Annotated in this window: 790 protein-coding genes, 12 tRNA genes, 3 rRNA genes, 6 pseudogenes and 1 riboswitch (1 of these 812 cut by a window edge); of the genes and pseudogenes, 336 read left to right on the forward strand and 475 right to left on the reverse strand. The window is 68.1% G+C overall.

Annotated features, from left to right (window positions below; genetic code table 11):
* Window positions 1–59: 59 nt before the first annotated feature.
* Window positions 60–539: a Dps family protein gene (locus ACQEVO_RS24370; RefSeq protein WP_432917355.1), complete on the reverse strand. Its 480-nt coding sequence runs from the start codon at window positions 537–539 to the stop codon at window positions 60–62.
* Between the two features lie 234 nt (window positions 540–773).
* Between ACQEVO_RS24370 and ACQEVO_RS24375 the strand changes: the two genes are divergently transcribed.
* Window positions 774–1,364, forward strand: coding sequence for a type 1 glutamine amidotransferase domain-containing protein (locus tag ACQEVO_RS24375; RefSeq protein ID WP_432917358.1), 591 nt, complete (start codon window positions 774–776; stop codon window positions 1,362–1,364).
* Window positions 1,365–1,445: 81 nt separating this feature from the next.
* Here ACQEVO_RS24375 and ACQEVO_RS24380 read toward each other — a convergent pair whose 3' ends face one another.
* From ACQEVO_RS24380 to ACQEVO_RS24390, 3 genes are all read right to left on the reverse strand, one after another.
* The gene (locus ACQEVO_RS24380; protein WP_432917360.1) at window positions 1,446–2,912 is read right to left on the reverse strand and encodes an aldehyde dehydrogenase family protein; all 1,467 of its coding nucleotides are present in this window, start codon (window positions 2,910–2,912) and stop codon (window positions 1,446–1,448) included.
* Between the two features lie 114 nt (window positions 2,913–3,026).
* On the reverse strand, window positions 3,027–4,208 hold the full coding sequence (locus ACQEVO_RS24385) for a 4-hydroxybenzoate 3-monooxygenase (protein WP_432917363.1): 1,182 nt from the start codon (window positions 4,206–4,208) through the stop codon (window positions 3,027–3,029).
* Entirely contained in the window at window positions 4,205–5,497 is a 1,293-nt protein-coding gene (locus ACQEVO_RS24390; RefSeq protein WP_432917366.1) for an MFS transporter, read from the reverse strand. Before ACQEVO_RS24390 ends, ACQEVO_RS24385 begins: the two co-directional genes overlap by 4 nt.
* Window positions 5,498–5,559: 62 nt before the next feature.
* Here ACQEVO_RS24390 and ACQEVO_RS24395 point away from each other — a divergent pair, with 62 nt between their 5' ends.
* The gene (locus ACQEVO_RS24395) at window positions 5,560–6,468 is read left to right on the forward strand and encodes a LysR family transcriptional regulator (RefSeq protein ID WP_432917369.1); all 909 of its coding nucleotides are present in this window, start codon (window positions 5,560–5,562) and stop codon (window positions 6,466–6,468) included.
* 27 nt (window positions 6,469–6,495) lie between these two features.
* Here the strand turns inward: ACQEVO_RS24395 and ACQEVO_RS24400 are convergent, their stop codons facing one another.
* Window positions 6,496–7,152 carry a CoA transferase subunit B gene (locus ACQEVO_RS24400; RefSeq protein ID WP_432917372.1) on the reverse strand — a complete coding sequence of 219 codons (657 nt, stop codon included), beginning with the start codon at window positions 7,150–7,152 and terminating at the stop codon, window positions 6,496–6,498.
* Window positions 7,149–7,895 carry a CoA transferase subunit A gene (locus ACQEVO_RS24405; RefSeq protein ID WP_432922979.1) on the reverse strand — a complete coding sequence of 249 codons (747 nt, stop codon included), beginning with the start codon at window positions 7,893–7,895 and terminating at the stop codon, window positions 7,149–7,151. The genes ACQEVO_RS24400 and ACQEVO_RS24405 overlap by 4 nt, the downstream gene beginning before the upstream one ends.
* Window positions 7,896–8,045: 150 nt before the next feature.
* Here ACQEVO_RS24405 and pcaH point away from each other — a divergent pair, with 150 nt between their 5' ends.
* The 7 genes from pcaH (at window position 8,046) to ACQEVO_RS24440 (ending at window position 14,898) form a co-directional block, all read left to right on the forward strand.
* Entirely contained in the window at window positions 8,046–8,768 is a 723-nt protein-coding gene (pcaH, locus tag ACQEVO_RS24410; protein ID WP_432917375.1) for a protocatechuate 3,4-dioxygenase subunit beta, read from the forward strand.
* Window positions 8,761–9,387 (forward strand): protocatechuate 3,4-dioxygenase subunit alpha, encoded by a 627-nt coding sequence (pcaG, locus tag ACQEVO_RS24415; protein ID WP_432917378.1) that lies wholly within the window; start codon window positions 8,761–8,763, stop codon window positions 9,385–9,387. Before pcaH ends, pcaG begins: the two co-directional genes overlap by 8 nt.
* A 9-nt stretch (window positions 9,388–9,396) precedes the next feature.
* A complete protein-coding gene (gene pcaB, locus ACQEVO_RS24420; RefSeq protein WP_432917381.1) occupies window positions 9,397–10,755 on the forward strand; it encodes a 3-carboxy-cis,cis-muconate cycloisomerase in 1,359 nt (452 codons plus the stop codon).
* Between the two features lie 114 nt (window positions 10,756–10,869).
* Window positions 10,870–12,072 carry a 3-oxoadipate enol-lactonase gene (gene pcaD / locus ACQEVO_RS24425; RefSeq protein ID WP_432917384.1) on the forward strand — a complete coding sequence of 401 codons (1,203 nt, stop codon included), beginning with the start codon at window positions 10,870–10,872 and terminating at the stop codon, window positions 12,070–12,072.
* Window positions 12,069–12,848, forward strand: a complete 780-nt coding sequence (locus ACQEVO_RS24430; RefSeq protein ID WP_432917387.1) for an IclR family transcriptional regulator — start codon at window positions 12,069–12,071, stop codon at window positions 12,846–12,848. Before pcaD ends, ACQEVO_RS24430 begins: the two co-directional genes overlap by 4 nt.
* Window positions 12,849–12,873: 25 nt before the next feature.
* Entirely contained in the window at window positions 12,874–14,085 is a 1,212-nt protein-coding gene (locus ACQEVO_RS24435) for an acetyl-CoA C-acetyltransferase (RefSeq protein WP_432917390.1), read from the forward strand.
* Between the two features lie 201 nt (window positions 14,086–14,286).
* Window positions 14,287–14,898 (forward strand): Uma2 family endonuclease, encoded by a 612-nt coding sequence (locus tag ACQEVO_RS24440; protein WP_432917393.1) that lies wholly within the window; start codon window positions 14,287–14,289, stop codon window positions 14,896–14,898.
* Between the two features lie 112 nt (window positions 14,899–15,010).
* Here ACQEVO_RS24440 and ACQEVO_RS24445 read toward each other — a convergent pair whose 3' ends face one another.
* A complete protein-coding gene (locus ACQEVO_RS24445) occupies window positions 15,011–15,943 on the reverse strand; it encodes an alpha/beta fold hydrolase (RefSeq protein ID WP_432917395.1) in 933 nt (310 codons plus the stop codon).
* A 161-nt stretch (window positions 15,944–16,104) separates the two neighbouring features.
* On the opposite strand from ACQEVO_RS24445, the gene ACQEVO_RS24450 reads away from it, so the two are divergent.
* From ACQEVO_RS24450 to ACQEVO_RS24470, 5 genes are all read left to right on the forward strand, one after another.
* Window positions 16,105–17,100 (forward strand): helix-turn-helix transcriptional regulator, encoded by a 996-nt coding sequence (locus tag ACQEVO_RS24450; RefSeq protein WP_432917398.1) that lies wholly within the window; start codon window positions 16,105–16,107, stop codon window positions 17,098–17,100.
* 50 nt (window positions 17,101–17,150) lie between these two features.
* Window positions 17,151–17,693: a hypothetical protein gene (locus tag ACQEVO_RS24455; protein ID WP_432917401.1), complete on the forward strand. Its 543-nt coding sequence runs from the start codon at window positions 17,151–17,153 to the stop codon at window positions 17,691–17,693.
* 116 nt (window positions 17,694–17,809) lie between these two features.
* Window positions 17,810–17,879: transfer RNA gene (locus ACQEVO_RS24460), tRNA-Trp, on the forward strand.
* Window positions 17,880–17,907: 28 nt separating this feature from the next.
* A tRNA-Leu gene (locus ACQEVO_RS24465) sits at window positions 17,908–17,981 on the forward strand.
* A gap of 1 nt (window position 17,982) precedes the next feature.
* Window positions 17,983–18,056: transfer RNA gene (locus ACQEVO_RS24470), tRNA-Leu, on the forward strand.
* Window positions 18,057–18,167: 111 nt separating this feature from the next.
* Here ACQEVO_RS24470 and ACQEVO_RS24475 read toward each other — a convergent pair.
* From ACQEVO_RS24475 to ACQEVO_RS24485, 3 genes are all read right to left on the reverse strand, one after another.
* Window positions 18,168–19,382 (reverse strand): SfnB family sulfur acquisition oxidoreductase, encoded by a 1,215-nt coding sequence (locus ACQEVO_RS24475; protein ID WP_432917404.1) that lies wholly within the window; start codon window positions 19,380–19,382, stop codon window positions 18,168–18,170.
* Entirely contained in the window at window positions 19,379–20,497 is a 1,119-nt protein-coding gene (gene sfnG, locus ACQEVO_RS24480) for a dimethylsulfone monooxygenase SfnG (protein ID WP_432917407.1), read from the reverse strand. Before sfnG ends, ACQEVO_RS24475 begins: the two co-directional genes overlap by 4 nt.
* Before the next feature lie 238 nt (window positions 20,498–20,735).
* Entirely contained in the window at window positions 20,736–22,106 is a 1,371-nt protein-coding gene (locus ACQEVO_RS24485; protein ID WP_432917410.1) for a styrene monooxygenase/indole monooxygenase family protein, read from the reverse strand.
* A 151-nt stretch (window positions 22,107–22,257) separates the two neighbouring features.
* Here ACQEVO_RS24485 and ACQEVO_RS24490 point away from each other — a divergent pair, with 151 nt between their 5' ends.
* Window positions 22,258–22,749, forward strand: coding sequence for a GAF domain-containing protein (locus ACQEVO_RS24490; protein WP_432917413.1), 492 nt, complete (start codon window positions 22,258–22,260; stop codon window positions 22,747–22,749).
* Between the two features lie 165 nt (window positions 22,750–22,914).
* On the opposite strand, the gene ACQEVO_RS24495 is transcribed toward ACQEVO_RS24490, so the two are convergent.
* Both ACQEVO_RS24495 and ACQEVO_RS24500 read right to left on the reverse strand, forming a co-directional pair.
* Window positions 22,915–24,345, reverse strand: coding sequence for an LLM class flavin-dependent oxidoreductase (locus ACQEVO_RS24495; protein WP_432917416.1), 1,431 nt, complete (start codon window positions 24,343–24,345; stop codon window positions 22,915–22,917).
* Complete coding sequence (locus tag ACQEVO_RS24500; protein WP_432917419.1) at window positions 24,342–25,559, reverse strand: acyl-CoA dehydrogenase family protein; 1,218 nt, start codon at window positions 25,557–25,559, stop codon at window positions 24,342–24,344. The genes ACQEVO_RS24495 and ACQEVO_RS24500 overlap by 4 nt, the downstream gene beginning before the upstream one ends.
* A 335-nt stretch (window positions 25,560–25,894) precedes the next feature.
* On the opposite strand from ACQEVO_RS24500, the gene ACQEVO_RS24505 reads away from it, so the two are divergent.
* Together ACQEVO_RS24505 and ACQEVO_RS24510 are read left to right on the forward strand one after the other, a co-directional pair.
* A complete protein-coding gene (locus tag ACQEVO_RS24505) occupies window positions 25,895–27,040 on the forward strand; it encodes an LLM class flavin-dependent oxidoreductase (protein WP_432917422.1) in 1,146 nt (381 codons plus the stop codon).
* 46 nt (window positions 27,041–27,086) lie between these two features.
* Complete coding sequence (locus ACQEVO_RS24510) at window positions 27,087–27,209, forward strand: hypothetical protein (protein WP_432917425.1); 123 nt, start codon at window positions 27,087–27,089, stop codon at window positions 27,207–27,209.
* Between the two features lie 146 nt (window positions 27,210–27,355).
* Here the strand turns inward: ACQEVO_RS24510 and ACQEVO_RS24515 are convergent, their stop codons facing one another.
* From ACQEVO_RS24515 to ACQEVO_RS24525, 3 genes are all read right to left on the reverse strand, one after another.
* Window positions 27,356–28,561 (reverse strand): esterase/lipase family protein, encoded by a 1,206-nt coding sequence (locus tag ACQEVO_RS24515; RefSeq protein ID WP_432917428.1) that lies wholly within the window; start codon window positions 28,559–28,561, stop codon window positions 27,356–27,358.
* Window positions 28,562–28,871: 310 nt separating this feature from the next.
* A complete protein-coding gene (locus ACQEVO_RS24520; RefSeq protein ID WP_432917430.1) occupies window positions 28,872–29,210 on the reverse strand; it encodes an ArsR/SmtB family transcription factor in 339 nt (112 codons plus the stop codon).
* Entirely contained in the window at window positions 29,207–29,659 is a 453-nt protein-coding gene (locus ACQEVO_RS24525) for an SRPBCC domain-containing protein (protein ID WP_432917433.1), read from the reverse strand. Before ACQEVO_RS24525 ends, ACQEVO_RS24520 begins: the two co-directional genes overlap by 4 nt.
* A gap of 228 nt (window positions 29,660–29,887) precedes the next feature.
* Between ACQEVO_RS24525 and ACQEVO_RS24530 the strand changes: the two genes are divergently transcribed.
* The 8 genes from ACQEVO_RS24530 (at window position 29,888) to ACQEVO_RS24565 (ending at window position 37,972) form a co-directional block, all read left to right on the forward strand.
* On the forward strand, window positions 29,888–30,889 hold the full coding sequence (locus ACQEVO_RS24530; protein ID WP_432917437.1) for a haloalkane dehalogenase: 1,002 nt from the start codon (window positions 29,888–29,890) through the stop codon (window positions 30,887–30,889).
* A 47-nt stretch (window positions 30,890–30,936) separates the two neighbouring features.
* Window positions 30,937–31,803 (forward strand): RNA polymerase sigma factor, encoded by an 867-nt coding sequence (locus ACQEVO_RS24535; protein WP_432917439.1) that lies wholly within the window; start codon window positions 30,937–30,939, stop codon window positions 31,801–31,803.
* A 171-nt stretch (window positions 31,804–31,974) separates the two neighbouring features.
* Window positions 31,975–32,640, forward strand: coding sequence for a GntR family transcriptional regulator (locus ACQEVO_RS24540; protein ID WP_432917442.1), 666 nt, complete (start codon window positions 31,975–31,977; stop codon window positions 32,638–32,640).
* A 311-nt stretch (window positions 32,641–32,951) separates the two neighbouring features.
* Entirely contained in the window at window positions 32,952–34,283 is a 1,332-nt protein-coding gene (locus ACQEVO_RS24545) for a nucleobase:cation symporter-2 family protein (protein WP_432917445.1), read from the forward strand.
* Complete coding sequence (locus ACQEVO_RS24550; protein WP_432917448.1) at window positions 34,280–35,338, forward strand: ring-opening amidohydrolase; 1,059 nt, start codon at window positions 34,280–34,282, stop codon at window positions 35,336–35,338. The genes ACQEVO_RS24545 and ACQEVO_RS24550 overlap by 4 nt, the downstream gene beginning before the upstream one ends.
* Complete coding sequence (locus ACQEVO_RS24555; RefSeq protein ID WP_432917451.1) at window positions 35,335–36,648, forward strand: cytosine permease; 1,314 nt, start codon at window positions 35,335–35,337, stop codon at window positions 36,646–36,648. The genes ACQEVO_RS24550 and ACQEVO_RS24555 overlap by 4 nt, the downstream gene beginning before the upstream one ends.
* Complete coding sequence (gene biuH, locus ACQEVO_RS24560; protein ID WP_432917454.1) at window positions 36,645–37,346, forward strand: biuret amidohydrolase; 702 nt, start codon at window positions 36,645–36,647, stop codon at window positions 37,344–37,346. Before ACQEVO_RS24555 ends, biuH begins: the two co-directional genes overlap by 4 nt.
* Entirely contained in the window at window positions 37,343–37,972 is a 630-nt protein-coding gene (locus tag ACQEVO_RS24565; protein WP_432917457.1) for an alpha/beta fold hydrolase, read from the forward strand. The genes biuH and ACQEVO_RS24565 overlap by 4 nt, the downstream gene beginning before the upstream one ends.
* Window positions 37,973–38,083: 111 nt before the next feature.
* Here the strand turns inward: ACQEVO_RS24565 and ACQEVO_RS24570 are convergent, their stop codons facing one another.
* The 6 genes from ACQEVO_RS24570 to ACQEVO_RS24595 form a co-directional block, all read right to left on the reverse strand.
* Window positions 38,084–39,628, reverse strand: a complete 1,545-nt coding sequence (locus ACQEVO_RS24570) for an acyl-CoA synthetase (protein ID WP_432917460.1) — start codon at window positions 39,626–39,628, stop codon at window positions 38,084–38,086.
* A 318-nt stretch (window positions 39,629–39,946) separates the two neighbouring features.
* Window positions 39,947–41,083: an ABC transporter substrate-binding protein gene (locus ACQEVO_RS24575; protein ID WP_432917463.1), complete on the reverse strand. Its 1,137-nt coding sequence runs from the start codon at window positions 41,081–41,083 to the stop codon at window positions 39,947–39,949.
* An 85-nt stretch (window positions 41,084–41,168) separates the two neighbouring features.
* Window positions 41,169–42,035 carry an ABC transporter permease gene (locus ACQEVO_RS24580; protein ID WP_432917466.1) on the reverse strand — a complete coding sequence of 289 codons (867 nt, stop codon included), beginning with the start codon at window positions 42,033–42,035 and terminating at the stop codon, window positions 41,169–41,171.
* A complete protein-coding gene (locus tag ACQEVO_RS24585) occupies window positions 42,032–42,838 on the reverse strand; it encodes an ABC transporter ATP-binding protein (protein ID WP_432917469.1) in 807 nt (268 codons plus the stop codon). Before ACQEVO_RS24585 ends, ACQEVO_RS24580 begins: the two co-directional genes overlap by 4 nt.
* A gap of 68 nt (window positions 42,839–42,906) precedes the next feature.
* On the reverse strand, window positions 42,907–44,145 hold the full coding sequence (locus tag ACQEVO_RS24590) for an amidohydrolase (RefSeq protein ID WP_432917472.1): 1,239 nt from the start codon (window positions 44,143–44,145) through the stop codon (window positions 42,907–42,909).
* Between the two features lie 23 nt (window positions 44,146–44,168).
* Entirely contained in the window at window positions 44,169–44,912 is a 744-nt protein-coding gene (locus ACQEVO_RS24595; protein WP_432917475.1) for a sulfite exporter TauE/SafE family protein, read from the reverse strand.
* 281 nt (window positions 44,913–45,193) lie between these two features.
* Here ACQEVO_RS24595 and ACQEVO_RS24600 point away from each other — a divergent pair, with 281 nt between their 5' ends.
* Window positions 45,194–45,835, forward strand: a complete 642-nt coding sequence (locus ACQEVO_RS24600) for a GntR family transcriptional regulator (RefSeq protein ID WP_432917478.1) — start codon at window positions 45,194–45,196, stop codon at window positions 45,833–45,835.
* 396 nt (window positions 45,836–46,231) lie between these two features.
* Window positions 46,232–47,476 (forward strand): amidohydrolase family protein, encoded by a 1,245-nt coding sequence (locus ACQEVO_RS24605; RefSeq protein ID WP_432917481.1) that lies wholly within the window; start codon window positions 46,232–46,234, stop codon window positions 47,474–47,476.
* Window positions 47,477–47,496: 20 nt separating this feature from the next.
* On the opposite strand, the gene ACQEVO_RS24610 is transcribed toward ACQEVO_RS24605, so the two are convergent.
* From ACQEVO_RS24610 to ACQEVO_RS24630, 5 genes are all read right to left on the reverse strand, one after another.
* Entirely contained in the window at window positions 47,497–48,303 is an 807-nt protein-coding gene (locus ACQEVO_RS24610) for an ABC transporter ATP-binding protein (RefSeq protein WP_432917484.1), read from the reverse strand.
* A gap of 19 nt (window positions 48,304–48,322) precedes the next feature.
* Window positions 48,323–49,219: an ABC transporter permease gene (locus ACQEVO_RS24615; RefSeq protein WP_432917487.1), complete on the reverse strand. Its 897-nt coding sequence runs from the start codon at window positions 49,217–49,219 to the stop codon at window positions 48,323–48,325.
* The gene (locus tag ACQEVO_RS24620) at window positions 49,219–50,190 is read right to left on the reverse strand and encodes an ABC transporter substrate-binding protein (RefSeq protein WP_432917490.1); all 972 of its coding nucleotides are present in this window, start codon (window positions 50,188–50,190) and stop codon (window positions 49,219–49,221) included. Before ACQEVO_RS24620 ends, ACQEVO_RS24615 begins: the two co-directional genes overlap by 1 nt.
* On the reverse strand, window positions 50,187–51,347 hold the full coding sequence (locus tag ACQEVO_RS24625; protein ID WP_432917493.1) for an amidase family protein: 1,161 nt from the start codon (window positions 51,345–51,347) through the stop codon (window positions 50,187–50,189). The genes ACQEVO_RS24620 and ACQEVO_RS24625 overlap by 4 nt, the downstream gene beginning before the upstream one ends.
* 281 nt (window positions 51,348–51,628) lie before the next feature.
* Window positions 51,629–52,777, reverse strand: a complete 1,149-nt coding sequence (locus tag ACQEVO_RS24630) for an acetamidase/formamidase family protein (protein WP_432917496.1) — start codon at window positions 52,775–52,777, stop codon at window positions 51,629–51,631.
* Between the two features lie 296 nt (window positions 52,778–53,073).
* Here ACQEVO_RS24630 and ACQEVO_RS24635 point away from each other — a divergent pair, with 296 nt between their 5' ends.
* From ACQEVO_RS24635 to ACQEVO_RS24650, 4 genes are all read left to right on the forward strand, one after another.
* The gene (locus ACQEVO_RS24635; protein WP_432917499.1) at window positions 53,074–53,778 is read left to right on the forward strand and encodes a FadR/GntR family transcriptional regulator; all 705 of its coding nucleotides are present in this window, start codon (window positions 53,074–53,076) and stop codon (window positions 53,776–53,778) included.
* Between the two features lie 466 nt (window positions 53,779–54,244).
* On the forward strand, window positions 54,245–55,102 hold the full coding sequence (locus ACQEVO_RS24640) for an alpha/beta fold hydrolase (RefSeq protein ID WP_432917502.1): 858 nt from the start codon (window positions 54,245–54,247) through the stop codon (window positions 55,100–55,102).
* A gap of 160 nt (window positions 55,103–55,262) precedes the next feature.
* Window positions 55,263–56,795: an acyl-CoA synthetase gene (locus ACQEVO_RS24645; protein WP_432917505.1), complete on the forward strand. Its 1,533-nt coding sequence runs from the start codon at window positions 55,263–55,265 to the stop codon at window positions 56,793–56,795.
* 152 nt (window positions 56,796–56,947) lie between these two features.
* Window positions 56,948–57,547, forward strand: coding sequence for a TetR/AcrR family transcriptional regulator (locus ACQEVO_RS24650; RefSeq protein ID WP_432917507.1), 600 nt, complete (start codon window positions 56,948–56,950; stop codon window positions 57,545–57,547).
* Here ACQEVO_RS24650 and ACQEVO_RS24655 read toward each other — a convergent pair.
* Window positions 57,536–58,459, reverse strand: a complete 924-nt coding sequence (locus ACQEVO_RS24655; RefSeq protein ID WP_432917510.1) for an alpha/beta fold hydrolase — start codon at window positions 58,457–58,459, stop codon at window positions 57,536–57,538. The two genes, ACQEVO_RS24650 and ACQEVO_RS24655, sit on opposite strands and share 12 nt — an antisense overlap.
* Window positions 58,460–58,673: 214 nt before the next feature.
* Between ACQEVO_RS24655 and ACQEVO_RS24660 the strand changes: the two genes are divergently transcribed.
* The 7 genes from ACQEVO_RS24660 to ACQEVO_RS24690 all read left to right on the forward strand — a co-directional run bounded on the left by ACQEVO_RS24660 (window position 58,674) and on the right by ACQEVO_RS24690 (window position 67,428).
* Window positions 58,674–59,030: a hypothetical protein gene (locus ACQEVO_RS24660; protein WP_432917513.1), complete on the forward strand. Its 357-nt coding sequence runs from the start codon at window positions 58,674–58,676 to the stop codon at window positions 59,028–59,030.
* 177 nt (window positions 59,031–59,207) lie between these two features.
* Window positions 59,208–60,740 (forward strand): hypothetical protein, encoded by a 1,533-nt coding sequence (locus tag ACQEVO_RS24665; protein WP_432917516.1) that lies wholly within the window; start codon window positions 59,208–59,210, stop codon window positions 60,738–60,740.
* Between the two features lie 227 nt (window positions 60,741–60,967).
* Window positions 60,968–63,313: a nitrate- and nitrite sensing domain-containing protein gene (locus tag ACQEVO_RS24670; protein WP_432917519.1), complete on the forward strand. Its 2,346-nt coding sequence runs from the start codon at window positions 60,968–60,970 to the stop codon at window positions 63,311–63,313.
* Window positions 63,314–63,400: 87 nt separating this feature from the next.
* Window positions 63,401–63,775 carry a DUF742 domain-containing protein gene (locus ACQEVO_RS24675; protein ID WP_432917522.1) on the forward strand — a complete coding sequence of 125 codons (375 nt, stop codon included), beginning with the start codon at window positions 63,401–63,403 and terminating at the stop codon, window positions 63,773–63,775.
* Between the two features lie 391 nt (window positions 63,776–64,166).
* Complete coding sequence (locus ACQEVO_RS24680; RefSeq protein WP_432917525.1) at window positions 64,167–66,548, forward strand: sensor histidine kinase; 2,382 nt, start codon at window positions 64,167–64,169, stop codon at window positions 66,546–66,548.
* Window positions 66,545–67,045 (forward strand): roadblock/LC7 domain-containing protein, encoded by a 501-nt coding sequence (locus ACQEVO_RS24685; RefSeq protein ID WP_432917528.1) that lies wholly within the window; start codon window positions 66,545–66,547, stop codon window positions 67,043–67,045. Before ACQEVO_RS24680 ends, ACQEVO_RS24685 begins: the two co-directional genes overlap by 4 nt.
* 2 nt (window positions 67,046–67,047) lie before the next feature.
* Complete coding sequence (locus ACQEVO_RS24690; RefSeq protein WP_432917531.1) at window positions 67,048–67,428, forward strand: DUF742 domain-containing protein; 381 nt, start codon at window positions 67,048–67,050, stop codon at window positions 67,426–67,428.
* A gap of 29 nt (window positions 67,429–67,457) precedes the next feature.
* On the opposite strand, the gene ACQEVO_RS24695 is transcribed toward ACQEVO_RS24690, so the two are convergent.
* A complete protein-coding gene (locus ACQEVO_RS24695; RefSeq protein ID WP_432917535.1) occupies window positions 67,458–69,413 on the reverse strand; it encodes a GMC family oxidoreductase N-terminal domain-containing protein in 1,956 nt (651 codons plus the stop codon).
* A 199-nt stretch (window positions 69,414–69,612) separates the two neighbouring features.
* Between ACQEVO_RS24695 and ACQEVO_RS24700 the strand changes: the two genes are divergently transcribed.
* On the forward strand, window positions 69,613–69,978 hold the full coding sequence (locus ACQEVO_RS24700; RefSeq protein ID WP_432917537.1) for a DUF4345 family protein: 366 nt from the start codon (window positions 69,613–69,615) through the stop codon (window positions 69,976–69,978).
* Window positions 69,979–70,000: 22 nt separating this feature from the next.
* On the opposite strand, the gene ACQEVO_RS24705 is transcribed toward ACQEVO_RS24700, so the two are convergent.
* Window positions 70,001–70,828: a DUF72 domain-containing protein gene (locus ACQEVO_RS24705; protein ID WP_432917540.1), complete on the reverse strand. Its 828-nt coding sequence runs from the start codon at window positions 70,826–70,828 to the stop codon at window positions 70,001–70,003.
* 13 nt (window positions 70,829–70,841) lie between these two features.
* On the reverse strand, window positions 70,842–71,645 hold the full coding sequence (locus ACQEVO_RS24710) for an SDR family oxidoreductase (RefSeq protein ID WP_432917541.1): 804 nt from the start codon (window positions 71,643–71,645) through the stop codon (window positions 70,842–70,844).
* Between the two features lie 446 nt (window positions 71,646–72,091).
* Between ACQEVO_RS24710 and ACQEVO_RS24715 the strand changes: the two genes are divergently transcribed.
* The 3 genes from ACQEVO_RS24715 (at window position 72,092) to ACQEVO_RS24725 (ending at window position 74,458) form a co-directional block, all read left to right on the forward strand.
* Complete coding sequence (locus ACQEVO_RS24715) at window positions 72,092–72,745, forward strand: AIM24 family protein (protein ID WP_432917544.1); 654 nt, start codon at window positions 72,092–72,094, stop codon at window positions 72,743–72,745.
* 127 nt (window positions 72,746–72,872) lie between these two features.
* The gene (locus ACQEVO_RS24720) at window positions 72,873–73,280 is read left to right on the forward strand and encodes a YciI family protein (protein ID WP_432917547.1); all 408 of its coding nucleotides are present in this window, start codon (window positions 72,873–72,875) and stop codon (window positions 73,278–73,280) included.
* The gene (locus ACQEVO_RS24725; protein WP_432922982.1) at window positions 73,280–74,458 is read left to right on the forward strand and encodes an RNA polymerase sigma factor; all 1,179 of its coding nucleotides are present in this window, start codon (window positions 73,280–73,282) and stop codon (window positions 74,456–74,458) included. Before ACQEVO_RS24720 ends, ACQEVO_RS24725 begins: the two co-directional genes overlap by 1 nt.
* A gap of 251 nt (window positions 74,459–74,709) precedes the next feature.
* On the opposite strand, the gene ACQEVO_RS24730 is transcribed toward ACQEVO_RS24725, so the two are convergent.
* Complete coding sequence (locus ACQEVO_RS24730; RefSeq protein WP_432917550.1) at window positions 74,710–75,270, reverse strand: TetR/AcrR family transcriptional regulator; 561 nt, start codon at window positions 75,268–75,270, stop codon at window positions 74,710–74,712.
* A gap of 153 nt (window positions 75,271–75,423) precedes the next feature.
* On the opposite strand from ACQEVO_RS24730, the gene ACQEVO_RS24735 reads away from it, so the two are divergent.
* Window positions 75,424–76,254 (forward strand): SGNH/GDSL hydrolase family protein, encoded by an 831-nt coding sequence (locus tag ACQEVO_RS24735; protein ID WP_432917553.1) that lies wholly within the window; start codon window positions 75,424–75,426, stop codon window positions 76,252–76,254.
* Here the strand turns inward: ACQEVO_RS24735 and ACQEVO_RS24740 are convergent.
* A complete protein-coding gene (locus ACQEVO_RS24740) occupies window positions 76,251–76,652 on the reverse strand; it encodes a winged helix-turn-helix transcriptional regulator (protein ID WP_432917556.1) in 402 nt (133 codons plus the stop codon). The genes ACQEVO_RS24735 and ACQEVO_RS24740 overlap by 4 nt on opposite strands.
* 88 nt (window positions 76,653–76,740) lie before the next feature.
* Here ACQEVO_RS24740 and ACQEVO_RS24745 point away from each other — a divergent pair, with 88 nt between their 5' ends.
* The 3 genes from ACQEVO_RS24745 to ACQEVO_RS24755 all read left to right on the forward strand — a co-directional run bounded on the left by ACQEVO_RS24745 (window position 76,741) and on the right by ACQEVO_RS24755 (window position 78,758).
* The gene (locus ACQEVO_RS24745; protein WP_432917559.1) at window positions 76,741–77,568 is read left to right on the forward strand and encodes an NAD(P)H-binding protein; all 828 of its coding nucleotides are present in this window, start codon (window positions 76,741–76,743) and stop codon (window positions 77,566–77,568) included.
* Window positions 77,569–77,876: 308 nt separating this feature from the next.
* Entirely contained in the window at window positions 77,877–78,062 is a 186-nt protein-coding gene (locus tag ACQEVO_RS24750) for a hypothetical protein (RefSeq protein WP_432917561.1), read from the forward strand.
* Window positions 78,063–78,083: 21 nt separating this feature from the next.
* Window positions 78,084–78,758: a dienelactone hydrolase family protein gene (locus tag ACQEVO_RS24755; RefSeq protein ID WP_432917564.1), complete on the forward strand. Its 675-nt coding sequence runs from the start codon at window positions 78,084–78,086 to the stop codon at window positions 78,756–78,758.
* A gap of 6 nt (window positions 78,759–78,764) precedes the next feature.
* Here ACQEVO_RS24755 and ACQEVO_RS24760 read toward each other — a convergent pair whose 3' ends face one another.
* From ACQEVO_RS24760 to ACQEVO_RS24770, 3 genes are all read right to left on the reverse strand, one after another.
* Window positions 78,765–79,046: a hypothetical protein gene (locus tag ACQEVO_RS24760; protein ID WP_432917566.1), complete on the reverse strand. Its 282-nt coding sequence runs from the start codon at window positions 79,044–79,046 to the stop codon at window positions 78,765–78,767.
* 75 nt (window positions 79,047–79,121) lie between these two features.
* Window positions 79,122–79,907, reverse strand: coding sequence for an adenylate/guanylate cyclase domain-containing protein (locus ACQEVO_RS24765; protein ID WP_432917568.1), 786 nt, complete (start codon window positions 79,905–79,907; stop codon window positions 79,122–79,124).
* Window positions 79,908–79,913: 6 nt separating this feature from the next.
* Entirely contained in the window at window positions 79,914–80,693 is a 780-nt protein-coding gene (locus tag ACQEVO_RS24770; RefSeq protein ID WP_432917571.1) for a MerR family transcriptional regulator, read from the reverse strand.
* A 237-nt stretch (window positions 80,694–80,930) separates the two neighbouring features.
* Here ACQEVO_RS24770 and ACQEVO_RS24775 point away from each other — a divergent pair, with 237 nt between their 5' ends.
* Window positions 80,931–82,283 (forward strand): PucR family transcriptional regulator, encoded by a 1,353-nt coding sequence (locus tag ACQEVO_RS24775; protein ID WP_432917574.1) that lies wholly within the window; start codon window positions 80,931–80,933, stop codon window positions 82,281–82,283.
* Between the two features lie 34 nt (window positions 82,284–82,317).
* On the opposite strand, the gene ACQEVO_RS24780 is transcribed toward ACQEVO_RS24775, so the two are convergent.
* Complete coding sequence (locus tag ACQEVO_RS24780) at window positions 82,318–82,728, reverse strand: RidA family protein (protein WP_432917577.1); 411 nt, start codon at window positions 82,726–82,728, stop codon at window positions 82,318–82,320.
* A 79-nt stretch (window positions 82,729–82,807) separates the two neighbouring features.
* Here ACQEVO_RS24780 and ACQEVO_RS24785 point away from each other — a divergent pair, with 79 nt between their 5' ends.
* Window positions 82,808–83,200, forward strand: coding sequence for a winged helix-turn-helix transcriptional regulator (locus ACQEVO_RS24785; protein ID WP_432917580.1), 393 nt, complete (start codon window positions 82,808–82,810; stop codon window positions 83,198–83,200).
* A gap of 37 nt (window positions 83,201–83,237) precedes the next feature.
* On the opposite strand, the gene ACQEVO_RS24790 is transcribed toward ACQEVO_RS24785, so the two are convergent.
* The 7 genes from ACQEVO_RS24790 to ACQEVO_RS24820 form a co-directional block, all read right to left on the reverse strand.
* The gene (locus tag ACQEVO_RS24790) at window positions 83,238–83,858 is read right to left on the reverse strand and encodes an antibiotic biosynthesis monooxygenase (RefSeq protein WP_432917583.1); all 621 of its coding nucleotides are present in this window, start codon (window positions 83,856–83,858) and stop codon (window positions 83,238–83,240) included.
* Between the two features lie 261 nt (window positions 83,859–84,119).
* On the reverse strand, window positions 84,120–85,322 hold the full coding sequence (locus ACQEVO_RS24795) for a cytochrome P450 (RefSeq protein ID WP_432917586.1): 1,203 nt from the start codon (window positions 85,320–85,322) through the stop codon (window positions 84,120–84,122).
* 101 nt (window positions 85,323–85,423) lie between these two features.
* A complete protein-coding gene (locus ACQEVO_RS24800; protein ID WP_432917589.1) occupies window positions 85,424–86,020 on the reverse strand; it encodes a TetR family transcriptional regulator in 597 nt (198 codons plus the stop codon).
* A gap of 54 nt (window positions 86,021–86,074) precedes the next feature.
* A complete protein-coding gene (locus tag ACQEVO_RS24805) occupies window positions 86,075–86,302 on the reverse strand; it encodes a hypothetical protein (protein ID WP_432917592.1) in 228 nt (75 codons plus the stop codon).
* Window positions 86,303–86,399: 97 nt separating this feature from the next.
* Entirely contained in the window at window positions 86,400–86,828 is a 429-nt protein-coding gene (locus ACQEVO_RS24810; RefSeq protein ID WP_432917595.1) for a hypothetical protein, read from the reverse strand.
* Between the two features lie 108 nt (window positions 86,829–86,936).
* A complete protein-coding gene (locus tag ACQEVO_RS24815) occupies window positions 86,937–87,767 on the reverse strand; it encodes an SAM-dependent methyltransferase (RefSeq protein WP_432917598.1) in 831 nt (276 codons plus the stop codon).
* Between the two features lie 220 nt (window positions 87,768–87,987).
* Entirely contained in the window at window positions 87,988–88,425 is a 438-nt protein-coding gene (locus ACQEVO_RS24820; protein ID WP_432917601.1) for an Rv3235 family protein, read from the reverse strand.
* 460 nt (window positions 88,426–88,885) lie between these two features.
* Between ACQEVO_RS24820 and ACQEVO_RS24825 the strand changes: the two genes are divergently transcribed.
* From ACQEVO_RS24825 to ACQEVO_RS24840, 4 genes are all read left to right on the forward strand, one after another.
* Window positions 88,886–89,590: a metal-dependent hydrolase gene (locus ACQEVO_RS24825; RefSeq protein ID WP_432917604.1), complete on the forward strand. Its 705-nt coding sequence runs from the start codon at window positions 88,886–88,888 to the stop codon at window positions 89,588–89,590.
* Between the two features lie 49 nt (window positions 89,591–89,639).
* On the forward strand, window positions 89,640–89,876 hold the full coding sequence (locus tag ACQEVO_RS24830) for a hypothetical protein (RefSeq protein ID WP_432917607.1): 237 nt from the start codon (window positions 89,640–89,642) through the stop codon (window positions 89,874–89,876).
* The gene (locus ACQEVO_RS24835) at window positions 89,873–90,274 is read left to right on the forward strand and encodes a PIN domain-containing protein (protein ID WP_432917610.1); all 402 of its coding nucleotides are present in this window, start codon (window positions 89,873–89,875) and stop codon (window positions 90,272–90,274) included. The genes ACQEVO_RS24830 and ACQEVO_RS24835 overlap by 4 nt, the downstream gene beginning before the upstream one ends.
* A gap of 96 nt (window positions 90,275–90,370) precedes the next feature.
* Complete coding sequence (locus tag ACQEVO_RS24840) at window positions 90,371–91,174, forward strand: hypothetical protein (RefSeq protein WP_432917613.1); 804 nt, start codon at window positions 90,371–90,373, stop codon at window positions 91,172–91,174.
* 55 nt (window positions 91,175–91,229) lie between these two features.
* Here the strand turns inward: ACQEVO_RS24840 and ACQEVO_RS24845 are convergent, their stop codons facing one another.
* From ACQEVO_RS24845 to ACQEVO_RS24885, 9 genes are all read right to left on the reverse strand, one after another.
* Window positions 91,230–92,186, reverse strand: coding sequence for an MlaD family protein (locus ACQEVO_RS24845; RefSeq protein ID WP_432917616.1), 957 nt, complete (start codon window positions 92,184–92,186; stop codon window positions 91,230–91,232).
* Complete coding sequence (locus tag ACQEVO_RS24850; RefSeq protein ID WP_432917619.1) at window positions 92,183–93,295, reverse strand: MlaD family protein; 1,113 nt, start codon at window positions 93,293–93,295, stop codon at window positions 92,183–92,185. Before ACQEVO_RS24850 ends, ACQEVO_RS24845 begins: the two co-directional genes overlap by 4 nt.
* Window positions 93,292–94,392 (reverse strand): MlaD family protein, encoded by a 1,101-nt coding sequence (locus ACQEVO_RS24855; protein WP_432917622.1) that lies wholly within the window; start codon window positions 94,390–94,392, stop codon window positions 93,292–93,294. The genes ACQEVO_RS24850 and ACQEVO_RS24855 overlap by 4 nt, the downstream gene beginning before the upstream one ends.
* The gene (locus ACQEVO_RS24860; RefSeq protein ID WP_432917625.1) at window positions 94,392–95,450 is read right to left on the reverse strand and encodes an MCE family protein; all 1,059 of its coding nucleotides are present in this window, start codon (window positions 95,448–95,450) and stop codon (window positions 94,392–94,394) included. The genes ACQEVO_RS24855 and ACQEVO_RS24860 overlap by 1 nt, the downstream gene beginning before the upstream one ends.
* Window positions 95,438–96,442: an MlaD family protein gene (locus ACQEVO_RS24865; protein WP_432917628.1), complete on the reverse strand. Its 1,005-nt coding sequence runs from the start codon at window positions 96,440–96,442 to the stop codon at window positions 95,438–95,440. Before ACQEVO_RS24865 ends, ACQEVO_RS24860 begins: the two co-directional genes overlap by 13 nt.
* Window positions 96,439–97,443, reverse strand: coding sequence for an MlaD family protein (locus ACQEVO_RS24870; RefSeq protein WP_432917631.1), 1,005 nt, complete (start codon window positions 97,441–97,443; stop codon window positions 96,439–96,441). The genes ACQEVO_RS24865 and ACQEVO_RS24870 overlap by 4 nt, the downstream gene beginning before the upstream one ends.
* A 6-nt stretch (window positions 97,444–97,449) precedes the next feature.
* On the reverse strand, window positions 97,450–98,316 hold the full coding sequence (locus ACQEVO_RS24875) for an MlaE family ABC transporter permease (RefSeq protein ID WP_432917634.1): 867 nt from the start codon (window positions 98,314–98,316) through the stop codon (window positions 97,450–97,452).
* The gene (locus tag ACQEVO_RS24880; RefSeq protein ID WP_432917638.1) at window positions 98,316–99,209 is read right to left on the reverse strand and encodes an MlaE family ABC transporter permease; all 894 of its coding nucleotides are present in this window, start codon (window positions 99,207–99,209) and stop codon (window positions 98,316–98,318) included. Before ACQEVO_RS24880 ends, ACQEVO_RS24875 begins: the two co-directional genes overlap by 1 nt.
* Window positions 99,210–99,507: 298 nt before the next feature.
* Entirely contained in the window at window positions 99,508–99,903 is a 396-nt protein-coding gene (locus ACQEVO_RS24885) for a nitroreductase/quinone reductase family protein (RefSeq protein ID WP_432917641.1), read from the reverse strand.
* Window positions 99,904–100,009: 106 nt separating this feature from the next.
* Between ACQEVO_RS24885 and ACQEVO_RS24890 the strand changes: the two genes are divergently transcribed.
* The 3 genes from ACQEVO_RS24890 (at window position 100,010) to ACQEVO_RS24900 (ending at window position 102,147) form a co-directional block, all read left to right on the forward strand.
* Window positions 100,010–100,675: a phosphate signaling complex PhoU family protein gene (locus ACQEVO_RS24890; RefSeq protein ID WP_432917643.1), complete on the forward strand. Its 666-nt coding sequence runs from the start codon at window positions 100,010–100,012 to the stop codon at window positions 100,673–100,675.
* A 432-nt stretch (window positions 100,676–101,107) separates the two neighbouring features.
* On the forward strand, window positions 101,108–101,887 hold the full coding sequence (locus tag ACQEVO_RS24895; RefSeq protein ID WP_432917646.1) for an HNH endonuclease family protein: 780 nt from the start codon (window positions 101,108–101,110) through the stop codon (window positions 101,885–101,887).
* Window positions 101,888–101,922: 35 nt separating this feature from the next.
* Window positions 101,923–102,147 carry a hypothetical protein gene (locus ACQEVO_RS24900; protein WP_432917649.1) on the forward strand — a complete coding sequence of 75 codons (225 nt, stop codon included), beginning with the start codon at window positions 101,923–101,925 and terminating at the stop codon, window positions 102,145–102,147.
* Window positions 102,148–102,668: 521 nt separating this feature from the next.
* On the opposite strand, the gene ACQEVO_RS24905 is transcribed toward ACQEVO_RS24900, so the two are convergent.
* The 5 genes from ACQEVO_RS24905 to ACQEVO_RS24925 form a co-directional block, all read right to left on the reverse strand.
* Window positions 102,669–103,859 (reverse strand): FAD-dependent oxidoreductase, encoded by a 1,191-nt coding sequence (locus tag ACQEVO_RS24905; RefSeq protein ID WP_432917652.1) that lies wholly within the window; start codon window positions 103,857–103,859, stop codon window positions 102,669–102,671.
* A 411-nt stretch (window positions 103,860–104,270) separates the two neighbouring features.
* Window positions 104,271–104,927 carry a PadR family transcriptional regulator gene (locus tag ACQEVO_RS24910; protein ID WP_432917655.1) on the reverse strand — a complete coding sequence of 219 codons (657 nt, stop codon included), beginning with the start codon at window positions 104,925–104,927 and terminating at the stop codon, window positions 104,271–104,273.
* Window positions 104,928–105,031: 104 nt separating this feature from the next.
* Window positions 105,032–105,373: an MmcQ/YjbR family DNA-binding protein gene (locus ACQEVO_RS24915; RefSeq protein ID WP_432917658.1), complete on the reverse strand. Its 342-nt coding sequence runs from the start codon at window positions 105,371–105,373 to the stop codon at window positions 105,032–105,034.
* 36 nt (window positions 105,374–105,409) lie between these two features.
* Window positions 105,410–105,994 carry an isochorismatase family protein gene (locus ACQEVO_RS24920; protein WP_432917661.1) on the reverse strand — a complete coding sequence of 195 codons (585 nt, stop codon included), beginning with the start codon at window positions 105,992–105,994 and terminating at the stop codon, window positions 105,410–105,412.
* A gap of 49 nt (window positions 105,995–106,043) precedes the next feature.
* Entirely contained in the window at window positions 106,044–107,354 is a 1,311-nt protein-coding gene (locus ACQEVO_RS24925; RefSeq protein ID WP_432917664.1) for a nicotinate phosphoribosyltransferase, read from the reverse strand.
* 182 nt (window positions 107,355–107,536) lie between these two features.
* Between ACQEVO_RS24925 and clpS the strand changes: the two genes are divergently transcribed.
* From clpS to rdgB, 10 genes are all read left to right on the forward strand, one after another.
* A complete protein-coding gene (gene clpS, locus ACQEVO_RS24930; RefSeq protein ID WP_062979355.1) occupies window positions 107,537–107,899 on the forward strand; it encodes an ATP-dependent Clp protease adapter ClpS in 363 nt (120 codons plus the stop codon).
* Window positions 107,900–107,920: 21 nt separating this feature from the next.
* Complete coding sequence (locus ACQEVO_RS24935; protein ID WP_432917668.1) at window positions 107,921–108,490, forward strand: DUF2017 domain-containing protein; 570 nt, start codon at window positions 107,921–107,923, stop codon at window positions 108,488–108,490.
* Window positions 108,487–109,548 (forward strand): P1 family peptidase, encoded by a 1,062-nt coding sequence (locus ACQEVO_RS24940; protein WP_432917671.1) that lies wholly within the window; start codon window positions 108,487–108,489, stop codon window positions 109,546–109,548. Before ACQEVO_RS24935 ends, ACQEVO_RS24940 begins: the two co-directional genes overlap by 4 nt.
* Before the next feature lie 137 nt (window positions 109,549–109,685).
* Window positions 109,686–110,108 (forward strand): Mov34/MPN/PAD-1 family protein, encoded by a 423-nt coding sequence (locus ACQEVO_RS24945; RefSeq protein ID WP_432917674.1) that lies wholly within the window; start codon window positions 109,686–109,688, stop codon window positions 110,106–110,108.
* Between the two features lie 41 nt (window positions 110,109–110,149).
* Window positions 110,150–110,425 carry a MoaD/ThiS family protein gene (locus ACQEVO_RS24950; protein WP_432917677.1) on the forward strand — a complete coding sequence of 92 codons (276 nt, stop codon included), beginning with the start codon at window positions 110,150–110,152 and terminating at the stop codon, window positions 110,423–110,425.
* Window positions 110,426–110,432: 7 nt separating this feature from the next.
* Window positions 110,433–111,395, forward strand: coding sequence for a PLP-dependent cysteine synthase family protein (locus tag ACQEVO_RS24955; protein WP_432917679.1), 963 nt, complete (start codon window positions 110,433–110,435; stop codon window positions 111,393–111,395).
* A gap of 665 nt (window positions 111,396–112,060) precedes the next feature.
* Window positions 112,061–112,780 carry a rhomboid family intramembrane serine protease gene (locus ACQEVO_RS24960; RefSeq protein WP_432917682.1) on the forward strand — a complete coding sequence of 240 codons (720 nt, stop codon included), beginning with the start codon at window positions 112,061–112,063 and terminating at the stop codon, window positions 112,778–112,780.
* A gap of 69 nt (window positions 112,781–112,849) precedes the next feature.
* Window positions 112,850–113,614, forward strand: coding sequence for a cyclic nucleotide-degrading phosphodiesterase (locus tag ACQEVO_RS24965; RefSeq protein ID WP_432917685.1), 765 nt, complete (start codon window positions 112,850–112,852; stop codon window positions 113,612–113,614).
* 43 nt (window positions 113,615–113,657) lie between these two features.
* Window positions 113,658–114,431: a ribonuclease PH gene (gene rph, locus ACQEVO_RS24970; protein ID WP_432917688.1), complete on the forward strand. Its 774-nt coding sequence runs from the start codon at window positions 113,658–113,660 to the stop codon at window positions 114,429–114,431.
* Window positions 114,431–115,039 (forward strand): RdgB/HAM1 family non-canonical purine NTP pyrophosphatase, encoded by a 609-nt coding sequence (gene rdgB, locus ACQEVO_RS24975; RefSeq protein ID WP_432917691.1) that lies wholly within the window; start codon window positions 114,431–114,433, stop codon window positions 115,037–115,039. Before rph ends, rdgB begins: the two co-directional genes overlap by 1 nt.
* A gap of 17 nt (window positions 115,040–115,056) precedes the next feature.
* Here the strand turns inward: rdgB and ACQEVO_RS24980 are convergent, their stop codons facing one another.
* The 3 genes from ACQEVO_RS24980 to ACQEVO_RS24990 form a co-directional block, all read right to left on the reverse strand.
* Window positions 115,057–115,422, reverse strand: coding sequence for a DUF3817 domain-containing protein (locus ACQEVO_RS24980; protein WP_432917694.1), 366 nt, complete (start codon window positions 115,420–115,422; stop codon window positions 115,057–115,059).
* Window positions 115,419–115,961, reverse strand: a complete 543-nt coding sequence (locus tag ACQEVO_RS24985; protein WP_432917697.1) for a transcriptional regulator — start codon at window positions 115,959–115,961, stop codon at window positions 115,419–115,421. The genes ACQEVO_RS24980 and ACQEVO_RS24985 overlap by 4 nt, the downstream gene beginning before the upstream one ends.
* 74 nt (window positions 115,962–116,035) lie before the next feature.
* The gene (locus tag ACQEVO_RS24990) at window positions 116,036–116,911 is read right to left on the reverse strand and encodes an oxidoreductase (protein WP_432917700.1); all 876 of its coding nucleotides are present in this window, start codon (window positions 116,909–116,911) and stop codon (window positions 116,036–116,038) included.
* A 127-nt stretch (window positions 116,912–117,038) separates the two neighbouring features.
* On the opposite strand from ACQEVO_RS24990, the gene ACQEVO_RS24995 reads away from it, so the two are divergent.
* Entirely contained in the window at window positions 117,039–119,087 is a 2,049-nt protein-coding gene (locus ACQEVO_RS24995) for an ATP-dependent DNA helicase (protein WP_432917703.1), read from the forward strand.
* A gap of 459 nt (window positions 119,088–119,546) precedes the next feature.
* Here ACQEVO_RS24995 and ACQEVO_RS25000 read toward each other — a convergent pair whose 3' ends face one another.
* The 3 genes from ACQEVO_RS25000 to glgP all read right to left on the reverse strand — a co-directional run bounded on the left by ACQEVO_RS25000 (window position 119,547) and on the right by glgP (window position 124,850).
* Window positions 119,547–120,083, reverse strand: a complete 537-nt coding sequence (locus ACQEVO_RS25000) for a DoxX family protein (protein WP_432917706.1) — start codon at window positions 120,081–120,083, stop codon at window positions 119,547–119,549.
* A 101-nt stretch (window positions 120,084–120,184) separates the two neighbouring features.
* Entirely contained in the window at window positions 120,185–121,546 is a 1,362-nt protein-coding gene (locus ACQEVO_RS25005; protein WP_432917708.1) for an NCS2 family permease, read from the reverse strand.
* Window positions 121,547–122,318: 772 nt separating this feature from the next.
* On the reverse strand, window positions 122,319–124,850 hold the full coding sequence (gene glgP / locus ACQEVO_RS25010; RefSeq protein WP_432917710.1) for an alpha-glucan family phosphorylase: 2,532 nt from the start codon (window positions 124,848–124,850) through the stop codon (window positions 122,319–122,321).
* Between the two features lie 171 nt (window positions 124,851–125,021).
* On the opposite strand from glgP, the gene ACQEVO_RS25015 reads away from it, so the two are divergent.
* Entirely contained in the window at window positions 125,022–127,025 is a 2,004-nt protein-coding gene (locus ACQEVO_RS25015) for an alpha-1,4-glucan--maltose-1-phosphate maltosyltransferase (RefSeq protein WP_432917713.1), read from the forward strand.
* Window positions 127,026–127,032: 7 nt separating this feature from the next.
* Window positions 127,033–129,189 (forward strand): 1,4-alpha-glucan branching protein GlgB, encoded by a 2,157-nt coding sequence (gene glgB / locus ACQEVO_RS25020; protein ID WP_432917716.1) that lies wholly within the window; start codon window positions 127,033–127,035, stop codon window positions 129,187–129,189.
* 457 nt (window positions 129,190–129,646) lie between these two features.
* On the opposite strand, the gene ACQEVO_RS25025 is transcribed toward glgB, so the two are convergent.
* The 3 genes from ACQEVO_RS25025 to ACQEVO_RS25035 all read right to left on the reverse strand — a co-directional run bounded on the left by ACQEVO_RS25025 (window position 129,647) and on the right by ACQEVO_RS25035 (window position 132,173).
* On the reverse strand, window positions 129,647–130,498 hold the full coding sequence (locus tag ACQEVO_RS25025) for a tetratricopeptide repeat protein (RefSeq protein ID WP_432917719.1): 852 nt from the start codon (window positions 130,496–130,498) through the stop codon (window positions 129,647–129,649).
* A gap of 61 nt (window positions 130,499–130,559) precedes the next feature.
* Window positions 130,560–130,925 (reverse strand): DUF3817 domain-containing protein, encoded by a 366-nt coding sequence (locus tag ACQEVO_RS25030; protein ID WP_432917722.1) that lies wholly within the window; start codon window positions 130,923–130,925, stop codon window positions 130,560–130,562.
* A gap of 69 nt (window positions 130,926–130,994) precedes the next feature.
* Complete coding sequence (locus tag ACQEVO_RS25035) at window positions 130,995–132,173, reverse strand: acetyl-CoA C-acetyltransferase (protein WP_432917725.1); 1,179 nt, start codon at window positions 132,171–132,173, stop codon at window positions 130,995–130,997.
* A gap of 598 nt (window positions 132,174–132,771) precedes the next feature.
* Between ACQEVO_RS25035 and mce the strand changes: the two genes are divergently transcribed.
* Both mce and ACQEVO_RS25045 read left to right on the forward strand, forming a co-directional pair.
* A complete protein-coding gene (mce, locus tag ACQEVO_RS25040) occupies window positions 132,772–133,245 on the forward strand; it encodes a methylmalonyl-CoA epimerase (RefSeq protein ID WP_039822866.1) in 474 nt (157 codons plus the stop codon).
* 86 nt (window positions 133,246–133,331) lie between these two features.
* Window positions 133,332–134,348, forward strand: a complete 1,017-nt coding sequence (locus tag ACQEVO_RS25045) for a hypothetical protein (protein ID WP_432917729.1) — start codon at window positions 133,332–133,334, stop codon at window positions 134,346–134,348.
* A gap of 591 nt (window positions 134,349–134,939) precedes the next feature.
* Here the strand turns inward: ACQEVO_RS25045 and ACQEVO_RS25050 are convergent.
* The 28 genes and pseudogenes from ACQEVO_RS25050 to argS form a co-directional block, all read right to left on the reverse strand.
* A complete protein-coding gene (locus ACQEVO_RS25050; RefSeq protein WP_432917732.1) occupies window positions 134,940–135,245 on the reverse strand; it encodes an ATP/GTP-binding protein in 306 nt (101 codons plus the stop codon).
* Window positions 135,246–135,255: 10 nt separating this feature from the next.
* A complete protein-coding gene (gene nucS / locus ACQEVO_RS25055) occupies window positions 135,256–135,939 on the reverse strand; it encodes an endonuclease NucS (protein WP_432917735.1) in 684 nt (227 codons plus the stop codon).
* Between the two features lie 336 nt (window positions 135,940–136,275).
* Window positions 136,276–136,392 (reverse strand): 5S ribosomal RNA (rrf, locus tag ACQEVO_RS25060).
* Between the two features lie 127 nt (window positions 136,393–136,519).
* Window positions 136,520–139,653, reverse strand: a 23S ribosomal RNA gene (locus ACQEVO_RS25065).
* Between the two features lie 320 nt (window positions 139,654–139,973).
* Window positions 139,974–141,490 (reverse strand): 16S ribosomal RNA (locus tag ACQEVO_RS25070).
* The 16S, 23S and 5S rRNA genes sit together here, the layout of an rRNA operon.
* A gap of 509 nt (window positions 141,491–141,999) precedes the next feature.
* On the reverse strand, window positions 142,000–143,259 hold the full coding sequence (gene murA, locus ACQEVO_RS25075) for a UDP-N-acetylglucosamine 1-carboxyvinyltransferase (RefSeq protein ID WP_432917738.1): 1,260 nt from the start codon (window positions 143,257–143,259) through the stop codon (window positions 142,000–142,002).
* A 227-nt stretch (window positions 143,260–143,486) separates the two neighbouring features.
* Window positions 143,487–144,065: pseudogene (locus ACQEVO_RS25080) on the reverse strand (cob(I)yrinic acid a,c-diamide adenosyltransferase); the annotation flags it as partial.
* A gap of 82 nt (window positions 144,066–144,147) precedes the next feature.
* Window positions 144,148–144,570, reverse strand: a complete 423-nt coding sequence (locus ACQEVO_RS25085) for a DUF2550 domain-containing protein (RefSeq protein ID WP_432922985.1) — start codon at window positions 144,568–144,570, stop codon at window positions 144,148–144,150.
* Between the two features lie 256 nt (window positions 144,571–144,826).
* Window positions 144,827–145,204 carry a F0F1 ATP synthase subunit epsilon gene (locus ACQEVO_RS25090; RefSeq protein ID WP_432917741.1) on the reverse strand — a complete coding sequence of 126 codons (378 nt, stop codon included), beginning with the start codon at window positions 145,202–145,204 and terminating at the stop codon, window positions 144,827–144,829.
* Window positions 145,205–145,210: 6 nt separating this feature from the next.
* Window positions 145,211–146,659 (reverse strand): F0F1 ATP synthase subunit beta, encoded by a 1,449-nt coding sequence (atpD, locus tag ACQEVO_RS25095; RefSeq protein WP_432917744.1) that lies wholly within the window; start codon window positions 146,657–146,659, stop codon window positions 145,211–145,213.
* A 23-nt stretch (window positions 146,660–146,682) separates the two neighbouring features.
* A complete protein-coding gene (locus ACQEVO_RS25100) occupies window positions 146,683–147,654 on the reverse strand; it encodes a F0F1 ATP synthase subunit gamma (protein ID WP_432917747.1) in 972 nt (323 codons plus the stop codon).
* Between the two features lie 61 nt (window positions 147,655–147,715).
* Window positions 147,716–149,353, reverse strand: a complete 1,638-nt coding sequence (atpA, locus tag ACQEVO_RS25105; RefSeq protein WP_432922988.1) for a F0F1 ATP synthase subunit alpha — start codon at window positions 149,351–149,353, stop codon at window positions 147,716–147,718.
* Between the two features lie 82 nt (window positions 149,354–149,435).
* On the reverse strand, window positions 149,436–150,245 hold the full coding sequence (locus ACQEVO_RS25110; RefSeq protein WP_432917750.1) for a F0F1 ATP synthase subunit delta: 810 nt from the start codon (window positions 150,243–150,245) through the stop codon (window positions 149,436–149,438).
* 19 nt (window positions 150,246–150,264) lie between these two features.
* Entirely contained in the window at window positions 150,265–150,822 is a 558-nt protein-coding gene (locus tag ACQEVO_RS25115; RefSeq protein WP_432917753.1) for a F0F1 ATP synthase subunit B, read from the reverse strand.
* A 5-nt stretch (window positions 150,823–150,827) separates the two neighbouring features.
* Window positions 150,828–151,076: an ATP synthase F0 subunit C gene (locus ACQEVO_RS25120; protein ID WP_432917756.1), complete on the reverse strand. Its 249-nt coding sequence runs from the start codon at window positions 151,074–151,076 to the stop codon at window positions 150,828–150,830.
* An 80-nt stretch (window positions 151,077–151,156) separates the two neighbouring features.
* Window positions 151,157–152,005 carry a F0F1 ATP synthase subunit A gene (atpB, locus tag ACQEVO_RS25125; protein ID WP_432917758.1) on the reverse strand — a complete coding sequence of 283 codons (849 nt, stop codon included), beginning with the start codon at window positions 152,003–152,005 and terminating at the stop codon, window positions 151,157–151,159.
* Window positions 152,006–152,278: 273 nt separating this feature from the next.
* A complete protein-coding gene (locus ACQEVO_RS25130) occupies window positions 152,279–152,746 on the reverse strand; it encodes a hypothetical protein (protein ID WP_432917761.1) in 468 nt (155 codons plus the stop codon).
* A gap of 10 nt (window positions 152,747–152,756) precedes the next feature.
* A complete protein-coding gene (locus ACQEVO_RS25135; protein WP_432917764.1) occupies window positions 152,757–153,923 on the reverse strand; it encodes an MraY family glycosyltransferase in 1,167 nt (388 codons plus the stop codon).
* Between the two features lie 58 nt (window positions 153,924–153,981).
* On the reverse strand, window positions 153,982–154,647 hold the full coding sequence (locus ACQEVO_RS25140) for an L-threonylcarbamoyladenylate synthase (protein ID WP_432917767.1): 666 nt from the start codon (window positions 154,645–154,647) through the stop codon (window positions 153,982–153,984).
* 106 nt (window positions 154,648–154,753) lie between these two features.
* Complete coding sequence (gene prmC, locus ACQEVO_RS25145; protein ID WP_432917770.1) at window positions 154,754–155,638, reverse strand: peptide chain release factor N(5)-glutamine methyltransferase; 885 nt, start codon at window positions 155,636–155,638, stop codon at window positions 154,754–154,756.
* 44 nt (window positions 155,639–155,682) lie between these two features.
* A complete protein-coding gene (gene prfA, locus ACQEVO_RS25150) occupies window positions 155,683–156,762 on the reverse strand; it encodes a peptide chain release factor 1 (RefSeq protein ID WP_432917773.1) in 1,080 nt (359 codons plus the stop codon).
* A 101-nt stretch (window positions 156,763–156,863) separates the two neighbouring features.
* Entirely contained in the window at window positions 156,864–157,097 is a 234-nt protein-coding gene (rpmE, locus tag ACQEVO_RS25155; protein ID WP_432917776.1) for a 50S ribosomal protein L31, read from the reverse strand.
* Window positions 157,098–157,403: 306 nt separating this feature from the next.
* Complete coding sequence (gene rho, locus ACQEVO_RS25160; protein ID WP_432917779.1) at window positions 157,404–159,422, reverse strand: transcription termination factor Rho; 2,019 nt, start codon at window positions 159,420–159,422, stop codon at window positions 157,404–157,406.
* A gap of 407 nt (window positions 159,423–159,829) precedes the next feature.
* A complete protein-coding gene (gene thrB, locus ACQEVO_RS25165; protein WP_432917782.1) occupies window positions 159,830–160,807 on the reverse strand; it encodes a homoserine kinase in 978 nt (325 codons plus the stop codon).
* Window positions 160,808–160,809: 2 nt separating this feature from the next.
* Entirely contained in the window at window positions 160,810–161,922 is a 1,113-nt protein-coding gene (thrC, locus tag ACQEVO_RS25170) for a threonine synthase (protein WP_432917785.1), read from the reverse strand.
* On the reverse strand, window positions 161,919–163,292 hold the full coding sequence (locus ACQEVO_RS25175; protein ID WP_432917788.1) for a homoserine dehydrogenase: 1,374 nt from the start codon (window positions 163,290–163,292) through the stop codon (window positions 161,919–161,921). Before ACQEVO_RS25175 ends, thrC begins: the two co-directional genes overlap by 4 nt.
* On the reverse strand, window positions 163,292–164,707 hold the full coding sequence (gene lysA / locus ACQEVO_RS25180; protein ID WP_432917791.1) for a diaminopimelate decarboxylase: 1,416 nt from the start codon (window positions 164,705–164,707) through the stop codon (window positions 163,292–163,294). Before lysA ends, ACQEVO_RS25175 begins: the two co-directional genes overlap by 1 nt.
* A 58-nt stretch (window positions 164,708–164,765) precedes the next feature.
* Window positions 164,766–166,424: an arginine--tRNA ligase gene (gene argS, locus ACQEVO_RS25185; RefSeq protein ID WP_432917794.1), complete on the reverse strand. Its 1,659-nt coding sequence runs from the start codon at window positions 166,422–166,424 to the stop codon at window positions 164,766–164,768.
* A gap of 92 nt (window positions 166,425–166,516) precedes the next feature.
* On the opposite strand from argS, the gene ACQEVO_RS25190 reads away from it, so the two are divergent.
* From ACQEVO_RS25190 to ACQEVO_RS25205, 4 genes are all read left to right on the forward strand, one after another.
* Complete coding sequence (locus ACQEVO_RS25190) at window positions 166,517–167,458, forward strand: DUF3105 domain-containing protein (RefSeq protein WP_432917797.1); 942 nt, start codon at window positions 166,517–166,519, stop codon at window positions 167,456–167,458.
* Window positions 167,458–168,159 carry a DUF305 domain-containing protein gene (locus ACQEVO_RS25195; protein WP_432917800.1) on the forward strand — a complete coding sequence of 234 codons (702 nt, stop codon included), beginning with the start codon at window positions 167,458–167,460 and terminating at the stop codon, window positions 168,157–168,159. Before ACQEVO_RS25190 ends, ACQEVO_RS25195 begins: the two co-directional genes overlap by 1 nt.
* 93 nt (window positions 168,160–168,252) lie before the next feature.
* A tRNA-Arg gene (locus tag ACQEVO_RS25200) sits at window positions 168,253–168,325 on the forward strand.
* Window positions 168,326–168,643: 318 nt separating this feature from the next.
* The gene (locus ACQEVO_RS25205; protein ID WP_432917803.1) at window positions 168,644–169,168 is read left to right on the forward strand and encodes an Rv0361 family membrane protein; all 525 of its coding nucleotides are present in this window, start codon (window positions 168,644–168,646) and stop codon (window positions 169,166–169,168) included.
* Window positions 169,169–169,185: 17 nt separating this feature from the next.
* Here the strand turns inward: ACQEVO_RS25205 and ACQEVO_RS25210 are convergent, their stop codons facing one another.
* Window positions 169,186–170,061 carry a hypothetical protein gene (locus tag ACQEVO_RS25210; RefSeq protein WP_432917806.1) on the reverse strand — a complete coding sequence of 292 codons (876 nt, stop codon included), beginning with the start codon at window positions 170,059–170,061 and terminating at the stop codon, window positions 169,186–169,188.
* 441 nt (window positions 170,062–170,502) lie between these two features.
* Between ACQEVO_RS25210 and ACQEVO_RS25215 the strand changes: the two genes are divergently transcribed.
* Window positions 170,503–171,804: a metallophosphoesterase gene (locus tag ACQEVO_RS25215; protein ID WP_432917809.1), complete on the forward strand. Its 1,302-nt coding sequence runs from the start codon at window positions 170,503–170,505 to the stop codon at window positions 171,802–171,804.
* A 36-nt stretch (window positions 171,805–171,840) separates the two neighbouring features.
* Here ACQEVO_RS25215 and ACQEVO_RS25220 read toward each other — a convergent pair.
* Window positions 171,841–171,915 (reverse strand) — tRNA-Cys (locus ACQEVO_RS25220).
* A 210-nt stretch (window positions 171,916–172,125) separates the two neighbouring features.
* Between ACQEVO_RS25220 and ACQEVO_RS25225 the strand changes: the two genes are divergently transcribed.
* Together ACQEVO_RS25225 and ACQEVO_RS25230 are read left to right on the forward strand one after the other, a co-directional pair.
* Complete coding sequence (locus tag ACQEVO_RS25225; protein ID WP_432917811.1) at window positions 172,126–172,668, forward strand: MarR family winged helix-turn-helix transcriptional regulator; 543 nt, start codon at window positions 172,126–172,128, stop codon at window positions 172,666–172,668.
* Between the two features lie 157 nt (window positions 172,669–172,825).
* Entirely contained in the window at window positions 172,826–173,872 is a 1,047-nt protein-coding gene (locus tag ACQEVO_RS25230; protein WP_432917814.1) for a hypothetical protein, read from the forward strand.
* 21 nt (window positions 173,873–173,893) lie between these two features.
* On the opposite strand, the gene ACQEVO_RS25235 is transcribed toward ACQEVO_RS25230, so the two are convergent.
* The 9 genes from ACQEVO_RS25235 to ACQEVO_RS25275 form a co-directional block, all read right to left on the reverse strand.
* Window positions 173,894–174,670, reverse strand: coding sequence for an enoyl-CoA hydratase (locus ACQEVO_RS25235; RefSeq protein WP_432917817.1), 777 nt, complete (start codon window positions 174,668–174,670; stop codon window positions 173,894–173,896).
* A gap of 109 nt (window positions 174,671–174,779) precedes the next feature.
* A complete protein-coding gene (locus ACQEVO_RS25240; protein WP_432917819.1) occupies window positions 174,780–175,517 on the reverse strand; it encodes an ESX secretion-associated protein EspG in 738 nt (245 codons plus the stop codon).
* Between the two features lie 6 nt (window positions 175,518–175,523).
* Window positions 175,524–176,339 (reverse strand): ESX secretion-associated protein EspG, encoded by an 816-nt coding sequence (locus ACQEVO_RS25245; protein WP_432917821.1) that lies wholly within the window; start codon window positions 176,337–176,339, stop codon window positions 175,524–175,526.
* The gene (locus ACQEVO_RS25250; RefSeq protein WP_432917824.1) at window positions 176,336–178,999 is read right to left on the reverse strand and encodes a hypothetical protein; all 2,664 of its coding nucleotides are present in this window, start codon (window positions 178,997–178,999) and stop codon (window positions 176,336–176,338) included. The genes ACQEVO_RS25245 and ACQEVO_RS25250 overlap by 4 nt, the downstream gene beginning before the upstream one ends.
* A 63-nt stretch (window positions 179,000–179,062) precedes the next feature.
* Window positions 179,063–179,539 (reverse strand): YbaB/EbfC family nucleoid-associated protein, encoded by a 477-nt coding sequence (locus ACQEVO_RS25255; RefSeq protein ID WP_432917827.1) that lies wholly within the window; start codon window positions 179,537–179,539, stop codon window positions 179,063–179,065.
* 127 nt (window positions 179,540–179,666) lie between these two features.
* Entirely contained in the window at window positions 179,667–179,987 is a 321-nt protein-coding gene (locus ACQEVO_RS25260; protein WP_432917830.1) for a hypothetical protein, read from the reverse strand.
* Between the two features lie 31 nt (window positions 179,988–180,018).
* The gene (locus ACQEVO_RS25265) at window positions 180,019–183,165 is read right to left on the reverse strand and encodes a hypothetical protein (protein ID WP_432917833.1); all 3,147 of its coding nucleotides are present in this window, start codon (window positions 183,163–183,165) and stop codon (window positions 180,019–180,021) included.
* 176 nt (window positions 183,166–183,341) lie between these two features.
* Window positions 183,342–183,881 carry a hypothetical protein gene (locus ACQEVO_RS25270; protein ID WP_432917836.1) on the reverse strand — a complete coding sequence of 180 codons (540 nt, stop codon included), beginning with the start codon at window positions 183,879–183,881 and terminating at the stop codon, window positions 183,342–183,344.
* Window positions 183,882–183,931: 50 nt separating this feature from the next.
* Window positions 183,932–205,321 (reverse strand): toxin glutamine deamidase domain-containing protein, encoded by a 21,390-nt coding sequence (locus ACQEVO_RS25275; RefSeq protein ID WP_432917839.1) that lies wholly within the window; start codon window positions 205,319–205,321, stop codon window positions 183,932–183,934.
* A 317-nt stretch (window positions 205,322–205,638) separates the two neighbouring features.
* On the opposite strand from ACQEVO_RS25275, the gene ACQEVO_RS25280 reads away from it, so the two are divergent.
* On the forward strand, window positions 205,639–206,325 hold the full coding sequence (locus ACQEVO_RS25280) for a hypothetical protein (protein WP_432917842.1): 687 nt from the start codon (window positions 205,639–205,641) through the stop codon (window positions 206,323–206,325).
* Window positions 206,326–206,378: 53 nt separating this feature from the next.
* On the opposite strand, the gene mmsB is transcribed toward ACQEVO_RS25280, so the two are convergent.
* From mmsB to ACQEVO_RS25305, 5 genes are all read right to left on the reverse strand, one after another.
* Window positions 206,379–207,275, reverse strand: a complete 897-nt coding sequence (gene mmsB / locus ACQEVO_RS25285; RefSeq protein ID WP_432917845.1) for a 3-hydroxyisobutyrate dehydrogenase — start codon at window positions 207,273–207,275, stop codon at window positions 206,379–206,381.
* Window positions 207,275–208,360 carry an enoyl-CoA hydratase/isomerase family protein gene (locus ACQEVO_RS25290; RefSeq protein ID WP_432917848.1) on the reverse strand — a complete coding sequence of 362 codons (1,086 nt, stop codon included), beginning with the start codon at window positions 208,358–208,360 and terminating at the stop codon, window positions 207,275–207,277. Before ACQEVO_RS25290 ends, mmsB begins: the two co-directional genes overlap by 1 nt.
* On the reverse strand, window positions 208,357–209,508 hold the full coding sequence (locus ACQEVO_RS25295; protein ID WP_432917851.1) for an acyl-CoA dehydrogenase family protein: 1,152 nt from the start codon (window positions 209,506–209,508) through the stop codon (window positions 208,357–208,359). The genes ACQEVO_RS25290 and ACQEVO_RS25295 overlap by 4 nt, the downstream gene beginning before the upstream one ends.
* A 2-nt stretch (window positions 209,509–209,510) precedes the next feature.
* Window positions 209,511–211,010, reverse strand: a complete 1,500-nt coding sequence (locus tag ACQEVO_RS25300; protein ID WP_432917854.1) for a CoA-acylating methylmalonate-semialdehyde dehydrogenase — start codon at window positions 211,008–211,010, stop codon at window positions 209,511–209,513.
* Between the two features lie 216 nt (window positions 211,011–211,226).
* Window positions 211,227–212,639, reverse strand: a complete 1,413-nt coding sequence (locus tag ACQEVO_RS25305) for a DUF2157 domain-containing protein (protein ID WP_432917856.1) — start codon at window positions 212,637–212,639, stop codon at window positions 211,227–211,229.
* 450 nt (window positions 212,640–213,089) lie between these two features.
* On the opposite strand from ACQEVO_RS25305, the gene ACQEVO_RS25310 reads away from it, so the two are divergent.
* The gene (locus ACQEVO_RS25310; RefSeq protein WP_432917859.1) at window positions 213,090–214,148 is read left to right on the forward strand and encodes an amidohydrolase family protein; all 1,059 of its coding nucleotides are present in this window, start codon (window positions 213,090–213,092) and stop codon (window positions 214,146–214,148) included.
* A gap of 291 nt (window positions 214,149–214,439) precedes the next feature.
* On the opposite strand, the gene ACQEVO_RS25315 is transcribed toward ACQEVO_RS25310, so the two are convergent.
* Both ACQEVO_RS25315 and ACQEVO_RS25320 read right to left on the reverse strand, forming a co-directional pair.
* Complete coding sequence (locus tag ACQEVO_RS25315) at window positions 214,440–215,204, reverse strand: SWIM zinc finger family protein (RefSeq protein ID WP_432917861.1); 765 nt, start codon at window positions 215,202–215,204, stop codon at window positions 214,440–214,442.
* A complete protein-coding gene (locus ACQEVO_RS25320) occupies window positions 215,204–218,008 on the reverse strand; it encodes a DEAD/DEAH box helicase (protein WP_432917864.1) in 2,805 nt (934 codons plus the stop codon). Before ACQEVO_RS25320 ends, ACQEVO_RS25315 begins: the two co-directional genes overlap by 1 nt.
* A gap of 303 nt (window positions 218,009–218,311) precedes the next feature.
* On the opposite strand from ACQEVO_RS25320, the gene ACQEVO_RS25325 reads away from it, so the two are divergent.
* Together ACQEVO_RS25325 and ACQEVO_RS25330 are read left to right on the forward strand one after the other, a co-directional pair.
* A complete protein-coding gene (locus ACQEVO_RS25325) occupies window positions 218,312–218,674 on the forward strand; it encodes a hypothetical protein (RefSeq protein ID WP_432917867.1) in 363 nt (120 codons plus the stop codon).
* Window positions 218,675–218,721: 47 nt separating this feature from the next.
* Entirely contained in the window at window positions 218,722–219,438 is a 717-nt protein-coding gene (locus tag ACQEVO_RS25330) for an HNH endonuclease family protein (RefSeq protein ID WP_432917870.1), read from the forward strand.
* Window positions 219,439–219,489: 51 nt separating this feature from the next.
* Here ACQEVO_RS25330 and ACQEVO_RS25335 read toward each other — a convergent pair whose 3' ends face one another.
* From ACQEVO_RS25335 to pdhA, 4 genes are all read right to left on the reverse strand, one after another.
* Window positions 219,490–220,305: a sulfurtransferase gene (locus ACQEVO_RS25335; protein WP_432917873.1), complete on the reverse strand. Its 816-nt coding sequence runs from the start codon at window positions 220,303–220,305 to the stop codon at window positions 219,490–219,492.
* A 93-nt stretch (window positions 220,306–220,398) separates the two neighbouring features.
* A complete protein-coding gene (locus ACQEVO_RS25340; protein WP_432917877.1) occupies window positions 220,399–222,123 on the reverse strand; it encodes a 2-oxo acid dehydrogenase subunit E2 in 1,725 nt (574 codons plus the stop codon).
* 39 nt (window positions 222,124–222,162) lie between these two features.
* On the reverse strand, window positions 222,163–223,137 hold the full coding sequence (locus ACQEVO_RS25345) for an alpha-ketoacid dehydrogenase subunit beta (protein ID WP_432917880.1): 975 nt from the start codon (window positions 223,135–223,137) through the stop codon (window positions 222,163–222,165).
* On the reverse strand, window positions 223,134–224,258 hold the full coding sequence (pdhA, locus tag ACQEVO_RS25350; RefSeq protein WP_432917883.1) for a pyruvate dehydrogenase (acetyl-transferring) E1 component subunit alpha: 1,125 nt from the start codon (window positions 224,256–224,258) through the stop codon (window positions 223,134–223,136). Before pdhA ends, ACQEVO_RS25345 begins: the two co-directional genes overlap by 4 nt.
* A 143-nt stretch (window positions 224,259–224,401) precedes the next feature.
* Here pdhA and ACQEVO_RS25355 point away from each other — a divergent pair, with 143 nt between their 5' ends.
* Together ACQEVO_RS25355 and ACQEVO_RS25360 are read left to right on the forward strand one after the other, a co-directional pair.
* Window positions 224,402–224,896 (forward strand): Lrp/AsnC family transcriptional regulator, encoded by a 495-nt coding sequence (locus ACQEVO_RS25355; RefSeq protein ID WP_432917886.1) that lies wholly within the window; start codon window positions 224,402–224,404, stop codon window positions 224,894–224,896.
* Window positions 224,897–225,055: 159 nt separating this feature from the next.
* Window positions 225,056–225,895 carry an SDR family oxidoreductase gene (locus tag ACQEVO_RS25360; RefSeq protein WP_432917889.1) on the forward strand — a complete coding sequence of 280 codons (840 nt, stop codon included), beginning with the start codon at window positions 225,056–225,058 and terminating at the stop codon, window positions 225,893–225,895.
* A 118-nt stretch (window positions 225,896–226,013) separates the two neighbouring features.
* On the opposite strand, the gene ACQEVO_RS25365 is transcribed toward ACQEVO_RS25360, so the two are convergent.
* Window positions 226,014–226,553 carry a tetratricopeptide repeat protein gene (locus ACQEVO_RS25365; protein ID WP_432917892.1) on the reverse strand — a complete coding sequence of 180 codons (540 nt, stop codon included), beginning with the start codon at window positions 226,551–226,553 and terminating at the stop codon, window positions 226,014–226,016.
* A 33-nt stretch (window positions 226,554–226,586) separates the two neighbouring features.
* On the reverse strand, window positions 226,587–226,904 hold the full coding sequence (locus ACQEVO_RS25370; protein ID WP_432917894.1) for a hypothetical protein: 318 nt from the start codon (window positions 226,902–226,904) through the stop codon (window positions 226,587–226,589).
* Window positions 226,905–227,267: 363 nt separating this feature from the next.
* Between ACQEVO_RS25370 and ACQEVO_RS25375 the strand changes: the two genes are divergently transcribed.
* From ACQEVO_RS25375 to ACQEVO_RS25400, 6 genes are all read left to right on the forward strand, one after another.
* A complete protein-coding gene (locus ACQEVO_RS25375; protein WP_432917896.1) occupies window positions 227,268–228,158 on the forward strand; it encodes a helix-turn-helix domain-containing protein in 891 nt (296 codons plus the stop codon).
* The gene (locus ACQEVO_RS25380; RefSeq protein WP_432917899.1) at window positions 228,148–228,360 is read left to right on the forward strand and encodes a DUF397 domain-containing protein; all 213 of its coding nucleotides are present in this window, start codon (window positions 228,148–228,150) and stop codon (window positions 228,358–228,360) included. Before ACQEVO_RS25375 ends, ACQEVO_RS25380 begins: the two co-directional genes overlap by 11 nt.
* Before the next feature lie 238 nt (window positions 228,361–228,598).
* On the forward strand, window positions 228,599–229,174 hold the full coding sequence (locus ACQEVO_RS25385; RefSeq protein WP_432917902.1) for a DUF3558 domain-containing protein: 576 nt from the start codon (window positions 228,599–228,601) through the stop codon (window positions 229,172–229,174).
* 48 nt (window positions 229,175–229,222) lie between these two features.
* The gene (locus ACQEVO_RS25390; protein WP_432917904.1) at window positions 229,223–229,699 is read left to right on the forward strand and encodes a hypothetical protein; all 477 of its coding nucleotides are present in this window, start codon (window positions 229,223–229,225) and stop codon (window positions 229,697–229,699) included.
* A gap of 39 nt (window positions 229,700–229,738) precedes the next feature.
* Entirely contained in the window at window positions 229,739–230,893 is a 1,155-nt protein-coding gene (locus ACQEVO_RS25395) for a WXG100 family type VII secretion target (protein WP_432917907.1), read from the forward strand.
* Window positions 230,893–231,666, forward strand: a complete 774-nt coding sequence (locus ACQEVO_RS25400) for an ESX secretion-associated protein EspG (RefSeq protein ID WP_432917910.1) — start codon at window positions 230,893–230,895, stop codon at window positions 231,664–231,666. The genes ACQEVO_RS25395 and ACQEVO_RS25400 overlap by 1 nt, the downstream gene beginning before the upstream one ends.
* Window positions 231,667–231,712: 46 nt before the next feature.
* Here the strand turns inward: ACQEVO_RS25400 and ACQEVO_RS25405 are convergent, their stop codons facing one another.
* From ACQEVO_RS25405 to ACQEVO_RS25445, 9 genes are all read right to left on the reverse strand, one after another.
* A complete protein-coding gene (locus ACQEVO_RS25405) occupies window positions 231,713–232,189 on the reverse strand; it encodes a hypothetical protein (RefSeq protein WP_432917913.1) in 477 nt (158 codons plus the stop codon).
* Between the two features lie 78 nt (window positions 232,190–232,267).
* On the reverse strand, window positions 232,268–232,723 hold the full coding sequence (locus ACQEVO_RS25410) for a hypothetical protein (RefSeq protein ID WP_432917916.1): 456 nt from the start codon (window positions 232,721–232,723) through the stop codon (window positions 232,268–232,270).
* On the reverse strand, window positions 232,720–237,993 hold the full coding sequence (locus tag ACQEVO_RS25415; protein ID WP_432917919.1) for a toxin glutamine deamidase domain-containing protein: 5,274 nt from the start codon (window positions 237,991–237,993) through the stop codon (window positions 232,720–232,722). The genes ACQEVO_RS25410 and ACQEVO_RS25415 overlap by 4 nt, the downstream gene beginning before the upstream one ends.
* A gap of 238 nt (window positions 237,994–238,231) precedes the next feature.
* A complete protein-coding gene (locus ACQEVO_RS25420; protein ID WP_432917922.1) occupies window positions 238,232–238,663 on the reverse strand; it encodes an acyl-CoA thioesterase in 432 nt (143 codons plus the stop codon).
* Between the two features lie 85 nt (window positions 238,664–238,748).
* Window positions 238,749–239,699 (reverse strand): AraC family transcriptional regulator, encoded by a 951-nt coding sequence (locus ACQEVO_RS25425; RefSeq protein WP_432917925.1) that lies wholly within the window; start codon window positions 239,697–239,699, stop codon window positions 238,749–238,751.
* A 186-nt stretch (window positions 239,700–239,885) separates the two neighbouring features.
* The gene (locus ACQEVO_RS25430) at window positions 239,886–241,025 is read right to left on the reverse strand and encodes a DUF5925 domain-containing protein (protein ID WP_432917928.1); all 1,140 of its coding nucleotides are present in this window, start codon (window positions 241,023–241,025) and stop codon (window positions 239,886–239,888) included.
* 132 nt (window positions 241,026–241,157) lie between these two features.
* Window positions 241,158–242,576: an NAD(P)(+) transhydrogenase (Re/Si-specific) subunit beta gene (locus tag ACQEVO_RS25435; RefSeq protein ID WP_432917930.1), complete on the reverse strand. Its 1,419-nt coding sequence runs from the start codon at window positions 242,574–242,576 to the stop codon at window positions 241,158–241,160.
* Between the two features lie 3 nt (window positions 242,577–242,579).
* Window positions 242,580–242,900, reverse strand: coding sequence for an NAD(P) transhydrogenase subunit alpha (locus ACQEVO_RS25440; RefSeq protein WP_033244390.1), 321 nt, complete (start codon window positions 242,898–242,900; stop codon window positions 242,580–242,582).
* Window positions 242,900–244,033: a Re/Si-specific NAD(P)(+) transhydrogenase subunit alpha gene (locus tag ACQEVO_RS25445; RefSeq protein ID WP_432917933.1), complete on the reverse strand. Its 1,134-nt coding sequence runs from the start codon at window positions 244,031–244,033 to the stop codon at window positions 242,900–242,902. Before ACQEVO_RS25445 ends, ACQEVO_RS25440 begins: the two co-directional genes overlap by 1 nt.
* A 268-nt stretch (window positions 244,034–244,301) precedes the next feature.
* On the opposite strand from ACQEVO_RS25445, the gene ACQEVO_RS25450 reads away from it, so the two are divergent.
* From ACQEVO_RS25450 to ACQEVO_RS25460, 3 genes are read left to right on the forward strand one after another with little or no spacing between them, the layout of a single operon-like run.
* On the forward strand, window positions 244,302–244,760 hold the full coding sequence (locus ACQEVO_RS25450) for an HIT family protein (protein ID WP_280399207.1): 459 nt from the start codon (window positions 244,302–244,304) through the stop codon (window positions 244,758–244,760).
* A 57-nt stretch (window positions 244,761–244,817) separates the two neighbouring features.
* Window positions 244,818–245,654 carry a maleylpyruvate isomerase family mycothiol-dependent enzyme gene (locus tag ACQEVO_RS25455; protein ID WP_432917938.1) on the forward strand — a complete coding sequence of 279 codons (837 nt, stop codon included), beginning with the start codon at window positions 244,818–244,820 and terminating at the stop codon, window positions 245,652–245,654.
* On the forward strand, window positions 245,654–246,295 hold the full coding sequence (locus ACQEVO_RS25460; RefSeq protein WP_432917941.1) for a Type 1 glutamine amidotransferase-like domain-containing protein: 642 nt from the start codon (window positions 245,654–245,656) through the stop codon (window positions 246,293–246,295). The genes ACQEVO_RS25455 and ACQEVO_RS25460 overlap by 1 nt, the downstream gene beginning before the upstream one ends.
* Window positions 246,296–246,350: 55 nt before the next feature.
* On the opposite strand, the gene ACQEVO_RS25465 is transcribed toward ACQEVO_RS25460, so the two are convergent.
* Entirely contained in the window at window positions 246,351–246,938 is a 588-nt protein-coding gene (locus tag ACQEVO_RS25465; RefSeq protein ID WP_432917944.1) for a TetR family transcriptional regulator, read from the reverse strand.
* Between the two features lie 69 nt (window positions 246,939–247,007).
* Here ACQEVO_RS25465 and ACQEVO_RS25470 point away from each other — a divergent pair, with 69 nt between their 5' ends.
* Window positions 247,008–247,886: an SDR family NAD(P)-dependent oxidoreductase gene (locus ACQEVO_RS25470; RefSeq protein ID WP_432917947.1), complete on the forward strand. Its 879-nt coding sequence runs from the start codon at window positions 247,008–247,010 to the stop codon at window positions 247,884–247,886.
* 68 nt (window positions 247,887–247,954) lie between these two features.
* On the opposite strand, the gene ACQEVO_RS25475 is transcribed toward ACQEVO_RS25470, so the two are convergent.
* A complete protein-coding gene (locus tag ACQEVO_RS25475; RefSeq protein ID WP_432917950.1) occupies window positions 247,955–248,428 on the reverse strand; it encodes a GtrA family protein in 474 nt (157 codons plus the stop codon).
* Between the two features lie 246 nt (window positions 248,429–248,674).
* Between ACQEVO_RS25475 and ACQEVO_RS25480 the strand changes: the two genes are divergently transcribed.
* The 3 genes from ACQEVO_RS25480 to ACQEVO_RS25490 all read left to right on the forward strand — a co-directional run bounded on the left by ACQEVO_RS25480 (window position 248,675) and on the right by ACQEVO_RS25490 (window position 251,433).
* On the forward strand, window positions 248,675–249,664 hold the full coding sequence (locus tag ACQEVO_RS25480) for an NAD(P)/FAD-dependent oxidoreductase (protein WP_432917953.1): 990 nt from the start codon (window positions 248,675–248,677) through the stop codon (window positions 249,662–249,664).
* A gap of 58 nt (window positions 249,665–249,722) precedes the next feature.
* The gene (locus ACQEVO_RS25485; protein ID WP_432917956.1) at window positions 249,723–251,081 is read left to right on the forward strand and encodes an FAD-binding oxidoreductase; all 1,359 of its coding nucleotides are present in this window, start codon (window positions 249,723–249,725) and stop codon (window positions 251,079–251,081) included.
* A 64-nt stretch (window positions 251,082–251,145) separates the two neighbouring features.
* The gene (locus ACQEVO_RS25490; protein WP_432917959.1) at window positions 251,146–251,433 is read left to right on the forward strand and encodes a GNAT family N-acetyltransferase; all 288 of its coding nucleotides are present in this window, start codon (window positions 251,146–251,148) and stop codon (window positions 251,431–251,433) included.
* A gap of 49 nt (window positions 251,434–251,482) precedes the next feature.
* Here the strand turns inward: ACQEVO_RS25490 and cutA (ACQEVO_RS25495) are convergent, their stop codons facing one another.
* Entirely contained in the window at window positions 251,483–251,809 is a 327-nt protein-coding gene (cutA, locus tag ACQEVO_RS25495) for a divalent-cation tolerance protein CutA (protein ID WP_432917962.1), read from the reverse strand.
* 47 nt (window positions 251,810–251,856) lie between these two features.
* Entirely contained in the window at window positions 251,857–252,849 is a 993-nt protein-coding gene (locus tag ACQEVO_RS25500; RefSeq protein ID WP_432917964.1) for a GlxA family transcriptional regulator, read from the reverse strand.
* 127 nt (window positions 252,850–252,976) lie between these two features.
* Between ACQEVO_RS25500 and ACQEVO_RS25505 the strand changes: the two genes are divergently transcribed.
* On the forward strand, window positions 252,977–253,408 hold the full coding sequence (locus ACQEVO_RS25505) for a VOC family protein (protein WP_432917967.1): 432 nt from the start codon (window positions 252,977–252,979) through the stop codon (window positions 253,406–253,408).
* 71 nt (window positions 253,409–253,479) lie between these two features.
* A complete protein-coding gene (locus tag ACQEVO_RS25510) occupies window positions 253,480–254,193 on the forward strand; it encodes a hypothetical protein (protein WP_432917969.1) in 714 nt (237 codons plus the stop codon).
* An 18-nt stretch (window positions 254,194–254,211) separates the two neighbouring features.
* Here the strand turns inward: ACQEVO_RS25510 and ACQEVO_RS25515 are convergent, their stop codons facing one another.
* From ACQEVO_RS25515 to ACQEVO_RS25540, 6 genes are all read right to left on the reverse strand, one after another.
* Window positions 254,212–255,039, reverse strand: coding sequence for a sigma factor-like helix-turn-helix DNA-binding protein (locus ACQEVO_RS25515; RefSeq protein ID WP_432917972.1), 828 nt, complete (start codon window positions 255,037–255,039; stop codon window positions 254,212–254,214).
* 1,032 nt (window positions 255,040–256,071) lie between these two features.
* Window positions 256,072–257,232: an acyl-CoA dehydrogenase gene (locus ACQEVO_RS25520; protein WP_432917975.1), complete on the reverse strand. Its 1,161-nt coding sequence runs from the start codon at window positions 257,230–257,232 to the stop codon at window positions 256,072–256,074.
* Between the two features lie 113 nt (window positions 257,233–257,345).
* A complete protein-coding gene (locus tag ACQEVO_RS25525) occupies window positions 257,346–258,050 on the reverse strand; it encodes a TetR family transcriptional regulator (protein WP_432917978.1) in 705 nt (234 codons plus the stop codon).
* A gap of 33 nt (window positions 258,051–258,083) precedes the next feature.
* The gene (locus ACQEVO_RS25530) at window positions 258,084–259,334 is read right to left on the reverse strand and encodes a hypothetical protein (RefSeq protein WP_432917981.1); all 1,251 of its coding nucleotides are present in this window, start codon (window positions 259,332–259,334) and stop codon (window positions 258,084–258,086) included.
* A 243-nt stretch (window positions 259,335–259,577) separates the two neighbouring features.
* Window positions 259,578–260,105: a 5-(carboxyamino)imidazole ribonucleotide mutase gene (gene purE, locus ACQEVO_RS25535; protein ID WP_432917984.1), complete on the reverse strand. Its 528-nt coding sequence runs from the start codon at window positions 260,103–260,105 to the stop codon at window positions 259,578–259,580.
* Window positions 260,098–261,300, reverse strand: a complete 1,203-nt coding sequence (locus tag ACQEVO_RS25540) for a 5-(carboxyamino)imidazole ribonucleotide synthase (protein ID WP_432917987.1) — start codon at window positions 261,298–261,300, stop codon at window positions 260,098–260,100. Before ACQEVO_RS25540 ends, purE begins: the two co-directional genes overlap by 8 nt.
* A 57-nt stretch (window positions 261,301–261,357) precedes the next feature.
* Here ACQEVO_RS25540 and ACQEVO_RS25545 point away from each other — a divergent pair, with 57 nt between their 5' ends.
* Window positions 261,358–261,909, forward strand: a complete 552-nt coding sequence (locus ACQEVO_RS25545; RefSeq protein ID WP_432917990.1) for a GtrA family protein — start codon at window positions 261,358–261,360, stop codon at window positions 261,907–261,909.
* Window positions 261,910–261,931: 22 nt separating this feature from the next.
* On the opposite strand, the gene ACQEVO_RS25550 is transcribed toward ACQEVO_RS25545, so the two are convergent.
* The 5 genes from ACQEVO_RS25550 to ACQEVO_RS25570 form a co-directional block, all read right to left on the reverse strand.
* Window positions 261,932–263,242 carry a sensor histidine kinase gene (locus tag ACQEVO_RS25550; RefSeq protein ID WP_432917993.1) on the reverse strand — a complete coding sequence of 437 codons (1,311 nt, stop codon included), beginning with the start codon at window positions 263,240–263,242 and terminating at the stop codon, window positions 261,932–261,934.
* A gap of 1 nt (window position 263,243) precedes the next feature.
* Window positions 263,244–263,921: a response regulator transcription factor gene (locus ACQEVO_RS25555; protein ID WP_030522487.1), complete on the reverse strand. Its 678-nt coding sequence runs from the start codon at window positions 263,919–263,921 to the stop codon at window positions 263,244–263,246.
* A gap of 51 nt (window positions 263,922–263,972) precedes the next feature.
* Entirely contained in the window at window positions 263,973–264,485 is a 513-nt protein-coding gene (locus ACQEVO_RS25560; protein WP_432917997.1) for a PH domain-containing protein, read from the reverse strand.
* Between the two features lie 74 nt (window positions 264,486–264,559).
* Complete coding sequence (locus ACQEVO_RS25565) at window positions 264,560–265,357, reverse strand: biotin--[acetyl-CoA-carboxylase] ligase (RefSeq protein ID WP_432918000.1); 798 nt, start codon at window positions 265,355–265,357, stop codon at window positions 264,560–264,562.
* Between the two features lie 224 nt (window positions 265,358–265,581).
* Window positions 265,582–265,728 (reverse strand): hypothetical protein, encoded by a 147-nt coding sequence (locus tag ACQEVO_RS25570; protein ID WP_432918003.1) that lies wholly within the window; start codon window positions 265,726–265,728, stop codon window positions 265,582–265,584.
* 305 nt (window positions 265,729–266,033) lie between these two features.
* Here ACQEVO_RS25570 and ACQEVO_RS25575 point away from each other — a divergent pair, with 305 nt between their 5' ends.
* The 3 genes from ACQEVO_RS25575 (at window position 266,034) to ACQEVO_RS25585 (ending at window position 268,785) form a co-directional block, all read left to right on the forward strand.
* Window positions 266,034–267,674, forward strand: coding sequence for an acyl-CoA carboxylase subunit beta (locus tag ACQEVO_RS25575; RefSeq protein ID WP_432918006.1), 1,641 nt, complete (start codon window positions 266,034–266,036; stop codon window positions 267,672–267,674).
* 111 nt (window positions 267,675–267,785) lie between these two features.
* Window positions 267,786–268,118, forward strand: a complete 333-nt coding sequence (locus ACQEVO_RS25580; protein WP_432918009.1) for an acyl-CoA carboxylase subunit epsilon — start codon at window positions 267,786–267,788, stop codon at window positions 268,116–268,118.
* A gap of 19 nt (window positions 268,119–268,137) precedes the next feature.
* A complete protein-coding gene (locus ACQEVO_RS25585; protein ID WP_432918011.1) occupies window positions 268,138–268,785 on the forward strand; it encodes a Maf family protein in 648 nt (215 codons plus the stop codon).
* Here ACQEVO_RS25585 and ACQEVO_RS25590 read toward each other — a convergent pair.
* Complete coding sequence (locus ACQEVO_RS25590) at window positions 268,717–269,673, reverse strand: helix-turn-helix transcriptional regulator (RefSeq protein WP_432918014.1); 957 nt, start codon at window positions 269,671–269,673, stop codon at window positions 268,717–268,719. The genes ACQEVO_RS25585 and ACQEVO_RS25590 overlap by 69 nt on opposite strands.
* A 167-nt stretch (window positions 269,674–269,840) precedes the next feature.
* Here ACQEVO_RS25590 and ACQEVO_RS25595 point away from each other — a divergent pair, with 167 nt between their 5' ends.
* The 3 genes from ACQEVO_RS25595 (at window position 269,841) to ACQEVO_RS25605 (ending at window position 273,859) form a co-directional block, all read left to right on the forward strand.
* Window positions 269,841–270,701, forward strand: a complete 861-nt coding sequence (locus ACQEVO_RS25595; protein WP_432918017.1) for a sulfurtransferase — start codon at window positions 269,841–269,843, stop codon at window positions 270,699–270,701.
* A 293-nt stretch (window positions 270,702–270,994) separates the two neighbouring features.
* Entirely contained in the window at window positions 270,995–272,785 is a 1,791-nt protein-coding gene (locus tag ACQEVO_RS25600; RefSeq protein WP_432918020.1) for an acetyl/propionyl/methylcrotonyl-CoA carboxylase subunit alpha, read from the forward strand.
* Window positions 272,786–272,914: 129 nt separating this feature from the next.
* Complete coding sequence (locus ACQEVO_RS25605) at window positions 272,915–273,859, forward strand: patatin-like phospholipase family protein (protein WP_432918023.1); 945 nt, start codon at window positions 272,915–272,917, stop codon at window positions 273,857–273,859.
* 436 nt (window positions 273,860–274,295) lie between these two features.
* On the opposite strand, the gene amaB is transcribed toward ACQEVO_RS25605, so the two are convergent.
* Window positions 274,296–275,831 (reverse strand): L-piperidine-6-carboxylate dehydrogenase, encoded by a 1,536-nt coding sequence (amaB, locus tag ACQEVO_RS25610; protein WP_432918026.1) that lies wholly within the window; start codon window positions 275,829–275,831, stop codon window positions 274,296–274,298.
* Between the two features lie 112 nt (window positions 275,832–275,943).
* Here amaB and ACQEVO_RS25615 point away from each other — a divergent pair, with 112 nt between their 5' ends.
* Entirely contained in the window at window positions 275,944–276,396 is a 453-nt protein-coding gene (locus tag ACQEVO_RS25615; RefSeq protein ID WP_432918028.1) for an Lrp/AsnC family transcriptional regulator, read from the forward strand.
* A gap of 86 nt (window positions 276,397–276,482) precedes the next feature.
* The gene (gene lat, locus ACQEVO_RS25620) at window positions 276,483–277,835 is read left to right on the forward strand and encodes an L-lysine 6-transaminase (RefSeq protein ID WP_432918031.1); all 1,353 of its coding nucleotides are present in this window, start codon (window positions 276,483–276,485) and stop codon (window positions 277,833–277,835) included.
* Window positions 277,836–277,879: 44 nt separating this feature from the next.
* On the opposite strand, the gene ACQEVO_RS25625 is transcribed toward lat, so the two are convergent.
* Window positions 277,880–278,239 (reverse strand): hypothetical protein, encoded by a 360-nt coding sequence (locus ACQEVO_RS25625; protein WP_432918034.1) that lies wholly within the window; start codon window positions 278,237–278,239, stop codon window positions 277,880–277,882.
* A gap of 469 nt (window positions 278,240–278,708) precedes the next feature.
* On the opposite strand from ACQEVO_RS25625, the gene ACQEVO_RS25630 reads away from it, so the two are divergent.
* Entirely contained in the window at window positions 278,709–280,712 is a 2,004-nt protein-coding gene (locus ACQEVO_RS25630; protein WP_432918037.1) for a serine/threonine-protein kinase, read from the forward strand.
* A 17-nt stretch (window positions 280,713–280,729) separates the two neighbouring features.
* Here ACQEVO_RS25630 and ACQEVO_RS25635 read toward each other — a convergent pair whose 3' ends face one another.
* Window positions 280,730–281,281: a histidine phosphatase family protein gene (locus ACQEVO_RS25635; RefSeq protein WP_432918040.1), complete on the reverse strand. Its 552-nt coding sequence runs from the start codon at window positions 281,279–281,281 to the stop codon at window positions 280,730–280,732.
* A 99-nt stretch (window positions 281,282–281,380) separates the two neighbouring features.
* Between ACQEVO_RS25635 and vapB the strand changes: the two genes are divergently transcribed.
* From vapB to ACQEVO_RS25655, 4 genes are all read left to right on the forward strand, one after another.
* Window positions 281,381–281,629 carry a type II toxin-antitoxin system VapB family antitoxin gene (gene vapB, locus ACQEVO_RS25640; RefSeq protein WP_432918043.1) on the forward strand — a complete coding sequence of 83 codons (249 nt, stop codon included), beginning with the start codon at window positions 281,381–281,383 and terminating at the stop codon, window positions 281,627–281,629.
* 52 nt (window positions 281,630–281,681) lie between these two features.
* Window positions 281,682–286,352: an ATP-dependent helicase gene (locus ACQEVO_RS25645; RefSeq protein WP_432918046.1), complete on the forward strand. Its 4,671-nt coding sequence runs from the start codon at window positions 281,682–281,684 to the stop codon at window positions 286,350–286,352.
* A 333-nt stretch (window positions 286,353–286,685) separates the two neighbouring features.
* Entirely contained in the window at window positions 286,686–287,465 is a 780-nt protein-coding gene (locus ACQEVO_RS25650; RefSeq protein ID WP_432918048.1) for a DNA-formamidopyrimidine glycosylase family protein, read from the forward strand.
* A 113-nt stretch (window positions 287,466–287,578) separates the two neighbouring features.
* Window positions 287,579–287,773, forward strand: a complete 195-nt coding sequence (locus tag ACQEVO_RS25655) for a hypothetical protein (protein ID WP_432918051.1) — start codon at window positions 287,579–287,581, stop codon at window positions 287,771–287,773.
* Between the two features lie 48 nt (window positions 287,774–287,821).
* Here ACQEVO_RS25655 and glpD read toward each other — a convergent pair whose 3' ends face one another.
* Entirely contained in the window at window positions 287,822–289,555 is a 1,734-nt protein-coding gene (gene glpD / locus ACQEVO_RS25660; protein ID WP_432918054.1) for a glycerol-3-phosphate dehydrogenase, read from the reverse strand.
* A gap of 139 nt (window positions 289,556–289,694) precedes the next feature.
* Between glpD and glpK the strand changes: the two genes are divergently transcribed.
* Complete coding sequence (glpK, locus tag ACQEVO_RS25665; RefSeq protein ID WP_432918057.1) at window positions 289,695–291,191, forward strand: glycerol kinase GlpK; 1,497 nt, start codon at window positions 289,695–289,697, stop codon at window positions 291,189–291,191.
* Here the strand turns inward: glpK and ACQEVO_RS25670 are convergent.
* The 4 genes from ACQEVO_RS25670 to ACQEVO_RS25685 form a co-directional block, all read right to left on the reverse strand.
* Window positions 291,173–292,369 carry a PLP-dependent aminotransferase family protein gene (locus ACQEVO_RS25670; RefSeq protein WP_432918059.1) on the reverse strand — a complete coding sequence of 399 codons (1,197 nt, stop codon included), beginning with the start codon at window positions 292,367–292,369 and terminating at the stop codon, window positions 291,173–291,175. The two genes, glpK and ACQEVO_RS25670, sit on opposite strands and share 19 nt — an antisense overlap.
* Window positions 292,370–292,451: 82 nt before the next feature.
* Window positions 292,452–293,264 (reverse strand): hypothetical protein, encoded by an 813-nt coding sequence (locus tag ACQEVO_RS25675; RefSeq protein ID WP_432918062.1) that lies wholly within the window; start codon window positions 293,262–293,264, stop codon window positions 292,452–292,454.
* Window positions 293,265–293,649: 385 nt separating this feature from the next.
* Window positions 293,650–294,690 carry a hypothetical protein gene (locus tag ACQEVO_RS25680; RefSeq protein WP_432918065.1) on the reverse strand — a complete coding sequence of 347 codons (1,041 nt, stop codon included), beginning with the start codon at window positions 294,688–294,690 and terminating at the stop codon, window positions 293,650–293,652.
* Window positions 294,691–295,033: 343 nt separating this feature from the next.
* Entirely contained in the window at window positions 295,034–296,437 is a 1,404-nt protein-coding gene (locus ACQEVO_RS25685; RefSeq protein ID WP_432918068.1) for an NAD(P)H-quinone dehydrogenase, read from the reverse strand.
* 197 nt (window positions 296,438–296,634) lie between these two features.
* Here ACQEVO_RS25685 and ACQEVO_RS25690 point away from each other — a divergent pair, with 197 nt between their 5' ends.
* Complete coding sequence (locus tag ACQEVO_RS25690; protein WP_280398103.1) at window positions 296,635–297,114, forward strand: gamma-glutamylcyclotransferase; 480 nt, start codon at window positions 296,635–296,637, stop codon at window positions 297,112–297,114.
* 410 nt (window positions 297,115–297,524) lie between these two features.
* Here the strand turns inward: ACQEVO_RS25690 and ACQEVO_RS25695 are convergent, their stop codons facing one another.
* Both ACQEVO_RS25695 and ACQEVO_RS25700 read right to left on the reverse strand, forming a co-directional pair.
* Window positions 297,525–298,703 carry a M20 family metallopeptidase gene (locus ACQEVO_RS25695; RefSeq protein ID WP_432922991.1) on the reverse strand — a complete coding sequence of 393 codons (1,179 nt, stop codon included), beginning with the start codon at window positions 298,701–298,703 and terminating at the stop codon, window positions 297,525–297,527.
* Window positions 298,704–298,954: 251 nt separating this feature from the next.
* Window positions 298,955–299,659, reverse strand: coding sequence for an enoyl-CoA hydratase-related protein (locus ACQEVO_RS25700; RefSeq protein ID WP_432918072.1), 705 nt, complete (start codon window positions 299,657–299,659; stop codon window positions 298,955–298,957).
* A 108-nt stretch (window positions 299,660–299,767) separates the two neighbouring features.
* Between ACQEVO_RS25700 and ACQEVO_RS25705 the strand changes: the two genes are divergently transcribed.
* Window positions 299,768–300,547 (forward strand): purine-nucleoside phosphorylase, encoded by a 780-nt coding sequence (locus tag ACQEVO_RS25705; protein WP_432918075.1) that lies wholly within the window; start codon window positions 299,768–299,770, stop codon window positions 300,545–300,547.
* Window positions 300,548–302,047 carry a phospho-sugar mutase gene (locus tag ACQEVO_RS25710; protein WP_432918078.1) on the forward strand — a complete coding sequence of 500 codons (1,500 nt, stop codon included), beginning with the start codon at window positions 300,548–300,550 and terminating at the stop codon, window positions 302,045–302,047.
* 6 nt (window positions 302,048–302,053) lie between these two features.
* Here ACQEVO_RS25710 and upp read toward each other — a convergent pair whose 3' ends face one another.
* Window positions 302,054–302,677: a uracil phosphoribosyltransferase gene (upp, locus tag ACQEVO_RS25715; RefSeq protein WP_432918081.1), complete on the reverse strand. Its 624-nt coding sequence runs from the start codon at window positions 302,675–302,677 to the stop codon at window positions 302,054–302,056.
* Window positions 302,678–302,827: 150 nt separating this feature from the next.
* Between upp and ACQEVO_RS25720 the strand changes: the two genes are divergently transcribed.
* From ACQEVO_RS25720 to ACQEVO_RS25750, 7 genes are all read left to right on the forward strand, one after another.
* Window positions 302,828–303,142: a type VII secretion target gene (locus ACQEVO_RS25720; protein WP_432918084.1), complete on the forward strand. Its 315-nt coding sequence runs from the start codon at window positions 302,828–302,830 to the stop codon at window positions 303,140–303,142.
* 4 nt (window positions 303,143–303,146) lie between these two features.
* The gene (locus ACQEVO_RS25725; protein WP_432918087.1) at window positions 303,147–304,241 is read left to right on the forward strand and encodes a C40 family peptidase; all 1,095 of its coding nucleotides are present in this window, start codon (window positions 303,147–303,149) and stop codon (window positions 304,239–304,241) included.
* A 58-nt stretch (window positions 304,242–304,299) separates the two neighbouring features.
* A complete protein-coding gene (locus ACQEVO_RS25730; protein ID WP_432918090.1) occupies window positions 304,300–304,650 on the forward strand; it encodes a hypothetical protein in 351 nt (116 codons plus the stop codon).
* A 67-nt stretch (window positions 304,651–304,717) separates the two neighbouring features.
* Window positions 304,718–305,050, forward strand: a complete 333-nt coding sequence (locus ACQEVO_RS25735) for a YbaB/EbfC family nucleoid-associated protein (RefSeq protein ID WP_432918093.1) — start codon at window positions 304,718–304,720, stop codon at window positions 305,048–305,050.
* Between the two features lie 424 nt (window positions 305,051–305,474).
* A complete protein-coding gene (locus ACQEVO_RS25740) occupies window positions 305,475–306,728 on the forward strand; it encodes a primosomal protein (protein WP_432918097.1) in 1,254 nt (417 codons plus the stop codon).
* Window positions 306,729–306,926: 198 nt separating this feature from the next.
* Window positions 306,927–307,124, forward strand: a complete 198-nt coding sequence (locus ACQEVO_RS25745; RefSeq protein WP_432918100.1) for a type II toxin-antitoxin system VapB family antitoxin — start codon at window positions 306,927–306,929, stop codon at window positions 307,122–307,124.
* A gap of 88 nt (window positions 307,125–307,212) precedes the next feature.
* Window positions 307,213–307,896, forward strand: coding sequence for a JAB domain-containing protein (locus tag ACQEVO_RS25750; protein WP_432918103.1), 684 nt, complete (start codon window positions 307,213–307,215; stop codon window positions 307,894–307,896).
* Between the two features lie 58 nt (window positions 307,897–307,954).
* Here the strand turns inward: ACQEVO_RS25750 and ACQEVO_RS25755 are convergent, their stop codons facing one another.
* The 8 genes from ACQEVO_RS25755 to ACQEVO_RS25790 form a co-directional block, all read right to left on the reverse strand.
* Window positions 307,955–308,863, reverse strand: a complete 909-nt coding sequence (locus ACQEVO_RS25755; protein WP_432922994.1) for a metal ABC transporter permease — start codon at window positions 308,861–308,863, stop codon at window positions 307,955–307,957.
* Between the two features lie 46 nt (window positions 308,864–308,909).
* On the reverse strand, window positions 308,910–309,644 hold the full coding sequence (locus tag ACQEVO_RS25760) for a metal ABC transporter ATP-binding protein (protein ID WP_432918106.1): 735 nt from the start codon (window positions 309,642–309,644) through the stop codon (window positions 308,910–308,912).
* Window positions 309,641–310,558: a metal ABC transporter substrate-binding protein gene (locus tag ACQEVO_RS25765; RefSeq protein ID WP_432918109.1), complete on the reverse strand. Its 918-nt coding sequence runs from the start codon at window positions 310,556–310,558 to the stop codon at window positions 309,641–309,643. The genes ACQEVO_RS25760 and ACQEVO_RS25765 overlap by 4 nt, the downstream gene beginning before the upstream one ends.
* A gap of 138 nt (window positions 310,559–310,696) precedes the next feature.
* Entirely contained in the window at window positions 310,697–311,470 is a 774-nt protein-coding gene (locus ACQEVO_RS25770; RefSeq protein ID WP_195055256.1) for a succinate dehydrogenase iron-sulfur subunit, read from the reverse strand.
* Window positions 311,470–313,269, reverse strand: coding sequence for a succinate dehydrogenase flavoprotein subunit (gene sdhA, locus ACQEVO_RS25775; RefSeq protein WP_432918113.1), 1,800 nt, complete (start codon window positions 313,267–313,269; stop codon window positions 311,470–311,472). Before sdhA ends, ACQEVO_RS25770 begins: the two co-directional genes overlap by 1 nt.
* Before the next feature lie 15 nt (window positions 313,270–313,284).
* A complete protein-coding gene (locus tag ACQEVO_RS25780) occupies window positions 313,285–313,716 on the reverse strand; it encodes a succinate dehydrogenase hydrophobic membrane anchor subunit (protein ID WP_432918116.1) in 432 nt (143 codons plus the stop codon).
* 3 nt (window positions 313,717–313,719) lie between these two features.
* Window positions 313,720–314,118 (reverse strand): succinate dehydrogenase, cytochrome b556 subunit, encoded by a 399-nt coding sequence (sdhC, locus tag ACQEVO_RS25785; RefSeq protein WP_432918118.1) that lies wholly within the window; start codon window positions 314,116–314,118, stop codon window positions 313,720–313,722.
* A gap of 649 nt (window positions 314,119–314,767) precedes the next feature.
* The gene (locus ACQEVO_RS25790; RefSeq protein WP_432918120.1) at window positions 314,768–315,028 is read right to left on the reverse strand and encodes a hypothetical protein; all 261 of its coding nucleotides are present in this window, start codon (window positions 315,026–315,028) and stop codon (window positions 314,768–314,770) included.
* A gap of 148 nt (window positions 315,029–315,176) precedes the next feature.
* Here ACQEVO_RS25790 and ACQEVO_RS25795 point away from each other — a divergent pair, with 148 nt between their 5' ends.
* From ACQEVO_RS25795 to ACQEVO_RS25815, 5 genes are all read left to right on the forward strand, one after another.
* Window positions 315,177–315,572 carry a cytidine deaminase gene (locus tag ACQEVO_RS25795; protein ID WP_432918122.1) on the forward strand — a complete coding sequence of 132 codons (396 nt, stop codon included), beginning with the start codon at window positions 315,177–315,179 and terminating at the stop codon, window positions 315,570–315,572.
* A 98-nt stretch (window positions 315,573–315,670) separates the two neighbouring features.
* Window positions 315,671–316,672: an LLM class flavin-dependent oxidoreductase gene (locus ACQEVO_RS25800; protein ID WP_432918125.1), complete on the forward strand. Its 1,002-nt coding sequence runs from the start codon at window positions 315,671–315,673 to the stop codon at window positions 316,670–316,672.
* A 375-nt stretch (window positions 316,673–317,047) separates the two neighbouring features.
* The gene (locus ACQEVO_RS25805) at window positions 317,048–318,352 is read left to right on the forward strand and encodes a thymidine phosphorylase (RefSeq protein ID WP_432918127.1); all 1,305 of its coding nucleotides are present in this window, start codon (window positions 317,048–317,050) and stop codon (window positions 318,350–318,352) included.
* An 84-nt stretch (window positions 318,353–318,436) separates the two neighbouring features.
* Window positions 318,437–319,534 carry an adenosine deaminase gene (locus ACQEVO_RS25810; protein WP_432918130.1) on the forward strand — a complete coding sequence of 366 codons (1,098 nt, stop codon included), beginning with the start codon at window positions 318,437–318,439 and terminating at the stop codon, window positions 319,532–319,534.
* A gap of 121 nt (window positions 319,535–319,655) precedes the next feature.
* Window positions 319,656–320,951, forward strand: a complete 1,296-nt coding sequence (locus ACQEVO_RS25815) for a D-alanyl-D-alanine carboxypeptidase family protein (RefSeq protein ID WP_432918133.1) — start codon at window positions 319,656–319,658, stop codon at window positions 320,949–320,951.
* Window positions 320,952–321,004: 53 nt separating this feature from the next.
* Here ACQEVO_RS25815 and yhjD read toward each other — a convergent pair whose 3' ends face one another.
* From yhjD to ACQEVO_RS25830, 3 genes are all read right to left on the reverse strand, one after another.
* On the reverse strand, window positions 321,005–322,042 hold the full coding sequence (yhjD, locus tag ACQEVO_RS25820; RefSeq protein WP_432918136.1) for an inner membrane protein YhjD: 1,038 nt from the start codon (window positions 322,040–322,042) through the stop codon (window positions 321,005–321,007).
* Between the two features lie 42 nt (window positions 322,043–322,084).
* Window positions 322,085–323,119 carry a tryptophan--tRNA ligase gene (gene trpS, locus ACQEVO_RS25825; RefSeq protein WP_432918139.1) on the reverse strand — a complete coding sequence of 345 codons (1,035 nt, stop codon included), beginning with the start codon at window positions 323,117–323,119 and terminating at the stop codon, window positions 322,085–322,087.
* A gap of 78 nt (window positions 323,120–323,197) precedes the next feature.
* A complete protein-coding gene (locus tag ACQEVO_RS25830) occupies window positions 323,198–324,202 on the reverse strand; it encodes an oxygenase MpaB family protein (RefSeq protein WP_432918142.1) in 1,005 nt (334 codons plus the stop codon).
* A gap of 119 nt (window positions 324,203–324,321) precedes the next feature.
* Here ACQEVO_RS25830 and ACQEVO_RS25835 point away from each other — a divergent pair, with 119 nt between their 5' ends.
* A complete protein-coding gene (locus ACQEVO_RS25835) occupies window positions 324,322–324,981 on the forward strand; it encodes a TetR/AcrR family transcriptional regulator (RefSeq protein ID WP_432918144.1) in 660 nt (219 codons plus the stop codon).
* An 82-nt stretch (window positions 324,982–325,063) separates the two neighbouring features.
* Here the strand turns inward: ACQEVO_RS25835 and ACQEVO_RS25840 are convergent, their stop codons facing one another.
* From ACQEVO_RS25840 to ACQEVO_RS25850, 3 genes are read right to left on the reverse strand one after another with little or no spacing between them, the layout of a single operon-like run.
* Window positions 325,064–325,555 (reverse strand): barstar family protein, encoded by a 492-nt coding sequence (locus ACQEVO_RS25840; RefSeq protein WP_432918147.1) that lies wholly within the window; start codon window positions 325,553–325,555, stop codon window positions 325,064–325,066.
* Window positions 325,555–326,040, reverse strand: coding sequence for a ribonuclease domain-containing protein (locus ACQEVO_RS25845; protein WP_432918150.1), 486 nt, complete (start codon window positions 326,038–326,040; stop codon window positions 325,555–325,557). Before ACQEVO_RS25845 ends, ACQEVO_RS25840 begins: the two co-directional genes overlap by 1 nt.
* 12 nt (window positions 326,041–326,052) lie before the next feature.
* Window positions 326,053–326,835 carry an exodeoxyribonuclease III gene (locus ACQEVO_RS25850; protein WP_432918152.1) on the reverse strand — a complete coding sequence of 261 codons (783 nt, stop codon included), beginning with the start codon at window positions 326,833–326,835 and terminating at the stop codon, window positions 326,053–326,055.
* A 288-nt stretch (window positions 326,836–327,123) separates the two neighbouring features.
* Between ACQEVO_RS25850 and ACQEVO_RS25855 the strand changes: the two genes are divergently transcribed.
* Window positions 327,124–328,074 (forward strand): transglycosylase SLT domain-containing protein, encoded by a 951-nt coding sequence (locus tag ACQEVO_RS25855; protein ID WP_432918156.1) that lies wholly within the window; start codon window positions 327,124–327,126, stop codon window positions 328,072–328,074.
* 133 nt (window positions 328,075–328,207) lie between these two features.
* Window positions 328,208–329,056 (forward strand): alpha/beta fold hydrolase, encoded by an 849-nt coding sequence (locus tag ACQEVO_RS25860; RefSeq protein WP_432918159.1) that lies wholly within the window; start codon window positions 328,208–328,210, stop codon window positions 329,054–329,056.
* Between the two features lie 309 nt (window positions 329,057–329,365).
* On the opposite strand, the gene ACQEVO_RS25865 is transcribed toward ACQEVO_RS25860, so the two are convergent.
* On the reverse strand, window positions 329,366–330,613 hold the full coding sequence (locus ACQEVO_RS25865) for an acyl-CoA dehydrogenase family protein (RefSeq protein WP_432918162.1): 1,248 nt from the start codon (window positions 330,611–330,613) through the stop codon (window positions 329,366–329,368).
* A gap of 522 nt (window positions 330,614–331,135) precedes the next feature.
* Window positions 331,136–332,353 (reverse strand): NADP-dependent isocitrate dehydrogenase, encoded by a 1,218-nt coding sequence (locus ACQEVO_RS25870; protein ID WP_432918165.1) that lies wholly within the window; start codon window positions 332,351–332,353, stop codon window positions 331,136–331,138.
* A 274-nt stretch (window positions 332,354–332,627) separates the two neighbouring features.
* Window positions 332,628–332,738: riboswitch (SAM riboswitch) on the forward strand.
* A gap of 253 nt (window positions 332,739–332,991) precedes the next feature.
* Here ACQEVO_RS25870 and metX point away from each other — a divergent pair.
* Window positions 332,992–334,101, forward strand: coding sequence for a homoserine O-acetyltransferase MetX (gene metX, locus ACQEVO_RS25875; protein WP_432922997.1), 1,110 nt, complete (start codon window positions 332,992–332,994; stop codon window positions 334,099–334,101).
* A gap of 10 nt (window positions 334,102–334,111) precedes the next feature.
* Here metX and ACQEVO_RS25880 read toward each other — a convergent pair whose 3' ends face one another.
* From ACQEVO_RS25880 to ACQEVO_RS25890, 3 genes are all read right to left on the reverse strand, one after another.
* The gene (locus tag ACQEVO_RS25880) at window positions 334,112–334,357 is read right to left on the reverse strand and encodes a DUF3017 domain-containing protein (RefSeq protein WP_432923000.1); all 246 of its coding nucleotides are present in this window, start codon (window positions 334,355–334,357) and stop codon (window positions 334,112–334,114) included.
* Between the two features lie 108 nt (window positions 334,358–334,465).
* A complete protein-coding gene (locus ACQEVO_RS25885; RefSeq protein ID WP_432918168.1) occupies window positions 334,466–335,557 on the reverse strand; it encodes a DUF6745 domain-containing protein in 1,092 nt (363 codons plus the stop codon).
* Window positions 335,558–335,572: 15 nt separating this feature from the next.
* Complete coding sequence (locus ACQEVO_RS25890) at window positions 335,573–335,899, reverse strand: hypothetical protein (protein WP_432918171.1); 327 nt, start codon at window positions 335,897–335,899, stop codon at window positions 335,573–335,575.
* A gap of 200 nt (window positions 335,900–336,099) precedes the next feature.
* On the opposite strand from ACQEVO_RS25890, the gene ACQEVO_RS25895 reads away from it, so the two are divergent.
* From ACQEVO_RS25895 to ACQEVO_RS25925, 7 genes are read left to right on the forward strand one after another with little or no spacing between them, the layout of a single operon-like run.
* Window positions 336,100–337,077: an STM4015 family protein gene (locus ACQEVO_RS25895; RefSeq protein WP_432918174.1), complete on the forward strand. Its 978-nt coding sequence runs from the start codon at window positions 336,100–336,102 to the stop codon at window positions 337,075–337,077.
* Window positions 337,074–338,207, forward strand: coding sequence for an STM4014 family protein (locus ACQEVO_RS25900; RefSeq protein WP_432918177.1), 1,134 nt, complete (start codon window positions 337,074–337,076; stop codon window positions 338,205–338,207). The genes ACQEVO_RS25895 and ACQEVO_RS25900 overlap by 4 nt, the downstream gene beginning before the upstream one ends.
* Window position 338,208: 1 nt before the next feature.
* Complete coding sequence (locus ACQEVO_RS25905) at window positions 338,209–339,138, forward strand: STM4013/SEN3800 family hydrolase (protein WP_432918180.1); 930 nt, start codon at window positions 338,209–338,211, stop codon at window positions 339,136–339,138.
* Window positions 339,135–340,469 carry an STM4012 family radical SAM protein gene (locus ACQEVO_RS25910; protein ID WP_432918184.1) on the forward strand — a complete coding sequence of 445 codons (1,335 nt, stop codon included), beginning with the start codon at window positions 339,135–339,137 and terminating at the stop codon, window positions 340,467–340,469. The genes ACQEVO_RS25905 and ACQEVO_RS25910 overlap by 4 nt, the downstream gene beginning before the upstream one ends.
* A 6-nt stretch (window positions 340,470–340,475) precedes the next feature.
* Window positions 340,476–341,375, forward strand: coding sequence for an STM4011 family radical SAM protein (locus ACQEVO_RS25915; protein WP_432918187.1), 900 nt, complete (start codon window positions 340,476–340,478; stop codon window positions 341,373–341,375).
* 52 nt (window positions 341,376–341,427) lie between these two features.
* The gene (locus ACQEVO_RS25920) at window positions 341,428–341,892 is read left to right on the forward strand and encodes a tRNA (cytidine(34)-2'-O)-methyltransferase (protein WP_432918190.1); all 465 of its coding nucleotides are present in this window, start codon (window positions 341,428–341,430) and stop codon (window positions 341,890–341,892) included.
* Window positions 341,893–341,930: 38 nt separating this feature from the next.
* Window positions 341,931–342,164: a hypothetical protein gene (locus tag ACQEVO_RS25925; protein ID WP_432918193.1), complete on the forward strand. Its 234-nt coding sequence runs from the start codon at window positions 341,931–341,933 to the stop codon at window positions 342,162–342,164.
* A gap of 22 nt (window positions 342,165–342,186) precedes the next feature.
* Here ACQEVO_RS25925 and ACQEVO_RS25930 read toward each other — a convergent pair whose 3' ends face one another.
* The 4 genes from ACQEVO_RS25930 to ACQEVO_RS25945 form a co-directional block, all read right to left on the reverse strand.
* A complete protein-coding gene (locus tag ACQEVO_RS25930) occupies window positions 342,187–342,411 on the reverse strand; it encodes a DUF167 domain-containing protein (protein ID WP_432918196.1) in 225 nt (74 codons plus the stop codon).
* 9 nt (window positions 342,412–342,420) lie between these two features.
* Window positions 342,421–343,458: a DUF4349 domain-containing protein gene (locus tag ACQEVO_RS25935; protein WP_432918198.1), complete on the reverse strand. Its 1,038-nt coding sequence runs from the start codon at window positions 343,456–343,458 to the stop codon at window positions 342,421–342,423.
* Between the two features lie 75 nt (window positions 343,459–343,533).
* Window positions 343,534–347,010: an error-prone DNA polymerase gene (locus ACQEVO_RS25940; RefSeq protein ID WP_432918201.1), complete on the reverse strand. Its 3,477-nt coding sequence runs from the start codon at window positions 347,008–347,010 to the stop codon at window positions 343,534–343,536.
* 7 nt (window positions 347,011–347,017) lie between these two features.
* Complete coding sequence (locus ACQEVO_RS25945) at window positions 347,018–347,470, reverse strand: hypothetical protein (protein ID WP_432918204.1); 453 nt, start codon at window positions 347,468–347,470, stop codon at window positions 347,018–347,020.
* 169 nt (window positions 347,471–347,639) lie between these two features.
* On the opposite strand from ACQEVO_RS25945, the pseudogene ACQEVO_RS25950 reads away from it, so the two are divergent.
* Together ACQEVO_RS25950 and ACQEVO_RS25955 are read left to right on the forward strand one after the other, a co-directional pair.
* A pseudogene (locus ACQEVO_RS25950) lies at window positions 347,640–348,647 on the forward strand (SDR family NAD(P)-dependent oxidoreductase); the annotation flags it as partial.
* Between the two features lie 37 nt (window positions 348,648–348,684).
* The gene (locus ACQEVO_RS25955; protein WP_432918207.1) at window positions 348,685–349,248 is read left to right on the forward strand and encodes a hypothetical protein; all 564 of its coding nucleotides are present in this window, start codon (window positions 348,685–348,687) and stop codon (window positions 349,246–349,248) included.
* 201 nt (window positions 349,249–349,449) lie between these two features.
* Here ACQEVO_RS25955 and ACQEVO_RS25960 read toward each other — a convergent pair whose 3' ends face one another.
* Complete coding sequence (locus ACQEVO_RS25960) at window positions 349,450–350,706, reverse strand: serine hydrolase (RefSeq protein WP_432918210.1); 1,257 nt, start codon at window positions 350,704–350,706, stop codon at window positions 349,450–349,452.
* Between the two features lie 219 nt (window positions 350,707–350,925).
* Here ACQEVO_RS25960 and ACQEVO_RS25965 point away from each other — a divergent pair, with 219 nt between their 5' ends.
* Together ACQEVO_RS25965 and ACQEVO_RS25970 are read left to right on the forward strand one after the other, a co-directional pair.
* Window positions 350,926–352,470, forward strand: coding sequence for an MFS transporter (locus ACQEVO_RS25965; RefSeq protein WP_432918213.1), 1,545 nt, complete (start codon window positions 350,926–350,928; stop codon window positions 352,468–352,470).
* An 88-nt stretch (window positions 352,471–352,558) separates the two neighbouring features.
* Complete coding sequence (locus ACQEVO_RS25970; RefSeq protein ID WP_432918215.1) at window positions 352,559–352,921, forward strand: VOC family protein; 363 nt, start codon at window positions 352,559–352,561, stop codon at window positions 352,919–352,921.
* A 112-nt stretch (window positions 352,922–353,033) separates the two neighbouring features.
* Here the strand turns inward: ACQEVO_RS25970 and ACQEVO_RS25975 are convergent, their stop codons facing one another.
* Window positions 353,034–354,017: a sulfite exporter TauE/SafE family protein gene (locus ACQEVO_RS25975; protein ID WP_432918218.1), complete on the reverse strand. Its 984-nt coding sequence runs from the start codon at window positions 354,015–354,017 to the stop codon at window positions 353,034–353,036.
* A 175-nt stretch (window positions 354,018–354,192) separates the two neighbouring features.
* Between ACQEVO_RS25975 and ACQEVO_RS25980 the strand changes: the two genes are divergently transcribed.
* Entirely contained in the window at window positions 354,193–355,209 is a 1,017-nt protein-coding gene (locus tag ACQEVO_RS25980; RefSeq protein WP_432918220.1) for an NADP-dependent oxidoreductase, read from the forward strand.
* Between the two features lie 130 nt (window positions 355,210–355,339).
* Here the strand turns inward: ACQEVO_RS25980 and ACQEVO_RS25985 are convergent, their stop codons facing one another.
* Window positions 355,340–355,888, reverse strand: coding sequence for a DUF6069 family protein (locus tag ACQEVO_RS25985; protein ID WP_432918223.1), 549 nt, complete (start codon window positions 355,886–355,888; stop codon window positions 355,340–355,342).
* 199 nt (window positions 355,889–356,087) lie between these two features.
* Here ACQEVO_RS25985 and ACQEVO_RS25990 point away from each other — a divergent pair, with 199 nt between their 5' ends.
* From ACQEVO_RS25990 to ACQEVO_RS26000, 3 genes are all read left to right on the forward strand, one after another.
* On the forward strand, window positions 356,088–358,349 hold the full coding sequence (locus tag ACQEVO_RS25990; RefSeq protein WP_432918226.1) for a hypothetical protein: 2,262 nt from the start codon (window positions 356,088–356,090) through the stop codon (window positions 358,347–358,349).
* 75 nt (window positions 358,350–358,424) lie between these two features.
* On the forward strand, window positions 358,425–358,796 hold the full coding sequence (locus ACQEVO_RS25995; RefSeq protein ID WP_432918229.1) for an effector-associated constant component EACC1: 372 nt from the start codon (window positions 358,425–358,427) through the stop codon (window positions 358,794–358,796).
* Window positions 358,797–358,828: 32 nt separating this feature from the next.
* Complete coding sequence (locus tag ACQEVO_RS26000; protein ID WP_432918232.1) at window positions 358,829–360,160, forward strand: caspase family protein; 1,332 nt, start codon at window positions 358,829–358,831, stop codon at window positions 360,158–360,160.
* Between the two features lie 20 nt (window positions 360,161–360,180).
* On the opposite strand, the gene ACQEVO_RS26005 is transcribed toward ACQEVO_RS26000, so the two are convergent.
* Complete coding sequence (locus tag ACQEVO_RS26005; RefSeq protein WP_432918235.1) at window positions 360,181–361,362, reverse strand: helix-turn-helix domain-containing protein; 1,182 nt, start codon at window positions 361,360–361,362, stop codon at window positions 360,181–360,183.
* 155 nt (window positions 361,363–361,517) lie between these two features.
* On the opposite strand from ACQEVO_RS26005, the gene ACQEVO_RS26010 reads away from it, so the two are divergent.
* Window positions 361,518–361,853: a hypothetical protein gene (locus tag ACQEVO_RS26010; RefSeq protein WP_432918238.1), complete on the forward strand. Its 336-nt coding sequence runs from the start codon at window positions 361,518–361,520 to the stop codon at window positions 361,851–361,853.
* A gap of 141 nt (window positions 361,854–361,994) precedes the next feature.
* Here the strand turns inward: ACQEVO_RS26010 and ACQEVO_RS26015 are convergent, their stop codons facing one another.
* Genes ACQEVO_RS26015 through ACQEVO_RS26025 form a run of 3 tightly spaced genes read right to left on the reverse strand, consistent with a single transcriptional unit; the run spans window position 361,995 to window position 364,324 of the window.
* Window positions 361,995–362,156, reverse strand: coding sequence for a hypothetical protein (locus tag ACQEVO_RS26015; RefSeq protein ID WP_432918241.1), 162 nt, complete (start codon window positions 362,154–362,156; stop codon window positions 361,995–361,997).
* A gap of 39 nt (window positions 362,157–362,195) precedes the next feature.
* Window positions 362,196–362,804 (reverse strand): hypothetical protein, encoded by a 609-nt coding sequence (locus tag ACQEVO_RS26020; RefSeq protein WP_432918244.1) that lies wholly within the window; start codon window positions 362,802–362,804, stop codon window positions 362,196–362,198.
* Window positions 362,801–364,324 (reverse strand): MDR family MFS transporter, encoded by a 1,524-nt coding sequence (locus ACQEVO_RS26025; protein ID WP_432918247.1) that lies wholly within the window; start codon window positions 364,322–364,324, stop codon window positions 362,801–362,803. Before ACQEVO_RS26025 ends, ACQEVO_RS26020 begins: the two co-directional genes overlap by 4 nt.
* 97 nt (window positions 364,325–364,421) lie before the next feature.
* Here ACQEVO_RS26025 and ACQEVO_RS26030 point away from each other — a divergent pair, with 97 nt between their 5' ends.
* Together ACQEVO_RS26030 and ACQEVO_RS26035 are read left to right on the forward strand one after the other, a co-directional pair.
* Window positions 364,422–365,168, forward strand: a complete 747-nt coding sequence (locus ACQEVO_RS26030) for a TetR/AcrR family transcriptional regulator C-terminal domain-containing protein (protein ID WP_397111287.1) — start codon at window positions 364,422–364,424, stop codon at window positions 365,166–365,168.
* Complete coding sequence (locus ACQEVO_RS26035) at window positions 365,165–365,602, forward strand: hypothetical protein (protein ID WP_432918252.1); 438 nt, start codon at window positions 365,165–365,167, stop codon at window positions 365,600–365,602. The genes ACQEVO_RS26030 and ACQEVO_RS26035 overlap by 4 nt, the downstream gene beginning before the upstream one ends.
* Window positions 365,603–365,610: 8 nt before the next feature.
* On the opposite strand, the gene ACQEVO_RS26040 is transcribed toward ACQEVO_RS26035, so the two are convergent.
* A complete protein-coding gene (locus ACQEVO_RS26040) occupies window positions 365,611–366,825 on the reverse strand; it encodes a helix-turn-helix domain-containing protein (protein WP_432918255.1) in 1,215 nt (404 codons plus the stop codon).
* A 190-nt stretch (window positions 366,826–367,015) separates the two neighbouring features.
* Between ACQEVO_RS26040 and ACQEVO_RS26045 the strand changes: the two genes are divergently transcribed.
* Window positions 367,016–367,327 (forward strand): hypothetical protein, encoded by a 312-nt coding sequence (locus tag ACQEVO_RS26045; RefSeq protein WP_432918257.1) that lies wholly within the window; start codon window positions 367,016–367,018, stop codon window positions 367,325–367,327.
* Between the two features lie 143 nt (window positions 367,328–367,470).
* On the opposite strand, the gene ACQEVO_RS26050 is transcribed toward ACQEVO_RS26045, so the two are convergent.
* On the reverse strand, window positions 367,471–367,884 hold the full coding sequence (locus ACQEVO_RS26050; RefSeq protein ID WP_432918260.1) for a MarR family transcriptional regulator: 414 nt from the start codon (window positions 367,882–367,884) through the stop codon (window positions 367,471–367,473).
* Window positions 367,885–367,915: 31 nt separating this feature from the next.
* On the opposite strand from ACQEVO_RS26050, the gene ACQEVO_RS26055 reads away from it, so the two are divergent.
* The gene (locus ACQEVO_RS26055) at window positions 367,916–368,083 is read left to right on the forward strand and encodes a hypothetical protein (protein WP_432918263.1); all 168 of its coding nucleotides are present in this window, start codon (window positions 367,916–367,918) and stop codon (window positions 368,081–368,083) included.
* A 56-nt stretch (window positions 368,084–368,139) separates the two neighbouring features.
* On the opposite strand, the gene ACQEVO_RS26060 is transcribed toward ACQEVO_RS26055, so the two are convergent.
* The 17 genes from ACQEVO_RS26060 to ACQEVO_RS26140 form a co-directional block, all read right to left on the reverse strand.
* Window positions 368,140–369,066 (reverse strand): D-isomer specific 2-hydroxyacid dehydrogenase family protein, encoded by a 927-nt coding sequence (locus ACQEVO_RS26060; protein ID WP_432923003.1) that lies wholly within the window; start codon window positions 369,064–369,066, stop codon window positions 368,140–368,142.
* A gap of 135 nt (window positions 369,067–369,201) precedes the next feature.
* Window positions 369,202–369,723 (reverse strand): gluconokinase, encoded by a 522-nt coding sequence (locus ACQEVO_RS26065; RefSeq protein WP_432918266.1) that lies wholly within the window; start codon window positions 369,721–369,723, stop codon window positions 369,202–369,204.
* Between the two features lie 76 nt (window positions 369,724–369,799).
* A complete protein-coding gene (locus ACQEVO_RS26070) occupies window positions 369,800–371,029 on the reverse strand; it encodes a JmjC domain-containing protein (RefSeq protein ID WP_432918269.1) in 1,230 nt (409 codons plus the stop codon).
* Window positions 371,026–372,042, reverse strand: coding sequence for a phytanoyl-CoA dioxygenase family protein (locus tag ACQEVO_RS26075; protein ID WP_432918272.1), 1,017 nt, complete (start codon window positions 372,040–372,042; stop codon window positions 371,026–371,028). Before ACQEVO_RS26075 ends, ACQEVO_RS26070 begins: the two co-directional genes overlap by 4 nt.
* Window positions 372,039–373,280, reverse strand: a complete 1,242-nt coding sequence (locus ACQEVO_RS26080) for an MFS transporter (protein WP_432918274.1) — start codon at window positions 373,278–373,280, stop codon at window positions 372,039–372,041. The genes ACQEVO_RS26075 and ACQEVO_RS26080 overlap by 4 nt, the downstream gene beginning before the upstream one ends.
* Before the next feature lie 17 nt (window positions 373,281–373,297).
* Window positions 373,298–374,032 carry a hypothetical protein gene (locus ACQEVO_RS26085; RefSeq protein WP_432918277.1) on the reverse strand — a complete coding sequence of 245 codons (735 nt, stop codon included), beginning with the start codon at window positions 374,030–374,032 and terminating at the stop codon, window positions 373,298–373,300.
* Window positions 374,033–374,035: 3 nt separating this feature from the next.
* Complete coding sequence (locus ACQEVO_RS26090) at window positions 374,036–375,070, reverse strand: hypothetical protein (RefSeq protein WP_432918280.1); 1,035 nt, start codon at window positions 375,068–375,070, stop codon at window positions 374,036–374,038.
* 104 nt (window positions 375,071–375,174) lie between these two features.
* Entirely contained in the window at window positions 375,175–375,309 is a 135-nt protein-coding gene (locus ACQEVO_RS26095) for a hypothetical protein (protein WP_432918283.1), read from the reverse strand.
* 1,011 nt (window positions 375,310–376,320) lie between these two features.
* Window positions 376,321–376,394 (reverse strand) — tRNA-Leu (locus ACQEVO_RS26100).
* Window positions 376,395–376,451: 57 nt separating this feature from the next.
* Entirely contained in the window at window positions 376,452–377,006 is a 555-nt protein-coding gene (locus ACQEVO_RS26105) for a hypothetical protein (protein ID WP_432918285.1), read from the reverse strand.
* Window positions 377,007–377,011: 5 nt separating this feature from the next.
* Window positions 377,012–378,490: an amino acid permease gene (locus ACQEVO_RS26110; protein WP_432918288.1), complete on the reverse strand. Its 1,479-nt coding sequence runs from the start codon at window positions 378,488–378,490 to the stop codon at window positions 377,012–377,014.
* 39 nt (window positions 378,491–378,529) lie between these two features.
* Window positions 378,530–379,990, reverse strand: a complete 1,461-nt coding sequence (locus ACQEVO_RS26115; RefSeq protein WP_432918291.1) for a peptide MFS transporter — start codon at window positions 379,988–379,990, stop codon at window positions 378,530–378,532.
* Between the two features lie 79 nt (window positions 379,991–380,069).
* Window positions 380,070–381,017 (reverse strand): exopolyphosphatase, encoded by a 948-nt coding sequence (locus tag ACQEVO_RS26120; protein ID WP_432918294.1) that lies wholly within the window; start codon window positions 381,015–381,017, stop codon window positions 380,070–380,072.
* A complete protein-coding gene (locus tag ACQEVO_RS26125) occupies window positions 381,014–381,538 on the reverse strand; it encodes a DUF501 domain-containing protein (RefSeq protein WP_432918297.1) in 525 nt (174 codons plus the stop codon). The genes ACQEVO_RS26120 and ACQEVO_RS26125 overlap by 4 nt, the downstream gene beginning before the upstream one ends.
* Complete coding sequence (locus tag ACQEVO_RS26130; RefSeq protein ID WP_432918300.1) at window positions 381,535–382,119, reverse strand: FtsB family cell division protein; 585 nt, start codon at window positions 382,117–382,119, stop codon at window positions 381,535–381,537. The genes ACQEVO_RS26125 and ACQEVO_RS26130 overlap by 4 nt, the downstream gene beginning before the upstream one ends.
* A gap of 8 nt (window positions 382,120–382,127) precedes the next feature.
* Window positions 382,128–383,411 carry a phosphopyruvate hydratase gene (gene eno, locus ACQEVO_RS26135; RefSeq protein ID WP_280423029.1) on the reverse strand — a complete coding sequence of 428 codons (1,284 nt, stop codon included), beginning with the start codon at window positions 383,409–383,411 and terminating at the stop codon, window positions 382,128–382,130.
* A 133-nt stretch (window positions 383,412–383,544) separates the two neighbouring features.
* Window positions 383,545–384,279 (reverse strand): lytic transglycosylase domain-containing protein, encoded by a 735-nt coding sequence (locus tag ACQEVO_RS26140; RefSeq protein WP_432918304.1) that lies wholly within the window; start codon window positions 384,277–384,279, stop codon window positions 383,545–383,547.
* Between the two features lie 256 nt (window positions 384,280–384,535).
* Here ACQEVO_RS26140 and ACQEVO_RS26145 point away from each other — a divergent pair, with 256 nt between their 5' ends.
* From ACQEVO_RS26145 to ACQEVO_RS26160, 4 genes are all read left to right on the forward strand, one after another.
* Complete coding sequence (locus ACQEVO_RS26145; protein ID WP_432918307.1) at window positions 384,536–385,732, forward strand: DUF7373 family lipoprotein; 1,197 nt, start codon at window positions 384,536–384,538, stop codon at window positions 385,730–385,732.
* Window positions 385,733–385,935: 203 nt separating this feature from the next.
* The gene (locus ACQEVO_RS26150) at window positions 385,936–386,964 is read left to right on the forward strand and encodes a DUF7373 family lipoprotein (RefSeq protein ID WP_432918310.1); all 1,029 of its coding nucleotides are present in this window, start codon (window positions 385,936–385,938) and stop codon (window positions 386,962–386,964) included.
* Between the two features lie 125 nt (window positions 386,965–387,089).
* Window positions 387,090–388,649 carry a serine/threonine-protein kinase gene (locus tag ACQEVO_RS26155; RefSeq protein ID WP_432918313.1) on the forward strand — a complete coding sequence of 520 codons (1,560 nt, stop codon included), beginning with the start codon at window positions 387,090–387,092 and terminating at the stop codon, window positions 388,647–388,649.
* A gap of 18 nt (window positions 388,650–388,667) precedes the next feature.
* Window positions 388,668–389,831: a DUF7373 family lipoprotein gene (locus ACQEVO_RS26160; protein WP_432918316.1), complete on the forward strand. Its 1,164-nt coding sequence runs from the start codon at window positions 388,668–388,670 to the stop codon at window positions 389,829–389,831.
* Between the two features lie 157 nt (window positions 389,832–389,988).
* Here ACQEVO_RS26160 and ACQEVO_RS26165 read toward each other — a convergent pair whose 3' ends face one another.
* From ACQEVO_RS26165 to eccCa (ACQEVO_RS26180), 4 genes are all read right to left on the reverse strand, one after another.
* Window positions 389,989–390,297 carry a WXG100 family type VII secretion target gene (locus tag ACQEVO_RS26165; RefSeq protein ID WP_432918319.1) on the reverse strand — a complete coding sequence of 103 codons (309 nt, stop codon included), beginning with the start codon at window positions 390,295–390,297 and terminating at the stop codon, window positions 389,989–389,991.
* Between the two features lie 36 nt (window positions 390,298–390,333).
* On the reverse strand, window positions 390,334–390,660 hold the full coding sequence (locus tag ACQEVO_RS26170) for a WXG100 family type VII secretion target (protein ID WP_432918322.1): 327 nt from the start codon (window positions 390,658–390,660) through the stop codon (window positions 390,334–390,336).
* A gap of 132 nt (window positions 390,661–390,792) precedes the next feature.
* On the reverse strand, window positions 390,793–392,025 hold the full coding sequence (locus tag ACQEVO_RS26175) for a type VII secretion-associated protein (protein WP_432918325.1): 1,233 nt from the start codon (window positions 392,023–392,025) through the stop codon (window positions 390,793–390,795).
* Between the two features lie 209 nt (window positions 392,026–392,234).
* On the reverse strand, window positions 392,235–396,266 hold the full coding sequence (gene eccCa, locus ACQEVO_RS26180) for a type VII secretion protein EccCa (RefSeq protein ID WP_432918328.1): 4,032 nt from the start codon (window positions 396,264–396,266) through the stop codon (window positions 392,235–392,237).
* Between the two features lie 174 nt (window positions 396,267–396,440).
* On the opposite strand from eccCa (ACQEVO_RS26180), the gene eccD (ACQEVO_RS26185) reads away from it, so the two are divergent.
* The 3 genes from eccD (ACQEVO_RS26185) (at window position 396,441) to ACQEVO_RS26195 (ending at window position 401,521) form a co-directional block, all read left to right on the forward strand.
* A complete protein-coding gene (gene eccD, locus ACQEVO_RS26185; RefSeq protein ID WP_432918331.1) occupies window positions 396,441–397,907 on the forward strand; it encodes a type VII secretion integral membrane protein EccD in 1,467 nt (488 codons plus the stop codon).
* A complete protein-coding gene (gene mycP, locus ACQEVO_RS26190; RefSeq protein WP_432918334.1) occupies window positions 397,904–399,313 on the forward strand; it encodes a type VII secretion-associated serine protease mycosin in 1,410 nt (469 codons plus the stop codon). Before eccD (ACQEVO_RS26185) ends, mycP (ACQEVO_RS26190) begins: the two co-directional genes overlap by 4 nt.
* A 210-nt stretch (window positions 399,314–399,523) precedes the next feature.
* Window positions 399,524–401,521 carry an NACHT domain-containing protein gene (locus tag ACQEVO_RS26195; protein WP_432918337.1) on the forward strand — a complete coding sequence of 666 codons (1,998 nt, stop codon included), beginning with the start codon at window positions 399,524–399,526 and terminating at the stop codon, window positions 401,519–401,521.
* Window positions 401,522–401,566: 45 nt separating this feature from the next.
* Here the strand turns inward: ACQEVO_RS26195 and ACQEVO_RS26200 are convergent, their stop codons facing one another.
* The 6 genes from ACQEVO_RS26200 to ACQEVO_RS26225 all read right to left on the reverse strand — a co-directional run bounded on the left by ACQEVO_RS26200 (window position 401,567) and on the right by ACQEVO_RS26225 (window position 406,066).
* Window positions 401,567–402,517: an ESX secretion-associated protein EspG gene (locus ACQEVO_RS26200; protein WP_432918340.1), complete on the reverse strand. Its 951-nt coding sequence runs from the start codon at window positions 402,515–402,517 to the stop codon at window positions 401,567–401,569.
* A complete protein-coding gene (locus ACQEVO_RS26205; RefSeq protein ID WP_432918343.1) occupies window positions 402,514–403,755 on the reverse strand; it encodes a hypothetical protein in 1,242 nt (413 codons plus the stop codon). Before ACQEVO_RS26205 ends, ACQEVO_RS26200 begins: the two co-directional genes overlap by 4 nt.
* A 2-nt stretch (window positions 403,756–403,757) precedes the next feature.
* Complete coding sequence (locus ACQEVO_RS26210; RefSeq protein WP_432918346.1) at window positions 403,758–404,141, reverse strand: hypothetical protein; 384 nt, start codon at window positions 404,139–404,141, stop codon at window positions 403,758–403,760.
* Between the two features lie 83 nt (window positions 404,142–404,224).
* On the reverse strand, window positions 404,225–404,806 hold the full coding sequence (locus tag ACQEVO_RS26215; RefSeq protein ID WP_432918349.1) for a DUF3558 domain-containing protein: 582 nt from the start codon (window positions 404,804–404,806) through the stop codon (window positions 404,225–404,227).
* A gap of 166 nt (window positions 404,807–404,972) precedes the next feature.
* On the reverse strand, window positions 404,973–405,179 hold the full coding sequence (locus ACQEVO_RS26220) for a DUF397 domain-containing protein (RefSeq protein WP_432918351.1): 207 nt from the start codon (window positions 405,177–405,179) through the stop codon (window positions 404,973–404,975).
* Window positions 405,176–406,066, reverse strand: coding sequence for a helix-turn-helix domain-containing protein (locus ACQEVO_RS26225; RefSeq protein ID WP_432918353.1), 891 nt, complete (start codon window positions 406,064–406,066; stop codon window positions 405,176–405,178). The genes ACQEVO_RS26220 and ACQEVO_RS26225 overlap by 4 nt, the downstream gene beginning before the upstream one ends.
* A 525-nt stretch (window positions 406,067–406,591) precedes the next feature.
* Between ACQEVO_RS26225 and ACQEVO_RS26230 the strand changes: the two genes are divergently transcribed.
* Together ACQEVO_RS26230 and ACQEVO_RS26235 are read left to right on the forward strand one after the other, a co-directional pair.
* Window positions 406,592–406,882: a hypothetical protein gene (locus ACQEVO_RS26230; RefSeq protein WP_432918356.1), complete on the forward strand. Its 291-nt coding sequence runs from the start codon at window positions 406,592–406,594 to the stop codon at window positions 406,880–406,882.
* Window positions 406,879–407,457 carry a hypothetical protein gene (locus tag ACQEVO_RS26235; RefSeq protein WP_432918359.1) on the forward strand — a complete coding sequence of 193 codons (579 nt, stop codon included), beginning with the start codon at window positions 406,879–406,881 and terminating at the stop codon, window positions 407,455–407,457. Before ACQEVO_RS26230 ends, ACQEVO_RS26235 begins: the two co-directional genes overlap by 4 nt.
* A gap of 130 nt (window positions 407,458–407,587) precedes the next feature.
* Here the strand turns inward: ACQEVO_RS26235 and eccB (ACQEVO_RS26240) are convergent, their stop codons facing one another.
* The gene (eccB, locus tag ACQEVO_RS26240; RefSeq protein WP_432918362.1) at window positions 407,588–409,051 is read right to left on the reverse strand and encodes a type VII secretion protein EccB; all 1,464 of its coding nucleotides are present in this window, start codon (window positions 409,049–409,051) and stop codon (window positions 407,588–407,590) included.
* Window positions 409,052–409,161: 110 nt separating this feature from the next.
* Between eccB (ACQEVO_RS26240) and eccE (ACQEVO_RS26245) the strand changes: the two genes are divergently transcribed.
* Window positions 409,162–410,859, forward strand: a complete 1,698-nt coding sequence (gene eccE, locus ACQEVO_RS26245; RefSeq protein WP_432918364.1) for a type VII secretion protein EccE — start codon at window positions 409,162–409,164, stop codon at window positions 410,857–410,859.
* 18 nt (window positions 410,860–410,877) lie between these two features.
* On the opposite strand, the gene ACQEVO_RS26250 is transcribed toward eccE (ACQEVO_RS26245), so the two are convergent.
* The 3 genes from ACQEVO_RS26250 to ACQEVO_RS26260 form a co-directional block, all read right to left on the reverse strand.
* Window positions 410,878–411,666: a hypothetical protein gene (locus tag ACQEVO_RS26250; protein ID WP_432918367.1), complete on the reverse strand. Its 789-nt coding sequence runs from the start codon at window positions 411,664–411,666 to the stop codon at window positions 410,878–410,880.
* An 84-nt stretch (window positions 411,667–411,750) separates the two neighbouring features.
* On the reverse strand, window positions 411,751–412,311 hold the full coding sequence (locus tag ACQEVO_RS26255; RefSeq protein ID WP_432918370.1) for an NADPH-dependent FMN reductase: 561 nt from the start codon (window positions 412,309–412,311) through the stop codon (window positions 411,751–411,753).
* 28 nt (window positions 412,312–412,339) lie between these two features.
* Window positions 412,340–413,149, reverse strand: a complete 810-nt coding sequence (locus tag ACQEVO_RS26260; protein ID WP_432918372.1) for an S-methyl-5'-thioadenosine phosphorylase — start codon at window positions 413,147–413,149, stop codon at window positions 412,340–412,342.
* A gap of 119 nt (window positions 413,150–413,268) precedes the next feature.
* On the opposite strand from ACQEVO_RS26260, the gene ACQEVO_RS26265 reads away from it, so the two are divergent.
* On the forward strand, window positions 413,269–413,604 hold the full coding sequence (locus tag ACQEVO_RS26265) for a metal-sensitive transcriptional regulator (protein ID WP_432918375.1): 336 nt from the start codon (window positions 413,269–413,271) through the stop codon (window positions 413,602–413,604).
* A 19-nt stretch (window positions 413,605–413,623) separates the two neighbouring features.
* Here the strand turns inward: ACQEVO_RS26265 and ACQEVO_RS26270 are convergent, their stop codons facing one another.
* From ACQEVO_RS26270 to infA, 10 genes are all read right to left on the reverse strand, one after another.
* Window positions 413,624–414,454, reverse strand: coding sequence for an LLM class F420-dependent oxidoreductase (locus tag ACQEVO_RS26270; protein ID WP_432918378.1), 831 nt, complete (start codon window positions 414,452–414,454; stop codon window positions 413,624–413,626).
* A gap of 125 nt (window positions 414,455–414,579) precedes the next feature.
* A complete protein-coding gene (locus ACQEVO_RS26275; protein ID WP_432918380.1) occupies window positions 414,580–414,735 on the reverse strand; it encodes a hypothetical protein in 156 nt (51 codons plus the stop codon).
* 21 nt (window positions 414,736–414,756) lie between these two features.
* Complete coding sequence (gene truA, locus ACQEVO_RS26280) at window positions 414,757–415,635, reverse strand: tRNA pseudouridine(38-40) synthase TruA (RefSeq protein WP_432923006.1); 879 nt, start codon at window positions 415,633–415,635, stop codon at window positions 414,757–414,759.
* A 159-nt stretch (window positions 415,636–415,794) separates the two neighbouring features.
* Window positions 415,795–416,316, reverse strand: coding sequence for a 50S ribosomal protein L17 (gene rplQ, locus ACQEVO_RS26285; protein ID WP_432918383.1), 522 nt, complete (start codon window positions 416,314–416,316; stop codon window positions 415,795–415,797).
* Between the two features lie 49 nt (window positions 416,317–416,365).
* Window positions 416,366–417,424: a DNA-directed RNA polymerase subunit alpha gene (locus tag ACQEVO_RS26290; protein ID WP_195055326.1), complete on the reverse strand. Its 1,059-nt coding sequence runs from the start codon at window positions 417,422–417,424 to the stop codon at window positions 416,366–416,368.
* A 172-nt stretch (window positions 417,425–417,596) separates the two neighbouring features.
* Complete coding sequence (gene rpsD, locus ACQEVO_RS26295) at window positions 417,597–418,202, reverse strand: 30S ribosomal protein S4 (protein ID WP_280423790.1); 606 nt, start codon at window positions 418,200–418,202, stop codon at window positions 417,597–417,599.
* Window positions 418,203–418,224: 22 nt separating this feature from the next.
* Window positions 418,225–418,638, reverse strand: a complete 414-nt coding sequence (rpsK, locus tag ACQEVO_RS26300; RefSeq protein WP_030522613.1) for a 30S ribosomal protein S11 — start codon at window positions 418,636–418,638, stop codon at window positions 418,225–418,227.
* Window positions 418,639–418,648: 10 nt separating this feature from the next.
* Window positions 418,649–419,020, reverse strand: a complete 372-nt coding sequence (gene rpsM, locus ACQEVO_RS26305; protein WP_280397250.1) for a 30S ribosomal protein S13 — start codon at window positions 419,018–419,020, stop codon at window positions 418,649–418,651.
* A gap of 191 nt (window positions 419,021–419,211) precedes the next feature.
* The gene (gene rpmJ, locus ACQEVO_RS26310; RefSeq protein ID WP_025347279.1) at window positions 419,212–419,325 is read right to left on the reverse strand and encodes a 50S ribosomal protein L36; all 114 of its coding nucleotides are present in this window, start codon (window positions 419,323–419,325) and stop codon (window positions 419,212–419,214) included.
* A gap of 105 nt (window positions 419,326–419,430) precedes the next feature.
* The gene (gene infA, locus ACQEVO_RS26315; RefSeq protein ID WP_003418601.1) at window positions 419,431–419,652 is read right to left on the reverse strand and encodes a translation initiation factor IF-1; all 222 of its coding nucleotides are present in this window, start codon (window positions 419,650–419,652) and stop codon (window positions 419,431–419,433) included.
* Window positions 419,653–419,982: 330 nt separating this feature from the next.
* On the opposite strand from infA, the gene ACQEVO_RS26320 reads away from it, so the two are divergent.
* Window positions 419,983–422,916: an AAA family ATPase gene (locus tag ACQEVO_RS26320; protein ID WP_432918396.1), complete on the forward strand. Its 2,934-nt coding sequence runs from the start codon at window positions 419,983–419,985 to the stop codon at window positions 422,914–422,916.
* 414 nt (window positions 422,917–423,330) lie between these two features.
* On the opposite strand, the gene ACQEVO_RS26325 is transcribed toward ACQEVO_RS26320, so the two are convergent.
* Window positions 423,331–423,831 carry a DUF4254 domain-containing protein gene (locus ACQEVO_RS26325; RefSeq protein ID WP_432918399.1) on the reverse strand — a complete coding sequence of 167 codons (501 nt, stop codon included), beginning with the start codon at window positions 423,829–423,831 and terminating at the stop codon, window positions 423,331–423,333.
* 171 nt (window positions 423,832–424,002) lie between these two features.
* Between ACQEVO_RS26325 and ACQEVO_RS26330 the strand changes: the two genes are divergently transcribed.
* On the forward strand, window positions 424,003–424,809 hold the full coding sequence (locus ACQEVO_RS26330) for a GntR family transcriptional regulator (RefSeq protein WP_432918402.1): 807 nt from the start codon (window positions 424,003–424,005) through the stop codon (window positions 424,807–424,809).
* A 3-nt stretch (window positions 424,810–424,812) separates the two neighbouring features.
* Window positions 424,813–425,427, forward strand: coding sequence for a GNAT family N-acetyltransferase (locus tag ACQEVO_RS26335; RefSeq protein WP_432918405.1), 615 nt, complete (start codon window positions 424,813–424,815; stop codon window positions 425,425–425,427).
* A 76-nt stretch (window positions 425,428–425,503) separates the two neighbouring features.
* Here ACQEVO_RS26335 and eccCa (ACQEVO_RS26340) read toward each other — a convergent pair whose 3' ends face one another.
* Genes eccCa (ACQEVO_RS26340) through eccD (ACQEVO_RS26350) form a run of 3 tightly spaced genes read right to left on the reverse strand, consistent with a single transcriptional unit; the run spans window position 425,504 to window position 432,509 of the window.
* Entirely contained in the window at window positions 425,504–429,568 is a 4,065-nt protein-coding gene (gene eccCa, locus ACQEVO_RS26340; protein WP_432918408.1) for a type VII secretion protein EccCa, read from the reverse strand.
* A 44-nt stretch (window positions 429,569–429,612) separates the two neighbouring features.
* On the reverse strand, window positions 429,613–431,022 hold the full coding sequence (gene mycP / locus ACQEVO_RS26345) for a type VII secretion-associated serine protease mycosin (RefSeq protein WP_432918411.1): 1,410 nt from the start codon (window positions 431,020–431,022) through the stop codon (window positions 429,613–429,615).
* The gene (gene eccD, locus ACQEVO_RS26350) at window positions 431,019–432,509 is read right to left on the reverse strand and encodes a type VII secretion integral membrane protein EccD (protein ID WP_432918414.1); all 1,491 of its coding nucleotides are present in this window, start codon (window positions 432,507–432,509) and stop codon (window positions 431,019–431,021) included. The genes mycP (ACQEVO_RS26345) and eccD (ACQEVO_RS26350) overlap by 4 nt, the downstream gene beginning before the upstream one ends.
* Before the next feature lie 279 nt (window positions 432,510–432,788).
* Here eccD (ACQEVO_RS26350) and eccA point away from each other — a divergent pair, with 279 nt between their 5' ends.
* On the forward strand, window positions 432,789–434,627 hold the full coding sequence (gene eccA / locus ACQEVO_RS26355; protein WP_432918417.1) for a type VII secretion AAA-ATPase EccA: 1,839 nt from the start codon (window positions 432,789–432,791) through the stop codon (window positions 434,625–434,627).
* Between the two features lie 359 nt (window positions 434,628–434,986).
* On the opposite strand, the gene eccB (ACQEVO_RS26360) is transcribed toward eccA, so the two are convergent.
* On the reverse strand, window positions 434,987–436,489 hold the full coding sequence (gene eccB / locus ACQEVO_RS26360; protein ID WP_432918420.1) for a type VII secretion protein EccB: 1,503 nt from the start codon (window positions 436,487–436,489) through the stop codon (window positions 434,987–434,989).
* A 139-nt stretch (window positions 436,490–436,628) separates the two neighbouring features.
* On the opposite strand from eccB (ACQEVO_RS26360), the gene eccE (ACQEVO_RS26365) reads away from it, so the two are divergent.
* Window positions 436,629–438,419, forward strand: a complete 1,791-nt coding sequence (eccE, locus tag ACQEVO_RS26365; RefSeq protein WP_432918423.1) for a type VII secretion protein EccE — start codon at window positions 436,629–436,631, stop codon at window positions 438,417–438,419.
* An 87-nt stretch (window positions 438,420–438,506) separates the two neighbouring features.
* Here the strand turns inward: eccE (ACQEVO_RS26365) and ACQEVO_RS26370 are convergent, their stop codons facing one another.
* From ACQEVO_RS26370 to ACQEVO_RS26410, 9 genes are all read right to left on the reverse strand, one after another.
* Window positions 438,507–438,806: a type VII secretion protein EsxR gene (locus tag ACQEVO_RS26370; RefSeq protein WP_432918425.1), complete on the reverse strand. Its 300-nt coding sequence runs from the start codon at window positions 438,804–438,806 to the stop codon at window positions 438,507–438,509.
* A 54-nt stretch (window positions 438,807–438,860) separates the two neighbouring features.
* Window positions 438,861–439,169, reverse strand: coding sequence for a WXG100 family type VII secretion target (locus ACQEVO_RS26375; RefSeq protein WP_432918428.1), 309 nt, complete (start codon window positions 439,167–439,169; stop codon window positions 438,861–438,863).
* Between the two features lie 85 nt (window positions 439,170–439,254).
* Window positions 439,255–440,046: an ESX secretion-associated protein EspG gene (locus ACQEVO_RS26380; protein WP_432918431.1), complete on the reverse strand. Its 792-nt coding sequence runs from the start codon at window positions 440,044–440,046 to the stop codon at window positions 439,255–439,257.
* 6 nt (window positions 440,047–440,052) lie between these two features.
* Entirely contained in the window at window positions 440,053–441,051 is a 999-nt protein-coding gene (locus tag ACQEVO_RS26385; RefSeq protein WP_432918434.1) for a PPE domain-containing protein, read from the reverse strand.
* Window positions 441,052–441,088: 37 nt separating this feature from the next.
* Window positions 441,089–441,421 carry a PE family protein gene (locus ACQEVO_RS26390; RefSeq protein ID WP_432918438.1) on the reverse strand — a complete coding sequence of 111 codons (333 nt, stop codon included), beginning with the start codon at window positions 441,419–441,421 and terminating at the stop codon, window positions 441,089–441,091.
* A gap of 36 nt (window positions 441,422–441,457) precedes the next feature.
* Window positions 441,458–442,894, reverse strand: a complete 1,437-nt coding sequence (locus ACQEVO_RS26395; RefSeq protein WP_432918441.1) for a hypothetical protein — start codon at window positions 442,892–442,894, stop codon at window positions 441,458–441,460.
* Window positions 442,891–443,208, reverse strand: coding sequence for a type VII secretion target (locus ACQEVO_RS26400; protein WP_432918444.1), 318 nt, complete (start codon window positions 443,206–443,208; stop codon window positions 442,891–442,893). The genes ACQEVO_RS26395 and ACQEVO_RS26400 overlap by 4 nt, the downstream gene beginning before the upstream one ends.
* Before the next feature lie 97 nt (window positions 443,209–443,305).
* Window positions 443,306–443,605, reverse strand: a complete 300-nt coding sequence (locus ACQEVO_RS26405; RefSeq protein ID WP_432918447.1) for a YbaB/EbfC family nucleoid-associated protein — start codon at window positions 443,603–443,605, stop codon at window positions 443,306–443,308.
* A gap of 25 nt (window positions 443,606–443,630) precedes the next feature.
* Window positions 443,631–443,984, reverse strand: a complete 354-nt coding sequence (locus ACQEVO_RS26410; protein WP_432918450.1) for a hypothetical protein — start codon at window positions 443,982–443,984, stop codon at window positions 443,631–443,633.
* Between the two features lie 623 nt (window positions 443,985–444,607).
* Between ACQEVO_RS26410 and ACQEVO_RS26415 the strand changes: the two genes are divergently transcribed.
* Window positions 444,608–444,946, forward strand: coding sequence for a toxin-antitoxin system YwqK family antitoxin (locus ACQEVO_RS26415; protein ID WP_432918453.1), 339 nt, complete (start codon window positions 444,608–444,610; stop codon window positions 444,944–444,946).
* 12 nt (window positions 444,947–444,958) lie between these two features.
* Here the strand turns inward: ACQEVO_RS26415 and ACQEVO_RS26420 are convergent, their stop codons facing one another.
* The 4 genes from ACQEVO_RS26420 to ACQEVO_RS26435 all read right to left on the reverse strand — a co-directional run bounded on the left by ACQEVO_RS26420 (window position 444,959) and on the right by ACQEVO_RS26435 (window position 449,707).
* Complete coding sequence (locus ACQEVO_RS26420; protein WP_432918456.1) at window positions 444,959–445,780, reverse strand: ESX secretion-associated protein EspG; 822 nt, start codon at window positions 445,778–445,780, stop codon at window positions 444,959–444,961.
* On the reverse strand, window positions 445,777–447,567 hold the full coding sequence (locus ACQEVO_RS26425; RefSeq protein ID WP_432918459.1) for a hypothetical protein: 1,791 nt from the start codon (window positions 447,565–447,567) through the stop codon (window positions 445,777–445,779). Before ACQEVO_RS26425 ends, ACQEVO_RS26420 begins: the two co-directional genes overlap by 4 nt.
* 425 nt (window positions 447,568–447,992) lie before the next feature.
* Window positions 447,993–449,258: a flavin-dependent oxidoreductase gene (locus ACQEVO_RS26430; protein ID WP_432918462.1), complete on the reverse strand. Its 1,266-nt coding sequence runs from the start codon at window positions 449,256–449,258 to the stop codon at window positions 447,993–447,995.
* Window positions 449,255–449,707, reverse strand: a complete 453-nt coding sequence (locus ACQEVO_RS26435) for a hypothetical protein (protein ID WP_432918465.1) — start codon at window positions 449,705–449,707, stop codon at window positions 449,255–449,257. Before ACQEVO_RS26435 ends, ACQEVO_RS26430 begins: the two co-directional genes overlap by 4 nt.
* Window positions 449,708–450,363: 656 nt before the next feature.
* Here ACQEVO_RS26435 and ACQEVO_RS26440 point away from each other — a divergent pair.
* Window positions 450,364–451,434, forward strand: coding sequence for a hypothetical protein (locus tag ACQEVO_RS26440; RefSeq protein ID WP_432918467.1), 1,071 nt, complete (start codon window positions 450,364–450,366; stop codon window positions 451,432–451,434).
* A gap of 54 nt (window positions 451,435–451,488) precedes the next feature.
* On the opposite strand, the gene ACQEVO_RS26445 is transcribed toward ACQEVO_RS26440, so the two are convergent.
* From ACQEVO_RS26445 to ACQEVO_RS26465, 5 genes are read right to left on the reverse strand one after another with little or no spacing between them, the layout of a single operon-like run.
* Window positions 451,489–453,045, reverse strand: coding sequence for a hypothetical protein (locus ACQEVO_RS26445; RefSeq protein WP_432918469.1), 1,557 nt, complete (start codon window positions 453,043–453,045; stop codon window positions 451,489–451,491).
* Between the two features lie 51 nt (window positions 453,046–453,096).
* Window positions 453,097–453,381, reverse strand: a complete 285-nt coding sequence (locus ACQEVO_RS26450; RefSeq protein ID WP_432918472.1) for a hypothetical protein — start codon at window positions 453,379–453,381, stop codon at window positions 453,097–453,099.
* Window positions 453,382–453,439: 58 nt separating this feature from the next.
* Window positions 453,440–493,054, reverse strand: a complete 39,615-nt coding sequence (locus tag ACQEVO_RS26455) for a hypothetical protein (RefSeq protein ID WP_432918475.1) — start codon at window positions 493,052–493,054, stop codon at window positions 453,440–453,442.
* 14 nt (window positions 493,055–493,068) lie between these two features.
* Window positions 493,069–493,563 carry a YbaB/EbfC family nucleoid-associated protein gene (locus ACQEVO_RS26460; protein WP_432918478.1) on the reverse strand — a complete coding sequence of 165 codons (495 nt, stop codon included), beginning with the start codon at window positions 493,561–493,563 and terminating at the stop codon, window positions 493,069–493,071.
* Window positions 493,564–493,582: 19 nt separating this feature from the next.
* Window positions 493,583–493,903 carry a hypothetical protein gene (locus ACQEVO_RS26465; protein WP_432918481.1) on the reverse strand — a complete coding sequence of 107 codons (321 nt, stop codon included), beginning with the start codon at window positions 493,901–493,903 and terminating at the stop codon, window positions 493,583–493,585.
* Window positions 493,904–494,276: 373 nt separating this feature from the next.
* On the opposite strand from ACQEVO_RS26465, the gene dtd reads away from it, so the two are divergent.
* On the forward strand, window positions 494,277–494,720 hold the full coding sequence (gene dtd / locus ACQEVO_RS26470; RefSeq protein ID WP_432918484.1) for a D-aminoacyl-tRNA deacylase: 444 nt from the start codon (window positions 494,277–494,279) through the stop codon (window positions 494,718–494,720).
* Between the two features lie 25 nt (window positions 494,721–494,745).
* On the opposite strand, the gene ACQEVO_RS26475 is transcribed toward dtd, so the two are convergent.
* From ACQEVO_RS26475 to ACQEVO_RS26535, 13 genes and pseudogenes are all read right to left on the reverse strand, one after another.
* Window positions 494,746–495,093, reverse strand: coding sequence for a type II toxin-antitoxin system PemK/MazF family toxin (locus ACQEVO_RS26475; RefSeq protein WP_432918487.1), 348 nt, complete (start codon window positions 495,091–495,093; stop codon window positions 494,746–494,748).
* Window positions 495,090–495,308, reverse strand: a complete 219-nt coding sequence (locus ACQEVO_RS26480; protein WP_432918489.1) for a ribbon-helix-helix protein, CopG family — start codon at window positions 495,306–495,308, stop codon at window positions 495,090–495,092. The genes ACQEVO_RS26475 and ACQEVO_RS26480 overlap by 4 nt, the downstream gene beginning before the upstream one ends.
* Before the next feature lie 45 nt (window positions 495,309–495,353).
* A complete protein-coding gene (gene map / locus ACQEVO_RS26485) occupies window positions 495,354–496,163 on the reverse strand; it encodes a type I methionyl aminopeptidase (RefSeq protein WP_432918492.1) in 810 nt (269 codons plus the stop codon).
* Window positions 496,164–496,207: 44 nt separating this feature from the next.
* Window positions 496,208–496,768, reverse strand: a complete 561-nt coding sequence (locus tag ACQEVO_RS26490; RefSeq protein ID WP_432918495.1) for an adenylate kinase — start codon at window positions 496,766–496,768, stop codon at window positions 496,208–496,210.
* On the reverse strand, window positions 496,765–498,090 hold the full coding sequence (gene secY / locus ACQEVO_RS26495) for a preprotein translocase subunit SecY (RefSeq protein WP_432918498.1): 1,326 nt from the start codon (window positions 498,088–498,090) through the stop codon (window positions 496,765–496,767). The genes ACQEVO_RS26490 and secY overlap by 4 nt, the downstream gene beginning before the upstream one ends.
* 240 nt (window positions 498,091–498,330) lie before the next feature.
* A complete protein-coding gene (gene rplO / locus ACQEVO_RS26500) occupies window positions 498,331–498,774 on the reverse strand; it encodes a 50S ribosomal protein L15 (protein WP_432918501.1) in 444 nt (147 codons plus the stop codon).
* Window positions 498,775–498,776: 2 nt separating this feature from the next.
* Window positions 498,777–498,956: a 50S ribosomal protein L30 gene (rpmD, locus tag ACQEVO_RS26505; RefSeq protein ID WP_062977145.1), complete on the reverse strand. Its 180-nt coding sequence runs from the start codon at window positions 498,954–498,956 to the stop codon at window positions 498,777–498,779.
* Between the two features lies 1 nt (window position 498,957).
* Window positions 498,958–499,608: a 30S ribosomal protein S5 gene (rpsE, locus tag ACQEVO_RS26510; RefSeq protein WP_432918505.1), complete on the reverse strand. Its 651-nt coding sequence runs from the start codon at window positions 499,606–499,608 to the stop codon at window positions 498,958–498,960.
* Between the two features lie 46 nt (window positions 499,609–499,654).
* Complete coding sequence (gene rplR, locus ACQEVO_RS26515; protein ID WP_432918509.1) at window positions 499,655–500,062, reverse strand: 50S ribosomal protein L18; 408 nt, start codon at window positions 500,060–500,062, stop codon at window positions 499,655–499,657.
* 2 nt (window positions 500,063–500,064) lie between these two features.
* On the reverse strand, window positions 500,065–500,601 hold the full coding sequence (rplF, locus tag ACQEVO_RS26520; protein WP_432918512.1) for a 50S ribosomal protein L6: 537 nt from the start codon (window positions 500,599–500,601) through the stop codon (window positions 500,065–500,067).
* A 13-nt stretch (window positions 500,602–500,614) separates the two neighbouring features.
* The gene (gene rpsH / locus ACQEVO_RS26525; RefSeq protein WP_062977139.1) at window positions 500,615–501,013 is read right to left on the reverse strand and encodes a 30S ribosomal protein S8; all 399 of its coding nucleotides are present in this window, start codon (window positions 501,011–501,013) and stop codon (window positions 500,615–500,617) included.
* A gap of 549 nt (window positions 501,014–501,562) precedes the next feature.
* Window positions 501,563–502,558, reverse strand: a complete 996-nt coding sequence (locus ACQEVO_RS26530) for an MSCRAMM family protein (RefSeq protein ID WP_432923009.1) — start codon at window positions 502,556–502,558, stop codon at window positions 501,563–501,565.
* 75 nt (window positions 502,559–502,633) lie between these two features.
* Window positions 502,634–504,067: pseudogene (locus ACQEVO_RS26535) on the reverse strand (MFS transporter); the annotation flags it as partial.
* Window positions 504,068–504,215: 148 nt separating this feature from the next.
* Here ACQEVO_RS26535 and ACQEVO_RS26540 point away from each other — a divergent pair.
* The 5 genes from ACQEVO_RS26540 to ACQEVO_RS26560 all read left to right on the forward strand — a co-directional run bounded on the left by ACQEVO_RS26540 (window position 504,216) and on the right by ACQEVO_RS26560 (window position 509,022).
* Window positions 504,216–505,343, forward strand: coding sequence for an alkaline phosphatase family protein (locus ACQEVO_RS26540; RefSeq protein WP_432918515.1), 1,128 nt, complete (start codon window positions 504,216–504,218; stop codon window positions 505,341–505,343).
* Between the two features lie 230 nt (window positions 505,344–505,573).
* Window positions 505,574–506,941 (forward strand): acetamidase/formamidase family protein, encoded by a 1,368-nt coding sequence (locus ACQEVO_RS26545; RefSeq protein WP_432918518.1) that lies wholly within the window; start codon window positions 505,574–505,576, stop codon window positions 506,939–506,941.
* Window positions 506,942–507,041: 100 nt separating this feature from the next.
* Complete coding sequence (locus ACQEVO_RS26550; protein ID WP_432918521.1) at window positions 507,042–507,731, forward strand: MBL fold metallo-hydrolase; 690 nt, start codon at window positions 507,042–507,044, stop codon at window positions 507,729–507,731.
* A 92-nt stretch (window positions 507,732–507,823) separates the two neighbouring features.
* Window positions 507,824–508,279: a nuclear transport factor 2 family protein gene (locus ACQEVO_RS26555; RefSeq protein ID WP_432918524.1), complete on the forward strand. Its 456-nt coding sequence runs from the start codon at window positions 507,824–507,826 to the stop codon at window positions 508,277–508,279.
* 167 nt (window positions 508,280–508,446) lie between these two features.
* Window positions 508,447–509,022, forward strand: coding sequence for a class I SAM-dependent DNA methyltransferase (locus ACQEVO_RS26560; protein ID WP_432918527.1), 576 nt, complete (start codon window positions 508,447–508,449; stop codon window positions 509,020–509,022).
* A 129-nt stretch (window positions 509,023–509,151) separates the two neighbouring features.
* Here the strand turns inward: ACQEVO_RS26560 and ACQEVO_RS26565 are convergent, their stop codons facing one another.
* From ACQEVO_RS26565 to rplN, 4 genes are read right to left on the reverse strand one after another with little or no spacing between them, the layout of a single operon-like run.
* Window positions 509,152–509,337, reverse strand: a complete 186-nt coding sequence (locus tag ACQEVO_RS26565) for a type Z 30S ribosomal protein S14 (protein ID WP_014349101.1) — start codon at window positions 509,335–509,337, stop codon at window positions 509,152–509,154.
* Window positions 509,338–509,340: 3 nt separating this feature from the next.
* Window positions 509,341–509,904: a 50S ribosomal protein L5 gene (gene rplE, locus ACQEVO_RS26570; RefSeq protein WP_280401602.1), complete on the reverse strand. Its 564-nt coding sequence runs from the start codon at window positions 509,902–509,904 to the stop codon at window positions 509,341–509,343.
* A gap of 1 nt (window position 509,905) precedes the next feature.
* Entirely contained in the window at window positions 509,906–510,223 is a 318-nt protein-coding gene (gene rplX / locus ACQEVO_RS26575) for a 50S ribosomal protein L24 (RefSeq protein ID WP_039822452.1), read from the reverse strand.
* Window positions 510,224–510,592, reverse strand: coding sequence for a 50S ribosomal protein L14 (gene rplN, locus ACQEVO_RS26580; protein ID WP_014349098.1), 369 nt, complete (start codon window positions 510,590–510,592; stop codon window positions 510,224–510,226). It lies immediately after the preceding gene.
* A 475-nt stretch (window positions 510,593–511,067) separates the two neighbouring features.
* Between rplN and ACQEVO_RS26585 the strand changes: the two genes are divergently transcribed.
* The 3 genes from ACQEVO_RS26585 (at window position 511,068) to ACQEVO_RS26595 (ending at window position 515,653) form a co-directional block, all read left to right on the forward strand.
* Window positions 511,068–513,107: a M13 family metallopeptidase gene (locus ACQEVO_RS26585; RefSeq protein WP_432918533.1), complete on the forward strand. Its 2,040-nt coding sequence runs from the start codon at window positions 511,068–511,070 to the stop codon at window positions 513,105–513,107.
* A gap of 165 nt (window positions 513,108–513,272) precedes the next feature.
* Window positions 513,273–514,244: an ABC transporter substrate-binding protein gene (locus ACQEVO_RS26590; protein WP_432918536.1), complete on the forward strand. Its 972-nt coding sequence runs from the start codon at window positions 513,273–513,275 to the stop codon at window positions 514,242–514,244.
* 35 nt (window positions 514,245–514,279) lie between these two features.
* Window positions 514,280–515,653 carry a SagB family peptide dehydrogenase gene (locus ACQEVO_RS26595; protein WP_432918540.1) on the forward strand — a complete coding sequence of 458 codons (1,374 nt, stop codon included), beginning with the start codon at window positions 514,280–514,282 and terminating at the stop codon, window positions 515,651–515,653.
* A gap of 286 nt (window positions 515,654–515,939) precedes the next feature.
* On the opposite strand, the gene ACQEVO_RS26600 is transcribed toward ACQEVO_RS26595, so the two are convergent.
* Window positions 515,940–521,015 carry an amino acid adenylation domain-containing protein gene (locus ACQEVO_RS26600; protein ID WP_432918542.1) on the reverse strand — a complete coding sequence of 1,692 codons (5,076 nt, stop codon included), beginning with the start codon at window positions 521,013–521,015 and terminating at the stop codon, window positions 515,940–515,942.
* Between the two features lie 41 nt (window positions 521,016–521,056).
* A complete protein-coding gene (locus tag ACQEVO_RS26605; protein ID WP_432918545.1) occupies window positions 521,057–525,661 on the reverse strand; it encodes an amino acid adenylation domain-containing protein in 4,605 nt (1,534 codons plus the stop codon).
* Between the two features lie 275 nt (window positions 525,662–525,936).
* On the opposite strand from ACQEVO_RS26605, the gene ACQEVO_RS26610 reads away from it, so the two are divergent.
* From ACQEVO_RS26610 to nbtC, 3 genes are read left to right on the forward strand one after another with little or no spacing between them, the layout of a single operon-like run.
* Window positions 525,937–526,677 (forward strand): thioesterase II family protein, encoded by a 741-nt coding sequence (locus tag ACQEVO_RS26610; RefSeq protein ID WP_432918548.1) that lies wholly within the window; start codon window positions 525,937–525,939, stop codon window positions 526,675–526,677.
* A 28-nt stretch (window positions 526,678–526,705) separates the two neighbouring features.
* The gene (locus tag ACQEVO_RS26615; protein WP_432923014.1) at window positions 526,706–528,025 is read left to right on the forward strand and encodes a polyketide synthase; all 1,320 of its coding nucleotides are present in this window, start codon (window positions 526,706–526,708) and stop codon (window positions 528,023–528,025) included.
* 55 nt (window positions 528,026–528,080) lie between these two features.
* Window positions 528,081–532,424 carry a nocobactin polyketide synthase NbtC gene (nbtC, locus tag ACQEVO_RS26620; RefSeq protein WP_432923017.1) on the forward strand — a complete coding sequence of 1,448 codons (4,344 nt, stop codon included), beginning with the start codon at window positions 528,081–528,083 and terminating at the stop codon, window positions 532,422–532,424.
* A gap of 131 nt (window positions 532,425–532,555) precedes the next feature.
* On the opposite strand, the gene ACQEVO_RS26625 is transcribed toward nbtC, so the two are convergent.
* From ACQEVO_RS26625 to ACQEVO_RS26650, 6 genes are all read right to left on the reverse strand, one after another.
* A complete protein-coding gene (locus ACQEVO_RS26625) occupies window positions 532,556–533,857 on the reverse strand; it encodes a SidA/IucD/PvdA family monooxygenase (protein WP_432918551.1) in 1,302 nt (433 codons plus the stop codon).
* Between the two features lie 34 nt (window positions 533,858–533,891).
* Entirely contained in the window at window positions 533,892–537,374 is a 3,483-nt protein-coding gene (locus tag ACQEVO_RS26630) for an amino acid adenylation domain-containing protein (protein ID WP_432923019.1), read from the reverse strand.
* Between the two features lie 212 nt (window positions 537,375–537,586).
* Entirely contained in the window at window positions 537,587–538,528 is a 942-nt protein-coding gene (locus tag ACQEVO_RS26635) for a methionyl-tRNA formyltransferase (RefSeq protein ID WP_432918554.1), read from the reverse strand.
* Between the two features lie 181 nt (window positions 538,529–538,709).
* Entirely contained in the window at window positions 538,710–539,762 is a 1,053-nt protein-coding gene (locus tag ACQEVO_RS26640; RefSeq protein ID WP_432918557.1) for an AMP-binding protein, read from the reverse strand.
* A gap of 263 nt (window positions 539,763–540,025) precedes the next feature.
* Window positions 540,026–541,762, reverse strand: coding sequence for an ABC transporter ATP-binding protein (locus ACQEVO_RS26645; protein ID WP_432918560.1), 1,737 nt, complete (start codon window positions 541,760–541,762; stop codon window positions 540,026–540,028).
* Window positions 541,759–543,612, reverse strand: coding sequence for an ABC transporter ATP-binding protein (locus ACQEVO_RS26650; protein WP_432918563.1), 1,854 nt, complete (start codon window positions 543,610–543,612; stop codon window positions 541,759–541,761). The genes ACQEVO_RS26645 and ACQEVO_RS26650 overlap by 4 nt, the downstream gene beginning before the upstream one ends.
* Before the next feature lie 160 nt (window positions 543,613–543,772).
* Here ACQEVO_RS26650 and ACQEVO_RS26655 point away from each other — a divergent pair, with 160 nt between their 5' ends.
* Together ACQEVO_RS26655 and ACQEVO_RS26660 are read left to right on the forward strand one after the other, a co-directional pair.
* Window positions 543,773–544,474: a siderophore-interacting protein gene (locus ACQEVO_RS26655; protein WP_432918566.1), complete on the forward strand. Its 702-nt coding sequence runs from the start codon at window positions 543,773–543,775 to the stop codon at window positions 544,472–544,474.
* 51 nt (window positions 544,475–544,525) lie between these two features.
* A complete protein-coding gene (locus ACQEVO_RS26660; RefSeq protein WP_432918569.1) occupies window positions 544,526–545,473 on the forward strand; it encodes an RluA family pseudouridine synthase in 948 nt (315 codons plus the stop codon).
* A gap of 236 nt (window positions 545,474–545,709) precedes the next feature.
* Here the strand turns inward: ACQEVO_RS26660 and ACQEVO_RS26665 are convergent, their stop codons facing one another.
* Window positions 545,710–547,242 carry an alpha/beta hydrolase gene (locus ACQEVO_RS26665; protein WP_432918572.1) on the reverse strand — a complete coding sequence of 511 codons (1,533 nt, stop codon included), beginning with the start codon at window positions 547,240–547,242 and terminating at the stop codon, window positions 545,710–545,712.
* A 165-nt stretch (window positions 547,243–547,407) separates the two neighbouring features.
* On the opposite strand from ACQEVO_RS26665, the gene ACQEVO_RS26670 reads away from it, so the two are divergent.
* Window positions 547,408–548,151: a CPBP family glutamic-type intramembrane protease gene (locus ACQEVO_RS26670; RefSeq protein ID WP_432918575.1), complete on the forward strand. Its 744-nt coding sequence runs from the start codon at window positions 547,408–547,410 to the stop codon at window positions 548,149–548,151.
* A gap of 30 nt (window positions 548,152–548,181) precedes the next feature.
* Here ACQEVO_RS26670 and ACQEVO_RS26675 read toward each other — a convergent pair whose 3' ends face one another.
* Window positions 548,182–548,682, reverse strand: a complete 501-nt coding sequence (locus tag ACQEVO_RS26675; protein WP_432918578.1) for a hypothetical protein — start codon at window positions 548,680–548,682, stop codon at window positions 548,182–548,184.
* A gap of 315 nt (window positions 548,683–548,997) precedes the next feature.
* Window positions 548,998–550,128 carry a tRNA-dihydrouridine synthase gene (locus ACQEVO_RS26680; RefSeq protein ID WP_432918581.1) on the reverse strand — a complete coding sequence of 377 codons (1,131 nt, stop codon included), beginning with the start codon at window positions 550,126–550,128 and terminating at the stop codon, window positions 548,998–549,000.
* A gap of 120 nt (window positions 550,129–550,248) precedes the next feature.
* Between ACQEVO_RS26680 and ACQEVO_RS26685 the strand changes: the two genes are divergently transcribed.
* A complete protein-coding gene (locus tag ACQEVO_RS26685; RefSeq protein ID WP_432918584.1) occupies window positions 550,249–550,593 on the forward strand; it encodes a winged helix-turn-helix transcriptional regulator in 345 nt (114 codons plus the stop codon).
* A 60-nt stretch (window positions 550,594–550,653) separates the two neighbouring features.
* On the opposite strand, the gene ACQEVO_RS26690 is transcribed toward ACQEVO_RS26685, so the two are convergent.
* The 14 genes from ACQEVO_RS26690 to rpsJ all read right to left on the reverse strand — a co-directional run bounded on the left by ACQEVO_RS26690 (window position 550,654) and on the right by rpsJ (window position 558,251).
* Window positions 550,654–551,148 carry an NUDIX domain-containing protein gene (locus tag ACQEVO_RS26690; protein WP_432918587.1) on the reverse strand — a complete coding sequence of 165 codons (495 nt, stop codon included), beginning with the start codon at window positions 551,146–551,148 and terminating at the stop codon, window positions 550,654–550,656.
* An 81-nt stretch (window positions 551,149–551,229) separates the two neighbouring features.
* Window positions 551,230–552,516 carry a type II toxin-antitoxin system HipA family toxin gene (locus tag ACQEVO_RS26695; RefSeq protein ID WP_432918590.1) on the reverse strand — a complete coding sequence of 429 codons (1,287 nt, stop codon included), beginning with the start codon at window positions 552,514–552,516 and terminating at the stop codon, window positions 551,230–551,232.
* Window positions 552,516–552,785 carry a helix-turn-helix domain-containing protein gene (locus tag ACQEVO_RS26700; protein ID WP_432918594.1) on the reverse strand — a complete coding sequence of 90 codons (270 nt, stop codon included), beginning with the start codon at window positions 552,783–552,785 and terminating at the stop codon, window positions 552,516–552,518. The genes ACQEVO_RS26695 and ACQEVO_RS26700 overlap by 1 nt, the downstream gene beginning before the upstream one ends.
* Before the next feature lie 208 nt (window positions 552,786–552,993).
* Window positions 552,994–553,263 carry a 30S ribosomal protein S17 gene (gene rpsQ, locus ACQEVO_RS26705; RefSeq protein ID WP_432918597.1) on the reverse strand — a complete coding sequence of 90 codons (270 nt, stop codon included), beginning with the start codon at window positions 553,261–553,263 and terminating at the stop codon, window positions 552,994–552,996.
* A complete protein-coding gene (gene rpmC, locus ACQEVO_RS26710; RefSeq protein ID WP_039822435.1) occupies window positions 553,260–553,499 on the reverse strand; it encodes a 50S ribosomal protein L29 in 240 nt (79 codons plus the stop codon). Before rpmC ends, rpsQ begins: the two co-directional genes overlap by 4 nt.
* Complete coding sequence (gene rplP / locus ACQEVO_RS26715; RefSeq protein WP_280414132.1) at window positions 553,499–553,915, reverse strand: 50S ribosomal protein L16; 417 nt, start codon at window positions 553,913–553,915, stop codon at window positions 553,499–553,501. Before rplP ends, rpmC begins: the two co-directional genes overlap by 1 nt.
* Before the next feature lie 3 nt (window positions 553,916–553,918).
* Complete coding sequence (rpsC, locus tag ACQEVO_RS26720) at window positions 553,919–554,716, reverse strand: 30S ribosomal protein S3 (protein ID WP_432918602.1); 798 nt, start codon at window positions 554,714–554,716, stop codon at window positions 553,919–553,921.
* Window positions 554,717–555,115, reverse strand: a complete 399-nt coding sequence (gene rplV / locus ACQEVO_RS26725; RefSeq protein WP_033244237.1) for a 50S ribosomal protein L22 — start codon at window positions 555,113–555,115, stop codon at window positions 554,717–554,719. It abuts the gene before it with no gap.
* The gene (gene rpsS / locus ACQEVO_RS26730) at window positions 555,112–555,393 is read right to left on the reverse strand and encodes a 30S ribosomal protein S19 (protein ID WP_030522695.1); all 282 of its coding nucleotides are present in this window, start codon (window positions 555,391–555,393) and stop codon (window positions 555,112–555,114) included. Before rpsS ends, rplV begins: the two co-directional genes overlap by 4 nt.
* Before the next feature lie 14 nt (window positions 555,394–555,407).
* Window positions 555,408–556,244: a 50S ribosomal protein L2 gene (gene rplB, locus ACQEVO_RS26735; RefSeq protein WP_030522696.1), complete on the reverse strand. Its 837-nt coding sequence runs from the start codon at window positions 556,242–556,244 to the stop codon at window positions 555,408–555,410.
* A 33-nt stretch (window positions 556,245–556,277) separates the two neighbouring features.
* Window positions 556,278–556,583: a 50S ribosomal protein L23 gene (rplW, locus tag ACQEVO_RS26740; protein WP_280397800.1), complete on the reverse strand. Its 306-nt coding sequence runs from the start codon at window positions 556,581–556,583 to the stop codon at window positions 556,278–556,280.
* Window positions 556,580–557,269 carry a 50S ribosomal protein L4 gene (gene rplD, locus ACQEVO_RS26745; protein WP_432918608.1) on the reverse strand — a complete coding sequence of 230 codons (690 nt, stop codon included), beginning with the start codon at window positions 557,267–557,269 and terminating at the stop codon, window positions 556,580–556,582. The genes rplW and rplD overlap by 4 nt, the downstream gene beginning before the upstream one ends.
* On the reverse strand, window positions 557,266–557,931 hold the full coding sequence (rplC, locus tag ACQEVO_RS26750; RefSeq protein ID WP_432918610.1) for a 50S ribosomal protein L3: 666 nt from the start codon (window positions 557,929–557,931) through the stop codon (window positions 557,266–557,268). Before rplC ends, rplD begins: the two co-directional genes overlap by 4 nt.
* Before the next feature lie 14 nt (window positions 557,932–557,945).
* Window positions 557,946–558,251, reverse strand: coding sequence for a 30S ribosomal protein S10 (gene rpsJ / locus ACQEVO_RS26755; protein WP_003938093.1), 306 nt, complete (start codon window positions 558,249–558,251; stop codon window positions 557,946–557,948).
* A gap of 465 nt (window positions 558,252–558,716) precedes the next feature.
* On the opposite strand from rpsJ, the gene ACQEVO_RS26760 reads away from it, so the two are divergent.
* On the forward strand, window positions 558,717–559,196 hold the full coding sequence (locus ACQEVO_RS26760) for a hotdog fold domain-containing protein (protein WP_432918615.1): 480 nt from the start codon (window positions 558,717–558,719) through the stop codon (window positions 559,194–559,196).
* A 102-nt stretch (window positions 559,197–559,298) separates the two neighbouring features.
* A complete protein-coding gene (locus ACQEVO_RS26765; protein WP_432918618.1) occupies window positions 559,299–560,489 on the forward strand; it encodes a lycopene cyclase family protein in 1,191 nt (396 codons plus the stop codon).
* A gap of 69 nt (window positions 560,490–560,558) precedes the next feature.
* Here ACQEVO_RS26765 and ACQEVO_RS26770 read toward each other — a convergent pair whose 3' ends face one another.
* The 3 genes from ACQEVO_RS26770 to ACQEVO_RS26780 form a co-directional block, all read right to left on the reverse strand.
* Window positions 560,559–561,425 carry an ABC transporter permease gene (locus tag ACQEVO_RS26770; protein ID WP_432918621.1) on the reverse strand — a complete coding sequence of 289 codons (867 nt, stop codon included), beginning with the start codon at window positions 561,423–561,425 and terminating at the stop codon, window positions 560,559–560,561.
* A gap of 71 nt (window positions 561,426–561,496) precedes the next feature.
* Entirely contained in the window at window positions 561,497–562,306 is an 810-nt protein-coding gene (locus tag ACQEVO_RS26775) for an ABC transporter permease (protein WP_432918624.1), read from the reverse strand.
* A complete protein-coding gene (locus ACQEVO_RS26780; RefSeq protein ID WP_432918627.1) occupies window positions 562,303–563,466 on the reverse strand; it encodes an ATP-binding cassette domain-containing protein in 1,164 nt (387 codons plus the stop codon). The genes ACQEVO_RS26775 and ACQEVO_RS26780 overlap by 4 nt, the downstream gene beginning before the upstream one ends.
* Before the next feature lie 270 nt (window positions 563,467–563,736).
* Between ACQEVO_RS26780 and ACQEVO_RS26785 the strand changes: the two genes are divergently transcribed.
* Complete coding sequence (locus ACQEVO_RS26785; protein ID WP_432918630.1) at window positions 563,737–565,254, forward strand: aldehyde dehydrogenase family protein; 1,518 nt, start codon at window positions 563,737–563,739, stop codon at window positions 565,252–565,254.
* 123 nt (window positions 565,255–565,377) lie between these two features.
* On the opposite strand, the gene ACQEVO_RS26790 is transcribed toward ACQEVO_RS26785, so the two are convergent.
* Window positions 565,378–566,613, reverse strand: coding sequence for a TetR/AcrR family transcriptional regulator (locus ACQEVO_RS26790; RefSeq protein ID WP_432918632.1), 1,236 nt, complete (start codon window positions 566,611–566,613; stop codon window positions 565,378–565,380).
* Window positions 566,614–566,746: 133 nt separating this feature from the next.
* Here ACQEVO_RS26790 and ACQEVO_RS26795 point away from each other — a divergent pair, with 133 nt between their 5' ends.
* A complete protein-coding gene (locus ACQEVO_RS26795; protein ID WP_432918635.1) occupies window positions 566,747–567,556 on the forward strand; it encodes an enoyl-CoA hydratase-related protein in 810 nt (269 codons plus the stop codon).
* A 105-nt stretch (window positions 567,557–567,661) separates the two neighbouring features.
* Here the strand turns inward: ACQEVO_RS26795 and ACQEVO_RS26800 are convergent, their stop codons facing one another.
* The 5 genes from ACQEVO_RS26800 to ACQEVO_RS26820 form a co-directional block, all read right to left on the reverse strand.
* Entirely contained in the window at window positions 567,662–568,684 is a 1,023-nt protein-coding gene (locus ACQEVO_RS26800) for an alpha/beta hydrolase (RefSeq protein WP_432923022.1), read from the reverse strand.
* A gap of 292 nt (window positions 568,685–568,976) precedes the next feature.
* Window positions 568,977–579,200: an AMP-binding protein gene (locus ACQEVO_RS26805; protein ID WP_432918638.1), complete on the reverse strand. Its 10,224-nt coding sequence runs from the start codon at window positions 579,198–579,200 to the stop codon at window positions 568,977–568,979.
* Window positions 579,201–579,472: 272 nt separating this feature from the next.
* On the reverse strand, window positions 579,473–587,698 hold the full coding sequence (locus ACQEVO_RS26810) for an AMP-binding protein (protein ID WP_432918641.1): 8,226 nt from the start codon (window positions 587,696–587,698) through the stop codon (window positions 579,473–579,475).
* A 165-nt stretch (window positions 587,699–587,863) separates the two neighbouring features.
* A complete protein-coding gene (locus tag ACQEVO_RS26815; RefSeq protein ID WP_432918644.1) occupies window positions 587,864–588,847 on the reverse strand; it encodes a LuxR C-terminal-related transcriptional regulator in 984 nt (327 codons plus the stop codon).
* 74 nt (window positions 588,848–588,921) lie between these two features.
* The gene (locus ACQEVO_RS26820) at window positions 588,922–589,752 is read right to left on the reverse strand and encodes a M23 family metallopeptidase (RefSeq protein ID WP_432918647.1); all 831 of its coding nucleotides are present in this window, start codon (window positions 589,750–589,752) and stop codon (window positions 588,922–588,924) included.
* A gap of 874 nt (window positions 589,753–590,626) precedes the next feature.
* Between ACQEVO_RS26820 and ACQEVO_RS26825 the strand changes: the two genes are divergently transcribed.
* The gene (locus ACQEVO_RS26825) at window positions 590,627–591,019 is read left to right on the forward strand and encodes an SCO5389 family protein (RefSeq protein ID WP_432918650.1); all 393 of its coding nucleotides are present in this window, start codon (window positions 590,627–590,629) and stop codon (window positions 591,017–591,019) included.
* A gap of 51 nt (window positions 591,020–591,070) precedes the next feature.
* Here the strand turns inward: ACQEVO_RS26825 and ACQEVO_RS26830 are convergent, their stop codons facing one another.
* A complete protein-coding gene (locus tag ACQEVO_RS26830) occupies window positions 591,071–592,708 on the reverse strand; it encodes a long-chain fatty acid--CoA ligase (protein ID WP_432918652.1) in 1,638 nt (545 codons plus the stop codon).
* Between the two features lie 568 nt (window positions 592,709–593,276).
* Here ACQEVO_RS26830 and ACQEVO_RS26835 point away from each other — a divergent pair.
* Window positions 593,277–594,737, forward strand: a complete 1,461-nt coding sequence (locus ACQEVO_RS26835; RefSeq protein ID WP_432918655.1) for a flavin-containing monooxygenase — start codon at window positions 593,277–593,279, stop codon at window positions 594,735–594,737.
* A 79-nt stretch (window positions 594,738–594,816) separates the two neighbouring features.
* A tRNA-Arg gene (locus ACQEVO_RS26840) sits at window positions 594,817–594,892 on the forward strand.
* A gap of 7 nt (window positions 594,893–594,899) precedes the next feature.
* On the opposite strand, the gene ACQEVO_RS26845 is transcribed toward ACQEVO_RS26840, so the two are convergent.
* Both ACQEVO_RS26845 and ACQEVO_RS26850 read right to left on the reverse strand, forming a co-directional pair.
* Window positions 594,900–595,787: an exodeoxyribonuclease III gene (locus tag ACQEVO_RS26845; RefSeq protein WP_432918658.1), complete on the reverse strand. Its 888-nt coding sequence runs from the start codon at window positions 595,785–595,787 to the stop codon at window positions 594,900–594,902.
* 451 nt (window positions 595,788–596,238) lie between these two features.
* Window positions 596,239–597,012, reverse strand: a complete 774-nt coding sequence (locus tag ACQEVO_RS26850) for an SDR family NAD(P)-dependent oxidoreductase (RefSeq protein ID WP_432918661.1) — start codon at window positions 597,010–597,012, stop codon at window positions 596,239–596,241.
* A 132-nt stretch (window positions 597,013–597,144) separates the two neighbouring features.
* Between ACQEVO_RS26850 and ACQEVO_RS26855 the strand changes: the two genes are divergently transcribed.
* On the forward strand, window positions 597,145–597,780 hold the full coding sequence (locus ACQEVO_RS26855) for a TetR/AcrR family transcriptional regulator (protein WP_432918664.1): 636 nt from the start codon (window positions 597,145–597,147) through the stop codon (window positions 597,778–597,780).
* A gap of 284 nt (window positions 597,781–598,064) precedes the next feature.
* Here ACQEVO_RS26855 and ACQEVO_RS26860 read toward each other — a convergent pair whose 3' ends face one another.
* Window positions 598,065–599,147: a phosphotransferase family protein gene (locus tag ACQEVO_RS26860; RefSeq protein ID WP_432918667.1), complete on the reverse strand. Its 1,083-nt coding sequence runs from the start codon at window positions 599,145–599,147 to the stop codon at window positions 598,065–598,067.
* A complete protein-coding gene (locus ACQEVO_RS26865) occupies window positions 599,147–600,262 on the reverse strand; it encodes a hypothetical protein (RefSeq protein WP_432918670.1) in 1,116 nt (371 codons plus the stop codon). Before ACQEVO_RS26865 ends, ACQEVO_RS26860 begins: the two co-directional genes overlap by 1 nt.
* Before the next feature lie 127 nt (window positions 600,263–600,389).
* Between ACQEVO_RS26865 and ACQEVO_RS26870 the strand changes: the two genes are divergently transcribed.
* From ACQEVO_RS26870 to ACQEVO_RS26880, 3 genes are read left to right on the forward strand one after another with little or no spacing between them, the layout of a single operon-like run.
* On the forward strand, window positions 600,390–600,998 hold the full coding sequence (locus ACQEVO_RS26870; protein WP_432918673.1) for a TetR/AcrR family transcriptional regulator: 609 nt from the start codon (window positions 600,390–600,392) through the stop codon (window positions 600,996–600,998).
* Window positions 600,995–602,545 carry an LVIVD repeat-containing protein gene (locus tag ACQEVO_RS26875; protein ID WP_432918676.1) on the forward strand — a complete coding sequence of 517 codons (1,551 nt, stop codon included), beginning with the start codon at window positions 600,995–600,997 and terminating at the stop codon, window positions 602,543–602,545. The genes ACQEVO_RS26870 and ACQEVO_RS26875 overlap by 4 nt, the downstream gene beginning before the upstream one ends.
* Window positions 602,542–603,156: a DUF305 domain-containing protein gene (locus ACQEVO_RS26880; protein ID WP_432918679.1), complete on the forward strand. Its 615-nt coding sequence runs from the start codon at window positions 602,542–602,544 to the stop codon at window positions 603,154–603,156. The genes ACQEVO_RS26875 and ACQEVO_RS26880 overlap by 4 nt, the downstream gene beginning before the upstream one ends.
* A 10-nt stretch (window positions 603,157–603,166) precedes the next feature.
* Here the strand turns inward: ACQEVO_RS26880 and ACQEVO_RS26885 are convergent, their stop codons facing one another.
* Window positions 603,167–604,411 (reverse strand): helix-turn-helix domain-containing protein, encoded by a 1,245-nt coding sequence (locus ACQEVO_RS26885; protein WP_432918682.1) that lies wholly within the window; start codon window positions 604,409–604,411, stop codon window positions 603,167–603,169.
* 145 nt (window positions 604,412–604,556) lie between these two features.
* Here ACQEVO_RS26885 and ACQEVO_RS26890 point away from each other — a divergent pair, with 145 nt between their 5' ends.
* Both ACQEVO_RS26890 and ACQEVO_RS26895 read left to right on the forward strand, forming a co-directional pair.
* Window positions 604,557–605,570, forward strand: coding sequence for a hypothetical protein (locus tag ACQEVO_RS26890; RefSeq protein WP_432918685.1), 1,014 nt, complete (start codon window positions 604,557–604,559; stop codon window positions 605,568–605,570).
* Between the two features lie 22 nt (window positions 605,571–605,592).
* On the forward strand, window positions 605,593–607,977 hold the full coding sequence (locus ACQEVO_RS26895; RefSeq protein WP_432918687.1) for a glycoside hydrolase family 3 protein: 2,385 nt from the start codon (window positions 605,593–605,595) through the stop codon (window positions 607,975–607,977).
* Window positions 607,978–608,236: 259 nt separating this feature from the next.
* Here the strand turns inward: ACQEVO_RS26895 and ACQEVO_RS26900 are convergent, their stop codons facing one another.
* Window positions 608,237–608,554 carry a DUF222 domain-containing protein gene (locus ACQEVO_RS26900; protein WP_432918690.1) on the reverse strand — a complete coding sequence of 106 codons (318 nt, stop codon included), beginning with the start codon at window positions 608,552–608,554 and terminating at the stop codon, window positions 608,237–608,239.
* A gap of 131 nt (window positions 608,555–608,685) precedes the next feature.
* Window positions 608,686–608,865 (reverse strand): hypothetical protein, encoded by a 180-nt coding sequence (locus ACQEVO_RS26905; protein ID WP_432918691.1) that lies wholly within the window; start codon window positions 608,863–608,865, stop codon window positions 608,686–608,688.
* Window positions 608,866–609,095: 230 nt separating this feature from the next.
* On the opposite strand from ACQEVO_RS26905, the gene ACQEVO_RS26910 reads away from it, so the two are divergent.
* Both ACQEVO_RS26910 and ACQEVO_RS26915 read left to right on the forward strand, forming a co-directional pair.
* Window positions 609,096–609,986: a hypothetical protein gene (locus ACQEVO_RS26910; RefSeq protein ID WP_432918694.1), complete on the forward strand. Its 891-nt coding sequence runs from the start codon at window positions 609,096–609,098 to the stop codon at window positions 609,984–609,986.
* Window positions 609,987–609,997: 11 nt separating this feature from the next.
* A complete protein-coding gene (locus ACQEVO_RS26915; protein ID WP_432918697.1) occupies window positions 609,998–611,728 on the forward strand; it encodes a hypothetical protein in 1,731 nt (576 codons plus the stop codon).
* On the opposite strand, the gene ACQEVO_RS26920 is transcribed toward ACQEVO_RS26915, so the two are convergent.
* From ACQEVO_RS26920 to ACQEVO_RS26930, 3 genes are all read right to left on the reverse strand, one after another.
* On the reverse strand, window positions 611,660–612,181 hold the full coding sequence (locus ACQEVO_RS26920; protein WP_432918699.1) for a type VII secretion system-associated protein: 522 nt from the start codon (window positions 612,179–612,181) through the stop codon (window positions 611,660–611,662). The genes ACQEVO_RS26915 and ACQEVO_RS26920 overlap by 69 nt on opposite strands.
* Window positions 612,182–612,463: 282 nt before the next feature.
* Entirely contained in the window at window positions 612,464–613,672 is a 1,209-nt protein-coding gene (locus tag ACQEVO_RS26925) for a hypothetical protein (protein ID WP_432918701.1), read from the reverse strand.
* Window positions 613,673–613,984: 312 nt separating this feature from the next.
* A complete protein-coding gene (locus tag ACQEVO_RS26930; RefSeq protein ID WP_432918703.1) occupies window positions 613,985–615,031 on the reverse strand; it encodes a hypothetical protein in 1,047 nt (348 codons plus the stop codon).
* Between the two features lie 540 nt (window positions 615,032–615,571).
* Here ACQEVO_RS26930 and ACQEVO_RS26935 point away from each other — a divergent pair.
* Window positions 615,572–616,663: a CapA family protein gene (locus ACQEVO_RS26935; protein ID WP_432918705.1), complete on the forward strand. Its 1,092-nt coding sequence runs from the start codon at window positions 615,572–615,574 to the stop codon at window positions 616,661–616,663.
* Window positions 616,664–616,778: 115 nt separating this feature from the next.
* Here the strand turns inward: ACQEVO_RS26935 and ACQEVO_RS26940 are convergent, their stop codons facing one another.
* A complete protein-coding gene (locus ACQEVO_RS26940; protein WP_432918708.1) occupies window positions 616,779–618,101 on the reverse strand; it encodes an oxygenase MpaB family protein in 1,323 nt (440 codons plus the stop codon).
* 90 nt (window positions 618,102–618,191) lie between these two features.
* Between ACQEVO_RS26940 and ACQEVO_RS26945 the strand changes: the two genes are divergently transcribed.
* Window positions 618,192–618,767 carry a TetR/AcrR family transcriptional regulator gene (locus ACQEVO_RS26945; RefSeq protein ID WP_432923025.1) on the forward strand — a complete coding sequence of 192 codons (576 nt, stop codon included), beginning with the start codon at window positions 618,192–618,194 and terminating at the stop codon, window positions 618,765–618,767.
* A 148-nt stretch (window positions 618,768–618,915) separates the two neighbouring features.
* A complete protein-coding gene (locus ACQEVO_RS26950) occupies window positions 618,916–619,662 on the forward strand; it encodes a DsbA family protein (protein WP_432918710.1) in 747 nt (248 codons plus the stop codon).
* A 28-nt stretch (window positions 619,663–619,690) separates the two neighbouring features.
* Here the strand turns inward: ACQEVO_RS26950 and ACQEVO_RS26955 are convergent, their stop codons facing one another.
* The 4 genes from ACQEVO_RS26955 to ACQEVO_RS26970 are packed head-to-tail and all read right to left on the reverse strand — an operon-like array spanning window position 619,691 to window position 622,446.
* Window positions 619,691–620,095 (reverse strand): PIN domain-containing protein, encoded by a 405-nt coding sequence (locus ACQEVO_RS26955; RefSeq protein WP_432918714.1) that lies wholly within the window; start codon window positions 620,093–620,095, stop codon window positions 619,691–619,693.
* On the reverse strand, window positions 620,092–620,343 hold the full coding sequence (locus ACQEVO_RS26960) for an AbrB/MazE/SpoVT family DNA-binding domain-containing protein (RefSeq protein ID WP_432918717.1): 252 nt from the start codon (window positions 620,341–620,343) through the stop codon (window positions 620,092–620,094). The genes ACQEVO_RS26955 and ACQEVO_RS26960 overlap by 4 nt, the downstream gene beginning before the upstream one ends.
* A 58-nt stretch (window positions 620,344–620,401) precedes the next feature.
* Complete coding sequence (locus ACQEVO_RS26965; RefSeq protein WP_432918720.1) at window positions 620,402–621,841, reverse strand: DHA2 family efflux MFS transporter permease subunit; 1,440 nt, start codon at window positions 621,839–621,841, stop codon at window positions 620,402–620,404.
* 20 nt (window positions 621,842–621,861) lie between these two features.
* Entirely contained in the window at window positions 621,862–622,446 is a 585-nt protein-coding gene (locus ACQEVO_RS26970; protein ID WP_432918723.1) for an NADPH-dependent FMN reductase, read from the reverse strand.
* A 337-nt stretch (window positions 622,447–622,783) separates the two neighbouring features.
* Between ACQEVO_RS26970 and ACQEVO_RS26975 the strand changes: the two genes are divergently transcribed.
* The gene (locus ACQEVO_RS26975) at window positions 622,784–623,728 is read left to right on the forward strand and encodes an ATP-binding cassette domain-containing protein (protein ID WP_432918726.1); all 945 of its coding nucleotides are present in this window, start codon (window positions 622,784–622,786) and stop codon (window positions 623,726–623,728) included.
* A complete protein-coding gene (locus ACQEVO_RS26980; RefSeq protein ID WP_432918729.1) occupies window positions 623,725–624,486 on the forward strand; it encodes an ABC transporter permease in 762 nt (253 codons plus the stop codon). Before ACQEVO_RS26975 ends, ACQEVO_RS26980 begins: the two co-directional genes overlap by 4 nt.
* Here ACQEVO_RS26980 and ACQEVO_RS26985 read toward each other — a convergent pair.
* On the reverse strand, window positions 624,470–627,682 hold the full coding sequence (locus tag ACQEVO_RS26985; RefSeq protein ID WP_432918732.1) for a BTAD domain-containing putative transcriptional regulator: 3,213 nt from the start codon (window positions 627,680–627,682) through the stop codon (window positions 624,470–624,472). The two genes, ACQEVO_RS26980 and ACQEVO_RS26985, sit on opposite strands and share 17 nt — an antisense overlap.
* A gap of 257 nt (window positions 627,683–627,939) precedes the next feature.
* Here ACQEVO_RS26985 and ACQEVO_RS26990 point away from each other — a divergent pair, with 257 nt between their 5' ends.
* The 3 genes from ACQEVO_RS26990 to ACQEVO_RS27000 all read left to right on the forward strand — a co-directional run bounded on the left by ACQEVO_RS26990 (window position 627,940) and on the right by ACQEVO_RS27000 (window position 630,180).
* Complete coding sequence (locus ACQEVO_RS26990; protein ID WP_432918735.1) at window positions 627,940–628,173, forward strand: ferredoxin; 234 nt, start codon at window positions 627,940–627,942, stop codon at window positions 628,171–628,173.
* Window positions 628,174–628,201: 28 nt separating this feature from the next.
* Window positions 628,202–629,425 carry a cytochrome P450 gene (locus tag ACQEVO_RS26995; protein ID WP_432918738.1) on the forward strand — a complete coding sequence of 408 codons (1,224 nt, stop codon included), beginning with the start codon at window positions 628,202–628,204 and terminating at the stop codon, window positions 629,423–629,425.
* A gap of 98 nt (window positions 629,426–629,523) precedes the next feature.
* Window positions 629,524–630,180, forward strand: coding sequence for a DUF4097 family beta strand repeat-containing protein (locus ACQEVO_RS27000; protein WP_432918740.1), 657 nt, complete (start codon window positions 629,524–629,526; stop codon window positions 630,178–630,180).
* A 96-nt stretch (window positions 630,181–630,276) separates the two neighbouring features.
* Here ACQEVO_RS27000 and ACQEVO_RS27005 read toward each other — a convergent pair whose 3' ends face one another.
* Window positions 630,277–630,714 carry a MerR family transcriptional regulator gene (locus tag ACQEVO_RS27005; RefSeq protein ID WP_432918743.1) on the reverse strand — a complete coding sequence of 146 codons (438 nt, stop codon included), beginning with the start codon at window positions 630,712–630,714 and terminating at the stop codon, window positions 630,277–630,279.
* A gap of 59 nt (window positions 630,715–630,773) precedes the next feature.
* Between ACQEVO_RS27005 and ACQEVO_RS27010 the strand changes: the two genes are divergently transcribed.
* On the forward strand, window positions 630,774–631,418 hold the full coding sequence (locus tag ACQEVO_RS27010) for an SAM-dependent methyltransferase (protein ID WP_432918746.1): 645 nt from the start codon (window positions 630,774–630,776) through the stop codon (window positions 631,416–631,418).
* Here ACQEVO_RS27010 and ACQEVO_RS27015 read toward each other — a convergent pair.
* From ACQEVO_RS27015 to ACQEVO_RS27045, 7 genes are all read right to left on the reverse strand, one after another.
* A complete protein-coding gene (locus ACQEVO_RS27015) occupies window positions 631,390–631,677 on the reverse strand; it encodes a hypothetical protein (RefSeq protein ID WP_432918749.1) in 288 nt (95 codons plus the stop codon). The two genes, ACQEVO_RS27010 and ACQEVO_RS27015, sit on opposite strands and share 29 nt — an antisense overlap.
* A gap of 188 nt (window positions 631,678–631,865) precedes the next feature.
* Complete coding sequence (locus tag ACQEVO_RS27020) at window positions 631,866–632,360, reverse strand: hypothetical protein (protein WP_432918752.1); 495 nt, start codon at window positions 632,358–632,360, stop codon at window positions 631,866–631,868.
* A gap of 306 nt (window positions 632,361–632,666) precedes the next feature.
* Window positions 632,667–633,596, reverse strand: a complete 930-nt coding sequence (locus tag ACQEVO_RS27025; RefSeq protein WP_432918755.1) for an aldose 1-epimerase family protein — start codon at window positions 633,594–633,596, stop codon at window positions 632,667–632,669.
* 109 nt (window positions 633,597–633,705) lie between these two features.
* Complete coding sequence (locus ACQEVO_RS27030; protein ID WP_432918756.1) at window positions 633,706–633,993, reverse strand: DUF1330 domain-containing protein; 288 nt, start codon at window positions 633,991–633,993, stop codon at window positions 633,706–633,708.
* A 111-nt stretch (window positions 633,994–634,104) separates the two neighbouring features.
* Complete coding sequence (locus tag ACQEVO_RS27035; protein ID WP_432918759.1) at window positions 634,105–635,115, reverse strand: adenylate/guanylate cyclase domain-containing protein; 1,011 nt, start codon at window positions 635,113–635,115, stop codon at window positions 634,105–634,107.
* Window positions 635,116–635,391: 276 nt separating this feature from the next.
* Complete coding sequence (locus ACQEVO_RS27040) at window positions 635,392–637,878, reverse strand: CocE/NonD family hydrolase (RefSeq protein WP_432918762.1); 2,487 nt, start codon at window positions 637,876–637,878, stop codon at window positions 635,392–635,394.
* A 136-nt stretch (window positions 637,879–638,014) separates the two neighbouring features.
* The gene (locus ACQEVO_RS27045) at window positions 638,015–638,605 is read right to left on the reverse strand and encodes a class I SAM-dependent methyltransferase (protein ID WP_432918765.1); all 591 of its coding nucleotides are present in this window, start codon (window positions 638,603–638,605) and stop codon (window positions 638,015–638,017) included.
* A 90-nt stretch (window positions 638,606–638,695) separates the two neighbouring features.
* Between ACQEVO_RS27045 and ACQEVO_RS27050 the strand changes: the two genes are divergently transcribed.
* Both ACQEVO_RS27050 and ACQEVO_RS27055 read left to right on the forward strand, forming a co-directional pair.
* Window positions 638,696–639,277, forward strand: coding sequence for a helix-turn-helix domain-containing protein (locus tag ACQEVO_RS27050; RefSeq protein WP_432918768.1), 582 nt, complete (start codon window positions 638,696–638,698; stop codon window positions 639,275–639,277).
* A gap of 279 nt (window positions 639,278–639,556) precedes the next feature.
* Window positions 639,557–640,072, forward strand: coding sequence for a C40 family peptidase (locus ACQEVO_RS27055; protein WP_432918771.1), 516 nt, complete (start codon window positions 639,557–639,559; stop codon window positions 640,070–640,072).
* Window positions 640,073–640,215: 143 nt separating this feature from the next.
* Here ACQEVO_RS27055 and ACQEVO_RS27060 read toward each other — a convergent pair whose 3' ends face one another.
* The 9 genes from ACQEVO_RS27060 to ACQEVO_RS27100 form a co-directional block, all read right to left on the reverse strand.
* A complete protein-coding gene (locus ACQEVO_RS27060; protein ID WP_432918774.1) occupies window positions 640,216–641,382 on the reverse strand; it encodes a thiolase family protein in 1,167 nt (388 codons plus the stop codon).
* Window positions 641,383–641,490: 108 nt separating this feature from the next.
* Entirely contained in the window at window positions 641,491–642,327 is an 837-nt protein-coding gene (locus ACQEVO_RS27065) for a methylamine utilization protein (protein ID WP_432918776.1), read from the reverse strand.
* A gap of 27 nt (window positions 642,328–642,354) precedes the next feature.
* The gene (locus ACQEVO_RS27070; RefSeq protein ID WP_432918779.1) at window positions 642,355–642,588 is read right to left on the reverse strand and encodes a biphenyl 2,3-dioxygenase; all 234 of its coding nucleotides are present in this window, start codon (window positions 642,586–642,588) and stop codon (window positions 642,355–642,357) included.
* A gap of 71 nt (window positions 642,589–642,659) precedes the next feature.
* Window positions 642,660–642,986: a plastocyanin/azurin family copper-binding protein gene (locus ACQEVO_RS27075; protein WP_432918781.1), complete on the reverse strand. Its 327-nt coding sequence runs from the start codon at window positions 642,984–642,986 to the stop codon at window positions 642,660–642,662.
* A 9-nt stretch (window positions 642,987–642,995) separates the two neighbouring features.
* On the reverse strand, window positions 642,996–644,564 hold the full coding sequence (locus ACQEVO_RS27080) for a multicopper oxidase family protein (RefSeq protein ID WP_432918784.1): 1,569 nt from the start codon (window positions 644,562–644,564) through the stop codon (window positions 642,996–642,998).
* Entirely contained in the window at window positions 644,561–645,859 is a 1,299-nt protein-coding gene (locus tag ACQEVO_RS27085; RefSeq protein ID WP_432918787.1) for a hypothetical protein, read from the reverse strand. The genes ACQEVO_RS27080 and ACQEVO_RS27085 overlap by 4 nt, the downstream gene beginning before the upstream one ends.
* Complete coding sequence (locus ACQEVO_RS27090; RefSeq protein ID WP_432918790.1) at window positions 645,856–646,539, reverse strand: methylamine dehydrogenase light chain; 684 nt, start codon at window positions 646,537–646,539, stop codon at window positions 645,856–645,858. Before ACQEVO_RS27090 ends, ACQEVO_RS27085 begins: the two co-directional genes overlap by 4 nt.
* A gap of 78 nt (window positions 646,540–646,617) precedes the next feature.
* On the reverse strand, window positions 646,618–647,226 hold the full coding sequence (locus ACQEVO_RS27095; protein WP_432918793.1) for a redoxin domain-containing protein: 609 nt from the start codon (window positions 647,224–647,226) through the stop codon (window positions 646,618–646,620).
* A gap of 21 nt (window positions 647,227–647,247) precedes the next feature.
* Window positions 647,248–647,829, reverse strand: coding sequence for a MauE/DoxX family redox-associated membrane protein (locus ACQEVO_RS27100; RefSeq protein WP_432918796.1), 582 nt, complete (start codon window positions 647,827–647,829; stop codon window positions 647,248–647,250).
* Between the two features lie 321 nt (window positions 647,830–648,150).
* Here ACQEVO_RS27100 and ACQEVO_RS27105 point away from each other — a divergent pair, with 321 nt between their 5' ends.
* Window positions 648,151–649,644, forward strand: coding sequence for an APC family permease (locus ACQEVO_RS27105; RefSeq protein ID WP_432918799.1), 1,494 nt, complete (start codon window positions 648,151–648,153; stop codon window positions 649,642–649,644).
* Between the two features lie 2 nt (window positions 649,645–649,646).
* The gene (locus ACQEVO_RS27110; RefSeq protein ID WP_432918802.1) at window positions 649,647–650,417 is read left to right on the forward strand and encodes an IclR family transcriptional regulator; all 771 of its coding nucleotides are present in this window, start codon (window positions 649,647–649,649) and stop codon (window positions 650,415–650,417) included.
* 35 nt (window positions 650,418–650,452) lie between these two features.
* Here ACQEVO_RS27110 and ACQEVO_RS27115 read toward each other — a convergent pair whose 3' ends face one another.
* Window positions 650,453–651,265: a PIG-L family deacetylase gene (locus tag ACQEVO_RS27115; RefSeq protein WP_432918805.1), complete on the reverse strand. Its 813-nt coding sequence runs from the start codon at window positions 651,263–651,265 to the stop codon at window positions 650,453–650,455.
* Complete coding sequence (locus ACQEVO_RS27120) at window positions 651,250–651,540, reverse strand: inositol monophosphatase family protein (protein ID WP_432923028.1); 291 nt, start codon at window positions 651,538–651,540, stop codon at window positions 651,250–651,252. Before ACQEVO_RS27120 ends, ACQEVO_RS27115 begins: the two co-directional genes overlap by 16 nt.
* 112 nt (window positions 651,541–651,652) lie before the next feature.
* On the opposite strand from ACQEVO_RS27120, the gene cutA (ACQEVO_RS27125) reads away from it, so the two are divergent.
* A complete protein-coding gene (gene cutA / locus ACQEVO_RS27125; protein ID WP_432923031.1) occupies window positions 651,653–651,949 on the forward strand; it encodes a divalent-cation tolerance protein CutA in 297 nt (98 codons plus the stop codon).
* Here cutA (ACQEVO_RS27125) and ACQEVO_RS27130 read toward each other — a convergent pair.
* On the reverse strand, window positions 651,930–653,165 hold the full coding sequence (locus ACQEVO_RS27130; protein WP_432918808.1) for a hypothetical protein: 1,236 nt from the start codon (window positions 653,163–653,165) through the stop codon (window positions 651,930–651,932). The two genes, cutA (ACQEVO_RS27125) and ACQEVO_RS27130, sit on opposite strands and share 20 nt — an antisense overlap.
* A gap of 166 nt (window positions 653,166–653,331) precedes the next feature.
* Between ACQEVO_RS27130 and ACQEVO_RS27135 the strand changes: the two genes are divergently transcribed.
* Complete coding sequence (locus tag ACQEVO_RS27135; protein WP_432918811.1) at window positions 653,332–653,652, forward strand: hypothetical protein; 321 nt, start codon at window positions 653,332–653,334, stop codon at window positions 653,650–653,652.
* 254 nt (window positions 653,653–653,906) lie between these two features.
* The gene (locus ACQEVO_RS27140) at window positions 653,907–654,353 is read left to right on the forward strand and encodes a nitroreductase family deazaflavin-dependent oxidoreductase (RefSeq protein ID WP_432918814.1); all 447 of its coding nucleotides are present in this window, start codon (window positions 653,907–653,909) and stop codon (window positions 654,351–654,353) included.
* Window positions 654,354–654,409: 56 nt separating this feature from the next.
* Here the strand turns inward: ACQEVO_RS27140 and ACQEVO_RS27145 are convergent, their stop codons facing one another.
* The 4 genes from ACQEVO_RS27145 to ACQEVO_RS27160 all read right to left on the reverse strand — a co-directional run bounded on the left by ACQEVO_RS27145 (window position 654,410) and on the right by ACQEVO_RS27160 (window position 658,630).
* On the reverse strand, window positions 654,410–655,336 hold the full coding sequence (locus tag ACQEVO_RS27145) for an EamA family transporter (protein ID WP_432918817.1): 927 nt from the start codon (window positions 655,334–655,336) through the stop codon (window positions 654,410–654,412).
* A gap of 99 nt (window positions 655,337–655,435) precedes the next feature.
* Window positions 655,436–656,059 (reverse strand): hypothetical protein, encoded by a 624-nt coding sequence (locus tag ACQEVO_RS27150; RefSeq protein ID WP_432918819.1) that lies wholly within the window; start codon window positions 656,057–656,059, stop codon window positions 655,436–655,438.
* A 51-nt stretch (window positions 656,060–656,110) separates the two neighbouring features.
* On the reverse strand, window positions 656,111–656,914 hold the full coding sequence (locus ACQEVO_RS27155) for an SDR family NAD(P)-dependent oxidoreductase (RefSeq protein ID WP_432918821.1): 804 nt from the start codon (window positions 656,912–656,914) through the stop codon (window positions 656,111–656,113).
* Window positions 656,915–657,127: 213 nt separating this feature from the next.
* Window positions 657,128–658,630 carry a flavin-containing monooxygenase gene (locus ACQEVO_RS27160; RefSeq protein WP_432918824.1) on the reverse strand — a complete coding sequence of 501 codons (1,503 nt, stop codon included), beginning with the start codon at window positions 658,628–658,630 and terminating at the stop codon, window positions 657,128–657,130.
* Between ACQEVO_RS27160 and ACQEVO_RS27165 the strand changes: the two genes are divergently transcribed.
* Complete coding sequence (locus ACQEVO_RS27165) at window positions 658,592–659,734, forward strand: AraC family transcriptional regulator (RefSeq protein WP_432918826.1); 1,143 nt, start codon at window positions 658,592–658,594, stop codon at window positions 659,732–659,734. The genes ACQEVO_RS27160 and ACQEVO_RS27165 overlap by 39 nt on opposite strands.
* Here ACQEVO_RS27165 and narI read toward each other — a convergent pair.
* The 5 genes from narI to ACQEVO_RS27190 all read right to left on the reverse strand — a co-directional run bounded on the left by narI (window position 659,728) and on the right by ACQEVO_RS27190 (window position 667,913).
* Entirely contained in the window at window positions 659,728–660,489 is a 762-nt protein-coding gene (gene narI / locus ACQEVO_RS27170; protein ID WP_432918829.1) for a respiratory nitrate reductase subunit gamma, read from the reverse strand. The genes ACQEVO_RS27165 and narI overlap by 7 nt on opposite strands.
* The gene (gene narJ, locus ACQEVO_RS27175; protein ID WP_432918832.1) at window positions 660,486–661,160 is read right to left on the reverse strand and encodes a nitrate reductase molybdenum cofactor assembly chaperone; all 675 of its coding nucleotides are present in this window, start codon (window positions 661,158–661,160) and stop codon (window positions 660,486–660,488) included. Before narJ ends, narI begins: the two co-directional genes overlap by 4 nt.
* Window positions 661,157–662,839: a nitrate reductase subunit beta gene (narH, locus tag ACQEVO_RS27180; RefSeq protein WP_432918834.1), complete on the reverse strand. Its 1,683-nt coding sequence runs from the start codon at window positions 662,837–662,839 to the stop codon at window positions 661,157–661,159. The genes narJ and narH overlap by 4 nt, the downstream gene beginning before the upstream one ends.
* A complete protein-coding gene (locus tag ACQEVO_RS27185) occupies window positions 662,839–666,534 on the reverse strand; it encodes a nitrate reductase subunit alpha (protein ID WP_432918837.1) in 3,696 nt (1,231 codons plus the stop codon). The genes narH and ACQEVO_RS27185 overlap by 1 nt, the downstream gene beginning before the upstream one ends.
* Before the next feature lie 140 nt (window positions 666,535–666,674).
* Window positions 666,675–667,913 (reverse strand): MFS transporter, encoded by a 1,239-nt coding sequence (locus ACQEVO_RS27190; RefSeq protein WP_432918840.1) that lies wholly within the window; start codon window positions 667,911–667,913, stop codon window positions 666,675–666,677.
* A gap of 357 nt (window positions 667,914–668,270) precedes the next feature.
* Here ACQEVO_RS27190 and ACQEVO_RS27195 point away from each other — a divergent pair, with 357 nt between their 5' ends.
* Both ACQEVO_RS27195 and ACQEVO_RS27200 read left to right on the forward strand, forming a co-directional pair.
* Window positions 668,271–669,011 carry an RluA family pseudouridine synthase gene (locus ACQEVO_RS27195; protein WP_432918843.1) on the forward strand — a complete coding sequence of 247 codons (741 nt, stop codon included), beginning with the start codon at window positions 668,271–668,273 and terminating at the stop codon, window positions 669,009–669,011.
* Between the two features lie 889 nt (window positions 669,012–669,900).
* The gene (locus ACQEVO_RS27200; protein WP_432918846.1) at window positions 669,901–670,677 is read left to right on the forward strand and encodes a metallophosphoesterase; all 777 of its coding nucleotides are present in this window, start codon (window positions 669,901–669,903) and stop codon (window positions 670,675–670,677) included.
* 41 nt (window positions 670,678–670,718) lie between these two features.
* Here the strand turns inward: ACQEVO_RS27200 and ACQEVO_RS27205 are convergent, their stop codons facing one another.
* Together ACQEVO_RS27205 and ACQEVO_RS27210 are read right to left on the reverse strand one after the other, a co-directional pair.
* A complete protein-coding gene (locus ACQEVO_RS27205; protein ID WP_432918849.1) occupies window positions 670,719–671,771 on the reverse strand; it encodes an AraC family transcriptional regulator in 1,053 nt (350 codons plus the stop codon).
* Between the two features lie 41 nt (window positions 671,772–671,812).
* Window positions 671,813–672,754, reverse strand: a complete 942-nt coding sequence (locus ACQEVO_RS27210) for a cation diffusion facilitator family transporter (RefSeq protein WP_432918852.1) — start codon at window positions 672,752–672,754, stop codon at window positions 671,813–671,815.
* Between the two features lie 53 nt (window positions 672,755–672,807).
* On the opposite strand from ACQEVO_RS27210, the gene ACQEVO_RS27215 reads away from it, so the two are divergent.
* Both ACQEVO_RS27215 and ACQEVO_RS27220 read left to right on the forward strand, forming a co-directional pair.
* The gene (locus ACQEVO_RS27215) at window positions 672,808–674,991 is read left to right on the forward strand and encodes an ABC transporter ATP-binding protein (RefSeq protein ID WP_432918855.1); all 2,184 of its coding nucleotides are present in this window, start codon (window positions 672,808–672,810) and stop codon (window positions 674,989–674,991) included.
* Window positions 674,988–675,722 (forward strand): CbiQ family ECF transporter T component, encoded by a 735-nt coding sequence (locus ACQEVO_RS27220; protein ID WP_432918858.1) that lies wholly within the window; start codon window positions 674,988–674,990, stop codon window positions 675,720–675,722. The genes ACQEVO_RS27215 and ACQEVO_RS27220 overlap by 4 nt, the downstream gene beginning before the upstream one ends.
* Window positions 675,723–675,853: 131 nt before the next feature.
* Here ACQEVO_RS27220 and ACQEVO_RS27225 read toward each other — a convergent pair whose 3' ends face one another.
* From ACQEVO_RS27225 to ACQEVO_RS27250, 6 genes are all read right to left on the reverse strand, one after another.
* Window positions 675,854–676,036: an antitoxin gene (locus tag ACQEVO_RS27225; protein WP_063062680.1), complete on the reverse strand. Its 183-nt coding sequence runs from the start codon at window positions 676,034–676,036 to the stop codon at window positions 675,854–675,856.
* 86 nt (window positions 676,037–676,122) lie between these two features.
* On the reverse strand, window positions 676,123–678,345 hold the full coding sequence (locus ACQEVO_RS27230; protein WP_432918862.1) for an ATP-dependent DNA ligase: 2,223 nt from the start codon (window positions 678,343–678,345) through the stop codon (window positions 676,123–676,125).
* A 50-nt stretch (window positions 678,346–678,395) separates the two neighbouring features.
* On the reverse strand, window positions 678,396–678,635 hold the full coding sequence (locus ACQEVO_RS27235) for an antitoxin (RefSeq protein WP_432918865.1): 240 nt from the start codon (window positions 678,633–678,635) through the stop codon (window positions 678,396–678,398).
* Between the two features lie 34 nt (window positions 678,636–678,669).
* Complete coding sequence (locus ACQEVO_RS27240; protein ID WP_432918868.1) at window positions 678,670–679,815, reverse strand: MBL fold metallo-hydrolase; 1,146 nt, start codon at window positions 679,813–679,815, stop codon at window positions 678,670–678,672.
* A complete protein-coding gene (locus ACQEVO_RS27245; protein WP_432918871.1) occupies window positions 679,815–680,540 on the reverse strand; it encodes an enoyl-CoA hydratase in 726 nt (241 codons plus the stop codon). The genes ACQEVO_RS27240 and ACQEVO_RS27245 overlap by 1 nt, the downstream gene beginning before the upstream one ends.
* Window positions 680,541–680,687: 147 nt before the next feature.
* Entirely contained in the window at window positions 680,688–681,545 is an 858-nt protein-coding gene (locus ACQEVO_RS27250; RefSeq protein WP_432918874.1) for an aldo/keto reductase, read from the reverse strand.
* A 91-nt stretch (window positions 681,546–681,636) separates the two neighbouring features.
* Between ACQEVO_RS27250 and ACQEVO_RS27255 the strand changes: the two genes are divergently transcribed.
* Together ACQEVO_RS27255 and ACQEVO_RS27260 are read left to right on the forward strand one after the other, a co-directional pair.
* Window positions 681,637–681,924 (forward strand): helix-turn-helix transcriptional regulator, encoded by a 288-nt coding sequence (locus tag ACQEVO_RS27255; RefSeq protein ID WP_432918877.1) that lies wholly within the window; start codon window positions 681,637–681,639, stop codon window positions 681,922–681,924.
* Window positions 681,921–682,469, forward strand: coding sequence for a hypothetical protein (locus ACQEVO_RS27260; protein WP_432918880.1), 549 nt, complete (start codon window positions 681,921–681,923; stop codon window positions 682,467–682,469). Before ACQEVO_RS27255 ends, ACQEVO_RS27260 begins: the two co-directional genes overlap by 4 nt.
* A 246-nt stretch (window positions 682,470–682,715) precedes the next feature.
* Here ACQEVO_RS27260 and ACQEVO_RS27265 read toward each other — a convergent pair whose 3' ends face one another.
* The 5 genes from ACQEVO_RS27265 to ACQEVO_RS27285 form a co-directional block, all read right to left on the reverse strand.
* Window positions 682,716–684,488, reverse strand: a complete 1,773-nt coding sequence (locus ACQEVO_RS27265; protein WP_432918883.1) for a carboxyl transferase domain-containing protein — start codon at window positions 684,486–684,488, stop codon at window positions 682,716–682,718.
* A 72-nt stretch (window positions 684,489–684,560) separates the two neighbouring features.
* Window positions 684,561–685,163 (reverse strand): GTP-binding protein, encoded by a 603-nt coding sequence (locus ACQEVO_RS27270; protein ID WP_280402740.1) that lies wholly within the window; start codon window positions 685,161–685,163, stop codon window positions 684,561–684,563.
* Window positions 685,144–685,518, reverse strand: a complete 375-nt coding sequence (locus ACQEVO_RS27275) for a DUF742 domain-containing protein (protein ID WP_033244145.1) — start codon at window positions 685,516–685,518, stop codon at window positions 685,144–685,146. The genes ACQEVO_RS27270 and ACQEVO_RS27275 overlap by 20 nt, the downstream gene beginning before the upstream one ends.
* Window positions 685,519–685,525: 7 nt before the next feature.
* Window positions 685,526–685,939, reverse strand: coding sequence for a roadblock/LC7 domain-containing protein (locus ACQEVO_RS27280; protein WP_030522784.1), 414 nt, complete (start codon window positions 685,937–685,939; stop codon window positions 685,526–685,528).
* Window positions 685,936–689,769, reverse strand: a complete 3,834-nt coding sequence (locus ACQEVO_RS27285; RefSeq protein WP_432918887.1) for an ATP-binding protein — start codon at window positions 689,767–689,769, stop codon at window positions 685,936–685,938. The genes ACQEVO_RS27280 and ACQEVO_RS27285 overlap by 4 nt, the downstream gene beginning before the upstream one ends.
* 313 nt (window positions 689,770–690,082) lie before the next feature.
* Between ACQEVO_RS27285 and ACQEVO_RS27290 the strand changes: the two genes are divergently transcribed.
* The 4 genes from ACQEVO_RS27290 (at window position 690,083) to ACQEVO_RS27305 (ending at window position 694,653) form a co-directional block, all read left to right on the forward strand.
* On the forward strand, window positions 690,083–692,029 hold the full coding sequence (locus tag ACQEVO_RS27290; RefSeq protein ID WP_432918889.1) for an AMP-binding protein: 1,947 nt from the start codon (window positions 690,083–690,085) through the stop codon (window positions 692,027–692,029).
* A gap of 93 nt (window positions 692,030–692,122) precedes the next feature.
* Window positions 692,123–692,521, forward strand: a complete 399-nt coding sequence (locus ACQEVO_RS27295; RefSeq protein ID WP_432918892.1) for a hemophore-related protein — start codon at window positions 692,123–692,125, stop codon at window positions 692,519–692,521.
* Between the two features lie 48 nt (window positions 692,522–692,569).
* Window positions 692,570–693,283 (forward strand): response regulator transcription factor, encoded by a 714-nt coding sequence (locus ACQEVO_RS27300; RefSeq protein WP_432923034.1) that lies wholly within the window; start codon window positions 692,570–692,572, stop codon window positions 693,281–693,283.
* Entirely contained in the window at window positions 693,280–694,653 is a 1,374-nt protein-coding gene (locus ACQEVO_RS27305; protein ID WP_432918895.1) for a sensor histidine kinase, read from the forward strand. Before ACQEVO_RS27300 ends, ACQEVO_RS27305 begins: the two co-directional genes overlap by 4 nt.
* Window positions 694,654–694,778: 125 nt before the next feature.
* Here the strand turns inward: ACQEVO_RS27305 and ACQEVO_RS27310 are convergent, their stop codons facing one another.
* From ACQEVO_RS27310 to pdxH, 3 genes are all read right to left on the reverse strand, one after another.
* Window positions 694,779–695,138 (reverse strand): FKBP-type peptidyl-prolyl cis-trans isomerase, encoded by a 360-nt coding sequence (locus tag ACQEVO_RS27310; RefSeq protein ID WP_280402735.1) that lies wholly within the window; start codon window positions 695,136–695,138, stop codon window positions 694,779–694,781.
* 28 nt (window positions 695,139–695,166) lie between these two features.
* A complete protein-coding gene (locus tag ACQEVO_RS27315) occupies window positions 695,167–696,465 on the reverse strand; it encodes a citrate synthase (RefSeq protein ID WP_195055489.1) in 1,299 nt (432 codons plus the stop codon).
* Between the two features lie 361 nt (window positions 696,466–696,826).
* Complete coding sequence (pdxH, locus tag ACQEVO_RS27320; RefSeq protein WP_432918900.1) at window positions 696,827–697,546, reverse strand: pyridoxamine 5'-phosphate oxidase; 720 nt, start codon at window positions 697,544–697,546, stop codon at window positions 696,827–696,829.
* A gap of 60 nt (window positions 697,547–697,606) precedes the next feature.
* Between pdxH and ACQEVO_RS27325 the strand changes: the two genes are divergently transcribed.
* Window positions 697,607–698,752, forward strand: a complete 1,146-nt coding sequence (locus tag ACQEVO_RS27325) for a citrate synthase 2 (RefSeq protein WP_432918903.1) — start codon at window positions 697,607–697,609, stop codon at window positions 698,750–698,752.
* Between the two features lie 519 nt (window positions 698,753–699,271).
* On the opposite strand, the gene ACQEVO_RS27330 is transcribed toward ACQEVO_RS27325, so the two are convergent.
* Window positions 699,272–699,985, reverse strand: a complete 714-nt coding sequence (locus ACQEVO_RS27330) for a hypothetical protein (protein ID WP_432918906.1) — start codon at window positions 699,983–699,985, stop codon at window positions 699,272–699,274.
* 63 nt (window positions 699,986–700,048) lie between these two features.
* Between ACQEVO_RS27330 and serC the strand changes: the two genes are divergently transcribed.
* The 3 genes from serC (at window position 700,049) to ACQEVO_RS27345 (ending at window position 703,787) form a co-directional block, all read left to right on the forward strand.
* Window positions 700,049–701,173 (forward strand): phosphoserine transaminase, encoded by a 1,125-nt coding sequence (gene serC, locus ACQEVO_RS27335; RefSeq protein WP_432918909.1) that lies wholly within the window; start codon window positions 700,049–700,051, stop codon window positions 701,171–701,173.
* 234 nt (window positions 701,174–701,407) lie between these two features.
* Entirely contained in the window at window positions 701,408–702,844 is a 1,437-nt protein-coding gene (gene sepH / locus ACQEVO_RS27340; protein WP_432918912.1) for a septation protein SepH, read from the forward strand.
* Window positions 702,845–703,010: 166 nt separating this feature from the next.
* Window positions 703,011–703,787 (forward strand): DUF6928 family protein, encoded by a 777-nt coding sequence (locus ACQEVO_RS27345; RefSeq protein WP_432918914.1) that lies wholly within the window; start codon window positions 703,011–703,013, stop codon window positions 703,785–703,787.
* Between the two features lie 16 nt (window positions 703,788–703,803).
* Here ACQEVO_RS27345 and ACQEVO_RS27350 read toward each other — a convergent pair whose 3' ends face one another.
* Entirely contained in the window at window positions 703,804–704,109 is a 306-nt protein-coding gene (locus ACQEVO_RS27350) for a DUF2537 domain-containing protein (protein WP_432918917.1), read from the reverse strand.
* Entirely contained in the window at window positions 704,106–704,909 is an 804-nt protein-coding gene (locus ACQEVO_RS27355) for a TrmH family RNA methyltransferase (protein WP_432918920.1), read from the reverse strand. The genes ACQEVO_RS27350 and ACQEVO_RS27355 overlap by 4 nt, the downstream gene beginning before the upstream one ends.
* An 87-nt stretch (window positions 704,910–704,996) precedes the next feature.
* Here ACQEVO_RS27355 and ACQEVO_RS27360 point away from each other — a divergent pair, with 87 nt between their 5' ends.
* Complete coding sequence (locus ACQEVO_RS27360) at window positions 704,997–705,404, forward strand: YccF domain-containing protein (RefSeq protein ID WP_432923037.1); 408 nt, start codon at window positions 704,997–704,999, stop codon at window positions 705,402–705,404.
* Between the two features lie 10 nt (window positions 705,405–705,414).
* Here ACQEVO_RS27360 and ACQEVO_RS27365 read toward each other — a convergent pair whose 3' ends face one another.
* Window positions 705,415–705,864 (reverse strand): MarR family winged helix-turn-helix transcriptional regulator, encoded by a 450-nt coding sequence (locus ACQEVO_RS27365; protein WP_432918923.1) that lies wholly within the window; start codon window positions 705,862–705,864, stop codon window positions 705,415–705,417.
* A gap of 48 nt (window positions 705,865–705,912) precedes the next feature.
* Between ACQEVO_RS27365 and ACQEVO_RS27370 the strand changes: the two genes are divergently transcribed.
* Together ACQEVO_RS27370 and ACQEVO_RS27375 are read left to right on the forward strand one after the other, a co-directional pair.
* On the forward strand, window positions 705,913–706,152 hold the full coding sequence (locus ACQEVO_RS27370; protein WP_432918925.1) for a DUF2530 domain-containing protein: 240 nt from the start codon (window positions 705,913–705,915) through the stop codon (window positions 706,150–706,152).
* A gap of 103 nt (window positions 706,153–706,255) precedes the next feature.
* A complete protein-coding gene (locus ACQEVO_RS27375) occupies window positions 706,256–706,882 on the forward strand; it encodes a TetR/AcrR family transcriptional regulator (RefSeq protein WP_432918927.1) in 627 nt (208 codons plus the stop codon).
* Between the two features lie 12 nt (window positions 706,883–706,894).
* Here ACQEVO_RS27375 and ACQEVO_RS27380 read toward each other — a convergent pair whose 3' ends face one another.
* Window positions 706,895–709,648 carry a sacsin N-terminal ATP-binding-like domain-containing protein gene (locus ACQEVO_RS27380; RefSeq protein WP_432923040.1) on the reverse strand — a complete coding sequence of 918 codons (2,754 nt, stop codon included), beginning with the start codon at window positions 709,646–709,648 and terminating at the stop codon, window positions 706,895–706,897.
* Window positions 709,649–710,518: 870 nt separating this feature from the next.
* A complete protein-coding gene (locus ACQEVO_RS27385) occupies window positions 710,519–711,844 on the reverse strand; it encodes a DUF3027 domain-containing protein (protein ID WP_432918930.1) in 1,326 nt (441 codons plus the stop codon).
* A 17-nt stretch (window positions 711,845–711,861) separates the two neighbouring features.
* On the opposite strand from ACQEVO_RS27385, the gene ACQEVO_RS27390 reads away from it, so the two are divergent.
* The 3 genes and pseudogenes from ACQEVO_RS27390 (at window position 711,862) to ACQEVO_RS27400 (ending at window position 715,807) form a co-directional block, all read left to right on the forward strand.
* The gene (locus tag ACQEVO_RS27390) at window positions 711,862–712,635 is read left to right on the forward strand and encodes a glutaminyl-peptide cyclotransferase (RefSeq protein ID WP_432918933.1); all 774 of its coding nucleotides are present in this window, start codon (window positions 711,862–711,864) and stop codon (window positions 712,633–712,635) included.
* A 1,247-nt stretch (window positions 712,636–713,882) separates the two neighbouring features.
* A pseudogene (locus tag ACQEVO_RS27395) lies at window positions 713,883–715,307 on the forward strand (MFS transporter); the annotation flags it as partial.
* Window positions 715,304–715,807, forward strand: coding sequence for a DUF2771 domain-containing protein (locus tag ACQEVO_RS27400; protein ID WP_432918936.1), 504 nt, complete (start codon window positions 715,304–715,306; stop codon window positions 715,805–715,807). The pseudogene ACQEVO_RS27395 and the gene ACQEVO_RS27400, both read left to right, overlap by 4 nt.
* 58 nt (window positions 715,808–715,865) lie before the next feature.
* On the opposite strand, the gene ACQEVO_RS27405 is transcribed toward ACQEVO_RS27400, so the two are convergent.
* Entirely contained in the window at window positions 715,866–716,285 is a 420-nt protein-coding gene (locus ACQEVO_RS27405; protein ID WP_432923043.1) for a cold-shock protein, read from the reverse strand.
* A gap of 181 nt (window positions 716,286–716,466) precedes the next feature.
* Between ACQEVO_RS27405 and ACQEVO_RS27410 the strand changes: the two genes are divergently transcribed.
* Window positions 716,467–716,712 (forward strand): hypothetical protein, encoded by a 246-nt coding sequence (locus ACQEVO_RS27410; RefSeq protein ID WP_432918939.1) that lies wholly within the window; start codon window positions 716,467–716,469, stop codon window positions 716,710–716,712.
* 376 nt (window positions 716,713–717,088) lie between these two features.
* Window positions 717,089–717,742, forward strand: coding sequence for a transglycosylase family protein (locus tag ACQEVO_RS27415; RefSeq protein ID WP_432918941.1), 654 nt, complete (start codon window positions 717,089–717,091; stop codon window positions 717,740–717,742).
* A gap of 65 nt (window positions 717,743–717,807) precedes the next feature.
* On the opposite strand, the gene ACQEVO_RS27420 is transcribed toward ACQEVO_RS27415, so the two are convergent.
* Entirely contained in the window at window positions 717,808–717,996 is a 189-nt protein-coding gene (locus ACQEVO_RS27420) for a hypothetical protein (protein ID WP_432918944.1), read from the reverse strand.
* 137 nt (window positions 717,997–718,133) lie between these two features.
* Between ACQEVO_RS27420 and ACQEVO_RS27425 the strand changes: the two genes are divergently transcribed.
* Window positions 718,134–720,404 (forward strand): helicase-associated domain-containing protein, encoded by a 2,271-nt coding sequence (locus tag ACQEVO_RS27425; RefSeq protein WP_432918947.1) that lies wholly within the window; start codon window positions 718,134–718,136, stop codon window positions 720,402–720,404.
* A 2-nt stretch (window positions 720,405–720,406) separates the two neighbouring features.
* Here the strand turns inward: ACQEVO_RS27425 and ACQEVO_RS27430 are convergent, their stop codons facing one another.
* The gene (locus ACQEVO_RS27430; protein WP_432918949.1) at window positions 720,407–721,804 is read right to left on the reverse strand and encodes a M1 family metallopeptidase; all 1,398 of its coding nucleotides are present in this window, start codon (window positions 721,802–721,804) and stop codon (window positions 720,407–720,409) included.
* Window positions 721,805–721,983: 179 nt separating this feature from the next.
* A complete protein-coding gene (locus ACQEVO_RS27435) occupies window positions 721,984–723,657 on the reverse strand; it encodes a DNA repair helicase XPB (RefSeq protein WP_432918952.1) in 1,674 nt (557 codons plus the stop codon).
* A 236-nt stretch (window positions 723,658–723,893) separates the two neighbouring features.
* Between ACQEVO_RS27435 and ACQEVO_RS27440 the strand changes: the two genes are divergently transcribed.
* Complete coding sequence (locus tag ACQEVO_RS27440; protein ID WP_432918955.1) at window positions 723,894–724,538, forward strand: LysE family translocator; 645 nt, start codon at window positions 723,894–723,896, stop codon at window positions 724,536–724,538.
* A gap of 187 nt (window positions 724,539–724,725) precedes the next feature.
* Here ACQEVO_RS27440 and sigJ read toward each other — a convergent pair whose 3' ends face one another.
* Window positions 724,726–725,655 carry an RNA polymerase sigma factor SigJ gene (sigJ, locus tag ACQEVO_RS27445; protein ID WP_432918958.1) on the reverse strand — a complete coding sequence of 310 codons (930 nt, stop codon included), beginning with the start codon at window positions 725,653–725,655 and terminating at the stop codon, window positions 724,726–724,728.
* A gap of 93 nt (window positions 725,656–725,748) precedes the next feature.
* On the opposite strand from sigJ, the gene ACQEVO_RS27450 reads away from it, so the two are divergent.
* Window positions 725,749–726,333: a GNAT family N-acetyltransferase gene (locus ACQEVO_RS27450; protein WP_432918961.1), complete on the forward strand. Its 585-nt coding sequence runs from the start codon at window positions 725,749–725,751 to the stop codon at window positions 726,331–726,333.
* Between the two features lie 192 nt (window positions 726,334–726,525).
* Here the strand turns inward: ACQEVO_RS27450 and ACQEVO_RS27455 are convergent, their stop codons facing one another.
* From ACQEVO_RS27455 to ACQEVO_RS27465, 3 genes are all read right to left on the reverse strand, one after another.
* The gene (locus tag ACQEVO_RS27455; protein ID WP_432918964.1) at window positions 726,526–727,617 is read right to left on the reverse strand and encodes a 3-deoxy-7-phosphoheptulonate synthase; all 1,092 of its coding nucleotides are present in this window, start codon (window positions 727,615–727,617) and stop codon (window positions 726,526–726,528) included.
* 257 nt (window positions 727,618–727,874) lie between these two features.
* On the reverse strand, window positions 727,875–728,342 hold the full coding sequence (locus ACQEVO_RS27460) for a carboxymuconolactone decarboxylase family protein (RefSeq protein ID WP_432918967.1): 468 nt from the start codon (window positions 728,340–728,342) through the stop codon (window positions 727,875–727,877).
* A 109-nt stretch (window positions 728,343–728,451) separates the two neighbouring features.
* On the reverse strand, window positions 728,452–729,330 hold the full coding sequence (locus tag ACQEVO_RS27465; RefSeq protein WP_432918970.1) for an oxidoreductase: 879 nt from the start codon (window positions 729,328–729,330) through the stop codon (window positions 728,452–728,454).
* Window positions 729,331–729,521: 191 nt separating this feature from the next.
* Here ACQEVO_RS27465 and ACQEVO_RS27470 point away from each other — a divergent pair, with 191 nt between their 5' ends.
* Entirely contained in the window at window positions 729,522–731,144 is a 1,623-nt protein-coding gene (locus tag ACQEVO_RS27470) for a (2,3-dihydroxybenzoyl)adenylate synthase (protein ID WP_432918973.1), read from the forward strand.
* A gap of 84 nt (window positions 731,145–731,228) precedes the next feature.
* Here ACQEVO_RS27470 and ACQEVO_RS27475 read toward each other — a convergent pair whose 3' ends face one another.
* Window positions 731,229–732,560 (reverse strand): salicylate synthase, encoded by a 1,332-nt coding sequence (locus ACQEVO_RS27475; RefSeq protein ID WP_432918976.1) that lies wholly within the window; start codon window positions 732,558–732,560, stop codon window positions 731,229–731,231.
* Between the two features lie 245 nt (window positions 732,561–732,805).
* Between ACQEVO_RS27475 and ACQEVO_RS27480 the strand changes: the two genes are divergently transcribed.
* On the forward strand, window positions 732,806–735,292 hold the full coding sequence (locus tag ACQEVO_RS27480) for a glycerol-3-phosphate 1-O-acyltransferase (protein WP_432918978.1): 2,487 nt from the start codon (window positions 732,806–732,808) through the stop codon (window positions 735,290–735,292).
* The gene (locus tag ACQEVO_RS27485) at window positions 735,289–736,749 is read left to right on the forward strand and encodes a 1-acylglycerol-3-phosphate O-acyltransferase (RefSeq protein WP_432918981.1); all 1,461 of its coding nucleotides are present in this window, start codon (window positions 735,289–735,291) and stop codon (window positions 736,747–736,749) included. The genes ACQEVO_RS27480 and ACQEVO_RS27485 overlap by 4 nt, the downstream gene beginning before the upstream one ends.
* On the opposite strand, the gene ACQEVO_RS27490 is transcribed toward ACQEVO_RS27485, so the two are convergent.
* The 6 genes from ACQEVO_RS27490 to ACQEVO_RS27515 all read right to left on the reverse strand — a co-directional run bounded on the left by ACQEVO_RS27490 (window position 736,746) and on the right by ACQEVO_RS27515 (window position 738,969).
* Complete coding sequence (locus ACQEVO_RS27490; protein ID WP_432918984.1) at window positions 736,746–737,465, reverse strand: polyprenol monophosphomannose synthase; 720 nt, start codon at window positions 737,463–737,465, stop codon at window positions 736,746–736,748. The two genes, ACQEVO_RS27485 and ACQEVO_RS27490, sit on opposite strands and share 4 nt — an antisense overlap.
* A 179-nt stretch (window positions 737,466–737,644) precedes the next feature.
* Window positions 737,645–737,827: an SPOR domain-containing protein gene (locus ACQEVO_RS27495; protein ID WP_432918987.1), complete on the reverse strand. Its 183-nt coding sequence runs from the start codon at window positions 737,825–737,827 to the stop codon at window positions 737,645–737,647.
* Window positions 737,828–737,902: 75 nt separating this feature from the next.
* A tRNA-Phe gene (locus tag ACQEVO_RS27500) sits at window positions 737,903–737,976 on the reverse strand.
* Window positions 737,977–738,031: 55 nt separating this feature from the next.
* Window positions 738,032–738,108, reverse strand: a tRNA-Asp gene (locus ACQEVO_RS27505).
* Between the two features lie 30 nt (window positions 738,109–738,138).
* A tRNA-Glu gene (locus ACQEVO_RS27510) sits at window positions 738,139–738,211 on the reverse strand.
* Window positions 738,212–738,306: 95 nt separating this feature from the next.
* The gene (locus ACQEVO_RS27515) at window positions 738,307–738,969 is read right to left on the reverse strand and encodes a TetR family transcriptional regulator (RefSeq protein WP_432918990.1); all 663 of its coding nucleotides are present in this window, start codon (window positions 738,967–738,969) and stop codon (window positions 738,307–738,309) included.
* Window positions 738,970–739,855: 886 nt separating this feature from the next.
* Here ACQEVO_RS27515 and ACQEVO_RS27520 point away from each other — a divergent pair.
* A tRNA-Lys gene (locus ACQEVO_RS27520) sits at window positions 739,856–739,928 on the forward strand.
* A gap of 501 nt (window positions 739,929–740,429) precedes the next feature.
* Window positions 740,430–741,401: an acyl-ACP desaturase gene (locus tag ACQEVO_RS27525; protein WP_432918993.1), complete on the forward strand. Its 972-nt coding sequence runs from the start codon at window positions 740,430–740,432 to the stop codon at window positions 741,399–741,401.
* Between the two features lie 65 nt (window positions 741,402–741,466).
* On the opposite strand, the gene ACQEVO_RS27530 is transcribed toward ACQEVO_RS27525, so the two are convergent.
* Window positions 741,467–742,099, reverse strand: coding sequence for a hypothetical protein (locus ACQEVO_RS27530; protein ID WP_432918997.1), 633 nt, complete (start codon window positions 742,097–742,099; stop codon window positions 741,467–741,469).
* 314 nt (window positions 742,100–742,413) lie between these two features.
* Between ACQEVO_RS27530 and dusB the strand changes: the two genes are divergently transcribed.
* The 3 genes from dusB (at window position 742,414) to phoU (ending at window position 747,082) form a co-directional block, all read left to right on the forward strand.
* Window positions 742,414–743,562: a tRNA dihydrouridine synthase DusB gene (dusB, locus tag ACQEVO_RS27535; protein WP_432919000.1), complete on the forward strand. Its 1,149-nt coding sequence runs from the start codon at window positions 742,414–742,416 to the stop codon at window positions 743,560–743,562.
* A 309-nt stretch (window positions 743,563–743,871) separates the two neighbouring features.
* On the forward strand, window positions 743,872–746,337 hold the full coding sequence (locus ACQEVO_RS27540) for an LCP family protein (protein ID WP_432919003.1): 2,466 nt from the start codon (window positions 743,872–743,874) through the stop codon (window positions 746,335–746,337).
* Between the two features lie 82 nt (window positions 746,338–746,419).
* Window positions 746,420–747,082, forward strand: a complete 663-nt coding sequence (phoU, locus tag ACQEVO_RS27545) for a phosphate signaling complex protein PhoU (protein WP_432919006.1) — start codon at window positions 746,420–746,422, stop codon at window positions 747,080–747,082.
* Between the two features lie 78 nt (window positions 747,083–747,160).
* Here the strand turns inward: phoU and pstB are convergent, their stop codons facing one another.
* The 6 genes from pstB to ACQEVO_RS27575 all read right to left on the reverse strand — a co-directional run bounded on the left by pstB (window position 747,161) and on the right by ACQEVO_RS27575 (window position 753,173).
* Window positions 747,161–747,937 carry a phosphate ABC transporter ATP-binding protein PstB gene (gene pstB / locus ACQEVO_RS27550; RefSeq protein WP_280422089.1) on the reverse strand — a complete coding sequence of 259 codons (777 nt, stop codon included), beginning with the start codon at window positions 747,935–747,937 and terminating at the stop codon, window positions 747,161–747,163.
* Between the two features lie 19 nt (window positions 747,938–747,956).
* Entirely contained in the window at window positions 747,957–748,862 is a 906-nt protein-coding gene (gene pstA / locus ACQEVO_RS27555) for a phosphate ABC transporter permease PstA (protein ID WP_432919011.1), read from the reverse strand.
* Window positions 748,862–749,833, reverse strand: coding sequence for a phosphate ABC transporter permease subunit PstC (pstC, locus tag ACQEVO_RS27560; protein WP_432919014.1), 972 nt, complete (start codon window positions 749,831–749,833; stop codon window positions 748,862–748,864). The genes pstA and pstC overlap by 1 nt, the downstream gene beginning before the upstream one ends.
* An 88-nt stretch (window positions 749,834–749,921) precedes the next feature.
* Complete coding sequence (gene pstS / locus ACQEVO_RS27565) at window positions 749,922–751,031, reverse strand: phosphate ABC transporter substrate-binding protein PstS (RefSeq protein ID WP_432919017.1); 1,110 nt, start codon at window positions 751,029–751,031, stop codon at window positions 749,922–749,924.
* Window positions 751,032–751,410: 379 nt separating this feature from the next.
* Window positions 751,411–752,268 carry a mycothiol synthase gene (gene mshD, locus ACQEVO_RS27570; protein ID WP_432923045.1) on the reverse strand — a complete coding sequence of 286 codons (858 nt, stop codon included), beginning with the start codon at window positions 752,266–752,268 and terminating at the stop codon, window positions 751,411–751,413.
* A 137-nt stretch (window positions 752,269–752,405) separates the two neighbouring features.
* The gene (locus ACQEVO_RS27575) at window positions 752,406–753,173 is read right to left on the reverse strand and encodes a winged helix-turn-helix transcriptional regulator (protein ID WP_432919019.1); all 768 of its coding nucleotides are present in this window, start codon (window positions 753,171–753,173) and stop codon (window positions 752,406–752,408) included.
* A gap of 462 nt (window positions 753,174–753,635) precedes the next feature.
* Between ACQEVO_RS27575 and ACQEVO_RS27580 the strand changes: the two genes are divergently transcribed.
* The 6 genes from ACQEVO_RS27580 (at window position 753,636) to ACQEVO_RS27605 (ending at window position 758,008) form a co-directional block, all read left to right on the forward strand.
* The gene (locus ACQEVO_RS27580; protein ID WP_432919021.1) at window positions 753,636–754,445 is read left to right on the forward strand and encodes an LmeA family phospholipid-binding protein; all 810 of its coding nucleotides are present in this window, start codon (window positions 753,636–753,638) and stop codon (window positions 754,443–754,445) included.
* Window positions 754,442–754,885 (forward strand): thioredoxin family protein, encoded by a 444-nt coding sequence (locus tag ACQEVO_RS27585; protein WP_432919024.1) that lies wholly within the window; start codon window positions 754,442–754,444, stop codon window positions 754,883–754,885. The genes ACQEVO_RS27580 and ACQEVO_RS27585 overlap by 4 nt, the downstream gene beginning before the upstream one ends.
* A 265-nt stretch (window positions 754,886–755,150) precedes the next feature.
* The gene (locus ACQEVO_RS27590; protein ID WP_432919027.1) at window positions 755,151–755,645 is read left to right on the forward strand and encodes a DUF4395 domain-containing protein; all 495 of its coding nucleotides are present in this window, start codon (window positions 755,151–755,153) and stop codon (window positions 755,643–755,645) included.
* A 33-nt stretch (window positions 755,646–755,678) separates the two neighbouring features.
* Window positions 755,679–756,512: a sulfurtransferase gene (locus ACQEVO_RS27595; protein WP_432919029.1), complete on the forward strand. Its 834-nt coding sequence runs from the start codon at window positions 755,679–755,681 to the stop codon at window positions 756,510–756,512.
* A 5-nt stretch (window positions 756,513–756,517) separates the two neighbouring features.
* Window positions 756,518–756,823, forward strand: coding sequence for a DUF1416 domain-containing protein (locus ACQEVO_RS27600; RefSeq protein ID WP_432919032.1), 306 nt, complete (start codon window positions 756,518–756,520; stop codon window positions 756,821–756,823).
* A gap of 441 nt (window positions 756,824–757,264) precedes the next feature.
* Window positions 757,265–758,008, forward strand: a complete 744-nt coding sequence (locus tag ACQEVO_RS27605) for an FABP family protein (protein ID WP_432919035.1) — start codon at window positions 757,265–757,267, stop codon at window positions 758,006–758,008.
* A gap of 404 nt (window positions 758,009–758,412) precedes the next feature.
* On the opposite strand, the gene cydC is transcribed toward ACQEVO_RS27605, so the two are convergent.
* The 5 genes from cydC to ACQEVO_RS27630 all read right to left on the reverse strand — a co-directional run bounded on the left by cydC (window position 758,413) and on the right by ACQEVO_RS27630 (window position 766,158).
* The gene (gene cydC / locus ACQEVO_RS27610) at window positions 758,413–760,233 is read right to left on the reverse strand and encodes a thiol reductant ABC exporter subunit CydC (RefSeq protein ID WP_432923048.1); all 1,821 of its coding nucleotides are present in this window, start codon (window positions 760,231–760,233) and stop codon (window positions 758,413–758,415) included.
* A 110-nt stretch (window positions 760,234–760,343) separates the two neighbouring features.
* Window positions 760,344–762,545: an ABC transporter ATP-binding protein/permease gene (locus ACQEVO_RS27615; protein ID WP_432919038.1), complete on the reverse strand. Its 2,202-nt coding sequence runs from the start codon at window positions 762,543–762,545 to the stop codon at window positions 760,344–760,346.
* Between the two features lie 6 nt (window positions 762,546–762,551).
* Window positions 762,552–763,586, reverse strand: a complete 1,035-nt coding sequence (gene cydB / locus ACQEVO_RS27620) for a cytochrome d ubiquinol oxidase subunit II (protein ID WP_432919041.1) — start codon at window positions 763,584–763,586, stop codon at window positions 762,552–762,554.
* Between the two features lie 9 nt (window positions 763,587–763,595).
* Complete coding sequence (locus ACQEVO_RS27625) at window positions 763,596–765,065, reverse strand: cytochrome ubiquinol oxidase subunit I (protein WP_432919044.1); 1,470 nt, start codon at window positions 765,063–765,065, stop codon at window positions 763,596–763,598.
* 172 nt (window positions 765,066–765,237) lie between these two features.
* Window positions 765,238–766,158 (reverse strand): aminodeoxychorismate lyase, encoded by a 921-nt coding sequence (locus tag ACQEVO_RS27630; RefSeq protein WP_432919047.1) that lies wholly within the window; start codon window positions 766,156–766,158, stop codon window positions 765,238–765,240.
* 89 nt (window positions 766,159–766,247) lie between these two features.
* On the opposite strand from ACQEVO_RS27630, the gene ACQEVO_RS27635 reads away from it, so the two are divergent.
* From ACQEVO_RS27635 to ACQEVO_RS27655, 5 genes are all read left to right on the forward strand, one after another.
* Window positions 766,248–766,655 carry a sterol carrier family protein gene (locus tag ACQEVO_RS27635; RefSeq protein ID WP_432919050.1) on the forward strand — a complete coding sequence of 136 codons (408 nt, stop codon included), beginning with the start codon at window positions 766,248–766,250 and terminating at the stop codon, window positions 766,653–766,655.
* Between the two features lie 133 nt (window positions 766,656–766,788).
* Window positions 766,789–767,904 carry a YgfZ/GcvT domain-containing protein gene (locus ACQEVO_RS27640; RefSeq protein ID WP_432919053.1) on the forward strand — a complete coding sequence of 372 codons (1,116 nt, stop codon included), beginning with the start codon at window positions 766,789–766,791 and terminating at the stop codon, window positions 767,902–767,904.
* 38 nt (window positions 767,905–767,942) lie between these two features.
* Complete coding sequence (locus ACQEVO_RS27645; protein ID WP_432919056.1) at window positions 767,943–768,614, forward strand: MOSC domain-containing protein; 672 nt, start codon at window positions 767,943–767,945, stop codon at window positions 768,612–768,614.
* Window positions 768,615–768,754: 140 nt separating this feature from the next.
* Window positions 768,755–769,720, forward strand: coding sequence for an asparaginase (locus tag ACQEVO_RS27650; protein WP_432919059.1), 966 nt, complete (start codon window positions 768,755–768,757; stop codon window positions 769,718–769,720).
* 162 nt (window positions 769,721–769,882) lie between these two features.
* Window positions 769,883–770,089: a DUF3073 domain-containing protein gene (locus ACQEVO_RS27655; RefSeq protein WP_280402358.1), complete on the forward strand. Its 207-nt coding sequence runs from the start codon at window positions 769,883–769,885 to the stop codon at window positions 770,087–770,089.
* A gap of 532 nt (window positions 770,090–770,621) precedes the next feature.
* Here the strand turns inward: ACQEVO_RS27655 and purM are convergent.
* The 9 genes from purM to purS all read right to left on the reverse strand — a co-directional run bounded on the left by purM (window position 770,622) and on the right by purS (window position 782,037).
* Window positions 770,622–771,701 carry a phosphoribosylformylglycinamidine cyclo-ligase gene (gene purM / locus ACQEVO_RS27660; RefSeq protein ID WP_432919062.1) on the reverse strand — a complete coding sequence of 360 codons (1,080 nt, stop codon included), beginning with the start codon at window positions 771,699–771,701 and terminating at the stop codon, window positions 770,622–770,624.
* 115 nt (window positions 771,702–771,816) lie between these two features.
* Entirely contained in the window at window positions 771,817–773,412 is a 1,596-nt protein-coding gene (gene purF, locus ACQEVO_RS27665; protein ID WP_432919066.1) for an amidophosphoribosyltransferase, read from the reverse strand.
* Between the two features lie 360 nt (window positions 773,413–773,772).
* A complete protein-coding gene (locus ACQEVO_RS27670; protein ID WP_432919068.1) occupies window positions 773,773–774,267 on the reverse strand; it encodes a WapI family immunity protein in 495 nt (164 codons plus the stop codon).
* A gap of 94 nt (window positions 774,268–774,361) precedes the next feature.
* Window positions 774,362–774,967: a lysostaphin resistance A-like protein gene (locus ACQEVO_RS27675; protein WP_432919071.1), complete on the reverse strand. Its 606-nt coding sequence runs from the start codon at window positions 774,965–774,967 to the stop codon at window positions 774,362–774,364.
* A complete protein-coding gene (locus ACQEVO_RS27680) occupies window positions 774,964–776,703 on the reverse strand; it encodes an alpha/beta hydrolase (protein WP_432919074.1) in 1,740 nt (579 codons plus the stop codon). The genes ACQEVO_RS27675 and ACQEVO_RS27680 overlap by 4 nt, the downstream gene beginning before the upstream one ends.
* Before the next feature lie 76 nt (window positions 776,704–776,779).
* On the reverse strand, window positions 776,780–779,071 hold the full coding sequence (gene purL / locus ACQEVO_RS27685; RefSeq protein WP_432919077.1) for a phosphoribosylformylglycinamidine synthase subunit PurL: 2,292 nt from the start codon (window positions 779,069–779,071) through the stop codon (window positions 776,780–776,782).
* A 531-nt stretch (window positions 779,072–779,602) separates the two neighbouring features.
* Window positions 779,603–780,883: a M18 family aminopeptidase gene (locus tag ACQEVO_RS27690; protein ID WP_432919080.1), complete on the reverse strand. Its 1,281-nt coding sequence runs from the start codon at window positions 780,881–780,883 to the stop codon at window positions 779,603–779,605.
* A 243-nt stretch (window positions 780,884–781,126) separates the two neighbouring features.
* Complete coding sequence (gene purQ / locus ACQEVO_RS27695) at window positions 781,127–781,804, reverse strand: phosphoribosylformylglycinamidine synthase subunit PurQ (protein ID WP_432919083.1); 678 nt, start codon at window positions 781,802–781,804, stop codon at window positions 781,127–781,129.
* Window positions 781,801–782,037 (reverse strand): phosphoribosylformylglycinamidine synthase subunit PurS, encoded by a 237-nt coding sequence (gene purS / locus ACQEVO_RS27700; RefSeq protein WP_280402369.1) that lies wholly within the window; start codon window positions 782,035–782,037, stop codon window positions 781,801–781,803. Before purS ends, purQ begins: the two co-directional genes overlap by 4 nt.
* 147 nt (window positions 782,038–782,184) lie before the next feature.
* Between purS and ACQEVO_RS27705 the strand changes: the two genes are divergently transcribed.
* Complete coding sequence (locus ACQEVO_RS27705; protein ID WP_432919086.1) at window positions 782,185–782,829, forward strand: MBL fold metallo-hydrolase; 645 nt, start codon at window positions 782,185–782,187, stop codon at window positions 782,827–782,829.
* Between the two features lie 102 nt (window positions 782,830–782,931).
* On the opposite strand, the gene ACQEVO_RS27710 is transcribed toward ACQEVO_RS27705, so the two are convergent.
* From ACQEVO_RS27710 to ACQEVO_RS27740, 7 genes are all read right to left on the reverse strand, one after another.
* Complete coding sequence (locus ACQEVO_RS27710) at window positions 782,932–783,633, reverse strand: DUF2334 domain-containing protein (RefSeq protein WP_432919089.1); 702 nt, start codon at window positions 783,631–783,633, stop codon at window positions 782,932–782,934.
* 229 nt (window positions 783,634–783,862) lie between these two features.
* Window positions 783,863–786,028, reverse strand: a complete 2,166-nt coding sequence (locus ACQEVO_RS27715; protein WP_432919092.1) for a S9 family peptidase — start codon at window positions 786,026–786,028, stop codon at window positions 783,863–783,865.
* A gap of 57 nt (window positions 786,029–786,085) precedes the next feature.
* Entirely contained in the window at window positions 786,086–787,018 is a 933-nt protein-coding gene (locus ACQEVO_RS27720) for an alpha/beta hydrolase (protein WP_432923052.1), read from the reverse strand.
* Between the two features lie 259 nt (window positions 787,019–787,277).
* The gene (locus ACQEVO_RS27725; RefSeq protein ID WP_432919095.1) at window positions 787,278–787,709 is read right to left on the reverse strand and encodes an HIT family protein; all 432 of its coding nucleotides are present in this window, start codon (window positions 787,707–787,709) and stop codon (window positions 787,278–787,280) included.
* Window positions 787,710–787,755: 46 nt separating this feature from the next.
* Window positions 787,756–789,183 carry an adenylosuccinate lyase gene (purB, locus tag ACQEVO_RS27730; RefSeq protein ID WP_432919099.1) on the reverse strand — a complete coding sequence of 476 codons (1,428 nt, stop codon included), beginning with the start codon at window positions 789,181–789,183 and terminating at the stop codon, window positions 787,756–787,758.
* 6 nt (window positions 789,184–789,189) lie between these two features.
* Entirely contained in the window at window positions 789,190–789,828 is a 639-nt protein-coding gene (locus ACQEVO_RS27735) for a TetR/AcrR family transcriptional regulator (RefSeq protein WP_432919102.1), read from the reverse strand.
* A 136-nt stretch (window positions 789,829–789,964) separates the two neighbouring features.
* Window positions 789,965–791,128 carry a pyridoxal phosphate-dependent aminotransferase gene (locus ACQEVO_RS27740; RefSeq protein ID WP_432919105.1) on the reverse strand — a complete coding sequence of 388 codons (1,164 nt, stop codon included), beginning with the start codon at window positions 791,126–791,128 and terminating at the stop codon, window positions 789,965–789,967.
* Between the two features lie 501 nt (window positions 791,129–791,629).
* Between ACQEVO_RS27740 and ACQEVO_RS27745 the strand changes: the two genes are divergently transcribed.
* Window positions 791,630–792,586: a M23 family metallopeptidase gene (locus tag ACQEVO_RS27745; protein ID WP_432919108.1), complete on the forward strand. Its 957-nt coding sequence runs from the start codon at window positions 791,630–791,632 to the stop codon at window positions 792,584–792,586.
* Between the two features lie 407 nt (window positions 792,587–792,993).
* Entirely contained in the window at window positions 792,994–793,542 is a 549-nt protein-coding gene (locus ACQEVO_RS27750; protein WP_432919111.1) for a transglycosylase SLT domain-containing protein, read from the forward strand.
* Between the two features lie 43 nt (window positions 793,543–793,585).
* Here ACQEVO_RS27750 and purD read toward each other — a convergent pair whose 3' ends face one another.
* A complete protein-coding gene (gene purD / locus ACQEVO_RS27755) occupies window positions 793,586–794,857 on the reverse strand; it encodes a phosphoribosylamine--glycine ligase (protein WP_432919114.1) in 1,272 nt (423 codons plus the stop codon).
* A gap of 254 nt (window positions 794,858–795,111) precedes the next feature.
* On the opposite strand from purD, the gene ACQEVO_RS27760 reads away from it, so the two are divergent.
* Both ACQEVO_RS27760 and ACQEVO_RS27765 read left to right on the forward strand, forming a co-directional pair.
* Window positions 795,112–795,489 carry a PH domain-containing protein gene (locus ACQEVO_RS27760; RefSeq protein WP_432919117.1) on the forward strand — a complete coding sequence of 126 codons (378 nt, stop codon included), beginning with the start codon at window positions 795,112–795,114 and terminating at the stop codon, window positions 795,487–795,489.
* Window positions 795,490–795,537: 48 nt separating this feature from the next.
* Window positions 795,538–795,963 (forward strand): HIT family protein, encoded by a 426-nt coding sequence (locus ACQEVO_RS27765; protein ID WP_432919120.1) that lies wholly within the window; start codon window positions 795,538–795,540, stop codon window positions 795,961–795,963.
* A gap of 224 nt (window positions 795,964–796,187) precedes the next feature.
* Here the strand turns inward: ACQEVO_RS27765 and ACQEVO_RS27770 are convergent, their stop codons facing one another.
* From ACQEVO_RS27770 to ACQEVO_RS27785, 4 genes are all read right to left on the reverse strand, one after another.
* The gene (locus ACQEVO_RS27770; RefSeq protein WP_432923056.1) at window positions 796,188–797,639 is read right to left on the reverse strand and encodes a sensor histidine kinase; all 1,452 of its coding nucleotides are present in this window, start codon (window positions 797,637–797,639) and stop codon (window positions 796,188–796,190) included.
* Window positions 797,640–797,698: 59 nt separating this feature from the next.
* Window positions 797,699–798,424, reverse strand: coding sequence for a response regulator transcription factor (locus ACQEVO_RS27775; RefSeq protein ID WP_432919123.1), 726 nt, complete (start codon window positions 798,422–798,424; stop codon window positions 797,699–797,701).
* 101 nt (window positions 798,425–798,525) lie between these two features.
* Entirely contained in the window at window positions 798,526–800,154 is a 1,629-nt protein-coding gene (locus ACQEVO_RS27780) for an alpha,alpha-trehalose-phosphate synthase (UDP-forming) (protein ID WP_432923060.1), read from the reverse strand.
* Window positions 800,155–800,385: 231 nt separating this feature from the next.
* The gene (locus tag ACQEVO_RS27785; RefSeq protein ID WP_168165630.1) at window positions 800,386–800,556 is read right to left on the reverse strand and encodes a hypothetical protein; all 171 of its coding nucleotides are present in this window, start codon (window positions 800,554–800,556) and stop codon (window positions 800,386–800,388) included.
* A 143-nt stretch (window positions 800,557–800,699) separates the two neighbouring features.
* On the opposite strand from ACQEVO_RS27785, the gene ACQEVO_RS27790 reads away from it, so the two are divergent.
* From ACQEVO_RS27790 to ACQEVO_RS27800, 3 genes are all read left to right on the forward strand, one after another.
* Window positions 800,700–801,533, forward strand: a complete 834-nt coding sequence (locus ACQEVO_RS27790; RefSeq protein ID WP_432919127.1) for an alpha/beta fold hydrolase — start codon at window positions 800,700–800,702, stop codon at window positions 801,531–801,533.
* Between the two features lie 142 nt (window positions 801,534–801,675).
* Window positions 801,676–801,906: an MbtH family protein gene (locus ACQEVO_RS27795; protein WP_030522889.1), complete on the forward strand. Its 231-nt coding sequence runs from the start codon at window positions 801,676–801,678 to the stop codon at window positions 801,904–801,906.
* 253 nt (window positions 801,907–802,159) lie between these two features.
* A tRNA-Thr gene (locus ACQEVO_RS27800) sits at window positions 802,160–802,232 on the forward strand.
* Between the two features lie 245 nt (window positions 802,233–802,477).
* Here ACQEVO_RS27800 and ACQEVO_RS27805 read toward each other — a convergent pair.
* Complete coding sequence (locus ACQEVO_RS27805) at window positions 802,478–803,659, reverse strand: sensor histidine kinase (protein ID WP_432919132.1); 1,182 nt, start codon at window positions 803,657–803,659, stop codon at window positions 802,478–802,480.
* Window positions 803,660–803,672: 13 nt separating this feature from the next.
* Complete coding sequence (locus ACQEVO_RS27810; protein WP_432919135.1) at window positions 803,673–804,329, reverse strand: response regulator transcription factor; 657 nt, start codon at window positions 804,327–804,329, stop codon at window positions 803,673–803,675.
* Between the two features lie 101 nt (window positions 804,330–804,430).
* Between ACQEVO_RS27810 and ACQEVO_RS27815 the strand changes: the two genes are divergently transcribed.
* From ACQEVO_RS27815 to ACQEVO_RS27870, 12 genes are all read left to right on the forward strand, one after another.
* Window positions 804,431–805,372 (forward strand): ABC transporter ATP-binding protein, encoded by a 942-nt coding sequence (locus tag ACQEVO_RS27815; RefSeq protein ID WP_432919138.1) that lies wholly within the window; start codon window positions 804,431–804,433, stop codon window positions 805,370–805,372.
* Window positions 805,369–806,154, forward strand: a complete 786-nt coding sequence (locus ACQEVO_RS27820) for an ABC transporter permease (RefSeq protein WP_432919141.1) — start codon at window positions 805,369–805,371, stop codon at window positions 806,152–806,154. The genes ACQEVO_RS27815 and ACQEVO_RS27820 overlap by 4 nt, the downstream gene beginning before the upstream one ends.
* Before the next feature lie 41 nt (window positions 806,155–806,195).
* The gene (locus tag ACQEVO_RS27825) at window positions 806,196–806,411 is read left to right on the forward strand and encodes a hypothetical protein (protein WP_432919144.1); all 216 of its coding nucleotides are present in this window, start codon (window positions 806,196–806,198) and stop codon (window positions 806,409–806,411) included.
* Window positions 806,408–807,760 (forward strand): class V lanthionine synthetase subunit LxmK, encoded by a 1,353-nt coding sequence (lxmK, locus tag ACQEVO_RS27830; RefSeq protein ID WP_432919146.1) that lies wholly within the window; start codon window positions 806,408–806,410, stop codon window positions 807,758–807,760. Before ACQEVO_RS27825 ends, lxmK begins: the two co-directional genes overlap by 4 nt.
* Window positions 807,757–808,626, forward strand: coding sequence for a T3SS effector HopA1 family protein (locus ACQEVO_RS27835; RefSeq protein WP_432919149.1), 870 nt, complete (start codon window positions 807,757–807,759; stop codon window positions 808,624–808,626). Before lxmK ends, ACQEVO_RS27835 begins: the two co-directional genes overlap by 4 nt.
* 65 nt (window positions 808,627–808,691) lie before the next feature.
* Entirely contained in the window at window positions 808,692–808,853 is a 162-nt protein-coding gene (locus ACQEVO_RS27840; protein ID WP_432919152.1) for a hypothetical protein, read from the forward strand.
* A gap of 77 nt (window positions 808,854–808,930) precedes the next feature.
* Window positions 808,931–809,458, forward strand: a complete 528-nt coding sequence (locus ACQEVO_RS27845; RefSeq protein ID WP_432919154.1) for a flavoprotein — start codon at window positions 808,931–808,933, stop codon at window positions 809,456–809,458.
* Entirely contained in the window at window positions 809,455–810,348 is an 894-nt protein-coding gene (locus tag ACQEVO_RS27850) for a hypothetical protein (protein WP_432919157.1), read from the forward strand. Before ACQEVO_RS27845 ends, ACQEVO_RS27850 begins: the two co-directional genes overlap by 4 nt.
* On the forward strand, window positions 810,345–812,282 hold the full coding sequence (locus ACQEVO_RS27855) for a M16 family metallopeptidase (RefSeq protein ID WP_432919160.1): 1,938 nt from the start codon (window positions 810,345–810,347) through the stop codon (window positions 812,280–812,282). Before ACQEVO_RS27850 ends, ACQEVO_RS27855 begins: the two co-directional genes overlap by 4 nt.
* A 32-nt stretch (window positions 812,283–812,314) precedes the next feature.
* The gene (locus ACQEVO_RS27860; protein ID WP_432919163.1) at window positions 812,315–813,280 is read left to right on the forward strand and encodes an LLM class flavin-dependent oxidoreductase; all 966 of its coding nucleotides are present in this window, start codon (window positions 812,315–812,317) and stop codon (window positions 813,278–813,280) included.
* Entirely contained in the window at window positions 813,280–814,623 is a 1,344-nt protein-coding gene (locus ACQEVO_RS27865) for a DoxX family protein (protein ID WP_432919166.1), read from the forward strand. Before ACQEVO_RS27860 ends, ACQEVO_RS27865 begins: the two co-directional genes overlap by 1 nt.
* A gap of 30 nt (window positions 814,624–814,653) precedes the next feature.
* Window positions 814,654–815,691: a methyltransferase gene (locus ACQEVO_RS27870; protein ID WP_432919169.1), complete on the forward strand. Its 1,038-nt coding sequence runs from the start codon at window positions 814,654–814,656 to the stop codon at window positions 815,689–815,691.
* A gap of 29 nt (window positions 815,692–815,720) precedes the next feature.
* Here ACQEVO_RS27870 and ACQEVO_RS27875 read toward each other — a convergent pair whose 3' ends face one another.
* From ACQEVO_RS27875 to ACQEVO_RS27930, 12 genes are all read right to left on the reverse strand, one after another.
* Entirely contained in the window at window positions 815,721–816,296 is a 576-nt protein-coding gene (locus ACQEVO_RS27875) for a h domain protein (RefSeq protein ID WP_432919172.1), read from the reverse strand.
* Window positions 816,293–817,381, reverse strand: a complete 1,089-nt coding sequence (locus tag ACQEVO_RS27880) for a hypothetical protein (RefSeq protein WP_432919175.1) — start codon at window positions 817,379–817,381, stop codon at window positions 816,293–816,295. Before ACQEVO_RS27880 ends, ACQEVO_RS27875 begins: the two co-directional genes overlap by 4 nt.
* Window positions 817,378–818,847, reverse strand: coding sequence for an MCE family protein (locus tag ACQEVO_RS27885; RefSeq protein WP_432919178.1), 1,470 nt, complete (start codon window positions 818,845–818,847; stop codon window positions 817,378–817,380). The genes ACQEVO_RS27880 and ACQEVO_RS27885 overlap by 4 nt, the downstream gene beginning before the upstream one ends.
* Complete coding sequence (locus ACQEVO_RS27890) at window positions 818,844–820,115, reverse strand: MCE family protein (RefSeq protein WP_432919181.1); 1,272 nt, start codon at window positions 820,113–820,115, stop codon at window positions 818,844–818,846. The genes ACQEVO_RS27885 and ACQEVO_RS27890 overlap by 4 nt, the downstream gene beginning before the upstream one ends.
* Window positions 820,112–821,431, reverse strand: a complete 1,320-nt coding sequence (locus tag ACQEVO_RS27895) for an MCE family protein (RefSeq protein WP_432919183.1) — start codon at window positions 821,429–821,431, stop codon at window positions 820,112–820,114. Before ACQEVO_RS27895 ends, ACQEVO_RS27890 begins: the two co-directional genes overlap by 4 nt.
* 64 nt (window positions 821,432–821,495) lie before the next feature.
* Window positions 821,496–822,557, reverse strand: coding sequence for an MCE family protein (locus ACQEVO_RS27900; RefSeq protein WP_432919185.1), 1,062 nt, complete (start codon window positions 822,555–822,557; stop codon window positions 821,496–821,498).
* Entirely contained in the window at window positions 822,554–823,579 is a 1,026-nt protein-coding gene (locus ACQEVO_RS27905) for an MCE family protein (protein ID WP_432919188.1), read from the reverse strand. The genes ACQEVO_RS27900 and ACQEVO_RS27905 overlap by 4 nt, the downstream gene beginning before the upstream one ends.
* Window positions 823,576–824,709, reverse strand: coding sequence for an MCE family protein (locus tag ACQEVO_RS27910; protein ID WP_432923063.1), 1,134 nt, complete (start codon window positions 824,707–824,709; stop codon window positions 823,576–823,578). Before ACQEVO_RS27910 ends, ACQEVO_RS27905 begins: the two co-directional genes overlap by 4 nt.
* Window positions 824,710–824,888: 179 nt before the next feature.
* Window positions 824,889–825,746, reverse strand: a complete 858-nt coding sequence (locus tag ACQEVO_RS27915) for an MlaE family ABC transporter permease (protein ID WP_432919191.1) — start codon at window positions 825,744–825,746, stop codon at window positions 824,889–824,891.
* A 4-nt stretch (window positions 825,747–825,750) separates the two neighbouring features.
* Window positions 825,751–826,515 (reverse strand): MlaE family ABC transporter permease, encoded by a 765-nt coding sequence (locus ACQEVO_RS27920; RefSeq protein WP_432919194.1) that lies wholly within the window; start codon window positions 826,513–826,515, stop codon window positions 825,751–825,753.
* Window positions 826,516–826,815: 300 nt separating this feature from the next.
* A complete protein-coding gene (locus ACQEVO_RS27925) occupies window positions 826,816–827,721 on the reverse strand; it encodes a 3-oxoacyl-ACP reductase (protein WP_432919197.1) in 906 nt (301 codons plus the stop codon).
* A 44-nt stretch (window positions 827,722–827,765) separates the two neighbouring features.
* On the reverse strand, window positions 827,766–827,954 hold the full coding sequence (locus ACQEVO_RS27930; protein WP_357237955.1) for a ferredoxin: 189 nt from the start codon (window positions 827,952–827,954) through the stop codon (window positions 827,766–827,768).
* A gap of 226 nt (window positions 827,955–828,180) precedes the next feature.
* On the opposite strand from ACQEVO_RS27930, the gene ACQEVO_RS27935 reads away from it, so the two are divergent.
* On the forward strand, window positions 828,181–829,374 hold the full coding sequence (locus tag ACQEVO_RS27935; RefSeq protein WP_432919201.1) for an acyl-CoA dehydrogenase family protein: 1,194 nt from the start codon (window positions 828,181–828,183) through the stop codon (window positions 829,372–829,374).
* Window positions 829,375–829,406: 32 nt separating this feature from the next.
* On the forward strand, window positions 829,407–830,513 hold the full coding sequence (locus tag ACQEVO_RS27940; RefSeq protein WP_432919204.1) for an acyl-CoA dehydrogenase family protein: 1,107 nt from the start codon (window positions 829,407–829,409) through the stop codon (window positions 830,511–830,513).
* Between the two features lie 10 nt (window positions 830,514–830,523).
* On the opposite strand, the gene ACQEVO_RS27945 is transcribed toward ACQEVO_RS27940, so the two are convergent.
* Together ACQEVO_RS27945 and ACQEVO_RS27950 are read right to left on the reverse strand one after the other, a co-directional pair.
* Window positions 830,524–831,633, reverse strand: a complete 1,110-nt coding sequence (locus ACQEVO_RS27945) for an alpha/beta hydrolase family protein (protein ID WP_432919207.1) — start codon at window positions 831,631–831,633, stop codon at window positions 830,524–830,526.
* Between the two features lie 199 nt (window positions 831,634–831,832).
* Window positions 831,833–832,660, reverse strand: a complete 828-nt coding sequence (locus ACQEVO_RS27950) for an SDR family NAD(P)-dependent oxidoreductase (protein ID WP_432919210.1) — start codon at window positions 832,658–832,660, stop codon at window positions 831,833–831,835.
* 72 nt (window positions 832,661–832,732) lie between these two features.
* Between ACQEVO_RS27950 and ACQEVO_RS27955 the strand changes: the two genes are divergently transcribed.
* The 3 genes from ACQEVO_RS27955 (at window position 832,733) to ACQEVO_RS27965 (ending at window position 834,002) form a co-directional block, all read left to right on the forward strand.
* Window positions 832,733–833,239, forward strand: coding sequence for a winged helix-turn-helix transcriptional regulator (locus ACQEVO_RS27955; protein ID WP_432919213.1), 507 nt, complete (start codon window positions 832,733–832,735; stop codon window positions 833,237–833,239).
* A 96-nt stretch (window positions 833,240–833,335) separates the two neighbouring features.
* A complete protein-coding gene (locus tag ACQEVO_RS27960; protein WP_432919216.1) occupies window positions 833,336–833,575 on the forward strand; it encodes an AbrB/MazE/SpoVT family DNA-binding domain-containing protein in 240 nt (79 codons plus the stop codon).
* The gene (locus ACQEVO_RS27965; protein WP_432919219.1) at window positions 833,565–834,002 is read left to right on the forward strand and encodes a type II toxin-antitoxin system VapC family toxin; all 438 of its coding nucleotides are present in this window, start codon (window positions 833,565–833,567) and stop codon (window positions 834,000–834,002) included. The genes ACQEVO_RS27960 and ACQEVO_RS27965 overlap by 11 nt, the downstream gene beginning before the upstream one ends.
* 225 nt (window positions 834,003–834,227) lie before the next feature.
* Here ACQEVO_RS27965 and ACQEVO_RS27970 read toward each other — a convergent pair whose 3' ends face one another.
* Window positions 834,228–835,877 (reverse strand): acyl-CoA synthetase, encoded by a 1,650-nt coding sequence (locus ACQEVO_RS27970; RefSeq protein WP_432919222.1) that lies wholly within the window; start codon window positions 835,875–835,877, stop codon window positions 834,228–834,230.
* Between the two features lie 62 nt (window positions 835,878–835,939).
* Here ACQEVO_RS27970 and ACQEVO_RS27975 point away from each other — a divergent pair, with 62 nt between their 5' ends.
* Entirely contained in the window at window positions 835,940–836,722 is a 783-nt protein-coding gene (locus tag ACQEVO_RS27975; protein WP_432919224.1) for a crotonase/enoyl-CoA hydratase family protein, read from the forward strand.
* Window positions 836,723–836,806: 84 nt separating this feature from the next.
* Here the strand turns inward: ACQEVO_RS27975 and ACQEVO_RS27980 are convergent, their stop codons facing one another.
* The gene (locus ACQEVO_RS27980; protein WP_432919226.1) at window positions 836,807–837,226 is read right to left on the reverse strand and encodes a VOC family protein; all 420 of its coding nucleotides are present in this window, start codon (window positions 837,224–837,226) and stop codon (window positions 836,807–836,809) included.
* A gap of 198 nt (window positions 837,227–837,424) precedes the next feature.
* Here ACQEVO_RS27980 and ACQEVO_RS27985 point away from each other — a divergent pair, with 198 nt between their 5' ends.
* Both ACQEVO_RS27985 and ACQEVO_RS27990 read left to right on the forward strand, forming a co-directional pair.
* Complete coding sequence (locus ACQEVO_RS27985) at window positions 837,425–838,426, forward strand: sigma-70 family RNA polymerase sigma factor (protein WP_432919228.1); 1,002 nt, start codon at window positions 837,425–837,427, stop codon at window positions 838,424–838,426.
* A gap of 347 nt (window positions 838,427–838,773) precedes the next feature.
* On the forward strand, window positions 838,774–838,971 hold the full coding sequence (locus tag ACQEVO_RS27990) for a hypothetical protein (RefSeq protein ID WP_432919230.1): 198 nt from the start codon (window positions 838,774–838,776) through the stop codon (window positions 838,969–838,971).
* 41 nt (window positions 838,972–839,012) lie between these two features.
* Here ACQEVO_RS27990 and ACQEVO_RS27995 read toward each other — a convergent pair whose 3' ends face one another.
* Window positions 839,013–839,219 (reverse strand): DUF397 domain-containing protein, encoded by a 207-nt coding sequence (locus ACQEVO_RS27995; protein WP_432919232.1) that lies wholly within the window; start codon window positions 839,217–839,219, stop codon window positions 839,013–839,015.
* Entirely contained in the window at window positions 839,216–840,094 is an 879-nt protein-coding gene (locus ACQEVO_RS28000) for a helix-turn-helix domain-containing protein (RefSeq protein ID WP_432919234.1), read from the reverse strand. Before ACQEVO_RS28000 ends, ACQEVO_RS27995 begins: the two co-directional genes overlap by 4 nt.
* A gap of 411 nt (window positions 840,095–840,505) precedes the next feature.
* On the opposite strand from ACQEVO_RS28000, the gene ACQEVO_RS28005 reads away from it, so the two are divergent.
* The 3 genes from ACQEVO_RS28005 (at window position 840,506) to ACQEVO_RS28015 (ending at window position 841,692) form a co-directional block, all read left to right on the forward strand.
* Window positions 840,506–840,769, forward strand: a complete 264-nt coding sequence (locus ACQEVO_RS28005) for a hypothetical protein (protein ID WP_432919236.1) — start codon at window positions 840,506–840,508, stop codon at window positions 840,767–840,769.
* Window positions 840,759–841,214 carry a hypothetical protein gene (locus tag ACQEVO_RS28010; protein WP_432919238.1) on the forward strand — a complete coding sequence of 152 codons (456 nt, stop codon included), beginning with the start codon at window positions 840,759–840,761 and terminating at the stop codon, window positions 841,212–841,214. Before ACQEVO_RS28005 ends, ACQEVO_RS28010 begins: the two co-directional genes overlap by 11 nt.
* Window positions 841,215–841,302: 88 nt before the next feature.
* Entirely contained in the window at window positions 841,303–841,692 is a 390-nt protein-coding gene (locus tag ACQEVO_RS28015; RefSeq protein ID WP_432919239.1) for a hypothetical protein, read from the forward strand.
* 53 nt (window positions 841,693–841,745) lie between these two features.
* Here ACQEVO_RS28015 and ACQEVO_RS28020 read toward each other — a convergent pair whose 3' ends face one another.
* The 3 genes from ACQEVO_RS28020 to ACQEVO_RS28030 all read right to left on the reverse strand — a co-directional run bounded on the left by ACQEVO_RS28020 (window position 841,746) and on the right by ACQEVO_RS28030 (window position 844,530).
* Window positions 841,746–843,101 carry a HipA domain-containing protein gene (locus tag ACQEVO_RS28020; protein ID WP_432919241.1) on the reverse strand — a complete coding sequence of 452 codons (1,356 nt, stop codon included), beginning with the start codon at window positions 843,099–843,101 and terminating at the stop codon, window positions 841,746–841,748.
* Window positions 843,098–843,349: a helix-turn-helix domain-containing protein gene (locus ACQEVO_RS28025; RefSeq protein WP_432919243.1), complete on the reverse strand. Its 252-nt coding sequence runs from the start codon at window positions 843,347–843,349 to the stop codon at window positions 843,098–843,100. The genes ACQEVO_RS28020 and ACQEVO_RS28025 overlap by 4 nt, the downstream gene beginning before the upstream one ends.
* Window positions 843,350–843,489: 140 nt before the next feature.
* Window positions 843,490–844,530 carry an LLM class F420-dependent oxidoreductase gene (locus ACQEVO_RS28030; RefSeq protein ID WP_432919245.1) on the reverse strand — a complete coding sequence of 347 codons (1,041 nt, stop codon included), beginning with the start codon at window positions 844,528–844,530 and terminating at the stop codon, window positions 843,490–843,492.
* A 61-nt stretch (window positions 844,531–844,591) separates the two neighbouring features.
* Here ACQEVO_RS28030 and ACQEVO_RS28035 point away from each other — a divergent pair, with 61 nt between their 5' ends.
* The 5 genes from ACQEVO_RS28035 to ACQEVO_RS28055 are packed head-to-tail and all read left to right on the forward strand — an operon-like array spanning window position 844,592 to window position 849,193.
* Window positions 844,592–845,605 carry a Zn-ribbon domain-containing OB-fold protein gene (locus ACQEVO_RS28035; RefSeq protein ID WP_432919247.1) on the forward strand — a complete coding sequence of 338 codons (1,014 nt, stop codon included), beginning with the start codon at window positions 844,592–844,594 and terminating at the stop codon, window positions 845,603–845,605.
* Between the two features lie 13 nt (window positions 845,606–845,618).
* On the forward strand, window positions 845,619–846,686 hold the full coding sequence (locus ACQEVO_RS28040) for a thiolase domain-containing protein (protein WP_432919249.1): 1,068 nt from the start codon (window positions 845,619–845,621) through the stop codon (window positions 846,684–846,686).
* Complete coding sequence (locus ACQEVO_RS28045; protein ID WP_432919251.1) at window positions 846,683–847,849, forward strand: thiolase domain-containing protein; 1,167 nt, start codon at window positions 846,683–846,685, stop codon at window positions 847,847–847,849. Before ACQEVO_RS28040 ends, ACQEVO_RS28045 begins: the two co-directional genes overlap by 4 nt.
* A 2-nt stretch (window positions 847,850–847,851) precedes the next feature.
* Window positions 847,852–848,727 carry a TIGR03619 family F420-dependent LLM class oxidoreductase gene (locus tag ACQEVO_RS28050; RefSeq protein ID WP_432923066.1) on the forward strand — a complete coding sequence of 292 codons (876 nt, stop codon included), beginning with the start codon at window positions 847,852–847,854 and terminating at the stop codon, window positions 848,725–848,727.
* A gap of 49 nt (window positions 848,728–848,776) precedes the next feature.
* Window positions 848,777–849,193 (forward strand): nuclear transport factor 2 family protein, encoded by a 417-nt coding sequence (locus tag ACQEVO_RS28055; protein ID WP_432919253.1) that lies wholly within the window; start codon window positions 848,777–848,779, stop codon window positions 849,191–849,193.
* Between the two features lie 471 nt (window positions 849,194–849,664).
* Here ACQEVO_RS28055 and ACQEVO_RS28060 read toward each other — a convergent pair whose 3' ends face one another.
* Window positions 849,665–850,921, reverse strand: coding sequence for a cytochrome P450 (locus tag ACQEVO_RS28060; protein ID WP_432923069.1), 1,257 nt, complete (start codon window positions 850,919–850,921; stop codon window positions 849,665–849,667).
* A 158-nt stretch (window positions 850,922–851,079) separates the two neighbouring features.
* Between ACQEVO_RS28060 and ACQEVO_RS28065 the strand changes: the two genes are divergently transcribed.
* Together ACQEVO_RS28065 and ACQEVO_RS28070 are read left to right on the forward strand one after the other, a co-directional pair.
* Entirely contained in the window at window positions 851,080–852,243 is a 1,164-nt protein-coding gene (locus tag ACQEVO_RS28065) for a steroid 3-ketoacyl-CoA thiolase (RefSeq protein WP_432919255.1), read from the forward strand.
* Between the two features lie 435 nt (window positions 852,244–852,678).
* Window positions 852,679–853,095 (forward strand): helix-turn-helix domain-containing protein, encoded by a 417-nt coding sequence (locus ACQEVO_RS28070; RefSeq protein WP_011207048.1) that lies wholly within the window; start codon window positions 852,679–852,681, stop codon window positions 853,093–853,095.
* A 236-nt stretch (window positions 853,096–853,331) separates the two neighbouring features.
* On the opposite strand, the gene ACQEVO_RS28075 is transcribed toward ACQEVO_RS28070, so the two are convergent.
* Genes ACQEVO_RS28075 through ACQEVO_RS28085 form a run of 3 tightly spaced genes read right to left on the reverse strand, consistent with a single transcriptional unit; the run spans window position 853,332 to window position 856,293 of the window.
* Window positions 853,332–854,354 carry a hypothetical protein gene (locus ACQEVO_RS28075; RefSeq protein WP_432919258.1) on the reverse strand — a complete coding sequence of 341 codons (1,023 nt, stop codon included), beginning with the start codon at window positions 854,352–854,354 and terminating at the stop codon, window positions 853,332–853,334.
* Window positions 854,351–854,893, reverse strand: a complete 543-nt coding sequence (locus ACQEVO_RS28080) for an ImmA/IrrE family metallo-endopeptidase (RefSeq protein WP_432923072.1) — start codon at window positions 854,891–854,893, stop codon at window positions 854,351–854,353. The genes ACQEVO_RS28075 and ACQEVO_RS28080 overlap by 4 nt, the downstream gene beginning before the upstream one ends.
* A gap of 5 nt (window positions 854,894–854,898) precedes the next feature.
* A complete protein-coding gene (locus ACQEVO_RS28085; protein ID WP_432919260.1) occupies window positions 854,899–856,293 on the reverse strand; it encodes a hypothetical protein in 1,395 nt (464 codons plus the stop codon).
* Window positions 856,294–856,703: 410 nt separating this feature from the next.
* Here ACQEVO_RS28085 and ACQEVO_RS28090 point away from each other — a divergent pair, with 410 nt between their 5' ends.
* Window positions 856,704–856,928 (forward strand): hypothetical protein, encoded by a 225-nt coding sequence (locus tag ACQEVO_RS28090; RefSeq protein WP_432919262.1) that lies wholly within the window; start codon window positions 856,704–856,706, stop codon window positions 856,926–856,928.
* On the opposite strand, the gene ACQEVO_RS28095 is transcribed toward ACQEVO_RS28090, so the two are convergent.
* Together ACQEVO_RS28095 and ACQEVO_RS28100 are read right to left on the reverse strand one after the other, a co-directional pair.
* On the reverse strand, window positions 856,929–857,840 hold the full coding sequence (locus ACQEVO_RS28095; protein ID WP_432919264.1) for an SDR family oxidoreductase: 912 nt from the start codon (window positions 857,838–857,840) through the stop codon (window positions 856,929–856,931). It abuts the gene before it with no gap.
* A gap of 103 nt (window positions 857,841–857,943) precedes the next feature.
* Window positions 857,944–858,750, reverse strand: a complete 807-nt coding sequence (locus ACQEVO_RS28100; protein WP_432919266.1) for an SDR family oxidoreductase — start codon at window positions 858,748–858,750, stop codon at window positions 857,944–857,946.
* A 65-nt stretch (window positions 858,751–858,815) separates the two neighbouring features.
* Here ACQEVO_RS28100 and ACQEVO_RS28105 point away from each other — a divergent pair, with 65 nt between their 5' ends.
* From ACQEVO_RS28105 to ACQEVO_RS28120, 4 genes are read left to right on the forward strand one after another with little or no spacing between them, the layout of a single operon-like run.
* Window positions 858,816–859,580, forward strand: coding sequence for an enoyl-CoA hydratase family protein (locus tag ACQEVO_RS28105; protein ID WP_432923075.1), 765 nt, complete (start codon window positions 858,816–858,818; stop codon window positions 859,578–859,580).
* A 42-nt stretch (window positions 859,581–859,622) separates the two neighbouring features.
* Window positions 859,623–860,501, forward strand: a complete 879-nt coding sequence (locus tag ACQEVO_RS28110) for a CoA transferase subunit A (protein WP_432919267.1) — start codon at window positions 859,623–859,625, stop codon at window positions 860,499–860,501.
* Window positions 860,498–861,256, forward strand: a complete 759-nt coding sequence (locus ACQEVO_RS28115; RefSeq protein WP_432919269.1) for a CoA-transferase subunit beta — start codon at window positions 860,498–860,500, stop codon at window positions 861,254–861,256. Before ACQEVO_RS28110 ends, ACQEVO_RS28115 begins: the two co-directional genes overlap by 4 nt.
* Window positions 861,253–862,335, forward strand: a complete 1,083-nt coding sequence (locus tag ACQEVO_RS28120; protein ID WP_432919271.1) for an NAD(P)H-dependent flavin oxidoreductase — start codon at window positions 861,253–861,255, stop codon at window positions 862,333–862,335. The genes ACQEVO_RS28115 and ACQEVO_RS28120 overlap by 4 nt, the downstream gene beginning before the upstream one ends.
* A 94-nt stretch (window positions 862,336–862,429) precedes the next feature.
* On the opposite strand, the gene ACQEVO_RS28125 is transcribed toward ACQEVO_RS28120, so the two are convergent.
* The 4 genes from ACQEVO_RS28125 to ACQEVO_RS28140 form a co-directional block, all read right to left on the reverse strand.
* Window positions 862,430–863,425 (reverse strand): pirin family protein, encoded by a 996-nt coding sequence (locus ACQEVO_RS28125; RefSeq protein WP_432919273.1) that lies wholly within the window; start codon window positions 863,423–863,425, stop codon window positions 862,430–862,432.
* A complete protein-coding gene (locus tag ACQEVO_RS28130; protein ID WP_432919274.1) occupies window positions 863,422–863,895 on the reverse strand; it encodes a carboxymuconolactone decarboxylase family protein in 474 nt (157 codons plus the stop codon). Before ACQEVO_RS28130 ends, ACQEVO_RS28125 begins: the two co-directional genes overlap by 4 nt.
* 89 nt (window positions 863,896–863,984) lie before the next feature.
* Window positions 863,985–864,377, reverse strand: a complete 393-nt coding sequence (locus ACQEVO_RS28135) for a GNAT family N-acetyltransferase (RefSeq protein WP_432919276.1) — start codon at window positions 864,375–864,377, stop codon at window positions 863,985–863,987.
* Window positions 864,362–865,465: an LLM class flavin-dependent oxidoreductase gene (locus ACQEVO_RS28140; protein WP_432919278.1), complete on the reverse strand. Its 1,104-nt coding sequence runs from the start codon at window positions 865,463–865,465 to the stop codon at window positions 864,362–864,364. Before ACQEVO_RS28140 ends, ACQEVO_RS28135 begins: the two co-directional genes overlap by 16 nt.
* A gap of 188 nt (window positions 865,466–865,653) precedes the next feature.
* On the opposite strand from ACQEVO_RS28140, the gene ACQEVO_RS28145 reads away from it, so the two are divergent.
* A complete protein-coding gene (locus ACQEVO_RS28145; RefSeq protein WP_432919280.1) occupies window positions 865,654–866,589 on the forward strand; it encodes a LysR substrate-binding domain-containing protein in 936 nt (311 codons plus the stop codon).
* Window positions 866,590–866,616: 27 nt separating this feature from the next.
* Here the strand turns inward: ACQEVO_RS28145 and ACQEVO_RS28150 are convergent, their stop codons facing one another.
* The 4 genes from ACQEVO_RS28150 to ACQEVO_RS28165 all read right to left on the reverse strand — a co-directional run bounded on the left by ACQEVO_RS28150 (window position 866,617) and on the right by ACQEVO_RS28165 (window position 869,730).
* Window positions 866,617–867,363 carry a DUF427 domain-containing protein gene (locus ACQEVO_RS28150; protein ID WP_432919282.1) on the reverse strand — a complete coding sequence of 249 codons (747 nt, stop codon included), beginning with the start codon at window positions 867,361–867,363 and terminating at the stop codon, window positions 866,617–866,619.
* Between the two features lie 93 nt (window positions 867,364–867,456).
* On the reverse strand, window positions 867,457–868,698 hold the full coding sequence (locus ACQEVO_RS28155; protein WP_432919285.1) for an MFS transporter: 1,242 nt from the start codon (window positions 868,696–868,698) through the stop codon (window positions 867,457–867,459).
* A complete protein-coding gene (locus ACQEVO_RS28160) occupies window positions 868,695–869,171 on the reverse strand; it encodes a MarR family winged helix-turn-helix transcriptional regulator (protein ID WP_432919287.1) in 477 nt (158 codons plus the stop codon). Before ACQEVO_RS28160 ends, ACQEVO_RS28155 begins: the two co-directional genes overlap by 4 nt.
* Window positions 869,172–869,184: 13 nt before the next feature.
* Window positions 869,185–869,730, reverse strand: a complete 546-nt coding sequence (locus ACQEVO_RS28165) for a TetR/AcrR family transcriptional regulator (RefSeq protein ID WP_432919289.1) — start codon at window positions 869,728–869,730, stop codon at window positions 869,185–869,187.
* A 145-nt stretch (window positions 869,731–869,875) separates the two neighbouring features.
* Here ACQEVO_RS28165 and ACQEVO_RS28170 point away from each other — a divergent pair, with 145 nt between their 5' ends.
* Window positions 869,876–871,096, forward strand: a complete 1,221-nt coding sequence (locus ACQEVO_RS28170; RefSeq protein WP_432919291.1) for a cytochrome P450 — start codon at window positions 869,876–869,878, stop codon at window positions 871,094–871,096.
* A gap of 49 nt (window positions 871,097–871,145) precedes the next feature.
* Here the strand turns inward: ACQEVO_RS28170 and ACQEVO_RS28175 are convergent, their stop codons facing one another.
* From ACQEVO_RS28175 to ACQEVO_RS28190, 4 genes are all read right to left on the reverse strand, one after another.
* A complete protein-coding gene (locus ACQEVO_RS28175) occupies window positions 871,146–872,300 on the reverse strand; it encodes an acetyl-CoA C-acetyltransferase (protein WP_432923078.1) in 1,155 nt (384 codons plus the stop codon).
* A 43-nt stretch (window positions 872,301–872,343) separates the two neighbouring features.
* Window positions 872,344–872,955, reverse strand: a complete 612-nt coding sequence (locus tag ACQEVO_RS28180; RefSeq protein ID WP_432919293.1) for a TetR/AcrR family transcriptional regulator — start codon at window positions 872,953–872,955, stop codon at window positions 872,344–872,346.
* 464 nt (window positions 872,956–873,419) lie between these two features.
* Window positions 873,420–874,217 (reverse strand): SDR family oxidoreductase, encoded by a 798-nt coding sequence (locus tag ACQEVO_RS28185; RefSeq protein ID WP_432919295.1) that lies wholly within the window; start codon window positions 874,215–874,217, stop codon window positions 873,420–873,422.
* Entirely contained in the window at window positions 874,214–875,374 is a 1,161-nt protein-coding gene (locus ACQEVO_RS28190; RefSeq protein WP_432923081.1) for an acyl-CoA dehydrogenase family protein, read from the reverse strand. The genes ACQEVO_RS28185 and ACQEVO_RS28190 overlap by 4 nt, the downstream gene beginning before the upstream one ends.
* 204 nt (window positions 875,375–875,578) lie before the next feature.
* Between ACQEVO_RS28190 and ACQEVO_RS28195 the strand changes: the two genes are divergently transcribed.
* The 5 genes from ACQEVO_RS28195 to ACQEVO_RS28215 are packed head-to-tail and all read left to right on the forward strand — an operon-like array spanning window position 875,579 to window position 881,354.
* The gene (locus tag ACQEVO_RS28195; protein ID WP_432919297.1) at window positions 875,579–877,159 is read left to right on the forward strand and encodes a FadD3 family acyl-CoA ligase; all 1,581 of its coding nucleotides are present in this window, start codon (window positions 875,579–875,581) and stop codon (window positions 877,157–877,159) included.
* Window positions 877,159–878,070, forward strand: a complete 912-nt coding sequence (locus ACQEVO_RS28200; protein ID WP_432919299.1) for an enoyl-CoA hydratase — start codon at window positions 877,159–877,161, stop codon at window positions 878,068–878,070. Before ACQEVO_RS28195 ends, ACQEVO_RS28200 begins: the two co-directional genes overlap by 1 nt.
* On the forward strand, window positions 878,071–879,210 hold the full coding sequence (locus ACQEVO_RS28205; RefSeq protein WP_432919300.1) for an acyl-CoA dehydrogenase family protein: 1,140 nt from the start codon (window positions 878,071–878,073) through the stop codon (window positions 879,208–879,210).
* The gene (locus ACQEVO_RS28210; RefSeq protein ID WP_432919302.1) at window positions 879,207–880,241 is read left to right on the forward strand and encodes an acyl-CoA dehydrogenase family protein; all 1,035 of its coding nucleotides are present in this window, start codon (window positions 879,207–879,209) and stop codon (window positions 880,239–880,241) included. Before ACQEVO_RS28205 ends, ACQEVO_RS28210 begins: the two co-directional genes overlap by 4 nt.
* Window positions 880,242–880,301: 60 nt before the next feature.
* A complete protein-coding gene (locus tag ACQEVO_RS28215; protein ID WP_432919304.1) occupies window positions 880,302–881,354 on the forward strand; it encodes an acyl-CoA dehydrogenase family protein in 1,053 nt (350 codons plus the stop codon).
* Window positions 881,355–881,411: 57 nt separating this feature from the next.
* On the opposite strand, the gene ACQEVO_RS28220 is transcribed toward ACQEVO_RS28215, so the two are convergent.
* Complete coding sequence (locus ACQEVO_RS28220) at window positions 881,412–881,666, reverse strand: type II toxin-antitoxin system Phd/YefM family antitoxin (protein WP_432919306.1); 255 nt, start codon at window positions 881,664–881,666, stop codon at window positions 881,412–881,414.
* Window positions 881,667–881,939: 273 nt separating this feature from the next.
* On the opposite strand from ACQEVO_RS28220, the gene rsgA reads away from it, so the two are divergent.
* Complete coding sequence (gene rsgA, locus ACQEVO_RS28225; protein ID WP_432919308.1) at window positions 881,940–882,983, forward strand: ribosome small subunit-dependent GTPase A; 1,044 nt, start codon at window positions 881,940–881,942, stop codon at window positions 882,981–882,983.
* 84 nt (window positions 882,984–883,067) lie between these two features.
* Here the strand turns inward: rsgA and ACQEVO_RS28230 are convergent, their stop codons facing one another.
* The 3 genes from ACQEVO_RS28230 to ACQEVO_RS28240 all read right to left on the reverse strand — a co-directional run bounded on the left by ACQEVO_RS28230 (window position 883,068) and on the right by ACQEVO_RS28240 (window position 886,188).
* Window positions 883,068–884,489 carry a hypothetical protein gene (locus ACQEVO_RS28230; protein WP_432919310.1) on the reverse strand — a complete coding sequence of 474 codons (1,422 nt, stop codon included), beginning with the start codon at window positions 884,487–884,489 and terminating at the stop codon, window positions 883,068–883,070.
* Between the two features lie 147 nt (window positions 884,490–884,636).
* On the reverse strand, window positions 884,637–884,966 hold the full coding sequence (locus ACQEVO_RS28235; RefSeq protein WP_432919312.1) for a hypothetical protein: 330 nt from the start codon (window positions 884,964–884,966) through the stop codon (window positions 884,637–884,639).
* 1 nt (window position 884,967) lies between these two features.
* Window positions 884,968–886,188, reverse strand: coding sequence for a Rieske 2Fe-2S domain-containing protein (locus ACQEVO_RS28240; protein ID WP_432919314.1), 1,221 nt, complete (start codon window positions 886,186–886,188; stop codon window positions 884,968–884,970).
* A 214-nt stretch (window positions 886,189–886,402) separates the two neighbouring features.
* On the opposite strand from ACQEVO_RS28240, the gene hsaA reads away from it, so the two are divergent.
* The 4 genes from hsaA to hsaB all read left to right on the forward strand — a co-directional run bounded on the left by hsaA (window position 886,403) and on the right by hsaB (window position 890,063).
* Complete coding sequence (hsaA, locus tag ACQEVO_RS28245; protein WP_432919316.1) at window positions 886,403–887,566, forward strand: 3-hydroxy-9,10-secoandrosta-1,3,5(10)-triene-9,17-dione monooxygenase oxygenase subunit; 1,164 nt, start codon at window positions 886,403–886,405, stop codon at window positions 887,564–887,566.
* The gene (gene hsaD / locus ACQEVO_RS28250) at window positions 887,566–888,444 is read left to right on the forward strand and encodes a 4,5:9,10-diseco-3-hydroxy-5,9,17-trioxoandrosta-1(10),2-diene-4-oate hydrolase (protein ID WP_432919318.1); all 879 of its coding nucleotides are present in this window, start codon (window positions 887,566–887,568) and stop codon (window positions 888,442–888,444) included. The genes hsaA and hsaD overlap by 1 nt, the downstream gene beginning before the upstream one ends.
* Before the next feature lie 2 nt (window positions 888,445–888,446).
* The gene (hsaC, locus tag ACQEVO_RS28255; RefSeq protein ID WP_432919320.1) at window positions 888,447–889,346 is read left to right on the forward strand and encodes an iron-dependent extradiol dioxygenase HsaC; all 900 of its coding nucleotides are present in this window, start codon (window positions 888,447–888,449) and stop codon (window positions 889,344–889,346) included.
* 99 nt (window positions 889,347–889,445) lie between these two features.
* On the forward strand, window positions 889,446–890,063 hold the full coding sequence (gene hsaB / locus ACQEVO_RS28260; protein WP_432919322.1) for a 3-hydroxy-9,10-secoandrosta-1,3,5(10)-triene-9,17-dione monooxygenase reductase subunit: 618 nt from the start codon (window positions 889,446–889,448) through the stop codon (window positions 890,061–890,063).
* A gap of 19 nt (window positions 890,064–890,082) precedes the next feature.
* On the opposite strand, the gene ACQEVO_RS28265 is transcribed toward hsaB, so the two are convergent.
* Window positions 890,083–890,646: a TetR/AcrR family transcriptional regulator gene (locus ACQEVO_RS28265; RefSeq protein ID WP_432919324.1), complete on the reverse strand. Its 564-nt coding sequence runs from the start codon at window positions 890,644–890,646 to the stop codon at window positions 890,083–890,085.
* A gap of 93 nt (window positions 890,647–890,739) precedes the next feature.
* On the opposite strand from ACQEVO_RS28265, the gene ACQEVO_RS28270 reads away from it, so the two are divergent.
* From ACQEVO_RS28270 to ACQEVO_RS28285, 4 genes and pseudogenes are all read left to right on the forward strand, one after another.
* A complete protein-coding gene (locus tag ACQEVO_RS28270; RefSeq protein ID WP_432919326.1) occupies window positions 890,740–891,129 on the forward strand; it encodes a hypothetical protein in 390 nt (129 codons plus the stop codon).
* Between the two features lie 2 nt (window positions 891,130–891,131).
* Entirely contained in the window at window positions 891,132–891,761 is a 630-nt protein-coding gene (locus ACQEVO_RS28275; RefSeq protein ID WP_432919328.1) for a pyridoxamine 5'-phosphate oxidase family protein, read from the forward strand.
* Complete coding sequence (locus ACQEVO_RS28280) at window positions 891,758–892,219, forward strand: nuclear transport factor 2 family protein (RefSeq protein WP_432919330.1); 462 nt, start codon at window positions 891,758–891,760, stop codon at window positions 892,217–892,219. Before ACQEVO_RS28275 ends, ACQEVO_RS28280 begins: the two co-directional genes overlap by 4 nt.
* A gap of 159 nt (window positions 892,220–892,378) precedes the next feature.
* Window positions 892,379–892,606, forward strand: a pseudogene (locus tag ACQEVO_RS28285) (PIN domain-containing protein); the annotation flags it as partial.
* A 96-nt stretch (window positions 892,607–892,702) separates the two neighbouring features.
* Here the strand turns inward: ACQEVO_RS28285 and ACQEVO_RS28290 are convergent.
* On the reverse strand, window positions 892,703–893,665 hold the full coding sequence (locus ACQEVO_RS28290) for an NAD(P)-dependent oxidoreductase (RefSeq protein ID WP_432919332.1): 963 nt from the start codon (window positions 893,663–893,665) through the stop codon (window positions 892,703–892,705).
* Window positions 893,666–893,733: 68 nt separating this feature from the next.
* On the opposite strand from ACQEVO_RS28290, the gene ACQEVO_RS28295 reads away from it, so the two are divergent.
* The gene (locus ACQEVO_RS28295) at window positions 893,734–894,129 is read left to right on the forward strand and encodes a winged helix-turn-helix transcriptional regulator (protein WP_432919334.1); all 396 of its coding nucleotides are present in this window, start codon (window positions 893,734–893,736) and stop codon (window positions 894,127–894,129) included.
* A gap of 91 nt (window positions 894,130–894,220) precedes the next feature.
* Here the strand turns inward: ACQEVO_RS28295 and ACQEVO_RS28300 are convergent, their stop codons facing one another.
* Together ACQEVO_RS28300 and ACQEVO_RS28305 are read right to left on the reverse strand one after the other, a co-directional pair.
* A complete protein-coding gene (locus ACQEVO_RS28300) occupies window positions 894,221–895,330 on the reverse strand; it encodes a 4Fe-4S binding protein (RefSeq protein ID WP_432919336.1) in 1,110 nt (369 codons plus the stop codon).
* Window positions 895,331–895,429: 99 nt separating this feature from the next.
* A complete protein-coding gene (locus ACQEVO_RS28305; protein WP_432919338.1) occupies window positions 895,430–895,807 on the reverse strand; it encodes a MerR family transcriptional regulator in 378 nt (125 codons plus the stop codon).
* Window positions 895,808–895,871: 64 nt separating this feature from the next.
* On the opposite strand from ACQEVO_RS28305, the gene ACQEVO_RS28310 reads away from it, so the two are divergent.
* On the forward strand, window positions 895,872–896,975 hold the full coding sequence (locus ACQEVO_RS28310) for an alkene reductase (protein WP_432919340.1): 1,104 nt from the start codon (window positions 895,872–895,874) through the stop codon (window positions 896,973–896,975).
* 6 nt (window positions 896,976–896,981) lie between these two features.
* Here ACQEVO_RS28310 and ACQEVO_RS28315 read toward each other — a convergent pair whose 3' ends face one another.
* Both ACQEVO_RS28315 and ACQEVO_RS28320 read right to left on the reverse strand, forming a co-directional pair.
* Entirely contained in the window at window positions 896,982–897,608 is a 627-nt protein-coding gene (locus ACQEVO_RS28315; RefSeq protein WP_432919342.1) for a GyrI-like domain-containing protein, read from the reverse strand.
* Between the two features lie 115 nt (window positions 897,609–897,723).
* Entirely contained in the window at window positions 897,724–899,373 is a 1,650-nt protein-coding gene (locus ACQEVO_RS28320) for an FAD-binding protein (RefSeq protein ID WP_432919344.1), read from the reverse strand.
* A 103-nt stretch (window positions 899,374–899,476) separates the two neighbouring features.
* Here ACQEVO_RS28320 and kstD point away from each other — a divergent pair, with 103 nt between their 5' ends.
* The 6 genes from kstD to ACQEVO_RS28350 all read left to right on the forward strand — a co-directional run bounded on the left by kstD (window position 899,477) and on the right by ACQEVO_RS28350 (window position 906,304).
* The gene (gene kstD / locus ACQEVO_RS28325) at window positions 899,477–901,186 is read left to right on the forward strand and encodes a 3-oxosteroid 1-dehydrogenase (protein WP_432919346.1); all 1,710 of its coding nucleotides are present in this window, start codon (window positions 899,477–899,479) and stop codon (window positions 901,184–901,186) included.
* Window positions 901,187–901,200: 14 nt separating this feature from the next.
* Complete coding sequence (locus ACQEVO_RS28330) at window positions 901,201–902,064, forward strand: MaoC/PaaZ C-terminal domain-containing protein (protein ID WP_432919348.1); 864 nt, start codon at window positions 901,201–901,203, stop codon at window positions 902,062–902,064.
* Between the two features lie 114 nt (window positions 902,065–902,178).
* Complete coding sequence (locus ACQEVO_RS28335) at window positions 902,179–902,775, forward strand: class I SAM-dependent methyltransferase (protein WP_432923084.1); 597 nt, start codon at window positions 902,179–902,181, stop codon at window positions 902,773–902,775.
* Window positions 902,776–902,976: 201 nt separating this feature from the next.
* On the forward strand, window positions 902,977–904,209 hold the full coding sequence (locus ACQEVO_RS28340; RefSeq protein ID WP_432919350.1) for a PP2C family protein-serine/threonine phosphatase: 1,233 nt from the start codon (window positions 902,977–902,979) through the stop codon (window positions 904,207–904,209).
* Entirely contained in the window at window positions 904,209–905,864 is a 1,656-nt protein-coding gene (locus ACQEVO_RS28345; RefSeq protein WP_432919352.1) for a sensor histidine kinase, read from the forward strand. The genes ACQEVO_RS28340 and ACQEVO_RS28345 overlap by 1 nt, the downstream gene beginning before the upstream one ends.
* Complete coding sequence (locus ACQEVO_RS28350) at window positions 905,861–906,304, forward strand: response regulator (RefSeq protein ID WP_432919354.1); 444 nt, start codon at window positions 905,861–905,863, stop codon at window positions 906,302–906,304. The genes ACQEVO_RS28345 and ACQEVO_RS28350 overlap by 4 nt, the downstream gene beginning before the upstream one ends.
* Window positions 906,305–906,317: 13 nt before the next feature.
* Here ACQEVO_RS28350 and ACQEVO_RS28355 read toward each other — a convergent pair whose 3' ends face one another.
* Window positions 906,318–906,653 carry an STAS domain-containing protein gene (locus ACQEVO_RS28355; protein ID WP_432923087.1) on the reverse strand — a complete coding sequence of 112 codons (336 nt, stop codon included), beginning with the start codon at window positions 906,651–906,653 and terminating at the stop codon, window positions 906,318–906,320.
* Window positions 906,654–906,994: 341 nt separating this feature from the next.
* Between ACQEVO_RS28355 and ACQEVO_RS28360 the strand changes: the two genes are divergently transcribed.
* Window positions 906,995–907,420, forward strand: a complete 426-nt coding sequence (locus ACQEVO_RS28360) for an ATP-binding protein (RefSeq protein WP_432919356.1) — start codon at window positions 906,995–906,997, stop codon at window positions 907,418–907,420.
* A 144-nt stretch (window positions 907,421–907,564) separates the two neighbouring features.
* On the opposite strand, the pseudogene ACQEVO_RS28365 reads toward ACQEVO_RS28360, so the two are convergent.
* Together ACQEVO_RS28365 and ACQEVO_RS28370 are read right to left on the reverse strand one after the other, a co-directional pair.
* A pseudogene (locus tag ACQEVO_RS28365) lies at window positions 907,565–907,660 on the reverse strand (hypothetical protein); the annotation flags it as partial.
* A 34-nt stretch (window positions 907,661–907,694) separates the two neighbouring features.
* On the reverse strand, window positions 907,695–908,441 hold the full coding sequence (locus ACQEVO_RS28370) for an esterase/lipase family protein (RefSeq protein WP_432919358.1): 747 nt from the start codon (window positions 908,439–908,441) through the stop codon (window positions 907,695–907,697).
* Window positions 908,442–908,796: 355 nt separating this feature from the next.
* Here ACQEVO_RS28370 and ACQEVO_RS28375 point away from each other — a divergent pair, with 355 nt between their 5' ends.
* The 6 genes from ACQEVO_RS28375 (at window position 908,797) to ACQEVO_RS28400 (ending at window position 919,555) form a co-directional block, all read left to right on the forward strand.
* Window positions 908,797–910,077 (forward strand): lipase family protein, encoded by a 1,281-nt coding sequence (locus tag ACQEVO_RS28375; RefSeq protein ID WP_432919360.1) that lies wholly within the window; start codon window positions 908,797–908,799, stop codon window positions 910,075–910,077.
* 97 nt (window positions 910,078–910,174) lie between these two features.
* Window positions 910,175–911,296, forward strand: a complete 1,122-nt coding sequence (locus tag ACQEVO_RS28380) for an alkane 1-monooxygenase (RefSeq protein WP_432919362.1) — start codon at window positions 910,175–910,177, stop codon at window positions 911,294–911,296.
* Window positions 911,297–911,398: 102 nt separating this feature from the next.
* Entirely contained in the window at window positions 911,399–911,914 is a 516-nt protein-coding gene (locus tag ACQEVO_RS28385) for a hypothetical protein (RefSeq protein WP_432919363.1), read from the forward strand.
* Window positions 911,904–912,506 carry a type VII secretion target gene (locus tag ACQEVO_RS28390; RefSeq protein WP_432919365.1) on the forward strand — a complete coding sequence of 201 codons (603 nt, stop codon included), beginning with the start codon at window positions 911,904–911,906 and terminating at the stop codon, window positions 912,504–912,506. Before ACQEVO_RS28385 ends, ACQEVO_RS28390 begins: the two co-directional genes overlap by 11 nt.
* A gap of 15 nt (window positions 912,507–912,521) precedes the next feature.
* Complete coding sequence (locus ACQEVO_RS28395; protein WP_432919366.1) at window positions 912,522–919,028, forward strand: putative T7SS-secreted protein; 6,507 nt, start codon at window positions 912,522–912,524, stop codon at window positions 919,026–919,028.
* Complete coding sequence (locus ACQEVO_RS28400; protein WP_432919368.1) at window positions 919,025–919,555, forward strand: hypothetical protein; 531 nt, start codon at window positions 919,025–919,027, stop codon at window positions 919,553–919,555. Before ACQEVO_RS28395 ends, ACQEVO_RS28400 begins: the two co-directional genes overlap by 4 nt.
* A 152-nt stretch (window positions 919,556–919,707) precedes the next feature.
* Here the strand turns inward: ACQEVO_RS28400 and ACQEVO_RS28405 are convergent, their stop codons facing one another.
* The 4 genes in view from ACQEVO_RS28405 to ACQEVO_RS28420 are tightly spaced (at most 28 nt apart) and all read right to left on the reverse strand, a layout consistent with a single transcriptional unit that may run on beyond the window.
* Window positions 919,708–920,184, reverse strand: coding sequence for a hypothetical protein (locus ACQEVO_RS28405; protein WP_432919370.1), 477 nt, complete (start codon window positions 920,182–920,184; stop codon window positions 919,708–919,710).
* A complete protein-coding gene (locus tag ACQEVO_RS28410) occupies window positions 920,181–921,455 on the reverse strand; it encodes a DUF58 domain-containing protein (RefSeq protein ID WP_432919372.1) in 1,275 nt (424 codons plus the stop codon). The genes ACQEVO_RS28405 and ACQEVO_RS28410 overlap by 4 nt, the downstream gene beginning before the upstream one ends.
* On the reverse strand, window positions 921,452–922,414 hold the full coding sequence (locus ACQEVO_RS28415) for an AAA family ATPase (RefSeq protein ID WP_432919374.1): 963 nt from the start codon (window positions 922,412–922,414) through the stop codon (window positions 921,452–921,454). The genes ACQEVO_RS28410 and ACQEVO_RS28415 overlap by 4 nt, the downstream gene beginning before the upstream one ends.
* Window positions 922,415–922,442: 28 nt before the next feature.
* A protein-coding gene (locus tag ACQEVO_RS28420) for a hypothetical protein (RefSeq protein ID WP_432919376.1) crosses the window boundary here: on the reverse strand, window positions 922,443–922,746 show its 3' portion. The gene runs 191 nt beyond the window's last position; the window shows 304 of its 495 coding nt (coding positions 192–495); its start codon lies off the right edge, out of view; its stop codon occupies window positions 922,443–922,445.

A 922,746-nucleotide genomic window follows, 5' to 3' on the forward strand; every position in this document is an offset into this window, starting at 1 on the left:
GAATCCGGCCGAGACCACGAGCGGGCGCGAGCCGGGTCGTGTCCACCGGATCGACCGGATCAGGCGGTGGACAGCTGGGCCTGCCACATCCAGTGCAGCTGCTCGAGCCGCGCCGCGATCTCGATGAACAGGTCCTGGGTTACCGGGTCGGCCTTCTCGGTGAGTTCGATACGTTCCCGGAAGCGGCCGATCACGGTGCTCAGGACGTCGACGATGGCGTTGATCACCGTGGTGTCCTGCTGCCAGCCGTCGGGGAATTCCAGCCCGGCCGCTTCCTTGGCCACCGTGGCGGCGCGGCCGTCCGGGCTCACGCCGATGGCGGTGGCGCGCTCGGCGGCGGAGTCGGTGAACTCGCGAGCCGCGCTCACCAGTTCGTCCAGCGCCAGGTGCACGGAGCGGAAGTGGGTGCCGAGCACATTCCAGTGTGCCTGCTTGGCGATCAGAGACAGATCGATCAGATCCACGACGGCGGCACGCAGAGCGTCGCCGGTGATGCGCTGCTGTTCCGGGTCGAGTGTGCTCTTGATCGGGACGTTCATCCTCGAATGCCTTTCTCGTCGTTGCGCTCGATGCGCGGGACAGGGGCCGACTACCCGGCGATGTGGCACTCAATCAGCGGCCGGCGTGTTATCTCGGCCACGCGCTGGTCAGCGGGTTGATCCGCGCGGTCGACGGGACCGTCGCCGCCGGTGCGGGCCGGGGTGACGTTTCGCCGCGCGGGGCCCGGGTAGGCCGCGGGCAGATCGCAACCCCGTACTCGGAAAGGAACGGATATGGGCCAGCAGCACAATCTGACCGGACGGCGGGTCGCGGTACTCGCGGCGGACGGTGTCGAGCAGGTCGAGCTCGTGCAGCCGCGGTCCGCGGTGGAGGACGCCGGGGCCAGCACCGCACTGCTGTCACTGAAACCGGGCGAGATCCAGGCGATGAACCACGACGTCGAGAAGGGCGATACGTTCCCGGTGGACCGGGTGGTCGGCGAATGCAGCCCGGACGAGTTCGACGCCCTGCTGCTTCCCGGCGGCACCACGAACCCCGACAAGTTGCGCCAGGACCCGGACGCCGTACGTTTCGTCCGCGATTTCTTCGCCACCGGTAAACCGGTCGGCGTGATCTGTCACGGACCGTGGACGCTGGTGGAGGCCGATGTGGTGCGTGGTCGCACGCTCACCTCCTACCCGAGTGTGCGCACCGATATCCGCAACGCCGGCGGGAATGTGGTGGACGAGGAAGTGGTCACCGACAAGGGTTTGGTGTCCAGCCGTAACCCCGGCGACCTGCCCGCTTTCTGCGCGAAGATCGTCGAGGAATTCGCCGAGGGCAAGCATCCGGTGCACCCGGAGGGTGCGACCGCGGGTCGTTGACGGGCGCACCCCAGCACTGGTTGCCGCAGCGAATCTCGTCCGGCGGCTCCGGATCGCCGTCCGGAGCCGTGAACGCCCCGATCAGAACGGGTAGCGCTGGATCTCTGATTGGACTGTCACCCACTGGGTTTCGGTGAAAGTGTCGAGGTTCGCGCCGGGCCCGCCGAACCGGCCGCCCACACCGGACGCCTTCACGCCGCCGAACGGGATGGGGGCTTCGTCGTCGACGGTTTGATCGTTGATGTGGACGGCGCCGGAGACGATCCGGTCGGCGAGTTCGTAGGCCCGGTACGCGTCGGCGGTGAGGATGCCGACCGACAGCCCGTATTCGGAGGCGTTGATGATCTCGATCGCCTGCTCGACCGTCTCGTAGGTCAGCACCGGGGCGACCGGGCCGAAGATCTCCTCCGTCCACGCCGGGTTGTCGACGGTGAGGCCGGTGAGGACGGTCGGCCGGTAGTACAGGTCGGTGTACTCGCCGCCCGCCGCGACCGTCGCGCCGGCTTCGGTGGCCGCGGTGACCAGGGCGTGCACCCGGTCGCGCTGACCGGCGTCGATGATCGGGCCGAGCGCGTTGGCCGCATCGGCGGGATCGCCGACCGGGAGGCGGTTCGCCTTGTCCACCAGCGCCTGCACGTATTCCTCGGCGATCGAGCTGTGCACGAGGTGCCTGCCCGTGGTCATACAGATCTGGCCCTGATGCAGGAACGACCCCCACGCCCCGGCCGATGCGGCCGCCGGCACGTCGGCATCCGGCAGCACCAGCAGCGCATTGTTGCCGCCGAGTTCCAGATGCAGCTTCTTCAGCAGCGGTCCCGCCGACGTGGCGATCTTGCGGCCGGCCGCGGTGGAACCGGTGAAGGACAGGCACGGTACCTGCGGATGCTCGACCAGCGCTGCTCCGAGCTCACCACCGCCCGGCAGAACGTGCAGCACTCCGGCGGGCAGGCCCGCCTCCTGCAACAGCTCCGCCAACGCCAGCCCACCCGAGATCGGGGTGCGGGGATCCGGTTTGAGGATCACCGCGTTACCCAGCGCGAGGGCCGGCGCCACCGAGCGCATCGACAGGATGCCCGGGAAATTGAACGGCGAGATGACGCCCACCACGCCCACCGGAACCCGGCGGGAGACCGACAGCCGGGGCTTACCGGAGCGCAACATCTCCCCGTACGGGTGTGCAGCCAGCGCGGCCGACTCCTGGAGTTCGCTGGTCACCAGCCCGACCTCGAACGCCGCCTTACCCTGACCCGACCCCGCCTCGGCGACCAGCCAGGAACCCAGCCGGTCCGGGTTCTCGGCCAGCAGCTGCGCCGCGCGCAGCAGCACGGCGACCCGTTTGTCATAGGTGAGCGCGGCCCATTGCCGTTGGGCGGCAACCGCCGAACGCACGGCGCGCTCGAGGTCGTCGAGCCCGGCCTCGCCGACCGTGTCGATGGTGGTTCCGGTGGCGGGAGCGATCACCGGCAGGGTCCGGCCGGCCGGACGGAAGGCTCCGTCGAACAGCGCACCGTGCCACGCGGTGGTGGCCGGGTCGGCGGTGGTTGTCATGGGAACTCCTCGGTGGGGTGGTGCGCGGAACGCGGCTGCGGGAACCAGTATCGCGGCGCCGCCGCCGGATACGGTCCGGTCACGCGGAATGCGCTCGCGTGCTACATATTTCGACTAGCAGGCGGGCTGCCATCCGGTGTAGGCCTCGGCGAGGTAGGCAGCACCGTGCCGCGATTCCGTCACCAGCGCGAGTTCCCCGCGCTGACGTTCGATATCGAATGCGGACGCATCGTCGGCGGAGTGCAGCATGGTGGTCATCCAGTACGAGAAATGCTGCGCCTTCCACACTCGGTCGAGCGCCCGTTCGGTGTAGTTGTCCAGTGCCCGGTCACCGGCGCCGGCGAGGAATTCGGTGATCGACTCGTGCAGCACTTTCACATCGGCGAGTGCCAGGTTCAGGCCCTTGGCCCCGGTGGGCGGGACGGTATGTGCCGCGTCGCCGGCCAGCAGCAGGCGGCCGTGCCGCATGGGTGCGGTGACGAAGGACCGGAACGGCAGCACCATCTTGGAGTTGATCGGCCCCTCCTGGAGTTCGAAGCCGTTCCCGTTCACCCGGCGCCGCATTTCCGCCCAGATCCGGTCGTCGTCCCATTCCTCGGGCCGCTCGTCGGGCGAGCATTGGAAATACATCCGCTGCACGGTCGGTGTGCGCTGGCTGACCAGCGCGAATCCGTGATCGGAGTGGGTGTAGATCAGTTCCGGATGCGAGGGCGGCGCCTCGGCGAGGAAACCGAACCACGCGAAGGGGTATTCACGGAACCACTCCCGGCGGGTGCCTTCCGGAAAGGTCTTGCGGCATACCGATCGCGAACCGTCGGCACCGACCACCAGATCCGCTTCGATCCGGACCGGTCGTCCGTCCGCATCGGTGCAGGTGACCACCGGCCGGTCGCCCGAGATGTCCACCGCGGTATCGGCCACGCCGTAGCGCACATCGCCCTGATCGGCATCGCGGCGGGCGGCCAGGTCGACGAACACATCGTTCTGCGGATACAGCCACACCGATTCACCGACCAGTTCCTGGAAGTCGATGCGGTGGTTCTCGCCGCCGAACCGGAACACCACACCGTCGTGCCGGTCGCCCTCGGTGAGCACGCGGTCGGAGACACCGGTGTCCACCAGCGTGCGCACCGAGCCCGCCTCGAGGATGCCCGCGCGAATCGTGGTGGCGATTTCCTCTCGGCTCCGGATGTCGAGGACCACCGACTCGATGCCGGAATGGTGCAGCAGATGCGACAGCAGCAGGCCGGCCGGGCCCGCCCCGACGATGGCTACCTGGGTCCGGGTGGTGGTCATACGGCGTACTCCTTCTGATCGTCGGAACCGGACGTATCGGCGGATATCGCGGACCGGCGGGCCAGTCCGGGCACAGTCGCCAGCGCGAGCAGCCCGAGCGCGGCGACCAGCGCGAAGAAGTAGAAACCCCACGGATGCGCGGAACCGGCGACGATCAGCGCCCCGGTGATACTCGGGCCGAAAATGGCGCCGAGCCGGCCCACGGCGGCCGCGAGCCCGAGTGCGGTGGCCCGCACCTCGGCCGGATAGGCCTGGGTGACGTAGGCGTAGACGAGTACCTGCGCGGAGAACACGAAAATACCAGTGACCAGTACCAGCGCGTTGAGCAGCAGCGTATTCGGCACCTTGATGCTCAGCAGCGCGAGCAGGACCGCGGCGGCGCCGAACCAAACCAGGATCGTCGGTTTCGTACCGCGGCGGTCGGCGAGGACACCCGCGGCGATCAGCCCGATGATCGCGCCGATGTTCAGTACCAGCAGCAGTGTCAGCGAGGTGGACATGTTGTATCCGGCGTCTCGCATCAGCTTCGGCAGCCAGGTGTTCAGGCCGTAGACCAGCAGCAGCCCCATGAACGAGCCGACCCACACCCCTAACGTGGTACGCAGGTATTTCGGCTGCAGCACGATGGTGGGCTTGACCCGTTCGGCCTTACCCTGTGCCGCCAGGTAGGCATCGGATTCGGGCAGTTTGACCCACATCAGCGGCAACAGCAGCAGACCGGCGACACCACCGGCATAGAACAGGATCTCCCAGCTGGGAATGAGCCACAGCGCGGCCACCGACGCCAGGACCGCCCCGAAGTGGTAGCCGGTCATGGTGAAGGTGCTGGCGAACGCCCGGCGCGAGGCGGGCATATGTTCGGCCATGAAGGTAAGCGCGGTGGGCATACAGGCGCCGAGGCCGAGCCCGGCCAGCAGCCGGAACACACCGAACACCCCGACCGAACCGGCCCACGGCACGGCGATGGTGAACAGCGAGAACAGCAGAATGGAGCCCAGCAGGACGCTGCGGCGGCCGTAGCGGTCGGCCAGCGGTCCGACCCCCGCGGCCCCGATGGCGACACCGACCAGCGAGATGGTCGCGGCGAAGGTGGCGCTCGCGGCGGTGAAACCGACGTGGTTCTCGTCGATGAGGGTCGGGATGACGGCGCCGAGGACGACGAGGTCGTATCCGTCGAGCAGCACGGTGAGCCAGCAGAGCGCGGCCGGCCACGACAGCAATTTGTTCATGGTGGGGGATTCATTTCTGATCTTCGGGTCGGCGTCGACCCGGTCTGTGATGGCACTCACGCTAGGCTGGCGTCCATCAGAAATCCAATAGATGATCTTTCGATGCCGGATAGAGGAGATCTATGGCGGGCGATTTCGACCTGAACCTGGTGCGCACCTTCGTCCTGCTCTACGAGACCCGCAGCGTCACCGCCGCGGCCGATCTGCTGGGCGTCACCCAGCCGACGGTCAGCTACGGTCTCGGCAAACTCCGCCGCCGCCTCGGCGACGAACTCTTCGTCCGCGGCCCCGGCGGCCTGATCCCGACCTCCGAGGCCGAGCGGCTGTATCCACCGCTGCGCGGCGCCCTCGAACAAGTAACCGAAACCCTGGGCACCACAACAGAATTCGACCCCGACCGGCCCACCCAGTTCACCCTCGGACTCTCCGACCTCGGCGAGGTGACAGTGCTGCCGCTGGTCCTGGCGGAACTGACGGCGCAGGCCCCACGGGCGCGGCTGCGGGTCCAGGCGTTCGCCCTGGACACCGCGGTCGACCAGCTGGCCCGCGGCGAAATGGACGCCATCGTGGCCAGCCCGGTACTGGATTCGCCGCGACTGCGCCGGACCGCCCTGTTCACCGAGGGCTACGCCGGTATGGTCGCCGCCGACCACCCCCGCTTACGGACCCCGAACCCGGGGCACGCCGATCTCGAACAGGAACGTCACGTCGTGGTCGACGGTGCGTCCGGGCACACCGGCCCGCGCAAGGCCCTGATCGAGCATCGGCTCGAGGACCGTATCGCGGTGCGGGTGACCCGGTTCGCGACCCTGCCCTATGTGGTGCAGGACAGCGAACTGGTCGCCATCGTGCCCGAACGGGTCGCCCGGGCGCTGGCCCGCACGCATGCGGTGCGGCTCTTCGCCCTGCCGTGGCCCATCGAACCGGTGGAAGTGGCCGCCTACACCCGGCATGCACCGGGTCGCGGCGGCCCGCAGCAGTGGTTTCTCGAGGTGATCCGGACGGCGATGGACCGTATGCCGGCGTGGTGATCCCGCCGGACGCACGGCCGGGCCCGCTCAGCCGACCCGGGCCGTCAATTCGGCGGCGATCTCCAGATCGGCTCCAGTTGCGGCCCGCACCTCGTCGACCGTCACGCCCGGCGCGGTCTCCACCAGCACCAAGCCGGTCTCGGTGACATCGAGAACGGCCATATCGGTGATGATCCGGTTCACGCAGCCCAGCCCGGTGAGCGGCAGGGTGCACTCGTCGACGATTTTCGGTTCGCCCGAACGGGATACGTGTTCCATCATCACGATCACCCGGCGCGCCCCGTGCACCAGATCCATCGCCCCGCCCATACCCTTGACCATCTTGCCGGGAATCATCCAGTTGGCCAGATCGCCGCGGGCGCTGACCTGCATGGCGCCGAGTACGGCGACATCGACCTGCCCGCCGCGGATCATGCCGAACGATTGCGCGGAATCGAAGAACGAGGCGCCGGGCAGCACCGTGATGGTTTCCTTGCCCGCGTTGATCAGTTCGGGATCGAGTTCGTCCTCGGTCGGATACGGGCCCACCCCGAGGACACCGTTCTCCGAATGCAGGACCACGGTGATATCGCCGGGCAAGTAGTTGGGCACCAGGGTCGGCATCCCGATCCCGAGGTTGACGTACTGACCGTCGGTGAGCTCGGCCGCGACGCGGGCCGCCATTTGTTCGCGGGTCAGTTTCATGCGCGCACCGTCCTGTTCTCGATTCCTACTTCGACCTTGCCGACGGGTACGACGCGCTGGACCTGGATGCCTGGGGTGTGCACCTGGTCGGGGTCGAGTTCGCCGGGTTCCACCAGGTGCTCGACCTGGGCGATGGTGATCCGGCCCGCCGCGGCGGCGGGCGGGTTGAAATTGCGGGCGCTGGCGCGATAGACGAGATTGCCGTGCCGGTCGCCTTTCCAGGCGTGCACCAGGGCGTAATCGGTGACGATCCCGCGCTCGAGCACGTAGGTGACACCGTCGAATTCCCGGGTCTCCTTCGGCGGGCTCGCCACCGCGACCCCGCCCGCGCCGTCATACCGTAGTGGGAGCCCACCCTCGGCGACCTGCGTGCCCACCCCGGCGGGTGTGAAGAACGCCGGGATACCGGCGCCACCGGCGCGCATCCGCTCCGCGAGGGTGCCCTGCGGGGTCAACTCGACCTCGAGTTCGCCCGACAGATATTGACGCGCGAACTCCTCGTTCGCCCCGACGTAGGAGCTGATCGTGCGGCGGATCCGATGGGCGGCGAGCAGGACACCGAGGCCGAAGCCGTTGGTGCCGCAGTTGTTGCTGACGACCTCCAGATCGGTGGCGCCTTGTTCGAGCAGTGCGTTGATCAGCACTTCCGGGATGCCGACCAGCCCGAACCCGCCGACGGCCAGTGATGAACCGTCGGGGATATCGGCGACCGCTTCGGCGGCTGAGGAAAAGACTTTGTCCATCACGCGTTCCACAGTAACCACATTTGTACGTATTGTGAACTCATGTGCGTATAGTGAACGACTAGAACGGTGATTGATCCGATGACCACCGAGTCCTATGCTGTTCGCATACCGAAGCAATGTCCACATACCGAACGCGAGGTCGCGCGCATGCTCCAACTGCCACCGCGGTACCGCGGTATCGACAAGAGCGAGGAAGCTCCGCTCGACTTCGCCGATTACCGCACCACCACCCTCCGCCACCCCAAACAGCCGCTGATCCTGCTCCCGCAGCGACTCGGCGAGCTCACCGGCCCGGTACTCGGCGAAGGCCGCGTCACCGAGGCCGACGCGGATCTGACCCTGGCCCGCGGCGGTGAAGCACAGGGGCAGCGCATCGTCGTGCACGGCCGCGTCCTCGACAGCGATCGCAAACCGGTACCGAACACCCTGGTCGAGGTCTGGCAGGCCAACGCCGCCGGCCGCTACCGCCACCAGGGTGACCAGTGGCCCGCGCCGCTGGACCCGCATTTCGACGGCGTCGGCCGCGTCCTCACCGACAGCGACGGCCACTATTCGTTCACCACGATCAAGCCGGGCGCCTACCCCTGGGGTAACCACCACAACGCCTGGCGGCCCGCACATATCCATTTCTCCCTGTTCGGGCGCGCCTTCACCCAGCGTCTGGTCACCCAGATGTACTTTCCGGACGACCCGATGTTCTTCCAGGACCCGATCTACAACTCGGTCCCCGACGGCGCCCGCCAGCGCATGGTGAGTGTGTTCGACTACGACGCCACCACCGACAACTGGGCACTGGGATTCCGGTTCGACATCGTGTTGCGCGGTCGCGACGCGACCCCCTTCGAAGAGGAGGACCACGACGATGAGTGATACCGACTTCGCGCCCCGCTACCCGGTCATCCCCGGCGATTTCACCACCGTGGACTTCGGGCCCACTCCGTCACAGACCGTCGGGCCCTACCTGCATATCGGGTTGCCCTGGCCCGATGGGTGCGATGTGGTGGCGCCGGGCACCGAGGGCTCGATAACCGTCACAGTGACAGTGTTCGACGGTGCCCGGAATCGGGTCGCCGACGGCATGGTCGAGGTCTGGCAGGCCAACCGCGAGGGCGTTTTCGAGCATCCGGACGATCCCCGCCCGCAGACCGACCCGGCATTCCGCGGGTTCGGCCGCTGCCCCACCGACGACACGGGCACCGCCCGGTTCACCACCGTCAAACCCGGGGCCGTCCCCGCCGACGGCGATTCGACCCAGGCACCGCACCTGAACCTGGCCGTTTTCGCCCGCGGCATGCTCAACCGGTCCATCACCCGGCTCTATTTCCCCGACGAACAGGCCGCCAACGACACCGACCCGGTGCTGTCGGCGCTTCCGGAAACCCAACGGCACAAGCTGATCGCCACGGCCACCGCCGAGGGGTACCACCTCGATATCGTGCTGCAGGACGCCGACCCGGACGGTGCCGAGACGCCGTTCTTCTACCTGTAGGAGTACCGCGTGCCGCGTGGAGAGCTGTTCGATCCGCTGTTCGGTGCCGCCGAACTCGGTGCCGCCCTGTCCGACCGCGCCTGGATCGGCGCGCTGGTCGAGGTGGAATGCGCACTCGCCCGCGCCCAGGCGGTGGCCGGCGTGCTCGATGAGGGGCACGCCCAGGCCATCGCCGCCGCCGGCCCGCAGGCCGCCGCCGCGCTCGACCCGGCCGAACTCGGCGCGGCCGCGGTGGCCGGCGGCAACCCGGTGATCCCGCTGGTCGGCACGCTACGGAAAGCCTGCGCACCCGCGGGTGTTCCGGCCGCGGCCGTCCACAAGGGTGCCACCAGTCAGGACATTCTCGATACCGCGCTCGTACTCCTCGCCCAGCGCGCCGGCGCCCTGATCCTCGACGATCTGCGCGCCGCCGCCGATGCCGCGGCGGATCTCGCGCAGACCCATCGCGGCACCCCCATGGCCGCCCGCACCCTGGGCCAGCAGGCATTACCGACCACGTTCGGCGCGCTGGCGGCCGGTTGGTGCAAATCCCTCGACCGAGCCGCCGGGGCCGTCACCGCCGCACTCGCCGCTCTTCCCGTCCAATTCGGTGGAGCCGCAGGTACTCTCGCCGCCTTGTACCCGCACGGCCCGGCCGTGGCCGATGCGCTGGCCGCGGAACTCGGACTGGCACCCCAGGGCATCCCGTGGCATACCGACCGCACCCCGATCGCCGAACTCGCCACCTCGCTCGGCCTCGCCGCGGGCGCGGCCGGCAAGATCGCCACGGATATCGTCGCCCTCTCGGCCACCGAGATCGGCGAGGTGAGCGAGGACGCTCCCGGTGGCTCCTCGGCCATGCCGCACAAACGCAACCCGATCGCCGCGATCACCGCCCGCGCCGCCGCCCGCCGGGTCCCCGGCCTGGTCGCCGCCGCGCTCGGCGCGATGGACCACGAAATGCAGCGCGCGGCCGGCGCCTGGCACGCCGAATGGGAAACCGTCACCGATCTGCTGCGGCTCACCGGCGGCGCCGCCCACCGGCTCGTCCAGAGCCTGAGCGGACTGCAGGTCCACCCGGTGGCGATGGCCCGCAATCTCGAAGCCACCGGCGGGCTGCTGCTCGCCGAACGGGTCACCGCCGCGCTGTCCGAACACACCGACCGGGCCCGCGAGATCGTCACCGCCGCCGCCACCGCGCATCCCCCCGCACTGGACAGCGATCCCGCGATCCTCGAATACCTTCCGGCCGATCGGATCCGCGAATTACTCGATCCCGCAGGCTATCTGGGCCACGCTGCTGATCTGGTGGGGCGAGTACTCGATGAACGCGGCGATGCGCCGGAACCTGCGCCCCGCACGTCCGAACACGAGCCCGGACAATCGTGACCCGGTCACACCGCACGGATCGCGCGACGACTGCCGTCGCCGGGGCTACCGCGGAGACGCCCGGGCCGCGGCTATTCCGCACAGAACCACCAGCAATCGAACGGAGCAAGTGATATGGGCGCCACCGCGGATGCGACGACCGCGACCGTCGAACTCTCGTACCGGGTCACCGGACCCGCGACGGCACCCGCCGTCGTCCTGCTCGGCTCACTCGGTTCGGACCGGTCGATGTGGGATCCGCAGGTCGCCGCGCTGGCCGGTGAGTACGAGGTCGTCGCCGTCGATCTGCGCGGCCACGGCCAGTCCCCCACCGGCACCGGCGACCCCACGGTCGCCGATCTCGCCGCGGACGTGCTCGCGCTGCTGGACCGGCTCGGCCGGGATGCGGTGCACCTGGTGGGCCTCTCGCTCGGCGGCGCCGTCGCCCAATGGATCGCGGCGCACGAGCCCACCCGCGTCCGCACGCTGACCCTCTTGTGCACCTCCGCCAAGTTCGGCACCCCGCAGAGCTGGCTCGACCGGGCCGCGGCGGTCCGCGCCGACGGCACCGCCTCGATCGCCGAGGCCGTGGTCGGCCGCTGGTTCACCACCGGGCTCGCCGACCGCGACACCGATCTCATCGCACGCAGCCGCGCCATGGTGGAAACCACTCCGGACGAGGGTTACGCCGCCTGCTGCGTGGCGCTCGCGCAGTTCGACGGCCGCGCCGATCTCGCCCGGATCACCGCCCCCACGCTGGTGATCGCCGGCGCCCAGGACCCGGCCACCACCCCCGACGATATGCGCGCCCTCGCCGGGGGTATCGCGAATTCCGTTCTGCACGTTCTGGATCCGGCCGCACACCTGGCCAGCGTGGAGCAGGCCGGACCGGTCACCGCGCTCATCACCGGCCACATCGCCGGCCACCGGGAACGCTGCGCCGCCTTCGACCAGGGCATGCGCGTGCGACGCGCGGTGCTGGGCGATGCCCACGTCGACCGCGCCGTCGCCGGGACCACCGCCTTCACCGAACCGTTCCAGGATTTCATCACCCGCACCGCGTGGGGCGATATCTGGAGCCGCCCCGGCCTGGACCACCACACCCGGCGACTGCTCACCCTCGCGATCCTCACCGCCGTCGGCAACACCCACGAACTGGATATGCATATCCGCGCGGCCCTGCGCGCCGGGGTCGGCCCCGACGAGCTCGCCGAGGTCTTCCTGCACACCGCGGTCTACGCCGGAGTGCCGAACAGTAACCTCGCCTTCGGACTCGGCAAGGCGGCGCTCGCCGACGCCACCCCCGCCGCGTCCTCGAGCGCAGAGGAAACACCATGACCGAACCCTCCCCGGATTACGTACAGTCGCTGGGCCGCGGCCTGGCCGTCATCCGCTCCTTCGACGCGCAGCATCCGCGGCGCACCCTCAGCGAGGTCGCCAAGGCCACCGAGCTGACCCGCGCGACCGCGCGCCGCTTCCTGCTGACCCTGGTGGAACTCGGCTATGTACGCACCGACGGCTCCCAGTTCTGGCTCACCCCCCGCGTGCTGGAACTCGGCTACAGCTATCTGTCCAGCCTGAGCCTGCCCGAGGTCGCGGGCCCGCATCTGGAATCGCTGGCCAATCAGGTCCACGAGTCCACATCGGTCTCGATTCTCGACGGCGAGGACATCGTCTACGTCGCCCGCGTACCGGTCAGCCGGATCATGACGGTCTCCATCACCATCGGCACCCGCTTCCCCGCCTTCAGCACGTCGATGGGCCGGGTGCTGCTGGCCGGGCTGCCGGAGCAGGCGTTCGAGGAATACCTGGCGAAGGTCACCTTCACCCCGCTCACCGACCGCACCGTCCTGGGCGCCGACCAGCTCCGCGAGGAAGTACGCAAAACCCGGGAAGCCGGTTACTGCCTCGTCGACCAGGAACTCGAACAGGGCCTGCGCTCGATGGCCGCCCCCATCCGCGACCACACCGGCACGGTCTGCGCCGCGGTGAACATCTCCACCCACGCCGCCCGCTACACCGCCGACAGCATCCGCACCGACCTGCTGCCGCCGCTGCTCGCCACGGCGGAAGCCATCAGCACCGATCTGGCCCGCGTGCAGAACCACTCCTGAAAACCCGCGATACGAAGGAAGTTTCATGATCGACGCCGTTATCTGCGAGCCCCTGCGCACACCGGTGGGCCGGTTCGGCGGAGTGTTCAAAGACATCGCGCCGGAAACCCTCGCCGCGACCGTGATCACCGAACTGCTCGCCCGCACCGGCCTGCCCGCCGACCAGATCGACGACGTCATCCTCGGCCAGGCCTCCCCCAACGGTGAGGCCCCCGCGATCGGCCGGGTCGCCGCGCTCGACGCCGGTCTCGGCGTGGCGGTCCCCGGCCTGCAGGTGGACCGCCGCTGCGGCTCCGGCCTGCAAGCCGTACTCCAGGCGTGTATGCAGGTCGCCACCGGCGGCAGCGATCTCGTCCTGGCCGGCGGCACCGAATCCATGAGCCAGGCCGAGTTCTACGCCACCGGGATGCGCTGGGGCGTGAAAGGCGAGGGAATCTCCCTCGACGACCGGCTGGCCCGCGCCCGCGTCACCGCCGGCGGTAAGAACTTCCCGGTCCCCGGCGGCATGATCGAAACCGCCGAGAACCTGCGCGCCGAATACTCGATCAGCCGCGCCGACCAGGACGCGCTCGCGGTGCAATCGCATCAGCGCGCGGTCGCCGCCCAGCAGTCCGGCCGGTTCGCCGAAGAAATCGTGGGAGTCTCTGTCCCGCAGCGGAAATCGGATCCGGTTGTCGTCGACACCGACGAGCACCCGCGCGCCGGCACGACCGTCGAAACCCTCGCGAAACTACGCCCCATCCGCGGCAAGGCCGACCCCGACGCCACGGTGACCGCCGGCAACGCCAGCGGCCAGAACGACGGCGCCGCCCTCTGCATCGTCACCACCCCCGAGAAAGCCCGAGCCCTCGGCCTGCGCCCCCTCGCCCGCCTCGCCTCCTGGGCGGTCGCCGGTGTCCCCCCGCGCACCATGGGCATCGGCCCCGTTCCCGCCACCGAAAAAGCCCTCGGCCGTTTGGGCCTGACCCTCGACGATATGTCGGTCATAGAACTCAACGAAGCCTTCGCCGCCCAAACCCTCGCCGTCCTGCGCAACTGGAAAGTCGAACCCGACGACGACCGCCTCAACCCCAACGGCTCCGGCATCTCCCTCGGCCACCCCGTCGGCGCCACCGGCGCCCGCATCCTCGCCACCCTCCTGCGCGAACTGGACCGCCGCGAGGGCCGCTACGCCCTCGAAACCATGTGCATCGGCGGCGGCCAGGGCCTGGCGGCAGTCTTCGAACGCCTGACCTGAACCGTGGGCGACTCACCGTAAGCGCGGCGGAATTGCCGGTCGCGGTGTACCCATAGAAGGCTGGATACGATCCAAGGGCGTCCATGCCGTATTCCCACCTCCGTCGACGCAGTTCTCGGACATCGCCGCCCGGCCGGGTCCACGACCTACTATGACTACATGGGTGCGCCGCGGACCGAAGAGCCGGACCTTCCGGAGTACATGACCTGGGACGAGCTGGAACAGCTGCCCGAGCAGATCGCCGAACAGATCGAACTGTGGGATGGCCGGGTGGTATGGGTTCGGCGCGGGCCTGCCGAGCACCAGACATTCACCTATCGGATGACCGCCGCCTTCGAACGCTGCACTCGCAAAGCCATGCAGGAACAGCCGACGACCTGTCTCCGGACCACGCTCGAGACGAATGTCTTTCTCGGAAAAACCGGAAAATCGGACTTCCTCACCCCTGATTTTCTGGTGCATCGCTGCCTCGAATCGCCCTACCAAGACTTACGAGCATCGGATACGGTGCTGGTCGGCGAGGTGCTGTCCCCCTCCAACACGCAATCCGATATGGAGGCGAAGAAGGGCCGCTACGCGAGTGCCGGGATCCCCTGGTACTGGGAGGTGACCCTGGCCCGCAGGGAGAGCGCGATCGCCACGATCCGCGCCTATGCGCTGGAGAGCAAACACGGCGAGCTTCCCGATGGGGTACACCCGCTGCGCCCAGCGAACTATCTCGTGGCGGGCGAGTGGACACACGACGACGAGCAGGGAGTTCAGTTCGATTTCCCGTTTCGTATCGACATCCCCTGGACCGATTTGCAGTACTGATACCGGCCCGCCGCGACTCCGGTAGCGGCGGCGACCCCCACACCCCCCGCTGTCGCCGCCGCGCCGACGGTGATCGACGCGTGGTCGTGGTGACGCCTTTCGGGGTCGCTCGTCAACTGGTGTGCAGGAACAATTCCAGCGCCGTCAGTAACTCCCGGGGTGCGTCTTCGGGGGTGAAATGGCCGGAGTGCGATAGTTCGATTACGGGGGCGTCCGGGTACGCGAGCCGGAACGCCGGAATGATGTGGCGCGGTAGTAACGCGGTGTCCTGCATACCTTCAACGAGGACCGCCGGTTTCGCGCGCAATGCGGCGACGGCCTCCGGATCCGGCGGCGCCGGCGAGTCGGCGGGGTCGGGGGCTACCAGTTGTTGCGGGAAGCGGATCACACCGCGGCAGTCCGCCGGACTGCCGAAATGGGCGGAGTAGGCGCGGACCCAGATGGGTGTGACGATCTCGGGCCGGGTGATCGTCTGCAGGGCGAGCATGAGATGACAGACGGTGGAGCCGGCGTTGCCCAGGATCCGCTCCAGGCTGCCGTCGGCCTGCGCCGCCGCGGCCCAGCGGAACCAGGCGCTGTCGGCGATATTCGCGGCCTCCAGCTCGTCGTATCCGGGAAGCCCCAGCGGCAGCACGGTATTGGTGGCGAACAACCGCTTCACCCGATCAGGATGGCGCAGCGCGAACCCGGTGCCGATCGGGCCACCCCAATCGTGCATGACCAGGGTGATATCGGTGAGATCGAGCTCACGAACGAGCAGCGCGTCGAGATTGCCGATGTGCTCCTCGGCCAGATAGCCGCGGCCGGCGGGGGTGGCGCTCTTCCCGAACCCCATGTGGTCGGGCACGATGACGCGCCGGGAACGGGACAGTGGCGCGATGAGGTGCCGCCACAGATATCCCCAGGTCGGTTCCCCGTGCAGCAGCACAACCGGCTCTCCGTCGCGGGGGCCGACATCGACATAGTGCTGCCGGAATCCGGCCGCATCGGTGAATTCGGGCGTGAACGGCCAGGTGCCGTCGAAGGTTTCGTCTGCTTCGATCATCCGTCCTCCAGTCGTCGTTCGGGTCGGATGACACGGTAGGAGCGGCCTACTGACAGGTGCTGTCAGTGAAACCGTGCGAGCAATTGTGAACTACATCACACAGTTGGTTTCCTTATCGTGGTGCCGAACCGGCTGTCGGCGGTCGTCGCCAGACTGAGACGGTGCGTGCGAGCAGGTTGCTATCGATCGTGTTGCTGCTGCAGACGCGAGGGCGGATGACGGCGGGACAGTTGGCGCGGGAGTTGGAGGTATCGGTCCGTACGGTCTATCGCGATATGGAATCGTTGAGCGCCGCGGGCATTCCGTTGTACGGCGAGGCCGGCTGCGACGGCGGCTACCGATTGCTGGGCGGCTACCAGACGCGGTTGACCGGAATGACAGCCGACGAGGCCGAGGCCCTGTGGCTGTCCGGGCTACCCGGTCCGGCCGCCGACCTCGGGCTGGGTGCCACGCTGGCCACCGCGCAACGGAAACTGCTGGCGGCGCTGCCCGAACCGTTTCGCGCGCCGACCGGACGGATTTCCCAACGCGTCCACCTCGATACCGCCGGGTGGTACGCCCTCCCGGAGGACCTCCCGCACCTGCCCGCGGTGGCGGCGGCGGTATGGGACCGGCACCGCCTGCACATCGGATACCGGCGCTGGGCCGAACCCCGGCAGGTGCGACGCACGCTGGACCCCTACGGCCTGGTCCTCAAATCCGGCCGCTGGTATCTGGTCGCCGCGACCGGGCAGGATATCCGGACCTACCGGGTGTCGCAGATCGACTCCGTGCAACCACTCGACCACACTTTCGAGCGCCCCAGCGACTTCGACCTGGCCCGCCACTGGCAGGACTATCTCGACCGGTTCGACACCCGTCGCCGGCAGGGCACGGCCACCGTGCGGATATCGCCCTCCGTTCTGGATCGCCTCGACCATCTGCTCGATCCGGACCTGGTGCGCACCGCATACGAAACCGCCCGCATCGAACCGGACCAGTGGTCCGTTGTGCAGATCCCCTTGGAAACCATCGAGCACACAGCGGGGTTACTGCTGCGACTGGGCACCGGCGCCGAAGTCCTCGGCCCACCCGCCCTGCGGCGGCACATGAGCGAGGTGGCCACCGCCTTGGCCCGCACCTACGGTCGCGCCGAGCCGGAGCAAATACGACGCTGACCAGCATTTTTCTGTTAGCGTGAGCCGCATCTGACGAAGAGGAGAGATCCATGGTGCGGTCCGGCTTCTTCCGTTTCGGCCTCGGCGCGGCCGTTGCTGCCTTCGTGCTGGCCGTATTCGCCGCGATCTTCCCCGCCGTCGCCACCGCCCAGGACACCCGCCCGGCGATCGCCCTCTCCGCGACGGTCTCGGGAACCACCATCGACTACACCGTGGCCAATGTTCCCAACCGGCGCGACACCTTCCCGGTGATCCCCGGCGAATGCACGACCGTCCTGGTGAACACCGCCGTCGCCGCACCTATCCTCGCCCCCGCCGCCGTCGACACCCTGAGCGGCCGCGAACCCGACGCCTTCGCCCTGCTGCAACGCCTGATCACCGACGGCGCCGTCACCGCCGGGCCCCGGGTCCAGTTCGCCTCCGCCACCGGGCACGTCACCGGATCGTTCACCGATATCCCGCGCGGGATCTACCTGGTGGCCACGGTCTGCAATATCAGCCCGATCAGCGGTGAGTTCCGGCCGGAACTGCTCGATATCGTCCCCGTAGTGGTCACCGATCTCCCCTCGGGTTCGGCAGCGCCGGCACAATAAACGAGGTCGGCCGCGGGGATGAATCGGGGCGCTTTCTTTCCATCCCACAATCGTTTCGGAAATTCGATTGACCGGCCTGCGATGATGGAAACATCACGGAGACAAGAACTCCGCGAATATCCGAGCTAGCGGTAGCGACCCGGTCTCCAAAACCGGCGTCAGCGGGTTCGACTCCTGCCGGGTATGCGATACGGCCGGAACCGGCCGGACAAAAGCCCTTCTACCCCAATCGGCAGAGGGACCGGATTCAAAATCCGGTAGTTGCGCGTTCGAATCGCGCGGAGGGCACGCTCCTGTAGCCCAATTGGCAGAGGCGGCGGTTTCAGGAACCGTTGGTTGGGGGTTCGAATCCCTCCGGGAGTACTACTGCCCGGGGCGCCACAGAAGGCGTCTCGGGCACTTTTTCGTATCCGCCGGTAAGCGGACGGCCGCCTTTCCGAGGTCGCAACGATTCGCTGCCGGGACGTTGCGCGCTCAGATCACTCCGTGCAGCGGCGGTGGTGTGCCATGGAGCAGGGTGCGGCCGATGTGCTGGTATTTCCAGCGGACCGGGTCGTGCAGGGTGTGGGTGCGGGCGTTGCGCCAGAAGTGGCCGAGGTTGAGTTCTGCTGCGGCGCTGCGGGTTCCGCTCACTTCGAACAGGGCACTGGAGATCTCGGTGGCGGCGCGGTCGGCCAGGATTTTCGCGGTGGCGACCGCGATCGAGGCGTCGGCGGCGCGTTCCGGCGACTCCAGTGCGGCGTCCACGGCGGTCCCGGCGGTGCGCAGGGTGGATTCGGCGGCCGCGAGGGTGACGGCGAGTTCACCGAAGCGCTGGATCACCAGCGGGTCGTCGATCGCGCGGGATACCTGAGCCTCGAACCAGGGGCGGCTCTTGTCCCGCACGAAATCGGTGGCCGCGGTGAGTGCGCCGCGGGCGATACCGGCGTCGATCGCGGCGTGCAGCAGTTGCGCGGCGGCGCCGTAGCCGGTGGGGGCGTCGACTGCGGCGCTGCGGGCGACGAGTTGATCGCGTTCCACCGCGACACCCTCGAACACCACCGTCCCGCTGCCGGTGGTGCGCTGCCCGAGACCGTTCCAGTCGTCGACGATCCGGACTCCCGGCGAGTCGGCGGGCAGGAAGGCCACGTACTGGCCGGGTGGCAGGCCGGTTCTGCCGGTGGGGTCGTCGAGCCTGGTGAGCACGGCGAGGATATCCGCGAACAGGGAGCCGGTGCAGTAGTACTTCACCCCGTCGATGCGGAATCGCTGCCCGGCTTCGATCGGGCTGACCGTGGTGGCGATATCGGCGACCGTCGCCCCGCCGCGCTCGGACTGGGCGTTGGCGATCTGCGCGCCGTCGAGGACCGCGGTCAGGTAGCGGCGTTGCTGCTCCTCGGTGCCGGCCAGTTTCAGCAGGTTCACGTAGACGAAGTGGCTGTGCGGGATCTGCGCGATATTGGGGTCGGCGGTGGCCAGCAGCCGCACGATCTCGGCGAGTTCGCTCGGCGGCAGATCCGCGCCGCCGAGCGCGGCGGGGACGGTGACGGCCAGCAGGCCGCTCGCCGCGAGCTTGCGGATCTCGGGGAACGGTAGTTCGCGTTCCGCGTCGCGGCGTGCGGCACCGGCGGCGAATTCGGCCGCGAGCTCGCCGGCGACGGCGCGGGCCTGCTCGGCCGAACCGATCCGCGCGGCGGCGACGGCGGTCACCGGCTCGCCGCCGCGGCCGGACGCCGCGCCGCCTCCAGTTCCCGCACCAGCGGTAGCACCTTGGCGCCGAAGTATTCGATTTCTTCCTGGAAATGCAGGAAGCCGCCGAGAATGAGGTCGACACCGAGTTCGCGATAGGCGACGATCCGTTCGGCGATCTGTTCCGGGGTGCCGATGAGCTGGGTCCGGAAACCGTCGTTGTACTGGACGAGATCCTCGAACGAGGAATCCGCCCACATCCCCTTCCGATCGCTGGTGGATGCGCCGGCCTGCTGCACGGCGTCGCGGAAACCCTCGACCGCGGGCTTGTTCGCCTTGGCGATGATCTCGCGCAAGGTGTCCTTGGCTTCCTTCTCGGTATCGCGGGCGATGATGAACCCGTTCAATCCGAATTTCACCTCGCGATCGGCGGCCCGGGCGACCGCACGCAGATCGTCGAGCTGTTCGGTGACTCCGTCGAAATCTTTCCCGTTGGAGAAGTACCAGTCGGCGAAGCGCCCGCCGTTGCGCCGGGCGGCGGTGGAGTTACCGCCTTGGAACAGTTCGGGATTCGGCCGTTCCGGCGTGTTGAGGGGTTTCGGTTTGAGGGTGAAATCGCGGATCCGGTAGAAGTCACCGCCGTAGTTCACATTGTCCTCGGTCCAGATCTTGCGGATCACCTCGAGGAATTCGGCGCTGCGCCGGTACCGCTCGTCGTGTTCGAGCCACGGCTCGCCGAGGGCAGTGAATTCGCCCGCGAACCAGCCCGACACCACATTGATGGCGAACCGGCCGCCGGACAGGTGGTCGGCCGTGGCGCCGAATTTCGCCAGCACCGCCGGATGCCACAAACCAGGGTGCACCGCCGCGATCACCTTCAGCCGCTCCGTGGCACCCAGCAGCGCCAGGCTGAACGACGTGGATTCGTGCTGGTATTCCGCACCGTAGGAGGCGGTGTAGCGCACCTGGGAGAGCGCGTAGTCGAACCCGTTACGTTCGGCGGTCTGCGCGAGTTTCTTGTTGTATTCGAAATCCCAGCTGGTGCGCTGTTCGATATCGCTGGTCACCAGACCGCCACTGACGTTGGGCACCCAGTAGGCGAACCGGATCTGGTCGGTGATCTTCTCGGTACTCATGAGCTCCCTCGGACTGGTCCATGCGATCCGCGGAGGTATCGCACTATCGCTGCTCCCGCTGCCGGCCGTCGATCGTCGGGCGCCGGACGCGGTGATGGGGGCGCCCGGCGCGCACCCAGTTCACCAGCGCGGTTCGAGCGGGACGAGGTTTTGAATCCGCGCGATCACATCTCGGAAGGGGGCCGGCACCGATACCCGGCCGGTGTCCGGCCGGGTATCGGCGAGCAGCGCGGTCCGATCAGGCCGTGGTGGAGGCCGCGGCCCGGTACTGCGACCGGCTGAAGCGCCCGGCCGGCTGGAAGCGGCCCAGGACTTCGGCCGCGTCCTCACCGGTGACCTGCGCGATGAGCTCGTGCGCGTCGGCGACCGAGTTCACCCCGTGGACCGATTGCGGGCGGTGCAGTGTGCTCACAACGGCGGAGGCGAACCGGGGGTCCACGGCGGCGGCGCTGAAGAACTGGCCGCCGATCTCGGCGAATTCGGGGTCACCGAGGAACAGCCGGGTGACCTTGGCCGCGTCCTCGGCGCGGGCCGCCAGGAACGCCTCGTATTGCGCGGTGATCCACGCTTCGTCGAACGGGCCTTCGTGGCCGGCGGCCGCGGCGACCAGCCGCTGCGCCTGGATGAGCCCGGACTGGGCGCCCTGCCCGGCGATGGGGTCGTAGGCGACGGCGGTATCCCCCAGCGCCGCCACCGGATGACCGCCCGCCGTATGCCCCACCCCGACCCGGAACAGCGGCCGCACCGCGCCCTTCAGCCACGAATGCGGATCCTCGGCGATCACCTTCGTGGCGAGCACTTCGGGCAGATCCCAGTCGATGTAGTCGCGGTAGAGCTCGGTGACGATCCGGTGCGCCGATTCCGCCGAATCCGCGGCGGCGAAACGCTTCTCCCAATCGCTGCCCGGTTTCGCCCAGCCGAGGAACGCCCAGCTCGGACCCACGTCCTTGTGCAGATACGGTCCCCACCAGCCTTCACCTTGTTCGCTGATGATGGAGAATCCGCTGCGGCCGCCGCCGGCCGGGCTGCGGTGCGCGAACACCGATTCGTCGTGGCCGAGGCCGGTGACCGTGACGGTGAGCAGGCTGCGCTGCGGGGCGTCGTAGACGGTGCGGGTTTCGTCGATCGGGAACAGCTGGGACAGGCCGCCGCGGCCGGTGGCGACGAGAGTGAGGTCGTTGTCGGCGGCGATCGGGTCGAGACGTTCGGGGGTGACGGAATCGACGACGAAGCGGCCACCGCGTTCCAGGAATGTGGTGAGCCGTTCGTCGGCCTTGAGCCGGGTGTCGACGGCGAGCCCGTGGAAACCGTCGAAGGCGCCGTCGAAGGCGATGAGCTCGTCGCCGCCGCCCGCGATCCGGACGGTGAGTCCACTGTGCAGGGGCGCCCGGTCGAGGTAGGTGGGCAGGCCGAGCGCTTCCTCGGCGGCCTGGGCCTCACCGAAGATGAGCGCGGTGCCGGTGGCGGGTACGGAATCCCGCAACCCGCGCTGGTCGCGTTCGCTGTAGAGGGTGACCACGAATCCGGCGTCGAGCAGGCCGAGCGCCGCGGTGACGCCGGTCTGCCCCGCGCCGATCACGGCTGCTGTACGGGTGGAGGTGTTTGTCATGGCGCAATGGTCGCGGTCGCGCGCGCTCGGATGCAGGGTTTCACTCACCGCGAGTCGATACCGAAAACTACTGGGGTACTGTATTTTTCGCATACCGACTCGCCCCCGGCAGCCGGGGCGGCCCGGACGCCCGGGTCTACCATCTCCTGCCATGACGTTCGATCTCGTCCCGTTGACCGGCGACCGCACCGACCGCTACCTGCAGCTCACCGAACAGGCCGCGGCGCTGGTGGCCGGCGAATCCGACCGGATCGCCAACGCCGCCAACCTCAGCGCCCTGCTCTACCACTCGCTACCGGAGGTGAACTGGGCCGGGTTCTATTTCCACGACGGTCACGAACTCGTGGTCGGGCCCTTCCAGGGCAAACCGGCCTGTGTGCGGATCGCCATCGGGACGGGTGTGTGCGGTACCGCCGCACACACCCGCCGCACCCAACTGGTTCCCGATGTCCACGACTTCCCGGGGCATATCGCCTGCGACGCCGACAGCCGATCGGAAATCGTGGTCCCGCTGGTCCGCGCCGGCGAGCTGATCGGCGTCCTCGACCTCGACAGCCCCCGGCCCGCACGGTTCGACGATATCGACCGCCGGGGTATCGAGGCCGTCGCCGAGGTCTTCGTCGACTCCCTGACCACGTCCTGAACTCCGATTCGCGATCGCCCCCGCGGCTTCGGCACATTCCGCGGCGGCCGACCCAGACGCCGGCTCGACCTCGTCGTTCGGCAACCGGACGAGTGCGTCGGCCGCCCGCGCCCCGGCCGGCTCGACTCTGCCCGGCTTCGCGTCCGGCCATCCCCACCGCGGCCGCTACCGGGCGAGTTCCTCGGCCGCACCGCGCGCCACCTCGTCCGGCAGCACCGTCGACCCGGGCGCGCCGAGCCGGTAGCGGGCGCCCCGATGCTCGGGCGGCAGCCGGTCACCGCGCTCGAACAACGCGTTGCGCAAGGTCCCCGGCACATACTCGGCCGGGTAGGCGCCGCGTTCGGTGAGCACCGGAATCACATACCGGACGATGTCCTCGAACGTCCCTGGCGTCACCGCGTAGGCGAGATTGAAGCCGTCCACATCCGTATCCGCGACCCATTCCTGCAGCCGGTCGGCCACCGTCTCCCCCGACCCGGCGAACACCGGGCCGATCCCGCCGATCCCGGCCCACCGGCCGATATCGCGTACCGTCCACTCTCGGCCGTCGTCGTCGAATTCCTGGAAGGCGGCGACCGCGGACCGGATCGCGTTGCTCTCGACCTCGCCGATCGGGGCGTCGAGGTCGTAGCGGGACAGGTCGATCCCCATCCAGCCCGACATGAACACCAGACCGCCCTCGACGCTGGCGTAGGACAGGTACTCCTCGTGCTTACGCCGGGCGGCCTCGTCGGTGGCGTCGGTGACGATGGTCGCCAGGGCGTAGATCCGTGCCGCGTACCGGTCCCGCCCGGCGGCCGCGAGCGCGTCGCGGATATTCGCCACCGTCTGCGCGAGCACCCGCTTGGACGGCGCGGCGACGAAGATGGCTTCGGCGTTCTCCGCCGCGAACCGCACCCCGCGCGGTGAGGCGCCCGCCTGATAGATCACCGGCGTGCGCTGCGGCGACGGTTCGGAGAGGTGCACACCGGGGACGGTGAAATGTTTTCCCGCGTGGCCGATATGGTGCACCTTCGCCGGGTCCACGTAGATATTGCGCACGGGGTCGCGGACCACCGCGTCGTCCTCCCAGGACCCCTCCCACAGCTTGTACAGAACCTCCAGGTATTCGTCGGCCTGGTCGTAGCGGTCGTCGTGATCGAGTTGATCATCGGCGCCGAAATTGCGGGCGGCCGAGGGCAGGTACCCGGTGACGACGTTCCAGCCGACCCGTCCACCCGTCAGATGGTCCAGCGTGGACAGCCGCCGCGCGAATGGATAGGGATGTTCGAAACCGGTGCCGGTGGTGATCCCGAATCCGAGATGCTCGGTCACGGCGGCCATGGCCGACACCAGCAGCAGCGGATCGGCCACCGGGATCTGCGCACCCTGGCGCAGGGCGGCGCGGTCGTTGCCGCCGTAGACGTCGTAGGTGCCGAGGACATCGGCGATGAACAGGCCGTCGAACCGGCCGCGTTCGAGCAGGGTCGCCAGTTCGGTCCAGTAGCCCAATTCCTTGTACCGGTGCGATCGGTCCGCGGGGTGGCGCCACAGTCCCGGCGACTGGTGCGCCACGCAGTTCATATCGAAGGCGTTGAAACGGATCCGGCGGGTCATCGGGCCGCTCCCGTGGTGCGCTCGCCCGCGCTCCAGGCGAACGGGAGCGGGGTGCCGTTGAGCAGGTGGTCGCCGATGGCGCGCGCCTTCTGGATGGCCGGGTTGTGCACCGAGATGGTGCGGGCGTTACGCCAATGCCGGTCCAGGCGCAGGCCCTCCGACACGATGGAGGCGCCGCCGACCTCGAACAACTGGGTGGTGGCCGCCAGCACCGTATCGATCACGCCGAGCTGCGCGTGCGCCGCGGCCAGCTCGGCGTCGATCAGATCGCTCTCCGCGCTCGCCCCGCGAGCCAGCACCTCGTCGAGCACATCGGCGACCGCGAGGACACTGGCGCGGGCGCCGAACGCGGCGGCCGAGAGCCGGCCGATCACCTGCTGGACCAGCGGGTCGTGCCGGGGCAGGTCCGCGGCGGAATGGGTGTAGCCGCGGCGGCGGCCGGCGACCCACTCCCGGGTGTCGCGTTCCGCGCGCTGCGCGATGCCCGCGAGCACGGCGAGCTGCACCAGCTGCAGGTAGGACGTCGAATAGGTGGGCCCGGCGACCCCGTATCCCGGGCCGAGCACCCGATCCGCCGGTACCGCGACATCGGTGAACTCGGTGGTGCCGCTGGCGGTGAGCCGCTGCCCGAATCCGTCCCAGTCGTCGTGCTGACGCACACCGTCGGCGTCGGCGTCGACCAGTACACCCACCCGTTCACCGGCACGGTCCGCGGCGACCAGGATGTGGTCGGCGTACAGCGAGCCGGTGCTGTAGTACTTGGTGCCGTTGAGCAGCCAGCCGTCACCGGACGGGGTCAGGCGGGTCTGATACCGGTCCACCGCGCCGGTGCCCGGTTCGGTGATCGCGTTCCCGACCAGCGTCCCCTGCGCCGCCGCCCGCAACCAGTGCTCGCGCGCGGGCCCGGGCTCGGCCAGCAGCTGATCCTCGACGAAGACGAAATGCACGCGCAGCGCCTGCGGCAGGTTGGATTCGGCGGCGGCGAGTTCGATCAGCTGCCGGAACAGCTGCCGCACGCTCACCCCGAACCCGCCGAATTCGACCGGCACCCGCAGGGCGCCGAAGCGCGCCTCGCGCAGCCGGCGGATTTCGTCATGAGCGAGCCGGCGGTCGATTTCACGATCGACCGCGCCCGCCGCGATCTCGGCGTAGACCGGCGCGAACAGCGTGTCCAGCTCGGCATCGGAAACAGGTTTCGGTGCGGTGGAGGTCATCGGCTCACGATCACCGATCGCGCGGAAATACTCACCCGTTTGGCGCAGCCGGATCGAAACGGCCGCCCACCTCGCACTCCGGCCGGCGGCGTGATCCGCGGGCCACCGGGTCGAACGGTGCGCGCGAAACCCAGGAGCGGACGGTCCCGATCAGCCGGGCCGGACTACCGGGCCGGTAAGAATCCCGGCGAGCAGAACCGGTGACCGGCGGGTGCGGGACGGTCAGAATCGACGATCGGTCCGCTCACCGAAGCCGTTCCGCGGCCGCATACGCCGGCGCTCGGCAGGTTCGGGCCCACGACACGTCCGCCCTCGACCCCGTGAAGGATTGCCGAATGAGCCTGTCGTTCCACTGGTTCCTGCCCACCTACGGAGATTCGCGCGGTCTGATCGCCGGGGGTCACGGCACCGCCATGTCCGGCGACCGGCCCGCCTCGCTGCGCTACCTGAACCAGATCGCGGGCGCGGCCGAGGAGAACGGCTTCGAAGCGGTACTCACCCCCACCGGCGCCTGGTGCGAGGACGCCTGGCTGGCCACCGCCATGCTGGTGGAAACCACCGAAACCCTGAAGTTCCTGGTGGCGTTCCGGCCCGGTCTGGTGAGCCCGACCCTCGCCGCGCAGATGGCAGGTACCTTCCAGCGCCATTCCCGCGGCCGGCTGCTGCTGAACGTGGTGACCGGCGGCGAACCGCACGAACAGCGCGCGTTCGGCGATTTCCTGGACAAGGAGCAGCGCTACGAACGCACCGGCGAATTCCTGCACATCGTGCGGGCACTGTGGGAGTCGCGCGAACCCTTCACCTTCGAGGGCAAGCATCTGCGGGTGCAGGACGCACTACTGAACAACCGTCCCGACCCGCTGCCGCCGATCTTCTTCGGCGGTTCCTCCGGCCCGGCGGGCTCGGTCGCCGCCCAGTACGCCGATACTTATCTGACCTGGGGTGAGCCTCTTCTCGCTGTCGGCCAGAAACTGGACTGGATCCGCGGCCTGGCCGCCGAGCGGGACCGCACGCTCGATTTCGGTATCCGCCTGCACGTGATCACCCGCGACACCTCCGAGGCCGCGTGGGCCGAGGCCGACCGCCTGCTGCAGGGTATCGATCCCGCCGATATCGAACGGGTGCAGAACAATCTGGCCGCCAGCGAATCCGAGGGCCAGCGCCGGATGCGCGAACTGCACGGCGGCAGCACCGACCGGCTGGAGATCGCCCCCAACCTGTGGGCGGGTGTCGGCCTGGTCCGCGGCGGCGCGGGTACCGCTCTCGTCGGCTCGCACGAGGAAGTCGCCGAGCGGCTGATCGAGTACTCCCGCCTCGGTATCACCCATTTCATCCTCTCCGGCTATCCGCACGTCGAGGAGGCGTACTGGTTCGGTGAAGGGGTGCTGCCGATCCTGGAGAAGCGCGGTGTGTGGCGCCGCGCGGTCGACCGGGCGACCGCCCCCGTGGGCACACCGTTCGCCACGGCCTCCACCAGCTGAAACCGACCCGGCGCCACCCGCTCGACGTAGCTCCCCGCTACCCTCCGTGGCACGGACGTGGCCCCGGCGCTACCGGGCCGGCATGAAGCTCGTGCGCGCGGTGTTCCCACCGCCGGTCGCCACCCACAAGCTGAACCTCTTCGAAACCACCGCACCCGTCACCCCGTAGGGCCGGTGAGCGCCCGGCCTTTTGAGGCCGAGGCGCGTATTGCTCCGGACAGCGAACCGGCCCGAAGTGGCCCGGCGGAATCTGCTGCCGAACCGGCTTCGGGCCCTGCCCGGCCGACCTCCCGTGCGGGAGGCGGCCGTAGCCGGTCAGAGCTTGCCGCCCCCACCGACCAGCCACGGGTTGAAGGTGCATACCAGCGGCTGCGCGGGATCCAGGGTGTTCAGGATGATCGACAGCACCCGCGGCGAGTACATCATCGTCAGGTGGTCGGACAGGTCCTGTTCGCACCCGTCCTGGATCGTGATGTTACGAACGGTCGCACCCGGTCCGGGGGTGAGGAAGGTCGAATCGAAGGGGGTCGTGATCTCGTCGTAGCGGCTGCCGACGATCGTGTAGTTCACGCCCGGCAGCGTGTCACCACCGGCGTTCAGGTTGTTGATGAAATTCGACCCGACCGTCTGCTGGATACCGGAATGACCCACGAAGATCTCGACCAGGCCGAGCACGTCGATACCGAGGTTGTTGATCGCCCGGCCCAGCGCGCCGATCCCGAGCAGCGTGGTTCCGTGGTTCGTCGCACCGAAGGTCATCAGGTGGTTCACCTTCGGGGCGCCACCTTCGAATTTCATGTACTGCCGCGATACCGCGCCACCCTGGGAATGGCCGACGATATTCACCTTCTGCGCACCGGTGGCCGCCAGCACCCGGTCCACGAACACCGCGATCTGCTTCGCCGAATCCTCGATGTAGCCGGTGCCGTTGCGGCCGGGCAGCACCGGGCCGACCCCGCCACCCTGGATGAAATTGGAGCGGCCGTAGTTGAACGTGAAAACACAATGGCCGGCGTCGTGGATCGGCTGGGAGATGAAAGCGAAATTGTCGTAGGCGTTCTCCCAGGTGCCGTGGATCAGCACCACGGGTTCCGGATGCTGCGCCGTGGGCTTACAGCTCCAATCGTTCGTGCCCGGCGGCGCCACATCGGGATTCAGCAGACCGTGCCCGAATGCCGCCAGGAACGCGGTGGCCGGCGGCCCGTACCCCACGGTGTCCGACGAGAACCCGCCCGACAGGCCGGAACTCGACCCGGAACCGCCGTAGCAGTCACCGGACCCGTTACCCGATCCGGTACCGCTGCCCGAATTGCACGCCGATCCCGTCGCGCTGCCCGAATCGACGATCGGCTTCGCCGCCGGATCCTGCAGTCCCCCGGCGATCACATCGGCCAGCTGCTGCTCGGTCGGCGCGGCGGCAGGCTGGGCGTTCACGCCCACGCCGGGCAACCCCAGCGCGAGAATCGCGGCGCCTGCCACCACAGTGGTACGCAGCGATCCGCGGATGGTTGTTCGCTTCATCAGTTACCTTTCTGCGCACAGGCGCGGTCCGGTTCCCGCAGTGGTGAACCCATTCGCCACACCTGATGACAGCCGATGACGCTAGAACCGATCCGCCGCCATTTCGGCGGCCGCCGGGACAGTCCGTGGATTTCACGATTCGATCCCCCCGCACTCGGGGTGCCGCACAGACTTTCTCCGGAAAGGGCCGGCTCGACATCACCGGCCCCTGCCGAAATCTGTATATACGCCTGTGCCTTTCGGACGCACAAAGATCCCCGTTACTTTTCACTACTCCGCAGAAAGGGAAATGGGACGCAGCACAGAAGAATTACTCGCGGCGCTGACGCTGGATTTCTTCCGCGATGCGCTTGATACGGGTCAGGCGCGAATCCCAGGTCCGGCCGACTTCGGTCAGCTGCCGGACCGCCCGGGCCAGCTGCGCCTCGTCTACCTCGTAGCGCCGCTCGCGGCCCATCGGCGTCGCGTGTACCAGACCGGCACGATCGAGAACCGTCAGGTGTTTGGTGACCGCCTGCCGCGAGATCGGCAGCCGCTCGCTGAGCCCGGTCGGCGTACCGGGCCCTTCGGCGAGCAGCAGATCGAGCAGCCGGCGCCGGTTCGGGTCCCCGATCGCCGACCACAGTTCGTCGTCGACGGCGACGTTCATCGCAGCACCACGGACCCCGCGTAGTCGCGCAGCTTGGGCAGGTACAGGTCCCAGCCGTGCTCGTGCTCGTGGAACGCCTGCTCGAGCACGGCGGCTTCCCAGCCCTTCTCCCGCCAGCCGCTCTCGGTCAGATGCAGGATCGTGCCGTCGCCGGCGGGTTCGAGCTCGAAAGTGACCAGTAGCGAATTGTCATCCGCGGGCACCGCACCGTCCGGCGCGACCCACCGGAACACGAACCGGCGCGGCGGGTCCACCTCGACCACCTTGATCGTTTCCGCCCCGCCGTGCTCGTCCCAGACCAGTGTGCCGACCGAGCCCGGCACCGCCTCGAACGTCGCGTCGTCGGGCCACCACATCTTCATATGCTCGGGCCTGCTCACCACTTCGAACACGATCTCGGGCGCCGCATCGATACGAATCTCGCGTTCCAGTTTCCCGAATTCCATCATCCACCTCCAGATAGGCAACCGTTGGTTGCGTATGACGCTAGCCGCCGAACCGGCAATGCGCAACCTTTAGTTGCTTAACCGGCCCGCTGCCGCCAGGGTGACCCGAACGAAATCGCCGTGTCCCAGATCACAAACCCTTCGTTGTCACGACGGCCGGATTCCGGTGTCGAAAGAGGTGTACCAGCAATCAACACCCGCCCACCGAACACCGGGCGAGAAGGAATCGAGATGCGCCGGCACCAGAACCTGGACACCTTCCACCCCCACCGGCCGGTATCTCGACGCGTACTGCTCCGAGGTGCCGCCGCGGGGATCGCGCTCGTCTCCTCCGGATGTGTGTCGATCGACAAGAAGGACCGAACCATGACCACCGCAACAGTTCTCGACTCGGAGATGTCCTACCTCGACATCGGCTCCGGCACTCCGCTCGTCTTCCTGCACGGCAACCCGAGCTCGTCGCATATGTGGCGCAATATCCTGCCCCATATGCCCGCCGGACGCCTGCTGGCGCCGGACCTCATCGGCATGGGCGCATCGGGCAAACCCGATATCGGCTACAGCTTCGCCGAGCACGCCCAATACCTCGACGCCTGGTTCGACACCCTCGGCCTCGACCGCGTCGTCCTGGTCGGCCACGACTGGGGCGGCGCGCTCGCCTGCGATTGGGCCGCCCGCCACCCTGAGCGTCTGCTCGGCCTCGCCGTCTTCGAGAGCATCATCAAACCGATGAAATGGGAGGACCTCTCCCCGCAGGCACGCAAACGGTCCGAATCGATCCGAACCCCCGGTATCGGCGAAGAAATGGTGCTCGACCAGGATCTTTTCATTCGCCAGGCATTCACCGGGGGCGTGCTCGAGCCGGTCGGCGAGGCGGATCTCCAGGCCTATCTCGCGCCTTTCCCGACCCCCGAAAGCCGCCGGCCGGTGCTGGCGTGGGCGCGGCAGATGCCGCTCGGCGGTGAACCGGCCGAACTCGTGGCCCGTATCGAAGCCTACGACCGGTGGCTGGCGAGCAGCACCGGCACACCGAAGCTGCTGCTGACCTTCGAAGGCTCCCCCACCCTGCTCATCGACGAAGCGATGGCCGGCTGGTGCGAAAACCACATCGCCACACTCGAAGTCGTCGCCTGCGGCGCGGCCGGGCACCATGCCGCCGAAGACCGGCCCGAGGAGATCGGCACCGCGATCGCCGACTGGCTGCGGCGGCACAACCTCACCGGAGACCGCTGACGGTGACATCCATTGCCCCCGCACTGCCATCGGCCGATGATGAACCGATGACCCATGCGGCGCCGACCTCACCCGGCTCACCGGACCCGGGCGAGGTCGCGCTCGTCGCGGAAGCCGTCGCCGGCAACCCCGACGCGGTGGCCCGGATCCTGCGCGACCTCCAGGATCCGATCTACCGGCTGGCCCTCCGGATGACCGGCCGCCCCGCCGACGCGGAGGACGCCACCCAGGAGATCCTCCTACGCGTCTTCACCCGGCTGGCCATGTGGCGCGGCGAGGCGAAACTGCTCACCTGGGCCTACCGCATCGGGGTCAACCATCTCCTCAACCAGCGCCGGCGCTCACCCCAGGAGGCGGCGCACCTGAGCCTCGACGCCTTCGGCGACAAGCTGGCCGAGGGTTTGGCCGCCGACCACCCGGGCCCCGACGCGGAACTGCTCGCCACCGAGGTCCGTCTCCAATGCAGCCAGGCCATGCTCCAATGCCTGACCCGCGAGGAACGGGTCGCGTTCGTCCTCGACGACGTATTCGGTATCGGATCCGCCGAGGCCGCCTGGATCCTGGACATCACCCCCACCGCCCACCGCAAACGCCTGGAACGGGCCAGGAAACGCCTGCGCACCTTCCTCACCTCGGCCTGCGGCCTCGTGTCCGAACAAGCCCGGTGCCGGTGCACGCGCCGAATCGAATACGCGGTATCGACCGGCCGGATCAACCCGCAGCGGCCGGAACTGGCCACCCACCCCGTCAGCCCCGGCGCCGCAACCGCCGAGCGCCAGATGATCGCACTCCACGACGCCGCGGCGATTTTCCAAGCCCACCCGGACTACGCACTCCCCGGCGCCAAGCGGAACGCCGTCGCCGTCCTCCTGAAATCCGGCCGGTTTCCCCTACTCGCCGACCGGACCGAGTAACCGGCGCACAAACCCCGAATCGACATCATCCGCCGGAACACCGGTGTCGAGCTACTCGGCCGGTACACGAGTATGCCCATTTCACGCCGACCCGCCGCAAACGAACGGCCGGGTCGCTGTGCCGCTACTCCGGAATCAAATCGTTGGGGCGATACCGATTACCCTCACGGGGTGACCGCTTCGCAGGACACCGGCCGGACCGCGCCTCGCGCGGCGGTCGCGGATGCGCTTCGCGAGGATATTCTCGCCGGACGGCTGTCGCCCGGGGATCGACTGCGGGAAGTCGACCTCGCCGAGCGGTTCGGAGTGTCGCGGATTCCGGTGCGCGAGGCCCTGTCGCAGTTGCAGAGCGAGGGGTTCGTCACGCTCGTTCGTTATCGCGGGGCGACCGTTTCCGCTCCGTCCGGGTCGGCGGCGCGGGAGCTGGTACAGATCCGGCGGGGACTGGAGGTGCTGGCGGCGCAGCTGGCAGCGGGAAATCGGGGTGGGGCGGTGGCCGGGGAGCTGGCGCGGGTGGTGGAGCTGGGGCGGTCGGTGGATATCGCGCACGACCACGACGAGCTGCCTTCCTTGACGTTGCGGTTCCACATGCTGGTGGCGGAGGCGTCCGGAAATCAGCAACTACAGGTCATGCTGGAGCAGATCCTGGAGCGGGTGTCGTGGATATTCGGCCAGCGGCTGGATACCAGGACCAGGGTGTCGTGGAGTGATCACGCCGCGATCGCCCAAGCGATCCTCAACGGATCCCCGATACAAGCGGGATACCTGATGGACGAGCACATCGCCCGGGACGAACGCCTGCTCGACGACCTGGATGCCGACAGCTCGGCGGATTGATTCCTCGGATCGAGACCAGTGCGGAACCCTGGCCTCGCTCGCACGACACAGCTCTGCCCTGGTGTCGCGGCAGAGGACCCTGTGACGGATCCACGACGTCGAGCGGGGCCCGGCGGTGTCTGCGCCTGCCCGGGCGCCGAGTGATTCCTGCTCGCAACGAGTCAGCCCACCAAGGGTTGTATACAAGAATTTCGCCATAGACCGGGCCACTTGCATAGTTCACGGCGTTGGAACGTTGAGCAACATCGCGGAAACGTTGTTTGTATACAACTTCTGGTGTTGCTTATTTCTTCTGCCCTAGGCCAGGTCTCATGTCCACCGACACCGCCCCGACCCAGTCGCCGCCGCTGAACTCACCCCCCTCGCTCCCCCTCTGGCGCACAGCGCTTTTCGGTATCCAGCATGTGCTCGTCATGTACACCGGCTGTGTCGCGGTGCCGCTGGTGTTCGGCGCCGCGCTCGGGCTGGACACCTCCACCATCGCGACCCTCGTGAACGCGGACCTGCTGGTCGCCGGTGTCATCACCCTCGTGCAGGCCCTCGGTATCGGGAAGCTGCTGGGGGCGCGGATGCCGGTGGTGGCGGGGGCGTCCTTCACCGCGGTGACGCCGATGATCCTGATCGGCGAGGAGTACGGGCTGTCCGCGGTGTACGGCGCGATGATCGCGGCCGGGATCTTCGGTGTACTGGTCGCGGTCCCGTTCTCCAAGCTGGTGCGGTTCTTCCCGCCGATGGTGCGGGGCGCGGCGGTCACCATGATCGGGCTGTCGCTGATCGGCAAGGCCGTGTCCATGACCTTCGGCGGCGAACCCGCGGGTGGCGCTCCCCTGGCGCTGGCGGCGGGCGTGGTCGTGACGATCATCGCGCTGATGCGCTACGGCCGGGGCCTGATCGCCCAGTCGGCGGTACTGATCGCACTGGTACTGGGCACCCTCGCCGCGGCCGCGTGCTCGCTCACCGATTTCAGTGCCGTGGGCAGCGCCGACTGGTTCGGGTTGCCGAACCCGTTCCTCTTCGGCACCCCGACCTTCCCCATCGCCGGAATCATCTCGATGTGCCTGGTGATGCTGGTGATCTTCACCGAATCCACCGCCTATCTGATGGCCACCGCCGATAACCTCGGCCACCCGCTGGATCAGAAGCAACTGGCCCGTGGATTGAGTGCCGACGGCGCTTCCGCCGTGCTGGCCGGGTTCCTGACCTCGTTCCCGGACACGATCTTCGCGCAGAACGTGAGCCTGGTGCGGATGACCGGGGTCGCGAGCCGCGGCGCGGTCGCCGTGGCCGGCGGGTTGCTGGTGGCGTTGGGGCTGGTGCCGAAGATGGGCGAGGTGGTTGCCAATCTGCCGGGGCCGGTGATCGGCTCGGTGAGCCTGGTCATGTTCGCGACGGTCGCGGGTGTCGGGATCGCGACGCTGGCGCGGGTGGATTACAGCCGTAACGACAACCTGCTCGTGGTCTCGCTGGCCATGGGGATCGGGATGATCCCGGTGGTCGCGCCCGAGGTGTACGAGGGGCTGCCGTCGTCGGTGCGGATCATCGCCGGGGGCGCGATCACCAGCACCGTCATCGTGGCATTCGTTCTGAACCTCCTGTTCAACCATCTCACCCCGACCCGGACCCCGAAGGAGAGCGCCGCATGACCGGTATCGCCCTGCTCACCGTGCCCACCGCCGACCCCGGCGACACCCAGCCCTTCGAAGCTCTCCGTGAATCCGGTTACAGCGCCGAGGATCTCGTCTCGGTGATCGGTAAGACCGAGGGCAACGGCTGCGTCAACGATTTCAGTCGCGGCCTGGCCGCCGCGGTATGGGAGCCGCGGATCCCGGCGGCCGCGGTCACCGTGTTCTCCGGTGGCACCGAGGGGGTACTGAGCCCGCATGTGAACCTCTTCGTCCGCGACGACACCCACCATGCCGGGTTCGATCGAGGGTTGGTCGCGGCGGCCCGGCGCAGCCGCGCCCTCGAACCCGCCGAGATCGGGCGGGCCGCCCAGGTGGACACCGTCACCGATACGGTCGGGAAGCTGCTGGCCGAACTGGGCGTCACCCCTGGCGATGTGCACCTGGTGCTGGTGAAATGCCCGCTGCTCACCTCCGACACCATCGCCGCGGTGCAGGCCGCCGGGCAGGTACCCGTCGCGACCGATACCTACGCCTCGATGGGCCACTCCCGGGCGGCGAGCGCGCTGGGAATCGCCGTCGCGCTGGGCGAATGCGACCGGGAGACCGCGCTGCGCGCGCTCGCCGGGGAAACCGACGTATGGTCGGCCCGCGCTTCGGCCAGCGCCGGTGCCGAACTCGACGACTGCCACATCCTGGTGGTCGCCGAAAGCCCCACCGCCGCGAACCCGTTGCGCGCGGTACACGGCCGGATGGCCGACGCCATCGACCTCGCTTCGGTCCAGCAGCTGCTGTCCCGGGTGGCTGCCGAGGGCGGCACGGTGCGGCAGATCTTCGCCAAGGCCGAGGCCGACCCCACCGGTTCCGTACGCGGACTGCGCCACACCATGCTCACCGACTCCGATATCAACGCCACCCGCCACGCCCGCGCCGCCGTCGGCGGGCTGCTGGCCGCGCTCAAGGGCGACGGCGCGGTGTACGTCTCGGGTGGCGCCGAACATCAGGGTCCGCCGGGCGGCGGCAGCATCACCGTGATCTACGAACTCCCCAGCCCCGAACGGAACGACGCGTCATGACCACCACAACCCTGACCGAAGCCGAGAGCAACTGGGAGATAGACGAATTCGAAGACCGCCCGGTGCCCGCCGACCGCCGCCGTGGCCTCGGCTCGGTGTCCGCAGTGTGGTTCGGTTTCCCGATGGTGCTGACCTGCGCCATCTTCGGCGGGCTGATCGTGTACTCGCTCGGCTTCTGGCTCGGTCTGCTCGCCATCGCGGTCGGCAATATCTGCATGATGCTCTACGTCGGCGGGCTCAGCGTGATCGCCGGGCGCACCGGTAAGAACTTCGCGCTCACCGCCGCCGAAAGTTTCGGCAAGGCGGGTGCGTTCCTGCCGTCGGCCTTCCTGGCGACCATCGTGATCGGCTGGTTCGCCTTCCAGACCGGTATGGCGGGCGCGATCCTGCACGACACCCTCGGCTGGCACGAACAGTTCACCGCGCTCGCCGCGGGCATCGCGTTCATCGGGGTCACCTTGCTGGGGATCCGGGCGCTTTCGGCGATCGGAATGGTCGCCGCCCCGGTCTACGTGGTGCTCGGGCTGGTCGCGATCGGGCTCGCCGTCGCCGACAGCGGCGGGTCACCCACCTCCTACCAGGGCGGTGCGGGCGCGGCGGCCATGAGTTTCGGCGCCGCGGTGACGCTGGTGATCGCCTCGTTCGTCGATTCCGGCACCATGACCGCCGATTTCACCCGCTGGTCGCGCAACGGCCGCGAGGCCTTCCTCGCCGCGGCATCGGCGTTCCCCGTGGGCAATTCGATCGCGCTGGTGATCGGCGGCCTGGTGGTGGCGCTCGGCGGCAGCACCGATCCCGCGGCCGACGGCGGGAATTTCCTGGGCCTGCTGGTGGATCACGGCGGGCTGCTGGTACCGCTGGCCGTGGCGTTCGTATTCATCAATCTCGGCTCGGTGTGCGCGCACTGCCTGTACAACGGCGCGGTCGGCTGGAGCCAGCTGTCCGGTGGCAAGATGCGGCGACTCACCCTGATCCTCGGCGCGGTCGGGGTGGTGCTCGCGGTGGCCGGGATCTGGTCGTATTTCGAGCAATGGCTCAACCTGCTGGGCGTGATCGTGCCGCCGATCGGGGCGGTCGTCATCCTCGACCAGCTGATCCTCCCCCGCTTCGGGCTGGGCGCCACGCAACGCCGTGCACGCTGGTACTGGCCCGCCTTCACCGCCTGGGCCGGCGGCGCCGTCGCCGCCCTGATCACCCATGAGTTCGCCCCCTGGCTGTCCGACGCCGTGATCGGTTTCGTGGCTGCCGCCCTCGTCCTCACCCTCTGCGCGACCCGCACCGCGCGACGCACCAAGGAGATCACCGCATGACCCCCACCACCGTGGACGCCACCCCCTACACCTGGCCCTTCGACGGCCCGATCGACCCGGCCCGCACCGCGTTGCTGCTGATCGACTGGCAAACCGATTTCTGCGGCCCCGGCGGCTACGTCGACCAGATGGGCTACGACCTGGCGCTCACCCGCGCCGGCCTCGAACCCACCGCCCGCGTTCTGGCCGCGGCCCGCGAGCTCGGCCTCACCGTCGTCCACACCCGCGAAGGCCACCGCCCCGACCTGTCCGACCTGCCCGCGAACAAGCGCTGGCGGTCCGCGCAGGTCGGCGCCGAAATCGGCAGTGTCGGCCCGTGCGGGCGCATCCTGGTGCGCGGCGAACCGGGCTGGGAGATCGTGCCCGAGGTCGCCCCGATTCCCGGCGAGCCGATCGTCGACAAACCGGGCAAGGGCGCCTTCTACGCCACCGACCTCGACCTGCTGCTGCGCAGCGCCGGTATCACCCACCTCGTTCTCACCGGTATCACCACCGATGTCTGCGTGCACACCACCATGCGCGAAGCCAACGACCGCGGCTACGAATGCCTGGTGCTCTCCGACTGCACCGGCGCCACCGAGAAGAAGCATCACGAGGCCGCGCTGAGCATGGTCACCATGCAGGGCGGGATCTTCGGCGCGGTCGCCACCTCAGACCAACTGCTCGCCGCGCTCGGAAAGCAGACCGTCACCGCATGAGGGTCGTACTGATCCACGGGGTCGCCACGGACAGCCGGGTGTGGGCGCAAACAGTCGCCGCACTCGGCCCGTCCGTCGACGTCCACTGCCCCGACCGGCCCCAATCCGGTGATATGGACACCGAAATCGCCGCCCTCGCACCGCTGTGCGAGGGGGCGTTCGTGGTCGGGGTCAGCGGCGGGGCGACCCTGGGATTGGAGTTGGCTGCCCGCGGTGTGGAGTTCACCGGTGCCCTACTGCACGAACCGGCCGCCGGTTCACTGGCACCCGGATTACTCGACGAAGTCGCCGCGGCATTCCGGCGCGACGGGGTGTCCGGGTTCGGGCACGCCCTCTACGGTCCCGCCTGGACGCCGGACCTCACTACTGCCTCCCGGGAAACGGTCGCCGGTGAACTGGCGATGTTCCGCGCCTTCGAACCGCGGCCGATCGGTCCACTGGCACACCGGATCACATTGACCGTCGGCCAGAGGTCCTCCCCCCAGCGGCACCGATCGGTCCACACTCTCGCCGACGCCCTCGGAACCGAATCGCAAGTCCTTCCAGGAGTTGGTCACGCGGTCCACCTCGAGGACCATTTACTGCTGCTCGGCAAGATTGCCGGGGCCCGGACACAGGTGTCGTAACAGGCATGCCCATTCCACGTCTCACAGCCGGCCACCTGGAGAGCGGTAAACATAGGACCGACGTGCCGCTTCTCGGAGGCGGCGGCGCTCGGCCCGGGTGGTTCGGCCGGATCAGATGATCAGGTTGTCGTGGTCTTTCCAGTACGACTCGCGCAGGCGGCGTTTGTAGAGCTTGCCGCTCGGATCGCGGGGTAGTTCGCCGGTGAAGTCGATCGAGCGGGGGCATTTGTAGGCCGCCAGTTCGGTGCGGCAGAAGGCGATGAGTTCGGCGGCCAGATCGTCGCCGGCGGCGGCCGGGTCGGCGGGTTGGACGACAGCCTTCACCGCTTCGCCCATTTCCTCGTCGGGGACCCCGATCACCGCCACGTCCGCGACCGCGGGATGGGCGGCGAGGACGTTCTCGGCTTCCTGGGGATAGATGTTCACGCCGCCGGAAATGATCATGTGGGCTTGCCGGTCGGTGAGGTAGAGGTAGCCGTCGGCGTCGAGGTAGCCCATATCGCCGAGGGTGCGCCAGCCGTTCGGGTGGGCGGCCGCGGCGGTTTTGGCGGGGTCGTGATGGTATTCGAAGGGGCGGCCGCCGGCGAAATACACGACCCCCACCTCCCCCACCGGCAGTTCGGCGCCGTCCTCGCCGACGATATGGCACTCCTGGGCGGGCCGGCCCACCGAACCGGGGTGGTCGAGCCATTCGCGGGCGGTGATGTAGGTGTTGCCGACATCTTCGGTGCCCGAGTAGTACTCGGAGATGATCGGGCCCCACCAGTCCAGCATCTGCTGTTTGATCGCGACCGGGCACGGCGCCGCGGAATGCACGACATCGACCAGGCTCGAGGTGTCGTAGCGGTCGCGTTCGGCGGGTGGTAGCCGCAGCATGCGCACGAACATGGTCGGCACCATCTGGGTGTGGGTGACGCGGTACCGCTCGATGAGTTCCAGGCATTGCCGGGGGTCGAAGCGTTCCATGATGACGACGGTGGCGCCGAGCCGGTGCCACGACATCGAGAACACCAGTGGCGCACCGTGGTACAGCGGGGCGGGCGACAGATAGACCGCGTCCTCCGTGGCGCCGCTGATCAGCAGCCCGCGCGCGATCTGCACCGGCGCCGCCGACGGATCACCGAGCAGGGTCGCCGGAAGGGGCTTGCGGATACCTTTCGGCCGCCCGGTCGTTCCGGAGGAGTACAGCATTTCGCGGCCTTCGCACTCGTCGCGGCCGAGGGGATCCGCCGGCTGCGCCGTCAGCACCTCGTCGTACCGCTCGAAACCCGGTAGTTCGCCGGTTCCCGCGATCCGCACCGGAATCCGGGAGAGGTCGAGATCCGCGATCACCTCCGCCATGGTGGCACCGGCAACGAGGGCGGTGGCACCACAGTCGTCGAGGATGTACTGCACCTCACCGGCGGTCAGATGCCAGTTGATCGCCGTGTAGTACAGGCCGGAGCGCTGCGCCGCCCACGCCGTTTCGAGGTACTGGCGATTGTTCTCCATCAGGATCGCGATATGGTCGCCGACCCGCAGTCCGCGAGCGTGCAGCGCCCGGGCGATCCGGATCGATCGGTGTTCCAGGTCCCGGTAGGTCAGTACTTCGCCGCTTGTAGCCATGACGACGGCGGGACGGTCCGGTGTGTGCTGCGCATGCCACCCCGGGGTCATCGGAGCGGCCGGCGTGGGACGGCCGATCTCGGCGGAAATGGAATCGTCGGCTATGAAAGCCCCCTTTTACCGGGTCCGGGCACCGCCCGCGCGACGGTGCCCGCGCGGGCCCCGAGCGCGACGCGCCACCCGAATCGACCGGCCCGATAGAAGGCTGCTGATCGGCGCCGCGACCACGCTCGACCGCCGAGAATAGCACTTTCAAATACGCAATATTCCGCTCTCGCCGGATTGACGGCAGATCGGATACAGGTATGCCCGTCGCCGATCGTCACTCACTGAGCGACGATCGGCGACGGGCATCGGTGCGGTGCCGGATCAGGGTTTCGGAACGGCGGGCAGCCCTATCGCGGGGTCGATGAATTCGTTCGTCACGAGGTCGGCCGCGGTGAGACCGTCGGCGATCCGGTCGCCACGGTTACGCAGGATCGGGGTGACCGCCTCGATCACCCGGTCCACCCGGGCGGTGTCGAAGTTGCCGAGGGTGTCGTCGGGACCGTTGCCGACGATCTTCTCCGCCACCTGGACCTTCACCGAATCCGTGTTCCCGGCGGCGGTCATCGGCGGGCCGTCGGGGATGGTTTCGGCGATACGCAGCAGGGCGGCGTTGACCGGTTCGGGGTCGGCGATGTAGTCGGCCTGGGCCTGTTGCAGCATCGGGACCAGCTCCGTCAGGCAGGGGCGCAGGGTGTCGAGTTCGCCGGAGCGGACCGACCAGGCGTGCGGGTAGATCTCGTAGCCGGATTCGTGCACCAGCAGGTAGTCGGTGGGTTTACGCCAGCCCTCCACATCGTGTGCCCAGCGGTAGGGCTCGTTGGAGACATACCCCTGTTGCATCACCTTGCCGCGTTCGGCGACGAAACGGCTCGGAGTGCCGTCGAAGGAGGCGTCGGCCTGCTCTTTGCTCACGTACCCGTTGGCGACGAGATAGTCCATGAAGATCTTGCCCTCGCTGTACACCACCGGCGCCTTCGTACCGGGTACGTCCTTCCAGGATTCGACCTGGTAGGTCGCCGGATCCCACATGATGATCTGCGGGTTCACGTCCAGCGAGGCGAAAACGCCGGTGACCGGGAATTCCTCCTGGGCGCGGACGGCATCGTCGGTGGGGACGAAACCGAGGGTGATCGAGGTGTCCTGATACATCTGGGCGGGTACCGGCTGGCCGCCCAGGAAGGGACCGCCGAGACGGACTTCCACGTTGATCCCGGTATCGCCGAGCGGGCCCGCGTAGGAACCCTTGTTGACGTCGACGGTGCCGTCGGGGCCGACCAGCTGGAAGGCGGCGGCGCGTTCCGGTGTCGCGTACCAGTCCGTCTGGATGACGACCGTGGCCGGGCAGACCCCGGCCAGCGGGCCTTCTCCGGTGGGTTCCGGGACGGAGGTGGCACCGCCGCACCCGGCGAGCAGGACGCTGCCGGCGACGGCTGTCAGGACGGAGATCGATCTCTTCATGGAAACTTCCTCGGGTGAGCGGAGGACGGGGTGCCGCGACTGCGGCGGTTCTCGTCGTGACGACGACGTAATGGGCCGGACTCGGTCAGTGGCCGCGGCGGCGGCCGTGGGCGCGTTCGACGCGGACGGCCAGGAAATCGAAGAGCCAGAACAGGATCAGCCCGGCCAGCGAGGAGAGCAGCAGTGCGGTGAGCAGTTCCTCGGTCGCCAGGCGCTGCCGGTAGACGTCGATCATCCGGCCGATTCCGGGTTCGCCCTGGCGGAAGAAGAAGTCCGCCACGATGGACCCGATGATGGCCATCCCGCCGGAGATCTTGAAACCCGAGATCATCGCCGGAAGCGCTGTCGGCAGCTGGAGTTTCAGCAGCCGCTGCAGGCGGGTGGCGCCGTGCAGGGTGAACAGGTCGTGTTCGGCGGGCGCCACGGATTTCAGCCCGAACAGCGTATTGGTGACCACCGGGAACAGCGACACCATCACGCAGACGATCACCCGGCTGCCGAATTCGTAGCCGAACCAGAACCCGAACAGCGGGACCACCGCCAGGATCGGGATGGTCTGCAGGATCACCGCGTACGGGTACAGCGAGTACTCGGCCCACCGCGCCTGGCTCATCACCACGGCGAAACCCACCCCCAGCACCATGGCGATGACCAGACCGCTCAGCGCGACCAGCACCGTGGAGCCCAGCGCGGACAGGATTTCGGCGCGCACGCCCGAGTCCAGCAGACCTTCGGTGATCACCTCGTCGGGACCCGGCAGCAGGAACCGCGATTCGGCGGCGATCAGATAGTGGCTCGCGAAATACCAGCCGGCCATGACCACGACGAACACCACGACCGGGGCGATGATCCGCACCGGCGCGGACCGCTTGCGCCGGGCCGGTTTCGCGGGTTTCGGCGCGGTGCGCGCGGTGACCGTGGCGGCGGCGGTATCGGCCGCGACCGTGGTCATGCCGCGACCGCCTGTTCGGCGGAGTGCAGCGCGGCCGATACCTCGGCCGCGATCTCGGCGAATTCCGCCGTGTAGCGCAGGCCCGGTGCCCGCGGGAAATCCAGGGGTACCGGGATATCGGCGGCGACCCGGCCCGGCCGGCCGGTGAGCACAACGACCCGGGTGGACATGAACACCGCCTCGGGCACGGAATGGGTGACGAAAACACCCGCGAAGGCGTCGCGCCGGAACAGGCTGCCGACTTCCTCGTTGAGGCGCTGGCGGGTGATCTCGTCGAGCGCTCCGAACGGTTCGTCGAACAGGAACACTTCGGGCCGCAGGGTGAGCGCACGGGCGATGGAGGCGCGCATGCGCATCCCGCCCGACAGTTGCGCGGGTTTGTGTTTCTCGAAACCGGCCAGCCCCACTCGCTCGATGGCGTCGAGTGCGGCTGCCCGGCGTTCGCCCCGCGCCGTCCCGGCCAGTTCCGCGGGCAGTTCCACATTCCGCAGTACCGTGCGCCACGGCAGCAGCGTGGCTTCCTGGAAGACGTAGCCGAGATGGCCGGTATCGACCTCGACGCTCCCGGAACTGGCCTGTTCGAAACCGGCCGCCAGGCGCAGCAGCGTCGATTTGCCGCAACCCGACGGGCCGACCAGGGAGACGAATTCCCCTGGGCGGACGGTGATATCGATATCGCGCAGGGCGGCGGTGCCGTTCTCGAAGACCATCGACACGTTCCGGAATGCGAGGGCCGGTCCGGGTTCGGTCGTATACGTTGCCTCCCCCGAAGAGGTCGGCGCCGGGATTGGCTCTGTACTCATGAAACAGTTTTATCGGGCGCTGATTGCGGATCGCGGTCCACCGGATTACGCCCCTGTTTCGTATACGATCAGTCCGCCAGTTGGCCGTCGCGCGCGACCACGCGCCCGCCTTTGACGACCAGTCCGCGCACCGGCACCCCGACCACCGCGGCCGCGGGTGCGGGCGCTCGCACGGTGAGCAGATCGGCGCGGGCGCCGGGCCGCAGGCCGTAGTCGGTCAGCCCCAGAACCTTCGCGCCGCCGTAGGTTCCGGCGGCGAGGGCCAGTTCGATCTCCTCGTCGGCCAGCAGCCGGTCGCGGAAGGCGACCGTGCCGATGCGGCGCAGCATGTCTCCGTCGCCGTACGGGGTCCACAGGTCGCGGATACCGTCGTTGCCCAGCGCGAGGGTCGCCCCGGCCGCGTGCATGACCCGCAGCGGGACCACCGGCGCGTCACCGACCGCGCAGGTCACCATGGCTACACCCGCTTCCGCCAGGCTTTCCGCGATGCGCTGCTGCTCGCCGGGCGGCAGCGCGCCCATCGCGTAGGCGTGGCTGATGGTGACCCGGCCGGCCAGTCCGGTCGCCCGGGTGCGTTCGATGATCAGGTCGAACTCCCAGGCGCCGAGCAAGCCGGGATCGTGCAGGTGGATATCGATTTTCACGCCGAACCGTTCGGCCAGGCCGAAGATCACGTCGAGCTGGCCGGTGGGGTCGCCGTCGAAACCGGCGGGGTCGATCCCGCCCACCACCTCCACACCGTCGGCGAGGGCCGCGGCCAGCAGCTCGGCCACACCCGGCCGGCACATCAGGCCGCCCTGCGGGAAGGCAACGAGTTCGACGTCCACGCGGTCGCGGTGGCGGGCGGCGGCGGCGCGCACCGCTTCGACGCCGGCCAGGCCCACTTCGGGGTCGATATCGATATGGCTGCGGACGTACGCCGTACCGCCGGCGACCATGGTGGCGAGCAGGTCCGCCGAGTAATCGGCATTGGGGATACCGAGTTCGCGACGCCGGCCCTCGCCGTTGGCGATCCGGCCCGCCAGCGAACGGCCACCGGTGTTGGGCACCCAGGGGCCGCCCCACAGGGTTTTGTCCAGATGGCAGTGGGTGTCGACGAAACCGGGCAGGACCAGCGCGCCGTCGAGATCGACGGATTCGGCGCCGGGCGCGGACAGGCCCGCGCCGATACTCTCGATCCGGCCGCCGCGGATCAGGATATCGGCCGTTTCGGCCGGTCGGCCGGGTTCCCACGGACGGCCGTTGCGGAGCAGGAGATCGGCGCCGGGCAGCGCATCGGACGCCTCGGTGAACTGGGGAGCAGACACTGCGGTTCCTTCTTTCGACAGGTTCAGGTGAACAACATGGCGGTGCCCGCACCGGCACCGAAGACGATCACCACGGCGCGGAACACGCCGGGGCGCAGGCGGTCGGCGATCTTGGCGCCGAGGGTCCCGCCGGCCAGGCACGCCGGTGCCAGCACGGCCACGGACCACCATTCGACGGGGCCGAAAAGCGCCACGGCCACGGTCGCGGTGGTCGAAACCGTCAGGGTCAGCGCACTTTTGAGGCCGTTCAGCAAATTGATCGAGGCGTCGATCCCGAGCGCGAGGGCCGTGAGCAGCACAATGCCCATGCCGCCGTTGAAGTACGCGCCGTAGACGCCACCCAGGAAAACGCCCGCGAACAGGGTGAACCGGGAATCTCGACCCTTCTCCGTGAGCCGTCGCGAGATCACCGGCTGGGCGGCGAACAGGGCGGTGGCCGCCAGCACCAGATAGGGCACCAGCGCGGCGAATACCTCGGGCGGCGCGGCCAGCAGCGCGATCACTCCGCCGACAGCGCCGGCGGTGCCGGTGAGGATCAATCGCGGGAGCAGGCTGCGGTGTTCGGTGAGCCGGGACCGCAGGGCGGCCGCGCCGCCCAGGTACCCGGGCCATACCGCGACGGCGTTGGTCACCGTCGCGGTGACGGGCGGCAGGCCGGTGGCCAGCAGCGCGGGAAACGACAGCAGGCTGCCCCCACCGGCGATGGCATTGCAGACACCGGCGCCGAACCCGGCCACCAGCAGTAGAAGCGCGTACGCGGGATCCATGATGTCCCTCCGATCCGAAATGAGTCAGGATCGTATACGAAACTCTCTGCCTATGCCGACCGAGCCGCCACGGAGCCCGCCCGAAACCCGGATATTTCGCGCGCACACCGGGCGATCGAGCCCGCGACCAGGCCGGTCGAACGGTCCGACCGTGTGATCCGTTCACCCCACACCGGCGTTCCGCGCCCGGACCTGGTATCCAGTGGAGTACCGGGCGGTGGATCGTATGCGACCGCGCCCCCGACCCAGGCGAGGACGATGTGGCCGGCAGTAACCCGCGAATGACCAAACAGCAGGTGTGCCGCGCACTCCGCGAGGACATCATCAACGGTGTCTTCGCCCCTGGTCAGCGGCTGACCGAGGATACGATCGCCGAGAGTTACGGGGTCTCCCGTGTCCCCGTTCGGGAGGCCTTGCGCACCTTGGAAGCCGAGGGCTTCGCATACTCACGCCCCTACGCCGGGACCTTCGTCGCCGAATTGACCGAGGACGAAGCCGCCGACCTGCTCGAAATCCGCGCCCTGCTGGAACCGCTGTGCGCCGGCCGCGCCGCGCTACGCCGCACCCCCGAACAACTCGGCCGCCTCAAAGAACTCACCACACTCGGCCAGGACGCCGTGCGCACCGGCCGGCTCGACGAGCTGACCAGGCTCAACAGCCGCTTCCACGAGGTCCTGGCCGAAGCGTCGGGCAGCACCCTGCTGACCCAGCTCATCACCCAGCTCGGCTGGAAGATCGCCTGGGTCTACGCGGTGGAACTCCCCCGCCGCGCCGCCGATTCCTGGCTCGAACACGAACACATCTGCGCCGCTCTGGAAGCCCGCGACGCGGAACGGGCCCAGCGGCTGGTCACCGAACATATCGGCCACGCGACCACCGCCTACCGCCTCCGGCACACCCGCTCCGCGCCGGCGCGTTCGTAACCTCCGCGAAGCATTCCGCGACCCCGCCGGAAACAGGCGGGTCGTATACAAACGGTGACGCATTCCGCCACCCCGGAGGTCCCGTTGCCGAACCCGCAGCCGCCGAGCGCACCTCGCTCATTTCCTCGCGCCGCCCAGCAGCCGCTGCCCCGCACCCCTGGGACCGGCATGCCCGGTCATGCTGGACTCAGCGTTGCGGCTCCCCTTCTCGGCGGCGGGGTCGACCCGTCGCCGACCACACCGAATCCGCGGCCCGGCCACACGGCCGATCCACTGACGGCGCGGCGAGCGCCGACGGCGGCACAGCACAGTGCGCACGATCCGATACCGGATCGCACGCTGAACCTGCCGCCCGGCCGTCCGGAAGATCGGCCGGATAGCGCTCACGCCGATCTTGTGCTGCGCAACGCCCATATCGACGACTCGGCCCCGCTCGTGGATATCGCCGTCACCGCCGGGGTCATCACCGCGGTCGGCCCGGACTTGGCGTGCGGCGCCGAGCAGGAGATCGACTGCGCCGCCCGGGTAGTGATCCCCGGCCTGGTCGAATCACATGTACATCTGGACAAGGCCCTGCTGGACCGCGAACGCACCGGCGACGGGACCCTCGCCCAGGCGATCGCCGTCACCGCGGAGCTGAAACGCGAGTTCACCGCCGCCTCGATCCGCGACCGCGCCCGCCGCGTCCTGGAACAAGCGATAACCAACGGCACCACAACGATTCGCGCTCACCCGGATGTCGACCCGATCGTCGGTCTCCTCGGTGTGAATACATTGCTCGAGCTACGCGAGGAGTTCCGCGGCCGGATCGATCTGCAGATCGTCGCCTTCCCGCAGGAGGGCATCCTACGTGCCCCCGGCACCCTCGCCCTGCTCCGCGAGGCACTGAACGCGGGCGCCGAGGTGATCGGCGGCTGCACCTACAACGAGGACTCGGTGGCACAGTGCCGCCGCCATATCGATCTGGTCTTCGATCTGGCCGCCGAATTCGAGGTCCCGGTGGACCTGCACGCCGATTTCGCCGACGACACCACCGACCCCCGTTTCGCCCTCGCCGACTACATCGCCGATGTCACCGAACGCACCGGCATGGGCGGCCGCGTCACCATCGGCCACGCCACCTCCCTGGCCGCCCGCCCACCCGCCGACCGGCAGCGAGTGCTGCGCCGCCTCGCCGAAGCGGGCGTGGCGGTGGTTCCGCTGCCGGCCACGGATATGTTCCTCGGCGGCCGCGGGGACAGCGCGAATATCCGCCGCGGTATCGCCCCCGTGCGCGAACTGTGGGCTGCGGGTGTACGAACCGCGTTCTCGTCCAACAATATTCGCAATGCGTTCACCCCCTACGGCAATGCCGACCTGCTCGATATCGGGCTGTTCCTGGCCCAGACCTCGCACCTGGCGGGCCCCGAGGATCTCACCCGAGTACTCGGTATGGCGACCTACGAAGCCGCCGCGGTCGTGGGGATAACCGAAAACTACGGCCTCCGCGAAGGCGCGGCCGCCGACCTCGTGGTCCTGTCCACGTACCGGGTCGCCGACGCGCTCCTGGACCGCCCCGATCGCTGCTACGTGATCAAATCGGGGCGTGTGGTCGCGCGGACGACCCGGAACAAGGAGTTGGTCCCGGCCGTCCCGGCGTAAGCGCCCTCGAGATTGCCCGGTCAGGCGGCCGATCGGTTGCCCTGGTGGATCAACGCGTCGATACGGCGTTGGTAGTCGTTGAATTCCGGGGCGGTCACTTCGCGGTCGCGGGGTAGTTCGATGTCGATGATGTCGCGGATATGGCCGGCCGTGCCGTGGGCGGTACCGCCGGCCATGACCACCACCCGGTCCGACAGGTACACCGCTTCTTCGACGCTGTGGGTGACGAAGACGACCGTGACGCCCGACTCCCGGTGGATCCGGCCGAGTTCGGCCTGCATATCGCTGCGGGTGAGGGCATCCAGGGCGCCGAACGGTTCGTCCATGAGCAGGACGGCGGGCCGGTTGGCCAGGACGCGGGCGATGGCGACGCGCTGCTGCATACCGCCGGAGAGCTGGTGCGGGAAGGAATCGCGAACGCGGGTCAGCCCTACGGTTTCGAGGCAGCGGGCGGTGGTTTCGCGGATATCGTCGCGGGTCATCCGGGCCTGTTTCGGACCGTAGGCGACGTTCTCGGCGACGGTGAGCCACGGGAACAGGCCGTAGTCCTGGAAGACCACGCCGCGGTCGGGGCCGGGGCCGGCCACGGGCTCGTCGCCGACCGTCACCACCCCCATCGTGGCGGTTTCGAAGCCGGCGAGGATCCGCAGCAGGGTCGATTTCCCGCAGCCGCTGGCACCGACGACGCAGACGAATTCGCCGGCGGCGATATCGAGTGTGACTCCTTCGACGGCCGGTCCGGGCGCGCCGGGATACCTTTTGCCCAGCTCGTCGAGAACGATCCGGGCCGGGCGGTGCGGGCGGCGGCGGGTGGAATAGATCTTCATACGATCACCTGGTCCGTGGTCATGGGAGGAGCGGGCGGCGGCCGACGAGCAGGCGGATGGCGAGCATCATGATGCGGTCGGCGAGGAATCCGGCCAGGCCGATCACGATCATCACGGCGACGATGAGGTCGGTACGCGATTGTTCCCGGGCCTGCGTGATCAACGCACCCAAACCCACTCGGATACCGACGGTTTCGCCGACGACGAGGATCACCCAGGAGAGGCCGAGAGCGATCCGCAACCCGGAGACGATGGTGGGTATCGCTGCGGGCAGCACCACTTTGTACAGGGTTTGCGCGGGCGGCGTGCCGAGCATGGCGGCGGCCTCGAACAAGCGGTCCGGTACCGCCCGGACACCGGCGACGGTGTTGATGAGAATGGAGAACACCGCGGCCAGGAAGACCAGGAAGATGGTCGCGCGGTCACCGAACCCGATGATGAGCAGCGAAAGCGGCGCCCACGCGGTCACCGGGATCGGCCGCACCAGGCCGAGAGTCGGTTCGAGCATCCGGTTCACGGTCCGCGAACGACCCATCAGGATGCCGAGCGGTACCGCGACGGCGGCCGCGATCGCGAATCCCTGCACCACCCGCAATGTGCTGGCGTACAGGTGCAGCCACAGGGTGCCGCTGTAGGTGTCGTCGACGATACCGCCGACGGCGAGGTCGGCGAGCCGGCGGGCCACCTCGTAGGGGGTCGGCAGGAATTGCATCTGGATACCGAACGGCAGGGTCCAGCCACCGCCGACGCCACGATCCCACAGCAGCAGCCCCAGCAGCGGCACCGGGAGCGCCCAGAGCACCGCGGCGACCCGGGCACCGGAGCGGGTCCGCCACGCCCGCCGCTCGGGTTCGCCCGCGGACTCGGGCAGGCGCGGCCGGCTCGTGGTCTCGGTCCGGGTATCGACCGTAGCCATCACTGGCTCGCCGGGGTGCCGAGGAACTCGGTCCGGAAGACCTCGGCCATATCGGGCGCGGTGGGTAGTTGATCGAACTCCAGCATCTGGCGCGCCAGTTCCGTGACCCGCTGCCGGAATTCGTCGTCGAGTTCCCAGCGCAGCATGACGTTCTGGATGGCGATATCGGTGACCGCGCGGTCCATTCCGAACGTTTCGACCAGTCCGGCCGCCCAGGCGTCGTGATCGCCCTGCATGAATTCGATAGCACGCGTGAAGCTTTGGACGGTCTCGCGGGCGCGATCGGGCTGCTCGTCCAGGAACCGGCCGTTCCCGCCGAGGACGATATTGGTGGCGCCGATCGGCGTTTCGTACGGCGAGAGGATCTGGTGCGCACCGGCCTGCCGGGCGATGGACACCCCCATTTCGGCGCTGAGGAACGCGTCCACCCGGCCCGCTGTGTAGGCGCCGGCCATATCCGAATACGCCAGGTTCACCAGTTGCACGTCGGTTTCCGGATCGAGCCCTTTGGCACTCAAGGTGAGTTTCAGCGCGATTTCCTGAGAGGACCCGGCGGGGAATCCGATCCGCTTACCGCGCAGATCCTGCACCGTGCGGATTTCGGGCCGCCCGACGAAACCGGACCCGCCGTCGGCGGCCGAGGCGATGATCGCGATGTCCTGATTCGCGGCGATACCGGCGAGCATCGCGGGGGCGCCCAGGACGCCGATATCGACGGCGCCGGAGGCCAGCGCGTTCTTGATATCCGGCGAATTCTCGAACAGCACGATTTCGTAGGTGGTGCCCTGCGGGGCGAACCGCTGCATGAAGTACGGCGCGTACAGGTGGGGTTGCCCGCGCAGCGTCCCGATCCGGATCGCGCCGGGGTCGCCGCCGGCGCTGTCGGGGGCGGCGATACATCCGGTCAGCCCGGCCACCGCGAGCAACAGCACACCGATGATCGAGAACAGCTGGTGGAATGGACGTTTCATACTGGTTCCTCACTGTGCGGCGAGCCCTCGGCCGGAACAGCGGCGATGCTGAGTGCGAGGCTGATCAGGGAACGGTCGGTGCCCGGCGCGCCCACCAGGCACACTCCGCTGGGGCCGCCCTCATCGCGGCCCAGCGGCAGGGTCACCGCGGGCAGGCCCGCGATCGACGCGAGACAGGTCAGGCGCAGGGTGCGTGCGCGGGTGGATTCGCGGAGGTCGGAGCCCGCCGTGCGAAGTGGCGGTGGGGTCGCGGCGGCGGGGAGCAGCAGGACCCGGTCACCGAGGGTGGTCCGGATGCGGTCCGCGGCGGCCGCGAGCTCGGCGCGCGCGGCGGACGCCTGTTCGGCGGTCACCGTCGCGGCGAAGGCGAACCGCTGCGCCACGTCCGGTTCCAACTCACCGGGGTGCGCGGCGACCCATTCTCCGTGGTTCGCCCACGCTTCATACGCCTGGACCACGCGAAACGCGGAGAGCCAGCCGTCGGGCGGATAGATGCCGACCGGTTCGGCCTCGCACGCGCCCGCCAGCCGATGGACCGCCGATCCGATGCCGGAGTCGGCGGCGGCGCATAATCGGTCATCGACAACGAAACCGGCCGGGGTCGCGGTATCGGGGCCGGCCAGGCATTCCGCCACGGCGGCCAGCGTTTCCCCATCCGCGGTAACCCAGCCGACGGTGTCGAACGACTGCGCCAGCGGCAGCAGTCCGGTGGTGTCGATCCGACCGTGGGTCGTGCGTATCCCCCACAAGCCCTGATACGCCGCCGGGACCCGGATCGACCCGGCGGTATCCGTACCGAGCCCGATATCGGCCTCACCACGAGCCACCGCCACCGCGGGCCCGCTTGTCGATCCGCCCGGAATACGTTCGGGCGCCGCCGGATTGACCGGCATACCGTAGCGCCCGTTGCTACCGGTGAGGCTGTAGGCGAACTCGTCGGTTTGCGCGATCCCCGCAATTTCGGCACCTGCGGCCAGCAACCATGCCACCGCGGCGGCATGGTGCACCGCGGGCCGCTGCTCACGGACAAAAGCCTGAACCCCGGCCCCGATGGTGAATCCCGACAGCGCGTACAGATCTTTCACCGCGACAGTCGCACCGGCGAGCGGGCCGGTCGCGGTGGCCGCGATCAGGGGTGCCCCTCGCAGTCTCCACACCGCCGGATCGGCACCTCGCGCGTAGTTGCTCTCCCCCTCCGGGGCAGCTCGATCGGCGCGGCCGCCGGCCGCACCGGCTCGGTCAGCCGCCGCAGCCGGGTTCCCATCCACAACAGCGCAGGCGCCGACCCGGGCGACCGGAGTCGGGCGCGTGCCCCAGACCCGCCCCATTCCGGCACCTGCGGCCGCACCTGTCCCGGCGCGGTCGGCGGCGCCGGTATTGCCGGCGGCCGCTCCGACGCAGGCTTTCCCGCGCTCGGCCCCGCCGCCCGCCGAGCCCATCACACGCGTTCCAGGATGCGGCGGGCGAACGCGGTGCCCGCGCCCGCGCCGAAATCGGATCGGCGGACCGCGCCGTGCACTCCGCGCACCTGGTCGACGGCCTGGGAGATGGTGAAATCGGCGGCGGCGCTGAGGTACAGGTAGGCCTGCCGGGGGTCGGCATCGAACAGACCGGTGACCAGGTCGATCGCGTGGTCGACGCAGAGTTCGAGGGCGGTGTTCAGGTCGGGATGCATTCCGGTGGGGATCAGCAAGCCGTGCGCGGCGGCGAACGGGCCGATCCGGCCGCCGAAACCGCCCGCGATCTCTGCCGCGGGTATCACGTCCACGGTGAGGGTGGCGCGCAGCGGCGCTTCCAGGGCGGTCAGCGCGACCTCACCGTCGCCCTGGGCGAAATGGGGGTCACCGATATACAGCAGCGCCTCGGGTGCCTGGACCGGGAGGAACAGGGTCGCGCCCGGGGTGAGGAGTTTGACGTCGATATTGCCGCCGTGCGGGCCGGGTGGGACCGAGCCCACGCGGATGCCGGTATCGGTGGCCACCCCGATGATTCCCAGGAACGGGTCCAGCGGGAATACGGCGCTGCCGGCCCGTCCCGCGGTATCGAGGGGCATGGCACCGAACCAGCGGCCGTCCCGTTCCCGGACCCGGCAGAACTGCCCGTAGTCACCGTCGAATCCCGGCCGGCCGGCCAGTACACCGCGACCGTGCCGGGTCGACACCACCCCGTAGGGTGCGCGCATGGCGAGGTCGTCGATCCGGACCGCCAGCAGATCGCCGGGCCGCGCACCGTCGACCGCGATCGGCCCGGTGACGATATGCGGCCCGGCGCCCGGTTCGCGTCGGCGCCGTGCGGCCACGGCGACCGCGTCGTCGAGTACGTCCGCGGGGTCCACGCCGTGGGTTCCGAAGTAGCGCACCGGGTCCGAACCCTGGTCTTCGAGGATGCCCTCGTGGCTGACGGTATCGATCACCACCGTCGATCCGGGCGCGATCGTGGCGACCGCGGTATCCGTCCGGCACGGCAGCCGGCCCCAGAGCACCTTGCCGGGATCGGCCGGTATGTAGACCGCGCCCGGCTCGATTCCCGAATCCTGCTGCAGCACCGGAAATGCGGCGGCACACTCCTGCCCGATCAGCGTCGTCACCGCGACCTCCTCATTGGTCAGACCACCTGATGCACCGACCGTAAGGCGTGGCAGCCGCGGCGGCGACCCCGGCGGACGAACGTAACCACCGATTTACCGGCGAGCAATACGGCCTCGAAAACCACTAGTAATCGGTAACTTTCCCGAAGCATTCCGACACAGCGGGGGTACGCGGCGGCAGCCTGGAAGCTGATACGTTGTAGCCGTCCCGCAGCGATCCCTGGATATTGGTCGGACCACCGGTCCGGCCGCCCGGGCCGATCCCGCGCGATGACCGGAACGAGGAGGGGACGCCCATGACCTTCGCTTCGATACCGCCGATGCGCCGCCCCGCGCGCAGCGTCGGCGCCGAGGTGGCGGCGCATCTGGAACGCCTGATCATCAGCGGCGAACTGCGCGCCGGTGATCGGCTCCCCCCGGAGCGCGAACTCGCCGCGAATCTGAACGTCTCCCGCTCCTCGCTGCGCGAGGCGATGTTCGAATTGGAAGCCAAGAAGCTGGTCCAGCGGCGGCAGGGCCGCGGCAGCACGGTCGCCGATATCCCGCCGGCGGCCGCGCAATTACGCGGGAACCTGGCCGATCTCGATATCGAACTCGGCTACGCCACCGAACTCCGCGATCTGGTCGAGCCGCGGATAGCCCAGCTGGCCGCCCTGCGGGCCGTCGAATCGAATCTGCTCTCGCTCGACGAGGTACTCACCCGCTCGAACGAGAACCTCGCCGCCGAGGAATCGATGCGCCTCGATATCGAATTCCACACCCTGCTGGCCCATGCCGCCCAGAACCCGCTGCTGGTCACCCTGTGCACCATGACCACGGAATGGACACGCAACACCCGCGTGCTGTCGCATCGCACCGCGCTCGGCCGCCGGATCTCCGTCCACGGCCACGAAATGATCTACCGGGCGGTCGCCGAGCACGACGGCCCGGCCGCCGCGGCCGCGATGGAACAGCATCTGCGTGAGGTCCGCGAGATCAGCACCGCACCGGCCGGATCCTGAACCCGAGGCCGAATCAAACACGCTGCCCAGCAATCCGTTTCGTTGCTACCGTGGTTCATGGGGATCGTCAGCTGGGTACTCGCGGCAGTGATGGCGGTGTTGATCATCGCGTTCATCATCGATGATGCGCGCTACCGGGCCCTGATCCGCCGGCACAAGAGCGAGGGAACGTGGCCCGGCGGCGGACGAGAACGGCTCTGGAGCGCCGGCGCCGCGGGCGGTGGCAGCAGTAGCGGCGGGGGCGGGGACAGCAGCGGCGACGACGGCGGTAGTGGCTGCTCAAGCGGCGGCGGTTGTGGCGGTGGCTGCTCAAGCGGCGGCGGTGGGGGCGGTTGCGGCGGGGGTGGTGGAGGCGGCGGTTGTGGTGGCGGGGGAGGTTGAGCCGCCCGGCCGCGAGGGGGCGGCGCCGGGTCGGGGCCCACTGCCCGTAGCGTGCTGTGCAGACGGCGCCGACGAGGAGGCAGATATGGGCGGGGTCGACAGCGGACATACCGTTCGGATCGGTGACCGGGATGTTTTCTGTACGGAATCGGGCTCCGGACCCGCTGTGCTGCTGTTGCACGGTGGCGGTCCCGGGGCATCCGGCCTGACGGCCTACGCCCGCAATGTGGCGGCGCTGGCGCGCCGGTTCCGCGTGATCGTCCCCGATATGCCCGGCTACGGGCGGTCGAGCAAACGAATCGACCACTCCGACCCCTTCGGCGACCTGGCGGCAGCCATGACCGGCCTGCTGGACGCGATCGATCTGCCCAGCGCACACGTCGTGGGCAATTCCTACGGCGGCGCGGCGGCCCTGCGGATGGCGATGGACTCACCGGCGAAAGTGGACCGGCTCGTACTCCTCGCCCCCGGCGGTATCGGCACCACCCGCGCTTTACCGACCGCGGGCCTGCGCGCCCTGCTCGCCTACTACGGCGGCGACGGGCCGAGCCGGGACAAACTCGCGACATTCCTGCGCGAGTACCTGGTGTACGACCCGAGTGTCATCACCGAGGAGATGATCGACAACCGCTACCGGGCCAGTCTCGACCCCGAGGTTGTCGCGAACCCACCGCTGCGCCGCCCCTCGGGCCCGTCCGCGCCGCGCACCCTGATGCGTATGGACCTCACCCGGGATTCCCGGTTGAGCCTGGTCCCGCACCGGACCCTGGTCGTCTGGGGTGCCGAGGACAGAGTCAACCGCCCCTCGGGCGCGAAACTACTGGCCCGCCGGATGCCGCACTGCGATGTATACCTCCCCGCGGCCACCGGGCACTGGGTGCAGGGCGAACGACCCGACTTCTTCAACAACCTGGCGACGGCCTTCCTCGGCGAAACAGCCTGATCCGCGCTTCCGCCGAATACCCCGAACGGCGGTTCACTTTCCGCTAATGTCGCGCACACCGGGCTACCGTCCGGTGAGGCCGGCGCCGTGCCACGACGCGGGCCCCGATATAGGCTCGGCGGTCGGTCACCCGATCGCGATGTTTCCGTAGAGGAGCAGCATGTACCCCGGCGCGCATGTCGATCGATTCCCTGATAAACCGGCCGTCATCCTCGCCGGGACCGGTGAGACGCTGACCTATCGGGAACTCGAGGACAATTCCGTCCGCCTCGCCCGGCACCTGTACGACGCCGGTTTGCGTAAGGGCGATCACCTCGCACTGCTGTCCGGGAACGACCCGAAGGTGTACGAGGTCTACTGGGCGGCATTGCGATCCGGGCTTTACATCACCGCCGTGAACAGCCATCTGTCGCCGGGCGAGATCAGCTATATCGTCAACGATTGCGGTGCGCGGGCGCTGATCGCCTCGGCCGGTCTGCGCGAGGCCGCCGAGAAGATCGTCGGCGAAACCCCGGGTGTGGAGATCCGGCTGGCCTTCGGGGGCGCGGTCGAGGGCCACGGGTCCTATGAGGACGCGCTGGCCGGTGCCTCCGCCGAACCTCTGGCCGACCAACCCCGGGGCGCCGATATGCTCTATTCCTCCGGCACCACCGGGCGCCCGAAGGGCATCAAACATCCGCTGCCGGAGCGGCAGGTCGGTGATCCGCCGGGTGATACCTACACCGCGGTCTTCGGCCCCCTCTACGGATTCGATACCGAGACCGTCTACCTGTCCCCCGCTCCGCTCTACCACGCGGCGCCGCTGCGGTTCGGGGGCGTGGTGCACGCCCTCGGCGGGACACTGGTGGTGCTGGAACGCTTCGACGCCGAACAAGCCTTGGCCGCTATCGAGCGCTACCGGGTCACGCACAGCCAGTGGGTGCCGACCATGTTCGTCCGGATGCTCAAACTCGACGAGTCGGTTCGCTCCCGCTACGACGTGTCGAGTCTGCGGGTGGCCGTGCATGCCGCCGCGCCGTGCCCGGTGGAGGTCAAGCGCGCGATGATCGACTGGTGGGGGCCGGTGCTGCACGAGTACTACGCCTCGACCGAGGGCAACGGCGCCACCTTCATCGACAGTGAGCAGTGGTTGCGGAAACCGGGGTCGGTGGGCCCCGCCGGGCTGGGTGCGGTCCGGATCTGCGGCGAGGACGGCGCGGAACTGCCGCGCGGCGAGATAGGCACGATCTATTTCGAACGCGAGGAAGTGCCGTTCGGCTATCACAACGATTCGGCGAAAACCGAGCAGGCCATCCATCCGCAGCATCCGACCTGGACCACCACCGGCGATATCGGCTACCTGGACGAGGACGATTTCCTGTTCCTCACCGACCGCAAGGCGTTCATGATCATCTCCGGTGGCGTGAACATCTACCCGCAGGAGATCGAGGACGCGCTCGCCCTGCACGAGAAGGTGCTCGATGTCGCGGTGATCGGCGTCCCCGACGAGGAGATGGGCGAATCGGTGAAAGCAGTCGTCCAGCCGGCGCCCGGCGCCGAACCCGGCCCGGATCTCGCCGCGGAACTACGCGAGTACCTGCGCCCCCGGATCGCGGGCTACAAGATCCCGCGCACCGTCGATTTCGCCGACGAACTCCCCCGCACCCCGACGGGCAAACTGGTCAAGGGCAAACTCCGCGCCCAGTACCTCTGACACTTTCGACCGGCGGCCCACGGGCCCTGTCCCCCGGGCCGCCCGGTGCCGGATAATCGGCAGCGAGCCAACTGCCGAACCGGAGACACCATGCCCACGCCGACCGGCGAACCAGCCTTTTCCGAGTATGTGGCCGCCGACCGGGTCCGCCCGTGAACCGGGCGGTACGGCGGTCGCCTCGTCAGGACAGATCCCGCTTCACCGTCGATACCCTGCTCGAAGCCGCGGCCCAGCTGTTCGGGCGCGACGGCCTGGCCGCGACCACCAACCACATCGCCGAGCGCGCCGGCACGTCGATAGGCACGCTGTACCAGTATTTTCCGGATAAGCAGGCCATTCTGCGCGCGCTCGCCCAGCGGCACGTCGCCGAGGCCGCGGCGCGTCTGGGCGCGGTACTCGACGAACTGCGGGCCACCGAACCACCGTTCGAGTCGGCGCTGCGCGCGGTGCTGGACGTGGTCGTCGACCTCCACCGCGACCATCCCGGATTGCACGCCCTGATGCACCGGACAGCGCTGCGGGAGGCCGGCGAACTGGCAGCGATCCATGCCCTCGAGGACCATCTCGCGAGCGAGATCGCGCACCACCTCCGCCGCTGCGATCGCGGTGGCCCCGACCCGGCGTTCACCGCTCGCATCCTGGTGCACACGATCGACGCGCAGGTGCATCGTGTGCATCCACGTCATCCGATGATCACCGACGATCTGATGGCAGTGGCCGGCCGGCTGGCGCCACCCGCGTCAGCGCCCTGATCGGCCCGCTTCGGCGAGGACCGCGCGCAGCGCCCCCGCCAGCTGGGCAACGCCCGGTTCCTCGACGGGAAAGTGCCCGCAGTTGTCGAGCAGCACCCGCTCGCACCGCCCGGGAATCCGTTCCAGAAAACGGGTACTCAGCTCGGGTGGCGTCCAGCGGTCGGCGGCGGGATGGACCAGGGTGACCGGTGCGGCGGTGAATGTCTCCGGGGCCGTGTGCCGGTAGTCGGCGAAGCTACGGAGGAATCCGAGCGGAACGCGGGCTCCACCGCCCAGTGGATCGGCCGCGCACAATCGCGACAGGTCCGGGTCGAGGCTCATCCGGTCCATGTAGGCGATCCAGCGGATCGGCACGCGCAGCCGGCCGCATACCGGGTCGAGCCACCGCAGCAGCCGTGGGCCGAGCCGGCTGGGCAGGTTCCAGCGGGTCGCGGTGGCGAGCGCCGCCGGGTCGGCGGGGTCCAGCAGGCAGGTCGCCACGACATGGGTTACCGCGCCGGTGCGGGCGGCGACCTCGTAGGCCAGCATCCCGCCCATACTCGCGCCGAACAGCACCAGCGGCCGGTCGTCGGCCTGCTCGTGCACCAGATCGCAGAGGAGCTCGACCCAGTCGCCGTAGCGCACCCCGCGCGGATCCGGTTCGATCGTCCGCCCGTACAGCGGAAGATCCACGGCCGTGGCATCCACGTTCTCGCGCAGACCCAGCGCGACCACCGGCCAGAGCAGACCCGAGTGCCCGCCCGCGCCGTGGATGGCCAGGACCCGCACCGGGGCATCGGATACCGCGGCACGCAGCAGATGGACCCGGCGGCCGCGCCACTCCCACCAGTCGGATATCGGCTCGGCCGCCGGATCGGGCCGGTAGGACTCGGGCAGGAACTCGGCGTATGCGCGATGTGTTCGGGCGTTCATATTTTCAGCCTCGGTGCCCGGCCGACCCCCGGCAACTCGCGTTCCGCGCCTCGAAAAAGCCGATCCGACCTGCGGAAACACCTCCGCCACCCGAAGCTGCTCGGATTCGGTCCGCGAACGGGGATGCGCGGGCGACGTTTGCCGCGCCGGAACCGGGAAATACCGCGGTCGAACAGGACCGGTCCGCACACGAGTGGGGCAGGAGAGCTGGGTGATGACCGACGATGCGGAAAAACGCTGGTCCGACGACGGGAGCTTCCGCCGGGCCACGCGCTACGCGCTGACGGTGCTGGGCGTCGCGGCGCTGGTGTGCGCCGCGGCCGCGATCTGGTCCGCGGCGGCGCAGTGCCGCGACGCCGACACCCTGCTGTGCGATACGCCGGCGCGGGTCGCGATCCTGTTCGGCCCCGGCATCGTGTTGTTCCTCGGCGGGATCGGGGCGTTCGTGGAGACGATCCGCGTGTGGCGGCGCGGCGGTACCTGGCCGATCTGGCAGGGGGCGGGCTGGTTCCTGTTCCTGATCATGCTGTTCTACCTCGGGATCGGCGCCACCACGATTCCCGCGGACTGACCCGGCACACCCGGATTCCGTACTTGCGGCCGTCCACCGGCGGGAAGCACTCCGGTAGCCCTGCTAACCCGCACGCACGTGTGGCAGACTTTCGAGGAATGCTCGGACTGCGGCCACTCGATTCGCTGGGGTCGGCAGGGGCCGTACGCGGAAGGTGATGCGGGAATTGAGATCGCGATGGATCTGATCGCCATCGAGGGCCGGGTGGCCACCGACCGGATCGCGGCCCGGGACCGCACGCCGGAAACCGAATTACGGCTGGCCACCAGTCTGTCCGAACTCGCTGCCGCCTATCTGGCCACGCAAACGGATGGTTCGATACGCAACCGGGTGGCCGGGGCGCTGGAGCCGGCGCAGGAAGCAGTGATGATCCGGCTGCGCTGGTTCACCGCCGGCCGGGTGTCCGCGGAGTTCGCCAACGAGGTGCAGGACACGCTGCGCTTGCTCGAGCAGGCGGCCCGGGCGATCGGGCACCGGGAACTGGCCACCGCGACCATCCGCGACGCCTGCAACGCCTATACGCAGGTAGCGCATGACCACCCGAACGCGGCGGGTGCCTGCGCGGACAGCCTGTCGAAATGCGGTGTGTGGCTGTGCCGGCTGGATCCGGGCGCGGCCGTCGTCGCGACCGACGAGGCCGTGCGGATCCGCGCCGGCCTGTTCGCGGCCGATCCGGGCCAGTCCCGGAAATACCTGGCCACCTTGAACACGCTGTTGCGCACCTTGATGGTCGGCCGGCAGCGGAAACAGGCGGTCGCCATGTACCGCGAACGCTATACCGCGCTCACCACCCCGGCCATGGCCGCGCAACTGCGCGCACTGAAAATCGAAGAGATCGGTTTCACCGGCAAAACCCAGGCCGCGCTGCGCAAACTCGAATGCCGCACGCTGGAACGGGCCGGATACCTGACGCAGCAGCAGATCCTCTATCAAAGCGCCGGTGACCTGGCGACGATCGAGGAGATCAACTGGAATCTGGCGCTGGTCGGGTTGAAACCGCTGGTGGCGGGGGCGATGCCGGATCAGCCGGCCAGACCGGTGGAAATCGGTTCCTCCTTCGGGGCCCTGAGTGTGCTCTGCTCGGCACCCGACGCGCTCGCGCAGGTGCGGGCGGCCATCATCGCCGCCTACACCGCGGCCGGTGCGGAACCGGTGGATATCAACACCGCCTACGGCGTCGACAAAGCGCATTGGGGCACCCGGGATCCGCAGCTGAACGCGACTCCCGAACTCGGTGAGGACATCGTGCTGATCGAGCGCCGCTCGGGTAGCTGGGTCGCTGTGCAGAGCCTGAAATGGGAGCTCACCCCGATCGCGAAGAATCCGCTGGCGCTGCATCTTTCGCGGCACTGGCCGGTACTGAGTGTGACCAGCACGGAGAACCTGGCCTACGAACTGTGCTGGTACGAGCAGGGTGCGGCCACCCAGTACGCCGCGCTGGGCCGGCCCGCGGAACCGGTTGCGCTGGATACGCCGCTGGCACCGCTGGATTTCGGCAAGCTCGCCGATTACGGCGCGGATTACGCCTCGGAGACCCAGATCCGCTCGGCGTTCGGTAACGCGACCATGTTCGCGAAGCTCACCGAACTGCCCGCCAGCGGTATCCGCCAGGCCGCCGAGGCCCGCCCGCTGGCGGGTTACGGCGATCAGGTGCTGTGCTTCCGCGGGCCCGGCGGGAAACGAACGGGCGGTTCCCGCAGCCCCGCCTGACCTGCTGTTATCGCGATCACCCCGATACCCTAACGACCGCTTGGTGAGACTCGTCTCGGTTGCCGGACGGTGCTTTCGCTATGGTTTGGGCGAAAGCTTATGCATTGCCGGGCAACGGCAATGCCGGGAACATTAGGGTGATATGCGCCGATCACCATGGTGTCGTCTGCGCATGCCCTGGAACGGGTTGATCTATCGTGGTTGTTCGGCGGCAAATGTCCGAATCAATGGTTCGGGCAGTTCGTTCCGGTAGGAACGTCACTCGCGGCCGGATCGGTATCCGGACCCGGTTGCTGTCGATTCTGCTGATCACCAACATCACCCTGCTGGTCATCGGCGTCGGTGCCGCCGGATACCTGGTGAAGAACAGTGTCGCGGCCACGATCTGGGCGAACCTGATCAGCGAGACCACCACGCCGGTGATCGCGATGGTGCAGACCTTCGAGGAGGAGCGCCGCCTTTCCATGCTCTACCTGGAAGGCGATCCCACAGCTGCCGTCGCGCTGGTGGATGCCCGGAAACGGTCCGATGACGCCCTGGCGGCGACCATCGCCCAGGGTGAACAAGCCCAGCGGCTCGATCCCGGCGGCTCGGCCGCCGAACTCGAAACGTTCCGCCCGCTCTACAACCGTGTCCCCGGCGTGCGCGCCACGATCGATGCGCGCGCGGTGCCGAGCGCGGACGCGTTCGGCTTCTACAACACGGTGATCGACACCATTTTCCGGGCCTCGCTCATCGCCGCCCGGGTCGCGCCCGACGCCGGCCTGGGTATCGCGCTCGGTTACGGCGTCGAACCGTTGCGCGCCGCGGAGGCCCTGTCCCGCGCGGATACGCTCGGTATCGTGGCCCTGTCCCGCGGCACGATCACACCCGCGCAGCTGCTCGAATTCCACCGGTACACCGGCGAGTTCCGCGCGCAGGTCGCGTATTCCGGGTCGGTGCTGGGGGGGCCGCGCCTGGATCAGCTCCGCGCCCTCACCGATTCGCCGGACTATCGACAGGTCGTCGCCATGCAGGATGCCCTGCTGCTGCGCGGCCCGGTACCGGATCCGGAGGCCACGGACGACGGTACCGGACTGTCCGGCGATACCGAAACCACCGCCCTGCCGATGAGTGTGCCGGCCTGGCAGGAAACCTCCGGCCGGCTCACCTCCGCCCTGCTGAAACTGTGGGAGGACCAGAGCCGCGACGCCCACGCCGTCGCCCGCGCGGAGAACACGGATACGGCGGGATTGTCGGTGGCCGGCGGAATCGTGATCCTGGTCGCCACCTTCGTGGCCTTCCTGGGTGCGCTGTTCGTCGCCAACCGGTTCATCGCGCGTATGCGCCGTCTGCGCGCCGATACATTGGAACTCGCCGATCACCGGCTGCCCGATCTCATGCGGCGCCTCGACAGCGGCGAGGAGATCGACACCGCCGCCGAAGTGGCCCGTCTGGACTTCGGTACCGACGAACTCGGCGAAGTGGCCGATGCGTTCAACCGCGCCCAGGTCGCCGCGGTCTCGGCGGCCGTGGCCGAATCCCGCACCCGGGCCGGTTTCCGCACGGTCTTCCTCAATATCGCCCACCGCAACCAGGTCGCCGTACATCGCCAGCTGGCGCTGCTCGATCAGGCCGAACGCCGCGAGGAGAACGCCGACCAGCTCGAACTCCTCTTCGAACTCGACCATCTCGCCACCCGTGCCCGCCGCCACGCCGAAAACCTCATCGTGCTCGGCGGTGAACAGCCGGGCCGGATCTGGAACAAACCGATCCCGCTGTGGGATCTGATCCGCGGCGCGGCGGCGGAAACCGTCGACTACACCCGGATCCACACCGGGAACGTGCCCGATGTGCTGATCGCCGGACACGCCACGGCCGACCTGATCCACCTGCTGGCCGAACTCATGGACAACGCCACCGCGTTCTCCCCGCCGAAATCCCGGGTCGAGGTCTCGGCGGCCGTCGTGGGCCGCGGGGTCGCGGTGGAGGTGTCCGATCAGGGCCTCGGCATGTCGGCCGAGGAAATCGTGGCCGCCAACCAACTGCTGGCCGAACCCCCGGATTTCGGCGTCACGGCGCTGTCCGGCGAGATCCGCCTCGGGCTGTTCGTGGTGGCCACCCTCGCGGCCCGGCACGGGGCGTCGGTGCGGTTGTCGGATTCCGTATACGGCGGGGTCAAGGCGGTCGTCGTGATCCCGACCGAGCTGACCGAGGATCGCAGCGCGCCCCCCACCGGAAAGCCTGCGGCTACCACGGTCAACGGGGCCGGGTCGAACGGTGCCGTGGACACTGCCGAGCGCGCTACGGTGGATTCCACCGGATCGGCTCCGCAGGCGGCCGAAAACCCCGTGCCACAACCCACCCCCGGCACCCGTCCCCCGCTGCCGCGGCGACGCCGCCAGACCGCCGACGCGGATACCGGTGCGACCACGACCGTCGCGGCACCCAGCTCGCGCAGCCCCGAGGAGGCGCGCAATGTCATGGCCGCCATCGAAGACGGCACCCGATCGGGACGCCGCCCGCTGCCCGAATCGGCCGAATCCGACAGAACTCGACAGGAAGGCGACGATGACCGCGATACCGCGCACTGATACGAGCCGGCTGCCGGAGGAACTGGTGCGGTTCGGCACCCATCCGGCGGTCGGTACCCGCCGCACCCCGAACGGCGAGCGACTGCCATGAGCGGACCACAGAACACCCCGGACGAGGAGGACGCCGGCCCGGTTGTACGTCTCTACGCGCTGACCCGCGGCCGCGGCCGCAGCGAGCGTGCGGAACTCACCCTGGACACCATGGTGATCGATGCGGGCACCGGACTCGCCCTGCGGCGCAGCGAACCCGAGTACGCCGAAATAGTCCGGTTGTGCCGGGTCCCGCAGTCGGTGGCCGAAGTATCGGCACAGCTCGGAGTTCCCCTCGCCCTCACCAAGGTACTGATCGGGGACCTGATCGACGACGGCCGGTTGAGCGTGCGCGCACCGGTCGAAACCCCCGACGACGCCGCCGGGCTCGACCTGCTGCGGACGATCGCGAACAGCCTGCGCGGCGGCTGATCCCGGCCGCGACGGCCGGATCACCGAGCCGAACCCCGGCTGTTCGCCGCGCCCATCACCGGCGCGGCCCGCGGCCCACTAGCCTCCGGCCGGACCGGAGCACCATACGAACTTCCTGTGAACGTCTCGTTCGCATGCCCTCTCCCACGGGAAGCCGCCCGATCCGTTCGCTAGAGTCTGGGACAGATAAGGCGCATTGCGAGGAAAACAATGGTAAAAATTGCAATGCCGGGATGGTTGGGATGATGGGCCGACCGATGGCCGGACTGCCCATCACCCTGGAATGAGTGGGTCTACGTTGGTATTTCGGCTACCTCGCGCCGGACGTTTCCTGCGACAGTCGCGTTCCGGCGCGAATCGCACCCGCGGCAGGGTCGGTATCCGCACCCGATTGCTCGCGATCGTGCTCCTCACCAGCATTCTGTTGCTGGCCGGTGGTATCGGCACCACCGCCTATCTGGTGCAGTCCGGCCGGAAGGCGACGAACTGGGCCGATCTGGCCAGTAGCACCACCGCGCCCGCGATCCTGATGGTGCAGGCATTCAAAGAAGAGCGGCGGCTTTCGTTGCTGCTGCTGGCAGGCGATACCAGAGTCGCCCCGGCCCTGGTGGCGGCCCGTGCACAGTCCGATATCGCCCTGGCGGAGATCGTCGCCAAGGGCGATGCGGTCAAGGAGCTCGACCCCGCCGCCGCCGAGGCCGCTGTCGCCGGCTACCAGCAGCTGTTCGCCCAGGTTCCGGTCACCCGCGCCGCGGTCGACGCGAAAGCGATACCCGGCCCGGAAGCGTTCGGCTTCTACAGCATGGTGATCGACACCATCGTCGGGGCGTCCATGGTGGCCGCCCGGGCGGCGCCCAACGCGGGCGTGGCGATCGAGCTGGGCTACGGTGTCGATCCGCTGCGCGCCGCCGAGGCGCTGTCCAAAGCGGACACCCTGGGCGCGGCGGCGCTGACCCTGAACAACCTGTCCGCGCCGCAGCTCGTCGAGTTCAACCGATACGTCGGCGAATTCCGGGGCGAGATAGCGTATGCCGGCACCGTCCTCAAAGGCGAGTATCTGGCCCGGCTGCAGGCGATCATCGACTCCCCGGCCTATAAACAGGTGATCGCCATGCAGGACGCGATCATGACCGGCGGCGTCCGGTCGTCCACCGACCAGGAGGAAGACTCCGGCGCGGAATCGGAATCCGGCGACACCGCCGCCGCGCTGCCGCTGGACGTCGCCACCTGGCAACAGATGTCCGGCGAAGTGATCGCGGGTCTACTGCAACTCTGGGAGGACCAGAGCAACAACGCCCATGTCACGGCTCGTGCCCAGGGTGACGATACGGCCACCCGGTCGGTGCTGGGCGGTATCGCCGTCCTGGTGCTCACCGGGCTCGCCTTCCTCGCCGCGCTGCTGATGGCCAACCGCTTCATCGCCCGGATGCGGCACCTGCGCAACGACACCCTCGACCTGGCCGACAACCGGCTGCCCGATCTCATGCGCCGCCTCGACGACGGCACCGAGGTGGACACCGCCGCCGAAGTCGCGACACTGGATTTCGGCACCGACGAACTCGGCGAGGTCGCCGACGCCTTCAACCGGGCGCAGCTGGCCGCCGTATCCGCCGCGGTCGCCGAGGCCAAGACCCGGGCCGGTTTCAACGCCGTATTCCTCAATATGGCGCACCGCAACCAGGTCGCCGTGCATCGCCAGCTGGCCCTGCTGGACCAGGCCGAACGCCGCGAGGAGAATGCCGACCAGCTCGAATTGCTCTTCCAGCTCGACCATCTCGCCACCCGCGCCCGCCGCCACGCCGAAAACCTCATCGTGCTCGGCGGCGAACAGCCGGGCCGGCGCTGGCGCAAACCGGTTTCGCTGTGGGACGTGATCCGGGCCGCGTCCGCGGAAAGCCTGGACTACACCCGGATCCACACCGGACGGGTGCCGGATATGCGGATCGTCGGCAAAACCGCGGCCGATCTCATCCATCTGCTCGCCGAACTGATGGACAACGCGACAGCGTTCTCCCCGCCGGACTCCCGGGTCGAGGTATCGGCGACCGTGGTCGGGCGCGGGGTGGCGATCGATGTCACCGACCAAGGCCTCGGGATGTCCGAGGAGGAGATCGAGGAACGGAACCGGATACTCGCCGAACCACCGGATTTCGGTGTCACGGCACTGACCGGCGATACCCGGCTGGGGCTGTTCGTGGTCGCCACCCTGGCGGCCCGGCAGGGGATTTCGGTGCGGCTGACCGAATCGGCGTACGGCGGGATCAAGGCGATCGTCCGCATCCCGACCCAGCTCACCGAACCCGGCGGTCCCCCGCCGCTGGAACCCGCCCCGGTGGTGGAGCCGGTCCTGGCGGGCACGGCACCGGCGGTGCCCGCGGCACCCACCTCGCCCGCCGCGCCCCTCACCTTCCGCACCTCACCGTCGACCACCTTCGCGACCGCACCGGTGCACGAGGATCCCTACGATTCGCCGACCCTGCGCTCGGACGCCTACCCCGCTGTCGATCCCGGCAACGGCTATCACGACCGGCACGCGGAACCCGATCATTACGCCGCGGCGTCCGGTCGTCCGCCGCTGCCGCGCCGGCACCGCAAGGCCGTCGATCCCACGACCCAGGAGGAGGTCCAGGAAACCGACGTGGTCCGTCCCCGGACCCCGGAACAGGCCCGCAACCGGATGTCGGCGATCTCCCGCGGTAGCCGTTCGGGCCGCCGCGCACCGTACTCCGACCCCACCGCTCCAGAACGCTCTAGACGAGAAGGCGAACGATGACCAACCCCAATCGCACCGATCTCAGCTGGCTTCTCGAGGAATTGGTCCGCGGTCTCCCCGACGCCGATTCCGCGGTGCTGCTGTCCACCGACGGCCTGCTGATGGGACATTCTTCCGGACTCACCCGCGACGACGCCGAACGCTTCGCGGCCATGGCCTCGGCCTTCCACAGCCTCGCCCGCAGCGCGGGAAGCCATTTCAAAGCGGGCGGTGTCTGCCAGACCGTGGTCGAACTCGACCGGGCGGTCCTGTTCGTCACCGCGGCCGGTGGTAACGCCTGCCTCTCGCTGCTGGCCGCCGACTCCGCGGATCTGGGCATGGTGGCCTACGAGATGAACCGCACCGTGCAGCAGGTGGGCGCGCATCTCGGTGTCGACTCCCGCGCCCAGCAGCGGCCGGACGACCGGGGCCGGCCGGGCTCCCACGACCGGCCCGCCGTGCATGCGCACACCCATCCGGGCGCGCACGCCCGTAACTATCCGAACGGCATCCGCTAGCCGTGTACGAGCGCGAGGACCACTGGGACGAGGACGACGACGGTCCCATTGTGCGCCTCTACGCTGTGACGCGCGGGCGAGGTCGCACGTCACAGCGCCGGGAACTCACCCTGGATACGCGGGTGGTGGACCGGGGCGCCGGGCTGGCGCCGCAGCGCACCGAACCCGAGTACGTCGATATCATCCGCCTGTGCCGGACCGCCCAGTCGGTGGCGGAGATTTCGGCACAGCTACGGCTCCCGCTGGCGCTGGCGAAGGTACTCGTCGGGGATCTCATCGACGACGGCCGGCTGGAGGTGCGGCCGCCGTTCGAGACCACGATAGATCCGTCCAGGGATATCCATCTGCTGCACAGTATCGCGCGCAGCCTGCGGGAGGTCTGACCATCGGGCCGGACCTCCCGCGCCGGCGGTCAGACCAGCCGCGCGGCGAGCCGCTTCGCGTTCATATGGGCGATCGCCTCGATCGTCACCATCGGGTTCACGCCCGAGGAGGTCGGGAAGCAGGACGCGTCGGCGACGACGATATTTTTCACGTCCCAGGTGGCGCCGTCCGGGTCGGTCGCGGAGTTCTCCGCCGAACCACCCATCCGGGCCGACCCCATGATGTGCAGGGCCCCCATCGTGCACCGTCCCGGTGCGTAGCCGGCGGCCTTGGCGGCGGCCGAGAACTCGTCGAACGAACCGCGGACGCCGGGCTCGTAGGAGACACCCGCCTGATGCCCGGAGAAGATCCGGGTGGCCCCGGCCGCCTCGAGAATCCGGGCCGCGCCTTCGATTCCGGTGTGCAGATGGGCGGCGTCGTAGTCGGAGATCCGGTAGTCCACGGTCGGTTCCCCGGCCTTGTCCACCTTCACCGCACCGGAATCGCGGTCGCGGGTGATGATGCCGACGGCGTTGGTGCGGGCGAAATCCCGCATGACGCGGCGATGATCCTCGGCACCCTGCCAGCTCATGAAACCGGTCGAGGAGCCGGGCGCCAGCGGGCCCGTCTCGTAGATCACGCCGTAACCGTTTCCGTCGAGATCGGCGTGCTGACGGCAGATCCGGGTCTGCAGGCCGCCCTCCCAGGGCCGCACCTCCTCGTCGAACAGACCGAAAACCGCCGCCGCCGGATGCAGCCGCAGGTAGCGGCCGATGTTCTTGTTGCCCAGGCCCGACCGGCGCAGCAGCGCGGGGGTCTGGATCGCACCGGCCGCCACCACCACGGCGCGCGCCCGGACCTCGAACTCGACTCCCGCGGAGGTCCGCACGGTGACCGCCTCGGCGCGCTTGTCGCGCACGGAGATCCGGCGCACGTTCGCGTCCACGATCACGCGCGCGCCGCGGGCGGCGGCATCGGCCAGCCAGGTCTTGGTCACCGACTGTTTGGCCCCTACTCGGCAGCCACTACCGCAGCGGCCGCATTCGACCCCGGCATCGCAGGCATCGGTGACATTGCGGGGCAACGGGTCGACGGGCCAGCCGAGGGCACGTGCGCCGCGCTCCAGGATGTTGTCGCGTGCCGTCGGGATGGACCGCCGCTCGTTCACTCCGAGCCGGCGCAGCACCGCGTCCAGCGATTCGCTGAACTCGGTATCGGCGAACTGCGCGGCGCCCACCCCGGCCCATTCCTCGCGGACCCGGTCGGGGGTGGGCAGCGAAGTACTCCAGTTCACCACCGTCCCGCCGCCGAGGCAGGAGCCCGCCACCAGTGCGAGCTGTCCCTCGGCGGAGGCCAGCGGGCCGGGCGCGTACAGCTGTTTCAAGCCCGCGAGTTCGCCGGCGCCGAAATCCCGGTCGTCGTAGTAACCGCCGCGTTCGAGCACCACCACATCCAGCCCGGCTTCGGCGAGCACCCCGGCGGCGGTCCCGCCACCGGCACCGGAGCCGACGATCACGACATCACAGGTGAGGCTGGTCGGTGCGGTGATCTGCTGCGGCGTGAGCGCGGGCTGCGGCGCCGTCGCCAGCGATCCGGGAATCCCGTCGTAGCCCAGTTGTTTCCAGAGCGGATTGAATCCCGTGGGCCCCGGGGTGACGTTGTACGCCAGCAACGACGCCTGCTTCAGGGCCTGGAACACCGCACGCACGGCACCGATCCGGGACGCCCCGAGCCGCAGCAATGCCTTCTCCCGATCCTGCTGCGACAGTTTCGAATACCGCCGCGGACCCCATCCGGTGAGCAGCCCGGTCACGGGTCCGTCCCACAGGTCCAGCAGCATCGCCAGCTGCTTGGTCTCGGCTTCCCGCGGGTTACGCGCCAGGAGCTCCAGGACGGTGTCCACGGCGCCCAGTTCGGACGCCGAGGGCAGCGTCAGCCCGTCCCCGGGCAGGAAGGTATCGCAGATCATTTCCAGCGCGGCGCGCTGCTTCTCGGTCGGTTGCATGGTTTCCACCCTTCGCTACAGCCGATTTCTACCACGGTGTGCGAATATTCGCTCACTTACAGAGCAACAGCCTGCTATAAAACCGTTATCTGGTCTAGAACAATTGTTCACTTTATGATGCCGGGCACCGCATGTTTCCGGAAGCGCCCACACCGGCGATGCTCGATGATCGAGCTACGGAAGCCGATAAGGAGGCGCAGTGCGGTCACTCGTTCTGGCAGCAGCAGGGCTCTTCTTCACCGGGATGGGTCTGTACGCCCTCGCCGCACCCGCGCGGCTCGTGCGGCCCTTCGGTATCACCGCCGGCACCGTGGCGGGACGTTCCGAGGTGCGGGCGGTATACGGCGGGTTCGGTCTGGCCGTCGCGGGCGCGCTGATCTGGTCGGCGACGACGACCGGCGAACTCGGGCGGGGCGTCGTGCTCGCGGTCGCGGTCGCGCTGGCGGGGATGGCGGCGGGCCGGGTGATTTCGCGGGTGCTGGATGCGCCGGCCGCGTTCTATCCCGTCTGGTTCTACTGCTGGGTCGAGGCGCTCGCCGCGGCCGCGCTGCTCGCGGTGAACTGAACCGGGCCCGCGGGCCGTGCCGTCAGAACAGGGTCATCGGTTCGGTTTCCGCGGGGTCGGGCAGCGGCTCGAGTTCGGGCAGGTGGGTGCGGACCTCGTCGTGGAAACGGCGGGCCAGGCTGCGGGAGGACGCATTGTCCGGAGTGTGCAGGAAGACCGTCGGCGAACGACCCTCCCGTAACCACTCGACCGTCTGCTCGACCCAGGGCCGCCAGCCCGCCACGGTCGGCTCCGCATCGTCGCGACCGTGATACCGCACGATCGGAGCTTCGGTGAGTGCCCGCATCCGCCGCGGCAGCCGCGGTTTCTTCGACTGCGCCTCGTACTCGGCCGAACTCGCGGGACGCGCCGCGAACAGGACGGTCGTATCGAACGGGACCCATTCCGCACCGGCCCGGCCCAGTACCCGCTCGAGCTGGTTCGCGGCGTCCTCACCGGTGAAGAACGCCGGGTGCCGGACCTCCACCGCGACCCGCACCCCCGCCGGCACCTGCCGGAGGAATCCGGCCAGCGCGCCCAGCTCGTTCGGGCCGAATGTCCCCGGCAGCTGCACCCATAGCGCGTGCAGCCGGCTCCCGAGCGGTTCCATGGTGTCCAGGAAATCGTTCAGCTCGGCATCGGCACCCTGCAACCGGCGTTCGTGGGTGACCGTTCTGGGAAGTTTGATCACGAACCGGAAATCCGGATCGGTCTGCCGCGCCCAGGTTTCCACCGTGCGCCGCGCCGGTACGGCGTAGAAGGTGGTGTTCCCTTCCACCGCATCGCACCAGCTCGCATAGCTGCGCAATTTGTCGCCCGTCGCCGGCCACGCGGTATGCGTCCACATGGCGCAGCCCACGGATAAACGCATACCCGGCCGCTCCTCAGCGCTTCAATCCGTGCATCCGCGCGACGACCTTTTCGATCACCGCCGCCGGCAACAGCCGCCGCAGCGGGAATACGATCGGCGCCCGGCTGCCCTTGGCGTACAGCGGTTTCGGTTTCGCCGCGGAGATCGCCCGCAGGATGGTCCGCGCTACCGCTTCCGGACTGGTCCCGGCTCGTTCGTTTCGGTCCAGATGGGTGATCATCGTCTGGAAATCCGCCGCATACACCGAATCCGCAGCGATGTATTTCGTGCGCCGCTCGCCGATTCCGGTCGCGATCGAACCGGGTTCGACCGTGCTGATCCAGACACCGAAGGGCGCTGTCTCCAGTCGTGCCGCGTCCGCGAACCCTTTGATCGCCGCCTTCGTCGCCACATACGAGGACCGGTAGGCCAGCGGGAAACTGGCCAGCATCGACCCGACCATGATGATCCGTCCGTACCCACGCTCCCGCATCCCCGGCAGCACCAGCTGCGTCAGCCGGACCGCGCCGAAAACGTTCAACTGGAAGATACCGGTGAGGGCATCGTGCGGCAGTTCCTCGATCGGCCCCGACTGGCTCTCCCCCGCATTGTTCACCAGCACGTCCACCGGCCCGAGATCGGCGCCGAACCGGTCGATGCCCGCGGGATCGGTGAGATCCAGCGCGCGGTATTCGACCCCCGCCACCCGCGCCGTCGCCGCGATCGAATCCGGGTCGCGGCTGGTCCCGATCACCCGGAAACCCTGTTCGACCAGCAGCGCGGCGGTCGCCCGCCCGATCCCCGACGACGCCCCGGTCACCAGCGCGGTCTTGGTCATACGATCCCTGTCCTCGACGGTCGCGGGCGCACGGCGGCGCCACCGGAACCGCCAATCTAACCGATCGGCGGCCCCGGACGGCCGGTCACCCGTACGTATAACTACCGGTGAGCATGCCCAGCATGTTGAGCCACAGGAGGTACTTCAGGAAGCCGGGCATATCGGTCTCTCTCGATCGTCGTGCCTGTCGTCGGCCGGCGACCGCTCGCGTGGTCACCGCCCGAGTCCGCGCACACTCGTAACTGCGTGCACTACCGGGTAATTCGGCCGTCGATACGAATTCGTTACCCAGCCGGGTAGTGCGGGGGTCTACACGGACGGCCGACGGCCACGATCCGGCTCCGGCCACAGCCGGTACCGCCTTGCCGGCCTGGACGGATCCGGTGGCGCGGGAATATCGCGCACACGGTCGTCGGCAGCGGACCCAGTGCGGCAGGATCGCGGGTATGCAGAGTGAGATCTTCGCCAGTGAGAACATGGCCCAGCCCGCCACCGCCCCCGGGCTGACCTCGCAGAGCGCCAAATCGCTGAAGTACGCCGTGAACGGCGAATGTCTCGCGCGGCAGGGCTCGATGGTCGCCTTCCGGGGGAACCTGCAGTTCGAGAAGAAAGGGCAGGGCGTCGGGAAGTTCCTGCAGCGCGCACTCACCGGAGAGGGCGTACCGCTGATGTCGGTACGCGGTCAGGGCGAAGCCTGGTTCGCGCATTTCGACCGGAACTGTTTCATCGTCGACCTGGTCCCGGGCGATGCACTGACCATCAACGGGCGCAACATCCTGGTTTTCGATTCGAGCCTGCAATACGACATCCGCATGGTGCAGGGGGTCGGGATGGCCGGCGGTGGCCTGTTCAACTGCGTATTCACCGGGCAGGGACGGCTCGGCCTGGTGTGCGCGGGGACGCCGATCATCATTCCGGTGCAATCGCAGGCACCCGTTTTCGTGGATACCGATGCGGTGGTCGGCTGGAGCGCGAATCTGCAGACATCGTTGAACCGATCGCAGTCGTTCGGTTCGATGGTGCGGGGTGGTTCGGGCGAGGCTTACCAGCTCCGTCTCGACGGCGAAGGGTTCGTCATCGTGCAACCCAGTGAGGCGTGAATCGGGCTCGGCACAGATCCTCGAAAAAATCTCGGAAAAAATTCGCCGGCGATGTCGAGAACGTCATGACAGCTCCGTCCCAGGTGTGATCGACCAACCAGGGTCGGACATCCGAAGGGAGAATCCCATGGCCAAGTACCTGCTCCTCAAGCACTACCGCGGCGCCCCGGCGGCGGTCAACGATGTGCCGATGGATCGGTGGACGCCCGCCGAGATCGAGGCGCATATGAAGTACATGCAGGATTTCGCGGACAAGCTCGAGAGCACGGGTGAGTTCGTGGACGGACAGGCGCTCGCCCCGGAGGGCGCGTGGGTCCGCTACGACGGCGAGGGCAAACCGCCCGTCACCGACGGCCCGTTCGCGGAGACCAAGGACCTGATCGCCGGCTGGATGATCATCGACGTGGATTCCTACGACCGCGCGGTCGAACTGGCCGGCGAATTGTCCGCGGCGCCCGGCGCGGGCGGCAAGCCCATCCACGAGTGGCTCGAGGTCCGGCCGTTCCTCACCGCCCCGCCGACCGTCACCGAGTGATGGCCGCCGACGCGCTGGACGAGGGCCGGCTGCGGGATCTCATTCCCGGAGTCCTGGCGGCCCTCGTCCACCGCGGGGCGGATTTCGCGACCGCCGAGGACGCCGTGCAGGAGGCCCTGCTGCGGGCCGTCGATACCTGGCCGGACCGCCGCCCCGACGACCCCAAGGGCTGGCTGATCACCACCGCGTGGCGCTGCTTCCTCGACCTCGCCCGCTCCGAGACCGCGCGGCGCAACCGCGAGCTGCGGTTCGCCGATGAACCCGCGCCGGAACCGGTCGCCTCGGTGGACGAAACGCTGCGGCTCTACTTTCTCTGCGCCCACCCGAGTCTCACCTCCGCCTCGGCCGTCGCCCTGACCTTGCGCGCGGTCGGCGGCCTCACCACCCGCCAGATCGCGCAGGCCTATCTCGTACCCGAAGCCACCATGGCCCAGCGGATCAGCCGGGCCAAACGCACAGTGAGCGCGGTCCGGCTGGATACCCCCGGCGATCTGCACACCGTGCTGCGGGTGCTGTACCTGGTGTTCAACGAGGGCTACAGCGGCGATATCGACCTCGCCGCGGAGGCGATCCGGCTGGCCCGGCAACTCGCCGCGACCACCGGCGATCCGGAGGTCGCGGGGCTGCTCGCGCTGTTCCTGCTGCACCACGCCCGGCGTCCGGCCCGCACCCGCCCGGACGGCAGCCTGGTGCCGCTGGCCGAGCAGAACCGCGAACTGTGGCGCCGCGACCTGATCGCCGAGGGCGTGGTCATCCTGCAGGCGGCGCTGGCCCGGGACCGGCTCGGCGAATACCAGGCCCAGGCCGCGATCGCGGCGCTGCACGCGGACGCGCAGACCGCCGGGGAAACCGACTGGGTTCAGATCGTCGAATGGTACGACGAACTGGTCGCGATCACGGACAGCCCGATCGCCCGGCTCAACCGGGCCGTCGCGGTCGGCGAGGCGGACGGGCCGCAGGCGGGCCTGGCCGTGCTGGCCGAACTCGACCCGAAACTCCCGCGCTACACCGCATCCGCCGCCTACCTCCACGAAAAGGCCGGTGACATCACCACGGCGGCGCGGCTCTATGTGGAAGCCGCGGCGCAGGCCCAGAACCTCGCCGAACGCAATCACCTCACACTCCGCGCCGCCACCCTCCGGCAAGGACCCACCAGGGAGGCCGGCGACGCGCCGTGAGTAGTGCGGCAAACCGCAGCGGTAGCGCCACCTCGCTGCACAGACGAGCACAAGCCCCGGGGCACGCCGCCGCAACAGCTCACGTGGAGGCGGCGGCAGTTGACGCGCGCCGGCCCCGTCCGCCGGTCGACCCCTGACGTCCGGCGCACGGCCGTCCGCCGCCGCTCACGCGGCCGTGGTCACCGGGGCAGGCCGCGCGTGCTTCCCGTCCACGAGCGGACCACCGGATATGACGGTTTCCGGCCGGCCGGTCACAGCAGCGGGCTGATGACGGCATCGACGAGGTCGTCCGCTGCAGGGCCGGCGCGCCCGCCGGTGTAGTAGTCCAGGAACGCTTCGTGGAAGCATGCCCCGATCAGCAGGGCGGCGGCTGCGTCCGGGTCGGCACCGGTGGCGAGGCGGCCAAGGGCTTGTTCGGCGCGTAGGTAGGTCGCGAATCCGGCGACCGCCTTGTCGGGGCCGGCACCGAGTTCGTCCATCGCGACCCGGTGCGCCGCCATGCGCTGCGGGTCGGCCAGCAGCGCGCCCAGCATGGGGATCGTCTGCCGGTAGAAGTCGAGCGCCGCCTGTGCGAGCCGGGCCAGGTTGTCCCGGATCTCGCCGGCCCCCGGGCGGATATCGAGCCGCGACAGCCCCGGCACCCGCTCCCGCAGCACCGCGAGCAGCAGCCGTTCCTTATCGCCGAAGTACTTGTAGAGCGTGGGCTCCGAAACGCCGGTGGCCTGGGCGATCTCCTTGGTGGTGGCGTGCACGACGCCACGGGTGCGAAGGATGTCCGCTGCGGCGTCCAGGATCCGTTCCCGGGTGCTCAACCTGCTCTCCTTCCGCCGCGCTTGACAGGTTAGTAAACACTAGCCCATGCTGGTGGCTAGTGTTCACTAACCAAGCTTCACCTGGAGGTTTCACCATGTGGATAAACGACTTCGGCGCGGCCATCGGCCATTCCGCCACCGCGAGGTCCTGATATGCGGATCAGCAAGAAAATGATCATCACCGCGGCGTCCGTGGCGCTGGCCGCGGTCCTCGCCGCGGGCGCGACGGTCGGCTACCTCACGTTCGTTCGATCGCCGGTCGACACACCCGCCCAGGCCTGCCGAGAAGGCGCACCGGCCGACGGCCCCGTTGCGGTAGCGGCAGGCGCCAGTATGACCCGGGGCACGCTCGGCGCGGACTGGGTCGGCGCCCTGCGGACCCGGCCGGATTTCGCCGGCCACCGGTTCGTCAACGCCGGCATCAACGGCAACACCAGCGGAGATCTACGCGAACGGGCCGGTACCGATATCGTCGCCTGCCATCCGGACGCAGTACTGATCCTCGTCGGCACCAACGACGTCCGCGACGGCGTCCCCGTGGAGACCTATCGCGCGAACCTCACCGCGATTGTCGAGCGCCTCACCACCGAGACCACCGCGCGGGTCGCGCTGATCTCCGTACCGCCGCTGGGTGAGGATCTCGGCGCCGGTATCAATCAGCGCCTGGCCGAGTACAACCGGGCCGTCACCGAGGTCGCCGCGCACGCGGGTGCCGGCTATCTCCCCTTCCACGAACGGATCGCCGACCAGCTCCGGCAGCGCGAGAATCCCGAGACCACCTACGAATTCGGGTTCGGGCTCGCCTTCCGGGCGGCGGCCCGGCACCACCTGCTGCGGCAGAGCTGGGATCGCGTGGCACACAGCCACGGGCTCGAATTCTTCGTCGACCACATCCATCTCAGCGATCGCGGCGGCGCGATCCTCACCGATCTCACGGCCGAATGGCTGCGGTCCGCCGTCCCCGGTACCGCGGCAGGCCGCTAGCCGGCGCGACGTGCCTGTTTCGCGGCATCGTAGGCCTGTCGCGACCGCTCGACCGCACCGAGATTGCCCGACCATTCGGCAAGAGCGGCGAACAGCGGGGCCAGGCTGCTGCCCAGCTCGCTGATCTCGTAGACGACGCGGGGTGGGACCTCCGGATAGTAGGTGCGGGTGATCAATCCGTCGCGTTCGAGCTGCCGGAGCCGTTCCGTCAAGACCTTCGGGGAGATCGTGGTGATCAGGCGCTGGAGTTCGACGAAACGCTGCGGGCCGCGGTAGTGCAGCACCCAGAGGATCGGCGTGGTCCAGCGGCTGAACACCACGTCGACCACGGGCGCGATGGGGCAGGCGTTCTCCGGCGCCACGTCTGCGCGCGGTTCCCACGCTGTGTCTTCGGTCACAATAGGGGTCTACCTCCATTACTTTCCTCTAGGTACCTACTGTCTTTCAGATAGTAGCTTCGGGTCACCGAAATCGAAAGGAACGAACATGATCGTGGTGACCGGAGCGACGGGCAATATCGGACAGCCGCTGGTGCAGACGCTGGCCGCGGCGGGCGCGCAGGTCCGCGCCGTTTCGCGCACAGTGCGGGCGACGGACCTCCCGGCCGGCGTAGAACACCGGCAGGCCGACCTCCTGGATACGAACCGCCTGGCCGTGGCCGTCGAAGGCGCGCACACGGTATTCCTCCTGACGTCCGGCGAATACCTCGGCGCCGGAGGCGTTCTCGCCGAGGTGGTGCAGGTGGTCCGCGAGGCGGGTGCGCAACGCGTGGTGCTGGTGTCCTCGCAGGGCGTGGGCACCGGCAATCACCCCTCCGACGCCGAGGACGCGGTCGAGAAGTCGGGGATCGCGTGGACGATCCTGCGACCGGGCAACTTCGCCTCCAACGCCCTGCAATGGGCGGAATCGGTGCGCACCGAACGGGCCATCGCGGCGCCGTTCGCCGATGTAGCGCTGCCCGTGATCGACCCCGCCGATATCGCCGCGGTGGCCGCCGCGGCGCTGCTCGACGACAGGCACGACGGCAAAACCTACGAGCTGACGGGCCCCGAACCGGTGTCGCCCCGCCAGCAGGCCGCCGCGCTCGGCACGGTACTGGGCGAACCGGTGCGGTTCACGGAACTGTCCCGCGCCCAGGCGCACGCGCGGATGACGCAGTTCATGCCCGAGCCGGTGGTGGAATCCACGCTCGATATGCTCGGCAACCCGGTGCCGACCCTACAGCAGGTCAGCCCGGACGTCGAGCAGATCGTCGGCCGGCCGCCGCACACCTTCGCCGAATGGGCGGCACGCCATGCGGCGGCCTTCAAGTAGGCACAACGGTCCCGCCCGGCCGTGACGTCGGCCGGCGGCGACGGTCCAATGCGGCGCGGGGCGGGTGCGGTGCTGCGCGCTGAGGGGTGGCGCCGGGTTGGAGTGGCGCGGGCCGGGTGGCGCGGGGCGGGGTGGCGCGGGGCGGGCAGGTGGATCGCAGTCATCATCGTTTGCCTCACGCAATCGGTGGTAAGGCCTCAGTCGAGCGATCGGAACGGCCGGATCCCGGGTACCCCGCACAGCACGATTGCGGGTTCTCGGCGTCCGGGCACTCCGGGCCGGACGGCGGCAGGCAGGAGGAACTCAGGGTGCAACTCGACCCGAACATCGTGCTGCGGCCCGGCCAGCCGGCCCCGGTACGCGGCACCTACGAATGCGACACCGGCTGCGGCCACACGTATGACGCCGACATCGCCGGCCGCGCCCTTCCGGAACTGCCGTTCGGTTGCCGGGGTGACGGGTGGCGCCTGCCGGCGGCGGCGAGCCAGAGTTGATTCCGAGCCCGGGGAGGCAGCGTGTTCGTCGACGAAGATGTGCGGATTCCACTCGCGGCGGTGGAGCTCGAGGCGCGGCTGTGCCTACCCACCCGCGACTGCGGAATCGTGCTTTTCGCGCACGGCAGCGGTAGCGGCCGGCACAGTCCACGTAACCGGTACGTGGCCGAGGTACTCCAGCGGTCCGGCCTGGGCACGGTACTGCTCGATCTGCTCACCGCCGAGGAAGAGCGACACGACCAGCAGACCCGGGAACTCCGCTTCGATATCCCGCTGCTGGCCGCGCGGCTCGCGGGCACCGTGGACTGGCTGTCCGACCGGCCGGACACCTCCGGAAACCCGATCGGCCTGTTCGGTGCCAGCACCGGCGCCGCGGCCGCCTTGCGCACCGCCGCGCAACGCCCCGCGGCGGTGCATGCCGTCGTCTCCCGCGGCGGCCGGCCCGATCTCGCCGGCGACGCGCTCGGCCGGGTCCGGGTGCCGACCCTGCTGATCGTCGGCGGCCGCGACGAGACGGTGCTCGACCTCAACCGCCAGGCCCGGGAGCGGATGACCGTCGGCCCCCGGCTGAAGATCGTGCCGGGCGCTACTCATCTGTTCGAAGAACCCGGAGCGCTCGACCAGGTCGCCGGCCTCGCGGCCGACTGGTTCCGCGGCAACCTCGGCACCGCGCCCGCGCCGAGTCCGCCGTCCTGATTCCCGTCAGGCGCCGAGTGACCCGATCTCGCTGTCGAGCAGGGCGGCCTGCGTGGTCAGCACCGCTTCCTCCGGATGCTCCCCCACCCGGGCGACCAGGTCGGCCCGGGTGACCACGACCAAACCGTCGCCGTCGTCCGGGGCAGCGCCGCGTATCCGCAGCCGGCCCTCGGACAGTTCCAGGCAGCTGTCCGGTGCCGACCCGAGCAGCCGCCGCAGTTGTGCGGCATCGACCTGTGTTCGTGACTGCCGCTCGTCACCGTGCTCCGGAGCATTGTCGATATCCATGCGCCCCGGATGCCCCGAGCCTTGCGCCGGAAACACGATCCGCTGCGGACTTCCGGAGACCTGCCACGCCGGCTTTCACTCGCCCCGGGCGACCGCGTAGAGGTGGTAGGTGCCGCGAAAGCCCTTCAGTTCGGCTTCGCGGGCGGCGGTGACCGCGATATCCGGCCGCCCGGATACCGCGTCGCGTACCGCCTCGCTGACCAATACCTCGCCACCGTTCGCCTGCGCGGCGACGCGGGCGGCCATCGCCACGTTCCGGCCGAACAGGTCGTCGCCGCGGCGGACCGATCTGCCCATATGGATACCGATACGCACCCGGACACTGGCCACCGGTTTGGCGATCGCGCCGAGGGCGCCCTGTACGTCCAGGCCACAGCGCACGGCTTGTTCGGCGTCACCGAAGGCGATCATGAAGCCGTCGCCCTGGCTTTTCACGATGTGCCCGCCGTGCGCGGTGACGTATTTGCGGATCAGCCGGTCGTGCCGGCCGAGCAGCGCGACCCATGCTCGATCGCCCAGTCGTTCGTTGAGCGCGGTGGAGCCTTCGATATCGGAGAAGGCGATCACCACATTGCCCTCGGCGGTGAGCCGCGCCAGATCCGGGCGTTCCACCTGGGCCCAGCCCGCCAGATCCTCGATCGAGCTGAGCACCGCCGCGCGGAAACCCTTGCGGCGCACCAGGCTCGCGGTCTGCCATACCGTCTTCACCGCTTCCCGGCCACTGTCCATCAGCAGTTGCCGGGTATCGGGGCGGCGCTGCCGCTCGGCGAGCTCACGCCGGCTGCGTACCAGCAACCGCCACAGCACGATCAGGCCGGCGGCCTGCACCACCACGACTACCGCGAGGACATATTCGAGCATCGGCGTCTACCGCGGCGTGGCGGCGCCGGCGGCGCGGGCCGGGTCGGCATGGGTGGCCTCGCTCAACTGCTGGGAGACCTCGGGCAGGTCGGCGTGAATGCGGCGGTCCATGGCCCGGGCGAGCAGTTCGTCGGCGACCTGGCGGACCGCCGGGCGTAATCCGCCGAGCGTGCCCGCCAGCTCGTTGAGCCGCTCGGGTGCGGGGTTGTCCAGCACCGGGTTCACCAGGTTGACCCGGAATTCCCGGACGAACGCGAACGCCATCCGATCGAAGGCCGCTTCCAGTTCCCAGCTCAACGCCAGGATCGACCGCAACGGGATACCCGCGGTCACCATCGCGGTGGCGGCCTCGAGCAGCCGGCCACTGGAATAGACGAAACGGTCGTCCTCGATACGCAGATAACCCAGCTCGATCGCCTCGGCGATCGCCTCGGGTGTCGCTTGCTCACCGAAGCGGGACAGCATCTGTTCGAGGTCCAGGGTCACTTCCCCGTCGCCCCATGCCTGTGCGGCCGCCGATTCGAAACCGAGTAGTTCCGAGACCCCGCCGCCGTGTTCGGCGCTGGTCAGCAGATCGGCGATACCGTCGAGGCTGTGGCCGCGACTCAGCAGGTCGGCGATGAGGCGCAACCGCTCCAGGTGGGCCTGGTTGTACACGGCGTGCCGGCCCTGCCGCCGCGGCGCGTCGAGCAGGCCCCGGTCCTGGTAGTAGCGCACTGTGCGCACCGCGACGCCGGCGGCCTCGGCCAGCTCCGTGACCCGGTACTCCTGTGTGCGTGGCGTCATCGTCATCCCTCCCGCTCACGGTCTGCGAGCCGAGTAGCGCAATCTTAGCCACACTGTCTCAGTAGATGGTGATTCAGATACCGCACATCGGACCGTCAGGCCCCGATAATCGGGTGACAACCGGGACAGTTGTGGGGCAAGTCACCGTCGGTTACAGTCCTTACTGATATAGAGGGGTGCCGGAGACCGAGCCGGCGCATGGGGGTCCGTGCATTCGGCGGTAAGGAGGCCGAGTCGGTGCTGACGAACAGCTCTCGAGCAACGTGCGAACTCGAGATCGCCGGAATGCCGGCGGTCGAGCACCTGCCCCGGCCCCGGCGACTCTCCCAGCAGTTACTGGACCACCTCGCCGGTGCGGGCGACGGTGCCACGCCCGCGGCGATGATGCCGTGCGGGGTGGCGCGTCGCGAAGCCGCCGAGGTGGTGGCCGGTTGCCTGGAGTTGGTGGCTGCGGTACTACAAGGCCGCCCGGTGGACCGGATACCGGAGCCGGTGCGCAACACGATCGCCGACTGGGCCGCGGACGGCGTCGCGCTGGAAGCCGTACAACACGCCACCCATCTGGGTTTCCGGTTCGTCCTGGATCTCCTCGCCCGGCACGCCCACGGCACCGACAGCCAAGCGCTGGTAGTCGCGAGCCGGCGGCTGGCCGAGGTTCTCGACAGCGTCATCACCACCTTCAGCCGGGCCTACGTCCGCGAGCTGCGAGTCCATACCGCCATGCGCCAGGCCGGCGCCGAGGCGCTGGCCTGTGCATTGATCGCGGGCACCAGCACCGCGGAGATGGCGCGCGAATGCGGTTTCCGGGATGCGGAGGCCTACGCGGTGTTCGCCCTGGCGCTCACCGGCGTGTCGCAGGAGGGCACCGAGCCCGGCGGCTCCACCGATGCCCGGCGCCGGTTGCGGCGGGTGCGCGCCGAACTCACCCTCGACGACGATCCGCCGCTGGCCCGGCTCAGCGAAGAAGGCGGTACCGTCCTGGTTCCCTGCGCACCGCACGACGACGCCACCGCCACACAGCTGTTCGAACGCCTGCGGCTGGCGCTGGGCAGTCCACCGCTGGTCACCGTGGTGCACGCGGGCCGCGACGAGATTCCCGAAGCGACCCGGCGCGCCCACGAGTTGCTCGACCTCGCCCAGCGCCTGCACCGGCCCGCACGGTTGTACCGGATGGCCGATCTCGCCGTGGAATACCAGATCACCCGCCCGGGCCCGGCGCGGCAGCACCTGGCGAAATCCCTGGAACCACTGCTCACCCAGCCCGAACTACTACAGACCCTGGCCATGCACTTGGCCAACGACCGCAACCGCCAGCGCACCGCCCGCGCCCTCTACGTGCACGCCAACACCATCGATCACCGCTTGCGCCGGATCGCCCGCCTCACCGGACTCGACCCGGCCGGCGCCGAGGGCCTCTGGCATCTACATGCCGCCCTGATCGCCCACGCCTACGAAACCGGCCGGCCCACATCGGACTTCCCGGCGCCGCACGAAAATCCCGGGCACACTCGGCCCGTTCCGGGTGCGGCCACCGCCCTCCTGCCGAGGTCCGGATCGCTCGGCAGGCCCATTGCGGCAGCTGCCGGATAACCCGGATCTGTCCGGAACTGTCCCCGGGCGACCCTCAGTCGAGCACGGCGTAGGCCTCGACCTCGACCAAGACGTCCGGTTCGAAGAGATAGTCGACACCGATCGCCGACAGCGGCGGCAACGGCTGGGGGATCGCCAGTTCGTCGACCACGCTTTCGAGACCGGCGATGAATTCGCCGTACTTGTCCGGGGTCCAGTTCGTGACGAAGAAACGCAGCCGGACGACATCGGCGAACGTGGCGCCCGCGCCCGCCAGGCCGCGGGCCGTATTGCGCAGGGCGTGGGCGAGCTGGCCGGCAAGATCGCCGGGTGCGACGGGGTTGCCGTCGGCGTCGCGCGCGATCTGGCCGGCGACATGTACGTGGCGCGCACCGGCACCGATCGAAACGTGGTGGTACGGAACGGGAGCGAACATACCTTCGGGGGTCAGCAACTGCACTGCCATGGGGAAGCCTTTCGGTGCTCGAATCAGGTATCCGATGTCTACCTGGTGCCCGAAGGGAACTTCAACGAGACTAGGTTTCATGACGGAAACCGCCGCCCCCGCCCCGCAGCTCACCCAGCAGCATCGCGACCTGCTCGACCAGGTGCTCGACAAATGGTCGCTACAGATCCTCGACACGCTGTGCGAGCACGGGCCACTGCGCTTCAACGGACTCCGCCGGACCATCCCGGTGGTCACCCAGAAGTCACTGACGGCCGCACTGCGCAGGCTGGAACGTAACGGCATGATCGAGCGCATCGTCACCAGCACCCGGCCGGTCGCCGTCGAATATCGCCTCACACCCCTCGGCCGGACGTTGCAGGACCTGATCGACGCGCTCCTGCGCTGGGCGACCACCACCCTGCCGGCGGTCGAACGCGCCCGCACGGAGTTCGACGAGCGGCCGGACACAGCGGAAATACCACCGCGCTGAGACCGGATACCGGTGGCAGCGGCGATTACGGCCGGGTTCAGGCCAACTCGGGAACCCGCAGATGAGCCAAGGCCAGCTCGAACTCCCGCACATCCAGCGCCTCGACACCGGTCTGCCGGGCGGCGTCGACACGTAGCGAAGCCGACTGTTCACGGCTCGCACGCATCGCCTCGGCGCTGTCGTAGCTGGTGCACGATACTGCCCGCCCGGCCCGCCGGTTGATCATCAGACTCGCGCTACAGAACCCGTCCAGTTCCTCCATGGCGGGCAGCGTGCTCAGCTTGTAGATATCCACGGCGGTATCGATCCGGCTCGGATCGGTTTTCACCCAGGTCGCGCGCACACAGGCGCCTTCGCCCGCATGGTGGGCTCGGTGCAGGCCGGCGATTTCCCATTGCTCGATTTGTGCGCTGCCGCCGAAGGTCGCGAGGGCACGGTCACGAAGGGGGCCGACCCTTTCCCGGCTGTCGAGCATGGCGTCCTCGGATTCCCAGGCACTCGTGGCGATGCTGCGGCCCGTGGCCCGGTCGACCATCAGCGACATCCCGATACACCCGGGGATTTTTTGTAAGGCCGGCAACACGGTATCGCGCATATGCGCGATACCGGCATCGACAGCGGAGGGTTGCGCCTGGATAGTGGTAGATCGCGCGAACACGATCCACCCCCTCTCTGCTCGGGGCAGCGCCCGGTGGCGCCACCGGTGCCCTTCACCCTGCTCCCCCACTACTGCCGGTGGCAAGAGGCGCGGTCACGAACTCCGGCCACACCGGCGCCGACGCGACAATCGCCGGGATGCGCGTCCGGCGCAGGCCCGCTACCGGCCACTCAGCCCCGCTACCGGCCACTGGGCCCCGCTCGTCGCGGCGGATCAGGTTCGTCGCCGCGGACACCTGGCCACGGCGACATCGGGCGACCGTCACCAGGCGACGAGTAGTTTCTCCGGACCGCGCACCAGCAACCCGGATTTCCACGGGATCTCTTCGACGGGCACCGCCAGACGGAGGCCGGGGAAGCGTTCCACCAGCGCCTCTAGCGCGACCTGCAACTCCACCCGGGCCAACTGGGCGCCGAGGCAATGATGCGCCCCGTACCCGAAGGCGACATGCGGATTGTGCCGCCGGGTGAGATCGAGCGTTTCGGGGTCGTCGAAAACGGATTCGTCGCGGTTGGCGGCCTGGGTGTGCACGAACACCGCGTCGCCCGCCCGCACCGTGACCCCGCTGAGCACGACATCCTCGGTCGCGATCCGCGGCTGCCCACCGCCGGCCCCGAGCTGGGTGTGCCGTAGCAGTTCCTCCACCGCGCCCGGGATCAGCTCGGGGTCCGCGCGCAGCTGGTCCCAGTATTCGCGTTGGGTGAGCAGTACATAGGTGAAGTTGGCGATCTGGTTCGCGGTGGTTTCGTGGCCCGCGATCAGGATCCCGACACCCAGGTTGACCAGTTCCCGCTCGCTCAGCCGGTCCTCGTCGTCCCGGGCCGCGACGAGCGCGCCGAGCAGGTCGTCAGTGGGCCGTTCGCGGCGCAGCGCGACCTGTTCGGCCAGGTAGGTCTCGAGCGAATCGCGCGCTGTTTCGATCTGCTCGCGGGTGTAGGCGGTGGTGGACAGGATCGCGTCGGAGAAGTCGCGGAACCGATGCTGGTCTTGCGGGGGCACCCCGAGCATTTCGCAGATGACGGTGACCGGGAGCGGCAGCGCGAAACCCTGTACCAGGTCGGCGGGTGCGCCGTGGCGTTCGAGTTCGGTGAGTTTGTCGTCGACGATCCGGCGGGTGCGCGGCCGCAGTTCCGCTACCCGGCGGCCGGTGAACGCCTTCGCAACCAGTTTGCGCAGCCTGCTGTGTTCCGGCGGGTCCATGCTCAACAGCGAATCGGGGCGGGTGGGGGCCGGGGTGGCGCGCGGAACGTCCTCCCGGTCGACGGTGGCCGCGCGGCTGAACCTGGGGTCGGCGAGCACTGTTCTGACATCGTCGTAGCGGGTCACCAGCCAGCCCTGCCCGCCGTAGGGCAGCTCTACCCGGCTGACGGGTTCCTCGCGGCGCAGTTTCGCGTAGAGCGGGTCCATATCGAGGCGGACGGGCGCGCCGAACGGGTAGCTGCGCACCTCGGTGTTCACGGTCATGCGATCTCCTTCCCCGGCTCCGGAAATCCCCGGAATGTAAGCGATTGCTTACTTAGCCAGGGTAAGTGTTTGGCCGAGCACGGGTCAACGACGTAACACCGTTACTTCGGCGGGAATCCGGGGTCGTTGCGTTCCAGCAGTACACCCGCCGCGCGCAGCACATACCCCGCGACCTCCGCCGGATCGGCGCCGGCCAGCGGCTCCCGATGCAGCACCGAACGCACCAACCCGATCCCGAGCAACCAAGCCAGCAGCAGGTCGGCCCGTAATTCGGCACCCTCCCCGTCGGTGAGCGAGGACAGCGCCCGGATGTACTCCTCCCCCAGCTCCCGCCGGATCACCGACGCACTCGCCTCGTGCCCACTCGACCGCAACGCCGCCTGCAACCAGTTCCCGTGCGCGGCCGATTCACTCGGCTCCAGCGCCCGCTCGAGCAACCTGGACAGCAGCGTCTCCACGGATCCCGATTCGAGCATCGAACGCCCCCGGTCGGTCATCGTCGCCCGGAACAGTTCGTCCTTGTTGCCGAAATACCGGAACAGCAACGCTTGATTCACCCCGGCCCGGGTCGCGATATCACGCACGGTCGTCCGCTCGTACCCCCGTTCGGCGAACAATTCCTGCGCCGCCCCCAGAATCGCGGCCCGGGTGGCCGCGGCATCCCGCCGCCGGCCACCCGGTACGTTCGCGTCCGCCATCCTGTCCTCCGATCCACCGATACCCGGACAAGCAGCGTAAACACACCCCGGAGTTCAGGAGCGCAAGACCTCCCGCGCCTCCATCAGCGCGAATCCGAGCAGGTTCAGGCCCTCCCACCGGACCGGGTCCTCGATCCGCGGATCGGTCGGCGGCCACCACTGACTCAGGCAGCTCGCGCCGATCTCGCCGTCCGGCCGCGGGTGGTGACCCCAGAAGGGCAGATACTTCACCCGCCGGCCGTCCAGGGCAGCAATCAATTCGCCGGTACTCCGCGCTTTCACCGGCCCGAGTCTGCCGCACGCCCCTCGGCGTCACATCCCGATTTTCGATCCACCGCCGTCCAGCGCGCTCCAGCAGCCGCCGTACGGACCTGTCGGCCTACCGGCTGCGGCGATACGCCCGCAGACCGGCAATGCCGATCAAGAGATCGGCGATCACCTCGAAAATCGCCGCGAACCAGGAGAACCCGTTGACCCGTGCGGCGGCCGGCGGGTTGATGAAGCTGTCACTGAACGGACCGAACCAGTCGGGGAACAGATGCACCAGGGTGAATCCGATCGCGCTGGCGAAGCCGATACCGATCGCGGCGGCGGGCGCCCACCGGTGGCCGACGAACACCAAGGCGATGGTGACGAGGGCGAGCACGGTTTGGACGGTCCCGAGAGTCATGACCGTCATCGAGATGGAGTCCATCCCGCGGCGGAAGTGATCGGCACCGTGCACGACCAGCGCGACCGCGAACAGTGCGGTAGCCCAGCGCAGTTCGGTGGTCGTTGCGGCAGGCGTTCCTACGGGCGTTCCGGTCATGACGACCTCCGAGGTCGAGTCGCTACGCGGCTACCGCCACACTTCTACTACCTATCGTAGTATTTCGGAAGCGCGGCGGCCAGACCGAAACCGGTAACGCCCCTGGACTCAGGGTTTGCGCGCCAAACCGGCGGAGATCAATTGATCCCAGACGGTCAGTTCACGGTCGGCGGAGCCGATACTGCGGATCGAGGAATCGGATTCGTCCGGGGTGTCGGGCCGCCAGAGCACCGCGGGAACGATTCCCGGCTCCAGAACCTCGAGGTCGCCGAAGAGGTCCCGGATCTCCTCGTCGGTGCGCCACCGGCCGCGGCCGAACGTGGACTGCAGCTTCTGCTCCGCGGCCTCGGTCTCGGCGTTACCGCCGGACCGGAAATGGGAGATGAAAACCTGGCTACCCGAGGGGATCTGGTCGTGCCAGTACGAGACCACGCCGTGTGGGTCCTCGTCGTCGTTGAGGTGATGCAGAATCGCACTGAACACAACGGCCACGGGCTTGTCGAAATCGATCAGCCGGCGTACCTCGTCGCTGTTGCGGATCTTCTCGGGTTCCCGCACATCGGCCTGCATCACGGTGGTGTTCTCGTCGGTGGCCAGCAGGCTGCGGCCGTGCGCGAGCACTATGGGGTCGTTGTCGACATAGACGACCTTCGCGCCGGCGGCGTATCGCGCCGCGATCTGATGCACATTGTCGGCCGTCGGCAGGCCGCTGCCCAGATCGATGAACTGTTCGACTCCACTGCGGGCGATATCGCGCACGGCGCGCACCAGCGCCTGCCGGTTACCGAAGGCGATCGCCACCGACCCGGGCAGGTTGATCTTGAAGTGGTCGCCTATCTCCTGATCGACGGGGTAGTTGTCCTTACCGCCGAGCAGATAGTCGTACACCCGGGCAATACTCGGCTTGCTCTGATCCACCACGCCCACATAGTCGTTCATCACGCACTTCCCTCGGCCGAGTTCTGGTGCCCTCATGGTAGGCAGCCGGGCAGATCTTTGTCCCCGCAAACCATTACGCCGGACATCCGAACCCTCCGGCGGGTAGTTCCTACCGGACGACGCTTCCCCTCCGGGGCGCGGCGGCGGCCGACCGGGCCGAGCACACCGCCGGACGCTTGCGATGCCCTACCGACCTGTGCAGCGCAACCCCGCCGCGCGCTCAGGCCAGGCGTAATGCCGTCACCTTCCAGCCCGTTTTCGTATGTTCCACGCGCCCGGCGAGAGCGAGTCGCCGCGGACCGCGGTCGTACATGGCCACCAGTTCGAACGCCTGGCCGCCGACCGGGAACAACTGGTATTTGGTCAGCACTGCCGCGCCCAATGTCCGGCTCGGTACATGATCGCCGGCGACCAGGGAGCCGACGGCGTGGACCAGCGCGGGCGCGCAGAGCTTTCCGAGCTGGGCGACCGGGCGGCGGCGATCCAGGATCTCCAGCAGGATTTGCAGCATTCGGCCGGCGAATTCGCGGGCGTCGAGGTGCTCGTCGGACCGTACGGCGGCATGGGCGGTTCGCTGTACCCGGCGGATACTCGCGGGGACGCTGCTGCCGGAGCGCAGCGAACCGCGGGCGATACGCGGGCGGCATCCGGATTCCACCGCGACTTTCGCGGGCGCACAGGTTGTCGTGGTCGCGGGCGCGGCCGATTCCCGCTCGGCGTGTGCCGGTGCCGCCGGGCCTCTTCCACCTCGACTCGATATCCACGGCGACGGCGGCCCGGCCGGTGCATCGGCTGCCCGCGACCGAGCGGGCGGTAGCGCACGGGGCAATTCCGCCGGCGGTTCGTACTCGGGTACCCGATACAGCATCGGCCGGACATCACGCATTCGACACCCCCTCCAGGAACGGAACGCTCCACCCGCGCTCCGGTGGCGTCAGCATTACATCGATACCTCCCGGCGTACAGCCGTAACGACGGCATTTCCGCGAAACAACCGTCGGCGCGGCGTGTCTCGTGCCCACCGGATTCCGGCGCGTCGCGGGCCGGGATGGTTTGTCGGAATCGATTGCTAACTTGGATCGTTACGTCCGATCACACCTTGATACCGGGAGAGTCTTTTGCTCGGCCATTCCCATGCCACCAGCGGCGCGCTCGCATTCGCGACCGCCGCCACCGTCGTTCCCGTCCCGGTTATGGAATTCGTCCGCGGCCCCGTGGATGTCACGGCGCTCGAATTGATTCTCGGAGCATTGATCACGGCGGGGGCGGCATTGCTGCCCGATATCGATCATCCGGGCGGCACGATCGGGGAATCGCTGGGCCCCGTGAGCAATGTGGTGGCAAAGGGGGTATCCGCGATTTCCGGCGGGCACCGTAAGGGCACCCACGGATTGCTGTTCGTCCTGCTGGCCGGCTGGGCGACCTGGGCAGGTGTGCACTACGTGGGTAGATATTTCACCCTGGGCATTATTTTCGTCATGCTGGCCTTCGGTTTCCGGGCCCTGCACCTGACCCCGAAGGGCGACTCCGTCCGCGCCTGGGGCCTGTGCGTGCTGCTGGCCGGCGGCGGCACGGTCCTCATGGACCGCTGGCTGCCCGATTCACCGTACTGGCTGCCGTTCGCCATCGGCCTGGGCGCGCTCATCCATATCGCCGGTGACTGCCTCACCGACCGCGGCTGCCCGCTGCTGTGGCCGCTGAAGCCGCGGCTGGCGCTCCCGATCATCTCCCGCACCGGGAACAAGGTGGAGACCTGGATCCTCACCCCGGCGATGGGCCTGGTCACGATCGCGCTGCTCTACTTGTACGCGGTACCGCGCTGAACCCGGTTACCACGTCCCACCAGCGCGCATACCGAGGTATGATCCCGACATGGCATCCACCCGTATCACCGTCACGCTCCCGTCGGAGCAGGTCGAGGAGCTACGCAACATCACCGACAACGTGTCCGGCTATGTCGCCGCCGCCGTCGATCGACAGATCCGGCACGACCTGCTGGCCGAGGATCTCCGGCGGTACGAGGCGGAGCACGGCAGCTTCACCGACGAGGAACTGGCCTCGGCGCGTGCAGAACTGTTCGGCAGCGCCTCCGACAGCAACGTAGCGTGAACCAGCCGCTCGCCACCGTGGTCCTCGATTCCGAAGGCCTTTCCCGGTGGGTCGCACGGGATCGCGCCATGCTCGCGCGGCTGCGCCTGTACAACGACATGGACGCCGAACTGGTGGTCTGCGCCAACACGATCGTCGAGGTCTGCCATTCGAAAACGAATATGCCGCAACTGCAGTGGGCGCTGTCGCGGGCCAGAGTCGAGCCCGTCACCAAAACAGCGGCGCAGGCTGCCGCGGCCCTGCTGAAGCACGCCGGCCTCCACGGGCACAAGTACGCGATCGACGCGGCGGTGGCAGAGTTGGCGCTGCGCCAACCCACCCCGGTCGCCGTCGTGACCTCCGACCATGACGATATGACAAAGCTCTGTGGCGGCCGGGTACATATCGTGGCGATCTGAGCGAGAGCAACCGCCCGGCCTGCGAAACCGGTTGCCCGGCAAGTTTTTATCCGAAGTGAACCAGCGGCGGGTCGCATATTTTGCTGTACTTGGCGGGTGAGTTCTCTATTCGCCGTATTGTCGGCGGCCGCGCTCGATTCGGCGGAGCAGGCGTACGAGCGGTATCTGTCCCTGGTGGATGCCCCCGAGCCGAGTCCGCCGGAGCGGGCGGTGGGGGTGGTGTGTACCTTGATCGACCGTTCCGGAACCGGTTTGCGGGTCCACCGCCGGCCGGAAGCGCGCGGCGCCCTGCTGGAAGCCACCGTATCCGACCGGTTCGATTGCCTGCGCGCCCTGCTGGCGCTCACCGCCGACCGTGATCTGGCGGTCCTCGATGTCGCGACCCGGCGGCTCTACAACCCGCGCGGCGCCACCCGGATACAGGTCACCGCGGGCAATATCACCCTCCCTTACCTCACCGAGAGCATTCTCGACGAGATCCTGGAGACGCCCCCGGATCCGCGCGACCCCGCGCTCCAGGTGACCCGCGCACCCATGTGCCATATCCGGGCCCGCCGCCTGCCGGAGGATATCTTCGAACTGGAACACCGCGATCTGGACGATTTCTTCCGCCTCTACACCGACGACGCGATCCTGGTGCGCAAGACCATGTGGGCGTGGGCGATCCGCGATCCGTGGTGGCAGCAGGCCATCGCCTGGCAGCCCGTCGACGCTCCGGTCGCCCGGCAGCACCGCCCGGAGCCGGCCGACGATATCGACTCGGTACTGGCCGAATTACGCCGGATGGCCGACGAGACCCCGCTGGAACTCGGCGCCCTCGATCTGATCTCCGCCCTGGGCGATGTGGACAACCAGGCCCAGGCCATCCTCGACCGCGCCGACACCGATAACCAAGCCTGACCCCGACTCGAACAACCGGTCGGCATCCGCGGAGCGCCTCCGAACTTTCAGCGCCTCAACGCAGTCCGACCCGGACCTGCACGGAATCCTCGTCCGTCCCGGCCAGCGCCTGTTCGAGCAGGCTGCTGATGTTCAGCTGGGGCGCCGCGCCGTTCAGGCTGTCCGTGAGCGGGGCCAGCCCCGGCTGCAGGGCGGCCAGTTCGGGCCCGATCTCGTCGAGGACGGTACGCAGGCGCTCCAGCAACGGAACGAGTCCGCCGTCCTGGAGATACCTTTCCGGCGATCCCTCGGCGCCGGTGACCCGGCCCACCGATTCGACGAAGTCATCCAGCACCTCGGCGAACCGGGTGAACTCGGTGGCGGCCGCCGAGGTGGCGGGACCCGCCCATTCCGCATCGCCGGCGGCGGTTTCGAAGTTGTCGAGGAGTTCGGCGATCCGGGGTTCGCGGGACATGATGGTGGCGGCGAGCAGGTCGGCGGCGCGGGTGAGTTCCGGCAGGACGGCGTCGGTGCCGTGCAGCGCCTCGCTCATGGTGCGCACCAGCGAGCCCATGGTCGCCGGATCGAGCTGGTTCATGGTGCGGGTGACCATCCGCGCGGCCTCCGGGATGGAGAGCGGACTGTGGATATCCGCCGACTCCAGCCGCTGCCCGTCCGAGATATACGGTCCCGCGCCGGTTTTCGGCGCGAACTGCACATACGGCTCGCCGAGCGCGGACAGATGTTCGATCGTGACGACGCTGTCGGCGGGCAGCCGGTGCGAATCCTGCACCCGGAAGCCGACTTCCACCCCGTCGGCGACCCGGTCCACCGATGTCACCCGGCCGACTTCGATACCGGTGAGCAGCACCGGTGAGCCGACGCCGAGTCCGCCGGAATCCGCGAGCACCAAGGAGGCGTTCAGGTAGTCGCGGAACGGGTCGGCGCGCACCACACCGAAGGTCAGGTAGCTCGCACCGAGCACGGTGATGGCCGCGATCCCGCCGAGCGAGGCCAGTGGACCGAGTTTCATCGCACGGCTCCGATCATGCGCAGGGTTTCGATGATCCGGTGCACCTGGTCGTCGGTGGACAGACCGGGCGTGCGCACGGCGCTGATATCCACTTTCGGGCCGTTCTCCACGAACGGGATGATCTTGTCCCGCAGCAGCGCGACCAGCATGTTCAGGTTCGAGGGTTGGCGCAGATCCAGCGGACCGCCGGTGGCCAGCGGTACGAAGGCCGCAGCGGCCGCGCCGCCGGATTGCGCGAGCGGCGCGAGCCAGCTCAACGATTGCCCGACCGGCCCCAGGCCGCCGAAGATCTCGGTGACCCCGGCGATGGAGGCCGTGGCGGCGGTCATCTGCTGCACCGATTCGGGCCGCAGGATATTGTCCAGCTCGTCCTGGATCCCGTGCATGACCTCCGCGTTCGAGGCCACGCCGTTGAGCAGCAGGTCCACCTGGTCCAGGTGCGCGGCCAGATCCACCGCGTCCGTCGCGAGGACCTGCGCGATCTGCTGCGTTTTCGCCGGATCCGGCGGCAGTACCGAATTGACCCGGTTGACGATGTCCTGCAGTTGCCCCACCGCGCCGCTGTTGACGAAGAAGGCGATCGCCGCCATCGTGTCCTCGAGCTGGACCGGCGGTGTCGTGCGGTCGCGCGAGATGGTGTCACCGGGGCGCAGCAGGTTGCCGTAGCCGTCGGGGGGTGTGGTCAGCGCGACGTGGATATCGCCGAGCACGGTGTTCTGCCGCAGTTCGGCGATCGTGTTCGCGGGCAGTTCGACCTGGTCGTCGACCTCGATATCCACCACCACGTAACCGGTCGTCTCCGCGTCCCCCGGCACCACCTCGACGCGCTCCACATTACCGATCTGCGCACCGTTGGCGATGACCTTCGCCCGCGCGGGCAGGTTCAGCACATTCGCGAATTCGATCCGCAGGGGGTAACTCCCGCCGCTGACAGTGGCACCGGGCACCGGGATATCGGAGGGGTCGAAGGCGCAGCCGGACACGGCCAGCGCGGCGGCGAATCCGCCGGCCGCCAGCCCGCGCCGCAGCCGGGTGAGGTCCAACGTCATCCGCCGCGCCGGATCGATCCGGAGCCGCCGCGGTACCCCGGACAGCGTTCGTAATCTCATCGCGCACCCGCCGTTCCCAGTACCAGCCGCACCAGATCCAGATCCACCATGCCGTTCGCCGCGCCCGCGCAGCGCCCCGGCGACACCGCGTTCACCGCGGCGCAGACCTGTTCGGCGTTCTGCTGCGGTATCGCGACCCGTGGTGGGGCGTAGGTGAGGCCGGGGGCGCCCGTCGCCGGATCGGTGACGGTACGCAACGCCGAGGTCAGCACCGGTGTGGTGGCGACGATTTCGCTCAGCGAACCCACATTCGCGCGCAGCAGTTTCACCAGCGGCACCAGATTGTCGAGCCCGGTCATGAGCGGATCGGCCAGGATCACCGACAGGTCGTTGAGCATCGGCAAGATCTCACCCAGGCCGTCGAACAAGGCGATACCCGGGGTGAGCAGCTCCGCATGCGACATCTCGAGGGTCGGCCCCAGCCGGGTGAGCATCAGTTTCAGATCACCCCAGTGCTCGGCGACCTTGTTGGACACCGACGCGTAGGCGTCGAAGATACCGGCCAGGTGGGCGATATCGCCGTCCGGCGATTCCAGCACCCGGCCGAGCTGGTTGATCAGGTCGTTGATCTGCGGACCGGTGCCAGCGGAGGCCGCATCGAGCGCATCCAGACCACCGGCCAGCGCATTCGGCCGGTCTTCGGTACCACCGATCTGATCGGAGAGTTCGGCCAGCGCGGTGATGGTCTGGGTGAGGCTCTTCGGCGTCAGGGTGTTGGTGAGGCACTGGCCCGGATCGTGCTCGTCGGCGGTGTTCGTCCCGGGTAGCACCGCCAGTTCCCGGTCGGCGACCACGGTGTCCGATACCGTGGTCGCGCCGGCCCCGGCATAGACGGGATGGTCGGCGTCGACCTCGAAATCGACCCGTACCGCCGCGCCGGCGGGCGCTATCCGGGTCACCGAGCCGACCGTGATTCCCCGCATCGACACCTGGTTTCCCTGGTACAGCCCGATACTGTCCGGCATGATCGCGCAGTAGGCGCGGGTCTGCTTCAGCGGCTGGAACGCGATCACATACGCCGCGGTCACCGCGAGCACCAGCACCACCGCACCGGCGATCGACATCAGCGCCGGCGAGCCCAGCACCCGTTTCAGCATCAGCACACCTTCCCGGGAAGCGGGATACAGACCACGGGGCCGGGTGCGGTGACGGTGGTCCCCGACTGATCGACGTGCACACCGCCCTCGGGTCCGGTCAGCTCGCGCAGTTTCGTGCTCAGGCTCTGCGCCGCCGCGATCATCGGTTCGAGCTGGTCGCCGTATTCCTGTAGCCGCGGCAGCGCGTCGGCGAGCTGCTGCACCTTCGGCCGCAGCGTCTGGTTCCAGCTCGGCGCCAGCGCCGTCACCCGCTGCACCACCGAGCTGAGCAGGCTCAGGGCTTGGCGCAGTTCGGCACGTTTGTCCAGCAGCACCGTCTCCATCAGGTTGACGTTGTCCATCAACCGGCCCAGATCGGTTTTCGCGCCGTCGTACATGGTCACGTATTCGTCGGCGGTGGCGATGGCGTTCGACACCTGGTCGCGCTGGCGTTCGATGGCATCGAGGTAGCTGCCGACGGTGTCCAGCACGCTGCGCAGCGATTCCGGCGCGGCGTCGAGGGAGGTGTCCAGGGCGGCGAGGTTGCGGCGCAGGGTGTCGCCGTCGGTTTCGCGCAGCGGTGCCGTGGCGTCCTGGAAGGTCTCCATCAGGCTGTAGGGCAGCCGGACCCGGTCGGCGGGAATCGGGGTGTCGCCCAGCGGGGCATCACCCGCCGGGAACAGGGCGACGTAGTGACCACCGACCAGCGTGAGCATCCGGATATCGAGCGAGCTCTGGTCACCGACGAAGACGTCCCGGTCGACGGTGAACCGCATCAGCACCCGGTCCGGTTGCAGGTCGAGGGATTCCACCTCGCCCACCGGGACACCGGCCAGCCGGATATCGTCGCCGGTTTTGACCGACTGCGCCTCGCCGAGTTCGGCGGTGTAGGTCTTCTTGCCCAGCGGCACCACATACAACGCACCGACCGCGATACCCAGGACGAGCACGCCGCAGAGGCCGATGATGCCCAGCCGCAGCTGTTTGCGCAGTTTCGTGGGTTCGTCGGTGATCGGCTGATCCCGGTCGAACAAGCGGGCCGGCGCCGCGGCCCACCGCGCGAGTTTCATCCGTTGCATATCGCCACCTGCTGTCCACCGATCAGCACCCGCACCGGCGCGGGGACCTCGGCCGCGCCCTTACTGCATTCCGGCCGGAAACCGGCCGGGGTCCGCGGGAAGGCCGTATCCACCGCGGCCAGCAGGCCCGGCAGCCGGCCGAAGGTGTCGACGGCCTGCTGCGGATCGGGAAAGAGGTTGCGGATCATGGCGTCGATATCGGGGCCCATCTCCGGGCTCAGCCCCAGCGTCGCGAGCAGGCGGTCCACCGGTTCCAGCACCGACGGCGCGCTCATCGCGAAATCCGCGAGCCCCCCGACATTGCGCTGCAGCGCCTCGAAGATATCGGTGAGCCGCGCCAGCAGCGGTACCAGGTGATACAGCCGGCCGCCCACGCGTTCGGCGAGGTCGGACATATTGCGCACCAGCGTGCCGATCACGCGCTGGCGGTCTTCGACGTATTCGCTGAGCGTGCCGATGGCGTCCAGCGCGGGCCCGATCCCCGACCCGTCGCCTTCGATCACCGCGAGCATGCTCTCGGTGAACTGGTTGAGCGCTTCCGGCGACAGGGTCGCCAGCACCGGCTGCAGACCGTTGAACAGGCTGGTCACGTCGAACGACGGAATGGTCTGTCCGGGGCCGATATCCGTACCGTCGGCCAGCCGGACCCCCGGGTTCGGCTGCTGCTGCAGATCGATATAGCGCTGGCCGGTGAGATTCTGGTAGCGGATGGCCAGCACGCTGTTGTCGTAGACGGGGGTGTCGGTGGTGACGGTCAGCCGGACCTTCGCCTTGTCACCCTCGAGCGTGACGGCCTCCACCTTGCCGACCTGCACGCCGAACATCCGCACATCGTCACCGGTTTTCAGGCCGTTGGCGTCGGTGAACAGTGCGTGATGGGTTTCGGTATCGCCGTCCACGGGACGTTTGATGGCACCGATGACCAGCGCGAGGACCAGCGCCATCACCCCGGCGAACAGGGCCAGCCGCCACGCGGCGCGGCGCGCGGTCACCGGTCACCTCCGCCGGCTCCGTTCAGTTCGACCTCGAGGTCGAGCACCGGACCGTCCGGTCCGTCCTTGAACGCCACCCCGAGCCGGGTGAGCAGGGTACGGAGGTCGGCGGCCGACTGCTGCGGGTCGGGCACGGCCAAGGCCAGCAGATTCAGGGTGGGAGCGAGCATATCGGTGTATCCGGACAGCTGACTCGCGCTGTTCACGGTGCCGGTCAGCGCGGGCAGGATATCGCCGGTCAAGGCTTTGACCCCGGCGTCGAAATCGGCCCGGTTCGTGCGCAGCACATCGATATCCACGATTTGATCCAGCACCTCGATGGTCGCGCCGGCGAACTGCCCGCCGCCTTCGAATGCCGGCCCCAGCCGCCCGACCAGTTCGTTCGCGGGCATCGACTGGTGCTCGGCGATCACCCGCCCGGCCGTGATCAGGGCCTCGGCGAGCGGAGTGAATGCCTTGACGTCCGCGGCGGCCTGGGAGATCACCCGGGCCATATCGGCGGTGAACACGGTGCCGCTGGTTTGCGACATACTGCGCAGCAGGGCGCCCATGGTGGCGTCGTACACCTCGGCGGCGCGCCGGCCCGTCAGGTCCACCACATCCCCGGAGCGCAACGGCGCCCCGCCGGACCCCGGCCGCAGTTCGATCTCACTGATCCCGAAGAGGTTCGCGGGCGCGTAGTCCACCCCCATGCTGTCGTCGATCCCGTGCAGCCGGTTCGCGTCCAGCGACAGGCTGATCTCCTGTGTGCCGCGCCCCGCGGGCGCGATATCGGTGACCGAGCCGACCTGCACCCCGTCGACCCGCACCAGCGTCCCGGCGACCACGCCGTCACCGATCTGCTCGGTGCGCAGCGCGATACGCAGCCCGTTGTCGGAGGTCGCCGCGCGATAGCCGTATCCGGCCAGCGTGACCACCGCGACCACCGCGAGCACCAGCGCGCCGACCCGCCGCGCGCTACGCGGACCGGCGGCGACCCCGGGCATTCCGTACTTCGGCATCTGTCCCTATCCCGTGAAGCTGATCGCCGAATTGAATCCCCACAGCACGATCGTCAGGACCATGTCGATGGCGATGATGGCGACGAAACTGGCACGTACCGCCCGCCCGGAGGCGATACCGACACCTTCGGGCCCGCCGGTGGCGAAGAATCCGTAGTAGCTGTGCACGCAGATCACCACGGTGCCGAATACCGCGACCTTCACCGTGGCCGCGATGATGTCGAAACCGGCGATGAACTGGAAGAAGTAGTGGTCGTAGACGCCGGCCGACTGTCCGTGGACCAGGGTGATCAGCCCGCGGCAGGCGAAGTAGGAGCCGATCAGCGCGATCAGGAAGGTCGGCACGATGGCGATGGCGCCGGCGATGACCCGGGTGGTCACCACGAACGGCACCGACCGCAGCCCCAGCGCCTCGATGGCGTCGATCTCCTCGGAGATCCGCATCGACCCGATCTCGGCGGTGATCCGGCACCCGGCCTGCGCCGCGAAACCCACCGCGGCAGCGATCGGCGCCAGTTCCCGCGTGGTCGCGAACGCGGAGACGATTCCGGTGACCGGTCCCATCCCGAGCATGTCCAGGGTGGCGAAGGATTCGACGCCGATCGAGGCACCGATCACCAGGCCCAGCACGATCATCATGGGCACGGTCCCGCCGCCGACGATCACCGAACCGCGGCCCCACGTCATATTCGTGATCACCCGCAGCGTTTCGCCCCGATACCGGCGCAATGCCAGCGGTATCGACGACAGCACCTGCCAGCAGAACACCACCACGAAACCGAGCGAATCCACCGCACCCAGGATCCGGCTGCCGCGGCGGAAGTAGCGGGCGAGGAGCCCGAACCCCTTCGGGGCGTACGAGGTCGCCGCCATCACGCCAGCCTGGTGGGCAGGAACATGGCGGTCACCTGGGTCATGACCAGGTTGACGATCACGATCGCGACGACCGACAGGACCACGGCGGCGTTCACGGCATCGGCGACCCCGCGCGGGCCGCCCTTCGCTTCCAGCCCGCGCTGGCAGGCGATGATCACCACCAGGAAGCCGAAGATCACCGCCTTGATCAGCGAAACCCATACATCGGCGGCCGTGGTGAACGACCCGAACGCCGCCCAGTACGACCCCGGTGTCACGCCCTGGCCACCGATGGCCACCAGGTATCCGGCGACGATCCCGACGAAGATCACCAGAATGTTCAGCAGTGGCGCCACCAGCAGCATCGCCACCATGCGCGGGATCACCAGCCGGTGTACCGGACTGATACCCATGGTGTGCAGGGCGTCGATTTCCTCGCGAATGGTGCGGGCGCCGAGGTCGGCCGCGATGGCCGCGGCGCCGGCGCCGCCGAGCAGGAACCCGGTGGCCAAGGGGGCGCCCTGTTTGATCACGCCGAGGCCGCCGGTGGCGCCGATCAGCGAATCGGCGCCGAGATTGTGGATGAGGTTGCCGACCTGGACGGAGACGATCACACCGAACGGCACCGCCATCAGGATGGCCGGGAAGGCGGTGACCGTCACCAGCCGCCACGCCTGGATCAGCATCTCCTGCCATTGGAAGCGGCCGCGCGCCAGGTCCGAGACCGCGCCGCCGACCGATTCCTGTGCCATCCCGACGGCCCGGCCGAAGGTGCGCACCGAGGACACAATGGTGCCCGAGAAATTCTTGCCGACGATTTCCCGCGCGGTTTCGCGGCGGGCGGGTAGTGCCGGGGCCGAATCGGAACGCCGGCCCGAATCGATCGCCGCGGTATGGCTCTCGGGAGTCATCGCCGAGATCCACATACCGCCGTGGCGGCCCGCAATGTTTCGAAGTTCATGCGTTCAATCTCTCCGGTCCGGCATCGATGCCAACGGAGAGGAAGGTAATGGTTACGGGAGGTGACAAACAAATTCGCGGCGGTGTGACAGTAACCACCGGAAAGAGGAACCGAACATCGTCAACGCGCCATTGTGTGAGCCATCACTCGCTAGTGGAAAATAAATGAGAACAAGTTCTACAAGAAATCCGGGCACCGCCGATGCCGGAATTCCGGCACCCGGCCACCCCCGGCGAAAACAGCCCGGCTCACCGATCCAAATCGACCCGGACCGAAAGCAGATCCGTTCCCATCAGGCGCACGACGGCACTGTTGCCGCGCGGTAGCGAAGCCAGCCGCCGCACCGCGTCGTCCTCGGGTACCGGATGCGCAGTGCCGGAATGCCATTCACCGTGCAGCCGCACCCGGACCCGGTTGTCCGCCCGGATATTGCGGATATAGTCGCTGCGATCGCCGAACTCGGAGACGAACCAGAATTCGTCACCGCTGCGGCGGCCGCCGATCGGGACCACCCGCGGCCGCCCGCTCACCCGGCCCGTCGTCTCCAGCAACTGCTGCGTGGGCAGCCGGCGGCCCAGCGGATTGGCCACTCGGCGCTGGAACGTGGTGACGATGCGATGTTTGATACTTCGCAAATCGGTCATGTGGCGACGGTAACACCGCGGGCCCGGTCGCACCCGGCGCGCCGGACCGCGCGAGCATTCGCCCGATCATTCGACCGATCCACTCCCCATAGGCGACAATTCCCCCGTGCGAACTCAGTTCACCAACGAGCTCGTCGCGTTGACCGCGGATCTGACGCAGATGTGCCGCATCACCCACGAGGCGGCCGACCGAATGACCGATGCCCTCGTCGGGGCCGACCTCACCGCGACCTACGAGGTCTTCGCCCTCGACGAACGACTACAAACGATGTACGGCGCGTGCGAGGCCCGCACGGTGGTACTGCTGGCACTACAGGCCCCCGTGGCGCGCGACCTGCGCCACGTGGTCACCGCCATCCAGATCGCCGGTGAACTGTCCCGTATCGGTCACCTGTTCAGCCTGGTTGCCGATCAGGTGTACCGCAGCCACCCCGAACCGATCGCCGCGCCGGCGACCCTCGACCTGCTCGGCGGGATGTCCGGACTCGCGGCGGCGGCCACGGGTCGCGCCGAACGCGCCGTCACCACCGGCCGGTACTCCGGCGACGACGACGGCGGCCCGGCCGCGATGCACGCCCTGAATCAGAAACTCCGGGCCGCGCTGGCCACCACCGACGATACGACCGAGAACGCCATAGCTCTGGCCCTGATCGGGTACCAGCTCACCTGCACCCTGGAACACACCGATCGTATAGAGCGGTTGATTCATTTCCTGGATACCGGCATACCCCCGACCGCACAGATCGCGCCCGAAGACGAGGCCGCCGGCTGACTCCTGGACCCCACCCCGGCGGTCTCCCAAACACGGGAATTCCCTATGCTTTTCACGAACCGTCGACCGGCGGAAGCCATACGCCGGTGAATTGTTCACCCCCGCATCCACAACTGCACACAGCCAACGGCCGGGCACTCGCCGGCCGGAATACGTCACGACGAGGCATCGGCGTACGGCGACCGCGGGTTTCCCCCTCATCGAACCCCGCGGTGCCCGCGGCAACCGGTCCGGACAACCGGGTCGCGGTCGGCGCCGGCCCCGAAGGCCTCGTTCGTGGCAGGCCCGCCCCCGAGTCGGCGCCGGCACGGCGACTCGGGGGCGGTGCCGTGTGGGTGGTATGCCGAATCTCACACCGGACAGTAGCTTCGGGTTAGCTGGCCGGCCGGTAGCTTGACGCTCGGCATATCCCGGAACTGGCAAGGAAATTCGTTGAACTCGCTGCTCTCCGCTCTCCCCGCACCGGTACGCAAGTTCGCGGCCGTCGCGGTCCCGATTCTGATCGTGGTGGTCCTGGCCGCCGGCTATTTCCTCGAAGGCCGTGACAGCGCGACCGCTACGGACGCCGGCCCCGCGAATACCGCGGCGGCAGGCGAGGTGCGATCGGCACTGGACCGGCTGCCCGTGAAGGCCGAGGCCGCGATGGCCGGCTACAGCCGGGAGAAGTTCCCGCACTGGGACAACAACGAGGCCGAGCACGGTTTCGGCCCGGAGTTCACGCAGTACCTCAAATGCACCACACGCGAGGTGATGATGCTGCGCGACGCGACCGGCGAGGTGAGCCTCGACCCGAAGACCTGCGATCTGAAGATCGGCAAGGGCGGCGGCTGGCAGGACGCCTACGGCGTCCTCGACGCCAAGACCGGAAAACTCAAGCCGTACAAGTTCATCACCGATCCGGCCGGTGTCGACGCCGAACATATCGTACCGCTCGCGGAAGCCTGGCGCTCGGGCGCCAAGGATCTGGACACCGATACCCGCCGCCGGATCGCCAACGACGCTCAGAATCTCATCGCCTCCGACCCGTCGGCCAACCGGTCCAAGGGCGACCAGGACCCGGCGGACTACCTGCCGCCGGGGACTTTCCGCTGCGGATATATCTCCCACTACGTCCAGGTCAAGCTAAAGTACGGGCTGAGCGTCGATCAGGACGAGCAGACCGCATTGCGCACCGCGGTGGACGACTGCGTAAAACGAGGTGAGTTCAAATAGCCGAAGTCATCGAGTTGCCGGCGAAAACATCCGTGATGACCCGGGAGGCCGGGACGATCTCCGGTGCCCTGGACATCACCCTCGATCCGGACGGCCACGGTCTGGTCCGCTACCGGGAAACCGAGCAGTGGTACACGATCGGCAATCTCGATGACACCCCACCGCGCACGTGGAAAACCTGCACCGAACTCGCGGACGCTATCGCGAAGGTGCGTGGAACCCGTGACGCCGCGGGAAATACCGTCGCTTTCGAGTGCTGAGGCCGCGGCGGCCGAGGTCATTCACCCCCGCCTCCGCCGCCGCCCCCACCGCCGCAGCCTCCGCCTCCGCCACAGCCCCCACTCCCGCTGCAACCGCCGCCGCCACCGCCGCCACCGATGGACCAGGAGGCCGCGCCTCCGGCCGCCGACCGCGATCTCGCGCGCAGCGGGGCACGATTGCGCCGGTACCCCCGCACAGCCGCCACCACCGCCAATATCACGGACAGACCGAGAAGTCCTGCGCCCACGGCGGATCCGACGGTCACCAGCAGAATGAGGCCCAGCAAGGCGGTGGCCACCACCAGCGATACGAGCACGGTACCTCCCGAAGATCCACGGCCACTGGGGCGATCAACACACGGCACCGCTCGCCGGTGGCCGGAAACTTCAGGCTATCGGTGTGCGCTCGACTCCGCACACGTGAATACCGCACGAAACCGGCGAACTCCGTCGCACCGAAGCGTGTTGCCCACGGCGCCGCGGGCAACATCGTCTCCTGCGAGTCCCGAGACCTGCTCACCTCAGCACGCCGGCACCTTCTGCTCCCAGTCGATGCGGTAGCGCTGTTCGGTGCCGACCAGCTTCTCGGCGTTCATCATCCGCGCCATCACCGGCATGATCAGTTGCATCATCTTGCGGGCCACCGGGCCGGGAGTCTTGCTGTGGTTGATCTTCGCGGCGCGGGCCGCGACACCCTCCACCCGGGAGCGCCGTAACCGCTCGTAGGAGGCGAACGCCGTTTCCGGATCGGGGCCGTCACGCAGACAGCGGGCCAGTTCGACCGCGCTCTCGATCGCCAGCGAGGCACCCTGGCCGGAACTGTTGGAGGGCGCGTGCACCGCGTCGCCGACCAGCACCATGCGCTGTCCGTACCAGTGCGGCACCGGCGGCATGATGTGCAGGGCACCGGTGACTTCCAGTTGTTCCGGGGTGGTCGCCCGTGCGAGCGGGCCGCCCGGCTCGTCCTCGCCGTAGGTGTCGCGCAGGATCTCCAGCCAGCGCTGCGCCGGGATATCGCGGGCCTCGGACAGCGAAAGATATTCCGTACTGGGCAGATTCGCACCCCAGCCGATCCGGCCGTCACCCAGTGGCCAATACAGGTAGTAGGCGCGTCTCCCGTAGGCGAAGACGATGGTCTCGGCAGGGGTGTCGATATCGCATTCCACGGTGGCGCCGAACCCGAGCATCCCGGTGAAGTCCGGTCCCGGGGCGGCGGGGTCGATCAGCCGGCGCACGGTGGAGCGGATCCCGTCGGCGCCGACGAGCACATCGGCGGTGGCGGTGCTGCCGTCGGCGAATCGCGCGGTCACGCCTTCTGCGCCGGACTCGGCCGCCACCAGCCGTTTACCGTATTCGATCGGCACACCGGCCGCCACGGCCCGCTCGTGCAGCACCCGGTGCAGTTCACCCCGGTCGACCAGTTGCAAGGGCGGCTGGTCCGGGAGGCTGGGCGCGGGCAGTAGTTTGCCGCCGACGGACAGGCACATCCGCGGGACCGATGCGGCGATATCGCGGACGGCATCGCCGGCCCCGATCACATCCAGGGCGGCCACACCGTTCGGCGCCAGGGCCAAACCGCTGCCGATCGTGAACGCCGGCCCCGGGTAGGCCTCGTAGACGCGGGCCTCGATACCCGCCTTGTGCAGTGCGGTGGCCGCCACGGGCCCCGCGATTCCGCCGCCGATCACCAGCGCGCTTGTTGTTCCGGACACAGGAGTGCTCCTTGTTGTCGGCGCCGCCTCCGGCGGCGCGGGGTTCGGGGCCCCCGGAAGTCTCGTTCTTCACTCCTCCGCTCCTCCGCTTCGCTCCCCCGCTCTGTCGCTCCAGAACGAGACGGGCCCCGAACCATGGAGGTCGGCCGTGCGTATGCCGGGAACGGGGGTGCAAAGGGATCGGTGCTGTGGAGATGACGGGGGTATCCGTAATCGCCCCGTAGCTACGCCGCTCCAGAACGGAGACGGCCCCGAATTCTTGGTTTGCCGGACCGTCCTGCGTCTCGCAAACCCGGTTATCCTGTGTTCTGCCAAACTCGCGGCCGGGTGTGCGCCTGCGCGGGCACGGTCCGAGACGGTGACCCGGTCTCGATGGTGGTGTTGGCGCACCACCATCGAGGCCGGTGTAATTCACTGATCGTCCGAGCTACCAGCTCCCTTCACGTATGCACGGGCCCGCGCGCTGTCCACGCCGGTGCCGGTATGCCATGCCTGCCATTCCGCCAGGCCGGGGAAGGTTCCGTCGAGTAGTTCGGTGCGCAGCGCGCGTGTCCATTCCGCCTCCGCCTCCAGCACCGCGAGGCCGTACTCGGATTCGATGAGGAACAACCGCGGCAGGCTCGCCGAGAGCGCGGCGAGATCCTTTTTCACCTGTCCGATCTGCTCATGCAGTACCGCGAGGCGCCGGCCCAGCAGTTCCGCGACCTCATCAGGCGGCAGTACCGCCAGGATCGACAGCCCGGCGAGGTAGCGGCCGCGTTCGGGTTCGGGTTCGGCGATCAGTTCCCGGGTCCAGTCCACCAGTTCGGCACGGCCGGCTTCGGTGATCCGATAGATCACCCGTTCGGGCCGGGCGCCGTCGCGTTCGCTGCCCACCACTGCTAGGAACCCGGCCTTGGCCAGGTTCTGCACCACCGTGTACAGCGAACCCCACTTGATGTCCATGTCGTGGTCTTTGCCGTACTCACGCAACCGTGCCGCGATCTGATACCGGTGCATGGCCTCGTCCTGCATCACCGCGAGCACGGCCAGCGCCAGCAGATTGCCCACCTTGCGCTTCTTCGCCATCGACCCTCCTTACTCGCCTACGAATATACGTGCACGAGTATTAGGGGACAAGCGGCATCAGACGCGCGGTGGCACAGTCGGCACTCCGGAGCCGATCCACCTCGTCAAGAATTCAGCGTCTCGAGCAGACTGGGTGGAGCAGCCAAGCGCCACGAGTCGAGGACGATCGCTTGCAACTCGTCCTGATCGTCGAGGGCGGCCAGCCGCACCCGGACCCAGGGGTTGCCGGCCTCGTGGCCTGCGATCCAGAACTTGGCGGGTTCGGCGATCACCAGCTCGTCGCGGTCGACTATCGGGCAGCGCACAGCCATCGAGGTCTCGTCTTCCGGCAGCGTCAGAAACAGCCGGCGCTCGACCCGGAAGATCGGCATCCCCCACGCGAACTGTTCCGTGGTCTCGGGCAGCGAAAGCGCAAACGTACGAACATCATCCCCGGTGGCCGTCATAGCCGGAATTCTGCCCCGGGACACCGACAACCGCTATTACGCCGAGGGAGAGCCGGCCGCGGCCACCGTGCCCGACAGCTCGACCCCCGCGTCACCGAGTTGCCGCAGGGCCGACTCCACCGTGGCCGGGGCGACGCCGGCAGTCAGGCCGAGCAGGACACGGGTCGCGAAACCGGCCGCGGCGGCGTCCAGCGCGGTGGCCCGGACGCAATGATCTGTGGCGATACCGACGATATCCACCGAGCCGACGCCCCGGGCACGCAACCATTCGGCGAGCGGGGTGCCGTCGGAGGCCGCGCCCTCGAAACCCGAATAGGCGGCCGAGTACTCACCTTTCGAAAACACTTCCTGTATGGGCGCGGTATCGAACTCCGGGTGGAACTCCGCGCCCGGCGTACCGACCCGGCAGTGCGGGGGCCAGCTGTCCACGAAATCCGGGGTCTCCGAGAAATGGGCTCCGGGATCGATGTGGAAATCGCGGGTGGCGACGATCGCGTCGTAGTCGGCAGCGCGCAGATAGTCGCTGATCAGCCCAGCGACCCGGGCGCCGCCGGCCACCGCCAGGGAACCGCCCTCACAGAAATCGTTCTGCACATCCACCACTATCAGCGCGCGTCTCATACCTTCAGTTTCCCCCGCACCGCCCGGTGGGGCCACCGGTGTCCGCCGGTCAGGACGCGAATGTGGTGGGTACCGCGGGATCGCCGTCGGAAAGTTTGAGCCCCTCCCACGGCAGGCTCACCAGGCCGCGCGCGACCAGGTCGCGAGAGTCTGCGAGCGCGGGGCCCACGAGTACATCGCCACCCCGGACCAGGGGCACCAGCAGATCCTTTGCCTCGAATCCGCCGGGATCGGGCGGCGCGGCGGCCGCCGGATACACGATCTCCTCGACGATCGTCCCGGTGGACCGCGCCAGCCGTACCGCGCGTTTCGCGCCGCCCCGCGATTCCTTGTGGCTGGACCGTTTCGCCACCGGCAGGCCGTCGACCTCGACCAGCTTGTACACCATGCCCGCGGTCGGCGCGCCCGACCCGGTCACCAGCTGGGTGCCGACCCCGTACGCATCGACCGGCTCGGCCCGCAGCGCCGCGATCGCGTATTCGTCGAGATCCCCGGACACCACGATCCGGGCGCCGGTGGCGCCCAGCTCGTCCAGTTGCCGCCGGACCTGCCGGGCCAGCACCCCCAGATCTCCGGAGTCGATCCGCACCGCGCCCAGCTCCGGCCCCGCCACCTGCACCGCGAGTTCGACGCCGCGGGTGATATCGAAGGTGTCGACCAGCAGCGTGGTGCCGGTGCCGTGCGCCGCGACCTGGCTGCGGAACGCCTCCACCTCGTGTTCACCGTCGGGGCCGCTGTGCACGAGCGTGAACGCGTGCGCGCTGGTCCCCGCGCCCGGCACGCCGTACCGGCGCACGGCCTCCAGGTTGGAGGTCGCGTGGAAACCGGCCAGGTAGGCCGCCCGCGCACTGGCGGGGGCGGCACGTTCATGAGTGCGCCGCGACCCCATTTCGATCATGCGGCGCCCGGCCGCGGCGCTCACCATCCGCGCCGCCGCCGACGCGATCGCGCTGTCGTGGTTGAACACCGACAGCGCCAGCGTCTCCAGCACCACGCATTCGGCGAAACTGCCGGTCACCGACAGAATCGGCGAGCCCGGGAAATACAGTTCGCCTTCCGGGTAACCGTCGATATCGCCGGTGAAGCGGTAATCGCGTAGCCAGTCGATGGTCGCGGAGTCCAGGAATCCGGCGGCGACCGCCAGTTCCTCATCACCGAACCGGAAGCGGGCCAGCGCGTCGAGGAAGCGGCCGGTACCGGCGACCACGCCGTACCGGCGGCCGTGCGGCAGGCGGCGGGCGAAGACCTCGAAGGTGCAGCGTCGCGTCGCGGAACCATCGGCCAGCGCGGCCGCCAGCATGGTGAGCTCGTATTGGTCGGTCAGCAGGGCGGTGCTGCCGGCGGTATCGCGCGGGTCCACAGTCGATCACTGTAAACAGGGTGCGCACGCGGGCCGCGAAACCACCCGCCACGCCCGGTCCGGCACGGGCGTCCGGAGCCACGTTCCGCGGGTTTCGCGCAGGTCGCGTACCGGGCCGGGGCCCTCGCATTGTTGCTGCTCCGGGTGTTGTGAATTACTCGGTGCGTCGTACCCTTGGTGGCATGGCCTTGTGCAATACAGCACCCCGCTCCCGGACGATCGAGGTCCGCGTAGGCGCCGCCGGCGCCACGTTGTCGGCGGCACAGGCGACCCCCGAGGCCGTGGAAGCCACCGAGATCCTGGAGGCCGAGGACCGCCCATGGGTGACCGTGGTGTGGGACGATCCGGTCAACCTGATGCACTACGTCGCCTATATCTTCCAGAAGCTGTTCGGCTACAGCAAAGCCAAGGCGACCGAGCTGATGCTCAAGGTGCACAACGAGGGCAAAGCGGTCGTATCGTCCGGTTCCCGGGACAAAATGGAACAGGATGTCCGCCGGCTGCACGCGGCCGGGCTGTGGGCGACCATGCAACGCGACGACTGATCGGACGGTTACCGTAGCGACGTGCGTAAATGGAGCCGGAAGAACTCATTGAGCGGTCTCAAGCTGCGGACGGAGATGGACGCGCGCGAAGCGAGCGTACTGCGCTCGCTGGTCGGAGCCGTATCCGGTCTGCTGGGTGAACGCGCCGCCTCGGCGCCCGAGGACGAGCTCGCCGCCCTGACCGGACTACGCAGCGGCAACACCCTCCCGCCGGACGATCCGCGCCTGGCCCGGCTGCTCCCCGATTTCCACCGCGCCGAACCGGGTTCCCCCGATGCCGACCGCGCCGACCTCAACAGTGCGCTGCGCGGGTTGCACGAACCGGAGATCATCGACGACAAACTGGCGGCCGCGGGCGTCGTCCTGCGGACTGTGCCGGAAGAGGGCGGCAAGATCGTACTCACTCCGGAAGAGGCCGACGCCTGGCTGGCCGCGCTCACCGATATCCGGCTCGCCCTCGGCGTCGTGCTGGAGATCGACGCCGACACCCCGGAGCAGTTCCCGCCCGACGACCCGCGCGCCCCGCATCTGGACGTCTACCACTGGCTCACCTGGATGCAGGACTCCCTACTGCAGGCGATGGCCCCGTGACCGGCGCACCCGGGCCGCGTAACGCGCTCACCGATATCACCGGCCTGCTGGTCGGCCACCATCATGTCCTCGATCCGGACGCCACCCGCGGTTCCGGCGCCGCCACCGGTTGCACGGTGGTCCGCGCGCCGGGCGGTGCGGTCGCGGCCGTGGATGTGCGCGGCGGCGGCCCCGGCACCCGGGAAACCGACCTGCTCGACCCCGCGAACACGGTCCGCCAGGTGCACGCGATCCTGCTCACCGGCGGCAGCGCCTACGGCCTGGCCGCGGCGGACGGGGTGATGCGCTGGCTGGAGGAACACGGCGAAGGCATCCCGATGGATCCGGCCGACCCGGCCCGGGTGGTGCCCATCGTGCCCGCCGCGGTGATCTTCGATCTGCCGGTCGGCGATTGGCGTACCCGGCCCACCGCCGAATTCGGCTACCACGCGGCCGAAGCCGCCGGACCCGATTTCCTGCGCGGTTCCGTCGGCGCGGGCGTGGGTGCCCAGGCCGGAGCACTCAAGGGCGGGATCGGCAGCGCCAGTATCCGCTTCACCGACGGGATCGCCGCCGGGATCACAGTCGGCGCACTGGTGGTCGCGAACCCGGTGGGATCGGTATTCGACCCGCGCACCGGGCTGCCATGGGGCGTGGGCACCGACGGTCCCGAACTCTCCGGCTTGCGCCCCGCCACCGCGGAACAGTTGACCGCGGCCAACGCGCTACCGGTGAAGGGCACCGTCCTCAACACCACGATCGGCGTGGTCGCCACCGACGCACCCCTGGACACCCTGGGCTGCCGCCGCCTCGCCACCACCGCACACGACGGGCTGGCGCGCGCGGTACGACCGGCACATTCCCCCCTCGACGGCGATACGTTCTTCGCGCTCGCGACCGGGACAGCGACCCTACCGGACCTCCCGGCCCTACCCCCGGCCTTCCCCGGCGACCTCCCACTGGTCGACGAACTGTGCACAGCGGCCGCGGTCTGCGTGGAACGCGCCGTCGTCGACGCGATCCGCTCCGCGGAATCGGTCGCCGGTATCCCCGCCTACAACGACCTGTTCGGCAACTGAACGCCGTGGATTCCACTCGGCCCGGGCCCGAGCCGCCGGAGGCGGCACCAATGACTCGGGAATAGGGGCATATCCTCGACGGTTGTCGGCTGTGATGGGTCGGCGACGGCCGAGACGTTGTGTGGAGAGGTTCGATTGTGCTCGTGATCAGGGCCGACCTGGTGGATGCGATGGTGGCGCACGCCCGTGCCGACCATCCCGACGAGGCCTGCGGCATCATCGCGGGGCCCGAAGGATCGGATCGTCCGGAGCGGTTCGTGGCGATGCTGAACGCCGAGCGTTCCCCCACGTTCTACCGGTTCGATTCCGGTGAGCAGTTGAAGGTGTGGCGCGCGATGGACGACGCCGACGAGGAGCCGGTGGTGATCTACCACTCGCATACCGCCACCGAGGCCTACCCGAGCCGCACCGATATCTCCTACGCCTCCGAGCCCGGCGCGCATTACGTGCTGATCTCCACCCGCGATCCGGAACAGCACGAGCTGCGCAGCTACCGGATCATCGAGGGCGAGGTCACCGAGGAGCCGGTGCAGATCGTCCCCGCCTACCAAACCGCCTGACCCCCACAACTTCCGAGAAGAAAGCACAGCGAGGAGCACCCATGCCGGTCACCGTGTCCATCCCGACCATCATGCGCACCCACACCGGAGGCGAGAAGCGTGTCGAGGCCAAGGGGTCCACGCTCGCCGCGGTGATCGAGGATCTGGAGAACAACCATCCCGGCCTGGCCGAGCGGCTGCTGAGCGACGGCAAACTGAACCGCTACGTCAACATCTATGTCGACGACGAGGATGTGCGATTCTCCGGCGGCCTCGACACCACCGTCGGCGAAGGCGCGACGGTGACGATCCTGCCGGCCGTCGCGGGCGGGGCCTGAGAGTCCAGTGGCGCGCTACGAATCCCTGATCGCGACCCTCGGCGATACGCCGCTGGTCGGGCTGCGCAACCTTTCCCCGCAATGGGAGGGTGAGCTGCCGGTGCGGCTGTGGGCCAAGCTCGAGGACCGCAACCCCACCGGGTCCATCAAGGACCGCCCGGCGTTGCGCATGATCGAACAGGCCGAGGCCGAGGGCCGGCTCACCCCGGGTTGCACGATCCTCGAGCCCACCAGCGGCAATACCGGGATTTCGCTGGCCATGGCGGCGAAACTCAAGGGCTACCGCCTGGTGTGCGTGATGCCCGAGAACACCTCGGTGGAGCGCCGCCAGCTGCTCACCATGTTCGGTGCCGAGATCATCGATTCGCCCGCCGCCGGCGGTTCGAACCAGGCGGTGGCCAAGGCCAAGGAGATCGCCGCGGCGAACCCGGACTGGGTGATGCTCTATCAGTACGGCAACCCGGCCAACGCGCTCGCGCACTACGAGACGACGGGACCGGAGATCCTCGCGGATCTCCCCGAGATCACCCATTTCGTGGCCGGCCTAGGTACCACCGGCACGCTGATGGGTACCGGCCGGTTCCTGCGGGAAAAGGTCCCGGGCATCGAAATCGTCGCCGCCGAACCCCGCTACGGCGAGCTGGTCTACGGCCTGCGCAACATCGACGAGGGCTTCATCCCCGAGCTGTACGACGAATCGGTTCTCACCAGCCGGTTCTCCGTCGGCCCCTACGACGCGGTCCGCCGCACGCGTGAACTCGTGCTGGAAGAAGGCATCTTCGCCGGAATCTCCACCGGCGCGATCCTGCACGCGGCGCTGGGCGTCGCCCGCAAGGTCGTCGCGGCCGGTAAACGAGCAGATATCGCCTTCGTTGTCGCCGACGGCGGCTGGAAATACCTGTCCACCGGCGCCTACGACGGCACCCTCGAAGAGGCCGAGGAACGCCTCGAAGGCCAACTCTGGGCTTGAGTTTTTGGCGCCGACTCCGTCGGCGCGGGTTTTGGCCCCTGTGTTTTTGGTGCCGCCTCCGGCGGCACGGGTTTTGGCCCCCCTTGGTCCCTGCTGTCAGCACTCGACACTCGCGGCTGCGCCGCATCGCATCGAGCACTGACAGCAGGGACGGGCCAAAACCTCCAAGGGCCTCGTAAGACTCGGCACCGCCGCGGTTGCGTTGAGTTCCGGGGTTATGTGGACCGCTGGGGGCCTTGTAAGACTCGGCATCGCCGCGGTTGCGTCCGATTTCCGGTTATGTGAACCTCCGAGGGCCTCGCAGACTCGGTGCCGCCGCTGGGCGCGTTCGGTTCCGGAGTCATGTGGGCCTGCGACGGCCTCGCTGGGCTCGGCGTCACCGGGGTTGCGTTCGATTTCGGGTGTTTATGTGAACCTCCGAATGCCTCGCTTGACGCGGCGACGCCGTGGTTGCTTTCGAGTCGGGTGGGGTGATCTCGGAGGCACGCAGAGCTCGCGGCCGGTGGGCATCGCCGGTTGGGGATCGCGGGACTGCGCGCGGGGGCGGCATCCTCCGTGTGGCGAGACCTCGGGTGGTATACGCGACCCAGCGGGGCAGGATCGGCGACCCAGTACCCTCGGTATCAGGCGCGTGGAGACCTGGTCGCGCCGAGGAGGAGATCGTCATGACCGGTGGCGCACCCCTGGGCGCTTCGTTCGACCCCGATCGTATTTCCGCACCCCGGCCGGGGCCCGGTGGCGGGCCCACCTCCGGCGCTCCGGGCCGCCGGCCTCGTTTCACCGCCGGGCGGGCCTGGGGACGGGCCGCTGTGGTCATGGCCGCGTTCGTCGTACTGCTGTATCTGATCGAATCGGTGGATTCGATCATCGACTACTGCATCGACTGCACCGCGGGGATCGAACCCCGCGTCGTAGACGGCCTCGACGGCATCGTGTTCGCGCCGCTGCTGCACGGCAGCTGGGATCATCTGATCGGCAACACTCTGCCGGTGCTCATCCTGGGTTTCCTGACACTGGCCACCGGTATCGGCCGCGGCCTGGCCGCCACCGCGGTCATCTGGATCGTCGCCGGGCTGGGTACTTGGCTCACCGGCGGGACGAACACCGTCCACATCGGCGCGTCCTCGCTGGTCTTCGGCTGGCTCACCTATCTCATCTGCCGCGGCTGGTTCGCCCGCCGGATCGGCCAGATCGTGCTCGGCGTGGTGGTCCTCGCCTTCTACGGCTCCCTGCTGTGGGGTGTTCTCCCAGGTCAAGACGGAATCTCCTGGCAGGGCCACCTTTTCGGCGCGATGGGTGGACTGTTGGCCGGCTGGGTACTCTCCAGTGATGAACGTCGACACCGCCGGCAACTGCGCACCGGGGCGCCTCTCCCGCCCCGGTGACCGTGGATGCGGCCAGTATTTTCGGGGGATGCGGTCTTGAATCGGGAAACATCGTGGCAGCATGGGAGCATGCGCCTCACGGTCCTCGGGTGCTCGGGCAGTGTGTCCGGCCCGGATTCCCCAGCGTCGGGTTATCTGCTCACCGGCCCGGATATGTCGCCGGTGGTCATCGATTTCGGTCCGGGGATCCTCGGCGCGCTGCAGCGATACGCCGATCCGGGCGAGGTCGACATCTTCCTCACCCATCTGCACGCCGATCATTGCCTCGATCTGCCCGGCCTGCTGGTCTGGCGGCGCTACCATCCGAGCCCGCCCACCGGGCAGGCCGTCGTCCGCGGTCCCTCGGACGCGCCGGTGCGGATCGGTAACGCCTCGGCCGAGGTCGGCGGCGAATGCGACGACTGGTCCGATGTGATCGATTTCCGCCGGTGGGCCGAGGGCGAGACGGTGGAGTTCGGTCCGGGCCACACCGTCACGGCGCGCCGGATGTTCCACCCGCCGGAGTCCTACGGGCTGCGGATCGTCACCGCCGCCGGGCGCACCTTCGTCTACACCGGCGACACCGCGGTCTGCCCGGCCGTGCAGGAACTGGCCGAAGGCGCCGACGTTCTCCTGGCCGAGGCATCCTGGACCCACGATCCCGCGAATCGGCCCGAGGGCATACACCTTTCGGGTACCGAGGCCGGCCGGATCGCGGCGACGGCTGGTGTCAAGGAACTGCTGCTCACCCATATTCCGCCGTGGACCTCCCGCGAGGATGTCATCGCCGAGGCCAAGGCCGAATTCACCGGGCCGGTGCACGCCGTGACACCCGGCGAGGTCTTCGACCTGTAGACCCAGAGATCCCGGCACGCGGCTTCCCCACTACGCTGAGCCCGTGTCGAGACGAGCCGATGGCAGGGCGGACGACGAACTCCGCGAGGTACGGATCACCCGAGGCTTCACCACGCATCCGGCCGGTTCGGTGCTGGTCGAGTTCGGGCAGACGCGGGTGATGTGCACGGCCAGCGTCACCGAGGGCGTTCCGCCCTGGCGGCGCGATTCCGGGTTGGGCTGGCTCACCGCCGAATACGCGATGCTGCCGGCCGCCACCCACACCCGCAGCAGCCGGGAATCGGTCAAGGGCAAGGTCGGCGGACGCACCCAGGAGATCAGCCGGTTGGTCGGCCGGTCCCTGCGCGCCTGTATCGACCTGGCCGCGATCGGCGAGAACACCATCGCCGTCGACTGCGATGTGCTGCAGGCCGACGGCGGCACCCGCACCGCGGCCATCACCGGCGCCTACGTCGCGCTGGCCGATGCCGTCACCTATCTCGGGGCTGCGGGCGGCCTGGCCGATCCGCAGCCGATTTCCTGCGCGATCGCCGCGGTGAGCGTCGGCGTGGTGGACGGCCGGGTCCGGCTGGACCTGCCGTACGAGGAGGATTCGCGCGCCGAGGTCGATATGAACGTGGTCGCCACCGACACCGGCACCTTGGTCGAGATCCAGGGCACCGGTGAGGGCGCGACCTTCCCGCGATCCACCCTGGACAAACTGCTCGACTCCGCGCTGGCGGGCTGCGAGCAACTGTTCGCCGTGCAGAAGGAAGCGCTCGCGCTGCCCTACCCCGGCGTGCTGCCGGAAACCCCCGAACCGGCGAAGAGGAAGTAATGGCCCGTCGCGTCCTGCTCGCCAGCCGCAACACCAAGAAACTGAACGAACTGCGCCGGATCCTGGACGAAGCGGGCGTGGCCGGCCTCGAAATCGTCGGCCTCGACGATGTGCCCGAGTATCCGGAAGAGCCGGAGACGGCGGCGACGTTCGAGGAGAACGCGCTGGCCAAGGCGCGTGACGGCGCCAAGGCCACCCGGCTGCCGTGTATCGCCGACGATTCCGGGATCGCCGTGGACGCGCTCAACGGTATGCCCGGGGTGCTGTCGGCCCGCTGGGCCGGGCAGCACGGCGACGATGCCGCGAACAACGCACTGCTGCTGGCCCAGCTCACCGATGTCCCGGACGAGCGCCGCGGTGCCCGGTTCGTCTCGGCCTGTGCGCTGGTGGTCCCGGCCGGTGCGGAGATCGTGGTCCGCGGCGAATGGCCGGGCACGATCGCCCGGGCCCCGCAGGGTGACGGCGGTTTCGGCTACGACCCGCTGTTCCATCCCGACGGCGGTGAACTGAGCGCGGCCCAGCTCACCCCGGCGCAGAAGGACGCGGCCTCGCATCGCGGCCGGGCGCTCGCCCAACTGCTCCCAGCGCTCACCGCATTGGCCGACTGAGTCCTACGGGGGTCGGCTCAGAGCCCGAAATCGCGTTTGACCTGCTGGGTGTTGCGGTGCTCGACGAAGAACGAGAGCAGCGGGATCGTGCCCGCCAGCAGGGTGCCGATAGTGCGTTTGATCGGCCAGCGCACCTTCACCGCGAGGTCGGCGGTGAGGATCAGGTAGATGAAGTACGCCCAGCCGTGCACCATGGCGATCCATCGCGGAGTGTCGACACCGAAGCCGTACTGCGCGATCATTTCGGCGGTGAGCAGCAGCAGCCACAGACCGGTGATCCAGGCGAGCGCGCGGTAGCGCAGCAGCGCGCCCGCGATCTTGCGGTTCCCGGCGGGCCGGGTGGCCGGCGCGGCGGCAACGGTGGTTTTCTCGCTGGCGGTCAACCGGCGCTCCTCTCAGAATCGCGGGCGTCGGTGCCCGCCTGGTCGCCGGCGTTCAACCTGGCGAGATAGCTGTTGTATTCGGCGAGCACCGGATCGGTGTCGCGGGCAGCGCGCGGGCGCTCGGGCAGGAACCCGGCGGGAATCTCGCGGGGTTCCCGCGCCGCGATGCGGCGGCGGCCACCCCCACCGCCCGCCGGACGCCGATCGGCCGCAGCTGGGGCCGCCGCGTCTGTTACGCCGGTGCCCGCAGCCGCCACACCTGACCGCGACGGGCCGGAGCCGGCGGATTCACCGGCGACCGGCGGGTCGCCGTCCTCCGTGGCCTCCTGTTCCAGCCGCACGAAGCGGAAGTAGGCGAACAGCGCGAAGGCGCCGAACAACGGCCACTGCATCGCATAGCCGAGGTTCTGCGCCGTTCCGCTGGCCGAGGAGAATCGCTCCCACTGCCACCAGCCCAATGCCACTGCGGCCACCGCGAGCACAACCGCCAGCACGATCAGGGCCGGGCGGTGCACAGTGCGGCGGGGTGTTGCGGACACGGCTACCACGGTACCCGTCTACTACACCGGCCGTAGTGTGAGGTGCGCGGTGCGGCAGCCGTCGTCGCCGCCGGTCAAAGCTTGTAGGCGACCCCGGTCATCCGCTCCGATTCTTCCCACAGGCGACGCCACAGCTCGGTGTTCTTCGACAGCCGGGTCGACGGGGATGCCTGCACCGGCCCCTGGGACTGGAACAGCCGCGTCGGCCCCCAGTAGGTCTGCGGATCGGCATCCGGCATCGTCGCCGCGAACAGCGTGGAATGCGCCGCCTTCGCCGGCGCGTGGCCGACCAGCCGGATCACCGGTTTACTGATGAGGTCGAGCGGGGTTTCGGTGCGGGTGAACAGTTCGGTCGCCGACACACCCGGATGGACCCCGTAGGACCGCTTCGGTGATCCGGCCGCGGCCAGCCGGCGCTGCAATTCGCGGGCGAACATCAGATTCGACAGTTTGGCCTGGGCGTAGGCGAGGTTGCGCTGATAGCGCCGGTTCTCGTAGTTCAGGTCGTCGATCCACAATTTCGGAGTCTGTTTGTGGGCGATGCTGGCCAGGGTCACCACCCGGTCCCGGATCCGGTCCAGCAACAGCCCGGTCAGGGCGAAATGTCCGAGGTGGTTCACCCCGAACTGGGTTTCGAAACCGTCGACGGTACGCGAGAACGGCACGTTCATCAGTCCCGCGTTGTTGATGAGAACATCGAAAGCGCCTGTCGCTTCCGCGAATTCGCGCACCGAGGAGAGGTCGGCCAGGTCGAGCCGCCGCACCTGGATATCGCCACCGATGGAATCGGCGACCTCGCGGGCCTTCTCGGTGTTGCGGCAGGCCATCACCACGGTGGCCCCCTTACCGGCCAGGACCTTGGTGGTCTCGGCACCGAGGCCGCCGTTGGCCCCGGTGATTACGAATACGCGCCCGCGCTGGTCGGGCATCTGATCGGGTTTCCACGCCATGACCCGACCTTACTGCCGGGTAAGATCGCTGTGAAGGACCACACACCCGACTGGCGATACGCGACGGCCGGCCGAACGGTACGCGACTCCGCGCACGGGTGTCGGTGCGGCGCAGTAGGCTGCCCGAGTGCCCGAACTCCCACCCGTCTCGACCCTGCTGGCGACCGCAGTGACCGCGCTCGGCGGTAAGGAGCGCCCCGGTCAGATGACCATGGTGGCCGCGGTGGACAACGCTATCGAAACCAAACAACATCTCGCGGTCCAGGCCGGTACGGGCACCGGGAAATCGCTGGCTTATCTGGTGCCGAGCCTGCGCTACGCGGTGCGCACCGGGCGCACGGTGGTGGTCTCCACCGCCACGATCGCCCTGCAGCGGCAATTGGTGGACCGGGATCTACCCCGGCTGGCACAGGCCCTGGCGAAACCGCTCGGCCGCGCGCCGGAGTTCGCGATCCTCAAGGGACGCAACAACTATCTGTGCCTGAACAAGATCAACAGCGCGGTCCCGGACGAACCGGCCGAGGCGGAACTGTTCGACGCGTTCGCGGTCTCCCGGCTCGGCCGCGAGGTCAAACGCCTCAACGAATGGGCCTCCGATACCGAAACCGGCGATCGCGACGAACTCGCCCCCGGGGTCAGCGACCGCGCGTGGCGGCAGGTCAGTGTGTCGTCGCGGGAATGCCTGGGCAAATCCCGCTGCCCGTTCGGCCAGGACTGCTTCGCCGAACGGGCCCGCGCCGAATCCGCGCAGGCCGATGTGGTGGTCACCAACCACGCACTGCTGGCCATCGACGCCATCAGCGGTATCCAGGTGCTCCCCGAACACGATGTGGTGGTCGTGGACGAGGCGCACGAACTGGTCGACCGGGTCACCGGCGTCGCGACCGCCGAACTGTCGGCCACGGCCATCAGCGCCGCCGCCCGGCGCTGCGCGAAACTCATCGACGAGCAGGAGGTCGATCGGCTGGAGGCGGCGGCCGAGGCCTGGCATACCGCCCTCGACGAACTCGGGCCGGGCCGCTGGGAAGTACTGCCGGACGGGATCGGCCAGGTCCTCGCCCTCATCCGGGACGCCGCGTGGAACGCGCGCACCGCGCTGAACCCGCAGGGCTCCGCCGCACCCGGCTCGGACCCGGAGGCCGCGGCCGGCCGGAACATGGCCGTGGCCGCGGTCGAGGAGATCCACGACAGCGCCGTCCGCGCCCTCACCGCGTTCGACGAACCGGATCCGGCGGCCCGCCGCGATGTGGTGTGGTTATCGGCCGACGAGGTCCGCGGCGTCACCCGCCGCTCCCTGCATATGGCCCCACTGGCCGTCGGCGGATTGCTGCGCAGCCAGTTGTTCGGCACGGCCACCGTCATCCTGACCTCGGCAACTCTGCAGATCGGCGGTTCGTTCGACGGCCTGGCCCGCACTTGGGGGCTGCCACCGCAATCGGGCGGCAAGGTCGATCCGGCGATGGCCAACAGCGCGGAGGCCCCCGGCGATACCGGCACCATACGCTGGACCTCGCTGGACGTGGGGTCACCGTTCGACCACGCCAAATCCGGGATCCTCTACGTCGCCAAACATCTGCCCAGCCCGGGCCGCGACGGGCTACCCCCGGCGTATCTCGACGAGATCGAACGGCTGGTATCGGCCGCGGGCGGCCGGACGCTGGGGCTTTTCTCCTCCATGCGCGCCGCCAAATCGGCGACGGAAGCACTTCGCTCCCGGCTGAAAACACCGATCCTGTGCCAGGGCGAGGATTCCACCGGTGCACTCGTGCGCAAATTCGCCGACGACCCGGAAACGTCCTTGTTCGGCACCCTCTCCCTCTGGCAGGGCGTGGACGTCCCCGGCCCCTCGCTGAGCCTGGTGATCCTGGACCGTATTCCCTTCCCCCGCCCCGACGATCCTCTGCTGGCGGCCCGCCAGCGCGCCGTCGAATCCCGCGGCGGCAACGGCTTTCTCACCGTCGCCGCCAGCCACGCCGCCCTGCTCCTGGCCCAGGGAACCGGACGACTGCTGCGCAGCGTCGACGATCGCGGCGTGGTCGCCATCCTCGACCCCCGCCTGGCCACCGCCCGCTACGGCGGCTACCTGCGCGCCTCGCTCCCCCCGTACTGGGAAACCGCCGACCCCGAGGTCGTACTGAAAGCCCTGCGCCGCCTCGACTCCGCGGCAACGGTCTGAACTCCGGTCGCTTCCCCAGCTGGACACACCGGCACCAGTCCACGGCCATCCCGCACGCAACCACGGCGACGCCGAGTCCAGCGAGGCACTTGGGGCCTCACAACCCCGAAATCAAACGCAACCACGGCAGCGCCCAATCCAGCAAGGCACTTGGGGCCTCACAACCCCGAAATCAAACGCAACCACGGCAGCGCCCAATCCAGCAAGGCACTTGGGGCCTCACAACCCCGAAATCAAACGCAACCACGGCAGCGCCCAATCCAGCAAGGCACTTGGGGCCTCACAACCCCGAAATCAAACGCAACCACGGCGGCGCCGAGTTCAGCGAGGCATTTGGAGGGTTTGGCCCGTCCCTGCGTTCAGCCCCGCGAGACAATGCGGCGCAGCCGCGAGTATCGCGGGGCTGAACGCAGGGACCAAGGGGGGCCAAACCCCGCGCCGACGGAGTCGGCGCCAAAATTACAGCACGCCTTTGAAGATCAGCGTGATCACCGCGGCCACGACCGCGGCCGCTACCGAGATCAGGCCCCAGCTCAGGCCGCTGCGCGCCCAGGGCCGGCCGGAATCCACGGAGAGCCGCCCGGGCCCGGTGAAGGCGACTACCAGCGCGACCACCGCGAAGAGCAGACCCATCTCGTAACCACCGAGCAACCCCTTGCTGAAACCGGTCTCTACGATGACGATTCCGGTGCCCAGGACGATCGCCGCGGCCAGCGGGGTGAACGCGCCGAGGGCCAGCAGCAGCCCGCCCACGAATTCGCTGAGACCGGCAGCGGTGCCGAACAGGTCTCCGGGGTTGAAGCCCATCTTTTCGAACCCGGCATTGTTGGCGTCCAGACCTTCGCCGCCGAACCAGCCGAACAGTTTCTGGGCGCCGTGGGCGGCGAACAGCAGCCCGAACACCAGGCGCAGGATCAGCAGCCCGATATCGGTGGACAGGGTTTTCTCGCTGGTAGTGGTGTCGGTGGTGCGGTCGAGCGTCGAGCTGGTGGTCATCGGAACCCCTCGTTCATCCGGCAGGTAGTTAGCCTGGGAAACAACCGGACCGTGGTCCGAATCCCCTGAGCTAGGTTACCCTAACCTTGCCGCGCCGCAACCTATTCCGCGAGCAGGAAGAAATATCCGAGGAACACCACCGTCAGCACCCACATCACCGGATGCACTTCCCGGAACCGGCCCCGCGCCACCATCACCACCGGATAGAAGATCATCCCCATGGCCAGGCCGTTGGCGATCGAATAGGTCAGCGGCATCACGATGATCGTGATGAACGCCGGTACCGCGAACTCCAGCCGGCCCCAATCGATATCGCCCAGCGAACGCGCCATCAGCACGCCGACCACGATCAGCGCCGCCGCGGTCACCGCACCCGAACCCGCCACCACCGAAAAGACCGGGAAGAAGAACATCGCCACCGCGAACCAGGCGGCGGTCACCACCGCGGTGAGACCTGTACGGCCGCCCGCCGAAACACCGGCCGTCGACTCCACATAGGCCGTGGTGGTGGAGGTACCGATCACCGCACCCGCCATCGTCCCCACCGCGTCGGCGGACAGGGCGCTCGACGCCCGCGGCAGTTCGCCCTTGGCATTGAGCAGGCCCGCCTGATTCGCGACCCCGATCAAGGTGCCGGAGGCGTCGAAGAAATCGACGAACAGCATGGTCAGCACCACCACCGCCATCTGCGCGGTGAACGCGTCGGGCAGATGGATGATCGCCTGCCCGAAGGTCTGGTCCAGGCCCTGCGGAATCGCGGCCACCCCGTCCGGGATATCCACCAGCCCGGCGATCATCCCGACCACCGCCGTCGCGACGATGCCGTACAGCACCGCCCCGTGCCAGCCGCGCACCAGGAAGATCACGGTGAGCACGAGCCCGAACAAGGCCAGCACGGTGGTGCCCTCGGTGAAATCACCGAGCCCGACCAGGGTCGCCGGATCCGCCACCACGATCCCGGCGTTCTTCAGACCCAGAAACGCGACAAAGGTCCCGACCCCCGCAGCGACCGCCAGCTTCAGCTGCAGCGGGATCGCGTTCAGGATCTTCTCGCGGATCTTGGTGATCGCCAGAACGAAGAAAATCACCCCCGAAAGCAACGTGCCCGACAACGCCACCTGCCAGGGGATCCCCATCCCCAGCACCACCGAATAGGCGAAGAACGCGTTCAAACCCATACCGGGCGCCAGCGCGATCGGGTACCGGGCCCACAACCCCATCACCAGCGAACCCACCACCGCCGCCACCGCGGTCGCCGTGAACACCGCCTGGGTGGGAATACCCTGTGCCCCGAGATCACCCTGATCACCGAGGATGGAGGGATTGACCGCGAGGACGTAACACATCGCCAGGAACGTCACGGTTCCGGCCATCAGCTCACGTCGCACGGTCGAGCCGTGGACCCCGATCCCGAAGAACGTATCCACTCGTCCGTGGGTCCGGGTCAACAGTCCGGTGGCCATGGCACCTCCAGTCGGCTAGGCGTAACTCCGTCCCGGCGGTTGCCGACCACCCGGCGCGGTACGACGCAGGTCAGCGCCAGTGGAACGGTATCGGAAAGTTGTTACGAAGCTGTATATATGGCGCCGCCTCCGGCGGCGCGGGGTTCGGGGCCCCCGGATGTCTCGTTCTTCACTCCTCCGCTCCTCCGCTTCGCTCCCCCGCTCCGTCGCTCCAGAACGAGACGGGCCCCGAACCACGTATGCCGACCATGTGGGGGTGTGATTTCGGAGGTATTCCCCCGCGTCGAGCTCGGGGCGCGATCAAACCCTGGGTTTCGAGGTCGACCGCCCGCGAAGGGCAGGCTGTAGTTCGGGAGACGCACTCGTGCCCCGAGGTTCGAGTTCTCCGCCGTGCGAGCGGAAGTAGACCGTCCGTAGAAAAGGGGTGGGCTGTGGCTTTGGAGACGCTTCTCGTCTCGGGGGCGGGGCCGTATCAACCCTGGTCTTCACTCCTACGCTTCTCCGCTCGGTCGCTCCAGACCCGGGGCGGGCCCGCCCATGGAATGCCGTCTGTTGTGGATACGGAGGCCGGTGCTTTCGCCGCGGAGGTGCGCAGGCCCTCGGCCAAGACGTGCTGCTCATCCTCGCCGATCGATGGCGGTGGAGCAGGCGCCCGCCGAGCCGTCAGACATTCTCGACAAGCAGCTTCCGGGACCCCGGCGTCGGGCGGCAACGCGCCGCGGCGTCCGGAGGCGACGGTCACCGTCTTCGTGTTGGGCGGGCGTGTGGGTTCTCAGGCGTTGGTGACCCAGCCCAGCTCGGCGTTCGAGGCGAGGAGTTCGTGGGTGGGGAGGACCCGGACCGTGTAGCCGACCGCGCCGGGGAGCGGTACCGGTGTTTCGACGGTGAACAGTTCGACGGTCGATTCCGGAGCCTCCCGGCCCGCGGGCGACATCGCGACCGTGGTGATATCGGACAGTTCGTCGTCGGGCGATACCCGGCCCAGCACCGCCTGCACCACCACATCCCGGGGTTCCAAGCCGCCGAGGTCGACGCGGGCGGTGAGTGAGAGCGGCGCGCCGAGCACGGGGGTTTCGGGCAGACCGGTCGCGTCGACCCGGACCACCCGGACCCGGCTCCATGCCTGCGTCACGCGGTTGCGGTATTCCGCGAGTTCCCGCGCGCCGCGTAGATCGTCCGCGGCGACGCGCCGGTACGCGGCCGCCGCCGGCGCGTAGTACTGCTGGGCGTAGTCGCGCACCATCCGGTCCGCCTGCACCTTCGGCCCGAGCGTGCCGAGGGTGTGGCGCACCATCTCGAGCCAGCGCACCGGCAGACCATCCGCGTCGCGGTCGTAGAACCGGGGCGCGACGGTCTGTTCCATCAGCCGGTAGAGCGCGGTGGCCTCCAGGTCGTCGCGCCGCTCCTCGTCGGTGACGCCGTCGGCCGTCGGGATAGCCCAGCCGTTCTCGCCGTCGAACATCTCGTCCCACCAGCCGTCCCGGATGGAAAGGTTCAGGCCGCCGTTGAGTGCCGATTTCATGCCCGAGGTACCGCAGGCCTCCAGGGGTCGCAGTGGATTGTTCAGCCACACATCGCATCCCCAGTACAGGTAGCGGGCCATGGATATGTCGTAGTCGGGCAGGAAGACGATGCGATGCCGGACCGCCGGGTCGTCGGCGAAGCGCACCAACTCCTGGATGAGCGCTTTACCGCCTTCGTCCGCCGGATGGCTCTTACCCGCGACCACCAGCTGCACCGGATGTTCCGGGTGCAGCAGCAGCGCGCGCAGTCGTTGCGGATCGCGCAGCATCAGGGTCAGCCGTTTGTAGGTGGGTACCCGGCGGGCGAACCCCACCGTCAGTACCTGCGGATCGAAAACCGATTCCACCCAGGGCAATTCGGCCTCGGCCGCGCCGCGCTGCAACCACGACTCGCGGAGTCGGCGGCGCACCTCACCGACCAGGGTCGCGCGCAACGTATTACGCACGGCCCACAACCGCTCCGGCGGCAGCTCCCCGAGTTTCTCCCAGCCGTCCGCGGGCGCCAGCAGTTCACCCCATTCCCGTGCCGCCCACGTCGGGCCGTGCACACCGTTGGTCACCGAACCGATCGGCACCTCCGGGGTATCGAAACCCGGCCACAGCGGTGCGAACATATTCCGGCTCACCGCGCCGTGCAGCCGCGAGACACCGTTGGCCCGCTGCGCGAGACGCAATCCCATATGGGCCATATTGAACACGGCCGGATCCGCTTCCCGGCCCAGTCCGGCGATGCGATCCACACCGATTCCGGGCAGCAGCGGCGAATCCGATTCCCCCGACGACCCCCCGAAATAGCGGTGCACCAGCGAAACCGGGAACCGGTCGATACCGGCCGGCACCGGGGTGTGGGTGGTGAAAACGGTGCCGGCCCGGACCGCGGCGAGCGCGGTATCGAAATCGTGCCCCGCGGCGAGATATTCGCGAATCCGTTCCAGCCCGAGGAATCCCGCGTGGCCTTCGTTCATATGGAAGACCTCCGGGTCCGGGAGCCCGGCCGCCGCGGTGTAGGCCCGCACCGCGCGCACACCCCCGATACCGGCCAGGATCTCCTGTTCGATCCGGTGCTCCTGATCCCCGCCGTAGAGCCGGTCGGTGACGGCCCGCAGATCCGGATCGTTGCCGGCGATATCGGAATCCAGCAGCAGCAGCGGCACCCGCCCCACCTGCGCAATCCACACCCGTGCGGCCAGCACCCGCCGATCCGGCATCGCCACGTGCACCAGCACCGGCGACCCGTCGGCCGTCAACGGCCGCAGCGGCAGCTCCCGCGGGTCCAGCGCGGGATACCGTTCGGCCTGCCGGCCGTCGGCGGTCAGCGACTGCCGGAAATATCCGGCCCGGTAGAGCAACCCCACCGCGATCAACGGCAGACCGAGATCGGACGCCGCCTTCAGATGGTCTCCGGCGAGTATGCCGAGACCACCGGAATAGTTCGGCAGCACCTCGGTGACCCCGAACTCCATCGAAAAGTACGCGACCCCCCGCACCCCGAAATCGGCGCCCGGCCGGTCCAGGTAGGCCCGCAGGTCCGCGGCCACGGAATCCAGCAGCGTGCAGAATTCGGTATCGGCGGCCAGCTCGTCGAGCCGCCCGGGCGGCACCTCCCGCAGCATCCGCACCGGATCCTGCCCGGCCTCGGCCCACCGGAGCGGATCCAGCGCGGCGAATACATCCTGCGTGGGTCCGTGCCACGACCAGCGCAGATTGTTCGCCAATTCACCCAGCGCGGCCAAACGCTCCGGCAGATGGGCGCGGACGGTGAACCGACGCAGTGCCTTCATGAGCTGTTTATAGCGCCGCCGCCCGCCGCGCGGGGTTCCGGCCCCCTCGAGTCCGGCGCGGCATCGGAAACCCCGTGCTCGGCCGGGCCGGGAACACCCGTGGCCGAAATCTCGTACCGAACCACACGCCGCCGGAGGCTGCGCCAGGACACAGCAAATATCATCGCGTGGATGACCGGCCGCATCGCCATCGACGACACCGCCCCGTGTATCCCCGGAGGGTATCCGGCCAAGGCGGTGGTCGGGGAAGTGTTCCCGGTGCGGGCCGTGGTGTGGCGCGACGGGCACGGCGCCGTCGGCGCCACCCTGGCGATCCGGGCCCCCGGCTCGACACGGTCGCGCCGGGTGCCGATGACGCCCGATTACGAACCCGATGTGTTCAACGGGATCTTCACCCCCGGCACGCCCGGCCTGTGGCATTACCGGGTCGAGGGCTGGGCCGATTCCATCGCGACGTGGCGATCCACGGTGGAAGCGAAACTCGCCGTCGGGCAGAGCGCCGGCGATCTGGCCAACGATCTGGAGATCGGGGCGCGCCTGTTCGACCGGGCCGCGCAGGCAGTCGGGAAGAAGCAGTTCGAGCGTTTACGGGCGGTGGCGGCGGCCCTGCGGGCAACCGAACCGCTGCCCGCGCGGGTCGCTCCCGCGTTCACCGACGAGGTGGCCGAGATCCTGCGCGAGAACCCGCTGCGGGATCTGATCACGCGCGGCCCGCAGTTCTCGGTGCTGGTGGAACGCCCCCGCGCGCTCACCGGCGCCTGGTACGAGTTCTTTCCCCGCTCGACCGGGGGCCGCGACGCCGACGGCAACCCCGTGCACGGTACCTTCGCCAGCGCGACCGCCGAGCTGCCGCGGATCGCGGCGATGGGTTTCGATGTGGTCTATCTGCCGCCGGTCCATCCGATCGGCCGGGTGAACCGCAAGGGCCGCAACAACGCGCTCAGCGCCGGACCGGGCGATGTCGGGTCCCCCTGGGCGATCGGCTCCGCCGAGGGCGGGCACGACGCGTTCCATCCGCAGTTGGGTACGGAGGCCGATTTCTCGGCGTTCGTCACCGCCGCCGCCGGTCTCGGTCTCGAGGTCGCGCTGGATCTGGCGCTGCAATGCGCGCCCGACCACCCGTGGGTCACCGCGCATCCCGAATGGTTCACCACCCTGCCGGACGGCACGATCGCCTACGCCGAGAATCCGCCGAAGAAATATCAGGACATCTATCCGCTCGAATTCGACAACGACCCCGACGGCCTGTACGCCGAGGTGCTGCGGGTGGTGCGTTATTGGATCGGGTTGGGGGTGAAGATCTTCCGGGTCGACAATCCGCACACCAAGCCGGCCGATTTCTGGGAGTGGCTGATCGCCGCCGTCCGCCGGACCGACCCGGATGTGGTGCTGCTCTCGGAGGCATTCACCTATCCGGCCCGCCTGTACGGTTTGGCGCGGCGCGGTTTCAGCCAGTCCTACACGTATTTCACGTGGCGTACCCATAAGCACGAACTGACCGAATTCGGTCGCGAACTGGCCGCGAAGGCCGACGAGGCGCGCCCCAACCTGTTCGTCAACACCCCCGATATCCTGCACGAGAGCCTGCAGCACGGGGGTCCGGGGATGTTCGCGATCCGGGCGGTACTGGCCGCCACCCTCGGACCCAGCTGGGGCGTCTATTCCGGCTTCGAGCTCTACGAGCACCAGGCCGTCCGCCCGGGCAGCGAGGAATACCTGGATTCGGAGAAATACGAGCTGCGGCCGCGGCCGTTCGCCGAGGCCCGGGCCCGCGGGGAATCCCTGGAACCCTGGCTGACCCGGCTCAACGAGATCCGGCGTCGTCATCCGGCGCTGCGGCAACTGCGCTGCCTGCATTTCCACCACATCGACAACGACAACCTGCTGGCGTATTCGAAGATCGACCCGGCCACCGGGGACGCCGTCCTGATCGTGGTGAATCTGAATCCGTTCGCCGCCGAACAGGGCATGCTCTCGCTCGATCTGCCCGCCATCGGCCGCGAATGGCACGACCGTCCGGTGGTGCACGACGAGATCAGCGGCGAGGAATACCACTGGGCGCAGACCAACTACATCCGGCTCGACCCGGCGCACGCGGTCGCCCATGTGATCGCGTTACCCGCGGTGCCGCATCACGCCCGCGCGGGCCTGGCCTACCGGCGGTCACTGCGGTGAGGTCGCGGTGAACCGGCGCGATCTGCTGCTGCTGGCCGCGGGCAGCCACCCCGATCCGCACACGGTGCTCGGTGCCCACCCGGACCCCGACGGCACGCTGGTGCGGGTGCTGCGCCCGGAGGCCGAATCGGTGGCGGTCCTCGTGGGCGGTACGCGGCACCGGCTCGCACCCCTGGGGCACGGGGTTTTCGCCGATACCCTCCCCTATCCGGAGCTGCTGGATTACCGGATCGTCACCACCTATCCGCACCACCCCGCCACGGTGCTGGCCGACGGCTACCGCTATCTGCCGACGCTGGGCGAATTCGATCTGCACCTGATCGGTGAGGGCCGCCACCAGCGTTTGTGGGAGGTGCTCGGGGCGCATCCCCGCCGCTATCCGGGCTTGGACGGCGAAGTCACCGGGGTCTCGTTCGCGGTGTGGGCACCGAATGCCCGCGGTGTCACCGTTTTCGGCGATTTCGACCACTGGCAGGGTGGAACCTGGCCGATGCGCGCCCTCGGCAATTCGGGTGTCTGGGAGATCTTCGTGCCCGGTGCCGCCCCCGGCGACCGCTACAAATATCGCGTCTACGGCGCCGACGGCCGGGCCGCCGACCATGCCGACCCCCTCGCGTTCGCCACCGAACTCCCCCCGGCCACCGCGTCGATCGTCACCGCGAGCCGGCACGTGTGGACCGACCGCGCCTGGCTGGCCGGCCGGGCGCACACCGATCCGGCGCGCGCTCCCCTGAGTATTTTCGAACTGCACCTCGCCTCCTGGCGGCCCGGCCTGAACTACCGGGAACTCGCCGGCGAGCTCAGCGAATACGTCCGCCGCCTCGGTTTCACCCATGTGGAGCTCCTCCCCATCGCCGAGCATCCGTTCGGCGGCTCGTGGGGCTACCAGGTCACCTCCTATTACGCCCCCACCGCGCGCTTCGGCAGTCCGGACGACTTCCGGGCCTTCGTCGACCGGCTGCACGCCGACGGGATCGGCGTCATTCTCGACTGGGTGCCCGCGCATTTCCCGCGCGACGCCTGGGCGCTGGCCCGCTTCGACGGCACCCCGCTCTACGAGCACCCCGACCCGCGTCGCGGTGAGCAGCCCGAATGGGGCACCTACGTTTTCGACTACGGCCGGCCGGAGGTCCGCAACTTCCTGGTCGCCAACGCGCGCTACTGGATCGAGGAGTTCCATATCGACGGGCTGCGGGTCGATGCGGTCGCCGCCATGCTGTACCTCGATTACGCCCGCCCCGGCAGCGGCTGGGAGCCGAATATCCACGGCGGCCGGGAGAACCTGGAGGCGGTCGCCTTCCTCACCGAACTCAACGAGAGTCTGCACAGCTCGTATCCGGGGGTGCTGACCGTCGCCGAGGAATCCACCACCTGGCCCGGCGTCACGCGGGCCACCGAGGTCGGCGGCCTGGGTTTCACCATGAAATGGAATATGGGCTGGATGCACGACACGCTGAGCTACCTCGGCCGCGACCCGGTGCACCGCGCCTGGCACCACAACGAGATCACCTTCTCACTGATGTACGCGTGGAGCGAGAACTACGTGCTACCGCTGAGCCACGACGAGGTCGTACACGGCAAGGGAACGCTGTGGACCCGGATGCCCGGCGACGAGTTCGCCAAGGCCGGCGGTGTGCGTGCCCTGCTCGCCTATATGTGGGCCCACCCGGGCAAACAACTGCTGTTCATGGGTCAGGAATTCGGTCACTACCGGGAATGGTGGCACGACCACAGCCTCGACTGGCACGAGCTGGACAATCCCCTGCACCGGGGAATCCAACTGCTCGTGGCCGACCTGAACCGCGTCTACCGCGCACACCCGGCCCTGTGGAGCCAGGACACCACCCCGGGCGGCCATTCCTGGATCACCTGCGACGACCGCGAGTCGAACGTCCTGGCCTTCCTCCGCCACGCCGCCGACGGCAGCACCGTCGCCTGTCTCTGCAACTTCTCCGGCCGCGCCCACACCGGCTACCGGTTGGGCCTCCCGCTGGCGGGCGACTGGCTGGAAATCCTGAATACCGACGCGCTCGAATACGGCGGAACCGGCTCCGGAAACCTCGGCGTCGTGCGCGCCGACCCCACGCCGTGGCACGACCGCCGCGCCTCCGCCGAACTCACCGTGGGACCACTCAGCGTCATCTGGCTTGTTCCCCGGTACTGACGCATCTCGGCCCTCATCCGGAACCTGCCTCCACAGAGACTCCCCGGCCCGGATCCGAGCCGGCCGGAGCTTTAGCAGGAAAGCCGTCGGCAGGCTGTGGTCGGCCTCGTGGATGCACGAGGCCGACAGCCGCCACCGACAAGAACGCGTGGGCAGCGCGGCACCGGCCTGGCCCCGGCGAGAACTTGCAGGGTTTCGCACCGCCGCCCGTAGCCGCCTTCCCGTCACCGGCGACCACCCACTCGACGCCGAGCACGTCGGCGAAGACTGCACATAGGGCCGCATCGGCGGGTTCGCGGGTATTCGATAACCCTCGGTTCCGGCGGGCACCGGTGCGGGCAGTGGGCCGACCGTTGCACGAGGCCAATGGCAATGCGATACGCGATCGCCGACTCGGCCCGCGTTCCCAGCGGCTCACCCACTCCCCGAACGGCGCCGGCAGCCGGCAGCCGGGCGGTCAGTAGAGAGCGGTGGCGAGTTTGCGGCGCGCGGCGACCACGAACGGTTCGGCTTGGTCGAAGAGCTCGAACAGTTCCACCAACCGGGTACGCACCGTGGTGCGCTCGTCGCCGGAGGTCCGCTTGATCAGGGCGATCAGCCGGTCGAATGCCGCCTCGGGCCGCTGCTGGAACACTTCCACATCGGCGGCGTCCAGCGCGGCGGCCACATTGCCCGGATCCGCGTCGGCGGTGGCGATCGCGGTTTCCGGCAACTCCTGGGCCCGGCCGAGGAATTTCACCTGCCGCAGGGCGGCCTTGGCCTCGGTATTGCCGGGTTCCTGCGACAGGATCGATTCGTAGGCCGATTCCGCGCCCGCGAAGTCGCCCTGTTCGAGCAGGGCTTCGGCGGCGGCGAAACGAGGGTCGGCGGGCGGCTCGGCCGGTTCGCCGCCCGGATCGCCTTCGAGTTTTCCTTCCACCGCCTGCACGACGGCCGCGAGCCACTGCCGGACCTGGTCTTCGGGCTGGCCGCCCTGGAAATCGGCGAGCGGCTGACCCCCCGCGACGGCGATCACTGTGGGAATGCCCTGTACACCGAAGGCCTGCGCGATCCGCATATTGCTCTCGGCTTCCACAGCGGCCAGATCCCAGGTGCCGTTCGCCTCGCCGAGGAGCCGCTCCAGCAGTTGCACCAGTTCGATACTGCCGGGGCTGCGCTGCGAATACAGCGCCACCACGATCGGCACCTGCATGGACCGGCGCAGAACCTTGGTCTCGAAATCCGCCTCGGTGACCGTATGGTCACCGGCGGCGGCCGGCGCGCCCGCGGGCGGCTGTTTCAGGGCGGACAGATCGACCGCCCCGGACATGGCGGCGGCTACGGCTGGTGAAGGACGGCGTGATGCTGGTCGAGTCACAGCATCCAGTCTGTCACGACGATGCGGCGAGAGTCTTCGGGGACTCGGTGCCGGACACGCCCGCCGCGGGGAACTTCCCGGTACGCACGGCCCACACCTCGAACAGCACCGTGAAGAACGGCGGGATGCTGGACAGCAGCGCCAGTACGGTGGTCTTCCAGTTCCATTCGAACTCCCGCGACGCCAGCAGCGCGACCAGCACGAACAGGATGAAGATGGTGCCGTGTACCGGGCCGAAGATCTTCACACCGATCTCGTTGCCTTCCGCCGGCAGGTACTTGAACGCCATGCCGATCAGCAGACCCAACCAGGAAATCGCCTCGAGCACGGCGAAGAAGCGGAACCTGCCGGCAGTGGTGCCCAGACCAAGAAAGTTCATGGGCACCATTGTGCCTCAGCCACTACGCCGCGTCGTAGTCGAACCGGTCACACCGGTCATACCGGACGATCAGACCCGCACGATCAGCGCGTCACCCTGTCCGCCGCCACCGCACAGCGCCGCCGCACCGACCCCGCCACCGCGCCGCTTCAACTCCAGCGCCAGATGCAGCACGATCCGCGCACCCGACATCCCGAGCGGATGCCCGATGGCGATGGCGCCACCGTTGACATTGACCTTCTCCGGATCGATGCCCAGTTTGCGGGTGGAGGCGATACCCACCGCCGCGAACGCTTCGTTGATCTCCACCAGGTCCAGATCGGCCGGTGCGATACCTTCCTTCGCGCAGGCCTTGGCGATGGCGTTGGCCGGCTGATCCTGCAGCGTCGAATCGGGCCCGGCCACCACACCGGCGGCACCGATCTCGGCGATCCAGCTCAACCCGAGCTCCTGCGCTTTCGCTTTGCTCATCACCACAACCGCCGCCGCGCCGTCGGAAATCTGCGAGGCCGAACCCGCGGTGATGGTGCCGTCCTTGCTGAACGAGGGCCGCAACTTCGCCAGCGACTCCGCGGTGGTGTCGGCGCGGATACCCTCGTCCTGCCGGAACAGGACCGGGTCGCCCTTACGCTGCGGCACCTCGACGGGCACCACCTCGTCGTCGAATACCCCGTTCTTCCACGCGGCGGCCGCCCGCTGATGCGAGGCCGCGGCGAAGGCGTCCTGATCGGCGCGGGTGATCGGGTCGGTGGCGTTGCGCTGCTCGGTGAGCGCGCCCATCGCCTGATCGGTGAAGATATCGTGCAGGCCGTCGTAGGCCATATGGTCGCGCAGCGTCACATCGCCGTACTTGAACCCCTCCCGGCTCTTCTCGAGCATATGGGGGGCGCGGCTCATCGACTCCTGACCACCGGCGACCACGATCTCGTACTCACCCGCCCGGATCAGCTGATCCGCCAAGGCGATGGCGTTGATACCCGACAGGCACACCTTGTTCAGGGTGAGCGCCGGGACATCCATCGGGATACCGCCGGCAACCGCGGCCTGCCGGGCCGGAATCTGCCCCGCGCCCGCGGTGAGCACCTGACCCATGATCACGTAGTCGACCTGGTCGCCGCGGACACCGGCCTTCTCCAGAGCGGCGGCAATGGCGAACCCGCCGAGATCCGAGCCGCTGAAATCCTTCAGACCGCCCAGCAGCCGGCCGACCGGGGTACGAGCACCGGCAACGATCACGGAGTTGGTCACGACGAGCCTCCTGTATCTATGGCGCCGCCTCCGGCGGCGCGGGTCGGGGCCCTCTGAGCCCCTGGTCTTCACTCCGCCGCTCCTCCGCTTCGCTCCCCCGCTCTGTCGCTCCAGACCAGGGGCGGGCCCCGACCACTGGAGTGATCAGATCCCGGGAGGCCGGCGTTGTCCCGGTCGGCTCGAGCTGTATCGGTCGGGCTCTGTCCGGGCCGGCCCTGGTCCGACCTGAACCAACGATCAGGCAGGTCCATGCCGGCCCCTGGAAAAGTCCGTGCCGACCGGGTGCGGACACCGGTTCACAACAGCCAGGTTCGATCGGACCGACCGACTGCGAACAACTTCGCTGCGAGCCGGTCCGGCTCCAACCGGTCCGCGGCAGACCGGGCCGCCTTCGGCAGGCTCGAGTCGAGCCGACCCGGCGCGCCACCCGGAAGTAGCGCGTCGTGCGGAACGACTCCACGGTAACCCGCCACCCCCGGGATTCGGCGCGCAGGGATGCGCAGATCACCTGCGCGAGATTTGACAGCGGTCGCCCTCAGTCGAGCGAATCCGGGTGGGTACACACCGGCGTCGCAGCGGAACGCGCTACGTTCGAAGGGTGAGCACCGCTACCCCGTCATCAGAATTCATCCCCGCCGACTACATCGTCGCAGTCGATCACGTCGGCATCGCCGTCCCGGATCTGGACACGGCCGTGGCCTGGTACGCCGAGAACCTCGGCCTGGTCGAAACCCACCGCGAGGTCAACGAGGAACAGGGCGTTCAGGAAGCGATGCTGTCCGCCCCGGCCGCCGAGGACGATTCGACTGCTCTGCAGTTGCTGGCACCGCTGGACGAGACCTCCACCATCGCCAAATTCATCGACCGCAGCGGCCCCGGCCTGCAGCAGCTGGCCTTCCGGGTCACCGATATCGAGGCCGTTTCCGCATATCTGCGCGATCGCGGGATGCGTTTGCTGTACGAGGCACCGCGCCGCGGGACCGCCGATTCCCGGATCAACTTCGTCCATCCGAAGGATGCTGGCGGTGTGCTGGTCGAGTTACTCGAACCGGACCCGAATGTTACGCACTAGTATCGTAATCGGACCGTTAGGCATACCTCCGATAACATTCCCGGTCGGCTCACCATGGGCCGGTCTCAGGCTGTAGTTTGTTGGCCATGTCGTCACCCGAGTCCGATCGCAATCGCTTCGTTGCGCTGCCCTTCACCGTCGTGCGCAAGGGTTATGCGCAAGACGAGGTACGTAACTATTTCGACCGTTTCGATGCCGAGTTGCGGGTCACCGCCACCGACCGCGATGCCGCTGCCGCCCAGGCCCGCAACCTCGCCAGTCAGCTGGAGGATGCCCGCGACGAAATCGACGAGCTCCGTAAGGAAGTCGACCGGCTGTCCGTCCCGCCGACCACCGCGGAAGGGATGAGCGATCGCATCTCCCGGATGCTGCGATTGGCTTCCGACGAGGCCTCCGAGGTTCGCGCGCTCGCGCAGGCCGAGGCCGCGGAGATGGTCTCCATCGCCGAGCAGCAGGCCGCGGAGATGCGCGGTAAGTACGAATCCCTGCTCGCCGAGACCAAAGAGAAGCGCGAAGCGCTCGAAATCGAATACGAGCAGACCCTCGCGAATGCGCGTACCGAATCCTCGAAGATCATCGAAGCCGCCCAGGCCGAGGCCGAGCGCCTCGCCAAGGAGTCCGAGGCCAAGCGCAAGGCCACCCAGCAGGACTTCGAGGTCACCATGGCCGAGCGTCGCACCAAGCTGACCCGCGCCATGGAGGAGCTGGAGGCCACCAGCCGCGCCGAGGCCGCGCAGCGCATCAAGGACGCCACCGACGAGGCCAACCGCCTCATCACCTCGGCGACCCAGACCTCCGAGCGCAAGATCGCGCACGCCAAGGAACTGGCCGAGGAGATGCGGGTCCTGCGCGGTCGCGTCCTGGCCCAGCTGCTCGGTATCCGCGGCCAGCTCGATTCGGTGCCCGCCATGCTGGCCGCCGTCAACCGCGAGAGCGAACTGCTCGACGGGGTGCCCGAACAGCCGCGTAAATCCATCGGCGGCGGGCAGAACAAGTCGGTCTCCGGCCGCAACAATCAGAAGGCGATCCCCGAGGTGAACGCCGAAGACGATTCCGACGATATCGTCGAAGAAGAACGCGAAAACGCCGACATCAGCAACTGAGCTCCACCGAGCTGCTGTCGGAACGTATACGGCGACACGACAAATCAAGCCGAAGGCCGCCCCACCCGGGGCGGCCTTCCTCATATCCGGGGAAACACCCCGACGCCCGGTCCGCCGCCGCGAGCGCCTGCCGAGCCACCGAAAGGAATGCCGCTACCGGCGCTTTCCTCGCGACCCGGGCGTGGCAGGGCAGCCTGCGCTCTCTGCGGTATGGGGCGGCGGCGCGGGCATCGACGTCGACCAGACGCCCGCCGCGGTGAGTTCGGTGTTTCGCACCGGTGGTGGCGCCGTACCTCGGCCGCAGGACGGCCTGCGCGATGGGGTGCAGCAGCGCGGCCTGCCGCAGGCGCGCAACCGCCCGCGTGCTGGGCACCACGTCGGTCCGCCGCCGGAAACCCACTCCGCGAGATCCGCGGCCACCGGACCTACGCCCGGTAAGCAGCCGAAGCCGGGCCTGCGTCGTGTGGCCAACCAGTCATTCGAGCTCCCGTTCTCGCGGCATATCCGGGATCCGCACGCGACGCCAGTCGTGAATCACTGTCCGTGCACGGCGCTCCCGACCCATGCGCGGATGAGAAGCAGCCGAGTCGGCTAGGACCAGCGCCGGGTGATCCCGCGGGTCCCCCGGCCGTTCCAGCAGCCGCTGTGCCAATGCCGGCGATCCGTCTCCCCACTACCCGCCGGCCAGGCCACCACATGCGCGACCCCCGGCATGATCTCGTGATCACAGCCCGGGCATCGGTACCGTTTCACCGCCCGCGCCCCCGGCACCGTCCGCACCACGTACTCGTCGCCGTCCGGTCCGGCCTCGGTCCGGCGGTACACATCGCCCAGCCCGGTACCCAACCGGTGCGGCTGCGCCCCGTAGCGCTCGCTGCGCGGTTTTCGTCGTGGCATGGCTTCCAGCTTAGAAGAGCCGGAATTCGTTGCTCTCGGTCCCGCGCAGGGCGTTGTAATCGAGGGTCAGGCAGCGGATTCCGCGGTCCTCGGCCAGCGTCCGCGCCTGCGGTTTGATCTGCTGCGCCGCGAACACCCCCGCCACCGGGGCCAGCAAGGGGTCCCGGTTCAGCAGCTCGAGATAGCGCGTCAACTGCTCCACACCGTCGATTTCGCCCCGCCGTTTGATCTCCACCGCGACTGTCTGCCCATCCGCGTCCCGGCACAACAGGTCCACCGGCCCGATCGCGGTCATGTACTCCCGCCGGATCAGACTGAACCCGGCGCCGAGGGTTTCCACATGCTCGGCCAGCAACTCCTGCAGATGCGCCTCCACCCCGTCCTTCACCAGCCCCGGATCCACCCCCAGTTCATGACTGGAATCGTGCTCGATCTCCTCGATCCCGATCCGCAATTCCTCCCCCGCTTTGTTGCTCACCACCCACAACGCCTTGAACTGCCCCGCCGTATCCGGCTCCCGCTCCTCCAGCCAGCACGGCGGGCTCATCCAGTTCAACGGCTTATACGACCCCCCATCCGAATGCACCAGCACCGACCCATCCGCCTTGATCATCAGCAGCCGCCGAGCCATCGGCAGATGAGCGGTCAACCGCCCCACATAGTCGACCTGGCAACGAGCAATCACGAGTCGCATCCGGCAGAGTCTAGGCCCTGCCGGTGCGAGTTCCCGAACGGCGCCTCGACGAGGCGCACCCGGCCATACCTGCCCAAAAAGCCTCGGGTACGTAGAAGTAGTTGACCTGCGGTGCTTTCCGGGACATTTCGTAACGCCGACACTTCCGGGCGTGCCCAGCACAACAAGCGCCGGCCGAAGCGATCCGCCGATGAAGCACAGCCCGATTCGATCCGCCTTCGGACGCGCACCAAGGGAATTGTTCGTCCCGCATCGACAACCGGGAACCGACTCGATGACTTACCCCTGAACGCACTCTAGGGGCCCACAAAATGTGGGCCCCTAGAGGGAATTATGTTCCGGCGGTGTCCTACTCTCCCACACCCTGTCGAGTGCAGTACCATCGGCGCTGGCAGGCTTAGCTTCCGGGTTCGGAATGGGACCGGGCGTTTCCCTGCCGCTATAACCGCCGTAACTCTATGAAACTGTCCACAGACAGCGCACTCACACCCTCCCCACGGTTCAATCCACGGGTTCGTGTGGTGTCTGCTGTATCTGTGTGTTGTTTCAGATACTGCACAGTGGACGCGTAGCAACCTTTGTTTGTAAGCCCTCGGCCTATTAGTACCGGTCACCTCCACCAGTTACCTGGCTTCCAGTTCCGGCCTATCAACCCCATGGTCTGTAGGGGGCCTTAACCACTCTAGGTGGTGGGAAACCTCATCTTGGAACAGGCTTCCCGCTTAGATGCTTTCAGCGGTTATCCCTTCCGAACGTAGCCAACCAGCCGTGCCCCTGGCGGGACAACTGGCACACCAGAGGTTCGTCCGTCCCGGTCCTCTCGTACTAGGGACAGCCTTCCTCAAGTTTCCAACGCGCGCGGCGGATAGAGACCGAACTGTCTCACGACGTTCTAAACCCAGCTCGCGTGCCGCTTTAATGGGCGAACAGCCCAACCCTTGGGACCTACTCCAGCCCCAGGATGCGACGAGCCGACATCGAGGTGCCAAACCATCCCGTCGATATGGACTCTTGGGGAAGATCAGCCTGTTATCCCCGGGGTACCTTTTATCCGTTGAGCGACACCGCTTCCACATGCCGGTGCCGGATCACTAGTCCCGACTTTCGTCCCTGCTCGACATGTCTGTCTCACAGTCAAGCTCCCTTGTGCACTTGCACTCGACACCTGATTGCCAACCAGGCTGAGGGAACCTTTGGGCGCCTCCGTTACATTTTGGGAGGCAACCGCCCCAGTTAAACTACCCACCAGGCACTGTCCCTGAACCAGATCATGGTCCGAGGTTAGAGGTCCAATACGACCAGAGTGGTATTTCAACGACGACTCCACACACACTGGCGTGCATGCTTCACAGTCTCCCACCTATCCTACACAAACCGTACCGAACACCAATACCAAGCTATAGTGAAGGTCCCGGGGTCTTTTCGTCCTGCCGCGCGTAACGAGCATCTTTACTCGTAATGCAATTTCGCCGAGTCTGTGGTCGAGACAGCAGAGAAGTCGTTACGCCATTCGTGCAGGTCGGAACTTACCCGACAAGGAATTTCGCTACCTTAGGATGGTTATAGTTACCACCGCCGTTTACCGGGGCTTAAATTCTCAGCTTCGCGCCCAAAGGCGCTAACCGGTCCTCTTAACCTTCCGGCACCGGGCAGGCGTCAGTCCGTATACATCGTCTTACGACTTCGCACGGACCTGTGTTTTTAGTAAACAGTCGCTTCTCTCTGGTCTCTGCGGCCCACACCAGCTCAGGAAGTAAATTCCGTCACCAGCACGGGCCCCCCTTCTCCCGAAGTTACGGGGGCATTTTGCCGAGTTCCTTGACCACAGTTCTCTCGATCGCCTTAGTATTCTCTACCTGACCACCTGTGTCGGTTTGGGGTACGGGCCGTGTACCAACTCACTAGAGGCTTTTCTCGGCAGCATAGGATCACTGAATTCGCCTCAATCGGCTACGCATCACCTCTCAGGCTATATGAGACACGGATTTGCCTATGTCTCGCCCTACAGGCTTACACCAGTACAACCACTGACTGGCCCAGCTACCTTCCTGCGTCACCCCATCGCTTGACTACTACAGCCAGGGTCGTGCGCAGCCACATCCGGCCTCCCGAAGGAGGTCCATCCGCTTTTGGGCACTTAGCACAACTGATTCGCCATTGGGCGCGGATACACGGGTACGGGAATATCAACCCGTTGTCCATCGACTACGCCTGTCGGCCTCGCCTTAGGTCCCGACTCACCCTGGGCGGATTAACCTGGCCCAGGAACCCTTGGTCATTCGGCGGACGAGTTTCTCACTCGTCTTTCGCTACTCATGCCTGCATTCTCACTCGCGCAGCCTCCACAACTAGGTCACCCCGCTGCTTCCCTGGCTACACGACGCTCCCCTACCCAGCCACACCACTGCACACCCTCCCGTAGAAGAGTGCGGATGTATTGTGTGACTGCCGCGGCTTCGGCGGTGTACTTGAGCCCCGCTACATTGTCGGCGCAGGATCACTCGACCAGTGAGCTATTACGCACTCTTTCAAGGGTGGCTGCTTCTAAGCCAACCTCCTGGCTGTCTGCGCAATCCCACATCCTTTTCCACTTAGTACACGCTTAGGGGCCTTAGCCGGCGATCTGGGCTGTTTCCCTCTCGACTACGAAGCTTATCCCCCGCAGTCTCACTGCCGCGCTCTCACTCACCGGCATTCGGAGTTTGGCTGATTTCGGTAAGCTTGTGGGCCCCCTAGACCATCCAGTAGCTCTACCTCCGGTGAGAAACACGCGACGCTGCACCTAAATGCATTTCGGGGAGAACCAGCTATCACGGAGTTTGATTGGCCTTTCACCCCTACCCACAGCTCATCCCCTCAGTTTTCAACCTAAGTGGGTTCGGGCCTCCACGACGTCTTACCGTCGCTTCACCCTGGCCATGGGTAGATCACTCCGCTTCGGGTCTAGAACACGCGACTCAAACGCCCTATTCGGACTCGCTTTCGCTACGGCTACCCCACACGGGTTAACCTCGCCACATGCCACTAACTCGCAGGCTCATTCTTCAAAAGGCACGCCATCACCCCCAGCAGCAAGCTGCTCGAAGGCTTTGACGGATTGTAAGCGCACGGTTTCAGGTACTATTTCACTCCCCTCCCGGGGTACTTTTCACCTTTCCCTCACGGTACTAGTCCGCTATCGGTCACCAGGGAGTATTCAGGCTTACCGGGTGGTCCCGGCAGATTCACAGCAGATTTCACGGGCCCGCTGCTACTCGGGCACTCACTACAACAGAGAACATGTTTTCGCCTACCGGACTCTCACCGTCTACGGTTGGCCGTCCCAGACCAATTCGACTAACACGCTCTTTTCTGACTGTTGCTCATCACGGCAGTAACAAGAAAGTGAGCCCCACTACCCCACACGTGCAACCCCTGCCGGGTATCACACACGCATGGTTTAGCCTCATCCGCTTTCGCTCGCCACTACTCACGGAATCACATGTTGTTTTCTCTTCCTGTGGGTACTGAGATGTTTCACTTCCCCACGTTCCCTCCACACCAGCTATATATTCACTGGCGGGTAACACGACATCACTCGTGCTGGGTTTCCCCATTCGGACACCCTCGGATCACAGCTCGGTTGACAGCTCCCCGAGGCTTATCGCAGCCTCCTACGTCCTTCATCGGCTCCTGGTGCCAAGGCATCCACCGAACGCTCTAAAACACTTACAAAACAAAGATGCTCGCGTCCACTGTGCAGTTCTCAAACAACACACCCACTCGAATCGAACATCAGGACTTACCGGCCAAGCCAGCAGTATCTCAGAAAATCCGAGCAGATCGTTTTTTGCCTGGAAAGAACGTCTGTTCTTTCAGGACCCAACAGTGTGTTGATATATCCACCAGCACCGAGAACAGAGTCTCAGCCGTTTGTGATGGAGATTGTCAGCGTTCCACCCATGAGCAACCGCAGTCCCACAGTCGGGGACATGAACGGCCTCTGCCACAACCGGATCTCGACTCTTCGAGCCGGCGTGGAGAATGCTCCTTAGAAAGGAGGTGATCCAGCCGCACCTTCCGGTACGGCTACCTTGTTACGACTTCGTCCCAATCGCCGATCCCACCTTCGACGGCTCCCTCCACAAGGGTTAGGCCACCGGCTTCGGGTGTTACCGACTTTCATGACGTGACGGGCGGTGTGTACAAGGCCCGGGAACGTATTCACCGCAGCGTTGCTGATCTGCGATTACTAGCGACTCCAACTTCACGGGGTCGAGTTGCAGACCCCGATCCGAACTGAGACCGGCTTTAAGGGATTCGCTCCACCTCACGGTATCGCAGCCCTCTGTACCGGCCATTGTAGCATGTGTGAAGCCCTGGACATAAGGGGCATGATGACTTGACGTCGTCCCCACCTTCCTCCGAGTTGACCCCGGCAGTCTCTCACGAGTCCCCGCCATTACGCGCTGGCAACATAAGATAAGGGTTGCGCTCGTTGCGGGACTTAACCCAACATCTCACGACACGAGCTGACGACAGCCATGCACCACCTGTACACCGACCACAAGGGGGCCTACATCTCTGCAGGTTTCCGGTGTATGTCAAACCCAGGTAAGGTTCTTCGCGTTGCATCGAATTAATCCACATGCTCCGCCGCTTGTGCGGGCCCCCGTCAATTCCTTTGAGTTTTAGCCTTGCGGCCGTACTCCCCAGGCGGGGTACTTAATGCGTTAGCTACGGCACGGATCCCGTGGAAGGAAACCCACACCTAGTACCCACCGTTTACGGCGTGGACTACCAGGGTATCTAATCCTGTTCGCTACCCACGCTTTCGCTTCTCAGCGTCAGTTACTTCCCAGAGACCCGCCTTCGCCACCGGTGTTCCTCCTGATATCTGCGCATTTCACCGCTACACCAGGAATTCCAGTCTCCCCTGAAGTACTCAAGCCTGCCCGTATCGACCGCAAGCTCGGGGTTGAGCCCCGAGTTTTCACGATCGACGCGACAAGCCGCCTACAAGCTCTTTACGCCCAGTAATTCCGGACAACGCTCGCACCCTACGTATTACCGCGGCTGCTGGCACGTAGTTGGCCGGTGCTTCTTATACTCCTACCGTCACTTTCGCTTCGTCGGAGTCGAAAGAGGTTTACAACCCGAAGGCCGTCATCCCTCACGCGGCGTCGCTGCATCAGGCTTCCGCCCATTGTGCAATATTCCCCACTGCTGCCTCCCGTAGGAGTCTGGGCCGTGTCTCAGTCCCAGTGTGGCCGGTCGCCCTCTCAGGCCGGCTACCCGTCGTCGCCTTGGTAGGCCATTACCCCACCAACAAGCTGATAGGCCGCGGGCTCATCTTGCACCGATAAATCTTTCCACCCACAGTCATGCAACTGCAGGTCATATCCGGTATTAGACCCAGTTTCCCAGGCTTATCCCAGAGTGCAAGGCAGATCACCCACGTGTTACTCACCCGTTCGCCGCTCGTGTACCCCGAAGGGCCTTACCGCTCGACTTGCATGTGTTAAGCACGCCGCCAGCGTTCGTCCTGAGCCAGGATCAAACTCTCCGTTGAAGACTCACAATCACACCCGAAGGCGCAATCAAAAGTACAAACTAGAGTCCGAAAACCTAGCAAAACAATCGCCAGCTGGAATTTAGCTGACTTAAATGTTCGGCCCTCCACACGGGGGTATGAAGAACCGAAACCAAATTAAATATTTGGCACTGACATTCATCAACACACTATTGAGTTCTCAAAGAACACACGCACACACTTCGACATCCGGGCTAGCCGGTGCTTCTGTGAGGCAACTTCTCAAGCTTAGCTCATCCGTTTTCCCGATTGCAAATCGGGGGTTCCGGCGGAGCCAGTGTGATCGCCAGGCGCTCCTCGTCCTACCTCGTTTCCCTGGTCCCTCCGGCTCGGCGTTTCCGCCTCGCTCCGGGCCCCGGGTCGGTGTCCGTGTCGCTCTGACTTGGATAAAGTTACGTGGCATCCAATTCGATGTCAAATCGCCTGGTCAGAGCGGGTAAATCGCGAAGCTTTCGTAATGCCCACGCGCCCCGTGCGACTCGGAAACTTCATGCCGGCGTACCCACGCGTTCCACCTCGGCCCCGAGCGCCTGCAGCTTTTCGACGAATGCGGGATATCCGCGGTCGATGTGGAATACGTCGTGGACTTCGGTGACGCCGTCGGCGACGAGTCCGGCAAGCACCAGTCCCGCGCCGGCGCGAATATCGGACGACCAGACCGGCGCACTGGACAACCGCGGAATCCCGCGGACCACGGCATGGTGCCCATCGGTGCGGGCGTCGGCGCCGAGCCGGATCATCTCTTCGACGAACCGGAACCGTGCCTCGAACACGTTTTCCGTGATCATCGACGTGCCGTCGGCGATCGACGCGAGCCCGATCGCCATCGGTTGCAGATCGGTCGGGAATCCGGGGAAGGGCAGGGTCGAGAAGTTCACCGCCCGCGGCCGGTCGGCCTGGATCACCCGGAAACCGTCCTGTTCGAACGAGATACGCGCGCCGGCCGAGCGCAGCTTGTCCAGGACCAGTGCCAAATGCTGGGGATTCACCCCGGTCACCCGCACATCGCCCATCGTCATGGCCGCGGCGATACCCCAGGTCGCGGCGACGATACGGTCCCCGATCACCCGGTGGGTGGTCGGCGAAAGCCGTTTCACGCCCTGGATGGTCAGCACCGAGGTGCCGGCGCCGCGGATCCGGGCCCCCATCTGGGTGAGCATCGTGCACAGGTCGACGATGTCGGGTTCCCGGGCCGCATTGTCGATCACGGTCTCCCCCTGCGCGAGGACCGCGGCCATCAGGATGTTCTCGGTGGCACCGACCGAGGGGAAGTCGAGCCGGATCCGCGCACCCTGCAGTTCGTCGGCGCGCGCCACGACGCAGCCGTGCTCGATCTCGCTCGTCGCCCCCAGCAGGCGCAGGCCGGCCTGGTGCATATCGAGGGGACGCGAACCGATCGCGTCACCGCCGGGCAGCGCGACCACCGCGCGCTTACACCGGGCCATCAGCGGGCCCAGCACACAGACCGAGGCCCGGAACTGGGTCACCGCCGGGAAATCGGCGTGATATTTGGGTTCGGCCGGGGTGTCGATGGTGACGACGTCGCCGGTGATGGTGACATCGCAGCCGAGACCGCGCAGGACCTCCGCCATCAAGGGAACGTCCAGGATGTCCGGGCAGTTCGTGATGGTGGTGGTGCCTTCGGTGAGCAGGGCAGCGGCCATCAGTTTCAGGACGCTGTTCTTGGCGCCTCCGACCGAGACCTCACCGACCAGCCGGTTGCCGCCAGTTACCAAAAACCGTTCCATGCCGCCTCTCCGAGTATTCGGCGCACCAGTGAGTGCAAGGATAGAGCGCAGACGTGCGCGCGAGTACGTCGGTCGCGCGAATACGCCCAGGAGAAAAACCGGACACCGGCCCCGCGGCCACCCGGTACCGACCGCGACCGCCGGAACCGGGCCCCTCAGGATCCCGATGAGGTACCGGGGTCCGATCCGGCCTCGTTACCAGCGGTCCGCGGGGCCGCGGCCGGATCGGTCGCAGCCCGGCCGCCGCCGGGCTGCCAGAGGACATCGCCGTCGGGGTTGGTGTAGCGGCTGAGGATGAACAACAGATCCGACAGCCGGTTGAGGTACTTCGCCGGCAGGACGCTGGTATCGCCGGGGTGGGCCTGTACCGCCGCCCACGCCGAGCGCTCGGCCCGGCGGACGACGGTGCGGGCCGTGTGCAGCAGTGCGGCGAGCGGGGTACCGCCGGGCAGGATGAACGAATGCAGCGGTGCCAGTTCGGCATTGAATTCGTCACACCAGGTTTCCAGGCGTTCGATATAGGCCTCGGTAATGCGCAGCGGCGGATATTTCGGGTCCGGCACCACCGGGGTCGACAGATCCGCACCGGCGTCGAAGAGATCGTTCTGGATGCGGCGCAATACCGCCACCAGCTGCTCGCCGGGGCTACCCAGCGCGATCGCCACACCGAGCGCCGCATTCGCCTCGTCGCAGTCGGCATAGGCGACCAGCCGGGCATCGGTTTTGGCGACCCGGGAGAAGTCGCTGAGGCCGGTGGTCCCGTCGTCGCCGGTTCGGGTGTAGATCCGCGTCAGATGCACGCTCACAGGACCACCCTAAACGCTCGCCGCGGTACCGACCCGGTTACCGCGGCTGCGCATGTGCGCCGCCGGGCCCTCGGTACGCCGGTCAGTGGCCGCGCAGCCGGCGGGCGCGTTCGGAAGGACGTGACTCGACCCACGACAGAAACGCGGTGAGGGCGGCACGATCGAGCGCCAGTTCGTAATCGCCGCTGCGGTCCGATACGCCGACCACCGAGATCTCGTCGGTCATGATGTCGTACTCGTCACCCCGCGGGCCGCGGCGGTCGCCGATCTCGATCCCGCGCCGCCTGATCACCGAATCGGCGCCGAGTTTGAGACTGGTGAGTTTGAAGAAGACGAGATGGTCCTCGTCGTAGCGGATGACACCGTGGCGCCAGCGCTCCCCGCCCTTGGCAGGTAGTACTCGCAGAATGGCCGCAGTGCCGCCGCGCCGCAGCATAACCAGGCGGTATGTCGAAATAAGAGCTAGTGCGACCAGCACGACAACCAGAATGATCGCAAGCACCATTCCGGTCTGCAATGCCGCACATCCCTTCGCTCATCCGAGGCGATCGCCGGCTCGGCTCGGCCGATGCGCCCCTCGCCATTCAACCACGAACCAGTTTACAAATGGCACGCGGATGTCTCGGTAATGCGAGGTCATCGAACCGGCTGGGCTGTGCGGGCCCCCGGCGGGGCGCCACAACGAGGAACGGCTCCGGCCGGTACGGGATATTCCGTACCGGCCGGAGCCGAAATATTCTGTTGACTTCTCGCCCGCGAGATCAGGAAGTCGCGGCCTGTTCGACAGCGCGGACCCGGGCCTGCGCGGCCAGCTGGTCCGCAGGCGTTGCCGAGCCCTCGTTCAGCACCTTGCGCGCCGCGTCGACATCGACCTCGGTGGCGAACTCGGCACTCTCGGCGAGAACCCGCACGGTGTTCGCGGTGACCGAGAAGAACCCGCCGTGTACCGCGGCCACGACCCGATTGCCCTCGGTATCGACGATGGTCACCGTGCCACCCTCGACCAACTGTCCGAGCAGGGGTTCGTGACCCGCCATGATGCCGATCTGGCCCTCGGTGGTCTGGGCGCTGACGAAACTCGCCCGGCCCGACCAGAGCCGCCGCTCCACCGCGACGAAATCAACTGACATATCCGCCATGAAGGACTACTTTCCGGCGATCTTCTTCGCGGCCGCCTCGACATCGTCGAGACCGCCACAGCTGTTGAACGCCTGCTCCGGGAAGTGGTCGAATTCGCCCTTGCAGACCCGGTCGAAGTCGTCGATGGTCTGTTCCAGCGGCACGACCGAACCGGGCTGACCGGTGAACTTCTCGGCCACGATGAAGTTCTGGCCGAGGAACTTCTCCAGCCGGCGGGCCCGGCCGACGAGGACCTTGTCCTCTTCGGAGAGCTCGTCCATACCGAGGATGGCGATGATGTCCTGCAGTTCCTTGTACTTCTGCAGGATCCGCTTCACCTCGTTGGCCACCGCGAAGTGCCGGTCGCCGACGATCGAGGCCTCGAGGATACGAGAGGTCGAGGTCAGCGGGTCGACGGCCGGGTAGATGCCCTTTTGCGAGATCGGGCGGGAGAGCTCGGTCGTCGCGTCCAGGTGGGCGAAGGTGGTCGCCGGCGCCGGGTCGGTGTAGTCGTCGGCGGGGACGTAGATCGCCTGCAGGGAGGTGATCGAACGACCACGGGTCGAGGTGATCCGCTCCTGCAGTTCGCCCATCTCGTCGGCCAGGGTGGGCTGGTAACCGACAGCCGACGGCATACGACCCAGCAGGGTCGAAACCTCGGAACCGGCCTGGGTGAACCGGAAGATGTTGTCGATGAACAGCAGCACGTCCTGGTGCTTCACATCGCGGAAGTATTCCGCCATGGTCAGCGCCGACAGGGCGACGCGCATACGGGTGCCCGGCGGCTCGTCCATCTGGCCGAAGACGAGGGCGGTGTCCTGGAGGACGCCCATCTCTTCCATTTCCAGGTGCAGGTCGGTGCCCTCACGGGTGCGCTCACCGACACCGGCGAACACCGAGGTACCGGAGAACTCCCGCGCGATACGGGTGATCATCTCCTGGATCAGCACGGTCTTGCCGACACCGGCACCACCGAACAGGCCGATCTTGCCGCCCTTCACGTACGGGGTCAGCAGGTCGAGCACCTTGACGCCGGTCTCGAGGATTTCGGTCTTGCCCTCGAGCTGGTCGAAGCTCGGCGGCTTGCGGTGGATACCCCACTGCTCGCCGTCGCGGCCCAGGCCGGGGCTGTCGAGGCAGTCGCCCAGGGCGTTGAACACGTGGCCTTTGACGACATCGCCGACCGGCACCGAGATCGGCTTACCGGAGTCACGGACCTCGGCGCCACGGACCAGGCCGTCGGTGGGCTGCATCGAGATGGTGCGCACGATGTTGTCACCGAGGTGCTGGGCGACCTCGAGGGTCAGCGTCTTGGCCACCGACTTCAGGGTGATCTCGGCGGAGAGGGCGTTGAACAGTTCGGGGATGGAGCCCCGCGGGAACTCGACGTCCACGACGGGGCCGATGACGCGGACCACGCGGCCACTGGCGGCGCTGGTCCGGCTCGAGTCTTCTCGAGTAACAGCTGCGGTCATTTCTTGGGTTCTCTTCCTGCGTCTCAGTCGCGTTCCGAGCTGGCCGCCAGGGCGTTCACGCCGCCGACGATTTCGCTGATTTCCTGCGTGATGTTGGCCTGCCGCAACGAGTTCGCCTGCCGGGACAGGGAACTCGCCAACTCGTTGGCGTTGTCGGTGGCCGCCTTCATTGCGGTGCGCCGAGCGGCGTGCTCGGATGCCGCTGCGTCGAGCAACGACGCGTAGATCCGCGTATTGATGTACTTGGGCAGCAGGGCCGCCAGCAGCACATCGGCGTCGGGCTCGAATTCGTACTGTGCGTGCACCTCGGCCGTGGGCGAATCGGACATCATGTCCTTGCCCAGATCGAAGTTCTCGTCGACGAAGGAGATCTGGATCGGCGCCATGCGGCGCACCTCCGGCGTCTGCGACAGCATGCTCACGAACCGGGTGTAGACGATGTGGAGTTCGTCGACGCCCGCGATCGGACCGGTACCGTCCGGTGCCTCGACCTCACCCGTGGAGCCGGCCATGAAGCTGTCCACCAGGTGGTTGCAGGCCGCCGAGGCGTCGGGGTAGGTCGGCTGCTGGGAGAACCCGGTCCACGAGGCGACCGGCCGGCGGTTGCGGAAGGTGTAGTACGTCAGGCCTTTGTTGCCCATGACGTAGAGCACCGGTTCCTTGCCCTCGCCGCGCAGGTTGGTCATCAGCTCCTCGGCGCGTTTGAGCACATTGGAGTTGTAACCGCCGCACTGACCGCTGTCGCTGGTGATCACCAGTACCGCGGCACGCTTGGGGTCGGGACGCTCGGTGAGCAGCGGGTGCGACAGATTCTTCGACGCACTCGCCAGTTCCGCGACCGCCTTGGTGATCTCCTCGGAGTACGGCTTGGCGGCCGCGACTCGAGCCTGGGCCTTGGTGATACGCGAGGTCGCGATCAGTTCCTGGGCCTTGGTGATCTTCTTGATCGAGTTGATACCACGAATACGGGAGCGCAGCTCGCGCAAGGTAGCCATCGGCGGTTCACACTCCCTTCGTTCGTGGCGTTACAGGAAAACAGCGCATGGTTCGCCCGGTCTACTTCTCGACGTGCTTGCGGGTGACCGACAGCGACTCGACCTCTTCGTGGGCCAGTTCGCCGGCTTCGGCTTCGTTCACCACGCGGCTGCCGTCGGAGGCGAGGAAGCCCTGCTTGAACTTGTCGGTGGCCGTCTTGATCTGCTCGGCGGCCTCGTCCTGCAGCACCTTGCCGCCGGCGATGCTCGCAAAGGCATCGGCCGCGTTGGCGTGCAGATCCTCGAGCAGCTCGACATTGAAGCGGCGGATATCGGCGACCGGCACCGAATCGTAGTAGCCGGCGTCGACCAGGAAGATCGAGACGATCTGGTCCTCGACCGGAATCGGCGAGTACTGGTCCTGCTTGAGCAGCTCCACCCAGCGGGCACCACGCTCGAGCTGCGCCAGCGACGCGGCGTCCAGGTCGGAGGCGAAGGCGGAGAACGCCTCCAGCTCGCGGTACTGGGCCATTTCCAGACGCAGCGAACCGGCGACCTTCTTCATACCCTTGGTCTGCGCGGCGCCACCGACACGGGAGACCGAGGTACCGACGTTGATCGCCGGGCGGACACCCTTGTTGAACAGGTCGGACTCGAGGAAGACCTGACCGTCGGTGATGGAGATGACGTTGGTCGGGATGAACGCCGAGATGTCGTTGGCCTTGGTCTCGATGATCGGCAGGCCGGTCATCGAACCGCCGCCCATCTCGTCGGAGAGCTTGGCGCAACGCTCCAGCAGCCGCGAGTGCAGGTAGAAGACGTCACCCGGGTAGGCCTCGCGGCCCGGCGGACGGCGCAGCAGCAGCGAGATGGCGCGGTAGGCCTCGGCCTGCTTGGTCAGATCGTCGAACACGATCAGGACGTGCTTGCCCTGGTACATCCAGTGCTGGCCGATGGCCGAACCGGTGTAGGGGGCCAGCCACTTGAAGCCGGCGGAATCGGAGGCCGGGGCGGCCACGATGGTGGTGTACTCCAGCGCGCCGTGCTCCTCGAGGGCGGTCTTGACGCCCGCGATGGTGGAGCCCTTCTGGCCGATCGCCACGTAGATGCAGCGCACCTGCTTGGCCGGATCGCCCGACTCCCAGTTGGCCTTCTGGTTCAGGATGGTGTCGATGCAGACCGCGGTCTTACCGGTCTTACGGTCACCGATGACCAGCTGACGCTGGCCGCGGCCGATCGCGGTGAGCGCATCGATGGCGGTGATACCGGTGGCCATCGGCTCCTCGACCGGCTGGCGTTCCAGCACGGTGGCGGCCTGCAGCTCCAGCACACGCCGTTCGTCGGATTCGATTTCACCCAGACCGTCGATCGGCTGGCCGAGCGGGTTCACCACGCGGCCCAGGAAATTGTCGCCGACCGGGACCGAGAGCACGTCGCCGGTGCGGCGCACCTGCTGGCCCTCTTCGATCTCGGCGAACTCGCCGAGGATGACGGCACCGATTTCACGGTCCTCGAGGTTCAGCGCCACGCCGAGCACGCCACCCGGGAATTCGAGCAGCTCGTTGGCCATGGCCGAAGGCAGGCCGCTGACATGCGCGATGCCGTCACTGGTATCGGTGACGACACCGACTTCCTCGATGGAGGTTTCCGGGGTGTAGCTCTGGGTGTAGCTTTCGATCGCGCTACGGATCTCGTCGGAGGAGATCGTCAGCTCCGCCATGTTCTTCCTGCTCTCGGTCTCTGGTCTGGAATGTCGGGGGGTGTGGTGCGGCCGGTGCGCCGGAGTTTCCGGTGGCGTACCGCTAGGTGAGCGAGCGGCGCAGCCGTTCCAGTCGGCCGATCGCACTGCCGTCGATCACATCGTCGCCGATGCGTACGACGAGACCGCTCAGCAGCTCGGGCTCGACTTCGATATGCACGGTGACGGCCTTGCCGTAGATGCGGCCCAGCGCGCCGGCCAGCCGCTCCCGCTGGGGATCGGTCAGCTCGATCGCCGACCGCACATGGGCGACGATCTGCTGCCGCCGGGCCGCGGCCAGATCGGACAGCTCGTCGAACGCCGGACCGATCCCGGAACGCTGCCTGGTCACCACCTGTTCGGCCAGGCTCTGGGTGATGGACTCGGTCTTGCCGGACAGCAGCCGCCCGAGCAGTTCCCGTTTGGCCGCCGGGGAGGCGGCCCGATCGGACAGGGCCTGTTCGAGCTGCGGGTTGTCGTTGATGATCCGGCCGAACCGGAACAGTTCGTCCTCGACCGCGGTCAGCCGGCCCTGTTCGGACGCTGCTTCCAGCAGCGCCAGCTGCCCGAGCAGGACCAGGGTGTCGACCAGGTCGCGGGCGCGGGACCAGTCCTGGGCCACCGCGGTGGTCAGCACCGCCTGCGTGGCAGCGCTGACCCGGCTCCCGAAGACCCGCTCGCTCAGTTCGGCGCGGGCCGAACCGGGCACCGACACGTCCGCGAGCGCCACACGCAGCGGACGCTGGTCGTCCAGTACGTCGACAACGGCGAACAGTTCGGACCCCGTCGTTGCCGCGACACCGTTGCTCCCGGTCAGCGCGGCCCGAAGAGCCTCCTTGGACCGGGAGCTGGCCTCACGGCTTGCTGCGTACATGGTTCTCACGCCTCCGTCGTTACCTTCCGACCCCGATACCGGCATCCGACCGGTCGATCTCATCGAGGAATCGCTCGATCGTCGCGGCCTGCTTGGCCTCGTCCGATACCGACTGCCCGATGATCTTCTCGGCCAGGTCCACCGCGGTGCGGCCGACCTCGGCGCGCAGCTCGGTCAGGATCTGCTGGCGCTGGGCTTCCAGCTGGGTATGCCCGGCCGCGACGATACGGTCGCTCTCGGCCTGGGCGTCGGCCTTCATCTGGGCGAGGATCTGCTGGCCCTGGGTACGGGCGTCTTCGCGGATCTTCGCGGCTTCCAGGCGGGCGTCGGCCAGCTGCTTCTGGTACTGCTGCAGCGTCTCCTGGGCTTCGGTCTGTGCCGCCTCCGCCCGTTCGATGCCACCCTCGATCTTGTCGGCGCGCTCGTCCAGCACCTTCATCAGGCGCGGAACGGCGTACTTGTAGACCACGAAGGCGATAATCGCCACGCAGACCGCCGACCAGACGATGTCGTACGTCGCCGGAATGAGAGGGTTGATGTCCTCCCCTTCCGCTGCGAGCAGAGTGAACTCGTTCATCGGAATCAGAAGATGAAGCCGGCGACGAGACCGATCAGCGCCAGGGCTTCGGTGAACGCGATGCCGAGGAACATGGTGGTCCGAAGCTGGCCGGCGAGTTCGGGCTGGCGGGCAGTGCCCTCGATCGCCTTACCGACGACGATACCGACGCCGATGCCCGGGCCGATGGCGGCCAGACCGTAGCCGACAGCGCCGAGGCCCCGCAGCGTGGATTCGTTGGTGGCAGCTTCCTGGGCCAGGTACGAGAGGCTCATGAGTCTTCCATTCCCTTTCTATTGCTCACCCGCCGGTCGGCGCGGTGCAGCAGGTTCTTATCGGTTGGTCCGGTCTTCGGTCAGTGGTCGTCGGCGTGCTCGGCGAGGCTGATGTACACCGCGGTCAGCAGCGCGAACACGTAGGCCTGCAGGACGATCACCAGCAGCTCGAAAAGCGTGAACGCGAGGCCGCCCAGCAGCGAGAAGGGCGAGAAGACCTTCATCCAGTTGTCCGCGTCGAACAGGAAGAACTGGGTCGCGCTGAAGAACAGCACCAGCATGATGTGACCGGCGAGCATATTCGCCAGGAGTCGGACGGTCAGCGTGAACGGGCGCAGGATGAAGGTCGAGAGGAACTCGATCGGAATAAGCAGGACGTGCATCGCCGGCGGCACATTCGGAACCACGATGCTGCTGCGCATATAGGTCACGAAGCCGTACTTCTTGATGCCCACATAGTTGAACGCGATATACGCGATCACTGCCAGTACCAGCGGCATGCCGATACGCGCGTTCGACGAGATATTCAGACCGGGGATCACACCCGAGAAGTTCAGGAACAGGACCGTGAAGAAGATCGTCGCGATGAGCGGGAAGAACTTGCGGCCGGTTTCCTTACCGAGCACCTCGTCGCAGATCTGCTCCTTGACGAAGACCATCCCCATTTCGCCGATACTCTGCAGTTTCTTCGGCACCAGGCGCGGGCTACGGAAAGCCAGGAACAGGAATGCGACCAGCACAGCGGTCATCAGAAGCCGGACCAGCATCAGCCGATCGAGTTCGAAGGGAGTTCCCTCGAACAGCACCGCCGGAGGGAAGAAGTCGGTTAGCGACGGCGCGTGAAACTCCGCGGCCAAGGTGGTGACGCTCAGCGTTCTCTCCCGTGTTCGGGCCGCGGGATGTTTCTTTCCCGCGGTTCGATCGGACATTGACGATCAATGTGGGTCGACTGAGGTCGGCTCGAAGTTCGTCAGCAGCTGTAGCGGGGTCCCGCGCTGGCATCTGTACGTGTGTCGGCGACATCGTCGACATGCAGAACCGAACTCTCTACAAGCCCGGCACGGCAGTAGCATAGCGGCAGCTCGTAGGACCTTTACCGGGACCCCTCACTGAGTCGCTTGCTTACCAAGACTTTACCAAGAGATCTACGACAACGTGTAGCGGGGGCGATGTTACCTACGACAAGTTGTCGTAGATGCCGGTCAGGGCGTTTCGGGACCCTCGTCGGCACCATGATCGGGCACGTCTACGTAGGGAACCCTCTGCCGTAATACACCGTAAGTCTCGGCACCCAGGACGATGATCAACGCACCGACAACGGTCAGGAACAAAGCGACGGGATCGTAGAAGTCGAATTGCTTGAGAATCGCGATAACGATCAGCGCGACCAGCAGTTTTCCCACCCAGCTGGCAAGCATCACCATACCTGCCGTGTTGGGTGGCAACTTCGCCCCGAAAAGCACGACAGCGGCAGTGGTCAGAATGAAACCGCCGCCGATCGCAGCGCCGAGCAGCGCGCCCCATGCGCCCTCGACGCCGGCGGCGAGCGTCGCCACCACGACCGAGAGCACTGTCAGCACGACCCAGCCGATCAATCCGTAGCGCAGCGCGGCGCGCAGCGGCGCATCGGGGTGATAGGAGTTGCCGGGGGTGACAGGACTGGTCGACACGGCCCGAACTCTACCCGGAACCGGTAGCCGAGCCCGCCGCGTCCCGTCTGGCCTGCCGACGCCACAGCCCCGGCACAGCCGTCACCACCAGCGCGAACAGGAAGCCCGCGGCCATCAGCACCACCACCACGCGCCGGTCCATCACCGAGGTGCCCACCGCGCCGAAGGCGAGGATGCCGACCCACAGGTAGATCACCAGCACCACCCGGCGCTGCGAATGCCCGATCTGCAGCAGCCGGTGGTGCAGATGCATCTTGTCCGGTGTCGAGAAGCTGACCCCCGCCCGCACCCGGCGCACGATCGCCAGCAACAGGTCGAGAACCGGGATGAACATCACCGCGCCCACCAGCAGCAGCGGCGAGAGCAGGCCGACGATATCGCGCGGCCCGTACCCCTGCAGCGGGATCCGGCCGGACGCACTGGTGGAGACGGCCGCCAGCACCAGCCCGATCAGCATCGACCCGGAATCGCCCATGAAGATCCGGGCGGGCGAGAAGTTGTGCGGCAGGAAACCGAGGCAGGCGCCCGCCATCGCGGCGGCCAGCAGCGCCGGCGGGTAGCTGTCCACGGAACCGCCCTGTTCGGTGAGCAGGCCGATGGCGAAGGCGAAGACCGCCACCGAGGCGATCAGGCCCAGCCCCGCGGCCAGGCCGTCCAGACCGTCCACGAAGTTCATGGCATTGATCAAGGTGACCGCCACCGCGACGGTCACCAGCCCGCCCTGCAGGCCGTCGAGTACGACGGTGGTGTTGCTGAACGGGTCGTAGATCAGGTACCAGCCCAGGCCCATCACCGCCATCACCCCCGCGGCGGTGACCTGACCGGCGAATTTGGTGAGCGCGTCCAGGCCCCAGCGGTCGTCCACGATGCCGACCGCCACGATGATCGTCGCCGCCACCAGGACAGCCGCGATATCGGGCCGGTAGTCGAACCCGCGGCGCAGCGCCGGCAGCTGGTGGGCGAACAACACGGCCGCCACCACGCCGATGTACATCCCGACCCCACCCATCCGCGGAATCGGTTTGACGTGCACGTCACGATCACGCGGAATGGCCACCGCGCCGAACCCGATGGCCAGCGTCCGGATACCGCCGGTGGCCAGGAAGGTGACCACCGCCGAGATCAGCAGTACCAGCAGGAGTTCGCGCAGCGGGACAACCGCACCGGACCCGGTCATCGCGCCGACCACCCCGTCACCACAGCTACCGCCTGTTCCTCCGCACCGCCCGGTTCACTCACCGCGCAGCTGATCCGATCAGCGCGTCGGGGGTGGTGCCGAGCACCTCGGCCACCGCCTCGGTGGACACCGCACCCGCGCGCAGGATGCGCGGCTGATCACCGGTGAGGTCGACGATGGTCGACGCGACGGCATGCTCCGCCGGACCGCCGTCGAGGTACACACCCACCAGGGAACCGAGCTGCTCACGCGCCTGGGTCACATTCGCGGCCGCCGGCCGCCCGGAGATGTTCGCGCTGGACACCGCCAGCGGACCCACCTCCTGCAACAGTTCCAGCGCCACCGGATGCAACGGCATCCGCAGCATCACGGTGCCCCGCGCGTCGCCGAGATCCCACGCCAGCGACGGCGCCTGCTGCACCACGATGCTCAACCCGCCCGGCCAGAAGGCCCGGATCAGATCCCGCGCCTGCGGCCGCACCGAGAAGACGAGACCGTCGATGGTGTTCCAGGACCCCACCAGCACCGGCACCGGCATATCCCGGCCCCGCCCCTTGGCCGCCAGCAGCGAGGCCACGGCCGCCGAATCGAACGCGTCCGCCGCCAGCCCGTACACGGTGTCGGTGGGCATCACGACCAACCGGCCCGACTTCAGAGCACTGGAGGCCGCGGCCAGGCCGGCGGCACGCGAATCGGGTTCGGCGCAGTCGTAGACGGTACTCACGGCGACAATCGTATTGCGCCGCCCCCGGCCGCGCGGATTTCCCCCTCACCCCCGCGACACAGCACGCCCAGATCAATACCGGCCCATCACCCGAACACGCGCATCTTCATGCCTCGCACGTTGGTATCACCGCGGCTACAAAACGCGGTTTGCCGGCGAGGTCCGGGTGTTCGGTGACGCCGCCGAATCGTCCGTCCGCTGCAAGCATGCGCGCCAGTTCCCCACCATTGCTGTCGTCGTGCTCGATCGCGGCACCCCCGCCCGGTCGCAGGAGACGGCCGATCAGTGGGATCAGCGCGCGGATCACGTCCAATCCGTCCGGGCCGCTGAAGAGGGCGCGGTGCGGGTCGTGATCGGCGACCTCGGGGGACAATTCCGCGCCTTCGGGGATGTAGGGCGGGTTCGCGACGACGAGATCCACGCGGCCGTTCAGGTCCGTGAGCAGACCGGGATCGGTGACATCGGCGTGGTGCAGGGTGATCGGCGTATCACCGGCCGCACTACGCAGGTCCGCGTTGCGCCGGGCCCAGCGCAGGGCGTCCGGGTCCAGTTCCACCGCGTGGACCTCGGCGTCCGGGCGGGCGTGGGCGATCGCCAGCGCCAGCGCGCCCGAACCCGTGCAGAGGTCCACCACGATCGGGGTGTGGTCGTGCGGGACGGTTTCCAGCCGGGCCAGCGCCCACGCGAAAAGCAGTTCGGTTTCCGGGCGGGGCACGAAGACTCCCGGCCCGACCTCGAGATCGATCTCACCCATCGACGCCTGCCCCGTCAGATGCTGCAACGGCACCCGCTCGGCACGACGGTCGACCAGGGCGCGGTAGTCGTCGAGCTGTTCCGGGCCGATCAGCGGGGCGAGCAGCAGACGTCCGCGTTCGACTCCCAGCACATGCGCGGCAAGCTGTTCGGCATCGGCTCGCGGGCTCGCCACCCCGGCCGCCCGGAGGGTTTCGACGGCCTCGGCGAGCACGGGCCGTAACTGCACACGGGTCATATCTCGACTCTTCCCCATATCCGCCGGTTCGGCGGCGCGAACCGTTACTCCCGTTCCATCCGGGCGGCGCGGTCGGCGGTGGCGAGGGCGTCCAGCAGCGCGTCCATATCGCCGTTGAGCACGGAGTCGAGGTTGTGCGCCTTGTAGCCGATGCGGTGATCGGCGATGCGGTTCTCCGGGAAGTTGTAGGTGCGGATCCGTTCCGAACGGTCGACGGTGCGGATCTGGCTCGCCCGGCCCTCAGCCGCTTCCTGCTCGGCCTGTTCTTCGGCCAGCGCCTGCAGCCGCGCGGCCAGCACCTGCATGGCGCGGGCCTTGTTCTGCAGCTGGGAGCGTTCGTTCTGGCAGGTGACGACGATGCCGGTGGGCAGATGGGTGATCCGGACCGCCGAATCTGTGGTGTTCACGCCCTGGCCACCCTTGCCGGACGAGCGGTAGACGTCGATACGCAGATCGTTCTCGTCGATCTGCACCTCCTCGACTTCGTCGGGCTCGGGGTAGATGAGCACGCCGGCCGCCGAGGTGTGCACCCGGCCCTGCGATTCGGTCACCGGAACCCGCTGCACCCGGTGCACGCCGCCCTCGAATTTGAACCGCGACCACACCCCGTCGCGCGCGGCGTCGCGGCTCTTGATCGACAGCGTCGCTTCCTTGTACCCGCCGAGATCGGAGATCGCCGCGTCGAGTACCTCGACCTTCCAGCCGCGGCGTTCGGCGTAGCGGATGTACATACGGGCGAGGTCGGCGGCGAATAGCGCCGATTCCTCGCCGCCCTCACCGGATTTCACCTCCAGCACCACATCGTCGCCGTCGTGCGGGTCGCGCGGGGCCAGTAGATCGGCGAGTTGTTTCTCCAGCTCTTCGAGCTGTTCCTCGAGCCCCGGCACCTCCGCGGCGAACGCCGGATCGTCGGCGGCCAGTTCGCGCGCGGCCTCCAGATCGTCGCGGGTGGCGGCGAGTTTTTTGTAGGTGGTCATCACGGGTGCGAGTTCGGCGAACCGCTTCCCCACCCGCCGGGCCGCCCCCGGATCGTTGTGCAACGCGGGATCGGACAGCTGGGTCTCCAGTCCGGCGTATTCGGCCAGCACATCGTCGATGGCGGACGGTGCGGTTTTCTCGGCCATGGAACGAGACTCCTACTCGAAGCGGACGACGCGGAAACGGCGGACACAAAAACGCCAGCGCCCGGCCTGCGAAAAGGCAGGACCGGGCGCTGGCGGGAAAGCTACTTGGTGTCGGCGTCGGCTTTCTTGGCGCGCTTGCCGTAGCGGGCCTCGAAGCGGGCCACACGGCCACCGGTGTCCAGGATCTTCTGCTTGCCGGTGTAGAACGGGTGGCACTGCGAGCAGACCTCGACGGTGATATGCCCGGATTCCTTGGTGGAGCGGGTCTGGAACGTATTACCGCAACCGCAGACGACAGTGGTGTCGACGTAGGCCGGGTGGATTCCTGCCTTCATGGATGTCCTCTCGATATTGGTCGCCGGGTCGTTCGCAATTTCGCCGAACGTGAACCGGAACCGACTAAGGCGGGAGTCTGCGCTGTTCGCAGACGCACGGCGGTCCAGTATGCCAGAACCTCCGACGCCCCCTGCAACGCACCTCCCCCGGTATTTGTTCCGCGTGGGCAAGGGATACCCGTGGACGCGTGTCCGGCGGAAACGAGACGTGGGCCGGCCCTGTACAGGGCCGGCCCACGCCGACTCGGTGAACATTCGGCGGCTCCGAGTCCGTTCGAGGCCTCGGCGCCGCGCGAAAGGCACCTTTTATTCGTCCAGGGCTCCTGGAGCAGTCTTGGAGACCTGCATCAGGAATTCCAGATTGTTCTTGCTCTTCTTCAACCGGTCGATCAGCAGATCGATGGCCTGATGCGAATCCAGCCCGGACAGCACCCGCCGCAACTTGTGCAGGACCGCGGCCTCGTCGACATTGAGCAGCAGCTCGTCCTTGCGGGTACCGGACGGGTTGACGTCCACCGCGGGGAATACGCGCCGCTCGGCGATCTTGCGGTCGAGTTTGAGCTCGGCGTTACCGGTGCCCTTGAACTCCTCGAAGATCACCGTGTCACCGGTCGAACCGGTTTCCACCATGGCGGTGGCGATGATCGTCAGCGAGCCACCGTTCTCGATATTGCGCGCCGCGCCGAGGAACCGCTTCGGCGGGTACAGCGCGGTCGAATCGACACCACCGGACAGGATGCGCCCGGAAGCCGGCGAGGAGTTGTTGTACGCACGACCCAGGCGGGTGATCGAGTCGAGCAGGACCACCACGTCCTTACCCATTTCGACCAGGCGCTTGGCCCGTTCGATGGCCAGCTCCGCGACCGAGGTGTGATCCGACGGCGGCCGGTCGAAGGTGGAGGCGATGACCTCACCCTTCACCGAACGCTGCATATCGGTGACCTCTTCGGGACGTTCGTCGACCAGGACAACCATGAGGTAGCACTCGGGGTTGTTGATCGCGATCGCGTTCGCGATGTCCTGCATGATCGTGGTCTTACCCGCCTTCGGCGGCGACACGATCAGGGCACGCTGGCCCTTACCGATCGGCATGATCAGGTCGATGACCCGGGTGGTCAGCTTGTTCGGCGTGGTTTCCAGCCGCAGCCGCTGATTGGGGTACAGCGGGGTGAGCTTGTTGAAATCGGGCCGCCGTTTGGCCGCATCCACCTCGGCGCCGTTGACGGTGTCCAGGCGTACCAGCGGATCGAACTTCTGCCGCTGATTGGCCTGTTCGCCCTCGCGCGGAGCGCGCACCGCACCGGTGATCGCGTCACCGCGGCGCAGGCCGTTCTTGCGGACCAGGTTCATCGAGACGTAGACGTCGTTCGGCCCGGCCAGGTAGCCGGAGGTGCGCACGAACGCGTAGTTGTCGAGGACATCGAGGATGCCCGCGACCGGCTGCAGAACGTCGTCTTCCCGGATCTCGGGCTCGCGGGCCTCGCCGCCGCCGCCCTCGCGGTCGCGACCGCGGCGCCGCTCACGGAACCGACGGCCCCGGCGGCCGCGGCCGCCTTCCTCGTCGTCGCCGCCACGGCTGTCGCCGCCACGGTTATCGGCGCCACGGTTGTCGCCGCCGCCCCGGTTACCACCGGAGCCGCGCTGATCGCCCTGGTTCTGCTGCCCGCCCTGGTTCCGATCACGGCGGCGTTCGCCCTGGTCGGCATCCTTACCGTCGGATTTGGCGTCGGATTTCGCGCCGTCACCCTTGGCCTCGTCGGTGCGGGGCTCGCCGGAATCGGCGGCGTTCTTGCCCTGCTGGTCGCGCCCGCGACGCTGCCGGCCACGGCCACGCTGACCGGAATCCCGGCCGGTGTCCTCGGACTCGCCGGCTTTGGTCTCGGTCTTGGCCTCGGGCTTGGAATCGCCCTTGGCCTCGGCCCCGGTGTCGGTTTTCGCGGTGCCGTTGGTGCTCACCGCACCGTTGGTGGTGGCCTGCGAGTCCGCGGCCTTGGCCTCGCCGGACGCATTGCCGGCGCTCTCGGACTCGGTCCGCGCGGGGGCGGGCGCTTCGGCCGGAGCGGCGGAAGCGGCGGCGGGCGCGGTGATGGCGGGTACGGCCTCGGGCTGCGGCTGCTCCGCGGATTTACGCTCCTTGGCAGCCTTCGCGCGGGTGTTGCGCTCCGCGGCGGCGGGTCTACCGGCCTGGTTTTCCTTGATTGCGGCGATGAGATCACCCTTGCGCATACCGGAGGTTCCTCTGATTCCGAGTTCCCCTGCCAGTGCGCGCAACTGCGGCAACAACATTCCAGTCAGCCCCGATCCGATGTCGGTGTTTTCGCTCATCTTCGAAATCTGTCCGGAGTCACTTTCGCGCTTGCCCGAGGGTTCGGAGTCGGATTCCACCCCGGGTGTCGCGAGCAGGTCCGTATCTGTCACGGAGATCCTTTCCTTCCCTCGATGGCCGTGTGCTGTGTCGAGGGTTTCGTTCCGTAGCCCGAACGCAGTGTCGAACTCGGATTTGTAGCCGTATCGCCTGCCCCTCCGGGACCGGGTGCTTCGCCACCGCTGGAAAATGGTGGAAGAGATCATTCCAGTTCAGAGGCTGCGCGGCACCCCCATGGCATGGAGGCTCGAGCCTGGAGCCTGCTGGAGCGATTGCCCTGATGAAGCACCGGCGTCTGATGCGCGCGATGTACGGACTTGCCCAGGATAGCGGGCAACTACGAACCTCGGCAAGGCGGACGCGCCCGTCAGGCGATCCGGACGCCCTCCGCGAGGCCGGGCTCGAGTACCCGTAGGCCGTCCGCCGCGGCACGCGCACGCAGCTCGTCGGGGAAAGCGCTGGTCCCGAGTGCAAGCACGGTGGGGCCGGCGCCAGAAACCGTAGCCGCGATCCCGGCGGCCCGCAACCGTTCGATCCAGGCGGTGGTCAGCGGCAGCGCGGGTGCGCGCTGGGTCTGGTGCAGCCGGTCCGCGGTGGCGGGCAGCAGCAGGTCGGGCCGCTGGGTCAGCGCGACCACCGCCAGCGCGGCCCGGCTCACGTTGAAGGCCGCGTCGCGATGCGCGACCAGCTCCGGGAGCAGGCCACGGGTCTGCGCGGTGGACGATCTGTCCTCGGGGACCAGGACCACCGGACGCAATCCGGCGTGCCCGTCGATACGCACCGCACGGTAGATCCGCTGCGGCGCAGCGATATCACCGATGGCTTCGGGCCCCGGCCCGGTCTCGGTCCAGGAGACGACGATACCGCCGAGCACGCTGGCCGCCGCATTGTCCGGATGCCCCTCGAATTCGGCGGCGAGCTGCACCATTCGATCGGTATCGACGGCCAGGGCGGGATCGAATTTCGCGGCCAGCGCACAGCCCGCGGCGATTCCGCCGACCACGGCTGCCGCCGAGGAGCCCAGCCCGCGGGAGTGCGGAATCGCGTTCCGGCACACCACCTCCAGGCCGTCGGCCCAGACACCGGCCGATTCCAGGCCGCGTTCGATGGCGCGGACCACCAGGTGCTGCGGTCCCCAGGGCACCTCGTCGGCGCCTTCGCCCTCCACCCGGATATCGAGTCCGGAATCGGTGCTGCGCACCTCGATCCGGTCGTGGATACCCAGCGCCATACCCAGCGAATCGAACCCGGGACCGAGATTCGCACTCGATGCGGGTACTTCGACCGAAACTTCGAGCCCGGCGGGCAGTGTGGGAGCGGTGAGCCGGCTCTCGCGTGTATCCAAGGTCAGGCCAGTTCCAGTCGGGCGGCCACGGCCACCGGGTCGACCGCGACGGCCTGTACCTCGGGCATACCGAGCAGCGCGGTATCGGGGTCCTTGAGTCCGTTACCGGTGACGGTGCAGACCACCTTCAGGCCGGGCTCGAGCCAGCCGTCGGCCCGGGCGGCCAGCACACCGGCCACGCTCGCCGCCGACGCGGGTTCCACGAACACGCCTTCCTTGGCCGCGACCAGCCGGTATGCCTCCAGGATCTCGTCGTCGGTGGCGGCGCGGAACGCCCCACCCGACTCCTCCTTCGCCGCCACCGCGCCGTTCCAGGAGGCGGGCGCGCCGATCCGGATGGCGGTCGCGATGGTTTCCGGTTCCTTCACGGGGGCACCGTTGACCAGCGGGGCGGCGCCGGCGGCCTGGACGCCCAGCATCCGCGGCAGCGAATTCGTCACACCGTCCGCGTGGTATTCGCGGTATCCGCGCCAATAGGCGGTGATGTTGCCGGCGTTGCCCACCGGTAGCGCGTGCACATCGGGTGCCGTGCCGAGCACATCGCAGATTTCGAACGAGGCGGTTTTCTGGCCCTCGATCCGGGCCGGGTTCACCGAGTTCACCAGCCCGATCGCCGGGAAATCGGAGGTGACCTTGCGCGCCAGCTCCAGGCAGTCGTCGAAATTGCCCTCGACCTGGATGACCTTGGCGCCCAGCATCACCGCCTGGGCGAGTTTGCCCATGGCGATCTTGCCCTGCGGGATGAGCACCGCGCAGGTCATTCCGGCGCGGGTGGCGTAGGCGGCGGCCGAGGCGGAGGTGTTACCGGTGGAGGCGCACAGCACGGCCTGCTGGCCGCGGTATTTGGCGTCGGTCATCGCCATGGTCATCCCGCGGTCCTTGAACGAACCGGTGGGGTTGGCTCCCTCGACCTTCAGGTACACCTCGCAGCCGGTGAGTTCGGACAGGTACGGCGCGGGTACCAGCGGGGTGCCGCCCTCGAACAGGGTGACCGGTTCCCAGTCGGCCGCGCCGGCGAGCCGGTCCCGGTACGCGGCGATCAGCCCGGGCCAGCGGGAATGCACTCCGGACTGCGGGGCGACACCGGCAGATCCGCTCCGCGATGCTGTGGTCATTCTTCGGTGCCTTCCAATCTCAGAACGCTGGTGACAGATGTGACGGATTCCATATCCGCGAGGGCGGCGACGGTTTCGGCCAGCGCCGACTCGGTCGCCAGGTGGGTGACCACGACGAGCCGTGCCCGGTCATCGTGCCCTTCCTGCCGGACGGTGGAAATACTGACCCCGTGCTCGGCGAATTTACCCGCTACCCGGGCCAGCACACCGGGACGGTCCTCGACCTTCAGATTCACGTGGTACCGGGTGGGGGTGTCGCCGATCGGGGCGATCGGCAATGCGGCGTAGACGGACTCCCCGGGGGCCCGGCCGCCGAAGAACTTGTTGCGCGCGGCCATCACCAGATCACCCAGCACGGCCGAGGCGGTGGGCGCGCCACCGGCACCCTGGCCGTAGAACATCAGCCGGCCGGCGTTCTCGGCCTCCACGACCACCGCGTTGAACGCCCCGTTGACCGCGGCCAGCGGGTGTTTGCGCGGGATCAGCGCCGGATACACCCGCACCGAGACCCGTTCCTTACCGCCCTCGGCCGGGCTCGGCTCCCCCGGTCCGGCGGGGACCCGCTCGCAGATGGCGAGCAGTTTGACCGCGCAGTTCACCGCGGACGCGGTTTCCAGATCCTCGGCAGTGATGGTGGAGATGCCCTGCCGGAACACATCGGCGGCCGTCACCCGGGTGTGGAAAGCCAGCGAGGCGAGGATGGCGGCCTTCGCGGCGGCGTCGTAGCCCTCGACATCGGCGGTGGGGTCGGCCTCGGCGTATCCGAGCCGGGTGGCCTCGGCGAGGGTTTCGCCGTAGTCCGCGCCCGTTTCGTCCATCGCGGAGAGGATGAAATTGGTGGTGCCGTTGACTATGCCGACGACCCGGTTCACCCGGTCACCGGACAGCGACTGGATCAGCGGGCGCACCACCGGGATGGCCCCGGCGACCGCGGCCTCGAAGTAGAGGTCGGCGCGGCTGCGTTCGGCGGCGGCCGCGAGTTCCCCGGTGTAATCGGCCAGCAGCGCCTTGTTGGCGGTGACCACGGATTTCCCGGCATTGAGCGCGGCCAGGATCAGCGCGCGGGCCGGGTCGATACCGCCGATCACCTCCACCACCACATCGACATCGGGCCGGGCGACCAGCTCCGCGGCGTCGGTGGTGAGCAGTTCGGCGGGCACGCCGCGATCACGGTCCAGGCTGCGGACCGCGACGCCGCGCAACGTCACCGGCGCGCCGACCCGGGACTGCAGGTCGTCGGCGTGGTCGCGCAGGATCCGCACCACCTCGCGACCCACATTGCCCATTCCCAGCACCGCGATACCGATCGGACGGTCCGGGCCCCACTGTCCGGCCACTGTCACCTCGGGCACCCCTTTCGTCGCATCCATCAGACCTCCAGACCGAGCAGATCGGCGACGGTTTCCCGGCGCAGGATCAATCGCGCCGTACCGTCGGTGACGGCGACGACAGCGGGCCTGGTCAGCATGTTGTACCGGCTCGACATGGAGTAGCAGTAGGCGCCGGTCGCGGCGACGGCGATCAGGTCGCCGGGTCCGGCGTCGGCCGGGAGCCAGGTATCGCGGATGATGATATCGCCGCTCTCACAATGCTTTCCGACCACGCGAGCCACCACGGGCCCGGCCTCGGAACCGCGCGAGACGAGCTGGCAGTGGTAGTCGGCCTGGTACAGCGCCGGGCGGATGTTGTCGCTCATCCCGCCGTCGACGCTGACGTACCGGCGGCGCAGGCCACCGTCGAGGGAAACGTCCTTCACGGTGCCGACCTCGTACAGGGTCACGGTGCCCGGTCCGGCGATCGCCCGGCCCGGTTCCACCGCGATCCGCGGTACCGGCAGCCCGGCCAGTTCGGCCTCCCGGGCCACCAGCACCCGCAGTTTCTCGGCGAACGTATCCAGCGCCGGCGGATCGTCGGACGGAACGTAGGAAATTCCGAGTCCGCCGCCCAGATCGAGCAGCGATATCTGCGAGGTGCGTTCCACACCGAATTTGTCGACGGCTTCCCGGAGCAGTCCGAGCATCCGATGCGCCGCGATCTCGAAACCGTCGATTTCGAAGATCTGGGAGCCGATATGGCTGTGCAGGCCGACCAGGCGGAGATTATCGGCCTCGAAAACCCGGGCCAACGCTTCCATGGCATCGCCACCGGAAATCGAGAAGCCGAATTTCTGGTCTTCGTGCGCGGTGGAAATGTATTCGTGGGTGTGCGCCTCCACACCCACGGTCACCCGGACCAGCACGTCCTGCACCACACCGGCGGCCCCGGCGACGGCTTCGAGCCGTTCGATCTCGATCAGCGAATCGACCACCACATGCCCGACCCCGGCCGCGACCGCGGCCTCGAGTTCGGCGACGGATTTGTTGTTGCCGTGCACCGCGATGCGCTCGGCCGGGAAACCGGCGTGCAGCGCGACCGCCAGCTCACCACCGGAGGCCACGTCCAGCGACAGCCCCTCGTCCCGGACCCAGCGTGCCACCTCACCGCACAGAAAAGCCTTGGAGGCGTAGTGCACTCGCGCATCCGCGCCGAAGGCACGCACCATATCCCGGCAGCGGGACCGGAAATCGTCCTCGTCCACCACGAACAGCGGCGTACCGAACTGCGCGGCGAGTTCGGTGACCGGTACACCGGCCAGACGCACCACGTCGTCGGCGTCGCGGGTGGCGTTCCGCGGCCACACATGGGCGGGCAGATCGATCATCTCCCGCGGATCCGCCGGGCGCTGCGGCAGATTCGGCGCGTGCGGGATATCGGCGTGCCGGGGCCCGGCCGGATGGACACTCATCGGTCTCCCTTCCTCACCCACTGCCGGAACAGTCGGTCGTTGCGATAGCAGGTGGCGGTCACATCCGCTCCGGTGCGGTGACGCCGAGCAGGGCCAAACCGTTGGCGAGCACCTGCCGGGCGGCGTTCACCAGTACGAGCCGGGCGGCATTGACCGGGCTCACGGGTTCGTCGCCCATCGGCAACACCCGCAGCGCCTTGTTGGACTGGAACGGGTGGTAGACCCCGGCCAGCTCCTCGAGGTAGCGGGCGATGCGATGCGGTTCCCGCAGCGTGGCCGCGCTCGCCACCACCCGCGGGAACTCGCCGAGGGTCCGGATGACCGCCCCCTCGAGTTCCGAGTCGAGCAGGGCGAAATCCGGCGTCACCGTGTGGTATTCGAATTCCGCGGCATTGCGGGCGATCGAGGCCGCGCGGGCGTGCGCGTACTGCACGTAGTAGATGGGATTGACACTGTCCTGTTTGGTCCACAGGTCGAGGTCGATATCGATACTCGAGTTCACCGAGCTGCGGACCAGCGAATACCGTGCCGCGTCCACCCCGATGGCCTCGACCAGATCGTCGAGGGTGACCACCGTGCCGGCCCGCTTGCTCATCCGCACCGCGACCCCGTCGCGCAGCAGATTCACCATCTGCCCGATGAGCACCTCGACGCTGTCGGGATCGTCGCCGAACGCCGCAGCGGCGGCCTTCAGACGGCCGATATACCCGTGATGGTCGGCGCCGAGCATGTAGATGCACAGATCGAAGCCACGCGACCGCTTGTTCTGCAGGTACGCGATATCACCGGCGATATAGGCGGCATGACCGTCGCTCTTGATGACCACCCGGTCCTGATCGTCGCCGTATTCCGAGCTCTTGATCCACCAGGCGCCGTCCTTGGCGTAGAGATCGCCGGAATTCTTGAGGGTTTCCACCGCGCGTTCCACCGCGCCTGAGGCGAACAGCGAACTCTCGTTGAAATAGACGTCGAAATCGGTGCCGAATTCGTGCAGCGTTTTCTTGATATGGGCGAACATGAGTTCCACCCCCTCGGCGCGGAACAGTTCGAGCCGCTGCTCGGGGTCGAGGTCGAGTGCGCCGGGATGGGCGGAAACGATCTGATCCGCGATTTCGGCGATATACGCACCCGCGTACCCGTTCTCCGGGGTCGGCGCCCCGGTGGCGGCCGCGACCAGCGATTCGGCGAACCGGGTGATCTGCGCGCCGTGATCGTTGAAGTAGTACTCCCGGGTGACGTCGGCGCCCTGCGCGGCGAGAATCCGGCCCAGCGCGTCCCCGACGGCCGCCCACCGGGTACCCCCGAGATGAACCGGGCCGGTCGGGTTCGCGGATACGAATTCCAGATTGATCTTCGTCCCGGCCAGGGCATCGGCGGTGCCGTAATTCACACCGGCGGCCAGCACCTGTTCCAGGATCACGCCCTGCGCCGAGGCGGCCAGCCGGATGTTCAGGAAGCCGGGGCCGGCCACTTCCGCGCTCGCCACGCCCGGGGTGTCACCGAGCGCCGCGGCCAGCCAGCCGGCCAGTTCGCGCGGATTCGTGCCCGCTTTCTTCGCGACGCGCATCGCCACATTGGTGCTGTAATCACCGTGTTCGGGGTTGCGCGGACGCTCCACATCGACCTGGTCGGGCAGGACGGAAGCGTCCAGTCCACGTTCGGCAAGTACCTTCGCGGCCGTGGCGTGAAGGAGATCTGCGAGGTCGGCTGGAGTCACGAGTCTCTATCCTATGGTCCGAGTGGGTGCGCGCCGCGAGTGGGCACCGCAGCCATGCACTGTTCATCACGTGGGAAAGAGCTAGGACCGGTATGCCGAACAGGACCAGCGCCAAATCGGCGAAAGCCGTCAAGGCGGCGGGCAAAGCCTCTTCCGCCCGGGCGGGGGGCGGTAAGAACAAGAACAAGCCACCGCTCACGCAGCGTATTCCGTGGCTCACCGTCGGAGCGGTCGTGGTGCTCGTCGCGCTGGTCGGGGCGCTCGCCGTGAGCCTGGTCCCCAAGTACCAGGAGGAGGCCGCGCTGCGCGAACGCCAGGAGCAGGTGCGGGCGTTGCGCGAATCCTTCGGCCAGACGTTCGCCCCGACGGAGCAGAACCAGGACCCCTCCGCGCAGATCCAGGGCGTGGTGAAACAGGAGTACCCCGCGGGCCTGCACGTCGACGCCACCCAGCGGGTGGCCTACGACAAGACCCCGCCGTTCGGCGGCCCGCACGACGCCTCGTGGGCCGACTGTATGGGTGCCGTCTACGAGAAGCCGCTGCGCGAGGAGAACGCGGTCCATTCGCTCGAACACGGCGCGGTATGGATCAGCTACAACCCCGAGAAGGTCGACGAGGACGGGGTCGACACGCTGAAGGCCTGGGTGGACGGCGAGCAGTACATGCTCCTGTCCCCGCACCCCGGTCAGGAAGCGCCCATCTCGCTGCAGTCGTGGGGGCACCAGCTCAGCGTGCCCGACGCCGACGACGAGCGGATCGGCCAGTTCGTCACGGCGTTGCGCCTGAACAACTACGCCTACCCGGAGGTCGGCGCCAGCTGCTCCAACCCGACCTTCGGCACCGAGAACCCGCCGGCCTACGACCCGAGCGAACCGGGCCCCGACGCGGTGCCCATGGACGGTGCGGGTCTGCAGCCCGATCAGAGCGAACTGGGCGGTGTGCCCACCGGCGGCCTGCCCGGTGGTATCCCGGCCATCCCGGGAATGCCGGGCACCCTGCCGGAACAGCAGCAGGCGCCCGGGGCGGGACAGTAATGCCGGAAGCCGGTACCCCCGAGGCCGGACAGCCGACGGGCTGGCGCGCGCAACTACGCGCCCAGCGCGTCCCGCTGCTGATCATCGGCGCGATCGCGCTGCTCGTGGCCGGATTCGGGGCCGGCGTACTGCTGGCCCCGGACACCACCGGAGCCGACACGCATGCCGGGCCGGTCGATATCGGGTTCGCGCAGGATATGTCGACCCATCACGCGCAAGCCGTGGAAATGTCCGGTATCGCGCTCAACGGTTCCACCGACACCGATGTCCGGCGGCTGGCCTTCGACATTCTCACCACCCAGCAGGGCCAGATCGGCCGGATGCAGGGGTGGTTGCAGATGTGGGACGCGCCGGCCACCGCCACCGGCGGATATATGACGTGGATGCCGCAGGACGAGCACGGCGGCCACGGCCACGAGCACGGCACCGCGGGTATGGCCACCATGCCGGGAATGGCGAGTACCGACGATCTGCGCCGGCTCCGCGCCGCACGGGGCCAGGAGCTCGACGTCCTGTTCCTGCAGCTGATGCTGCGGCACCATCAGGGCGGGGTCCCGATGCTCGAATACGGCGCCGAACACGCCGAAACCACCGAGATCCGCACCCTGGCCGGTCAGATGCTGCCGGCCCAGCAGGGCGAATCCCGGCTGATGACGACAATGCTCGCCGACCGCGGTGCCGAACCGCTCCCGCTCAACTGACCCGTCACCTCCCGTTTTGGCCTCACCGGCGGTGATGCGTTACGCTGTGGACCGCCCGATCGACCGGACTTCCGGCCCTTCGGGTGGATCCCCGCCCTCGTAGCTCAGGGGATAGAGCGTCTGCCTCCGGAGCAGAAGGCCGCAGGTTCGATTCCTGCCGAGGGCACAGTCACCGAAGGCCCCGACCGGTACAGGTCGGGGCCTTCGGCGTTCTCGGCTCTGCCGTAGTCTTCGGATGACAATTCTGGGGAGTAGAACGGGGAACGGAGACAACATGACTCAGCCACCGGCAGGGCCGCCGCCGTACGGACAGCAACCCGGCGGACCGCAACCGGGCCCCGGACCACACGGAGCTTCATCGCAACCCGGATATCCACAACAACCCGGGTATCCACAGCAGCCCGGCTACCCGCAACAGCCCGGCTATCCGCCCGGGCAGCCGCCGCAAGCGGGTTATCCGCCCCAGCCCGGGTTCCCACCGGGGATGCCGCAGCAGGGTGGCTACCCTCCGCAGGCCGGGTATCCGCCGCAGCCGGGTTATCCGCCGCCCCGCAAACGGCGGACGGGACTGATCATCGGTGCGGTGGTGGCGGTGCTCGTGGTCATCGGCGCGGTCTCCGCCGTGGTGGTGCTCACGATGCAGGGCAAAACCCCGATCGCCTCCGATGAGCAGCAGGTCGAGAACGCGCTCCGGGAGTTCTACGGCACCCTGGACGATGAAGGTTTCGTGGCGGCAGCCCAGCTGGCCTGCAAGGCCGACCGGGACGAGATCGCGGCTATGTCGGATTCGGAACGGGCCGAAGTCGAAAAAGCGGAATTCTCCGTCCAGATCGATTCGGTGGACAAGATCGTCATCACCGGCGACCGGGCGGAAGCGACGATGACCGGTAAGTTCAGCCTCTCGATGCCCGGCAGCTCGGACGACGAAGTGGACGAGAGCTCGGATGAGGATCTGGTGAAAGAAGACGGCGAGTGGCGGGTCTGCTCGTCGTCCGGCACCGATACCTGATACCCGTGGTGCGGAGCTCAGCTCCGCACCACCGGCAACCCCGCCACCGCGGGCGCCAGGAAGTCCGTGGCCGGCCGGCCGCGCATCAGGGTGCGGCCGGCTTCGGCCCGCGCGGTTCGCCGCTCGGCGTCGGCGAGGTAGTCCAGGCAAGTGGGGACGATATCGGTGTAGTCGGTGAACACGACCGCGCCGGCGTAGCGGTCGGCTTCCTCGGTATCGGCGCAGTGCTCGGAAACGACGAACACCCCGTTGGCCAGCAGATACGAAACCCGGACGATCTCGAATATTTTCGCGTCGTAGAAGTGGGTGTTCAGCACGATTTTCGCGCGGGCGTAGAGCGCGTCCCGGGCCGGGCCGTACACACCGAAATGCGCTTGTGCGTCGAGGCCGAGCCGGCGCAGTTCCTCGATCGGCGCCATCCGGCGCTCGTTGAGTGAACCGATGAGCAGAACGTCGATATCCCGCTCGGCAGCGGCCGGAATCCGTTCCAGCTCGGGAACGTAACCGATCGGCACGTGCTGGACATCCGGCACGCCCAGTTCCCGCAGCGCGGCGATATTGCGGAGACTGTAATCCCACACCGTGTGCCGGCGGAACAGCGAAAGTAGTTCGGCGGTAACCCATTGCGAATCCGCCGAGATCTGTTCCAGATTGAACAGAACGGCATCTGCGGGGACCTCGAGATTCCACCACGAGAGTGTGTTGCTGCCGAACACGATATGACGCCGGCCGGGCAGGCCGAGATCATCGGACAGCACACTGTCGAAACCGAGCCGCAGGAGCGCGATATGCACGGTTTCGGCGACCTCCCGGAATGCTTCCCGATGCTCGTACGAGGTCGGTGGCGCAATCGTGACGGCGAACTCGGCGGGCGATTCGGCTGGGAGATTCACGGGAACTTCCGATAGTTCGGTGGCAGCGTGCGGGTCGTGCCGCGGGTTGCGTTCGGTACCGCCGCCGACTGTATCGGAAGCCTCTGGCACCGGCCACGGTTCGGTACGGTCACGGCCGATCGGGCGAGGACAACCCAACGGTCTCGGGCTGCTGTCGCGCCGTCGATCCGAATTCCTGTTCCTGTCGTAGTCTGCCGGGGACACCGGGAACGGAAGGACTCCGATGACCTGTCCGCCACACAGCGCAGACATGCCGAGCCGGCCATCCACCCCGTCGGCCGGACGGGACCACATCCGGCTCCCGTCCGCTGCGCCGGCCGCGTGCCGCGCTCGGCGATGAGTTGCTGCGGGCCCTCGCGCCGGACCGTACTGGGGGCATTCGGGTCGGCGGCGCTGTTACTCGCCGGCGGACACCGCGCCACCGCCCGGCCCGGTCCGATCGTGGCCACCGACCTCGAAGTCGTCACGGTGACCGATACGTCGGCGGTACTCACCTGGACCAGCCGCTCCCCTGACGCGTCGGGACGACTCGTTCCGATCGATACCGAAGGAGAAGTTTTGCTGGCCGCCGGAACAGGCGGCCCCCTCCGGCCGGTTTGGGGCTCCGGTGGCGCCACCGCGTTCCACTACGCGGAGTTCGGCGGTCTCGAACCCGGCCGCACCTATCGATTCGAGGCGCGTTCGGCCGGGGTCCGCGCGACCCCCGCGTTTTCGGCGGCCACCGGCATACCGGGCACACCGGAAACCACCGGCACCTTCCGCACCCTCGTCCCGCCGCCCGGGCGGTTGCTGCGAACCGTCGCGCTGGCCAACGATATCCACTACGGGGAGACCGTGAGCGGGCTGCTGGTGGGCGAGCTGCCGCCGGGTTTCCGGCAGGAACCGGGATTGCCGCCGTATCCGGAAGTCATGCTCGACGCAGTGCTCGACGATCTGCGCCGCGCCGACCGCGGTGCCGCAACGCTGCTGATCGCCGGTGATCTGACCGCGGAAGCCACCCCACAGGAGATACGTTCGGTGCGGGCCCGGTTGGACCGCTGGGGCAGCGCGGGTAGCGATTATCTCGCGGTACGCGGTAACCATGATCGCCCGCATACCGGCGCGGGTTACGCCGGGTGCCCGGTGGTACCCGGCACCGCCGACCACCACGATTGCTGGAGCGAGACTTTCGGGCCGCGGCAACAACTGCTCGAACACGAACTCGGCGGCCTACGGCTACTCGGCCTGGACACCAGCGCACTCGACGGTGCGGGCGGCGTCCTGGACCCGCCGCAACTCGACCGGGTGCGCGAGCTGTTGAACGACGAACCCGATCGTCCCACAATCGTTTTCGGTCACCATCCGGTAACCACGGAGGCCGGCCTGACCAATCTCGGCGGCCCCGGTTTCATCCTGGACCGTCCGAGCGCCCTGCGGCTGCAACAGCTCTACGACACGGCACCCGGCGTATTCCTGCAGCACAGTGGGCATACCCATCGCACGCGGCGGACCCGCCCCGATACCGGATGCGCGGTCGAATTCCTCGAGGTCGCGGCCGTGAAGGAGTACCCCGGCGGGTACAGCCTGCTGCGGATCTACGAGGGCGGTTACACGGTGAACTTCTACAAGACCCGCACCGCGGCCGCGCGCCGCTGGAGCACGCTGACCCGCGGCGAATACTTCGGCCTGTATCCCGACTACACCCTGGGCACCTTCGCCGACCGCAATCATGTTGTACTGCGCGACTTCTCGGGCCTGAGTTGACAGCGTCCGGCCGGAACCGGGCCCGGTTCCGGCCGGTGGAGCGAGCGGCGGGAATCGAACCCGCGTGAACGGCTTTGCAGACCGTTGCCTCAACCACTCAGCCACGCCCGCGTGACCAGGAGATCGTCTCCCACGGCGAGGTGGCGGACGAGGGTTGGGATCGCCTTGATCGCAACCCCGTGCCCGGCCCGGCGGATTGGATCGCGCTTCGGGGCGGCCCGCTGCGCCGAAGAGCGGTCGTGCCGCAGCAAGGAGCGCACCACCCGCGGCGACGAGTGCACCATCGGCCCGCCGCGGTGGCGCCGTGCGATGATCGAACACATGTCTCGCCCCCGGCCGCTACCGCTCGACCCGATCCAGGAGGCCCATCGGCAATGGGTCGGCCACGGCTGGGGCGCGGTCGCCGACGGGATGGCGGCCGTGACGTCGCTGGTGCGCGCGCAGCAGATCGTGATGGCACGGGTGGACGAGGCGCTACGGCCCACCGGGCTCACTTTCTCCCGCTACGAACTGCTGCAGTTGCTCAACTTCAGCGCCACCGGCGCGCTACCGATGGCGGTGGCCAGCGCCCGGTTGCAGGTGCATCCGACCAGTGTCACCAATTCGGTGGACCGGCTCGAGGCGGCGGGACTGGTGAACCGGGTGCCGCATCCGAACGACCGGCGCGCCACCCTGATCGAGATCACCGAGGCCGGGCGTGCCCTGGTCGCCGAGGCCACCGAATATCTCAACGAGCGGGTTTTCGCCCGGCCGGAGCTCCCACCCGACCGGCTGCGCACGCTGTTGCAATTGCTGACCGAGTTCCGGCACACCGCGGGCGACTTCGATACCGGGGAGGAACCGGCCCGGTGGAGCCCGCCCTGACCCCCGTGCGCGGCAGCGGCAAATAACTAACCCGGAAACATACCGGTCGGCCGGATACACCGGATAGGCAGCAAACGGATAACGGGCAAGCACCCGATCAGCAAATTTCTCGGTCATTCGGCTTGGCAACTCCGGCACCGCGGCGCACCATATGTTTATGGTGCTGGTACTCGGGGTATCGGCGGGCTCCTCCGGAGCGCGCGCCGTACTCACTCATTCCGATCAGCCACACCTGCCCCCGATCGATCGGTGCCATATCCCCCGGGCTCCGCGTAGCCCGGTGGTCGAACCGGTGCTCACGGCGGTCCGCCGCATGCACACCGCCGCCCGGCTCCGCGACGAATACATCACGGGCACCGCGGTGACCTGCCAGGATGCGGCGCAGGCCGAAGAGATCGGCGATGCCCTGGGCACCGGCCGGGTCACTCTGGTGGACGAACCTCTCGCCCAGCTGCGTTATCTACGGTTCACCGATCAATTGCCGTCGACCGATTCGGTGCTGCTGTTCGATCTGGGATCCGCCGGGCTCACCCTCACCCAGGCGGACTGCCGCACCGATACCGTGCTCACCGCGAGCCACTGGCCGGGCCTCGGTGGCGATATCTACGACGAATTGCTGTGCGAATGGCTGGACCGGGCCGGTGTCTACACCGACGAGGCGGCGGCCGGCCGGTACCGGGAGGCGCTGAGCAGCGCCCGGGTGGTCACCGCCGCGGACCCCGCCACTGCGAAACGGGCCGTGATCACCCGCAGTGATCTCGCCGGACTCTGCACCGAACCGTTGACGATGGCCGCCACCCTGGTCCGGCGGGCCGGCGAGCAGTCCGAGGTGCCGGCGGAAGCGATCGCGCTGCTGGGCGGCTGCGCCCGCAGCCCGGCGTTGCGCGCCGGACTCACCGAACTACTCGATCTTCCACTGATCTGTGACCGGGAACCGGAGTACGTCTCGGCGCGCGGCGCGCTGCTGTTCGCGGCCGAGCGGCCGGCGGCCGGGACCCGGACCGCCCATATCCGCGCCGGCGGTCAGGTGGTGTCGCTGGCCCCGCCGGTCGCCGGGCGGCGCAAGGTGTACGCGGCCGCGGCGGTGACCATCGGCCTCGGCGCGACGGTGGCCGGTCTGCTCACCGCCCAGAACGGCACCGCGCAGCCGGCCCGCGGCAATTTCGTACCGACGGATATCGCGGAGGCACCGCCCGAACCCTGATCGGGCCGGGCGCGCGCGCGTTCAGCGGTTGGTGAACTCGGCGCTCCGCTTGTCCACGAACGCTGCCATACCTTCCTTCTGGTCCGCGGTGGCGAACAGCGAGTGGAAGACCCGCCGCTCGAACCGCAGGCCCTCGCTGAGGGTGGTTTCGAAGGAGCGGTTCACCGCTTCCTTGGCGATCATGGTCACCGGCAGCGACATCGAGGCGATGGTGGCGCCGACCTCGAGCGCGGTATCGAGCAGTTCGGCGGCGGGCACGATCCGGGAGACCAGCCCGGCGCGTTCGGCTTCCTCGGCGTCCATATTGCGCCCGGTGAGCACCAGGTCCATGGCCTTGGCCTTACCGATCGCGCGGGTGAGCCGCTGCGAACCACCGATACCGGGGATCACGCCCAGTTTGATCTCCGGCTGGCCGAACTTGGCGGTATCGGCGGCGATGAGGAGATCGCAGATCATGGCCAGTTCACAGCCGCCGCCCAGGGCGTACCCGCCGACCGCGGCGATGGTGGGCTTGCGGAACTGCGCCAGCCGCTCCCAGCGGGCGAAGTAATCGTCCATGAACATGTCCATGTACGACTTGGGCTGCATCTCCTTGATATCCGCCCCGGCGGCGAAGGCGCGCTCGGAACCGGTGATCACCACGGCCCCGACCTCGTCGTCGCGTTCGAGTTCGTCGAGTGCGGCGATCACGTCGTCGAGGACCTGCGCGTTGAGCGCGTTCAATGCCTTGGGCCGGTTCAGCGTGATGAGGCCGACCTTGTCCTTACGCTCCAGCAGAATCGTCTCGAAATCGGTCACGGCGCATCCTCTGGGTCGAAATGATGATGATTATCGGTGACGATACCGCGCCCGCCGACCGGGTCCCCGACGTGGTTTGCCGGTCGGCCGCTCACACCGTTCGCGCGGTTCAGGGCTGCAGGCGGACCATGATCTCCGCCATCCGGGCCTCGATCCAATCGCATATCGCGCTGCCGTCCATACCGGTCAATTCCTCGGCGGCCCCCAGTACGTACCGGCCGTCTCCCGGGACATCCCGCCAGACCAGACCCACGTGGATGATTCCCCGTTCCCGGAATCCGAGGTGCCCCTGAATCACCTTCAGCACACCGGCATCCGGCCCGTACGGGGCCGACGGCAGATCCCCGTCGGCGGCGCCTGATCCCTCGCCCGCGGCGACGAGCCCGGCCCACACCGTCTCGGGATCGCTGCCTGCACCGATATCGGGAAGCAGGCCGACCACCGTCCGCGCCAGCGCCTCCGGCGCACATTCGGCGATATCGAATCCGCCGGCGTGTGCCACCGTCCTGCCCGGCCGTTGGACGATCACGTAGCCACGATCGTCGCGGCGCACCGCGTGGACCCGGACGCACTGGTTCGGGTCGGTATGCTGCCGTTCGTTCCACAAGTTCGCGGTGACCATGATGTCGGGCCGGCCGAGCGCATGGACCATCACGTCGAACTCCGGGTCCGCCGACTGCTCCAGTGCCGCCCGGACTTCGTTCTTCTCGGCTTCGTAGTCGTCGGCGAACTTGGTATCGCTGGTGAAGGTGAACGGCCGGGGCAGGCCGCCGATCCGGCGGTCTTCGCACAACACCTTGAACTGCAGGCCGGTGAGCTCCCAGCGATACACGATCGGTTCAGGCACGGGTGCTCATTCCTCGGTTTCCATATTCCGGTCGAGCCGCGCCACCACCGAACCGATCTGCTCATCCATCCACTCGGTCAACTCCGCTGTTCCCATTCCCGTCGCGGTCGGTGCCGGATGGTTCGTCGGAATCGCGTACCGGCCGTCGTCCGGGACGTCACGCCACAGCATTCCCATTTCGATACGACCGCGCGGACCGTACTTCGATCGGCCCTGAACGACCCGGATGGAGCCGCTGCGCACGGCGGGGGTGCGCAGGAAGGCCAGGGCACGGTCGTAATCGTTACCGGTGTCCTCGTCTTCGTCGTTGTCCGAGATCATCGATCCGGACGTGGTGTAGCCGGGTTCGAACCTGGGGTCGCGCGTGGTGTCGGGGATCGCTATCCCGGGCAATCGTCCGGCCGGCACGAACGGTACCCGGGACAGCACGATATCGGCCAGGCCGTGCGGATCGCATTCGACGATATCGAAACCGGCTGCGTGGTGGACCTTTTCGCCGGGCCGCTGGGTTATCACGAAACCCCGTGCCCGCTGCCGGAAGGCATGGACGCGGGTACGTGCCACGGGGTTGTCGAAATCCTGGTCGTCACCGAATGTCTGCAAGCTGACGAATACATCGGGTTTGGCGAGGGCGACGCCGAATGCGTCCAGCTCGCCGCCGTAGCGAGCGCGCAGCGACCGGCGGGTCTGCGCGAGCTCCCATTCGTATTCGTCCGCCCAGCGAATGGAACTCGTGAAGACCAGTGGTCGCGGCAACCTTCCCTCGGTGTGATCCTCGCACACCGCCCTGAACTCCAGATCGGTGAGCTCCCAGCTCCTCACGGCTCGATCACCGGTTTCACCCGGTCCGGGACCTCCCACACATCATCCAGATTCTCCCGGCCCTGCAGGTACTTCGGCGGCTTGTAGTCGTTGCCCTGCCCGCCCGAATTGGCGGCGCCCGCGCCCGGCGCGCCGCCCATCGGCGCGCCCATCGGATGCCCGGCACCCGTGGACGACTGGTAGTTGCCGGCCGGATCCGTCCCCGGCCCCGCGAGCGCGGCGCGCGGGAACAACTGCGACTGCGACTGCTGCGTCTCAGGATAGGGCGCCAGCGGCTGTTCCGGCGTGCCCGCTCCTCCCGGCAGACCCGCGCCGGGGCCACCACCCGCACCCGCACCGCCGCCGAGCGCGCCGGCCAACTGGCCCAGCTGCTCACGCGCCGGGTCGAGCATGCCCTGGATATGCTGTTGCAGCTGACTGGGATCCAGCATCCGAGCCAGCTCGTCCATGCCGGGGAGCCCGCTGCCGAGCTGGGTGAACGCCTGAATACCCTGCGTGAGCAGGTTGGACAGAATCCCCAGGGGGTCCTGGCTGCTGCCACCCCCGGTTCCGCTGCCACTGCCGCCGCCGCGACCGGTCCAGCTCTTGTCCGCGCTGTCGTCACCGCTTCCGCTGCCGCTGCTGGAACCGGAGTCGTCACCGAACAGCGTATCCGCCGAACCGTACGGGGAATTCTCGTCGTACAGCGAGGAGAGCGGAGTGTTCTTCAGCTCCTCGGGCATCTCGTCCAGCGGGATGCCGGTGAGCTGCGAGAGCGCATCCGCGAGACTCGGCTCACCCGAGCCGTCCGAGGCGGTGATCTTCCGGTTCTTCAGGGCCTCCGGCAGTTCGGACGTCGGGATACCGGTGAGTTTGCTCAGGATATCGGCGGCCGTGGGGTTCTCCGGCATCTCGCCGCCGCCACCACCGGTGGAATCCGAGCCGGTGCCGCCTTCCGAGCCGGGACCGGTACCGCCGTTGGAACCGAGGCCGCCGCCGCTGTTGGAGACTTCCTCGCCGGGGCTGCCGCCACCCAGCAAATCCTCGGCCGAGGGCATTTTCGGCATAGTCGGGGTGCTCTGCTTGCCGGTGTAGGCCGGGCTGCTGCCGCCACCCTGCTGACCCGAAGGCCCACCGCCGGATCCGGTACCGCCCGAGGACGCCGTTTCGGGCATGCTCGGCAGGGAGCTGCCACTGCCCGAGGATCCCAGTTCGGGCATGGACGGCATGGTGGGCGCGGATCCGCCGCCGGCGCGCGAGGTATCGGTCGGCGTACCGCTGCCGGTAGGCCCGCCGCCGCTGCTGCCCGGCCCACCGCCGGAACCGGACGATCCGGTGATCGGCGGCTTGTTTCCGGTCGAACTGTTGCCCAATCCGGCTCCGCTGCCGCTCCCCAGGCCGCCGCCGCTCGACCCGTACTGCCCACCGGTGGAATCGGAACCCTGGCCGCTGCCCGCACCGGAACCGCCCCGGCTGTTCTGGCCGTCTTCGAAGCCTCGGCCGTAACCGTCCGCGTAACCGGATTGATAGCTGCTGCCGGAGCCACTTCCGCTACCGGAACCCGAGCCGCTACCGGAACCCGAGCCGCTTCCGCTACCGGAACCGCTACCGCTGCCGGAGCCGGAACCGCTACCGGAACCCGAGCCGCTACCGGAACCGCTGCCGCTACCGGAGCCACTCCCCGAACCACTTCCGCTGCCCGAACCGTCGCCCCCCGGTTTGGCGATGGGCCCGTCCAATACGGGCATCACCTTCACCGTTTCCTTCAGCGGCTCGAGGTAGAACTCGTTGAGCCAGCCGCGATAATCGCCGAGGTCCGGCTCATGACACCCACCCGGCTCGGTGGGGACACCCGGCATCGCCGCTTTCGTGTACGCCAAGAAGGTGGCTGTCCACGCCATATTGTCGCGAACTTGTTCGATGGAGTCGATCAGCGGCTGCACGCCGTTGCGATAGTTGCGTACGGCATCCTGCGCGCCCGCCGAACCCGCCCCCTTCCAGGAATCGGACAGCGGGAAGATGGTGTCCACCAAGCCGTTCAGCTTCTTGCCCAAATCGCTCGCCAGCGAACCCCAGGTCGCCGAACGGTTCATCACGGCTTGTGCGTCGATGTACTCGCCGTGGTCGTACATTTCCCGCCAGGACACCGCATCCTGGGCCTCGACCTTGACCGCATCGCCCGGATCCTTGTTGCCGCCGTAGTTCTTCACGCCGCTCGGAATATCGGGACTCTGGGTGGTGAACAGGAGCTTCCAGTCCGGTGGCGCCATCGTCTCGGCCACCGTGGCGGGGTCGTAGTTCGCCGAGCCCTCACCGGGTTTGATCGCGGTGAGCTGGTCCTTGGACGCCTGGTCGGCATCTTTATAGGCCTTACCGGCGGCGATGAACAGCTGTGTCAGCCCTTCGAGCACCGTGGCGTGCTCGCGCAGGATCTCGTACAGGCGACCGGCCTTCTTGCTGTACACACCCGCCAGCTGGCTACTGGACCCCAGCGCACCGAACATCTTCGAATCCAGCATGTCCAGCTTGTGCTCGCTGATGGCATAAGCCATACCGCGCAGGTCATCGACCAGATCGGCGGCAGCCCGCGCCGCGGTGATCGCGTCCTTGGGGCTGAACTGCAGATGCCCCTCGTTCGCTTGGGTCGTGAGACCGGACAGCGTGGTCGGGTCCAATGCCATATCCGTTCACTTTCCGTCGTAACCGTCGACCGGAGCCTGCTGCGGAGGTGTCGAGTTCGCGAGTCAGTCCCGGTCCGCGACGACCGAGGCGGGTCCCGACTCTTCGTGTACGTCGCGTTTGTTCCCTGGCCAATCCGGCGAATCCGGTGACACGGTCGGCGTTTCCACCGGCTGCGGGATCAACCCGGCCAGATCCGGGGCACCCTCGATCATCTCGGACAGCTTCGGCAGCGAGTCGCGGTGCGCCAGCAGCGGATCCATGAGTTCGCGCGCCTTCTTCTGCACCTGCGCCGCGGCGTCCTGGACGGCTTTGGTGATGGCTACGGCGATCTCGTCCATCGTCAGGTCGAGAATATCGTCGGCGAATTTGGTGTCGATGAGCAGACCGTCGGCATTCACCGTCACCTCGATCCGCTTCTCCTCGGCAAGGACCGTGGCGGTGAGCAGGGAACGCTTCTTCTGCACTTCCGCGATACTGCGCATCTGATGGCTCAAGCCGGACAGCATGGTCGCCATATCTTCCTGCAGGCGTTCGTTCACCACGGTGCTACCTCAGTCCTTCCGGTCCGGAGCGGTCGCCACGGAGACCACCCCGGGATTACAGCGCAAGATGTTGAATTCCCGGTGGCGCGCATGCAAATTCGGTGCCGCACGCCACCGGGCGGGATCAGAACTGACTGTCCATGGTGCGCAACTGGTCGACAGCGTCGCGCTGACCGACGGCGAAGGATTCGAAGGTGCCACCGATCCCGTCGACCCCGTCGAGCAGGTTCGGTTTCGACGTGCCGTACCCGTCGTTGTTCTTACCGTTGATGAACTTCTCACCCATGGAATCGTTGCCCCACGGCTGCTTGGTCGACTCGTCCTCGATACCGGCGAGCCGCTCCCGGAGCTTTTTGCCGACACCGTGGACCTGATCGGCGACATCCTGGGTGAGTTTCGCGGCATTCTCCAGCTTGTCCGGATCCACCTCTACGCGGTCCGCCATGATCTTCTCCTCACTTCCGGCTCCTGCCGGATCATTGCAATGTGAACGGCACATCGACCGAGGAACCGTTCCCCGGGTCGTCGCCGCCTACCACTTGCCCCGCTTCCACCACCGCGCCGTCCGGCACCACCGCGCCGGGCAGGATCACCGCACCGTCGTGCACGATCGCGCCCTTCCCCACCGCGGCACCCTCGTGCACCACCACCCCCGGATGCAGGACAGCCCCGTCGCCGACGGTGGCACCCGGCTCGACCACCACGCCCGCCCCCAGGACGGCTCCTGCTCCGATCGAGGCGTCCTTGCCCACCGAGGCGCCCGCGGCCACCTGCGCCCCGGGACCGATCTTCGCGCCGGGGTCGATCACCGCGTCCGGATGGATGACCGGAGGCTCGGACGGCTGATCGTCCGGCGGCTGATCATCCGGGTCGCCTTCCGGTGGTACAGCGCCGGTGGGCAGCCAGTTGTCGCCCGGAACATCCGGTCCACGGAACTTGTCGATCGGGTAGGGCACCTTCATCGGCCAGCGCTGCGGTCGTGGCTTACCACGCACATCCTTGCCCTCGCCGAGGAAATGCTGGTTGGCCGGATCGTTGGCGAACCGATCACGAGCCGCCTCGTAATGCTCGCGCGAATTGCGCTCCAAGCCTTGGGCTTCCCACCACTCTCGCGCCGGTGCCGCCGGCGGCGCGGGCGCCGGACGCGAAGGCGTCAACCACGCGGGATCACCCGGCCGCCGATCCACCACCGGACCCTCACCCACCGGCGGCGCAGGAGCCGGACGCGAAGGCGTCAACCACGCAGGATCACCCGGCCCACGATTCACCACCGGACCCCCGCCCACCGGAGGACGACCACCCGGCTGCTGTGGTGGCGGGCTGGACTGCTGGGATGCGGAGATCGATGTATCGCCCCTGATCGTGGCCCCGCCGGGCCCCACTCCGCCCGGTGGCAACGGCCGGGAGAAGTTCGGCGGCGGTTGCTGTTGCGGCTGCTGGGCCGGTGTCGAGGTTTGTTGCGCGGCCGGTTGTTGCGATGTCCCCGGCGGTGGAGCTCCCTGCTGTTGCGGCGCCGGAACCTGCTGCCCCGCCGGGGTCTGCTGCGCGACGGGCGCCGGTTGCGACAGGGGGGCTTGCCCGCTGGTGTTCACCCCGAAACCGGAGTGCCCAGAGAGGCCGCCGCCGGCGGGATCGTTTCCGATATCCGACAACGGCGAGACCGGACGTGCGATGAAACTTCCCGCATCCGACCCCGCGTCCGACAACGGTGACACGGGGCGTTCGATGAAACTCCCGACGTCCGAATCCGAATCCGACCACCGCGACACCGGACCCTCGAAACCACCGCCCGCATCCGACAACGGCGACACCGGACGATCGATGAAACTCCCGGCATCCGAATCCGAATCCGACCACCGCGACACCGGACCCTCGAAATTACCCCCTACGTCCGAATCGGTATCCGACCAGCGCGATCCGCCGAATGCCGGGTCGTTGCCGTAGGCCGGGTCGTTGCCCCCGTACTGCGGGGCGGCGGGGCCGTGACCGCCGGACTGTCCGGACGGCCCGCTCCCGTCACCCCCGAAGTCGTTGCCGGCAGTGCCCCCGAAGTTGTTTCCGCCGAAGTTCGACGTTTCCCCGGCCGGGGTGAACCACGCGCTCTGCGGCATGGTGTTCGACCAGTTCGGTGGCGATTGCTGACCACCGGGTCCCAGAGCAGCCGGACCGTTCTGTCCCCCGCCACCATGATTCTGACCGAAGCCGCCATTGTTCGGGCCCGCGCCGCCGGTTCCACCGGTCCCACCGCCCGCACCTCCGGTGCCACCATCAGTTCCTCCGGCGCCACCGCCAGTACCCCCGGTCCCACCGCCGGTACCTCCGGCGCCACCGCCAGTACCCCCGGTCCCACCACCAGCACCCCCGGTCCCACCACCAGTACCTCCGGTCCCACCGCCGGTACCCCCGGTCCCACCACCAGTACCCCCGGTCCCACCACCAGTACCCCCGGCGCCACCGCCGGCCGTGGTGACCGAGGCATTACCTTCGGTCCTGATGACGAATTTGCTGTCGGGCCCGACAGCGAGCAAACCGGGCCCTTCGTATTTGGGGAAGCGCCACGCGTTACCGCGTAACCAATGGTCTTTCCGGAAGGCCGACATATCGGTGAAACCGTCGGTGGTTTTCGGCACATAGCTGTTGAACGCCGAGGCGCCGCGGGCGCCGCCCACCAGCCCACCTTGTGCGAAGTTCCCGACCCAGCCCGGGCCGTTGGTGAAGGCGGAGAAATCACCGCCGGCCGCCAGCGCCGTAGCCAGGTTTCCGAACACCGCCCCGAATCCGTCCGACAAGGCGCCGACGACAACTCCGTTCGCCGTACGACCGGCGACATTGTTCAGGTATTTACCGGCGACGTGTTCGATGGCTTCGCCCAGGTACCGGCCGAACTCCCGGGCCGGGACAGCGCCGGCGGCGCCGCCGAGCGCCGACAGGCCGAATTCCTGACCATTGAACGAACGTCGTTTTCCGTCGGCTATCTGTCCGGTCTGGATGCTCCCGTTGATCGCCATCGGGACGATGGCGCCCTCGGCCGCCCGGGCACCGTACACACCCCAGCCCTTCGCCGTCGGCGCCACCAATCTGCCTTTGGCGAGTTCCTTCCAGAAGTGGCGTTTCGCCACCGGCGCGCCCGCCCGGGTTGCGATATTCGCGATGGTCTTCTGTACGAAATCCTGAATGACCTTGAGGTAGGAGCGGGTCGAGGCGATGGCCGCGGCCTCCACCGCGGGGGCGGTCGGCGGGAACAACCAGGCCCAGGCGATCTCGATCGCCAGCCAGCACAGGGTCACGATGATGGTGAGCTTGGTGGCCTGTAACTCGGTACCCATATCGAAGGTCGAACCGTACTGCGCCTCCATGGATTTCGCGATCTGCTCCAGCGACTGGTCACCGCTGCGCAGGATGTCGTACCGGGCACCCATTTCGTCGCGGGCCGCGCCCTCGGAATACGCCGCCATGGTGGCCTGTTTGGCCTGATCGATCTTGGCGAGCAGGGCGTACAGATCGTTGCTACCCTCCTGCCAGACCGCGGCGACGGCCCAGGCTTTGTCCTCGTCCCCGTCCGGCCATTGCGCGCCGGCGATCCAGCCCAGCCAACGCAGTTCCGGAGGCAGGTACAAACTCATAGCGGCACAGCTCCGACGGTTCGGGATCGCGGACCAGGGTCGTGTTGGCCGTATCGAGTGTGCCGTTCGTCCCTTAATTCCCGGTGGCCTGCGGGCGAATTCGCCGTCTTATCCCGCCGGCCGGTACGCCGCCGGTCCCGGCCGGGTACGGCGGCGACAGGGCCGGCCCGTCCCGGTCAGGCGCGGAGTTTCGCGCCCGCCGGCCAGCTGCCGTCACGGCGCCACCGCGATTCGGCCCAGGTGACGGTGTGGGTGCAGGTCACGTGGATATCGCCGGTATCGGTGTGGTAGCGGAAGGTTTCCTTGTCGATGGTCAGCAGATGTTCCGTCGGTGGTTCCTCGGGCGGGACTTTCAGTGAACGGGCACGGACCCGGTATTCCACGTCCTCCGAGGTGTCGCGCACCCGGTCGACCTGCATCTCCCAGGTCGGCGGATACACCTGGTAACCCTGGACCGGCCGGGCGGCGCGGATATCCTCGTCGTACATTTCGCCGATCATCAGCGGGTGCAGGCTCCCGTGCGCGGTGATCACCCCGGTCCGCCGGTTGATCACGTAGTTGCCCATACCGAAACCCGCTTCGCTGTCCTGCTCGGGCAGTTCTTCCCGGCACACCCAGCCGAACTCACACGGATACACCGCGAATACGGTTTCCGGGCCGAACGCCTCCGTCAAGTACTGCCGCACATCCGCCACGGTTTCCAGCAGGTCGGGCATATCACTCCTCGAATTCGGTGCCGGACGGTTGTGGTCCGGCAGCTATCGGATCAGGTCAAGGTGAACGGAACATCCACATCCGGTCCATCCTGCGGTGCGTTGTCCACGGCCGGTGCCGAGCCGGAACCGCCGGTGGCCGGCGGTTGCGCCTTCTCCGGATCGGCGGATTCCGGGTGCGGAACGCCGTCGGCCGGCACGGCGCCCGCAGGCAGCCATCGGACATCGGACGGTGCCGGCGCCCGGAAATCGCTGGGCAACGACCACTCCTTCGGGCGGCGGCGCTGCGGGCGGCCGTGCCCCCTGTACCAGATCTCCCGGCGTTGCCCGGTGCCGTCCGCCCGCGCGCCCGGCGGGTCGTCGTTTCCTCCGCGCGCTGCCCCGGAATCGAGCGAATCGATATCGTCGGGTACCGGCACGGCGCGCGCCATCGGACGCGGACTCCAGTGGTGCGGCCACTCCACGTTGTGGCAGAAGGCGGTCAACCTCTCCTTGCCGGCCGTGGCGTACGAGATCCGGTCGTACCGGGCGACCAGGGCCAGCGCCTCGTCGTGGGAGTACCGGGTGTTCGTCATCGGGTCCCACCACATCGGCGCCGGCTCCCCACCGTCCTCCGGCGTGGCCGGGTAGATCAGCAGGATCCCCGCCGCGGCCGGACCTTTCGCTCCTTCGGCATCCCACGACACTTCGACGAAAGCCGCCGACCCGGGACCCAGTTCGACGACCTCGTCGTAGACCCCGGTCAGGTACCGGGCCGGGGATGCACCGGCACGCGAGGTCAGCGCGGTACCGAACATTTCCTCGACCATTCGGCGGCCACCCTGATGCAGGACGTTATCCGGTGCGGGCCGACCATCCGGGTTCAACCGGTCCCAGCTCGGTAGAGCGAATACCGGACGGCCGCTGAAGCACGACAGTCCCGCGATCGCCGATTCGTAGAAGCTGATCCTGCCCCCCGCGGGGAATCCCCCACCGAAATCGACGAGCTCGCCGTACGGCCTGCCGCCGGGCACCGAGGTGTACGTGCTCGGATCCCGATGCGCGGCGAACCCGGTTGCGCCGCCTCGCAGCGCATCCTCTAGCGCCGCGCGATGTTTCGCCGCGGACGCGACGAACTCGTGGGTGCCGATCACGAATGTCACCGACGCCGACTTCTCGACGAAGTCCGCGGGCGGACCTGTGTAGCCTTTCCCGGTTTGCGCGTCGAACCAGACCGGCCCTTTGTCCCGCTCCTCGTCGGAATAGGCGGGATACACCACCGCGATGTCGTGTCCGCGATCGATCCTCGGCGAGCCGTCCGGGTGGTACAGCTTGGTGCCGTCGCTGTCCGTCTCGTGCCACTCGATGGAGACGTAGGCGACCGTGCCCTTCCCCAGCGCAGCGATATGCTCGTGCGCCGCCCGGTACTGCTCGCGGATCGACCGGGATCCGTCGGCGAAGGAGATCGCCCGGTTACCGACGAAGCGCGCCGCCTGTGCTTTCCCGTTGAACAAGCCGTGCGGTGCCCGCCCGATCCGCGGTGCCGCGACCTGAGGTTTGCCCAGGAACGAGGCGATCAGTGACAGGGAGGTGTCCTGGCAGTTGTCGGTGCGGCCCAGGCTCCGCGGGCCCGGCCCGTTGAGGATTTCCCCATAGGGTCGTCCGCCCGGCACGGCCGTGAAGGTCCGCGGATCCTGGAACAGTGCGTAATCGGAGCCGTCGGGGTTACGCAGTGCATCGTCCAGATCCGTTTGGTACGAACGTTTTTCCAGCGCGCCCCAGATACGGCCGTCCCGATCCGCGGAAGGCTGTGGAATCACCGCCCGCTCGCCGGCGGTGAACCACGCAACCGCGGCCGACCGCGCGACCTGCTGCGTCGGTGGCAGGGCGTCCGCTCCCAGCAGCCTGCGGAATCGCTGCCGCAGACGGAAGGGCGTGGCTGCCGGCGCATTGTCGCCGGGCCCGCTCCGCCGCACCGGCGAGCCCGCCGCACCCGGCGCGGGCTCCACGGACGCACCCGGCGGCTCCGGCCGCGGCGGTCCGTCCACCGGCACCGACCGCTGGGTTACCGGCGCCGCAGAACTGCTCACCAGGTCCGGCTCCCGCGGGTCGTCGTCCGGCAGTTCCGTGATGCGCCCGGCCGCCGCCGGGCGGGGCGCATCGATGACCCGGCCGGGTGGTAGCACGATGAAGCCGAGCTCCGCGCTCTCGGCGATCAGCTCCTCCGGCGGATGGGTCCAGGTATCGCCCGTCGCCGGGTCCCACCACCGCGGTCCCGGTGATGGTTGCGGATTGTCTCTCGATTCCCTGGCCGGAAAGGTGACCACGAGGGGCTCGAAATGCGAGACGAGGGCTTTGCCGCGCGGGTCGGTCCGCCGCTCGCCGGTTTCGGGGTCGGTCTTGGGGATCGCCCGGAACACCACCGCTACCGACCCCGGCCCCAGCATGGCAATCCATGTGTGCAGGGCCGCGTACTGTTCCGGCAGCGGGAGATCGGAAGCGAAACTGTTGGGCCGGCTACGTAGCCACCGGCAGGCTCTGGCCACGCCCCCGGCCTCGTCGTTGCCGGTGTATCTGCCGGGACCCAGGTCCGGGTGCCGGGGAACGGCGGCCATGGGATAACCCAGGATCGTCGCCACTCCCGCCAAGGTCGCATCCCATTTGTTGCTTTCGCGACCGGTGCCCGCAGGCGCACCCAGGTTGATCAGCCGGCCGTACGGATTGGCGGGCGTCGGGTAGGTCGCCGGATCGGCCCCGGCCACGAAGGTGCCGTCGGCACCCCGTACTGCGTCCTCGACGAGTACCTGCAGCGCGGGATGTTCGAGCCGCGCCAACCGGCCGTGGCCGAAACGGCGGCCGCCGGACGGGTCCGGCAATCGTGCCGGCGGCACCGGGCGATCGTGTACCGGTGTGCTCATCGGGCCACGGGGTGGCGCCGGGCGCGGTGCGGGCGCCGGTGCCGGTAGCCTTCCGGCACCGGAGGCGCTGATGATCGTGCGGCCCGGCGGGATCGCCCGGAAACCCATTCTCGCGGCATCCCGGATGAGCCGCTCGGGTGGTCGGCGGGCCATCTCCCCGGACTGCGGATCCCACCACACCGGGCCCGCGTCGACGACATTGCCCGCCGCGTCTCGGTTCGCCGGATCCGGGACGGGATAAACGATCAGCGTGTCGAGCGAGGCGCCCATCACGGGATTGCCGGCTCGGTCACGCAGTGGCTCGCCGGTGGCGGGGTCTTTCGCGGACAGGTCGGTGTGGACAACGGCGGCCGAGCCCGGGCCGAGCGCGAGCATATGACTGTGGAGAGTGGCGAATTGCTCGGCTACGGAGCTGGTTCCGTCGTCGACATGGTGGAGGGAAGTCTGTAGTACGGCGTACATGCGGTACCCGCCGTTGTGCTCGGGGCCGATCGGGCCGGCGATACCGTGCGCCGTGTCGGGATAACGCGGCGCGGCGACCAGCGGGTGCCCGAGGAAGGTCGCCAACCCGGACAGCACGCAGTCGAGGCCGTTGGTGAAACGGCCCGGCTCGACTCCAAAACCCGGATTGATCAACATCCCGTACGGTGTCCCGCCGGGCGGATACATGCTCGGATCAGCGAATGCGGTGTATTCCCCGTCTGCACCCCGCAGGGCGTCCGCGAGGGTGCTCTGCCGCGCCGCGTGCTCCACCGGAGCAAGCAGCCCGGGCCCGTACACGCGGGTGCGCTCCGCGGCGGCCGGCTGTACCGGTGGTTCCGGCACCCGCTGCCGGGGTACCGGATCCCGTGGCGTAAACGCCGGCGTCAGTACTCCGTGGTCCCCACCTCCGGCCATGTTCCGTCCCGCTCCTGATGCCAGCTCGCCCACGCGGCGGCCACCATCGCGTCGGTGCTCGTCGGCTGCGGTAGCCGGGTGTGTTTGTCGATCACCATCGCGAAGTGCCGCGGCGGGTTCACCTCCGATCGGACGTTGATCCGATAGTCGATCCGGTCCGGCGTCTCCTGGATCCGCAGCAGCTCGATGCGGGTCTGCCGCGGATAGATCTGCCGGGCCATCGGAGCGCGGCCGGCCGTTACCGCTTCCGTGTAATCCTCGATGATCATCCCCGCCGACCAGCTCGGATACTGCAGAACCACGCCGGTCTCGGCGTTCACCACCAGACTCGACAGCCCGATCGACCGGCCCGTCTCCCGGTCCTCCTCGGTCGTCGTGGGCTGGACCAGCCACGCGCCGACCGGCATCCGGCCGATCAGATACGTCCGGTCGCCCGGCAGCAGATCGAGGAGGTGCTCCCGCACCTGCTCCTCTGTCTCCAGCGGTGAGTTCATTTCTCGCTCCTTCGCCACGATCGGTACGGTCCGGATTCTCGCCGGAATCCCTCTCTGTCCCGGCCGGTCCCGGTGTGCCCGCGGGACCCGGCCGGCCGGATCCGTCCACCGAAGATTCGCGCGGCGGCTCGTCCCCAGGAAGTTCGTATAGTGCTTCGTCCCCGGGCAGTTCGTTTCGCGGTACATCCCCAGGCAGTTCGTATCGCGGCTCATCCCCAGGCAGTTCGTATCGCGGTACATCCCCAGGCAATTCGTACCGCGCCTCGTCACCGGGCAGTTCGTATCGCGGCTCGTCCCCGGGCAATTCGTACAGTGCCTCGATCCCAGGCAACCCGGAACTCTGTTCCCGCCGAGTCTGCGAATCCCCATCCGCGGGTTGTCCCGGCTCCGGCCTCGGCTGCCCTGGCGCGCGTTCGGCCTCGACGGCCGCCGGCGGCACCGGTATCAAACCATCGTCGAACACCGGCAGATCGGCGTTCTGCGTTGTCTCCGGTGCCGGCTGGATCGGGGCGGGAATCCCGGGTAGCGGCGGTGGGTTCGGTCGATTACGACCGGAAGATTCGACCGCCGTTCCCGCCGGCAGCGCGACGAAGACCAGCGCCACACTGGTATCGATCAGGGCGTCGGGCGGTTGTTCCCAGATTTCGTTCGTCGCCGGACGCCACCACAGCGGCCCGGCCGGCGGCGCGAGTTCGCCGCCGGCGTCGGCGATCGCCGGGAAAACGACCACCACCGGCTCGAAGTGGGAGACCGACATCTTGCCGGTATCGGGGTCGGTGGCCGGAATCGCGCGGCCCACCAGGGCAGCCGACCCCGGCCCGAGGGCGGCGACCCAATTGTGCAGAGCCGTGTACTGCTCCCCCACCGGGCGGGTGAAACCGAAATTATCGGGTCGGCTCCGTAACCACGTGCGCGCCCTGTCGAACCCTTCGACATGGGCCTCGCGCCCGCCGGGGCCGTCCTCCTGCTTCCGGAAAGCAGTGGTCAGAGGATTGCCGAGGAACGTCGAGAGGCCCGACACCGCCGCATCCCATTCGTCCGGGACGAGCTTGCGCGGCGCCTTCCCACCTTCACCGACCATCCATCCGTACGAACTGTCCGGTGTGGGGTAGGTCCGGGGGTCGGCGCCGGACACGAACGTGCCGTCCCTCTTTCGCAGCGCCGCCTCCAGGACGTTGCGCAGACCCGGATGCTCCCGCGTAACCAGCCGACCGGGGCCGGTGCCGCGGCTTTGCACCGGGTCCGGTAGCCGAGCCGGGGCCGGGTGATTGTGTGCCGGTGCGGTCACCGGCCCCGGCGGTCGTACCGGGGCCGACGGTGGCCGCAGCGCCGGCAGGTCACCGGCCGCGCCGATCTCGGCAATACTGCGCCCCGGCGGAACCGGCCGGAAAACGACCCGGGCGGAGTTCCGTATCAACCAGTCGAACGGCCGGCGAGCCATTGCGCCGGACTGCGGATCCCACCACAGCGGGCCTTCATCGATGATGTTTCCCGCTTCGTCGCGATGCTGCGGGTCCGGTGCGGGATACACGACCAGCACGGCGTGCCCGGCATCTCCATCAGGGTCGTTCGTCTTCCAGGCGGTGCTGACGGTGGCGGCCGATCCGGGCCCGAGCGCGACGACAAGATCATGGATAGCGGTGAACTGCTCGGGGATGGAACGGTTTCCGTCTTTGAAGGATTGCACGGGAATCCGGAACATCGCCCTGGACCGCCTGGGGTGGCCTTCCTCGGGGAGGTCCCAGGTCACCGTACCGTCGACCTGACGGGGGAAGACCGGTGCGCTCACCGTCGGCCGGCCGAGGAAAGTCGCCAGCGCGGACAACACACAATCGACGCAGTTGGTGGCCCGGCCCGGCGCGACACCGTAGCCGGGGTTGATCCGCTTACCGTACGGAACACCCTCGGCCGGGTACTTGCTCGGATCGGCGTACTTCAGGAACGTCCCGTCCGCGCCGCGCAGTACGTTCTCCAACTCCTGCTGCAGTGCGGGGTTCTCCACCGGGGCAAGGAACCCGGGGCCGTACGCCCGGGTCTGGGCCGGCGCGATCAACCGCATCGGCGGCTCCGGCATCCGGCGCCCGCTCGGCCGGTGCGCCGGAGTAGGCGCGACCGGATCGGGTCGGCTGTCGTGCGCGTCGTGCCGGGAAGCGGCATCGGCGCCGCTTCCCGATGCCTCGGCCGGTTCGGTGGCCGGCGGCGCGCCTGTTTGCGCACCGCGGGCGTTGCCGGGTTCGTCGGAGGCGCTGTAGATATCCGCCGCATCGTCGTCATCGGCGACACTGTTGATTTCCGTCGCATTGTCGGCCGACACCGCGCCGAGACCATCGAGCGCGGGCGGCGCGGGTGTATTCGTCGGATTGCCGAGAGCCGGGTCGATCGTCGTACCCGGCCGGACCGGAACAAAGGCGAGTCCCACACTGCCGGCCATCAGCGCGGCCGACGGCTGCACCCAGGTCTGCCCGGTCACCGGGTCCCACCACCTCGGCCCGGGCGGCGGCTCCCGATCGTCGGCGGAGGTGATCCGCGGAAAGACAACCAGCAGCGGGGCGTAGTGGGAGAAGACGTACTTGCCGTCCGCGACCATCGGCCGCCGGGTCACCGGGTCCGTCTTGGGTATCACCCGCAGTGCGACCGCGGCCGTGCCCGGGCCGTGAATGGCAGTCCAGATGTGCAGTGCGGCGTACTGCTGCGTAACCGGAAGCGGGCCCCGGAAGCTATCGGGCCGGCTGCCCAGCCATGCCTGGGCCCAGCGGACCCATCTGGGATCCTCGATACCTCCCGGGCCGCCGGGGACCGAATCGGCATCCCGCGGAGCAGCGACCGAAGGATGACCGAGGAACGATGACAGCCCCGACAGCACGGCGTCCCAGTGGTTGTTGTCCCGTCCACGCAGGACAGGCCGGCTCTCCCCGCCGTTGACCAGCCGTCCGAAGGGATTCTCGGGGGTGGGGTAATTCCGCGGATCGGCCCCGGCGACGAAGGTGTCGTTGCCCGCGCGCAAGGCGTCCGCCACCGCCCGTTGCAGACCGGGATGTTCGACCGGAGCCAGCAGACCGGGACCGACAGGACGAGACCGCGACGGATCCGGTAACCGCAGCGCCGCCGGACGGTTGAGCACCGGTTGTATCGCACGGTCGGGCCGCGGCGTACCTGCCTCGTCCCGATTCGGCGCCTCGATGGTCCGGCCGGGCGGAATCATCAGGAACTCGAACGAACTGCTGCCGGCGATCGGAGCGGCCGGCGGCCGGGTCCAGTGTTCGCCGGTGACGGGGACCCACCACACCGGACCGGGCGGCGGGTCCGGGTTGTTGCGCGACGTGACCCGGGGATAGACGATCGCGACCGGCTCCAGCCGGGTGATCTCCCTACCGGACCGGTCCCGCAACGGCTCGTCGGTCGCCGGGTTCGGCACGGGAATCACGTTGATCATCACCGCGGCCGTCCCCGGCCCCAGCGCGACTACTCGATCGTGCAGCGCCGCATACTGTTCCGGCAGCGTGCCGGTCCCGAAGCGGTCGGGCCGACTCTGCACCCACTGGTGGACCCTGGCGTATCCGGCGGACCCCTCGTCACCGTTGTCGTACCGATCGGGGCCCGCCGGGTACCGGGGTGCCGCAACCAAGGGATGTCCCAGGAACGACGACAGCCCCGACATCAGGGCGTCCCACGTATTGGTACGGCGCCCGAGCGGGAAGAATCCTTCCGCGTTGATCAGCTTTCCGTACGCATGGTCCGCGGTCGGATAGGTTCGTGGATCGGCCCCGGCCACATAGCTTCCCTCGCGCCCCCGGAGCCTGTTCTCCAGCGCCTGTTGCAGGAAGGGGTGCTCGAGGGCAGCCAGCTGACCCGGACCGAAGCGACGGCTCCGCGACGGGTCCGGCAATCGCATCGGCGGCGCCGGCCGGCCGGACACCGGGACGAGCTCCGGCCGCGGCGGCGCGGCCGGCTCCTCGTACTCCGGCGCCACATCCGGATCGCCCAGCCGGCGCCGTTTTTCCGGTGCCGCGCCGGAATCGGACAACGTCCGCTTCCGCGTCTCGGGCGGCCCTTGGCTCGGTGGTGTACCCGCTGCCCCTTCCGGGTCCTGGCCCACCTCCTGTACCGGGTTGTAGACGGTAGTACGCGTATACGGCTGGGAAAGGTGGCGCACCAGGTCATCGCCCGTGGCCGAAACAAACGACAGCGCGCCGAACTGCGGGTTCGCGGTGAGCAGGTCCGCCATCTCCGAGCGCGAATACCGCGTCTGCGTCGTCGTGTCCCACCACGTGGGCACCGGCTGTTCCGCACCGTCCTCCGCCTTCGGATAGACCAGCACGAACACCGCTACATCTTTACCGGGGACAGTCCGGCCGGCCGCGGAAATCGTCTCCGGCGACGATACGAACGCCACTCCCACCGACCCGGGCCCCTGCTGCGAAATCTGGTCGTAAGCGGTGTCCGCCTGCTGCCGCGGCGTCGGAGAAGCCGGGGACGACACAGACTGCAAGGGTCTGCCGAAGTACTCCTTCACTCGATCCCGGGCGCCCTCCCACAGCACCTCGTCCGACGCCGGCCGGCCACCGGGATTCAAACGATTCCAGCTCGGCACCGAAAAATTGGGCCGCCCGAGGAAACACGACACCCCCGCGAGGGCCGATTCGTGGAAACTGACCCGCCCTGTGGGGTCCCCCGCACCGAAGGTGACGAACTCGGCGTACGCACGGTCACCATGCACCGGCAGGAACGGATCCCGGTACTTGACGAAACCGCCGTTGCCGTCGTCCATGGCGTTCCGCAGCGCCCTGCGGTGTTTCAGCGCGGCCACATACAGATCCGGCCGGCCCACCACGAACTGCACGCTCCCCGCCACGAGCACGACTCCCTCGTCCGGCTCCGTGTCCCATCTCCGGCTCATCGGGTCGAACCAGATGGGCCCGTTGTGCGTGCCGTCACCCGGGAAGTAAGCGATCGTTGCGTGCCCGCCGATTATTTTCGGGGAGCCGTCCGCGTTGGTCTCCTTGTTGCCGTCCCGGTCGAACGCTTGGTATTGCGTGGCGACCATGGCCACCGTGCCCGGACCCAGCTCCTCGATGACACGGTGCGCAGTCGCAAATTGCTGAGAAACCGACTTCGCGGCCGGGCCGGAGAAGGACATATGCCGGTTGCCGAGCATCTGAAATGCCTGCATATCCCCGAAATTGAAATAATCCCGCAGAACCGTGCCGGTCCGTGGAGCCGCGACCTGCGGTACACCGAAGAACGAGACTATGGCCGACAGCGTGATATCGGCGCAGTTCCGCCACCGGCCGTCTTCGTGACTACCCGGCCCGTTGATCAAATTTCCGGCCGGTGTCCCACCGGCCGCCGAGAACGCCACCAGATTCGGGTACTGCGCGGCCCTGCCCGTCACCGGGTCACGCAAGGCCGCATCCAGGGCGGCCTGATCCCGTGGATCGACGGCACTGTACCCGTTGCCCGCCCGCCGCTCGGCCGGATCCGGAACGAGCGCCAACTCCTCATCGGTCAGCCGCGGAACAACACCTGCCGCCGCGACCGGAGTATCCGGCGTGAGCCGCGACGGGCCGCGGCGCAGTAGACGACGCAACCGATCCCTCAAGTGGAACGGCGAACCGGTCACCTCACCGTGGCCCGCGCCGGCCTGCTCGTCGGGCCCGCGCCGGGGCACCGGGCCGGTCTCGTCGCGAGTGCCCTCGTCCGACCGAGGCGCATCGTCGGCACCGATACCCGAGGCGCCCTGGCCGGACGTGTCCACCTCCGAGTCGCCGGCGACTTCCCATACCGGGCCGGTCGCACGGGCCGGTGCCACGGCGCCGGCCCGGGAGGACGGTGGTTCCGCGAGATAGTCGCGCAGGCCCCGTCCGGTAGTGGTCACGAGGGAGAGCTCATCGAACTCCGGGGTCCGGGCGAGGGTGGCCAGCGCCTCGCGCTGCGAATACAGCCGGCCCGTCATGGTGTCCCACCACACCGGGGCCATCCCCCGGCCGTCCTCCGACCTCGGGTGGACCAGCAACAGAGCCGCTATATCGGCACCACGCGGCCCTCCGGAGACGATCGCCAATCCCAGCGAGCCCGAGTCCAGGCCCGCCACCTGGAAATAGGCCTCGGCGAACTGTTCGGGGAGCGTCCGATTGCCCCGGGCCAGTGACTTCGGCCGTTTGCCGAACCACTGGCGGACCAAGTCGCGACCGCCCTCGTTCAGGAGCTCCTCCGGAGTCGGCTGCCCATCTGCGTTGTAGGAGTTCAGGCTCGGTGTGGCGAACACGGGAAGGCCGACGAAACACGCCGCCCCGGCGAGCGCGGATTCGAAGAAACTGAACCGGCCCGGGTGTCCGGAATCGAAGGTGACCAGCTCACCGTACGGCCGGCCGCCCGGCACCGCGGTATCCGACGGGGGCCGGTACCTGGCGAATCCGCCACGGCCGTCGCTCATCGCGCGCCGGAGTGCTCGGCGGTGTCGCGCCGCGGCCGGTACGGATTCGGGGGTGCCGATGACGAAATCGACGCGCGCCGTGTTCGCCACGATATGTTCCGGCGGGCCGCCGTAGCTCGCCGTCCACATCTGTGCGTCGTACCAGACCGGGCCCTGGTCGGCGTTCGGATCCGCACCGTAGTCGGGATACACCACCACCATGGCGTGTCCGCCGTCCCATTGCGGCGAACCGTCCGGGTCGTACAGCTTGCGCCCGTTCTCGGTCTTGTGCCAGACGAGATTGACATAGACCGCGGTGCCCGGGCCCAGGGCGGTGAAGAGCCGGTGCGCCTCTCGGTATTGCTGTTCGATCGACCGGCCGTCCAGGTCGAGGGAGAGGCCGCGGTGGCCGAGGAACCGTGTGGCCTGGGAAATACCGGAGGTATGCGAATCGCGTTTGCTCGGGCCGATCCGCGGTGACGCGGCCTGGGGTTTCCCGAAGAACGTGGAGATCAGCGACAGGGAAATATCCTGGCAGGCATCCTCGAGGTGCCGCCGGCCGGCGGCAGCGATCAGCAACCCGTACGGTTCGCCGCCGGCCACCGCGGTAAAAGTCGCCGGGTTCTGGAACGGCGCGAACAGGTCGCCGACCCGCACCGCGTCTTCCAGCGCATCCTGATGCCGCTGCCCGACCCCGCCCCAGACCTCGCGATCCTGATCCCGGAAAAGACTCGGGATCACGGCACGTTCGTCAGCACTGAACCAAGGGACGGTGGTCGCCGGTGCGACAGGCGCGGGCGGCGGCGCGGGCGAGGATTGCTCGGCATCGGTATCCGGACGGTGCGGGTCGGCACCGTATTCGATCGGGGCTGCCGGCTCACCGTCCGAATCGCCATCGTCCGAACCACTATCGTCCGAATAGAATTCGTCCGACTCGTCGTCGGCAGGTTCGTCCTCGACCGACTCCAGATCGGGATCGATGATCCGGCCGGGGGGTATCGCGATGAAGCTCAGGTCTCCGGGAACCGAGCTCAGCTCGGCGGGCGGCTGCTCCCAGGTGTCATCGGTGACCGGGTTCCACCACACCGGTCCGGGAGCGGGCTCCGGATTGTCTCTGGAGACCCGCGCCGGGTAGATGACCACGGCCGCGGGTTCGTGGTGGGAGATCACAACCCGGCCGTTCACCCGGACCGGCAGCCGGGTCGCGGGATCCAGTTCGGGAACCGCGCGGATGGCCAAGGCGGCCGACCCCGGCCCGAGCATCGCCACCCACGCGTGCAGGGCCGCGTATTGTTCCGGCCGCGATCCGGCCCGGAAATGGTCGGGTGCGCTCAGCAGCCACTCGACGGCCCGCGAATATCCGTCGGTCTCATCCTCTCCGTTGTACAAGTCCGGCCCGGCATCCGCGTACCGCGGCGCCGCCACCACCGGATACCCCAGAAACGACGACAACCCCGACAACGCCGCATCCCACCGATTCGAACCCCGCCCCAACACAAAATGCCCACCCTGATTCACCAACCACCCATACGAATTCCCCGGCGACGGAAAACTCCGCGGATCCGCACCCACCACAAACCCACCCACGCCATCGGACAACAACGACCGCAACGGCCCCTCGATACCCGCAAACTCCAACGCAGCCAACTGACCAGGCCCGAAAACCCGCCCCCGCGACGGATCCATCAACCGCATCGGCGGCCCCGCACGATTGAACACCGGCACCACCAACGGCACCGGCACCGACCGCACCACCGAACCCCGCCCCGACGAATCCACTGTGGTACCGGGCCGGATCTCGATGAACCGGAGCTGCACTGTCATCTCGACGATCTCGGCCGGCGCCTGGTCCCAGGTGCTGTTGGTCATCGGGTCCCACCACAGCGGCTGGGTGGGCGGAGGAGTTCCCGCGCCGGCCGTGGGGAATATCAGCACCAGCGGTTCGAAGTGGCTGAGGACGAACCGTCCGTCCTGGTCGACCGCGAATTCACCGGTACCGGGGTCCACCGTGCCGATACCGCAGAAAGCCAGTGCCGCCGACCCGGGGCCGGAATGAGCAACCCGGTCGTGCAATGCCGCGTACTTCTGTTCCGGCGAGCCGGAACCGAAATCATCGGGCCGGGTCTGCAGCCACCGGACGGCCCGGCCGGGTTCTTCGTTCACGTCGTACTGCCCGGGCCCCGTATCCGGCGATCTCCGAGCGGCGACCAAGGGGTTACCCAGGAACGACGACAGTCCCGACAGTGCCGCCTCCCACCGATTGGTGTTCCGGCCCGGGGCGCCACCCTGGCCCCCGTTGACCATCCATCCATACGGGTAGCCGGGTGACGGATAGGTGCGCGGGTCGGCTCCCGCGACGAAATTGCCGCTGCCGTCGCGCAAGACGGTTTCGAGTAGCTGCTGCTGCCCGGGATGCTGGGCCGGATCCAGCGCACCGGCACCGAAGCGGCGGGCCCGCGACGGATCCGGTAACCGCATCGGCGCCGGACGGTCGAGCACCGGCACCAGCGCCGACTGCGGGTGAGACGGCACCGGCTGCGATACCGGTTGCGCCTCGACCGGCGGCCGGGCCGCCGCGGCGGCATCGAAAACACGGCGACCCGGCGGGATGAACGTGAACCCGATCCGGTGCGAGGACCGCGCGAAGTCCTCGAACGGCCGACGTGACATCTCACCGCTCTGCGGATCCCACCACAGCGGGCCGTTGTCGACTACCCGGCCGCTCGCATCGAGGTTGTGCGGATCCGGGTTCGGATAGACGACCAGCACGCCGTGTCCGTTGCCGCTGGCTGGTGGGCTGTCACCGCTCTCCGGCCCCTCCTGTGCGGGATCCATCGACCGCCAGACGGTGGAAACGAGGGCCGCCGATCCCGGTCCGAGCGCAGCCACCTGATCGTGGATGGCCGTCAATTGCTCGCGCGGGCTGATGGATCCGGGCCTGAAGCTGCGCTCGCCGAGCCCCGTCATCCAATATTGCCGGGCGGCCGCCAAGGACTCACCGTCCCAGATGACATTGCCGTCCACGATGATGGGATGAACCGGCGCCGCGACCAGCGGATAGCCGAGGAAGGTCGCCAGACCGGCCAGCATGCAGTCCTGGCAATTCGTCCTGCGCCCCGGAATGTCCTGGAAGCCGGGGTTGATCATCGTGCCGTAGGGATTGCCGGTGGACGGATAGCTACTCGGGTCGGCGCATGCGACGAATCCCTCGGGGCCGCGCAGCGCGTCCTCGAGCGTTTCCTGCAGTGCATCGTCCTCGATCGGGGCGAGATAGTCCGGACCGAACACCCGCATCGCCGCCGGATCGGCCAATTCCATCGGTGGCGCCGGCAACGAATCGAACGGGTTACCGCCGGCGGCAGCCTGCTCCGATTGGCTCGCTACTGATTCGCCGCCCTCCGATTCGCTCCCGTCCGATTCGGCCTCTGCTTCGTCCGAAGCCTCCGCATCCGAATCCCCTTCGTCCGAAGCCTCCGGCTCCGGAATTTCCGCGTCGTGCTCCCTCCCGGCCGGATCCCCAGCGTGCGAATCCCCCGCGTCCGGATCCCCAGCGTCCGAATTCCCGGCGTCCGCATCCCCAGCGTCGGGATCCCCATCATCCGCACCCCCTGTGTCCGGATCCCCAGCGTCCGGTTCCTCATCATCGGCATCCCCAGCGTCCGATTCCCCCGCGTCCGCATCTCCAGCGTCGGGATCCCCAGCGTCCGATTCCCCAGCGTCCGAATCCTGGTCCGAATAGAGCCTGTCCGTGCCGATATCGTCCGAATCATCATCGTCATCCGAATCGGAAACGGTGATCGGATGATCGAGGCCCGGATCGATACGGCGGCCGGGCGGTAGCGCGATGAAACCGAACCACCAGCTTCCGGCGATCGGCGCGGTCGGCGGCCGGTCCCAGGTGTCATCGGTGACCGGGTCCCACCACACCGGTCCGGGTGCCGGCACCGGATTGTCTCTCGAGACCCGCGCCGGATAGACGACCAGTACAGGCTCGAAGCGAGCGGTTTCGGGCTGACCCTGCGCATTCCGTATCGGCTCACCGGTGCCCGGGTCCACTCTCGGGATCGCGCAGAAACCCAACGCCGCCGACCCCGGGCCGAGCATCGCCACCCACGCGTGCAGCGCCGCATAACCTTCCACCGGGGAGGGATTTGCAAAGGTGTCGGGCATATTCTGCAGCCACTCGGTGGCCCGCCGACGCCCGTCGGCCTCGTCCTCATCGTTGTACAGATCCGGCCCGGCATCCGCATACCGCGGCGCCGCCACCACCGGATACCCCAGAAACGACGACAACCCCGACAACGCCGCATCCCACCGATTCGAACCCCGCCCCAACACAAAATGCCCACCCTGATTCACCAACCACCCATACGAATTCCCCGGCGACGGAAAACTCCGCGGATCCGCACCCACCACAAACTCACCCACGCCATCGGACAACAACGACCGCAACGGCCCCTCGATACCCGCAAACTCCAACGCAGCCAACTGACCAGGCCCGAAAACCCGCCCCCGCGACGGATCCATCAACCGCATCGGCGGCCCCGCACGATTGAACACCGGCACCACCAACGGCACCGGCACCGGCCGCACCACCGAACCCCGCCCCGACGAATCCACCGTCGTATCCGGCCGCAACGCGATGAATCCGAACTGCGCTGTGCTGTGCACGATCCGGTCCGGCAACTCTTCCCAGGTTGTATTGCTCGCGGGGTCCCACCACTGCGGCCGGGTCGGCGTACTGGTCTGATTGCCGTCCGAGGCGATTACCGGGAATATCACGGCCAGCGGCATCACGCCGGAGACCACGTACTCGTCGTTGTCATCCCGCACCAGGTCACCGGTGGCGGGGTCGACTTCGCCGATTCCGAGGAATGCCACCGCCGCCGCGCCCGGCCCGAGATGACCCACCCATTCGTGTAGTGCAGCGCATTGCTGCGGCGCCGGCAGCTCACCGAAATGATCGGGCTGAGTCTGCAGCCATTCGATGACCCGCTGCATTCCGGCGGATTCGTCGTCGCGGTCGTAGCTGTCGCCCGCATCCGGATTCCGGGGGGCGGCGACCAGTGGATTACCGCGGAACGACGATAATCCCGCCAGCAGCGCATCCCATCGGTTCGCGAACCGGGACGCCGGGCGGCTACTGCCCCCGTTGATCATCCAGCCGTACGGATAACCCGGTGTCGGATAGCTGCGCGGATCGGCGCCGGCCACGAAATCGCCGTTACCGGCGCGCAATACATTCTCCAGCGCCCGCTGCTGGCCGGGATGCTCCAGGCGAGCCAGCCCGCCCTGCCCGTAAACCCGCCGTGCGGACGGATCCGGCAGCCGCGCCGGCGGTGCGGGACGATCGAGCGCCGGGACCACCGCCGGACGCGGCCGGGCCGGCACCGGCTGCCGCGGGACCGAAACCGGCTGCCGGGCGGAGGCGCTGACCACTGTGCGCCCCGGCGGAATCACCACGGACATGACCAGGACCGACTGCGTACGGAAGTCCTCGAAGGGCTCGCGGGACATTCTGCCGCTCTGCGGATCCCACCACAGTGGGCCCTCGTCTATCACCTCACCGTTCTCATCGCGATTGTCCGGATCGGGCGCGGGGTAGACGAGGAGAACGGTATGTTCGGGACCCTCGACGGGATCCCCGTCCTCGTCCACCATCGGGTCACCGGTATCGGGATCCTGCGCCTGCCACCGGTTGGAGACGATCGCCGCCGACCCGGGCCCGAGTTCCGCGACGTGATCATGGATCGCGGTGATGCGCTCGGGTACGGTGCCGAATCCGTCCAAGGCGTATTCGGCGAGCCCGACCATCCAATGCTGCCGTCCGGAGCCGCCCTGCTCAGGGCCGTCCCAGTTGACCTCGCCGTGCTCGACCGCCGGATATATCGGCGCGGCGACCGTCGGGCTGCCCAGGAAGGTCGCCAGGCCGGCGAGAACGCAATCCTGGCAATTGTTGTCCCGCCCGGGCCTGTTGCCGTAGCCCGGATTGATCATCGCGCCGAACGGTGTACCGCCGGGCGGATAGCTACTCGGATCGGCGTATACGGCGAACCCGTCCGGGCGCCGCATCGCATTCTCGAGTGCGTGTTGCAGCGCGGGATCTTCCACCGGAGCGAGATACCCCGGTCCGAAGACGCGCATTTCCGCCGGGTCCAGCAGCTCCCTCGGCGGCTCCGGGAGGACAACGTGTCGCCGGTTCTCGGAAACACTCCCCTCGCCGGCTTCGCTTCCGGACGATTCCGAACCCACCGAATCCGAGTCCCACGAATCGTCGTCCGCCGGTTCCGCCGCCGATCCGGACGGGTCACCGGTGCCCGGATCGTCGGTCCGGGTTTGCTTCCGCGGCGGTGCACCGGATTCCGGATCCGCCGGCGGCCGTTTCCGCGACGAACCGGTTTCCGCGGCCCCCGGACGGGCATCGGTTGTTTCCGATTCGGAATCGTCGTCGTCGAGCTCGACGATCCGGCTTCCGGGGGACCCTTCGGCCGCGCCCTGATGCGGACCTCGCGCGCCCGCGGACGTATCCAGCGAGTGCAGCGCAATCAGTTCGTCCCCGGGTGCCGCCACGAACGAGACCTCGGTCTCGTTACCGATAGCGGCGAGCATCGTCGTATGCGGCACTGTCCGGCCGGTCATCGGATCCCACCAGACCGGTTCGGCGGGTTTCGTACCGTCGGCGGATACGGGGCCCGCCGGGTAGACCAGCATCTGCACAGATTCGGCGGTGGCGGACGACCCGCGGACCGGCCGGGAAACGACCGCCAAACCCACCGCCCCCGGGCCCAGGTTCCGGACCTCGTCGTAGGCGTGCTGGTACTGCTGCCGCACGGTCCGGCTGCCGGTGGCCGAGGAGGTCAGCCGGTCACCGAACCAGCCCTCGACCCGGGATCGTCCGCGCCGGTGCAGTTCCCGGACCGGAAGCGGCTGTCCGCCTTCGTTGAGATGCTCCCAGTTCGGCACCGCGTAACGCGGTGCGCCCAGGAAGGAAGCAGCGGCCGCGAGACCGGACTCGTAGACACTGATCTGGCCGCCCATGGGATACCCGCCACCGAGGTTCATCAGCTCGCCGTAGGGCCGTCCGCCGGCGACCGCCGTGAAGGTGCCCGGATGCTGATAAGCGGTGAACCCGCCTTTTCCGTTGTTCAGGGCGGCTTCGAGTTCTGCCCGGTGCTCCGCGGAAGCGAGTACGAGATCCGGCGTGCCGATGGTGAATTCGACCTTCGCCGCGTACTTCAGCAAACCCGCCGGGGGTTCGCGGTGAAAAGTACCGGCTTGCGCATCGCACCAGATCGGTTCCTGTTCCCCCTCGGGGAACACCACCACCGTGGCATGCGAGCCGTCGTACTTCGGCGAACCGTCCGGCTCGTACTGCTTCATCCCGAAGAAGTTGACCTTGTGCCAGCTCGTCGTGACGTAGGCCATCGTGCCCGGGGGCAGCGATTTGATGTGGTCGTGCGCGGCCCGATACTGGTCGGCGATCGATCTCGACCCGTTGTCGAAGCTCATCTCCCGGGCCCCCAGGAAGCGCGTCGCCTGCGCCGGCCCACCACGGAGATGGTCCTTGGTGAACCGGCCGGCCCCCGGTGCGGCAACCTGCGGTTTACCGGCGTAGGTCGCAAGGAGCGACAGGGAGCAATCCTGGCAGTTCTCCGACCGGCCGGGAACGTCCGGGCCCGGCCCGTTCACCAGTTTTCCGAACGGCTTACCACCCGCTACCGCCGTGAACGTCGCCGGATTCCGGAACTGCACGAAACCGGACCCGTCCGGATTCGTCACCGCTGCTTCCAGAAGAGACTGGTAGGTGGGCTTTTCGACGGGATGGTAGGCGGAGCGGACCCGGTCGTCCGCCGGCTGCGGTATTTTCCGCAGCTCCTCGGGTGTGAACCGGCGCGGCACCGGCCGGGACGTACCGGTGGAGGTATCCGGCGGCGCGCCGGTGGATATCGTGGTCCCCGGCACCGCCGCCTCCCGCCGGTTCCGCGGATCCGCCGAGCGCACCGGCCCGACCCGCGGACCGGCATCCACTGCGAACGGAACCGGCACCGCATCCGGCGCCGCACCCGATTTCTGCCGGGAGTCGGTGGCCGGTGCCCCGAGCACGGCTTGTTCCGGTGCTCGCCGCGGCGCGGGACTCGACAGCTCGCCGGTGCGGGCGCGCCGCGATTCGGGCAAAGGGCCGGATTCCTGCTCAGCCGGCCGCCGGACCGGCCCGGGGTCGCCGGACTGAGCCGGTCCGGAACGCTGCGGCGCTGATCCTGTGCTCCGCTCCGCCTCGGTGGCCGGCTGTACTTGCGTATCCGGAGAAGGAGAGGGAGCGACCGGGGCAGGAGCCGCCGAGATCCCGGGCCGGGATGTTTCCGGCAGCACCGATACACCGGTCCCGTCGGGAACACCCGCACTCGGTGCGGACGGGGCGGCTGCGCGCGACTGCCCCTCGTTCGTATGCCGGGCACCGTCCTGGTTCGGAACCTCACGCGAGGACTGCGCTGTGGAATCGCCCGGTGTGGTGGAGCTGCCCGGTTTATCGGCCGGTCTGGAACTCGACTGCTCGGCGGACGAACCCGGCGTGTGTGCGACCGCCGAACTGGAGTTGGGTGCGGTCGAACTCGCCGGACCGGTCTGCGCCGCCGGCGTCGGCGTCGTGTTCGGTTGCGCGGGAGCTCCGGGCGGCGCCGGCGGCATCGACGCCGAGGGCGTGACCGGTTGCGGCAGTGGCGGTATGTGCCGGCTGGTCTCGACCCCCGAGGGGTTGGTGTCGGCGGTGCCGCCGGTCTGTTCCGGCCTGCCCTCGTACAATCCTGTGCCGCTGGGCTCGGTATCGCCCCTGGCCCCTGAGCTCTCGTTCGGCGAGCTCCGCTGTTCACCGCGATCCTCGGCCACGTCGGACCCCGGCCGCTCCCGCCCAGCGTCCTGGTCGGTGTGCGCATCGGACTCACCGGATTTGCCCGTCGAATCGGACTGTTCGGGCCGGTCCGTCGAATCGGACCGGCCGGGGTGCTCCGTCGTATCGGGCTGATCGGGCCGGCCCGCCGAATCGGACGGACCAGGCTTGTCGAGTCCTGTATCCAAAGCCTCCGGCTGCTGATCGTTGTCCCCTGGCGGCGCGGCCTGCGATGATTCGCCGCGGGGAGCGTCGGTGGAACCCTGCCTATCCCCTTCCGGCGCCTTCTCCGACTCTTGTCCCGATGTTTGCGAATTCGCCGTTTCCCCGCCCAGCGGACCCGGCTGGCCGGTGACCGGCGACCCCGGCTGCTGCCCCGGGCGATCCGATTCGGGCGTCGCTCCGGACCCGTTTCGTCCGTTCGCGTCGCCCCCGGCCGGAGTGGTCCGCGTACTGTCATCGTCCGCCGTCACCCGTGCATCCGACGGACCGCCGCGCTGTGCCGGGCCCGGCTGTCCCTCGGCGGGGTTCGGCGGTGCCGCGGAACCCGGGCCCGGAGATTCGCCGGACGAGAATCGTTCGCCACCCCGCCCCGGCGCATCACCCGGTGACGAGAACCAGTTGCCCGGCGACTGCGATTCCCCCCGCGGAGATCCCGGGCCACCGGAGGCGAATACCGAACGAGAACCGTCCGCGGGGTGCGACCCGGATCCCGCTCCCGCCGGTCCATCCTGGTAGAAGGCGTTTTCGCCGGACGACCCATCACCGTATGCGGGCACCGCGCCGGATCGGGGGCCGCCCATCGCATGATCCGGGTCCCCGAGCCAGTTCCGTGCGCTCGACCAGGGCCCGTTCTGTCCGTGGAAGCTGTTCGAGAAGGTGGTGGGGTCCGCGGCGCCGACGATGCTGCCTTGGATGAATCCGCCGGCCACGCCGATGCCGGTCATGCTGTCGCTCAGGCTCTCTCCGGTGACACCGGCCACGAGGAGATTGCCGAAAATTCCGGCCACGCCGTCCGCGGCGCCGCCCACCACGGCGTTGCGGGTCATTCGACCGAGCAGGTTCGTGTTCAACGTGTTGCCGAGGGTTTTGCTGAGGAAGTTGTTCGCCCCCCTGGCCACCAGCGACCCCACCGGCTCCGCGGCGCCACCGGCGAAAACGCTCAGGCCGAATTCCTCACCGTTGAATTCGTCCCGCTTTCCGTCGGCCATCTGGCCGCCCTGGATCGCCCCGTTGATCAGCCCCTCTTCTGCCGCGCCCTGCAGCACCTCCTCGCCGAGTTCTCCCCAGGCACGCGACGTGGGCATTGTCAGCTTGCCGTTACCGAGGCTGCGCCAGAAGCTGCGCTGGATATTCGGGGCACCGAGCCGCGAGGCCAAGTTCTGCAGAGTCCGCTGGGTCGCCTGGCGGATGGTCAGCATTATTCCCTGGGTGGTCCCCACCGCCGCGGCTTCCACCGCGGGCGCGGTGGGCGGGAAGAGCCAGGCCAGCGCAATTTCTATCGCCAGCCAGCACAGCGTGATGATGATATTGAGCTTCGCGGCTTGTAGCTCGGTGCCGAAATCGAAGGTCGTCTCCGAGGTCTCGAGCATGCTCCGCGCCAGCGCCTCGAGCGATTGATCCCCGGTGCGGAACTGGTCGTAGAGGGCCGCGATCTCATCTCGGGCCGCCCCTGCCGGATACGCGGCGGTGGCGGCTTCTTTGGCTTGTACTACAGCGGCGAGCAGTGCGAACGTCTCATCGGAGCCGTCTTTCCAGATCGCCGAGACCGCCCAGGCCCCGTCCTCGTCCCCATCCGGCCATTCGGCGCCGGCGATCCAGCCGAGCCAGCGCATATCCTCGGGTAGGTACAGGGTCATCGAAACAGCGGGTCCGAAGTCACTGTGCTGATCACCCTCATCGTCTCGCGACCGACACGGTCAGATTACCGCGAGCCCGGTTAACAGCCGGTGTCGCGCAACAGAATTCGAACGATGCGGGCCACCGGCGCAGACGCGGATCGATGCGGACGATGAATTCCGTTCGTCCGGCTGCCGAACACCGCGTTTCCGCCCGCCGAACAGTGTTGCGTTCGGCCTCGATCACCGCCTTCATGCGTATTCGCCCGCCGGTCCGGCGGGATGCTCGGCGGTACGGTTGTTCCGAACACGGTGTTGCTGGAAGGCGGAAAATCGGAATGGATCCCTCGCGCTGCGTTGTCCTGGTGCCGGTCGGCCACCACATCGAACCGGACTGTGACACCGCTCTGAAACAACTGGAGCGACGCGGCTACCGGGTGTGGCGCCGCTACGGATCGGCCGCCATCGACCAGGCGCGTAGCCAGATGGCCACCGACGCACTCGCCGAGGGATTCGACGAATTGATGTGGATCGATTCCGACACCGGTTTCGACCCGGACGTAGTGGAACTGCTGCGCGCCCATGACCTTCCGCTGGTCGGCGGAGTATGCGTCAAGAAAAACGCCCGTGCGCTGGCTTGCCATATCCTGCCCGGCACCGAGCGGTTCGTCCTCGGCGAAGGCGGCGGACTCACCGAGGTCCGCTACACCGGAACAGGTTTCCTGCACACGAGGCGGGAGGTCTACGAGAAGATCGCCGAACACGAGCGGCTCCCGGTGTGCAATCTCCGGTACGGCACGCCCACGGTCCCCTATTTCCTCCCGATGCTGCTGCCGGAAGACGACGGGAATCACTGGTACCTCGGCGAGGATTTCGCCTTCACCGAACGCGCCCGGCGCAGCGGCTTCGACATCTACGTCGATACCAGCTTCCGCCTGGAACATATCGGCACGTACGGGTACACCTGGGAGGATGCGGGCAGCGATAAGCCCCGCTACGCGAGCTACAACTACAACTTCCGCTAGGGTGCGCCGGTACGGTCACCGGCGCACCCCGGAAGTATCCGAGCGCAGGAAACCTACGCCGGGTATTTCCCGCTGCGTTCCCGGATATCGGTCACGATCGCCGAGAAGTCCCGGCCCCCGGAGGTCTCGTTGAATTCGCGGTAGATCTCGGCGGCCAGTTCCCCGATGCGGCCCTGAACCCCGTTGGCGCGCAATGCCTCCACCGCCAGGCCCAGATCCTTGTTCATCAGGGCGGTGGCGAAGCCCGGCTGGTAATCGTTGTTCGCCGGACTCGTCGGTACCGGCCCCGGGACGGGGCAGTAGGCGGTGAGCGCCCAGCTCTGCCCGGATGCCTGGGACACCACATCGAAGAACGACTGGTGGCTCAGCCCCAGCTTCTCCCCCAGGACCAGCGCCTCGGAGAGCCCGATCATCGAGATGCCCAGCAGCATGTTGTTGCAGATCTTCGCTGCCTGCCCGACCCCGGAAGCACCGCAGTGCACGACCTTGGCGCCCATCACCTCCAGCACCGGCAGCACCTCGGCGAAATCGGCGTCCGCCCCGCCGACCATGAAGGTCAGCGTGCCGGCCGCCGCACCGGCGACCCCACCGGAAACCGGGGCGTCCAGTGCCCGGTGCCCAGCCGCCGTGGCCGCCTCCGCTGCTGCCTTCGCGTCCGCGACGTCGATGGTCGAGCAGTCCACGAACAGGGTGCCCGGCCGGGCGACCGGCAGCAGTTCGGCATACACATCGCGCACCAGCTTGCCGTTGGTGAGCATGGTGATCACGATGTCCCGGCCGGTGGCGGCGGCGACTCCGGTATCCACCAGCGCCACACCGTCTTTGCGGGCCTGCTCCTGCGCCGCGGCCGACGGGTCGAACGCGTGCACCTCGTACCCGGCTTTCACCAGGTTCGCCGCCATGGGCCCGCCCATATGGCCCAGGCCGAGGAAGCCGATCGTCTTGCTCATCACTTGTCCTCCGGAGTAGTCAAACCCAGTTCCCGTTCGCCCAGTCCGGCGAAGTACGCGTCGACCTGTCCGCCGCTCACCTCGGTGAGGGTCGCCGGCGACCACTGCGGGTTGCGGTCCTTGTCGACGACCTGGGCGCGGATACCCTCGACCAGATCGTGCGAGGCCAGCGAGGCGATGGAGACGCGGTATTCCTCGTTCAGCACCGCCTCCAGGCTGTGCGCCGTCCGCGCCGAGCGCAGCGAGCGCAGCGTGACCTGTAGCGCGACAGGCGATTTGCCGAGTATCGCGGTGGCCGCGGCGTCGGCCTCGGTATCGGGGTGTTCCTGCAACCGGGCCACGATCTCGGCGACCGTCTCCGCGCCGTAGCAGGAATCGATCCACTCCCGCTGCCCGAGCAGCGCCGATTCCGGTGCCTCGGTGGCGAATTTGGCGATCGCGATATCGGCGGTTTCGGTCTGCAGTGTCGTCAGCAGGGCCGGGATCTGTTCGGACGGCACGTAATAGTCCGCGAAACCGGTGGCGATCGCATCACCGGCCTTCATCCGCGCCGTGGTGAGAGCGATATGGGTGCCCAGTTCGCCCGGCGCCCGCGACAGCAGGTAGGTGCCGCCGACATCGGGGATGAACCCGATCCCGACCTCGGGCATCCCGATGGTCGACTTCTCGGTGACGATCCGGTGGCTGCCGTGCGCGGACAGACCGACCCCGCCGCCCATCACGATCCCGTCCATCACCGCGACGTACGGTTTCGGGTAGCGGCCGATGAGCGCGTTGAGAATGTACTCGTCGCGCCAGAACTTCCCGGTCGCCGAATCCGCCGCCGACCCCACATGCCCGGCCGCCTGCTGTTCCTTGGCGTCGTGGTGGATGGCGACGATATCGCCGCCCGCGCACAACCCACGCTCGCCGGCACCGGTGATGGCGACCGTGGTCACCGAATCATCGGTGGCCCAGGCCCGCAACTGTCCGGTGATGGTGAGCGCCATCGCATGGTTGAGAGCGTTGATGGCCTTGGGCCGGTTCAGGGTGATCAGGCCCAGGCCGCCACGCTGTTCGACCAGGACTTCGGGTTCCTCGCTCATACAGTTCCTTCCACGGACGCCGTCATCGACCGGGCCACGACCATCCGCATGATCTCGTTGGTGCCCTCCAGGATCTGGTGCACCCGCAGATCCCGGACGATCTTCTCCAGACCGTATTCGGCCAGGTAACCGTAACCACCGTGCAGTTGCAAAGCGGCGTTGGCGACCTCGAAACCGGCGTCGGTGGCGAATTGTTTCGCCATGGCGCACAGTTCGACCTTGTCGGGCGCGTCGGCGTCCAGCGCCGCCGCGGCCCGCCACAGCAGGGTCCGCGCGGCCTCCAGCTTGGTCCGCATATCGGCCAATTCGAACTGCAACGCCTGATTGTTCAGCAGCGGCGCCCCGAATGCGGTGCGCTGCGCCAGGTAGGGCACCGTTTTGTCGAGCGCGGCCTGCGCCCCGCCCATCGAGCACGCCGCGATATTGAGCCGGCCACCGTTGAGCCCGTTCATGGCGATCCGGAAACCGTCGCCCTCGGCCCCGAGGCGGTTGGCCACGGGGACGCGGGCGTCGGTGAGGATCACCTGCCGGGTGGGCTGGGCGTTCCAGCCCATCTTCTTCTCGTTCGGGCCCACCTCCAGGCCGGGGGTGTCGGCCGGGATGACCAGCGTCGAGATACCGCGCGCGCCGGTGTCCTGGGTGCGGACCATCATGACGTAGACGTCGTTGCTGCCCGCACCCGAGATGAACTGTTTGGCGCCGTTGACGATGTAGTCGTCGCCGTCGCGCACCGCCCGGGTGGTGATGGCCGCGGCATCCGAGCCCGCCCCCGGTTCGGTGAGCGCGTAGCTGGCCAGCAGGTCCATCGCGGTGAGGCCGGGCAACCAGCGGCGGCGCTGCTCGTCGTCGCCGTAGGCGTCGATCATCCAGGTCGCCATGTTGTGGATGGAGATATAGGCGGCCACGGCCGGGCAGCCGGTGGCGAGTGCCTCGAAGATCCGCACCGCGTCCAGCCGGCGCAGCCCGGATCCGCCGAACTCCTCGCTCACATAGATACCGCCCAGCCCGACGGCACCCGATTTCCGCAGGACGTCCACCGGGAAATGTTTCTCCTGGTCCCATTCCACGGCATGCGGGGCCAGGTATTCGTCGGCGAACTCCCGGGCCGTATCGCGGATCGCCCGCTCGTCGGAGTCGAGAGTGAACATGCTCATTCCATCGTCGGGATGACGAAGCTGTTGCTCTCCTTGAGCCCGGCCGGCCAGCGCTGCGTCACCGTCTTGGTCTTGGTGTAGAAGCGGATGGAATCGGGGCCGTGCTGGTTCAGATCGCCGAACCCGGAGCGCTTCCAGCCACCGAAGGTGTAGTACGCGATCGGCACCGGGATCGGCACATTGATACCGACCATGCCCACCTGCACCTTGGCCGCGAAATCGCGGGCGGTATCACCGTCGCGGGTGAAAATGGCGACGCCGTTGCCGTATTCGTGATCGTTGGCCAGCGCCAGCGCTTCCTGGTAGTCGCCCGCGCGCACCACGCTGAGCACCGGGCCGAAGATCTCGTCGGTGTAGATCGACATCTCCTTGCCGACCCGGTCGAACAGGGTCGCGCCCACGAAGTAGCCGTTCTCGGCGCCCTCCACGGTGAGCCCGCGGCCGTCGACCACCAGTTCGGCACCCTCGTCGATACCCTGCTGGATGTACTTCTTCACCCGGTCCACACCGTCGAGACCCACCAGCGGCCCGTAATCGGCGCCCGGATCGTCGGACTTGCCGACATTGAGCTTGTGCACCCGCTCGGTGAGCTTCTCGACCAGCCGGTCCGCGGTCTCCTCGCCCACGGGCACGGCCACCGAGATCGCCATGCAGCGCTCACCGGCCGAACCGTAGCCGGCACCGATCAGCTGGTCGGCGACATCGTCGAGGTCGGCGTCGGGCATGACGATCGCATGGTTCTTCGCACCCCCGAAGCACTGGGCGCGTTTACCGTTGGCGGTGGCGGTTTCGTAGATGTACTGCGCGATCGGGGTGGAGCCGACGAAGCCGACGGCCTTGATCCGGGGATCGTGCAGAATCGTGTCGACGGCTTCCTTGTCGCCGTTGACCACGTTGAACACACCCTCGGGCAGGCCGGCCTCGAGGAACAGCTCGGCCAGCCGCAGCGGGACCGAGGGGTCACGTTCGGACGGTTTGAGCACGAAGGCATTACCGCAGGCCAGTGCCGGCCCGGCCTTCCACAGCGGGATCATCGCGGGGAAGTTGAACGGGGTGATACCGGCGACCACACCCAGCGGCTGGCGCATCGAGTACACATCGATCCCGGTGCCCGCGCTCTCGGTGTATTCGCCCTTGAGCAGGTGCGGGATACCCACCGCGAATTCGATGACCTCGAGCCCGCGCTGGATATCGCCCTTGGCGTCGGCGATGGTTTTACCGTGCTCGCTGGACAGCAGCGCGGCAAGCGAATCCATCTCGTCGTTGACCAGGGTCAGGAACTTCATCAGTACCCGCGCCCGGCGCTGCGGGTTCGTCGCGGCCCAGCCCGGCTGCGCGGCTTCGGCATTCGCGATGACCTGCTCGACCTCGGATTTGCTCGCCAGCGGCACCCGGGCCTGCACCTCACCGAGGTTGGGGTCGTAGACATCGCCGAACCGGCCGGACGTGCCGGGGACCTGCTGCCCGCCGATGAAATGTGTGAGTTCTCGAACCATGCGATTCCTGCCTCGTGTCGGGGGTGGCGGGCGCGGCGCTGCGGCCGTCCGTCACACGAAGATCATTATTGCGGGCATCCAATAGTTGGACGTCCAAGCAAAACGATACACCCGCCCCCGCCGGCAAACCAGACCCACCGGCAAGATCCGCAAGCTGCGGGAACGCCCCGGAGCGCCACCGACGTCGCGGGCCCCGCGTATCCCGGGGCAACGGCACTAGATCTGTACCGATTTCTTCGCCGACCTGGTCAACAGATAACTACCGATCCCGAGCACCACCGCGCCGACCACGAGAATCGCGCCGGATGCGCCCGCCGATTCCCCGGTCCAGTCCGCGACCGCTTCCACCGCCGCCAAGGTCAGGGCGGCCGCACCGCCGAGGCTCAGCACCCAGGAGCGATCGGTCGCGTAGAGCGCGAAACACACCACCGCAACCACGGCCGTGAGCACATAGGCCAGCCGCATCTGATCGAAGACGTCGACGGTCTGCGCCCCCGTTACGGCCACCACGACCCCCACCACATACCCGGCCCACCGATCGAGCACGGCCCCGAGCCGGGTGATACCCAGCCAGCCGAGACCCAGTGCCAGCACACCGAGGCCCGTCAGGTCGCCGTCGACCGCCAGGAACTCGCCCAGCACACCGTGTACCGCCGCCACGCTGAACCCGGCACACAACAGCAATCCGAGTAACGACGGCAGCGCCGCATACCCGGCGACCGCGGCCAGCAGACCCGCGACCGCCGCGTACACCCAGGTGCGATCGGTGCTGACGTTCCCGTCGTCGAACACCGCACCGGCCGCGGCCGCGATACTCACCGCGGCCAGCGCGAACAGCACCGCGGCCAGCCGGGTGCGCGCGGTATGCCCGGCAGCGGGGAGCAGCCGCCAGGCCGGCCGGAACAGCACCCGCCGCCCGCCGGCGGTGGCCACCCCGGCCACCGTCAATCCGAGCGCCACCAGGACGAACAGTACGAACCGGCCGAGTTTCGCCATATCGTCCCAGGACTCGGCGAGGATCAGCACGAGCCCGCTCAGCAGCAATCCCGCGCCGGCGTACGCGGCGATCTCGGCGAGCAGCCGCGCCGGGGTCGGGCGGGGGTGCTCCTGCGCCAGCGCCGTCACCACCGCGCCCAACTGGTTCTCGTCCAGCACACCGCGCCGCACGAGGTCGACCAGTGCGGGCGGCGCCTGTCCGGGGACATTTCCCGGTTTGCCCTCGGAAGCGGAACCGGAGCCTATGCCCACGGGTCCGGTGCCCTCGGCCCCGTGCGCGCCACCGCTGGTACCCGCCGATTGCTGTGCGCCGGGTCCGGTGCCCTCCGCTCCGGGCCGGAGCGCACCGCCGCTACCGGTAACCGCCGTCTGCCGCGGGCCGGGCACGGCCGGTAACCCGCCACCGGTTACCGGCTTCGTCGACTCCACGGTTTCGGTTTCCGGTCCATCCGCGCCGGATGACCTACCGCGTTTCCCCTTTCCGGCGCGGAACGCCGGCTTGCGGCCGGATGCGCCCGAATCGCCCGCGGGCGGCGCCGCCGAGATCGGCCGATCCGGCTCGGACTGCCCGGTACGCGACTCACCTCGCGGCACCTGTTGCGACGCCTCGGGCGCCGAATCCTTCTCGGCCACAGAACCCATTATGCCGCCGACACCCCCCGCGTCCCGGGTTCACGGCAAACCCGTCACCCACCGCTCCTATACCCCGGGGCAGCACCCACCCCGGCCACCGCTCTCAGACCCCAGGACGGCACCGACCCCGGCCACTCCATCTGTCCCGCCCGGCCCCGCGCCCGGCAACCGCCACACCCCGGCAACCTCGCCCGGTTGGCGCCACGCCTGGCAGCTGCGCCCTGACTCAACAGCCGCCACACCGGCACCCGGCACCGCACACATGTATCCGGCCGCGCATGCATGTGCGGTTCTCCGCCCACACCCTGCACCGAGGAGGCTGCACCCTGCAACCACATCGCGTCGCAAGCCCGGCCGACCGGCAACAACGCCGGAATTCGACGGGCTGCCGCCGCCCGCGCGCTAGGCTCGGCGAACCGACGACGATCGCAGGAAGGTGCCACCAGCGCTATGGACATCGGCGATATCCGGATCATCGACGCGCATATCCACCAGTGGGATCCGTTCACCAATCCGCGCGAATTCAGCGGTACCGCCAAGCTCATGCGCGCCCTGCCGCTGCCCCTCGGGCTGGCGGTGCGGCTGGCGCCGCGCCGGGACCGCGAATTCGTCGGCGAACCCTCCGCGTATATGGGTCCGTACCTGCCCGCCGACTACCGGGCCGACGCCGCCGGGGTGCCCGTCGAATCGGTGGTCCATATCGAGGTCGAATGGACGGGGCCGAAGGCCGAGGAAACCCGCTGGGTCACCGCGCTGCCGTTCGGGGTGGATACGCCCGCGCTGGCGGCGGTCAGCGGCGGCGGTTCTCCGGCCGATCCCGGATTCCCCGAACTCCTCGACGCGCATCTGTCGGCCTCGCCGCTGGTGCGCGGGATCCGCAGTATGGTCGCCCACCACCCGGACACCGGGATCCGCAGTTTCGCGTCCGGACCGAACACGCTGCGCAGCCGCGAGTTCCTGGACGGTTTCGCGGCACTCGCCGAACGCGATCTGGCCTTCGAAGCCTGGGTGTATTCGCATCAGATCCCCGAGGTCACCGCGCTCGCCCAGCGCTACCCGGAGACCACCATCATCCTGAACCACCTGGGCACACCCGCCGGAATCTTCGGCCCGGTCGGTAAGCACACCGGCCGGGATGCCGAAGCTCGCGCCGGTCTCCTCGAACGGTGGCGCACCGATATCGCCGATCTGGCCGCATGCCCGCAGGTGGTGGCGAAGGTCAGCGGCCTGATGATGCCCATCCTCGGGCACCCGGTCCCGCGGCACGGCTCCCCGACACCGGTTCCCGAACTCGTCGACCGGATCGGCCCCCTGCTCCGGCACGCCGCCGATACGTTCGGCGCCGACCGTCTCGTCTGGGGATCGAACTTCCCGGTCGACCGGCCAATCACCTCCATCGCCGGCAGCGCCCAGGCGGTTGCCACGGTCCTCACCCAGCACCTCGGTGACTCCGCACCGCTCGACAAGATTTTCCGGGCCAACGCCCAGCGGGTCTACCGGCTGGATTGAACTCCCTGCCCGGAACCGCCGGGCCCGGGCGCTGTTTTCCCGGGCGTGCCGTGAAGTGGGCGGTCGCCGAACAGACAGCACGCCCGTCTCCGGCCGAATCGATACGCGATCCGGCACGCACCCGGACCGGGCACGCCCGCTGCACTCCTCGGAACAGGGCTTACAGCTCATTTCACCGCGGCCGGAAACATAGAGATCTGGATGAGCTCATATTCCACGCCGTGCCGCCGGGCACTTGATCGGTCGCGACGCGCACGCAGCGGCGGCGGGGTGCGCTACGGGGCGAGACCCCTACCTTCCGGTCATGGACCCATACATCGTGACCAGCGCGCGGTTTCCGGCGGCCGCGGCGTTCTCGTCGGCGCAGAGCATGCGCAGCGCGCGCCGCAGTAGCGCCGGGTCCAATTCGTCGAGCGCGGGCCCACCCCGTGGAGCCGGTAGTGCGGGGAGTTCCAGCGCCTCGCCGTAGGGGTCGGTGGATTCGTCCACCTCCTGAGCGGCCGTCTCTACTCCGCCGATCAGCCGTTCGATACTCAGCCCCCGCACGGCCAGCAAGTCGCGGGGGTGCTCGTCCAGGCGTTCGGCCAGCAGGCAGACCACGGCGATGGCGTGTTTGCACGGCCAGCCGGGGTCCGGGCAGGTACAGCCGAAGTCGATATCGGCGGCGGTTTCCGGCACCAGGTGCGGGGCCAGCTCGCGGGGCAGGTCCCCGGAGACGATCCGGGCGAGCATCCCCGGGGCGGACCGGATCGCCTCGACCACCAGATCGATTTCCTCCGGCCGCAACCGGCGGATCTCGCAGGTGGTGGTGAACGGGCTCGGCTGGCTGCCCTGCACCTCGGCGGTGACGACGCCGGGTTCGATGCGGTAGCTCACCACCTGCCCCGCCCGCGCGTAGGTGCGCCCGCGCGCGAGGCGGCCCGGGTCGGCGAGCCGTTCCATCACGTCGAGCAGTGCCTTGCCCCAGAATGTCCGGGCGAAACCGCCGCGCCGGTTGCGGGCCGCCGCGCCCCCGGATACCGGCCGGCGTTTCCCGTATTCCGCGAAATCGGCCATCACTCACCCACCGCCTCGGCGCCGAGGGTGAACAGCCGGGCCAGATCGTCGTTGCCGAGTTCGGTGATCCAGTTCTCCCCCACCCCGACCGCGAGATCGGCGAGTTCCCTTTTCCCGGTGATCATTTCGTCGATTCGTTCCTCGATCGTGTCGACGCAGACCAGTTTGCGTACCTGCACCGTGCGCTGCTGGCCGATCCGGAACGCCCGGTCGGTGGCCTGGTTCTCCACCGCGGGATTCCACCAGCGGTCGAGGTGCACCACATGGTTCGCGGCGGTCAGGTTCAGGCCGGTGCCGCCGGCTTTGAGCGAGAGCAGCATCAGCGGCGGGCCGTCGTCCTGCTGGAAGGCCTCCACCATCGCATCGCGCCGTTTCTTGGCGACCCCGCCGTGCAGGAACGGGATCCGGCTGCCGAACCGTTCGGCCAGGTACGGCGCGATGAGTTCACCGAATTCGCGGAACTGGGTGAACAGCAGCGCCTTCTCTCCCTCCGCGAGCACGGCGTCGAGCACATCTTCGACCAGTGCCAGTTTCCCCGAGCGGTGCGCGCCGCGGCGCAGCACGGCCGACGAATCACCGAGGAAATGGGCGGGATGGTTGCATACCTGCTTCAGCCGGGTGAGTGCGCCGAGAACGGCTCCCTTGCGCGCCATTCCCTTTGCGTCGCGCAGTTTTTCGAGCATATCCTGCACCACCGCCTGGTACAGCGCCGCCTGCTCGGCGGTGAGGTTGGCCCGGACCGTCATCTCGAGTTTCTCCGGCAGATCGGAGATCACCGCCGGATCCGTTTTCACCCGGCGCAGCAGGAACGGCGAGGTCACCGCGCGCAGCCTGGTGACGGCGTTCTCGTCGTTCTCCCGTTCGATCGGCACCGCGAAACGGGCGCGGAAGGTCTGCGGGCTGCCCAGCAGTTTCGGCACGGCGAAATCGAACAGCGAGCGCAACTCCTCGAGCCTGTTCTCCACCGGAGTGCCGGTGAGCGCCAGCCGGTGCCGGGCCGGTAACGCCCGGGCCGCCCGCGCCTGCCGGGTAGCGGCGTTCTTGATGTGCTGTGCCTCGTCGAGCACCACCCGTTCCCACTGCTGCCGGGACAGATCGGCGATATCGCGGGCGAGCAGCGCGTAGGTGGTGATCACCAGATCGGCGCCGGCCACCGCGGCGTCCAGCTCGCGACCCTGGGCCCGGCCGGGCCCGTGGTGCACGAGCACGCGCAGGTCGGGGGCGAATCGGTCGGCCTCGCGCTGCCAGTTGCCCACCACCGACATCGGGCACACCAGCACGGTCGGCCGCGGTGCGGTCTCGCGTTCCCGTTCGTGCAGCAGCAGCGCGAGTACCTGGATGGTTTTCCCGAGACCCATATCGTCGGCGAGGATCGCCCCGCAGTCGAGGCTGTTCATCGTCGCCAGCCAGGCCAGCCCGCGTTCCTGGTAGGGACGCAACTGTGCCTTCAGCCGGGCCGGTGCGGCCACCGGTTCCTGCGCGCGGTCCGGGTCGAACAGCGCGGCCGGCCAGCCCTCGGCGGTGACCTCGGTGAGCGGTACCCGCCCGACCTGGGTTCCGGCGATCTCACCGATCAGATCGGCGAGGGTGATCTCGTTGTCGGCGGTGTGCAGGGCGACGAATTTCGCGGCGGCGGCGAGGGCACTGTGATCGGCCTGCACCCATTCCCCGCGTAACCGCACCAGATCCGATTGCGCGCTGATCAGCTGCTGCATGTCGGATTCGGAGAGCACGGTATCGCCGAGGGCCAGTTCCCACCGGTAGGACACCAGCCCGTCCAAGCCGACGGTGCTCTGCGCCGCGGGTACGGCCGCCCCGCTCACCCGCAACCGCAGGCTCGGTTCGGTGATATTCCACGCCCGCGGCAACAGCAGCGGGATCCCGGCGGCCGAGAGCGCCTGCGCCCCGTGCGCGACCAGATCGGCGACCACTTCGGTGGGCAGCAGCAGGTCCAGGCTGTGCGGGTCACCGGGTACGTCACGCAGCCGCGGGTAGGCGCGTTGCGCGGCGCCCAGCCATTCCAGCCCCGTGCGCACCTCGTCCGGGATCCCCGGTACCGGGATCGGCCGCGGTGCGACACCGTCCTCACGCAGGCAGACCTCGAGCCGCCACAGTGCGGAATCGCCGGGGACCGCGGCGTATTCGCCCTCGGGCTCGCGCAACCGCAGTACCAGTCCGGGCTCGTCGGCCGAGCGGGTCTCGCGCCACTGCCGCAGTACCTCGGACGCCTGATGGCTGCCCGTATCCACCGGGACATCGGCGGACAACGCGTGCACCAAGGGATGCTCGGAGGTGGCCGGATCGAGCAGTTCCCGCACCATCGGGTCGGTCAGTTCGGTGACCATATCGTCGAGCACATCGGCCGGCTCACCCGCGACGCGTAGCGCCGGCGGCGCCAGGGCCGCGAGTTCGGCGAGCCAGGCGCGCTGACCCGCACCGCCGGCGGGCCGCCAGCGCGCCCACCACCGGCCCTCCTCGCGCCGCAATTCGGGCACGACCATCCCCGCCCGGATCCAGCGCTCCAGCCCCAGCGCGAGATGAGCCAGGAACCGCAGGTCGCCGGCCACGGCGGCGGCGGGTAGCCGTTGCCGCAGCGCGGCCGCAGCGGCAGCGGGGGCCAGCGCATGGGCCCGCACGACCTCCCGCCGCGGCCCCGCCTCGTCGACGATGAGCACCTCGGCCCGATGCCGGAATCGCGATTCCGCGAGCACCGAGCCCAGCAGACCGCCGACCGGCTCCCCCTCGGCCCCCGGGGCACGCCACAGCAGCAACCCGAACCCGGGCGACCACAGTCCGTGCAACATCGTCCCATCCAATCAGCCCGGTCCGACACGTCCCGAACGGTCCCCCGCCCGTCCGCGGCGGACACCGCCCGGCGCCGTCCCGGCACGCCCGGGCGCATTCTGGATTTATCCACCCCGACGGCACATACTGGGAAATATCCGCTGGTCACCGCTGTTATCCGCGATCCACGCCCGCCGGGTGAGACGCCGTGTCGGGCGAGTCGTCCTGCCCCGGGGATCGCCTCCGCCAGGCGGCGCACTCCGGCCCGGGAACAGCGGTCCCACAGCACACAGCGGCGTCATCGAACAGCGGAGGGCAGCAGTATGACCATTCTGCTCCAGGTTCTCGAGCAGAGCTATACGCCGACCACACCCTGGGAACGGCGCAAATTCACCTTCGTGGAGGCCGGCAAGATCGTCGGTATGCGGCTGGACGGCCAGTGCGGCGTCTGGCTGGATCTCTCCCGGCCGGGCGAATCACAGCGCCTGGCCCGCACCGAACGCCCAGAGGATGCGATCACCTTTCTCCTCACGACGTTCGCGAAGATCGCCGAATGCGGGGACAACGGCGGTTCCTGGGTGATCGGCCACGACGGCGTGCATATCGAATCGCTGGTCGCGACTCGTTTCCCACCCCGTAACAGCGGGGTCGACAACGACGAGTTGCTGGCTCGCGCCTGGCTGTGAGCCGCGGCCGGCGCCAGCTGTCGGTGCGGTCCGGTATACCGGTATCCGTGAGGACACGGGGGAAGATTCACACGGTTCCGGTATTCCTGCTCGCCTGTCTGCTGCTCGGTGCGCTCACCGGCTGCGCGGGTGTCGCCGTCGGTCCTCGGCCCGCGCCGGGCAGTCCCGGGCGAGCACAGATCGAACAGTTGCTCGCCGCGGTGCAGGTGGTCCCGCACCGTCCGCACGCCGGCGGATACGAACGTGATTGCGGGTCCGGGGAGGGCTGCGTATTCGGCCCGGCCTGGTCCGACGATCACGACGGCCCGGGCGGGCACGACGGCTGCGATACCCGCAACAACGTCCTGGCCCGGCAGCTCACCGAGGTCGCGTACCGGCCGGGCACCCGTAATTGTGTGGTGCAGTCCGGCACGCTCGCCGATCCGTACACGGGCACCCGGATCGTTTTCGACCGGCGCAGCGCGCAGCAGATGCCGGTGGACCATATCTATCCGCTGGCCGCCGCCTGGGATATGGGCGCCGCGGCGTGGACGCCCACGCAGCGCATTCGCTTCGCCAACGATATCGACTACAACCTGCAGGCCACCGACCGCGCGACGAATACCGCCAAAAGCGACAGCACACCCGCGCAGTGGTTACCGCCGTCGCGGCCCGGCCACTGTTATTACGCGGGCCGATACCTCACCGTGGCGCTGCGCTACCAGCTACCGGTCACCGCCGCCGACCACGGAGTACTCCGCGAGATCGCCGCGCGCTGTGACTGAACCGGCTCGACCGGCGCGTCACAGGGTCGGGGCGCGGCCGGCGCCGTGCGTTCAGGCTCCGGTGGCGACGGGGCGTTTCCGATCGTGCGCCCACTGCGACCAAGACCCCGGATACAGGGCTGCCTCCACCCCCACCACCGCGAGGGCCGCGATGGCATGCGCGGCGGTGATTCCGGACCCGCAGTACACCGCGACCGGTTCGCCGTCCAGGTCGCCGTAGCGCCGCCGCAGTAGTTCGGCGGGCAGGAAACAGCCGTCTTCGCCGAGGTTTTCACTGGTCGGTGCACTGACCGCGCCGGGAATATGACCGGCCCGGGGATCCACCGGCTCGTGTTCGCCGCGGTACCGTTCGGCCGCTCGCGCATCCAGCAGCACCCCTTTCCAGCGGGCGGCCGCATCGGCGTCGATCACCGGCAGCCGGCCGGGTTCGAGTTCGATATCGCCGGGTTCGGGATCGGGTCCCACGCCGGTGGCCAGCTCACCTCCGCCGCGCACCCATGCGGGTAACCCGCCGTCGAGGATGCGCACGTCGGTGATCCCGGCCCAGCGCAGCAGCCACCAGGCCCGAGCCGCCGACATCCCGCCGAGCGCGTCGTAGACAACTACCGGATCGCCCCCGCAGATGCCCCAGCTCCGCGCGCATTTCTGCAGCTGTTCGGGATCGGGTAGCGGGTGACGGCCGTGCGCCGGGGAGGGTAGCGCGGCGAGTTCGGTATCCAGGTCGACGAATACCGCGCCCGGGATATGGCCGTTCTGGTAATGCTGCGGGCCCTCGGGGTCGCCGAGTTGCCAGCGGACATCCAGCAGGCGCAGATTCTTTTCGGTTGATTCCCGGAGTTCTTCAGCCGAGATCAGTACCGCGTTCAACGCAGCTCCTCGTCCAAGAGTCTGGAACAGATTTCGTCACCGTACGCGGGTCGCGTGGGCGGCGTCCACGCCGACACAGAATTCGGCGGGCCGTCAGATCCGGGCGAGCAGCGTCAGCGGGTCCTCCAAGGCGCCGGCGACGGTGGCCAGGAAACGGGCCGCCAGTTCCCCGTCGATCATGCGATGGTCGAAACTCAACGTCAGGGTGACCACCGAGCGTACGGCGAGTTCGCCGCGGAATACCCACGGCCGCCGATTGACCGCTCCCACACAGAGAATCGCCGCCTCACCCGGGTTCACCAGCGGAATTCCCGAATCGACACCGAATACGCCGACGTTCGAGATGGTGAACGTACCGCCGCGCAGATCGGGCAGGTTCGCCCGGCCGTCGCGGGCGGTCTGGGCCAGCCAGCCGATCTCGCGGCACAGTTCGCGCAGGCTCAGCGTCTGCGCGTCCTTGATGTTGGGCACCAGCAGTCCGCGGTCGGTGGCGACCGCGATACCCAGGTTGACGTAATAGCGGGTGACGATCTCCGAATTCGCTTCGTCCCAGAAGGTGTTGATACCGGGGTATTCGGCGAGGGCGGCCAGGACGGCCTTGGCGATCAGCGCCAAGGGTGTGGGGGTCAGCCCTTCGAAAGCTTTGGTGGCGCGCAGGTGTTCCAGCAGTTCCAGCGATGCGGTGATATCGACGGTGCTCGAGGTGGCCGCCTGCGGAATCGTACGGGCACTGGCCACCATGGCCGCCGCGGTGCGTTTGCGCACCCCGGAGATCGGGGTGCGTTCCTCCCGATCGGCGCCGCGGACCGGCTGTTCGGGCGCCGGGGTTTCCGCGTCGTCACGGTCGCGATAGTCGGGCTCGGAAACCGGCACGGCACCGCGCACATCGGCAACCGTCACCGCCCCCGCCGGGCCGGACCCGGCGACATACCAGAGGTCGATTCCCAACTCCCGAGCCAGCTTTCGCGCACCCGGCGTTGCGGCGACCCGGCCGCCGCCGGGCCCCGCGGCGCCGTCCGCCTCGCGCCGGACGCCGCGCTCCTCCACTACCGCGCCCCCAGGAAGGCCCGCCTCGTCTGTCGCCGCCCCTCGATACCCGTGTGCCGCCCTACTCGCATCGCCTGCTTCCACAGGCCGGCGGCCCGCCTCGTCTTCCCGCGCAGCTGCCGACTCACCCCGGTACCCGTAGGCGGTTCCACCGGCACGCGCCGCTTCCCCGGGCCGACGCTCCGCTTCATCTGCCTGCACATCTGCCGGCTTCTCGGCATACTCGCCCGCGGTCCCACCCGCCCGCGAATCACCGGCCGCTTCCGCAGGCCCCGCGCCGGCCAGGTCTGCCCGCGCAGGTTCGTCCGGATATCCACCGGGAGTCGTATCCGCGCCGCCCGGCGCGCCGATCACACCGTCGCGGTAGGAGATTCCCCCGGCCGCACTGTCCTGTGATTCCCGGGGAGCCGTTCCGCTCGCCCGGCGGCGGCGCCTGGACGGCTGTTCCTGCGTTTCCGGCCCATAACCGACCAGCACCGAGGTTCGTCCACCGGATGCCGGTGCGGCGGTACGGATCCGCAGCAGCGGTGCGCCCACCTCGACCGTCGCTCCGGGTTCGGCCAGCAGTTCCACCACGGTCCCGGCGAACGGCGACGGCAGCGCGACCACCGCCTTCGCCGTTTCCACCTCCGCGATGGTCTGGTTCAGTTCGACCCGGTCGCCCACCGCGACCGTCCAGTTCTGCAGTTCGGCGTCGGTGAGCCCCTCACCGAGATCGGGCAGCCGGAATTCCAGGATCTCCCCGGATTCGGTGGTCGGGTCGTCGTCCACGGTGGGCACCTCCGGCTGGCGTCAGGGCGGCGAGGGCACTCAGGCGGCGAGCGTTCGGTCGACCGCCGCCAGGATGCGGTCCGGGTCGGGCAGGTGATGCTTCTCGAGCTTAGCCGGAGGATAGGGGATATCGAATCCACCGACCCGCAGCACCGGGGCTTCCAGTTGATAGAAACAGCGTTCGGTGATCCGGGCGGCGATTTCCGCGCCGATCCCGCCGGTCACCGGCGCCTCGTGCACCACGACCAGCCGGCCCGTTTTATCCACCGATTCGGCGATGGTGTCGATATCCAGTGGCGCGAGGCTGCGCAGGTCGATCACTTCCAGCGAAAGTCCTTCCTCGGCACCGATTTTCGCCGCCGACAACGCAGTGGCCACGGTGCCGCCGTAGGCGACGAGGGTCGCATCGCTACCGTCCGTACACACCCGGGCCCGGTCCAGCGGCAGCGAATCGGTGGCCGCCGGGTCGAGTTCGGCCTTGTCCCAGTAGCGGCGTTTGGGTTCGAAGAAGATCACCGGATCGTCCAGCGCGATCGCCTGGCGGATCATCGTGTAGGCGTCGGCCGGGTTGCTCGGCGACACCACCCGCAGCCCCGCGGTATGCGCGAAATACGCTTCGGGCGATTCGGAATGATGCTCCACCGAACCGATTCCACCGCCGAACGGGATGCGGATGGTGAGCGGGGCGCGCACCTTTCCGCGCGTGCGGTAGTGGATCTTGGCCACCTGCGAGACGATCTGGTCGAACGCCGGGTAGACGAATCCGTCGAACTGGATTTCACACACCGGCCGGTACCCGCGCAACGCCATTCCGAACGCCGTGCCCACGATCCCGGATTCGGCCAGCGGCGTATCGATCACACGGCGGTCGCCGAAATCCTTCTGGAGCGTATCGGTCACCCGGAACACGCCACCGAGCCGGCCGATATCCTCGCCCATCAGCACCACCTTGGGATCGTCCTCGAGGGCGGTACGCAAGCCGGCGTTGAGCGCCGCGGCGAATGTGGTGATCATGAGCGGACTCCTTCCGCGCGCAGGGCAGGCGCGGCGCTGTCGCCGGCCGGATCGGCAGCCAGGTATTCGGCGTAGTCGCGGCGCTGGGCTTCGACGAACGGATGCGGGGTCGCGTAGACGTGCTCGAACAGTTCCAGCGGATCGGGGTCGGGCATGGTCAGCGTCGCCGAACGAACCCGGTGCGCCACCTCGTCGGCGTGCTCGTCCACCCGCCGCTGCGCCGCCTCGTCGAACAGGTCTTCGCGTTCCAGCAGGCGCCGCATCCGCAGGATCGGATCGCGCCGGGCCCACTCCTCGGTTTCCGCGGCGGTGCGGTAGCGGGTGGGATCGTCGGCGGTGGTGTGCGGGCCCATCCGGTAGGTGATGGCCTCGATGAACGACGGCCCACCGCCGCCGCGTGCGCGAACCGCCGCCCGGCGGGTGACGGCCAGCACCGCCAGCACATCGTTACCGTCCACCCGGCACGCGGGAATCCCGTGCCCCACCGCCCGCTGCGCGATCGGGGTCGCGCTCTGCAGATGTACCGGTTCGCTGATCGCCCAGTGGTTGTTCTGGCAGAAGAACACCACGGGGGCGCTCCACGTGGAGGCGAAGGTGAGCGCCTCGGCGATATCGCCCTGGCTGGTGGCACCGTCACCGAAATAGGCGACGGTCGCGATCTCGGCGCCGTCGAGATGGGCGGCGTAGGCGTAACCGGTGGCGTGCAGGCCCTGGGCGCCCACCACGATCGCCGGGTTGGTCATATTGACCTGCGCCGGATCCCACGACGAATGCGCGACCCCACGCCACATCGCGGTCACCGCGCCCGGATCCACCCCGCGGCAATATGCGACCGCCGTTTCGCGGTAACTGCAGAACACGTAGTCGTCGGCCCGCAGGGCGTGCGCCGAACCCACCTGGGCGGCTTCCTGCCCCTGCATCGGCGCCCACAGGCCGAGCTGCCCCTGCCGGGCGAGGGCGGTGGCCTCGGTATCGATACGGCGGCTCACCACCAGATCTTCGTAGAGTTGCCACAGTTCGTCCGGGCCGATATCGGCGACCAGGGCCTGGTATTCCGGGTTGTACACCCGGGCGCCGTCGGGCTGGATCAGTTGCACCGGATACTCGGTTGTGCCGGGCATGGCCTCGCCTCCTCACGCGGGTCACGCGCTGATGTGGCCTATAACACAAAGCATCCACGCTTATGCGAGCTGCGCAAGTCTCGATCCGGCAACTGCGCAGTCTGCACAGAATCCAGGCGCCCGAAGCTGTCATACTGCGCTATATGACCAGTCGAGAAACCGCCGAGCCGGTATTGGACGCCACCGACGCGCGACTCCTGCTCGAACTCACCGCCAACCCGCGCGCCACCGGCGTGGAACTGGCCGCCCGGCTCGGACTCTCCCGCAACACCGTGCAGGCCCGGCTGGCCCGCTGGGAGGCAGCCGGCGTGCTGGGCAGTTTCGAACTGCGGGTGCAGCCGCGCGCGCTCGGCTACCGGCTCTCCGCGTTCGTGGCGGTCGTGGTGGACCAGCACCAGCTCGACGCGGTGGTCGCCGAACTGGCCGAAATACCCGAGGTCACTGAGGTCTGCGGGATGACCGGCCCCACCGATCTCACGGTCCGGGTGGTCGCCCGCGACGCCGACGACCTCTACCGGATCACCGGCCAGGTCCTGAAGGTTCCGGGCGTGGTGCGGACCAATATGGCCCTGGTGATGCAGGAACTGGTGGGTCCGCGGACAGCACCCCTGCTGCAACGCCTCGCCGAACCGGACTGACGAGAGCCCGCCACCCAACCCCTGCTCGGGCCGTCGCCACCGAGGCGCCCCGAACGAAGGTACGACTCCGGCGACACCGCGATCACCCCCGACCTGCCGAAATGCCTAGATTAAGCGACACAGCTAGGCTTGTGTCGCAGTACGGGATAGGGTGCCGATATGGAGCTCTCAGGCACAGTAACGGACACCTTCGCGGGCCGCACCGCCATCGTCACCGGCGGCGGATCCGGGATCGGCGCGGCACTCGCCCACCGCCTCGCCGACCACGGCGCGAAGGTCGTTGTGGCCGACCTCGACCCCACCACCGCCGCGAAGGTCGCGGACGATATCGGCGACGCCGCCGTCTCCACGAGCGGTGACGCCGCCGACCAGGAGGTGATCGCCCAGCAGATCGCGACGGCGGAATCCACGTTCGGTCCCGTCGACTTCTACTTCGCGAACGCCGGTATCGGCGGCGGCGCGGGCCTGGACAGCACCGACGCCCAATGGTCGGCAGCTCTCGAAATCAACACCCTGGCGCATATCCGCGCCGCCCGGCTCCTCGTTCCCGGCTGGCTCGAACGCGGCACCGGCTACTTCGTCAGCACCGCCTCGGCCGCGGGTCTGCTCACCCAGCTCGGCTCAGCGCCGTACTCGGTGTCCAAGCACGCGGCCGTAGGTTTCGCGGAATGGCTGTCGATCACCTACGGCGACAAAGGGATCGGCGTCAGCTGCGTCTGCCCGATGGGCGTCGACACGGCCCTGCTGCGCGAGGGAATGATCCCCGAGAACAACGCGGAAGCGGGCCGCCTCGCGATCAACGCGGTGAAATCCGCCGGCACCGTCCTCAGCCCCGACGAGGTCGCCGACACCGTCCTGGCCGGCGTCGCCGCCCGCGATTTCCTGATCCTCCCGCACCCCGAGGTCCTCCAGATGTACCGCAACAAGGGCTCCGACTACGACCGCTGGATCCGCGGCATGCGCCGCTTCCAAGCCACCCTCGAAAATCCCGGGAAGTAGATCTCGGACGCGACGACAACCCTCGCACCGCGGCGTATCACCGCCGGTCCGTGAGGTCGGCGGCACCCGGGAAGTTGCGCCGATCTCAAACGCAATCGGCATCCGGTCTTCCGGATGGTCAAATGTCCGCTTCCAGGTCCGGCACCTGCTGCTGGGCGGTGATCAGCAGGCTGCGCTGGTAGATGAGGTCGCCGCGGGTGCGCAGGGTTTCCTCGTGCTCCGGGCCGAGCACGCGGTTGCGCGCTTCGAGCAACTGCTGAAAGTCGGCGGCGGCGCCTTCGTGGTCTCCGGCGGACCCCCGGACGTCGGCCAACATGCTCAGCGTTCGCAGGGTGTCCGGGGCGTCGGGGCCGAGCACGCGGGCACGCCGCTCGTACACCTGCCGGTAATCGATTACGGCCGTGGTGTAGTCACCCATCATGGCGCGGGTGGCGGCCAGGTTCGCGAGCATGAGCAGCGTATCCTCGTGATCGGCACCGAGGATGCGTACCCGTACAGCGTGCAGTTGTTCGTAACCGGCAGCCGCCCCGGCGAAATCGCGGCAGTCGAAGCGGAACTCGGTCAGCCGGCGCAGACTCGTCAGGGTGTCGGGGTGATCGGCGCCCAGCACGCGAGTCTGGTCGGCGATCAGCTGTTCATAATCCGAAACGATGCTCACATCGCCCAGGCTACGACCGGACACCGACACCGATCAGCTAACCGGATCGCCTGCCCTGGTTCCTGGAAAGTCCGGGCCGGAATGCTCTGTGGCCGAGTGCGGTCCCGATTCGCACGGCTGTTCCGATCCGTTGCGACGGCGGCGCCCCGAAGTCTCCACCATCGCGCCCACCAGGCCCGACTCCACCAGTACCGCCAACTCCTCGATGGACGCGCCGAGCAGTTCCGGAATAGCAATACATTCACCGACCCGCCCGTCGGTCCACACCGGTGCCCACGACCCGTCGCGGTACTGCAGCCAGTGTGCAGGCTGTTCCTCACGCAGCATTCCGAGCACGATGCGCAGGCTCATCGCGCCGGACCCGGACAGCGGATGTTCTCGGCGGGTGCGTCCCGAGGGGTATCTACGAGGAGCTGAACCGGCGTGGCAGGCCAACACGGTTCACGCCCGGTGTGTACGTCCATCGGTTCTCCTATTGCGATTGCACAGCGGAAGCTCGATACGCCCCGCGAGGGACCGTCGGAGCCGGCCCACCGGGAGCCCGGACAGCACAGCATCGGTGGCGATATCATGAAAAGCCCAGCGTGAGACCATATTCGAACCCGCGCAAAGCGCCACGATCAGATGCACGGGTGCGATAGAAGAGCGTTCAGATTTCCCGCCCGGCCGGATTCACGAACGGGCACCTCCGCATCCACATTCCAGGAGCGTCACATGACTGAATCCCCGACCCTGCTCCGCCGCCAGCTCGGGCGGTTCCTCCGCGAATGCCGCGAAGCCACCGGCATGACCATCGCCATCGCCGCCGCCGAGGCCCGGCTCAGCGCGACCGGGCTGCAACGACTGGAGTCCGGGCACTCCAAAACCCCTCGCACACAAGCTGTCCGGGAACTCTGCACCATCTACGAGCTCAGTTCGGATGAAGCCGATAAGGCCGTGGACCTCGCCACCAAAGCGGCCAAGGCAGACGACGAGGGTGTGGTCACGCTGGGCGGTATGTTCAGCGACGCCTTTAACTTGTATGCGAGCATGGAACGATCGGCCCGCCGGGTCATAACCTTTCAAGAACTGATCCCGGGCCTGCTCCAAACTCCTGCCTACGCCCGGGGCCTGATCGGCGCCTACCTTCGTGGCGGGAACCTGGAAGAACTCGAACACCGTGTGGAGGCCAGGGTAGCGCGGCAAGTACTGGTGACCCGCAAGTACAGCCCGCTGCGGCTCGAGGTTCTCCTTCACGAATCTGCGTTGCACCGCGTCATCGGTTCCCCGCGAATCATGGCCGCGCAGCTTCGACAACTGGCCGAAGTAGGTAAAAGGGCCAACATCGTGTTGCGTATCCAGCCATTCAAAGCGGGTTGCACCTGGGGCAAACCTCCAACCCCGTTCGTAATACTCGACTTCGGTACCGATAGCCGTGGCAATATCGTCGAACCCCCCGTTGTCTATCTGGACGGCTCAGTAAGCAGCGACCTGTACATCGACAACCACGAAACCGTCCAGCGCTACCATGAGCTAGCCGAAGATATCCAGCGCACCACCCTGGACGAGGCGGATTCGAGGAGCCTGCTCCGGCAGGTCGCAAAGGAGTATGACCGTGACCGGTGACCTATCCCGCGCTCGTTGGTTCAAAAGCAGCTACAGCGAAACCAGTGGTTCTTGCGTGGAAGTCGCGTTCTTGGACAGCGGCATGGTCGGTGTCCGCGACTCGAAGAACCCGAGCGGCCCCGCCCTCGTGTTCGCCTCGGACGCATGGGACTCATTTACTGCCTGTGCCAATGCCCGGAAGTTCCACCACCGCAACAGCTGAGCCCAACCCGTCGTAACGAGGCGGCCAGAGGGTGATGTGCACGCCACAACCGAGCGAAACCAGAACCTGAACCGCGTTGCAATCGGCTTATCGCCGAGCGTGCCGGTGACTGGACGCAGGCCCGCGCCCCGAGCCTGACCAGGCGGAAGCTGGTTATCCGAGTTGGGCGGCTCGCGCGCGATTGGTCCGATTCTGCTAGCGTGCCGGTAGGTTGAACCACTGGATCCAGGGGGCGTGAATGCTGCTGCGCAAGGGGATGAAGTTGGCGGCGGCGCTAGCTGTCGCCGGATTTCTGGCGACAGGGTGTGATTCCGCAGGTGGAAGCGCCGAGAGCACGCCGGCCTCCACCGGCACGCTTACGCCGCTCGGCCTACAGCCTGAAGCCCCTACCAGCTATGACCCCTGTGTAGGGGTCACCCAAGACATTCTCGACCAGCTACAACTACGTGCGGCGACCAAGCCGAACACGGCGGACTTCGATGGCCCGGGGGGCACGAAGTGGCGCGGCTGCAAATGGGTCCGCACCAACGGATACGCCATCAGTGTCACCGTCAGCAACCTGACCTTTGAATATATTCGTGACCGCTGGAGCGACACCCTGGAAGAGCTCACGATCGCTGGGCGACCGGCGACATCGGTGCGCAAGAGCAACGACGACGAGTCCTGCTCGATCAATGTCGAAATGCAGGGCGGCAGCCTGGAATTCCATATTGTGAACCCGCCCTCTGGTAGCGACACCGGCCACCAGAACACCTGCCAACTCGGCGTGGAGGTCGCCGAACTCGTGGTTCCGACTATGCCAGCGCAGGCTTGAGCTGCCGACGACACCGGTCCGGTCGATCCAACACATCGAGGGGGAAACATGACCGAAGAGAATCCGCCAGCGCGGCCACTGACGAACCTGATCACCGAAGCCCAGGAAGGCCGTATGTCGGTCCGCCTGACTCCTGAGGAATTCGTCAACATCAACCGAGACTGCGAAAGCTTCAAACTCCTGATCCGCGATATGCAGGAAACAGCCAAACGAATTGCGGAAACCCCGGCGAAGGACTGGGGTCTGGGCGCCGACAACGCACTGCTCACCTCGGCGCAGACTCTCGTCAACCGCTTCAAGGAGAAGGGCAAGAACGCCCCCGACAAGAACGACGTGTACTCGATCCTCGACGAGAACTACAAAATCATCGAGGACATCCAGACCGTCCACAAGATCATCCTGGACCGCTACATGGAGGCCGATACCGCCTTCGCCGACGCCGTCCGCCAGTACGAGGGCAGCCTCGGCGCCCCCGCACCGATCGAGGGGAAACCGCGTCAGCCCGGCGTCACCGCCTACTTGTAACCACAGCACGACCAGCACGACCGTTCGGGGGGAAGCACCATGACCGATTACGAACTACCGCGTATCGCCGACGGCGGTGAACGTCCGCGCAACCTGATCCACAAAGATATCTACGCAGCCTTCCAAGCCACCCTGCCGGCCGAAGCCCAGAAACTGTCCGACAGCTACCGGCAGCTGTCCTGGGATTGGGGTGCGGGGCTGCAGGTGTTCTCCACCAGCATCAAACGGTCGGTGGCCGCGGCGTGGGAGGGCGAGGCCGCCACCGCTTTCCTGGACTCGATTCGCCGCTATGTCGATCAGGCCGCGACGTTCGAACTCGAATTGCTCGATCTCGCCAACCGGGTCGGCGCCGCCGCCGCCGCGGTCGAAGCCACCAAACATGAACTGCCGGAGCCACTCGAGGAAAAGCACCCGCTGCACAAGGACTCGTGGCCGATCTTCGGCACCAACCGCGACCCGATGATCGAGCAGCGGCAAGAAGACGCCCAGGCGATCATGGAAACCAAGTATGTCAAGCCGTTCGTCTCCGAGCTGGACCCCAAGATCCCGGTCCTGACCAGCCCGGTCAACCCGACCGCTCCGCTCGATATCGACGAGCCGACCTCCGGTAAGCCAGTCGGGCCGGGTGTTCAACAGAATTCGAACACCGACAACGGAACCGGAGACCCGAGCGGCCCCGGCGCGACCGATACCGAGGAACCGGGCACCGAAGAACAGACCCCCGAGGAACCCGGCACTGAGGACAGTTCCGAACAGGAGTCTCCCGGGAGCCCCGAGCAGACACAGTCACCCACCGGCACCGAACCGGCCGATACCGGCACCCCCGCACCGACCACCCCGGCCGGCACCACCCCCGCCGGCGTACCCGGCCCGGGTTCTCCGGCAGGCACACCGGGCCCGGGAACACCGGACACTCCGGGGCCCGGCCGTACCGTCCCCGGCACGCCCGGGGGCGCGGCCCCCGCAGTCGCGGCCACCACGCCCTCGACCACCGCCGCCGGAGCCCCGCGCGGCATGGCCGGGATGCCCATGGGCGCCGCCGGTCGCGGCGGGCAGCAGGAGCAGGACGCCGAACGCAAAACCCCGGACTACCTGGTGACCATGGAGAACACCGAGGAACTCCTCGGTGAGTTGCCGAGAACCCTGCCGGGTGGTCTGATCGGCACGAATCCGGAACCGGAGGACAGCCGCTGATGGCCACCTGGACGATGGACCCGGAGACCTTCGCCGCCCTCTGGTACAGCGACGCCAACGATCGCTTCCCGCCACCGCTGAAATATCTGAGCCGGTTCCGCCGCGAGGACGATTTCGCCCGCTTCCGCGACCAGGTCCGCGCCGGCTACGACCGTGACGACCGCGACGCGATCGCCCTCGCCCTGCACATCCTGTCCAGTTCCCGGTTGCGCATCGAGATCCTCGGCTGCACGAACAAACACCGCACCAGCACCGGCCCCGAGGACATCAAGGAATACCGCATCCTCGCCACCGCCGACCACCAGCGCTCGGTGATCGCATTCCAAGGCGGCCGAGCCGACGAGTACGGCGATATCACCCTCCACCTGCTTGCTCCGGATTCTTTGGCCGCGCAGTTGGTCCGCAGCATCCCGGACTGCCGGCCCGGCCGCGAACCCGCCGCGACGTTCCACCCGCAAGACCTCGAATCAGGCCGCAACGACAACGCCCGAACGACCGCCGGCCGCAGCCCCCGCGAACAGTACGAGCGCCTACTCGGCCGCCGCGGCGACGGCTACGGTATCGCCCGCCTCTACCTCGGCCCGATCTACCAGCGCCCCGACCCGTTCCGCACCGTCCGCTGGTTCGACGTCACCGCCGACGGCCGCTACACCGAAACCCGCGGCAACCACGTCACCGTCCGCCCCACCACCCGCGACGACCTCACCAGCCGCTTCACCGCCTGGCTCGAGGCCGCGGAAACCCGGATCCGCGAGTCCGAACCGGCCTGGTGAGCCCGCCGGCTGCCGCAATGGAGAACCACTCGACAAGGTGGTCCGGTCAATCCGGATAGTGGTACTCGACAGCCCGCTCATCGAACGAAATCCCCTGGCGTCGAAGACTGTCCACAACTTGATGCGTGAACCGCCTGGCAGGACGGTAGTGCGTGCTGTGGTCGGAGATGAGCCGAACCTGCCCCTGAACGGCGGAGATCTCCCCAGCGCCCGCCACCGGCCCTCCGGCAAGGAAGCTCGAATGATGAAACTCCCCGAGCAGGTGATACGGCGATGCATAGAGCTGCCCGTGCTCATCCATCACGAAAATCGCACGGCCCCCCTGCGGTGTCCACAGGGTGCTGGTGAACGTCGTATCCAAGGGCTTCTGCTCACCTGTGTACAGAAGTCCGTTGTTCGCGAAGAGCCAGTACGGAGCCCTTTCCTCAGGAGCCAGGTATCGGACTACCGAATTGCCCCATTGCCGGTTCCCCAGAAGGTGCTCACCGCGAAACTCTGGTTGCAGTGGCGTGGTTTGGTACAAAGGAAATCCTTCAGGCGGTGCTTCCGGCTACATAGTTGTGCGCGATCGGGATCGCACAGTACCTCATAACCGCGTTGATCAATTCTCGGGGTGTGCATCCTCGATTCTGGAGGCTCGCAGCCAAGACAATACCTCGTCTTGTTCGCCCGGACTCAACGATCCGAATACTTCGTAAGCGCATGAACGAGAAACCGGGGTTTCGGCCGCGAGCAATCGAGCGATTACCGCCCAGGTCATCGAAGCTCGGTGCATGCGGTCTTCGCGGAGTAGCGGCGATTTTGCCAGCTCGGATACCAGCCGAGCCGCAGAGTCATCTGAAGGAGCGCGGTCGAGTAGTTCGAACACGGCCCTTCCACGATGCACATAGTTGCTGATCGAAAAATCGTACAACGCTTGGGTGCTCATTGAACTCAGATCGGGGGGCGGCGTATCGCGCAAACCTTCCGGATCTATTTCTTCCCAGTCCAGATTCAGCATCTCCGGATCGAGGCCGTCCGGCTCTTCAAACCGTGGCATCTCACTTTCATTATTCATCGTTGCCGTCTCCAAATCGCTTTGATCTCTCGACGAAGATTTTGGTAGAGGAGCGCCTCGGAAGTCCTGTCTCGTATCGACCTTGCATATCGTATCTCTTCCATGTACGCCCGCCGTTCCATAACTTCTCGAGTCGCTTGGTCAATCAGCGCCTGCATTCCGATCCAACCAGCCGTGGCGTCGTCCCGCATATGGCGCATCTCGTGCAGCCACGCACCATAGGATGCCTCAGGGTCAATTACGAGCGTTCCCGGCCGGCCACTGGATGGTGCAGGTCCGTACGCCATTGCCCCTGCGCGATACTGGATTTCTACGCCGAGCTCTTCGGCTTCAGCGATAAATCTCTGCAGTTCCGCCGGATGTGTGTCCGATGCGGGACCATGGCGGCGTAAAGGATCGGCATCGGCGTGGTGCAGGTACTCGTCTCGATCGAGCCCGCCTTGTTCGACAGACGAAGCAAACGCTCTGTCAGGTTCGCTGACGTCCCTTATCGCCGGGTCGTTTACATCGATCTGAGCGATGCTTACGTTATCCGGGTATGCATGCGCTTCGTCGTCGTTTTCTGTTATTTGCCACGGTTCGGCCCCATCCGTGTCGACATCGGAGCTGTCATCAGTTCCAACTCGGCCCGTTTCATCGTCTTGCCGGTCCAGCTGGGTCTCAGAGGTCAGTAGTCGGTTGTCCCGATCTGGGGCCATGTCCCGGTCTGGGTGCGGCTCCAGTCGATCCACGACACTGCTACCGCGGACGTCGTCCCGGGCGGTTGGTAGTTCAGGGTCGTTTTGTCGATGAGTAGGTGGTAGTTCTCCCGGTTCGTGTCGGAGGTTGCGCTGATCTGGTACTGGATCTGGTCCGCGGTCTCGTTGATGAGTCGGAGGGTGATCCGGGTGGTCGGTGGGTAGATCTGGCCGGCTTTCGGGCGTCGGCCGGTTCTCATTGCTGTCGTGTAGTCCTCGGCGATCATCTGCAGGGACCAGCTCGGGTACTCCAGGACTGTCCCCGTCTCGGCGTTGACCACCAGGCTGGTCATTCCGATCAGCTGGCTGCTGGTGAGCTGGTCGGTCGGCACCGGCCGGCACACCCAGGCGTTGTCGATCTGATGTATCGCGTATTCCCGGGGGGTGGGGAATATCTGTGCCAGATACTGGGCTACTTGTTCCCTGGTTCGGTACGGAGGCGGCATTCGGGGCTCCTGGGTTGGCGGGTATCGGAGTGAAATCGACGTAGGCCGACAGAGAAACCATGTCGGGGGGCGGCTGATCGGACATGGTGCCGCTCTGGGGGTCCCACCAGACCGGCCCCTGCGCGCCGTGCGGGTAGACCACGACTGTCGCGTGCCCGCCGTCCACCACTGGACTACCGTCCGGATGATAAAGCGGCTGGCCGGTTTGAGGATCGTGCGCATGCCAGTCGTTGACGATGAGTGCGGAGGATCCCGGACCGAGATGACTGATCCAGTCGTGCATGGCCTGGAATTGTTGTGCCACGCTGCGTTGACCGTCGTCGTAGCTCGATAGTCCTGCACCGAGCCACTGTTGCGCTCGGTTGAGCCCGCTCACCTCTCCGGAGCGATTGTCGATGGAACCGTCGGCGAGCCGGTCGGGCCAGCGTGGGGCGGAGACCTGTGGGTTGCCGTAGAAGGACGAGAGGGCTGACAGGGAACAGTCGAGGCAATTGTTGCGTCGGCCCATGCGTTCGGTGCCGCCGTCGTTGATCAGCTCTCCGTAGCGGTTGGTGCGTGGGTCGGCGCCGATGATGAAGCGGTCGCCGTCACGTAGCGCGTTTTCGACGGCTGTCTGGTATTCGGGGCGTTCGACGTGCTGGAGTTCGTTGGCGCCGATGGTGCGGAGGTCGGAGGGGTTGTCGAAGCGGGTGGGGGTGTTGGCTGTGGCAATGTCGTTGCTGATCCGGAGTAGATCATCGGGATCCAGGCCGCGATCCGGACTCGAGGTTTCCGCCGGTAAGCCGAGTTCGTGGCGGAGTTGGTTGACGAACTGGTCCGGGCTGTGGGTCGGGGTGCCGGTGGGGTCGGTGTGGATTTGGACGCCGGTGCTGGTCGGGTCGGCGGTGTGGACGAGTTCGACCAGCAGTACGTCTCCGCCGGGTAGTTGTTGTTCACGGTTGAAGGTTTGGTCGACCACCCGTTGAGCGGTCTCCATGAATTGGTTGATGGCCTGTGGTGTGGCGTTGATCGGCAGTACCGGCCGGACCGGGACGGTGAGTACAGAAATGAATCGGCCCGGGCTGGTTTCGAATCGGCGTACTCGGTAGTTGGGGGTTGCGGACCGGTTGTTGCGGCTGGTGCTGACATCGAGGGAACGGCCGTTGGAAGGAGTTCGGTTGCGGTAGTACTCGCGGGCGGCGCGTGCTCGGTCGGTTGCATGGGGATTGGGCTGAGCAGGCATGCTGCCCGGGACGTTGCCGTGGTTCCCGGGCGGCGCCGCGGTCGGGGGTTGGGGATTCCCTGGATGCGTGGGGGCGGTGTTGTTGAACGGTTGCGCGGAGGGGCGGGTGGGCGCGACCGGCTGCGGTGAAGTCGGTTGCGCGGGGCGGGCGGCCGGGCTGGGCTGTGCGTTGTTCTGGTCGGGCGAATTCCAGATGGGGTCGCCGGGGCGCGGGGCGTTCGGGTGTGCAGGGCCCGGCTGACCGAGATCCTGGGCCGACCGATCCGGATTTCGCGCCGCCGCTGTGTAGGCCGGTTGGTCGGTGCGTGCCGCTGGTGTTTCGGTGCGGGCGGGGTCCGGTGTGGTCGGGTCGGTTCGGTTCGGTGTGGTCGCCGGATCAGCAGGTTTGTGTGGGGGCTGTGGAGCTGTGCTGTCGCGGTTGGGTGTGGGGCCGGTGTCGGTGGGGCGGGTGGGGACGGGTGGGCGGGAGAAGTCGGCGAGGAAGCGGGCGTGGTTGGCGGGGTCGTAGATGTTGTAGTCGTAGCCCGGTGTGTTGGGGCCGGTTTCGGGGGTGGTGGGGGTTTGGTCGGTGTTGTGTGGGCGGGCGGGGTCGGTCGCCGGTGAGGTGTCGCCGGGCCGGTGGGGGGTGGTGCGGGGTTGGTTGCGGGGAACACCGGTGGGTGTGGTGGTGGGGGCGCCGGTTGCGGAGTCCGCGGGTGTGGTGCGTGGGGTTTCGGCCGGGGTGGTCGGTGAGAGCACAGGGCCAGACGGTGTCGGTGTGGCTGTGGCGGCGGCCGATGTTGTGGTGGGGGTGGTTTCCGGCGCCGTGGCCGGTGCGGGTGCGGTGGCCGGAGATTGCGGGGTGCCGGTGGTGGGCGCGGTAGCGACGGGTGCGCTGGCCGGGGTGGTGTCGCCCGACGTGGTCGGCGTGGTGGTGCCGGGTTGGTTCGGTGTGGTCGGCAAACCGGTTGTTGTTGGGGTGCCCGGCGTGGTCGGGGCCGAGGCAGGTGGGGTGGTGGTCCCCGGAGTGGTCGACGTTTCGGGGGTGTTTTGTGGGCTCGGGCTGGTGGGTGGGGGTGTGGTTTCGGGGCCGAGGTTGAGGCTCGAGGTGGGTTGCTGCGGGGGTGAGTCCGGCGGCAGGTTCAGGCTCGAGGCCGGCTGCTGGGTCCCGGGCGCCGCCGGCGTGTCCTGTGCAGGAGGCGTTTCGGCCACGGGAGTGCCGGTATCGGATGGGGTTTCGGTGCTGGGTGGCGGCGACTGCGGGGAGCCGGGGGTTTCGGTATCGGGGGTGTGCGACGGAGAGGGTTCCGGGGTGCCGGAGTCGGGCGGCTGCGGGGTACTGGAGTCGGGGGATTGCTGGGTGCCGGAGTCGGGCGACTGCGTGGCACCGGAGTCGGGAGATTGCGGGGTGCCGGTCTCGGGGGACTGTTGTGGTGCGCCCTGGTTGCCCTGGTCGCCCTGGTCGCCCTGGTCGGTGGGCTGGGGCTGCTGTGGTTGAGATGTGTCGGACTCGGTGGGCTGGGCCGGTGGTGAGTCTGCGGTTTCGGAAGGTGGCGGTGCCTGCGGGGCTGCGGCAGTGTCGCCCGTCGGCGAGTCCTGTTCCGGGGTGGCGGCGGGGGTTTCCTGCGAGGGTGCGTCGTGGCCGGGTGGCTGCTGTCCGGTGGGTTGGTCACCGGTGTCGGAAGCCTGGCCGGGCGGCTGCTGACCCGCCGACGACGACTGGGTCTGCGTGTCGGTGGACGAGGGCTGGGTGGATGGTGATTGTTGTCCCAGCGGTTGGGTCTGTGGCTGGCCTTGGGATTGGTTTTGTCCCTGGCTCTGGGTGCCGGGGTCACCCGACTCGTCGCCGCTGTCGTTACCGGGCGGATTGCCGTTGGGGGACTCGTTCGAGGACTCGTCGCCCCCGCTGTCGGGGTCCTCGCCGCTATTGCCGGAGTTGTTCTCCCCCAACGTTTCGGTGCCCCGCTGCACACCCGCCGCCGCCGACGAGGACAGATTCTCCGGCGACAGGGCCTGTTCCAGACTGAACTCACGGTCGTTGAGGGCAGCGTTGGTCGCTTCACCAGCGACCTCACCCGCCACCCCGGCCACCGTCTCCTTCGCCGCGTCCTTCGCAGCATTCGCCAGCGGATTCCCGCCTTCGGGGCCACCGGGCACATTGCGGGAGGTCAACCCGTCCGGCCCCATCGCCCCGGTCACCGCGCCGGTCGCCGCGGCGGTCAACGCGGTCTTACCCGCCTCTTTCAGATCATCCATCGTGACCTCGTCACGACGCCCCGCCGCGACCTGCACCGCCTTGATCCCCAGATCCAGGGCGGTTTCCTCCAGCGCCGCCGCCCACGCCCCACGCACCGCCGCACGCGCAGCGGCCTTCAACGCGGCCTTCGAAATCAGCCGTTGCAGCAGTTGTTTGATCGCGGTGCGGACCGCGACCCGGGTAACGGTTTGCGCGACCGCGGCTTTCGCGCCCGCCGCGGGTGCCCCGATACCGGTGGACGCGGCGGCCAACAGGATCGCCATCTCCACAGCGAAAATGGCGAGGCTGGCCAGGATCACCAGTTTGGTGTGCTCGATATCGGCCGCGCCGTCACCGATCTCATCGGCCAAGGTCTCGATATGTTTGATCAAACCGTCGAACGCGCCCTGGCCGTGGCCGAGTTCGGTCCAGCGGTCGCTGATGGCTTGGGCGGTGTCGCCCTCGATCGCGGCCAGCACCTGGTCGATGGCGTGGTTGGCGTCGGGGCCGATCTCGGACAGATCCGTCGCCAACTGGGTCCACGCCGCTTCCACCCGGCGCATCGCGGTTTCATCACCCTCGGGCCAATCACCCGCACCGACAACGTATTTACAGACCCACTGCAAGGCCTCGGGGATCTCGATACCCATTCAGCACACCACCGCGACGACCACCGGACCCCGGCTACCGCATCCGGGTTGCGTAAACGAGCGGCGCACGGGGAGCCCCCTCCACTTCGACAACAGATCCATCACCCATACCGACGCCGCCGGACCCCACCCGGTTCCACCGAACCGCAAGTTTCCGTTTTCCACCGAGCCGCAGACCATGCGGTCGATCGGATGGCCCGGGACAGCCGCGGCTCACGCTCGAAGGAGAAGCCGGCTACTACTCGGTGCTGTCGGTGACCAGGGTCTGCGCGGCGGTGCGGATGACGGCGGGGATCTCGACCGGCTTCCGCGAAGTCTCGTCCACATAGACGTGGACGAAATTACCCGTGGCGGCCAGCTCGAGACCTGGTTCGGTGTCGCGGAAGATCGCCAGGTCGTAGGTGATGCTGGAGCGGCCGAGCCGGGCGATCCGCAAACCCACCTGCAATTTGTCCGGGAAGCTGAGTGAGGCGTGGAAGCGGCAGGAGGTTTCCGCGACGATGCCGATCGCGGGCAGTTCGCGGATATCCGTGCCGGTGGCGTCCATGAGCCACGCGTTGACCGCGGTATCGAAGTACGCGTAATAGGTCACGTTGTTCACGTGCCCGTAGTGGTCGTTGTCGGCCCAGCGGGTGGGCACCGGCCAGAGCACCGGATACTGCTTCGTCACCCGGGCGACGATACCGGGTCGGTTGATCGGCGGCGTCGTGGAGATGACCCGGCACCGCCGAGCCGGTGGTGTGCCGGAGCAAGGATCAACTGGCCGAGGAGACTGCGGCCGAACCGACGGTCCGGTGCTCGCGCGGGCTCACACCGAAGTGCCGTTTGAATGCGGTGCTCAGCGCGAAGGCGCTGCCGTACCCGACTTGGCGGGCGATGGCCTCCACCGTGTTCTCGGTGCCCTGGAGCAGGTCGGCGGCCAGGTCCAGGCGCCATTCGGTGAGGAAGGCCATGGGTGGTTCGCCGACCAGTTCGGTGAACCGCCGGGCCAGCGCCGCGCGTGAGGCGCCGACTTCCTGTGCGAGCGCGGCGACGGTCCAAGGGTGGGCGGGGTTGTGCTGGAGCAGCCGCAGCGCCTTGCCGACCAGGGGATCGCCGTAGGCGTGATACCAGGGCGGGGCTTCGGCGCCGGAGAACCAGGTGCGCAGGGTGGCGATGAGCAGCAGGTCCAGCAGCCGGTCCAGTACGACTCCCTGCGCGGGCAGGTCCTTCACGGTTTCGTCCGTCATCAGATCCAGCAGCCGGTCGTCGGAGCGACCGCGCGGCACCACGAGCATCGGCGGCAGTGCTCGCAGCAACCGTCTGCTCACCGCACCGACGTACTCATAGGATCCGGTGACCATGACGGTTTCCCCGTCGGGGTCGTTCCCCCATTGCCGCACACCGAGACTCATCGTCTCGCAGAGCACTTCACCGTCCAGGGTCGTGGTGATCTGCCCCGGATTGATCAGGATCTGCGGTGCGGTCGCGGGATCGTCGGCGACGGTATAGGGCCGCGGGCCCCGTAACACCGCGACGTCACCGGCGGCGATCCGGCGTTGCTCGCCGTCGGCGGTGAGCACCCACGCCGAGCCCCGGACCACCGCCGCCAGCGTCAACGGGGAATCGTCCTGGATCCGCAGCGACCACGGCGGGGTCAGGGTAGAACGCAGCACGAACGCCCCGCGCGCCCGCGGACCCTCCAACAACGCCGCCAATGCATCCACCCTGCCAACCCTAATCCGCCGGCCCCGGTCGCGGGCTGTGCGCTCGTCCACCCGGTGACGGCAGGAGGAATGAGCCTGCGGGCTTCTCCGCTGTTCCGTGCGAGCACATCGACCGGCGGTCCGCGCGACAGCGTGTCGGAACCGGGACGGGCGGCGCCGAGGTCAGGGCCGGCGGCCGGGAACCGGCTACAGGTACATACCGCCCTCGGTGCGCTCGGTGCGCACCGCGATGCTCTCCGTTCGGTCACGCAGGGCGACCAGTTCGGCGAGCGTGGCACCCGCCGCGGGGATATCGGCGGGGGTGTCGCCGAGCCAGGCCCGGGCCTCCGCCGGAGTCAGCTTGCCGATCTCCACCTGCGCCATGCACCTACCGGGCCGGGTCACGGCGGGGTGCAGGCGGGACAGATCCTCGTTTGTACTGATCGCGACCAGCACATCGCGACCCTGGCCCAGCATCCCGTCGGTGAGGTTGAGTAGCCGGGAAAGCCCTTGTCCCGAGGAGGATTTGGCTTCGGCGTGGATGAGTTCGTCGCAGTCCTCCAGGATCAGCAGCCGCCAGCGGTCGGATTCGTCGTCCTCGCCTTCGGCGCCCATCGCCGCGCGCATCAGGTAGCCGGGTTTGGCGAACAGCATCTCCGGGTCGAGTACGCAATCGGCCTGGCACCACTGCGACCAGGACCGGGCCAGCGAACGCAGGGCGGTTGTCTTACCGGTGCCGGGCGGACCGTGCAGGAGGAGTAACCGGCCCCGGATATCTTCCGGGCGCATAGCCATCAGGTGGTCCAGCGCGCCCGCTACAGGCGCGCTGTAGTTGCCGCGGATCTCCGGCCACTCGGGTGTGGTCACGGTGAGTGCTCGCCGGGTGGCCCCACGGTCGCCTTGGTGCCAGAAACCCATTTTCACCGCGGTCAAGTCCGTCGGGGTGGGCTGTTCGGCATCGCGGACCGATTCCGCGACGATACGTTCGGCCAGGTCGTCGCTCACCGCGACCACTTCCAAGGTGGCCGATTTATCGGCCCACCGATCGGCGCGCAGGGTCCAGCCCTCGCCGAGTACCAGAATCGACTGCGACTCGGACTCCACGACCGAACGAGAGATCTGCGAACCCGGTGGCCGCAGCAGGGCGTCCGGTCGCACCCGATCCAGCTGTTTCTTCCGGTAGTACGGCTGCACGCCCCGGCCGAAAAGGCTGAGGGTCAGCATGTCCAGCAGGTCGCGGGGCGTCGAATAGGAATCGAGTACAGCCGACCAGGGCAAGGCGTCGGCGGGGTCGGTGGTGGTGGGATCGAATTCGATCAGGCGAAGTGGTTCGTTGCGTTCGGGCATCGCCCACCATGATCGGACCGGGTATACCGCATCGTCCAGCGATTTTCCCTCGTCGAGGGAGCAACGGCTCCGGTACGCGCTCGGCGGTGAGGCCGGACGCGCACCGGGGCCGCTGGAGCGGATTCCCGCTCTTTACAGCGCTTTGAGTTCCTCGGTCACCGCACCCACCGACTTCTTCGCGTCACCGAACAGCATTGCTGTGTGGTCGGCGTAGAAGAGAGGGTTGTCGATACCGGCGAAACCGCTGTTCATCGAACGCTTCAGCACGATCACCGATTTCGCCTGGTCGACGTTGAGGACCGGCATCCCGTAGATCGGGCTGGACGAATCCTCGCGGGCGGCCGGGTTGGTGACGTCGTTGGCGCCGATCACCAGGGCGACATCGGTGCGATTGAATTCGCCGTTGATATCGTCCATTTCCTTCATGGCGTCATAGGACACCTCGGCCTCGGCGAGCAGCACGTTCATATGCCCGGGCATCCGGCCGGCCACCGGGTGGATGGCGTATTTGACCTCGACGCCCTTGGCTTCCAGCAGCCCGGCCATTTCCTTGACCGCGTGCTGGGCCTGGGCGACGGCCATACCGTAGCCGGGGACCACGATCACCTGGTTGGCGTACGCCATCTGGATCGCGGCGTCGGCGGCGGAAGTCGCCTTGGCCTGTTTCTGTTCCCCGCCACCGGCCGCGGCGACCGCGCCGCCGCCACCGAATCCACCGGCGACGATGGCCGGGATGGAGCGATTCATGGCCTTGGCCATCAGGTTGGTGAGGATGGTGCCGGACGCGCCGACGATCATGCCCGCCACGATCATCGCGGTGTTGTTCAGCGCGAGACCGGCCGCCGCGGCCGACAGCCCGGTGAGGGCGTTCAGCAGCGAGATCACCACCGGCATATCGGCGCCGCCGATCGGCAGCACCACCATCAGGCCGAGCACACCGGCGGCCAGCAGCAGCCCGATCATCCACCACTGCGTGACTCCGCCGTCAGAAGCACCGAGGCCGATGACGACCGCCGCGGCGACGGCGGCGATCAGCAGCAACAGGTTCACCGGCTGCTGCAACTTGCCGAGCCCGATGGGTTTACCTGGCAGGATCTCCTGCAGTTTGCCGAAGGCGATGAGCGAACCCCAGAAGGAGATCGAACCGATGATCGCGGCGAACAGCGAGCCGACGATGATGTGGACCGTCGGTTCCTCACCGTGATGGAAGGTGGAGAACCCGGTGGTGTCGATGAATTCGGCCCACGCGATGAGGGCGACCGTACCGCCGCCGACACCGTTGAACGCCGCCACCAGCTGTGGCATCGCGGTCATCTTGGTGTAGCGGGCGGGTGGCACACCCAGCAGCACACCGACCACGAGACCGGCGACGATGATGATCCAGTTGTTCGTATCGCGGACCGCGATCAGCGTCGCGATCACGGCGATCGCCATACCGGCCGCGGCGATCCAGTTGCCCCGGACCGCGGTCTTCGGGCCGGTGAGCCCCATCAGACCGTAGATGAAGAGGGCGAAGGACAGGATGTAGAGGATATCGACGAGATTGTCCATGGGTCACTGACCTGCCTTCTCGGCACCCGCGCCGGGCTTCTTACCTTTGAACATGCCCAGCATCCGGTCGGTCACCACGAAACCGCCGATCACGTTCAGGGTTCCGAACACCAGGGCCACGAACAGGATGATCTGCACCCCGATCGAGGGGTCCTCCATCCGGCCCAGGGTGACCAGCGCACCCAGCACCACGATGCCGTGGATGGCGTTGGTGCCCGACATCAGCGGGGTGTGCAGGGTATTGGGGACCTTGGAGATCACCGCGAAACCCACGAATCCGGAGAGCACCAGAATGGCGATATTCGCCAGCAGCTCGCTGTACATCATTCGGCTTTCGTTGTCGGTTCGGCGTCACGGGTGACGCAGGAATCGGCCAGCACCTGGTCGGAGAAATCCGGTTTCAGCGCACCGTCGGCGAGCATGAGTTCCAGCAGCGCCGAAATATTCTTCGAATACAGCTCGCTGGCGTGCTCGGGCATGGTGGCCGGCAGGTTCAGCGGCGAGCAGATGGTCACCTCGTGCTTGACCACGGTTTCGCCGGGTTCGGTGAGTTCACAGTTGCCGCCGGTTTCGCCGGCCAGGTCCACGATCACGCTGCCGGGCTTCATCCCGGCGACGGCGGCGGCGGTCACCAGGCGCGGCGCGGGACGGCCCGGCACCAGGGCGGTCGTGATCACCACGTCGAAACCCTTGATCGCATCTTCCAGGGCCTGCTGCTGTTTCGCCTTCTCCTCGTCGGTGAGTTCGCGGGCGTACCCGCCCTCACCGGCGGCGTCGATACCGAGATCGAGCCACTGCGCACCGACCGAACGCACCTGATCGGCGACCTCGGGGCGCACGTCGTAACCGGTGGTCCGGCCGCCCAGCCGTTTGGCCGTGGCCAGCGCCTGCAACCCCGCGACGCCCACGCCGAGCACCAGCACGGTCGCCGGTTTCACGGTGCCCGCCGCCGTGGTCAGCATCGGGAAGAAGCGGGTCGATTCCGACGCCGCCAGCAGCACCGCCTTGTATCCGGCGACGTTGGCCTGCGAGGACAGCGCGTCCATCACCTGGGCGCGCGAGATCCGCGGGATCGCCTCCACCGCGAACGCCTGCACCTGTTGTTTCTTCAGAGCGTCGATCTGGTTGTCGGCATTGCGCGGCGCCAGGAACCCGATCAACGTCTGCCCCGCGGACAGTTTCGCTACTTCGGCGTCGGTGGGCGGCGCGACCTTGACGACCACATCGGCCGACCAGGCATCACCGATCGTGGCACCGGCCTCGGTGTAGGCGGTATCGGGAATGAGCGCGCCCAGGCCGGCACCGGCTTCGACCACCACCTCCACGCCCTGTTTCACCAGGGCCGGAATGATCTTCGGTACCAGGGCGACCCGCCGCTCGCCCGCGGCGGTTTCGCGAACGACACCGACACGCGCCCCGCGCGGCGACGAATCGCTCACGGTCTGCGTTGTCTCCACTTGTCTGTTTCCCTCTCCTACTGTGCTCGGCCGCCGATGACGGCGCCGGGCGGGGTGTTCGCGAACACCCCGCCCGAAAATCCTCGCCACCGTACAACGATGCGAGTGAGATTAGCTGAGATGCCCGTCACACACATTCGGCAGGGTGCGCCACCTTCGCATCGGTAAATGCAGATCAGAGCGGATATGAAGCGAACCGGGCGGACGGGTTTGAAAAGTTTGCCAATTCCCGTCGCTCACCCTGGCTCTTCCGCAATATAGTCACGCCGTGAGCGAATGCGTTTTCTGCCGGATCGTGGCCGGTACCGCCCCGGCCCACCGGGTCTACGAGGACGACGCCGTCTGCGCGTTCCTCGATATCCGGCCGATCACCCGCGGGCACACCCTGGTGATCCCCAAACACCATGCGACCGACCTGTCCGAACTCGACGCCGACGCCGGGGCCGGACTGTTCCGGATCGGGCACCGGATCGCGCTGGCGGCGCAGGGTCCGGCGTTCGCCGCCGACGGGGCGAACCTCCTGATCAACGACGGTAAGGCCGCGTTCCAGACGGTCGGCCACGTACACCTGCACGTGCTGCCCCGCAAGCACGGGGACAAGTTCCGTTTCGCCTCCGGGCTGGTGCTGCGCCGTTCGCACGAACCGGAGCGGGTCGCCGCCGCACTGCGCGACGGGCTCGCGGCCCTCGACCCCCCGGCCGCGGGGACCGATACCGATCCCGGCTGATAGGAACGGTGTACCGGTCCGCCCCCGAATTCCGCCCAGCCCACGGAAGGCCCTTCCATGCACGATCTGCCCGACCGCCCCGAACTCGTCGCACTACTGTCCGAGCAGTTCGAGGTCCTCACCGATCTGGTGACCGGACTCGGTGAGGACGAATGGCGAACCCCGTCGCCACTGCCCGGTTGGACTGTCTTCGATGTCATCGGCCATATCATCGGCACCGAATCGCTGCTGCTGGGCGAGAAACCGCCGGCCCGCGACGCGCAGACGCCCGATATCGACGTCAAGACGCTGCCGCACGTACGCAACGAGATCGGCGCGCTGAACGAGATCTGGCTGCAGCGGCTGCGATCCCGGACGGGTGACGAACTGCTGCGCCTGTACCGCGGGGTGGCCGACCGCCGCCGGAAAGCGCTGGCCGAGCTGGACGATCAGGCCTGGCTGGCCCCCACGCAGTCACCCGTCGGCGAAGTGCCCTACGCCCGGTTCATGCGGGTCCGGCTGTTCGACTGCTGGATGCACGAACTCGATATCGCCGATGCGCTGGGCAGGCAGGTCGAGGAGGGCGGAGCGCGCGGCGAGGTGGCTTTCGCGGAATTCGCCCGGTCGCTGCCCCGGGTGATCGTGAAACGCGGTAAGGCCCCCGCGGGGTCACTGATCACCCTGCGGCTGACCGGTCCGCTCGCGCGGACACTGCATATCGAGGTCGGTGACCGGGCAAGCTATGTGACCGCGCCGGACCGGGAGGCCACGGCCGCGCTGCAACTGGATTCCGGACTGCTGGTACGCCTCGGCGGCGGCCGGGTGGATCCCGGCACCGTACTGGACCGCATCGGCTTCCAGGGCGATACGGATCTCGGCCGGCAGCTGGCCCGCAACCTCGCGTTCACCATCTGATGCGGCTGTTCCTGGCCAGTTACCGGTTCGGCGAACACTACGACGTATTCGCCGAACTGGCCGGTGCGCCCGGCCCGATCGCCGTGATCGCCAATGCCTGCGATGCCTGGCCGGATTCGCGGGCGGCGGCGCTCACCAGTGAACTGGTACCGCTGCGGAAGCACGGATTCGACCCCCGGGAAGTGGACCTGCGCGAATATGCCGGGCGCCCGGGCGAATTGCGCCGGACGCTGGCCGGGTTCCCCGCGGTATGGGTTCGCGGCGGCAACACTTTCGTGCTCCGCGCCCAGTTCGCGCGCAGCGGCGCGGATCGGGTCGTGCCGGAACTGCTGGCGGCGGATTCGTTCCTGTACGCGGGCTACAGCGCGGGCGCCTGCCTGCTGGGACCGCATCTGCGCGGGCTGGAAACCTCCGACGACCCAGGTGAAGTCGCCCCGGCCTGCGGTATCGAGCCCATCTGGGAAGGACTCGGGCTGATCGACCGTCCGATAGTCCCGCACCTCGATTCACCCACCGACCCCGAGGGCACCGGCAACGCCCTCGCCGCCCGCTTCCGCGCCGACGGCACACCCCACTGGGCACTCACCGATGCCGACGTCGTCGTCCGCGACGGAAACGAAACGCGCCTCTACACGGGCTGATCCGGCCGGCCGAATTCCCCGGGACCGGTACCGGCCCGGAGCGACCGGCGGCAAGTCATTCCGCGATTCCCCGCACGCGCGCGAGCGCGAAACCCCGGTCCAGTAGCGCCGCGCGGTCGGCGGCACCATCGGAGCGCAGCCATTCCCCGGAGACGGCGTCGAGCACCGCTACGGCCGTATTCGTGAGCAGGTCGGCGGTGAACGCGTCGATACCGGCTCCCGGCAGTTGCCGCACGGCATCGCTCACCCGTTGCCGCCATTCGGCCCGCCGCTGATGTAGTCGCCCGCCCAGCGCGGGGGTCGCCTCGACCAGGCGCAGCACTGCCAGCATCTGCTCACCGGCGTGGATCTCGTCCTGCCAGTCGCGCAGCACGTGGTGGAGCGAATCCCAGGGATCTTCGCCCGGAGGCCGGGCCGCGAGATCGGCGACCACCCGCTCACCGGTGATATCGATACCGCCGAAAACCGCCTCCTCCTTCGAGGGGAAGTAGCGGAAGAAGCTGCGTTTGGTCATTCCGGCGGCGCGCGCTATCTCGTCGACGGTCGTCGCCTCGAAGCCCTGACGTGCGAAAAGAGCGATGGCCACCTCGGTGAGCTCTGCTCGCACCGCCCGCCGGGTTCGTTCCCGGAGTCCTTCCGACATGCGCTCGAGTCTACTTTTCAACACCAGGTGACTATGATGACACCGAGTGACAATCGAAGGAAGGTGGCCATGACCATCGCAGGAAAGAACGTGCTGATCACCGGAAGCACCGGCGGCATCGGCAAAGAAACCGCCCGGCAACTGGCCGCGCTCGGCGCCCGGGTCTTCCTCGTCGGCCGCAACGTGGAACGCGCCGAGACAGCGGTGGCGGAACTACGCACAATCACCGGGAACGCCGAGATCGAGGCGGTCACCGCCGATCTGTCACGCCTCCGTGACGTGCGCCGACTCGCCGACCAGGTCACGTCGCGAGTCGACCGGCTCGACGTTCTGATCAACAACGCGGGCGCGACCCGGACCCATCGCGAACTGACCGAGGACGGTATCGAGACCACGTTCGCGGTCAACGTGGTGGCACCGTTCAGCCTCACGCACCGGCTGCTTCCCGCACTGAAAGCGGCGGACTCGGCCCGGGTCGTCAACATCACGGGCGGGGTCCCGCGTGGCCGGATCGACCTCGGCAACCTACAAGGCGAGAAATCGTATGTGGGCCTGTCGTTCTACAACCAGACCAAACTGGCCCAGATGGCGATGAGCTACACCTTCGCCGAGCGACTCGCCGGTACGGGAGTTTCCCTGAACGTCGCATATCCGGGCCACGCCTACACCTCGATGAACAAGGACCTCACCACCGGCGCCTACCCGCCGCTCGCCCGCCCGATCGTGCCGCTGCTGCGCGTGGCGATGCCGGTGCTCTACGGCCACCGCGCACTGGTCGCCGCCACCCGGTCGAGCGTCTACCTCGCCTCCTCCCCCGCGGCGCGGGACAACCACGGGACCTACTTCAACAGCAAGGCGGCCGTCACACCGTGGCCGAAGGCCGTCCTGGACGAAACCACCCGGAGCACGATCTGGAATCTGTGCGAGCGGCTGCACAACACGCTGTAGGGCCCGCGCTCCGCACCGTCCCGGCCCTGTCGAGCAGTCCGGGCCTACCCCCCGGCACAGGGCCGGGATCAGCGGCGCCGGAAGACGATCCAGCGCATGGCCGAGTACATGTACACCGCCTCGCACGCGCCGGCCAGCAGCCGCGAGACGTGGTACTGGACCCCGAGCGCCGCGAGCCCCGCTCCGACACCGAGGATGAACGCCAGATAGTTGATCACCACCACAACGGTGTAGATCACCGCCTGCCGCCCGGCCGGGGCGTGCGAGCGGAAATTCAACGTGCGGTTGAGGTAGAACGCCAGCGCGAACGCGCATATGTAGCCGACCGTCACCGACAACCAGCCGGGCAGGCCGAGGCCGCTGCGCATACCGGTCAGGATCAGCAGGTCGACGCCGAAGGTGAAACTGTTGATCAGCGCGAAGCCGAGGAAGGTCGGCGCGACGTTGCGGTCCAGCCCCCAGGGCAGTCGCGCGACCACCGCCTCGCACCATCGGGCGAACCGGCTCGCCCACGTCTCCGGGTTCGTCGCCAGTTCCTGCACGCGGCCAGGGTGTCAGGGACAGGTGACGGGCAGGTGAGCACGCGGCAAACCGTGAGATCACGGGGTCATCGGCAAACTTTGCGCGAGAACGCCGCTCACCGGCGGGAACGGCCGACTCTCGATCAGCGGGTTCGGGGTTCGAGTCCCTGACGGGCGCCGCCGGAACGCAATCCCTTGTTGTTTTGGCAAATTTAGTTGCCGTAATCGGTACAGCTCTGGATAGTCGGTGCCGAGGAGGTGGTCACAGTGACCGAGCAACTGGAGAACGACTACGACGTGGTGGTGGCCGGCGGCGGCGCGGCCGGACTGAACGGGGCCCTCATGCTGGCCCGGTCCCGGCGGACGGTGGTGGTGATCGACGCGGGCGCGCCCCGCAACGCCCCCGCCGACGGGGTGCACGGACTGCTGGGTCACGACGGGAGGCCGCCGGCGGAATTGCTGGCACTGGGCCGGGAGGAAGTGCGGCGCTACGGCGGGCAGGTGGTGTCCGGCGAGATCACCACTGCCACCCGAACGGAGGACGGGTTCACGATCGGCCTCGCCGACGGCCGCACCGTCCGGGCCCGGCGACTGCTCGTGACCACCGGACTGACCGATGAGCTCCCGGATATCGCCGGGTTGCGCGAGAGGTGGGGTCGCGATGTGGTGCACTGCCCGTACTGCCACGGCTGGGAGGTCCGGGATCGGGCAATCGGCGTGCTGAACACCGGCCCGATGTCGATGCACCAGGTCCAGTTGTTCCGCCAGCTCAGCGACGATGTCGTGTTCTTCACGCACACCGGGCCCGAGCTCGGTCCCGACGAACTCGAGCGGCTCGCGGCGCGCGGTATCCGGGTGGTGACCGGGAAGGTCACCACGGTCGAGGCCGGCGGCGCGGGGATCACCGGGCTCCGGTTGGCCGACGGAACAGTCGTACCCCGGGAAATCGTCGCCACCGGCACGCGGATGGTCGCCCGGGCCGGTTTCCTGGACGACCTCGGCCTGCCCGCCGTCGACCACCCCGCCGGTGTCGGCCGCTACATCCCGGCCGACGCCACCGGCCGCACCGAGGTGCCCGGAGTGTGGGCAGCGGGCAATGTCACCGAGCTCACCGCACAGGTGGGCGCTTCGGCGGCAGCGGGTGCGATGGCCGGCGCGCAGATCAACGCGGACCTCGTCGACGAGGAGGTCCAGAAGGCAGTGGCCGACCGCGCTTCCCGTTCCGCGAACGTCGAACAGGTGACGCTGCCGGGGTGAGACTCGGTGGCGACGGGGCGGCGGTAGCCGCGCTGACCGCGGGGTTACCGTGGGCAGCGTGGACCTGCGCGCATTGACCGACCGGCTCCCCGCCGGCGCCGTGATCACCGACCCCGATATCGTCGCCGGCTACCGGCAGGACCGGGCCCTGGACCCCGGCGCCGGGACCCCGGCCGCCGTGGTCCGGGCCACCGGGACCGCGGATGTGCGCGAAACCCTGCGCTGGGCCGATGAGCACCGGGTTGCGGTGGTGCCGCGGGGCGCCGGGTCGGGCCTGTCCGGTGGCGCCACCGCGCTGGACGGCGGCATCGTGCTGAGCACCGAACGGATGCGCGAGATCCGGATCGACCCGGTGACCCGGACCGCCGTGGTCCAGCCGGGGCTGCTCAATGCGGAGGTGAAGCGGGCCGCCGCGGAGCACGGGCTGTGGTACCCGCCCGACCCGTCCTCGTTCGAGATCTGCTCCATCGGCGGTAACGCCGCCACCAACGCGGGCGGGCTGTGCTGTGTGAAGTATGGGGTGACCACCGATTACATCCTCGGTATGGAGGTCGTGCTGGCCGACGGCAGCGTCGTGCGGCTGGGCGGTCCGCGGTTGAAGGATTCGGCGGGGTTGTCGCTGACCAAGATGTTCGTCGGCAGCGAGGGCACACTCGGTGTGATCACCGAACTCACCCTGCGGCTGCTGCCCGCACAGCCCGCGCAGTGCACGGTGGTCGCCTCGTTCGGCACACTCGCTGCCGCGGTGGAGGCCATTCTCGCCATCACCGGAACGCTGCGGCCGGCCATGCTGGAGTTCATGGATTCCGTCGCGATCAACGCGGTGGAGGACGAGATGCGAATGGGACTGGACCGCGGTGCCGCGGCGCTGCTGGTGGCCCGGTCCGACGCCCCCGGGGAACACGCCGCCCAGGAGGCCCGGGTGATGCTGGAGGCCTGCCGGGCCGCGGGCGCCACCGAGGTTTTCGAAACCGCCGACGCCGAGGAAGGCGAAGCGTTCACCGCGGCCCGCCGCTTCGCGATCCCGGCGGTCGAGCGGCTCGGGCGGCTGCTGCTCGAGGATGTCGGGGTGCCGCTGCCCCGGCTCGGCGATCTCGTCACCGGGGTCGCGGAGATCGCCGAACGCAACGAGGTCACGGTGTCGGTGATCGCCCACGCCGGCGACGGCAACACCCACCCGCTGATCGTCCACGATCCGGAGGATCCCGCGGAGACCGAACGCGCCCACCGCGCGTTCGGCGAGATCATGGATCTGGCCATCGCGCTCGACGGCACCATCACCGGGGAACACGGGGTCGGCCGGCTGAAAAAGGCCTGGTTACCCGATCAGCTCGGCCCGGATGTCATGGCCTTGACCCGCCGGATCAAGGACGCTCTCGATCCACACGGCATCCTCAACCCGGGCGCCGTGCTCTGACCTGCTCCGCGAGCCGGCGCCCGGCCTCCGGAACAACTCCGTGCGGGCGGCCGTTCCACCAGAGGTGAGCACCGAACTCCGACACAATGCCGGCGACACCCGCTTCGAGATCTATCTCGACGGCGCACTGGCCGGCTATGCCGACTACGCGGAAACCGAGAGTCCGAAGGTCCGCAACTTCCACCACACGATCACCTTCCCGGAATTCCGGGGACGCGGGGTCGCGGGGCAGGTGGTGAAGTACGCGCTCGACGAAAGCCGGGCGGCGGGTTACTCGGTCCTCGCCACCTGCTGGTACGTGGACGAGTACATCGGCAAGCACCCGGAATACGCCGACCTGGTCCACCGCTGAGCGGCAACGGCCGGTAGGCATATTCCCGGGCCGGCCGCCGGTTACCCGATCAGTTCGTCGTCTCGGTCAGGATCCACTCCCCGTACGCGGGGTTCACCCCGACCACCGGCACCGCGACGACCTGCGGCACCTCGTCGGGGTGTTCGGTATTGGCGCGTTCGATGATCGCGGCGATATGCGCTGCCCGGGTGTGCAGCACCACCACGGCTTCGGAGGCATCCTCCACCTCCCCCTCCCACCGGTAGATGGACCGGACTTCCGGGTGGATGTTCCCGCAGGCCGCCAGCCGGTCGTCCACCAGCCGGCGGGTGAACTCCACCAGCCATTCTTCGTCGGGCCCGCTGATGGTCACGTCCACAAGATCGCTATCGCTCACCGGTACATGATCCACGAGGCCGGCCGATATCGCCGGGTGGACCCGGCTCACCGGAGACCGGGCGTGGCGCGCAGCTGCGCGATGGACATTTCACGGCGGCGGCGCACCAGATTACGCAGCGTGCCGGCATTGAGGTAGCCCACCCGGGCGGCGATCGCCTCCAGCGAGAGGGAGGTGGTGCGCAGCAGGTACGCGGCGTGTTCGAGGCGGATATCGTGGACGAAATCGCGCGGCGACATCCCCAGTTCCGACTGTGTAGCGCGTTGCAGGCTCCGTTCGGTCACACCGAGTTCCCGGGCGGCGGCGGCGATCCGGAACTGCTCGCCGAGACGATGCCGGACCCAGCGTTCGAAAGCGGCGACGAGTGAATTGCCGTGGGCCATGACCTCCGGCACGATATGCCCGGCCTGCGCGCGTCCACTACCGACCACCAGATACCGGGCGGCCTTCTCGGCCAGTGCCGGGCTCACCAACTGGATCAGGGACAACGCCAGATCCACATGCGAGAGCGAGGCACCGGCCGTGGTCACTGCCGGCGTACGGCACAGGGTGAGCGCTTCGTTCAGGGCGACCGCCGGGTAGCGCCGCCGGAAGGCCGGGCCCAGCCACCAACTGGTGGTCGCCGCACGCCCGTCGAGCACGCCGGCTTCGGCGAGGAAGAACGTTCCGGTACACGCGCCCGCGATGTGCACTCCGCGGGAGTGGGCGCCGCGGATCAGCTCCAGCACGGGCGAATTCTCGGCCAGCGATATCCGGGTGGTCAGGGACGGCGCGTCGAGCACGTTGATCGCCGGCACGATCAGCACTGCGGGACCTTGCGTTTCATCGCACGGCGCGCCCGGATCGGCCACCGGCACCGTGGGAATCGTGTAGCCGTTCCCCGACCGCACACTGCCGGCGATCGACACCGTCCGGACCCGCCACGGCGGTGGTGGCGCGGCGAGCGTTCCGCGGAGCGAGTTGGCGACGGCGAAGGTCTCCAGGACCGCGGCGAGTCCCAGATCGGCGACATCGTCCATCACCAACACACTGACGTCCATGTCGGAAACGGTACCTAAGATGTCGTATCCGACACTTCATTACGCTGCGAATCCGGCCTACTGTCGATCCGGTCAGCCCACCGGAGCACTCCGGTCCGCACCACGATCTCAGATCCCGGAGCCCCCGATGCCTCTCGTCCCGACCGCCGGAACTCATCACCTGCGGTTGACCGTCACAGATATTCAGCGTTCGCGCAGCTTCTACCAGGACGTACTCGGTTTCGCGGTGGCCGCCGAATCCCCGGGCGATCCGGACGATCCGGAAGTGCGCACCGACCCGTTCCGCCTCTACGGCGGAGTCGTGTTCGAGGCCAACGGCATGCTGCTCGGCCTTCGCCCGGTGGCCGCGAAGTCCGACCGCTTCGACCCCGACCGGGTGGGCCTCGACCACCTCAGTTTCACTGTCGCCGCGCGCGATGACCTCATCGACGCGGCAGCGCGCCTCGACGAGGCCGGGATTCCGCACGGACAGATCATCGACATGACCGATCTCGGCATAGCGATCCTCGCCTTCGACGACCCGGATGGCATCCAACTCGAACTCACCGCACCGATCTGATCCCTCGCGGCGCCGAGAACACCGACGCGGTAACAGGACCGATACCGACACCGACGCGAAGGACTCACCCGATGAACGGTCATACCTGTCCCGATCTCAGCGACCTACCGCCGTTTCCGCGTCTGTGGGCCCGCTGGACGGTCACCGCGGCAGCGTTCGCCGCGGCGCGCCGCCCGTGCGGACCGCGGGTACTGCCGTTGCTGGGATGGTTCGACAACGGCCGCGACGGTGGGGCCGTGCTGCATGTTCTTCCCGACGGCCGGGCGGCGCTCTGGGGTGAGATCACGACCGCCGGCGAGCGGGGTGCGGTGGTCTTCCCGTTCGGCTGCCGATGGGAAGACGACCGCTGGCACCAGGTCGAACCCATTGTCTGCGACCATCACTCGGCGGCACTGCCGGATATCTGGAGCACAAACGAAACCCTCGATCGTGTTACGGCCGTTCTGGGTGGGCACGAGGAACCACGGCGCGCAGCGGTGCTGGCGCTGCTGCGCGCCGCGGAGACCGGCACCGTGACACACCCACTGATCGCCGACGCGTTCGGCGATCCGGAGTTCGACGCCGGATACGCGACCAGCCAGTTCGCGATGGCCGGGGTCCTCGTGGCCGGCCCGGGATCGCCGGTCGTCCCGGTGACCGGCGGCGGTGTCCCCAACGCCTCGCCGCCGGGCCGGTGGGGACAAGCGCGACTGCCCGGTCGACACCTGCCGAGGGTGCGTCGTACGGATTCCGCGAGCCGCATTCCGGCGCTGCACGGACCGATGCGGTATTGCCACCCCGGATAGCATCCCGGGCGGGCGGGTTCAGTCCCGTGTAGTGAACGGCCCGGCGACGGGACGGCTCCCGGTCACCGCGCCCTCGGCATCGAGTTCGCATTCGATGATCGCGCTGGTCGACCGAGCGGACGGTTCGTAGAGTTCGGAAACGTTGCCGTCCAGCCAATGCGCGACACCGTGCGATCCGGCGCTCGTCACGCCCGCGATCTGGACGATCACCCGGCCGGCTTCCTCGCGGCGGCCGAGGAAGCCGATATCGGTGGTGGGCCCGCCGGCTCCGGGCGAGGTGTACCGCTCGCCGGTGGCCTTGTCGACGAGACACCATTCACCGTCGACCTTTTCGAGGCTCACCGCTTCGTCGCCGGCCAGCAGATTACGCGCCACCGGAGCGACGCCGGGTTCGCCGATCACCACCGCGTCCCCGGGCGGCACCTCGTCGGAATCGGGGTCGATTTCGAATCGTGAAGACACCAGCGAGAGCCGGGCCAGCACCTGCTCGACGAGCTTCTGGGCCGCCCGGTCGTTGGCTTCGTCGGCCGGGCCGTATCGCCCGTCCCCGGCCGCCTCTCGCCGCGGCACCCCGATGGCGACCGGACCGACGCCGAAGAAGGCCCGTTCGGCCGGCGGCGCACCCGATTTGATCTGGCTGATCCGGCCCTTGGTGATTCCGAGCCGTTCCGCAATCTCGGTGTAGCTCAGGCCGTTTCGGTGCGCTTCTTCGATCGCTTCCTTACGCAGCCGCGCCAGTTCGGCGGCCCGCTGCTGGTACAGCGTGATCAGTTCGGTCGCCCGCCGGCCACGCCGGATGGGATCCGGCTCGGAACGGACCTGCTCGAACTCGCCTGTGCCACCCACGCCCTGAGTCTAGAGAGCGCCGCTTGACCACATCAGCCGGTAGACGTAATATCCGTGTTTATCCCCCCTAAAAGTTCCGCGGTACCGTCCTGGCCCACAGGTTTAGGAAGCATAAACCACCACATGAACGCCCGCACACCGATTCCCGGTACGCGGGCTCCGGCGAACCACGAACATACGAGGTCATCCGATGAACCATGATCGTCCACGCCTGCCCTCCCGACCCCCCGCGAACCGTGCCATGGCCGCGACGCTGCGCCTGTGGCACCTCGGTGAATGCTCCGACCCGGAAATCCTGGCGCGCGTTGCCGCCGGGCTACGAGAACAACCCGCACCATCGCGCGACACCGGCCCCGGAACCCACTGAACGCGGAGGACAATCGATGCCACACCGGGAAGAACCGGCCTGCCCCTGCGGGCACGAACCCTGGATCCACCGCGGAATGCTCGTGGCCACAGCTGCTTCCGGTCGTTACCGCTGCCCGGAAACCCTGCACTGCCTGCACGGCACAACCCTGGAGAACGGGCGGATCGCCGACCACTGGCGCAACGTCCCCGGCGAATGCCCCTGGGTCGGAACGAAAGTCACCGAGCAGCCGCGCTGCGCGTGCGGCCGCGGCCCGTGGATAAAACTGCGCCACCTCCGCATATTCCTTCGCAAAAATCTCACCGGCCCAGTGGTTTCCATCTCTTGCCCGGGCCTGTGCCCCCGCCCCCACGTCGCCGTCCACGACCACCACATCTGCGACCACCCCCGCGACCACCGCACCCCGTGCCCCTGGTCCGGCACCAGAATCGCCCCGATCGGCCAGGCACCACCCCTTTTCGTTGTGAACCCGGTGTCTGCCTGACACATTCGGCCGCACGCCGGCCGCGTCGCTCCGGTTTCGTACGAGCCGATGTCGTCGGCCACCTCACGGCACAACGGGCTCCGCCGGCAGGGGAAGCCGGCGCCGCCCGCAAACGAGCACGGCCGTCCGGCGACCGGGGTCGAGGCCCCGGCCGCCGGACAGCCGCCGTGATCCGGGAGAACTATCCCTTGAGCAGGGCGCGGGACATGACGACCCGCTGGATCTGGTTGGTGCCTTCATAGATCTGGGTGATCTTGGCGTCGCGCATCATCCGTTCCACCGGGAAATCGGTGGTGTAGCCGGCGCCGCCGAACAGTTGAACCGCGTTCGTGGTGACCTCCATCGCCACATCGGAGGCGAAGCATTTGGCGGCGGCCGAGATGAAGCCCAGGTTCTTCTCACCACGTTCGGCGCGGGCGGCCGAGGTGTAGACCATCAGCCGGGCGGCTTCGATCTTCATCGCCATATCGGCCAGCATGAACTGCGTATTCTGGAAATCGGCGATGGCCGTGCCGAACTGTTTGCGGTCCTTGGTGTAGGCCAGGGCCGCGTCCAGGGCGCCCTGCGCCAGGCCGACGGCCTGCGCGCCGATGGTGGGACGGGTGTGGTCGAGGGTCTGCAGGGCGGTTTTGAAGCCGGTGCCGGGTTCGCCGATGATGCGGTCGCCGGGGATCCGGCAGTTCTCGAAGTACAGTTCGGCGGTCGGGGAACCCTTGATGCCGAGTTTGTGCTCGAGCGGGCCGACCACGAAACCTTCATCGTCCTTGTGCACCAGGAAGGCGGAGATCCCGTTGGCGCCCTTGTCGGGGTCGGTCACGGCCATCACGGTGTACCAGGACGATTTGCCGCCGTTGGTGATCCAGCATTTGGACCCGTTGAGGATCCAGTCGTCGCCCTCCTGTCGGGCCCGGGTGCGCATACCGGCCGCGTCCGACCCGGCTTCGCGCTCCGACAGCGCGTACGACGCCATCTCACCGTTGACGATATCGGGCAGCACCTTCTGCTTGAGCTCCTCGGAGCCGTTGAGGATCATGCCCATGGTGCCGAGTTTGTTCACCGCGGGGATCAGCGAGGACGACCCGCAGACCCGGGCGACTTCCTCGATGACGATGCAGGTCGCCACCGAATCGGCGCCCTGCCCGCCGTAGGCCTCGGGAACGTGCACGGCGTTGAAGCCGGCGGCATTCAGTGCCGTCAGCGCCTCTTCGGGGAAGCGCGCGTGCTCGTCGACGTCCTTGGCGTGCGGCGCGATTTCCTTCTCGCACAGGGCGCGGATGGCCGCACGCAGCTCGTCGTGGAAATCCTCGAGCTTGAACAGATCGAAATCCGGGTTTCCCGCCATGGGTTCACTCCTGGTTGCCGGTGCGGTGCCACTCGTCGGCACTCGGTGTCAGATCTTCTGCCACTATACCGCCTGCATGCCGAACTGGACGGTGGGGATAATGGCACTCAGTGTCACTCGGTGGCCGTCTCCGTCAAACTACCCAGCCGCTCGTGCAGCAGTTCGGCGACATGCCGGGCGGGCAGGTCGCGGCGGAAGACCGCGAGCACCAGTTCCTCCCCGCTGTCCGACCGGCGATCGCCGCGCGGGATCGCGCTCAGTTCGGCCCGCAGATCGGCGGGCCCGGCCGCCGACTCCCCCCGCACCATGCGGCGCAGCAGATAATTGTGGGTCGCGGTCACCGCGGCCGTGAACTGCACCCGCGCCAGATCCGAGGAATCCGGCAGCCGCTCCCGGAGATAGTCGGTGAACAACCGCTCGTAGCGGAACACCGTCACGATCTCGCGATCGCGTAGCGCCGGTACCCGGCGCACCACGTGGTAACGGCGCTCGGCGATATCGCGCCAGCGCGTGAACCGCTCGAAAACCTGCACCACGGCCTCGCAGACCGCCTCCCACGGGTCGCCCTGCGCCTGCCGCAAAAACTCCTGCGCCGCGAGCAACTGAGCCTCGTGATCGGCGAAGATCACATCCTCTTTGGACCGGAACTGCCGGAAGAACGTACGCCGCGAGATACCGGCTGCCTCGGCGATCTCATCGACCGAGGTCGCTTCATAGCCCTGTTCGGCGAACAAGCGCAGCGCCTCGTCCACCACACCCAGCCGGAATCGGACGAGCTCGGCCCCACCGGCCCGGCGCACGGGTTCCTCGTTCTCCATAGCGCCACCGTATCGAGCGGCGGACCCGGTCCGTCAGAGCCGTCGGTCTCCGGTCACGCGGACCGCCGCGCCGCTGAACAGCAGGTCGGGGTCACGGCGCGACCCCGGCGCGGCCGCCACCAGGCGCGCCTGCGGGAGCAGCATGCGCAACTGGTGCAGGAAGACCTCGACGGCAAGGGTCGCCGACTGTTTGCCGGGACAGATATGCGCACCGAAACCGAAGGTCAACGGCATCTTCCCGGGACGCCGCAGACTCAGGCAGTCCGGGAACGCCGCGGGGTCGCGGTTCGCGGCGGCGAACATCACCAGAACCGGTCCGGCCGGTAGCTCGGTCCCGCCGGCGAGAGTGACCGGGCGCAGCACCCGGCGCTTCCAGGCGACCAGACCCGGATCCAGCTGCAGGATCTTGGCGGCCACTTGCCCGGCCGTGGCCGGGTCGGTCAGCAACTCCCACCAGACGCGGCCGGGATCGCTCAGCAGCCGCTGGACACCCTGCTGAATACTGCCGCTGACGGTGTGCACTCCGGCCGCCAGCGAATTCGCCACCGCGGACACCGCCACCCGGCGTGGGATACCGGCGTCCCGCAGCCGCGTCGCGAAACCGACAGTGCCACTGCGCAGATTGTGATCGACGGCCCGGCCGCTCACCGTGAACAACTGTCCCAGCGCCGCCACCGCATCGGACAGCTCGCGCCCGCGCATCCGCCGGCCGAGCAGCCCCGACTGGGCGCCGCTCCACACCGCAACCCGCTGCCATTCCCGTTCGGGTAGGCCGACCGCGGATCCGGTCACCCGGGTCGCATAGGCGATCGACAGCGCTGTCACATCCAACTCGGTTGTCCCAGCGGGGAGTTCACGGAGCGCGGCGTGGAAGTGTGCCGTCATGGCCGCCGCCTGCCGGGGCCGGTCCGCGGCCGGGATCCGGAAATGACCGGCCGGTCCGGCCATGGTGTCCCAGACCTGTTTGTGCAACCGCCGATCGGTCAGATCCGCGGTCGCCTTCGCGGGTAGCGGCAGCAGATGCCGCACCAGATGCGGGATCGCCCCCGGGGTGGCCGCGATCCGCGGGTATCCGACCAGCGGCTCCAGTGCGTTCGCTGGGGTGATCGCCGGTGATCCGGCGTCCAGCACCTCACGGACATCGTCGTACTTCCAGATCATCCGCAACCCGGAGGCGTGCCGGTAGGCCCGCCCCGGCCAGTCGTGCAACCGCCGGTACCGCTCGTCCCGCTCGGCGAAGGACAATTCGTTCGCGGTCACCGTCGCGAAAGGGAACTCCGCCACCGACACCACCTGACACACCATCCGATACAACAGCCGGATCGTAGGCCGCGGGACCGGCCGGCGCTCCCCGGCGGCGGGAGGTCTCGGCCCAGCAGGCTGGTGCGCGGCGCGCCGGATCAGTGGGCTGTCACCCGCGGTCTCCGGGCCGGCCACTGCGGGCCGGGGCAATGTGTTGTCGCGCGCCCACGCCCGTGGCGGCGTGCCTACACTCCGGCCATCGCCGGGCCCCGGCACCGAGCCGTCTCAGCCGAGCAGACGTTTGCGCAGCGCCTCGTCCTTCTCCAGGACCATCGTCTCGAGGCCGGCCTGGAACTGTTCCATACGCGCACGCAGGGCCGGGTCCGCCGCACCGAGGATGCGGGCGGCGAGCAGGCCCGCATTGCGGGCGCCGCCGATGGAAACCGTGGCCACCGGCACCCCGGCGGGCATCTGGACGATCGACAGCAGGGAATCCATACCGTCGAGGTATTTCAGCGGTACCGGGACACCGATCACCGGCAGCGGCGTCGCCGACGCCACCATGCCCGGCAGATGGGCGGCGCCACCGGCGCCCGCGATGAGGACCTTCAGGCCCCGGCCCGCGGCGTCGCGGGCGTAGTCGAGCATCCGCTGCGGGGTGCGGTGCGCGGACACCACGCCGACCTCGAACCGGATACCGAACTCCGCCAGCGCCTCGGCGGCGGCCTCCATGGTGGGCCAGTCGGAATCACTGCCCATGATCAACCCGACCGCGGGCGCACCCGCGGCACCACCCGTCACCACGTCACTCATGCGGATCCCATCCGTCGGTCCAGATCGCGTGCGACATCCAGTGCGCCGCACGCTCGGCGCGTTCGCGGACCACCGCCACGTCGTCGCCCAGTATGTTCACATGCCCGATCTTGCGGTCCGGGCGTTCACCTTTGCCGTACAGGTGCACCTTGGCGTCCGGCATGCGGGCGAACAGATGATGCAGCCGCTCGTCCATCGACATCGCCGGCGCCTCGGGCGCACCGAGGATATTCGCCATCACAGTGACGGGAGCCAGCGGGCTGGTATCGCCGAGCGGGTAGTCGAGCACCGCGCGCAGATGCTGTTCGAATTGACCGGTACGCGCGCCGTCCATCCCCCAGTGACCGGAGTTGTGCGGGCGCATGGCCAGCTCGTTGATCAGGATTTCGCCGGCCTCGGTTTCGAACAGTTCGACCGCCATCGCCCCGACCACCCCGAGATCGCGGGCCAGCCGCAACGCGAGTTCCTCGGCCTCGGCCGCCAGCTCCTCGGGCAGGTCCGGGGCCGGCGCGATCACCACGGCGCACTGGCCGCGACGCTGCACGGTTTCCACCACCGGCCAGGTCGCCGCCTGCCCGTAGGGCGAGCGGGCCACCATAGCCGACAGTTCCCGTTTCAGCGGGACCCGGATCTCGGCCAGCAGTTGCACCCCGGCGCCGAGCTGTTCGGTGGCGATCTTCGCCGCCTCCTCGGCGTCGGCAGGCATCCACACACCGCGCCCGTCGTACCCGCCGCGGATCGCCTTCAGCACGATGGGCCAGCCGTGTTCGTCACCGAAACGCACCGCATCGGCCTCGGATTCGACCACGGTGAACGCCGGTACCGGCAGCCCGCGCGCCGACAGCTCCGTGCGCATGGCCAGTTTGTCCTGGGCGAAACGCAGTGCCTGCGGAGGCGGGAGCACGTTGACGCCCTCGGCGACCAGCGTCTCCAGGTGTTCGGTGGGCACATGTTCGTGGTCGAAGGTCAGCGCATGCGATCCGGTGGCGGCGCGGCGCAGCGCGTCCAGGTCGGTATGGCTGCCCAGTACCACATCGGGACTCACCTGGGCGGCCGGGTCGCCGGGTCGTTCGGCGAGTACCCGGAGCCGCTGCCCCAGTTCGATGGCCGCCTGATGCGTCATCCGCGCCAACTGGCCGCCGCCGACCATGGTGACGGTCGGCATCGCCGCGGGATCGAATCTACGAGCGTTCACGTCGGTCAATACTGTCACGTCCTGCGCGAACGACTGCTAGCGGTATGCTCTGGCCTTGTGTCATTCGTCGACGACGTGGTGCGCGTCCTACCGCAGCCCCTGCAGGATATTGCCTTCCGGCAACGCGAACTGATCAAGTTCGCCATTGTCGGGGCGACCACGTTCGTGATCGACAGCGGCATCTTCTACGCCCTGAAGTGGACGGTTCTGGAGGAGAAGCCGGTAACGGCCAAGATCATCGCCGGTGTCATCGCGGTAATCGCCTCCTACATCCTCAACCGCGAATGGTCGTTCAAGAATCGCGGGGGGCGCGAACGCCATCACGAAGCGCTGCTGTTCTTCGCCGTCAGCGGGGTGGGCGTGGTGCTCAGCATGCTCCCGCTCTACATCTCCCGCTATGCCTTCCAGCTGCACCAGCCCACGGTCAGCTTCATGGTGGAGAACATCGCCGACTTCATCAGCGCCTACATCATCGGCAACCTGCTGCAGATGGCGTTCCGGTTCTGGGCCATGCGGCGCTGGGTCTTCCCGGACGAGGTCGACCAGATGCTGGAACAGCTCGAGGACTACGTGGAAGAGGAACACCACCGCCGCCCGCTGGGCCGCTGACTTCCCAGGGTCGCCGGAGCCCTCAACGCGGTTCGCCGACCCGCCGATTCTCCATCCGCGCCGCCACCGGTTTACCGAGGAATACCGCGAACAAGGCCGGCCGGCGGCGTTGTAGTTCCAGCCGGCCGCCGTCGGCTTCGATCAACGCGCGGGCCAGCGCCAGACCCACTCCGGTCGACCCCGCCCCGGAGAACCCGCGGTCGAAGATATGCGGCGCGAGTTCGTCGCTGACCCCGTCCCCTTCGTCGGCCACCTGCACGCACACCAGCGGCTCGCGGTCCTGACCAGGCCGCACCGTGCGCACCGAGACCGTACAGGTCCCGCCGCCGTGCATCAGCGCGTTGTCCACCAGCACCGTCACCGCCTCCCGCAACCGGGAACCGGTGATCGGGGCGCGTAGCGATTCGTCACCGGTCAAGGCCAGCGTGCGGCCCGCTTCCCGGAACGGATGCGTCCATTCGGCGACGATGCCGCGCAGTTCGTCCATCACCGGCACCGGATCGCGGTCGGTGGCGTCCTCGTCGCGGGAAGCCCGGACCAGATCGTCGATCGCCTCGGTCAGCCGGTCGACCTGGGCCATGGCCTCCTCCGCCTCGTGCACCACCGCCGGGTCGGAATGCGCGGACAGTTCGTCCAGCCGCAACCGGACCGCCGTGAGCCGGCTGCGCAGCTGATGCGAGACATCGGCCACCAGCGCGTGTTCGCGCTGCAATCGCCCGGCGATCTCCACGGTCGCCGAATCGAGCACATCGGAGACCCGGTCCAGTTCGGCGATACCGTGCCGCCGCGGATCCGGGCGGAAGTCCCCCATGGTGAGCCGTGCGGCGCGGGCCGCGACATCGCGGATCGGGTCGGCAACGCGGCGCGCCGTGACGATGGCGACGGTGATCGCCGCCCCCAGCGATACCGCCACCGCCAGCCCCACACCCGCCACCGCCTGCCGTTGCCGGGCTTTCATCGGGGTCGCGGGCACCTCGAGCCGCAAGGAGCCCTCGGTGCCCATCGACAGGGATTCGACGAGCGGATCGTCCACGCCGACCGCGCCGATCTCCACCTTCGCGGCGTTGTCCTCGGGCGCGGGGTACACGATCGTCAGCCGGCCCCCCTCCGGGACGAGCGGTTGGACAGTACGCAGATCGAGCCCGCCCCGCACCACCCCGGTACCGCGTTCCTGGCCGATGATATCGGTGGAGATCTGCTCCAACCGGCCACGCAGATCGTTGCGGGTGATGTCCTCGACCCACAGCCACGCCGTATAGGTCAGCGGTACGCCGAGTACGACCGTGGTCAGCATCAGCACGGTCAGCATCGACCGCAGGATCCGGCGCCGCACGTCAGTCGGTGTTCAACCGGAAACCGACACCGCGCACGGTGACGATACGCCGCTCCGCCATCGGGCCCTCGTCCCCGATCTTGCGGCGCAACCAGGACATATGCATATCCAGGGTCTTGGAACCGCGGAGCTCCGCATCGCCCCACACCTCACGCAGGATGGTCTCCCGCGGCACCACCTGACCCGCCCGGTCGATCAGTACCTTGAGCAGTTCGTACTCCTTGTTCGCCAACCCCACTTCCACCCCGTTGACCAGCACCCGCCGCGCCGCCGGTTCCAGCCGGATACCGCCCACCTCCACGGTGTCGTCGCCGATCCCGCTGCGCCGCAGCAGCGCCCGCACCCGGGCCAGTAGTTCGGCCAGGCGGAACGGTTTGCCCACATAGTCGTCGGCGCCGGCGTCGAGACCGACCACGAAATCCACCTCGTCGGTGCGGGCAGTCAGCATCAGCACCGCCATCTCGGCGCCGCGGGCACGGACCTGCCGGCAGACCTCCAAACCGTCCATTCCGGGCAATCCGAGGTCGAGGATCAGCAGATCATGATGTCCTTCCAGCGCCCGGTCCAGCACCGCGGGACCGAAACTCTCCACGGTCACCGAATAGCCTTCGCGGCCCAGCGCCCGCGACAGCGGCGCCGCGATGGCCTCGTCGTCTTCGCCCAGCAATACGGCGGTCATGCGACCAGATTACGGTCCGGAACCCCCGCACCCGCGCGCCGCCGCGACCGATCAGTAACCGCCGCGCCGCGGCGACGCCTCGAAAACCTGGTGGTACAGCAGGGCATGCACCTGTTCCACATTCGGAATGTCGGCGTATTCCAGCGGTTCCTCGGACGAGGAGCCGATGATCAGCTCGCCGGTACCGAACATCCGGTCCACCAAGCCGTGCCGGAACTGCACGCTGGAAATCCGGCTCATCGGGATATCGAGACCGCTGTGGGTGAGCACACCTTCACGGACCAGCACCCGACGGTCGGTCACGATGAAATGCGTCGACTTCCAGTCCAGGATCGGCGCCACACTGCGCCACGCCAGCACCGCCAGCCAGATCGCCAGAATCGCCAGCAGCGCCACCGTGCGCATCGGCGGGTCGACGGTGCGCCACACCAGGCCCCCCAGGAACCCCGCCAGCGCGGTCCCGGCGATCAAGATGATGACGGGCCACAACAGCATCTTCCAATGCGGGTGGGTGTGCAGGATCAGCTCCTCATCGGGCGCCAGCGCATCCTCCGGATAACCCATGCACAAACTGTATCTGTGTTTTTTGGCGTCGCCTTCTGCGACGCGGGTTTGAGCGGGCGTGGGTCCAGGCGGTTTCACTCATTGGGGCGGAGGTGGGTGATGTCTCCGGCGGCGACGGCTTCCTCGCCGATCAGGAGGCGGCCCGCGGAGTCGATATCGCGGGCGATGCCGGTGAGCAGTCCGCCGCCGGGGAGTTCGGCACGGACCGGGGTGCCGAGGGTCGCGCAGCGTTCGCGGTAGGCGTCGGCGAGGGTGGCGGTGTCCCAGCCCGAATCGCGCCAGGTGGTGTAGCGGCGGGCGAATTCGGTGAGCAGGGCCAGGACCAGTTCGGTGCGATCGGGGTCGGGGACATCGCACAGGGTGAGCGAAGTCGCGTGCGGAACCGGCAGTTCATCGGCGCCGAGGCTTACATTCACCCCGATCCCCATCACCACGGCCGGGCGCGGGCCGGCGGCGACCTCGGCGAGGATGCCCGCGACCTTGCGGCCTTCGATCAGCACGTCGTTGGGCCATTTCAGGGCGGCCGGCACACCCGTCGCCGACCGCAGGGCATCGACCACCGCGGTCCCGGTGAGCAGCGGTAGCCAGCCGAGCAGTTCGGGGTCGAGGCCGGCGGTACGCACCAGCATCGACAACGAGATCTGCGCGCGGGGCGGGCTCGCCCACTGCCGGGCGAGCCGGCCGCGGCCCTGCTCCTGGGCCTCGGCCAGAAGCACGAGGCGATCGACTTCCGGGTCGTCGGCTCTGGCGAGCAGATCCGCGTTGGTGGAGCCGGTCGATTCGACCACCTCGACCCCGGTGAAGAACGCCAGTTCCGGAGTTTCGGTGAGCGCGCGCCGCAAACGTTCGATATCCAACGGTGGCCTGTTCACCCCGGGCAGGTTACTGCGTCATGGCGCTGTGTCATGGCGCCGCCTCCGGCGGCGCGGGGTTCGGGGCCCCCTTGGTCTCGTTCTTCACTCCTCCGCTCCTCCGCTTCGCTCCCCCGCTCCGTCGCTCCAGAACGAGACGGGCCCCGAACCACTGAGGTGAACCGAACCAACGGAGGTGGCGCAACCACTCACCGGTGCCGGAGGTCGGCTGGAAAATGCCGGGGTTATCCCACGAGGTCGAAGACGTCGGCGGAAACCGGGCGCTGGATGTCCATGGCCTCGGTTTCCGCCTCGCCGGTTTCGGTTTCCGTTTCGGGAACCTGGTCGGTGACCGTCGGTTCCGGCTCGGTCACCCGCCGCGTGAATGCCACGGCTTCCGGGTATTGACCAGTACGAGTCGTCCAATGCCACATTGCCGGTCACCTCCCCTCTCTGCCGCCAAAATTGGCCTGTTGCAAGGGTATTGCGTAAGGTACCGAGCGGGAAAGCGAATTAATTGCCACTCACCGGTCACAGCGGTGCCCCACAGTCGTTGTGACCTTTCCGCGCCGCGATTTCCGGTACACATAACGACCTGCGGCGACCGACCCACCTGGGGTTTTCAGCACCAGGGTCTACTCACGAGTAGCGAGATCTGGGTTAACAGAGCGATACGGCTCTGGTTACACTCCGAGCCATGACGAGTGTCCAGCAGCAGCCCACGCCGGATTCGGCAGGTGCGCCCGATATCCACACCACCGCCGGCAAACTGGCTGACCTGCGGAATCGGCTGGAAGAGGCCCAGCATCCGATGGGTGAGGCCGCGGTCGACAAGGTGCACGCCAAGGGCAAGATGACCGCCCGGGAACGTATTCTCGCCCTGCTCGACGAGGGTTCCTTCGTCGAACTCGATGCCCTGGCCCGGCACCGCAGCGTCAACTTCGGTCTCGACAAGCAGCGCCCCCTCGGCGACGGCGTGGTGACCGGTTACGGCACCATCGACGGCCGCGAGGTCTGCATCTTCAGCCAGGACTCCACCGTGTTCGGCGGCAGCCTCGGCGAGGTGTACGGCGAGAAGATCGTCAAGGTGATGGACCTGGCGCTCAAGACCGGCCGCCCGCTGATCGGCATCAACGACGGCGCCGGCGCCCGCATCCAGGAGGGTGTCGTCTCACTCGGCCTCTACGGCGAGATCTTCCACCGCAATATCCAGGCCTCGGGTGTGATCCCGCAGATCTCGCTGATCATGGGCGCGGCCGCGGGCGGGCACGTGTACTCCCCCGCGCTCACCGACTTCGTGGTGATGGTCGACGAGACCAGCCAGATGTTCATCACCGGCCCGGACGTCATCAAGACGGTCACCGGCGAAGAGGTCACCATGGAGGAGCTGGGCGGCGCCCACACCCATATGGTGAAGTCGGGTACCGCGCACTATGTGGCCTCCGGGGAACAGGACGCCCTCGACTACGTCAAGGATCTGCTGTCCTACCTGCCCAGCAACAACCGCGCCGAAGCCCCGCGCTTCCCGGCGTCGGATCCGATCACCGGCGCGATCGAGGATTCGCTCACCGAGGAAGACCTCGAACTCGACACCCTGATCCCGGATTCACCGAACCAGCCCTATGACATGCACGAGGTCATCCGGCGGCTGCTCGACGACGACGAATTCCTCGAGATCCAGGCCGAGCGGGCCGCCAACATCATCGTGGGCTTCGGCCGGGTCGACGGCCGCAGCGTCGGCATCGTGGCCAACCAGCCCACCCAGTTCGCCGGCTGCCTCGATATCGATGCCTCGGAGAAGGCCGCGCGCTTCGTACGCACCTGCGACGCCTTCAACGTCCCGATCATCACCCTGGTCGACGTCCCCGGCTTCCTGCCCGGAACCGACCAGGAATACAACGGCATCATCCGGCGCGGCGCCAAACTGCTCTACGCCTACGGCGAAGCCACTGTGGGCAAAATCACGATCATCACCCGTAAGGCCTACGGCGGCGCCTACGACGTGATGGGCTCCAAGCATATGGGCGCCGATGTGAACCTGGCCTGGCCCACCGCCCAGATCGCGGTCATGGGTGCCTCCGGCGCGGTCGGATTCGTGTACCGCAAACGCCTCGCCGAAGCCGCCAAAGAGGGCGCTGACGTGGACAAACTGCGCCTGGAGCTGCAGAACGAGTACGAGGACACGTTGGTGAATCCGTACGTGGCCGCCGAGCGCGGTTACGTGGATGCCGTGATCCCGCCGTCGCATACGCGCGGCCAGATCGTGTCCGCCCTGCGGCTGCTCGAACGCAAGATGGTGACCCTTCCGCCGAAGAAACACGGCAACATCCCGCTGTGATCCAGCGATAGGCTCTGTAGGCCGCACACTGATTTCGGGTACGTGATCGGTGTAAGGCGATCGGCCCGAACTACGCGAGCCCGATCGAGGTAAGAGAGAGGATCTGGCACTGTGACGATTGTGGCAGAAGAAGAAGTATTGGCCGCAGCCGAACTGGACCTCGCCACCGGGGATCTGGCAGCCGATACCGCGAGCGAAAACGTGAGCCCTGCCGCCGACGCCGCCGAGGGCCGGACGCCGTTCCTCGTCATCGAGAAGGGTTCCCCCAGCGACGCGGAGATCGCCGCGCTGGTCTGCGTATTCGCCGCGGCGGCCGCGAGTGCGTCCGCGACGCCCGCCGACAACGGGCCGCTGGATATGTGGGGCCGGCCGACCTTGCTGCATCGCGGCACCTCGCCGTTCTCGCCCTACTCCTACCCGCAGCTGTCGAACCTGCGTTTCTGACGCCCAGGAGATCCCACACGTGACCCGGCTGGTCCTCGCCTCCGCGTCCCCGGCCCGCCGGTCGGTGCTGCGCGCCGCCGGTATCGAACCGATCGTCCGGATATCCGACGTGGACGAGGACGCCGTGGCGGCCGCGCTCCCCGCCGGTACCGGGCCACGGCAGGTGGTCGTGGAATTGGCGCGGGCCAAAGCGCGCGCGGTGGCCACCGCCCTCGCCGCGGAAACGCCCGGGCCGGGTGACGATCTCGTTGTGGTCGGTTGCGATTCGATGCTGTTGATCGACGGCACCCTGCAGGGCAAACCGCATACCCCCGAGGTCGCCCAGGCCCGCTGGCAGGCCATGGCCGGGCATTACGCCGACCTCGTGACCGGCCATTGTGTGCTGCGGCTCCGGGCCGGAACCGTCACCGCCGAGGCCGTCGACTGCAGCGCGACCACGGTGCATTTCGGCAAACCCGACCCGGCCGAACTGGACGCCTATATCGCCACCGGCGAACCCTTGCAGGTCGCGGGCGCGTTCACGCTGGACGGCCTGGGTGGCTGGTTCGTCGACCGGATCGACGGCGACCCGTCGAGCGTTGTCGGCATCGGACTACCGCTATTGCGCCGGCTGCTCCAGGAAGTGGGCGTGGGTATCGCCGAACTGTGGGCCGCCGGCCGGCCCTGATACCGGCGCCTGCCGCAGCACCCGGCCACCCTGCTGCCGCACCGCGGAGGTGAACGGACCGGCCGCACCCGGTAGTGGACCGGTGTCGCGGGCGGCCGAAGGCGGCGGCAGCTGGCTCGCCGCCGGTACGGTCTGCCCCGACGCCCGCGTTATCCGGCCCGCTCGCCCGGCGGCCGGATCGATCGGCCCCGACGCCGGTCGCGGCGCGACCTGATGCTGCTCGGCGCCCGGCGGGGCATCCGGCGCCGGTGGCACCCGCCGCAAACGCACCTCGCAGACCTCTTCGGCGACGAACGGGACGAGTTCGGCCTCGACCGTCCCCTCGGCACCCGACCGTTCCAGCAGTTCCGCGAGCAGACCGCGGTGCACGCCGCACACCACCTCGGTATGGGTGCGCGCGAGATCGCGTAGCGGGCAGGCCGTCAACCGGATCACCGCGGCGTCGTCGGCATCGCGGCCGGCGGTGGTATCGCGTTCGGGCGCGAAACCCAGCTCCGACATCAGCGAAACGGTCCGGTCCTTGGCGTCGCGCACCGATTCGACGGGATCGCCGGAGGTGTCGAGCTTGCCGCCCCACACTCGACCTGCGGCCATTCCGGCCGCCGCCTGCCGGTCGGGATCGGGGCCGAGCTGATCGGCCAATGCCTGGGCCAAGTCCTGGTAGCCGATGCTGCGCTGTACCGCGCGATACCCGATCCGCGGCCGGCCGCGACCCCGCGGCGGCTGCTGGAACTGCCGGACCAGCGATTCCCGGGTCAGAATATCCAGGTGGAAGCGCACCGTCGTAACATGCTGGCCGGTGATCTGCGCCAGTTGCTGGGCGTCGAGGGGTTCGCTCGCACTGCGGAGGATCGCCAGAAGACGCCGCCGCGGCCAAGAGTCAGACATGGCTCACCCCTCCTTCGGGGAGACTTTATCGGAGCCGTACGCGGCTAATTCGCCCATTGCACCGACTTTGTGCTCTGCAACAAGTTCACGTCAAGTCACACTTACTATGCACAGTGCGGCTCGAACCTGTCGTCAGCACTGCCCGCCTCCTGTGAAGGACCCCGAACGTGCCCGTCGCCCCGGACCCATATCCCGCCTTCGGCTCGTATGCTTACCCACACCGATTGGTAACCACGGAATGGTTGTCGGCAAACCTCGGTACCCCCGGTCTGAAGATCATCGAATGTAATGCCGACGTCCTCCTCTACGGCATAGGCCATGTTCCGGGGGCCGGCAAGCTCGACTGGCGCAGCGATCTCGACGACCCGGTGACCCGTGACTATATCGACGGTGAGCGGTTCACCGAACTCATGTGTGCCCAGGGCATCGAATACGACGACACCATCGTCCTGTACGGCAATGACGGTAACTCGCACGCCGCGCACGCGCTGTGGGTTTTCACCATGTTCGGCCACCGGGATGTCCGCCTGCTCGACGGCGGCCGCGACGCCTGGATCGCCGAGGGCCGCGACACGGTGTTCGAAACCCCCGAGCGCCCCCGCAGCCGGTATCCCCTGGTCCGTCGCGACGACGCCGCCGTCCGCGCGTTCCGGGAAGATGTCCTCGAACATCTCGGCACGGCGCTGGTGGACGTGCGCTCCCCGCAGGAATTCGCCGGCTTCTCCGACGACACCGCCCGCGGCGTACTGCGCGGCGGGCATATCCCGACCGCCGTCAACATTCCCTGGACCAGCGCCCTGAGGCCCGACGGCCGCTTCCGGCCGCGTAGTGAACTCGATGCGATCTACGGTCACCTCACCGCCGCCGACCCGCTCACCGTCTACAGCGGGGTGGGCGAACGCTCCAGCCACACCTGGTTCGTGCTGAAATACCTTCTCGGCTGCGCTACGGTCCGCAACTACGACGGCTCCTGGACAGAATGGGGCAACTCCGTACGGATGCCCATCGCCACAGGTAACGCGGGGTGATCACCGCATAGTTGTGACGCCCCGCACCCGTATCACGGAAACAGTGTGATGTGCCACCTACTGCCCAGTAGGGCTATCCGAGTTCCGGCATTGTTGGCAGACTGCCTACACTCGCCCGGAGACATACATGTCGACACGGGCGCGGAGCCCGCGCAGCGGATCCGACCCCACGGAAGCGGAGCCCACAAAGCGATCCGATCCCCCTACGGACCGGCGGACCCCGATCCGCGGGAGCGGTGCCGAGGCGCGGCCCATCCCGCACAGCGACCACAGAGATTGCAACAGGAGGCTCAGTGCCCAGCCATGCCAGCGCGCGGATCACGAAGGTACTCGTAGCTAACCGAGGCGAGATTGCCGTGCGCGTTATCCGGGCGGCCAAGGACGCCGGCCTCGGCAGTGTCGCGGTTTACGCAGAACCCGATGCCGACGCGCCCTTCGTCAAGCTCGCCGACGAAGCGTTCGCCCTGGGCGGGCAGACCTCGGCCGAGTCGTATCTGGTCTTCGACAAGATCCTCGACGCCGCCGCCAAGTCCGGCGCCGACGCCATCCACCCCGGCTACGGCTTCCTCTCCGAGAACGCCGACTTCGCCCAGGCCGTGCTCGACGCCGGGCTGATCTGGATCGGCCCCTCCCCGCAGTCCATCCGTGACCTCGGTGACAAGGTCACCGCCCGCCATATCGCCGAGCGCGCGAACGCGCCGATGGCGGCCGGTACCAAGGATCCGGTCAAGGACGCGACCGAGGTCGTGGAGTTCGCGAAGAAGTACGGCGTGCCGGTCGCGATCAAGGCCGCGTTCGGTGGTGGCGGTCGCGGTATGAAGGTCGCGCACACCATCGAGGAAATCCCCGAGCTGTTCGAATCGGCCACCCGTGAGGCCGTGGCCGCGTTCGGGCGCGGGGAATGCTTCGTCGAGCAGTACCTGGACAAGGCCCGCCACGTCGAGGCCCAGGTCATCGCCGACCAGCACGGCAATGTGATCGTCGCCGGCACCCGCGACTGCTCGCTGCAGCGCCGCTTCCAGAAACTGGTCGAGGAGGCCCCGGCCCCGTTCCTGTCCGACGCGGTGCGCGCCGAGATCCACGCTTCGGCCAAGCGGATCTGCAAGGAGGCGGGCTACTACGGTGCCGGCACCGTGGAATACCTGGTGCAGGGCGAAACCGTGTCGTTCCTCGAGGTCAACACCCGCCTGCAGGTCGAGCACCCGGTCACCGAAGAGACCTCCGGGATCGACCTGGTTCGGCAGCAGTTCCGCATCGCCAACGGCGAGAAACTGGAGCTCACCGAGGATCCCACCCCCCGTGGACATTCGTTCGAGTTCCGGATCAACGGCGAGGACGCCGGCCGCGGCTTCCTGCCCGCCCCGGGACCGGTCACCGCGTACTCCGAGCCGACCGGCCCGGGCGTGCGTGTCGATTCCGGTGTGGTGGCCGGCAGCGTGATCGGCGGCCAGTTCGACTCGATGCTGGCCAAGCTGATCGTCACCGGCGAGAACCGGACCCAGGCGCTGGAGCGGGCGCGGCGCGCCCTGGCCGAATTCCACGTGGAGGGCCTGGCCACCGTGATCCCGTTCCACCGGGCGATCGTGGAGGACCCGGCGTTCGTCGGCAACGGCGAATCGTTCGACGTCTACACCAAGTGGATCGAAACCGAGTGGAAGAACACCGTCGAGCCGTTCACCAGCGGCGCCCCGGTCGAGGAAGACGACGAGCCGCGCCAGAAGGTCGTGGTCGAGGTCGGCGGCCGCCGCGTAGAGGTTTCGCTGCCGGGCCAGTTCTCGGTCGGTTCGGGAGCGCCCGCGGCCGGTGGCGGTGCGATCCGCAAGAAGCCGAAGCCGCGTACGCGGGGCGGCGCCGGCGGCGGTGCGGCCTCCGGTGACGCGGTCACCGCGCCGATGCAGGGCACTGTCGTCAAGGTCGCGGTCGAGGAAGGGCAGTCGGTCGAGGCCGGCGACCTGATCGTGGTGCTCGAGGCCATGAAGATGGAGAACCCGGTCAACGCGCACAAGGCCGGTGTGGTCACCGGTCTGAGCGTCGCGGCCGGCGCCGCCATCACCCAGGGCACCGTGCTCGCCGAGATCAAGTAGCCGCCGGGCGGTTCGCCCGCGAACAGGCGTGCGACAGCGCGCCGACAACTCGGCCAACACTGAGTGCACAGTCACCCCGAGCGGGTGCGCGATCGATATCGCGCACCCGCTCGGGCGTATGGTGACCTGGTGAGCGCAGTACAACCGACGGTCGCGGAGGTGATCCGCGACCGTTTCGCATCCGGCAGCCGATCCGACAGCCATCGGCTGGTTCTCGTGATCGAAGGCGGCGGCAGCCGCGGGGTGTACTCCAGCGGGATGGTGCACGCTCTCGAGGAACTCGGGCTGGCGAAGATCTTCGACGCCGTCTACGGCACGTCGGCGGGCGCCATCAACGCGGCCTGGCTGCTGTGCGGCCGGGCGGGCCGCGGGATGAAGGCCTGGACCGACGCCGCCATCATGCGCCGGGCGATCGACCCGAGGCGGATGCTACGGGGGCGTCCCGCCTTCGATCTGAACTTTCTCGTGCACAAGGTGTACGACGGCCTGCACCCGATGGACTTCCCGGCCATCCTGGCGAACGAGACCACGTTCCACCCCATCGCCACCGATATCGGCACCGGCCTGCCGGTGGACCTGCATCCCTACATCGTGGACAAGGACACGTTGAAAACGGCGCTGCGCGCGTCCTCGGGGCTGCCGCTGCTGGCCGGCCCGCCCGTGGCGCTGGGCGGCCGCCGGTACTTCGACGGCGGGCTCTCCGAAACGGTCCCGGTCCGCAGCGCCCTGCAGGGTGGGGCGACGCACGCGCTGATCCTGCGCACCCGGCGCGCCGACGAACGCCGCCCACCCGCGCCGCGGCTGCACCACCTCGTCGGCGGCACCTATATGCGGCTCACCGCACCCGGCGCCTACCAGGCATGGAGGGAACGCCCCGGACAGCAGGCACTCGAAGACGGTGTGATCGCCGGAATGGGCGCCGCGGCGCATCAGATCCACCCGCCCGCGGGGTCACCGGATATCAGCAGCGTGGAAACCGATCCGGGGATCCTCACCCGCGGGATGGATATCGGCCGCCGCGCCGTCAGGGATTTCTTCGCCCAGCTCAGCCCCATCGCCGCCGAACCCTGCTGAGTTCGCCGTCCCCGGCGCCGCCGGTCGACCGAGCGAACGCTGGGAGGTGAACAGGCCGGGCCCGCCCCTTCGCACACTCGGCGCTGCCCCTCGGCGTCGGAATCCGACGGTGCCCGGAGACGGGTTCACCGAGCGCGGCGGACGCGAACCATGGTCATCGGCGAGCACCCGTCACCGGGATTGCCGGCCGGCGCCGTCGGATGGTGGAGCCGGGGACCGTTTCCGATCGGCGGCAATGAACCACTCCTGCAAGGCTTCGGCCGCGTAGCGCCCCGGGACGCCCACGGCGGTGATCCGGTCGTCGAGCCACCTCGCGACGAGGCGTGCCCGGATACCAGGCATTCATCCCCGAACCGGTCGGCGTCGGCAGCGGAACCTATGCGGCAAACGGGCCGGGTGGCGACGCATGGCGTTCGAGGCGCAAAGCAGCGACCGGTCAGTCGAAGCGGATGCCCTGGGCGAGCGGCAGGTCGCTGGAGTAGTTGATCGTGTTGGTGGCGCGGCGCATATACGCCTTCCACGCGTCCGACCCGGATTCGCGGCCGCCGCCGGTGTGTTTCTCGCCGCCGAAGGCGCCACCGATCTCCGCGCCGGAGGTGCCGATGTTGACATTGGCGATACCGCAGTCCGACCCGTCGGCGGCCAGGAAGCGTTCGGCCTCGCGCTGGTCGGTGGTGAAGATCGCCGAGGAGAGCCCCTGCGGTACACCGTTGTGCAGCGCCAGGGCGGTGTCGAAATCGTCGTAGGTGAGGACGTACAGGATCGGGGCGAAGGTTTCCTCGCGCACGATCTCTGTCTGGGCCGGCATCCGGACGATCGCCGGGTGGGCGTAGCGAGCCTCCGGGCCCACTCCGTCGACCGCGACCTCGTTGCCCCCGCACAGTAATTCGCCGCCGTCGCGCTGGGCCCGGACGAGCGCGTCGCGCATACGTTCCCACGCTTCTGGCCCGCTCAACGGCCCCACCTGCACATCGGGGTCGAGCGGGTTGCCGACCCGCAACTGCCGGTACGCCCGCACCAGCCGGTCCAGCAGTTCGTCCGCGATCCGGCTGTGCACGATCAGCCGGCGCAGTGTCGTACAGCGCTGGCCCGCGGTACCGGCCGCGGCGAAGACGATGGCGCGGACGGCCAGGTCGAGATCGGCCGAGGGGGCGACCACGGCGGCATTGTTACCGCCCAACTCCAGCAGGCAGCGGCCGAATCTGGCCGCCACGCGTGGGCCCACTTGCCTGCCCATCGCGACCGAACCCGTGGCGCTCACCAGTGCCACCCGCTCGTCGTCGACCAGTTGCGCCCCGGCCGCACCGGTACCCAGCACGAGCCGGTGGATGCGCTGATCGGCGTCCACGGTGCGCGCCGCGCGGCGTAACAGGGCATGACAGGCCAATGCGGTCAGTGGGGTCCGGTCCGACGGCTTCCACACCACCGTGTCACCGCACACCAGGGCGATCGCGGTGTTCCACGCCCACACCGCAACCGGGAAGTTGAACGCCGAGATCACGCCCACCACACCGAGCGGATGCCAGGTTTCCATCAGGCGGTGCCCGGGCCGTTCGGAGGCCATCGTGTAGCCGTAGAGCTGCCGGGACAACCCCACCGCGAAATCGCAGATATCGATCATCTCCTGAACTTCGCCCCGCGCCTCGGCCGGGATCTTGCCCACCTCGAGGGTGACGAGTTCGGCGAGTTCGTCCTGGTGGCGCCGTAGCAGCACGGCCAGTTCCCGGACCACCGCCGCGCGTTGCGGTGCCGGGACGGTCCGCCAGGATCCGAAGGCGGCGGCGGCCTCACCGATGGCGGTGCCGATCTCGGCGGGTGCGTGTGGGCGCAGGCCGATGAGTACCTCGCCGGTGATCGGACAGTGCACGGCCATCTCGCCGGCCGGCGGGCGGTCGATATCCAGAGCGCCCAGCAGGGCGTCCACTCGATGCGAGTATCGGACGGTTCGGGTCTCGCTGTCGATCTCGGTCATCGCGAACTCCTCGGGTTCGGCCGGACGAAATACGCTGTGCGAATGGCACGGCCGGAGAATGAACGTTCACAACAGTGTTCCGGCGGTGTGTCCGCTACGTTAGCCTTCGCTGATGGCGGAAACACCGGCAAAACCGACCCTGGATGAGATCGATCGCCTGCTGATCCGGGAACTGATGGCCGACGGTCGGGCGACCTTGTCCAATCTGGCCGAGAAGGCGAGTCTTTCGGTATCCGCTGTACAGTCCCGGGTGCGTCGGCTCGAGGCCCGTGGGGTGATCCGCGGCTATACCGCCGACGTCGATCCCGAGGCGCTGGGGCAGTTGCTGTCGGCATTTGTGGCGATCACTCCTCTCGATCCGTCCCAGCCCGATGACGCGCCCGCGCTGCTGCAGCAGGTGCCGGGTATCGAGGCCTGCCATTCGGTGGCCGGCGACGAGAGCTACGTCCTGCTGGTCCGGGTGGCCTCCCCACGGCATCTCGAGCAGTTGCTGCAGCAGATCCGGGCGACCGCCAATGTCCGCACGCGAAGCACCATCATCCTGCAGACATTCTACGAGAAGTAGCTGTTAGCGTAACAATTTCTTCTCGTTCTGATTCCGGCAGTAAAATTTACCGGAAGGGTGGATCGGGCTCCCGTACCGTCGGGGATGTGACCATCGAACTGGAGCGCTCCGGCGCCGGCGGTGACACCGCACGCATCCCCGCAACCCGCGTCCACGAGACGCTGTCGGCGAATATGCTCGCCGACGGATTCGATCTGGTCCTGGACCTGCCCGCCTCCTACGGTCGGCACCTGGTGGACGCCCGCGACGGCACCGACTACCTCGATATGTTCGGTTTCTTCGCCTCCAGCGCCCTCGGCATGAACCATCCGGCGCTGGCCGGCGACGCCGCGTTCCGCAACGAATTGACCACGGCGGCAGTGAACAAACCGAGTAACTCCGATATCTACACCGTCGAGATGGCGCGGTTCGTGGACACCTTCGCCCGGGTCCTCGGCGATCCGCGGCTACCGCATCTGTTCTTCATCGACGGCGGCGCGCTCGCCGTGGAGAACGCGCTCAAAACCGCGTTCGACTGGAAGAGCAGGCACAACGAATTACACGGCCGCACAGCGATACCCGGCCGTGAAACCGGGGTGCTGCACCTGACCGGGGCGTTCCACGGCCGCACCGGCTACACGCTTTCGCTCACCAATACCGACCCGGTGAAAACCGCGCGCTTCCCGGTGTTCGACTGGCCGCGCATCGAAACCCCGTACCTCGGTGGGCCCGGCGATATCGAAGACGCCGAACGCCGCGCGCTGGAGCAGGCTGCCCGCGCCTTCGCCGACCGGCCGAACGGTATCGCCTGTTTCATCGCCGAACCCATCCAGGGCGAGGGCGGCGACCGGCATATGCGACCGGAGTTCCTGCAGGCGATGCAGCGGTTGTGCCACACCAACGACGCCCTGTTCATCGTCGACGAGGTACAGACCGGGGTCGGTATGACCGGAAGCACCTGGGCCTACCGGCAATTCGGCTTACAACCGGATGTGGTGGCATTCGGCAAGAAGACCCAGGTCTGCGGGATCATGGCCGGCGGACGGGTGGACGAGGTACCCGACAACGTCTTCGCGGTGTCGTCGCGGCTCAACTCCACCTGGGGTGGCAACCTCACCGATATGGTCCGCGTCCGCCGGATCCTCGAGGTGGTCGAACGCGACGGGCTGATCGAACGCGCCGCGGTCCTCGGCGAGCATCTCCAGACGCTGCTACGCGAGCTGGCCCAGCGGCATCCGGCCGTCACCGACCCCCGCGGCCGCGGCCTGATGTGCGCGATAACCCTGCCCGACACCGCGTTCCGGGACGCGGTACTCACCGCGCTACGGGTCCGCGAGCACGTCCTGATGATCGGCACCGGTGCGCGCGGAATCCGTTTCCGGCCGCCGCTGACAGTGGAACGCGAGGAACTCGAAGCCGCCGTCGCGGCCCTGGACCGGGTCCTGCGGCAGCCCGCCTGAGCGATCCGGAGCCGCTACCGGTAGCCGACTCGGAAGGTCTGCGATCACCGCTGCGGGCTACCGACCACCTCGGGTCGAAACCCGAGCGCCCCCTCGACGAACCCGCACACCGCCCGCACACCGGCCGCCAACGCCTGCTCCCGGCCCGGGCGCGCCCGGCCGGATACCCGGGCGACGCCGTCCGCCCCCGGCTCGACCACGATCTCGGCCACCAACTCCGCAGTGGTCGGCTCACACACCGCCCAGGAGAAGTGGGACTCCGCCACCCACTGAGCGTTCCGCCGCGCCACATACCCCGCGTCCGTGATTCCCACGTCCACCAGCGCGGGCCGGTCATCGATGCGCTCATCGGCCCGCAGGGCCCGCAGATACCACTGCCCCGCATTGATCTCGATCGGCTCCACACCATCACCCTGGCATAACATCCCGGCGCCACACCGCCCACAACCGCATGTCGCCAAGGTTCGACGAAATCTGCCCACATCCGTCTCGGACGCACCGATTCCAGTCCATAACCCCGGAATCAAACGCAACCACGGCGGCGCCGAGTTCAGCGAGGCATTTGGAGGTTTTGGCCCGTCCCTGCGTTCAGCCCGCGAGACGATGCGCCGCAGGCGCGAGTATCGCGGGCTGAACGCAGGGACTGAGGGGGCCAAAACCCCGCGCGCGCCAGCGCGCCGAAAACACAGCAACCTTCGCGGTCCAGCCCACCGCCCTGCTCCAGGCGACCGGCTCGTTTGGTGCGACCGGTCACGCTGTGCCGCGCAGCCGGTCACGGTTAGGGTCGGAGTACAGTCCGGGGCCCGGTGCGGTGCCCCGGACCACTACGCCCGCCGGTAGCGGCGGCGCGACGGTCACAGGAAGGGTTTGGGCATGGCTGGGCAGCGACTGGGCCCGTACCGGCTCGAGCGGCTGCTCGGGCAGGGCGGTATGGGTCAGGTGTGGCTGGCGCATGCCGATCCCGTGGGTGGGCGGCCCGGCCGGCGGGTCGCGCTGAAACTGCTGCCTGCCGAGCTCGCGGCCGACCCGACCTACCGGAGCCGGTTCGAGCGGGAGGCCGAGCTCGCCGCCCGCTTACGTGATCGGCATCTCGTGGCCATCCACGCGCACGGTGAGCTGGACGGCCGGTTGTTCATCGAGATGGAGTACGTCGAGGGCGAGGATCTGTCGCGGATCCTGCACCGGGGGCCGCTCCCGCCGGAGCGGGCGGTCGAGATCGTCACCCAGACCGCGGCCGCGCTGGATGCGGCGCACCGGGCCGGTCTGGTGCACCGGGATGTGAAACCGTCCAATATCGTCGTCCGCCGCGACGGTTTCGTGTACTTGATCGATTTCGGTATCGCGCACGGCGCCGGCAGTACCGCGCTGACCGCGTCGGGCCTGGCGGTGGGGACCTGGGCGTATATGGCGCCGGAACGGTTCACCGGGGAGACCGACGCCCGCGCCGATATCTATTCACTGGGCTGCGTGCTGTTCGAATGCCTGGCCGGTATCCGCCCGTTCGGCGATACCGATCCGGCGCGGCAGATGCACGACCACCTGACGACCACCCCGCCGAGTGTGCGGGCACTGGTCCCGGGGCTACCGGACCGGCTGGATGCGGCGATCACCCGGGCGCTGGCGAAGGAACCGGCCGACCGCTTCCCGTCGGCCGGCGAGTTCGCGCGGGCCGCCGCGACAGCGCTGGGAGTCGCGGGCCCGCTTCCGGCCGCGTCCTCCGGTCACGCCGCCGAACATCCCGGCACCCGCCATTACGAGGTCGACCCGGGCCCGGCGGACACCCGCCGAGACGAATCGCCGGATCACCCGGCCACCCGCCGGTACGAGACACCGGGCTTTCCGGGCAGTCACCACGAAGCCGGTGGCCCGGCCGGCACCCGGAGATTCGAGGCACCGGACAGCCACCTCGAATCGGCCGCCGGTCCGGCCGGAACCCGCCGGTACGAGACACCGGGCAACCACTCCGAACCCGCCGGGGGGCCGGCGGGCACTCGCCGATACGAGGCGGCGGCGCACCCTGGCACCCGCCCGTACACAGGTTTCGCCGCGGCCGGCGCAGGCGGTGCTGCGGCCGCAGCGGGATATCCGCCGACGCGCGCCTACACCCGGCTGGAACCGGGCCACGGGCCGGCCGGTGCGGTGGTAGGTCACGGACCGGCAGGCGCCGTGGCGGGTCACGGGCCGGCAGGCGGCATGGCGGGTTACCGGCCTGCAAGCGCAGTGGCGGGTCGCGAAGCGGTGCCGGCGGGAGTCCGGCCGGGAGCGCCCGCGCCGCCCGCTCGCCGCTATCCCGCACCGCCCGGCCGGCGCACCGCCCGGCGCAGGCCGCGGACGCGGCCGGCTCCACCCCGGCGGCGGAAGAGCCTGTTGAGCAGGGTCGTGTTCTGGCTGATCGTGCTGGTGGTGATCCCGCTGCTGCTGATCGGCGGGTGTGCGGCCGCGCTGGTGCAGGGTGTGGGGTCCATCGACTTCTTCTCCCCCGACGACCGGACCACCGCCACCGCGGGTACCGCGGTCCGCGACGGCAGTTTCGAATTCACCGTGCGGAATGTGGAATCCGAGGTGACCTCGATCGGTTTCGACCGAGCACAGGGCATGTTCGTGGTGGTGAGTTTCACCGTCCGCAATATCGCCCCGGAGCCGAAGACCTACACCCCGCTGGGGCAGGAATTGCACGATGTGGCCGGCGGCAAGTTCGGCCCGGATGTGACGGCCACCGCGCAGCGTGCCGCGACCGCCGCCGCACCGCGCACGCTGCAGCCGGGGGAATCCCTGGGCACGCATCTGGTGTACGAGGTACCGGCCGGATCGGTGCCGGCGAGTATGACGTTCCGCGATTTCCCGTTGTCCCTCGGGACCTCGGTGTCGCTGGGCTAGGGTGCGTCCCCGCGGAGCTACCGCAGGCGTACCGTCCACGCGCCGCGGTGGTGCAACGTGGTCCGGCTGCCCGGCGCCACATCGATGCGCCAGAACGATTCGGTCGCCGCGTCCAGCGCGACCACCAGTACCGCCCGGATCACGGCGGGATGGGTGACCGCGATCGTGGCGGTCGCCGGCGCGGTGCCGAGCTCGGCGAGCCAGTCCCGGGCCCGTTCCAGCAGCTCGCGAATCGATTCTCCGCCGTGCTCCCGGTAGCCGGGGTCGGTGCGCCAGCCGTGCAGTTGCGCCGGCCCGAGCGCCGCGAGTTCCGCGCCGGACCACGCGCCGGCGTCAAGATCGCGTAACCTGGAGTGTGGTGTGGCGGCCAAGCCGAGCAGCCGGGCAGTCTCTCTGGTTCGCCGCTCCGGACCCACCAGTACCCGTGCGCCCGCCGGTGGTTCGAACGCCCGGTCCGCCAGCGCCGCCCGTCCCGCCGGGGTGAGCGGTTCGTCGGCCGGGAATCGCGCCGCTCGCAGCGCCTCGGTGATGCCGTGGGAGATCAGATCGAGTTTGCGAACACCTGGCACCGTCGAAGCATAGAAACACCGGACTGTCACCGGTCGCCGGCCCCGATCCACCGCCGGCTCCCGGCCTGTCGTGCCCCCACGAGCAGGAGGTGATCGAGGATGACCGATATTCTGATCCGTGCCGTGCCCGGCGCAATTATCGACGAGATAGACCGGCAAGCCAGTGCGCTCGGGGTATCCCGAACCGAATTCCTCCGCCGCCGGCTCGACCGGGAGTTCCGGCCGGTCGGTGGGGTGAGTACCGGCGATCTGGTTCGCCTCGCCGAACTCCTGCGCGACCTGCGGACATCCGACCTTCCCGACGGCGAGACCGGGGACCAGGAGCTGGTCGAGGGCAATCCGACCTGAGTATGCGCCCGGCCTCCGGCGACTGTCGGTGCCCGGGTGCACACTGGGATCCATGTCCGAGTTCTCCGCCGCCACCCAGCAGTGGTTCGCGGGTGCGTTCCCCGCGCCGACGGACGCACAGCTGGGGGCGTGGCGGGCGATCGCGGCCGGCGAGCACACCCTGGTGATCGCCCCGACCGGATCCGGGAAAACGCTGTCGGCGTTCCTGTGGGCCATCGATGAACTCGCCCGCGCCGATCCGCCGGTGGCGGGGACCTCGGTGCTCTACATCTCGCCGCTGAAGGCGCTGGCGGTGGACGTGGAGCGCAATCTGCGCGCCCCGCTGGTGGGTGTGCGGCAGACGGCCCGGCGGCTGGGTCTACCGGCTCCGGAGATCAGTGTGGGCGTGCGGTCCGGGGATACGCCGGCCCAGGAGCGGCGGCGGTTGCAGCGGACACCGCCGAATATCCTGATCACCACCCCGGAATCACTGTTCCTGATGCTCACCTCCGCCGCCCGGGAGACGCTGCGCGGGGTCCGCACCGTCATCGTCGACGAGGTGCATGCGATCGCGGGGTCCAAACGCGGTTCGCATCTGGCCCTCTCGCTGGCCCGGCTGGACACCCTCACCGAGCGGCCGGCGCAGCGGATCGGGTTGTCGGCGACGGTGCGGCCGGCGGAAGAGGTGGGCCGGTTCCTGGTGGGTTCGGCACCGATCACCATTGTTTCGCCGCCCGCGCCCAAAACGTTCGAGTTGTCGGTGCGGGTGCCGGTCGCGGATATGACGGAACCCGGCGATTCCGACCAGCCGGGTTCGCTGTGGCCGCATGTGGACGCCGCGATCGTCGACCTCGTACTCGCCCATCGATCGTCCATCGTCTTCGCCAATTCCCGGCGCTTGGCCGAACGGCTCACCGCCCGGCTCAACGAGACGTATGCGGAACAGGCCGGGGAAAATGTGGCGACCGCGCACGCCCCGCCCGCCCAGCTCGGCCCGTCCACCGAGGTCAGCCACGGCGCCGAACCGCTGCTGGCCCGGGCGCACCACGGGTCGGTGAGCAAGGAGCAGCGGGCACTGATCGAGGACGATCTGAAAAGCGGGCGCCTGCGTTGTGTGGTGGCCACCAGCAGTCTCGAACTCGGTATCGATATGGGTGCCGTGGATCTGGTGGTGCAGGTCGAAGCGCCGCCCTCGGTGGCCAGTGGGTTGCAGCGGATCGGCCGGGCCGGCCATCAGGTGGGCGAGATATCGCGCGGCGTGCTGTTTCCCAAGCACCGCACCGATGTGGTGCACTGCGCGGTGGCGGCCCAGCGCATGCTGGCCGGGCAGATCGAGGAACTGAAGATTCCGGCGCATCCACTGGATATCCTCGCGCAGCAGACGGTGGCGGCCTGCGCGCTGGAACCGCTCGATGTCGACACCTGGTTCGAGACCGTTCGCGGCACCGGCAGCTATGCGGCGCTGCCGCGCTCGTCGTACGAGGCGGTCCTGGACCTGCTGGCCGGGCGCTACCCCTCCGACGAATTCGCCGAACTGCGCCCGCGGCTGGTCTGGGACCGCGACGCCGGTACGCTCACCGGCCGGCCCGGCGCGCAGCGGCTGGCCGTGACCTCCGGCGGCGCCATCCCCGATCGCGGTATGTTCGCCGTGTACATGGTGGGCGAAAAGGCCTCTCGGGTAGGCGAACTCGATGAGGAGATGGTCTACGAATCGCGGGTCGGCGATGTCTTCGCGCTCGGCGCCACCAGCTGGCGGATCGAGGACATCACCTACGACCGCGTCCTGGTGACCCCCGCCTTCGGCCATCCCGGCCGGTTACCGTTCTGGCACGGTGATTCGCTCGGCCGGCCGGCCGAATTGGGCGCCGCCCTGGGCGAATTCGTGCGCCGCGCTGGTGCCGAGAACGCCGAACGGGAATTCACCGCGCACACCACCGCCGCCGGTCTCGACCAGAACGCGGTCGCCAATCTGCGTGCGCTGCTGGATGATCAGCGCACCGCCACCGGCCGGCTGCCCACCGACAAAACCCTGGTCGTGGAACGGTTCCGGGACGAACTGGGCGATTGGCGGCTGGTCCTGCACTCCCCCTACGGCCTGCCGGTGCACGCTGCGTGGGCCCTGGCGGTGGGCTCCCGGCTACGGGAACGGTTCGGGGTGGACGCGGCGCCCAACGCCTCCGACGACGGGATCGTCGTCCGCCTTCCCGATACCACCGACGACCCGCCGGGCGCCGACCTGTTCGTTTTCGAACCGGACGAGATCGACGATCTGGTCACCGAGCAGGTGGGCGGGTCGGCATTGTTCGCCTCCCGGTTCCGCGAATGCGCGGCCCGGGCGCTGCTGCTGCCGCGCCGGGATCCCGGGAAACGCGCACCCCTGTGGCAGCAGCGGCAACGGTCGGCGCAATTGCTCGATGTGGCACGCAAATTCCCGGATTTTCCGATCCTGCTGGAAACGGTGCGCGAATGCCTGCGCGATGTGTACGACCTGCCCGCGCTGCGCGAGCTGCTCGGCCGGGTGGCGCGGCGGCAGATCCGGCTGGTCGAGGTGGAGACCGCCACCCCCTCCCCGTTCGCCAATGCCCTGTTGTTCGATTACATCGGCCAGTTCATGTACGACGGCGACAGCCCACTGGCCGAACGCCGCGCCGCCGCCCTCTCGCTGGATTCCGGTCTGCTGGCCGAACTGCTGGGCCGGGTCGAACTGCGGGAACTGCTGGACGGCGAGGTCATCGCGCAGACCGAACTGGAACTGCAGCGGCTCACCCCGGAACGCCGGGCCCGGGACGCGGAAGGTCTGGCGGATCTGCTGCGGCTGCTCGGCCCGCTCACCGCCGAGGAGGCTCGGCAGCGCTGCCGTGACGACCCGGCGGACTGGTTCGCGGAACTCGCCGGCGCCCGGCGGGCGCTGGAGGTGTCCTATGCGGGCAAGGTCTGGTGGGCCGCGATCGAGGACGCCGCGCGGCTACGCGATGCCCTCGGTGTCCCGCTGCCGATCGGCACCCCGGCCGCCTTCATCGAACCGGTATCCGATCCGCTGGGCGATCTGGTGGCCCGATACGCCCGCACACACGGGCCGTTCGCCACGGAATCGGTGGCGCACCGCTTCGGGCTCGGCACCGCCGTCGTCACCTCCGCGCTGCATCAGCTGTCCATCGAAAAACGTGTGGTGGAAGGCGAATTCACGCCCGAGACGGCGGGGTCGGAATGGTGTGACGCGCAGGTGCTGCGCCGGTTGCGCCGCCGCAGCCTGGCCGCCGCCCGGCACGAGGTGGAACCCGTCGCCACCGCCGCACTGGCGCGGTTCCTGCCCGACTGGCAGCACGTGGGCACCGGAGAGCTGCGCGGTATCGACGGGGTGGCCGCGGTGGTGGACCAGCTCGCCGGTGTCGCGATCCCGGCGTCGGCATGGGAATCACTGGTGTTACCGGCGCGGGTGCGGGATTACAGCCCCGCGCTGCTCGACGAACTGATGGCCACCGGTGAGGTCCGCTGGTCCGGGCACGGCGCGATCAACGCCAAAGACGGCTGGATCGCCCTGCACCCCGCCGACCAGGCGCCCCTCACCCTCCCGCCCCCGGACGAGCTCGAACTCGGCGAACTGCACCTCACCCTCCTCACCGTCCTGGGTGCCGATCCCGCCGCCTGGTCGCCGCATTCGAACGAACCGGCTACCGGGACGGCAGCGGGGTCACTTGCGCGTTCCCCCGAGCCGCCGGCCGGCTCCGCCTCGACATCCCGGTACTCCGGGTCGAGCGCGGATTCCGCCGCGACGGCCGCCGTGTCCGATGGCCGGTCGCCGGCCGGGTACGGAGCGGCGGCGCTCCGCGGTGGTGGCGGCGCGTACTTCTTCCGTCAGCTCGCCGACGCGAGTGGGGTCCTCGACGACCCCCGCGTCGCGGAGGCGCTGTGGGATCTCGTCTGGGCGGGCCTGGTGTCCGGCGATACCTTCGCACCCGTTCGCGCGCGCCTGTCCGGAACCACCCGGGCTCCGGCCGCGCACCGCACCCCGCGGCGCGCGCCCCGCGGCCGGGCCTATCTGCCGCGCCCGGCCCTGCCGACCCGATCGGGCCCGCCCACGGTCGCCGGCCGGTGGTCGCTGCTGCCCGACCGGGCCCTCGACAACACCGTGCGCGCCCATGCCACCGCCGACCTGCTGCTGGAACGCTACGGCGTAGTGACCAAGGGCGCGGTACAGAACGAGGGCATGCCCGGCGGATTCGCCCTCGCCTACCGGGTGCTCAGCGAATTCGAGGACCGCGGCCGCTGCCGCCGCGGCTATTTCGTGGACTCCCTGGGTGGCGCCCAGTTCTCCACCACCGATGTGGTGGACCGATTACGTACCTTCGACGGCGACCGGCGGCCGGCCGGCTCGGCGCTGGTACTCGCGGCCTGCGATCCGGCGAACCCGTACGGCGCCGCGCTCGGCTGGCCCAAAACCGCGGGCGAGGCCGGCCATCGCCCGGGCCGTAAGGCGGGCGCACTGGTGGTGCTGGTGGACGGCGAACTCGTGCTGTACCTGGAACGCGGCGGCCGAACCCTGCTCACCTGCACCGAAGATCCGGATGCCCGGCACGCCGCCGCAACGGCGCTGGCGGAGGTGGTGCGTTCCGGGCAGGTGGATTCCCTGGTGATCGATCGGGTCGACGGTGAGTCGGTACACGGCAATACGCTGGCCGGTTTCCTCACCGCGGCCGGGTTCACCGCCACGCCTCGCGGCCTGCGATTGCGCGGCCGCCGATGAGCAGCACCCGACCGCAGGCCCGGATGGACGCCATGGTCTTCGGCCGCTCACTCAACCGTACGAGCACCGCACGGCCGATACCGCCGCCGCATCGTGCCGTCGCGGCTCACCTCCGCCGCGACCGCGTCCCGCAGCCGATACCTCGCTCGCGACCTGCCGAGGCCGGTCGTCCGCACTTCGACCGCGGCCGCCTGTGGGCCGCCGGCCCACGGGGGCGGGCAGCACAGCCGACCACTTACCTGTCCCTCGCCCGGCACCGACCCGACCGATGGCCGGCGGGGGCGAGGCGCCGGTTCACATCTGCCGGCTTGCCCGCGCCGAAACGAGGCACCCGTGCCCGAGGGTGATGTGGTGTTCCTGGCCGCCGGGCGGCTGCGGGCGGCGCTGGCGGGTGAAACGCTCACCCGTAGCGATTTCCGGGTGCCGCGCTATGCGACCGTCGATCTGCGCGGCCAGGTGGTGGACAGTGTCGCGAGCTACGGCAAGCACCTGTTCGTCCGCACCGAGACAGTCAGTATTCACACCCATCTGAAGATGGAAGGCAGCTGGCGGGTGTTCCACTGCGGGCAACGCTGGACCAAACCGCGGGTCACCGCGCGGCTGGTGCTCGGTACCGCCGAGGTCGAGGCGGTGGGATTCGACCTCGGGCTGGTGGAGGTGCTGCGCCGCGCCGACGAACCGGCCGCGATCGCGCATCTCGGCCCCGACCTGCTGGGTCCGGAGTGGGACCCGGCCGAGGCCGTATCCCGGCTCGCCCGGGAACCCGAGCTACCGATCGGGCTCGCCCTGCTGGATCAGCGCAACCTGGCCGGGATCGGCAATATCTATCGCAGTGAGGTCTGTTTTCTGCGCCGGGTACATCCGGCGCGGCCGGTAGCCGAGGTGGACGATCTGCTCGCCCTGGTCAACGAAGCCCACCGGGTGCTGCATCGGGCGGCGCATCAGCCGCCCTGGCGGCCGCTGGTCTACGGCCGGGCGCGCCGGCCCTGTCAGCGGTGTGGCACCGCGGTGCGGGTCGAACTCCTCGGTGAGACGGCCCCGGGTACGGACCGGGTGAGCCGCCGGGAACGCGGTATCTACTTCTGCCCGAAATGCCAGGTCCCGCCGGAGTGAGCGGATAGCCTGTCGCAGATCGGCCGCTGCCACTTCTGTGACGGACGCCATGGGTGCGGTAATGATCGGCGCCCTCGCGACGACACACGGGTACCGCACCGGAAGCAGGTCACATGAACACCCGAACCGTCCATCTGGCAGCCGTCGCCGGCAAATTGCTGTCGGCGGTACTGGCTGTCGTGGCCACCGTGTTGTTCTGCTATTTCCTGCTCCATCCGGTCTCCAGCCCGTCGGGCCACACCCCCGCTCGCCTCGGCCCCGCCATCACCACCACCGCGCCCGCGGATACCGCTCCCGCGACTCACTGACAAAAGCGACGCCGCGAGATGTCTCGGCGTGGAACAGCGCCGCGCAGCTCATCCCTCGGTCGGCACCGGCTCCAGGATCTCCGGCCGCGGTTCCGGCGCGGCGACCCGCAGCGCATCGGCCGAGGCGTCGTCGGGCTGGGTCTGCGAGCGGACCTCGGCGTCGACCCGGGCCAGGTAGGTGTGGACCTCCCGCTCGGTTTCGGCCGCGTCCCAGCCGAGTACCCCGGCCATCAATCCGGCCACTTCTTCGGCGCAGTCGGCACCGCGATGCGGGTATTCGATGGAGATCCGGGTCCGCCGGGCCAGCACATCGTCGAGGTGCAGGGCGCCTTCGGCCGCGGCCGCGTATACGGCCTCCACCTTCAGGTAGGAGGGCGCCGCGGTGATCGGCTGCCGCAACTCCGGGCGGTCCGCGGCCAGTGTCATGACCTCGTCGATCAGCGAACCGTAGCGGTCCAGCAGATGCTTCACCCGGTACGGATGCAATCCGTATTCCTCGGCGAGCTGCACGGTCTGGTTCACCAGCGCGAAGTACCCGTCCGCGCCGAGCAGCGGCACCTTCTCGGTGATCGAGGGCGACACGCGGGCAGGAATGTCCTGCGCGGCCTCGTCCACCGCGTCGTAGGCCATCACGCGGTAGGTGGTGTACTTCCCGCCCGCGATGGCGACCAGCCCCGGCGCGATCCGGGCGACCGCGTGCTCGCGCGACAGTTTCGAGGTCTCGTCGCTCTCCCCGGCCAGCAGCGGCCGCAGCCCCGCGTACACACCGTCGATATCGTCATGGGTCAGCGGGGTGACCAGTACCTGGTTCACCCGGTCCAGCAGATAGTCGATATCGGCCTTGGTGGCCGCCGGATGGGCCAGGTCCAGGTTCCAGTCGGTATCGGTGGTGCCGACGATCCAGTGCGCGTCCCACGGGATCACGAACAGCACCGAGGTGGCGGTGCGGAGAATGATCGCGGCATCGCTGACGATCCGGTCGCGCGGAACCACGATGTGCACACCTTTGGACGCCCGCACATGGAACCGTCCGCGCTGCTGTGACAGCGCCTGCACCTCGTCGGTCCACACCCCGGCCGCGTTGATCACCACATGCCCGCGGACCTCGGCACTACGGCCGTCCTCGCTGTCGCGCACGCGGACCCCGACCACCCGGTCGGCCTCCCGCAGGAAACCCACGACCTGGGTCGAGGTGCGGATCACCGCGCCGTAGTGGGCGGCGGTACGGGCCACGGTCATGGTGTGGCGGGCGTCGTCGACCACTGTGTCGTAGTAGCTGATCCCGCCGACGAGCGAATTGCGCCGCAGGCCCGGGGCCAGCCGCAGCGCCGCGTGCCGGGACAGATGCTTCTGCCCCGGTACGGATTTCGCGCCGCCCATGGTGTCGTAGAGGAACAAGCCCGCGGCCACGTACGGGCGCTCCCACACCCGGCGGGTGAGCGGGTAGAGGAAGCGCAGCGGTTTCACCAGGTGCGGGGCGAGCCGGGCCATGGACAGTTCGCGTTCCTTCAGCGCCTCCCGCACCAGCCCGAATTCGAGCTGTTCGAGGTAGCGCAGGCCGCCGTGGAACATCTTCGACGAACGGCTCGATGTGCCCGATGCCAGATCCCGCGCCTCCACCAGCGCCACCCGCAGTCCCCGGGTGGCGGCGTCCAGCGCGATACCCGCACCGACGACACCGCCGCCCACCACGATCACATCGAAATGATCCTTACCCAGCCGGTCCCAGGCGGTACGCCGCTGCTCCGGTCCCAGAAACTGCGTTCCCGACTGCACAGTCATATCCACTCCTGGAGTACGCGTTCGACAAGGTCGGCTGTGGTTTCCGTGAGTTCGCCCTACACACTATGCGCAAACCGGTGTGGATCGTCGGTAGCGAGACAGCCGTCACCGCCATGCCCGATTGCGCTAGCCTCCTGCCATGCGCTATGTGGCCGCCATCGACCAGGGCACGACCTCGAGCAGATGTATCCTCTTCGACCGTTCGGGGCAGATCGCGGGCCTGGCCCAGCGGGAACACGAGCAGATCTTTCCCAAACCGGGCTGGGTGGAGCACGATCCGGAAACCCTCTGGCGCAACACCGAATTCGTACTCGGAGCGGCGCTGGACGAGGCCGGGGTGCGGGCCGGCGATATCGCGGCGGTGGGGGTCACCAACCAGCGTGAGACCACGGTCGTGTGGGAGCGCGACACCGGCCGCCCGATCCACAACGCCATCGTCTGGCAGGACACCCGCACCGACCGGTTGTGCACCGAACTGGCCGGTGACCGGGGCGCCGACCGGTACGCCGACCGCACCGGACTACCCCTGTCGACCTACTTCTCCGGCCCCAAACTGCGCTGGATCCTGGATACCGTGCCCGGCGCCCGGGAGCGCGCCGAGGCCGGTGAGCTGTGTTTCGGCACCGTGGACAGCTGGGTGCTGTGGAACCTCACCGGCCGCCACATCACCGATGTCACGAATGCTTCGCGCACGCTGCTGATGGATCTGCGCACCCTGCGGTGGGACAGCGAGATCTGCGCGGAGATCGGCGTGCCGGAGCGGATGCTGCCGGAGATCCGCAGTTCGTCGGAGGTGTACGCCGAGATCGCGTCCGGACCCCTGGCGGGCGTACCGGTGGCGGGGATCCTCGGTGATCAGCAGGCGGCGACCTTCGGGCAGGCCTGCCTGCGGCCCGGCGAAGCCAAGAACACCTACGGCACCGGCAATTTCATGCTGCTCAACACCGGGACCACCCCCGTGTTCAGCGAGCACGGCCTGCTCACCACCGTGTGTTACCGGCTCGGAGAGCAAGCGCCGGTGTACGCGCTGGAGGGGTCGATCGCGGTCACCGGCGCCCTGGTGCAGTGGTTCCGCGACAATCTCGGCATCATCGACTCGGCCCCGGAGATCGAGGATCTGGCCCGCACGGTGGACGACAACGGCGGCGCCTATATCGTCCCCGCGTTCTCCGGGCTCTTCGCGCCTCGCTGGCGGCCCGACGCCCGCGGCGTGATCGCCGGGCTCACCCGGTTCGTCACCAAGGCGCATCTGGCGCGCGCGATCCTGGAATCGACCGCTTTCCAGACCCGCGAGGTGATGGATGCCATGCGCGCGGACGCCGCGGCCCGCTCGCTGAACCTGGAATCGGTCGCGCTGAAGGTCGACGGCGGTATGGTCGCCAACGATCTGCTCATGCAGTTCCAGGCCGATATCCTCGACCTGCCGGTGGTGCGCCCGCTGGTCAACGAGACCACCGCGCTCGGCGCCGCCTACGCCGCCGGCCTGGCGGTCGGGTATTGGTCGGGTACCGACGATATCCGCGCCAACTGGTCCGCCGACAAGACCTGGCACCCCGCCATGCCCGCCGCCGAACGCGAGGCCCGGCTGCGGGCATGGAACAAGGCCGTGGAACGCACCTACAACTGGGCCGGCTGACCGGCCGGCACCGCCCGCGCCAGCCGCGCCGCGGCCTCGGCGAGAGCGTCCGGGGCCGCGGTGGTGAAGCACATCCGCATGGCGTGCGAATACGGGGTGCTCACCGCGAATGCCTGTCCGGGCACGAAGGCGACGCCGGCCTCCAGCGCGCGGGGCAGCAGTTCGGAGGTATCGGTGCCGTCGGTGAATTCCGCCCAGACGAACATTCCGCCGGACGCCGGACTGCAGCGCAGCCGGTCACCGAACCGTTCGCCGATGGCGCCCACCAGGGCGGTGGCCCGTTCGGCATAGACCCCGCGCACCGTATCGATATGGCCGGTGAGCCAGCCGGTGTCGGCGAGCAGTTCCGCGGCGATCTGCTGGGTCAAGGCCGACCCGCACAGATCGGCCCCCTGTTTCAGCAGTTCGACCGCCCGGCAGACCCGCTCCGGAGCGATCATCCAGCCCACCCGCAGCGTCGGAGCGATGATCTTGGACGCCGAGGACAACCGGATCACCGCCGGGGAATAGGTGGCGATCGGCTCCGGTGCGGGCCGGTCGAACCACAACTCACCGTACGGGTCGTCCTCGATCACCCAGAACCGGTGCTTTTCGGCGGCCTCGGCCAGCGCCCGCCGCCGCTGCGGACTCATGGTCACGCCGCCCGGGTTGTGGAAGTTGCTCACCGTATGCACGACCGCGGGCCGCTGCCCGCCGGCGATCAGGTCCTCGAGCAGATCGACCCGCATCCCCTCCTCGTCCAGCGGCACCGCCACGATGCGGGCTCCGGCCGCACGGAACACCTGGAGCGCGCCGACATAGGCCGGATCCTCGACCACCACCAGCGCGCCGGGGTCGAGCAGTACCTCCGCGAGCAGCGAGAGCGCCTGCTGCGAGCCGTGGGTAACGAACACTTCCCCGGTGCCCACCGCACGGTGCATACGCGCGGATTCCCGTTCGGCGAGTACGTCGCGCAGCGGTCCCCAGCCCGGTGATTCGGTGTACTGCAGCGTCGCGGGGCTGCGCAGCGCAGTCTCGGCGGCGGCCGCGATCCGCGGGCCGGGCATGAGCGCCGCGTCGGGCAGACCGCCGGCCAAGCTGATGACCTCCGCGTTCGCGGTGAGCTTCAGCAGGTCGCGGATGGCGGAGCTGGTGAGGCCGGCCAGTTTTCCGGCCAGCGGCGCAGCATCGAGGGACATGGGGGCCTCCGGGTATCACCTGGTAGATACCCAATCATCCCATGAAAACCATTATATGAAACTGTGATCTCACATCATGAGACTAATGTCGGTCGGCGATCACCCACAGCAGTGTCTTACCGTCCCGTTCGACCGTGGTGACCGTCTGCTTGTACACCGTGGTCTTCCCGTTCGGCCGGAGTTCGGTGAGATCCACGTCGAAGGAGTTCGCCGCCCGCTCGGTGATCCGCACACAGTGCTGGGTACCGGCCGGAATCTGCTGGTCGATCGCCTGCTGGATCGTCTCGGCCGACGAAATCGCCGGCGAATCCGGTGCCACGAATTCCCGCGCCCCGGCGCCGCTGCGCTCGGTGTAGAAGGCGTACTGGAACCCGAGCACGGCATCCGGGCCGCTGGTCGTATCGCCCGCCCCGTTACCGACGGTGACACCACCGTCCTGCGTCGCCGGGCAGCTCAGCCCGTCGATCGCCTCCGCCGTGGGCCCGGTCCCGGGTTCGCCCCCGCCGCCGCGGACCACGACGATCGCCACGCCGACGGCGATGAACGCGACGATCACCGCCGCCACGGCGACGATCGTGCCCACCGGCAGCTCACGGCGCGGTTTCTCGGTCAGGGCCCGTGAGACGGTTTGCGGCGTGAGTTTCTGCGCGATCGGATCGCTGTCCCAGGACAAACCTCCCGCGCGCGGCCGGACCGGGCCGCCCGCCGGGTCGGCTCCGCTGTCACCGGGCAGGTCTGGACCGGGCCACCGCAGGTCCGGTGTGTTGTGCCGGACGGTCGTCTGATCCGCCTCGGGCGCCCGGCCCGTACTCGGCCGGCGCGGCGCCGGATCCGGCGGCAGCGGATGACGGACCGTGGCGTCGGCATCCCCCGGCGCCGGGCGCGTCACCGGCACGGACTCACCGGGCCCCGGCGAATACGCGGGGGTCGAGCTGTCCGGCGCACGATATTGCGGCGGTGGCGCCGGAACAGGTGGCGGCTCCGGAGGGGCCGCCGATGAACCATCGGCCGGCCGCCAGGCCAGCTCCGAATTATCCGCACCCGCGGGTTTCCAGCCCTGTACCGGCAGTTCACCCGTCGGCGGACCGAACTCCGATACCGGCGGGCCGAACTCCGACACCGGAGGCCCGAAATCACCCGTCGGCGGACCGAAATCCGCCCGCTCGGGTTCGCGTTCGCGCCCTCTATCTTCGCCCTCGCCGGTCACAGCCCATCCCTTTCGAGACACGCGGGTGGGGCGGCCGTACTCGACCGCCCCACCCGGCAAGATTTCACTCGTGTCAGTACTGGAGTGAACCACCCCACTGGGTATTGACGCCAGCGACATTGACCGACTGCTCCGGGTAGTTGCCCGGCGGCAGCAGCGGCGGGGGCGGCGGAATCTCGGCCGCGGCCTTCAGGGCGGCAGCGCCGCCCGGCTGCATGGCGATCCAATGCTCGACAGCCGCCTTCGCCGTATTCACCGGCGTGGTGTCGATCACATGATCGAGCCGGTTGTCCGGCAATCCGTTCCCGCCGGTGAAGGTGGAGACATTGACGGTGTTCTCGTCGACGAACTCCACCGAGATACCGGCCTCACCGGTCCCCGTGGGAGTACGGAACCCGGCCGTACCGACATAGCCGGACTGGTTGGTGAAGTGGTGGGTGTTGGCGAAATGCCCGGGAGCCAGCGCACCGCCGTCGATGGCGGCACCGACCTCCATATGCGGGCCCTGCATCTCGACCACCGGCGCCACCGGCGCCGATTCGAGGCTGGGCGCCTGCCACTGCGGGGCCTGCGGCTGGACCAGAGTTTCGGTGCCCGGCTCGGCGGGCTGCGCGTCGCCCTCGGCCTCCGGCGCGGGCTGTTCACCCGGCTGCCCCGGCGCCGGCGGCTGCTCGCCCTCGGGCTTCTCCGGCGCGATGGCGGGCTGGACCGGCTCGTCCTGACCCGGCACGGGCAGCGGCGCCACTCGCGGGGTGGTGACACCCGGCTGAGTCGGGCCGGTCAGGCCCTGTTCGCCTTCTTCACCCGGCTTCGGCGTGGTGACACCCGGCTGGCTCGGGGTGGGAGCGCTCTCCGGCTGTTCCCCCTCGTTCTGCGCACCCGGGTTCTGCACGCCCGGCTGGCTCGGCGTGGTCTCCGGGCTCTCCTGCTGCTGCTCCGGAGTGGTACCCGGCTGCGCGGGCGCCGGAGTGGCCGGCGTGGTCGGTGTGGTCGGCTGATCGCCAGGAGCGGCCCCCGCCGGCGACGCGAAGATGGCCATGGCCGCTGCGGTCGCAAGCGGCAGCGAAGTGCTCGCCACCGCCCGGCCCGCCCGGTTCGGCTTACGATGTTTCACTATTCGCCCAATCCCTTTCCCGGCTACGGACCATCTGTGGACCGCAACCAGTTCTGCCTCATCTGAGACCCGATTTCAGCGGTGGCCCGGGTGGGCCGTTTCGCTGTCCGAGTCCGAAAGGACGAACCCCCCGGCACCAAACCTCGCGACCGCCCGCCGATCGCAATCTCTGCCTCGGCAGTCAACCACAACAGAGCTTTCCCGGCAATCCGGCGAAACCTCACCACCGACAGGAAGACTCGGTGTTCACCTGCCCGCCACCACCCGCACGTTCAAGCCCCCCGACTCGGACCGCCCAGCAGCGGCACCGAGCCCCGCGCCGCCGAAGGCGGGGCAAAAAGACTCAACCCAGGTCGTCGTGGCGCATGAGCTGGCGGGCGGCTTCCATGACCGAGCCGGTGAGCGACGGGTAGACCGAGAAGGTCTGTGCCAGATCGTTGACCGTGAGGTTGTTCTGGACCGCGAGGGCGATCGGCAGGATCAGTTCCGAGGCGATGGGGGCGACCACCACACCGCCGATCACGACGCCGGTCGCGGGGCGGCAGAAGATTTTCACGAAGCCGCGGCGCAGCCCCGACATCTTGGCCCGGGGGTTGGTGTTCAGCGGCAGCATCACCGTCCTGGCGGGTACCTCACCGTTGTCGATCTCGGTCTGGCCGACCCCGACCGTCGCGATCTCCGGGCGGGTGAACACCGCCGAGGCCACCGTTTTGAGGCGGATCGGGCTCACTCCCTCGCCGAGAGCGTGGTACATCGCGATCCGGCCCTGCATGGCAGCCACCGAGGCGAGCGGCAGCAGGCCCGTGCAGTCGCCGGCGGCGTAGATGCCGGGAACCGGGGTGCGCGACACCCGGTCGACCCGCAGGTAGCCGCCGCGGTCCAGTTCGACCCCGGCCTCGTCCAGCCCGAGGCCGCCGGTGTTGGGCGTGGAGCCGACGGTCATGAGGGCATGCGATCCGGTGACCGTGCGGCCGTCGGAGAGGGTCACCAGGACACCGTCGGCCGTGCGTTCGACCTTGTCCGCGCGGGCGTGTTTGACCAGTTCCACACCGCGCTCGGCGAAGGCGTCCTCGAGAACCAGTGCGGCGTCGGCGTCTTCGCCGGGCAGGACGCGGTCCCGGCTGGAGACCAGGATCACGCGGACGCCCATTTCGGTATAGGCGGAGACGAATTCCGCACCGGTGACACCCGAACCGACCACCACCAGTGTCTCCGGCAGGACGTCCAGGTCGTAGAGCTGGCGCCAGTTCAGGATGCGGTCACCGTCGGGTTCGGCACCGGGAAGTACCCGCGGCGAGGCCCCGGTCGCGATGAGCACCACCTCGGCTTCGACGGTTTCCGCGGTGCCGTCCGGGTAGTCCACCGCGACCCGGTGCGTCGCCCGTCCCGTTCCCGGCCCCGCCAGCCGGCCCCGGCCGGGCAGTACCCGCACCCCGGCGGCCTGCAGTTTGGAACGGATATCGGAGGACTGCGCCAGCGCCAGCGCCTTCACCCGTTCGTTGACCTCCGGCAACCGCACCTCGGCCTGGCTCGGGTCGAGGATCACCCCCAGGTTGCGTGCCCGTCGCAGATCGGTGCGGATGCCGGTGGAGGCGATGAACGTCTTGGACGGGACACAGTCCCAGAGCACGCATGCGCCGCCGATACCGTCGGAATCGATCAGTTCGACCTGGGCGCCGTGCTGGGCCGCGACCAGCGCCGCCTCGTAGCCCGCGGGTCCGCCACCGATGATTGCAATGCGGGTCATATCTTTCCCCTGTCCTGATCACCCGCGCCCGGCGCGCGGCAGCGTCGCGGCCCTCACTCGCCGGACCCAGCCTAGTGCGTGCCGCGTCCCCGCCCACACGCGGCCGGACCGCGCGTCGCCGCCACCGAAGCACATCCCCCAGGGCGATTTACGACGCCCCGTACCGGTGCGACCCATCACACAACTAAGCTGCCGGTGTGCCGATCTACGCTGCCTACGGGTCCAATATGGATTCGACCCAGATGCTCGAGCGCTGTCCGCATTCCCCCATGTTCGGGACGGGCTGGCTGGAGGGCTGGCGCCTCACCTTCAGCGGGGACGATATCGGCTGGGAGGGCCCGCTCGCCACGGTCGTCGAGGAACCCGGGTCCCGGGTCTTCGTGGTGCTCTACGACGTCTCCCCGGAGGACGAGCAGCGGCTGGACCGTTGGGAGGGCTCGGATTTCGGGATCCACCGCAAGATCCGCCTCCGGGTGACCCCCAGCCCCGGTAGCGGCACCGAACCGATCCTCGCCTGGCTGTACGTCCTGGACGCCTACGAGGGCGGGCTCCCCTCGGCCCGCTACCTCGGCGTGATGGCCGATGCCGCCGAAAAAGCCGGGGCCCCAGCCGACTACGTACACGCCCTGCGCACCCGCAACAGCCGCAACGTAGGCCCCGGCAACAACTTCAGCTGAATTTTTTGCGGCGCCTGCGGCGCCGCGGGTTTTGGCCCCCTTGGTCCCTGCTGTCAGCACTCGACACTCGCGGCTGCGCCGCATCGCATCGAGCGCTGACAGCAGGGACGGGCCAAAACCTCTCAGGGCCTCGTAAGACTCGGCACCGCCGTGGTTGCGTTCGGGTTCCGGGGTATGCGCCCTCCAAGTGCCTCGCTGGACTCGGCACCGCCGTGGTCGCGTTCGGTTTCGGGCCCTCGAGCACTTCAAATGCCTCGCTGAGCTCGGCGCACCGTAGTCATGTTCGGTTGCGAGGCTCATGGGCGCTGTGGGTATCCAGATGGGCTGAGCGCTGCCGTGGTCGCGTTCGGCTCGAAAGGCTGCGTGCCCGGCGCCGGCGCTGGGCACGTTCAGCCTTTGACCGTTGCCGGTCAGGTGGTGAGTTCGCGGCCGGCCTGGAGGGCGATGTTGGTGAACGTGCGGACGCCGATGGGTAGGGCGCGTTCGTCGATATCGAAGGTCGACTGGTGCAGGTCCAGCTGCGGGCCCTCACCGGACCAGACGCCGAGCCGCGCCATCGCGCCGGGGACTTCTTCCAGGTACCAGGAGAAATCCTCGCCGCCGCCGGACTGCGGGGTGTCGGCGAGGGCGTCCGGGCCGATGGCGCGGACCGCGTCGCTGACCATGCGCACCGAATGCTCGTCGTTCACCACGGGCGGGACGCCGCGCCGGTAGTCGAGCTGGTAGCGGACGCCGGTCGGCGCGAGCAGGCTGTTCACGATTTCGCGCACCATCGGTTCCAGTAGCGACCAGGTCTCGTGGTCGCCGGTGCGGACGGTGCCGGTGAGCATCCCGGTCTGCGGGATGGCGTTGGGAGCTTTGCCCGCGCTCACCGCGCCCCAGACCATCACCGTGCTGGTGCGCGGGTCGATCCGGCGGGTGAGCAGCCCGGGCAGGCCGGTGATGACGGTGCCGATGGCGTAGACGAGATCGCTGGTCAGATGCGGCCGGGAGGTGTGGCCGCCGGGCGAGTCCAGGACCAGTTCCACGGTATCGGCGGCCGAGGTGATGGCGCCGACCCGGATCCCCACCCGGCCCACCTCGAGCCGGGGGTCGCAGTGCAGCGCGAAGATGCGGTCCACACCGTGCACGGCGCCTTCGGCGACCATGTCCAGCGCGCCGCCGGGCATCACTTCCTCGGCATGCTGGAAGATCAGCCGGACCCCCACCGGCAGATCCGCGTCGGCCAATGCCAGGGCGGTGCCGAGCAGGATGGCGGTATGCGCATCGTGGCCGCAGGCATGGGAGACGCCGGGCACGGTGGAGGCGAAATCCCGGCCGGTGAACTCCTGCAGCGGCAGCGCGTCCATATCGGCGCGCAGCGCGATACGGGGCGCGTCCTCGGGACCGATATCGCAGATCAATCCGGTTCCGCTGGGCAGTACCCGGAACGACAGACCGGCCTTGGTGAGCCAGGTGCCGACGAATTCGGTGGTTGCGAATTCGGTGCGGGACAGCTCGGGGTTGGCGTGCAGGTGCCGGCGCCACTGCACGAGATCGACCGTGTGCTCGGCCAGCCACGCCGTTACCGCGTCCTGTCCGTCGCGCACCGAACGGCCGGTTGTGCTCACCGAATGTCCTCCTGTCGTTGAACGAGCAGCTGCGAACCACTTCTCCGCGTGCCGGGATCGTCCCGTAACACATATCGCCCGCGACCTGGGTCGCGGTACAACGGCGGCGGTTCCACTCGTCCCCCGAGGAACGGCCGTTTACTCCAGTTTCCCACCGCGACCGCATCCGCGCCCGGCGACATCCCCGCTGTGACCGGCGGAACACCGGCAACGGAACGGATACCCGGATGCTAACTCTTGGCGAATTCCAGATTATCCGCGGTATTCGGGACCGCCAGCGCGGCCAGCGCCGCCGCGTGCAGCGAACGTTTGATCGCCGGCAGGCTGGGCGTCCGGTTGGCGGCCAGCGCGGCGGCCCGGGTGAGCGCGGCGGTGCGCAGGGTCTCGGCCTCCGCGGTCTCGTCGACGATTCCCGCGGCCAGCGCCTCCGGGCCGCCGTAGCGGTGGCCAGTGGTCATGGCGGTGAGCGCGACCTGATTGGTAAGCCGGCCGGTGACCAGCGCGTTCATCCCGATCGTGAACGGCATCCCGAGGTGCACCTCGGGCAGGCACCAGAACCCGCGGTCGGCGCGCATCACCCGGAAATCGTGCGAGCTGGCGAGCATGGCGCCGGCACCGAAGGCGTGCCCGTTCACCGCGGCGACGGTGGGCAGCGGGAAGGCCAGGATCCGGCTGAAGATGCCGTGCACGAGGTCGAGGTAGCCGTGCATCCGGTCGAGGTTGGCGAACAGCCAGTCGGTATCGAGCCCGTTGCTGAAGAATTTTCCGGTGGCCGTGGTGACCAGGGCGGCCGGCCCCTCGCTCGCTTCCACGGTGTCGAGCAGGGCGTGGACCTCGTCGATCCATTCGTGGCTGAAGCGGTTCTCGTTATCGGTCTGGCCCTCGTTGCCCAGCGACAATACGAAAACGTTCCCATCGCGTTCCAGGTACGGCATACGTGCAGCGTATAGCCAGAAGGACCGGCCATCGACAGCGGACGGCCGCGGTGGCCGCGCGCGCCGTATGGGCGGTCGGCCGGCCGGTGAGGCCATACACTGACCGCCATGCTTGCCGAAGAGGCTGCCCAGGAAATCACCGTCCGGACGTCCGTGGCCCGGCACCGGGTCGCGGTGGTGCTCGGTTCGGGGTGGCAGGACGCCGCCGCCGAACTCGGCACCCCGAACGCCGAGATCCCCATGCCGGAGCTCCCCGGATTCGCCGCACCCACCGCGCAGGGTCATGCCGGCCGGGTGCTGTCGGTCTCGGTGGGTGATACCGACGCCCTCGTCCTCATGGGACGCCAGCACCTCTACGAGGGGTACTCCCCCGCCGAGGTGGTGCATCCGGTGCGTACCGCGGTGGCGGCGGGCGCGGAAACGGTGATCCTGACCAATGCCGCCGGTGGTATCCGGCCGGGGCTGCGGGTCGGTGAGGCGGTGCTGATCCGTGATCACGTCAACCTCACCGGCGCTACCCCGCTGACCGGCCCCACGTTCGTCGATCTGGTGGACGCCTGGGATCCGGAGCTGCGGCAGCTCGCCCGCCGGGTGGATCCCGACCTCACCGACGGGGTGTACGCGGGACTCACCGGGCCCCAATACGAAACCCCGGCCGAAATCCGGATGCTGGCCACCATCGGTGCCGATCTGGTGGGGATGTCCACGGTCCTGGAGGCGATCGCGGTGCGCGCGCTGGGTGCCCGGTTGCTCGGCATCTCGCTGGTCACCAACCTGGCGGCCGGGGTCACCGGGGCGCCGCTGGCCCACGCCGAAGTGCTCGCCGAGGGGCGGGCCGCCGCGCCCCGGCTGGGCAAACTGCTGCGCGGGCTCGTGGAGCAGCTGTAGATGCTGACCTTCGGCACCGCCGGACTGCGCGGACCGCTGGGGCCGGGCCCGGACCGGATGAACGAGACCACCGTCGCCCACGCGACCGCCGGTCTCGCCGCGTGGCTGCGGGATCGCTGCCTGGGCGGCGGGCAGGTGGTGGTCGGCCGCGACGCCCGGCACGGCTCGGCGGAATTCGCGGAGGTCACCGCCGAGGTGCTGGCCGCGGCCGGTTTCGCGGTGATCCGGTTGCCGCAACCGTGGCCCACCCCCGTGACCGCGTTCGCGGTACGCGCGCTCGGCGCGGTGGCCGGGGTGCAGATCACCGCCTCGCACAATCCGCCCGCCGACAACGGCTACAAGGTGTACGTGGACGGTGGCGCCCAGCTGCTCGCACCGGCCGATACCGAGATCGAACGGCAGATCGCGGCGGTCACCGAACCGATCGCGCGCACCCCGGTGGAGGTCGCCGATTCCGGCCTGCACTCCCGTTATCTGGCCCGGGTCGCCCAGCTGCCACAGCTCATCGGCGGGCCGGGCGAACGCGCCGATATCCGGATCGCGTTCACCCCGCTGCACGGGGTCGGGGGCGCGACCGCGGTAGAAGCGCTCACCGCCGCCGGGTTCACCGATATCCACGCGGTGGCCGAGCAGTTCACCCCCGACCCCGATTTCCCCACCGTCGCCTTCCCGAATCCCGAGGAGCCCGGCGCCGCCGATCTGCTGCTGCGGCTGGCCGAACGGGTGGACGCCGATCTGGCGATCGCCCTCGACCCCGACGCGGATCGCTGCGCGCTCGGGGTGCCCACCGCCGAGGGCTGGCGCATGCTGCGCGGCGACGAAACCGGTGTGCTGCTCGCCGATCACGTCCTGCGCACGGCCCCACCTGATTCGCTGGTCGCCACGACGATCGTCTCGTCACGATTGTTGTCCCGGCTGGCCGCCGACCGCGGCGCCCGCTATGCCGAAACCCTCACCGGGTTCAAATGGCTGGCGCGGGCGGGTGATGGGCTGGTGTACGCGTACGAGGAGGCCATCGGCCACTGTGTGGACCCGGCCGCCGTCCGCGACAAGGACGGTGTCTCGGCCGCGGTGCTCGCCGCCGATCTGGTGTCGCGACTGCGGGCCCGAGAGCGCACGCTGATCGACGAACTCGACGATTACGCGGTCCGCTTCGGTGTGCACGCCGGCGATCAGGTCGCACTGCGCCTACCGGACCAGCGGGCCGCCGCCGCGGTGGTGGACACATTGCGTACGGCGCCACCGCGCGAACTCGCCGGAACCGCCGTCGATTACACCGATATGTCGGCGTTGCGCGGTGCCATGCGCACCGACGCGCTGCTGTTCACCGGCGACGGCCTGCGCGTGGTGGTGCGGCCCTCGGGCACCGAACCGAAGCTCAAATGCTATCTGGAAGTGGTGCAGCCCGTTTCCGGCCCGGATGGATTGCCGGACGCGAGAAAGGCTGCACGGGAACGTCTTTCGGAACTCACCGACTACTGCCGGGCGCTGGCCGGCTGAACGGGCTCAGCGCGGCCCGAACTGCCGGTCCCCGGCATCGCCGAGCCCGGGCACGATGAACGCGTCGTCGTTGAGCCGGTCGTCGATCACCGCGGTCACCAGCCGCACCGGATGGCCCGAATTCGCCAGCGCGGCGATCCCCTCCGGCGCCGAGACGACGCAGACCGCGGTGATATCGGTGGCGCCGCGGCCGACCAGCAGGTCCAGCGTGTGCAGCATGGATCCGCCGGTCGCCAGCATCGGGTCGAGCACCATCACCGGTGTCGCGGACAGATCGTCGGGCAGCGATTCCAGATAGGGCACGGGACGGTGGGTACGCTCGTCCCGCGCGACACCGACGAAACCCACCTTCGATTCCGGAATCAGGTCGGTGGCGGCGTCCACCATGCCGAGTCCGGCGCGCAGTACCGGCACCAGCAGCGGCGGCCGCGCCAGGCGCGTACCCCGGGTGGTGGCAACCGGGGTGGCGATGTCGTGGTGCCGTACCGGCGCATCGCGCAGCGCCTCGTACACCAGCAGCCGCGACAGATCCCGCAGTGCCGCCCGGAAGCCGGAATCGGGGGTGCGTTCGTCACGCAGCGTGGTCAGCAGGATCGCCACGAGCGGATGGTCCAGGGTGTGCGTGCGCATGAGGGAACGATAAGGTCGATCCCGGGTGCGCCGCTGTCGCGCCGGGATTTTCCGGGGAGCCGATTCGAGGGAACCGTGCGGGAAGCCGGTGCGTCGAAACCGGTGGATGACATACTCTGCCCGTTAACGAAGTCGATGGGGGAACCACTGATGGTGAACATCTCAGCCGATGCCGAGGGCATCGCGGCCTACGGCAGCACCGCCGGGGTGATGGCCTCCGAGCTCGCGGCGGCAGGGGCCGGCGCGTCGGGTGCCGCGCCCACGGTCCTCGGCCCGATCTTCGGCCTGATCGGCGACGATTTCCTGGCCGCCTACGCCGCCGCGCACGCGGGTCATGTGGCGACGATCGGCCAGCTGTCCGCGGTGCTGGGCACGATGAGCGGGGCGGCGGGTGTGGCCGCCGTGAGTTACGCCGAGGCCGATACCAGCAATGCCGCCGCCCTGCGCGGCGCCGCCGGGGAGTGAGCCGGTGATCGATATCAGCGCATTGGCCAAGCCGATCTTCGATCTGCTCGCCAGTTTCGGCACCGGCGTGCTGGCCACCGGCGGTCCCGGTGATTCGCTGCGCGCGGCGTCCACCGCGATCGATCAGGTGCACGCCCTGGGCCGCAACGGCATCAACCTGATGAACACCGCGTGGGACGGTACCGGCGCCGACGCCGCGACCTCCAAGGCCCTGCGGGTACAGACCTCGGCCGCGAGCATTTCCGACCGCGGCAACGAGATGGCCACGGTGATGGGCCAGGCCGCGGCGCATATCGAAACCGGGAACAAGGATCTGACCGCCGTCGCGCAGTCGTTCGTGAACAACGCTTCCGCCATGGCCCCCACGCTGGGTACCCCGGCCGGGCTGTCGCTGCTGGTGGGTACCGCGATCGACCATCTGGGTCAGGCGCTGGGCGTGGTGGGCCGGGTGCAGAACGAACTGCAGACCCACACCGCGTCGATGAACGAGCTGGCACCACCGCCGCCCACTCCGTCGGCCGCGAATACCGCCTCGGTGGGCACCCAGGCGCTGTCCACGGTCACCTCCGGGCTCAGCAGTGTCGCCGGTGTGGCCGGCACGATGATGAGCACCGCGATGTCGAGTACCGGCGACACCACGACCACCACCAGCGCGGGCACGCCCGGCAAGACCACCAGCTCGACCGGTACGACAGACGGCGAGGGCGTGAAGATCACCCTGCCCGACGGCAGTGTGGTGGAGGCGCCGAACGAGAAGGCGGCCACCGCGGTGAAATCGGCCCTCGGCTGCGTCGGCACCCCGTATGTCTGGGGTGGCAACACCCCCGGCGCCGGTCTCGACTGCAGCGGCCTGACGAAATACGCCTACGGCGAAGCCGGGGTGGAGATCCCGCGCCTCGCCCACGAACAGGCCAACGGCGCCACCCCCGTTTCCCCGGGCGATCTCATGCCCGGCGATCTGGCGATCTGGGACGGCCACGTGGCGATGGTGATCGGCAACGGGCAGTTGGTCGAGGCCGGTGATCCGGTGCAGGTCGGTTCGATCCGCACCGAGAACAGCGGTATGGAGTTCTACGGGTTCTACCGGCCGACGGAATGAGCCGGCCGCACGCCCCCCGCGGCGGGTGGGTATCCGACCATGACGAGTGGACAGAAGTATGAGTGAGCAACAGGTTCCCGAGATTCCGAACGTCACCGTGGCGGGAAGCCGGAATCGGGCCGGCACCTTGTCGGTACGCGCCACCGATCAGGGTATGCCGGTGGAGATCAAATTCGAACGCAGCGAATACCGCTACGGCGCACAGGCACTGGCCGACGAAATCCTGCGCCTGACCAAACGCTCCACGATCGCCGCCAAGGCGAAACGGCGAGAAGTGCTGGCCGAGAACGGAATGCCCGACGAAATCCTGGACCAGCTGGGTTTGCCGACCCGGCAGCAGGCCGTGGACGAACTGGACCGGATGGACGACGCCGATACCGGCCCGACGAGCTGGATGCGGCCGGTATGAGCCGCGTGCCGGCCGGCGCGCGCCGGCACCGCATCGGATCGGCCCGGGGAGCTAGGAGACAGAGAACATGAGCGCGGAAATGGACGCCCTGGTCGCCGGGGCCACCCAGAAACTGGAGGCGCTCGAAGCGGCGCTGTACGGGCTGAAACAGGTCCGGGGCAGGTTCACCACCGAGGACGGCATGGTGAGCGTGGAGGTCGACAGCGACGGCGCGCTCGCCGATCTGCGGCTTTCCGAAGCCGTCACCTCACTCGCACCGGCCGAGGCGTCCCAGCTCATCCTCTGGGCCTGCCGCCAGGCCGCCGAGGATGCGGGGGGCCGACGCTCCGAGGTCATTGCCGCACTGAACGAATCGTTCACACCACCGGCGCAGGGCGCGGCCGAGCCGGCCGGCACCTGACACGTCCACCGGGTCTCCGCACTCTGCCGGAAAGCGCTGCGAGCGCACCCCGGGAAGCTGAGCAGCGATCGGACCGTTGGGAACCGACGAGCGCCCCGTCCGCACCTGAGCCTGTTCCGGCCGGGAAGCGCGGGCCCGAACAGCTTCGGCACCGGTGCCGCGGAGGCGACCACGGGATGCTCCACGCCCATCGCTTCGCACAGGTGCAGAGCGGCCGTGGTCGCCGGGTGTGGCGCAGCGGCTACAGCGGCGTTCGCCCTGTTGCGCGGTTACCGGTCGGCTCCGGATCAATGCTGGTCAGGCGTGTATCGCGGAACGCCGTCGGTGCGGTGGCCGGATATGACCGGTCGCGCACCCATATTCTCGAGGCCGGGCCCCGACCATGGGTGGGCTCAGCCCAGCTGGACCTATTAGGCTTCCGCGTATGGCTTCTGGAGACATCGTCCCGATCGAGCTCGGTCTGACCGACGGCGATCTCGTCACCCTGTGGGCACCGCGCTGGCGTGACGGGGATGACGAGTGGGAAGCGTTCCTAGGACATGAGGACGCCCTCTACGGCTTCGAGTCCGTAGCCGAGCTCGCCGCCTTCATCCGGACCGACTCCGACAACGATCTGGTCGATCATCCGGCCTGGAAGGTGGTGGCCGGGCTATCGGCCGCCGAGCTGGAGCCCGAGGACAACTATTCGTTCGATCTGGTGGGCGTCCCGGAGCTGGCGGCCGGTGATCCGGATGTGGACACCGTCGCCGAACTCGAGGACACCCTGGCGATGGTCCGCAATATCGGCGAGGTCTGCGAACTCGATCCGGTGACCAAATTCTTCGGCACCCATCCTTCACTGGCCGCGCTCTCCGGCGGCACGAGCATGTTCGTGGGCCGGGAGGGCCTGGAACTGTGGGACCAGATCGGCGCGGCCGTCGCCAAGAGCTGGGACGACGTCCTGGACGCGATCGACTCGGTCGTGCGCGTCCCGGACGTGGATGCCGAGGCCGTCGCCCTCGCCGAGGCGGAGCTGCTGGCCGCCGAGGAGAACGAGGTCGACGCCGACGATGTCGCCGATACCGACGACGACAGCGATTTCGAGCCGGTCGATCTGAATGCCGACGACGAGGACGAGGAAGACGAGGACCTCACCTTCTGGGAGGAAGTCGGAATCGACCCGGTCAAGATCATTACGTCCGAGGCGGAATACTTCACCCTGCGCTGCTATCTCGACGACGAACCGATCTTCCTCGGCGCGAAGAAATCCATCTCGGTATTCGGTAGCGAACGCGCGCTCGCCCGCTACCTCGCCGACGATCACGAACACGATCTGGCGCGCGTGAGCACCTTCGCCGAGGTGCAGACGGCCGCGGTGGACGGATCGCTGGAGGTCGAGGTCACCGACGAGAACATCTACGTCCTGCCCGGACTGGCCGACGATCTGGCCGAGGGTCCCGAAGCGGTGGACACCGAACAGCTGGATCTGGTGCTGGAGTTGTTCACCGATGCCGCCGATTACGCCGAGGACGACGCGGTCGAACAGGCCTTGGCGAAATCCACTCCGCTCGGTTGGTACGTCTCCTATCTGCTGAACCCGGACCCCACCCGGATGGCGCCCAACCCGCCGTACGACGCCGAGGCGGCGGCCTGGCGGGAACTCGAACGCAACTTCGAATCCCGGCTGGCCCCACGCTGATTTCGGCGCCGGCGAGCGATCGTTCGCCCGGCTTAGGTCTCGATGTGGACACGTGCCGGTTCATTCGGTCGATAAACCGGCATCGACTCGGCAAACTGTCTGGCCAGCGGTGTTTGTCGTCGCGCAGCCTCGTACCGGCTCCGTCCGGGCGGGGACGGTGACATCGTGGCAGCAGGGCGGATGTACGAAGGAGGACGCATGCCGACAGTGCGGATCGATCTGGATCAGGATCTGCTGGCGGCCGCCGGCGCAATCATGGGTACGGAGACCAGCAAGGCAACCATTCACGAGGCGCTGCGCCGAATCGTGGTCCACGAACGGCAGCTACGGCATTTCGAGCGCCTGGCCGCCTCGGCACTCGACCGGTCACCCCAGCCCGTGGTGATCGACGGCTGACGGCGACGTTCAGCAGCCGCTCGGCTACCGCGAATACTGTCGGTACCCGCTGGCATGATCCGGGCACAGGGAGTCCGGAGGGGGAATCATGTCGGTACCGATCACCGATCTGCCCATCGCGCAACGTCCGCGGGAGCGGCTGTACGCGCTGGGCCCGCACGCGCTGAGCGACGGCGAACTTCTCGCCCTGCTGCTCGGCCAGGGTAAACGGGGTGCGAGCGCCGTCGAACTCGCGCTCGTCCTGCTCGCCGAATTCGGCGGGGTGGCCGGGCTGGCCTCGGCGCGCCCGGAGGAGCTGGCCCGGCACGGCGGAGTGGGCACCGCCAAGGCCGCCGCGATCACCGCCGCCTTCCAGCTCGCCGCGCGTGCCCGGCCGGGCCCGGCCCCGGCCGCACCACTGCTGCGCGCCGAGGATGTGGCGCTGGCGGCGTGGCCGTTGTTCGCCGGGGCGCGGGTGGAACGGCTGCTGGTGCTCATCTGCGATGCCCGCAATCGGCTGCGGCGCTCGATCTTCGTGGCCGAGGGCGCGATCGACGAGGTCGCGGTACCGGTACGGGAAATCCTGAACACCGTCCTGCGCCATGACGGCCGCGCCTTCGCACTCGCCCACAACCACCCCTCCGGCGACCCGTCCCCCAGCCACGACGACCGGCGCGCCACCAGCGTGCTCGCCGCGGCAGCCCACACCGTAGGCCTGCGGTTCCTCGACCATGTGGTACTCGCCGGTGAGGATTGGCGCCGCGCGGCCCCGCTCGAGGAGGCGAGCCCGTAGCCCTGGACGAACCTTTTCGGCGGTGCACGGTCGCAGCCGGGGCGGCCGGACCGGCGGATCAGCCGGGCATACCGGCGGTTTCTTCGCGGACCGCGGTGGCGCTGCCGTTCCGGGCGCGGCGCCGGGCGGCCACCAGGCGGGAGCCGATCAGGCCTTGCCGCGGTGCGAACAGGTAGACGGCGGTGAACACCGTGCCCTGGGCCAGCACCATGGTCGCGCCGGGGGCGGTATCGGCGTAATAGCTCACGTACAGGCCGACGACCGCGCAGACCGCCGAGATCGCCGGGGCCAGCACCAGCATGCGGCCGAAACGGTCGGTGAGCAGATAAGCGGTGGCACCCGGGATGATCAGCATGGCGACCACCAGGACCACTCCCACCGCCTGCAGCGCCACGACCGCCGTCAGCGCGAGCAGACCGAGCAGAGTTGCGCCCAGAACACGCGGGTTCAGGCCGATCGCGTAGGCATGGACGGGGTCGAAGGCGTACAGCGTGAAATCGCGGCGTTTGAGCACCAGCGCCGCGAAGACCAGGACGGCCAGCACGGCGATCTGGATCAGCTCGCCCTGGCTCACGCCGAGGATATTGCCGAAGATGATGTGGTTGAGGTCGGTATCGCTGGGGGTCACCGAGATGAGGACCAGTCCGAACGCGAACAGTGTGGTGAACACGATGCCGATGGCGGCATCTTCCTTCACTCGCGTGGTATCGCGGACCAGGCCGATCAGCGCCACGGCCAGGAATCCGAAGATCACCGCCCCGACCGCGAACGGGACACCGGCGATATAGGCCAGTACCACCCCGGGCAGCACGGCGTGCGAGACCGCGTCGCCCATGAGCGACCAGCCGACGAGCACCAGCCAGCACGAGAGCAGGCCGCAGACGATCGCGGCGACCAGGCTCGTGGCCAGCGCCCGCACCATGAAGGCGTACCGCAGTGGTTCGAGCAGGAATTCGACCAGATCCATGACACTCACCTGATTGCTCCGTGGAATCCCCCGGACGGGGCGGACGTCACCGTTGTTCCAGCACGTCGAGGCCGAATGCCAGCGCGAGGTTCTCCGGCCGCAGGGCCTCCTCGGTGCTGCCGTGCACGAGCACCCGGCGCATCAGCAGCGCCGCCTCGTCGGCGAGGCCGGGCAGGGCGTGCAGGTCGTGGGTGGAGATCAGCACCGTCGCCCCGCCGGCGGCCAGTTCGCGCAGCAAACTCGTGATCGTCGCCTCGGATCGTTTGTCCACACCCGCGAACGGTTCGTCGAGCAGCAGGATCCGGGCTCCCTGCGCGATGCCCCGGGCCACGAACGCGCGTTTGCGCTGGCCGCCGGAGAGCCTGCCGATCTGCCGGTCCGCCAGTTCGGTCAGCTCGACCCGTTCGAGTGCCTCGTCCACCGCGGCCCGGTCGGCGCGGCTCGCGCGCCGGGTGAAACCCATCCGGCCGTAGCGGCCGGTGGTCACCACATCGCGGACCGACAGCGGGAACGACCAGTCCACGGCCTCGCTCTGCGGTACATAGCCGAGCACTCCGGAACGCCGCGCCGCCGCCGGTTTCGCACCGCCGATCCGCACGCTGCCGCGGTCGGGGACGATCATGCCCATCAGCGTTTTGAACAGCGTCGATTTACCGGAGCCGTTCATCCCGATCAGGGCGCATACCCGGCCCGGGTCCACCGCCAGCCGGACGCTGTCGAGCGCTTGCACCTCGCCGTAGTAGACGGTGACGTCGTCGACGTCGATCGCGGGGTGTGTCATGACCGGCTCCCGGTGAGTGCGGCGGCGATGGTTTCGGCATCGTGGCGGATCAGGTCCAGGTAGGTCGGTACCGGGCCGTCGGCCGCGGACAGCGAGTCCACATAGAGGACACCGCCGAAACGCGCGCCCGTGGCCTCGACGACGCGCTGCATCGGCGCGTCGGAGACGGTGGATTCGCAGAACACCGCCGGTACCCGGTTGTCGCGGACGTATTCGATCACCCGGGTGATCTGCTGCGGTGTGGCCTGCTGTTCGGCATTGACCGGCCAGATGTAGGCCTCGGACAGCCCGGCGTCCCGCGCCAGGTAGGAGAACGCCCCTTCGCAGGTCACCAGGGCGCGCTGGCGACGCGGCAGATCGCGCAGTTCGGCGACGAGTTCGTCGTACACCTGTTGCAGCCGGAGTTTGTAGGCCGTGCCGTTGGCCCGGAAGGCGGCCTCGTGTTCGGGTGCGAGCCGGGTGAAGGCGGCGACCATGTTGTCGACATAGATCTGGACGTCGAGCGGCGACATCCACGCGTGCGGGTTCGGCTTGCCGGCGTAGGCGTCGGAGGTGATCGGCACCGCGGCCACCCCGTCGCTCACGGTCACGTGATCGGCGTCCAGGTCGGCGACGAACTGGCCGAACCAGGCTTCCAGGTTCATCCCGTTGTCCAGGATGAGATCGGCTTTGGCGGCGCGTTTGATATCGCCGGGGGTCGGTTCGTAGCCGTGGATCTCCGAACCGGGTTTGGTGAGCGACTGCACGTCGAGGTGCTCACCCGCGACATTGGCGGCGATATCGGCCAGCACCGTGAAGGTGGTGACGACGACCGGTTTACCGGTGCGCGGCAGATGGAACGACTGGCACGCGGTGAGCGTGACCGTGACCCCGCAGGCCGCGAGCACAGCGGCAATCCGGAGAAACACCCGCATTCCGAACCACCGCCTTCCAGTCAGAATGGTAAGTTCGGGTACCCGAATTATCAAGTTCGTGTGACGAAACCGGATCGGCCGGGAAAACAAAACCGCCCCCGTGCCGGGCACAGGGGCGGTTCCGGTGGCAACGCCGGGTCAGCGCGCGAACAGCAGCGCGCGTTTGACTTCCTGGATCGCCTTGGTGACCTCGATCCCGCGCGGGCAGGCGTCGGTGCAGTTGAAGGTGGTGCGGCAGCGCCACACCCCGTCGACCTCGTTGAGGATGTCCAGCCGCTCCCGGGCGCCCTCGTCACGGCTGTCGAATATGAAGCGGTGCGCGTTCACGATCGCGGCCGGGCCGAAGTAGCTGCCGTCGTGCCAGTACACCGGGCACGAGGTGGTGCAGCAGGCACACAGGATGCATTTGGTGGTGTCGTCGAACCGGGCGCGGTCGGCCTGGCTCTGGATCCGCTCGAAGGTCGGCTCGTTACCGGAGGTGATCAGGTACGGCTTCACCGCCCGGAACGCGTCGAAGAACGGTTCCATATCGACGACCAGGTCCTTCTCCACCGGCAGGCCGCGGATCGGCTCGACGGAGATGGTGACCGGCTTACCGTTCTTCGGCAGCATGTCCTTCATCAGGACCTTGCAGGCCAGCCGGTTCACCCCGTTGATCCGCATCGCGTCCGAACCGCACACACCGTGCGCGCAGGAGCGCCGGAAGGTGAGCGTGCCGTCCAGGTAGGACTTGATGTAGATGAGGATGTTCAGGAACCGGTCGGTCGGCAGCGCCGGCACCTGGAACGACTCCCAGTGCTGGCCCTGCCCGTCCTCCGGGTTGAACCGCGCCACCTTGACGGTGATCATGGTCGAGCCCTCGGGCACCGGCGCCGGGTTCGCGGCTGCGGGCTTCTCGGCTACAGCGGTCATCAGTACTTACGCTCCATCGGCTCGTAACGGGTCTGCACCACCGGCTTGAAGTCCAGCCGGATATCCGAGAGGAGATCCGCGCCTTCCTTGTAGGCCATCGTGTGCCGCATGAAGTTCACGTCGTCGCGGTCCGGGTAGTCCTCGCGGGCGTGACCACCACGCGACTCCTTGCGGTTGAGCGCGCCGACCACCGTGACTTCGGCCAGCTCCAGCAGGAAGCCCAGTTCCAGGGCTTCGAGCAGATCACTGTTGTAGCGTTTGCCCTTGTCCTGCACCGTGATCCGGGCGTAGCGCTCCTTGAGCGCGTGGATATCGGTGAGGGCCTGCTTGAGCGTGTCCTCGGTGCGGAAGACCGAGGCGTTGTTGTCCATCGACCGCTGCAGTTCGGTGCGGATATCGGCGACCCGCTCGTTACCGTGGTCGGACAGGATCAGCGACAGCCATTCCTGCACCATCTGCGCCGGGTTCTCCGGCATCTCGACGAATTCGGCGCGCTGGGCGTATTCGGCGGCGGCGATACCGGCGCGGCGGCCGAACACATTGATATCGAGCAGCGAGTTGGTGCCGAGGCGGTTGGCGCCGTGCACGGAGACACAGGCGCATTCACCGGCGGCGTACAGGCCGGGCACGATATCGGTGTTGTTGCGCAGCACCTCGCCCTGGATGCGGGTGGGGATACCGCCCATCACGTAGTGACAGGTCGGGAAGACCGGCACCAGTTCCTTCACCGGGTCCACACCCAGGTAGGTGCGGGCGAACTCGGTGATATCGGGCAGTTTCTCCTCGAGCACGTCCTCGCCGAGGTGGGTCACGTCGATGTAGACGTAATCCTTGTTCGGTCCGGCGCCGCGGCCCTCGAGCACCTCGAGCACCATCGAGCGGGCGACGATATCGCGCGGCGCGAGGTCCTTGATGGTGGGCGCGTAGCGTTCCATGAACCGCTCGCCGTCCACGTTGCGCAGGATGCCTCCCTCACCGCGGACGGCTTCGGAGATCAGGATGCCGAGGCCGGCCAGACCCGTCGGATGGAACTGGTGGAATTCCATATCCTCGAGCGGCAGGCCCTTGCGGAACACGATCGCCATACCGTCGCCGGTGAGCGTATGCGCGTTGGAGGTGGTCTTGTACATCCGGCCGGAGCCGCCGGTGGCGAAGACGATCGACTTGGCGTGGAACACGTGCAGTTCGCCGGTGGCCAGCTCGTAGGCGACCACACCGGTGGCGACCGGGCCCCGCTCGGTATCGGTCATCACCAGGTCGAGCACGTAGAACTCGTTGTAGAACTCCACGTCGTGCTTGACGCAGTTCTGGTACAGCGTCTGCAGGATCATGTGACCGGTGCGGTCGGCGGCGTAACACGCGCGGCGCACGGGAGCTTTGCCGTGGTCACGGGTGTGCCCGCCGAACCGGCGCTGGTCGATCTTGCCTTCGGGCGTCCGGTTGAACGGCAGGCCCATCTTCTCCAGGTCCAGCACCGCGTCGATGGCCTCTTTGGCCATGATCTCCGCCGCGTCCTGGTCGACCAGGTAGTCGCCACCCTTGACCGTGTCGAAGGTGTGCCACTCCCAGTTGTCCTCTTCGACGTTGGCCAGGGCCGCGCACATACCGCCCTGGGCCGCGCCGGTGTGGCTGCGGGTGGGGTACAGCTTGGTCAGCACCGCGGTGCGCGCCCGGGGGCCGGCCTCGATGGCCGCCCGCATACCGGCGCCACCCGCACCGACGATCACGACGTCGTAGCGGTGCTCCTGAACAGGCCGAGACTCAACAGTTGCGCTGGTTCGTTCGCTGCTCTCACTCATGCGAGGGGGCCGTTCCTAACTGATGTTGGGGTCGAAGGTGAAGATGACGTAGGTGCCCACGCCCATGATCAGGATCATCGACAGCACCAGCAGCGTGTTCAGCCAGAACCGGGTCGAATCCTTGCGCGAGTAGTCGGCGATCACGGTGCGCAGACCGTTACCGCCGTGCAGCTGCGCCAGCCACAGCATGGCCAGATCCCAGATCTGCCAGAACGGGCTCGACCACCGGCCGGCGACGAACGCGAAGTTCAGCCGCTTCACTCCACCGTCGAGCAGCAGCATGATCGCCATATGGCCGAGGACCAGCACGATCAGCGCGACACCGGAGAACCGCATGAACAGCCACGCGTACTTCTCGAAGTTGCCGCTGGCACGGCCCCGGGGCGAACGCGGCAGATCCAGGCTGGCCGGACGATCGTAGGACTTACCGAGAACAGGTGCAGACATGGCTCAGTGCTCCGTCAACAGTAGGTAGAACATGCGGCCGATCGAGGGCACCATGAGCACCACCAGCAGGCCGATGATGCCCCACAGCATCTGCTTCTGGTAGCGCGGTCCGTTGGACCAGAAGTCCACCAGGATCACCCGCACACCGTTGAGCGCGTGGAACAGCACGCAGAAGACCAGGCCCATTTCCATGAGCGCGACGATCGGGGTCTTGTAGATCGCGATCGCGTCGTCGTACATTTCGGGACTCACCCGGACCAGCGCGGTGTCCAGGACGTGCACGAAAAGGAAGAAGAAGACCGTGACACCGGTGATCCGGTGCAGGGCCCAGGACCACATTCCGGGGTCGCCTCGGTACAGCGTTTTGCGCTTCGGCTGAGCCGGAGCTTCTATCGTGGCCATAGAGTCTCGGTGCCTCCAACATCGTTGATGGACCCGGTCACAGATCCCGGCACCGGTGCGGCGGGGCCGGAATTCGGTGACGCACCAGCCGGATGTGACAGGGCCCTATCCCGGGGCCGCGGTCGCTGGGCTCGCCGCCGCCGAACGTGTAACCGATCTGTTCTGGACTCTAATCCCCTCACATTCGGGGAACTAATTCGGCGTGCCGCGCGTTGCGCCTGGATCACACAGGTTAGGGTTACCTTTGTTCGGTCGCTACGGGGTTATGCGACGGGTCAGGCACGCCCGCACGACCTGGCGTATCGAATACTCGACTCGACGCGGCAGCACCGGTAAAGCATTGCGCCACAAGTCATTTCGCCCAATTTCGACACCCGCGACAGCGCCGCGGGAAAGGCCGCCGATTTCCGGTTGCGACGAATGCTCTCAATGCCCGGGTCGCCATTGTGCGCGGGGGCAATGTGCAAAATGTCTCAGTCGAATAGGCCCAAGTTACTCAACAGTAGCGGACGGATCCGGGTGCGGTGGAAGTTCCGCGAAAACCCGCGCGCCCCGAACCTCCGTCCCGGCACCGGGCCGGTGCCGGGCTGTGCGGAGGTCTCCACCCAGCCCGGTACCGAGGACGGCCCCGCAGCGTGCCGGCGAAACCTCAGTCGCCCTCGACGATCGCCTCGACCCGCAACCGCACCGCTTCGTCGTTGAACACCGTATTCACGACATCCCCGGTGACATGCCCCAGCAGGGCCTGGCTCGCCGCCGCGCTCTCCGGATACCTGCCCACCGCCGGATCGGCGTCGTAATCGGGCACGATCTGATACTCCAGCCGCACTTCGACCTGGTCGAACGCATTGAGCTTGGACAACAACAGCTTCGAATAGACCATCACGATGAGGAACCTCGGAAGCGTCATTCGGTACCTTCCTGGCGACCACGAGGCCGGGCCGGACGGCCCGGCACCCTACTTATCTCCGAACTCGGCACCGTGTTTCACCGCACCGGAGAAGTGAAGATGTACGGGAGAACCGGGCCGTTCGAGCACACCGACCACGGGAGCACCTATGGAAATCGACTGGGACGAGCTGCGGGCCGCGGCCTATGCGGCGATGGGAAAGGCCTACGCGCCCTACTCGCGGTTCCCGGTGGGGGCGGCGAGCTGGGACGGGGAGGCGATCTCGACCGGCTGCAATGTGGAGAACGCGTCCTACGGGCTGGGCTTGTGCGCGGAATGCGTCCTGGCCGGTAATCAACGTATCCGGTCGGGCGCCCGGCTGATCGCGGTCTCGGTGTGCGATTCGCGGGGGGCGATCCTGCTGCCCTGTGGTCGCTGCCGGCAGGTGCTGTACGAGTTCGGCGGGAAAGAACTGCTGGTCGACCATCCCGCAGGACCTGTCCCACTCGGAGAGCTGCTGCGCGACGCCTTCGGACCGGACGATCTCGCCGCGGGCCGTACCTGAACCCGGGGTCGGCGTGCGCCGGGCGTGTGCGGCGTGGGGTGCGCCGCGGAATCCGGCGGAACCGGAATCCCGGCGCCACCCGACGGGTTGGTTCGGGTATGACAGTTCCCCTCTCCGTTCTCGACCTTGCCGCCGTCGCCGCCGACGGATCCCATCGGCAGGCGCTGGCCGATACCCTGACCGTCGCCCGCGAAGCCGAGCGACTGGGGTTCCGCCGGTTCTGGGTGGCCGAGCACCACGGCATGCCGGGGATCGCGAGTTCGGCGCCGCCGGTACTGATCGCCGCCGTGGCGGCGGCGACCGAGCGGATCCGGGTGGGGTCGGGCGGGGTGATGCTGCCCAATCACGCGGCGCTGGTGGTGGCCGAACAGTTCGGCACCCTGGTCGCGCTGTACGGGGACCGGATCGATCTGGGCCTGGGCCGGGCGGCCGGAACCGATCCGCTGATTTCGGCCACCATCCGGCGCGGCGCCGCCGCCGAGGCCGTGGAGGATTTCCCGAAGCAGGTGGTGGAGCTGCTCGCCTACTTCGGCACCATCCCGCCGCTGCGGGGCGGGCAGGGCGACCGGATCCGGGCGATTCCGGGCGAAGGCGATCCCCCGGAGATGTGGCTGCTCGGTTCCAGCGATTTCAGTGCCCGGCTCGCCGCCATGATGGGTCTGCCGTTCGCGTTCGCGCATCATTTCGCGGGCGGGCGCACCACTCCCCTGGTGTTCGAGCTGTACCGGCGCGAGTTCCGGCCCTCGGAGGTGCTGAGCGAACCGCGCTCGATGCTGGCGGTGGCGACGGTGGTCGCCGATACCGAGGCCGAAGCCCGCCGCCGCACGCTGCCGCAGAGCCTGGTCCAGCTGCGGATGCGCACCGGCCAGTTGCCGCAGCGCATCCCGACGCTGGAGGAGGCCGAGGCGCACCCGTGGTCGGACGCCGAGAACGCGTTCGTCGACGACCGCAACGCCGACCAGGCGGTGGGCACCCGCGAGCAGGTGCTCGACCGGCTCGACACGCTGGTGAAGGAAACCGGTGCGGACGAGATCATCGTCGCCCCCACCGGCCCGACCGTAGAGCACCGCCTCGAAACCTTGCGCGCCCTCCAGGAATGAGCGCGCAGTAGCGTCCGCGATCAAGAACGCCGGGGCGGCTCTCGTCCACCGCGCACACAACCGATCGACCGTGCGGCGCCGGGTTTCGTCACATGCTGCCAGGGTGACGGCGTGCCGAGCCGGCTCCGCGAGGTATCGCTGCACGCCGGATTGCCCGGCCGGGAGCCGCCGCGTGGTGATGTCATCGATCCGACGCCGCGGAAGGCGAGGTGTCCGGGCCGGCCGAGCGGTAGTTCACGACCTCTCGCACGCCGTACCTACCGGGCTCCGCCGAGCGGACCGCACCGCGAGCGACGACGAAAGAGCCCGGCTCCCCCGAAACCCACCGGCAACCGGACTCCGGCCTTTCGTCGACAGCGCTGCGAGACTGGGGACGTGACGGCATACGACGCGATATCGATCATCCGGGCCAAACGCGATGGCGGCGAACTCTCCGACGAGCAGATCGATTGGGCCATAAACGCTTTCACTCACGGCGCGATGGCCGACGAGCAGATGTCGGCGCTGGCGATGGCGATCGTGCTCCGCGGGATGAGTCGCCGGGAAACCGCCCGCTGGACCCGGGCCATGATCGACTCGGGCCGGCGGCTGGATTTCACCGATCTTCCCCGGCCCACGGTGGACAAGCACTCCACCGGCGGCGTCGGGGACAAGATCACCCTGCCGCTGGCACCGCTGGTGGCGGCCTGCGGCGCGGCCGTACCCCAACTGTCGGGCCGCGGCCTCGGTTACACCGGCGGGACCCTGGACAAACTCGAATCCATCCCCGGCTGGCGCGCCGATATCGCCCCGGACCGGATGCGGGAAATTCTCACCGACCCGGCCGCGGGCGCCGTGGTATGTGCCGCGGGCGCCGATCTCGCCCCCGCGGACAAACGGCTCTACGCGCTGCGCGACACCACGGGCACGGTCGAATCGATTCCGCTGATCGCCAGTTCGATCATGAGCAAGAAGATCGCCGAGGGCACTGCCGCGCTGGTCCTCGATGTGAAGGTCGGCACCGGAGCCTTCATGCCGACCCACGCCGAGGCGCACGCACTGGCCACCACCATGGTCGAGTTGGGTGCCGACGCAGGCGTGCGCACGGTCGCACTGCTGACGGCGATGGACACACCGCTGGGACGCACCGCGGGAAACGCGCTCGAAGTCGCCGAAGCGATCGAAGTCCTGGCGGGCGGCGGCCCGGCCGATGTGGTGGAACTGACCCTGGCGCTGGCCCGCGAGATGGTCGCGCTGGCCGGACTCGACACCGATCCGGCACAGGCTCTCGCCGGCGGCCGGGCAATGGACCACTGGCGCACCATGATCCGCGCCCAGGGCGGCGATCCGGACGCCCCACTGCCCACCGCCACGCACACCGAAACCCTCTCCGCCCCCGGCTCCGGCACCGTGACCCGCCTCGACGCCCGCGCGGTCGGCATCGCCGCCTGGCGGCTGGGAGCCGGGCGCGCCCGGCAGGGCGACCCGGTCCAAGCGGGCGCCGGTGTACAGCTGCATGCGACCGTCGGCGACCGGGTGACCACCGGTCAACCGCTGCTCACCCTGCACACCGATACACCGCACGCACTGCCCGGCGCCGTGGAGGCGCTGGCGGAGGCGGTCACGATCGGTCCACAACCCCCGCGCAACAACCCCCGTGGCGTTGTGATCCTGGATCGGGTGAGCGCGGCCCGCGGTTGAACTCGGGGTGAGCGGGAGCCGAAGAGGTGGGACCTTTCGGAGCGTACGGCTGCCCGGCCCGGGATTCGGCGATACCGTCGAGACATGACCGGACCCATGCCGCTGGATCTCGCTTCCCTGCGCCGCGCGCCCAAGGCGCTGCTACACGATCACCTCGACGGCGGTCTGCGGCCCGCGACGGTTCTCGAACTGGCCCGCGACTGCGGCTACGACCAGCTCCCCGCCGACGACGCCGACTCGCTGGCGCACTGGTTCCGCAACGCCGCCGACAGCGGCTCGCTGGAGCGCTACCTGGAAACCTTCACCCATACCGTCGCGGTGATGCAGACGCCGGAGGGACTGCACCGGGTGGCCCGGGAATGCGCCGAGGATCTGGCCGCCGACGGCGTGGTCTACGCCGAGGTCCGGTTCGCTCCCGAACAACACCTGGAACGCGACCTCACTCTCGACGAAGTGGTCGAACACGTCCTCGCCGGATTCGCCGCCGGGGAGGCGGCCGCCGCGGCCGCCGGGCAGCCGATCGTGGTGCGCTGTCTGCTGACCGCCATGCGGCATGCCGCACGCTCGCGGGAGATCGCGGAACTGGCGGTGCGCTTCCGGGATCGCGGGGTGTGCGGTTTCGATATCGCGGGCGCGGAGGCCGGCTACCCGCCCACCCGGCACCTGGACGCGTTCGAGTACATGCGGGTGAACAACGCCCACTTCACGATTCACGCGGGTGAGGCGTTCGGGTTGCCGTCCATCCACGAGGCGCTGGCGTTCTGCGGTTGCGACCGGCTGGGTCACGGGGTGCGGATCGTCGACGATATCGAGGTGCGCGGCGCGATCGAGGACGCCCGGCTGGGCCGGCTCGCCCAATACGTGCGCGATACCCGGGTGCCGCTGGAACTGTGTCCTTCGTCGAATGTCCAGACAGGGGCGGTACCCGCGCTGGACAAGCACCCGTTCGACCTGCTCGCCCGGCTGCGTTTCCGGGTCACGGTGAACACCGACAACCGGCTGATGAGCGATACCAGTATGAGCCGGGAAATGCTGAAACTGCATCAGGCCTTCGGCTACGGCTGGAGTGATCTGGAACGGTTCACCATCAATGCGATGAAATCGGCGTTCATCCCGTTCCCGGAGCGGCTGCGGATCATCGACGACATCATCAAACCGGGGTACGCGGTTCTCCTCGGGTGAGGGGAGGCGCGACACTCCGAACCGGCTGACCTGCACTTACCCGCCGTATCCGGCGTGACCGGCAGGGTGGGAGCCCGGCGGCGTCAGCATCGGCGGCCGAGAACTTCTAGGCTCTTCCCCGATGTACACCACCGAGCTCCAGCGCACCGCCCGCCGTTTCGGCTCGGTGCTCACCGCCGCGGTTCTCGCGGCCGGTCCGATGATCACCGGCGGACCCGCGATCGCGCAGCCTCCGCCACCGCCCACCCCGTTCGCGACTCCGGTCACCGATACCTGCCCGCAGAAAACCCAGCCGCCGCCCGCCATCGATTCCTCCGAAGTTCCCGAACCCGGGCAGCAGGCCCCCACCCCGCTGCCCGTCCCGGATCCACCGATCGGCGGCAAACGCCTCGGCGAATGCGGTGTGGTCCTGCCGACGGGTGCGCCCGCGGTACCGCCGGATATCTCCGCGACCGCGTGGATGGTGTCCGATCTGGACACCGGCGCGGTGCTGGCCGCCAAGGATCCGCACGGCCGGTACCGCCCCGCGAGCACCATCAAGGTGCTGCTCGCGACCGTCGCGTTGCGCACACTCGATCTGGACAAGGTCGTGGTCGGCACCCAGGCCGATGCCGATGTGGAGGGCACCAGGGTCGGGATCGGCCCGGGTGGCCGGTACACCAACCGCCAGCTGCTGCACGGCCTGGTGATGGCGTCGGGTAACGACGCCGCGCATGCGATCGCCGCGCAACTCGGCGGCGACGAGGCCGCGGTCGCGAAGATGAACGATCTCGCGCAGGCTCTGCACGCCTACGACACGCGCGCCGCGACCCCGTCCGGCCTGGACGGACCGGGGATGAGCACCTCGGCCTACGATCTGTCGCTGCTGTTCCGCGAGGCCATGTCGATTCCGCTGTTCGCGCAGATGATCGGCACCGAACAACTCGATTTCCCCGGCTACCCGCCCGATCCGCGGATCCCGGGCGATCAAGACCACCCCGGTTTCCCGATCGCGAACGACAACGGCCTGCTCTACAACTATCCGGGAGCGCTGGGCGGTAAAACCGGTTTCACCGACGACGCCCGGCAGACCTTCGTCGCGGCGGCCGAACGCGACGGGCGGCGGCTGGTCGTCACCCTGCTGCAGGCCGATGTGCTGCCGATCCGGCCATGGGAACAGGCCGCCCGGCTGCTCGACTACGGTTTCGTGCTCGGCCCGGCCGCGAAGGTCGGCGATATCCCCGGTGACGAGGCCGAATCCGGTTCCGGGGCGCCCGCGTTGGCCGCGCCACCCGGCGACGGCGATATCGCGTATTCGGCGCAGCCCGCGTCCGAAAGTGCCTACGAGGAGCTCTGGATGTTCCTCATGGTCGCCGGGTTGATCCTGGTCCCGATCCTGCTGGTCGGCACCTGGCACGTGCGTACTCGGCGACACTGAGGACAGGCGGTGCCGGACAGCGATTCTCGGATGGGCAGCGACAACCGCGCCGGCTACCGCGTTCCGCGCCGGCCCCGCCGCAACCGGGTGACCCCCAGGGTCGCGAGCGCACCCGCGCCGAACAACGCTGCCGCCCCGCCGATTCCGGGTCGTCCGGCCGTCTGCACCCGCGGCCGGATCACCGCGGGTTCCGGTACCGGCACCGAGGCGAGTCGCTCGTTCTCCCGCGCCGTCGCCGCCCACGCGGTGGCGAACAGGATGATCCGGTACACCACATAGCTGAACACCATGATGCCGATCACCGACCCGAACGCCGCGCCCGCCGGACTGCTCAGCACCGACCGCATGTAGATACCGGCGATGTTCTTGAACACCTCGAACGCGAGCGCCGCGAGCACCGCCGCCTTCGCGGCGCTGCGCAAGGTCACCGGCTCCCGGGGCAACCGGGCGATGATCCACGCGAACAACGCCCACGAGGCGACCAGCGCGAGCACGGTCGACAACAGCCACAGCAGCCACCGCGACCCCGGCATCTCCTCGAGCCCGAGCAGCTGGAGCACCTGCACGCCGAGCCTGCTCGACGCCAGCACCGACAATCCGAGAGAAATCGCCAGCGCCAGGAAGAGCCCCAGCAACGCCAGCAGATCGGAGAGTTTGGTGCGGAACCAGTTGTCCTCGTTCGATTTCTGTTCCCACTGCTCGGTGAGCGCCTTACGCAGGTTCGCCATCCAGCCGAGCCCGGAGTACAGCCCGGTCAGCAGGCCGAGGACACCGACCGCACCGCGGGAACCCACGGCCTGATCGATCAGATCGTTGAGCTGGGTGCCCATCTCCCCCGGGATGTTCTCGACGACCTTGTCCTGTAGCTCCCGCAGCAACTCCTCGTTGCCGGCCAGCACGAAACCGGCGATGGCGAACGCGATCATCAGCAGCGGGAAAAGGGACAGCACGGTGAAGTACGTGATGCCCGCGGCGTAGTAGTCACCACGCTGGTCCTGATATCTGCCGGCGGCGCGAACCATATGGTCCAGCCAGGGCCGCTGCCCGATCATCCGCTGGACGGCGGCTTTACCGTTGTCGATCACCTGCACTGTCTGCGCCCCTCATCGCCAACGCGCACCGGCCTCGACCGTTCAGCGAGCCAGGAACCCGACCCGGTCGTAGACCTGTGCGAGAGTGTTGCCGGCGATCTCGCGCGCACGCTCGGCTCCTGCGGCGAGAATGCGATCGAGTTCGCCCTGATCCGCCATGTACTCTTCCACTTTCGCCCGCAACGGCGCGACAAATCCGGTCAGTGCGTCGGCGACATCGGCTTTCAGATCGCCGTAGCCGCGGCCGGCGTAGTCCTTCTCCAGGGTCACGATGGGGGTCTCGGTGAGCGCCGACAGGATCACCAGCAGGTTGCTGACCCCCGGTTTGTTCTCCACGTCGTAGCGGATCTCGCGTTCGGTATCGGTGACCGCCGAGCGCACCTTCTTCGCGCTCACCTTCGGGTCGTCGAGCAGGTTGATCAGGCCCGCGTCCGAACTCGCCGATTTACTCATCTTGGCGGTGGGATCCTGCAGGTCGTAGATCTTCGCGGTGCCCTTGACGATATGGGCCTCCGGGACCACGAACGTCTTCTTGAACCGGGTGTTGAACCGCTGCGCGAGATTGCGGGTGAGCTCGAGATGCTGGCGCTGATCCTCCCCCACGGGCACCTGATGCGGCCGGTAGAGCAGGATATCGGCGGCCATCAGCACCGGGTAGGTGAACAACCCGACGGTGGTGTTGTCCGCGCCCTGCTTCACCGATTTGTCCTTGAACTGGGTCATCCGGCTCGCCTCACCGAACCCGGTGATACAGCTCAGCACCCATGCCAGTTCCGCGTGCTCGGGCACCTGCGACTGCACGAACAGGGTGGAGCGCGCCGGGTCGATACCCAGCGCGAACAGCTGCGCCGCCGCGACCCGAGTGCGTTTGCGCAGTTCCTTCGGCTCCTGCGCCACGGTGATGGCGTGCATATCCGGGATGAAGTACAGCGCGTCGTAATCGTCCTGCAGCGTCACCCAGTACTGCAGGGCACCGAGATAGTTCCCGAGATGGAACGAGGCACTCGTCGGCTGGATACCGGACAGCACCCGCTGTTTACGCTCCCCGGCGGCCGGGGTCTGGGCAGGACTGGACATGCCCCGATCTTCGCATGTGGCTCGAGCGGAATTTCGCTCTACCCGCATCCATTGGGCGTGAGCGGGGGCCCTGCGTGGTCACGCTGCGCTACCGCCTCCGGGCCTGACCCGCTCACGCCAGGGGCGCGGGTCGATGGCCGGCATGCTCCGCTTTCCGGCCCGGGCCAGCTCCTGCTCCTGCTTGGTGATCAGCTTGTACACCGGCGCACTGGGCCCGTTCAACGCGGTTTTCACCGGCCGCGGCACCAGCCACGACGGCACACTGTGCGCATTGCGCACCGACTGCGCCAGCCCGCGGTAGGCGAGCTCGTCGGCGCGTTTCCACTCGATCCCGTACATCCGCCGGATCCGCTCCGGCAGGCTGCCCTGCACCAGCAGGTAGTACGCCGAACTCACCTGCCGCGCCGGCAGCGGCTGCGGGTACGGCACCACATGCCCGCTCAGATAGTTGCCGACCTTGCGCGCCTCGTCGGTGAGGAACAGCTCGTCGGAGGCGAGGTAGCCGTCGAAGTACTCCCGGAACGCCCGGTAATCGGCCGGCGCGGCCGCGCGCGGCATCCCGAACAGCTCCCCCCAGCGCACATAGTCCTGGTACAGCCCCTCCCGCTCCCCGTCGCCGAGCCGCCGGACCAGCAGGTCGTACATGACCTCCGCCGAGTCGAAGGTGAACGCCATCGTCATGAAGCTCAGCTGCGGGTCGTAGGCCGAATACGCCGTTCCCGCCGGATGATGTGCGCCCGCATCCTCCGGTAGCCGCCCCACCACCTTCTTGTGCTTCTTCCCGGTGAACTCGAGCGCCCGGTCGGCCTCTTCTTTCGTCCCGAAGAACACCGCTTCGAACAGCTTCCCGGTGAGCGCCAGCCGGGTGTAGGGCGTATCCCGGTGCTCGGTGGATTCGGCCGTCCCCACATAGAGCAGTGGGTGGACCGCCCCGATCACCAGCGCCCGCAGCCCGTACGTGAGCCCGACAGCCCGTTTGCGCATCACCCGCCGGATCATCGAATCGTCGGCAAAGTACCCCGTATCCATGGCCATCTCAGCCTCCCGGTCCTGCTCGGCATCGAGCCCTGCGCGCCCGCGCATCTGGAAATAGCATCCACCAGTTCACTACTTCTGGCAAGACTCACCACCAAATAACCGGCCACGACTCCGCCGGGTTCCCCGCCCACACCCCGGAGTTGCCGACCCGCCATCATTTAGGGATGGCAGCGCAACGCACGTACGGCGGTTTGTCCGCGGAGGAACGGCGGGCCCAGCGGCGGGCCGCGCTCCTCGATGCGGCGCTGGAGATCATCGGCACCCAGGGCCTGGACAAGCTGACCGTGTCGGGGATGTGCACCCAGGCCGGGTTGAACGAGCGCTACTACTACGAGAGCTTCGGCAGCCGAGACGATGTGCTGACCGCCCTGGTGGACAGCATCGCCGAGGAGCTGGTCCTGGCGATCACCACGGCAGCCCACACCGCGACCGGCGACTCCCGCGCCAAAGCGCACGCCGCGATCACCGCCGGAATCCATCTGCTCACCGACGACCCCCGCAAAACGGAGGTGACCATGGTCGCCGCCATGGCCACCCCGCAGCTGCGCGCCCGCACCACCGAAACCATCCGCGTCTTCGCCCGCCTGGTGGCCAGCGAAGGGATCGAGTACTACGGCGTCACCACCCCGGCACCCGACCCGGTCATCGATTTCCGCGCCACCTACCTGGTCGGCGGCCTGGTCCAAACCCTCACCAGCTGGGTCCGTGGCGACCTACCGATCAGCCGGGACACCCTGATCGACTACACCACCGACGTCTTCGTCCTCCTCGGTGAGGATTTTGCGCACCGGACAGAGGCGAGGTACACCGCCGAAGAGCAGTGAGGGCCGCACCGAGCGTGCGGGATGGCTTCGGCGGCGTGGACTCCGGGTTCCCGGCCGCTCCCGGACGGCCGGTTCGTGGCGCTCACAAATGGATCGGCACTGCTGCCAATCCCTCCGGCCCGCCCTGCAGGACCACCCGGAAGAGCAGGTTGAGCCGCTGCCAGACAGTCGAATAGTCGTCGATCGCCTCTGCGAACCATTCCCGCTCGTGCGGTTCCGCGGCCAGCAGCTCACCCGCGTCGCGGATCGCGAGAAGGTACCCGCTACCCGGGTGATCGGCGGTATCGAAGAGATCCCACATACATTCGTCGAACGAGTCCTTGTTCGGCCGGAAGAAGTACGGGAACTGCAGCGCGGCGGCAAATTCGTCGTAGAGCGCGCCGAGGGTACGCATGCGCGTCCCGCGCAGTTCGAATACCCGATACCCCATGGACTCCGCCTGGAACCGGACCCCGCTGAACTCGGCCGCGTCCACAGCCACCGTGCCGATGGCGGTGAGGGCTTCGTCGCGCGGCCGGAGCTCCGTATCGTAGGACAGCGACAGGAAATCCCTGAGCGCCGGCGTTCCCGGCATCACCGCATCCTCGTGAAGGTGTCGTAGTGGTCGCCGGTGTACCAGGCCGAACCGTCGTTGCCGGTGACGATGCGTTCGGCGTCGCGAGACTGTCCGGGTTTCTTCGGGTTCACGTCCCATTCCCGGTAGGTGATCTTTTTCCCGGACTCGTCGGTCGCCGGGAGCCGGCCCTCGCGGTTGCGGAAGGTTTCGCCGCCCTTCGTTCCGGGCGCGTTCGCCGAATCCGGCCAGCGGCCCGCGTCGATCTCGGCGAGCGTGGTGTAGGCCCGCTCCGGCACCCCGGAGACCCGTGAAGCCACCGGCGAATCGGTGGCCCCGCCCGGCGAAACCGAGGCACTCACGGTCGAGGAAGCCGCCGCGGCTCTGGACAGCGAGGCCGCCGGTGAGCCCTCGTCACCACTGCCCTGAGTGCTCAGGAAGGCGACCACGATCGCCACCACGGCCGCACCGGCCGCCGACAGGATCTTCAGGATTTTCGCGCGCACAGTACTCCCCTTTTATCGATACTGGACGGTCACCGGAGCATGGTCGGACCAGCGCTCGGCATAGGTCGCGGCACGTTCGACCACGGCCTGTTTCGCCCGCTCGGCCGCCTCCGGCGTCGCCAGGTGGTAATCGATGCGCCACCCGGTGTCGTTGTCGAACGCGCGCCCACGATACGACCACCAGCTGAACGGACCATCCCCCTCCGGATGAAGTTCTCGCACCACATCCACGTACCCGGCGGCGAGTTGCCGGTCGAGCCAGGCCCGTTCGGCGGGCAGGAAACCGGATTTCTTCAGGTTGCCCTTCCAGTTCTTCAGGTCCCGTTCGGTATGCGCGATATTCCAGTCACCGGCGATGACGAATGCTCCGGTGCGGGTGGACATCCGCGCGGCCAGCTCGTCGAGGAACCGGTATTTCTCGTCCTGCCGGGGCGTTTCCGCCTCACCGGTGTGCACGTAGACGCTGGCCACGGTCACATCGTCGAATTCGACCTCGATATACCTACCGGTGGAAACGAATTCACTGTCCGGTTCGATCCCCACCCGCACCGACCGCATCGGCCGCCGCGACAGCACCCCCACCCCCGCACGGCCTTTCGCACCGGGCTCGGCATGCGCGAGCTGCCAGCCCTCGGCGAGCGCCGGAGCGAGCGCGGCCGCGATCTGGGTGTCGTCGGCACGCGTCTCCTGCAGGCAGACGATATCGGCCTCGGTCCGGCTCAACCAGGCCAGCAAACCCTTGCCTGCCGCGGCCCGGACGCCGTTGACATTGACGGTGGAGAGGATGTATGGCACAGGTCGACAGTACAAGGGCACGTCGCGACCGCCCGCTGGCGCCCGACGGACCTTCCGGCGGAAGTTCCCAGGCCGGGGAAGATTCGATAATCGTTGTGTGCTGACAATATCTCTCCGGGCGAATGCGAACTGCCGATGAGCCCTCCCAGCACCAAGAAAATGGGCGATCTACACGAGCTGCCCGCCTGCGCCCCGGAGGGGTTGAAGGCACTTTTCGTGACGGCCGAGGGAGTTGTCCAGAAACAGATCGAGCTGCTGGGTTCGGGCACGCCATCCCAAGCCCCCGATATGTGGCAGCTGCTGCACAACGAGGGAGTCTCCGATCCGGACGGCCAGGCGGAAATACTCGACCGTTACAGCGAGCACAAAAACGACGTGAACCGGGTCAAGTCCGATTACGACCGGCAGGACAACGGTATTACCGTGCGAACCAGCGGGATCGGCAAGGCGGTCACGGATGCCTACGATGCTGTCGACACATCGGTCGGCGAACTCAACGAAAAGATCGATGCCGCCCACGGCTCGGTATACACCGTGACCGACGAGAACGGCGACCCGGTGCGGGATGCGCAGGGCAACCCACAGCAGGCACTGCCCAGTACCGTCGTCAGCGGTCTCTTCACGGCGCTCTGGGATACGGTCAACACAACGTATGAGCAGGTGAGCGGCGTTTCGGACCGCGCGGCAGCCGAGGCGCTCGGTATCGAACTCGACGACCCGACACATCCCCGCAGTATCAGCCCCGCGGCATCGGGCCCGCTGTTGCCGTCCATCGCTCCGAATTCGCCCGCCTCATCGGCGGCCAACGACGGTGTGGAGTACGTCGCCGCCGCGACCGACGCCGACTACGCCGCTTATACCGGAAGCAAGGATGTGAAGGCAGCCATCGACGGCGCTCTGGACGCACTGGGTATACACGACCCGCAGGCTCGGGAGAACTGGACGCGTGGATATCTCGTACTGATCGAGCGGGAGTCCGGTGGCGATCCCAATGCCATCAACAACTGGGATTCGAATGCCGCTTCGGGACAGCATTCACGGGGCCTCTGCCAGACGATTCCGGCAACCTTCGAGTCATACCATGTGACCGGAACGTCCAATAATATCTACGATCCTGTCGCGAATGTCGCGGCCAGTATGAACTACGTCATGGATCGATACGATGTTGCCAAGGACGGAAGCAATCTGCAGTCCGCGGTCCAGCAAACCAACCCGGCAGCCTCCCCGAAGGGCTACTGACCGCGTTCGGCGGAGGCCTGCCTATGGAGACCGGCGGTCGCCCTCCCGGTTCGGCCGACAGTGCGGATTTCTTTCCCGCCCGACCGTAGAATGACAGGTCACCGCTACTTGCCAGGAAGGGGTGACGACATCGATGTCAGGCACCTCCGCAACCACAGCACCCGAGCCCGTCACCGCCCTGCATCTGGGCTCCGGCGAACCGCTGCTCCTCCTGCACGGCGTCCTGCTCTCCCCGCATTGCTGGGAACGGACCGCCGCCCTGCTGGCCGCCCGGTGCGAGGTTTTCGCGCCGGCGCTGGGCGGGCACTGGGGTGGGCCGGAATTTCCGGGCGGTCATTATTCCGCCGCCACCCTGGCCGACCGGGTCGAGGAACAATTGGACGATATGGGCTGGCGAACCTGCCATATCGCCGGTAATTCGCTGGGCGGCTGGGTCGGGTTCGAACTGGCGCGCCGGGGACGGGCCCGCACACTCACCGCGATCGCCCCGGCCGGTGGCTGGAAAACCCCGTCGGTGACGCAGTTCCGTGCCGCCGCCAAGATTGCGCCGATGATCCCGATCACCGAGCTTCTCCGGCAGCTCGGCAGCTCCCCGGTCGACCACCGGCTCGTGCGCTGGGTGATGGCCCATCTGCTCACCAAGAACACCCGTGCAGTCTCCCGCGCGGATATCTCGGCCGTGATCCTGGCGGCACTGCACTGCCCCGCGCTGACCGCGCTGACCGTCGGCACCTTGCGGGGGCCGTCCCTGGGGAATATGTCCGACCTCGACACCCCGGTCCGGGTGATCCTGGCCGACTCCGATCGCGTCCTGCCGGCCACGGCGCACGGCCGGCGGTTCCTGCGTGAACTGCCCGAGTCGGCGGACCGCATCATGCTGAACCGGGCCGGGCATGTGCCCATGCTGGAGGACCCCGAACGGATCGCCAACCTCGTCGCCGAACACATCTACGCCAGCCGCGACCATTTGCGAGCTGTGTAATCGGCCCTGTGTTTTTGGTGCCGCCTCCGGCGGCACGTGGTTTTGGCCCCCTTGGTCCCTGCTGTCAGCACTCGACACTCGCGGCTGCGCCGCATCGCATCGAGCGCTGACAGCAGGGACGGACCAAAACCTCCAAGGGCCTCGTAAGACTCGGCACCGCCGTGGTCCCGTTCGGTTCCCGGGTTATGTTGAACCTCTCGGGGCCTCGTAAGACCCGCCCCGCCGCTGGGCACGCCCGGAGTGGACGTTGGCCCAACCGGCAGGTAAGTCCGGACGGCGGCTAACCGGTAGGTCGCTCCGGACGGCGGCTCAGAGGGCGAGGAGGCCTTTTGCTACGTGGGTGACCTGGATTTCGTTGCTGCCGGCGTAGATCATCAGCGATTTGGCGTCGCGGGCCAGTTGTTCCACCCGGTATTCCGACATGTAGCCGTTGCCGCCGAAGAGCTGCACGGCCTCCATCGCGACCTCGGTCGCCGCCTCCGAGGAGTACAGCTTCACCGCGGATGCCTCCGAAAGGCTCAGCGGTTTACCGGCTTTCCCGCGCTCGATGATGTTGAAGACCATGTTCTGCACATTGATCCGGGCCACCTCCATCTTCGCCAGCTTGAGCTGGATGAGCTGGAAACGGCCGATCTCCTGACCCCACAACTTGCGGTTGCGGGCGTATTCGGTGCACAGCCGCAGGCATTCGTTGATCACGCCGAGCGCCATGAAACCGATCCCGACGCGTTCGGCCACGAAACTGGATTTGGCGCTTTCCCGGCCGTCACCGCCGCGGTGTTCCTCGGTTTCGCCGAGCAGCCGGTCGCGGCTCAGGCGGACGTTGTCGAAGAACAGTTCGCCGGTGGGCGAGGCGTGCAGACCCATTTTCTTGAACGGTTTGCCCTGGACGAGGCCTTCCATACCCTTGTCGAGCACGAAGGTGAGCACCTTGCGGTCGCGCGCCGGGGTGCCGTCGCCTTCGTCGAGTTTGGCGTAGACGACCAGGGTGTCGGCGAAGGGGCCGTTGGTGATGAAGGTTTTCTGGCCGTTGAGGATGTAGTCCTCGCCGTCGCGGCGGACGTAGGTTTTCATGCCGCCGAAGGCGTCCGACCCGGAATCGGGTTCGGTGATGGCCCAGCACGCGATTTTGCGGAGGCTCACGATATCGGGCACCCACCGCTCCTGCTGGGCGAGCGTGCCGCGGGAGAGGATGGTGGCGCCACCGAGCCCGGTGCTCACCCCGAGGGAGCTGCACAGACCCATACAGACTCCGGAGAGCTCGCTGGTGAGCACGGCCATCATGGTCTGCTGATCGAACCCGCCACCGGACGAATCCCTGTCCTCCGCGGCCGGCTTCTCCGCACCTTCCGCCGCCGCGCGTTTGGCGGCGAGCTGCTTGTTCAGCGCTTCCTCGGCCATGGCGCCGATACCGAAGTCCGCGTAGAGCTTGCGCAGCACCGGGTAGGGCAGCATTTCCCCGCTGTCCAGCGCGTCGAGGTGGGGCCGCACCTCTTTGTCGATGAAGGTCCGGACAGCGTCGCGGACCATCAGATCGGTATCGGACCATTCGAACATCGGCGTCCTCCGTGCAGCAGCATTACGGCGTAAATCAGTGAGCAGACCCCGACGGATCCACCTTGTTGACAGCCTGCCAGTTCCGCCGCCTGTTCGCTGAGCTTTCTGTGTTTAATTGCGGCGCCTGCGGCGCCGCGGGGTTTGGCCCCCTTGGTCCCTGCTTTCCGCACTCGACACTCGCGGCTTCGCCGCCTCGCATCGAGCACGGAAAGCAGGGACGGGCCAAACCCTCTCAGGGCCTCGCTGAACTCGGCGCCGCCGTGGGCGCGTGTGGGACAGAAGTGGGCCGAACCCCAGGGGTTTCGGTGGCGCTGACGCTGCGCGGCGCGGCGCGGTCGGCGCCCGATGGTTCGCTGCCTCCGCGCGTGACGCGTTCGAGTCGCGGCCAAATCGCGCTCGGTCGAAGGCGGAGCAAACAAACACCAAAACCCCGAGAACACAGCCCTGTTCTCGGGGTTTCGGGGCGCTCCGGCTCCACGCTCCGGGTGCCGGAGCACGCCGGGACCGTGGGGCCGTGGGTTGTCAGCGCAGTGCGCGGGCCAGGTTCGCGTCGAGCGCGGCGAGGAATTCCTCGGTGGTGAGGTAGCCCTGGTCGCCGCCGACCAGCAGCGCGAGGTCCTTGGTCATCTGGCCGCCCTCGACGGTCTTGATGACCACATCCTCGAGGGTCTGCGCGAAACCGATCACCTCGGGGGTGTTGTCCAGTTTGCCGCGATGCTCGAGGCCACGGGTCCAGGCGAAGATCGACGCGATCGGGTTGGTCGAGGTCGGCTTGCCCTGCTGATGCTGCCGGTAGTGCCGGGTGACCGTACCGTGCGCGGCCTCGGCCTCACAGGTCCGGCCGTCCGGGGTGAGCAGCACGGAGGTCATCAGGCCGAGCGAACCGAAGCCCTGCGCGACGGTATCGGACTGCACATCGCCGTCGTAGTTCTTGCAGGCCCAGACGTAGCCGCCCTCCCATTTCATGGAGGAGGCGACCATATCGTCGATCAGCCGGTGCTCGTAGGTGAGGCCGGCCGCCTCGAACTGGGTCTTGAACTCGGCGTCGAACACCTCCTGGAAGGTGTCCTTGAACATGCCGTCGTACGCCTTGAGGATGGTGTTCTTGGTCGACATGTAGACCGGGTAGTTCTGCTGCAGCCCGTAGTTGAACGAGGCGCGCGCGAAGTCCTCGATGGACTTCTTGAAGTTGTACATACCCATGATGACGCCGCCCTCTTCCGGCATCTTCACGACCTCGTGCACGATCGGCTCGCTGCCGTCTTCGGGGGTGAAGGTGAGGGTGACGGTGCCGGCCTGGAAGGCCTTGAAGTCGGTGGCGCGGTACTGGTCACCGAAGGCGTGACGGCCGATGATGATCGGCTTGGTCCAGCCGGGGACCAGGCGCGGAACGTTGGAGATGATGATCGGCGCGCGGAAGATGGTGCCGCCGAGAATGTTGCGGATGGTGCCGTTGGGCGACCGCCACATCTTCTTGAGCCCGAATTCCTCGACGCGGGCCTCGTCCGGGGTGATCGTCGCGCATTTCACGCCGACGCCGTGTTCTTTGATGGCATTGGCGGCGTCCACGGTGACCTGGTCGTCGGTCTTGTCGCGGTACTCGATGCCGAGGTCGTAGTACTCGAGATTCACGTCGAGGTACGGGTGGATCAGCTTGTCCTTGATGAACTGCCAGATGATCCGGGTCATCTCGTCGCCGTCGAGTTCTACGACGGTACCTTCAACCTTGATCTTGGACATGGATCTTCGTGTCCTCCTAAGACTGGTGCCCTCATTGCACGGCCAGGCGAACACGCTTGTGAGCGGACCCCAGCTGTTCAACAGACAACGTATACATCCCGCGTTGTCCACGGGACGTCTGGTGTAACCAAGACGAGCGTACTGCTTCGGGTTGTCTCACGGTGCAGCCAGCCCCGGTCGTGAGATCTCACAGGGTGAATCTCGCCACAAGATTACCTGGTGGCGGCGTATGCGGATTTCGATCCCACCCGACGCCCCGCTACCATATTGAGCAGGTCATGAGCGCCAGCGCCAAGCCCCGGCTCGCTGGCCGGCAACCCTCCTGCTGCGGTGGGGTGCTCCGGGTGATGACCGGGCTTCCGAAAGCCGGGAGCAAGCGCATGTCAGGAGGTCGCCGTTATGTGCCGGTGCTGGTCGCCTCGGGCCCGGCACTCGCAGCGTCGCGGCGAGCAACCCCCAATTTTTCTGGAGCACGATATGACCGATGGCAGTATCCCCCGCGCCGTGTTTTCGGCGTCGCCTCCGGCGCCGCAGGTCCGGAGCCGGATTGATGCAGCCCGGGTATTGCCGGGTTGTACGACCGAGCGTGTGGAAGCGCTCGCGTGACGGTGGGAACCGAACAGACAGCGGCGGTGCCCATGGTGCAGCTTCCCCCGGCAGACGGCACCCTCGGCGTGATCGATATCGGCGACCTGACACTGGAGAACGGCGCGCAGCTGCCGGCGGTCCACTTGGCCGTGCAGCGCTGGGGCGAACTGTCGCCGGCCAAGGACAATGTGGTGCTCATCGAGCACGCGCTCACCGGCGACTCCCACGTGGTGGGTGAACCGGACGCCGACCATCCCCAACCGGGCTGGTGGAACGGGATGATCGGGCCGGGCGCGCCGATCGACACCGACGACTGGTGTGTTGTCGCCACCAACGTGCTCGGCGGCTGCCAGGGCAGCACCGGCCCCGCGTCCCCGGCGCCGGACGGCGCCCCGTGGGGGTCGCGCTTCCCGGAGATCTCCATCCGCGACCAGGTCACCGCCGAACTTCGACTGTTCGATGTGCTCGGCATCGACCGGCTGGCCGCGGCGGTCGGCGGGTCGATGGGCGGTATGCGGGTGCTGGAGTGGATGCTCTGCGCCCCCGAGCGCATCGCCTCGGCGCTGGTCCTCGCGGTCGGCCCGCGCGCCACCGCGGACCAGATCGGTACACAGAGCACCCAGATCGCCGCCATCACCGGCGACCCCGACTGGCAGGGCGGCGACTATCACGGCACCGGCCGGGCGCCGATGGCCGGCATGGGTATCGCGCGGCGGATCGCGCATCTCACCTACCGCACCGAGGTCGAGCTGGACAGCCGGTTCGCCAACAGCCCGCAGGCCGGTGAGGATCCGTGGGACGGCGGCCGTTACGCGGTGCAGAGCTATCTCGAGTACCAGGCCGAGAAACTGTGCAAACGGTTCGATCCGGCTACGTATGTGCTGTTGAGCGAGGCGATGAACCGCCACGATATCGGCCGCGGCCGCGGCGGGATCGCGGCGGCGATGGCGCACAGCGAGGTGCCGTGCATCGTGGGCGGTATCGATTCCGACCGGCTCTACCCGCTGCACACCCAGCAGGAACTGGCCGAGGGGCTGGCGGGCTGCCGGCATTTCGAGGTCATCTCCTCACGCGACGGCCACGACGGATTCCTCACCGAGGCCGAAACCATCGGGAAGCTGCTGGTCCAGACGATGGATCTGGCCCGCGAACACCGCTGAGGCGGCCGGTTCAGCTCACCCCGAGGGTGTTGATGGTGGCGGCGAGGAAGACGATCGCGCTGCCCAGCAGGGTCAGCGCGCCCACGTCGAACGGCCTGCTGCGCACCGCCAGCAGCCCCACCCGCACCGTCGGCAGGCACAGCCGGAAGGCGGCGGCGATCAGCGTCGCGCCGCCGAAGAACAACGCCCCGCGCCGCCAGCGGTCCTGCGCGACGAAAACCACGGCGACCGCGATCACCGCGACGACCACCACCATGGGCAGGTGGCAGCGCAGGAACACGGCCAGGCGGCCGCCGGTGCCGGGGTCGTCCTCGGTCACGGTCTCGGCGTGGGTCACGGGTGCGATTGTTCCAGATCCGGCCGGTCAGGTCTGCGCGACCGGTTCGTACTCCGGCGCCGTGAGCCCGAAGGTCCAGGCCACCCCCTCGCGTGCGGTGCGGGTGGCGGGCGGGACCCGCAGCCAGTAGGTGCGATGCGTACCGTCCGGTTCCGGAGTGGAGTTGACCACCTCGACCATCACCACGTCCTCGTCGTCGGGTAGCGCGATCCGCCACAGCACCCCGGTGTCGTCGCGCTGCAGCGGTTCGGCACCGGATTCGGCCAGGTAGCGGTCGTAGCCGTAGTACTCCAGCATCACCCGGCGCAGCTCGGCGTTCTCCTCCGCGCGGATCCGCGCGGGTGTCAGCGCGGCCAGCTGCCCGAGGAATTCGGCGGGTACCGGCATTCCGCGCCAGGCGTAGAGGCCGAATCCGTCGCCGTAGCCGATTGCCGGACCGTCGCCGCGGTCCAGCCGGCCGGCCTCGTCGCGATAGAGGGCGGTGGGCCGTTCGCTGATCACCGCGAGCGTCTCGTAGGGCCACCACCAGCCCGCCTCCCGCGCCACCGCGGCGAGGCCGGCCAAGGGCGCGCCAGAGGACGTGTCGAACGCCGACAACCAGGCGGCGTCGTGCTGGCCCATCACCGCATCCAGCAGCAGCATCCGGACCCGCACCTCCTCGCGGCGGGCAGCCCGCAGGGCTTCCTTCGCGGCGGCGTCCTCGTCGCGGGTGGTTTCTGGGACCGGGGCCGCCGCGGCGATCACACCGGCGCGGATCCGGTCCACGATCGGCTCGGTGAGGTCCCACAGGGCGGCACCGGTGGCTTGCCAGTGCCGGGCGAATTCCCGCGCACCCAGTGCGGCGTGCAACCGGTCCCGCGCGGCCGCCCAGGGCGCGCTGCGCACCTGTTCGCGCACCGAACGCCCGGCCTCGGCCACGAGTTCCGGCCGCAGGAGGTGCACCGCCGCCAGCGGTGAACTCGCCCAGATGATCCGCTCCGGCGCCGCCAGCCCAGCGGTTTCGTAGGCGAGCCGGACGCCTGCCTCGGCCGCGGCACGGTCGCCGGGGCCAGTGGTGGCGGAGAACGCCCGCCACTGCTCGAACTCGGTCAACGCTGCGCTCATTTCTGTCTCGCTCATGATTTCCGGCACCGGTCAGTCCGCCACGATCCGCACGGCACCCGGTACGTACTCGCGCTGCCGCACCACCCGGTACCAGCCTTTCGGCAGCCCGATCGCCGCATGTTCCTCGTGCACCAGCCGCCCGCCCTCGGGCAGGTGCAGCACCATCGAATTCGGTGTGTGCGGATCGTGGAACAGCTTGCCGGGCGAGGTGATCGCGTGCGCGTGCCCGGTCACCTCACCCAGCGCGAGCACCATCCGGCCGCGCCGGTCGCGCGGCGCGGGCTGCCATCGCTCGACGGCCGCGGCGCCGTTCTCGGCCGCGATCGGAACTATCAGGACGTCCCCTTGGCGATACATGCTTTTCCTCCCGTTCGGCACGTTCGCGCCGATGTCACGGGAAGGTAGCCGCGGCCACCGACAACGTTGCGCGCATGCGGTTCCCGGTGCGGGCGCGCGATGTGCCGATCGGGAGCGGCCGGCCTGCGGGTGTCGGCGGGGATTGGTAGAACGATCCCGGGACATCGGTCCCACCGGCCCCGGGGAGAGGAAAACGCAGGATGCCCGAGTATCTCGAGCGGTTGACAGAGTTCGGCGGGCTGCCCGTCTTCGATTTCCCGGATGCGCCGGGCGATCCGGCGACGGCCGGCACGATTCCCACCGAGATCGAATCGGTGGCGTGGCGGATCGCGGGTCCCGGTTTCGAGGTGGAAGAGCCCTGGCCCGAACACTTCGCGCGGTTCTGCGAGCAGGTGGACACCACCCGCGTACGGGCGTTCGTGGCCGGTTCCTGGGCCGATCTCGTCGACGGCGAACACGACACCTCGGATCTGGTGATCGAAGCCATGGCCGCCGCCCGCGACCGGTTTCCGGCGCTGCGCTCGGTGTTCCTCGGCGATATCGAGCCGGAGGAAGCCGAGATCTCCTGGATCCGGCAGGGTCCGGTGAGCGAACTGCTCGCGGCCTTCCCGGAACTGACCGAATTCGTCGTCCGCGGGTCCGAGGAGCTGAGCTTCGCACCCCTGCGGCACGAGCGGCTCGAGAAGCTGACCGTGCAGTCCGGTGGTCTCCCCGGGGCGGTCGTGCGCGATATCGCGGCCTGCGATTTCCCCGCCCTCACCCACCTGGACCTCTGGCTCGGCACCCCGCACTATCTCGGCGACGCCGTAGTCGCCGATTTCGCGCCGATCCTCGCCGGCGACCGCCTGCCGAGCCTGAAATATCTGGCCCTGCGCAACAGCGATATCCAGGACGAGATCTGCGCGGCCCTGGCCACGGCACCCGTGGTGGCCGGGCTGGAAACCCTGGACGTCTCGATGGGTGTGCTCACCGATACCGGCGCGGCGGCGCTGCTCGCCGGACAGCCGCTGACACACCTGAAAACCCTGGATATGCACCACAACTACCTGAGCCCCGAGCTGTGCGCGCGGCTGCGCGAAACCCTCGAGCCCGCGGTATCGCTCGACCTGGACCCCGACGACGCGGATTCCTACACCTACGACGGTGAAGTCCACCGCTACATCTCGGTGAGCGAATGACCGACGCGCAGCCGGCGGGCGGCTACCGCTGGGCGGTGGTCGGCAACGGGACGAATCGGCGGGTCCGGTCGTTCCGCGCCGCGGCCGCCGAAGCCACCGGGACCGTGCCGCGGGTGGTCGAATGGCTCGACGTACTCCGCGCCGGCGGGCATACGTTCGACGACGACGAGCTGGTGCGGCTCGATTCACCCGGAGAGAACCCGGAAGTGGACCGGCTGCTCCGCGGGGTCACCGACTCGACCCGGGTGGAGGGGACGGCCCGCTGGTACCACGGATTCCGTGGCGCGGTGGCCTCGCTGCACGGCGGGCACCGGCTCGACGATCCGGGCGACCTCGCGGTCCTGTTCGACAAACGGCTGTGCCATACCCGGCTGGCCGCGGCGGGGATCGCGGTACCCCGGTCACCCACCTCCGGCGCCGCGCGACCGATCACCGGCTGGCCCGAAGTGCGCGAGCACCTACGGGAGCTGCGCCGCGCGTTCGTGAAGATCGCGCACGGTTCCTCGGCGTCCGGTGTGCTCGCGATCGAGGCGCACCCCCGGGGTTCGATCCGGGCCACCACCTCGGTCGAACTGTCCCCGTCCGGTGCGCTGCACAACTCGCTGCGGGTCCGTCGCTACCGCGGCGAATCCGAGATCGCCGCCATCGTCGAACGCCTCGCACCGGACGGGCTGCACATCGAACAGTGGATTCCGAAATCGACGCTGCACGGCCGCGCGTCGGACCTGCGGGTAGTGGTCGTCGCGGGGCGGGCGACCCACGTCGTGATCCGCTGTGCCGCAGTTCCGATCACCAACTTGCATCTCGGCGGCTCCCGCGGCGACCCGGCGGCCGCGCGGGCCGCGGCGGGCGCGCACTGGGACAGGGCCCTGGCACTCGCGGAATGGGCCGCGGCCTGTTTTCCCGCGACATTGTGTGTCGGGGTGGATCTGCTGCCCACCCACGGCTGGCGTCGCTTCGTCGTCGGCGAGGTGAACGCCTTCGGTGATCTGCTGCCCGGGGTCACCGGCCTGCCCGGGACATTCGCCGCCGGTCTGGACACCTATGCGGCCCAGGTCACGGCCGCGCCGCGCTGGTACCGTGCCCTGCGCACCGCATCGGCACCGGAGGACGCTTTTGTACCGGCCTGATATGAACGAGGTGATCGGCCGGGACGATCTGCTCCTGCTGACCCTCGACACCCTGCGCTACGACGTCGCGGCCGAGGAGTCCGCCGCGGGCCGGCTACCGAACCTGACGGCGCGGCTGCCGGGCGGCGTCTGGGAAGAACGCCATGCCCCGGGCAATTTCACCTATGCCTCCCATCAGGCGATCTTCGCCGGATTCCTCCCGACACCGGCGGCGCCCGGTCCACACCCCCGGTTGTTCGCCGCCCGTTTCGCCGGCAGTGAGACGACCGCCCCGGGCACCTATGTGTACGACCGGCCCGACCTACCGGCCGCCCTCGCCGACCTCGGGTATCGAACGGCCTGTATCGGCGGGGTGGGGTTCTTCAACAAACAGGGCGCGCTGGGCAGCGCCCTGCCCGGATTGTTCGCCGAAAGCTACTGGGAGCCGGGATTCTCGGTCGCCTCTCCCACTTCGTTCGAGGCGCAGGTGGCCTGTGCCGAGCAGGTTGTCGCGACCACCCCGGCCGGGCAGCGCCTGTTCCTGTTCCTGAACGTATCGGCCCTGCACCAGCCCAACTGGTTCTACTTGCGCGGCGCCACCAGGGAGTCGGGCGACACCCGGGAATCCCATGCGGCGGCGTTGCGCTACGTCGACCGCCACATCCCGCGCCTGTTCGACGCGCTGCGTTCGCGGGGGCGCTGTTTCGCCATCGTCTGCTCCGATCACGGGACCGCCTACGGGGAAGACGGGTATACCGGGCATCGGCTCGGCCACGAGGTGGTGTGGACGGTCCCTTACGCACATTTCTTCATCGATCCGGGCCGCGCCGGCACGCCGGAGCCCGGACTCGAGCCGGAGGTTCCCGCGGCCCCGGAAAACCGCCCGGACGCCGGGGTTCCGGCGGATCTACTACCCGGCGAGGGCCGGACCGACACCGAGGACACCGCATGACCCGCGCCCGGATCCGGTTACCCCGGCCGTACCAGAGTTACGTCTACGCCTACCCGCACAAAACCGCTTATCGTCCGCTGGCGCCGCAGCCGCCGCTGCGGGAGCTGTGGGCCGCCGAGCCGCGGGACGCGCTATCGCTGTACCTGCACATTCCGTTCTGCGAAATACGCTGCGGTTTCTGCAATCTGTTCACCCGAGTCGGCGCCCCCGGCGACCTCACGACCCGCTATCTGGACGCGCTCACCCGGCAGGCCGAAACGGTACGCGACAGCCTGGGCGATCCCGTACGCTTCGCCACCGCGGCGTTCGGCGGCGGCACGCCCACATATCTGGAGGCGGGCGAACTGACTCGGCTGTGCGATATCGCCGAGCACACCATGGGCGCCGATCTGCGTGGAATCGGTTTCTCCGTGGAGACCTCACCCGCCACCGCGACCGCCGACCGCCTGTCCGTGCTCGCGGACCGCGGCGCGACACGGATCAGCCTCGGGGTACAGAGTTTCGACGAAACCGAGGCACGGGCGGCGGTCCGGCCGCAGCGCCGGGCGGATGTCGACTCGGCGCTCGCGCGGATCCGGGACACCGGCGTGGCGAACCTCAATATCGACCTGATCTACGGAATCGACGGCCAGACCTCGCACAGCTGGTACGCATCGCTGGACGCGGCGCTGGACTGGCGGCCGGAGGAGATCTATCTGTACCCGCTCTACGTCCGTCCGCTGACCGGTCTCGCCCGGCGCCGCGACGAATCGGCCGACCTGGAGTGGGACGAGGAACGGCTACGGTTGTACCGGCAGGGTCGCGACCATCTGCTCGCCGGCGGATATCAGCAGCGGTCCATGCGTATGTTCCGCCGCGCCGACGCACCCGTGGCCGGTCCCGGCGACTACTCCTGCCAGACCGACGGCATGATCGGGCTGGGCTGCGGCGCCCGGTCCTATACCCGGGGTCTGCACTACTCCTTCGATTACGCGGTGGGTATCCACGAGATCCGCTCGATCATCGACAGCTACACCGCCACCACCGATTTCGGCCACGCCGTGCACGGTCGCGCGATCGACGAGGACGAGGCGCGCCGCCGCTTCCTGCTCCAGTCGATCCTGCAGGCGGACGGATTGGTGGTCGCCGACTACCGCGCACGCTTCGGCACCGGCCCGGACACCGATTTCCGGGACGAACTCGGCCTGCTCGCCGACCGCGGCTGGCTCGCCGACACCACCGGTGACCTGCTGCGACTCTCTCCCGAAGGGCTCGCGTACTCCGATGCCATCGGCCCCGAGTTCTTCTCCCCCGCCGTCCGGGCCGCCATGGCCGACTACGAACTCCGGTAACCGGCCGTGGATCTCACTCTGCTGTACCGCGGCCCCTTGGCCTCCTGCGATTTCGACTGCCCGTACTGCCCGTTCGCCAAACGACGCGATACCCCCGAACAGCTACGCGCCGATCGCGCGGCCCTCGAACGGTTCACCACCTGGGTACGCGCGCAACGAGGCGACCGGATCTCGGTGCTGTTCACGCCCTGGGGTGAGGGCCTGGTCCGCTCGTGGTACCGCCGGGCACTGGTCGAGCTCTCCCACGAATCCCAGGTGCACCGGGTCGCGATCCAGACCAATCTGAGCTGCCGCACCGACTGGCTGCGCGACGCCGACCGCGACACGCTCGCACTCTGGTGCACCTACCATCCCGGCCAAACCCCCTACCAGCGGTTCCTCGACAAAACCGGACAGCTGGCCGCGGCCGGTATCCGGTTCAGCGTCGGCGTGGTGGGCCTGCCGGAACATCTGGATCAGGCACGCCGGCTGCGCGCCGACCTACCGGAGCACGTCTACCTCTGGATCAACGCCGCCGAGAACCACACCTACACCGATACCGAGGCCGCCGACTGGACCGCCCTCGATCCGCTGTTCCCGTTCAGCCGCCACCCGCACCGTTCGCTGGGGCAGCCCTGCCGGGCCGGGAATTCGGTGCTCTCGGTCGACGGCGACGGCACCGTCCACCGCTGCCATTTCGTGAAGGAACCCTTGGGCAACCTCTACGACGGCTCCTACCGCGCCGCACTCCGCCCGCGTCCCTGCCCGCGGGCGGTCTGTGACTGTCATATCGGCTACGTCCACCTGGAAACCCTCCCCCTCTACGACGTGTTCGCCGGTGGCGTGCTCGAACGCATCCCCACCGCAGCGGTCCGACGCCCCGCGGTCGCTCTGCCCACCCCGGCATTTCCGGGCGCCGTGCCCTGACCCTGGTACCGGCACGACCCGTCGGCCGAGCCGTTTGGTTGACTGGGCGGCTGTGTTCCGATTGATGTTCCACGAGCCGCGGATACCGGGCAATACCGGTAACGCGATCCGGCTGGCCGCCGGGACGGGTAGTGAGCTGCATCTGATCGAGCCGCTGGGTTTCGATATGTCGGAGGCGAAACTGCGGCGGGCCGGCCTGGACTACCACGACCTCGCCTCGGTCACCGTGCACCCGGACCTGCCCACCGCATGGTCTCGGCTGCGCCCCGAACGGGTTTACGCATTCACCACCAGGGCCACCACCCCGCATACCGATATCGCCTACCGTCCCGGCGATATCCTGCTGTTCGGCGCCGAACCCACCGGTCTCCCGGCCGACGTACTCGCCGACGAGCATCTCACCGGAGAAGTGCGGATACCCATGCTGCCCGGCCGCCGATCCATGAACCTGGCCAATGCCGCGGCGGTGGCGGTGTACGAGGCATGGCGCCAGCACGGCTTCCCGGGCGCGGTCTAGCCGCCGGCGTGGTTGCGCAACGGACCTAGGATCGCGTGATGCCGCTCGTGGAAGTCACCTATGCGCCGGATATCGCCGAATCCATGCTTCGCGAACTGGGTGCGGTGCTACCGCATCTGGTGTCCGAGGCCTCCGGGCCGCAACCGGGCTCCGCGCGTTCGGCGTCTACTTATCGCTCCCGGTGGCTGCGTGGTCGCAGGGTGAGTGAATCGCACCGCCCACCACGCTCGGCCCGGGGCTGCGGCCGGCCATTGCCGTTCCGGCACGGGTAAATCCCCGGATCCCGGCGTTCGTTCAGCCGATCTCGAACCGCTTGTGCCGGGCGGTCGCGCCGGCGACCAGCCGGACCGCACTCTTCGGAACCCCGAAATGGGCCGCGAGCAGTTCGGCGGCGGCCTTGTTGGCTTTGCCCTCCACCGCCGGGGCGCGAACCCACAGGTTCAAGGTGCCGTCGGGGAGCTCCTCGACCAGGGGCCCTTTCCGGCTGTTGGGTTTGATCACCGCCCGGACCGTCGGCATGGCCGGTGCTTATTCGCTGTCCGGCCGGTTCGCCGCCCCGCTGGTTCCGGCCGCGCTCTCCGGCGGTGCGGCCGCGGTATCGGCAGGGTTCTCGCCGGCCGCCGCGGGTTTCTCCGCGGTGACCACGGCTTCGTCGCCGGTGTGGGCGGGCCGGCCGGTGGCGGCCGCCGGGTTGCCGCGGGGTGCGCGGCGCCTGCGGGCCAGCCGGGCGATCGCCCCGGCGACAACACCGATCACCGCGAGGAAGCCGAGCCACGGCAGGGCCTGGCCGACGAACACCACGGCATCCTTCAGCCAGTCGATCAGCGAGTTCCAGCCGTCGACCACGCCGTCCCAGAAATTCGACGGTCCGGTATCGCGCTTACCGTCGGCGGTGGTGGAGATATCGATGGTCAGGGTGGACAGGGAGACCTGGTCGTCGAGGTAGCGCCGCTGCCCGGTGAGGCTGTCGAGTTCGGCCTGCCGATCGGCGAGTGCGCCCTCGGCGGCGATGAGATCGGCGGTGTTTGCGGCGCGGGCCATGAGGTCGCGCAACCGTGTGACGGAAGCCTGGAGGGCGGTGATCCGGGCGTCGAGATCCTGCCACTGCATCGTGACATCGTCACGATTGGTGCTGACCTCGGTGACCTCGCCGATCTCTCCCAAACCGTTCAAGAAGGCATCCGTTTCGGCGGCCGGGATCCGGACGACCAGGTTGGCACGCGGATAAGTGTTGCCGGTACCCGGGTTCTCGGTGCGCTGATCGATCCTGCCGTCCAGCCGGGCCACCCGGTCGGTGAGGGTTTGTGCGGCAGCGATCGGATCCGCGGCGGTGAGGTCGACCCGCCCGGTGACGACCTCTTTACGCGCGGTGACCTGCTGCCCATTGTCCGGCGCCGGCGCCTGCTCCCGGTTCGGGGCCTGCTGGATCCGGATACCGGGCGTCGCGGCCGGCGCCCCGTCCTCGACCGGAGACGGACGGCCCGAAGTGGATTCGGAATCGCTACCGCACCCGGCCAGCAGCACCGCACCACACAGGACCACGACCAACACCCCGAGCTTCCGCATGCTGGCAGCGTAATGGGATCCCTCGCGAACAGGTACCCGAACACCGAGCCAAGTTGCGCACCGCCGCGCCGGAACTCAACGGAAATCGCGAGAGCGGGAGCCTACGCGCATATCCAGGCGGCGCAGGGATTCGGCGTAGATGCTCACCGCGCCATCGGCGTTCTGCACGCGGCCGCGGATCAGCAGGGCCGAGGCGCCCTGGGCGAGCCGGCGGTAGCGGGTCCACAAGCCGGCCGAGCACACCACGTTCACCATGCCGGTTTCGTCTTCCAGGTTCAGGAAGGTGACCCCGCCGGCCGTGGCGGGCCGCTGCCGGTGGGTGACCGCCCCGCCCACCAGCACCCGGGTTCCGTCGGGGATCGCGAGCAGTCCGGCGGCCGGGATCACTCCGAGCGCGTCGAGGCGCGGGCGCAGGAATTGGGTGGGGTAGCTGTTCGGGGAGACCCCGGTCGCCCAGACATCGGCGGCGGCGTGTTCGAGGTCGCTCATTCCGGGCAGGGCGGGGGTGCTGGTCGAGGGCCCGGTGCCGGGGAGCAGGCCGGCACGTTCGCCGGCGGCCGCGCCGGCCGCCCACAACGCTTCCCGGCGCGAATACCCCAGACAACCCAGCGCGCCCGCGGTGGCCAGCGATTCCGCTTGCGGGACAGTCAGTTCCACACGCCCGGTGAGGTCCAGGAAGGAGGTGTAGGGCCCGCCTTCGGCCCGTGCCGCCACAATCTTTTCCGCGAGGTCGGATCCGATACCGCGCACCGCCGCCAGCCCCAGCCGCACCTCGGCACCCCGCTGTTCCAGCGTGGCCTCGGCGGTACTGGCATTGATATCGGGGCCGTGTACCGCGACCCCGTGCCGCCGCGCGTCGGCGACCAGTGATTGCGGGGAATAGAAACCCATGGGCTGTGCCCGCAGCAATCCGGCGCAGAACGCGGCGGGATAGTGCAGTTTGAACCAGGCGGAGTAGAACACCAGTGCGGCGAAGCTCTGCGAATGACTTTCCGGGAAACCGAAATTGGCGAAGGCGAGCAGTTTCTCGTAGATGCGGTCGGCGAGTTCGCCGGTGATCCCGTGCAGATCGCGCATGCCCTGATACAGCCGGCCGCGCAGGCGTTCCATCTTCTCCGGGGAACGTTTGGACCCCATGGCCCGGCGCAGTTGGTCGGCTTCGACCGGGGTGAATCCGGCGACATCGACCGCCATCTGCATCAACTGTTCCTGGAACAGCGGGACGCCGAGGGTGCGTCCGAGCGAGTTGCGTAGCGCGTCGTGGTCGAAGGTGACCTTCTCCAGCTTGTTCTTGCGACGGATATAGGGATGCACCGAGCCACCCTGGATGGGGCCGGGCCGGATCAGCGCGACCTCGACCACCAGATCGAAGAATTCCCGCGGTTTCAGCCGCGGCAGGGTCGCCATCTGGGCGCGGGATTCCACCTGGAAGACCCCCACCGAATCCGCGCGGCACAGCATGTCGTACACGGCGGGTTCGGTGAGGTCGAGGGCATGCAGTTCGACCGTCACCCCGATGTGCTCGCGCACCAGGTCGATCATGTAGTGCAGGGCCGAGAGCATCCCCAGGCCGAGCAGGTCGAACTTGACCAAACCGGCTGCGGCGCAATCGTCTTTGTCCCATTGCAGCACACTGCGTCCGGGCATCCGCGCCCATTCGACCGGGCAGACATCGGCGATGGGCCGATCGCAGATCACCATTCCGCCGGAATGGATGCCCAGATGCCGGGGCAGGCCTTCGATATCGGCGGCGAGTTCCAGCACCGGTGCGGGGATATCGGTGCCGGTTTCCGCGCCGACTCCGGTCCACCGGCTCACCTGCCGGCTCCAGGCGTCCTGCTGGCCGGGGGCGAAACCGAGTGCGCGGGCGGCGTCGCGTACCGCGGATTTGCCGCGATAGGTGATCACATTCGCCACCTGTGCCGCGTTCTCCCGGCCGTATCGGCGGTACACGTATTGGATCGCCTCCTCCCGGCGGTCCGATTCGATATCCACGTCGATATCCGGCGGCCCGTCCCGTTCCGGGGAAAGGAAACGCTCGAACAACAACTTGTTGGCGACCGGATCGACATTGGTGATCCCGATGGCGAAGCAGACCGCGGAATTGGCGGCCGAACCCCGTCCCTGGCACAGGATGTCGTTGTCGTGGCAGAACCGCACGATATCGTGCACCACCAGGAAGTAACCGGGGAACCCGAGTTGCTCGATCACGGCGAGTTCGTGTTCGAGTTGCCGGTACGCGGCCGGGTTCCGGGCCGGCGGCCCGTACCGGTCGGCGGCACCGCGCCGGGTGAGTTCCCGCAGCCAGGAATTCTCGTCGTGGCCGGCGGGCACGTCGAACGGCGGTAACTTCGGCGCGATCAACTTCAGATCGAAGGCGCATTCCCGCGCGATCAGCACCGAATTGGGCACGGCGGCCGGGAATTCCGCGAACAAGCCGGCCATCTCCGCACCGGAACGCAGATGGGTGCCGCCGGTGGGGGCGAGCCAGCCGGTGAGATCGTCGAGGCTGCGCCGGGCCCGGATGGCGGCCAGGGCGGCGGCGCGGCGGCCCCGATCGGGAGTGGCGAAATGGGCGGCCGTCGTCGCGACCACGGGCACCCCGGCCCGCTGCGCGGCCGCGGCCAAGGCGGCGTTGTATTCGTCGTCGACCGGCAGGCCGTAGCGGGTGAGTTCCACCGCGACCCGGTCGGCGCCGAACCGCTCGCACAGGTCACGCAGGGCGGCCTCGGCTCGCCGCGGCGGTTCACCGGCCGCCAGATCCTGTTCCAGTGCCCGCCGCACCCGGCCTTTACGGCAGCCGGTGAGTATCTGCCAGTGCCCGCCAGCGGCTTCGGTGAGCGTATCGAGGTCGTAGCGCAGGATCCCTTTCTCACCGGCTGCCATATGCGCCGCGGCGAGCTCCCGGGACAGCCGCCGGTAACCTTCCTGCCCCCGCGCCAGCACCAGCAGATGCTCGCCCGCCGGGTCGGGGGAACCGGTACGCGGCGGAGAATCCGCGCCGGGGCCTCCCGCCGGACCAGCACCCGCGCGCCCCACCGAACCAGCACTCACGCTCCGCGCCGAACCAGCACCACCGCTGCGTCCTGAACCAGATCCGGTGCGGAGCACGGAATCGGCGCCACCGCGAAGCCCACCTGCATCGGCAACCGAAACATCCTGCGGGGCTGCGCCTTCCACCAGGGTCAGCTCCGCGCCGTAGACCGTAGGCATCCCGTATTCGGCGGCCGCCTCGGCGAATCGCACCACACCGTAGTAGCCGTTGTGATCGGTGAGCGCGATCGCCGACAGACCGAGCCGCGCCGCCTCCGCGACCATCTCCTCCGGTTGCGAGGCGCCGTCGAGGAAGCTGAACGCCGAATGCGCGTGCAGTTCCGCGTAGGGCACCACCGGACCGTCCGGCGGAGCTATCGGTTCGGCCCGGTACTCCCCGCGGCTGCGGCTCCATCCCGGAGCGTCGCCGCCGTCACCGGGTTCCTGTCCGGGTTTCGGGCGACCGGACAGTACCCGTTCCAGCTCCGACCAGCTGGGTGGACCGTTACTCCATCCCATACGCCGCTCAGCAGGCCACCCGTTCGGTGGATTCGGCGTCCAGCAGTATCGCGACGTGATCGACCCCGGCCCGGATCACCCGCCCGTAGGCATCGTCGGCGAGGACGCTCGCATGCCCGCGGGCCAAGGCCAGCTGCATCCGCGCCACCTCGAAGTCGCCGACCAGCCGGTGACTGTCGGCCAGGCTCAGATACAGCGAGGGCAGGAAGCCGAGTAGCCCGTCGTCGAGCGGGACACCGGGTACGAAGGCCGAGTCGAGCGCCCGGGTGTCCCAGAGCAGCGCGTCCTCGGCCGTGTCCTGGAGATCGGCGAGGTGGTGGGCGACCACGCTGCGGTACAGCGGTTCGCCATCCGCGCCGAGCTGCTCCCATAGCTGTAGCAGCGCCTGCCGCGCTGCCTCTCGATTCACGCCGCCGAGCCGCACCGCGGCATAGATATCCGCCATCCGATCGTCCGTCATGCACCAAGTATCGCACATATGTTCGAATCTAGAGAGTTGGAATCGAACCTGTTTTCGAACACCGGGATGATCTGGCGCGCTTTCTTACTTTGGAGTAAGTTCGGCCGGGAAAGACCTGCACAGAGGGGTGCTCATGAGCGAAAACGGAACCCACCGCGGCAAACGCGACCTCACCGGGCGGCACGTCCTCATCACCGGCGCCTCCTCCGGTATCGGCCGGGCGGCCGCCCTCGCGGTGGCGAAGAAGGGCGCGGTGGTGCTGCTGCTCGCGCGGCGCGCCGACGAACTGGATGCGGTGGTCGAGGAGATCCGGGCCGCCGGCGGCGCCGCCCACGGCTACCCCTGCGATATCACCGACTCCACCTCCGTCGAGGCGACGCTGGACAAGCTCCTGGCCGAACACGGCCGCGTCGATATGCTCGTGAACAACGCCGGCCGTTCCATCCGCCGGGCCATCCATCGCTCCACCGACCGGCTGCACGACTACGAACGCACCATGGCGGTCAACTACTTCGGCGCGGTACGGCTCACGCTGGCCCTGCTCCCGCAGATGCGGGAACGCAAATTCGGCCATATCGTCAACATCAGCAGTGCGGGCGTGCAGGTGGCCACGCCGCGGTATTCCGCCTATCTGGCCAGCAAGGCGGCACTGGACAAGTTCACCGAGGTCGCGGCGGTCGAGACGATGGCCGACGGGGTCACCTTCACCACCATCCACATGCCGCTGGTGCGCACGCCGATGATCGCGCCGACCGGTGACCAGGGTCCGGCCGAATCCCCGGAATGGGCGGCCGCGACCATTGTGCGGGCCCTGACCGAACGCCCCCGGCGTATCGATGTCCCGGTCGGCACCCTCGGGGAGTTCGGCGCACTGTTCGCCCCGCGTATCCGCGACCTGGTCCTGCACCGCTACTACCGGATGATCCCCGACTCCCCCGCGGCTCGCGGCGAACGAGCGGAGCCCATCCCCCAGCCGCAACTCACCATGGTTCGCGATACCCCGGACGACCGTGGCAGCGCCGAACCCGAACCGCAGGCCCACAGCACCGGTGAGCCGGTCGGCCGAGATGCCCCGCGCCCGGCGCTGCCACTGCCCCGGGTACGAGCGCGGGCGGCGCGCGGTACCGCGACGGTGCTGCGCCGCGCCGCCCGCTGGGTGCCCGGGACCCACTGGTGATCGCGGGATATCGGACCGCCTGCGATCATCGGCCGTCGTGAACGACGAAAAGGAAGCCGCCCTGGAGGCGATCCTGGAACTGATCGCCACTCGCGGGGTGGGCGAAACCACCCCGCGGCGCGTAGCGGACCGGTCGGGGGTCGACGGGAAAACCTTGCGCAGGCTGTACGGCGACCGCTACGGAATGCTGATGACCGCCGCCAAAACGCTGGAACTCCAGCGCGACCGGCTACTCGCGGCGGCCGAAAAGGCCCACGAACCCACGTCGGTACAGACCCGCCGGGACTACCTGGAGGCGGTCGCCCGAGCCCTCCTGCTCGGGCTCACCGACCATCGCGGTCTGCTGGTCCGCACCGAACTGGTCGCGAACGCGCGACTGGTGAGCGGAATGGACGCGGAGGCAGGCTGGATGGGGACGAGCGCCCGGACCCTCGTCGCCGAAGCCTTGAAACGGGCCGGCGTCACCGATATCGAGCTGGAAACCGAACGCCTGGTCACCCTGCTCAGCGGCCTGGCCTTCGAACTCGTCTATCCGCACGGCACCCGGGAAGGCTCGGCGGACCGAGTGCTCCGGCACCACATCGCCTCGATCGTGCACTGATCCGTATTCCGCGGCGCACCACTCACTGTGCCGCCTGGCCCGCCGGTCGCAGGGGGAAGCTCCTCCAGCGACGGTGCCGTGCCCACCGGCCGCGGTCCGGTGTGCACGTTCCCGGCACCCTGCTGTCGAGGCGGGGTGCGTCCGCCACGGCCGACGCTGTGCGTGGCAACGGCCGGCAGCAAGAAAGGGTTGTCCGGCGCGTCAGAAGTCGAAGAGCCGCTCTCCCGGCGGCAGCGGGGGGCAGGCGGCAGAGATCTGGGCCACCAGCTTCCATGGGCGATCCCCGTCGAGCGACGATTTACCGCTGGTCAGGATCGCACCGGCGAGTCCGCGCGCCGGATCGGCCCAGCCGTACTGGGTGGTGAACCCGCTGCGCCCGAAATGCGCGGTGGTTTCGCGGCCGAATTTCGAACGGCGCCCACCCAATTCGTATCCGCCGCGGCTCACCCGCCCGGCGATACCCGGTACCCGCGGCGCCGGTCGCACCATCTCGCGCACGGTGTCCGGCCGCATGAGCCGCGCTCCGTCGAGTTCCCCGCCCCGGGCCAGGATTTCGTAGAAACGCGCCAGTTCGGCGGCGGTCGTCACGAGGTTCCCGGAGGGCAATTCGGCGGTGAGGAAAGACCGGTTGGACTCGCGGTTCACCGCGTCCTTGGCGAATCCGCCGCCGAGTGCCTTACCCGCGATGAACGAGGCGAACCGCGACGGCGGCGGCCCGGTTTTCACGCTCGGCACCACCGCGTCCACGTCCTCGGGACGCACACCCAGGTTCGTCCACCGGAAACCCAGCGGGTCCAGTACCAGTTCGGCCAGATGATCGCGGAGCCGTTTGCCGGTGGCCCGCTGCACCAGCAACCGCTGGATCAGCCCGCTGGTGAGGGCGTGGTAGACGCGGAACCGGCCCGGCGGATAACTCGGTTTCAGATCGGCCAGGCCCCGCAGGCACAGTTCCTCGTCGAAAACCATGTCGTGGCCGCGATAGGGCGGGGTCACGAACGGTACCCCGGCGGTATGCGTGAGCACGTGGCCGATGGTGATCGCCGCTTTGCCGTTGGCCGCGAATTCGGGGATGTAGTCGCTGACGCGGTCGTCGAAACCGAAAGCGCCCTGCTCGATCAACGCGAACATCACCGCGGCGGAAACTCCTTTGGCGGTGGAGAATCCGCAGAAGGGGGTCTCCGTGGTCACCGGGACCCGTTCGGCCTGCGGTCCGTCGCCCGGCGCGTTGCCCCACCCGTGCCCGATCGCCCGGTTCAGCACCACCGTGCCGTTGCGGCGCAGGCAGATCTGGATCGCCGGGGTGCTGCCGAGCCGGTACCAGGCGCGCACCGACTCCCAGATCGCGGCGATATCCGCCGCGTCCACGCCGGCGCCGGCCGGATCCGCTTCCGGGCCGAGACGGGTGATGTCGTCCAGTTCGGCGGCGACCGGGACCAGGAGCGCGGAATCTGCCTTCACCCGCCCCAGCGTAGCGACGCGGAACGCGGCGGGAGGCCGGTGACAACGCGCCTGCACCACCGCCGCCGGGGCCCTCGGTGCTCCGGCCCAGCACCCGCCGATCGCCGGGGTGACCTGCCCGAACGGTATCGTGACAGAGATCACCAACTGTCCAGTAGGGGAATTGTGCTCTGATCTTTCGAGAAGCGAATGCTTGTTTCCTGCCGTCGAGAGGTGACCATGACGTCCGCGAATACGCGCCTGTCCCGGGCACATATCTGGCTGCTGACCCTGTCTTCCATGGCCGTCGCACTGGTGATCGCCGCCATGGCCGCGCTCTACACCGCGCTGCCGGAGATCGCCGCCGATACCGGCGCCACCCAGCAGCAACTCACCTGGGTCGTCGACGGCTACACCCTCGCGCTGGCCTGCCTGGTCCTGTTCTCCGGCGCCCTCGGCGACCGGTTCGGGCGCCGGATCATGATGGTGGCCGGACTGGTCGTTTTCGCGATCGCGTCCGCGGTGCCGCTGATATTGGACGAGCCGCACTGGATCATCGCCTCGCGCGCCGTGGCCGGGGTGGGCGCGGCCCTGGTCATGCCGTCCACACTCTCGCTGCTGACCGGCGGTTTCCCCGCCGAGAAACGCGGGGTCGCGGTGGGTCTGTGGGCGGGTGTGGTGAGCGGTGGCGCCGTCCTGGGCATACTCGGGTCCGGCCTGCTGCTGCAGGTGTGGTCCTGGCAGGCGATCTTCCTGGCGATGACCGTCGCCGGTACGGTGCTGGCGATCGCGGGCTGCACGGTGCCCGAATCGGTGGACGAGTTGCGCCCGCCGCTGGACTTCTGGGGCGGAATCACCGCCTCCATCGCCGTCGGAGCGGTGGTGGTCGGGGCCATCGAGGCACCGGTACGCGGCTGGTCGGATCCGCTGGTGCTCGGACTCTTCGGCGCCGGCGTGCTGGCCGGGGTCGGCTTCGCGACCGTCGAACTGCGGGTACCGCATCCGCTCCTGGATGTGCGGCTGTTCGCCGACCGCGGTTTCGGCAGCGGCGCGGTGAGCGTCGGGGTGCAGTTCCTGGTGGCGTTCGGCTATTTCCTGCTGTTCGTGCAGTACATGCAATTGATCTTCGGGTATTCGCCGCTCATGTCGGCGGTGGCGATGGCACCGATGATCGCCCCGCTCATCGGTATCTCGATCTTCGCGCCGCGGCTGGCCGAACGGTTCGGGCTGCGGTTGCCGACCCTGATCGGTCTGCTGTGCGTGGGCACCGCCCTCATCCTGGTTTCACGGACCACGGTGGACAGCACCTACCTCGACGTCCTGTGGCCGCTGCTGATCCTGAGCACCGGACTCGGCCTGTGCACCGCCCCCGCGACCGCCGCCATCATCAACGGCACGCCCCCGGAGAAGCACGGCGTCGCCTCGGCGGTCAACGATGCCTCCCGGGAGGTCGGTGCGGCCATCGGTATCGCGGTCTCCGGGAGCATCCTGGCCGTCGGCTACACCGACCGCATCGCACCCGCCCTGCCCAGCCTGCCCGAGGAGGCGCGCGGGCCGGTCGGCGATTCACTGGCCGCGGCGCTGGAGGTCACCGAACGGGCCGGGCCGGTCGCCGCGCCGCTGGCCGATTTCGCCAAGGAGGCCTTCGTGCACGGCGCCCAGCAGGCCTCGCTGGCACTGGGCATCCTGACCGTGGTGATGGCGTTCGTCCTCGGTGTCTGGGCGCCCGGCCGGGCAAAGGCACGGGCCGCCGCCGGCGCGGAACCGGTGTTGACGAACCGATAACGACCGCGCGAACCGGAGACGGCTTCACACCGTTTGCCGCACCCTTCCGGCATTCTCAACGGGTCCGCTCGACGCGAAAGGCCCCCACATGCCGACTCCGAACATGTTCATCGTGTATGTCACCGACGCCCAGGCTTCGGCCCGTTTCTACGCAGACCTGTTCGAAACGGCCCCGAAGTTCGAATCGCCGCGGTTCGTCACCTTCGATCTGGGCGGTGGTATCGACCTCGCGCTGTGGAGCGGTCACGCGGACCAGATCCAGCCGGGGCCGCGCACCGGCGAACTGTGCCTGAACCTGCCCGGCGAACCGGCGGCGATCGACGAACAGTTCGAACGGTGGGTCGCCCAAGGGGTGAAGGTCGTCCAGGAACCACACGACGCGGTATTCGGGCGCACCTTCGTGGTCGCCGACCCCGACGGCAACCTGATCCGCGTCGCGCCGAGGGACTGACCGGATCCGGACAGACGTCGGCGCCCGCCGCCGGACGGTCGGTCCGGGAGCGAGCGCCGTGCCCCTCAGCCCTCCGGCCGGGCCCCTGCCGGCGTCAGGCCGGAAAAAGGCACTACCTGGCCGGTACCTCGACCGTCTCCGGCGCCTCGCCGGTGTCCTGCGGCCGGTCGTCGTCGTGCGCGGGTTCCGCCACCGCCGGTTTCCCGTCGGCCTCCCCCGCCGCGACGGCCGGCGTCTTCCGGGTCTTCTGCCACGCGTACACGGTGAGCGCGATCGCCACCGCCGCGATCACCACGTAGGCGATCGTGCGCGGGGCACCTTCGATATCGAAATGCTTGAACAGCGTGCGCGCGTTCGTCAGCACCAGCACGCCACCGACACCGGTGCCGAGAACCGTCGGGGCGACCCGGCTCACCAGCCACGCCGCCAGCGGTGCGGCCAGCACACCGCCCAGCGCCAGGCCGGCGATGATCAGCAGGTTGTCGAAGAAATCCGAGCCCAGCCCGAGCAGGAAGCCCACGCTGGCCGACGCCGAGACGATGAACTCCGAGGCGCTCACCGTACCGATCACCCGGCGCGGCTCGGACCGCCCGGTGGTGAGCAGCGTGCTGGTGGTGACCGGTCCCCAGCCACCGCCGCCGCTGGCGTCGATGAAACCACCGAACAGGCCGAGCGGGGTCAGGAACTTCGCGGAATGCGCGGCCTTCTCCGAGGCAGCGAATTCCAGCGGCGGCCGGGAGGAGAACCGGAGGATCAGGAAGACGCCGATCGCCAGCAGAATCCCGGCTGTCACCGGGGCAGCGGCCTCGGTGGAGATCCGGGAGAGCACGGTCGCACCGAGGAAGGCGCCGACACCGCCGGGCACGCCCAGCCGCAGCACCATCTTCCAGTCGACATTGCCGAACCGCCAGTGCGAGATACCCGATGCCAAGGTCGTGGCGACCTCCGCGAAGTGGACCGCCGCGCTCGCATGCGCGGCACCCGTGCCGGTGAGCACGAGCAGTGTCGTCGCGGTGACGCCGAAGGCCATCCCGAGCGTGCCGTCGACGATCTGCGCGCCGATACCCACAAGGGTGAAAACAAGTAACTTGATCATGACGGTGTGCTCCCGAACCCTGGACCGGAGATCCGAGGTTACGACGCCACGGCCGCGGTGGCACTAGTTGCGATCACCGTGAACGCAATACTCCCGGACCGGCGGAACCGCAGGTCACGGTGGGTCACATCGAAAATCGGTCGGCGATATCTCCCACCCCTGGTAAGACTGGCGGGTGTCCACCCGAACCTGCCGCCGGATAATCCTCCGGGACCGGCCCGTCGCCGAGATCACCGCCACCACCTTCGCCGAGCAGACCGTCCCGCTCCCGGACCCGGCCGAGGGCGAAGCGCTGGTGGAAGTCGTCTGGCTCGGAATCGACGCCACCCAGCGCACCTGGCTCAATCCCGGCACGACCTACGTCGATCCGGTGGCTGTCGGTGACGTGATGCGCGGAAGCGGTGTCGGCCGGGTGGTCGCGTCGCGTAACCCCGAACTGCCGGAGGGGCAGTGGGTCTACGGCGAACTCGGCTGGCAGGAGTACACCGTCGCGCGCAATGCCGGCCTGTTCGGCATCAATCCGGTTCCGCCGGGTATCGAGCCCCGCCATATGCTCACGGTTTTCGGCGTCAGCGGATTGACCGCGTACATCGGTGTCACCGAGGTGCTGCGCGTCGCGGAAGCCGATGCGGTGCTGGTCACCGGCGCGGCCGGTAGTGTCGGCTCCCTCGCCGGGCAGATCGCCCGGCTGACCGGCGCCCGCGTGCTCGGCACCGCGGGCTCGGCGGCGAAGGTCGAGTGGGTGCGCGATGCGGCCCGGTTCGACGGCTGCCTGAACTACCGGACCGACGATATCCCCGCCGGGTTACGCGACTTCGCACCGGATGGTCTCACCGCCGTATTCGACAATGTGGGCGGTGTCCTGCTGGAGAACGCCCTCGACAATCTGGCGCCGCACGCCCGCATCGCGCTGTGCGGCTCCATCTCGTCCGGCTACACCGCCGCCGGCTACGGGGCGGGCCCGGCCAACTACATGCAACTGGCGTTCCGCCGGGCCCGGATGGAGGGCTTCGTCTTCTACGACCACCACGCGGCGTTCCCGTCGGCCCTCGCGCGACTGGCGGGCTGGGTTTCCGCGGGCGAACTGCACTGGGCCGAGGATGTCGTCGACGGCCTGGAGAACGCGCCCGCCGCCCTGCAACGGCTGTTCGACGGGGCGAATCTCGGTAAACAACTCGTCCGGGTCAAGTAGCGGAACCCCGATACGTCGCTGCTGTACGCCGGGCGGGGGCCACCGGGCCGGAACGGCGGTTGAGGCCCTCCGGATTGCCTGAACCCGGAGCCGCCGCCCGCCGTTACCGAGCGGCGCCTAACTCGGGGCTTCAGTACTGGGCGCGGCGGTCGATCGCGCCGGCGCCGATCGACCCCAGCAGCGTGATGATGCACAACCCGGCGATCAGGTTGATCGCGGCCGTCGCGATCTTGGCGTCGAGCCCGGCCACCAGCGTGAACGGCAGCAGCACCGCCAAGGCCGTGATCAAACCGGTGATCCAGTAGAAGAACTGGAGCGGGTTGGGCATCAGCGCCAGCAGCAGGTTCAGCAGCCCGGTGGCGGCGATCGCGGCGGCGGCACCGGCTATCGCGTACGAGGTGGTCGATACCGTGCCGTACGCGCCCGCGCCCTCGGGCGAGAGCACCGAGATGTTCAGGATGCCACGCACCAGCATGATGGCGACCACGATCACCAGCGCGACCACCACGGCGGTGCCGAGTCCACCGGCCCACAGGCGCGCGAGATTGATTCTCGGCTCGTCGGGCTGCTCCGAATAGCCGGGGTCCGGATACCCCGGCTGCTGCGGGTAGCCCCGCTGTTCCGGGTGCCCCTGCCGGTAGGGGTCCGGGCGTCCATAGTTGTACGACGGATCCGTCATAGGCAGAAACTACCCCGCATAGGCGTCCGGCCCCACCCGAATGGCTGCCTCGCATGTCGCGACAGCGTCCCGTCGCCGGTCCGGTGGTCACGGGACGGTGTCCCGTAACCACACACCGAGCGGTCGATACCTCCACCGTGGAGCTGAGAGCTACACCACTTTCATGCACAACGCACACTGACTGTAATGTCCCAGGATCGTGCCTGACTTCGGTTTGCGTGCTGAACGAAAGACGACGTTGCGCTGGGCCGCCGTGACCGCTCTCGGAGTGCTCGCCGGGTATGCCGCCGTGCTGCTGGCCAACCCACGGCACTTCTACACCGACGACACCGAAGCCCAATACGTCCCCCTCTGGTTGAGCATCGGCCGCCACCTGCGCAACGGGGAATTCCCGGGTGTCGTCCCGGAGGAGTGGATGTCGGGCAACTTCCTGGTCGAAGGCCAGGCCAGTGTGTTCAATCCACCGCAACTGCTGGTCGCCGCGCTGGCACCCTCGTTCGACAACCTCGTCGTCCTGGCCACCCTGGTCAAGCTCGCCTATTCGATCGTTCTCGCGCTCGGAGTCTTCCGCATATGCCTGGCGTACCGGGCGCATCCGGCGTGGGCGGCGGTGGCGGGTGTCGCGTTCTGCTTCTCGGGCTGGTTGCTGTTCCTGGACCAGGCGAGCTGGGTGCTCGGCCTCGCCGGTACGGCGTGGCTCACCCACGCGTGGGCTTCCGGGGTGCGCTACGCCCGCGGCCGCGGCGGGCCGGTGCCGGTGTTCGTCTTCCTGTTCTTCGCGATCACCGTGGGATACGTCTGGCCCGGTATCGAATCCGCGCTCATGATCGTCGCCGTCGCCGCCGGCGAATGGGTGTATCAGCGCACCCCGTGGCCGTCGGTACGGCTACTGCTGGCCGCCGGCTGCGCCGGCGCGGCGGGCCTCATGACGTATCTGCCCGGAATACTGTCGGCCGAGGTGACCTGGCGGACCGCCGACGACATGATCAACAACGACGGTTTCATGACCGTGCCCTGGTCGGAATCGCTGAACGCGAGCCTGCCGAGCACCCTGCCGTCGTTCAACTCGTGGTTCGGCCTGGTCCAGCCGCTCCCGATGGTCTACATCGCCTGGTTCCTGATCCCGGCGCTGGCGTTCATCGATTGGAAGGCCACCGCGCAGACGTTCCGCGAGTCCGCCGGGGCGGCGATCTTCGCCGGAATCGCCCTGATGTGGACCGCGGGCCCGGCCGCGTTCGGCCCGCTGCGGTGGCCGGCGCGGGTACTGCCGATGCTCGCCCTGGCTCTGCTCGTGCTCTGCTGCGTCCTGCTGAGCCGCCACGGGACCGTGGCGAATCGGCGACTGCGTTTCGGGGTGGCCGGAATCCTGGTGTTTCTGCTGCTGGTGCGGTCGGTGTCGGCAGCGCCGAGCGACCGCATCTGGACGCATATCGGGGCCGCCGCGACCGTGCTGGTCCTCGGGTTCGCGGTGGTGACGCTGTTCGCGAAATGGGGCCGGCTCGCGGCCTGCGCGGCCTTGCTCGTCACCATCGCCCCGATCGCGTATTACCAGGTGGACAGCTCGTATCCGCATCCGATGTCGTGGAACCTGCCGGAACGCCGCTCCGCAGCGCAGGCACTGTTCCCGGACTTCGACGGCACCACACTGCAACTCGGCACCAGCGCGATCTTCCCGGGCGACGCCAAAGATCTCACCGGCGTCTACAGCTCACTGGTCGTGGGCCTCTACGCCGCGGACCTCGATCTCGACTACGTCAACGGCTACACCCCGATCGGCCACGACGCGTTCTCGGAGCGCACTTGTATGCGCTGGGAGGGCAGCACCTGCCCGGAAGCCTTCGACAAGATCTTCGCCCCGGAACCGGTGACGGGCGAACCGCTGGTCGACCTGATGAAGGTCGACCGGATCACCCTGATGCGGCTGGTCTACCCCGACGCCCGCGACAACCCACCCCCGCCGGGCTGGCACTGGGTCGACTATCCACCGAACGACAAATGGATCTGGGTACTGGAACGTGATGGCGGCCCGATCTCCGCGACCGACGGCCGGATCGCCCACACCGTCGGCGCCGACGCCGTCTCGGTATCGGAATCCGAGAACACCAGCACCGTGCGGGTCTCGTCGGAGCAGGGCGGGCGAGTGACGTTCGCCCGCCTGGCGTGGCCGGGATACCGGGTCACCCTGGACGGCCGCGAGCACGACTACGAAGCCCTCGACGACATCTTCGTCTCGGTACAGATCCCGCCCGGCACCGAGAACGCCGAACTCGTGGTCACCTGGCGGCCGCCCGGTATGACCTTGGGCATAATCACTTTCGCTCTCGGGCTGCTCGGAATCGGTGTGCTGCACCTTCTCTACGTGCGCCGCCGTCCACCGTCCGCCTCCGGCCCTTCGGATCCGGAGGCCGAACCACCTGTTCGAGAACCGGCGAATCGCGCCGAACCATTGATCCGCGTGTGAACCGTCCCGACCCAGCTCTGGCCTGGAAGTGACGAGGGCTGCGCCCGATACTGCTGATTGAGCAAGGATAGGCGCATGCCTGACCCAACGGGAACGCTGTTGATCCACACCACCGGCGCTGCGGACGATCTCCTGCAGTTACTGGACTGGTTTCGCCACGACGATGAACTACGGGGCCGTATCCGCCCGAATACGCCTCGAGCAGGCGAGGGCCAGATGGGCGGCCTGTACGACGTCTTGATAGTCGCTGTGGGAGCCGGTGGTGTCGCGGCGGCTCTCGCACGGTCCTTGACCACGTGGCTGACGCACCGCCGCTCGGATATCACGATCACGCTCACCCGGGAAGACGGCCGCGTCACCGTCGAAGTCGATGCCAAACGGACCACGACCGCAGATCTCATTCGCGATATCCAAGGGTTGATCGATCCACCGGACGGCCCACGGTGACGCGCCGTCCAGACCCTCTTCGGTCCCGCGCAATGCTGATCGGAGTGGGGCAGTACAGACATGGCGAGCTGCTGCCGGCGATTCCTGCTGTAGCCGGAAATCTCCAGGATTTGCATCGGTTCCTTACTCACGGCAGTTTCGCCACCGAGCATTGCGTACTCGTCTCCGAGCCGCGTCGCTGCGAAGATATCGGTACCCCTCTACGAGCGGCCGCGGCTGCGGCAACCGATGTGCTCCTCGTGTACTACGCCGGCCACGGCCTACTCGACGAACGCAACCAATTCCACCTGGGCTTGGCCGATACCCATCCGGAGATGATCAGCTGGTCTGCATTGCCGTTCGACCTGTTACGCGCCGAGATTCTGGACAGCCCTGCCAAGATACGGATCCTGATCCTGGACTGCTGTTTCGCCGGACGTGTTTTCGAAGCCATGAGTTTCCCGGCGAACGTGGTCATCGGTCAGACGGACATCAAGGGGACATACACGATCGTCTCGTCGGGAGCGAACGAAACCGCCGCCGCCCCGAGAGGTCACCGCAACACAGCCTTCACCGCAGCGTTGCTCGCCACCGCCGCAGCGACCCCGGGCGCGACGCTGGACGAACTCTACCGCGATATCGATCGATACCTCCTTGCCCAGCGCCTACCCAGACCGCAGCGCCGTGCCATCGACGTCGCAGGCGACCTCGTGCTCTTCGAGCAGGCAGGACCATATCTCGGGCCCCCTGGAAGACAGGTGCCGATCCACGGTGGCGCAACGCGCACACTGTCGAGCGCACGGCCGATGAAGACCGCTGCTTCGATCGGTTCGGTGATCGTCCTGCTCGGTATCGCACTGTTCGCGCTCATTGTGCCGGAGTTACGAAGAGCCGAGGCGGACGCGACATCGGCCGCGTCCGGTCCTTCTGCCACGGCCACTGCCGGCCCTCCCGTCGGCAGCACCGAACCGCTGGAAACCAGCGACTCATGGCACAAGACACACGATGCGTCACCGTTTACCTTTATCCCGGACATCCCCGGGATAGACGCATACTTCGACTTGGACAGGCCGGCTCGAATACCGCTCGCGCGCAGCGGCATCGACTTGTACTACGACTATTCGCTGGGCACCCACCGACTGACCAACACCTTCGGCAGCCCGCCGATCGGGCTCCGGGCCACCCCGCCCGACTCGCCGGAGGCATGCGTCGAAGCCACGGAAGTCACTGGAACGAACGAAATCGAGATCGGCGAGTCCAGTCCCGACACCGTGGGGATCTGCGTAGTGACAGATGCAGGCAACGTCGCCTACCTGCACCTCCTCGAAAGCCTGCATCCCGAGCCCCGCCTGGAAACCGAACTCACCTTGTGGACTCGCCGATGAATCATCCACGGCCCGCCGGGCTACAGCGGCAACCCCGACCGATATGCCATACCCCGTAACTCACGCCCCACTGCATCCTTCTTCGCTCGCGCCAGAAGTTCGGTGAGGACAGCGCGCATGAACGGATGCCGGTGGATCCGGGCAGGCGAAATCTTCTCGGCGCGGCGAAGCATCAGTACTGCTTCGGTCTGCCGCTTCGGCAGCCGGGCGAGCGCGCGTCCGTACTCGCGGTAGTACGCCGCTTGCCTGGTCGCGGAAAGCGCTCGTGGGTCGACGGTTTCGGCTATCGCGGCGGCTTCCTGATGTTCCCCGGCCTCGAGCGCCACCGACATCCGCCAGATGCCGACATTCGAAGGGCCGAAGCCGAACCACATCGCGTTGGCATCGCCGGTGTGCACGGCCAGATCGGCGGCGTGATCGAGGGCCGCACGGCGCTCACCGGTGTCGCCCTGGGCAGCGGCGACCAGAGCATTGGCCAGAGTGAGCATTCCGGAGACCTGCATGGCTTCGGGTGTCGCGGTTCCGGGTTCGGCGGCTGCCAGCAGCCGCCGAACCTGATCGAAACCTCCGGCGGAGAGCAGGCCGAAGCTGGTACCGAAGGCACTCACGGCGCCGAACAGAGGGTCCTCCAGTCGCTCGGCGGCCTGCCTGGCCAGCACTGTCGCCTGCCATGCGAGATCGGGCCCCGCGCCGATATCGGACAACCATGCCTGTGTGCCCTGCACATGCGTGAGTACCGCGAGTTTCAGGAGGTCTTCGTCATCCCGGCCGGCGGCGATCGAAGCATGCAGATCGCGAACCAAACTCGGCAGTTCCGAACCGACCAGCGAATAGTCACATCGGCGTTGCGCCTCCAGCACCGCGTTCGCTCGGGCTTCCAAGACCGGTGCCGGGACAATTTCCCCGCCGGGAGCCCCGATACTCGCCTGCAGTAACGACAGCCGGACATCGCCGAGGGATCGATCCTCGTCCAGCTCGCCGCCCAAGCCGATACCGCTGCGGGTGATCTCACTGGGTGCCACCTCCAGCGCATGCGCCAGCGCAATGATCAACGATCGTCGATCGAGTGCTCGCTCGCCGGACTCCAACCGCGAAAGATACGACGTGGAGATTCCGGCCAAACCCGCCACAACCGCGAGGGACTTCCCACGCACGTGGCGTATCCGGCGCAGCGACTGCCCCATACCGTCGTCCGAGGCCATACAGCCAGCGTAACCCAGCGCCGGACCGCCCAGAGAGCTGTTTTGACTGGGTGGCAAACCCTCGATGCGCTTTCCACGGATGCTTGCCCCGCACCGCCGCCGATCTGTGCTGTTCATCCACCGGCGCGGGTGAAATCCGACCACAGAGGGGAAACATGAAGGCCGACATTGCCGACGCCGGTTTCGGGGCAACGGATATCCGGGCGGTGGTGCTACTGCGTACCGATGACGATCCTGCGGTTCTCGACGCATTGCTGGACACGCACGACGCGATCACCGTCTATACGGTCCACACGGACGCACCCGCCGTACTTTCGGCGCTGATCGCCGTCCAGCATGCGCTCGAGCACCTCGCCGATGCGGTGGTGATACCTCATCTCCGCATGCTCGAGCCGGGCACGCCCTGGTGGGTCGTCACCCATGCCGCCGACCTCATCACGAGTACGCACCGCTATCCCTTCGGAACGACCCCCGACCGGGCGGCCCGGTGATCTGGAGTCCGGCGCTGGTTGTTCTCGCGGTGCTCGGGGTCGCCGTGTTCGTTCTGGCGCTCACGCTGCCGGACCGGCGGGATTGAACGGTGTCGGCGGCGTGATGCCGGCGACCGGGCCGCACAATTGCGTCGAAGCCGGCTACTGATCGACCGTCAAGCCCTTGGCTTCCAGGATCAGCGCCAGATTCGACACCTGGATCGGCGCCTCACCGCTCTTATAACGCTCGATATAGCCGGCCTCCGCGGCATCGCGCTCCCGGCAGGCGTCGATCGCGTAGGCGACCTCCTCGCGTCCCACCACCACTACACCGAATCACTGGCCCGCGTGTGACGACCATCCTTACTTCCGTCGAACTGCCTCGATTCGGCACCGGGCGCCTGGGCCGTGGACGAGCCCGGGAAAATCCTGAATCCGCTGCCACCGGTCTCCGGCGAATGGCGTGTCCACGAAGGCGACGTGGTCTGCGACCTCGGCCCACGCGGAACAGTTCAGGACGCTCGTATCGCCGACGTGCAGGAACTGCCCGAGTAACCCGGGAACAGGTGGCCGGTACGAGGCCAGCGCCTCCCCCATCAAGTCGGTCCACCGACGGGCATCTTCGGAAGACCGGAACTCGAAGGTGCTCACCACAACGCAGCCGATCGGCCGGTCGTCGTCGAATATCAGGCCGCGGCGCAGACGATAGAAATCGGATCCCGGTGACCATGAACAGCCCTGTGACTCCTCGGCCTCGGCTGCACTCCACTGCCGGTAGGCGATCACTGCATCACCGCGCATGCTGACCAGGCACATCAGCGACCTGAGCTCGGCCGGTCGGTTACGCCAGGATGCCAGCACCTCCTCCGTGGTCGCGGGGATCCGGGACGAGCTGTCGAGGTGATGGCGATCTATGGTCACCATCACCTCGGAGCGCGCCAGATCCTGCAGCAAGTATTTCGTTCGATTCACGACTGCCCCTTCGGTTCTGTATCGGTGCTGCCGGAAGTGAGCGGCGTTTCACGGAGGAACAGGGCGAGGCAGACGATGACGGCCGAGCATATGCCCGCGACAAGAAAGACATCGGCGACTCCTTCGGCGACGGCTTCGCGTGTCTGCTCGGGCAGGATGGTGAGATCGTTGTGCACGGCCCCTTCGCCGAACAAGAGTCCGGTCGGCAGCGCCGCACCGGGCGACCTGGTCAGCTGCCAGGCGAACACCGCACCGAGAAGAGAAACCCCCAGTGAATTGCCCAGGTTCCTGGCGAGCATTGCCGTAGCGCTCGCTGCACCGATATCTCCGCCCGCCACACTGTTCTGGGCGATCACCACGGTCAGCTGCATGAAACACCCCATGCCGATACCGACCGCGACCATCCCCAGGACAATGACGAGTTGGGAGGTATCCACGCCTACCCCGGCCAGCAGTATCGAGCCCGCCGTCATCACCGCGCCCCCACCGATCGGATAGACCCGGAATCTCCCGGTTCGCGACACCAGGATGCCGACCAGCGGTGCAGTGACCAGCATCCCGCCCAGTAACGGCAGGAGCAGCAGCCCGCTGCCGGTAGCCGATACTCCCTGGACAACCTGCTGATACAACGGCAGAAACGTGACCGCACCGAACATCACCACGCCACTGAGGAAGCCGAGCAGGGCGGCGAGACTGTAATTTCGCCTCGCGAACAAGCCGAGCGGCACCACCGGTTCGATTGCTCTTCGCTCCCAGCCGATGAAGACCGCGCCGGCGAGACATACTGCGGCCCCGGAAACGGCCACCACCGGGGAGATCCCCTCGCCGGCAGCTGTCGTCAGCACTGTGAGTGCGATGATCCCCGCCGCCAGCACCAGCATGCCGACCACGTCTACCTGGCGGCGCCGCGGTGTCCGAGGTGGCAGCTTCAGTCGAGTCACCAGTAGCGCCAGCGCTATCGCGCCCAGGGGCAGATTCAGGTAGAAGACCCATCGCCATCCGATTCCGTCGGCGCACAGGCCACCGATCACCGGCCCGGCGAGGATGGCCAACGGCATGATGATCGCCATCAGGCCCTGATATCTGGCCCGTTCCCGCGGCGCCGCCAACTCACCGACGATCGCAATTCCGCCGACCAGGATTCCACCCGCTCCGAGCCCTTGCACTGCGCGGAACGCGCTCAACTGGGTCAGCGTTTGCGCGGCGCCACACAACGCCGATCCGGCGAGGAACAGCGAAAACGACGCCAGAAAGACCCTTTTGCGGTCGAACAGATCACCCAGCTTTCCCCAGATCGGCGTCGTTATCGCGGTGGCCACCGCGAACGCCGTCACCACCAGCGACAAGTCGGCGAATCCACCCAGCTCCTGCGCTATGGCCGGCAGCGTGGTGGCGACGATGGTGAAGTCGAGGTTCGCCACCAGGAACGCGATGACGAGGCCGCTCATCGCCGAATAGATCTCGCGCCGTGACGGTAGTTCCTGCGAGCTATAGGCCTCTGCCCGTGGTTCGACAGACACGATCAACTCCTGTGTACGTTGTATCGATTTGATACAACGTATCTTGAGCGATACGCTGTACACAACCAGGATCGCAACGCCGACCGAGAGGGCAGCCGTGGCAGATACGAATGGCAAATCCGCGAGCAAGCACGTCAACGGCGGCACCATCTGGGAACGACTGGATGAGCAGCCGCCGGCCTCGCCGCGTGTGCCATTGAGTCACGATCGGATCGCGCTCACAGCCATCGAACTCGCGGACAGCGAAGGCTTGGCAGCACTGTCGATGCGGCGGCTGGCAGAACAGCTCGGAGTCCCGACAATGGCCCCATACCGCTATATCTCGGGCAAAGACGACCTGTTCGAGCTGATGATCGATATGGCGCACGCCGATTTCGCTCTGCCGCCACCACCGAGCGCATGGGACCAGGTGCTGCGCGCTTACGCCGAGCAGGTCCGCGACATCACCCTGCGCCATCCGTGGCTGGTTCAGATCTACGCCCGGCTACCAGGAGTCCTGACTCCGCGAATGGCCGATATCGCCGAGCAGGCGCTCGCGGCGATGAAAACCCTGAACGTCGACGTCGATACGAAAATGGCAATCCTGGCGACGGTCAGGGCCTTCACTCATGGCGCGGCCGCGGCCGAGGTGGCGCAGCGGCAGCTGATGGAACGGCGCGGCTGGGACTCCGACGACGATGTCCGCAGCGCATACCACCCGTATATGGCCGAGCTCACCAGCTCCGGCCGCTATCCCGCACTGTCGGACTATCTGGTCAACGGGTCCAACGACGACAGCGCCTCGTGGCAGTTCGAGTTCGGTCTCACCTGCGTACTCGAAGGGATCGTGTCCAGCCTGTCATGACAACGACATCAACTCGCCAAACGGCGGGAATCATCGCCGACGGCTGCGTCAAAGTGCTCCTCGCCGTCGTCTACACCGCCGGCTCCGCACCACTCGGCCATCGGCTCGGCGTCGCCCCCTGGCTGCTGGTTGCCTGCGCCGCCGCCCTGCTGATCGGCGGCGGGATCGAGATCGGGTTCGTGCGCAGCCGTCCGCTGCGGACCTATCTACGCTGCATGATTGCCTACGACACCGGCTGGGTGCTGGCGACAATCGCCGGCCTGCTTCTTGCGTGGCAAGGCAGCAGCGCAGCCGGTGAGATCTGGATCGGATACCAGGCGGCAGGCTCCCTTGCGCTCGCCACACTGCTGGTGGTCGCGGCCCCTCCGATGACCGGTTCGGGTACTCCCGCCGACACTCGGCGCGATAACACGGGGTCCGAGGACGACCCATAGGCCGCCCGTCACGGCCGCCGGATTCCCCCTTCGCCCGCGGGCGAACCGGCCCGGATCAGCTCTTCACCGAGTTCTGCCACTGCGGGATTGCCACCCCACCTGACGGACATCTGCCGATGTAGGTCGCCGAGGAAACGCGGCAGCCGGGAGCCCGGGGTGTCGACCGCGACTCGAAGAGCTTGCGACGCCTGGCGACATGCCGCCTCCGGTTCCCCCGCGCCGGCCAGTGCGCACGCGAACTCCGCGACATACCAGGTAGCCCACTCGGAGGTGAGCAGTTCGGAGTCGAAGCCGGTCAAACCCCGGTCCAGCCACACGACCGCCTTGTCCCATCGGCGGGCCAAGCGGTAAGCCATCCCTCGCTGTATGTCGATCAGCGCGTCGGAATAGAAGTACTGCGCATCGGGACGATCGGCACCGGCTCCCGCCAGGAGTTCGGCAGCAGTGTCGAGCCTTTCCTCCATCGCGTCCAGATCGCCCTCGAGGGCCAGCCCTCGGCCCTCTTGCTGGACGGCCATCGCGAGCACCGTCGGGCTCAGCGCGGCGCTGTTACGTTGCGCCGCACGCGATAAACCGATCATCGGGCCGACCTCGCCCGCCATCCAGGCGACATGGCCCCGCATGGACAACGCGGTCGCGATCATGTTCACGTCACCGCTTTCGGTCGCCAGCTCGAGCGCCGCCCGGTAATGCCGGACAGCAGCCGCGTGCAGGCCGAGACTCGCATGCAGCCACCCGGCGAATTGCTGCCAGCCGGCCGCGACATCGACGATCGGTGCCCGCGAAACCGACCTGGCCTCGAGTGCCAGCGCGGAGGCGATGCGTGCTTGCCGGACCGTCAGCGGCAGAACGAGTTCCGACCCGATCCGGTCTTCGAGCCGACGGGTCTCGGCCAGCAATTCCGCCGTTTCGCCCGCCAGGGCACTGTCGATATAGCGACGTTCGTTCAGGGCGACCGACTCCCGCAGCTGCAACCGCGTTCCCCGGTTCGACTCCGGTTCAGTAGCGGCGAGGTTCTCGTACAGCGCTGTAAGAGATCCGCCGGAGCAAAGTATCCGGTCGAGTGCACCGACGATCTCGAACGGCGGTTTGCGGCGGCCGTTCTCGAACCGCGACAGCGCACCCGGGTCGTAGTGCAGTTCTCGTGCGAGGCCCCGCACCGAGAGCCCCGCCCGCAACCGCATCCGCCGCAACTCGGCGCCGAACTCCCGCCACCCGTCCATAGCCCCTCCGAACCACTACCCAACCTGCGTTGCAGCGCCGCCGGGCATCCCGGCAACACCGTGGCCACACCGCAACACTACCGCGAGTTGCCTGGTCAGAGCAGCCTTCTCGACAGCACCCGGTATCGGGGTGAGGGCATTGCCCCTCGATACCGGGTGTATCCACATCCAGTCAGGAGGGGCTCCCAGGATGAACCGGAAGCGACCGGCACGAGCTGTTGTTCTACTGCACACCGACCACGATCCAGCGGTGCTCGACGCGCTGCTGGACGAACACCACGCAACCACCGTCTATACGGTCCACACGGACGCACCCGCCGTACTTTCGGCGATGATCGCCGTCCAGCATGCGCTCGAACACCTCGCCGATGCCGTGGTGATACCTCATCTCCGCATGCTCGAGCCGGGCACGCCCTGGTGGGTCGTCACCCAGGCCGCCGACCTCATCACGAGTACGCACCGCTATCCCTTCGGAACGACCCCCGACCGGGCGGCCCGGTGATCTGGAGTCCGGCGCTGGTTGTTCTCGCGGTTCTCGGGGTCACCGTGTTCCTGCTGGCTCTTGTGCTGCCGGATCGGCGAGACTGACCGCCGGCACCGACTGTGCGCCCGCAGTGGACTGCCATACCGCCTGCACCGGAGCGGTCAGTCCACGGCACCGGAGAGTTCGGCAACCGCGGCCTCGTAGCCGCGCAACGTATCGATGACCAGTCGCCGCTGGGCCGGGGTCAGCGGTTGCAGCGCCTGCCGCCAAGCGTGGGCACCCGGTGAGAGCCACTGCGAAACAGCGGTTCTGCTCTTCTCGCTGATATCGATGATCCGGCGCCGGCGGTCGGCTTCGTCTTCCCGCCGCTCGAGGACACCTTTGCGGCTCAACTCGCTCACGATCAGGCTGGCGGTGGTGGGCGCGACGCTCAGCCGGTCCGCCAGCTGCGAAACGGTTTGCGGCCCGTCCAACAGCAGCAACGAGAGCAAGGACAGATGCCGCGGGGCCAGGTCCAGCGAGCGGAGTTGCTCGGGTGGGCGCATCCGTTTGGCCCGGCCCACCAGTCGTGGCATCAGGAGCAGCAGCTCCCGGACCGCGTCATCGGTGGACTCGGATGTTGACACGGATATCGCGGCCCGGCTCGTCACCGACGCGATCGCGTCGGTCTTCGGTGAACAGATCCGGCCCGGGGTCACGGTCGAACTCGTCGCCGTGCCGGCCGAGCGCTCCGGTATCGGCGGCGTGATGGCCGGCGACCCGCCTGCGCAATAACACCGAACACGAGCCGTGGCATTTCCGTGAACCGGCCGCTGACCGTTCCGGCGGGTTCAGTAACCCCGCGTGGTATCGATCACCGCGAGCAATGGCTGTCCGGCAGCGAATCGTTCGATATTGGCCCCGACATGATCCGCCAACGCCCGGGTGAGACCCGTTGCCGGGTTGGCTAGATGCGGGGTGACGATCGCGTTGGGCAACGTCCACAGCGGATGGCCGTCCGGAAGGGGTTCCGGATCCGTCACATCGAGTGCGGCGCCGCCGACCGTATTCACGCGCAGCGCATTCACCAACGCCTCGGTATCGATCAGTGCGCCCCGCGCCACGTTCACGATCCAGGTGGTCGGCTTCATCAGGGCCAGGGTGTCCGCGTTCACGAGGTGCGCGGTCTCCGCGGTAGCGGGCGCCGCGATGACGAAATGGTCAGCTCGCGACCATATTTCCGGCGTCCTGCTCGCCGGTACGGTTTCGATCGCACCGGGCACCGGGGTGCCCGACCGGGTCACCGCGAGCACATCGGCACCGAAGGCGGTGAGCAGCGGAATCATCGCGCGGCCGATACCGCCACACCCGACGATCGCCACCGTCGCGCCGCGCAGTGTCCCGACCCGGGGATCGAATTCGGTCTTACGCCACGACACCGCCCGCGACTGCTCGGCGAGCCCGCGCACCCCGGCCAGCAGCAACATCATTGCGTGCTCGGCGACATTCCCGGCATACGCGCCGGCGGCCGAGGTCCAGGTGCGCCGATCGTCGACCAGCCCGGCCGCCAGCCACGGTTCCACACCGGCGGACGGCAGCTGCACCCAGCGCACGGAATCCGGCAGCCGTCCGGGGAAGGTGCCCGGACCCTGCGCCCACACCACCGCTTCGGCGTCGGCGAGCGGAACGAGGACGCCACCGGCGCGTTCGATACCGGCCGCGAGGGCGACCTCATGGTCGGGGCCGAGATGGATTCGGGGAGCTCTGTGCGGCACAATACGCTTTCTGGGTCGGAACGAGTACGGCAAACCGGCTGTCACACCGACGCAGGCGCAGCCGTCGAACCGACCGTCGCCCCCGCCTCGGCGAACGGGTGGGCCATCATGCCGACGATATCGAACCGGCGCGTGCACTCATGGGGACGGCTTCCGGTATGCGTCGGAGGACTCGGCCGCGGCCCGCGCGAGCTGTTCGGGCGGTGAGCCGATATCCAGCACGATGCCCGGTTCATCGGGTTCGAGCGGTTCCAGCAGGGCCAGTTGCGAATCGAGCATCCCGGGCAGCATGAAATGCCCGCTACGCTGCGCCATCCGGGCCCGGATCACCTCCGGCGATCCGTGCAGATGCGCGAACACCACCGGCTCACCCCCGGCTCGCAGCAACTCGCGATGCCGTCGCCGCAACGCGGAACAGGCCACCACGTAGCGAGTGTCCCGCGCGGCCAGCCGCTCCGCGACAGCGGCCAGCCACGGTTCCCGATCCGCCTCGGTCAGCGGAGTACCGGCGGCCATTTTCTCGATATTCGCCCGGGAATGCAGATCGTCGGCGTCCAGGAACTCCGCCCCGAGCAACTCGGCCACCCGGCGGCCGATGGTGGTCTTCCCACAGCCCGCCACACCCATCACCACGATGTGGGGTCGCCGCTCGCCGTCCATGCTCTCCTACCCGCCGATGTCGAGAATCTCGCATCGAGCCTGCCCGAACCACCGCGCCGGGGCAACGACCGGGTGACTACGGATTCTCGTCGAACTGTTGCTCGATCCGCTCGAAGAGCGGATCACCTGCGGGCACCTGAACGATGCGATCACCCAGGTGGAGTTCCACGCAGGACGCACAGTGCCTGATGGCGACAGGTGTCTCGAGATCGGAGGTGCCGGGCGACCCACCTTTTTCCTCGTCCGACGCGTAGGGCACCGCCGGGCCGGCAAAGAGCATCCGTTCCAGGAGCCGGTTGCCGATGCCGATATCCGATCTGATGTGCGCCGCGAAAGATTCCAGTCCGGTGCACGCGGTTTCGAGCACCGCCTTCGCGGCCATCTCGCCGGCGACCACCTCGCGCCGCGTACCCGCGACCGAGCCGCTGTCACCCACCAGGATCCGCAGCAGCTCGAAGACGTGCCAGGCGTTGAAAGAGAGGGTCAAATGTGTGCTCCCCAGCGGTCCGGCGATCCCCGAGTGGATCCAGCCGGCCGGGATCCACAGCGCAGCACCGGGTTCCAGCGTGAATTCGACAGCCTCGGAATCGTACTGTCCCACGTCGTCCGGGACGCGGGGATAGAACGAACGCACCTTCGGCCATGAATGGCCCACGCCGGGTTCGGCCACCGGGCCCGGCTTCACCGACCACAGCTTGCTCCCGTCGATCTGCAGGAGCAACGAGTGGAACTCATCGTAATGCGGTGGATAGCCATGCGAGTCCGGTGACGAGTAGAACAGGCTTGCACCGACCCGGGCACCGGAGGCGGCGGCCGCTCTGGCACATATCGCCGCGACACTCGGATCCATCTCCTGAACACCGAAGATCGACATGCACGCACCGGCTGCCAATAGGCTTCGCAGCCGAAGGGGGTCGATGCGGGCCGCGCCGAACGAAGCTACACGCTCGGACCGGTCGAACTCGGATCTGTCGAGCGGTTCGCCGTCACGCATGACCCGCACTCTGCCGACTTCGAGGGCACCGCCGACAGCAGCGGCGTACGCGCTGCCGGCCACCCGGCCGAGCTCCTTCAGGTTCGAGAACACACCGGGTACCGGTTCGATGGGCCACTCCGAACGCACGTCGGGAGCACCGAGACTGTGCAAGGTTTGCTGCGCCGCTCGCTGATCGAGCATCCAATTTCCCGAGCACCGTTGAGCCGGCTCTCCCCGCAGCGGACCGTCGGCCGTATCCCAGCGAATCAATCCGCCCGCCGGGAACTCGGCATCGAGCAGGACAGTGCGATACCGCGATTCGATGCTCATCCGGGTTGGCCTTCGCCATACCCACTGGCCAGGATTTCACGCGCCTCGGCACGTGTACCGGCGTCGCGGGACCACTGCATCGTCAACCGCAGAGCTTGGTGAGCTTCGGGCAGCGCCAGCCGCCCCATGCGGATTGATTCTCTTTCGCGCCACTCTTCCCAGCGACGATCGTATGGCACAACCTCCGGCCTGCGCCCCTCCCAGTAGTAGCCGAGAGTCGACCAGTCTCTGTATATCTCATCCCATCCGAAACTGTAACCAGGCAATTCGAACGCAGATTCAGATATCTGATCACCCAGGGGCTGGAAACGACATTCAATGCTCATACGCAGGTTTCCGGATGTGTTGACGCTACCGCCATGTGGTGTAAAGGTATTGAACACGATGGCATCCCCCGCCCTCATCGAGGCCAGGTACGCCCGCGGCAGCAACTCCTCCGAGATTGCCCAACCCGACGGATTTTCGGCCAATGTCAACGGCAACACACCCTGTCGATGCATACCCGGGTAAACCGGCAGCACTCCAGTCGTCCCGTCTACGTCGTGCAATGGAAACCACACGGTTATCTGCCGCTCGCTCCCTTGCAACTCCGGAAAGTCCTGGTGGATCCCCGCGGGACGCAGCCAAGGACAATCGCCGGGTGGCAGGATACGGGGAACTTTCTGCGGATGGACGAAAACTTCGTCACCGATGAGGTTCCGGATCAGCCGGTTGACGACCGGACCGTGAAGAACGCGCTCGAATTCTTCATCGGCCATTCCGGCCGACACGATGCGCTCGATACTGCGAGCCAAGTCGAAATAGTTATCCGGACCAACCGAGACGAGCCCGCCGGGAAGGATATCGCCATCCCATCCCGCGTACGCGCGAAGTGCATCGATCATTCTGCTCTGCACTCGCTGCACCAGCGCCGGCGAAACCAGATCCTTTACGATGACACAGCCCATCTCCCGGTATATTCGTGCCGCTTCCACGAAGTCTCCGGCGGCAATGCTGTAGTCGATTCCGTTCATTTCGCTACACTCTCATCAGGTATCTCGGTATCCGATGAATCGATCCGCCACAGCCGCTTCCAGTTCACAATTCCACCGAGCAACGTGACGGCACCCAGACCGAGCAAGCCGGCCACATAATGTTGACCATCGGCGACGAGTCCGCCGATAACCGGTCCGGCAAGGGCGAATATCGACGCCACCACCTGCGAAACAGCCGTCGTTCGCCCGCGCATACTGCCTTTCACCGAAAAGTTTACGTAGTTTCCGAAGGCGAACTGTGCGCTGGGCACCGGTATCCACACGAACAGGAGAACGAAGAGACCCGCGATTACACCGAAGTAGTGCATGAGGACGGCCCCGAGCAGCAGGGTCGATGCCCATACGAAGTTCTGGAGAATCAGCAACTTGAATCCGCCGAGAATTCCGAACAGCCGCATAATCAGCAACGAACCGATCAATCCGCCCAGCGCCTGCATACTCAGCAACAAGCCCGGCAGCACAGGATCGCCGCCGGCCGCCTTCGCCAGCAGCAAGAAGACGACTGCGGACAACACCAGGCTCTGAAGCGCGTTCAGAGCGACGGCCGGAGAAAGTACCCTGTGCGTCACAACGAATCGCGCCCCATCTTTGGCCAAGGCGAGGATCGAACCTTCCGACGGCGCCCTTTCCACAGCCCGAGTCTTGGCGGTGTCGATGCGCAGGATCAATACCATCGAAATAAGATAGCTCGCTGCATCGAGCACGAACGGTAGCCAATTATTCACCGCGAACAGGGCCGCACCCACCACCGGGCCGATCATCGCTATCGAGTAATCGCGAACGTCCGACTGCGAAACCGCCCTAGAATAATCTTCTTTTCTCACGATTGCCGCGAAGAACGGCATGGAGGAGCTGCTGAACAGCGAAGCGAATGCCGAGTTGGCCATAATAATGAGACAGAAGACGACAACCGGAACATGATTCGTCAGGCCGATGAGCGCGGCAAGTACCGCGAACAGCACCAAACGGACGGCATCCGCTACGATCAGATTCCGGCGCTGATCGTGCCGGTCCGACAAGGCTCCCGCCAGCGGACCGAGCAGCAATGTCGCAACGTATTGGCTGGACGTGACGAACGCCGCGGTAACCGCACTTTCGTACATACGCAGCGCCAACACCGGCACAGCGACGTAGGTGATCTGGGACCCCGCTATCGACGAAAGCCTTGCGAGATAAAAGAGCCGAAAGTTATTGTTCTCCGCCAGCAGGCCGGCCATCCGATCACCCCTCCGAATTATGCGCCCGCGACGACGCCCATGCGGATCATATAGAGGATGTCGCGGTCGGGCCCGAACTCGAGCATCCCGTTCGCCTCGGATTCGAGGACCGCAGGTGTCATCCTTGCCGACAGTCCGTGCCGATGACCTTCCAGCAACAGCATGTGCCCCAGCCGCCCGACCGCCCGCAACGCATGCGCATATGCGAGATCGGGGTCCACGCCGGACTCCGCGGCGAATTCCCAGTCGATTCCCAGTAGAAAGGTCAAGCCGTCGCCAGGAATCCAGCTCTGTCCCTGCGACGTACGGAACAGCATGGTCGCGGGATCGGCACCGTTGGTACGCGGGTCCAGTCGTCGGGGATGGTCGGCAAACGCGTACGGGCCGTCGTCGTACCCGTCGACGGATTGCAGATGAACTCCCGCAGCGAGCCATCGTTCCTGCCCCATGGCAGCCCAGACGATCCTGTTCAACGCATCGAGTACAGGGGCGGGCGTCGTTCCGGTCGCCCATGCGTAGCCGCTTCGGCGCTCCATCGCGGATTTCACGTTCTTCCACGTAAGGATCTGATCTGCCGCCGAATTCACCTGCCGCGTCAACTGCTGCTGGATCGTCGCGGGGTCCAGGCCGGCGGCACGACGACGAAGGGTGTCGACGAAGTGGTACGGCTGCGCCCATCCGTGCGCGGACCAGATGTCCGGAACCGGCAGCCGGTCGGCATCGAATTCGTTGATCTGAGCTACTTTACGCACAACTCATCTCCTGAGAGTACCGACCGCAAGTGCCGGGTATCGGTCCCGAGGCAGGCCGATGAGCTCGGCGAATTCCCCGGTGTCGTAATAGGTATGGGCGCCGTAGGCCCAGCCACAATAGGTAGCCAAGGCTGCGAGCTGGCCCTCGAGGTGGCCGATATCGACCAGGAGCGCCCGGAAGCTCCGTGGGTCGCGATAGCGCCACATGGCCCGGTGCACCGCTGAAACGAAGATGACGACATGGTCCTCGGAGTGCGCGGGATCGGCTTCCGGAAGCTCGAGCCCGATTTTCGTGAGGATGCTTTCGTCGAGGCCGTTCAGGAGGCGTAGCCCGTTGGTGCGTACCGAGAAGTGGTACACCCCGGTGCCGATCATCGCCGAACGGCGAACGACGACGAATGCCTCGGTTGGATGGCGGCTACCGCCGGACGGAACGTGTTTGAAGATCAGTTCCATCTGCGTGTAGTCGTACTCCGGGTCGTGATACGCCGCCAAGTGCCGGCGCAGCCCGAACGTACCGCCGTATATCAGCGAAATCTGCTGATTCGGGTCCGACCGTATCTGCGGATATTCGAGATCCTCCACCCTTTCGAGTGGGAACGAAACCTCGGATTCCATGTCCAGGAAGACAGCAGGATAGTCACCGTCCGCCAGATATCTGTCCATGATCCTGGTATCGACCGACCGAGCATCCGATTGTGCCATGTCCAAGAACGGATGGTCCGCACTGAAACGGTGATAGGGCGATTTCTCGTGCCAAATCTCTGGACGCTCGATTATGATCGAGTTCTCACGGAGGTAGCCCCAGAGTTCATCGATGATGTCGTCGAACCCCGCACTTCGCCATGCGTCTCGCGCGCCGGCCTCCGTCAGAACACCCGCCGGTAGCGCCGCAAGGGCGGCAATCAGCCGACCGTCGCGCAGCTCGATCCCGGGGCTACCACTCGTAACATACAAGATGGTTCCCGGTTGGTCGGAATTTTCGGCCTCGTCCACAATCAGATGAACACTCGGCTCGAGAATATAACTTTCAGCCACTCTGCCCCCACCGTAATAGTTCGTCCGCAATTCTCCGCAAACACTTCAATTCTTCGGCGCCCGATCGCTGGGCAGGGAATACTTCCCTGCCCAGCGAGATCAGGCTACTTGCCCGACTTCAGCATCGGCCGCTTCGAGGCCGGCGCCTTCGCGGCGCCCGGAAGGGGCGAGGTGAGGTTGCAGGTCTTCTCCTGCAGCAGCGCGACCTTGACAGTGGACTGAACCGGTGTTCCGAACATGATTCTTCCTCTCTTCGATTTCTTGCTACCCCGGACATCCGGGGCCCCCAATGGATGGAGCTTATTCATCGACGGATGCAGATCCTGACGCACAAATTTCGGCGAGGTTGTTTCACACCCGTCGGACGACGGTTCTAAGGAGCGGGAACCGGCGGCTGCGGGCAATCCGTTCTGGTGTCGGAATCGTTTTCCGTGCCGACGTCGGTTCGACCGTCTATCTGCCCGGTCTCTCCCGGCTCGGGTTGCATCGGATCGGCCTCCCAGAGTTGACGCATTCTTCTGCACAGAAATGTGCCGGAATGACAATGTGGCATGCAAAACCATGCACAGCAATTAAATTGACGGTCCGATTACCAGCGTCTTGCGTTTCCGATTCGATCCCCGGCACCGGGACGGTGGAGATTTATTATCACCGGCCTGTTCCCGGCGCGCCACCCTCCACCGCTCGGCCATCGGATACGGCACAACTCACATTCAGCGAAAACCCCGATCCCCCCAACATCCACCGTGCCATTCAGATAATTCAAGCTAACACGAATTCATCGACGGTCAACGTCGATAACTCGCCCGCCCCTACTAAGGGCAGCTCAGTGGGGCAAATTCGGTGTCCGGTCCGGACACGAGCCGTGCGGGCCGCATCAGCCTGCCCGACTACATTTGTCAGCCACATGCCGCGACACAGCAGGCATGCCCCGACGCGATGCCGACAGGGCAGCGTGTTGCGATGGGCCCACCACCGGAGCCGCAACAAGGAGGCAACCGCCGCCGGCCACCCCGCCATCGCGGGAAGGCCATCGGGCGCCGCGTGGCCCCCTGCCGCGCCCGGCGGAAGCACGGTGGGTAGAAAGCGGGCCCGCAGCACCGCCGCCAGTCGATCAGTACTGGCGTCTTCGCGTCGACGAGCCCTGCTGGACGAATCGTCCTGCGCCAACCACCGCGAACTCGTTGGATCGGGCATCCGGCCGGGAGCCCATCGATGTCGGACATAGCGTCTCACCTGCGGCGTAGCAGTGCCCCCAGTCGGACTCGAACCGACACTTGGCGGATTTTAAGTCCGCTGCCTCTGCCAATTGGGCTATGGGGGCGTGCGGACCTACCCTACCGACTCGTACACCCGTACCGGAATACCCAGCAATTGGGAGTCACATCGTGGTGTCTGTCTGAATCGCTTGGCAGGCCTCCACCAGAACGTCCGCGGCCAGCAGGCCCGATTCTTCCGCCGCCTCGCGGACCTCGTCGGGCAGGTCGTAGTCCGTGGTCACCGCCAGCAACGCCAGTTGCAATGCCTCGCCCAGCTGGCCGAGGCGGCGGGCGATCAGGGCTTCGTCCATTTCCGGGCCCAGGTTCTCCCAGCCGACGGGCTGCACGCCGTCGATACGGTAGCGGCGCAGCGTGTCCTCGCCGAGGACCTTCATGAAGTCCACCGCCGAGGCCATGCAGCGGTTGTTCGCGACCCGGTACTCGGTGCGATCGGCGATCTTGTCGATGAGCACCGCGACGATCGTCGCCGCCGTGAACATGCCGTCGCACACCCGGGCCGGGGCGGCTTCGGGCGGGCCGGGCGGGGCCGTGGCCAGCCCGGTGGTGACGGCGTCGATCCACTCCACCACCTGGTCGGTACCCGAGGCATCGGGTCGTTGTGGCGCACGGGCCAACGGTTCTTCCCGGCGCCGGAACCACCGCCACGGTAGACGCATCGCCATCACCCCTGTTCGGAAGCGGACCTGCCGAGCAGCGAATGCCGCCGGCCGTATGCGAAGTACATCACCAAACCGAGCGCCATCCAGACTACGAAACGCAGCCAGGTTTCGACGGAAAGATTCACCATCAGCCACAGGCAGGCCAGCACCGCCAGCATCGGCACCCACGGCACCAGCGGGACGCGGAATCCGCGCGGCAGGTCGGGGCGGGTGCGGCGCAGGACGACCACGCCGATGGAGACCAGCAGGAACGCGAACAGGGTGCCGATGTTCACCATTTCCTCGAGCGTCCCGAATTCCACGAACCCGGCCAGCAGCGCGCACACCACGCCGACGATCACGGTGATCCGCACCGGAGTGCCGCGCTCGCCGGTTTTGGCGAGCCAGCGCGGGGTCAGGCCGTCGCGGGACATGGCGAACAGCACGCGGGTCTGGCCGAGCAGCATCACCATGACGACGGTGGTCAGGCCGGCCAGCGCGCCGATGGAGATGATGTTCTTCGCCCAGTCGGCGCCGTTGAGGGCGAACGCGGTGGCGAGGGTGGCGTCGTCGCCGGCGAGCTCGGTGTAGGGCACCATGCCGGTGAGCACGATGGAGACCGCCACGTACAGGATGGTCACCACGATCAGCGAGCCGAGGATACCGCGCGGCAGATTGCGCTGCGGGTTCTTGGTTTCCTCGGCCGCGGTCGCCACCACGTCGAACCCGATGAACGCGAAGAAGACCAGGCTGGCCGCGGCGAGCAGGCCGTACAAGCCGAAGCTGGTGTTCCCGCCGCCGGTCACCCAGGAGAACAGCGACTGTGTCAGCCCCTGCCCTTGCTCGTGGGGCACGGATTCCGGGATGAAGGGAGTGAGGTTGTCGGAGTCGAAGAAGGTGAGCCCGACGATGATCACCAGCAGGATCACGCCGACCTTGATCGCGACCGCCACCGCCGACACCCGCGAGGACAGTTTCGTCCCGAGCGCCAGCAGTGTGGTGAGCACCGCGATCAGCAGCACCGCGCCCCAGTCGAAGGTGACACCGCCGATCTCGATCACCGCGGCGCCCCGGTCGAACACCTGCCCGAGGTACTGCGACCACCCCTTGGAAACCACCGCGGCCGCGAGCGCGAACTCCAGCAGCAGGTCCCAGCCGATGATCCAGGCCGCGAGCTCGCCGAAGGTCGCGTAGGAGAAGGTGTACGCGCTGCCGGCCACCGGCACGGTGGAGGCGAATTCCGCGTAACACAGTGCGGTGAGCCCGCAGGCGATCGCGGCGAAGACGAAGGCCAGCGATACCGAGGGCCCGGCGACATTACCCGCCGTGCGAGCGGTGAGGGTGAAGATACCGGCGCCGATGACGACGGCGACGCCGAAGATCGCCAGGTCCCACGCGGTGAGGTCCTTGCGGAGACGCGCGCCGGGTTCGTCGGTGTCGCGGATCGACTGCTCCACCGATTTGGTGCGGAACAGCGAACTGCGGCTGGTCGGGGTCGTCACAGCGGCCTCCTCGTCTTTCTGGCGCGAGTACCGGGAACGCTAGTGCACTCCCGACATATATCTGGTTATCCACGACGACAGCGCCGCAATCACCGCGCCGGCCGCGATCGCCACGAGCCCGGTGATCCCGAAATAAGCGAATTCGGCGTCTTCCGAGTAGAAGCGCGCCAGCACCCCGGACAGCGTGGTGCCCAGGGCGACCGACAGGAAGTACAGCGCCATCATCTGCGCGCGGAAATGTTCGGGCGCCAGCTGAGTGGTGACGGCCAGCCCGATCGGCGAGATCAGCAGTTCCGACACCGCGAACACCGCCATGATGAACAGCACCGCCAGCGCCGGCACCGCCTTGCCGGTGCTGCCCGCCATCGGTACGAACAGCAGGAACGCCGCCCCCATCCCCATCACGCCGAGCGCGAATTTGCGGGGCGTGCTCGGCGCCCGGTCGCCCAGGCGCGTCCACAGCAGCGCGAACAGCGGCGACAGCGCGATGATCCAGACCGGTTCCACCGACCCGATCCAGTTCGAGGGAGCCGTCCAGCCGAAGATATTCCAATCCATCCGCTCGTCGGAGTACACGGCGAGCACCGTGAAGATCTGCTGGAACAGCGCCCAGAACACCACATTCGCGACGAACAGCGGAAGGAACGCCCACACCCGGCTCCGTTCGACACGGGTGACCCGGCGGCTGGTGAGCAGTACCGCGAAATACACCAGCGCCGCGACGACGATCAGCGCGGTGGTGACATCGGGCAGATTGTCGATGGTGACCAACCCGGTCACCAGCACACCCACTATCACCAGGATCGCGGCGAGGAGCACCCCCGCCAGCGGGCCCAGCGCCTTACGCGGTAGCGGATCGGGCACCTCGCGGCCGGCCGTGCCGAGGTTGCGCCGGAACACCACGTACTGGATCAGTCCGAGCGCCATCCCGACCGCGGCGGCCCCGAAGCCCGCGTGGAAACCCCACTCGCGCTGCAGCAGCCCGGTGAGCAGCGGCCCGGTGAACGCACCCAGGTTGATCCCCAGATAGAACAGCGTGAAACCGCCGTCCACCCGGGCGTCGCCCTTGGGGTAGAGGGTGCCCAGCAGCGCGGACGCGTTCGATTTCAGGGCACCGCTACCCAGCGCGACCAGTACCAGCCCGACCCCCACCCCGGCCAGGCCGGGGAGCAGCGCCAGCGCGATATGTCCGGCCATCACCACGACCCCGCCGTAGAAGACGGTCCGCTCCATCCCGATCAGCCGGTCCGACACCCATCCGCCGAGCACCGTGCACAGATAGACGAGCCCGCCGTAGGCGCCCACCAGCCCGACCGCGGCGTCCTGATCGAGCCCGAGCCCGCCCTCGGTGGTCTCGTAGTACAGGTAGTACCCGAGGATCGTGAGCATCCCGTAGAACGAGAACCGCTCCCACAGTTCGACGCCGAACAGGTTGACCAGCCCGATCGGGTGACCGAAGAACGTCCGGCCGGTGACCGCCGCCGAGGGTGCTTCCGACATTCTCCGACTGTGCCACGAACCCCACCGCGCGCGTGGCAACCCGCACCGAATCGATACCGCCCGGCGACGCGCGCCGGGGTCAGGCGATGGACTGGGCGATCCCGTCCAGGATGTCGTGTTCGCTGACGACCAGCGCGTCGATACCGGCCCGTTCGGCCAGTTCGGCGGCCAGCACCTCGGTGATCACCGCACCGCCGCCGATCACATCGACCCGCCCGGGATGCATGGGTCCCAGCGCGGCGCGCTCGTCGTGGTTCATCGCGATCAGCCGATCGCACACCGCGTTCAGCTCCGGGAAGGTGATCCGAGCCAGATGGGTTTTCGCCGAATCGTATTCGGGGAGGTCCAGCGCGACCGCGGCGAGCGTGGTCATGGTCCCCGCCACCCCGACCCAGGTGTGCGCGCCGTCCACCGGCACCTGGGTGAACGCCTCGGTGAGCCGTTCGGTCGCGAATTCCCGCGCCGCCGCCACCTGCGCCGGTTCGGGCGGATTCCCGTGCAGGCACCGTTCGGTGACCCGGACGCACCCGATATCGGCCGAGAACGCCGCCCGCACCCCGTCGGCGTCGCCGACCACGAGTTCGGTGGAACCGCCGCCCAGATCGACCACCACGAACGGCCCGTCCTCGGGGCGCAGTTCCCCCACCGCGCCGGCGAACGACAGCCGGGCCTCTTCGTCACCGGTGATCACTTCGGCTTCGGCGCCCGGCACCGCCAGGCCCAGTTCGGCGCGGGTCATCGCGAAGAAGTCTTCCCGGTTCGACGCGTCGCGGGTCGCCGAGGTCGCGACCATCCGCACCCGCCGGACCTCGTGCTCCACCATCAGCGATACATAGTCGGCCAGCGCGACGCGGGTGCGTTCGATCGCGTCCGGATCGAGCCGCCCGGTCGCGTCCACCCCCTTACCGAGGCGCACGATCCGCATCTCCCGATGCACATCGGTGAGCGTGCCGTCGGCGCCGATATCGGCGATCAGCAGACGGATCGAATTGGTGCCGCAATCGACAGCGGCAACTCGGTCGTTCATCGTGCCTCCTCCTCCGCCGGCGCGTAGCGCGGCCAATCCTGCGGAATCGCGCTCCCGCGCAACCCGTTGTCGGCGGCGAGCGCGACCGCTTCGTCGCCCAGCGGATTCACCCCGGGACCCTTGGCCAGGGCGTGCGCGATCAGCACATGCAGGCATTTCACCCGGTCCGGCATACCACCGCCGGTGAAATCGGTACCCAGGGATTCGATCTCGTCCCGCTCGGCCAGATAGCTGTCGTGCGCGGCCCGGTAGGCGGCGGCCAGCTCGGGGTCGCGGTGCAGGCGTTCGGTCATCTCCTTCATCACCCCCGCCGACTCCAACCGGCTGGCCTCGGCGGTGAGCCGCGGATCGGTCAGGTAGTACAGCGTCGGGAAGGGAGTGCCGTCGGGGAGTTTCGGCGCGGTTTTCACCACCGCCGGCACCCCGTCCGGTGTGCGGTAGGCGATGGCGAGCACCCCGCGCGGGGCGCGGCCCAATTGTTCGGCGACGATCTGCAGATCTCGGTCGTCGGGTGTGCTCACCTGGGTCCTTCCGGCTGCGGCGCGGGTACTTCGGGTTCGGCGGGTGGGGGTTCGGAAATACTGCGCCACAGGTCGGTGTACCACGGGTCGGGTTCGGCCTGCGGCGCCTGCGGGTCGGGTATGGCGGGCACCTCGATGCCCGGGACCTGCACGATATAGGGCGTCTCCCCCGGCATCACCAGCCGCAACCGGTCCCGCGCCTCGGACCGGATATAGGCCGGATCCTCCTGCTGCGCACGGCGGTCCTTCAGCAGGGCGATATCCGCCTCGAGCGTTTTGCGTTCCGCCGCCAGTTGAGCGGCTTCGGCGCGCTGGGTGAAGAAGGTGCGCATCGGCACCGCCAGGGTCATCGCCAGCGCACACACCACCATCGCCAAGATGATCGCCTTACCGGCGGACAGTCCGAGAAACGTCCGTTCCGACCAGTCCCGGCCGCCGGATTCGCGCTTACGGGTGCGGCGCGTACTGCGCCGCACCCGTTCCGCACCGCCGTGTACTTCGGCGGCGGGGCGGCGCAACGACGCGCGCGAGGTCCGGCCCCGGCCGGCCGGGCTGGTTCCGCGCGCACGCCGCTCCGCCATCGCCTTGCTCAGTCCTCGAACGTGAACCGCGGGAACGCCACATCACCGGCGTAGCGGGCCGAATCACCGAGCGCGTCCTCGATCCGCAGCAGCTGGTTGTACTTCGCCACCCGCTCGCTGCGCGCCGGCGCACCGGTCTTGATCTGCCCGCTGCCGACGGCCACCGCGAGATCGGCGATGGTGGTGTCCTCGGTTTCCCCCGACCGGTGCGACATCATCGTCTTGTACCCGTTGCGATGCGCCAGTTCGACGGCGTCCAGGGTCTCGGTGAGCGTGCCGATCTGGTTCACCTTCACCAGCAACGCGTTCGCGGCGCCCTTGGCGATACCGTCCTCGAGGCGTTCCGGGTTGGTGACGAACAGGTCGTCGCCGACGAGCTGCACCTTGTCACCGATCTCGTCGGTGAGCGCCACCCAGCCGTCCCAGTCGTCCTCCGACAGCGGGTCCTCGATCGACACCAGCGGATACGCGGCCCGCAGCTCGGTGTAGAACTTCGCCATCTCGGCAGCGGTCCGCGCGGAGCCCTCGAACTGGTAGGCGCCATTTTTGTAGAACTCGGTCGCGGCGACATCCAGCGCCAACGCGACATCGCGGCCCAGCTTCAGCCCGGTCTTACCGATCGCCACGCTGATCAGGTCCAGCGCCTCCCGGGTACCGGCGACGTCCGGGGCGAACCCGCCCTCGTCGCCCAGGCCGGTGGCCAGCCCCTTCTCCTTCAGCACCGCCTTGAGCGCGTGGTAGACCTCCGCGCCCCAGCGCAGCGATTCCTTGAACGTCGGCGCCCCGATCGGCGCCACCATGAACTCCTGCACATCCACCCCGGTATCGGCGTGCGCGCCACCGTTGAGGATGTTCATCATCGGCACCGGCAGCACATGCGCGTTCGGCCCGCCGAGGTACCGGAAGAGCTCCAGCCCCGACGACTCCGCCGCCGCCCGCGCCACCGCCAGCGACACACCCAGCAGCGCGTTCGCGCCCAGCCGGGACTTGTCCGGGGTGCCGTCCAGATCCAGCAGCGCCTGGTCGACGGTGCGCTGCTCGACAGCGTCCAGCCCGATCACCGCGGGCGCGATCTCGTCGAGCACGCCCTCGACGGCCTTCTGCACCCCCTTACCGAGGTAGCGCTCCCCGCCGTCGCGGAGTTCCACGGCCTCGTGCTCACCGGTGGAGGCACCCGACGGCACCGCGGCCCGGGTCAGCGTGCCGTCGTCGAGGGCGATCTCGACTTCGACGGTGGGGTTACCGCGCGAATCCAGGATCTCGCGAGCTCCGACCTGTTCGATGATTGCCACGAAAACAACACTCCTTCGGCTGTCGGCACGGTGTGATCAGGGAAGAGCCGTGCGGTTGCGAGCCTAGTAGGCCCACTTGTACACAGTCCATCCGCCGCACCTGCCCAGCTCCACGAACACGCGGCCCGGACACTCACGCCCGGCGGCCGACGCTGTAGGCAGCCGCCCGATCGCGCACTTCCTCCATATAACTGGCCGACCGGTTGTAGGTGAACAGCGCCCGGCTCCAGCCCTCCGCACTGAGCAGGTTCCCACCGCTCACGCACAGATACCGGGCAGCGGTCAGCGCCGCGTCATCGATACTGTGCGGATCCGCGACCCCGTCCCCGTTCGCGTCGACCCCCCACTTCCGCCAGGTCTCCGGAATGAACTGCATCGGCCCGACCGCCCGATCGAACACGGCATCCCCGTCGAGCCGCCCGCCATCGGTATCCCGGATCTCGGCCACCCCCGGCGACCCGTCGAGCGCGATCCCGATGATCCCCGGCTCCACCACCCCGTCCGCCCGCACCTCCGATCCCCGATGCCGCCCGTGATCACTCTCCACACTCCCGATCCCCGCCAGCGTCGTCCACGCGATCCCGCATTCGGGCCGCGAGCTCCCCATCACCGCCGCCGCATACCCGTACGCCTCCAACGCCGCCACCGGCATCTCCAACACCCCCGCCTGATCCGCCGCCCACCCGTTCAACAACGCCGCGGTGCGCCCCGGCGCATCGAGATCGATCACGGGAACAGGTATCCCCGGCCCGGGCGGAGTCCCCTCGGGAATGGGCACGAGCTCCTCGCCCACCCCGCATCCGGAGAGGACCAACACGACAATCGAAGCGGCGATAACGCCGTACCTGCGGAGACGCACACCATCCATAATCCAGATCCCGCCGCCACAAGCCGTCCACCAGGCAATCTGTGGTGCGCCGCACCCCGGACACGATCCGCTACCACCGGCATTCCCTGCGATCCGGCACTACCACGGGCCCCGCCGCTGGATACCACCGGAAAGCGTTGGCTATCAGCTATCTACATAAATCCTGGTCAACCCTGACCACTCATCACTTACTGCGGTCCCGTTCCAGAACGTGCAGTACGATTCCGCGAGATCGCAATCGTTAGGGGGGGCCGCCGTGCATCGACAACAACTCGCAAGACTGCGCAAAGTCGTCGCCGCGCTGGCAACAGCGACGATGCTGACGGGAGCAGCGAGTTGCGGATCGGTGGTGAGCGGGCAAGCTGTTCGACCGAAGCCGGATGTGTCCGGTCTCGAAGTAGGTAACTATCCGACCGAACCGATCCAGGTCGGAACCGCGAAGGACAAGGAGGCCGCGCGCTACCGCGAGGGAGAGCGGCTGGGTGATTTCGTTGCCTTGCCGTTCGAAGCAGATCCCGCTCTGTCGAGGATGGTGGTGGGAACGGGCGGCCCTGTTGTCCTCAACCGCAAGGATATGCAGGCTCTCGTCATCAACGATACGTTCGACGAGGTGGCCGCAGACTTGACGGCCGGTTGGGTGCATACCTGGGCGACGGATGACGATCCCGCGACCGCTCAGGAGATGAGCATCGCGGTCTTGATGTTCCCCGATGCACCTACCGCCGAACGCGTCGCCGCCGGTCTCGAACACGACGATTTCACCTTCAACACAGACAACCGGCCTGTTCAGCTTCCCAAATACCCTCACGCAAAGGCGCATTGGCGGCCCGGTGTCGCCTCGCTGGGCAGCTGGACGAACAAAGACCGCTACGTGGTCTTCGCCAAATTCGACGACAACTCGAACAGAACCGACCTTCCGGCCATGATCCAACGGACCGAATCCCTGCTCGACATACAGATGCCGTTACTCGACGAGTTCGAGCCCACGCCGGCGGACCAGTTGGAGAACATCGACCTCGACCCGGACCGGATCCTGACCCTGGCGTTGCCGAAAAGCGAGCAGATCGCCGCGGCGGTAGGACCGTCCAGCACTTTCCGCGGGCGAGGTGCCCTGCACTTCCTCGGCTTGTCCAGCTTGGAGTTCCTCGACAAAGGCCAGGTAAGCGCTATAGCCCTCGCGGAGACCGTAGTTATTCGCAGTAAGTCCGGCCAGGGCGCCGATGCGCTGTGGGAACTCCTCCGCCCGGACGACGCATCGGACTCTCAACCGATCGCCGCGCCCACCGGAATAGACGGCAGGGTCGAGTGCTTCCAGAGGAAGGTCGAGCAGTATCAGCGGCCGTCCAGCTTCTGTGTACTCCAGACCGGTAATTACTTTGCCCACGTGGAAGGCGTGCAGATCCAGGATCTGCATCAGAAGACCTCCGCCCAGTACACCTTGCTCGCAAGATAGGGTGCGAATTGAAGACAACAGGCACCGGTAGAAGGCCGAGCCGCAGACCGCGGCCGGTGGTGGCGCTGATCCTGGCGGTCACGGCGGCGGTGACAGCGGCATGCGGCCAGGCGATCGCCGGCCACCCCGGGCCAGGGATGAGTCCGGTCGCCGTGGACAAACTCGACGTCGGGCTCTACCCCACGGAACCTGCCGATTTCGAAATGGACATCACCACCAGCGTGGACGTGTACTCGCTGGAGGCACGCAGGATGCTCGGGTACCTGATCTCACCGTACAGCGTGGATCCCGACCTCCGATATCTCTGGGACACCGTACTTTTGTCGAGTACATCTGCTCCGGGCCCGGGCCAGTTCCCCGCGGACCTCGCACCGATCTCGGAAAAGAACTATCTCATCGCCGGCGCGGCAACTATGCGATCGAACAACAGCCCCAGGAACGAAAAGCGCACTACCATCTCCATTCTGGAATTTCCGAACGCCGACTACGCGCGAATGGCCGCCGCCGACTACAACGCCGCAATCGATCACGCTGTACCGGGACGGCAGAGGATCGATATGCCCGGATACAGCGACGCCCATGGAGCCTTGTCGCCGACCCGCAACGAGGGGCTTTTGTTCGCGGCCCGGGGACCGTTCGTGGTGCACGCCGAGATCTTGACACCACCGGATCAAGCGGAACAGATGGGTAACCGGATGAGGAGCATCCTGGATCACCAGTTCGATGCCCTGAAGGATTTGACACCCACGCCACCGGACGACATGTTGGATCTTCCCATCGATCCCGAAGGAATTCTGCGAATCACCCTGCCGGCCGAGTACGCGGGCAGCGCCGGGTACAACGATATGGCCGGATCATATCCGCCGTCGGCACACCTCCATATGGAAACCGACGCGGGGGCGATTCACGACTACGCCTCATACGGTGTCGACCTCATCGCCCGGAACGAGACCACGGTCTACCGCACCGGCAGTGTGCAACAGGCATTTTCACTGCAAACCGCTCTTACGCGGGCGGAAAAGTACGACAAGGAACTGCCCAATCCGCCGGGCATCGCCGATGCACGCTGCCTCATGCGTGAGTTCTCCGGCATACAGGACAGCTTCTCCTGCGTCATCGTGTACGACCGTTACGTTGCGGTCATCGATGCTTTCGGGGTCGGAAATGCGCCTTCGCCCGAGCTCTATCAAGCCACGGCAGCGCAGTACGCGATGCTGGCCAAGAGCCGGTGAGGCCGGCCCATGGAGAGCGCACGCTCACCGTGCCGGACCGTTCTCGCCGGGCCGGAACCACTCCCACGGCATGCGCCCGGAACACTGCGCCGACGGCGCCGTGACTGTAGGTATAGGAGGAGCGAATGGCATTGCCGCCAGGTGCCGTTATCGGCGGCTACCGGATAGAGCGCGTACTCGGCAGCGGCGGTATGGGCGCGGTGTACCTCGGGCAGCACCCGAGCCTGCCACGGCAGGACGCCATCAAGGTCCTCAACGAGGAACTCTCGAGCGACCCCGAGTTCCGCGCACGTTTCGAGCGTGAGGGCAGCCTCGCCGCGGGCCTGGACCATCCCAATATCGTTCCGGTGTACAACCGCGGTGAAGAACGCGGACTGCTGTGGATCGCGATGAAATTCGTCCCGGGCACGGATGCGTCCGAGGAGGCCCAGAAGGGGCCTGCGGTAATGACCGTTCAGCGCGCGTTGCGGATCATCTCCGAGGTCGGCAAAGGTCTCGACTACGCCCACCGACGGCGCCTGCTGCACCGCGATATCAAACCTGCCAACTTCCTGTTGTCGAACTCGCCGGAAGATGATGAAGAGCGGGTGCTGCTCACCGATTTCGGCGTGGCCAAGTCGGTGGAAGACGGGCAAGATCTCACCGCAACCGGCAAGTTCATGGCTACGATCGCCTACGCATCGCCGGAGCAGTTGCTCGGACAGTACATCGATTACCGCTCCGATATCTACAGCTTGGGTTGTTCGTTCTTCAGGTTGCTGACCGGCCAGAATCCCTACCCCTCGACGGTGCCGGCGATGGTGATGATGGGCCACCTGAACGAGGCCCCACCGCAGATATCGGCGGTGCGCAACGACCTACCGCCGGCCCTCGACCATGTCTTCGCCAAGGTGCTCGCAAAGACCCCGGCGCACCGTTACGGCAGCTGCCGCGATTTCGTTGCCGATGCCGAGTCCGCCCTCTACGGAAGGGCCCGGTTCACTGCCCCTGCTGGTGGCTACCAGGCCACCGGCCACGGAGTGCCCGCTACCTACACGGGCTCTCATTCGCCGTCGGCGACAGCGGTTACCCAGCGCGACCAGTCCTCGATCATCACCCAGCCGCGAGAGGGGTTCGGCCGTACCGCCGCCGAGTCCGGTAACAGGCGTCCTCGCAGGCGAAAACTTCTGATAGCGGCGGCGTCGGCGATTGTCGCTGTCCTCACAATCGCCGCCGGCATCTACGCGGTCTCCGGGGGCGGTTCGGGATCGTCCACCGGCCCCGATCTGGCCCAGGTGCGTTCGGAGCACCCGGAGTTCGCAAACAAGACCGTAGCCGTATTCAACTACGGAAACTCTTTGTTCTCGGCCGCCCTCGACGGCTCACCCCAGGCGAACTTTCTCCGCGACCTCGGTTTCCGATACAGCGAGGCCTACCTCCCACTCAAGAACGAGGAGTCTCCACGCGACCTCGCGACAGCCGGATTCACCGTGCCGAAGCTCCTCGACCTGGTAATCATCGGAAGGACCGACAGCGCCGCCGGGAACGGCGGCCTCAACGGGCTACCCAACTCCTTCTTGAATTCAACAGCCAAGATCGTCGTTGTGGACGACGTCACCACGGTACAAGCATTACAAGTATGGACCGACCAGTCACCTGAACTCCTTGTGAAAGAATTGGTGCCGGACATATCGAGGGTCATCTGACCCATCGGGGAGGCCGATATGCAAACTCTGAAACGCCTGTCCATCGTGCTGCCGATTTGCGTAGCACTGCTGACCGCCGCCGGCTGCGGCGATGATTCTCTGGCCGCCGACGGTGAGCAGGGCGTGGATACCGCCGCGCTGCAGCCGGGGAATTACCGGACTACACCCCGGACCGCAGACGACGTCCGCACACCCGAGAATATCGATATTCAGGAGCCTCTCCGACTGGGTGCACATGTACCGATGATCATGGAGACCAGCCCGCGCCTCGTCTTCAATCGAGTCGAGTCCCAGCGCAAGATATTCACACCACTCATGCCGCCGCTGAAACCCGAAAACTTCCTCTCGGGCGCACCCGGATTCATCGCCGGGTGGGAGACAATGGGGCAACGGCGTGAAGATTCCAACCATGGCCGGACGGTCGAGCTCACCGTTATGAGGTTCTCCGAGCCCGGCCAGGCGGCCAATGCCGCAAAATTCCTCGCCGACGCTGCTCTACACAGCGAATACCCGCCAGTCGGAACCATTTCCATCCCGGAGTATCCCTCCGCATTCGGACAGGTGAGCAAATTCGGTGCAGTCTCGACATGGATTGCACAGGGACCGTTCGTACTGAAGACATGGGTAGGCGCGGGTCTCGATATTCCACCTGATCCCGTCGTCTTGGCCGATCTCACCAAATCGGTCTTCGACAATCAGTTCGCCGCCCTTCGAGACTACGAACCGACACCACCCGACCGAATCGACGAACTACCCGTCGACCGAGACGGGATCCTGGCCTATACCCTTACGGGCTCCGAGCCGGCTGCCGAATTGGTTATGAGTCCAGTGGTCGCGTTGAACTTCCTGGAGCGTCCGGATTTGGCAAAGCGAGCATTCGAGGATGCTCGCGTCGACCTGGTCGTGCACGCCGCGGCGAGGATCTACCGCGCCGGTGACCCGGATGCGGCAAGCCGTTTGAAGGCATACTTCATATCCCAGCAGGATCCTGCACTCCAGCCGGTCGATTCGCCACCAGGCCTGCCGATGGCGCACTGCACCGACGACCCCGAATCGACAGGTTCCCTCTCGTGTGTCTTCACGGTCGGCCGCTACACCGTCATCGTCGAGAGCTCCAACCAGATCCAGGATCTACACCAGCGAGTTGCGGCCCAGTATCTTCTCCTGGACCAAGCACCGTGACTCCGGTCCCAGGAACTCGACCTCGAACCTGCAGAAGGCTTGAATCTCGCCGAAGCCGTCGAGGGCCGACCCCATAATCGAACAAATAGTGATGCCCCGGGTATACCCGGGGCATCACTATTCGGATCGACAGCCGATGATCGGCGTTGTCACGCAATTACATCGACATCCAAGCGCCGGCATTCCGCTTGTCGGTGTCGGACATGTTGATGGCGCCGTCTTCGACAACTCGCGAGATGCGGTTCAGAACATCCAGCAGTTCGATCTGGGCGACTTTCCATTCGTTCTGCTTGACCATGTACGCCTCGTAGGCGCCATCGTTGCCCGTACTGCTGTCGCTTTCCCACGACTGGGCGAGATTCTGGGCGTAGCCCATCAGATCGTCGTTCTGGGTCCGCAGGTCGCCGACCTTCCGGTCGATATCCTTCGACAGCGCGATGAGCTGCTCTTGGCTGTACTTCAACATTCGGAACTCCTCGGGTTCGTAGAGCGGCTGAGATGCCTAGAGCTTGATGGTCGACGCCGAGAGGGCGGATTCCACGGCGGCAATGGACTGCTGGTTCTCCTGCTCGGAGGTCTCGTAGTTCTCGCCGTTCTTCCGGATCATGGTCGCGATCTCGGTCAGCACGGTGGCCAGACGCTGCGATTTCGCGTCGTAGTCGTCCATGACGCGCCGGAAGGACCCCGCGGCAGCGCCTTCCCAGTTGCCGGCACTACCCGCAACAAGGTCGCGGATGTTGCGGAGCACACCCTGCATCTGGCCATTCACATCGTCGATGTGCTTGGCGCCTGTGGACATCCCGGATGAGTCGACTGTCAAACCAGACATGGTTTCTCCTCAGTGTGAGTTCGGATCCGGACCCCCTGCGTCCGCAAACGGCCCGAACTTGTCCTTCATGATGATTGGACGTCGTCTGCGTCCAACCGGTTCCATCGAATTTCGGTAATTCCCCGGCCGGTGTCATGGGTTGATATCCAGCGAGGATGCGAGGTCTTCACAGATAGGTGTAATCGAGTCCTGCCCCCCTGTCTGATACTGGCATCCGATGCTGATCTGGATACTGTGTTCGACGATAACATGCCAGTCAACGGTAGATCCGCCGTCCGGATGCTCGGTATAGGCCAACCCCGAGCGCCCGCCGAAGACCACGTCACGACGGATCGGGGAGTACAAACCCGTTGGGCTCGTTGCCATCTTGGCCGCGAGGTCGGCGGCGACCTCGTCGTAGCCGGCGCCCGGCACACGCAACTGCTCCTGGATGACCGTAATCCGCGCCTTCAGGCCCTCGTTGGGCTCCAGCACCAAGCGATCGGTGGAGGCTGTGTCCGGATTGGAAATCCGCCATCCCTCAGGAATGGTCAGCGTAGCGGGACCGATTGTCACCGAGCCGGCACCGGACTCGGGCTCCTCCGATTCGGCAGGCGTCGTGGACCCGATCGTGGTCGGCGGTGCGGAAGCGACCGCCTCGGAATCTCCCCCGGCAGACATTCCCACGAAGACACCACCCGCTACCAGTACTGCCACCGCGAGGACTGCCGCGGCGCCGATGTACAGCGGGGTTTTCGAGCGGGGCGGCCTGGTGGCGGCAGCCCGTTCACGCAGCGGCTGCAGCCATTCGGCGTCGGCGGCGGCCGGTGGGATGGCGGGCCGGTGGTCGGCGGGCTCGGTGGCGCGCACGCGCACGAGGTCGGCACCCGCAATCACAAGGAGATCGGCGCGGAACAGTTCGGCAACCACTTCGGCGATGAGATTGAGGAAATCGGCGTCTGTGCGCCCGATCATCACTACCGAATCGACCTGACAACCGTGCGTCAGACGTTCGATCATCGCCCGAAACGCGTTACGGCCCTGCTCGTCAGCGCTGATCTCGGCGGCGGCGAGTACCGGTTCGTGCTCGCAGAACTCCAGGCGCGGACCGGCATCGCTGGGCACCACCGTAGTGGCGGTGGTCGACAACGGACCGAACTCCAGGACAACGCTGCGCACATCACGAACCCGCTGCGTTGCGGTGACTGCGCGCAGCGCAGCAGGTTGCAAGGCCACCTGACCGGCATGCCGGGTGGCGGCGGAATGCAGCACGCTCAGGCGCTGTGGGTCCCATTCACTGGGGTGCACCACCGTGAGCCGCTCGCAGGGTGAGTGGATGCGCAACTGCGCAAGCGTGTGGCCGAAAACGGCGGCGAGTGCGTCCACCGGTTTCGGCATACCCGGGTCGTAGGCGATGCGATCGGCACTGATCAGTTGCGCCGGCGATATTGCGATCGACGGTGGTGCCAGCGGCTCGCCCACCACCAGGCTGTGCCCGTCGCCGGCCGGGACGACCGAGGGCACGAGGTCGGCATGGGTGTTCGAACTCCAAGCCCACAGCCGGGTTTCGGTCAGCGCGATCTCGATGGCCGTCATCACGGAGCCGGCATCCACGCGGTCTGGATGAGCTCGGCCCCTGTCCGTCCGACGAGCGTTCCCCGGCCGGGTGGCATCGCTGTCGGGCGGACGTTGCCCATCAGGGTGCCCTCGTCCCGGTTACCGCTCATCACCAGCCCCGGGGTGGCAAGATCCCGCAGACGCGAGATCACCGATTCGTACATGGCCCGGCCCGCGCCGCCGGAACGGCGCGCAATGATCAGGTGCAGGCCGATGTCCTTTGCGTGGGCGAGGTAGTCGACGAGCTGTGCGACCGGATTGCCGCTGGAGCCGCTGGACACGAGGTCGTAGTCGTCGACCACGACAAAGAGGTCGGGGCCCGACCACCAAGACCGATCACGCAATTCCTGCGGTGTGACGTCCGGCCCGGGCATGCGTGTCTGCAAGATAGCGGCCAGATCACGCATATTCGTGGTCAGGCCTTCGGCGCTGGTCGCGTAAGCGGCCAGGCGGTCCTGGTCGAAGGAACCGAGCATTGTCCGCCGGAAATCCACCAGCACGACCGCCGCATTCGGGCGCGCGTTGGATTCGAAGATGCCCGCGACGATACTGCGCAGCAGTGTGGTCTTACCGCATTCGGTATCGCCGAAAATGATGAAGTGCGGATTGTGGTCGAAGTTGAGGAAGACCGGCGCGAGGTCGGATTCGTTGATACCGATCGGGATTGCCGCGTTGCGGCGGTCCGGCTGGCCCTGCCAGGGGCCGATGGCGCGGACGAACTGGTCGCGGTCGAGGCGTTCCGGCAGCATCCGGACCTGCGGGGCGGGGCGGCCGGGGGTGGTCTGCTGGAGCCGGGCGACCGCGTCGGCGACACCGCGGCTGATGTCGTCGGGATTCGAGGAACCGTCGACCCGGGGGAGCGCGGTGAGCATGTGCAGGCTTTCCGGGGTCATACCGCGGCCCGGGCGGCCCTGCGGCACCAGCGCGGCGACCTTGCGGCCGAATTCGGAGTCGGCCGGATCGCCGAGACGTAGTTCGAGGCGGGTGCCGATCTGGTCCTTGAGCTGGGGGCGGGCTTCCATCCAGCGGGACAGGGCGATCACCACGTGCACGCCGTAGGAGAGGCCCTGGACCGCGAGGTTCATGATGGTCTGCTCCAGGGCTTCGAAATCCTGGCGGATGGAGCCGTAGCCGTCGATCACCAGGAAGGCGTCGCCGAACGGGTCCTCGTGGGCGCCGGCGGCAGCCTGGCTGCTCGCCGGGTCACTGGCCCGCAACCGCCGGAATTCGGCCATCGACTCGATGCCGAGCTGGCGGAATCGCAGTTCGCGGTTGCGGACGATGGTGGTCATCTCCGCGACCGTACGGCGGACCTTGTCCTGGTCCAGGCGGCCGGCCACCGAGCCGACATGCGGCAGGCCCTCGAGACTGGCGAGGGTGCCGCCGCCGAAATCGAGGCAGTAGAACTGCACCTGTTCGGCGGTGTGGGTGAGCGACATGGCCATGATCAGCGAGCGCAGCATGGTCGATTTACCCGACTGCGGACCGCCGACTACGGCGACGTTGCCGCGGGCGCCGGACAGGTCCACCACCAGCGGGTCGCGTCGCTGATCGTAGGGGCGGTCGACGATGCCGATCGGTGCGCGCAGGCCGGCGATCGGGTTGTATTCGCCGGTGAGGATCGAGCGCGGGATGAGTTCGTCGAGCGGTGGCGCGGAATCCAGTGGCGGCAGCCAGATTTCGTGCGCGGGGCGGCCGTGCCCGCGGATCCGGGCCGCGATCATGCCGAGGTTGGAGATCTGCTCACCGTCCTCGACCAGGGGTTCCGGGTCGTTCAGCGGTTCGGGCGCCAGCGGGACCCGGTCGGCGGCGCGGAACTCGACGTGTTTGGCCAGGAAGGGCCGGGCGGTGATATCGATCTCGCCCGCGCTGGTGGCCACCGCGATATCGCGCTGCGGCCCGCCACCCACATACGGTCCCGACACGTAGGAAGCCTGGAAGCGCTGGATCTCACCCGAATCGGATTTCAGGTAACCGCCACCGGGAACGTTGGGGAGGTTGTAGGCGTCCGGGACCCCGAGCACCTGACGGGATTCGTTGGCGGAGAAGGTTTTCAGGCCGATCCGGTAGGACAGGTGCGATTCCAGGCCCTTGAGTTTGCCTTCTTCCAGGCGCTGCGAGGCGAGCAGCAGATGCACGTGTAGCGAGCGGCCCAGGCGGCCGATCATCACGAACAGTTCCGCGAAATCGGGGTGCTGGGTGAGCAGTTCGGAGAACTCGTCGAGCACCACGAACAGCGCGGGCAGCGGGTCGAGGTCGGCGCCGGCGGCGCGGGCCTTCTCGTATTCGGAGACATTGGCGAAGTTACCGGCCTGGCGCAGCACTTCCTGGCGGCGGTTCATCTCACCGGCCAGCGCGTCCCGCATACGGTCGACCAGATCGGCCTCTTCTTCGAGGTTGGTGATCACGGCTGCGACGTGCGGGACACCGTCGAGACCGAGGAAGGTCGCGCCACCCTTGAAGTCGACCAGGACCAGGTTGAGCTGGTCCGGGGAGTGCGTGGCGAGCAGGCTCAGCACCAGGGTGCGCAGGAACTCCGATTTACCGGAACCGGTGGCGCCGATGCACAAGCCGTGCGGGCCCATACCCGATTCGGCGGCTTCCTTGATGTCCAGGAAAACCGGCAAGCCGTCGGCACCGACACCGAACGGCACCCGCAGGCGTTCGCGGCCGTAGCGGGGCCGCCAAGCGCTTTCCGGATTGAACGCGCCGAGATCGCCCAGGCCCATCAGCTGAGCCCAGGTGTTGATGGTCTCGCCCTCGGTGACCTCGACATCACTGCTGCGCTGGGTCGCGGCCCGGTAGGGCGCGAGCCGGCGGGCCACCTGCTGGGCCTGTTCCGGGCTGATCCGGTCGATCATCGCGAAACGTTCCTGATTACCGGTCGCGCCGCGACCCAGGCATTCGCCGTTGCGGATGGTGAGTGTGATACCGCGGGACACCGCCAGGCGCGGAGCGTAACCGCACAGGTCGAGGACGGTGACGCCCTCGTAGCCGGCTTCGCGGAGCTGATCCTCTTCGGCCTCGAGCAGGCCACCGTCGACCAGGATCACCACATGCACCATGGTGGAGTTGGTGGGCTGGTTGCGGGAGTAGCGGACCCGGTTGGCCAGAATCGGCGCCAGGCCGGCCATCATCTCCCGGACCGACCCGTAGAACATGCGCTGGCTACCGACACCGTCCTGGGCGTCCGGGTGCTGGGTATGCGGCAGCCATTTGGTCCATTCCCATTCGGCGCTGGTGTCGGGGCCGCAGACCACCGCGAGAAGTACCTGGTCGGGGCCGTGGAACATGGCCAGCTGGACCAGCATCGCGCGCACCATATCGCGGGCCTGGGCGCGGTCGCCGTCGAGCGCGATGGTCGCGAAACCCTTCACCGCGACAGCGGTGGGCAGATCCGGCACCGTGGAATGGGCGCGCACGAAACGCCGCAGCGATACCGCGGCGATCGGCTCGAGCTCCTCCACCGGACCCGTTTCCGGCGCCACCAGCCGGGTGGCCAGCCGCTGGCCGCCGAGGCCGATCCGGACATGGCAGAAGTCCTTGTCGCTGGGGCGGCGCTCCCACATCCGGGAGGTGCCCGCGAGCATCCAGATCAGTCCCGGTTCGGGATGGCTCCATTCGACCGCGGCGCGCTGTTCGGTGGCGGTGACGTCGACATCCTTGCGCACCTGATCGAGGTAACGCAGATAGTCTTTGCGGTCCTCGTTGGCCTCGGCCGCCTTGGCGCCCTTGCCGTTGCCCTGACCGGCGAACATGCCGATCATCGAGACCATCATCATCATCGGGAACATCAGCGACATCGGGTTCGACGCGATACCGCCACCCTGGGTGAACATCAGCGCCATCATCCCGACCATGCCGATGACCATCACCACCGGCATGAGCTTCATCAGCAGATTTCCGGGGGTTACCCGGGGAATCTCGGGCGGCGGCTGCAGGGTGACCTCGCCGCCCGGAGTCCGTGGGACCTCCCGGCGCGCACGCCGCTGAAACCGAACCGTGGTCATCGAGCGAGATCCCCCTTGTGGCAATGCGATGTTCGGGCTCAGTGTAGAGGCAGGCGCGAACATGTCGTACAGTTCGTCCTGCATTCTGCTGGCCGCGACGTGGGCACGCAACCCGCCGCGAACTGCCGGAGGAATGTGGGAAACAGCAGGGTAGCGAATGAACTTGGGGGAAGCGTGACGCATGCGCGACTCGACCATATGGAGGAAGATTCCTCGCGGGGTATAGTCCGCGCACCGGATCTCACCAGGGTCACCATTCTGGCAAAACATACGCAGGTCGATATGGCCATCCCGGTCGATGTGCCCGTGGCCCTGGTGATCCCCAGCGTTGTCGATATGGTCGCCGCGCACAGCCGCACCAACGAGTTCGACAATCAGGGCGAACGCTACGAACCGGCCGATTGGGTCCTGGCGCGGATCGGCCAGCCGCCGCTGTCGAACTCGCTGAGCCTGGGTGAACAGGGCATTCGCGACGGCGAACTGCTGATGCTGGAAAACGCCGCGCATACCGCGCCCACCCCGCTGTTCGACGACATCATGTACAACGTCGCCGTTGCCGACGCCGAGCATTTCCGGGGCTGGAATCCGGATACCGCGCGGATGACCGGGTCGATCCTCGCCGTGCTCGCCATGCTGGCGGGTTGCGCCGGACTACTGGCCGCGCCGGACGCGATGCCGGGCTGGATCACCGGCGCGATCGCACTGGGTGTCACGGTGCTGCTGGTGGTCGCGGCGATGATCCTCAGCCGCGTCTACGGCGATCCGAAGACCGCGCTCGTACTGGGTGGCTGCGCGCTGCCGCTCGCCTTCACCGGCGGCATGCTGATCGTGCCGGATCATTACGGCTGGCCGCATCTGCTGCTCGGATCCACCTTGTTCGGGGCCACCGCGATTCTGGCCTGGCGGGTGGTCGGGGTCGGTCTCGGTGTGTTCATCGGTGCCGGGACGGTCGCCATTTTCGCGGTGCCGTCGGCGCTGGTCGGCATGCTGGCCGAGCAGCGGCTCGAGGCGGTCGGCGCGGTGGTCGCGGCGATCGGGCTCGGCGCGTTGTCGCTGGCCCCCCGGATTTCGATGATGCTGGCGAAACTGCCGCTGCCGCCGGTCCCCGCGCCCGGCACCCCGATCGATCCCACCGAAGACGATCCCGACGACCACCGCGCCCTGCCGACCCTGGACGTGCTGCACGCGAAATCGGCCCGGGCGCGTACTTATCTGAGTGGCCTGGTGACGGCGACCGCGCTGGTCACCGTGGTCGGCGCGCTGGTGGCCACCGACCCCGATTACGGCGGTTTCTACTGGCAGGGCATCGCGCTGGCGCTGGTCTGCGCGGCGGTGCTCATGTTCCGCAGCCGCACCTACGCCGGCGCGGAACAGGCCGTGATCCTGATCGTCGCAGGTGCCGCGATCCTGCTGGTGATGCTGACGGCCATGGCGTTCGTAAGCGATCTGCCGCTGGCGGCGTTCGGCGCCGCGCTGGTGATGGTGATCGCGGCCCTGATTCTGGGCATCATCGTCCCCAACCAGTCGGCGACGCCGCCGATGCGCCGCGCGGCCGAATTGATCGAATACGGGTTCGTGGCGGCGGTGCTGCCGCTCGTGTTCTGGGTGGCCGACCTCTACTCCCTCGTCCGCGGACTGTGAGCAGGGGGATCCGCACCGCGGCCGTCGCCGCGGTGCTGGGGGTGAGCGCGTCGCTGGGGTTCGCGCAACCGGTGGCCCACGCCGACCGGCCGCCGGCCGTCGACCCCGGCCAGGTGCCGTCCGGCGATCCGGCGAAACCGAGCGAGGCGACGGAACGCAAGGCCAATTCACCCTGTAACAGCACGGTGTCCGGCGGCGAGGGCCCGACGGTGCCCGGTGCGCAGGCCGCCCTGGACCTGCCGCACGCCTGGCAGTTCTCCCGCGGCGAAGGTCAGGTGGTCGCGGTGATAGATACCGGTGTCGCGCGGCACCCGCGGCTGCCGAATTTGCGGCCCGGCGGGGATTTCGTGGCCAACAGCGGTGACGGCACCGAGGACTGTGATGCGCACGGCACCTTGGTGGCGGGCATCATCGCGGCGAGTCAGGTGCCGGGACAGGGGTTTTCCGGTGTCGCACCCGCCGCTTCCATTCTCACGATCCGCCAGACCAGCGATAAATATGTGAAGGCCGGCAGTAACGCCACCAAATCCCCGGAAGACCTCTCCAAAGAGGGATACGGCAATGTGGCGACCATGGCGCAGGCGATCCGCCGGGCGGCGGATATGGGCGCCACGGTGATCAATATTTCGGAAGTCGCCTGTAGTGCGAGCCCGATTTCGGACGGTTCCCTGGGCGCGGCGCTGCACTACGCGGTGCATACGAAGAACGCCGTGGTGGTCACCTCGGCGGGCAACACCGACAACGACAACTGCAAGGGCAATACCGGCATCCTGGACCCGCTCGACCCCGCGGCGGACCCATGGAGCAAGACGACGGTGAACGTCACCCCGGCCCGCTACGACGATCTCGTCCTGGCGGTGGGCTCCATCGGCGCCAACGGCGCGCCGTCCGAATTCACCGTTCCCGGACCGTGGTTGAGTGTCGCCGCACCGGGCGAGAACATCGTGTCGCTGGACTCGGTCGGCACCGGTGTCATCAACGGCACCGTCAACGGCCAAGGCGGGCAGCAGAGCATCAACGGCACCAGTTTCGCGGCGCCGTATGTCTCGGGTGTGGTCGCGCTGGTGCGTTCCCGTTTCCCGGAACTGTCCGCGGTGGAAGTGATGAAACGGATCCAGGCCACCGCCCACGCACCGGCCGAGGGCTGGAACCCCTATGTGGGCTACGGCGCGGTAGACCCGGTCGCGGCCTTGACCCACGAGGTCCCCGACGAACTGCGTCCCAAGAAACCGAACCCGGCGGTGAACAAACAACTCGCGCTACCCCCACCGCCCACACCGCCGGACCACACGGCCCGGAATGTGGCGCTGATCGGCAGCGGCATCATCGGCGGCAGCCTGATCATCGGTTATCTCGCGTCGTTCCCCATGCGACGCCGGTTCGGCGTGGGCGAAGACGACGCCTGAGGGAGCTGCGAGACCCGCACAGGTTCGGTACCCCGTCAGCGAGGTGGCAGGTCCGATGCGGTGCGGATCGTGGCTGCCGCCTGAGCAGCCCCGCGTGATCATGCCACGAACCTGCCAGGTTTCTTCTGATTTCTGATAATCAGCTGAAAATTGTTGGTATAGAGCCACTTACGTTCTCGCTGGCAACGAAGTTCATCGATAATCCTGTGTATGTCCGGCGGGGAGTTGGCGGCAGCGGCGAGGAGCGTCCCGGCCGCCGTATCGGTTGTTTCGAAGCTGTGGCGGTGGCTGTACCCGGACACATCTCGGACAGCCTTGACGACGCATGCCGATGATCTGGCAGACCTGGTCCGGCGCACCGAGTCGAGGCGACTCGAGCAGTTGGGGGTCGTCCCGGGGGCGGGCATCAGGGTTTCCTTCGACGCGCTGATCCGGGCTCACGGTGTCGACCGGCAAGAGTTCGGTACCTTGTCCGAGGTCGGCGACTACTACCGAAGCCTGGATGCCCCCGGACGGTTCGTCGTACTCGGCGCCGCGGGTGCGGGTAAGACAGTGACCGCTCTGCACCTGCTGCTGAACATTCTCCACCACCGGGACAACCATGACGGCAGGCCACCGCCGGTTCCGGTGCGGGTCAACGCTTCGAGCTGGGACACAACGACCAAGAGTTTCACCGACTTCCTGGCCGGTGTGCTCGCAACGGACTACCATCTCGCGCCAAAAGTCGCTCGCGCCCTCGTCGAGGAAAAGCGGATCCTTCCCGTTCTGGACGGGCTCGATGAGATGGATCCGATCGATGAACCACCCGCGCGAGCCCGGGCCGCGCTCGACCAGTTGAACGAGATTCACTGGCTAGGGCGGCCCGTCATTCTGATATCTCGCACCGAAACCTATGAGCGGGCCCGGGATCTGCGTATCGGGGGTGATACGGGGCTGCATGGCGCGACCGCGGTCACGCTGCGGCCCTTGAAGACACAGGAGATCGTCGAGTATTTGCGGCGCTGCCGCGAGCTGGTGGGCATCGACGAACATCAATGGTCACCGGTGATCGATCGCCTGCGGGCCGAGCCCGAGGGCGTGCTCGCCGAGGCTCTACGGACCCCGTGGCTGTTGACGCTGTCGACGGCTCACCTGCGCACACACGGCCGGGCGGGTGCCGACGAGTTGACCGGGGCGAGCGACCTCGAGTCGATTCGGGAGGTGTTGTTCGCGGCGTTGATCCCGGCGGCGGTGGCCGGACTGTCCTGGGAGGACCGGAAACGGCGATACGACCAGCCGCAGGTCCACCGGTGGTTGCACAACCTCGCACGGCACTGCGATCAGCGAGAGGTCCACGATCGGCACGGCAACGATATCGCGTTGGACGAGGTATGGCGGCTGGCGGGCAACCGGTGCCGCCTGGTACACGGCCTCCTGGCCGGGCTCCTGCTGGGCACAATGTTCAGTATTACGCCCGTGGTAGCGCAGTCTCTCCCGCTCGACTCGATCTTCGGAGCGTCGTTGCTCGGGTCTCCGTTTCTCAGAGGGCCGCTCCAATTCACCGCAGGGTTCCTCGTCGGATTCGCCGCCGGCCTGCGCCCCGGCACCCCGGCCAGGCGGACCGTATCGCACCTCTTCGGCCCGGGTGAGCTACGCGGTTGGCTGGTGTCCCTGGGAATCGGGCTCGTAGCGGGAACCGTATGCGGAATTTCGATCGGGTTCGTGGCCGGTAACGCACTCGGGCCGGGCCGCGGATTCCTGGCCGGGCTCATCTGCACGCTGGGGTTCGGGCCTGTGATCGCCATTGTCGTCCGGCTGGCTTCTCAGCTACCGCACAAACGTCCGCTATTGGACGAACGGCGGGCAATCCGTGACGATGCGCTGGTCGGGATCTCCCTCGCGTCAGTGATCGGGGTATTTCTCACGCTGATGTTCACGCTGCTCTACCTGGTGGTGGTGGAAGCGTCGGCGGACAGTTTGATCCGGCTGCCCCCGGTTGGACTGACATACATTCTCTTTGCCGCACTTTTTATTTCACCCGCGAGCATGCGATACCTGTGTGCAAAGCTGATATTCGCGCTCGACTCGACCTTTTCGCGGCGACCGGGGCCGTTCCTCGAATGGGCGCGCGACGCCGGGCTGCTCCGAGTGACCGGGGAGGCATACCAGTTCCGGCACCAGACCTACCAGCAGTGGCTGACAACGCGGCCTGCACCGAACACGCAGTGAAGACGACGTCTGACAGCACGGTGTCCAACGACTCGGTAGGCGAGCTCAGGCCAGCCAACCGCGTCGGTTGCGTTCCTGGAAGTAGAGGTCGTCCGCGTCGATGTCTTCCTGGGAGATCCCGCGCCGGACAGCCGTCTGCTGGGGAATCTGCCGCGGAACCGGCGCGTGCCGGGGCTGTTCGCGCGGATCCGGCGAGGGTGGGCGTATAGCCGGCCGGTGGGCCGCCTGCGGTGCGATCTGCCGGGCCTTCCCGATGCTGTCCTGGAGGCGCCGGACGATTTCATCCGGCGACCCGGGGGCGAGGGTGAATTCTTCGGCGCTGTGCTTGATCAGCAGGTATCGCCCGTCCTGCGGTAGATGGTCCATCCAGTGGAAACCGTGCGGGTTGCCGGTGGGGCGGGAATCGATGGCGGGGCCGACGAACACTCCGATCTCGCCGACGCCCGACCGCGGCTGCCGTAGTATCCGGGTGATTTCTTCGGCACGCGATATCCGGGTGGGATGCCGGGCGTATTCCACTTTACCGATATCGGCGCGGGTGCCGCGGACCGCAGTGAACCGGCCCGGCGCGCACCGTGGCAGGTACGACACTATCCGGGCCGCCAAGTCCGGAGCGGCGAAGGTGAGCAGGTGGATATCGCCGCCGTATTCCTTGGTCGGCCCGGGCTCCTGGACGGCCAGGGTTGCGGTTTTCCCGGCAAGGCCGGCGTGTATCCGCACGATCCGCTCGAACCCGCGGTCATAGGCGCCGTGTACTTCGACCCGGACCTGCGGTTCCAGCAGAGTCCGCAAGGCTCGGTGCAGATTTTCGTCCGATATCGCGGCGAGCCGCTGCGCGGCCGCCACCCGGACACGCTCGTATTCCTCTGCGGTAGGCGGTGTTTCGGTGGGCCCGAGCGGAAGCACCCGGATCGGATACGGCAACCGGTCGCGATCGAAGCGCCGCACCGCCTGGATGAACATCTCCCCGCCCAGGCGCCACTGCAGGCCGTTCACCCGCCGATCACCCCACCCGGGGGCAGCGCCGGTGGCTGGGTGCCGAGCAGTTCGCTCCCCCGGTCGTAGATCAGATAGTCGGGAGTCTCGTGTTCGTCGTCGTCTTCCCGATTCCCGCGCCCGGCTCCCGGCGACATCATGCCGGGCATACCGGCGCGACCGGCCCGGTTATTTGTACTCGCCGCAGTGGTAGCGGCTGGTGTTCCGGCCGGTTTACCGGGGCCGCCGGGCACGGTCTGGCCGGGGATGAGCGGCGCCGCGGTCTGCGGGGTACCCGAGGGCGTTCCGGACGGCGTGCCCGCGGGCACGCCGGGTGCGGTCGGGGTACCTGTGGTGAGCGACGGGGTGGTCGGCGTGGTCGACTGCGGGGTGGTCGACTGCGGTGTCGTGGACTGCGGCGTGGTGCTCTGCGGTTCCGTCGACTGCGGGTCCTCCCCCGCCGGCTGCTGACCCGGGTCTTCCTGATTCGTGCCGGTATCGGTACTGGTGCCGTTGTCGGTGCTCGTCCCGTTGGTGGTCGTCGTGCCCTGCGGTTTGTCGGTGCCCGGGGGTTTACTGCCGTCGTCGACCGGCTTCACCGGCTCGGGCAACACGGGTGTCTTGCTGTCGACGTCCTGGGCACCCGGCTCGTAATAGGTCGTCATTACGTAGCGGGCGGTCTCTTGAGCCTCGTCGGCACGGTACTGCGGAGTCTTGAAAAGGTCGTCGGGCAACCAGTTGGTGATTCGATCGCCCAACGTTTCGTTATCCGGTTTTCCTACCGAGGCTTTGGCCTGGGCGAGATGACCTTCGATCAGATCGAGACCGTGCGCGACGATCTGGAAGCTCGCAGCCAACGCGGTGAACGAGGTACAGAACTCCCGCACCCCATTGACGGCAGCGGTGCCGGATTGCCCGTTCCAGCCGGTCTCGAGATCGGCGTTGACACCGTCCAGGAATTCCTTGTTGGATTCCCGCGCTTCGGTCGTCAACGCACGCCAGGCGTTCGCCTTATCGTTGATCAAACCAGGGTTTACTCCTTGGAGCGCATCCCAGATCTGCTGATGCGTCATGCCCTGGAAGCCATCCTTCTCCAGGATGGCCGACGGCCCGAATCGGCCGCCGAACTCGCCGACCAGCGCGCTCCATTCCCCGCCCACGACGGCCCGGTCGGTATCCCATTTCTTGTTCTGGTCTTCGATGACCTGGTCATCGGCCGTCTTGTTTCTTTCCGCTTCCTCGGAACGCCACCAAGCCATGCTCAAACCCCCGTATTACCAAGAGCACTGGACGTGGACTGATCGGTCTCCGCGAGCCTGCGCGAGCACAACTCGAAGGTCTGCTCCATGAGGGTGACGATCTCTATCGCGGTTTTCAGCCGGTTGGCGGCGGAGTCGGCATCATTCACAGCCTTGTTCGCGAACTTGTCCCGCAGATACCCAGCGGAGCGCAGACTGCCGAAACCCTCTACATACTGGAGTTGGTCGGCCATGACGAGCATTTGCTCGAGCCGCGATATGAACGTCTGGCAGCGGGCTTTGAGCTTGACGCTGATGTCCGCTTCCATGCGCAGTTCACCGGTCTCGGCCTGGGTTTTCATGGTCTGCCACTGTTGTAGCAGCGTTGTCTGTTCAGGCTCTGCCACTGCACACTCCCCAATTCGGCCGCTCCCCGGCCATACCCGAAGCGTGTAACTTCCGCCCCATCCTCATCTCATTCCGGTTCTTCTTATTCCGGCAGAAACGGCTCGAGCGTCTGCGCGTGCCCCACCGCCAAGCCGCACGGTGGGGATTCCGGAATCGAACTGCGCTCGCTGTAGTGCCAACTGGCGTAAACATTCAGCATCCCGTTCTGCATGGGGAGGCTGACATAGCAGAGCCGAATCGGGTCTTCGTTGCCGACAAGATGATACGTGAGCCCGGATCGATCATTGATCTGAACTGGCTCAATCCCGGTAACCTGCGTGTTCTTGTACACGTCGTCTTGCGTGAAGACCGTGGCACCGACGCCGATGAAATACGGACCGTCAGTGGCCCTCCAGGTGCACATCCGCCAGGCGGCCCTGTCGCCGGGTGCGTCGAATACAGCGCTCTTGGTATTCGGGTCCGCCCCGGTTGCCCGCAGAGCATCTTCTGACAGTTCCGAGCACGGATTCCACTGAACGTGCTGCTCCTCGCTGCTGGTCCCCGCCCCTTCCGCTGCCGGTTCCTCACCGACCGTAACCCCGCACCCGGTCACCAGCCCGGCCGCAGCTATCGCAATAACTGCATTCCCGACGGCCCCTGCATACTTCTTCCTCGCGGCGCGCATGCCCCTCCTGCCAGCGTGTGAGCGTTCCACACGAATCCCGCTCTCACGATACAGGCTCGCAATCCTGCCTGGAACCGCCACATCCTTGAGGAGCGAGCACCCTAAGAGCCCGCTCAGACGCGAGTCAGTGAGCGCAGCTTCCGAGCCCTGAGCAGCGGTCATGGAATCAGAGGGTCGTAGACCAGCGGCTCCGGATATCTGCCGTGAACGCTGCCCAGTCGGCGAGGCCGAAGGTCAATGCACGACCGGCAGAATTCTTCGAGTCCCGAACGCCGACCTTCGCATCGTCCAGCCAGGCCACCTCGACGCATTCACCGGTCGAATCGCTGTAGGAGGACTTGAACCATCGGGGGTCGGTAGGGCGAGTAGTCATTGTTCATATCTCCTTGCTACCTGCCTGAGCAGGTCCCTCGATCGGCACTCGTCCAGTGTGGCGTCCCGGAGGGACTCATGGATATCGCGATAGACCTTCACATCGTCGCTGCTCTCGAAGAACATCGTTCCCATGGTTGTTTCGGTGTGCACTACCGGCGGCTCGCTACCGAACTCGCGGCTGTTCGCGGGGAAATCGAGGATGATGTAGGGCAGGACGGGGGCCCAGGTTCCAGGCAATCCTGCGGCGAAGGGCAATACGCGTACTGTGACGTTCGGGCGGGTGCTCATATCAGCGATATGCCTTAGTTGACGGCTCATGACTTCGACCGACCCCACCCGGACGTGCAGGGCACTCTCGTGGATCAGAAACTCCGCATGCACCGGACGGTGTTGCCTGGTCAGGATCGCTGCTCTACGCATCCGTAGGGCCACCCGCTGCTCGATATCTTCCGGTGTGTCGATCGGAAAGAAGGGCCGCACCACATGCTTGGCATAGTCCAGGCTCTGGAGTAGACCGGGCACGATCGAAGATTGGTAGAGATGCAGTTCCGACGCTGCGGATTCGAGCTCGAGATAGGTACCGAACCCCGCCTTCATCAGATGTGTGCCCGCCCACCACGATTTCGTTGCTGCTTGCTGTGCCAGGCTTTTGAGTTCTTCGATCTGTTCCTCGGGGAGTTCATACAACCGCCCGAACCCGTCCACATCCCGGAGTTTGACCTTCTCGTTGTGCCCCTTCTCGATCCGGATCACCGAGGTCTTGCTCATCTCCATTTCCTGCGCCGCCTGTTCCAGCGTGAACCCCGCCCCCTGCCGCGCCTCCCGCAACGCGCGCCCCAGTTGCCGCCGCGGCAGCGTCGAACCGGGCTGATCGTCTCTGGCCACACCATCCCCTTCCTCGGCCGGTCCGGAAAAGCCCAGAGCACGGTCCGATTCGGACGAATTCAACGTACGGAACGGACGAACCCCAGGCTATTTCCGCCGACATGAATTCGACTGTCCCGCTGCGCAATCCATCGCGGCGTACCAGAAATCCAACCACATCCCCTATCTCCCCAACACCCCCGGCGACCAGGAAATTAGCAAAAATCCCGAGGGTTCCTTCCACCACGGAATATTCCACCCCGGAAGGCTCTGGGCCGCCACTGCGCCAACCGGTCCAATGGCGGCGAGGTCGAACCGGGCGAACGTTCCTCCACGACGTTCGCGTGCGGCATCCAAATCTGACGGCTGCACAACGCGATCGAAATGTTTGCCGACACTGCCGAACGGTACGGATCGGCCCAGGATCGGGTCCGATTCGTACATCTGCAACAGGCGCAACGTCCCGGGACCTGGTAGGACGGACCAATTGAAATCGACCGTCCGCTGCGCCGTTCGAATGCCACCCGGCCCGCGCAACATAACCACGTGACCGAACGACACAGAAGCCACTCGACCAGGTACACCATCTCCTCCGCCGGCGAGACCCACGACGCCGTGCTGGGTGAATGGCGTGCCGTGTGGCGGCGCGACCGGCAGCGGATCCGGATCATCCGGGTGCGCAATATCTCCGACGACCGGACACTGCTGTCGATTACCGATCCGGACAGCGCTCCCGATCTCGCCGATATGCGGGAGCGTTTCCCGGAACTGTCCGTGCTGTGGGATGAGATCCGGCATCAGTTCTGGGCGCGAGCGGTGCAGGACACCGGCCGATGAGCCCGATCCGCTACCCCGACGCGGAATCCATCGACGAAATCACCGCCCACTACCTGTTGTCCACGCCCTGGTCCCTGGGGCCGATGCTGTACGGGTTCCGGTTCGACGGCGAAGCCGTCCACGCCGAATGCGCGGCCGTCGATCTCACCGGCGATCGTGGTCCGGACGAACCCAATCCGATCCACCTGCGAGCCGCGCAGCTGCGTACCGCGCTCGGTCCCGGGACGTTCGGCTTCGGGTTCGTATTCCCGGTGTTCGCCGATCAGCTCGCCGACCGGCCCGAGAACCGGCACATCCCCGAACAGGTCCGGGTCGCGGCCCGGCAGCTCCCCGGGGCGGACGATTTGATCGTCGCCGTCGTGATGGATGCGACCGGGCGCCAGTGGTGGGCGGTTGCCGACCGGCACCTGATCGAACTGGACCCCGTGCGCATCCACGTTGCCGCGACCCCGCCAGACGACTGGCGGTTACCCGGCACGCTCGACGCCTCGCTGTGGACCGCTGCGCTCGCACTCGACGAAACGAACCACGCGCACCTGCTGCGCTTGGGGAGAGAACCACAGCCGAACACGTGAGGGCAGCACTCGCACACGGCCGATACGAATTCGCTTCCGGCGAACCCGGCGCGGAGCCTCGCCACATCGCCTGCGCGGTGCACCGTTCGTTCCCGCGATGAGCACCGGCACAACCGGCCCGCGCGGATCGCTATTTGGAAGCGACCGGCTGATCCGCGGGCGAGGGATCCGGTGCGACACCGTCGTGCGCGACCAGCGCCTCTTCGCGGCCCAGCGTCGGGCCGGAGGCCAGCAGTCCGACGATCGGCCAGGGAGCGGGTTCGGGCTTGTCGGGCATACCGAGCGCCTTCACCGCGTCGGCGTTCTTGATGCCGAAACGTACGCCCGTATCGGCGATGTAGAAGATGCTGTCCTTACGCCGGCTGTCCGGTTCGATACCGGTGGTCTGCACGTAGGCGCCGGTGCCCGGCGGGATGTAGGTCGAATCGACGTTCTGGCCCGACCCGTCGGCTTGGGCGAGCGGGACCAGTTTGGCGTTGTCCTTCATCGGCAGGCTCACACCGGTGATCAGCTGCAGTTCGGCGCGGGTGCCGGTGTTCTCGCCCGCTTCCGGGATCGGTTTCCACGACAGGCAGCTCACCGGCAGATCCTTGGCTTCGAGGATGGCCGGGGGCGTTGCCGGGTAGGTCTGCACTTGCAGCGCCGCGGAAACGGGTGCGTGGGAGCGCTGGGCCTGATCGATGATGAAGTCGCTGGAGGTCTGCGGGTTCGCGTTGCGGATGATATCCGCGGTGAGCGGGGAGACCTGCTGCAGACCGTCGGCGAGCACCACATAGAACTCCTGCGTGGTGCCCACCTGCACGACCTCGCCGATGCGGTGGTCGTTGATCTCGTAATCGGGGCGGCCGCCGGGGTCGGCGATGGGCGGCGCGATGAGCGACTGCACCTCGGGGATCGCGTTGATCAGGCCTTCGCTCACCGGGCGCGGGGTGGCACCGGTGATGTTCAGGGCGTCGGTGACCGGCCGGTCGTTCATATCGACCCGGGCGCGTTTGTTGTCGTAGACCAGGTAGGTGTGCTTCTCCCCCTGCACCAGTAACGCTTTACCGGGTTCGACGACCGAGGCTTTCGCACCGAGCTCGAGCCCGCCCGCGAGCACCGAGGTCGTACGGTCGGAGCTGCCGTCGTTTTTCAGCACGTCGCAGACGGTCCACTGCCGGCCCTTGCCCTCGGAGTCGTAGTGGATCGCGCTCGGCGCACCCGGGATACCGATCAGCGGGCCGCGCGCCTTCTTACCGACCTCGGATTCCTTGACGATGGCCGCCTTCGGCGCATCACCGGCGGCCAGCCGCGCGGAGGCCAGGTTCAACGCCGGATGCACCACATCGTTGAGCACGACATAGACGGCACCGGATTCCTTACCGATGAGGATCTTGTTGTCGCCCACCTTGTCCTGCGGGCGGAAGATCGCCAGCACACCGCAACCCGCCAGTACCACGATCGCCAGAACCAAACCCACCACATATGCACGCACCTGGGAACGCATGGGGTCGTGCAGCATTCGCACATCGCGACGCACCAGCGCATGCTCCATCCGGCGCACCAGAAAGTTGTAGCCGCTGATCTGCCACCGTGTTGTGGGCTTTGAAGGCATCGTCTTCCCCCGAACTGTGCTCGTGCTCGCCGAACACAGTACAGTTCCCGGGGACGTAGTTCAGCTCGGCCGCCGAGAACAGGCCGACACCGGGTACCTGGGGGACTCTTATGGCCGTGCCAGCCACAGCGGGACGCAGGCGCAACCTGTTGTTCGGACGTATTTCCATGCCGAACCTGCTCATCGCGCAGATACTCGCCCTCGGCGTGGCGACGATCGTGCTGGTCGTGGGGCTGGGTCCGTGGATCGCGCTGGGGGTCGCGGTCGTCACCGGGCTCATCCCGCTGATCCCGATCGGCCGGCGGGTGCTGCTGGACTGGATCGCCACCTGGTGGAGTTACCGCGCGCGCCGGGAGTACCGGATCGGCGACAGCGACGATTTCCGCGGCCCCGACGACCGCTCGCTCGGGTTGTACTGGGACGAGAGCCGGGTCGTCGCCGTGATCGAGGTTCTGCCGCCGCCGGGCGGGCTCACCCGGATCGACCGCACCGCGGTGCACGCCTCGCATCTGCTGCCGATGGCCGAACTCGCGGCCTGCCTTGCCCAGCACGACATCCTGCTCAGCGGAATCGACATCATCAGCCACGGCCACCGCAGCCGCTCCGGCACGCCCGCGGGACCCATCTACGAATCGCTGCTGGGCCCGCTGCCCGCGACCGCGCATCGCACCGTCTGGCTGGCGGTCGGGTTCGATATGGTCGACTGCCCCGGCGCCGCGGCCCGGCGCGGCGGTGGCGACGAGGGTGCGGCGCGTTCGGTGACGATCGCGACCCAGCGCATCGTGCGCACCCTGGAGGACGCGGGCTGCGCGTCGCGTGTGCTCACCGCCTCGGAGATCCGCTCGGCCGTGCGGCAGGTCATCTACGGCGCCGACGCGCGGTCGCTGACTCACCGCTGGCGCTACGCCGAACTCGGCAACAGCGTGAACATCGGCGCGGCGATCGAACCGACGCAGCTGGGATCGGAAATCCTGTCGCAGCTGTGGGTGGCGGAGTCCCGCGGCACCACGGTGGCCGTGCGGTTGCGCCCCGGCACCACGGCCGACACGGTGCATGTGGGCGCCGCCTGGCGGTCCACGCTGCGGGAACTACCGGAGAAGACGAAAACCAAGGGCATGGTGTCGGTGAACGGCCGGCACCGCGAGAGCCTGCTGGCCCATCTGCCGATCGGCATCCCGGACCTGGAGGATGTGGTGCCGACCGCCGAGTACCCGATCGAGGTGCTGGACGCGCTCGCGCTGCCGTCGTCGGGCTGCGGCCAGCTGATCGGCTCCGACGACGAGGGCAACGGTGTCGCGCTGCGCATCATCGGCGCCGGTATCTCCGCGGTGTATGTCGCCGGCGAGTTGTATCTGGCGCAGCAGCTGGTGTTCCGGGCGCTGGCCGTCGGTGAACGCATCCTCGTGCGCACCGACCGGCCGCAGGCCTGGTACCAGCTGATCGAGACGATCGGCAACCCGGAACGCCTGATGCTCGCGGTGGAAACCCACCAGTCGGACGCCGGTTTCACCGCGACGGTGGTGGACGGCGTACTCGCGCCCGCCCCGCACGCCGGTATCACCACGATCTACGTCACGGGCGACCCGATGGGCTGGCCGGCCACCAAACCGGACCTGTCGATCCAGCAGCCGGGTGCCATCGGCAACCGGGTGGTGCTGCGCACCGCGACCACGCAGATCCCGCTGAACCTGGTCTCGATCCCGCGCGAACACACCTACATCGGCGAACCCCGCACCCGCCAGCCGGTGCCCCAAGGTCGCCCCGGTCCCGCGCAGCCCCCAGCGCGCGCTCGCCAACCCCAGCGCTGAGGAACCCGCGCCGGGCATTCACCGACCGAATACCGACCTCAGCACATCCGCCACGGCCCGGTTCATCGGCACCACAATTCGCCGGTGCACCCAGCCGAGCGGACGGACGACCAGCACGTCCCATACCGCGGCCAGCGCCCGCAGCACCGGCCGGATCGCATAGCGGTAGACGAAAACACCCGGCACGACCACCAGCACCCGGACCACGGCGGTGGCTGCGCGCCAGGCATACGAGAAGACCGCCGCGAGCAGGATCCCGCACGGCCGCAGCACCCAGCGCTCCAGCATGCGCAGCGGCCAGACGACGCACCAGCGCCAGAGCAACACGAATGCGTACAGCACGGGTCGCAGCATCCATCGCCAAACCCATTCGGCGGCAACGACGAACGCGTACAGCACCGGCCGCAACACGTACCGCCACAGCAGGACGAGCGCCGGCCACACAGCCCGCCGCCACAGCCACTCCTCGACAGCATGCCGCAGTGGACGCAATACCCAGTTCAGCACGAACGCGCCCAGCGGCGTGAGCACCATCCCCCACAGCACCTGCTGCAGAAGCCACTCCCACAGCACATCTTTCAGCACGAACCACAGCGGCCGCAGCAGCCAGTGCCGGACGAACCGGCCGACCGGCACCAGCACCCTCTCCAGTACGAAGACACCCGCCGCAACGATCGCCCGCCCGCACAGCTTCAGCGCTTCCCAGGCCAGCCGCACCGGAACGAGCAGCACCACCGCGAACGCCCGCGCCACCCATTCCCCGATCGATACCGGTCGCCGCGGCTCCGGTGGATCTACCGAATTCATCGAATCCTCCTCCCACCCGGCATCATCGCACCTGCCGAGCCGGAACGCACCGGTAATGCAGGCCGTTGCCGTACCGGATACTTCTCAGCCGGGATACGGGTCGGCGTCCCGGGCGGCGGCCAACGCGTTTCCCCACCAAGCGAGCTGGGTGAGCATACGGTCGGCGGCATCGATGGCGGGGCCGTTCTCCGTGTTCCCGTCGGCGTCGAACTGTTTGCGGGCGCGGTGGAAACTCACCGATTCGCGGACCGAAACCATATGCACTTCCGCGACCACCTGGCGCAGCTGTTCCACCGCGCGCAGGCCCCCGGACAGACCACCGTAGGAGACGAATCCGATCGGTTTGGCACGCCATTCGTGCTTGGCGCTGTCCAGTGCGGTTTTGAGCGAGGCCGGGTAGCCGTGGTTGTACTCGGAGGTCACCGCGACGAAGGCGTCGGCGGCCGCCAGCCGCTGCCGGAAACGCGCCGTTTCCGCAGTCTCCGACAGGTCCGGCGGGAGCGGAGTGTCCAAGAGGTCGATCACCCCGGTGTCGAATTCCGGCCGGCTGCGCGCCGTGCGGACGAACCAGCCGGCGACTACAGGCGCGAAGCGTTCGGGCCGGATACTGGCGACGATCACCTCTAAGCGGAGCGGGGTGGGCACGGCACGAGCGTAGCCGCAGCGCCGGGGTTCACGGCAGTTCGAACGGCAGTGCGACGCCCGCGTGGACCCGGCAGTGCTCACACGTTTCGGTATCGGACACCGCGGCGACGGCATTGTGGACGAGTTTCTTGAAGGGACCGATATTGCGTTCGAACTCCGCGAACACATCCGCCGCGCGCACGCCGTCGCCTTCGCTGACCCCGGCGTCCAGATCGGTGACCAGGGCGATCGCCGCGTAACACATTTCCAGTTCGCGGGCGAGCACGGCCTCGGGGTAGCCGGTCATATTGACCAGGTCCCAGCCTTGGGCGGCGTACCAGCGGCTTTCGGCGCGGGTGGAGAAACGCGGGCCCTGGATCACAGCCATGGTGCCGTGTGGGTGCACGTGCACGGCACTGTCCGCGGATTTCACCGCGACCGCGCGCAGATCGGAACAGTACGGATCGGCGAAGGAGACGTGGATACCGTTGGAGTCGAAATAGGTCTGCGCGCGACAGGAGGTGCGGTCGACGAGCTGGTCGGGGATCACCACGGTGCCCGGCCCCCAGTCGGGGCGGAGGCTGCCCACGGCGCACGGCGCGAAGATCCGGCGCACCCCCAGCGAGCGCAGCGCCCACATATTCGCCCGGTAGGGCACCGTATGCGGCGAGTACTCGTGCCGGGCGCCGTGCCGCGGCAGGAACGCGACCGGACGTCCTTCGACAGTGCCGACCGCGATCGGGGCGGCCGGGTCGCCGTACGGGGTGCGCACCGTGACCTGGTCCACGGCATCGTCGAAGAAGTCGTAGAATCCGCTACCGCCGATAACCGCCAGCGCGGGTCGCTCGTGGGAAGACATAGTGTCGATTCTCGCGCGCCCCGGCCGCGGGCGCACGACCGGCACCTGACAGAAACCCCCGGCGACTGTACCCTGTGGGGGTATTTACGGTCTTCCGACCGGCGCAGAGGAGACATCCCGTGACACCCGATCCCACCCCCGCGGCCCCGGCCACCGGCACGGCGGCCCACACTCACCACGGCTACATCACCAGCAAGGACGACTACCTGAAACGGCTGCGCCGGATCGAGGGACAGGCGCGGGGCCTGCAGCGGATGGTCGAGGAGGAGAAGTACTGCATCGATATTCTGACGCAGGTCTCCGCCATGACCAAGGCGCTACAGGCGGTCGCGATGGGGTTGCTCGAGGATCATCTGAGCCATTGTGTGGTCGATGCCGCGGTCGCCGGTGGGCCCGAGGCCGAGGCCAAGATCAAAGAGGCGACCGACGCCATCGCCCGCCTCGTCCGCTCCTGACCCCGGCGGCCTGTTGCGCCTATCGGCTGTTCTGGGTGAGCAGCGGCGCCAAGGCGCGCAAGGTGGCGAGGTAGTCCTCGCCGAGCGCCTGCAGGGCCAGGTGGTCGGCGCCCGCTTCGATATGCGCGCGGACCTGTTCGGCGACCTGTTCGGCCGACCCGTGCACGGCCAGCGCGTCGAGCAGGCGATCGCTGCCCGGTTTCGCGATGTCCTCGTCGGTGTAGCCGAGTCGCTTCAAGTTGGAGGTGTAGTTGCGGAGCCCGAGATACATATCGACGACCGAGCGGCCGGTGGCGCGGGCACGCTCCGGATCGGTGTCCAGCACCAGTTTCTGTTCGGGAACCAGCAGCGCGTCGCCGACGGCAGTGCGGGCCTGCTCGGTGTGCTTCGGGGTGGTGAGGTAGGGCAGCGCGCCCGCGGTACGGTCCGCGGACAGTTTCAGCACCTTGGGGCCGAGCGCGGCGAGCATCCGGCCGGAGACGGGGACCTTCGCGGCGTCCAGTTCGTCGAGGTATTCGACCAGCGCCTCGTACGGGGAACGGTAGGGCTGGTTCGCTTCGGGATGACCCACGCCGATACCGAGGATGAACCGCCCCGGGAACCGCTGCTCGATCCGGTGGTAGGACTCGGCGGTCTCGCGCGCCGGGGCGGTCCAGATATTGACGATGCTGGTGCCCACCTTCAGCGTTTCGGTCGCCGCCAGCAGGTCCTCCACGACCGGCAGATCGGCGGTCGGCGAACCACCCAGCCAGAGCGCCCCGTATCCCAGGCTCTCCAGCTCAGCGGCCGCTTCGGGAGTGAACAGCTTGTAGTAACGCCATGCGCCGTAACGTCCGAGATCAATAGTCATAACAACCGCAACCTTGTCGTCGGCGGGACAATTCCGCCACCGACCCTATCCCCGGATGCCCACCGGCCACCGTCATCGGCATCGCACGCCACCGAATTCGGGACGGAAGCGTTCATATTCCGCTTTCACCCGGCGCCCAGTTCTCGTCGGATCCCAGCCGGATGCGTCGCGATATCGCCGATATCGTCCACCGGTATCCGCTGCTCCAGGAACGGTTCCCACGGTCGAGCCCGCACCTGCGCCCAGGTCGGATCCAGGTTGTTGCAGGCGCCGACGACCACGGACCGGCCTCGTCGGCAACCTTATCCGGCCCCGCAGCAGCCGCCCGGCGACACCGACCGCATCTCCCGCGTCTGCGCGTTGCGGGCGGCCAGCTCGGACTCCGCCGGATAGTCCACCGCGACCAGGCTGAGCCCGTGCGCGGGCGCCACCGTCACCGAACTCGAACGCTGCCGTTCGTCCAGGAGCGACGCGACCCATTCCGGGGTGCGCCGGCCCTCCCCCACCGCGAGGACCGCACCCACCAGACTGCGCACCATCGACCAGCAGAAGGCGTCCGCGCTCACGTAGGCGTCGAGCCGGTGGCCGTCGCGCACCCAGTCGTAGCGCTGTAATTCCCGGATGGTGGTGGCGCCTTCCCGGCGCCGGCAGAACGCGGCGAAATCGTGCAGGCCGAGCAAGGTTCGCGAGGCGGCGCGCATGGCCTCGAGGTCGACCGGCCGGCAGCCCACGACACTGCGGGCGGACAGCGGGTCGGCACCATGCGGCGCCGTGGTGAGGCGGTAGACGTAGTGGCGGCGGATCGCCGAGAAACGGGCGTCGAATTCGGCGGGCACGGGACGGATTCCGGTGATCCGCACATCTTTGGGCAGGAATTTCGCCATCCTGTGGATGAGCTTGTCCGCATCGATCTGCGCCGCCGTATCGAAGTGCGCGACCTGCCCTTCGGCGTGCACACCGGCATCGGTACGCCCCGCCACCGTCAACTGCACCGGCTCCCGCAGCACCTTGCCCAGCGATTCCTCGAGCTCTCCCTGCACCGTCCGCAGTCCCGGTTGCCGCGCCCAGCCGGTGAAGTCGGTGCCGTCGTAGGAGATATCCAGCCGGAAACGAGTTACGGGCTCTACTGCCGCCTGCTCGCCCCGGGTTTCCGGCGCTCCCGGGCCGCTGCCGACGCGCACCCCGGGCTCATCGGCAGCCGGGTTTCGAGGGCCGGCCTGCGGTTCCGGCTCGTATTCGCTCACCAGATCATCCTCCGGAAACGGGACGAGCCCGCCGCCCGGTTACGGGGCGGCGGGCTCGTCGACGAACCGTGGACGCGTACGTCCACGGCAGACGAATTACGCCTTGTCGTCGGCCTTCTCGTCGGCCGCGGCTTCCTCGGCCGGAGCCTCGGTGGCCTCGGCTTCGGTCTCGTCGGCCTCGGTCTCGGCCTCGGGGGCCTGCTCCTCGGCCTTCTTCGACGCGGCCACCCGGCGGGCGCGATCGGCCTCGTTGGTCACGGTCTTCTCCCGGACCAGCTCGATGATCGCCATGGGGGCGTTGTCACCCTTACGCGGCAGCGTCTTGATGATCCGGGTGTAGCCGCCTTCGCGGCCTTCGAACGACGGGCCGATCTCGGCGAAGAGATCGTGCACGACGTCCTTGTTCCGGATCACCTTGAGCACCTCGCGGCGGTCGGCCAGGGTTCCGGCCTTGGCCTTGGTGACCAGTTTCTCGGCGTAGGGGCGCAGCGCCTTGGCCTTGGCCTCGGTGGTCGTGATCCGACCGTGCTCGAAGAGCGCCGTGGCCAGATTGGCGAAGATCGCCTTCTGGTGCGACGCCGACCCGCCGAAGCGAGCACCCTTCTTGGGCTTGGGCATTGTAGGTTCTCCTTGATTAAGGCCGGTCCGGGGCGCCTACCCCGGAGGCCTAAAGCTGTTCGGTTTCGGCGTAGTCCTGCTCGCCGCCGTTGTCGTCGCTGAAAGTGCCGCTGTCGGACCAGGTGCCGGTGGTGGCGTCGTAGCCGACCACGCTCGACGGGTCGAAGGACGCGGGGCTGTCCTTGAGGGACAGGCCCAGCGCGTGCAGCTTGACCTTGACCTCGTCGATGGACTTCTGGCCGAAGTTGCGGATATCCAGCAGATCCGATTCGGTCCGCGCCACCAGCTCGCCGACGGTGTGCACACCCTCGCGCTTCAGGCAGTTGTAGGAACGGACGGTGAGGTCCAGATCCTCGATCGGCAGCCCGAAGGAGGCGATGTGATCCGCCTCGGCCGGGGAGGGGCCGATCTCGATACCTTCGGCTTCGACGTTCAGTTCACGGGCCAGGCCGAACAATTCGACCAGGGTCTTGCCCGCCGAGGCGAGCGCGTCCCGCGCGCTGATGGAGTTCTTGGTCTCCACGTCGAGGATGAGCCGGTCGAAGTCGGTGCGCTGCTCGACACGGGTGGCCTCGACCTTGTAGGTCACCTTGAGCACCGGCGAGTAGATCGAATCCACCGGGATCCGGCCGATTTCCGCACCGGTCGCCTTGTTCTGGACCGCCGGAACATAACCGCGACCACGCTCGACGACCAGCTCGATCTCGAGCTTGCCCTTGTCGTTCAGGGTGGCGATATGCATATCCGGGTTGTGCACGACCACACCCGACGGCGGCACGATGTCATCGGCGGTGACGGTCCCCGGGCCCTGCTTGCGCAGGTACATGGTGACCGGCTCGTCCTCTTCGGAGGACACGACCAGGCCCTTGAGGTTCAGGATGATGTCGGTGACATCTTCCTTCACACCGGGCACGGTGGTGAACTCGTGCAGAACGCCGTCGATGCGGATGCTGGTCACCGCGGCCCCCGGGATCGAGGACAGCAGGGTGCGCCGCAGCGAGTTACCGAGGGTGTACCCGAAACCCGGCTCGAGGGGTTCGATGGTGAACTTCGAGCGGTTGTCGGCGATGACCTCTTCGGTGAGGGTCGGACGCTGGGAAATCAGCATGGGATCAATCCTCCTGTGTTGGGCGCCCGCTATTTGACGCCTCGTCTAGGGGTTGTGCGGGCCATCCTCTCGACGACCCGCACCAGCGGCACGGTATGAGCGGGTCAGGCCCGAAGGCGGTAGCGCAGCGTCACCACGCAGGGCCCTCGCTCATACCAAATGCACACAGCCGTTACTTCGAGTAGTACTCGACGATCAGCTGTTCCTGCAGCGGCACATCGATCTGGGCGCGCTCCGGCATAGAGTGCACCAGGATCCGCAGCCGGCCCGGGACGACCTGCAGCCAGCCGGGGACCGGACGGTCGCCGACGGTCTCACGGGCGACCTGGAACGGCAGGGTGCCCAGCGACTTCTCCTTGACATCGATGATGTCGTACTGGGTGACCTGGAACGAAGGAACGTTGACCTTCTTGTTGTTCACCAGGAAGTGGCCGTGGCTGACCAGCTGGCGGGCCTGACGACGGGTCCGGGCCAGACCGGCGCGGTACACGACGTTGTCCAGCCGGGTCTCCAGCAGACGCAGCAGGTTGTCACCGGTCTTGCCCTTGAGGCGGTTGGCCTCTTCGTAGTACCGGCGGAACTGCTTTTCCATAACGCCGTAGGAGAAGCGGGCCTTCTGCTTCTCCTGCAGCTGCAGCAGGTATTCGCTCTCCTTGATCCGCGCGCGGCCGTGCTGGCCGGGCGGGTAGGGGCGACGCTCGAAAGCCTGGTCACCGCCGATCAGGTCGACGCGCAGGCGACGCGATTTGCGGGTGATGGGTCCGGTGTAACGGGCCATTGTGCTCTACCTTCCTTCCCGCTTAGACGCGACGCCGCTTGGGCGGACGGCAACCGTTGTGCGGCTGCGGAGTGACATCGGAGATCGTCCCGACCTCCAGGCCGGCGGCCTGCAGCGAACGGATCGCGGTCTCGCGGCCGGACCCGGGGCCCTTGACGAAGACATCGACCTTCTTGACGCCGTTCTCCTGCGCCTTGCGGGCCGCGTTCTCGGCGGCCAGCTGTGCGGCGAACGGGGTCGACTTGCGCGAACCCTTGAACCCGACGTGACCCGAGGACGCCCAGGAGATGACATTGCCCGAGGGGTCGGTGATGGACACGATCGTGTTGTTGAACGTGCTCTTGATATGCGCGTGCCCGTGGGGAACGTTCTTCTTTTCCCTGCGACGCGACTTCTGGCTCTTCTTCGGGCCGGAGGCCCGGGACTTCGGAGGCATCTGTTATCCCCTACTTCTTCTTGCCGGCGACGGTGCGCTTCGGGCCCTTGCGGGTGCGCGCGTTGGTCTTGGTGCGCTGGCCGTGGACCGGGAGGCCACGACGGTGGCGCAGGCCCTGGTAGCAGCCGATCTCGATCTTGCGACGGATATCGGCCTGAACCTCACGGCGGAGGTCACCTTCGACCTTGAGAGACGAGCTCTCGATGTAGTCACGCAGCTGCGTGACCTGCTCATCGGTGAGATCCTTCGAGCGCAGGTCCGGGCTGACGCCCGTGGCCGCCAAGATCTCCTTGGAGCGGGTACGACCGATGCCGAAGATGTAGGTCAGTGCGATCTCCATGCGCTTTTCGCGCGGGAGATCGACGCCCATGAGACGTGCCATCTGGCAGTTCCTTACTGTTGCGGAGGTCTGCTCCCTGTCCGTCCCCTCGTCTGGTGGGGCCCCGGCCTCCGTTCCGGGGGTAGGCACACACACCTTCCGGAGAAAATCCGGAAAAATCCTCAGTGTGCGGCTGGCGCTGGGAGGTCTTCTTTCGTGCCAATCCGAACCGCGTTCGGTGCTCGGCGCCGGTGTCAGCCCTGCCGCTGCTTGTGCCGCAGGTTGTCGCAGATCACCATGACCCGGCCGTTACGCCGGATCACCTTGCACTTCTCGCAGATCTTCTTGACGCTCGGCTGAACCTTCACGTCCGTCCAATCTTTCGTTGCGGTCCACACCGGGGTGTGAACACAGTTGACCCCGGTCGGGCACGACCGGGGAAATCTCGGGTGAGCGAGCCGGGGCTCACTCGTTCACTTGTATCGGTAGACGATCCGACCGCGGGACAGGTCGTACGGTGACAGCTCGACGACGACCCGATCCTCCGGCAGGATGCGGATGTAGTGCTGACGCATCTTGCCGCTGATATGCGCGAGGACCTTGTGCCCGTTCTCGAGCTCGATCCGGAACATCGCATTCGGCAACGGCTCGACAACCCGCCCCTCGACCTCGATGGCCCCGTCTTTCTTCGCCATATCCTCCGCGATCCCGGTTACACTCAACCTGGTCTGATTACCTGGTACTGCCCGGTGCACCCGGCCGAAGCACCGCAGTGGCCGCCGAGGGCGGCTCGCACTGCACAACGCGGATGATCACAACCGATCGCACACGAACAGGCGGCGCTTTGATACACCGCCTGGCCAGCTTACCGGTAGGTGTGCAATCGGGCAAAAAAGGGTATGCCGTGGTCGCGTCGCGAGTCGCGTCGCGCGGCCCCGGGCGAACGCTCCCCGGCGCTGAGTGGAATGGGACTTGTCGCGTAAACTGGCCGCTGTCCGAGGGTCGACCATTCCAGGAGGGGACCGGTGAGCCGCAGCAACGACGGCCTCCCCATGCTGCCGCCATGGCTGGCCGATACCGAGGTCACCGGGGTCGGGCAGACGAATTTCCGCAACTACGAACCCCCACCGGTCGAAAATCTTCCGCAGGACGAGGTCATCCCGGAGACGCCGGAACCGGCGAACGGCTTCTTCAACCGGCGCGGACGCGGCGACGACCGCTCCGATTCCGACGGCGAGAAGAAAAAGGGCAAGGGCTGGTTCCGCAACAAGAACAAGGACGAGCCTTCGCTCGAAGAGCGCGTCGGGGAACTACTGCCGAACAATCACGGCCCGCGCCCGTCGCAGCGCAACAACTGGGCCGAGGGCACCTCGCAGTGGTCGACCCAGCAGGTTCCGCAGGCGCCCGCCGATCCGCATTCCGGCGACCCGGCCCAACAGCCGGATGCCCTGGCGAACCCGGCCCCCTACCAGCAGGCGGGGCCGAGCGCCCCGGCCGAACAGTTCCCGCCGGTCGATCGGCCGGCTGTTCCCGGTCCGCCGAATCAACCGCCGCCTGCACCGGACGGCCGGGTACCGTGGGGTCCGGCCGAGCCGGGACCGCAGTGGTCGCCGGGGCCGGATACGCGGCAGGGCGCGGCCGGTACCGGGCTGCCGCCGGCGCTACCGCACCAGCCGCAGTTCACCGCACCCGCACAGTCCACCGACGCGCCGCCGCAGCCACAGTTCGCGACCCCTGCACCGTCGACCGACGCCCCGTGGCAGCCGCAGTTCACCGCGCCGGCGGAGCCGGCCGATGCTCCGGTGCAGCCGCAGTATCCCGGGCCGGCCCTGCCGAACGGCCGGCCGGACGGTTCCGGGGAGGCCGCGTCCGCCGCGCCGGCTACGGAGCAGCCGAGCCTGCCGACCCGTAACCCCAGCGCACCGGCACCGGAGTTCGAGCGGCTACGCCCGCATCATCCGATCCCCCCACATCCGGCCCGGGACGGTTCGGCCCCTCCGGCAGTTCACGGCGGTGCCGCGGCGACCGGGCCCGATTCCACGGGTGCGGCCGGGCAAACCGGCGGGTCGGGTGCGCCGGATACCGGTGAGCGCGGCTTCCTGCCGCCGCCACCGCCGCTGCCCGACGCGCCGCCGAGCGCGACCGCACCGGATGCCGGCCCGATAGAACAGCAGCCGATCCGGCGCCTGCCCGACCTGCCACCGGCGCCGCCGAACCGGGAACCGGATCCGGTGGCCGGACGCGACGAACCGGCCCCCGTTTCCGATACCGCAGAACCCGGCCGGGAGCGCGAGCTCGCCCCGGACGAAAGCAGCTCGGCTCGGTACACCAGCGGCGCGCATTCGGCGGTCGGTGGTGTCGACCCCATCGCCGACGGTCCCGCACCGGCACCCGAATCGCAGACCGGCGCGTCCGGTCCGGAACACGGCCCGGGCGATCGCTACGACGCGACCACTGCCCACGGGCCCGACAGCGCACCCGACCAGGCAAGGGGCCCGGCGCCGACCAGTGGGCAGTGGCGTGCGCCGGAAAGCGCCCCGGCGAACCCCGTGGCAGGCGCAGCCGAGCAGGCGATAGGGTCCGCAGCGACCGGTGTGGAGCAGTGGCGTGCCCCGGAAAGCGCACCCGCGAACCAGGCCGCAGGCTCGACCGAGCAGGCGATGGGGCCCGCGGCCGCCGGTGCCGCACAGTGGCGTGCCCCGGAGAGCGCACCGTCCGATGGCGCGCCCGGACAGCGGTGGCGGGCGCCCGAACAACCCACCGCGTGGCAATCGGGTCCGCAGCATGCCGCTCCGACCTCGACTCCGCCGAATCTCCCGCCGCAGCACGGCGGTCCGGCGGCCGGACATCCCGGTCCCGTCGGCCCATCGAACCAGCCGCCCGCTCAGCAGTGGCAGCAGCCGGTGCCCCCGGCGGTGCCCGGGCCGCCACAGCACGGCGGTAGCGGCCCGGCGGGTTGGCAACAGCCGAATCCGCACGCCGGCCCGATGCAGAACCCGCAGCAGCAGTTCGGCGCGCCGGGCCCGCACGGCCCCTCGCTGGAGGATGTCTCGGTGCGGCGGGCCAAGAAACCGGCCGGGAGCGGCTGGCGCAAAGTGGTGCACCACGCGTCCGGCGGCAAGATCAACCCGGGGATGTCCGCCGAGGAACGGCGGATGCTGGAACTGGTGGCGCGGATCCGCCAGCCCGTCCGCGGCGATTACCGCATCGCGGTGCTCTCGCTGAAGGGCGGGGTCGGTAAGACCACCACCACCATCGGCCTGGGGTCCACTTTCGCCTCCATCCGCGGCGACCGCGTGATCGCCGTCGATGCCAACCCCGACTTCGGCACGCTGTCGCAGCGGGTGCCGCTGCAGACCCGGTCCACGGTCCGTGATCTGCTGCTCGACCCGGCGATCCAGCGGTATTCGGATGTGCGCCGGCATACCTCGCAGGCCACCAGCCGCCTCGAGGTGCTGGCCAGCGAACGCGATCCGGCCGCCTCGGAAGCGTTCAACGAGGACGAGTACCGCGCGGTCGCCCGGATCCTGCAGCGCTTCTACAACATCATCCTCACCGACTGTGGTACCGGCCTGATGCATTCGGCGATGGCGGGTGTCCTGCAGCTGGCGCATTCCCTGGTACTGATCTCGCCGACCGCGATCGACGGTGCGCAGAGCGCCTCGGCCACGTTGGACTGGCTGTCGCTGCACGGCTACCACCATCTGGTGCAGAACGCGGTGGTCGTGATCAATTCACCGCGCGACGGCACCCCGAACATCGACGTACAGCAGCTGCGGCAGTACTTCCTGTCGCGCTGCCGGGCCGTGCACATGATCCCGTTCGACCCGCATATGTCCGAGGGCGCCGAAATCGATCTGCCGCGGCTGAAGAAGGAAACCAAGCGCGCGTACGTAGAACTCGCGGCGACGGTTGCCGACGATTTCGGCCGGAGCTACCACCTGCAACACGGCGGCTGAAACCGGTCCGCGCGGCATATTCGCGCCGCACTCGCGAACCGCGTTGACCGGTTGGAACACCGCGCGGCCGCACCCATACCGACGCCATGGCTGTCGGGGACCAGCACAAGGCCGGGCGGCCCGGTCGGATACTCGGGCGGCGTGATTTCCGTCGGCGTCCGGTTCGCGGTGGTCGAGCCCTTATTTCGGCGGCGCTCCTGTTCGCGGGAAGTTTCGCGCCCGGAGGCGGCCGCTACCGGCCGGCGGATCCGCGCGGACGTGCCCCCCGCCCGCCGAAACCCGCAGTGGATACGGGCCGCCGGTACCCAAGGCAGCTACCGGGCGCCGGGCGGGCTGCCACCGAGTCCGCCCGGCAGCACGACACCGAAAGGCTCGGCTATCGCCGGGGGTGATCGCCGCGCCGGTGCGGGGTGCTCACCATTCGGGCAGACGGCGCCGACCGGCCAGCACGTCGCCCACGAGGGCGTCGTAGGCGTCGGCGAGTTCGGCCAGATGGTGCCAGGCGCCGTGCAGCAGTTCATCGTCGGCGTCGAGGGTCATCAACGCGTGATGTGCGCGGACCGCCGATTCCGCGAGCCTGTCGATGATCGCGCCGATGGTCTCGGTGTGCAGGGTGACCCCCAGCCGATGCTGCGGGACGTTGCGCCCTACCCAATCGTCGATCGCCAGCACCAATTCCATCCGGCGCCGGTCGATCTCGACCAACCGGTCGGGGTCGGTGACGATCGACCCGCCGCGCCCCACGAGTCTGCGCTCGTGCAGGACGGCGAGATCGCGGGCGTACCAGAGCAACTGCCCACCGACCACCCGGTGGCCGCGCGCGGCCCGCACCAGTAGGTCGGAATTGGGCAGCGGGCCGGTAGTCCCGTTCTGCGCCAACGCATCAGCGCCACGCTGGGCGCCGGGAAGAGCCATTACGACTGTTGTATCCGAACCTGTCACGGTTGCCTCGCCGTTCATCGCCGCACAACACCGGGTCAGTACGTTGATTACAATAAACCGCGAAAGCGTACTGTCAAGCGATACCGACCCCACCGGACACGAAAAGCGTACACTTCGTTACCTGGAGTCCACCCGAGGAGCACGATGGCGGACGGTCCGACGTATCGACGGATCGCGGACCACCTCCGCGAGGAAATACGAGCAGGTAAGTGGCGGCCCGGGGATCGCCTGCCCAGCCACTCGGAACTGGCCGAGCAGATGCAGGTTTCGCTGACCACCGCTCGTAATGCGATACAGGTCCTGGTCACCGAAAATCTTGTCTATACCGCTACCTCGCGCGGCACCATCGTGCGCAGCCGCGAAGTCCTGGAATCGGTCGTCACCGACCATATCCGCCCCAACCGGCCGCGCGCGGCGCACGATATCTTCTCCGAGATCGCGCGCGCCGCGGGCCGGGTACCGACCAAGGAATTCAGTGCCCGGATGGAACCGGCGGATCAACATATCGCCGCACTACTGGGCATCCCCGTGGATTCCTGGGTGCTGGCCCGGACCGTCGTCCAGTTCCTGGACAACGAACCGTGGTCGTGGGAAGTGAGTTTCTATCCACGAGACCTTGCCGAGGCCACCGGGATAGATTCACCGCACGATATCGCCGAGGGCACGACCCGGCGCCTGGCCGACCGCGGATACGCCGAGACGGCACACCGCGATACGCTCGTCGCCCGGCCGGCGAGTGCCGAGGAGGCCGGGGTGCTCGGCGTGGCGATCGGGACCGTACTGCTGGATCATCTTCGGATCGGCGCGAACCACGACCGCGTCACCCGGGTAACTCGCCATCGGTCGATCGCGACCAGTAACCGCATCGCCTACGAACTCGGCGACGCCGCCGGGACCGGTATAATTCGTGCCGCGCTGGAACAGACTGATCGGTCCGGGATATGGTTCTAGCCCATGACCGTCCAGATTCGGCCGGCCGCACTCGATGATCTCCACCTGATCTGTCGGCTGCGGCAACAACGCGCCTCATGGCTCGCCGCCCGCGGCTCCGACCAGTGGTCCACCGAGGCATCCGGACTATCGATCGACTATTTCGCGCGGGTTGTCGACCGGGCCCTGACAGCCGGGGAGACCTGGATCGCCGAGGTGCACGGCGAACCGGCCGGAACCATCACGGTGAACGATCGTGCCGACAAGGAACTGTGGACCGCCGCCGAACTCGCCGATTCGCTGATCGTGCACTATCTCATCGTCGACGTGCGGTATTCCGGCCACGGCGTCGGCCGCCGGTTGCTCGCCCATGCCGCGGCGCTCGCCCGGACACGCGGCCGCAGCTGGGTCCGGCTCGATGCGTGGACCACGAACACAGACCTGCACGCCTATTACCGGCGCGCCGGTTTCCGGCTGGTCCGGATCGCCGGCCCGGACCGCCCGAGCCCGTCGTGCGCGCTGTTCGAACGGCATATCGGCGAATGGCAGACCGATGACGCGTTGGTCGGCGCGCGGCCCGCGGCCTTCCCCATGACATCCTTGACCGAATCACCCGTGGTCCTGCCGGTGCTCGGCTGAACCCAGATCCGGCCGGCGCGCCGCCGCACCGGCCGGACCACGATTCCGCGTTGTTCACCTGGTAAGACGAACGAATTCACAGCGGATCGAGGTGCGCGATATGAACCATCTCGATACCGCGGCTGCGTGATACCAGTACGCCGCGTCCGGGCGGAAGTTTGGTCGGGCGCACATCGCCGACGAGCTTGCCCTCGTCCTTCGACCCACTCATGATCAGCGTTTCCACCGACATATTCTTCATGGTGCCGAGAACCGGGTCGAAAAGCGCCCGCGAGACACCGCCGATACGCCGGGCGACGATGAGGTGCATACCGATATCCCGTGCCTGCGGGAGGAATTCGATGAGCGGCTGGAACGGGTTGGCGCTACCGGCGGCGACCATATCGTAGTCGTCGACCACGATGTAGATCTCGGGCCCGCTCCACCAGCTGCGCTCGCGCAACTGCTGCGGTGTGATATCCGAACCGGGAATACGTTTGGCCAGGTAAGCGGCCACTTCCTTGATCATCGGACCACAGGTCTGCGAGGAGGTCGAATAGCCGGCCAGCTGATCACCCTCGAGCACTCCGAGCATGGTGCGGCGGTAGTCGACCATGATCACGCGCGCCTGCTCGGAGGTGGAATTCTCGGTGATTCCCATGACGATATTGCGCAGCAGGGTGGTCTTGCCGCATTCCACGTCGGCGAAGGCCATGAAATGGGGTTCGGCGTTGAAATCCATGACCAGTGGTTGCAATTCGGATTCCCCGAGGCCGACCACGACCTTGGTGGCACCGGTTTCGATTCCCCGCGCCCGTGCCTGGGCCAGCAGATCGTCGCGCTCGAACCGCAACGGCAGCATCCGGACCTCGGGGGCCCGGCGGTTGGGATAGAGCTGCGCCAGTTCGGTCCGCGCCCGCGTTACGCCTTCGGCGAGACTCGCGGGATCGGAGTCGGAGTCCAGCCGTGGCAGGGCGATGAGCATATGCAGATGCTCCGCGGTCAAACCGCGACCCGGCCGCCCCACCGGCACCTGATGGGCGACCCGGCGCCCCATCTCCGAATCGGTCGGGTCGCCGAGCCGCAATTCGATCCGGGTACCGATCTGGTCCTTGACCACCGGCCGGATCTCCGCCCAGCGCGAGGCACCGATCAGCAGGTGGATACCGAACGAAAGACCCTGTCCCGCAATCGCATGGATCTGCGGTTCCAGCGATTCGAATTCTTCGCGGATCGCCATCCAGCCGTCGATCACCAGGAACACATCGCCGAACGCGTCGTCCGGGAACGGATCGGCGATCCCTTGCTGCAACGCCGCGAATTTGCGGCGCCGGTACTCGGCCATGGACTCGATGCCCTGTTCGGCGAACCGCTCCTCACGCTGGCGCATGAGCGAGGTGAGTTCGGCGATGGTCCGGCGCACCCGGTCACCGTCGAGGCGGCCCGCCACCGAACCGACATGCGGAACCCCGACCAGACCGGCCATACTGCCGCCACCGAAATCCAGGCAGTAGATCTGCACCTGTTCAGGGGTGTGCGTGGCGGCCGTGGCCATGATGATCGACCGCAGGGTGGTCGACTTACCCGACTGCGGACCGCCGACCACCGCGACATTGCCGAGCGCACCGGCCAGGTTGATGGTGAGCACATCGCGGCGCTGCTCGTACGGTTTGTCGATCACCCCGATCGGCATCCACAGCTGACCGTGCCGGTTGACCGGCGAACGCCAGTCCGGGTCGGGCAGCAGCATATCCACCGTCGGCGATTCCTCCAGCGGCGGCAACCAGACCTCGTGCGCGGGCCGGCCGTGCCCGGTGAGCCGTTTGACCACCACGTCGAGCAGCGAATCCGGCACACCCTCGCCCTCGGACACGCCCGCGGCGGCCACCTCCGACGGGGGCGGGGGCAGTTCGAGCAACGGGTTGAACGCGGCAGCGTCCTCCTCGGGCTCGTCGTCGACGGATTCGGCCGTTTCGGGTATCTCGACCGGGGACGCGGTGAACAGGCCGGGCCGTTGCCGCGCGACCGGGCTACCGTCCTCGGTGGCGGTACCCTGCGGGGCCTCGTACGGGCCGGAGACATAGCTGGCGTTGAAACGCAGTGGGTCGGAGGCGTCGCTCTTCAGGTAGCCGGAGCCGGGGACGCTGGGCAGATGGTAGGCGTCGGTGATACCGAGTACCGCCCGGGATTCGTTGGCGGAGAAGGTTCGCAGGCCGATCCGGTAGGACAGATGCGATTCCAGGCCGCGCAGCTTGTTCTCCTCGAGCCGCTGCGAGGCCAGCAGCAGATGGACGTGCAGCGACCGGCCGAGACGGCCGATCATCACGAACAGTTCGGCGAAATCCGGTTTCTGCGAGAGCAGTTCGGAGAACTCGTCGACCACCACGAACAGCGCGGGTAGCGGATCCAGCGGTACGCCGGCGGCGCGAGCCTTCTCGTAGTCGTTGACATTGGCGTAGTTGCCGGCCGAACGCAGCAGCTCCTGGCGGCGGTTCATCTCACCGGCCAGCGCGTCCTTCATCCGGTCGACCAGGGACAACTCGTCTTCCAGATTGGTGATCACCGCCGCGACATGGGGCAGCGGATCCAGGCCCAGGAAGGTCGCGCCGCCCTTGAAGTCGACCAGTACGAGGTTCAGCGCGTCGGGCGAATGCGTGGTTACCAGCGAAAGGACAAGGGTACGAAGGAATTCCGATTTACCGGAGCCGGTGGCGCCGATGCACAGGCCGTGCGGGCCCATACCGTTCTCGGCCGATTCCTTGATATCGATCTCGACCGGTGTCCCGTCGGGAGTGATGCCGATCGGCACCCGCAACCGCTCCCGGGCGGTCCGCGGCCGCCAGACGCGCGCCGGATCGATCTGCGCGGCGTCCGGAATTTTCAACAGGGCCATCAGGCCCGGATCGCTGGTGGTGCCCTCACCCAGGCTCACGATCTGCGCGGCGGTCGCCAAGCGATACCGGGCGAGCGCACGCGAAAAAGCTTCCGCCTCGGCGATACTCACCGAATCCGCGGTGGCGAATCGCTCGATACCCGCGGCGCTCTTCGCCGAGACCTCGCCGTTCGCGCACACCAGCTGCAGGCCGCGGCGGGCCGCCAGCCCACCTTCGGGGGCGGTGAGATCCAGCACGGTCACCGAGTCCAGACCCGATTCGGCGACCAGCCGTTCGTTCCCGCTGACGTAACCGTCGTCGATGACGACCACGATGTGCACCCGGCCCTGGGTGGGTTGCGGGTTGCGCATGAAGCGACCGCGTTCGATCAGCTCCGCCGAGAGCGCGGTCTCCAGTTCGCCGAGGGACTGATACATCATCCGCACCGAACCCATACCGTCGCGCTGGGCCGGATGCTGCAGATGGGGCAGCCATTTCGCCCACGACCAGACGGGCGCGTCGGGATCGCTGCACACGATCGCCACGGACAGATGGTCGGGGCCGTGGAAGCTGGCCAGTTCCATGATCATCGAACGCACCAGGGTGCGTGCTTCGTCGGTATCGCCGCCGATGTTGATGGCGGGGAAGGCGCGCAGTGACACCGCGGTCGGCAACCGGTGCACCACCGAATGGGTCCGCACGAACCGCCGCAACGCCACGGTCGATACCGGTTCCAGATCCTCGAGGGGGCCGGTCTCCGGACGGGCCAGTTTGGTGGCCAGCCGGTGGCTGCCGACACCGACACGCACATGACCGAAATCGGGGTCGTTGGGGCGGCGCTCCCACATCCGGCGGGTCCCCACCAGCGACAGCAGATCCGCGGGCTCGGGATGACTCCAGCCCAGCGATTCGAGCTGTTTACCGCCCGTGCGGCGGACCTCCTTACGGATCTGATCCAGGTACCGGAAGTAGTCCTTGCGTTCCTCGTTCAGCTCGACCGCGCGTTTACCGCCGCCGCCCTTGAAACCCGCCATCATGCCGACCATCGACATGATCATCATCATCGGGAACATCATCATGAAGGGATTGGCCAGCATATTGCGGCCCATCATCGCCATCATGGCGATCATGCCGATCACCGCGATCACCATGACCACGGGCATGATCTTCATCATCAGGGGCGCCGGGATGGCGCGCGGGACCTCCGGGGGCGCCGTCAGCGCGACCTCACCGCCCGGTGCCCGGGGCGGGGCGATACGGGGTCGGCGTACAAAGCCTTCGGTAGCCATGGTTCCTTCTCAGATCGGCAGCCGGTGGTCGATACCGAGCCGTGTCACGGGTCCGATTCCAGGTCGAGTGGGCGGGCCGGCCGGCGGAACGGGTACGCGATCGCCGCGCCGATCGCGAGGGCCGACAGGCAGAGCACCGCACCGATGATCGCGATCGCGCGCTGCCGCGGATCGGGTCCGGGTGGATGGACCGGTGCGGCGACGGGCCTGGCGGCGGCGGCACCCACCGAGACCGGTTCGACCGGCAGTTCGGCGGTGAGCGCGGCCAGCGGATCGATCAGGCCGTGGCCGATCCGGTCGTCCCGGCCGGTGCCCGGACCGTGCGCGGTGCGGGTGATCCGGTCCATCACCTGCTGGGCGGTGAGCTGCGGGAATCGCGACCGCACCAGCGCCGCCAGGCCGGCCACATAGGGCGCGGCGAAACTGGTGCCCTCCACCGAGCGCACGCCCTCGCTGGTCTGCACGCCGTCGACCAGCCCGGTGCCGCCCGGTTTGCTGTCCAGCGAGACGATATTGCGGCCGATCGCGGCCACCTGCACCCACGGCCCGTTCAGCGACAGCTCGGAGACCTGGCCGTTCGGGTCCACCGAACCGACGGCGAGTACATAGGGCGAGAACCAGGCGGGGCTGGCCACCGTGGCCACCGACCCCCAGCCGTTACCGGAGTTCTGGTTCTGGCAGGCGCCGTCGCTCTGCAGGTTCCCGGCGGCGGCGACCACCACCACGTTGCGGTCGTAGGCGTATTTCACCGCGGCACCCAGTGCGCCGTCGGCGGTGTCGAGACCGGCCTGGGTGCAGGCGACTTCGGAGATGTTGATCACCGTGGCACCCATGTCCACGGCGCGGACCACCGCCCCCGCGAGCGTGAGGACGGTGCCGTAGCCCTCGGTGCTGATCCGTCCCGGGGCTTCGCGGTTGTTGTTGTCCTTCTTCTCGTAGGCCAGGCTCAGCTGGCGGATGCTGAGGATCTCCGCGTCGGGTGCGACACCGACGAAGGCGTCGCCGGGGCTGGGCTGGGCGCCGATGATCCCGGCCACCAGGGTGCCGTGCCCGTCGCAGTCGACGGTGCCGTCGGTATCGGAGACGTAATCGCCGCCCGGCTGCAGCCTGGGCAGCCGGGGGTGCCGGTTCACCCCGGTATCGATCACCGCCACCTTCTGCCCGGCGCCCCGGCTGAACTGCCAGGCCGCGGGGAGATTCAGCACCTGCTGGGAGATCGGCGGCGCGCTCGGCGGCGCGCCGGTGAGCAGGGGTTCGGCGCAGACCGCGCTCTGCTCGGTGGGTTCCAGCGGGGCGGGCCGGCCGCTGATCGCCTGCGCCGCGCCCAGCGCACCCGGGTCGATCACGGGCTGCGGGATCGCCGCGGCGTACGAGCCGGGCAGTGCCACCGCCGCACCGAATACGGTGAGGGCACAGGCCAGGCGCAGCAGCCGGCGCGCCGGACGAGCACTCATAGGCTCAGGTTCCTGGCCATACCGTAGATTCCCATCATCCACAGCACCAGCGGGATGACCGCCATGATCAGGCCGTATTCGAAGAGTTCGATCGCGCGCCGCACCACCGGGGTGACCTCGATATGCGGGCCGATCACCCCGAACCCGACCACCCCGAGCGTGAACGCCAGCAGGATCGCCGCGCAGAGCAGGATGAGATCGCTTTCCCCGAAGGCCAATCCGACGATCAACGCCACGAAGGTGACGCAGGCACCGCCGATCAGGATGGCCGCCTGGGTGATATCGGCGAACGACCGGCCCCGCAACGCCAGGATGATCGCGGTGATCACCGCGAGCGTGATGCCCTGCCACCGGTACGGGCCGAGCGGATCGGCGACCCCGAATGCCCCGATCACCGTACTCGCGGTACAGGCGGCGATGAGGCCCGTCTGGAACCGGTTGGCCGCCCGCGCCCGCTCACCGAGCCCCGCCGCCGAGGGCAGTGCGGTGGCGCCGATCGCGCCGATACCCTCGATCGTCGGCCGTGGTTCGTGATCGGCCGGGTCGATCGCCGCGCCCGCCGTCGGCACCGGCGGAATCGGCAGCCGGGCCAGCAGCGCCGCCAGCCGCGGCACCATGGACAGGATCATGATTCCGGCGACCAGCAGTCCGGCGCCGACCTTCGGCAGACCGGGATGCCAGATGAGATAGATCACCGAGGTGACCAGCGCGATCACCGCAACGGCCGCGGCACAGGAGAACAGCGTGGCGCCGACCCCGGTGACCCGGTAGCCCAATATCGCCGCCACCAGCAGCACCGAGCTACCCAGCAGCAGATGCGGCGCGCCCAGGGTGCCCGGGACCACCAGCGCGGCACCGCCGAACAACAGCAGCAGTCCATCGGCCGACAACCACGACCCCGTGATCTCGTCGCCGTACTTGCGCGCCGTGATCCCCGCCGCCACCAGCGCGCCCAGGCCGGCGCCGAGCAACACCAGGCCCGGCGCCAGCGGATCTTCTCCGCTACCGCGCGAAACGACCAGCACGGCCAGCGTGGTGAGCACCGTGAGCGCCGAGACGACCAGACCCATCCAGCGCGCCGAAGCACCGGACCAGCCGGTGAATTCCTCCGCGGTGAGCCGCGATACCGCATCGATCACATCGTCGAACAGCGCCGGTGCTTCCTTCGCGCCGACCGACCGCAAGACCAGCAGTTCACCGTCGTAGACCTCGGCCTCGGTGAGCGTGCGACTCGGGGCGATCGCCTCCCGTCCCAGCCGGGCCAGGGTCCAGTGCTGGGCGTCGAGCGGGCCCGTATCGTCCTCGGAATCCGGCAGACTCGGATTGCGCGATTCGATCAGCGCCACCAGATCGCCGATGAAGCTCGCGATCGGCACGGTCGCGGGCAGGCCCACATCCACCTGAGTGTTGCCGCCGATGACCGAAACCCGGCTCAGTTCCGGTTCTTGCGCGCGGGTGCCGCTCGGCGTTTCGACCACTGTACTCATCTCCCCACCCACGTCCCGATCAACAATTCACGCCTCGGCCGTCGACAATTCATATTCCCGCCATCCGTAATTCGTTGCCGACCGCTGCCGCGACACGGAACCCGGTCTGTATCAGCATCTTCGGCAATTGTCGAGCACTCTCAGCTGGATGGTCTGGCGTTGCGTCCTCCCGGCAACTGAACCTAATGTAACGGAGCACCGAGGCGCGCGCGATCGGTAGTCTGGTATCCAGATAATCGTTCTCTTTACGCCTATACAAGAATTCGGGGAGCGCCTGCAATGACCGGCAACCGCCAAGCTCAACGCGCATTCGACGCCGGGGTTCTGTCGCTCGGATTGTCCATCGAGGGCCAGGAGTCGGCCCGCGACCTCGAGTACGCCAAGCTCGCGTTCCAGCGCGCCACCGAATGGGATCCGGGCATGTGCGATGCCTGGCTGGGCCGGGCGGCCGCCGGGGAACTCACCAAAGAGGTGCTGTTCAACCTGTACAAGACCTGCGACGACACGCTGTACCGAGAACAGCGGCGGGTCGGGCTGCGGCCGCGCGAACTCGCCGGCCGCTTCCAGCCGGGTCTCTACATCGACTATCCGCTCGCCGGCCGCACCGAGATCGCGCTGGCCTGGGCCGCGCAACTGATCGCGGACAAGGATTACGACGAAGGTGAGCGTGTTCTCGACCAGCTCGACCAGTACCGCAAGGGTCTGCGCGACAGTCCGGAACGGGTGGCCGACGACCGGATCTCCGCCTATGTGCGCGGCGTCCTGCACTACACGACGCAGCGCTGGCCCGATGTGATGACGGTGCTGGCCGGTTCGGCCGAATGGGACGACCCGTATCTCGCCGCGGGCGCCCACGTCATGGTCGGCACGGCGTGTGCCCAGCTGGGCCTGTTCGCCGAATCGATCCGCCGGATGCAGGCCGCCGAGCAGGGGCCGATCCCCGCGGCCCGCTCCACCGCCATGTTCTGCCGCGGCCTGTGCCTGCGCGAGATCGGCAACGAGGAGGAGGCGCAGGGACTGTTCGAGAAGGTGTACTCGCAGGCACCGGATTTCGAGGCCAACGCCTCGGCCATGCGCGACCGCACCTTCCGGATCACCGTCACCAACCGCGAGGTCATCGCCGCCCGCACCGACAAATGGGATCCTTCCTCGTCACCGACGATGGAACAGATGAACCGGGCCGAGGTGCAGGACCGGGCCAAGGAAACGCTGGCCGAGGCCCGCGCCGAACTCGACTCCCAGATCGGCCTCGCCTCGGTGAAAACGCAGGTGGCCAAACTACAGTCGACAGCCCAGCTGGCGAAGATCCGCGCCGAGAAGGGTATGGCCAGCGTGCCGCGCGGCCAGCACCTGGCGTTCACGGGTCCGCCCGGTACCGGTAAGACCACCATCGCCCGGGTGGTCGCCAAGATCTACTGCGGGCTCGGCCTGTTGCAGACCGAGAAGATGGTCGAGGCCAAACGCGCCGATTTCGTCGGCGAACATCTGGGCAGCACGGCGATCAAAACCAACAAGCTGATCGACAGCGCCATGGACGGTGTGCTGTTCATCGACGAGGCCTACACACTGATCCAGACGGGTCTGTCGGGTGGTGACGCATTCGGCCGCGAGGCGGTGGATACGCTGCTGGCCCGGATGGAGAACGATCGCGACCGCTTGGTGGTGATCATCGCCGGATACGACGGTGAGATCGACCGCCTGCTGGCGGCCAACGACGGTCTGGCCTCGCGTTTCGCCAAACGCCTGCAGTTCCCGTCCTACAACGCGACCGAACTCGGACAGATCGGTGAGGTGATCGCGAAGAAACGCGATTCGGACCTGTCGGAGGAAGCGTTGAAGGTGCTGATCCGCGCCTGCGACCGGCTGTATGCGATGGAGAGCACCGACCAGAGCGGGCAGCCGCGGCGCGGGGTGGACCTCGCGGGTAACGGCCGTTTCATCCGTAATGTGATCGAGGCGGCCGAGGAGGAGCGCGAATTCCGCCTGGCCAACGACGAATCCCTCGATCTCACCGAGGTCGACGAGGCGGTGCTGCGGCGGATCGAAGAACCGGATATGCGGCTCGCGCTCGGCACCATCCTGGCCTCGCTGAATATCGGCTGGACCGACCCCGACTGAACGGCTCCACCGCATCCGGTCGCGAGTGAGCGCGGATCGTGTCGATCCGGGTTCGGGCGCCCGATGCCCGCGGGGCCGCAACAGCAGAGGCCGTCGTGAACCCAGCATCCCAGCCGAATCCCTCCGCGCCGGTTCGCGCGCTGACCGTGCCGGAACACGAGTAGCGCATCCCGCTCGGTCGGCGGGGGCAGCGCATCGTTCGGTCGGCGCCGGTGCATACCTGCGCGCTCCAGTTTTGCTCCGGTGGCGTTTCGTTCCGCCGGAAGGCACCGACCTCGTCATCCGCGCACAGGGCCGTGCGGGCCTATCCAGCACCCTGTTCACCAGTGACCCGCGCCCGGGCCCACCGCGGACGGGGCTCAGCCCTCGGTCAGTGCGTCGTGACTCACGAGGGCTTCCCGGGGATCCAGGGTGGGGCCGGGGACGAGCTGGCCGATGATGGCCCAGGGGGCCAGATGCGGGGTGTTGCCCAGACCGAGCACATTCGCGATGGCCGGATCGGGGACGCCGTAGCGGATTCCGTTGTCGGCGATGTAGAACAGGCTGCCACGCCGCGGACTGCCCGGTTCCATCCCGGTGATCTGCACGAACTCGCCGTGGGCGGGTTCGACATACACCTCGTCCACGCGGTCGCCGCTGCTGTCCGCGGTCGCCAGCCGCACCGGTTTCGCCGATTCCGCGATCGGCAGCCGGGTCCCGATCAGCAGACCCACCGAGGCCCGCTCCCCCGGGCCGTCCGTGGCACCCTGTTCCACCGGCGCCGTCCCCGGTGATTTCGCCCAGGCGATGCAGGTCACCGGGCCGTCCTCGGCCTCGACGATCTCCGGGATCTCGACCGGGAACTCCTCGACCGGCAGCCGGTGCACCACCGGCACCTCGTCCAGTACATCGGGCGGCATCACCGCGACCTCGCTCATCCCCTGCGAATCCGCGTACCGGATCACCTGGGCGGCGAAGGGCGATACCGGCTGAACCCCGTCGGCGAGCACGACATACATCTCCGGACCGGCATTGCCACCGACGCCGGTGACGGAGATGATCCCGCCGATCGGCACCTCGGCCAGCGGGCCGGGGCCGGGCTCACCCGCCCGGTCGATGGCCGGCGCCCGCAGCGGCGGCACCTGGGTGGTGGCGCCGAGGAAACCGGTGCCGACCGGCCGCGGCCGATGCGCCGGCAGGTCGAGGGCACGGGCGAGCACCGTATCGTTCGGGTCCACCTCGGCGCGTTTACCGTCGTAGACGAGATAGGTTTTGTCGTCGCGGGTCACCAGCAGCGTCTCGACGGGCGCGGCGGCGCGGATGCGGTCGGTGAGCCGGGGCGCGCCGGAGACGACCGTCGTGGTCGCCCCCACGGCCGAGGCGGCACTGCCACCCGCGGACAGTTCGATGCTCTCGCACAGCGACCAGTGCGAATCACCGTCCTGCGCGGAACCGGGAAGCGCGGCCGGGGCGCCGGGGATACCGAGCAGCGGGCCACGCGGCAGCGTGCCCAGTTTGTCGTCCTTGACCGCATGCGGTTCGGCATTGGTTCCGGTGATCAACCGCGCCGACGCCAGATTCAGCACGGGATGCAGGGTTTGGCTACCGTCTTCCTTCTTCACGACCACATACAGCGCACCGCTGGACTTACCGGAGACGATGACAGCGTCACCGATCGCGCCCTGCGGGCGGAGGAACGCCAGGATGGCCGCGCCGGCGGTGACGAGGATGCCGAGCACCAAACCGACCAGCAGCGAACGGATCTGCGAGCGCATGGGGTCGTGCAGCATGCGCACATCTCGGCGGACCAGCGCGTGGTCGAGCCGGCGTAGCAGGAAACGGTACCCGTTCACCTGGGCACGGGTAGTCAGCTGTGCTGGCACTCGGGACTCCATCGCGCTGTCGACCGCAATCTCTGCCGACACGGTACCGTAATTCACGACCGTTACGTCGGCCCATATCGGTGAAATCACGGACAGCGCACCGAGAAGCGAATGCAGCCGAGGCAGGAACAAAACAACTGTGAACGACACGATGAACACCGGGGAACCGGCACCGGCAATTCCCGACCAACCGGTTTCTCAAAGTTCGGTAAATATTCGCCGGTCGGCCTACGACACTTTGCGGGACCCGGAATTCTGGTTGTTCCGTATTTTCCCGCTCCGAATAGTTGTTCCCGGCGTTCTGGCCGCCGCGGCGGTCGCGTGGATCGTGCTGGCGTTCAGCGGTTCGGTCTGGTACTCGCTCGGCGCCGGAGTCGCGGCCGGTCTCCTCGGACTCGCGCCCATCGGCGGCCGGACGCTGGTCGCGCGGATCGCCGGAGTGCTCGCCCGGCGCGGGAGCATCCCGGCCGAACGGCTGGAACAGGCCGCCGCCTTCGACGTCCCGCTACCCGAAGGCGGCGGCTACGGGGTGCGCTGGGACGGTGATCTGCTGCTGACCATGCTGCGGATCGATCCGCCGCCGGACACCCTGACCCTGCTACGGCCCGGCGCGCTGAACACCGAGCAACTACTGCCGCTGCCCGAGATCGCACGCTGCCTGGACCAATTCGACCTGACACTGGCCAGTATCGACGTGGTGAGCACCGGCGCCCGCACCGCGGGCACCGGTGTCGCCGCCCATCTCTACGACCGGATCATCGGCCCGCTGCCGGCGATCGCGCACCGCACCTGCTGGCTGGTGCTGCGGCTGGACCCGCTGGCCAATGCCGAAGCCGTGGACAATCGCGGGGGCGGCGGCACCGGCGCGCTGCGGGCGGCCATCATCGCGACCCGCCGGGTCGCGAACCGGCTGGCGGCGCACGATATCGCCGCCTCGGTGCTGACCGCGACGGAGCTGAACACCGCGGTCCGCGAACTCACCCACGGTTTCGCGGTGAACATGATCACCGAAGAGCCGAAATGGCTGGAGTCCCAAGGCCGGTACCTGGCGCAGTACCAGATCAGCGCCGATATGGTGGGCCCGCGCGGACTGGCCGATATCTGGGCCGTGCCCAGCCTGTCGACCACTGTGACACTGCGACTGCGCCCCGGGATCAACCGCAACGATCCGCATACCGAACTCGCCGATACCGTGGTGCTCAACGCCGTGGTCCGGTTCGACACGGTGGAACCACCCGAACGGCCCCCGCTCGACGGTTTGCGCGAACTGTACGGAAACCAGCTGCGGATCCTGCTCGATACGCTGCCGGTCGGCTACACCGGGCGCTGGGGCCGGGATGTGGCCTACCGCGGAACACTGGCCGCGCTCAGCGAATTCACCGTTCCCACCGCCGGCTGCGGGCAGCTCATCGGCGCCGACGATCTGGGTCAGGGTATCGCGGTACCGCTGATCGGTGAAGGCACCCGCCAGCTCGAGGTGATCGGCACCCTGGACCTGGCCCAGCAGGTGATCCTGCGCGCCACCGCACTCGGCGCGCACGCCATCGTGCACACCGCGCGCCCGGAGGCCTGGCAGACGATGGTGCGCAACCTCGACACCCCGCAGCTGCTCACCATCGCGCCCCGCGCCGCGGGCGCCAGCTACCACCCGCCCGGGCCGCCCCCGCTGCCGACCGCGCCCTATCCGAGCACCACGCTGCTGGTCTTCGACGGTGTGCCGCCGGTTTCGCATGCCGGTGGAGCCACCATCGTGCACGTCCGGCAGCCGCACGAACCGCCGGGCTCGATCGACGCGGATGTCTCGCTGGTGCAGGACCCGGCGACACCCAACCGCATCACGGTGCGCACTCCGGCGGTGACCACCACGGTGAACATGGTGACCACCCGCGAAGAGATGCACTACATCGGGGAATCACTGGCCGCCCGCTGATCCTGAACCCGGCCCCGGCACACGAAACGGCCGGCTGGATCCTCATCCGATCCAGCCGGCCGTTCTCGTGCGGTGCGACAGTGCCGATCAGCCGAAGGCAGCGAACCCGTCGCCGATCTTCTTATCGGTCTCCAGCGCGCGCTGCAGCGCGTTCTCGACCGCGATCGCGAGCTGATCGAGCTTGTGCAGGGTGTCCTCCAGTTCGGTGTTCACCGACTGGTGGGCGGTCTGGAAGCCCTCCTGCGCGCCCTGGCTGGCCATGGCCTGCAGGAAGTTGTCCTTGGCGGTGGCCAGGGCCTCGATCTCACCCTGGATCTTGCTGCCCTCGGTCTTCAGCGAGTCGAACAGCGCCTCCATGGTGGGGCGGTCGTACAAAATATCGCTCATGTTCCCAATTCCTTCTCAGTCGAGCAGATGGATGAAAGTGCTACCGGTGCAGGATCAGAGGCTGGTGTAGCCGCCGCCGGGGATGAAGGCGTCCTCATCCATGCCCAGGATGGTCTGGGTGGCATCCTCGGTGGCCTTGGTCAGCTCGTCCAGCTTCTGGTTCAGGCGGTCGGACTCGTCGCTCCACGCCTGCGAGGTGGTGACGAACGACGCGTTGGCATCGCCCTTCCAGCCCGCGCGGGCCGCATCGCTGGCCGAATCGACGGCCTTCACCGACAGCCGCAGGTTCTCGATGGCCTGGTACATCTCGCCGGTGGCCTTCTTGACCAATTCGAGATCGAGATCAACACCCTGAGTCGTCATTACGGGGTTCCTTTCGTGAGGTTGTGTTGCTGCGAGATCGACAGATCTCGTGCTGACAAGAACGGTGCAGTCGTCACCACGGGAACTAAGGTGTCAGCCACCTCCCCCCGGGCAGTCCCTCGAGCAACGCGGCAATCGCCTGGGCGACCCGATAGTCGCTGCCCGTTGTAACCGTGGACCAGATCTGTTGATCCGGCGAAACCGTGGGGGCGGCGACGAGCCGCCCGCGTTCGGTGTCGTACACCGCGACCGCCCCGGGGGCGCGGGACGACTGGCCGTCTTCGTGGCTGTAGGCCACGATCTCGGTGCGGGCGTAGCAGGAACCGAACGCCGCACCGAATATCGTGGCGTCCCGGGCCGGGACCCCCGAGGCGTACATGGCGTCGACGAAATCGCCGGTGTTCCCGGCCCGGTCGAGCCGTTCGGCCAGGTCCGCCGCCGGTGCGCTGAACCCGGCGACCTCCGCGGGTTCGCACGGCGCGAGCGCCCCGACTATCGCCCGGGTCAGTTCTTCCGGCGAACCGTCGCACCACCACAGTCCGATATCGAAATCGTCCCCGTTGCGCACGGCCACGGCGTGCTGCCCGTTCCGATACGCCACACAGACCCGGACGACGCCGTCCGGCGAGTAGTGCCGGGCGACCAGTTCGCGATCCGGCTGCGCCAGCACGGAAAGCGCACCGGCCAAACCCATCTCGACATCGCCGTCCGGGTCGAAGATCCCCGCCGCATCGAGATCGGCGATGGCCCGCTCCCGGGCCGCGACCCACTCGTCGTAGGAATCCTGCTGCGGGCCCACCGACAGCACCAGCGGCAAAGTCTGCACACCGAGCCGTTCGGCAACAGCCAGCAGAGCATCGTTGGTCAGTGTCGTCATACTCGATCACCCACCCGAGTTCGCGGTCGTCCGGGCTCCGGGCGGAGCTGCCGCCGCTTCCACACCGCCCAGCACTGCCGGTGCGGCCTGGATTTCGCCGACCCCCGCGATCTGTTCGTCGTCGCCGGGCAGGGCGGCCCGGGGAAAACGGGACGAGGAGGATTCCTGCGATCCGCCGCCACCCGCGGCGCCCATCATCCCGGGCGCGATCGGGGCACGCGAAGCGGAACTCGTGTTGTTCGAGCCGGCCGACTGCGGCAGCACTTCCTGCACCGACGTGGATTTCGCGTAAGCGGGGGCGGTGTAGGCCGACAGTGTCCGCGCCGTGGCCGGAACGGACATACCGGCCGGCATCGGACCCAAGCCGCCCCCGACCGGGCCGGTTTTCGCCGACGGTGTTTCGGGTGGCTTCGGCGGCGCCTTCTCCGCGGCGAGGGCCGTCTCGGGTGCGATCACCGGTGGCTGCGTCTGCTGCCACGAGAAAGCCAGTGGCTCGGTGGCCTTCTCGTAGTTCTCCATCACCCGGCTGGCCACCGCCTTGGCCATATCCGAATCCTTGTCGGCGTCGGCGGCGACCGCCTTGATCGCGGCACCCATCGAGCCGTCCATCGATTCCAGCACCTGCTGGATCTGCTGGATCTGCTCGATATCGGTGATCGCCGGCATGGCCAGCCGGGCCACTTCATAGGCGGCGACCTGTACCTGGAACCGCGCCGCATTCGCGGTCGCCGCACCGGTGGCCTCGACGAGCCAATCGCGGAGCATCGTAATCCGTTGCAGGACTACGTTACTGCGGTCCGAACCCCAGGCCCCGCGAATCTCACCGACCACCTTCTCGTATTCCACCACGGCCGCGCCGAACGAGGCGGCCAACCGGGCCCATGCCTGCGCGGCTTCGGCCATCGGGACCCCGCCCGGGCCGGTGGTGAGATCACGGGCCAGCCGGTCGGCCGGCCGTGCGGGCCAGACCACTCCGGTGAAGCCGGGTTGCGGTGGTTCGATCATCGCTGGGAGTCCCCCTCCGTATCCGCTGTCCGCTCGATCAGGCCGTCGGCCCGCCGAGGTTCACGGCGTTATCGGTTTCCATACCGCCGAACTGGTTCGTGCTGAGCCGCAACGTGGCCGCCAGTTTGCGGATTTCGTGCACGCTGGCCTGCGCGCTGGTCAGGTAGGAGGTGGCCACATCGTTCTGCGTCCGGGCGGCGCGATCGGATACCTCGTCCACGCCGGCCGGCAGCACCGTCAGCGCGTCCTGGACGGCCACCAGATCCGCGGCCAGCCGGTCGGCCAGCTTGTCCAGCCCGGACGACGCCTTCCCGGCCGCGTCCGGATCGAACCGGACGCCGTTGTACACCTCACCGATCTCGTTTTCCATGGGAAACCCTCCTGTGCGCTGATCGCCGGCATTCGCCTAGAGCGTGAGTTCTTTGTCCGGCGGTGGCTCCGAGTCCGATTCCGCCGCCCCGACCACCGGCACCGCGATGCCGTCCAACTTCCCGACCACCTCGTCGCCGTACTCGGCCGACACCGCGTTGCGCGCCGAACCGTCGGTGGTCGATTCCCCGTCGCGGGCCATTCCCGCGGCGGCACCCATCCCGGCACCCATCGGCATCACGCCGGAGCCATTGCTCGTCGAGCCGGTACCGGCCGTATTCGCGGCCGACGACATGCCCGCGGCCGAACTCGAGTTGCCGCCCAATCCGCCCGGCGCACCGACGGCGCCGAGTGGGCCGGGTGCGGCGAGTTTCGAACCGGGAAAAGCGTTCAGCGGAGCGGGCGCGGCACCGGGCAGCGCGACACCACCACCGATCCCGCCGCCCACCGGGCCGCCGGCACCGGCCGGCTTCTCGCCCGGCTCGCCGGGGCCGTCGTGTTCGCCGCCGGGGGGTTTCGGCCCGCCCGGTGCGTTGTTCTGCGCCGCCAGCTGAGCCAGCGATTGCCCGGCCTGACCGATCCCCTGGCCGAGCGAGCCGGCGATCTGGCCGGCGCTGCTGATCAGCGGGGTGACCATGCCCATCACCTGCATGAGCTGGTTGAACTGCTCCCCGGATTTCACGCCGGTCGGCGCGCTGGTGATGCCGACCTTCTGCCCGGCCTGCGCCATCATGCCGCTTTCCACAGCCAATTCACCCTTGGTCTTGACCGTGATCGCCATACCCTCGCTCGCCGCCTCCACCGCGGAGATGACCAGGAATGCCTGACCGCCGGGCGTACTGCAGTACAGCGGAGCGAGTCCGAGTTTGACGGCGAAGGCGCTGATCACAGCCGTCATCAGGGCGGCGCCGGTGCCGACCGTCACCGCACCCTGGGCGAGGTGCAGCTTCTCCTGGGCGCTCTGTGCCTCGAGCTTGCCCGCATCGGTCTGCGCCTCGGCGGCCTTGCCCGCGGCTTCCGTCGCCCCCATGCCCTGCCACAGCTGCATCACGGCCTGCAAGGCGGAGGTACCCACCTGCATCACCGTCTGCATGACGGTGCCCACCTGGGAGAGCATCTGCATCGGGTCCGGTGCCGGGGGTGCCGGCGGCGCCGCGGCCGGATCGCCCGCCGGCGCCGGGGGCGGCGGCGGAGCGAACTGCCCGGTACCGAAGGCGGAAGCCAGATCGGTGAGCGGCCGCATCAGCGCACTCAGGTCGATCGTCGGGAGCGGCGGCAGCCCCGGCAGCTCGCCGAACGCCGGAAACTCCGGCAGCGGCGGCAGCCCGAGGTTGCCGAGGATATCGTTCACCGGCATATCCAGCATGGGCGCCAGCGCGCTGCCCCGCAGTAGCTCCAGGATCGTCGGATCCAGCGGGTCGGCGCCGGGCGGCGGCTGCTGCCCCGGCGGCGGGGTAGCTGGTGCCGTTGTCATGGCAGGAGGTTCACCGCGCCGATATTCACCGCGCTACCCGCGTCCGCGCCCTCATAGCTCGCCGCCGCCTGGTACGCGGTCAGCGCGGTACCCGCGTGTACGGCTGCCAGCTCGGCGACCGAGGCGAGATGATTGGCCTGCGCGTACGCGAACGCGATGAGCAGTTCTTGGCCGACCAGGCCGAAAACCGGTGCGGCCGCAGCGACCGTCGCCGCCTGGTCCACTTCGGCCGCGGTGGCGACCCCGGTGGCCATCGCCGCGGAGGCGTTGCCGTACTGCCGAATTGCTTCCGGAAATGCGTGAACGTGATTCATTTGGTGTCCAATCCCGAAACATCCCACAATGTTTCGTCGATAACGGTACCCAGCAGATACCCTCGGTCGCGATCGCGACCTGGTTAACAGTCGGTGACTACCTCGTGCTTTCCGAATTGAAGGTGTTGATCAACTCCGCACGTTGTGAAATCGCCTGATGGGCAGCCGCGCGCGCGGTCTCCACCAGCGTCTTCTCGAATTCCTTCGGCGACAGCTTCGCGATCGCCGTCGTGAAGTTCAATCCGACCAGCGTCGCATTGCCGTCGACCTGCGCGGTGACCGCGCCGTCCGGTGAGGTCTCGGTGACCAGGATTCCGGTCATCGCCTCGTGCAGATCGGTCAGGCGGTAGATCTGCTGCTGCACCCGCGCGAGCAGATCATCCATTGTTTCGATCATCGGCCAACTCCCACCACTGCCGGTCTCATACCGAGCGTAGCCAGCTCTGCGGTTCGGTGTCGTACTCCTGCTCCGCCATGATCTCCTCGCGGGCGACCTCCGCCTCGGTGGGCAGCCCCGTCAGCCGCAGCATATCGGGCGTGAAACCGGCCTCTTCCAGCTGTTTCCGGCGTTGTAACCCGGCCCGGCTCGCCGCCTGCTTGCACAGGCGCAGGATCTCACCGGCCAGCGCATCGGGGTCGCGCCGGAGCTGATCGGGCTCCACGGAAATCGCCGACGGCAGGCCCGTTTCCGACGTCCGGACCCGGATCGAGCCGGTGAGCGAATGGGCGGTGAACTCGGTGGGGAACTCGGCGTCCCCCGGAAGTGCTGTGCTCATCATCCTCCTGCCGTATCTATCGCGACGCCTCGGGCGCCGCGGGGATGGAAGCCGCACCGAGTATGGATCGAGAAGGTGAACTGGGGGTTATCGCGATATGGAGGGCGGCGCATCCTGCGGAAACGCTAGCGCTCACAGCTCGGTTGCCAAGGCTGGGAACACGTTCGGATCCGGCCGCGGACCACGCGATATACGCTGGCGCTGTCCAATCCCGGGACTCCCACCCCCGGACCCACAACTGAACACCGAACCGGCCTGCACGGTGCCGGTCGACTGCCCGCGCCGTGACGAAGTCGGTTACCGGCAATCCGCCGATGCGCTCCGCTTTCACCGGCGAACACCCTGTGCCCCACCAAACCCTGCCGACCATCTGCGCTCCTCCCCACAGCGTTACCCCGTTGCACGTACCTCGATCGTGTTTTCCCGCCGGGCACGGCTTCCGTTAACAGTGTGCCCGGGAATTTCTCGTGTGCCGGAGATTTTTTCCGGATCGGCCACGTATATCCAGTTCAGCGCACCGGCCACGCGCGGATACAACCGCGCCGCGCGGACCGCGGATCGACCGGACCGGGCGCCTGCCCCGATAATCTGGTCCCCGTGCACGAACGGATGGAAGATCCGCAATGCGGCGTATCGACCTGAACTCCGACGCCACCTCCGTCGGCGACGATCTACGCCTGCACTACGAGGGCGTTCCGTTCACCGGCGAGGTCGTCGAGGAACTCGTACCGGGACAACTCCTGTCCCAAGAGTTCTACGTCGACGGGCTTCCGCACGGTAGCTACCGGGAGTGGTGGCCCGACGGCCGTTTGAAATCCGAGGGCGAGAACTACCGCGGTAAACCCCATGGAATGCTGCGGCGCTGGCATCCGGACGGCCGGCCCGCCGCGACAATCCTTTTCGACGATCAAGGCGGCGCCGCCGCTACCCGGCAGTGGGATCATCTCGGCCGGCCGCGGTGATCCCGCGGCGGATCACTGCCGTTGCCGCTCGTCCTTGATCACCCGGACGACCTGTGCGATCTTCGAATTGATCATGCCGCTGAACACCTTCGAGTCCGCGGCCACGGCAACCGGTGGATCGGAATCCCGGACGAGGTAGCGGCCGTCGTCGGTCAGATCCCGCCATTCGAATTCGAAACGGGTTATCCCCCGCGGACCGTAGATGGAAGAACCCTGCACGACCCGGACCAGGCCGATACACGAGGCCGCCTCGGCCAGAAGTGCGGTACCGCGATCGAATTCCGTGGCATCGAAGGAATCGTGCACTCGCGGTGCGCGACGGGGTTGTCCATCCGGTTCGGCCACGGACCGGGCCCGCCGCGGCAATACCGTCTCCCGCCGCGAGCCCGCGGGCACCTCGGGTAACTTCGCCACCAGATCGGCCGCCAATTGCACCGCGCCGCACTCCGTAACGGTGAATCCGCCACTGTGTAGGTAGGTTTCCCCGGGCAGCGCGGACACGATGTAACCCGCTGCTTCCCGGCGCACCCCCAGCAGCCGCACCACGCTCGTCGGCAAGGTCTCCGGGCCGGCCTTCCGGTTGTCGCTTCCGCTCACCTCGACCCGGATATCGGGGCCGGTGAGCGCGGCAAGCACCGGATCGAAAGCCGGCCCCAATCGCTCGGCGAGAGCCGCCCGCGCTTTCCGCTGATCAGACCGGAAATCCTCGGGATCCAGACTGCGCGCGGTGAAATGGAAAGGGAACGGCAGACGCAGTCCACCGGTCGCATCGGTCCACAGCGTGTAGAACTCGATATCGGTGAACGACCAGCTCCGCCCCGTTCCGGCCGTCACTGGTCCACCACCGGTTTCGCCACGATCGGCGCCTCCCCGATACCCTCCTCGATCCATTCGGTGGAATCGAGGTAATCGGCACGTTTGTGGTCCTTCTGCTGCCCGCCCTGGGCGCCGCCCGCGCCGCCACCGCCCATCGGCATACCGCCCATGGGCGCACCCGGCTGGGACGCGGCGACCACGCCGGTGGCCTGCCCGGTGAGCACACCCGTCGCGACGGTCGCCCGGGGAAAGAGCTTGGATGCCTTTTCCACATTCGGCACCGGCGCGGTCTTCGCCCCGGCCGGGCTACTCCCACCCGGCGCTCCGCCGCCGCCCAGACCCGCCGGCAGTTTGCCGGCCTTCTGCAGCGCGGACTGATAGTTCTTCACCGCATCCTGCAGCGCGGGCATCCCCGGAAGCCCGGTGATACCGGCTTGCTGCAGTGCCTGCTGCGCGGCCGTGGACAGCTGCTGTCCCATCTGGCCCAGCTGCTGAAGACCCTGCTGGGCCGCCTGCAACATCTGCTGAGATCCCTGCTGCTGTTCCAGTTGCTGCTGTTGCTGCTGGAGTGCGCCTTGCTGCTGCTGCGCCTGCTGTTCCAGCTCCTGCTGGGCAGCAAGTAATTCCGCGCGCTGCCGGGCGATATCGTCGATCGCCTGCTGTTGCTGCTGTTGCGCACTCTGGCCCGCGGTCGAGCCCCCACCCGCACCGTTGTTACCGCCGCCGCCACCGCCACCGTTGTTGTTGCCGCCGTTGTTGTTACCGCCGTTGTCATTCGGCAGATCCGGCGCGGCACCCGGAACGGGAAGCGTCGGAATCACCGACGAAGCGAGCTTGACGCCCGTCTCGTAGAAGTTGGCGTAAACCTGGGCCGCCAGTTCCTCCTGCACGTTGACCGCGCCCTGGCCCTGTTCCAGCTCGGTGTAGTACACGGATTTGTCCGGCATACCGTACGAGGTCTGGACGAGCCACGCGGACATGTTCACCAGGTTCAGGGCGAGCGTATCGGTCGACGAAATCAGTTTCTCGCCACTGCCCAGATACGCCCGGACCGCCGTGGCGGCACCGTCCGATCCCTGGCCCTTCCACCGGTCGGACTCCAGCAGTGACAGCATGCCCTGGTCGAAATGGTTGAATCCGCGATCCAGCTGATCCCTGATCCGATACCAGTAGGTCGCCTTGTCCTCGACCTGCCACCCGTTGAGGGAGAGTATGTCGCCGAGCATCCAGAATTGATTGAAGTTCAGTCCACCGGCCGGCGGTGCCTCGGCGCTGAACGCCTGCGCGCCTTGGAGACCGGTCAGGCCGGCCGGCAGGGTGTACTTGTTGTTCGCATCGCCGTAGCGGCCGAGGTCGGGCCGGTACTTGTAGGTTTCGTCGACCCAGCCGTCGGTGTCGTCGTAGTGGGAGAAGGCGTGCTCGACCTGGTCGCCCAGACCACTGCTGTCGACCATGCTCTGAAACTTGCCGGCGGCATCCTGATCGGTGTTGCGGTAGAGGTTGCCGGCCAGCACGAAAGCCTCACCCAGGTCTCGGACATGCTGCCGGTGTTTCGGCAAGATGTCGTCCTTGAACTCCGTGGCGACCTCATCGAGCTTGGCACGCAACCGTTCCGGACCGGCAAACGAATCCAGGCCGATCTTCGGCAACGGTACGAGTAGTGGGGCAACCCCTTTGACGACATCGAGGACGCTCATCAAGTCGGCACAGAAGGTCGCCGCATCGTTGGCCACCGCGTACTCGAACGCCACCCCGCCACTGGCTGCCCGGTCCCGGAAAGCACCCCACGGATCGTCGCCGGCCATGTATTCACACTCCTGCCAATTCGAACATGCGCGTGCCGGTTGCCGGCGTCGGTAAGTTGCTGCCGGGAAGCCGGGCGGCCGGAGGAACTACGCTACGGCCGTCCGGTCCGGTAATTCCCGCCCGCGGACGACACAACTCGACAGCCGGCCACAATCCGGTCCGGCCGGCCACCGCACCGACGGTCGCAGTGCTGCTGCCGGATATCACGGCATGACTCGGCGAAGGGTGTTCCATACGCTCACGACCCTCCTCCCCGCCGACAGCACGAGTCACAACCGAAGATCGCAGCCGGGACTTACCATCGCCCCACCACCGGCTGAACGCGCGCCGAACCCTTCTGATACGGAGGGTACCAACGCACGAGGCCGCGCCGGTACCCCCGGCGGCCCGGCCCGAGCCGAACAGAGGGGGCCGGGCCGTTGATTCAGCTGGGCAGTGCCGTCACGGGTTCGGGTCGATCGGGGGCGGCGGATACGCGGGCAGCGCTGGTCCGCTGGTATCCCCCGGCGATCGCGCGGAGCTCGTCCTCGGTGAGTACGTCCGTTATTCGGTCGAAACCCTGCGGAGCGCGCTCCTCGACCAGCCGCAGCACCCGATCGGCCGGGATATCACGGTTGGCCAGCACGACAGCATTCGCGATGTCCAGGCGGGCAGCCTCATAAGCAGCCAAACCGTCCCGCGGGTCGGCGGCGCGGGCGAGTTCGGTGGCGAGCACACCGGCATCGAGAATCGCCTGCGAACCGCCGTTGGAACCGATCGGATACATCGGGTGCGCGGCATCGCCCAGCAGGGCGACCCGGCCGAAGACCCAGCGCGGCACCGGATCGCGGTCGACCATGGGATATTCCAGAATGCGCTCACTGCCGGAGAGGAGCGCACCGACATCGATTCCGTCGAAACACCAATCGCGATAGTGCGGTAGCACATCGTCGAGCCGGCCGGTGCGCTGCCAGTTCGCCGCCTGCTCCGTATGGTCCGGCATCCGGACCTCGGCGACCCAGTTGACCAAGGCCCTGCCCTCCCGCCGCGCCGCGGCCGAAATCGGGTAGGCGACCAGTTTCGCAGTGTGATTGCTCCCGGCCATCACCATGGAAGCGCCGGACAGGAACGGCCGGGTCATCGTGATACCGCGCCACATGCGGATGCCGTTCCAGCGCGGCGCGCCTTCATCCGGATACAGGCCGGCACGTACCGCGGAGTGCAGTCCGTCGGCGCCGATCACCAGGTCGGTGGTGATCTCGACGGTGCGGTCGCGGGCTCGGTCGTGGACCGTGCTGCACACGCGGTCCGGATATTGCCGGGCAGCGACGAATCGCATACCCGTGCGAATCGCTCCGGAGCCGAGGCGAGCGCGCACCGCGGCCGCGAGCAGGGTCTGCAATTCACCGCGGTGCACCGAGTACTGCGGATGATCGTGGCCGGCGGCCACGCCACGGGGTTCCCGCCAGATTTCGTTGCCGAACCGATCCAGATGGACCAACTCCGCGGTGGGGATCGCCAGGCCGGCCAGGGCGTCACCGAGGCCGAGTTCGCACAGTTCGGCCGTGGCGTGCGGCAGGAGGTTGATACCGACCCCCAGCGGCAGCAACTCGGTGACGCTGTCGATGACGAGCACGTCGATACCCACCGCGTGCAGACGCAATGCTGTTGTCAGGCCGCCGATTCCGGCCCCGGCGACCAAGACCTTCACAGCGCCTCCGCCAGCGGTGCGAACTCGGGGCTGATGCGCTCGTGCAGGTGCGCCACCGGAATGTCCGCGTGATCCCGCAACAGGCTTTCCTTGTATACGCAGCGATCGCCGTTCGCCGTGCCGATTCGAGACCAGGTGGTGAGACCCGAGCCGAGCACGATACGCGCCAGGTGATGCCCCATCGCGGTCATACTGTGCCCGATCGGCCGGTGCCGATCGGCGAGTACGGCAGCCGACTCGTGCCCCGCCACGATCACCACCGAATTCTTGGACACCACGGTTCCGTTCCCGATGGTGAGGACCGAACGGCGGACGATCACCGGAGCCGCTCCGGGCAGACCGAGAGCGCAGCGGATACCACTCGTCAGTTCGGCCGCGGTCGTATGGGACTGCTCGAGCAGATCGAGGCGCAGGGTGGCACCGACCAGAGCTTCCAGCAGAGTTGTCATCGAACCGTCGGATCTGAGTAGGACCCGGGTTATCGCCGGAAAGTCCGATGTCTCTGTAACTGTCGATGATTCGGCCGCCATAACTGCCGAATATAATTGCTGTCGCATAAGTTTCCAGCTGGCGGGAACAGTCCACCGTGATGTTTTCCGGGAAATTCACCACAGGACACCGGATCGGCATGACCCGGTTACAAACTCGGGAAATTTATCATCTGACAGGATCTGTTCGGCATTACCTCGCGCGTTCGCGAGTTGTGCAGGCCCGACAGGCCCGGAACACCGGCATGCAGCTCCACCTCAGGCCGGTAAACTGGTACATAACACCTACATCCGCCGTAACCGGGATGACGCCAGAAGTTCATCATCCCGGAAACCCGGCGAATACCTTCGGCAATCCGTTGCGGATCCGCCACCGATCGTAATCACACAATTTCCCAACGTTCCACTATACGGAAGCCGGGCCGGTGTTCCATTCGGTGAGAACACCACAACCGGCCGTGCCGGCTGTATTGTTTCTGCGCATCGGTAAGGCGGTAATGCAATTCGGCTATTGGACGACAATGTCATTTTCGGTGCCGCGGTCGAAGCCCGGCCCGAGGCGAGATCGGCTCCGGATGCCGAAAAGCACGCCGCCGCTTGGAAAGCAGGTTGAGAATATGTCCAAACTCGCTGCGGCACTGGGTAGGTCGCGATCCATCGGACGCAAGCCGGCGATACTGACCACACTGCTGATCGTAGTCGCGGCGGTCGCGGCGCTGATCGTGATACCCCTGTGGCGGGATTCTGCGGCACCGGCCACCATCGACGCCGCGAACCCGGTGACGGTTTGTGAGGTGGCCGAGGGAGATCCGGCCCGGGAATCCAACCGCCGGATCGCCGAATCCGCGGTCGCCGATCTACTCGCCGCAACCCGGTCCTATCTCGGCCCGTGCGCCGAATACGGAGCGAGCCTACCGCTCGGCGGCGGGCGGCTCACCGCTTTCTCACAGACAGCCGAATCGGGTGAACCGCTCGCCATCGGGCTGGCGGCCGACGACGCCGTCTACGACGGCCTGCCGTACGAACCGCCGTCGGGCCGCCTGTGGTGTCACGACAAGAACGCCGACGGCGTGGTGGCCGATCACGGCGAATGCGCCGGCGGCCACGAGAACGCCCTGCCGCTGGGCGACGCCTTCACTGCGCGTGCGGACATACCGTTCACCTATGTACTGGCGAACTGGAATCCGCACGGGCACGTCCCGCCCGGCGTCTGGGATACCGCGCATTTCGATGTCCACTTCTATCTGAACGACAATGCCGAGCGACTGGCCATCCGGCCCGGATCGTGCCCGCAGCTCACCCACTGCGACGATTACCCGCTCGGCAAGATCCTGCCCGACCCGAAGTACCGTCACCCCGACTACGTCGACCTGGACGCGGTCGAACCGGGCATGGGCCAGCATCTGATCGACTCGACCACCCCGGAATTGAACGGCGGCGATTTCACCAGCACCTTCATCTACGGAAGCTGGAACGGCGAGATCACCTTCCTCGAGCCGATGGTGGCGCTCTCCCGATACGAGGCCCTGCGCAGCGGCAGCGGGGAAGACTCCTGCATCGATATCAAGCAACCACAGGCATGGCAGCAGCCCGGCTGGTATCCGACGAAGTACTGCCTGCGCCACCGGGACAACCGTGCGGAGACGCTGACCACCCTCGAAGGCTTCGTCCACCATCCCGCGAGCTGATTGCCTCCGCCGCGCACCGATCGGCCGGTGCGCGGCGCGGCTCGCAGGCCGCAGTTACAGCAGCGACCGGTTGCGGTTGCGGAAGCGGCGCCGGAAATCCGGGAGATACTGCGATGGCGCGACCGAGGACGACGAGCGTTCCAGCACACCGTCGTCGGCCACGTAGAAGATCGCCCGGCCGATCGCGATCTCGCCCGGCGCCACCGGGACGAACACCATCCAGCCACCGTCCACCCGGTCCGCGCGCAGCTCGTCCACCGGATAGCCGGACGTGTCCTCGCCGCTCTCGAGGAGATACCGGCCGACCCGTTCGATCGCCTGCCGTTCCGGAAGCGGTTCCGGGGCGGTCACACCGCCCAGTACCAACTGGTGGAAGGCGCTGTCGATATCGAACCCGTCCGCTTCGGAAAACACCGCGGTCAAGGTGGCACGGGTGAGGGTGGCGGATTCGGCGGCGGCTACGAAGGTTTCGATCGCCGCCAGCCGCTCGTCGGACGGGTCCGCCTCGAGAATCAGGCCGGATACGATCCGTACCACCGTCGCCGCGTCCCAGATACCCGGTACGGCGCCGGCGACGGCTTCGGGGGCCGGGGACTCACCCCGATACCATCGGCCGCCGTCCCACCAGTAGCAGAAGGTGAGTTGTCCCGCACCCGACCGCTCGTTCAGCACCGGGCCCGCCACCCATTCCGGCGCACCGCGGAACAACGCCGGTAACGGCGCCTCCTGGTTGTAGGCCGCGTCCAGCTCCGGGGCGTTCCACACCCCACCCGAAAGCACCGCGCGACCACCCGGCAGCGAATGCAGGGTGCTGCCGCTGCGGCTCGCGCCCTCGAACCAGCGCAACCCCGGTGTGAGGCGCGGACCCCACTCCGACTTCACGGCCACGAACGCCGCACACAGCGCCGCCCAGCGCGCCGCCATCACCGGAAAGGGCGGGAACCCCTCGACCGGCTCGCCGGTGACACCGGCCGAGCGGTCGGCGGCGGCCTGGGCCGCCGCCGACGCCGGGGATCGCCGCTGACGATCGCCGTGGAACAGGTAGGCGGCCAGCCACACGGGGAGGGTCTTACGGGGAAACGTTTCCAGGTCGGCGCGGTAGATCTCGGGCGCGAACAACTGGTCGTCCGGAAACGGTTCGTCGCCGTAGTCGTAGTCGACCTCGATCTGCCCGGAACCGGTCAAACTGATCAGCAACCGCCACCACGGCCCGTCACCCAATCGGGCGGAGAGTTGCCGGTGTTCGCGGACCAGGGCCAGCACCTGCGGTGTCGGGGTCCAGCGGACGGCGCGCTGCTGCCCGTCGGAGAAGACGGCGAAACCGGCATCGACGGCGACCGTCGAGGCGAAAACCGCGTCCACCCGCTCCCAGCCCGCCGGGGCCACCGCGCCCAGTTCCCGGGCGACCTGGTGCATCAGCGCACGAGCGCGCTGCGCCACATCCTGTTCCTCGACGGCCGCGGCCAGCGTGAAGCCCACATCCGGCTCGCCTTCGGGGGGCGTGGCGGCCGGCTGTTCCGGGGCATCCGGCGCGGGTTGCCCGTCGATATCGGTGGGCGTACCGGCTGCTACACCGGGCTGCGCGGCCGGCGCCTCATCTGGTTTCGTCACTTCGGCAACATTCTCCTCGTACCGGTATCGCGGTCGCTCGGGCCGCGGTGCTCAGCTGTCGCCGCGCGCGCGGCGCATCTCCTCGAACTGACGGGCGAGTTCTTCGCGATGCCTACGGGCATTCGAACCGTCCAGCTGGCCGGCGAACGCTTCGCGGGCGGCCGTCACCAGTTCGTCGGTGACATCCGGATACGCCCGCGCGATATCCCACAGCGCCTCCTCGGTCTCCATATCGAGACCGGTTTCGGTGCGCAGGCCGCCGCCGTTGCGCACCGATTCGAGCATTTCGGCGAAGTTCTCCCGCAACTCGTCGTCGGTCGGATGGTCGATACGCATACCTGCTCCTCATCGATGTTGTTCCGGTCTCGGTCACGGCGGCTCGGCCGCGGCGCGCTCACTCCGCGAACACCTGCGCGCGGCGCTGCGGATCGGCGAGCACATCGCGCAGATAGGCGCCGAAATCCAGTTCCTCCGGCAGCGAACGATACGTCAGTTCGCCGAGCTTGGTCCCACCCTGGAACAGGGCGAAACGGGTGGTCCGGTAAGCGACGGTGTCCACCTCGGCGACAACGGAAAGTTCGAGGTCGATCGTATGGGTGCCGATTCGCAACCCGAGACGGCCGTGCTGCCGGTACAGGACGACAGGTACGCCGCCGATCTCACCGTACAAACCGCTGACCCGACCCGTATTCGTCGGTGCGGCCTGCAACGCACCCGTATACGGATTGAATTCCGACGGCACCCCGAACCCGGCGAAGGGCCGGACCAGCAGCGGAACGAACGCACCGTTACCCGTGCCACCGGAACCCGGGGAACCCTCGCCCCGATAAGGCCGGGGGCGGGATCGGGTGCCGCCCTGCTGTGACCCGCCGTTCGGTAACGGCGGCACAGCCGGCGGATACGGCATCCCCGGCGGGTACTGGTCGGCGGGTCCGCCACCACCGGGCAGCCCCGGCTGCGCGTGGCTGCCGCCGGGATACCCCGGTGCAGCCGGCGGGGCCGGAGGTGCCGCCGGGGGTGAGTAGTCCGGTGAACCCGGATACGGGCCCAGCGGCGCCTCCGGATACGGAATACCCGGAGGCGGCACCGGGGCCTGGGGCGGCACCGGGACCTCGGGCGGCGCCGGGTAAGCCGGTGATCCCGGGGCCTGGGGCGGTGCCGGCTGCCACGGGAACTCCGGCCGCGGAGCCGGACCGGGGTTCCCCGGCGGAACCGGGAGTTCCGGCGGTCCGGGCACAACCGGCGGCTCGGGCTGCCCCGGTGGTATGGGCATGGGCACGGGCGGGACCGGCGGAACTACAGGCGGAACAGGAGGTAACGGCGGCTCCGGAGGCACCGGCGGCACGGGCGGTACCGGCGGCTCCGGTGGGACCGGCGGCACCGGCGGCACAGGGGGCTCCGGAGGAACCGGCGGCACAGGCGGAACCGGCGGCACAGGCGGCACAGGCGGCACAGGCGGCTCCGGCGGAACCGGCGGAACCGGCGGGACCGGCGGCTCCGGCGGAACCGGCGGCACAGGCGGCACAGGCGGCTCCGGCGGGACCGGCGGAACCGGCGGAACCGGCGGAACCGGCGGCTGGGGCGGAACCGGCGGCACAGGGGGCTCCGGCGGTTCCGGCGGCACAGGCGGCGCCGGCGGGACCGGCGGGCACGGTGGCTCTGGCGGCACAGGGGGCTCCGGAGGCTTCGGCGGCGCCGGGGGGTCCGGTCGGTCGGGAAGGTCGGGGAGGGGGACCGGCCAGGGTTTGCGGTCGTTCTCGAACGGGGGCGGGAAGTCGGGCTCCCATTCGTGCGGGCGTTTCGGGATATGGGAACGCAGGGACGAACCGCGGGGCAGCGGCGGGCGGCGGTTGGGGGTGGCGCCTTCCTCGTCAGGTGTGTTGGGGCCGTCGGGACCACCGCGGTTCCGGCGGGGGCCCGTTCCTGTACCGGGTTCCCCTCTGTTCGCCCGGCTGCCCGTCTCGTCGGTGCCGGTAGTGGGTTCCTCGTCCGGTTGCGGCCGGTCGCGGTCGCCGGCCGCCGGGTCGGTCCCCACCGGCCGGTGACGGTCGCGGCCCCCGGAGTCGGATTCGCCGGGGCGGTCGCGGTCACCGTGCCCCGCAGCGGGATCGGATTCGCCGGGTTCAGGTCCGTCGCCCTGCCGTGCCACCGGACCGGACTCACCGGGTTCAGGTCCGTCACTCTGCCGTGCCACCGGACCGGACTCACCGGGTTCAGGCCCGTCGCCCTGCCGTGCCACCGGACCGGAATCACCGGGTTCAGGCCCGTCACTCTGCCGTGCCACCGGACCGGACTCACCGGGTTCAGGCCCGTCGCCCTCGTGCGCAGCGGGGTCCTGTTCGTCCGCGGCGGGGGTCGGGTGGCGGCCCTCCGGACTCGGTGTGGGTTCGCCGCCGGGCCGGCCGGGTGCGGCAGGCGACGGGAGGGCCGGGGTCGGCCGGTGGCTGGGGAGGCCGGGGGTTTCGGCGCGGGTTTCCCGGCGGCGTTCGAGTTCGCCGTCGAGCCGGGTGAGTTCGGCTTGGGTGTCGATCACGCGGCGGGCCGCTTCCTCGTATTCGTCGATGCGGCGCTGGTATGCCTGCTGTTCGTCGACCCGCGTCGTCCGGCCGCGTAGTTCCGCGAGCCGCTGGTCCAGGGCCGTATGCGAGGCCAGGTCCGATTCGTCCACCGGCAGGTCCGGATGCGGGGGCGGCAGGACGGCCCGGGCCCGCTCCGCGGCCAGTTCGGCCCGGTCGCGGGCGGCACGCAGCTCTGTTTCGTTCAGTCGCGTGGCCCGCTCGGCGAGTTCGGCCAGGGCGGCGATATCACGGGCGCGCTGGGTCACCTCGGCGCGCAACTCGGCCTGCACCTGCGCGAGTTCGGCGGGAGCCAGCCGTTCGTCCTTGTCCAAACGGCCGTCACGGTATTTCTCGTAGACCTCGTTCCAGCGGTTCAGTTCGTTGCGCACCCGGACGAATTCGGGGTCGTCGTCGCCGAGTTCGCCGCGGCGGTGCCGGTCGAGGACATCGTCCCAGCGGGCCAGGTCGGCGGGCGGGAGATCGACCCCGATCGTGCGGGCGAAATCGGGGTTCGCGCCGAGTTCCGTGGCGGGCAGCAGATCCGTTTCCGCGTCCAGCAGTCCCATCCGCTGCGGGGCGTCCGCGAGGTGGCGCAGGTCCTCGATCAGGTCCACCAGATGCCGCACGGCCCGGTGGTGCACCGGGATCTCGGCGCGGCCCACCCGCGGGTCGACGGCCCGGTCTCCGTGAACCGCGGGATCGAAGATATCGACCTCGCTGAGTACGGTCAGGTACTCGGTGAGGGCTGTGGCCAGGTCGGCCCGGCCGTTCTCGCGGTACACCAGGTCCCGGATGCCGGCGCTGATCCGGCTCGGGTTCGTCACCTCCACCGCGTCGGAGAGCGCGTCGAGGCGACGCTGCAGGCGTATCGTCGCCCGTTCGACCGCCGCCTGGTCCAGTGCTGTCAAAGCCTTGGCGTAGGCGAGCATTCCGTCGATCTGCTGGATCCGCCGCGGGGCGGGGGTCGCGGGGTCGGCGATCACCTGCGCCGCGCGCCGGGCGGTCACCGGCGCGGACTCGGCCGGGTCGATCCGGGTCGCCAGATTGCCGCGGGCCTGCGCCACCTCGTAATAGGTGTCGATATCCCAGGCGGTACGCGCATGGTCGATGATCGCCTCGAGCTGGGCGGCGCGGATTTCGTTCTCGTCGCGCAGCACGGCCAGTTCCGCGATGAGCCGGCGGGGATCGGCCAGATCTTCGGGGGTGAAACCGAGCCGCTCGGCGAGTTCGCGCATGGCATCGTCGATTTCGGCGCGGCTCAGCTCGGTGACCGAGCGCGGGGTTTCCGGTTCCGCCGGGTCGTCGGGCACAACCCGCCAGCCGTCGCCGTCGTCGATGATCGTGATATCGAGGTGGCGCCCCTCGACCTCGGCGGCCAGGTGACGGACCCGCGGAACGCCCGCGTCGGCCACGATGATCCGTTCGGACCCGAAACCGCCGTCGGGCAACGGTTCCCCCGGGCGCACATGCGTCAGTTTGTAGAGCACTTCGAGATCACCGTTGTTGACGGCGTCGGCGAGGTCGGGGTGGCGGGCGAGCGCGTCGGCGAGCACCCGGTCGTGTTCGAGACGGCCGTCGAGTACGACCAATCGCAGTGGCCCGCCGGGCCGGCCGGGGGGCAGCAGGCCGAGGCCGGCGGGGTCGCCGAACATGACCCCGTCGTGCGTGAGCACCCATTCCTGGGCCGCCATATCGCCGATCAACCCGGTGAGTTCGTCGACCTCGGCGTCGCGGCGCAGGAATTCCTCGGCACGGTGGCCGAATTCGTCCACCCGGGGCGCGGCCCGCTGGATACGGTCCAGTTGCTCGGCCAAGGTGCCGGCCAGGTGGTCGGCGTCGAGGGTGTCCAGGTCGACATCGCCGAGGATCTGTGCCCATACCGAACGTTCGTCGCGGATCTGGTCGCGGCGCAGTGCCCGTTCCAGGTATTGCCGGGTCCCGTCGTCGCGGCCGGGCTGGTCGGTATCGAAGAGATCGCCCCAGTCCCGGGTCGGCTCGCCGCCGTTGTTCACGCCCTGCCAGTTGAGCAGGTCGGCCGGGCCGGGCCAGCGGCGCCGGACGGCCTCGGGCAGCCACTGCGGCGGCTGCGACGGCTCCCGGTAGGCGTCCACCACTTCGCGCAGGAAGCGGGCCAGCGGATTCGCGTCGAAGAAGGTTTCGTACTCGCCGTAGGGGATATCGGCATGCTCGGCGTTGTAGCGGCGGGCGGCGTCGGCGAGACCGGTGAGGGCGCCGATCCGGCGCGCCTGCTGATAGCGGATCAGGTCGTATGCGCGGCGGACGTTCTCCGCGGTCGGGTCACCGAGGTCGATACCGAACGCGCGGGCGGCCTCGGCCAGCGCCGTGGCCTCGGCGTCGCGCTGCGCGGCCGCCTCGGCCAGTTCGTTGATCCACGCGCCGATCTCCCCCGCACTGCGCGGCACCACGTCACCGGCCGGTTCGGCGGGAGTGATCCGGGCTGCGGGATCACCCGGCGGGGTTTCCGAACCCGGCGGCAGCGCCGAATCGGCCTGCCGCTTCAACTCCTCGAGTTCGACTCCCAGCTCGTTGCGGACCAGGGCCGGGTCGGCCTCGTCGAGCCAGTAGCGGAACTCGTTGTTGTTCTCGTCCAGCACGGGCGGAGTGTCGAGGCTGCGATCGGCGACGCGAGAGGTGAACCGCCGCACGAACGGCAGCAGTTCCCGCTTCTTCCACAGCGTGATGCTCTCTTTGAGAATGCGCGCGGGATTGAATTTGGTCTGCAGGACCTCGTATTCGTCGCCGGGCTGCCCCGGTGTCGGATCCTCGGTTTTGGTCAGCGGAAGCCCGAACATATGGCCGAGGAGCGACTGGCCGGCGCTGTCCAGCCCGGAGCCGGACGGGTACTTCGGGGTCTCGCCCGTGTAGCCGACCCCGAACAGGCGGTCCCGGATCCGGCGCAGCAGCGATCTCCGGGGCGCCGGGGTGGTGGGTTCCGCGGGGTGGGCCGGCGGGCCGGTGCGGTCGGCTTCCGTCACGCGCCAACCGTCGGTCTCGTCCGCGACCAACCGAGCGGGTACCCGCTCACCGTCCACCACGATGTTGTAGCGGCGGGTCTCCCCGGTGGCCGGTGGTTCGCCATCGGGTTCGGGTTCCTGCCGCGCCGCTTGCGCACCGTCTGTGAGGGCCGCGAGATCGTCGGCGGTGCGGACCAACTCGGCGCGGGCCCGGTTCAGGACGGTCGCGGGGTCGCCGTCGAGCAGCGCCGGATCGATACCGAGGATGCGGGCCCAGGTATCGCGGGCGTTCTGCCGGTCGGCTCGGGCGGCCGGGTCGGTCGCGGCGTCGAGGCGCGCCTGGGCGGCGGCCAGGGCTTCCACCGCGGCCGCCCGCAACAGGATTCGATAGCGCTGATCGGCGAGGGTCGCGGCCAGGTGGTCCGGGGCGAGCGCCGCGTCGTCGAGGCCGAACCGCCGGGCCAGTTGATCGCGGGTGGTGGCGACCGGCTCGGCACGGGGTGTACCCGGCGCGGGTTCCGCGGGGTACGGGTCGCCACCGTCGGGCCGGATCGATGCGCCGGGGAGCGCGGGATCGCCGCCGGGTTCGAGCGCGGCCGGCAGTCGCGGTTCCTCCACGGGCAGTCCGAGGCGGCGCAGGTCCGCGCGGACCTCGGCGGCGAGTTCGGGGTCGGCCTCATGGTGCCAGTACTGCTCGTCACCGTAGCGTTCCCCGGCGGTGAGCTCGGCGAAGTCGTCGGGGTACCGCATCCGCGGCCCGTTGCCGAGATCGTCGAGGAAGCCGCGTACGCGGGCGATTTCGGCGAGTTCGGCCAGCGCGGCGAGCGGGTCGCGCAGATGGCCGAACACCTCGGCCAGATCCAGGTGTCCGGCCAGCCGGTGCGCGTGTTCGGCGGCGTCGCCGGTCAACGGTTGCGCATCGCGCTGGGCCGGCCAATCCGCCTGATCGCGCAGGAACGCGAGGAGATCACGCATCGGGTCGCCGGTCCGGAGCGCCGGAGTGCCCGGATCCCTCGGCCCGCCCGGATCACTCGGCCCGCCCGGATCACTCGGCCCGCCGGGGTCGTTCGGGCCGCGGGGCGGCGGTGGTTGCGCACCGTTGCGCTGTGCCGGGTCGTCACCGGAGCGGGCCGGCAGCGGTGGCCGGGACGGCGGGGGGCTGCCCGGTCCGCCGGCGGGCGGTGTGCCCGGATCCTGCGGATCGGACCCGTCCGGGTCATCGGGGTGATCCGGACGATCGAGATCGGAGCCGCGCTGCGCAGGCGTGCCCTCGCGTGTGTCACCGTCGCGCGCCGCCGATCCCTGCTGGGCAATTTCGCCGGTCTGCTCGTTCAGCGGCAGTTCGAGCGTGTTGCCGTCCCGGGCGCCCGGGTCTTGTCCCGGCATCTCGAGCGTGTCGCCGTCGCGGGTGGCGGGGGCCGGCGGTTCGGGGATTTGCGGGGTCGCGGAGTCGCGGGCGGCAGGGCGCTGGTAGGCGGAGTTCGGCTGGACCGGTGGGAGGGCGTAGCGGCGGCCCGCCCGCCAGTCGGTGAGCGGCGGGCGCTGCGCATCCCAGTGATGGCCCTGGCCGATGGCATAGGTGTTGGCTGCCTGCCAGGTGGCGCCGGGGTTGTCGGCCAGGTACTGCGCCTCGGCGAGGGCGTCCTGCAACAGCACGAAATCCGCGGGCAGCGGGTTGCCGTCGCGGAGCCGGTGCCAGGCTTCGGCGATATCGGCCAGGCGGTCCATGGGCCGCTTCGTCAGCTGGCCTTCGGGATCGTCCGCGTCGCGCACCCAATGTTCGTCGGCCATCAGGTGGTTCTTGATCTGTTCCAATTCGTCGCGGGTGAACTGCGGTACGTCGTCACGCATCCGGCCGACGAGCTGTTCGGCGATCTCGTCGGGATCGATCGCGCGCACGATTTCGTCCGGGTCTGCGCCGGGCACGATATCGGCCGGCTCCACCACGCCGAGCAGCAGTTCCCGCACCTGTTCGACCGTATTGCGGACCAGTTCCGGATCGTCGTCGACGAACCGGTCCCCCACCTCTTCGGCCACCCGGTCGATCGCCGCCTCGATCCGCGCGAGCTGCGCCGGTACATCACCCAGCGGGTCGATACCGCCCAGGTCCTCGACCAGCCGCCGCCGGACCAGATCGACGAATTCGCGTGCCGCTTCCCGCTGCTGATTCTGCCGGTGCTCCTCTATACCCGCCGCGACGCGGTCGAGATCGCCGTCGTCGTTCAGGAAGAGCTCGTACTGTTCGTCGGCCCAGCGCTGGACCTCGCTCCACCGTGCGGCCTCGCGCTCCCATTCGCGGCGCAGGCCCTCCGGGATATCGGTGAGCACGTCCGGTGGCAGATGCTCACCCCGATCCCAGCGGCGGTGCATGGGCTGCACATTGGTTTCCGGCGGCGCGAACCATTCGTAACCGCGGAACACCGTCCCGAACGGCGGCAGCTTCTGCAACCACGGCCGGGCCTGCACCCACCGGCCGATCTCCGGGTGGCGCTGGATCCACGCCTTGACCGCCGGGTGTTTCGGCACCATCGCGGCCATCAGTACCAAACGCATGACGTTGTAGGAGTCGGCGCCCCAATGCTGGCCGAAGATGTTCTTCGGATCGACACCCGAAGTGTCGTACTGCTTCGGCGCCATCGGCGCGTTCACCGGCAGCGTGCTCTCCGGGATCTTGCCGGCGGGCACGTCGTCGGTGGGCAGCGTGATGTCGTTGATGACGTCCTCGCTGGCCCAGCCGCTGACGCCGTCGGGAAGATCCTTCTGGCTGAACTTCTTCGGCAGCTCGGAGTCGTCGCGGTTGGTCACCCACTCCGGGCGGGTCGGGTCGACCGGATGCCAGGTGCCCGCGCTGTCGCGCCACCTGGTCATATCTAGGCGGTTCCCGCCGACCCAGCCGGTGCTCAGCCGCTCGATCTCCGGTGGGGTCATGGTGTGGTCGACCCGCCAGTTGTCCTCGCGGTCCACCAGCACCCGCCGGTACTCCACCGTGGTTTCCGGGCGCACGATCGCCTGCGCGACAGCGGAGTTGTTGCGCACCGCGTCGTCCAGCGCGGCATCGTGATCGGCGCGCGGATGCGCCGGATCCGGGCGCGGGCCGAAAACGATGATCCGCGGTTCGTCGCCGTCCACGATGCCGACCCGGTCGGTGACCATCCGGCCGCCCTCGGCCTCCACCAGCCCGCGCCAGACGCCGGCCACACGGGCCATATCGTCCTGCAGCCGGCCGATCCGGTTGTGCGCGGCGTTCACATCGGCGGCCGCCTCCGCCAGCGCGTCGATCCGCAGCAGCCGCTGCTGATACTGCGAGGGCCGCAGCCGGCCTTCCCGGAACTCCCGATACGCACGGTCACGCAAAGCCCGCAGCGCGGAATCCAGTTCGTCCGGTTCGAGGAAACCCGCCATCAGATCGCCGTTTTCGGCCACGAGGCCGAGGCGGCGCGCCAGATCGTCCCGCATCACGCGACGCGGTTTGATCCGCTGCAGCTCGGCGGCGCGCTCGCGGGCCAGCCGTTCCAATTCGGCCGCGACGTCTTCGGGATGGGGGCGGTCGAGGTGATCCTGTTCCCGTTCCATCCGGAGGATCTGGTCGTCCAGTTCCCGCAGCTGTTCGCCGAGCCGGTCGAATTCGGCGGTCTGGGTGATCAGCTTGCGGATCTTGTCCCGGCGGTCCCGGCGTTCCCACTCACTGACCGGGGATCGGTCGCGCCGCGGGCTCTCCTCGATACCGCCGGTGATATCGACCGTGTCGTACCGGGACTCCTCATCGAGACGCAGGATGACCCGCTCGCGGCCGTCCGGGCCGAGATCCGCCCAGACCTCCGGGTTTTCCAGACCGACATTGCGGGCGCGGTCGGTGATCTTGGCGCGCAGGAACTCCCGCTCCCGGGTGACGCCCTGCCGCTCCCGCAGCAGCCGGTCGTATTCGATCCGGGTGGACAGGGTGCGCACCTCCTCGTGCGCGCGGATCAGCCGCGGCATGAGCTCGCGGATCTCGGCGACCGCACGCGTATCCCCTGCATCGAGATCCCGGCCGAGCAGGTCGCGCACGGTGGCTTCGATCCGGTCCGGTTCGAAGGCACCCGGGTCGACTCCGGTGTGCAGCGCCGACGCGAGCTCCCCTATCCGGGCCGCCAGCGCCTCACGCCGCAGGATCGCGTCGACCAGCGCGTCACCGAGCAGGTCGGCCGGATCCTGGTTACCCGACCGGCGGCCGTCCCGAGCGGATTCCGGACCCTGGGGCTCGTCCCCGTCGACCTCCGGCCTACCACCCTCGGACCTGGGCTCCTGCCCCTCGCCCTCGGGCCTGCCGACTCCCAGCTTCGGCTCTCGACCGGTGACTTCCGGTTTACGACCGACAGGCTTCTGGCCCTCGCCGTCGGCGCGCGGCTCGTCCGCGACCTCGTCGCCCAAGTGCTTCGGTACGCCCTCTCCTGCCACGGATTCGTCGCCCGCCGCGTCTTGCACTTCGCCGGCGGTATTCAACTCGCCACCGGTCCGGCCGGGCTCCTCCCCCGGTTCCGCAATTTGCGCGGGATCCTGATCACGAGCGGGTGCCGGTTCCAGGGGCGACTCGGCGGGTAGCGGCTGCGCTTCCGGGTCGCCGCCGGAGTCCGGTTTCGACCCGGATGGCCGGGGTCCGGAATCGGAGTCCGGCCCGCTGGCGCCGGGTCCCGCTGCCGGGCCCGGCGGAGTGTCGTCGTCCGGACCGCCCAGCATCCGGTGCCACCAGTCCGCGCGGTCCTCGGCCATCCGCGCGACCCATTCGGCGAGGACGGCCCGCTGTTCGGCGAGCCAGTTCCCGGGGTCGACGTCGGCCAGGAAACGCGCGCTGTCGGCCTCCATCCGCGCGCGCCACGCCGCGCGGTCCACCTGGTCGAGCCGGGTCCGGTCGAGGCGCTCGCGGGCGTAGCCCAGCTGCCGCTCCGCCTGTTCGGCACGGAACCGCAGCAGGTGATCGTCCGGGTAGCGGGCGGCCTCCCCCCGGAGCCACGCGGCTTCGTCAGCGGCCGCATCGACGGCGATCTCCGCGCGACGCAGTTCGACCCAGTCCATGAGTTCCGCATGAGTTTCGGGCAACGGACCGGGCTGCGGCGCCTGCTCGGACCGCGCACCGTGCTCGGGACCGGCCGCGTCGTCGGGTTCGCCGGCCGCGGCGGGCGGGGCCTCCGGTGGCCGGCCATTGCCGTCGCCACCCGCGGACCCGGGCGGCACGGCGCCACGCTCCGCGCCGGTCTGCGGCGGCGCCTCATCGCGTTCGCCCTCGGGCGGGGGCAGAGTCTCACCCGATTCCGGGCCGGGCAGGGGCAGGTTCTCGCCCGATTCCGGGTCGGGCGGGGGCGGGGTCTCGCCGGGGCCCGGCCGGGGAGCCTCGTTGCCCGCTCGGCCGGGCGGCGGGCCGCCGGGGTCGACCGGCGGCGGGCCCTCGGGGCCGGACGGTGTCCCGGCTTCGTCCGCGAGCTGCCCCGGCTCGGCGCCGGGGAGGCCGGACTGCGTACTGCGCGTGTACTCGTCGAAGAGCCGGATCAGTGCCTTGATCAGATCGGCCCGGTCCCGGACCTCGCGGCGCAACCGGTCGAGTTCGGTGGCGAGTTCGGTCGGGCTGAGGCCCTCGTGGTTCTCGATCCGGCCGTCGCGGTAGGCCTCGTAGATCTTCACGAAGGTCTCGTCGTCGGCGCCGGTCAGGTCGACGCCGACCAGCCGGGCCCAGTCGCGGTTCGCGGTGGGCCGCTCGTCCGGGTCGTCGTCGGGGATCCGGTGGCTGTCCGGGCGGGCGGCGGCGTCGGCGACCGCGCGGGCGAAATCCTCGGCGCCGAGGGCGCGTACGGCATCCGCGATGAGGCCGCGCAATCCACCCATGGCGTCGCGGTCGTGCATCGGGAAGCGCCCGTCGGCGATGCGCGGGTCGGCGGCACGGTCACCGCGCGGAACGTCGGTGAAGGGATCGATATCGAACAGGGCGCGCACATACTCGCCGAGCGCGTCGCGCACCACAGCGTCCTGACCGGCACGTTCCAGCCGGCGGATCACCCGGTAGAGCTTCCGGGGGTCGAGACCGCCGGTGTCCAGGGCGAACAGCCGCCGGCCGTTCGGCCCGTCGACATACCCGGGTGGCAGCAGAGCCGCGATCCGGCGGTCGACGCCCGCCCGCTCGGCGGCCTTCGCACTGGACATCTTCCGTGCGAGGTCTTCGGATACCAGGCGCTCGGCCAGGCGATTGCGCGCCGCGTCGACGGCCGCCGCGTCGATCTCCCGCAGGCGTTTCGCATAGTCGGTCAGATCCCCGAACTGCTGCAGCCGCCGGGCCCGGCGCGGACCCGCGCTCAACCGGTCGACCACCGCCCGCGGGGTGAGTGTCTGCTCCGGCGCGACCGGGTCCGGGATCAGGTTCAGTCCGAGACGCTCGGCCAGGTGGCTGCGGGCATCGGTGAGCTCGTTGAAGAGTTCGATATCGGTGGCGGACCGGATGAAATCGGCCAATGCCTCCAACTGCACCGCGCGCACCGCGTTGTCCAGCAGTAGATCCGCCGCCGTCCCGGACAGGTTTTCCGGATCCACATCGCCCGGGGTGATACCGAGATCCCGCAATACTCGGGCGATTTCTGCGGCCACCTGCCGGGCCGGGCGCGGCGGCGGATCGCCGAGGGCGGTGCGATGCGCCTCCGCGGAACCGGCCACCTGCCGCCATGTGCCGTCGTCGTCGCGGACCAGCAGGACTTCGAGTTCGCGGCCGAGGATCATCTCCCGCAGGTAGCGCAGCTGCGGGATCGGTGCCGGATCGAGCACCGTTTCGCCGGTCCAGTCGCGCCGGACCGTCCGATAGTCCAGCACCAGCTCGCCGCTGTCGAGTTGCCGTTGCAGGCTGCGGTCGGCGGCGAGTGCGTCGGCGAGTACCTGGCTGCGGTCCCGCGACCCGTCCACCACGACCAGCCGGTCCGGCTGCCCTTCTCCGCCGGGGACGCGCACGATCTGCCGGCCCAGCAGGTCGCCCACCGGATCGCTGAGATCGGGGTCGGGCAGGGTGCGCCGCGCCGCTTCGACGAAATCCGCGACCCGCTGCGAGCGGGCCACGTTCTCGGCGCGCAACCGGTCCACCACGGCCTGCGGGTCGGCGAGCAGATCCTCGAGGGAGAGGTCGCGCATGGCGGCCCAGCTCGCCAGCTCGTCGCGGATCTGATCGCGGCGCAGCGCGTTCTCGAAGAACCGTCGCAATCCTTGGTCGCGGCCCAGCTCGTAGCCCTCACCCCACATCGGCAGCTCGTCGGCGCCGTTCTCCACGGGCATGATGCCGAGCAGACCCGGCTCGTGGCCGAAGGCCGCCAGAATTTCGATGAGGAACCGGCCCATCGGGTTCTGGTCGATGAAACTGACCGCATCGAGGAACGGAATCGCGCGACCCGCCGGGTCCGGTGCCGCGAAGCGCCGCGGCCGGTCCGGAGCCGGTGCGTCGTCCTCGTCGTCGAAGAAGTCGTCGTCGTCGAAGTAGTCGTCGGGATCGTCCGCGGAACGCCCGGGCGGCCCGTCCAGTTCGCCCGGCGGTGCCGAACGTGGCAGCCCGCCGTGTTCGGTGTCCGGACCCGGAACGGGGTCCTGCATGGTGTAGGGCAGAGTCTGTTCGATGAGGTAGCGCCGGACGGCGGCGGCCAGCCCCTCGATCGCCCCGGTGGCCCGGGCCACCCGATACTGCTGTTCGTCGATGACCCGGGCCAGCGTTTCCGGACGCTCGTCGGGCAACTCGATATCCAGCAGTCGCCGGGCCGCATCGGTCAGGCTCTCGCCGTCCGGCGGCGGGCCCACCGGCAGCTCCGCCCCGCGGGCATCCCGTTCCTCGTTCAACGCATCGGACAGAGCGTCGGCTTCTTCGTCGGAGAGCAGCCCGCGGTCACGCAGCTCTTCCAGAATCCGTTGCTGTTGGCCGGGTTCGGCGTCGGGCCGGCCGGCCACCGTCAACAGGTCCCGCAATGCTTGCTCGGGGGTGATGCGATGTGTGTCGAGGTCGGCGAGCAGCTGGTCGCGGGCCGCGTCCAGGGTGCCGTCGGTGAGCCACGGCTGGTATTCCGCACCATCGTCCGGATACATCGGCACGAATTCGCCGGCGGTATCGCGCATCCGCGCCGACAACCGGCCGAAGAGCGGGATGTGCTCGCGGTTCTGGATCCACACCGGTGCCTGCTGCGCGATTCGCAGCAGGGTGGGATCGGGCGGGCTGCCCTCCGGCACCGGCCCCATCACCGGCTGATCCGGGTTGGGTGGCGGGGTGGGCGGTGCGGGTGGCGGGGCCGGATTCACCACATCCGGAATTCCGGCGACCCCGTCCGCGATCGCCGCCTGTCCGCGGCTGTCCCAACCGGAACCGGACGGATACTTGACCTGGCTCTCGCGGACCGGCCACATCCGCCGGATCGCCTCGAGTTCGCGGCGCAGCGCGGCCAGCCGTTCCGGTGTGGCCGACGGGAGTTCGCCCTGCGGGACCAGCCGCCAGCTGTCCGGGCCGTCGGGGACCAGATCGAAAGTGATCTGCTCGCCGCCGAGGTCGAGCACCAGCGGGGGGATGATCGCATCGGGATCGATCGGGCCGTCCTGCGCGGCGGGGTCGTCGCCCTCCGGAACCCCGTCACCGGGGTCTTCCGGCGTCGCTGCCGGATCCGGTGGCCCGGCGGGCGGTTTCTTCCCACTACCGGCGCCGCCGGCTTCCGGCTTTCCCGGTCCGGGATCGGAACCGTCGTCAACGCGCCGGGGCGGCTCGTGTCCCGAGTCCATCGGGTCGCGGCCGGAGTCCATCGGGTCGCGGACCGAGCCCGGCCCGCCGGCGCCCGCACCGAGCCTGCTGCGCAACCGTTCCTCGAAACCGGTCCACGATCGACCGTGTTCGGCGACCTCCGTCAGCATGCGGAACAGTTCGCGCACCGGCCTGGGTGCCGCCTCGGCACCCAGCATCACGTGCTCCATGAAGGCTTCGGCCAGCGCTTCCTTCGACCACAGATCTCCGTCGCCGGTTCGGCTGTATCCGCTCAGCAGATTCAGCCATTCGCCGTAATCGGCGTCCGGATCGGCCGTCGCCCGATCGAGTAGGTGGGCTTCCGCCACCAGTCGCGCGACCGCGCCACCGGCATAGTCCAGTGCATGACCGTATTCGTGCACCGCGATGGCATAAACCGCCCGGCGCAGCACCGTGGGTGAGAAATTGTTGTTGTCCACGGCGGTGCGGACCTGGTCCAGGAAGTTCTCGACGCTGGTGGCGTGCCGGTAGTTGAGGGTGATGTCCCCCGTGTAGAAGGTATCCGTCGCACGGTCGAGTTCCGGCCCGGTGTCGGCGAGCGTTCCTTCGCGGCGGTTGCCGATGCCGATGGACCGGATATCGGTCTGCGGGAATCGCCGGTGCATATCGGTGATGGCGCGGGCGTATTCGCGCACCACCTCCGGATTCAGATCGGGCAGGTCGAAGCCGAAGGTGGTGAAATCCGGGTTACCGGTCGCGGCGCGCAGGAGATCGCGTAGCCGTTCGCCGACTTCCACGGGTGTCAGGCCGGACCATTCGTCCCGGTCCGGGGCACCGAGCAGAGCGATATCGTCCGCTCTCGTATCGGGTGTGCGGTCCGGCCCGGCAGCGGTGTCGCCCGCATCGTCGCCCGCGGCACTCTGCACGGCATCCCGGCCGAGGCCGGGCCCGGCGGGATCCGGTGCGTCCGATCCCCGGCGCGTTCCGAAAGGCCCTCGGTCCATGGCCCGGGCGATTCGGCCACGTGGTTTGCCGTGGGCGGTCAACTCCGCGCCCGGGTCGTTCAGTACCCCGGCGATCCGCCGGACGAGCCGTTCCGGAGTCGGCTCGGTCATACCCTCGAAATACCGGGCGAGTGTCTGGAAACTGCCTCCGCCGTCCGGCGCCGGCACTCGCCAGCTGCCGGCGCCGTCGGGCTCCAACGCCACCTCGATCCGGCCGGCACCGATCTCGACCCGGTGCCGCTGGTGATGGCCGGGCGCCGGACGGTCGCCCACCAGCGCAATCTGCCGGGTGTGCAACCGATGCGCCACGGCGGCCGGATGCGGCGCCCCGGGGGCCATTCCCTCCGCCAGCGCCTGGCGGTGCCCCGCCTCCAGATAACCTGCGCGCAGGCTACCGTCGGGTTCCCGGAAGCGGTCGCCGGGGTGGCGCCGACCGTCCTTGGGGTGGAATGCCTCCGGACCGAGCTGCTTCAGCCAGTCGTCGAAACCGAGATCGGTGCTCCCCTCGGCGCGGAACCGCAGATACTCCGCGAGCATGAGGCGCAGTCCCTGACTCCTGCCCGGTTTCCGGAACTGCCCTTCCGCCAGCGAGGCACTGATACCACCCTGCGAGGGCGGCACACTCTCGGCGTCCGATCGCACCGGGTAGTACAGGAGCTCGTGCGAGCCGTCCCACAGCACGTCCGCGTATTCCGGATGGAACAGACCCAGCTCGCGCACCGCGGCGACATGGTCTCCGTCCTCCGCCACGATCACCAGCCGCGGCCGGGTACCGGTGGGGCCGGAGAAGCGCGCGACACGGTCGGTCAACCGTTGCGCCGACCGGTCGTCCCACAGCTCCCGCAGTTCGACCAGGTCCCGATCGAGCGCCCGGCGGGCCCGGTCGGGGTCCGGCTCAGACCGGGTTTCGACCGGATCCGGCTCCGCGGACTGCGCAGGTACGGTGTCGTCCGCGGCGGTCGGTTTCAGCCATTCCGTGAACCGCCCCCAGGCGACGTGATCATCGTCGATGACCGCGCGGACCACATCCATGACGATCTCGGCGTCCGCCAAGCCGTTGTGACGGCCGTTCCTCTGCATATATCGCCGCAGCGCCGCGAGCCCGGCCTCGTAGGCGTTCCGCTCGGCTCCGGGGGCGTGCCGTCCCTTGGCCAGTGCTTTGTCGTAGGCGTCGGTGTAGGCGCGTTCGAGCGGGCTGACCGGAACGAACCGGCCGAGGTCGCGCGCCGCCCGCAGCATTTCGATCTCTTCGGCCAGGTTCCGCGCCCGCAGTGCGTGATTGCGTGCCGTATCGGCGAGCGGGGCGCGGATGGCCGGCGGCTCGGCGGTATCCGCCACATCGTGGGCACGGTCCCAGGCAGCGGCGAAATGAACGCCGGGGGCGCGGCCGTCGATCAGCGGCCCCCACGGCAGAGCGGCCCGGACAGCGCGCACGGCCGCGCGGTGCGCGGCCATGTGGAGGTACTCGCCGGAACCGCCGAGCGCCTGGCGGTTACGGTAGGCCTTGGCCGCGGTCCAATAGGCGTCGGTGTAGGTGCCCACATAGGTCTTCGCCAGTAGATCGCCGCCGAATTCCGATTTCGCCTTGCGCAGATCGGCTTGGGTGACTCCACGGAAGGACAGCGCGTACGCGTCGGCGAGGCGGTCCAGCATCACCTCGGCGTATTCGTCTCTGGACAGCGCCATCCGTTCCCACGCCGGGTCCACTGCCGCCAGCTGGTCGGACATCCGCGCCGCGAAGATCAGCGCACGCGCATGCTGCTCGACCGTATCCCCGGCGTACAGCCGCACGGTGCGGGTGGCCGGGTCGTAGCCGGCCGCGGCACCGGTCGCGGTGCGTTCGCCCGCGGGCGGGGTGAGCGCGACCGCGGGGTCGGCGCTCATTTCGACCCGGACCCCGGTGCGGTCCAGCGTATCCGCCACCCAGCCACCGAGGTACGGGACTCCGACCCGGCCCCCGTTCCCGCGCAGGTGTCCCACCGCCTCGGATCGGGCACGATCGGCGGCTTCCGCCACTCCACCGTGCTCGTTCCGGGACCCGTCGGGTGTGCGAGGCGCACCAGCGTCCGGTACCGCAAGTCCGCGCGTGGCCGCCGGCCGGAAATCCGCCTCGTCGACCAGGTGCAGTTCACCGGAATAGTGCCGCTGCACCCGCACACGCGGTTCGAGCCCATGGGCCGTGTCGATATCGCTCTGCGCCGTGAAGAGGAGCCCGGCCTCCGCCAGGGTACGTAGCGCGGGCAGGTCCGTGAGCCGATCCGTCAGCTCGCCGAGAACCCGCAGATCGTGCGCGACCGCCGGGTCCTCGCTGAGCCGGCCACGCCGCTCGAGTTCGCGGAAGTACTCGGTACGGCTGCGCGGCTGCTGGTCCTCGGCCGATCCGAGGGCCTGCCCGAGACGGTCGGCGACCTCGTCCCACTCCGCCGCCCATCGTGCCGCGCGGCGTGTCAGCGCCGCCTCCGCTCGCAGGACCCCGGCGACCTCCCGGGCCGCTTCCGGTGACGTCGGTACATACTCCCGCAGCTGATAGGGCGCCGGCTCGTCCTGAAGTTCGTCCCACTCGGCACCGGCTTCCCGCCGGCCGCTGATCCCGAGTTCAGGTTGCTCCGGATTGTCGAACCGCGGGTTGTCCAGGAGTGCACGGATGCCCGCGCGCCGCGGATCGTAGCCGGGCTCGGCGCCGGCCACCCGCGAACGGCCCGCTTCCACCGCACGGTGGTAGGCAGCTTCGGCTTCGCCGCGCCGCAGACTGTCGATCCGGTCGGCGGTGGGCCTGTCGGCGACGTCGTAACCGGCCGCCGCGAGCTCGCGATGGAATTCGGCCTGCCGGGCGAACGCTTCGGCTTCGGCCGACACCCGCGCCGATACATATTCCGCGCGATCCATCCCGCGGATCCGGCCGGGCAGCACCTCGAGATGTCCGTTCACGACCATCTCGGCCAGCGCCCCCGCGCGGATGACTGCGGCTGCCTGAACGATCTGGTCGCGGCCCGCGGTCGCGACGACGATATCCATGGTCGCGCCGTCGAATCCGTCACCGCGATCGGCGAGCTCCGGATCCGGGTCCAACCGGATTTGCGCACCGGCCTCGTGGAGCACGGTCAGCGCGTGCCGGCCGGGGGCGGTGCCTGCCACCATTTCCAGGATCTCGGTCGCCGCCGGCCCGCGCGACGTGGCGTCCCAGAGGTCCGCACCGGCACGCACGAGTTCGAGACCCGCCTCCGTCAGCGGCCGCCCCTCGGCAGCCTCGTCCGGTGCTACCGGATCCGGTGGCCCGCCGAGCGGTTCCCGCGCCGCGCCACCCGCGTTCACTTCCGGGCCTGCTCGATCCGGATCGGAGGCTCCGGGTTCGCGCCCGGCATCCATCGCACCACGGTCACCGGCAGGTCCCGCGGCATCACCCGGCGGGTTGCCGGCATGCCGGATCAGCAGTTCGTACAGTTCACGGACGGCGCGGCCGGCTGCCGCATCGCGGCTCGTCCGGTCGGCGCCGCCCATGATGTATTCGGCGAATGCCTCGGCCACCGCCTCGTCCGCGCGCAGCAGGCCGTCGTCCAGGCTGTATCCGCTGAGCTGGTCGAGCAATTCCCCGAAGCTCGCTTCGGGGTCCTCGGCCGTCAGCCGCAGGAGATGGTTCTGGGCCTCGCCACGTGCGCGGAGCCCCCCGGCGTAGTCGAGCGCATGGCCGTATTCGTGGACGGTGACCGCGTAGACCGGCCGGCGCAGCATGGCCGGCGAGAACTGGCCGTTGTCCACCGCGGCGCGCACCCGGCCGGTGAAATCGCCGGCGTTCGTGGCGTGCTCGTGGTTGAGCCTGATATCGCCGGTGTAGAAGGTCGCGGTGTCGTTGTCGAACGCCGGACCGGCATCGGCGAGCAGGCCGGTCCGGATCGGCCCGATACCGGCCGACCGGATATCGGTCTGCGGGTATAGGCGGTACATATCGGAGACGGCACGCGCGAATTCCCGGACTATCTCGTGATTCAGCTTCGGCAGATCGAACCCGAATACCTGGAAATCCGGGTTACCGGTGGCCTCGCGCATGAGGTCGCGCAGTTTCTCGCCGACCTCGTGCGGCGTCAGACCGGACCATTCGTCCTGGTCCGGCACCCCGAGCAGTTCGGCATCGTCGTGTACCTCCGCCGGAGCCGGCGCCTCCTCGGGCGGGGTGCCGTAGTCCGGTACATCCCGCGGGGCGGATTCATCTGCGGCGACCGGCTCGTTTTCCGGTGGGGTCCCGTAGTCCGGCTCCGGTGTGGGCCCGGCCGGCCGCTCACCCAACTGCGGGGGAACCGGTGCCGGCTTGTCCAGTACGCCCCACATCGCCTCGTACGCGGCGGTTTCCAGGCCGACGTTCGCGAATCGGATCTGATCCCACATCCGCCCGAGCGCCGCCCGCGGCGAGCTACGGTCCGCGGCCCGCACCAGCAGGTCGTGCAGTCGCACCAGATGGGCGCCCGCGGCGTCGCGGCCGTGGGTCACAACCTGATCGAATGCCTCCTCCAGCGCCCAGGCACGATCCATTTCGCCGGACGTGGTCTCGAAGACGTGCTCGCTGAATTCGGAGCGCAGCCAGCCGGCGTAGCCTTCTTCGGTCGCGTCGCCCAGCCGCCGGCCGAAGTAGTGCACGCGCAGCGCATTGTCGACCAGTTTCTGTGCCGACTCCCGGCCGGTGATATCCAGTGCCCGCGCCCACTGCTGTACGGCGTTCGTATACGCCGGCCGGTCGTGCGCACCCGAGTTCCGCGCGTAGTAGTACTCGGCGGATATCGGCTCCATCGCGAAGTTGCCGACATCCCCCGCCGACCGGGCGTCGAACGTGATCTTCGCGGAACGCCGTGCACCGGTTCCCGAGTCCGATTCCGGCAACGTGAGCGCCAGATGGTAGCCGTCCCCGAAGCCCACGCTGTGGATATCCGCCATCGGATAGTTCCGGGCCATATCCATCAAGCCGCGCGCGATCTCGCGCACGATGACCGGATGCAGTCCTTCGCTGTCGAATCCGAACACGGTCAGCTCGGGGTTACCCAGTTTTCGCAGTTCGGCCTGCAGCTTCTCCCCCACCCCAACCGGTGTGAGGGCAGACCACTCGTCATTGTGCGGGGCGCCCAGTACCCATTCGGGACGCTCCGCCATGACCACCCGGCTCATGCCCAGGTCCGGGTCGAAACCGGGGGTGCGTGCTTCGATACCGTCCTGGGCCAGCAGCAGGTCGTGCAGCAGAACGAAAGGCCCGGCCGCGCGATCCCGGCCGCGGACCGTCACCTCGGCGAACGCATCGACCAGCAACGTTTCCGGCTGCCAGGCACGCCTTCTCCCGACGCTGTCCGTCCCGAAGATATCGAGCGTGCTCTGCATCCAGTCGACGAAGGCCAGCCGGTGCTGATCACCGAGCCTGTTGTACGAGTAGTGCTGAGCAAGGGCTTCCATGACCGAACCTTCGGCCAGCGCCCCGGTCGTTCGATTGATCATTTCGGCGAACGCCCGTGCGGTGTGCCGATAGGTCGAATCCAGGCCTGCCCGGTCACCGGAGTGGGGCCGGCCTGAGTGCATCCGGAGCAGCCCGTCCGCGGCCCGCACCGAAACGCTTCGGTACCGATCTCGCGGGACGATCTCCACGCCGCGCACGGGAACCAGCGGATTCCGCGCGATCAAATCCGTTACAGCCCGGGCGAACTCGCGAACCTGCGCCGTATCAACCTTCGGCAACGGATTCGACGGGTAGCCCTCCATCACGCGGCGCGGCGCGGAATCGGGCGGCGGCTCCCAATCGAAACCGCGCACCTCGAAGTCCGGATTGCCGGTCATCGCACGCACATACTCGCGGAGGGTGTCGCCGATTTCCGCCAGGGTCAGATCCGACCATTCGTCGTCCACCGGGATCCGAGCCGGATTTCCGGAATCGGCCGGGCCGGCGTCCGGTTCACCGCTGACGCCGGGTCGCGGTGCGTCGGCGGGGCCGACGTGGTCCGGGGAATCGTCCGGGAGGTTCGCCGCCGGATCATGGGTTCGCGATGGGGCGTCGAGATAATCGCGCAGCAGGTTGTAGATCAGCAGTCGCGGTTCGCTGACCTCGGGCCGCCCCCTACCGGCGACCAGCCGGGACATCTCGACCTCGGTGAAGGCCTCGGCCAGCGCCTCGGCATGCTCGAGCCGGCCGTTCCGGTCGAAGCTGTATCCGGTGAGCGTCCGGTGCAACCAGTCCGGGAACTCCGATTCCGGCCCGCCCAGGAACATCCGGTAGTAGTCGGACAGTACGGACTCGAGTTCCGCCCGGGCGCCGCGGCGGCCCGCATAGTCGATCGCATGCCCGAATTCGTGTACGCCGACGGCGTAGCCGGGCCGCAGCAGCATATTCGCGTTGTACTTGCCGGCGACGACGTTGTCCCGGATCGTGCGCAGCAGCAGTTCGGGGTCGCGGGCGTACTCGATATCGAGGGCGATGGAATCGGCCCGGACCGTGCCGGTCACCCGGTCGGTCACCGGTTTGTTCAGCGCCATCGCGCCGTTCAGATCGCCGATTCCGATGCTGCGCAGATCGGCCTGCGGATACCGCCGGGCCATATCGATGAGGGAACGCGCGAATTCCTGCACCACCACCGGATTCAGATCCGGCAGGCCGAACCCGTACACCTGGAAATCTTCGTTACCGGTGAGTTCGCGCATCTCATCGCGCAGCCGCAGACCGGTTTCGGTCGGGTCGAGATCCGACCAGTCGTCGTCCGGTGCGTTGAATCGTTCGGCATCGGTCCGGCCGTCGGAGTCCCCGGTGATATCCAGGGCACCCACCGGATCGTCGATCCGATGGTGGGCGTCGGGGGCGTCCGCTGTCCGGTCCAGGAAATCCGGGGCGTCGTCCTCGCGCTGCCGGGCGGTTGAACCATCCCCGTTCGGTCCGGTTGCGTCGTCGCCCGAGCCGGGCCGCAGCAGGCGCATGAGCCGCCCGAGACCCCGCTGTGGCGTGGCATCCGGCGAAAGTTCGGCCTGCGGATCGTTCAGGATGCGCGAAATCCGCCGCACGAGGGCATCCGGATCGGCGGCGGTCATACCGCGGAAGTGCCGGGCGAGCACATCTGCGGCATTACCCGACCCGGACGGCGGCGGCACCTGCCAGCCGCCCCGGCCGTCGGGTGCGACCCGGATGGTCACCAGGCCACCCCGGAATTTGACGACCCGGGGCGCCGCGGCATGGTGTGACCAGCCGGCGAGCGCCGAGTTCGACAGCGCGAACTGCCGGGTGTACATGCGCTGGACCAGAGCCGCCGGATGCGGCTCGGTCACGGGCGGATCCGCATCCACGAAGCTCTGGTACACCTGGGTCACGAAATCCGGGTGCAGGTCGCCGACGCGGCCGGCCCGGCTGTGCGTTTTCAGGTATTCCTTGGTGATCCAGGCGTCCGGGCCCAGCTGCGCCAGCCAGTCGTCGAATCCGACGCGGACCCGGCCCTCTTGCCGATAGCGAAGATAATGGTCGAGCAGCAGGATGGTGGCCTCGTCCCGATCCGGCAGGCGGTCGACGCCCTCGGCATCCGAATGACTCAACCAGCTCAGCCTCGGGTCGCCGTCGATTCCGGTCGTCGGTTCGAGGTAATCCAAACCATGGCTGCGGTCCCAGAGGACGTTCGTATAGTCCGGGTGGGTGGTCGCCAGATCACGCAGGGCGTCCATATGTTCACCGCGTGGTGCGGCGATCGACAGCATCGGCCGCCACCCTGTCGCCGGACTCGCCGGGTAGCGAAGAATCCGGTCCGTGAGTCGCTCCGGCAGTCCACCGGACCCGTCGGAATCGAGCGGACGTCCCATCTTCGCGTCGAGCAGCCGCCGCGGCAGATCCGGATCGGTGGGACCCGTTCTGTCCCTCGAATACTCACTACGGTCGGGCGCGGGCCTACCCCATCGCGGGTTGTCGCGGCCCTCGTCAGCGGAACGGACGGCGTCCATCAGCAGCTCGGTCCGCTCGGCTCCCGTCCGCTCCAGGAAGCGGCGCACGGCGTCCCGGCCGGCCCGCCGGGCCACCGACTGCGGATCCTCCGCGCGGTGATCACCCCGCTGGGCGCGTTCGGCGCGACGAAGAGCACGGTCGTGGGCGGCGTTGTATGCCTCTTCGACCGGACCCACCGGAAGGACCCGCCGGCCCCCGGCCCGGACCTGCTGAAAACCCTCGATCTCCAGCGCCAGGAGTCTCGCCCGCTGGTCGAGCGCCGCGGGACCGTCGACCGTGCGACCACCCCGCGGATCGGTGAAACTACCGCCGTCGGCCGCGAGGCCCTGCGCCCTCGCCCAGGATGCCTCGAACCCGGCCGCGAGTCCGCCGGTCCCGATCACGGGCCCCAGTGTGTCGATCTGCGCCCGCACCGCCCGGTAACCCGCCCGGTGCGCCGCATACTCCGGGCTCACCTCGGGATGACCCGAATAAGCCTTGCGCACACGCTTGTACGCATCGGCGAAGGTTTCGGCGTAGACCCGGGCCAGCGGATCGCCGGAGCGATGTTCGATAACACCGAGTCCGTTGACCATGGTCCGGAACGACTGGGCGTAGCCCTCGGCGGCCCGGTCCAGCATCAGCGAGACGAACTCGTCGCGCGACAGGGTTGTCCGCTCCAGCAGATGGTCCCCGGCGGCCAGCAGTTCGGCCATCCGGGCCGCGACGATGAGATCCCGCGCATGCTGGGCCGAATCGTCGGCGCTGTCGAGCACCACGATGCGGGTGACCGGATCGTAGCCCAGTGCCTCACCCAGCCGGGTCCGTTCTCCCGCGGTCCGGCGTGCCGCGGCCTCGGGGTCGGAGCTGAAACGCACCTCGAGCCCGTGCCGTTCGAATATCTGCTGGACCCAGCCCGCAAGAGTTGTGTCCGAATACCGGAGTGCTTTCTCGACCTCGTCGCGCGTCCCGCGGACAGGGGTGTCGCGGTCCGGTTCGAGCGCAGATCGAGTCTCCTGCAGTCGGGTGACGGGCCGCGGCCCATCGGCACCGGACCCCGGGAAGACGAACAGCCGGCCCGTACCGTCGTCGTACACGCGAAGAGGCGGATCCGCGATCGGCCCCTCCGGCTGGGCCCGGTTCACCAGAGACGCCAGGTCGTCGAAGATCCGGCTACGGTTTTCTTGCACCTGCCGGTGCCGCGCGGCGAGTTCGCCGAGCAACCGGATATCGGCCTGGGCCCGGGCCTCCTGAAGGTCGCCGGACTGTTCGGCGAGCTGGTCGCTGATCTCCTGCCGGGTCCCGCCCGGATCCGAGAAGTCGATGCCGCGTTCCTCGAATTGGCCCTGAACCCGCTCATGAACCCGGGCCCAATCGGATTCGAGCCCCACCAGCTCGCGCCAGCTCGCCGCCGCCCGGCGCAGCAACCGCTCGACCTCACGTGCTTCGGCCGGTGACCGCGGAATGTATTCGGACATCCCGTCGGGCGGCCGGATATCGTGCTGGGCATCCCAGTCCGCGCCGCCCATTTCCCGGCCGGGGGCGCCGAAGTTCGGGTGGCCGAGGATCGCGTCGATACCGGCCGCCCGCGCCGCCCGGTGCGGCTCCGCGCCGTCTCCGGCCGCACGGACCGCCGCGTCGAAGGCATCCAGATAGGCCGATTCAAGGGTCTGCTGCCGCACCACGTCGACCGCGTCGGCGCGCGGACCGCCGAGCGGCGCGAAACCGGCCGCCCGCAGGTCACGATGGAATTCGGCCTGCCGGGCCAGCGCCTGCGCCTCGGCCCGGTTCCAGGCGTCCACATGGGCATCCCGATCCAGTGCGCGCACGCGGGCCGGTGTCACCTCGACCTGTCCGGTGACCACGGATTCGGCCAGCGCCGCGATACGCACGACCGCCGCCGCCTGGGCGATCTGGTCCCGCTCGGCGGAGCCGATGAGCACATCCATCGTCCGGGGGAAGAACCCGTCCCCGGTGGTTTCTCCGCCGGGCGGCTCGAACCGGACCGTGGCGCCCGCGTCCCGCAGCACCCCGAGTGCATGCCGGCCGGCCGCACTGCGGGTCAGAATTTCCCGGATTTCCGGCCCCACCGGGTCGGCAGGGCCGTACTGCCGACCATCGATCGGATGGTCCTCGCCCCGAATCAGGTCCAGCGCATCCGCGGGCGGATCCGGCACGATTCCGTCCACACCCGGATCGGACCCCTCGTCCTCGGGCGCCGGATCTCCCGGTGGCGTGCCGTCGTCCATGGCCGGCGGCTGTTCCGGTATCGGCTGATCACGCTCGTCGAGCCGGATCCCGAGGTCGGCCGGCCGCACCCGGCCGGCGGTATCGACGGTGTCGTAGTAATTGTCGATCGATTCACGCAGCAGCGCGCCGTACACGATGCGCGCCGGCTCGGTGGCATTTTCGCCGTTGATCACGACATCGAGGACCGCGTCGGCCAGCATCTCGGTGGGGTTCAGATCACCGCGATCGGTGAAGCTGTAGCCGCTGAGCTGGTTCAGCCACACGCTGAAGTGATCGGGATCGAAGCCACCGGTCGACTCGGTGTAGTACTCGACCAGCAGATCCTCGATGGAACCGCGGGCTCGCATACTGCCCGCGTAGTCCAGGCCGTGGCCCAGTTCGTGGATCATCGTCGCGAAAGCCGGCCGGGCCGCTGTGTTGCGAGGGGAATACCTGCTGGCTTCGGTGCGGCGCCGGGATTCGTAGAACTCGGCCGGGTTGCGCAGTAGTCGTTCGTTGAGCGTGATCGTATCGGTGACGTAGCGTCCGATATCGCTGGGATCGAGATCGTACCCTGCCGTGCCACGCACGTGATCGCGGTCGGTGATCGGCCCGATATGCAGGTTCTGGACATCCAGCATCGGGAACCGCGACATCATCAGGTCGACGGCACGAGCCACCTCGCGTATCAGCGGCAGATCCAGGGGCGGAACAGCCGGATCGTCCGGGTCGGTGAACCCGGTGATCTTCCGGAACGGATAGCGCTCCCGCAATGTGGCCACGATCTCGTCGAGACCCATCCGGGACCACTCGTCGTCCACCGGATCCCGTTGCGCGACCCCGGCGTCCGGTGAGTCACCACGCCCGCTGTCCCCCGAATCCGCCGGTTCCCGGCCGGGCTCCGGAGATTCGGGCTGATCGTCGCGCATAGTGTCCGCAGCAGCCTCGGCGCGTTGCTCGCCCGGTCCACGGTCCGACTGCACAACCCCGGCCGGGTCGCCGGTAATGGGCCGAATCTTGCGGAAAAGCTCTCGAATCCTCCAGCCCTTGTCCCGGAAGTCGTCGGCAAGCAACCCTCCGACGCCGCGTTGCCCGGGGCGCTCCACCGCGGCCAGCAACGTGTCGTAGATCAAACCCACCGGGGCGTCGACATTGTCCCGGCCCACGGTCTGCACGTGCTGAAATGCCTCCGCCAGCGCCTCGGGAGCGTTGAGCCGGCCGTCCTTGTGCAGGCTGTAACCGCTGAGGTTTTCGGCCAGCCAGCGCAGGTATCCTTCGGCGGTCTGCTCGCCGAGGTCATTCGCCGCGTAGTACTCCAGCAGTACCTTGTCCAGCGTGCGATCCGCCTGCCGCATACCGGCGTTGTCCAGCACATGCCCGAATTCGTGCAGAATGGTCGCGTAGACGGGGCGACTCCGGGAGCTGTGGTAGTGGAACCCGGTCAGGGCACTGTCCGCCGCACTATCGATGTAGCCCCAGGGATCCGTCGCCCAGCCGCTGTCGAATCGGACCAGATAGGTCGGGTATCCCCGGCGGCCGAAATCCGCGCTCGACTCGGCCACGGCCCAAGGTCTTTTCTTCAGCTCGCTGAACGCGACTCCCTCCAGAATCGGCTGCGGGAACAGGGCCGAGATCTCGGTGATCGCGCGCGCGAATTCCCGGGCGATCTCCGGGTTCACCTCGTCGTTGAAACCGTATACCCGGAACCGGCGGTTGCCGGTGAGTTCCCGCATCACCTCCTGCAACCGCTCGCCGACCTCGACCCCGGACAATGACGACCACTCGTCGAGCGGTGCCCCCAACCACAGCGCCCACGGCAGCTCGGCCAACCGTTCGGCCGGTAGCTCTTCCCCGGCGGGAACCCTGGTTTCGGCACCGTCCTGAGCGAGCAGCAGATCGTGGAGCGCCCGCGCCTGTTCGGTGACATTGTCCCGGCCCCGGAGTACGACCTCGGCGAACGCGTCCACCAGCACCCAGGTGGGATGATGCTCGACCCGAGCGGCCGGCACGCCGACCACCGCACGCAGCCAGTGACGGTAGGCGGAGCGATTCGGCTCGCTGTCCGGCTGAGCCAGGTAATGCCTGACGAGCAAGCTGTCGACGAGCCGGGGAGCCCGGTGCCCGGTCGCGTCGTCGATGAGGCGGCCGAATGCCTGCACAGCCGCCGCGTAGGCCCGGCCTTCACTCATACCCGTGTGCGGCGCAACAGATTCGACGGCACCGACCGCCCGCTGAAGCCGCTCGGGCGCGAGCGCGTACTGGCGGCTGAGCCGAACAGTGGAGTGCCGGGTGCCCCACACGGGGCCGTCGATAGCCCGGACATGAACGACACCGTCCCAGATCTCCTCGGGTTCGACGGTGTCGGCTATCTCGATCCGCTCGACCGTCACCTCCGGGAAGCGGCCGAGCATATCGACCATCGCCCGCGCATATTCGCGCAGCACATCGACATCCAGATCAGGGTGATCGAACCCGGATACCGCGAATTCCGGATCGCCGGTGGTCTCGCGCAACATCTCGCGCAGGCGTTCGCCCACCTCCGCGGGCCCGAGATCGGACCACTCGTCGTCCACCGGAACCCGTTGCGCGGGACCAGCATCCGGCGCGTCCGGCCTGGAAAACGCGCGCCGCGCAGAATCCGCGGTGTGGTCCGGTTCTCCCGTGCGGCCCGCCGAATCCTGTTCCGGCGAATCCGGTTCGATCCCACCTGCGTCCGGCTCACCGAGGAGATCCGGGCCGTCCGGCTCGTCCTGCCGCGCGGCAGGACGAGCCGGTGTATCGAGGACCTCGACCGGCCGGAAATCCTCGGTGCGCCGCGTCCCTTCCGGACCCAGCGCGCCGATGAGTTCGTTGTAGAGAGCCAGGACAGCGGGGTTCACCCCGTCCGGACCGCCGGATAATTCGTAAGCCTGGAACGCTTCGGCAAGCGCCTCGCCGGCATTCAGCGAGCCGTCCTGGTCGAGGCTGTAACCCGTGAGAACCCGTTTCAGCCAGTTCTTCTTGGCATCGCGGTCGCTCGTATCGACGGAACTATCGCGGAAGAAGAGATCGTGCAGGCGCGAATCGGCTCGCAACCTGGTGCGCCGGTAGTTCCCGGCGTGGTCGAGGGCATGCCCGAACTCGTGTACCGCCAGCGCGTACACCGGCCGCTGCCCCGCGCGTGGGGAGAAGGCACCGGCGGCTACCCGGTTGCGGGCCATCGTCGCGGTCAGCTCGGCATTGCGCAGATAGACCTGACTGAAGGTCATCGACTCGGTGAAGGGCCCGCCGTTACGATCCGCGTTCGTCGATGCCAGCCATCCCGGGGGCACTTCGCCGATGCCGATCCGGCGGATATCGACCTTCTTGTACTGCGTGAACATTTCCGTCAGACCCCGCGCGAGTTCTCGCGCGAGATCGGCGTCGACGCCGGGCATATCGAATCCGAATACCTCGATTTCGCGGCCGGTCAGTTCCGACAGGCGCTGCTCGAGGTCTTCGCCGATCTGCGCGGCGTCGCGTCCTGCCCATTCGTCGTCGATCGCGGCACCGAACCGCTCCACGCGATCGTCGCGGCGGCCCGCACCCTCGTCCGTCTGCCGGCCCGGGTTTTCCGGTCCGACCCGATCGGCAGGATCACCGTCCATCAGATTCGGGCCATCGATTTCGCGCCCGGCAGGGTTCCCGTCCAACTGGTCTCGGCGGGTGACCGAGCCGGTCTCGGCCGGCGGCGTATCGGGGACATACCGGAGCAGCAGGTCGTACATCAACTGCCGCACCGGGGAGAGCGCCGGCCGATCGGATTCCGGAAGCAGTCGCGCCAGCTCGGCCTCGGCGAAAACCTCGGCGAGCGCCTCGCCTTCGAACAGGCCCCGGCCGTCCTTGTGGAAGCTGTATCCGACAAGTTCGCGGCGCAGCCAATGCGGGAAATCCTGTGCGGGCCCGCCGACCTCGTGCGCGTAGTACTGCAGCAGTTCGTATTCGAGCGACAACCGCGCCTCGCGGCGGCCCGCGAAATCGACGCCGTGGCCGAACTCGTGCGCGATCACCCCGAAAACGGGCCGGATGAGCACATTCGGGTTGTATCGCCCGATTTCGGAAAGTATGTGGACGGCGTTCAGCAGGCGGTGTGCGCTCCGTGCGTACGGGAGGTTCAAGGTGATCCCGTCGGCCCGCACATTCCCGGTTCCGGGGTCGGGTACGGGCATGGCCGAGGCAATCGCGCCGCCGATATCGGCGATTCCCACACTGCGCAGATCGACCTGCGGGTATCGGCGCTGCAGTTCGAGGATCGACCGGGCGAATTCCTGCACGATCGCCGGATTCAGATAGGGCAGACCGAATCCGTACACCTCGAATTCGTGGTTGCCGGTGAGCTCCCGCATCTCCGTGCGCAGCTGCCGCCCCACGTCCACCGGGTCGAGGCCGGACCACCGGTCGGCCGGCGCGGCCAGCCACTCGGCGTCCGAGTCGGTGCCGGCCGGGTCGTCCGGCGTCGGCTCGGCCCCCGGCGTAAACGGGCCGGGTTCGTCGTGAGCGCCGGAGTCCCGGTCCGGCCCGGCGTCCGCGAGGCGATCGGGGCTATCGGTGCGGCCGGGGTCCGAACCACCGGGCTCGGGGCCGTCACCGGCACCGGCGGGCTCGCCCGGCGGCCGGCCGCCGGCGGCATTCCACCACATATCGGCGTTGGCCCGATGCTGGCCGGCGTTCCATTCCGCCTGAGTGGCGCGATCGCGGTAGGACGCGGCCTCATCGGGCGAACCACCGGCCTCGAGGTCATCGGCCAGCCCGCGCAAGTAGTCGGCCCGGTTCTGCTCCAGATCGGCGCGGGTATCGGACAACTGCGCCCGCAGCCGAGCGGTGGACGCACGCGGCTCCGGCGAATCCGGTTCGCCCAGGGCCTGCGGTGGCGCGGCGGGGGGTTCGGAACCGGGGTCGCCCGGCACCACGCCGCCCGCGGCCTCGGGGCCGTCGTCGGGGTCCTCTTCACCCCGCACCACCCGCTGAATCCGGTCGAGGGTTTCTTCCATCCGGTCGAACGCCACATCGGTATCCGGCCGCGGCTCCCGGCCCACGGCGGGATTTTCCGGTTCGGCCGGGCTGCGGCCGGGCGGTTCGGCCACCGCGGCTGCCGGGTCCATATGCGAGGGCTCACCCGGCACCGCGGGGCGGGCCGCCGGCTCGGACCGGGGTACCGGACCGGGGCCACCGCGCGACGGCGCGGACCCCTCCGGGCGTGGCGGCAACACCTGATCCCGGGGCGGCGGCGCATAGGGCACGCCGGCGCGCGGACCGGTCAGCGGCGGCCGGGGGTCGTCCCAGTGCGACCCTTCCATCCGCGATACCAGGGCTACGACGTCTTCCCAGGTCGCCAGGTATCCGGTCTGATCGTTGAGGTGGTTCAGCATCCGGTGCCACGACCACGCATCGCGGATGAGCAGCAGATCCTCGGGGATAGGTGCACCGTCGATCAGCCGCTGCCAGGCTTCGGCGATATGCGGTAGCTGGGGCAGCCCGCGCCGGACCTCCGCACCGGATACGGGATCGTCCATCAATATGTCGGCACGGCGCATCAGCAGGTCTTTGACGGTGCCCACATCGCTCGCCGTCAGTTCCGGTACCGAAGCGCCCACCAGATCCGTGAACGGGACCGGTACCTCGGCGTCATCCCCGGCCGGTCGATCCGGAGGGGGCAGGCGCAGCGTCGAATTCAGTATGTCGTCGGCAGTGCGGCCCGCGCCGAGCTGGTCGAGCAGCTGCTCGAGCACCATGCGCCGGATCTCCGGGTCGGCGGGAACGAGCCGATAACCCAGATCGTCCTGGAGCCGGTCGATCGCGGTCCCCAGATCGACTAGCTGCGCGTCGACGTCACCACCCGGATCGATCGCCGTGCGTGGCAGCACCTCGCGACGGAGCCGCTCGACGATATTGCGAGCATTGTCCTGGATTTCCTGCTCCCGGCGACTGCTCAGCAAGTCGGCGATCCGCGCGATATCGGAGTCGTCGGCGCGGAACCGGTCGTACTGCTCGTCGGCCCAGCTCTGTACCTCTGCCCACGCCTCGCGGCGCTGCCGGTCCCGCTCCGCCAGCTGCTCCGGAGTCTCATAGGACGATTGGAGCGGCTCGGCCGACGGAACCAGCGGCTGCACGTCCGGAGGTGTCGAACGGAACCACGGATGGCCCTTGAACCGCGGCCGCAGCCGCGCCGGATTATCCGGATCGCCGTACCAGGTCCAACCGGAGAGCCTGGCGACCTCCACGAACACCCGAAGGAGGTTGCTCGCCGCGTCCGCGAACGGAAGCTCGTAGGTCGGCACCGAATCACCGGTCACCGGGTTGGGACCACCGACGATATATGGCAGCAGATCGACGTTCACTCCGTCGGGATGCGGCCCACCGGGCTTGGCGGGGGCCGGGTCCGCGAAGTTGTCGGCAACGGCCGCCTGAACCCGGTCCACCGCCCATGCGGTGACGCCTTCGGGCAGATCCCGGTCCTGGTAGCCGCGCTCGTCCGGCGCCGCGCCCTCCTGCGCGTACTTCCAGCCGGGCCGGTCGGGATCGACCGTCCGCCACGCACCGTCGCGGCCGCGCCAGCGCACGGTGTCCCGCGACGCGGCCGGATCGTCCGGGGGCAGAACGGGTGCCCGCCGGTCCACCTGCGGCCCGTCCGGCCCCGGCTCGACCCGCCAGTCGCCGACCCGGCCGGAATGCACCGTGCGGTATTCGATGGTGGCGTTCGGGTTCATCATCGCCCGCGCCGCCCGGAGAGAGGTATGCAAGGCGTGCTCTAGTGCGGCGTCGTAGTCGTCCGGCCGGGACCGGGGCAGATACCCCAGCGGCTCCCGTGGACCGTAGACGATGATCCGCGGGGCCTCCCCGTCGATCACCCCGACCCGGTCGGTCGCCATCCGGCCACCCGCGGCTTCGATATCGCGGAGCCCGGCGCCGGCCAGTTGCGCCATGGCGTCCTGGATCCGGCCGATGCGGTTATGGGCCTCGTTCACTTCCCGGGCCGCGGTGGCGAACGACTCGATATCGGCCGATCGATCCGGGAACGTGTCGCGCAGCCCGTCGATCGTGGCGGCCAGCCGCTGCGGTGCCAGGGCGGCTTCGTCGATGGTTCCGCCGTCGACCAGACCGAACTGCTCGGCCAGCTCGTTGCGGATATGCCGGTGCGGTTTGACCCGGGCCAGCTCACCCGCCCGCTGCGCGGCGAGCTGATCCTGCAGGGGCCCCACCTCTTCCAGCGGCCGTCGTTGGACCGCACCGCTGTTCTCCAGCACCTCGATTTCCCGGTCGGTCCGGGCCAGCGCATCCCGATAGGCCAGGGTCCGGCGGGCCGCCGATTCGAGCCGGTTCAGCTCACTAGACCGGCGGGCGCGTTCGTCCGGCGACAGCTGCTCGCTGTGCCGCCGGAACCCGTCGCCGTCACCGCCGGGTGCGATATCGGTGGTCCGGCTGGTCGCCCGGTGTTGCAGCTCCGCCAGCGTGCGCGACAGCGACTCCCGGCTACCGAACGCCTCGTCGGGCCCGTTGATACCCATCCAGCCGCGCACCCGGCCGTCGCGTTTACCGCGCCAGAATTCGGCTTCGCGGGCCTGGTTGTGCCGCTGTTCGAGCAATCTGTCGTATTCGGCGTTCGCCCAGGCGCTTGCGGCATCGTCCGGATCCTGGCCGGCCGGTGTGGCCGGCTCGCCGGTGTCGTCCCGGCCGGGGTCCGCGCCACCGGGCTCGGGCGGGCCGAGGCCACGAGTGGCCGGGCCGGGCGTGCCCAGGTCCCGCGCATCGAACCAGCCGAATCCGGCCGGTGCGCTCTCGTCGGCGATTCGGACGAGCAGGCCGTGGATGATCCCGACCGGGCCGTCCGGGTCCGGGGGCGGAGTTCCCTCCGGGGCGAACCGATGCATCGTCACGGCCAGGAACGCTTCCGCGAGCGCCTCGGCCGGGTTCAGATGCGTGCTGCCGGGATGGAAGCTGTACCCGCTGAGCGTTTCCCGCAACCACGCGAAATAGTCGTCGATACTCGTGGCGTCCGGATTGCGCTGGAAGAACTCGCGCAACAGATGTCCGCTGACCTCACGCCGCGCGGCATGGTCACCCGCGGCGTCGAGGACATGGCCGAACTCGTGCACCACCCGCGCATACGCGGGGCGATGACGCACCGCGTCCGGGAACCATCGGGAGTCGGCGTTGGCATCGGTGGCCCGGCGGATATCCGCGGGGCTGCGGGCCATGGACGCGTTGAACTCGATACTGTTCGCCTGCCGGACACCGTCGACGGGCGTCCACCAGGTGCGCGCGAAAACCCCGTCCGGCATACCGTCGCGGAAGCGCACCGAGTTCAGGCGCGCAGTCGGGTGCTCGGTGAACATATCGATCAGAGCCCGGGCGTATTCGCGCACCACCTCCGGATGCAGGTCCGGACGGCCGAATCCGAAGACCTCGAAGCGCTGGTTACGCGTAATCGCACGCAGTTCGTCACGCAGCCGGTCGCCGACTTCCGCCGGGGACAGGTTCGACCAGACATCGTCGGCAGGGGCACCCAGCAGCTCGGTATCCGAAGGGCGAGCCACCCCGTCCACGACCGGCAACGGCTGGGTGTCGGCCGTACTGAGCGACGGCTGCGCCCGGGTAGCCGGCAACGGCTGCGTGTCTCCGACAGCGGGAATCGGCTGCGTATCACCGATGCGCGGAATCGGAGCGGTGCTGTCCGGCCCGCGACGATCGTCCGGCGCCGGCGACCGGCCCCGGTCCGCGCCGCTACTGCCCCCGGTGTTCCGGTCGACACCGCCGATGACCTCGAACCGCACCGGCTGCCCGGGGCGTTCGAGATCGAAGCGCCGGACGGTGGTCTCGCCCTCGGCGGTGGTACGCACCTCGACGTACTCGACCTGCAGTGTCCCGTCCCGATGGGCGGTGAGCAGATCCTCCCGGGCGCGCAGCAACGCGCGGCCGGTATCGCTGTCGGGGTCTATTCCGCGGGCGCGCAGTTGCGCGGGCGACTCGGTGAGGACCCTGGCGAGGTTGTTGTCGATCGCCAAGGTCCGCCGGAGGTACTCGGGTGAACCCTGTTGCGCGTCGGCGGTTCGCGAACCGCCGAGCGGCGACCGGCCGCCCTTGGCCTCGACAACGAGCAGCTTCGGCGGCGTGCCATCCGAACCCGGGACGAAGGCCGCGACGTCCACGACGTTGCTCGCGGTGCTGTCGCCCGCCAGCGGGGTGAGCTGCACGACCCCGGGATGCAGGGCTCCATCCAGCGCGTAGGCGAGGCCACCCAGCTCGCCGAGATGCTGCGAGGTGGCGACTTCCCGCAGTCGCAGCGCGTGGAACTGCCGGGCATGCTCACCCAGCGCGTCGAGCGCTGCCAACCGCTCCGAGCGGCTGGTCTCGTTCAAGCCGGGGTCGTTGCGCACCAGTCGCTGCTGCTTCGCTATCTCCTCACCCACGGCTTGCGGGCTGCGATAGCGGATTTCGGTGAGATCGTCGCGCGTGAACCGTCCCAGCTCCGCCTGCAGCCGCGCGCGGTCGGCATCGAGGCGGGCGTGTTCGGCCCGCTGCTCGGCCCGCTGGGCCACCGCCTCGGCCATCCGCTCGGCGAGCGCCCGGTCGGCCGTCCGGTACGGCTGCCCCGGCCCCGGTTGTGCGTGATGCCGGTAGTCCGCGGCGCGGGAGCGGCCGGGATCGTCACCGAAAAGCCCGTCGGCATGCAGATTGCCGACACCGCCGATCGTATCGATCGCAACCGGCTCGCCATCGCGGGTGAGGTCGAACCGGCGCACCGTGACCTCGCCGTTCGCTCCGGTCCGCACCTCGTGGTACTCGACCTGCAGCGTGCCGTCCCGATGCGCGGCCAGCAGATCGTCGCGGGCGCGGGTGAGCGCGCGTCCTCGGTCGCTGTCCGGGTCGATACCGCGGGCCCGCAGCTGTTCGGGGCTCTCGGTGAGCACGGTGGCGAGATTCTTGTCCATGGCGAGGGTCCGGCGCAGATATTCCGGCGAACCCTGTTGCGCCGCGGAGATCCGGGAACCGCCCAGCGTGGAACCCACGCCCTTGGCCTCGACGACGAGCAGTTTCGGCGGCGTGCCCGCGGTCCCGGGCACCAGGACCGCGATATCGACGACGTTCTTCGCGCTGCTCCCGCCCTCGAACGGCGACAGCTGGACCGCGCCCGGATGCAGTTGCGGATCCAGGGCGTAGGCCAGCCCGCCCAGTTCGCCGAGCCGCTGCGACGCGGCGACCTCCTGCCGGACCAGCCGGTGGTAATCCTCGGCATGGAAACGCAGATCGTCCAGGACCGCGAGCTGTTCCTGGCGATCCTCCTCGCTCAGGCTCTCGTCGTCGAGAACCCGCTGCTCTTCACGAGCGATCTCCCCTTCGATCTTGTTCGGGGTGAGGTAGCGCAGGTCGGTGAGATCGGCCCGGCCGACCAGCCCCGCTTCCACGGCGAGGGCTTCGAGGTTGGCGGCGAGCAGGTTACGCCGCTCCTGCTGCTCGAGCCGCGTCGCGGAAGCCTCCGCCAGCTGCGCGGCGAGCACGGGGTCGGTGGGCAGATACGGTGTGGCCTCGCCCAACTGGGCACGATGCCGGAACCCGCCGCCGCTGAGCGGATCGGGAACCCAGCCGTGCTGATCGCGGAGCCGGAAGTCTTTGTCGCGGTAGGTATTCGGAGGATCGTCGCGGTGGTGCAGCCGGCCCTCGGAATCGCGGTAGACGGCATCGGCGCCGGAGTCGTCGCGCGGTGCGGCAGCCGATTCCCCCCGCCGCCCGGGCGGAACTTCGTCCTCGGGACGATTCCGGCCCTCGTCGACCCCGCTTTCCGGAGGCCGGCGCACCCCCGCGGCAGGCTCCGGGGTCTCGTCCTCCGGGCGGGCGGGTACGGCGTCGTCATCACGAGGAGCCGGGCGGTCCTCATCTCGTACGGCGGACTCGCTCTCCTCCCGACCGGCCGGCTCGTCCTCGTCCCGACGTGCGGGCGGGTGCTCGCCCCGACCCGCAGGTTCCTCCTCATCACGAACCGCCGGCTCGTTCTCATCGCGACCCGAAGGCTCGTTCCCATCGCGACCGGACGGTTCGTCTTCGTCCCGACGTGCGGGCGAGTTCTCCCCGAGACCCGACGGTTCGTCTTCGTCACGGCTCGCCGCCGCGTCCTCATCGCGACCCGCGGGCTCACCCTCATCACGGTTCGCCGGCTCGTCCTCGTCACGACCCGCGGGCTCACCCTCATCACGGTTCGAAGGCCCGTCTTCCTCGCGCGAGTTCTGCTCGTCGTCCGGCGGTGTCTGCTCGTCGTCGTCCGGCGGTGTCCGTTCGTCATCGCGCGGCCAGTCGGAGATTCGCGTTTTCGGGGTACGTCGCGCCTCGTCCCAGCGGTCGTCGGCGGTGGCGCGGTGCTGTTCCGCGTTGCGGTCGGCCACGTCGGCGCGGTCACGCAGCAGATCGCCGAGGCCCGCCGGTCCGTTGTCGTCGAAACCGTCCGCCACCAGCCGGAGAACCTGTGCGCGCCGGCGTTGCAGCAACGATTGCAGATCGGCGTCCTCGGCCGCCCGCCGCGCCGTGTACTGCGCCTCGGATTCCCGGCGACCCTGCCGGTTCGACCGGTAATCGTCCTGGTTGTGCCGCAGATACTCCTCGACCGACGGCCGGACGCGGGCATCGTGCCCGGAGGGCGGTACCACCCGGCCCGCTCCGTCCAGAATCGTCGCCGAAACCTTCCGCACCTCCGCCGGCGCGTCCGGCGGGTAGCCGCGCCGGGGTGGTGTCCCGGTGGGATCGGATACCTCGATCTTGTACTCGCCGGTGAGCGGATCGGCCACCACCCGCATCGAGTAGGCGTGAGAGCCCACACCGTGCTCGTCGACGGAACCGGCGTAGCTGTCGATCACGAAGGCGCGCGGGCCGTGGCCCGCGAGCACCAGCTCCGGTGGCAGTTGCGCGGCCTGCCGCAGCAGTTCGTCGGCCACCGACTGGTGTCGCGGACGGTCCGCGTCCGGAGCCGGGTAGTCGTAGAGCTTGCCGCCGAGCGCGTCCGCGATATCGGAGCGGTCCATACCGCCGGGACCGACCGGATCTTCCGGGGGCCTGATCCGGGTGCTGCCGGTTTCCGCCTGGAGCTGGGCCAGGGTGAGACGCGCGCATTCGCCGCGGTTGCGTGGCTCGGAACGCCCCTCGGGCTCGTCGGGGTCACGCGCCGGGGTGTCGTCGGTGTCGTCCGGTGCCGGGTCGAGGGTGTCGGGGTCGTCCGGGTCGAGGTTGTCGTCGGCGTCTTCGGGTGTGCGGTCCGGGTCGTCGCCCGGATCGGTGTCCGGCCGGTCGCCACGCCGGGGAGCACGGGACTCCGGATCGCGTGCCGGACTGCGTGTCCCGCCCTCGCGCGTGGTGGAAGTGTCCCCGGGGTCGGCGCCCGGCACTACCAGCGGGAGCACATCTTCCGGCCCGATACGACCGTCCCCGACATCGCCGGGAACTCGGGCGGGGGTCGGCTCCTGTCCGTTGTCCGCCCGCGGAGCAGCGTTCGGATCGGGTACGGGGACGCCGGTCCGGCCCGCACGAATACCCTCCGTTCCCGGATAGGGCCGACGATCAGCGGCTCCGGCCCGATCACCGGCCCCCGCCCGGTCGCCTGTCCGCGACCGCGAGGCACCCTCGCCGGAGCCCGGCGCGGAACGTCCATCGCCCGGCGCACCGGGCTGTGCCCGCGAATCACCACTGCCGCCCGGCGCGGGCGACGATCCGGGCGCGGCCGGACTGGAACCACCGGGCGCGGCAGGCGCGGAACCGGGGCCGGGCGCGGCACCGGGGACACCCGGAGGGGCGGCGGCCGAGGGTGGCGTGGGAGCACCGGCAATCGGACCCGCGACCGGCGCGCCGGCGATCGCGCCGGGAGCACCACCGGTACGGTCGCCCGTCGAGGGATCCGTGGTCGCGGTGACACCGTCACCGGTCGTACGACCCGCGCTCTCCCCCTCGCCTCTCGCGGTATCGGATTGCCCGGCAACGGAATCGGAGTTCTCGGAACGATCACGAGCGGAATCCGAGGCAGAATCGGCGACCGGCCCGGCGGGTGCTTCGTTCCCGGTCCGGTCCGCGATGCCGGCGCCGGATTCGGAGCGATCGGTGCCGGGAGTCGAGTCCCCGGCCGCGCCCGAATCCGCGGAATCCCCGCCGCGGGAGACCTGATCGCCCTCGTTCGCCGGCGAGTCCGAGGTGGCCGAGCCGGGCTCGGCCTCGCCGCGGCTCGCGCCGTTCGTGCTACCGTCGCCCGCGCTCGGCGAATCGCCTGTCGCGGAGGGGGAGCCGCCACGGGCGCCGTTGTCCGAACCGCTGTCGGTCGGGGAACTGCCGTCCGTCGAAGAACTGCTGTGGGTCGGCCGGCTGCCGTCCGCCGGCGAGCTGCTGTCTGTCGAGGAACCGCCGTCGACCGAGGAGCCACCGTCTCCGGTGACGCCGTTCCCGCCCGGTGTCCGTGCCGGGCTGCTGGTCTGCGAACCATCCGAGCCCGGGCCGGAACCGTCTGCGCCACCGGGCAATCCGGCGCCGGGCGCAAAACCGGTCCGGGAATCGGACCCGCCCACCACCGCGTTCATCCGGTCCATGAAGGTCCGGTCGCCCCAGGTGTCACGGTAGTTCTGGCTGTGTACACCCCACCCGTGCTTGGCGGCCAGTGCGTTCATGCCGCCCTTGGCGCCACCGGTCATCGCCCCGTTGGTCGCGCCGGAGACGAGCGCCAGCGGCCCGAACTGCTGCGGCAGCGTATCCATCGTGTTGTCCCACGCCGTGTCGAAGTCCCCGGTTTGGTACCAGAGGACGGCGAACTGGGTCGGGATGGCGGCAAGGGTTCCGGCGAGACCGCCGACCAGCCCGGCCCCGGCGCCGGTGACGATCCCGTTCATCGTCTGACGCAGCACCCCGCTCGCTTCCCGGGCCAGCGCGTTACCGAGCAGGTCGCCCACCGGCCCGGCGGCGGCGCCACCGGCCGCGGAACTGACAGCCGTGACCGCGATCTGCCCCAGATCGAAGTCCGGACGATGCCCTTCTTTGATCTGCCAGCCCTGGATACCGACTTCCTGCAGCGTGCCGAGGATCGTATCGATGGCCATATGGCGCAACAGGAATTTGACGAACCGATTGCTGGCATAACGCAGAATCGCCTGCACGACCCGCTGCAGAATGCCGCGCACCACGAGGCGGGTGGCCGCGATGGCCGCAGCCTGGACCGCCGGCGCGGTGGGCGGGAAGATCAGCGCCGCAGCCAGTTCCGCCGCCAGCAGCCCCAGCGACGAGAGATACATCAGCTTGGTGTATTCGATCTCGGTGCCGGTCTCGTAGGCGCCGTCGCCGAGTTGCCGGAAGTTGTCGGCCAGTTTCGGCACCGACTGATCGGTATCGGAGCCGTCACCGGAGATGAGGCTGTCGAAGGCCTTGATCATCTCCTCGACGCCGTCGCCCTCCGGATAGGCGTGCAGCGAGGCACGTTTGGCCTCGATGATGTCGGCGACGATATCGTCGAGCGAAGCCCCCGCGTCCCGCCAGTCCTCCCCCAGCGCCCACATCTGGTCTTCGTTACCCTCGGGCCATTCCACGCCCGCGAGCCACGCGAGATTCTGGGCCCAACCCGGGATATCGATCATGCGGGATACTCGGACTACCAGCTGGAGTCGGTGACCGAGCCGCTGCGGCCGCTACCGTCCTGGCCGGCGAACGGCAACCCGCTGCCGTCGGCGATATCCCGGCGTTCCCCGGCCGACGGCCGCGCGGTGGAGGCGGGAACCACGCCCGGTATCTCCAGCTCTTCCATTCCCTCCACGAGTTCGGAGAGTTTGGGCATCCGGGCCTTCTGGGTTTCCAGCGGCGCCATCAGGTCGGAAGTCTTCTCCGCGATTTCCTTGCAGGCGCGTTGGGTCGCCTCGACAATCGCCTTCGCGATCTCCGAATAGCTCAATTCGTCGATATCGTCGGCGAATTTCACGTCGATCACCGTGTTGTCGGCGTTCACCGTGACCCGGACCTTCTTGCCGCGGGCCGTACCGGTGGCGGTGAGTTCGGCCCGCTGCTGCTGGATCCGGGCGATAGTGCGCATCTGTTCCCGTACGCCGCCCATGATCGCGGCGAAGTCGGCCTTGGCTTGTTCGTTGGTCATCGTCGCGGTGCAGCCCCGGTCAGCGCAGGCCGTCGCGGTTGCCGTCTTCCATATCCTGCAGGTAGTCGGCGCTCTCGACCTGACCCTCGTAGAAGGAATTCATGGTGCCGGAGACGTTCTTCGCACTGGCGATCAGATTGGTCTTGCTCGACCCATAGCCGTTGTTGTCCTGGCCGTTGAAGAAGCTGTTGCCCAGCGTATCGTTGCCCCACGGCTCGCCCCGGCCGTTGATTCTGGTGGTGAGGGTGTCGATCACGCCGTTGACCCGGTCGCGCACCCCGCCGGTACGTTCCGCGGCCGCCCTGAACGCTTCGTCGTTGTAGTCGACCCTGTCGGCCATCGCGTCCACTCCTCCCGCGGTGCCGAGCCACCCCGCACCGTCGTATCCGTCGGGATCGACGATGACAGCCGGTGGCAAACCCGGCGTGATGCCGGTGTGAACAGCAGCTTTCCCACGGTTTGCGAACAAGAAATGCCGCAGCGCGCAATGAAATCGGGGCGGCGGCCGGAGGTGGTTCGCGGAAAAGCCTCCGGCGAGCGGGAATTCAGGGCGACTCTATCCCACCGGCGCGCCCCCGGTGCCCGACAATTCTCACCGCTGGCAAGAACCCACATCCCGGTCCCGTATCGGCGCTGCGGCCGATGCCCGAACCCGACAGCGCGCCCCGGCCCGGCCGGCTCGTGCGCTGCCCGGCAGGGCATGATCGACCGGTATGCGAGCCCTACTACAACGTGTGACCTCGGCACAGGTACGGGTCGACAGCGAAGTGGTCGGCCGGATCGATCCACCGGGCAGCGGAATCCCACACGGCCTGCTGGCCCTGATCGGGATCACGCACAGCGATACCGAAGCCGTCGCCCGGGCCATGGCCGAGAAAATCTGGCGGCTACGGATTCTCGACGGCGAACGCAGCGCCGCGGATCTGTCCGCGCCGGTGCTCGTGGTCAGTCAGTTCACGTTGTACGCGGATACGCGAAAAGGCCGCCGTCCGTCGTGGTCGGCCGCCGCGCCCGGGCCGGTCGCGGAACCTCTGGTCGAGACCGTCGCCGAAACCCTGCGAAACCTGGGCGCCACGGTTGCCGGCGGTCGCTTCGGCGCACATATGCAAGTGGAACTCGTCAATGACGGCCCGGTGACGGTCATGCTGGAACTCTGATATCTGCCGGAGCTCCCGAATGGGCTCAGAGCCCGAGATGCAAGCGAAGTGCCCGATTCAAGTCATCGACGACGGCGGCGGGTAGGTGCCCGAGAACACGCCCGACTCGTTCGATCGACACCGAACGCACCTGCTCTGCTCGAGCTTTCGAGGCAACACGCAATCCCGGCACCTGCTCGAGCAAGACTTGGAAAGGGAACACCCTGGCGATATTGCTGGTCACCGGAACAACGGTGACGACACCACGGCCCAGTTCCAGGGCGCGCCGATTGGCTCCATCATTGCTCACCACTACGGCAGGTCTTGTCTTGGCGACGTCATTACCCCGAGTCGGGTCGAAATCGACCCGCACCACATCGCCGCGGCGCATCACACCAGACCGTCAGCAGTGGCCGGCGACCAGAACGCCTCCGAATCCGAGGCGTACCATTCGTCCCACGCTTCTTCATAGGCATCCTCGAGCGCTCGACTGCGCAACAACTGAATCGCCTTCTGCACCGCCGCCGAGCGGCCGGGCAGCCCCGAGCGGCACACCTCGTCGTCGAGGGCCGCTACGTCGTCATCCGACAAACTCACGCTCAGTTTCATACCGGCCATACGACCCCGTACGCGAACCGAGTGGGAACAGCCTTCCTACCCGGAGTCGGCCGCGCGCAGGGTGAGGATCCGCGGGCCGTCCTCGGTGACCGCGACGGTGTGCTCCCAATGCGCGGCGCGCGAACCGTCCGTGGTCACCACGGTCCAGTCGTCGTCGAGAACCTTGGTGTCGGAGGTGCCCAGGGTGAGCATCGGTTCGATCGCGAGCACCGAACCCACCACCAACCGGGGGCCCTTCCCGGGCTGGCCCTCGTTCGGCAGGAAGGGGTCGAGATGCATTTCGCGGCCGATCCCGTGCCCGCCGTACCCGTCGACGATGCCGTACGGGCGGCCGTGCTCGGCTTCCGCGGCACGCGTACCGAGTTCGATCGCGTGCGAGATATCGGTGAGCCGGTTCTCCGGGAGCATGGCGGCGATACCGGCCACCATCGACTTCTCGGTCGCCTCGCTCAGCAGCCGATCGGCCTCCGACAGCTCGCCGACACCGAACGTCCATGCCGAATCACCGTGCCAGCCGTCCAGGATCGCACCGCAATCGATGGACACCAGGTCGCCGGGCGCCAGGATCTCCTCGGCGGTCGGGATACCGTGCACCACCCGATCGTTCACCGAAGCGCAGATCGAGGCCGGGAACCCGTGGTAGCCCTTGAACGACGGCACCGCGCCGGCGTCCCGGATCACCTGTTCGGCGACCCGGTCCAGTTCCAGCGTCGACACCCCGGGCGCGGCCGCGTCGCGCACCGCGACCAGCGCCCGACCGACGATCGCCCCGGCCGCCGCCATGGCATCGAGCTCACCGGCGGTGCGGAACGGGACGACCTTCTTGCTCTTACGACCGAAGACCACAGCTCTCCCTCATCGAAGGATCGACGCCGGACCCGCAGCGACAGTTAACCCGTCGTGGCATTACGGCCCAGGGCTTGCAGGGCCCGCGCATTGACCTCTTCCACCTCGCCGATACCGTCCACCGAGACGACCAGGCCGTCGTAGTAGTTCAGCAGCGGCTGGGTGTCCTCGCGGTAGATCCGCAGCCGGGTCCGGATGGTCTCCTCGTTGTCGTCGGAGCGGCCACGCGAGAGCATCCGCTCGACCACCGTGTCCTCCGACACCACGAAGCACAGCACCGCGTCGAGTTCGCTACCGAGCTCGTCGAGGATCTTCGCCAGCGCATCGGCCTGGTCGACCGTGCGCGGGTAGCCGTCGAGTACGAAACCGCGCGAGGCGTCCGGTTCGGCGACCCGGGACCGCACCATCCGGTTGGTCACATCGCTGGGCACCAGTTCACCGGCATCCATATAACGCTTGGCCTCGAGGCCGAGCGGCGTCTGCTCGCTGATATTCGCGCGGAACAGATCCCCCGTAGAGATATGTGGTACCCCCAGCTTTTCCGATAGCAGCACGGCTTGAGTGCCCTTGCCCGCTCCCGGCGGCCCGAGTAGTACGACTCTCACTTGAGGAACCCTTCGTAATTGCGATTCATGAGTTGGCTTTCGATCTGCTTCACGGTGTCCAGGCCGACGCTCACCATGATGAGCACGGCGGTACCACCGAACGGCAGATTCTGTACCCCGCTGGAGGACGAGCCCATATCGAGGAACACGTTCGGCAGGACGGCGACCAGACCGAGGTAGATGGAGCCGGGCAGGGTGATGCGGCTCAGTACATAGGTCAGATGGTCGGCCGTCGGCTTACCGGGGCGGTAGCCCGGGATGAAGCCGCCGAACTTCTTCATCTCGTCTGCGCGTTCCTCCGGGTTGAAGGTGATGGCGACGTAGAAGTAGGTGAAGAAGACAATAAGGCCGAAGTAGATCGCGATGTACACCGGGTTGCTGGGGTTCACCAGATACTTCTGGATGATCTCCTGCCACCAACTGGGGTCCTCGGCAGTATTGGACCCGGTGAGCTGGGCGATCAGGTTCGGCAGATACAGCAGCGAGGAGGCGAAGATCACCGGGATGACGCCGGCCTGGTTCACCTTCAGCGGCAGGTAGGTCGACGAACCGCCGTACATCTTGCGGCCGACCACACGCTTGGCGTACTGCACCGGGATCCGGCGCTGGCCCTGCTCCACGAAGATGACGGCCACGATGATGGCGAAGGCGGCGACACACACGAGCGCGAACACGATGTTGCCGCGGCTGTCGAGAATGTTCTTGCCCTCGCTGGGGATCCGGGCCGCGATACCGGCGAAGATCAGCAGCGACATACCGTTGCCGACACCGCGTTCGGTGATCTGCTCACCGAACCACATGACCAGGGCCGCGCCCGCGGTCATGACCAGCACGATGATGATCATGCCGAAAATACTCGTGTCGGCGAGAATGTCCTGCTGGCAGCCCTGGAGCAGCTGACCGCGCGCGGCCAGCGCGACGAGACCCGTGGCCTGCAGAATCGCCAGCGCGATCGACAGGTAGCGGGTGTACTGCGTCATCTTGGTCTGGCCGGCCTGGCCTTCCTTGCGCAGTTCCTCGAACCGCGGGATGACCACGGTCAGCAGCTGGATGATGATGCTCGCGGTGATGTAGGGCATGATGCCGATCGCGAACACCGACAGCTGGAGTAGCGCACCACCCGAGAAAAGGTTGATGAGCTGGTAGATCCCGGCGGATTCACCACCGGAGACCAGGTCGATACACTCCTGGACCGCTTTGTAGTCGACGCCGGGCGACGGCAGCGCCGCACCGAGGCGGTACAGCGCGACCAGCCCCAGCGTGAAGAGAATCTTCCGCCGCAAGTCCGAGGTCCGGAAGGCCGTAACGAAGGCGGAAAGCACAGATCCTCCTGGCGAACGACATGGTCAGGCCATGGAAATTTCAGCGTGTCCCGACTCGGAGATCGCCGAACCCATGACGGGTCTTGGCAGACAACACTTGAACTCTAACAGTGCCGCCGGACGAGCCTGCACTCGTCCGGCGGCACTGTGCCTTTCGACATGGTCGGGAGCGCTACGTGATTACGCTGCGCTACCGCCTCCGCGCTTGACCCGACCATGTCGTTCGCCGATCGGCGAACGTCAGCCCAGTTCGGTGGCGGTGCCACCGGCGGCGGTGATCTTCTCCTTGGCGGAGCCGGAGAACTTGTCCGCGCTGACCTGCACGGCGACGGAGATCTCTCCCTCGCCGAGCACCTTCACCAGCTGGTTCTTGCGCACCGCGCCCTTGGCGACCAGCTCGTCCTTACCGATGCTGCCGCCCTCGGGGAACAGCTCGGCGATAGTGCCCACATTCACAACCTGGTACTCCACCCGGAACGGGTTGGTGAAGCCCTTCAGCTTCGGCAGGCGCATATGGAGGGGCATCTGACCGCCCTCGAACGCGGCAGGCACGTTCTTACGGGCCTTGGTGCCCTTGGTGCCGCGGCCGGCGGTCTTGCCCTTGGAGCCCTCACCGCGACCCACGCGGGTCTTATCGGTCTTGGCACCCGGGGCCGGGCGCAGATGATGCAGTTTGATGGTCATTGTCAGACCTCCTCAACAGTTACGAGGTGGCGCACGACATTGATCAGACCACGGTTCTGCGGGTTGTCCTCCCGGATCACCGACTTACGGATACCCCGCAGACCGAGGGTCCGCAGGCTCTCCCGCTGATTCTGCTTGGCGCCGATCGAGCTCTTGATCTGGGTCACCTTGAGATCTGCCATATCAGACTCCTTGTCCGGCACGGGCACGCAGCATGCCCGCGGGAGCGACGTCCTCGATCGGCAGACCGCGGCGCGCCGCGACCTCTTCCGGCCGCTGCAGCATCTTGAGTGCGGCGACGGTCGCGTGGACGACGTTGATCGCGTTGTCGCTACCGAGCGACTTGGCCAGGATGTCGTGGATGCCCGCGCACTCCAGTACGGCGCGCGCGGCGCCACCGGCGATCACACCGGTACCCGGGGAGGCCGGGCGCAGCATGACCACACCGGCCGCCGCTTCGCCCTGCACCGGGTGGGTGATGGTGGAGCCGATCATCGGGACGCGGAAGAAGCCCTTACGCGCTTCCTCGACACCCTTCTGGATGGCTGCGGGAACTTCCTTGGCCTTGCCGTAGCCGACACCGACCAGGCCGTTGCCGTCGCCGACGATGACCAGGGCGGTGAAGCTGAAGCGCCGGCCACCCTTGACCACCTTGGAGACACGGTTGATCGCGACGACCCGCTCGAGCTGGTTCTTCTCGGCGGGGTCGTTACGACGGTCACCGCCACCGCGGCGGTCGCCGCCACCACGACGGTTGTCGCGGCCGCCCTCGGGGGCGTTGGGGTTCTGTCCGGCGGGTCCGTTTCCGCCGTCACGCCGTTGACGTCCCGGCATCAGACGTTCCTTCCGTTCACGCTGGTATGTGCAGTCATGTTGATCATCAGAACTTCAGCCCGCCTTCCCGAGCGGCATCGGCGAGCGCCGCGATCCGGCCGTGGTAATCGTGGCCACCGCGGTCGAACACCACGGTCTCCACACCGGCGGCCTTGGCACGCTCGGCGATCAGTTCGCCGACCTTCTTGCCCTTGGCGGTCTTGTCGCCCTCCAGCGCCCGGACATCGGCTTCGATGGTCGAGGCCGAGGCCAGGGTGCGACCGGCCGAATCGTCGATGAGCTGCACATGCAGATGCCGCGAGGAGCGGTGCACGATCAGCCGCGGCCGAACGCTGGTGCCCTCGATCTTCTTGCGCAGGCGGAAATGACGCCGCGTCTTGGAGAGCCGACGGCGGGTCGAAACATCCTTGCCCAGCGGAATGCGCTTGGACTTCTGGTTCTCGGTTTGCGCCATGATCACTTACCCGTCTTTCCGACCTTGCGGCGAACGACCTCGCCGGCGTAGCGGATGCCCTTGCCCTTGTACGGGTCGGGCTTGCGCAGGCCGTGGATAACCGCCGAAATCTGGCCGACCTTCTGCTTGTCGATCCCGGATACGGAGAATTTGGTGGGCGTTTCCACCGCGAAGGTGATGCCCTCGGGCGCCTCGATCGGCACCGGATGGCTGTAGCCGAGGGCGAACTCGAGGTTGCTGCCCTTCTGCTGCACGCGGTAGCCGACGCCGAAGATTTCCATCTTCTTCTCGTAACCCTTGGTGACACCGGTGACCATATTGTCGATCAGGGTCCGGGTGAGGCCGTGCAGCGAGCGGTTGCGGCGCTCGTCGTCCGGGCGGGAAACCAGCAGGCGGCCGTCTTCCTGCGCGACGGTGATCGGCTCGGAAACGGTCAGCGACAGCTGACCCTTCGGGCCCTTCACGGCGACGTCCTGGCCGTTGATGGTCACCTCGACACCCGAGGGGATCACGACGGGATCTTTGCCGATACGCGACATGTCCGTACCTCCCTTACCAGACGTAGGCGAGGACTTCCCCGCCTACTCCCTGCTGAGCCGCCTGACGGTCGGTGAGCAGACCGGTCGACGTGGAGATGATCGCCACGCCGAGGCCGCCCAGGACCTTGGGCAGGTTGGTGGATTTCGCGTACACGCGCAGACCCGGCTTCGAGACGCGGCGCAGGCCCTGCAGGCTGCGCTCCCGGCTGGGGCCGTACTTGAGGTCGACGACGAGGGCCTTGCCCACGGTCGCGTCCTCGGTGCGGTAGTCGGCGATATAGCCCTCACGCTTCAGGATCTCGGCGATATTCGCCTTGAGCTTCGAATGCGGAGCCTTCACCTGATCGTGGTACGCCGAGTTGGCGTTGCGCAGACGTGTCAGGAAGTCTGCGATCGGATCGGTCATGGTCATAGTTCGACCTCGACACCTTTCTCGCTGCGGTTCCCATACAACACCCGCGTCGGAACGCGGGCCGTGGGCCTACAGCAATTCGGCTGGTCCGGACGGCAGTCACCGCCGGATGAGTTCGTATCGCCCCGGGGGCCCACGCGGGGCCGCCCACGGGCACAGATGTGCCCTGGCAACCGGTCCAGTGTAGGAGCTGGCCCGTTTACGACAAAATCAGCCCCCCGGAATGATGCCCTGACCAGGCACTCTGGCCGATATGACAGAGAAGGGGAACCCCGAGGAGCGGGTCACCGCCCTCGAAGGTGAGGTGGGAGATCTGGACTCCGGACCGAGAACTGCGCAGTGCATTCACCGGCCGCATGACTATGAGAGCAGGGCAGGTCGCCCATCCGCGGTAGCCGTGCAGATGAACCGGATGGCCGAGTCCGCCCGAGGCGCAATGCGAGTCCGAGACAGCGGGTCGTCCGAGCGAGGCGCTGGACGACCCGGTCCATGGAACGGCCCCGGAGCAGGTGCTCCGGGGCCGTTCCATACGGTGTCCACGCACCTGGTTCACCAGGAGGTCTTGTGCACTTCCGGCAGTTCACCGAACTGTTCGGCCGCCCGGTCGCTGTCGTCGGCGGGGCTCTGGGAGGATGCGGCGCGCAGGTCCATATCGATCCCCTCGATATCGTGCTCGCCCACCCGCACCTGCGCGGTCGACGGCGCATAACCCGTGGCGACGACCGTGTAGTTGCCTTCGGAGAGGTTGCCGAAGAGGTACGAGCCATCCGGATCGGTGGTCCGGCTCTCGATCACATTGCCCAGGGCATCCGTCAGAGTGACCAGGGCGCCCGCCAGCGGCCGGCCGCCGCCGGTGACGACGCCCGCCACCCGTACGCCGGGGCGCAACAACACTTCGACGTGCGCGGTGTCCCGGCCGTTGACCTGCGCGGAGACCGCCGTCGGGTGGTACCCGAACGCGCTCACGGCGATCGTGAAATCACCCTCCGGGAGTCCGGTGAGTTCGAACCGGCCGGTGCGATCGGATTCGCCGGCCGCCATCACCTCGCCTCGCAGATCCAGGGCGGTGATCATGGCGCCGGCCACCGGGTCGCCGTCACCGATCCGCGTGACCGTGCCTGCCAGACCGGTGAGCGCACTGAGGGTGACGTCGTAGGACACCGGGTTGCTGCCGAGGACCGCGGTCGAGGCGTCCGGGCGCCGCCCCTCGGCCGAGGCGATGAGGACATACGAACCCGGTTCGGGTGCGGCGAGTTCGTAGAACCCGTCCTGACCCGACCGCGCCCGGCTCAACTGCTGCCCGGCCGGCGAGATCAGAGTGAGGGTCGCACCGGCCACCGCGGCTCCCCGCGCGTCGGAGACCCGGCCGAACAGCACCGAGCCGCTACCGGCCGGCTGCGGAGCGGCCGCGCTCACACCGTTGCGGTAGGCGGGGGTGAACTCCACGGGCTCGGGAGCGGCGTGCCGCGGGCCCGGCGCCGCACCGCCGGCCACCGAGGTTCCGGTTTCGGCCACAGGTGCCGCGGTGGCGGCGTCGTCGATCACCTGTTCGGCTTCCGCTGAGAGTCCGGCGGGCGCGGTGGGAACGGCCTCCGCAACCGCATGTGCTTCGGCCTTCGCCGGATCGGGTTGTGCGCCCGCGACCGCCGCGGCGGCGGCGCGTTTGGCCGTGGGAATGGTCATGGCGATCAGCGCGGCCGCGGCCGCTACACCGCAACCGATGAGGATGCCGACCCGGAAACCGTTCTCGGTCGGGACGCTGATCCCGCCGGCGAAAGCGACGCTCATCTGCGCCAGCACCGCGCCGATGGCCGCCGAGGCCACCGAAGTACCGATCGAACGCATCAGCGTGTTGAAGCTGTTGGCGGCCGAGGTCTCGGTGATCGGTACCGCGCTCATGATCAGGGCGGGCATGGCGCCGTAGGCGAACCCGACACCCAGGCTGATGATGATGGCGCCGAGCATCAGGCCCCATGCCTCGCTCATCATCAGGACCGACGCGCCGTAGCCGAGGGCGATGATGATCGAGCCGACGATGAGGGTGATCTTCGGCCCGGCGAGCGCGGACAGTTTCGCACTCAGCGGTGAGCTGAGCATCATCATCAGCCCGCCGGGCGCCATCCACAGACCCATCGCGACCATCGACTGGCCCAGCCCGTAGCCGGTGGCTTCCGGCAGCTGCAGCAGCTGCGGGAAGATCAGCGCCTGCGCGAACATCGACATACCGATGACGATCGATGCGGCGTTGGTCAGCAGTACCCGCGGCCGCGCTGTCACCCGTAGATCGACCAGCGGATCACGGGAACGTAGTTCCCACAGGCCCCACAGCAGCAGCACGACCACCGCGGCGACGAACAACGAGATCGTGGTGACGCTCGTCCACCCCCAGCTCGCGCCCTTGGAAACGGCGAGCAGCAGGCAGACCAGTGCGGCGCCGAGGCCGAGCGCGCCCAGCACGTCGAACCGGCCGCGGACAGCTCGGGGCGGTGTCGACGGCACGATCAGGAAGATCAGCAGGCCCGCGACCGCACCGAGTACGGCGATACCCCAGAACAGGTACCGCCAGCTGCTGTATTCGACGACCGCGGCGGCCAGCGGCAGACCGAGTGCGCCACCGACACCGAGCGAGGAGCTGATCAGCGCGATACCGGAACCGAGCTTCGCCGGCGGCAGCAGATCGCGCAGGGCGGCGATACCGACCGGGATCAAGCCCACGCCCATCCCCTGCAGTCCGCGGCCCACGAGCATCGGCCACAGCGTCGAGGACACCGCGCACAGCACCGAACCGATGACGAGCGGGACCACCGAACCCACCAGGACCAGGCGTTTGCCGTAGAGGTCACCCAGCCGGCCGGCGACCGGGGTCGTCACCGCACTCGCCAGCAGGCTCGCGGTCACCACCCAGGTCGCGTTCGACGGGTCGGTGCTCAGTATCTCCGGTAGCTGCCCGAGCAGCGGCATCACCAGGGTCTGCGTCAGCGACGCCACGATCCCGGCGAAGGCGAGCACCGCCAGCACCGCCGCCGGGCGGACGACGGGTTCGGTTTTGGTCACGAGCCTGCTCCTCGCAAGACGAATTCAGTCGATGTGCATAATACACATAACATGCATGATGCAATCTAACCAATTCGACGGGCGCCTTCCCGGTCGGATGCGGTCACTTCCCGGCACCGGCCGCCCTGGCTCCGGGATGATCGGGAACGTGCCGTACACACTCGCCGATGTTCTGCCGTCCGTCGCCGCTTCCTTCGGCCTGAACGAGCCCAACCCCCTGGAGATACCGCCGAATCGCGATGTCGTGGTCCTGCTGATCGACGGACTGGGCGCCGAACTGCTGGCGCGGCACCGCGATATCGCGCCCACCCTCGCCACTCACACCACCACGCTCACCGCCGGTTTTCCGGCCACCACCGCCACCAGCCTGACCAGTCTGGCGCTGGGCGCGCCGTGCGCGACGCACGGCATCATCGGCTACAGCTTCGCCGTACCCGATACCGACGGGCCCCGGCTGTTCAATTCGCTGCGCTGGCGCCTGGATTCCGCGACCGGCGCGGATGCCCGCGAATCCCATCCGCCGGAATCGGTGCAGCCGCGCACCAGCCGGCTACAGGACCTCACCGCATTCGGGGTGGAGGTGCACTATGTGGTCCCGGAGTATCAGGCCCGCTCCGGACTGACCCGAGCCTCGTTCCGCGCGCCGGGCACCCTGCATCCGGCCACCACCCTCGACGAGGTGCGGGCCGGGATACTCGAGGTCGCCGCCTATCCGGGCACGGTATCGCGATTCGCCTACGCCTATTTCCCCGATCTCGATTCCACCGGCCACCTGTACGGTCCCGAATCTGCCGAGGCACTGGCGGTTCTCCGGGATATCGACGGGGTCGTGGCCGATCTGCTCACCGACCTACCGGATACCTGCACGCTGCTCGTCACCGGCGATCACGGAATGATCCACGCGGACAACGCCGTCGACCTGGACGCGCGGGACGGACTGCACCGCGACGTTCGGCTGATCGGGGGCGAAGCACGGGTACGGCATATCTACCTCGACCGCGCCGGCGCAGCGGCCGATGCGCTGGCCCGCTGGTCCACGGAACTGGCCGCGGACGCGCAGGTGGTGAGCCGCGAGCAGGCGCTGGACGAGCACTGGTTCGGCCGCACCCCGCCCGCACCGGTGATCGCGAATCGGATCGGAGATCTGATCGCCGTAGCCGAGGGACGCACCATACTGGTACGGCCGGAGCACGAACCGCTGGAGTCGGCGATGGTGGGTCATCACGGCGCCCGGACCGCCGACGAACAATCGATTCCGCTCATCACGTCATACTGAACGCCGCCTTCTGCCCTGCAGCCCGCCCCGCGAGCGCCCACGACCGCCCACATGAGGATCTGCGCGCATTGGGTCATCGAGCCCGACCGTCGATACCGAATCACGCGTCGCTCGAGGAGGCATCGCGACCAACGGTCGGCCACACCGCCACCGACACAGATAAGAAACAGACACGAAATTTTGTCTCGATAGTTTCCGGAAGCTCGACAAGCTCGATCCGGAGGTGTCCCATGACCCATTTCCATGCCCGCGAAGCGGCCGAAACCCTGACGCGCGGCCTGGGCAGGCGAGGGTTCCTCCGCGCGGCCGCCGCGGTCGGGGCCGTGGGCGCGGCGGCCGCAACCGCTTCGTGCGCCGCGGACACCTCGGCGAACTCCGTCTCGAGTTCCTCGACCGCCGTGCCGTACCGCGGCGGCGTGCCGGTCCTGCAACCCGGGCAGGGCGATATCGCCGGCGACCATTACCTGCGCTCGGAAGTGGAGCAGGTGCTGTGGGGCTATGTACCGACCGTCCACAGCAAGGAAGCGCTGCGGATGAAATCCGGCGAAACCGTCACCATCGACGCCGTATCGCACGAAGGGATCCTGGAGGACCAGGGCCGCGATCCGGTGCAGTACTTCGGGTCGTACGGCGTCGCGAAGGATGATGTGCTGGCCGATGCCGTCGCCATCGCCGAAGGTTACGACCGCACACCCCGCGATTTCGACAAGGACGGCCCGCATATCGTCACCGGCCCGGTTTTCGTCGAAGGCGCGCAACCGGGCGATGTGCTGAAAATCGAGACGCTCGAAGCGGTTCCGCGGGTCCCCTACGGTGTGGTGTCGAGCAGGCACGGGAAAGGCGCGCTGGCCCGGACAGCCACCGGCGAAGCACCCGCCGGGATCTCGCTCCCGGAAGTGATGCCACCCGTCGCCGCCGACCGCCGGTCGACCGGCGACCCCGCAGCGTACGGCAATATCTCCACCTTCACCGCGATCGAGGAAGGTGTGGGCGTCATGCCGTTCGGCGACGCGAAAGTCCGTTTCCCGCTGCGTCCGTTCCTGGGCATGATGGGTGTGGCCTTCTCCCCCGAGACCGATCCGACGGCGGCCTCGGCCAATTCGATTCCGCCGACCCGCGGCGGTGGCAATATCGATATCCGCCTGCTCGGCCCCGGCTCCGCCTTCTACCTCCCGGTTTTCGCCGAAGGTGCGCTGTTCTACGTCGGCGATCCGCATATGGCCATGGGCGACGGCGAGGTCGCGCTCACCGCGATGGAGGGTTCGCTGCGCGGCACATTCCGGCTCACCGTCTGCAAACCGGGATCCGGCGACGCACCGGAGGTCGCGTACAAGTACCCGTTCGGCGAAACCGAGGATGCCTGGATCCCCATCGGCCTCTCCGACCCCGACGGTTCCCAGCACGGCCAGTCGAGCGACCTGAACATCGCCATGCGCCGCGCCGTGGTCAACGCCCTCGACTTCCTCGAACAGGAGAAGGGAATGGACCGCGCCACCGCCTACGCCTACCTGTCGGCGGCGGCCGATTTCACCGTCTCCCAGGTAGTCGACCGCACTGTCGGCGTACACGGACAAATCTATAAATCCCATTTCGCCTGATCCGGCGGAGGTTCCCGGCCCCGCGCCGTCCCCGCCGCAGGACGGCGTACCGGCATCCACCTATTGACCTCAAGATTTGTTGAGGTTTTACCGTCGGGGTATGAGCACCGAGACAACACCGCACACCGACCCCGCCCAGCCCGCAACGACCGTCCGGCAACTCCTGCCGGACCTGTGGGAGACCCGGGAGTTCATCGTCCCCGGCGGCCCGCGAACCCATGCCTACCTCTGGACTCCACCGTCCGGGCACAACATCCTCTTCTACTCCCCGGGCGACGACCAGGATTTCGACCGGCTCGACCAGCTCGGCGGCGTGACCCGCCAATACCTGAGCCATCAGGACGAAGCCGGCCCCATGCTGCGTGCGGTCGCCGAACATTTCGGTAGCCGCCTGCATGCCCCCGCCGCAGAATCCGAGCCGATCGGCGCCTACACGCGGATCGACGTACTGCTCACCGAACGATCGGTGGACGACGCGGGCGTGGAAGTGATTCCCACCCCGGGCCACTCACCCGGCAGCACGTCGTACGTGGCATCCGGCCAGGGTGGGCGCACTTATTTGTTCACCGGCGACACCCTGCTGCGCTACGCCGACGGCGTGTGGCGCACCGGATATATCCCGGGCTACAGCGACAAGGACGGGCTACGTGCCGCGCTGGACAGCTATGCCACCGTAACACCGGATTTCGTGATCTCCAGCGCCTTCGTCGATGGCGCCGGCGGCGTCCACCGGGTGGAGCCCGGCGCATGGCAGGGTCACCTGGAACAGGCCCGGGCGGGACTTTCCTAGGCCACGGCGCCGGCCCGCTCGACCCGGCCGGCGAATCCGTTTACCTCACAGGTAATCGCCGGAACTACCCCGATCAGCACAGAATCATCACCATGAACGCGACAGAGACAGTCACCACCACCCGCAGTGTCGTCGAGCAGTTGCTGAACACGATAGGCAGCGGCGATCCGGATGCCATCGCCGCGCTCTACGCCCCGGTCAGCGACTGGAAACTGAACTGGCCGGAAAGCGAACACGGCCGGCCCGCCACCCCATGGATCTGCCACCGCTCGACCCGGGCCGACGCCGCCGCGCATTACCGGGCGATTGCCGGCCACCACCACCCGGACGAGGCCGGCACCGTCGTCGAACGCATCCTCGTGGACGGCCCGGATGCGGTGGTACTGGGCGAAATCCGGCAGACCGCACGCACCACCGGTCGCGCCTACCGCGCACGTTTCGCACTCCACCTGACGGTCGAGGACGGATTGATCACCCGCCACCACGTCTACGAGGACAGCCTCGCCGTTGCCCAAGCGTTCGGCGATACCGCCCCGAACACGAACTGAGCCGCCTGATCCCGCGCAGACATACAGGGACACCGCCCGCAACCAGACCCAGGAATCGCTGTTACTTCTTGTCAGCGGCCTGCTGCGCACCTGAGGCCCCGGGGCCCCTTCAGTGATCAGGAAAACCCGGTTGCACACGGTACGGCGACGCACGCAGGATGTGCCCCATGCCGGACTTCGCCGATTTCGACCGCCGCCGTTATCGCGCCGTCGACGTCGCCACGGGATACGACAGCTGGGCTCCCACCTACGAGCAGACCGTCCTCGACGATATGGACCTGGCCCTGCTGGAACGTCTGCACCGGCCACCCTGGGATCAGGTCCGCCGGGCGGCAGACCTGGGCTGCGGTACCGGCCGCACGGCCGCATGGCTGCGCGAACGTAGTCCGGCCACCATCGACGGAATCGACCTCAGCGAAGGGATGCTCGCGCGGGCCCGGGTGCGGGGCATACATGCCTCTCTCACACATGGTGATGTGCGCGCGACCGGGTTGCCGGGCGGATCCTACGATCTCGTAATCGCCTGCCTGATCGATGAGCACCTGCCCGATCTCACACCGCTCTACGCCGAAGCCCGCAGGCTGGCCGCCCCCGGCGGCGTTTTCGTCTCGGTCAGCTACCACCCGGGCTGGCAGCTCGCCGAACTGACCGAATCCGCGATCGATGGCACCTGGATAGCCGCCAAACCCAAGTGGGCACACCTGCGCGGCCATCCGTTCACCATGGCGTCGGTGTGGGTATGAGGCCGAAAGCATTTGCCGCACAGCGCTGAAGCGATCAACTTCCCAGAAGCACCAAAAGGACCCGAGCCGCGGCTCGGGTCCTTTTCATCGGTGTGGATCCCGGAGCAGGACTACCCGCCCGGGATCAGCTCACCAGGAGCTCTTGTGCACGCCCGGCAGCTCGCCGCGGTGCGCCATTTCGCGCAGGCACACACGGCACAGGCCGAACTTGCGGTACACCGCGTGCGGCCGGCCGCAGCGCTGGCAGCGAGTGTAGGCGCGGACGGCGAACTTCGGCTTGCGGTTGGCCTTGTTGACCAGTGCTTTCTTGGCCATGTCTCAGTTCTCCTTGAACGGGAAGCCGAGGTGCTTCAGCAGGGCACGGCCTTCTTCGTTGTTGGTCGCGGTGGTGACAACGGTGATGTCCATACCGCGCGGACGATCGATCTTGTCCACATCGATCTCGTGGAACATCGACTGCTCGCTCAGGCCGAACGTGTAGTTGCCGTTGCCGTCGAACTGCTTGGGCGACAGGCCACGGAAGTCACGGATACGGGGCAGGGCGATCGAGACCAGGCGGTCCAGGAACTCCCACATCCGGTCGCCGCGCAGGGTGACCTTGGCACCGATCGGCATACCCTCACGCAGTTTGAACTGCGCGATGGACTTGGTGGCCTTGCGGATCTGCGGCTTCTGGCCGGTGATCAGGGCCAGATCGTCGACCGCGCCGTTGATCAGCTTGGCGTCGCGGGCGGCGTCGCCGACACCCATGTTCACGACGACCTTGACCACGCCCGGGATCTGCATGACGTTGGCGTAGTTGAACTCGTTGTTCAGCGCGTCCTTGATTTCCTCGCGGTAGCGCACCTTCAGCCGCGGCTGGATCTTCTCAGTGGTGGTCATATCAGATGTCCTTCCCGTTCTTACGGGAGATCCGAACCCGCTTGCCGGTTTCTTCGTCGGTGCGGTAGCCGATCCGGGTCGGGTTACCGTCGGAGTCGACGACCATCACGTTGGACACGTGGATGGGCGCCTCCTGGGTAACGATGCCGCCCGACGACGCACCGCGCAGGTTCGCGGAGTTCGCGACATGCTTCTTGATCCGGTTCACGCCCTCGACCAGGATCCGGTTCTCCTTCGGGAAGGCCTGGATGACCTTGCCCTTGGCACCCTTGTCCTTACCCGAGACGACGAGCACGGTATCGCCCTTGTGCACCTTCATTTAGAGCACCTCCGGGGCCAGCGAAACGATCTTCATGAACTTCTTGTCGCGCAGCTCGCGGCCGACCGGGCCGAAGATGCGGGTGCCGCGCGGGTCGTTGTCCGCCTTGATGAGCACGGCGGCGTTCTCGTCGAAACGGATGTAGGAACCATCCGGACGGCGCCGTTCCTTGGTGGTGCGCACCACGACGGCCTTCACCACGTCACCCCGTTTGACGTTGCCGCCGGGGATGGCGTCTTTCACAGTGGCGACGATGACGTCGCCGATACCGGCATAGCGGCGCGACGAACCACCGAGAACGCGGATGCAGAGAATCTCCTTGGCACCCGTGTTGTCGGCGACGCGCAGCCGCGACTCCTGCTGAATCACTTCAGCCTCCTCGACCTGGACGTAAAGCACGCCGGATTGCCGACCCGACGGGCATGGTCTGTTACCACCCGAACACGCGCCTACCAGCGGTTTCGTCTGATCTGCTCGATCAACCACCGGGGGTTCACGGCCGAATCGCGGGCACAGGGCCCGCAGGCAACCGGTCAAGGATAGCGAACCTGCAGCTCGCGGGGAAATCGGGGTCTCAGGGCCTGGGCATTCCGCGAAGGGCGCGGCTGTAATTTTGGAGCCGCTCCGCGGCTCGAGGGTGGGGCCCCGGGTAGCCCGGTTCTTCACTCCTCCGCTCCTCCGCAACGCTGCACCGCTCGGTCGCTCCAGAACCGGGCGGGCCCCACCCGTGTACCCATCCGCAGGGGGTGGTGCCGCCCAGCGCGACGCCGGGGTGGGGCGCCGGTAGCCTCATGGGGCCGGTTCGCCTAGTGAGGTGCGGGTCCCGCATCGGGAGAGGGTTCTGTTGAAGTCTTCGGATCGCCGGGTGGCGCTCGACCGCCGCTCGTTCCTGGTTGCTCTGGGGCTCGTGCCCGCGGCCGCGTGGCTGGTCTCCTGCTCCGAGGAGGAGCCGGCGCAGCTGGTCAGTGTGGACATGGGTGGCTCCGATCCGGCGATCCGGCCGCAGGACGATCTGTACCGGCACGTCAACGGGAAGTGGCTGCGCGAGTATCAGCTGCCGCCGGACAAGACCTCCTACGGCGCGTTCAGTGAGGCCAACGACCGCACCGAGCTGCAGTTGCGCGAGATCATCGAGGGCATCAGCGACCCCGAGCCGGGGACCGAGGCCCAGCAGATCCGCGATCTGTACGACGCCCGGATGAATCTCGACGAGATCGAACAGCTGGGGTTGACCCCGCTGGATTCGATGTTCGCCGAGATCGACGCCGCGAAGGACAAACCCGCCCTGGCCGAGGTGATGGGGCGGCTGCCGATCGGCGGGCTGATCGGGATCGGGGTGAGTATCGATCGCAAGGATTCCTCGGCCCATATCGCCTCGATCGGCCAGTCCGGTACCGGCCTGGACGAGCAGTACTATCGCGATCCGCAGTACGCCGAGGAACTCGCCGGGTACCGGACCTACCTGGAACGCCTCGCCAAGGGCGCGGATCTCCCCGACCCGGCCGCGATCGCCGACCGGCAGCTGGCACTGGAGACCCGGATCGCCGCCGCACAGTGGGACAACGTGCGCAATCGCGATACCGAGGCCACCTACAACCGGATGACCTGGGCGGAAGCCACCGCGCTGGCGCCGGAATACGACTGGGAGCCCTGGCTGGCCGGTATCACCGAACGGCCCAAGGAGCTGTTCGCGAATCTGGTGGTGAACCAGCCGTCCTTCGTCACCGAGGCCGGCAAGATCTGGGCTACCACCGATATCGCGGTGTGGCGCGACTATCTCAAGCTGTCGGTGCTGCAGACCTACGCGCGGTATCTGCCCAAGGAACTGTCGGACGCGAATTTCGATTTCAACGGCCGGCTCATGTCGGGTCTGCAGCAGCGGCCCGAACTGTGGAAGTCCGCGGTGGGCACGGTGGACAGCAACCTCAGCGAACAGCTGGGCAAGCTGTATGTGGAGCAGTATTTCCCGCCGGAGGCCAAGGAACGCGTGCAGGTCATGGTCGACGACCTGATGGCCGCGTACCGGCAGAATTTCACCGATTCGAGCTGGATGTCGCCGGAGACCCGCAAGGCGTCGATCGAGAAACTGGACAAGATCGGCCTGAAACTCGGCTACCCGGACAAGTGGGTGGACTATTCGGGGTTGACCGTCACCCGCGGCAAACTGATCGAATCATTGCGCGCCATCAACGATTTCGAGGTGAAGCGGTCCTTCGATCGGCTCGGGAAACCGGTGGACAAATCCGAGTGGAACGCTTCCCCGCAGACGGTGAACGCCTACTATTCCCCCACCAGCAACGAAATCGTTTTCCCCGCCGCGTTCCTGCAGCCGCCGTTCTTCGACAAGGATGCGCAGCCCGCGGTCAACTACGGTGGCGTCGGCGCGGTGATCGGGCACGAGATCGGGCACGGGTTCGACGATCAGGGGTCGAAATTCGACGGCGACGGTAACCAGCGCGACTGGTGGAGTCCCGCCGATCGCGCGGCCTTCGACGCCAAATCGAAGCAGCTCGTCGACCAGTACAACGCGCTGGTCCCCGAGGGGCTGCCGCCGGAGCAACATGTCAACGGTGAACTGACCGTCGGGGAGAACCTCGCCGACCTGCGGGGTCTGCAGATCGCGCTGACCGCGTTCCGGCTGGCCGAGGAACGCGCGGGAGTGAGCGTCCCCGACTACCGCACCATGTTCCTGTCGTATGCGCGGATCTGGCGGTCGAAGATGACCCCGGAGGTCGTGGAACGCCTGCTCCAAGGGGATACGCACGCCCCGGACGAATTCCGGGTGAACCAGGTGGTGCGCAATATCGCCGAGTTCTACCGGACCTTCGGCGTCGTGGAAGCCGATGCCCTGTTCCTGCCGCAGGAGCAGCGCGTCGAACTGTGAGCCGCGCGGGGAACGCCCCGCCCGGCCCCCGGCCCGCACCGGTACCGGGGCGAACTGCCGCCTCCCGGAAGACCGGTACGCACCAAACTTAGCCAAGCCTGTCCTATGCTGAGGTCGCCCGCTCGGAATGCCGAGGTGAGGGCTTTCGCAGGAGGAAGGTCGGCAATGAGAACGGTGCGACAAAGGGGTCGGGCGCGAGCGGTTGTCGTCGCGCTGGCCGGGGTGCTGGCCTTGCTGGTGGCCGGCTGCGGCGGATCGGCGGAGGAATCGGCCGGCGCGGGTGTCACGGTCGCGCATGCGTTCGGCGAAACGGTGGTGCCGGCGAAACCGGCGAAGATCGTGGCCCTCGGCAATCAGTGGCTCGATACCGTGCAGGCGTTCGGCATCGTCCCGGCCGGCTATATCGATAACGTCGCGGTCATGGCCCGGCGGGCGCCGGCGTGGGAGCCGGAATCGCTGCAGCAGGCCACGGCCCTGAACACGGGCGGCGATATCACCGAGCAGGTGGCCGCCCTGGAACCGGATCTGATCTTGGCCGACCCGTTCATCGCCGACCGGTCCCGTTACGACCAGCTGTCCAAGATCGCGCCCACCCTGCCCGGTCTGTCGGGCAAAGCCGCTGCACCGTGGCCGGAACTGGTGACCACCCTGGGCAAGGTGCTCGGCCGGGAGGCCGATGCCGACCGGATCGTCGCGGATGTCTGGGCGCAGGTCGACGCCGTCGGCGCCGCCAATCCGGACTTGAAAGGTAAGACCTTCCTCAGCACCTGGCTGGCCGGTCCGACCCAGCTGATGGTGCTCAACGACCCCGAGGACGGGTCGGGCCAGCTGTTCACCCGGCTGGGAATGACGATCCCGCAGCATATCCGGGATATGCCCGCGAGCAACGGACGGATTTCCCTGTCCCCGGAGCGCGTCGGCGAACTGACCTCGGATCTGCTGATCGCCGGATATTCGGTGAACCAGGACCAGGCATACCGGCAGCTTCCCGGGTACGGCGACCTTCCCGCGGTCCGTAAGGACGCCGTGGTCTTCCTGGACAACGCCGATATCGGCGCCATCAACCAGCCGACGGTGCTGTCGCTGCCCTACATCCTGAAAGAGATCGAACCCGCGCTGGTCAACGCGGCGAAGTAGCCCGCCTCGGGCTCCGATCGGATACGGAGAGAAACTTGTCCACCCGAACCCGGCACGGGGCGCTGCGGTATGCCCTGCGCACCGGCGTCACCTGCCTGATCATGCCGAACGGCGCCGTACTGCTGAATCCGCCGCACAACCGGAAACTGACCGGCCTGTCCACGGGCGCACGAGACGCGCTCAAACTGCTCAATCAGGGTCCGGCACCGCTGTCGCGGCTCGATCCCGAACCGGGTGGCGAAGTGGCCGGGTTGCTGAGCGGGCTGGCCGGCGAGGGCTGGCTGGCGACCACCGTCCTCGACGCCGACCGCGACCTCTACACCCTCGACCCGTTCAGCGCTCCCCCACCTCGACCGGCCGGCCCGGCACCCGCGCCCGGCGCGCTGTCGAAGTTTTCGATATTGCGCCCGGACACCGGGGGTTTCGTCCTCGAACACCCGCGGTCCTGGTGTGATCTGCGGATCACGGATCCACGGATCCTCGCGGTGCTGGGCGGACAGGATGCCACGGCAGCCGGGCTCGCACCGGAAATCCTCGATCAGCTGGCCGCCGACCTGCACTGGGGCGGATTCACCGCCGACCCCGCGCGCGAATCCGGGCGGTTCACCACGCGTAGTTGGAGTGCGCCCGACCTGTGGTTCCACCGGCGCAGCACGCTCGGTCCACGCACGATCACCTGGGAACATTTCGGTCCCACGAAATGGGCGAAAGGCCAATTCCCGCAACCGGATGCACGCAAGCCCGCGTACCCGGGCACCCCGATACCGTTGCCGGTGCCCGACCTCACCGCCTTACGCGCGGCCGATCCGAGCCTGACCACGGTGCTGGAGGACCGTACCTCCTGCCGCGACTACGACGACGGCGCGCCGATCACCCTGGATCAACTGGCCGAACTGCTGTACCGCACCGCACGCACCCGCGAGGTGAAACCGGTGGGCCCGGGCGAGGAGCTGCTTTCGCGGCCCTACCCGTCGGGGGGTGGGGTGTACGAGCTCGAGGTCTATCCGGTCGTCCGCACCGCCGCCGGCCTGGACGCCGGGATGTACCACTACGACTCGTTCCGGCACGCCCTGCACCGGATCGCCGAACCGGATTCCGCCGAGGTCCACCGGTTGCTGAAATCCGCGTCGGCGACCTTGGTCGGTGGGGCGGAACCGCAGGTGGTCCTGTTGCTGGCCGCCCGGGCGGGACGGGTGATGTGGACCTACGAACAGGTCGCCTACGCCAGTATCCTCAAACATGTGGGGGTGCTGATGCAGACCGTGTACCTGGCGGGAACGGCGATGGGACTCGGCGTCTGCGCGCAGGGGTTCAGCGATACCGCCGCCTTCGTCGCGGCCGCCGGTGTGGACGAACTCGAGGAATGCGGGGTCGGCAGCATCGTCGTGGGGACACCCGCTCGAAGCTGACCAGCCCCTCAGCGGCGCGGCGGTCCGCACCGATCAGGATGTTCGATACCGGCGCGCCACATTGTGCCGAGGCAACAGCGCATTCCCCTGAAAGACGACGGCGCGGGAGTGGTGGTCCCGAGCCCCGCGCCGACCGCAGTGACCTGGTTCGCACGTCACACAGCCGAACAGCACGCCGGAGGACCGACCCGGTCCGCGAAATCATCGCGGCCTGTCGGGTGCCGGTTTCGTGGACGTAAGACCGCGTGCCCGGTGACCCCTCATCCGTCACCGGGCAACCGGCCGATCAGCCCTGTCCCGACCAGGCGTTCTGCAGATTCTTCAGCGTGTCGGCGTCGAGTCCCGACGCCGCCATCGGGGCGAGATGCTGCTGTTCGCCGGCCCCCGGTTCGCCGTCCGGCGCAGAGGGATTCGCGATGATCTCGTCCACGGCAGCGGCGAGATCGGCGATGGTGAAGTACTCGAACAGCAACTGCGGGGCCAGCGGCAGGCCCGCCTCGCCGGCGCGCGCGGCGAGCTGGATGGCGATCACGCTGTCGCCGCCGAGCGCGAAGAAACCGTCTTCGCGGCCGACCTCGTCGATTTCGAGGAGTTCGGCGAGCAGGGTCGCGATGGTTCGCTCGGTCTCGGTGAGCAGGGTGCCGCCACCCAGGACGGCGGGCTCGATCGGATCTTCGTGGCGCACCACCACGCGGCCGGTGTCCCAGCCGTCGGGCAGCACCCGCAGTTCGCTCACCGGACGGTCGGGCTCGGTGGCGAAACATTCCACCACCCGCGCCAGTACATCGGCGAACACCGCACCGGTTTCCGGCTCGTAGAGGTCGGTGTTCACCACGACGCGGGTGGTGAGGTCGCCGTCGGTTTCCACGGTGTAGTCGAAGTGGATATCCATGAACGACACTTCGTAGTGCTTGGCGATACTGGTCACCGTGGTCGAACCGTCGGCCGTGAAATCGGCGGCCGGCGGCCGGTTCCGGAAGTGCATGACCACCTGGAACAGCGGGTTGCGTGCCAGGGTGCGCGGCGGATTGATCGTTTCCACCAGCCGGTCGAAGGGGACGCCCTGGCGGGTGATCGCGTCCAGCGCCGCGTCGCGGACCCGGGAAAGCACCTCGCGAGGGGTCGGTTCGCCCGACAGATCGTTGCGCAGCACCACCATATTCGCGAACAAGCCGATCATCCGGTCGGTCTGCTCGTCGAGCCGGTTGGCCACCGCCGCACCGATCGGCAGATCGTTCCCGGCGCCGAGCGCGTGCAGGGTGACCGCGCTCATCGCCTGGCAGAGCATGAAATCGGTGGCCCCGGCGGCTTCCGCCTGCTGCCGGGCACCCAGCCAGGTGGCGGCCGGTAGGCGCCGGGTCGCGCTCACGCCGTGCCGGGCGAGTACCGCCGGACGGGGACGGTCGTGCGCGACCGCGATCTCGTCCGGCATACCGTCCAGCGCGGTGCACCAGTAGTCCAGCAGTTCCTGGCCGTAGGCGCTCACCGCGCCGTGCCCGGGCGCGCGGTCGAAGATCTCCCGCTGCCAGATCGCGAAATCGGCGAACTGGATCTCCAGTTCGGGCCAGTCCGGTGCCGTCCCGCGCAGCCGCGCCCGGTAGGCCGCGGTGAGATCGTCGACGAAGATTTCACAGGATTGGCGGTCGGCGATGATGTGATGCATCAGGATCGACAGCACATGGGTCTGTTCGCCGAGCACCAGCAGCCGCACCCGCAGTTGGATCTCGGTCGCCAGATCGAACACGTAGGCCGCGTCCTCGGCCAGCTCCCGTTCCAGGTGTTCGGCCGGGTCCGCGCCGCCCTCGCGCAGATCCACCACCGGCATCGGCACCGGGGCAGGCAAAGCGATGTGCTGGTACGGGGTGCCTTCGTGCTCGGGAAAGGTGGTGCGCAGGGAATCGTGCCGGGTGGCCACATCGGTGATCGCGGCCCGCAGTGCCTCGATATCGAGCGGACCGTCGAACCGCACCGGGTAGGTGACGTTCTCGCCGTCGATGGCGCCTTCCATCCGGCGCTGTAACCAGTACATGCGCTGGGAGTAGTTGAGCGGGATCCGCTCGGGAGGGTCACGGCGTACCAGCGCGGGGCGGGCCGCCGGCCCGGTGGCCGGGTTCGCCGAAGCCGAATCACTGTCCGGCTCGTCGAATTCGGCCATATCGTCGATATCGATACCGAATTCCTTCAGGAATTTCGCGCCGATATACGCCGCCAGCCCGCTGACGGTCGGGGTGTCGAACGGCACCCGCATATCGAGTTCGAGGCCGAATTCCGCGCGGATCATGGAGATCAGGCGCGCGGCGAGCAGGGAATGCCCGCCCAGCGCGAAGAACGAATCGTCGGCGCCGATCCCGGCCCGGTCGAACAGGCGGCCGTAGAGTTCGGCGATCCGGCGTTCGGTAGGTGTGCGCGGCTCCCGGTACTCTCCGGCCACGGCCAGTTCCGGGGCGGGCAGGGCGCGCCGGTCGAGTTTGCCGTGGGTGGTGAGCGGGATCTGGTCGATCACCGTGTAGGCGGCCGGGATCATGTACTCGGGTAACCGTGCGGCCACCCGGGCACGCAGCGCGTCCAGATCCAGGTCCGTGCCGGGCACAGGTACCGGGTAGGCGGCCAGGATCTGCCCCAGCGAAGGATGTTCGGTGACCACGACAACGGCGTGCGCCACATCCGGATGATTGCTGATCGCGGCCTCGACCTCGCCGAGTTCGATCCGGTGGCCACGCACCTTGACCTGCTCGTCGGTGCGCCCGATGAATTCGATCATGCCGTCGGGGCCGCGCCGGCCCAGATCACCGGTGCGGTAGAGGCGTTGCCCGGACCGGAACGGATCGGCGACGAACCGTTCGGCGCTCAGGCCGGCCCGATTCAGGTAACCGCGGGCGAGCTGATCACCGCCGAGGTAGATCTCGCCGACCACACCGTTGGGCACGAGTTGCAGCGCGTCGTCCAGCAGATACAGGTGGACATTCCGGTTCGGCATCCCGATCGGGACGATGCCGGTGCCCTGCGGACCCTCGACCGGCATATGGGTGGAACACACCACGGCCTCGGTCGGGCCGTAATGGTTGCGCAGTTGCGCGTCGAACCGGGCGGTGAACCGGTCGGCCACCTCACCCGGCAGCGCCTCGCCGCCCACCGGCATATGCCGTAGCGCGGTCCAGTTGTTGATCTCGGGGAGCAGCAGGAAGGTGGCGAGCATGGACGGCACCATGTGCAGCACCGAGACGCCGCGCCGGGTGACCAGATCGGCCACGTACGGAATATCGCGGTAGGCATTGGGTTTCGGGATCACCACGCACGCGCCCACGTACTGGGTCACGAAGATATCCATCAGCGAGGCGTCGAAACTCACCGAGGTGGATTGCAGCACCCTGTCCTCGGGGGTCAGTTCCCATTCGGCCGCGAAGCTGGCCAGGTGGTCGGCTATGGCCGCGTGCGGGACCGGAACACCCTTGGGCTGCCCGGTGGAACCGGAGGTGTAGATGACGTAGGCGATGTTCCCGGGGCGCAGAGGCGCCGGCCGGTCGGCATCGGCCGGGTTCGTCTCGGGCAGGTTCGCGGCGGCGGCGACCGCCGCGGCATAGCTGCTCTCGGTGAACCGGATCCGCGGCCGGGCATCGTCGAGCAGATAGTCGATGCGCTCGGCCGGATATCCGGGGTCGATGGGCAGATAGGCCGCACCGGATTTGAGGATCGCCCAGACCGCGACGACGAAATCCACCGAGGTGGCCAGCCCCACCGCGACGATGTCCTCCGGGCCCACACCGCCCGCGAGCAACCAGTGCGCCAGCCGGTTCGCGCGGGCGTTGAGCTCGGCGTAGGTCAGCTCGACCTCGTCGGAGACCACCGCGAGCGCGGCGGGTGTCGCCGCGACCCGCGCTTCGAGTTGCGCCACCATCGTGGTGGGCGCGCTCGCGGCGAGCGGGCCGTGCGAGGCCGCGAGGACGGCGGCGCGGTCGGCGCCCAGGATATCGATCTCGGACAACCGGCGATCGGGCGTGGCCAGCACACTGCCGAGCAGCTGGATGTAGTGGTCGAGCAGTTGGTCGACGGTGCGCTGGTCGAGCGCGTCCACCAGGTAGGTCGCCTCGACCCGGATGCCCGAATCGCCCGCCACGATCATCAGGCCCAGTTCCTCCTGCGCCACCGCGCTGGCGAGCGGGAGCTCCGTGGCCTGCACGCCGGGCAGGTCGAAACCGTCGACGGCGCCCCGCATTCCGAAGCTGAGCTGCACGATCTGCGCCAGCCCGTCGCGGCCGGCCACCCGATCGGGCCCGACCGCACGCACCACCTGTTCGATGCCCAGTCCTTGATGGGCGAACGCACCGGTGGTGGTCGCGACGGTGGATTCGAGCACGTCGGTGAAGTTCGCGTCGCGCTCGGAGGTGGCGCGGATCATCACCGTATTGCCGAAGTATCCGAGCAGCGCCGCGGCGCCCCGGCCGGAACGGTTCGTCACCGGCACCGAGATCAGGAAATCGGTGGCCGCGGTGTAGCGCCGGATCAGCGCCTGAAAACCGGCCAGCAGCACCATGAAGGGGGTCGCCGAGTATTCGCGTCCCACCGCGCCGACGCGCTCCATCAGGTCGGCCGGTAGCGGGCGTACCCGCGTTTCGGCGGCGCGGCTGTATCCCGCGGACGCGGACCGGCCCGGTAGTTCGAGGCGGCTCGGCAGCGGAGTCAGCACACCGCGCCAGTAGTCGAGATCGGCGGCGTCGGTTTCGGCGGCCCGGGTGCGCGCGGCGGCGATATCGGCGTACTGAACCGTCGGCTCGGGCAGATCCGCACCCCGGTAGGCCGCGTTGACCTCGGTGAAGAACACCGGCCAGGAATCGTCGTCCCAGCCGATGTGGTGCACGGTCAGGATCAGTACATGCTCGGTGGCCCCGGTGCGGACCAGGCTCGCGCGCAGCGGCGAATCCTGAGTGAGGTCGAAGGGCCGGGCGAATTCCCGGCGGGCCAGCACCTCCACCCGCCGCTCCCGGCCGCTCTGCGGTGACTCGGTGAGATCGTGTTCCTGCCAGGACAGTTCGGCGTCGGTCCGGGACATCTGGTACGGCTCGCCCGTCTCGTCGACGTGATACGTGGTCCGCAGGATTTCGTGCCGTGCGACCAGCGTGGCGAACGCGGCCCGCAGGCGGGCGGCGTCCAGTTCACCGCTGAGCCGGTAGGCGACACAGATGTTGAGCGTCGTATCGTCCGGGTCCAGCCGCTGGACGAACCACATGCGGCGCTGGGCGTCCGACAGCGGGCTCGGGTCCGTACCGCGCCGCGCCGGTATCGCCGGCTCGGCGGCGGTGATCGCCTGTTCCTCGAGCCGCTGCCGCAGTAGTTGTTTACGGCGCTCGAGAATATCGTCTGCCATGGCTTTCCTTCGGAATCGCTGCGTGGGTGGAGGTTCGGGGATCAGGCGCCGACCGAGTCGGCGGCGCGCAGGTCGACCGGTCCGAGCGCGCGGATCAGCGCCGCTGTCGCGTCCTGCCAGATCTCGGTCAGCCGGTCGATATCGGTTTCGGTGAATACGGCCTCGCTCCAGCGCAGCAGCGTCACCAGCTGCGGACCGTCCGGGGTGGGCCCGATCCCGGCGAGCACGTCCAGGGCGCAGCGCAGGCCGAAATCGGGTTCCGGTGCCAGCGGCAGATGTTCGACCAGCCCGCCCTCGGTTACCGGCGTCCACGCGGTACCGGAGCCGGTCATATCGACACGGCCGAGGTAGTCGAAGAGGATCTGCGGCGCGGGCGCGGCGGCGAGGCCGGGGTCCTCGGCGAGGTATCGCAGGACCCCGTAGTCCAGCCCGTTGTTCGGGATGGCGGCGACCTCGGCCGCCACCGCGTCCAGCAGCGCCCGGACCTTGCCCGGCTCCCGCCCGGCCGTCGCGAGATCCACCGGTTCGGCACCGGCGCCGAAGCGCGCCGGGAACATACTGGTGAACCAGCCGACCGTATGGGACGTATCGATATCGGGGCCGAGGACGGCGTCCTCGCGGCCGTGCGCTTCCATCGCCACGTACGCGCCACCCGCCGGGGCCTGACCGCGTTCGGCCCGCCAGGTCGTCAGCGTCACGACCAGGGTCGCCAGCAGGAATTCGCGCACCCCGGTCACGGCGGCGGGGCTTTCCAGCAGTGCGGTGGTGATCGTGGGCGAGGTGTTCACCCGGCGCGCCCGGTAGGACCCCCAGCCGTCCGCGGCCGGGTCGGGGCGGCGGCTGCCCAGTACGGGATCGGGCAGGGCCGCTTGCCGGTACCAGTAGTCGCGCTGGGCCAGTACCTCCGGGAGTGATGCGCGCGCCCGCAGGGCGGCGGCGTATTCGCGGTAGCCGGTGTGTTCGACCGGTGGGCGCAGCGCCGGGACCCGGTCCCGGGCGGCCGGGGCGGCGGTGAGCTCGGCCCAGCTCGCGGCGAGGTCGGCGCTGATCACATACCAGGAGACGGGATCCACCGCGAGATGGTGGATGGTGAGCAGGAGCAGATCGGGTGCCTGCGCTCGGGTGATGCGGGTAGCGCGGACCAGTTCGCCGGCGGGCGGGTCGAGCAATTCGGCCTCGGCCTGCGCCCGGGCCGCCACCGTCGCGGGTAGGTCGGCACCACCGGTGACGGTGGTGAGGAGGTCGGCCGCGGCCACCACACCCGGCTCCCGGGTGTACAACTCGTAGCCGGTGGCGGTTTCGGTGAACCGGGCGCGCAGCAGATCATGGCCGTCCAGCACGGCCTGGAGCACGGCGCGCAGCTGCTCGTCGGTGATTTCCGCGGGCAGCTCGAGCAGCGTGCTCAACGAGAAGCGCCGGTAGCTGCCGTATTCGTGCATCCAGGACAGGATCGGTACCGCGCCGACCGCGCCGTATTCGGCCGCCCCGGCCCGGGTCTCGCCGGTATCGCCCGCATCGATGCGTTCGGCCAGCTCGGCGATCGTGCCCGAGCTCAGGATCAGCCGCGGTGTCGTGCCGATGCCCACCCGGCGCAACCCGTTCACCAGGGACAGGGCGACGATGCTGTCGAGGCCGAGTTCGAACAGATCACTGTCCACACCCGGTTCCGCGCCACCGGTCAGTTCGGCGACCACGGCGCAGATCGCACGCTCGGTCTCGGTACGCGGCGCACCGCTGCCGTCTCCGGCGAAACTCGCGGCGGCCAGCGATTCCAACCTGCGCATATCGAGTTTGCCGTTCCCGGTCAACGGCAGCACATCCAGCGCGAGCACCCGCTGCGGCACCATATAGGCGGGCAGGTCGCGGCCGAGTTGTGCACGCAGACCGTCGGTCCGGAAGTCCGGTCCGGCACCGGCGACGAATCCGATCAGCACGGGGCCACTCGGCCGGCGGTACGGCAACACCGCGGCCGCGTGCACCCCGGGCAGCGCCGCCAGCGCGGTTTCGATCTCACCGAGTTCGATGCGGTAGCCGCGGATCTTCACCTGGCCGTCCGCCCGGCCGATATAGGCGAGTTCACCGGTGGCCGTCCGGCGCACCAGATCCCCCGTGCGGTACATGCGCGCGCCGGGCCGTAACGGGTCGGCGACGAAACGTTCCGCGGTCCCGGCTGGCCGGCCGATGTACCCGCGGGCCAGTTGCGCGCCCGAGAGATACAGCTCGCCGATCACTCCGCCGGGCACCGTCCGCAGCCGGGAGTCGAGGACGTAACCGGCGGTGCCGGTGGTGGGCAGCCCGATCACCGGCCCCGCCGTCGCGCCGGTGACGGCGGCGACCACTGCTTCCACGGTGGTCTCGGTGGGCCCGTAGCAGTTGTGCACCGCGGTCCCGGACAGTGCGGCCAGTTCCCGCCACAGCGGCGCCCCGATCGCCTCACCGCCCAGTGCCAGCACCGCCAGCGGGACATTCCCGTGCTCATCGATCAAGCCGGCGGCCGCGAGCTGCGCGAACATCGAAGGCGTCGTATCGATCATGTCCAGCTCGAACCGCCGGATCCCGTCGGCCAACTGCTCGGCATCGCGCATCTCCGCGGCACCGAACAGGTGGACGGCATGGCCGTCGAACAGTCCGATCAGCGGTTGCCAGGACGCGTCGAAACTCAGCGACCACGCGTGCGCGATCCGCAGCGGGCGGCCCAGCCGGGTCGTGGCCGGCCGGTAGACGCGGTCCCGGTGGTCGGCGAAATAGGCGGCCAAAGCCCGGTGGGTGCCCACCACACCCTTGGGCTCCCCGGTCGACCCCGAGGTGAAGATCAGGTACGCGCGCTGGTCCGGATGGGCCGGTACCGGGAAAACCGCGTCCCCCGGCTCGGTGGCCGCGACCGCGGCCATATCCAGGACAACCGGTAGCGCGGAAACGTCATCCAGTGCGCGTACCTCGGCACCGGTCAGGATCACGCGCGGTTCGGCCTGACGCAGAATCGATTCGATCCGGGCGGCCGGCAGCTCGATATCGATCGGTACATATGCGGCCCCGGCGGCGAGCACCCCCAGCACCGCGATCACCGAATCCGCCGACCGCGGCAGGGCCAGCGCGACCACATCTTCCGCACCGATCCCGCGCGCGGCCAGCGCCGCCGCCACCCGGTGCGCGGCAGCGGCCAGTTCACGGTAGGTGAACCGCCGGTCCGCGGTGCTCAGGGCGAGGGCATCGGGAGTCTCCCGGACCTGGCGGGCGAAGAGCTCGGCAACACCCATCCCCACGACATCGGCGGCGGGTTCGGCCGGCGGCCGCGGTTGTTCGCCGGGCAGCAGCACCGCCAGCGCATCCGGGCCGGCGGTCCCGATATCGGGTAGCTGCCGCAGCACCCGCGCCAGCCGATCGGGCAGTTCGGCGGGCGCGAGCTGATCCAGCAGGGCGGGTACGGCCTCGACCCCGAGCGAGAGTTCACCGTCGAGCAGATAGGACACCACGGCCAGGGGATAGTGGGTGAGGCCCTGTGATTCGAGCACCGTGCATTCGGTGCCGTCGGCCAGCGTGATCGGTCGCAGCAGATCGCCCACCGGCACGTTCTCGAAAACGAACAGCGTGTCGAACAACCCGCCCCGCCCCGCTGCGCGCTGGATCGCGGACAGACTGAGATATCCGGCGTCGCGCATGGCGACCGACTCGCGCTGGATGCGGCGGCACGCGGCGACCACCTCGTCCGATCCGTCCGGGGCATCGAGCCGGACGCGGACGGGAATCGTGTTGATGAACAACCCGATCATCGTCTCCACCCCGGTCAGCTCGTCCGGGCGGCCGGAGACCGTGGTACCGAACACCACATCGCGCCGGTCGGTCAGCCGGCCCAGCAGTACCGACCACGCGTACTGCACCGCGGTGTTCAGGGTGAGTCCGTTACGCCCCGCCCACGTCCGTAATCGGTCGGTATCGGCCGCGGACAGCTTCCGCACGTGCACATCCGGGACGATCGTGTTGATCGCGGAATCCGCGCGCTCCCCCAGGATCAGCGGTTCGGCGCCGGCCAGGTACTCGGTCCAGCTACGCAGATCGGCCGCGGTGTCGCGGGCGGCGAGCCAGCCTATGTAATCCCGGTACGGGCGGGGCGCGGGCAGTTCCGCGACGGACCCCCCGGCCTGGTAGATCGCGTACATCTCGCGGAAGAACACCCCCACCGACCAGCCGTCCATCAGCAGATGGTGGGCGGTCAGGATCATCCGGTGGGTGCCGTCGGTCATGGTTACGAACACCACGCGCAGGGCGGGCCCGCGGGCCAGATCGAATCCGGTGCGCGCCTCCGATTCGGCCAGCGCCTGGTATTCGCGCGGGTCGGCGGTGCGCTCGAACCAGGGCAGTTCCACCGCGTTCGGCACGATCTGCACGGGTTTGGGCAGGTCTCGATCCCAGAAGGCGGCCCTGAGGTTGGGGTGGCGACGCAGGATCGCCTCGATACTGCGCCGCAGGAGTTGCCCGTCGACCGGTCCGGTCAGTTGGACGGCGAACTGCATGGTGTAGAGATCGCCCGGGCCGGCCAGCCGGGCCAGCGAGAACAGGCCCTCCTGGAGCGGACTGAGCGCGAGCACATCCTCGATCCCGGGTACCGGATCACCCTTGGCCGAAGGGGTTTGCGTCTTCTCCGACATTGAAGGCGACTCCTCAGCCGTTGTCCTGGACCTCGATCTCGCGCAGGTCCCCTCACGCTAGCGACTTAGGTTAGCCTATGCAAAACCTGGATGTCAGCAGTTCCTCCACGCCTCGCGACTGCGGCACCGACTTCCTACTATCAAGGCTATATAAATTAAGGTAGCCTTGCCTAACTCTTCGGCGCCGGACATAGCGACCGCGCTGCCTTCCGGCTCCCGACGAGATGTACCCGCCCCGCCTGCACCGAGCGAGCGGACTATGTGGAGGAGGATCCATGCCACCCGGACCGCGTGGGCTCAGGCAATTTCACAAGCCGAGTTCCCCTGGAAAACCACCGCTGCTGGTATTTCCGCACGCCGGCGCGGGCGCCTCCGCCTACCGCGCGCTGTCGCGGGCCTTCAGCAACCACTACGAAGTCCACGTTTTCCAATACCCCGGCCGCCAGGACCGGATCCACGAACCTGCCCCGGCGACCCTGCCCGAATTCGCGGCGGGCGCCTTCGCGGAATTCCGTGATTCGGACCGTTTCCGCGGTGTACCCATCACGACATTCGGCCACAGTATGGGCGCTGTCGTCTCGTTCGAATTCGTCCGGCTCGCCGAAGCCGCGGGCACCCGCGTCACCCGCGCCTATATCTCCGCGGCGGTCGCCCCCTATCTCGCGGAAACCAAAGAGCCCGCGCCCAAGGACGACGAAGCCCTGCTCGACCACCTCACCCGGCTCGAAGGCACCACCGGGGATGTGATGACCAATCGCGACCTCATGCGGATGACGCTGCCCGTCGTCAAACAGGACCATCTCGCCTCCGAGAAATATTCCTGCGGACGCGATATCCGTATCCAGGCACCGATCCACGCCATCGGCGGCGACAACGACCCCATCGTCACCCTCGCCGAACTCAACGGCTGGCGCGAACACAGCGCCGCGGTCGAGATCACCGTTTTCGAAGGCGGTCATTTCTACCTGAACGACCACGTCGACGAATTGGCCGAATTACTCACGCCCAGAGCGTGATCCACTCATCAGCACGAGGATCAGCATGATGTCGACGGCCGCCACGGACCGCGATCATATTGTCATTTCCGGAATGGCCGTGGAGGCCCCCGGCGGAATCGAAACACTCGGTTCTTTCTGGTCCGCCCTGGCGGACGCACGCGAATTGATCGGCCCTTTTCCCCGCGACCGCGGCTGGCCGATCGAGGAATTGCTGTCCCTCGGCGACCTCGAGGGCTGGGGACAGGTGAGCGACGCGGGCGGATTCCTCGACCGCGCAATGGAATTCGACCCGTCCTTTTTCGGGATGTCCCAGCGGGAGGCGCTGGCCTCCGACCCGCAGCAGCGGGTGGGGCTGCGGGTCGCCTGGCGCGCCCTGGAGAACGCCGGGGTGAATCCCGGTGAACTCGCCGGTGCGGATGCCGGGGTGTATATCGGCGCCTCGCCCATGGAATACGGGCCGAGCGCCAGCGAGATCAACGATCAGAACGGATTCCGGACGGTCGGCTACGGCCAGTTGGGGGTGGCCGGGCGGATATCGCACGCGCTGGGGTTGCTCGGTCCGTCGATGTGCATCGATTCGGCCTGCGCCTCGTCACTGGTGGCCCTGCATCTGGCCGTCTCCGCACTGCGTATGGGCGAATGCGAGTGGGCCGTCGCGGGCGCGGTCTGCGTGATGAGTTCCCCGCGCGGTTTCTTCGAATTCGCCAAGAACGGCGCGCTCGCCCCGGACGGGCACTGCCGGGCGTATTCCGAGGATGCCGCCGGGACACTCTGGGGTGAGGGCGCGGTCGCACTGCTCGTCGAACCCGAATCGCGGGCCCGGCGCCTGGGCCACCCGGTATACGGGCGCGTACTGGGCAGCTACACAAACCACAACGGCAAGGGGCGCCCGATCCTGGTGCCCCGCGCGGAAGCCCAGGAGAAACTGGTGCGGCGCACCGTCGAACTCGCCGGAGTGGACCCGGCCGATATCGGCATGGTCGAAGGGCACGGCACCGCCACCCGTGCCGGTGACGTCGCCGAACTCACCGCGCTGCAGAACACCTACGGCGCCGCGGGCGGTGATCCCGTGCTGGGGTCGGTGAAATCCAATGCGGGCCATGCCCAGGCGGCGGCGGGGATGCTCGGGCTGGCCAAACTCCTGCTGGCCGGGCAGCGCGGCGAGATCCCGCCCACCCTCTACGCGGACAACCCCACCACCAAGGTCGACTGGAATCGGTCGTCCCTGCGGCTGGCCACCACCGCGCAACCCTGGGAACCGAAGAACGACATCCGCTACGGCGCCGTCTCGTCGTTCGGCGCGGGCGGCGCCAATGCCCACGCCATCATCGCCATACCCGCGGATGAGGAGTACGACAATTTCTGAGTACCAGCTCCCCGACGGGTCCGTTCCGGTCCTCCTGTCGGCGCCGACCCCCGCCCTGCTGGCCGCCGAGGCCGGCGATCTGCTCGGCTATCTCGAATCCCGGCCGCGGGTCCCGGCCGGGCGGGTCGCGGAGATGATCTTCCGCACCCGGGTGGCGCGGCGACACCGCGCACTGGCCATGGTCACCGATACCGCCGAACTGATCGACGCCCTGCGTGCCGTGGCCGCGGGTGCCGATCACCCCGCGGTCGTCCGCTCCACCACGCCGGGACGCGGGATCGCCTTCGTGTTTCCCGGCCAGGGCGGGCAACGCCCCGGTATGGGCCGGTTGTTCTACGACGGCGTACCCGCCTACCGCGCCGAAGCCGACCGCTGCGACGCGGCATTCCGCGAACTGTTCGCGCACTCTCCCCTGGACTATCTGCTCGACGCGAACGCGCCCGCGGACGACAGCGCCCGGATCGTGCAACCCGCGCTGTTCACCCAGATGGCGGGGATCGCGGCCATGTGGCGTGCACTGGGCGTGACACCCGCCGCGACGGTCGGGCACAGCCAGGGCGAGATCGCCGCGGCCTACGTCTCCGGACTGATGCCGCTGACCGATGCCGTGCAGATCGCCGGCACCCGCGCTCGCGCGGTGGACACGATTTCCTCCGGCGACTACGCCATGGCCGTGGTCGCGGCGGATCGCGAAACCTGCGAACAACTACTCGCCCGGCGGTCGGGCTGGGCGCAGGTCTCGGTGGTGAACTCCCCCACCATGACCGCGCTGTCCGGCGAACGCGCGACCATCGCCGAAGTGGTGGCCGCCTGCACCGAACAAGGCATTTTCGCCCGCGAGATCCGGGTCCGGTACCCGGCGCACACCAGCGTGGTGAACGAACTCCGCACCGAGATCGACGCCGCGGTCCGGGGCCTGTCGGCGGACCGGTACTTCGCCGCCGGCACGAGCGCCTGCTTCGGCGCCACCCTGGGTGAGGAGATCACGCCCGAGACCCCGTTCGGCGACTACTGGTTCTGGAATCTGCGCAACCCGGTGCGTTTCGACAAGGCAATAGCCGCGGCAGCCGCCCGCGATATCGGCACATTCGTCGAGATCTCCGATCATCCGGCCCTGCGCGTCGCGATCGAGGAGAATCTCGCCGCGGCGGCCGATCCGGCCGCGCGGGTGCTGGATACCTCGCACCGCGCCGCCACCGATCTGAGCGAATTCACCCGGAATCTCGCCGCGCTCGCGGTCGACGATCCGGACTACCGGTGGGAGAGCCTGCGTTCGGCGACCGATACGCCGCCGTCGCTGCCGCTGCCGGATTTCCCGCACGTCCGGATGAACGATGTGCGGCTGTGGTTGCCGTACAAGGCGGATTCGCCGGAACGCACCGCCACCCCGGCCACCGCGCCCGCCGCACCGGAAAAGCCCGAACCGGCGCCGGAGACCTTCCGCGCCCAGCTGCTCGTCGAGAACTGGACCCGGCTGAGCCGCCGCACCATGACCGCGCCGCGCCATCTGGGCATCGTCGACCATTCGGGCACCCGAACCGGCCTCGCGACGGCGCTGTGCACCGAGGCCGCGAACCACGGCGCCACCGCGCGGCTCGTAGACCCGGCCGCCGGGCCGGTCGCGGGGGATATCGACACACTCGTCGTACTGCTGCCCGAGTACACCGAACCGGACACGGCGGCCGCCACCGCCGCGATCGCGGACTTCTTCGGAACGCGCGCCTGGTGGAGTGGTCTCGCCGACGGCATCACCGGCTGCTGGCTCGTCACCACCGACGGGGAAGCCGTCCGCGCCGAGGACCCCGCACCGCACCCCGCGGCGGCCGCCATCAGCGCCGGTTTCCGTTGTGCGGGAACCGAATTTCCCGGGGTTCGGTTCGCGCACCTCGATGTACGGCCGGATACGCCGGCGAACGCGATCCTGACCGCCCTGCACACCGGCGGGGAAACCGAACTCGCGCTGCGCGACGGCGGCGTATACGCGAAACGCCTGCAACTCGCCGACCTTCCCGGCACGCCCCGTACTCCGGCGAACATCCTGATCACCGGCGGCACCGGCACCCTGGGCCGGCAGCTCTGCGAACACTACGCCCGGGCCGGGGCCACGCACATCACCTTGGTGAGCCGATCCGGGGAGACCCCCGAAACCACCGCCGCCCTCGCCACGGTGCGACAGTCCACCCGCACCACGATCCGGATACTCGCCTGCGATATCGGCGATCCGGTCGCGGTCTCGCGGCTGGCCGCGCAACTGGACGCCGAACCCCTGGACCTCGTGCTGCACGCCGCCGCCGACTACGCCGGGGTGACGGAACTGGAACTCGAGTCGATCACCACCGCCCAGGTCCGGCAGGTGCTGCACGGTAAAGCGATCGATATCGAGGGCCTGCTCGCCGCGCTGCCCACCGCCGCGAACTGTCACACCGTGCTCTTCTCCTCCCTCGTCGCCACACTCGGCGGACGCGGCAAAATCGTCTACGCGGCCGCGAACCGGATGCTCGATGCCTGCGCGCAGCGCGCCCGCGCCGCGGGACACCACTGCGTATCCGTCCAATGGGGCCAGTGGGCGGCCTATCGGGGCCGGAACGAGTCCGACTCCGCCCAGCTCGCCGCGGTCGGCTACCGTCCCATGGATTCCGCGGACGCCATCGCCCTCGGGTTGAGTGGGCTATCGCGCAACGCGATCGTCGCCGCATTCGACTGGGACCGCGGCCGTTCGGTACTCGATGCCTACGGATACGGCCAGGTGCTCGCCGAACTGAGCACTTCCGCACCGGCACTGCCCGAGGTGTCCGCCGCGGCGGCTCCCGTGGCCGATCTCGGGCACCGGGTAACCGAGCTGCTCACCGAGGTGCTGGGTGCCGAGGACAGCGATGCTCTCGACACCACCCGCCCGCTGGTGGCACTGGGCCTGGATTCCCTGCAAGCCCTGGAATTCCGGCGGCGGATCGACCGCGAATTCGGCTACGACCTCCCGGTCACCGATCTGCTCGGCGGCGCGACAGTCGAATCCATCACGAGCCGGCTCGGATCGGGCGGTACCCCGGCACCGCCGGCGACCTCTCGACCGGCCGCGCACTCACCCGCCACGCCGCCGGCGGCCGCGAGAACGGCCGGACCCCAGCGTGTTCCACTCGGTTCCGCTGTGAAGGCGCCCGAACCTCAGCTCGCCCCGACCGGGCCGGGCGTGGATTCACCGGCGGTTCGGCAGACCATCACCTCGTCTGCCGTGGAACCACTGGCTTCCCGGACGACAGTCCGCACGAACGCGCCCGCTACACCCGCCGAGATCGCCGCATTCGCCCGGGAAACCGCGCAGCGGGCCGTCCCCCACGACCTCGATCCGGAAACCCTGCGAATCGCCCGCCGCGACCTCGATATCGCCGGGATGCGGGCCATGCTCACCACCGTCGCCCCCGCACTCGGCGACGGCGGCTTCCACACCGCCGACGATATCGCCGCCCGCGTCGGGTTCGCCGAACGGCACCACTGGCTGCTGCGCCGCTGGCTCGGCGAGCTCACCGGCGAGGGCTGCCTGGAATACGACCCGATCCGCGGCTACCGTACGGCCGCACCCCCACCGGCACCGCACAACACCGATCTGCACCGCATCTGCGCAGATCTCGGCTATTCACCCCAGTTCGCCGATTTCCTGCACAGCTCGGCCGACAACCTCACCGGATTGGCCCAGGATCGCCTCCGTGTCCAGGAGTTGCTGTTCCCCGGCGGGGATATGCTCACCGCTGAGGGCGCCTACCGTGAGAACCTCATCAGCCACTACCTGAACCTGGCGGCCCGCGAAGCGGTCGCGGGGATCGCCGCGCGTATCGCCCCGGAGCGGGCACCCGTCCGGATCCTGGAGCTGGGCGCCGGTATCGGCGGCACCACCGACGAAGTCATCGCCGGGCTCGCGGATCTCCCCGTGGATTATCACTTCACCGATCTGTCCACATTCTTCCTCAACGCCGCGCGGGAACGTTTCGCCGCGCAGCCGTGGATGCGCTACGGGATCGTGGATATGAACGCGGATCTGCGCGGCAGCACCGACCGCTACGACCTGGTGATCGGCGCGAACGTCCTGCACAACGCCCTGCATATCGGAGAAATGCTGCGGGATCTGCACGCGCTGCTGGAACCGGGAGGCGCGGTGGTCTTCGTCGAGGCGTGCAAAGCGAACTATCCCCTGCTCACCTCGATGAAGTTCCTGATGTCCGCCGCCCCCGGCGGCACTCACCCCGGGAAGGACGATATCCGGCAGGGCGCGCGCATCTTCCTCACCGAGGACGAGTGGTGCGACCAGCTGCGGTCGGCGGGTTTCACTCCGATGCTGGTGCTCCCCGAGCCGGGCCACCCGCTGGCCCTCCTCGACCAGCGGGTGTTCGCCGCCGTCCGTGAATAGTCCGAACCTGCGCCGGACCGGAGGACACACACTGCGCGTTCCTCCGGTCCAGGCGGTAGCGGTCTCGTACCGGCCCGCATCCGGCCGGTGCGGAATCACCGAACCATCGGCCGGCGATTCCGCAGCCGTGATCAGCGCGCGGCGGAATTCCCGCGCAGCCGGGTGACACCGGAGCGCAACCGGTCCGGCTCGGGACCCAGCACACGGTCCGAGAGCTGCCCGAGGCAGCTGAGGTTCGGGAAACCCGGCCCCTGCGCCAAACCGGCCAGGTTGGGCAGGTAGAGCTTGGTGTCCAGACCCGATACCGCCAGGTCGTAGCCGATCGACGATTCCAGGCGCTGCTGGGTGATCGGCCCGCCGATGGCCAGTTCCACCAGATCGGCGGCGTCGGTGTCGAACATGTCCAGGAACCACAGCGGCTGGCCGCCGGTGGCATCCACCACCAGGTCGAAGGCGTGCACGCGATCCGGGCGGTTCTCGTTGCGCAGCGTGAGCGCGACACCCCCGTCCTGATCGGCCACCTGCACCACCCGGCCCTGCAGATGATGCACCCGGGCGTCGCCGAGCAGATTCTCCTGCACCCGGACCGAGAAGACGCCGCGGTCGGTCCGCCGCACCACATCGCGGCGTTCCTCGATACTGAGCCCACGCCATTTCGCGGGATCGCTGAACAGCGAGTTCTCGAAGTAACTCTCACCGCGGGTATAGATCGTGGCCGCCGGCGAGATCACCGATACGGTGAGCACATCGTGGCGCACCAGTTCGTCCATGGCCGAGGCGGCGGTCTCGCCGCCGCCGATCACCGCGGCCCGCGACGACACCGGCAGCTGCCGGCGGCCGACCAGATCCCAGAAATCGGCGATACTCAGCATTTTCGGGTGATCCGCCATGGCCCGGCGGCTGTTGCCGGGCCCGGTGATCATCAGCCGTTCCGCCGCGATATCGGTGGCGAATCCGTCGGCGTCGACCACCGAGACCAGCCACCCCTCGGCGCCCGCCGACACCTTGCGCACCGCGCCCGCGACCACGTCCACTTCGGCCTTGTCCGCGACCCATTGCAGGTATTTGGCCCAGAGATGGTGTTGCGGACTGGGCCGCCCGCGGTCGACCCATTCGGCGTAGGTGCCGCGTTCGACCAGGAACGACGTCCAGCTGAACGTCAGCATGGCCTCGTCGATCTCCCGGTTGCGGCTACGCGCCCACACCGAGTGGTACGGGAAGCCGATATCCTTCTCCGGGCTGGTACCGAGCCGGTGCTGACCGTTGGTCCATCCTCCGCTGGGCAGCCAATTCCCGCCCACCGCATGCGCTTCGACGACGGTCACCTGCGGGGCGGGCATTCCGAGCCGGCGCAATACGTGGGCTTTCGCCGCGACCGCCATGGCTTTCGGGCCCGCGCCCAGCACCAGAAGTCTGTCCACCGGTTCTCCCATCTCTCACTCCCACGCCGCCGAGCCGGACATCCGGCTAGGTTTGCGCGAGCACTTCGTCGTCGCTCATCCCCGCGACCTCCAGGTACACCCGGGCCACCTGCGCCAACCGGCCCGGCTGCGGATCGGCCGCGGTCAGCCGCGCGGCCAGTGCCGCGACCGTGCGCGCGGCGAAGATATCGGCGACCAGCGCCTGGTCGGCGTCGAGCCATTCGCGGATCCGCGCGATCGCGGTGGTGGCCAGTACCGAATCCCCACCCAGCCGGAAGAAATCGTCGTGCACGCCGATCCGGGCCCCGCCCAGTACACCGGCGACGATATCGAGCAGCGCGGCTTCCACCTCGTCACGCGGTGCGTTCTCGACCGCGGCCGCCGAATCCGCGGCCAGCAGCGCCACCACTGCCCGGCGATCCAGTTTCCCGTTAGCGGTCAACGGCATTTCGTCCAGGATCTCGATGCGGGCCGGAATCATGTAGGCGGGCAGCCGGTCCGAAACTGCCGCGACGATATCGTCCGCGTCCCCCTGCGCACCGGCCACCGCGGCCACGAGGGTGGGCGCACCCGCTGCCACCACCGCGGCGACCGCATGCCGTACTCCGGGCACGGTGCGCAACGCGGTCTCGACCTCACCGAGTTCCACCCGGTACCCGCGGATCTGCACCTGGTGATCGGCCCGGCCGAGGAATTCGATCGTGCCGTCGGGCCAGTAGCGGGCCATATCGCCGGTCTTGTACCAGCGCAGGCCGTCGTGTTCGACGAAGCGCGCGGCGGTCCGCTCGGGATCGTTGCGGTAGCCCGCGGCCACATTCGCCCCGCCCACCCAGAACTCACCTGGTACCCAGTCCGGACAGTCCCGGCCGGCGGCGGAGACCACGCGGCAGCGCACATTGCGCAGCGGTACCCCGAACGGCACGGTCGACCAGTGTTCCGGCGGGTCGGCGACCTCGCAGATGGTGTTGTGGATGGCCGTCTCGGTGGCCCCGCCCAGACCGGAGAATCGGCAGCCCGGAACCTGGCGGGCCAGGCGCCGGGCCAGATCCGCGCCCACCCAGTCGCCGCCGAGGGTGACCGCACGCAGCGAATCGCCGAGCTCGTCACCGCCGATTTCCAGGATCATGTCCAGCATGGCGGGCACGCAGTTGAGGATCGTCACACCATGCCGGCGTAGCAGATCCACCCAGGTGGTCGCCTCCGCACGTTGCCCGGCGTCCAGCGCCACGAGCGAACCGCCGGCCGAGAACATACCGAAGATGTCGTAGACCGAAGCATCGAATTCCAAGGCCGACAACGCGAGTACGCGATCGTCACGACCCACCGTGAACCAGTCGTTCACCGCGTCGATGGTGTTCATCGCGGCGGCGTGCGGCACCTCGACGCCCTTGGGCACGCCGGTGGATCCCGAAGTGAAGATGATGTAGGCGAGCGCGGCCGGGGCCGGCGCGACCGGAGAGGTGAGCGGTTCGGCGAACTGCGCCGCCGCCGAGATCGGCAGGCAGCGAATCGCCGCATCCCCCATATCGGCATCGTCCACCGTGAGCGCCACCGTGATATCCCCGGTGCGCAGGATCTCGGCCCGGCGGCCGGTGGGCTGATCGAATCCGATCGGCACATAGACCCCGCCGGCCGCCAGCACACCCAGCACCGCGACGATCTGATCGGGTCCTTTGGGCAGTTGCACGGCCACCGTCGCACCGGTTTGTACACCGGCCGCGCGCAACGCTCCCGCCACCGCCAACGCCCGGCCCGCCAATTCACCGTAGGTGAATCCGCCGTCCACGCCGTCGCGGGTCCAGACGATCGCCGGCCGGTCCGGGTCGGTCCGGGCGTGTTCGAAGAACCCCTCGTGCAGGCAGCGGCCGCTCACCGGACCGTCGGTCGCGTTGACCTTGGCCCGCACCTGCGCCTGCGCCACGGGCAACCGCACCGGTGCCTCGGCTTCCCAGCCGGCGGATCCCTCGCACAACCGGGTCACGGCCTCGGTGTAGCGGGCGAACATCACCTCGACCATGCCCGCCGGGAAGGCCGATTCGCGGACATCCCAGTTGAGCAGCAGACCGCCGTTCACCTCGGTGACCTGCGCGTCCAGCAGCACCTGCGGGCCCTGCGAAATAATCCACACCGGCTCACCGAAGGTCGCGGTGACGGACTCGGCGAACAGTTCGCCCAAATTCAGCGCACTGGTGTAGACGATGGGCGCGAGTACCGGCTCACCTCGGTGCCGGCCGAGATCGCGCAGGACCTCCAACCCGGAATACGCCGTATGCGCACCACTTTCGTGCATGGTGCGCTGGAGGGCGCGGGCGCGCTCGGTGACGGTCACGTTATCGGTGACGTCCACCTCGAGCATGATCGACGAACTGAAATCACCCACCACCCGGTCGACGCCCGGATGCACCGGTTCCCGGTGGAACAGCGGCACATTCAGCAGGAACCGGCTCTGCGCCGACCAGCCGCCGATGGTTTCGGCGAACACCGCCGCCAGCGCCATGGCCGGGGTGATACCGCGCTCGTGCGCCGCGGCCAGCAGCCGCTGCCGGTCCTCCGGCGCCAGCCAGTGGTGATAGCGGACAGTCCGGCGCTCGCCGGCGCGCTGACCACCCGGTGGGGCCGGCAGTTCCGGGGCGCCGGGCAGTTCGGGCAGGCGCTGCTGCCACCACTGCCGGTCGCGCTCGCGGGCCACCGGGTCGGCGGTGCGTTCGGTGCGGTAGCGGCGATAACTGTAGGTCTGTCGCGGCAGTTCGCGGCCGTGGTAGAGCTCGGCCAGATCGGCGACCAGGATGCGGTAGCTCAGCGCATCGCCGGCGATCATATCGACGTCCAGATGCAGCCGGGTCCGGCCGCCGGGGCACCGGCTCAGCACCACCTCGAGCATCTGGCCCGCGGCGATATCGAGCCGCTGGTGGGTCATCCGCTCGCGGATCCGCTCCAGTTCGGCGGCCGCCGCGGCGGCGGATTCGGCGCGCAGGTCCACCGTCGTGAACACCGGCCGCGCGGGTGCGGGCAATGTCTGCTGCCTACCGTCGGGCAGCACCTTCGTGCGCAACATGGGATGGGCCGCGACCAGCGCGGACACCGCCCGCTCCAGCCGGTCCGGAACGAGTCCGGCACCGTCGAATTCGACGTACAGATGCGCGGCGACGCCACCGAGTTCCTGTTCGTCGGAGCGGCCGATCCAGTAGGCGTGCTGCATGGGCCCCAGCGGGAACGGTTCGAATTCCGCCGCGTCGTCCGGCTCCGGTTCGACAGCCGTGTTCGCCTCCGGGGCAGAGTCTTCGGTGCGCTGCGGGGCGTCCGTTCCGGCTTCCGGCGGCGGGACGGCGAGCAGGCGATACCAGTCCGCGAGGGTCGGCGCGGCCACCAGTTCGGCGAAGGTGATACCGCTGCCCTGCTTCCGCCACAGACCGGCGAGTTTCATGGTGCGGATGGAATCCAGGCCCAGCCGGATGAGATCCGCGTCCGCGGCGAGATCGTCCACGGTGAGGCCCAATTGCTCGGCAACCGCGGCCCGGACCTCGTCCATACCGACCGCCGAGACGTGTTGCCCTGACTCCGCCACCGCTGCCACTCCAATCACTCCGCGGAAATGCCGCGCAAGCAGCGTAACCCATTTACATAGGCTTGCCTAACCTTATCCGTGAAGTCGGATCGCCGTCGCCCCCGCCGCCGGGTACGACGATCACCCGTGTCCGCTACACCGGACACGGGTGATCGCAAGCACCGGCTACCGCCGCGCTATTCGGGCGCGTCGGTCAAATACCCGCCGCGGCGGAAGAATTCGGCACCACTGTGCTCCACCCCGCCGGCATCGCGAACCCGGGTGATCAACAGTCCGTGGTTCTCACCCCGGTAGGCGTCCGGCCCGCACACCACGACGCCGCCACCTTCCTGCACGATTACCCGCCCCTGCGTCCCGCCGTACCGCGCGGCGGACACACCGGATTCCAGCACCTCGATCCGCTCACCGCGGTAGTAGCTGAACGCCCGCGGATACGGCGCGGACAACGCCCGCACGAACCGCTCCAGATCGATGGCCGGGGTGCGCCAATCGATCCGGCTGTCCCGGTCGGACCGTTTGTGGAAATAGGTGCGCGCCGCCTTGTCCTGCGGACGCCACACCGCGGTACCCGAGGCGAGGGCGTCGAGCGCCTCGTGCACGGCGCCGGGAATGAGTTCCATACCGGCGAGCACCAATTCGGTTCCGGTGGCCTCCGGGCCGATCGGCAGCGAATGCTGCACGAGAATATCGCCGGTATCCAGCTGTTCGTCCATCCGGTGCACGGTCAGCCCGAATTCGGATGCCCCGCTGATCAGTGCCCACAGCACCGGGGAAAAACCGGTGAACTTCGGCAGCAGCGAATCGTGCAGATTGAGCGTGCCGTGCGTGGGCATGTTGTACAGCTCCGGCGGCATCCAGGTGTACCAGCTGTTCACCACGATCACATCCGGCTCGGCACGCTTGACCAGATCGATGGTCTCGTCATCCGCCCGCTCTGTCAGATGGACCGGAATCCCGTGCTCGCGCGCGAGTTCCTCCACCGAATCCGACCAGATCCCCTTGTAGGAATCCTCACTCGCCGGGTGCGTGACCGCGAGTACCACCTCGTGCTCGGAATCGATCAACGCCTGCAAGGTCTTTCGCCCCCAGGTCTGGAACCCGAACGAGACGATACGCATGAAGAAACCCCATCTGTATGAATCTGGATTGTCATTTCGGCACCCGTTCAAGCGGCGCGCTGCGCGGAGCCCTCAGGTCTCGGAGCTCCGTTCCGCCGGCCCGGAGCCGAGACGGGCTCCGAACCCCGGGGGGCCGACCGGCGTGCGCACCCGGCTCCGCGCCGGCGACCCTTGTGCAGGTCTAGGATTCGATGATCAGGCGGCCTTCCGGGGTCCACCAGCCGCGGTGCGAAGTCCGGAACAACCGGCCGTCGGGTTCGTAGGGGTCGCGGACGAAACGGTCCCGGTCACCACCGGCCATCTCGGCACCGAGCGACCGTCCACCGACGTACACATCTCCCACGACACCGGGCGGCACCAGTCGCTGCTCTTCGTCGAGGAGCAGCACCTTCGCCCCGGGCACCGGCCGGACCCAGCCGCTCGGCGACAGCGGCCCCCGCGCGACGGCGCCGAGATAGGCCGGTGAATGGTATGCGACCGTGGCCACGGCATCGGGCGAGAGATACCGGACCGCCTCGGTCAGCGCCGACCCGCCGTAGGTGCCGACCAGATCCCAGCGGGCCACGGTCGGCAACGGGCCGATTCCCTCGGCCATCAGCAGAACCGGCAGTTCGGCGTCCGCGACCACCTGCGTGACCCCGTAGGTTTCGATCAGGCCGGCCAGCTGGGCCGGGTCCCGGCGCTGCTGTTCGGTCGGGACCACCACGCAGGCCCCGGACGCCCAGGCGGCGAGCAGGTCGACGCAGTTCTGCGGATCGCTCCACGGCAGGGCCAGCAACCGGCAGTCCGCGGGTCGCAGTGCGGGGTCGCAGCGGCGCAGGCGGCGATCGGCGGCGACACCGCGGCGATCGGCCACCGCCACCGCGAGCGCGTCGGCGCCCAGGAGCAGGCCGTTGCCCCCGAACCGCCCGACACCGACCCGCGAGGCGGTGATGAATTCGGCCAGCAGGGTGCTGATTCCGGTCGCGGTGGGCACCGCGGACGAGCGATGTACACCCTGGAGCCGGTCGTGGCCACGGAAGAGATCACCGTAGGTGAGCACCTCACCGGCGCAGCGCGCCGCCACCCGGCTCTCCGGAACCATATGACCGTGCCTGATCACGGTGACCAGCGCGGAGACGTCGTAGGGTTCCACACCCGCCGCCCATTCACCGAGAATCCGTTCCCGCTCGACGGCCGTCATGCTGGGTAAGGCCAGCGGTTCGACACCCCTGATATCGTCGACGACGGTCATCAGTCACCTCCTGCTACGGGCGGTGGAACCGGCGACGACGAGACAATCGTGCACCGGTTCTCCTCTACTTCTCGGTGCGGCGGTGGGCCGAACCGACGTGACGCTTTAACTTAGGCTAACCTTACATGGCGAGAGGGCGATTCTCCATACCACGCCCCCGGCCTATCGGTCGTATTGCTTAGGCTAAGCTAACACACCGCCCGGGCGTGTCGTGCGCGACCGGGCCCGAATACCGCGCCCACCTCGACGGCACCGGAATCCCCCTATCCCACGGCCTGTTCCAATCGCCAGCCGCCCGCCCGCGACCGCTCGTTCCAGAAGTCCGCGTACCGGCCGCCGAGTTCCAGCAGTTCGGAGTGGGTACCGCGCTCCACGATCCGGCCCTCGTCGAGGAACAGGATCTGATCGGCATGCGCGATGGTGGCCAGCCGGTGGGCCACCACGATCACCGTTTTGCCCCGGGTCAGCTCGTGGATACCCCGCACCACCGCCGCCTCGCTGTGCGGGTCCAGCGCGCTGGTGGCCTCGTCCAGCAGCACGATCGGCGCGTCCTTGAGCAGCGCCCGCGCGATCGAGACCCGTTGCCGCTCACCGCCGGACAGCAGGGCACCGCCCTCCCCGACCGGCGATTCGTACCCGTCCGGCAACCGCTGCGCGATCTCGTCCACGCGCGCGGCCGCCGCGGCCCGCCGCACCTCGTCGTCGGTGGCGTCGAGCCGGCCGATCCGGATGTTCTCGGCGACCGAGCGGTTGAACAGGTACACGTTCTGGAACACCGGCGATACCTGGTTCAGCAGGGTCTCCGACGGCTGTTCGCGCACATCGTGCCCGGCGACGGCCACCTGCCCGGAATCCGCGTCGTAGAACCGCGCGGCCAGCCGCAGCACCGTCGTCTTCCCCGCCCCGCTGGGTCCCACCACCGCCGTGGTGGTCCCGGCCGGAACGGTGAAGGTGAGCCCGGAGAGCACCGGCTCGCCGGGGCGGTAGGAGAATTCGACATCCCGGAACTCGATATCGGGCGCACCCGGTGTCACCGGCCCCCGGAACTCCGGCAGGGTCGGCGTGTTCAGCAGTTCGGTGAGCCGCTCCACCGACGCCGCCGCGCCCCGCAGGCCGGTACCGAGCTGCGCGGCCAGAGTGAGCGGTTCGATGAACCGCGCGCTCACCGCGATGAGCGCGATCGCCACCGGCGCCGAGATCGAACCACCGGTCGCCCGGCTCACCACGATATAGGCGAGTACCAGGAACACCGCCTGGATACACAGCGAGAAGACGATGAGCCCGGGCACCGATGTGTAGACCAGTTTCGTCGAGGCCGACCGTTGCTCTTCCAGCGCCGCGTCCAGCGCGCGATTCCCGGCGCCGACCGCGCCCAGGGACCGCAGCACCGGCTGTGCCTGCGCGAATTCCACGACCCGCGCATCGGCTTCACCGGCGGCCGCGTGCGCCCGCGCGTCCGCCGCCGCGTAGGACCGCGCCGCGAGCGTGTTCACCGCGAACAGCACCGGTGCCGACAGCAGCATGGCCAGCGCGATCCGCCAGTCGATGAACAGCATGCCCACCGCGACCGCGATCGGCACCACGATGCTGCCCAGTACCTTGGCCAGCAGATAGGCCGTGGCCTGCTGCAGTTCGCGGACGTTCTCCACCGTCAGCCGGGACAGCGGCCCCGCGCCGTGGGTTTCGAACCAGCCCAGCGGCAGGGCGTTCAAATGGTCGCCGATCCGGGTTTGCAGCCCGCGCTGCATCCCGATCGCGATGCGCAGGCCGATGGTCGTCTGCAGATAACCGAACACAGCCATCGCCACCACCGCGACCAGCATCAGCAGCGCCCAGAACCAGGCTCGTGGCAGATCCCCGCCGAACAACGCCTCCAGCACGGGGACCAGCAGGAGGTAGGCCAGCGCCTGGCTCGAAGCCTGGCCGGCGATTACGGCAAGCAGTCGCGGCACCAGCGGTGCGAACTCCGCCGGCACCAGCGCGAGCAACTTCTTGATCATCGGATATCCCCGCTGTCCGCTGTCGTGACCGCGCCGAGCGCGGCCTCGTTGATCTCCCACAACCGCTGGTAGGTTCCGCCCGCGGCACACAGGGTGGCGTGATCACCTTGTTCGGCCAGGGTGCCGTTCTCCAGCACCACGATCCGGTCCACACCAGTGATGGTGTGCAGCCGGTGCGCGATCACCAGGACCGTCCGTCCGGCGACCAGCCTGGCCAGTGCGTCCTGCACCGCGGCTTCCGATTCCGGATCGGCGAAGGCCGTCGCCTCGTCGAGCACCAGCACCGGCGTATCGGCCAGTAGCGCCCGCGCGATCGAGAGCCGCTGTGCCTCACCACCGGACAGGGTGGCGTCCACACCGATCTCGGAGTCGTACCCACGCGGCAGTGCCAGGATCCGCTCGTGGATCTGCGCCGCGCGGGCGGCCGCCTCCACCGTCTCGGCGTCGGCGTCCGGCCGGGCCAGCAGCAGGTTCTCGCGGACCGAACCGCGGATCAGTCGCACATCCTGGAAGACGAATCCGACCGTGCGATAGAGCTCTTCGGAGGCGAAGTCGCGGATATCGCGGCCACCGATGGTGATCCGGCCCGCGTCCACGTCGTAGAACCGGGGCAGCAGTTTGGCCAGTGTCGATTTACCCGAGCCGCTCGGCCCGACCAGCGCGGTGATGGTCCCCGGGCGCAGTTCCAGGTCGATATCCCGGAGCACCTGGTGGTCGTCGCGATAGCCGAACGCCACCCCTTCGAAACGCACCAGCCCGGCCGGATCGCCGGCCGGTTCCGCGGCATCGCCGGGCGCTGCGGTCTGCAACTCCGGGGTCTGCTGCAGGTCGTACAACCGCACCGCCGCGGCGCCGGCTTCACGCAGCGCCTGCCCGCCGTATCCGAGACCCAGCAGCGAACTGCCGAGCCCGAGCCCGACCAGCAGGAAGGGCAGTAGGTCCAGCGGCTGCGCCCAGTCCAGCCCCACCGCCGCCAGCCCGGCGAACACGATCACCAGCATGACGAAGACCGGCGCCACGGTGAGGTCGGCGAGCGCCTGCAACCGGATCATCGGGTTCTTCCAGCGGGTGAAGGCCGCGGTCTGCCCGTCCACCGCCTCCTGGAATTCGTGGTGCGCCCGACCGGCTTGACCGAAGGCACGGACCACCTGGATGCCGTCCACGAATTCGATGGTCGCCGCCTGCACCCGCCGCTCCCAGCGGCTGTACACCGCGAGCCGGTCCATACTGGTGCGATCCATCATGCGGCTCATCGTCAGCGCGTAGGCCACGAGCGGCACCAGCAGCACCAGCGTCAGCCGCCAGTCCACCGTGAACAGGTAGACCAGGGTGACCACCGGAACCACCACCCCGCCGACGAAGTCGAGCCGGGCGTGCGCCACCAGATAGTGCAACTTCTCGACATCGTCCTGCAGGTACTTCTTCACCTCGCCCGAGGTGCGTTCGCCGAACCAGCCCAGCGGAACCCGGGTGAGCTTATCGGCGAGCGCGCGCCGGACGGCCAGCTGGAAACCACCGTCCACATGATGCGACCAGCTCAGCGCGACCGCCTGCAACAGACCCCGCACGACCAGCACGATCACCGCGGCCCACAGCAGAGTCCGGATCCGGCCGGCGTCGACCGGGTCCGCGAGCAGTTCCCGGCATGCCTCCACGATCAGTACGAACGGGATGACGTTCGCGATCGAAGCCACCGCGACGAGCCCGCTCGCCACCGTGAGTGCCCCGTTCACCGGGGCCAGGATTTCTTTGCGCGCCTGCGCTTCTCGCTGTTTCTGCGCCTTCTGCTGTGCGCGCGGGGGCCGGTTCCCCGTCTCCGCCGCCGTGAGCGGCGCGGCCTCCACAGTCATGTTCCCGCCTTCCGGGCGTCGTGCTGAATGCGCCTCATCTTCACACAGCCCACGCCGAAAAGATAGGTAAGGCTAACTTTCTCGCCCCACGGGGTTTCCGGCCCGAAAGCCCCCGCGACAAACCCTGATGCGACCGGAAACTTAGGTTAAGCTAACCTCCATGGGAAGAGGCAGTAATGGCGTAATCATGAAGGTGTGGCGGGCCGACGACTACCGGCTGACGGTCACCTCCACCGAGCGGATCACCGATAAGTACATCCGCATCGGCTTCACCGCCGGGGGGCTGCTCGACGATCACCCGGTCCATCCCACCCAGTTCATCCGGCTGTGGATCCCCGACGCCGAAACCGACAAACTGCACCACCGCGGTTACACCCTCATCGACCAGGACCCCGGCAACGACCACTTCTACATCGAATTCGCCATCCACAACGGCCCGGCCTGCCAGTGGGCCGAACGCGCCCGGGTGGGCGAGGTGATCGAAACCTCCGTACTCGGCTCGAATTTCCAGCTGCCCGCGACCACTCCCGGCGAGTACGTGATCTTCGGCGACACCGCCTCGCTGCCCGCGATCAACACCCTGCTCGAGGCGATCGGCGATACCCCCGCCCGGGTCTGGCTGGAATGGCAGTACGAATCCGACACCACCCTCCCCGTCCGGAACAAACCGCACCATACGGTGACCTGGCTCCAGCGCATCGACGACGGCCGGGCCATGCGCGAAGCGGCCGACGAACTCACCGTCGCCCCGGACGCGTTCGCCTGGGTCGCCTGCGATACCGCCACCACGCGCGCCATCGTGAAATCCCTGCGCACCACCCTGCCGAAAGCGCAGATCAAAGCCCAGGGCTACTGGAAGTAGCCGGCCGGTCCACGGCGCGGCCGCCCCGGTCGCGCCGACTATGCTGCGACGATGCGAAGAAGGCAGCAGCCCCCGCTGCCGAAGCGGCACGGGCTGGACCCGGCCCGGTTGCGGCTACCCGAAGACGGCGACTGGCCGAGCCTGCGCGCCCATCTGGTGCACCGGTTGCCGCGCGTCGAGCCCGCGCGGATCGACGCCATGCTGCGGGCCGGTGAGATCGTCGACCTGAACGGACCGCTCGGCCCCGATGCGCCGTACGTTCCGGGTGGCGCGATCTGGTTCCACCGCGACCTGCCCGACGAACACCCGGTCCCGTTCGATATTCCGGTCGTCTACCGCGACGAGACCATCCTGGTCGCCGACAAACCCCATTTCCTGGCCACCATCCCGCGCGGCAGCCATATCCTGCAGACCGCACTGGTCCGGCTGCGCCGCGAACTCGACCTACCCGATCTGATTCCCGCACACCGGCTCGACCGCGCCACCGCCGGCCTGGTGCTGTTCGTGATCGACCCGGCCGCCCGCGGCGCCTACCAGACCATGTTCCAGCGGCAGCACGTCCACAAGGAATACGAGGCCGTCGCCGGTTACCGGCCCGAACTGGACTTCCCCGTCGAGCTGGAAAGCCGGATCATCAAGGAGAAACACGTCCTCGCGGCGCAGGAGGTCCCGGGCCCGCCGAACGCGCGCACCCGCATCGAACTGCTCGAACACCGCGGCGAGCTGGGGCGCTACCGGCTGCAACCGGCCACGGGACGCACCCATCAGCTGCGCCTGCATATGAATTCGCTGGGCATCCCCATCCTCGGCGACGACTTCTACCCGGTGATCACCGATAAACAGCTCGACGATTACCGCCGCCCCCTGCAGCTACTCGCCGCGACCCTCGAGTTCACCGATCCACGCACCGGCGAACTCCGACGATTCGAAACCATGCGGACACTCCAAGCATGGACGGACCCGGACGGGTGGGCCGCCGGGCCACCCGACGCGCTGTGACACCGCCGCACCGGGCCCAGGTCGCCGGTAGACCGGAGCCCACATCCCCTCGGTAGACACCCCACAGCCGACGTCAACTCGGACGGCAGGGGTGCGGTCACGGCACCTCGGCGACCGGTCGCGCATCGGACGGTCCGAGAAGGTCGTAGCGGCAGATCTGCCCCGTCGTCTCGGCGTCCCCGCTCTGATCGGGCCCGCGGACCTGTCCCTGATCACGCCCGCGGGCCGGCCCTGGGTTACGGCACCGGCTGGTCCGCGGTGCAAGTGATATCCGTGGCGGGCAGCCGGCCGGTGCCGAGATAGTTGTTGATCGCGTCGTTCACACAACTGCTCAGCCCGGGCCGGAAGGTGAGATGGATGCGGACATCCTGCAGCGTCACCAGCCGCGACCCGGCAAGATGCCGGTGCAGTTGGAGCGCCTCACCGTAGGGTGTCCGCGCGTCACCGGTCGCCTGGGCGATCAGTACCGGCACCTCGTTGCGTACCACCGTCGCCGGTTCCACGGGCGGCGGCCAGAACGCGCACGGCTGGATATTGTTGGCCAGCGCCCCGAACAGCGGCTGGGTGGCGCGGGTGGCCTCGATATTGCGCCGGTACCACTCCGGATCGTCCGGGGCGGCGGCGTCACCGCAGGCGACGAACATCAATTCCGAGTTCTCCCCGGTGAACAACGCCTCGAGCAGGTCCGCGAGCCCGGATTCGGCCGAACTGTTCACATCACCGGCAGTGGCGTCGGCGATATCGCGCACGGTCGCGGCCATCATGTCGTTCACCTGATAGCCGCGCAGCAGGTTGTGCAGGATGAACGGGAAGATGTGATCGTCGATCGGGTAGCCGTCGACGACGATCGGTTCCCGGGCCGTGCGCTGATAGAGCGCGTCGACCGTCGCGCGGACTTCTTGCGGGGTCGCGCCCAGCCGATAGGTGGTGTTGCGGGCGGCGGCCCAGCGGGCCCACTCGTCGAACGCGATCTCGTCGGCCGGTCCCCAATCCTGGACCAGGCCGGTCCAGTAGCGATCCGGGTCGATCGCGCTGTCGAGCACGATCCGGTCGCTGCGCTGCGGGAACATCTCGGTGAACACCGCACCCAGATACGTCCCGTACGACAACCCGAAAAAGTTGATCTTCTCCTCGCCCAGCACCGCGCGGATCAGATCCATATCGCGCGCGGTATTACGGGTTGTGAGCTGCCGCAGTTTCTCGGTATCACCGTCGAGGCAGGCCGCGGCCAGTTCGGAGGCGAACACCACTTCCTCGTCGAAACCGGCCGCGGTGGGCCCGGCCGACCGCACGGCCTCGGAAACCGGCCAGCCGCAGGGCGCCGCGGGATCAGAGGCGCCGATACCCCGCGGATCCATTCCGATCAGGTCGTATTGCGCGAGCACATCGGGACTCAGCACATCACCCAGCAGCGCCGAGCTGTCCAATCCGGCAGCTCCCGGCCCGCCCGGATTCGACATCAGGATCCCGCGCCGCAGGTGCGGGTCGGTGGCCGGCACCCGGGAGATCACCACGGTGAGGGTGCGGCCGTCGGGGTCGGAGTAGTCGAGCGGGACGCGCACCTCCGCGCATTCGACACCCGGCGTATCGACCGACGGGGTGTCACACAGCGCCCATTCCAGTTCCTGGCTGTAATACGGAAACCGCATCCGGTCACCGGCCAGCACCGGCACCGCCGCCACCAGGACGATCAACGCCAGCAGCCACCCCGCGGCCCGCCACCGGACTTGCGCCGGACGCCGCTCGGCGTCCTTCTCGCCGGTCGACATCACAACCCACTTTCCCCGGGAACAGGCGGATACCGCTGCGCGACGCCGACGAGCACAGGCCGTCGCGCCGCCATGCTAGCCGAGCACCGGCGGCACCGCCGGGTCACAAGACCGACCTGTTACAGGCCCGCAGGCCCCTCGCAACCTATCCGTACACTGGGCCGAATGCTTCACCCGGTTGTCGAGAAAGCGGCTGCTCCGCGGCACAAAATCCACGCCTACATCGATGTCGCGGTGGTCGTGGCCGTGCTCACCTGTACCAACCTGATCGCCCACTTCACCACGGCCTGGGCCAATATCGTCAGCGTCCCGGCCGCCGCCGTGATCCTGCTGGCACTCATGCGCCGCCGCGGCCTGCACTGGTCGGAACTGGGTCTCTCGCCGCGGCACTGGCGCACCGGAACCAAGTACGCCCTCGCCGCCGTCGGGGTGGTGCTGGCCGCCGTCGCCCTCGGCGCCGCACTCCCGCTGACCCGGCCGTTCTTCCTCGCCGACCGCTACGCCACGATTTCCGGCGCCCTCATCGCCTCCATGATCGTCATCCCCTTGCAAACCGTGATTCCGGAGGAACTCGCCTTCCGCGGGGTCCTGCACGGCACCCTCGACCGACTGTGGGGCGCCCGCGGTGTCTTCGCCGCCGGCTCGCTACTGTTCGGCCTCTGGCATATCGCCTCGTCCTTCGGCCTGACCGCCGGTAACCGCGGCCTGTCCGGTGTGCTGGGCGGCGGCCTGCTCGGCCAGATCACCGGCATACTGCTGGCCGTGGCCGCCACCGCGGCGGCCGCGGTCGTCTTCACCTGGCTCCGCCACCGCAGCGGCAGCCTGCTGGCCCCCATCGCCCTGCACTGGGCAGTAAACGGCGCGGGCGCCCTCGCCGCCGCATTCCTCTGGCACACGACCTTGGCCTGACGGTGCTACCTCATGAGCGCTGTCAGCGTGTCAGCAGTGTTCGCAGATCCCGGTCGCGGGCAGCTGGATGAAACAGCTCGAGCACACGACCGTCCTGGTCTCGGTTTTCGCCGCGGCCGGCCGGGTCGCGACCGACCCACCGGTGCGCCGCACCGACCCGCCGCGCGGGATCAGCGGTGGCGCTCCACCGTCGGCGGGAACATCGGCACCGTACGCCGCGTAGCAGGCCCAGCGGGCGTACGCGGCGTGGGTTTCGATATCCGCCGGCACCGGCAGCGCGGCCAGCTCCAGCACGTACTTGTAGCTGTCGCTCACCTTCAGATTCCGCTTCACGCACAGCGCGGTCAGCGGCGGCTCCCCGGCATTGTGGCAGCGCCGCGCCACCTTCCGCAGAATCGCGTCCATCCAGGTGCGGGTCGGCGCGTCGGTCCGCACCCCCGACATCTCCTGCACCCGCTCCGCCAGCTCCTGCACCGTCACGAAGTACCCGTACTCCGTCGCGGTCTCCGCCAGCACCTCGTGAGCGGCCATAGCCCAGGCCACTGCGGCATCACGGAAGGCAACCGCCGTTCCGTCCTCGCTCCGCCAGGCCCCCGAAATCGTTGTCGCAGCGTCCCTCATAGCCCGTACACCGTAACGCCACCCCTCCCCATCCGGTCAACCACCCTCCCCTATATCACATTTCGCCGCCCCGTCCCGCTGTCCGATCCGGAATCCCCCGGTCGCACACCGTGTCCGGCGAAGGAGACGCAACCCACATTCCCCGGGGTTGCACGCACCCATACGAACTGTGCCCGGTGCCGGGCCGGCGCTGATCCCGCCGCCCGGCCGACGGCGTCCACCCGGTTACCGGGCCACACACGGCTCACCCCGGTGTGCTCGCTCCCAGGCGTCCTGGCTCGCGAGTGTCACGTCGGGGGTGAGCATGGCACGGTCGAATTCGGCCGGCCCGGCGCCATCGGCGATCCTGCGCGGCCAATCCGGATTCGCCAGCGCGCCACGACCGAGTGTCACCAGATCGGCGTGGCCCTCGCCGAGCACCGCCGCCGCCAGGTCCAGAGCGTGCATACCACCGTTCACCAGCACCGGAAGGCCGGTGACCTGCCGGGCCAGTCGTGTGATCGTTTCCCCGGTATCCAGGGTTGCGGTGTCGTACCAGTCCCGGCCTTCGCTCGCGAGGTGCAGATAGTCGACGCCGGCACCGGCGACGGCACGGAAGATCGTCTCTGCCTCGGCGGCCCCGGACCAGCGGTAACCGAAATCATTGACCTTTGTCTGCGAGAGCCGCAGCCCGACCGGGAACCCCGCCCCGACCGCTGCCCGCACCGCACCGGCCACCTCCACCGCGAACCGCACCCGCCCGGCCGGGCCGCCACCGTATTCGTCATCCCGCAGGTTGGTGTACTCGGTCAGGAATTGATCGATCAGGTACCCGTTCGCGCCGTGGATCTCCACCGCGTCGAATCCGGCCGCCCGCGCGTTCCCGGCCGCGACCGCGAACCCCTCGACGGCCTCGTCGATCTCCGCTCGGGTGGCAGCCGCGGGCATCGCGAACGGACCCGCCCCACCGTAGGCGGGCATCTTGGCGCCCTTCGGCGGCACCGCGGACGGCGCGATCGTCCGGTCGCTGTACCGGTTGCCCTGCACCAGCGCGCCGGCGTGCATGAGCTGTAACGCGACAACCCCGCCGGCCGCGTGCACGGCGTCGGTGACCGCCCGCCACCCCGCCACCTGATCGGTGGTCACGATCCCGGGCTGGTCCGGATACGCCTGACTGAATCGCCGATCGGTATAGGTGCCCTCGGTGACGATCAATCCGAACCCGCCCGCGGCGAACCGCGCGTAGTACTCGGCCATGGCCGCGGTGGGCACACCGTCTCCGGCGGTACTGACCCGCGACATCGGCGCCACGACAGCTCGATTACGCAGGCGCAGGGAACCGATTCGCGTGCTGGACAGAACGGGATGGACGGTCACGGCAATCTCCTCGAACACACTGGACAACTGGTTCGGGAACAGATTCCGCGCTATCGGCGGTCTCTACAAGAACGGTCTTTTCTGTGCGGTAGGCACATTCCGTATACCGATGGAGGTCAGATGCACGACGACACACCGGACTACTGCACCGTCGAAGCGGCGATGGAAGTGGTGGGCGGCAAATGGAAGATGGCGATCGTCAATCACCTGTTCGACGGCACCATGCGCTTCGGCGAACTACGCCGCGCCATGCCCTCGATCACCCAGCGCATGCTCACCCGCCAACTCCGCGAACTCGAAGCCGACGGCTTGATCCGCCGCACCGTCTACGCGGAGGTGCCCCCGAAGGTCGAATACGACCTCACCGAACTCGGCGCGAGCCTGCGGCCGGTGGCGGGGCTGCTCGAGTCCTGGGGCGAACAGTATCGGCGAAGCACCGCTGCACCCGGCCCGCAGCAACGCTGAGGTCGCGGGCCTCCGCTCTATCCGGTGAACTCGAAGCATTCAGCGCAGTCGGCGGCCTGGTCACCGTGTCTCCGGTAATCCAGCCCGGCGGTCGGTGGACTCACCGGACCATTCCGGCTCGCCACGCTCCAAATACATCGGAATTCCCGACTTCCCGGCCGCGTGTGCCCAGATGAGCCGTCGCGCCAGTCTCGGCACCACGAATTCGCCGATGCCGCCGATCTCGACCCAGGCCCACCGGTCCAGCTCCGCGGCTTGCAGGGTTATCGACTCCTCATCGGCCCCGAGCTCGCCACAGTCGAACACGTACAGGATCTTGTCACCCTCCCCGGACAGCGGCGCCCAATCGTGTACCAGCAGCCGCCGCGGCGATCGATCGATCCCCAGTTCCTCCCGAACCTCTCGCCGGCACGCCGCACTGGGTGCCTCGCCCGGTTCCACGTATCCGCCGGGAATATCCCACCCATTGCCGTAAACCTTGTGCACCAACAGTATTTCGTCACCGCGGACGAACAACGCACCGGCAGCCGACCGCGCGCCGGCGATCTGTATCACCGAACCACCTTCCCCCGGCAACGCGGAACTTCTGTAACCACCACGGGCTCACCGAACCGTCCACGCACGCGGCGGGTACCTTTACACACCTGGCTCACCCAGCCTTGCGACCACATTCTGCGCGTGGCGCGCGATGGCATCGATGGACCGAGAACGGACCTCGGATGCCTCTTCACCCTCGACCTCGCTCAAAGCGTCGGAAAAGGCATCCGGAAAATTTTCCGCCAAATACCGGGCACGATCCCGGAAATCGCCGCGGGGGATTCCGAGCGTAGCGGCAGCTCGATCCCAATGCTTACCCAATACCTGGCCGAACTTCCGGCGGCCGCCGATACTCACGGCAACCTCGCGTAACGCAGGGTTCCTTCCCTCGTAAGGGAGGCTCGTCGCGAGGTCGTACAGCGGAGCAACTCTCGTCTCTCCCGGCAGCAGCATCAGGGAAATATTCTTCGAATGCCCGTCGGGTGCACCCGCAATGTAGTTGAAAGCAGCGAAGTCCCCGAGCGCCCGCATCCCACCCACCCGATCGCCGACATTCTGGGAAATGATCAAGGCGAGACCGGATAGCCCGAGCCCGCCATCAGCCTCATATTTCCTTGCAGGCAGCCGCCCGCCGGCCGAGCAGAAGTCCTCTTGATGCAGCCGCATCACTGTTCCGTCGTCGGAGAGCAGCCGGTCGTAGCGTTCGATCACAACTGCCGGTTCACCGGCGCCGAAGCGGACGAACTCGGTCTGAGCAACTTCGACGCCGAGTGCGTGTGCCGCACGCATGGTCGCATGCTCGACCAACGCCTGATGGTGCAAGCGGCCGATGCCCGGTTTCAGAATGTGCGTTGTCGCGGCAGACCCACGTGTCTCATACCAGCCGGCCTGAGTTTTGAGCAACGCGATCTTCGACTGCTGCCCAGGTAGTGACCAATGTTCGTCCGGAAGCGTCCACGATATCGCAGTGCCGGTCCGCAAAGCGGTGAGCCGCTGTGCGATTTCCTCCTCATCGACCGGCCGGGTCTCATTCGCGCGCAAACGCAATTCGTCGAATTCATCCGGCAAGCAGAACTGCACCGCCCCGGGGCAGTCCCAGCCCATCCGCGACAGAATCGCCACCGTATCACCGGGTTCAACGTCCAGTGTGCGTGCCCACCGCTGCCTGATCGCAGGATCTTCCGGCAGGATCCCTTCCAAAAAAGCACGCACATACCGACCCCGGTACGTGGTGTCGGCGATCGGTAACCCGATTGCCAGCGGAGTCGAGCCGGTCTCCACGTACTCCGGGTCGTAAGTGAACTCCGGCTCGGCGAACACCGACCGTTGCCCGACCTGTCCGATCACTCGGCCATAGAGAACCACGAGCAAGCTCCGCGCGGACATCAGCGCTCTTCCCGCCGCGCCAGCGCGGCCAGGACGGCCGCCTCGGCGTCTGTGATGGTCCGCTCACCAACCGTCAGTCCGAGGTCCAACGATCTCAGTACCCGGAAGATCGGCGCGATACTGGATGCCGGGTGGCCGGTCTCGAAACGCGCCAGCCAGGCCCGCGAAACACCCGCTCGGGCCGCGAGCGACTCTTGCGAGAGCCCCTGCTTCTTTCGGGCTGCACGCACGACAGCGCCGAGTTGGCGCGCATTCGTAATATTCGCCACCGGATCCTGACCATGTTCGTGGACAAAACGTTTTGCCTACGTTCATAGACAATACCCGATGTCTACGAACGCAGACAACCGCCCGCCCGCCTAGGATTCCGCCGTGCCCTGTTCGCGACCGTCACGCAGGCTTTTCGATACAACGAAGGCCCGCTTCCCGGAATGGGAAGCGGGCCTTACGTTTACGACCTTCAGCCGAGAAGCGACCTTACTTGGCCTTCTCCAGGACCTCGACCAACCGCCACCGCTTGGTGGCCGACGTGGGCCGGGTCTCCATCAGCTGCACGCGGTCGCCGACACCGGCGACCTCGTTCTCGTCGTGCGCCTTCACCTTGGAGGTGGTGCGGATGATCTTGCCGTAGAGGGCGTGCCGGTGCCGGTCTTCCAGCTCCACGACGATCGTCTTGTTCATCTTGTCGGAGACGACGTAACCGACACGAACCTTGCGGCGGCCGCGCTCCTGCTCTTTCTCGCTCATGCCGCATCTCCCTTGTCAGCGGGTCCGGTGGCCAAACCGAGCTCGCGCTCACGCATGACCGTGTAGATACGCGCGATCTCGTGACGCACCACACGCAGCCGGCGATTGTTGGTCAGCTGACCCGTCGCCATCTGGAAGCGCAGGTTGAACAGCTCTTCCTTGGATTCACGCAGGCGGGAGACGAGCTCCTCCTCGGTCAGCTCGCGGAGCTCTGCGGCAGGGGTACCGGTTGCCATCAGAACTGCTCCTCCCTCGTCACGATCCTGCACTTCATCGGGAGCTTGTGCATCGCGCGGCGCAGGGCCTCACGAGCGATCTCCTCGTTCGGGTAACTCATCTCGAACATCACGCGACCGGGCTTGACGTTCGCGACCCACCACTCCGGCGAACCCTTACCGGAACCCATACGGGTTTCGGCCGGCTTCTTGGTCAGCGGGCGATCCGGGTAGATGTTGATCCAGATCTTGCCGCCACGCTTGATGTGGCGGGTCATCGCGATACGCGCCGACTCGATCTGCCGGTTGGTCACGTATGCCGGCTCCAGAGCCTGAATGCCGAACTCGCCGAACGCCACCGAGGTGCCGCCCTTGGAGAGACCGCTGCGGCTCGGGTGGTGCTGCTTACGGAACTTGACCTTGCGGGGCATCAGCATGGGTCAGCCCTCCTGCTTTTCTGCCGGGGGCTCGGCCACCGCGGTAGCGGCGCGCCCGGCCTCGGTGCTGGTCGCAGTGGTGCCGGAGGAACCGGAACGACGCGGGCGGCTCGGCCGCTCCCGGCGCGGACGATCGCCGGCCGGGGCGCTGGGGGCGGCCAGCTCACGCTTGCCGCCGACGATATCGCCCTTGTAGATCCAGACCTTGACACCGATACGACCGAAGGTGGTCTTGGCCTCGTAGAGGCCGTAATCGATATCGGCACGCAGAGTGTGCAGCGGGACGCGGCCTTCGCGGTAGAACTCCGAGCGCGACATCTCGGCGCCACCGAGGCGGCCCGAGCACTGCACACGGATGCCCTTGACGTTCGGCGAACGCATGGCCGACTGGATGGCCTTACGCATCGCACGACGGAACGCCACGCGGTTGGAGAGCTGTTCGGCCACACCCTGGGCGACCAGCTGGGCATCCGATTCGGGGTTCTTGACCTCGAGGATGTTCAGCTGGACCTGCTTCTTGGTGAGCTTCTCCAGCTCGGCGCGGATCCGGTCGGCCTCGGCGCCACGGCGGCCGATGACGATGCCCGGACGCGCGGTGTGGATATCGACGCGGACCCGGTCCCGGGTGCGCTCGATCTCCACCTTGGAGATGCCGGCCCGCTCCATGCCGGTGCTCAGCAGTTTGCGGATGGCGACGTCTTCCTTGACGTAGTCCGCGTACTGCTTATCGGCGTACCAACGGGACTTCCAGTCGGTGGTGATACCGAGGCGGAAGCCGTGGGGGTTGATCTTCTGTCCCATTTACTTTGCCCCTCCCTTCCGGCGGCCACGAGTGCCACCGGCGGTGGGGACGCTCTCGACCTCGATGGTGATGTGGCTGGTGCGCTTGCGGATCCGGAACGCCCGGCCCTGGGCGCGCGGCTGGAACCGCTTCATGGTCGCGCCCTCGTCGACATACGCCGTCGAGATGACCAGGGTGTCCGGGTTGAGGCCGAGGTTGTTCTCGGCGTTCGCCGCGGCACTCGCCACGACCTTGGCGACCGGGGTGCTGGCGGCCTGCGGGGCGAACCGGAGCAGGTCGAGCGCATCGGAGACGCGCTTGCCGCGGACCAGGTCCACGACCCGGCGGGCCTTCATCGGGGTCACGCGCACGTGCTTGGCGGTCGCGCGCGCAGTCGGATTCTGAGTTTCTGTGCTCATCGCCGCTTGCTCTTCCGATCTTCCTTGACGTGGCTGCGGAACGTCCTCGTCGGCGCGAACTCACCGAGCTTGTGTCCGACCATGTTCTCCGAGACGAACACCGGCACATGCTTGCGGCCGTCGTGGACGGCGAAGGTGTGACCGATGAAATCGGGGGTGATGGTCGAACGACGCGACCAGGTCTTGATGACCTGCTTGGTGCCCTTGTCGTTCTGCACGTCCACCTTCGCCTGGAGGTGGTCGTCGACGAACGGGCCCTTCTTGAGGCTGCGTGGCATTTCTTACCTCCTCCTTAGCGCTTCTTGCCGGTGCGGCGGCGACGGACGATGAGCTTGTCGCTCGGACGGTTCGGCTTACGGGTGCGGCCTTCCGGCTGACCCCACGGCGAGACCGGGTGGCGACCACCGGAGGTCTTGCCCTCACCACCACCGTGCGGGTGGTCGACCGGGTTCATGACGACACCACGGACCGTGGGACGGCGTCCCTTCCAGCGCATACGGCCGGCCTTGCCCCAGTTGATGTTCGACTGTTCGGCATTGCCGACCTCGCCGACGGTGGCGCGGCAGCGCACGTCGACGCGGCGGATCTCACCGGAGGGCATACGCAGCGTGGCGTAGGGGCCTTCCTTGCCCAGCAGCTGGATGCTGGCACCGGCCGAGCGGGCCATCTTGGCGCCGCCGCCGGGACGCAGCTCCACCGCGTGGATGGTGGTACCGGTCGGGATATTGCGCAGCGGCAGGTTGTTGCCGGGCTTGATATCCGCGGTCGGACCGGACTCGATCTTCGTGCCCTGCGCGATGCCCTTGGGCGCGATGATGTAGCGCTTCTCGCCGTCCAGGTAGTGCAGCAGCGCGATATTGGCGGTGCGGTTGGGGTCGTACTCGATATGAGCGACCTTGGCCGGCACGCCGTCCTTGTCCAGCCGACGGAAGTCGATCAGCCGGTAGGCGCGCTTGTGACCGCCACCGCGATGCCGGGTGGTGATGCGGCCGTGGCCGTTACGGCCACCGCTCTTGGTCAGCGGGCGGACCAGCGACTTCTCGGGGGTCGACCGGGTGATCTCGGCGAAGTCCGAGACGGACGACCCGCGGCGGCCCGGGGTAGTCGGCTTGTACTTACGGATTGCCATGAGTTCTTCTCTGCTTTCTGGATTCCCCGCCGCTTACGCGACCGGGCCTCCGAAGATCTCGATGGGCTTGCTGTCGGCCGAGATGGTCACGAGCGCGCGCTTGGTGTTCTTGCGCTTGCCGTAACCGAAGCGGGTCCGCTTGCGCTTGCCCTGACGGTTGGCGGTATTGACGCTGGTGACCGTTACCCCGAAGACCTTCTCGACCGCGATCTTGATCTGGGTCTTGTTGGAGTCCGGGTGGACCAGGAAGGTGTAGGTGCCTTCCTCGATCAGTCCATAGGACTTCTCCGAGATGACCGGCGCCAGCAGGATGTCGCGCGGATCGGCGATGGTGCTCACTTGCTCTCCTCCTGTGCCGCCTCAGCCGGGCCGTGCACGAAGGCGTTGAGCGCCTCGACGCTGAACACGACTTCGTCGCTGTCCAGAACGTCGTAGGTGTTCAGCTGGTCCGGTGCGATGGTGTGCACGTATTCCAGGTTGCGGGCACTCTTCCAGGCGGTGACGTCCTCGCGGCCGACGACCAGGAGGAACTTCTTGCGATCCGAGAGCTCGGACAGGAAGGTCTTCGCGGTCTTGGTCGAGGGGTCCTGGCCCGCGACGAGCTCGCTGATCACGTGGATCCGCTCGTTACGCGCCCGATCCGACAGCGCGCCACGCAGGGCGGCCTGGATCATCTTCTTGGGGGTGCGCTGGCTGTAGTCGCGCGGCTTGGGGCCGTGCACGGTGCCACCGCCGGCGAACTGCGGGGCGCGCGTCGAACCCTGGCGGGCGCGGCCGGTGCCCTTCTGGCGGTACGGCTTCTTACCACCGCCGCGGACTTCACCGCGGGTCTTGGTGGAATGCGTACCCTGGCGGGCGGCGGCCTGCTGGGCCACGACCACCTGGTGCATCAGCGCGATATTCGCGGTCACGTCGAAGATCTCGGCGGGGAGATCGACGGTGCCGTTGGTCTTACCGCCCAGTTCCTTCACCGGCAGGGTGAGGTTGGCGGATTTCTTCTCCGTGCTTACTGCGGAGCTGGTCATGCGTGCGCACCACCCTTCACGGCGCTCTTGACGATCACGACGCCGCCCTTGCGACCCGGGATCGCTCCCTTGATCAGCAGCAGGCCGTTTTCGGCGTCGACCTTGTGAACCGACAGGTTCTGCGTGGTGACGCGGTCGTTACCCATGCGACCCGACATGCGCATGCCCTTGAACACGCGGCCGGGGGTGGCGCAGCCACCGATGGAACCCGGGCGGCGGTGCACGGCCTGGGCACCGTGCGAGGCGCCCTGGCCACGGAAGCCGTGGCGCTTCATGGTGCCGGCGAAGCCCTTGCCCTTGCTGGTGCCGGTGACGTCGACGTAGGTGCCCTCTTCGAAGGCATCGGCCGAGATCTCCTGGCCAACCTCGAAGGTGGAGGCATCGGCGACGCGGATCTCCGCGACATGGCGACGCGGGGTGACACCGGCCTTGGTGAACTGACCGGATTCCGGCTTGTTCACCTTGCGGGGGTCGATGGCGCCGAAGGCGACCTGCACGGCGCTGTAGCCGTCGCGCTCGACGGTACGGATCTGGGTGACCACGTTCGGTCCGGCCTTGACGACGGTGACCGGAACGACCCGGTTCTTGTCGTCGAACACCTGGGTCATGCCCAGTTTGGTGCCCAGGATGCCGGCCGCGGGCCTGCTCTTGTTGTCAGTCATTGCTCGAGTCCCCGTCACTGGATATTGACGTCGACGCTGGCCGGCAGGTCGATGCGCATGAGGGCATCCACCGTCTTCGGCGTCGGGTCGAGGATGTCGATCAGCCGCTTGTGCGTACGCATCTCGAAGTGCTCGCGCGAGTCCTTGTACTTGTGCGGCGAACGGATGACGCAGTACACGTTCTTCTCGGTCGGCAACGGCACCGGCCCGACGACCCGGGCCCCGGTGCGGGTCACCGTTTCGACGATCTTGCGCGCAGACGCGTCGATCGCCTCGTGGTCATAGGCCTTGAGCCTGATGCGGATCTTCTGTCCCGCCACGCTAAGTGTCCTTTTCTCCGCTTTCGTCCGTGATCCGGATACCGGCTAGGGCGTCCGTACCACCTTCATTTGCACAGCCCGAACACACGATGACGTCTCAGTGGAGACCACGACCGAGGACATGCCTCGATCCGTGCCGCTGTTCATCTGTCATGGTTCTCCGGTCCACGCGGTCGGGCGTGTCGCCTTTCCGCTCATTCCTCGGCCCCGGAAGAAAACTTCGATCGTGGCCTGCGGAACTTCGTCCCGGACGCACCCACATCGCAATCGATGGGGTACTCGCTGGTTTTGCTCACCCCGCCCAGCCGTGTCATTTTCCATGGAAAAGACGGCGACCCGGGGCAAGGCAACCCGAACAGTATGCACGAGGGGTGGGAGTCGTTTCAAATCGGGGTCGCGCGAGGTCCGGACATGTCCGGGCGAGGGACGCGTACCCGTATCTTACCGCAGAGTAAGATACGGGTCATGACGAACGAAACCGCCACGTACCGCGGCTGGCGGAAACTGCCCGACAACCCGCTGGGTCACGGCCTGTTCTCCCTGTCGATGGTCGCCCGGGTGCCCTATTTCGGCACGGTCCTGCCCCGTGTCGTCCGCCTCGAGCCCGGCCTGTGCGAGGTCAAGGCACCGAAATGGTTCGGCGTGCACAACCACCTGGGAACCTTCCACGCCATCGCCGCCTGCAATCTGGCCGAAGTCGCGATGGGCATGCTCAGCGAAGCCACGGTCCCCACCACCCACCGCTGGATCCCCAAAGCCATGCAGGTCCAGTACCTGACCAAGGCCACCACCGGCCTCCGCGCGATAGCCGAACTCCCCGAAATCCCCGACTTCACCACGATCACCGAAGGCCGCGAAATGGTCGTCCCGATCTCGATCTACGACAAGACCGGCCGCGAAGTCGTGCACGCAGACATAACCACCTGGGTCACCCCGAAGAACTGAGCTCTGACCTTCGCGAACCGGCCCCACCCCTCACCCTCGCGAACCGGCCCACCCCTCACCCGCATATTGCCCGCACCGGACGAACCCCGTTGAATGCAGTGCATGTCAGCCAGTACCGACAGTGAGTTCGATATCTGCGTAGTCGGGCTGGGCCCGTCCGGCCGTGCCCTCGCCCACCGCGCGACCGTAGCCGGGCTGCGGGTGGCCGCCGTGGACCCGCGGCCCGACCGCCTGTGGCCGCCGACATTCTCGTGCTGGATCGATGAACTCCCGGAGTGGTTGCCACACAGTGTGATCGCGAGCCGGATCCCGGCGCCGGTCGTGTGGACCACCTCCGAGCTCCGGATCGAACGGCCCTACTGCGTGCTGTCGAAACCGCTGCTGCGCGACGCGCTGCCGCTGGACGACGCCCAGGTGTTCGCGGCCCGCGCGACCCGGGTGGATCCGCACGAGGTCGAACTCGCCGACGGAACGAGCATCCGCGCGACGGTGGTGGTCGATTCCCGCGGCATGCCGGGGCCCGGCAACCGCCGGGCCGCGAGCGCGCACGGCATCTTCGTCGCCGCCGAGACCGCGGAGCCGATGGTCGGCGACGGCGAGGGACTGCTGCTGGACTGGCGGCCGGAGAACGGCGCCGGGCCGGATGAACCTCCTTCTTTCCTCTACGCGGTGCCGCTCGGGGACGGCACGGTGATCTTCGAGGAGACCAGCCTCGGGTTGCGGGGCGGGATGCCGCAGCACGAACTGCGTAAACGCACCCTCAACCGGCTGGCCGCGCACGGTATCGACCTCACCGGGGAGGAGCCGAGCGAGGCGGCGCACTATCCGCTCGACACTCCCCCGCCGCCCAAGGGTGTCGGACGGGTGGTGCCGTTCGGATCACGCGGCGGGATGATGCACCCCTGCACCGGGTACAGCGTGGCCGATTCGTTCGCCCTGGCCGATACCGCGGTCGCCGCGATCCAGCGCGGTGAAGACGCGGTCGCCGCGCTGTGGCCGTGGCAGGCGCGCCTCACCTACTGGATGCGGATGCGCGGACTGTGGGGGCTGGGCCGGCTGACCACCGAACAGTCCGTCGCCATGTTCGATTCCTTCTTCTCCGCGTCGCCGCGTGGGCAGCGGGCGCTGCTGTCGGCGCACGACGATTACGCCGCGCTGGGGACGGTGCTGTTCAACACCGTCGCCCACACCTGGCCGTTCCGCTGGCGCTACGACCTGGTCGGCTGGACCAACCGCAACCGCTGGGCCGACTATCCCTTCGCACCGGCAGTGCCTGCAGACAGCCGGAAATAGCCCGGCTGTCGCAGGCTCCCGCCGTACCGTATCGACCAGGCGGTGGGCCGGGTGATACGCCGGCAGTCCTCAGCCGCTGGTCTCGGCCGCCTTGCGGTATCCCCGGACCGCCGGATAGCCGAAGACCAGGATCACGCCGCCGACCCACAGCAGGGTGTCGATCAGCGGTTCGGCCACCGGACCGCCGTAGGACAGGCCCTTCATGGCCTCGATCGCGCAGCTCATCGGCTGGTTCGCCACGGTGGACTGCAGCCAGGTCGGATAGGCCTGGACCAGCACGAAACCGGAGTTGAAGAACAGCAGCAGATTGGTGAGCAGGCCGACGATCTGGACCAGCACCGGCCCTTCGGTGATCGTGGCGATCGCCGTGATGAACACCGCGAACCCGATCCCGAACAAAATCGGGATACCGATGAGCGCGAGCGCGGCCAGCGGACCCTGATCGAATCGGAAGCCGAGACAGAATCCCACGGCGATCACGATCAGCGTGGTGGCCAGCACCCGGATCGCCTCGGCCAGCAACCGGCCGGTCAGGCCGGCCGCGCGGTGGATCGGCATGGTCCAGAACCGGCCGAGCAGGCCGGTGGCCTTGTCGACCTTGAAGGCGAGCGCGCTCACCACCGCACCCGTCATCGCCGCGATCAGGGTGATCATCGGGACGGTGCCGTAGACGGCCGGCTTCCCGGAGAAGCTGGAAATCGATTCGTCCAGCACGATCCAGAACATCACCAGGGTGAGCGCCGGGTAGACGATCGTCTGGATGGTGGTGGCCGGATCACGTAACCACGCCATCAGCAGCCGTTTGCACTGCAGCCAGCTGTGCACGGCCCATGCCACGGGGGAACTCTCCGGCCGGGCGGACACCTCCGGGAGGTCGAGAACCACGGCCGACGGTGCGGAAGACTCCGGCACCGCGGGAGTATCGACAACGCTCATGCTGTGTCCTTCGGTCATGAGGGAGGGCCCTGCGTGGTCACGCTCCGCTACCGCCTCCGGGCCTGACTCCCTCATGCCCGCCTCACACTCGCCCAGACCGCGAACGGGACGAACACCAGCGCCCCGCCGACCAGCCAGATCAATCCGACCCGCAGTACTTCCCAGCTCACCCCGCCGGCCGCCATATCCCGCAGGGCGTAGGCGAACTGGGTGATGGGCTGATTGCGGACGAACGGCTGGATCCACTCCGGGAACTGGGTCTCCGGAACGAAACCGCACGACATCATGCCGAAGATCAGGGTCGGCAAGGTCAGGGCCTGGCTGAGTGCCTGCGGGCTCTTGGTGAGACTGCCCAGGCCGTCGGCGCCGATCGCCAGCATGGTGCCGACAGCGAGCGCGAAGGCGCAGAACCCGATCGTCTGCCCCCAGCCGGCGGTGAACCGGAAACCGATGATGTGGCCGTAGATCAGCGCGGCGGTCAGCGACAGCACCGAACGGAACAGTCCGGCCGCGATCCGTGAGGACAACGGCACCAGCATGCCGACGGGCATGGTCTGCAACCGGGTACTGAACCCGGTGCGCGCCTCGAACGCGGCCAGCTGGGCGTTGGACATCATGGTGAACGCCATGGTCTGCAGGACGACGATGGGCATCACGAACTGGGCGTAGTCGATGCCCTGGAACTGCATCACCAGGCGCAGCGGCAGGTAGAAACCGACGGTGAACACCAGCGGTGTTAGCAGGGCACCGATCAGCTCGCCCTTGCTCACCATGGTCCAGACGATGCGGCCGGTGAGCGCCCGCCACTGCCCGAACGAAGTGACCCGCGTGGACGGGACATCGGCGAAGAGTTCGGTAGGCGCCACCGCGGGCGCGCTCATGACGGGTCCCCCGGCCGCTCGGCACCACCGGCGCGGCCGGTGATGGAGAGGAACACATCGTCGAGGGACGGGCGCCGCAGCCCGATATCGGCCAGCGTGATCCCCGCGGCATCCAGGCGGCGCAGCGCCTCGGCGAGTGTGGCCGCGCCGTCGGGGGCGGGAATGGACAACCGTTCGAGGCCGTCGAGATCGGCGGTCACCGCGGCCGGAACGAGGTCGCCCAGGGCGTCGGCAGCGTGCCGGACCTGGCTCGGGTGCAGCGGGACCACCTCGCAGTAGCTGCCGCCGGTCTTCTCCTTGAGTTCGTCGGCGGTGCCCTCGGCGATCACCGTGCCCTTGTCGATCACGATGATGTTGTCCGACAGCACATCGGCTTCTTCGAGGTACTGGGTGGTGAGCAGGACGGTGATGCCCTGTTCCTTCAGCGCGTTCACCAGCTCCCAGACGCCCTGCCGGCTGCGCGGATCCAGGCCGGTGGTCGGTTCGTCGAGGAACACCACCTCGGGCCGGACCACCAGTCCGCAGGCGATATCCACCCGGCGCCGCATACCACCCGAATACTGGTGGACGGGGCGGCGCCCGGAATCGACGAGATCGAATTCGGCGAGCAGGCCGTCGGCACGTTTACGAGCCGCCCGTTTGCTCAAGCCCATCAACCGGCCGAACAGTTCCAGGTTCTCCCGCCCCGACAGGTTCTCGTCCAGGGCGGCGTACTGGCCGGTCATCATGATCGAACGGCGCACGCCGGCCGGATCGCGGCGGATATCGTGCCCGGCCACCGTCGCGTTCCCGGCGTCCGGATGCAGCAGGGTCGACAGGATTTTGACGGTGGTGGTCTTGCCGGCGCCGTTGGGGCCGAGGATTCCCAGCACCGTGCCGCGTTCGGCGGCGAAACTGACACCGCGCAGCGCATGCACCGCGCCGAACGATTTGGTGATCCCCTCCACCCGGACGGCCTCGGCCGGCGCGGTCGTACCGGGAACGGCCGCACCGGAGCGCGCGGCGGATCCGTTGGACTCGGTCGCCGGGCCACCCGCGCGACCGGGCACCCCCGGTTCGGCCGAATCGGTCACCGGCACCGCCGGCTGGGCGGTACCGGCCGGCTCCGCGGCAGTGGCACTGTCACCGGCGGCTGTCTCGGCATCATTCGAACTCGGCATCAACTCTCCACTATCGGCCGGATGGGGCTGCGGGGCGGACCGGCGCATCGGTGTCCCGCTGGATGATCCCTGGCGCCGGGCGCGATGTTACCGGCCCGGAATCCACCGGCAGGGCGGCCGCCGGTACCCCGAACCGGGCCCGGATCAACTGTGCGTTTCCTCACAGCAGCGCAGGGGCAGGTCATCCACCCTGGTCGGCGGTGTAGTGACAGCGCACGGGCAGCGCGGACGCCTTGTCGGTGTAGCCGCCACCACCATAATCTGGCGTGCATGGCCGATACCGCGCAGCCCGAGGTGGCGGCGCGTTCGGGAGGATCCGGCCGACCGAGCGTGCTCACCTCCTACGATCCCCGCACCGGAGAGATCGTCGGCAACTACTCCATCGCCGGACCGGGCGAACTCGAACGCGCTGTCGCCGACGCGCGTTCGGCCGAGACCTGGTGGTCTACAGCGGGTTTCGGCACGCGCAAACGATTACTCCTGGAATGGAAACGCGTAATCGCCCGCCGCTCTGCGCAATTGGTCGACATTCTGCGCGAGGAAACCGGTAAACCCGAGGCCGACGCCGCGATCGAGGTCATGCTCGCCGTGGAGAACCTCGACTGGGCGGCCCGGAATGCGAGCCGCGCGCTGGGCCGCCGCTCGCTGGCGTCGAACTGGCTCACCCGGAACCAGCGCGCCTCGGTCGGCTATCTGCCGCTCGGCGTCGTGGGCGTGCTCGGACCCTGGCAGAACCCCGTCTTCACGCCGATGGGGTCGATCGCCTACGCCATGGCGGCCGGGAACGCGGTGGTGTTCAAACCGCACGAACTGACCTCCGGCACCGGTTTGTGGCTGGCGGCCACCTGGCGGGAGGTCGCCCCCGACAAACCTGTACTGCAGGCCGTCACCGGCGACGATTCGACGACTGCGGCGCTGTGCCGGGCCGGGGTCGACAAGATCGCGTACGCGGGCCCGGAGGCGCAGGGTCGCGAGGTGATCTCGCTGTGCGCGCAGACCATGACCCCCGTGGTGGTGGAGAACTCCGGTAAGGGCGCCATGATCGTGCACGTCGACGCGAAACTCGAGGATGCCGCCGATGCGGCGGTATTCGGCGCGATGGCCAATGCCGGCCAGAACGCGACCGGCGTGCACCGCGCCTACGTCGCGGCCTCGGTGTACGACCAGTTCCTCGATCTGGTGGTCGACCGGGCCCACGCCTTGCGCCCGGGGGCCGATCGGCGGGCGTCGTATGGGCCGATGATCCTGGAATCGCAGGCCGAGGTGGTCCGCAAACAGGTCCGCGACGCCCTCGCCCGCGGCGGCCGGGCCGTGGTCGGCGGTCTGGATTCGATCCGCGAACCCTACGTCGAGCCCATTGTGCTGGCCGATGTGCCGGAGGAGAGTATCGCCATCACCGAGGAAGGGATCGGCCCGATCCTCATCGTGAACAAGGTGCGCGACCTCGACGACGCGGTATCCCGGATCAACGACGCCGGGCAAGGTATCGCGGTCTCGGTGTTCACCCGGGATATCGCCGAGGTCGAGATCTACGCCGAACGTCTGCGCGCCGGGGTGGTGACGGTCAACACCGCCACCACCTATGCCAGTATCCCGGCGCTGCCGTTCGGCGGCGTGGGTGAATACGGGCAGGGCCACAGCCACGGCGATCTGGGCCTGCGCGAATTCAGCCGGACACTCTCGATCGCGCGCAACCGCTACGGCGAACAGCTCGGGCTGTCGAGTTTCCACCGCAACGCACGACGGCTGCGGATGGCGCGCACGATATTCCGGTTCCGGCACGGCTGAGCACGGACCGGCGCCGCACCTCGGCCGGCGTGATCGCGCGCGAACCCGGCCGGCCGATTCGTTCTCCTTCATGACCGGTTCGTCGACGTTGCGGACTCGGCGCCGGCCGTCCGGAAACGCTGGTCAGCGGGGCGGCGAGCCGAGCAGTGTGGCCATCATCAGGGCGTGCAGGCGGGCGATATGTTGCGGACGGGAATCGAACCGGATCAACCGGCCCACATCGATCACCTGGCCGATCGCCGAATGCACCCGGAACCGGGCCTCGGTGGGCTCGTCGTCGAGCAGATTCGCCCACTCGTGTACGTTCTGCCTCTGGATGGCGCGCAGTTTGTGCTGTTCGGCCTGCGGCAGATTCGAGAACTCCGCGTAGTACACCGGCATGATCTCCGGCATCGCGAAACTGAGCCGCACATAGCGGTCGGCGATTTTGCTCACCGCGTCGGCCCGGCCACTGGCCTCCGCCAGCGCCTCGGTGATCGCGAATGCCAGCCGGTCACCGGTGCGGTGGAACGCGGCGGCCAGCAGGTCGGATTTACTGCTGAAATACCGGTACACGCTGGAGGCGTTGATCCCGACGGCCGCGCCGATCTCCTCGATACTGGCCTCGTGGTAGCCGCGGCGGCCGAAGATCCGGATCGCCTCGGTGAGCAGTTGTTCCCGTTTGGAGGTCACCGGGAGTCCGCGCGGCTGCGGGTCCGGTTCCCCGGGCCCGGGCGCGGGCGGCAGGTCGGTACGCAGCACCGCCCACGCCATATCGCACAGCAGCGGCAGCAGTTTGGCACTCGACAGCGCGGTGCGGTGGGCCGAGATACTCCCGATCACGCTGAGCACCCCGGCGGCCAGCAGGGCGACGTCCTCCGGTGGGGCGTCCGGGCGCAACTGTTCGATCGGGGCGGCGAGGGTCCGGTTGATCTCGTTGTAGAGGGTGCGGATGCGGGCCCGGTCGGGCTGTTCGAGGTAGCGGCCCTCCCACCGGTACAGGCCGGCTTCACGGCGGATCTCGATGGTGTGCTCGGCGACCGCGCGGATCAGGGAATCGAGGCGTTCCTCCGCGCTCACCTCGGCATCGTCGGCGGCCCGGGCGGCCTCGAGCAACTGCCGGGCGCCCTCCTCCGCCGCGGCGACCAGCAGTGCGTACTTGTTGGCGAAATGGCGATACAGCGCCGGACCCGAGATTCCGACCTCGGCCGCGATCTCGTCCACGCCCACCGGGTAATAGCCCCGTTCGCTGAACGCGCGCGCCGCGGCACGCATGATCTGCACCTTCCGGTCCTTGGGACGCCGCCGCCCGCCCTGGCCGTTGCCACGGTCGGCCGGACGAACACGCACCGGGCCCACCCGGCTGCTCTCCGCGACCATGCATTCTCCGTTCCGTCGGCGGCGCCGCCGGTGTTGACAGCGCCCGACAAGTCAACCTAAGTTAACCACAATTCGCAATGTTAACCGGTATTCGCAGACTGGTCGACACCGGACAGCACCCGATGGAGCGCACATGGTCAACACGGATTCCCCCACAACACAGCCGGCGGGTTTCTCCGCGGTGCACGACGGCCGGGTGCTGCGGGTGACGCTCACCAAACCCAAACGCAAGAATGCCCTCGACTACGACAGCCTGGTCGCGCTCGGCGACACCTTCCTCGCCGCGGCCGCGGACAAGTCGGTCCGGGTGGTTGTTCTCACCGGTGAGGGCGGCGATTTCTGCACCGGCGCCGATCTGGCGGCAAGTGCCGAAGAAGGCGCCCGCGGAATCACCCCGGATATGGTGATGGACGCCGCGAACCGCCTGGTGCGCGCCATCGTGGATATGCCGGTCCCCGTGATCGCCCGCATCCGGGGCGCCGCCGCCGGTGTCGGGGTCGGGATCGCGCTGGCCGCCGACCTGGTCTACGCCGAAGCCGACTCCTACCTGCTGCTGGCATTCATCAATATCGGCCTGATGCCCGACGGTGGCGCCGCGGCCCTGGTCGCCGCGGCCGCGGGCCGTCCCCTGGCGGCCCGCCTGGCCCTGCTCGGCGAACGCCTCCCCGCCCCGGCCGCCCGCGCCGAGGGTTTGTTCACCGATGTGCTGGCGACCACCGAGGAACTGGACGCCGCCGTCGAGGCCGCCGCCGAGAAGATCGGCCACGGTCCGCGCCGGGCGCTGGAACTCACGAAGAAAGCCCTCAACCGCGCCACCCTGGCCGCACTGGACACCGCACTCGCCGACGAGAAGGCCGGGCAGGTGGAACTGCTGCAGTCGCCCGACTTCTTCGAAGGTGCCGCCGCCATGCTCGGCAAGCGCAAGGCCGTCTTCGCCGACTAGCACCGGCTGCCACGCTCGGAACAACGACGAGGGCCCGGTCCATACGGACCGGGCCCTCGTCGTATCAAGCGTTCCCCGTGCCTATCGGCACAGCGCGGCGCCGGTTCAGATACCCATTCCCTTGGCCAGCACCGGCCAGGAAGCCCGGAACTCGTCTTCCCAGTAGCCCCACGAGTGGGTGCCGTTCTCGCGGAAGTTGAAGGTCGCCGGGATACCCAGCGAATCGAGCCGGTTCTTCAGGTTGTGGGTGCAGTAGTTGGTACCCGCCTCGATCACACCGCCGACCAGGATCTGGTTGGCCAGCCCGTAGGACCCGGGCAGGGTGTGCGGGCCGTTGAGCGTGTCCCACCGCCCGGGCAGACCGTTACCGGTGGAGACATACAGTTCCAGGCCACGCAAGCCCTCGGCGTTGACGTACGGGTCGTTCTTCACCCACTCCTCGGAACCCTGCGGGCCCCACATGTTCTCGGTGTTGCCGCCGCCCCACACCTCGACGGTGAGCTTCACGAATTCCGAACCGACCGGGTCGCTGGTCTGCGCGCAGCCGCTGTAGGCGGCGGCCGCCTTGTACAGGCCCGGCTTCGCGATGGGCAACGCGAGCACGGTGGTCCCCGAGGTGGACAGGCCGGCGATGGAGTTCACGCCGTTGGTGCCCAGCGCGCCGTCGACCAGCGGCGGGAGTTCCTCGGTGAAGAAGGTCTTCCACTTGTTGCGGCCGAGCGCCGGATCGTCCTTGATCCAGTCGGTGTAGTAGCTCCAGCTACCACCGATGGGCTGGACGACGTTCACGTTCTTGTCCGACAGGAATTCCAGCGTGTTGGTCTGCGCCTGCCACGACGCGGAGTCCTCGCCGCCGCCCGCACCGTTGAGCAGGTACAGCGTGGGCCGGGGCACCGAGGCGTCGGCCGGCCGCTGGACGTCGACGACGATCTCCTTGTCCATGGCCGTGGAATGGACGTACAGGCGCAGGTTGCGATCGTCCTTGTACTCGGCTTTGACGATGCGCGACCCATTGGGCGAGGTGGGGTCGGCGAGCAGAGTCTTGGACTCGATGATCGGGTCGGCCGCGGCGGCGCTACCGCCGAGCCCTGTCATCACTCCCGCGAACACCGCTGTGGCCGCGACCATCGCCGCGGCGCGTCCGCCACGCCGGCTGAGTCGACGTATCAATTTCGCACCTTCGCTTCGTCTCGAATCTTCATCCGGGCTCACTCCACGCACCGATCAGTACCGTTCCGGGGACCCGAACGCCTCACAGTAACCGGGCACGAGTCAGCCGCCCCGGAGGTTTCGCCTGTGTAGTCGTACGGCGTGGACATATCGTTACCGTAGCGTTGTCCGAATATCTCGGTTCGGCCACGCACGCTGTGCGGGTTCAGCACATCGAATCACTGTGCTGGTGACGCCGCACGATCCGCGCTCAATCATGCCCGCCCCGGCGCGACCCCACCGCCAGCGACCCGCCGGTCCGCTCGACCCGGCCCAGGTATTCCAGGACCCCGTCCCGGCGCCGGACGATATCACCGGTGCGGTACAGCCGGCCGCCGCCGGCCGCGGCGACGAACCCGGCCGCGGTGGCGCCCGGATCGCCGAAGTAGCCGCGGGCCAGCTGCGGCCCGCCGATGTACATCTCACCGGCGGTGCCCGGCGGTACCGGGCGCAACCGCTCGTCCAGGAGGTAGACCCGGTCGTTGGTGACCGGGCGGCCGCCCACGGACCCCACGGTGATGACCCCGGTCTCGTTGTGGCCGTACCAGATGACCAGCTCCGCGCCGGGTAGCAGCGTCATGAACCGCTCCACCCCGCCCGGCGGTAGCGCGGCCCCGTCCACGCACAGCCGGCGCAGGCTGGGATGTGCGGCCCGGCCGCCGCCGTCGGTCACCGAATCGAGGAATCGGTCCAGCAGGGACGGCACGACATGGACGACCGTCACCTTGTTGGCGGAGATCGAACGCGACAGATCGGCCGCCCGGCCCGGATGATCGGGCATCAGGATCTGCGCACCGCTGTGCAGCGGCCGGAACAGCTCCCAGAGAGTGATATCGCCGACGGTGGGCGCCGCGTGCAGCACCAGATCGTCCGCATCGTAGGGGTGGCTGCGCTGCGCCCGGCGCAGCCGTTCGACCAGCTGCCGATGGGTGGTCGTGACACCCGTCTCGGTGTCCGGGTGATACCGGATATCGGCGAGATCCTCGACGGCGACGACCGGGTCCGCGGCCGGATCGGCCGGCAGATCCAGATAGAGCAGGTCGATCGCGACAACCGGGATACCGGTGCCGGTGCTCACCCCGTCGTCGGACAGGCTCAGCACACACATCGGCGCCGCCGAGGCCAGGATCCGATCGAGTTCCCCGGCGGGGCCGTCCGGGTTCACCGGCACGTACGCGCCACCGGCGCGCAGCACCGCGCAGACCGCGACCACCAGGTCGATACCCGGTCGCATGGCCACCGCGACCGGGGTCTGCGCACCGACACCGAACCGGATCAGCTCCACCGACAGGGCCCGGGACTTGCGATCCAGTTCGGCGTAGCTGAGCAACCGCGCGCCCTGCCGGACCGCCGGTTCGGCCGGGGTGCGGGCCACCTGCTCGTCGAACAGTGAGAGCAGAGTGCTGTCGTCGTCGCGCGCACCGATATCGAGGATCGGCGACATATAGGCCGTGGTCTCCACATCGGTGACCGGCCGCAGGAAGGTGGTGGGTTCCGGATCTGCCGTGGATCCCTGGTCCGCACCGGCCTCGTGCACCGGGTCCGCCGCGGCGATATCCGCTGGTTGTTCCGTCGCGAGTTCCGGCTCCGGTGCCGCTGTAGCCTCTGCAACGGGCCGGCCGCCGTCTGCCCGGCGGCGCTGCGGCAACGGGGCGAGCGGCGGCGCGGATGGGTCCTGAACCTGCGGTTCGTATGCTTCGGCTGCCCTCGGCCGGCGCTGCGGTAGCACCGCCGGTGCGGCGTCCTGCGGCGCCGCCCGTTCCGGTTCGGGCACCGCGGTTTCGTCCGCGGCAGCAGACCGCCGCTGCGGTAGTGATACCGGGCCGGCAGCCGGCGTATCCGGGCCTGCCTGCGGGTCCGGGTCACCGTCGAGCGTTTCCCCGTGCAAGACATCGGACCGAGCGAGGCCGGGCCCGAGGTCGGCGAACGAGGTCGACTGCCGCGGGCGGTCGTCGTCTCGCGGCCGCCGCTGCGGCAGACCCGGACTCCCCGGTGCCGCCGGACCACGGCCGGGAACGATCTCGGGTCCGCGCGAGTCCGGGCCGTCCTGCGACCGGAGCCGCCGCTGCGGCAGCGGCCCGGAGTCGTCCGGTCCGGAGGCTCCGGCGTCCGGCGACGAATACGCATCACCCGGCGAACCGGAACGTCGCTGCGGCAGGACACCCCGGCCCGAGGCCGTCGCCTCCCGACCATCGGGATCCGTCTCCCCCGACTCCACGCCCAGCGGCAAACCCGAATCTTCCCGCCCGGGAACGCCTGGATCCGCCGTGGAAGGACGCGAACCGCCGGTCGGATCGGGACGCCGCTGCGGCAACACACCGGCCCCGGTGACCTCCCGGTCTTCGGCACCCGGCTCCCCCGATTCCGCACCCAGCCGAGGACGACGCTGCGGCAGAGACTCCGCCGCAGAATCCGTCCCGGCTCCCGGCCGGCGCTGCGGCAAGACACTCGGGTCGGTGGCCTCCCGAACCTCGGGGCCGGTCTCCGCGGTCTCCGCACCGAGCCGCGGGCGACGTTGCGGTAAGCCGGAATCCCTCAGTGCGGGAGCACCCGAATCCGCGTCGAAGGTGTGCGAACCGCCCAGCGATCCGGGGCGTCGCTGCGGGAGGACGTCTGCGGCGGGTTCGGCGCCGGAGGCCGCCGACGTCGGCCGGCGTTGCGGCAGACCCGAGTCGGAGGATACGGATGTCCCGGAATCGGCGGGCGACGGGTGCGGAGCACTCGTCGAGCCGGGACCCGGAAGCGCCGGAGCCTCTGCCGCGGAATCACCTACGGATTCCGGAACGCTTGGGGAGGTCGGGTTCGATGCCGCCTGGCTGCGGCTGCCGGTGCCCGTCGGGTCCGCATCGGTGCGCGACCGCCGTTGCGGTAATCCGAAGTTCGGAGGCGGCGGTGCGTCGGTGACCGGACGCAGCAATGAAGTGGTCTCCGCGTCCGGAGTCCGCTGCGGGTGGTACCCCGGACCAGGAGTCTCGCCCAGAGAGCCCGGCACGGGAGTGTCGCCGAGGGAACCGGGCGCCGGGGTCTCGCCCAGAGGACCCGGCGCGGGAGTCCCGCCCGGAGAACCGGGCGCAGGATCTGCGGCCCGAGAACTGGGCGCGGGAGTCCCGCCCCGAGAAGCAGACGCGGGAATCTCGCCCGGAGCGCTGGGCGCAGGGGCTTCGTTCAGGGGATCGGGTGCCGGATAGGTATCCGGCTGGGCCGGTGACTCGAGAGCGTCGGCGGGACGGCGCTCCCGGATACCCGCTGTGTCCGGGTAGGCCCGGGATTCGGATGATTCCCCGGCACCCAGCTGTTCGCGAGCGTCCGGTGGCAGCGACGGGGCGTATGCGGCGGAGCCGGCGGGTGCGACCGGTTCGGAGGCGAGTGCGGGCGCGACGCCCGCGCGCAGGCCGTGTTCGGCGAGACCGCCGAGGGCGCGCACCCAGTGTTCGGCGAAGGTTTTCACATCGTCGCCGACGAATACCTCGGTGGCGTAGTCGAAACGGCACAGCAGGCCCTCGTCGGTGACATCGACCGTCAGCACCAGCGGGACCCCGTCGGCGGGACCGTCGGTGTGCACGCGGGCGGGCCGTAGATCGCGGTAGCGCAGCGTGAACAGGCCCGAATCGGCGGCGGCGAATTCGGCGGTCGTCTCCGTGTTGAGGTAGCGCAGCAGCGCGTACCCGGCGCCGCCGCCGGGTACCGAACGAACGAGATCGCGAATCTGGGCGAGCGCGACCCCGGCGGCCGGGCCGCCGATCAGTGCGTCGGCGGTATCGATATCGGCGATCCGCACGGAGAGCGGGAACTCGGTGGCGAATCCCCCGACCAGGCTTTCGGCGCGACCCACCATCGTGCGGGCGTCGGCGTCGCAGCGCACCAGCGATCCCAGGGCACGAGCCACCGCACCGTCTTCACCGGTGCGCAGGGCGATCGCCACGGCCGTCAGCAGCACCTCGGGCACGGTCACGTCGTAGGCGTCGGCCGCGGCGGTCACGGCCGCGGTTCCTTCGGCGGTGATGGCCAGGGATACCCGGCGGCGGGGCCGCAGATCCACCGTCCCCAGCGGCGCCGCGGTGCGGGCACCGGCCAGGTTCCGGCGCCACCAGCCCGCCTCGTCGAGCAGGTCGATGGAACGGGCGCGCTGATCCAGTGCCTGGACCAGCTGCGATACCCGGGATTCCGAAACCACCGCGGCGGCCTCGCCGGCGAGCAGTTCGTCGACGATCACCCGCCAGGACCGGTCGTCGACGACGAGGCCGTTGGCCACCACCACCAGCCGCCGGGCCGGTCCGGCGCCGGTGACCACGAAGTGGATATTGCGGCCGGTCGCCGGGTCGAGGGCGTCGGCGGCCGCCTGCACCACATCGTCGGTGGCGACGGCGTGCTCGCCGGTTTCGGGGCCGAGCCACCAGTACTGCCGGTCGCCCCGCTGCTCACGCGGGGGAATCCACAGGGTGGGGGTCCGGTCGCTGCTGTCGAGCCGGGCCGACAGCAACGGATGCCGCACCACCAGCGACCGCACCACCTCTTCGGTGTGCTCGAGCGGCTGATCGGCGGGCAGGTCCAGCACGATCGAGCGGACCTCGATACCGGGCAGCGGATTTCCGAGGAGGCGGATCGCGGTGGGGGTGGCGGGCAGTTCACCGGAAACCTCGGCAGCGCCGGCTGTTCCGTTGTCACCCGCGGCGGTCCGCGACGACGTGCCGGTGCCCGGCGGCGCCGGCTCACTCACCTCCGGAACGAACTCCTCGCCGGTTGCCGGGGCGCCGCCCATCTCGTGTCGCGCCCCGGCAGTTCCGGACGGCACGGACTCTTCGGGCCGACCGCCCGCAGTGCCGGCCGTCTCGAACTGCCCGAGCCGGTCGCCCGCGGTGCCGGCCGCCTCGAACTCTTCGAGCTGGTCGCCCGCAGTGCCTGCCGCCTCGGACAGTCCCGGGCCGCCCGCACCACCGAGTGGGTCGGCTGCGGTACGACCGGCAGCGCTGTCCAGCGCTGCCGCCGAACTGCGGTCACCCGCTTCGCCCCGTGCGGCAGCCGAACTCGGGTGACCCGCGTCGCCGGGCACGGCAGCCGGCCCCGGGTGACCCGTATCGCCGGGTCCGGCGGCCGAACCGCGGTCGCCCGCACCGCCGAGGGTGGTGGCACCGATTTCGGGGACGGCGACGTCCGCGTGGTCCCCGGCGAGATCGTCCGGGTCCAGGGCGGGTTCGAGCCGCGGCACCGAATCGGGGGCCGGGAGGGCGGTGCGGTCGGGGGTCCCGTCCGCGTCCAGCGGTATCGCGGCGACCACGTGGAAAGCCGCCGGGACCTGCGAGACGGGCAGCAACCGGGCGACCCCCGCGCGGACCTCCACGAGTTCGGGCTCGGCACCCGCGGGCACCACATACGCGACCAGCCGGTTCCCCGGTACCGCGGTATCGGGGCCGGCGCCGGTGCCACGCGGTAGCACCGCGGCGTCGGCGATATCCGGCAGCGAACGCAGTGCGGCCGCGATCGTGCCCGGATGGATGCGCCCGCCGCGGAACCGGAGCTGGTCGTCGACGCGGCCCAGCAGGTCCAGGCGCTGCGGGGTGGTGGCGGTGGCGTCACGCCACAGCACCAGATCACCGGTGCGGTACATCCGCGCGCCGTATCCGAACGGGTTGGCCACGAAACGGTTTCCGGTGGATGCCGGCCGCTCCGCATAGCCGCGGGCCAGCTGATCGCCGGCGATATACAGTTCGCCGGGCACCCCCGGTGGCACCGGACGCAACCGCGAATCCAGCACGTAGACCCGGATGTTCCACTGCGGCAGGCCGATCGGCACCGATCGCTCGGCCGATCCCGCGGCGGGCCAGGAGGTCGCCGAGACCGTGGTCTCCGCGGTTCCGTAGAGGTTGTGGACCCGGGCGCCGCAGCGGGCGCGCAGGGCGGACACCGTATCCGGCGACAACGGTTCGCCGGTCACGAAGATTTCGCGCAGGCTGCCCAGGCGGGCCGGGTCGGCGAGTCCGGCGAAATCGGCCAGTTCGGCCGGCCCGAAATCGGTGACCGTCACCCCGTGCCGGGCGATCGCCTCCGCCACCTGTCCGGCATCCGCGGTCCCGGCCAGGACCAGCTGCGCGCCGGCACGCAGCGGCAGGAAGAAACCCCAGAGCGAGATATCGCTGGTGGCGGCGTTGCGCTGAAGGTAGATATCGGTGAATCCCAGCGGGTACTGGGCGAGCATGAGGCTGATCTGGTTGTTGACCGCGCTGTGCGAGAGCACCGCAAGTTCCGGTCCCCGCGGCGCGGCCGAAACAGGCAGCACACAGGCGGCGTTACCGGGACGCACCGGGCGCAGTAGTTCCTCGGCACGCACCGGGTCGGCGGAGTATCGCGCGATCTCGGCGGCGGCGAGTACCAGGACGGGCGCCGGTTGCCCGCTCGCGCGTAGCGCCGCCACCGACCGGGATTCCGTCGCGGGGTCGGCCAGGACCAGAGCCGGGCGCGCGGTGGCCAGGACCTGCCCGGTCCAGTGCGCCGGATCGCGGGGGTCCAGCGGCAGGTACGCGCCGCCCGCGGTGAGCACCGCGTAGATCGCGACCACCAGATCGGGTGAGCGCCGGACCGCGATACCGACCACGGTTTCCGCGCCCACCCCGGCGTCGATCAGCCGGCGCGCCAGCCGGTTCACCCGAGCATCGAATTCCTGATAGGTGAGCTCGGATTCCGCATCGGCCACGGCCACCGTATCGGGCCGGATGGCGACTGTGCGGCGGTAACCGTCGAGCAGCAGTTCCGGTGCCACCGGGTAGCGGGTGTCGTTCCACACCACCAGCAGCCGGTCCAGATCGGCGCGGGAGAGCAGATCGATATCGCCGACCGGGCCGTCCGGATCGCCCCCGGCAACGGTGAGCACCCGCTGGAACCGCCGTGCCACCTCGGCGACGGTGGTCCGGCCGAGCCGGTCCGCGGCGTACTGCAAGGCTGCCGCGATACCGTCCGGGGATCCGTCGGGCGCCCGATGGGGGTCGATCACCAGCCGCAGCACCGCATCGGCCGGCGCACCGGCCACCTCGACGGGTTCGGTGGCCAGGCTCGGCATCTCCAGCCGGGGAATATCGTTGTGCCGCAGGGATATCGCCACATCGAACAGGGAATCTTCGACCGCGAGTGCGGCGGTCAGCGTTTCGAACGGCAGGTCGGCATTGGCGAAGGCCCGGCGATCCGATTCGGCGACCCGCGCCACCAGGTCCAGGAAGGATTCGGCCGGATCGATGCGGGTGCGCAACACCACAGTGTTGGCGTAGGGCCCGATCGCGTCGTCGAGTTCGCGTTCGTCGTTACCGCGCACCGAACTGCCCAGCACGATATCGGTGGCCGCGGCCGTCCGGGCCAGCAGCACCGCGAACGCCGCGCGGAGCACGATGAATTCGGAGGTACCCGCCCGCTGGGCGATATCGGCGATCCGGCGATGGGTCCGGGTGCCGATATCGAACGCGTGCACGCGCTGCCCGGTACCGTCGGGCCGGCCGGCCGCGGCCGCGAAATCGATACGCGGAGGTAGACCGGCCAGATAGTCACGCCAGAACGCGAGCCGGCGAGCGGCGAGCGAGTCCGGATCGGTGAGGTCACCGAGTTGGGCCCGGCGGCTCAGGAAATAGTCGAGGTACTGCACCGACAGCGGTTGCCACAGCGGTCGCGAGCGGTTGCGGCGGCCGAGGAAGGCGCGCAGCAGGTCCCGTAGCAGCAGCCCGGCGGATACCTCGTCGGCGAGGATCCGGTGCACCACCACCGCGACGACATGTTCGCGCGGGCTCAACTCGGCCAGCGCGAACCGCACGGGGACCTGTTCGGCGTCGGCGGCGTCGAAATCGGTCTGCGACAACGCCTGCAGCCAGCCGGCCAGCTCCGCGGCCGGTATCGGTTCGGCGACCACTTCCGGTACGGCCTGTTCCCGGGGCAGCACCACCTGGTGCGGTACCCCGTCGGTCGCCGGGTAGACGGTGCGCAGGGTTTCGTGCCGGTCCACCACATCGGCGACGGCGGCCTGCATGGCTGCCGCGTCGAGGGTGCCGGTCAGGCTCATCGCGGCGGTGATCGTCTCGGTGGCCGTTTCGGGCGCGGTCTGGTTGCGCTGCCACAGCCGCAACTGCCCGGGCGACAGTGGAATCGTCTCAGGACGTTCCACGGGCGGCGGCGGTGCCGCCGGGACGTGCTCGTCGTCCCCGGTGCCGGGGGTGGCCGGCGATGACGCGGCGCCGAAGCCGGTGCGGCCCGGCAGCTGCGGGCCGACGGGTGGTGCGGGTGCCGGCCAGTCGGGCCGGCCGGGTAACGACCCGGCGAGGGCGGACCCCGGCTCGGCGGACCGTTCCCGATCGTCCGCCGCGGCCTGCGGATCGTAGAAGGCGGTGGCGTCACCGGCGATCGGGCCGGACGCGGTACGTAGCGGTGCCGCGTCGCCGGGCCCCGGTAGCTGCCGGCCACGGCTCAGCCAATCGTCGGCCGACATGGGCTGGGGGGAACGGGCGGCGGTATCGGCGGTTCCCCGGCCGGCCGCACCGGCCAGGTCGAATCCGGACCCACCGGACACGGTCGGTTCCGGTGTTCCGCCGAACGTCCGTTCGCCTGCGCGGGAACCCGCCGTCTCGGGTGAATCGGATGCGGAACCACCGGAAACCCCGAGTCCGGACGCATCGCGGCCCGCGGGGCCGGTCACGCCGGGGGCAGCCGTTCCGGAAGGGCTGTGGGCGGCCGGATCACCGATGTCGGCTACCTGCGGTTCGATCGGGTTCGCAGCGCTCCGGCCGCCGCGGCCGGGTAGCGCATGCTGCCGGTCCGGCATCTCCAGATAACCCCGGCCGGGTAGGTCCAGATCACGCTTTTCCGACGCCAGCCGACTGTCCGGCTCGGGCCGGGGATTCCGGGAGAACTGCTGGTGAACATCATCGCGTCCGAAATCCGAGGCCGGTGGCTCGGCCGCACCGACGCGGCCGGTTTCCGGGACGACCGGCTCCGCGGCGTCACTCCGGCCCGGCTCGCTGCCGTACGGATCGGATACGCCGTACCCGTGCCCCGGGCCGGCGCCGTCACCACCCTCCTGCGCCGTGTCCCGGATGGGAAGGCTCTGTTCGTAGTCGGGCTGTTCACCGACCGGCCACCGGTCCCCCGCGGCGGCGGTTTCCTGCGCCGAACCGGCGCGCGACTCCGCGACCTCCGCACGACCCCGCCGCGGCACCGCCACCGAATCGTCCAGCGCCGGCACCGTGACCCGCCCGATGTACTCCATATCGCCACCGGGGCCGCGGCGCACCAGGTCACCGGTGCGATAGAGGCGGGAGCCGTCGTCGGCGAACGGATCGGCGACGAGGAGTTGCGCTGTCCGCCCGGGGCGGCGGTGGTAGCCGCGGGCCAGCTGGGGTCCGCCGAGATACAGCTCGCCGACCTCGCCGTCGGGTACCGGGGCGAGCCGTTCGTCGAGGATATGCGCGGTGACACCGCGGATCGGCGCGCCGAGGGTGAGCGGACCACCGGGGGTGAGCGGTGAGCTGATATTGGTCATCACGGTGGTCTCGGCCGGACCGTATCCCTGATACAGAGCGCGCATCGAGCCGCCGGTCACCGGAATCGCCCAGCGTTGGACCAGTTCGGGCGGGCACGGCCGGCGCCCGGTCACCACGACGCCCAGCTCGTCCAGCCCGGTCGGATCGATCAGCCGCAGCGCGTCCGGCGGGAGGTAGGCATGGGTGACCCCGGTGCGCTGCAACAGTGCCGCCACTTCGTCGGCCCGGGTCACCAGCGGGGACACCACGACCATGGTCGCCGCACCGCCCAGCGCCAGCAGCAGTTCGAGGACCGCCGAATCCGCGGGCATCGGCGCGAAGTTCAGCGTGCGGTCCTCGGGTTCGACCCGGTAGCGACCCTGCTGTTCGGCGCACAGACCGGACAGCCCGGCCTGGGTCACCATGATTCCGTCGGGCACGGTTTCGCCGTCCGCGTCGTAGGTGACGTAGGCCGGATGCTCGGCCCGCAGCGGGCGGACCCGGTCGGCGTAGGTGACCGCGTCGGCGGAGAACTGCTCGAGCGCACGCGCCGTTTCGACCGTATCGACCTGCAGCCATTCGATCTCGACGGGTAGTTCGTTGCGTACCCAGGAAACCGCGAGGCCGTAGCCGACACCGGCGTCGGCCAGCAGATGCGCGACCCATTCCGGCGGATAGGCCGGATCGATCGGCACGAAGCCGGCACCGGTCTTGGCGACCGCCCAGACGGCGAGCACCGCGTCCAGCGAACGCGGGATGGCCACGGCGACCAGATCCTCCGGGCCGATACCGCGCGCGATCAGCGCCCGGGCCAGCCGGCTCGACCAGGCGTCCAGATCGGCATAGCCCACTTGTTCCAGCGGGCCGGTGCCGTCGGCGAGAACGAGTGCGACGCCGTCGGGGTTGGTTTCGACGGCGTTGGCGATCAGCTGGGGCAGGGTGGTCACGCGGGGCCGCCGGGTGCGCTGCGGTCTGGTCCGGGCCGGCCGCGTCATGCTGTCTCCCGGAGGTGGTCATACCGCTGACCGACTACCGCATCCATCTGTCCGCCTCGCCTGCCTATCGCACTTCACCGCCGCGCCGACCGTGGCCCGCGGCATGGTGGCAGCCTGCCACAATGCGCCGGGGCCCGGTATGGCACCCGGCAGGTTACCGCCCCGGCCACAGTTCGACCATCCAGCGACCGTATCGGACCTCCGTCCCCGGCCGCACCGGTTGCTCAGCGGTGGACCCCGGTTCGGGTGGCGGCCCCGGCCAGTAGGGCGGGCAGGTCCAGCGTGCACCCGGCGCCGGACCGATCCGCGCTCTCCGCCGCCGGTTCGTCCGTGATCAGCGCGACGAGATCGGCCAGCGCTTCCCGGTCGAGCACCGCCAGTCCCTCGCTGCCGGACCACAGATGCGTGATCCATTCACCGGCCGGGGTCACGCTCCGGGCGTTGTCCGGGAGCAGCACCACGGTCGCACCCGCGGCGCCGGCCGCGACGATTTCCAGGACGGCGGCGAGATCGTCCCCGCGTCCGTGGCGGTAGGTCCGGGACTCGTAGGTCAGCCCGGTGGCGGTGTGTACCCGGTGCACCGCGGCGGCGAGCCGGTCGTAACTTACGCAGCGGCCGGTGGCGTCCACCACCACGGGATCCGCGCCCCGCAGCGGCCGCGTGCGGTGCGCATGGGTGACCGGTCGCGGTGATTGCGCGTCGATTTCGGCGCCGGCCACCGGATCGTCGAGCGCTATCCACTCGACACCGGGTTGTTCCGCGACGGCCGTGACAGCCAGCCCGACCTGCACCGTCAGGCCCGCGGCCGCCGCCACCGGCACGGCGTCGGCAGGTACCAGCGCCGCTCCCGCCTTGAGTACCGCCCAGGTGGCGACCACCGAATCCGGCCCGCGGTGCAGCGCATTCACCACCCCGCTCCCCGGCCCACACCCTCGCGCGATCAATACCCGGGCCAGCCGCGACGAGCGCGCGTCCAGTTCCTGGTAGGTCAGCACCTGCTCGCCGCGGACGACCGCGGGGGCAGCCGGATCGTCTTCCACCGAGGCCGAGAGCGTTTGGGCGAGCGCGGTCCCCGCCGTAGCCACCGGAACGGCTCCGAGCGGGACGGAGAAACTTTTCGCGCGCACGGCATCCGCCGCAGCCACCGGGACATCCTCCGGCGCGACGGAGAAAGACTGCGTGCGACCGGCATTCGGCGCACCGACCGGATCGTCTTCCGGCGCGACCGAGAAACTCTGTGCTCGCACGGCATCCGCCGTGGCCATCGAGCCACCTTCCGGCGCGACGGAGAAAGACTGCGCGCGCACGGCATCCGCCGAACCCACCGGAACCCCTACCAGCTCACCGGCAGAAGTCGGCGCGCGCCCGGCGTCCGCCGGATCGGCGGCGACCGTGGTGGGGAGAGTCCGGTCGAACGTGGACCGCACCGGAGCCGCTGCCGATGCGGCGGGCGAATTCTGCGCTGTCGCCGTGCCCGCCGAGGGCGCAGGTGGGTGCGTGTCGTCGAGAAGTAATGGACCGTCGGCGAAGCCGTCCGGTGCCGCGGTCGGCCCGGGCGTCGCGTGCGACTCCCCGTCGAGATCGATATCGCCGACCCGCATCCGCGGATCCGCGGCGACGGCGGTGAGCAGGCGCGTCAGACGGTGTCCGAACGACTGCACCGTCTCCTGATCGAGCACGTCGGTGGCGTAGGACAGCACGATCCGCAATTCGCCGGGTTCGCCGCCGGTTTCGCGACCCGGGTCGAGGTCGATCTGCAGCGCGTATCCGGCGACCGCGAGGTCGTGCACCGGCGCGCGAACCGTGAGCCCGGGCACCTGCACGACGGTCTGCTCGGTATCCCGGATCGACAACAGCACATCGAACAGCGACCGGGTGGGCGCCACGTCCGCCATGACCTGCTCGAACGGGATATCGGCGTGGGCGAATGCGGCCAGATCGGTTTCCCGCGCCCGGCCGAGCAGGTCGGTGAAGGTCTGCGTGGGCCGCACCCGGGTGCGCAGGACGAGTGTGTTGGCGAACCGGCCGACCAGATCGTCGAGGCCCGGTTCCGTGCGACCGGAGATCCGGGTACCGATGGCGATATCGCCGGCCCCGGTCAGCCGCTGCAGCAGGACGGCCACCGCGGCGTGCACCACCATGAACACGGTGGCATCGCGGTCACCGGCCACCGCCTCGAGGGTCCGGTGCACCGCGGCGTCGACGGTGAATCCGGTTACCCCGCCGAGCACGGAAACCGGCTCGGTGCGCGGCCGGTCCAGCGGAAACTCCACGATACCGTCCGAGTCGCGCAGCCGGCGACGCCAGTAGTCCAATTGCTGTGCCGCGAGCGAGGTCTCGTCGCCGGCATCGCCGAGCACCGCACTGTGCCAGACCGCATAGTCCAGATACTGCACCGGTACCGGCGACCAGCGCGGCGACTCCCCGCTCACGCGAGCCAGGTAGGCCCGCATCAGATCCCGGACCAACGGTGCCCGCGACCCGCCGTCGGTGGCGATCCCGTGCGTCACCAGCGCGAGGACGTGCTCGTCGGCTCCGGTGGTGAACAGCAGGCCACGGATGGGGGCCGCGGTCGCCGGATCGAAGGCGGCCGCACGTAATTGCGCGATCGCATCGGCGATCTCGTCGGTTTCCGCGGTCTCCACGCCGCCGCGCAGCGCCTGCGCCACCGGCAGGATGTCCTGATAGGGCCGCCCGTCCGGCCCCACCGGGTAGCGGGTGCGCAGCGGTTCGTGCCGCTCCAGCACGTCCGATATCGCGTACCGCAGCGCCGAGGTGTCCAGCGCACCGGTGAGGCCGACGGTCAGCGCGATATTGTCGCGCGCCGGTTCGGGCCGGTCGCGCAGCCGATGCTGGACAGGTGCGAGCGGAATCCGTTCCGGCCATTCGGCCCGTTCCAAGGGCGGGCGCGGCGCCGGCGGCGCGGCGGCGGGGATCACCCGAGCCGCCAGCGCGGCCACCGTCGGCGCCTCGACCAACGTCCGGAGCGTCAGATCGGCACCGAGCGCGCGATTGATCCGCGCCAGCGCCCGGCTCCCCAGCAGCGAATCACCGCCGAGTGCGAAGAAGTCGTCGTCCGCACCTACTTTGTCCACCCCGAGCAGTGCGGTGAACACTTCGGCGACAACGGTTTCCGCGCGCCCCTCCACCGCCGCGAAGGGCGGGCGCCCCGCGTCGTCCGCCGGTTCGGCCGGCTCCGCCCGGAATCCGCGGCCCCCGCCACCGGCGTACTCCAGGTTGGCACGCCCGGCAAATGCCGCCCACCGGCCGGTATCCCCGGATCGATACATCCGCGACCCCGGCTGCCCGAACGGATCGGCCACGAAACGGGTCGCGGTGTGTCCGGGGCTGCCGATGTAGCCGCGGGCCAGTTGAGCTCCCGCCACATAGATCTCGCCGGGCGCCCCGACCGGCGCGGGCCGCAACCGTTCGTCCAGCACATAGGCATCCAGGCCGGGCAGCGCACGACCGATCACACCGGCGGGGTTGTCCGCCAGCTGCTCGTCCAGCGCCAGGAACGAGGCGTGCACGGTGGCTTCGGTGATGCCGTACATGTTCACCAGCCAGGGCGCGCTCGCGTCGCCGCCGGTGGGGACCGGGTGCCGCTGGTACCAGTCCCGCAAGGCCCGCGGGTCGAGGGCCTCGCCGCCGAGCACCACATAGCGCAGCGCAGGTATCGCCTCGGCTCCGGCCGTATGCGCGACGCGATCGGCCTCGGCGAAACGGTGGAAAGCGGACGGAGTCTGGTTGAACACCGTGACGTTCTCGCGAATCAGGAGTTCGCGCAGCCGTTCCGGCGAATCCGCGGTCGGCTCGTCGACCACCACCACCGACCCGCCACCGGCGAGTGCGCACCACAGCTCCCACACCGACAGGTCGGCGGCGATCGAATGGCACAGCGTCCACACATCGGCGTCGTCGAAATCGAAGAGCAACTGGGTGTTGGCGAACAGTTCCACCACATTGCGATGGGTTATCCCCACGCCCTGCGGGATATCGGTGGAGCGGGAGGTGTACAGGACACAGGCGAGGTCGGCGGGCCGCAGCACAGCGTGGCGGTCGGCGTCGGTGACCGGGTCCGCGGGGTAGCCCGCGGTGTCCTCCACCAGCACCACCGGCAACTCACCCCAGGTCACCGCCGCACGTTGCGGACCGGTGGTGAGCACCGCGACCGGGCCCGCCGCGGCGAGAATCGCCGCCAGCCGCTGCCGTGGTTCGGCGGTGTCGAGTGGCAGGTAGGCGGCCCCGGACAGCAGCACCCCGAGCAGTGCGGCCGGTAACTCACCGTCGCGCGGGAGCGCCACCGCCACCACGGTCTCCGGTCCGGCGCCCGCCTCGATCACTGCGCGCGCCACCCGGTACGCACGGCCGAGCAGATCGTCGAAAGTCGAGACCGTGCCGCCGTAATGGACGGCCGGGGCATCCGGGTTCAACCGGGCCCGTGCCTCGATCAGGTCGATCAGTGTCACCGGCGGGACCGCGGCACCGGCGCTGTTCCATTCCCGCAGCACCAGATCGCGTTCGCCGGGCGCGAGCAGATCGATATCGCCCACGCTGATAGTGGCGTCGGCGGCCACCGCGGTGAGAATCCGGATCAACCGGTCGGCGTGATCGGCGACGGTCGGCGCGTCGAACAGGTCACGGGCATAGGTGAAGGTCAGGGTGGCGCCGGCGGCCGTGGTCACCAGGTCCACCCGCAGATCCAGTTTTTCCGGTAGCGCACCGTTGTCGTCCGCGGTGGCGAGCAGGACCCGGAACGGCGGCTGCCCGGCCACCGTGCGCAGCGTATCGATCAGATAGCCGAGCCGTTCCCGGCCCTGCCCGGTCCGCCCGTGCGCCGCCGCGGCGGCTTCCCGGGCGATCTCCAGCAGCGCGGTGAAACCGCCGGCCGGATCCACTTCGGTATGCAGCACCGACAGTCCGGCCGCGGCACCCCGCGCCGAGAACGCCCCCACCGCGGTTTCCCGGTTCCCGGACAACCGCGCCAGCAGCACGGCCAGCGCCGCCTGCACGACGATGAGATCGTTCGTATTCACTTGCCCGGCAAGGGTTGTCAGCGCGTCGTGCAGATCACCCGGCAGTTCCCGGCGGATTTGCCCGCTGCGCCGGGAGGCGGCGGCGGGCCGGGGCCGGTCGGCGGGTAGTTCCCCGTGCCGGGCGAGGGTATCGGGAGCGTGCCACCACCCCGGGGCCGGTACCGCCGCGCGGGCGGGCACGGCCAGCAGTTGCCCGGTCAGCGCGTGCAGCAGCGCGGACAGTGCCCGGGCGGAGGTTTCGGTGACGGTATCGCGCCGGTACCGCAGGCGCAGCCGCATGCGGCCCGCCGATTCCACCAGGAGGGTCACCGGGTGGTAGGTCCCCGCCCAGGTGGTTACGCCGAGGACTTCGAGCCCGGCGGCCGCGTCGCGCAGCTCCGCCGTGGCCGATGGAACCGGTTCATAGGCGAGAACGGTGTCGAAAAGCCGCGTCGGCGCCGGGTGGGAACCGGCCGGGCCGAGCCGATGGCGTTCCAGTGTGGCCTGTTCCGAATCCATCAGCGTGAGCAGATCGCGGACGGTCCATCCCGGTTCGAACCGGACCCGCACCGGCAGCACCCGGTCGAACAGGCCGGCCGGTTCGTCCGCTCCCGGCGGGCGGCCCGGCGCCACGGCGCCGAAGACGATATCGGTGCGCGCGGTAAGACTCGCCAGCAGCACCGCCCACACCGCCCGCACCACGGTATCGACGGTGACGCCGGACTCGGCCGCGTAGGCCGCCAGAGCCGCCGTCTCGTCCGCACCGAGCGTGAGGTCCACATCACCGAATCCGGTGCCCGGTTCGGCGGGCGGAGCGAGTACCGCGGCCAGTTCGGTGGGCCGGGCACCGTCCAGGTAGACCGACCAGCGGGTGCGCGCGGCCTCGGTATCCGCATCCGCGAGCCGGCGCACGTGGTCACCGTAGGCGGGTGGTCCGGGCAGTACGCCGGGGTCACCGTCCAGCGTGTACAGAGTCAGGAGATCGTGCAGCAGGCGCGGCGTCGACCGGCTGTCGAACAGCAGTTGATGCGCCACCAGAACGAGATGGGTGCGCCCCGATACCGTCCGATACACCGTGACCCGCAGCAGCGGCACCGTATCCACGGCGAACTCGGCCTGCCCCTCGGCTGCCAGCAGATCGGCCATCTCGTAGTCGCCGACATCGTCGATCACCTGCCACGGCAGTTCCGCCGCCGCCGTCACCACCTGCGCCGGAGTGCCGTCGGCCGTGGTGATGTAGGCGGTGCGCAACGCCGCGTGCCGATCGACGAGACCTTGGGCGGCCCGGTGCAGCCGGTCGAGATCGGGCCGCCCGCCCAGTTCCAGCGCGACCAGCCTCGTCTGCTCACCGGTGCCGCCGGCGACGAGCTGGGACCGGAAGAACAGCTCGGCGCCCGGCGAAGGCAGCGGAAGTACCTCCGACAGATCCGGATACACGATCCGCCACCGGTCGTACTCGGCCGGCTCGATCTCGAACAGCGGGCGGTCCGGCGCCGGAGCCCCGGGATGCGTAGCGCCCACCTCCGTGACCGCACCGAATTCGCCGGCGCCGCCGTATCCGGATTCGCTCCGTTCCGCTGTCCCGGCAAGCACGGACGTCTCGAACGCCGCGGCCGACGGGGATTCCCCATATGCCGCGGCAGACGCGGACGGTTCGACTGCCATCGCAGTCGAAGAATCCTCGAAAGCCACGACGGGTGTGGACCCCACGGCGGACGGAGACTTCCCGAAAGCTACGGGAGGTGCGGACGCCACAGCAGGCGACAAGCCTTCGAACTCCTCGGCAGACGAGGAGTCCTCGACCGCCACCGCAGGTACGGACCCCGCGGCAGGCGAGGAATGCTCGAACGCCACAGCGGACGGGGAACCCCCGAAATCCGGTTCCGGCAGTGCCCCGTGGTCGAGTTCACCGACCGGTGTCAGCGGAAGTTCGTCCACGATCACGAACGCGGCCGGAACCATATGAGCGGGCAGTGATTCGGTGAGGAATCCGGGCAGCTCATCGGCGTCCACAACGCTCCCGGCCCGCGGCAGCACATACGACACCGGCGCCGTGGACCCGGAGGGCAGCGTTTTGCCCAGCGTTACCGCGTACTCGATCGCCTCGTGCCGGGTGAGCACCGTATCGATCTCGGCCGGTTCGATCCGGAAACCGTGCACCGTCACCTGGAAATCGGTGCGACCCAGATATTCGACCTCCACACCGCGCGGCGTCTCGATCCGGCGCACCAGGTCTCCCGTGCGATACATGCGGGTACCGGGCGGGCGGGCGAACGGCCCGGCGACAAACCGTTCGGCGGTGCGCCCGGGCCGGTTCAGGTATCCCTGTGCCAGTGCCGGACCCGCCAGATAGAGCTCCCCGACCTCACCGGCGGGCACCGGCCGCAACCGGGCGTCCAGCACGAACAGTTCGATGCCCGGCACCCCGGAGCCGATGGTGATCGGTTCACCCGGATACACCGGTCCGGCGTGGGTGGCGACGACCGCGGCCTCGGTGTGGCCGTAGGAGAGGACGACATTATGGTCCTGCGCCCAGCGCCCGGCCAGTTGCGGGCCGACCCGGTCCCCCACGACCGCGACGAGCGTGGGTTCGGCGAGACCGGCCGGATCCACCGATTCCAGTGCCGCCGCAGTGGTGATCAGGTGGGTCACATACTCACGGCGCATCAGTTCGGCCAGATCCCGGCTGCCTGCCACGCCCGCCGGGGCGATCACCAGCGTCGCGCCCGCGGCGAAGGTGAGCAGTAATTCCAGGATCGAAAGGTCGTGATTCGGCGGGCAGCGGTGCGCCACCCGGGAATCACTGGTGACATCGTAGATTTCGGCGACCGCCGCGACCACGGTGGCCGGGCCGCCGTGCGTGACCACCACTCCCGCCGCTCCGCCGGTGTAGGCGATATATGCGGGATGGTGTTCGTCGAGCGGCCGGACCCGTTCGGCATAGGAGAGGGGCCGGCCGGACCGGCCGGCGATCCGCTGGGCCTGCACCGGGTCGTCGAGTTCGATCCAGTAGAGGGCGCGGCCGAGGGCCCGGCGATACTTCGAGGTGGTGAGGCCCAGCGCGGTGCCGGAATCGGTAACGAGATGGTCGATCCGGGCGGCCGGGTCGGTGGGGTCGATGAAAACATGTGCGGCGCCGGTTTTGGCGACAGCCCATACCGCCAGCACCGATTCCGGGCTGCGCGCGATCCCGATGGCCACCACATCGCCCGGTCCGATCCCGCGGTCGATCAGTTCCCGCGCCAGCCGCGAAGAGGCGCCGTCGAGTTCCCGGTAGGTCATCTCCCGCTGGTCCGCGGGATCACCCGTCGGGTTGTAGCGAACCGCCACCTCCTCCGCGGCCGATTCGACCGCGGCGGTCAGCAGCTGACCGAAAAGCGGACTGCCCGAGCGGCGCCGGCGACTGCCACGAATAGGACGGTGGGCAGTTTCCATTCGAGTGCATTCACCTCTCGCATCGAACCAGGTCACGGCCCCCGCGTGCCCGTTCGGCGGAGACCCGGTGCGACCGGGCCGAGCGCGGTGCGGCCATCATATCGGCCTGGACCGCAGAGGGTCGGGTGATGAGCGACCCGAACGGTCACCGCGGGTGAACCGTACTCAGAGCCAGCCGCGGCGGATGGCTTGTACCCCGGCCTGGAACCGGGTGCTGGCGCCGAGACGTTCGAGCAGCCGGGCCGTCCGGCGGACCACGGTGCGCCGCGACATTCCGAGCCGGCGCGCGATCGTATCGTCGGTCGCACCCATGCTCATCATGGTGAGGATGGCCCGGTCGCGTTCGTCGAGTTCGTCGGCGGCCGGCTGCACCGAAATGGGCGCGGAGAGGGTCCACAGGACATCGAAGCTGCGCACCAGCAGATCCAGCAGCGGCGAACCGCCGATCCGTAACGCCATCGGATCGGGGCGGCGTTCGTCGGTGTGCAGTACCAGGCTGGCACGTTCGTCGTCGGCGACGATGAGTTTGAACGGTGGGTCCGGCAACGTCCGGGCCTGCGCCCCGCGAGCATTGGTGGCCAGCGTGTTCCGCAACCGGTCCGCGTCCTGATAGATCGTGTCCTGGTAGAGGATCCGGTACCGGACGCCTTCGGCTATCCGGGCCTGTTTGAGATCGGTGATCCGGCTGTCGCGTTCGGCATCGCTGATATGGGGGCTGCGGTCCACCATTTTCACGCTGGATCCGGCGCCCGCATGCAATGCCTCGAAATCGGCGAGCAGTTCGGCCCGTTCGAATACCGGCACCACGGCCCCGTTCCAGCCCTGCGCGCGGCGCACCGAGCGGAACGTTTCGCTGAGCCGGGCCGCGGCGGCGTGCATGGTGCTGATCTGCTGGCGGCGGCGGCGTGCTTCGGCCTCCGACAGCGATTCCGGTGCGTGCGCGTCCCAGCGCGCGGCGCCGTCGGAATCGGCCAGCCGGATCACCGCACGCAACCCGCACAGTTCGTCCAGTGCCGTTTCCACAGCGGTTTCGGACAGTCCGGTATGGCGCGCGATATCGGCGACCGCGGACCGCGGCCGATGCACCAGGGCCGCGTAGACGCGGCCGTGGATCGACTCGGGCTCGAAGATTTCCGCCAGTTCGGTCACACCGGGAGTTCGTAGGTCTCCCTGCAGGCCGGTGGAGCCGGCAAGGATCGGACGGTCGAGCGGGCTTGTCGAGCTCAGTGCGAGGGTCCCCACTCCAGTGGCACCCCCTTGGACGCCATCCAGCTCATCGGATCGATTTTGTTCCCGCCCTGGTCCCAGATCTCGAGATGCAGATGGGGGCCGGTGGATTGACCGCGGTTGCCGACGGTGGCGATCACATCGCCCGCCTTCACCCGCTGCCCCTCCGCGACGTAGATATCGTTGACGTGACCGTAGACGCCGGTGGTGCCGTCGTCGTGCAATACGCGGACCCACATCCCGAAACCGGAGGCGGGCCCGGCTTCGATCACCGTGCCGTCGGCGACCGATTTGATCGGTGCGCCCAGCGCGTCGGCGAAATCGATGCCGTAGTGCATGGCGCCCCAGCGGCTGCCGTAACTCGAACTCACCATGCCGGCCACCGGCCGCACGACCGGAGCCGGAGCGAACTGCTGATGCAGCTGCTTGAGGGTCTGTTCGGCGTGGGCCAGCGGGGCGGCGACCTCGGGCGGCAGATTGCTCAACCCGAACGGTGCGGCGGCCGGAGCCGGAGCGGCGATCGGGGCGGCCTGCACCGGAGCGGGTGCGGGCGCCGGCGCGGCCGCGGGAGTTCGCATGGCCTGCTGTTGGACGGGCTGCGCCACGTCCTGAGCCGGCGGCGCGGCTTCGGGCTCGGATTTCCGGTCCCCGTCACCGGGCAACAGCGGCGCCGCGTAGGCGAGAGCGGGCGCGATCTGCGAGGCGGTGCCGATGATCGCACCGGCCGCGACAGCGGCCCCCGCGGCCGCCCGGACCTTCTCGGCGGTGCCGGCGGCGGCACGGTGGCGGCGCGGACGCACCTGGACCTCGTCGCCGATAAGGCTCATAACGGTGATGGAACCGGTGCCTAGTCGATGGTGCGCCAATGTCCGTCCTCGCTATCCGGTCAACATGTTCACGAATGCCACGTGCGGATCCAGGCCCCGAGCCCGGTAAACGTAACGTTTCGGCATCCGTTGTGACGGTAACTCTACCGCCCCGTGACCATATCGCAACCTTTTCCCCAAAACCCCCGCTAGAACCCCCGTCGACCCATTCTGAAACGGTCACGATCGCATACGCAAACCCCCAGCAAGACCCATTGCCGGCCCGAGCGAACCGGACACACACCCGAGTTCCGGCACCCAGCCGAACCTCGGCAGCCCAAGACACCGAGAGCCGGCCACCGAGCCACGCCGGAGCCGACCCCCTGAGCCCTCCAAAATCTGCCACCCCCGAGCGCGAGCGGCGCAGAATCCAGGAGACGCCCGGGGCGTTCGGCCCCCAGCCGTCCTCACATGCCGGCGGCCGCACCGGGTCCAGCGAGACCCACCATTCAGAAGCCACCCACAGGCCCACAACCCGACATCGAACGCACCACGGCCTGCGCCCAGCAGCAGGTCACCTGGGTTCCACAGCCCCGGAATCGAACGCAACCACGGCGGCGCCGAGTCCAGCGAGGCATTTAAAGGGTTTGGCCCGTCCCTGCGTTCAGCCCCGCGAGACAATGCGCCGCAGGCGCGAGTATCGCGGGGCTGAACGCAGGGACCAAGGGGGGCCAAACCCCGCGCGCCGAAGGCGCGCCAAAAGACACAGCCCCGAACAGCTTTCGCGGCAATCCACTGTTATTGACAACCAGTTTCGATTAGACTCGGCCCGGCAGATCTGCAGCGGTAATCCGTATCACCCGTCGCACAGACCGTTTGACCCCAGGAGGTCGCCGTGTCCTTGGATGTCCCCACCGCCCTGCTCGAACGTGCCGAAAGCGGTGAGATCACCGACGCCGAATTCGTCGAATGCGTCCGCACCTCGCTGCCCTACGCGTGGGAGGTCGTCAGTCGCGTAGCCGGTGAATTAGGCACCGGCACCGCCGAATTCGCCGACAACGAGGTCGCCCCGCCCGACGAGACCGCACGCGGCCAGCTGTTGCGGGCCCTCGCCTCCGATGCCATCCGGGGCGGTCTGGAACGGCATTTCGGCGTGAAACTGGCGTTCCAGAACTGCCATCGCGTGGCGGCGTTCCCGCTCGCGGCCGTCGGCGGCGAAACCTATACCCGGTTCATCAGTCCGCGGAATCAGCTGCTCAACCAGAGCCCCGAACTGCGCAACTGCTGAAACAGCCGGTCCCCGGCGCGAAACCGCGCCGGGGACCGTGTTGCGCCGAACTCAGCGCACCGTGGTGATCTCCAGTTCCCCGTCGGCGTGCTGCGCCCGCAGCCGCTTCTTGTCGAACTTGCCGACACTGGTCTTGGGAACCTCCGCGATGAACGTCCAGTATTCCGGCAGCTGCCATTTCGCGAAGCGCTCGGACAGGAACTCGCGCAGTTCCTCCGGTTGCACCGCGGCGCCCTCGGCCACCACGATCGCCGCCAGCGGCCGCTCGTCCCACTTCTCGTCGGGGATACCGATCACGGCCGCCTCGGCCACCGCGGGGTGGCCCATCACCGCGTTCTCCAGATCCACCGAGGAGATCCATTCTCCGCCGGATTTGATCACGTCCTTGGAGCGGTCCACCAGCGTCAGGTAGCCGTCCGGCGTGATCTTGCCGACGTCGCCGGTGCGCAGCCAGCCGTCGTCGAATTTGCCCGGGTCCACGGCCACCCCGTCGGGCGCGTAGTAGGAGCCCGTGATCCAGGGGCCACGCACCTCCAGTTCGCCCAGCGATTGCCCGTCGTTGGGCACCACGGACCCGTCGTCGCCGACGAGGCGCGCCTGGACACCGGCCGGGAACCGCCCTTGGGTGATCCGGTAGGCCCAGGCCTCCTCGCCGGTCACGCCCTGCGGTGGGTGGGCCATACTGCCGAGCGGCGAGGTCTCGGTCATACCCCAGGCGTGCACGACCGTGACTCCGTGCTTCTCCTCGAACGCCTTCATCATCGACGGCGGCGCGGCCGAACCGCCGACCACCACGGCACGCAGATGGGTGATGTCCTGCGGGGCGGCGGCCAGCGTGGCCAGTACCCCACCCCAGATCGTGGGTACGGCGGCGGCGAAGGTCGGCTTCAGGGCGGCCATCATTTCGAGCAGCGGGGCCGGCTGCAGGAAGCGGTCCGGCATGATCACGTTCGCGCCGGTCATCAGTGCCGCGTACGGCAGGCCCCAGGCGTTGGCATGGAACATCGGCACGATGCCGAGCACGGTGTCGTCGTTGCGCAGCCCCATACCGGACGGGGTAGTCGCCTGCATGGCGTGCAACCAGTTGGAGCGATGCGAGTAGACGACACCCTTCGGATCACCGGTGGTGCCGGAGGTGTAGCACATCGCCGCAGCGGTCCGTTCGTCGAGCACCGGGAAGTCGTAGCCGGCGGGGTACTTCGCGAGGAGTTCGGCGTAGTCGTGCACGGTGACCCCGTCCACCGCCGGCACGGCCGCGGCGTCCCCGTTGACCACGATCACGTGCCGCACCGTCTTCAGCTGCGGCAGGTACTGCGCGAACATCGGCACCAGGCTGCCGTCGACCAGTACCACCTGGTCTTCGGCGTGGTTGGCGACGAAGATCAGCTGTTCGGCCGACAACCGGATGTTCAGGGCGTGCAGCACCGACCCCATTGCGGGCACCGCGATATAGGCCACCAGATGCTCGTTGTTGTTCCACATGAAGGTGCCGACCCGGTCGCCCTGTCCGATACCGAGGCCGGTGAGAGCGTTGGCCAACCGTCCCGCATCGGCGCCGACCTCACGGTAAGTCATGGTGCGCACCCCGTCCCCGGTCCAGGTGGACACCGTGGAATCGCCGACGAAGGTGGACGCGTAGCGCAGCAGCGTCGCCAGCGACAGCTGGTCGTCCATCATGGTGCTCAACATCGGGAATACCCCTTACTGATCTGTGTGGCGGGTGATGCGTGACGTGAGCCCCGACCCTTCCGGTGAGACACAGAAGAGAGGATGACTCACATCACACCGCCGCACACTACCGTGGAGTAGCGGGGCATGGTGACGGGTAGCGAAGAAACCCGGCAGAATCGTGACACCGCTGGTCAGCGGGCAGAGAAGAGGTGCCGCGCGAGCGGCGGTGCGGACGGGATGAGACGCAATGCCCGCGACGCCCCCTGCGGGCCACCGGCATTGCGCCATCGCCGCCGAGCACTCCCTTGTGATAACCCGCAATCCGGCCCGGTGCCAAGTCAGATAACGAAATGACATCCAAACGAGACACGACCCGAATTCATGTACCGACTGATGGGATGAATGCGCCGCTCACCCAGCCGCACGACCACTGGTTATTCAGTAACTGAACTATCGCGGCCGGAGAGTCCGGATCATTTACAGATGCACGCGCAGCAAGGGCCGACCCGGAAATTCTGGCCGAAAATATCGATTCACTGACCTTCGTTCCCTTCGGCGCAACCGTCCGCCGACCTACCCTTGGAATATGACAACGCCGTCGATCATCATCATCGGGGCCGGGTTCGGTGGGCTCGGTATGGGACTCGAACTCCTGCGGTCCGGGATCGACGATTTCGTCATCGTCGAACGCGCCCAGGATCTCGGCGGCGTCTGGCGGGAGAACACCTACCCCGGCGCCGCCTGCGATGTGCCGTCGCCGCTGTATTCGTGGTCGTTCGAACCACGCTCCGACTGGCCCCGGCGCTTCTCCGAGCAGGCCGATATCCACGACTACATGCGCGGTGTCGTGGGCAAATACGATCTCGAACGCAAGATTCGTTTCGGCACCGAGATCAGCGACGCCGAATACGATGCGGCCCAGGCGAAATGGCAGATCCGCACGACCGGCGGCGAGCTGCTCATCACCGACGTCCTGATCTCCGCGGTCGGCCAGCTCTCCCGCCCCGCGCTGCCGAATATCCCCGGTATCGACACCTTCAGCGGCCCTGCCTTCCATTCGGCCGAATGGGACCACTCGGTGGACCTCACCGGCAAACGCGTCGCCTGCATCGGCACCGGCGCCAGCGCGATCCAGTACATCCCGCGAATCCAGCCGCTCACCGAACACCTCACCCTCTTCCAGCGTTCCGCGGCCTGGGTACTGCCGAAACCGGACGCCGAATACACCGCCGGCCACCACGCCGTTTTCAAGTACCTCCCCCCGGTCCGCTGGGCCGAACGCCTCGGCTGGTGGCTGTTCTTCGAAGTGATGGCACTGGCCCTCACCGATCTGCAGGGCATCCAGGCGCCCGTCCTGAAGGTCGCCGAAAGCCACCGCGCGAAGCAGATCCCCGACCCGATCCTGCGCGACAAGCTCACGCCCGACTACGCCGCCGGCTGCAAACGCGCCCTGTTCTCCAACGACTACTTCCCCGCCCTCGGCCGGCCGAACGTCACCGTGGAGACCAACGCGATCACCGAGATCACCCCAACCGGAGTGCGCACCGCCGACGGTATCCACCACGACGTCGACGTCATCATCTACGGCACCGGCTTCAAGGGCACCGAGTTCCTGGCCCCCATGAACGTCTACGGCACCGACGGCCGCAAACTCGCCGACGCGTGGGCCGCCGAGGGCGCCCGCGCCTACCTGGGCGTTTCGGTTCCGAAGTTCCCCAACCTCTTCCTCATGTACGGCCCCAACACGAATGTGGGCTCGGGTTCGATCGTCTACATGCTCGAATCCCAGGCCCGCTACATCCGCCAGGCCGTCGAACACCTGCGCCGGCACCCGGACCGCGGCCTGGCCGCCCGCGCGGAAACCGAACAGCGCTGGGACGACTGGCTGCAGAAACGCCTCGAGGACACCCCGTGGAACTTCTGCTCCAGCTGGTACCGCAACGCCTCGGGCCGCATCACCAACAACTGGCCCGGCGCCACTCTCCTCTACCGCTGGAAAACCCGCCGCTTCGACCCCGCCGACTACGAAACCACGGCCGCATCCTGAACTCCACCACCCGCCGAACCTACGATGCGGCCCCACGCCGGGTCACCCGGTAGACTCCTGCCCACCGGCCCCCGGCCCGGCCCTCGTAGCTCAGGGGATAGAGCACCGCTCTCCTAAAGCGGGTGTCGCAGGTTCGAATCCTGCCGAGGGCACCAGAACTTCTCAGTCGGGCATCGCCGAGTAGGTCACTACGAGGGGCGCGTGATCGGAGAGGCGTTCGGCGGGTGACGGTTCCTTGTCGACGACGACAGACGTCGCGAGGCGGGCGAGGCCGGGTGTCGCGAGTTGGTGGTCCACTCGCCAACCCACATCCTTGGTGAACGATTGCCCCGCCCAACTCCACCAGGTGAGTGGACCCGGGCGATCGCCGTGCACCTGTCGCACCACGTCGACGAGCCGGCGCCTGCCGAGAACCGCACTGAACCACTCGCGGTCGGCGGGCAGGAAGCCGTCCATCGTGCGGGCGGCACGCCAGTTGGTCACATCGTGCCGGGTGTGCGCGATGTTCAGGTCCCCGGTGAGGACGAACTCACGTCCCGCACCCAGCGCAGCGAGCCGATTCCGGTGCACTTCGCGGGCGAACGCAGCGAGGAACCTCTGCTTGCGTTCGTACTTGACCCCACCATCGGGCTGTTCGCGCATCGATCCCGGGCGCTGGAGATGCGCGGGCAGACCACCCTTGGGGAGATACAGAGAGGCCACCGTCACCGGGCGGTCGGCCAGGTCGACCTCGATATAACGTCCCTGTGCGGTGAACTCACCGAGTCCGCGGGCCCTGGGTGGGTGGGTCACCCACGTCCGCACGGCAGCGGCGGGAACCTTGGTCAATACGGCCACACCGTTGCGACCGGCCACGGAACCGTCATCCACTGCCGCCGAATAGCCCGGGAAGGTTCCCACATCAGCTGCGGAACAACGCAACTCCTGCAGCGCAACCACATCCGCCGCCCGGCCCCGCAACCACTGGTCGAATCCACGACGACGTGACGCGCGGATTCCGTTGACGTTGAATGTGGCGACAGTGAAAGAGTCAGCGACCGACGAACCCATGGCAACACTGTGCCGGAGACCCCTGTCACCCGCCCGGGCAGCTCCAATACACGACCTGAAACCAGGATGCCGCGGGTTCGAATCCTGTCCGTGCCGCCACCGTTATGGGCTGGTGGCGGTACGGGCCCCGTTTCGGGGGTAGCAGCGGGGGTCAGGGGGGCGGCGGCTGTGGCGGCGTCGGGGAGTGTTTCTTCGGTCACTCTGGACAACCCGCTACGTCGACGCCGCCGTCGCCCGGCTCCGTGCCGAGGACCACGAGATCCGGGGCGAGGACATCGCCCGGCTCTCCCCGCTCGAGCATCGCAACCCGAACCTGCTCGGCCGCAATAACTTTTCCGTCTCGACCCCAGCCGCCGGCGCCCATGCGCGACCCGGATGCCCCAGAGCTGGACGAGGACGAGACTCCCGCGGAATGAATCCGGCGCGGCCCGGGACAGGCTCGCCGGGTCGATCAGAGGAGGGCGCCGCCGGAGACCTCGATGCGCTGGGCGGTCATCCAGCGCAGGCCCTCCGACGCCAGCGTGGCGATGGCGGCGCCGATCTCCTCGGGTTCGCCGACGCGGCCGAGCGCGGTCTGCCCGGCGAGACCCTGGCGCATCTGGGCGTCATCGCGCATGGCACCGCCGTTGAAGTCGGTGGCGGTCGGCCCCGGGGCAATGGAGTTGACTCGGATGCCGCGGGGGCCGAGTTCTGCGGCCAGAGTGCGGCTCAGGGCCTCGACGGCGGCCTTCGAGGCGGAGTAGACCGAGGTCGCAGGACTGGTGTGGCGAGTCAACGACGACGAGACGTTGATGACGCGGGCGCCCTGCGCCAGCAACGGCACAAGCGACTGGATGAGGAAGAACGTGCCCCGCACGTTCGTGCCGAACACCGTGTCGAAGTCGTCGGCCGTGACCGCTTCCAGCGGGCCGAAGACACCCACCCCCGCGTTGTTGACCACGATATCGAGCCGCGAAACCCCCCACCGCTCGAGCAGTCCGCTCAACTCGGAAGTGAAGGCTCCGAAAGAAGAGACGTCGCTGATGTCGAGACGCACGACAGCGGCAGTCCCGCCCGCAGCGTGCACTTGCTGCGCCGTCTCCTCGGCCCCGGCCGCATCACCGCGATGGGTGACCACGACCCGCACTCCGCGCGCCGCCAGGGCAAGAGCCGTACTCCGACCCAGGCCACGGTTCGCACCGGTCACCAAAGCGATCCTGTCGACTGTCATCAGCTGCTCCCTCATTGCACGGCACCCGAGAGACGGCGGGCGCCACAATCAGATGCGAGTCGCTTGACTCGCCTTTTCATCGCACTGTAGGCAGACCAAAGGAGGCGAGTCAAGTGACTCGCCTCGGAGCTAGGGCATACTGCACGCATGGCAGCAGAGCTCTCCGCACATCACCGCCGCCTCGCCCAGCAAAAGCGTGAGGCGATCATCTCCGCCGCCACGGACCTCTTCCTGAATCGCGGTTACGACGGCACTTCCCTCGCCCGCATTGCCGAAGGGGCGGCAGTCTCGAAGTCCACCCTGTTCAAGCAGTTCCCCACCAAGGCAGCCCTTTTCGAGGCCATCGTCACCGAGTCCTGGCAGCGCGACGCCGGAGGCGCTGTCGCACGGCCTCAGGCCGGAGACCTGCGTTCCGGCCTGACCTCCATCGGCCATCGCTACGCCGACCTGATCGGCCGGCCCCGCATGACAGCCCTGTTCCGCATCGTCATCGCCGAGCTGCCCCGCTTCCCCGAACTGGGGCGGATGCAGTTCCAGCTCGGCAAGCTGCCCTACTTCACCTCGGTCCAGCACTACCTGGAGTCGGAGCACGAGGCCGGTAACGCCGATGTCCCGGACGCCGAGAGCGCCGCCAACCAGTTCCTCGGGATGATCGCCAACTACGTCCTGTGGCCCCGCATGCTGCTGACCGACTGGGACCCCTCAGCCTCTGACATCCGCTACGCCGTCGAGCAGGCGGTTGAGACCACGCTCGCCCGGTACGCCTCCGATCAACCAGGCTGACCCAAAGCTGGAATTCGTACGCCGCCGCCCCAGCGCTGGAGGGCTCGCGGAGCAGCGGCCGTGCGGGCCGTAGCTGTCGTCAAACGTTCGTTTGACGACAGGGAGACGCAGCTCGATCCATCCGCCCGCCGTCAACTCGGGTGGTGCCAATGCCGTGATCGTGCGGCTCGCCGCCGGACGGGACATCACAGGGCTGGAAGACGCGAAGCCGTCAGTCGAGAGCGTGGGCGCGACAGGTCCGCAGACAGCATGCCGCGGCACCCCGCTCACCGACCGCCTACAAATCATCGGCCACAAGGGGGCAGCCGCTCTGCGGTTGCCCCCTCGGAATAACTCATCTGGGCGTCGGAGAGCAACTGCTCGATCCGTGCGGTGCAGAACGCGGTCACATCGGTCTCCGGTGGCAGCTGTAGCCGGTGCGCCATGCGCAGGAGTGGGATGCTGAGCAGGACCGCCGCCAGTACCTCGTTGTAGCGCAGGTTGCGCACCGTCATCCCGCTACGTTGCTCGTAGCGCGCGATCGTCTCCTGTCGGGTCGGTGTTCCCGGAAGCCGTTCGGTGTCCTGGAATTCCGAGCACGCCCAATCCAGGAACAGCATCCAGGCGAGGTCGGCTTCGTGGTCGCCGAGGTAGGCGATCTCCCAATCGAGGACACCGGTGACCCGGAATTCGGTGTCGTAGAGGATGTTCGACATGCGGGCGTCACCCCAGCACAGCGTGATGTGCTCGGGTTCGTACAGATTGGCGCGCAGCCATTCCACGGCCCGGCGCAGCGCGGGTGGTTGGGTGGTGGATGCCCAGTCGAGCGCAGCGTCGACGTAGCCGATCATCTGCTCGAGCGGCGCGGTACCGAACTGCGGGAATGACAGGAAGTCCAGATTCAGTGTGCGCCAGTCGAGCCGGTGGATTTCGGCTATGGTGTCGACGCAACCCCACCACATCGTTGTCCGCTGGGCCGGTTCGGCGTCGAGGTACAGCCCGGCCGAATGGTAGGACGGCAGGTCGCCGGGCGCGCTGCCCTCGATCCGGTCCATCACGAAGTACGGACTGTCGAGCGCTTCGGTGCCGCGGTCCAGCCAGCGGACGGTGGGAACCGGGAGGGGTGTATCGGCGAGGCGGCGCATGACCAGCACCTGCCGGAGCAGGTCGTAGTCGGGGAACAACGCCACCTCGGGCGGGCGCCGCAGCACCAGCGGGACCGGTTCGACATCGTCGCGTTCGAGGTCGAACAGGAAGGTCTCGGTCGCCAGCCCGCGCGGGCTGGCCGACCAATTCGCCACCCGGATGGAGTCAGCACCGGGAAATCCGGCACGCAGCGCGGGGACGACGGCGGCCGGCAGGTCGTCTGCCGTGGGTCGAGTGGTCATCAGTAACCCTCGTATCCGTAGCGGGCATTGCGACCCATGAACACCATTTCGACCAGCCCGTATCCGACCTTTCCGTCGCCGCTCTCGATCCTGCAGAAGGTCTCGGTGAGCATGCTGACCTGGCGCAGTTCGTCGGTATCGTTCAGGTCGACGGTGAAGCCGTCGCTGTAGGACGGGCCCTTCCAGATGCCGGAGGCGTAGCCGCGATACATGTCGTAGCCCGCGAGCCCCGGCCAGAAGTCCTGTAGGGCGCTGACGGCGAAGGTGCGGGAACTGCCGTCGGCGGCGTTCACGGTGAAGCCACCCTCGGACACGATCCGGAAGTCGTCACGGAACCGCAGGTCGTGGGTCACGCCGGTGATCGGCACGACCGGTGCTTGCGCCTCGATGGGCCGCTGGATGGAGCCCTCGAAATGCCAGCGCTGCCCGTCAGCGGTCTCACGCTGCGCGAAATGCACCAGTTCGTCGTCGAACTGGAAGATGCCCATGAAGTACAGGACGCCGTCCGGGATCTCGGAGGGCTGCAAGCCCTCACCCTCGCCGAGACTTCCGCCGCCACCGCCGTGCCTGGTACCCCACGAGTGGTCGCGGCCGAACCACCAGGTGTTCGGATCGATGTCGATACGTTCGCCGTCGACCTCGAGCCGGCCGGAGATCTCGCCGTTCTGGTAGTAGCGTCGCGCGTCCTCGCGGACCCGGCCGCGGGTGCGGAAGAAGGCGGGTTCCTGTTCGTAGGCGGGGAACCGACCGCGGAAGTTCAGTTCGAGGCGCAGGCCGTGGTCGTTGTCGCCGAGGGTGGCGCGCACACCGCGCAGTGGTTCGGTGATCTCGTAGCGATACGGCCCGACCTGCCAGGCACCGAGGTCGTCGTAGTTGCCGCCGATCTCGCGGGACAGGCGGACCACGTGCGCCTTGCCGTCGACGGTGACCATGGCGTAGGCGTCCATGACGTTGCGGTTGGGGTAGCGCGCCATCCCGGTCATGACGCTGACCCGGCCGGTGGTGTCGAAGCCGTAGAGCACGATGCGCTCGGTCCAGCGCAGATCGCTCTGGGCGACGTGGTCGAAGGTCGTGGGCAGTTGATGACAGAGCAGTTCGTCCTGGGGAGTCAGCATGGGGTGCTTCCTTCGCGAAGTGGGGGCGGAACACGTTTCAAGTTAGCTAATTCGAATACACCATGACGCGTTTTTAAAAAGATCGGATCTCGGCTACGCTCTGCCCACATCGAAGGAGGAGTGATCGGTGACCGAACAGAGCGAGGTCCGGCAGGGACCCGGCCGCCCACGCGACCCGCAGCTGGACGAACAGGTCCTGCGCGCCACCCAGGAACTGCTGGTGGAACAGGGTTTTCAGGCCACGACGATCCAGGGCGTCGCGCGCCGAGCCGGGGTCGTCGCCACCTCGATCTACCGCCGGTGGCCGAACAAGATCCACCTCGTCGAGGACGCGATCTTCGCACTCGAGACCGGCGCGGTCCCGCAGCCCACCGGTGACATCGGCGCGGATCTGCTCGCGTGGACCCGGCTGTTCTTCGCCGCCGCCACCCACCCCGCGGCCCGCTCCGGCATCCCGGGTCTGCTCTCGGCCTATCACGACGACGAGGAGAGCTACCGCCGGCTGCGCGAACGCGGCGAGGACCTGGCACGGCTCGCCCTGCGCGCCACGCTCGACGCGGCGATCGAATCCGGCCAGGTCCCCCCCGGCTGCGACCCCGACCTGATCTTCGAATTCCTGCGCGGCGCCACGCTGCTGCGCGCTCTCACCCGCGGCGACGAGGACGGCGAACAGTTCTGCCGCCAGACCGCCGCGGCCCTGGTCACCTTGGCTACTCACCACGAAAGTGCGAGATGAGAACTCCCTGTCGCCGTCTGCTCGTCGCCACGGCGGCCGTGCTGCTGGTTCCCGCCGCCATCGGTATCGCACAGCCCGGCTCCTCCGGGGTCGTGCTGGAGAACCGCGATATCGCCGATACCGCCGTCGCGCGTGCCACCTGCGCAGGAGACGCCCTCCCCGAACCCGGCCTGCAGGGCGACGTGCCCGCCGCCGACCGCGACAGCGGCCGCAGCACCCAGGGATACCGGTGCAACCTCAGCCGCATCGGCGGCTACGCGGGCCGCGGCGCCGGAATCACCTCGACGCAGTTCGACCACTGTGTCTATCTGGGCAGCTTCTTCCCGGGCAATCTGCTCGGCCCCGCACAGGGCGTGCAGGTGATCGACGTCGCCGATCCGGCGAATCCGGTGCTCACCGCCACACTCACCGAACCGGCCATGCTGGCGGGCACCTGGGAGAGTCTCAAGGTCAATGCCGAACGAAAGTTGCTGGTCGGCACCGGGGCTCCCGCGTTCACCGGCGCCGGGCTGATCTCGGTCTACGACATCTCCGACTGCGCGCACCCGCGCCTGCTCAACCCGGGCCCCGGCACCGACCTGAGCCTGCCGGTCCCGATCACCGCACATGAGGGCGGCTTCTCCCCCGACGGCCGCACCTATTGGGCCTCGGGCGTCATCCCGGGCATCGTCAGCGCCGTCGACCTGACCGATCCGGCCGACCCCAGGGTGATCTGGCAGGGCATGCCAGGCCAGTCCATGCACGGCATGGGCCTGCGCGCCGACGGCAACCGCCTGTATCTGGCCAACAATATGGGCGGGCTGACCATCCTGGACACCTCCGCGGTGCAGCGGCGCGACCCGGACCCGCAGGTGCCGATCATCGCCCAGCTGACCTGGACCGACGGCTGGGCAACCCAGCAGAACGTCCCCGTCAACTACGACGGGGTCCCCTATCTGTTCAGCGCCGACGAGGCCGGATCCGGTGGCGTCAAAGTCATCGACATCTCCGACGACACGCATCCGCGCGTGGTGAACACGATCAAACTGGAGATCAACCTGTCACAGCACCGCGACAGCGCGATGGCCTCCGGCATGGGGGGCTCACTGTTCGCCTACGACGCCCACTACTGCTCCGCCGACCGCCCGGTGAACCCCACCGCGCTGGCGTGTGGCTGGATCTCCTCCGGTATCCGGGTATTCGATGTCCGCGACCCGCTCCAGGTGCGCGAGATCGCTTACTACAACCCGCCCGCGCGCACCGGTCAGAACGCCGAACTGTGGAACTCCCCGCACGCACTCGCCTCGATCATCGGTGTTCCGCTGCTCAGCGCACCCTCGGTCATGCAGGCCGTCGAGTCGGGCGCCTTCGATCCCGAGCAGGCGCGCAGCTCGCGCACCGGCGACGTGGCCTTCGGCGACCTCTCCACCGATTGGTGCTTCTCCGCCCCTGTGTGGCGCGGTAATCAGCTGTGGGCCGCCTGCGCCGACAACGGCCTGCTCACCCTGGAGTTGTCCCGCGAGGTGTACACCCCACCCGCCGACCAGCGCTCGACGGTCGGCTCATGAGCCGGCGGGTGCTGCTCGGAGCCGCGGCCGCCGCGACCCTGTTCCTGCTGGTACTCGGCGCCGCTATGCGGCCGCTCCTGATCTCCGAGACGGTCACCCCCGCACCGGTATTGACTCCCACCGAAATCGGTTTCGTGCAGGATATGGCCGGCCACCATCAGCAAGCGCTGGCCATGGTCGATCGCCTCGCCGCCGACGTCGACCCCACCGTGCGGCGACTGGCAGACCAGATCGCCGACGCCCAGCGCCTGGAGATCGGCATGATGCTCGGCTGGCTCCGGTTGGCCGGAGCAACACCGGCCAACCCGCACCCGATGTCGTGGATGCCCCCCGGCCATCACTCCGCCGCGTCCACGACCATGCCCGGCATGGCCACCCGCGCCGACCTCGACGCCCTCGCTCTGGCACGCGGCACCGACGCCGAAACGATGTTTCTGCGCCTGATGTATGGCCACCACCAAGGCGGGGTCGCCATGGCCCAGATGTTCGATGAGCTGTTCACCGGTGGACCGGTCGAACAGGCGGCCCGCGACATGATCAGCACGCAGAGCCAGGAGTCGGGGCTCATCGGTCTGCTGCTCACCCGGGGCGGCGCCCCCGCGACCGGCTGAGTAGCCGGACTCAGGGGTGCGCGACCAGCTCCCGGATCGTGGCGCGAACCTGTCCGACGGCCGGGACCGCGGCGAACTCGGCCGACTCGTGCAGGAAATCCGACAGCCGAGCGGCCGTGCGGCCGGTGGGGCGCCCGGCCGGCGACAACGCCGGACCGATCTGCTCGACCGCGTGTTCGGGCTCGCCGAGCATCAACTGCAGGCGGGCCGCGGAGATCGCGGCCATCGCCGGTGACAGGAATTTCTCCGGCAGCGGTGGGCGAACCTCGCCGAAGGCGATCCGGGCCAGGTCGGGGCGGGTGGCTCGGAGTCGGCGACAGCTTGCGCCGAGTAGCCGCGACTGCTGCCCCGGCCCCGGCCAATCCCGGCGCGGTCCGAGGAGCATGGCAATGGTCGCCGCGGTGAGACTGCGATCGGCGGCGTCGTCACCGACTCCGGTCGCGGTGGCTTCACCACGGCATTCGGCGGCGATGACGATCGCGCGCCGGAACGCGGCCTGCTCACCGAGAATGCCGTGCGCGTACGCCTCCAGCTCGGCCAGGACGACCCGCAGCAGGGGTGTCGCCGTACGCCGCGACAGATACTGGGCGAGCTGGGCCACCTCCAGGCCCTCCGCCGGCCTACCGCTGTCGAGGAGCTGCCAGGTGGACTCCGCGAGGATCGCGGCGGTCAGCACCGTATCGCCCGCAGCATGGGCCAGCCGCGCGGCGGCGACCGAGTACCGGCCCGCGGCAGTGATGTCCTCCACGTCCCAGCTCATAGCGGCGGCGATATCGGCCAGTTCCGCGCCGGCCCGCAGGGCGCGTCCGTGCCGGTGTGCATCCGAAAGCTGCTGCAAGCGAGGGAGATTCGACGACAACCAGGCAGTGACGGCGCGGCGCGGCGCCTGCCCGTCGCCCCACTGCCTGTTCCGGGCCCAGATCGCGAGCTGTTCGGCGGCCGCCAGCTCTGTCGCGGCGAAGCCGGCCTGATTGCCGCCCGGTTGCGCGGCAGGCGGCCACAGCAGCGACGACAGCTGTCCGGGCAGATCATCGGACTCGGTGACCGATTCGACGGTCAGCCGGGCGCGCAGGTGATCCAGCGGCGTGTGCAGCGCCTTCTCGTAGGCGGCCACGTGCTCGGCACGTACCACGCGCGCTCCGGTCTCGAGCTGGCCCAGGTACGGCTTGGAATAGTTCGTACGCGCAGCCATGCCCTGCAGGCTGATCCCCGCTGCCGTCCGTGCGACCCGCAGCGCCGCGCCGACCTCGCTCATCCGAGGTCCGCGACAGTGCGGGCCGGCTCGTTCATCTTCCCGAGAATACGTCGCCGGTTTTTTCCCGCGCGAGGTGTCTGCAAACAGTCTGCAATAAGGGGCGACGTGCCCTGCCCAGCCGTTCGTCCCCCTATCGTCCGACATCGTGAGCAACGAAACTGTCCTGCCCGGCCGGCGCCGGCGCGGCGGTGCGCGCGTCGCGCTGACCTCCCTCGCGCTGCTCGTCGCCGCGGCGACCGGGGTGACACCGGCGGCGGCAGCACCGTCCTACCAGCCCGCCGCCCAGGTCGAAACCACCTATTACGCGCCCGGCCCCTGGGCGGTGGCCGAGCGCACCGGCGTCGACTGCTGCACGTCGACCGGCGACAGCTACGACATCTGGTATCCGGCCGATCTCGGGGCCGGCGGTATCGTCCACCCGGTCATCACCTGGGGCAACGGCACCATGGCCCATCCGCGCGAATACGCGTATCTGCTCTCCCACCTCGCGTCGTGGGGATTCGTGGTGATCGCCGCCGACCGCACCGACACCGGCACCGGCGTTCAGATGCTCGACGCGGTGCGCTACCTGACCCGGCAGAACAGCGACCCGAACAGCATCTTCCACGGCAAGATCGACACCACCGCAGCCGGGGCGACAGGGCATTCACAGGGCGGCCTCGGCGCGATCAACGCGCTCGCGCGCGGCGGCGGCGCCGTCCGCACCGCGGTGACCCTGGAGATGCCGTTGTCGGCGGCCTGCGCGGCGCTGCCGTCCGTCGCCGGCCAGAGCACCTGTATCGATCCCGCCACGGTGACCTCGGGTTCGGTGCTGCTGATCAACGGTTCGGCCGACGGTATCTCGCCCGCGACCCAGCAACTCCCGCCGGAGCTGATCGGACTGCAGTCGATGCAGGCCTACTACGACGCACTGCCCGCCGGTCTGCCCAAGGCCCGCGCCGCGGTGGTGGGCGCCCAGCACAACGACGTCCAGGGTCAGCCGGACTGCACCAACTTCAGCTGCACCGAGGGCGTCTACCGCTATCTCGGCTATCTGACCGCCTGGTTCATGGACCGGCTGCGCGGCGATCCCACCGCCCGCACCGCATTCCTCGCCGGCACCGGCGAACTCCTGCACAACCCCCACTGGTCCGATCAAGCCAGCACCATCACCCGCTGACCGAGGAAAGGCTGCACATTCCATGGACGACCACGTCGAGGAACTACTCGCCGAGCTGGATCTGGACGGCAAGCTCCGGCTGATCTCCGGCGCGAGCCTGTTCCGGATGGCCGGTAACCCCGCGATCGGACTCGCCGAGATGCCGGTCTCCGACGGTCCCTCCGGTGTGCGCGGCGAGAACTGGGACGAACGCGATCCGTCGGTGAGCCTGCCTTCGGGAACCGCTGTCGCCGCGACCTGGGATCCGGCGCTGCTCACCGAGATCGGTGCACTCATCGCCGCCGAGGCCCGGCGCAAAGATGTCTACGCGGTCCTCGGACCGACGATCAACCTGCACCGCTCCCCGCTGGGCGGCAGGCATTTCGAGTGTTTCTCCGAAGACCCGCTGCTCACCGCCGAGATGGCGGCGGCCTACGTGCGGGCCGTGCAGGCGCACGGGGTGAGCGCATGCCCGAAACACTACGTGGCCAACGATTCCGAGACCGATCGCTTCACCGTCGACGTCCGCGTCGACGACCGGGCACTGCGTGAGCTCTACCTCTACCCGTTCGAGCGCGCCGTCGAGGCCGGTGCCTGGATGATCATGGACGCCTACAACGCCGTCAACGGCACCACCATGACCGCAAACCCGCTGCTCGACGAACCGCTCAAGGGCGAGTGGGGATTCGACGGCGTGGTGGTCTCGGACTGGACCGCCGTCCGCACCACCGAAAGTGCGGCACGGGGCACCGACCTGTGCATGCCCGGCCCGCCCTACCTCTGGGGTGAGCCGCTCGCCGCCGCCGTCCGCGCCGGCGAGATCGCGGAATCGGCCATCGACGACAAGGTGCGCCGCATCCTGCGCTTCGCCCAGCGCGTCGGCGCCCTGGACGGAACCCCTCGGCCCACACCTGTTTTCACCGACGAGCACGCCCAGGACCTGGTCCGCCGGGTTGCCGCCCAGGCCATGGTTCTGGTGCGCAACGACGGCATCCTGCCCCTGGCACCGGACACGACCGTCGCATTGCTCGGACCGTCGGCGGGCGAACCGCGTTTCCTCGGCGGCGGCAGCGCGACCGTGATCCCCGGTCACACCAGCACCCCGATCGAGGGCCTGACCGGCCGCCTGCCGCTCACCCACACCGCGGGTGTCCACCTGTCCGAAGACCTGATACCCGCCCCGCTGGCGCTCATGACCGATCCCGAGACCGGCGAACCGGGACTGTCCGCGCGATACCTGAAAGACAACACCGTGCTCGGCGTCCAGCACCGCGCCACGAGCCGCCTCGTGCTGCTCGGTGAACCGCTGGCCGCGCAGTCGAACACGGTCGAGATGGTCACCCGCCTGCGTGCCGACACGGCCGGTGACTGGCAGATCGGCTTCGGCAGCGTGGGCCATATCCGGCTCGATATCGACGGCGAAACCGTACTGGACGAGAACGTGGCCCTGGATTCCGGCGATCCGGCGGCGGCCCTGCTCAACCCGCCCCAGCGTCACGTGACTCGTACGCTGGCCGCCGGCGACGAGGTCGAGGTACGGCTCGTGACCGGCATCGAGGAGGCGATGCCCGGCCTCGGCATCATTCTCGGCGCGACCCTCGGTATCCGGCGCCCACAGCGTGACGACGACGAGGAGTTCGCGGCAGCGATCGACCTGGCGCGCGCGGCCGAGGTGGCCGTGGTCGTGGTCGGCACCACGGAGCAGATCGAGAGTGAGGGCGTCGACCGCACCACCCTGCGACTGCCCGGCCGGCAGGACGACCTCGTCGCCGCTGTCGCGGCGGTGAACCCGCGCACGGTCGTGGTGGTGAATTCCGGTGCGCCGGTCGAGATGCCGTGGCGTCACGACGTCGCCGCGGTGCTGCTGGCCTGGTTCCCGGGCCAGGAATTCGGCGCGGCGCTGGCCGATGTGCTCACCGGCGCCGCCGAACCCGGCGGCCGGCTGCCCACCACCTGGCCCGGGACCATGCCCGACGTCCCGGTCGTGAACACCACGCCCGTCGACGGTGTCCTCGGCTACACCGAGGGCATCCACATCGGTTACCGCGCGTGGCTGCGAGCGGGTACCGAACCCGCCTATCCGTTCGGCCACGGCCTCGGCTACACGACGTGGTCGACCGCGGACCTCGTCGTCGCGGGACGCACCGCCTCCGTGACGGTCACCAACACCGGTGATCGCCAGGGCAAACACGTTGTGCAGGCGTACCTCTCACGCCCGGACAGCACTATCGACCGTCCCGTTCGCTGGCTCGCCGGCTTCACCGCGGTTACCCTGCCACCGGGCGAATCCCGCACGGTCTCCATCTCCCTGCCCGACCGCGCCTTCCAGCACTGGGGACCCGACGGCTGGGAGACCGAGCCGGGCGAATTCACCCTGCAGGTAGGCGCCTCGGTCGCCGATCTCCCCCACACCGCCTACGTCTCCTGACCCAACTGCTCGACCGTCCTCGGAAACCGCAGGCCGAGGCGTATGCGAACACCCGCCTGGCCTGCAGTGAACGGTTTGCTCAGCTCACGCCTGGATGCATAGTGCCCACCGGGGCACTATGCACAAGGGCACGATCGGGTAGCCCGGGCGCGTTCATAACAGCTTCACCCCTGCGATCCCGCCAAGCCTGAATCATGAAACCGCAGGTCGGTGAACTACAGGCAGTTCTTCCCGGTTCATGACCATATTCGCCGTTGCCTCAGCCCACTGCCGCCAACGCTCGCCACGCCTTCCGGGAACGCGATCGGGCCCGCGGAGCGGCGCATTCGATTCGCCGGCGCGCCTCGGAGGTACTGATCCGCAGCAGATCACTCAGTAGCTCTGCCGTGTCCCGATAGCCGGTGTCGGCAGCGAGACCACGGCGCTCGGCCCCGGCAACGGCGGCGACCATGGCGGCACCCAGCCGCCGCCGGTGGCGCTCGGTTTCGACGAGAGTGCGCAGCAAGTCGACATCGGCCAGTTCCGACCATCTCCGGGCCGGCGCGTGCGGTGCCAGTGCAGTCGAATGTGTGTTCACCCCGCGGAGCTTACCGCACACATAGAACATATGTTCGAAGATGGCCCCGACCGCCGGGTCGTGTCCGGGCAGCCGGCGCGCCCGTGCTCGCCGCCCCGGCGAAGCGGGACGACGCGACCGCGTTCACGGCGTCAGTGCGAGTAGTCCCGGAAGGTCATCACGCCGCCGACCAGGAAAACCAATATCGCGAGGATGTAGACGGTGACGCGGAACCACGTCGGGCCGTAGTAGCTGACCGCCATCGCCGCACCGAGCGCCGCGAGAATCAACACCACCCCGTAGAACGGTGTGCGCTGCTCTCTGTCAACCATTCCTCCAGTGTCCTCCGCCGACACTGCGGGTGGCAACGCCGCGGGGATTATTCCGGCGACGATCCGGATCCGGCGGCAGATTCCCCGATCCTTCCCAACATTGGGAATTGTTCGATAATCGTGCATACGGGTTCCGGCTGGTGATCGCTGTCTTGTCCAACCGGCTTCCCCAAGAGTGTGACCGCATAGCAGGAGCTGGTCCATTCTGCTGTGGCAATGAGGGGCCGCTTGTGTTCGTGGGACTGGCCCGGGTGATCGGGCGACTCGACGCGGCAGCCGGGAAGGCGGCGCGGGCCGGCACGAACCATCTCAGGGACACCGGTGACCGGCTACGCGGGCAGGTCACCCGGCTCGAATCCGCCGATGATTCCGGCGCGCGTTCGATCGGGACCGTACGCGGCGAAGGCAATCTGGTCGGAACGGACGCCGCGGGCAACTTCCGGTTGTTCCGTGCCGAAGACGTGGTCAATGTGCCGCTTCGGAATCGCGACGGTGAGGTCATCGGGGTTTCCTTCCCGTCCAGGCGCGGCGACGCGGAAAGCAAACAGAGATGGGCACGAGCCGATCTACGCTCCGCCGATTTCGTGCACTATGCCTTCTGGAACAAGACTCCCGGAGCACGGAAGCCTTCCTGGGCGTTCGGCCGGCGCCGCGAAGCGCCGTGGGCTACGGACTCCCCGGGAAAGCAACCGATCTACATCCACGCCCACGCCCGCAGCCGGACCTTCGATGTGAAGATCAAGACCGGCCGATGGTCGTCCTCGGTTGTCCAGATCGACGGCCCGACCTACGGCGAGTTGATTGCGGACAATCAACATCTGGAACGTGCGCTGTTGTCCCGCCCGGACAGCCCGTTCGTCTTGCTGTCGTGCAGCCCGGCCGAGACCGGCGGTGTTGCCGCGAAAACCCTGGCCGAACATCTGCATACGAAAGGGGCGCTGTCCAACGATATCTATGCCGCCAAGGGCGAGGTCATGACGCGGACTTCACTGCGCGGCGATGAGAAATCCTCGCTGGTCGGCGTCGAGGTCGACCCTGTGGCCGGTGATTCCACGGAATCCTTGTGGGAGCGATTCCGAAAACCTGGAGCCGCGCCCCCACCGGCCGCCGGCGGGACCTGACGGAATCCACGGTGGGTGTCGTACTTCCGGACAGCGTCGCGGTATTCCTGAACGTTCTCGGCATACCGTGGATCAACGTGGACGAAGACCAGGTCCACGAGACCGCCGGGCACATCCGGACCTTCGTCGCCGACCTGGACAACACCTTACGGTCGGCCAACGACTACATGTCCGCGCTGGAAGCGGAGTATTCGGGTCGGGGTTACCAGCTGTTGCTGGCCGAATGGGCGGCCGTCGACAGCACCCATATGTCGGCCCTGCGCACGGGGGGAACAACCGTCGCGGGTGTACTCGATGTGGCGGGCACCATGATCGCCGCACTCAAAGCGGTGGCCGTCGCCGAGCTCGCGGCCCTCTTCACCGCGGCGGGCGCGCTGCTGGTGTCGGGCGTCGGCGCGACACTGCAGCCGGTGGTCGCCGCGGCGGTACGGCGAATCGTGCTGGCCTTGAAGATCGCGGTCGAAGAGCACATATTCGGAGAGCTCCTCGAACTGGCCGTGACCGAGTTCGAAGACGTGGTCCGCGATGTCGTCGAAGGTATCGGCGATTTCGCCTACCGGGTGGCGGCCGCGGCCCTCGACGTCGGCGGGACTCCGGCGGAGCTGCGGCTGGATCCGGCGGGGGCACGGCGATATGCCGATGCGATCGCGGGTCTCGGCGACGATATCGCCGAGCATCATGCCCGGCTCACCGAGAACCTCGCCCAGGTGGGCGACGGTAGCCGGTCCGGCCTACTCGACGAACCTGCCTCATCGGCGAACGGAATCGGCTCCGGGACCACGGCAGAAGCCCCACCCGCACCAGAAGGCACCCTGCTCGAGCAGACACGGACACCGTCCGGGCATTCTCCCCTGTCCATTGCCGCCGGGAGCGCGGCCCACGAAGTTCCCCGGACGCCCGGCGCAAGAACTGAAGACCAACTCACCCGAGAGGCCGCTGCGGCGCAGCCCGGCCCGATCTCGGCGACAACACCGGTCGCTGAGCGAACAGCACACGCCGATACGGCTCTCCCCGCCCGCAGCGCGGCCGGCGCACCGGCCGACCCATCCGCCGGACCGATGCGCCCGGCGGCGGACCGAACCGAACCGCGAGGGTCCGCCGAGGTGGAAACCTCACGCAATCCAGCGCCGGGCCGCCTGCCGACAGAGAGTCCCGGCATCGGCGCGCCGGACGAACGAATCGGCGCATCCGTACCCGCCGCTTCCGAACCGTTCGGCGGCGCCACAGAACTCCCGACCCGAGCAGGCTTTCCGGAGCCCCGGAACGACTCTCCCGGTCCCGGCGCCGGCGGGACCGGCGGCCCGGCGGCAGCTACCGCAAACGCGAGCGCAACCCCAGCGGCCACCGGCATGAACCCACCGAGCCGGTCCGGCAGGCGGTCTACTGCGGGGCGGGCCGCCGATCCGGAGCCCACCGTGACCGAGCGAACGAACAGCCGGCCGCCACACCACAGCACCGGCGCGGTGCGGCGAACTCCCTGGACGAAAGGTAGATCGAAGAGCGAGAAACCGGCTGTCGAGCGTGCGCCATGGGCCCGGCCCGCGACGGCTGTCTCGGCGCCGCCCGAGATCGGCACGCCACCGACGGTATCCATTCGGCAAACCGGAGAACCGACCACTGCCGCAGCTGACGAATCAGGTCACGGTGACGGCAAAACAATGGACGCCGCGGTCTCAGCCCGTCCGCCGGAGAGCGCCGGCAGTGAGGCGGAACGGCGCAACACCACCCGGGTTCAACAGTAGATCCGTGTCCGGCGGAACGATATCCGCTAGCTCATCGCCCAGAACGGGCCACCACCGGTCCACCTCCACCGCACGCTTCTGCGCTCCGGCCGTTGCGATCACCACACAATAGGCACCATCGGGCGCGGTACCTATCAGCGGGCGCCCCTCCTCGTCGCAGCCGATTTCGACCACGGCGTTGCGCAACGATTCGATCAGGTCCTCGGCGAGCTGCTCGCCCGACGCGATACGCCGCAGGATGGAATCCACCGGATCGGTCGGGGACGATTCGTCCGCCGGTATGTACTCGGGATTCGGCTCGAACGGCCCCACGACACCCTCGGCGGTCACCATCCATCCGCCCACGATCCCCGCAACCGGAAGGGCCGAATCCGCCGGTTCCGGCCGGTATGCCGGGTCCAGCAGCAGGAACCAGTCGCCCTGCCGGATCGCCTCGGGTGGCGGCTCGGCCATGGGAATGCCCTCCGGATCGTGGTGTCGGACCGACCATAACGAACGGCCCGGCCGCCGTTCCGGTGGGAGCCGGAGGGACGGCCGGGCCGGGCAGTTGCCGCCGAGGTCAGGCAGCGGAGAGGGTTGCCAGCATCTGGGCGAGCTGCTGCATGCCCTGCGCTTCGTTCGCCGAGGAGCCCGGCGCGATCGGCAGGTCGACCGAATCGGCGGACGGTGCGGTCACCTCGGTCGCCGGCTGCAACGGCAAGCCGGTGCCGGCGCTTGGCGCACAAGCCTCTTGGGCTATCGCATGACGCCGGTGTGCCCGGTGGAGTAGCGGCCCGGTTGCGGCCAGACGGTGAGACCGTGCGGGCCCCGGCCGACCGGGATACGGGCCAGGAGTTTCCACTCGGCGATATCGATCGCGTACACCTCGCCGTGTTTTCGGCCGGAGACCCAGAATGTCCGTCCATCGGCGGAAAGATTGCCCATATCCGGGCTCCCACCGTCCGGCAGGAACCATTTGTGCACCAGGCCGCCGGCCGCGAAATCCCAGACCGAGATACTGCCTTCGTCCCGGTTCGTGATGAGCAGCTGTTTCGAATCACGGGTTACATACAGGCCGTGGGTGCCGGCGCCGGTGGGGATGAACCCGGTGTTGTCGAAGGTCAGCGCGTCGAAGGTGTAGAGACCGCCGGCGTGCATATCGGCCACGAAGAAGGTGCGGCCGTCCGGGGACAATTTGACGTCCTGTGGCATACCGGACGGTGCGTGGGGCAGGTCGATGGTACGTACCAGTGCGCGGGCGGCGATATCGACGACCGCCATGCGCCCGGCGAATTCGCAACTGGCCAAGGCGAAACGGCCATCGGCGGTGAAGTCCATATGATCGACTCCGGCGCAGTCCGGGACCGGCACAGCGTGCTTCTTCTCCCAGGTGCGCGGATCGTAGAAGTCGAGGGATTTATCCGCCTCGGCGACGACCAGGGCGTACTGGCCGTCCGGGGTGTAATACATGTTGTACGGGTCCCGCACCGGGAAGCTCGCGCCGGGTTTGCCGGTGCGCGGGTCGATCGGCAACAGGCTGCCACCGCCGATCGGCAGATCGTTGGTGACGTACAGGGTTTGCAGATCGTAGGACGGCACGACGTGTTGCGGTTCCACCCCGCCGGCCGGGAAGGTGTCGATTACCCGAAAGGTCGCGGGGTCGATCACCGAAACATCGTGGGATTCACTGTTCGGTACGTACACCAGTTCCCGGTGGCCGGCGACCGCCGGGCTCAATTTCCGGTTGGCGGCGTAGATATCGTCGGGTCGCGGTGGCGGCGGCATCCCCGGCAGCAGGTTCGCCATATGTTCCGGCGGGGGTGCGACCGGCGACGGCGACGGGCTTCCGGTGGAGCCGTCCGTCGATACGGCCTCCCCCGACGAGCAGCCGGCCACCGCGACGAAAAGGGCAGCTGCCGCGGTGAGCCGGACCGGGTGGTCGTGCCGCAGGGTGGTCACTGACACCGATGTCCTTTCGTCCTGCCGAGCGCATACCGCGACGGCCGGGGACGGGCGGACAGCCGGAGACGCACTGAGCCACAGACCCTTCGGGCATATCGGTGGTTACGCTCGAGCGCAATGGGAGACAACAGTTCGTGCACAATTTCCGCATCCGGAAGACTAGTGGAGCGGGCACGAATCGCCCAAACAGCAACCGGTAGGCAATTGTCCGTGGTCTCCGCGCGCTCGGCGCAGCTCAGAGTTCCGGGTGCCGGTATCGGGAACGGCGAACCCGGTGGGCAGCGGAAGTACGCCGCTCACCGGGTCGCCGGGGTGTCAGCACTGCGCGATCTGGCGCTGGGCGCCGGCCGAGGACTGGGCCGAGCGGCCGTTCCGGAGTGCGCCGCCGGCCGGCTGGGCGGCCGCCCGGCTCACCGGACGCGGCCGGGCACGCCGAGTCGTCTGCCGTTCCCGGCGCGGGTAACCGACCTGGGTGTCGCTGCGGCGGGGTACCGCCCGGGGCAGGATGCGCTGCTTGCCGTCTTCGTCGTGACAATCCTGTTCGTCGGCCTGGTCCGGCTCCGTCCGGCCGACCGGACGCTGTCCACCCGGTACGACGAGTACGAGGCGCGGTTCCTGTACCGGCGCGGTGTCGTGGACGACGTCACGGCCGTCACCCGCTTCGTGGGCGGTGGGCCGCCGGGAAAGTTCTTCGTGGGCGCGGGCATCGACGACCGCCGCACGGACCGGGCCCCGCATACCGAGGGCGATGACGGCCGTGATCACCGCGAGGAACCCGCAGATCAGTCCCTGGTTCGTCACGGCGGCGGTGGCCGCCTGCTGCGTCGCCGCGACGCCGGACCCGCTGCCGAAAACCGTATCGACGATATCGCCGAGGGCGGTTCTGAGCTCGTCGTGGTCCTCGGTCATCGCGCGCAGCTCCGGCGCTTTACCGTCGAGATGCAGAAGCGCCGCCGGGACGAATACGGCATTGGCCGCCGCGGCGCCGATTGCGAGCAACAGCCCGGCGCGCGACTTCCGGTACAGCGAGAGCCCGGCCACGGTGAGCAATGCGGCGGCGGCGGCGAGTGCGCCCCACAATCCGCTGATGGAGACAACATGTTCGGTGAGGCGCTCACCGGCGCTGCGGAGCACGGGAACGGAACCGTCGAGCCGGCCGAACGCATCGCTGCGGACCTCGCCGTGCGGACCCGAGGCGGTCAGCCAAGGCTGGAACAGCAGCGCGAAGGTGGCCAGGCTGAGTGCGGCTACGGACCAGAATTTCCAATCGCATCGGAATTCGGAACTCGGTCGATCGACATTTCCCGAAGGGGTGTGGAGTGAATATTCCGAAGTATTTCTGGTCTCGACCTCGTGGTCCACCGTTTCGCCTTACCGCGCGAATTGAATGGGGCGCGAATATCGCTTCCCCGCTGAGCTTGTCGTCGTCGACGTCGTCCAGCATAGAACACCTCACCCGCAGGTCGGGCGGCATTCCGGCCACAAGAGAGCTGGGCCACAATACTTTTCAGTAATATAGCGCCGGGCGAAACCGGGACGGCATCACGAAATACTGTGTTAACAAGGACTTTTCATCGGGTTTCGATACATCGCACCGTCGAGGTTCCGAATTCTCCTGTGACCGGATACACGTTCGGCATCCCGATTCGACTCGGTGACCGGGGACACCGAGTCCGCGGATGATCACACCGCGTCGATGGGAGTCCCGGTTCACCCAGGCGTGACCACACGTGCGCCGGGCGGCCAGGAAGCGGCGGCCCACAGTCCGCCCCCGAGCCGCTCCGGCCACTGCTGGATCACACAAACGTCCAGTGATAGCGTTTGCCTATGGCAATCGGTACCGGGGCGCCGACCCGGGCCGGCGTAGGCGGGTGAGCCGATATCGCGGAGTCCGGCGGCGCCATGACCGTCACTGTCGCGCTGGGCGGTGACGTCATGCTCGGCCGTGGCGTGGATCAGCTCCTGCCGCGACCCGGGCACCCGGAACTCCAGGAACCGTGCGTCCGGGATGCCCGCCGCTACGTCGAACTCGCCGAACAAGCGAACGGCCCGATCCCGCGGCCCTACGGTTTCACCCGGCCATGGGGCGAGGTGCTCGATATCCTCGACGAACTCGCGCCCGATATCCGGCTCGTCAACCTGGAAACCGCGATCACCGCGGACGGCGGTTTCGCCCCCGGCAAAGGGGTCCACTACCGGATGCACCCCGGCAACCTGCCGGCACTCACCGCACTGCGTCCCGATGCCTGCGCGCTGAGCAACAATCATTGTCTCGATTTCGGCACGAGTGGACTGGCCGACACCCTCGACGCGCTGGCCGGTGCGAATATCGGCGCCGCCGGTGCGGGTGCGGACCTCGCGGCCGCACAGCGTCCGGCGGTGGTGCCGGTGCCCGGTGGGCACCGGGTGCTGATCGCGTCGGTATCGACCCCGTCCAGTGGCGTTCCCGCAAGCTGGGCCGCGGGAAACGGCCCGGGGGTCTGGCTGATCGACCATCCGTCGGTGCACCACGCCGACGAAGTGGCCGCCCGGTTCGCGCCCACGTTCCGCAGCGGCGACCGCACGATCGTCTCGGTGCACTGGGGGCCCAACTGGGGTTACGGAACCGGCCTGAGCGAGCGGCAATTCGCGCACCGGCTGATCGACGCCGGAATCGATATCGTGCACGGCCATTCCGCACACCACCCCCGCGCTCTGGAGATCTACCGGGGCAAACCCATCCTGTACGGCTGCGGCGATGTCATCGACGACTATGAGGGCATCGGCGGCCACGAGTCCTACCGGCCGGAGTTGCGGCTGCTGTATCTGGTCACCCTCGACCCGGGCGGACCCGCCATCGTGCGCATGCTGCCATTGCGTATCCGGCGTATCCAACTCGAGCGAGCCGGTGACTCCGATACCCAGTGGCTACGAACCGTGCTCGGTGACATCAGCAGCCGGTACGGGACACGAATCGGCACCGAACCGGAGGGACTGCTGACCGCATACCGGTAACCGCCCGCCGGCGTCTCTGCTCATCGTACGAAGTCGGACCGTTCGCGACCTCCGATCAGGCAGCCCTTCGCAGTTCGGCGGAACCGGGCGACGAGCGGCCGCAGTCGCGCCGGGTTCAGCCCAGGACCGGGGTGTAGGTGCGCGCGTCGCTGACGAATTCGGGATTGCCGTAGGTCTCCAGCCTGCGCTCGATGAGCCGGACGAGGTAGCGGTCGACTACCTTCGCCAGCGGCGGGATACGGGTCGCGGCGTCCACGAGGAGCAGCCGCCCGAGGATGAAGGGGGCGGTGGCGGCGATCCGCGCGACATCGGCCGGGCCGAGTGTGACGCCCATACCGCGGGCGATGCGCAGGCTGCCGCGGCAGAAGGCGAGCACGAAACCCGCCTTGCTGTAGCTCTTTTCGACCGCGTCGGCGATCCGGTCGTAGCGGGTGTCGCGGGGCCGCAGGTAGGCGGCCATGGTGGAGCGGATCAGTTCGCCGCAGGTGGCGTCGTCGAAGCCGTCCCGCAGGAGTGCGGCGCGGGCGTGGAATACCTGGATGATCTCGGCGGGTGTGGTCGGCAGCAATTCCTCGGGGAGCCCGAGCAGGAAGCACCGGTAGCGGCTGAATTCGACCTGCGCACGCTCCTCGGCGGTGAACTCGGTACGTCCCTGCCGGCGCACCCGGACGGCGAGGAGGTAGAGGTCGATCATCCCGGCCGGCATCTGATCGACCTGCGGCACCGGCACGCCGAAGATATCGGTATCCCAGTGCTCGGACCGTTTCAGCGCGTTGTAGCGGACCATCGAATGCATCAGCCGCACCATGGCCGCCGCCTCGAATCCCGGTCCGTAGCGGTCCAGCGCGCCGGGCAGGGTGGTGACGGCGAAGAACGACGCCGTTTCGTTGACGCGGCGGGCCGCGCGCCGGCCGGACAACGCGCCGGTGAGTGCCATCGGCAGCGCCGCATAGGTGTTGGTGAAGGTCGCGATGAACGCGCCCCGGGTGACGAACGGGGCGAGCAGCGCGGCCGGGGTGCGTGCCGCCCGCGCACCGCGGCGGACCAGTTCCGGATCGACCCACTCCGGGGTGGCCTCCATCGCGGAGATGAACGACACCAGCTCAGGTGGCGCGTCGGGTACGGCGTCCAGACCCTCCTGGCACGCGCGGCGGACCATGGCGATCAGGCTGCTCACGCTGTACTCGGCGGTCAGCGCCGCGAACGGGTCGGCGACGACGTCGCCCAGCATGGTCGCCGTCGACATCAACTCGACGACCCGGTCGTCGGCCAGGATCGATTCCCGGTCGGCGACCCCGTGCGGCAGGGAGGACGGCTCGCCCGGTGCGGTCACCAGGCGGTACGGCTGCTTGTCGAAGTCGAGGTCACCGTAGAGGCCGGGTTGCAGCTCGCGCTGACTGCGCACACGCTGCGCAAGCCCCGGGTAGTACGTAGGCATCGCGCCCTCCAATTAACTCACAACGTGTGAGTTAATACTCACGCAGTGTTAGTTAAACTGTCAAGCATGAATTCGCAGCGCCGACGGCGGATGCCCGCCGAAGCGCGGCGCGGGCAGATCCTCGACGTCGCGCAGGCGATCATCGACGCCGAGGGCTTTCATGCCGCCACTCCCCAACGCATCGCGGAATCGGCCGGTATCGATCGGTCGCTGCTGTATCAGCAGTTCGGCGATCTCGCCGGCCTCTTCGTCGCGTTGATCGACCGCGAAGCCGAACGTGCGGCCGCCCAGTTCGCCGAGGCCGTATCCGCGGGCGACGACGGATCGCCCGGCAATCCCGCTCTGCGAGCCTTCGACAGCCTGTTGCACGCCGTCGACGCCCGCCCCGCGACCTGGCGGCTGTTCCTGTTCCCGCCCCAGGGCGCACCGCCGGCGCTCTACGAACGACTCGCGCAATCCGAGGTCGTCGTCCGCGAATTCTTCGTTCAGCAATTACTGCGATTCAACCCGGACCTCGAGGATCCCGGCTACACCGCCCGGGTTCTCCACGCGGCCGGTCGCGAACTGCTGCAACTACGACTCAGCGAACCCGAGGCGGCCACCCACGAACGCCTACGTGCCCTGGTACGCCGGCTCAACTCCGAACTGTTGCAGAGGATCCGGTAGGCCCACCGGTCGCCGCGCGACTGCCCACCGGCGGCGCCGGAACTCGCCCGGCCCCGTGGACGCGTATTCCCGATCACCTCCCCCGACCGTCCGGAAGCGGCCCACTAGGCTGACCGCGGAAATATCCGGCGAGCGGGAGCATGGGGAAATGAGCACCAATCCGGGCGGATGGCCGCCGCAGCAGAACACGGGGTCGAACCGCACGCTGCTTTTCGTGCTGATTCCCGTCCTCGCCGTGCTGGTGATCGCCGCCGCGGTCGGTATCGGGCTACTGGCCCGGGGTGCGGTGGCGGAGGAGATTTCCGGTGCCCCCGCAGCCGCCGGCAGCGGGTCCGCGCCCAGGAATGTCCTGGCCGACGGCGCTGTCCGGATCGGCGAAGCGGACGCCGCGGTGACGGTCCGGGTCGTGCTGGACCTGCAGTGCCCGTTCTGCAAAGCCTTCGAGGAGGCCAACGGCAAGGTGCTGGAAGACGCCGTCCGCGACGGTAGCGCCGCGGTCGAGTACAGCGTCATCTCCTTCCTGGACCGCGCCAGCACCACCGAGTACTCCTCCCGGGCCGGTAACGCCTCGTTCTGCGTCGCCGACTCCGGACTGGCCGACTACCAGGGCTGGCTCGCCGAAATGTTCGCCCGCCAACCCGAGGAGGGCGGCGCCGGCCTGCCCGACAGCGACCTGATCGATATCGCGGAAGCAGTCGGCTACACCGATTCCGCCGTCGCCGACTGCATCACCGAACGCCGGTACGACGCCTATCTGCGCACGAAGACCGACGAGGTACTCGATTCCGGCGTGAACGGCACCCCTACCGTCTACGTCGACGACAAGGAGGTCACCGACTCGGCTGCCCTCCTCGAGCCGAACGGTCTCGCCCCGGTCATCGCCGCCGCACGCTGAGAGCGCCACGCCGCGAGCATCGACGCGCTCAGTCGTTCTCGCCGGGCTCGATTCGCCGGACCGTGCCGACCTTGTCGATCCCCCGGTCGAACGACGCGATGGCCGAGTCGGGGTCCGCCTCGGCCAGCGCGACGAGGTACGCGTCGGCGAACGCCAGACGGTGGTGCTCGTAGACATCGATGGCGCGGATCAGCACCGCCGGATCGTCGGAGGCGATGTTGCGTGAGCCGATCACCGAACGCATCAGCGCAGCCACCTCAGGTCTGGGTACTTTGTAAACGCTCTGCAGCACGTACACCGTCTCGGCGAGAATCAGGTCCGGCAGATACAGCCCCTCGGATTCCGCCAACAGGGCAGTCGCCCGCCGTCCCATCTCGGGCGGATCCTGCGTGAAATGACGAACCAGAATGTTCGTGTCCAGGTAGACGGTCACGACTCCTTGTCCCGCCACTGCTCCGCCCAGGCCTCATCCCGGATCTCGTCCCAGGTGCGCCCCCGGACCTGGGGCGGAACCGGCACACTACCGGCCAATTCGAGCAGTTCCGGAGTCCTTGCCAACACGACGACCTCACCCTCGACCCGGAAATGCACACTGTCGCCGGTGTGCAGTTCCAGCGCTTCCCGCACCGCCTTCGGAACCGTGATCTGCCCTTTCGATGTCAACCGCGCCAATGCATCCATGCCAGCTCCTTACTTGAGTAACAAGGTAAGGATATCGCCTCCGGCAAGGCCCCCGGGTTCACCGGCGCGGCAGCAGCAGCGCGGGTATCACGGCGAGGGCCATCAGGGCCGGGGCGATCAGGTAGGCGCTCTGGAATGCCTCCGCCAGGGCGGGGGCCAGGGCCGCGTGCTCGGCAGGGGCGAGATCGTGCAGCGCCTGCAGACCACCGGTGACCGGTAGCAGGGCGGAGAGCACCACCGCGACCACCGCGGTGCCGATCGCCATGACCGTGGTGTTGATCAGATTCACCGTCGTGCTGCCGCCTGCCTGCTGCTCCGGGGTCAGCGCACGGGTCGCGGTGGTGATGGCGGGCATCATCGTGCCACCACCGCCGGCGCCCATCAGCAGCATGGCCGCGCAGAGACCCCAATAGGAGGAATCGGTGTCCAGCTGGGCCCGGAAGAGCAGGAAGCCCGCGATCCCGACCGCGATCGAAACGGGCAGGTAGCGTCCCGGCGGGAAGCGGTCGATGAGCCGGCCCGCAACCTGCATCGTGACCCCGGAGGCCAGCGCGAACGGGATACCGAGCGCCCCGGCCACCAGCGCCGATTCACCGCGCACCACCTGGAAGTACAGCGGCTGCAACAGCATCGCGCCGAAATAGCCCGCCGCGAACAGCCCGAGCAGCGCGGCGGCGGCGCCGACCTCGCGGCGACGCAGGATCCGCAGGTCCAGCAACGGCTCCGGGGCGGTGAATCCACGGTGCACGAAGATCGCCACCAGCACCGCGCCGAGCAGCAACGGCAGCAGCACCCGGCCGAGCGGGAAATCGCCGTGTTCGCCGGCGGCCGTGACCCCGTAGATCAGCAGGGCCAAACCGGGTGACATGAGGGCGACGCCGATCGTATCGATCCGCCGGCGCGGTTGCGCGTCGTCGGCCGGGAAGACGCGCCCGGCGAGGAGCAGCACCGCCGCGGCGACCGGGACGTTCACGTAGAACATCCAGCGCCAGGACATCTCGTCGACGAGATAGCCACCGAGCACCGGGCCCGCGAGCGGGCCGACCAGGATCGCCAGCCCCATCGTGCTCATCGCGCGCCCCAGCCGCTCCGGGTCGGCCGCGCGCAACAGCACCGTCATCCCCACCGGCATGAGCAGTCCGCCGCCGAGACCCTGCAGCACCCGGAAGGCGATGAGCGATTCGATATTCCAGGCCGCGCCGGCCAGCAGCGAACCGATCGCGAAAATCGTCACCGCGGCCAGGTACAGGCGTTTCGCGCCGAATCTGCCCATCGCCCAGGCGGCGACGGGGACCACCCCGGCGACCGCGAGCGCGTAGCCGGTCGATACCCACTGGATGGTGCCCAGCGGCACAGCGAATTCGGCGGACAGCCGGTTGATCGCCACATTGACGATGGTCTGGTCGAGGGTGGCCATGATCGAGCCGACCACCAGGACGAGGGCGACCGTCATCGGGTTGCGGGCCGCCGATTCCGGTGGGGCCGCGGCTGTCGTCACACTGTGTCGCATCGTGGGCCTCACTGCCCGTAAGGACGGGTGGCACGGGCCGCGCGTAGCGCCTCGCCCCACCAGACCAGTTGATCCAACATGGTTTTCGCCGCGGTATCGGCCTCCGCGCCCGCCAGGCCGTCCGGCTGCCGCCACGGATTGTGGAAACTGACGGTATCGCGCACGGTGACCGCGTGGAGTTCGGCGAAGACGCCGCGCAGATGTTCGACCGCGCGCAGCCCACCCGATATCCCGCCGTAGCTGACGAAGCCGACGGGTTTGGCCTGCCACTCCGGTCCGTGTGAATCGATGAGGTTCTTCAGCGCCGCCGGGTAGCTGTGGTTGTACTCCGGTGTGACGACCACGAAGGCGTCTGCCTCGGCCAATGCGGCGCCGGTGGCGGCGGCTCCGGGCGCGGGCGCGCCGAAGGTGTGCGGCAGATCCAGTTCGCCCACATCGACGACTCCGACCGTGAGGTCGGGTCGCGCGGTCGCATGCCGCAGGAGCCAGTCGGCCACGGTCGGCGCGAAACGTCCCTGCCGGCTGCTGCCGATCACCACGGCCAGCCGCAACGGTGGCGCGGTGGTGGCGGTGCCGGTCGATATCGTCGTCATCGGTCTCTCCCCTACTGCGTTCGGCGTCCCCATCGGCCGCCGCACACCACCTTGCTTCCTCAACCAATGTTGAGGTCAAGCTCGGGCGCAAAAGCTATCGATAGCAGCCCCCGTGGCCAGCCCGCGCCCATCCCGCCGGGCAGCAATTCACGACGGCACCACCGCGAACCACAGCCGGGGTGAGCGAGATCCAGGCCGGTCGGCCGGAGCCCGGTGCAGCCGTGTCATGCCCTGGCGCGACGCCCCAGCACTGCCCGTCACCAACAACGGCCCGTATCAGCGGAGGTATCAGCTCGGCGTCAGGCCCGTATCAGCCGGTCCGGCGACAGTGCTTTCCATGAGTACTTCAGCAATCGCGGCTTCGGGGCTGCGGAAGGCGTACGGGGACAAAACCGTCCTCGACGGTATCGACCTGAATATCGGTGCCGGCACGATCTTCTCCCTGCTCGGGCCCAACGGCGCCGGCAAGACGACCACCGTCAACGTCCTGACCACCCTGTTGAAAGCCGACGGGGGCACCGCCCGGGTGGCCGGGCACGACATCACCACCGAAACCCGGGCGGTACGCGCGGCGATCGGGGTCACCGGGCAGTTCGCGGCCGTGGACGAGCTGCTGACCGGCGCCGAGAACCTCGAGCTGATGGCGGATCTGCACCGGCTGCGCGGCACCGATCGCAAGCGAGTCGTCGCCGAACTCCTGGAGCGGTTCGATCTGGCGGCATCGGCGGGCAAGCGGGCGGCGACCTACTCCGGAGGTATGCGCCGCAAGCTCGATCTGGCGATGACCCTGGTGACCCGGCCGGCAATCGTCTTCCTGGACGAGCCCACCACCGGACTGGATCCACGGAGCCGGCGCACCATGTGGGAGATCGTGCGGGGCCTGACGGACGAAGGTGTGACGATCTTCCTCACCACCCAGTACCTGGAAGAGGCCGATCAACTGGCCGACCGGATCGCCGTACTCGATCAGGGCCGGATCGTGGCCGAAGGTACCGCCGCCGAACTCAAGCGCCGGGTTCCCGGCAGCCATATCCAGCTGCGGTTCACCCAGGCCACAGAATTGGATGCGGCGGCACGGGCCCTGCCCGAAGCCACCCGCGACGACGAAGCGCTGACCCTGCGGGTGCCCGGCGACGGCGGATCGAAATCGCTGCGCCGGCTCCTCGACCGGCTCGACGAATACGCAGTGGAGGCCGCCGAGGTCACCGTCCACACCCCCGATCTCGACGATGTCTTCCTTTCCCTCACCGGCCACGCGACCACGGAGGTCACCGCATCATGAGCACACTCACCGCACCACTGGCCGATTCGTCGATCATGTTGCGCCGCAACTTCAAACATATCGCCCGCAATCCGGTCACCGTCTTCAACGCGGCATTCATGCCGGTCGTCATGATGCTGATCTTCGTGTACGTATTCGGCAGCGCCTTCGCCGTCGGCGGTGAATACATCGACTACGCGACACCGGGCATGATCCTGCTGGCCATCAGCTACGGGCTGTCGGGCACCGCGGTCGCGGTGAGCTCCGATATGTCGAAGGGCATCATCAACCGGTTCAAGGTCATGGACGTCTCGCGGGGCGCCGTCCTGACCGGTCACGTGGTGGCCACCATCCTGACCAACGCCGTCGCCATCGCCGCCGTCATCGGTGTGGCCTTCGCGCTGGGTTTCCGGCCGCCGGCCACCGCCCTGGACTGGCTGGGCGCGATCGGCATCATGGCGGCGACCTCCTTCGCGGCCTCCTGGCTCACGGTCGCGCTGGGTATGGCGGCGAAAACGCCGGAATCCGCGGGGATGGGTGTGGTTCCGCTGATCATGCTGCCGTTCCTCAGCACGGCGATCGTCCCGGCCGAGAAGATGGGCCAGGGTGTCCGGCAGTTCGCGCAGTACCAGCCGTTCACGCCGATCATCGAATCGTTGCGCGGTTTCCTCGCCGGCAACCCGTCCGGCGGCTACACCGCCGCGGCGCTGGCCTGGTGCGCGGGGTTCGCCGTCGTGGGGTTCCTGTGGTCGCGGGCCACGTTCACCAAGCGAGCGTAGCCGCGGCCAGCTCCTGCCAATCCGATTCCGCACCCACTCTCATCGCCTCGGTGAAGCGTTCTTCACCGAGGCGATCTCGTGCCGCCTGCTCGACCCGGGCCGCATCCGGCTGAGACCGGTCCGGCATTCCGTGCACCGCGGCGCTCACCGCGACCAGCTGCGCGGCCTGTTCGTCCCGACCGGTCCGCAACGCCAGATCCGCGATCCCGACCAGTACCTGGGCGACGAGACCGGTGTGCCCGGCCACGGCCGCCGATTCGAACGCCGCGGCATGGTGTTTGCGGGCTTCCCCGAGATCGGTGGCGAGATAGCCGCGCAATGTCTCTATTGCCGAACTGATCTGCGGATTCACCGCCTCGCTACCCAGTACGCCGATCGCGATCCCGATCTGCTCGTACGCCTGCCCGGGATCCCCGCCCCACCGGGCCAGCTCGGCCTTCGCCAGCGCCAGTTCGGCCAGTACGGCCGGCCAGGAGTCCCGGTCCGCGTACCGTTGCGCCTCGGCCATGGCGGCCGCACTCGCCTCGACATCACCGGCGAGCCAGTACAACTGAGCCTGCCGTGAGCGCACCCCGACGATATCCTCGGTCGACCCTATCTCGGCGACCACGGCGACCGCCTGATCGAAAAGCACGCACGCCTCGGTGAATTCGCCGCGGGTGGCGAGCCGGTTCGCCAGCTCGGTCAATGCGAACGAGATCCCCCACCGCTCACCGAGCGCCCGGAACTCGGCCAGCGCGCGTTCGAGATAGTCCTGTACCTGCGGGCCGTCCTGCCCGAGAATGATCCGCATCTTGCCCATCTGGAGGCAGGCAAGGGCACGCACCCACGGATCTTCGTGCGTGAGCAACGGTTCGAAGGCGGTCGGCAGCGCCTCCGGCCCGCGCAGGATACTTTTCAGCGCATCGATGAACGCCAGCGCCGGATGACCGGCCCGCACGTCGCGGCCGAACCGGTGCGCCTTGTCGATCCATTCCTCCACCTGCTGCGCGTCATTACGGCCGGAACTCATGAAATGCATGACCAGCGCGTACACCAGTGCCCGGGTGGCGTCGTCCACCTCGGCGGGCGCGTCGGCCACCGCGGTGAGGAATTCGAGCCCCTCGGCTTTGTACCCGCCGAGCCACCAGTACCAGCCCGCCGCCGCGGCCAGCCGCAACGCGCCGGCCGAATCCCCGGCCGCCAGCGCGCCGCGCATTGCCACCGTGATATTGCCGTGTTCGGCATCGAGAACTCCCAGCCACGCGAGCTGTTCGGCGCGGCGCAGATGGGGTTCCGCGGTATCGGCCAGGCCGGTGAAGTACGCGAGATGCGCGCGGCGCACCGTTTCGGCCTCCCCCGACTCGACCAGCCGGTCGCGCGCGTACTGCGCGATCGTGTCGAGCATCCGATACCGCAGGCCGCCCTGTTCGCCCGGCACGCCGCGCTCGGTCGCGATGAGCAGCGATTTCTCGGTCAGGGTGGTCAGCAGCTCGAGCACTTCCCAGGGCCCGATCGCGACAGCCTGCCCACCCGGGTCACCGGCTCCGACCGCCGCGCAGACCTGTTCGGCCGCTTCCAGACTCGCGCCGCCGGAGAAGACCGCGAGCCTGCGCAGCACCATTCGCTCGGCGTCACTGAGCAACTCCCAGCTCCAGTCGACCACCGCGCGCAACGTCCGGTGATGCGGTAGCGCGATCCGGCTACCGCCGGTGAGCAGGCGGAACCGATCGTCGAGGCGGTTGGCCAGCTGATCGAGCGACATCGTGCGCAACCGGGCCGCGGCCAGTTCGATCGCCAGGGGAATCCCGTCCAGCGCCCGGCAGATCCGCGCCATGGTCGCCAGGGTGCGGGGATCGCCCGCGAGGTCCTGGCGGACCGCACCGGCACGGTCCCGCAACAGCCGCACCGCCGGGGAGGTTTCGATCTCGCCCGGGTCCGCACCCTCGGCGGGCAACGCCAGCGGCTCGACCTGCCATAACGCCTCACCCGTGATACCGAGCGGTTCCCGGCTCGTGGCGAGGATCCGCAGTCGCCGGCACTCCCCGAGCAGCCGGTGCGCGAACGCGGCCACGGATTCGATCACATGCTCGCAGTTGTCCAGGATCAACAGTGTTTCGCGATCCCGGACCGCCGCGATGAGCCGGTCCATCGGTTCCGCCGGCGCGCCGCCGAGCAGCGCGTCGCGAAGGCCGAGCGCGGCGATCGCCGCCTGCGCGATGCTCATCGCGCTTCCCGGCCCCTCGGGCCCGTCGCTGTTGCGCCCCACGGCGGCCAGCTCCACCAGCCACGCCCCGTCCGGGAGGTCGTCGAGCAGGGTCCGCGCGGTCTCCAGCGCGAGCCTGGTTTTCCCGGAGCCACCGGGACCGGTCACCGTGGTGAGGCGATGGTTCGCGAGCAGGTCGCGCACGGCGGCGATATCGGCGTATTTGCCGATGTATTCGGTCAGCTCGGCGCGCAGATTCGTGTGGGGCTCGCTGTCGGGCGCCCCGACCTCGCCGCGCAGCAGCGCGACGTGCAGTGCGGACAGCTCGGGCGAAGGATCCACGCCCAGCGTATCGGCAAGGGCCTCGCGGGCATTCTGGTACACGATCAGCGCCTCGGAACCACGACCGGCGGCGCCGAGCGCGCGCATCAGGCCGGCGACGAGCCTTTCCCGCACCGGATTCCGGGTTACCAGTTCGGTCAGTTCGGAGACCAGCTGTGCGCCCCGGCCGAGGCTGATCTCCGCGTCGTAGAAATCCTCCAGCGCGGCGAGGTGCAGGCCCTCGAACCGGGTGATCACCGCATCGACGGCCTCGCTGTCGCGCACCTCGACGCCCTGCATGGGCGCACCGCGCCACAGGCCGAGGGCCTCGTGCAGCAGCTCGGCCCGATGCGCGTCACTGCCTCCGCGTGCCCGGTCGAGGAGTTGTTCGAACCGCACGGCGTCGACCGCATTCGGGTCGACCGCCAGCCGGTAGCCTCCCGATTCGCCGTCGAGCGTCCCGTCCGGCAGCACCCGCCGCAGCCGGGACACCAGCGCCTGCAGGGCGTTCGCCGCGTCGGCGGGTGGTTGTTCGCCCCAGATCCAATCGACCAGCGTTGTCTTCTGGACCACGCGACCGGGTTCGAGCGCGAGCGCGATCAGCAACGCCCGCAGCCGGGCACCCGGTACTTCTATCGATCCACCGTCATCTGCCCGGATTTCGAGCGGTCCAAGCAACGCGATCTGCACCGGACCATTCTGCCGTGCCCGGCGCACCGGCCGCAGAGCGGCCTGCGACGAGAACCACGGGGAGCGGGCCCGGCTCACCGTGCGGCCGGGTCGCGACCGTGACCGGCAGACCATCCCGGGCGAGCCGGGGCCGGGCGGCGCCCAGGGCCACCGCCGCCCGCCGTATACCACGCCATATGACCAGGTCAGGGACCATATCAGTGGTCGTGTCAGCCCGGCGTCAGCACGGTATCAGCCGGGGCCGCGACAGTACTCACATGAACAGCCACAGCAACCGCCGCGGGCCACTACCGGAACTGCGGGTGGACCGGGAACGCTGCATCGGCGCCGGCATGTGCGTACTCACCGCTCCCGAGCTCTTCGACCAGGACGGCGACGACGGCCGGGTGATCCCCCCGGCCCACGCACCCGGACCCGATCAAGAGGCGGCCGTCCGCGAGGCCGTCCACCACTGCCCGTCCGGCGCGCTCACCCTCGCCGCGAACCGCTGACCGATCACCACGACCAGAAGGAATCACGATGTCCAGCACCGTCCCCGTACCGCACGGCCTGCCCACCGAACGCAACGCCGGCCCCTTCGACCCGCCGCGGGAGATCACCGCGCTGCGCGCGGCCCGCCCCGTCAGTCCCCTGGTGTTCCCCGACGGGCACGAGGGCTGGCTCGTCACCGGTTACGAGGAAGTCCGGCAACTGCTCGCCGATACCCGGTTCAGCTCACGTCAGGACATCGGCATTCTGCACGCGCTGGACGCGAGCCCGGATATGCCCGTCCAAACCGAACCGTCCCCGCAGATCCCGGGCATGTTCATCGCGATGGACCCGCCGCAGCACACCCGGCTGCGCCGCAAGCTCATCAGCGCGTTCACCGTCAAGCGGATGAAGCAGCTCGAGGAGCACATCGTCGAGCTCGCCGAGCGGCAGCTCGACGAGATGGCGCTGCTGACACCACCGGTCGACCTGGTGCGGGAGTTCGCACTGCCGCTGCCCTCGCTGGTGATCTGCGAAATGCTCGGTGTCCCGTACGCCGACCGGGCGACCTTCCAGACCAACACCGCCAAGTTCATGCTCCGGGACCAGGCACTCGAGGAGAAGATGGCCGCCTACGGCGCGATGATGACCTACCTGGCGCAACTGGTCGCCGGCAAACGCGCGGAACCCGGCGACGACATCCTGTCCGATCTGGCCCGGGACGAGGATCTGAGCATCGAGGAACTGACCGGAATCTCCTTCCTGCTGCTGCTCGCCGGCCACGAAACCACCGCCAATATGCTGTCCCTCGGCACATTCGCGCTGCTGGAACACCCCGAGCAGCTGGCGGAACTGCACGCCGACCCCGACCTCGTGCCCGGCGCCGTCGAAGAACTCCTGCGCTATCTCACGGTCGCCGATATCTTCTACCGCTATGCCACCGAGGATCTCGAACTCGGTGGCGAAACGATCCCCGCGGGGTCGACCGTCGTCGTCTCCCTGCTGGCCGCCAACCGCGACCCCCGGCGTTTCGACGATCCCGACGCCCTCGATATCCACCGCGCGACCCGCGGCCTGGTGTCCTTCGGTCACGGCGTCCACCAGTGCCTGGGCCAGCAGCTGGCGCGCGTCGAGATGCGGGCCGGTTTCGCCGCCCTGATCCGGCGCTTCCCGGGCCTCACCCTCGCCGTTCCCGCGAGCGAGGTGAAGCTGCGGACCGATATGAACATCTACGGGGTCCACGAACTGCCGGTCACCTGGGCCCCGGCCGGATAGTGCCGGGCACCTCACCTACGCGGCGCCGCGGCCGGACGAACCGGCCGCGTCCGCCGACTCACCCATCACCCGTTCCCACCATCGCGAGGAGTCCTCCCATGCGTACCTTCCAGACCCCCGAACCGATCACCGCCACCGTCGATGTGCTTTCCGGCAATGTCACGGTCATCGCCTCCGACCGCACCGACACCGTGGTCGAAGTCCGGCCGGCCGACGAATCCAAGAAGGGTGATGTGCGCGCAGCCGAACAGACCCGGATCGAATTCACCGCCGGCACCCTCACCGTGACGACACCGAAGAACTGGCGCACCTACAGCCCGTTCGCCGGTAACCCGACCATCGAGGTCACCATCGAGGTCCCCACCGGCTCCCGGCTCAACGGCTCCGCCGCCGTCGGCCGGATCACGGGCACCGGCGAATTCGGCCGCTGCGACCTGGAAATAGCGGCCGGCGATATCAGCGTCGAGCGTCCACGCGGTCCGGTGACCGCGAAAGCCGCCAAGGGCGATATCCGTATCGGCGAAGTATCGCAGGGGGAACTGCGGCTGGAGACCTCGGTGGGCGAGCTGGAGGTGGGTATCAGCCCGGGTAGCGCGGCACACGTGGAAGCCGATGCCCTGCACGGCACCGTGCACAACCGGATGGGACCGGTCGCCGGGCCGCACGATACGGCGGAAACCGTGCGGGTATTCGCCCGCAATTGCTACGGCAACATCATCGTCCGGCAGGCTGTCTCGGCTCAGCCGGCGATCTGAACCTTCGCCGCCGCGAAGCTGTTCGCCCCGAAGATATTGCGGCGGATATAGATGCCGATGGGCTGCCCCCGCATCGCCGGTCGGCGGGACGCGAACTCACCGTTCGCCGCGGACGCTGCCGGCGAGGGCCGCGACTACCTCCTCCTGGAACCGCGGGCATTCGGTGAAATCCTCGTACCGGCAGGTGAGCACGTGGGCGATCAGCTGTTTCGAGGTCTGGATCCGCTCGATCTGCTCGTCGAGCGCGTCCAGCTGCGACTGGAGGATGCGGCGGCGCCCGTGCCCGTCGCAGGCATCGAGAAGTTCGCGGGCCTGGGTGAGGCTCAGGCCGACCTGCTTGGTACGCAGGATCATTGCCACCCGGGCGAGTTGTGCCCGGGTGTAGCGGCGGCGGCCGGCGATCCGGGTGGCCGGGGTGAGCAGGCCGACCGACTCCCAGTGCCGCAGCACATGGGGTGCGAGGTCGAAATAGCCGGCGATCTCGCCGATCGAGTAGGTCGCGCCGTTGCTGTCACCGGCCGGGCTTGACTTCATGTCGACATTAACTTGCACAGTGGGTCGTGTCGTCAAGACATGGCACCGAGGAGTGAGAGATGGAAATCCGGACACCGGCCGAGCTGTGGAACGAGCGCTACGCCGAGCCGTTCGCGTCGTACGGCACCGAACCCAACGACTACCTGCGCGAAGTCGCCGAGCGTATTCCCGAAGGCCCCGTGCTGTGCCTGGCCGAGGGGGAGGGACGCAACGCCGTCTACCTGGCGGGCCGGGGCCATACCGTCACCGCGGTCGACCTGTCGGACGTGGGCCTGGCCAACGCCGGGAAACTGGCGGATCGGCGCGGAGTCACCATCGATACAGTCGTCGCCGACCTCACCACCTACGACTTCGGCGAATCCCGCTGGGCCGGGATCGTCTCCATCTGGGCCCACGTCCCCTCCGCGATACGCCCGGCGCTGCACGCCGCCTGCGCCCGCGCCCTGCGGCCGGGCGGTGTTTTCGTCCTCGAGGCCTACACCCCGCGCCACCTGGACCGCCCGGGTATCGGCGGACCACCGCATCCGGATGCGTTGCCGGCACCGGCCGAACTCCGGCGCGACCTGGCCGGCTTGCGACTCGAACAGTGCCGCGAGGTCGACCGCGATATCAGCGAGGGCAAGTTCCACCACGGGCCGAGCACCACGGTCCAGGTCCTGGCGATCAAACCCGCGCTCAGCCCACCCAGCCCTGGGACAGCATGACGTGCGCGGCCAGATCTTCGATCGTCATCATTTCCGGATGGCTGTAGTACACCAGCTCGAATCGGCGGCGGCGCCACTGCACCGGGTCCATCCGGCCCTCGTGGCTGGTGTCGCACAACGCTTCCAGGCGGTCCAGGTCGAAGGGTTCCTTGCCGCGGGCGTGCGCGTCCGCTTTGACAGCGGCCAGCCGTTGCGACCCCGACAGATCCGGGTGCTGCCATATTCGCGCCGCGAACCGCCGCGCGTCCTCGACATCCATTCCGTTCCCCTGCCTGCCCGCGGACTGGTCCGGCCCACTGATGTCGAGGATAGAGCTTCTCCGCTCCGGGCACGGGCCCAGGCGGCATGATCGGCCGGATCTGCCGAAAACCCTTGCGGCGGTGCACGTGCGACTGCCATTCGCGGCGCGGATCCGACCCACTCACCTCGGCGAGCCCCCGTGCGGAATCAGGAGGCAGGACGATCGGCCAAACCGGGCAGCCGTTTGCGGCCGGCGACCAGATCGCGGGCCAGGGTTTCGTAGCCGGCGAAGGCCCGGGCCAACTGCCGGCGGTGAGGTCCGCAGGGGCCGTCCAGGACGAAACGGTTGTGGCTGATCGTGTACAGATGGGCCAGCCGGCCGAATACCGCGCCGAGTCCCTCGTGATGCGGCACCGCATCGGGCGGGGGCGGGGCAAGGATGCGGCGCGCCTCGAGATCGACCGAGAGCATATGCCGCTGGACGCTCTCCCACGCGCAGGTGAACGCGTTGGCGCCGGGACTCGTTTCCGGAAATACCGCAACCTGATCCGTGGACTCCCGGGACAGCACGAGGTCGTCCCACTCCGGACGGGCCGCCGCCAGCCGGCGATGAGCCACCACCAGACCGGCCAGCGGTTCGAGCAGGCCGCAGCCGAATCCCGCGGCGGCGGCACGGTCGAAATCGGCCGCGCGAGTGAACACCGTCGAGATTATCCCGCTGCTCGGGAGCGGCCCGAACCCCTCGGTAACGCTCACCCCGGCCCCCTTCCGGCACCCGGCGGTTCCGCTGCGAATCTCACCCCCGGACGCATTCCACCACCGGCGACCCACTCACCGGTTCCCGTGGCATATTGCCGCGTACAGATTACGCGGGCATACCGGCCACGGAGACCGATTCGAGCATTACGGATAACCGAATTTTTCGATGCGGCAACGGTTTACACGTAGCGGGGGTTACGCCGGGCGCCCTCGACGGGCCGCCGAATCCAGCTGGCACCTGCTCCGCCGTCAACTGCTACTCGCACCCGGCACATAGCGCACGGTCCAGCGACCCTCCCAGCGCTCACCGGGTTCGAGCCGGCGCAGGCCGGCGCCGGAATTCAAGGCATCGGGCGGCGCGGTCATCGGTTCCAGCGCGACCGCGAGACCGCGCCCCTGCGGCCGCGGGAAATCGCGGGCGGTGAAAACCTGCACATAGTGCCAGCCGGGTTCCTGGATCAGTTCGACCCGCGCCCCGTCCGGCGCGATGAGCTGTGCGGCGACACCGGGAACCACACCGCCGAAGGGGGTGTCGAGTGTCAGATCCGCCAGCGGAGCTCCGGCCCGCAGGTCGTACGGGGTGCCCGCGACGGAATGCTCGGCGACCGGATTCATCCGCGCATCCACCTCGTAGTAGGTGGTCGCGGCCACGGTCAGCCGCAGCTGTTCGACCGGTGTTTCCCCGATCCGGAAGTACGGGTGCGCACCCACCGCGTACGGGGCCGGCCGGCCCGAATGGTTGACCACCCCGTGAGTTACCGACAGCCCGTCGGGCCGCAGTGCGTAGCGCACCCAGGTGTCCAGCAGGAACGGCCAGCCGTGCTGGGGCGGTATGAGCGCGCCGAGAGTCACCGCGTCCGCTGCCCGCGCACGCACCTCGTAATCGGTGTTGCGCAACAGCCCGTGAATCGCGTTCGAGCGCGAAACCTCGGTGATATCGAGCTGCTGACGTTCCCCGTCGAGTACCCAGACGCCATCACGCACGCGATTCGGCCACGGCGCCAGCACGATACCGGCCGCCATCGGCGGCGGGGAGTCGGCGGGCAGCGGTTCGGTCACCGCGACCCCGTGCACGGTGAGACCGCGCAGTACAGCGGCCACCGTGCCGACCTCGGCGCGGACACCGGCCGCTTCCAATACGAGTGAGCGGCCGGTCGCTGTGGGCTCGGATGCGGTCACGCCACCAGCGTAGGTTCCGGGCACCCGAGCCGGCGGTACCGGCGAACCGTGTCCGTTCGACCCGACGGTCCCGGACGGTTCTTCGATCCGCCGGTGGTACTCGGGCCGGCTACAGGCCGTTGACGATCACCGCGTTGGAGTCCGCCGCGGCCTGCCGCAGCGGGATCGCCGCCTGGTATTCCTCCGAGTCGTACCAGGCGCGGGCGGCCTCGGGGGATTCGAATTCCAGTACCACCGTCTGGGTGGCAGGCCATTCCCCTTCGAGCACCTGGGGCTTGGTGTCGACGGCCAGCACGGTGACACCCTTGGCCATTGCTTTCGCGGCCGCTTTACCGTATTCGGCCATACCGGCCGGATCCTTGATCGTCTCGGTCACGATGACGTAGCCCTTGGGCATGCTGGGTCTCCTTCTCACATCCGAGCCAAGATCGACTCCCCCACGACCATACCTATAACGTCATTTTCGATATGGAGAATCCCATATCGTGAAACCGGCGGTGCACGACGTTCAGGACGACGCCTTACCGTTGCGCCGCAGCAGATGGGGCCGCAGCCGGTTGAACCCGCGAACCCGGACACTGCGCAGGTGCCGGATCGAGAATTCACGCTCCCCCTCGAGTTCCGCGGCGGCACCGTCGTCGATCAGGATCGTGCCCGGCCGGGCGACACCGGTGAGCCGGGCGGCCATATTGACCACCGACCCGTACAGGTCGCCGAACCGTTGCAACACCGGTCCATAGGCCAGCGCGACCCGCAGTTCCGGCGTGGTCCCCACCGTCATCGTCGATTCCTGCAGATCCAGCGCGATACGGGCCGCGGCCAGCGGGGATTCGGCCGCGAACATCACTTCGTCGCCGACGTTCTTGATCACCCAGCCGCCGTTCTCGGCGATCGCCGCGGCGGTGGTGGATTCGAAGGCCTCCAGCAGCGTGGAGAGTTCGTCCGGGTGCAGGTGGCGGGTGAGCCGGGTGTAGCCGACCATATCGGCGAACCCCACCGCCAGGATCCGGGTGGAATCCGGGGCGGGGGCGGTGTCCTCGAGATGCCGGGCCAGCGAGGCGTCGAGATGGCGCCGCCAGGCATACGAGAGCAGGCTCTCCAGCAGCTCCGCGGTTTCCGCGGTGGCCGAGCGGGTGATCTCGGCGGGATCGGCATCGGGGCCCGCCTCGGCGACCCGCCGGTCGATCTCGTCGATCACCAGATCGACCTGCCATTCGGCCAGCCGCGCCATGGTCTGTCCGATGGTGCGGGCGGTCGCGGCCTGCTGCCGGGTATCGGCGGCGGCGAGACTGCCGACCTCCAGGAACCGATGGATGGCGGCGATATCGGCGTCGGTGTAATCGCGGGCACTGTCGTCCTCGCTCGCCGGAAAACCGAGCGAAACCCACAGCCGGCGCGCGAGTTCCGGTGTCACCCCGGCCTTTTCGGCCACTTCCAGGCGGTTGTAGCGCCGGCTGCCGGCGAGCAGACTCTGCTCCGCCGCCGACCGGACCAGTTCGGACCTCTCCTGCGACCCCATGAGCGAAACCTTACGACCTGCCGCCCACAGCGCGAGCGGCCCCGGCAAATCGGACGGTGATCTACGTCATGACCGGCAGGCGGGGCAGTAGTCGCGTGGCGTAGCAGGCGGCCCGCGAAAGCCTCGGCTCCCGAGTCCGGGTTGCAGTGCCGGACGGGATCGGGCAAGTCCTAGCCGGGACACGGCAGACCGGGCGAGCGATATTCCGGGTCCCGCCGAGCCGCTCGACGGGGTCATCACCCGCCTCTTGCGCTGCCCAAGACGGCGGTACCGGATCTACGACGTCGGTGTCGCAGACCGGGGCGAGGTGTACTCCGGGATGGGCGCCGTGTTCGGAGGTTCCGCACTGCGGGGAGACTCCACGGGCTGCGGCTGCGGGGCGGCAGGGGTCGGCGGCACAGTCGAGGTGGGGCGAGGCGCAGCCGCGGGGGCGGGCGGAGCCGGCTGCCCTGCCGGAGTCTCGGCGGCCGGCGGTTCGGTCGTAGCACCGGGTGCCCGGGACGGTTTTGCCGTGGGCGCAGTGGTGGGGCGCGGCTGCTGTGCGGGCGTATCCGGGGCAGCGGGCGGCACAGCGGCCGCGGAACCCGGAGCCTGGCCGGGACGACTCGTGGGCTCCCCCTGCCGGGCCGGCGCCGCCGGCGGACTCGGTGCCGCGGGAGAAGTCTGGACCGCCGCGCGTTCCGGAACAGCGGCCGGCCGGCCCGAAGCGTCGGGCAGGGGACGGTCTGTCGGGAGATTGACGAAGCTCGGGGCGGCGGGGTCGAGTGCCAGATGCTGGGGTTTGAGTTCGGTGTCGTTGAGCATCGGCCGGAACGCCAGCGCCTTGGGCGCGTTGGCGGCGAATACGTCGAGGCGGAGCCGGTGCCCCGGTTCGAGCGCGGCCTGGGTGGGAATCACCGCGATATCCAGGGCGACCGGTTCGCCGGGTGTCACCGGTTGCACGCTGTCGAGGGTGATCGGATTGAACGGGGCGGTGAGGTCACCGTTGGGCGAGCGGGTGCTGCGCGCTTCGTCGATCGCGCGCAGCGACGCGGTGAGCTGGCCGGTGCTCAGTACCGTCGAAGTTCCGTCGGGCGAGACATCGTTCACCGTCACGCTCCAGTAGCCGTCGGCGGCGTCGTGCACGGTGTTGAGATGCACATTGATCGGCCCGGAGATCACCGTGCGCTCGGCGACCGGGGCACTGGTGAAGGTGAGCGCGCCACGTTCGGCGATCCGGGAATCCTTGGCGCAGGCGTCGAATACCGCGCCCATTCCCGCCGACCCCTGCGCCATATCCCGCGAACAGGCCGTGGTGAGCCCCGGCGCCACCGTGAGCTGCGCCTTGTCCCCCGGCTGCCCGATCAGCGACCCGTCGTGCACGCTGTCGCCGGTGGTTCCGCTCGGTGTGCCGGAGAGGTACACGCGCCGATGCGTCATCCCGGGCTGCGGGAACTGTTCGAGGGTGACCCAGCCGCCGCCCTGCTCCCAGACGATCACCGGCCCGTAGTCGGCGATGCCGTTGTCGACATCCTTGAGCCAGTGGTCGAACCAGGCGCGCTGCAGCACATCCAGACGCGGTGGGGCGCCGGGCCTTCCGGTTCCCGCGCCCGGGTTCGCGTGGTAGGTGTCGCCGACGACGAGTTGTTTGCGGCCGGGCGGCAGCGGGATGTCGTTGTAGAGGGCGGTCGCGCTGTTGGCGAAGATATCGTGCCAGCCGCCGTAGACGAAGGTGGGCACGGTGATCTTCGCGGGCTCGCCGAGGATGCCCTGCCGGAACGGGCTGTTCTCGTCCAGGGCGGCGGCCAGGGTGGGCGGCATCTGGTTCAGCGAGGGGGTCAGCAGCGCCTGCGCGAGCAGGTCGTAGTTGGTCGCCGGGTCGGCCAGCCGGTCGGCGAGCCACTGCCAGTCGAAGGTGCCGTTGAGCATGGACTGCACATCCGGCATCAGTTTGGCCCGGTTCACCTGCGTGAGCCACAGCGGCAGGAAGGTCACGCCCACGCCGCCGCCGGGCGCCACCACATCACGCATGAGATCGCTGCCCGGTTCGACCGGGAAGATGGCCTGCAACGGTTTCGGCGCGTTCTCCGCCGCCCGCAACTGGTTGATCCCGGAGTAGGAGCCGCCGCTCATCGCGACCCGTCCGTTCGACCACGGCTGCGCCGCCGACCATTCGATCACTTCGCGGGTGTCGAGTTGTTCGCGGGCACCGAGGGTGTCCCACAGCCCCTGCGACTGCCCGGTGCCGCGCACATCCACCGAGACCACCGTGTATCCGGCCCGCACGAGTTTGCTGTCGAGGCCGAGCACCGTGGCGACGGTGCCACCGTCGAGCGCGTGCAGCAGATCCTCGAAACCGCTGATCGGGGTGCCGGACAGGTTGATCCGGCGCACCAGATCCATGGTGAACCGTTGCGCCTCGGGGTTGTTGATCGCCGAATCGATCAGGCCGGACATCATTTTCGAGTACGGCGTCATGGTGACGACGGTCGGCAGCGGCGCGGCCTCCACCTTGCCGCCGGTGTGCGCGGGCCGGTACACATCGGCCTTCAGCACCACACCGTCGCTCATGGTGATGTGCACGTTCTTGTCGATATGCACTTCCGGGTAGGGCTGCGGGCCGTCGTGCAGCCCGGTCCACTGCGCGGCGAGCTCCGCCGGCGAGACAGCGGGCTCGGTGTCCTGGTGCACGGGCTGCCGGATGGCCTGCGCCAGCACCAGGATCACGGCCAAGACGACCACGGTGGCGGCCGCCGCGGCCGTGAGCACCCGGTACAGCCGCATGAAAAACCCTCCACCTCATGGTTCCGGTTTCCGCGCACAGATTGCCGACGACGATAGCAATCAGCTCTCGTCACAGGTGGAAGCGACGCGCGGTGTCCGGTTTTACCGTTCGGCGGCAGGGTCGCGGCGCGCGACGTCAGTGCGCGCGCCGCAGCCGCAGTACGAGATCCTTGATCTGGTGACCGGCCGCGGGCCGGTTGCGGTCGCGGATATCGTCCACCTCCACCGTCCACTGCTCGTCGAGCAGCGGGACGATATCGGCGGGCAGGTAGTAGGCGTAGGGGTCGAACTGGTGCGGATGATCTTCCGGCGCGGGCATTTCGGTCGGATCGTGGGTGACGAAGAGCAACGTGCCCCCGGGCGCGACCGCCTCGAGCAAACCGCGCAGGGTCGCGTGATCGGCTTCCTTCGCGATCGGGAAATAGTGCGCCGACACCAGATCGAACGAGCGGGCCGGTAGCGGCGTGACGGTGATATCGCCCTGCTGCCACGAAATCTCCGGATGCCCGGCCGCGGCGCGTTCGAGTGCGACCTTCGAGATATCGATCGCGGTGACCTGCCAACCCTGTTCGGCCAGCCAGTAGGCGTCGGCACCCTCACCGCAGCCGAGGTCGAGCGCCTGCCCGGGCGACATCCCGGTCACCTCGGTGACGAGCGCGTCGTTCGGCAGGCCGCTGAAGCGCTGCTCGGTCTCGCCGTACATATCGTCCCAGAACTGCTGGTCCATCCGTGTCTCCTGATTTCTTCGGGGGTTGTCCCCAGCATCCGCAGAGATCGACAACTTGACAAATTTATTTGCCATAACTGCAATAGTGGCATGGACCCGGAGTTCGGCGATGTCATCGAAGCGATCGGCCCGCGGCTGCGTGAGCTGCGACGACGCAACGGCACCACGCTGTCCGCCCTGGCCGAGATCACCGGTATACCGGTGAGCACGCTGTCCCGCCTGGAATCCGGACAGCGCAAACCGAGCCTCGAACTGCTGCTCCCCTTGGCCAAAGCGCATCGGGTCGCGCTGGACGAGCTGGTCGCCGCGCCGGAGACCGGCGACCCTCGGGTCAATATCCGCCCCATCAACCGGCACGGCCAGACCCTGATCCCCCTCACCCGTAAACCCGGCGGCCTGCAGGCCTACAAGCACATCCTGTCCGGGCGCGAATCGGCCGAACCCGATCTGCGCACCCACGAGGGCTACCACTGGCTCTACGTTCTCAACGGCCGGCTGCGGCTGATCCTCGGCGACCGGGATATGGTGCTCACACCCGGCGAGGTCGCCGAATTCGACACGCATCTGCCGCACTGGTTCGGCAATGCCGATGAACATCCGGTCGAATATCTGAGCCTGTTCGGGCCACAGGGAGAACGCTTCCACATCAAGGCGCGGTATCGCCCGTCGTAAGTTTCGATACACCCGCTACGCTGGGCGAACCCCAACAGTTATCGTTTCGTTACCCATCTTGTCCGTGTCGTATCCCGGGCGCGGGCCGCCGACGGCGAAACATGACTCCCCGGGTTTGCAGGACCGACATATAGCTGTGGTGCATTTCCAACGCTGTTCGAGTAGTCGGTGAATTACCTCGCCGCGCAATCCGCGGTGAAAGTCGTTGCGATCCACCGGCTCTCGACCTGAGCACGGAGGACCGCAATTATGGAGTCAGTACCGCTAGTCCGAAAACGCATGGCCGTAATGGCCCTTTTCGCCGCCGCGGCCGGCACTCTCCTCTCCACCGCCGCTCCCGCCGAAGCCCGGCCGGTCGAAGTTCCCGGCCTCGGCGTCTTCGAAGTTCCCGATCAGCTCCCGCTACCGGCCGGCATCCCCGGTCTCGGAATTCCCGCTCCGGCGCCCCAGCTCGCCCCCGCCCCAGGCGAGGTCGCGGTGCAGGCGGCGCGCAGCAAACTCGGCGCCCCGTACGTCTCCGGCGGCACCGGTCCCAGTACGTTCGACTGCTCCGGCCTGGTGAAATGGGCCTACCAGCAGGCAGGTGTGGAGGTACCGCGCACGAGCTGGTCGCAGCTCGCCGCCGGCACCCCGGTGCCGCTGGATCAACTACGCGTCGGTGATGTGATCTCCTACAGCGGCGGCGGCCACTCCGCCCTGTATGCCGGCGACGGCCAGGTGATCCACGCCGCGACCACCACGGTGGAAATCTCGCCCATGTCGTACTCGCCCGTGGTCGGAGCCCGTCGCTTCTGACCGCGCGGCCGCGCCGTGGCCCCGGAGTCGGGCCACCCACCCGAACCCACAGCCCCGGTTCCACGGCGTATCGGTGAACCCCGCCCCGGCAACAATGCCCGGGGCGGGGTTCACCGCCGGAAATCCCGGATCCGGCGCTCCGGTCAGAGCCGCTCGATGATGGTGGCGTTGGCCAGACCGCCCGCTTCACACATGGTCTGCAGGCCGTACCGGCCGCCGGTCTGTTCGAGGTGGTTGACCATGGTCGCCAGGATCCGCACCCCCGAGGCCCCCAGCGGATGCCCCAGCGCGATCGCGCCGCCCCGCGGATTCAGCTTCGCCGGGTCGGCGTTCAGCTCGTGCTGCCATACCAGCGGCACCGGCGCGAACGCCTCGTTCACCTCGTAGGCGTCGATATCGTCGATCGTCAGTCCGGCCCGGTCCAGCACTTTCTTCGACGCGGGCACCGGCGCGGTGAGCATGAGCAGCGGATCGTCGCCCACCACCGCGAAGGAGTGGAAACGAGCGCGCGGCGTGAGTCCCAGCTTCGCCGCCATCTGCTCGCTCATGATCAGTGCCGCCGACGCGCCGTCGGTGAGCGGCGAGGAGTTGCCCGGCGTGATCGACCAGGTGATCTCCGGGAAGCGCTGCGTGTACTGCTCGTCGGCGAACGCCGGCTTCAGCCCCGCCAGCTTCTCCGGCGTGGAGCCGGCCCGGATGGTTTCGTCCGCGGTCAGTTCCCCGGCGGCCACCAGTTCCCGGTCGAATCCGCCCGCCGCCGCGGTTTCGGCCGCGAGCCGATGCGACCGCGCCGCGAACTCGTCGAGGGTCGCGCGATCGAACTTCCACCGTGCGGCCAGGATCTCGGCTGCGATCCCCTGCTGCACCAGCCCGTCCGGGTACCGGTGCGCGATGGGCCCGCGATTGGCGTCCTGCCCCTGCGCGTTGGAGAACATGGGCACCCGGCTCATCGACTCCACGCCGCAGGCGATCGCGATATCGTACGCACCCGCCATAACACCCTGCGCCGCGAAATGCGCCGCCTGCTGGCTGGACCCGCACTGCCGGTCCACGGTGGTCGCGGGCACCGATTCGGGGAACCCGGCCGCGAGCACCGCGGTCCGCGAAATATTGAACGCCTGCTCGCCGCTCTGCGTAACGCAGCCGCCCACCACATCGTCGACCAGCGCCGGATCCAGATCATTGCGCTCGATCAGCTTCTCCAGCACCCCGGCCAGCAGGGTCGCCGGATGCACCCCCGACAAACCCCCGCCCATCTTGCCTTTACCGGACGGCGTGCGAACCACATCAACGATGACGGCGGACTGCATGGGTCCCTCCTGACCTGCTCGGCACGGTCGACCAAGTTAGTGACCGTTCGCCATTAAGTTAACACGGATTCGCATGCGGGTGCCAGCACTTCGAGGCCGCCGGATACCTCAGTAGAGGGTTGCGGCGGCGAAAGCCCCGAGCCCCACCAGGACCGCGCCCGTGAGTACCTGCACGCGGCGGTCGACCAGGCACATCAGCGACAGGAAGCCGGGCATCGAGCCACCGCGGCGGGTGTAGACGAGGGCGGCGGCGCTCGGCAGGCAGCGGCCGAGGGCGACCGTCACGAACAGGGCCGCGCCCAGGGCCGGTGATCCCAGGGCCGCGACTCCCAGCACCAGCAAGTAGTACGCACTCGAACGGATGTAGATGAGGAAACCGGGCCCGATGATCGCGCCGAACAACAGCGAAACCTTCCACGGCGCCGTACTGCGCCGCAGGTGCCGCGGAAGCTGGCGGCGGCGCATCGGGGTCGGCAGGGCGAGCAGTCCGAGTTCGTGCAGACCGTAGGCCGCGGCGAGGACAGCCCAGGCGCCGAGCATCAGTGCGAGCGGCACGGCGCCGAGGGCGAAGCCGCCGAGCGCGCCGATCGACGCGCCGGTGATCGACGCGGTGGCCACGGAACCGAGGGCGTGCCAGCCGAGGCGCCGTAGCGGGGTGGAGGCGCCGCGGCGGCCCGGTTGTTTGGGTGCGACCACGACGCCCGCAACCGACATCCCGCAGGTCGACCAGTTCGCGGCCAGGGCCGTGATCAGACCGGCACCCACAACCGCGCCGGTGAGGCCGGCGGCCTGCCCCGGAGCCGCCACGAACGCCGTCGCGATACCGGCCGTCGCGGCGGCTGCGGGCAGGACGAGGCGGGAACCGAGTCCGACCGATCGCCGGAGTTCGGGCCGGATCTGCGGCATATCGACGGGCAGCGCTTCGTGATCGAGCAGGGTTGTCATTGTGTACCTCCTGGGGATGGCCGCACGTCAGCCGACGTGCACGGTTCCGGACATGGTCGGGTGGATGGAGCAGCGATACGCCACGTCACCGGGTGTGGTGAAGGTGAACCGGAAGGTGTCTTCGCTACGGATGCCGCTGTCGAAGACACCCTCGGCGCGCAGGTCGTGCAGCAGGAGGCCGTCGTCGAAGCGCCATTCGACGGTGCCACCGACGGGGATCCGGACCTCTCGCGGCTCGAACCGGATCTGGCTGATGTGCACGACGGCGTCGGGCCGCGCCGGGCCGGAGCACGCTCCGGCGAAAACCAGCAGCAGGGCGGCCGCCGGGAAACTCAGCCCTCGACCACGACGGTGCCGACCATCATCGGATGCGGGGTGCAGTGGTAGGTGAAGGTGCCCGCTTCGGTGAAGGTGTGGCTGAAACTGCCTGCGGTGAGCAGTTCGCTTTCGAACGCTCCGTCGTCGGCCACCACATCGTGCGGGAGGCCGTTGTCGTCGAAGATCCATTCGACCGTCTGGCCCTTCTCGATGGTCACCGAGGCGGGGCTGTAGCTCATATTCGCCACGTTGACCGTCACCGTCTCGCCGCCCGGATCGCCGCATGCCGTCAGCGAGAAGAGTGCGCACACAGCGGCGGCCGGAACCAGGAGCTTTTTCATCGAGACCTCTCATCGGACGTACATCAGGTTGGCCGTCATACCGGCCTCGAAGTGATAGGCGTTGTGGCAGTGGAACATCCACTCGCCGGGGTTGTCGGCGTCGAATTCGATCGCCAGCGAGGTGCCGGGCAGGATGTTGACGGTGTCGCGGCGCAGACCGCCGTATTCGGGGATCGCGAACGTATGGCCGTGGGTGTGCATGGGATGCCACATCGTCGACCGGTTGTGCATGGTGATGCGGATGCGCTCACCCTGTTTCATCACCAGATCGCCCGCGTCGGCGCCGGCCATCGCCCAGACGTAGCGGTCGCCGGCCTGGAGCAGGTCCACCGCGTAGTCGCGGTCGGGTGACCGGTCCGGAAGTCGCGTGTGCTGCGCGGGGCGCAGTTCACTCTCCGGCACCAGTTGCCCGCGGAGTTCCGGGATCACGCCGCCGATATCGGGGTTCGGGAGCGGAGCCGCATCCGAACTGCGCAATACGGTCGAGGCGTAACCGGGACGGCCTTCGACCGCGGCCACCACCGGCCAGGCCCCGGAGGCGACCGTCACCAGGACGTCGTAGCGCTGGGCCATGCCGATCAGGATCGTATCGGCCTCGGCCGGGATCACGTCGTATCCGTCCACCGCCACCACGGTCAGCCGGTGTCCGGCGACGGCGAACCGGTAGGGCGTCTCCGCGCCGGCATTGATGATGCGCAACCGCAGCCGCGACCCCGGAGCCGCCGTGACGACCGCGGGGTCGTTCGGGGGGCGGCCGTTGATCAGATGCAGCGGATAGGCGATGTGCTGGGTCATCCCGCCGAGTGCCGGTGATTCACCGTGCCCGGCGGCGGTGAGCGAGGCGGCCACCGCCGCCGCGCCGGCACCGACCGGCACCGGCGCGGCGGCACCGTGACCGGCGTGCCCGCCGTGCAGATCGGGGTTCAGGGCGGCCATCACCGCATCCGGTGTGGTGCCCAGCCCGTCGACCCAATCGTCGAGAACCAGTACGGCATCCGCATCGGCACCAGTCGCATCGCCCGGGTCCTCGACGATCAGCGCGCCGAAGAGACCGCGATCGGCCTGCAGGCCGGAATGCGAGTGGTACCAGTAGGTTCCCGGGTCGGAGGCGACGAACCGGTACTCGAATGTGCCGCCCGCGGTGATCGGCTCCTGGGTAACGGGCGGCACCCCGTCCATATCGTTGCGGACCCGGATGCCGTGCCAGTGGATGCTGGTCTCCGCCGGAACAGTGTTGGTGACCCGCGCCGCGAGCGTATCCCCGGCGGCGAGCCGCAACTCCGGAGCCACCGCCCCTGCCCCGTAGGTCCACGTATTCACCAGCCGCCCACCGAGATCTACGGTCGCCACACCCGCGGTGAGCGCGTAGGCCGCCGTTTTCCCGGTTGAGGCGCGGGCGGCCTCGGCGGCTGCTACCTCGGGATCGCCGGGTTTTATGTAGTCGAGCCGGGCCGCGCCGGAGGTCGTACCCGCCGACGATCCACATCCCGTAGCGCCGAGCGCGCCGATTCCCGCCAGTCCGGCGCCGGCCGCCGCGAGGGACAGGAACCGGCGCCGGCCCAGCAGTGCGGAGGTCATTCCAGCACCTCGGGCGTGAGGAGACCGGCGACCGGTTCGACATTCCCGTCCAGCGTCACCGCGCTCACCTGGCTACCGGTGGCCACATCGAACCCGACCAGCCGCTGCGGCGCCTCGCCGTCGACTTCCGGCGCGTCCCCGAGGATGTAGAACTTCGTGCCGTCCACGCTGTAGGCCATCGACGTGTACGCGGTGATACCGGCATCGGCGAGGGTGTAGGTGCGCAGCGGTTTCAGGTTCGCCGCGTCGTACACCACCACCTTGGCGACCGCTCCGCCGCGAGCGGAATCGGGATGCACGATGCTGTCGGTGTAGGCGATGGCGATCCGGGACCCGTCGGCGTTGATGACATTCTCCGCGAAGCGGCCCGACGGGTCCCCGGCATTGCCGATCGGTTTCACCGGTTCGGTGGGCAACCCGGCGGCGAAATCGAAGACGAAGACATCGCCGTTCTCACTGACCAGCAGTGCCTTGTTCGCCTCGGCGGCGAAGGTGGTCTTGCGGGTGCTCACGAAATCCTCGGGCAGCACCTTCGCCCGGCCGGCTTCCTCGGGTACACCCTCGTCGTTGATCGCGACATGCAGCAGTTCGCGGGTCTCTTCGCAAACGCTGTAGAGGTCGTGCCCGACCATCCAGGTGAACGGCCCGCAGCCGACAATGCGCACGGCTCCGCTTTCCCGCCCGGATTCGAGATCGACGACCCGGATTCCGTACAGCCCGTCATCCCAGGTCACGAAGTATTTTCCATCGGAGGTGACGGCATTGGAGCCGGGCCGCGAATGCACCCGTGCCACATCGGGAAGCGCGACCTCGGCGGGTTCGAGCAGATTGCCCGAATAGGTGCTGACCGTGAAATCGGCGTCACCCCGGGAGCCGCGGGGCCGCCAGACCTCGGCGGCCAGCACCGCGGGATCGTCCGGGGTCTTCCCGACGAAACCGTGGATGACCGGGTCCCAGATCCCGGGCCCGACGATGACTCGGGTCGTGATCTTCCCGGTTGCCGGGTCGATGGCGTCGACCTTCATCTCGAGACTGCCGAAATCTCCTTCGACGCCGAGGATCTGGTCCGCGCCGATCGGCTTGATCTTCCCGACATGCAAGGGTTCGGGGAACTGGCCGGTAATCGCTTGGTCCTGCTCCCCCAGGCCGATCCCCGGCCCCGGGTCGCCGAATTCGACGCTGGGATAGGTGACCTCGGTGGAGGATTCCGGGTCCGGCGACCCGCACGAGGTCAGGGTCAGCAGGGCGGCCAGCGGTATGGCGGCCGATACGGCCCTGCGGCGATTCGATGTCATGATCCGGCCCCCACCTTCGGCCGGTCCGCGGGGCGGGCCTGGCAGTCGGCGCCGATGATCGGCGCCATGGTGCAGGTATAGGCCTGCGACTGATCGGAGACGCACCAGATGATCTCCTGATCGGTGCTGCCGCTGACCGGGTTGTACATGGTGGCCTGCATATCCGGCTCACCACAGAACGCGTTGGAGCAGCTCGGCGCACCGCAGCAGTCGTAGTAGGCGATGAGGTAGGTCTTGCCGTCGGCCGGGTTGGTACAACAGCCGACCCAGAATTCGGCGCCCGGTTTCGAACCCGGCGCGCAGGTGGTGAGCCCGCCGCCTTCACATGCGGCGCAGGACGTTCCGTCCATATTGCACCAGCGCCAGTAGTCGCATTCGGCGGGATTGCTGCCGTCGTACTCCGGGACCTGCGGTTCCGGCGCCGCTTCGGGCGCGGCCTGCGCCCGGGACACCGGTAGCGCGCCGATCACCGCGACCCCGGACGCCCCGACCGTCCAGCGGCCGATCCGGGAAAGCATCGAACGCCGCGAGGTGCGTTCGGACAGGCGGCGTCCCGCGCGGCTGACGAGACCGCCACCGCGGCCCGCCATCCATTCGGCCTGTTCGGCCACCGTGTTCTCGTCGACCGGATACCGCTGTTCGGTACCTCCGTGGTCGTGAGGATGACTGTTCTGATTCATCTGCACTCCGTTCCGGGAATCGAAGAAAGGGATTCGCCTACGTCCGGCCGCACGCGGTTGGGGTTGCGACCGGCGCCATCAGGCGGCGCCGCGTTCGGCCGCCCGGGCGTGCAGGTGCTGGAGCGAGGGCGTATCGGTTTCCAAGGCGTTGAGCAGGCTCTCCACCTGCGCCATGTGATTGCACAGACCCTTGGCCCGGACCTTGCCGTGCTCGTCGAGCATCACCCCGAACGGTGTGGTGCCCACCTGGTAGGCGATCCCGACATCGCGCCCGTCGACGTAGCTGAGTTCGGCGCCGATCCCCGCGCCGGCGAGGAATTCGGCGTGTTCGCGCTCGGTGCCGTCGGAGATCAGCACGATATCGATATCGCCCTCACCCTTGGCCATCGCTTTCATCCCGGGTAGCAGCGATTTGCAGGTGGAGCAGTTCGGCGCGGTGAACAGCAGCAGCTGCGGGCGTTCGCGATGCCCGCCGACGCTGACGCTGCGGCCGAGCTGGTCGGTGAGGCCGTGGAAGGCGGGGCCGATCTGCTGCACCTTCGGGCCGGTGTCCATCATCCGGGCGCCGAGCGGCCCGAGGCGCACCTGCACCCGGCCGATCTCCCGGGCGAGCCCGAGGATCATCAGCAGTTCGGCACCGACCGCCGCACCGAGCAGCAGGACCATGGCGACAAGGAAAACGGTCATGGATCAGTCCTTTTCGAGTGATCAGTAGCGGCTGAGCGAGGAGACGGCACGCAGCTGGACGGCGGCCGGAGTCAGGTAGTCGTCGACGGGCCGGCGGCCGAACGCCATCACCGACCGCGCGTACAGTCCGACGGCGGCCACGGCGACACCGAAGACGCCGATACCTGCCCCCGCGGCGCGTTCGACGACGGTGATCGCCGGTGCCGCGGCGACCAGTACCGCGGCTACCGCCAGCCCGGCCGCCCGGATCGCATGCCACCAGCCAATATGCGCGATCTCCGCCCCGCCCGCGGCGAACGCGAAACATCCGCAATCCAGGTCGCGGCGGCCACGCAGGAGATTCACCGTGAGCGCGAGGAAGAAGACGACGAACAACGCCGCCGCCGCGGAACCGGTGACGCGCGGGACGAGGCCGGACACCAGGGCGGCACCGACCACGATCTCGGCCCACGGCAAGACCGCGGCGACGACGACAACCAGTGGATCCGGCAGCAGCCGGTACCCGCGCACACTGCGTTCGGTCCGGGCCCGGTCGACCGTCTTCGGCACCCCCGCGATCACCAGGACGGTGCCCACCGCACCCGCCAGCGCTGCCCACAACATCGGCGCCCTCACTTCCTCTACCGAACCGCCGGTATCCCGGGCGGTGAGCAAAAGTATGGGAAGCCGATGCGACGGAACCGCTTCCCGCGGATTACCGGACGCGCCTCACCTAATGGAATCGATACCGCCATCGTTTATCCTGCTCAGAGGCAATCACTCCACGGCAGGGGTGGCACCGGTCACAGCGCAGGGCGCAAAGTGCGGCGATTTTCGCGACCGATTCCCACTCGGCGGTCGACTACCTGTCACATGGGAAACATCGATGCAATCCGGCCCTCGTAGATTGCTTTTCCCGAAGTAGATTTCTCCCCCAGGTGGCCTATGAACACCAGCGCTCTGCACGCCGCGCTCCGGCATGCCGCCGTGGCCGGCCCACCCGCGGAACCGGTGTACTCCCCGCTGCGGGCCCTCGGCCGCAGCCAGCTCACCCCATTGGACCTGGCCGGGCAATCGATGTCGACCATGGCACCGGCCACCTGCATGGTGTTCACCGCGCTGTGGATGTCGGCGGCCGGATCGCACGGTGTGCGCGGGCTGGCCGCGGTAATCGGGGCGGTGCTGGTGATGGCCTTGGTCGCGCTGTGTATCCGCCAGTTCACGGTACGGCTCGCAGCATCCGGTTCGCTGTACAGCTTCGTCGCCCACGGCCTCGGTAAACGGGCGACTCTCACCGCGGGAGCGGCACTGCTGGTGGGCTACCTCGGCGTATCAATCTCGGTACTGTCCAACGCCGGCGCCGATCTCGCGCAGGTGGGCGCCTCGTTCGGGCTCCCCCGGTTTCCCGCCGCCCTCGTCTGCGCGGGCATCGCGGTGGCCGTCGCGCTGATCGCGATCCGCGGGGTGCGGTTCGCGACCCGGTTGATCCTGCTGATCGAGGTGTGCACCATCGGGTTGATCCTCGCCCTGCTCCTGCAGACCCCCGAGCCGCCGGCCTTCGACCTGACGGTGACCTCCCTGCCGTTCGGCCTCCTCGTGTTCCTGGCGATGCAGACCGTACTGAACCTCGCGGGTTTCGAAAGCGCGGCATTCTTCGGCCCCGAAGCGCAACGCCCGTTGCGGACGGTGACGCGAACCGTCCTCGGCACGCCACTGCTGGTGGGCGGGCTCTACATCGTCGCGGGCTGGGCCGGGATGACCGGGCATGCGGGCACCCTGCTCAACGCGTACTTCGGCGGCACCGCTTCGGGTGCGAGCCCGCTGCTCGTACTCGTGGTCAATATCGGCGTCTGCTCGTCGTGGATCGCCTCGACCCTCGGTTTCGCGCAGGCGGGGTCGCGGTTGCTGTATTCGATGAGCCTGGAACGCATCATCCCCGCGATGTTCGAGAAGGTGCAGCCCCGGTTCCGGACGCCCTATGCCTGCGTCGCGCTGTTCGTCGGTATCTCGTTCCTCGGCACGCTGTGGCACACCCCCGGCCACAGCGGATCCACCGCGTTCGACGCCGTCACCGAGATCACGCTGCTGCTCGGCTACACCCTGGTCGCCTTCGCGGCCTTACGCTTCCTGCACCGAATCGGCGAGCACACCCCGGGAACCCGTGCGGCGGGCCTGGCCGCCGCGGCCGCGGGCAGCGGACTGCTGGCGTTCGCGGCCGTGGACGCCGGCCGCTCGGGCGGATGGCTCTATCTGGCTTGGTGCGCCGCGCTGGGCCTATCCGGCACCCTCTGGTACGCCGTGCTACGCCGCTACCGGCCCGCCAGTATCGACGCGATCGGCGTCTTCGACAGTGTGGAAACCGCGGACCTGCTCCCCGGCGCCGCCACACTCCGGATCGACGAACACGGCCGCCCCGTACTGAGCCCACCCGGACGGTAACCATGGTGGCCGAGCGACACCCCGCCCGCCCGGACGCGGCGGGCAGCGGGTTCGGGGGACAACAACCCAAAGCAGTACAGCGCGCCCTGGCGATGCTCGAAGCGGTCGCGCACCTGGGCGCCGGTGTCTCGGCCAAACAGATCTCCGCCTACACCCGGGTCCCTCCGGCCACGGCATACCGCCTGCTCAACCTCCTGGTAGCCGACGGTTTCCTGGTCCGCACCCCCGACCTCACCGGTTTCGCCCTCGGCCGCCGCACCTCGGAACTCGCCTACGCTGCCGCAACCACCCAGCCCACCCGCACCGTCGCCGAAATTCTGGAAGACCTCCGCGCCGAAACCCGCCATGGCCTCTACGTGACCTCGTTCCGCGGCGGCACCTTGCGCATGGTCGATACCGACCCCGACCACGAAATCGTCCCGGCGGCAACGATCAGCCGCAACCCCCACGCCCACGCGGTCGGCAAACTGCTGCTCGCCTACCGACCCGGACTGCTGGAACACATCGAACTCCGACCCGTCACCGCACACACCGTGGCGGATCCGCTGGCCCTGAAATCCCAGCTGGCCCACATCCTGGCCACCGAGGTCTCGTTCGAAGATCAGGAGTCCCGCATCGGCCGCGCCGCACTGGCAGTTCCGGTGCGCGAACCCGGATCCGAGGTGGTCGGCGGACTGTGCGCCCAGGGTTCCGTGGGCCGGGTATCGGTGCACAATGCGGAACTGGTCGCCTTCCTCCGGCACGGCGCGGCCGAGCTGACCGGCCTGCTGTGACCGGCCCATACGGCACCCGCAGGGAATTCAGCCGATCAGCGGAGTCCGGCGAAAAGGTCGGTCTCCGCAGAGGGTGCTGCCGCGACACGGTTGAAATGGCGGACGAAGCTCTCCGTGCCGAAGATCATCTGCTGTAGTTCGGTGGGCATCCGCAGAAACGGGATGCTGTCACCCTGACTGCCGTGGGCTTCGAGCGCCTTGACCTTGCGCTGGGTATAGGCGGCCACGTCCACCACCGTGGTGATCTGGTCCATCGGTGTGCCGAAGTCATCCGGCGGTTCGAAGTCGACAGCACCGCTCGCGCGCAGCGCCGAGAACACTTCCAGCGAGCTTTCTCGCGGAATCGCGGTGTAATAGAGCTTGTCCGGGATATCCGTTGCTGTTGCCGCCGCCTGTGCGATGCGGTTGGCCTGGATGTGGTCGGGGTGGCCGTAGTTGCCGTTCTCGTCATAGGTGACGACCACCTGGGGACGGTAGTGCCGCATGAGGCCTGCGAGCCGGGCGGCCGCCTGCTCGACGGGAATATTCCAGAAGGCATCGGGGTCGTGGTTGGCGTCCCAGCCGTCCATTCCCGAATCTCGATAGCCGAGCAACTCGATATGCTCGATATCCAGCAGTGCTGCCGACTGCCGGAGTTCGGAGAGCCGTTGTTCCCGCACCGCATCGGCATCGTGGCCCGCCTGGCCGGGTTTGATCCCGCCGGGTGCGTCACCCTGCTCGCCGTTGGTGCAGGTCACCAGCACTGTTCGGATACCTTCGGCGGCATAGCGCGCAAAAATCCCACCGGTGCTGATCACTTCGTCGTCCGGATGGGCGTGTACGGCCATGATCGTCAGTTGGTCGGCCATGAGTCCCCATCGGTCTGTGTCGGGCGATTCGAAGTCTTCACTCCAGGAATGAACACCGACACCCGGAGCATTGATTCCGCGGCCGGCCCCGACACCATCCGCCACGAGACAATGGCCTCGCCGCGCCGCTGTGCCGTATCGGTGGCCAGGACCGCTTCATTGGCGAAGGCGCCTGATCCTTCCGCTGCGTAGTACTCGAGCCCGAGAAAAGGCGCCCGGATGACACCGACCTTCGGCCGTCCGCCACAGACAAGAGCCAGCGATACCGCACAGATTCGCCAGTTCGATCACAGACGGAGATTGCCGGAAGCCCGATGCGCCGACCAGTCGGGGTCGCCTACTGTTACGGATATGACGACTGCACGTGTGTGGTCAGTGACATCGACGATGCCCACTGATGCGGCAGCACGCGAGATCGCGCGAGCCGTGGTTGCGGAGCGATTGGCGGCGGGTGCGGAGATAACAGGGCCCGCCACCTCCGTGTTCTGGCATCTCGGCGAGCTCGGTGAGGGCCAGGAATGGCGTGTAACGCTTCGAACGTCCGCCCAAAGTCTTGAGCGCTTGGCCAACCGAGTCCAGCAGCTACACCCGTGGGACAGTCCAGAGGTGACCGCGGCGCCCGTTGAGTGGTGTACCGATACGTACGCCGAATGGATCGAACGCGCTACAGCCGCAGCGGAGTAGGTGCTCGAACCATTGTGGTTCGCTGCACTATGTCAGCTGAGCCTGGTATACCGAACGATGAGCAACGCAACGCAACCTGCCGTACGCGGGCCAGTGGACGGACCGAGGCAGTTCGGCTCGCCATCGTGAGCGCCTTTTCGGTGGTGGATAACGCCGCTTCACCATTTCCGGCGTCGAGGTAGGCGTCGGCAAGCCAGGTCAGGTACAGGGATTTGTCACGGCTCCAATGATCTGGATAGGTCGCGAGCGCCTGCTCTAGCGGCGCGGTGGCACGCTCGGGGCAATGGAGCACGGACCAGACCCGCCCCGTCATGATGTCCAGTTCAGCGTGATCGATCCAGGCGCACCAGCTCGGCGCCCCGTCGCGGGACGACCGTTCCAAAAGTGCCCGTGCCGTATCCAGCGAGTTCGCCGCGCCGCTTCGGTCGCCCGCCGTCGCTCGTGCCCAAGCCCGCCGGCTTTCGAGCAATATTCGCGCTTGCGGCAGGGCCGAAGTGCCGACACATTCACATGCGGCGTCAGCAGTGGCAACCCCTTCGCCGCCTGGTTGAGCGTACGAGATGTGCAACAAGGCGTTCGCTGCCAATTCCGGCTTGTCTGCCTCGTTTGCAGCCCGGCGGCTGTATTGGAAGAAACGGATCGCCTGCGTTCGAAAACCGGCGTCGAAGGCTGCCCACCCGGCCTGCTGCGCCTGCTGCGCCGCCAGCTCGGCGAGAGCGCGGCCGGTCCGAGCGTTGTAGCTGGCATCGGCCAGGATCCGCTCGGTGTTGGCGAGTTCGGCAACATACAAATGAAATGTGTCGCCACCTCCGAGATGGTTGTCCAGCTCGACCAGTCGGGCGAAGCGGAGGTTCATCTCATCCAGCGAGAAATCATCGGCCTTACCGGCCAATGCCGGGGCTGCCGCCATCGTGCTGACCGCAGCGAGAAAGTCACGTCGTTTCGTTGCCTCGTCCCTTTCGGCATCGCGGATGGTACGTCTCGGATACAGCCCGAGAGCAGCTTCCGAACCACTGTCCAAGACTGACACAAGCGCGCGGCGGGTGGTGTGTCGAGGCCATGTGATGTCGCCGCATTCAATTCGGCTTATCGCTTGTGCGTCAATCCCCGGACGCCGCCCGGTGCAGCGCTCGACCTCGTCGCAAACCCTCTCCGCCAGTTCGGCCTGCGTAAGGCCGAACGTGAGCCTGCGGGATCTGAACTGATTGTTGGTCATGTTGCGCCTCTGGATGAGTGTCGTTATCTGCCTAATGCTTTGCGCTGTCCTGACGAGGATCCGGACACGATGCTCGATTCAGGCCCCGCCGTCGGGTCGAATTCGGACCTCCCCGACGGCGGGTGCTTGCCAACACTGACGACGATAAAGCCTGAACGGAGACATCATGGGGGAACGGCCCAGGTCGATCGGGTACGTCCGGAGAGACATACGCGGCAATGGATTAGATCTTTCTGCACTCGCCGGGCAGCACGGTTATCGGCTCACGTACACGATTGTCACTGATACCAGCCCGGTGGTCGCGGGACTTGTGGTCGCACAGCATCTGCACGAGCACGATGCCGAAGCGGTTGTCGTGCCGGGGTTCGAGCACGCCGAGAGTATTCGAAGCCTGATAACCGATCTCGCTGTCCTCATCACTCCGATGCAGATCTATCCACTCGGCTGCCGATGGCCCGAGCCGGATTTCGATGGCGAGGCGCGATGATGTGGGATCTTCGATTGATTGCCTTGGCGCTCGGGTTGATCTTCTTGACCGTCATCCTGTCCTTGCCGCCTCGGGAGGGAAAACCGACCGATCAACGGCGTCAGCGGAGGGAGAAGGTTTCGTGCTCCGGTACGAGCTACCATCCTGGACCGCACCACGGCTGCCCGTTTCGCCGAAGCACCACCCGGCCGTTGCCAACTCCCGGTGCGGCGGAGCAGTGTCGGGGACACAATTCGAACGCGGAGGTTGCGCCGATGCGGAAGAAGTTCGCCACCACTGTTGCGAGAACGGCTACGCGTATCGCGGCGGCGGCGGGACCGGAGCGGATGCGAGCGCTCGCGCGGTTCAACCGGTACGTAACGAATCCCGTGCAACGCCTGTGGGCGCCACGTCTGCCGGGCATGGCGGTGCTCGAACACACCGGGCGCAAGTCCGGCAACGCGTATCGGACCCCGGTCATGGTTTTCATCGAATCCGGTGTGCTGGCGGTTCCGCTGAACTATGGGCCCGAATCGGACTGGGTGCGCAATATCCGGGCTGCGGGTTCGGCCGGGGTCGTTCATCGGCGCAAGCAGTACCGCTTGACCGACCCTCGCGTGCTACCCGCGGACTCGCCCGACTTGCCGCTCTCCGCGCGGACCGCCGGAATACCGGGTCGCAGTGTGTTTCTCGGCGACCTCGAGCCGGTCAGCGGCAGCTGAGCACGTTCTCCGGCAATTCGCTCGGCTAGATGGCGGTTGCCCAGAGCGACCGGTTTCTACGGCATCGCTCGTTGCACCACCACCGCGCCGATAAGCAGTATCGCCGCTCCGGCCAGTTGCGCAGGCCGGAGCGCTTGGCCGAGCAGCAACCAGGCCAGGGCTGCGGCGACGAGAGGTTCCATCAGGCCCAGCACACCGGCCGCGGGTGCGGGCAGCTCGCGCAGTGCCCGCAGCCCGGCCAGGTACGGCAGCACGGTGCCGGCTACGGCCAGTACCAGCAGCACCACCCACACAGGAACGAGCCGGCCGCCAAGTTCGGCGGCGGCCGGGAGCAGGTCGAAGGGCATCGTCCAGAGCGGAGCTACCGCCGTCACCACCACCGCGCCGACCAGCAACCCGGCCGCGGTCATCCCGAACGGGTCGTGCCGGCTCGCGCCGTGTTCACCGAGCAGAAAGAATCCGGCCGAACAGGCCGCCGCTCCCAGCCCCGCCGCGACACCCACCGGGTCCAGCCGGGCGCCGTCCCAGATCTGCGCGATCAAAGTCAGACCCGCCAACGCCAACCCGATACCCACCCATACCTGCCCGGGCAGCGGTGTCCCCCGCACCACCCGCACCCACAGCGCGACCAGCGCGGGCGCCGCATTGACCAGCACCATCGCGACCCCGACCGGAACTCGGGCCACCGCCACGAAGAACAACAACTGCACTCCGGCGACGCCGAGCAGCCCGTATCCGAGCAGGAGCCAGGCATCGGCACGTGCGAACCGCAGGGCCCTCGGCCGCCATATCGCCACCGCCAGAACCAGCAAGACAGCAGCCGATCCGATCCGCACCGAGGTCACATCGGCGGGCGACCAGCCCACCGCCATCACCGCCGCCGCCAACGGCCCGGAACTCGCGAACAACACCCAGGACAGCAGGGCCAGCCCAGTAGCCCGCGCCCGGCCCCGGGTCCGCGAGACTCTCTCCGCTCCGGTCACCCCCGCAGCTTCGCCCCGCCGGTCACCCCCAACCAACCGAATTTCCGGGGGCGACGGTTGCCCGCATGCGGCACGACCCAATCGGCGGCTCCGCTCGGCTCAGGTGGTGCGTTCATCCTCGACTCGAACGGACAGGTGGGGCCAGCACTCGGTGAGATGTAACAGCTCGTCCGTCCTTGGCGCGTCCGTGGTGGGGATTCCGGCTTCCGGCAGAAACCGCACCGTCGTCCCCGTCGTACCGTTCGCGGCGACAGGCAGCAGATCGGTCACCGGGACACCGTATTCATAATGCTGGGTCCAGGCGCCGTTGGCGCGGCGGTTGGTGTGCTCCAGCCGGCGGCTCAGCGCCGCGACCACGGATATGCCCCGGCGCGGACTACCGTCGGGCAGGGATTGCGCTTCGGGAAAGTCGAAGAACCGCAGGTCTTTCGAGGCCATGATCGGCTTTTTCACATACTTTCCCTGCTCGTCGATCCGGGTATCGGTCCCTCTCCCGTCGTCGGATACCGAGACCGAGCCGTCGGCGTGTAGACCTACAAGGCAGCGACCGGTCCCCCTGCTCTCGGCTTCGTCCGCCGCGTAGGCGACGACCTCGAGGATCAGCTGCCGAATACCCCCGGGCACCATCGTTGCCGGAGCGGCACGGATGGACTGCAAGTGCGCGTGGTCCACCCCGGCGGCCCAGTCGTGCGTCGTATTCCGCCACTCGATCCCCTTCGCCACTCCTCGATTATCCCCGGAGTGGGCTCGCCGTCCCGCTGGCCGAGGAAACCGCTACTCAGTACTCACGGCCGGCGATTCGGTAGCGGTGATGGCGGCGGTGCGCCGGCCCATCGAGAACATCTGCCGGTCGTAGAGCGGACGCAGCAGGCGTTTCACCCAAAACGCCTGGCGGCCCGCGCGATCGGTGAGGACGAGGAATCGGCGGGCATCGATCCCGGCTATCGCGGCCGCGGCGATCTCGTCGGCGTCCGCGGCGGCGTTGTCGATCAGCTTGCGGGCCACTCCCGCCATCTCCGGGTCGTCGTCGCTCAGCGAGGACGCCAAACCGGTGCGGAAGAACGACGGGCAGAGCACCGATACCGCTACACCGAAGGGTGCCAGCTCGTAGCGCAGGCTTTCGCTCAATGCCACCACCGCGGCCTTGGTCGCGTTGTACGCGCTCATGGCGGGCGGGTGCACGAGCCCCGCGAGCGAGGCGGTGTTGACGATATGACCGGCCCGGGCCTGCGTGAACATCGGTGTGAAGGTGCGGCACCCGTTCGCGACCCCGGCAACGTTGATATCGAGGACGCGTGCCCATTCCGCGTGAGATACGCGGTCGATGCGGCCGCCGGTGGCGACGCCCGCATTGTTGATCAGCAGATCCAGCCCGCCCATGGTTTCCTCGACGGTCCGGCGTGCGCGCAGCCAATCGTCTTCGGAGGTCGCATCCAGCCGTAGATAGGAGGCCCCGGCCGGCACCTGATGTTCCTCGAACAGATCCGTGACCAGGACGGTGTCACCGCGGCGGATGAACTGCCGCGCCAGTGCCGCGCCGAGCCCGGACGCGCCGCCGGTGATGAGGATTCGGGCCATGGTTGTCTCCGTATGCTGTCGGGCGGCCCGGGTGGACCGGAGGTGGCTGGTGGTTATATGCCTCGGTGGCTGCACCGGAGCGGCGGTCCGGTTCCGGGCTCCCCGATCGCGGCCGGCCGGAGTCCGTGCGCGGCACGGCGGTCCGCGGGAACTCGGTGAGGACGGGACGCGGCGGGAATCGAACGGAACTGCTCGCGATGGAACACCTTTGATTCATACCCGCTGAGTAACCTGGGCACGGACCGGGCGCAGCGTTTTGCGGAGGTCGGTACGCAGCACCGCGGCGGAGTCGAGGAGGTAGTTCTGCCGCACCTTCCACGGGTGCCGGTCGCCTTGGCGCGGGAAGTCACCGATCGAACGCTGGATGTACCCGGAGGCCAGGTCGAGCAGCGGTTTGTCGCCCACGGCACCACGGGTTTCCGGGACCACTGCCGCGTAGTTCTGTTTGTCCATGAAGTTCAGTACCTTGCAGACCAGTCGCGAGCTGAGGTCGGCGCGCAGGGTCCACGAGGCGTTGGTGTAGCCGATACATACGGCGAAGTTGGGTACCCCGGTGAGCATGGCGCCCTGCCAGACGAACTGTTCGGGCAGCCGGACCGCCGTCCCGTCCACCGAGGGCGCGAGCCCGCCGAAGGCGAGCAGTTCGAGGCCGGTGGCGGTGACGACGATATCGGCGGGGAGCACCCGGCCGGAGCGTAACCGGATCCCTTCCGGAACGAAGCGATCGATATGGTCGGTGACGACCTCGGCCTTGTTCTTCTTCATGGCGCGGAAGAAATCGGCGTTCGGTACCGCGCACAAACGCTGATCCCACGGGTCGTAGCTGGGGGTGAAGTGTTCGGCCACCAGTTTCTCGTCGCCGAGGATGCGGGTGGTGAGCCCGGTGAGCAGTTTGCGCGCGGCCTGCGGGCGGCGGCGGCAGTACTGGTAGAACCCGACCGAGAACAGGATGTTCTTGGTCCGGATCACCCGGTGCGCCAACTGCGACGGCAGGAGCGCGCGCAACCGGTCGGCGATCTTGTCCCGGCCGGGGACCGCACTGATCCAGGTGGGGCTGCGCTGCAACATGGTGACCAGTTCGGCCTTGTCGGCCATGGCGGGAACAAGAGTCACCGCGGTGGCGCCGCTGCCGATGACCACCACCCGTTTGCCCGTGTAATCGAGATCCGCCGGCCAGAACTGCGGATGCACCAGCTGCCCGGCGAAATCCTCGGCGCCCGGGAATTCCGGCGAATGGCCGCGGTCGTAGTTGTAGTAGCCGGCGCAACTGTAGAGGAATCCGCAGGTCAGCGTTTTATGAGTGACGGTACCGGCAGAGTCGCGCTGTTCGAGGGTGAGTGTCCAGCGCAGCGCCTCGGAGGACCAATCCGCGGCGACCAGTTTGGTCCGGTACCGGATGCGGCGGTCGATGCCGTACTTGCGGGCGGTCTCGGTGACGTAGCGCAGGATCGACGGGCCGTCGGCGATGGATTTCGCGTCCCGCCACGGTTCGAACGGGTAGCCGAGGGTGAACATATCCGAATCGGAGCGGATGCCGGGGTAACGGAAGAGGTCCCAGGTGCCGCCGAGGGCGTCGCGGGCCTCCAGGATCACGTAACTCTTGCCGGGGCATTCGGACTGTAAGCGGTACGCGGCACCGATACCGGAGAGCCCGGCGCCGACGATGACGACGTCGACATGATCCGCGGTGGTCACGACATCCTGTTCCTCGCTCATGGGCCCATTCTGCTCGGTGTCGCGCGCGCACTCTTGATTCTCGACGACAAAGAATTGATTCTGGACGACATGTCCGTGATCCGTTCCGCCGGTCTGCGCGGTTTCCGGGCGACCGTGGCCGAACTCGGCGGTGACGCCGAGCAGCTGGCGGCCATGGCCGGGTTGCCCGCCGCGGCGCTGGACAGCGACGAACTGCTGGTGCCCGACCACGCGGTCGCCGCCGTGCTGGAATCGGCCGCGCAACAGTTGCACTGCCCCGACCTCGGCCTCCGCGTCTCCGCGCGGCAGGACCTGGACATGCTCGGACCGCTCGCGCTGGCCATCCGTAACTCACCGACCCTGTCGGAAGTGCTGGAGTGCACGGCCCGGTATCTGTTCGTCCACGCGCCCGCGCTGAATATCGCGCTGGATCCGGACCCCTACGGTGACGACAACATCCGCGCACTGCGATACGAGGTGCGCTCCGGCAACCTGCCGATCCCCGTACAGGGCACGGATCTGGGGCTCGGCTTCGTGCACCGGGCAATCCAGCGGCTGGTGGGTGAACGATACGGCCTGCGCTCGGTGGAACTGCCGTACCACCCGCCGGCGCCCACCGCGGTCTACGAACGGTTCTTCGGTGCCCCGGTGCGCGCGGGGCGCCCCGCCGCACTGCTGCGGGTGCCGCGCGAACTGGCGACCCGATCCCTGGCCGGTGGCGACGAGAAACTGCACCGGCTGGCCATGGCCTTCCTGGCCGCGCAGACCGCGGCCGACGGTACCGCGGCCGCGCCCCGGGTCCGTACCACGGTGCGGCAGTTACTGGGCACCGTCGCCCCGGATATCGCCGCGGTGGCCGAACTGCTCACCATCCACCCACGGACCCTGCAACGCAGGCTGGCCGCCGAGGGAACGAGTTTCGCGGTGATCCTCGACGAGATCCGGCGGGAGCGGGCGCAGTACTACCTCACCGCCACCACCATGCCGATGACCCAGATCACGGCCATGCTCGGCCTGGCCGAACAGGCCACGCTCACCCGCTGCTGCCGGCGCTGGTGGAACAGCACACCGACGGCGATCCGCCGGTCGGGCACCACACCACCGGCGCCCGTTCCGGCTCACTGAACACGTTCCCAGCCGCGTCGCTCGCGCCGGGCTCCCAATTCCACATCGCGACTCCGGTAGACGATATAGGGCCTGGTCAGATAGCCGAGCGGCATGGAGAACACATGAACCAGGCGGGTGAACGGCCAGAACGCGAACAGCACCCAGGCAGCGAGCACATGGAGCTGGAAGCCGATCGGGGCGGCGAGGATGAGATCGGTATCGGGGCGGAAGGAGAGGACCGAGCGGAACCACGGGGAGACGGTCTGGCGGTAGTCGTGCGGGTTTCCGGTGGCATTGCCGATCACCGTGGTGCCGAAACCGAGGACGAGAGTGCCGATGAGCAGGACGTACATGATCTTGTCGTTGCGGGTGGTCGCGGAGAACACCGGGCCCGTGGTGCGGCGGCGGTAGATGAGGATGGCGGCGCCGGCGAGCGTGGCGGCACCGGCGAGCACACCGAGACCGACGGACAGCGCGTGATAGACCGGTTCGCTGATCCCGACGGCTTCGGTCCAGCCTTCGGGGATGAGCAGGCCGACGATATGGCCGACGATCACCAGCAGGATGCCGAAATGGAACAGGGGGCTGCCCAGGCGGAGCAGGCGGTTCTCGTAGAGCTGGGAGGAACGGGTGGTCCAGCCGAACTTGTCGTACCGGTACCGCCAGTAGTGGCCGACCAGGAAGATCGCGATGGACGCGTAGGGCAGGGCCACCCACAACAGGATGTCGACCGTGGAGAGTTGTTCGCCGGCCGCGCGGAACGTGGTGGTCATCGAGGGACCTCCGTGACTTCGGACCGGCCGGGAACCACGGGATCGGGAAGGTACTGGGCTGGGGCGAAAGGCGCCAGGCCGACGGACTCCTCCGGCGGGCCTTCGGCTATCAGCCGGGCTATGGCGTCCTCTTCGCGACCCGCCAGAGCGGGCAGGGTCGCGACGACCGAGTCGAGTACATCGGCCCACGGCGCACCGGTTTCGCGCAGGCCGCGGCGCATCAACTCCAGCCCGGCACGATGCTCGGTGAGCAACCGCAGCCCGGTGTCGGCATGACCGGACGCGGCGAATTCCAGGACCACGGACAGGTGGTCGGGCAATTCCTCATCGCTCAACCGCAATCCGGCGGCCTGGTAGGTCTGCTTGAACCGCAGCAGCGCTACGCCACGTTTCCGGGTGTCACCGTAGGCGAAATAGGTGAGGTAGGGACTGAAGCGTTTCCGGTGGTCGAAGGTCGCGACGTAATCGGCGGCCAATTCGAACAGGGAACTGCGCTGAACATGAGCGAGGAAGCGAGCGAGCGGGTCGCCGACCGGTGGTGGCAGGGTGCCCGCCACGGTGCCGAGCAGGCCCAGATTGCGGTGCAGGGTTTCGTCCGGATAACCGAGCAGCAGCGATTGCGCCTGCCAGGCCGCGGCGCGGACGGCGGGGTCCATTTTCCCGGTCTTCATCGCTGCGGCTCCTGTCCGCCACCGGAACCGGAGGAATTCTCGCCCGGCGGAAACAACCCGTCGGGCGCTTTGCCGTCCCAATTGAGCAGGTTCACCCGGCCCTGTCCGCGCACCGTTGTCGTGGCGTCGGCGGTTTGCCGGTTGCGCAACATATGGAAGTTCTCGACCGCTATCGGCGATGCTCCGCCGGAACTTTCCCCGAACGGACCCGATCCCGTCATCCCGGGCCCGCCTTCGTAGTCGAGACTGCATTCGGTGGCGAGTTCTTCCAGACCGTGCGCCTGTTCGGCGTGCGCGGGCGGAATGACGTAGCGCTCATCGTATTTGGCGAGTGCGAGCAGGCGGAACATATCGTAGATCTGTTCCCCGGTCATACCGGCGGATTCGGCGATCCGCTCCTGCGGTTCGCGGCCGAGATTGATATCGCGCATATAGCTGCGCATGGCGGCGAGCCGGCGCAGCACCTCGGTGACCGGGGCCGGATCACCGGCGGTGAACAATTGGGCGAGATAGTCCACCGGAATGCGCAGGGCCTCGATAGCGGCGAAGAGATTGCCGAAATCCTCGGCGTCGTGGCCGGTATCGCGGACGATATCGACCACCGGCGAAAGCGGCGGGATGTACCAGACCATCGGCATGGTGCGGTATTCCGGATGCAGCGGCAGCGCGACCCGGTAGGTGTTGATCAGCGCGTAGATCGGTGACCGGTCCGCCGCTTCCACCCAGTCGTAGGGGATCCCGGCCCGTTCGGCTTCCCGCCGGACCTCCGGATCGGACGGGTCCAGAAATACCTCCCGCTGCGCCTGGTAGAGACCCTGTTCGTCCGGGGTGGCGGCGGCTTCGAGCACCTTGTCCGCGTCGTACAGCACCAAACCGATATAACGCAACCGGCCGACGCAGGTTTCCGCGCACACCGTGGGCAGCCCGACCTCGACCCGCGGGAAACAGAAGGTGCATTTCTCGGCTTTACCGGTGCGGTGATTGAAATACACCTTCTTGTACGGACACCCGGAAACGCACATCCGCCAGCCCCGGCAGCGGTCCTGGTCGACCAGGACGATCCCGTCCTCGCTGCGCTTGTAGATGGCGCCCGAGGGGCACGACGCCGCGCACGACGGGTTCAGGCAGTGCTCGCAGATCCGGGGCAGATAGAACATGAAGGTCTGCTCGAATTCGAACCGGACCTTCTCGGCGAGTTTGCTCAGCATCGGGTCGCGGTCGCCGTATTCGGTGGCGCCACCGAGATCGTCGTCCCAGTTCGCCGACCATTCGATTTTCGTATCCTTACCGGAGATCAGCGATTTCGGCCGGGCGACGGGGGTGTGCCGCTGGGCCGGTGCGGTGGTGAGGTTCTCGTAGTCGTAGGTCCAGGGTTCGTAGTAGTCGCCGAGTTCGGGCAGGATGGGATTGCTGAAGATGGTGAACAATTTGCGCCACCGGCCGCCGCCCTTGAGTTTCAGGTTGCCCTTGCGGTTCAGCTCCCAGCCGCCCCGCCATTTCTCCTGATCCTCGTAGGTGCGCGGATAACCCTGCCCCGGCCGGGTTTCCACATTGTTGAACCAGACGTACTCCACCCCGGACCGGTTGGTCCACGCCTGTTTACAGGTCACCGAACAGGTATGGCAGCCGATACATTTGTCGAGATTCATCACCATCGCCATCTGCGCCATGACCCGCATCAGTAACTCACCTCCTGTCCGCGACGACGGATCACCGTCACCTCGTCGCGTTGGTTTCCGGTCGGCCCGAGATAGTTGAACGCGAAGCTGAGCTGGGCGTAGCCACCGATGAGGTGGCTGGGTTTGACGAGCAGGCGGGTCAGCGAATTGTGGATACCGCCGCGGTGCCCGGAGGTTTCGCTGATCGGGACGTCGATCAGCCGGTCCTGCGCGTGGTACATGTACACGGTGCCTTCGGGCATCCGGTGCGAGACCACGGCCCGCGCCACCACAACTCCGTTCCGGTTGACCGCCTCGACCCATTCGTTGTCGGCGACCGCGATCTTCGCCGCGTCCTGCGGTGACATCCAGATGGTCGGGCCACCGCGGGACAGGCTCAGCATGAACAGGTTGTCCTGGTATTCGGAGTGGATGGACCATTTGCTGTGCGGGGTGAGGTAGCGGACAGTGACCCCGAGCTCCCCCACCGCGCCGATTCCCGGCTCCCCGAACAGCGCCGCCATATTGAGCGGCGGCCGGTACACCGGCAGGCCCTCGCCGAGTTCGGCCATCCAGTCGTGATCGAGATAGAAATGCTGGCGGCCGGTGAGCGTATGCCATGGTTTGCGGCGTTCGACATTGATGGTGAAGGGGGAATACCGGCGGCCACCCGTTTCCGACCCCGACCATTCCGGCGAAGTGATCACCGGCACCGGCGCGGCCTGCGTATCGGCGAAGGTGATGCGTTTGCCCTCGTGCTCGGCGGCCAGATCCGCCAGCCGCATCCCGGTGCGCTGTTCCAGGGCGCGGAACCCTTCGGTGGCCAGGCGGCCGTTGGTGGTTCCCGACAGCGCCAGGATCGCCTCGGCGGCCTGGATTCCGCGCTGCAACGAAGGCCGGCCGTCGGCGGGGCCGCCACGGATCACACCATTCTTGTGCCGCAGATAGTCGACCTCCGGGGCCAGATCGTAGGTGACGCCTTTGGTGGTGGCACCGAGTTTTTCCGCCAGCGGCCCGAGCGCGCGCATCTTGGCGCCGACCGCGCCGTAATCACGCTCCACCACCACGAGTTTCGGCATGGTGACGCCGGGCACCGGTTCGGTTTCCCCATGCTTCCAATCCGAGACCCGCCCGTGTGGGGTGGCCATTTCGTCCGGGGTGTCGTGCAGCAGTGGTACCGCCACCACATCCTTGCGCACCCCGAGCCGCGGCCCGGCCAGCTCACTGAACTTCTCGGCGATCGCCTGGAAGGCGTCCCAATCGCTGCGGGTCTGCCACGGCGGCGCGATGGCCGGGTTGAACGAATGCACGAACGGGTGCATATCGGTGGTGTTCAGGTCGTGTTTCTCGTACCAGGTCGCGGCGGGCAGCACGACATCGGAGAACAGGGTGGTGCTGGTCATCCGGAAGTCCAGGGTGAGCAGCAGATCGAGTTTGCCGCGCGGCGCCTCCGGCCGCCACACCACATCGCGCGGGCGGGCACCGGCCGGGGTGGGTGCGGCGCGCAGCGAGGATTCCGTGCCGAGCAGATGTTCCAGGAAGTATTCGTTGCCCTTGGCCGAGGAACCCAGCAGGTTCGCCCGCCACACGCTCAGCACCCGCGGGAAGTTCTCCGGTGCGTCGGGGTCCTCGCAGGCGAAACGCATTCGCCCGGAACGCAGTTCGGACACCACATAACCGGATACCGATCCGCCGTCGGCCTCGGCGGCGGCCACCAGATCGAGCGGGTTGCGGTCGAAGGTCGGGTACGACGGCATCCAGCCGAGCCGGGACGCCTGCGCGATCACATCGGCGGTGGTCATCCCGGCGAGCCGGCCGCCGGAATGCGCGGCCGAGAGCGTATCGGCACCGAACCAGTCGTAGCGGAACTGGTCGGAATGCAGATACCAGTAGGCGGTCTGGATCATCTGCCGTGGTGGCCGCGACCAGTCCAGCGCCGAGGCCAGCTGGGTCCATCCGGTCACCGGCCGGCATTTCTCCTGACCCACATAATGCGCCCACCCGCCGCCGTTGACGCCCTGGCAGCCGGTGATCGTGGTCAGGGTGAGGAACGCCCGGTAGATGGTGTCGGAATGGAACCAGTGGTTGGTGCCGGCGCCCATCACGATCATCGAACGACCGTGGCTCTCCTCGGCGTTGGCCGCGAATTCGCGGGCGATCCGCAGTACCGCCGCCGCGGGCACACCGGTGATCGATTCCTGCCAGGCCGGGGTGTAGGGCTGGGCCGGGTCGTCGTAATCGACCGGCCACAGTCCCGGCAGGCCCGGGCGGTGCACTCCGTACTGGGCGAGCATCAGGTCGAAGACGGTGGTGACCAGCTGGTCGTTCACCCGCCGCACCGGCACGCCGCGCTGCAGTGTCGCGCCTTCGCCGCCGGCGGTGTCGAAGCGGGGCAGCAGCACGGTCGCCGTATCGCCGCCCAAGAGGGTCAGCTGGGGAACCACTCCCTCCAGGTCGAGGTTCCAGCGGCCGTTCCCGGTTTCGCCGAAGCGGTGTCCGAGCGACCCGTTGGGGACGACCGGATTGCCTTCCGCATCGAGTACGACGGTTTTGAACGCCGCGTTCTCGGTGCCGATGTAGGCGTCGAGATCGGCGGCCGTGAGGAACTTTCCGGGCACATAGCCGCCGGCGCTCTCCTCCAGCCGCACCAGGAACGGCAGATCCGTGAACTGCCGGATATAGCTGGTGAAGTACGGCACGTCACGTTCGACGAAGAATTCCCGCAGCACCACATGGCCCATCGCCATGGCCAGCGCACCGTCGGTACCGGGATGCGGAGCCAGCCATTCGTCGGCGAATTTCACATTGTCGGCGTAATCCGGGGAGACCGCGACGACCTTCTGCCCGCGGTAGCGGGCCTCGGCCATCCAATGCGCGTCCGGGGTGCGGGTCACCGGCAGGTTCGAACCCCACATGATCAGGTACCCGGCGTCCCACCAGTCCCCCGATTCCGGAACGTCGGTCTGGTCGCCGAACATCTGCGGTGAGGCGACCGGCAGATCGGCATACCAGTCGTAAAACGACAGCATCGCCCCGCCGATCAGCGAAATGAACCGGGCACCGGAGGCATGCGACACCATCGACATCGCCGGGATCGGCGAGAAACCCGCGATCCGGTCGGGTCCGTACCGTTCGATGGTGTGTACATGCGCGGCGGCGATCAGCTCGGTCGCCTCGTCCCAGGTCGCGCGGACCAAGCCGCCCTTGCCGCGCGCCGCCTTGTAGCGCCGGGCCGATTCCGGATCCTCGACGATCGAGGCCCACGCGCGGACCGGGTCGCCGATGGCGTTCTTCGCCGCCCGGTACATCTCCAGCAGGACACCCCGGATATACGGGTAGCGCACCCGCGTCGGCGAATAGGTGTACCAGGAGAAGGCCGCGCCGCGCGGGCAACCACGCGGCTCGTATTCCGGTTTGTCCGGACCCACCGACGGATAATCGGTCTGCTGGGTTTCCCAGGTGATGATCCCGTCCTTGACGTAGATCTTCCACGAACACGATCCGGTGCAGTTCACCCCGTGCGTGGAGCGCACCACCTTGTCGTGACTCCATCGGTCCCGGTAGAACTCGTCGGCCTGCCGGCCCCCGCTTTCGTACATCGACCGGCGGTCCGGGGAGACCTCGGCCCGGGTGAAGAACCGCCGGGTACCCACCAGTGCATCGGTGAGTTCGCCGTCGAGCCGCGCCCCTCCGGAGCCGCGTCGGCTATGAGCCATGAAACCTCCTCGACACGGGGATGTGCGGTCGGCGGCGGCGCGGTTCGGGGTATCGCATCATCGGCCTCCTTCGAAGCAGGTACCTGCGGTCCGCGGCGGGGATTTCGCGGCTCCTTGCGCGGTCGCCGGACGAGACCCCCTCATATGCGCGCCCGACCGACCTCGCGGCGCACCACGGTCAGGGTGAACACCAGGGCCGCCAGCGCGACCGCCGCCAGCGCCAGCAGGCCGGGGCCGTAGTCGGCGGTGGATTCGTAGATGGCACCCATCACCAGCGGCGGAACGAAACCACCCAGCCCGCCCGCGGCGCCCACGAACCCGGTGATCGCCCCGACCTTGCCGGGCGGCGCGATCTGCGCGACCAACCCGAAGGTCGCGCCGCTCCCCGCGCCGAGCGCCGCGGCCAGCACCAGGAACGCGATCGTGCCGACCGGCATCAGCTCCGGAGTCGCCGACTGCACGACAGCCGCGACGACCACGAACCCGAGAGTGGCGGCGAGGACCATCGGGCCGTCGAACCGGTCGACGAGCCAGCCGCCGACCGGCCGCATGAGCACCGCGAGCAGGACGAACCCGGCCATCCTGTTGGCCGCGTCCGATTGCGAAAGGTCGTAGGCGGTGCGCAGATACGACGGCAGGTACACCGAGAAGGCGACGAAACCGCCGAACGCGACCGCGTACAGCGCGGAGGCCTCCCAGGTGGCGGGCAGGCGCATGGTCTGCGCCAGCCGGGTCGTCATCGATTCGGCAGGCGGGGTCCGGCCCGGGGCATCGCGCAGCAGGAACCAGGCCACGATCGCGTAGACCGCCAGCGCGGCCGCGCACAGCAGGAACGGGGTCGCGGTATCACCCAGATCCACCAGCTGCACCGTGGTGAGCGCGCTGATGGCGGTGCCGCCCATCCCCATCCCGTACACACCGATCGCCAGACCCTGCTTCTCCGGTGGGAACCAGCGGCTGACGAACGGCACGCCGACCGCGAACACCGTGCCGCCGATACCGAGGAAGAAACCGCCGATCAACAGTGCCGCCAGCGCCGAATTCCCGACCAGCCCGAGGAACAGCACGGGTACCACGGTGATCAACGAGACCGCCGGGAACATCACCCGCCCGCCGTAGCGGTCGGCCAGGGCACCCACAGGAATACGCCCCAGCGACCCCACGATCACCGGAACGGCGACCACCAGCGATTCCTGGAACGAATTGAGCCCGAGTTCCTCGCGTAACCGGGGCGCGAGCGGGCTCAGCAGCGCCCAGGCCCAGAAGTTCAGTGCGAAACCCACGGTCGCCAGCACCAGCATGAGGGTGCGCCCGCCGGTCGCGGCGCGTTCGCCGGCCGGCGCCCGGCCTGCGCTGCGCGGAATCGAAGAGGCCACCATTACTCCCCGGGAAATCGGTCCGGCAAACTCTCTGCGTGCCCGTGTCCACGAACGCTCATCGGGCGATATCGGTGATCGAACGCGGTCGGGCGCCACTGCGCGCACCGCCGCCGTACTGCACTATCGATCGATCGGGTTCTCGGCAACGCACGGCCGGCCCAGCGGAAGCCCGCTGGTTCCTGCCCCGGCCGTCCACGGCCGAGCATAGGCCCAGCTACGCCTTATTCCGCCCAGCCCCGGGGCAATGTTGCGGACACATTCGTGATTCCGGGGGGGTTCGCCCGCCCGCGGAAACCGATGCGGTGGCCCCGGATACCTGCCGTTCCGGCTGCCCGCCCGGACTCCTAGGCTCGACCGGTGGATATCGACTGGCCCGAGTTGCGCGCCCGCAGCCTGATCACCGAGGACGAGGCGATCCTGGCGTTGAACAAGCCCGCCGGTATCTCGGTCACCGGGGAGCGCCACGACACCGATATCGTCGCCGCCGCCGAAGAAACCGGCGAGAAACTGTTCCCGGTGCACCGGATCGACAAAGTGACCTCGGGCCTGGTGCTACTGGCCAAACAGCTTCCGGCGCACGGGCAGCTCACCCGCCAGTTCAACAAGCAGACCGCCCGCAAGACCTATCTGGCCGTGGTCGCGACCGGCACGGAGCCGCTACCGGACAGCGGCGTGATCGAGCTTCCACTCAGCGTCGGCCGCAAGAACCGGGTCCGGGTCGCGGCGCCCCGCGAGACCATCCAGCACGCCGGCGACCGCTGGTTCGTCGCCGCGGCCGATCTGCTGAATGCGAAGAACTACCCCTCCCGCACCGAGTTCACCGTCGTGTCCCGGTATCCGGACTATATCGTACTGGCCCTGCATCCGATCACCGGCCGCCGGCATCAGTTGCGCGTCCACCTCGCCTGGATCGGCCACCCGATCGTGGGCGACCCCCTGTTCGACCGCACCGGCACCCACCCGCGGACCCACTTGCACTCCTGGCGCCTGCACCTGTCCGCCGACTGGCGCCCCGACGGCCGGTTGAACCTGGAAGCTCCCCCGGACGACGCCTTCTGGTCACCCCTACCGCACCCTCCGGAAGCGCTTCCCGCCTGACTCCTCCGCCGCACCGGTAGGAGGTATCGGCGACCACACCGGCGTATCCGCCGCGACAACCCGACCTCGCGGCCACGGCCCGGCCGATCGAGTATCGCGCTCGAGCCCGCCCAGCGAATCTCCCGGATGTTCGAGGCAACGGCGCCGGAACTGCGCACCCCGGCCGCCGGACCAGGCCGCTCACCTGGACCGCTCCGATCTGATCTGATCGGGAACTCGCGTGCGAACTCGACGCGGTGCCGGCGCCGCCCTCGGCGTGACTCTGCGAACAACTCGTCTCGCCCGCGCGGACACGTGCCGTAGCCGGGAGCCACAGGTGGCGATGCGTACTACACCCCTCACGTGGCGTACCTCATAGCGCGGCCGGTCTCACCGGCCGCCTGCCCTAAGCTGGAAACGTGAACCCGCCCCCACGGGACCACCACGGCGCCGAATCCCGCAGCCGGGAAGCTTTGGCCCCCGGTGGACCGAGCGGCGACCCCGAACCCTGCCGACCCCTCGAAGCCTCGGACTTCACCGGCCCTTACCTGCCCCGCGACGGCGCCGAGTCCTATGAGGCCCTCGCCGGCCCACCTAACCCCGAAACCCAACGCAACCACGACGGCGCCAAGTCCTACGAGGCCCCCAGCGGTTCACAAAACCCCGAAACCCAACGCAACCACGGCGGCGCCGAGTCTTACGAGGCCCCCAGCGGTTCACAAAACCCCGAAACCCAACGCAACCACGGCGGCGCCGAGTCTTACGAGGCCCTGAGAGGTTTTGGCCCGTCCCTGCTGTCAGCGCTCGATGCGAGGCGCCGCAGGCGCGAGTGTCGAGTGCTGACAGCAGGGACAAAGGGGGGCCAAAACCCGCGCCGCCGCAGGCGGCGCCAAAAAACACAGGAGCACCGATGATCCTGGTGGCTCAGGTCAGCGATACACATTTCGACCTCGGGACCCGTAATACCGAGCGCGCCCAGCGGGTGATGGCTTATCTGGCGGAGCTGCGGCGGCGGCCCGATGTGATCGTGGTGACCGGCGATATCACCGATTCCGGTAAGCCCGAGCAGTATGCCGAGGCCAGGATGTCGTTGCAGGCGGATCTACCGGTGCTCATCATTCCGGGCAATCACGACGAGCGGGCCGCGTTCCGGGAGGTACTGCTGTCGGGGACCCCTTCGGACGATCCGGTGAATCTCGTCCACCGGATCGGTGATCTGACCTTGATCCTGCTCGATTCCAGTGTCCCGGGGCAGTCCGGTGGCCGGCTGGCCGAGGAGACCTACGACTGGTTGCGTGGCACTCTCGCCGCGACCCCGGCCGATGCCGCGGTGCTGCTGGCTCTGCATCATCCACCGGTTTTCCTGCACAGCCCGATCGTGGACACGATCGCGCTCGACGACCCGCAACGGCTCGCCGCCGTGATCGCGGGTGACCGGCGGATCATCGGCACGCTGACCGGTCACGCGCATACCGCCGGTGTGAGTACGTTCGGGGGCCGGCCGCTGCTCATCGGCCCGAGCACCGCCTCGGTGCTGGGTGGTGAGTGGGAACTGGCGCCGCCCGAACGAGTGATGGACTACGGACCGGATCCGTCGGTCGCGCTGCATGTGATCGATGACGATCACCGGCTGACCACGCATTTCCGCAGTGTCCCGATGGGCGGGTGGATCGCGTCGCCGTACTGATCGCCGCGGCTGGTCGTTTGTGCGCCGGCGCTCCGATTCGCTCAGTACCGTCCGGCCCGGGCGCGCCGGTAGGCGGCGGGGGTCGCGCCGGTCCAGCGTTTGAAGGCGTAGATGAAGGTCGACGCTTCCGCGTAGCCGAGCCGGATCGCCACATCGCTCACCGACAGCGGTGTGGTGGTCAGCATTTCCTCCGCCAGTGCCTGCCGGACCTCGTCGAGCAGGGCACGGTAGCTGGTACCGGCGGCGTCCAGGTGACGGCGCAGGGTGCGGGTGCTCATGTTCAGGTCCGCGGCCACCGCGTCGATACCCGGCGGCGCGGTGAAACCGTCCAGCCCGCCGCGCGGGACCAGCCGGGCCCGCACCTCCGCGGCGATTCCGGTGCGCGCGCGGCGGCGGTGCACCAGATCGCGGCATTGTGCCAGGCAGATCGCCAGCGTGTGCTCGTTGGCCTGCGGGAGCGGCTGGTCGAGGATCGCGGGATCGAGGGCGACCAGGTTCTCCGGCCGGCCGAACCGCGGCCGGGCCACTGTGACGGCGGCGATCAGTTCGGCGTACGGCGGTTCGGGGAAGCGGAATTCGGCCCGGACGAGTGCCAGGTGCCGGCCCAGTAGATCGCTCATCACCTGGTGCATGGCGGTCACATCGCGTTCCACCAGGAACTGCCGGACATCGGCGGGTACGGATTCGTCGAGGATACGGCCGACGAACTCGCCGTTCTCCCACTGCGTCACCGGCAGGCAGAAGGCGAAACTCAGTTCCATGTACCGCAGCGCGAAGTCGATGGCCTCGGCCAGCGTGGGACTGCTGACGCAGGCGAAACCGAAGATGCCGAAAGTGGTGATGCGATAGCGGCGTCCCACCTCGATCCCCATGCCGGGACGGTCGAGTTGCCGGACCAGATTGCGGACCACCGCCAGTTCGGTATGCGCGTCGATCTGGGCGTCGGGGTCGTGCAGGCGGGCTTCGGTGAGGTCGGTGCCGCGCAGCAGGGCAGCGGTGGGAATGCCGTGTTCGGCGCCGTATCCGGCCATCAACGCGACACTGGCGACTCCACGCGGGAAATCCCAGTCCCCGACCGACGGACGCTGCACCATGCCGACATTATGGCCGGATATCTCGATCGCCCCGACGGGGGCTACCAGGACAGTTCCGCGCAGCGGCGGGCGGTATCGGTGGTTTCGATCTGCAGGGTGGCGTGCTCGATATGGAACTTGTCGGTGAGCAGTTTCTGTGCGGCGCGCAGGATCTCGTCACCGGAATCCGATCCCGATGTGGTGATGTGCGCCGACGCGACCTCCATTCCGGAGGTGAGGGTCCAGACGTGCAGATCGTGCACATCGCAGACCCCGGGCACCGCGGCCAGTTCGGCGGCCACGGCCTCGACGTCGAGTTCTTCCGGGCTGTGCTGGAAGAGGATCCGCAGCGCGCGGCGGGCCAGCAGATAGGTGCGCGGCAGCACCCAGAGGCCGATCGCGACGCCGACGACCATATCGGCGTAGTACCAGCCGGTGGTCAGGGTGATCGCCGCCGAGATCAGCACGCCGATCGACCCGACCATATCGGCGAGCACCTCGAGATAGGCGCCCCGGACGTTCAGGCTCTCCTCGGCGCCGCGGCGCAACAGCAGGAAGGCCGCGATATTGGCCACCAGTCCGATCGCACCGGCGATCAGCACCGGCCCGCCGGGCACCTCGGGGGGTTCACCGAACCGGCGCACCGCCTCGAGCAGGACATAACCGGCGACCCCGAACAGCAGTACGGCGTTGGCCAGCGCCGCGATCACCTCGGCGCGGTAGTAGCCGAAGGTGCGGCTGTAGCTGGGCCGGATGTTGCGGGCCAGCACGATCGCCGAGAGCGCCATGGCGATGCCCACGACGTCGGTGAGCATATGGGCGGCGTCGGACAGCAGTGCCAGCGAGCCGGTGGCCAGCGCGACCACGAGTTCGACGAGCATGAATCCCGCGCCGATGGCCAGCGCCAGGGCGAGGCGGCCGAGATACTTCCCGGAGGCGCTTTCGGGTGATACCCGATGCGTATGATCATGTCCCACGCAGACAACATATGCGTTGATGCGCATGCTTGCAACACCTTCGATTCGCGTGGTGCCGCGGGGCTGGCAGACTTGACGTCGTGAGTGACCAAGCCGCTACCACCCGGCCCGGCGCGCCGGACCCGCCCGCCGGCGACCCGCGGGGCGCGGCGTTGCGGCCCATCGAACTCGCCACCGGCGCGGTCCTCGGCGGCGCCACCGTCGGACTCGTCACCGTGGGCTCGGTGGTGCCGTTCGCGGCGGCGCTGCAACTCGTCGCGGCGGTCCCCATGGGCCTGCTGGCTCACCGGTACCGCTTCCGCACCCTGCTCACGGCCTCGGTGTCGGCCGCTCTGGTTACCTTCGTCGCCGCGGGGCTCACCGCCGCCACGGCCATGGTCGCCACCGCGACGATCGGCGGCATCGTCGGCACGGTCAAACGCCGCCGCGGCGGAATATTCGCCGTCACCGGGCTCTCGGTACTCGCGGGACTCGCCTGGGCGGTGTTCTCGGTCGGTTTCCTGCTGGCCTTCTCCGCCACCCGCAACCTGATCTTCGACAACATCCGCAACACCGCGACCGGCCTCGCCGACCTCACCTCCCGGCAGGCCCAGCTCGCGCCGCTGGGCCGCGGCGTCCTGGACCTTGCCGAGGTCGTCCTGCAGTGGTGGTGGATCTATATCGGCGCCACCGTCGCGATCGGCACCGTGGTCACCGCACTCGTCTCCTGGTTCGTGCTCGGTTCCGTCCTCGACCGGCTGACCTGGCTCCCCGGCACCGACCGGCTCGACGCCCCCGCCGACGACCGCCCCATCGCCCCGCTCCCGGTCACCCTGCGCGCGGCCGGCTACCGCTACCCCGGCGCCACCGGGGAGGCGCTGGCCGGTATCGACCTGCGGGTGGAGGTCGGCGAATTCGTCGCCGTGGTCGGGCACAACGGGTCCGGGAAATCCACGCTCACCCGGCTGCTGGCCGGGCTGCCCCCGACCACCGGCACGGTGGACCGGCCCGGCTCGGCCGGTCTGGGTCACCTCGGCGGCACCGCCCTGGTACTCCAGCGCCCGGAAAGTCAGACCCTGGGCGTGCTGGTCGCCGACGACGTCGTGTGGGGACTGCCCACCGACCTGGCGGCCGAGGTGCCGATCGAGGAACTCCTGCGCGAAGTCGGGCTGGACGGGATGAGCGCCCGGGAAACCGCGACGCTCTCCGGCGGCCAGCAGCAGCGGCTCGCCGTAGCGGCCGCCCTCGCCCGGCGCCCGGCGCTACTGATCGCCGACGAAGCGACCTCCATGATCGACCCGGACGGCCGCCGCGAACTCGTCGCGCTCCTGGCCGAACTGCCGAAACGGCATCCGATGGCGGTCCTCCTGGTCACCCATCACGAAGCCGACGCGGCCGCCGCCGATCGCGTGGTCCATCTGGCCGGTGGCCGGATGGTAGACCGGTTGCCCGCCTGGCCGAAGCCGGTACGTGCGCAGCGCCGCCGCCCCATGGGCGACCCGATCCTGGAACTGCGCGGGGTCCGGCACACCTACAACCGCGGCACACCGTGGGAAGCGCCGGCCCTGCACGGGATCGATCTCACGGTGCACCGTGGCGAAGCGCTGCTGGTGGTCGGCGGCAACGGGTCCGGGAAATCGACCCTGGCCTGGATCATGGCCGGGCTCATCGCGCCCAGTACCGGCCGTTGCGAACTCGCCGGGAAACCGGTCAGCAAACAGATCGGCCGGGTGGAACTGGCGTTCCAGCATTCCCGGCTGCAACTGCAGCGGCATACGGTCGGCGAGGAGATCGCCGACTGGGGCGGTGAGGGCACCGGATCGGGCACCGTCGGCAAAGCGCTCGACGCCGTCGGCCTGGACCGCTCGCTCACCACCGGATCCATCGAGGAACTCAGCGGCGGGCAGGCGAAGCGGGTCGTCCTGGCCGCGATCGTCGCCAGCCATCCGCAGGTTGTGGTACTCGACGAACCGCTGGCCGGCCTGGACCCGGAGGGCCGCGCCGATATCGTCGAGTTGCTGGCCCGGTTACGCGATTCGGGTCTCACCCTGATCGTCATCTCGCACGATGTCGAGGATGTCGCGGCCATCTGCGACCGCACGGTCCACCTACAGGCCGGGCGGATCCCGGAAACGGAGGCCGCGCGGATCCCGGTTCCCGAACCGGACGCCGACACCACCCCGATCCCGCCGGTCCGGCCGGCCGGCCGGGTGCACCCCGCGCCGGGCACGGCCTGGCGGCTGCGCGGCGACGCCCACGGAATCGACCACGGAGGCGCCCGATGAGCACGGTACTGCTGCGCCAGGTCCCGGTCGCCAGCCCGATCCACCGGCTCTGGGCCGGTACCAAGATGATCGGCGTCTTCCTGATCAGCGTGCTGCTGATGATCCTGCCGAGCTGGCCGATCCTCGGCATCATGATCGTGTTCCTGATCGCGGTCGGGGCCCTCGCGCGCCTGCCGCTGGGCGTGGTCCCCCGGCTGCCCTGGGCGTTCTGGCTGTTGATCGGCGTCGGTGCCCTGATCAGCGCACCGGTCGGGGGGGTCGCACTGCTGCGCTACGCCCAGATCGTGGTGTTCGGGCTCATCCTGCTGACGGCGTCCATGCTGATCGCCTGGACCACCCCGATGAGCGAGATCGCGCCCGCCCTCGCGGCCCTCGGCCGGCCCCTGCGCAAACTCCGGGTACCGGTCGACGAACTGGCGGTGGTGGTGGCACTCACCCTGCGCGGGCTCCCGCTGCTCCTGGAAGAGATCCGGATCTTGCGCGCCGCCCGCCGGCTACGCCCGAAACCCGGGCTGCTGCACCGGACCACCGACCCGATCATCGATATCCTCACCGCCACCATGGCGGTATCGACCCGCCGCGCCGGTGAACTCGGCGAAGCCATCACCGCCCGCGGCGGCACGGGCCGGCTCACCGCACGCCCGGCCACCCCGGGTCGCAACGACGTGGTGGCCGTGGCCGTGGTCGTTGTCGTCTGCGCCGGAGCGCTCACCCTCGAACTGCTCACCTGAGCCGTCGGCGAGCGTGCCCGGACGCGACCCGAGTCCGGTCGAGGCATATGGGGTGCCACCGCGGTTGCGAACGCGTGCCCGGCAGTGACGCCGAGTTCAGCGCTCGAATCTCGCGCCGGCCGTCCGGCACACTATTTCTTCTGGTCGCGCACTGCTTTGCGGGCGGCTTCCTGCGCCTTGTCGACCTGCGAGGCGTACTTTCCGCCGGTTTTCTTGTCCACGGCGTCGCCGACCTTCTCGATCAGCGGATCGACCTTGTCGGCGTTCTTGCGCGCCAGACCCAGCGCTTTGTTCGCCAGCCCCTTGAAATCCATCGTGTGCTCCTCGTTCGAACTCGCTACGGCGCTAACGATACCCAGCGAATTCCACCCGGACCGGGGAACGACCGTGGCGACGGCTGTCACACTTCGCCGAGCCACGCCGGATGCCAGAAGCGGCCGCCGTCGGTCCAATCCATGTAGCGCACAGTGCCTTTGATCTTCGGCGTCACCCAGACGGCGTCCCGGGTCTCCTCGGCCGACATCTCGTTGACGAACGGTGTGGTCTTGCGCTGCGACCGGCGTAGCCGGGCGGCGAGGTCGTTCATCCCCGCCTCGTCGAACCCGGTGCCGACCCGTCCCGCGTACACCAGCCCGTCCTCGGCGGGTATCCCGACCAGCAGCGAGGCGAACGGCCGCGCCTTACTGCGCCGCATACCGCCGATCACCACCTCCTGCGTGCGCCAGTTCCGATGCTTCACCCAGGAATGGCCGCGGGTGCCGGGCAGATACACCGAATCCAGCCGTTTGGCGATCACCCCCTCGGCGCCTTCCTCCTCGCTGCGCCGCAACGCCTCGGTGCCGTCCCCTGTGTAACGCGGCGGCACCCGGAGTTCGGTGGTCGTCGCGGCGAGCGCCTCGAGAACTCGGCGCCGATCGCGATAACGTTTGCGCAGCAGCGAGGTTCCGTCGAGAAACAGCAGGTCGAAGGCCAGGAACTCGGCGCGCCGCGGGTTGGCTTTCAGCAGGGCCACGTTCACCGCGCCGTCCGGTCCGCGGACGATGAGCTCGCCGTCGAGTACCACCTGATGGTCGGCCAGATCCTCGGCCAGCACCGACAGCTGCGGGTAGCGGGCGGTGACGTCGTTACCCGCGCGGCTGCGCAACCGCAGCTCGCCCGCGTCCACTTCGACGATCATCCGGTAACCGTCCCATTTGCGTTCGAACGCCCAGTCCGATTCCGGTAGCCCGGCCACCTCGCCGCTGGTGGCCAGCATGGGGGTGAGGCCGCGCGGTAGTTCCGCCCGCGGCGCGGGCTGGTCCTTCATCAGGTGCATCAGCCACTGGTCGCCCTCGGTGCGGATCAGGGCGTACCGACCGTCGAGCCGGTCGCCCCGGAAAACCACGATCACCTCGTCGTCGCGCCATTTCTCGGCGCGGTAGGTGCCGGTATCCCAGATCGACATCTCTCCCCCGCCGTACTCCCCGGCCGGGATCGTGCCGTGGAAGTCCAGGTATTCCAGCGGGTGGTCCTCGGTGTGCACGGCGAGCCGGTTCTGCCGCGGGCTGTCCGGTGGACCCTTGGGCACCGCCCACGACACCAGGACCCCGTCACGTTCCAGCCGCACATCCCAGTGCAGCCGCCGGGCGTGGTGTTCGTGCACGACATAGCGGTTGCCCGGCCCGGGCGTGGGCGAATGCGCCGGCACGGGCTCCGGTGTCCGGGCCGGGTCGCGCATCGAGCGGTATTTCGTGAGCGCGTCGTCCAGGGCCGGATCGAGCCCGGCCAGCAGGTCGCCGTCGCGGCGATAACGCTCCAGCACCTCGTCGAACCGCAGCTGGCGCAGACCGCCGGCGTCTTCGATCTCCGCCCAGGTCCGCGGCGCCGCGGCGTTCGGTTGGTCCCGGCCGCGCAGCGAGTACGGGGCGATGGTCGTCTTGGACGGGTTGTTCTGGCTCCAGTCCAGGAACACCTTACCCGTGCGGACCTTCTTGGCCATCGTGGCGGTGACCAGGTCCGGAAGCAGTTTCTCCAGATTCGTGGCCACCTGTTTGGCCACCGTGGACGCCCCGCCGGGGCTCAGCGCCCGGTCCAGCGGGACGTACAGGTGGATACCTTTGCTGCCGCTGGTGAGCGGATACGCGCGCATACCGATCTCGGCGACCATATCCCGCACCCCGAGCGCCACCCGGGCACATTCGGGCAGGCCGGCGCCGGGGCCGGGATCGAGGTCGAAGACCAGCCGAGTTGCCGGACCCCGCGCGTCGCCATCGAACCGCCACTGCGGCACATGGATCTCCAGCGCCGCCTGCTGCCCCAGCCACACCAGCCCGGCCTGCGACGAGACCACCGGGTAGTGCGCGACCCGGTCGGAGTGCTCCTGGGCGCGCCGCGGCAGCCAGCCGGGTGTACCCGCGCCCAGGTTCTTCTCGAAGAACGAGGATTCGGTGACACCGTTGGGCCAGCGTTTCCGGGTGACCGGCCGGCCGGCGATATGCGGCAGCATGGCCCGGGCGATCTCGGCGTAGTACTCGATGACCTCGCCTTTGGTGGTACCGGTCGCCGGGTAGAGCACCTTGTCGAGGTTGCTCAGCCGGACCTCGATATCCGGCTGCCCAGGTTCACCGCCGAATGCCCGGTGCACGCTCCGTCACCGCCGGAAGCGGCCGACCCCACGCGGCACCCGGGCGCGAATCACGGCCGCGGACCCGCCGGCGGCTCACCCGGCTGCCCGGGGCCACCCGGCTGCTCGGGTGGGACCACCTTGCGAGCGGCCTCCTTGCCCTTCTGGATCTTGTCCGCGTACTTGCCCTTGGTCTTCTGGTCGAGGAAATCCCCGGCCTTGTCGACCGCTTGGTTGATCTTGTCCGAGTTCTTGGCCGCCACTTCCTGTCCCTTGCCGGCCAGATTCTTCAGGTTGTCGATCAAGCTCATTGCCGAAATCCTTCCTGTCGCCGGGCGGTTGTGTTCACTGCATATCCTCCCACCAGGAGCGCGCCGGCGGGAGATCACCGATATCGAGCCGCTGCCCGGGCATCGGGACCACGATCTCGGTACCGGCGGCCGCGGCCGCGGCCACCAGCCGCCGGACCGGCTCGTCCCACGGGTGCGGGGCCAGGTTGAAGGTCGCCCAGTGGATCGGCAGCAGTACGCCGTGCGCCGGGTCGCCGCCGCAGAGGTCGGCGTGCGCGCGGACCGCTTCCTCGGGATTCATATGGATATCGGCCCAGCTGTGGTTGTAGGCGCCGATGGGCAGCAAGGTCAGATCGAACGGGCCGCGCTGCGCGCCCGTCTCGGCGAACGCCTTGGTGAAACCGGTATCGCCGCCGAAGTAGACCCGATGAGCCGACCCGGCCAGGGCCCAGCCCGCCCACAGTGTGGTGTTACGGACCAGGCCGCGCCCGGAGAAGTGGCGCGCCTCGGCACAGGTGATCGTCAGCCCACCGTCCGAGTCGTCGCGCGCGGGCAGCGAATACGAACCGCCCCAATCCAATTCGACGATCCGCGCCTCGGGAACGCCCCAGTGTCGCAGATGCGCCCCGACTCCCAGCGGCACCACGAAAACCGCCCGCTGCGTGGCCACCAGAGAGGTCACGGTGTCGGCGTCGAGATGGTCGTAGTGGTCGTGTGAGATCACCACCGCGTCCACCGGCGGCAGCTCCGTCAGCGCCACCGGAACCGGATGGATACGACTCGGGCCCACCAGGCGGGACGGCGAAACCCGCTCGCTCCAGACCGGATCGGTCAGCACCCGGAACCCGTCGACCTCGATCAACGCGCTGGCATGCCCGAACCAGGTGACGGCGAGATCCGCGGCGGCCGGCGGCTGTTCCGGCGCGGCCAGCGGCACCGCACCCTTCGGGCGCCCGGCCCGCATCGCGCTCACCATCGACAGCAGCCCGGCCGGGTTGTCGGGCACCACGATCGGCGATGCGGGCTCGGTGTTGTGGAACTGCCGGTTGCGGTAGGCGCGAGCTCCGGAAACGGTGGGCGCGATCGCGGATACCGAGGCACCGAGCGCCGCCGGTAAGCCGTCCAGCGCGCGCAGCACCCAGCCGAGCGCGGTCATCCCCGCCAGTCCTGCCACCGCGGCGGACAGTGCGCGCGGCGCCATCACCGGCCCACGAACTTCGGTGCGCGCTTCTCCTTGCGGGCCAGCCGGCCTTCCTCGGCGTCCTCGCTGTTCCATGCTGCCTCCAGGGCGGCCTGCTGCTCCTTGGGCGCCGGCTCCCGGGTCCCGTCGTCGTTGAGCTCCAGTTTCAGGTGACGCAACGACAGCGGGGCGAGTTCGGCCATCGACTTCGCCCAGGTCTGGGCGTCGGACAGGGTGCCGATCCGGTTGGCGAACCCGAAGGTATAAGCATCGGCGGCCGATATCGGCTCGGCCCCGAGCAGGACGGTGCGGGCCGGACCGCCGCCGAGCAGCGAGACCAGCCGGCGGGTGGTCCAGCGATCCACCGAGATACCGAGTTTCGCCGCCGGAATCGCCAGATACGAATCGGGCGCCATCACCCGCAGATCGGCCGCCATGGCCAGCTGCACCCCCGCACCCAGCGCGGGCCCGTTCAGCGCGGCGATCACCGGCACCGGCATCGCCTCGACCTCGTGCAGCATTTCCAGTAGTGCGTCGAGGAATTCGGTGGAATACACGCCGTCCAGATCCGCGCCCGCGCTGAACACCGGCCCGCTGCCGGTGACCACGATCACCCGGGCGTCGAGCCGGGCGTTCGAGAACGCTTCCCGCAGTGCGACCACCAGGTCCAGGTTCAGCGCGTTACGCCGTTCCGCCCGCTGCAGTTCGATGGTGACGACGTCGCCGTCGCGGCTGACCCCGAGCATGTGTGTCCTTCCCCGCTCAACGAATACCGATCCAACAGCCAATAACGATGCGCTACTGCCCACTCTGCCACAGCCCGGGGTAGGCCCAGGTAGCACGACGCGGGTCGGAGCGGCCGGGCACGCGGGGGAACGCGGCCGGTCAGAGCCTCAGGTGTCCAGCCCCATCGAGAACGTGTCCGGGTCCGGGCCGGTGCGGGTGCCGTCGTCCAATGCGGTGATCGCACGCATCTGGTCGCCGGAGAGTTCGAATCCGAAGACATCGAAATTCTGCTCGATCCGCGCCGGCGTCACCGACTTCGGAATGACCACGTTGCCGAGCTGCAGATGCCAGCGGATGACCACTTGTGCGGGGGTGCGGCCCACCTCGCCGGCGATCCGGGTGACCACGGGATCGTCGAGCAGCGTGCCCTGGCCGAGCGGGCTCCACGCCTCGGTCGCGATGGCGTGCTCGGCGTGATATTCGCGCAGTGCCCGTTGCACGAGTTTGGGATGCAGTTCGATCTGGTTGACCGAGGGCGTCTCGCCGGTTTCGGCGATCACCCGGTCCAGATCGGCGATCCGGAAGTTGGAGACCCCGATGGAACGGACCCGCCCATCGGCCTTCAACCGCTGAAAGGCGCGGAAGGTGTCGACGAACTTGTCCGCGGCGGGTACGGGCCAATGGATCAGGTACAGGTCCAGGTAGTCCAGGCCCAGCCGGTCGAGGCTCGCCTCGCAGGCCCGCAGCGTCGAGTCGTAGCCCTGGTCGGCGTTCCAGAGTTTGGTGGTGACGAATATTTCATCGCGGGGCAGGCCGAACTGCCGGATGGCTCGACCGGTGCCCTCTTCGTTCTGATACGCCGCGGCGGTGTCGATACTGCGGTACCCGGCGCGCAGCGCGGCGGTGACGGTATCGAACACCTGATCCGGCGGAACCTGGAAGACCCCGAATCCGAGCTGCGGAATCAGGCTCCCGTCGTTGAGCACGATGGGGGGAACTACACCGATCTCACGTTTGGTGGTCACCGCCTCGACGGTAGGAGCGGTTCGGCAGCAGGTCAACGAATACCGGTCTCGTGTCCGAACTGCCTTGACAGTTTGTTGTGTTTTCCCAACAATGTGTTGTGTGAGCCCAGTGAGACGCGGGGAAACGCTACCGATTTTCAACCGGATCGCGGTGCTGCGCGCGGAACATCGAATGTCGCGGGCCGCGCTGGCGGCGGCGGTGAACGTCAATCCCCAGACCATCGGCGCCCTCGAACGGGGCGACCACTACCCGAGCCTGGACCTCGCCTTCCGGATCTGCGAGGTATTCGGGCTACCGGTGGAAGCGGTGTTCGCCCGCACCGAATTCACCCCGCTGTCGGCCGAGGTCTACCCCCGCGAGAAAGGAACGCTGTCATGACCGCAGCCACCGAACCCACCACCCTGCTCGACCGCTACCAGGCCTACCGGGTCCGCCGCTGGCTGGCCCGGGAGCAGCAGCTCGCCGGAATGCTGCCGCGCTGGCGCACCCGCAACCGCCGCCGCGCCCTGGTGATCACCGTCGCCACCGCGCTCACCGTCCTGTTCGTCACCGGGGTCCTGTGTGCTTTCGGCCTCGAATGGGCGGCACTGTTCGCCGGGCTGTGCGCGCTGCTGTTCCTGCCTTCCTGGACCATGCTGCGGATCGTCTCCATGGCACAGGACAGCGCTCCCGCCGAAACCCTGGACGAACTGGAGGTGGCGCAGCGCGATACCGCCCGCTCGATCGGCCTCACCATCACCCAGGCGCTCTGCGTTTTCCCGATGATGTACCTGGTGTGGAGCGGCGCGATCTTCCCCGCGGCCGATGCGTTCCGCACCGCCTACGCGGGCGGAGTCATGATCCTGGCCACCCTGCTGGCCGGCGGCTGCGCCCCGGCCATGATCCTGGCCTGGTCGAAACTCGACCCGGAACCCGAGGCGTGAACGGCACCTCGCCCGGCTCCGCGCCATAGCCGGTTACGCCGTACACAATCGGCCGCCGGTTCCACCGACCGCCCGCCCCTCGGGCTCGCACGGCCGCCGATCCAGGTCGCCGGCGCCGTTCCACCCGAGCCGCCAACCGCCGACCGAAGTAATGCACCAGCAGGCGACCGCGTTCCGGTCGGCGTTCGAAGCTGCTCCGGCCCTGCGGCCGGAGGATGGTTTGCCGTCCGGGAGTCGCCCGAATGTTCAGTCCGGCAGGCCGAGCCGGCGATAGCGGCGGTGGCGGCTCTCGCGTAACCGCTCCGGCGGCTGCGCGGCGAGTTCGCCGAGTTCCCCGGCGACAGCGGTGACCATCCGGTGCGCGAAATCGTCCGGTTCTTCGGCGGCATCGGGGTATTCGGGCACGATACGGTCCACGATTCCGTCGGCCAGCAGATCCGCCGACCGGATCCGCTGGCGCGTGGCCAGTTCCGGGGCGTGTTCGGTGTCGCGGTATACGATCGCGCTCGCCCCTTCGGGCGGCAGCGGAGCCAGCCAGCCGTGAGTGGCGGCCAGGACCCGGTCGGCGGGCAGCAGGGCGAGCGCGCCACCACCGGTTCCCTGTCCCAGTAACACCGAAACGGTCGGCGTATCGAGAGTCACCAGATCGGCTATACAGCGGGCGATTTCGGGCGCGAGTCCGCGCTCCTCGGCTTCCTTGGAGAGCGCCGCTCCGATGGTGTCGATCACCAGCACCAGCGGCAGCCGCAGTTCGGCGGCGAGCTGCATACTGCGCCGGGCCGACCGTAGCGCGGCCGGACCCATGGTGTGCTCGGGATCCTGGTGCGCGCGATCATGTCCGAACACCACGCACGGGCGGCCCCGGAATCTGGCCAGCGCGAGCACCACGGTCCGGTCCGTTTCGCCCTGACCGGTCCCGCTCAGCGGCACCCGCTGGGTGGACCGGCGCAGAAGTTCGCGGATACCCGGCCGGTCGGCCCGCCGCGAGATCAGCACCGAATCCCATGCTTGCGACGGTTGCGCACCCACGGCCGGGCGAGCACCGAAGCTCCGGGCAGTGGCGGAAGGTGAAACCGCCGAAGCCGCAGCGCCTTCCGCCGCTGCCGGGATATCGCGGGGCAGCGCCGGCCGCGGGATCGCCGAGGCCTCGTTGCCGTTCTCGCGCCGAGTGGACGGATCGGTATCGGTACTGCCCAGGGCAGCCGAGGTGGCCGGCGTACCGCCACCGCCGCCGGCCACCGCTGCCTCTGCGGCGCGGTGCCGCACCGACGCGGTGGGCGAGGCCGGTTCGATATCGGTGCGATGGCCCGCGACCGCCGGGGCGGGCTCCTCCGGGACCCCGCTGAACACGCTGAGTGCCCGGTGGGCGATTCGCCGGAAGACCGCCACCTCGACGACCCCGTCGATGACCCCGCTGCGATACAGGTTCTCCGCAGTCTGCACGCCGGGCGGAAACGGGTGCCCGTACAGCGCCTCGTACACGCGGGGACCGAGAAAACCGATGAGGGCACCGGGTTCGGCGAAAGTGATATGCCCGAGCGACCCCCACGACGCGAAAACCCCGCCCATGGTCGGGTTGCGCAGGTACACCACATACGGGTGACCGGCCGATTTGTGCGCGGCCACCGCCCCGGCGATCTTCACCATCTGCACGAAGGCGAGCGTGCCCTCCTGCATCCGGGTACCACCGGAGGTCGGTGAAACGACCAGCGGCAGACCTTCCGCGGTCGCCCGTTCGACGGCACCGGCGATCCGTTCGGCGGCCGCGACGCCCACCGAACCCGCAAGGAACGCGAACTCACACGCGATCACCGCGATACGCCGCTCCCGCAGCCGGCCTTCGCCGGTGAGGACGGCCTCGTCGGTGCCCGCCGCGGCGGCCGCATCGGTCAGCGCGGAGCGGTAGGCGGCCGAGCGCGCCACCGCGATCGGTGGCGCATCCCAGCTCACGAACGTTCCCGGATCGAGCAGTGCGTCGAGTAGCGCGCGGGCACCGATCCGGCGTGCTCGCCTCGTCATCCGAATCGCGCCGGACCGCCCGGCACCCTGATCGTCCACACCGGCACACCGGCCAGTATGACGGGCACCGGATCAGTAACCGCGGGTGACCTTCTGCAAGGCGTACTCGGTGAGCCGCACCAGCGCCTCCTTGGCCGGTTCCCGGCGCCGCGCGTCGATCGGCATGATCGGCACATCGGCGGGAACGGCCAGCGCCTGGCGGATATCCTCGATCGGATACTGCGGGGCGTCGTCGAACTGGTTCAGCGCGACGAGGAACGGCAGGTTACGTGCCTCGAAGTAGTCGACCGCCGCGAAGCTGTCCTCCAGCCGGCGGGTATCGATCAGCACCACCGCACCGATGGCGCCCCGGATCAGGTCGTCCCACATGAACCAGAAGCGGTACTGGCCCGGGGTGCCGAAGAGGTACAGCACCAGATCGTCGGCCAGGCTGATCCGGCCGAAGTCCATGGCCACCGTGGTGGTGGATTTGCTCTCGATACCCGCGAGACTGTCGATCCCGGCACTGGCGTTGGTCACCAGGGCCTCTGTTCTCAACGGGACGATTTCCGAAACTGCCCCCACCAGCGTCGTTTTGCCCACGCCGAACCCGCCCGCGACCACGATCTTCGCCGAAGTCGGCTTACTACTGCGGGTATCGACCTGCGCCGTCGAATCATATACGCCGGAGTCCACTGAGAACCCTTTCGATCAGCTCGCGACGTTCATCGTCGCTGGAATCGTCTTTCAAAGTCGCCGAAACGCGGACATGCCCGGCTTCGATCAGGTCCGCTACAAGTACACGCGCCACCCCGATCGGTATACCCAGTCGCGCCGCTAGTTCGGCGACCGACGGCGACTCCCTGCACAGCTCGACTATCGAATTCTCGATATTGCTCAGTTCGTACTGGCGTTCGAGCGGTATGGGATGGGACGCGACGAGAGCTTCGAGCGCCAGCTCCACCTTCGGTCTGGTACGACCGGCGGTCAGCGAGTACGGACGCACGAGACTGGGCTCGGAGCCTCCCACGCGGTGATCTTCTATGTCCATCCCACCATCAGGAACCCATCGTGACGCGTGGAGTGGCCTGAACTGTCTGGCCCACGCGTTCGACCAACAAAGCCATCTCGTATCCGACCTGTCCGATATCGCAGGACGTATTGGTCAGGACTGCGAGGTATGACCCGTCGCCCACCGCCATCAGCAGCAGGTAGCCGTGCTCCATCTCGACGACGGACTGCAGTACGGTACCGCCCTCGAACAGATTGGACACACCCACCGAGAGACTGGCCAGCCCGGCCGTGACAGCGGAGAGCTGTTCGGCCCGATCGACCGGTAGCTGGGCACTCGCCGCCATCAGCAGGCCGTCGGCCGAGACCAGGACGGCATGGGCTACGCCAGGAACCTCGCCTGCGAAGTTCGAAACCAGCCAATCCAACTGACGGTTCGTACCACCTAGTTCGGGGTTCATCGGTCTCCTTTGTCTCCGGTTAGGTTCATTGCTCGCATTGCACGGCCATCCCGAACACCTTGCTGGTGCCGACTCAAACTAGACCGGATCGATTCGGGATTGCGACTCGGCGTCCGCTCCTGGGCTCCGTTGACGGCACCGGGCACCAGCCGGCCACCCGGATTACGCTGCGGCAGACCGGCCGCGGTGCGGGTCTCGGGCTCGGCTTCACTGGCCCGCCGGGCAGCCATCCAGCCCTCGTCACCCGGTGATTCGAAGGAGGCGACAGCCTGGGAGCGGTCGGTGTTCGGATCCGACAGCCAGGCCGACATCATCTCCGCGAAGATGGGCGTCCCGCCCATGATGCTGTCGTTCTCCTCGGCCGGCTGCAGGCGGGTCTGGAAGAAGGACGCGGTTTTCGCGGGGTTGGACTTGTAGCTGTGCCGGCCGGGTTCGCGGGCCGGTGCGGCGCCCTCGGCGGGTTCCCGGGGCAATGCGACACCCGGCGGGTTGTCGAACCGTTCCGCGGTGTAACCGCCGGGCTGCCGCCGCGGCAGCCCGCCCGTTTCCTCGGGCCGGCGCGTGTGCGCGCTGCCCTCACGCTGCGGCAGACCGTTCTCGGTGGTGCCGCGCTGCGGCAGCCCGCTACCGGCACCACCTCGCTGCGGCAGACCGCCCTCGCTCGCGCCCCGCTGCGGTAAGCCACCTTCGGCCGCATCGCGCTGCGGCAAGCCGTTCTCGCTCGTACCACGCTGCGGCAGGCCGCTTTCGGTCGCACCGCGCTGGGGCAAGCCACCTTCGGTCGCGCCGCGCTGCGGCAGATCGCCGCCCGCACCGCGTTGCGGCAAGCTGTTGCCCGGACCACGTTGCGGCAGGCCGTTGCCGCCCGCACCGCGCTGCGGCAGACCACCACCGGGAGCTTCGTGCCGGGGCGGTACACCGCCGCCCAGTGGGCCGCGCTGGGTGGGAAGTTCTCCGGAGGTTTCCCGGGCCGGTGGTTCGGCGGACCGGTCCCGCTGCACCGGCATTTCACCGGAGGTTTCGCGGCCGGGCACACCGTTGCGTGCCGGATCTCGCCGGCTGGGCAGACCACCGGACGACGGATCGGCCGCGGGCCGCGATTCCGGCGCGGGCCCGCCGGGTTCACCCGCGGTGGGCCGGCGCTGCGGCAACCCGGAAGCCCCGGGTTCGCGGGTCCCGTTTGCGCCCGGTTCCCGCTGCGGGAGCCCGTTGGGTCCCGGCTGGGCGGGGCGTCGCGGCGGGATCGGCCCGGCCGTACGCGGGGGCGCCGCGGTTTCGGACGCGGATTCGGTGGGCCGCGCGGTATCCGCTCGCGCCGCCTCCGGGGAACCCCCGGGCGCACCGTTGGCGCCGGGGCGCCGCTGGGGCAGGCCACCGGGACCCGGCTGCGGCGAGCCACCACCGGCACCCGCCTGGCGCTGCGGCAGCCCGCTGAGGCCGGTCTCGGTGGGACGGGCGGGGGGACCGCCGGCGGGCGAATCGCCCGGGGTACGCGGCGGCAGGGTCGGGGTGGCGCCACCGCCACCCGGACCGAGGTTGCGTTTGGGCAGATTGGCGGCGGCCAGTTTGCCGCGCTGTGCCGCCGCGCCGGCGCTTGCCTGGCGCAGGCTGGTGGTGCCCTCGTTCTCGCGCGTACCACCGGCCATCGCCGAACCGGGCTGGCGCTGCGGCAGGCCACCCGGGCCCACCGGGGCCGGACCGGCCGGGCGCTCCGGCGGTTTGGGCCGCTCGACGGCGGGCAGCGGACCGCTCATCCCCGGATCGACGGTGACCATCATGTTGCCGTCGACGGTCCGGCTGATCCCGCGGGTCTGCATGGCGGGGCCACCGGAGTTGCGCAGCGCGGCCGCGGCGGCCTCGTCGGGCGATTCCTCCGGTTTGCCCTTCTTGGCGTTGTCGCCGGGTACCAGCGGCTGCGGGCCGGAACCGGTGGCCAGCGGCAGGATCTGGGTTTCCCCGGCGACGATCAAGCTCATCGGGACGTGCACGGTGACCGTAACGCCCGGATCGCGCGCGGTATCGAAGGTCGGCCGCAGCCGCACATTGAGACCGTGACGTTCGGCGAGGCGGCCGACGACGAACAGACCCATATGACGGGCGGTATCGGGACCTGGTTCGGCGGTGCTCTCGAGCCGGCGGTTGATCTCGGCCATCTCGCTCGGCGGCATACCGATACCGCGGTCGGCGACCTCGATCAGCAGGCCCTGGTCGTGTGCCTGCGCGAAGGTGAACTTCACGTCGGTTTCCGGCGGCGACGCGCGCAGCGCGTTGTCCAGCAGCTCGGCGAACAGATGCGCCATATCGGAGGCGGCCGGTTCGATCAGGGCCCCGCGCGGGGTGGCGCCCAGTTTGACGCGTTCGTAGTCCTCGACCTCGGAGATCGCGGCGCGCAGCACATCGGCGATTTCGACGGGCGCCGATTTCGCGCGACGCTGTTTGGTACCGGCCAGAATCAGCAGGTTGTCGCCGTTCCGGCGCATACGGGCGGCGAGGTGGTCCAGCCGGAAGAGGTTCTCCAGCAGGCGCGGGTCCTTCTCGTCGTACTCCATCGCCTCGATGAGGCTGAGCTGATGGTCGACCAGTGATTTACTGCGCCGCGCCAGGGTTTCGAACATATCGTTGACCTGGGAACGCATCTGCGCCTGATCACTGGCCAGTCGCAGCGCCTGACCGTGGATATCGTCGATGGCGCGGGCCAGCTGGCCGATTTCCTCCTCGGACCGGATGGGCATCGGTTCGAGCGGTACTTCCTCCGGCGCGGCGCCGGTACGCAGCTGGGCGACCTCGTCGGGCAGATCGCTTTCGGCGACGCGCAGCGCGGCCAGCCGCAACCGGTGCAGCGGCACGATCATCGACCGGGCGACGAATACCGCGAGCAGCAGCGCCGCGAGGATGGTCAGCAGCACGACGATCGAGTAGACGACGGCATCGCGGAGAGCCTTGTCGGCCATCCGTTGCACGCCATCGTCGATCGACTGGGTGGCCTCGCCGATCAGCTTGTCGGTGGTGGCGGTGCTGTCCAGCAGCGACTGGCGGGCTTCGCCCAAGGGCAGCCGGCCCGCCTGCGCCTCCGGCGACTCCAGCATGGCCTGCCGGTTCTCGACACCCTGGCGCAGGATTCCGATATCGGGGTCTTCGGCGTTGTAGCGCTGGCTCAGGATGTTCAGCAGCGCGAGTTCGGTATTGGTGGCGGCGCGATAGGCCTGCTCGCCGGCCTCCTGGTTGCGCAACAGAGTGGCGGCCGCGGTGATCTCGCCGACCATGGTGGAGCGCAGGTTGAGGGCGTCGACCAGGCGGAGCTTGTCCGGGTCGATCGACGGGTCGCCGATCTCGCCGACGATCTCCTCCACCGTGCGCACACCGGCATTACGGGCCCGGTCCAGCACCGCGACGGCTTCGTCCGGGGATCCGGCGGGGGCCAGGCCGCCGGTCCGGACCTGTTTCGCCTGGTCGATCATCTCCGAGAGGGCCTGGTGCGCGCCGGGTAGATCGTCGAGATCGCCGAGCGCCGCGTCGGCCGCCGCGATCGCCTTGTCCAGAGTGGTCAGGTTCTCCTCGGTCACCATGGACCGGTTCGGGGCGATGGCGATGGCCTGTGAGCCGGCGACGGTCGAGGTCGCCGAGCTGAGATCGAGTACGGCCGGGACGAGGCTGACGTTCTCGGCGGCCGAGCCCAGCCGGTTCGCCTCGCTCCATTCCGCCGATATCCTGGACACACCGAGCCCGACCGCGACCGCCAACGGCACGGCCAGCACGGCCGTAACCTTCCAGCGAAGGTCCCAGTTACTCAGCGCCCAGCGCTTCGTGCCGGACCTAGCGGCGTCACGCATTCCCACTCACTTTCCAACCTGGCCCCAGCCATGCACCATCAGCAGAACTCCACACTCGCATAGTGGCTCGACGGGTGGAGCTGCCCGTGGGTCGCGGCTGACCGAGAAATTGCGTCTACGACGGACCGAATTCGTGTCATCAGATTCTAACGGATCAATAACTTCTTGGTGTACTCAGCCCGGGTTTACGCACTCTGACCAGCCGGTTACAGGCATAAGCCATGGTCGCGACACCCGACAGGGGGTCGCGTGAAGTCTGCCACAATCGTGCTGATCTATCGAGGCGAGGATTGCTGCGAGGCTAGGGAGCACTGTGAACGCGAGGAACGAGTATCGACCGGTCTATCAGACCAGCCTGGTCGATCCCGCCGAGTTCTGGTCCCGGGCGGCGGCCGAAATCGATTGGGATACCCCACCCGACCAGGCTCTCGATACTGCCCGGCCGCTTTCGCACTGGTTTCCCGGCGCCCGCTTGAACACCTGCTACAACGCGCTCGACCGACATGTGACAGCCGGCCGGGGCACCCAGGACGCCCTGATCTACGAATCGGCGATGACCGGCGAAAGTGCCGTTTACAGCTACGCCGAACTCCTCGACCGGGTCGCCCGGTTCGCCGGCACCCTGCGTGATCTGGGTGTCTCGGCCGGAGACCGGGTCGTTATCTACCTGCCGATGATTCCCGAGGCAGTGGTCGCGATGCTGGCCTGCGCCCGGATCGGAGCGGTGCATTCCGTGGTGTTCGGCGGATTCGCCGCACCGGAACTGGCCGCCCGGATCGATGACGCCGAGCCGGTCCTGATCGTGACGGCCTCCGGCGGGCTGGAACCCAACCGCACCATCGATTACCCCCCTATCGTCCGCCGGGCGCTCGAATTGGCCGAGACCACGGCGCCGCGCACCGTGGTCGTGAAACAGCGCGCCGGTTTCCCGGTGCACGATTTCGGGGCCGGCCCGGCCGATATTCCCGAGGCCCGCTGGCTGGACTGGGATACCGCCGTCCGCGATGCCGAACCGGCCGATCCGGTTTCGGTGGCCGCGACCGATCCCCTGTACGTGCTGTACACCTCCGGGACGACCGGTAAGCCGAAGGGCGTCGTGCGCGACAACGGCGGGCATGCCGTCGCCCTGGCCTGGTCCATGCGCAATATCTACGATGTCGGGCCCGGCCAGGTGATGTGGGCCGCCTCCGATGTCGGCTGGGTGGTCGGCCACTCCTATATCGTCTACGCGCCGCTGCTGGCGGGTGCCACCACACTGCTCTACGAGGGCAAACCCGTGGGCACACCGGATGCCGGGGCGTTCTGGCGGGTGGTGGCCCGGCACGGGGTACACACCCTGTTCACCGCGCCCACCGCGCTGCGGGCCATCCGCCGTGCCGATCCGGCGGCCGAACTCGCCCGCGAACACGATCTGTCCTCGCTGCGGTCGCTGTTCTGCGCGGGCGAACGGCTCGATCCCGCCACCTATGAGTGGGCGGCGGACACACTGCTGGCGGGGCGGGACGACTGCCCGGTGGTCGACCACTGGTGGCAGACCGAAACCGGCTGGCCGATCTGCGCCAACCCGCTCGGGCTACAGCGACTGCCGATCAAACCGGGTTCTTCGTCGGTGCCGGTGCCGGGCTACCGGCTGCGGGTGCTGGATTCCTCCGGGAATCCGGTCGCGGCGAACATCGAGGGCAATATCGTCATCGGCCTGCCGCTGCCGCCCGGCGCATTGACGGGTCTCTGGCACGATCGGGATCGATTCGAACGCTCTTACCTGGCGGCTTATCCGGGCCATTTCCTCACCGGTGATTCGGGCTATTTCGACGAGGACGGTTATCTGTTCGTCCTCGGCCGCAGCGATGATGTGATCAATATGGCCGGGCACCGGCTTTCCGCGGGCAGTATCGAAGCGGCCGTCGCGGGACACGAAGCCGTGGCCGAATGCGCGGTTATCGGTCTCCCGGATGAACTCAAAGGGCAACGCCCGATCGCTTATGTAGTACTAAAATCCGATTCCCGGATAGATATCGACACTCTGCGCGATGAATTGAGCGAACGCGTACGGACCCAAATCGGTCCCGTCGCCGGGCTGTACGACGCGATCGTCGTCCCCGCCTTGCCGAAAACCCGCTCCGGCAAGATCCTGCGGAAAACGATCCGGCAGATGACAGCGGGCGAGAATTACGAAATACCCTCCACCATCGAAGATCCCGCGGTACTCGACGAGCTCGCCCGGATCATCGCGCCATCGCAAAGCACAAACTCCTCTTAAGAAAACCTCAGAGACGGGCCAATCCCACCCAATACGGTCTGAGGGGTCCACGAGCCCCGGGCTCGACTCGACACGTAGGAGGAAGCAACCCCCATGGCACACACCACGAACCGGCGATTCGGCAAGTTCGGCCTCGCCACCCTCACCGTGGGCGCCGCGGCCGCGGCCACCGCTTTCCTGAGCCCCGCCGTCGCGTCGGCCGGTCCCATGGAAATGGCGGAACCGCTGCTCACCAGCGACTGCTCCTTCGCCCAGGTCGACGCCGCGCTCCACGTCCAGGCCCCGGAGCTGGCGGCGATGCTGGACAACAACCCCGATATGAAGGCGCAGCTGCAGGCGAAGTTCGATCAGCCGGTCGAACAGCGCCGCGCGGAACTACAGCAGTACATCGAGCAGAACCCGCAGGCCGCGCAGCAGGCCGAGAACGACCCGCGGGCACAGCAGCTGCAGGCGACTCTGCAGGGCGTGGCCGACACCTGTCACAACTACTGATCGCGCCGGCGACGAACCGGTCCGCCGGGGCGGAGGTGCGTCAATACACTGGGCGGTGTGGAACGGACCAACAAACCGGCGGTTCTGGTTGTCGACGACGATGAGGATGTGCTCGCGTCGGTGGAGCGCGGTTTGCGCCTGTCCGGGTTCCAGGTGAGTATCGCCCGCGACGGGGCCGCGGCACTGCGGGCCGTGGCCGACGACGGACCCGACGCGATCGTGCTGGATATGAATATGCCGGTGCTCGACGGGGCCGGGGTGGTGACGGCGCTGCGGGCGATGGGTAACGAGGTGCCGATCTGTGTGCTCAGTGCCCGCAGCTCGGTGGGCGACCGGATTGCCGGGCTGGAGTCGGGCGCCGACGACTACCTGGTGAAACCCTTCGTGCTCGCCGAGCTGGTCGCCCGGATCAAGGCATTGCTGCGCCGGCGCACCGATACCCCGGTGGCCGGGGATTCCGACACCATCGTGGTCGGGCCGTTGCAGGTCGATACGGCCGGTTACCGGGCGGTGCTGAACGGCCGGGAGGTCGAACTGACCAAACGGGAATTCGAACTGCTGTCCACCCTGGCCCGCAACGCCGGAGTGGTGTTGAGCCGGGAACGGCTGCTGGAGCTGGTGTGGGGCTACGACTTCGCCGCCGACACGAACGTCGTCGACGTTTTCGTCGGCTATCTGCGCCGCAAACTGGAATCCGACGGCACCCCCCGGCTACTGCACACGATCCGCGGCGTCGGGTTCGTGCTGCGGGATACCAAGTGAACGACGGCGCCCGCCGCCGGCGACGCCGAGCATATTCCCTGCGTACCCGGGTCGCCGGGGCCGCGGCCGCCGGCTCGGTCCTCATCGTCGCGCTGGTGAGTGCCATCGCCGTTCCCGCCATCGAACGCAACAACCTGCAGCAGACCGACCAGCAGCTGCGGATCGCCTCCCGGCTGGTGGTGATCGATCCGGTGATCGCGGTCGGCATCGTGAACCTGGTGGGTCCGGACCGCGATATGGCACTCACCGTCCGCGACGACGGGCAGGTCGTGGCCACCAGCCTCACCGAGCTACCGGAACTGAATCCCGGTTCGCGCACGGTCATCGTGGCCGGTACCCCGTACCGGGTGCTGACCACCACCGAGAACCAGCCCGCCGGCCGCACGGTCTCGCTGGGTATCCCGGCCACCGAGGCCGCGAAGGCGACGGCCGATCAACAGCGCTGGGTACTCTTCGGCGGTTTGGCGGCGATCGCCGCGTCGGCGGCCCTGGGCTGGTTGTTCGGTGGCCGGGCAGTCCGGCCCATCGTGGTGCTCACCCGCCAGGTCGGGGCCCGCACCGGATACCGTGACGCCACCCCAGAACCGGTCGACAGCTCCGGGGTGCTGGAGGCCGAACAACTGGCCGACGCGGTGAACACCATGCTCCGCCGGGTCGACCAGGCGCAGACCGAAACGGCCGCCGCCCTGGAAACCGCCCGGGATTTCGCCGCGGTCTCGGCCCACGAACTGCGCACCCCGCTCACCGCGATGCGCACCGACCTCGAGGTGCTGGCGACCCTCGACCTGGACGAGGCCCAGCGCACCGAAATCCTGAGCGATCTACAGCGCAGCCAGGAACGGGTGGAAACCACCCTGGCCGCGCTGGAACGGCTGGCCTCCGGCGACCTGACCTCCGAACGCGACCATATCGACACCGATATCGCCGAACTGTGCGATCAGGCCGCGCACGACGCGATGCGGCACTATCCCGGTCTCACGGTCCGGATAGACACCGATGCCGAACTGGTCACCAGGGGCCTGCCCGCGGGCCTGCGGCTGGCGGTGGACAACGCACTGAAGAATTCGGTGAAACACGGCGAGGCCACCGAGGCCCTGCTCTCGGCCCACCGCCGGCCCGACGGCACCGTCGTCGTCTCGATCGACGACAACGGGCACGGAATCCCGCCCGACGAGCGGGAATCGGTTTTCGCCCGCTTCGCCCGCGGCAGCGGCGCCCACAAGGGCGGATCGGGACTGGGCCTGGCCCTGGTCGCCCAGCAGGCCCAGCTCCACGGGGGGCGCGCCTACTTCGACGACGGCGCCCTCGGCGGCGTCCGCCTCGTACTGGTACTGCCCAGCACCGGCGCCGAAACCGGCAAGGTCACCTGATCGAGTCGAAAGCCAACACCCGTCCCTGACAGCACCCGGCGCACGTACCCAGTTCAGCGAGCACCGAAACAGAGCGCGCGCCTCCGGACGGAGGCGCGCGCGAGGTGTTCCAGAAAGTCGGCAGACTACTTGGCGTCGAGCAGGTCGATCACGAATACCAGGGTTTTGCCGGAGAGAGGGTGCCCGCCACCCGCGGGACCGTAGGCCAGTTCCGGGGGGATGGTGAGCTGGCGGCGGCCGCCGACCTTCATACCGGGGATTCCGTCCTGCCAGCCCTGGATCAGGCCGCGCAGCGGGAAGCTGAGCGATTCGCCGCGGCTCCACGACGAATCGAATTCCTCGCCGGTCTCGAATTCCACACCGACGTAGTGCACTTCGACGGTGCCACCCGGCACCGCTTCCGGACCGTCACCGACGGTGATGTCCTTGATGACCAGTTCGGTGGGCGGCGGGCCCGCCTGGAATTCGATTTCCGGTTTGCTCATGCCTTGAATCCCCTTCGATTCAATCGGTTCAGCGGTTGGTGATTTCGGAGTAGTCCCGTGCACCATAGCCGGTGTAGATCTGGCGCGGACGGCCGATCTTGATGGCTTCGCTGTGCATTTCCCGCCAGTGCGCGATCCAGCCCGGCAGCCGGCCCATGGCGAACAGCACGGTGAACATACGCGTCGGGAAGCCCATGGCCTTGTAGATGACGCCGGTGTAGAAGTCGACGTTCGGGTAGAGCTTGCGCTCGACGAAGTAGTCGTCGGTGAGCGCGGCCTCTTCCAGTGCCTGGGCGATATCGAACAGCGGGTCGCTGCCGAGTTTGCTGAGAATGGTGTCGGCGTGTTTCTTGGCGATCGCGGCGCGCGGGTCGTAGTTGCGGTAGACCCGGTGCCCGAAGCCCATCAGCTTCACACCGTCTTCCTTGTTCTTGACCTTGCGGATGAACTCCTTGACATCGCCGCCGGCGGCTTTGATGTCGTCGAGCATTTCCAGCACCGCCTGGTTGGCGCCACCGTGCAGCGGGCCCCACAGGGCGTTGATACCGCCGGATACCGAGGTGAACAGGTTGGCGTCGGAGGAACCGACCAGCCGGACCGTGGAGGTGGAGCAGTTCTGCTCGTGGTCGGCGTGCAGGATGAGCAGCATATCCAGGGCCGCGGCGATTTCCGGGTCCACCTGGTAGGGCTCGGCCGGGAAACCGAAGGTCATCCGCAGGAAGTTCTCCACCAGCGACAGCGAGTTGTCCGGGTAGAGGAACGGCTGGCCGACCGACTTCTTGTACGAGTACGCGGCGATGGTCGGCAGCTTGGCCAGCAGGCGGATGGTCGACAGTTCGACCTGTTCGGGGTCGCGCGGGTCCAGCGAGTCCTGGTAATAGGCCGACAGCGCGTTGACCGCGGAGGAGAGCACCGGCATGGGGTGCGCGTTACGGGGGAAGCCGTCGAAGAAGCGCTTCAGATCCTCGTGCAGCAGGGTGTGCCGGCGGATCTTGTCGGTGAAATCCTCGAGCTGATCCTGGGTGGGTAGCTCGCCGTAGATGAGCAGGTAGCTGACCTCGATGAAGGTCGAGTTATCGGCCAGCTGTTCGATCGGATATCCGCGGTAACGCAGAATGCCCTGTTCGCCGTCGATATAGGTGATCGCCGATTTGGTCGACGCGGTGTTGACGAAACCCGGGTCATAGGTTGTATATCCCGTGCTGGCCAGCAGCTTGCCGAGGTCGATACCGTCGTTACCTTCGGCGGCCTCGGCGATCGTCATGGGGTATTCGCCACCCGGATAGGTGAGAACCGGTTTGGCGTCATTGATGTGATTCTCGGGCACGGAAGGTTCCCTCTCAGGCTATGACCGTCGGCATCGCATGCGGTCGGCACGCGGTGCGTTACCGGTAGACGCTAGTCCTTGCTCCGGCGGGACCGGCGAGGAGGGTACCCGCGTGGCGATCTCACAATCGGCCCGCGCGGGCGTGAGATTCAGCGTGCCGGTTATCGGCCGGCATCGCTGTGACCGGCCGAATTCCGGGTCCGGGCAACCGCGTCCCCGCGGTCGCGGGGCAGCAGGCACCGCAGCGGATGAACCGCCACAGCGCCGGGTAGCCAAACCGTACCCACGGCATCGGGACCGAAACCGTGCGGAATATCACCGGAAATCCGGCGAATACCGGTAATGGCAGGTCACGGCCCCTTTACGGCTGCAATCGCTGCACCGACATCCCGGAAGCGCCCACCCGGACGACGATCCGGTTGTGCAGGCGCCCGCGACGGCCCTGCCAGAACTCCACCTCATCGGGTCGCAGCAGGTAACCGCCCCAGTGGGGTGGCACCGGAATCTCGGCGGCGGAGGCGAACCGGGCCGTGGTGTGCATCAGCTTCCGGTCCAGCTCTTCACGCGAGGCGATCGGCCGCGACTGCTCCGAGGCCCACGCCCCGAGCTGCGATTCCCGCGGACGCGACCGCCAGTACAACTCGGTGACCGCGGCCGGTACCCGTTCCACCCGTCCCCGCATATGCGCCTGCCGCGCCAGCTGCGACCAGAGGAAGGTCGCCGAGGCGTACGGCGCCGCGGCCAGCTGGGCTCCCTTGGCCGAGTCGTAGTTCGTATAGAAGACGACACCCTCCGGTGAGAGGCCTTTACACAGCACCGTGCGCGTCACCGGCCGCACCACCGAGCCCGACCCGTCCAGCGTGCCGAGCACCATGGCGTTCGGTTCGGCGATACCCGCCGCGGTGGCCTGTTCGATCCATTGCCGCAACAGCGGCTCCCAGCCACCGGCCACCGAATTCTCGTCCAGTTCGCTGTCGCGCGCCCCGAGCAGCGGGCCCGCTTCCGGCGAACCGGGATGGGCCGCACCGTATTCGGCGCGCATCGCGGCGAGATCGGCGCCGGTCTCCTCCACATCGGCCATGGGCCAGACGTTACTCCGCAGTAGCAAAGCGCTAGAGTTCTGTTGAAAGGAGAGTCGCGTATGACCACCAATTCCGGCGTTTCGGGGGCCGGGCGGGTCCCGGAGGATTTCGTCAGCGGCCTCGAGGGGGTGGTCGCGTTCACCACGGATATCGCCGAACCCGACAAGGACGGCGGCGCACTGCGCTACCGCGGCGTGGACATCGAGGATCTGGTCCGCAACCGGGTCACCTTCGGCGATGTCTGGGCCCTGCTGGTCGACGGCGAATTCGGCCACGGTCTGCCCCCGGCCGAACCCTTCCCGCTGCCGGTCCACACCGGTGACGTCCGGGTCGACGTGCAGGCCGGCCTGGCCATGCTCGCGCCCATCTGGGGCTACCAGCCGCTCCTGGATATCGACGAGGCCACCGCCCGGGAGAACCTGGCCCGCGCCTCGGTGATGGCACTGTCCTACGTCGCCCAGTCCGCGCGCGGTATCTATCAGCCCGCGGTGCCGCAGCGCCGGATCGACGAATGCACCACGGTGACCGAACGGTTCATGACGCGCTGGAAGGGCGATCCGGACCCGCGGCACACCGAAGCCATCGACGCCTACTGGGTCTCGGCCGCCGAACACGGGATGAACGCCTCCACGTTCACCGCCCGCGTGATCGCCTCCACCGGGGCCGACGTCGCGGCCTCGCTGTCTGGTGCCATCGGCGCGATGTCCGGGCCGCTGCACGGCGGCGCCCCGGCCCGGGTGCTGCCGATGATCGAAGAAGTCGAACGCACCGGCGACGCCCGCGCCCTGGTCAAGGGAATCCTGGACCGCAAGGAAAAGCTCATGGGCTTCGGCCACCGCGTCTACCGGGCCGAGGATCCGCGCGCCCGGGTCCTGCGCGATACCGCCGAACGCCTGGCCGCCCCGCGCTTCGAAGTGGCGGCCGCCCTCGAACAGGCGGCGCTGGCCGAACTCCGCGAACGCCGCCCCGACCGGGCCATCGAAACGAATGTCGAGTTCTGGGCCGCGGTCATCCTGGACTTCGCCGAGGTCCCGGCCCATATGATGCCCGCCATGTTCACCTGCGGCCGGACCGCCGGCTGGTGCGCCCACATCATGGAACAGAAGAAACTGGGCAAACTGGTCCGCCCCGCCGCGATCTACACCGGCCCGGGCCCGCGATCCCCGCAGGAAGTCACCGGCTGGGACAGCGTCGCAGCCGTGTAAGCCCAGTGCCATCGAGGCACCTGAGGATCGGCCCCCGGCCGTCCCTCACGCAACCACGGCGGCGCCGAGTCCAGCAAGGCACTCACAAGTCGCGCAACCCCCGAAATAAAAACGCAACCACGGCGGCGCCGAGTCCAGCGAGGCATTTAAAGGGTTTGGCCCGTCCCTGCGTTCAGCCCGCGAGACAATGCGGCGCAGCCGCGAGTATCGCGGGCTGAACGCAGGGACCAAGGGGGCCAAACCCCCGCGCGCGCCAGCGCGCCAAAAACACAGCAGCCTTCGCGAACCAGCCCACCCCTCACCTTCGCGAACCAGCCCACCCCTCACCTTCGCGAACCAGCCCACCCCTCACCTTCGCGAACCAGCCCACCCCACATCTTCGCGAACCAGCCCACCCCACATCTTCGCGAATCACCCCGGCCCTCACCTGCGCGAAGCCACCTCACCCCCCACCTTCGCGAACCAGAACAACCGGCTGCGACGGTCCAGCGCCGACCTCACGCCGTCCGGCCGCACCTCTCAAACACAGTCCGGATCCGCTTCCCAGTCAATGGCCACCGAATCACCGTTGTCGACCGTGAAGAACGCGACCCGCAGCTTCGCGCCCAGGTCCAGCTGTTCGATCGCCGACAGCGGCACCGGCTGCACCACTCTGACCCGCCAGGGGGCCGGTTCGTCCCAGGCGCGGAGTTCCAGGTCCAGGCGGATCACCGGGTCGTCGCAGCCGCAATAGTCGACGGCGACCGGGTTCACCGCGAGAACCGTCGCGGTGGCCCGGCGGCCGTCGGCCAGAATCTTCGCCAAGCCCGCGCGTCCGGGGTCGGCTTCGCCGGGTGGGTAGAGCACCATGCGGTCGCGGTCGTCCGGGTCCACCCGGCAGCACACGAGATCGCCGGGGCGCATCCGGTCCAGTTCGGTGCCGGAGACGCGCTGCCGTACCTGGGCCTCGTAGGGCACCATCCCGGGCAATCGGACACGGACCCGGAATGTATAGCCGGGTTCACGCTTGCGGGTACGGGCTGCCAGGACCGTGGCCGAACCGGCGGTGCCGTACGTCAGCAGTTCCCGGCGATCGGCGCCGGTCGGGGCCTCGCCCCGCCGGCGGAACCGCCGGGGCAGCAGATCACGCAACCCCCACCGCGGGGCCGATAGGCCCGGCTCCGCACCGTGACCGCTACCGCTGCCCTCGTCGGATCGATCTCCGGCAGCGCCCCTCGACGACCGCATGCTCATACCAGTCCACGTTAGCCGGAGTGTGGTACGCGGCACAGCAACGGCGCGGCTACGCTGTTGGCCATGACCAGTGCGTTCCCGACCATCCCCGATGAGCTCAAGCCCACCGACGGTCGTTTCGGTTGCGGCCCGTCCAAGGTCCGCCCGGAGCAGTTGCAGTCCCTGGTGGAGGTGGGTGCCTCGGTCTTCGGTACCAGCCACCGGCAGAAACCGGTCAAAGATGTGGTCGCCCGCGTGCGGTCCGGCCTGCGCGATCTGTTCTCGCTGCCCGAGGGGTACGAGGTGGTGCTCGGTAACGGCGGCACCACCGCATTCTGGGATGCGGCCGCGTTCGGCCTGGTCCGCGAGCGCTCCCTGCACCTGACCTACGGCGAGTTCAGCTCGAAGTTCGCCAGTGTCACCAAGAAGAACCCGTTCCTCGGTGAGCCGATCGTGGTGTCGGCCGATCCGGGCAGCGCACCGGAGCCGGTCGCCGATCCGGCCGCGGATCTGATCGCCTGGGCGCACAACGAAACCTCCACCGGTGTGTCGGTGCCGGTGCAGCGGCCGGCGGGGTCGGACAACGCGCTCGTCGCCATCGATGCCACCTCGGGTGCGGGCGGCCTGCCGGTGAATATCACCGACGCCGATATCTACTACTTCGCCCCGCAGAAATGTTTCGCCGCCGACGGCGGGCTGTGGATCGCGCTGATGAGCCCGGCCGCGCTGGCGCGCGTACAGGAAATCAAGGATTCGGGTCGCTGGACGCCGGATTTCCTGTCGCTGCCGATCGCGATCGAGAACAGTCTCAAGGACCAGACCTACAACACCCCCGCGCTGGCGACCCTGCTGCTGTTCGCCGACCAGATCGACTGGCTGAACCGCAACGGCGGCCTCGACTGGGCGGTGAAGCGGACGCTGGATTCCTCCTCGCGGCTGTACTCGTGGGCCGAGGCCAGCGAGTTCGCGACCCCGTTCGTCACCGATCCGGCGCACCGCTCCCAGGTGGTGGGCACGATCGATTTCGCCGATTCGGTGGATGCCGCCGCGGTCGCCAAAACGCTGCGGGCCAACGGGATCGTCGATACCGAGCCGTACCGGAAGCTGGGCCGCAACCAGCTGCGGGTCGGGATGTTCCCGGCCATCGATCCCGAGGACGTGGCTCAGCTCACCCGCTGCATCGATTGGGTGGTCGGCAATCTCGGCTGATCGGGGTTCACCTGCGAATTCGGGCCCGCCGCGCGTGTTGCGCGGCGGGCCCGCCCATATGTTTCCCGGATCGCCCGGAATCAACTTGATACACAAGGGAATAGAGAAGATTAGCCGTAGGTGTCGGCCGCAGGGTACATTTCGGTGCCGCGTGTCTTGCCACACGAATCCCAGAAGTGCACTACTGTTCCAGAACGTGGGCGGTATCGCGAGCGACGCGATAAGGAGGTAACGGTGCGTGAACTTCGAGTGATCGGGGTGACGCCCGACTCCGCCCATATCGTGTGCGTCGACACGGAAAGTGGCCAGAAATTCCGGCTTCCCGCCGACGACAAACTCCGCGCCGCGGCCCGCGGCGACCTTGCCCGATTCGGCCAGATCGAGATCGAAATGGAAGCAACTATGCGTCCTCGCGATATCCAGGCTCGAATCCGCGCCGGCGCTTCCGTGGAACAGGTGACCCAGGAATCCGGGATGCCGACGAGCCGGGTGGAACGCTTCGCCTATCCGGTTCTGCTGGAACGCGCGCGCGCCGCCGAGCTCGCCCAGAAGGCCCATCCGATCCGGCCCGACGGCCCGGCGGTGGAGATCTTGATCGATGTGGTGACCGCGGCCTTCACCGCCCGCGGCCATACCCTCGACAACGCCGAATGGGATGCCTGGAAGGACGAGAAGGGTTTCTGGGTCGCCCAGTTGCAGTGGCAGAACGGCCGTTCGGAGATCGCCGCGCACTGGCGCTACCAGCCCGACGCGCACGGCGGCACCGTTTCCCCCCTGGACGATCCCGCCACCGATCTGATCGATCCCGATTTCGGCCGGGCGTTGCGCGGACTGGCCTCGATCCTGCCGGTCGAAGCGGAAACTCCGCCCACCCCCGAACCGGTTGTGGCCGAACCTCGCCGCGAGCCCGCCCGCCCGGCGGCGATGGACGACTACTACGAGCAGCGCGCGGTCGCGGGAGGTAGCACCACACTGCCCGCTCCGGCCCCGCTGTCCCCCGGCGCCGGCCGCTCCACCGGGGCGGCCGCGCTGCCTGCCGGTGCCCCCGCGTCGAGCACACCCGCCGCGCCCGCACCGGCCGAACCGTACCGGCCACCGGAGCCGGAGCCCTACCGGCCGCCCGCGCCCGAGCCGTACCGGCCCGCGGCCGAGACCGCGCCCGCACCGGCCCCCGCTCCCCCGGCGCCGCAGCCCGCACCGGCGGCAACCCATTCCGTTCCGCACCAGCAGGCCCCGGCTCCGGCACCCGAACCGGTAGCGCCCGCCCGGCCGGAACCCGAACCGCAACCCGCCCCGGTCGCCGCTGCCCCGGCACCGGCCGAACCGGCCGCGGTCGCAGCGCAGCCGGAACCCGCGCCGCAGCCCGAGCCTGCCGCGGTGGAGACCCCTGCGGAACCGGCCGAGACCGCTTCCGCGTCGGCGGCAGATCCCGCCGCGGCCGCGATGCCGGCCGCCGACACCGCAGCCGAAGAGCCTGCCGCGGCCGGCCCGGAGGCCCCGGCGGAACCGGCCGAGCAGCCCGCCGAACCGGCGCCCGCCGCGGCGGCCAAACCGGCCGCCAAGAAGGCACCGGCCAAGGCGGCGAAATCCACCGGGCGCAGCAAACGCGGTAAGGCGCCCATGCCGTCCTGGGAAGACGTTCTGCTCGGGGTCCGCAGCTCAGGTCACTAGACAGCGGCGAACCGGCGTGTTTCCCGCGACAACCGCCCGATCCGCCCGGTCGGGCGAGTAAGTTCCGCTGTACGGCGATGCGGTCGATCCGGCTTGCACCCGGTGTCGGCCGCGGTGCGCGCCGAGCAGTTCACGACCCGGTTCGTGCGCTATCGGAGGTGGGTGGATGCTGTCCAAGATTTCCTCGGTCTGGTACGTCGATACGGCCGATCCGCCGGCGGTCCTGCGCGCCGACCCCGATCCCGACCCGGACGCGGCGTACGCACTGGCCCGGCAACTACATCCCGGCCTCGCGGTGGAACCGGTGGCCCCGGTGACGCTCGGCGAGGCCGGCGGCCCGCAACCCGATGAACTGTTCATCGGCTGCTACCCCGGCCTGACCCTGCTGTGCAGTCCTTATGCGGCGCGGGTGCATCCCACCGAGCTGCCGGAACTACTCGTCCGGCCGCTGGCCGAGGAGCATACGTACCTCGTGTCGTTCGATCTGGAATACGGCTGGGGGTCGTTCGCGCACTGGGAACGCGGCGAACTGCGCCGGGCCTTCAGTTCCACCCGGCTCAATATCCTGCAGGACCAGGGCCTGCCACATATCTGGGAACGGCCGCACTGGGCGGGCGAACATCCCATCCGATGGCGAGTGGGCGAATTACCGGATCCGCTGGTGCTGCCGTTCGATCCACCCGGTTTCGCGGATACCGCGAACCACGAATGGCTCGGTTTCCGGTACTTCCCGCTCTCGGGTGCAGCCGACGATTCCGCTACCGGCCGCACCGCCGTGACGCCCGACGAGATCCGCGTCTGCGGTTTCCGCCTGCACCCCGAGGACGATCACCGGGGCACCGGGCACGATCCGCGACCACCGCAGAACCGGATCGGCCACGAGCGCAAGGGTCTGTTTTCCTGGCTGCGCGGACACGATGCCGCGGTGACCGCCGAGAAGTAGCCGTCGCGCGCCCGGGTCAGACGCCGGACAGCAAACCGATCCAGCCGAGCACGACGCCCGCCGCGGCGCCGGCCAGCACCCAGCGGGTCACCGGCCGGGCCCGCCAGCGCCACGCGGTCGGCGCGATTCCGACGGCCGCGACCAGGTTCACCGCCAGCGAGAACAGCGGATGCACCTGGGTGAGGGCCGCACCGAAGGCGAATACGCCGACCGCGGTCAGCGCCGCCACCAGTCCGGCGACGGTGATACCCGCCGCCCACGGGGTGGGTTCGCCCGGCGGGCCGGAGTATCTGCCGTAGCCCGGATGGCCGGCCCCGGTCATGAGGCCCGCACCCGTTCGTAGAAGGCCATCGCGGCGGCGGTGGCCACATTGAGCGAATCGGTGCCCGCGCTCATCGGGATCCGCGCCCGCAGATCCGCGGCGGCCATCGCCTCTTCCGTGAGTCCCGGCCCCTCCGCGCCGAGCAGCAGGGCCACCCGCCGGCCGGTGAGGGCGGTGGCCAGTGTGGCGGCCGCCGGGTCGGGGCTCAGGGCGATCACCTGGAAACCGCGGCGGCGCAGGATGTCCAGCCCGCCCGGCCATTCCGGTACCTGGGCGAACGGCACGCGCAGCGCATGCCCCATCGAAACCCGCACCGATCGGCGGTACAGCGGATCTGCGCAGCCGGGCCCGAACAGCACCGCGTCCACGCCGAGTCCGGCGGCATTGCGGAACATCGCGCCGAGGTTCTCGTGATCGTTGACGCCCTCGAGCACCGCGACCGTCGCGGCGCCGGCGACGAGCTCGGTGAAATCGTGCGCCGGCGGCCGGTCGGCCACCGCCAGCACGCCGCGGTTCAGATGGAATCCGACTACCTGCGCCATCACCTCGGCCGAAGCACGGTAGAACGGAATATCGCGCTCCGCGAGATCGGCGGCCAGTTCCTGCCATCGCTTGCCGACCCCGAGCAGGGCATGCGGCCGGAACGGCGAGTCCAGCATGCGTCGCACGACCACGGTTCCCTCCGCGATCACCAGACCTCTCCCGCCGGGACGGTCGGGTCTGCGGTCTGCTGCCTTCAGATCCCGGAAATCGTCGACCCGTGGATCGGCAGCGCTGTCCACATCGAGAACCACGGCCACGGCGCCTATCCTGCCAAGCCCCGCCGCGCGCCCGGCGCGGCGGGTGCGGATACCGCCGCACTCGGGCATGCTTGAGAGATGAAGGTGATTCAGCTCCTGCTCAACATCCTCTGGCTGATCTTCGCCGGCTTCTGGATGGCGCTGGGGTACTTCGTCGCCGCCCTGATCTGCTTCATCCTCATCATCACGATCCCGTTCGGGGTCGCCGCGCTGCGCAACGCCCTCTACATGCTCTGGCCTTTCGGCCGCACCACCGTCGAGAAGCCCGGCGCGGGCGCGGGCGCGCTGATCGGCAACATCATCTGGTTCCTGGTCGCCGGCTGGTGGCTGGCCCTGGGCCATCTCGCCACCAGTATCGCGCTGGCCTGCACGATCATCGGTATCCCGTTCGCCTGGGCGAACCTCAAACTGATCCCGCTGGCCCTGTTCCCGCTGGGGCGCGAAATCGTCGACAGCGACCGGCCGTTCGGGCCGGCCTACGGCACCGCGCGCTGACCGTTGCGGGCTATTCCGAGTCGGCGACGATCTCGTTGAGGATGGCGACCGCCTGCTCGAGCACGTCGAGCTGGGTGGGATCCAGGCCGGCGAGCTGATCGCTCATCCAGGCCTCGCGGGCGGAGCGCTCATCGGCGAGCAGCGCGTGCCCGGCCGGGGAGAGCGAGACGATGATCTGCCGGCCGTCGGTCGGATGCGGGTCCCGGGCCACCAGCCCGAGATCGGTGAGCGAGGCGATCACCCGGGTCATCGACGGGGGCTGAACCCGTTCCTTGGCCGCCAGCGTGCCGGGCGTCATCGCGCCCTCGTTACCGAGGGTGGCCAGAACCGAGAGCTGGGTCAGCGATATCTGCGATTCCGCACGCCGCCCCCGCAGATGCCGCGTCAAGCGCACCACCGCCAGCGAGAGGTCGCTGGCCAGCGCCCGCACATCCGAGTGGGTATTCACAATGTGAACCATACGTGACACGCGTCGGATCGGCGCGCGTCTCGCGGTTACGCTGAACAGATGAACGCGCAGCTCCCGCAGTTCCCGTCGTGGCTCACCGATCCCCGCCCGGTGCTGGCCGTGGGTTCGGTGCTGTTCGCGATCGCGACGGCTGTCGTATGGCTCGCCGGCGACCGCTGGGAGTCCGCGCGGCCGGTCTGCCTGATGGGTCTCGCGGTCGGCCTGCTGGGCTACGTGATCTTCGTGGTGCAGCGGCGCGGCGCGCGCCGCGGGGACAAGGGCGCGCAGACCGGACTATGAGGCTCGGCCGCACATAATCCGTGGCAGCGGGGCCGGACCGGCGGCTCCGGTGGCGCGCATGGGAGAATTGACTGTTGGGGCCGGTACGGCCAAACTCGCTCGTGTGTCCTCCCGATTGAGCGTCGAAGAACGACGGGCCCACCTCATCGAGGCCGCCATCGGCCTTGCCGAGAAAAAGGGGGTCGCGGGTGTCACCACCCGCGATGTCGCCCAGGCGGCCGGCGTCTCACTAGGTGTGGTGCACTACTGCTTCGAGAACAAGGACGCGCTGATGACCGAACTGGTCAAAGCGCTGTCGATGGAACTACGCGATTCGGTGGACGCCAACGAATCGGTCTGGCAGGAGGCGGGCAGCGGGAACACCGCGCTGCGCGATCTGCTGCGGGCCGGGCTGGAACTGATGTGGCTCAATATCGAGGCCACCCCCGAACGCCAGTTGCTCACCTACGAGACCACCACCTACGCGCTGCGCGAGGGCGAGCAGACGCCCGCGAAACTGGCGATCGCCCGCGAACAGTACAACTTCAACGATTCCACGGTCGCCGATATCCTCGACCATGCCCGCGATGCCACCGGCAGTACCTGGAAGGTCCCGGTGCGCCAGCTTTCCCGGTTCACCCTCAGCGTGATCGACGGGATCGTGCTGCGCTGGCTGGTGGACGACGACAGCGAAAGCGTGCGCACCCAGCTGGATCTGCTCGCGCACACCTTGGCGGGGCACGCCGAATAACCACTGCGCCGGTCAGTGCGCCGCCGCGGGCCGCAGGATATGCGTCGTATCGCCGTCCTGCCACCACGCGACGTTCACCGTCCGCGTGACCGCACCGGACAGCCGCACCCGCAATTCGTCGTGCAGCACCAGCGGCCCCGGTTGCGGCGGTTGCGCGAACAGCTGCCGGGCCACCACGCCCAGCGGCTCCTGCTCCCATGTCGTTTCGTGACCCCGGCCGAGTACCTCGGCGTTCACTTGTTCCGAGACCAGCGGCAGATCGAGCAGTACCGCCAAGTCGGCGGCCGCGCCGGGAGCCACCGCGATCAGCCGGTCGGGCGGGACCACGAGGCCGAACCAGGGCTTGTCCAGAATCAGTGCGTCGCCGGCGTCGATCACCGCACCGGACAGCGCCCGCACCTGATCCGGCGGATCCAGCTCGCTGATATCGAGCCGCGATACCGCCGAACCCAATCGCGTGTGCACCCGCGAAACAACCTCGGGTGTGGGAGTTCTGCCGGGATCGGCCAGGGCGTCGAGCAGCATCGCGGCGAGTGCGGGATCGATGGCGCCGGGATCGGCGAGGCAGCCGCCGAGCGCGTCCAGATCCGGGCCGGACAGACCCGGGATCGGCAGTTCCGGTAGCAGACCGGCGAATTCGGGCTCGGCCGGCTGCCGGTAACCGCCCAGGGGGATCCCGTCGATCCGGGCGTTGCGGCGCAACCACCACGCGGTGTATCCGTCCGCGTCGCCGAGCAGCGGCCGGGTCCGCTCGTCGGAGAGCAACCGCCACAGGGCTTCCGGCCAGGCCGCGTCGTCGACCAGGTCGAGATCGCGCACCGCGACCAGCTGCGGCGGGTCTTCGGCCAGCCCGGCCCACCAGGTTTCCTCGTCGTCGAGATCATGGTCCGGGCCGGTGGGGTCGGTTTCGGTGACGATCCCGAAATCCCAGCCGACCCCCACGGCCCGCAATGCGCCGGCACCGTACTCGGCCACCACCTCCGCCGACACCACACCGAACGGTGCGTCGGGTACCAGCAGTTCGATCAGCGGTGCGTCCGGGAGCAGCAGTTCATCGGCCGGACGCGGATCGCCCGTGCCATCGGGTAGTTCGAGCTGCCCGAGCCAGGGCGGCAGGACCGCCGCATCGGCCACCGCCGCCAGCCGCAGCACCGGCTCGACCGTGTCCGGATCGTCGGGGTGATCGGTCAGCACCGCCTGTAGTGCGGGGTCGGACAGCAGATCGGCCACCGTCGCCTGCCGGGCACCGAGCCGGGCCAGCAGCGGATGCGCGGCCGCCGGATGCACCAGCCGCGCCCAATGCACGGGCACCGGCTCCGCGAGACCGGTGAGTTCGTCGTCCAGCAGCACGGTGCGCGGCCCGGTCACCGTCCGGCCGTCGGCCAGCGGCACGGCCAGGGCACCGAGTTCCTCGACCGCCAGCCGATCGGCGACGAACGGTTCGAGCGCGCTGTACAGGGCCCACCACCAGTGCGGCGGCCGATCCAGCCCGGCGGACAGTTCGGCCAGCCGCGCCAACCCGATCCGGTGGACACCGAGTGCCGCCAATGCCTCGGTATGGCGTGCCTCGGAGAGTTGCGGGGTGAGCAGCGGGTCCAGCACGTCGCCCAGCAGTCCGGCCAATTCCGTGGTGAGTCCGGGAAAAACACTGGCCCGCGCAGGCACCGCGACCCGGTCATCGGCCCGGTCCGCGCCGTCCGCCTCGGGTTCCGCGGCGAGAACCGGCAGCCAGGGGTTGTCCCGCAGTTCCGCCAGCAGCGCCTCCCGCAGCAGGCCGTCGACCTCGCTGCGCGCGAACCCCGGCGCCGGAACGAGCACCGGGCGGTCCGCGGGCGGCAGCGCACGGGCGAATCCCGCGTAACCCGCGGCCAGTTCCCGCAGCCGGGCGCCGGGCAGGATCCGGCGACGGTCGGGTTGCATGGCGATATCGGCGATCAGCAGCGCCGGCAGGCTCAGTTCCTCGTCGGAGCGGGTCGGGGCGCGCAGCACATCCGGGCCCGCCGCGACCGGCCGGCCGGCCCGTACCGGCAGCAGCCAGCGCGCCCGCGAAGTGCGGTACTCCCACCACACGCGCTCGGTTCCGGCGGTATCGATCCGCATTTCCCGCAACCCCGGCGTCGCGAGATCCCGGATCGCCGAGCGGGCCGTGAATTCCTCGATCCGAATCTCTTCCAGGGCGGGTAGCTCCAGCAGCAGATCCACCGCTTCGGACCGCATGGACTCCAGCAGCGCCACCGGGTCGATATCCGGGCGCAGCCGCAGCACGATCTCGGTATCGGCGCCGGCGCCCGGTCGTTCGGCGAGCGGCCAGGCCAGCCGCAACACCGGCGGTGCGAACTCCGCTGCCCCGTCCGGGACGGATACTCCGGCCGCCGCCGACTCCGCCCGCGTGCGCTCCCGGGAGAAACTCAACGATCCGCTGGTCGAGCGGAATTCGATCTCGTCGCTCACCGTCAACACCGCGGTGAACCCGACGCCGAACCGCCCGACCTCGCCGGTATCGCCGGTTTTCCCGGACGACCGCAATGCGGTGAGCGCATGCACACCCGCCACGTCCAGCGGGGCGCCGGTATTGGCGATCGAGAGGGTCCGGCCGGTGCAGCGCACGACGATCCGGCCCGGCACCCCGGCCGCGACCGCGGCGTCGGCGGCGTTCTGCGCCAATTCGGTGAGCAGCCGATCCCGGTACCCGGCCCGGACGAGGTCTGCTTCGGTCGCCGCGTCCTCCCGCAGCCGGGTCGGCGAATCCCGCCAGGCCGCCAGCACGGCGGCACGCAGCCGCGCGGTGCCGAAGGGGTCGGGCCCGGCGGCGGGCCGCTCATCCAGCCCAGCGGCGGGCCGCTCATCCAGCCCAGCGGCGTGCCGCTCGTCGGACACCGCGGCATGTTGCTCCGCGGACGGCCGCGCCGATCCGCTCGTCTCGCCCCGGGCTCCGATCTCGTTCACCGCCTCAGCGTACGTGCCCGCTCTCCGTCGCCGGATCCCGAACCACTCCGAGCGAGCATACGCGTCCACCGGTCCGGTTCCGTCCGCACGCAAGGGTGCGTACAGCACCGAAACTATTGCAGCACAATATGTTCCATCTCGATCAGCCGTATCACTTCGCGGGCGCGAGCATATGAGTGATGGTCCTCGCCGGCATGGGTGCGCGGCTATCGGTGGAACCGGTGGACCGGCGCCCACAGGCAAGAGCCGCTGCCCCGATTCCACACGATGTGCGGCCTGGGCCGGTCGTCTACGCCGTTACGGCGCGACCCGGCCGGCGCGTGGCATGGGCGGACATCTGCCCTGCGGTGCGGACAGCACTCGCGAAACACCGGGAGCGGCGCGACCCAGACCTACAGCGGAGCAAAGCCGGATAGGGCGCGACCTGGGTCGATACCAGGAGTACCTGAAGGACCGGGGCATCGGCACCGAACTGCACGCCGGGCCGGCCGAGGCCGGGCGGACCGCGGAGATCACGCACCCTCCGCACCGATTCCTCGGCGTACTTCCACCCCATCGGGATATTTGTGCCGGTCGCCGAGCAGACCACCGGCCGGTCGCCGGCACAGGACGCTGGTATCCCGTCCATCCCATACTCAGGTCACGCCGTCCAGCTCGACGACAAGTCGCGCCGGTGACAACTGCCCGGTATCAGTTTCCGGACTCCGGACCCGAACCCTCGCGTGTTTCACCGGAAGCGCCCGCGGCGGGCTCTCCGAATGGCTGCCCGGCGCTCTCGTGCCGGTAGGGAACCGCGTCCCCGGTCTCGTGCACAGCCCGCTCGGTCTCGGCGGCCCCGCCGGGTGCCGACAGGTCCTCCGCCGACTTCGCCTCGCCGGATCCGGGCCGGACCTCCCCCGACTTCGTATCGACGGCCTCGGGGACCTCTGGCTCGGCGTTGCGCGATGCACGCTCATCCGACCGACGGGAATGCTCCTCGGATACCCGCGCCGGAGTATCCGGCGATTGCCGGGCATCGGCCGATTCCCCCGCACCGGATTCCACCACCGGACCATCGGTTTCCGGCTGCTTCCCAGGGGTCGAACCGGCAGCCTCCGCGGCCTGGCCGGTGGAAATCTGCCGAGACTCTTCCACCTGATTCGCCGACTCCCCCGTCACCTCCTCGGTGCGACCGGGGGTGCCGGCTCCGGGAGCCGTCGCGGGCGACGAATCGCCGACGGGCTCGTCGCCGGTCGTGACCGAACGGCGCGACTCGTCCGCCGGTTTCGGCGACGCCACCTGGACGACCTCCACGGCGGCGTCGTCGTAAGCCTCGTACACCGGTGACCCGGCGCCCGTCGGCAGTGCGGTTTCCGAATGCGCGCCGCAGCCGTAACCCATGTGTACGACATGGCCGTCGGCGCCCATGGCATTGGCGCAGACGCCGAACGCCGCGCGCAACGCACCGGCCAGCGGCACATAGAAACCACAGGTCTGGCAGGAGGCCGGGGCGGCCTTGGCCATTTCGCTGTCCGGGCCGAATTCCTCGTACCAGCGTTGCGCGGCCTCGGCCCGGCCCTCCAGGCTGAGGACCTGTTTACGGCCCAGACCAACCTGGTAGGCGACCTCGTCGATCTCGGGATCGCCGGTGGCGGTATAGCCCGGTACCAGGCGCGGATCGTCGGCCGGCGGCGCCAGCAGATCCCCGGGGGCGAGATCGCCCGGGCGGATGCGCTGCTCCCACGGGACGAACTCCGGGGCGATCAACGCGTCGGGGCCCGGCAGCAGCGCGGATTCGCTCACCGTCACCCGGTCGGTGTCCGGGGCGGCGGCGACCACCACCGCCCACTGCCAGCCGTGGTAGCCGGGCAGGGTGGCCTCGAAGCAGTGCGTGACGGCGCATTCGTCCTCCGCACGCACACCGAGATGCGCCCCGACCCCGGTGGGCTCCAAGTCCAGGAGCGCACTACGAGCCAGGTCGACGGCATCGGCCAGAATGAACCGCACCTCGGGGTCCGAAACAGATACTGCGCTCACGGTCTACATTTTGCCGTATGAAGCACACTGGGCGTAGCTGGGTCGGTGCCGCGTTGATCTGCCTGCTCGCGCCGGGCGCCTGCGCAAACGCCGACAACACCGCGCCACGCATGGCCGTCGAGGTCGTGGCGACCCACCCGCACGACCCGGGAGCATTCACCCAGGGCCTCGAAATCGACGGAGACGTGCTGTACGAGGGCACCGGGATGGTCGGGCAGTCCGATGTACGCAGCACCGACCGGCGCGGCGGCGCCGAACTCGCGCACACCGAACTGCCGCTGCCCTTCTTCGGCGAGGGCATCACCGTGGCGGGCGACACGCTGTGGCAGCTCACCTGGAAAGAAGGTGTCGCCTTCGCGCGCGACCCGCGGTCGCTGGCCGAGCGACGGCGCGTGCAATACCAGGGCGAGGGCTGGGGGCTGTGCCACCAGGACGGGCGGCTGGTCATGAGCGACGGATCGGCCACTCTCACCTTCCGCGATCCGGAAACGTTCGCCGTCACCGGTTCGGTCGCGCTGACCGATCGGCCGGACGCGCGGCTGAACGAACTCGAATGCGCCGAGGACGGCTCGGTCTACGCCAACGTCTGGCCCACCGACGAGATCCTGCGGATCGATCCGGAGACCGGGCGTGTCCTCGCGTCGATCGATGCGGCCGGGCTGCTCCCGCCGGCGCAACGCGCGGGTACGGATGTACTGAACGGGATCGCCGCGATCCCGGGCACCGACCGTTTCCTGATCACCGGAAAGTACTGGCCGGCGATGTTCGAGGTCCGTTTCGTCCCGGCCTGAGGACGCCGCAACGAGAGCGACACAGCTCACTTTCCGGACCGCCCCGGACAGGGCGGGGTTTCGCCGCGGCCGCCGTGGGCCAGAATTGAGGAGTGCCCACTTCCCGCGAGCCCTCCGGTTCCGATCGCGGTCAGTGGCCCGCCGGCGAGTCACCGCCACCCCAGCGGCATCCAGGTTTCGACCGCTACCCACCGCCGAACGTGCCACACCGCAATCGCGAACCCGACCCCGGCAGCACCCGCCCGGCCCCACCCCCGACCCGCCCGCTTCCCGCCGGCGACTCCGCGCCCGACCGCGCCGCGGCGCCGCGCGGGTTCGCACCCACGCGCCGGGAGGATCTATCGGTTCCGTCCGGGCACACCGCGGAACCTCCGGCCGCCGGCGAAACCCCCGCCCCCGGCAGGGTGAGTCGCTTCGCCCGGGTCTTCGGCGCACTGGGCGGTTCCCGGGGTTCCATTCGCGCGGCCGCCCGGGAATCCTCCGCCTCCGGCCGGGCCGACCGACTCGGTAGCGCGGCCGCACCGGAGAGCTCCGCCTCCCGCAGGTACGCCGCATTCGACAACGCTGCCGCGCAGGAGGGCGCGGCACCCCGCCCCGGGCCCGCGGCAGCACGGGAAACCTCCAGGCCGAGCCGCGAGTCCCGCCCCGCCTACACCCCGGAAGAGCCGGTCCCACCCGACCGCGGCGGCCCACCCGAATATCCCGGCGTGCCGGGAAGCACGCCGCCGAGCCGCGCCGACCGGCCCGGGTCCGCGCCCGGGGAGGATGCTGCCTCGGTACGCAAGGATCGACGGGCATTCGCCGACCCACCTCGTATCCCACCGCGAACCGCTGGACCGGGCGCCGACTACCCGGCATTCGGCGTCGGGCGCCCCGCGGCCGGCAACGCCGGCCATCCGGCACATCCCGGCGACCGAGCGACACCTGGGGACCTCCGGACGGGCGCCGATTCCGGCCGGTCCCCCGGCAGGCGAGGCTTCTCCGCCCCGGGCGAGGCTCCGGACGCCGAGGCAGGCCGGGATGCCTACGGAAGCGGACGCAGACCGGCTCCGGACGCGGGTACGTCGCACACCGAATGGGGTCACGGATCCGATCCATCGGCCGGCACCCGGTACCGATCCGGGCGGAACGCCTCGGGCGAATCACCCGGGGAGCCCGGCGGTCACCCCGGAGCGGACGATCCCACGCCCACCAAGGAGTACCGCGGCGCCGATTTCGATCCCGAGCCCGACCCCGGCGGCCGCCGGCTGCCCCGCAAGCTCACCGTCACGCGGGTGGCGGCCATGCGCGGCAAAGAGCTCACCGGTAAAGGGATCGCCACGTTCCGGCGGGCCGCGGAGGCCGACGGCGCCGACAAATCGGGGCTCACCGCGCTCACGTACGCCACCATGGCCAACTTCGCGCTGGACGCGGCGATCGCGGTGGCACTGGCCAATACCCTGTTCTTCGCCAGCGCGACCGCGGAGAGCAAATCCAAGGTCGCGCTGTATCTGCTGATCACCATCGCACCGTTCGCGATCATCGCACCGCTGATCGGACCGGCCCTGGACCGCTTGCAGACCGGCCGCCGGCTGGCGCTGGCCGCCTCGTACGCTGCCCGCGCGGTGCTGGCCGTGGTGTTGATCTTCAGCATGGACAGCTGGGTGCTCTACCCGCTCGCACTCTGCATGATGGTGCTGAGCAAATCGTTCGCCGTACTCAAGAGCGCGGTGACACCGCGGGTGCTCCCACCAGATATCGACCTGGTCCGCACCAACTCCCGGCTCACCGTGTTCGGCCTGGTGGGTGGCACTTTGGGCGCCGGTGGGATAGCCGGGGCCACGGCCGCGCTCACCGGCTCGACCGGCGCCTTGATCCTGGCCACCGGTATCGCGATCGGTGGCGCGTATCTGAGCTGGAAGATCCCGCGGTGGGTGGAGATCACCGAGGGCGAGGTGCCCGCCACCCTCGGCTATCACGGTGACGACCCACAGACCGAAATCCTCGAACCCGGCCGCGAATCACCGGTGCCGCCGCGTAAACGCCGGCAACCGCTGGGCCGCGCGGTGGTCACCGGATTGTGGGGCAACGGCAGTATCCGCGTGCTCACCGGATTCCTGACCTTCTACATCGCCTTCGTCGCCAAGGCGACCGAGCATCGCCCGGTACAGCAGGCGGCGATGCTCGGCCTCGTCGGCGCGGCCGCGGCCGTCGGCAACTTCGCCGGAAACGCCACCGGTGCGCGACTGCGGCTCGGCCGGCCCTCGCTGATCGTCGTGAACTGCACTCTGGCCTGCACGGTCGCCGCGACGGCCGCGCTGATCCTGGGCAATCTGCTCGGTGCGGCGCTGGCCGCACTGGTCGCCGCGGCCGCCAGCGCACTGGCCAAGGTCTCGCTGGACGCTTCCATCCAGGACGATCTGCCGCCGGAGTCGATTGCCTCCGGATTCGGCCGCTCCGAAACGGTGCTGCAGCTGAGCTGGGTGATCGGCGGCGCCGGCGGTGTCCTGTTGCCGACCGACTATTGGAAGGGGTTCGCGGTGGTCAGTGCCGTCCTCGCCGCGGGCCTGGTCCAGACTGTGCTGAGTTCACGCGGGCACAGCCTGCTGCCCGGCCTCGGCGGCCGCCGCCCGCTGCACGCCGAGCAGGAGATCCCGCACCACGACCCGCTACGAGGAGACGCCGCCCGGTGAGTACGAAAACCCGCACAACCCTCGCCTTGGCCCTGGCCGCGCTGCTGGTGCTGGTGGCCGGCACCGCCGGTGTGGTCTGGCTGCTCGCGCGCGACGCCGAACCACACGAGCCGGAACTCACCGCGTACGCACACGGGCGGGCCGTGACGGTACCGCCGTTCTACTACTGCACGGTGCGAATGGAGGACTGCCGGCAGGGCGAAACCGTGTTCCTGGAGGTCCCGGCCGGTAACCCGCTGCAGATCTCGCTGCCGTCGCAGGTGGTGGGCACACCGTGGGAACTGCTCCCGCTGTACTCGCGGGAGAACGGCGAAGTGGTCGAGAAGCCCAGCAGCTACCGCGACCATCCGGAGAACGCCCGCGCCCTGACCGTCGACTCGCAACCCGAGCCCGGCCTGGAACTCATCGGGGTGGAGCTACAGGTGATGATTCTGGCGATCGACGAGACCGGGAAGGAATTCTCGATTCCGCACGCCATCTGGTCGATCAAGACCGTATGAGACGCGATGGGCCGGCCCGGAAGCACCGGGCCGGCCCACTGTCGCCGCTGCGCGCGGATCAGCTGTCGAGTTCGCGCGCGACCGCGCGCACCACCTCGGAGATCCGCTGCGCCGTCTTCCGGTCCGGGTAGCGGCCCTTGCGGAGGTCCGGCTGCACCTTCGCCTCCAGCAGGGTGATCATGTCCTCGACCATGCCGTGTAGTTCGTCGGGGCTGTGCTTACGGGCGGGGGGCTCCTTGCGCGCGTTGCGCTCCTGGTTCTGCCGGACCGACGGGGGTGCCTCGACCAGTTTCAGGCTCAGTGCCTGCGGACCGCGGCGGCCGGCCGCCATGCCGAATTCCACCCGCTGGCCGGGCTTCAGCGTTTCCACACCCTGGGGCAGCGCGGACGAGCGGACGTAGACGTCCTCACCCTCGTCCTGGGAAAGGAAGCCGAAGCCCTTTTCCACGTCGTACCACTTCACCTTGCCGGTCGGCACTGCGCTCACCCGTTCGTCTGTTCGGCGCCCGGGCCCGGGCGCACATATCCGCGGAAACCCGCCGGTGGCGGGTTCTGCCTTGCACTCGAAAAACGCGCCCCACAAGCATGCAGGACGCGAGATCAACCGAGAGTCTACCCCGGTAGCCAGGGCATCAGCACATCAGTTTTACCGTCGAAGGGTGACCGATCCTGCCGATCCCCGCCCCTCCGAACCGTCGTCCGGGCGTACCCCGGGCAACTGGCTGCTCCAGGTGGCGCTGGGACTGTTCACCCTCGGACTGCTCGCGATCGTGGCGATCTTCCTGACGCCGATCCTCACCGACGGCGAGCCGGGGTTGTGGTTGTACCTGGGCGCCATGCTCGCGCCGGCCGGCTTCGTGGTGGCGTTGATCTTCGCGCTGCGCTCCGGCCGCCGATCCAGGTGACAACTGTTCAGTACCCGCCGGAACGGCCCCGAATGCGTTATGTGATGATAATCACATAACGGAATAATAACGGGCCTTGTGGGGACTTGCGGCCCGTCGGCGCGGGCCCACTAGCTGCGCAGAGTCGCCGAGAGCCGGTTGTGACCACTCCGCAACCGCGTCGCACACGCCGGTTACCAAAAAGTGATTTTTCGCGAGATCCGTCGTACCGTCTTACCCAGCCGGGCACACCGGCCCACCGGCCCGCCGCACCGAACCTCGCCCCGCGGGTACCGGACCCCAAGGAAACGACAGGGGCGAGGGCGGGACGGGCACCCTCTCAGCCTGGACCCGAGCGAAACCCTCGCAGGTGCGTACGAGAGGAAGACGAACCCGAATGAGTGGACGCCACCGCAAGCCCACCAATACCGGTCGCACTGTGGCCAAGGTCGCCGTCACCGGCGCCATGATCAGCGGTGCGGGTGCAGCCCTCGCCGGTAACGCCAGCGCGGCACCCGACTCCGACTGGGATCGACTCGCGCAGTGCGAAGCCGGTGGTAACTGGGGCATCAACACCGGCAACGGCTATCACGGCGGATTGCAGTTCTCGCAGAGCACCTGGCAGGCACACGGCGGCGGGGAGTACGCGCCGACCGCGAACCAGGCCTCCCGCGAACAGCAGATCGCCGTCGCCGAAAAGGTCCTCGCCTCGCAAGGCTGGGGCGCCTGGCCTTCCTGCTCCTCCTCGCTGGGCCTGAGCAGCGGCTCGACCCCGCGCGAAGTACCGTCCGATACCCCCGCCGTGCAGACCGAGGCCCCGAGCACCCCGGCTGCCCCCTCCGCTCCCCAGCAGGCGCAGGCCCCGGCGCAGACCCAGACTCAAGAGGTCTACACCGCGGTGGATCGCGCCCTCGCCGCCGTCCAGGCGCAGGGTGTGCAGGTCCCGCAGCCCGCGCTGGATCTCTTCGAGGCGGTCAAGTCCGGCAACCCTCAGCTCGACCCCGCACTCCTGGGCTTCTACGAGACCCACAAGGGCATGCTGCCCAACTGAGCGGCACCCCTACTACGAAAGAACCCCGTATCCGATCGGATACGGGGTTCTTTCGCTCTCCCGCCTCAGCGGTTGATCACCGTGTGCGGGTGCACGTACGGCAGATGCTCGGCGGCCACCGGGAATTCGGTGTCCTCTCCGAAGGGCGAGAGGTTACCGGAACGAGCCGACGACAGCTCGGTGACGGCGTGCTCGCCGTCGGCCACCTCGGGCCAGCCGTTGTCGACGTAGGGTTTCTTCGATTTGTTCACCACCCCCTCATTCTGGCATGTCCGCCCGCACGCCCGGCACCACAACCGCTGCTCGGCGGGGCCGCCCGGCCGATCGCCGCCGAACCCGCGACCGGGCCGCAATCGCACCGCGCGCCCGGGCCGCGGCTAATCTGGACCGGATGACCGGCCCAGACTCGTATACCGCCTGGCTCGGCGGCCGTTCCGACCCCCAACTGGTGGCTCTGCTCGAACGGCGACCCGATCTCGCGGTCCCGCTGCCCGCTTCCATGGCGGTACTCGCCGCGCGTGCCGAACAGCGCGCCTCGGTGTTGCGGGCCGCCGACGACCTGGATACGACGGCATTCGGAATCGTGGAAACCCTGGCGGTGCACACGGCGTCCGGGAACGAACCCATGACGCGCACCGAGCTGAAACGGGCACTGCGTGGGCGTGCCAAAGCGGCGACCGTGGATGCCGGACTGACCGAACTCGCCGACCGGGCCCTGATCTGGTACGAAGACGACCGGATCAGGTTGGTGCCCGCCGCCGCCGAGGCGCTGCCGTGGCCGGTGGGCAGCGGTACCGATGCCGATTCGCCGGCCGAGCCGGAGATCACCGCGGCATTGGCCGACCTTCCCGCTGCCGAACGCGCACTACTGGACAAACTGGCCGAAACCGGCCCGCGCGGGCGTACCCGCGACGCTGCGCCCGGCGCCCCGGCCGACCGCCCGGTCCCCCGGCTGCTGGCGCGGCGGCTGCTGCGCCGGATCGACGACGAGACAGTGGAACTGCCGCCCGCGGTCGGCCAGGTGCTCCGTGGCGAACCGGTAACCGATCCGCACCGCCTGACCCCACCCGAACCGACGGTCACCACGTTTTCGGTGAGCGAGGTGAACGGAGTGGGCGCCGGGGAGGTCGGCGAACTGCTGCGGCACTGCACCGCCATCGTGGACGTACTCGGCCAGGCGCCCGCACCGGCGCTGCGGGCCGGCGGGCTGGGGGTACGGGAACTGCGCCGCATCGCCCGCGCGGCGAGTATCGACGAAGCCCGCGCCGGCTTGCTGGTGGAGTTGCTGGCCGCGGCGAAGCTCATCGAGAAGGGTTTCCCGGACCCGCCGCCGGACACCGACGCCGACGAGTTCTGGGCACCGACTCCCGCCGCCGACGCGTGGCTGGAAGCGCCGCCCGCCCGGCGCTGGGTGCCGCTGGCGCACAGCTGGCTGGAACTCGACCGCTATCCCTGGATGATCGGCCTGCGCGACGCCGCCGACAAACCACTGGCGGCCCTCACCCACGAACTCCGGGTACCGCACGCGGTGCGCGAACGCCGCAGCGTCCTGGAAGCCCTCGCCGAGCAGCCGCCGGGTACCGCCATGGGTCCGGGCGATATCGGCCGGCTGCTGGCCTGGCGCGCCCCGCGCCGGCGGCGGCTCTACCGCGGCCAGGTCGTGGAGAACACCCTGCGCGAGGCGGCGGTCCTCGGGCTGGTCGGCCGCGGCGCGCTCACTGCCGCGGGGCGCGCCCTGCTCGCCGATACACCGTCTGCTGCCGAAGCCGCCGTGGATGCGGCCCTACCCGACCCTGTCGATCATGTGCTCGTCCAGGCGGACCTGACGGTGGTGGCGCCGGGACCGCTCACCGCCGAACTGCAACACCGCATCGCACTCGTCGCCGATGTGGAATCGGCCGGTGCGGCAACCGTGTACCGATTGTCGGAATCCTCGCTGCGCCGCGCCCTCGACGCCGGGCTCACCGCCGCGGAACTGCACTCTCTCTTCGAACGCCATTCCCGGACTCCGGTACCGCAGACGCTGACCTATCTCATCGACGATGTGGCGCGCCGGCACGGCCGGTTGCGCGCCGGGATGGCCCAATCCTTCGTCCGTAGCGAGGACCCCGCGCTGCTGGCCCAGGTCCTGGCCTCGCCCGTGGCCGCGACGCTGGCGTTGCGCGGGATCGCGCCGACCGTCGCGATCTCGCAGGCGCCGCTGGGCGAACTGTTCGACGAATTGCGTGCCGCCGGTTTCGCACCCGCCGGAGAGGATGCTTCCGGCGCGATCGTCGATCTCCGGCAGCGCGGCGCACGAATCACCGTGCGACCGCTGGCCCGGCAGCCGTACCGGCCGTCCCCGCCGACCCACGAACAGCTCGAACTACTGGTCACCGAACTGCGGGCCGGTGAACGGGCCGCCGGGGCCACCGCCGCGCAGACGGTCCGCAGCGACGGCACCCGCACCAGCACCGCGGCCGCGCTGGCCCTGCTGCAACTGGCCGCGCGCGTGCGCCGGCAGGTGCATATCGGCTATGTCGACGCCAAGGGCACCGCGATCCAGCGAGTGGTCGAACCGGTGCGGGTCGGCAACGGGCAACTCGAGGCGCTGGATCCGGTCACCGGTACGGTCCGGCAGTTCATGCTGCACCGCATCTCGTCGGTCGCGCTGCTGGAATAAGCTCAGCCGCGCAGGTTTCCGGGGTAGAGGTACTGGTCCGGTGGTGGTGTGGTGCCGTGCAGCCAGGCATCGAAGAACCCGGTCAGATCGGCCGGTGATTTCGACTGCATGAAGGCGCGGAACTCCGGCATCGAAGCGTGCCCGTAGGCATGTGTGGCGACGAATTCCCGCAGTGCGCCGAAGAACACAGCGTCTCCGAGTTGCTTACGCAGAGCGTGCAGGAACAAGGGGCCGCGGTAGTAGACCGACGTGAACATCTTCTCCGGCCCCGGATCCTGCAGTGGCACCTCCCAGAACCGGGGTTTCGACAGCACCTTGCCGATCGTGTCCCGGTACTCGGCGTCCACATCGACGCCCTCCATCCGCTCCGGCCACAAATAGTCGGCGGTATAGCTGGCGAGGCATTCGTTGAGACAGATATCGGACCAGCTGTACACCGAAACCGAATCGCCCCACCACTGGTGTGCCACCTCGTGCACCACGGTATTCAGATCGGCCCAGTCGGCATAGATGGGCCGCGTCTGGGTTTCCAGGGAGAACGGCAGCGGCGCGGACAGGTAGATTCCGCCGCCGCTGTCGAACGGGTACGGGCCGTAGAGGCTTTCGTTGAAATCGAGGATCTCCGGCAACCGCTGCTCGTGTTCGCGCAGTTTCCCGGAGCCCGGAGCGAAAGCGCTCAGCAACGGCGTACCGTTCGCGCGGCGCTGCTCCAGATAGTCGAACCGGTCGATAGCGACGGTGGTGAGGTAACCGATCACGGGATGGTTCTGCTGCCAGCTGACGGTGCGGAAACCGTCGCGTACCTCGTCGCGTACCCGGGCTCCGCCGGAGACCACCTCCCATTCCGCGGGCACGGTCGCGTGCAGGGTGAAGGTGGCCTTGTCACGCGGGGAATCGTTGAGCGGATACCAGGTCGCGGCCGAATGCGGTTGTCCCGCCGCGAAAGCGCCGCCGGTCGGGGCGTAGGTCCAGCCTTCGCCCGCGGTATCGGCGGCGACACCGGCGTACTCGACGGTGACGGTGAACGGCAGTCCCGGCAACAGCGGCAAGGCCGGGGTGACCACCAGTTCGTGCGGTTCGTGCCAGGTGAAACCGGCGGGCAGATCGTTCACCCGCACCGTCCGCACCGCCGGACCGTTGTAATCCAGGTTGAACGAGGTGAGCGGCTGGGTGGCGTGCGCATCGATGCGCGTGGACCCGGTGAGCTGGTGACCGGCCGGGTCGTAACCCAGGGTGACCTCGTAGTGATCGACGTCGTAACCGCCGTTGCCGTCCTGCGGGAAATACGAATCGCCTAGACCGTCCGCGCCGGCCAAGGACGCGGACTGCGCCTGCGCCGGCGTCAGCGACAGGCTCGACAGCACCACCACCCCGGCGATGAGCCAGCGGGTGAGTCTCATGCGATTCCACCTTCCGTGGTCGGCGTGCGGATCACTGCGATGACCCCGACCGACGACGTTAGTCGCTCGCACTGCCCGATGGGCGCACCGGAAGGCCGGGCGCGCTGGGCTTTTTCGCCGGACCGCATCGGTGCCGGGGCAAGCCGGGAGCCGGCCGGGCCGGTCGAATTCGCCGCGACCTACTGGTCGCTCGCCCCGAACGCCGGGCCCAGCAGGTCATCGGCATCGGTGATCCGATAGGCGTACCCCTGTTCCGCCAGGAACCGCTGCCGGTGCGCGGCGTAATCCGCGTCCAGCGTGTCGCGGGCCACCACGGAATAGAAATGTGCCTGCCCGCCGTCGTGTTTCGGCCGCAGCAACCGGCCCAGCCGCTGGGCCTCTTCCTGGCGGGAGCCGAAGGTCCCCGAAACCTGCACGGCCACCGATGCTTCCGGCAGATCGATGGAGAAGTTGGCGACCTTGCTCACCACGAGTACGGGTACCTCGCCGCGGCGGAACGCGTCGAACAGCGCTTCGCGCTCCTTGTTCTTCGTGGAACCCTGGATCACCGGGGCGTCCAGCGCGGCACCCAGTTCGTCGAGTTGATCCAGGTAGGCGCCGATCACCAGGGTGGGGGCGTCGCGATGCCGGTCGAGGATGGATTTCACCACCGCGATCTTGGTGTGCGCGGTGGAGCACAGTTTGTAGCGCTCCTCCGGTTCGGCGGTGGCGTACGACATCCGCTCGGCATCGGTGAGTGTCACCCGCACCTCGATACATTCGGCGGGCGCGATCCACCCCTGCGCCTCGATATCCTTCCACGGCGCGTCGTAGCGCTTCGGCCCGATCAGCGAGAACACGTCCCCTTCGCGGCCGTCCTCGCGCACCAGGGTCGCGGTGAGGCCGAGCCGGCGGCGCGACTGCAGGTCCGCGGTCATCCGGAATACCGGGGCGGGCAGCAGATGCACTTCGTCGTAGATCACCAGCCCCCAGTCGCGGCTGTCGAACAGTTCGAGGTGTTTGTACTCGCCTTTCGATTTCCGGGTGATCACCTGGTAGGTGGCGATGGTGACCGGCCGGATCTCCTTGCGTTCGCCGGAGTACTCGCCGATCTCCTCCTCGGTGAGCGAGGTCTTCGCGAGCAGTTCGCGCCGCCACTGCCGGCCGGCGACGGTATTGGTCACCAGGATCAGGGTGGTGGCCTTGGCCCGCGCCATCGCGGCCGCGCCGACCATGGTCTTCCCGGCACCGCAGGGCAGTACCACCACTCCGGACCCGCCGGCCCAGAACGAATCGGCGGCCATCTCCTGGTAATCGCGCAGCTGCCAGCCGCCGGTGCCGTGATAGTCCAGATCGATCGGATGGGCCTCACCGTCGACGTACCCGGCCAGGTCCTCCGCGGGCCAGCCGATCTTGAGCAGCTGCTGTTTGATATGCCCGCGTTCGGACGGATGCACGAGCACCGTGTCGTCGTCGATCCGCTCGCCGAGCATGGGGGCGATCTTCTTGTGCCGGAGCACCTCGGCCAGCACGGCCGGATCCAGGCTCACCAGGGTGAGCCCGTGGGCGGGATGTTTGACCAGCTGCAACCGCCCGTAGCGGGCCATCGTATCGACGATATCGACCAGCAGCGGCTGCGGAACGGGGAAGCGGGAATTGCTGACCAGCGCATCCACCACCTGCTCCGCATCGTGGCCGGCGGCGCGGGCGTTCCACAGCGCCAGCGGAGTGATCCGGTAGGTGTGCACATGCTCGGGCGCCCGCTCCAGCTCGGCAAACGGGGCGATCGCCTGCCGCGCCACATCCGCGAGCTCGTGATCGACCTCCAGCAGCACTGTTTTATCGCTCTGCACGATCAGCGGCCCATCCGCCACGGGGCCCTCCTCACCTCGACTTCTGCCCATTGTCCCCGAAGCCACCGACAACGCCGGGGTGACGATGCGGACACACACCCGGGCAGCGCCCGGCGCCCGCGCCGCACGAGCGCCGGCAACGAGCGAAACCCCTGACTCGGGGGCCCACACCCGATGGCAGCGTACGCGCGGGTGGCCGGACCAGTGGCTGCCGACTGGACCGAGACACCGCCTCCGGTTCTCGGGAGTATCAGGAAATGATCGAACTCTCGGCGGCGGCCGGCGTCGCGGTGGCGGCGCTCGGGCTGGTACTCACCCCCGGTCCGAACATGATGTACCTGGTCTCGCGCACGATATCGCAGGGCCGCGGGGCGGGGTTGATCTCGCTGGGCGGGGTCGCCGCGGGTTTCGCGGTGTACCTGACAGCGGCCGCCACCGGGATCACGGCCGTGTTCGCACTGGTCCCCGAGCTGTACACGGCGCTGAAGATCGCCGGCGCCGGGTATCTGCTCTTCCTCGCCTGGCAGACGCTGCGGCCGGGCGCGACCTCGGTGTTCGCACCCGCGGCCCTCCCCCGCGACCGGCCCGGCCGGCTGTTCACCATGGGGTTGGTGACCAACCTCCTCAACCCGAAGATCGCGGTCATGTACCTGGCGTTGATCCCGCAGTTCGTCACCCCGGCGTCGGGTCCGGTCTGGCTGCAGAGCCTCTGCCTGGGGTCGGTGCAGATCGCGGTGGCCTTGGCCGTGAACGCCCTCATCGTGTGCACCGCCGGCACGGTGAGCCGTTTCCTGGCGGGCCGGCAGTTGTGGCTCCGGATACAGCGACTGCTGATGGGTACGGTGCTGGGCGCCATGGCGGCGCTGCTGCTCACCGACCGGAGCCGCCCGGTTCCCACATAAACCGGCTCACCGGCGGCCACGCGCCGATGGCCGGGCGTGACACCACCCCCGGCCTCCCACCGGTGAACCGCTCGCCGGGAGCCGGGCAGAGCGTCGCAGCGGTTACCGGGGTTGCCCGGCGACGAGCGGCCCGCCGCATCCGGTACGAGGGTGCTCCGCTTGCACCCGGCGTCGGAGTGGGCGACGGTCAGTTCTTGCGGATACCGGTGAGCTTGGCCGGGTTGGCGATATCGTAGGTGCCCCGGATCAGGCCGTCCACGACGGTGAAACCCATTACCCGCGAAGGGAACGCCGGATATCCGTCCTCGCTCGGCCGGCCCCGCAGCAGCGCCCCGAGCTGGCCGTTGACCCGGACGAACTCCACCCCGGTCGCCAGGAAATCGTCTTCGGGCCGATCCAGCCCGTAGCGGCGGAGGAGCCCGAGGAACAGGCGGGCCACCTTGTCCGGGCCGACGATCACATTGCGGGCGGTCGGTGTGGTGCCACCGGAATCGCCGATCATCACCGCCGCCGGGTGCAGCACCGCTGCCACCGCCCGGGCATCGCCGGTGTAGAGCGCTGCCAGCAGTTTCTGCACGGCCGCCTCGTGCTCCGCATCGGCCACGGGCTGCGGTGTCTGTTCCCGTACCGCCCTGCGGGCCCGCGCCGCCAGCTGCCGCGCCGCTTCCGCGGTGATCTCCAGGATCTCGGCGATCTCGCCGTAGGGCACTCCCAGGCCTTCGTGCAGTACGAAGGCGACCCGCTGCGGCGGGGTGAGCTGATCCAGCACCACCAGCGCCGCCAGCCGGAATTCCTGGCGCAGCACCACCTCGGCCAGCGGATCCGGAGTGCGCACGCCGGCCACCGGTGTCACGACCGGCTCCGGAAGCCACTGCCCCACATAGTTTTCCCGCCGGACCGCGGCGCTGCGCAACCGGTCCAGACACAACCGGGAGACCACCGTCGTGAGCCAGGCACGCAGATCCTCGATCTGGGACTGTGAAGCTCCGGCCAGCCGCAGCCAGCTCTCCTGCACCGCGTCCTCGGCATCGGAGACGCTGCCGGTCAGCCGGTAGGCGACCGCCAGCAGATGCCCGCGATGTGATTCGAACTGGTCGGCGAGAAGCGCGGCTACCACCGCCCGAATTGTACGGAGAGCCACCGACCCGCTCCGCGCCGCACCCTGGAAAAACAGATGCCTCGTCCACCGCCGCGATGCGACCATCGGCAGGTGGAGGAAAAGACGCTGACCGACGGCACGGTATGGCTCGACCGGCCGGACTCGTCCGATATCGACGCCATAGTCGATGCCTGCCAGGACCCGGCGATCACCGAATGGGTGACCGTCCCCTCGCCCTACGGCCGCGCCGACGCCGAGGAGTTCGTGGGGACCACGGTCGCCGACGGCTGGGAAGGCCGCAGCCCGGTGTGGGCAATCCGGCCGGCCGAGCGGGGTCGCCTGATCGGGACGATAGGCCTGGGAACCCGGCCCCGTGACGAAACCGCCGCCGAAATAGGTTTCTGGCTGGCTGCTGAGCACCGCAAACAGGGCCTCGTATCCCGAGCGGTATCGCTGGTCTGCGATTTCGGCTTCGACCCGGCCGGAATGGGCCTGATCCGAATCCAGTGGCGGGCTTTCGCCGGCAACCACGCCTCCGCGGCCGTCGCCCGGGGGAACGGTTTCCGCTACGAGGGTTCGGCCCGCCTCGGCGGCCTGCAACGCGGCATCCGGCGCGACTTCTGGGTGGCCGCCCGCCTGAACACAGACCCGCCCGGACCCGCGGACGGCTGGCCGGTGTCGATCGGCTGCCCCTAGATCCCTGCGTTCGGCCCGCGACACTCGCGGCTACGCCGTTGTCTCGCGGTCCGAACGCAGGGACGGGCGAAACCCCTCTGCGCACACTCGAGGTCGGGACGCTGCCGAGCACGTTCGGGCCCGAGTGGGCGCATCGGAACCGCTCCGCTCGCCGATATCTTCGGCTCGCGGCGTGGCGACCCCGGTTTCTGCTCAGCGATTCCGGCGGCGGGCGACCGCATCGGCCAAGATTTCCAGCTGGGCGGCGGTGGTCTCCCAGTCCATGCATGCGTCGGTGATCGACTGGCCATAGGTGAGCTCGTCGGATTTGCCCAGCGTCAGGTCCTGCCGGCCCTCGACGAGGAAGCTCTCCAGCATCACCCCGACCACGCCCGGTTCGCCCGCGGCCAGCCGTTCGGCGATATCGGCGACCACGATCGGCTGGCGTTTGTGGTCCTTCTTGCTGTTGCCGTGGCTGGCGTCGACCACGATCCGCTGCGGCAGGTTCGACTTCTCCAGCCGCGCGCACGCGTCGGCGACCGAGGCGGCGTCGTAGTTGGTTCCGTTGGATCCACCGCGCAGGATCACATGGCAGTCCTCGTTACCGGCGGTCTGGATGAGCGCGGAACGCCCGTCCAGATCGGTGCCGGGGAACACATGGCTGGCCGCGGCCGCGCGCACACCGTCCACCGCGACCTGTACGTCCCCGTCGGTGCCGTTCTTGATGCCCACCGGCATGGACAGCGCACTGCTGAGCTGCCGGTGCACCTGGCTGGCCGCGGTCCGCGCGCCGATCGCGCCGTAGGACACCAGGTCGGAGATGTACTGCGGGGTGATGGGGTCGAGGAATTCGCAGGCCACGGGCAGTCCCATGGCGGTGATATCGAGCAGCAGCTGCCGGCCGATGCCCAGCCCGGTGTTCACATCGAAACTGCCGTTGAGGTGGGGGTCGTTGATCAGACCCTTCCAGCCCAAGGTCGTACGCGGCTTCTCGAAATACACCCGCATCACCAGATGCAGCCGGTCGGCCAGGACCTCCTGCGCGGCGGCCAGCCGGCGGGCGTAGTCGAGGGCGGCCGCGGGGTCGTGCACCGAGCACGGGCCGACGATCACCATGAGGCGGTCGTCGGTGCCGTCGAGTACGCCGACGGTGGACCGGCGTCCGGCGCGCACGGTGGCGGCGTGTTCATCGGTGATCGCGTGCACCCGGCGTACTTCCGCGGGGGAACGCAGCGGGCTCACGCTGAGGGTTCGCTGATCGTCCAGATCGCAATGATCGGCATCTATATCGACTGCGATGGTCATCGTGGGTGGTGTCCTTCTCGTTCGGGCCGACCCACGGAAAGATTTTCACCGTCGAGCCGGTCGTCATCCGGCTCTGGGGAAACTGGTCAGCGCGCGTGGTTGCCGCAGACCGACCCACCCCGGGCCGGCTTGCTAAACCAGAAATACACGCGCTGCACGATTGATCAGGCTACCAGGCGGTGAACCGGGGATGTGAATCCGGGGCGGAATCGACCGAAGGAACGTGATGCTCAACACAATCCCGCCCCGGGCCCGGTTCAGAACTGGCCGGGTTCGTAGCTGCCCGCCGGAGTGTGGGCGATAGCGTTGAGCCGGTTCCAGGCGTTGATGGCGGCGATGGCCGCGATCAGGCCGGCGATCTGGTCGTCGTCGTAGTGTTTGCGCACCCGCTGCCAGGTCTCTTCGCTCACCCCGCCCCCGTCGGCGACCCGGGTGGCCGCCTCGGTGAGTTCGAGCGCGGCCCGCTCGGGCTCGGTGAACACGGTCGCCTCCCGCCAGGCGGCGACGAGGTTGATCCGGACCGGGGATTCCCCGGCGTGCGCGGCGTCCTTGGTGTGCATATCCACGCAGAACGAGCAGCCGTTGATCTGGCTCGCCCGGATCTTCACCAACTCGTGCACCTCGTGGGGCAGACCCGAATCGTCCACCACCTTGCCGGCGGTGACCAGGCGCTTGCCGAAGCTCGCGGTGACTTTGTTGGCGTACAGGTTGAAACGGGGTTCCATGGCGGAAGTCCTTTCGTTGCTGCGGTCTCGTGGTGTCGACGACGCGCGCACTCCAGGTGTGACATCCCGCGAAATACTTTCTTCGGCCGTGGCCGCAAGATCTGCGGCCCTAGCCGGTGAAGTCGTATTTCACCCCGGTCAGCCGTTCCGACAGATCCCAGAGGGAACGGGCCGTGAGCTGGTCTTTCGCCCGCTGGGAACAGCCGGACGGCCCCGGGTAGCCGCGGGATCCGCCCAGCCCGGTGGGCCCGTAGTAGCCCCCGGGTTCGACCGGTGCGGTGGCGGCGAACAGCTCCGGCAGCGCGCCCATCTCGGCGCTCTGCGCGGCCAGTTTGTTCCCGAGGGCCATGACCTTGTCCAGGATGGTTTCGGTATGCGATTGCAGGCCGGTCGCCGCGTAGCCCGGATGCGCCGCGACCGCGAGTTTCGCCGACCCGGCGGCAGCGAGCCGGCGCTGCAGTTCGAAACTGAACAGCAGATTCGCCAGTTTCGACTGCCCGTAGGCCGGCCAGCGCTTGTAGGGGCGGCGCTCCCAGTTCAGATCGTTCAGATCGATCGCGCCGACGGTGTGGGCCCCGCTGGAAACCGTGACGATTCGCTCGCTGATCTTGCCCAGCAGCAGACCCGTCAGGGCGAAATGCCCGAGATGGTTCGTGCCGATCTGCATTTCGAAGCCGTCGGCGGTGCGGCGCAACGGCACCGCCATCACGCCCGCGTTGTTGATCAGGACATCCGCGGCGTCCACGCCGGCCGCGAACTCACGGATCGACGACAGATCGGCGAGGTCCAGCCGCCGGACCTGCGCCCGCTCCCCGATCTCGTCCGCGACGGCCTGCCCCTTCTGCACATTCCGGCAGGCCAGGATCACCTGCGCGCCGGCGCCCGCCAGCGCCCGGGCGGCCACCGCGCCGAGACCGCTGTTGGCACCGGTGACGATTACGGTCCGGCCCTGCTGATCGGGGATGTCCCCGACGCCCCAACCACTCATGCGGCGAGTCTAATCCGGGTCGGCGCGGCGCACAGGGTGTGCGGCACCGGGGCCGCCGACGGCCGGTCCCGTCCCGGCGAGCACCGCCCGGACCTGCGCCGCCGTCGCGGACGCTTCCCAAAACTAGATAGGTTTGCCTAACCTATTGACGGACCAGAACGCGCCGCACACAACTTCGAGTCCCTTTTCCGATGAGGCATACCGTGACTTCCTCTGCCACCGGCACCCACCGCGACGGCTACGTCCCCTACCCCCCGGAGCTCGCCGCGGCCTACCGCGCCGCCGGTTACTGGACCGGTAGGACGCTCGGCGATCTACTGCGCGATACCGCCCGGCGGCTGCCCGGCCACCCGGCGCTGCTGGGCGACCGCCCGCTGACCTACGCCGAACTGGATGCCGAGGCCGATCGGATGGCCTACGGTTTCGGCGCGCTGGGGATCGCCGCCGGTGATCGGGTCGTGGTGCAACTGCCCAACACGCCCGAATTCGCCATCGTGCTGTTCGGGTTGCTGCGCGCGGGAGTCATCCCGGTCCTCACGCTGCCCGCCCACCGCCGCGCCGAAATCGAGCATCTGGCCGAGTTGTCCGGCGCCGTCGCCTATCTCATCGCCGACCGGCACGGCGACTTCGACTACCGGGAGCTGGCCGCGACCGTCCGCGCCGGCGTCGCATCGCTGCGCCACGTTCTGGTCCTCGGCGATCCGGGTCCGTTCACCGGCCTGATGTCGATCGCCCGGGACACCGGCTCCCTGCCGGCGCCCGACCCCGCGGATATCGCGCTCATGCTGGTCTCCGGCGGTACCACCGGCCTTCCGAAACTCATCGCCCGCACCCACGACGACTATGTCTACAACGCGACGGCCAGCGCGGAAGTCTGCGCGCTGGGCACCGATGACGTCTACTTGGCCGCGCTCCCGGCCGCACACAACTTCCCGCTGGCCTGCCCGGGAATTCTCGGCACGGTGGCGAACGGCGGCGCGCTGGCCTTCGTCGCCGATACCAGCCCGGAGAACGCGTTCGCGGCGATCGAGCGGTACGGCGTCACCGTCACCGCGCTGGTTCCGCCCCTGGCGCAGTTGTGGTCGGCGGCGGTCGACTGGGAGGACGCCGATATCTCCTCGCTGCGGCTGCTACAGGTGGGCGGTGCGAAACTCGCCGAAGTCAACGCGCGTGAAGTGGGCCCGGCGCTGAAAGTGACGCTGCAGCAGGTCTTCGGTATGGCCGAGGGGCTGCTCAATTTCACCCGCCTCGACGACGACCCGGAGCTCGTCTGCACCACCCAGGGCCGGCCCCTCTCCCCGGCCGACGAGATCCGCGTGGTCGACGAGAACGGCACCGACGTGCCCCCCGGCACCGTGGGCGAACTACTGACCCGCGGCCCGTACACCCTGCGCGGCTACTACCGTGCCCCGGAACACAATGCGCGCGCGTTCACCCCGGACGGCTTCTACCGCAGCGGCGATCTGGTGCGGCAGCTGCCCAGCGGGCATCTGGTGGTCTCGGGCCGCAGCAAAGATGTGATCAACCGGGGCGGGGAGAACGTCTCCTGCGACGAACTCGAGGAACATCTGCTCGCCCATCCGGCGGTGCGCCACGCCGCGGCGGTCGGCCTGCCGGACCCCGGGCTGGGCGAAAAGGTGTGCGCTGTCCTGGTGGTCACCGACACGATGCCGACACTGGCCGAGATCAAGGAATTCCTCGCCGCCCGCGGCCTGGCCACCTACAAGCTGCCCGATGTCCTCCGGCAGGCGGACGCGCTCCCGGTCACGGCGGTGGGCAAGATCGACAAGAAGACGCTGCGCGGCCGGGGCTGATCCGGCCGGCGGCCAGGCGCACCCCGCCGCGTCGAGCCGCTCCTGCGACCGGCAGGAGCGGCTCGACGCGGAGTGGATCAACCGTCAGGGCCGGCCCACCCCGCCGGTTTTCACGATGTAGGGCGCCACGCTGCGCAGCTTTTCGCAGGTTTCCTCGAATTCGCGCTCGGGCCGCGACTGCGCGACCACCCCCGCGCCCGCCCGCAACCACGCGCCCTGCCCGTTCTGATAGACCGCGCGCAACACCAGCGCCGCCTCCATGGCACCGGCCGGCGACACCCGCAGTACCGCACCGGAATACAGTCCGCGCGGCGAATCCAGGCGGAAGACCGCGTCCACGCCGGCCGGTTTCGGGATCCCCGAGGCGGTCACCGAGGGGAACACCGCCTCCAGCGCGTCCCAGGCGGTACGCCCGGCCGCCAGCCGGCCGCGGACGGTCGAAGCCAGGTGCTGGACACTGCCACGTTCCCGGACCGCCATGAAATCCGATACGGCGGTCGTCCCGGGTTCGGCGACCGCGGCGATCTCGGCGAAAGAGGTCTGCACCGAGATGGCATGCTCGGCGATTTCCTTCGGGTCGGTGGTCAGTTCCGCGCGGGCCGCGCGGTCGATATCGGCGCCCAGGCCGAACGCCCTTGTCCCGGCGAGCGGTTCGGTGCTGACGGTCCGGTCGTCGTCCACCGCGAGCACCAGCTCGGGACTGAACCCAGCAGCTTCCAGCCCGCCCAGGCACAAGGCGAACGAGCGCGCGGGAGTGTTGTGCGCCCGGCCCAGCCGGTAGGTGGCGGGGATATCCACCGCGAACGGCAACTCGACCCGCCGCGAGAGAATGACCTTCTGATACCGGCCCGCGGAGATCTCCGCCACGGCCTTTTCGACGCGCTCGCGGTATCCGGTGGTATCGAGGTCCACCTCCACCGGATACGGCCGCGGTAGCGGGTCGTCCCGCGAACCGGCGACGAGGTCGAGCAGGGTGGCGGTTTCGTCCGCGCCGGCGCCGGCGACCCACACCTGGCCCGATCGATCGATGCGCACCTCGATCCGGGGCAGCATGAGATGCGCCAGCACGGTCCGCGGTGGCAGGTATCCGGTGGCGCGCAGATTCCGGGCACAGAATTCGAAACCGACCCAGCCGTAGATATTACGGCCGGTCACCGGCATCCCGGCCAGCGCCTCGTCCAAGGTTCGCGCGGGGCTGCCGTGCCAATCCGTCGCGGTCACCGAACCCGCCGAGGCGATCCGCAGCTGGTCGGTATCCAGTTCGATCGTGGCCACCGGGTCCGCGGCGAAGACCCATTCCCCGCCGCCTTCGTAGATCACGTATTCGCCGAATCGTCGTTCGGCGGCCAAGCGCGACATCGCCGCCACGGGGTCGGTCACATATTCGACGCGTAAACGTTCGTCCGTGGTCGACAACGATCCTCCAAGGCTAACCGACCGAAACAGGAAGTAAGGTTAGCATTACCTCCATTTGATGTGGGGTGCTCGAGCGGCCGCCGCAAACCGCCCCCACACGGCGAGTGAGCCGTCCATAGTGGTGGCATGGAGTAGTTTCGAAGGTCCACCGCAGCGAGCCGGCGGCCGCTCCGGCACAGGAGTCGCACACAGCCGGTGGCAGGACGGCCACGAGCCCCCGATCGGACGCAGAGGATCCCCACACCATGATCGAGAACCTCGGTGGCGCACCGGCGCCGGCCGACGACCCACCGGAATCGGTGGTAGCGCTGGTGGATTCCGCCTCGAGAACCGAACGCGCACTGGTTGGCCGCTGGATCGCCGAGGGCGGCCTGGCCGCCGATCTCGGCGTGCACGCCCCGGTCACCCAGCTCGATCTCGATGCCGGCGCCGTAGCCGGCCGGCTCACCGGCCGCACCGACGACCCGCTGGTCGTCCCCGTGCGTGTGCTGTGGCTGCCACCCGAACGCGACGGCGTCCGGCGGGTGACCTTCGGCGATCTGGCGCTGCTCACCAACCCGCGCCGCCCCAACCGGCTCGCGCAGCGACGGCTGGTCTCCCGTTCCCCGGATCGCCATATCGTGCTCACCGGTGCCCCCGCCCGGCTCAGCGAGTTACGCGCCAACCATCCCGAGGCCGCGGCATTGCACCACACCGGCAGCACCGAACCCTTCGCGCGCGCCGTGGTCCGCGCGGCGGTGGTCGCGCTGGAACGCGCCGAACGCACCGTGATCGGCGACCGCTACAAGGTGCCCCGGCTGGTGGCCGAGGAAATCATGGATTCGCCGGATTTCCTGCGCCGGCTCGAACGGATCGCCGACGAGACCGGCACCGATCCGCAGGAAGTGGCCCGCCGCGCTGAGAAAGCATTGAACGAGCTGGTCGCCGCGCAGAGCCGGACCGTCTCGGATCTGTTCACCCAGGCCATGCGCCCGGTGCACGCCTCGACCTGGAACGTGGACTGTGACGAATCCGGCCTCGCCGCCCTCCGCGACCTCAACCGGCGCTATCCGCTGGTGTTCCTGCCGTCGCACCGCTCCTATGTGGACGCGTTCGTCCTCGGTGATGTGCTGGCGCGCAACGATTTCCCGCCCAACCATGTAGTCGGCGGGGCGAACCTGCGGTTCTGGCCGATGGGCCCGATCGCCCGGCGCACCGGCACCATCTTCATCCGGCGCAGTTTCGCCGGCGATCCGGTCTACCCGGCGGTGGTCGAGGAATATTTCGGCTACCTGCTGGCCCGCCGGTTCAATCTGGAGTGGTACTTCGAGGGCGGGCGCACCCGCACCGGAAAACTCCGCCCGCCCCGCTACGGGCTACTGAACTATCTGGCCGCAGCGGTACGCCGCGGCCGCGTCACCGATGCCTTACTGGTGCCGGTCTCCATCACCTACGAGCGGCTCAACGAACTCGGCGCCATCGCCGACGAACAGGTGGGCGGCCGGAAGAAACCCGAGGGTTTGGCCTGGCTGGCCCGCTACATCCGCAACCAGCAGCATTCGGCCGGTCACGTCTACGTCCGATTCGGCGATCCGCTCTCGGCACGCGACCGGCTGGCCACCCACGGCGACCCGCTCACCGAACCGCCGATCACGATTCCGCTGCACCGCACCGACGCCGGCGCCCCTCGGGCCGAGCTCGACACGCTGAGCGATCAGCTGGGCGAACGGGAACGCCGGGCGGTACAGCGGCTCGCCTTCGATGTGGCCGTGGGCATCAACGCGGTCACCCCGATCACCGCCAATGCCCTGGTCACCCTGGCGCTACTGGGTGTCCACGACCGCGCGCTGACGCGGGCCGAGGTGTGCGAGGTACTCAATCCGGTGCTGGACTACATCGAGAAACGCGATCTGCCCCGGGGCGAGATCGCGAAACTCCGGGACGAGCAGAGCCTGGCCGTCGTGCTGGAACAGCTGTCGCTGGCCAAGGTCGTCACGGTGTACCGGGGTGGCGTGGAGCCGGTGTACTCGATCGAACCGGGCGCTCATCTGGAGGCCGCGTTCTACCGCAACAGCGCGGTGCACTGGTTCGTCGACCGGGCCATCCTGGAACTGGCGATCCTGGCCGCGGTCGAAGCGGCACCCGACGAACCCGCCGCCGGCGCCATCGGACCGGATACCGATGCGCTGGATATCGGCTGGGCCGAAGCGTACCGGCTGCGGGATCTGCTGAAATTCGAATTCTTCTTCCCGGACCGCACCGAATTCGCCGACCGGATCACCGCGGAAATGCTGCTGGTCGACCCGGCGTGGCGGACGCGGCCCAGGAACACACTCGGTAGTGAAATCCTGACCGGACTCACCGATACCGGTTTCATGATGGCCCACCGCGTGTTGCGTTCGTTCTTCGACGCGCAATTGGTTGTCGCCGAACGGTTGGCCGCCCGAGAGCCGACCGCCGATATCGACCGGAAACAGTTCATCGCCGAATGCGTTTCGGTCGGCACGCAGATGCTGCTGCAGAAACGCCTGCACAGTACGGAATCGGTGTCCACCGAACTTTTCGGCAGCGCGCTCCAATTGGCCGCAAATCACGGGCTGGTCGAAGCTGCCGACCCCGGATCGGAGAAATCCGTGGCCGCGCTGGCCGACGCCCGGGCCGAGTTCGCCGAGCGGCTGCGCACGATCGGTATCCGCATATCGCGTGCCGCCGCACTCGACCCGTCCAACCGCACGGCGGGGCGCACCCGATGAGCACCCGTACCGCCGGCACCGGGAAGTCCGGGAACCCGGCCGGTGGCGATCCGGAGGCCCTGGTCACCGCGATACGTTCGGGACCACAGGGCGCGCGTATCGGCGCGATATTCGACCTGTCGGCGGTCGCGGACCTGCGCGCCCCGGCCGGCCGCCGGTTCCGCGGGCCCGATCGGGAACTGGTGAAAAGCCTGTCCGAACAGCTTCGCCGCGGCGGCGACAGTGCCGGTCCGGGGCTCACCGAACGACTCGTCGAACGAGCTGCCGGGCGAGCACCGGGGGAATTGGCCACCCTGGGGGAACAAGTATTCAAACGCGGCTGGTACGACAGGCTGTACCCGGAGATCTGGCGCCTGATCGCCGAGCATCTCGCGGCCGGGCACACCGTGGTGCTGACCGGCACCGCGACCGAAAGCCAGTTGCGTCCCGCGGCTACGGCGCTGGGGATCACCCATGTGCTCGGTGCCAGGCCCGAAGTGGCAGCGGGCCGGCTCACCGGGCGGGTCGACGGCAGCGTCCCCTACGGCCCCGACAAAGCCGCGGCCCTGACCGGTTTCGCCACCACGCACGATATCGATCTCGCCCACTCGTATCTCTACACCGGCGACGGTGCCGACGTCTCGCTGCTCACGGCGGTGGGAACGCCGGTACCGGTCGCCCCGGACGCGGCCCTCGCTGCCGCTGCGACCGACCGGGGGTGGGCCGCCCCCGCGGTCCACCCCCGGACCCCACCCGCTACCGGCGACTACCTGCGCACCGTCCTCGGCTTCGCGGCCCTCCTCGGCGGCGCGCTCTTCGGCATCCTGAGCAAAGCGCACACCCGCAATCGCCGGACGATGGCCGACGCGCTCATGCGCTACGGCACCCGCTGGCCGTTACGGCTGTGCGGAATCCGGTTGCGGATCACCGGTGCCGAATACGCGCGCAATCCACGACCAGCGGTTTTCCTGTTCAACCATCAGAGCCAGTTCGACGTTCTCATCGTTCCGGCCGTGCTCGGCGCGGGAGTGACGGGAGTCGGCAAGAAGGAACTGATCCGGCACCCGGTATTCGGGCCGTTGATGCGCTTCGTGGGGGTCACATTCATCGACCGCTCGAATACCGACCGCGCCAAGGCCTCGCTGGCGCCCGTGGTGCATACGCTGCGCGACGGGCTGTCGGTCGCGATCGCCCCGGAGGGCACCCGGTCCTATTCCCCGCAGCCGAGTCGCTTCAAGAAAGGGGCGTTCCATATCGCCGTGCAGGCGGGGGTACCGGTGATCCCGGTGGTGATCCGCAATGCCGCCGATATCGGCCGCCGCGACTCCATGATCGCGCGCCCCGGCACGGTCGACGTCGCGATACTGCCGCCGATCGAGATCACCGCCCGGACCCCCGCGGAACTGGATCGTGCGGTCGCCGCGGTCCGGCAGCGCTACCTGGACACGCTCCGGGACTGGCCCGCCGCAGACGGCTAGAGCGAACGCCCGAACAGCAACTTCCACGGCATCAGCGCGGATTCCAACTGAACCGCCAGGCTCATTTTGGAGGCGCCCAGCGTCCGTTCCTCGAACCGGATGGGGACCTCGGCGATACCGATACCCTGCTTCTTGGTCCGATAGTTCATCTCGACCTGGAACGAGTAGCCGTTGCTGCGGATCGTTTCGATCTCGATGGCCCGCAGGGTGGCTGCCTCCCAGGCCTTGAAGCCGGCGGTGGCGTCCTTGATCCCGAGCCGCAGGATGGCGTTGACATAGAAGTTCGCCCAGGCCGAGAGCGCCTTGCGGTACCACTTCCATTCCGCGGCGGTCGAGCCGCCGGGGACATAGCGGGAGCCGAGCACCACCCCGATACCCGGTCGCTTCAGTTCGTCCAGCATCGCGGGGATCACCTCGGCCGGATGGGACAGATCGGCGTCCATCTGGATCACCACGTCCGCGCCCTCGTCGAGCGCCCGGGTGATCCCGGCGATATACGCGCGCCCGAGGCCGTCCTTCTCCGTACGGTGCAGCACCGAGACGACGTTCGGCAGGTCCACCGCCAGTTTGTCGGCCACCTCGCCGGTACCGTCCGGAGAATTGTCGTCGACCACCAGCACGTGCAGATCGGGCACGGGCAGCGCAGTCAGCCGTTCCACCGCAACCGGCAGATTGTCCCGCTCGTTGTAGGTCGGCACAACAACGGTAACCCTCAAGGGTCGCCCTCCCTGGTCTCGCCCGGCAGCCGATCCATGGGCCGCGAGCGTCGCTACGTATTACCCGTGAACGGTAGCCCAACCGTGTACCCGCAGCTACAGCGCACCGGTCCTACCACCACCGGGCAGGCTCGCCCGGCGGATTTCCGTTCGGGGTCACAACCCTTCGCGGCCGGTGGTCAATGCCCCTCGCGCCAGGCCTGGTCCGCCGCGTCCTGCGCCGCGTTGCGCTGCCGCACGATCTCCAGGGCGCGCTCGGCGGTGGCGCGATCCGGGTAGGGACCCATCCGGTCGCGGAACCAGCACTGACGCCCGCGCTCGGCACGCTGATGCTTCAGACAGTAGTACCACCGTTCGGCCATGCCCCCAGCATCCCATCTCGCCGGGGTTCGGACGAACAAAACCCCCGGACCATCGAGGTTCGGGGGTTTTGATTGTGGCCAGGGCCGGGATCGAACCGGCGACCTTTCGCTTTTCAGGCGAACGCTCGTACCAACTGAGCTACCTGGCCGCAGGCACCCGGGACGAATGCCATCCGATGGATACCGGATGACTCCGGCATCCACTGGCGACCCTGACGGGACTCGAACCCGCGACCTCCGCCGTGACAGGGCGGCGCGCTAACCAACTGCGCCACAGGGCCTTGCTCTGTGCAACCTACTTTCGTAAGTCGTACCCCCTACGGGATTCGAACCCGCGCTACCGCCTTGAAAGGGCGGCGTCCTAGGCCGCTAGACGAAGGGGGCTCGTCCCGGATTTCTCCGGACCGGCTGTTCAACGGCTGTCCGTTGGGAGCTCGCATAGCTTATGTCAGGGTGCGCGTAATTCCCAAATCGGCTGGTCAGGTGGGCGAACCGAGTTCCTCCAGCTGCGCGTACGCGCGCCAGCCGTGTGCGGCGAACTTCTCCGTCCACTCCGGTGTGCAACTCGCCTGCACCACCACCTCCAGCGACTCCCGGAAGCGGGTCCGCAGATCCGGCCCGCCACTGTGCGCGTCGACGATGTAGCGCTGCCCGATGAGCGCGCCGGCCAGGGTCCGGGTGAAACGGTCGGGGTCGGTGTCCGGCCGCAGCTGCCCCTGGTCGATGGCACCGACGGCGAGTTTGCGGACGGCCGAGGAGAGCATCCGGCAGCCACCGTTGCTCTGCCGCCCGAAACCCGGATCGATCACCAACCGGAATTCCGCCTGCACGATGATGTCGTGTTCGAGGCGCAATGCCAGTTCGTCGAATACGCCGTGCAAAATATCGAGCGGTCCCAGTTCCACGCGAACGAGCCAGCGATCGATAGTGCGGTGGTATCGCTCTATGGCCGAATCGAGCACGGCCCGCGCCAGATCTTCTTTCGAATCGAAATGGAAGTACATGGCGCCTTTGGTCGCTCGCGACCCTTCCAAAATGCGGTTGAGCGAAGCCGCGGCATAGCCGCTCTTCCCGAACTCAACGGCGGCGGACCGGATAATTGCTGCCCGTGTCCGGCGGGCCCGCTCTTGCTGCCGTGCCATGCTCGAAACGCCTCCGAAGCCTTGTGCATCCGCCGGAGTTTCCACCTGCGGAATGCCCGCGACCGATCAGCTGCTGCGGACGAGCGGGCCGATGTCGCGAACGTATCCTGTTGTATCCGACCTAAAGTCGGTTTATTGACCTGTATCGAACTTTTGGTACGAAACCCAGACCGAGGGAGAAACACACCGGCTGGTATAATTTGAACGCCCGGGTGCGCCGCAGGGGGTGCGCATCCGGGCAACTCCGTTGCGCTGTAGCTCGTCCCCGATCCGCCTCCCGCAGCGTCGACCCAAGTGACACCCCGAATTCGCTGAATAGCCACGCTACTCGGATTCGGGTACCGACACGCGGCAAATGGATAGAGCGGGCTATCATTTCGTGACTCGGATTTCGCGAACACAACGCGACTCCCCGAGCGGCGAACGAACGAGCGAATCACCCCGGCCACCGGAAGATCGCCCGCACAGGCGGGTTTCGCACCGGAGTTCAGCCGGTCACCTCGACCGCCGGTCGTATACCGTCTCGCCCGCGAGCGCCGACAGGTCGCCGACACTCCGGGAAATACGTCCCGGAACCCCACTTCAGCGAGAACTCTGCCTTTACCGATCCAAAGGCATTGGTATCCAACATATTTGGATCGTATCGTGCTACCCGTTGTATCAACAATGCCGGAGGTACCGTAATTCGATACCCATGGGTATGGTTTTTCCCGGCCACGCCCTCGGGATCCGGCGGCGGAACCGCACGACCTCCCCCGACACAACCCCGCAATCGCTACCACCGGGACACACCGCACCGGCCGCCGCGCGCCCCGAGTGACACAAAGCACCAGCGTAACCACCCGATTACGCCCTCGGGGCGCCTTTTCAGTACACTTGCGCCCGCGCCCCTATAGCTCAGTTGGTAGAGCTACGGACTTTTAATCCGCAGGTCCCAGGTTCGAGCCCTGGTGGGGGCACCTCCGGGCTCCCGGCCACCGGCCGGGAGCCCGCTCTCGTTCCGGAGTCACCGGCGCCGGGCGAGACCGTACCGAGAGCTTTCTCACCCCTGTGAAATGGACCAGGCTTGCCGCACGCCCGCTGTGAACCGAAATCGAGGGCGCGGCACTCGGCCGGCCCGGCCGAATTTTCCGGCCCGGCTTCCCACCGCCAGGAAACTCCGCCGTGAGCAGGGCTTCGGTTGCGTCGCCGAACCGGGTCCGGCATGCCTGCCCACCGCCTGTTGTGCTGTTTCCCACCCCGGCTAACGCCATCGTCAGGGGTATCGATATGCCCATAACCGAGTTTCGGGTCATACACTCGCTGTGACGGCCGGTGGCAGGAAGGTGCGCGCACCGTGCGCTTTTTTGTCCGCCGGATGCGTTTCGCATCACACCTACGGTGCCGTAAGGTATGGCCGCATCGGCAACGGTCGACATCAGGTGACCCGCACGAACGCAACATATGAAGGGCTTGATCACATGGCAAGGGATCTGACTCAACTCGAGCTGCTCACAGAGTTGGAGCCGGTTGCCGAGCAGAACGTCAACCGGCACCTCTCCTTGGCAAAAGAGTGGCATCCGCACGACTACGTCCCGTGGGACGAGGGTCGCAACTTCGCCGCGCTCGGTGGCGTGGACTGGGACCCGGAGCAATCCAAGCTCAGCGAGGTCGCCAAGGCGGCCATGATCACCAACCTGCTGACCGAGGACAACCTACCCTCCTACCATCGCGAAATCGCCGAGAATTTTTCGCAGGACGGCGCGTGGGGCACCTGGGTCGGACGCTGGACCGCCGAGGAGAACCGCCACGGCATCGTCATGCGTGATTATCTGGTGGTCACCCGTGGCGTCGATCCGGTCGCGCTGGAACAGGCCCGGATGGTCCATATGACCAACGGCTTCGCCTCCCCCGCCGAAGCCGACGCCGGCTTCCTGCACTCGGTCGCCTACGTGACCTTCCAGGAATTGGCCACCCGCGTTTCCCACCGCAATACCGGCAAGGTGTGCGACGACGCCATCGCCGACCGGATGCTGCAGCGCATCGCGGCCGACGAGAACCTGCACATGATCTTCTACCGCAATATGTGCGGCGCGGCCCTGGACCTGTGCCCCGACCAGGCGCTCGACGCGATCACCCTGATCCTGGAGAACTTCCAGATGCCCGGTGCGGGTATGCCCAACTTCCGGCGCAACGGCGTCCTGATGGCCAAGCACGGAATCTACGATCTGCGCCAGCATCTCGAAGAGGTCGTCCAGCCGGTGCTCAAGAAGTGGAACATCTTCGGCCGTACCGACTTCACCGCCCGCGGTGAGGAGACCCGGGAACGACTGGGAAACTTCCTGGACAAGCTGTCCCAGGATGTCGTGAAGTTCGAGGAGCAGCGCGATCGCATGCTCGCCCGCGAAGCCGCCAAGCGCGAGAAGGCGCTCGCCACCTCCGCGGCCGGCTGAGGCCCCGAACAAAAAGCGTCACACGAAACCGCCGGCCGAACGCCGGCGGTTTCGCTGTATATCTCTCAGTTGGTGGGAAGGGCGCCGTCCACGCCGCCGACGTCGGTGATCTGCCAGCCGTCGTTCTCGTCGAGCGTCACCGTGTAGGTGACCGTCGTCTGTGTTCCGTCCGGGTTCTGCGCGTTGGTCGAGGTGACGTCGACGAAAACGTTCACCTTGTACACGCCGTCCTGCTCCGAGACGACCTTCGCGGCGATGGGGGTCGCCGTCGAGGTCCATTGCAGCGGGACCAGGATCTGCTCCAGTTTGGGCGCGGTTTCGTCGAACTTCCCGGACAGCTGTGGAGTGGTATTCGTTTTCAGCGCGGTGACCCACGCATCGAGATCCTTGAAGTTCACCGTCGCGGCGCCGACCGCGTAGTCGGTGGCCAGTTGTTCGGCGTGGCGGTCGTCGGCGACCTTTTCGTCGCGGTCGGCCAGGTCACCGCGGGCGATGAAGTACAGGACGGCGAAAACGATCGCCGCCACGGCGAGCACCGCGATCAGCGCACCCCGCACCAGGCTGGATACCTGGATCGACACCGTGCCCGGCCGATCGGCGGGGGCCGGTGTCTTCGCGGCGGCCTTGTCCTGGGAAACGGATTTCCCGGCTGCGCTGCCCTCCGGAGTACCGGTGGGATCTTCGGTCTGGTCGGCCATGGTGCTGTCGTCCTCTTTCGTTTACCCCCGATTGACTCGATCTTCGCCCCGCCACCGGCGTTGCGGTTCGCGGCCGAAGGTGCGGCCGGTTGTCGCATCCGCCGTGGTTACCGGCCCGGGTAAGGGCCGTGCACTCCAGCGATCCGCTACCGCAGAGGCTAGTGGTGGCCGGCGGACCCGGCCGCCGGCACCCACACCGAGAGCCGGACAGATCACAGTGCGGCCGGTCGCGTCCCATCTCTCGGTGTGTCGATCGCCCGTGGTGAGACACCCGATAGTGACCCGGCGCGCGGCAGCAGGGAAAGTGGGACATCGTGCAGGCAGAGTTGGAACAGGAGACAGGTTTGCGGATCGGCCCCTACCCGGTGGATCCGCCCGTGGTGCTCGCCCCGATGGCGGGGATCACCAACCTGGCGTTCCGGAAACTGTGCCGGGAGTTCGGCAGCCCCACGGCGATCTATGTATGCGAGATGATCACCGCCCGCGCCGTCGTGGAGCGTAACGAGAAAACGCTGCACATGATGTCGTTCGACCAGGGCGAATCGCCCCGGTCCATGCAGTTGTACGGGGTCGACCCGGCCACGCTCGGCGAGGCGGTGCGCATCATCGTCGGTGAAGGCTGGGCCGACCATATCGATATGAACCTGGGCTGCCCCGTCCCGAAGGTGACCCGGCTCGGCGGCGGCGCCGCGCTACCGTACAAACGAAATCTTTTCGCCGCGATCGTCCGGGAGATGGTGCGGGCCGCCGAACCGGCCGGGGTGCCGGTGACCATGAAGTTCCGCATCGGGATCGACGACGAGCACCAGACCTTCCTCGACACCGGCCGCATCGCCGAGGCCGAGGGTGCCGCGGCCGTCTCGCTGCACGCCCGCACGGCAGCTCAGCGTTACTCCGGAACAGCCGATTGGTCGGCCATCGCGCGGCTGAAAGAAGCGGTCACCACCATCCCTGTGCTGGGCAACGGGGATATCTTCACCGCCGGTGACGCCGTCGCGATGATGGCGCAGACGGGCTGCGACGGAGTCGTGGTGGGTCGCGGCTGCCTGGGCCGGCCCTGGTTGTTCGCGGAACTGAGCGCCGCGCTGCGCGGCGAACCGGCACCCACCCCACCGGCGCTGGGCGAAGTGGGCAAGATCCTCGCCCGGCACGCCGGCCTGCTCGCCGAACATCACGGCGAGGAGAAAGGCATGCGCGACCTGCGCAAACATATGGCGTGGTACTTCATGGGCTTCCCGCTGGGCGCCGAGTTGCGGCGCAGTTTCGCCACGGTCTCCTCGCTCGCCGAACTCGACGGTCTCATCGCCCAGCTCGACCCGGGCGTTCCCTTCCCCAAGGACGCCGAAGGGCCACGCGGCCGGCAGGGCTCGCCCGGAAAGGTCGCGCTGCCGCACGGCTGGCTCGACGATCCGGACGACCGCACCGTCCCGGCCGCGGCCGATGTGATGCACAGCGGCGGGTGAGGTATACGACACGCCGTGACACGCCGAAGCGGGTTATAGCCGCAAGCACCGGCCGGCGCGTGGAAACATAGCGCCAGGCAACCTTCCAGCATCACCCTCGCCTCCCACCCGCTCGAAATGTCCGAGTGGCCCTCAGTGGCGAAATCGTTATCATTGCGGAATCCCGTCACAGCCTTTCGAGCACGGCTGTGACGGCAGCGAGTTGCGAAAGAGCGAGGTTCATTGGTGGGTGACGATCGGAACGGGCGTTCACCACGGCCCGGAGGTCGCGCACCGTGGGAGCGGTATCCCGCGGCAGAGCCCCCCGAAATGGACGACGCGCGAGGGGCACGGCGGCAACGGCAACCCGAGCCGCCCGCGAACCAGGCACCACTGACGGTGCAGGATCTGGTCGACCGGGTGGACAGCGAACGGACCACCCGGCGGCGAGGCGGGGAGACGGGCAGACATGCGTCGCCGGCCGGTCCGGCGCAACCGCCGCCGGACCGGGCCACCCGGCCCCCGGCACCGCCACGGCAGGGCGCCGACCAGCGGCCCCGGACGGAATCCCACAGCCCCGCAGCGCCACCTCCCCCGGACCGGCCGGCCCGGCCCGCCGCCGGACCCGGCCGGCCTCCCGCCGGACCCCCGCGCCCGGACCGGCCCGGTCCGCATCCGACAGGCGCGACCCCGGCCCAGGCCGGCCCACCACAACGACCCGCCGCACCCGCCGGGCCCGCGCCCCGTCGGCCCGATCAGCCCCAGCCGACTTCCCGGTCGCAACCGGCCGTACCGCCTACCCGCCGCCCGGAAGCCGGCCCGGCCGGCCCCCAGCGTCCGCCCGCTCGGCCCGCAGAAGCCGGTGCCGAGGTTCCGCCCGGCCGCGGCCCGGCCCGGCCGGGCACGGAGAGCCGGGCCGCCGTCGCGCCGCCCCCGGCCAAACCGCCCCGGGACGGGGCCCACAACCGGCCACCCACGGCCGCCCGGCCCGTCCCACCACCGGCCGGCGATCCGCAGCCCACCACCGAGGTACCGCAGCCGCACGAGGCGCACAGCGGCCCGCGACCGGATGGAGACCCGAGCCCGAAGCGCACCCGGCAATCGCGCAGCACACTGCGGCGCGGCGGTAAGGGCACCGCGCCCGGAGCGGTCGACGAGAACGTCACCGATGTGCTGCCGCCCCTCGACGAATCCGGCGCGGGTGGCGCCCGGCGCGGCCGGACCGACACCGCGGGCTGGCCCACCGCAGAACCGGCCGAGCCCGAGACGGTCGGCAAACCGAAACGGCGGTCGACCGCGCGATCGCGGCGCGAGAAGCGGATACGGATAGCGGTCCGCGCCGGGGTCGCATTCCTCTCGGTGCTGGCACTGCTCATCACCGGCGGCGGCTGGAGCTACCTGCGCGCCACGGGCAACAGCCTCAACCAGGTCTCCGCGCTCGCCGAGAACGAAGACGATGTCATCGACGCCCAGGCCCAGCTCGGCGATGAGAACTACCTGATCGTCGGCACCGACACCCGAGCCGGGGTCAACGGCGACATCGGCGCCGGAACCGTCGAAGACGCCGAAGGCGCGCGCGCGGACACCACGATGCTGGTGCATATTCCGAAGAACCGACAGCGCGTGGTTGTCGTATCCTTCCCGCGCGATCTCGATGTCACTCGTCCCGAATGCAAGCGCTGGGACAACGAGAAGAGCGCCTACACCGACGAAGTCTACGAATCCGCCATGAGCGGCAAGCTCAATGCCGTGTACGCGGTGGGTGGCCCGCGCTGCCTGCTCTCGACCATCCAGCGGTTGACGGGTAGCACGATCAACCATTTCATCGGGATCGACTTCGCGGGATTCGAGCAAATGGTGAACCAGGTCAACGGCGTCGAGGTATGCGTGAGCAAACCCCTCGAGGACGGCATGCTGGGGACGATCATCCCGGAGGCCGGCCGGCACCGGATCGACGGGGCGACCGCGCTCAACTACGTGCGTGCCCGGCACGTCTACGGGGAAGAACGCAGCGACTACGACCGGATCAACCGGCAGCAGAAGTTCCTCGCCTCGCTGCTGCGCGGCGCACTGTCGAGCAAGGTCCTGCTGGATCCGGGCAAGCTGAACGGGTTCATCCAGGCGTTCGGCAATGCCACCTTCGTCGACGGTGTCGAACCCAACGATCTGCTGATGCTGGGCCGCTCGCTACAGGACCTCGAATCCGGCGCGGTGACCTTCCTGACCGTCCCCACCGCCGGCACCACCTCCGACGGCAACGAGATCCCCCGCACCGCCGATATCCAGGCGATCTTCCAGGCGATCCGGGATGATCAGCCCCTGCCCGGCGAGAAAACCGCCCCGGCACCGCCGCCGACCTCCCAGGCCCCGGTGCCGCCGTCACTCACCGCTGTGGACCCGAGCGTCCTCTCGCTGCAGGTCTCCAATGGTTCGGGAATCGCGGGACTGGCCAATACGACCGCCAGCGAGCTCGCCAATGTGGGTTTCAACATTTACAACGTCGGCAACTACACCGAGGGCAACGCGACCGAAACCAAGGTCCGTTACTCCGCCGGGCACGAGGCCGAGGCGGCCACGGTGGCGAGCGCGATCCCCGGGGCGGCCATCGAGGCCGACGAATCGCTGGGCAGCATTGTCGAGCTCGTGCTCGGGGAGGACTACCAGCAGGTGGTCAACGAACCGACCCCGGTCGGCAATCCGATCACCGATGTGCCTGCGGCCACGACCGGGCCGGTCGAACTACCTTCCGACCTGGAGCATGTGAACGCCGCGGACGATCCCTGCGCGGTGCAGTGACCGGTCGGCGGAAAGACCGCCGACCGGGTTATTCACCCTTTGTTGGTGACGTGGACAGTGGGGCGAACTAGTCTTCTGTTTCATGCGTGTCATCTACAACGAGCAAATGGCCGATCTCGCCCACCTGCTGGGCGATATGGCCGGGCTTGCCGGTTCGGCCATGGATCGCGCCACGCAGGCTCTGCTCCAGGCCGACCTGCCGCTGGCCGAGCAGGTCATCAGCGAGGGTGATCGGATCGCCGAGATGATCGCCGACGCGGAGGAGAAGTCCTTCGCGCTGCTCGCGCTGCAAGCCCCCGTCGCCGGCGATCTCCGGCAGGTGGTCAGTGCGATCCAGATCGTCAACGACGTCAACCGGATGGGCACCCTCGCCCTGCACGTGGCCAAGGTCGCCCGTCGCCGCCACCCCAACCACGCCCTCCCCGAGGCGGTCAACGGCTACTTCGCCGAGATGGGCCGGATCGCGGTCAGTATGGGTCAGGGCGCCAAAGAGGTCCTCGACAGCCGCGACCCCGAACGCGCGGCCCAGCTCAACCAGGACGACGAGGCGATGGACGATCTGCATCGCCACCTGTTCACCCTGCTGATGGACCGCGAATGGAAGTACGGGGTGGCGGCCGCGGTCGACGTCACCCTGCTCGGCCGCTACTACGAGCGTTTCGCCGACCACGCCGTGGAGATCGGCCGCCGGGTGATCTTCCTCGTCACCGGCGAACTCCCCGGCGACACCGACAGCGACAGCTGAACCCCCGCTCGCACACGCGACTGTGGCCCGAGGAAATATTTCCTCGGGCCACAGTCGTTGGTGCGGTTCCGCCGAAACTCAGCCGAAGCGGCCGGAGATGTAGTCTTCGGTCGCTTTTTCACCGGGGTTGGAGAAGATCTTCTCCGTATCGTCGATCTCGACCAGCCGGCCCGGCTTGCCCTGGGCTTCCAGGTTGAAGAAACCGGTCTTATCGCTCACCCGCGCCGCCTGCTGCATGTTGTGGGTGACGATGACGATCGTGTATTCCTTCTTCAGCTCGGTGATCAGATCCTCGATCGCCAACGTGGAGATCGGGTCCAGGGCCGAACAGGGCTCGTCCATCAGCAGGACATCCGGGGACACCGCGATGGCGCGGGCGATACACAGACGCTGCTGCTGACCGCCGGAGAGTCCGCCGCCCGGCTTGTCCAGCCGGTCCTTGACCTCGTTCCAGAGGTTCGCGCCCCGCAGCGAGCGTTCCGCGACCTCGTCCAGTTCGGCCTTGTTGCGGACGCCCTGGAGTTTGAGACCGGCCACCACATTGTCGCGAATGGACATGGTGGGGAACGGGTTCGGCCGCTGGAACACCATGCCGATGGTGCGGCGTACGCCGACGGGATCCACCTGGGAGGCGTAGATATCCTCCCCGTCGAGCATGACGGCGCCCGAAACGCTGGCGTTCGGGGTCACCTCGTGCATCCGGTTCAGCGACCGCAGCACGGTGGATTTACCGCAACCGGACGGACCGATGAAGGCGGTCACGCTGCGCGGCAAGACGTTCAGCGAGACATCGGCGACGGCATGGAATTTGCCGTAGAAGATGTTGAGGTCTTTGATATCGATGCGCTTGGCCATCTATTTTTCCGTTTCCGCCTTATCGGTTCCGCATCAGGAACTTGTTGACACCCGCGGCCGCCAGGTAGAGCAGTGCGATCAGCAGGATGAGCGTGAGCGCCGCACCCCATACGCGCTGGCGCCCCGCGTCTTCCGCGTTCGCCAGTTCCTGGTAGATCAGCAGCGGCAGCGAGGCCATATTGCCGTCGAAGATATTCGTATTGATCGACTTGCTGTAGCCGACCAGCACCAGCACCGGCGCGGTCTCGCCCATGACACGGGCCAGCGCGAGCAGGATGCCGGATATCATGCCCGGCAGGGCGGTCGGGATGACGATCTTCACGATCGTCTTCCATTTCGGGATACCGAGCGCGTAGGAGGCTTCGCGCAGTTCGTCGGGGACGAGTTTGAGCATTTCCTCGGTATTGCGCACCACCACCGGAAGCATCAGCAGCACCAGCGCCAGGGCCACCGCGAAGGAACTCTGCGGGAAGCCCAGGGTCGCGATCCAGAGGGCGAAGATGAACAGGGCGGCGACGATCGAGGGGATACCGGCGAGGATATCGACCATGAAGGTCGTGACCTTGGCGAACCGGCCGGTGCCGTATTCGATCAGGTAGATCGCGGCCATGATGCCCAGCGGCACCGCGATCACCGCCGCGACCGCCGACTGGACGATGGTGCCGTAGATCGCGTGGTAGACACCGCCGCCGGTCTGATCCGGCAGGATGCCCTTCTGCGAATTCTGCCACCAGTCCAGCGACAGGATCGCCTCGAGACCGTTGGTGACCACCATGCCCAGGACCCAGCCCAGCGGGATGAGCGCGATCAGGAAGCACAGGGCGAACAGGCCGGTGGCGATATTGTTCTTGACCTTGCGGGCGGTGCTCACATCCCGGAAGGTGGGCGCCTTGATCGGCTGATCGAACTTGGTCATGGTGGCCATCAGCCGTTCACCTTTCCGCCCGCCACGAACCGGGCCAGCGCGTTGACGACGAAGGTCAGCACGAAGAGTACGAAGCCCGCCGCGATATAGGCACCGGTCGGGAGCGGCGCGCTGAATTCGGCAGCGGCCGAGGCGATCTTGGACGCGAAGGTGAAGCCGCCGTCGAAGAGCGACCAGCCGCCGGCGTCCGCGGAGGTTTTCAGGATGATGAGCACCGCGATGGTCTCACCGAGCGCCCGGCCCAGGCCGAGCATGGATCCGGCGATGACGCCGCTGCGCCCATAGGGAAGCACCGTCATCCGCACGACTTCCCATTTGGTGGCACCGAGCGCCTGCGCCGCCTCGATATGCGCCGTCGGGGTCAGCGCGAAGACTTCGCGCGCGACCGAGGTGATGATCGGCAGGATCATCACCGCCAGCACCACGCCGGCGGTGAAGATCGTGCCACCGCCGGCGATGGAGACATTGCCGTCGGCGAAGAGGAAGAACCAGCCCAGGTTGTCGTTGAGGAACTGCTGGAGCGGCTTCAGATAGGGCGCCAGCACCAGCAGACCCCACAGGCCGTACACGATCGAGGGCACGGCGGCCAGCAGATCGGTCAGCATGGAGAACGGCCGGGCCAGCTGTTTCGGCGCGTAGCGGGTGAGGAACAACGCGATACCGACACCGATCGGCACCGCGATGATCAGCGCGAAAGCGGAGCTCAACACCGTCACCATGAACAGGTCACGGATGCCGAAGCGGAGGTTGTCCGCGTCGCCGGTGTTGAACTCCGTGCTGGTGAAGAAGTTCACCTGGTCAGCCCGGAGCGAAGGCACCGCACGGATCAGCAGGAACAACGCGATCAGCGCGATCGAGGCCACGATGATCGCGGCAGCGGCGGTGGCCAGTGATTTGAACACCAGCTCGGCGCGCCGGCCGCGGCCGCTGCTTTCACCGCCCAGCGGCGGTTTGCTCGGATGGCTGGACATGGATGCGGGCACTCCTGCCTTCGACAGGCTCGTCCCGCTGGACGAACCCGCCGAGGCTACCTCTGGGTTGACTGTCATCTTCGCGCTATCAGGAGATGGCGTTGATCGCCGTGGTCAGCTTGGTCTTGAACTCCTCGGGGATCGGCACGTACCCGTTGTCCTCCAGACCTTCCTGGCCGTTGGTGATCGCCGTGGTCAGGAACGCCTTGACCGCCGTCGCGACCTCGCCGTCGGCGTACTTCGAGCACACGATCTCATAGGTCGGCATGATGATCGGGTAGGCACCGCCCACGGTGGGCTTGTAGAACGACGAGGTGTCGAGCACCAGATCGTTGCCCTCACCCTTGATCTGCACGCCGTCGATGGCCTTACCGGCGGTTTCCGAGGTCAGCTCGACCGGCTCCGGGCCGGCGGAGGTGACGACCCGCGCGACCGACAGGTTCTGCGCCTTGGCGAACGACCACTCGTTGTAGGTGATGGAGCCCGGGGTGGACTTCACCGCGGCCGAGGTGCCCTCGTTGCCCTTGGCACCTTCACCGATACCGCCGTTGAAGACCTTGCCGGCTTCCTTGCCCCAAGCGCCTTCGGAGGCGGCGTCCAGGTAGAGCTGGAAGTTGTCGGTGGTGCCGGACTCGTCGGACCGGTAGACGACCTTGATCGGCTCGGCCGGCAGCTGCGCGTTCGGGTTCAGCGCCTTGATCTCGGGAGCATCCCAGGTCTTGATGGCGCCGTTGAAGATCTTGGCCGCGGTCGGCCCGTCGAGCGCCAGATCGGTGACACCGTTGACGTTGTAGGTGATGGCGATCGGGCCGAACACGGTCGGCAGGTTCCACGCCGGGGAGGCGCAGCGCTTGGCGGCGTCGGCGACCTCGCCCTTCTTCTCGCTCAGCGGCGAATCGGAACCGGCGAAATCGGTCTGGCCGCCGATGAATTCCTTGACGCCCGCGCCCGAACCGCTCGAGGTGTAGTTGAGAGTCTGGCCGTCGCAGTTGGTTTCGTAGGCGGCGGTGAAACGCTCGACGGCGTTCTTCTGCGACGAGGCGCCGCTGGCCTTGAGGGCTTCCTTGCCGCCGCACTGGACGTCGGCGTTGGCTTCGACACCGGTCGCGCCCGCGTTGTCGTCGCTGCCACAGGCTGCCAACGGCAGAATCGCGGCGGCGAGAACGCCGACGAGGGCGCTGCTGCGCTTGAACTTCACTCCAGTCCTCCGGATACGTCCTACTCGCCCGGTCCCTCACCGGCCCGGGCGCGTGTGATGGTGCGGCCGTTCGCGGGGAACTTGCACACCAGGCGGCCCACGACCGCCCAGAATCAACCTAGGTCCCGTCGGTAGACAGCCGGACCAGGGCGAGTGAACGGAAGGTGAACAGGGCGGCGCTCGAGCGCCCGATATGTGTGATGTTAGCCGCGTTGTTACTCAGCGCACCCCGAGGAACCGTCTGCGAGACACCCGGGCGAGCCGCGCAACGGCCGGCTCCGTCCAACCGACACCGCTCCTGACCGGCCACCGGCACACTCGGGTCCGACGCGACACTCTGCGGCGCGAAATCGCCACTGCCGATGACCGGTAGTTGTGCTCAGCGGTCCGCGGGCAGGGTGTACGCGATGTCGATATGCGCCGGAGTGAAGCCGAGCCGGCGGTAGGTGCGGACGGCGGCGGTGTTGTCGGCCTCCGTGTACAGCAGCACCTCGCCCAGCCCGGCGTCCCGAAGATGGTGCAGGCCTATCAGGGTGAGCAACCGCCCCAAGCCGCGACCCTGCGCCGCTGGATCGATTCCGACGACGTACACCTCACCGGCCGGCGGATTCTCGTCGTCGTGGACCTTGGTCCAGTGGAAACCGAGCAACCGCCCGGGGGCATCCGCAGCGAAGGCTAGGAACAGGCCCGCCGGGTCGAACCACGGCTCCGCACGTCGCTGCGACAGCTCGGCATCGGTCCATCCGCCCTGCTCAGGATGCCAATGGAAGGCGGCGTTGTTGACCCGCAGCAGTTCCGCGTCGTCGGCCGAACCGGCGTAGGGGCGCACCACGATATCGTCCGGAATCTCCACGGCCGGTAACTCGGGGTTTGCCAACGGTCGGCGCATCTGCCAGAGTTCCCGCGCGGCGACCAGCCCCAGCCCGTCCGCGACCGCCTGCGCGGCCGGCAGCTTCCCGTGGGCCCAGATGCGGGCTCCGCCGCCACCGGCGGCGAGCGCGGCGGCCACCAACTCGCGGCCTATACCGAGGCCACGGTGCGCGGGCGCCACCGCCGCCTCCGCCATCGCGGGATGGTCGTCGCGTGCCGGGGTCAGCCCCGCGTAGCCGGCGACGGCGCCGGCCCGTAACGCGAGTAGATGCCGGACGGGCGAATCGCCCCGCAGGGCGAGTACACCCTGTTCGGAGACCGGCGCAACCCCGTCGGCCGCCGCCGCGGCGGCCAGCAACGCACTCACCTCATCGGCCCGACCGCCGAGTGGCCCGCCGTCCCCGCAGCCGGACGGCTCATCGGCGCCGCGGCCGAGCGATTCGCCACGACGTCCGGGCGAGCCGTCGATCCAGCGCAATTCGAGATCGGACACGATTTCCGCGCTCACTGTGCGGTGCCGTTGACCGGTGCCATGGAATCCTCTTCCGCGCCCTCCCGGTCACCGTTCGCGGCGCGGGCTTCGGCCTCGCCCTTGTTCGCCGACCGGGCCGGCCGCACTGCCTTGTATCCCACGTTACGGACCGTACCGATCAGCGATTCGTATTCGCTGCCGAGCTTCGCCCGCAGGCGCCGCACATGGACATCGACTGTGCGGGTGCCGCCGAAGAAGTCGTACCCCCACACCTCCTGCAGCAGTTGCGCCCGGGTGAAAACCCGGCCGGCGTGCTGCGCGAGATACTTCAACAGCTCGAACTCTTTGTACGTGAGATCCAGCGGGCGCCCGCGCAACCGCGCGGTGTAGGTGCCCTCGTCGATCACCAGTTCACCGAGCGTGATCTTGCCGGTGTTCTCGGGGCTGGCCGCGCCACCGGTGCGGCCGACCAGCAGCCGCAACCGCGCGTCCAGTTCGGCGGGACCGGTGGAGGGCAGCAGGATATCGTCCAGACCCCAGTCGGCGTTCACCGCGACCAGGCCGCCCTCGGTCAGGACGGCCACCACCGGAACGGACGAACCCGTACTACCGAGCAGCCGGCACAGACCGCGCGCGGCCGCCAGATCGGTTCGCGCATCAACCAGCGCCACATCGGCGGTACCCGCCTCGAGCAGCGATGCCACCTCCGTCGGCGCGGGCCGCACATTGTGCGCGAGCAGCGACAGCGAGGGCAGAACCGAATCGGGGTCGGGGTCGGAGGTCAGCAGGAGCAGCTCCACGGCACTCCTCCCATCTCGTAGCTACGCGAAAGCCAGCTTCGTCGCCGTCGCCACGTTGCTCATCCACAAGTAATCGCTGCAAGATTAGCTTGTATTCACGGCGCCGCCTCGGGCGGCGCGGTTGCTGTGTCTATGGCGCCGCCTCCGGCGGCGCGGGTTCTGTGTCATGGCGCCGCCTCCGGCGGCGCGGGTTCGGGGCCCCCTCGGTCTCGTTCTTCACTCCTCCGCTCCTCCGCTGCGCTCCCCCGCTCCGTCGCTCCAGAACGAGACGGGCCCCGAACCGGAGGAGGTTTGCCCGGACTGAATGGTGCATGTGGGTTGGATGGTTGCGGAACCAGCAGGTGTCGGCGCTGGTTGTTGTCCGGAATGCAATCGCTGCGGACGGGGTGCGGGACTTCGATCGGCGCTGCGGGGCCGCGGACCGAGCGTGGGGGCCGAAACGCGTCTATTAGGGTGCATGACATGCGGAAGCTGATCATCGGACTGCTGTGCCTGGCCGGGCTGGCAGTGGTCATCGATTTCGGTGCGGCCGCATATTCGGAGTATCGGGTGTCCCGATCGCTGCGGGTGGGCGCCGAACTCAGCGCCGACCCGGAGGTCACCTTCCACGGATTCCCGTTCCTGCGGCAGGCGCTGAACGGTCGCTACGACAATATCGAGATCAATGCCGACAGTGTGCGGGCCGATATTCCCGGCGAGATCGCGCTCGAGGCCACCCTGCTGGGCATGCGGTTGCCGCTGAGTGATCTGGTCGACGGCCGGGTGCGCAGCCTTCCGGTGGATCAGGTGGATGTCCGCATGCGGGTCGCGCCCACCGAACTCGGCCGGCTGTTCGGGATCCCCGACCTCGAGGTGCATTCGCGGCCCGCGGACAAATCCGACGGGACCGGCGGCTCGGGTGGCTCGGGTATGACCACGGCCGGCGCGCTGGTGCTGACCGGAACGCTGCCGGCCGCACCGAGCGGTCAGCAGGGCGCCAGTTTCACCGGGGAACGGGTCAGTGTGGCGGCGGATCTACTGCTCGACGGCGACCAGGTGCGCATCATCGCCACCGGGCTCTACTCGGAGGAACTCTCGCCGGTGCCGTCGCAGCCGGTGGTGGACGAGGCGGATATCCCGGCGGTGCTGGCGATGTTCACCCGTACCATCGATACCAAGGAACTTCCCTTCGGGATCCGGCCCACCGAGGTCACCGCGCTGGGTGGCCATATCGTGGTGGAGGGCCGGGGTGAAGATGTGACGATCGACCTGAACAGATTGCGGCGACCATGATCGAGATCACCATCCTGGTGGTAATGCTGTTGGCTGGACTGGCAGTGGGGCTCTACCTGCGCCATCGCGAAGGCGCGGTGCGCACGGCACCCGCCACTTTGGACCGTGACACCGGCGCCCGCGACGACCTGCTGCTGGCCGCGGGAGTCACCGGGTCGGGGCCCGCGGTCCTGCATTTCTCCGCCGACTGGTGTGGCCCGTGCGACGCGGTGCGCCGGGTGGTCGCCGACGCGACCCGCGACCTGGCGGATTCTCCCCAGCCGCCACGCGATATAGAGGTCGATATCGACGCGGCTCCGGACCTCGCCCGGGCACTGAACGTGCTGTCGCTGCCCACGACTTTCGTCTTCGACGCCGAGGGCCGGGAGCGTTTCCGCATCTCCGGCGTACCCAAGACCAGCGATCTGCGCAGCGCGCTCAGCCCGCTGACATCTGTGTAAGGGGCCCTGACCAGGGGATCGCCCCCTACCCATTGGCACCACGCCGGGATTGGGTAGACTGCCCGATGTGCAAACCCACCGCGAGCTGATGCTCACCCGTCGCCGCACAGTCGATCTGTGCCGCCTCGGTGGTTGTTGCTGCCTGTGCCGCTGAGCGGTCGGGTCTTTTTCCTGACACCGACCACGGTTCGTCCGCGCGAGTGATTCCATCCCCCGGCGAACCGGCCGAATTCCGCCGAACAGTTCGAGCGCAGGAGTTTCGTCGATGTCCTCCACTACTTCCGGAACCACCACGGCAGCCGCCGAGCGGGTCGATGTCCGCGGTCCCCGTTTCGTCGCCTGGGTCACCACGGCCGTGCTGATCGTGGTGTTACTGCTGGCCGCAGTCGCCATACCGGCCGCCGCGGTATTGATCGCGGCGCAGGCCGTCGTCTTCGCGCTGGGCGCGGCGCTCGGACCGCACCGGCATCCATACAGCCTGATTTACGCGCACCTGGTCGCGCCGCGCCTCGGTCCGGTCACCGAGACCGAACCCGCCCCGCCGCTGCGGTTCGCGCAGTTGCTGGGTTTCGTATTCGCCGCCGTGAGCCTGCTGGGTTTCCTGCTGGGCGCCTCGGTGGTGGGCGCTGTCTTCGCCGGCTTCGCCCTGTTCGCGGCCTTCCTGAACGCCGCGTTCGGCATCTGCCTCGGCTGCAAGCTCTATCCGCTGGTCACCCGGCTGATCCCCCGTCCCCTGCCCGAATCTCCCGCATCGAACTGAACCGAATCGCTAGTCACCACTGAAAGGAAACAAATGGCTCGCTCCGATGTCCTGGTCTCCGTCGACTGGGCCGAAGAGAATCTCAAGACCCCCGGCGTCGTCTTCGTCGAGGTCGACGAGGACACCACCGCCTACGACGGCGGACACATCGAGGGCGCCGTCCGGCTCGACTGGAAGAAGGATCTGCAGGATCCGGTGCGTCGTGACTTCGTGAACCAGGAGCAGTTCTCCACGCTGCTCTCGGAGCGCGGGATCGCCAACGACGACGAGGTGATCCTGTACGGCGGTAACAACAACTGGTTCGCCGCCTACGCCTACTGGTACTTCAAGCTGTACGGTCACAACAACGTCAAACTGCTCGACGGCGGCCGCAAGAAGTGGGAGCTCGACGGGCGCCCGCTGTCGCGCGACGAGGTCTCCCGCCCGGCCACCCAGTACAAGGCCGCCGAACCGGACAACTCGATCCGCGCCTTCCGCGACGAGGTCATCGCCGCCATCGGCACCAAGAACCTGGTCGACGTGCGCTCCCCCGACGAGTTCTCCGGCAAGATCCTGGCGCCCGCGCATCTGCCGCAGGAGCAGAGCCAGCGTCCCGGCCACATCCCCAGCGCCATCAACGTGCCGTGGAGCAAGGCCGCGAACGAGGACGGCACCTTCAAGTCCGACAAGGACCTCGCCGAGATCTACGGCGAGGCCGGCCTGGACGGCAGCAAGGACACCATCGCCTACTGCCGTATCGGCGAGCGTTCCTCGCACACCTGGTTCGTGCTGCAGGAGCTGCTCGGGCACCAGAACGTCAAGAACTACGATGGAAGCTGGACCGAATACGGTTCGCTGGTCGGCGCACCTATCGAGTTGGGAGAGTAACCACCATGTGTGCAGCACCTACCCAAGGTCAGGCCATCCCGGCCGGCGTCGATGTGGAGAAGGAAACGGTCATCACCGGCCGCGTTCTCGGCACCGACGGCGAGCCCGTAGGGGGCGCGTTCGTCCGCCTGCTCGACGGCAACGGTGATTTCACCGCCGAGGTCGTCGCCTCCGGTACCGGCGATTTCCGGTTCTTCGCCGCGCCGGGCAGCTGGACCCTGCGGGCCCTGTCCTCGTCCGGCAACGGCACATCGGAACTGCGGCCCGAGGGCCCCGGTATCCACAACGTGGACGTCACCGTCTCGAAGTAGCAAGTAGCACGGCCCAGGACCGCCATCGCCGCGGCGGTCCTGGGCCGTTCCATTTTCCGATGCACCCGCTCAGCACTTCGAACTTTCGGTGCGGTACCCGGAAACCCAGCACACCCAACCGCGGTACCCGGGAACCCGGCGCGCCCAGCGGCGGTGCCGAGTCCAGCGAGGCCCTGGAGGGGCGAGGCCGCGTCGTGCTTCAGTGCTCGATGCGATGCGGCGCAGCCGCGAGTGTCGAGTGCTGAAGCACGACGCCAGGGGGCCTCGCCCCGGCGGCGCCGGAGGCGCCGCAGATAAAACACAGGGGCCGAAACCGGCGGCGCCGCAGGCGCCGCATAAAATACCGAGCGTGGTCCTCTTCTTCGAGATCTTGCTGATCGCCGTGTCGATCCTCATCGGATGGTTCGGCCTGTACGTCTTCTACCGGCTGTTCACCGAATCATGAGTGGTCTCGCGAGCGAGGGTCCGGATCCGGCCGAGCGAGCGAGCGATACCACCAGCGGAGATCCGGCGGCCGAGGCGTCCGCCCGTAACGGGAACGGCCGGTCGGCCGGCGATCAGTCGCAGCTGAGCGGCGATCGGGCGGTGGCCGATGCGGCCGAGCGGGCCAAGACGACCGCGGGTCGCAATATTCCCGTGCTCCCGGATCTTCCGCTGCCCGACGATACGGCCAACCTGCGACTCGGCCCGGACCTGAATCCGGCCATGCTGGCGCTGTTGCCGATGGTGGGGGTGTGGCGCGGTGAGGGCGAGGGCAACAATCCCGAGCGCGGCGACTACCGCTTCGGCCAGGAGATCGTGGTGTCCCACGACGGCGGCGACTACCTGAGCTGGGATTCGCGCTCGTGGTTCGTCGAATCCGACGGTAGTTACGGCGGCCCGGATCTGCGTGAGCGCGGGTTCTGGCGGGTCGGCGTCGAGGGTAACGACGAGGTGCTGGAGCTACTGCTCACCCACAGCACAGGCATCGTCGAACTCTTCTACGGCACCGCCCTCACGCAGGCGTCGTGGGAGCTGGCCACCGATGTGGTGATCCGCAGCCAGACCGGCGCGGTGGTGGGCGGTGCGAAACGGCTGTACGGGATCGTCGAGGGCGGCGATCTGGCGTATGTGGAGGAGCGGGTGGTGGCCGACGGGCCGCTGCAGCCCCGGCTCTCCGCGCGTCTGCAGCGCTATATCGGCTGATTCCGGAGACTGTACCGACCCGGCCGGCTCCTCTCGCCGGGCATTCGGCACTTTACTCGAGGCCACACGGCCGGCGCCGTTGGCTCATCACTGCCAGAAGGACGCACGATCCTGACGGCCGGCGGCTCCGTGCTGCGGGGCACCGCGGTCCCAGTGACTTCCGGCTCCGGAAATGGGGCGACCCCCGAGCCGTATCGGCGCGATCCCCGCTCTCGGGGGCTCGCGACCGATCCCGACCGGACAGATCGGGGACTCGGGGGCCGGGTGGCTGCCTGGAATTCGCTCAGCGCAATCGGGTGAACGGAATCCGTGCACAGCCGGCTACAGCGCTAGCTGACAGCCACCTCACGCGTCCTTTGAATTTCCATTCGTCGGATCACCTCCTTCCTTGTGTACCCACGAACCTAGCCGCGGGCGGTAGGGGTCGGCAACGGAATTTCGTCCACGGCGTAACGAGTGTCTTTTCCGTCGGGGAAAGCGGCCCGGACCTGGCCGGATTCGTCGACGGTGATAACCAGTCCGGCGCGGTGCCCGGCCGGGAGCTGATGGGTGACGACCACCACCTCGCGGTCCGCCGCCACCAGGCCGCTGTCGATATCGAGCAGCGCCCGCAGCAGCTCGGCACCGGTCGCCGCATCGAGATGTTCGGTGGGTTCGTCGAGCAGCAGGGCCCGGGCGGGCGAGACCAGCGCCCGGGCGAGCAGTAGCCGCCGGCGCTGCCCGCCCGAGACGGCGGCGGCACCGCCGACGAGTTCGGTGTGCACGCCGTCGGGCAGACCGTCCAGCCAGTCGCCGAGACCGACAGTGCGTAGTGCCCGCTCTGCGGTTTCCGCGTCCAGGTCACCGCGGGCCACCCGTAGGTTCTCGAGCACGCTGGTACCGAACAGGTGCGCGTCCTCGGCGAAGAACCGCACCTGGTCGTCGGGCTGGTCGAAGAGCCCGGCCCAGGCCATCAGCAGTGTGGTTTTACCGGATCCGCTCGGTCCGACGACCACCACGCGCGCGGCCTGCGGCCGGGGCGGGATCTGCCATTGACCGTCGCCCACCCAGCCGATCACCACACCGTCGGCGCGGCTGTCGGCGTACGGGAACGGGTGCGGGTTGCCGCCGGTACCGAACCGTTTGCGGTTATCGGCCGGCGTACCGGCCGCGGCAGTGCCATCGGCCGGTTCCGGTGCGGCCGGTTCCGGGCGGTGGTCGGGCGAGACGGCACGCAGCCGGTGCAGCGCCGAGCGCGCCACGGTGAGGGCCTGGGCGGCGGGCGGCAGCGCACCGGTCGCTTCGAAGGAGGAGAGGGGCAGCAGCACCAGCACGGCCAAGGCCATCGGCGTCATCGCCTCCGGCGTGCCGCCGGCGGGGCCGTACAGGGTGATCCCGATCAGCAGCGCGGCAAGCACGCTCACGCCGGTGGCGAGTGGGGTCGCGGCCGCCGCCCAGGCGGTACGGCCGGCGGCGCTGTCCTCGGCCGCGAGCACCCGCGCCTCGGCCGCGGCCGCGGTGGCGAGCGCGGCGTCCAATTTCCCGGCTACCCGCAGTTCGGGGGCGTGGTCGAGAACGGTGACCGCATGCGCGGTGAATTCGGCGCGGTCGGCCCGTGCCGCGCGCTCGGCACCGGAGGCGGCACGCGCCGACAGCCAGGGCGCGACGACGCCGGAGAAGAGCAGCGCAACGGCCAGTACACCCGCGGCCGCGGGTGAGATGAAGGCCAGCCCGGCGACGGCGGCCACCGACAGTACCGCGGCGACCGCGATCGGTACGAAGGTACGGACCACGACGGCACCGAGATCGTCGATATCGGTGCCCACCCGGACGAGCACATCACCGCGCCGCAACCGGCCGGGCACCCCGGGGCCGCCGGGAGCGGTGGGTAACGGCACCGCGTCCTGCCCGGCCCGGCCACCGGCCGCCTCGGCCGCGCTGCGGGTGAGCCACAGCGGTGCGCGGGCGAGTGCCCGGTAGACCTCGGTACGCGCCGCGGTCATCGAACGCAGCGCCACATCGTGGGTGGCGAGGCGTTCCAGGTATCGGCACAGTCCACGCGAGATACCCAGTGCCCGGACGGCGACCACGGCGACGGTGAGATCCAGTACCGGCGGCATCTGCCAGGCCCGGGCGATCAGCCAGGCCGCGAGCGCCGCCAAGCCCAGGCCGCTGCCCAGTGCCAGCACGCCCCAGCCCACCGCGCCCGCCAGCCGCCATCGCGGAATCTCCAGTAGATCCCACATCTGCCGGGTATCGCGCAGCAGCAACCGGACCCGGGCCCAGCTGCGCCGTGGCCGGGAAGCGCCCGCGGCGACGTGCGGTCGCGGGCGGCGGGTGATCGAGGTTCGGGATTTCATCGCGCTGTCCGGTGGGAGGTCGACGGAACCGCGACGATCTCGTCGGCGGCGGACAGCAGGGCGGGACGGTGCGCGACGACCACCACGGTGACGCCCGTGCGCGCGAGGGTGGTGAGCGCCGCCGCCACCGCGACCTCGCTGTCGGGATCCAGGTGGGCGGTCGGTTCGTCCAGCAGCAGGATCGGGCGGTCGGTGGCGAGCACCCGGGTCAGTGCCAGGCGCTGGCGTTGCCCGAGGGAGAGCCCGACCCCGCCGGGCCCGACCACGGTATCCCATCCGGCGGGCAGCGTTTCGAGTACGGCGTCGAAACCGGTTGCGGCACACGCGGCGTCGAGTTCGCTGAGCACCCGGGTGGCGCCGCGGCGCGCGGATCCGGCCACGGTGGCGCCGAGGAGTTCGAGGTTCTCCCGCAGGGTGCCCGGAACCAGGACCGGACGCTGCGGCAGCCAGGCCAGCCGCTGCCACCACTGCTGCGCGGGAATCCGCCGGATATCCACGCCGTCGACCAGCACGGCACCGCGCGTGGGTTCGATCAGGCCGAGGACCGCTTGCAGGACAGTGGATTTACCGCTGCCGTTGGGTCCGGTCAGCGCGGTGACGGCACCGGGTCGCAGATGGGCGGACAAACCATCGGGTGCGGCGCCATCTCTGGACTCGACCGTGAGATCACGTATTTCGATCAGTCCGCCCCCGCTGCCCGCAATGGTCTCGGAGGCGAACACGCCGGTCGCGATCGACTCGTCCGGCGGCGCCTCGCCGCCCTGTCCGGCAGTTGGCAACGGGCCACCGCGGTCCGCCCCGGCAGAATCGCCACCGCGCACGCCGGGGCCGCCACCGGTTTCCCGGTACTCGCCGCCGTGCCTTCGGCTCCGACCGGCCTCGCCCGGTTCGCCGCCGGGCAACCGGCTCTCGCCGGCCACCGAGCTGTCTGCTTCGCTCTCGGCGCGGATATCGATCACTCCCGCCCGCTCACCAGAACCGGTCGATGCCGCCGCACGCTCGTCTTCCGGGCCGCGAACCGCGCCGGCCGGATACTTCCCCGGTGCCGTTTTCCGCTCGGCGCTCTGGGGTTCGAGGACCGCGAAAGCCTTCTCCGCGGCGGCCATTCCGTCCTGGGCCGCATGGAAACGTTCGCCCACGGTGCGCAACGGCAGATAGACCTCCGGTGCGAGCACCAGCGCGACCACGCCCGCGTACAGGCTCATATCACCGTGCACTAGGCGCATCCCGATCGCGACCGCGACCAGCGCCACGGACAGGGTCGCCAGCAGTTCGAGCACCATCGAGGAGAGGAACGCGATCCGCAACGCGCTCATGGTGCGCCGGTGCAGCGATTCACCGAGTTCCCGGACCCGGCCGCTCATGCTGTACCGGTTGGGCGCGACCGGAGGCTCTCCGTGGTGACGCTCCGCTACCGCCTCCGGGCCCGACCCGCTCGTGCTGTGCCGGTCGGTTACGAGCGGGGGCCCTCCGTGGTGACGCTCCGCTACCGCCTCCGGGCCTGACCCGCTCGTGCCGTGGCCCGGGGTATCGGTGCCGGTTTCCCGGCCGAGCGCGCGCAGGGTCGGCATACCGGCGAAGAGGTCGAGGAGCTGATCGGACAGGCGGGTGGTGGCGTCCAGGGTGGCGCGGGCCCGGCCCTCGGTGAGCAGGCCGATGAGCACCATGAAGATCGGGATCAGCGGCAGGGTGATGACGACGATGACGGCCGAGGTGAGGTCGTGGGCGGCGATCACCGCCAGCACTACCGGCGGCACCAGCACCGCCAGCAGCAGGGCGGGTACGTAGCCGGTCAGATAGGGCCGTAGCCCGCTGAGCCCACTGCTCACCACGACCGCGAGTTCGGTGCGGCGCGTTTCCAATTCACGGGGCGGTAGTCCGGCACCCTCGGCGAGTACCGCCTGTTCCAGTTCGGCGACGACACGCGACCCCGCACGGTGCGCGATCCGGGCCTGCCACCAGGCCGCCACCGCGCGCACCACCACCGCCACCGCCAGCAGCCCCAGTTCCGTTCCCCAGGCCTCCACCGTCCGCCGGCCGGGGTCGGTGATGACACCGGCCAGCACCTGCCCCAGCAGCACCGCGGCGGCTACGATCGCCACCGTGGTCAGTAACGAAAGGCCGACGCTGAGCACCAGATAGTTCCGGGCCGAGCGTGCGTACCGCCACAGGCGTGGGTCCACGGGCGGGCGGGCCATCAGGGGTCACTCCTCGGTTGCGACGCGGGGGGAAAGTCCGATTCCGGGTGGGATGTGCTCGACACTAATGCGTTTGCGGAACACCCAGTAAGTCCAGGCCTGGTAACCGAGGACCACCGGGGTCACGAACAAGGCCGCCCAGCTCATCACTTTCAACGTGTACGGAGTGGACGAGGCGTTGTCGACGGTGAGATCGAACGCGGGGTCGATGGTGGAGGGCAGCACATCCGGGAACAAGGCGCCGAACAGCAGCGCGGAGGCGGCGAGCACGGTGAGCGCGGTTCCGGCGAACGCCCAGCCGTCACGGCCGGCGAAGAGGGCGGCAGCACCGGCGAGGAGCCCGAATACCGCCAGGCCCACGAGGATCCAGGTCCAGCCGGCCCCGTAGGCGAGCTGGGTCCAGAGGCCGAAACCACCGACCGCGGCGGCCGTCGGCACCAGCAGCAGCCGGGCGATCCGGACCGCGTCCGCACGCACTTCGCCCGCGGTCTTGAGCGCCAGGAACACCGCACCGTGCAGGGCGAACAGCAGTCCCGTGGTGGCGGCGCCGAGCAGCGCGTACGGACCGAACAGTTCCGCGACCGCACCGGTGAATTGTTTGTCCGCGTCCAGCGGTACGCCGCGCACGATATTGGCGAAGACCCAGCCCCAGGCCAGCGCCGGAACCCAGGAACCGATACCGATTCCGAGATCGCAGCGCGCCCGCCAGCGCGGATCATCGATCTTGCCGCGGTATTCGATCGCGCAGATCCGCAGGATCAACGCCACCAGCAACAGCAGCAGCGGGAAATAGAACCCGGAGAACATGCTCGCGTACCACTCGGGGAAGGCCGCGAACAGCGCCCCACCGGCGGTGATCAGCCAGACCTCGTTTCCGTCCCAGACCGGGCCGATGGTGTTCAGCACCACCCGCCGCCTCGTATCGGAGGCTTTGCCGAGGATCGGCATGAGCATGCCGACCCCGAAGTCGAAGCCCTCCAAGACGAAGTACCCGGTGAAGAGCACCCCGATGAGTACGAACCAGAATTCCTGCAGTTCCATCCCCGGCTCCTAATAGGCGAACGAAAGCTGCTCGGCGGCAGGTTTTTCCGCGGTGGGCGTACCGTCCGGCGACTTCTCCACCGGCCGTTCCGGGCCCTCCCGCACATATCGGCGCATCAGATAGAACCAGACGATCGCGAGCAGCCCGTAGACCACCGTGAAGGTGATCAGCGAGACCCACACCGTGGCGGTCGCGTGATCGGATACGCCCTGCTGCACCATGAGCCGCAGGTCCTGATCTCCGGTCGGGTTGGGTACCACGACCCACGGCTGGCGCCCCATCTCGGTGAACACCCAGCCGGCCGCATTGGCCAGGAACGGGGTCGGGATGGCGAGCAGGCTCAGCCACGAATACCAGCGCTGGTCGGGGACGCGGCCGCGCCGGGTCATCCAGAAACCGGCGAACACCAGCAGCGCCGAACCGGCGGCCAGGCCGATCATCGCGCGGAACGACCAATACGTGACGAACAGGTTCGGCCGGTAGTCGCCGGGTCCGAACTTCTCGTTGTAGGCCTGCTGGAGATCCACCACACCCTCCAGCTCCACCCCGGAGAACTTTCCTTCCGCCAGCCAGGGCAGCACGAAGGGTACGTCGAGCACGTGGATGACGCTGTCGCAGTTGTTGTGGGTGCCGACGGTGAGAATCGAGAAATCGGGGTCGGTCTGGGTGTGGCACAGCGACTCCGCCGACGCCATCTTCATCGGCTGCTGTTCGAACATCAACTTGCCCTGGACGTCGCCCGTGTAGACCAGCGCCACCCCCGCGATCACCGCGATCAGCAGCGATACCCGCGCCGCCGGCCGCCACATGGTGCGGGCCTCGGCCAGCCTGTCCGGGTCACCGCCACGGGCGTTGCGGACCATCCACCAGCCGGCGATCCCGGCGACGAAAGTCGCGGCAGTGAGGAACGAGCCCGCGACCACGTGGGGAAACGCGGCCAGCGCGGTGTTGTTGGTGAGCAGTTCGACGATGCTGGTGAGTTCGGCGCGACCCGTTTCCGGGTTGTAGCGGGCGCCGACCGGATGCTGCATGAAGGAGTTGGCCGCGATGATGAAGTACGCCGAGGCGTTGACGCCTATCGCGACCATCCAGATGGTGGCCAGGTGGACGAGTTTGGGCAGCCGGGACCAGCCGAATATCCACAGCCCGATGAAGGTGGATTCCATGAAGAACGCCACCAGCCCCTCCAGGGCCAGCGGCGCGCCGAAGACATCGCCGACGAAGCGCGAGTACTCGCTCCAGTTCATCCCGAACTGGAATTCCTGCACGATCCCGGTGGCGACCCCGAGCGCGAAGTTGATCAGGAAGAGTTTCCCGAAGAATTTGGTCAGCCGGTACCAATGGTCCTTACCGGTGATCACCCATGCCGTCTGCATTCCGGCGACCAACGGTGCCAGACCGATCGTCAAGGGTACGAACAAGAAGTGGTAGACGGTCGTGATGCCGAACTGCCATCGCGAGACATCCAGGGCATCCACACGAGCCTCCTGTTACTACGATGTGTCGTAGTAACAGAGTACGCGCTGGACCGCCCCGATCAATGTGTCCACGAACACCGCGAGCCCACGGTCTCGCAACAATTTGCAGCCACACCCGGTTACTGCATCCCGGCCCGCCCCCACGCCGCGCGAGGCGGCGCCACGGACGCGGCTACCAGTCCGCGATGGTCCCGGTCCGCTCGATCCCGCGGTTGACCATCTCGACGATCTCCGCGGCCGAATCGGTCGCCGACATCCGCACCCCGTCCAGCGAATTCACCCGCGCGGCCAGTGTCACACTGCTCAGCATCCAGATGCTGTCGCAGTCGAACAGATCGGCGCTGAACAGCGGCTCGTACCGGCAGTCGTAACCCTTGCGCTCGGCCTCGTTGTACAGCGCCCGCTGGGTGATCCCCGGCAGCACGCCGTGCTTGGCCGGCGGCGTGATCAGCTGCTTACCGCGTGCGATCACCACCGTGGACCGCGGACCTTCCAGCACCCGGTGTTCGGTACTGGTGAAGATGACATCGTCGGCGCCCATCCGGGCGGCGAAGCGCAGCGCGGCCATATTCGTCGCATAGGACAGCGTTTTCGCGCCGAGCAGCTGCCAGGGCGCGGCCTGCGCGAGGTCGATCGAGATACCGCGGGTCAGTGTCACCACCGCGACACCCTCGGTCCTGACCGCGGCCACCCGCTCCGGGAGTCCGGTGACCATGACGAACGTCGTCGGGACGGGAACCGATTCCGACAGTTCACCCGACCGCACCGCCGACTTCGGACCGCCGAGCTCGTGCTCCCGGCCACGGGTCAGCACCAGCCGCATGACCCCTTCTTCGTCGGCGCCCCACTCCTTGGCGGCGGTCTCCATGGCCCCGCGCCAGCGCGACAGATCGGGCTCCGGCAGATCGAGAGCTTCCGCGGACCGGCGCAACCTGGCCAGATGGAAATCGAGCGCGCATACCTTGCCACCGCGGACCAGCACCGTCTCGAATATTCCGTCACCGCGCAGGACGCCGAGATCATCGGCATACAACAACGGCTGATCCGCATCGCGGACCTCACCGTCGAGTGTTACAAGTACTCGATCCACCATGCGCACGAGCGTAGGCCAACGCTGTGATATTTGCGCCGCCTCCGGCGGCGCGGGTCCGGGGAGTCGGCGGCCGTCGCTAAGGTCGGAAGATGGCTCGACGGACGGAAATCGACCCGGCCGAGGTGCGTTCGGCTGTTCTCGCGGTGCGCGCGTGGCTGTTCGACAGCACGGCCCCGGCCCCGGCGCGGCCGGAACTCGCCGCCGCGGTCCGGGGTACCGCCCGGGCGCTGGCCGCCGCGGCGCCGGGGCATTCGGTGGAGGTCCGGGTGCCGCCGTTCGTCGCGGTTCAGTGCGTCGAAGGGCCGCGGCACACCCGCGGGACACCGCCCAACGTAGTCGAAACCGATCCGCGCACCTGGTTGCTGCTGGCCACCGGGCTGTCGGATTTCACCTCGGCCGTGGCCGCGGGCACGGTGGACGCCTCCGGCAGCCGGGCAGCGGAAATCGCCCGCCTGCTGCCGCTGTGCCCGCTACCCGCCGAGGGCCCCGCGCGGTGACGCTGCGCTACCGCCTCCGGGCCCGACCCGCTCGTGCTGGTACCCCCGCGCATCCGGACCGCGACCCACCCGAAACCGCTGGTTGACACCCCGACGGTGCGCGCCGGCGCCGTCAGCTCCTAGAGTGGAAGCCGTGTCCGTGGTCGTCGCACCCAGTCCTGTCCTCGCTGTACCGGGAGCCGTCGCCGCTGTGCCCGGATCCCCGGACGCCGCAGTGCCGTGGCATTACGGTGATCCACTCGGCGAACAGCGCGCCGCGAGCGAGCGGTTCGCCATCGTGGACCGGTCCCACCGATTCGTCCTCTCCATCGCCGGCGCCGAGCGGCTGACCTGGTTGCATACCGTCACCAGCCAGCACATCGCCGAGCTGGCCGACGGGCACAGCGCGGAGAATCTCGACCTCGATCTCAACGGCCGGGTGCAGCATCATTTCGTGCTCACCGAACTCGCGGGCACGGTGTGGATCGACACCGAAGCCGAACGGGGCCCGGCGCTCCTGGATTTCCTCACCAAGATGGTGTTCTGGGCGGATGCACAGCCGCGGCCGGAGCCGGACTACGCGGTGTTGAGCCTGCTCGGCCCCGGATCGCACGGCGCGGCGTCCGCCCTGGGCCTGGACCGGCTGCCCGAAACGTATGAGGCGCTCCCCCTGCCGGACGGCGGGTTCCTGCGCCGCATGCCCTGGCCCACCGCGGAGTCCTTCGATCTCGTCATCCCGCGCGACCAGTTGATGTCGCGCTGGAACGAGCTCACCGCCGCCGGTGCGCAACCGGCCGGTTCCTGGGCGTACGAGGCGCTGCGGGTCGCCGCCTGCCGGCCCCGGATCGGCGTGGACACCGACGACCGGACCATTCCGCACGAGGTGAACTGGATCGGCGGGCCGGCCGAATACGGCGCTGTACACCTGAACAAGGGGTGCTACCGCGGCCAGGAAACCGTGGCCCGCGTGCACAATCTCGGCAAACCACCGCGCCGCCTGGTGCTGCTGCATCTGGACGGCTCCGCCGATGAGCGCCCGGCGCCCGGCGATCCGATCACCGCGGGCGGCCGGGCCGTCGGCGTCCTCGGCACCGTGGTCGACCACTACGAACTCGGGCCCATCGCGCTCGCTCTGATCAAACGCAATATCCCGGCCGATACCGAACTCACCGCGGGCTCCGCGGCGGCCGCGATCGACCCCGATTCGGTGATCGCCGACGACAGCCCCCAGCCCGGCCGCCAGGCCATCGAACGGCTGCGCGGCCGCTGATCCGTCCGCTAGATCGCGAGCACAACGATCCGAGAGGGATGCCGATGCGAGTTGGGGACACCGGCCGGGTACTGGCCGTGTGCGTCGTACACGCCGAACTGACGGTTCCGGGCCGCGTCGGCCGCAGCGCCATCGACAAACGCCCGGTCGCCGGCCGGGTCCGGGCCGGACGGCTCGGCCTCGACGGCGACCACGTCTGCAATACGCGCGACCACGGCGGTGTGCACCAGGCCGTCTACGGTTACGCCGACGACGACGCGGCGGACTGGGCCGCCGAACTCGGCCGGACACTGCCGGTCGGCTGGTTCGGCGAGAATCTGCGGATCGAAGGGCTTCCGCTCAGCGATGCCGTCATCGGCGCACGCTGCACCGTCGGCGAGGCGGAGTTCGAGGTCAGCGCGCCCCGCGTGCCGTGTGCGACCTTCGGTCACTGGGCGGGCGAACCGCAGTGGGTGCGCCGGTTCACCCACCGCGCGAATACCGGTTGCTACTTCCGGGTGCTCACCGAAGGCAGCGTGGGCGCCGGCGACCGAGTGGAGGTGGTGTACGTCCCCGAGCACGGCGTCACCGTCCGCGATGTCTTCACCGGCGCGGACCCGACCCGGCTGGACCTCCTGCTCGCCACCGAGCCCACCGTCTGCGACCAGGTACGCGTCCAGATCGCCCGGCACGCGAAACGCGGCAACGCCACCGCGGCGGAGCCGGCATGAGCGGGTCAGGCCCGGAGGAGGCAGCGCAGCGTCACCACGTAGGGCCCCCGCCCATGCCGCAACAGCACAGCATGAGCGGGTCGGGCCCGGAGGAGGCAGCGCAGCGTCACCACGCAGGGCCCCCGCCCATGCCGCAAAGTATGAGTGTCGATCTGGTGGAGGTGGTGCGCTCCGGTTTCCGGGAGTGCGTGCACCGTGGGTCGGTGGTGATCGTCGGATCGGACGGTGAACCGACGTTCGAGGCCGGATCGGTCCATGTCCCGATCTACCCGCGGTCCACCAACAAACCGCTGCAGGCGCTGACCCTGCTGAAACTCGGTTTCGATCCGGTCGACGAGGCCGAACTCGCCATTGCCGCCGCCTCGCACTTCGGTGAGCCGGAACATATCCGGCTGGTCGAACGCCTGCTGCACCGCTACGGGTTCGGCGAAGCCGATCTGGCCTGCCCGCCCGATCTGCCGATGGACGAGCAGACCCGGGCCGGGGTGATCCACCGCGGCGAGGGCCCCGGCAAGCGATATATGAACTGCTCCGGCAAGCACGCCGCCATGCTGGCCACCTGCGCGGTGAACGGCTGGCCCACCGACGGCTACACCGATCCCGGCCATCCGCTGCAACGGGCCGTCACCGCCCAGGTGATCGCGCTGACCGGTGAACCGGAAACCGATCTCGGCATAGACGGCTGCGGCCTGCCCATCGTCCCGGTCGCGCTGGTGAACCTGGCCCGCGCCTTCGCGGCCCTGGCCGGTGCCGGACCGGACACCCCGGAACGCCGGATCGCCGACGCGCTGCGCGGCCAACCGTGGGTGATTTCCGGCACCAACGGCCCGGATCTGCTGGCCATGCGCGCTGTCCCCGGGCTGCTCTGCAAGATCGGCGCCGACGGTGTGCACGCGGGCGCACTGCCCGACGGCCGCGCCTTCGCCTACAAGATCGACGACGGGGCGGATCGCGCCAGAATGCCGCTGACCATGGCGGTTCTGCAACGTATGGGGGTCGCGTGGTCGGCCGAGTTGGCCGAACTGGCCGCCCCGCCGGTACTCGGCGGAGGCCACCGCGTGGGTGTGATACGCGCCATACCCGAGGTCGTTTCGGCGGGCAACTGAGCGGCGGAACATCGGCAAACCGGTCGGTCGATCCGGCCGATAGGCAACTCGTGGAAGCGCGACGGCCGGACACGCGCTAAAGTGTCTGTCAGGAAGATATTAATTGGAACGGGGCCGCCACCAATCCCCAGGCCGCCCCGCTGTGACGCGAGGGGGTCAGCCATGGGCCGTGGCCGGGCTAAGGCAAAGCAGACCAAGGTCGCTCGCGAGCTGAAGTACAGCTCGCCGACGACTGACTTGGCGAGCCTTCAGCGCGAGCTTTCCGGTAGTGACAACGCCCGGCGTGGCGGCGTCCTGTCGGATGAGCACGACGCGGACAACTTGTCCAAATGGGACGAGGATGACGACTACGACAGCTGGCGCCGCTGATCAGATACCGCTCGGGGAGGCCGTAAGCCTCCCCTTCGGCCGTAAACGCCGGTTCGCGCCGTTCCCCGCCGGATAACCGGGCGGTGGATGACGTGAACCGGCGAGGTGGCCCCAACGGCATCTGCCGGTAGCGTCGGCTCGCTACACGGTGAACAGGCGGCCCGTTCTCGGGTCGCCGGTTCAGCGTTTATATCTGCCTTCTCTCGTCCCCGGCTCGTGGACGACCGGTTGGGAATCCCTTCGAACCGGCGGCACGACCGCCCGGTCCGGGATGTCACGCAGCCGCAGGCACGACTGGTACCGGTCGTACACCTGAATACGGCCGTCACGCACCATGTTCGGCGGCAATGACTGTTCAGGCACGACAGACCGATCACCTGCCGGGCTCCGGAAGGCAAACCCCTTCTCTGTAGACAGCGTCGAGGTAGTCCGCCACGATCCGTGGCCGGAGCCCGAGCAGATGATGGAGGCGGGAGACCTGAGCTGACGTAGTCCGGCGATCTCCCGCCTGCGGCGACGCGAAATCTACGGCTCAGAAACGCGGGTGGTCACCGAGCAGGAGCGCGCGCGGCGAATCGGCGTCCTTGGCCTTCTTCACCGAGCCGAGCGTCCAGCATTCGATATGACGTGCGGTGAGCACCGCCAGCGCCCGGTCCACATCCTCCGGGGCCACCACCGCGACCATCCCGACGCCCATATTGAACGTCTTCTCCATCTCGGCGCGATCCACCCGGCCACGCTGCGCGATGAGTTTGAACACCGGTGCCGGGCTCCACGATCCGCGGTCCAGCTCGGCCACCAGGCCGGTTGGCAGCACCCTTGCCAGGTTCGCCGCCAGACCACCACCGGTGATATGCGCGAACGTGCGGACGTCGGTTTCGGCGATGAGGGCCAGGCAGTCCTTGGCGTAGATCCGGGTCGGCTCCAGCAGTTCCTCGCCGAGGGTGCGGCCGAATTCCTCCACATGCCCGGTCAGTGCCATCCGGTCGATCTCCAACAGCACCTTTCGCGCCAGGCTGTAACCGTTGGAATGCAGCCCGGAGGACCCCATGGCGATCACCACATCGCCCGGGCGCACCCGATCGGGCCCGAGCAGTTCGTCGGCTTCGACCACACCGACACCGGTAGCCGACAGATCGTAATCCTGAGCGCCCATCATCCCCGGATGTTCGGCGGTCTCACCGCCGAGCAGGGCGCAACCGGCGCGCACACATCCTTCGGCGATACCGGAAACGAGTTCGGCGACCCGCTCCGGCACCACTTTCCCGACCGCGATGTAGTCCTGCAGGAACAGCGGTTCGGCGCCGCACACCACCAGATCGTCGACGACCATCGCCACCAGGTCCAGGCCCACCGTGTCGTGCTTGTCCATGGCCTGCGCGACGGCGATCTTGGTACCGACACCGTCGGTGGAGGAGGCGAGCAGCGGCTCCCGGTAACTCTTCTTCAGCGCGAACAGTCCGGCGAAACCACCGAGCCCGCCCTGCACCTCGGGGCGAGTGGCCTTCCGCGCCAGCGGGGCGAACAACTCGACGGCCCGATCACCGGCCTCGATATCCACGCCTGCTTCGGCATAGGAGGCACCGGCGCCGGTAGCGTTCTGCTCAGTCATTGTCGGGGGAAGCTCCAAACCGAATCCGCGGATAATTGCCTGGTCTGAGTCTATGGCGCGGCTCCGGCGCGCGGGGCCGCGGCCCTCTTTTTGCTTCCGCCCCGCCGGATCGGCCTTACGGCCGGCTGAGGGCGCTGGCGTTGGCGTTGTCGGTGAGCAGGCTCGGGGGGCGGCTGCCGAACTCGAGCAGATTCTTACCGATGGCCGCTTCGGTGGGCAGCGGAATCGGATACTGGCCGTCGAAGCAGGCCGCACACAGGCGGGAGCTGGGCTGTTCGGTGGCCGCGATCATCCCGTCGAGCGAGATGTAGCCGAGAGTGTCGGCGCCGATGGAGCGGCGGACGCCCTCCACCATGTCGCGCATGGCGGCGGGGTCGACCGGCATACCGGCAGGGCCGTCCGGGTCGGTACCGGCGTTGTTGGCGATGAGTTCGGCGCGGGAGGCGAAGTCGATCCCGTAGAAGCACGGCCATTTCACCGGCGGCGAGGCGATGCGCACATGGATTTCCAGCGCCCCCGCTTCGCGCAGCATCCGGATCAGCGCCCGCTGAGTGTTGCCGCGGACGATGGAATCGTCGACCACGATCAACCGTTTACCGCGGATCACCTCGCGCAACGGGTTGAGTTTGAGGCGGATGCCGAGTTGGCGGATGGTCTGGCTGGGCTGGATGAAGGTGCGGCCCACATAGGCGTTCTTCATCAAGCCCTGGCCGTAGGGCACACCGGACCCCTGGGCGTAACCCACGGCGGCCGGGGTACCGGATTCGGGGACCGGGATCACCAGATCGGCCTCGACCGGGTGTTCGCCGGCCAATCGGCGGCCGATTTCGACCCGGGTCGCGTGAACCGAGCGGCCGGAGATGGTGCTGTCCGGGCGGGCCAGGTACACGTATTCGAAAACGCAGCCCTTGGGTTCGGGGTTGGCGAATCGCAGCGACCGGACGCCGTCGGCGTCGATGGCGAGCAGTTCACCGGGTTCGATTTCGCGGACGAAGGAGGCGCCGACGATATCGAGGGCGGCGGTTTCGCTGGCGACCACCCAGCCGCGCTCCAACCGGCCCAGCACCAGCGGGCGCACTCCGTGCGGGTCGCGGGCGGCGTAGAGGGTGTGCTCGTCCATGAAGGTCAGACAGAAGGCGCCGCGCACGGTGGGCAGCAGCGCCATGGCCGCCTGTTCGATACTCGTATCCGCGGCCGCGTGGGCGAGCAGGGCGGTCATCACATCGGAATCCGAGGTCGCCGAGACGGCGCCGGGGCGGCCGGGGCCACCGACCAGACCCAATTCCCGCGCCCGATCGGCCAATTCGGCCGTGTTCACGAGATTGCCGTTGTGACCGAGCGCGAGACCCGATCCGACGGCCGTGGTACGGAAGATCGGCTGGGCGTTCTCCCAGGTGGTGGCGCCGGTCGTGGAGTACCGGCAGTGCCCGATGGCGACGTGACCGGGCATGGCGGCGAGGGTTTGCTCGTCGAAAACCTGGCTCACCAGGCCGAGATCCTTGAAAACCAGTACCTGGGAACCGTCGGAGACCGCGATACCCGCCGCCTCCTGCCCGCGATGCTGCAGCGCATACAGGCCGTAGTAGGTGAGTTTGGCCACATCCTCCCCCGGAGCCCAGACTCCGAAGACTCCGCATTCCTCGCGAGGCGGGTTCTCCGTCTCCTCGGTTGCGGTGGGATTGCTGAGGGCCGATCGGTCGGCGAGGGTCACCGTGCGCTCCCTGGTCGGGCGGGTGTGGGGGCACTCGACATTCTACGGGTGCCCGGCCCAGGGGTGGCAGCGGATCAGCACCACGGCAGCAAGCGCGGTCGGAGCGGAAGGATTCCGGTCGCGGCAATCTCGCACCGTGTCCGGGCAAACGAATCCCAGCAAACCGTCGCACTCAGTTAACCCGGCCTTCACCTGCGAAAACAGTGCACGACCGAGCCAAGCCGCGCGCCGCCGTCACCCGCCGAGGCCACGTCTGTCCACGCTCCCGGGCCGAGCCGTCCATACGGCGCACGGGCGGGCCGGCGCAACGTGGGCGATATCACCCGGGCCGGCACTCGCGGCGCAATCCCCTACCGCGGATCAGCGGACGCGGCCGAGCAGGCGGCCACCGGGCGGCAGATAGCTGTCCACTTCCGTGCCGAGATCCTTGGCCGCCGTCGCGAGATCGTCCGGCGCGAGCCGCGCCGTGACGACGGCCGGCTTCCCGGCCTCGGTACGGCGGTTCCACGGTGGTGAGAATTCGAGATCCAAGCCGATCTGTAGTTCCACCACGCCGGCTGCGGGCATCGCGGTGAAGCTCAGATTGGGTTCGGTGAACTCCAGCCGGGCCGGGCCCGGTGGCGGCTCACCGGACGGTTGCGCTTCGGCCGCGATACGCCGCAGCCATTCGGCCAGCTCGACCGCATCGTCGAGCGTCAATGCCTGCCAGCGGAACGACCAGTTGCCTTCGGGGCAGTTCGCGGTACCGGCGATTATCAGCCAGCTGTACCGGATTCGCGGATCGATATGGTCCGGAAACTGATATCCGGCAACAGAGAGCTCCACACCGTATCCGTCGCTGTCGATCAACCTCACCGGCGAAGTGTGTCACTATCGGGACGTCCACGCATAGTGGAGGCGGTCGCCGATACGCCCCAGTGTATTTCGGGCGCGGCCCGCCGGCCGTCGCTCAGCTGTGGCGTGCGAGCAGGGCACCGCCCGTGTTCAGGGCGCAGTGCAGCAGCGCAGGTGCGGTGGCGCTACCTGTCCGACGCCGCAGCGTGCCGAAAACCATTCCTGCGGAACCGGTGAAGGCCACTGTCGCGACGACCCCGTCACCCGCGGCGCGCGCGGGATGGATATGCCACAGCCCGAAGGCAGCACCGCCGAGGACAGTGCCGGCCACGCTACCGAATTCCTTGTCCAGCAGCGGGTCCAGCGTCGCACGGAAGACGAGTTCCTCGGTGTAGACGGTGCCCAGCGGTATATGCACCGCTATCCACTCCAGCGTGCTCACATCCGCCGCGCGATCCCCGGCACCGGCGAGCGAGCCGCGCACGGCAGGTATCGCCGACGCCGCCGCGAACCCGGCACCCACCACCGCGGCACAGCCGAGACCGACCTGGATCCCGCGCCCGGAGAGCCAGTTCGGGCGGCCGCCGAAGGCAAACGCGTATCCGGTGGCCGCGAGGGCACCGGCGGCGGTGCGCCCGCGCCGGTTCAGCGCGAGGCGGGGAAGCAGCCAGTTGTTCCACAACAGTGGTGCGACCACCGCGGCGACGACCCGGGGCCTCATTTCACCTCACGCTCATAGGCCTCGTAGGCCTCGATCTCCAACCGGATCCGTTCCGCGAGATCGGGGTTCCAGTCCGGTGGGTGGGTGACCGCGGCCCAGGCATCCATGACCAGGCTGCCGTATCGATGCCCGTGCCCGTCGCGGACCCCCTGCGCATTCGTCAGATCCGCGGTGACCTGCCAGAAGGTGACCAGCGGCGCCCAGCGCATCCGCGGGGAGACATCCACGCCGCGCGGTTCGGACAACCAATCCGGCCGGGTGAGTACGAGATCCGGCGACCACCAGACGATCGGGTCGGAGGGGTGTTGGAGATAGGCGATCCGCGGGTCTCGCCATTCGGGCCCGGGGGCGGCCAGATCGGCGGATCGGCCCGCGAATCGGATCACCAGGCCGTCGGCGTACACCGGCCGGGTTTCCGGCGATCCCGGGTCGCGCCGGCTGACGAACTGCTGCCACAGGCGGTTGGAGTTGGGCGGCCCCACCCACAGTGCGCCGTCCACCTTCGCCCGGAGATCCGCCAGCCCGTCGAACGCGGCTTCCGACCCCTGCGAACCGAGGCTTTCCCCGTACACCAGCAGTTTCGGCCGGTCCTCGGGTGCGCGGGTGCGGGTGCGGGCGTACACCGCGTCGAACAGTTCGCGGCCCGCTACGGCGGCCTTGCCGCGGTCGGCCAGGAAGGACAGTGCGCTGGGCAGATACGAGTACTGGGTGGCCACGATCGCGGTGTCGCCGCCGTACATGTACTCGATCGAGTTGGCCGCCATGGAATTCACCCAGCCGGTGCCGGTGGTGGTGACCACGACCAGCACCGCACGGTCGAAGGCACCGGTCCGCTCCAGTTCCGCGACGGCGAGGTCGGCCTGGCTGCGGCCGGTACCCGCGACGGATTCGAGCCCGACGTAGGCGCGGATCGGTTCGCGCGCCGGCCGGCCGGTGACCCAGGAGATCCGCTGCGCGCTCGGACCGTGTGAGACGAACCATCGGCCCTCGAAGCCCAGGGTGTCCCAGGCCGCCAGCGAATCCGGGCTACCGGAGCGTTCCGGTAGCCGCGGTGGCACGGCGTATTCGGAGGTGTGGTGGTTGCGGACGCTGAACGCGGAGTTGGCCACCGCGAAGAAGGCGCGGGTCGCGACGCCGTTGAACACGGTGACCACCAGCAGCACCAATACCAGCGCTCCGGCCGCGGGTGCCAGTTCCCGCGGTATCCGCACCCAGCGATTGAGCTGCCGGGCGAAGAACAGGATGATTTCGCGCACCGTGCGATAGCCCGCCACCACCAGGACCCCGATGGTGAGACTCAGGCCGCCGGTACGCAGATACGCCGGCGTGGTGGTGCCTTCCATTCCCATCAACGCGGCGATCTCGCGCTGCCAGTGCGCGGACTGCACCAGCATGTAACCGGCGCTCAGCGCCGCACTGAGCAGCACCGCGGATTTCAGCGCGTACCTGGTCCACGTGGGCGGGCGGGGAATCCGGCTGAGCCGCGGCCGGATCCACAACCGGAAAAGCCATTCCAGCAGGCAACCCACCCCGTAGCCGATGGCCGCGTTGATACCGCTGATCAGGCCCTGGAACATCCAGTCGCGCGGGAGCAACGACGGCGTGACCGACAGGGCGAAGAACACCGTCGCGACCACCAGCCCCACATAGTTCAGGTCGATGATGCGCTCGGTGCGTTCGATCACCGCGATACAGCGCGACCGCAATCTGGTCACTGTGTCCGCGGTTTCCAGCACCCATCCAGTATGGCGGGCGGAGCCGACACCGGCGGGTGGCTCGGGTCACCACCGGCGTGGCACGCCCGCCCCGGGCTCAGGCGTGCCCGCCGAAAAGGGCGGGCAGCGTGCCCTCGTGCGCGGCCCGCAGATCGGCCATGGTCACCGAGAACTGGCCCTGCACCTCGATCGAATCCGCGCCCTGGTCCACCACACCGATCCGGACCCACGGCAGTTCGCGCGCGGTGCACATCCGGGTGAACCGGGTCTCCTCCGAGCGCGGCACCGCGACCAGCACCCGGCCCGCGGACTCGGAGAACAGCATGACGAACGGATCGGCGTCCTCGGGCAGCAGTACCCGGCAGCCGGTTTCGCCGGCCAGCGCGGCCTCGACGACGGCCTGGGCCAGACCGCCCTCGGAGAGGTCGTGGGCGGCACTGATCATGCCGTCACGGGAACCGGCCGTCAGCACCTCGGCCAGCAGTTTCTCGCGCGCCAGATCGACCTGCGGCGGCAGCCCGCCGAGATGCCCGTGCGCGACCTGCGCCCACACCGAACCACCGAATTCGTCACGGGTGTCGCCCAGCAGGATGAGGGTCTCCCCCGGTTCCAGGCCGAGGCCGGTCGGGATGCGGCGGTGCACATCGTCGATCACGCCGAGCACACCCACGACCGGGGTCGGCAGGATCGCGTTCTCCCCGGTCTGGTTGTAGAAGCTCACGTTGCCGCCGGTGACCGGGATACCGAGTTCCACACAGCCGTCGGCGAGCCCGCGGACGGCCTGCTGGAACTGCCACATCACGCCCGGATCCTCCGGGGACCCGAAGTTGAGGCAGTTGGTGACGGCCTTCGGGGTGGCACCGGTGGTGGCGACATTGCGGTACGCCTCGGCCAGCGCCAGCCGCGCCCCGGTGTAGGGGTCGAGTTTGGTGTAGTGGCCGTTGGCGTCGGTGGCCAGCGCGATACCGCGGTTGGTTTCCTCGTCCACCCGGATCATGCCGGCGTCGGCGTATTCGGCGAGGACGGTGTTACCGCGCACATAGCGGTCGTACTGTTCGGTGATCCAGCGGCGGCTGCACAGTTGCGGGCTGGCCACCATCTTCAGCAGGGTGTCGCGCAGTTCCTCGGCGGTTTTCGGGCGGGGCAGGTTGTCCGGGGTGTCGGCGTTGAGCGCGTCCTGGGTGGCCGGGCGCCGGACGGGGCGCTCGTAGACCGGGCCCTCGTGCGCGACGGTGCGCGGCGGCACATCCACCACGGTTTCCCCGTGCCAGGTGACCTCGAGCCGTTCCCCGTCGGTGACCTCACCGATCACCGTGGCCAGCACATCCCATTTGGCGCAGACCGCCAGGAACGCGTCGACGTTCTCCGGGGTGACGACCGCGCACATCCGTTCCTGCGATTCGCTGGACAGGACCTCGGCCGGGGTCATATCGGCCGCCCGCAGCGGGACCCGGTCCAGTTCGATGCGCATCCCGCCGTCGCCGGCGGCGGCGAGTTCGGAGGTCGCGCAGGACAGCCCGGCACCGCCGAGATCCTGGATACCCACGACCAGCCCGGCGTGGTACAGCTCCAGACAGCATTCGATGAGGACCTTCTCGGTGAACGGGTCGCCCACCTGCACGCTCGGCAGCTTCTTGCGGCCGGTGCCGGACTCGTCGCCGGAGAAGGTGTCCGAGGCGAGCACCGAAACGCCACCGATCCCGTCGAGACCGGTCCGCGCGCCGAACAGAATGATCTTGTTACCGGCGCCGGAGGCGAACGCCAGATGCAGATCCTCCACCCGCATGACACCGGCACACAGCGCGTTCACCAGCGGATTGCCCTGGTAGGAGGCATCGAAAACGGTTTCGCCGCCGATATTCGGCAGGCCCAGCGAATTGCCGTACCCGCCGACACCGCGCACCACACCGTCGACGACCCGGCGGGTATCCGCGGCGTCCGCGGCGCCGAACCGGAGTTGATCCATGACCGCGATGGGTCGCGCGCCCATGGCCATGATGTCGCGGACGATACCGCCGACACCCGTGGCCGCGCCCTGATACGGCTCGACATAGGACGGATGGTTGTGGCTCTCCACCTTGAAGGTGACCGCCCAGCCGTCGCCGATATCGACGACACCCGCGTTCTCACCGATACCCGCGAGCATCGAGGCACGCATCTCGTCGGTGGTGGTCTCCCCGAAGTAGCGCAGATGCACCTTCGAGGACTTGTAGGAGCAGTGCTCGCTCCACATCACCGAGTACATGGCCAGTTCGGCGTCGGTGGGCCGGCGGCCCAGAATGTCCCGGATCCGGGCGTATTCGTCGTCCTTGAGGCCGAGCTCGGCGTACGGCTGCGGCGTATCCGGGGTTGCGGCGGCGGTGGCGACGGTATCGACCTGCGCTGTCACGGGATTACCAGGATCCTTTCGTAGGTGGGCGCGCCGGCGCGCGCGGGTCCCGGCCCGGGCCGCGTAGCCGGTCCCACGGCCGACTGTTCGCGTCGGACGCCGCGGGAGATCGAGAACACGGGTGGGGCCGGAACACAGGGCCTCGACGGCGGGGCCCCGACAGGTTTGATCCAGCACGAATCTTACGTTCACCTGCGCCGCGCACGCCCCCGGCCCCATCCGGACAACGACCGCGGCAGCCGGACCGGTTACCGCCGGTCGGCTTTATCCGGGCGGAGGACACAGCCGTGTTCGGCGCGAACCGGCACGGGGCGGGCTGCGGAAAGCCTTCGCCGACCGACCCGGGCACCCGACAGACGCGACCGTGCCATGAACCCACAGCAGGCCGGGGGGCGAACCCGCTCGCCCGGGCTCATGGCTGCCGGCGAAGCCCGACTGCTCGCCGGCGACACCGTGAGGTGCCGAATATCAGCACCGCACGCGACGGTCGGCGGCTCGGTCCTGCGCGCGATCAGTCCCCGGGTGCCGCGATCACACCTCGGGTGCAAGGAAGGCCGCCAGTGCGGCGGCGTAACTGACGATGTCGGCGGCGCCCATCATTTCGCGCGCCGAATGCATCGCCAGCTGCGGTGCGCCGATATCCACCGTCGGCATGCCGGTGCGAGCGGCGGTCATCGGCCCGATGGTGGACCCGCAGGGCAGATCGGCTCGATGCACATACCGCTGCATGGGGACTCCCGCCTGCGCGCAGGCCAGCGCGAACGCCCCCGCGCCGACCGCATCGGTCGCATAGCGCAGATTCTGATTGACCTTGAGCACCGGCCCGCCGTTTATCGCGATCCCGTGCGCGGGTTCGTGCCGCTCCGGGTAGTTCGGGTGGGTGGCGTGGGCCATATCGCCGGACGCGCAGACCGACCCCGCCATCGCGGCCAGGAAGTCGGCGCGGCCGCCGCCACGGGCCAGCACGATCCGTTCCAGCACCGTGGGCAGCAGTTCGGATTGGGCGCCGCGGTCGGATTGGCTGCCGACCTCCTCGTGATCGAAAACGGCCAGCACCGGGACCGCCGCGCCCGGGTTCTCCACAGCCGTCCGGAACGCTTGCAGACCCGCGTAGCAGGTGCCCTGGTTGTCCAGCCGCGGCGCGCTGATCAGGTCCTGACCGGCGCCGATCACCCGGCTCGCCGCCAGATCGTGGGTCATCAGCTCCCAGCCCAGCACCGCCGCCGGATCCACGCCCGCGGCGTCGGCCACGAAATCCAGGAACGACGCGGGCTCGCTGCCCACGCCCCAGATCGCGTTCACATGCCGCTGCGGGTCCAGGGTCACGCCACGCCGATCCTCGGACAGATGGATGGCCAGCTGCGGCACCCGCAGGATCGGCTCGTCGATTCGGACCAGCCGCTCGGCCAGCCCGTTACCTTCCCGCACACTGAGCCGCCCGGAAAGCCCCAGCTCCCGATCCAGCCACGAATTCAGCCAGGCCCCGCCGTACGGCTCCAGCCGCACCAGCTGCCAGCCCGCCACGGTCAGATCGGGATGCTGTTTGACCCGCAGATTCGGGCTGTCGGTATGCGCCCCCACCACCCGGAACGGCCCCGTCTGCGCGGGATCGGCCCAGGCCACCAGCGACCCTCCGCGGACGATGTAGTACCGCCCCCCGGCGGTGGGCCAGGTCTGGGTCTCGTCGAGACGAGTGAACCCGTCGGCATCCAACCGCTCGGCGATGGTCCGGCAGACATGGAACGGCGACGGCGAAGCATCGATGAAGGCACACAGCCCGGCGGCCGAAGCCGCAACAGCAGAACTCGGCATGCAAAAGACCTTATGCTCTGTCTTTTTTGCGGCGCCTGCGGCGCCGCGGGTTTTGGCCCCCTAAGTCCCTGCTGTCAGCACTCGACACTCGCGGCTTCGCCGCATCGCATCGAGCACTGACAGCAGGGACGGGCCAAAACCTCTCAGGGCCTCGTAAGACTCGGCACCGCCGTGGTTGCGTCCGGGTTCGGGGTTACGAAAGTTCGGGGGTCTCGTAACCCACGGGGTCAAGCCTTGCGCCAGTCAGGAACCGACGAGCACGTCCAGGGCAGACAGGAACAACCCCAGCCCGTCGTCACTCGGACCCGTGAGCGCCTCGGTGGCGTGTTCGGGGTGCGGCATGAGGCCCACGACGCGCTTGTTCGCCGAGGCGATACCGGCAATCGCGCGCTGGGAGCCGTTGGGGTTGTCGCCCTCGTAGCGGAAGACCACGCGGCCCTCGCCCTCGAGTTCGTCGAGTACCGACTGCGGGGCCTGGTAGCGGCCCTCCCCCGATTTCAGCGGGACCAGGATCTGTGCGCCGGGTTCGTAGCGGGAGGTCCAGGCCGTATCGGTGGCCTCGACCCGCAACCACTGGTCGCGGCAGATGAAATGCAGGCCCTCGTTGCGGGTGAGCGCACCGGGGAGCAGACCGGCCTCGCAGAGCACCTGGAAACCGTTGCAGATACCGAGGACCGGCATCCCTTTACCGGCCGCCTCGATCACGGAGCCCATCACGGGGGCGAACCGGGCGATCGCACCGCAACGCAGGTAGTCACCGTAGGAGAAGCCGCCGGGGACCACGACCGCGTCCACGCCTTTGAGGTCGGCGTCGGCGTGCCAGAGGTTCACGGCGTCGGCGCCGGCCAGCCGGACGGCGCGGACGGCGTCCACATCGTCGAGCGTGCCGGGGAAGGTGATGACCCCGATCCGGGCGGTCACGAGACGCGCACCACCTTCCAGTCCTCGATCACGGTGTTGGCCAGCAGCGATTCGGCGATCGCCGCGAGCTGGTCGTCGCTCATATCGTCGCCGACCTCGAGTTCGAACCGCTTGCCCTGCCGGACATCGGTGACGCCTTCGAAGCCCAGGCGCGGTAGCGCGCCGGCTATGGCCTGCCCCTGGGGATCCAGGATCTCGGCCTTCGGCATCACCTCGACCACGACACGTGCCACGGGTTGCTCCTCACGAAAAGGGGTGAGCTGCGCCCGGCGCAGCTGCGGGCCGAACGCGGATGGGGTTACCTGAGCAGCCTAATTGCCGCCGCAACCGGCGGTCGCGGCGGGTGAGGGACAACCGGCCCGCGGTACTAGCCTGGGGCCATGCATGTAGCCCATTTCGGTCACTCCTGCGTACTCGTCGAACTGCACGGCAAGAAGGTTCTCTTCGATCCCGGCGCGTTCTCACACGGTTTCGAGGGCCTCACCGGATTGGACGCCATCGCCGTCACCCACCAGCACGCCGACCATATCGACCCGAACCGGATCGAGGCGCTACTCGAGGCGAACCCCGGCGCCCGCCTGCTGTCGGATCCGCAGACCGCCGAACTGCAGGGCGGCTCGTGGGAGGCCGTGCACGCGGGCAACGTCATCGAACTCGGGGAGCTGCGGATCACCGGGGGCGGTGGGCGGCACGCGGTGATCCATCCCGATCTGCCGGTCGTCGACAACACCGTCTTCCAGCTCGGCAGCGCCGAGAACCCGACCCGATTCGTCCACCCCGGTGATTCGCTGTGGGTGCCTTACACCCCGGTGGATGTGCTCGCCCTGCCGGCGGCGGCGCCGTGGATGAAGATCAGCGAAGCGGTCGACTATCTGCGCTCGGTCGCCCCGCGGGTGGCGTTCCCGATCCATTACGGGATCATCGCCGAGCAGGCCTGGGGCGTGTACTTCGGCCGATTCGACGAAATGCGCAAGAACGAAACGGAGTTCAGGACGCTGCGGCCGGAGGCCGATACCGAGTTCTGACCGCATCGAAGAGGACCGTCCGGCCCCACATCGCCATTCGGGGCGGACGGTCCTCCGCTTCGCTTCCGGCCGGGTGTGTCCACGGACCGGAATTCGGAACTGTCAGGCCGCGCGCACCGCGGCGAGCGATTCCCAGCGGTACACCGCACTGTGCGCGCCGTGATAGAGCGCGAGATCGACCGCGTCCAGCATCGCCTGCCGCGGTCCCGGACGGCCGAGCTGAGCGGCCGAGACCGCCAGCCGCAGGACCCCGCCGCGGCGGGCGGTGCGGGCCGCACCGAGCACCAGCGCCCGGCACCACCACGGCTCGGCCCGGAAACCCTCGCCGATGCCGTAGACCCGGGCCTTCTGCACGGTATTGCGTTCCAGATCGTGAATGCTGGTGAGTCCCAGCGAAATCCGGAAACCCAGTTCGGGTAGCGCCGCGACGGCGCCGGCGGAGGCATCCCAGCGCGGGGCCGCGAACAGCCGGGTACGCAGACCCACCTGCTCCATCGCCCGGTCGGCGGCGGTGAGCCGCAGCAGAGCTTCGTGTTTGGGGAGGGTCGCGAATTCGGCCCGCCGCCGCTTGGTGGCCGCCTGGTCGTAGCCGTGCAGCACGATCGCGTCCCCTCGTTCGCGGCGGCCGCGCAGCCAGGTCTGCGTGGTGGGGTCGTCGGTGAGCCGGTACTTCCCCTTCAGGCGGGGCGCCACCAGCAGCGACAGCCGTACGCCGCGCTGATCCATCTCCTCGGCGAAGCCGATCGCCGCGTCCCGGGTGGTTTCCCGGACCCCGGATACCGATACGAGCAGCTCAGCGTTCATGTACCGATGGTGGCAGCCGCAGGTGACCGCCGTATGCAATACCGATGACCTATACATGCAGGTCCGGTGACCACCCCGTGCAGCGCAGATGTCCGTTGGGCGAACGCCGGAACACGATCCGGCGTCACCGCCGCCGGTGACACCGCGGCGAGGCAACAGACCACTCGCGCGTGCCCGGCCGCAGCTGCCCGATGTGCGGGGCGCCCGGGTTGCCGGGCGCCCCCGCCGGCTACCGGTCCCCTGCCCCGACCGTATCCAGCACCCAGGCGTACTCGAACGCGACCTCACGCCACTTCTCGTAGCGCCCGCTGACTCCGCCGTGGCCCGCGCTCATCTCGGTTTTGAGCAGCAGCGGCGCGTCGCCGGTCTTGGTGGCTCGCAGTTTCGCGACCCATTTCGCCGGTTCCACGTACAGCACCCTCGTGTCGTTGATGCTGGTGATCGCGAGAATGGCCGGATAGTCCTGCGCCACCACGTTCTCGTAGGGCGAATACGACTTCATGTAGTCGTAGACATCCTTGTCCGCCAACGGGTTTCCCCACTCGTCCCATTCGATGACGGTGAGCGGCAGCGACGGGTCGAGGATGGAGGTCAGCGGGTCGACGAACGGGACATTCGCCAGGATCCCGGCGAAGAGTTCCGGCGCCATATTCGCCACGGCGCCCACCAGCAGTCCGCCCGCGCTACCGCCGTCGGCGATCATCCGATCGGCGGCCGTGGTGCCGTTGTCGATGAGATGCCGTGCGCACGCGACGAAATCGGTGAAGGTGTTCTTCTTGGTGAGGGTTTTGCCGTTCTCGTACCACAGCCGGCCCATTTCGCCGCCGCCGCGCACGTGGGCGATGGCGAAAACCATTCCGCGATCCAGGAGCGACAGCCGCGATACCGAGAATCCGGGGTCCATACTGGCCTCGTAGGAGCCGTAACCGTAGAGCAGCAACGGTTTCGGGCCGGTGCTCGAATCCGTATCGCGGCGGGCTACGACGGAGATCGGGATCCGGGTGCCGTCCTCGGCCACCGCCCAATCCCGGTGTTGCACATAGTCTCCGGGGTCGTAGCCGCCGAGCACGGGCTGTTCCTTGCGCAGCAGCAGTTCGCCGGTCGCCACCACATAGTCGAACACCTGGGTGGGGGTGATGAACGAGGTCAGCCCCACCCGCAGCGTCGGCTGGTCCCATTCCGGGCACGAGCCGAGTCCGGCGCTGTAGAGCTCGAGATCGAACTCGATTTCCCGCAATTCGCCGTACCCGTCCGGGCCGAGCGGCCACACCGCGACCCGCGGCAGCGCCTCCCGGCGGTAGCTGAGCACCAGCTGGCCGGCGAACGCGTCGACATCCTCGAGCCGCACATCGTCACGGTGGCCGATGAGGGTGCGCAATTGCGTGGGATCGTCGGCGGGCGCCTCGGCCAGCACGAAGTTCTCCGCCTTCACGCCGTCGACCACATCGTTGTGCAGGATCAGGAACCGGTCCTGCCCCGCGATCACCGCGTGCTCGGCCGTGTACTCGACGCCCTCGCGCCGGGGCAGCAGCACCCGGAACTCACCGGTCGGATCGTCGGATTCCAGCACCCAGCCCTCGGTGGTGATCTTGGAACCGACCCAGATCATCAGGTACTTCTCCGACCGGGTGCCGCCGATACTCACCCAGTACCGCTCGTCCGGCTCGTGGAAAACCTTGACGTCGTCCTCGGTCGAGGTGCCCAGCCGGTGCCGCCACACGGTATCGGGCCGCCAGGAATCATCGACCGTCTGATAGAAGACGTGGCTGCCGTCCAGCGACCAGGTGGCGCCGGGCGCCGTCCGCGCGATTTCGTCGCCGAGCAGTTCACCGGTGCGCAGATCCTTGAAGCGCAGCGTGTAGCGCTCGTCGCCGGCGGTATCCACCGAGAAGGCCAGCAGGTTCCCGTCGTGGCTCACCGAGAAGGCGCCGAGGGCGAAGAAATCGTGCCCTTCGGCCAATTCGTTGCTGTCCAGCAGTACCTGCTCGCCGGGGATCTCGGTACCGGCCTCCAGTTGCGGCGGGGTCCAGGCGTCGATACCGGCCGCGGCCGCGTCGATCGGGCAGCGGCACTGCACGCCGTACTGTTTGCCCTCGTAGCTGCGGGAGTAGTACCAGTACTCGCCCAGCCGGGTGGGCACCGACAGATCGGTTTCCTGGGTGCGGGATTTGATCTCGTCGAAGATCTTCTCCCGCAGCGGGGCCAGATGGGCGGTCTGCGCCTCGGTATAGGCGTTCTCGGCCTCCAAGTAGGCGATGACCTCGGCGTTTTCCTTGTCCCGCAGCCACTCGTAGTCGTCGACGAAACGGTCGCCGTGGTGCACCCGCTCCTGCGGCACCGTCTTCGCCGCCGGCGCCGTCACCGCCTCGGTCATCGGACCTGCACTGTCAGCCATGGCCCCCACCGTAGCGGCCCCGCCCGACACCCGGACAAACCACCGCGACTCCGGCGCCTACGCCCCGATCGCGCGGCCGACCACCGGCCAGGACGCCTGGAGATGGTCGTTCCAGTACGACCAGGAATGGGTCCCCACCGGGCTGTAGTCCACCCGGATCGGCAGCCCCGCCGCCCGTGCCCGCCGCTCGAAGGCGATCACGCAGGTGTCGACCGCGAACTCGATCGGTCCGCCCAGCACGATGTTCTCCGGCAACTGCGGTTTCAGTTCCAGCTCGTGCGGGCCCGGCAGACCGGTGCCGGTGGACAGGTACAGGGTCTTGCCCCGTAACCGGTCCAGCATCAGCGCCGGATCGTGGGCCGCCCATTCCGGGCTGCCACCGGGACCCCACATATTGTCGGGGTTACCGCCGCGAGTGAGGATCGAGAACTGCACCGCCCCGGTCGCCATCCCCGTATCCGGGCAGGCACTGTATCCGGCGACCGCTGTGTAGAGGGCGGGATGCCGGGCCGCGAGGATATAGGCCGCATGCCCGCCCATCGACAGCCCGCCGATCGCGTTCACCCCGTTCCCGCCGAAGTTGGCGTCGATGATCGGCGGCAGTTCCTGCGTGAGGAAGGTTTCCCACTTGTAGTGGCCGAGGTTCGGGTCGGGGCGGCGCCAGTCGGTGAAATAGCTGGCCTTCCCGCCGACCGGCAGCACCACGTTCACGTTCTTGCCCAGGAAGAAGGGTTCGGCGTCGGTGGCGTTGGTCCAGGTGCTCTGGCCGACTCCGGGGTCCAGCCCGTCGAGCAGGTAGTAGCTGGGCCGCGACCCACCGCCCGCGGGATGCAGCACCTGCACCTGCACGACCTGGTTCATCGCGGGCGAGGCGATGAACACGGCGGATCGGGTCGGGCTGAGGGCGTCGATTCCGACGATCTCGGCCGCGGCCGCTGGGACAGGCCGCGCGACGGTGAGCCCGGCGGCCAAACCGACCACCCCCAGCATGAGTACAGCTAATCGATGAAACCGCACGTCCACACCTCCGTATCCCCACCCAGAACTCGGCGTAGGCCAACGCACACCATCATGCCCCGGTCATGACATCGGCATTCAGCATTCGAACAGCAAACCGCAGAAAGTTATTGAGACACGATCTTACGTGTCCCCGGCCGACCGTCCCGCGAAACCGCTCCGCGACTGGGAATCCCACCCAGCGGGCCCGCCCGGCCGCCCATCGCCCGGGCAGGCCGGGTAACGAATCGGCCTATCGAGCGCCGCGCTCCACCGCGCCCCGGATGGAGCCGGCGAGATAGTCGAGATCGGCCCGCGGCGGCGTCCGTGGCCGCGCCCGCAACCCGAATCCGTCGCCCGGGGTCCGCGGGATCACGTGCAGGTGGACGTGAAAAATCTCCTGACCTGCCGTGACGCCGTCGGCCAGGAAGAAGTTCACGCCGTCGCAGGCCACCTCACTGGCCCGCAGGGCGGCCGCCAGCCGCTGTCCCACCTGGAACAACTTGCCGCCGATTTCGGGGTCCAGCTCGGCGAGTTCGCGGGCCGGAACCTTGGGCACGACCAGCAGATGCCCCGGGGTCAGCGGCCGGATATCCATGAACGCGAGCACATCGTCGTCCTCGTACACCCGGCTCGCCGGAGCCCGGCCCGCAATGATGTCGGCGAAGATCGAATAAGGATCCATGGGGTGATTTTGGCGTGCCGGCCCTCGGGTCGCGCGCGGCGAGTGCTCAGAGAATCGGCGAGGGGGTGTAGCGGGCGGCCTCTGGGTAGGCGTCGGTCAGTTTGCCGACCTGGGCGACGACCTCGGCTATCTGGGCGTCGGCGGCGCCGATGAAGGCGGATTTGTCCGCCAGGGCGGCGTCGAGGGCGGCGCGGTCCAAGGGCAGGCGGTCGTCGGCGGCGAGGCGGTCCAGCAGATCGGGTTCGCGGCCCTGTTCGCGCATCGCCAGGGCCACCGCGACCGCGTGTTCCTTGATCACCTCGTGGGCCGCTTCCCGCCCGACCCCGGCGCGGACGGCGGCCATCAGGATGCGGGTGGTGGCCAGGAACGGCAGGTAGCGGTCCAGTTCGCGGGCGACCACCGCCGGGTAGGCACCGAATTCGGCGAGCACCGTCAGGAAGGTCTCGGTCATCCCGTCGAGGGCGAAGAACGCGTCCGGCAGCGCCACCCGGCGCACGACGGAGCAGAACACATCGCCCTCGTTCCACTGCGCGCCCGCGAGTTCGGCGGCCATCGACGCGTACCCGCGCAGCACGACCTGCAGCCCGTTCACCCGTTCGCACGACCGGGTGTTCATCTTGTGCGGCATGGCCGAGCTGCCCACCTGCCCGGGCTGGAAACCCTCGGTGACCAGCTCGTGGCCCGCCATCAGCCGGATGGTGTGGGCCAGCGACGACTGCGCGGCACCGATCTGGACCAGCGCGGAGAGCACATCGTGGTCCAGCGAGCGCGGATAGATCTGCCCGACGCTGGTGAGCACGGTGGCGAAGCCCAGGTGGCGGGCCACCTGCTGTTCCAGTGCGGCCAGTTTCCCGGCATCGCCGCCGAGCAGATCCAGCATGTCCTGGGAGGTGCCCATCGGTCCCTTGATCCCGCGCAGCGGATAGCGCTCGATCAGCTCCCGCAGCCGGGTGAGGGCGATGAGCAGTTCGTCGGCGGCCGAGGCGAAGCGTTTCCCGAGGGTGGTCGCCTGGGCGGCGACATTGTGCGAGCGGCCCGCCATCACCAAGGGCTGGTATTCGGCGGCGCGTTCGGCGAGCCGCGCGGCCACCGCGACCCCGTGCGCGTGGATATGTTCCAGGGAAAGGCGGATCTGCAGCTGTTCCACGTTCTCGGTGAGATCGCGGCTGGTCATACCCTTGTGCACGTGTTCGTGGCCGGCCAGGGCGTTGAATTCCTCGATCCGGGCCTTCACATCGTGGCGGGTCACCCGCTCGCGTTCGGCGATCGACGCCAGATCCACCTGTTCGACAACCCGCTCGTAATCCTCGACCACCCCGGGCGGGACCTCGACGCCCAATTCCGACTGGGCGCGCAACACCTCCAGCCACAGCCGCCGCTCGAGCACGATCTTGTGCTCGGGAGACCACAGGTGCACTAGCTGCGGGCTGGCGTAGCGGGTGGCGAGGACGTTGGGGATCAGGTCGGAGGTCACGTCCGGTCAGTCTAGTGACCGGTACCGGTCCATCGGCTGGTGCGTCGCGGGAGCGACGATATCGATGACCTCCAGCAGCGCCCCGCGGGCCAGGCGCCGGGGTTGCGGATCGGATTCGCTGAGGGCGGCGACCACGGCGCCGTCGACCACCGCGACCAGTCTGCGAAGTTGTTCGGGCCGCACGATCCGGTCGGATCGGCGCAGCACATCGGCAAGCAGCTCGTCGAGCTGCCCGCGTAGTCGGAGCTGGACCTCGCGTAACTCGGGATGCCGCGCGGAGGCGACGGTGCGCTCGTAGCGGGCGATCAACCGGCCGCGTGCGCCCTCGTCCACCCCGTCGGGGCCGATCAGCAGGTCGAGCACCAGATCGACGGTCGCCTCCGCGCCGCGGCGGCGGTGGGTCACCTCGCCGACGCGCCGCCGCATCGCCTCGAGTTCGGCGTTCCCGCTGAACTCCACCGCCCGCGCGATCAGATCCTCGAGTGATTCGAAGTAGTACGTCGTCGAGGCCAGCGGGAGTTCGGCGCGCGTCGCGACCGAACGATGCCGCACCGCGTCGAAACCGCCTTCGAGCAGTAATTCGGCGGCCGCGGCCACCAGCGCCTGGCGACGCCGTTCACCTTTCGGAGTCGTCGCGGTTATCACCGTGCCATCGTGCCAGTCGTCATCAGTACATCCGTGCCAAATGAGGGAAAGGGGAAACAACCATCGATGTTTCTACCGCATCCTCGCAGCAATGGTGTCGTACTGTGCAAAGTTGTTGCCAGGCAGCGCGATTGTGTCAAGCCTGCTTGTGCAGATAATCGCTCATCCGGGTGAGCGCCGATTCGATATCGGCGGTGGCGCCGGCGAAGGACAGCCGGATGGTCCGGTTCCCGTTCACGGTGTCGAAATCCAGGCCCGGGGCGACCGCCACCCCGGTATGGGCCAGCAGGTCGGCGCACCAGGCCATCGAATCACCGGTGAGATGTCCGATATCGGCGTATGCGTAGAACGCGCCGTCGGCCGGGGCGAGGTCGGTGATACCGAGTTCGGGCAGGCCGTCCAGCAGTATCCGCCGGTTGGCCGCGTACCGCCGCACATGGCCGTCCAGCTCGGTGCGCGACTCCTCGTCGAACGCGTGCACCGCCGCGTACTGCGAGATCGCGGGCGGGCAGACCGTCATATTCGATGCCAGCCGCTGCAGCGCCGGCCGGATCGACGCGGGGGCCAGCATCCAGCCGAGCCGCCAGCCCGTCATCGAGAAGTATTTCGATACCGATCCGATCACCACCGCCGACCGCGAGGTCTCCCACGCCGACGCGGTGCGCTCCCCGCCGTAGGTGATGCCGTGATAGATCTCGTCGGAGATCAGCAGCGTGCCGTGCGCGTCGCACCAGTGGGCCACCGCGGCGAGTTCGGCGGGTTCGATCATGGTGCCGGTGGGGTTGGCCGGACTGGCCACGATCAGGCCGCGCGGCGGTTCGGGCAGGCTGTCCAGCATGGCGACGGTGGGCTGAAAGCGGGTTTCGGCGCGGCAGTCCAGTTCCACCACGCGACACCCCAGTGCCGTCAGCGTGTTGCGATAGGCCGGGTAACCCGGCCGGGCGACCACGACCGTATCGCCGGGGTCGAAGGCCGCCAGGAAGATCAGCGTGAACGCACCGGACGATCCGGTGGTGACCACGACATCGTCCGGTTCCACCGGATAGCCGTAGGTGCGCCGATGGTGCCCGGCGATCGCCTCGCGGAGCTCCCGGATGCCGAAAGTCTCGGTATAGCCGAATAATTCGGCATCGATTGCGGCCTTGGTGGCCCGCAGCACCGGCGCCGGAGCCGGTGTGGACGGCTGGCCGGCGGCCAGGCTCAGCACATCACCGTGTGTTCGGGCGCGTTCGGCGGCGGCTTTCCAGACATCCATCACGTAAAAAGGTGGGATGGTCGAGCGCCGAGATTCAGTGGACACCCGACCGACGGTAGAACACCGCTGCGGCCGCTTCGGCAGCTATGGTCAGCTCTGATGCTCGACAAGGCCAGCCGGCCGGCCGCCGGCCCGCCACCGCACGAGCCCGGATCCCCCGCTTCCGGTAGCGGCCCCGGGCCCCTGCGGCGTCGCTGGACCCAGGCGGTCCACCCCCTGTCGAGGCTGGCCGGCCGCCGCGGGCCGGCCCCGGCGACCGCTTCCGGCACGCCCGGCCGCGCCGATACGAATGCACCGGCCGATACAAGCGCAGAAGCCGACGAACCCGTACCACCAAAAGAGCGCGGCACCCCGGAGCCGCCGTGCCCAGCGGTCCCGGCACGAGAGGAGCCCGGCGCGGCTATCTCGAACGCCGGCCCGGGCGCTGCGCCCGGCACCCCGGCGCCCGATAGCCGGCCCGCCGCCGACGAGCCGGCTACCTCCGCGGGCCCCGCGCTCGGCGCAGACATTCCCGACCAGCGAACGCTCCTGCAACGTGCGGTTACGGTGAGCGGCGGCCGGATCATCACGCCCGGCTGGCGGGAAAGAGCCGCCCGCGCCGAGGCCGCCCGCCGACCGCTCCGGCAGCGGTTGAACAGCGGATACGGCGGGATACGCCGGCAGGTCGCCGCGCTGCCCGGCCGTATCCCGACCCGTGCGGAACTCGTCGAACTGCTCGACCGCCGGCCGTCGCGGCGCGAGCTCGCCGATCTCGCGCGCCGGCACCGCTTCCTCCTCGGCGGGCTCGGACTCACCTTGTTGCTGGCCACCGGGGACGCGTCCGCGGGGCTCCTGGTGGCCGAGCACTCGCCCGCCCCGGGAATCGCGTACCGGGTCGCCCTCGCTCATCCACTGCAGTTGTCCACACCGGTGCCCTCGGTCCGCCGCTATCTCGATGCCATCGACAACGGCGAACGCCTCCGGGAGCAGGCAGTGGTCGCGGCCGCCGCCCGCGCGACCCTGGAGCGCGCGAAAGCCGAGGCCGCGGCCGCGGCGGCGGGGCAGGAGCAACCCTGGATCAACAGCGCGCCCGCCCCCGAAGGGGCACTACCGCCCGGCGCCGTCCCACCCGGACCCGGCGGTGTCGTACTGCCGGCCCCCGGCACGTTCACCTCCGGTTTCGGCAGCCGCTGGGGCACTTTCCACCGCGGTATCGATATCGCCGGACCCATCGGCACCCCGATCTACGCCGTCGCCGCCGGCACGGTGATCGACGCCGGCCCGGCCGCGGGTTTCGGCCTGTGGGTGCGGATCCGGCACGACGACGGCACCATCTCCGTCTACGGCCATATGTACGACTTCTTCGTTTCGGTGGGCGAACGGGTCCCCGCCGGTATGCAGATAGCCCGAATGGGCAATCGCGGCGATTCCACGGGTCCACATCTGCATTTCGAGATCATCATGGACGGCCGTCATGTGGACCCGCAGCGCTGGCTCGCATTCCACGGACTCTCTTACGGCTGATCGGTCGAGCATTTCCGGCAAATAGACAGTTGCCGACTCGATACGCCACTCAGATCGCCACACCGTGTGATCGATATCGCAGAAACAGCTGCTACATCGATTTCTCTCAGCAGAATAGAACCGTCCGTTATCTATCTGTTCACTCTTTGTTAATGTTTCGCAATCAGTCTGTGATTCGCCAGAAAACAGACCGCAAGTCTGAATATCGCGCGGCACCGGATTCGTCGAGGGATCCCACCGCGACGCCTCGGCCGGCCCCGCCCGGCAGCAGGCGCACCGCGTCACTGGCCGCGGACAACTGAATCCCAGAGATTCCACAACCCACGCCACACAAAAGAAACAGCGCAATAACGGCGCCGGCGAACACCACCCGGCGGCGTGGTGATCCCGCGCTGCCGGAGTTCGTTATGCGTTTACGAAAACTGTTGCCTCTGACCGTTGTCGCCGCCGCTCTCGCGGTCCCCACACAAGCCTGGGCGGAAACCCCCGTCGCCGGCGTACCCGCGGAACTGCAGGGCCCCGCGCAGCAGCTGCAGCAGTGGCAGCAGCAACTGCCCCAGCCACAGCAGGACCAGCTCCAGCAGTTCGTCCAGCCGCTACCGCAGCCGCTGCCGCATCTGTTCCAGCCGAGCTATCCGGACAACCTCGACGGGTGGATCCGCAATGCGCTGCAGGTCCTCGGACAGCACGGCATCCCGGGCAGCTACGAAGGCATCCACCGCAACGCCATGCGGGAATCCGGCGGCGATCCGCGGGCGATCAACCTCTGGGATTCCAATGCCGCGGCCGGTATCCCATCCAAGGGCCTGATGCAGGTCATCGATCCCACCTTCGCCGCCTACCACGTGGAAGGCACCTCGTGGGATATCTACGACCCGGTCGCCAATATCGCCGCGGCGTGCAATTACGCCGCCCACCGCTACGGCTCCATCGATAACGTCTTCGGCGCGTACTGATCCCGCCGGTTGTCCGGCGCGGCCCGTCGCGCCGGACAACCGTTCAGAGCCGGATCCGGCCCTCGACCGCGGCCAGCCCGATATCCGAACGGTAATGGCTTCCGGGCAGTTTCACGCCGGCGAGCCGGTCGTAGGCGGCTTCCCGCGCGGCCGTCAGATCCGCGCCCGTGCCGACGATGCTCAGCACCCGGCCGCCCGCCGACACCAGCGCGCCGTCTTCCCGCAGCGCCGTTCCGGCGTGCAGGACCGTGGCCGGATCGTCGGTCGCGGCATCGCTCGCGCCGGTGATCACATCGCCGGTGCGCGGCCGTCCCGGATAATTCTCCGCGGCCAGCACCACGGTGACCGCCGCCCCGTCGCGCCAGCGCGGTGCGGGGACCTCGGCCAGGGTTCCGGTCGCGGTGGCGTACAGCAGCTCACCGAGTGGACTCTCCAGCAGGGAAAGCACGGCCTGGGTTTCCGGATCGCCGAACCGGCAGTTGAATTCCACCACCGCCGGACCGGCCGCGCCGATCGCCAGCCCCGCGTACAGCAACCCACTGAAAGGGCTTCCGCGCCGGACCATTTCGGCGGCCACCGGGGCCACCACTTCGTCGACGATCTGCTCGGCCATCCCCTCCGGCAGCCACGGCAGCGGCGTATAAGCGCCCATCCCCCCGGTGTTGGGCCCGGTATCCCCGTCGCCCACCCGCTTGTGATCCTGCGCCGGCAACAGCGGTACCACGGTCTCCCCGTCGACCAGGCAGAACAGCGAAACCTCCGGGCCGTCCAGGAACGATTCCAGCAGTACCGGATGCCCCTGTTCGAGCAGTTCGGCGGCATGATCACGCGCGGCCAGCCGGTCCGCGGTGACCACTACGCCCTTACCCGCGGCCAAGCCGTCGTCCTTCACCACCCAGGTGGGGCCGAAACGGTCCAGCGCGGCATCCAGTTCGGCGGGCGTGTCCACGACTTCGCTGTGCGCGGTACGCACCCCGGCCGCGGCCATCACATCCTTGGCGAACGCTTTCGACCCCTCGATACGGGCCGCATCCGCCGACGGCCCGAAACACGCGATCCCCGCCGCCCGCACGGCGTCGGCAACACCCAGTACCAGCGGCACCTCCGGCCCGATCACCACCAGATCGGCGGCCACCTGCCGCGCCAGCGCGGCCACGGCCTCGGCCGACCCGGCGTCCACCGGCAGCACCTGCGCGTGCTGTGCGATACCGGCATTGCCCGGTGCCGCGACGAGTGCGCTCACCGCCGGGTCACGGCGCAGCGCAAGGACGAGGGCGTGTTCACGGGCTCCGGAACCGATGACGAGTACTCGCACCCGGACAGCTTAGAACGTGCCCGGTGGCCGGACGCGGCGGCCGGACCTTGTCCCGAGCCTCCGCGCTCCTTCCGTTCCCGCCACCCGGCCGGGTGGCCCGCACGGCCCCGGCCCAGCCCGTACCAGCGGATTCACCGCGACCTCGGCTCGACCCGGCCGGCATGTGGATGATGGTGTGTGAAACACCCGTAGCGGGTGGGTTTTTCGCGCACCGGCCCGCCAGGGCAAGCGCGCGCGAGCAGAGGACGGACGTCATGGGTCTGATGGACGGGATCATGGGCAATGCCGGGCGGATGGAACCCGCCGCGGCCCAACAGGAATACGAGCGGCTACTGGGTAACGGCGAACAGATCTACTCGGCCTACCTGCTGGTCCGCGACGCGATGCTGTTCACCAACCGGCGGCTCATCCTCGTCGACAAACAGGGCCTGTCCGGCCGGAAAGTGAGCTACCACAGCATCCCGTACCGCGCGATCACCCATTTCGCGGTGGAAACGGCCGGCACCTTCGACCTGGACGCCGAACTGCTGGTGTGGATCGCCGGCACCGACACCCCGCTGCAGAAGCGATTCAACCGGCAGGTCGATATCTACGAGGTTCAGGGCATCCTGTCCCATTTCGTCGGCGTGTAGCGCACCCGGCCCCACCCGGCGGGCGGCAGCCGGTCATAAGCTCATCCCATGGCTTCTGTTTTCAGTGCGATCATCGCCGGGGATCTGCCGGGCCGGTTCGTCTGGGAGGACGACGAATTCGTCGGCTTCCTCACCATCGCGCCGGTGACTCCCGGCCACACCCTGGTGGTCCCCCGCAAGGAAATCGACCAGTGGCAGGACGTCGAACCCGAAGTCTTCGCCCGCATCAACGGGGTGGCGCAGAAGATCGGGCAGGCCGTGCGGGCAGCCTTCGATGCGCCCCGCGCCGGGCTGCTGATCGCCGGACTCGAGGTTCCCCACCTGCACGTACACGTCTTCCCGGCCTACACCATGGGCAACTTCGATATCTCCGGCGCCGATCCGAACCCGTCCCCGGAATCGCTCGACGACGCGCAGAACAAGATCCAGGCCGCGCTGCGCGACCTCGGTTACGGCGCGAACGTCCCCGCCTGACAGCGCCCGCCCCGGTGTGGACGATCGCGACCCTCCACACCGGTGGAGCAGGGTCGAAACGCCGGCCGGCAAACCTCCACGCTCGCAGGCCGCGGGCTGTGACCGGCACCCGGATCGCGGTACCGGCGAACGGGCATCGTCGGGCCCCGGCCGCACCGCTGTGCCCGGCCGGTCGGCCGGCTCGACCGCCGAACTCCGCCCGGCCGACCGGACCGGCCCGACCGCTAGTCTCCGCCGGGCCGATCGGCGTCGGACCCGCCCGCACCGCCACCCGCCGTGGGCCACGTGCGCGGCAGCCGGACCATGAACGTGGTGCCCCGGCCCGGCACACTGTCCACTTCCACCGTGCCGCCGTGTGCCGCCACCAGTGCTTGCACGATCGACAACCCGAGCCCGGACCCACCACTGCCCCGGCTCCGCGAATCATCGACGCGATAGAACCGTTCGAATACCCGCTCGGCCTGCTCCCGCACCATCCCCGGCCCGGTATCGGCCACCTCCAGCAGCACTTCGTCCGCGCGGGGCGTGAGCCGCACCGTCACCGCCGCGTCCGGCGGTGTGTGGACCAGCGCGTTGTTCAGCAGATTCGCCAGCACCTGCCGCAGCCTGGCGGCGTCCCCGGGAACCTCGGCCGTCCCGGAACCCGGCCGGACCTCCAACCCGATGGACCGGGTATCCGTATTGCCCTGCGTAGCGGCCACTGCCCGGGCACTGTGCACGGCATCGCTGGCCAGTGCCAGCAGATCGACCGGGGCATACTCCACCGGGCGTTCGGCATCCAGCCGGGCCAGCATCAGCAGATCCTCGACCAGCAGACCCATCCGCTTGGATTCCCGCTCGATGCGGTCGAGCAGCATATCGGTATCACCGGTGGCACCCTGCCGGTACAACTCGGCGAACCCCTTGATCGTGGTCAGCGGGGTACGCAGTTCATGACTGGCATCCGCGACGAATCGGCGCATCTTCTCCTCCGACCGCCGGGCCGCCTCCTCCGACGCCTCGGTCGCCGCGAAACCGCGCTGGATCTGCGCGAGCATGGTGTTCAACGATCGGGCCAGCCGATCCACCTCGGTATTCGTCGGGCGCATCGGCACCCGCCGGTGCAGATCACCGGCCGCGATATCGGCGGCGATCTCCTCCACCTGCTCCAACCGGCGCAGACTACGCCGGATCACGAAATACGCCGCCACCGCCAGCGCCGCCAGCACCACCACGCCGATCACCAATTGCAGCACGATCAGCCGCTCGACGATCGCCTCGGTCTCGTCCAGCCGCAGCGCGACCAGGCTGGTGCCCTGGGCGTTCTCGGTGTACTTGACCCGCCACTCACCGGAATCACCTCCGGTGGATCCGGTGGTGAACGTGCCGGGCCGCAGATCGTCGGGCAGATCGGGGGCACCGTTGCGATCGTCCTGCAGGAACATCCGGCCGCCGGAGTCCTGGACCCGCGTATAGAACTTCACGGGCGGCCGTTCCCGTCCCGGCTCACCCGGCAGCGGAATCGGCGGTCGCGGGCCGCCGGGGCGGGCCCAGCCGTGCGCCGCCTCGTCGAGCTGCTGATCGACCCGGTCGATCAGCGCGTTCCGCAGGGCCGACGTCACCGCCACGCCCGAGGCCAGCAGCCCCACCGCGGCGAGCGCGACCAGCGCCAGCACCAGCGTCACCCGCAACGGCATCGCCGCGAACCGCCCGGTCAGGCCGCCGAGCCGGCGATCCGCCGAGGCGCGGCCGCCACTCACGTCCGGCCCGCGGGCGATTCCCGCATCACATACCCGACCCCGCGCAGCGTATGGATAAGCCGCTGCGGCCCGGTGTCGACCTTCTTGCGCAGATAGGACACATACGTCTCCACCACCCCGACCTCGCCACCGAAGTCGTAACGCCACACATGGTCCAAAATCCGCGGTTTGCTCAGCACGGTCCCCGCGTTCACCATGAAATACCGCAGCAGCGTGAACTCGGTCGGCGACAGCGCCACCGGCTCACCGGCCTTGAACACCTCATGGGTGTCGTCGTCGAGTTCGATATCGGCGAACCGGATCCGCGACCGCTCCCGCTCGGGCGCGGCCGCACCCGAGCGCCGCAGGATCACCCGCAGCCGGGCCACCACCTCTTCCAGGCTGAACGGCTTGGTGACGTAATCGTCGGCGCCCAGGGTGAGCCCGGTGACCTTGTCCTGCACATCGTCGCGGGCGGTCAGGAACAGCACGGGCGCATCGACCCCGTCGGCCCGCAACCGCCGCAGCAGCCCGAACCCGTCCATGCCCGGCATCATCACATCGACGATCAGCGCGTCCGGCCGGAAACCCCGGGCCACATCCAGCGCCTGCGCCCCATCCGACGCCGAGGCCACCTCGAACCCCTGGAACCGCAAACTCACGGTCAGCAGCTCGACGATCATGGCCTCGTCATCGACCACCAGCACCCGGGCTTCCGGCGCTGTATCCGGCGCACCACTCATGACCCCATCGTGGCCCACCGCCCTGGTAAGGCCCTGCGCACTCCCTGTGAACACGCTGTGCCTGTCGGCGCGCAGGTTTCGGCCCCCTGGGCCCTCGCGGCCTACTCGGGGTATTCCTCGTCCGAGTCCGACTCCGAGACGAGGGCTTTGCCGGCTACCTGGCCCTTGGCGAGGGCGTCGAGGAAGGCGCGGGCCCAGCGGTCGACGTCGTGGGCGAGGACCTGGCGGCGCAGGGCGCGCATTCGGCGGCGGCGGGTTTCGCGGTCGTCGGTGAGGGCGGAGACGATGGCGTCCTTCACGCTGTCCAGATCGTGCGGGTTGCACAGGTAGGACTGGCGGAGCTCGGCGGCGGCGCCGGTGAACTCGCTCAGCACCAGGGTGCCGTTGAGGCCGCTGTGGCAGGCCACGTACTCCTTGGCCACCAGGTTCATACCGTCGCGCAACGGGGTCACCAGCATGACGTCGGCGGCGACGAAGAAGGCGATGAGTTCCTCGCGGGCGATCGGGCGGTGCAGATAGTGCACCACCGGGTAGCCGACCCGGGCGAATTCACCGTTGATGCGGCCGACCTGGCGTTCGATATCGCCGCGCATCTGGATATAGCTCTCGACCCGCTCCCGGCTCGGCGTGGCCAACTGCACCATCACGGTGTCGGCCGGGTCGATCCGACCCTCGGCGAGGAGTTCCTCCAGTGCGCTGAGCCGGATATCGATGCCCTTGGTGTAGTCGAGCCGGTCGACCCCCAGCAGGACATACTTGGGGCTGCCGAGTTCCGCGCGAATCCGGGCGGCCCGCTCACGCACCGACCGGCGCCGCGAATGCTCGTCCAGCCCGGCCGAATCGATCGAGATCGGGAAGGCGCCCACCCGGACCGTCCGGAACCCGACCTGCACCACCCCCATCTTCGACCGCACCCCGACCGTGCCGCGCGAGGTGGGCTGGCCGGCCAGCCGGCGCGCCAGGTACAGGAAGTTCTGGGCACCGCCCGGCAGATGGAAACCGATCAGATCCGCCCCCAGCAGACCTTCCACGATTTCGGTACGCCACGGCATCTGCATGAACAGTTCGACCGGCGGGAACGGGATGTGCAGGAAGAATCCGATGGTGAGGTCCGGCCGCAGCATGCGCAGCATCTTGGGCACCAGTTGCAGCTGATAGTCCTGGACCCAGACCGTCGCGCCCTCGGCGGCGACCTTCGCGGTCTCCTCGGCGAAACGGCGGTTCACCTGCACATACGCCGACCACCAGGCGCGGTTGTACTCCGGGCGGACGATGACGTCGTGGTAGAGCGGCCACAGCGTCGCGTTGGAGAAACCCTCGTAGTAGTCGGCGACCTCCTGCGCCGACAGCGGCACCGGATGCAGTTCCAGCCCGTCTTCGACAATGGGGTCGACTTCGACATCGGGAACGCCGGCCCACCCCACCCAGGCGCCCCGGTTGCTGCGCAACACCGGTTCCAGTGCCGTGACCAGGCCGCCGGGGCTGCGCTTCCAGCGGGTGGTTCCGTCGGGCAGTTTCTCCAGGTCCACCGGGAGCCGGTTGGCCACGACGACGAACCCGGATCCGGCCCCGCGTTCGCGCAGGGGTTCGGCGTCCACCGCTTCGGGCTGGGCCTCCACCAGATCTATCGGTCCGGAAGCCGGGCCGGAACCGTTGTGGTCACCGGGTAGGCCCGTGGATACGCCGGTTTCGTCCCGAGGGGTGGAATCGCTGGACGGCTGGTCTGTCATCTGGTCCACTCACGCATCCTTCGCGCGGCGCAGTACGCCGCGTATATGGGGTATGAGCGGGGGCCCTGCGTGGTTACGCTCCGCTGCCGCCTTCGGGCCCGACCGCTCATACCGGGTAGTTTTGCGGATCCGCGGACGTCGCCGTTGGCGCCGGCGGCCCACACGACCGTCAGCGCCCGGAGGCGGTAGCTTGCGTGACCAGGCGCTCGGTCATGCGGTTAGAGACTCAGCTTATTCGGTGCGGGCCCCCGGGCCGATACCCAGCATCGACAGGAGCATCCGGCATTCGTCGGCATCGGCGGCGTAGGCGGCCACGACCCGCTGCGCCTGACGAGCGGTCTCGTCGGCGAGGGGTTCGAGTTCATCGTCGGCGATACCGTTGGCGCTGCTCTTCGTGGCCATCTCAATCCTCCCGGCAGGTGCACTGGTATGTGAAATGTCAATGGTATCTGTCCCACGAAACGGTCGCTGCGCCCGCCGTAACACAACGGCACCCGGATGGCTATACCGTGGGCAGCGGAAACGATCAGGAAGGGGCCGTCAGCATGCCGTTGGCCGCGGTGAACGGAATATCGCTCAACTATCAGATCAAAGGAGACCGTTCCAAGGGCACCGATGTGAAGGGCGGCGGCCCGCTGGTCGTGCTGATCATGGGCACCGGCAGTCCGGGCCGGGTGTGGGAACTCCATCAGGTTCCTGCGCTGGTCGCCGCCGGATACCGGGTCTGCACGTTCGACAACCGGGGTATCGCGCCGTCCTACGAGGCCGCCGACGGGATGACCATCGAGGAGCTGGTGGCCGATACGGCGGGCCTGATCGAGTTCCTGGACGAGGGCCCGGCGCTGGTCGCCGGTACCTCGATGGGCGCCCGGGTGGCGCAGGAACTCGCGCTGGCCCGGCCCGAACTGGTACGCAAGGCCGTGTTCCTGGCCGGACACGCCCGCATGGACCAGTTCCAGAAGACTTTGTCGCTGGGTGAGCACGACCTCGACGAGAGCGGCGTGAAACTGCCGCCCAAGTACGAGGCCGCCGTCACCGCGGTGATGAATCTCTCCCCCGCCACCATGGCCGATCCGAACGCGGCCCGCGACTGGCTGGACCTGTTCGAATTCACGGGCGGACCGGCCACCCCCGGTATCCGCGCCCAGCGCCGGATGGACCACGAATTCAACCGGGTGCAGGCCTACCGGGCGATCCGGGTGCCATGCCTGGCGGTGGGCTTCGCCGACGACCGGATGATCCCCCCGTATCTTTCCCGGGAGGTTGCCGAAACCATCCCCGGCGGGCGCTACCAGGAGGTTCCGGACGCCGGCCACTACGGCTATCTCGAGCGTCCGGATACGGTGAACAAGATCCTGCTGGACTTCTTCGCCGCCTGAGGGGGAACCCACAGTTAACGCCGGCCTTGCTAGGGTCGACACATCGTTGGGTTCGCGACACGGCAGCCGGAGGCCCGCCTCCCTGCCGTACCGGGCCCGGACAGATCCCTGTACATACGCGCGAGCACCCCAGTGAGGTGAAATGAGCACCAACCCGTTCGACGACGAGGACGGCCGCTTCTTCGTTCTGGTCAACGACGAAGAACAGCACTCCCTGTGGCCGGCGTTCGCCGAGGTCCCGGCCGGCTGGCGGGTCGTCTTCGGTGAGGACAGCCGCGCGGCCTGCGTGGAGTACGTAGAGCAGAACTGGACCGATATGCGGCCCAAGAGCCTGCGCGACGCCATGGCCGCCGACGAAGCGGCCCGCAAGTAGTTCCGCCTCTCCGCACAGCCCGGCCGGCGCCCACACCACCGCGGCCGCGGTGCCTGCTTCCGGGTCCCGTGCCGAGGTGCTGGTACGACGGCCGCGCTGGCCGGTTTCCGCGGCCGGTGGGTTCCGTTTCGAGTCGTAGTGGGTGGATCCGGCGACGATCGGTTCCCGGCGATGATCACCGGAATCGGTTTCGCGATCTCGGCCGCCGACCCGTATGATCGGCTGCCGAGTGACTCGTTTCAGAAGCCACTCCGCCGCCTTGGCGCAACTGGCAGCGCAACGTACTTGTAATGCGTAGGTTGAGGGTTCGAGTCCCTCAGGCGGCTCACGCTGCACTCGGGCCCACCGACCGTGTCGGTGGGCCCGAGTGATTTCCGCATCATGCGATATTGCCGGGTGTTCGCCGCTGATCAAGCGCAGCCAGGAGATCGAAAACGAATGGCACGGCCGGCTTGCGCCCACCGGATCTACGCACGATGGGCGCGCAGGATTTACGCACGGCCGACCAAGCAGGGGCATCGGGCCAGGCCGTACCGAACGGTCACGGCCGAACGGCAACTGCCGAGCGCCGTCAACGGAACAGCGACGCTTGCTCGACGGGAGCGGCCTGCGGGACACGGACGCGCAGGTGGAATCGTCCCTGATCGACCGCCGTGGTGAGTTCGCCGCCGAACTCCTGCAGCCGCCGGCGAAGGCTGTCGAGCCCGGTGCCGTTGCCGGCTGCGGTCCGGGTACGCAAACCGTCGTTGACGATCAGCAAAGTCACCGCGTCGACAGACCGGGATACCGTGAGACTGCATACCGCGGCGGCGGAGTGACGGAGAATATTCGTCACCGATTCCCGCACGACACGACCGAGAACATCGTCGAGATCGCCGGGGAATTCGTGCGACCCAGATGTGACAGTGCAATCGACACCGGCGGATTCCAAGAGGCGGACCGCCGCATGTATTTCACCGTCGAGACTGACCGGTTTGCTCTCGTTCACGAGGTTGCGTACTTCGATCATCGCCTCACGTGCCACCTGCTGCACCTGCTCGAGCTCGTGCTGCGCACGATCGGGCCGAAACGATATGAGGCGGGCCGCCAGCTCGGTTTTGAACGCCACGACCTCCAGCGCCCGGCCGAGGATATCGTGCAGATCGTCCGAGATGCGCAGCCGTTCGCGCGCCTGCGCGAGGCGGGTCGTGGCCTGCTCGGCCTCCACGGTACGTTGCCAGAGCAGCGGACCGGCCGACTCGAGATAGCACGCGACGACGACCAGCCCCAGCGCGCCGAGCCCTGAGCGCCACGCCGAATCGGCCCCCTCCTGACCGACGAGGCTCACGAAAAGTAATGCGGCGGTGCAACCGCCGACGGCGAGCGCCCACGGGAGGGGTTTGGCGGACCGGTAGGCGAAGACGAGGTCGGCGGCGGCCGTACCCGGCAGCAGTAGCCACGCCCACCCGTATTCCGTGAAATGGAACGCGGCCACCGCGGCCGGGATCGCCACCGCGACAGCGGCCCAGGCCGGTATCCGCGGTGACTGTGCCCACGGCCCCCCGATCATCCCGGTCGCAGCCACGTGGAGCGCGATGAACGCGGCCAGCACCGCCGCCGCACCGAGCACCGCGACGGGTTCGAACGGCTCGAACACGAACGTCAAGGCCGGCGCGATCAGCAGCAGCACGGTGGTTTGGATCTGGTTACTGCGCACGTGCCGCAGAACGACATGGTCCGGTGATTCGGCCGACGCCCGAGTCTCTCGCATCATCCTCATCGTTGTGTCAGAGCCATCCCGAATCACGAGCGATCGCGACCGCCTCCTGGCGGGTCCGTACACCCAGTTTGGTGAGGGCCGACGACAGATAGTTGCGGACGGTCCCCGAGGCCAGATGCATTCGTTTGGCGATCGTCGTCGTCGATTCGCCGATATCGACCCGGACGAGTATTTGCAGCTCCCGGTCCGAGAGCGGACACGGCGGTTCGGCCAGGGCATCCGCCGCCAACGCCGGGTCGACATACCGCTCACCCGCCGCCAACCGGCGCACGACATCGGCCAGAATCCGGGAGGACGCGGTCTTGGCGACGAAGCCCGCCGCACCGGCTTGGAGGGAACGGCGAAGCACCCGCGCCCGCGCATGGCGGGTCAGGATGCACGCCCGGGTAGCCGGACTGGCCAGCGCCAGCGCGGCCACCAATTCCTCACCACCGCCGGGCATTTCGACATCGACGAAAGCCACATCGGGCATATGCTCGCGGGCGATGACCAGCGCCGCAGCGCCGTCGGCCGCTTGGCCGACGATTTCGATATCGGGCTCCATATCGAGCAATGCGGCAATGGCTTCCCGGGTCATGTTCTCGTCGTCGGCGATGAGCAACCGTGTCGGGGATTCCCGCGACCCGAGTGGCGCTCGGTGTTCCGAGCCGCCGTCCCCGCCCATCTTCCACCACCCCTATGCCAACGACGCATATGACACTGTCACGTGAAGCGGTGACGCGGTGATACTACCGGGCAGGACCCGCACACAGCCATAGTTCCCTCATGAACACACCAGCTCCGCACAACGATGACGGTGTGCATGTGCAGGATCTTCGCTACAGCTACGGCGATTACGAAGCGGTGCGCGGCGTCGGCCTGCATGCACGTACCGGTGAGGTCTTCGCATTGCTCGGCACCAACGGTGCGGGCAAGACGACCACCCTCGAATTGCTTCAGGGCTACCGCAAGCCGGCCGGGGGGACGATTCGGGTACTCGGCCACGATCCGGTCCGGCAGGGCCGCGCCCTCCGCCGCCGGACCGGGTTCATGCTCCAGGAAGCCGGATTTCTCCCGGAACTGACTGTGGCGGAGACACTGCGCCTGTGGAGCCGCATCTCCAGCCGGGCCGACAGCGTGGACGACCTGTTGAAACGCGTGGATCTGGTGCACCGGCGTGATGTGCGGATCGACAAATTGTCCGGTGGCGAGAAGCGGCGCGTCGATATCGCGTTGACCGTCTGGGGCCACCCCGACCTCGTCGTACTGGACGAACCGACCACCGGACTGGATCCGGAATCGCGCAGCAGGTTGTGGGATCTGGTACGCGAACTGCGCACCGGCGGAACGACCATCGTTCTCACCACGCACTACCTCGAGGAAGCCGAGGAGCTGGCCGACCGGCTCGCCATCATGCACGCCGGCGCCATCGCGATATCCGGGACCTTGGACGAGGTTCTGGACGCGCACCCCGCCACCGTCGAAGCGACGGTCGAAGCGCGGCACGCAGTTCGGCTCCCCGCGACGACCACGGCGTTCGAACTCGACCCGATCGGGCCGGACGTACAACTGTCGCTGCGCACCCGCTCCCTGCAACGAGATCTCACGACCCTGCTCGGCTGGGCCGAGACCGAGGGCATCGAACTGCGTGGGCTGCGCGCCCAGACCGCCGATCTCAACACGATCTTCCACAACCTGCTCGGCGACAACGGACGGAGTACGACATGAGCAGCCTGTTCGGATTCTCGGGAACGTTTCCCACTCTGTCCATGGCCGCCACCGAGTTCAAGCTCATCCTCCGGCGGCCCGGCACCGCTTCCATCGTCCTGCTACTGCCCGCGGTGCTGATCGGGTTGACCTACATCGGCGAACGCCCGGACAGCGCCGCCCGCTGGGGTGCGACGATCGGAACCCATGTCGTCATCGCCCTGTTGCTGACCGTGTATGTCAACGCCGCGGTGCTGATGACGAACCGGCGCGAGAACCTGATCTTCAAACGGCTGCGAACCAGCGAGCTGGGTGGCACCGGGATCATGCTGTCGATCTGTATTCCGTTCGTACTGCTGAGCATGTTCCAGATCGTGCTCGTAGGCGGGTTCAATCTCGCCACGGGCGCCACAGTTCCACAGGTACCCGATCTGATCGGGGTGGCCGTCGGCCTCGGAATAGTCGCCACGCTGGCGGCTTCCGCGATGACCGCCGCGCTCACCGGCACCACCGAGCGGGTCCAGTTCACCACCATGCCGATCCTGCTCGGCGGTGCGGTCGGCGCGCAGATCGTCACCGCCGACCTCGATATGAACCTCCGGTGGGCGGCCCTGGTGCTACCACTGGTCGCACTGGCGGATCTGATCGCAAAAGGCTGGGCCGGAATGGATTCCGGCATTACGACGCTGCCCGCGAATATCGAGGTGTCGGTCGTGACCGTCGATATCGCGCTCACCGCCGGCTGGTGCCTGCTGGCGATTGCGGTGGCCGTCGCCAGGTGGCGGTGGGAACCGCGGTCCTGACCGTTCTCGAACCTCGACAAGACCCAGAAAGAAGGAAAAAGATGAATCTGCTGACCGATCTCTCCTCGCTCAGGATCGCACCGACCGTCGGCCGCGAGGTGGCGGCTCAACTCGTGGCGTTGCTGCTTATCGCGGCAATCGCGATACCGTTCGGCGGAACACCGGTGGTGCAGTTCGGCCTCCCGGCCCTGTACGCCGTGTACGCGCTGGTCCGGATCGCCATCGCGGCGCGTCGGAAGCCTGCCGACGTACAGTGACGCCCGCGAAGTCGGGGCGTGTGGTGACCGGTCACCACACGCCCCGAATTTTTTGTGCCCGTTTCGGTTTCCGGCGTCCGGACCGGACACGCGCTATCCGGTGTTTACCTCCGCAAACGCAGAATTTTCGTGAATTCGGGCTTGTCGTGACGACCGGCGGCGTGCTCGAATCTGCTGGTCCGAAGACTCGACGGCCGATCGGCAACGCGGCCTCTCTTTCCAAGTGGAGCCGGCAGCAAATGCGTTTACACAGCAGTGAGACCGTGGGGAATCACACCCCGTCTCGGATACCTACGGATGTGCGGCACGCAATCGAGCTCGTTTCCACAACAGGTCGCGGTCCGGCAAACATACAACGCCTACCCGGCCGGAACCTCAACTTCGTCGCCGAATCCGGGGACCGGAAATTCTTCGTCAAAGTGCTGGATCGCCGTGAATCTACGCAGCGGATCGAGGCGCTACTCGCTTTCGAACGATTCAATGCGCTGCCCAGCGTCCGTGAATGGTATCGAGGGCCGCAACTGATCGATGTCGATACCGAGCACAACGCCGCGGTATTCGAATACATCGGCGACCGCGCCACCGGATCCGAGCTCATGGTGGATATGCGTTTCGACACGAAGACCGCAGGCCGGGTGGGCGAATTACTGGGTCGCCTGCATCGGTCGAGTCATGACCATGTCCCGATATCCGCGCCCAACTACCCCGCACCGCGGCCCCAGCATCTGCATGCGATTCCGCTGGATCAGCTCTATCACCTGACCGAGGGAGAGATCGAGGCCTTCCGGAACTGTCAGAAGGACCACGAGCTCACTCGTCTGCTCGAGGAACTCATCGCCGATTCGGAGAGTAACGGCGATCGGTGTCCCATCCACGGCGATGTTCGAGTCGACCAATTGCTGATCGACGACGAAACCGTCATGTTGATCGACTGGGAAGAGTTCCGGATCGGCGATCCGGCGCGGGATGTCGGCACCTTCATCGGCGAATGGCTGTACCGGACAATCCTCGATATCCCCACAGGGCGTGGTGACGGGACAGCCTTCCGACGCACCGGCGACTCCTCCGAGATCGTTTCCCGCGCTGTCGACAAGGCCGCGGTCCTCGCGCCGCTGGTACAGGAATTCTGGCGGTCCTACACCGCGGTGACGCATGATTCGGCCGATCCGGCTCTGCTCCGGCGAGCCTGCCGATTCGCCGGATGGCACCTGATCGACCGGCTCTTCGCGTTCGCCGCCGGAGTGGCGGTGCTACCGGCGACGCACTGGGCCGCGGCGGGTGTGGGACGCGCTGCGCTCGGCGAGCCCGACGGTGTCATCGATCTTTTCGAACTGAAGGTTCCGGCATGACAACGATTGCACTGGATCTCGGTATCGAGGTCGATATCGAAACGAACTCGGCCGTAGTCGCCGGTGCGACCATCACTGCCGACAGTGCCCGCGAACTGGAGCGCAAGCTCGGCCGGTCGATCTACTACCGGCTGCACGCGCGGGCGACGGAGCCCGATACCTCGTCCTTCTCCCATATCCGCGATCGCCTCATGGAACGCCGGATCTCCGCTGCCCTCGACCACCCGGCCGTCGAGGTGACACCGGGCGATCAGCAACGTCTGGGTGGCCGGCGGACAGGAACGCTGCTCGGCGTCCGGGTGATACTTCCCGACGATGCCGGGGAGACGATCAGCGTGTCGAGGCAGTGGCCTGCCCGTTCGCCCGGCTACTACTACGTGACCGGCCGGCAGAAGCCGCCGGCCGGGAGCATCTGGCGGGTATACGTGGCCGTCGGCGATGCGGATGCGGCACCGGCCGAGTTCGCGGAAATCGTCGCCGGAATCGATGCATCGGGTGTGCCATGGGATGCCAAGGTGCTCTCCCTGGCCGATCAGTTCCCGCGGTCGGATGCGATCACGATCTACACCGACACCTACGAGTCGGCCCTCGAGATCTCTCGTATCGCGGCCGGCACAGTGCACCCCGATCTCTGCTCCGCGTTCACCAACAGGACGGCCGCCGGTGTCGCGATCGCCGAGGAGCCGGCCGATTCGGACCCGGCCAGAAAAGGATTGAGCTTCGGCCAGCACCGCGCCACGATCGTCGCGGCCGCCGGTATCACCCAGGCACGAGAAGGCGGCGATTTCGCCGAAATATTGGCCGGCCTGTGGGACGAAGCCGGAGTCGACAGATTTGCTTTCTGGCGGAACAACCCAAAATCTTGACATTCGATCGAAGAGGATCGGGTGTCAACAACCCTTCGTATCACCGTGATTCGGAGGAAATGAAAATGAAAGGGAAACCAATGGAGAAGAAGCGCGATATCCTCAAGGGCTTCGAGGAGTACACCACCGCCGCGGAACTGAGCGACACCAACGCGATGGACGCGCCTGCCACCTCGGCTCCGTGCGTGGCATCGACGATCGTCCTCACGTCCCGGGTGGACTGCTGATTCGCAGCCACAATGATTGACCTGTGGACGGCCCGGGTTCTGGCCGGGCCGTCCACAGGCGGAATCGAGTGTAACCGATGAACTTGCTGTGGGTGGTAACCGGTGCGGTGTCGTGCAGTATTACGCCGTTCTGGGCCCGATGGATAAGGCTCCAGCGACCAGATATTTGCGTCGAATATGTTATGACGCCTTCGGCGACTCGATTTCTCAGTCCAGCGGCAATCAAAAATATCGGCGCGGCACCCGTTATGATCGATAAATGGGATGATGTCGGCGACCGCCCATTACATGTCGAGATGTCGGTATGGCTCGACGCGATCATCGTTCATCCCTGCACATTCGATTATATGTCCCGGCTGGCGTTGGGTATCGTCAATACACCCTCGCTACTGACGGCCGCTTGTATCGAAAAACCCATTATCGTGGCTCCGATACCTCCTCCGGGCGGTATGAACGGGCCGGTGTACAAGAAACACCTGGAATCCCTTGCCGAGCGCGGAAATATCACGGTTCTCCCACCCGAGGAAACGGCCAATCTGAATCCCCATGCCGACCAGTCCTTCGGCGCCGCGTCCTTCGAGAGTTGTCTCCGGGAACTGCAGTGAATCGACCGCACCCCATCGTGCATGGAAGCAGCCTGCGGGAGCGGCATATCCATCGAGTCGACGGACTCTACCTCTTGACCCGCCGGGCACCCATGCGGAACCACCGATTCACCGATATCCATGGCATACCCCCGCTTTCGTTCGACGCACTGGCCGATGCGGGATTCGTCATCGGAAGCGGAACAGATCGCGAACGGGCATATCGACTCGAGATCGGTGTGAACGATATCGAACTGCTCGATCGTCGCGAAACCGATGAACTGTGCACGGCACTCGGCCGTTGGGGCACCGCTCTGGCTGTCCTGCATTCGATCTCACCCGATCGCGAAATCGGCGAGCCGCCGGCACGGACACGGTTTCGGCAATGGTGGCGGAACGGCGACGAACTGTCCATCGGCCGCCGCGGAGCACGGGAACGCTTCCTGAAGCTGCTGACCGATACCAGCCGTGATTTCGTGGACGTCCTGTTGAGCACTCCGCTCGATACCGGACCCACCGTGCTACTGCACGGATGGGCACGCCTGGGACAGTCGATGACCGCCCCGGACAGAACACGTTTCCTGCTGGGGGAAGATATCGGAGCGGGGCCTCCCGAGTTCGATCTGGCCACGCTCGTGGCGGAACTCATCGAGCGCGCAGTCATCGTGCGCAGCATCCGTATCGACGCGGTTCGCGCAGCACATCGCACTCTTCTCGCGGCCTACGAGGCCCACGGGACCGTCCCGCTATCGGAGGAGCTCGTGGACGGGTTCATCGTGGAAGCCCTTGCCCGGCACGTCGGAGATTTCATCACCTTCGCCCAGTTCGATGCCGGATGGGACCGTGTCGGCCTCGAGGAGTTCGCGCAATTGATCAACCGGCTGGTGGACGACGGGGGGTCGAATCCATGAATTGCTTCGAGTTGCGCAACGGGCTCAAGGTGGTCACCGACAGCACGGCCCGGCACGAGGCGTTCCAGCTGACGACCGTCGTCCGGGCAGGTTCGGTGTTCGATCCGGAAGGCAAGGCGGGTACCGCACACCTCACCGAACATCTGTCTGTGGTGGGTTCCGTGCTGCCGCCGGGAACAATCGCGGGATCAGGGGGCGAGACAAGAGCGAATACCCATCGCGACTACCTCATCTTCGAAACCCGTGGGCCGGCCGCACTACTTCCGGCGGTGCTGGATGCCGAATGCGACCGGCTGGGGGGACAGTTACACGTAAGCGCCGAGCTGTTCGGTGCGCAGAAGGCCGGCGTGGTGGACGAGGTCGACACCTACTTCCGCTCGGGCCGCCCCTGGGCGACCATATCCGATCTGGTCTTCGGAGACTGGGGGCCGTCCCACGACAGCTTCGGCGATCCGGAACAGACCCGGACGCTCACCCTCGACGAATGCAGCCGCTTCGCCCGGCGGTGTTTCCGGCCGGAGCGGGCGGCCATGGCATTGCGGGGCGATCTGAGCGCCGTCGGCGGCGTATACGGCGTCCGCACCCATCTCGACGGCCGGTTCGGCCGGCCGCGGCCGGCCGAACCCGTGGGCAGCGCCGCGGATCGGACCGAAATACGTTCACCCCACGCGATTGTGAGCACGGCGATCAAACGGCCGTGGGCAGCCTGGCTCGTGCCCGGAATCGCCGGCGACAGTCTCCGGCGGCTGGCGATGGAAATCGTCGCGGTCGTCCTGCGCGAACGGCGGCAGTTGATCGCCTCGGTCGGGCGATCTCCCGAAGCGCACTCCGCGCTGCCCGAAGCTTTCGCCATCGCACCGGTCGCCGATGACGATCTGGCCGCGTGCATTTCGGTGGCCCGCGAGCCGATCGGCGCCCGCGAGTTCGCCGATGCGGTCGCGATACTCTCCTCGACCGCTGCGTGGCTGTCCGGTGACGCGGCGGCGACAGCGAGGCTCTGGCTGGTGTCGGGTACATCCGGGATGGCCGGTGAACTCCATCACCACCTCGACCGCCTGGACGTCGCCGAGGTGGTGACGATCCAGCAAGAACTGCTGGGTTGCAAGCCATGGGAGATCCGGCCGCAGACTCTCGATCTGCCATCGCAACCGGCAGATCGTCCCCCGGCGCCGAAGCCGTACCGGCCCCGGCGGGCCGGCGCCGGACAGCAGGCAAACCATGCCGTATCGCCGCACGCCGACCGTATTTCGGCAGCGCACGGTGTGGTAGCACAGCCCGGGCCGGGGCAGAACGCACTGGTGATCGTCCTGCCGTCCGACGCCCCGCATCTTCCGGCACGTCCCTGGTACCAACAGGACGACGCGCGCCGCGCGCGATACGTCCGCGTGTCCTACCGCGACGAGCTGCCCGATGACGTGCGTTGCGACCTGGCAGAAGCACTGGACGGCGTGGCCGGGCCGAGGCCGCTGGCGGTATCGGCCGTCGGCCCGGAGGCGCGACACTGGTTCGATATCGCGGCCCCGGGGCGGAAACCCGCGATTCGAGATCCGGAGGTGGTACGGCAGGCCGCGGCCCGCTGGGTCGGTGCGGCATTTCTCAACGGTGCCGACCGGATTCGCCGCGGCGGTATACCCCAGCCGGTCATCGTGCCGGCCTGGAGCCGGGACCGGTACCAGGTGGTCGGCACGCGCCCGGAGTCGCGGCCGATCGACGGGCAGCGCCTGGAAGATGTGCGGTCGTTCGTCATCGGCGGACTGCTCACCCAGCAGCTTTCGGCGCCCGAGGAGGCTCATGCGTTGACGAAGTTGCTTGCGCTCGACGTTCATACGACCGTCTCCGACTTCTGTGCGGTACTGGCCGATCTCACTGTCGGCGAGGTCGATACCGCGCTCCGGCAACTGGAAGACCTGTTCGCGCGCGCGGAGGTGAAGTGATGTCGGTGCCGAATTTTTCTGTGATGTATCCGGTGCAGATATGGTCGCTCGACGAGCTGGCGGCATATGCCGAGTGCGCGCTGGATTCGGGCGCCCGGCGGCTGTGGGCAGGGCAGTCCATCCTGATGAATACCGGGGCGGCTCTCGCCGTTGTCGCATCGAAATTTCCAGGTCTGTCTTTCGGTATCGGAGTGCAGTTGGTGCAACTGGAACATCCGATGCAGGCAGCCTTGACCGCGCGGACGATTGCGGAGGTCTCCGGCGCTCCCTTCGCCCTGTGCGTCGGTGTGGGTGGGAAGAACTTTCAGGACGCACTGTCCCCGGATGGTCTCGGATCCCCGGCCGATGTCGCGGCCCGCTATATCGGCAACGTGCGGAGAATGCTGTACGGATCCGGGCCCGGTGGTTCCGAGGACGCCGCATCGGGAGACCCGGTACTTCCCGCGAGCACGGCGCCACCGGTGCTGATCGGAGCGGGAGTCCTCAGAGAGCGGATGGCATTCGAGGCCGGCGGCGTCGCCGATCTCGTGCTCACCTGGCTGGCACCGACCGCATATATCGAAAGCACGATTCTTCCCGCCCTGGAGAGCGGCGCGAACCATCGCGGGAGAGCGCGGCCGACAGTGTGCTCGGTGGTGCATATCGTTGTCGAGCGCACCGGACGCGACTATCCGGCAACTGTTCTCGCGGCCGTACGCAATCATTTGAGCGCCGACCACTACTGCGCGATGCTGCGCCGGGCAGGCATCGCCGCAGACCCGCGATCACCTGCCGCGACCGCACAGGCCCTCGTCGAGTCGGACACCATCGTCATCGGAACGCCGGAATCGATCGCACAGGCCGTTGTCGATCTGTACCGGCGTGGAGTGGACGAAGTTGTCCTGAATATCGCCGGAACCCACGTCATGGAGGGACCTGCGGCCGCATTGGCCGATATCCGGCTCGTCTTCGACGCGGTGCGGGAGCTGACGGACTCATCGGCGGGCGAGGTGAGCTGATGGCCACGATCGTCGGCCGGGAAGCGAAGAGTGTCGCCACCGAACCGGGTGACAACCGAAGTCCTGTGCGGGGGTTACCGGCCACGCTCGTATTCCGGCTGGGCTTGTCCTTCTTCCTCCTGACAGCGCTTACGACTCGCTTATCGCTGGGACTCTTGGCGGCTTTCGGAATTCCCGCCGAGTGGGTTCTGCAGGTGCACAGACCCGTGGCCGCGGTGAAGGAATGGGTCGCAAGCACTGTTTTCCGGGTCCCATTGACCGCTGCGCAGATCGACCGGCTTCGAAATTGGGACGACACCGTATACAGCTGGGTTCAGCTGTCGGTGCTTTTGCTCGTCGCGGTCGGCGTCACCGCCGTCTGGTCCCTTGCCGACAGACGCGCACGTGACTATCGGATTCCGGGCAGCTGGCTCGTACTGGCAATCCGCTACGTGGTGGGGGCGCAACTGCTGACCTACGGCATGGCAAAGGTGTTCCCCTGGCAGATGACCATGCCCCTGCACCGGCTGATCCAGCCGTACGGCGACTTCTCGCCGATGGGGGTGCTGTGGTCGTCGGTCGGTTCATCGACCTCCTACCAGATATGCACCGGTGTGTTCGAGGTGCTGGCGGGGGTACTGCTGCTGGTGCCGCGTACGGCGCGGCTCGGCGCACTACTGGGTTTCGCGGCGATGGGTCAGGTGCTCATCCTGAACCTGTCCTACGACGTCGCGGTCAAAACGTTCTCGTTTCTGCTGATGGTACTGCTCGCCGTACTGATCGCCCCCGATCTGCGCCGGATCGCGACAGCGGTCCTCACCGACCGCGAAGCGGGTGTCGCCGTGCGACGGCCGTTGTTCCGTTCCGGACGAAGAAACCGGATCGCGGTGATCGCGCAGGTCGTCTGTGCTGTGTGGCTCACCGCGGTGGTCGCGCACAACAATGCCGATCTGTGGCGTTCGATCGGCTCCGCCCATCCGAAATCGCAACTGTACGGAATCTGGGATGTCGTCGAATACTCCGTGAACGGCACGCTCCGGCCACCGCTGGACACCGATACCGATCGGTGGAAGCGAATTGTCTTCGACTCTCCGGACTACGTGGTGCGACAGCAGATGGACGGCTCTCTGCTCGCCTACACCGCCGCGATGGATCCGGCGCGGCACACACTCACACTGACAGACCCCGGCACCGGATCACCCGCGGTGCTGACCTTCGATCGAAGTAGTGCGGCAGCGATGACTCTCACGGGAGATATCGACGGCCGGAGTGTTCGTATGGTTCTCCGGCTCCGTGATCGAGAGTCGTTCGAACTGACAAGACGAGGGTTCCACCTGTTCCAGGACGGGCCGTACCTGCGATGACCATCCGTATCCAGTCAGGAGATAACGCACGTGGGAAATGAAGACGATATTCGGCGATTGTTCGCCATGGCAGATCTGATCACCCCGATGGTGATTCGCTCCGCGGCATCGTTGCGGCTGGCCGACCATGTGGACAGTGGTATCGATACGGTGGCCGCACTGGCCGAGGCAACCGGGTGCAAGCGGCAGCCACTGTCGAAGGTCGTCGACCACCTCCACGCGATCGGCCTCCTCCACCTCGATACAACCGGCCGGATCGAGAACTCCGGTATGGGCTCGCTGTTGTTGTCGGCCTACGACTCCGGACGGATCCGTTCCTTCTTCGATCCCGCGGAGGTGGCCGGGCGCGCCGAAATGTCGATAACCGCTCTCCTGCACACCCTTCGGACGGGCCGACCGGCTTACGAAGGTCTGTACGGGAATTCGCTGTGGGACGATACCGACGGCCGCGCCGATGCGGATCAGGGACTCGACAGGCTGGCGCCGGCGGAACCCGAATTCGATGCCGATGTGGTGGTGAACGGTTACGACTGGTCGGGCCGGCGGCACGTGGTCGATGTGGGGGGACACAACGGCGCCATGCTGGCAGCCATCCTGAAAACCCATAGCCATCTCACCGGCACGCTTCTGGATCTCGGCAAGTTCAGCGAACTCGGCACGACGACCATGCGGCGCCACGGTGTGCAGGATCGCGCTTCGATCGTGGCGGGTAGCTTCTTCGACCCGCTACCCACGGGCGGCGACGTCTATCTGCTGTCCGCGATCATGGCCGATTGGGGCGACGAAGATGCGATTCGGATCCTGTCGCGTTGCGCCGACGCCGCCGGGCCCGAGGGACGGGTCGTGCTGGCCGAAGTCCATATGACCACCCATTTGCACCTCGATCCTCCGTTGCGCACCGCCATGGATGTTCGGCTGGCCGCGAGCATGCCCGAGCCGGACCGGACGGTGGACGATCTGTGCGTCCTGGCCGATAAGGCAGGTCTGGACGTTGTGTGGCGCGGACCTGGCACGATGCTCCGGTCGCTGGTGGAACTGCGTCCCCGGACAGCGGCAGGCGCACCCTGATAGACGCCGGGAAGGCGCACGCACAACGGTCAGATCGGGGTGACCGAGGCGACGAGCCACTGCTCGTCGGATTTGTCGAGGGCCACCCGGACGCGACTACCCGTGGTGGTGCCCTGGGGGCTTTCCTTACTGGTGGTCACCTGATTCAAGAACAGCAGGACCACGGCGTGCGCACGGTCGGCGGAGACCACTCCCCCGGCCTGCGTGCTGGCCTTGACCGTCAGTTCCTTTTCCTTGGCGCCCGGGACGATCGCCTTGTCGATGAGTTCGAGGTAATCGGCCTTGAACTCGGGGGCCAGGTTGTCGGCGGCCTTGGGGAGTTCTTTGTCGACCGTCTGGAACTCGTAGCTGAACATGGCCGAGACGGTGCGGGAGGCGGCGGCAACGGCATCGGTGCGCGATTGCTCGGACTGGCGGTAATCCCAATAGCGGTAGCCGCCGATCCCGGCGACCACCGCCGCCGCGACGACCACCACCGCGGTGACCCCGATGAGGATCTTGTTCCGGAGTTTCATACCTGCCCGCGGGCCGGGGTTCGAAACGACCTCGCCGGTCTTCTCGTTTCCCGCCCTGGCGTTCTTTTCCTCCGGGCCTGACTCGATCATGCTACGAACTCCACATCCGAGGCGGTCAAGGTGCCGTCATCCGCACGTTGCACGGTGACCCGGAAGCGGTAGAACCGCTGCTGTTCGCCCTCGGCGCCCGCGTTGGTGAGGGTTTGTTTCGCGGCGACCAGGATCACCGCGGATTTCTCGTCGTCGCGTTCCACGGCGGCCTCGACGACCTCGCCGGTGGACTGCACCTTGGCCTGTTTGACGATTTCGGTGAACGGATCGATCCGGCCGTCGAATTCGGTTTTGAATTCGCCCGAGGCCATGGTGAGGATCCGGTCGATATCTTCTTTGGCCGTATCCGCGCGGATGGTGGTGAGGTTGAGGATCGTCTGCCGGGCGGTCGCCACGTAGTCGGCGCGGCGTTCGTCGCGCTGCTCGGTGGACTGGACGGCGATCATCGACACCACAGCGGCGCCGACGAGTCCGATCACCAGGATCGCGGCGGCGGTGAGCGCGAGGATCCGTTTCCAGGACCCGGCACCGGGCTCGTCACCCGCTTCCGCGGCAGCGGTACCGGTCTCCTCCTCGGCCGAACCTTTCTTGTCCAGCGCGACCGTGGCGGCTTCGGCTGAAGCGACGCCACGGGAGTCCGCGGGTTGCGTCTCGGCTTTGCCGAGCCGGACGGTCGGCGCGGAAGCTCCGGGGGCCTCCTTGTCCACCTCGGCGGCGCTGCTCGCGGTCGCGTCGACGCCCGTGGTTCCGGTTGGGGTGCTCGAAAGCTTCTCGGTCACGGATTCGGCCCCGCCGACCGGCAGCTTCGCGGTCTCGGACCCCGCCGAACCACTCGAGAGCTTCGCGGTCGTGGCCGACGCGGAGCCGGCGGCGGACTTCTCTGTACCGGAGGCGGCCGGGCTGCTCGAGAGTTTCGCCGTCGCGGACTCCGTCGAGCCGGCCGAGAGCTTCGTGGTCTCGGATTGCGCCGACCCTGTCGCGAGCGTTTCGGTCACGTCCTCCCGCGTGTCCGAGTCGGCGGCAGAGGTACCGGTGGCGAGCTTCTCGGTCGCGTCCTCGACCGGTGGGCCCGCCGTGCGGCTGGCCCGCCTGCGGGTACGGCGGGGGTCCTTGGTCTCGCTCATTTCTGCTGCTCCTCGAACATTGCCTGCCAATCCGCGGGTACGGCGCCCGATCCGCCGGGTGCGATATCGCCCTGACGGTAGCTGCGACCGTCGGTACCGGTATAGACCCCGGTGGCCGGATCGTACGAGAGAGCGGCGGCGGGGGTGCTTGCGCCCGAGAAACTAGCAGGTGCCGGGGGTACTCCCGCAACCCCGGGGCCCGTGTCGGGCGCGGCGGCCGGGGCGACACCGGGCGCGGGCGGTTCGGTGGGCGCGACCGGCTGCGGCGGGCCGAACGGCGGATTCGTGCCCAGCGGAACGTATCCCGTGCGGCACAGCTCCGGCGAGGGGGCCCGCCGGCCGGGGTATTCCATACAGGGCGTATTGCGGATACCGCGTACAGCGGTCTTGTCGTCCTGCGGGACCTTGCAGTACAGCCCTTCGGGTGTGGGGACGGTATCCAGTTCGCTCGGGCTGCGGCGCTGATCGGGCGGCAGGAAGCCGGTGGTGCACGGCGGCGGGTCGTTGAGCGTGGTCATGAAGTCGACCATCGCGCCGTATTCCATGGGCCCGCGCACCGCGGTGAGCAGTGCCGCGATCAGCGGCGGGTACACGACCAGGATCTGTTCCACACCGGCGTGGTAGGTGACCCCGACCTGCCCGAGGCTCACCAGGTTGTTCAGCAGCAGCGGCAGGGTGGGACGCAGTTCGTCGAACTGCTGGGTCACCCGCTGCATGGCCGCGGGCCCGTTGGCCAGGATGCTGCGCAGGGCCGGGTCGTGGGCGCGCAACTGATCGGTGACGACCGCCAGGTCGCGGGTCCACGACCGGATCGCGGCATCCGAATTCACCTGGGTGTCGAGCAGCGGGCCGATCTGTTCGATCAGCTGCTTGGTGGGCCCGACATTGTCGTTGGCTTCCTGCACCAGCAGTGCCGCGGAATCGAGGAACCGCTGCAGATCCGGTCCGGCACCGTTGAACGCCCGGAACGCCTCGTCGATGACCTGCCGCAGGCGGGTGTCGGCGACGCTGGCCAGCAGCCGGTCGGCCTGATCCAGCAGGGCACCCACATCCTGGGGGAGTTCGGTGTGGTCCACCGGGATCACACTGCCGTCGTAGAGGTTGGCGTCGCCCGGATCCTGCGGCGGCACCAGGTCGACGTACTGCTCGCCGATCGCGGAGACACTGCGGATCAGCGCCGTGGAGTCGGCCGGGATCTTGTAATCGCTGTCGACCGACAGGCGCGCCTCGACGCCTTCGCTGGTGAGCCGGACCTCTTCGACCACACCGACGTTCGTGCCGCGGTAGGCGACATTGGCGTTCTGGTACAGCCCGCCGGTGGCGGCGAGTTGCAGCGTGACCTCGTACCGGCCGATCCCGAGCATCGCGGGCACACCGACATAGGTGCCGCCCATGACGCCGAGGCCGACCACCGTGAGGATGGAGAAGATGATCAGCTGGATTCGTACGAATCGGGTGAGCGTCACCGGCCCTCGCCCCCTTGCGGTGCGGCGGGCAGCGGCACGGTCAGCCCGGGGATGGCGGGCAGGCCGGGGATCGGCGGCAGCCCGGGAACTGTCGGTTGCGGCTGGTCACTGGGCGGCGGAGTGCCAGGGGGCGGCTCGAGGGGCGTCGCCAGTGGGTTGCCCTGCTGGCCGGCGGGCCCGGCGATCTGCCCGAGCGCGACCTCCACACCGCCGAACATTCCGCCGATTCCGGTGCCGGTGAGGAAGTTCGAGTCCAGCCGCTTACCGGTGAGGTCCACGGTCATGAACAGGTTCAGGTAGTCGCCCTTGATCGCGTTGTCCAGGTTCTTCAGCGGGAACGGGAAGGAGGCGATGATCTTCAGCGCCTCGGTGAGATCGGAGCCGGTATCGGCGAGGGTCTGCAATACCGGAGCGAGGTTGGCCAGGTTCGCTTTCAGATCGTCGCCGCTGGCGGTGATCAGCCGGTTCACCACATCGCTGAGTTCACCGAGTTTGGTGATGGTGGTGGTGATGTTCTGCCGGCGGTCGGCCAGCACGGTGAGCGCGGGATGGATCTCCTCGATCGCCGCTTCCACCACATCGGTCTGTTCGACGAATTGCCCGGAGACGCGGTCCAGGCCTTCCATCGCGGCGATGATGTCGTCGCGCTGGGCGTTCAGGTTGCCGATCAGATCGTTCATCTGCGGGATGAGGTCGCGGACCTCTTCCTCGTTGCCCACCAGGGCCGAGTTGAGTTCGCGGGTGATGTTCTCCAGCTGGGAGATTCCGCCGCCGTTGAGTACTACCGACAGCGACGACAGCACCTGTTCGGTGGTCGGGAAGACCCCGGCGCGTTCGAGCGGGATCACATCGCCCGCGGCGAGCCGGCCCACCGGCGGAATATCCACCGGCGGTGCGAGTTCGACGTGGTTGCTGCCCAGCAAGCTGGTCTGGCCGATCTTGGCGGTGGCGTTCGCGGGCAGCACCACACCGGGGTTCAGCGAGACCGTCACCAGCGCGTGCCAGCCCTCGACCTCGATATCGGTGACCGCGCCGACCGCGACGTCGTCGACGCGCACCGGCGAGTTGCGGGTCAGCGTCGTGACATTCGGCATCTGGATCTGCACCGTGTACGAACCCTCGCCGGTGCCCTCGGTACCGGGCATCGGCAGTGAGTTGAGCCCGTCGTACTGGCAGCCCGTGATCGGTAACGCCAGCGCGAGCCCGGCGACGAGCGCCGCGCCGCGCCGCCGGACCTCCGGGGCGCGCAGCTTCAGCCGGCGCATCATCGTCCTCCTCCGGGCAGGCCGGGAATTCCGGGAAGCTGGATACCCGGGATCGCCAGCCCCGCGACACCGGCCGGAACCGTGACCGGGGCGGGCGCGGGCGCGGCCGGGGGGCCGACCTTCCGCGGGTCGACCTTCCCCGGCAGGTCCGGAGTCGTGTACTCCAGCTGGTTCGGGAACGCGGTCACCCCGGTGGCCGGGTTGGTCATGATGGGCAGGTAGTTCATCGCCAGCGAGCTGAGCACCGGCGCCAGATACTGGGCGCACAGGTCGGCGCTGGTATCGGATTCGTTCTGCTCCAAGGCCCGTACCGAACCGCACAGGAAGCTCACCGGGTCGGCGAAGTTGTTCAGCGAGATGGCGCCGGTCAGCGTGCCCTGGGCGGGTTTGTAGATCTGGTAGAAGTTCACCAGCGCGGTCGGGCCGGAATGCAGCGCCTGTTCCAGTTCGGGTCGTTTGTCGACCAGGATCTGGGTCACGTCGGCGAGCCGTTGCACGCCTTCGGTGAGTTCGGTTCCGCTGCCTTCGAGGAAGCGCTGGACATCGGTCAGCGCCAGGTCCAGGTTGTCCAAGCCGGCACCGAGGTCCTGGGAGACCCCCGCGAGCACCGACGACACCGAGGCGAGCCGCCCGCCGAATTGCACGATCTGGTCATTGCTCTTGGAGAGCACGTCCACGAACTTCTGCAGGTTGCGAATGGTGCCGAACAGATCGGTGCGGCCGTCGGACAGGGTGGTCAGGGTGGCCGAGAGTTCCCGCAGCGTGGTGCGGAAGGCGTCGCCGTTGCCGTCGAGGTTGTTCGCGGCGGTGTCCACGAAACGCCCGAAGGAGCCTTGTGGGTCGTCGCCGACCGGGCCGAGGGCGGTGGACAGTTTGTTCAGCTCGGTCTTGATGTCGTCCCATTCGACCGGAACGGCGGTGCGTTCGATGGGGATCTCCGCACCGTCGCTCAGCTTGTCCCCGCCGGTGTAGGCGGGCGCGATCTGGATGAACCGCGCGGCGACCAGTGAGGGGGCGATGATCACGGCCCGCGCGTCGGCGGGCAGGTCGACGCCGCCGTCGACCGACATCGTCACCTTCACCTGATCCTTACCGGGCTCGATGGCGTCGATCTTGCCGATCGGGACCCCCAGCACGCGCACATCGTCGCCCGCGTACAGACCGCTGGTGGAGGTGAAGTAGGCGGTGATCTCGTGCTTGGTGATCCGCTGGAACGCCGTGTACCCGCCGAAGGCGACCAGCGCCACGACCAGGACCCCGGCAACGATCGCCACCCGTTTCCGGGGTATCGCGCGGACCTTGTCCTTCAGAGTGGTCACGAGATCCTCCTCGGGGCAGTTCCATGCGGTCCGCGGAGGCCGTCGGGTTGGTGGAGGTTTCGCATCATCGCGGTGGCTCCTGTACGGACGGGCCGATCTTGGGGCCGGGTTCGAGCAGATAGGCGCGCAGCGATTCGGGCAGATGCTGCGGCCAGACCAGCGCGTCCACCAGCGGGTGCAGGGTTTCACTACTGGCGTTGACGACGTAGGCGTTGAAGTACGGGCCGCTGCCCACCTGTTCGCCGAGGGCCGCGGCGAACGGGCCCAGGCCGTCGAGCGCGCCGGTGAGGTTGTCCCGGTTGCGCTGCAGCAGGTCGAGTACCGAATTGAGTTTGTCCAGCGCGGGTTTCAGCTGGGCTTCGTTGTCGTGCACCAGCCCGGACAGCTGCTGGGCGAGCGCGTTGACGTAGACGATCATCTGGCTGATCGCGGTGCGCCGCCGATCCAGTTCGCCGAGCAGCTGATTCCCGTCGACCAGCAGCGCGTTGATGGCGTCGGCGCGGTCGGCCAGGATCTTGGTGACGTTCTGGGCACGGGTCAGCAGATCCGACAGCGCCTGATCGCGGGCGTTGATCGTGCGCGAGAGGGCGGTCACGCCGTCCAGCGCCGAGCGCAGCGGCGCCGGGGTGTCGGCGAAGGCGGCCGAGAGTTCGTCGAGGGTCTGGTTCACCTTCGGCAGGTCCAGATCCTGCACCGTGCCGGCGAGATCGCCGAGCGCCTCGTTCAGCGAGTACGGCGAGGTGGTGCGTTCCATCGGGATGGTGTCGGTGACCTTCAGCGACCCGTCGCCGGCCGGGTTCACCGCCAGGGATTTACGGCCCAGCACAGTGTTGGTCTTGATGGCGGCGGTGGTCTTGTCGCCGATCCCGATCGTTTCGGTGAGACTGAACCGGACCAGCACCTGCGCGCCGTCCAGGCTCACATCCTCGACCCGGCCCGATTTCACCCCGGCGACCTCCACGTCGTCACCGGTCACCAGCCCGCCCGCATCGGCGAAGTACGCGGTGTACACGGCCCCGCCGCGAATGAACGGCAACCGTTCGAACTGCAGCGCCGACAGCGCCACCGCGACCGCCAGCACCAGGCCGACGACGCCGATGGTCACCGCGCGCGATTGCTCCTTCATTCGCTGGCACACCTTCCGGTCGTCTGCTCACCGGGCAATTCGATCAGCAGAGGTTTCCCGTCCGGACCGTCCACCAGGAAGTTCGTCCGGCATACGTACAGCTGCAGGAACGAACCGTAGGAGCCGATGCGGATCAGTTTCCGGTAGGTCGCGGGCAGTTTGTCCAGCACCCACTGCACGGTGTCGGAGCCGTCGTCGAGGTTGGTGGCCAGCCGCCCGGTCTGGGCGATGGTGGCCGCCAGATCGGGGCGTGCCTGGGCCAGCAGATCGGTGGTCGCGGCGGTGGCGTCGGCGATCCGCGGGAGGGCCGCGCCGATGGGATCGCGGTCGGCGGCCAGACCGCTCACCAGCCGGCGCAGTTCGTCGATGGTGGTGGCGAACTGGTCGCCGCGGTCGTCGATGGTTTTCAGCACCGAGTTCAGGTTGTCGATCACGCTGCCGATGAGCGCGTCCCGGTCGGCGAGGGTTTTGGTGAACGAACCGCTGCTGTTGAGCAATTCGACCAACGTTCCGCCCTGCCCCTGGAAAATCTGCAGCAGCGCGTTGGTCAGATCGTTGACCTGCGCCGGGTCCAGCCCGCGCAGCAGTGGTTTGAACCCGCCGAGCAGCATGTCCAGATCCAGTGCGGGCGCGGTTTTGTCGAGGCCGATGGTGCCGCCCTCGTGCAGGGTGGTGGCCTCCCCCGGCCCTTCGAGCAGTTCCAGGTAGCGGTCGCCGACCAGATTCTCGTAGCGGATGGTGGCGCGGGTACTGGTCAGCAACCGGTACTTGGTATCCACATCGAATTCGACGTGGGCGTGGTATTCGTCGTCGACCTTCACCGACGACACCGACCCGACCGGTACCCCGGCGATGCGCACCTTGTCCCCGGGTAGCATGCCCGAGGCGCTGGTGAACACCGCCTGGTATCCGTTCTCACTGGAGAAACGCGTCTGCGAGAACACGATCGCCAGCCCGGCGAAGACCAGGGTCATCACGAGGGTGAAGATCGCGAGTTTGATCGTGGTAGCGGTATTTTTCATGGCTGGCCCACCCCCGGGAGCCCGGCGAACAGTACCTGGAAGACCGAGGGAGCGTTCAGGCTGAGGTTGGTCGAGGGCGTGTAGGGATGCCCTTCGGAGGTATCGGTCACGACGTAGGTGGAGTGGCTGTCCGGTACGCGATCGAGTATCCCGCCGCAGCGCGGCCCGCCGGTGGCATTCACCTTCGGCAAGTCGTTCGGATAGGTGTAGGGAGGGCTGGCATACATGAACCCGGTGTTCAGGGCGACACCTTCCTGTCCGCCGCCGAAGACGGATTCGCCCAGCGGCAGCGCCTTGGCCGAACCACCGATCAGGCAGAACAGCGCGTCCCGGTAGTTGTTGAGCAGTTCGCCGGTGGGGCGCAGCAGGTCCAGGGCGGTGCCGATCTGGGCTTCGTTATCGCGCAGCACCGCGCCGGTGGTGTCGGCGAGACCGGTGATATTCGCCAGCAGCGCGTCGACATCGGATTCGGATTCGCTGAGGGTCCGGCTGCTCACGGTGGCCCCGTCGACGGTGCGCAGCAGATCGCCGGAGACGTCGGCGTACAGGTTGCCGACGGCCGCGGTGGTGCTGAGGTCGCGTTGCAGGGTGGGCAGCGTCGGGTTGATCTCGCGCAGGTAGGCGTCTCCGTTCACCAGCAGCTGCCCGAGTGTTTCCCCCCGGCCCTGCAGCGCGGTGCCCAGCGCGGTCAGGGTGGCGCTGAGTTTCTCGGGCTCCACCTGTGCCAGGACATCACTGAGATGCTGGAACAGGGTGTTGAACTCGACGGTCACCTTCTCGGTCGAGAGCCGGGCGCCCGGTTGCAGCGATTGTGCTTCCGGTTCCTGCGGGATCACGAAGTTGATGTATTTCGCGCCGAATACCGTGGTCGAGCGGATATCGACGGTGGCGTTGGCCGGGACGAGGTGCAGCATGTCCGGGTCGAGAGCCAGCCGTAGGTCGGCACCGTCGTCGGTGCGATCCACCCCGGCGACCCGGCCGATCTGCACGCCACGCACCTTGACCTTGGCGTCCGGGTCCAGCACCAGCCCGCTGCGCGGCGCGGCGACGGTCACGGTGACGCTCGGGGTGAACCCGCCGAAGAACATGGTCAGCGAGACGAAGACCGCCGCCACCGCGGCCAGCACCATGGCGGTGCCGGCCAGTTTCAGCCCGAATTTTTCCCGCACGGCGACCCACTTGTTCGCCGGCGGCAGCGGGGCCCAGGGATCGGCGGGACCGCGGGACGACCCACCCGCGGTACCGTTCGACGCCCCGGGCTGTGCCCGTAATCGTTTACTGTCCGCTCGCATCATTTCCGTCATGGCGCCTATCCGGAAAGGTTGAAGTTGCCGGAGGTGCCGTAGACGGCCAGCGAGATCAGCAGCGTCACCGTGACCACCGCGATCAGCGAGGTCCGGACCGCGTTACCCACCGCGACACCGACGCCCACCGGGCCGCCCGCCGCGTTGTAGCCGTAGTACGTATGGATCATCATCACCGCCAACGCCATGACAATGGCCTGCGCGAACGACCAGAGGATGTCGCTCGGGATAAGGAAGGTCGAGAAATAGTGGTCGTAGACGCCGGCCGATTGCCCGTAGATGACCACGGTCGCGAACCGGCTGGCGATGAAGGAGGCGATCACCGCGAGGGCGTACAGCGGGATGATCGCGATCATCCCGGCCAGCACCCGGGTGCCGACGAGGTAGGTCATCGGCCGGATGGCCATGGATTCCAGCGCGTCGATCTCCTCGGCCACCCGCATCGCGCCCAGCTGCGCGGTGGAGCCCGCGCCGATGGTGGCGGCCAGGCCGATCCCGGAGATCACCGGCGCCGCGATCCGGACGTTCAGGAAGGCGGCGAAGAACCCGGTGAGGGCTTCGACCCCGATATTGCCGAGCGAGCTGTAGCCCTGCACGGCGATGGTGCCGCCGGAGAACAGGGTCAGGAAGCCGACGATCACGACGGTGCCGCCGATCACGGCGAGGGCGCCGCTGCCCATGCTGATCTCCGCGATGAGCCGGATCGTCTCCGTGCGGTAGTGGATCAGGGCGCGCGGGATACAACCGATCGCCTTGCCGTAGAACACGGCCTGTTTACCGAGGTCGTCGATCGAGGTCGAGAACCTGCGCACCCGCCGGGTGATCCGGGGGAAACGGGACTGGATGATCACCGAGGCCGACATCGCGTCACCGCACCGAGAATTTGAGACCGACCGCCGTGACCACGACGTTCACCACGAACAGCGCCATGAAGGCGAAAACCACTGTCTGGTTCACCGCATCACCGACACTCTTGGGACCACCTTTGACATTCAGACCCAGGTAGCAGGCGACCAGTCCGGCGATCAGGCCGAACAGGCCGGCCTTGACCTCGGAAATGATCAGCTCCGGAAGGTTGGTCAGCAGCGTGATGCCGTTGACGAACGCGCCCGGGTTCACGTCCTGCAGGAAAACCGAGAAGAGGAAGCCACCGACGATGCCGATGGTGCAGACCAGGCTGTTCAGCATCAGGGCGACGAACATCGAGGCCAATACTCTGGGGACGACCAGCCGGTGGATTGGGTCGATACCGAGCACCTTCATGGCGTCGATTTCTTCCCGGATGGTGCGGGCGCCGAGGTCGGCGCAGATGGCCGTGGCACCGGCGCCGGCGACGATGAGCACCGTGACGATCGGCCCCACCTGGGTCACCGCACCGAAGGCCGCGCCGGCACCACTGAGGTCGGCGGCGCCGATTTCGCGCAGCAGGATGTTCAGCGTGAAGCTCACCAGGACGGTGAACGGGATCGCGACCAGCACCGTCGGCAGGATCGAGACCCGCGCGACGAACCACGATTGATCGATGAATTCGCGCAGCTGGAACGGGCGGCGCAGACTCGCCCGGGCCACGGATGCGGTGAGTTCGAAGAATCCGCCGACGGCCCGCAATGGCACGGCAAGGACGTCGTTCACCGTGGATCCTCCTTGCCTAACACTGGTCCCGCTGGCGGCCGATCGGGATACACCCTGGGACACGCCCCGCTAAGTAGAACACGTTCATTTCCTATTTGGGGCCATTTTGAGGCTTGTGAACTGTTGACTTGTTTCAATCTCAGACAGCGAGACTGAAACAGGTTTCATGCGCCGTGGACATCATTGTGTGAGGCCGGGCACAGTCCGACCCATTGTTTACCAATGACTGGACGGTTGTACAACTCTTGCCGGGCGGGTTCCGCGATCCGTTCGCGCAACCCCGGCCCCGGCGAGACTCGCTCAACCCAATTCGTGTAGTGCCGTTGCCGAGAAGGTACGACCTTCTTCTCGTCCGGCGAAGTAACCCGTCAGCGTGGTGGCCAGATCGTCATCAGACCATTGCGTACCCGTCGCATCGAAGCGCTGCTCGACCACCGGCGCGGCCATCAACGCGACCATGGGCCCGTAGACCACGAACACCTGCCCGTTGACCTTTTCCGCGGCAGGTGAGGCCAGGTAGGCCACCAGGCGCGCCACATGGTCGGGCGAGAGCGGATCGACCTCTCCCTCCGGCGCCGCGCTGAAGACCTGTTCGGTCATGGCGGTCCGCGCCCGCGGGCAGATCGCGTTCGCGCGGACACCGAAACGGTTCAGCGCGCGCGAGGCCGAGAGGGTCAGCGCGGTGATCCCGGCCTTGGCCGCGGCGTAGTTGGCCTGACCCTCCGGCCCGAGCAGACCCGCTTCGGAAGAGGTATTGACGATCCGGCCGTATACCGGGGCGCCGGTCTCCTTGGACCGCGCCCGCCAGTAGGCGCCCGCGTTGCGGGTCAGCAGGAAATGCCCGCGCAGATGTACCGCGAGCACCGCGTCCCAGTCCTCGTCGGACATGTTGAACAGCATCTTGTCGCGGGTGATACCCGCGTTGTTGACCACGATGTCCAGGCCACCGAACGATTCGGTGGCCGCGGCGATCATCGCGTCGGCCGTGGACCGCTCGGCGACACTGCCCGCCACGAACTCGGCTTTCGCACCGAGGGCGCGGATCTGTTCCAGCGTCTCGGTTACGGCGTCGGACTCGGCGAGGTCGTTGACCACCACCGAGGCCCCGGCTCCGGCCAGGGCGAGCGCTTCGGCCTTACCGAGGCCCGCACCCGCTCCGGTCACGATCGCAACTCGCCCGGCGAGGCTGGTATCTGTATCGCTCACCGGGCCGACTCTAGAACGTGTTCTTATTCACGGCAAGAGCCGATTCACAGCAACCGCAACGCCGCTTTCGGACATTGCGCGACTGCCTCGGCAACCTGCGACTCCTGATCCGCCGCGACCTCGCCCTCGGCGACGTGCAGCATATCCTCGTCATCGAGTTCAAAGACGTCGGGAGCGATTCCCGCGCAGATTCCATTCGCTTCGCACTGATCGAAGTCAACGCTGACCTTCATCGAAACTCCTTTTCCCGCCCGATACCGCAAGCCTAACAACGACGGGCCGCCCGGGCAGGCTACATGGGCTGATTACCCTTCAATACTGGAACATGTTTCAGTGCATATGCAATGATCGGAGCAAGGTATCGGAGATCCATTCCGCGCTCCGGGAGGGTGAGCGCGGCGAGATCCCACGTCCCGGCCCCTTCTCCAACCCCGTACAACGAAGGCTCGAGGTACCGCCATGCGCATCGCGTATACCCCGGAACACGAACAGCTACGCGCCGAATTGCGCGAATACTTCGCGCGGCTGATCACCCCCGAACGGCGGGCCGCGCTCAGCGCGCAGACCGGCGAATACGGGCAGGGCAACGTATATCGCGAGGTCGTCGCCGAGATGGGTCGCGACGGCTGGCTCGCGCTGGGCTGGCCCGAGGAGTACGGCGGCCAGAACCGGCCCATGCTGGACCAGCTGATCTTCACCGACGAGGCCGCCATCGCCGGCGCCCCGGTACCGTTCCTGACCATCAACTCGGTGGCGCCGACGATCATGCACTACGGCAGCGAGGAGCAGAAGAAATTCTTCCTCCCCAAGATCGCCGCCGGAGACCTGCACTTCGCCATCGGCTACTCCGAACCCGGCGCCGGCACCGATCTGGCGTCACTGCGCACCACCGCGGTGCGCGACGGCGACGACTACGTGATCAACGGGCAGAAGATGTGGACCAGCCTCATCGCCTACGCCGACTACGTCTGGCTGGCCGTCCGCACCGACCCCACCGCCAAGAAACACAAGGGCATCAGCATGCTGATCGTGCCCACCACCGCCGAGGGTTTCTCCTGGACCCCGGTGCACACCATGGCCGGCCCCGACACCAGCGCCACCTACTACCAGGACGTGCGCGTCCCGGTGACCTCGCTGGTCGGCCCGGAGAACGGCGGCTGGCCGCTGGTCACCAACCAGCTCAACCACGAGCGGGTCGCGCTGACCTCCGCCGCGGCGCTGCAGCTCGCACTGGCACAGACAGTGGCCTGGGCGAAGGAGACGAAGGCCGCGGACGGGTCGCGGGTGTTCGACCGGGAGTGGGTCCAGCTGAACCTGGCGCGGGTGCACGCCAAGGTCGAATACCTCAAGCTCATGAACTGGGAGATCGCCAGCCGCGCCGACGCCGGCGGCGATGCGGCGCCCCGCCCCTGGGACGCGTCGGCGTGCAAGGTGTACGGCACCGAACTGTCCACCGAGGCCTACCGGCTGCTGATGGAGGTACTCGGGCCGCAGGCCACCCTGCGCCAGGACTCCCCCGGTTCGGTACTGCGCGGCCGGCTGGAGCGGATGCACCGCGCCGCCCTGATCCTCACCTTCGGTGGCGGCACCAATGAGGTGCAGCGCGACATCATCGCCATGACCGCGCTGAAACAGCCCGCCTCCGCCCGCTGATCTCGCCCGATTCCAGAAGTAGGTAGTTCACCATGGATTTCACTCCCACCGAAGCCCAGCTGGACCTGGCCCGGCTCACCGGCGAGGTCTGCGAGAAACTGGTCACCGCCGACCGGCTGCGCGAACTGGACGGCGGTACCGCCAAATTCGACGAACCGCTGTGGAAATCGCTCGCCGAGACAGGTGTGCTGGCCGCCGCGCTGCCCGAGGAGATCGGCGGCAGCGGTTTCGGCACGCTGGAACAAACCGCGATCCTGCGCGAACTCGGCAAATCGGTGGCGGCGGTCCCCTACCTGTGGTCGATCGTGCTCGGCGCGGGCGCGCTGGCCCGTTTCGGGTCCGCCGGACAGCGCGAACTCGCCGCGGCTGCCGCCGCCGGCACCTCCATCCTGACGGTTGCCGTGGCCGAGGAACACAACTGGGATCCGGCCCGGCCCACGACCACGGCGGTGGGATCCGGGGACGGCTGGCAGGTGACCGGCGTCAAAACCACTGTTCCCGTGGCCGACCGCGCCGCCCGAATCCTGGTGCCCGCCTCGGTGTCCGGACAATCCGCGGTCTTCCTGGTCGACCCCTCCCACGAATCCGTCACTGTGACCGCGCAACAGGTCACCGACCGCAGCGCCGAATCACTCGTCGAATTCACCGACTCCCCCGCCGAACTGCTCGGCACGGTGGAATCCGGTGAACAGATCCTGGCCTGGCTGCTCGACCGCGCCTGGCTCGGCCTCGCCGCCCAGCAACTGGGCATCCTCGAACGTTCCCTGGAACTGGTCGGCGACTACGCCCGCGAACGCGAACAGTTCGGGCGCGCCATCGGCAGTTTCCAGGCCGTGGCCCAGCGCCTGTCCGACGCCTACATCAGCACCCAGGGCCTGCGCCTCACGGTCACCCAGGCGGCCTGGCAGCTCAGCGAAGACCTCGACGCCACCGCCGCCGTCCACACCGCGAAGTTCTGGGCCGCCGAAGCGGGCCACCAAGTGGCGCACACCCTCGTCCACGTACACGGCGGCGTCGGCATCGACCGCGACCACATCGTGCACAACTACTTCACCGCCGCCAAACACAACGAATTCACCCTCGGCGGAGCAACCAACCACCTGCTCCCCCTGGCCCGGTTCGTCCCCGAATCCGCCTAGCCCCGGCTGATCAGTGGAAGCGGACCTCGGCGCTCGCCGGATCCGGCGCATCGAGGACCGGCTGAGGAATACCGCGCAGGTGGAAGTCGACGAAGGCGGTGACGTATCGCCGTGTCAGATCCATCGCGCGGTTTCCATCGATGGTCGTGTCCGGGACCTCGAAACCGAGCGCCGTGGCGATCGGCGCGTAGTCGGTGAAAGACGAATGTGACGTACCGTCCACCGATAGCCAGCGCTTCCAGCCGCCGAAGGCGTTGTAGGCCGCGGCCCATTTCGCGCCGTACTCGCCGGCGGGTGCGTGGTGCGGTGCGCCCATCATCAGGAACGGAAGGTCGACAGCCCGGCCGTAGGGCGCGGCGGGGAACGTCCCGTCCAGGTTGAATCCCGCGCGGAGCCTGCTGTCCTCGGCCAGTGCGTACGGCGCGGTGAACCCGCCTGCCGAGTGACCGCCCATGGCGATACGGGTGGCGTCGAGCGGCAGGCGTCCGGCCAGTTCGTCGAGAACGAACGACACATCCCGCGCGCGCTCACGCGCGACCGCCACGGCGTCCAAGCTGCCCCGGCAGGCCGCACATTCGGTGATGCGGCCGTCCGGGAAGGTCACGGCAGAGGCCTCGTAGGTGTGATCGATGCCGATCACGAGGTAGCTGCGACTGGCGAGTTCCTCGGCCAGGCCGGCCAGCGATGCCCGCGGCATGCTGAAACCAGGCGAGAGCACGACCGTGGGTAGCGGGAGTCCCCATTTCGGCGCGTCGACATAGGCGTGCGTTCGTATCCTGCTGAGCGTGTCCGGCGCGAACTCCTGCAGACCCAGTGAAGCGAGGATGAGCGCCGATTCGGCGGGTGTGGCATAGGCGTCCGGCCGGCCGATCGGCGCCAGGGCGGGATACCAGGCGGAGACCATCAGTTCACGGTCGCGATCCGGAACCCACGGGTCGGGCCGGTCGCCGGCCAGGTGGAACTCCTGAACCCCGACCGGGAACGGACCGGTCGGGGCCGGCAACGCCGAAGCGAGCTCGGCGCTGGGTGTGGTGGGTGCGGCCGACCCCGGCGCGGTAGCCGCCGCACCCAGCGCGATCACGAGAATCGCTACGAGGGAGAGGAAACGAGTGAAACCCACGGACTCACTTTCGATCGGAACGATCATGTCCCGCCGAGTCTTTCAGTCGGCGTCAGTTCCCGACATCGGTTGAACCCCCGAATCAGTCCCTGAGGCACCGGAATCGGACACCCGTGCCGAGCCACCCATTCACTCGGGACTCCGGCTCCCGATGGCACCGCGATTGCCTGCTCCGCTGCCGTCGCCCGGCCCGACTCGCTCAGGCCCGGGCCGCCAGCAGATCTTCGGTCAGCCGCGCAAGGCGGTCGGCGGCAACCGGATCGAGAGTGGACAGCGACAGATCCAGGGTGCGATCGCGATCGATTGCGCGCAACGGCACCGTGGAAGGAATGTCGACGAAAGCGTGGATCGGGTGGATCGCGCTGGGCACGGGCCGGGCGGCGAGGGCGGCGAGCGTTCTGATGACCGTCCTGGCGACGGGGTTCAGCGGGGAGAGGTCACCGCTGCGGGTGAATCCGGGGTGGTAGAGGACATAACCGATCTTCCCGCCGAATCGTGCGGCGAACGAAACCCCCAGCAGGTCGTTGGCCCGTCCGGCCTGCAATTGGGCACGGACCACGCTGTAGCCGCGCGTGAGATGCGGATCGTCCCAGTTCACCGCCCCTTTCCGGGTGCCGACCCCGGCGATGTTCACGATCACCGGCTGTGCGCTGCGCTCGAGCAGCGGAGCCAACCCGTACGAGAGCAGGTACCGGCTGAGGTAGTACAGCGCGAAGGTGCGCTCGAATCCCTCCGCGGTCTGGACGCGCTTCGGCGAGGTCCGGTTCGCGAACAGCAGCAGCGCATCGACCACCTCGTAGGCCGACTCGATTTCGGTGACGATCCGCCGCGTCTCCGCCACCGAGCTCAGGTCCGCCCGGAGAAACCGCACCCGGTCCGCATCGGATCCGGCAGCGGCGATTAACGCATCCCCCTTCGCCGGGTTGCTACCGATCGCCACGACCCGATCCCCCCGGGCGAGCCGGTCGAGCGCGAACGCGCGCCCCATACCATCGGTACCACCACTGATAACAACGGTTCTCGTCATCACACCTCCATCGGTCCACCTGTCGATCCCCATCCTCGACAGCGGTCACCGCCCCCGGAAGAAGGCACTTTTATGTTCCCCACCCCAGCGCAGGCGTCCTCCTTCGCCGCGGCGGAACTCCCCGCCCCCGTGCCGAGCGCGGATTACCAGGCCTGTCCGGTGACCGATATCGTCCGGCTCCTCGGCGATAAATGGACCCTGCTGGTGATCGCACTCCTGGCCCGCCGCCCCTACCACTACAACGAACTGCACCGCTCGATCGAAGCCATCAGCCGCCGCATGCTCACCCGCACCCTGCGCTCCCTGGAAACCGACGGCCTCGTCGACCGCAAGGTCCACCCGACCGTCCCACCCACGGTCGAATACAGCCTCACTCCCCTCGGCGAAACCCTCCTCGAACCCCTCACTGCGATCGCCGGCTGGGCGGTGGAGCACGCCGGCGATATCGCCGCCGCCCGACTCGCCCGAGCCGGATCAGCCGAGGAAACACGGGACGAAACCGCCGATGCCCGGGTACGCGAACTGTCACATCGGTTCACCGACCGGCACCGCTCACTGCTCGACAGGCTTGCCGACTGAACGCGGCGCGAACTTCCTACGCGACCACAGGGTACTGCCGACGCCCAGCGCGTAGTATTACGTAGTACACGTAATACGTAGGCTGGGAGCGGCACTGTGATACTCAACAGCAAAGGACAGGTCACCATCCCGTCGGCGCTACGCGCGAAATTCAACCTGCGTGAGGGAGACGACGTCGAGGTGATCGAGGTCGACGGCGCACTCCGGATCGTCCGCAGCGATAACACCCCCACGCGCGGCCGTCGTCTGGTCGATCGAATGCGCGGCACCGCCGACAGCAAAGAGATCGAGGGTATGAGCACCGACGAAATCATGGAACTGCTGCGTGGCGACTAACCTACGCCCGATCGGTGGCCCGACGACGCTGGTCGATTCCTGTGTCCTGCTGGACGTACTGACCGACGACAAGAACTGGTCGCAGTGGTCGGCAGACAAGCTGGCCGATGCAGTCGACTACGGCCGCGTGGTGATCAACCCGATTGTTTATGCCGAAGTATCGGTCGGCTGTGAAACAGTCGAAATGCTGGACAGTCTGCTACCTGCCGACGCCTTCATCCGGGAACCCCTCCCCTTCCGGGCCGGATTCCTGGCGGGCAAGGCCTATCACCGCTACCGCAGGAACGACGGCACGAAGCGGTCCCCCATGCCCGACTTCTATATCGGCGCGCATGCCGCAGTGGCCGGGTACCGGCTGCTGACGCGCGACGAGCAGCGCTTCAGGGGATACTTTCCCACCGTGGACCTGATCGTTCCCACTCGGTGAGCGAATATCGCGCAATGGTCAGGCGAGTCTCCGATTCAGTTCGGCACTCGCGGCCAGAACGTACTCGGCGGCGATATCGAACAACCGCAAATCATCATCGGAATCCTCGATGCGGGCGTCGTCGGTGAAGTTCTCCATGTCCGTCCTCCGGTCATGATCTCCCGGGGCACAGCATAGAAGCGACTCGGGTCTGCCGGCATCCCGGCGGACCCGAGTCGAACCGTATTACGACGAGCTACCCGCTTGGGAGTGTTCGTCGGCGTCGCGTTCCTCGGTGTACGCCTTCGCCCATTTGTAGTCGGGCTTGCCGGCCGGGCTCCGCTTGATCTCGTCGACGAACCACAGGCTGCGGGGCAACTTGTAGGATGAGATCTCCTGGGTCAGGACCGGGCGCAACTCCTCGAGGGTGGGGCGTTTGTCGCCGCGGCACTGCACCACCGCCGCGACCCGCTGGCCCCAGCGTTCGTCGGGTACACCGACCACCAGCGCGTCGAAGATCTCGGGGTGGCATTTCAGCGCGCCCTCGACCTCTTCCGGGTAGATCTTCTCGCCACCGCTGTTGATGCTCACCGAGCCGCGGCCCAGCATGGTGACGGTGCCGTCCTCCTCGACCCGGGCGTAGTCGCCGGGGATGGAGTAGCGGACGCCGTTGAACTCCTTGAAGGTCGCCGCGGTCTTCACCGGGTCGTTGTAGTACCCGACCGGGATATGCCCCTTGCGGGCCAGCACCCCGACCTGCCCGGAACCGGGCGTCACCGGGTTGCCGTCGTCGTCGAGCACCGCGGTGGAGGCGTCGATCTTCACCCGCGGGCCGCCGGTGTGCGTGGCGCCCTTGGCGGCGATGGAGATACCACCGAAACCGGTTTCCGAGGAACCGATGGAATCGGTGATCACCGTATTCGGGAGCAGATCGATGTACTCGTCCTTCAGCGTCGGCGAGAAGAGCGCCGCACTGCTGGCCATCGCCCACAGGTTGGTGTGCTGGTAGGGCGCACCGGTTTCCGGGTTCCCGGCCTTGAGCGCGTCCAGCATCGGGCGGGCCATGGCGTCGCCGGTTATGAAGATCATGTTGATGCCGTGCGCGTCCACGGCCTGCCAGACGGTGTGCGCGTCGAATTCCGGGATCATGACGGTTTTGCCGCCGTCGAACAGGCCGTGGAAGACCGCGGTCTGCGAACCGCCGTGGATCAGCGGCGGGATCGGATAGCGCACCATCTGGCCGCCGGCCGCGCCGTTCTTGGCCTGCTGCCACTCGTCCTGGACGTATTCGCCGGTCATGAAGTTGATACCGCCGCCGAGTACGCGCCACCAGTCCTCGTGCCGCCACATGACGCCCTTGGGCATACCGGTGGTGCCGCCGGTGTAAAGCATGAAGATGTCGTCGGGCGAGCGATCACCGAAATCGCGTTCGCCGGACGATTCCGCCAGTGCCGCTTCGTAGTCCACGGAATCCGCGGGGGTCGCGAATTCGCCGGTGCCGTCGTCGACCACCAGCACGGTCTTCAGCTTCGCGACCTTCGCCCGGACATTGGCCACTTTGCCGGTGTAGCGACGCTCGTGGATCAGCGCCACCATGTCCGAATTGTCGAAGATGTATTGCAACTCGTTCTCGACGTAGCGGAAGTTGACGTTGACCATCACTGCCCGCGCTTTGAAGATCGCCACCATGGCCTCCACGGCCTCGATGGTGTTGCGCGAGTAGATGCCGACCTTGTCACCCGGCTGGACACCGTGTTCCAGCAGGTAGTGCGCCAGCCGGTTCGTTCGGTCCTCCAGTTGGGCGAAGGTGACCGAGCGGTGGTCGTCAGCCAGCGCAACCCGGTCCGGCACAAGGTCGATGGTGTGTTCGACAAGGTCGGCTATGTTGTACGTCACAAGGTCAAAAATAGAACGTGTTACTGTTTCTTGCAAGGGTCCGAGTAACAGGAGAAACAACGATGCCTCAATGCCTCGTCGAGAAGCGCGGCCACGTCCTCATCGTCACCATGAACCGCCCCGAGGCGCGTAACGCGCTCTCGACCGAGATGATGGCGATCATGCGCGACGCCTGGGACCAGGTGGACAGCGATCCGGAGATCCGGGTCGCCATCCTGACCGGCGCGGGCGGGGCCTTCTGCGCGGGCGCCGACCTCAAGGGTATGACCCAGCAGCACCCCGGTGACTCGTTTGCCGGCGGCGGCTGGGATCTGTCGAAGATCGAGGCACTGCTCAAGGGCCGCCGCCTCACCAAACCGCTCATCGCGGCTGTCGAGGGGGCTGCCATCGCCGGTGGCACCGAGATCCTGCAGGGCACCGATATCCGGGTGGCCGGGGAGAGTGCGAAGTTCGGGGTCTCCGAGGCGCGCTGGGGCCTGTTCCCGCTCGGCGGCTCCGCGGTCCGGCTGGTCCGTCAGGTCCCCTACACCGTCGCCGCGGACATCCTGCTGACCGGCCGGCACCTCACCGCCGCCGAGGCCAAGGAAATCGGCCTCATCGGCCACGTGGTACCGGACGGCCAGGCGCTGGACAAGGCACTGGAACTGGCGGATCTGATCGCGGCCAACGGCCCGCTGGCGGTCCAGGCGATCCTGCAGACCATCCGCGACACCGAATGCATGCCCGAGGAAGAGGCGTTCCAGATCGACGCCAAGCTCGGGATGGCGGTGTTCCAGTCCGCGGACGCCAAGGAAGGCCCGAAGGCCTTCAAGGAGAAGCGCAAGCCCACCTTCACCGGTAAGTAGTTTCCGGGCTCCCGGAAGGTCCCCGAGCCCGCGAATGCCCCGGTCGAGTTGTCGACCGGGGCATTCGCCTGCCTGCGCTCGCTATTACTGAGCGCCGGGGTAGTCCATGAAGAACGGCTCCCACTGATGACCATCCGGATCCAGGAAGGTGCGGCCGTGCATGCCGACCTGCGCCTCCTGCGCCTGCTTATCGGCATTGACCTCTTCGGTTCCACCCGCCGCCACGGCGGCCTCGGTGAGCCGGTCCACCTCCTCGGCGCTGCCCAGCGACAGGGCGTAAGCGGCTCCGGTGGCGGCTTTGGTGTCGGCGATCGGGCGCCGGCTGAAGACTCCGAAATGCTCGTGGGTGAGCAGCATCAGGCAGATGTTGTCGTCGACCACGATGCACGCGGCATTGTCATCGGTGAAATCGTCGTTGACCTTCCAGCCCAGCGATTCGTAGAAATTCTTGGAACGCGCCAGATCGGTGACGGGTAGGTTCACGAAAATCATCTTGCTGCTCACGATTCGGGTCCTTTCGAAGCGGTGGGGTTCGGTTTCCTCGCCGGCTTACAGGTGCAGACGTAACCCGCTTCCGGAACTCATCGGCAGCACCGGAAAATTTCGCCCCAGGTGTTGCTTCTGTGCCAGTTGAGGCGGCAGTGGCGCAGCTGTGAACAGGTTGTTTCATCCCCTGTTCACATGTCGGTGCGCTGTGCCAGCATGGCACGCATGAGCGAGCAGACCGGCACCATCGATGCCGACGTACTGAGATCCTTCGAGGCGCATCGGCGTGAGCTCTGCGCCTACGCCTACCGCATGCTGGGCTCGTCCTTCGAGGCCGAGGATGCCGTCCAGGACGCCTTCACCCGGGCCTGGAAGTCCTACGATTCGTTCGAGGGCCGGGCCAGTCTGCGCTCGTGGCTCTACAAGATCACCACCAATATCTGTCTCGATATGCTCGACGGCCCCCAGCGCCGGGCCCGGCCGATGGATCTGTCCAGCCCCGGCAACCCGGACCAGCCGCTCGGCCCGCCCAAACCGGATTACGTCTGGGTCGAACCCATCCCGAACTCGCTCGCCTTCGGGTCCGATCCGGCCGAATACGCCACCGCCAAGGACAGTCTGCGCCTGGCGTTCGTCGCGGCCTGCCAGCATCTGCCCGCCACCCAGCGCGCCATCCTGATCATGCGCGAGGTGCTGCGTTTCTCGGCCAACGAAACGGCCGAAGCCCTCACCATGAGCACCGCCTCGGTGAACAGCGCCCTGCAGCGGGCCCGGGCCACTATGAGCAAGGTGCAGCCCGCCGAAACCGACAGCTACGACGAAACCGATTCCGACCAGCGCAAACTGATCGACGATTTCGTCACCGCGTTCGAGTCCTACGATATGGACGCGCTCACCACACTCCTCAAAACCGATGTGGCGCTGTCCATGCCGCCGTTCGATCTCTGGATCTCCGGCCCGGAGAACGTGGCCGCCTTCATGCTCGGCACCGGCGCCGCCTGCCGCAATTCCCGCCTGGTCCCCCTCGGCGGCGCCAACGGCCACCCGGCCTTCGGCCACTACAAGCCCAGCGGCGAACCCGGCCGCTGGACCCCGTGGTCGGTCACGGTGCTGGAAATGAAGGACGGCGTGATCGCGGGCCTCAACTTCTTCCTCGACACCGAACGCCTGTTCCCTCTCTTCGGCCTGCCCCCGGAATGGACCGAGGAACCGGCCTGAACCGTCCGGACCGGGCATTTCAGGCCGCCCGAAGGCAGTCACAGCGGCTACGCGGATGTATTCGCCGGCGGTCGGCCCGGAAACCCGGGCCGGCCGACCACACCCGGTCCTTCGGCCAGGAATCTTTTCGGCAGGGTGACCATCAATGTTCGACCCAGTGACCGTCAAACGCGTGGCCAGATGACCACCGCCTCCCTGACCAAATGACCACCAACCTGGCGTCCAGATGACCACGCACCATACGGCCAGATGACCACGACTATGCCGACCGAATGACCATCGGCCGCAGGATGCCGTGGTCGCGGATGACGATGCGGAAGGCGGGGCTGAGCGCTGACCGGTGACGAGTGGGCAAGCGGCCGCGCCAGATCTGGATGCTGGATCGTCCGGCGCGAAATGGAAGTCTCGTTCTGGAGTGCACTCGGCTGGCCGTGGACGGCCATCGGCTCTACCGCTTCCTCACTCATTACGCCGAGAACCCCTCGGCGCGGTCCGAACTCGGGACCGCGCAATCACTCGACCGCTGGCGCGCTATGCGTGATTGAACGCATGGCCCGGGCCACCGCACTGGACCCGAGGACGAGACCTACGGTCGGTCGAAGCGGCCGGAACGGGCGCCCGCGGTGAAGGCTGCCCAGGCCGCGGGAGTGAAGGACAGAGCCGGGCCGCCGCGATCTTTGGAGTCGCGCACACCGACCGCGTCAGCACTGATGAACGCGACCTCGACACAATCCCGGCTGCCGCCGCTGTAACTACTCTTGAACCACCGGGTTTCGGGCCGATCGACACTCACCTTGCGAACTCCCTTGCCTTCTCGCGAAGCAGTTGCCTGCTGTCCTGCGGGCTCAATGCTACCCGTCGCATTTTGGCGTGGGCGGTCCGAAATCGCTCGACCACATCAGGATCCTCGAGGTACATATCTCCGATGTATCCCTCCGCGTAAACCACGGAGGGCTCTGTTGCTGCGGCGCCCACAGGATCCGGAAAGTCCAGGATCGTGAACGGCCCGGTTAGGTCGCCAAGCGGCACGCCGGCACCGAACGGTAGAACACGGATGTCGACGTTCTGTCTGGTCCCCATATCCGCCAAGTGCCGGAGCTGTGCTGCCATGATTCGTCGGCTTCCGATCATCCTGTGCAGCACCGATTCATCCAGTATTACGTCGATCGGCAGAGGACTACTCTTCTTGGTCAGCATGATCTGGCGACGGCCGCGCATTTCGACGCGCCGGGCGATTTCGGCGTCCGGTTCGTCCGGGTGCACGATCCGGGTCAGCGTCCGTGCATAGTCCGGCGTCTGCAGCATCCCATGAACGAGTTCCTGGAAGGTCGTCAGTTTCCGCGCTCCGGCTTCCAGCCCCATATATACGTCGAAATCCAGCGGGATCAGATCGCCGTACTGATGCCACCAGCTCTTGCCGTTGCCCTGTTGCGCAAGGCCTTTCAAAGCTTCGAGCGTGGTCTCGTCAGCGCCGCACACGCGGCAGATTGCTTCGATATCCCACAGCCGGATCCGTTCCGCGGCACCCGTTTCCAGTCGTTGCACGGTGGTGGCGCCGCGTTCGATACGGCGCGCCAGTTCCGCGATGGTGAGTCCGGCGCCCTGCCGGAGGTCCCGTAGATATCGCCCGACTTGGCGACGCGGGAGGGTCGAGCCGATATCTGCCATGACAAACCTACTTCCCCTAGATCACGCCCTCGAACTTGTGCCGACCGACCCGATCGGTCATCGCCACGCCCCGCACCGGTGTCAGCCGATAAATACCGCTTGTCGAGCCGAAATACAACTGCCCCAACATTGATCGTTCCATTTGGAACACCCCTTCCGGCGTGGAACACCCGGACCACGCCGCCACGGACGATCGCGCAAGCCGATATCCATAATTCGCATCCGTTTTCTGTGGATGCGGCCGATTCAATTCATGGATAACCGCCCTTTGACCGCCGGATCCCGTTCTCGGTCTTCTGATCAATCCGCCCGGATCATCCGCAACCCGACCGGACCTGCCGGCGAAACCGCTCTACTGGGCCGCGAAAACGCACGGCCCCAACGAGACACGATCGACGATCGGAGGCAACCATGCCAGCAATCCATACCGAGAAAGCCGAAACCCAGGCGCCCTCGCTACCGCGCCGGACGACCCAGAACCATCCGACGCGGGAGGCGGCGCAGCGACTCTGGCAGGCAACCGAATGCTACGACCTCGGCGTACTCGAACGCGTCGCACGCAGCCTGCGCGACCTCGACTTCGATAACGGATACCAGGCCCGAACCCAGCACGAAATCGACGGCGTCATCGCCCGATACCGGGCTTCCCATCCCGAGGCGCGATATGCCCGCTGACGCCTGCACTCTGCACACCGATCCCTGGGTCCCGCTGTCCGTGCTCAGCGTCGCCCGGCACGACGAGAGCGAACTCATCGTCCGATGCCCCGATTCGCTGTACTGCCTGCGCCGCACACTGGTCACCGGCGGGCGGATCGCCCCGCATTTCCGCAACGTCGCAGGTCTGTGCCCATGGATCGGGGTCGGCGTGCGGCCTACCGCGCCCCCATGCGGCTGCCTCCCGTTCATCACCACGCGCCAACTACGGATCGTCACCCACCACGGCCGCACACCATGGGGCCCGATCGCCTCGATCGCATGCCCCGGCGACTGCCCGGAATTCGCTCCGATCCAAGCCGGCCGAATCGGCCCGCACGGTCCACAACCCTGCTCTTGGGCCGGCATCCGCGTGGTCGAGAAGGGCCTATATCCGCCGCTGCTCACCGCCGAGGACTACCAGTGAACACCGCCTACAGTCGGCTGCAATGGGGCTGTCCAGATACGGAAGGCTGTCCCAGTAGACAACCCGGGCGCAACGATTGAAACGGTGAATGATGAGACCGATCGATTTCCTTGCACAGCTTCGTCGTTTCGGTTCGCTCGAGTGGTACCGGCACGGCGGCGGCGCCGGCGACGATGACCGTTTCACGCCGCCCCTTGTGGTCTGGCGTTTCGCCGAGCCGCTACCGGTGTCGTTCGCAGAAGATCTCCGGCGCATCGTCGAAGACGAGCGACGTGAGATCGATTGGCTGTTCGACACGACTCGCCGCAACTGGGTCTTGGTTCCGTCACACGTGATGGAAGAAAAGGGGCGACATCAGTTCGCTACCGAAGCGCAGGCGGCGGATCTCATAGTCCGGAACGAGCCGGAATACTGTCGGCGTTCGGTACGTGACCTCGATCGAATCATCGCCGCGTTGGATTTGCTGACCGCCACCTGAAACGCGAATCCGCCGTATACCGGCGAACAAACCCTCGCTGCCGTGCGGCGACCTCACGGGCCGAGCGGTGCGCTCCTGCGGGCCTTGACTGTGGCGGCATCAAGGTTCGTCCTTTTCGGAGACCTCGGTTCTTCCGCTCCCATAGGTTGGCCGGCTTCGAGTCGTGCGGCGCGGGATGCGATTCGCTGAATCAGCCGGTCTGCGGGCCATCCCGTCGTCAGGCCGGCCGGCAGGTCATCGATTCCCTGCCGGAGGTTCGAGGTCAACTTTTCCAGGGTGAGTTCGGCGTCGCGACGAGGGAGGCCCATGGCCGCCGACTCCTCGAGCAACGCGGTTCTGTCCACCTTCATCAGCGATCCCTGACGTCCGATCTTGGTTGCCATCTCGGCAGTGAGATCGGGGTATTCGAGCGTGCAGAGGGAATCGTAGATGGGGGCGACGGAGGCCGAACCGTTGCGCAACAGAAGGGAGTAGTTCTTGCCGTGTCCGTCCTCGTCACCGACGATCGCCCGAAAAGCGACCTGTTCGAAAAGGAACTGCACCTCTGTGCGAGGGGAGTCGGCGTTCTCCCTCAGCACCCGCGCCATACGTTCGGACGGACGGCCGATATCGTACTTCTCCTTCGGCCGAAGTCCGATGGCTTGGCACATATCCTCTTGGTGGAGTCGAACTACCTTTCCAGTGCCGTCGAGGACCCGGTCATATCGCTGGGTTACGAACACGCTCCGGCCACCGATCGTCTCGATCCATACGTCCGAGTCCGACAGACCGCACGCACGGGACAAAGTCATGACGAGGGCCTCGTTTTCGGCGCTGTGAGGCCAGACGGTTGTCGGCTTGAGGATGTGCGTGGACGGATATCCGTCGAGTGGGATGCACCATTGGCCATCGACTCTCGTCAACAACAGTTTGTCCTGTGCGCCGCCCAGTGACATACGAATGTTGTGTTCCGGGTCCGCCCCGAGCGGCCTGATGGGGAGGTCGCGTAGCAGACCGTCGAGATCGGACGCGCTCAACGGAGTCGAAGGGCGAGCATTCGTAGAGGGGCGCTCTCCGGCGGGCATCACGATCACCGCACCGGCGCATTCGCGCCCGTACTCGGACAGCAGTCCGATTGCATCAGCGGGAGCGGCAGGGGCTTTCGACGAATCCAGCCGAACGTTGTTCAGCCGGGCAGCGGCAACCTCGAGAGCACGCCCCTCCGGCAGCAGGCCCTCGAGGAAGGCCCTCGACGCCGCAGGAGGAGCGGACCCAGGCAGCGCCGGAAGCGAACACGACAAAATCGGGGCGCCAGGGGGGTAACCGGAGCGTCCCTCTTCGGTATAGGTGACGACGACCTTCTTGCCCCGCGCCTTGGGAGAGACGGTTGCCACGAGAACATCGTTGAGCCAGATGTCGAGAACGGTCATTCGGTTCGCTCCCGCCGGGGACGGATGGTGAGCTCGAGTTCGAGGGCTGCGAGTACGTCGAACAGTCGCTCGATCGCTTTCGTCGTGTCGCCCTCTTCGAGCTGAGCGAGCGAGTAGCGGTTGGTCCGGGCGCGTTGCGCCAATTCGGACTGCGTCATCCCTTGCGACTGGCGGGCAGCACGAACCACACGACCCAGCGCGGACGCCGATCGCACGCGCGGCCCACCAGCGCTGCCCGATGTTGCCATATCGCCACATTATGACCGAGACGATCCTATGTCAAGAAATCGCCACATCGGTGCAGACATGTAGAAATGTGTTGATTTAGCAACACGCTACCCGCCAGAGGTTCACGGCGGGTAGCGCAGGAAGCATTTCTGAAACAAGTTCACCCGGCGTCGAGAAGGGGCGCCAGACGCTTCAGCTGGTCCACATCCGGCACCGAGACCAGGAGCATGGTGACTCCCGCCGCCTCCCAGACCCCGATCTGCTCGCGGACCTGCGACTCATTACCGATGATCGCGGTTTCCAGTACCAGTTCGTCCGGTACCGCGGCCGCGGCCTCGGCCTTCTTGCCCGCCTGGAACAGCGTGCCGATCTCGTTGACCTCCTTCTCGTAGCCCATCCGGCGGTACACCTGGGCGTGGAAGTTCAGTTCCGGTGCGCCCATGCCGCCGATGTAGAGCGAGGTGATCCAGCGCATGCGTTCGATCTCGGCGGCGGGGTCGTCGGTGATGATCACCTGGGCGGTGGCGGCGATTTCGAAGTCTTCCCGCGAACGGCGGGCACCCGGGCGGGCGAAGCCTTCGTCGAGCCATTCGTTGTAGACGCCGGCCATGCGCGGCGTGTAGTAGATCGCGAGCCAGCCGTCGGCGATCTCCGCCGTGAGCGCCACGTTCTTCGGGCCTTCGGCGCCCAGCCAGATCGGCAGATCCGCACGTAGCGGGTGGGTTATCGGCTTCAACGGTTTACCCAGGCCGGTGGCGCCGGGGCCGGTGTAGGGCAGCGAATAGTTCGGTCCGGCGCTGACCACCGGCGCTTCCCGGGCCAGCACCTTGCGCACGATATCGACGTATTCGCGGGTGCGCTGCAACGGTTTGGCAAACGGCTGCCCGTACCAGCCCTCCACCACCTGCGGGCCGGAGACGCCGAGCCCGAGGATCGCCCGGCCGCCGCTGAGGTGGTCGAGGGTGAGCGCGTGCATGGCCGTCGCCGTGGGGGTGCGCGCGGACAGCTGCACCACCGAGGTGCCCAGCCGCACCCGCTCGGTGGCCGAACCCCACCAGGCCAGCGGGGTGAAGGCGTCCGACCCCCAGGATTCGGCGGCGAACACCGCGTCGAACCCGGCTTCCTCGGCAGCCACCACAACTTCAGCGGCGTGCGGCGGCGGCGCCGCGCCCCAGTATCCGAGCTGCAATCCGAACTTCACAACCGACCCCTTTCCGGCCTACTGCTTGCCAGCAGAATAAGAACCTGTTCTACTCGATATCGTGAATCAGGGGAATACCGCACCCACGGTAATTACGCAGGATCGGCCGCCGGGACTGAAACCGAGCGATGTGCTCAGTGCGCCCCTGCGGATGGAGTTCGACTACACCCGCTCCGTGGGACCCATCATCGGCAAGTTCCTTACCGGTCTGCGCGAACGACGCGTCTTCGGTATCCGAGGTTCGGACGGACGGGTACTCGTACCACCGGCCGAGTTCGATCCGGTGACCGCCGAACCGCTCTCGGAGTTCGTGGAAGTGGCCACCACCGGCACCGTCAAGTCGTGGAGCTGGGTCCGCGATCCGCTACCGGGCCAGCCCTTCGACCGGCCGTTCGCCTACGCGCTGATTCAGCTCGACGGTGCCGATACCGCCCTGCTGCATGCGGTGGACGTGGCGAGCCCGGAGCAGATCAGCACCGGTATGCGGGTCACCGCGCGCTGGGCCGGCGAGCTCACCGGAACCATCCACGACATCGTCTGCTTCGAGCCGGGTGAGACTCCGACGGCCGAGCCCGCGCCGGCATCGGATGCCGACCCGGTCACGATCATCACCACGCCGATCGGCATGGACTACAAGCACACCGCCTCCCCCGAGGAGACCGCCTTCCTGCGCGGCCTGAACGAGGGCAAACTCATCGGCGGCCGCGCCGACGCGAACAGCAAGGTGTACTTCCCGCCGCGCGGTGTCGACCCGGTCGACGGCCGCTCCACCGCGGACATGGTGGAACTCGCGGAGACCGGCACCGTCACCACCTTCTGCATCGTGAACGTGCCGTTCCTGGGTCAGCGGATCAAACCGCCGTATGTGGCGGCGTATGTGCTGCTCGACGGCGCGGATATCCCCTTCCTGCATCTGGTGCTCGGCTGCGATGCCAGTGAGGTGCGGATGGGTATGCGGGTCAAGGTGGTCTGGAAGCCGCGCGAGGAGTGGGGCCACACCATGGCCAATATCGACCACTTCGAGCCGACCGGCGAGCCGGATGCCGACTACGACACCTACAAGCATCACCTGTGAGAGGGCTCCCCGCGTGACCATCACCGAGCGTTCCATCGACAACGCCACCGAGATCGCCGTCGTCGGCTTCGCGCACGCACCGCATGTGCCGGAGACCTACGGCACCACCAACGGTGTGGAGATGCTGGTGCCCTGTTTCCAGCAGCTCTACGACCAGCTGGGCATCACCAAATCCGATATCGGTTTCTGGTGCTCCGGCTCGTCGGACTACCTGGCCGGCCGGTCCTTCTCGTTCATCTCCGCGATCGATTCGATCGGCGCGGTGCCGCCGATCAACGAATCCCATGTGGAGATGGACGCCGCCTGGGCCCTGTACGAGGCGTGGGTGAAGCTGCGTTCCGGGCAGGCGGAAACCGCCCTGGTCTACGGCTTCGGCAAGTCCTCGGCCAGCACCTTGCGACAGGTGCTCACCACCCAGCTCGACCCCTATCTGGTCGCACCGCTGTGGCCGGATTCGCTGGCCGTGGCCGGACTGCAGGCCCGCGCCGGGCTCGACGCCGGACGCTGGACCGAACGCGATATGGCCGCGGTGTCGGCCGCGCACACCGTCGACGGTAAATCGGTCGACGATCTGCTGGCCGCGCCGTACGTCGCCGACCCGCTGCGCGAGCACGATTGCGCGCCCATCACCGACGGCGCCGCGGCCATCGTGCTCGCCGTCGGCGATCGGGCCCGGGAGCTGTGCGAACGTCCCGCGTGGATCACGGGTATGGCGCACCGGATCGATTCCAGTGTGCTGGGCGCCCGCGACCTCACCGTCTCCCCGTCGGCGGCCGCCGCGGGCCAGGCCGTGACCGGCGGCGATACCAGCGGTATCGATATCGCCGAGTTGCACGCGCCGTTCAGCCACCAGCAGCTCATCCTGACCGACGCCCTCGGCCTGAAACCGGAGACCAAGGTGAACCCGAACGGCGGCGCACTGGCCGCGAACCCGATGTTCGCCACCGGGCTGGAACGGATCGGCTACGCCGCGCACGCGATCATGGCCGGCGATGCCGGACGCACCCTGGCACACGCCACCAGCGGGCCCGCCCTGCAGCAAAACCTTGTGACCGTTCTCGATTCGGAGGCCCGCCGATGAGTTTCCCCGCCGCGGTGCTGGGTACCGGACAAACCCACCACGTAGCGAAACGCAGCGATGTCTCGATGGCCGGGATGTGCCGCGAGGCCATCGACCGGGCCCTGGCCGATGCCGAGCTGACCATGGCCGATATCGACGCCATCGTCATCGGCAAGGCCCCCGACATGTTCGAGGGCATGATGATGCCCGAGCTGTACCTGGCCGATGCGCTGGGCGCCCCGGGTAAACCGCTGCTGCGCGTGCACACCGCCGGTTCGGTCGGCGGATCCACCGCGTGTGTGGCCGCCAATATGGTGCAGGGCGGTGTGCACGAAAAGGTGCTCGCCATCGCCTGGGAGAAGCAGTCGGAATCGAATGCCATGTGGGCGCTGTCGATTCCGGTGCCGTTCACCATGCCGGTCGGCGCGGGTGCCGGTGGGTATTTCGCACCCCATGTGCGGTCCTATATCCGCCGGTCGAACGCGCCGCTGCACGTGGGCGCCATGGTCGCGGCGAAGGATCGCCGCAACGGGGCCAAGAATCCGCACGCACATCTCCAGCAGGGCGACAAGACCGTCGAAGAGGTGCTGGCCTCGCAGATGCTCTGGGACCCCATCCGTTTCGACGAAACCTGCCCCTCCTCCGACGGCGCCTGCGCCGTGGTGATCGGCGGCGAGGAATCGGCCACCGCGATGGAAGCGGCCGGTAAGAAGGTCGGCTGGATCCACGCGACCGCCATGCGCACCGAACCGCTCGCCTATGCCGGCCGCGATCAGGTGAATCCGCAGGCCGGTCAAGAAGCGGCCAAGGCGCTGTGGGCGCAGGCCGGGATCACCGATCCGCTGACCGAGATCGACGCCGCCGAGATCTATGTACCGTTCTCCTGGTTCGAGCCGATGTGGCTGGAGAACCTGGGGTTCGCCGCCCCCGGTGACGGCTGGAAACTCACCGACAAGGGGGAAACCGAGATCGGCGGCATGCTGCCGGTGAACCCCTCGGGCGGTGTGCTCTCCTCCAACCCGATCGGCGCCTCCGGCATGATCCGGTTCGCCGAAGCCGCCAAACAGGTCATGGGCCGGGCCGGTGACTACCAGGTGGAGAACGCGCGCAAGGCGATGGGCCACGCCTACGGCGGCGGGTCGCAGTACTTCTCGATGTGGGTCGTGGGATCGGAACGCCGATGACGCTGAAGTTCAGCCTCGGGATCGCGCTGAGTCCGCTGGACCAGCTGCCCGAACTCGCCAAGACGGCCGAGGAGGTCGGGTTCACCTCGATCGCCCTGCCGGATTCGTTGTTCTATATGAAATCCCAGGCGGCGAAGTATCCGTACACCCCGGACGGCAGCCGCTTCTGGGGTCCGGAGACGCCGTGGGTGGATCCGCTGATCGCCGCGACCGCGATGGCCGCGGTGACCACCCGGCTCCGCTTCTACACCAATGTGCTCAAACTGGGTTCCCGCAATCCGCTGCTGCTGGCCCGACAGGTCGGGTCGGTGGCGAACCTGTCCGGTAACCGGTTCGGATTCGGCGTGGGGATCGGCTGGGCGCCGGAGGAATTCGAATGGTGCGGGGTGCCGTACGCGCGCCGCGGCGCCCGGGTCGACGAGATGATCGAGGTCATCAAGAAGGTCCTCGCGGGTGGCATGGTCGAATACCACGGCGAGTTCTTCGATTTCGACGAACTGCAGATGAGCCCCGCGCCGAGCGAACCGGTGCCGTTCTACATCGGTGGCCACACCGAGGTGGCGCTGCGCCGGGCGGCCCGGGTCGGCGACGGCTGGACCTCGGCGATGATGAAATTCGCCGATCTGCAGACCACCATCGCCCGGCTGGGTGAACTCCGGGCCGAATACGGCCGCGCCGACGTGCCGTTCGAGATCCAGGCGGTCTGCATCGACAAGTTCGGGCGCGACGGCTACCAGGAGCAGTACGACGCCGGCGTCACCGACGCCATCGTGGTGCCGTGGCTGGCCGCCGGGATCGGATTCGACGGCGATATCGAGGCGAAGAAGGACGCGCTGCGCAAGTTCGCCGAAGAGAACATCCAGAACCCGATCACCTGAGCACCCGGAGTGCCGCCACCGCGGCACCCCGGTTTTCGAGAGGAACCCCATGAGCAGCGACGAACATCCCGCCCGCGCCGCCGGTCTGGCCTCCCAGGCCGCGGTCCGCGCCCGGGACAAGGACGCCTGGCTCGCGCTGTTCGCGGCCGATGGGATCGTGGAGGACCCCATCGGCCCGTCGGGCTTCGATCCCGAGGGCAAGGGCCACCGCGGACCCGAGGCGATCTCGGCCTTCTGGGACAAGGCGATAGCCGGCACGGATTCGATCGAGTTCCTGTTCGGTGATTCCTTCGCCTGTGGCGCGGAGGTCGCCTTCACCGGCACGATCCGCAGCATCATCGGCGGGCACCGAATCGACGCCGAAGGTGTTTTCACCTACAAGGTGGACGACGCCGGGAAGATTCTGGCGCTCCGCGCGTTCTGGGAAGTAGATCGCGCGATGGCCACGGCCACCCCGATCGGCTGATCGGCTCGCTGGCCGACCCCTCACGGTCCGCCTGCCGGTCGGCTTCTCCACCGAAGCGGCCCCGCACCCCTCGGGAGTGCGGGGCCGCTTCGCGCCGCCGCACCGAGTGCGTGGCCCGCTGCCGGGCGCCCCACCCGGTCAGGGTCGGTCGCCTCCCCCGAACCGATATCCCGGGCGTGGTACGGACTCGCCGGCGATGATCCGGGCCGGGCCGGACGGCTATATCCGAGGGCCCCGTTCGCCGGTGACAGCGGAAGTCACTGCGCCGAACCTTTGCCTGCTGTCCGCTGCCGGATCGGCAGGCCCGGCGCCGCTACCGGGCGATTACGGCGGCACCTGAGCAAACTTCGGCCCCGCACCGGACGGTGCGGGGCCGAACTGTGGGCCGCGCCGCCGCCACAACGGCGCGGGCGCACACTCGATTCCGACAGCCGGCCGGTCGTGGTTCCGGTGGCTATCGGGCCGCGGTGCTCAGCCGGCGGTCTTGCCGGTCACCGGGCAGGTCTTGTAGTCGACCTGGAATTCCTTGATCCCGTTGAGCCAGCCGGAGCGCAGGCGCCGCGGGTCGCCCAGCTTCGAGATGTCGGGCATATGGTCGGCGATGGCGTTGAAGATGAGGTCGATCTCCAGCTTGGCCAGATTCGCGCCGATGCAGTAGTGCGCTCCCGTGCCGCCGAAGGCCACATGCGGGTTGTCCTCGCGCATGATGTCGAACTTCATCGGGTTCTCGAAGACGTCCTCGTCGAAGTTGGCCGACCGGTACACCATCAGCACCCGCTGGCCCTTCTTGATCTGCACGCCGCCGAGTTCGGTGTCCTCGAGCGCGGTGCGCTGGAAGGTGGTGATCGGGCTGGCCCAGCGGATGATCTCGTCGGCCGCGGTCTTGGGGCGATGCTTTTTGTAGAGCTCCCACTGATCGGGGTTCTCCAGGAAGGCGATCATGCCGTGGGTGATGGCGTTGCGAGTGGTCTCGTTACCCGCGACCGCCAGCAGCATCACGAAGAAGCCGAATTCCTCGGACTTGAGGGATTCGCCGTCGATGTCGGCTTCGACAAGGGTCGTGACGATATCGTCGGCCGGGCAGGCCTTGCGGGCCTCCGCCATCGCGTAGGCGTATCCGAGCAGTTCGGTGGAGGCCTGCACCGGGTCCACATCGATTTCCGGATCGTCGTAGCCGGTCATCTCGTTGGACCAGGTGAACACCTTCATCCGGTCTTCCTGCGGTACGCCGATCAGTTCGGCGATCGCCTGCAGGGGCAGTTCGCAGGCGATCTGGGTGACGAAATCGCCCGACCCGGCCTCGGCGGCGGCCTTGACGATGGCCTCGGTGCGCTTGGACAGCTCGTCGCGCAGCGAGTTGATCGCGCGCGGCGTGAACCCACGCGAGATGATCTTGCGCATCCGGGTGTGTTCGGGCGGATCCATGTTCAGCAGGATGAAACGCTGCAGGTCGATCTGCTCGCGCTCGATATCGTCGTTGAAACGCGGGAGCGCGGTGTTCTCGTAGGTCGAGAAGACATCACTGCGCCGCGACACCTCCTTGATATCGGCATGCTTGGTGACGACCCAGAAGCCGTCGTCGTGGAAACCGCCGACCTCCGGCGACTTCTCCTGCCACCAGATCGGCGCGGTACGCCGGAGTTCGGCGAACTCCTCGACCGGCACCCGCTGCATGTACATATCGGGATCCGTGACGTCGAACCCCTCCGGCAGGTTCGGCCGGCCCATGCGCGTATCCACCACCAGATGTCTCCTTCGACAAACTGAAACACGTTCTACAATCATTGAAGCACAGGCCCCAGAATGAGGAAAGAAACCGGACTGATCTTGCCTCGTGCCGTGCGCGGAACACGTTACAGTTTTATGTCCGAAACGAAAGGTTCACCATGGGCACACCCGTCATTGTCGAGGCCGCTCGCACCCCCATCGGTAAGCGCAACGGCTGGCTGTCCGGACTGCACGCGGCCGAGATCCTCGGTCTCGCCCAGCGCGGGCTGCTCGATCGCGCCCACCTCGACCCGGCCAAGGTCGAACAGATCATCGGCGGCTGCGTCACCCAGGCGGGCGCACAGTCGAACAACATCACCCGCACGGCCTGGCTGGCCGCGGGACTGCCGTGGCAGGTGGGCGCCACCACCATCGACGCCCAGTGCGGTTCGGCCCAGCAGGCCAACCATCTGATCGCCGGCCTGATCGCCACCGGCGCCATCGATATCGGCGTCGCCTGCGGTGTCGAGGCGATGAGCCAGGTGCCGCTGGGCGCCAATGTCGGCGAGAACGCCGGCCCCCGGCGGCCCGCCTCCTGGGATATCGATATGCCGAACCAGTTCGAGGCCGCCGAACGAATCGCCAAGCGGCGCGGGATCACTCGCGAGGATGTGGACGCGCTCGGCGTCCGGTCGCAGCGGCTGGCCGCGCAGGCCTGGGCCGAAGGCCGCTTCGACCGCGAGGTCCTGACCATCACCGCCCCGGTCGTCGACAAAGAGGGCAACCCGACCGGTGAGAAGCAAGAGGTTACCCGCGATCAGGGGCTGCGCGAGACCAGCGCGGAGAGCCTGGCCAAGCTGAAGCCGGTCCTGGAGGGCGGTATCCACACCGCCGGTACCTCCTCGCAGATCTCCGACGGCGCCGCAGCCGTACTGCTGATGGACGAGCAGGCCGCACAGCGGGAGGGCCTGCGGCCGCGGGCCCGGATCGTGACCCAGTGCCTCGTCGGCTCGGAGCCGGAGTTCCATCTGGACGGGCCGGTCCAGGCCTGCAGCCGGCTGCTCGAACGTTCCGGTATGAGCATCAACGATATTGATCTGTTCGAGATCAACGAGGCATTCGCGTCCGTCGCATTGTCGTGGGCGCAGGTGCACCAGCCGGATTTCGACCGGGTAAATGTGAACGGCGGGGCGATCGCGTTGGGTCATCCGGTGGGTTCGACGGGATCGCGGCTGATCACCACCGCGCTGCACGAACTCGAACGTTCCGGCCGCGGCATTGCCATGGTGCTCATGTGCGCCGGTGGCGCACTCGCGACGGGAACGATCATCGAACGCCTCTGAGGCCCTTCGCCGAATTCCTCGGCAGCACCCGGGACTCCGGGGCGTTAGTGCCACTTCACAGGCAAGAGCCCCGGAGCACCGAGAAATTCCACACTGTAGGTTGAACGTTCATCTCAGCGTTCGGCGGACGTGTCGTACGCCACACAAAGTGGTACACGGGTCTTCCGTAGGGGTAACAGCTATCCGAAGGCAACTCGCCGCCCGTCCGGGAAGACCCCCGCGACGGGCGGCTACCTGGCGGTATAAGCGGTCCACAAGATCCGTGCGGGCAACCCGCAAACGCGATACCCCGGTCCACTTCCCCGGATACACACCTAGAAGCTTCAAGGAAATCCGGAATCAGGCGTAGGTTTTCAGTTACTGAGCCGCTAATATCAATGATAGGTATCCGAGATAACGACTGTTAGTACAGTGAAGGGAATTGGGCGGCTCACAATGGCTGATTTCGCGGCGCGGCTGAACAAGCTGTTCGAAACCGTGCATCCCCCGGGGCGTAAGCCGCACACCAATGCAGAGGTAGCGGCCGCACTGACGGCATCCGGTCATCCGATCTCCAAACCGTATCTGTCGCAGTTACGGTCGGGTCAGCGGACGAATCCGTCCGATGAGACGGTCGCCGCCCTGGCGAAGTTCTTCAAGGTGAAGCCCGACTACTTCTTCAACGACATCTACGCCGCGAAGATCGACCACGATCTCGAACTCCTCTCGCAGCTACAGGGTTACGGGCTGCGCAGGCTGTCGAGCCGGGCCTTCGATCTCTCCGAGGAGTCGCAGAACCTCCTGACCTCCATGGCGGAGAAACTGCGCGCGAGTGAGGGTCTGCCCGAAATTCCTCCGGACGGGACAGAATAAGACCGGAAGTAGACGCGGTGCGATCCGACACGGGTCGCACCGCGTCTGCTCCTGTGCCCCGGTAAACACCGAGAGCGTGTCCCCACCAGGGGGACGAATTCTCGCGGGCGGCGGTATCGCGGACACGTGGATCCGGAAGTATCCGATAATCGCAGTACCGACCAATCGGCATGATTTTCCGGCCCGCGGCGGCGATATCACAGTGACGTAACGGACATACCGCACACCTCGGGCAACTACCGCAGCTGCGGCTCCGGTTGCCCGGCCTGCTCCGGCAGTGCGTCGAACGCCTGCGCGATCGCCTGAACCCAGCCACGCGGGCTGATGCCCTCCGGCGGTGCGATCCACCGGGCATCCACCACCGCGGTCCCCAGCGGATGCTTCGCCCACTGCGCCACCCGCTCGGCACGCCGGCCGATCGCCGCCGGCGGATCACCGGCGGCGGCGATCTCCACACCGCCGCCGGACTGCAGATACAGCGCATCCATGATCTGCGCGACCCGGTCCGACGCCTTGAGCTGGGTGGACGTCCCGGTTTCCTCCTGGACCACCTCCGGGAAGCGTTTCACCAAGACCTTGTGCAGGGTTTGCACCCGCCGCAGCAACAACCGTGCGCGCAGCCACATCTCGACCACGATCCATACCGCGCCGAATGCCACCAGCAGGGCGGCCACCTGCCACAGCGGCCACGCCCAGCCAGGTTCACCCGGCTCGGCGCCGGGGGCATCGGCGAGACCCCGCTGGATCTGTCCGGCGGCCAGCCCGATCACCAGCGCGGTTCCCGCGATATAGATGGCGATACCGCGACCGAGCGCCGTCCAGCTCAGATTCCGCAGCCCGGTCACCACGACGAAGACCCCCGCCGCCGCAACCACCGCCCAGCCGAGTGTGAAGGACCAGAACAGCGCACCGGCGATCGTGAACAGACCGGCACCGTATATGGCCCAGGCGATCTGGCGCAGATTACGCCGCGAAACCACCGGCCAGGCCGCCGACGCGACGACCGAGGTCGCGGTGACGAACAGCTGCCAGGCACCGACGACGACACCCTCGGACAGTAAACCGGTCGGCAGCCCGGCAGGCCGCAAATTGTCGATCGCCAGCCCCACATCGGGAATTGCCGCGGTACAGGCGAGTGCCACGGCCGCTACGGCGATCACGATCGCCACCCGCGCGGTGGTCGCCGGTTTGACCAGGACTCGGCCCACCCGGGCGCCGGCCGCGACCCAGACGATCAACGCGGTCAACCAGAATGTCATCCCAGAGCCTCATCGAATCGAAGGACCGAGACGCCCGCGCCCCGGCTGTTGAATACGCGCAACCGTGTCATCAGCATGGCGGCGAACGTTTCGGCCTCCCATTCGGCCTGGTCGTCCTCGCCGTCCTCGAGAGCGGTCTGATGTGCACGCTGACTCAGCATGTAGGCGATGAGCTCATCGCTCACCTCCAGTGTCACCTCGGTCGCCGGGGCGCCCTCGTGATCGAAGACGATATGCCCCAGTTCGTGCGCGAGTGTGTGGTCGCGGCTCGGCAGGGCGCTGGCCAGCACGATGATGTCCTTGGCCGGGTAGTACCGGCGCTGGCCGCAGACACCCGGCCCGAGATCGGCATCGGCGATCTCGATGGGCCGGCCGCGTTCGGCGGCCACCGCATCCACCACCTGGTCGAGGGTGGTGGCGTCGGCGTCGGCGGCGATCGCGCAGACCGCGTCCACCGCGGCCGCGACCCGGCGATAGGCGCGCGTGCCCGGCGTCTTGCCCGTCGAGGTCCGGGCGTTGTCTGTTCCGCTACGCGTCATCGCGATCACGCACCCGTTCCGAAGAATTCGGCGCGCGCGGCGTCGATCCGCGCCTGGGCCTGGGCCGCGCTCTGATAACTCATCACGGCCGAACCGCCACCCGCGATCGCCAAGGCGACGAGCCCGCCGATCACCGACAGGATCTCGGGTTCGGGCAGCAGATCCTCCGCACTGGTAGGCCGCACGGCGTGATTCTGCGGCGCCGCGACAACCGGCGGTGCGCTGGGCGTGCCGGGGTCACCGGGTGTGGCGGGCGGCGCTGCGGCCCCGGGCAGGCCCGCACCGACCGCGACATCCACCGCGCTCGGTGCGCCACCCCCGGCGCCCGCACCGCCGCCACCCGGCGCCGGGAGCGCCAGTGGCGGCCCGACCGGTGCCGGCGGCACCGGCGGTACGGGCAGGAGAAGAAGCAGGAGCGGAGCAGCCGAACCCACGCCGGCGGAGCCCAGCGCTGCCGAACCCGTCGCGGCAGAACCCGCGGCGGCCGAACCGGTGCCCGCGGAACCGACGGCAGCCGAACCGAGCGCCGCCGACCCGGTTCCGAGTACCCCGACCCCGGCCGAACCGAGCGCCGCCGAACCCGTACCCAGCACACCGACCCCGGCCGATCCCACCGCGGCCGACCCCGTACCCAGCGCGGCGGATCCGGTGCCGAGGGCAGCCGAACCGGTCACCCCGACTCCCACACCGGCGGAACCGACCGCTGCCGAACCCGTGCCCAGCGCGGCCGACCCCGTACCCGCTGCCGCGGAACCGGTTACGGCCAGCGGTGCGATCGCGGCCGACCCGACGGCCGCCGAACCGGTGGCGAGAATCGTGCCCAGCGCGGTGCCCAGACCGAAAGGTTCGGCGATCGGAGCGGAGTCGGGTGCCGGAGCCGTAACTGCTTGCGGCTCCGCCTGTTCCGTGGTTTCGGCCGCGGTACCACGGCCGGGAATGTTCAGAGACTGCCACTCCGCCACATCACCGGTCTCCTGGCCGCTGCTCCCGGTCGCGGCGCCCGGCGCCCCGGGAACACCGGCCGCCGGCTCGGGCGCGGCGGCCGGCGGGACGGCGGGCTCCCCCGCTGACCCCGGGCGAGCCTCCGCGGGTGCCGGCGAGCCCGCACTTCCGGTGCCCAGGCCGGGGACGATCCCGGCATCGGGCACCTCCGCCCCGTCGACGCCGGCGGCAGGGCCGGGATCGCCCGGAATCGCGAGCGGTCCGTGATTGCCGGAATCCGGCCCGTTGTGCGCGGGCGGCTTCGGCTGTGGACCCCCGTCCCCGCTGCCCGTCGGCCCCTGTTCCACGACGGGACCCCGCCCCGGTTCGGCGATGGCGTAGCCCGGCCCCCCGAGTAGCGCCAGGCAACCCACTGCCCCGGCTACTGCGAGTAATCGCTTGCTGCGACCAACGGCCATGCGCCAGCCATCCCCTCGATCGATATTGCGGATCCCCCGGTGGTGACGCCTTCCGGGCAGAACGAACAGATGGTTGCCCATGGTAAACCAGCGCTCTGACCGGCGCATAACAAAGCCGCGAGACCGCGATTGCCTGTAGCTGAACCGCAGGTAGAGCGGCCTGATCCCACGGCGGAACACCGGTCGGGAATGGGATTTGTCACAGCCATCGGAACCGGTAACCGGTAGCTGGGGGACGCCGGCCGCATGCAGTCCCGCACCGGCTCGGCGAACACAGCAGGCGACCGGCCCATCAGTGGTGGCGGACGCGAACGGCATTCACACCGCCGTCCTGGCGCGCACGGCCGGTGTGGTGCGGAAGAGGTGTCCGCCAGGGGCTCACCGGTGGCAGTGATGAGGTGCTGCCGGCCATGGTGTTCGGGGTACTGCTGGTCACCGGCACGACCGTGCGGGAGGCGCCGCAGCGGTTACGCGAATTCTTCGGTGCACCCGGCCCGGAGGCCGATTACCGCAAAGAACCAGCCGGGATCGGCAACCCGGCCGCCGCGGTTGCCGTCCGGTCCTCGCTCTACTTGCGAAGAAACGAACCGGTGCCCGGCCCCGCAGAGGTGAGGCCGGGCACCGGTCAGGAATGATTACGCGCCGTAGACCGGTTCCGGGTCGGCGCCCTTCGCGATGAGTTCGGCGACCACCGGGCCGAGTTCCGCCGGGTCCCAGCGGTTCCCGCGGTCCACCGGAACACCGTGCCGCCAGCCCTCGGCCAGCGCTATCCGGCCGCCCTCGACCTCGAACATCCGGCCGGTAACCCCCGCCGATTCCGGGCTGCCCAGCCACACCACGATCGGTGAGATGTTCTCCGGCGCCATGGCATCGAAACCATCCTCCGGTTTGGCCATCATGTCGGCGAAAACGGTCTCGGTCATCCGGGTGCGGGCCGAGGGCGCGATCGCGTTCACCGTCACGCCGTACCGTCCGAATTCCGCGGCGGCGGTGAGAGTGAGTCCGGCGATGCCCGCTTTGGCGGCACCGTAGTTGCCCTGGCCGACGCTGCCCTGTAGGCCGGCGCCCGAGCTGGTGTTGATGATCCGGGCGTCTACCGGGCGGCCGGCTTTCGATTCCGTGCGCCAGTATGCGGCGGCGTGCCGCATGGTGGCGAAGTGCCCCTTCAGATGGACGCGCACCACGGCGTCCCATTCGTCTTCACCGAGGTTCACCAGCATGCGGTCGCGGACGAAACCGGCATTGTTGACCAGCACATCGAGCCCGCCGAAGGTGTCCACGGCCTGCTGGATCAGCCGCTGGGAGCCGTCCCAGCTCGCCACATCGTCACCGTTGGCGACGGCCTCGCCGCCGGCCGCCCGGATTTCGCTCACGACCTGCTCGGCCGGGGTCTCCGCCGTCGACTCCCCGCTGAGGCTGGTGCCGATATCGTTGACCACCACCTTCGCCCCCGCGGCCGCGAACGCCAGTGCGTGCGCCCGGCCGATTCCCCGGCCGGCCCCGGTGATGATGACGGTCCGTCCGGCGCAGATGCCCTCGGTTGCCATATCCGTTCCTATCGTCGTTGGTCGTAACTGGTGTTGTCGCGGCGGCCATGCGCCGGGCCGTCGCATCGGTGGCGCACGACCGAACGCTGCGGGGCCGGTCGAATCATGACTGTGCGGGTTTCGCCGGGTCGCCGGAATGGGCGGCGTTGGCGGCCGAAAGGAATGCCGGGGGTTCGCCGCCACCGTGGATCTGCAGGGTGGCGCCGCTGATATATCCGGCGAGCGGGGAGAGCAGGAAGGCCACCCCGTTGCCGACGTCCTCGGGGCGGGCGAGGCGGCCCATCGGGATGGTCTGCCCGACCGCGGCCACCCCGGCGGCATCGCCGTAGTGCAGTTCGCTGAGTTCGGTTTCCACCGCGCCGACGACCAGCGAGTTGATCCGGACCCGGGGAGCCCATTCCGCGGCCAGGGAGACGGTGAGCGCGTCGACACCGGCCTTCGCCGCACCGTAGGCCGCGGTACCGGGCGAGGGCCGGTGCCCGCTGAGGCTGGAGATATTGACGATCGACCCGCCGTTTTCCTGTTCGCTGATCACCGCGTGCGCCGCCTGCGCGACGTGCAGCGCGGCCAGCAGATTCAATTCGATGATCTTGGTGTGGAATTTCGGGCTGGCGTCGGCCGCGAGCGCGTAGGGCGCTCCCCCGGCGTTGTTGACCGCGTCGTCGAGCCGGCCGTACCGGCGCACGATCTCCGCGATCATCGCCCGCACCGCCTCGGCGTCGCGGACATCGCAGGGCAGGAAGTCGATCGCGCGCCCGTCCACCTCGACCGGGGTCTCCGCGGGCCGGCGCGCGCAGGCGACCACCGTCGCACCGGCGGACAGCAGAACCCGGCTGATACCGGCACCGACGCCGCGGACGCCTCCGGTTACCAGAACGACGCGATCGGACAGGTCGATTTCGAGTGCCACCGTGTTAACCTACCAAGCAATTGCTTGCTTAGCCAAGATGCTCGAGATGCGAGATGGGATACGCGATGGGGATCACCCGCCATACGGAATCCGCCGGTATCGCCGTGGTCACGGTCGACTATCCGCCGGTCAACGCCATACCCTCGGACGGCTGGTTCGCCCTCGCCGACGAGATCCGCGCCGCCGGGCGCGACCCGCAGACCCGGGTGGTGGTGCTGCGCGCGGAGAACCGGGGCTTCAACGCCGGCGTGGATATCAAGGAAATGCAGCGCACACCGGGGCACCAGGCGCTGATCGACGCCAACCACGGCTGCTTCGAAGCGTTCGCCGCCGTCTACGACTGCCCCGTCCCGGTGATCACCGCGGTCCAGGGCTTCTGCCTCGGAGGCGGGATCGGCCTGGTCGGTAATTCCGACATCATCATCGCCTCCGACGACGCGACCTTCGGGCTACCGGAGGTCGACCGGGGCGCACTCGGTGCCGCCACCCATCTCGCCCGGCTCGTTCCACAGCATCTGATGCGTGCGCTGTTCTTCACCGCGAGCACGGCCACCGCGCAGCAGCTGCACCATCACGGGTCGGTGCTGAAGGTGGTCCCGCGGGCCGAACTCGACGCCGCCGCGCTAGAGGTCGCCAAGGACATCGCGGCCAAGGACGGCCGTGTGATCCGGGCCGCCAAACGCGCCCTCAACGGTATCGACCTGCAGGACGTGCACCGCAGCTACCGCTTCGAACAGGGCTTCACCTTCGAACTGAACCTGTCCGGAGCCTCGGACGAGATCCGCGACCGCTTCGACGCGGACCTGGCGGCACAGAAGGACAAGAGCTGACACCGATCCGGAGGATCGTCGACATTGGTGGAACGGAAGAACATGCGAGACAAGCGGAAATCACTGGACGAGATCGTCGGTGAACTGCGTAGCGGAATGACCATCGGGATCGGCGGCTGGGGTTCGCGGCGTAAGCCGATGGCCCTGGTGCGGGCCCTGTTGCGAACGGATGTCACCGACCTGACCGTGGTCACCTACGGCGGGCCCGATCTCGGCCTGCTGCTTTCGGCCGGCAAGGTGCGCAAGGCCTACTACGGTTTCGTCTCCCTCGATTCGGCGCCGTTCTACGACCCCTGGTTCGCGAAAGCGCGCACCTCCGGGCAGATCGTGGCCCGGGAGATGGACGAGGGCATGCTCAAATGCGGGCTCGAGGCGGCCGCGGCGCGACTGCCGTTCCTGCCGATCCGCGCGGGTCTCGGCTCGGATGTGCCGAACTTCTGGGACGGCGAACTGCAGACCGTCACCTCGCCGTATCCGGGTCCGGACGGCCGCCCGGAAACCCTGATCGCCATGCCGGCGCTGAACCTCGACGCGGCACTGGTGCACCTGAACCTCGGCGACGCGCACGGCAATGCCGCGTACCAGGGCGTGGACCCCTATATGGACGACCTGTTCTGCATGGCCGCCGAGAAGCGCTATCTCTCGGTCGAGCGGATCGTGGAAACCGAGGAACTGGTGAAATCGGTTCCGCCGCAATCGTTGCTGCTCAACCGCATGATGGTCGACGCGGTGGCCGAGGCCCCGAACGGCGCGCATTTCACCCTCGGCGGCGAAAGCTACGGCCGGGACGAGAAATTCCAGCGCCACTATGTCGAAGCGGCCGGGTCACCGGAGACCTGGCAGACCTTCGTCGACACCTACCTCAGCGGCTCGGAGGACGACTACCAGGCCGCCGTCGCGCGATTCAAGGAGGAGCGGTGACCAGCACCGAAACCATCACCCGGGCCGAGGTGTGCGCGATCGCCTGCGCCGAGATCTTCCGCGGCGCCGGCGAGATCTTCGCCAGCCCCATGTCGCCGATGGCGCAGCTGGGTGCGCGGCTGGCGAAACTCACCTTCGAACCCGATCTGCTGATCTCCGACGGGGAGGCGTTCTTCCTCGCCGAAACCCCGCCGATCGGCGGTAAGGCACCGATCGAGGGCTGGATCCCGTTCCGCAAGGTCTTCGACGTGCTGGCCTCCGGCCGCCGTCATGTGGTGATGGGCGCCAATCAGATCGACCGTTTCGGCAACCAGAACCTCTCGGCCTTCGGCCCGCTGCAGCAGCCGACCCGGCAGATGTTCGGTGTCCGCGGCGCCCCCGGGAACACCATCAACCATCCGACCAGCTACTGGGTCGGGCGGCACAGCAAACGGGTATTCGGTGACAAGGTGGATATCGTCGCCGGTGTCGGTTACGACAAGGTCGACCCCGAGAACCCCGCCTTCCGTTTCCACCACATCCATCGGGTGGTCAGCAACCTGGGCGTTTTCGATTTCAACGGCCCGGACCACACCATGCGGGCGCTGAGCCTGCATCCCGGTGTGACGGCCGAGGAAGTCGCGGAGAACACCTCGTTCGAGATCGCGGAGCTGGGCACCGCCGGGGAAACCCGGCTGCCGACCACCGAGGAACTGCGGATCATCCGCGAGGTCCTGGACCCGAAGAAGATCCGTGACCGGGAGGTCCCGCAGTGACTCCCCGGCTGCGGACCCCGCTGACCGAACTCGTCGGGATCGAACATCCCGTCGTGCAGACGGGTATGGGGTGGGTGGCGGGGCCGAGCCTGGTCTCGGCGACCTCGAACGCCGGCGGTCTCGGCATTCTGGCCTCGGCCACCATGACCTACGACGAGCTGGAAACGGCCATCGCCAAAACCAAGGCGCAGACCGATAAACCGTTCGGCGTGAACATCCGCGCCGACGCCTCCGACGCCGGCGAGCGGATCGACCTGCTGATCCGGGAGAACGTGAAGGTCGCATCCTTCGCGCTGGCGCCGAAGAAGGACCTCATCGCCAAGCTGAAAGATGCGGGCGTCGTGGTGATTCCGTCGATCGGTGCCGCCAAGCACGCGGTGAAGGTCGCGTCCTGGGGTGCCGACGCGGTGGTCGTCCAGGGCGGCGAAGGCGGCGGCCACACCGGCCCGGTCGCGACCACCCTGCTGCTGCCGTCGGTCCTGGACGCGGTCGATATCCCGGTGGTCGCGGCGGGCGGGTTCTTCGACGGCCGCGGCCTGGCCGCCGCTCTCGCCTACGGCGCCGCCGGCGTCGCGATGGGCACCCGCTTCCTGCTCACCCAGGAGAGCAGCGTCCCGGATTCGGTGAAACAGGAGTACCTGCGCCGGCAACTCGGCGAAACGGTCGTCTCCACCAAGGTCGACGGCATGCCGCACCGTGTGCTCAACACCGAACTCGTGCAGAAGCTGGAGAACTCGGGCCGCATCCGTGGACTCACGGCGGCGGTCGGCAACGCGACCCGGTTCAAGAGCATGACCGGGATGAAATGGTCCACGATCGTCCGGGACGGCCTGGCCATGCGCAAGGCCAAGGATCTCACCTGGTCGCAGGTCATCATGGCGGCCAACACCCCGATGCTGTTGCGCGCCGGGCTGGTCGAGGGCAATACCGAAGCCGGTGTGCTCGCCGCGGGCCAGGTCAGCGGCATCCTGGACGATCTCCCGACCTGCCAGGAACTCATCGACCGCGTCGTCGCGGACGCGGTCGCCCGGATCGGCACCCTCGCCGCGCTCCCCCAGAACGCCGAATCGGCGAACTGACCGAAGTCGCTCGAGGTCCGCCCTGCTCGTGCGGCGGACCTCGAATGCGGTTCGGCCGAAAGGCGTCGGCCGGGTCGTCGGGCTCGGCCGCGGGCTACTCGCGCGGGACCAGCCTGGAGTTCGGTAGCGGCGGAGCCGGCAGTGGTGGCGGTTGGTCGGGTGGGAACTCGCCGAACAGAGCACGCTTGCCGGCATCCGCAGGGTCGGCGGGTTCGAAGCCGAGCTCCGCTTGGTAGCGGCGGCGGAATTCGACGATCTCGTTGTGATCGCGGCCGACGAAGTTCCACCACATCACGATCCGCTCCCCCAGCGGGACGCCGCCCAGCAGGATGATGCGGGCTCCGGTATCGCCCGCGGTGATGACCAAGGTGTCGGAGCCGGGTGGGATGTAGGCCAGCGAGCGATGGCCGACGGCGGCCGAGTTCACCCTGACCTCAGCGTTCTCGGCGAGAACCGCGTGTTCGAAGTCGGCCCGCACGGTGAGCTTCGCCGAGGCGCCGGGTTCGAGGATGAGTTCGGCACCGAGAAGATCCGGGGTCCGGGTATCGACCGGGGAGACCGATCCGAGGAGCGCTCCGATGAATACGCGCGCCGTACCGCCGGGGAGTGACACCGGCTCCGGCGCGTAGCGCGCGAACGCGTTGTCACCGAACCGCGTCGCGTCCGGCAGCGCGTACCAGAGCTGCACGCCGTGCAGGGTGTTCGTTTCGGGGTTGCTGATCTCCTGGTGGGTGATGCCTCTGCCCGCGATCATCAGGTTGAGCTCGCCCGGCACGACCGAGGCCGCGTTACCACCGGAGTCGAGATGTTCGACGCGGCCGGTGAACAGCCAGGACACCGTCGCGAGCCCGGTGTGTGGATGCCGCGGCATCTGCATACCACCGGTCAGCGAGACATCGTCGGGACCGTAGTGATCCAGGAAGCACCACGCCCCCACCAGCGACCTCTGCCGCTGCGGGAGGGTCCGGTACACGTTCATCTCCCGCACACCGCCGAGGGGCACGCGGCGCGGCTCGAGGATCTCTGTCGCCGTGCACGGCTGCCCGGGATCCAGCACTTTCAGCTCGGGGCGTGGGTCGAGGTCGGTCATCGAACGATCTTCCCTTCGGTATCGCGGGGACGCACCGTATGCCCGCTGAGGATCGAGATCCGGTTGAATGCGTTGATCGCGACTGCCACCCACTCGGCCGCGACGAAGACCTCCTCGCCGAGCACCGATCGGGCACCGGCGAGATCGGCCTCCGATTCGTCGGTGGTGGGCAGCAGGGTGGCGGCTTCGGCGATCGCGAGCACCGCCCGTTGCCGGTCATCGAACAATCCGGTCTCCCGCCATACCGGCAAAAGGTCCAGCTTCTGCTGCGTTATCCCGGCCCGTCTCGCCTCCCGCGAATGCAGATCAACGCAGAAAGCGCAGGCGTTGAGCTGCGATACCCGCAGCTTGATGAACTCCGCCTCCTGAACAGAAAGTCCGCGCTGCGTCGCCGCCGCGCGAATCGACGCCGCGAACGCGTTCGCGGCCTTCCATGCCTCGGGCATCACCTTGTCCAGGGACGGATGCATCGTGTCTCCATTTCCGCGGCGACAGCGCACACCCGTCTTCCGCACTCCGGTACATCTATCGTCGCGCGCATTGCACAAGCGAAAAGATCTCATGCTCCGCTTCGGGTCGCGCGCGTGACCAGAGCTATATCGGTAGGTGTCGCTCGGCGGTACACACCGCCGGCCGCGACGAATTCATCGCCGTGCGTCCGCAGATGGCGAGCGAACAGCGGGCACACCGGCACGACGGTGAGATTCTTGCGAATGCTGTCGGCAAGCGCCTCGCGTACCAGCAGCCCGGCCAGACCTCGTCCACCGAACTCTTGATCCACCTCGGTGTGGAAAAAGATCCGTTCGGTGGCTGCTCCGGGCGGGTCGACGAAATCTGCCCTGCCGACGGGTGTTCCATCCGCGAGGCGCACGGTATAGGAACTGATCGGGTCGGCGTTGTCGAGTTCGACGGTGACAGCTGCACCGGTGTTGTCGATCAATCCTTCGGCCATCCGGGTGTCCTTTCGTGAGACCGCGTCGTGGCTCGGGCAGCGGTCGGTTGTTCGGTCAGCAGCTCGCGGACCCGGGGGATCACCTGGGTGCCGTACAACTCGACCGAACGCAGCCGGGCGGCGGCGGATACGGTGCCGGCGGCGGAGTAGATCATGTCGAACCGGCCCACCTCCAGCACCCGGATCGCCTCGGCGATCTTGGCCGCGACCGTCTCGGCCGAACCGACGTACAGCGACCCGCTTTCCACCTCGGCATCGAACGCTTGCCGGCGCAGCGGTGGCCAGCCGCGCAGCGCCCCGATGCGGTCGTGGATTTCCCGGTAACCCGGGTAGAACAACTCCTTGGCCTCTTCGTCGGTGGCTGCGACGAAACCGGGCGAGTGCATCCCGACCGGCTGCGCGGTGGTGCCGAGCTGCTCGTGCGCCCGCCGGTACAGATCCACATAGGAGGCGAAGCGGGCCGGGGCACCGCCGATGATGGCGAGCATGAGCCCGAACCCGTAGTGGGCGGTGCGGAGTACCGACTGTGGTGTCCCGCCGACTCCGACCAAGGTTTTCAGACGTCCCGATTCGGTCTTCGGGTACACATCCGCCTCGCGCAGGGCGGCGCGAGTGGTGCCCTGCCAGGTGACCGGTTTTTCGTCCAGGAGCCGGTGGAACAGGTCGATCTTCTCCTCGAACAGCACCTCGTAATCGTTCAGGTCGTATCCGAACAGCGGAAACGACTCGGTGAACGAACCCCGGCCGAGGATCACCTCGGCACGGCCGCTGGAGAGCGCGTCCACGGTGGCGAAACGCTGGAACACCCGCACCGGGTCGTCCGAGGACAGCACCGTCACCCCGGAGGCGAGCCGGATCCGTTTCGTGGCGGTCGCGATTCCGGCCAGCACCGTCTCCGGACTGGAGATCGCGTAGTCCGGCCGGTGGTGCTCACCCAGCGCGATCACATCGATACCGGCCTGATCGGCCAGGACCGCCTCGGCCACCGTGGCACGGATCGCCTGCGCGTGCGAGACGATCTCACCCCGGTCGTTGCGGGGCAGGTCGCCGAAACTGTCGATACCGAACTCGATCGCCGAAACATCCATCAGCCGACTCCCGGCTCTACCGGCTTGGCGGTGCGCGTCACACTGTGTCCTTCTGTGGATGGAAGCGGTCACACCGACACGACCAGCTTCGATGGGACAGGCCGAGATGTCTCCCGCGGCCCGGAACCGACCGTACGGTGGCCGCCCGGTGGGCGTCCAAGACTTGTCCGGACGCCGATCGGTAGGATTTGTCTATCGATATCAGCCCCCGCCTGCTCCGCTATTTCATGGCCGTCGCCGAGGAACTCCACTTCGGCCGCGCGGCCACGCGGCTCTACATCGCACAGCCGTCGCTGAGTCATCAGATCCGTAAACTCGAGGAGATCCTCGGAACCCCGCTGTTCGCGCGAACGAGTCGCCGGGTGCAGCTCACCGCCGCGGGCCGCACACTGGTTCGCGAGGCGCCGAAAGCGCTGGCCGCGCTGGAACAAGCCGTGCAGCTCACCCGGCAGGCCGGGTCCGGGATAGCCACGACGATTCGGCTCGGCTACACCCCGGTGACCGGCTTCGACACCCTCACCACACTGCTGGATGCGCTCCGCGAGGATCACCCCGATCTCATGGTCGACGCCCGGGAGTTCTTCAGCGCCGAAATTCCCGAACGGCTCCGGGCCGGCGAGCTGGACGTAGGTCTCGCCCTGGCACCACAGCTCGGCGACGGGGTAGCCGGCGAAATCCTGCGCGAGGAGCCTGTTTCCGCATTGCTCAGCATTCGCCACCGCCTCGCCGATATGCCGCGGATCCCGGTGGCCGCCCTCCGCGACGAGACGCTGCTGCTGTTCCCGCGCCGGCTCGCACCGGTCTACTACGACGGGATCGTCGCCGCGTTCCGGGAAGCGGGCTTCGCACCCGAGATCTGCGCGTTCGACGAACCGCCGGTGTACGCCATGCTCGCCCGCCTCGCCGGCGGCCGCGAGATCGGTTTGGCCCCGGCCTCGTTCGCCGAGCACGCCGCGACGACCGCCGCCGGCATCGTCGTTCGCGCTGTCGTCGATCCGCCGATCCTGGCGGACCTCTCGATGCTGTGGCCCGCGAACGATCCGTCACCCGCCATTGCCAACGTCCGCAGCACCGCCCGGCAATGCGCGGAAGAGCACAAGTGGCTACGCAACCCCGTCACGTAGTCCGTGCGGCGGCGGCTCGCACGCCCATCACCCGAACGGCGTTTTCGGCCGGTCCTGCAATTCGCCGTCGATGTACAGGTCGACCTTCTCGTTGTAGAAGCAGGCCAGGCCGGCGATCTTCTGGCTCTCCGGTGTCGGGGTGCGGTAGATCCACACCAGGTCGGCGTACTCCGTGCCCCCGACCTCGATGTTCCAGTAGTCGGCGTTGCCCTTGTACGGGCAGCTGGTGTGGGTCTCCGAGGGACGCAGCAGGTCCATCCGGATATCGGTGAGCGGCAGGTAGTAGCGGGCGGGCAGGCCGGTTTCGAACAGGATTCGCGGGTTGCGTGAATCCGCTACCGTGACCCCGTCGATCTCCACCCGGATGTGCCGGGAACTCGCGAGGATATCCACGCGCGAGTACGGGTCACGTGGGTGGACGTAGATCGGTTCGTCCTCCTCGAACCATTCGTCCATCGCCGCCCATTCGAGGCGGACCAGATCGCTCAGCTCCGGTGAGTCCGGGTAGATCCGGGCCGAGCCCCGCGCGGTCGCACCGTCGACCACCACGTCGTAACCGGTCCCGTCGCCGAAACGGCGCGAGGGATGGACCGTACCGTCGGGTTCGAGTTTCGCGCGCAGATCGGCGGCCGGGATGTAGTAGGCCGGGTAGTAGGGGATCTCCCAGACCAGCGCGGGCCGGACGGTATCGGCGACCAGCTGCCCGCCGAAGTAGACCCGCACCCGCTTCTGGCTCGTCTCGACCCGGACCTCGTCTCGCTGTGCCTCGGTCATACTTCCCGACCCTACGCCGGGCGGGCGGCGGCGAACGGAGAAGACGCAGGCCCCGCCGGTGAGCGGGGCCTGCGTGGTGACCTCTTGTGAAGGTCAGTCTCCGACCGTCACCGCCTGCGCTTCCTCGACGCTGTGCGGGGCGGGGTCGTGGTCGTCGATATGGGCGAGGGCGGAGCGTCCGGCCAGCAGGACCACGACGCCTACGGCGGTACACGCTGCGCCCAGCCAGAACGGCAGCGAGATGCTGGTTTCGCCGAGTTTGCCGGCCAGCCACGGCGCGGCGGCGCCGCCGGCGAACCGGACGAAGCTGTAGGCCGCGGACGCGGTGGAGCGTTCCACCGGCGCGGAGATCATGACGGCCTCGGTGATCAGGGTGTTGTTGACGCCCAGGAACAGCCCGGCGATGATCACACCGCCGATCAGCACCGGCTTGTGCTCGGCGAACAGCGCCATCACGGCCAGGTCGGCGGCGAACAACCCGACCGCCAGCGCGATCATCGGCAGCGTGCCGAACCGCGCCTGCAGTTTCGGGGCCAGGAACACCGAGGAGACGGCGAGCAGGATGCCCCAGCCGCAGAAGATGAAGCCGATCGCATAGGTGCCCATATCCAGCGGGAACGGGGTGTAGGCGAGCAGCGTGAAGAAGCCGAAGTTGTAGAGCAGCGCAGTGATGCTCACGACCAGCAGTCCGCGATGGCGCAGCGCTTTGAAGGGCGCGGCCAGTGAGGTCGGTTTCGCGGCCCGCGGCCCGTCTGGCAGCAGCACGACGATGGCGATGAAGGCGATCGCCATCAGCACCGAGACACCGAAGAACGGCCCGCGCCAGCTGATTCCGCCGAGCAGCCCACCGACCAGCGGCCCGGTGGCGATACCGATGCCCAGTGCGGCCTCGTACAGGATGATGGCCCGCGCGACCCCACCGGTCGCGGCGCCGACGATCGTGGCGAGCGCGGTCGCGATGAACAGTGCGTTACCCAGACCCCAGCCGGCCCGGAACCCGACGATCTGCCCGACCGTATCCGACATCCCGGCAGCGGCGGCGAAGACGATGATCAGCGCCAGCCCGGCCAGCAGCGTTTTCTTCGCGCCGAACCGGCTGGACACCACGCCCGTCACGAGCATGGCCACGCCCGTGACGAGCATGTAGCTCGTGAACAGCAGCGATACCTGCGACGGCGAGGCGTTCAGCTGCTCGCCGATGGGTTTGAGGATGGGATCGACCAGGCCGATTCCCATGAACGCGATAACGCTGGCGAAGGCGACCGCCCAGACCGCCTTGGGTTGCCCGGTCGATGTGCCGGAGGGCGCGGTGGCCGTCCTGGTAGTGGTGCTCATCGGTGCTTCCTCGGTGACGTGTGGCTCCCGGTCGATTCCCGGATCGCCGCCAGCAGTTCCCGCAGGTCGGCGGCGAGTGCCGTCAGACGCTCGGCGTCGAATCCGGGGAGCGGGTCCGGCAGCGCGTCCCGCATGGCCGCCCGCGAGGCGGCGAGCCGGGCCTGCCCGGCCGGGGTGAGTGCGATGACGACGGCGCGGGAATCGTCCGGGTCGCGGCGGCGGGAGGCATAGCCCTCCCCCACCAGCCGGGCGATCAGCGCGGTCGCCGTGGGTTGTGACGTGCGGTCGATGCGAGCGAATTCGCTGACGCGGAGCGTTCCGTGTTCGTCGAGTACCGCGAGTGCCCGCACCGTGGCGCGCGGCAGGTCGTCGGCGCTGAGCGTTCCGGCCGCGCGCGTGAGCCGACCCGCGGTGACCAGTAGATCGACGACGGTGTCGTCCACATCGGTCACCGGGTTCGGCTGCACCCCCATATTCTTACATAGGCTAACTATCTATTTCCAGCCCGGCCGGTGGGATACCCGCCACATGCCGCAACTGCGCGAGAAAGGTCGCCCGGTCGTCGCCCCGGACCACGTAATGGCAGGCCGCGAGCCGGACTATCGCCGCAGCGGCGATATCGGCATCGTCGCCGTCGATCATGGGCCGGATGAGGTCGCGCATGACCGGCATCACCCGGGTCAACTCGGCCAGGACATGATCCGGTTCCACATCGACCAGCCTGGCCAGCGAATACGACTGCTGATGGTCGACCATGTAGCGCAACGCCGCATCCAGCCGGGCGGCGCCGGTGAGCCCCGCGGTCGCGGCCGCGAAGGCGTCTTCCGTGTTCTGTTGCTCGAATCGACCGAAAGCGGCGAGCAGTTCCTCTTTCGAGGAGAAGAATCGATACAGCGTCGGCCGCGAGACCTTCGCCGCGGCGGCGACATCGGACAGGTTCAGCTTGCTGTGACCGTGCCGGCTCAGCACCTCGAAGGTCGCCCGCAGGATCCGCGTCCGGGTCGACCCGTTCGAGCTCTCATCCGGTGCCATTTACATCCTTTACACTTTTTGTAAGTTATGTAACACTCTATCGGTACCGCCCGATCGGTCCGACAGCCTCTTCGCTCGGTGAGCCCCTCCGGACAGCTCGACGCGGCACGTTCCATCCAGCTCTAGCTGCATCGAGGTGAGTCCGATGACGGACACCTGTGTTCCGCGCGACGAGATCGACTTCGATCCGTTCTCCGAAGAATTCTTCCGCGAACCGCACGAAATCTACCGCCGCCTCCGCGCGGAGGCTCCGGTCCACTTCAATCCCACCTATGGCCTATGGGCGCTGTCGCGCTATGCCGACGTCGCCCCCGGGATGAAGGACTTCGAAACCTTCTCCTCGACCCAGGGCATCACCTTGGACATGGTCCTGGATCCGGAGTACGTCAAACCGGAAATGCCGATGATCATCATGATGGACCCGCCCGAGCACACCCGGATGCGCAACCTCGTGCGCAAGGTGTTCACGCCACGCGCGATCGCGGAGCTGGAGCCCATGATCCGGGAGATCATCGCGTCCTTCGTCGCGCGCATCCCGGCCGGTGAATTCGATGTGGTGACGGATTTCTCCACCCACTTCCCCATCGAGGTGATCAGCGCCATGCTCGGCGTACCCGCCGAAGACCGGGCCTGGCTGCGCGAAGTGCACGCGCTACCGCTGGAACGCAAACCCGGGGAAACGGGGATGCGCCCGGAAGCCAGGCAGGCGCTCGCAGAGGCCGGGCGCTATCACTTCGGCTTGATCCTGGAACGCCGGGCACGGCCCCGCGACGATATGATCAGCCGCCTCATCGAGGCCGAGGTGGACCGCGGTGACGGGGTCACGACCAAACTCACCGATATCGAAATCGCCGGCTTCATCTCGCTGCTGGGCGGCGCCGGCGCGGAAACCGTCGCGAAGCTCATCGGCACCGCCGCCGTACTTTTCGCCGACCACCCCGAGCAATGGCAGGCCATGCGCGCCGACCGGTCGAAAATCCCCGGCGCGTTCGAAGAAGTGCTGCGCTACGACGGCCCGGTGCAGTACGACCTGCGCTACACCCTGCGCGATGTCCACCTGCACGACCGGACGATCCCGCAGGGCAGCCACGTCCTGATGCTGCTGGCCTCGGCCACCCGCGACGACGACCATTTCCACGACGCCGACCGGTTCGATATCGATCGCCCGCATGCCGGGCACAACCTCGGCTTCGGCTACGGGATCCACAGTTGCCTCGGCGCGGCCCTGGCCCGGATGGAAGGCCGGATCGCCCTGGACGCCCTGCTCGACGTCATGCCCGAATACACCCTCGACCGGGAGGGATTACGCCGGGCGACGACGACGAACGTAGCCGGCTGGGCGAATGTCCCCGTCCGCGTGAACTGAACGATGCGGTGGGGGTCAGCGCCGGGCCGGCGCTACCCCCACCGCGGCGTCAGCGCTCGAGCCTCTCGATGATGGTTGCGTTGGCGGTGCCGCCGCCTTCGCAGATGGTGAGCAGGCCGTAGCGGCCGTTCGTGCGTTCCAGCTCGTTGAGCAGGGTCGCGAACAGTTTCGCACCGGTCGCACCGAGCGGATGGCCCAGCGCGATCGCGCCGCCGTTCACGTTCACCTTCTCCGGATCGGCGCCGGTCTCCTTCAGCCAGGCCAGGACCACGGGCGCGAACGCCTCGTTGATCTCGATCACGTCGATATCGTCGATGGTCAGGCCGGTCTTCTCCAGCGCCCACTTGGTGGCCGGGATGGGCGCGGTGAGCATATAGAGCGGATCCGCGCCGCGGGCGCTCACGTGGATGATGCGGGCGCGCGGGGTGAGACCGTATTCCTCGACCGCCCACTCCGAAGCGAGCAGCGTGGCGCTCGCCCCGTCGGAGATCTGCGAGGCGACAGCGGCGGTCAGTGGGCTGCCCTCCTCGAGAGCGGGCAGCGAGGCCATCTTCTCCAGGCTGGTTTCCCGGGGCCCCTGGTCGATCCAGAAATCACCGACCGGCACTATTTCCTTGTCGAACCGGCCCGCCTTGATCGCGGCACGTGCCCGGTCGTGGCTGCGCAGCGCCCACTGCTCCATATCCGCGCGGCTGATCCCCCACTTTTCGGCGATCATCTGCGCGCCGCGGAACTGGGACACCTCGGCGGTGCCGTAGCGGTGATCCCAGCCTTTCGCACCGACGAACGGGGAATCGAACCCGTATTCCTTACCGGCGATCATGGCCGCGGAGATCGGGATGGCGCTCATGTTCTGTACACCGCCGGCCACGATCACCTCCGCGGTGCCGCTCATGATGGCCTGGGCACCGAAGTTGATCGCCTGCTGGCTCGACCCGCACTGCCGGTCCACGGTGACCCCGGGGACCTCCTCCGGGTACCCGGCGGCCAGCCACATCGTCCGGCCGATATTGCCGGCCTGCGGCCCGACATTGTCGACGCAGCCGACGATCACATCATCGACATTCGCCGGGTCGATCGGGTTGCGCGACAGCAGGCCCTGCAGCGCGGCCGCGCCGAGGTCGGCGGGGTGGACCTCGGCCAGCGCGCCACCGCGCTTGCCGACCGGGGTGCGTACCGCGTCGATCACATACGCCTCACGCAGCGGCGCGTAGGGGCGGCGGGCAGCTGTAGCCATGGGTTTTCTCCTAATCGGTACGGCCCGGCACGGTGAGCCCGTCGAGCACGATGGTGAGGTACTGCTTGGCAAGGGTTTCGACGGTGATCGACCCGCCACCCGGCTGGTACCAGCGCACCGCCACCCAGACCGTGTCCCGCAGGAAGCGGTAGGCCAGGTCGATATCGAGCTCGGGGCGGAAACTGCCGTCGGCGACTCCGCTGGTGAGCACCCGCCGCCACAGTTCGCGGAATTCGCGGTTGTACTCGCCGATATAGGCGAAACGTTCCGAGCCCTGCAGCCGTTTCGCCTCGGACTGGTAGATGGCGACCGCGGCATGCGAGCGATCGAACGCCTCGTAGGAGGCCAGTACCAGGGCTTCCAGGGTGGCGCGGGAGCTCAGGCCGGCGGCGGCGATCTCGCGGTAGCGACCGAAGAGTTCGTCGAGGAAGCCGCGCAGGATCTCGTCTACCATCCCCTCTTTCGAGGAGAAGTGGTGATAGAGGCTGCCGGAGAGGATCCCGGCGGCGTCGGCGATATCTCGCACCGTGGTCGCGCGCACACCCCGTTCGGCGAACAGGTCGGCCGCCAGATCGAGGAGTTCGGTACGCCGGGCCGATTTCGAGGGGTCGGGTGCGGTCACCCGGCCATGATACAACCAAGCATTTGCTTGGGTCCATGGTAGCCGGGAAGGAACCGGTCCCGGCGTTTCCGGCTCCCCCCTCACAAATCGGAGCCGGACCCGCCGGGCCCGCAGTGCGGCACCGCGATCCCGCACTACTTTCCGATCTGATTGGACGCACGATTCCCCGAACCGGTTCCCCGAGTGCGGTTCCGAAGTTATCCGCGCAGTACCCGTCGTTTCACCACGACGCCGGGCGCTGCCGGCCCCGCACGCCCGCGGCGCCTCCGCCACACCGAAGACGGATTGCCTGGAGAGCCCGTCGTGTCGCCGGTCGTCGAGGCGCGGCGTGCCCGGCCGGCCGTGGGGCACCCCGGCCGAACGCATGCGCGGACCCCGCGGCTGCCGGAATTCCGATGCCACCGAACCTGCCCGGCGCACGCCCCGGTCCGGCGCATCGAAGCCGCGGGCGATCTCCCGATGGGTTACGCGCGCTGGCTGCTGACCGAGACGACTTCGCCGGTGAGGTAGGTCGTGTAATCGCTGCACAGCATGGCGATGGTCGCGGCGACTTCCCAGGGTTCGGCCGCGCGGCCGAAGGCTTCCCGTTCGGAGAGGCGGTCCAGCAGTTCGCTGGAGCTGACCTTGTCGAGAAACGCGTGCCGGGCGATACTCGGCGACACCGCATTGATTCGGACCCCGAGTTCGGCGGCTTCCACCGCGCTACACCTGGTCAGCGCCATCACCCCGGCCTTGGCGGCGGCATAGTGGGCCTGACCGTACTGGGCGCGCCAGCCCAGCACGCTGGCGTTGTTGACGATCACCCCGCCGTGTTTCGCGTCGCGGAAGTAGTTCAGCGCGGCGCGGGTGCAGCGGAAGGTGCCGTTGAGGGTGATATCGAGGACCTTGTCCCACTGTTCGTCGGTCATATCGACCACCGGCGTCTCACCGCCGAGCCCGGCATTGTTGACGAAGATATCGACCCCGCCCAGCGCCGCGGCGGAACCACGCACCAATTCGTCGACCTGCGCGGTGCTGGTCACATCGCAGACGATCGCATCCACTTTTCGATCGGCGAACTCTTCGGCGAGTTCGGCGCGGGTCGCTTCCAAACGACGCTCGTGCCAATCGGAGACGACCACATCGGCGCCCTCGTTCAGCAGCCGGCGGGCGGTGGCGGAACCGATTCCGGTACCGGCGGCCGCGGTGACCACGGCCCGGCGGCCGGTGAGCAGCCCGTGGCCGGGGGTCTGCGGCGGCGGGACGGACAGCGGCCCGCTCACTGCCGGGCCTCACGGGGCAGGCCGAGCACCCGCTCGGAAATGATGTTGCGCTGCACTTCGTTCGAACCTCCGTAGATCGTGTCGGCGCGGGTGAACAGGTACAGCCGCTGCCATTCGTCGAGATCGCCGTCCGCGGCGACCAATCCGGCGGCGCCGCGCACCGCCATGGCCAGTTCGCCGAGTCCGCGGTGCCAGTTCGCCCAGAGCAGTTTGCCCACCGACGCCTGCCCACCGTCCTCGGCCGTCTCGGCCATGGTGCGCATGGCGTGGGCGCGCAACACCCGCAGGCCCACCCAGGCCCGGTCGACCTTGTCCGCGAGCAGTGGATCGTCGAGCGCACCCGTTTCGCGAGCCAGTTCTTCGATGGCAGCGAGCTCGCGCGCGAACCGGATCTGCTGCCCGAGGGTGGAAATTCCGCGTTCGACATTGAGCGTGCCCATGGCCACGCGCCAGCCGTCACCGGGTTCACCGACCACGAGATCGGCCTCGGTGCGCGCGTTGTCGAAAAAGACTTCGTTGAATTCCGAGGTACCGGTGAGCTGGATGATCGGCCGGACCTCGATACCGGGCTGATCCATCGGGACCAGCAGATACGACAACCCCTTGTGCCGTTTCGAACCGGGCTCGGTGCGGCATACCGCGAAACACCAGTCGGCCACATGGGCCAGGGAGGTCCAGATCTTCTGGCCGTTGATCGACCACTGGTCGCCGTCGAGGCGGGCCGAGGTGGCGACAGCGGCCAGATCGGATCCGGCGCCGGGTTCGGAATAGCCCTGGCACCACAGTTCGGTGACCGTGCGGATCCCCGGGAGGAAGCGGTCGCGCTGGGCGTCGGTGCCGAAGGCCAGCAGGGTCGGGCCGAGTAATTCCTCGCCCACGTGGGAGACGCGGGCCGGCGCGTTCGCCTTGGCGTATTCCTCGTGGAAGATGATCTGCTGGCGCACGCTCGCCGCGCGGCCCCCGTATTCGACCGGCCAGCCGAGGCAGGTCCAGCCGGCGGCGGCCAGGGCGCGGTCCCATTCCAGGCGTTCGTCGAATGCCTCGTGTTCGCGACCCGGACCGCCGAGCCCGCGCAACTCCCGGAACTCGCCGTTCAACTGTTCGTCGAGCCAGCCGCGCACCTGCGCGGCGAATTCGCCGTCGCTCAGTGCGGCCACGCTGGTTCGCTCGACGGCCGTACGCGGCTGGGCAGCGGCCGCGACACGCGACCCCGCCGCGGGTTCGGCCGATTGCCGCTCGCCGTCGCGACCGGTCCCGGATTCTGAGGTCTGGATAGCACCCACGCCGGTAGGATAACCTACCAAGCACTTGCTTTGTAGACTCCGTTCGAGACCGCGCGCACCGCACCCGGCCGCACGACCATGAGGACACCCGTGACTACCCCTGCGCACACACCGCCGGTGGCACAGACCATCCCCGCGGCACTGCACGCCGCCGCCGACACCTACGACACGGCGCCCGCCCTGGCCGACGGGCCCGTCCGGCTCGACTGGACCGAACTGCTCGCCCAGGTCCAGGACGTGGCACGAGCGCTGCTGGCCCGCGGGATACAGGTCGGCGACCGGGTGGCGATCTGGTCGCCCAACACCTGGCACTGGGTGGTCGCCGCGCTGGGCGCGCATTACGCCGGCGCGACACTGGTCCCGCTCAACACCCGGTATGTCGCCGACGAAGTGGTCGACGTGCTGAGCCGGGTGGATGCCAAGGCACTTTTCATCGCCGGCACCTTCCTCAAACGCGACCGCATCGCCGAACTGCGCGCGACCGCGCCGGACCTGCACATCGAGACCGTCGTGGTGCTCCCGGTCGAGGGCGAGCAGGAACGGGCCGAGGGCACGCTGAACTGGTCGGATCTGGCCGAGACCGCCGCGGCGGTCGGCCGGGAACAGGCCCGGGAACGCGCCGAATCGATCAGCGGTGACGAGCTGTCCGACATCCTGTTCACCTCCGGCACCACCGGCCGCAGCAAGGGCGTGCTGATCGCCCACCGGCAGACCTTGTCGGCGGTACGCGGCTGGACGGAATGCTCGACAGTGAACAGCGCCGACAACTACCTGATCGTGAACCCGTTCTTCCACAGCTTCGGGTACAAGGCCGGAATCGTCGCCTGCGTCCTGACCGGAGCCACCATGGTGCCGCAGATCGTCTTCGATGTGCCGACCACCATGCGCCTGATCGACCAGGAGAAGATCACCGTCCTGCCCGGCCCGCCCACCATCTACCAGACCATTCTGGATTACCCGGAGCGCGGCGAATTCGAGCTGAGCAGTCTGCGGGTGGCGGTGACCGGGGCGGCGCCCGTCCCGGTGGTACTCGTCGAACGGATGCGCGCGGAACTCGAGTTCGAGGTGGTACTCACCGCCTACGGACTGTCCGAATCCACCGGCTTCGGCACCATGTGCCGGGTCGACGACGATGCCGAGACCATCTCGGCGACCAGCGGCCGGCCGATGGCCGGGTTCGAACTGAAATTGAGCGACGCCGGGGAAATACTCCTGCGCGGTCCCAATGTGATGCTGGGGTATCTCGACGATCCCGAGAGCACCGCGAAAACCATCGATGCCGACGGCTGGCTGCATACCGGCGATATCGGTGAGATCAATGAACGCGGATACCTGAAGATCACCGACCGGCTCAAGGATATGTACGTCAGCGGCGGATTCAACGTCTATCCCGCCGAGATCGAACAGGCCCTCTCCCGGCTGGACGGCGTCGCCACCTGCGCGGTGATCGGGGTCCCCGATACCCGGATGGGTGAGGTGGGCAAGGTGTTCGTCGTCCGTAAGCCCGGCGCGAAACTCACCGAGGACCAGGTGTTCTCCTACGCCACCAAAGTGCTGGCCAATTTCAAAGTTCCGCGTTTCGTCGAATTCCGCGACGAACTGCCCTACAACGCCGGCGGCAAGGTACTCAAACGCCGGTTACGTGAGGAGAATTCGTAATGCCGGACAACCATCCACCGGCCACGAACGGGAGCGTTCCCTTCGAGCCCGATGTGGTCACCTACGAACGCCGCGGCGCCATCGCCGTGGTGACCTTGAACCGGCCGGATTATCGCAACGCGCAGAACTCCGTGATGACCTACGCGATCGACGCCGCCTTCGAACGGGCGGTGGCGGATCCCGAGGTGAAGGTCATCGTGCTGGCCGGTAACGGGAAACATTTCAGCGCCGGCCACGATCTGGGCACCCCGGGCCGCGACCATCACGTGAAATACCCGAACAAGGCCGCGCTCTGGTGGGACCATGTGGACCGCCCCGGCGGCGATCAGCGCTTCGCCCGGGAAACAGAGGTCTACCTCGGGATGTGCCGCCGCTGGCGGGAGATCCCCAAACCGACCATCGCCATGGTGCAGGGCGCGTGTATCGCGGGCGGGCTCATGCTGGCCTGGGTCTGCGATCTGATCGTCGCCGCCGATGACGCCTTCTTCTCCGATCCGGTGGTGCGCATGGGGATTCCGGGTGTCGAATACTTCGCCCATCCGTGGGTGATGGGGCCGCGCGCAGCCAAGGAATTCCTGTTCACCGGCGACCGTTTCGACGCCGCGCAGGCCAAGGAATGGGGCATGGTCAACCGGGTGGTCCCGCGGGCGGAACTCGAAGCCGAAACCATGGCACTGGCCGAAAAGATCTCGGCCATGCCGCAATTCGGGCTGGCGCTGACGAAGAAAGCGGTCAACCAGTCCGAGGACCTCATGGGTATGCGCAGCGGTATGGACTCGGTCTTCGGGCTGCATCATTTCGCGCACGCCCACAATGCCGAAGTCGGCAGCGATTCCCTCGGCGGGTTGAACGCCAAATCCATGAAAGCGCAGGCGACCACCGCCGCGGCCACGAACGACGGGAAAGCCTGAATGGATCTCGATCTCGACGACAGCACCCGGGAATTCCAGCGGGAGGTCCGCGAATTCCTGGCCGCCCACGTCCCCGCCGAACCGCTGCCCTCGATGGACACCGCGGCGGGCTTCGAAGCGCACCGCGAATGGGAACGCACCCTGGCCGAGGCACGGCTGTCGGTGGTCTCCTGGCCGCACGAGTTCGGCGGTCGCGACGCCTCACTGCTGGAATGGGTGCTGTTCGAACAGGAGTACTACGCGGCCGGCGCGCCGGGCCGGGTGAGCCAGAACGGGATCTTCCTGCTCGCCCCCACCCTGTTCGAACACGGCACGCCCGAACAGCTCCAACGGATCATGCCGCGGATGGCGCGCGGTGACGATATCTGGGCGCAGGCCTGGTCGGAACCGGAAGCCGGTAGCGATCTGGCCGGTATCCGCTCCACCGCGCGCCGCGCCGACGGCGGCTGGGTACTGAGCGGACAGAAGACCTGGAGTTCGCGGGCGGCGTTCGCGGATTGGGCGTTCGGCCTGTTCCGCAGCGATCCCGAGGCCGAACGGCACCGCGGGCTCACCTACCTGATGTTCCCGCTCACCGCCGAAGGGGTGACGGTCCGGCCGATCCCGCAACTGGACGGTGAACCGGGTTTCGCGGAGATCTTCCTCGACGACGTCTTCGTCCCCGACAGCGATGTGATCGGCGCCCCGAACGAGGGCTGGCGGGTCGCGATGAGCACCTCCAGCAACGAACGCGGTCTCTCGCTGCGCAGCCCCGGCCGGTTCAGTGCGACCGCGCAGCGGCTGGTCGACCTGTGGACCGAAACCGGTGACACCGGCACCGCGGCACGGGATGCCGTGGTCGACGCCTGGATCGGCGCCGAGGCCTACCGCCTGCACACCTTCGGCACCGTCACCCGGTTGAACGAGGGCGGCAAACTCGGCGCGGAATCCTCGATCACCAAGGTGTTCTGGTCCGAACTCGATATCGCCATGCACGAAACCGCGCTCGATCTCCTCGGCGCCCGCGCCGAACAGGCGAGCCGCTGGACCGACGGCTACCTCTTCTCGCTGTCCGGCCCGATCTACGCCGGCACCAACGAAATCCAACGCAACATCATCGCCGAGCGGCTCCTCGGCCTACCCAGGGGAGGCAACCGATGAAATTCGCGCTCAGCCCGGAGCACCGGGACTTCGGTGCCAGTATCCGCAAGGTCTTCGATTCCGGTTCGACACCCGCCGCGGTGCGGGCCTGGAGCGGTGCGGATCCCGCACCCGGCCGGGCGCTGATCGAACAACTCGCCGCCGCCGGCGCCCTCGGCCTGACGATCGCCGAGGATTTCGGTGGCCTGGGCGCCGAACCGCTCGACCAGCTGGTCGCGTTCGTCGAGGTGGGTCGCGCGGCGGCGCCGGGCCCGCTGGTGGAATCGGCCGCTGCCGTACCGGCGCTGCTCCAAGCGCTGGCGGCCACCGACCCTTCCCCCGCGCAGCGGTGGCTGCCCGGTATCTCCGAAGGCACGGTATCGGCGACGATCGCATTCGGCGGGCCGGAGGGCACGGGAGTCGCGGTGGACGCGGATCGCGCCGACCTCGTACTGATCGCCCACGGGGATCGCCTGTCGACCGGTCGCGTAGGCGACGCCGTACGGTCGGTGGACCCGGCCCGCCGGTTGTTCACGGTGGGGGCAGGGGAAACGATCGCCGAAGGTCCGCAGGTACCCGATGCCGTCGCGGCGGGTTTCGATGCCGGCGCGCTGGCCAACGCCGCTGTGCTGCTCGGTGCCGGTAAAGCCCTGCTCGACGCCTCCACCGACTACGTCAAACAGCGCAAACAATTCGGCCGGCCGATCGGTGAATTCCAGGCGGTAAAACAGAAACTGGCCGATGTGTTCATCGGACTCGACCTCGCCGAACCCCTGCTGTATCGGGCGGCGCTCACCACCGCGACCCCGAACCGCGCCCGCGATACCTCCGCGGCCGCGGTGGCCTGCGCCGACGCCGCCTACCGGGCGGCCCGCACCGCATTGCAGGTGCACGGCGCGATCGGCTACACCGCCGAATACGACCTGTCGCTGTGGCTCACCCGGGTCACCGCCCTGCGCACCGCCTGGGGTACGCCCGGCCTGCACCGCGGCCGGGTCGCCGAAGCCCTGCGCGCCGGATCCACGGCCACCGAATCGGACGCGCTCACCTGAGCACACAACCGGACGTAGGCGCTACCGCGGCATCCGTCCGTCAGACCTACGGGAGAAGAGATGATCAGCGAGGAACAGCAGGAGCTGGTATCGGCGGTCCGGGGACTGCTGGCCAAACGCGACGCCCGGGCCGGGATTCGCCAGGCCATGGACACCGACCTGGGCTACGACCCCCAACTGTGGGCGCAGTTGTGCGAGCAGGTCGGGGTGGCCGCGCTGGCGATCCCCGAGGAGTACGGCGGCTTCGGCGCCGGCCTGGCCGAGGCCCTGCTGGTGGTCACCGAACTCGGCCGCACCCTCGCCGATGTCCCGATGCTCGGTTCCGCGGTACTCGGCGCGCAGGCGGTACTGCTGTCCGGCGATACCGACGCCGGTGAGCGTCTGCTGCCCGGCGTCGCCGAAGGCACCCGCACCCTCGCCGTCTGCTGGGCCGCCGCATCGGGCTGGGACGAGTTCGGTGTGCGCGTCACGGGGGAGACTGTCGACGGCACCGCGCACTACGTCCTCGACGGCACCATCGCCGACACCCTGATCGTGGTCGCGGAGAGCGGCCTGTACGAGGTCGATCCGTCAGCCTCCGGGGTCGAGCGCCGGCGGGTGGCCGCCATGGACCCGTCCCGGTCGCTCTCCGAGATCACTTTCACCGGTGCCGCCGCCCGCCGGCTCGGCACCGGTGATCCCGCCCCGGTCATCGAACGACTCCGGCAGATCGCCTGGGCCGCCGTGGCCGCAGAACAGGTCGGCGCTGCCGAATACTGCCTGGAAGCCACCGTCGAATACACGAAATCACGGGTGCAGTTCGGCCGGGTCATCGGCAGCTTCCAGGCCCTCAAACACCGTATGGCCGATATGTACGTCCTGGCCGAATCCGCGAAATCGACCGCCCTCACCGCGGCCATCGCCCTCGCCGAGGACAACCCGTCGGCCGCCGAGGACGTCTGGGTCGCGCGGCATCAGTGCACCGAGGCCTTCACGACCATCGCCGCCGAAACCATCCAGCTGCACGGCGGTATCGCCATCACCTGGGAACACGACGCCCACCTCTACTTCAAACGCGCCCACGGCGACGCCCACCTCTTCGGCACCCCGAAGCGCCCGGCGGTACACGGCTGATCGGGGTCCGATCGTCGGTGAGCCACCACAGCACCACATGCGTATCGAGCAGGAGAGTCACCGCGGCATACCGAAGTCGTCGGCGATTTGGGCGTTCGTGGCGTCGGAGTCCCATTCCGCCCCGAGCGTGAGCGTGTTGCGCAACGATCCCCAGCCGGTCCGATTCACCCGCCGCACCAATGGCACCACCTTGGCGACCGGATGCCCGGCCCTGCAGATGATTTCCTCACCGCGTTCGACCCGCTCGACGATACGGGACAGATTCGTCTTCGCCTCGTGGATATCGAACTGTTCGGCCGCGCCGCCCACCATCTCCACCTCCTTGGCCAGGACGTTAGCCCAGCTGGTCGGCCCGGGTTTCGATGCCGCGTGGAAACGAGCGGGAAATCCGGTTGCGCGGCCGCTGGAGCGGGTGGCAGAGTCGGAGCGCAACAGCGAGTCGTGAGGGAGGTGGAGAGCGTGACAGTCGAGCGGATTGTCGTGCCGCGGCGGACCGTGCCGGTCGGCGCCGCAGCGTTCTCCACCCTGAACCTCCCTCGCTGAACCCGGTCGGGTTCGGCGACCCGACGAAGGAACTTCCCCACAATGGTCGACTACGACCTGCTCATCCCCTACGGCTGGAACGACGCACTGGCCGAGGAATACCTCCCGCATATCGAACCCGGATTCGCTCCCGCCCGAATTGTGCGGATGGACCGCGGCGAATGCGATGTGGTGACTCCCGCGGGCCCGGCCCGCGCCACCTGTCCCCGCTCGGATTCCGAGATCAGCGGCCTGTGCACCGGCGATTGGGTGGCTCTCGACGCCCGGTCCCATGTCCGGGCGCTGTTGCCGCGGCGTTCGGTGATCGCCCGCTCGTCGGCGTCCGGGCGGTCCGAGAGCCAGACCCTCGCCGCGAATGTCGACACCGTGCTGATCTGCACGGCCGCCGACGGCGATGTGGACCTGGGCCGGATCGAACGGATGCTCGCCGTGGTCTGGGAAGGCGGCGCCCAACCGGTCGTCGTACTCACCAAGGCCGATGTGGCAGAAGATCTGCCGCTCGGTGAGGTCCGCGCGGTGGCGCCGGGTGCGGCGGTACTGGCCGTCAGCGCGGAAACCGGGGACGGTCTCGATATGCTCACCGCCGTCCTCAACGGCACCGTCGCACTGCTCGGGCCGTCCGGCGCCGGGAAATCCACGCTGGCCAACGCGCTGCTGGGTGCGGAAGTGTTCGCCACGAATCAGGTGCGCGCCACGGACAAGAAGGGCCGGCACACCACGGTGCACCGGGAACTGCGTCCACTCCCGGGTGGCGGAACACTCATCGACACCCCCGGCCTCCGCGGCATAGGTGTATGGGACGCCGCCGAGGGCATCGGCCGGACCTTCAGCGATATCGAGGACCTGGCCCGGGATTGCCGTTTCGACGACTGCGCACACGACAGCGAACCGGGTTGCGCGGTCCGCGAAGCGGTCGACTCCGGCATCCTCACCCCGCGCCGCCTGCGCAGCTACCGCAAACTGGCCCGCGAGAACACCTGGCTGCAGGCCCGCACCGATAAGCGTTTGCAGGCCGAACGCGAGCAGGTCTGGCGCGGTATCGCCAAACAGCAACGCCGCATGTACCGCGAACGCGGCACCCGCTGACCCGGGTAGCCGGACGCGACCGTCCCGGGCGGCGGCGACTGCACAGGACCCCGTCCCGTGCCCGCCGCCGCTCGCGAGGGCGGGTCAGCGGATGCGCATGATGCCGGTGATGGTGCCCTGCCAGAGTTCGCCGTTCGTGGTCGTGAGCCCGGCCATCTGGAGGGTATCGGCGACGATGGTGGCCGACATCGGGTGTTTCGCGGTGACTTCGCCGGTGGCGGGGTCGACGACGCCGTAGGCGTAGCCGTCCAGTGGGGTGGTGAGGCCGAGGCCGAGCCGGAGGACGGTGTAGATATTGCCGTCGGCGGCCGACAGTTTGGGTACTGCCGCGCTGCGGACATCGTTCTCCCACACCGTGTGACAGCCCTGGTCGTCGATATCCACGCGGGTCATCCCACCGGAGAACGGCGCGATCGCGGGCTCCGCGGGGCCCGCGTCGTCGGGGACCGTCGGATAGGGGTAGCCGTAGGTGCTCGCCACGAAGACAGAGCGGCCGATACCGATCGGCGAATTCTCGCTGCCGGGGCCACCTTCGGTCAGCACCGGCTGGTTGCAGACGAGCTCCCCGCTGTCGGCTCGGTAGACCAGGAGATGCACTTGGTCGTCCGCGTTGTCGACGATGGTGAGGTACTCGGTGCCGTTACCCGGCCCGAAGTAGGTGGGCGTCGAGCCGGTGCCCCAGCTGAGCTGGCCGGGTTTGCGTGCGGAACCGCGGTCGTAGGCGGCGCGCCACCGCACTTTCGGGGCACCGGATCCGCGGGCCGCGAACTCGTACAGCGCGTGGGTGGTCGCGACCGCCACACCATCCGGCGACGACGAAATACTGTTGGCCACGCGTTCTCCGGCCGGGAGCCGGTGGGTGGTCACGGCCCCGTCGCGGCCGACCTTGCCGACCAGTCCCCCACCGGTGGCGAACCAGACATTGCCCGACCAGTCCGGAACCAGCCCGGTGACCGCGTCATCTGCTGGAATCCCGCCCGTCAGATCGGTATTCGCGCCGATCGCCAGACTCCACTTACCGTCGGCGCCGCGGCTGTGCGCGATCCGCAGCAGCCGCCGTTCACCGTCCACGACCACCAAACGGTTCTCGTTGTCCAGGTAGGCGTAGACCCCGCCGAGGAGGCTTCCCTTGGTCAGGCTCAATTTCGCCGCCGGCGGGCCGATGGGGCCTTTCGCGGGATCGAAGAGATAAACGGTGGGAGCGCGATCGACGATGGCCGTGCACAGCGCGACGACCATCCCGTCCGACCCCTGCAGAATGGTGGGACAGGCAGCCGCCAGCGGGTCACCGGACGGGGTCACCCAGCCGGTACCCGGCCCGGCCAGCGGGGTGACATCGGAGGATCCGGCGTCGCCGTGCATGGTCGCGGTGCCGAGCGGGCCCAGGTGGGGGTTCGCCGGACCCAGTGGGCCCCAGCCGGGTTGGGCACTCGCCGGAAGCGAGGTCAGCGCGAGCGCGGCGGCGAGTACCGGCAGGAGCCGGTAGGCGGAACGGGCAATTCGCATGGCGGCATATTATTGGAACTTGTTACAGTTCGGGCCGGATCGGACGCGAACGCCGGGGTGCCGTGCGGAGCGGAATTCCCGTCGGCAGGATGCGGCGCGGGGCCGGCGAAACCCACGGCCGGGACCCGCCGGCACAGCACCGGCGGACTACTCCGGGACGTCGAGAACGCCTTCGTCGACGGCCCATTTGATGGTTTTCTGCAACCGGTCGCAGGTGTCCGGCCGCCCGGGCCCGCAACCCTTGGCGCTGAGTTCGGCGAACACCGGGCACTGGTCGGCCGGGTTCCCGGTCCACTGCACCGAGGTCTGCCGGGAACTGCTCTTGCGGACCAGTACCTCGGTGTGGCAGGCCTGACACCGCAGCGGTGTCAGGCCTTGCTCCAGGTATCGTTCCCGGTCCACGACCGTCTGGGCCCGCACCGCGTCCCGCCGCGCGGGCTGGTCGGCGAAGTCGGGTGCTTTCGCCCAGCGGGCCATGTCAGACTCCTGCCTCCGCTTGGTCGGCGGACGCGGCCGCCTCTTCCTCGCGCTTACGCCGCAGGTTCTCTTCGACCTCGGCTTCCCAGGCCTCGTTCGCCTTGGTCGTATCGACCTCGAATTCGAAGCGCTGGGTCATCTTCTCCGTGACGTCCGCGACGTCGACGTAGAACTGGTCGTACCAGCGGCGCAACTGGTAGACCGGGCCGTCCTCCTCGCAGAGCAACGGGTTCTCGACCTTGGACTTGTGCTTCCAGATCTCGACGTCCTGCAGGAAGCCGTCACCGAAGAAATCGGCCATGGTCTTCGCCAGGTTCTGCGAGGTCTCGTCGTCGAGACCCTTCGGCTTCTCGACGGTCAGGCCCCATTGCAGCATGAACGAATCCTGCGTCACCGGATAGTGGCAGTTGATCAGGTTGATCGTGATCTCGTAACCACCGTAGCTGTTGACCAGCGGATTGATCATGTAGGAGGGCCCGAAATACGATGCCTCCGACTTCAACAGCTGATCACCGGCGTACTTGGCGCCCATCCCGATATCGGGGCGGCCCTTGGTCTCCAGGAACTGAGTGGCGACATGCCCCTCGAAAACGTTCTTGAAGTAGGTGGGGAACGCGTAGTGGATATAGAAGAAGTGGGCCATATCCACCACGTTGTCGATGATCTCGCGGCAGTTCGCGCCCTCGATCAGCAACGAGTTCCAGGTCCATTCGGTCCAGCCGCTGTCGAGTTCCTCGACCGGGTTGCCGTCGGCATCGGTATAGGGGCCCTCGATATAAGGGATGGTCACCTCGGGCGGAGGTTCGTTGCCCTCGTGGTCGTGCCAGACGAAGAGCTGACCGTTGCGTTCCAGGGTGGTCCAGCGCCGGGTCCGGGCCAGCGGCGGAACCCGCCGGGCATAGGGAATGGACGTGCACTTACCGCTCGCGCCCCACCGCCAGTCGTGGAACGGGCAGGCGATGTCGTCGCCCTTGACCTCACCCATGCTCAGGTCACCGCCCATATGGCGGCAGTACGCGTCGAGTACGTGCAGTTCGTCGTTGCTGTCGGCCCAGATCACGAGTTTGGTCCCGAATGCCTGCACCGAATGCGGTTTGCCGTCGCGGAAGTTCTGGGCCAGTCCCAGGCAATGCCATCCGCGCGCGTATCGGGTCGGGGTCGAACCGACGTCGAGCTCCCGCACCTTCGCCTTCGCCCCACCGCTCGCCGGGGTTACTGCCATCGCGATTCCTCCTCCTGCTGTACTAGAACACGTTACAAAACTGGCGCCCCGAACGCCAGCGATTCGCGCTACATCCAGCACATGTCCCATATTCGCAGCACACAGACACCGGTTCTCGACATGAACAAGAACCTGTTCTAGTCTCAGAAGTAAATTCTGCGCCGAGCAGATGACTACCGGTTAGCAAAACGACCAGGCAGGAGCAGGGCCGGAGATGACGCGAGAAGTGACCGAACGGGTCGAAGCGCTATTGCCCACGCTGCGCGCCCGCGCACAGGAAGCCGAAGATCTTCGGCAGATTCCCGACGAATCGATCAAGGACCTGCAGGAAGCCGGCTTCTTCCGGCTGCTGCAGCCCAAGCAGTGGGGTGGACTCGCGGCCGATCCGGTCGTCTTCTACGACACGGTGCGCAAGATCGCCAGCGCCTGCGGCTCCACGGGCTGGGTCGCGGGGATCATCGGCGTGCACAACTGGCATCTGGCCCTGTTCGGCCAGGAGGCGCAGGAAGAGGTGTGGGGTGAGGACACCGATGTGCGGATCTCCTCCTCCTACGCGCCGATGGGTGCCGGCACCGTGGTCGACGGCGGTTATCAGGTGAGCGGGTCGTGGGCCTGGTCGTCGGGTTCGGGTCACGCCGACTGGACCTTCGTCGGCGGGCCGGTGATCAAGAACGGTAAGCCGGTGGATTTCGGCAGCTTCCTGATCCCGCGCTCGGAATACGAGATCGACGACGTCTGGAACGTGGTCGGGCTGCGCGGTACCGGATCCAACACCCTCGTGGTGAAGGACGTCTTCGTGCCCACGCACCGGTTCCTGAGCTACAAGACGATGAACGACCTGAAGTCGCCCGGTCTGGAGCGCAACACCGATCCGGTCTACAAGATGCCGTGGGGCACCATTCACCCCACCACCATCTCGGCGCCGATCGTCGGTATGGCCTACGGCGCCTACGAGGCGCATGTCGAGCACCAGGGCAAGCGGGTACGCGCCGCCTACGCCGGGGAGAAGGCCAAGGAGGATCCGTTCACCAAGGTGCGGATCGCCGAGGCGTCCAGCGATATCGATGCCGCGTGGCGGCAGCTGTCGGGCAATGTCGCCGACGAATACGCGCTGCTGCTCGAGGGTAAGGAAATCCCGTTCGACCTGCGCGTGCGCGCCCGCCGCGATCAGGTCCGCGCGACCGGCCGGGCCATCGCCTCGATCGACAAACTGTTCGAGAGCTCCGGCGCCACGGCGCTGGTGAACGGCACTCCGCTGCAGCGGTTCTGGCGGGACGCGCACGCCGGCCGGGTGCACGCCTCCAACGATCCGGAACGCGCCTACGTCATGTACGGCACCCACGAGTTCGGTCTGCCCGTCTCGGACGGGATGGTGTGATGACCTCGACCGCCGAACTCACCTACGCGTCCACCTCGAAGTTCGCGCAGGTCCGGCCGGACCTGAAACTGCACTATCACGAGGCGGGGGTCGGTAACGGGCCCACCATCGTGCTGTTACACGGCGGCGGCCCGGGGGCTTCGTCGTGGTCGAACTTCTCCCGCAACATCCCGGTGCTGGCCCGCGATTTCCATGTGATCGCCGTGGACCAGCCCGGCTACGGGCAGTCCGACAAGCCGACCGAGCATCCGCAGTACTTCGTGCACAGCGCATCGGCGCTGAAGGATCTGCTGGACACCATGGAGATCACCGATCGGGTTCACCTGCTCGGTAATTCACTCGGCGGCGGGGCGTCGGTGCGGTTCGCGCTCGATTACCCGGACCGGGCCGGGAAGCTGATCCTCATGGGTCCCGGTGGTCTGAGCACGAACCTGTTCGCGCCCGATCCCACCGAGGGCGTACGCCTCCTGTCGAAGTTCACCTATGAGCCGACCCGGGAGAACATCGAGGCCTTTCTGCGAATCATGGTGTTCGACCAGTCGCTGGTCACCGACGAACTGATCGACGAGCGGTTCGAAGCGGCGAAGAAGCCGGAATCGATCGCGGCGATGCGCGCGATGGGCAAATCGTTCGCCAGTGCGGATTTCGAGAAGGGCATGCTCTGGCGCGACGCCTACAAACTGCGCCAGCCGGTGCTGCTCATCTGGGGCCGTGAGGACCGGGTGAACCCGCTCGACGGCGCGCTCGTCGCGTTGAAGTCGGTTCCGCGCGCCCAGCTGCATGTTTTCGGCGGCTGTGGGCACTGGGCGCAGCTCGAGAAGTTCGCCGAGTTCAACCGGCTCGCCACCGATTTCCTGCTCGGCGTCAAGGAGAAATGACGATGAGTATCAAGGCACTCGGCTATATGCGTATCGAAGCCACCGATATGGCGGCTTGGCGCGAGTTCGGCCTGAAAGTGCTCGGCATGATGGAAGGCAGCGGTGCGAACCCCGACGCGCTGTACCTGCGCATGGACGATTTCGCCGCGCGTCTGGTGATCGTGCCGGGCGAGCAGGACCGGCTGCTGGTCTCCGGCTGGGAGGTCACCGACGGCCCGGCGTTGCAGCGGTTGCGGGAGACCCTCGAGAAGGAGGGCATCCCCTACACCGAGGGCACCAAAGCGGAGCTCGACGAACGCCGCGTCGAAGGCATGATCCGGTTCCAGGATCCCTCCGACAACACCCTCGAGGCGTTCTACGGTGCCCAGTACCTCGGCCGCCGGTTCGTCAGCCCGTACGGCCACAAGTTCGTCACGGCGGAACAGGGCCTCGGACACGTGGTGCTGACCTGTACCGATGATGCCGCGGCGCAGGCCTTCTATCAGGACGTGCTGGGCTTCCGGTTGCGGGATTCCATGCGGCTGCCACCGCAGCTGGTGGGTCGCCCGGAAGACGGTGACCCGGCCTGGTTGCGGTTCTACGGCTGCAATCCCCGCCATCACGCGCTGGCGTTCATGCCGCTGCCCAACCCGACCGGCATCGTGCACCTCATGGTCGAGGTGGAGAACTCCGACGATGTCGGCCTCTGCCTGGATCGCGCCCAGCGCAAGAAGGTGAAGATGTCGGCCACCCTCGGCCGGCATATCAACGACAAGATGCTGTCGTTCTATATGAAGACCCCCGGCGGATTCGATATCGAATTCGGCTGTGAGGGACTGGAAGTCGACGACCACAGCTGGATCGCCCGCGAATCCACCGCGGTGAGCCTCTGGGGCCACGACTTCTCCGTGGGTTTCAAGTGATCTCCGGCCGTGCCCGGTGCGATACTCGCACCGGGCACGGCTGATATCCGGCGCTCCGCACGCCGGCAGCTCCAGGTACGAGGCGAGGACGGTATGAACGTGACGGCACCAGCGGATCCGGCGGACGGCGCCCCCGAAACGGCGGCTGATCAGCCCGCCATCGACCCCCGGCAGTTCCGCAATATCCTCGGGCAGTTCTGCACCGGTATCACGGTGATCACCACGTTCACCGGCGAGAACACCCCGATCGGTTTCGCCTGCCAGTCCTTCGCCGCGCTCTCCCTCGATCCGCCGCTCGTCCTCTTCTGCCCGACCAAGGGATCCCGGTCCTGGGCCGCCATCGAGGAGAACGGCCGCTTCTGTGTGAACGTCCTCGCCGAGGAACAGCAGCCGGTCTGCGCGAAATTCGGCTCCCGCGAACCCGATAAGTTCGCCGGAACTGATTGGCACACTTCAGAACTGGGTCTCCCCCGGCTCGGCGATTCGCTGGCCACCATCGAATGCGCGGTGGACCGCGTGGTGGACGGCGGCGACCACTACATCGTCATCGGCCGCGTGCAGGCCATGACGGAAACAGCCGCGACGACCAACGGCCGCCCGTTGCTGTTCTATCGCGGCCAGTACACCGCCATCGAACCGGAGAAGACCACCCCGGCCCCCTGGCGCGCCGACCTGGACGATTTCCTCACCACCACCACTCTGGACACCTGGCTCTAGTTCCGGCGACCGATCCACTTCACCGGCCGGCCGCGGACAGCAAGGTTGCTGCCGCGGCGCGCGCCTGCTGCGCCACATGCGGTCCGTCGCCCTGCACGGCGGCCGTCGCCATAGCGCCGTTGGCGAGAATCATCAACTGGTCGGCCAAGTCTGCCGGATATGAGCATTCGGCGACGAGTTCGGCCAGATAGTCACGCACCGCGAGTTTGTGCCGGCGGGCGATCCGGCCGACATCGTCGGAAGTACCGCCCAGTTCCCCGACGGTGTTGATGAACAGACATCCCCGGAAACCGGGTTCGGCGAACCATTCGAGCAAGTAGTCGAATACGGCCAGAATCCGCTCACGTGGTGTATCGGCCCGCGCCTCCACGTATTCGGCGATCGCCGAGCGCACGTCACGGTCTCGCCGTTCCAGTACCGCACATACCAGCGCGGATTTGGAAGGAAAGAGCCGGTAGAGCCGTTTCAACGGCACGTTCGCGGCGTCGCGGATGCTGTCCATCCCGACCGCCTGCACCCCGCGATCGTTGAACAGGCGGTCGGCTGCGGCGAGCACCTGTGCCGCTTCGGTTTCCTCCGCCACAGCTTCCTCCTTGCATTGAGAACCACCGTTCTCCTACACTACAGAGGCTCTTGAGAACGACCGTTCTCAACCTGGGCCCCGAAGGAGACAACAATGAGTTCCGGTACCACGAACAAGACCGCAGTCCTCGTCATGAGCGACCCGAACGGCGGCGACGAAGCACTCGGCCGCATGTTCAATGCCCTCGCCGCCGCCTACGACTTCGACCAGGCCGGCGACGAGGTCCGGGTGCAATTCCAAGGTGCGGGCACCCGCTGGCCCGAACTGCTGGAATCCCCCGAGCATCCCGCTTACGACGTCTACCAGGCGGTACGACACACCATCGCCGGAATCTCCTGCGGATGCAGCGATCTTTTCGGCGGCCGGGACGGCGCCACCGCCGCCGGCCTCGACCTGATCAAGGACAACCCGCTGCCGGGGACGTCCGGGGTCGCCAGCGTGCGGGCGCTCGTCGACAACGGGTACTCCATCCTGGCGTTCTGATCATGGAGCATTTCTTCGCGCTGACCTTCGGAGCGGAGGAGCAGGCGCACCAGCGCCGGAAGGGCTCACTCGACCGCTACGAACACGCGCTGTCCGCCGCGCCCGTGCCGACCGGCCTGGGCGCGGCGGAAGCCGGGTTTCTGCAACTCCGCGACAGTTTCTACATCGCCTCCACCGGCGGCAACGGCTGGCCGTATGTGCAACACCGCGGCGGGCCGCCGGGCTTTGTGAAGGTCGCCGGACCAACGCAATTGGCGTGGGCGGAAAGTACCGGCAACCGCCAGTTCATCACCGCCGGGCACCTCGACCACGACGACCGGGTCGCGATCATCGCGGTGGACTATCCGAACAGGAAACGGCTCAAGGTACTCGGCCACGCCCGGTTCGACCCGGATCCGGCACCGGAAGTACTGGAACGACTCGGCACCACCGGCCGCCTCGAAGGCATCATGACCGTCGAAGTGGTGGCCTTCGACTGGAACTGCCCCAAGTACATCACCCCCCGGTTCACCGTGGCCGAGATGCGGGCCGCCACCGCACCACTGCGCGAACGTATCGACCGGCTCGAAGCGGAACTCGCCGCACAGCGAGCCGCAACCGGCCCCTGCCCACAACACGAAAGGTCCTCATGACCGACAGCCGACCCCCATTGCCACCGTTCACCGCAGCGACCGCGCTCCAGAAGGTTCGCGCCGCCGAGGCCGCATGGAACACCCGCGATCCGCAGCGGGTGGCCCTCGCCTACACCCCGGATTCGGTGTGGCGCAATCGCGATCAGTTCGTCACCGGGCGAGCCGGAATCGTCGAGTTCCTGACCGCCAAATGGCAGCGGGAGCTGGACTACGCCCTCCGCAAAAGCCTGTGGAGCTTCGGCGAGGACCGCATCGCCGTCCGCTTCCAGTACGAATGGCACGACACCGCGGGCCGCTGGTGGCGCAGCTACGGCAACGAACTGTGGGAGTTCGACGAGCACGGCCTGATGCGGCGCCGGGAAGCGAGCATCAACGATGTCGGGATAGCCGAGACCGACCGAAGGATCTTCGGTCCACGCACAGAACACGAAGCCGACGTAGATATCCCACTCGAGTAGGTCCGGCCCCGGAAAGCGGGACCGGATCAGGGAACAACCGCGCAACCTACACAGCCGGCGCACCCGGACCGCACCCGAGCCCGCCGAGCATCGACGACGACTCCTTCCACTGATATCTATTCTTGCCGACCTTGATATCAAGCACCTGCGGTCGAACTCGAGATCCTGCACTCGGCCAGGTCGAAGGCCGACGCCCGGCGCATACGCGACGAACTGCGCGGCTTCGACCGGCTGCCCACCCCTGACGAGGTATGGGATCGCGTGGCCGAGGTCCAGGGGATGCTCGTCGACCACGGTAACTGGCGAGCACTGTCGGTCGCCGACCTGGTCATCGCTGCCGTGGCCGAGCGCCAACAGGCCGTCGTGCTGCACTACGACGGGGACTACGACATAATCGCCGCGGTAACGGGCCAGCCGACCCGATGGGTCGTCCCCGCCGGGACAGCAGACCGACGACCGGCACGCCCCGCCGGCAATTACGCCCTATGGACGGGCGCCGGCCAGCTCCTCCACGATCCGCTCCAGTCCCATCCCGGCCCGGCCGTCGGCGATCATGCGGTCGATGAGGTTCTTGATCGGGCCGACGATATCCAGGGCGACGCCGGCGTCGCGGCTGGCGCGGACGATCGCGTCGAAGGCGGGTTTGTGGAAGCTTGCCGGCTGTACCTCGTCGGTGTAGTCGCCGCTGTCGATGACCTCGGCGTATGCCGGTAGCAACTCGGCCATGGCGGTGACATAGGCGGCCGCCCGGGGAGCGAACGACGAAGCGCTGACACCGGCCGATCGCACCATGGCGGCACCGTGGAAGAAGCCGGTGAACATGGCGTACATGCCGGCCAGCAAGGCGAAATCGTAAAGCGCCGCTGTTCCGGGGTCGTCGCCGAAATACTCTGCAGCGGCTAGCTTTTCGAAATCGGCTCGGTGGCGCTCGTAGCCGGTCGCGGAGCCGCTGTACAGGATCGAGGCGCCCGGGCCGCCGATCATCGGTGGAACCGCCATGATGCCGCCGTCGAGGTAGTCGATGCCGTGGCCGGCCGCCCAGCGACCGAGTTCGCGGGAATCCTCCGGCGCGGTGCTGGTGAGGTTGACCAGGGTTTTACCCGGCAGCCGGCCGGCCACCGGGTCGAGGACCGCGTGCACCGACGCGTGGTCGCTGAGCACGGCGATCACCAGATCGGCCGGGGCGATCGCGGCCGCCGGCTCCGGTGCGCTCTCCGCGCCCAGCGCGACGAGTTCGGTGTCCTTTCCGGGCGTCCGGTTCCACACGATGGTCCGATTGCCGGACTTGATGAGGGTCGTGGCGATGGCCCGGCCCATCGGTCCGAGACCGAGCACGGCCACGGTCGTCTGTTCGTTTGCGGTCATATCCGCCGACTCCTTGCTGAAGCGATTGTTTCGGTGAACTTGTGCTGGGCGCGCCGTGACCAACGATTGCCGAGACCGCATGTCGGTACAAGTACCTACTATTCGGTGGGGTACTAACCGGAACGTATGTGAGCAGGCCGGAGGCCGATATGGGTGCGAAGAGATTCGGGCCGTACTTCTGCGGGATAGACGCCGCCATGGACGTCGTCAGCGGCAAGTGGAAAGGCCTGATTCTCTGGGAGCTGGACAACTACGGCGTGCGCCGGTTCGGTGAACTGCGCCGCGGGCTCCCCGGAGTCTCGGAGAAGATGCTCATCCAGCAGTTGCGTGAACTCGAGGAAGACGGGTTGATCGACCGGCGGGTGTATCCGGAGGTGCCGCCACGGGTCGAATACCGCCTCACCGGCCTCGGCCGGTCGCTCAATACCGCACTCGAGCCGCTCGCGGCGTGGGGTCGCGACCGTATCGAACGGATCGGTGCCGAGCGCGTCCGCCCACCGGCCGAGGACACCGCACCCACCGACCCGGATGTGCTCGCGCGTTAGCCCCTGTGGCGCGGAGGGGCGAGCGCACTGCAGATCGAACGGGTTCGGCCGCCACCCACGTACGCGCCGGGATCGGAGCAGGTGCGTCGGACTACTCGTCCGAACCGGTCCGGGGACGCGGACGGGGACCGATCTGGTCCAGCAAGGTGTTGACCTCGTCTCCGAAACCGTTCGTCACCGGTTTCGGGGTTTTGTTCGGAAACCGCCGCGTGACATGTTCTTCGGCGGCCGATCCCGGCAGGACATAGACGGTTTCGGCCTTGTTCTGCAGCGGGCGCACCACCTCGTTGAGGTGGCCTTTCCGATCGTCGATGAAGGCGCCGATGACGTCCTCCCCTGCCGGACATACGGCCATGCAGTATCCGGCCTTGTAGTTGGGTTTGAACGACAGGCTCTGCCACATCGAGAACGATTCGCCGGTGGTCACGCGCTCGCGGTATTCGTCGCGGCTGCCGCTGTCGGCGACGGTTTCGGCCCAGTCGGTGAAGCCGCCCATGAATTCCCGGTAGTTGTGTGTGTAGCACGCCTGGAAGTCGAATCCGTCGTTCTCGGTGATCGCTCCCACCGGGCAGGCGGAGATACACAGTTTGCATTCGAGGCACGGATTGAAATCCAGCGCTGCGCTGTGCTCGTCGACCGCGACATCGGTGACCACGGTGCCCAAAAGAACGAAGTTCCCGAACTTCGGGTGAATCACATTCCGATGTATGCCCATAACGCCCAGTCCGGCCGCTTCCGCGATCACCTTGTGCGCGATCACCCAGACCCGCCCCGGAAACTGTTCGACCTCCATCGGATATCCGGGCGACGGGTAGACCGCGCGGTATCCGGCGTCCTGCAGCGCCCTGGTGATGCGGCGCGCGACCTCGTTGGTGTCGTCGTCGGCGTGATTGAACTCGGTATTGGCCAGACTGCGCATGGGGCTGCGCAAGTTGTCGCGATTCATGCGCACGCAGAAGGACACGAAAGTGCGTGCGGTGGGCAGGATTGCGCGGGCATGCTCCAGTTCTTCGGCCACGCGCTGATCGTCGACCGCCACGAACCCCACATCGTCGGCGCCCGCGTCCAGGCATATCTGCCGCAACCCGGCGGCCGTCAGTACGGCATCCGGGGCCGTACGTGGTTGTCCGGTGACCTGCTTGACAGTGGGGTGGTCGGCCAGACGCGGCCGTTTCGAGGGTTCTCGGTCCATGGTCGACATAGGTCCTCCTGATCCATCCGAGACCCGCACGGCCTCATAGGATATGGACACCGCGAGGCGCCGAAACTCATCGCGAGGAGGTGTTTCCCGGCCTGCCGGTCACACTGGTGCGGAGACGAGGTCCGCGCCGGCCTGCTCGATTACCTCGTCGAGCACCTCGCGGGAGCGCACGAGATCGGCGATCATCCGGTTGATCCGATCGCGTTCGACTTCCAGCTCGGCCACCAGCGCGGGGGTCGCGAACTCGTTGGCGCCGCCGTCGGTATCGCGCATGCAAGGCAGGATCTGCGCGATCTTCTTACTGCACAGACCTGCCGCGAACAGCTCCTGGATATGGATGACGCGATCCACGGCCTGCTCCGGGTAGTCGCGATGACCGCCCGGTGTGCGCTGCGCGGTCAGCAATCGCTGTTCCTCGTAGTAGCGCAGTGATCGTTCGCTGACGCCGGTACGCTGGGCAAGCTCTCCGATTCGCATTCTCACCTCACAGTTTCGCGCCCGACTTGAATCTCACACCAATGTCAGGTCTTACCGTCCTGCCATGACAACCACAGCACCCCGCGTTCTATTCACCCCGGCCCGCCTCGGCGGCCTCGACCTGCCGCACCGGCTGGTGATGGCGCCGCTCACCCGCAACCGCGCCGAAGCCGACGGCACGCCGTCCGACCTGATGGCGACCTACTACGCACAGCGCGCATCCGCCGGACTGATCATCGCCGAAGCCGCCACCCCGAACCAAGTGGGTCAGACCTACGCCAATATTCCCGGTATCCACCGTGACGCACACATCACCGGCTGGCGGCGAGTCACCGAGGCGGTGGCGGCGGCCGGCGGTGCCATGTTCCTGCAACTGCAGCACGGCGGGCGGGTCGGGCATCCCGCCAACAGCGGTCTGGTGCCGGTCGCGCCGTCGCCGATCGCGCTACCCGAACCGATTCACACACCGGCCGGCCGCCAGGAGGCGGTGCGCCCGCGCGAGTTGACCGTCGGGGAAATTCGGGCGACCACAGCCGATTTCGTCACCGCGGCCCGCAACGCGATCGCCGCCGGTTTCGCCGGTGTCGAGGTGCACAGCGCGAACGGTTATCTGCTGCACCAGTTCCTCGCCGGAAACACCAATCGGCGCACGGACGCTTACGGCGGCCCGGTCGAGAACCGGATCCGTTTCACGGTCGAGGTCGTCGAAGCGGTCGCGGCGGCGATCGGCCCGGAACGGGTGGGAGTGCGTATCTCGCCGGCCAACCCCGTGAACGGGATAGTGGAAACGGATACCGCGGCGCTCTACCCGGCCCTCGTCGCCGCACTCGCCCGCCACGGCCTCGCCTACCTGCATATCGTCCGTACCGATTCGGCGGACCCGCTGCTGCACCGGCTCCGGGATATCTGGCCCGGTGTCCTCCTGGCCAACCCGGCACAACCGGGCGCCACCCGCGATCCCGCCGCGATCACCGCTGAGGCGCAGCGCCATCTCGCCGCCGGTGCCGACCTCATCGCCCTCGGCCGCGCGTTCCTGGCCAACCCCGATCTGGTCCACCGACTGCGAATCGGTGCCCCGCTCAACGAAATACGCGAGGGTCACCTGATGTACGTGGGCGGCCCGGAAGGCTACACCGACTATCCGGTCCTGCCGGAGGCGGCGGCATGATGCCGGTTATTCATCCGGACCGACCACCGGCTGGCGGAGGATCGTCCGCTGTTTCTCCGGTGCGACCCTGCGGAAGTCGCTGAGGTAGATCTCGTGATGGCGACCGGTCATCCGGAGCCCATGGTCCGCGATGAACTCGTGATGCATCCGCGCAAGCGCCTCGGCTTCGTCGTCGAACGAACCCACGTGCAAGGTCTGCACACAGCGGCCCTCCGTCAACGACTCCAGCCGGACCTCGGCCGGCCGTGCCGGACGGTTCTTCGCTCCGGCCTGTTCGACGGCGGCGGCGAACATATCCCGGTCGATCCACTCCGGGACCATGATCATCAGCGTCCAGTCCCAGTGCGATTTGTCCCGCGCCGCGGTGAATAATTCCATATCGTCGGCCCACCACAGCCCTTCCAGGGGCATCACGACGTAGTCGCGGCCGAGGTCGCGTTTACTGGCGAACTTCAGCTTGTAGGCCACGGGGTACAGGGCCTCGACCGCCGCGGCGAAATCCGGGGAGGTGTTGGGGTCGCCGTGGCCGTCGATCATGAGGTATTGCAGGTCCGGAATGTCGACGATCCGGAACCTGTCACGTTTCGCCTGGTAGGCGTCGAGCGTCCGCTTGAAGTCGACCTTGTCCGTCATCGGGTACCACCGCATGAATCGGTCACGGAGGTCAAGGTAGCCGCCGTTGCGGTCAACTCGTGGCCGGAAACCGCGGCCCCGCGCGATTCCCGGCTCGTGGTCTTCGGTTGCGCCCTCAGGCGCCTTCCGACGGCACGCCGTGACCGGTCCGGTTTCCGGCCTTACCCTCGACGACCGGCTGTTCGCCTGCCGCGCTGCGACCCGCACGGCGGCCGGAGAAGATGCAGTCCGACAGGGAAAGCCCGCTGACATAGGAGTTGACGCAGATACCGGCGGCCGTCCGGCCGGCTGCGTACAGGCCCGGGATATCGCGGCCGTCGGCGCCCTTGACCGCGCCCGTGTCCTCGTCGACGAGCAGCCCGCCGACGGTGAACATCGGGCATGGGTTGGTCAGGCTCGGTTTGATCGAGACATCCAGCAGCCAGTAGGGACCGGCACCGACCGGGCGGACATATTCGGCCGGTTTGCCGACCGGGTCGGGAGCGCCGGTGGCATAGGCGCTGTTGTGCGCGGCGACCGTTTCCCGCAGGCCGTTCGCATCGATCCCCGCGGCGGCGGCCACCGCGTCGAGGGTGCTGCCGCGCTTGGCCTTACGACGCATGACTTCGAACTGCATGCGCTGGAACCAGGCGGCCTGCGGCCCGATCTGGGAGATCGCCTTACGCATGAGTTCATCGTCGGCGAGTAGGAAGCCGATTCCGTCGTGCCGGTTGATCAGGGCGTCGCCGACCGCGGCGCCGTAGCGGGTCTCGTCGATGACCCGTTTGCCTTTCCCGTCGACCAGCAGTGCACCCGCGAACGAACTCGGGGGCAGCAGGAATCGCCAGGCCGATACGTTGCCCATCCGGTCGGTGGCGGCGCCGACACTGCGGCCCAGTTCGATACCGCTGCCGTCGTCACCGGAACTGCCCAGCGCGAGCCCGTTCTTGTAGGCGGGGGCGTAGGCGTGCAGCATCTCCCGGTTGGCGATGAAACCGCCCGCGGTGAGGACCACACCGCGCCGGGCCAGCACCCGGATGGTGGTTCCGTACCGGCGGTCCAGGCGGGCGAGCTGCTTTTCCAGCGCGCGCCGCAGCGGCGGATAGTAGATACCGGGTTTGGCGGCGACCGCCGCCATCCGGATGTAGCGGGTGCGGACCCGAGCAGGTGCGTCGCGCAGGGTGCGGCACTGGACTCCGACCACAGCACCGGTGTCGTCGGTGAGCAGGGCGGTGGCCGTGGTGAGGGCTTCCACGCGCACACCCTTGCGCTCGGCGGACCGGGCGAGCGGGGCGAACAGCTTCTTCCCCGAGGTGCCCCACCCCTTGACCCGGTGACCGCGCTGCGCGGGAGTGATGTCGTCGAACGCCCCGGAGATCTCGCTGCCGGAGTAGTAGAGGTAGTAGTCGTTGTTCGGGTACGAGGTCTTGTACGGGCACAGCGACGCCTCGAACGGCACCCCGTGCCCGGTCAGCCAGTCGATCATCGCGGGACTGTCCTCGACGAAGCGGCGCAGGGTGGCTGGCCGAACCGCGTCACCGACCTCGCGTTCCAGATAGGCGAGCATCAGTTCCGGAGTGTCCTCGACCCCGCCTGCGCGCTGCACCCACGTCCCACCGCCGGCGTAGATGATTCCACCGGAGAGCGCTGTCGCTCCCCCGCCGGTGAACCGGTCCAGGACGAGAACCTGAGCACCGTCCTCGGTCGCCTGCAGCGCCGTCGCCGCGCCCGCCGCTCCATATCCGACGACCACGACGTCCGCGGTCAGGTCCCATTCCTGCGCCATCCAGCCAACTCCACCGAAATTGAAACGAGTTTCTCTGCTGTTAACTCGACAAATCAAGTCTTCTGCCACACAACATAGACCAACAGCGCCCTCATTCTATAACGTGTTCTACATGAACGATCGGGAATACGATGTGGTGGTGGTCGGCAGCGGCGCCGCCGGGATGACCGCCGCCCTCACCGCCGCGCACAACGGGCTGAGTGTGGTGATCCTGGAGAAGGCGCCGTACTACGGTGGGTCCACCGCGCGCTCGGGCGGCGGGGTGTGGATCCCCGGCAACAAGGCGTTGCGCGAATCCGGCGGTCCCGACGACCGCGAGGAAGCGCGCCGGTACCTGCACAGCATCATCGGCGATGTGGTGCCCGCGGAACGGATCGATACCTATATCGACCGCGGCGCCGAAGCCATGGACTTCGTTCTCGCGCATTCACCGCTGAAGATGACCTGGGTCAAGGGCTACTCCGACTATTACCCCGAAGCGCCCGGCGGCCGAGCCGGTGGACGGTCCTGTGAGCCGAAGCCGTTCAACGCGAAAGTCCTCGGCGAGGAGCGGTTCAATATCCATCCGCCCTACTCCAAAGCACCGCTGAACGTGGCCGTCACGCAGGCCGATTTCGTCCGGCTGAATCTGATCCGCCGCCATCCGAAGGGCATGCTGCGGGCGTTGCGGGTCGGGGCGCGTACCTACTGGGCCAAGTTCACCAACAAACATCTGATGGTGATGGGCCAGGCCGTGATCGCCGGCATGCGCAAGGGCCTGATGGACGCGAACGTGCCCCTGCTGCTCGATACCCCGATGACCAAGCTCGTCGTCGAGAACGGCAAGGTCACCGGCGTCGAGGCAACCCACAAGGGCGAAACGGTCACCTTCACCGCCCGGCACGGTGTGGTGCTGGGCAGCGGCGGGTTCGAGCACAACGCCGAAATGCGGACCAAGTACCAGCGCCAGCCGATTACCACTGAGTGGACGACCGGCGCCGCCACCAACACCGGCGATGGCATCCTCGCCGGTATGGACGCGGGTGCCGCGATCGGCTTCATGGAGGACGCCTGGTGGGGTCCGACCATCTTCAAGGGCGGTAAGCCCTGGTTCGCGCTGTCCGAGCGCAACCTGCCCGGTTCGATCATGATCAACCCGCAGGGCGAGCGGTTCGGCAACGAGTCCGCGCCCTACGTGGAGGCCGTGCACACCATGTACGGCGGTGAATACGGGCAGGGCGAGGGTCCGGGCGAGAACATCCCCACCTGGCTGGTGTTCGATCAGCGCTACCGCAACCGCTACATGTTCGCCAGCCTGCAGCCGGGCCTGAAGTTCCCGTCGCGCTGGATGGAGAACGATCTGATCGTCAAAGCCGCCACCCTGCAGGAGCTGGCCGAGAAGATCGGGGTGCCCGCCGATAAACTCGCCGCCACCGTCGAACGGTTCAACAAGTTCGCCGAAACCGGTAAGGACGAGGACTACGGCCGCGGCGACAGCCAGTACGACCGCTACTACGGCGACCCGACCGTCAAACCCAACCCGTGCCTGGCCGCGCTGGTCCAGGGCCCGTTCTACGCGGCCAAGATGGTCCCCGGCGATCTCGGCACCAAGGGTGGTCTGGTCGCCGATACCGCCGCCCGCGTGCTCCGCGAGGACGGCACCCCGATCGAGGGCCTCTACGCCTCCGGCAATGTGTCGACACCGGTGATGGGTCATACCTACGCCGGCCCCGGCGCCACCATCGGCCCCGCCATCGCCTTCGGTTACCTCGCCGTCCACGACATCATCGACCGCAAGAAGGCCGGGTCCGCCGCATCGCCGGCCGAGGCCTGAGCCGAGGAGAAGTTATGCCCATCGATCCACAGGTAGCGCTCGGCGCCGAACTGCCGAGCAAGGAATTCTCCTGGACCGCCTCCGACGTCGCGCTCTACCACCTCGGCATCGGCGCCGGCCACCGCTGGACCGATCCCGCCGAACTGCGCTACCTCGACGACCGGGAACCGCAGGTCCTGCCGACCTTCGCCACCGTCGCGCACACGCTGCGTGACACCGACCCGCCGAAGGTGAAATTCCCCGGAGTCGATATCGACCTGGCCAAGGTGGTGCACGGCGCGCAGGAGATCCAGGTGCACCGGCCGCTGCCCGCCGCGGGTAAAGCGACCCGCACCGGGCGGATCAGCGAACTCTGGGACAAGGGTTCGAACGCGGTGATCGTGCAAGAGTTCACCGTCACCGGTTCCGACGGCGAAGCCCTCTGGACCGAACGGTCCTCCATCTTCGCACGCGGCGAAGGCGGCTTCGGCGGCGAACGCGGTCCCAGCAGCAAAGCCGAACTTCCCGAACGGGACCCGGATTTCGACGTCACCACCGCCACCCTCCCGCAGCAGGCCCTGCTCTACCGCCTCTGCGGCGACCGCAACCCACTGCACTCCGACCCCGAATTCGCGAAAGGCGCCGGTTTCCCGGCACCGATCCTGCACGGGCTGTGCACCTACGGGATCATCTGCAAAACCGCCACGGACACGGTGCTCGAGTCGGCCGCGGCCCGCGTCACCGGATTCAAGGCACGGTTCGCCGGAGTCCTGTTCCCCGGCGAGACACTGCGGTCACGTATCTGGCAGGAACCGGGCCGGCTGACCATCAGCGCCACGGCCGTCGACCGCGACGACGCCCCCGTGCTGGGCGACGTGGTCCTGACCTACGCCGAGTAGCACACCGCTCGTCGTGTGGCCGGCGCCCCGAGGGGCCGTCGGCCACACTCCCGCCTACGCGCATACGATGGCGGTATGTCCGCCGCGCGCAGGCCGCCGACCAGCCACGAACGGATGGCCGGGCGGCCCTGGGATGCGTCGTATCGGGACGGCCCGGCGCCGTGGGATCTGGGCGGGCCGCAACCCGCTGTGCGGCGACTCGCCGCAGCCGGTGGATTCGCTGGGGCCGTATTGGACGCGGGCTGCGGGACCGGGGAGAACACGCTCTTGATCGCCTCGCTCGGCCTGCCGGTGCTCGGGGTCGACGTTGCCGAAACAGCCCTGGCGATCGCACGTGAACTGGCCGCCGAGCGCGGTATCGAGGTCGAGTTCGCCGCTGCCGATGCCCTTCATCTGGAGCGTTTGGGACGCCGGTTCGATACGGTGCTCGACAGCGGCCTTTTCCATACCTTCGATACCGCCGAACGAGCCGAGTACGCCCGGAGCCTGGCGGCCGTGACCGAGCCCGGCGCAACACTGTACGTGCTGTGTTTCAGCGATACCGGGCCCGATCCCGGGCCTCATCCTGTCCGCCGCGACGACCTGGCCGGCGCCTTCACGCCCGCGGCGGGCTGGCGGATCGAATCGATCGAAACCGAGCGGGTAGGGACGAGGTTCCACGAGCACGGCGCACCTGGTTGGCTCGCCACGGTGGCGCGTTTCCTGAATTGATCCGTTAAGATCACTGCTGCCTCTCGGTCCAGAAACCGGCCGTTGAGCGAGATGTGCGCCACGGCGCCGTCGTTTGCCCTGTGTGATCGGAGGCCCGCGTGCCGTTACCCCCTGGCAAATTCCGTTTCGTTCCGCTTCTCTCCGCGCGGCGGTCCCGCCAAGGATGTGCTCCGGTCGCGTACGAGTGCGCAGGCGGTGGTCGTGCTCGCTGACCCGCCGGGCACGGAGAAGGACTGGGCGGCCGACGGGGGCCGGATCGATCGGGAACCATTCGTTCTGCTGGTGGAAGACGACCCCGGCGACGCCCTCCTGGTGGAGGAACTGGTCGCCGACGCCGAAATGGATATGCGCCTCGGCTGGGTGCGCAGCCTCGCCGAAGCGGGTGATCGGCTGCGGCTGGAAGCCCCCGACTGTGTACTGCTGGACCTGCGCCTGCCGGACGCGCAAGGACTGGAAGCGCTGGCCGGTATCCGCGGGCACAACGATCAGGTCGCGGTGGTGGTGATGACCGGGCTCGACGAGGAGCGCACCGGCCTGGCAGCGCTGGCCTCGGGGGCCCAGGACTACCTGGTCAAGGGCCGGGTGGAACCGGAACTGTTCGCCCGCGCCGTCCGCTACGCCATCCAGCGCAAACAAGCCGAGCGCACCAGCGCGGCCCTGCAGGCGAGCCAGATGCGGGCGCAGGAGAACGCCCGCCTCGAACGCGGCCTGCTGCCCACTCCGCTACTCGGTGCCGACCGTGCGGTGGAGGTTGTGGCGCGGTACCGGCCGGGGCGGGCACACGCCCTGCTCGGCGGCGATTTCTACGATGTCGTCCAGGACTCCGCCGGGGTAGTGCACGTCATCGTCGGGGATGTCTCCGGCCACGGCCCGGACGCGGCGGCCACCGGTGTGGCGCTTCGTTTGGCCTGGCGCACACTGGTCCTCAGCGGGGTGACGGGCGAACGCCAGCTCCGCCTGCTGGAGCAGGTGCTGCTGGCCGAACGCGCCGATCGGCAGACCTTCGCCACCGCCACGAGCCTGATACTGGACAGGCAGTCGGGCCGGGTGCTGGTGCGCCGCGCCGGGCATCCGGGCATGCTGCGGCACCGCCGCGGCGAACTGAGCTGGGTCGAGGTCGACGGCGGACCGGCGCTCGGATTCATGCCCGGTCGCGCGCGATGGCCGGCCGTGGAGCTCGAACTGCCCGACGATGCGGGCCTGATGCTGTTCACCGACGGGCTGTTCGAGGGCCGCGTGGGCCGGGCCGGGGCCCGGCTGGGCGAAACCGGGCTGCTGGAGGTCGCACGAGCGGTATCCGCGCAACGGCCTGCGGCTTTTGTCGACGAACTGATCGGCCGTGTCGAGGGCCTGGCCGTCGACACGGGCGGTCTGGACGACGATGTGGCGATCATCTATGTGCGCTGGAACGGAACTCCCGGTGGTGAGACGTGATGACGAGACTCGGTTCCCGAACGGTCGGCAGGTTCACCGCGCAGACGTGGTTCCAGCTGGTTTTCGGACTGATGATCCTGGTGGTGCTGCTCGGCGCCGTGGCGGGCGCCCAGGTGATCGGCGAAACCAGCGAGGCCACCGACCGGCTGGTCCGGCAGACGCTGCCCGCGTCCGCGGAGGCCTACCGGTTGCAGAGCGCGCTGGTCAACCAGGAGACCGGCTTACGCGGCTACGCCCTCACCGCCGACGCGCGCTTTCTCGAACCCTACGCGGAAGGCAGGCAGGAGCAGGAGCGTGCGGCCGGGCAACTGCGTGAGCTGCTCGCTGACCGGCCGGATCTGACGGCCGACCTCGACACCGTCGAGCGCTGGGCGCGGCAGTGGCGCACGGATTACGCCGATCCCTTAGCCGCGGCGAGCGATGCGGACCAGACCGCCGAACTGGCCACCACCACGGCGGTGCGCGCGAAAACTGTGTTCGACGAATTGCGCGCGTCGTTCACCGTCCAGAACGACCACCTGGCCACCGCGGTCGCCGCCGATCAGCAGGCGATCGCGCACGCCCGCACCGTCCGCGATATCGTCCTGTCCGGCCTCGTGATCACCTTTCTGCTGACCGGCGCGATCTTGACCGTCCTGCTGCGCAGACTGGTGGTGCGTCCCTTGGCCGACCTCACCGACTCGTCGCTGCGGGTGGCCGACGGCGAGTTCGACCATCACATCGAAAGCCGCGGTCCCGCGGATCTGCGGCAGGTGGCCGCGGCGGTCGAGCAGATGCGCCGCCGGGTCGTCGAGGAACTGGGGTCGTCGCGGTCTCAGGGCGCGCTACTGCGTCAGCAGACGGCCGAGCTGGATCTGCAAGCCGGCGAATTGCGCCGCTCCAACGCGGAGCTGGAACAGTTCGCCTACGTTGCCTCGCACGATTTGCAGGAGCCGCTGCGCAAGGTGGCGTCGTTCTGCCAGCTGCTGGAGAAACGCTACGGCGCCGAACTCGACGAGCGGGGCAAGCAGTACATCGATTTCGCCGTCGACGGTGCCAAACGGATGCAGGTGCTGATCAACGATCTGCTGACGTTCTCCCGCGTCGGCCGGGTGGGCGACCGCACCGAACCGGTGTTGCTCGACCGGGTGCTCGACAAAGCGCTGACCAACCTGTCGGCCACCATCGAGGAGACCGAGGCTGTCGTCGAGCGGCCCGATGATCTCCCGGAGATCCTGGGCGAACCCACGCTGCTGACGATGCTGTGGCAGAACCTGCTCAGCAACGCGATCAAATTCCGCCGGCCCGAACTCGTTCCGATGGTCCGCATCGAGGTCACGCCCTCGGGCGAGGAAGCCGATACCCTGCTGTGCGCCGTGAGCGACAACGGAATCGGGATCGCCCCGGAATTCGCGGAGAAGGTTTTCGTCATCTTCCAGCGACTGCACGCCCGCGACGAGTACAGCGGTACCGGAATCGGACTCGCCGTCTGCAAGAAGATCGTCGAATACCATGGCGGCCGGATCTGGATAGATACCGATTACACCGAGGGCACACGCATCTGCTTCACCCTGCGCGCCGAGCCGGTGGCCGGTACCCCGGATACACCGGGCGAAGCCGGTGCAGCGCAATCGCCGGACCTCCCGACCGAAACGACCGAAGGAATCAACGTATGACCGTGCCGGGACAGCCGATCGATATCCTGCTCGTCGAGGACGATCCCGGCGACGAACTGATGACCAGGGAAGCGTTCGAGGACAACAGGATCGGCAACACCCTGCATGTCGCCCACGACGGTGAGGAGGCGCTCGATTTCCTCTACCGCAACGGGCAGTACACCGACGCGCCGCGCCCCGATCTCATCCTGCTCGACCTGAACCTGCCGAAATACGACGGCAGGCAGGTCCTGGAAAAGATCAAGGCCGATCCGGATCTGTCCCATATCCCGGTGGTGGTGCTCACCACTTCCGCGGCGGAGGAGGACATCCTGCGCAGTTACAAACTGCACGCCAACGCCTACGTCACCAAACCGGTGGATCTGGACCAGTTCGTCGCCGCGATCAAGCAGATCGACGACTTCTTCGTGCAGGTCGTCCGCCTGCCCCGCATCCGGTAGGCCGGGCGGCGGATCACGAAGCGGAGGTACCGACGGCCAGGGCGGCGTCCAGCGAGTCGTATACCGCCAGCATCTTGTCGAGGCCGGTGAGTTCGATGGGCCGGCGGACAGCCTCGGAAGCCACCACGCGAACGCCCTCCGCGCCGGCGGCCTCGGTGACCACCAGCAGCACACTCAACCCGGCCGACCCGAGGAAACCGACCTCGGACATGTCCACCACCAGCGGTTTCCCGCCGCGCTGCGCCTCTTCGAGGGCGGTTTGCAGCTGCGGTGCCGACGCCATATCGACCTCGCCGTGCACGCTGACGATCGTGGTTCCGTCCGCGACGCGCACCTGGACGTCGAGCATGCGGGACGCGCCTTCGCTGCTCACCGTGTACCTCCCAGTTCGCGATTCGCCACTTCGCCACCTCTGTTACCTCGAGGCCCCGATACGGAAAACGACCGGGGCGATAAGTGATCTTCGCGATCAATCTACCCGATCTCCCGAACCGGAATCAGGGCGTTATCGGCGCCTGAACTGCGATTCATAGGGTTCCGCTCACGGTGTCCGCATGATCACCACCGGTCGGCCGCATGCCAGGTAGTCGAATGGGTATGGCTATCGGCAAGCGCAGTCCGCCTGCGCAACGGTCGAACGCCGGGCACGGTACCGCCTGCGCCGTCCGTCGGCGAGAGCTACAGGAGGCGATGACGTTGACGATGGCCCGCCCCACCGGGCTGCACAGTCCGCCGCGCCGGTTCCAGCTGGACTTCCCGGCGAAACCCGCCGCGCTGGCCGAGGTCAGGCACGCGATGCAGGACTGGTTACGGGACACTCCGCTCGACGACAGCACGGCCTACGATGTGCTCCTCGCCACCGGTGAGGCGTGCGCCAACGCGATCGAACACGGCCATCGCGGCGACGGCGGAACCGTCCGGTTACGGGCCGCCCTCGATGCGGCGGGCATGCGGATCACCGTCCGCGACCGGGGTCGCTGGCGGCCTCCGGCGCCCGGCCCCGACCCGATCCGCGGCCGCGGTCTCGCCATGATCCGGACGTTGATCCCGGAGGTGAAGATCACCACCTCGGACCACGGCACGACCGTCGAGATGTGGACGCCGATCCCCCCGTGAGCGACCGGTCGCCGGTCGGGGTGCCGTCGCCCGGTCCGGCAACGGCTCGCGCGTCGGCAACCACCGCTCCGGGACACCATGTGCCCCGCCGATACCGGTCCGCGCCGCAACCATGCCGCCGACGATCGCCGCCGTGGTGTCCGCGTCTCCGCCCGCCTCGCTACACGCGGTGACGGCGGCGCGGTAGTCGTCGAGGAAGGTGGCCGCCGCCCACAGTGTGAACGGAACCGTATCCGGCACTGACCGGTGGCCCGTTACCGAGCTCGTACGCCGCCTACGGGCAGCCGGTGGCCAACGGGCCGCCGCGCAGAGCGGAAACGATCAACTCCTGGAAGGCGCGATCGCGTGGTTCGTTGCGGTGGATCACATGGCGACCCGGGCAGAACTCCTGGACGCTCGCATTGGTCGCGCCGGGCAGCGGCACCCGTTCCGGTCCCTCGTTTTCCGAGAACAGGTGGTAGGCGGGCAGTCCCGGCGGGAGCGCGGGCGGTTCGTTGAGGGCCCGCAGGAAGGCCGAACCGGGCGCGATATCCCCGCAGCCGGGCCAGAACAGGGCGCAGAGCACGCCCAGCGACTGGCCCGAATTGGGGGTACCGAAATCGACGTAGGTGCCGACCGATCCGGCACCGCCCATGAATTTGACGTAGTGCCGCGCGGCCAGCCCACCCATCGAATGCCCGGCCAGATCGACGCGCGCCGCCCCGGTCTCCTCCCGGATGACGGTCACCGCCTGCGCGACCGCACCCGCGGATTCGGCGATCGGTACCGAACCGGTCGGCGCGCCCGACAGCGACGGGACACTGGGCAGAACCATGGAGTAAGCCGCATACCCACGCTCGGCCAGTGCTTCGCGCAACTTCTCCAAAATGCCTCTGTCGGCATCGAATCCACCGATCACGAGCACCGGCTTCAGTGCCGCGGTACCGGGTTGAGCGACCGCCGTGGGGCACGCGACGGAACCGAGACCCAGGCATACGAGCACCAGGCCCGTTCGAACGAGCAGCGCAAGAAAGGTTTTCATCGACCTGCTTCCGGGAGCCGACGATCTGCTGGAACCGAAACCGCGGAGATGTCCGACGATCTTGGATGCTAACGCGGCACCCCGGAAGTCGTGGGAGGCGCGACGACAGCAAATTTACGGAAGTGGGACCGAATAGTTACACCTCGGAGGGGAGTTTCGGTTTCCTCCGCGACACGACGCCCATATATGCCCGGTTACGCGCTCGACCAGCGATACTCGCAAGTCGATCTGAATCTATCGAGTCGAAGCGCCGTGATTACTGCTCAGAGCCTCTGACCTGCAGCGTTGTGTTCGCATCCACGGCGCCATCGGTTCGATAGCTGCCCGGGATGAACCATTCGCAGGAGGGATCGCCATGAAGAGCGGGAAGCGAGCATGGATCGCAGTCTTATCGGGAACCCTCATGGTCGCGGGCGTAGCGACGGTAGCCGCACCATCTGCGTGGACGCAGCCGGGTGCAGCGCAGTCGCCGGGAGCCGGGGGCGAGATTCTTCGTACCGACGCCGCGCAGCAGGCGGCTGCTCCGCCCGGACTGCCCGGGACGTTACCGGCCAGAGCGACCCGCATCGCCTATGCCAGCACCGATACCCACGACAACCCGACCACGGTGGTCGGAACCTATCTCGAGCCGACCGCGCGGTGGACCGGCCCGGGTGAACGCCCGCTGGTGGCCTATGCGGGCGGTACCCAGGGGCAGGGCCCGGAATGCGCGCCCTCGGCGATGGTGTCGCAGGTGATCCGGTTCCAGCCGCCGGCCGATGTGGTTTTCCAGTACGACGTCCTCGCGATCCAGCACCTGCTGTCCCAGGGCATGGCGGTGATGCTCACCGACTACCACGACTTCGGCGTCCCGGGCGTCCACAACTTCCTCAATCGCAAAACCCAGGGTCACGCGCTGCTGGACGCCGCCCGTGCCGGGTTGCGGTTGCCCGGCACCGGCTTCACACCCGCCTCACCGGTTGTGCTCTACGGCTACTCCCAGGGTGGGATGGCCGCCGCGGCCGCGGCCGAACTGCAACCGTCCTACGCGCCGGAACTGAATGTCCGCGGCGCCTACGTGGGTGGGCCCCCGGTGGGTCCGGCGGAGTACATCGCGCGCAGCGACGGTCTCCCCGGCGTCGCGCCGGCCATCGCGTGGATCCTCAACGGCATCGCGGCCGACTACCCCGAAACCCGCCCCGAGCTCGATGCGGCACTCAACAACACCGGTAAGGCGATCCTGCACGAGTCGATCGGCAAATGCGGCGGCGGACTGTCCAACACCTTCACCCGGCCGCAGAACACAACCCAATGGACCACCAGCGGGCAGCCCATCACGGCCGTGATCCAGAACTCGCCCGAGCTGAAAAAGGCATTCGACCAGCAGCGGCTCGGCGGATCGGCCCCCTCGGTGCCGGTACGTATCTACGCCGCCCGCAACGACGACTTCTACCCGGCCGTGCGCGGTATCGCCGCGAGCTGGTGCGGCGGCGGCGCGCCGGTCCAGCTGCAGGCGGATACTTCCGTACCTTCGATGACCGGCTTCATCAGCACCCACGACCTGGCCTTCTTCCCGTCGATGACGACTTCGCTACCGTGGGTGACCGATCGCTTGGCCGATACCCCGGCCCCGGTGAACTGCGCGGCTCTGCCGTAGCGCGGTGAAGGCGAGACCGGTTCCGCCACCCCGAGCCCCCATCCGGGTGGCGGTTCAGTCACCACGCCGCACAGTCGGCCGATCACAGGCGCGAGATATGACAGAAACGGCAATCCTCGGACGGGCGAAAGCGCGCGATCCCAAACGCTATCTGTGGTTACTGAGCACGATAGCGCCCGGTTGCGCGCTGCTCCCGGCACAGTTGGTCGACCTCACGGGGCTGGCACTGTTCTGGTGGATCGGCCCGATTCTGGTGTTCGTGGTGATCCCGGTACTGGACGTCACCGTGGGCTGCGACGGCAGCAGCCCACGGGACGAAGACTACGAGGCGTTGTCCAACGATCGCTATTACCGCTGGTGCACGTTCCTTTTCCTGCCTTTCCAGTTCATCGGCCTCGTCATCGCGGGGTACATGTGGTCGCAGTCGGAGTTGCAACTGGTCGACAAACTGGGCTTGACCGTCACGCTGGGGCTCGTCTCCGGTATCGGCATCAACGCGGCCCACGAACTCGGCCACCGTGCCGAACACCTCGAACGCCGGCTGGCGCAGCTCGCGCTCGCACAATCCGGATACGGGCACTTCTTCGTCGAGCACAACCGCGGCCACCATGTCCGGGTCGCCACACCCGAAGATCCGGCAAGCGCTCGCTTCGGTGAGTCCCTGTGGGCGTTCATCCCGCGCAGCGTGGGCGGCGGCTTCCGTTCGGCACTCGCTCTGGAACGAGAGCGACTCTCCCGCAATGGAAAACGATGGTTCTGCCGGGACAACCGGCTGTTGCAGGGCTGGTCGATGAGCGTCACGCTGTTCGGTTCGATGCTGCTCGTCTTCGGCCTCGCCATCCTCCCCTACCTGGTGCTGCAGGCCGTGATCGGCATCGTCCTGCTCGAGACCGTGAACTACCTCGAGCACTACGGGTTGCTCCGAGCCCGCCGCGCCGACGGCCGCTACGAACGGTGCTCACCCCGCCACAGCTGGAACAGCGACCGCCTGGTCACCAACGTCTTCCTGCTCCACCTGCAACGCCACAGCGACCACCACGCCAATCCCGGCCGCCGCTACCAGACGCTGCGCAGCTCCGAGGAGGCCCCGCAACTCCCCTTCGGCTACGCCACCATGGTCCTGCTCGCCGCCGTCCCACCCCTGTGGCGTGCGGTCATGGACCCCCGAGTCCTCGCCCACTACGGCGGCGACCTCACCCTGGTCAACAAGAAACCCTGAAGATCGGCCCGGCGGCCAGGAGTGAGGCGTGGAGTGCGCCAGTAGAATTGGGGGCAGAAATTCGTTAGCCCGACGCGCGGGTGTTGCGTACTGTCGGTTAGTATGCGGCCCCATTTCACCGACACGCAGCGATCCGGTGACGGTGCCCCCCGCCCCGCGCTGCGACTCCCGGCTGCCGGGCGGGTGCGGTCCGCGAAACCGGGAGGGGAGCGGGCGGATTCCGGCCGGTCGGCCTTGCGCGCGGAGATCACCGCGTTCTACGACGGTTTCGGCCAGCCCGAGGCGCTGCGCGCCACGGTGCGCGCGGCAGCGCTGTATGTGCCGCTGACCGGCGGTGATCGCCTCGCGACCTTCCGTTTCCGCGGAATCGATTGGGTGTGCGGGTTCACCTCGCTCGAGGAGTATGCGCGGTTCATGGTGGCGCGCGCGCAGCGTTCCGGTACCGAGATCCGGCCCGGCGTGGAGTATCGATATCACACGCTGTACGGGTGGCGGCTGCTCGACTACGCCGAATCCCGGGACGAGCTCACCGGTCTCACAGTGGACATCTCCGGTACGGCGCCCATGGCGTTCCCGCCGGAGCAGGCGATCGTGGAGGGGAAGAAACATGACGGATAGGTTGCAGGTCGACCCGGCGGTACTGCAGCAGGCCCAGGACGGGATCCAGCAGACGCTCGACGAGATGGCCGAGCTCGCCGGTATGCGGGAGATCGGCAATGTGGGCCGGGGGTTCTCCACCCTCACGCTGGGCACCGAGGCGATCGGCAAACATTCGGTGCAGAAGACCTTCGAGGAGTTCACCGAACGCTGGACCTGGAGTGTGCGCGCACTGGTCCAGGCCGGCAACTCCATCGCCCAGGGGCTGGGCTGGGCCGTGGGGCGCTACCACGAGATGGAACAGCAGGCGTCGAACACCCTGAAGGAGATGTGGACCCATATGTTGGGCAACCCGCATCTCAGCGAGGAGGAGATCGACGCGCGCTCGGCCGAGGAGACCCTTGCCGACAATCCGGTCAATCACGTGATGAACCCGGATTACAGCCCGGAATCGTTCGCCGAAGCCCAGCAGCACATCCAGCAGAACAACGACATGATCGAGCGGCTGGCGCCGCAGGCGCTGGCCAACCTGACCGGTACGACCGTGGACGGGCATGAGCCCGGATTCCACACCGGCGCACTGAAGGAAGCCGCGGGGAATTCGGGCGGATAAGGGGATGCGGGGGACATGGGGATTTTCGAGGCGGCCTGGGACGGCATCACCGATGCGGTCGACGCGGTCGGCGAGGCCGTGGAGGACGGCGTCGAGGCGGCCATCGAGACCGGCGGTGAACTCATCGACGACGGGCTCGACCTGCTGGCCGACGGTGCGAACGCGCTCGGCCTGGAGGACGCCGCCGAAACCCTGGACGATCTGGGCGACAGCGTCGCCTCCGCCACCGGCGGCGATGTCGAGGAACGCGAACTCGGGCAAACCGAGGATCCCGCGGAACTGATCCTCGGGGTACCGCCCGATATCGCCGGTGCGGTGAGCAGCCTCGACGAAATCTCCGGCGGCCTGGGCGCCACCGGCGAGGCGCTGACCAAGATCGACAAGTCCGGCTGGACGGGCGAGGGCGCCGAGGCGTTCGACGCCGCCTTCGATCCGCAGCCACGACTGTGGGCCGACACCGCAGAGGCACTCGGTGATGCGGCCGCCGCGCTCGATACCTGGCGTGAGGTGGTGCGGGTCGCACAGGCCGCTGCCCAGACCGCGATCGACCGCTGGAAAGCCGCCCAGGCCGAATTCACCAGGCAAAGGGACTGGTGGAATTCGCTCACCGCCGAACAGCAGTCGCAGACCACCCTGGTCGACACCTGGACCCCGATCGCCGAGGACGCGCGGTCGATTCTGCGCAACGCCCGCATCGATCGCGACAACGGCGCGGCGGCCGCCGTCGCGGCCATCAACGCCGCCATCGCGAAAGCCCCCGACGAGCCCGGCTTCACCGAACGGTGGGGCAACAACGCCCTCGACCTGCTGAACGCGGGCAACCAGATGTTCACGAATTTCGCCGCGGGGCTACTGACGAGTCTCACCGGGTTGGTGCAATTCGTCCGTCAGGTGAATCCGCTCGACACGTACAACCTCACCCATCCGGCCGATTACGCCAAAGGCATGTCCGATCTCGCGACGGGCCTCGTGGCCACGGCGGCCGATCCGGGGGCCGTGGTCGACCAGATGATCGAGGATGTCAAGGCCAACCCGATGGAAGCGCTGGGCGCGCTCACCGGTGATGCGCTGCTGTCGGTAGCCACCGGCGGCGCCGGTGCCGCCAAGACACCGGTGACGGTGGTACGGAAAGCCGCCGGCGCCGCGAAGAAGGCCGTCGATATGGCGCGGAAGGCTTCGCCCCGCTCGTCGAGCCTACCGGACGGCAGGCACCCCAGTTATCCGGCGCACGACACCCCTGGATCGAATCCCCGTGAATCACAAGATGATTCACCCACTCCGCAGTTGGATATCGGCCACGATCAACCTCGCGCCGGAGCCGCCGACAACTCGACCCCCGACGACCCCGACTCCGGACCACTCCAGACCGAGCACCGGCCGGACTCCCCCGAACCCACCCGCGACCCCACCGATTCCGGCGACGACCCCGGTCCCGACCGGACCGAGGAAGCGGCCCCCGAACAGCGCGAGACCCCACGCGACACCACCCCTGAACCCGACCGCGAATCGACACCGGAGTCCCGCTCCGACACCTCGCCGTCGAGCGCCGGGACGGACCGGACCGATCACCCGGACCGCACCGATCGTCCGGAGCGAGAAGTCACTCCGGATCGGGAGACCACCTCGAACACCAGCCCCGACACCCGAGCAGACTCCCCCTCGGACACCACCCAGGATCGCCCCTCGGACACCCACCGCGATCGCCCCTCGGGCACCGACCGGGATTCGACCCCCGACTCGGGCGCCCGACCGGACCGGGACACCGATCACGGCGGAGACAGGACGCCGAACCAGACGGCCCGGGACGACGACGTTCCGAACCAGGCAACCCGGCCGGACCAGGACGGGACCGCCGATTCGGGGTCGCACCAGGATCCGGACCGCACACCGGAAACCGGACCACACCCGGACTCCGAAACTCCGTCGGATCCCGCCGCCTCCCCCGACGCGGACACAACTCCCGACTCGACCGGCCGCCCGGATCGCGACGACAGCCCCGCCCCCGATACGCACCAGGATCCGGGCTCGACCCACGACGACCACACCGATCCGGAATCGACAGCATCGAGTCCGGAACACACACCGCGAGAGAGCGATTCGACCCCCGGATATCTCCCCACAACCCACACCGGGTCCCCGTCGGCCACTACCCCGGAGGCCCGCCCCGACCCCGCCCGGTCGCCCGCAGCCAGAGCCGCGGACCCGGACTCGCGCACTTCCTCCCCGGCCACCCGCCCGGACACATCGAACAGTTCCCCCGATTCCGCCCGGTCGCCGTCGTCCCCGGCACGCCCCGAATCACGATCCAGTGAAACGCCACGTTCATCGCCCGCACGACCCGACTCGTCACCGGGCGCCCGGCGCAGTGACGCCTCCCCCGGCGATACCGGCTCGCCCTCCCGCGACAGCTCCCCGGACCATCCGTCGCACCGTTCTCCCGAATCCGCGAAAACGCCGGACAATCAAAAGGATTCGACCCCCGAAGCCACACCCGACCGCAGCCGCGACCCGTCGTCGCGATCCGGCCGCGACGGTGACACAGACCGGAATCGGGACCGTGATCATGATCGGGACCAGGACGCGACGACGAACCGGAGCGAGCACGGGGACCGTGATCGGCAAGGGAATCCCGATGCCGGATCCCGGCGCGACCCGGAGCGAGATCCCGGCCGGGACCATGATTCCGGCCGCGAGCGGACCCCCGACGGGGACCGGGATTCCGGCCGGGACCGGAACCCCGATCGGGACGGGGACTCCGATCACGACCCGGATACCCCTCCCCACTCCCGCGATCCGGACCCCGACTCCTCGACCCCCGAGTCCCGGGCGGAGGCCGACCACGGCGCGTACGATCACGCGCGCGACGCCGGTGCCGACCGAAATCGCGACCCTGATCAGCGGGAATGCTCCGAGGATCCGGTGGACATCTGCACCGGCGCCTTCCTGCTACCCGAAACCGATGCCGAACTCCCGGGTGTCCTGCCGTTGACGCTGCGGCGCGGTCACCATTCGGATTACAGTTTCGGCCGCTGGTTCGGCCCCAGCTGGTCGGCGACCCTGGATGCCCGCCTGGTCATCGAGGACGAGGGGGTCACCTTCGTCGCCGAGGACGGCATGATGGTCGCCTACCCGCACGCCGAGGTGGGGGTCCCGGTCGATCCGCTGATCAGCGGCCGGCCGTGGTCGCTGCTGCGCACCGAGACCGGCGGCTACCGGATCCGTGATCGGCGACGGGAACTGATCTGGCATTTCGCCCCCGAGCCCGAGATCGGCGGCCTCGATATCCGGCTCGGCAATTACGCGGTGTCCGCGATCACCGACCGCCACCACAACCGGATCCGCTTCCACTACGACCGCGACGGCGCACCGGTCGAGGTCACCCATTCGGGCGGCTACCGGATCCGCGTAAGCACCGCCCATGGCCGCATCACCGGCCTCGCCCTCGTCACCGGCGATGGAACCACCACGCCGCTGCGCACATTCACCTATGACGGCGGCAATCTCGTCGCCGTCACCGATGCCGCCGGCACGGCCATCCGCTACACCTACGACGCCGAGAACCGCATGACCTCGTGGACCGACTCCAACGGCAACCGCATGGTCAACACCTACGACGCCGCGGGCCGGGTGATCGGCCAGCACGGCACCGGCGGTGTCCTCGACACCCGATTCGACTATTTCGAATTCCCCGACGGTTCCGGCCGTACCACCGCCGTCACCGACTCCACGGGCGCCACCACCCACTACGGTTTCGACCGCGACCTGCGCCTGCGCGACCACCTCGACCCCGCCGGCGGGCACACCCATATCGACTACAACGCCGACCGTAACCCCCTCGAGGTGATCGCCCCCGACGGCGCCCGCACCAGCTACCGGTACAACCCCGCCGGCGATATCGCGAAAATCGTTCGACCGGACGGATATTCGATCGACTTCGAATACTTCTGGAAGAATCGTCCCAGCGCCGTCACCGGACCGGACGGCGCCGTCACCCGCCGGGAGTGGGACGAGCGCGGAAATCTGATCGCCACCGTGGACGCCGCCGGCGACCGCACCGAATACACCTATCACCCGAGCGGCGCCCTCGCCACGATCGTCGAATCCCACGGCGCCCGCACAGTTGTCGATGTCGATGCCGCCGGCCTGCCGATCCGGATCACCGATCCGCTCGGCGCCGTCACCCATCTCGACCGCGATTCGGCCGGCCGCCCCGTCCGGGTCACCGGCGCCGACGGCGCGGTCACCCGCTACGACTGGTCGCCGACCGGAAAACTGCTGCGCCGCACCGACCCCGACGGGCACTCCGAATCCTGGACCTACGACGGCGAAGGCAATGTCCGGACGCACACCGACCGCGCCGGTCACGTCACCCGCCTCACCTATGGGGCCTTCGACCTGCTCGCCTCCCGGACCGAACCGGACGGCTCGACCACCCGCTACACCTGGGACACCCAGCGCCGCCTCACCGCCGTCCACAATCCCGTCGGCGACACCTGGACCTACACCTACGACCGCGCCGGCCGCCTCATCGCCGAAACCGATTACACCGGCGCCACCACCACCTACACCCATGACACCGCCGGTCGCCTGGCCACCGTCACCCCGGCCACCGGCATCACCCGCCGGCACCGCCACGACATCCTGGGCCGTGTCACCGAGATCGCCGCCGACAGCGGCGAGTGGGTCCGCTACACCCACGACCCCGCGGGCCGCACTCTCCAGGCCATCACCGGATCGGGCGACGCCCCGGCCCACACCCTCGAATTCGCCTACACGCCCGCAGGGGCACTGGTCGCCGAACAGGTCGACGATCGTGCGGCACTTCGTTTCGGCTACGACATTCGCGGCCGGCGCACCGAACGCATCTCCCCGTCCGGTGCGGTCACCACCTGGGGGCACGACGTTCTCGGCCGCCCCGACCGGATGCAGGCCGACAGCCACGACATCACCTTCGCGTACGACCCGTCGGGAGCGCTCACCCGCTGGCAGATCGACGAAGTCGCGATCACCCGGGAGCGCACGGCCGTGGGGCGCGTAACCGGCCAGGAGGTCATCGCCTTTCCCGAGAAATTACTCGACTTCGATCTCGCCGGGGCTCGCCCCGCGCCCCGGCGGCTCCGCCGCGACGACTACACCTACCGCCCCGACGGCTACCTCACCACTCACACCGTCACCCGTCCCACCCACAGCGCCCTGGGCACCACCGAGACCTCCACCCGCCGCGACTACACCCTCGACCCCCTCGGCCGCGTCACCACCGTCACCTCCGCCGGTCGAACCCTCGAGCAGTACGCCTACGACGCCCTCGGCAACATCACCGCCGGCCCGCCCGAAACTACTCACCCGCCGGAAACCGCCCCACCCGAACCATCGAACGCCGCCGCCCGGCCGCTCCCAGCGCCGAACCCGCACCGCGAGTACCGCAACAACCTCCTCATCCGCGACGGCCGCACGCGCTACCACTACGACCCCGCCGGCCGCCTCATCCGCAAAACCACCACCCGCCTCTCCCGCAAACCCGATGTCTGGCACTACCGCTACAACGCCTTCGACCAGCTCACCGACGTCTGGACCCCCGACCACCAGTGGTGGCACTACACCTACGACGCCCTCGGCCGCCGCACCACCAAACAACACCTGGCCACCGACGGCACCGTCCTCGAACGCACCGACTACACCTGGGACGGCACCACCCTCCTCGAACAACACACCGCCACCACAACCACCCGCTGGACCCACCACCCCGGCACCCACACCTCCCTCACCCAAGCCACCCAGTCCGAGATCGACCGCGAATTCCACGCCATAATCACCGACCTCGTCGGCACCCCCACCGAACTCATCGACGCGACCACCGGCGAGACCTCCGGACAGATGGTCGCCGACCTATGGGGCACCGCGCATTGGGTCGGAGGAGCGGCTACGCAACTCCGGTTTCCCGGGCAGATCCATGACCCGGAAACCGGACTTCACAGCAACTTTCATCGCGTATACGACCCTGTTACCGGACGGTATCTCACAAACGACCCCCTCGGGCTCGGCGGCGGGCCCAATCCCACCTCGTACGTTCCCAACCCCACCGTATGGATCGACCCCCTCGGGCTGGTAGCCGAAGGATGCCGCGTCACGGTGTATCGGACGCAGCGGGAGGGCGGCCACAGCGAGCGAGTACACGTAGGCCCCGACGGGAGCATCACCATAACCGGCGACAACATGCTTCACGTGAACATGAGCAACAACATCGCGCACAGCGAGGCATTCCGAGGGCCTGGATTCCAGATCGTTGCGTTCGACGTTCCGCGCTCGTTCGTGGATGATATTCGTAATGCAGCCATCCCCCAGCGTCGGCCGAGTGGAGTCAGCCGCAGGGAATGGAACATTTCTTCCTCTGGCAAGCCGCAGATCGATGATCCGAAGGTCGGGCCCGACCTGTACGGTATTCCATCCAATCTGTTCGGCGGCGAGAACTTCTCGGCCCTTCTCGATGCCATCATCCCCGGATCTGGGAGAGTGATCAGATGAGTTCGCCCGAGATCGCTCGGATCGTACACCGTCCTGCCGCTGCTCCTGACGACAGGCAGCCGCTGTCAGCGTTCTACGTGGAGGTTGAGTCGTTCGACGATGCCGAGGGGTTCGGCCGAAGGCTACGTGAGTTCGTGCGGGCCGGAGTTAACGCGTCACTCGTGGCCGACTTCGGTCTCGACGCCATATCGGAAGCCGATATCCCACCGTGGACGCGGGAAAGCTGGGAATCAGCAGCCGAGCGCTACGCGGCGCACCGGGGCGATGAAGAATGGACCGTTCAGGATGTTCTGTTCGCCTTCGATCCAAGCCAACGGGAATGGTCTTGGTGGGATGCGACCTCGGTCTTCGGCAACATCGTCTGTGTCTGGGTGGACTCGCAGGGAGAAGCCGTATACAACTGCGAAGAATTGCGCTGGATGATGTACGTGGCCGGTGCGCGCGCTGTGGTAGGTCCGCTGCTACGAGATTCGGGGGATTGGAAACAGTCGGTGAGCCTGGGAACGGATGGCGCAGCGCTGTGCTGATGGTGTCGGCGGCAGAATGTGAGCGCACAACCTACCGCGATCTCGCCTGCGATGCTCACCGCGCAATCACAGGCCAGGCTTAGGACTGCTGCGCTCGGCGTTCTACTCGAATCACTCGAATCCGGTTCCGGAGGCCGGTTCCGGAGGCCGTTTCAGCTTGGTGTCGCTTGTTCAGGAGTGGGGTCGGAGGATGGTTTCGCGGGACGGCGGCGGGTGGCGGTGATGCTGTAGGTGAGGATCGAGGACAGCAGGATGACCAGGGCCGGGGCCACGACGGGGGACCAGGCGATTTCGATGGGCAGGACGGCTGCCGCGCCGGCGGCGCCTGTCCACAGGACCGCGCCGACGACCGAGGGCAGGGTGGTGGGGACTACGCCGCGGGGGGCTTTTACGGTGGCGATGTTGAGCAGGTAGGTGGTGGCGACCAGGCCCGCGGCGGCGGCTGCCATCAGACCGGGGTTCGCGAGGCCGAGGACGCCGATTACCAGGAGTACCGCGCCGACGGCAGCGAGACGCCACCACCAGCCGACCACCACCAGCAGGATCGCGGCGGGGGCGGCCCACGGCTGGAGGAGGGCTACCAGTAGTACCAGCAGGGTGCCGGAGAGATGGGCGAGGAATTTGATCATCGGCGGACCCGGATCATCCGGCGGTGCTGCGGTAGCAGTCGCATCGTCTGGTCGAGGCGGGTGTCGGCGGCCCAGTTGACGATATCCACGCCCACCGTGCTCATATCGCGGTACATCGACATCCGCTCCAGCTGCCACATCTTTTCCATGGTGGGGTCGAGATCCTCGGCGAACGGGCTGCCGCGCAGCACATCCACCGCCACCACCACGTGTCCGCGTTTGCGCAGGTCGATCAGGGCGAGCGCGAACTGGGTGTCGAGCAGGGTGGAGAACGCGATGACGACCGCGCCGAGCGGTACCGCGGCCCACGGCGCGAGGGTGCCGGTGGTGGGGATGTGCTCGTCGCCGACATCCAGCACGGTGTCGACGATGCGGTAGAACTGGCGGCGGCCGATATCGGGGCGCAGCCAGCGCGGCGACTGGCCGAGACACACCACGGCGGTGCGGTCACCGGCCTGCAGCGTGGACTGCACCACTTGGGCGGCGCCGCGCACCGACTGTTCGATCGCCTCGGTGGCGGGGCCGGGGGCCTGCTGCGAGGTGTCGATCAGGACGACCACGTCCGCGGAACGGTTGGTCAGGCGTTCGGTCACATACAGCCGGCCGCGGCGGGCGCTCACCGGCCAGTTCACGATGCGCAACTGATCGCCGGGGGCGTAGGCGCGGATATCGGCGTATTCCACGCCGGGGCCGTGTTTTCGGGTGAGGTGCACACCGAGCCGTTCGGGAAGTTCGGTGCGCGGCAACCGCATCCGCTGCGGATCGGTGACCGGGTAGACGAAGATCTCCCCGGCGGGCAGGGTCACCGTGGCCAGTGCCATCCCGGCCGGGCTCAGCGCCTTCACCCGCACCGAGATCGGGTAGCGACCCCACCGCTGCGCCGACACCGTCAACCGCAGCCCGGCGGGCGCCGTCCCGGAATCCGAGGATTCGTCCACGGTGACCGTCATCCCGTCGGTCACCACCGGCTTACACCGCAACAGCGCGTGCCCCTGATCCACGAACGCGGCAATCGTGACGGAGACCTGCTCCCCCTCGAAACACCGCTGCGTGCCGCCACCGTCCACCTGGATCCGGGTACGCGACACCTGCCACGGCGCACTGGCCAGCACACCGAGCATCGGCGCCGCGAACACCACCAGCTGCCAGCTGGCCGTGATCACCGCGCCGAGCAGCGCGGCACCGGAGGCGATGGCGAGCAAATAGGTCAGTGGGGCGGGGCGCCAGCGCAACCTCGCCTCCACTGTGGCGCTGTCGTCGCGATGCTTCATTGGGTGGCGGCGCGGGGAACCGGGAGCCGGCGCAGGAGTTCACCGATCACATCCTCGCCGCGGATCCGGCGCACCCACATTTCCGGCCGCAGGGTGATCCGGTGCGCCATCGCCGGTACGGCAAGGGCTTTCACATCCTCGGGGATGACGTAGTCGCGGCCGTTCAGGAGCGCACGCGCGCGGGCCATCTGCACCAGATCCAGCTCCGACCGCGGACTGGCACCGACTTCCACCTGTGCGTGCCCGCGGGTCGCCGATGCCAGCGCGACCACATAACCCACCACATCCGGGTGCACCGAAACGAATTCGACCGCGTGCCGCATCTCCAGCAGACCCTTCGCGTCCACCACCTGATGCACCCGGGGTTGCACGGCGCCGCGTTCCAGCCGGCGCCGGATCATTTCGGTTTCGTCCAGTTCCGAGAGGTAACCGAGGCGCAGCTGGATGGCGAACCGGTCCAGCTGGGCTTCCGGCAGCGGATAGGTGCCCTCGTATTCGATGGGGTTGTCGGTGGCGAGCACGACGAACGGCTGTGGCAGCGGGAAGGTTTCGCCGTCGATACTCACCTGGCCCTCGGCCATCGCCTCGAGCAATGCGGCCTGGGTTTTCGGCGGGGTGCGGTTCACCTCGTCGGCCAGCAGCATATGGGTGAACACCGGGCCGCGGCGGAAGGTGAACCGGCCGGTGGTCATATCGTAGATGGTGGAGCCGAGCAGGTCCGCGGGCAGCAGGTCGGGAGTGAACTGCACCCGGGTGAAGTCCAGTCCGAGCGCAGCCGCGAAGGAGCGCGCGATCAATGTCTTACCCAGGCCGGGCAGATCCTCGATGAGCACATGCCCGCCGGACAATATCGCGATCATGATGAGCTGAAGCTCTTCGCGTTTACCGACCACGACCCGGGAAACCTCCCGGAGCACGGCCTCGGTGCGTTGGACAGTCGCGTCCAAGGGCATCGTCATGTCATTTCTCGCAATGGGTCGACCCGTTTCACATTCTCTGCAGGCGGCTCAGGATCTCGTCCAGAGCCGCGCGACCCGGCGCGGGCGTGTTCTGGTCACGCAACGCCGAATCCGCCGGATCCACCCAGCGCCACAGTTCGGCGCCGAACAGGTGTACCCCGGCACTTTCCAGCGCCCGCCGGTTCTTGCTGACCCGCAGGCCGGCGGACAGTTGGAATTCCTTGGCCAACAGCGGGCGCAGATGCCGGTCCCAGTCGGCCCGGCTGCCGTCGGCGCGGTCGGCGAGCATTTCGGCGCGGGCATGCCAGTGCTGCAGCATTTCGGCGGGCCCG

The sequence above is a fragment of the Nocardia sp. CA-290969 genome (assembly GCF_050936135.1).
Lineage (GTDB): Bacteria > Actinomycetota > Actinomycetes > Mycobacteriales > Mycobacteriaceae > Nocardia.

What these genes read in the sequence shown, in the direction of transcription:
- ACQEVO_RS24370 (WP_432917355.1), bottom strand. Translation starts at nt 539, where the DNA reads ATGAACGTCCCGATCAAGAGCACACTCGACCCGGAACAGCAGCGCATC.
- ACQEVO_RS24375 (WP_432917358.1), top strand. Translation starts at nt 774, where the DNA reads ATGGGCCAGCAGCACAATCTGACCGGACGGCGGGTCGCGGTACTCGCG.
- ACQEVO_RS24380 (WP_432917360.1), bottom strand. Translation starts at nt 2,912, where the DNA reads ATGACAACCACCGCCGACCCGGCCACCACCGCGTGGCACGGTGCGCTG.
- ACQEVO_RS24385 (WP_432917363.1), bottom strand. Translation starts at nt 4,208, where the DNA reads ATGACCACCACCCGGACCCAGGTAGCCATCGTCGGGGCGGGCCCGGCC.
- ACQEVO_RS24395 (WP_432917369.1), top strand. Translation starts at nt 5,560, where the DNA reads ATGGCGGGCGATTTCGACCTGAACCTGGTGCGCACCTTCGTCCTGCTC.
- ACQEVO_RS24400 (WP_432917372.1), bottom strand. Translation starts at nt 7,152, where the DNA reads ATGAAACTGACCCGCGAACAAATGGCGGCCCGCGTCGCGGCCGAGCTC.
- ACQEVO_RS24405 (WP_432922979.1), bottom strand. Translation starts at nt 7,895, where the DNA reads ATGGACAAAGTCTTTTCCTCAGCCGCCGAAGCGGTCGCCGATATCCCC.
- pcaH (WP_432917375.1), top strand. Translation starts at nt 8,046, where the DNA reads ATGCTCCAACTGCCACCGCGGTACCGCGGTATCGACAAGAGCGAGGAA.
- pcaG (WP_432917378.1), top strand. Translation starts at nt 8,761, where the DNA reads ATGAGTGATACCGACTTCGCGCCCCGCTACCCGGTCATCCCCGGCGAT.
- pcaD (WP_432917384.1), top strand. Translation starts at nt 10,870, where the DNA reads ATGGGCGCCACCGCGGATGCGACGACCGCGACCGTCGAACTCTCGTAC.
- ACQEVO_RS24430 (WP_432917387.1), top strand. Translation starts at nt 12,069, where the DNA reads ATGACCGAACCCTCCCCGGATTACGTACAGTCGCTGGGCCGCGGCCTG.
- ACQEVO_RS24435 (WP_432917390.1), top strand. Translation starts at nt 12,874, where the DNA reads ATGATCGACGCCGTTATCTGCGAGCCCCTGCGCACACCGGTGGGCCGG.
- ACQEVO_RS24440 (WP_432917393.1), top strand. Translation starts at nt 14,287, where the DNA reads ATGACCTGGGACGAGCTGGAACAGCTGCCCGAGCAGATCGCCGAACAG.
- ACQEVO_RS24445 (WP_432917395.1), bottom strand. Translation starts at nt 15,943, where the DNA reads ATGATCGAAGCAGACGAAACCTTCGACGGCACCTGGCCGTTCACGCCC.
- ACQEVO_RS24455 (WP_432917401.1), top strand. Translation starts at nt 17,151, where the DNA reads ATGGTGCGGTCCGGCTTCTTCCGTTTCGGCCTCGGCGCGGCCGTTGCT.
- sfnG (WP_432917407.1), bottom strand. Translation starts at nt 20,497, where the DNA reads ATGAGTACCGAGAAGATCACCGACCAGATCCGGTTCGCCTACTGGGTG.
- ACQEVO_RS24485 (WP_432917410.1), bottom strand. Translation starts at nt 22,106, where the DNA reads ATGACAAACACCTCCACCCGTACAGCAGCCGTGATCGGCGCGGGGCAG.
- ACQEVO_RS24490 (WP_432917413.1), top strand. Translation starts at nt 22,258, where the DNA reads ATGACGTTCGATCTCGTCCCGTTGACCGGCGACCGCACCGACCGCTAC.
- ACQEVO_RS24495 (WP_432917416.1), bottom strand. Translation starts at nt 24,345, where the DNA reads ATGACCCGCCGGATCCGTTTCAACGCCTTCGATATGAACTGCGTGGCG.
- ACQEVO_RS24500 (WP_432917419.1), bottom strand. Translation starts at nt 25,559, where the DNA reads ATGACCTCCACCGCACCGAAACCTGTTTCCGATGCCGAGCTGGACACG.
- ACQEVO_RS24505 (WP_432917422.1), top strand. Translation starts at nt 25,895, where the DNA reads ATGAGCCTGTCGTTCCACTGGTTCCTGCCCACCTACGGAGATTCGCGC.
- ACQEVO_RS24515 (WP_432917428.1), bottom strand. Translation starts at nt 28,561, where the DNA reads ATGAAGCGAACAACCATCCGCGGATCGCTGCGTACCACTGTGGTGGCA.
- ACQEVO_RS24520 (WP_432917430.1), bottom strand. Translation starts at nt 29,210, where the DNA reads ATGAACGTCGCCGTCGACGACGAACTGTGGTCGGCGATCGGGGACCCG.
- ACQEVO_RS24525 (WP_432917433.1), bottom strand. Translation starts at nt 29,659, where the DNA reads ATGATGGAATTCGGGAAACTGGAACGCGAGATTCGTATCGATGCGGCG.
- ACQEVO_RS24530 (WP_432917437.1), top strand. Translation starts at nt 29,888, where the DNA reads ATGCGCCGGCACCAGAACCTGGACACCTTCCACCCCCACCGGCCGGTA.
- ACQEVO_RS24535 (WP_432917439.1), top strand. Translation starts at nt 30,937, where the DNA reads ATGACCCATGCGGCGCCGACCTCACCCGGCTCACCGGACCCGGGCGAG.
- ACQEVO_RS24545 (WP_432917445.1), top strand. Translation starts at nt 32,952, where the DNA reads ATGTCCACCGACACCGCCCCGACCCAGTCGCCGCCGCTGAACTCACCC.
- ACQEVO_RS24550 (WP_432917448.1), top strand. Translation starts at nt 34,280, where the DNA reads ATGACCGGTATCGCCCTGCTCACCGTGCCCACCGCCGACCCCGGCGAC.
- ACQEVO_RS24555 (WP_432917451.1), top strand. Translation starts at nt 35,335, where the DNA reads ATGACCACCACAACCCTGACCGAAGCCGAGAGCAACTGGGAGATAGAC.
- biuH (WP_432917454.1), top strand. Translation starts at nt 36,645, where the DNA reads ATGACCCCCACCACCGTGGACGCCACCCCCTACACCTGGCCCTTCGAC.
- ACQEVO_RS24565 (WP_432917457.1), top strand. Translation starts at nt 37,343, where the DNA reads ATGAGGGTCGTACTGATCCACGGGGTCGCCACGGACAGCCGGGTGTGG.
- ACQEVO_RS24570 (WP_432917460.1), bottom strand. Translation starts at nt 39,628, where the DNA reads ATGACCCCGGGGTGGCATGCGCAGCACACACCGGACCGTCCCGCCGTC.
- ACQEVO_RS24575 (WP_432917463.1), bottom strand. Translation starts at nt 41,083, where the DNA reads ATGAAGAGATCGATCTCCGTCCTGACAGCCGTCGCCGGCAGCGTCCTG.
- ACQEVO_RS24580 (WP_432917466.1), bottom strand. Translation starts at nt 42,035, where the DNA reads ATGACCACGGTCGCGGCCGATACCGCCGCCGCCACGGTCACCGCGCGC.
- ACQEVO_RS24585 (WP_432917469.1), bottom strand. Translation starts at nt 42,838, where the DNA reads ATGAGTACAGAGCCAATCCCGGCGCCGACCTCTTCGGGGGAGGCAACG.
- ACQEVO_RS24595 (WP_432917475.1), bottom strand. Translation starts at nt 44,912, where the DNA reads ATGGATCCCGCGTACGCGCTTCTACTGCTGGTGGCCGGGTTCGGCGCC.
- ACQEVO_RS24600 (WP_432917478.1), top strand. Translation starts at nt 45,194, where the DNA reads ATGACCAAACAGCAGGTGTGCCGCGCACTCCGCGAGGACATCATCAAC.
- ACQEVO_RS24610 (WP_432917484.1), bottom strand. Translation starts at nt 48,303, where the DNA reads ATGAAGATCTATTCCACCCGCCGCCGCCCGCACCGCCCGGCCCGGATC.
- ACQEVO_RS24615 (WP_432917487.1), bottom strand. Translation starts at nt 49,219, where the DNA reads ATGGCTACGGTCGATACCCGGACCGAGACCACGAGCCGGCCGCGCCTG.
- ACQEVO_RS24620 (WP_432917490.1), bottom strand. Translation starts at nt 50,190, where the DNA reads ATGAAACGTCCATTCCACCAGCTGTTCTCGATCATCGGTGTGCTGTTG.
- ACQEVO_RS24635 (WP_432917499.1), top strand. Translation starts at nt 53,074, where the DNA reads ATGACCTTCGCTTCGATACCGCCGATGCGCCGCCCCGCGCGCAGCGTC.
- ACQEVO_RS24640 (WP_432917502.1), top strand. Translation starts at nt 54,245, where the DNA reads ATGGGCGGGGTCGACAGCGGACATACCGTTCGGATCGGTGACCGGGAT.
- ACQEVO_RS24645 (WP_432917505.1), top strand. Translation starts at nt 55,263, where the DNA reads ATGTACCCCGGCGCGCATGTCGATCGATTCCCTGATAAACCGGCCGTC.
- ACQEVO_RS24655 (WP_432917510.1), bottom strand. Translation starts at nt 58,459, where the DNA reads ATGAACGCCCGAACACATCGCGCATACGCCGAGTTCCTGCCCGAGTCC.
- ACQEVO_RS24660 (WP_432917513.1), top strand. Translation starts at nt 58,674, where the DNA reads ATGACCGACGATGCGGAAAAACGCTGGTCCGACGACGGGAGCTTCCGC.
- ACQEVO_RS24665 (WP_432917516.1), top strand. Translation starts at nt 59,208, where the DNA reads ATGGATCTGATCGCCATCGAGGGCCGGGTGGCCACCGACCGGATCGCG.
- ACQEVO_RS24670 (WP_432917519.1), top strand. Translation starts at nt 60,968, where the DNA reads ATGGTTCGGGCAGTTCGTTCCGGTAGGAACGTCACTCGCGGCCGGATC.
- ACQEVO_RS24675 (WP_432917522.1), top strand. Translation starts at nt 63,401, where the DNA reads ATGAGCGGACCACAGAACACCCCGGACGAGGAGGACGCCGGCCCGGTT.
- ACQEVO_RS24685 (WP_432917528.1), top strand. Translation starts at nt 66,545, where the DNA reads ATGACCAACCCCAATCGCACCGATCTCAGCTGGCTTCTCGAGGAATTG.
- ACQEVO_RS24695 (WP_432917535.1), bottom strand. Translation starts at nt 69,413, where the DNA reads ATGCAACCGACCGAGAAGCAGCGCGCCGCGCTGGAAATGATCTGCGAT.
- ACQEVO_RS24705 (WP_432917540.1), bottom strand. Translation starts at nt 70,828, where the DNA reads ATGCGTTTATCCGTGGGCTGCGCCATGTGGACGCATACCGCGTGGCCG.
- ACQEVO_RS24710 (WP_432917541.1), bottom strand. Translation starts at nt 71,645, where the DNA reads ATGACCAAGACCGCGCTGGTGACCGGGGCGTCGTCGGGGATCGGGCGG.
- ACQEVO_RS24715 (WP_432917544.1), top strand. Translation starts at nt 72,092, where the DNA reads ATGCAGAGTGAGATCTTCGCCAGTGAGAACATGGCCCAGCCCGCCACC.
- ACQEVO_RS24720 (WP_432917547.1), top strand. Translation starts at nt 72,873, where the DNA reads ATGGCCAAGTACCTGCTCCTCAAGCACTACCGCGGCGCCCCGGCGGCG.
- ACQEVO_RS24725 (WP_432922982.1), top strand. Translation starts at nt 73,280, where the DNA reads ATGGCCGCCGACGCGCTGGACGAGGGCCGGCTGCGGGATCTCATTCCC.
- ACQEVO_RS24735 (WP_432917553.1), top strand. Translation starts at nt 75,424, where the DNA reads ATGCGGATCAGCAAGAAAATGATCATCACCGCGGCGTCCGTGGCGCTG.
- ACQEVO_RS24745 (WP_432917559.1), top strand. Translation starts at nt 76,741, where the DNA reads ATGATCGTGGTGACCGGAGCGACGGGCAATATCGGACAGCCGCTGGTG.
- ACQEVO_RS24760 (WP_432917566.1), bottom strand. Translation starts at nt 79,046, where the DNA reads ATGGATATCGACAATGCTCCGGAGCACGGTGACGAGCGGCAGTCACGA.
- ACQEVO_RS24765 (WP_432917568.1), bottom strand. Translation starts at nt 79,907, where the DNA reads ATGCTCGAATATGTCCTCGCGGTAGTCGTGGTGGTGCAGGCCGCCGGC.
- ACQEVO_RS24770 (WP_432917571.1), bottom strand. Translation starts at nt 80,693, where the DNA reads ATGACGCCACGCACACAGGAGTACCGGGTCACGGAGCTGGCCGAGGCC.
- ACQEVO_RS24780 (WP_432917577.1), bottom strand. Translation starts at nt 82,728, where the DNA reads ATGGCAGTGCAGTTGCTGACCCCCGAAGGTATGTTCGCTCCCGTTCCG.
- ACQEVO_RS24785 (WP_432917580.1), top strand. Translation starts at nt 82,808, where the DNA reads ATGACGGAAACCGCCGCCCCCGCCCCGCAGCTCACCCAGCAGCATCGC.
- ACQEVO_RS24795 (WP_432917586.1), bottom strand. Translation starts at nt 85,322, where the DNA reads ATGACCGTGAACACCGAGGTGCGCAGCTACCCGTTCGGCGCGCCCGTC.
- ACQEVO_RS24800 (WP_432917589.1), bottom strand. Translation starts at nt 86,020, where the DNA reads ATGGCGGACGCGAACGTACCGGGTGGCCGGCGGCGGGATGCCGCGGCC.
- ACQEVO_RS24810 (WP_432917595.1), bottom strand. Translation starts at nt 86,828, where the DNA reads ATGACCGGAACGCCCGTAGGAACGCCTGCCGCAACGACCACCGAACTG.
- ACQEVO_RS24815 (WP_432917598.1), bottom strand. Translation starts at nt 87,767, where the DNA reads ATGAACGACTATGTGGGCGTGGTGGATCAGAGCAAGCCGAGTATTGCC.
- ACQEVO_RS24830 (WP_432917607.1), top strand. Translation starts at nt 89,640, where the DNA reads ATGGCATCCACCCGTATCACCGTCACGCTCCCGTCGGAGCAGGTCGAG.
- ACQEVO_RS24845 (WP_432917616.1), bottom strand. Translation starts at nt 92,186, where the DNA reads ATGAAACTCGGTCCACTGGCCTCGCTCGGCGGGATCGCGGCCATCACC.
- ACQEVO_RS24850 (WP_432917619.1), bottom strand. Translation starts at nt 93,295, where the DNA reads ATGAGATTACGAACGCTGTCCGGGGTACCGCGGCGGCTCCGGATCGAT.
- ACQEVO_RS24855 (WP_432917622.1), bottom strand. Translation starts at nt 94,392, where the DNA reads ATGCTGAAACGGGTGCTGGGCTCGCCGGCGCTGATGTCGATCGCCGGT.
- ACQEVO_RS24860 (WP_432917625.1), bottom strand. Translation starts at nt 95,450, where the DNA reads ATGCAACGGATGAAACTCGCGCGGTGGGCCGCGGCGCCGGCCCGCTTG.
- ACQEVO_RS24870 (WP_432917631.1), bottom strand. Translation starts at nt 97,443, where the DNA reads ATGCCGAAGTACGGAATGCCCGGGGTCGCCGCCGGTCCGCGTAGCGCG.
- ACQEVO_RS24875 (WP_432917634.1), bottom strand. Translation starts at nt 98,316, where the DNA reads ATGGCGGCGACCTCGTACGCCCCGAAGGGGTTCGGGCTCCTCGCCCGC.
- ACQEVO_RS24880 (WP_432917638.1), bottom strand. Translation starts at nt 99,209, where the DNA reads ATGACTCCCGAGAGCCATACCGCGGCGATCGATTCGGGCCGGCGTTCC.
- ACQEVO_RS24885 (WP_432917641.1), bottom strand. Translation starts at nt 99,903, where the DNA reads ATGACCGATTTGCGAAGTATCAAACATCGCATCGTCACCACGTTCCAG.
- ACQEVO_RS24900 (WP_432917649.1), top strand. Translation starts at nt 101,923, where the DNA reads ATGACCCGGGAGGCCGGGACGATCTCCGGTGCCCTGGACATCACCCTC.
- ACQEVO_RS24910 (WP_432917655.1), bottom strand. Translation starts at nt 104,927, where the DNA reads ATGGCGAAGAAGCGCAAGGTGGGCAATCTGCTGGCGCTGGCCGTGCTC.
- ACQEVO_RS24915 (WP_432917658.1), bottom strand. Translation starts at nt 105,373, where the DNA reads ATGACGGCCACCGGGGATGATGTTCGTACGTTTGCGCTTTCGCTGCCC.
- ACQEVO_RS24920 (WP_432917661.1), bottom strand. Translation starts at nt 105,994, where the DNA reads ATGAGACGCGCGCTGATAGTGGTGGATGTGCAGAACGATTTCTGTGAG.
- clpS (WP_062979355.1), top strand. Translation starts at nt 107,537, where the DNA reads ATGGCCTTGTGCAATACAGCACCCCGCTCCCGGACGATCGAGGTCCGC.
- ACQEVO_RS24950 (WP_432917677.1), top strand. Translation starts at nt 110,150, where the DNA reads ATGCCGGTCACCGTGTCCATCCCGACCATCATGCGCACCCACACCGGA.
- ACQEVO_RS24960 (WP_432917682.1), top strand. Translation starts at nt 112,061, where the DNA reads ATGACCGGTGGCGCACCCCTGGGCGCTTCGTTCGACCCCGATCGTATT.
- ACQEVO_RS24965 (WP_432917685.1), top strand. Translation starts at nt 112,850, where the DNA reads ATGCGCCTCACGGTCCTCGGGTGCTCGGGCAGTGTGTCCGGCCCGGAT.
- rdgB (WP_432917691.1), top strand. Translation starts at nt 114,431, where the DNA reads ATGGCCCGTCGCGTCCTGCTCGCCAGCCGCAACACCAAGAAACTGAAC.
- ACQEVO_RS24990 (WP_432917700.1), bottom strand. Translation starts at nt 116,911, where the DNA reads ATGGCGTGGAAACCCGATCAGATGCCCGACCAGCGCGGGCGCGTATTC.
- ACQEVO_RS25000 (WP_432917706.1), bottom strand. Translation starts at nt 120,083, where the DNA reads ATGACCACCAGCTCGACGCTCGACCGCACCACCGACACCACTACCAGC.
- ACQEVO_RS25005 (WP_432917708.1), bottom strand. Translation starts at nt 121,546, where the DNA reads ATGGCCACCGGACTGTTGACCCGGACCCACGGACGAGTGGATACGTTC.
- glgP (WP_432917710.1), bottom strand. Translation starts at nt 124,850, where the DNA reads ATGAAGGCACTGCGTCGGTTCACCGTCCGCGCCCATCTGCCGGAGCGT.
- ACQEVO_RS25015 (WP_432917713.1), top strand. Translation starts at nt 125,022, where the DNA reads ATGACCGGCCGCATCGCCATCGACGACACCGCCCCGTGTATCCCCGGA.
- ACQEVO_RS25025 (WP_432917719.1), bottom strand. Translation starts at nt 130,498, where the DNA reads ATGTCCGGGGCGGTCGATCTGTCCGCCCTGAAACAGCCGCCCGCGGGC.
- ACQEVO_RS25030 (WP_432917722.1), bottom strand. Translation starts at nt 130,925, where the DNA reads ATGAACTTTCTTGGTCTGGGCACCACTGCCGGCAGGTTCCGCTTCTTC.
- ACQEVO_RS25045 (WP_432917729.1), top strand. Translation starts at nt 133,332, where the DNA reads ATGTCGTCACCCGAGTCCGATCGCAATCGCTTCGTTGCGCTGCCCTTC.
- ACQEVO_RS25050 (WP_432917732.1), bottom strand. Translation starts at nt 135,245, where the DNA reads ATGCCACGACGAAAACCGCGCAGCGAGCGCTACGGGGCGCAGCCGCAC.
- nucS (WP_432917735.1), bottom strand. Translation starts at nt 135,939, where the DNA reads ATGCGACTCGTGATTGCTCGTTGCCAGGTCGACTATGTGGGGCGGTTG.
- murA (WP_432917738.1), bottom strand. Translation starts at nt 143,259, where the DNA reads ATGGAACGGTTTTTGGTAACTGGCGGCAACCGGCTGGTCGGTGAGGTC.
- ACQEVO_RS25085 (WP_432922985.1), bottom strand. Translation starts at nt 144,570, where the DNA reads ATGGTGCTTGCGATCATTCTGGTTGTCGTGCTGGTCGCACTAGCTCTT.
- ACQEVO_RS25090 (WP_432917741.1), bottom strand. Translation starts at nt 145,204, where the DNA reads ATGGCGGATATGTCAGTTGATTTCGTCGCGGTGGAGCGGCGGCTCTGG.
- atpD (WP_432917744.1), bottom strand. Translation starts at nt 146,659, where the DNA reads ATGACCGCAGCTGTTACTCGAGAAGACTCGAGCCGGACCAGCGCCGCC.
- ACQEVO_RS25100 (WP_432917747.1), bottom strand. Translation starts at nt 147,654, where the DNA reads ATGGCTACCTTGCGCGAGCTGCGCTCCCGTATTCGTGGTATCAACTCG.
- atpA (WP_432922988.1), bottom strand. Translation starts at nt 149,353, where the DNA reads ATGGCGGAGCTGACGATCTCCTCCGACGAGATCCGTAGCGCGATCGAA.
- ACQEVO_RS25110 (WP_432917750.1), bottom strand. Translation starts at nt 150,245, where the DNA reads ATGTACGCAGCAAGCCGTGAGGCCAGCTCCCGGTCCAAGGAGGCTCTT.
- ACQEVO_RS25115 (WP_432917753.1), bottom strand. Translation starts at nt 150,822, where the DNA reads ATGAACGAGTTCACTCTGCTCGCAGCGGAAGGGGAGGACATCAACCCT.
- ACQEVO_RS25120 (WP_432917756.1), bottom strand. Translation starts at nt 151,076, where the DNA reads ATGAGCCTCTCGTACCTGGCCCAGGAAGCTGCCACCAACGAATCCACG.
- atpB (WP_432917758.1), bottom strand. Translation starts at nt 152,005, where the DNA reads ATGTCCGATCGAACCGCGGGAAAGAAACATCCCGCGGCCCGAACACGG.
- ACQEVO_RS25135 (WP_432917764.1), bottom strand. Translation starts at nt 153,923, where the DNA reads ATGACCGGGTCCGGTGCGGTTGTCCCGCTGCGCGAACTCCTGCTGGTA.
- prmC (WP_432917770.1), bottom strand. Translation starts at nt 155,638, where the DNA reads ATGACCCGTGTGCAGTTACGGCCCGTGCTCGCCGAGGCCGTCGAAACC.
- prfA (WP_432917773.1), bottom strand. Translation starts at nt 156,762, where the DNA reads ATGGCCGAGAAAACCGCACCGTCCGCCATCGACGATGTGCTGGCCGAA.
- rpmE (WP_432917776.1), bottom strand. Translation starts at nt 157,097, where the DNA reads ATGAAGGCAGGAATCCACCCGGCCTACGTCGACACCACTGTCGTCTGC.
- rho (WP_432917779.1), bottom strand. Translation starts at nt 159,422, where the DNA reads ATGAGCGAAAACACCGACATCGGATCGGGGCTGACTGGAATGTTGTTG.
- thrC (WP_432917785.1), bottom strand. Translation starts at nt 161,922, where the DNA reads ATGACCACAGCATCGCGGAGCGGATCTGCCGGTGTCGCCCCGCAGTCC.
- ACQEVO_RS25175 (WP_432917788.1), bottom strand. Translation starts at nt 163,292, where the DNA reads ATGGATGCGACGAAAGGGGTGCCCGAGGTGACAGTGGCCGGACAGTGG.
- lysA (WP_432917791.1), bottom strand. Translation starts at nt 164,707, where the DNA reads ATGAGTGTCCATCCGGCCGGGCCCCGGCACGCCGATATCCCGCACGCG.
- ACQEVO_RS25190 (WP_432917797.1), top strand. Translation starts at nt 166,517, where the DNA reads ATGCCGAACAGGACCAGCGCCAAATCGGCGAAAGCCGTCAAGGCGGCG.
- ACQEVO_RS25195 (WP_432917800.1), top strand. Translation starts at nt 167,458, where the DNA reads ATGCCGGAAGCCGGTACCCCCGAGGCCGGACAGCCGACGGGCTGGCGC.
- ACQEVO_RS25205 (WP_432917803.1), top strand. Translation starts at nt 168,644, where the DNA reads ATGCCGCAGCAGGGTGGCTACCCTCCGCAGGCCGGGTATCCGCCGCAG.
- ACQEVO_RS25225 (WP_432917811.1), top strand. Translation starts at nt 172,126, where the DNA reads ATGTCTCGCCCCCGGCCGCTACCGCTCGACCCGATCCAGGAGGCCCAT.
- ACQEVO_RS25230 (WP_432917814.1), top strand. Translation starts at nt 172,826, where the DNA reads ATGGTGCTGGTACTCGGGGTATCGGCGGGCTCCTCCGGAGCGCGCGCC.
- ACQEVO_RS25250 (WP_432917824.1), bottom strand. Translation starts at nt 178,999, where the DNA reads ATGGCATTGGACCCGACCACGCTGTCCGGTCTCACGACCCAAGCGAAC.
- ACQEVO_RS25260 (WP_432917830.1), bottom strand. Translation starts at nt 179,987, where the DNA reads ATGGCGGACCGCGTAGAGGTGGATCCGGACAAGCTGGAGAATGCCGCG.
- ACQEVO_RS25265 (WP_432917833.1), bottom strand. Translation starts at nt 183,165, where the DNA reads ATGAGTTTGTACCTGCCTCCGGAACTGCGTTGGCTGGGCTGGATCGCC.
- ACQEVO_RS25270 (WP_432917836.1), bottom strand. Translation starts at nt 183,881, where the DNA reads ATGCCCGACCTGCTGGAAACCGTGGCGGATGTGCGGCAGTACTTGACG.
- ACQEVO_RS25275 (WP_432917839.1), bottom strand. Translation starts at nt 205,321, where the DNA reads ATGACCCTGTACCTACCCGAGGATATGCGCTGGCTCGGCTGGATCGCC.
- ACQEVO_RS25280 (WP_432917842.1), top strand. Translation starts at nt 205,639, where the DNA reads ATGGATCCCTCGCGCTGCGTTGTCCTGGTGCCGGTCGGCCACCACATC.
- mmsB (WP_432917845.1), bottom strand. Translation starts at nt 207,275, where the DNA reads ATGAGCAAGACGATCGGCTTCCTCGGCCTGGGCCATATGGGCGGGCCC.
- ACQEVO_RS25290 (WP_432917848.1), bottom strand. Translation starts at nt 208,360, where the DNA reads ATGAGCGAGGAACCCGAAGTCCTGGTCGAACAGCGTGGCGGCCTGGGC.
- ACQEVO_RS25295 (WP_432917851.1), bottom strand. Translation starts at nt 209,508, where the DNA reads ATGTTCACTCTCGACTCCGACGAGCGGGCGATCCGCGATACGGCCCGG.
- ACQEVO_RS25300 (WP_432917854.1), bottom strand. Translation starts at nt 211,010, where the DNA reads ATGGTTCGAGAACTCACACATTTCATCGGCGGGCAGCAGGTCCCCGGC.
- ACQEVO_RS25310 (WP_432917859.1), top strand. Translation starts at nt 213,090, where the DNA reads ATGGACATCGGCGATATCCGGATCATCGACGCGCATATCCACCAGTGG.
- ACQEVO_RS25315 (WP_432917861.1), bottom strand. Translation starts at nt 215,204, where the DNA reads ATGGCCGATTTCGCGGAATACGGGAAACGCCGGCCGGTATCCGGGGGC.
- ACQEVO_RS25320 (WP_432917864.1), bottom strand. Translation starts at nt 218,008, where the DNA reads ATGTTGCACGGACTGTGGTCGCCCGGGTTCGGGTTGCTGCTGTGGCGT.
- ACQEVO_RS25325 (WP_432917867.1), top strand. Translation starts at nt 218,312, where the DNA reads ATGACCATTCTGCTCCAGGTTCTCGAGCAGAGCTATACGCCGACCACA.
- ACQEVO_RS25345 (WP_432917880.1), bottom strand. Translation starts at nt 223,137, where the DNA reads ATGATCACCACATTCGCCGCGGCGCTCAACGCCGGCTTGCGTACCGCC.
- pdhA (WP_432917883.1), bottom strand. Translation starts at nt 224,258, where the DNA reads ATGCCCGGCACAACCGAGTATCCGGTGCAACTGATCCAGCCCGACGGC.
- ACQEVO_RS25355 (WP_432917886.1), top strand. Translation starts at nt 224,402, where the DNA reads ATGACCAGTCGAGAAACCGCCGAGCCGGTATTGGACGCCACCGACGCG.
- ACQEVO_RS25360 (WP_432917889.1), top strand. Translation starts at nt 225,056, where the DNA reads ATGGAGCTCTCAGGCACAGTAACGGACACCTTCGCGGGCCGCACCGCC.
- ACQEVO_RS25370 (WP_432917894.1), bottom strand. Translation starts at nt 226,904, where the DNA reads ATGAGCCTGCGCATCGTGCTCGGAATGCTGCGTGAGGAACAGCCTGCA.
- ACQEVO_RS25375 (WP_432917896.1), top strand. Translation starts at nt 227,268, where the DNA reads ATGACTGAATCCCCGACCCTGCTCCGCCGCCAGCTCGGGCGGTTCCTC.
- ACQEVO_RS25385 (WP_432917902.1), top strand. Translation starts at nt 228,599, where the DNA reads ATGCTGCTGCGCAAGGGGATGAAGTTGGCGGCGGCGCTAGCTGTCGCC.
- ACQEVO_RS25390 (WP_432917904.1), top strand. Translation starts at nt 229,223, where the DNA reads ATGACCGAAGAGAATCCGCCAGCGCGGCCACTGACGAACCTGATCACC.
- ACQEVO_RS25395 (WP_432917907.1), top strand. Translation starts at nt 229,739, where the DNA reads ATGACCGATTACGAACTACCGCGTATCGCCGACGGCGGTGAACGTCCG.
- ACQEVO_RS25400 (WP_432917910.1), top strand. Translation starts at nt 230,893, where the DNA reads ATGGCCACCTGGACGATGGACCCGGAGACCTTCGCCGCCCTCTGGTAC.
- ACQEVO_RS25410 (WP_432917916.1), bottom strand. Translation starts at nt 232,723, where the DNA reads ATGAATAATGAAAGTGAGATGCCACGGTTTGAAGAGCCGGACGGCCTC.
- ACQEVO_RS25415 (WP_432917919.1), bottom strand. Translation starts at nt 237,993, where the DNA reads ATGGGTATCGAGATCCCCGAGGCCTTGCAGTGGGTCTGTAAATACGTT.
- ACQEVO_RS25430 (WP_432917928.1), bottom strand. Translation starts at nt 241,025, where the DNA reads ATGCCCGAACGCAACGAACCACTTCGCCTGATCGAATTCGATCCCACC.
- ACQEVO_RS25435 (WP_432917930.1), bottom strand. Translation starts at nt 242,576, where the DNA reads ATGGACAATCTCGTCGATATCCTCTACATCCTGTCCTTCGCCCTCTTC.
- ACQEVO_RS25440 (WP_033244390.1), bottom strand. Translation starts at nt 242,900, where the DNA reads ATGTACAGCGAGCTGCTGGCGAATATCGCCATTCTGGTGCTCTCCGGA.
- ACQEVO_RS25455 (WP_432917938.1), top strand. Translation starts at nt 244,818, where the DNA reads ATGCACGATCTGCCCGACCGCCCCGAACTCGTCGCACTACTGTCCGAG.
- ACQEVO_RS25460 (WP_432917941.1), top strand. Translation starts at nt 245,654, where the DNA reads ATGCGGCTGTTCCTGGCCAGTTACCGGTTCGGCGAACACTACGACGTA.
- ACQEVO_RS25465 (WP_432917944.1), bottom strand. Translation starts at nt 246,938, where the DNA reads ATGTCGGAAGGACTCCGGGAACGAACCCGGCGGGCGGTGCGAGCAGAG.
- ACQEVO_RS25470 (WP_432917947.1), top strand. Translation starts at nt 247,008, where the DNA reads ATGACCATCGCAGGAAAGAACGTGCTGATCACCGGAAGCACCGGCGGC.
- ACQEVO_RS25500 (WP_432917964.1), bottom strand. Translation starts at nt 252,849, where the DNA reads ATGGACGTCAGTGTGTTGGTGATGGACGATGTCGCCGATCTGGGACTC.
- ACQEVO_RS25505 (WP_432917967.1), top strand. Translation starts at nt 252,977, where the DNA reads ATGCCTCTCGTCCCGACCGCCGGAACTCATCACCTGCGGTTGACCGTC.
- ACQEVO_RS25510 (WP_432917969.1), top strand. Translation starts at nt 253,480, where the DNA reads ATGAACGGTCATACCTGTCCCGATCTCAGCGACCTACCGCCGTTTCCG.
- ACQEVO_RS25520 (WP_432917975.1), bottom strand. Translation starts at nt 257,232, where the DNA reads ATGGCGGGAAACCCGGATTTCGATCTGTTCAAGCTCGAGGATTTCCAC.
- ACQEVO_RS25525 (WP_432917978.1), bottom strand. Translation starts at nt 258,050, where the DNA reads ATGGAGAACGAGGAACCCGTGCGCCGGGCCGGTGGGGCCGAGCTCGTC.
- purE (WP_432917984.1), bottom strand. Translation starts at nt 260,105, where the DNA reads ATGAGTGACGTGGTGACGGGTGGTGCCGCGGGTGCGCCCGCGGTCGGG.
- ACQEVO_RS25555 (WP_030522487.1), bottom strand. Translation starts at nt 263,921, where the DNA reads ATGACCGCCGTATTGCTGGGCGAAGACGACGAGGCCATCGCGGCGCCG.
- ACQEVO_RS25560 (WP_432917997.1), bottom strand. Translation starts at nt 264,485, where the DNA reads ATGGGTTATCCGGAGGATGCGCTGGCGCCCGATGAGGAGCTGATCCTG.
- ACQEVO_RS25575 (WP_432918006.1), top strand. Translation starts at nt 266,034, where the DNA reads ATGACGAGTGTCCAGCAGCAGCCCACGCCGGATTCGGCAGGTGCGCCC.
- ACQEVO_RS25590 (WP_432918014.1), bottom strand. Translation starts at nt 269,673, where the DNA reads ATGTCTGACTCTTGGCCGCGGCGGCGTCTTCTGGCGATCCTCCGCAGT.
- amaB (WP_432918026.1), bottom strand. Translation starts at nt 275,831, where the DNA reads ATGACCGAGATCGACAGCGAGACCCGAACCGTCCGATACTCGCATCGA.
- ACQEVO_RS25615 (WP_432918028.1), top strand. Translation starts at nt 275,944, where the DNA reads ATGGCGGAAACACCGGCAAAACCGACCCTGGATGAGATCGATCGCCTG.
- ACQEVO_RS25630 (WP_432918037.1), top strand. Translation starts at nt 278,709, where the DNA reads ATGGCTGGGCAGCGACTGGGCCCGTACCGGCTCGAGCGGCTGCTCGGG.
- vapB (WP_432918043.1), top strand. Translation starts at nt 281,381, where the DNA reads ATGACCGATATTCTGATCCGTGCCGTGCCCGGCGCAATTATCGACGAG.
- ACQEVO_RS25645 (WP_432918046.1), top strand. Translation starts at nt 281,682, where the DNA reads ATGTCCGAGTTCTCCGCCGCCACCCAGCAGTGGTTCGCGGGTGCGTTC.
- ACQEVO_RS25655 (WP_432918051.1), top strand. Translation starts at nt 287,579, where the DNA reads ATGAACACCCGAACCGTCCATCTGGCAGCCGTCGCCGGCAAATTGCTG.
- glpD (WP_432918054.1), bottom strand. Translation starts at nt 289,555, where the DNA reads ATGACTGTGCAGTCGGGAACGCAGTTTCTGGGACCGGAGCAGCGGCGT.
- glpK (WP_432918057.1), top strand. Translation starts at nt 289,695, where the DNA reads ATGCGCTATGTGGCCGCCATCGACCAGGGCACGACCTCGAGCAGATGT.
- ACQEVO_RS25670 (WP_432918059.1), bottom strand. Translation starts at nt 292,369, where the DNA reads ATGTCCCTCGATGCTGCGCCGCTGGCCGGAAAACTGGCCGGCCTCACC.
- ACQEVO_RS25685 (WP_432918068.1), bottom strand. Translation starts at nt 296,437, where the DNA reads ATGACCCGCATTGCAATCATCGGTGGCGGACCCGCGGGCTACGAGGCG.
- ACQEVO_RS25700 (WP_432918072.1), bottom strand. Translation starts at nt 299,659, where the DNA reads ATGCCGTACCTGGAACGCGATGGGAACGTTTTCGTATTGTCGCTGGGC.
- ACQEVO_RS25705 (WP_432918075.1), top strand. Translation starts at nt 299,768, where the DNA reads ATGCTTGCCGAAGAGGCTGCCCAGGAAATCACCGTCCGGACGTCCGTG.
- ACQEVO_RS25710 (WP_432918078.1), top strand. Translation starts at nt 300,548, where the DNA reads ATGCTGACCTTCGGCACCGCCGGACTGCGCGGACCGCTGGGGCCGGGC.
- upp (WP_432918081.1), bottom strand. Translation starts at nt 302,677, where the DNA reads ATGCGCACGCACACCCTGGACCATCCGCTCGTGGCGATCCTGCTGACC.
- ACQEVO_RS25720 (WP_432918084.1), top strand. Translation starts at nt 302,828, where the DNA reads ATGGTGAACATCTCAGCCGATGCCGAGGGCATCGCGGCCTACGGCAGC.
- ACQEVO_RS25730 (WP_432918090.1), top strand. Translation starts at nt 304,300, where the DNA reads ATGAGTGAGCAACAGGTTCCCGAGATTCCGAACGTCACCGTGGCGGGA.
- ACQEVO_RS25735 (WP_432918093.1), top strand. Translation starts at nt 304,718, where the DNA reads ATGAGCGCGGAAATGGACGCCCTGGTCGCCGGGGCCACCCAGAAACTG.
- ACQEVO_RS25740 (WP_432918097.1), top strand. Translation starts at nt 305,475, where the DNA reads ATGGCTTCTGGAGACATCGTCCCGATCGAGCTCGGTCTGACCGACGGC.
- ACQEVO_RS25745 (WP_432918100.1), top strand. Translation starts at nt 306,927, where the DNA reads ATGCCGACAGTGCGGATCGATCTGGATCAGGATCTGCTGGCGGCCGCC.
- ACQEVO_RS25750 (WP_432918103.1), top strand. Translation starts at nt 307,213, where the DNA reads ATGTCGGTACCGATCACCGATCTGCCCATCGCGCAACGTCCGCGGGAG.
- ACQEVO_RS25755 (WP_432922994.1), bottom strand. Translation starts at nt 308,863, where the DNA reads ATGGATCTGGTCGAATTCCTGCTCGAACCACTGCGGTACGCCTTCATG.
- ACQEVO_RS25760 (WP_432918106.1), bottom strand. Translation starts at nt 309,644, where the DNA reads ATGACACACCCCGCGATCGACGTCGACGACGTCACCGTCTACTACGGC.
- ACQEVO_RS25765 (WP_432918109.1), bottom strand. Translation starts at nt 310,558, where the DNA reads ATGCGGGTGTTTCTCCGGATTGCCGCTGTGCTCGCGGCCTGCGGGGTC.
- ACQEVO_RS25770 (WP_195055256.1), bottom strand. Translation starts at nt 311,470, where the DNA reads ATGACCGCTGTAGCCGAGAAGCCCGCAGCCGCGAACCCGGCGCCGGTG.
- sdhA (WP_432918113.1), bottom strand. Translation starts at nt 313,269, where the DNA reads ATGAGTGAGAGCAGCGAACGAACCAGCGCAACTGTTGAGTCTCGGCCT.
- ACQEVO_RS25780 (WP_432918116.1), bottom strand. Translation starts at nt 313,716, where the DNA reads ATGTCTGCACCTGTTCTCGGTAAGTCCTACGATCGTCCGGCCAGCCTG.
- sdhC (WP_432918118.1), bottom strand. Translation starts at nt 314,118, where the DNA reads ATGGCCACGATAGAAGCTCCGGCTCAGCCGAAGCGCAAAACGCTGTAC.
- ACQEVO_RS25790 (WP_432918120.1), bottom strand. Translation starts at nt 315,028, where the DNA reads ATGACGCTTCCGAGGTTCCTCATCGTGATGGTCTATTCGAAGCTGTTG.
- ACQEVO_RS25795 (WP_432918122.1), top strand. Translation starts at nt 315,177, where the DNA reads ATGGAAATCGACTGGGACGAGCTGCGGGCCGCGGCCTATGCGGCGATG.
- ACQEVO_RS25800 (WP_432918125.1), top strand. Translation starts at nt 315,671, where the DNA reads ATGACAGTTCCCCTCTCCGTTCTCGACCTTGCCGCCGTCGCCGCCGAC.
- ACQEVO_RS25810 (WP_432918130.1), top strand. Translation starts at nt 318,437, where the DNA reads ATGACCGGACCCATGCCGCTGGATCTCGCTTCCCTGCGCCGCGCGCCC.
- ACQEVO_RS25815 (WP_432918133.1), top strand. Translation starts at nt 319,656, where the DNA reads ATGTACACCACCGAGCTCCAGCGCACCGCCCGCCGTTTCGGCTCGGTG.
- trpS (WP_432918139.1), bottom strand. Translation starts at nt 323,119, where the DNA reads ATGTCCAGTCCTGCCCAGACCCCGGCCGCCGGGGAGCGTAAACAGCGG.
- ACQEVO_RS25830 (WP_432918142.1), bottom strand. Translation starts at nt 324,202, where the DNA reads ATGCGCGGGCGCGCAGGGCTCGATGCCGAGCAGGACCGGGAGGCTGAG.
- ACQEVO_RS25835 (WP_432918144.1), top strand. Translation starts at nt 324,322, where the DNA reads ATGGCAGCGCAACGCACGTACGGCGGTTTGTCCGCGGAGGAACGGCGG.
- ACQEVO_RS25840 (WP_432918147.1), bottom strand. Translation starts at nt 325,555, where the DNA reads ATGCCGGGAACGCCGGCGCTCAGGGATTTCCTGTCGCTGTCCTACGAT.
- ACQEVO_RS25855 (WP_432918156.1), top strand. Translation starts at nt 327,124, where the DNA reads ATGTGGCAGCTGCTGCACAACGAGGGAGTCTCCGATCCGGACGGCCAG.
- ACQEVO_RS25860 (WP_432918159.1), top strand. Translation starts at nt 328,208, where the DNA reads ATGTCAGGCACCTCCGCAACCACAGCACCCGAGCCCGTCACCGCCCTG.
- ACQEVO_RS25865 (WP_432918162.1), bottom strand. Translation starts at nt 330,613, where the DNA reads ATGTTCGAATGGTCCGATACCGATCTGATGGTCCGCGACGCTGTCCGG.
- ACQEVO_RS25870 (WP_432918165.1), bottom strand. Translation starts at nt 332,353, where the DNA reads ATGTCCAAGATCAAGGTTGAAGGTACCGTCGTAGAACTCGACGGCGAC.
- metX (WP_432922997.1), top strand. Translation starts at nt 332,992, where the DNA reads ATGGTGCAGCTTCCCCCGGCAGACGGCACCCTCGGCGTGATCGATATC.
- ACQEVO_RS25880 (WP_432923000.1), bottom strand. Translation starts at nt 334,357, where the DNA reads ATGGTGGTGGTCGTCGCGGTGATCGCGGTCGCCGTGGTTTTCGTCGCG.
- ACQEVO_RS25885 (WP_432918168.1), bottom strand. Translation starts at nt 335,557, where the DNA reads ATGAGCGAGACAGAAATGAGCGCAGCGTTGACCGAGTTCGAGCAGTGG.
- ACQEVO_RS25890 (WP_432918171.1), bottom strand. Translation starts at nt 335,899, where the DNA reads ATGTATCGCCAAGGGGACGTCCTGATAGTTCCGATCGCGGCCGAGAAC.
- ACQEVO_RS25895 (WP_432918174.1), top strand. Translation starts at nt 336,100, where the DNA reads ATGCCCGAGTATCTCGAGCGGTTGACAGAGTTCGGCGGGCTGCCCGTC.
- ACQEVO_RS25900 (WP_432918177.1), top strand. Translation starts at nt 337,074, where the DNA reads ATGACCGACGCGCAGCCGGCGGGCGGCTACCGCTGGGCGGTGGTCGGC.
- ACQEVO_RS25905 (WP_432918180.1), top strand. Translation starts at nt 338,209, where the DNA reads ATGAACGAGGTGATCGGCCGGGACGATCTGCTCCTGCTGACCCTCGAC.
- ACQEVO_RS25910 (WP_432918184.1), top strand. Translation starts at nt 339,135, where the DNA reads ATGACCCGCGCCCGGATCCGGTTACCCCGGCCGTACCAGAGTTACGTC.
- ACQEVO_RS25925 (WP_432918193.1), top strand. Translation starts at nt 341,931, where the DNA reads ATGCCGCTCGTGGAAGTCACCTATGCGCCGGATATCGCCGAATCCATG.
- ACQEVO_RS25930 (WP_432918196.1), bottom strand. Translation starts at nt 342,411, where the DNA reads ATGCCGACGGTCCGGGCGGTGATCAAACCCAACAGCCGGAAAGGGCCC.
- ACQEVO_RS25935 (WP_432918198.1), bottom strand. Translation starts at nt 343,458, where the DNA reads ATGCGGAAGCTCGGGGTGTTGGTCGTGGTCCTGTGTGGTGCGGTGCTG.
- ACQEVO_RS25940 (WP_432918201.1), bottom strand. Translation starts at nt 347,010, where the DNA reads ATGGGATGGAGTAACGGTCCACCCAGCTGGTCGGAGCTGGAACGGGTA.
- ACQEVO_RS25945 (WP_432918204.1), bottom strand. Translation starts at nt 347,470, where the DNA reads ATGACGGACGATCGGATGGCGGATATCTATGCCGCGGTGCGGCTCGGC.
- ACQEVO_RS25965 (WP_432918213.1), top strand. Translation starts at nt 350,926, where the DNA reads ATGACGTCCGCGAATACGCGCCTGTCCCGGGCACATATCTGGCTGCTG.
- ACQEVO_RS25970 (WP_432918215.1), top strand. Translation starts at nt 352,559, where the DNA reads ATGCCGACTCCGAACATGTTCATCGTGTATGTCACCGACGCCCAGGCT.
- ACQEVO_RS25975 (WP_432918218.1), bottom strand. Translation starts at nt 354,017, where the DNA reads ATGATCAAGTTACTTGTTTTCACCCTTGTGGGTATCGGCGCGCAGATC.
- ACQEVO_RS25985 (WP_432918223.1), bottom strand. Translation starts at nt 355,888, where the DNA reads ATGACGGATCCGTCGTACAACTATGGACGCCCGGACCCCTACCGGCAG.
- ACQEVO_RS25995 (WP_432918229.1), top strand. Translation starts at nt 358,425, where the DNA reads ATGCCTGACCCAACGGGAACGCTGTTGATCCACACCACCGGCGCTGCG.
- ACQEVO_RS26000 (WP_432918232.1), top strand. Translation starts at nt 358,829, where the DNA reads ATGCTGATCGGAGTGGGGCAGTACAGACATGGCGAGCTGCTGCCGGCG.
- ACQEVO_RS26005 (WP_432918235.1), bottom strand. Translation starts at nt 361,362, where the DNA reads ATGGCCTCGGACGACGGTATGGGGCAGTCGCTGCGCCGGATACGCCAC.
- ACQEVO_RS26010 (WP_432918238.1), top strand. Translation starts at nt 361,518, where the DNA reads ATGAAGGCCGACATTGCCGACGCCGGTTTCGGGGCAACGGATATCCGG.
- ACQEVO_RS26035 (WP_432918252.1), top strand. Translation starts at nt 365,165, where the DNA reads ATGACAACGACATCAACTCGCCAAACGGCGGGAATCATCGCCGACGGC.
- ACQEVO_RS26040 (WP_432918255.1), bottom strand. Translation starts at nt 366,825, where the DNA reads ATGGACGGGTGGCGGGAGTTCGGCGCCGAGTTGCGGCGGATGCGGTTG.
- ACQEVO_RS26045 (WP_432918257.1), top strand. Translation starts at nt 367,016, where the DNA reads ATGAACCGGAAGCGACCGGCACGAGCTGTTGTTCTACTGCACACCGAC.
- ACQEVO_RS26050 (WP_432918260.1), bottom strand. Translation starts at nt 367,884, where the DNA reads ATGCCACGACTGGTGGGCCGGGCCAAACGGATGCGCCCACCCGAGCAA.
- ACQEVO_RS26065 (WP_432918266.1), bottom strand. Translation starts at nt 369,723, where the DNA reads ATGGACGGCGAGCGGCGACCCCACATCGTGGTGATGGGTGTGGCGGGC.
- ACQEVO_RS26070 (WP_432918269.1), bottom strand. Translation starts at nt 371,029, where the DNA reads ATGAGCATCGAATCGCGGTATCGCACTGTCCTGCTCGATGCCGAGTTC.
- ACQEVO_RS26075 (WP_432918272.1), bottom strand. Translation starts at nt 372,042, where the DNA reads ATGAACGGAATCGACTACAGCATTGCCGCCGGAGACTTCGTGGAAGCG.
- ACQEVO_RS26080 (WP_432918274.1), bottom strand. Translation starts at nt 373,280, where the DNA reads ATGGCCGGCCTGCTGGCGGAGAACAATAACTTTCGGCTCTTTTATCTC.
- ACQEVO_RS26095 (WP_432918283.1), bottom strand. Translation starts at nt 375,309, where the DNA reads ATGTTCGGAACACCGGTTCAGTCCACTGTCAAGGTCGCGCTGCTGCAG.
- ACQEVO_RS26105 (WP_432918285.1), bottom strand. Translation starts at nt 377,006, where the DNA reads ATGCGTCTACCGTGGCGGTGGTTCCGGCGCCGGGAAGAACCGTTGGCC.
- ACQEVO_RS26115 (WP_432918291.1), bottom strand. Translation starts at nt 379,990, where the DNA reads ATGTCGGAAGCACCCTCGGCGGCGGTCACCGGCCGGACGTTCTTCGGT.
- ACQEVO_RS26120 (WP_432918294.1), bottom strand. Translation starts at nt 381,017, where the DNA reads ATGAACGACCGAGTTGCCGCTGTCGATTGCGGCACCAATTCGATCCGT.
- ACQEVO_RS26130 (WP_432918300.1), bottom strand. Translation starts at nt 382,119, where the DNA reads ATGGCGGAGCGGCGTGCGCGCGGAACCAGCCCGGCCGGCCGGGGCCGG.
- ACQEVO_RS26140 (WP_432918304.1), bottom strand. Translation starts at nt 384,279, where the DNA reads ATGGATGGTGTGCGTCTCCGCAGGTACGGCGTTATCGCCGCTTCGATT.
- ACQEVO_RS26150 (WP_432918310.1), top strand. Translation starts at nt 385,936, where the DNA reads ATGGACATCACCACCAGCGTGGACGTGTACTCGCTGGAGGCACGCAGG.
- ACQEVO_RS26155 (WP_432918313.1), top strand. Translation starts at nt 387,090, where the DNA reads ATGGCATTGCCGCCAGGTGCCGTTATCGGCGGCTACCGGATAGAGCGC.
- ACQEVO_RS26160 (WP_432918316.1), top strand. Translation starts at nt 388,668, where the DNA reads ATGCAAACTCTGAAACGCCTGTCCATCGTGCTGCCGATTTGCGTAGCA.
- ACQEVO_RS26165 (WP_432918319.1), bottom strand. Translation starts at nt 390,297, where the DNA reads ATGTTGAAGTACAGCCAAGAGCAGCTCATCGCGCTGTCGAAGGATATC.
- ACQEVO_RS26170 (WP_432918322.1), bottom strand. Translation starts at nt 390,660, where the DNA reads ATGTCTGGTTTGACAGTCGACTCATCCGGGATGTCCACAGGCGCCAAG.
- eccCa (WP_432918328.1), bottom strand. Translation starts at nt 396,266, where the DNA reads ATGACCACGGTTCGGTTTCAGCGGCGTGCGCGCCGGGAGGTCCCACGG.
- ACQEVO_RS26195 (WP_432918337.1), top strand. Translation starts at nt 399,524, where the DNA reads ATGTCCGGCGGGGAGTTGGCGGCAGCGGCGAGGAGCGTCCCGGCCGCC.
- ACQEVO_RS26205 (WP_432918343.1), bottom strand. Translation starts at nt 403,755, where the DNA reads ATGGCTTGGTGGCGTTCCGAGGAAGCGGAAAGAAACAAGACGGCCGAT.
- ACQEVO_RS26215 (WP_432918349.1), bottom strand. Translation starts at nt 404,806, where the DNA reads ATGCGCGCCGCGAGGAAGAAGTATGCAGGGGCCGTCGGGAATGCAGTT.
- ACQEVO_RS26220 (WP_432918351.1), bottom strand. Translation starts at nt 405,179, where the DNA reads ATGACTACTCGCCCTACCGACCCCCGATGGTTCAAGTCCTCCTACAGC.
- ACQEVO_RS26235 (WP_432918359.1), top strand. Translation starts at nt 406,879, where the DNA reads ATGAGCCCGATCCGCTACCCCGACGCGGAATCCATCGACGAAATCACC.
- eccB (WP_432918362.1), bottom strand. Translation starts at nt 409,051, where the DNA reads ATGCCTTCAAAGCCCACAACACGGTGGCAGATCAGCGGCTACAACTTT.
- eccE (WP_432918364.1), top strand. Translation starts at nt 409,162, where the DNA reads ATGGCCGTGCCAGCCACAGCGGGACGCAGGCGCAACCTGTTGTTCGGA.
- ACQEVO_RS26250 (WP_432918367.1), bottom strand. Translation starts at nt 411,666, where the DNA reads ATGAATTCGGTAGATCCACCGGAGCCGCGGCGACCGGTATCGATCGGG.
- ACQEVO_RS26260 (WP_432918372.1), bottom strand. Translation starts at nt 413,149, where the DNA reads ATGTCTTCCCACGAGCGACCCGCGCTGGCGGTTATCGGCGGTAGCGGA.
- ACQEVO_RS26270 (WP_432918378.1), bottom strand. Translation starts at nt 414,454, where the DNA reads ATGACTATTGATCTCGGACGTTACGGCGCATGGCGTTACTACAAGCTG.
- rplQ (WP_432918383.1), bottom strand. Translation starts at nt 416,316, where the DNA reads ATGCCCAAGCCCAAGAAGGGTGCTCGCTTCGGCGGGTCGGCGTCGCAC.
- ACQEVO_RS26290 (WP_195055326.1), bottom strand. Translation starts at nt 417,424, where the DNA reads ATGCTGATTTCCCAGCGTCCGACCCTCACCGAAGAGGTCATCGCCGAC.
- rpsD (WP_280423790.1), bottom strand. Translation starts at nt 418,202, where the DNA reads ATGGCCCGTTACACCGGACCCATCACCCGCAAATCGCGTCGCCTGCGC.
- rpsK (WP_030522613.1), bottom strand. Translation starts at nt 418,638, where the DNA reads ATGCCTCCGAAGTCCCGGGCCTCCGGCCCGAAGAAGAGCCAGAAGTCG.
- rpsM (WP_280397250.1), bottom strand. Translation starts at nt 419,020, where the DNA reads ATGGCACGTCTCATGGGCGTCGATCTCCCGCGCGAAAAGCGCATGGAG.
- infA (WP_003418601.1), bottom strand. Translation starts at nt 419,652, where the DNA reads ATGGCGAAGAAAGACGGGGCCATCGAGGTCGAGGGGCGGGTTGTCGAG.
- ACQEVO_RS26325 (WP_432918399.1), bottom strand. Translation starts at nt 423,831, where the DNA reads ATGGCTCTTCCCGGCGCCCAGCGTGGCGCTGATGCGTTGGCGCAGAAC.
- ACQEVO_RS26330 (WP_432918402.1), top strand. Translation starts at nt 424,003, where the DNA reads ATGGCGGACGGTCCGACGTATCGACGGATCGCGGACCACCTCCGCGAG.
- ACQEVO_RS26335 (WP_432918405.1), top strand. Translation starts at nt 424,813, where the DNA reads ATGACCGTCCAGATTCGGCCGGCCGCACTCGATGATCTCCACCTGATC.
- eccCa (WP_432918408.1), bottom strand. Translation starts at nt 429,568, where the DNA reads ATGGCTACCGAAGGCTTTGTACGCCGACCCCGTATCGCCCCGCCCCGG.
- mycP (WP_432918411.1), bottom strand. Translation starts at nt 431,022, where the DNA reads ATGAGTGCTCGTCCGGCGCGCCGGCTGCTGCGCCTGGCCTGTGCCCTC.
- eccD (WP_432918414.1), bottom strand. Translation starts at nt 432,509, where the DNA reads ATGAGTACAGTGGTCGAAACGCCGAGCGGCACCCGCGCGCAAGAACCG.
- eccA (WP_432918417.1), top strand. Translation starts at nt 432,789, where the DNA reads ATGACCGGCAACCGCCAAGCTCAACGCGCATTCGACGCCGGGGTTCTG.
- ACQEVO_RS26370 (WP_432918425.1), bottom strand. Translation starts at nt 438,806, where the DNA reads ATGAGCGATATTTTGTACGACCGCCCCACCATGGAGGCGCTGTTCGAC.
- ACQEVO_RS26375 (WP_432918428.1), bottom strand. Translation starts at nt 439,169, where the DNA reads ATGACGACTCAGGGTGTTGATCTCGATCTCGAATTGGTCAAGAAGGCC.
- ACQEVO_RS26380 (WP_432918431.1), bottom strand. Translation starts at nt 440,046, where the DNA reads ATGACGACACTGACCAACGATGCTCTGCTGGCTGTTGCCGAACGGCTC.
- ACQEVO_RS26385 (WP_432918434.1), bottom strand. Translation starts at nt 441,051, where the DNA reads ATGATCGAACCACCGCAACCCGGCTTCACCGGAGTGGTCTGGCCCGCA.
- ACQEVO_RS26390 (WP_432918438.1), bottom strand. Translation starts at nt 441,421, where the DNA reads ATGGAAAACGAGATCGGTGAGGTGTACAACGGCGTCCGGTTCGATCCG.
- ACQEVO_RS26395 (WP_432918441.1), bottom strand. Translation starts at nt 442,894, where the DNA reads ATGACAACGGCACCAGCTACCCCGCCGCCGGGGCAGCAGCCGCCGCCC.
- ACQEVO_RS26400 (WP_432918444.1), bottom strand. Translation starts at nt 443,208, where the DNA reads ATGAATCACGTTCACGCATTTCCGGAAGCAATTCGGCAGTACGGCAAC.
- ACQEVO_RS26405 (WP_432918447.1), bottom strand. Translation starts at nt 443,605, where the DNA reads ATGATCGAAACAATGGATGATCTGCTCGCGCGGGTGCAGCAGCAGATC.
- ACQEVO_RS26410 (WP_432918450.1), bottom strand. Translation starts at nt 443,984, where the DNA reads ATGAGCACAGCACTTCCGGGGGACGCCGAGTTCCCCACCGAGTTCACC.
- ACQEVO_RS26415 (WP_432918453.1), top strand. Translation starts at nt 444,608, where the DNA reads ATGCGGCGTATCGACCTGAACTCCGACGCCACCTCCGTCGGCGACGAT.
- ACQEVO_RS26425 (WP_432918459.1), bottom strand. Translation starts at nt 447,567, where the DNA reads ATGGCCGGCGACGATCCGTGGGGTGCTTTCCGGGACCGGGCAGCCAGT.
- ACQEVO_RS26435 (WP_432918465.1), bottom strand. Translation starts at nt 449,707, where the DNA reads ATGACAACTCTGCTGGAAGCTCTGGTCGGTGCCACCCTGCGCCTCGAT.
- ACQEVO_RS26440 (WP_432918467.1), top strand. Translation starts at nt 450,364, where the DNA reads ATGTCCAAACTCGCTGCGGCACTGGGTAGGTCGCGATCCATCGGACGC.
- ACQEVO_RS26450 (WP_432918472.1), bottom strand. Translation starts at nt 453,381, where the DNA reads ATGCGTATCGACCATCCGACCGACGACGAGTTGCGGGAGAACTTCGCC.
- ACQEVO_RS26455 (WP_432918475.1), bottom strand. Translation starts at nt 493,054, where the DNA reads ATGATCGATATCCCGGGTTGGGCCCAGAATCTCGCGTGGCTCGCGGGC.
- ACQEVO_RS26460 (WP_432918478.1), bottom strand. Translation starts at nt 493,563, where the DNA reads ATGACCAACGAACAAGCCAAGGCCGACTTCGCCGCGATCATGGGCGGC.
- ACQEVO_RS26465 (WP_432918481.1), bottom strand. Translation starts at nt 493,903, where the DNA reads ATGGCCGACAGGGTCGACTACAACGACGAAGCGTTCAGGGCGGCCGCG.
- dtd (WP_432918484.1), top strand. Translation starts at nt 494,277, where the DNA reads ATGCGAGCCCTACTACAACGTGTGACCTCGGCACAGGTACGGGTCGAC.
- ACQEVO_RS26480 (WP_432918489.1), bottom strand. Translation starts at nt 495,308, where the DNA reads ATGAAACTGAGCGTGAGTTTGTCGGATGACGACGTAGCGGCCCTCGAC.
- rplO (WP_432918501.1), bottom strand. Translation starts at nt 498,774, where the DNA reads ATGACCATCAAACTGCATCATCTGCGCCCGGCCCCGGGTGCCAAGACC.
- rpmD (WP_062977145.1), bottom strand. Translation starts at nt 498,956, where the DNA reads ATGGCAGATCTCAAGGTGACCCAGATCAAGAGCTCGATCGGCGCCAAG.
- rpsE (WP_432918505.1), bottom strand. Translation starts at nt 499,608, where the DNA reads ATGCCGGGACGTCAACGGCGTGACGGCGGAAACGGACCCGCCGGACAG.
- rplR (WP_432918509.1), bottom strand. Translation starts at nt 500,062, where the DNA reads ATGGCGCAAACCGAGAACCAGAAGTCCAAGCGCATTCCGCTGGGCAAG.
- rplF (WP_432918512.1), bottom strand. Translation starts at nt 500,601, where the DNA reads ATGTCGCGTATCGGCAAAGATCCCGTCGTGATCCCCTCGGGTGTCGAG.
- rpsH (WP_062977139.1), bottom strand. Translation starts at nt 501,013, where the DNA reads ATGACCATGACCGATCCGATCGCAGACTTCCTGACACGTCTGCGCAAC.
- ACQEVO_RS26545 (WP_432918518.1), top strand. Translation starts at nt 505,574, where the DNA reads ATGACCCATTTCCATGCCCGCGAAGCGGCCGAAACCCTGACGCGCGGC.
- ACQEVO_RS26550 (WP_432918521.1), top strand. Translation starts at nt 507,042, where the DNA reads ATGAGCACCGAGACAACACCGCACACCGACCCCGCCCAGCCCGCAACG.
- ACQEVO_RS26555 (WP_432918524.1), top strand. Translation starts at nt 507,824, where the DNA reads ATGAACGCGACAGAGACAGTCACCACCACCCGCAGTGTCGTCGAGCAG.
- ACQEVO_RS26560 (WP_432918527.1), top strand. Translation starts at nt 508,447, where the DNA reads ATGCCGGACTTCGCCGATTTCGACCGCCGCCGTTATCGCGCCGTCGAC.
- ACQEVO_RS26565 (WP_014349101.1), bottom strand. Translation starts at nt 509,337, where the DNA reads ATGGCCAAGAAAGCACTGGTCAACAAGGCCAACCGCAAGCCGAAGTTC.
- rplE (WP_280401602.1), bottom strand. Translation starts at nt 509,904, where the DNA reads ATGACCACCACTGAGAAGATCCAGCCGCGGCTGAAGGTGCGCTACCGC.
- rplX (WP_039822452.1), bottom strand. Translation starts at nt 510,223, where the DNA reads ATGAAGGTGCACAAGGGCGATACCGTGCTCGTCGTCTCGGGTAAGGAC.
- ACQEVO_RS26590 (WP_432918536.1), top strand. Translation starts at nt 513,273, where the DNA reads ATGAGAACGGTGCGACAAAGGGGTCGGGCGCGAGCGGTTGTCGTCGCG.
- ACQEVO_RS26600 (WP_432918542.1), bottom strand. Translation starts at nt 521,015, where the DNA reads ATGGCAGACGATATTCTCGAGCGCCGTAAACAACTACTGCGGCAGCGG.
- ACQEVO_RS26605 (WP_432918545.1), bottom strand. Translation starts at nt 525,661, where the DNA reads ATGTCGGAGAAGACGCAAACCCCTTCGGCCAAGGGTGATCCGGTACCC.
- ACQEVO_RS26610 (WP_432918548.1), top strand. Translation starts at nt 525,937, where the DNA reads ATGCCACCCGGACCGCGTGGGCTCAGGCAATTTCACAAGCCGAGTTCC.
- ACQEVO_RS26615 (WP_432923014.1), top strand. Translation starts at nt 526,706, where the DNA reads ATGTCGACGGCCGCCACGGACCGCGATCATATTGTCATTTCCGGAATG.
- ACQEVO_RS26625 (WP_432918551.1), bottom strand. Translation starts at nt 533,857, where the DNA reads ATGGGAGAACCGGTGGACAGACTTCTGGTGCTGGGCGCGGGCCCGAAA.
- ACQEVO_RS26630 (WP_432923019.1), bottom strand. Translation starts at nt 537,374, where the DNA reads ATGGACGAGGTCCGGGCCGCGGTTGCCGAGCAATTGGGCCTCACCGTG.
- ACQEVO_RS26635 (WP_432918554.1), bottom strand. Translation starts at nt 538,528, where the DNA reads ATGCGTATCGTCTCGTTCGGGTTCCAGACCTGGGGGCGAAAGACCTTG.
- ACQEVO_RS26640 (WP_432918557.1), bottom strand. Translation starts at nt 539,762, where the DNA reads ATGACCGTCGTCGACGATATCAGGGGTGTCGAACCGCTGGCCTTACCC.
- ACQEVO_RS26645 (WP_432918560.1), bottom strand. Translation starts at nt 541,762, where the DNA reads ATGATCAAGAAGTTGCTCGCGCTGGTGCCGGCGGAGTTCGCACCGCTG.
- ACQEVO_RS26650 (WP_432918563.1), bottom strand. Translation starts at nt 543,612, where the DNA reads ATGACTGTGGAGGCCGCGCCGCTCACGGCGGCGGAGACGGGGAACCGG.
- ACQEVO_RS26655 (WP_432918566.1), top strand. Translation starts at nt 543,773, where the DNA reads ATGGGAAGAGGCAGTAATGGCGTAATCATGAAGGTGTGGCGGGCCGAC.
- ACQEVO_RS26660 (WP_432918569.1), top strand. Translation starts at nt 544,526, where the DNA reads ATGCGAAGAAGGCAGCAGCCCCCGCTGCCGAAGCGGCACGGGCTGGAC.
- ACQEVO_RS26665 (WP_432918572.1), bottom strand. Translation starts at nt 547,242, where the DNA reads ATGTCGACCGGCGAGAAGGACGCCGAGCGGCGTCCGGCGCAAGTCCGG.
- ACQEVO_RS26670 (WP_432918575.1), top strand. Translation starts at nt 547,408, where the DNA reads ATGCTTCACCCGGTTGTCGAGAAAGCGGCTGCTCCGCGGCACAAAATC.
- ACQEVO_RS26675 (WP_432918578.1), bottom strand. Translation starts at nt 548,682, where the DNA reads ATGGCCGCTCACGAGGTGCTGGCGGAGACCGCGACGGAGTACGGGTAC.
- ACQEVO_RS26685 (WP_432918584.1), top strand. Translation starts at nt 550,249, where the DNA reads ATGCACGACGACACACCGGACTACTGCACCGTCGAAGCGGCGATGGAA.
- ACQEVO_RS26695 (WP_432918590.1), bottom strand. Translation starts at nt 552,516, where the DNA reads ATGTCCGCGCGGAGCTTGCTCGTGGTTCTCTATGGCCGAGTGATCGGA.
- rpsQ (WP_432918597.1), bottom strand. Translation starts at nt 553,263, where the DNA reads ATGAGCGAGAAAGAGCAGGAGCGCGGCCGCCGCAAGGTTCGTGTCGGT.
- rpmC (WP_039822435.1), bottom strand. Translation starts at nt 553,499, where the DNA reads ATGGCAACCGGTACCCCTGCCGCAGAGCTCCGCGAGCTGACCGAGGAG.
- rplP (WP_280414132.1), bottom strand. Translation starts at nt 553,915, where the DNA reads ATGCTGATGCCCCGCAAGGTCAAGTTCCGTAAGCAGCACCACCCGAGC.
- rpsC (WP_432918602.1), bottom strand. Translation starts at nt 554,716, where the DNA reads ATGGGACAGAAGATCAACCCCCACGGCTTCCGCCTCGGTATCACCACC.
- rplV (WP_033244237.1), bottom strand. Translation starts at nt 555,115, where the DNA reads ATGAGCACAGAAACTCAGAATCCGACTGCGCGCGCGACCGCCAAGCAC.
- rpsS (WP_030522695.1), bottom strand. Translation starts at nt 555,393, where the DNA reads ATGCCACGCAGCCTCAAGAAGGGCCCGTTCGTCGACGACCACCTCCAG.
- rplB (WP_030522696.1), bottom strand. Translation starts at nt 556,244, where the DNA reads ATGGCAATCCGTAAGTACAAGCCGACTACCCCGGGCCGCCGCGGGTCG.
- rplD (WP_432918608.1), bottom strand. Translation starts at nt 557,269, where the DNA reads ATGACCAGCTCCGCAGTAAGCACGGAGAAGAAATCCGCCAACCTCACC.
- rplC (WP_432918610.1), bottom strand. Translation starts at nt 557,931, where the DNA reads ATGACTGACAACAAGAGCAGGCCCGCGGCCGGCATCCTGGGCACCAAA.
- ACQEVO_RS26760 (WP_432918615.1), top strand. Translation starts at nt 558,717, where the DNA reads ATGACGAACGAAACCGCCACGTACCGCGGCTGGCGGAAACTGCCCGAC.
- ACQEVO_RS26765 (WP_432918618.1), top strand. Translation starts at nt 559,299, where the DNA reads ATGTCAGCCAGTACCGACAGTGAGTTCGATATCTGCGTAGTCGGGCTG.
- ACQEVO_RS26770 (WP_432918621.1), bottom strand. Translation starts at nt 561,425, where the DNA reads ATGAGCGTTGTCGATACTCCCGCGGTGCCGGAGTCTTCCGCACCGTCG.
- ACQEVO_RS26775 (WP_432918624.1), bottom strand. Translation starts at nt 562,306, where the DNA reads ATGAGCGCGCCCGCGGTGGCGCCTACCGAACTCTTCGCCGATGTCCCG.
- ACQEVO_RS26780 (WP_432918627.1), bottom strand. Translation starts at nt 563,466, where the DNA reads ATGCCGAGTTCGAATGATGCCGAGACAGCCGCCGGTGACAGTGCCACT.
- ACQEVO_RS26785 (WP_432918630.1), top strand. Translation starts at nt 563,737, where the DNA reads ATGGCCGATACCGCGCAGCCCGAGGTGGCGGCGCGTTCGGGAGGATCC.
- ACQEVO_RS26790 (WP_432918632.1), bottom strand. Translation starts at nt 566,613, where the DNA reads ATGGTCGCGGAGAGCAGCCGGGTGGGCCCGGTGCGTGTTCGTCCGGCC.
- ACQEVO_RS26795 (WP_432918635.1), top strand. Translation starts at nt 566,747, where the DNA reads ATGGTCAACACGGATTCCCCCACAACACAGCCGGCGGGTTTCTCCGCG.
- ACQEVO_RS26800 (WP_432923022.1), bottom strand. Translation starts at nt 568,684, where the DNA reads ATGGTCGCGGCCACAGCGGTGTTCGCGGGAGTGATGACAGGGCTCGGC.
- ACQEVO_RS26810 (WP_432918641.1), bottom strand. Translation starts at nt 587,698, where the DNA reads ATGGAAACTGCCCACCGTCCTATTCGTGGCAGTCGCCGGCGCCGCTCG.
- ACQEVO_RS26820 (WP_432918647.1), bottom strand. Translation starts at nt 589,752, where the DNA reads ATGAGCCTTATCGGCGACGAGGTCCAGGTGCGTCCGCGCCGCCACCGT.
- ACQEVO_RS26830 (WP_432918652.1), bottom strand. Translation starts at nt 592,708, where the DNA reads ATGTTGAGCACCATGATGGACGACCAGCTGTCGCTGGCGACGCTGCTG.
- ACQEVO_RS26835 (WP_432918655.1), top strand. Translation starts at nt 593,277, where the DNA reads ATGACAACGCCGTCGATCATCATCATCGGGGCCGGGTTCGGTGGGCTC.
- ACQEVO_RS26845 (WP_432918658.1), bottom strand. Translation starts at nt 595,787, where the DNA reads ATGGGTTCGTCGGTCGCTGACTCTTTCACTGTCGCCACATTCAACGTC.
- ACQEVO_RS26850 (WP_432918661.1), bottom strand. Translation starts at nt 597,012, where the DNA reads ATGAGGGAGCAGCTGATGACAGTCGACAGGATCGCTTTGGTGACCGGT.
- ACQEVO_RS26855 (WP_432918664.1), top strand. Translation starts at nt 597,145, where the DNA reads ATGGCAGCAGAGCTCTCCGCACATCACCGCCGCCTCGCCCAGCAAAAG.
- ACQEVO_RS26860 (WP_432918667.1), bottom strand. Translation starts at nt 599,147, where the DNA reads ATGACCACTCGACCCACGGCAGACGACCTGCCGGCCGCCGTCGTCCCC.
- ACQEVO_RS26865 (WP_432918670.1), bottom strand. Translation starts at nt 600,262, where the DNA reads ATGCTGACTCCCCAGGACGAACTGCTCTGTCATCAACTGCCCACGACC.
- ACQEVO_RS26875 (WP_432918676.1), top strand. Translation starts at nt 600,995, where the DNA reads ATGAGAACTCCCTGTCGCCGTCTGCTCGTCGCCACGGCGGCCGTGCTG.
- ACQEVO_RS26880 (WP_432918679.1), top strand. Translation starts at nt 602,542, where the DNA reads ATGAGCCGGCGGGTGCTGCTCGGAGCCGCGGCCGCCGCGACCCTGTTC.
- ACQEVO_RS26885 (WP_432918682.1), bottom strand. Translation starts at nt 604,411, where the DNA reads ATGAGCGAGGTCGGCGCGGCGCTGCGGGTCGCACGGACGGCAGCGGGG.
- ACQEVO_RS26895 (WP_432918687.1), top strand. Translation starts at nt 605,593, where the DNA reads ATGGACGACCACGTCGAGGAACTACTCGCCGAGCTGGATCTGGACGGC.
- ACQEVO_RS26905 (WP_432918691.1), bottom strand. Translation starts at nt 608,865, where the DNA reads ATGGTTGACAGAGAGCAGCGCACACCGTTCTACGGGGTGGTGTTGATT.
- ACQEVO_RS26920 (WP_432918699.1), bottom strand. Translation starts at nt 612,181, where the DNA reads ATGGCCGAGCCGCCACCCGAGGCGATCCGGCAGGGCGACTGGTTCCTG.
- ACQEVO_RS26935 (WP_432918705.1), top strand. Translation starts at nt 615,572, where the DNA reads ATGACCGTCACTGTCGCGCTGGGCGGTGACGTCATGCTCGGCCGTGGC.
- ACQEVO_RS26940 (WP_432918708.1), bottom strand. Translation starts at nt 618,101, where the DNA reads ATGCCTACGTACTACCCGGGGCTTGCGCAGCGTGTGCGCAGTCAGCGC.
- ACQEVO_RS26945 (WP_432923025.1), top strand. Translation starts at nt 618,192, where the DNA reads ATGCCCGCCGAAGCGCGGCGCGGGCAGATCCTCGACGTCGCGCAGGCG.
- ACQEVO_RS26950 (WP_432918710.1), top strand. Translation starts at nt 618,916, where the DNA reads ATGAGCACCAATCCGGGCGGATGGCCGCCGCAGCAGAACACGGGGTCG.
- ACQEVO_RS26960 (WP_432918717.1), bottom strand. Translation starts at nt 620,343, where the DNA reads ATGGATGCATTGGCGCGGTTGACATCGAAAGGGCAGATCACGGTTCCG.
- ACQEVO_RS26970 (WP_432918723.1), bottom strand. Translation starts at nt 622,446, where the DNA reads ATGACGACGATATCGACCGGCACCGCCACCACCGCGCCACCGTTGCGG.
- ACQEVO_RS26975 (WP_432918726.1), top strand. Translation starts at nt 622,784, where the DNA reads ATGAGTACTTCAGCAATCGCGGCTTCGGGGCTGCGGAAGGCGTACGGG.
- ACQEVO_RS26980 (WP_432918729.1), top strand. Translation starts at nt 623,725, where the DNA reads ATGAGCACACTCACCGCACCACTGGCCGATTCGTCGATCATGTTGCGC.
- ACQEVO_RS26990 (WP_432918735.1), top strand. Translation starts at nt 627,940, where the DNA reads ATGAACAGCCACAGCAACCGCCGCGGGCCACTACCGGAACTGCGGGTG.
- ACQEVO_RS26995 (WP_432918738.1), top strand. Translation starts at nt 628,202, where the DNA reads ATGTCCAGCACCGTCCCCGTACCGCACGGCCTGCCCACCGAACGCAAC.
- ACQEVO_RS27000 (WP_432918740.1), top strand. Translation starts at nt 629,524, where the DNA reads ATGCGTACCTTCCAGACCCCCGAACCGATCACCGCCACCGTCGATGTG.
- ACQEVO_RS27005 (WP_432918743.1), bottom strand. Translation starts at nt 630,714, where the DNA reads ATGAAGTCAAGCCCGGCCGGTGACAGCAACGGCGCGACCTACTCGATC.
- ACQEVO_RS27010 (WP_432918746.1), top strand. Translation starts at nt 630,774, where the DNA reads ATGGAAATCCGGACACCGGCCGAGCTGTGGAACGAGCGCTACGCCGAG.
- ACQEVO_RS27015 (WP_432918749.1), bottom strand. Translation starts at nt 631,677, where the DNA reads ATGGATGTCGAGGACGCGCGGCGGTTCGCGGCGCGAATATGGCAGCAC.
- ACQEVO_RS27030 (WP_432918756.1), bottom strand. Translation starts at nt 633,993, where the DNA reads ATGCCCAAGGGCTACGTCATCGTGACCGAGACGATCAAGGATCCGGCC.
- ACQEVO_RS27035 (WP_432918759.1), bottom strand. Translation starts at nt 635,115, where the DNA reads ATGGGGTCGCAGGAGAGGTCCGAACTGGTCCGGTCGGCGGCGGAGCAG.
- ACQEVO_RS27040 (WP_432918762.1), bottom strand. Translation starts at nt 637,878, where the DNA reads ATGCGGCTGTACCGGGTGCTCACGGCCGCGGCGGCCGCCACCGTGGTC.
- ACQEVO_RS27045 (WP_432918765.1), bottom strand. Translation starts at nt 638,605, where the DNA reads ATGGACCAGCAGTTCTGGGACGATATGTACGGCGAGACCGAGCAGCGC.
- ACQEVO_RS27050 (WP_432918768.1), top strand. Translation starts at nt 638,696, where the DNA reads ATGGACCCGGAGTTCGGCGATGTCATCGAAGCGATCGGCCCGCGGCTG.
- ACQEVO_RS27055 (WP_432918771.1), top strand. Translation starts at nt 639,557, where the DNA reads ATGGCCGTAATGGCCCTTTTCGCCGCCGCGGCCGGCACTCTCCTCTCC.
- ACQEVO_RS27060 (WP_432918774.1), bottom strand. Translation starts at nt 641,382, where the DNA reads ATGCAGTCCGCCGTCATCGTTGATGTGGTTCGCACGCCGTCCGGTAAA.
- ACQEVO_RS27065 (WP_432918776.1), bottom strand. Translation starts at nt 642,327, where the DNA reads ATGACAACCCTGCTCGATCACGAAGCGCTGCCCGTCGATATGCCGCAG.
- ACQEVO_RS27075 (WP_432918781.1), bottom strand. Translation starts at nt 642,986, where the DNA reads ATGAAAAAGCTCCTGGTTCCGGCCGCCGCTGTGTGCGCACTCTTCTCG.
- ACQEVO_RS27080 (WP_432918784.1), bottom strand. Translation starts at nt 644,564, where the DNA reads ATGACCTCCGCACTGCTGGGCCGGCGCCGGTTCCTGTCCCTCGCGGCG.
- ACQEVO_RS27085 (WP_432918787.1), bottom strand. Translation starts at nt 645,859, where the DNA reads ATGACATCGAATCGCCGCAGGGCCGTATCGGCCGCCATACCGCTGGCC.
- ACQEVO_RS27090 (WP_432918790.1), bottom strand. Translation starts at nt 646,539, where the DNA reads ATGAATCAGAACAGTCATCCTCACGACCACGGAGGTACCGAACAGCGG.
- ACQEVO_RS27095 (WP_432918793.1), bottom strand. Translation starts at nt 647,226, where the DNA reads ATGACCGTTTTCCTTGTCGCCATGGTCCTGCTGCTCGGTGCGGCGGTC.
- ACQEVO_RS27100 (WP_432918796.1), bottom strand. Translation starts at nt 647,829, where the DNA reads ATGTTGTGGGCAGCGCTGGCGGGTGCGGTGGGCACCGTCCTGGTGATC.
- ACQEVO_RS27105 (WP_432918799.1), top strand. Translation starts at nt 648,151, where the DNA reads ATGAACACCAGCGCTCTGCACGCCGCGCTCCGGCATGCCGCCGTGGCC.
- ACQEVO_RS27110 (WP_432918802.1), top strand. Translation starts at nt 649,647, where the DNA reads ATGGTGGCCGAGCGACACCCCGCCCGCCCGGACGCGGCGGGCAGCGGG.
- ACQEVO_RS27115 (WP_432918805.1), bottom strand. Translation starts at nt 651,265, where the DNA reads ATGGCCGACCAACTGACGATCATGGCCGTACACGCCCATCCGGACGAC.
- cutA (WP_432923031.1), top strand. Translation starts at nt 651,653, where the DNA reads ATGCCCACTGATGCGGCAGCACGCGAGATCGCGCGAGCCGTGGTTGCG.
- ACQEVO_RS27130 (WP_432918808.1), bottom strand. Translation starts at nt 653,165, where the DNA reads ATGACCAACAATCAGTTCAGATCCCGCAGGCTCACGTTCGGCCTTACG.
- ACQEVO_RS27135 (WP_432918811.1), top strand. Translation starts at nt 653,332, where the DNA reads ATGGGGGAACGGCCCAGGTCGATCGGGTACGTCCGGAGAGACATACGC.
- ACQEVO_RS27140 (WP_432918814.1), top strand. Translation starts at nt 653,907, where the DNA reads ATGCGGAAGAAGTTCGCCACCACTGTTGCGAGAACGGCTACGCGTATC.
- ACQEVO_RS27155 (WP_432918821.1), bottom strand. Translation starts at nt 656,914, where the DNA reads ATGGCCCGAATCCTCATCACCGGCGGCGCGTCCGGGCTCGGCGCGGCA.
- ACQEVO_RS27165 (WP_432918826.1), top strand. Translation starts at nt 658,592, where the DNA reads ATGATCCGCGGTGGTCACGACATCCTGTTCCTCGCTCATGGGCCCATT.
- ACQEVO_RS27160 (WP_432918824.1), bottom strand. Translation starts at nt 658,630, where the DNA reads ATGAGCGAGGAACAGGATGTCGTGACCACCGCGGATCATGTCGACGTC.
- narI (WP_432918829.1), bottom strand. Translation starts at nt 660,489, where the DNA reads ATGACCACCACGTTCCGCGCGGCCGGCGAACAACTCTCCACGGTCGAC.
- narJ (WP_432918832.1), bottom strand. Translation starts at nt 661,160, where the DNA reads ATGAAGACCGGGAAAATGGACCCCGCCGTCCGCGCCGCGGCCTGGCAG.
- narH (WP_432918834.1), bottom strand. Translation starts at nt 662,839, where the DNA reads ATGCGGGTCATGGCGCAGATGGCGATGGTGATGAATCTCGACAAATGT.
- ACQEVO_RS27185 (WP_432918837.1), bottom strand. Translation starts at nt 666,534, where the DNA reads ATGGCTCATAGCCGACGCGGCTCCGGAGGGGCGCGGCTCGACGGCGAA.
- ACQEVO_RS27190 (WP_432918840.1), bottom strand. Translation starts at nt 667,913, where the DNA reads ATGGTGGCCTCTTCGATTCCGCGCAGCGCAGGCCGGGCGCCGGCCGGC.
- ACQEVO_RS27200 (WP_432918846.1), top strand. Translation starts at nt 669,901, where the DNA reads ATGATCCTGGTGGCTCAGGTCAGCGATACACATTTCGACCTCGGGACC.
- ACQEVO_RS27205 (WP_432918849.1), bottom strand. Translation starts at nt 671,771, where the DNA reads ATGGTGCAGCGTCCGTCGGTCGGGGACTGGGATTTCCCGCGTGGAGTC.
- ACQEVO_RS27210 (WP_432918852.1), bottom strand. Translation starts at nt 672,754, where the DNA reads ATGCGCATCAACGCATATGTTGTCTGCGTGGGACATGATCATACGCAT.
- ACQEVO_RS27220 (WP_432918858.1), top strand. Translation starts at nt 674,988, where the DNA reads ATGAGCACGGTACTGCTGCGCCAGGTCCCGGTCGCCAGCCCGATCCAC.
- ACQEVO_RS27225 (WP_063062680.1), bottom strand. Translation starts at nt 676,036, where the DNA reads ATGGATTTCAAGGGGCTGGCGAACAAAGCGCTGGGTCTGGCGCGCAAG.
- ACQEVO_RS27235 (WP_432918865.1), bottom strand. Translation starts at nt 678,635, where the DNA reads ATGAGCTTGATCGACAACCTGAAGAATCTGGCCGGCAAGGGACAGGAA.
- ACQEVO_RS27240 (WP_432918868.1), bottom strand. Translation starts at nt 679,815, where the DNA reads ATGGCGCCGCGCGCACTGTCCGCCGCGGTGGCAGGACTGGCGGGGATG.
- ACQEVO_RS27245 (WP_432918871.1), bottom strand. Translation starts at nt 680,540, where the DNA reads ATGCTCGGGGTCAGCCGCGACGGCGACGTCGTCACCATCGAACTGCAG.
- ACQEVO_RS27255 (WP_432918877.1), top strand. Translation starts at nt 681,637, where the DNA reads ATGTGTTGTGTGAGCCCAGTGAGACGCGGGGAAACGCTACCGATTTTC.
- ACQEVO_RS27260 (WP_432918880.1), top strand. Translation starts at nt 681,921, where the DNA reads ATGACCGCAGCCACCGAACCCACCACCCTGCTCGACCGCTACCAGGCC.
- ACQEVO_RS27265 (WP_432918883.1), bottom strand. Translation starts at nt 684,488, where the DNA reads ATGACGAGGCGAGCACGCCGGATCGGTGCCCGCGCGCTACTCGACGCA.
- ACQEVO_RS27275 (WP_033244145.1), bottom strand. Translation starts at nt 685,518, where the DNA reads ATGGACATAGAAGATCACCGCGTGGGAGGCTCCGAGCCCAGTCTCGTG.
- ACQEVO_RS27280 (WP_030522784.1), bottom strand. Translation starts at nt 685,939, where the DNA reads ATGAACCCCGAACTAGGTGGTACGAACCGTCAGTTGGATTGGCTGGTT.
- ACQEVO_RS27285 (WP_432918887.1), bottom strand. Translation starts at nt 689,769, where the DNA reads ATGCGTGACGCCGCTAGGTCCGGCACGAAGCGCTGGGCGCTGAGTAAC.
- ACQEVO_RS27295 (WP_432918892.1), top strand. Translation starts at nt 692,123, where the DNA reads ATGGCACACACCACGAACCGGCGATTCGGCAAGTTCGGCCTCGCCACC.
- ACQEVO_RS27310 (WP_280402735.1), bottom strand. Translation starts at nt 695,138, where the DNA reads ATGAGCAAACCGGAAATCGAATTCCAGGCGGGCCCGCCGCCCACCGAA.
- pdxH (WP_432918900.1), bottom strand. Translation starts at nt 697,546, where the DNA reads ATGGCCGATGTGGAGGAGACCGGCGCCGATCTCGCCGCGATGCGCGCC.
- ACQEVO_RS27325 (WP_432918903.1), top strand. Translation starts at nt 697,607, where the DNA reads ATGACCACCAATTCCGGCGTTTCGGGGGCCGGGCGGGTCCCGGAGGAT.
- ACQEVO_RS27330 (WP_432918906.1), bottom strand. Translation starts at nt 699,985, where the DNA reads ATGAGCATGCGGTCGTCGAGGGGCGCTGCCGGAGATCGATCCGACGAG.
- serC (WP_432918909.1), top strand. Translation starts at nt 700,049, where the DNA reads ATGACCAGTGCGTTCCCGACCATCCCCGATGAGCTCAAGCCCACCGAC.
- ACQEVO_RS27345 (WP_432918914.1), top strand. Translation starts at nt 703,011, where the DNA reads ATGCTGTCCAAGATTTCCTCGGTCTGGTACGTCGATACGGCCGATCCG.
- ACQEVO_RS27350 (WP_432918917.1), bottom strand. Translation starts at nt 704,109, where the DNA reads ATGACCGGGGCCGGCCATCCGGGCTACGGCAGATACTCCGGCCCGCCG.
- ACQEVO_RS27365 (WP_432918923.1), bottom strand. Translation starts at nt 705,864, where the DNA reads ATGGTTCACATTGTGAATACCCACTCGGATGTGCGGGCGCTGGCCAGC.
- ACQEVO_RS27370 (WP_432918925.1), top strand. Translation starts at nt 705,913, where the DNA reads ATGAACGCGCAGCTCCCGCAGTTCCCGTCGTGGCTCACCGATCCCCGC.
- ACQEVO_RS27390 (WP_432918933.1), top strand. Translation starts at nt 711,862, where the DNA reads ATGAAGCACACTGGGCGTAGCTGGGTCGGTGCCGCGTTGATCTGCCTG.
- ACQEVO_RS27415 (WP_432918941.1), top strand. Translation starts at nt 717,089, where the DNA reads ATGAGTGGACGCCACCGCAAGCCCACCAATACCGGTCGCACTGTGGCC.
- ACQEVO_RS27425 (WP_432918947.1), top strand. Translation starts at nt 718,134, where the DNA reads ATGACCGGCCCAGACTCGTATACCGCCTGGCTCGGCGGCCGTTCCGAC.
- ACQEVO_RS27430 (WP_432918949.1), bottom strand. Translation starts at nt 721,804, where the DNA reads ATGAGACTCACCCGCTGGCTCATCGCCGGGGTGGTGGTGCTGTCGAGC.
- ACQEVO_RS27440 (WP_432918955.1), top strand. Translation starts at nt 723,894, where the DNA reads ATGATCGAACTCTCGGCGGCGGCCGGCGTCGCGGTGGCGGCGCTCGGG.
- ACQEVO_RS27455 (WP_432918964.1), bottom strand. Translation starts at nt 727,617, where the DNA reads ATGACCATCGCAGTCGATATAGATGCCGATCATTGCGATCTGGACGAT.
- ACQEVO_RS27460 (WP_432918967.1), bottom strand. Translation starts at nt 728,342, where the DNA reads ATGGAACCCCGTTTCAACCTGTACGCCAACAAAGTCACCGCGAGCTTC.
- ACQEVO_RS27465 (WP_432918970.1), bottom strand. Translation starts at nt 729,330, where the DNA reads ATGAGTGGTTGGGGCGTCGGGGACATCCCCGATCAGCAGGGCCGGACC.
- ACQEVO_RS27470 (WP_432918973.1), top strand. Translation starts at nt 729,522, where the DNA reads ATGAGGCATACCGTGACTTCCTCTGCCACCGGCACCCACCGCGACGGC.
- ACQEVO_RS27480 (WP_432918978.1), top strand. Translation starts at nt 732,806, where the DNA reads ATGATCGAGAACCTCGGTGGCGCACCGGCGCCGGCCGACGACCCACCG.
- ACQEVO_RS27485 (WP_432918981.1), top strand. Translation starts at nt 735,289, where the DNA reads ATGAGCACCCGTACCGCCGGCACCGGGAAGTCCGGGAACCCGGCCGGT.
- ACQEVO_RS27495 (WP_432918987.1), bottom strand. Translation starts at nt 737,827, where the DNA reads ATGGCCGAACGGTGGTACTACTGTCTGAAGCATCAGCGTGCCGAGCGC.
- ACQEVO_RS27515 (WP_432918990.1), bottom strand. Translation starts at nt 738,969, where the DNA reads ATGGCACGGCAGCAAGAGCGGGCCCGCCGGACACGGGCAGCAATTATC.
- ACQEVO_RS27525 (WP_432918993.1), top strand. Translation starts at nt 740,430, where the DNA reads ATGGCAAGGGATCTGACTCAACTCGAGCTGCTCACAGAGTTGGAGCCG.
- ACQEVO_RS27530 (WP_432918997.1), bottom strand. Translation starts at nt 742,099, where the DNA reads ATGGCCGACCAGACCGAAGATCCCACCGGTACTCCGGAGGGCAGCGCA.
- ACQEVO_RS27540 (WP_432919003.1), top strand. Translation starts at nt 743,872, where the DNA reads ATGGACGACGCGCGAGGGGCACGGCGGCAACGGCAACCCGAGCCGCCC.
- phoU (WP_432919006.1), top strand. Translation starts at nt 746,420, where the DNA reads ATGCGTGTCATCTACAACGAGCAAATGGCCGATCTCGCCCACCTGCTG.
- pstB (WP_280422089.1), bottom strand. Translation starts at nt 747,937, where the DNA reads ATGGCCAAGCGCATCGATATCAAAGACCTCAACATCTTCTACGGCAAA.
- pstA (WP_432919011.1), bottom strand. Translation starts at nt 748,862, where the DNA reads ATGGCCACCATGACCAAGTTCGATCAGCCGATCAAGGCGCCCACCTTC.
- pstC (WP_432919014.1), bottom strand. Translation starts at nt 749,833, where the DNA reads ATGTCCAGCCATCCGAGCAAACCGCCGCTGGGCGGTGAAAGCAGCGGC.
- ACQEVO_RS27580 (WP_432919021.1), top strand. Translation starts at nt 753,636, where the DNA reads ATGCGGAAGCTGATCATCGGACTGCTGTGCCTGGCCGGGCTGGCAGTG.
- ACQEVO_RS27585 (WP_432919024.1), top strand. Translation starts at nt 754,442, where the DNA reads ATGATCGAGATCACCATCCTGGTGGTAATGCTGTTGGCTGGACTGGCA.
- ACQEVO_RS27590 (WP_432919027.1), top strand. Translation starts at nt 755,151, where the DNA reads ATGTCCTCCACTACTTCCGGAACCACCACGGCAGCCGCCGAGCGGGTC.
- ACQEVO_RS27595 (WP_432919029.1), top strand. Translation starts at nt 755,679, where the DNA reads ATGGCTCGCTCCGATGTCCTGGTCTCCGTCGACTGGGCCGAAGAGAAT.
- ACQEVO_RS27600 (WP_432919032.1), top strand. Translation starts at nt 756,518, where the DNA reads ATGTGTGCAGCACCTACCCAAGGTCAGGCCATCCCGGCCGGCGTCGAT.
- ACQEVO_RS27605 (WP_432919035.1), top strand. Translation starts at nt 757,265, where the DNA reads ATGAGTGGTCTCGCGAGCGAGGGTCCGGATCCGGCCGAGCGAGCGAGC.
- cydC (WP_432923048.1), bottom strand. Translation starts at nt 760,233, where the DNA reads ATGTGGGATCTACTGGAGATTCCGCGATGGCGGCTGGCGGGCGCGGTG.
- ACQEVO_RS27615 (WP_432919038.1), bottom strand. Translation starts at nt 762,545, where the DNA reads ATGGCCCGCCCGCCCGTGGACCCACGCCTGTGGCGGTACGCACGCTCG.
- cydB (WP_432919041.1), bottom strand. Translation starts at nt 763,586, where the DNA reads ATGGAACTGCAGGAATTCTGGTTCGTACTCATCGGGGTGCTCTTCACC.
- ACQEVO_RS27630 (WP_432919047.1), bottom strand. Translation starts at nt 766,158, where the DNA reads ATGGTGGATCGAGTACTTGTAACACTCGACGGTGAGGTCCGCGATGCG.
- ACQEVO_RS27635 (WP_432919050.1), top strand. Translation starts at nt 766,248, where the DNA reads ATGGCTCGACGGACGGAAATCGACCCGGCCGAGGTGCGTTCGGCTGTT.
- ACQEVO_RS27645 (WP_432919056.1), top strand. Translation starts at nt 767,943, where the DNA reads ATGCCGATGCGAGTTGGGGACACCGGCCGGGTACTGGCCGTGTGCGTC.
- ACQEVO_RS27650 (WP_432919059.1), top strand. Translation starts at nt 768,755, where the DNA reads ATGAGTGTCGATCTGGTGGAGGTGGTGCGCTCCGGTTTCCGGGAGTGC.
- ACQEVO_RS27655 (WP_280402358.1), top strand. Translation starts at nt 769,883, where the DNA reads ATGGGCCGTGGCCGGGCTAAGGCAAAGCAGACCAAGGTCGCTCGCGAG.
- purM (WP_432919062.1), bottom strand. Translation starts at nt 771,701, where the DNA reads ATGACTGAGCAGAACGCTACCGGCGCCGGTGCCTCCTATGCCGAAGCA.
- ACQEVO_RS27675 (WP_432919071.1), bottom strand. Translation starts at nt 774,967, where the DNA reads ATGAGGCCCCGGGTCGTCGCCGCGGTGGTCGCACCACTGTTGTGGAAC.
- ACQEVO_RS27690 (WP_432919080.1), bottom strand. Translation starts at nt 780,883, where the DNA reads ATGCCGAGTTCTGCTGTTGCGGCTTCGGCCGCCGGGCTGTGTGCCTTC.
- ACQEVO_RS27705 (WP_432919086.1), top strand. Translation starts at nt 782,185, where the DNA reads ATGCATGTAGCCCATTTCGGTCACTCCTGCGTACTCGTCGAACTGCAC.
- ACQEVO_RS27710 (WP_432919089.1), bottom strand. Translation starts at nt 783,633, where the DNA reads ATGAACGCTGAGCTGCTCGTATCGGTATCCGGGGTCCGGGAAACCACC.
- ACQEVO_RS27715 (WP_432919092.1), bottom strand. Translation starts at nt 786,028, where the DNA reads ATGGCTGACAGTGCAGGTCCGATGACCGAGGCGGTGACGGCGCCGGCG.
- ACQEVO_RS27720 (WP_432923052.1), bottom strand. Translation starts at nt 787,018, where the DNA reads ATGCTGGGGGTGGTCGGTTTGGCCGCCGGGCTCACCGTCGCGCGGCCT.
- ACQEVO_RS27725 (WP_432919095.1), bottom strand. Translation starts at nt 787,709, where the DNA reads ATGGATCCTTATTCGATCTTCGCCGACATCATTGCGGGCCGGGCTCCG.
- ACQEVO_RS27750 (WP_432919111.1), top strand. Translation starts at nt 792,994, where the DNA reads ATGCGTTTACGAAAACTGTTGCCTCTGACCGTTGTCGCCGCCGCTCTC.
- ACQEVO_RS27760 (WP_432919117.1), top strand. Translation starts at nt 795,112, where the DNA reads ATGGGTCTGATGGACGGGATCATGGGCAATGCCGGGCGGATGGAACCC.
- ACQEVO_RS27765 (WP_432919120.1), top strand. Translation starts at nt 795,538, where the DNA reads ATGGCTTCTGTTTTCAGTGCGATCATCGCCGGGGATCTGCCGGGCCGG.
- ACQEVO_RS27770 (WP_432923056.1), bottom strand. Translation starts at nt 797,639, where the DNA reads ATGCCGTTGCGGGTGACGCTGGTGCTGGCGCTGGTCGCGCTCGCCGCG.
- ACQEVO_RS27775 (WP_432919123.1), bottom strand. Translation starts at nt 798,424, where the DNA reads ATGAGTGGTGCGCCGGATACAGCGCCGGAAGCCCGGGTGCTGGTGGTC.
- ACQEVO_RS27780 (WP_432923060.1), bottom strand. Translation starts at nt 800,154, where the DNA reads ATGACAGACCAGCCGTCCAGCGATTCCACCCCTCGGGACGAAACCGGC.
- ACQEVO_RS27785 (WP_168165630.1), bottom strand. Translation starts at nt 800,556, where the DNA reads ATGGCCACGAAGAGCAGCGCCAACGGTATCGCCGACGATGAACTCGAA.
- ACQEVO_RS27790 (WP_432919127.1), top strand. Translation starts at nt 800,700, where the DNA reads ATGCCGTTGGCCGCGGTGAACGGAATATCGCTCAACTATCAGATCAAA.
- ACQEVO_RS27795 (WP_030522889.1), top strand. Translation starts at nt 801,676, where the DNA reads ATGAGCACCAACCCGTTCGACGACGAGGACGGCCGCTTCTTCGTTCTG.
- ACQEVO_RS27805 (WP_432919132.1), bottom strand. Translation starts at nt 803,659, where the DNA reads ATGATGCGAGAGACTCGGGCGTCGGCCGAATCACCGGACCATGTCGTT.
- ACQEVO_RS27810 (WP_432919135.1), bottom strand. Translation starts at nt 804,329, where the DNA reads ATGGGCGGGGACGGCGGCTCGGAACACCGAGCGCCACTCGGGTCGCGG.
- ACQEVO_RS27815 (WP_432919138.1), top strand. Translation starts at nt 804,431, where the DNA reads ATGAACACACCAGCTCCGCACAACGATGACGGTGTGCATGTGCAGGAT.
- ACQEVO_RS27820 (WP_432919141.1), top strand. Translation starts at nt 805,369, where the DNA reads ATGAGCAGCCTGTTCGGATTCTCGGGAACGTTTCCCACTCTGTCCATG.
- ACQEVO_RS27825 (WP_432919144.1), top strand. Translation starts at nt 806,196, where the DNA reads ATGAATCTGCTGACCGATCTCTCCTCGCTCAGGATCGCACCGACCGTC.
- ACQEVO_RS27835 (WP_432919149.1), top strand. Translation starts at nt 807,757, where the DNA reads ATGACAACGATTGCACTGGATCTCGGTATCGAGGTCGATATCGAAACG.
- ACQEVO_RS27840 (WP_432919152.1), top strand. Translation starts at nt 808,692, where the DNA reads ATGAAAGGGAAACCAATGGAGAAGAAGCGCGATATCCTCAAGGGCTTC.
- ACQEVO_RS27845 (WP_432919154.1), top strand. Translation starts at nt 808,931, where the DNA reads ATGAACTTGCTGTGGGTGGTAACCGGTGCGGTGTCGTGCAGTATTACG.
- ACQEVO_RS27855 (WP_432919160.1), top strand. Translation starts at nt 810,345, where the DNA reads ATGAATTGCTTCGAGTTGCGCAACGGGCTCAAGGTGGTCACCGACAGC.
- ACQEVO_RS27865 (WP_432919166.1), top strand. Translation starts at nt 813,280, where the DNA reads ATGGCCACGATCGTCGGCCGGGAAGCGAAGAGTGTCGCCACCGAACCG.
- ACQEVO_RS27875 (WP_432919172.1), bottom strand. Translation starts at nt 816,296, where the DNA reads ATGATCGAGTCAGGCCCGGAGGAAAAGAACGCCAGGGCGGGAAACGAG.
- ACQEVO_RS27880 (WP_432919175.1), bottom strand. Translation starts at nt 817,381, where the DNA reads ATGAGCGAGACCAAGGACCCCCGCCGTACCCGCAGGCGGGCCAGCCGC.
- ACQEVO_RS27890 (WP_432919181.1), bottom strand. Translation starts at nt 820,115, where the DNA reads ATGATGCGCCGGCTGAAGCTGCGCGCCCCGGAGGTCCGGCGGCGCGGC.
- ACQEVO_RS27900 (WP_432919185.1), bottom strand. Translation starts at nt 822,557, where the DNA reads ATGAAGGAGCAATCGCGCGCGGTGACCATCGGCGTCGTCGGCCTGGTG.
- ACQEVO_RS27905 (WP_432919188.1), bottom strand. Translation starts at nt 823,579, where the DNA reads ATGAAAAATACCGCTACCACGATCAAACTCGCGATCTTCACCCTCGTG.
- ACQEVO_RS27910 (WP_432923063.1), bottom strand. Translation starts at nt 824,709, where the DNA reads ATGGTGCTGGCCGCGGTGGCGGCGGTCTTCGTCTCGCTGACCATGTTC.
- ACQEVO_RS27915 (WP_432919191.1), bottom strand. Translation starts at nt 825,746, where the DNA reads ATGTCGGCCTCGGTGATCATCCAGTCCCGTTTCCCCCGGATCACCCGG.
- ACQEVO_RS27930 (WP_357237955.1), bottom strand. Translation starts at nt 827,954, where the DNA reads ATGAAGGTCAGCGTTGACTTCGATCAGTGCGAAGCGAATGGAATCTGC.
- ACQEVO_RS27935 (WP_432919201.1), top strand. Translation starts at nt 828,181, where the DNA reads ATGCGCATCGCGTATACCCCGGAACACGAACAGCTACGCGCCGAATTG.
- ACQEVO_RS27940 (WP_432919204.1), top strand. Translation starts at nt 829,407, where the DNA reads ATGGATTTCACTCCCACCGAAGCCCAGCTGGACCTGGCCCGGCTCACC.
- ACQEVO_RS27950 (WP_432919210.1), bottom strand. Translation starts at nt 832,660, where the DNA reads ATGACGAGAACCGTTGTTATCAGTGGTGGTACCGATGGTATGGGGCGC.
- ACQEVO_RS27955 (WP_432919213.1), top strand. Translation starts at nt 832,733, where the DNA reads ATGTTCCCCACCCCAGCGCAGGCGTCCTCCTTCGCCGCGGCGGAACTC.
- ACQEVO_RS27975 (WP_432919224.1), top strand. Translation starts at nt 835,940, where the DNA reads ATGCCTCAATGCCTCGTCGAGAAGCGCGGCCACGTCCTCATCGTCACC.
- ACQEVO_RS27985 (WP_432919228.1), top strand. Translation starts at nt 837,425, where the DNA reads ATGGCACGCATGAGCGAGCAGACCGGCACCATCGATGCCGACGTACTG.
- ACQEVO_RS28000 (WP_432919234.1), bottom strand. Translation starts at nt 840,094, where the DNA reads ATGGCAGATATCGGCTCGACCCTCCCGCGTCGCCAAGTCGGGCGATAT.
- ACQEVO_RS28005 (WP_432919236.1), top strand. Translation starts at nt 840,506, where the DNA reads ATGCCAGCAATCCATACCGAGAAAGCCGAAACCCAGGCGCCCTCGCTA.
- ACQEVO_RS28010 (WP_432919238.1), top strand. Translation starts at nt 840,759, where the DNA reads ATGCCCGCTGACGCCTGCACTCTGCACACCGATCCCTGGGTCCCGCTG.
- ACQEVO_RS28015 (WP_432919239.1), top strand. Translation starts at nt 841,303, where the DNA reads ATGATGAGACCGATCGATTTCCTTGCACAGCTTCGTCGTTTCGGTTCG.
- ACQEVO_RS28020 (WP_432919241.1), bottom strand. Translation starts at nt 843,101, where the DNA reads ATGACCGTTCTCGACATCTGGCTCAACGATGTTCTCGTGGCAACCGTC.
- ACQEVO_RS28025 (WP_432919243.1), bottom strand. Translation starts at nt 843,349, where the DNA reads ATGGCAACATCGGGCAGCGCTGGTGGGCCGCGCGTGCGATCGGCGTCC.
- ACQEVO_RS28045 (WP_432919251.1), top strand. Translation starts at nt 846,683, where the DNA reads ATGAGTTTCCCCGCCGCGGTGCTGGGTACCGGACAAACCCACCACGTA.
- ACQEVO_RS28055 (WP_432919253.1), top strand. Translation starts at nt 848,777, where the DNA reads ATGAGCAGCGACGAACATCCCGCCCGCGCCGCCGGTCTGGCCTCCCAG.
- ACQEVO_RS28060 (WP_432923069.1), bottom strand. Translation starts at nt 850,921, where the DNA reads ATGGGCCGGCCGAACCTGCCGGAGGGGTTCGACGTCACGGATCCCGAT.
- ACQEVO_RS28065 (WP_432919255.1), top strand. Translation starts at nt 851,080, where the DNA reads ATGGGCACACCCGTCATTGTCGAGGCCGCTCGCACCCCCATCGGTAAG.
- ACQEVO_RS28070 (WP_011207048.1), top strand. Translation starts at nt 852,679, where the DNA reads ATGGCTGATTTCGCGGCGCGGCTGAACAAGCTGTTCGAAACCGTGCAT.
- ACQEVO_RS28075 (WP_432919258.1), bottom strand. Translation starts at nt 854,354, where the DNA reads ATGACATTCTGGTTGACCGCGTTGATCGTCTGGGTCGCGGCCGGCGCC.
- ACQEVO_RS28080 (WP_432923072.1), bottom strand. Translation starts at nt 854,893, where the DNA reads ATGACGCGTAGCGGAACAGACAACGCCCGGACCTCGACGGGCAAGACG.
- ACQEVO_RS28085 (WP_432919260.1), bottom strand. Translation starts at nt 856,293, where the DNA reads ATGGCCGTTGGTCGCAGCAAGCGATTACTCGCAGTAGCCGGGGCAGTG.
- ACQEVO_RS28090 (WP_432919262.1), top strand. Translation starts at nt 856,704, where the DNA reads ATGGTGTTCGGGGTACTGCTGGTCACCGGCACGACCGTGCGGGAGGCG.
- ACQEVO_RS28095 (WP_432919264.1), bottom strand. Translation starts at nt 857,840, where the DNA reads ATGGCAACCGAGGGCATCTGCGCCGGACGGACCGTCATCATCACCGGG.
- ACQEVO_RS28105 (WP_432923075.1), top strand. Translation starts at nt 858,816, where the DNA reads ATGGGGATCACCCGCCATACGGAATCCGCCGGTATCGCCGTGGTCACG.
- ACQEVO_RS28110 (WP_432919267.1), top strand. Translation starts at nt 859,623, where the DNA reads ATGCGAGACAAGCGGAAATCACTGGACGAGATCGTCGGTGAACTGCGT.
- ACQEVO_RS28125 (WP_432919273.1), bottom strand. Translation starts at nt 863,425, where the DNA reads ATGACCGACCTCGACCCACGCCCCGAGCTGAAAGTGCTGGATCCCGGG.
- ACQEVO_RS28130 (WP_432919274.1), bottom strand. Translation starts at nt 863,895, where the DNA reads ATGCATCCGTCCCTGGACAAGGTGATGCCCGAGGCATGGAAGGCCGCG.
- ACQEVO_RS28135 (WP_432919276.1), bottom strand. Translation starts at nt 864,377, where the DNA reads ATGGCCGAAGGATTGATCGACAACACCGGTGCAGCTGTCACCGTCGAA.
- ACQEVO_RS28140 (WP_432919278.1), bottom strand. Translation starts at nt 865,465, where the DNA reads ATGGATGTTTCGGCGATCGAGTTCGGTATCGACAGTTTCGGCGACCTG.
- ACQEVO_RS28150 (WP_432919282.1), bottom strand. Translation starts at nt 867,363, where the DNA reads ATGACCGAGGCACAGCGAGACGAGGTCCGGGTCGAGACGAGCCAGAAG.
- ACQEVO_RS28155 (WP_432919285.1), bottom strand. Translation starts at nt 868,698, where the DNA reads ATGAGCACCACTACCAGGACGGCCACCGCGCCCTCCGGCACATCGACC.
- ACQEVO_RS28160 (WP_432919287.1), bottom strand. Translation starts at nt 869,171, where the DNA reads ATGGGGGTGCAGCCGAACCCGGTGACCGATGTGGACGACACCGTCGTC.
- ACQEVO_RS28165 (WP_432919289.1), bottom strand. Translation starts at nt 869,730, where the DNA reads ATGGCACCGGATGAGAGCTCGAACGGGTCGACCCGGACGCGGATCCTG.
- ACQEVO_RS28170 (WP_432919291.1), top strand. Translation starts at nt 869,876, where the DNA reads ATGACGGACACCTGTGTTCCGCGCGACGAGATCGACTTCGATCCGTTC.
- ACQEVO_RS28195 (WP_432919297.1), top strand. Translation starts at nt 875,579, where the DNA reads ATGAGGACACCCGTGACTACCCCTGCGCACACACCGCCGGTGGCACAG.
- ACQEVO_RS28200 (WP_432919299.1), top strand. Translation starts at nt 877,159, where the DNA reads ATGCCGGACAACCATCCACCGGCCACGAACGGGAGCGTTCCCTTCGAG.
- ACQEVO_RS28205 (WP_432919300.1), top strand. Translation starts at nt 878,071, where the DNA reads ATGGATCTCGATCTCGACGACAGCACCCGGGAATTCCAGCGGGAGGTC.
- ACQEVO_RS28210 (WP_432919302.1), top strand. Translation starts at nt 879,207, where the DNA reads ATGAAATTCGCGCTCAGCCCGGAGCACCGGGACTTCGGTGCCAGTATC.
- ACQEVO_RS28215 (WP_432919304.1), top strand. Translation starts at nt 880,302, where the DNA reads ATGATCAGCGAGGAACAGCAGGAGCTGGTATCGGCGGTCCGGGGACTG.
- ACQEVO_RS28220 (WP_432919306.1), bottom strand. Translation starts at nt 881,666, where the DNA reads ATGGTGGGCGGCGCGGCCGAACAGTTCGATATCCACGAGGCGAAGACG.
- rsgA (WP_432919308.1), top strand. Translation starts at nt 881,940, where the DNA reads ATGGTCGACTACGACCTGCTCATCCCCTACGGCTGGAACGACGCACTG.
- ACQEVO_RS28230 (WP_432919310.1), bottom strand. Translation starts at nt 884,489, where the DNA reads ATGCGAATTGCCCGTTCCGCCTACCGGCTCCTGCCGGTACTCGCCGCC.
- ACQEVO_RS28235 (WP_432919312.1), bottom strand. Translation starts at nt 884,966, where the DNA reads ATGGCCCGCTGGGCGAAAGCACCCGACTTCGCCGACCAGCCCGCGCGG.
- ACQEVO_RS28240 (WP_432919314.1), bottom strand. Translation starts at nt 886,188, where the DNA reads ATGGCAGTAACCCCGGCGAGCGGTGGGGCGAAGGCGAAGGTGCGGGAG.
- hsaA (WP_432919316.1), top strand. Translation starts at nt 886,403, where the DNA reads ATGACGCGAGAAGTGACCGAACGGGTCGAAGCGCTATTGCCCACGCTG.
- hsaD (WP_432919318.1), top strand. Translation starts at nt 887,566, where the DNA reads ATGACCTCGACCGCCGAACTCACCTACGCGTCCACCTCGAAGTTCGCG.
- hsaC (WP_432919320.1), top strand. Translation starts at nt 888,447, where the DNA reads ATGAGTATCAAGGCACTCGGCTATATGCGTATCGAAGCCACCGATATG.
- ACQEVO_RS28270 (WP_432919326.1), top strand. Translation starts at nt 890,740, where the DNA reads ATGAGTTCCGGTACCACGAACAAGACCGCAGTCCTCGTCATGAGCGAC.
- ACQEVO_RS28275 (WP_432919328.1), top strand. Translation starts at nt 891,132, where the DNA reads ATGGAGCATTTCTTCGCGCTGACCTTCGGAGCGGAGGAGCAGGCGCAC.
- ACQEVO_RS28280 (WP_432919330.1), top strand. Translation starts at nt 891,758, where the DNA reads ATGACCGACAGCCGACCCCCATTGCCACCGTTCACCGCAGCGACCGCG.
- ACQEVO_RS28290 (WP_432919332.1), bottom strand. Translation starts at nt 893,665, where the DNA reads ATGCGGTCTCGGCAATCGTTGGTCACGGCGCGCCCAGCACAAGTTCAC.
- ACQEVO_RS28295 (WP_432919334.1), top strand. Translation starts at nt 893,734, where the DNA reads ATGGGTGCGAAGAGATTCGGGCCGTACTTCTGCGGGATAGACGCCGCC.
- ACQEVO_RS28300 (WP_432919336.1), bottom strand. Translation starts at nt 895,330, where the DNA reads ATGTCGACCATGGACCGAGAACCCTCGAAACGGCCGCGTCTGGCCGAC.
- ACQEVO_RS28305 (WP_432919338.1), bottom strand. Translation starts at nt 895,807, where the DNA reads ATGCGAATCGGAGAGCTTGCCCAGCGTACCGGCGTCAGCGAACGATCA.
- ACQEVO_RS28310 (WP_432919340.1), top strand. Translation starts at nt 895,872, where the DNA reads ATGACAACCACAGCACCCCGCGTTCTATTCACCCCGGCCCGCCTCGGC.
- ACQEVO_RS28315 (WP_432919342.1), bottom strand. Translation starts at nt 897,608, where the DNA reads ATGACGGACAAGGTCGACTTCAAGCGGACGCTCGACGCCTACCAGGCG.
- ACQEVO_RS28320 (WP_432919344.1), bottom strand. Translation starts at nt 899,373, where the DNA reads ATGGCGCAGGAATGGGACCTGACCGCGGACGTCGTGGTCGTCGGATAT.
- ACQEVO_RS28330 (WP_432919348.1), top strand. Translation starts at nt 901,201, where the DNA reads ATGCCCATCGATCCACAGGTAGCGCTCGGCGCCGAACTGCCGAGCAAG.
- ACQEVO_RS28335 (WP_432923084.1), top strand. Translation starts at nt 902,179, where the DNA reads ATGGCCGGGCGGCCCTGGGATGCGTCGTATCGGGACGGCCCGGCGCCG.
- ACQEVO_RS28345 (WP_432919352.1), top strand. Translation starts at nt 904,209, where the DNA reads ATGACGAGACTCGGTTCCCGAACGGTCGGCAGGTTCACCGCGCAGACG.
- ACQEVO_RS28350 (WP_432919354.1), top strand. Translation starts at nt 905,861, where the DNA reads ATGACCGTGCCGGGACAGCCGATCGATATCCTGCTCGTCGAGGACGAT.
- ACQEVO_RS28355 (WP_432923087.1), bottom strand. Translation starts at nt 906,653, where the DNA reads ATGCTCGACGTCCAGGTGCGCGTCGCGGACGGAACCACGATCGTCAGC.
- ACQEVO_RS28360 (WP_432919356.1), top strand. Translation starts at nt 906,995, where the DNA reads ATGACGTTGACGATGGCCCGCCCCACCGGGCTGCACAGTCCGCCGCGC.
- ACQEVO_RS28370 (WP_432919358.1), bottom strand. Translation starts at nt 908,441, where the DNA reads ATGAAAACCTTTCTTGCGCTGCTCGTTCGAACGGGCCTGGTGCTCGTA.
- ACQEVO_RS28375 (WP_432919360.1), top strand. Translation starts at nt 908,797, where the DNA reads ATGAAGAGCGGGAAGCGAGCATGGATCGCAGTCTTATCGGGAACCCTC.
- ACQEVO_RS28380 (WP_432919362.1), top strand. Translation starts at nt 910,175, where the DNA reads ATGACAGAAACGGCAATCCTCGGACGGGCGAAAGCGCGCGATCCCAAA.
- ACQEVO_RS28385 (WP_432919363.1), top strand. Translation starts at nt 911,399, where the DNA reads ATGCGGCCCCATTTCACCGACACGCAGCGATCCGGTGACGGTGCCCCC.
- ACQEVO_RS28390 (WP_432919365.1), top strand. Translation starts at nt 911,904, where the DNA reads ATGACGGATAGGTTGCAGGTCGACCCGGCGGTACTGCAGCAGGCCCAG.
- ACQEVO_RS28395 (WP_432919366.1), top strand. Translation starts at nt 912,522, where the DNA reads ATGGGGATTTTCGAGGCGGCCTGGGACGGCATCACCGATGCGGTCGAC.
- ACQEVO_RS28400 (WP_432919368.1), top strand. Translation starts at nt 919,025, where the DNA reads ATGAGTTCGCCCGAGATCGCTCGGATCGTACACCGTCCTGCCGCTGCT.
- ACQEVO_RS28405 (WP_432919370.1), bottom strand. Translation starts at nt 920,184, where the DNA reads ATGATCAAATTCCTCGCCCATCTCTCCGGCACCCTGCTGGTACTACTG.
- ACQEVO_RS28410 (WP_432919372.1), bottom strand. Translation starts at nt 921,455, where the DNA reads ATGAAGCATCGCGACGACAGCGCCACAGTGGAGGCGAGGTTGCGCTGG.
- ACQEVO_RS28415 (WP_432919374.1), bottom strand. Translation starts at nt 922,414, where the DNA reads ATGACGATGCCCTTGGACGCGACTGTCCAACGCACCGAGGCCGTGCTC.